This window comes from Promicromonospora noduliphila (assembly GCF_056951025.1).
The window spans coordinates 4,571,743-5,494,488 of record NZ_CM167806.1; the positions used below are offsets into that span (position 1 = coordinate 4,571,743).

Annotated in this window: 759 protein-coding genes, 9 tRNA genes, 3 rRNA genes, 11 pseudogenes and 2 riboswitches (2 of these 784 cut by a window edge); of the genes and pseudogenes, 293 read left to right on the forward strand and 489 right to left on the reverse strand. The window is 72.2% G+C overall.

Annotation, left to right across the window (positions count from 1 at the left end; translation table 11 throughout):
• Positions 1-114 carry the 5' portion of a histidine ammonia-lyase gene (gene hutH, locus AC0QU1_RS20020; RefSeq protein ID WP_483571827.1) on the reverse strand. 1,620 nt of this gene lie to the left of the window's left edge, so 114 of the gene's 1,734 nt are visible here — the first part of the coding sequence; it begins with the start codon at positions 112-114; its stop codon lies beyond the left edge, outside the window.
• Between the two features lie 185 nt (positions 115-299).
• On the opposite strand from hutH, the gene AC0QU1_RS20025 reads away from it, so the two are divergent.
• Positions 300-1,067: an IclR family transcriptional regulator gene (locus tag AC0QU1_RS20025; protein WP_483571829.1), complete on the forward strand. Its 768-nt coding sequence runs from the start codon at positions 300-302 to the stop codon at positions 1,065-1,067.
• Positions 1,068-1,080: 13 nt separating this feature from the next.
• On the opposite strand, the gene AC0QU1_RS20030 is transcribed toward AC0QU1_RS20025, so the two are convergent.
• Positions 1,081-1,389, reverse strand: coding sequence for a DUF7677 family protein (locus tag AC0QU1_RS20030; protein ID WP_483571831.1), 309 nt, complete (start codon positions 1,387-1,389; stop codon positions 1,081-1,083).
• A 48-nt stretch (positions 1,390-1,437) separates the two neighbouring features.
• Entirely contained in the window at positions 1,438-2,103 is a 666-nt protein-coding gene (locus AC0QU1_RS20035; protein ID WP_483571832.1) for a Type 1 glutamine amidotransferase-like domain-containing protein, read from the reverse strand.
• 377 nt (positions 2,104-2,480) lie between these two features.
• Here AC0QU1_RS20035 and AC0QU1_RS20040 point away from each other — a divergent pair, with 377 nt between their 5' ends.
• Complete coding sequence (locus AC0QU1_RS20040; RefSeq protein WP_483571833.1) at positions 2,481-3,656, forward strand: UDP-N-acetylglucosamine--N-acetylmuramyl-(pentapeptide) pyrophosphoryl-undecaprenol N-acetylglucosamine transferase; 1,176 nt, start codon at positions 2,481-2,483, stop codon at positions 3,654-3,656.
• A gap of 36 nt (positions 3,657-3,692) precedes the next feature.
• Here AC0QU1_RS20040 and AC0QU1_RS20045 read toward each other — a convergent pair whose 3' ends face one another.
• Complete coding sequence (locus AC0QU1_RS20045) at positions 3,693-4,607, reverse strand: aminoglycoside phosphotransferase family protein (protein ID WP_483571834.1); 915 nt, start codon at positions 4,605-4,607, stop codon at positions 3,693-3,695.
• Between the two features lie 329 nt (positions 4,608-4,936).
• On the opposite strand from AC0QU1_RS20045, the gene AC0QU1_RS20050 reads away from it, so the two are divergent.
• On the forward strand, positions 4,937-5,101 hold the full coding sequence (locus AC0QU1_RS20050) for a hypothetical protein (protein WP_483576753.1): 165 nt from the start codon (positions 4,937-4,939) through the stop codon (positions 5,099-5,101).
• Between the two features lie 73 nt (positions 5,102-5,174).
• Here AC0QU1_RS20050 and AC0QU1_RS20055 read toward each other — a convergent pair whose 3' ends face one another.
• Positions 5,175-6,404, reverse strand: coding sequence for a hypothetical protein (locus tag AC0QU1_RS20055; RefSeq protein WP_483571836.1), 1,230 nt, complete (start codon positions 6,402-6,404; stop codon positions 5,175-5,177).
• 17 nt (positions 6,405-6,421) lie between these two features.
• Positions 6,422-7,738 carry a hypothetical protein gene (locus AC0QU1_RS20060; protein WP_483571838.1) on the reverse strand — a complete coding sequence of 439 codons (1,317 nt, stop codon included), beginning with the start codon at positions 7,736-7,738 and terminating at the stop codon, positions 6,422-6,424.
• Positions 7,739-7,978: 240 nt separating this feature from the next.
• On the opposite strand from AC0QU1_RS20060, the gene AC0QU1_RS20065 reads away from it, so the two are divergent.
• The 7 genes from AC0QU1_RS20065 (at position 7,979) to AC0QU1_RS20095 (ending at position 12,562) form a co-directional block, all read left to right on the forward strand.
• Complete coding sequence (locus tag AC0QU1_RS20065) at positions 7,979-8,650, forward strand: RNA polymerase sigma factor (protein WP_483571839.1); 672 nt, start codon at positions 7,979-7,981, stop codon at positions 8,648-8,650.
• The gene (locus tag AC0QU1_RS20070) at positions 8,647-9,129 is read left to right on the forward strand and encodes a hypothetical protein (RefSeq protein ID WP_483571841.1); all 483 of its coding nucleotides are present in this window, start codon (positions 8,647-8,649) and stop codon (positions 9,127-9,129) included. The genes AC0QU1_RS20065 and AC0QU1_RS20070 overlap by 4 nt, the downstream gene beginning before the upstream one ends.
• A 683-nt stretch (positions 9,130-9,812) precedes the next feature.
• On the forward strand, positions 9,813-10,496 hold the full coding sequence (locus AC0QU1_RS20075; protein ID WP_483571843.1) for a YceI family protein: 684 nt from the start codon (positions 9,813-9,815) through the stop codon (positions 10,494-10,496).
• A 35-nt stretch (positions 10,497-10,531) separates the two neighbouring features.
• On the forward strand, positions 10,532-11,035 hold the full coding sequence (locus tag AC0QU1_RS20080) for a sigma-70 family RNA polymerase sigma factor (protein WP_483571844.1): 504 nt from the start codon (positions 10,532-10,534) through the stop codon (positions 11,033-11,035).
• Positions 11,032-11,883: an anti-sigma factor family protein gene (locus AC0QU1_RS20085; protein ID WP_483571846.1), complete on the forward strand. Its 852-nt coding sequence runs from the start codon at positions 11,032-11,034 to the stop codon at positions 11,881-11,883. Before AC0QU1_RS20080 ends, AC0QU1_RS20085 begins: the two co-directional genes overlap by 4 nt.
• Before the next feature lie 39 nt (positions 11,884-11,922).
• A complete protein-coding gene (locus AC0QU1_RS20090) occupies positions 11,923-12,177 on the forward strand; it encodes a type II toxin-antitoxin system Phd/YefM family antitoxin (RefSeq protein ID WP_483571847.1) in 255 nt (84 codons plus the stop codon).
• On the forward strand, positions 12,170-12,562 hold the full coding sequence (locus AC0QU1_RS20095) for a type II toxin-antitoxin system VapC family toxin (protein ID WP_483571848.1): 393 nt from the start codon (positions 12,170-12,172) through the stop codon (positions 12,560-12,562). Before AC0QU1_RS20090 ends, AC0QU1_RS20095 begins: the two co-directional genes overlap by 8 nt.
• An 83-nt stretch (positions 12,563-12,645) precedes the next feature.
• Here AC0QU1_RS20095 and AC0QU1_RS20100 read toward each other — a convergent pair whose 3' ends face one another.
• From AC0QU1_RS20100 to AC0QU1_RS20140, 9 genes are all read right to left on the reverse strand, one after another.
• Complete coding sequence (locus AC0QU1_RS20100) at positions 12,646-14,154, reverse strand: sulfatase family protein (protein ID WP_483571850.1); 1,509 nt, start codon at positions 14,152-14,154, stop codon at positions 12,646-12,648.
• Positions 14,155-14,158: 4 nt separating this feature from the next.
• Complete coding sequence (locus tag AC0QU1_RS20105) at positions 14,159-15,163, reverse strand: aliphatic sulfonate ABC transporter substrate-binding protein (protein ID WP_483571852.1); 1,005 nt, start codon at positions 15,161-15,163, stop codon at positions 14,159-14,161.
• 49 nt (positions 15,164-15,212) lie between these two features.
• A complete protein-coding gene (locus tag AC0QU1_RS20110) occupies positions 15,213-16,007 on the reverse strand; it encodes an ABC transporter ATP-binding protein (RefSeq protein WP_483571854.1) in 795 nt (264 codons plus the stop codon).
• On the reverse strand, positions 16,004-16,816 hold the full coding sequence (locus AC0QU1_RS20115; protein WP_483571856.1) for an ABC transporter permease: 813 nt from the start codon (positions 16,814-16,816) through the stop codon (positions 16,004-16,006). Before AC0QU1_RS20115 ends, AC0QU1_RS20110 begins: the two co-directional genes overlap by 4 nt.
• Positions 16,813-18,081, reverse strand: a complete 1,269-nt coding sequence (locus AC0QU1_RS20120; protein WP_483571858.1) for an ROK family protein — start codon at positions 18,079-18,081, stop codon at positions 16,813-16,815. Before AC0QU1_RS20120 ends, AC0QU1_RS20115 begins: the two co-directional genes overlap by 4 nt.
• A 135-nt stretch (positions 18,082-18,216) precedes the next feature.
• Positions 18,217-20,502 carry a family 43 glycosylhydrolase gene (locus AC0QU1_RS20125; protein ID WP_483571860.1) on the reverse strand — a complete coding sequence of 762 codons (2,286 nt, stop codon included), beginning with the start codon at positions 20,500-20,502 and terminating at the stop codon, positions 18,217-18,219.
• A 286-nt stretch (positions 20,503-20,788) separates the two neighbouring features.
• Positions 20,789-21,622 (reverse strand): carbohydrate ABC transporter permease, encoded by an 834-nt coding sequence (locus tag AC0QU1_RS20130; RefSeq protein ID WP_483571862.1) that lies wholly within the window; start codon positions 21,620-21,622, stop codon positions 20,789-20,791.
• A 2-nt stretch (positions 21,623-21,624) separates the two neighbouring features.
• Positions 21,625-22,572: a carbohydrate ABC transporter permease gene (locus AC0QU1_RS20135; protein ID WP_483571864.1), complete on the reverse strand. Its 948-nt coding sequence runs from the start codon at positions 22,570-22,572 to the stop codon at positions 21,625-21,627.
• Positions 22,569-23,918: an ABC transporter substrate-binding protein gene (locus AC0QU1_RS20140; protein WP_483571866.1), complete on the reverse strand. Its 1,350-nt coding sequence runs from the start codon at positions 23,916-23,918 to the stop codon at positions 22,569-22,571. The genes AC0QU1_RS20135 and AC0QU1_RS20140 overlap by 4 nt, the downstream gene beginning before the upstream one ends.
• A gap of 188 nt (positions 23,919-24,106) precedes the next feature.
• On the opposite strand from AC0QU1_RS20140, the gene AC0QU1_RS20145 reads away from it, so the two are divergent.
• Positions 24,107-25,048 carry a sugar-binding transcriptional regulator gene (locus AC0QU1_RS20145; RefSeq protein WP_483571868.1) on the forward strand — a complete coding sequence of 314 codons (942 nt, stop codon included), beginning with the start codon at positions 24,107-24,109 and terminating at the stop codon, positions 25,046-25,048.
• A gap of 7 nt (positions 25,049-25,055) precedes the next feature.
• Here the strand turns inward: AC0QU1_RS20145 and AC0QU1_RS20150 are convergent, their stop codons facing one another.
• The 3 genes from AC0QU1_RS20150 to AC0QU1_RS20160 all read right to left on the reverse strand — a co-directional run bounded on the left by AC0QU1_RS20150 (position 25,056) and on the right by AC0QU1_RS20160 (position 28,168).
• A complete protein-coding gene (locus AC0QU1_RS20150; protein ID WP_483571870.1) occupies positions 25,056-26,552 on the reverse strand; it encodes a mannitol dehydrogenase family protein in 1,497 nt (498 codons plus the stop codon).
• A 213-nt stretch (positions 26,553-26,765) separates the two neighbouring features.
• Positions 26,766-27,113: a hypothetical protein gene (locus tag AC0QU1_RS20155; RefSeq protein ID WP_483571872.1), complete on the reverse strand. Its 348-nt coding sequence runs from the start codon at positions 27,111-27,113 to the stop codon at positions 26,766-26,768.
• A 107-nt stretch (positions 27,114-27,220) separates the two neighbouring features.
• Positions 27,221-28,168, reverse strand: a complete 948-nt coding sequence (locus tag AC0QU1_RS20160; protein ID WP_483571874.1) for a helix-turn-helix transcriptional regulator — start codon at positions 28,166-28,168, stop codon at positions 27,221-27,223.
• A gap of 89 nt (positions 28,169-28,257) precedes the next feature.
• Here AC0QU1_RS20160 and AC0QU1_RS20165 point away from each other — a divergent pair, with 89 nt between their 5' ends.
• Complete coding sequence (locus AC0QU1_RS20165; protein ID WP_483571876.1) at positions 28,258-29,442, forward strand: epoxide hydrolase family protein; 1,185 nt, start codon at positions 28,258-28,260, stop codon at positions 29,440-29,442.
• A gap of 79 nt (positions 29,443-29,521) precedes the next feature.
• Here AC0QU1_RS20165 and aztD read toward each other — a convergent pair whose 3' ends face one another.
• Entirely contained in the window at positions 29,522-30,811 is a 1,290-nt protein-coding gene (gene aztD / locus AC0QU1_RS20170; protein WP_483571877.1) for a zinc metallochaperone AztD, read from the reverse strand.
• A 123-nt stretch (positions 30,812-30,934) separates the two neighbouring features.
• The gene (locus AC0QU1_RS20175) at positions 30,935-32,077 is read right to left on the reverse strand and encodes a helix-turn-helix transcriptional regulator (RefSeq protein WP_483571879.1); all 1,143 of its coding nucleotides are present in this window, start codon (positions 32,075-32,077) and stop codon (positions 30,935-30,937) included.
• A gap of 166 nt (positions 32,078-32,243) precedes the next feature.
• Here AC0QU1_RS20175 and AC0QU1_RS20180 point away from each other — a divergent pair, with 166 nt between their 5' ends.
• Positions 32,244-33,638 (forward strand): FAD-binding oxidoreductase, encoded by a 1,395-nt coding sequence (locus tag AC0QU1_RS20180; RefSeq protein ID WP_483571881.1) that lies wholly within the window; start codon positions 32,244-32,246, stop codon positions 33,636-33,638.
• Positions 33,639-33,716: 78 nt separating this feature from the next.
• Here AC0QU1_RS20180 and AC0QU1_RS20185 read toward each other — a convergent pair whose 3' ends face one another.
• A complete protein-coding gene (locus AC0QU1_RS20185) occupies positions 33,717-34,136 on the reverse strand; it encodes a VOC family protein (protein WP_483571882.1) in 420 nt (139 codons plus the stop codon).
• 70 nt (positions 34,137-34,206) lie between these two features.
• Positions 34,207-35,091, reverse strand: a complete 885-nt coding sequence (locus AC0QU1_RS20190) for an alpha/beta fold hydrolase (RefSeq protein WP_483571884.1) — start codon at positions 35,089-35,091, stop codon at positions 34,207-34,209.
• Between the two features lie 130 nt (positions 35,092-35,221).
• Here AC0QU1_RS20190 and AC0QU1_RS20195 point away from each other — a divergent pair, with 130 nt between their 5' ends.
• From AC0QU1_RS20195 to AC0QU1_RS20205, 3 genes are all read left to right on the forward strand, one after another.
• A complete protein-coding gene (locus tag AC0QU1_RS20195) occupies positions 35,222-35,896 on the forward strand; it encodes a TetR/AcrR family transcriptional regulator (RefSeq protein WP_483571886.1) in 675 nt (224 codons plus the stop codon).
• A 203-nt stretch (positions 35,897-36,099) separates the two neighbouring features.
• Positions 36,100-36,747, forward strand: a complete 648-nt coding sequence (locus tag AC0QU1_RS20200) for an Atu4866 domain-containing protein (RefSeq protein WP_483571888.1) — start codon at positions 36,100-36,102, stop codon at positions 36,745-36,747.
• A gap of 29 nt (positions 36,748-36,776) precedes the next feature.
• Positions 36,777-37,160: a VOC family protein gene (locus tag AC0QU1_RS20205; RefSeq protein ID WP_483571890.1), complete on the forward strand. Its 384-nt coding sequence runs from the start codon at positions 36,777-36,779 to the stop codon at positions 37,158-37,160.
• Positions 37,161-37,271: 111 nt separating this feature from the next.
• Here the strand turns inward: AC0QU1_RS20205 and AC0QU1_RS20210 are convergent, their stop codons facing one another.
• From AC0QU1_RS20210 to AC0QU1_RS20220, 3 genes are all read right to left on the reverse strand, one after another.
• A complete protein-coding gene (locus AC0QU1_RS20210; RefSeq protein ID WP_483616285.1) occupies positions 37,272-38,678 on the reverse strand; it encodes an HNH endonuclease in 1,407 nt (468 codons plus the stop codon).
• A gap of 452 nt (positions 38,679-39,130) precedes the next feature.
• A complete protein-coding gene (locus AC0QU1_RS20215; protein WP_483571892.1) occupies positions 39,131-39,826 on the reverse strand; it encodes an RBBP9/YdeN family alpha/beta hydrolase in 696 nt (231 codons plus the stop codon).
• Entirely contained in the window at positions 39,823-40,602 is a 780-nt protein-coding gene (locus AC0QU1_RS20220; protein ID WP_483571894.1) for a glutamine amidotransferase-related protein, read from the reverse strand. Before AC0QU1_RS20220 ends, AC0QU1_RS20215 begins: the two co-directional genes overlap by 4 nt.
• A 70-nt stretch (positions 40,603-40,672) precedes the next feature.
• Here AC0QU1_RS20220 and AC0QU1_RS20225 point away from each other — a divergent pair.
• Positions 40,673-41,212, forward strand: a pseudogene (locus AC0QU1_RS20225) (LysR family transcriptional regulator); the annotation flags it as partial.
• Between the two features lie 154 nt (positions 41,213-41,366).
• On the forward strand, positions 41,367-41,552 hold the full coding sequence (locus AC0QU1_RS20230; RefSeq protein ID WP_483571895.1) for a hypothetical protein: 186 nt from the start codon (positions 41,367-41,369) through the stop codon (positions 41,550-41,552).
• A 35-nt stretch (positions 41,553-41,587) separates the two neighbouring features.
• On the opposite strand, the gene AC0QU1_RS20235 is transcribed toward AC0QU1_RS20230, so the two are convergent.
• The 4 genes from AC0QU1_RS20235 to AC0QU1_RS20250 all read right to left on the reverse strand — a co-directional run bounded on the left by AC0QU1_RS20235 (position 41,588) and on the right by AC0QU1_RS20250 (position 43,998).
• Entirely contained in the window at positions 41,588-42,214 is a 627-nt protein-coding gene (locus AC0QU1_RS20235; RefSeq protein WP_483571897.1) for a GyrI-like domain-containing protein, read from the reverse strand.
• A 30-nt stretch (positions 42,215-42,244) separates the two neighbouring features.
• Positions 42,245-42,317, reverse strand: a tRNA-Ala gene (locus AC0QU1_RS20240).
• A gap of 106 nt (positions 42,318-42,423) precedes the next feature.
• Entirely contained in the window at positions 42,424-43,050 is a 627-nt protein-coding gene (locus tag AC0QU1_RS20245; RefSeq protein WP_483571898.1) for a superoxide dismutase, read from the reverse strand.
• Positions 43,051-43,116: 66 nt separating this feature from the next.
• Positions 43,117-43,998 carry an NAD(P)H-dependent oxidoreductase gene (locus tag AC0QU1_RS20250; protein ID WP_483616287.1) on the reverse strand — a complete coding sequence of 294 codons (882 nt, stop codon included), beginning with the start codon at positions 43,996-43,998 and terminating at the stop codon, positions 43,117-43,119.
• Positions 43,999-44,112: 114 nt separating this feature from the next.
• Between AC0QU1_RS20250 and AC0QU1_RS20255 the strand changes: the two genes are divergently transcribed.
• Complete coding sequence (locus AC0QU1_RS20255; RefSeq protein WP_483571901.1) at positions 44,113-44,457, forward strand: winged helix-turn-helix transcriptional regulator; 345 nt, start codon at positions 44,113-44,115, stop codon at positions 44,455-44,457.
• A 10-nt stretch (positions 44,458-44,467) separates the two neighbouring features.
• On the opposite strand, the gene AC0QU1_RS20260 is transcribed toward AC0QU1_RS20255, so the two are convergent.
• Positions 44,468-45,361 carry an NmrA family NAD(P)-binding protein gene (locus AC0QU1_RS20260; protein ID WP_483571902.1) on the reverse strand — a complete coding sequence of 298 codons (894 nt, stop codon included), beginning with the start codon at positions 45,359-45,361 and terminating at the stop codon, positions 44,468-44,470.
• Positions 45,362-45,452: 91 nt separating this feature from the next.
• Between AC0QU1_RS20260 and AC0QU1_RS20265 the strand changes: the two genes are divergently transcribed.
• Positions 45,453-46,106: a TetR/AcrR family transcriptional regulator gene (locus tag AC0QU1_RS20265; protein WP_483571904.1), complete on the forward strand. Its 654-nt coding sequence runs from the start codon at positions 45,453-45,455 to the stop codon at positions 46,104-46,106.
• 40 nt (positions 46,107-46,146) lie between these two features.
• On the opposite strand, the gene AC0QU1_RS20270 is transcribed toward AC0QU1_RS20265, so the two are convergent.
• A complete protein-coding gene (locus AC0QU1_RS20270; protein ID WP_483571906.1) occupies positions 46,147-47,040 on the reverse strand; it encodes a helix-turn-helix domain-containing protein in 894 nt (297 codons plus the stop codon).
• Between the two features lie 156 nt (positions 47,041-47,196).
• On the opposite strand from AC0QU1_RS20270, the gene AC0QU1_RS20275 reads away from it, so the two are divergent.
• Complete coding sequence (locus AC0QU1_RS20275) at positions 47,197-48,036, forward strand: SDR family oxidoreductase (RefSeq protein ID WP_483571908.1); 840 nt, start codon at positions 47,197-47,199, stop codon at positions 48,034-48,036.
• Positions 48,037-48,412: 376 nt separating this feature from the next.
• On the opposite strand, the gene AC0QU1_RS20280 is transcribed toward AC0QU1_RS20275, so the two are convergent.
• The 13 genes from AC0QU1_RS20280 to rplU form a co-directional block, all read right to left on the reverse strand.
• Positions 48,413-48,787 (reverse strand): hypothetical protein, encoded by a 375-nt coding sequence (locus tag AC0QU1_RS20280; protein WP_483571910.1) that lies wholly within the window; start codon positions 48,785-48,787, stop codon positions 48,413-48,415.
• A gap of 187 nt (positions 48,788-48,974) precedes the next feature.
• Complete coding sequence (locus AC0QU1_RS20285) at positions 48,975-49,274, reverse strand: hypothetical protein (RefSeq protein ID WP_483571912.1); 300 nt, start codon at positions 49,272-49,274, stop codon at positions 48,975-48,977.
• A gap of 204 nt (positions 49,275-49,478) precedes the next feature.
• Positions 49,479-49,554 (reverse strand) — tRNA-Ala (locus AC0QU1_RS20290).
• A gap of 120 nt (positions 49,555-49,674) precedes the next feature.
• Positions 49,675-50,343, reverse strand: coding sequence for a histidine phosphatase family protein (locus AC0QU1_RS20295; protein ID WP_483571914.1), 669 nt, complete (start codon positions 50,341-50,343; stop codon positions 49,675-49,677).
• Positions 50,340-50,777 carry a ribosome silencing factor gene (gene rsfS / locus AC0QU1_RS20300; protein WP_483571916.1) on the reverse strand — a complete coding sequence of 146 codons (438 nt, stop codon included), beginning with the start codon at positions 50,775-50,777 and terminating at the stop codon, positions 50,340-50,342. Before rsfS ends, AC0QU1_RS20295 begins: the two co-directional genes overlap by 4 nt.
• Positions 50,774-51,871: a hypothetical protein gene (locus AC0QU1_RS20305; RefSeq protein ID WP_483571918.1), complete on the reverse strand. Its 1,098-nt coding sequence runs from the start codon at positions 51,869-51,871 to the stop codon at positions 50,774-50,776. Before AC0QU1_RS20305 ends, rsfS begins: the two co-directional genes overlap by 4 nt.
• Before the next feature lie 16 nt (positions 51,872-51,887).
• A complete protein-coding gene (gene nadD / locus AC0QU1_RS20310) occupies positions 51,888-52,502 on the reverse strand; it encodes a nicotinate-nucleotide adenylyltransferase (RefSeq protein ID WP_483571920.1) in 615 nt (204 codons plus the stop codon).
• Between the two features lie 19 nt (positions 52,503-52,521).
• Positions 52,522-52,674 carry a hypothetical protein gene (locus AC0QU1_RS20315; protein WP_483571922.1) on the reverse strand — a complete coding sequence of 51 codons (153 nt, stop codon included), beginning with the start codon at positions 52,672-52,674 and terminating at the stop codon, positions 52,522-52,524.
• Positions 52,675-52,800: 126 nt separating this feature from the next.
• Entirely contained in the window at positions 52,801-54,144 is a 1,344-nt protein-coding gene (locus AC0QU1_RS20320) for a glutamate-5-semialdehyde dehydrogenase (protein WP_483571924.1), read from the reverse strand.
• A gap of 67 nt (positions 54,145-54,211) precedes the next feature.
• On the reverse strand, positions 54,212-55,429 hold the full coding sequence (proB, locus tag AC0QU1_RS20325; RefSeq protein WP_483571926.1) for a glutamate 5-kinase: 1,218 nt from the start codon (positions 55,427-55,429) through the stop codon (positions 54,212-54,214).
• Positions 55,430-55,486: 57 nt separating this feature from the next.
• The gene (gene obgE / locus AC0QU1_RS20330; protein WP_483571928.1) at positions 55,487-57,004 is read right to left on the reverse strand and encodes a GTPase ObgE; all 1,518 of its coding nucleotides are present in this window, start codon (positions 57,002-57,004) and stop codon (positions 55,487-55,489) included.
• A 148-nt stretch (positions 57,005-57,152) separates the two neighbouring features.
• Positions 57,153-57,410: a 50S ribosomal protein L27 gene (gene rpmA / locus AC0QU1_RS20335; RefSeq protein WP_483571930.1), complete on the reverse strand. Its 258-nt coding sequence runs from the start codon at positions 57,408-57,410 to the stop codon at positions 57,153-57,155.
• Between the two features lie 74 nt (positions 57,411-57,484).
• On the reverse strand, positions 57,485-57,793 hold the full coding sequence (gene rplU, locus AC0QU1_RS20340) for a 50S ribosomal protein L21 (protein ID WP_119143071.1): 309 nt from the start codon (positions 57,791-57,793) through the stop codon (positions 57,485-57,487).
• Between the two features lie 235 nt (positions 57,794-58,028).
• On the opposite strand from rplU, the gene AC0QU1_RS20345 reads away from it, so the two are divergent.
• Entirely contained in the window at positions 58,029-58,619 is a 591-nt protein-coding gene (locus AC0QU1_RS20345; protein ID WP_483571932.1) for a protein-L-isoaspartate O-methyltransferase family protein, read from the forward strand.
• A 104-nt stretch (positions 58,620-58,723) separates the two neighbouring features.
• Here AC0QU1_RS20345 and AC0QU1_RS20350 read toward each other — a convergent pair whose 3' ends face one another.
• On the reverse strand, positions 58,724-59,470 hold the full coding sequence (locus tag AC0QU1_RS20350; protein ID WP_483571934.1) for a thymidine kinase: 747 nt from the start codon (positions 59,468-59,470) through the stop codon (positions 58,724-58,726).
• 35 nt (positions 59,471-59,505) lie between these two features.
• On the opposite strand from AC0QU1_RS20350, the gene AC0QU1_RS20355 reads away from it, so the two are divergent.
• Positions 59,506-60,168 (forward strand): alpha/beta fold hydrolase, encoded by a 663-nt coding sequence (locus AC0QU1_RS20355; RefSeq protein WP_483571936.1) that lies wholly within the window; start codon positions 59,506-59,508, stop codon positions 60,166-60,168.
• 21 nt (positions 60,169-60,189) lie between these two features.
• Here the strand turns inward: AC0QU1_RS20355 and AC0QU1_RS20360 are convergent, their stop codons facing one another.
• A complete protein-coding gene (locus AC0QU1_RS20360) occupies positions 60,190-61,338 on the reverse strand; it encodes an acyltransferase family protein (protein ID WP_483571938.1) in 1,149 nt (382 codons plus the stop codon).
• 275 nt (positions 61,339-61,613) lie between these two features.
• Positions 61,614-65,591 carry an Rne/Rng family ribonuclease gene (locus tag AC0QU1_RS20365; RefSeq protein ID WP_483571940.1) on the reverse strand — a complete coding sequence of 1,326 codons (3,978 nt, stop codon included), beginning with the start codon at positions 65,589-65,591 and terminating at the stop codon, positions 61,614-61,616.
• A gap of 356 nt (positions 65,592-65,947) precedes the next feature.
• Here AC0QU1_RS20365 and AC0QU1_RS20370 point away from each other — a divergent pair, with 356 nt between their 5' ends.
• Genes AC0QU1_RS20370 through AC0QU1_RS20385 form a run of 4 tightly spaced genes read left to right on the forward strand, consistent with a single transcriptional unit; the run spans position 65,948 to position 73,010 of the window.
• Positions 65,948-67,444: a cytochrome ubiquinol oxidase subunit I gene (locus AC0QU1_RS20370; RefSeq protein ID WP_483571942.1), complete on the forward strand. Its 1,497-nt coding sequence runs from the start codon at positions 65,948-65,950 to the stop codon at positions 67,442-67,444.
• Positions 67,445-67,493: 49 nt separating this feature from the next.
• On the forward strand, positions 67,494-68,543 hold the full coding sequence (gene cydB / locus AC0QU1_RS20375) for a cytochrome d ubiquinol oxidase subunit II (protein WP_483571944.1): 1,050 nt from the start codon (positions 67,494-67,496) through the stop codon (positions 68,541-68,543).
• Positions 68,544-68,577: 34 nt separating this feature from the next.
• The gene (locus AC0QU1_RS20380; protein WP_483571946.1) at positions 68,578-70,686 is read left to right on the forward strand and encodes an ABC transporter ATP-binding protein/permease; all 2,109 of its coding nucleotides are present in this window, start codon (positions 68,578-68,580) and stop codon (positions 70,684-70,686) included.
• On the forward strand, positions 70,683-73,010 hold the full coding sequence (locus AC0QU1_RS20385; RefSeq protein WP_483571948.1) for an amino acid ABC transporter ATP-binding/permease protein: 2,328 nt from the start codon (positions 70,683-70,685) through the stop codon (positions 73,008-73,010). The genes AC0QU1_RS20380 and AC0QU1_RS20385 overlap by 4 nt, the downstream gene beginning before the upstream one ends.
• Positions 73,011-73,170: 160 nt before the next feature.
• On the opposite strand, the gene AC0QU1_RS20390 is transcribed toward AC0QU1_RS20385, so the two are convergent.
• Complete coding sequence (locus tag AC0QU1_RS20390) at positions 73,171-73,983, reverse strand: SDR family NAD(P)-dependent oxidoreductase (protein WP_483571950.1); 813 nt, start codon at positions 73,981-73,983, stop codon at positions 73,171-73,173.
• A gap of 89 nt (positions 73,984-74,072) precedes the next feature.
• Between AC0QU1_RS20390 and AC0QU1_RS20395 the strand changes: the two genes are divergently transcribed.
• Positions 74,073-74,561 carry a MarR family winged helix-turn-helix transcriptional regulator gene (locus AC0QU1_RS20395; RefSeq protein ID WP_483571952.1) on the forward strand — a complete coding sequence of 163 codons (489 nt, stop codon included), beginning with the start codon at positions 74,073-74,075 and terminating at the stop codon, positions 74,559-74,561.
• Between the two features lie 18 nt (positions 74,562-74,579).
• Here AC0QU1_RS20395 and AC0QU1_RS20400 read toward each other — a convergent pair whose 3' ends face one another.
• Positions 74,580-74,723 (reverse strand): GNAT family protein, encoded by a 144-nt coding sequence (locus tag AC0QU1_RS20400; RefSeq protein ID WP_483616290.1) that lies wholly within the window; start codon positions 74,721-74,723, stop codon positions 74,580-74,582.
• Positions 74,724-74,784: 61 nt separating this feature from the next.
• Positions 74,785-76,512, reverse strand: a complete 1,728-nt coding sequence (locus AC0QU1_RS20405) for a phytoene desaturase family protein (RefSeq protein WP_483571954.1) — start codon at positions 76,510-76,512, stop codon at positions 74,785-74,787.
• Between the two features lie 145 nt (positions 76,513-76,657).
• Positions 76,658-76,809, forward strand: a riboswitch (cyclic di-AMP (ydaO/yuaA leader).
• Between the two features lies 1 nt (position 76,810).
• On the opposite strand from AC0QU1_RS20405, the gene AC0QU1_RS20410 reads away from it, so the two are divergent.
• Together AC0QU1_RS20410 and AC0QU1_RS20415 are read left to right on the forward strand one after the other, a co-directional pair.
• On the forward strand, positions 76,811-77,731 hold the full coding sequence (locus AC0QU1_RS20410) for a C40 family peptidase (protein WP_483571956.1): 921 nt from the start codon (positions 76,811-76,813) through the stop codon (positions 77,729-77,731).
• A gap of 52 nt (positions 77,732-77,783) precedes the next feature.
• The gene (locus AC0QU1_RS20415) at positions 77,784-78,761 is read left to right on the forward strand and encodes an NAD(P)-dependent oxidoreductase (protein ID WP_483571958.1); all 978 of its coding nucleotides are present in this window, start codon (positions 77,784-77,786) and stop codon (positions 78,759-78,761) included.
• 179 nt (positions 78,762-78,940) lie between these two features.
• On the opposite strand, the gene AC0QU1_RS20420 is transcribed toward AC0QU1_RS20415, so the two are convergent.
• From AC0QU1_RS20420 to AC0QU1_RS20460, 9 genes are all read right to left on the reverse strand, one after another.
• On the reverse strand, positions 78,941-80,101 hold the full coding sequence (locus tag AC0QU1_RS20420; RefSeq protein ID WP_483571960.1) for a DNA-formamidopyrimidine glycosylase family protein: 1,161 nt from the start codon (positions 80,099-80,101) through the stop codon (positions 78,941-78,943).
• Positions 80,094-80,795: a ribonuclease III gene (gene rnc, locus AC0QU1_RS20425; protein ID WP_483616292.1), complete on the reverse strand. Its 702-nt coding sequence runs from the start codon at positions 80,793-80,795 to the stop codon at positions 80,094-80,096. Before rnc ends, AC0QU1_RS20420 begins: the two co-directional genes overlap by 8 nt.
• Before the next feature lie 88 nt (positions 80,796-80,883).
• Positions 80,884-81,078 (reverse strand): 50S ribosomal protein L32, encoded by a 195-nt coding sequence (gene rpmF, locus AC0QU1_RS20430; RefSeq protein ID WP_119143040.1) that lies wholly within the window; start codon positions 81,076-81,078, stop codon positions 80,884-80,886.
• Positions 81,079-81,080: 2 nt separating this feature from the next.
• Positions 81,081-81,635, reverse strand: a complete 555-nt coding sequence (locus tag AC0QU1_RS20435) for a YceD family protein (protein WP_483576754.1) — start codon at positions 81,633-81,635, stop codon at positions 81,081-81,083.
• A gap of 235 nt (positions 81,636-81,870) precedes the next feature.
• A complete protein-coding gene (gene coaD, locus AC0QU1_RS20440) occupies positions 81,871-82,395 on the reverse strand; it encodes a pantetheine-phosphate adenylyltransferase (protein ID WP_483571964.1) in 525 nt (174 codons plus the stop codon).
• On the reverse strand, positions 82,392-83,162 hold the full coding sequence (locus tag AC0QU1_RS20445; RefSeq protein WP_483571966.1) for an RsmD family RNA methyltransferase: 771 nt from the start codon (positions 83,160-83,162) through the stop codon (positions 82,392-82,394). The genes coaD and AC0QU1_RS20445 overlap by 4 nt, the downstream gene beginning before the upstream one ends.
• Positions 83,163-83,422: 260 nt before the next feature.
• On the reverse strand, positions 83,423-84,400 hold the full coding sequence (locus AC0QU1_RS20450; RefSeq protein ID WP_483571968.1) for an endonuclease/exonuclease/phosphatase family protein: 978 nt from the start codon (positions 84,398-84,400) through the stop codon (positions 83,423-83,425).
• Positions 84,401-84,465: 65 nt separating this feature from the next.
• Positions 84,466-86,742, reverse strand: a complete 2,277-nt coding sequence (locus tag AC0QU1_RS20455; RefSeq protein ID WP_483571970.1) for an ATP-dependent DNA helicase RecG — start codon at positions 86,740-86,742, stop codon at positions 84,466-84,468.
• Positions 86,739-88,790 carry a DAK2 domain-containing protein gene (locus AC0QU1_RS20460; RefSeq protein ID WP_483571972.1) on the reverse strand — a complete coding sequence of 684 codons (2,052 nt, stop codon included), beginning with the start codon at positions 88,788-88,790 and terminating at the stop codon, positions 86,739-86,741. Before AC0QU1_RS20460 ends, AC0QU1_RS20455 begins: the two co-directional genes overlap by 4 nt.
• A gap of 510 nt (positions 88,791-89,300) precedes the next feature.
• Between AC0QU1_RS20460 and rpmB the strand changes: the two genes are divergently transcribed.
• Both rpmB and AC0QU1_RS20470 read left to right on the forward strand, forming a co-directional pair.
• A complete protein-coding gene (rpmB, locus tag AC0QU1_RS20465; protein ID WP_483571974.1) occupies positions 89,301-89,498 on the forward strand; it encodes a 50S ribosomal protein L28 in 198 nt (65 codons plus the stop codon).
• Positions 89,499-89,651: 153 nt separating this feature from the next.
• Positions 89,652-90,164, forward strand: a complete 513-nt coding sequence (locus tag AC0QU1_RS20470) for a GNAT family N-acetyltransferase (RefSeq protein WP_483571976.1) — start codon at positions 89,652-89,654, stop codon at positions 90,162-90,164.
• Positions 90,165-90,178: 14 nt separating this feature from the next.
• Here AC0QU1_RS20470 and AC0QU1_RS20475 read toward each other — a convergent pair whose 3' ends face one another.
• Positions 90,179-91,255 (reverse strand): thiamine-phosphate kinase, encoded by a 1,077-nt coding sequence (locus AC0QU1_RS20475; RefSeq protein WP_483571978.1) that lies wholly within the window; start codon positions 91,253-91,255, stop codon positions 90,179-90,181.
• Between the two features lie 125 nt (positions 91,256-91,380).
• Here AC0QU1_RS20475 and AC0QU1_RS20480 point away from each other — a divergent pair, with 125 nt between their 5' ends.
• Positions 91,381-91,857 (forward strand): DUF3515 family protein, encoded by a 477-nt coding sequence (locus AC0QU1_RS20480; protein ID WP_483571980.1) that lies wholly within the window; start codon positions 91,381-91,383, stop codon positions 91,855-91,857.
• A complete protein-coding gene (locus AC0QU1_RS20485) occupies positions 91,854-92,594 on the forward strand; it encodes a TetR/AcrR family transcriptional regulator (RefSeq protein WP_483571982.1) in 741 nt (246 codons plus the stop codon). Before AC0QU1_RS20480 ends, AC0QU1_RS20485 begins: the two co-directional genes overlap by 4 nt.
• Before the next feature lie 51 nt (positions 92,595-92,645).
• Here the strand turns inward: AC0QU1_RS20485 and AC0QU1_RS20490 are convergent, their stop codons facing one another.
• The 4 genes from AC0QU1_RS20490 to AC0QU1_RS20505 form a co-directional block, all read right to left on the reverse strand.
• Positions 92,646-93,173, reverse strand: coding sequence for a hypothetical protein (locus AC0QU1_RS20490; RefSeq protein ID WP_483571984.1), 528 nt, complete (start codon positions 93,171-93,173; stop codon positions 92,646-92,648).
• A gap of 64 nt (positions 93,174-93,237) precedes the next feature.
• The gene (locus AC0QU1_RS20495) at positions 93,238-94,365 is read right to left on the reverse strand and encodes a D-alanine--D-alanine ligase family protein (RefSeq protein WP_483571986.1); all 1,128 of its coding nucleotides are present in this window, start codon (positions 94,363-94,365) and stop codon (positions 93,238-93,240) included.
• Positions 94,366-94,376: 11 nt separating this feature from the next.
• Entirely contained in the window at positions 94,377-95,963 is a 1,587-nt protein-coding gene (locus AC0QU1_RS20500) for an AMP-binding protein (RefSeq protein ID WP_483571988.1), read from the reverse strand.
• Positions 95,964-96,044: 81 nt separating this feature from the next.
• The gene (locus AC0QU1_RS20505) at positions 96,045-97,748 is read right to left on the reverse strand and encodes an aldehyde dehydrogenase family protein (protein WP_483571990.1); all 1,704 of its coding nucleotides are present in this window, start codon (positions 97,746-97,748) and stop codon (positions 96,045-96,047) included.
• A 137-nt stretch (positions 97,749-97,885) separates the two neighbouring features.
• Between AC0QU1_RS20505 and AC0QU1_RS20510 the strand changes: the two genes are divergently transcribed.
• Both AC0QU1_RS20510 and AC0QU1_RS20515 read left to right on the forward strand, forming a co-directional pair.
• The gene (locus AC0QU1_RS20510) at positions 97,886-99,124 is read left to right on the forward strand and encodes a PucR family transcriptional regulator (RefSeq protein WP_483571992.1); all 1,239 of its coding nucleotides are present in this window, start codon (positions 97,886-97,888) and stop codon (positions 99,122-99,124) included.
• A 9-nt stretch (positions 99,125-99,133) separates the two neighbouring features.
• On the forward strand, positions 99,134-100,297 hold the full coding sequence (locus AC0QU1_RS20515) for an acyl-CoA dehydrogenase family protein (RefSeq protein WP_483571994.1): 1,164 nt from the start codon (positions 99,134-99,136) through the stop codon (positions 100,295-100,297).
• Positions 100,298-100,322: 25 nt separating this feature from the next.
• Here AC0QU1_RS20515 and AC0QU1_RS20520 read toward each other — a convergent pair whose 3' ends face one another.
• Complete coding sequence (locus AC0QU1_RS20520) at positions 100,323-101,636, reverse strand: trans-sulfuration enzyme family protein (protein WP_483571996.1); 1,314 nt, start codon at positions 101,634-101,636, stop codon at positions 100,323-100,325.
• 126 nt (positions 101,637-101,762) lie between these two features.
• Positions 101,763-103,088 (reverse strand): MFS transporter, encoded by a 1,326-nt coding sequence (locus AC0QU1_RS20525; protein ID WP_483571998.1) that lies wholly within the window; start codon positions 103,086-103,088, stop codon positions 101,763-101,765.
• Between the two features lie 152 nt (positions 103,089-103,240).
• On the opposite strand from AC0QU1_RS20525, the gene AC0QU1_RS20530 reads away from it, so the two are divergent.
• The gene (locus AC0QU1_RS20530; protein ID WP_483572000.1) at positions 103,241-104,230 is read left to right on the forward strand and encodes a GlxA family transcriptional regulator; all 990 of its coding nucleotides are present in this window, start codon (positions 103,241-103,243) and stop codon (positions 104,228-104,230) included.
• Between the two features lie 52 nt (positions 104,231-104,282).
• Positions 104,283-105,026 (forward strand): AMIN-like domain-containing (lipo)protein, encoded by a 744-nt coding sequence (locus tag AC0QU1_RS20535; RefSeq protein WP_483572002.1) that lies wholly within the window; start codon positions 104,283-104,285, stop codon positions 105,024-105,026.
• Positions 105,027-105,045: 19 nt separating this feature from the next.
• Here AC0QU1_RS20535 and AC0QU1_RS20540 read toward each other — a convergent pair whose 3' ends face one another.
• From AC0QU1_RS20540 to murA, 3 genes are all read right to left on the reverse strand, one after another.
• The gene (locus tag AC0QU1_RS20540; RefSeq protein ID WP_483616562.1) at positions 105,046-106,014 is read right to left on the reverse strand and encodes an NAD(P)H-dependent glycerol-3-phosphate dehydrogenase; all 969 of its coding nucleotides are present in this window, start codon (positions 106,012-106,014) and stop codon (positions 105,046-105,048) included.
• Positions 106,015-106,100: 86 nt separating this feature from the next.
• Positions 106,101-106,856: a lysophospholipid acyltransferase family protein gene (locus AC0QU1_RS20545; protein WP_483572004.1), complete on the reverse strand. Its 756-nt coding sequence runs from the start codon at positions 106,854-106,856 to the stop codon at positions 106,101-106,103.
• 141 nt (positions 106,857-106,997) lie between these two features.
• Positions 106,998-108,314 carry a UDP-N-acetylglucosamine 1-carboxyvinyltransferase gene (gene murA / locus AC0QU1_RS20550; RefSeq protein ID WP_483572006.1) on the reverse strand — a complete coding sequence of 439 codons (1,317 nt, stop codon included), beginning with the start codon at positions 108,312-108,314 and terminating at the stop codon, positions 106,998-107,000.
• A 283-nt stretch (positions 108,315-108,597) separates the two neighbouring features.
• Between murA and AC0QU1_RS20555 the strand changes: the two genes are divergently transcribed.
• Positions 108,598-109,971 (forward strand): MFS transporter, encoded by a 1,374-nt coding sequence (locus AC0QU1_RS20555; RefSeq protein ID WP_483572008.1) that lies wholly within the window; start codon positions 108,598-108,600, stop codon positions 109,969-109,971.
• A gap of 48 nt (positions 109,972-110,019) precedes the next feature.
• On the opposite strand, the gene AC0QU1_RS20560 is transcribed toward AC0QU1_RS20555, so the two are convergent.
• From AC0QU1_RS20560 to AC0QU1_RS20570, 3 genes are read right to left on the reverse strand one after another with little or no spacing between them, the layout of a single operon-like run.
• Complete coding sequence (locus tag AC0QU1_RS20560; RefSeq protein WP_483572010.1) at positions 110,020-110,928, reverse strand: ABC transporter permease subunit; 909 nt, start codon at positions 110,926-110,928, stop codon at positions 110,020-110,022.
• Positions 110,925-111,950, reverse strand: coding sequence for an ABC transporter ATP-binding protein (locus AC0QU1_RS20565; RefSeq protein WP_483572012.1), 1,026 nt, complete (start codon positions 111,948-111,950; stop codon positions 110,925-110,927). The genes AC0QU1_RS20560 and AC0QU1_RS20565 overlap by 4 nt, the downstream gene beginning before the upstream one ends.
• Positions 111,947-113,020, reverse strand: a complete 1,074-nt coding sequence (locus AC0QU1_RS20570; protein ID WP_483572014.1) for a LolA family protein — start codon at positions 113,018-113,020, stop codon at positions 111,947-111,949. Before AC0QU1_RS20570 ends, AC0QU1_RS20565 begins: the two co-directional genes overlap by 4 nt.
• A gap of 179 nt (positions 113,021-113,199) precedes the next feature.
• Between AC0QU1_RS20570 and AC0QU1_RS20575 the strand changes: the two genes are divergently transcribed.
• The 4 genes from AC0QU1_RS20575 to AC0QU1_RS20590 all read left to right on the forward strand — a co-directional run bounded on the left by AC0QU1_RS20575 (position 113,200) and on the right by AC0QU1_RS20590 (position 117,023).
• Complete coding sequence (locus AC0QU1_RS20575) at positions 113,200-113,883, forward strand: response regulator transcription factor (RefSeq protein ID WP_483572016.1); 684 nt, start codon at positions 113,200-113,202, stop codon at positions 113,881-113,883.
• Positions 113,883-115,244 carry a sensor histidine kinase gene (locus AC0QU1_RS20580; protein WP_483616294.1) on the forward strand — a complete coding sequence of 454 codons (1,362 nt, stop codon included), beginning with the start codon at positions 113,883-113,885 and terminating at the stop codon, positions 115,242-115,244. Before AC0QU1_RS20575 ends, AC0QU1_RS20580 begins: the two co-directional genes overlap by 1 nt.
• A 174-nt stretch (positions 115,245-115,418) precedes the next feature.
• The gene (locus AC0QU1_RS20585) at positions 115,419-116,135 is read left to right on the forward strand and encodes a bZIP transcription factor (RefSeq protein WP_483572020.1); all 717 of its coding nucleotides are present in this window, start codon (positions 115,419-115,421) and stop codon (positions 116,133-116,135) included.
• A 141-nt stretch (positions 116,136-116,276) separates the two neighbouring features.
• Complete coding sequence (locus AC0QU1_RS20590) at positions 116,277-117,023, forward strand: sulfite exporter TauE/SafE family protein (protein WP_483572022.1); 747 nt, start codon at positions 116,277-116,279, stop codon at positions 117,021-117,023.
• Between the two features lie 85 nt (positions 117,024-117,108).
• Here the strand turns inward: AC0QU1_RS20590 and AC0QU1_RS20595 are convergent, their stop codons facing one another.
• The 4 genes from AC0QU1_RS20595 to AC0QU1_RS20610 form a co-directional block, all read right to left on the reverse strand.
• Entirely contained in the window at positions 117,109-118,617 is a 1,509-nt protein-coding gene (locus AC0QU1_RS20595; RefSeq protein WP_483572024.1) for a tripartite tricarboxylate transporter permease, read from the reverse strand.
• Positions 118,618-118,624: 7 nt separating this feature from the next.
• Positions 118,625-119,296: a tripartite tricarboxylate transporter TctB family protein gene (locus AC0QU1_RS20600; protein ID WP_483576758.1), complete on the reverse strand. Its 672-nt coding sequence runs from the start codon at positions 119,294-119,296 to the stop codon at positions 118,625-118,627.
• Positions 119,280-120,284 (reverse strand): tripartite tricarboxylate transporter substrate-binding protein, encoded by a 1,005-nt coding sequence (locus AC0QU1_RS20605; protein ID WP_483572026.1) that lies wholly within the window; start codon positions 120,282-120,284, stop codon positions 119,280-119,282. The genes AC0QU1_RS20600 and AC0QU1_RS20605 overlap by 17 nt, the downstream gene beginning before the upstream one ends.
• Before the next feature lie 189 nt (positions 120,285-120,473).
• Positions 120,474-120,947 (reverse strand): hypothetical protein, encoded by a 474-nt coding sequence (locus tag AC0QU1_RS20610; protein ID WP_483572028.1) that lies wholly within the window; start codon positions 120,945-120,947, stop codon positions 120,474-120,476.
• A gap of 62 nt (positions 120,948-121,009) precedes the next feature.
• On the opposite strand from AC0QU1_RS20610, the gene AC0QU1_RS20615 reads away from it, so the two are divergent.
• Complete coding sequence (locus AC0QU1_RS20615) at positions 121,010-121,444, forward strand: VOC family protein (protein ID WP_483572030.1); 435 nt, start codon at positions 121,010-121,012, stop codon at positions 121,442-121,444.
• Between the two features lie 124 nt (positions 121,445-121,568).
• Here the strand turns inward: AC0QU1_RS20615 and AC0QU1_RS20620 are convergent, their stop codons facing one another.
• The 5 genes from AC0QU1_RS20620 to AC0QU1_RS20640 all read right to left on the reverse strand — a co-directional run bounded on the left by AC0QU1_RS20620 (position 121,569) and on the right by AC0QU1_RS20640 (position 126,699).
• A complete protein-coding gene (locus AC0QU1_RS20620) occupies positions 121,569-122,741 on the reverse strand; it encodes an NUDIX hydrolase (RefSeq protein WP_483572032.1) in 1,173 nt (390 codons plus the stop codon).
• Positions 122,742-122,799: 58 nt separating this feature from the next.
• On the reverse strand, positions 122,800-123,255 hold the full coding sequence (locus AC0QU1_RS20625) for an SRPBCC family protein (protein ID WP_483572034.1): 456 nt from the start codon (positions 123,253-123,255) through the stop codon (positions 122,800-122,802).
• Positions 123,256-123,312: 57 nt separating this feature from the next.
• Positions 123,313-124,338: an aminoglycoside phosphotransferase family protein gene (locus AC0QU1_RS20630; protein ID WP_483572036.1), complete on the reverse strand. Its 1,026-nt coding sequence runs from the start codon at positions 124,336-124,338 to the stop codon at positions 123,313-123,315.
• Between the two features lie 49 nt (positions 124,339-124,387).
• The gene (locus AC0QU1_RS20635) at positions 124,388-125,707 is read right to left on the reverse strand and encodes an O-antigen ligase family protein (protein WP_483572038.1); all 1,320 of its coding nucleotides are present in this window, start codon (positions 125,705-125,707) and stop codon (positions 124,388-124,390) included.
• Between the two features lie 143 nt (positions 125,708-125,850).
• Positions 125,851-126,699, reverse strand: coding sequence for a GntR family transcriptional regulator (locus AC0QU1_RS20640; protein ID WP_483572040.1), 849 nt, complete (start codon positions 126,697-126,699; stop codon positions 125,851-125,853).
• A gap of 330 nt (positions 126,700-127,029) precedes the next feature.
• Between AC0QU1_RS20640 and AC0QU1_RS20645 the strand changes: the two genes are divergently transcribed.
• From AC0QU1_RS20645 to AC0QU1_RS20665, 5 genes are all read left to right on the forward strand, one after another.
• Positions 127,030-128,472 carry a cellulose binding domain-containing protein gene (locus tag AC0QU1_RS20645; protein WP_483572042.1) on the forward strand — a complete coding sequence of 481 codons (1,443 nt, stop codon included), beginning with the start codon at positions 127,030-127,032 and terminating at the stop codon, positions 128,470-128,472.
• A gap of 148 nt (positions 128,473-128,620) precedes the next feature.
• A complete protein-coding gene (locus AC0QU1_RS20650; RefSeq protein ID WP_483572044.1) occupies positions 128,621-129,880 on the forward strand; it encodes an extracellular solute-binding protein in 1,260 nt (419 codons plus the stop codon).
• A 14-nt stretch (positions 129,881-129,894) separates the two neighbouring features.
• Positions 129,895-130,806 (forward strand): carbohydrate ABC transporter permease, encoded by a 912-nt coding sequence (locus AC0QU1_RS20655; protein WP_483572046.1) that lies wholly within the window; start codon positions 129,895-129,897, stop codon positions 130,804-130,806.
• Complete coding sequence (locus AC0QU1_RS20660; protein WP_483572048.1) at positions 130,803-131,636, forward strand: carbohydrate ABC transporter permease; 834 nt, start codon at positions 130,803-130,805, stop codon at positions 131,634-131,636. The genes AC0QU1_RS20655 and AC0QU1_RS20660 overlap by 4 nt, the downstream gene beginning before the upstream one ends.
• A complete protein-coding gene (locus AC0QU1_RS20665; protein WP_483572050.1) occupies positions 131,633-133,351 on the forward strand; it encodes a beta-N-acetylhexosaminidase in 1,719 nt (572 codons plus the stop codon). Before AC0QU1_RS20660 ends, AC0QU1_RS20665 begins: the two co-directional genes overlap by 4 nt.
• Before the next feature lie 415 nt (positions 133,352-133,766).
• Here AC0QU1_RS20665 and AC0QU1_RS20670 read toward each other — a convergent pair whose 3' ends face one another.
• The 5 genes from AC0QU1_RS20670 to AC0QU1_RS20690 all read right to left on the reverse strand — a co-directional run bounded on the left by AC0QU1_RS20670 (position 133,767) and on the right by AC0QU1_RS20690 (position 139,842).
• The gene (locus tag AC0QU1_RS20670; RefSeq protein ID WP_483572052.1) at positions 133,767-134,738 is read right to left on the reverse strand and encodes a quinone oxidoreductase family protein; all 972 of its coding nucleotides are present in this window, start codon (positions 134,736-134,738) and stop codon (positions 133,767-133,769) included.
• Between the two features lie 244 nt (positions 134,739-134,982).
• Positions 134,983-136,386 (reverse strand): dihydrolipoyl dehydrogenase, encoded by a 1,404-nt coding sequence (lpdA, locus tag AC0QU1_RS20675; protein ID WP_483572054.1) that lies wholly within the window; start codon positions 136,384-136,386, stop codon positions 134,983-134,985.
• A gap of 119 nt (positions 136,387-136,505) precedes the next feature.
• Entirely contained in the window at positions 136,506-137,966 is a 1,461-nt protein-coding gene (locus AC0QU1_RS20680; protein ID WP_483572056.1) for an Asp23/Gls24 family envelope stress response protein, read from the reverse strand.
• 185 nt (positions 137,967-138,151) lie between these two features.
• Positions 138,152-138,571 carry a ribonuclease HI gene (rnhA, locus tag AC0QU1_RS20685; RefSeq protein WP_483576759.1) on the reverse strand — a complete coding sequence of 140 codons (420 nt, stop codon included), beginning with the start codon at positions 138,569-138,571 and terminating at the stop codon, positions 138,152-138,154.
• Between the two features lie 71 nt (positions 138,572-138,642).
• Complete coding sequence (locus AC0QU1_RS20690; protein ID WP_483572058.1) at positions 138,643-139,842, reverse strand: IS110 family RNA-guided transposase; 1,200 nt, start codon at positions 139,840-139,842, stop codon at positions 138,643-138,645.
• A gap of 278 nt (positions 139,843-140,120) precedes the next feature.
• Here AC0QU1_RS20690 and AC0QU1_RS20695 point away from each other — a divergent pair, with 278 nt between their 5' ends.
• Complete coding sequence (locus AC0QU1_RS20695; protein WP_483616296.1) at positions 140,121-140,987, forward strand: LLM class flavin-dependent oxidoreductase; 867 nt, start codon at positions 140,121-140,123, stop codon at positions 140,985-140,987.
• Here the strand turns inward: AC0QU1_RS20695 and leuD are convergent.
• Together leuD and leuC are read right to left on the reverse strand one after the other, a co-directional pair.
• Positions 140,984-141,619, reverse strand: coding sequence for a 3-isopropylmalate dehydratase small subunit (leuD, locus tag AC0QU1_RS20700; RefSeq protein ID WP_483572062.1), 636 nt, complete (start codon positions 141,617-141,619; stop codon positions 140,984-140,986). The two genes, AC0QU1_RS20695 and leuD, sit on opposite strands and share 4 nt — an antisense overlap.
• Before the next feature lie 14 nt (positions 141,620-141,633).
• On the reverse strand, positions 141,634-143,160 hold the full coding sequence (gene leuC / locus AC0QU1_RS20705; protein WP_483572064.1) for a 3-isopropylmalate dehydratase large subunit: 1,527 nt from the start codon (positions 143,158-143,160) through the stop codon (positions 141,634-141,636).
• 77 nt (positions 143,161-143,237) lie between these two features.
• Here leuC and AC0QU1_RS20710 point away from each other — a divergent pair, with 77 nt between their 5' ends.
• The 3 genes from AC0QU1_RS20710 to AC0QU1_RS20720 all read left to right on the forward strand — a co-directional run bounded on the left by AC0QU1_RS20710 (position 143,238) and on the right by AC0QU1_RS20720 (position 145,345).
• Positions 143,238-143,957 carry an IclR family transcriptional regulator gene (locus tag AC0QU1_RS20710; protein WP_026365378.1) on the forward strand — a complete coding sequence of 240 codons (720 nt, stop codon included), beginning with the start codon at positions 143,238-143,240 and terminating at the stop codon, positions 143,955-143,957.
• 183 nt (positions 143,958-144,140) lie between these two features.
• On the forward strand, positions 144,141-144,323 hold the full coding sequence (locus AC0QU1_RS20715; protein WP_483572067.1) for a hypothetical protein: 183 nt from the start codon (positions 144,141-144,143) through the stop codon (positions 144,321-144,323).
• A gap of 74 nt (positions 144,324-144,397) precedes the next feature.
• Complete coding sequence (locus AC0QU1_RS20720; protein ID WP_483572069.1) at positions 144,398-145,345, forward strand: PH domain-containing protein; 948 nt, start codon at positions 144,398-144,400, stop codon at positions 145,343-145,345.
• A gap of 142 nt (positions 145,346-145,487) precedes the next feature.
• Here AC0QU1_RS20720 and AC0QU1_RS20725 read toward each other — a convergent pair.
• The 6 genes from AC0QU1_RS20725 to gltX form a co-directional block, all read right to left on the reverse strand.
• Positions 145,488-145,560, reverse strand: a tRNA-Glu gene (locus tag AC0QU1_RS20725).
• 37 nt (positions 145,561-145,597) lie between these two features.
• A tRNA-Glu gene (locus AC0QU1_RS20730) sits at positions 145,598-145,670 on the reverse strand.
• A gap of 22 nt (positions 145,671-145,692) precedes the next feature.
• Positions 145,693-145,764 (reverse strand) — tRNA-Gln (locus AC0QU1_RS20735).
• A 117-nt stretch (positions 145,765-145,881) separates the two neighbouring features.
• A complete protein-coding gene (locus AC0QU1_RS20740) occupies positions 145,882-146,730 on the reverse strand; it encodes an HAD family hydrolase (RefSeq protein WP_483572071.1) in 849 nt (282 codons plus the stop codon).
• Positions 146,727-147,923 carry a CPBP family intramembrane glutamic endopeptidase gene (locus AC0QU1_RS20745; RefSeq protein WP_483572073.1) on the reverse strand — a complete coding sequence of 399 codons (1,197 nt, stop codon included), beginning with the start codon at positions 147,921-147,923 and terminating at the stop codon, positions 146,727-146,729. Before AC0QU1_RS20745 ends, AC0QU1_RS20740 begins: the two co-directional genes overlap by 4 nt.
• Complete coding sequence (gene gltX / locus AC0QU1_RS20750; RefSeq protein WP_483572075.1) at positions 147,920-149,407, reverse strand: glutamate--tRNA ligase; 1,488 nt, start codon at positions 149,405-149,407, stop codon at positions 147,920-147,922. The genes AC0QU1_RS20745 and gltX overlap by 4 nt, the downstream gene beginning before the upstream one ends.
• A 247-nt stretch (positions 149,408-149,654) precedes the next feature.
• Here gltX and AC0QU1_RS20755 point away from each other — a divergent pair, with 247 nt between their 5' ends.
• Together AC0QU1_RS20755 and AC0QU1_RS20760 are read left to right on the forward strand one after the other, a co-directional pair.
• Positions 149,655-150,854: an IS110 family RNA-guided transposase gene (locus tag AC0QU1_RS20755; RefSeq protein WP_483572058.1), complete on the forward strand. Its 1,200-nt coding sequence runs from the start codon at positions 149,655-149,657 to the stop codon at positions 150,852-150,854.
• Between the two features lie 172 nt (positions 150,855-151,026).
• Positions 151,027-152,175 carry a DNA alkylation repair protein gene (locus AC0QU1_RS20760; RefSeq protein ID WP_483572077.1) on the forward strand — a complete coding sequence of 383 codons (1,149 nt, stop codon included), beginning with the start codon at positions 151,027-151,029 and terminating at the stop codon, positions 152,173-152,175.
• A 57-nt stretch (positions 152,176-152,232) separates the two neighbouring features.
• Here the strand turns inward: AC0QU1_RS20760 and AC0QU1_RS20765 are convergent, their stop codons facing one another.
• A complete protein-coding gene (locus tag AC0QU1_RS20765) occupies positions 152,233-153,012 on the reverse strand; it encodes a fumarylacetoacetate hydrolase family protein (protein ID WP_483572079.1) in 780 nt (259 codons plus the stop codon).
• Positions 153,013-153,258: 246 nt separating this feature from the next.
• Between AC0QU1_RS20765 and AC0QU1_RS20770 the strand changes: the two genes are divergently transcribed.
• Positions 153,259-154,869 carry a serine hydrolase domain-containing protein gene (locus AC0QU1_RS20770; RefSeq protein WP_483572081.1) on the forward strand — a complete coding sequence of 537 codons (1,611 nt, stop codon included), beginning with the start codon at positions 153,259-153,261 and terminating at the stop codon, positions 154,867-154,869.
• Here AC0QU1_RS20770 and AC0QU1_RS20775 read toward each other — a convergent pair.
• The gene (locus AC0QU1_RS20775; RefSeq protein ID WP_483572083.1) at positions 154,841-155,839 is read right to left on the reverse strand and encodes a class I SAM-dependent methyltransferase; all 999 of its coding nucleotides are present in this window, start codon (positions 155,837-155,839) and stop codon (positions 154,841-154,843) included. The two genes, AC0QU1_RS20770 and AC0QU1_RS20775, sit on opposite strands and share 29 nt — an antisense overlap.
• 146 nt (positions 155,840-155,985) lie before the next feature.
• On the opposite strand from AC0QU1_RS20775, the gene AC0QU1_RS20780 reads away from it, so the two are divergent.
• Positions 155,986-157,428 (forward strand): heparan-alpha-glucosaminide N-acetyltransferase domain-containing protein, encoded by a 1,443-nt coding sequence (locus AC0QU1_RS20780; protein WP_483572085.1) that lies wholly within the window; start codon positions 155,986-155,988, stop codon positions 157,426-157,428.
• Here AC0QU1_RS20780 and AC0QU1_RS20785 read toward each other — a convergent pair.
• Together AC0QU1_RS20785 and AC0QU1_RS20790 are read right to left on the reverse strand one after the other, a co-directional pair.
• Positions 157,413-158,504 carry a PhzF family phenazine biosynthesis protein gene (locus AC0QU1_RS20785; protein WP_483572087.1) on the reverse strand — a complete coding sequence of 364 codons (1,092 nt, stop codon included), beginning with the start codon at positions 158,502-158,504 and terminating at the stop codon, positions 157,413-157,415. The two genes, AC0QU1_RS20780 and AC0QU1_RS20785, sit on opposite strands and share 16 nt — an antisense overlap.
• Before the next feature lie 44 nt (positions 158,505-158,548).
• A complete protein-coding gene (locus tag AC0QU1_RS20790) occupies positions 158,549-159,529 on the reverse strand; it encodes an aldo/keto reductase (RefSeq protein ID WP_483572089.1) in 981 nt (326 codons plus the stop codon).
• 76 nt (positions 159,530-159,605) lie between these two features.
• Here AC0QU1_RS20790 and AC0QU1_RS20795 point away from each other — a divergent pair, with 76 nt between their 5' ends.
• From AC0QU1_RS20795 to AC0QU1_RS20810, 4 genes are all read left to right on the forward strand, one after another.
• Entirely contained in the window at positions 159,606-160,517 is a 912-nt protein-coding gene (locus AC0QU1_RS20795) for a 3-methyladenine DNA glycosylase (RefSeq protein ID WP_483572091.1), read from the forward strand.
• A 459-nt stretch (positions 160,518-160,976) separates the two neighbouring features.
• Complete coding sequence (locus AC0QU1_RS20800; RefSeq protein WP_483572093.1) at positions 160,977-161,612, forward strand: lytic polysaccharide monooxygenase auxiliary activity family 9 protein; 636 nt, start codon at positions 160,977-160,979, stop codon at positions 161,610-161,612.
• Positions 161,613-161,905: 293 nt separating this feature from the next.
• On the forward strand, positions 161,906-162,562 hold the full coding sequence (locus AC0QU1_RS20805; protein WP_483572095.1) for a lytic polysaccharide monooxygenase auxiliary activity family 9 protein: 657 nt from the start codon (positions 161,906-161,908) through the stop codon (positions 162,560-162,562).
• Positions 162,563-162,883: 321 nt separating this feature from the next.
• A complete protein-coding gene (locus AC0QU1_RS20810; RefSeq protein ID WP_483572097.1) occupies positions 162,884-163,732 on the forward strand; it encodes a phosphotransferase in 849 nt (282 codons plus the stop codon).
• Here the strand turns inward: AC0QU1_RS20810 and AC0QU1_RS20815 are convergent.
• Positions 163,711-165,048 (reverse strand): DUF418 domain-containing protein, encoded by a 1,338-nt coding sequence (locus AC0QU1_RS20815; protein WP_483572099.1) that lies wholly within the window; start codon positions 165,046-165,048, stop codon positions 163,711-163,713. The genes AC0QU1_RS20810 and AC0QU1_RS20815 overlap by 22 nt on opposite strands.
• A 236-nt stretch (positions 165,049-165,284) precedes the next feature.
• Between AC0QU1_RS20815 and AC0QU1_RS20820 the strand changes: the two genes are divergently transcribed.
• Both AC0QU1_RS20820 and AC0QU1_RS20825 read left to right on the forward strand, forming a co-directional pair.
• Positions 165,285-166,076, forward strand: coding sequence for a phosphotransferase (locus AC0QU1_RS20820; RefSeq protein ID WP_483572101.1), 792 nt, complete (start codon positions 165,285-165,287; stop codon positions 166,074-166,076).
• A gap of 23 nt (positions 166,077-166,099) precedes the next feature.
• Positions 166,100-166,669, forward strand: coding sequence for an AAA family ATPase (locus AC0QU1_RS20825; RefSeq protein ID WP_483572103.1), 570 nt, complete (start codon positions 166,100-166,102; stop codon positions 166,667-166,669).
• On the opposite strand, the gene AC0QU1_RS20830 is transcribed toward AC0QU1_RS20825, so the two are convergent.
• Positions 166,651-167,199: a CGNR zinc finger domain-containing protein gene (locus AC0QU1_RS20830; protein ID WP_483572105.1), complete on the reverse strand. Its 549-nt coding sequence runs from the start codon at positions 167,197-167,199 to the stop codon at positions 166,651-166,653. The two genes, AC0QU1_RS20825 and AC0QU1_RS20830, sit on opposite strands and share 19 nt — an antisense overlap.
• 39 nt (positions 167,200-167,238) lie before the next feature.
• Between AC0QU1_RS20830 and AC0QU1_RS20835 the strand changes: the two genes are divergently transcribed.
• Together AC0QU1_RS20835 and AC0QU1_RS20840 are read left to right on the forward strand one after the other, a co-directional pair.
• Complete coding sequence (locus AC0QU1_RS20835) at positions 167,239-168,315, forward strand: EamA family transporter (protein ID WP_483572107.1); 1,077 nt, start codon at positions 167,239-167,241, stop codon at positions 168,313-168,315.
• Between the two features lie 188 nt (positions 168,316-168,503).
• Positions 168,504-171,263 carry a DEAD/DEAH box helicase gene (locus tag AC0QU1_RS20840; protein ID WP_483572109.1) on the forward strand — a complete coding sequence of 920 codons (2,760 nt, stop codon included), beginning with the start codon at positions 168,504-168,506 and terminating at the stop codon, positions 171,261-171,263.
• Between the two features lie 59 nt (positions 171,264-171,322).
• On the opposite strand, the gene AC0QU1_RS20845 is transcribed toward AC0QU1_RS20840, so the two are convergent.
• Positions 171,323-172,078, reverse strand: coding sequence for a TSUP family transporter (locus tag AC0QU1_RS20845; RefSeq protein WP_483572111.1), 756 nt, complete (start codon positions 172,076-172,078; stop codon positions 171,323-171,325).
• Between the two features lie 153 nt (positions 172,079-172,231).
• Here AC0QU1_RS20845 and ybaK point away from each other — a divergent pair, with 153 nt between their 5' ends.
• A complete protein-coding gene (gene ybaK, locus AC0QU1_RS20850; protein WP_483572113.1) occupies positions 172,232-172,738 on the forward strand; it encodes a Cys-tRNA(Pro) deacylase in 507 nt (168 codons plus the stop codon).
• A 129-nt stretch (positions 172,739-172,867) separates the two neighbouring features.
• On the opposite strand, the gene AC0QU1_RS20855 is transcribed toward ybaK, so the two are convergent.
• Positions 172,868-173,281 carry a YccF domain-containing protein gene (locus tag AC0QU1_RS20855; RefSeq protein ID WP_483572115.1) on the reverse strand — a complete coding sequence of 138 codons (414 nt, stop codon included), beginning with the start codon at positions 173,279-173,281 and terminating at the stop codon, positions 172,868-172,870.
• 206 nt (positions 173,282-173,487) lie between these two features.
• Between AC0QU1_RS20855 and AC0QU1_RS20860 the strand changes: the two genes are divergently transcribed.
• Complete coding sequence (locus AC0QU1_RS20860; protein ID WP_483572117.1) at positions 173,488-174,246, forward strand: YggS family pyridoxal phosphate-dependent enzyme; 759 nt, start codon at positions 173,488-173,490, stop codon at positions 174,244-174,246.
• A 343-nt stretch (positions 174,247-174,589) separates the two neighbouring features.
• Here the strand turns inward: AC0QU1_RS20860 and murQ are convergent, their stop codons facing one another.
• The 6 genes from murQ to AC0QU1_RS20890 form a co-directional block, all read right to left on the reverse strand.
• Positions 174,590-175,549 carry an N-acetylmuramic acid 6-phosphate etherase gene (gene murQ / locus AC0QU1_RS20865; protein ID WP_483572119.1) on the reverse strand — a complete coding sequence of 320 codons (960 nt, stop codon included), beginning with the start codon at positions 175,547-175,549 and terminating at the stop codon, positions 174,590-174,592.
• 289 nt (positions 175,550-175,838) lie between these two features.
• Complete coding sequence (locus AC0QU1_RS20870; RefSeq protein ID WP_483572121.1) at positions 175,839-177,902, reverse strand: glycoside hydrolase family 3 N-terminal domain-containing protein; 2,064 nt, start codon at positions 177,900-177,902, stop codon at positions 175,839-175,841.
• Positions 177,899-178,855: a carbohydrate ABC transporter permease gene (locus tag AC0QU1_RS20875; RefSeq protein WP_483572123.1), complete on the reverse strand. Its 957-nt coding sequence runs from the start codon at positions 178,853-178,855 to the stop codon at positions 177,899-177,901. Before AC0QU1_RS20875 ends, AC0QU1_RS20870 begins: the two co-directional genes overlap by 4 nt.
• A complete protein-coding gene (locus AC0QU1_RS20880; RefSeq protein ID WP_483572125.1) occupies positions 178,852-179,856 on the reverse strand; it encodes a carbohydrate ABC transporter permease in 1,005 nt (334 codons plus the stop codon). The genes AC0QU1_RS20875 and AC0QU1_RS20880 overlap by 4 nt, the downstream gene beginning before the upstream one ends.
• Positions 179,853-181,145: a sugar ABC transporter substrate-binding protein gene (locus tag AC0QU1_RS20885; protein ID WP_483572127.1), complete on the reverse strand. Its 1,293-nt coding sequence runs from the start codon at positions 181,143-181,145 to the stop codon at positions 179,853-179,855. Before AC0QU1_RS20885 ends, AC0QU1_RS20880 begins: the two co-directional genes overlap by 4 nt.
• Before the next feature lie 215 nt (positions 181,146-181,360).
• Positions 181,361-182,446, reverse strand: a complete 1,086-nt coding sequence (locus AC0QU1_RS20890; RefSeq protein WP_483572129.1) for a lipoate--protein ligase family protein — start codon at positions 182,444-182,446, stop codon at positions 181,361-181,363.
• 177 nt (positions 182,447-182,623) lie between these two features.
• Between AC0QU1_RS20890 and AC0QU1_RS20895 the strand changes: the two genes are divergently transcribed.
• A complete protein-coding gene (locus tag AC0QU1_RS20895; protein WP_483616298.1) occupies positions 182,624-183,754 on the forward strand; it encodes an N-acetylglucosamine kinase in 1,131 nt (376 codons plus the stop codon).
• A gap of 111 nt (positions 183,755-183,865) precedes the next feature.
• Positions 183,866-184,777: a MurR/RpiR family transcriptional regulator gene (locus AC0QU1_RS20900; protein ID WP_483572133.1), complete on the forward strand. Its 912-nt coding sequence runs from the start codon at positions 183,866-183,868 to the stop codon at positions 184,775-184,777.
• A gap of 39 nt (positions 184,778-184,816) precedes the next feature.
• Here AC0QU1_RS20900 and cimA read toward each other — a convergent pair whose 3' ends face one another.
• Together cimA and AC0QU1_RS20910 are read right to left on the reverse strand one after the other, a co-directional pair.
• On the reverse strand, positions 184,817-186,448 hold the full coding sequence (gene cimA, locus AC0QU1_RS20905) for a citramalate synthase (RefSeq protein WP_483572135.1): 1,632 nt from the start codon (positions 186,446-186,448) through the stop codon (positions 184,817-184,819).
• A gap of 278 nt (positions 186,449-186,726) precedes the next feature.
• On the reverse strand, positions 186,727-187,302 hold the full coding sequence (locus AC0QU1_RS20910; protein WP_483572137.1) for a TetR/AcrR family transcriptional regulator: 576 nt from the start codon (positions 187,300-187,302) through the stop codon (positions 186,727-186,729).
• Positions 187,303-187,526: 224 nt separating this feature from the next.
• On the opposite strand from AC0QU1_RS20910, the gene AC0QU1_RS20915 reads away from it, so the two are divergent.
• The 9 genes from AC0QU1_RS20915 (at position 187,527) to AC0QU1_RS20955 (ending at position 197,290) form a co-directional block, all read left to right on the forward strand.
• Positions 187,527-188,384 carry an aldo/keto reductase gene (locus AC0QU1_RS20915; RefSeq protein ID WP_483572139.1) on the forward strand — a complete coding sequence of 286 codons (858 nt, stop codon included), beginning with the start codon at positions 187,527-187,529 and terminating at the stop codon, positions 188,382-188,384.
• Positions 188,385-188,690: 306 nt separating this feature from the next.
• Positions 188,691-189,923: an inositol-3-phosphate synthase gene (locus AC0QU1_RS20920; protein WP_483616300.1), complete on the forward strand. Its 1,233-nt coding sequence runs from the start codon at positions 188,691-188,693 to the stop codon at positions 189,921-189,923.
• Between the two features lie 38 nt (positions 189,924-189,961).
• Complete coding sequence (locus AC0QU1_RS20925) at positions 189,962-190,990, forward strand: SCO3242 family prenyltransferase (RefSeq protein WP_483572141.1); 1,029 nt, start codon at positions 189,962-189,964, stop codon at positions 190,988-190,990.
• Complete coding sequence (locus tag AC0QU1_RS20930) at positions 190,987-191,988, forward strand: sugar phosphate isomerase/epimerase family protein (protein WP_483572143.1); 1,002 nt, start codon at positions 190,987-190,989, stop codon at positions 191,986-191,988. Before AC0QU1_RS20925 ends, AC0QU1_RS20930 begins: the two co-directional genes overlap by 4 nt.
• Positions 191,985-192,782 (forward strand): EboA domain-containing protein, encoded by a 798-nt coding sequence (locus AC0QU1_RS20935; protein ID WP_483572145.1) that lies wholly within the window; start codon positions 191,985-191,987, stop codon positions 192,780-192,782. Before AC0QU1_RS20930 ends, AC0QU1_RS20935 begins: the two co-directional genes overlap by 4 nt.
• Positions 192,783-192,896: 114 nt before the next feature.
• Positions 192,897-193,775 carry a TatD family hydrolase gene (locus AC0QU1_RS20940; RefSeq protein ID WP_483572147.1) on the forward strand — a complete coding sequence of 293 codons (879 nt, stop codon included), beginning with the start codon at positions 192,897-192,899 and terminating at the stop codon, positions 193,773-193,775.
• Positions 193,776-193,785: 10 nt separating this feature from the next.
• Positions 193,786-195,189 carry a metabolite traffic protein EboE gene (gene eboE, locus AC0QU1_RS20945; RefSeq protein ID WP_483572149.1) on the forward strand — a complete coding sequence of 468 codons (1,404 nt, stop codon included), beginning with the start codon at positions 193,786-193,788 and terminating at the stop codon, positions 195,187-195,189.
• Positions 195,186-196,586, forward strand: a complete 1,401-nt coding sequence (locus AC0QU1_RS20950) for an alkaline phosphatase family protein (protein ID WP_483572151.1) — start codon at positions 195,186-195,188, stop codon at positions 196,584-196,586. The genes eboE and AC0QU1_RS20950 overlap by 4 nt, the downstream gene beginning before the upstream one ends.
• 191 nt (positions 196,587-196,777) lie before the next feature.
• A complete protein-coding gene (locus AC0QU1_RS20955; protein ID WP_483572153.1) occupies positions 196,778-197,290 on the forward strand; it encodes a hypothetical protein in 513 nt (170 codons plus the stop codon).
• A gap of 151 nt (positions 197,291-197,441) precedes the next feature.
• On the opposite strand, the gene AC0QU1_RS20960 is transcribed toward AC0QU1_RS20955, so the two are convergent.
• Positions 197,442-198,950, reverse strand: coding sequence for a PQQ-binding-like beta-propeller repeat protein (locus AC0QU1_RS20960; RefSeq protein ID WP_483572155.1), 1,509 nt, complete (start codon positions 198,948-198,950; stop codon positions 197,442-197,444).
• A gap of 119 nt (positions 198,951-199,069) precedes the next feature.
• On the opposite strand from AC0QU1_RS20960, the gene AC0QU1_RS20965 reads away from it, so the two are divergent.
• Positions 199,070-201,343: a beta-galactosidase gene (locus AC0QU1_RS20965; RefSeq protein ID WP_483572157.1), complete on the forward strand. Its 2,274-nt coding sequence runs from the start codon at positions 199,070-199,072 to the stop codon at positions 201,341-201,343.
• On the opposite strand, the gene AC0QU1_RS20970 is transcribed toward AC0QU1_RS20965, so the two are convergent.
• On the reverse strand, positions 201,338-202,612 hold the full coding sequence (locus AC0QU1_RS20970; protein WP_483572159.1) for an FAD-dependent oxidoreductase: 1,275 nt from the start codon (positions 202,610-202,612) through the stop codon (positions 201,338-201,340). The genes AC0QU1_RS20965 and AC0QU1_RS20970 overlap by 6 nt on opposite strands.
• 126 nt (positions 202,613-202,738) lie before the next feature.
• A complete protein-coding gene (locus AC0QU1_RS20975) occupies positions 202,739-203,677 on the reverse strand; it encodes a TetR/AcrR family transcriptional regulator C-terminal domain-containing protein (protein ID WP_483572161.1) in 939 nt (312 codons plus the stop codon).
• A gap of 236 nt (positions 203,678-203,913) precedes the next feature.
• Here AC0QU1_RS20975 and AC0QU1_RS20980 point away from each other — a divergent pair, with 236 nt between their 5' ends.
• From AC0QU1_RS20980 to AC0QU1_RS20990, 3 genes are all read left to right on the forward strand, one after another.
• A complete protein-coding gene (locus AC0QU1_RS20980; RefSeq protein ID WP_483572163.1) occupies positions 203,914-204,648 on the forward strand; it encodes a GNAT family N-acetyltransferase in 735 nt (244 codons plus the stop codon).
• 285 nt (positions 204,649-204,933) lie between these two features.
• Positions 204,934-205,167, forward strand: a complete 234-nt coding sequence (locus tag AC0QU1_RS20985; protein WP_483616302.1) for a hypothetical protein — start codon at positions 204,934-204,936, stop codon at positions 205,165-205,167.
• Between the two features lie 26 nt (positions 205,168-205,193).
• Positions 205,194-206,528, forward strand: coding sequence for a DUF222 domain-containing protein (locus AC0QU1_RS20990; RefSeq protein WP_483572167.1), 1,335 nt, complete (start codon positions 205,194-205,196; stop codon positions 206,526-206,528).
• A 186-nt stretch (positions 206,529-206,714) separates the two neighbouring features.
• Here the strand turns inward: AC0QU1_RS20990 and AC0QU1_RS20995 are convergent, their stop codons facing one another.
• The 3 genes from AC0QU1_RS20995 to AC0QU1_RS21005 are packed head-to-tail and all read right to left on the reverse strand — an operon-like array spanning position 206,715 to position 209,370.
• The gene (locus tag AC0QU1_RS20995; RefSeq protein ID WP_483572169.1) at positions 206,715-207,380 is read right to left on the reverse strand and encodes a 3-oxoacid CoA-transferase subunit B; all 666 of its coding nucleotides are present in this window, start codon (positions 207,378-207,380) and stop codon (positions 206,715-206,717) included.
• Positions 207,377-208,135 carry a 3-oxoacid CoA-transferase subunit A gene (locus AC0QU1_RS21000; protein WP_483572171.1) on the reverse strand — a complete coding sequence of 253 codons (759 nt, stop codon included), beginning with the start codon at positions 208,133-208,135 and terminating at the stop codon, positions 207,377-207,379. The genes AC0QU1_RS20995 and AC0QU1_RS21000 overlap by 4 nt, the downstream gene beginning before the upstream one ends.
• Complete coding sequence (locus AC0QU1_RS21005; protein ID WP_483572173.1) at positions 208,132-209,370, reverse strand: thiolase family protein; 1,239 nt, start codon at positions 209,368-209,370, stop codon at positions 208,132-208,134. The genes AC0QU1_RS21000 and AC0QU1_RS21005 overlap by 4 nt, the downstream gene beginning before the upstream one ends.
• Before the next feature lie 231 nt (positions 209,371-209,601).
• On the opposite strand from AC0QU1_RS21005, the gene AC0QU1_RS21010 reads away from it, so the two are divergent.
• Together AC0QU1_RS21010 and AC0QU1_RS21015 are read left to right on the forward strand one after the other, a co-directional pair.
• On the forward strand, positions 209,602-211,248 hold the full coding sequence (locus AC0QU1_RS21010) for an NAD(P)/FAD-dependent oxidoreductase (protein ID WP_483572175.1): 1,647 nt from the start codon (positions 209,602-209,604) through the stop codon (positions 211,246-211,248).
• Positions 211,238-213,037, forward strand: coding sequence for a cytochrome b (locus tag AC0QU1_RS21015; protein ID WP_483572177.1), 1,800 nt, complete (start codon positions 211,238-211,240; stop codon positions 213,035-213,037). The genes AC0QU1_RS21010 and AC0QU1_RS21015 overlap by 11 nt, the downstream gene beginning before the upstream one ends.
• 455 nt (positions 213,038-213,492) lie before the next feature.
• Here AC0QU1_RS21015 and AC0QU1_RS21020 read toward each other — a convergent pair whose 3' ends face one another.
• A complete protein-coding gene (locus tag AC0QU1_RS21020; RefSeq protein WP_483572179.1) occupies positions 213,493-214,332 on the reverse strand; it encodes a phosphotransferase family protein in 840 nt (279 codons plus the stop codon).
• A gap of 52 nt (positions 214,333-214,384) precedes the next feature.
• Positions 214,385-215,353, reverse strand: coding sequence for an SDR family NAD(P)-dependent oxidoreductase (locus tag AC0QU1_RS21025; protein WP_483572181.1), 969 nt, complete (start codon positions 215,351-215,353; stop codon positions 214,385-214,387).
• A 192-nt stretch (positions 215,354-215,545) separates the two neighbouring features.
• Between AC0QU1_RS21025 and AC0QU1_RS21030 the strand changes: the two genes are divergently transcribed.
• From AC0QU1_RS21030 to AC0QU1_RS21045, 4 genes are all read left to right on the forward strand, one after another.
• Positions 215,546-216,190: a TetR/AcrR family transcriptional regulator gene (locus tag AC0QU1_RS21030; RefSeq protein WP_483572183.1), complete on the forward strand. Its 645-nt coding sequence runs from the start codon at positions 215,546-215,548 to the stop codon at positions 216,188-216,190.
• Positions 216,191-216,459: 269 nt separating this feature from the next.
• Positions 216,460-216,831, forward strand: a complete 372-nt coding sequence (locus AC0QU1_RS21035; protein WP_483572185.1) for a YidH family protein — start codon at positions 216,460-216,462, stop codon at positions 216,829-216,831.
• 19 nt (positions 216,832-216,850) lie between these two features.
• On the forward strand, positions 216,851-217,171 hold the full coding sequence (locus AC0QU1_RS21040) for a DUF202 domain-containing protein (RefSeq protein ID WP_483572186.1): 321 nt from the start codon (positions 216,851-216,853) through the stop codon (positions 217,169-217,171).
• Between the two features lie 113 nt (positions 217,172-217,284).
• Entirely contained in the window at positions 217,285-217,587 is a 303-nt protein-coding gene (locus AC0QU1_RS21045; RefSeq protein ID WP_483572187.1) for a hypothetical protein, read from the forward strand.
• A gap of 237 nt (positions 217,588-217,824) precedes the next feature.
• Here the strand turns inward: AC0QU1_RS21045 and AC0QU1_RS21050 are convergent, their stop codons facing one another.
• The 8 genes and pseudogenes from AC0QU1_RS21050 to AC0QU1_RS21085 form a co-directional block, all read right to left on the reverse strand.
• Entirely contained in the window at positions 217,825-219,123 is a 1,299-nt protein-coding gene (locus AC0QU1_RS21050) for a family 16 glycosylhydrolase (RefSeq protein ID WP_483572189.1), read from the reverse strand.
• Positions 219,124-219,507: 384 nt separating this feature from the next.
• Positions 219,508-220,704 carry an IS30 family transposase gene (locus tag AC0QU1_RS21055; RefSeq protein ID WP_483572191.1) on the reverse strand — a complete coding sequence of 399 codons (1,197 nt, stop codon included), beginning with the start codon at positions 220,702-220,704 and terminating at the stop codon, positions 219,508-219,510.
• 209 nt (positions 220,705-220,913) lie between these two features.
• A complete protein-coding gene (locus tag AC0QU1_RS21060; protein WP_483572193.1) occupies positions 220,914-222,971 on the reverse strand; it encodes an ABC transporter ATP-binding protein in 2,058 nt (685 codons plus the stop codon).
• A complete protein-coding gene (locus AC0QU1_RS21065; RefSeq protein WP_483576762.1) occupies positions 222,968-225,109 on the reverse strand; it encodes an ABC transporter transmembrane domain-containing protein in 2,142 nt (713 codons plus the stop codon). The genes AC0QU1_RS21060 and AC0QU1_RS21065 overlap by 4 nt, the downstream gene beginning before the upstream one ends.
• 210 nt (positions 225,110-225,319) lie before the next feature.
• A pseudogene (locus tag AC0QU1_RS21070) lies at positions 225,320-226,081 on the reverse strand (ABC transporter ATP-binding protein); the annotation flags it as partial.
• 254 nt (positions 226,082-226,335) lie between these two features.
• Positions 226,336-227,391 carry a FecCD family ABC transporter permease gene (locus AC0QU1_RS21075; protein ID WP_483572195.1) on the reverse strand — a complete coding sequence of 352 codons (1,056 nt, stop codon included), beginning with the start codon at positions 227,389-227,391 and terminating at the stop codon, positions 226,336-226,338.
• Between the two features lie 176 nt (positions 227,392-227,567).
• Complete coding sequence (locus tag AC0QU1_RS21080) at positions 227,568-228,641, reverse strand: iron chelate uptake ABC transporter family permease subunit (RefSeq protein ID WP_483572196.1); 1,074 nt, start codon at positions 228,639-228,641, stop codon at positions 227,568-227,570.
• Positions 228,641-229,915 (reverse strand): iron-siderophore ABC transporter substrate-binding protein, encoded by a 1,275-nt coding sequence (locus tag AC0QU1_RS21085; protein ID WP_483572197.1) that lies wholly within the window; start codon positions 229,913-229,915, stop codon positions 228,641-228,643. The genes AC0QU1_RS21080 and AC0QU1_RS21085 overlap by 1 nt, the downstream gene beginning before the upstream one ends.
• A gap of 118 nt (positions 229,916-230,033) precedes the next feature.
• On the opposite strand from AC0QU1_RS21085, the gene AC0QU1_RS21090 reads away from it, so the two are divergent.
• Positions 230,034-231,047, forward strand: coding sequence for an AraC family transcriptional regulator (locus AC0QU1_RS21090; RefSeq protein ID WP_483572199.1), 1,014 nt, complete (start codon positions 230,034-230,036; stop codon positions 231,045-231,047).
• Positions 231,048-231,558: 511 nt separating this feature from the next.
• Complete coding sequence (locus AC0QU1_RS21095; RefSeq protein ID WP_483572200.1) at positions 231,559-232,731, forward strand: MarP family serine protease; 1,173 nt, start codon at positions 231,559-231,561, stop codon at positions 232,729-232,731.
• A 258-nt stretch (positions 232,732-232,989) separates the two neighbouring features.
• Here the strand turns inward: AC0QU1_RS21095 and AC0QU1_RS21100 are convergent, their stop codons facing one another.
• The 13 genes from AC0QU1_RS21100 to pstC form a co-directional block, all read right to left on the reverse strand.
• Positions 232,990-235,437: a protein kinase domain-containing protein gene (locus tag AC0QU1_RS21100; protein WP_483572201.1), complete on the reverse strand. Its 2,448-nt coding sequence runs from the start codon at positions 235,435-235,437 to the stop codon at positions 232,990-232,992.
• Positions 235,438-235,453: 16 nt separating this feature from the next.
• A complete protein-coding gene (pstB, locus tag AC0QU1_RS21105) occupies positions 235,454-236,227 on the reverse strand; it encodes a phosphate ABC transporter ATP-binding protein PstB (protein ID WP_483576763.1) in 774 nt (257 codons plus the stop codon).
• Positions 236,228-236,463: 236 nt separating this feature from the next.
• Positions 236,464-237,489 carry a sortase gene (locus AC0QU1_RS21110; protein WP_483616305.1) on the reverse strand — a complete coding sequence of 342 codons (1,026 nt, stop codon included), beginning with the start codon at positions 237,487-237,489 and terminating at the stop codon, positions 236,464-236,466.
• Entirely contained in the window at positions 237,489-238,361 is an 873-nt protein-coding gene (locus AC0QU1_RS21115; RefSeq protein ID WP_483572204.1) for a hypothetical protein, read from the reverse strand. The genes AC0QU1_RS21110 and AC0QU1_RS21115 overlap by 1 nt, the downstream gene beginning before the upstream one ends.
• Positions 238,358-239,749 carry a COG1361 family protein gene (locus AC0QU1_RS21120; RefSeq protein WP_483572205.1) on the reverse strand — a complete coding sequence of 464 codons (1,392 nt, stop codon included), beginning with the start codon at positions 239,747-239,749 and terminating at the stop codon, positions 238,358-238,360. Before AC0QU1_RS21120 ends, AC0QU1_RS21115 begins: the two co-directional genes overlap by 4 nt.
• Before the next feature lie 502 nt (positions 239,750-240,251).
• Positions 240,252-241,115: an Ig-like domain-containing protein gene (locus AC0QU1_RS21125; protein WP_483572207.1), complete on the reverse strand. Its 864-nt coding sequence runs from the start codon at positions 241,113-241,115 to the stop codon at positions 240,252-240,254.
• Positions 241,116-241,271: 156 nt separating this feature from the next.
• Positions 241,272-242,450 (reverse strand): hypothetical protein, encoded by a 1,179-nt coding sequence (locus AC0QU1_RS21130; protein WP_483572209.1) that lies wholly within the window; start codon positions 242,448-242,450, stop codon positions 241,272-241,274.
• Positions 242,451-242,604: 154 nt separating this feature from the next.
• On the reverse strand, positions 242,605-243,942 hold the full coding sequence (locus AC0QU1_RS21135; protein ID WP_483572210.1) for an Ig-like domain-containing protein: 1,338 nt from the start codon (positions 243,940-243,942) through the stop codon (positions 242,605-242,607).
• Positions 243,943-244,110: 168 nt separating this feature from the next.
• A complete protein-coding gene (locus AC0QU1_RS21140; protein WP_483572212.1) occupies positions 244,111-245,346 on the reverse strand; it encodes a substrate-binding domain-containing protein in 1,236 nt (411 codons plus the stop codon).
• 184 nt (positions 245,347-245,530) lie between these two features.
• Complete coding sequence (locus tag AC0QU1_RS21145) at positions 245,531-248,395, reverse strand: hypothetical protein (RefSeq protein WP_483572213.1); 2,865 nt, start codon at positions 248,393-248,395, stop codon at positions 245,531-245,533.
• 283 nt (positions 248,396-248,678) lie between these two features.
• Positions 248,679-250,553 carry a phosphate ABC transporter substrate-binding protein PstS gene (locus AC0QU1_RS21150; RefSeq protein WP_483572214.1) on the reverse strand — a complete coding sequence of 625 codons (1,875 nt, stop codon included), beginning with the start codon at positions 250,551-250,553 and terminating at the stop codon, positions 248,679-248,681.
• Positions 250,550-251,836 (reverse strand): phosphate ABC transporter permease PstA, encoded by a 1,287-nt coding sequence (pstA, locus tag AC0QU1_RS21155; RefSeq protein WP_483572215.1) that lies wholly within the window; start codon positions 251,834-251,836, stop codon positions 250,550-250,552. Before pstA ends, AC0QU1_RS21150 begins: the two co-directional genes overlap by 4 nt.
• 7 nt (positions 251,837-251,843) lie before the next feature.
• A complete protein-coding gene (pstC, locus tag AC0QU1_RS21160; RefSeq protein ID WP_483572216.1) occupies positions 251,844-252,995 on the reverse strand; it encodes a phosphate ABC transporter permease subunit PstC in 1,152 nt (383 codons plus the stop codon).
• 250 nt (positions 252,996-253,245) lie between these two features.
• On the opposite strand from pstC, the gene AC0QU1_RS21165 reads away from it, so the two are divergent.
• Positions 253,246-254,754, forward strand: a complete 1,509-nt coding sequence (locus AC0QU1_RS21165; RefSeq protein ID WP_483616307.1) for a sensor histidine kinase — start codon at positions 253,246-253,248, stop codon at positions 254,752-254,754.
• 82 nt (positions 254,755-254,836) lie between these two features.
• Positions 254,837-255,610 carry a response regulator gene (locus tag AC0QU1_RS21170; protein WP_483572220.1) on the forward strand — a complete coding sequence of 258 codons (774 nt, stop codon included), beginning with the start codon at positions 254,837-254,839 and terminating at the stop codon, positions 255,608-255,610.
• Between the two features lie 88 nt (positions 255,611-255,698).
• Here AC0QU1_RS21170 and AC0QU1_RS21175 read toward each other — a convergent pair whose 3' ends face one another.
• On the reverse strand, positions 255,699-256,355 hold the full coding sequence (locus tag AC0QU1_RS21175) for a response regulator (protein WP_483572222.1): 657 nt from the start codon (positions 256,353-256,355) through the stop codon (positions 255,699-255,701).
• Complete coding sequence (locus AC0QU1_RS21180; protein WP_483572224.1) at positions 256,352-257,992, reverse strand: sensor histidine kinase; 1,641 nt, start codon at positions 257,990-257,992, stop codon at positions 256,352-256,354. Before AC0QU1_RS21180 ends, AC0QU1_RS21175 begins: the two co-directional genes overlap by 4 nt.
• Before the next feature lie 109 nt (positions 257,993-258,101).
• Between AC0QU1_RS21180 and AC0QU1_RS21185 the strand changes: the two genes are divergently transcribed.
• Entirely contained in the window at positions 258,102-258,932 is an 831-nt protein-coding gene (locus AC0QU1_RS21185; RefSeq protein ID WP_483572225.1) for a GAP family protein, read from the forward strand.
• A 56-nt stretch (positions 258,933-258,988) separates the two neighbouring features.
• On the opposite strand, the gene AC0QU1_RS21190 is transcribed toward AC0QU1_RS21185, so the two are convergent.
• From AC0QU1_RS21190 to ilvD, 20 genes are all read right to left on the reverse strand, one after another.
• Positions 258,989-260,119 (reverse strand): branched-chain amino acid aminotransferase, encoded by a 1,131-nt coding sequence (locus tag AC0QU1_RS21190; RefSeq protein ID WP_483572227.1) that lies wholly within the window; start codon positions 260,117-260,119, stop codon positions 258,989-258,991.
• Between the two features lie 155 nt (positions 260,120-260,274).
• Positions 260,275-261,333: a 3-isopropylmalate dehydrogenase gene (locus AC0QU1_RS21195; protein WP_483572228.1), complete on the reverse strand. Its 1,059-nt coding sequence runs from the start codon at positions 261,331-261,333 to the stop codon at positions 260,275-260,277.
• Positions 261,334-261,403: 70 nt separating this feature from the next.
• Positions 261,404-261,949, reverse strand: coding sequence for a pyridoxamine 5'-phosphate oxidase family protein (locus tag AC0QU1_RS21200; protein ID WP_483572229.1), 546 nt, complete (start codon positions 261,947-261,949; stop codon positions 261,404-261,406).
• Between the two features lie 86 nt (positions 261,950-262,035).
• Positions 262,036-262,434, reverse strand: coding sequence for a VOC family protein (locus tag AC0QU1_RS21205; protein ID WP_483572230.1), 399 nt, complete (start codon positions 262,432-262,434; stop codon positions 262,036-262,038).
• Between the two features lie 267 nt (positions 262,435-262,701).
• Positions 262,702-263,307, reverse strand: a complete 606-nt coding sequence (locus tag AC0QU1_RS21210; RefSeq protein WP_483572231.1) for an ASCH domain-containing protein — start codon at positions 263,305-263,307, stop codon at positions 262,702-262,704.
• A 175-nt stretch (positions 263,308-263,482) separates the two neighbouring features.
• Positions 263,483-264,511, reverse strand: coding sequence for a ketol-acid reductoisomerase (gene ilvC, locus AC0QU1_RS21215; RefSeq protein WP_483572233.1), 1,029 nt, complete (start codon positions 264,509-264,511; stop codon positions 263,483-263,485).
• A gap of 77 nt (positions 264,512-264,588) precedes the next feature.
• On the reverse strand, positions 264,589-265,113 hold the full coding sequence (gene ilvN, locus AC0QU1_RS21220; RefSeq protein WP_483572234.1) for an acetolactate synthase small subunit: 525 nt from the start codon (positions 265,111-265,113) through the stop codon (positions 264,589-264,591).
• A 5-nt stretch (positions 265,114-265,118) separates the two neighbouring features.
• Entirely contained in the window at positions 265,119-266,996 is a 1,878-nt protein-coding gene (locus tag AC0QU1_RS21225; RefSeq protein ID WP_483572235.1) for an acetolactate synthase large subunit, read from the reverse strand.
• 304 nt (positions 266,997-267,300) lie between these two features.
• Entirely contained in the window at positions 267,301-268,062 is a 762-nt protein-coding gene (locus tag AC0QU1_RS21230) for a hypothetical protein (protein WP_483572237.1), read from the reverse strand.
• Positions 268,062-270,158, reverse strand: a complete 2,097-nt coding sequence (locus AC0QU1_RS21235; RefSeq protein ID WP_483572238.1) for an ATP-binding cassette domain-containing protein — start codon at positions 270,156-270,158, stop codon at positions 268,062-268,064. Before AC0QU1_RS21235 ends, AC0QU1_RS21230 begins: the two co-directional genes overlap by 1 nt.
• Before the next feature lie 92 nt (positions 270,159-270,250).
• Positions 270,251-271,225: an NAD-dependent epimerase/dehydratase family protein gene (locus tag AC0QU1_RS21240; protein ID WP_483572240.1), complete on the reverse strand. Its 975-nt coding sequence runs from the start codon at positions 271,223-271,225 to the stop codon at positions 270,251-270,253.
• Positions 271,222-273,003 (reverse strand): class I adenylate-forming enzyme family protein, encoded by a 1,782-nt coding sequence (locus tag AC0QU1_RS21245; RefSeq protein WP_483572242.1) that lies wholly within the window; start codon positions 273,001-273,003, stop codon positions 271,222-271,224. The genes AC0QU1_RS21240 and AC0QU1_RS21245 overlap by 4 nt, the downstream gene beginning before the upstream one ends.
• The gene (locus AC0QU1_RS21250) at positions 273,000-274,427 is read right to left on the reverse strand and encodes a cytochrome P450 (protein ID WP_483572244.1); all 1,428 of its coding nucleotides are present in this window, start codon (positions 274,425-274,427) and stop codon (positions 273,000-273,002) included. The genes AC0QU1_RS21245 and AC0QU1_RS21250 overlap by 4 nt, the downstream gene beginning before the upstream one ends.
• On the reverse strand, positions 274,424-275,284 hold the full coding sequence (locus AC0QU1_RS21255; protein WP_483572245.1) for a glycosyltransferase family 2 protein: 861 nt from the start codon (positions 275,282-275,284) through the stop codon (positions 274,424-274,426). The genes AC0QU1_RS21250 and AC0QU1_RS21255 overlap by 4 nt, the downstream gene beginning before the upstream one ends.
• A complete protein-coding gene (locus AC0QU1_RS21260) occupies positions 275,278-276,594 on the reverse strand; it encodes a 3-oxoacyl-ACP synthase III family protein (protein WP_483572246.1) in 1,317 nt (438 codons plus the stop codon). Before AC0QU1_RS21260 ends, AC0QU1_RS21255 begins: the two co-directional genes overlap by 7 nt.
• Before the next feature lie 135 nt (positions 276,595-276,729).
• Positions 276,730-277,692 (reverse strand): ABC transporter ATP-binding protein, encoded by a 963-nt coding sequence (locus AC0QU1_RS21265; RefSeq protein WP_483572247.1) that lies wholly within the window; start codon positions 277,690-277,692, stop codon positions 276,730-276,732.
• Positions 277,689-278,570, reverse strand: a complete 882-nt coding sequence (locus tag AC0QU1_RS21270; RefSeq protein WP_483572249.1) for an ABC transporter permease — start codon at positions 278,568-278,570, stop codon at positions 277,689-277,691. The genes AC0QU1_RS21265 and AC0QU1_RS21270 overlap by 4 nt, the downstream gene beginning before the upstream one ends.
• The gene (locus tag AC0QU1_RS21275; RefSeq protein WP_483572250.1) at positions 278,563-279,381 is read right to left on the reverse strand and encodes an ABC transporter permease; all 819 of its coding nucleotides are present in this window, start codon (positions 279,379-279,381) and stop codon (positions 278,563-278,565) included. Before AC0QU1_RS21275 ends, AC0QU1_RS21270 begins: the two co-directional genes overlap by 8 nt.
• A gap of 59 nt (positions 279,382-279,440) precedes the next feature.
• Positions 279,441-280,112 carry a 4a-hydroxytetrahydrobiopterin dehydratase gene (locus AC0QU1_RS21280; RefSeq protein ID WP_483572252.1) on the reverse strand — a complete coding sequence of 224 codons (672 nt, stop codon included), beginning with the start codon at positions 280,110-280,112 and terminating at the stop codon, positions 279,441-279,443.
• A gap of 111 nt (positions 280,113-280,223) precedes the next feature.
• Complete coding sequence (gene ilvD / locus AC0QU1_RS21285) at positions 280,224-282,086, reverse strand: dihydroxy-acid dehydratase (RefSeq protein WP_483572254.1); 1,863 nt, start codon at positions 282,084-282,086, stop codon at positions 280,224-280,226.
• A 451-nt stretch (positions 282,087-282,537) separates the two neighbouring features.
• Here ilvD and AC0QU1_RS21290 point away from each other — a divergent pair, with 451 nt between their 5' ends.
• Both AC0QU1_RS21290 and AC0QU1_RS21295 read left to right on the forward strand, forming a co-directional pair.
• Complete coding sequence (locus tag AC0QU1_RS21290) at positions 282,538-283,434, forward strand: glycoside hydrolase family 11 protein (RefSeq protein ID WP_483572256.1); 897 nt, start codon at positions 282,538-282,540, stop codon at positions 283,432-283,434.
• A gap of 186 nt (positions 283,435-283,620) precedes the next feature.
• On the forward strand, positions 283,621-284,061 hold the full coding sequence (locus tag AC0QU1_RS21295; RefSeq protein WP_483616310.1) for a CBS domain-containing protein: 441 nt from the start codon (positions 283,621-283,623) through the stop codon (positions 284,059-284,061).
• Between the two features lie 131 nt (positions 284,062-284,192).
• On the opposite strand, the gene AC0QU1_RS21300 is transcribed toward AC0QU1_RS21295, so the two are convergent.
• The 7 genes from AC0QU1_RS21300 to AC0QU1_RS21330 form a co-directional block, all read right to left on the reverse strand.
• Positions 284,193-284,777 carry a GNAT family N-acetyltransferase gene (locus AC0QU1_RS21300; protein WP_483572259.1) on the reverse strand — a complete coding sequence of 195 codons (585 nt, stop codon included), beginning with the start codon at positions 284,775-284,777 and terminating at the stop codon, positions 284,193-284,195.
• Between the two features lie 25 nt (positions 284,778-284,802).
• Positions 284,803-286,323, reverse strand: coding sequence for an Asp-tRNA(Asn)/Glu-tRNA(Gln) amidotransferase subunit GatB (gene gatB / locus AC0QU1_RS21305; RefSeq protein WP_483572261.1), 1,521 nt, complete (start codon positions 286,321-286,323; stop codon positions 284,803-284,805).
• Positions 286,320-287,846, reverse strand: a complete 1,527-nt coding sequence (gene gatA / locus AC0QU1_RS21310; RefSeq protein WP_483572263.1) for an Asp-tRNA(Asn)/Glu-tRNA(Gln) amidotransferase subunit GatA — start codon at positions 287,844-287,846, stop codon at positions 286,320-286,322. The genes gatB and gatA overlap by 4 nt, the downstream gene beginning before the upstream one ends.
• A 14-nt stretch (positions 287,847-287,860) precedes the next feature.
• A complete protein-coding gene (gene gatC, locus AC0QU1_RS21315; protein ID WP_483572265.1) occupies positions 287,861-288,157 on the reverse strand; it encodes an Asp-tRNA(Asn)/Glu-tRNA(Gln) amidotransferase subunit GatC in 297 nt (98 codons plus the stop codon).
• A 153-nt stretch (positions 288,158-288,310) separates the two neighbouring features.
• Positions 288,311-288,427: ribosomal RNA gene (gene rrf, locus AC0QU1_RS21320) — 5S ribosomal RNA — on the reverse strand.
• 191 nt (positions 288,428-288,618) lie between these two features.
• Positions 288,619-291,762 (reverse strand): 23S ribosomal RNA (locus AC0QU1_RS21325).
• Positions 291,763-292,321: 559 nt separating this feature from the next.
• Positions 292,322-293,854, reverse strand: a 16S ribosomal RNA gene (locus AC0QU1_RS21330).
• The 16S, 23S and 5S rRNA genes sit together here, the layout of an rRNA operon.
• Before the next feature lie 721 nt (positions 293,855-294,575).
• Here AC0QU1_RS21330 and AC0QU1_RS21335 point away from each other — a divergent pair.
• On the forward strand, positions 294,576-294,965 hold the full coding sequence (locus AC0QU1_RS21335; protein ID WP_483572267.1) for a hypothetical protein: 390 nt from the start codon (positions 294,576-294,578) through the stop codon (positions 294,963-294,965).
• Positions 294,966-295,051: 86 nt separating this feature from the next.
• Here AC0QU1_RS21335 and AC0QU1_RS21340 read toward each other — a convergent pair whose 3' ends face one another.
• The 8 genes from AC0QU1_RS21340 to AC0QU1_RS21375 all read right to left on the reverse strand — a co-directional run bounded on the left by AC0QU1_RS21340 (position 295,052) and on the right by AC0QU1_RS21375 (position 308,458).
• Entirely contained in the window at positions 295,052-296,065 is a 1,014-nt protein-coding gene (locus AC0QU1_RS21340) for a sugar phosphate isomerase/epimerase family protein (RefSeq protein WP_483572268.1), read from the reverse strand.
• Positions 296,065-298,725, reverse strand: a complete 2,661-nt coding sequence (locus AC0QU1_RS21345; RefSeq protein ID WP_483572270.1) for a PQQ-dependent sugar dehydrogenase — start codon at positions 298,723-298,725, stop codon at positions 296,065-296,067. The genes AC0QU1_RS21340 and AC0QU1_RS21345 overlap by 1 nt, the downstream gene beginning before the upstream one ends.
• A gap of 165 nt (positions 298,726-298,890) precedes the next feature.
• Entirely contained in the window at positions 298,891-299,892 is a 1,002-nt protein-coding gene (locus tag AC0QU1_RS21350) for a sugar phosphate isomerase/epimerase family protein (protein WP_483572271.1), read from the reverse strand.
• A 72-nt stretch (positions 299,893-299,964) separates the two neighbouring features.
• The gene (locus tag AC0QU1_RS21355; protein WP_483572273.1) at positions 299,965-303,450 is read right to left on the reverse strand and encodes a ThuA domain-containing protein; all 3,486 of its coding nucleotides are present in this window, start codon (positions 303,448-303,450) and stop codon (positions 299,965-299,967) included.
• Between the two features lie 111 nt (positions 303,451-303,561).
• Positions 303,562-304,740 carry a Gfo/Idh/MocA family protein gene (locus AC0QU1_RS21360; protein WP_483572275.1) on the reverse strand — a complete coding sequence of 393 codons (1,179 nt, stop codon included), beginning with the start codon at positions 304,738-304,740 and terminating at the stop codon, positions 303,562-303,564.
• Between the two features lie 86 nt (positions 304,741-304,826).
• Positions 304,827-305,882, reverse strand: coding sequence for a substrate-binding domain-containing protein (locus AC0QU1_RS21365; protein WP_483572276.1), 1,056 nt, complete (start codon positions 305,880-305,882; stop codon positions 304,827-304,829).
• A 72-nt stretch (positions 305,883-305,954) separates the two neighbouring features.
• A complete protein-coding gene (locus tag AC0QU1_RS21370) occupies positions 305,955-306,914 on the reverse strand; it encodes an ABC transporter permease (RefSeq protein ID WP_483576765.1) in 960 nt (319 codons plus the stop codon).
• A gap of 17 nt (positions 306,915-306,931) precedes the next feature.
• A complete protein-coding gene (locus tag AC0QU1_RS21375) occupies positions 306,932-308,458 on the reverse strand; it encodes a sugar ABC transporter ATP-binding protein (protein WP_483572278.1) in 1,527 nt (508 codons plus the stop codon).
• A 135-nt stretch (positions 308,459-308,593) separates the two neighbouring features.
• Between AC0QU1_RS21375 and AC0QU1_RS21380 the strand changes: the two genes are divergently transcribed.
• On the forward strand, positions 308,594-309,715 hold the full coding sequence (locus AC0QU1_RS21380; protein ID WP_483572279.1) for an ROK family transcriptional regulator: 1,122 nt from the start codon (positions 308,594-308,596) through the stop codon (positions 309,713-309,715).
• Positions 309,716-309,878: 163 nt separating this feature from the next.
• Here AC0QU1_RS21380 and AC0QU1_RS21385 read toward each other — a convergent pair whose 3' ends face one another.
• Together AC0QU1_RS21385 and ligA are read right to left on the reverse strand one after the other, a co-directional pair.
• Positions 309,879-312,932, reverse strand: a complete 3,054-nt coding sequence (locus AC0QU1_RS21385) for a 3-keto-alpha-glucoside-1,2-lyase-like domain-containing protein (protein ID WP_483572280.1) — start codon at positions 312,930-312,932, stop codon at positions 309,879-309,881.
• A 196-nt stretch (positions 312,933-313,128) separates the two neighbouring features.
• A complete protein-coding gene (gene ligA, locus AC0QU1_RS21390) occupies positions 313,129-315,549 on the reverse strand; it encodes an NAD-dependent DNA ligase LigA (protein ID WP_483572281.1) in 2,421 nt (806 codons plus the stop codon).
• Between the two features lie 156 nt (positions 315,550-315,705).
• On the opposite strand from ligA, the gene AC0QU1_RS21395 reads away from it, so the two are divergent.
• Entirely contained in the window at positions 315,706-317,241 is a 1,536-nt protein-coding gene (locus tag AC0QU1_RS21395; protein ID WP_483572282.1) for a flavin-containing monooxygenase, read from the forward strand.
• 106 nt (positions 317,242-317,347) lie between these two features.
• On the opposite strand, the gene AC0QU1_RS21400 is transcribed toward AC0QU1_RS21395, so the two are convergent.
• From AC0QU1_RS21400 to AC0QU1_RS21420, 5 genes are all read right to left on the reverse strand, one after another.
• Positions 317,348-318,610, reverse strand: a complete 1,263-nt coding sequence (locus AC0QU1_RS21400; RefSeq protein WP_483572283.1) for a cytochrome P450 family protein — start codon at positions 318,608-318,610, stop codon at positions 317,348-317,350.
• Positions 318,607-319,218, reverse strand: coding sequence for a GTP-binding protein (locus tag AC0QU1_RS21405; protein WP_483572284.1), 612 nt, complete (start codon positions 319,216-319,218; stop codon positions 318,607-318,609). The genes AC0QU1_RS21400 and AC0QU1_RS21405 overlap by 4 nt, the downstream gene beginning before the upstream one ends.
• Positions 319,199-319,552 carry a DUF742 domain-containing protein gene (locus AC0QU1_RS21410; protein WP_483572286.1) on the reverse strand — a complete coding sequence of 118 codons (354 nt, stop codon included), beginning with the start codon at positions 319,550-319,552 and terminating at the stop codon, positions 319,199-319,201. Before AC0QU1_RS21410 ends, AC0QU1_RS21405 begins: the two co-directional genes overlap by 20 nt.
• 125 nt (positions 319,553-319,677) lie before the next feature.
• Entirely contained in the window at positions 319,678-320,070 is a 393-nt protein-coding gene (locus AC0QU1_RS21415) for a roadblock/LC7 domain-containing protein (RefSeq protein ID WP_483572287.1), read from the reverse strand.
• Between the two features lie 17 nt (positions 320,071-320,087).
• Positions 320,088-321,767 (reverse strand): ATP-binding protein, encoded by a 1,680-nt coding sequence (locus AC0QU1_RS21420; RefSeq protein ID WP_483572288.1) that lies wholly within the window; start codon positions 321,765-321,767, stop codon positions 320,088-320,090.
• Between the two features lie 323 nt (positions 321,768-322,090).
• On the opposite strand from AC0QU1_RS21420, the gene AC0QU1_RS21425 reads away from it, so the two are divergent.
• The gene (locus AC0QU1_RS21425; protein ID WP_483572289.1) at positions 322,091-324,319 is read left to right on the forward strand and encodes a prolyl oligopeptidase family serine peptidase; all 2,229 of its coding nucleotides are present in this window, start codon (positions 322,091-322,093) and stop codon (positions 324,317-324,319) included.
• A gap of 83 nt (positions 324,320-324,402) precedes the next feature.
• On the opposite strand, the gene AC0QU1_RS21430 is transcribed toward AC0QU1_RS21425, so the two are convergent.
• The 7 genes from AC0QU1_RS21430 to AC0QU1_RS21460 form a co-directional block, all read right to left on the reverse strand.
• A complete protein-coding gene (locus tag AC0QU1_RS21430; RefSeq protein WP_483572291.1) occupies positions 324,403-325,440 on the reverse strand; it encodes a uroporphyrinogen decarboxylase/cobalamine-independent methonine synthase family protein in 1,038 nt (345 codons plus the stop codon).
• Between the two features lie 142 nt (positions 325,441-325,582).
• Positions 325,583-326,767 (reverse strand): tRNA 2-thiouridine(34) synthase MnmA, encoded by a 1,185-nt coding sequence (gene mnmA / locus AC0QU1_RS21435; protein WP_483572293.1) that lies wholly within the window; start codon positions 326,765-326,767, stop codon positions 325,583-325,585.
• Positions 326,764-328,050, reverse strand: coding sequence for a cysteine desulfurase family protein (locus AC0QU1_RS21440; protein ID WP_483572294.1), 1,287 nt, complete (start codon positions 328,048-328,050; stop codon positions 326,764-326,766). Before AC0QU1_RS21440 ends, mnmA begins: the two co-directional genes overlap by 4 nt.
• 181 nt (positions 328,051-328,231) lie before the next feature.
• A complete protein-coding gene (locus AC0QU1_RS21445; RefSeq protein ID WP_483572296.1) occupies positions 328,232-330,391 on the reverse strand; it encodes a PhoX family protein in 2,160 nt (719 codons plus the stop codon).
• A 138-nt stretch (positions 330,392-330,529) separates the two neighbouring features.
• The gene (locus AC0QU1_RS21450) at positions 330,530-331,657 is read right to left on the reverse strand and encodes a ThiF family adenylyltransferase (RefSeq protein ID WP_483572298.1); all 1,128 of its coding nucleotides are present in this window, start codon (positions 331,655-331,657) and stop codon (positions 330,530-330,532) included.
• Between the two features lie 172 nt (positions 331,658-331,829).
• Positions 331,830-332,807 (reverse strand): electron transfer flavoprotein subunit alpha/FixB family protein, encoded by a 978-nt coding sequence (locus AC0QU1_RS21455; protein WP_483572300.1) that lies wholly within the window; start codon positions 332,805-332,807, stop codon positions 331,830-331,832.
• 18 nt (positions 332,808-332,825) lie between these two features.
• Positions 332,826-333,638: an electron transfer flavoprotein subunit beta/FixA family protein gene (locus tag AC0QU1_RS21460; protein ID WP_483572302.1), complete on the reverse strand. Its 813-nt coding sequence runs from the start codon at positions 333,636-333,638 to the stop codon at positions 332,826-332,828.
• A 100-nt stretch (positions 333,639-333,738) separates the two neighbouring features.
• Here AC0QU1_RS21460 and glgX point away from each other — a divergent pair, with 100 nt between their 5' ends.
• Together glgX and AC0QU1_RS21470 are read left to right on the forward strand one after the other, a co-directional pair.
• Positions 333,739-336,078, forward strand: coding sequence for a glycogen debranching protein GlgX (gene glgX, locus AC0QU1_RS21465; RefSeq protein WP_483572304.1), 2,340 nt, complete (start codon positions 333,739-333,741; stop codon positions 336,076-336,078).
• A 68-nt stretch (positions 336,079-336,146) separates the two neighbouring features.
• Entirely contained in the window at positions 336,147-337,859 is a 1,713-nt protein-coding gene (locus tag AC0QU1_RS21470) for an FAD-binding dehydrogenase (protein ID WP_483572305.1), read from the forward strand.
• Positions 337,860-337,991: 132 nt separating this feature from the next.
• On the opposite strand, the gene AC0QU1_RS21475 is transcribed toward AC0QU1_RS21470, so the two are convergent.
• The 5 genes from AC0QU1_RS21475 to AC0QU1_RS21495 form a co-directional block, all read right to left on the reverse strand.
• Positions 337,992-338,651, reverse strand: a complete 660-nt coding sequence (locus AC0QU1_RS21475; protein WP_483572307.1) for a DUF3800 domain-containing protein — start codon at positions 338,649-338,651, stop codon at positions 337,992-337,994.
• Between the two features lie 270 nt (positions 338,652-338,921).
• The gene (locus tag AC0QU1_RS21480; RefSeq protein ID WP_483572309.1) at positions 338,922-340,055 is read right to left on the reverse strand and encodes a prephenate dehydrogenase; all 1,134 of its coding nucleotides are present in this window, start codon (positions 340,053-340,055) and stop codon (positions 338,922-338,924) included.
• Positions 340,052-341,095 (reverse strand): prephenate dehydratase, encoded by a 1,044-nt coding sequence (locus AC0QU1_RS21485; protein WP_483572311.1) that lies wholly within the window; start codon positions 341,093-341,095, stop codon positions 340,052-340,054. The genes AC0QU1_RS21480 and AC0QU1_RS21485 overlap by 4 nt, the downstream gene beginning before the upstream one ends.
• A complete protein-coding gene (locus AC0QU1_RS21490) occupies positions 341,092-341,931 on the reverse strand; it encodes a hypothetical protein (RefSeq protein ID WP_483572313.1) in 840 nt (279 codons plus the stop codon). Before AC0QU1_RS21490 ends, AC0QU1_RS21485 begins: the two co-directional genes overlap by 4 nt.
• 40 nt (positions 341,932-341,971) lie before the next feature.
• Positions 341,972-343,870, reverse strand: coding sequence for a VanW family protein (locus AC0QU1_RS21495; protein WP_483572314.1), 1,899 nt, complete (start codon positions 343,868-343,870; stop codon positions 341,972-341,974).
• Between the two features lie 820 nt (positions 343,871-344,690).
• Between AC0QU1_RS21495 and AC0QU1_RS21500 the strand changes: the two genes are divergently transcribed.
• On the forward strand, positions 344,691-345,206 hold the full coding sequence (locus AC0QU1_RS21500) for a hypothetical protein (protein ID WP_483572316.1): 516 nt from the start codon (positions 344,691-344,693) through the stop codon (positions 345,204-345,206).
• Between the two features lie 412 nt (positions 345,207-345,618).
• On the opposite strand, the gene AC0QU1_RS21505 is transcribed toward AC0QU1_RS21500, so the two are convergent.
• A complete protein-coding gene (locus AC0QU1_RS21505; RefSeq protein ID WP_483572317.1) occupies positions 345,619-346,017 on the reverse strand; it encodes a DUF6113 family protein in 399 nt (132 codons plus the stop codon).
• A gap of 71 nt (positions 346,018-346,088) precedes the next feature.
• Between AC0QU1_RS21505 and AC0QU1_RS21510 the strand changes: the two genes are divergently transcribed.
• Positions 346,089-346,658 carry an LURP-one-related family protein gene (locus AC0QU1_RS21510; RefSeq protein ID WP_483572318.1) on the forward strand — a complete coding sequence of 190 codons (570 nt, stop codon included), beginning with the start codon at positions 346,089-346,091 and terminating at the stop codon, positions 346,656-346,658.
• A 46-nt stretch (positions 346,659-346,704) separates the two neighbouring features.
• Here AC0QU1_RS21510 and AC0QU1_RS21515 read toward each other — a convergent pair whose 3' ends face one another.
• The 16 genes and pseudogenes from AC0QU1_RS21515 to fdxA form a co-directional block, all read right to left on the reverse strand.
• The gene (locus tag AC0QU1_RS21515; RefSeq protein ID WP_483616313.1) at positions 346,705-347,910 is read right to left on the reverse strand and encodes a PIG-L family deacetylase; all 1,206 of its coding nucleotides are present in this window, start codon (positions 347,908-347,910) and stop codon (positions 346,705-346,707) included.
• A gap of 148 nt (positions 347,911-348,058) precedes the next feature.
• Positions 348,059-349,996, reverse strand: coding sequence for a translational GTPase TypA (gene typA, locus AC0QU1_RS21520; protein ID WP_483572323.1), 1,938 nt, complete (start codon positions 349,994-349,996; stop codon positions 348,059-348,061).
• 162 nt (positions 349,997-350,158) lie between these two features.
• Positions 350,159-351,904 (reverse strand): dipeptide ABC transporter ATP-binding protein, encoded by a 1,746-nt coding sequence (locus AC0QU1_RS21525; protein WP_483572325.1) that lies wholly within the window; start codon positions 351,902-351,904, stop codon positions 350,159-350,161.
• The gene (locus tag AC0QU1_RS21530; RefSeq protein WP_483572327.1) at positions 351,901-352,860 is read right to left on the reverse strand and encodes an ABC transporter permease; all 960 of its coding nucleotides are present in this window, start codon (positions 352,858-352,860) and stop codon (positions 351,901-351,903) included. Before AC0QU1_RS21530 ends, AC0QU1_RS21525 begins: the two co-directional genes overlap by 4 nt.
• A complete protein-coding gene (locus AC0QU1_RS21535) occupies positions 352,853-353,779 on the reverse strand; it encodes an ABC transporter permease (RefSeq protein WP_483572328.1) in 927 nt (308 codons plus the stop codon). The genes AC0QU1_RS21530 and AC0QU1_RS21535 overlap by 8 nt, the downstream gene beginning before the upstream one ends.
• Positions 353,780-353,932: 153 nt before the next feature.
• Complete coding sequence (locus AC0QU1_RS21540) at positions 353,933-355,630, reverse strand: peptide ABC transporter substrate-binding protein (protein ID WP_483572330.1); 1,698 nt, start codon at positions 355,628-355,630, stop codon at positions 353,933-353,935.
• A 470-nt stretch (positions 355,631-356,100) separates the two neighbouring features.
• Positions 356,101-356,556: a peptidoglycan-binding domain-containing protein gene (locus tag AC0QU1_RS21545; RefSeq protein ID WP_483572331.1), complete on the reverse strand. Its 456-nt coding sequence runs from the start codon at positions 356,554-356,556 to the stop codon at positions 356,101-356,103.
• Positions 356,557-356,736: 180 nt separating this feature from the next.
• Positions 356,737-359,112: an ATP-binding protein gene (locus AC0QU1_RS21550; RefSeq protein ID WP_483616315.1), complete on the reverse strand. Its 2,376-nt coding sequence runs from the start codon at positions 359,110-359,112 to the stop codon at positions 356,737-356,739.
• Positions 359,113-359,251: 139 nt separating this feature from the next.
• On the reverse strand, positions 359,252-359,947 hold the full coding sequence (locus AC0QU1_RS21555) for an ABC transporter ATP-binding protein (protein WP_483572334.1): 696 nt from the start codon (positions 359,945-359,947) through the stop codon (positions 359,252-359,254).
• Positions 359,944-360,969 carry an ABC transporter ATP-binding protein gene (locus AC0QU1_RS21560; RefSeq protein ID WP_483572336.1) on the reverse strand — a complete coding sequence of 342 codons (1,026 nt, stop codon included), beginning with the start codon at positions 360,967-360,969 and terminating at the stop codon, positions 359,944-359,946. The genes AC0QU1_RS21555 and AC0QU1_RS21560 overlap by 4 nt, the downstream gene beginning before the upstream one ends.
• Positions 360,970-361,006: 37 nt before the next feature.
• The gene (locus AC0QU1_RS21565) at positions 361,007-363,937 is read right to left on the reverse strand and encodes an FtsX-like permease family protein (protein ID WP_483572337.1); all 2,931 of its coding nucleotides are present in this window, start codon (positions 363,935-363,937) and stop codon (positions 361,007-361,009) included.
• Positions 363,937-367,212, reverse strand: a complete 3,276-nt coding sequence (locus AC0QU1_RS21570) for an FtsX-like permease family protein (RefSeq protein ID WP_483572338.1) — start codon at positions 367,210-367,212, stop codon at positions 363,937-363,939. The genes AC0QU1_RS21565 and AC0QU1_RS21570 overlap by 1 nt, the downstream gene beginning before the upstream one ends.
• A 149-nt stretch (positions 367,213-367,361) precedes the next feature.
• Positions 367,362-368,578 (reverse strand): annotated as a pseudogene (locus tag AC0QU1_RS21575) (IS30 family transposase).
• A gap of 124 nt (positions 368,579-368,702) precedes the next feature.
• Positions 368,703-370,010 carry a citrate synthase gene (locus AC0QU1_RS21580; RefSeq protein ID WP_483572340.1) on the reverse strand — a complete coding sequence of 436 codons (1,308 nt, stop codon included), beginning with the start codon at positions 370,008-370,010 and terminating at the stop codon, positions 368,703-368,705.
• A 115-nt stretch (positions 370,011-370,125) separates the two neighbouring features.
• Positions 370,126-371,304 carry a succinyldiaminopimelate transaminase gene (gene dapC, locus AC0QU1_RS21585; protein ID WP_483572342.1) on the reverse strand — a complete coding sequence of 393 codons (1,179 nt, stop codon included), beginning with the start codon at positions 371,302-371,304 and terminating at the stop codon, positions 370,126-370,128.
• Between the two features lie 16 nt (positions 371,305-371,320).
• Positions 371,321-371,638, reverse strand: a complete 318-nt coding sequence (gene fdxA / locus AC0QU1_RS21590; RefSeq protein WP_020017584.1) for a ferredoxin — start codon at positions 371,636-371,638, stop codon at positions 371,321-371,323.
• Positions 371,639-371,773: 135 nt separating this feature from the next.
• On the opposite strand from fdxA, the gene AC0QU1_RS21595 reads away from it, so the two are divergent.
• A complete protein-coding gene (locus AC0QU1_RS21595) occupies positions 371,774-372,073 on the forward strand; it encodes a DUF6725 family protein (RefSeq protein ID WP_483572344.1) in 300 nt (99 codons plus the stop codon).
• A 168-nt stretch (positions 372,074-372,241) separates the two neighbouring features.
• Here the strand turns inward: AC0QU1_RS21595 and glgP are convergent, their stop codons facing one another.
• Entirely contained in the window at positions 372,242-374,827 is a 2,586-nt protein-coding gene (gene glgP, locus AC0QU1_RS21600) for an alpha-glucan family phosphorylase (RefSeq protein WP_483572345.1), read from the reverse strand.
• 226 nt (positions 374,828-375,053) lie between these two features.
• On the opposite strand from glgP, the gene AC0QU1_RS21605 reads away from it, so the two are divergent.
• The 4 genes from AC0QU1_RS21605 (at position 375,054) to glgB (ending at position 383,256) form a co-directional block, all read left to right on the forward strand.
• Entirely contained in the window at positions 375,054-377,150 is a 2,097-nt protein-coding gene (locus tag AC0QU1_RS21605) for an alpha-1,4-glucan--maltose-1-phosphate maltosyltransferase (RefSeq protein WP_483572346.1), read from the forward strand.
• On the forward strand, positions 377,147-379,087 hold the full coding sequence (gene treS, locus AC0QU1_RS21610; RefSeq protein ID WP_483572348.1) for a maltose alpha-D-glucosyltransferase: 1,941 nt from the start codon (positions 377,147-377,149) through the stop codon (positions 379,085-379,087). The genes AC0QU1_RS21605 and treS overlap by 4 nt, the downstream gene beginning before the upstream one ends.
• Positions 379,084-380,625 (forward strand): maltokinase N-terminal cap-like domain-containing protein, encoded by a 1,542-nt coding sequence (locus tag AC0QU1_RS21615; protein ID WP_483572350.1) that lies wholly within the window; start codon positions 379,084-379,086, stop codon positions 380,623-380,625. Before treS ends, AC0QU1_RS21615 begins: the two co-directional genes overlap by 4 nt.
• 99 nt (positions 380,626-380,724) lie before the next feature.
• Positions 380,725-383,256, forward strand: coding sequence for a 1,4-alpha-glucan branching protein GlgB (glgB, locus tag AC0QU1_RS21620; protein WP_483572351.1), 2,532 nt, complete (start codon positions 380,725-380,727; stop codon positions 383,254-383,256).
• A gap of 204 nt (positions 383,257-383,460) precedes the next feature.
• Here glgB and AC0QU1_RS21625 read toward each other — a convergent pair whose 3' ends face one another.
• The 4 genes from AC0QU1_RS21625 to AC0QU1_RS21640 form a co-directional block, all read right to left on the reverse strand.
• The gene (locus AC0QU1_RS21625; protein ID WP_483572352.1) at positions 383,461-384,423 is read right to left on the reverse strand and encodes a co-chaperone YbbN; all 963 of its coding nucleotides are present in this window, start codon (positions 384,421-384,423) and stop codon (positions 383,461-383,463) included.
• 140 nt (positions 384,424-384,563) lie between these two features.
• Positions 384,564-385,589 (reverse strand): DUF8094 domain-containing protein, encoded by a 1,026-nt coding sequence (locus AC0QU1_RS21630; protein WP_483572353.1) that lies wholly within the window; start codon positions 385,587-385,589, stop codon positions 384,564-384,566.
• Between the two features lie 64 nt (positions 385,590-385,653).
• On the reverse strand, positions 385,654-386,661 hold the full coding sequence (locus AC0QU1_RS21635) for a DUF8094 domain-containing protein (protein ID WP_483572355.1): 1,008 nt from the start codon (positions 386,659-386,661) through the stop codon (positions 385,654-385,656).
• Positions 386,658-388,127, reverse strand: coding sequence for a hypothetical protein (locus tag AC0QU1_RS21640; RefSeq protein WP_483572357.1), 1,470 nt, complete (start codon positions 388,125-388,127; stop codon positions 386,658-386,660). Before AC0QU1_RS21640 ends, AC0QU1_RS21635 begins: the two co-directional genes overlap by 4 nt.
• 339 nt (positions 388,128-388,466) lie before the next feature.
• Between AC0QU1_RS21640 and AC0QU1_RS21645 the strand changes: the two genes are divergently transcribed.
• Positions 388,467-390,014 (forward strand): DivIVA domain-containing protein, encoded by a 1,548-nt coding sequence (locus AC0QU1_RS21645; protein WP_483572358.1) that lies wholly within the window; start codon positions 388,467-388,469, stop codon positions 390,012-390,014.
• A gap of 218 nt (positions 390,015-390,232) precedes the next feature.
• On the opposite strand, the gene AC0QU1_RS21650 is transcribed toward AC0QU1_RS21645, so the two are convergent.
• The 3 genes from AC0QU1_RS21650 to AC0QU1_RS21660 form a co-directional block, all read right to left on the reverse strand.
• On the reverse strand, positions 390,233-391,063 hold the full coding sequence (locus AC0QU1_RS21650) for an alpha/beta fold hydrolase (RefSeq protein WP_483572360.1): 831 nt from the start codon (positions 391,061-391,063) through the stop codon (positions 390,233-390,235).
• 70 nt (positions 391,064-391,133) lie between these two features.
• Complete coding sequence (locus AC0QU1_RS21655; protein ID WP_483572361.1) at positions 391,134-391,916, reverse strand: alpha/beta hydrolase; 783 nt, start codon at positions 391,914-391,916, stop codon at positions 391,134-391,136.
• A gap of 77 nt (positions 391,917-391,993) precedes the next feature.
• Positions 391,994-392,293, reverse strand: coding sequence for an Rv1322 family protein (locus AC0QU1_RS21660; RefSeq protein WP_483572363.1), 300 nt, complete (start codon positions 392,291-392,293; stop codon positions 391,994-391,996).
• 197 nt (positions 392,294-392,490) lie between these two features.
• Between AC0QU1_RS21660 and AC0QU1_RS21665 the strand changes: the two genes are divergently transcribed.
• From AC0QU1_RS21665 to AC0QU1_RS21685, 5 genes are all read left to right on the forward strand, one after another.
• Entirely contained in the window at positions 392,491-393,465 is a 975-nt protein-coding gene (locus AC0QU1_RS21665; RefSeq protein ID WP_483572364.1) for an FKBP-type peptidyl-prolyl cis-trans isomerase, read from the forward strand.
• A gap of 87 nt (positions 393,466-393,552) precedes the next feature.
• Complete coding sequence (locus AC0QU1_RS21670) at positions 393,553-394,080, forward strand: phosphoribosyltransferase (protein WP_483572365.1); 528 nt, start codon at positions 393,553-393,555, stop codon at positions 394,078-394,080.
• A 177-nt stretch (positions 394,081-394,257) separates the two neighbouring features.
• Positions 394,258-394,983: a DUF4386 domain-containing protein gene (locus tag AC0QU1_RS21675; RefSeq protein WP_483572366.1), complete on the forward strand. Its 726-nt coding sequence runs from the start codon at positions 394,258-394,260 to the stop codon at positions 394,981-394,983.
• A 166-nt stretch (positions 394,984-395,149) separates the two neighbouring features.
• On the forward strand, positions 395,150-397,003 hold the full coding sequence (locus AC0QU1_RS21680; protein ID WP_483572368.1) for a laminin G domain-containing metallophosphoesterase family protein: 1,854 nt from the start codon (positions 395,150-395,152) through the stop codon (positions 397,001-397,003).
• A gap of 317 nt (positions 397,004-397,320) precedes the next feature.
• Positions 397,321-398,769, forward strand: a complete 1,449-nt coding sequence (locus tag AC0QU1_RS21685; RefSeq protein ID WP_483572369.1) for a ricin-type beta-trefoil lectin domain protein — start codon at positions 397,321-397,323, stop codon at positions 398,767-398,769.
• Positions 398,770-398,871: 102 nt separating this feature from the next.
• On the opposite strand, the gene nrdF is transcribed toward AC0QU1_RS21685, so the two are convergent.
• The 10 genes from nrdF to AC0QU1_RS21735 form a co-directional block, all read right to left on the reverse strand.
• Positions 398,872-399,852, reverse strand: a complete 981-nt coding sequence (gene nrdF, locus AC0QU1_RS21690) for a class 1b ribonucleoside-diphosphate reductase subunit beta (protein ID WP_483572371.1) — start codon at positions 399,850-399,852, stop codon at positions 398,872-398,874.
• A gap of 51 nt (positions 399,853-399,903) precedes the next feature.
• Positions 399,904-401,985 (reverse strand): class 1b ribonucleoside-diphosphate reductase subunit alpha, encoded by a 2,082-nt coding sequence (gene nrdE / locus AC0QU1_RS21695; RefSeq protein WP_483576766.1) that lies wholly within the window; start codon positions 401,983-401,985, stop codon positions 399,904-399,906.
• A gap of 62 nt (positions 401,986-402,047) precedes the next feature.
• Positions 402,048-402,482, reverse strand: a complete 435-nt coding sequence (gene nrdI / locus AC0QU1_RS21700) for a class Ib ribonucleoside-diphosphate reductase assembly flavoprotein NrdI (RefSeq protein WP_483572372.1) — start codon at positions 402,480-402,482, stop codon at positions 402,048-402,050.
• 35 nt (positions 402,483-402,517) lie between these two features.
• Positions 402,518-402,760: a glutaredoxin-like protein NrdH gene (gene nrdH, locus AC0QU1_RS21705; protein ID WP_020017613.1), complete on the reverse strand. Its 243-nt coding sequence runs from the start codon at positions 402,758-402,760 to the stop codon at positions 402,518-402,520.
• Between the two features lie 435 nt (positions 402,761-403,195).
• A complete protein-coding gene (locus AC0QU1_RS21710) occupies positions 403,196-404,806 on the reverse strand; it encodes a serine hydrolase domain-containing protein (RefSeq protein WP_483572373.1) in 1,611 nt (536 codons plus the stop codon).
• Between the two features lie 26 nt (positions 404,807-404,832).
• Positions 404,833-406,272: a GH1 family beta-glucosidase gene (locus AC0QU1_RS21715; RefSeq protein WP_483572374.1), complete on the reverse strand. Its 1,440-nt coding sequence runs from the start codon at positions 406,270-406,272 to the stop codon at positions 404,833-404,835.
• Complete coding sequence (gene yicI, locus AC0QU1_RS21720) at positions 406,269-408,545, reverse strand: alpha-xylosidase (RefSeq protein ID WP_483572376.1); 2,277 nt, start codon at positions 408,543-408,545, stop codon at positions 406,269-406,271. Before yicI ends, AC0QU1_RS21715 begins: the two co-directional genes overlap by 4 nt.
• Before the next feature lie 55 nt (positions 408,546-408,600).
• Complete coding sequence (locus tag AC0QU1_RS21725; RefSeq protein WP_483572378.1) at positions 408,601-409,515, reverse strand: carbohydrate ABC transporter permease; 915 nt, start codon at positions 409,513-409,515, stop codon at positions 408,601-408,603.
• A 1-nt stretch (position 409,516) separates the two neighbouring features.
• A complete protein-coding gene (locus AC0QU1_RS21730; protein ID WP_483572380.1) occupies positions 409,517-410,494 on the reverse strand; it encodes a carbohydrate ABC transporter permease in 978 nt (325 codons plus the stop codon).
• Positions 410,487-411,791 (reverse strand): ABC transporter substrate-binding protein, encoded by a 1,305-nt coding sequence (locus AC0QU1_RS21735; RefSeq protein WP_483572382.1) that lies wholly within the window; start codon positions 411,789-411,791, stop codon positions 410,487-410,489. The genes AC0QU1_RS21730 and AC0QU1_RS21735 overlap by 8 nt, the downstream gene beginning before the upstream one ends.
• A gap of 310 nt (positions 411,792-412,101) precedes the next feature.
• Between AC0QU1_RS21735 and AC0QU1_RS21740 the strand changes: the two genes are divergently transcribed.
• Positions 412,102-413,118, forward strand: a complete 1,017-nt coding sequence (locus AC0QU1_RS21740; RefSeq protein WP_483572383.1) for a LacI family DNA-binding transcriptional regulator — start codon at positions 412,102-412,104, stop codon at positions 413,116-413,118.
• 46 nt (positions 413,119-413,164) lie between these two features.
• Here AC0QU1_RS21740 and AC0QU1_RS21745 read toward each other — a convergent pair whose 3' ends face one another.
• The 3 genes from AC0QU1_RS21745 to AC0QU1_RS21755 are packed head-to-tail and all read right to left on the reverse strand — an operon-like array spanning position 413,165 to position 416,819.
• The gene (locus AC0QU1_RS21745) at positions 413,165-414,148 is read right to left on the reverse strand and encodes a carbohydrate ABC transporter permease (RefSeq protein ID WP_483572384.1); all 984 of its coding nucleotides are present in this window, start codon (positions 414,146-414,148) and stop codon (positions 413,165-413,167) included.
• A complete protein-coding gene (locus tag AC0QU1_RS21750; protein ID WP_483572386.1) occupies positions 414,145-415,170 on the reverse strand; it encodes an ABC transporter permease in 1,026 nt (341 codons plus the stop codon). Before AC0QU1_RS21750 ends, AC0QU1_RS21745 begins: the two co-directional genes overlap by 4 nt.
• Positions 415,167-416,819: a type 2 periplasmic-binding domain-containing protein gene (locus AC0QU1_RS21755; RefSeq protein WP_483572387.1), complete on the reverse strand. Its 1,653-nt coding sequence runs from the start codon at positions 416,817-416,819 to the stop codon at positions 415,167-415,169. The genes AC0QU1_RS21750 and AC0QU1_RS21755 overlap by 4 nt, the downstream gene beginning before the upstream one ends.
• A 480-nt stretch (positions 416,820-417,299) precedes the next feature.
• On the opposite strand from AC0QU1_RS21755, the gene AC0QU1_RS21760 reads away from it, so the two are divergent.
• Positions 417,300-419,651 carry a WD40/YVTN/BNR-like repeat-containing protein gene (locus tag AC0QU1_RS21760; RefSeq protein ID WP_483572388.1) on the forward strand — a complete coding sequence of 784 codons (2,352 nt, stop codon included), beginning with the start codon at positions 417,300-417,302 and terminating at the stop codon, positions 419,649-419,651.
• A gap of 85 nt (positions 419,652-419,736) precedes the next feature.
• Here the strand turns inward: AC0QU1_RS21760 and AC0QU1_RS21765 are convergent, their stop codons facing one another.
• The 7 genes from AC0QU1_RS21765 to AC0QU1_RS21795 form a co-directional block, all read right to left on the reverse strand.
• Positions 419,737-420,798 (reverse strand): beta-galactosidase, encoded by a 1,062-nt coding sequence (locus tag AC0QU1_RS21765; protein ID WP_483572390.1) that lies wholly within the window; start codon positions 420,796-420,798, stop codon positions 419,737-419,739.
• Positions 420,795-421,772 carry a beta-galactosidase gene (locus tag AC0QU1_RS21770; protein WP_483572391.1) on the reverse strand — a complete coding sequence of 326 codons (978 nt, stop codon included), beginning with the start codon at positions 421,770-421,772 and terminating at the stop codon, positions 420,795-420,797. The genes AC0QU1_RS21765 and AC0QU1_RS21770 overlap by 4 nt, the downstream gene beginning before the upstream one ends.
• 62 nt (positions 421,773-421,834) lie before the next feature.
• Positions 421,835-423,331 (reverse strand): glycoside hydrolase family 43 protein, encoded by a 1,497-nt coding sequence (locus tag AC0QU1_RS21775; protein WP_483572393.1) that lies wholly within the window; start codon positions 423,329-423,331, stop codon positions 421,835-421,837.
• Between the two features lie 67 nt (positions 423,332-423,398).
• Positions 423,399-425,963 (reverse strand): glycoside hydrolase family 3 C-terminal domain-containing protein, encoded by a 2,565-nt coding sequence (locus tag AC0QU1_RS21780; protein ID WP_483572394.1) that lies wholly within the window; start codon positions 425,961-425,963, stop codon positions 423,399-423,401.
• 144 nt (positions 425,964-426,107) lie between these two features.
• Positions 426,108-426,746 carry a GNAT family N-acetyltransferase gene (locus AC0QU1_RS21785; RefSeq protein ID WP_483572396.1) on the reverse strand — a complete coding sequence of 213 codons (639 nt, stop codon included), beginning with the start codon at positions 426,744-426,746 and terminating at the stop codon, positions 426,108-426,110.
• 139 nt (positions 426,747-426,885) lie between these two features.
• Positions 426,886-427,506: a ribonuclease FAU-1 family protein gene (locus AC0QU1_RS21790; protein WP_483572398.1), complete on the reverse strand. Its 621-nt coding sequence runs from the start codon at positions 427,504-427,506 to the stop codon at positions 426,886-426,888.
• Between the two features lie 263 nt (positions 427,507-427,769).
• A complete protein-coding gene (locus tag AC0QU1_RS21795) occupies positions 427,770-429,512 on the reverse strand; it encodes an HNH endonuclease signature motif containing protein (RefSeq protein ID WP_483572399.1) in 1,743 nt (580 codons plus the stop codon).
• 274 nt (positions 429,513-429,786) lie between these two features.
• Between AC0QU1_RS21795 and AC0QU1_RS21800 the strand changes: the two genes are divergently transcribed.
• Complete coding sequence (locus tag AC0QU1_RS21800; protein ID WP_483572400.1) at positions 429,787-430,386, forward strand: histidine phosphatase family protein; 600 nt, start codon at positions 429,787-429,789, stop codon at positions 430,384-430,386.
• 21 nt (positions 430,387-430,407) lie between these two features.
• Here AC0QU1_RS21800 and AC0QU1_RS21805 read toward each other — a convergent pair whose 3' ends face one another.
• Positions 430,408-431,670, reverse strand: a complete 1,263-nt coding sequence (locus tag AC0QU1_RS21805) for an N-acetylglucosamine-6-phosphate deacetylase (RefSeq protein WP_483572402.1) — start codon at positions 431,668-431,670, stop codon at positions 430,408-430,410.
• A gap of 140 nt (positions 431,671-431,810) precedes the next feature.
• Here AC0QU1_RS21805 and AC0QU1_RS21810 point away from each other — a divergent pair, with 140 nt between their 5' ends.
• Entirely contained in the window at positions 431,811-432,806 is a 996-nt protein-coding gene (locus AC0QU1_RS21810; RefSeq protein ID WP_483572404.1) for an aldo/keto reductase, read from the forward strand.
• Between the two features lie 55 nt (positions 432,807-432,861).
• Positions 432,862-434,889: a beta-galactosidase gene (locus AC0QU1_RS21815; RefSeq protein WP_483572406.1), complete on the forward strand. Its 2,028-nt coding sequence runs from the start codon at positions 432,862-432,864 to the stop codon at positions 434,887-434,889.
• Positions 434,890-434,895: 6 nt separating this feature from the next.
• Here the strand turns inward: AC0QU1_RS21815 and nucS are convergent, their stop codons facing one another.
• The 25 genes and pseudogenes from nucS to AC0QU1_RS21940 form a co-directional block, all read right to left on the reverse strand.
• Positions 434,896-435,591 (reverse strand): endonuclease NucS, encoded by a 696-nt coding sequence (gene nucS / locus AC0QU1_RS21820; protein WP_483572408.1) that lies wholly within the window; start codon positions 435,589-435,591, stop codon positions 434,896-434,898.
• Positions 435,591-436,016: a DUF2550 domain-containing protein gene (locus AC0QU1_RS21825; RefSeq protein WP_483572409.1), complete on the reverse strand. Its 426-nt coding sequence runs from the start codon at positions 436,014-436,016 to the stop codon at positions 435,591-435,593. Before AC0QU1_RS21825 ends, nucS begins: the two co-directional genes overlap by 1 nt.
• Positions 436,017-436,028: 12 nt before the next feature.
• Positions 436,029-436,289, reverse strand: coding sequence for a F0F1 ATP synthase subunit epsilon (locus AC0QU1_RS21830; protein ID WP_483572411.1), 261 nt, complete (start codon positions 436,287-436,289; stop codon positions 436,029-436,031).
• Positions 436,290-436,410: 121 nt separating this feature from the next.
• On the reverse strand, positions 436,411-437,892 hold the full coding sequence (gene atpD, locus AC0QU1_RS21835; RefSeq protein WP_483572413.1) for a F0F1 ATP synthase subunit beta: 1,482 nt from the start codon (positions 437,890-437,892) through the stop codon (positions 436,411-436,413).
• A 92-nt stretch (positions 437,893-437,984) separates the two neighbouring features.
• Positions 437,985-438,878, reverse strand: a complete 894-nt coding sequence (locus AC0QU1_RS21840) for a F0F1 ATP synthase subunit gamma (protein WP_483572414.1) — start codon at positions 438,876-438,878, stop codon at positions 437,985-437,987.
• A gap of 2 nt (positions 438,879-438,880) precedes the next feature.
• Positions 438,881-440,509, reverse strand: a complete 1,629-nt coding sequence (gene atpA / locus AC0QU1_RS21845) for a F0F1 ATP synthase subunit alpha (protein ID WP_483572415.1) — start codon at positions 440,507-440,509, stop codon at positions 438,881-438,883.
• A 56-nt stretch (positions 440,510-440,565) separates the two neighbouring features.
• Positions 440,566-441,378: a F0F1 ATP synthase subunit delta gene (locus AC0QU1_RS21850; protein ID WP_483572417.1), complete on the reverse strand. Its 813-nt coding sequence runs from the start codon at positions 441,376-441,378 to the stop codon at positions 440,566-440,568.
• Positions 441,378-442,004 (reverse strand): F0F1 ATP synthase subunit B, encoded by a 627-nt coding sequence (locus AC0QU1_RS21855; RefSeq protein ID WP_483572418.1) that lies wholly within the window; start codon positions 442,002-442,004, stop codon positions 441,378-441,380. The genes AC0QU1_RS21850 and AC0QU1_RS21855 overlap by 1 nt, the downstream gene beginning before the upstream one ends.
• Positions 442,004-442,237 (reverse strand): ATP synthase F0 subunit C, encoded by a 234-nt coding sequence (locus tag AC0QU1_RS21860; protein WP_483572420.1) that lies wholly within the window; start codon positions 442,235-442,237, stop codon positions 442,004-442,006. Before AC0QU1_RS21860 ends, AC0QU1_RS21855 begins: the two co-directional genes overlap by 1 nt.
• A 120-nt stretch (positions 442,238-442,357) precedes the next feature.
• Positions 442,358-443,017, reverse strand: a complete 660-nt coding sequence (atpB, locus tag AC0QU1_RS21865) for a F0F1 ATP synthase subunit A (RefSeq protein WP_483616318.1) — start codon at positions 443,015-443,017, stop codon at positions 442,358-442,360.
• A gap of 370 nt (positions 443,018-443,387) precedes the next feature.
• Positions 443,388-443,915 (reverse strand): Cg1360 family ATP-synthase-associated protein, encoded by a 528-nt coding sequence (locus tag AC0QU1_RS21870; protein WP_483572421.1) that lies wholly within the window; start codon positions 443,913-443,915, stop codon positions 443,388-443,390.
• On the reverse strand, positions 443,912-445,222 hold the full coding sequence (locus AC0QU1_RS21875) for an MraY family glycosyltransferase (protein ID WP_483572422.1): 1,311 nt from the start codon (positions 445,220-445,222) through the stop codon (positions 443,912-443,914). Before AC0QU1_RS21875 ends, AC0QU1_RS21870 begins: the two co-directional genes overlap by 4 nt.
• The gene (locus AC0QU1_RS21880) at positions 445,219-445,995 is read right to left on the reverse strand and encodes an L-threonylcarbamoyladenylate synthase (protein ID WP_483572424.1); all 777 of its coding nucleotides are present in this window, start codon (positions 445,993-445,995) and stop codon (positions 445,219-445,221) included. The genes AC0QU1_RS21875 and AC0QU1_RS21880 overlap by 4 nt, the downstream gene beginning before the upstream one ends.
• Positions 445,996-446,071: 76 nt before the next feature.
• Positions 446,072-446,641, reverse strand: coding sequence for a Uma2 family endonuclease (locus AC0QU1_RS21885; protein ID WP_483572425.1), 570 nt, complete (start codon positions 446,639-446,641; stop codon positions 446,072-446,074).
• A 129-nt stretch (positions 446,642-446,770) separates the two neighbouring features.
• Positions 446,771-447,712 carry a peptide chain release factor N(5)-glutamine methyltransferase gene (prmC, locus tag AC0QU1_RS21890; protein WP_483572427.1) on the reverse strand — a complete coding sequence of 314 codons (942 nt, stop codon included), beginning with the start codon at positions 447,710-447,712 and terminating at the stop codon, positions 446,771-446,773.
• Positions 447,713-447,829: 117 nt separating this feature from the next.
• Positions 447,830-448,918, reverse strand: coding sequence for a peptide chain release factor 1 (gene prfA, locus AC0QU1_RS21895; protein WP_483572428.1), 1,089 nt, complete (start codon positions 448,916-448,918; stop codon positions 447,830-447,832).
• A gap of 187 nt (positions 448,919-449,105) precedes the next feature.
• Positions 449,106-449,324, reverse strand: coding sequence for a 50S ribosomal protein L31 (rpmE, locus tag AC0QU1_RS21900; RefSeq protein WP_483572429.1), 219 nt, complete (start codon positions 449,322-449,324; stop codon positions 449,106-449,108).
• Positions 449,325-449,449: 125 nt separating this feature from the next.
• Positions 449,450-451,279 carry a transcription termination factor Rho gene (gene rho / locus AC0QU1_RS21905; protein WP_483576770.1) on the reverse strand — a complete coding sequence of 610 codons (1,830 nt, stop codon included), beginning with the start codon at positions 451,277-451,279 and terminating at the stop codon, positions 449,450-449,452.
• A gap of 343 nt (positions 451,280-451,622) precedes the next feature.
• Positions 451,623-452,639: a homoserine kinase gene (thrB, locus tag AC0QU1_RS21910; RefSeq protein ID WP_483572430.1), complete on the reverse strand. Its 1,017-nt coding sequence runs from the start codon at positions 452,637-452,639 to the stop codon at positions 451,623-451,625.
• A complete protein-coding gene (gene thrC, locus AC0QU1_RS21915; protein WP_483576771.1) occupies positions 452,639-453,727 on the reverse strand; it encodes a threonine synthase in 1,089 nt (362 codons plus the stop codon). The genes thrB and thrC overlap by 1 nt, the downstream gene beginning before the upstream one ends.
• Positions 453,728-453,830: 103 nt before the next feature.
• Positions 453,831-455,141 (reverse strand): homoserine dehydrogenase, encoded by a 1,311-nt coding sequence (locus AC0QU1_RS21920; RefSeq protein ID WP_483572431.1) that lies wholly within the window; start codon positions 455,139-455,141, stop codon positions 453,831-453,833.
• A gap of 242 nt (positions 455,142-455,383) precedes the next feature.
• On the reverse strand, positions 455,384-455,545 hold the full coding sequence (locus tag AC0QU1_RS21925) for an SEC-C metal-binding domain-containing protein (RefSeq protein ID WP_483616564.1): 162 nt from the start codon (positions 455,543-455,545) through the stop codon (positions 455,384-455,386).
• Between the two features lie 306 nt (positions 455,546-455,851).
• A pseudogene (gene secA / locus AC0QU1_RS21930) lies at positions 455,852-458,344 on the reverse strand (preprotein translocase subunit SecA); the annotation flags it as partial.
• Positions 458,345-458,457: 113 nt separating this feature from the next.
• On the reverse strand, positions 458,458-460,254 hold the full coding sequence (locus AC0QU1_RS21935) for a cation:proton antiporter domain-containing protein (protein WP_483572434.1): 1,797 nt from the start codon (positions 460,252-460,254) through the stop codon (positions 458,458-458,460).
• Between the two features lie 25 nt (positions 460,255-460,279).
• Entirely contained in the window at positions 460,280-461,542 is a 1,263-nt protein-coding gene (locus AC0QU1_RS21940) for a winged helix-turn-helix domain-containing protein (protein WP_483572436.1), read from the reverse strand.
• 388 nt (positions 461,543-461,930) lie between these two features.
• On the opposite strand from AC0QU1_RS21940, the gene AC0QU1_RS21945 reads away from it, so the two are divergent.
• Together AC0QU1_RS21945 and hpf are read left to right on the forward strand one after the other, a co-directional pair.
• A complete protein-coding gene (locus AC0QU1_RS21945) occupies positions 461,931-462,953 on the forward strand; it encodes a ComF family protein (protein WP_483572438.1) in 1,023 nt (340 codons plus the stop codon).
• Positions 462,954-463,119: 166 nt separating this feature from the next.
• The gene (gene hpf, locus AC0QU1_RS21950; protein WP_483572439.1) at positions 463,120-463,794 is read left to right on the forward strand and encodes a ribosome hibernation-promoting factor, HPF/YfiA family; all 675 of its coding nucleotides are present in this window, start codon (positions 463,120-463,122) and stop codon (positions 463,792-463,794) included.
• A 43-nt stretch (positions 463,795-463,837) separates the two neighbouring features.
• Here hpf and AC0QU1_RS21955 read toward each other — a convergent pair whose 3' ends face one another.
• From AC0QU1_RS21955 to mtrA, 3 genes are read right to left on the reverse strand one after another with little or no spacing between them, the layout of a single operon-like run.
• Positions 463,838-465,562 (reverse strand): LpqB family beta-propeller domain-containing protein, encoded by a 1,725-nt coding sequence (locus AC0QU1_RS21955; RefSeq protein WP_483572441.1) that lies wholly within the window; start codon positions 465,560-465,562, stop codon positions 463,838-463,840.
• Positions 465,562-467,286 (reverse strand): MtrAB system histidine kinase MtrB, encoded by a 1,725-nt coding sequence (gene mtrB, locus AC0QU1_RS21960; RefSeq protein ID WP_483572442.1) that lies wholly within the window; start codon positions 467,284-467,286, stop codon positions 465,562-465,564. Before mtrB ends, AC0QU1_RS21955 begins: the two co-directional genes overlap by 1 nt.
• Positions 467,286-467,966, reverse strand: coding sequence for an MtrAB system response regulator MtrA (mtrA, locus tag AC0QU1_RS21965; RefSeq protein ID WP_026366090.1), 681 nt, complete (start codon positions 467,964-467,966; stop codon positions 467,286-467,288). Before mtrA ends, mtrB begins: the two co-directional genes overlap by 1 nt.
• 205 nt (positions 467,967-468,171) lie before the next feature.
• Here mtrA and AC0QU1_RS21970 point away from each other — a divergent pair, with 205 nt between their 5' ends.
• From AC0QU1_RS21970 to AC0QU1_RS21980, 3 genes are all read left to right on the forward strand, one after another.
• The gene (locus AC0QU1_RS21970; RefSeq protein ID WP_483572444.1) at positions 468,172-469,551 is read left to right on the forward strand and encodes a sensor histidine kinase; all 1,380 of its coding nucleotides are present in this window, start codon (positions 468,172-468,174) and stop codon (positions 469,549-469,551) included.
• The gene (locus AC0QU1_RS21975; protein WP_483572446.1) at positions 469,548-470,240 is read left to right on the forward strand and encodes a response regulator; all 693 of its coding nucleotides are present in this window, start codon (positions 469,548-469,550) and stop codon (positions 470,238-470,240) included. Before AC0QU1_RS21970 ends, AC0QU1_RS21975 begins: the two co-directional genes overlap by 4 nt.
• A gap of 127 nt (positions 470,241-470,367) precedes the next feature.
• Positions 470,368-471,534, forward strand: a complete 1,167-nt coding sequence (locus AC0QU1_RS21980; protein ID WP_483572447.1) for a trypsin-like serine peptidase — start codon at positions 470,368-470,370, stop codon at positions 471,532-471,534.
• A gap of 212 nt (positions 471,535-471,746) precedes the next feature.
• On the opposite strand, the gene AC0QU1_RS21985 is transcribed toward AC0QU1_RS21980, so the two are convergent.
• From AC0QU1_RS21985 to AC0QU1_RS22010, 6 genes are all read right to left on the reverse strand, one after another.
• The gene (locus AC0QU1_RS21985; protein ID WP_483572449.1) at positions 471,747-473,099 is read right to left on the reverse strand and encodes a DUF58 domain-containing protein; all 1,353 of its coding nucleotides are present in this window, start codon (positions 473,097-473,099) and stop codon (positions 471,747-471,749) included.
• A gap of 7 nt (positions 473,100-473,106) precedes the next feature.
• Positions 473,107-474,339, reverse strand: coding sequence for an AAA family ATPase (locus AC0QU1_RS21990; RefSeq protein WP_483572450.1), 1,233 nt, complete (start codon positions 474,337-474,339; stop codon positions 473,107-473,109).
• On the reverse strand, positions 474,336-475,652 hold the full coding sequence (locus tag AC0QU1_RS21995; RefSeq protein WP_483572451.1) for a DUF4350 domain-containing protein: 1,317 nt from the start codon (positions 475,650-475,652) through the stop codon (positions 474,336-474,338). Before AC0QU1_RS21995 ends, AC0QU1_RS21990 begins: the two co-directional genes overlap by 4 nt.
• On the reverse strand, positions 475,649-476,374 hold the full coding sequence (locus AC0QU1_RS22000) for a DUF4129 domain-containing protein (RefSeq protein ID WP_483572452.1): 726 nt from the start codon (positions 476,372-476,374) through the stop codon (positions 475,649-475,651). The genes AC0QU1_RS21995 and AC0QU1_RS22000 overlap by 4 nt, the downstream gene beginning before the upstream one ends.
• Position 476,375: 1 nt before the next feature.
• Positions 476,376-477,590: a glycerophosphoryl diester phosphodiesterase membrane domain-containing protein gene (locus AC0QU1_RS22005; RefSeq protein ID WP_483572454.1), complete on the reverse strand. Its 1,215-nt coding sequence runs from the start codon at positions 477,588-477,590 to the stop codon at positions 476,376-476,378.
• A 109-nt stretch (positions 477,591-477,699) separates the two neighbouring features.
• Positions 477,700-478,689 carry a stage II sporulation protein M gene (locus tag AC0QU1_RS22010; RefSeq protein ID WP_483572456.1) on the reverse strand — a complete coding sequence of 330 codons (990 nt, stop codon included), beginning with the start codon at positions 478,687-478,689 and terminating at the stop codon, positions 477,700-477,702.
• 102 nt (positions 478,690-478,791) lie between these two features.
• Between AC0QU1_RS22010 and AC0QU1_RS22015 the strand changes: the two genes are divergently transcribed.
• Positions 478,792-479,619, forward strand: coding sequence for an RDD family protein (locus AC0QU1_RS22015; protein ID WP_483572457.1), 828 nt, complete (start codon positions 478,792-478,794; stop codon positions 479,617-479,619).
• 86 nt (positions 479,620-479,705) lie between these two features.
• Complete coding sequence (locus AC0QU1_RS22020; protein WP_483572459.1) at positions 479,706-480,446, forward strand: hypothetical protein; 741 nt, start codon at positions 479,706-479,708, stop codon at positions 480,444-480,446.
• 338 nt (positions 480,447-480,784) lie between these two features.
• On the opposite strand, the gene AC0QU1_RS22025 is transcribed toward AC0QU1_RS22020, so the two are convergent.
• The 3 genes from AC0QU1_RS22025 to AC0QU1_RS22035 are packed head-to-tail and all read right to left on the reverse strand — an operon-like array spanning position 480,785 to position 484,198.
• Positions 480,785-482,185 (reverse strand): acyltransferase family protein, encoded by a 1,401-nt coding sequence (locus tag AC0QU1_RS22025; protein ID WP_483572460.1) that lies wholly within the window; start codon positions 482,183-482,185, stop codon positions 480,785-480,787.
• A 40-nt stretch (positions 482,186-482,225) separates the two neighbouring features.
• The gene (locus AC0QU1_RS22030) at positions 482,226-483,314 is read right to left on the reverse strand and encodes a glycosyltransferase family 4 protein (RefSeq protein ID WP_483576773.1); all 1,089 of its coding nucleotides are present in this window, start codon (positions 483,312-483,314) and stop codon (positions 482,226-482,228) included.
• Positions 483,315-483,346: 32 nt separating this feature from the next.
• On the reverse strand, positions 483,347-484,198 hold the full coding sequence (locus AC0QU1_RS22035) for an alpha/beta fold hydrolase (RefSeq protein WP_483576775.1): 852 nt from the start codon (positions 484,196-484,198) through the stop codon (positions 483,347-483,349).
• A 269-nt stretch (positions 484,199-484,467) separates the two neighbouring features.
• Here AC0QU1_RS22035 and AC0QU1_RS22040 point away from each other — a divergent pair, with 269 nt between their 5' ends.
• On the forward strand, positions 484,468-485,400 hold the full coding sequence (locus AC0QU1_RS22040) for a hypothetical protein (RefSeq protein ID WP_483572461.1): 933 nt from the start codon (positions 484,468-484,470) through the stop codon (positions 485,398-485,400).
• Positions 485,397-486,581 carry a glycosyltransferase gene (locus AC0QU1_RS22045; RefSeq protein ID WP_483572463.1) on the forward strand — a complete coding sequence of 395 codons (1,185 nt, stop codon included), beginning with the start codon at positions 485,397-485,399 and terminating at the stop codon, positions 486,579-486,581. The genes AC0QU1_RS22040 and AC0QU1_RS22045 overlap by 4 nt, the downstream gene beginning before the upstream one ends.
• Before the next feature lie 154 nt (positions 486,582-486,735).
• Here the strand turns inward: AC0QU1_RS22045 and AC0QU1_RS22050 are convergent, their stop codons facing one another.
• On the reverse strand, positions 486,736-488,076 hold the full coding sequence (locus AC0QU1_RS22050; RefSeq protein ID WP_483572464.1) for an Nramp family divalent metal transporter: 1,341 nt from the start codon (positions 488,074-488,076) through the stop codon (positions 486,736-486,738).
• A 279-nt stretch (positions 488,077-488,355) separates the two neighbouring features.
• Here AC0QU1_RS22050 and AC0QU1_RS22055 point away from each other — a divergent pair.
• Positions 488,356-489,393: pseudogene (locus AC0QU1_RS22055) on the forward strand (gamma-glutamyltransferase); the annotation flags it as partial.
• Between the two features lie 255 nt (positions 489,394-489,648).
• Here AC0QU1_RS22055 and AC0QU1_RS22060 read toward each other — a convergent pair.
• A pseudogene (locus AC0QU1_RS22060) lies at positions 489,649-489,765 on the reverse strand (hypothetical protein); the annotation flags it as partial.
• On the opposite strand from AC0QU1_RS22060, the pseudogene AC0QU1_RS22065 reads away from it, so the two are divergent.
• The 4 genes and pseudogenes from AC0QU1_RS22065 to AC0QU1_RS22080 all read left to right on the forward strand — a co-directional run.
• Positions 489,727-489,954: pseudogene (locus tag AC0QU1_RS22065) on the forward strand (gamma-glutamyltransferase); the annotation flags it as partial. The pseudogenes AC0QU1_RS22060 and AC0QU1_RS22065 sit on opposite strands and share 39 nt — an antisense overlap.
• A gap of 3 nt (positions 489,955-489,957) precedes the next feature.
• The gene (locus AC0QU1_RS22070; protein WP_483576777.1) at positions 489,958-490,539 is read left to right on the forward strand and encodes a gamma-glutamyltransferase; all 582 of its coding nucleotides are present in this window, start codon (positions 489,958-489,960) and stop codon (positions 490,537-490,539) included.
• The gene (locus AC0QU1_RS22075; RefSeq protein ID WP_483572466.1) at positions 490,523-491,347 is read left to right on the forward strand and encodes a GntR family transcriptional regulator; all 825 of its coding nucleotides are present in this window, start codon (positions 490,523-490,525) and stop codon (positions 491,345-491,347) included. Before AC0QU1_RS22070 ends, AC0QU1_RS22075 begins: the two co-directional genes overlap by 17 nt.
• An 81-nt stretch (positions 491,348-491,428) precedes the next feature.
• Complete coding sequence (locus tag AC0QU1_RS22080; RefSeq protein ID WP_483576779.1) at positions 491,429-492,373, forward strand: formylglycine-generating enzyme family protein; 945 nt, start codon at positions 491,429-491,431, stop codon at positions 492,371-492,373.
• 142 nt (positions 492,374-492,515) lie between these two features.
• Here the strand turns inward: AC0QU1_RS22080 and AC0QU1_RS22085 are convergent, their stop codons facing one another.
• The 3 genes from AC0QU1_RS22085 to AC0QU1_RS22095 all read right to left on the reverse strand — a co-directional run bounded on the left by AC0QU1_RS22085 (position 492,516) and on the right by AC0QU1_RS22095 (position 495,277).
• Positions 492,516-492,779 carry a ribbon-helix-helix domain-containing protein gene (locus AC0QU1_RS22085; protein WP_483572467.1) on the reverse strand — a complete coding sequence of 88 codons (264 nt, stop codon included), beginning with the start codon at positions 492,777-492,779 and terminating at the stop codon, positions 492,516-492,518.
• A gap of 63 nt (positions 492,780-492,842) precedes the next feature.
• Positions 492,843-494,441: an amidohydrolase gene (locus AC0QU1_RS22090; protein ID WP_483572468.1), complete on the reverse strand. Its 1,599-nt coding sequence runs from the start codon at positions 494,439-494,441 to the stop codon at positions 492,843-492,845.
• Entirely contained in the window at positions 494,438-495,277 is an 840-nt protein-coding gene (locus AC0QU1_RS22095; protein ID WP_483572470.1) for an FMN-binding negative transcriptional regulator, read from the reverse strand. The genes AC0QU1_RS22090 and AC0QU1_RS22095 overlap by 4 nt, the downstream gene beginning before the upstream one ends.
• A gap of 199 nt (positions 495,278-495,476) precedes the next feature.
• Between AC0QU1_RS22095 and AC0QU1_RS22100 the strand changes: the two genes are divergently transcribed.
• The 8 genes from AC0QU1_RS22100 to AC0QU1_RS22135 all read left to right on the forward strand — a co-directional run bounded on the left by AC0QU1_RS22100 (position 495,477) and on the right by AC0QU1_RS22135 (position 506,515).
• Entirely contained in the window at positions 495,477-497,144 is a 1,668-nt protein-coding gene (locus tag AC0QU1_RS22100) for a peptide ABC transporter substrate-binding protein (RefSeq protein WP_483572472.1), read from the forward strand.
• Positions 497,141-498,583 (forward strand): M14 family zinc carboxypeptidase, encoded by a 1,443-nt coding sequence (locus AC0QU1_RS22105; protein ID WP_483572473.1) that lies wholly within the window; start codon positions 497,141-497,143, stop codon positions 498,581-498,583. The genes AC0QU1_RS22100 and AC0QU1_RS22105 overlap by 4 nt, the downstream gene beginning before the upstream one ends.
• On the forward strand, positions 498,580-499,506 hold the full coding sequence (locus AC0QU1_RS22110; protein ID WP_483572475.1) for an ABC transporter permease: 927 nt from the start codon (positions 498,580-498,582) through the stop codon (positions 499,504-499,506). The genes AC0QU1_RS22105 and AC0QU1_RS22110 overlap by 4 nt, the downstream gene beginning before the upstream one ends.
• Positions 499,499-500,425 carry an ABC transporter permease gene (locus AC0QU1_RS22115; protein ID WP_483572476.1) on the forward strand — a complete coding sequence of 309 codons (927 nt, stop codon included), beginning with the start codon at positions 499,499-499,501 and terminating at the stop codon, positions 500,423-500,425. Before AC0QU1_RS22110 ends, AC0QU1_RS22115 begins: the two co-directional genes overlap by 8 nt.
• A gap of 22 nt (positions 500,426-500,447) precedes the next feature.
• Positions 500,448-501,029: a GbsR/MarR family transcriptional regulator gene (locus AC0QU1_RS22120; protein ID WP_483572477.1), complete on the forward strand. Its 582-nt coding sequence runs from the start codon at positions 500,448-500,450 to the stop codon at positions 501,027-501,029.
• Complete coding sequence (locus AC0QU1_RS22125; RefSeq protein ID WP_483572479.1) at positions 501,026-502,696, forward strand: dipeptide ABC transporter ATP-binding protein; 1,671 nt, start codon at positions 501,026-501,028, stop codon at positions 502,694-502,696. The genes AC0QU1_RS22120 and AC0QU1_RS22125 overlap by 4 nt, the downstream gene beginning before the upstream one ends.
• Before the next feature lie 64 nt (positions 502,697-502,760).
• Entirely contained in the window at positions 502,761-505,520 is a 2,760-nt protein-coding gene (locus AC0QU1_RS22130; RefSeq protein ID WP_483572480.1) for an acyltransferase family protein, read from the forward strand.
• 11 nt (positions 505,521-505,531) lie between these two features.
• On the forward strand, positions 505,532-506,515 hold the full coding sequence (locus AC0QU1_RS22135; protein ID WP_483572482.1) for an acyltransferase family protein: 984 nt from the start codon (positions 505,532-505,534) through the stop codon (positions 506,513-506,515).
• On the opposite strand, the gene AC0QU1_RS22140 is transcribed toward AC0QU1_RS22135, so the two are convergent.
• The gene (locus tag AC0QU1_RS22140) at positions 506,494-507,963 is read right to left on the reverse strand and encodes a CHAP domain-containing protein (RefSeq protein WP_483572484.1); all 1,470 of its coding nucleotides are present in this window, start codon (positions 507,961-507,963) and stop codon (positions 506,494-506,496) included. The two genes, AC0QU1_RS22135 and AC0QU1_RS22140, sit on opposite strands and share 22 nt — an antisense overlap.
• Positions 507,964-508,158: 195 nt before the next feature.
• Entirely contained in the window at positions 508,159-510,261 is a 2,103-nt protein-coding gene (locus AC0QU1_RS22145; RefSeq protein ID WP_483572486.1) for an acyltransferase family protein, read from the reverse strand.
• Positions 510,262-510,447: 186 nt separating this feature from the next.
• Here AC0QU1_RS22145 and AC0QU1_RS22150 point away from each other — a divergent pair, with 186 nt between their 5' ends.
• Entirely contained in the window at positions 510,448-511,956 is a 1,509-nt protein-coding gene (locus AC0QU1_RS22150) for a S8 family peptidase (RefSeq protein ID WP_483572487.1), read from the forward strand.
• Between the two features lie 18 nt (positions 511,957-511,974).
• Here AC0QU1_RS22150 and AC0QU1_RS22155 read toward each other — a convergent pair whose 3' ends face one another.
• From AC0QU1_RS22155 to AC0QU1_RS22170, 4 genes are all read right to left on the reverse strand, one after another.
• Positions 511,975-514,164: an acyltransferase family protein gene (locus AC0QU1_RS22155; protein ID WP_483572489.1), complete on the reverse strand. Its 2,190-nt coding sequence runs from the start codon at positions 514,162-514,164 to the stop codon at positions 511,975-511,977.
• A 251-nt stretch (positions 514,165-514,415) separates the two neighbouring features.
• Positions 514,416-515,732, reverse strand: a complete 1,317-nt coding sequence (gene cysN / locus AC0QU1_RS22160) for a sulfate adenylyltransferase subunit CysN (RefSeq protein ID WP_483572491.1) — start codon at positions 515,730-515,732, stop codon at positions 514,416-514,418.
• A complete protein-coding gene (cysD, locus tag AC0QU1_RS22165) occupies positions 515,732-516,634 on the reverse strand; it encodes a sulfate adenylyltransferase subunit CysD (RefSeq protein ID WP_483572492.1) in 903 nt (300 codons plus the stop codon). Before cysD ends, cysN begins: the two co-directional genes overlap by 1 nt.
• A complete protein-coding gene (locus AC0QU1_RS22170) occupies positions 516,631-517,509 on the reverse strand; it encodes a 3'(2'),5'-bisphosphate nucleotidase CysQ (protein WP_483572494.1) in 879 nt (292 codons plus the stop codon). The genes cysD and AC0QU1_RS22170 overlap by 4 nt, the downstream gene beginning before the upstream one ends.
• A 258-nt stretch (positions 517,510-517,767) precedes the next feature.
• On the opposite strand from AC0QU1_RS22170, the gene AC0QU1_RS22175 reads away from it, so the two are divergent.
• The gene (locus AC0QU1_RS22175; RefSeq protein ID WP_483572496.1) at positions 517,768-519,039 is read left to right on the forward strand and encodes a sulfite exporter TauE/SafE family protein; all 1,272 of its coding nucleotides are present in this window, start codon (positions 517,768-517,770) and stop codon (positions 519,037-519,039) included.
• A complete protein-coding gene (gene cysC / locus AC0QU1_RS22180) occupies positions 519,036-520,334 on the forward strand; it encodes an adenylyl-sulfate kinase (protein WP_483572497.1) in 1,299 nt (432 codons plus the stop codon). Before AC0QU1_RS22175 ends, cysC begins: the two co-directional genes overlap by 4 nt.
• A 284-nt stretch (positions 520,335-520,618) precedes the next feature.
• Here the strand turns inward: cysC and AC0QU1_RS22185 are convergent, their stop codons facing one another.
• Both AC0QU1_RS22185 and AC0QU1_RS22190 read right to left on the reverse strand, forming a co-directional pair.
• Positions 520,619-521,620, reverse strand: coding sequence for an ABC transporter ATP-binding protein (locus AC0QU1_RS22185; protein ID WP_483572498.1), 1,002 nt, complete (start codon positions 521,618-521,620; stop codon positions 520,619-520,621).
• Positions 521,613-522,608, reverse strand: coding sequence for an ABC transporter permease (locus AC0QU1_RS22190; protein WP_483572500.1), 996 nt, complete (start codon positions 522,606-522,608; stop codon positions 521,613-521,615). Before AC0QU1_RS22190 ends, AC0QU1_RS22185 begins: the two co-directional genes overlap by 8 nt.
• 163 nt (positions 522,609-522,771) lie before the next feature.
• Between AC0QU1_RS22190 and AC0QU1_RS22195 the strand changes: the two genes are divergently transcribed.
• Positions 522,772-523,845, forward strand: a complete 1,074-nt coding sequence (locus AC0QU1_RS22195; protein WP_483572501.1) for a hypothetical protein — start codon at positions 522,772-522,774, stop codon at positions 523,843-523,845.
• Positions 523,842-525,065 (forward strand): DUF6716 putative glycosyltransferase, encoded by a 1,224-nt coding sequence (locus AC0QU1_RS22200; RefSeq protein ID WP_483572503.1) that lies wholly within the window; start codon positions 523,842-523,844, stop codon positions 525,063-525,065. Before AC0QU1_RS22195 ends, AC0QU1_RS22200 begins: the two co-directional genes overlap by 4 nt.
• 138 nt (positions 525,066-525,203) lie before the next feature.
• Here AC0QU1_RS22200 and AC0QU1_RS22205 read toward each other — a convergent pair whose 3' ends face one another.
• The 3 genes from AC0QU1_RS22205 to AC0QU1_RS22215 all read right to left on the reverse strand — a co-directional run bounded on the left by AC0QU1_RS22205 (position 525,204) and on the right by AC0QU1_RS22215 (position 528,591).
• Positions 525,204-526,247 carry a glycosyltransferase family 2 protein gene (locus tag AC0QU1_RS22205; protein ID WP_483572504.1) on the reverse strand — a complete coding sequence of 348 codons (1,044 nt, stop codon included), beginning with the start codon at positions 526,245-526,247 and terminating at the stop codon, positions 525,204-525,206.
• Between the two features lie 148 nt (positions 526,248-526,395).
• Positions 526,396-527,289 carry an N-acetylneuraminate synthase family protein gene (locus tag AC0QU1_RS22210; RefSeq protein WP_483572505.1) on the reverse strand — a complete coding sequence of 298 codons (894 nt, stop codon included), beginning with the start codon at positions 527,287-527,289 and terminating at the stop codon, positions 526,396-526,398.
• 57 nt (positions 527,290-527,346) lie between these two features.
• Entirely contained in the window at positions 527,347-528,591 is a 1,245-nt protein-coding gene (locus AC0QU1_RS22215; protein ID WP_483572506.1) for a cytidylyltransferase domain-containing protein, read from the reverse strand.
• A 335-nt stretch (positions 528,592-528,926) separates the two neighbouring features.
• Here AC0QU1_RS22215 and AC0QU1_RS22220 point away from each other — a divergent pair, with 335 nt between their 5' ends.
• Both AC0QU1_RS22220 and AC0QU1_RS22225 read left to right on the forward strand, forming a co-directional pair.
• On the forward strand, positions 528,927-530,948 hold the full coding sequence (locus AC0QU1_RS22220; protein ID WP_483572507.1) for a polysaccharide pyruvyl transferase family protein: 2,022 nt from the start codon (positions 528,927-528,929) through the stop codon (positions 530,946-530,948).
• A gap of 55 nt (positions 530,949-531,003) precedes the next feature.
• Positions 531,004-532,914, forward strand: a complete 1,911-nt coding sequence (locus AC0QU1_RS22225) for a glycosyltransferase (protein WP_483572508.1) — start codon at positions 531,004-531,006, stop codon at positions 532,912-532,914.
• A 90-nt stretch (positions 532,915-533,004) separates the two neighbouring features.
• On the opposite strand, the gene AC0QU1_RS22230 is transcribed toward AC0QU1_RS22225, so the two are convergent.
• The 3 genes from AC0QU1_RS22230 to AC0QU1_RS22240 all read right to left on the reverse strand — a co-directional run bounded on the left by AC0QU1_RS22230 (position 533,005) and on the right by AC0QU1_RS22240 (position 537,370).
• Positions 533,005-534,339: a polysaccharide pyruvyl transferase family protein gene (locus tag AC0QU1_RS22230; protein WP_483572509.1), complete on the reverse strand. Its 1,335-nt coding sequence runs from the start codon at positions 534,337-534,339 to the stop codon at positions 533,005-533,007.
• 110 nt (positions 534,340-534,449) lie between these two features.
• Positions 534,450-535,385: a hypothetical protein gene (locus AC0QU1_RS22235; protein ID WP_483572510.1), complete on the reverse strand. Its 936-nt coding sequence runs from the start codon at positions 535,383-535,385 to the stop codon at positions 534,450-534,452.
• 98 nt (positions 535,386-535,483) lie between these two features.
• Positions 535,484-537,370, reverse strand: a complete 1,887-nt coding sequence (locus AC0QU1_RS22240) for an N-acetylmuramoyl-L-alanine amidase (RefSeq protein WP_483572512.1) — start codon at positions 537,368-537,370, stop codon at positions 535,484-535,486.
• Between the two features lie 262 nt (positions 537,371-537,632).
• Here AC0QU1_RS22240 and AC0QU1_RS22245 point away from each other — a divergent pair, with 262 nt between their 5' ends.
• The gene (locus AC0QU1_RS22245) at positions 537,633-538,970 is read left to right on the forward strand and encodes a SpoIID/LytB domain-containing protein (RefSeq protein ID WP_483572514.1); all 1,338 of its coding nucleotides are present in this window, start codon (positions 537,633-537,635) and stop codon (positions 538,968-538,970) included.
• 101 nt (positions 538,971-539,071) lie between these two features.
• Here AC0QU1_RS22245 and AC0QU1_RS22250 read toward each other — a convergent pair whose 3' ends face one another.
• Both AC0QU1_RS22250 and AC0QU1_RS22255 read right to left on the reverse strand, forming a co-directional pair.
• Positions 539,072-539,272, reverse strand: coding sequence for a Trm112 family protein (locus AC0QU1_RS22250; protein ID WP_483572515.1), 201 nt, complete (start codon positions 539,270-539,272; stop codon positions 539,072-539,074).
• Complete coding sequence (locus AC0QU1_RS22255; RefSeq protein WP_483572516.1) at positions 539,269-540,798, reverse strand: phosphomannomutase/phosphoglucomutase; 1,530 nt, start codon at positions 540,796-540,798, stop codon at positions 539,269-539,271. The genes AC0QU1_RS22250 and AC0QU1_RS22255 overlap by 4 nt, the downstream gene beginning before the upstream one ends.
• A 170-nt stretch (positions 540,799-540,968) precedes the next feature.
• On the opposite strand from AC0QU1_RS22255, the gene manA reads away from it, so the two are divergent.
• Together manA and AC0QU1_RS22265 are read left to right on the forward strand one after the other, a co-directional pair.
• On the forward strand, positions 540,969-542,207 hold the full coding sequence (gene manA / locus AC0QU1_RS22260; RefSeq protein ID WP_483572517.1) for a mannose-6-phosphate isomerase, class I: 1,239 nt from the start codon (positions 540,969-540,971) through the stop codon (positions 542,205-542,207).
• 342 nt (positions 542,208-542,549) lie between these two features.
• The gene (locus AC0QU1_RS22265; RefSeq protein ID WP_483569918.1) at positions 542,550-543,620 is read left to right on the forward strand and encodes an IS110 family RNA-guided transposase; all 1,071 of its coding nucleotides are present in this window, start codon (positions 542,550-542,552) and stop codon (positions 543,618-543,620) included.
• Between the two features lie 34 nt (positions 543,621-543,654).
• On the opposite strand, the gene AC0QU1_RS22270 is transcribed toward AC0QU1_RS22265, so the two are convergent.
• From AC0QU1_RS22270 to AC0QU1_RS22285, 4 genes are all read right to left on the reverse strand, one after another.
• Positions 543,655-544,017 (reverse strand): DUF3499 domain-containing protein, encoded by a 363-nt coding sequence (locus AC0QU1_RS22270; protein WP_483572519.1) that lies wholly within the window; start codon positions 544,015-544,017, stop codon positions 543,655-543,657.
• Between the two features lie 197 nt (positions 544,018-544,214).
• Positions 544,215-545,222: a lysylphosphatidylglycerol synthase domain-containing protein gene (locus AC0QU1_RS22275; protein ID WP_483572520.1), complete on the reverse strand. Its 1,008-nt coding sequence runs from the start codon at positions 545,220-545,222 to the stop codon at positions 544,215-544,217.
• Positions 545,219-546,604: a glycosyltransferase gene (locus AC0QU1_RS22280; protein WP_483572522.1), complete on the reverse strand. Its 1,386-nt coding sequence runs from the start codon at positions 546,602-546,604 to the stop codon at positions 545,219-545,221. The genes AC0QU1_RS22275 and AC0QU1_RS22280 overlap by 4 nt, the downstream gene beginning before the upstream one ends.
• Positions 546,601-547,752, reverse strand: coding sequence for a glycosyltransferase family 2 protein (locus AC0QU1_RS22285; RefSeq protein ID WP_483616320.1), 1,152 nt, complete (start codon positions 547,750-547,752; stop codon positions 546,601-546,603). The genes AC0QU1_RS22280 and AC0QU1_RS22285 overlap by 4 nt, the downstream gene beginning before the upstream one ends.
• 208 nt (positions 547,753-547,960) lie before the next feature.
• On the opposite strand from AC0QU1_RS22285, the gene AC0QU1_RS22290 reads away from it, so the two are divergent.
• Entirely contained in the window at positions 547,961-549,616 is a 1,656-nt protein-coding gene (locus AC0QU1_RS22290; protein WP_483572525.1) for a glycosyltransferase family 39 protein, read from the forward strand.
• Between the two features lie 1,375 nt (positions 549,617-550,991).
• On the opposite strand, the gene AC0QU1_RS22295 is transcribed toward AC0QU1_RS22290, so the two are convergent.
• Complete coding sequence (locus AC0QU1_RS22295; RefSeq protein ID WP_483572527.1) at positions 550,992-552,659, reverse strand: DUF2142 domain-containing protein; 1,668 nt, start codon at positions 552,657-552,659, stop codon at positions 550,992-550,994.
• A 266-nt stretch (positions 552,660-552,925) separates the two neighbouring features.
• Here AC0QU1_RS22295 and AC0QU1_RS22300 point away from each other — a divergent pair, with 266 nt between their 5' ends.
• Positions 552,926-553,528: a metallopeptidase family protein gene (locus AC0QU1_RS22300; protein WP_483572528.1), complete on the forward strand. Its 603-nt coding sequence runs from the start codon at positions 552,926-552,928 to the stop codon at positions 553,526-553,528.
• Positions 553,529-553,843: 315 nt separating this feature from the next.
• Here AC0QU1_RS22300 and AC0QU1_RS22305 read toward each other — a convergent pair whose 3' ends face one another.
• From AC0QU1_RS22305 to AC0QU1_RS22315, 3 genes are all read right to left on the reverse strand, one after another.
• Entirely contained in the window at positions 553,844-555,745 is a 1,902-nt protein-coding gene (locus tag AC0QU1_RS22305; RefSeq protein ID WP_483572530.1) for a DUF5719 family protein, read from the reverse strand.
• Positions 555,742-559,380: a glycosyltransferase family 2 protein gene (locus AC0QU1_RS22310; protein ID WP_483572532.1), complete on the reverse strand. Its 3,639-nt coding sequence runs from the start codon at positions 559,378-559,380 to the stop codon at positions 555,742-555,744. Before AC0QU1_RS22310 ends, AC0QU1_RS22305 begins: the two co-directional genes overlap by 4 nt.
• 187 nt (positions 559,381-559,567) lie before the next feature.
• On the reverse strand, positions 559,568-559,909 hold the full coding sequence (locus tag AC0QU1_RS22315) for a WhiB family transcriptional regulator (RefSeq protein WP_483576781.1): 342 nt from the start codon (positions 559,907-559,909) through the stop codon (positions 559,568-559,570).
• A gap of 320 nt (positions 559,910-560,229) precedes the next feature.
• Here AC0QU1_RS22315 and AC0QU1_RS22320 point away from each other — a divergent pair, with 320 nt between their 5' ends.
• The 3 genes from AC0QU1_RS22320 to AC0QU1_RS22330 all read left to right on the forward strand — a co-directional run bounded on the left by AC0QU1_RS22320 (position 560,230) and on the right by AC0QU1_RS22330 (position 564,046).
• Positions 560,230-560,982, forward strand: a complete 753-nt coding sequence (locus AC0QU1_RS22320) for a TIGR03089 family protein (protein WP_483572534.1) — start codon at positions 560,230-560,232, stop codon at positions 560,980-560,982.
• A gap of 153 nt (positions 560,983-561,135) precedes the next feature.
• Positions 561,136-562,467: an LCP family protein gene (locus tag AC0QU1_RS22325; protein WP_483572536.1), complete on the forward strand. Its 1,332-nt coding sequence runs from the start codon at positions 561,136-561,138 to the stop codon at positions 562,465-562,467.
• A 4-nt stretch (positions 562,468-562,471) separates the two neighbouring features.
• Positions 562,472-564,046: an LCP family protein gene (locus AC0QU1_RS22330; protein WP_483572538.1), complete on the forward strand. Its 1,575-nt coding sequence runs from the start codon at positions 562,472-562,474 to the stop codon at positions 564,044-564,046.
• 272 nt (positions 564,047-564,318) lie between these two features.
• Here AC0QU1_RS22330 and purE read toward each other — a convergent pair whose 3' ends face one another.
• The 4 genes from purE to AC0QU1_RS22350 all read right to left on the reverse strand — a co-directional run bounded on the left by purE (position 564,319) and on the right by AC0QU1_RS22350 (position 568,262).
• The gene (purE, locus tag AC0QU1_RS22335) at positions 564,319-564,834 is read right to left on the reverse strand and encodes a 5-(carboxyamino)imidazole ribonucleotide mutase (RefSeq protein ID WP_483572540.1); all 516 of its coding nucleotides are present in this window, start codon (positions 564,832-564,834) and stop codon (positions 564,319-564,321) included.
• On the reverse strand, positions 564,831-566,066 hold the full coding sequence (locus tag AC0QU1_RS22340; RefSeq protein ID WP_483576782.1) for a 5-(carboxyamino)imidazole ribonucleotide synthase: 1,236 nt from the start codon (positions 566,064-566,066) through the stop codon (positions 564,831-564,833). Before AC0QU1_RS22340 ends, purE begins: the two co-directional genes overlap by 4 nt.
• A gap of 152 nt (positions 566,067-566,218) precedes the next feature.
• A complete protein-coding gene (locus AC0QU1_RS22345) occupies positions 566,219-567,574 on the reverse strand; it encodes a sensor histidine kinase (RefSeq protein ID WP_483572542.1) in 1,356 nt (451 codons plus the stop codon).
• A 4-nt stretch (positions 567,575-567,578) separates the two neighbouring features.
• A complete protein-coding gene (locus AC0QU1_RS22350) occupies positions 567,579-568,262 on the reverse strand; it encodes a response regulator transcription factor (RefSeq protein ID WP_026366105.1) in 684 nt (227 codons plus the stop codon).
• A 151-nt stretch (positions 568,263-568,413) separates the two neighbouring features.
• On the opposite strand from AC0QU1_RS22350, the gene AC0QU1_RS22355 reads away from it, so the two are divergent.
• Entirely contained in the window at positions 568,414-569,970 is a 1,557-nt protein-coding gene (locus AC0QU1_RS22355) for a sensor histidine kinase (protein WP_483572545.1), read from the forward strand.
• Positions 569,963-570,658, forward strand: coding sequence for a response regulator (locus tag AC0QU1_RS22360; RefSeq protein ID WP_483572547.1), 696 nt, complete (start codon positions 569,963-569,965; stop codon positions 570,656-570,658). The genes AC0QU1_RS22355 and AC0QU1_RS22360 overlap by 8 nt, the downstream gene beginning before the upstream one ends.
• Positions 570,659-570,670: 12 nt before the next feature.
• On the opposite strand, the gene AC0QU1_RS22365 is transcribed toward AC0QU1_RS22360, so the two are convergent.
• The 3 genes from AC0QU1_RS22365 to AC0QU1_RS22375 are packed head-to-tail and all read right to left on the reverse strand — an operon-like array spanning position 570,671 to position 576,722.
• On the reverse strand, positions 570,671-573,283 hold the full coding sequence (locus AC0QU1_RS22365; protein ID WP_483572549.1) for an ABC transporter permease: 2,613 nt from the start codon (positions 573,281-573,283) through the stop codon (positions 570,671-570,673).
• A gap of 14 nt (positions 573,284-573,297) precedes the next feature.
• Positions 573,298-575,910, reverse strand: a complete 2,613-nt coding sequence (locus AC0QU1_RS22370) for an ABC transporter permease (RefSeq protein ID WP_483572551.1) — start codon at positions 575,908-575,910, stop codon at positions 573,298-573,300.
• Positions 575,910-576,722 carry an ABC transporter ATP-binding protein gene (locus AC0QU1_RS22375; RefSeq protein ID WP_483572553.1) on the reverse strand — a complete coding sequence of 271 codons (813 nt, stop codon included), beginning with the start codon at positions 576,720-576,722 and terminating at the stop codon, positions 575,910-575,912. The genes AC0QU1_RS22370 and AC0QU1_RS22375 overlap by 1 nt, the downstream gene beginning before the upstream one ends.
• A gap of 1,232 nt (positions 576,723-577,954) precedes the next feature.
• Between AC0QU1_RS22375 and AC0QU1_RS22380 the strand changes: the two genes are divergently transcribed.
• Positions 577,955-580,561 carry an FtsK/SpoIIIE domain-containing protein gene (locus AC0QU1_RS22380; RefSeq protein WP_483572555.1) on the forward strand — a complete coding sequence of 869 codons (2,607 nt, stop codon included), beginning with the start codon at positions 577,955-577,957 and terminating at the stop codon, positions 580,559-580,561.
• Here AC0QU1_RS22380 and AC0QU1_RS22385 read toward each other — a convergent pair.
• Positions 580,509-580,781, reverse strand: coding sequence for a hypothetical protein (locus AC0QU1_RS22385; RefSeq protein WP_483572556.1), 273 nt, complete (start codon positions 580,779-580,781; stop codon positions 580,509-580,511). The two genes, AC0QU1_RS22380 and AC0QU1_RS22385, sit on opposite strands and share 53 nt — an antisense overlap.
• A gap of 440 nt (positions 580,782-581,221) precedes the next feature.
• On the opposite strand from AC0QU1_RS22385, the gene AC0QU1_RS22390 reads away from it, so the two are divergent.
• Positions 581,222-581,470: a WhiB family transcriptional regulator gene (locus tag AC0QU1_RS22390; protein WP_026365970.1), complete on the forward strand. Its 249-nt coding sequence runs from the start codon at positions 581,222-581,224 to the stop codon at positions 581,468-581,470.
• Between the two features lie 115 nt (positions 581,471-581,585).
• Here the strand turns inward: AC0QU1_RS22390 and AC0QU1_RS22395 are convergent, their stop codons facing one another.
• On the reverse strand, positions 581,586-583,067 hold the full coding sequence (locus AC0QU1_RS22395) for a sensor histidine kinase (RefSeq protein ID WP_483576783.1): 1,482 nt from the start codon (positions 583,065-583,067) through the stop codon (positions 581,586-581,588).
• A gap of 158 nt (positions 583,068-583,225) precedes the next feature.
• Between AC0QU1_RS22395 and AC0QU1_RS22400 the strand changes: the two genes are divergently transcribed.
• The 7 genes from AC0QU1_RS22400 to AC0QU1_RS22430 all read left to right on the forward strand — a co-directional run bounded on the left by AC0QU1_RS22400 (position 583,226) and on the right by AC0QU1_RS22430 (position 591,607).
• Positions 583,226-583,750, forward strand: a complete 525-nt coding sequence (locus AC0QU1_RS22400) for a DUF2505 domain-containing protein (RefSeq protein WP_483572558.1) — start codon at positions 583,226-583,228, stop codon at positions 583,748-583,750.
• A gap of 291 nt (positions 583,751-584,041) precedes the next feature.
• Entirely contained in the window at positions 584,042-585,382 is a 1,341-nt protein-coding gene (locus AC0QU1_RS22405; RefSeq protein WP_483572560.1) for an ABC transporter substrate-binding protein, read from the forward strand.
• 188 nt (positions 585,383-585,570) lie between these two features.
• Complete coding sequence (locus AC0QU1_RS22410; RefSeq protein ID WP_483572562.1) at positions 585,571-586,896, forward strand: ABC transporter substrate-binding protein; 1,326 nt, start codon at positions 585,571-585,573, stop codon at positions 586,894-586,896.
• A gap of 136 nt (positions 586,897-587,032) precedes the next feature.
• Positions 587,033-588,052, forward strand: a complete 1,020-nt coding sequence (locus tag AC0QU1_RS22415; protein WP_483572564.1) for a carbohydrate ABC transporter permease — start codon at positions 587,033-587,035, stop codon at positions 588,050-588,052.
• Positions 588,049-588,966, forward strand: a complete 918-nt coding sequence (locus tag AC0QU1_RS22420; RefSeq protein WP_483572565.1) for a carbohydrate ABC transporter permease — start codon at positions 588,049-588,051, stop codon at positions 588,964-588,966. The genes AC0QU1_RS22415 and AC0QU1_RS22420 overlap by 4 nt, the downstream gene beginning before the upstream one ends.
• Positions 588,963-590,585, forward strand: coding sequence for a GH1 family beta-glucosidase (locus AC0QU1_RS22425; RefSeq protein WP_483572566.1), 1,623 nt, complete (start codon positions 588,963-588,965; stop codon positions 590,583-590,585). Before AC0QU1_RS22420 ends, AC0QU1_RS22425 begins: the two co-directional genes overlap by 4 nt.
• Positions 590,582-591,607, forward strand: a complete 1,026-nt coding sequence (locus AC0QU1_RS22430; protein WP_483572567.1) for a LacI family DNA-binding transcriptional regulator — start codon at positions 590,582-590,584, stop codon at positions 591,605-591,607. Before AC0QU1_RS22425 ends, AC0QU1_RS22430 begins: the two co-directional genes overlap by 4 nt.
• A 225-nt stretch (positions 591,608-591,832) precedes the next feature.
• On the opposite strand, the gene AC0QU1_RS22435 is transcribed toward AC0QU1_RS22430, so the two are convergent.
• Positions 591,833-595,390 carry a bifunctional proline dehydrogenase/L-glutamate gamma-semialdehyde dehydrogenase gene (locus tag AC0QU1_RS22435; RefSeq protein WP_483572568.1) on the reverse strand — a complete coding sequence of 1,186 codons (3,558 nt, stop codon included), beginning with the start codon at positions 595,388-595,390 and terminating at the stop codon, positions 591,833-591,835.
• Between the two features lie 108 nt (positions 595,391-595,498).
• On the opposite strand from AC0QU1_RS22435, the gene AC0QU1_RS22440 reads away from it, so the two are divergent.
• On the forward strand, positions 595,499-596,275 hold the full coding sequence (locus AC0QU1_RS22440; RefSeq protein ID WP_483572569.1) for an AraC family transcriptional regulator: 777 nt from the start codon (positions 595,499-595,501) through the stop codon (positions 596,273-596,275).
• Between the two features lie 62 nt (positions 596,276-596,337).
• Here the strand turns inward: AC0QU1_RS22440 and AC0QU1_RS22445 are convergent, their stop codons facing one another.
• Positions 596,338-597,129 carry an ABC transporter permease gene (locus AC0QU1_RS22445; protein WP_483572570.1) on the reverse strand — a complete coding sequence of 264 codons (792 nt, stop codon included), beginning with the start codon at positions 597,127-597,129 and terminating at the stop codon, positions 596,338-596,340.
• Positions 597,126-598,151 (reverse strand): ATP-binding cassette domain-containing protein, encoded by a 1,026-nt coding sequence (locus tag AC0QU1_RS22450; RefSeq protein WP_483572571.1) that lies wholly within the window; start codon positions 598,149-598,151, stop codon positions 597,126-597,128. The genes AC0QU1_RS22445 and AC0QU1_RS22450 overlap by 4 nt, the downstream gene beginning before the upstream one ends.
• 92 nt (positions 598,152-598,243) lie before the next feature.
• Here AC0QU1_RS22450 and AC0QU1_RS22455 point away from each other — a divergent pair, with 92 nt between their 5' ends.
• The 6 genes from AC0QU1_RS22455 to AC0QU1_RS22480 all read left to right on the forward strand — a co-directional run bounded on the left by AC0QU1_RS22455 (position 598,244) and on the right by AC0QU1_RS22480 (position 603,564).
• Entirely contained in the window at positions 598,244-599,008 is a 765-nt protein-coding gene (locus AC0QU1_RS22455) for a TetR/AcrR family transcriptional regulator (protein ID WP_483572573.1), read from the forward strand.
• A 54-nt stretch (positions 599,009-599,062) separates the two neighbouring features.
• A complete protein-coding gene (locus AC0QU1_RS22460; protein ID WP_483572574.1) occupies positions 599,063-599,329 on the forward strand; it encodes a type II toxin-antitoxin system Phd/YefM family antitoxin in 267 nt (88 codons plus the stop codon).
• Positions 599,326-599,730, forward strand: coding sequence for a PIN domain-containing protein (locus AC0QU1_RS22465; RefSeq protein ID WP_483572575.1), 405 nt, complete (start codon positions 599,326-599,328; stop codon positions 599,728-599,730). Before AC0QU1_RS22460 ends, AC0QU1_RS22465 begins: the two co-directional genes overlap by 4 nt.
• Before the next feature lie 117 nt (positions 599,731-599,847).
• Entirely contained in the window at positions 599,848-600,447 is a 600-nt protein-coding gene (locus tag AC0QU1_RS22470) for a biotin transporter BioY (RefSeq protein WP_483572577.1), read from the forward strand.
• A 242-nt stretch (positions 600,448-600,689) separates the two neighbouring features.
• Positions 600,690-601,994 (forward strand): Glu/Leu/Phe/Val family dehydrogenase, encoded by a 1,305-nt coding sequence (locus tag AC0QU1_RS22475; protein WP_483572578.1) that lies wholly within the window; start codon positions 600,690-600,692, stop codon positions 601,992-601,994.
• 520 nt (positions 601,995-602,514) lie between these two features.
• Positions 602,515-603,564 carry a class I SAM-dependent methyltransferase gene (locus AC0QU1_RS22480; RefSeq protein ID WP_483572579.1) on the forward strand — a complete coding sequence of 350 codons (1,050 nt, stop codon included), beginning with the start codon at positions 602,515-602,517 and terminating at the stop codon, positions 603,562-603,564.
• A 249-nt stretch (positions 603,565-603,813) separates the two neighbouring features.
• On the opposite strand, the gene hemQ is transcribed toward AC0QU1_RS22480, so the two are convergent.
• The 3 genes from hemQ to AC0QU1_RS22495 form a co-directional block, all read right to left on the reverse strand.
• Positions 603,814-604,575: a hydrogen peroxide-dependent heme synthase gene (gene hemQ / locus AC0QU1_RS22485; protein WP_483572580.1), complete on the reverse strand. Its 762-nt coding sequence runs from the start codon at positions 604,573-604,575 to the stop codon at positions 603,814-603,816.
• Complete coding sequence (locus AC0QU1_RS22490) at positions 604,572-605,726, reverse strand: ferrochelatase (protein ID WP_483572581.1); 1,155 nt, start codon at positions 605,724-605,726, stop codon at positions 604,572-604,574. The genes hemQ and AC0QU1_RS22490 overlap by 4 nt, the downstream gene beginning before the upstream one ends.
• Positions 605,727-605,815: 89 nt before the next feature.
• Positions 605,816-606,688 carry a LysR family transcriptional regulator gene (locus tag AC0QU1_RS22495; RefSeq protein ID WP_483572583.1) on the reverse strand — a complete coding sequence of 291 codons (873 nt, stop codon included), beginning with the start codon at positions 606,686-606,688 and terminating at the stop codon, positions 605,816-605,818.
• Positions 606,689-606,760: 72 nt separating this feature from the next.
• Between AC0QU1_RS22495 and AC0QU1_RS22500 the strand changes: the two genes are divergently transcribed.
• Positions 606,761-608,212, forward strand: a complete 1,452-nt coding sequence (locus tag AC0QU1_RS22500) for an MFS transporter (RefSeq protein ID WP_483572585.1) — start codon at positions 606,761-606,763, stop codon at positions 608,210-608,212.
• A 538-nt stretch (positions 608,213-608,750) separates the two neighbouring features.
• Here AC0QU1_RS22500 and AC0QU1_RS22505 read toward each other — a convergent pair.
• Both AC0QU1_RS22505 and ald read right to left on the reverse strand, forming a co-directional pair.
• Positions 608,751-609,902: a glycerate kinase gene (locus tag AC0QU1_RS22505; protein WP_483572586.1), complete on the reverse strand. Its 1,152-nt coding sequence runs from the start codon at positions 609,900-609,902 to the stop codon at positions 608,751-608,753.
• Positions 609,903-609,928: 26 nt separating this feature from the next.
• Positions 609,929-611,047: an alanine dehydrogenase gene (gene ald, locus AC0QU1_RS22510; protein WP_483572588.1), complete on the reverse strand. Its 1,119-nt coding sequence runs from the start codon at positions 611,045-611,047 to the stop codon at positions 609,929-609,931.
• An 86-nt stretch (positions 611,048-611,133) separates the two neighbouring features.
• On the opposite strand from ald, the gene AC0QU1_RS22515 reads away from it, so the two are divergent.
• Positions 611,134-612,033, forward strand: a complete 900-nt coding sequence (locus tag AC0QU1_RS22515; protein WP_483572589.1) for a LysR substrate-binding domain-containing protein — start codon at positions 611,134-611,136, stop codon at positions 612,031-612,033.
• Between the two features lie 53 nt (positions 612,034-612,086).
• Here the strand turns inward: AC0QU1_RS22515 and AC0QU1_RS22520 are convergent, their stop codons facing one another.
• On the reverse strand, positions 612,087-612,575 hold the full coding sequence (locus AC0QU1_RS22520; RefSeq protein ID WP_483572590.1) for a MarR family winged helix-turn-helix transcriptional regulator: 489 nt from the start codon (positions 612,573-612,575) through the stop codon (positions 612,087-612,089).
• Positions 612,576-612,691: 116 nt separating this feature from the next.
• The gene (locus AC0QU1_RS22525; protein WP_483572591.1) at positions 612,692-613,453 is read right to left on the reverse strand and encodes an isoprenyl transferase; all 762 of its coding nucleotides are present in this window, start codon (positions 613,451-613,453) and stop codon (positions 612,692-612,694) included.
• Positions 613,454-613,749: 296 nt separating this feature from the next.
• Here AC0QU1_RS22525 and trhA point away from each other — a divergent pair, with 296 nt between their 5' ends.
• Entirely contained in the window at positions 613,750-614,532 is a 783-nt protein-coding gene (trhA, locus tag AC0QU1_RS22530) for a PAQR family membrane homeostasis protein TrhA (protein ID WP_483572593.1), read from the forward strand.
• Between the two features lie 12 nt (positions 614,533-614,544).
• Here trhA and AC0QU1_RS22535 read toward each other — a convergent pair whose 3' ends face one another.
• Positions 614,545-615,648, reverse strand: coding sequence for a nucleoside hydrolase (locus AC0QU1_RS22535; RefSeq protein WP_483572594.1), 1,104 nt, complete (start codon positions 615,646-615,648; stop codon positions 614,545-614,547).
• 97 nt (positions 615,649-615,745) lie between these two features.
• A complete protein-coding gene (locus tag AC0QU1_RS22540; protein WP_483572595.1) occupies positions 615,746-616,237 on the reverse strand; it encodes a TIGR00725 family protein in 492 nt (163 codons plus the stop codon).
• 137 nt (positions 616,238-616,374) lie between these two features.
• Between AC0QU1_RS22540 and AC0QU1_RS22545 the strand changes: the two genes are divergently transcribed.
• Positions 616,375-616,695, forward strand: a complete 321-nt coding sequence (locus AC0QU1_RS22545; protein WP_483572596.1) for a DUF6879 family protein — start codon at positions 616,375-616,377, stop codon at positions 616,693-616,695.
• 49 nt (positions 616,696-616,744) lie between these two features.
• On the opposite strand, the gene AC0QU1_RS22550 is transcribed toward AC0QU1_RS22545, so the two are convergent.
• Both AC0QU1_RS22550 and AC0QU1_RS22555 read right to left on the reverse strand, forming a co-directional pair.
• Positions 616,745-617,305 carry a YdcF family protein gene (locus tag AC0QU1_RS22550; RefSeq protein ID WP_483572597.1) on the reverse strand — a complete coding sequence of 187 codons (561 nt, stop codon included), beginning with the start codon at positions 617,303-617,305 and terminating at the stop codon, positions 616,745-616,747.
• Between the two features lie 110 nt (positions 617,306-617,415).
• A complete protein-coding gene (locus AC0QU1_RS22555; RefSeq protein WP_483576785.1) occupies positions 617,416-618,756 on the reverse strand; it encodes a helix-turn-helix domain-containing protein in 1,341 nt (446 codons plus the stop codon).
• Positions 618,757-618,936: 180 nt separating this feature from the next.
• Between AC0QU1_RS22555 and AC0QU1_RS22560 the strand changes: the two genes are divergently transcribed.
• Positions 618,937-619,818 (forward strand): HAD family hydrolase, encoded by an 882-nt coding sequence (locus tag AC0QU1_RS22560; protein ID WP_483572598.1) that lies wholly within the window; start codon positions 618,937-618,939, stop codon positions 619,816-619,818.
• Positions 619,815-620,204, forward strand: a complete 390-nt coding sequence (locus AC0QU1_RS22565; protein WP_483572599.1) for a hypothetical protein — start codon at positions 619,815-619,817, stop codon at positions 620,202-620,204. Before AC0QU1_RS22560 ends, AC0QU1_RS22565 begins: the two co-directional genes overlap by 4 nt.
• Positions 620,205-620,394: 190 nt before the next feature.
• Here the strand turns inward: AC0QU1_RS22565 and AC0QU1_RS22570 are convergent, their stop codons facing one another.
• Genes AC0QU1_RS22570 through mca form a run of 3 tightly spaced genes read right to left on the reverse strand, consistent with a single transcriptional unit; the run spans position 620,395 to position 622,653 of the window.
• Positions 620,395-621,231 carry a carbon-nitrogen hydrolase family protein gene (locus AC0QU1_RS22570; protein ID WP_483572600.1) on the reverse strand — a complete coding sequence of 279 codons (837 nt, stop codon included), beginning with the start codon at positions 621,229-621,231 and terminating at the stop codon, positions 620,395-620,397.
• Position 621,232: 1 nt separating this feature from the next.
• Entirely contained in the window at positions 621,233-621,769 is a 537-nt protein-coding gene (locus AC0QU1_RS22575; RefSeq protein WP_483572601.1) for a hypothetical protein, read from the reverse strand.
• Complete coding sequence (mca, locus tag AC0QU1_RS22580) at positions 621,766-622,653, reverse strand: mycothiol conjugate amidase Mca (RefSeq protein WP_483576787.1); 888 nt, start codon at positions 622,651-622,653, stop codon at positions 621,766-621,768. Before mca ends, AC0QU1_RS22575 begins: the two co-directional genes overlap by 4 nt.
• A 140-nt stretch (positions 622,654-622,793) precedes the next feature.
• Between mca and AC0QU1_RS22585 the strand changes: the two genes are divergently transcribed.
• Together AC0QU1_RS22585 and greA are read left to right on the forward strand one after the other, a co-directional pair.
• Complete coding sequence (locus AC0QU1_RS22585) at positions 622,794-623,357, forward strand: DUF4307 domain-containing protein (protein WP_483572603.1); 564 nt, start codon at positions 622,794-622,796, stop codon at positions 623,355-623,357.
• A gap of 205 nt (positions 623,358-623,562) precedes the next feature.
• Positions 623,563-624,045, forward strand: a complete 483-nt coding sequence (gene greA, locus AC0QU1_RS22590; protein ID WP_483572604.1) for a transcription elongation factor GreA — start codon at positions 623,563-623,565, stop codon at positions 624,043-624,045.
• Between the two features lie 112 nt (positions 624,046-624,157).
• Here greA and AC0QU1_RS22595 read toward each other — a convergent pair whose 3' ends face one another.
• The 5 genes from AC0QU1_RS22595 to AC0QU1_RS22615 all read right to left on the reverse strand — a co-directional run bounded on the left by AC0QU1_RS22595 (position 624,158) and on the right by AC0QU1_RS22615 (position 628,852).
• Positions 624,158-625,480, reverse strand: a complete 1,323-nt coding sequence (locus AC0QU1_RS22595; protein ID WP_483572605.1) for an RNA polymerase sigma factor — start codon at positions 625,478-625,480, stop codon at positions 624,158-624,160.
• Positions 625,477-625,806: a YciI family protein gene (locus tag AC0QU1_RS22600; RefSeq protein ID WP_483572607.1), complete on the reverse strand. Its 330-nt coding sequence runs from the start codon at positions 625,804-625,806 to the stop codon at positions 625,477-625,479. The genes AC0QU1_RS22595 and AC0QU1_RS22600 overlap by 4 nt, the downstream gene beginning before the upstream one ends.
• Positions 625,806-626,174, reverse strand: a complete 369-nt coding sequence (locus AC0QU1_RS22605) for a YciI family protein (protein WP_483572609.1) — start codon at positions 626,172-626,174, stop codon at positions 625,806-625,808. Before AC0QU1_RS22605 ends, AC0QU1_RS22600 begins: the two co-directional genes overlap by 1 nt.
• Positions 626,175-626,273: 99 nt before the next feature.
• Entirely contained in the window at positions 626,274-627,524 is a 1,251-nt protein-coding gene (gene ilvA / locus AC0QU1_RS22610; RefSeq protein WP_483572610.1) for a threonine ammonia-lyase, read from the reverse strand.
• A 38-nt stretch (positions 627,525-627,562) separates the two neighbouring features.
• The gene (locus tag AC0QU1_RS22615; RefSeq protein WP_483572612.1) at positions 627,563-628,852 is read right to left on the reverse strand and encodes an AI-2E family transporter; all 1,290 of its coding nucleotides are present in this window, start codon (positions 628,850-628,852) and stop codon (positions 627,563-627,565) included.
• A gap of 198 nt (positions 628,853-629,050) precedes the next feature.
• On the opposite strand from AC0QU1_RS22615, the gene AC0QU1_RS22620 reads away from it, so the two are divergent.
• The 3 genes from AC0QU1_RS22620 (at position 629,051) to AC0QU1_RS22630 (ending at position 632,687) form a co-directional block, all read left to right on the forward strand.
• On the forward strand, positions 629,051-631,465 hold the full coding sequence (locus AC0QU1_RS22620; protein WP_483572613.1) for a M6 family metalloprotease domain-containing protein: 2,415 nt from the start codon (positions 629,051-629,053) through the stop codon (positions 631,463-631,465).
• Positions 631,466-631,617: 152 nt separating this feature from the next.
• On the forward strand, positions 631,618-632,142 hold the full coding sequence (locus AC0QU1_RS22625) for a hypothetical protein (RefSeq protein ID WP_483572615.1): 525 nt from the start codon (positions 631,618-631,620) through the stop codon (positions 632,140-632,142).
• Positions 632,139-632,687: a TlpA family protein disulfide reductase gene (locus tag AC0QU1_RS22630; RefSeq protein ID WP_483572617.1), complete on the forward strand. Its 549-nt coding sequence runs from the start codon at positions 632,139-632,141 to the stop codon at positions 632,685-632,687. Before AC0QU1_RS22625 ends, AC0QU1_RS22630 begins: the two co-directional genes overlap by 4 nt.
• A gap of 118 nt (positions 632,688-632,805) precedes the next feature.
• Here AC0QU1_RS22630 and AC0QU1_RS22635 read toward each other — a convergent pair whose 3' ends face one another.
• From AC0QU1_RS22635 to AC0QU1_RS22645, 3 genes are all read right to left on the reverse strand, one after another.
• Positions 632,806-633,282, reverse strand: a complete 477-nt coding sequence (locus AC0QU1_RS22635; RefSeq protein ID WP_483572618.1) for a PucR family transcriptional regulator — start codon at positions 633,280-633,282, stop codon at positions 632,806-632,808.
• A gap of 90 nt (positions 633,283-633,372) precedes the next feature.
• Positions 633,373-633,972 carry a YdeI/OmpD-associated family protein gene (locus tag AC0QU1_RS22640; RefSeq protein ID WP_483572620.1) on the reverse strand — a complete coding sequence of 200 codons (600 nt, stop codon included), beginning with the start codon at positions 633,970-633,972 and terminating at the stop codon, positions 633,373-633,375.
• Between the two features lie 42 nt (positions 633,973-634,014).
• Positions 634,015-634,851 carry a metallophosphoesterase family protein gene (locus tag AC0QU1_RS22645; RefSeq protein WP_483572621.1) on the reverse strand — a complete coding sequence of 279 codons (837 nt, stop codon included), beginning with the start codon at positions 634,849-634,851 and terminating at the stop codon, positions 634,015-634,017.
• A gap of 131 nt (positions 634,852-634,982) precedes the next feature.
• On the opposite strand from AC0QU1_RS22645, the gene AC0QU1_RS22650 reads away from it, so the two are divergent.
• The 6 genes from AC0QU1_RS22650 to AC0QU1_RS22675 all read left to right on the forward strand — a co-directional run bounded on the left by AC0QU1_RS22650 (position 634,983) and on the right by AC0QU1_RS22675 (position 643,207).
• Positions 634,983-635,993, forward strand: a complete 1,011-nt coding sequence (locus tag AC0QU1_RS22650) for a hypothetical protein (protein WP_483572622.1) — start codon at positions 634,983-634,985, stop codon at positions 635,991-635,993.
• Positions 635,980-636,747 carry a hypothetical protein gene (locus AC0QU1_RS22655; RefSeq protein ID WP_483572623.1) on the forward strand — a complete coding sequence of 256 codons (768 nt, stop codon included), beginning with the start codon at positions 635,980-635,982 and terminating at the stop codon, positions 636,745-636,747. The genes AC0QU1_RS22650 and AC0QU1_RS22655 overlap by 14 nt, the downstream gene beginning before the upstream one ends.
• A gap of 84 nt (positions 636,748-636,831) precedes the next feature.
• Positions 636,832-637,512 (forward strand): peptide-methionine (S)-S-oxide reductase MsrA, encoded by a 681-nt coding sequence (gene msrA, locus AC0QU1_RS22660; protein ID WP_483572624.1) that lies wholly within the window; start codon positions 636,832-636,834, stop codon positions 637,510-637,512.
• 90 nt (positions 637,513-637,602) lie between these two features.
• Positions 637,603-638,205: a pentapeptide repeat-containing protein gene (locus AC0QU1_RS22665; protein WP_483572625.1), complete on the forward strand. Its 603-nt coding sequence runs from the start codon at positions 637,603-637,605 to the stop codon at positions 638,203-638,205.
• 121 nt (positions 638,206-638,326) lie between these two features.
• Positions 638,327-640,948 (forward strand): glycoside hydrolase family 2 protein, encoded by a 2,622-nt coding sequence (locus AC0QU1_RS22670; protein ID WP_483572626.1) that lies wholly within the window; start codon positions 638,327-638,329, stop codon positions 640,946-640,948.
• Positions 640,949-641,032: 84 nt separating this feature from the next.
• Positions 641,033-643,207 (forward strand): alpha-galactosidase, encoded by a 2,175-nt coding sequence (locus tag AC0QU1_RS22675; protein WP_483572628.1) that lies wholly within the window; start codon positions 641,033-641,035, stop codon positions 643,205-643,207.
• Positions 643,208-643,210: 3 nt separating this feature from the next.
• Here AC0QU1_RS22675 and AC0QU1_RS22680 read toward each other — a convergent pair whose 3' ends face one another.
• From AC0QU1_RS22680 to AC0QU1_RS22690, 3 genes are all read right to left on the reverse strand, one after another.
• A complete protein-coding gene (locus AC0QU1_RS22680; RefSeq protein WP_483572630.1) occupies positions 643,211-643,927 on the reverse strand; it encodes a hypothetical protein in 717 nt (238 codons plus the stop codon).
• A 600-nt stretch (positions 643,928-644,527) separates the two neighbouring features.
• The gene (locus tag AC0QU1_RS22685; protein ID WP_483572632.1) at positions 644,528-645,163 is read right to left on the reverse strand and encodes an LPXTG cell wall anchor domain-containing protein; all 636 of its coding nucleotides are present in this window, start codon (positions 645,161-645,163) and stop codon (positions 644,528-644,530) included.
• Positions 645,164-645,298: 135 nt separating this feature from the next.
• On the reverse strand, positions 645,299-646,192 hold the full coding sequence (locus AC0QU1_RS22690; RefSeq protein ID WP_483572633.1) for a LysR substrate-binding domain-containing protein: 894 nt from the start codon (positions 646,190-646,192) through the stop codon (positions 645,299-645,301).
• Between the two features lie 122 nt (positions 646,193-646,314).
• Here AC0QU1_RS22690 and AC0QU1_RS22695 point away from each other — a divergent pair, with 122 nt between their 5' ends.
• From AC0QU1_RS22695 to AC0QU1_RS22705, 3 genes are all read left to right on the forward strand, one after another.
• Positions 646,315-646,716 (forward strand): DUF5997 family protein, encoded by a 402-nt coding sequence (locus tag AC0QU1_RS22695; RefSeq protein WP_483572635.1) that lies wholly within the window; start codon positions 646,315-646,317, stop codon positions 646,714-646,716.
• A 10-nt stretch (positions 646,717-646,726) separates the two neighbouring features.
• On the forward strand, positions 646,727-648,034 hold the full coding sequence (locus tag AC0QU1_RS22700; RefSeq protein WP_483572637.1) for a class I SAM-dependent methyltransferase: 1,308 nt from the start codon (positions 646,727-646,729) through the stop codon (positions 648,032-648,034).
• 84 nt (positions 648,035-648,118) lie between these two features.
• Positions 648,119-650,113 carry a pectate lyase-like domain-containing protein gene (locus tag AC0QU1_RS22705; RefSeq protein ID WP_483572638.1) on the forward strand — a complete coding sequence of 665 codons (1,995 nt, stop codon included), beginning with the start codon at positions 648,119-648,121 and terminating at the stop codon, positions 650,111-650,113.
• A 101-nt stretch (positions 650,114-650,214) separates the two neighbouring features.
• Here AC0QU1_RS22705 and AC0QU1_RS22710 read toward each other — a convergent pair whose 3' ends face one another.
• Together AC0QU1_RS22710 and AC0QU1_RS22715 are read right to left on the reverse strand one after the other, a co-directional pair.
• The gene (locus AC0QU1_RS22710; RefSeq protein WP_483572639.1) at positions 650,215-650,616 is read right to left on the reverse strand and encodes an FKBP-type peptidyl-prolyl cis-trans isomerase; all 402 of its coding nucleotides are present in this window, start codon (positions 650,614-650,616) and stop codon (positions 650,215-650,217) included.
• 59 nt (positions 650,617-650,675) lie between these two features.
• Positions 650,676-651,587, reverse strand: a complete 912-nt coding sequence (locus AC0QU1_RS22715; RefSeq protein WP_483572641.1) for a LysR family transcriptional regulator — start codon at positions 651,585-651,587, stop codon at positions 650,676-650,678.
• Between the two features lie 82 nt (positions 651,588-651,669).
• On the opposite strand from AC0QU1_RS22715, the gene AC0QU1_RS22720 reads away from it, so the two are divergent.
• Together AC0QU1_RS22720 and AC0QU1_RS22725 are read left to right on the forward strand one after the other, a co-directional pair.
• Complete coding sequence (locus tag AC0QU1_RS22720) at positions 651,670-652,647, forward strand: DMT family transporter (protein ID WP_483572643.1); 978 nt, start codon at positions 651,670-651,672, stop codon at positions 652,645-652,647.
• A gap of 53 nt (positions 652,648-652,700) precedes the next feature.
• On the forward strand, positions 652,701-653,768 hold the full coding sequence (locus AC0QU1_RS22725; protein WP_483572644.1) for a LacI family DNA-binding transcriptional regulator: 1,068 nt from the start codon (positions 652,701-652,703) through the stop codon (positions 653,766-653,768).
• A 276-nt stretch (positions 653,769-654,044) separates the two neighbouring features.
• Here AC0QU1_RS22725 and AC0QU1_RS22730 read toward each other — a convergent pair whose 3' ends face one another.
• The 7 genes from AC0QU1_RS22730 to AC0QU1_RS22760 all read right to left on the reverse strand — a co-directional run bounded on the left by AC0QU1_RS22730 (position 654,045) and on the right by AC0QU1_RS22760 (position 663,345).
• Positions 654,045-656,183 carry an alpha-amylase family protein gene (locus AC0QU1_RS22730; RefSeq protein WP_483572646.1) on the reverse strand — a complete coding sequence of 713 codons (2,139 nt, stop codon included), beginning with the start codon at positions 656,181-656,183 and terminating at the stop codon, positions 654,045-654,047.
• The gene (locus AC0QU1_RS22735; protein ID WP_483572647.1) at positions 656,180-657,025 is read right to left on the reverse strand and encodes a carbohydrate ABC transporter permease; all 846 of its coding nucleotides are present in this window, start codon (positions 657,023-657,025) and stop codon (positions 656,180-656,182) included. Before AC0QU1_RS22735 ends, AC0QU1_RS22730 begins: the two co-directional genes overlap by 4 nt.
• Positions 657,025-657,996 carry a carbohydrate ABC transporter permease gene (locus AC0QU1_RS22740; RefSeq protein WP_483576789.1) on the reverse strand — a complete coding sequence of 324 codons (972 nt, stop codon included), beginning with the start codon at positions 657,994-657,996 and terminating at the stop codon, positions 657,025-657,027. Before AC0QU1_RS22740 ends, AC0QU1_RS22735 begins: the two co-directional genes overlap by 1 nt.
• The gene (locus AC0QU1_RS22745; RefSeq protein ID WP_483572649.1) at positions 657,996-659,282 is read right to left on the reverse strand and encodes an ABC transporter substrate-binding protein; all 1,287 of its coding nucleotides are present in this window, start codon (positions 659,280-659,282) and stop codon (positions 657,996-657,998) included. Before AC0QU1_RS22745 ends, AC0QU1_RS22740 begins: the two co-directional genes overlap by 1 nt.
• Positions 659,283-659,349: 67 nt before the next feature.
• On the reverse strand, positions 659,350-660,303 hold the full coding sequence (locus AC0QU1_RS22750; RefSeq protein ID WP_483572651.1) for a D-2-hydroxyacid dehydrogenase: 954 nt from the start codon (positions 660,301-660,303) through the stop codon (positions 659,350-659,352).
• Positions 660,296-662,434: a beta-galactosidase trimerization domain-containing protein gene (locus AC0QU1_RS22755; RefSeq protein ID WP_483572652.1), complete on the reverse strand. Its 2,139-nt coding sequence runs from the start codon at positions 662,432-662,434 to the stop codon at positions 660,296-660,298. Before AC0QU1_RS22755 ends, AC0QU1_RS22750 begins: the two co-directional genes overlap by 8 nt.
• On the reverse strand, positions 662,431-663,345 hold the full coding sequence (locus AC0QU1_RS22760; protein WP_483572653.1) for an NAD(P)-dependent oxidoreductase: 915 nt from the start codon (positions 663,343-663,345) through the stop codon (positions 662,431-662,433). The genes AC0QU1_RS22755 and AC0QU1_RS22760 overlap by 4 nt, the downstream gene beginning before the upstream one ends.
• Positions 663,346-663,472: 127 nt before the next feature.
• Between AC0QU1_RS22760 and AC0QU1_RS22765 the strand changes: the two genes are divergently transcribed.
• Positions 663,473-664,267 carry a hydroxypyruvate isomerase family protein gene (locus AC0QU1_RS22765; protein ID WP_483572654.1) on the forward strand — a complete coding sequence of 265 codons (795 nt, stop codon included), beginning with the start codon at positions 663,473-663,475 and terminating at the stop codon, positions 664,265-664,267.
• 11 nt (positions 664,268-664,278) lie between these two features.
• Here the strand turns inward: AC0QU1_RS22765 and AC0QU1_RS22770 are convergent, their stop codons facing one another.
• Both AC0QU1_RS22770 and AC0QU1_RS22775 read right to left on the reverse strand, forming a co-directional pair.
• Positions 664,279-665,589, reverse strand: coding sequence for an RNA polymerase sigma factor (locus AC0QU1_RS22770; protein WP_483572656.1), 1,311 nt, complete (start codon positions 665,587-665,589; stop codon positions 664,279-664,281).
• A gap of 20 nt (positions 665,590-665,609) precedes the next feature.
• The gene (locus tag AC0QU1_RS22775) at positions 665,610-666,032 is read right to left on the reverse strand and encodes a YciI family protein (protein ID WP_483572657.1); all 423 of its coding nucleotides are present in this window, start codon (positions 666,030-666,032) and stop codon (positions 665,610-665,612) included.
• A gap of 192 nt (positions 666,033-666,224) precedes the next feature.
• Here AC0QU1_RS22775 and AC0QU1_RS22780 point away from each other — a divergent pair, with 192 nt between their 5' ends.
• The 3 genes from AC0QU1_RS22780 (at position 666,225) to AC0QU1_RS22790 (ending at position 669,867) form a co-directional block, all read left to right on the forward strand.
• Positions 666,225-668,261, forward strand: coding sequence for a glycoside hydrolase family 15 protein (locus tag AC0QU1_RS22780; RefSeq protein ID WP_483572658.1), 2,037 nt, complete (start codon positions 666,225-666,227; stop codon positions 668,259-668,261).
• A 102-nt stretch (positions 668,262-668,363) separates the two neighbouring features.
• A complete protein-coding gene (locus AC0QU1_RS22785; protein ID WP_483572659.1) occupies positions 668,364-669,257 on the forward strand; it encodes an alpha/beta fold hydrolase in 894 nt (297 codons plus the stop codon).
• A complete protein-coding gene (locus AC0QU1_RS22790; RefSeq protein ID WP_483572660.1) occupies positions 669,250-669,867 on the forward strand; it encodes a TetR/AcrR family transcriptional regulator in 618 nt (205 codons plus the stop codon). Before AC0QU1_RS22785 ends, AC0QU1_RS22790 begins: the two co-directional genes overlap by 8 nt.
• Before the next feature lie 122 nt (positions 669,868-669,989).
• On the opposite strand, the gene AC0QU1_RS22795 is transcribed toward AC0QU1_RS22790, so the two are convergent.
• Positions 669,990-670,895, reverse strand: coding sequence for a Bax inhibitor-1/YccA family protein (locus AC0QU1_RS22795; protein WP_483572661.1), 906 nt, complete (start codon positions 670,893-670,895; stop codon positions 669,990-669,992).
• 187 nt (positions 670,896-671,082) lie between these two features.
• Between AC0QU1_RS22795 and AC0QU1_RS22800 the strand changes: the two genes are divergently transcribed.
• On the forward strand, positions 671,083-672,036 hold the full coding sequence (locus tag AC0QU1_RS22800) for an ABC transporter ATP-binding protein (RefSeq protein ID WP_483572663.1): 954 nt from the start codon (positions 671,083-671,085) through the stop codon (positions 672,034-672,036).
• Positions 672,033-672,938, forward strand: a complete 906-nt coding sequence (locus tag AC0QU1_RS22805) for an ABC transporter permease (protein ID WP_483572664.1) — start codon at positions 672,033-672,035, stop codon at positions 672,936-672,938. Before AC0QU1_RS22800 ends, AC0QU1_RS22805 begins: the two co-directional genes overlap by 4 nt.
• A 159-nt stretch (positions 672,939-673,097) precedes the next feature.
• Here the strand turns inward: AC0QU1_RS22805 and AC0QU1_RS22810 are convergent, their stop codons facing one another.
• Entirely contained in the window at positions 673,098-677,159 is a 4,062-nt protein-coding gene (locus AC0QU1_RS22810; protein WP_483572665.1) for an efflux RND transporter permease subunit, read from the reverse strand.
• A gap of 253 nt (positions 677,160-677,412) precedes the next feature.
• Here AC0QU1_RS22810 and AC0QU1_RS22815 point away from each other — a divergent pair, with 253 nt between their 5' ends.
• On the forward strand, positions 677,413-678,015 hold the full coding sequence (locus AC0QU1_RS22815) for a ClpP family protease (RefSeq protein ID WP_483572667.1): 603 nt from the start codon (positions 677,413-677,415) through the stop codon (positions 678,013-678,015).
• Positions 678,016-678,022: 7 nt separating this feature from the next.
• Here the strand turns inward: AC0QU1_RS22815 and AC0QU1_RS22820 are convergent, their stop codons facing one another.
• Positions 678,023-678,547 (reverse strand): helix-turn-helix domain-containing protein, encoded by a 525-nt coding sequence (locus tag AC0QU1_RS22820; protein WP_483572668.1) that lies wholly within the window; start codon positions 678,545-678,547, stop codon positions 678,023-678,025.
• A gap of 120 nt (positions 678,548-678,667) precedes the next feature.
• Between AC0QU1_RS22820 and AC0QU1_RS22825 the strand changes: the two genes are divergently transcribed.
• Positions 678,668-680,908, forward strand: coding sequence for an excinuclease ABC subunit UvrA (locus tag AC0QU1_RS22825; protein ID WP_483572669.1), 2,241 nt, complete (start codon positions 678,668-678,670; stop codon positions 680,906-680,908).
• A gap of 15 nt (positions 680,909-680,923) precedes the next feature.
• Here AC0QU1_RS22825 and AC0QU1_RS22830 read toward each other — a convergent pair.
• From AC0QU1_RS22830 to eno, 6 genes are all read right to left on the reverse strand, one after another.
• Positions 680,924-680,997: transfer RNA gene (locus AC0QU1_RS22830), tRNA-Leu, on the reverse strand.
• 273 nt (positions 680,998-681,270) lie between these two features.
• On the reverse strand, positions 681,271-682,728 hold the full coding sequence (locus tag AC0QU1_RS22835) for an NAD(P)/FAD-dependent oxidoreductase (RefSeq protein WP_483572671.1): 1,458 nt from the start codon (positions 682,726-682,728) through the stop codon (positions 681,271-681,273).
• A 169-nt stretch (positions 682,729-682,897) separates the two neighbouring features.
• Positions 682,898-683,848: a Ppx/GppA phosphatase family protein gene (locus tag AC0QU1_RS22840; protein ID WP_483572672.1), complete on the reverse strand. Its 951-nt coding sequence runs from the start codon at positions 683,846-683,848 to the stop codon at positions 682,898-682,900.
• An 18-nt stretch (positions 683,849-683,866) separates the two neighbouring features.
• Positions 683,867-684,364 (reverse strand): DUF501 domain-containing protein, encoded by a 498-nt coding sequence (locus AC0QU1_RS22845; RefSeq protein WP_483572673.1) that lies wholly within the window; start codon positions 684,362-684,364, stop codon positions 683,867-683,869.
• Positions 684,365-684,410: 46 nt separating this feature from the next.
• Positions 684,411-685,325, reverse strand: coding sequence for an FtsB family cell division protein (locus tag AC0QU1_RS22850; protein WP_483572674.1), 915 nt, complete (start codon positions 685,323-685,325; stop codon positions 684,411-684,413).
• 353 nt (positions 685,326-685,678) lie between these two features.
• Positions 685,679-686,959 (reverse strand): phosphopyruvate hydratase, encoded by a 1,281-nt coding sequence (gene eno, locus AC0QU1_RS22855; RefSeq protein WP_483572675.1) that lies wholly within the window; start codon positions 686,957-686,959, stop codon positions 685,679-685,681.
• A gap of 290 nt (positions 686,960-687,249) precedes the next feature.
• Between eno and AC0QU1_RS22860 the strand changes: the two genes are divergently transcribed.
• The 9 genes from AC0QU1_RS22860 (at position 687,250) to AC0QU1_RS22900 (ending at position 696,798) form a co-directional block, all read left to right on the forward strand.
• Positions 687,250-688,776 carry an ABC transporter permease gene (locus AC0QU1_RS22860; protein ID WP_483572676.1) on the forward strand — a complete coding sequence of 509 codons (1,527 nt, stop codon included), beginning with the start codon at positions 687,250-687,252 and terminating at the stop codon, positions 688,774-688,776.
• 31 nt (positions 688,777-688,807) lie between these two features.
• Positions 688,808-689,485, forward strand: a complete 678-nt coding sequence (locus AC0QU1_RS22865; RefSeq protein WP_483572677.1) for an ABC transporter ATP-binding protein — start codon at positions 688,808-688,810, stop codon at positions 689,483-689,485.
• 158 nt (positions 689,486-689,643) lie between these two features.
• Positions 689,644-691,266, forward strand: coding sequence for a peptide ABC transporter substrate-binding protein (locus AC0QU1_RS22870; RefSeq protein WP_483572679.1), 1,623 nt, complete (start codon positions 689,644-689,646; stop codon positions 691,264-691,266).
• Between the two features lie 13 nt (positions 691,267-691,279).
• A complete protein-coding gene (locus AC0QU1_RS22875; protein ID WP_483572680.1) occupies positions 691,280-692,284 on the forward strand; it encodes an ABC transporter permease in 1,005 nt (334 codons plus the stop codon).
• A complete protein-coding gene (locus AC0QU1_RS22880; protein ID WP_483572682.1) occupies positions 692,277-693,194 on the forward strand; it encodes an ABC transporter permease in 918 nt (305 codons plus the stop codon). Before AC0QU1_RS22875 ends, AC0QU1_RS22880 begins: the two co-directional genes overlap by 8 nt.
• Complete coding sequence (locus AC0QU1_RS22885) at positions 693,191-694,207, forward strand: ABC transporter ATP-binding protein (RefSeq protein WP_483572684.1); 1,017 nt, start codon at positions 693,191-693,193, stop codon at positions 694,205-694,207. Before AC0QU1_RS22880 ends, AC0QU1_RS22885 begins: the two co-directional genes overlap by 4 nt.
• Positions 694,200-695,252 carry an ABC transporter ATP-binding protein gene (locus tag AC0QU1_RS22890; RefSeq protein ID WP_483572685.1) on the forward strand — a complete coding sequence of 351 codons (1,053 nt, stop codon included), beginning with the start codon at positions 694,200-694,202 and terminating at the stop codon, positions 695,250-695,252. Before AC0QU1_RS22885 ends, AC0QU1_RS22890 begins: the two co-directional genes overlap by 8 nt.
• The gene (locus tag AC0QU1_RS22895) at positions 695,249-695,974 is read left to right on the forward strand and encodes a type 1 glutamine amidotransferase (protein WP_483572687.1); all 726 of its coding nucleotides are present in this window, start codon (positions 695,249-695,251) and stop codon (positions 695,972-695,974) included. Before AC0QU1_RS22890 ends, AC0QU1_RS22895 begins: the two co-directional genes overlap by 4 nt.
• A 20-nt stretch (positions 695,975-695,994) precedes the next feature.
• Positions 695,995-696,798, forward strand: a complete 804-nt coding sequence (locus tag AC0QU1_RS22900) for a serine hydrolase (protein WP_483572689.1) — start codon at positions 695,995-695,997, stop codon at positions 696,796-696,798.
• Positions 696,799-696,822: 24 nt separating this feature from the next.
• Here AC0QU1_RS22900 and AC0QU1_RS22905 read toward each other — a convergent pair whose 3' ends face one another.
• Entirely contained in the window at positions 696,823-698,052 is a 1,230-nt protein-coding gene (locus AC0QU1_RS22905; protein ID WP_483572691.1) for a kynureninase, read from the reverse strand.
• A gap of 155 nt (positions 698,053-698,207) precedes the next feature.
• Between AC0QU1_RS22905 and AC0QU1_RS22910 the strand changes: the two genes are divergently transcribed.
• Positions 698,208-701,597, forward strand: coding sequence for a discoidin domain-containing protein (locus AC0QU1_RS22910; protein ID WP_483572692.1), 3,390 nt, complete (start codon positions 698,208-698,210; stop codon positions 701,595-701,597).
• A 114-nt stretch (positions 701,598-701,711) separates the two neighbouring features.
• Here AC0QU1_RS22910 and AC0QU1_RS22915 read toward each other — a convergent pair whose 3' ends face one another.
• From AC0QU1_RS22915 to AC0QU1_RS22930, 4 genes are all read right to left on the reverse strand, one after another.
• Positions 701,712-702,602, reverse strand: a complete 891-nt coding sequence (locus tag AC0QU1_RS22915; RefSeq protein WP_483572693.1) for an amidohydrolase family protein — start codon at positions 702,600-702,602, stop codon at positions 701,712-701,714.
• Positions 702,595-703,398 (reverse strand): tryptophan 2,3-dioxygenase, encoded by an 804-nt coding sequence (kynA, locus tag AC0QU1_RS22920; RefSeq protein WP_483616566.1) that lies wholly within the window; start codon positions 703,396-703,398, stop codon positions 702,595-702,597. The genes AC0QU1_RS22915 and kynA overlap by 8 nt, the downstream gene beginning before the upstream one ends.
• 133 nt (positions 703,399-703,531) lie before the next feature.
• The gene (locus AC0QU1_RS22925) at positions 703,532-704,836 is read right to left on the reverse strand and encodes a type II toxin-antitoxin system HipA family toxin (RefSeq protein ID WP_483572696.1); all 1,305 of its coding nucleotides are present in this window, start codon (positions 704,834-704,836) and stop codon (positions 703,532-703,534) included.
• Positions 704,837-704,849: 13 nt separating this feature from the next.
• Positions 704,850-705,152, reverse strand: coding sequence for a helix-turn-helix transcriptional regulator (locus tag AC0QU1_RS22930; protein WP_483572697.1), 303 nt, complete (start codon positions 705,150-705,152; stop codon positions 704,850-704,852).
• Positions 705,153-705,355: 203 nt separating this feature from the next.
• Between AC0QU1_RS22930 and AC0QU1_RS22935 the strand changes: the two genes are divergently transcribed.
• On the forward strand, positions 705,356-707,572 hold the full coding sequence (locus AC0QU1_RS22935; RefSeq protein WP_483572699.1) for an HNH endonuclease: 2,217 nt from the start codon (positions 705,356-705,358) through the stop codon (positions 707,570-707,572).
• Positions 707,573-707,646: 74 nt separating this feature from the next.
• On the opposite strand, the gene AC0QU1_RS22940 is transcribed toward AC0QU1_RS22935, so the two are convergent.
• Both AC0QU1_RS22940 and mfd read right to left on the reverse strand, forming a co-directional pair.
• On the reverse strand, positions 707,647-708,579 hold the full coding sequence (locus tag AC0QU1_RS22940) for an ABC transporter substrate-binding protein (protein WP_483572701.1): 933 nt from the start codon (positions 708,577-708,579) through the stop codon (positions 707,647-707,649).
• Positions 708,580-708,692: 113 nt separating this feature from the next.
• Complete coding sequence (gene mfd, locus AC0QU1_RS22945) at positions 708,693-712,289, reverse strand: transcription-repair coupling factor (protein ID WP_483572703.1); 3,597 nt, start codon at positions 712,287-712,289, stop codon at positions 708,693-708,695.
• A 159-nt stretch (positions 712,290-712,448) separates the two neighbouring features.
• Here mfd and AC0QU1_RS22950 point away from each other — a divergent pair, with 159 nt between their 5' ends.
• The 5 genes from AC0QU1_RS22950 (at position 712,449) to AC0QU1_RS22970 (ending at position 718,608) form a co-directional block, all read left to right on the forward strand.
• On the forward strand, positions 712,449-713,561 hold the full coding sequence (locus AC0QU1_RS22950) for an acyltransferase family protein (protein ID WP_483572705.1): 1,113 nt from the start codon (positions 712,449-712,451) through the stop codon (positions 713,559-713,561).
• 120 nt (positions 713,562-713,681) lie between these two features.
• Positions 713,682-715,313, forward strand: a complete 1,632-nt coding sequence (locus tag AC0QU1_RS22955; protein WP_483572707.1) for a Coagulation factor 5/8 type domain-containing protein — start codon at positions 713,682-713,684, stop codon at positions 715,311-715,313.
• Between the two features lie 121 nt (positions 715,314-715,434).
• Complete coding sequence (locus tag AC0QU1_RS22960) at positions 715,435-716,802, forward strand: MFS transporter (RefSeq protein ID WP_483572709.1); 1,368 nt, start codon at positions 715,435-715,437, stop codon at positions 716,800-716,802.
• Complete coding sequence (locus AC0QU1_RS22965) at positions 716,799-717,836, forward strand: hypothetical protein (protein ID WP_483572711.1); 1,038 nt, start codon at positions 716,799-716,801, stop codon at positions 717,834-717,836. The genes AC0QU1_RS22960 and AC0QU1_RS22965 overlap by 4 nt, the downstream gene beginning before the upstream one ends.
• Positions 717,837-717,852: 16 nt before the next feature.
• Positions 717,853-718,608, forward strand: coding sequence for a hypothetical protein (locus tag AC0QU1_RS22970; protein ID WP_483572713.1), 756 nt, complete (start codon positions 717,853-717,855; stop codon positions 718,606-718,608).
• 37 nt (positions 718,609-718,645) lie between these two features.
• On the opposite strand, the gene AC0QU1_RS22975 is transcribed toward AC0QU1_RS22970, so the two are convergent.
• From AC0QU1_RS22975 to AC0QU1_RS23005, 7 genes are all read right to left on the reverse strand, one after another.
• Positions 718,646-722,596, reverse strand: coding sequence for a DUF4082 domain-containing protein (locus tag AC0QU1_RS22975; protein WP_483572715.1), 3,951 nt, complete (start codon positions 722,594-722,596; stop codon positions 718,646-718,648).
• Between the two features lie 110 nt (positions 722,597-722,706).
• Positions 722,707-723,312, reverse strand: a complete 606-nt coding sequence (gene pth, locus AC0QU1_RS22980) for an aminoacyl-tRNA hydrolase (protein ID WP_483572717.1) — start codon at positions 723,310-723,312, stop codon at positions 722,707-722,709.
• A gap of 106 nt (positions 723,313-723,418) precedes the next feature.
• Positions 723,419-724,030, reverse strand: a complete 612-nt coding sequence (locus AC0QU1_RS22985) for a 50S ribosomal protein L25/general stress protein Ctc (protein ID WP_483572719.1) — start codon at positions 724,028-724,030, stop codon at positions 723,419-723,421.
• A gap of 221 nt (positions 724,031-724,251) precedes the next feature.
• A complete protein-coding gene (locus tag AC0QU1_RS22990; protein WP_483572721.1) occupies positions 724,252-725,457 on the reverse strand; it encodes a glycosyltransferase in 1,206 nt (401 codons plus the stop codon).
• Between the two features lie 81 nt (positions 725,458-725,538).
• A complete protein-coding gene (locus tag AC0QU1_RS22995; protein ID WP_483572723.1) occupies positions 725,539-726,522 on the reverse strand; it encodes a ribose-phosphate diphosphokinase in 984 nt (327 codons plus the stop codon).
• Entirely contained in the window at positions 726,522-728,102 is a 1,581-nt protein-coding gene (glmU, locus tag AC0QU1_RS23000; RefSeq protein WP_483576791.1) for a bifunctional UDP-N-acetylglucosamine diphosphorylase/glucosamine-1-phosphate N-acetyltransferase GlmU, read from the reverse strand. Before glmU ends, AC0QU1_RS22995 begins: the two co-directional genes overlap by 1 nt.
• 94 nt (positions 728,103-728,196) lie before the next feature.
• Positions 728,197-728,271 (reverse strand) — tRNA-Gln (locus tag AC0QU1_RS23005).
• 162 nt (positions 728,272-728,433) lie between these two features.
• Between AC0QU1_RS23005 and AC0QU1_RS23010 the strand changes: the two genes are divergently transcribed.
• The gene (locus tag AC0QU1_RS23010) at positions 728,434-729,036 is read left to right on the forward strand and encodes a TetR/AcrR family transcriptional regulator (RefSeq protein ID WP_483572724.1); all 603 of its coding nucleotides are present in this window, start codon (positions 728,434-728,436) and stop codon (positions 729,034-729,036) included.
• Between the two features lie 501 nt (positions 729,037-729,537).
• Here AC0QU1_RS23010 and AC0QU1_RS23015 read toward each other — a convergent pair.
• Positions 729,538-730,581 carry a maleylacetate reductase gene (locus AC0QU1_RS23015; protein ID WP_483572725.1) on the reverse strand — a complete coding sequence of 348 codons (1,044 nt, stop codon included), beginning with the start codon at positions 730,579-730,581 and terminating at the stop codon, positions 729,538-729,540.
• Between the two features lie 125 nt (positions 730,582-730,706).
• Here AC0QU1_RS23015 and AC0QU1_RS23020 point away from each other — a divergent pair, with 125 nt between their 5' ends.
• Positions 730,707-731,210, forward strand: coding sequence for a MarR family winged helix-turn-helix transcriptional regulator (locus AC0QU1_RS23020; protein ID WP_483572727.1), 504 nt, complete (start codon positions 730,707-730,709; stop codon positions 731,208-731,210).
• Between the two features lie 9 nt (positions 731,211-731,219).
• Here AC0QU1_RS23020 and AC0QU1_RS23025 read toward each other — a convergent pair whose 3' ends face one another.
• A complete protein-coding gene (locus tag AC0QU1_RS23025) occupies positions 731,220-731,648 on the reverse strand; it encodes a hypothetical protein (protein ID WP_483572728.1) in 429 nt (142 codons plus the stop codon).
• Positions 731,649-731,828: 180 nt separating this feature from the next.
• Here AC0QU1_RS23025 and lat point away from each other — a divergent pair, with 180 nt between their 5' ends.
• Complete coding sequence (gene lat / locus AC0QU1_RS23030; RefSeq protein ID WP_483572730.1) at positions 731,829-733,136, forward strand: L-lysine 6-transaminase; 1,308 nt, start codon at positions 731,829-731,831, stop codon at positions 733,134-733,136.
• 10 nt (positions 733,137-733,146) lie between these two features.
• Here lat and AC0QU1_RS23035 read toward each other — a convergent pair whose 3' ends face one another.
• Together AC0QU1_RS23035 and AC0QU1_RS23040 are read right to left on the reverse strand one after the other, a co-directional pair.
• On the reverse strand, positions 733,147-733,830 hold the full coding sequence (locus AC0QU1_RS23035; RefSeq protein WP_483572732.1) for a hypothetical protein: 684 nt from the start codon (positions 733,828-733,830) through the stop codon (positions 733,147-733,149).
• Position 733,831: 1 nt separating this feature from the next.
• A complete protein-coding gene (locus tag AC0QU1_RS23040) occupies positions 733,832-734,362 on the reverse strand; it encodes a peptidoglycan-binding domain-containing protein (RefSeq protein ID WP_483572734.1) in 531 nt (176 codons plus the stop codon).
• 228 nt (positions 734,363-734,590) lie between these two features.
• On the opposite strand from AC0QU1_RS23040, the gene AC0QU1_RS23045 reads away from it, so the two are divergent.
• Positions 734,591-735,505: a S66 peptidase family protein gene (locus AC0QU1_RS23045; protein ID WP_483572736.1), complete on the forward strand. Its 915-nt coding sequence runs from the start codon at positions 734,591-734,593 to the stop codon at positions 735,503-735,505.
• A 27-nt stretch (positions 735,506-735,532) separates the two neighbouring features.
• Here AC0QU1_RS23045 and AC0QU1_RS23050 read toward each other — a convergent pair whose 3' ends face one another.
• From AC0QU1_RS23050 to AC0QU1_RS23060, 3 genes and pseudogenes are all read right to left on the reverse strand, one after another.
• Entirely contained in the window at positions 735,533-736,000 is a 468-nt protein-coding gene (locus AC0QU1_RS23050) for an Lrp/AsnC family transcriptional regulator (protein WP_483572738.1), read from the reverse strand.
• Positions 735,997-737,217, reverse strand: coding sequence for an ATP-binding cassette domain-containing protein (locus AC0QU1_RS23055; RefSeq protein ID WP_483576792.1), 1,221 nt, complete (start codon positions 737,215-737,217; stop codon positions 735,997-735,999). Before AC0QU1_RS23055 ends, AC0QU1_RS23050 begins: the two co-directional genes overlap by 4 nt.
• A gap of 113 nt (positions 737,218-737,330) precedes the next feature.
• A pseudogene (locus AC0QU1_RS23060) lies at positions 737,331-737,829 on the reverse strand (ATP-binding cassette domain-containing protein); the annotation flags it as partial.
• A gap of 75 nt (positions 737,830-737,904) precedes the next feature.
• On the opposite strand from AC0QU1_RS23060, the gene AC0QU1_RS23065 reads away from it, so the two are divergent.
• Together AC0QU1_RS23065 and AC0QU1_RS23070 are read left to right on the forward strand one after the other, a co-directional pair.
• Complete coding sequence (locus AC0QU1_RS23065) at positions 737,905-738,894, forward strand: acetylxylan esterase (protein WP_483572740.1); 990 nt, start codon at positions 737,905-737,907, stop codon at positions 738,892-738,894.
• A 79-nt stretch (positions 738,895-738,973) separates the two neighbouring features.
• Positions 738,974-739,783 carry an acetylxylan esterase gene (locus AC0QU1_RS23070; protein WP_483572742.1) on the forward strand — a complete coding sequence of 270 codons (810 nt, stop codon included), beginning with the start codon at positions 738,974-738,976 and terminating at the stop codon, positions 739,781-739,783.
• A gap of 21 nt (positions 739,784-739,804) precedes the next feature.
• Here AC0QU1_RS23070 and AC0QU1_RS23075 read toward each other — a convergent pair whose 3' ends face one another.
• The 9 genes from AC0QU1_RS23075 to AC0QU1_RS23115 form a co-directional block, all read right to left on the reverse strand.
• On the reverse strand, positions 739,805-740,755 hold the full coding sequence (locus AC0QU1_RS23075; protein ID WP_483572744.1) for a 4-(cytidine 5'-diphospho)-2-C-methyl-D-erythritol kinase: 951 nt from the start codon (positions 740,753-740,755) through the stop codon (positions 739,805-739,807).
• Positions 740,752-741,651 carry a 16S rRNA (adenine(1518)-N(6)/adenine(1519)-N(6))-dimethyltransferase RsmA gene (gene rsmA / locus AC0QU1_RS23080; RefSeq protein ID WP_483572745.1) on the reverse strand — a complete coding sequence of 300 codons (900 nt, stop codon included), beginning with the start codon at positions 741,649-741,651 and terminating at the stop codon, positions 740,752-740,754. Before rsmA ends, AC0QU1_RS23075 begins: the two co-directional genes overlap by 4 nt.
• Positions 741,652-741,670: 19 nt before the next feature.
• Positions 741,671-742,888 (reverse strand): resuscitation-promoting factor, encoded by a 1,218-nt coding sequence (locus tag AC0QU1_RS23085; protein WP_483572746.1) that lies wholly within the window; start codon positions 742,886-742,888, stop codon positions 741,671-741,673.
• A 454-nt stretch (positions 742,889-743,342) separates the two neighbouring features.
• Complete coding sequence (locus tag AC0QU1_RS23090; protein WP_483572747.1) at positions 743,343-744,668, reverse strand: resuscitation-promoting factor; 1,326 nt, start codon at positions 744,666-744,668, stop codon at positions 743,343-743,345.
• Positions 744,669-744,881: 213 nt separating this feature from the next.
• On the reverse strand, positions 744,882-746,051 hold the full coding sequence (locus AC0QU1_RS23095) for a resuscitation-promoting factor (protein WP_483572749.1): 1,170 nt from the start codon (positions 746,049-746,051) through the stop codon (positions 744,882-744,884).
• Between the two features lie 93 nt (positions 746,052-746,144).
• On the reverse strand, positions 746,145-747,086 hold the full coding sequence (locus AC0QU1_RS23100) for a TatD family hydrolase (RefSeq protein WP_483572751.1): 942 nt from the start codon (positions 747,084-747,086) through the stop codon (positions 746,145-746,147).
• Between the two features lie 11 nt (positions 747,087-747,097).
• Positions 747,098-748,723 carry a methionine--tRNA ligase gene (gene metG / locus AC0QU1_RS23105; protein ID WP_483572753.1) on the reverse strand — a complete coding sequence of 542 codons (1,626 nt, stop codon included), beginning with the start codon at positions 748,721-748,723 and terminating at the stop codon, positions 747,098-747,100.
• Between the two features lie 90 nt (positions 748,724-748,813).
• Positions 748,814-749,470, reverse strand: coding sequence for a nucleotidyl transferase AbiEii/AbiGii toxin family protein (locus AC0QU1_RS23110; RefSeq protein ID WP_483572754.1), 657 nt, complete (start codon positions 749,468-749,470; stop codon positions 748,814-748,816).
• A gap of 466 nt (positions 749,471-749,936) precedes the next feature.
• Positions 749,937-751,265 carry a PQQ-dependent sugar dehydrogenase gene (locus AC0QU1_RS23115; RefSeq protein ID WP_483572755.1) on the reverse strand — a complete coding sequence of 443 codons (1,329 nt, stop codon included), beginning with the start codon at positions 751,263-751,265 and terminating at the stop codon, positions 749,937-749,939.
• Between the two features lie 184 nt (positions 751,266-751,449).
• Between AC0QU1_RS23115 and AC0QU1_RS23120 the strand changes: the two genes are divergently transcribed.
• Entirely contained in the window at positions 751,450-752,046 is a 597-nt protein-coding gene (locus AC0QU1_RS23120; RefSeq protein WP_483572756.1) for an isochorismatase family protein, read from the forward strand.
• A 56-nt stretch (positions 752,047-752,102) separates the two neighbouring features.
• Here the strand turns inward: AC0QU1_RS23120 and AC0QU1_RS23125 are convergent, their stop codons facing one another.
• Positions 752,103-753,875 carry a dolichyl-phosphate-mannose--protein mannosyltransferase gene (locus AC0QU1_RS23125; RefSeq protein ID WP_483572758.1) on the reverse strand — a complete coding sequence of 591 codons (1,773 nt, stop codon included), beginning with the start codon at positions 753,873-753,875 and terminating at the stop codon, positions 752,103-752,105.
• Positions 753,876-753,908: 33 nt separating this feature from the next.
• Between AC0QU1_RS23125 and rsmI the strand changes: the two genes are divergently transcribed.
• Positions 753,909-754,784 carry a 16S rRNA (cytidine(1402)-2'-O)-methyltransferase gene (gene rsmI, locus AC0QU1_RS23130; RefSeq protein ID WP_483572759.1) on the forward strand — a complete coding sequence of 292 codons (876 nt, stop codon included), beginning with the start codon at positions 753,909-753,911 and terminating at the stop codon, positions 754,782-754,784.
• Here rsmI and AC0QU1_RS23135 read toward each other — a convergent pair whose 3' ends face one another.
• Positions 754,785-756,395, reverse strand: a complete 1,611-nt coding sequence (locus AC0QU1_RS23135; RefSeq protein ID WP_483572760.1) for a beta-N-acetylhexosaminidase — start codon at positions 756,393-756,395, stop codon at positions 754,785-754,787.
• A gap of 49 nt (positions 756,396-756,444) precedes the next feature.
• On the reverse strand, positions 756,445-758,079 hold the full coding sequence (locus AC0QU1_RS23140; protein WP_483572762.1) for a hypothetical protein: 1,635 nt from the start codon (positions 758,077-758,079) through the stop codon (positions 756,445-756,447).
• 161 nt (positions 758,080-758,240) lie between these two features.
• Between AC0QU1_RS23140 and AC0QU1_RS23145 the strand changes: the two genes are divergently transcribed.
• Both AC0QU1_RS23145 and AC0QU1_RS23150 read left to right on the forward strand, forming a co-directional pair.
• Entirely contained in the window at positions 758,241-758,864 is a 624-nt protein-coding gene (locus AC0QU1_RS23145) for a TetR/AcrR family transcriptional regulator (RefSeq protein WP_483572764.1), read from the forward strand.
• A 111-nt stretch (positions 758,865-758,975) separates the two neighbouring features.
• Positions 758,976-759,404 carry an organic hydroperoxide resistance protein gene (locus AC0QU1_RS23150; protein WP_483572766.1) on the forward strand — a complete coding sequence of 143 codons (429 nt, stop codon included), beginning with the start codon at positions 758,976-758,978 and terminating at the stop codon, positions 759,402-759,404.
• Between the two features lie 114 nt (positions 759,405-759,518).
• Here AC0QU1_RS23150 and AC0QU1_RS23155 read toward each other — a convergent pair whose 3' ends face one another.
• Positions 759,519-760,091, reverse strand: a complete 573-nt coding sequence (locus AC0QU1_RS23155; RefSeq protein WP_483572768.1) for a TetR/AcrR family transcriptional regulator — start codon at positions 760,089-760,091, stop codon at positions 759,519-759,521.
• A 76-nt stretch (positions 760,092-760,167) separates the two neighbouring features.
• On the opposite strand from AC0QU1_RS23155, the gene AC0QU1_RS23160 reads away from it, so the two are divergent.
• The 3 genes from AC0QU1_RS23160 to AC0QU1_RS23170 all read left to right on the forward strand — a co-directional run bounded on the left by AC0QU1_RS23160 (position 760,168) and on the right by AC0QU1_RS23170 (position 763,434).
• A complete protein-coding gene (locus AC0QU1_RS23160) occupies positions 760,168-760,569 on the forward strand; it encodes a PaaI family thioesterase (protein ID WP_483572770.1) in 402 nt (133 codons plus the stop codon).
• A 123-nt stretch (positions 760,570-760,692) separates the two neighbouring features.
• On the forward strand, positions 760,693-762,567 hold the full coding sequence (locus AC0QU1_RS23165) for a serine/threonine-protein kinase (RefSeq protein WP_483572772.1): 1,875 nt from the start codon (positions 760,693-760,695) through the stop codon (positions 762,565-762,567).
• 72 nt (positions 762,568-762,639) lie between these two features.
• A complete protein-coding gene (locus tag AC0QU1_RS23170; RefSeq protein ID WP_483572774.1) occupies positions 762,640-763,434 on the forward strand; it encodes an FHA domain-containing protein in 795 nt (264 codons plus the stop codon).
• Positions 763,435-763,438: 4 nt separating this feature from the next.
• Here AC0QU1_RS23170 and AC0QU1_RS23175 read toward each other — a convergent pair whose 3' ends face one another.
• The 5 genes from AC0QU1_RS23175 to AC0QU1_RS23195 form a co-directional block, all read right to left on the reverse strand.
• Positions 763,439-765,079, reverse strand: coding sequence for a hypothetical protein (locus tag AC0QU1_RS23175; protein WP_483572776.1), 1,641 nt, complete (start codon positions 765,077-765,079; stop codon positions 763,439-763,441).
• Positions 765,080-765,174: 95 nt separating this feature from the next.
• On the reverse strand, positions 765,175-766,032 hold the full coding sequence (locus AC0QU1_RS23180) for an endo alpha-1,4 polygalactosaminidase (RefSeq protein ID WP_483572778.1): 858 nt from the start codon (positions 766,030-766,032) through the stop codon (positions 765,175-765,177).
• Positions 766,033-766,267: 235 nt separating this feature from the next.
• Positions 766,268-766,915 (reverse strand): SDR family oxidoreductase, encoded by a 648-nt coding sequence (locus tag AC0QU1_RS23185; protein ID WP_483572779.1) that lies wholly within the window; start codon positions 766,913-766,915, stop codon positions 766,268-766,270.
• Positions 766,916-766,974: 59 nt separating this feature from the next.
• A complete protein-coding gene (locus AC0QU1_RS23190) occupies positions 766,975-767,772 on the reverse strand; it encodes an ABC transporter permease (RefSeq protein ID WP_483572781.1) in 798 nt (265 codons plus the stop codon).
• Positions 767,769-768,659, reverse strand: coding sequence for an ABC transporter ATP-binding protein (locus tag AC0QU1_RS23195; protein ID WP_483572782.1), 891 nt, complete (start codon positions 768,657-768,659; stop codon positions 767,769-767,771). The genes AC0QU1_RS23190 and AC0QU1_RS23195 overlap by 4 nt, the downstream gene beginning before the upstream one ends.
• A 134-nt stretch (positions 768,660-768,793) precedes the next feature.
• On the opposite strand from AC0QU1_RS23195, the gene AC0QU1_RS23200 reads away from it, so the two are divergent.
• From AC0QU1_RS23200 to AC0QU1_RS23210, 3 genes and pseudogenes are all read left to right on the forward strand, one after another.
• Entirely contained in the window at positions 768,794-769,588 is a 795-nt protein-coding gene (locus AC0QU1_RS23200) for a response regulator transcription factor (RefSeq protein ID WP_483572784.1), read from the forward strand.
• 610 nt (positions 769,589-770,198) lie between these two features.
• Positions 770,199-770,306, forward strand: a pseudogene (locus tag AC0QU1_RS23205) (histidine kinase); the annotation flags it as partial.
• 352 nt (positions 770,307-770,658) lie between these two features.
• Positions 770,659-771,069, forward strand: coding sequence for an ATP-binding protein (locus AC0QU1_RS23210; protein ID WP_483616568.1), 411 nt, complete (start codon positions 770,659-770,661; stop codon positions 771,067-771,069).
• Between the two features lie 48 nt (positions 771,070-771,117).
• Here the strand turns inward: AC0QU1_RS23210 and AC0QU1_RS23215 are convergent, their stop codons facing one another.
• The 4 genes from AC0QU1_RS23215 to AC0QU1_RS23230 form a co-directional block, all read right to left on the reverse strand.
• Positions 771,118-771,633 (reverse strand): pyridoxamine 5'-phosphate oxidase family protein, encoded by a 516-nt coding sequence (locus AC0QU1_RS23215; RefSeq protein ID WP_483572787.1) that lies wholly within the window; start codon positions 771,631-771,633, stop codon positions 771,118-771,120.
• 191 nt (positions 771,634-771,824) lie between these two features.
• Complete coding sequence (locus tag AC0QU1_RS23220) at positions 771,825-772,586, reverse strand: ABC transporter permease (RefSeq protein ID WP_483572788.1); 762 nt, start codon at positions 772,584-772,586, stop codon at positions 771,825-771,827.
• A complete protein-coding gene (locus tag AC0QU1_RS23225; protein ID WP_483572789.1) occupies positions 772,583-773,413 on the reverse strand; it encodes an ABC transporter ATP-binding protein in 831 nt (276 codons plus the stop codon). Before AC0QU1_RS23225 ends, AC0QU1_RS23220 begins: the two co-directional genes overlap by 4 nt.
• A gap of 243 nt (positions 773,414-773,656) precedes the next feature.
• The gene (locus AC0QU1_RS23230; RefSeq protein ID WP_483572791.1) at positions 773,657-774,316 is read right to left on the reverse strand and encodes a DUF4097 family beta strand repeat-containing protein; all 660 of its coding nucleotides are present in this window, start codon (positions 774,314-774,316) and stop codon (positions 773,657-773,659) included.
• Positions 774,317-774,550: 234 nt separating this feature from the next.
• On the opposite strand from AC0QU1_RS23230, the gene AC0QU1_RS23235 reads away from it, so the two are divergent.
• On the forward strand, positions 774,551-775,303 hold the full coding sequence (locus AC0QU1_RS23235; RefSeq protein WP_483572792.1) for a helix-turn-helix domain-containing protein: 753 nt from the start codon (positions 774,551-774,553) through the stop codon (positions 775,301-775,303).
• 12 nt (positions 775,304-775,315) lie between these two features.
• Here the strand turns inward: AC0QU1_RS23235 and AC0QU1_RS23240 are convergent, their stop codons facing one another.
• A complete protein-coding gene (locus tag AC0QU1_RS23240; RefSeq protein ID WP_483572794.1) occupies positions 775,316-775,687 on the reverse strand; it encodes a winged helix-turn-helix transcriptional regulator in 372 nt (123 codons plus the stop codon).
• A gap of 95 nt (positions 775,688-775,782) precedes the next feature.
• On the opposite strand from AC0QU1_RS23240, the gene AC0QU1_RS23245 reads away from it, so the two are divergent.
• From AC0QU1_RS23245 to AC0QU1_RS23270, 6 genes are all read left to right on the forward strand, one after another.
• On the forward strand, positions 775,783-776,193 hold the full coding sequence (locus tag AC0QU1_RS23245; RefSeq protein WP_483572796.1) for a RidA family protein: 411 nt from the start codon (positions 775,783-775,785) through the stop codon (positions 776,191-776,193).
• A gap of 73 nt (positions 776,194-776,266) precedes the next feature.
• On the forward strand, positions 776,267-776,446 hold the full coding sequence (locus AC0QU1_RS23250; RefSeq protein WP_483572798.1) for a hypothetical protein: 180 nt from the start codon (positions 776,267-776,269) through the stop codon (positions 776,444-776,446).
• The gene (locus tag AC0QU1_RS23255) at positions 776,446-777,159 is read left to right on the forward strand and encodes a DsbA family oxidoreductase (protein WP_483576794.1); all 714 of its coding nucleotides are present in this window, start codon (positions 776,446-776,448) and stop codon (positions 777,157-777,159) included. The genes AC0QU1_RS23250 and AC0QU1_RS23255 overlap by 1 nt, the downstream gene beginning before the upstream one ends.
• Positions 777,156-777,731, forward strand: coding sequence for a TetR/AcrR family transcriptional regulator (locus AC0QU1_RS23260; protein ID WP_483572800.1), 576 nt, complete (start codon positions 777,156-777,158; stop codon positions 777,729-777,731). Before AC0QU1_RS23255 ends, AC0QU1_RS23260 begins: the two co-directional genes overlap by 4 nt.
• Before the next feature lie 77 nt (positions 777,732-777,808).
• Positions 777,809-778,501: an HAD-IA family hydrolase gene (locus AC0QU1_RS23265; protein WP_483572802.1), complete on the forward strand. Its 693-nt coding sequence runs from the start codon at positions 777,809-777,811 to the stop codon at positions 778,499-778,501.
• A gap of 253 nt (positions 778,502-778,754) precedes the next feature.
• The gene (locus AC0QU1_RS23270; RefSeq protein ID WP_483572803.1) at positions 778,755-779,252 is read left to right on the forward strand and encodes a MarR family winged helix-turn-helix transcriptional regulator; all 498 of its coding nucleotides are present in this window, start codon (positions 778,755-778,757) and stop codon (positions 779,250-779,252) included.
• A 41-nt stretch (positions 779,253-779,293) separates the two neighbouring features.
• Here AC0QU1_RS23270 and AC0QU1_RS23275 read toward each other — a convergent pair whose 3' ends face one another.
• Together AC0QU1_RS23275 and AC0QU1_RS23280 are read right to left on the reverse strand one after the other, a co-directional pair.
• On the reverse strand, positions 779,294-780,511 hold the full coding sequence (locus tag AC0QU1_RS23275; RefSeq protein WP_483572805.1) for an SMP-30/gluconolactonase/LRE family protein: 1,218 nt from the start codon (positions 780,509-780,511) through the stop codon (positions 779,294-779,296).
• The gene (locus AC0QU1_RS23280; RefSeq protein WP_483572806.1) at positions 780,508-780,936 is read right to left on the reverse strand and encodes a hypothetical protein; all 429 of its coding nucleotides are present in this window, start codon (positions 780,934-780,936) and stop codon (positions 780,508-780,510) included. The genes AC0QU1_RS23275 and AC0QU1_RS23280 overlap by 4 nt, the downstream gene beginning before the upstream one ends.
• A gap of 93 nt (positions 780,937-781,029) precedes the next feature.
• Between AC0QU1_RS23280 and AC0QU1_RS23285 the strand changes: the two genes are divergently transcribed.
• Positions 781,030-781,671 (forward strand): MerR family transcriptional regulator, encoded by a 642-nt coding sequence (locus AC0QU1_RS23285; RefSeq protein ID WP_483572808.1) that lies wholly within the window; start codon positions 781,030-781,032, stop codon positions 781,669-781,671.
• Positions 781,672-781,776: 105 nt separating this feature from the next.
• Here the strand turns inward: AC0QU1_RS23285 and AC0QU1_RS23290 are convergent, their stop codons facing one another.
• From AC0QU1_RS23290 to AC0QU1_RS23320, 7 genes are all read right to left on the reverse strand, one after another.
• Positions 781,777-782,481, reverse strand: a complete 705-nt coding sequence (locus AC0QU1_RS23290) for a hypothetical protein (RefSeq protein ID WP_483572810.1) — start codon at positions 782,479-782,481, stop codon at positions 781,777-781,779.
• Positions 782,373-783,321 (reverse strand): IS5 family transposase gene (locus AC0QU1_RS23295; protein ID WP_483572811.1). Its coding sequence is split into 2 segments (ribosomal slippage): positions 782,373-782,951 and positions 782,953-783,321, totalling 948 coding nucleotides; the frame shifts between segments, so codons are not numbered across the junction. The genes AC0QU1_RS23290 and AC0QU1_RS23295 overlap by 109 nt, the downstream gene beginning before the upstream one ends.
• Positions 783,318-783,764: a hypothetical protein gene (locus AC0QU1_RS23300; protein ID WP_483572812.1), complete on the reverse strand. Its 447-nt coding sequence runs from the start codon at positions 783,762-783,764 to the stop codon at positions 783,318-783,320. The genes AC0QU1_RS23295 and AC0QU1_RS23300 overlap by 4 nt, the downstream gene beginning before the upstream one ends.
• Positions 783,765-784,398: 634 nt before the next feature.
• Positions 784,399-784,791, reverse strand: a complete 393-nt coding sequence (locus AC0QU1_RS23305; RefSeq protein WP_483572814.1) for a hypothetical protein — start codon at positions 784,789-784,791, stop codon at positions 784,399-784,401.
• Positions 784,792-784,862: 71 nt separating this feature from the next.
• Positions 784,863-785,132 (reverse strand): hypothetical protein, encoded by a 270-nt coding sequence (locus AC0QU1_RS23310; RefSeq protein ID WP_483572815.1) that lies wholly within the window; start codon positions 785,130-785,132, stop codon positions 784,863-784,865.
• Positions 785,133-785,186: 54 nt separating this feature from the next.
• On the reverse strand, positions 785,187-785,597 hold the full coding sequence (locus tag AC0QU1_RS23315; RefSeq protein WP_483572817.1) for a type II toxin-antitoxin system VapC family toxin: 411 nt from the start codon (positions 785,595-785,597) through the stop codon (positions 785,187-785,189).
• On the reverse strand, positions 785,594-785,866 hold the full coding sequence (locus AC0QU1_RS23320; RefSeq protein ID WP_483572819.1) for a hypothetical protein: 273 nt from the start codon (positions 785,864-785,866) through the stop codon (positions 785,594-785,596). Before AC0QU1_RS23320 ends, AC0QU1_RS23315 begins: the two co-directional genes overlap by 4 nt.
• A 179-nt stretch (positions 785,867-786,045) precedes the next feature.
• On the opposite strand from AC0QU1_RS23320, the gene AC0QU1_RS23325 reads away from it, so the two are divergent.
• From AC0QU1_RS23325 to AC0QU1_RS23335, 3 genes are read left to right on the forward strand one after another with little or no spacing between them, the layout of a single operon-like run.
• Positions 786,046-786,639, forward strand: coding sequence for a molybdopterin-dependent oxidoreductase (locus AC0QU1_RS23325; protein WP_483572820.1), 594 nt, complete (start codon positions 786,046-786,048; stop codon positions 786,637-786,639).
• Positions 786,636-787,412 (forward strand): ferredoxin reductase, encoded by a 777-nt coding sequence (locus tag AC0QU1_RS23330; protein WP_483572821.1) that lies wholly within the window; start codon positions 786,636-786,638, stop codon positions 787,410-787,412. Before AC0QU1_RS23325 ends, AC0QU1_RS23330 begins: the two co-directional genes overlap by 4 nt.
• The gene (locus AC0QU1_RS23335; RefSeq protein ID WP_483572822.1) at positions 787,413-787,670 is read left to right on the forward strand and encodes a DUF6510 family protein; all 258 of its coding nucleotides are present in this window, start codon (positions 787,413-787,415) and stop codon (positions 787,668-787,670) included.
• A 61-nt stretch (positions 787,671-787,731) separates the two neighbouring features.
• Here AC0QU1_RS23335 and AC0QU1_RS23340 read toward each other — a convergent pair whose 3' ends face one another.
• The 6 genes from AC0QU1_RS23340 to AC0QU1_RS23365 all read right to left on the reverse strand — a co-directional run bounded on the left by AC0QU1_RS23340 (position 787,732) and on the right by AC0QU1_RS23365 (position 794,190).
• Complete coding sequence (locus AC0QU1_RS23340; RefSeq protein WP_483572823.1) at positions 787,732-789,051, reverse strand: erythromycin esterase family protein; 1,320 nt, start codon at positions 789,049-789,051, stop codon at positions 787,732-787,734.
• Positions 789,052-789,373: 322 nt separating this feature from the next.
• Entirely contained in the window at positions 789,374-789,979 is a 606-nt protein-coding gene (locus tag AC0QU1_RS23345) for a response regulator (RefSeq protein ID WP_483572824.1), read from the reverse strand.
• Entirely contained in the window at positions 789,976-791,244 is a 1,269-nt protein-coding gene (locus AC0QU1_RS23350) for a sensor histidine kinase (protein ID WP_483572826.1), read from the reverse strand. The genes AC0QU1_RS23345 and AC0QU1_RS23350 overlap by 4 nt, the downstream gene beginning before the upstream one ends.
• 212 nt (positions 791,245-791,456) lie before the next feature.
• The gene (locus tag AC0QU1_RS23355) at positions 791,457-793,043 is read right to left on the reverse strand and encodes an alpha/beta hydrolase (RefSeq protein WP_483572827.1); all 1,587 of its coding nucleotides are present in this window, start codon (positions 793,041-793,043) and stop codon (positions 791,457-791,459) included.
• A 104-nt stretch (positions 793,044-793,147) separates the two neighbouring features.
• Positions 793,148-793,798: a transcriptional regulator gene (locus AC0QU1_RS23360; RefSeq protein ID WP_483572828.1), complete on the reverse strand. Its 651-nt coding sequence runs from the start codon at positions 793,796-793,798 to the stop codon at positions 793,148-793,150.
• The gene (locus AC0QU1_RS23365; RefSeq protein WP_483572829.1) at positions 793,795-794,190 is read right to left on the reverse strand and encodes a DNA-binding protein; all 396 of its coding nucleotides are present in this window, start codon (positions 794,188-794,190) and stop codon (positions 793,795-793,797) included. Before AC0QU1_RS23365 ends, AC0QU1_RS23360 begins: the two co-directional genes overlap by 4 nt.
• 59 nt (positions 794,191-794,249) lie before the next feature.
• On the opposite strand from AC0QU1_RS23365, the gene AC0QU1_RS23370 reads away from it, so the two are divergent.
• The 5 genes from AC0QU1_RS23370 to AC0QU1_RS23390 all read left to right on the forward strand — a co-directional run bounded on the left by AC0QU1_RS23370 (position 794,250) and on the right by AC0QU1_RS23390 (position 799,064).
• Positions 794,250-795,422 carry a PEP/pyruvate-binding domain-containing protein gene (locus AC0QU1_RS23370; RefSeq protein WP_483572831.1) on the forward strand — a complete coding sequence of 391 codons (1,173 nt, stop codon included), beginning with the start codon at positions 794,250-794,252 and terminating at the stop codon, positions 795,420-795,422.
• Positions 795,423-795,510: 88 nt separating this feature from the next.
• Positions 795,511-796,113, forward strand: coding sequence for a histidine phosphatase family protein (locus AC0QU1_RS23375; protein WP_483572832.1), 603 nt, complete (start codon positions 795,511-795,513; stop codon positions 796,111-796,113).
• A 14-nt stretch (positions 796,114-796,127) separates the two neighbouring features.
• Positions 796,128-796,619 (forward strand): hypothetical protein, encoded by a 492-nt coding sequence (locus AC0QU1_RS23380; RefSeq protein ID WP_483572834.1) that lies wholly within the window; start codon positions 796,128-796,130, stop codon positions 796,617-796,619.
• Between the two features lie 13 nt (positions 796,620-796,632).
• Positions 796,633-798,051, forward strand: a complete 1,419-nt coding sequence (locus AC0QU1_RS23385) for a hemolysin family protein (protein ID WP_483572835.1) — start codon at positions 796,633-796,635, stop codon at positions 798,049-798,051.
• On the forward strand, positions 798,048-799,064 hold the full coding sequence (locus AC0QU1_RS23390) for a hemolysin family protein (protein WP_483572836.1): 1,017 nt from the start codon (positions 798,048-798,050) through the stop codon (positions 799,062-799,064). Before AC0QU1_RS23385 ends, AC0QU1_RS23390 begins: the two co-directional genes overlap by 4 nt.
• Positions 799,065-799,098: 34 nt before the next feature.
• On the opposite strand, the gene AC0QU1_RS23395 is transcribed toward AC0QU1_RS23390, so the two are convergent.
• Positions 799,099-799,686, reverse strand: coding sequence for a TetR/AcrR family transcriptional regulator (locus AC0QU1_RS23395; RefSeq protein ID WP_483572837.1), 588 nt, complete (start codon positions 799,684-799,686; stop codon positions 799,099-799,101).
• A 90-nt stretch (positions 799,687-799,776) separates the two neighbouring features.
• Here AC0QU1_RS23395 and AC0QU1_RS23400 point away from each other — a divergent pair, with 90 nt between their 5' ends.
• Positions 799,777-800,970, forward strand: coding sequence for an MFS transporter (locus AC0QU1_RS23400; RefSeq protein ID WP_483572839.1), 1,194 nt, complete (start codon positions 799,777-799,779; stop codon positions 800,968-800,970).
• Between the two features lie 71 nt (positions 800,971-801,041).
• On the opposite strand, the gene AC0QU1_RS23405 is transcribed toward AC0QU1_RS23400, so the two are convergent.
• Together AC0QU1_RS23405 and AC0QU1_RS23410 are read right to left on the reverse strand one after the other, a co-directional pair.
• Positions 801,042-801,350, reverse strand: coding sequence for a nuclear transport factor 2-like protein (locus tag AC0QU1_RS23405; RefSeq protein ID WP_483572840.1), 309 nt, complete (start codon positions 801,348-801,350; stop codon positions 801,042-801,044).
• 62 nt (positions 801,351-801,412) lie between these two features.
• The gene (locus AC0QU1_RS23410) at positions 801,413-801,865 is read right to left on the reverse strand and encodes a hypothetical protein (RefSeq protein ID WP_483572842.1); all 453 of its coding nucleotides are present in this window, start codon (positions 801,863-801,865) and stop codon (positions 801,413-801,415) included.
• A gap of 111 nt (positions 801,866-801,976) precedes the next feature.
• Between AC0QU1_RS23410 and AC0QU1_RS23415 the strand changes: the two are divergent.
• Positions 801,977-802,558 (forward strand): annotated as a pseudogene (locus AC0QU1_RS23415) (helix-turn-helix domain-containing protein); the annotation flags it as partial.
• A gap of 666 nt (positions 802,559-803,224) precedes the next feature.
• Here AC0QU1_RS23415 and AC0QU1_RS23420 read toward each other — a convergent pair.
• The 7 genes from AC0QU1_RS23420 to AC0QU1_RS23450 all read right to left on the reverse strand — a co-directional run bounded on the left by AC0QU1_RS23420 (position 803,225) and on the right by AC0QU1_RS23450 (position 812,001).
• Entirely contained in the window at positions 803,225-804,499 is a 1,275-nt protein-coding gene (locus AC0QU1_RS23420) for an MFS transporter (protein WP_483572843.1), read from the reverse strand.
• Positions 804,484-805,452 (reverse strand): 2-methylaconitate cis-trans isomerase PrpF family protein, encoded by a 969-nt coding sequence (locus tag AC0QU1_RS23425; RefSeq protein ID WP_483572844.1) that lies wholly within the window; start codon positions 805,450-805,452, stop codon positions 804,484-804,486. Before AC0QU1_RS23425 ends, AC0QU1_RS23420 begins: the two co-directional genes overlap by 16 nt.
• Complete coding sequence (gene asnB, locus AC0QU1_RS23430; protein ID WP_483572845.1) at positions 805,449-807,275, reverse strand: asparagine synthase (glutamine-hydrolyzing); 1,827 nt, start codon at positions 807,273-807,275, stop codon at positions 805,449-805,451. Before asnB ends, AC0QU1_RS23425 begins: the two co-directional genes overlap by 4 nt.
• A gap of 47 nt (positions 807,276-807,322) precedes the next feature.
• The gene (locus AC0QU1_RS23435) at positions 807,323-808,387 is read right to left on the reverse strand and encodes a glutamate-cysteine ligase family protein (protein WP_483572847.1); all 1,065 of its coding nucleotides are present in this window, start codon (positions 808,385-808,387) and stop codon (positions 807,323-807,325) included.
• Positions 808,388-808,432: 45 nt separating this feature from the next.
• A complete protein-coding gene (locus AC0QU1_RS23440; RefSeq protein WP_483572848.1) occupies positions 808,433-809,701 on the reverse strand; it encodes an ATP-grasp domain-containing protein in 1,269 nt (422 codons plus the stop codon).
• Complete coding sequence (locus tag AC0QU1_RS23445) at positions 809,698-810,870, reverse strand: ATP-grasp domain-containing protein (protein WP_483616323.1); 1,173 nt, start codon at positions 810,868-810,870, stop codon at positions 809,698-809,700. Before AC0QU1_RS23445 ends, AC0QU1_RS23440 begins: the two co-directional genes overlap by 4 nt.
• Before the next feature lie 99 nt (positions 810,871-810,969).
• Positions 810,970-812,001 carry an LLM class flavin-dependent oxidoreductase gene (locus AC0QU1_RS23450; protein WP_483572852.1) on the reverse strand — a complete coding sequence of 344 codons (1,032 nt, stop codon included), beginning with the start codon at positions 811,999-812,001 and terminating at the stop codon, positions 810,970-810,972.
• Positions 812,002-812,607: 606 nt separating this feature from the next.
• On the opposite strand from AC0QU1_RS23450, the gene AC0QU1_RS23455 reads away from it, so the two are divergent.
• Positions 812,608-813,351 carry a GNAT family N-acetyltransferase gene (locus tag AC0QU1_RS23455; RefSeq protein ID WP_483572854.1) on the forward strand — a complete coding sequence of 248 codons (744 nt, stop codon included), beginning with the start codon at positions 812,608-812,610 and terminating at the stop codon, positions 813,349-813,351.
• Between the two features lie 518 nt (positions 813,352-813,869).
• On the opposite strand, the gene AC0QU1_RS23460 is transcribed toward AC0QU1_RS23455, so the two are convergent.
• The 4 genes from AC0QU1_RS23460 to AC0QU1_RS23475 all read right to left on the reverse strand — a co-directional run bounded on the left by AC0QU1_RS23460 (position 813,870) and on the right by AC0QU1_RS23475 (position 819,124).
• Positions 813,870-814,490 (reverse strand): hypothetical protein, encoded by a 621-nt coding sequence (locus AC0QU1_RS23460; protein WP_483572856.1) that lies wholly within the window; start codon positions 814,488-814,490, stop codon positions 813,870-813,872.
• A gap of 480 nt (positions 814,491-814,970) precedes the next feature.
• A complete protein-coding gene (locus AC0QU1_RS23465) occupies positions 814,971-815,360 on the reverse strand; it encodes a hypothetical protein (protein ID WP_483572858.1) in 390 nt (129 codons plus the stop codon).
• A 287-nt stretch (positions 815,361-815,647) separates the two neighbouring features.
• Positions 815,648-818,173: a DEAD/DEAH box helicase family protein gene (locus AC0QU1_RS23470; RefSeq protein ID WP_483572859.1), complete on the reverse strand. Its 2,526-nt coding sequence runs from the start codon at positions 818,171-818,173 to the stop codon at positions 815,648-815,650.
• A gap of 78 nt (positions 818,174-818,251) precedes the next feature.
• Positions 818,252-819,124 carry a hypothetical protein gene (locus AC0QU1_RS23475; RefSeq protein WP_483572861.1) on the reverse strand — a complete coding sequence of 291 codons (873 nt, stop codon included), beginning with the start codon at positions 819,122-819,124 and terminating at the stop codon, positions 818,252-818,254.
• 229 nt (positions 819,125-819,353) lie between these two features.
• Between AC0QU1_RS23475 and AC0QU1_RS23480 the strand changes: the two genes are divergently transcribed.
• A complete protein-coding gene (locus AC0QU1_RS23480) occupies positions 819,354-820,007 on the forward strand; it encodes an Rv1352/Rv1906c domain-containing protein (RefSeq protein WP_483572863.1) in 654 nt (217 codons plus the stop codon).
• Positions 820,008-820,074: 67 nt separating this feature from the next.
• A complete protein-coding gene (locus AC0QU1_RS23485; protein WP_483572865.1) occupies positions 820,075-821,388 on the forward strand; it encodes a hypothetical protein in 1,314 nt (437 codons plus the stop codon).
• A 176-nt stretch (positions 821,389-821,564) separates the two neighbouring features.
• On the opposite strand, the gene mobF is transcribed toward AC0QU1_RS23485, so the two are convergent.
• The 4 genes from mobF to AC0QU1_RS23505 form a co-directional block, all read right to left on the reverse strand.
• The gene (gene mobF, locus AC0QU1_RS23490) at positions 821,565-825,152 is read right to left on the reverse strand and encodes a MobF family relaxase (protein ID WP_483572866.1); all 3,588 of its coding nucleotides are present in this window, start codon (positions 825,150-825,152) and stop codon (positions 821,565-821,567) included.
• Between the two features lie 254 nt (positions 825,153-825,406).
• Entirely contained in the window at positions 825,407-825,886 is a 480-nt protein-coding gene (locus AC0QU1_RS23495) for a helix-turn-helix transcriptional regulator (protein ID WP_483572867.1), read from the reverse strand.
• 110 nt (positions 825,887-825,996) lie between these two features.
• Positions 825,997-827,226 (reverse strand): helix-turn-helix domain-containing protein, encoded by a 1,230-nt coding sequence (locus AC0QU1_RS23500; RefSeq protein ID WP_483572869.1) that lies wholly within the window; start codon positions 827,224-827,226, stop codon positions 825,997-825,999.
• Positions 827,227-827,286: 60 nt separating this feature from the next.
• Complete coding sequence (locus AC0QU1_RS23505; protein ID WP_483572870.1) at positions 827,287-828,108, reverse strand: alpha/beta hydrolase; 822 nt, start codon at positions 828,106-828,108, stop codon at positions 827,287-827,289.
• A gap of 410 nt (positions 828,109-828,518) precedes the next feature.
• On the opposite strand from AC0QU1_RS23505, the gene AC0QU1_RS23510 reads away from it, so the two are divergent.
• From AC0QU1_RS23510 to AC0QU1_RS23525, 4 genes are all read left to right on the forward strand, one after another.
• On the forward strand, positions 828,519-831,095 hold the full coding sequence (locus AC0QU1_RS23510; protein ID WP_483572872.1) for a lantibiotic dehydratase: 2,577 nt from the start codon (positions 828,519-828,521) through the stop codon (positions 831,093-831,095).
• Entirely contained in the window at positions 831,004-831,393 is a 390-nt protein-coding gene (locus tag AC0QU1_RS23515; protein WP_483572873.1) for a lantibiotic dehydratase C-terminal domain-containing protein, read from the forward strand. Before AC0QU1_RS23510 ends, AC0QU1_RS23515 begins: the two co-directional genes overlap by 92 nt.
• On the forward strand, positions 831,390-832,637 hold the full coding sequence (locus AC0QU1_RS23520) for a lanthionine synthetase C family protein (protein ID WP_483572874.1): 1,248 nt from the start codon (positions 831,390-831,392) through the stop codon (positions 832,635-832,637). The genes AC0QU1_RS23515 and AC0QU1_RS23520 overlap by 4 nt, the downstream gene beginning before the upstream one ends.
• A gap of 464 nt (positions 832,638-833,101) precedes the next feature.
• The gene (locus AC0QU1_RS23525; RefSeq protein ID WP_483616325.1) at positions 833,102-833,752 is read left to right on the forward strand and encodes a hypothetical protein; all 651 of its coding nucleotides are present in this window, start codon (positions 833,102-833,104) and stop codon (positions 833,750-833,752) included.
• A gap of 23 nt (positions 833,753-833,775) precedes the next feature.
• Here AC0QU1_RS23525 and AC0QU1_RS23530 read toward each other — a convergent pair whose 3' ends face one another.
• Positions 833,776-834,621: a hypothetical protein gene (locus AC0QU1_RS23530; protein WP_483572878.1), complete on the reverse strand. Its 846-nt coding sequence runs from the start codon at positions 834,619-834,621 to the stop codon at positions 833,776-833,778.
• Positions 834,622-834,809: 188 nt separating this feature from the next.
• Positions 834,810-836,057 (reverse strand): methyltransferase, FxLD system, encoded by a 1,248-nt coding sequence (gene fxlM / locus AC0QU1_RS23535; protein ID WP_483572879.1) that lies wholly within the window; start codon positions 836,055-836,057, stop codon positions 834,810-834,812.
• Positions 836,058-836,271: 214 nt separating this feature from the next.
• Between fxlM and AC0QU1_RS23540 the strand changes: the two genes are divergently transcribed.
• Entirely contained in the window at positions 836,272-836,772 is a 501-nt protein-coding gene (locus AC0QU1_RS23540) for a hypothetical protein (RefSeq protein ID WP_483572881.1), read from the forward strand.
• Between the two features lie 126 nt (positions 836,773-836,898).
• On the opposite strand, the gene AC0QU1_RS23545 is transcribed toward AC0QU1_RS23540, so the two are convergent.
• The 5 genes from AC0QU1_RS23545 to AC0QU1_RS23565 form a co-directional block, all read right to left on the reverse strand.
• Positions 836,899-838,020, reverse strand: a complete 1,122-nt coding sequence (locus AC0QU1_RS23545) for an HAD family hydrolase (RefSeq protein ID WP_483572882.1) — start codon at positions 838,018-838,020, stop codon at positions 836,899-836,901.
• Positions 838,017-838,367: a recombinase family protein gene (locus AC0QU1_RS23550; protein WP_483572884.1), complete on the reverse strand. Its 351-nt coding sequence runs from the start codon at positions 838,365-838,367 to the stop codon at positions 838,017-838,019. The genes AC0QU1_RS23545 and AC0QU1_RS23550 overlap by 4 nt, the downstream gene beginning before the upstream one ends.
• Entirely contained in the window at positions 838,364-838,654 is a 291-nt protein-coding gene (locus tag AC0QU1_RS23555) for a hypothetical protein (protein ID WP_483572885.1), read from the reverse strand. Before AC0QU1_RS23555 ends, AC0QU1_RS23550 begins: the two co-directional genes overlap by 4 nt.
• A 167-nt stretch (positions 838,655-838,821) precedes the next feature.
• On the reverse strand, positions 838,822-839,148 hold the full coding sequence (locus AC0QU1_RS23560; protein WP_483572887.1) for a hypothetical protein: 327 nt from the start codon (positions 839,146-839,148) through the stop codon (positions 838,822-838,824).
• 90 nt (positions 839,149-839,238) lie between these two features.
• Positions 839,239-839,763 carry a hypothetical protein gene (locus AC0QU1_RS23565; protein ID WP_483572888.1) on the reverse strand — a complete coding sequence of 175 codons (525 nt, stop codon included), beginning with the start codon at positions 839,761-839,763 and terminating at the stop codon, positions 839,239-839,241.
• 97 nt (positions 839,764-839,860) lie between these two features.
• On the opposite strand from AC0QU1_RS23565, the gene AC0QU1_RS23570 reads away from it, so the two are divergent.
• Complete coding sequence (locus AC0QU1_RS23570; protein ID WP_483572889.1) at positions 839,861-840,760, forward strand: dienelactone hydrolase family protein; 900 nt, start codon at positions 839,861-839,863, stop codon at positions 840,758-840,760.
• 126 nt (positions 840,761-840,886) lie between these two features.
• Here AC0QU1_RS23570 and AC0QU1_RS23575 read toward each other — a convergent pair whose 3' ends face one another.
• The gene (locus AC0QU1_RS23575) at positions 840,887-842,008 is read right to left on the reverse strand and encodes a helix-turn-helix domain-containing protein (protein WP_483572891.1); all 1,122 of its coding nucleotides are present in this window, start codon (positions 842,006-842,008) and stop codon (positions 840,887-840,889) included.
• Between the two features lie 85 nt (positions 842,009-842,093).
• On the opposite strand from AC0QU1_RS23575, the gene AC0QU1_RS23580 reads away from it, so the two are divergent.
• From AC0QU1_RS23580 to AC0QU1_RS23595, 4 genes are all read left to right on the forward strand, one after another.
• Positions 842,094-843,065, forward strand: a complete 972-nt coding sequence (locus AC0QU1_RS23580; RefSeq protein ID WP_483572892.1) for a hypothetical protein — start codon at positions 842,094-842,096, stop codon at positions 843,063-843,065.
• The gene (locus AC0QU1_RS23585; protein ID WP_483572894.1) at positions 843,055-844,182 is read left to right on the forward strand and encodes a ParB N-terminal domain-containing protein; all 1,128 of its coding nucleotides are present in this window, start codon (positions 843,055-843,057) and stop codon (positions 844,180-844,182) included. The genes AC0QU1_RS23580 and AC0QU1_RS23585 overlap by 11 nt, the downstream gene beginning before the upstream one ends.
• 136 nt (positions 844,183-844,318) lie before the next feature.
• Entirely contained in the window at positions 844,319-845,011 is a 693-nt protein-coding gene (locus AC0QU1_RS23590) for an alpha/beta fold hydrolase (RefSeq protein WP_483576795.1), read from the forward strand.
• Between the two features lie 201 nt (positions 845,012-845,212).
• Positions 845,213-845,914 carry a nucleotidyltransferase family protein gene (locus AC0QU1_RS23595; protein WP_483572895.1) on the forward strand — a complete coding sequence of 234 codons (702 nt, stop codon included), beginning with the start codon at positions 845,213-845,215 and terminating at the stop codon, positions 845,912-845,914.
• Here AC0QU1_RS23595 and AC0QU1_RS23600 read toward each other — a convergent pair.
• The 5 genes from AC0QU1_RS23600 to AC0QU1_RS23620 form a co-directional block, all read right to left on the reverse strand.
• Positions 845,886-847,241 (reverse strand): tyrosine-type recombinase/integrase, encoded by a 1,356-nt coding sequence (locus AC0QU1_RS23600; RefSeq protein ID WP_483572896.1) that lies wholly within the window; start codon positions 847,239-847,241, stop codon positions 845,886-845,888. The two genes, AC0QU1_RS23595 and AC0QU1_RS23600, sit on opposite strands and share 29 nt — an antisense overlap.
• A 3-nt stretch (positions 847,242-847,244) precedes the next feature.
• A complete protein-coding gene (locus AC0QU1_RS23605) occupies positions 847,245-847,517 on the reverse strand; it encodes a helix-turn-helix transcriptional regulator (RefSeq protein WP_483572897.1) in 273 nt (90 codons plus the stop codon).
• A gap of 179 nt (positions 847,518-847,696) precedes the next feature.
• Positions 847,697-847,769: transfer RNA gene (locus tag AC0QU1_RS23610), tRNA-Ala, on the reverse strand.
• A gap of 124 nt (positions 847,770-847,893) precedes the next feature.
• A complete protein-coding gene (locus AC0QU1_RS23615; RefSeq protein ID WP_483616327.1) occupies positions 847,894-848,892 on the reverse strand; it encodes a hypothetical protein in 999 nt (332 codons plus the stop codon).
• Positions 848,893-849,126: 234 nt separating this feature from the next.
• On the reverse strand, positions 849,127-849,738 hold the full coding sequence (locus tag AC0QU1_RS23620) for a GNAT family N-acetyltransferase (RefSeq protein ID WP_483572899.1): 612 nt from the start codon (positions 849,736-849,738) through the stop codon (positions 849,127-849,129).
• A gap of 227 nt (positions 849,739-849,965) precedes the next feature.
• Here AC0QU1_RS23620 and AC0QU1_RS23625 point away from each other — a divergent pair, with 227 nt between their 5' ends.
• Positions 849,966-850,613, forward strand: a complete 648-nt coding sequence (locus AC0QU1_RS23625) for a 5-formyltetrahydrofolate cyclo-ligase (RefSeq protein WP_483572900.1) — start codon at positions 849,966-849,968, stop codon at positions 850,611-850,613.
• 67 nt (positions 850,614-850,680) lie between these two features.
• Here AC0QU1_RS23625 and AC0QU1_RS23630 read toward each other — a convergent pair whose 3' ends face one another.
• A complete protein-coding gene (locus tag AC0QU1_RS23630; protein ID WP_483572901.1) occupies positions 850,681-853,407 on the reverse strand; it encodes a penicillin acylase family protein in 2,727 nt (908 codons plus the stop codon).
• 186 nt (positions 853,408-853,593) lie between these two features.
• Here AC0QU1_RS23630 and AC0QU1_RS23635 point away from each other — a divergent pair, with 186 nt between their 5' ends.
• From AC0QU1_RS23635 to mscL, 3 genes are all read left to right on the forward strand, one after another.
• Entirely contained in the window at positions 853,594-853,938 is a 345-nt protein-coding gene (locus AC0QU1_RS23635; protein WP_483572902.1) for an FmdB family zinc ribbon protein, read from the forward strand.
• Positions 853,939-854,808: 870 nt separating this feature from the next.
• Entirely contained in the window at positions 854,809-855,444 is a 636-nt protein-coding gene (locus AC0QU1_RS23640; protein ID WP_483572903.1) for an RcpC/CpaB family pilus assembly protein, read from the forward strand.
• 348 nt (positions 855,445-855,792) lie between these two features.
• Positions 855,793-856,212 carry a large conductance mechanosensitive channel protein MscL gene (mscL, locus tag AC0QU1_RS23645; protein WP_483572905.1) on the forward strand — a complete coding sequence of 140 codons (420 nt, stop codon included), beginning with the start codon at positions 855,793-855,795 and terminating at the stop codon, positions 856,210-856,212.
• A 231-nt stretch (positions 856,213-856,443) separates the two neighbouring features.
• Here mscL and AC0QU1_RS23650 read toward each other — a convergent pair whose 3' ends face one another.
• Together AC0QU1_RS23650 and AC0QU1_RS23655 are read right to left on the reverse strand one after the other, a co-directional pair.
• Entirely contained in the window at positions 856,444-856,566 is a 123-nt protein-coding gene (locus tag AC0QU1_RS23650; RefSeq protein ID WP_483572907.1) for a hypothetical protein, read from the reverse strand.
• Positions 856,567-857,020: 454 nt separating this feature from the next.
• Entirely contained in the window at positions 857,021-861,151 is a 4,131-nt protein-coding gene (locus AC0QU1_RS23655) for a hypothetical protein (RefSeq protein WP_483572909.1), read from the reverse strand.
• 613 nt (positions 861,152-861,764) lie between these two features.
• Here AC0QU1_RS23655 and AC0QU1_RS23660 point away from each other — a divergent pair.
• On the forward strand, positions 861,765-862,997 hold the full coding sequence (locus AC0QU1_RS23660; RefSeq protein WP_483572910.1) for an MFS transporter: 1,233 nt from the start codon (positions 861,765-861,767) through the stop codon (positions 862,995-862,997).
• A gap of 122 nt (positions 862,998-863,119) precedes the next feature.
• Here the strand turns inward: AC0QU1_RS23660 and AC0QU1_RS23665 are convergent, their stop codons facing one another.
• Positions 863,120-864,583, reverse strand: a complete 1,464-nt coding sequence (locus AC0QU1_RS23665; protein WP_483572911.1) for a helix-turn-helix domain-containing protein — start codon at positions 864,581-864,583, stop codon at positions 863,120-863,122.
• Between the two features lie 308 nt (positions 864,584-864,891).
• On the opposite strand from AC0QU1_RS23665, the gene AC0QU1_RS23670 reads away from it, so the two are divergent.
• On the forward strand, positions 864,892-865,764 hold the full coding sequence (locus AC0QU1_RS23670; RefSeq protein WP_483572913.1) for a L,D-transpeptidase: 873 nt from the start codon (positions 864,892-864,894) through the stop codon (positions 865,762-865,764).
• Positions 865,765-865,835: 71 nt separating this feature from the next.
• Here AC0QU1_RS23670 and AC0QU1_RS23675 read toward each other — a convergent pair whose 3' ends face one another.
• The 6 genes from AC0QU1_RS23675 to AC0QU1_RS23700 all read right to left on the reverse strand — a co-directional run bounded on the left by AC0QU1_RS23675 (position 865,836) and on the right by AC0QU1_RS23700 (position 873,949).
• Positions 865,836-866,846, reverse strand: a complete 1,011-nt coding sequence (locus tag AC0QU1_RS23675) for an ABC transporter ATP-binding protein (protein ID WP_483572914.1) — start codon at positions 866,844-866,846, stop codon at positions 865,836-865,838.
• Complete coding sequence (locus tag AC0QU1_RS23680; protein ID WP_483572915.1) at positions 866,846-867,796, reverse strand: ABC transporter ATP-binding protein; 951 nt, start codon at positions 867,794-867,796, stop codon at positions 866,846-866,848. The genes AC0QU1_RS23675 and AC0QU1_RS23680 overlap by 1 nt, the downstream gene beginning before the upstream one ends.
• Positions 867,796-868,746 (reverse strand): ABC transporter permease, encoded by a 951-nt coding sequence (locus AC0QU1_RS23685; RefSeq protein WP_483572917.1) that lies wholly within the window; start codon positions 868,744-868,746, stop codon positions 867,796-867,798. Before AC0QU1_RS23685 ends, AC0QU1_RS23680 begins: the two co-directional genes overlap by 1 nt.
• An 85-nt stretch (positions 868,747-868,831) precedes the next feature.
• On the reverse strand, positions 868,832-869,827 hold the full coding sequence (locus AC0QU1_RS23690; RefSeq protein WP_483572919.1) for an ABC transporter permease: 996 nt from the start codon (positions 869,825-869,827) through the stop codon (positions 868,832-868,834).
• A gap of 3 nt (positions 869,828-869,830) precedes the next feature.
• Complete coding sequence (locus AC0QU1_RS23695; RefSeq protein ID WP_483572921.1) at positions 869,831-871,603, reverse strand: ABC transporter substrate-binding protein; 1,773 nt, start codon at positions 871,601-871,603, stop codon at positions 869,831-869,833.
• Between the two features lie 147 nt (positions 871,604-871,750).
• A complete protein-coding gene (locus tag AC0QU1_RS23700; RefSeq protein ID WP_483572922.1) occupies positions 871,751-873,949 on the reverse strand; it encodes a cytochrome P450 in 2,199 nt (732 codons plus the stop codon).
• Between the two features lie 239 nt (positions 873,950-874,188).
• Between AC0QU1_RS23700 and AC0QU1_RS23705 the strand changes: the two genes are divergently transcribed.
• Positions 874,189-874,261 (forward strand) — tRNA-Arg (locus tag AC0QU1_RS23705).
• 84 nt (positions 874,262-874,345) lie between these two features.
• On the opposite strand, the gene AC0QU1_RS23710 is transcribed toward AC0QU1_RS23705, so the two are convergent.
• Genes AC0QU1_RS23710 through ehuB form a run of 4 tightly spaced genes read right to left on the reverse strand, consistent with a single transcriptional unit; the run spans position 874,346 to position 877,464 of the window.
• Positions 874,346-875,152, reverse strand: a complete 807-nt coding sequence (locus tag AC0QU1_RS23710) for an amino acid ABC transporter ATP-binding protein (RefSeq protein WP_483572923.1) — start codon at positions 875,150-875,152, stop codon at positions 874,346-874,348.
• Positions 875,145-875,786, reverse strand: coding sequence for an ectoine/hydroxyectoine ABC transporter permease subunit EhuD (gene ehuD / locus AC0QU1_RS23715; protein ID WP_483572924.1), 642 nt, complete (start codon positions 875,784-875,786; stop codon positions 875,145-875,147). Before ehuD ends, AC0QU1_RS23710 begins: the two co-directional genes overlap by 8 nt.
• On the reverse strand, positions 875,783-876,511 hold the full coding sequence (gene ehuC, locus AC0QU1_RS23720; RefSeq protein WP_483572925.1) for an ectoine/hydroxyectoine ABC transporter permease subunit EhuC: 729 nt from the start codon (positions 876,509-876,511) through the stop codon (positions 875,783-875,785). Before ehuC ends, ehuD begins: the two co-directional genes overlap by 4 nt.
• Before the next feature lie 11 nt (positions 876,512-876,522).
• A complete protein-coding gene (gene ehuB / locus AC0QU1_RS23725; RefSeq protein WP_483572926.1) occupies positions 876,523-877,464 on the reverse strand; it encodes an ectoine/hydroxyectoine ABC transporter substrate-binding protein EhuB in 942 nt (313 codons plus the stop codon).
• Positions 877,465-877,701: 237 nt separating this feature from the next.
• Here ehuB and AC0QU1_RS23730 point away from each other — a divergent pair, with 237 nt between their 5' ends.
• Positions 877,702-878,466 carry a GntR family transcriptional regulator gene (locus AC0QU1_RS23730; RefSeq protein WP_483572927.1) on the forward strand — a complete coding sequence of 255 codons (765 nt, stop codon included), beginning with the start codon at positions 877,702-877,704 and terminating at the stop codon, positions 878,464-878,466.
• Positions 878,467-878,599: 133 nt separating this feature from the next.
• On the opposite strand, the gene AC0QU1_RS23735 is transcribed toward AC0QU1_RS23730, so the two are convergent.
• Positions 878,600-879,901 (reverse strand): ROK family transcriptional regulator, encoded by a 1,302-nt coding sequence (locus tag AC0QU1_RS23735; protein WP_483572928.1) that lies wholly within the window; start codon positions 879,899-879,901, stop codon positions 878,600-878,602.
• Between the two features lie 90 nt (positions 879,902-879,991).
• Here AC0QU1_RS23735 and xylA point away from each other — a divergent pair, with 90 nt between their 5' ends.
• Positions 879,992-881,146 (forward strand): xylose isomerase, encoded by a 1,155-nt coding sequence (xylA, locus tag AC0QU1_RS23740; protein ID WP_483572929.1) that lies wholly within the window; start codon positions 879,992-879,994, stop codon positions 881,144-881,146.
• Positions 881,147-881,310: 164 nt separating this feature from the next.
• Positions 881,311-882,876, forward strand: a complete 1,566-nt coding sequence (locus AC0QU1_RS23745) for a xylulokinase (RefSeq protein WP_483572930.1) — start codon at positions 881,311-881,313, stop codon at positions 882,874-882,876.
• A gap of 252 nt (positions 882,877-883,128) precedes the next feature.
• Here the strand turns inward: AC0QU1_RS23745 and AC0QU1_RS23750 are convergent, their stop codons facing one another.
• From AC0QU1_RS23750 to AC0QU1_RS23760, 3 genes are all read right to left on the reverse strand, one after another.
• Positions 883,129-883,626 carry a dihydrofolate reductase gene (locus AC0QU1_RS23750; protein ID WP_483572931.1) on the reverse strand — a complete coding sequence of 166 codons (498 nt, stop codon included), beginning with the start codon at positions 883,624-883,626 and terminating at the stop codon, positions 883,129-883,131.
• Positions 883,626-884,429 (reverse strand): thymidylate synthase, encoded by an 804-nt coding sequence (locus AC0QU1_RS23755; RefSeq protein ID WP_483572932.1) that lies wholly within the window; start codon positions 884,427-884,429, stop codon positions 883,626-883,628. The genes AC0QU1_RS23750 and AC0QU1_RS23755 overlap by 1 nt, the downstream gene beginning before the upstream one ends.
• Before the next feature lie 69 nt (positions 884,430-884,498).
• Positions 884,499-885,152 carry a hypothetical protein gene (locus AC0QU1_RS23760; RefSeq protein ID WP_483572933.1) on the reverse strand — a complete coding sequence of 218 codons (654 nt, stop codon included), beginning with the start codon at positions 885,150-885,152 and terminating at the stop codon, positions 884,499-884,501.
• Positions 885,153-885,301: 149 nt separating this feature from the next.
• On the opposite strand from AC0QU1_RS23760, the gene AC0QU1_RS23765 reads away from it, so the two are divergent.
• From AC0QU1_RS23765 to AC0QU1_RS23780, 4 genes are all read left to right on the forward strand, one after another.
• Positions 885,302-885,784, forward strand: a complete 483-nt coding sequence (locus AC0QU1_RS23765; RefSeq protein ID WP_483572934.1) for an OsmC family protein — start codon at positions 885,302-885,304, stop codon at positions 885,782-885,784.
• 1 nt (position 885,785) lies between these two features.
• Positions 885,786-886,568, forward strand: a complete 783-nt coding sequence (locus tag AC0QU1_RS23770) for a hypothetical protein (protein WP_483572935.1) — start codon at positions 885,786-885,788, stop codon at positions 886,566-886,568.
• A 110-nt stretch (positions 886,569-886,678) separates the two neighbouring features.
• Positions 886,679-888,343 (forward strand): ornithine--oxo-acid transaminase, encoded by a 1,665-nt coding sequence (gene rocD / locus AC0QU1_RS23775; protein WP_483572936.1) that lies wholly within the window; start codon positions 886,679-886,681, stop codon positions 888,341-888,343.
• Positions 888,344-888,359: 16 nt separating this feature from the next.
• Positions 888,360-889,643 carry an aspartate aminotransferase type Ic gene (locus AC0QU1_RS23780; RefSeq protein WP_483572937.1) on the forward strand — a complete coding sequence of 428 codons (1,284 nt, stop codon included), beginning with the start codon at positions 888,360-888,362 and terminating at the stop codon, positions 889,641-889,643.
• 74 nt (positions 889,644-889,717) lie between these two features.
• On the opposite strand, the gene AC0QU1_RS23785 is transcribed toward AC0QU1_RS23780, so the two are convergent.
• From AC0QU1_RS23785 to AC0QU1_RS23795, 3 genes are all read right to left on the reverse strand, one after another.
• Positions 889,718-890,695 (reverse strand): universal stress protein, encoded by a 978-nt coding sequence (locus tag AC0QU1_RS23785; RefSeq protein WP_483572939.1) that lies wholly within the window; start codon positions 890,693-890,695, stop codon positions 889,718-889,720.
• Positions 890,696-890,877: 182 nt separating this feature from the next.
• Positions 890,878-891,615, reverse strand: coding sequence for a C40 family peptidase (locus tag AC0QU1_RS23790; RefSeq protein WP_483572940.1), 738 nt, complete (start codon positions 891,613-891,615; stop codon positions 890,878-890,880).
• A 50-nt stretch (positions 891,616-891,665) separates the two neighbouring features.
• A riboswitch (cyclic di-AMP (ydaO/yuaA leader) is annotated at positions 891,666-891,828 on the reverse strand.
• 202 nt (positions 891,829-892,030) lie between these two features.
• Positions 892,031-892,747, reverse strand: a complete 717-nt coding sequence (locus AC0QU1_RS23795) for an iron-dependent transcriptional repressor DtxR (protein WP_483572942.1) — start codon at positions 892,745-892,747, stop codon at positions 892,031-892,033.
• An 82-nt stretch (positions 892,748-892,829) separates the two neighbouring features.
• Between AC0QU1_RS23795 and serC the strand changes: the two genes are divergently transcribed.
• From serC to AC0QU1_RS23820, 5 genes are all read left to right on the forward strand, one after another.
• Entirely contained in the window at positions 892,830-893,939 is a 1,110-nt protein-coding gene (gene serC, locus AC0QU1_RS23800; RefSeq protein ID WP_483572943.1) for a phosphoserine transaminase, read from the forward strand.
• Positions 893,940-894,092: 153 nt separating this feature from the next.
• Positions 894,093-894,911, forward strand: coding sequence for an MHYT domain-containing protein (locus AC0QU1_RS23805; protein ID WP_483572945.1), 819 nt, complete (start codon positions 894,093-894,095; stop codon positions 894,909-894,911).
• Positions 894,912-895,191: 280 nt separating this feature from the next.
• A complete protein-coding gene (locus tag AC0QU1_RS23810; protein ID WP_483572947.1) occupies positions 895,192-895,638 on the forward strand; it encodes a MarR family winged helix-turn-helix transcriptional regulator in 447 nt (148 codons plus the stop codon).
• Entirely contained in the window at positions 895,635-896,939 is a 1,305-nt protein-coding gene (locus tag AC0QU1_RS23815; protein ID WP_483572948.1) for an MFS transporter, read from the forward strand. Before AC0QU1_RS23810 ends, AC0QU1_RS23815 begins: the two co-directional genes overlap by 4 nt.
• A gap of 213 nt (positions 896,940-897,152) precedes the next feature.
• Positions 897,153-898,181, forward strand: a complete 1,029-nt coding sequence (locus tag AC0QU1_RS23820) for a hypothetical protein (protein ID WP_483572950.1) — start codon at positions 897,153-897,155, stop codon at positions 898,179-898,181.
• Positions 898,182-898,273: 92 nt separating this feature from the next.
• Here AC0QU1_RS23820 and AC0QU1_RS23825 read toward each other — a convergent pair whose 3' ends face one another.
• The 4 genes from AC0QU1_RS23825 to AC0QU1_RS23840 form a co-directional block, all read right to left on the reverse strand.
• Complete coding sequence (locus tag AC0QU1_RS23825) at positions 898,274-899,737, reverse strand: NCS2 family permease (RefSeq protein ID WP_483572952.1); 1,464 nt, start codon at positions 899,735-899,737, stop codon at positions 898,274-898,276.
• 19 nt (positions 899,738-899,756) lie between these two features.
• On the reverse strand, positions 899,757-901,859 hold the full coding sequence (locus AC0QU1_RS23830) for an acyltransferase family protein (RefSeq protein ID WP_483572953.1): 2,103 nt from the start codon (positions 901,857-901,859) through the stop codon (positions 899,757-899,759).
• 121 nt (positions 901,860-901,980) lie between these two features.
• Positions 901,981-902,502 carry a CAP domain-containing protein gene (locus tag AC0QU1_RS23835; RefSeq protein WP_483572954.1) on the reverse strand — a complete coding sequence of 174 codons (522 nt, stop codon included), beginning with the start codon at positions 902,500-902,502 and terminating at the stop codon, positions 901,981-901,983.
• A 13-nt stretch (positions 902,503-902,515) separates the two neighbouring features.
• Positions 902,516-903,412 (reverse strand): CAP domain-containing protein, encoded by an 897-nt coding sequence (locus AC0QU1_RS23840; protein ID WP_483572956.1) that lies wholly within the window; start codon positions 903,410-903,412, stop codon positions 902,516-902,518.
• 185 nt (positions 903,413-903,597) lie between these two features.
• Here AC0QU1_RS23840 and AC0QU1_RS23845 point away from each other — a divergent pair, with 185 nt between their 5' ends.
• Genes AC0QU1_RS23845 through AC0QU1_RS23855 form a run of 3 tightly spaced genes read left to right on the forward strand, consistent with a single transcriptional unit; the run spans position 903,598 to position 906,475 of the window.
• Positions 903,598-904,455 carry a polysaccharide pyruvyl transferase family protein gene (locus AC0QU1_RS23845; protein ID WP_483572958.1) on the forward strand — a complete coding sequence of 286 codons (858 nt, stop codon included), beginning with the start codon at positions 903,598-903,600 and terminating at the stop codon, positions 904,453-904,455.
• Positions 904,452-905,594: a polysaccharide pyruvyl transferase family protein gene (locus AC0QU1_RS23850; protein WP_483572959.1), complete on the forward strand. Its 1,143-nt coding sequence runs from the start codon at positions 904,452-904,454 to the stop codon at positions 905,592-905,594. The genes AC0QU1_RS23845 and AC0QU1_RS23850 overlap by 4 nt, the downstream gene beginning before the upstream one ends.
• Positions 905,591-906,475, forward strand: coding sequence for a glycosyltransferase family A protein (locus AC0QU1_RS23855; protein ID WP_483572960.1), 885 nt, complete (start codon positions 905,591-905,593; stop codon positions 906,473-906,475). The genes AC0QU1_RS23850 and AC0QU1_RS23855 overlap by 4 nt, the downstream gene beginning before the upstream one ends.
• On the opposite strand, the gene AC0QU1_RS23860 is transcribed toward AC0QU1_RS23855, so the two are convergent.
• Positions 906,447-908,018, reverse strand: coding sequence for a lipopolysaccharide biosynthesis protein (locus AC0QU1_RS23860; RefSeq protein WP_483572962.1), 1,572 nt, complete (start codon positions 908,016-908,018; stop codon positions 906,447-906,449). The two genes, AC0QU1_RS23855 and AC0QU1_RS23860, sit on opposite strands and share 29 nt — an antisense overlap.
• A gap of 174 nt (positions 908,019-908,192) precedes the next feature.
• On the opposite strand from AC0QU1_RS23860, the gene AC0QU1_RS23865 reads away from it, so the two are divergent.
• Genes AC0QU1_RS23865 through AC0QU1_RS23875 form a run of 3 tightly spaced genes read left to right on the forward strand, consistent with a single transcriptional unit; the run spans position 908,193 to position 911,003 of the window.
• Positions 908,193-909,110 (forward strand): sulfotransferase family protein, encoded by a 918-nt coding sequence (locus AC0QU1_RS23865; RefSeq protein WP_483572964.1) that lies wholly within the window; start codon positions 908,193-908,195, stop codon positions 909,108-909,110.
• Positions 909,103-909,996: a sulfotransferase family protein gene (locus AC0QU1_RS23870; protein WP_483572965.1), complete on the forward strand. Its 894-nt coding sequence runs from the start codon at positions 909,103-909,105 to the stop codon at positions 909,994-909,996. The genes AC0QU1_RS23865 and AC0QU1_RS23870 overlap by 8 nt, the downstream gene beginning before the upstream one ends.
• The gene (locus AC0QU1_RS23875) at positions 909,993-911,003 is read left to right on the forward strand and encodes a capsular polysaccharide synthesis protein (protein ID WP_483572967.1); all 1,011 of its coding nucleotides are present in this window, start codon (positions 909,993-909,995) and stop codon (positions 911,001-911,003) included. Before AC0QU1_RS23870 ends, AC0QU1_RS23875 begins: the two co-directional genes overlap by 4 nt.
• Before the next feature lie 66 nt (positions 911,004-911,069).
• On the opposite strand, the gene AC0QU1_RS23880 is transcribed toward AC0QU1_RS23875, so the two are convergent.
• The 5 genes and pseudogenes from AC0QU1_RS23880 to AC0QU1_RS23900 form a co-directional block, all read right to left on the reverse strand.
• Complete coding sequence (locus AC0QU1_RS23880; protein ID WP_483572969.1) at positions 911,070-911,930, reverse strand: sulfotransferase family protein; 861 nt, start codon at positions 911,928-911,930, stop codon at positions 911,070-911,072.
• Positions 911,927-913,105, reverse strand: coding sequence for a glycosyltransferase family 4 protein (locus AC0QU1_RS23885; protein WP_483572970.1), 1,179 nt, complete (start codon positions 913,103-913,105; stop codon positions 911,927-911,929). The genes AC0QU1_RS23880 and AC0QU1_RS23885 overlap by 4 nt, the downstream gene beginning before the upstream one ends.
• Before the next feature lie 86 nt (positions 913,106-913,191).
• A pseudogene (locus tag AC0QU1_RS23890) lies at positions 913,192-913,317 on the reverse strand (DapH/DapD/GlmU-related protein); the annotation flags it as partial.
• Between the two features lie 376 nt (positions 913,318-913,693).
• A complete protein-coding gene (locus AC0QU1_RS23895) occupies positions 913,694-914,836 on the reverse strand; it encodes a hypothetical protein (protein ID WP_483572971.1) in 1,143 nt (380 codons plus the stop codon).
• Positions 914,833-915,924, reverse strand: a complete 1,092-nt coding sequence (locus AC0QU1_RS23900) for a glycosyltransferase family 4 protein (protein ID WP_483572973.1) — start codon at positions 915,922-915,924, stop codon at positions 914,833-914,835. Before AC0QU1_RS23900 ends, AC0QU1_RS23895 begins: the two co-directional genes overlap by 4 nt.
• A 205-nt stretch (positions 915,925-916,129) precedes the next feature.
• Here AC0QU1_RS23900 and AC0QU1_RS23905 point away from each other — a divergent pair, with 205 nt between their 5' ends.
• Positions 916,130-917,803: a tyrosine-protein kinase domain-containing protein gene (locus tag AC0QU1_RS23905; protein WP_483572975.1), complete on the forward strand. Its 1,674-nt coding sequence runs from the start codon at positions 916,130-916,132 to the stop codon at positions 917,801-917,803.
• On the opposite strand, the gene AC0QU1_RS23910 is transcribed toward AC0QU1_RS23905, so the two are convergent.
• From AC0QU1_RS23910 to AC0QU1_RS23925, 4 genes are all read right to left on the reverse strand, one after another.
• On the reverse strand, positions 917,765-919,285 hold the full coding sequence (locus AC0QU1_RS23910; RefSeq protein ID WP_483572977.1) for a lipopolysaccharide biosynthesis protein: 1,521 nt from the start codon (positions 919,283-919,285) through the stop codon (positions 917,765-917,767). The two genes, AC0QU1_RS23905 and AC0QU1_RS23910, sit on opposite strands and share 39 nt — an antisense overlap.
• Positions 919,286-919,310: 25 nt before the next feature.
• Positions 919,311-920,846 carry a sugar transferase gene (locus AC0QU1_RS23915; RefSeq protein ID WP_483572978.1) on the reverse strand — a complete coding sequence of 512 codons (1,536 nt, stop codon included), beginning with the start codon at positions 920,844-920,846 and terminating at the stop codon, positions 919,311-919,313.
• 137 nt (positions 920,847-920,983) lie between these two features.
• Positions 920,984-921,532, reverse strand: a complete 549-nt coding sequence (locus tag AC0QU1_RS23920; RefSeq protein ID WP_483616329.1) for a hypothetical protein — start codon at positions 921,530-921,532, stop codon at positions 920,984-920,986.
• 127 nt (positions 921,533-921,659) lie between these two features.
• Positions 921,660-922,746: the 3' portion of a DUF4012 domain-containing protein gene (locus tag AC0QU1_RS23925; RefSeq protein ID WP_483572982.1), read on the reverse strand. The gene runs 626 nt beyond the window's last position; 1,087 of the gene's 1,713 nt are visible here — the last part of the coding sequence; the start codon falls outside the window, past its right edge; the stop codon is at positions 921,660-921,662.

Consider the following 922,746-nt stretch of genomic DNA (forward strand, 5'->3'; position numbering starts at 1 on the left):
CTCGACGGTGAGCGGCGTGCCGTCGAGAACCACGTGCCGCGGCAGGTTGGGGTTGGCTGCGCGAACGGGCGCGCCGGCCGCGGGCCCGACTCCCGCATCGTGCAAGGTGCTCATGCGTCCATAGAACCTCGCCAAACCCTCCCCTGCCGCCCCGCCCCAACCGATAGAGTCTGGGATACGAGACAGTTGCCACGGCAAGAAGTTGTGGTCGGTAATCCGTCACATGATCGGTAGCTCGGAATGCCGATCATGTGACCGATTACCGACCACCCGCGCCGAGGAAGCGCCAAGGAGGCATAGTGGCCGGGAGCAGTGCCGTTCCTGCCGCCCGCGCGACGGCCCGGCTGCTCACGTTTCTCGCGGCGCAGCCCGGTCCGGTGCCCGCAGGCGCGATCGCGCACGGTATCGGGATGCCACGGTCCAGCGTCTACCACCTGCTGTCCGTGCTGCGCGACGAGGGTTTCGTGCGGCACTTCCCCGACGAGCGCCGCTACGGCCTCGGCCTAGCCGCTCTCGGCCTGGGCAGCGCATACACCCGGCAGGCGCCGCTCACCCGGCTCGCCACCCCGGTGATCGAGCGCCTGGTGGACGCGTGCGGGGAGAATGGGCACCTCGCGGTACTGAACGGCCGGGAGGTCCTGTACCTGGTGGAGCAGCGCGCGGCGGGACGCCCGCCCCTGGTGACCGACGTCGACGTCCACCTCCCGAGCCACCTCACCGCCAGCGGCCGCGCCGTGCTCGCCCTGCTGCCCCCGGCGCAGGTACGGGCGCTCTACCCGACGCCGGGCTCGTTCACCGACCTGACCGGCTCCGGACCGCGCACGCTCCGCGAGCTAAGGACCGTCCTCCGCGAGGCCCGCGCACGGGGATTCGCGGTGGAGGACGGCGAGGTCACGACCGGTTTCGCCTCGGTGGCCGCCGCCGCGGTGGACCACACGGAGCGCCCGGTGGCCGGGCTCGCGGTGACGTTCCGCTCCGAGTCCTACGACGACGCCGAGCGGGCCGGCCTGGCAGAGCAGGCGATCCGGGCTGCTCAAGAGGTGAGCCGGAGGCTGGGGGCGCGGTGACGAACCCTCACAGTCAGTAGAGCGCCATTTCCCAGGCCTCGAGTGCTGGTTCGCCCGGCGGCAGGTTCCCGGTGCAGTACTGGTACAGCCACACCGCCGCACGCCGCTCGGCGTACTTCTCGTTGACCGGCTCGCCCTCGTCGTCGAGCTCCAGGACGTTGGCGAAGATGGCGAACACGGTCTCCATCTGACTCGGGGAATCGCGCAGGTCGTCCCAGTAGTCGACCCCCTCGAGGAGCGGATGCCCGACCGATCCGCGAGCGACCCAACCCGCGAAGCGCCGCAGAGCGCCTGATGCCCCTGGGGGCAGATTGGTGGTCACACGGCGACTGTAGGGCCATCGGTGTTGTCCCGGGCGGCGCCGCACGACTCACGCCAGCCGCCGCCACACCCCCTCCGACACCACCCTGACCTCGCCGTCGACCACGATCGCCGTCTCGTCGTCGATCGCGTACGCAGGTCCGCCGAGGTCGGCCGCCCAGCGTTCAGCCGCGGCCGACGTGTTGTCCGTCAGCTCCGGGTGGTCGAGGTGAGGGAAGATCGAGAAGTCGACGACGCCGAGCGTGGTGTCGTCCCCGCCGTCGGGCGATGTCCATCCGACGAAGTCCTGGCCGATGCGCGGCGTCATCACCATGCTCCCCGCGCTCATGCCCACGTAGACGGTCCGGTCCAGTGACGGCAGGAGGTCCGTCAGGCCGGACTGCCGCATCCAGTGGGCGAGGTACAGGGCGTCGCCGCCCGCGACCAGCAGGACGTCGGTCTCGCGGACGAGCGGGACCCAGCGGTCCTCCGGGATGCTCGGCAGGGCGGTGAGTTCAAGGACGCCCACGGACTTCCAGCCGAGCCCGGTCAGGTGGTCCGACCGTCCGGTGATGAAGTCGTAGGCGTTCTTGCCTGGTCCGACCCACGGGTGCCCGTACAGCGCGGTGGGGATGCAGAGGGCGGTGCAGTCGGCGATCGGCCGGCCCAGGAGGTCGGTCAGCGCGGTCTGAATGGTTGGGTTCCGGACGCCTGCGGACGTGAGCAGGAGCTTCATGCGGGGGCCTCCCTGGATCGACGGACAACCCTGCAGACGGCGCGACGGCCGGAAACTCGTCGCAGGGCCGGCACCTTTTTCCGGTCGCACGCCACGACGCCGGTCGCGCACCAGGACGCCGGTCGCACGCCAAGACGTCAGTCGCGCACCAGGACGCCGTCGGCCCCAGCGCCCAGCGCCGTCGGCCCAGCACGCGGCCCCGCCCCCTCCGAAGCCAAACTTTCTCCGCTCCCCAGCCGGTCAGAGAGGAGAAAGTCTGACCCCGAGCCAACCCCGCTGACCTGCGGCGATCGATACCGCACTCGCGAAGCATCCGACCCTCGCCGACCGCTTAGAGTTGGCACCGCCCCCTACCCCTGCCGTCTTGGGAGATGTCTGTGAGTGCACACCCGCGCGAGTTCCGTCTGCTCGTCACCGGTGGGGGGACCGGCGGACATACCTACCCGGCACTCACGACCCTGCGCGCCCTCCAGGCGCGGCTGGCCGAGGAAGGCACCCCGGTCGGAGTGCTCTGGGCAGGGACCGCCAACGGGCTGGAGGCCAAGGTCACCGCGTCCGAGGGGATCCGGTTCATGCCCGTGGCCACGGGCAAGCTGCGCCGGTCGAGCAACCCGCTCGCGATGCTGTCGGCCACCAACATGAAGGACATGGCGCGCGTGCCGCTCGGTGTCGCGCAGGCGCGGTCGATCGTGGCCGAGTTCAAGCCCGACGTGATCCTGTCGACCGGCGGGTACGTCGCCGTCCCGGTCGGGATTGCCGCGGGCCTGTTGCGCCGTCCGCTGGTGGTGCACGAGCAGACGGTGCGGCTCGGGCTGGCCAACCGCCTCCTGGCCAAGCGCGCCACGCGCGTCGCGGTGTCCTCGCCGACGACGCTCGAGCTGCTGCCGGAGGCCGTGCGCGAGCGGACCGTGGTGACCGGCAACCCGGTGCGCGCCGAGGTGATGTCGGGCGAGGCGCTCAAGGCGGTCGACGCGCTCGGCCTGGACTCGTTCGACCCCGACCTGCCCGTCCTGTACGTCACGGGCGGGGCGCAGGGCGCGGTCCAGATCAACACGCTGATCGAGGAGTCCCTGCCGTGGCTCCTGGAGCGGGCGAACGTGATCCACCAGTGCGGGCCGAACAACCTCCAGGAGATGTTCGACCGCACCGCCACGCTCCCCGAGAACCTGGCGGCCCGCTACCGGGTGCTCGGCTTCGTGGGCGCCGAGCTGCCGGACGTCCTGGCTCTCGCGGACATCGTCGTCTCGCGCAGCGGCGCCGGGACGATCGCCGAGCTCACCGCGCTCGGCAAGCCGTCGGTGCTGGTCCCGCTGCCGTCGTCGGCCGGGAACGAGCAGGCGCACAACGCTCGCCGGCTGCAGGACCTGGGCGCGGCCGTCGCCCTGGAGGGCGACGTGACCTTCTCGGACCTCCGCGGGGCGCTGGCCGGCCTCCTGGACGACGCCGGACGGCGCAACCGCATGGCCGACGCCGCCCGGAGCCACGGACGGCCGGACGCCGCGGAGCGGCTGGTCGACGTGCTGCTGGAGGCCGCGCGGCCGATCAAGTCGTGAACGACCGAACCGGAGCCGGCCAACAACGGTTCAGGTTCACGCCACCGTAGCCAGCAGCCGCCCCAGCGCCGCGCGCGCCGGCGGGCCCCACGATGCCTTGCCACCGAGGCGCCCGTGCACCCCGGCCTCGCCGATGAGCATCCCGGTCAGCGCCGTCGCCGCCGCCCAGCCCCGGGCACGCCGAAGGGTCGCGGCGTCCACACCCGGCTCGTACGCGTCGTAGAAGGCGTCCTCTGCGCCGTCCGGCAGCAGCTTCCACGTGGCGGCGAGGTCGTAGGCCGGGTCACCGGTGCACAGGTCGCCGAAGTCGACGACGCCGCAGAAGACGCCGTCCGCCGTGAGGACGTTGGCCGGGTGCAGGTCGGCGTGCAGCCACACCGGCGGGCCCGTCCAGTCGGGCGCGGCGGCGGCGTCGTCCCACACGGCGCGGACGGCGTCCGGGTCGGCGACGAGGCCCAGCCGGACGGCCTCGGCCAACTGCCTGCCGAAGCCTTCCGTGTGCTCCGCCAGCGGTCCCCCGCGTCCGCGGCCCGACGGCGCGCCGTCCGGCGCGGGCCGGTGCAGGCCCGACAGGAACGCGCCCAGGATCGCCGCCGTCTCGGGGCCGCGCGTGGCGGGTGCGCGGTCGGCGGGCGTGCCGGGCACCCAGGTGGTGACGATCCACGGGCGCGGGAACCGCTCGCCCGGCTCCCCGAGACGCTGCGGCACGGGGACCGGCAGCGGCAGGCGCGCGGCGAGCGCCGGCACCCAGGCGTGCTCCTTGCGCAGCAGCTCGTCGGCGGACTCCGTGGCCCACGGCAGCCGGACGGCGAGGTCGTCACCCAGCCGCCAGAGCTGGTTGTCCCAGCCCTTTGCGCCGAGCTCCAGCGGGAGCTCGGCAAGGTCGGGGTGCTGCTCGCGCAGCAGGCCGCGGATCAGGTCCGCGTCGATCTCGGCGTCGGCATGGCTCATGCGGGGCAACGCTAGCCGGGCGGCCACCAACCCGGGACCCGGCCCGCCATAGGGTGCTCGCATGAGCGACGCCCCCTACACCGACGACCCCTACACCCTGGTCCCGACGGCGCCGAGCCTGGACGAGTACCTGCACCTGCGCACCGCCTCCGGCCTCTCCCCGAAGACCGCGGAGCAGTCCGCGCCCGTCCTCACCGCGAGCTGGGCGTTCTGCCACATCCGGGAGGTCGCCACCGACCGCGCGGTGGCGATGGGGCACCCTCGGCGACGGCGGCTGGTACTTCCACATCGCGGACATCGCGACCCACCCGGAGCACCAGCGCCGCGGCCTGGGCCGCCGGGTGGTCACGTGGCTCCTGGCGCAGATCGACGAGCGGGTGCCGTCCGACCCGTACATCACGCTCAACGCCGACGCGCCCGGGCGGCCCCTCTACCGCAGCCTCGGCTTCGTCGAGACGGCACCGGCGAGCACCGCGATGCGGCTGGCGCGATAACGGCGGCCGGCGCGATAGCCGCGGCCTGCGCGATGGCGCCGGCCGGCGCGACAACGCCGGGACAGACCAGACGTCAGCGGTCGAAGAACTGCATCCTCCAGTTGACGGTCCAGTTGCCCGGCTCGTACTCCACCACGATCGGGCCTCCCGTCCCGCCGACGATCTGGAACGGCGTGGTCTGGAGCGCGGTGTCGAGACCGCCCGACGTGTTCAGGATGCCGTCGAACCGATCGAGGGTGACCAGCGCCGTGAACGGACCGCCACAGGTCTCGGTGGTCTCGCCGACGTCGGTCCGGACGGCCATCGCGACGTAGGACCGTCCGCTCGGGACCGTGCCGACACCGAAGAAGGGACTCTCCGGGCATTCCTCGGGGCCCTCGCTCGACCACATCAGGACCCGCGAACCCCAGCTCGTCCCGGCCGAGCGCGTGTAGAACCGGTGCTCGTCACCGGTCAGTCCGGCCCAGACCAGTCGCGTGAGGGTGTCGGCGGCGGCGAGCTCGGCCCGCACGCTGGTGCGGAACTGATAGGTCGGCAGCCGGGTACCGGTCGGCTGCCGCCACAGCTTGTTGCCCGCCAGGATCGTCTCGCGGGCGGTGGTGCCCTCGGTGACGAGCGTGAGCCGTGGCCGCGGGTCGTTCACGGTGCCGATCCGCACGTGGGGCGACCAGGCGGTGGACCCGGGCTGCAGCACGGTGCGCCAGATCTCCGACGTCGTCCCCCTCCGCAGGGCCCAGACCACCGTGACCTTGCCGGCGTTGTTGATGGCCACGTCCCGCGGCACGCTGCCGGGAACCTCCGTGACCGGGACGGTCACCCAGGTGCCGCCCCGCATCAGCCGGCTCAGGTACGGCACCCCGGTCCCCGCGTGCCAGAGCAGCGCGGCGTCGCCGTCGACGTTGCCCACGAGCTCGGGCTGCCGGATGTCCGCGGCGATCGTCGTGGGCCCCACCCAGTCCGTGCCGTCGTAAACCCAGGACGTGTTCCCGCTGACCGCCATCGCGTAGTCGTCCGGGCCCGCGATCACGCCGCCCTGGGAGCTGGGCGGCACCTCGACGCGCGACCACTCCAGCCAGCGGCCCACCTCGAGCCACGAGTGGTCCTCCGTGCCGGGCTCGGGCAGGCTCACGCTGAACACCCGGCCCGACCCGGAGACCGCCACGTCACGATGGACGTTCCCCTCCGGGGCGCTCCAGCCGAACGCCGGGTCGCCCGGGGCGGCCGACGCCGTCGTCACACCGGCGACGAGAGCTGTGGCAAGGACACCGGCCGCGATGCTCGCGGCCACGACTGTTCGGCGCACGACGCCTCCAGGTGGGATCAGCGGTGGAAGAACTGCATCGAGTACCGGCCGTCGGGCTGGTCCTCGCTGATCGGGTCGGCGTGGTCGTCCCAGTTCTTGAACTCCACGACGATCGGTCCGGCGGCCGCTGTCGCGACCTGGAACTCGTCGCCGACGGCGAAGTAGCCGAGCGGCTGCTCGGCGAGGACACGGCCGGCGCGGTCGACCACGAGGAACGCCGTGAGGTCCGGGCACACGCCGTCGCTGTCGATGCCTCGTTCGATGCCGGCCGCGACGTACGACCGGCCGCCGGGCACCATCTCGACGCCGAGCGCGATGGCGTCGAGCCCCGCGTCGGCGCGGCATCGGGCCGACGGGAGGGGGTGCGACCAGAGGGTGCGCTCGGGGTGCCGGCCGTCGTCGTCGAACAGCACCGAGCGGATCGAGTAGCCGGACGCGGTGGAGACGGGCCAGACGACGCGCGTCGTCGAGGCGCCCGTGGCGAGCAGCGCGCGGACGCTGGTGCGCATCACGTACTCGTGCGGGCGGCTCGTGTGCGGCTGCCGCCACAGACGGTTGCCCGCGATGATCGTCTCGCGGCCCGCGCCGTCCGAGTCGATCGAGAGGTTCACCTCGGTGCTCGGCCCGGTGCGGTTCACCGTCCCGACGAGCTGGCGCTTGCCCTCCGACGTGGTGCCCGCGCGCACGCTCACCCGGACGATCCTCGACCAGTGGTCGTCCCCCGACTGGATCCCCACGGCCCAGACCACCGTCGTCTTGCCCTGCTCGTTGATGACGACGTCGGCGGGGTAGTCCGTGTACACCCAGGTGAGGTCCTGCAGCACCCACTCGCCGCCATGCGGGAGACGCGCGAGGATCGTCCTGTGCGGGTCGGGCAGCCGCGGGTCGTTCACGCGCAGGACCACCGCCACGTCACCCGCGGAGTTGGCGTCCATGACCGCCCCGAGCACCTCGCCGTCGTGGAACGTCTCGACCTCGCCCCAGGAGTCCCCGTCATGGACGCGGTACTGCGCGGGCCCGCCCACGGTGGTCCGGATGTTCACGGCGTAGCCGTCGGCACCCGTCGCCAGACCGGTCCAGTCGGCGGGATCGGTCCCGGTCCGCACCCAGTCGCCCTCGGACCCGTGCTCCAGGTAGGAGACCGGCTTGTACCCGCGCTCCGAGCTCGCGTCGACGAAGACCCGGCCGGACGGCGCCACGGAGACCTCGCGGTGCGCCTCCTCGGGCCTCGGCTCCCAGCCGGGCAGCGGGTCGCCCGGAAGGGCCGACGCCGGCGCGGCCGCACCCGCGAACAGGACCCCTACCGCGATGATCGCGGTTGCAGCTCGACGCATGGTGCCTCCAGCGGTCAGCGTCACGTGCCGCTGCCGCCCGCTGCCGGAGGCGTCGTCGCCAGAGGCCGGGGGTGCCATGCGGCCTACGTCGATCGTCACACAGCCGCGCGCGTGCCGCGGGCCCTTTCACCCGACACGTCACCCGGCCCGGCCTTCGCCCTGCGAAACTGCTACCGCCGCTCGTGAACCTCGTTGCCCGTCCGCCCGACTGTCCAGGTGACCCGACCGAGAGGAGGCGAGATGAGCGACGAGCTGCTGGTGGTCCGGGCACAGCTCGGCAGCCGGTCGGCACTGGAAGACCTGGTGGCGCGCTGGCAGCGCCCCGTCTGGTCGTACGTCCGGCGCCTGCTCGACGCCGAGCGCGCCGACGACGTGACCCAGGAGGCGTGGGTCGCCGTCGTACGGGCACTGCCGCGGCTGCGCGAGCCCGACCGGTTCGCACCGTGGCTGTTCACGATCGTGCGGCGGGCGGCCCTGAACCGGCTGCGCGACCAGTACGCCGACCGGCACGACCTGGTCGCCGAGCCCGAGCTGGTCGCCGAGCCCGAGCCGGGCGGTCGGGCCGACGGCGGTGCCCCGGACCCGGTGGACGAGCTCGTGGACCGGGCCGAGCTGGTCGCCCGTCTCGCCGGGCTCCCGCTGCTGGAGCGCGAGGTGCTGGTCCTGCACTACCTGGAGGACCTCTCGGTGCGGGACTGCGCGGAGGTCTGCGGGGTCCCGGTGGGGACCATCAAGTCCCGGCTGAGCCGAGCGCGGCGGATGCTGCGGGCGCAGATCGAGCGCGAGCAGACCGAGGACGGGCGGACCGAGCGCGAGCAGGTTCAGCGCGAGTACGTCGAGCGCAAGCCCGAGCACGTCCGACGCCAGCCCACCGAACATGGGCCCATCGCAAGGAAAGGAGACCGGCCATGACGCACGAGGAACCACCAACCCCCGCCTCCAAGCTGATCGCGAGCCTCGACGGCACACTGTCGGTCCGCGCTCGCGTGCGCGCCGTGGCGACGCTCGTCCTCGGTCTCGGTGGCGCCGTGTTCATCGGAGCCCTGTGGTGGACCGAGCCGAACCCGCTGCCGACCCTCACCCAGGTGGCATTCGGCCTGTTCATCGCCGTCGGCCTCGTCTGGGCCGGGTACGGCGCCTGGCTGCTGCGGTCCCGCGTCCCACTGTTCGCGACCGACCGAGTGGTCGCCGCCTGGATCGGGCTGGCCGCCTCGGTGCTGGTCGGCACCGTGCTCGTCGGCCTGGTCGTCCAGCGCGGCACCGAGGCCTGGGGCGTGGTCGTCGTCGCGGCGGTGCTGGTCGCCGTCGCCGTCGTGCTGGTGCTCCGGGCCCAAGCCCGGCGCGCCGCCCTGCTCCGCCGCGAACGCGCCCTGACCGAGAACGCGCCCTGACCGAGGGCGAAGAGCCCACCCCCTGACAGTCACCACCGATCGAAAACAGTCACCACCGATCGAAAGAAGGAAACCCATGGTCCACAACGCCAAGCTCATCCGCACCCGCTTCGGCCGCACCGGCATCGTCCTCGCGCTGACGGCGGTAGCCGCCCTCCTCATAGGCGGCATCCTCCTGCTGATCCTCACCTGACGGCCCACGACCCCACGACAGGTCACTGCGCCGAACCGCAAGCTCCACGTCCCTGACAGCCAGTCGCCGGGCGCCGAACCGCAAACTCCACCTCCCTGACAGCCAGCCGCGGGCGCCGAACCGCAAGTTCCACGTCCCTGACAGCCAGCCGCCGGGCGCCGAACCGCAAGTTCCTCGTCACCGTCGAGGCCGAGCCGAAAGACACACGTCCATCGGAGGCCGGATCGACGCACGCCTTGCGGTTCGGCGACCGAGGTGACTCATAGCTTGCGGTTCGGCGACCGAGGTGACTCGTAGCCTGCGGTTCGACGGCGGCGGCGACGCCTCGGTTCGTTCGGCGCCGAGAGGAGCCGCCACGGACACGAAACCTGCGGCTCGACCCCGCGCACGACCCCGCGACGTGAGATCCGATTGAACCGCCCCGCCACCTCACCCGTAGTACGGGGCAGAGGCCGATATCCGGTCGGCCTGCGAACGAGAGGGGCGGAACGTGCGCAGAGGAACCAAGGTGGCGGTCGGCGTCGGCGCGGCGGTGGTCGTGATCGGCGGGGCGGCGGCGATCTTCGGGCCGGGCCTGTACGCGGACTGGGCCAACAACGCAGCCGCGGAGGAGCCGACGCTCGAGGCCTCGGCGGCCCCGCTGCCCGACGCCGACGCCGCGGCCGGCACGTGGACGATCGGCGAGGGGTCCTTCGCCGGGTACCGCGTCGACGAGGTACTGAACGGCGAGGACGTGACGGTCACGGGACGCACCGAAGAGGTCACCGGCTCCGTGACCGTGGCGGACGGCTCGATCACCGCGGCCGACGTCGAGGTCGACATCGCGAGCGTGGCGACCGACGAGGCCCCCCGCGACGCCTACTTCCGGGACCAGGCGATGCAGGCCGGCGAGTTCCCGACGGCGACCTTCGAGCTCACCGAGCCCGCCGTGATCGAGGAGGGCGCGACGGCGGTCGAGCTGACCGGCGACCTCACCATCCACGGCGTCACCCAGCCGGCCACCGTCGAGGCGGAGGTCGCCGGCGACCCGACGAGCGGCGACCCGGTGCAGGTCGTCGGCAGCGTGCCGATCACGTTCGCCGACTTCGACGTCGAGGCGCCGTCGCTCGGGTTCGTGACGGTGGAGGATGCTGGCAGCATCGAGTTCTCGCTGCAGCTGCAGCCGGGACAGTAACCACGACGGGACCGGGACGAGGAGGGGAGCTGGCCGTGGGCGCTGAGGACGAGCTCCTCGAGGCGGTGCACGACACGCACGCCGGTGCGCTGTACCGGTACGTCGTGCGCCGCACGGGCGACGCGGAGGAGGCGCGCGACGTCGTGCAGGAGACCCTGCTGCGCGCGTGGCGGCACCCCGAGGTGCTCGAACGCTCCGAGGAGTCGGTGCGCGCCTGGCTGTTCACGGTCGCGCGGAACCTCACGGTCGACCACCTCCGCAGCGCCCGGCGCACCCGCGAGCACGCGGTCGGGCACGTGCCCGACCGCGAGGAGCGGGACACGACCCAGGCCGTGCTCGACTCCTGGCTCGTGGCCGACGCGCTGGTGTCGCTCTCGCCGGCGCACCGGGCGGTCGTCGTGGGCGCCTACTACGGCGGCCGCTCGGTGGCCGAGCTCTCGACGGAGCTCGGCATCGCACCAGGCACGGTGAAGTCGCGCCTGCACTACGGGCTGCGCGCGCTGCGCCTGGCGCTGCAGGAGAAAGGAGTCACGTCATGATCTCGGCGGCAGACGGACACGGCGACCGGTTCGCCGAGTGGGACGCGGCCTACGTGCTCGGCGCCCTGGGCCCGAGCGACCGGCGCGCCTACGAACGGCACCTGGCCGAGTGCGACGCCTGCCGCGCGGCCGTCGCCGAGCTCGCCGGCATGCCGGGACTGCTCGGCACGCTCACGGCCGCGCACGCGGAGGCGCTGGTCGCGGAGGCCCCGGACCTCACGGAGATGTCCGGGAGCGGGGTGCCCCGGGCCGCGTTCGCCGCCGGCCCGGACGGCGAGGGTCGTGAGGCCGGCACCGCGCCCGTGGTCCCGCTCGCCAGCCTCGCGCACGCGGCCCGCAGGTCCCGCGCCCGACGGCGAGTCCTCGGCGCCGTCGCCGCGAGCGCCCTGGTGATCGCCGGGGCGGTCGGTGGTTCGGCGCTCGCGGGGGCCGGCCTGCTCGCTGCGCCGGGCGATGGCACGCCGGGCGATGCGGGCACCACGCCGCCGTCGGCCACGGTCGCGGCCGCCCGGACCCTCCAGCTCCAGCCCGTCGGCGAGGCAGACATGCGCGCCGAGGTCGTGGCGACACCCACCAGCTGGGGCACCAAGCTCGAGTGGCGCTGCCACTACCCGCCCAAGCCCGGTCAGCAGCCGCCCGACGGCGGTTACGTGCCGCCCGAGCCGATCAAGTACGAGCTCGTGATGGTGGGCCGGGACGGGGAGCGCACGGTCGCCGCGACGTGGACGTGGTCGGGTGGGACGACGACGGGGCTCGGCGCCTCGTCGTCGGTGCCGCTCACGGACGTGGACCGGATCGAGATCACGCTCGACGGGCACAAGGAGGCGCTGGCGACGGCGACGCTATGAGCCTCACGGGCTGTAGCACACCATGCTACGGTGGATGGCATGACCGAACAGATCAGCCAGCGGGAGCTGCGCAACGACAGCGGGCGGATCATGCGTGCTCTCGATGAGGGACATACCTTCATCGTGAGTCGCAACGGGCATCCCGTCGGCGAGCTGCGCCCGCTCCGGCGTCAGCGATTCATCGCCGCCCAGGCCGCCGTAGAGATGTTCCGTCACGCACCGAAGCTCGACTGGAGCGCCGTCCGGGACGACATCGACGAGTACGTCGACCAGGACATCGAGCCCCGTGGCTGAGCGCCTGCCCCAGGGCCTCCTCGACACATCGGTAGTGGTCGACCTGGAGGACATCCCAGCCGCCGCCCTACCGGTCGAGGTCGCGATCTGCGCGATCACACTGGCCGAGCTCGCCGCGGCACCGGCAGCGACCGCCGACCCGACCGAGCGAGCCCGGCGCCAGGACCGGCTCCAGCGAACCGAGGCCGCGTTCGACCCGATCCCGTTCGACATCGAGGCCGCTCGCAGCTACGCCGCGGTCGTCGCTCAGGGACGTAAGCCGCGCCGTCGGCTCGCCGACCTGCTCATCGCCTCGGTAGCACTCACGGAGGGCCTCCCGGTGATCACGCGCAACCCCGACGACTTCGTGGGGCTCGAGAAGCTCATCGACGTCGCAACCGTCTGAGCGAGTCGCGTACCCAGCGATTGTGCCCAGAAACAACGTGAGTTCTGGGCACAATCGCTGGGTAGAGCCGCCGCGGAGCGGGCCTACCTGGCCGTGTACGTCGTCTCGTCCAGGCCCGACTGGGTCGGGTCGTGGTCCACCTCGCCGACGTCGTACATCGTCGTCATCCAGTGGTAGAAGTTGTCGCCACGGTCGCGGAGCAGCCCGTACAGCCGCCCCAACATCCGCCGGCGCACGTCCGCCAGCCGGGGGTCCTCGTAGGCGTTGGTCAGCTCGTCCGGGTCGGCCCGCAGGTCGTACAGCTCGTTCACCGAGTCCGGGTTGACCACCAGCTTGTACCGCTCCTCGCGCAGCATGCGCTGCGGGTACGGGAAGTGGTGCCCGTGGAACTCGCACACGATGTCCTGCTGCCACTCGACGTCGAGCCCCCGGGCCAGCGGCAGCAGGCTCCGCGAGTCGACGGCGGGCTTCGGGTCGACGCCGGCCAGCTCCAGGATCGTGGCCGTGCAGTCGAGCAGGCTCACGAACTCGGTGCGCACCTGCCCCGCCGGCCCGCCCGGGACCCGCAGCAGCCCGGGCGTGCGGTAGATGTCCTCGTACATCGCCGGCCCCTTGTCGTGCAGGCGGTGCGCCCCGGTGAACTCCCCGTGGTCGCACGTGAAGAACACGGCCGTGTCGTCCGCCAGGCCCAGCCGGTCCAGCGCGTCCAGCACCCGCCCGATCTGCCGGTCGATGAGCGTCACGTACCCCCAGTAGACGGCGATCAGCTTGCGCGTCACCTCGATCGGCATGGTGTCGAACGTCCAGTGCGCGCTGTAGTTGGCCTGCACGGGCGGCTTGCCCTCGAACGTCTCCGCGACCGAGGCGGGCAGCTCGACGTCGGCCGGGTCGAACAGGTCGAAGTACTCGTCCGGCACGATGTACGGCAGGTGCGGCCCGAAGAAGCTCAGCTCCAGGAAGAACGGCCGCTCCCCCGACCGGTGCTCGTCCGCGTACCGCTCCAGCAGCTCGATCGTCCGCGTGGCCAGGTAGTGCTCGAACGTGGCCTCGACCGGCTGGTGCAGCCGCGCCGCCAGCAGGTTGCCCGGCCCGCCGTTGGGCAGCGTGCCGCGGATGCGGTCGCTGATCTGGTACGGCGGCAGGCCGTGCTCGGCCAGGTAGGCGAGATAGTCCTCGTTCTCGACCGGGTTGTGCCACCCGGGCAGGTCGGGCCCGTCGAACCCGAAGTGCGCCGCGTTCTTCACCGTGCCCGCGTGCCACTTGCCCACGAGCCCGGTGTTGTACCCGTGCTCGCGCAGCGCCTCCACGAAGGTGAACGTGCCGTCGGCCAGGTCCTCCTGGTAGCCCACGTTGCGCTCGTGGTTGGCCAGCACCTGGTGCCGGAACGGCGCCTGCCCGGTGAGCAGGCTCGCGCGCGACGGCGTGCAGATCGCCGTCGGCGTGTACCAGCGGTCGAACCGGGTGCCGGACGCCGCCAGCTCGTCGAGCACCGGCGTGGACGCGCGCGGGTTGCCGTAGGCGCCCAGCGTGTCGGCCCGGTGCTGGTCGGTCATCAGGAAGAGGACGTTGCGCCGCGGCGCTGCGTCTGCCACCGCGTCACTCACCCGCCGCGACGAACTGGTCGCCGAGGTAGAACTCGCTCGGCTCCACGGCCTCCTGGAGCTGCCCCGAGCCCACGAAGTAGTCCTGCATGCCGGTCAGCCATGTGTCGGCGGTGCCGTCCTGCGTCAGCTCGTCGAGCTCCTGAAGGGTCAGGACCTGCACGTTCGCGGCGTCCGCCTCGACGTCGGCCGGGTCCAGGTCGTTGAAGTCGGCGGTGAGCTGGATGGTCTCGTCCAGGTGCTCCGACCGGTAGACCATGGCCTCGCGCAGCACCTTGAGCACGGCGTCCACCTTCTCGGACTCGTCGGCCACGACGTCGTTCCCGCCCACGAACGCCGTCGGGAAGGCGACCGTGTCCTCGAAGTCGGTGTTGTCCGCGAGCTCGACCAGGTCGGGCACCTGCTCCTTGACCGTCGCGAGCGACGGGTACCAGAAGCCCGCGCCGTCGACCTGCCCGGACGACAGCGCGGCCACGATGGCCGGCGGCTCCATCGGCACCACCTCGACGTCCTCCTTGGTCATGCCGGCGTCCTGGAGCGCGAGGGTGAGGATCATGTCCCCCGACGTGCCCTCCGGCACGGCCACCGTCTTGCCCCGCAGGTCCTCGATCGAGTCGTTGCCGGCCTGCGCGACCACGCGGTCGGCCCGGCCGAGCGTGTTCAGCGCGACGATCTTCGCCTGCCCCGAGGCGGGCAGCCAGAACGCGCCGGGCCCGATGTACCCGAAGTCCAGGTCACCCGTGCCGAGCGCCTGGATCTGCAGCGGCCCGTTCGTGAACGACGACGTCGTGGCGTCGATGCCGTGCTTCTCCCACAGCCCCTGGTCCTCGGCGATGGCCAGCAGGCTGGTGCCGTTGAAGTCCGGGATGTAGCCGAAGTTCACCTCGATGGTGCCGCCGTCGTCCGCGCCGGACGCGCCGCCGGAGGAGCAGGCGCCCGCGGAGAGCACGAGGGCGAGGCCGGCGAGCGCCGCACCGATGGTCTTCCTGGAAAGTCGCATGGGGTTTCCTTCTGGTTCTGGTGGGGCTGGGTCCGGTGCGCGGCCGCGGCTAGCGGACGGCGGGCTGGTGGTAGACCGCGCGCCACACGCGGTTGCGCAGCTCGGCGAACTCGGGGCTGAGCCGCACCTCCTCGGTGCGCGGGTAGGGCAGGTCGACGTCGATCACCTCGTGGATGCGGCCCGGCCGGGCGGCCATGACCACCACGCGGCCGGCGAGGAACACCGCCTCGTCCACGTCGTGGGTGATGAACAGGACGGTGCGCTTCTCGGTGCTCCACGTCTCCAGGAGCTGCTCCTGCAGCCGCACGCGCGTCAGGGCGTCGAGCGCCCCGAACGGCTCGTCCATCAGCAGGATCGACGGGTCGACGGCGTAGGCGCGGGCGATCGCGCACCGCTGCTTCATGCCGCCGGACAGGGTCTTGGGCAGCGCGTCCGCGAACTGCTCCAGGCCCACCAGGCGCACATAGTGCTCGGCGCGCTCGCGCCGCTCGGCCGCGGGCAGACCGGCGACCTTGAGCCCGAACTCGACGTTCCTGCGCACGGTGAGCCACGGGAACAGTGCGTACTGCTGGAAGATCACGCCGCGTTCCGGCCCGGGTCCTGTCACGTCCGCGCCGTCCACCAGCACCTGGCCCGACGTCGGCGCCTCCAGGCCCGCGACGATGTTCATCAGGGTGGACTTGCCGCAGCCGGACGGGCCGACGACGGTGACGAACTCGTTGTCGGCGACGTCGAGCGAGACGCCGTCCAGGGCGACGAACTCCGCGTCCTTCAGGTCGAACGTCTTGCGGGTGTCGCGTACCGAGATCTTCGCGGTGCCCGGCACTGTCGTGGAGAGGGTCATCGTCGCTCCTGCCATCCGGTGAGCCTGGTCTCCGCGAGCAGCAGCAGCCGGTCCATCACCAAGCCGAGGACGCCGATGGCGACGATGCTGACGAAGATCGTGGCGAGGTCGTAGTAGGTCTGGGCCTGCTGCATGCGGAAGCCGAGCCCGGCCTGCGCGGCGAGCAGCTCGGCCGCCACGAGGGTGGCCCAGGCGGAGCCGAGACCCACGCGCATGCCGACGAGGATGAACGGCGACGAGGCAGGCACCACCACGCGCAGGAAGATGGTGCCGTCCTTCGCCCCGAGCACCCGGGCGGCGTTGATCAGCGTCCGGTCCACGCCGACAACGCCCTGGTAGGTCGAGATCACGCAGGCCAGGAACGCCGCCAGGAAGATGACGAACACCTTGGGCAGCTCGCCGATGCCCATCAGCACCAGCACGAGCGGCAGCAGCGCGAGCGGCGGGATGGTGCGGAAGAACTGGATCCACGGCTCGAACAGGCCGCGGGCCAGGGTGTACCAGCCCATGAGGAAGCCGACCGGGATCGCGGCGGCCGAGCCGAGCAGGAACCCGGCCAGGACGCGGCCGAGGCTCGCGCCCAGGTCCTCCTGCAGCGTGCCGGCGCTCCACAGCTCGATGCCCTTGACCAGCACCTCGGGCGGCGTCGGGAGCTGGAGCCCGCTGAGGGCGAGCACCCACCAGATCCCGATGCCGCCGACGATCGAGACGGCGTTGAGCACGAGCAGGGTGGTTCGTCGCCCCGCGCGCCGCCGGGGCGGTGACCCGTTCTTCGCGGGCGCGGGGGTCGACACGGTCGACGCTGTCACAGGGCTCTCCTCGTGCGTTGGTGCAGGCTCTCGGGTGGGGCTGCGCGCAGGCCACCCCGCGCGCCGGGAGCGTCGGTCGCCTCCGGCAAGGGGTAGCCCGCCAGGAGCGGGGACAGGTGGAAGGCCGCGGCGAGGGCGCCGAGCGCGCCGTCGGTGTCCTGGAGCCGCCCGGCCCGCACGACGACGGGGTCGTCGGTGGGCAGCGGGTGCAGCTCGTAGCGCAGGGTGGCCGCCGCCTGCTCGACGATCACGGGCGCTACCCGCGTGATCTCGCCGCCGATCACTATCTCGTCCGGGTCGAGCGTGAGGGCCGCCATGCCGAGCACGCGCCCGATGGTCGCGCCGACGTCGCGCAGCACCCCCTCGACCACCGGGTCGCTCGTGGCGACGACGGCGGCGAGGTCGTCCAGCGTCTCGACGTCGGCCCCCGTGGCACGGCAGGCCGCGAGCACCGCGGGGGTGGACGCGACGGTCTCCAGGCAGCCGCGCTTGCCGCAGCGGCACCTGGTGCCCGCCGGGTCCACCGAGACGTGGCCGAGCTCGCCCGCGAACCCGTGCGCCCCCGTGCCGATCCGGCCGCCGACGACGAGCCCGCCGCCCACGCCGTCCGACAGGCGCACGTACAGCAGGTCGCTCGCGCTCTCGGGCCGCGACACCGCCTCGGCGAGCGCCGCGAGGCGCGTGTTGTTGTCGACGACGACGGGTGCGCCGAACCGCTCGGCGAACGCGGCGTGCACGTCGTCGGGGGCCGAGCGCCGGGCCCACGACACCTGCCTGCTGTCCGCGCGCCGCCCGCCGTACGGTCCGGCGACGCCGATGCCGACGGCCTGGAGCTCGCCGAAGTGCAGCCCGTGCTCCCGCGCGAGCCGGCCGATGAGCTCGAAGGCGAGGTCGAGCCGCTCGGCCCAGGTGGTGTCGTCGGCGTAGTGCTCGACGCCGGAGGCGACGGTCTCGCGGGTGGCGTCGGCGACGGCGGCCCGCACCCGGCGGTGGCCGAAGTCGACGCCGAGGTACTGGCCTGACCCGGGGTCGAGCGCGAGCCGCTCGGCGGGCCGGCCGCTGCCCTTGCGGGTCGCGGCGTCGGTGTCGACCACGACGATCGCGCCGCGCCGCAGGAGCTCCGCCGTGGTCTCCGACAGGGTGGTCCTGGACAGCCCGACGCGCCGGGCCAGCTCAGCGCGGCTCAGCGGGCCGTCGCGGAGCGCACCGAGGACGCGGCCCTCGTGGGCGCGGCGCGCGGTGCTGCCGGGTGTCGTCGTCGACATGCTCGTGACCATACGGACCCCCGAATTTTTCCGTCTACGACCCGGCAAAAAACACTACCAATTTCGTCGGATTCCCCACGGAACCCTGTCGAGCGGAAGCCCGGGCGGGGGCCGCGGCCCCCGCCCGCCGCCGGCTCAGTCCATGGCGTACGTCCGCACGTAGTCGAAGTTCGCCGTGGCACCGGGCGTGTTCATCGCGACCAGCCCGATCCGCAGGTCCAGGTCGGCGGGCAGCGTCCAGACACCGCCCCACCGCCACGTGACCCCGTCGGTGCTGGAGGCCATGCGGATCTCGTGCTCACCGTGCGCGGCGTCCTCGTGGACGTACAGCCGCAGCCAGGTGGTCGCGCCGGGTGCGGCGCCCCACATCGGCGAGCTGTGCACCGCCGTCGGCGGCGTGGTGGTGGGGCGGGGACCCTCCTTGGTGAACTCGACCTGCTGCGCGACGCTGCCGGGCTTGCGCGAGAGCTCGAGCTGAGAGCGCACCAGCTTCACGAACCGGTCGTCCGTCCCGTACAGCACCAGGCCCGCCTGCTTGTTCACGCCGACGCCGTCGAGCCGGAGCTTGGTCTCGACCAGGTAGTCCCCTTCGGGCGCCGGGCGCGTCAGCACGGACGCCGTGTTGGTGCCGAGGTAGAGCTCGGCGGCCTGGGTCGGCCAGGCGAGGGCGCCGTCTGCCAGGCGGACGCCGTCGGCCGGGCCGCGCACCCAGGTCCAGTCCGAGCCGTCGCCGCCGGGCACCACTCCGCCGTCGAACTCGTCCGACGCGTCCGGGAGCAGCGCGCCGGGCTCCGGGTCGGCGACGCGCTCGGTCACAGGCCGGGCCGCCGGGACGAGGCTGACGTTGTCGGCGTCGGCGGCTCCGCGCGCCGTCACGCCGACCGGGACGTCGCCCTTGCGGGTCCAGGTGGTGAGCGTCGCGATGCCGAGCGGCTCCTTGAGGTTGTCGGCCGAGACCGTGGCGGTGAACGTGCGGGACCCGGCGGCCCGGTCCAGGGTGACGACGTTCCAGTCGCCGTAGGGGAAGTCCTCCGGCAGGGCGGTCGCCGTCCGTCCCCCGCGCGCGGCCTCGACCCGCAGCTCGCCCGCGCCCCGGTCGATCCAGGCGGTCACGCGGTCGGAGCCCCTGCCGAGCGTGAGGCCGACGCCGCCGTCCGAGCCGGTGACCCGCAGGTCGGCCTGGGCGCGCAGGGCGCCGTCGGCCCTGGCCCGGCTGGTCAGGGACGAGCCGGCGAGCCGCACGTACGGGCCGGCGTCGGGGTCCTGTGCGACGGAGACCCGGCCGTCGCGCTCCCAGCCGCGCAGCGACCCGTCGGCGAAGGTCGTGGCGACGGCGCCCGAGGTGACCGGCCCGGCCTGCGGGCCCGACGACGCGCCGGCGCCGGCGTTGACGACGGGCCAGCCGTCGATCCAGTCGATCCGGTCGATCATGAGCGGGCGCTTGGACAGGTTCAGCACGCCGTTGCGGGTGTCGACCGGCGGGAAGTCGGGGTCGTCCGTGGGGATGGCGTGGTAGGCCATCCAGTCCTGGCCGGCCAGGTCGGTGACCACCGAGTGGTGGCCGGGCCCCGCGAACCCGTTGCCGTTCGACGCGAGCACGTAGCCGCCCTTGCTCGACTCGGCCATGAGGTCCACGCCGTCGTCGTCCAGGAACGGGCCGCGCGGGCTGTCGCTCCGGCCCACCTTCACGGTGTAGCCGCTGGCCGCGCCCTCGCAGCAGCCGGCCTCGGAGTACATCAGGTAGTAGAGGTCGCCGTGGCGCACCACGTACCCGCCCTCCATGCGGCGGCCCTGGGCCACCTGGGTCACCGGGCCGGTGAGCGCCGTCGCGTCGGGGGTCAGCTCCGACACGCAGAGCACGTCGTAGCTGCCCCAGTACAGGTAGAGCGTGCCGTCGTCGTCGGTGAACAGGGCCTGGTCGATGTTGCCCGTCGGGCAGCCGGCGACCGGCGCCGACGGGACCAGGAGCTCGTCGTGGTGGGTCCATGGGCCGGTCGGCGTCGGCGCGGTGGCCACGGCCAGGCCGCCCGTGGACAGGCCGTAGGTCAGCAGGTACTGCCCGCCGACGTAGCGGATGTCGGGCGCCCAGGCGCGGGAGTTGGCGCGCCAGGTGGCCGGGACCTCGTCCGGCTGGACCACCTCGCCCGCGTACTCCCAGTGCGCCAGGTCCTCCGACCGCAGGATGGGCAGGATCCGCTCCCCCGGCTCGCCCCGGCTGTTGAAGACCGGGTTCTGCGTGCCGTAGGCGTACCAGGCGCCGTCCTTGCCCCGGATGACGGCGGGGTCGGGGAAGGAGTCGACGACGCCGGCGGTGACGGGGTTGGTGTAGGTGGTGTGGCCGGCGTCAGGGCCAGCCTCGGCACCGGCGTCGGCGCCCTGCGCCGGGAAGATCCCGACGGCCAGCACGGCCGCGACGACCATCGCGACCGATCCGGTCCGGGCCGCTGCGGGCGGACGGCGTCGTGCCGTGCTGGATCGGTCTGAACCGCGTCGGTCTGATCTCCATCGATCTGATCCCAGGCGCATGAGGGCCGGCTCCTCTCGAACGGGGCCGCCGCGCGGTCGCGGGCGACAGGCCGGCCGCCCCGTCACGGGACGCCCAGGCTCCGCCACCATCGAACGAACACACAGTTTTTCCGGCAAGTACCCGACAAAAAAGATCGGAAACTCAACACATCCCCGCTGGCGCGGAAGGTCCTCGCGTGAGCTACTTGATCGCGCCCATCGACAGACCACGGACGAGCTGCTTCTGCGCGATCCAGCCCGCCAGGATCACCGGGAGCGACGCCAGCAGCGCCGCCGCGCAGAGCCGGGCGAGGAACAGCCCTTCGCTCGTCATGGTCGACACGATGAGCACCGGCACGGTCGCCGCCCGCGACGCCGTGAGGTTGAGCGCGAAGAAGAACTCGTTCCACGCGAAGATCACGCAGATCAGCGCCGTGGCCGCGATGCCGGGCGCCACCATGGGGATGAGCACGGACCGCAGGGTCCGCATCAGCCCGGCGCCGTCGACGGACGCCGCCTCCAGCACCTCGCCGGGCACCTCCAGGAAGAACGACCGCATCATCCACACCGCGATCGGCAGGTTCATCGCCGTGTACAGCACCACGAGGGTCCAGACGTTGTCGAGCACCCGAAGCTGCCCGGCCACCACGTAGATCGGCACGATGACGGCCACGACCGGCAGCATCTTGGTGGAGATGAAGAAGAACAGCACGTCGCTGACCTTCTCCACCGGCCGGATCGACAGCGCGTACGCCGCCGGGATGCCGAGCAGCAGCACCAGCACGGTGGAGACCCCGGTGGCGATCGCGGAGTTGCCCACGTAGGCGGCGGACCCGCCCTCGATCACGGCCCGGAACTGGTCCAGCGTGGGCGTGAAGAACCACGTCGGCGGGTCGGACGCCGCCTGGTTCTCCTGCTTGAACGCCGTCATCGCCATCCAGAGGACCGGGAAGAAGAACCCGAGGGCGAGCAGCCAGGTGAGCGTGGTGAGCGCGCCGCCCGCGCGACCGCGGTATGTGCGTGTAACGGAGGACATGCTCACTCCTTGACCTCGAAGCTGCGGAAGATGAGGCGCAGCGCGGCGGAGGCCACGATGATCGTGGCGATCACGACGACGACGCCCATGGCGGCGGCCTGCCCGATGTCGAACCCGAGGAACGCGCGCTGGTAGATGTAGAACGGCAGGTTGGCGCTGGCCGTACCGGGTCCGCCCGCCGTCATGAGGTAGATCTGGTCGAACGTGTTGACCACGTAGATGACGCCGAGCAGCACGCCCAGCTCGATGTACCGGCGCAGGTGCGGCAGCGTGATCGAGCGGAAGGTGCGCCACGGCCCGGCGCCGTCGACCGACGCGGCCTCCAGCACGTCCTTCGCCTGGGCCTGCAGGCCGGCGAGCACCAGCAGCATCATGAACGGCGTCCACTGCCAGACCAGCGCCATCAGGATCGCGATCACCGGGTAGGTCGACGTCCAGTCGACCGCCTCGATGCCGAACAGGCCCAGGGTCCAGTTGAGCAGGCCGTAGGTCGGGTTCAGCAGCGCGACGGACCACAGCACCGAGCTCGCCACCGGCATCACCAGGAACGGCGTGATGAGCATGGTGCGGGCCACGCTGCGCCCGAAGAACGGCCGGTCCAGCAGGATGGCGAGCACGATGCCCAGCACCATCGCCACCAGCACGCAGCCGAGGGTGATGACCACGGAGTTCCAGGCGGTCTGCCGGAACGTCGAGTCCTGCGCGATGTCGACGTAGTTCGACAGGCCCACGAAGAGGTCCTCGCCGGGCCGCAGCAGGTTCTGCGAGCGCAGCGAGTACCAGATCGTCACCAGGAACGGGAGCTGCGTGACGATGATCGTGAAGATCAGGGCGGGCAGCAGCGGGCCGCGCCGGCGCCACCCTTCCGCACGGCTCACGGCCCGCTGCGACGCCGCGGCGCGGGCCGCCCGGCGTGAGCCTTCGAGCCGGTCGATGGTCGAGGTGCTCATTGCCCCTCCTGGGCCCGGTAGGTCTCCGCCACGGTTTCGGCGTAGCGCTGGGACTGTTCGATCGCCTCGTCCACCGAGGCCTGGCCGGCGATCGCCGCGGACATCTGCTGCCCCACGCGGGTGCCGAGGTCCTGGAACTCGGGGATGCCGACGAACTGGATGCCCGGGTAGGGCACCTCGTGCGTCATCGTCGACTCCTGGGTGGCCCCGTTCATCGACTCCAGCGTCGCGTCGGCGTAGGCCTGCGACACCTCGGCGACCTCGGGGATCTCGTAGGTGGACAGCCGGCTGCCCGGGGGTACGCGCTCCCAGCCCAGCTCGTTGCCGACCAGCTCGATGTACTCCTTGTTCGTCATCCAGGACACGAAGTCCCAGGCGGCGTCCTTGTGCTGGCTGGTGGACGGGATGGCCAGCGACCAGGTGTAGAGCCAGCCCGACGACTCGGTGTCCGCGACGGGTGCGGGCACGTAGCCGACGTTGCCCGCCACTGTCGAGGAGGCGGGGTCCTCGACCGAGGAGACCATCGACGTCGCGTCGTACCACATGGCCGACTGGCCCTGGGCGAAGCGCGTCAGGCAGTCGCCGAAGCCCGACGTCGCGGCACCCGGCTGCCCGTAGGACCGCACGGTGTCGACGTAGGTCTCGATGGCCTCGCGGCTCTGCGGGGAGTCGAGCGTGGCGTTCCAGTCCTCGTCGAACCAGCCGCCACCGAACGTGTTCATGACGGTGGTGATGGTCGCCATGTCCTCACCCCAGCCGGCCAGGCCGCGCAGGCAGATGCCGGAGAAGTCGTCAGCCGGGTCGTGCAGCTCGGCGGCCAGGTCGCGCACCTCGTCCCACGTCGGGTTGGCGGGCATCTCGAGCCCCGCCTCCTCGAACAGGTCGGTGCGGTAGGCCAGGAACGACGACTCCCCGTAGAACGGCACGGAGTACATGTCGCCGTCGTACGAGAGGGCCTCCCGGACGCTCGGCACGAAGTCCTCGGCGTCGTACCCCTCGGTGCGCTCGATGTAGGGCTGCAGGTTCTCGATCCAGCCGTTCTCCGCCCACATGGGCGTCTCGTAGTTCGAGATCATGACGACGTCGAACTCGCCGCCGCCGGTCGCGACGGACGCCGTGATCTTGGCGCGGGCCTCGTTCTCCGGCAGCGACACGAACCGCACGTCGACACCGGGGTGAGCGGCGCGGAACTCGTCCTGCAGCGAGATGGCGTCCTGCATCTGCGGGTTGGACACGATCGCGACCACGATCTGCTCGCCGTCACCACCGCCCACGGCGCCCGCCCCGGCGCAGCCGGACAGGGCCAGCGCGACGGCGGCCGCACCGGCGGTCAGCGTCGCCCTCACCGGAATACCCCTCGGAGGTCGGAACATCCTCGTCCTCTCCTCGGCACGGCGTCCGCGCCGCGCTCATTTGAGAATAGTCGATTGCTCATCTGCATCCGCAGAGTAGTTCGGTATGCTCAGGTGAGCAAGGCCCCCGCTCAATAGTCGCTCAATTGTTCCCGCCGCCGCCTGCGGGAGTGAGGACGCAGGTGACCCAGAACGACTCGAACCTCATGGTCGAGGTGAGCACCGACTACTACCTCGACGGCAAGTCCAAGGTGGAGATCGCCCGCGACCGCGGCATCTCGCGCTTCCAGGTCGCGCGGCTGCTCACGCAGGCCCGTGACCAGGGCGTCGTACGCATCGAGATCACGCCACCCCGGGTCGACGGCGAGCGCGGCGCCCGCCTTGCCGCCCGGCTCGGCGTGCGCGAGGTGCTCATCGCGGCCAGCGGCCAGAACCCGGCGGCCACCCGCGAGAACGTCGCCGTCGAGCTCGCCCGCGCCGCCCGCGAGCACATCACCGAGGGCGCCACCGTCGGCGTCTCCTGGTCGCGCACGGTCGAGGCCGCCGTGCGGCACATCGGCCAGCTCCCCCACTGCGACGTCGTCCAGCTCGTCGGGGCCCTGCCGGTCGAGGGCAGCGGCAACTCGCTGGGCCTCATCAACACGTTCGCCCAGATGCCGGGCGTGCGCACCTGGCCGGTCTGGTCCCCGCTGCTCGTGGCCGACGCCGCCACCGCGGCCGGCCTGCGCCGTCAGCCCGAGATCGCCGACGCGCTCGCCAAGGCCGACCACCTGGACGTCGCCGTCGTCGCCGTCGGCCACTGGTCCGAGCGCACGTCCACCGTGTTCCCGCAGATCAGCGCCGAGGAGCAGCGGGCGGCCACCGAGGCGGGCGCCATCGCCGAGTGCTCGGGCCGGCTGTTCGACGCCGTCGGCCGACCCGTCCGCACGAGCCTGGACGAGCGGGTCGTGGGCGTCACGCTGGAACAGCTCGTCACGGCCCCCGAGGTGATCGCCATCGGCTACGGCGCCGCCGTCGCCCCGGGCCTGGTGGCCGCGGTCCGCGGCGGCATCGCCACCACCCTCGTGGTGGACGACGCCGCGGCGACCGCCCTGGAGTCCACCGCCCAGTCCACCGTCCCGTGACCCGTGGTCAGGCGCGGGCGACGAGCTCCTCGACCGTGGCGCGGGCGCCCTTCTCGTGCAGGGAGTCGAGCGCCGCGGTGTAGGCGGCGGTGAACCGCTCGTCGTCGACGAGGTCGCCGAAGACCTCCCGGTCGCGCAGGAACGCGAGCGGGTCCTCCTGCTGCGCCAGGGCCGCGGCGTGCAGGCGGTCGGCCAGCCGGTCCACGATCTCGATCGGCTCGCCCGCCTCGTCCACCCCCTCGTCATAGCGGGCCCAGGACGCGACCACGAGCGCCGCGTGCTCGATCGGCCCGCCGTGCGCGAGGTGGTACCGCACCACCGGCAGCAGCCACTTGGGGATACGGTCCGACGACTCGGCGCACAGCCGGGCCAGCGTGTCGGCCACGTGCGGGTTCGCGAAGCGCTCGATCAGGGTGCGCTTGTACAGGTGCAGGTCGATGCCGGGCACGGGCGCCAGCGTGGGCGTGCCCTCTGCGTCCATGTAGCCGAGCAGGAACCGCGCGAACACGTCCTGCCCCGCCACCTCGTGGGCGTACCGGTGGCCGGAGAGGTAGCCCACGTAGCACAGGGCCTGGTGGCTCGCGTTCAGCAGGCGCAGCTTCATCAGCTCGTACGGCTCGACGTCGGTCACCACCTGCACGCCGGCGTCCTCGAACGGGGGCCGGCCGGTCGGAAAGCTGTCCTCCAGCGCCCACTGCTCGAACGGCTCGGCCACCACCGGCCAGGCGTCGTCGATGCCGAACCGCTCGGCCACCATGGCGCGGTCGGCGTCGGTGGTCACCGGCGTGATCCGGTCGACCATCGAGCTGGGGAACGCGACGTTCTCCTCGATCCAGCCGGCCAGCTCGGCGTCCTTGGCGCGGGCGAACGTGGTGAACGCGCGGCGCGCGACCTCGCCGTTGCCCTGGATGTTGTCGCAGCTCATCACGGTGAACGGCGGCACGCCCCGGTCCCGCCGACGGCGCAGCGCCTCGGTGACCAGCCCGAACGTGGTGGCCGGGACGGCGCCGTCGGCCAGGTCCGCGCTGACGCCCGGGTCGCTCAGGTCGAACTCGCCCGTCACGTGGTGGATGTTGTACCCGCCCTCGGTGACGGTGAGCGACACGATGCGGACCTCGGGCGAGGCCATCTTCTCCAGCACGGCCTCCGGGTCGTCGGGGGCGAGCAGGTACTCGGTGATCGACCCGATCACACGCGCCTCCAGGCGCCCGTCCGGGTGCTTGAGCACGAGGGTGTAGAGACCGTCCTGCGCGTTGAGGGCGTCCCGCATCCGGGCGTCGCCCGGCAGCACGCCGACGCCGCAGACCGCCCAGTCCATGGCCTTGCCCCGCGCCATCAGCCGGTCGAGGTACATCGCCTGGTGCGCGCGGTGGAAGCCGCCGACCCCGAGGTGGACGATGCCGGTGGTCAGCCGGGTGCGGTCATAGGTGGGGACCGTCAGCTCCGCGCCGCTCGGCGCGGACGCCACCAGGCCGCCCACGGTCTCTTCGCTGAGTGCCGTCATCGTGCTCCTCCGCCGCCCTTCAGGACTCCCTTGAACCAGCCGCCAGGCTAACAGATGAGCAGACCACCGGGCACAGATGAGCGGAGAGGGCCACGCTCGCGCCGGAACGGTTATGGCAGGCCTCCCTGAACGCCGTGAGGCTGCGACCGCCACACGGTCACAGCCTCACGGCACTTGGAGTCACGGCCCTCGCGGCACGTGAGGGGATCCCGGCTACTGGTCGAACGCGAGCCAGACCACGCCATCGCCGGACGTTCGGGTTCCGCGTTCCGCACCACCGGTCAGGTACTCCTCGACAATCGTCTGAACGACCGCGTACATGACCCACTCCTCAAGCCCGGTGGTCGGATCCCAGGCCGTCCAGAGTGGATCGTCGATATCGCGAGGAACGGGAATCTGCGCGCCATACGGGCCACCGGCGTCGCCCGACCGACCCGCAAAGATCACGCGAAGTGTGGAGTCCGTGACTTCGGCATCGAGCAACCCCAGTTCGCGCCCCGAAGACGTGGTGGCAAATACTCTCCGCACCTCGTCGAGCAGCGTCGCAGCATCGGCGATCATGACAGACCCTCATCTCCGGTCAGGCGTTGATCGCATTCTTGACCCAGCTCATCTTCAGCTGGAGACGATCCCGTGTCCACCGATCGCAAACTCGCCGGAGCACGCGATCAGCCCACCGCCCCCGCGTACCGCCGCGACAGCAGCGCCAGGTGGTCCACCAGGCCCTGGGGCTCGCGCACCGTGAAGTCGAGCCCGAGCATGCCGATCCACACCGCGACGACCTCGATGCTGTCGCCGCCCGTGACCAGCACGCACGTCGCGTCGTCCACCGGCTCCACCGTCCCGACGGCCGGGTTGATCCGGGCGAGCACCTCCGCGGCGGGCGCATGCACCAGGATCCGGGCGTGCACCGCCCAGCCGGTCCTGGCCACCTCGCGCACCACGAACTCGGTCAGGTCGAAGGGCGGCTCGGTGGGCACGAACCGCCGTCCGCCCGGCGTGCGCAGCTCCAGCCAGTCCACGCGGAACGGCTGCCACCGGCCCGTCGCGACGTCCCGGCCCACGAGGTACCACCGGCGTTGCCAGGCCACGAGCCGGGCAGGCTCCACCTCGTGCGGCTCGGAGCGGTACCAGCAGCGCAGCCCCTGGTGGTCGCGGATAGCGGCGGCCAGCTCGGTGAGCAGCGCCGGGTCGACGGCGGGGTCCTCGACGTTGCTGTCCGTGTTCACCGGGCCGGCGCTCGTCGCGTCACGCAGCGCGGCGACCTGACGGCGCAGGCGTTCGGGCAGCACCTGCTCCAGCTTGCCGAGCGCGCGGGCGCTGCTCTCCTCGATCCCGCCGACGGCGGTGGCGGCCCGCAGCCCGACCGCGACGGCCACGGCCTCCTCGTCGTCGAGCAGGAGCGGGGGCAGCTTGCCGCCGACGCCGAGCCGGTACCGCCCGCCCGGCCCGCGGACGGCGTCGACCGGGTACCCCAGCTCGCGCAGGCGCGCGACGTCGTTGCGCACCGTGCGGCCGGTGACGTCGAGCCGCGCGGCGAGCTCGGCGCCGGACCACTCGGCGCGGGACTGCAGCAGGCCGAGGAGGGCGAGCAGCCGCCCCGCCGTCGTACTCATCGCGGCTCCTCAGGGCGCTCCGGAAGTTCTTCGAACCTCCTCAGAATAGAGGAAAGAACCGTTCCTGAACCCTCCGTAGTGTCGGAGACATGAAGACCACGAGCACCGCCACCGACACCACGGAGAAGAGCACCGAGATGAACACCGAGATCCGCCCCTTCCGCATCGAGATCCCGCAGGCCGACCTCGACGACCTGACCGACCGCCTCGCGCGCACCCGGTTCGCCCCGGCAGCGCCGGGCGACTCCTGGGACTACGGGACGCCCGAGTCCTACCTGCGCGGCACGGTCGACCGCTGGCGCACCGGCTTCGACTGGCGCGCCGTCGAGGAGCGCGCCAACGCGTTCCCGCAGTTCCTGACCGACATCGACGGCCAGACCGTGCACTTCGTGCACGTCCGCTCGGCCGAGCCGCGGGCCCGCGCCCTGGTCCTGACCCACACGTACCCCGGCTCGTTCCTCGAGTTCCTCGACCTGATCGGCCCGCTCACCGACCCCGTCGCGCACGGCGGCCGCGCGGAGGACGCCTTCCACGTCGTCGTCCCGTCGATCCCCGGTTTCGGCTTCAGCACCCCGCTGAGCGAGCCGGCCGACGGCGGCACCTGGACCATGGCCCGGGTCGCCCGCACCTGGGACACCCTGATGCGGCGGCTCGGCTACGAGTCGTACGGCACCCACGGCAGCGACGCCGGCGCCATGATCGGCCGCGAGCTCGCCGTGCTGGACCCCGAGGGCTTCCTCGGCGCGCACGTGCTGCAGCTCTTCTCCTTCCCGTCCGGCGCCGACGGCGAGATGGACGGGTTCGGCCCGAAGGAGTTCGCGGCCCTCGAGCACCTCCAGTGGTTCCAGACCGTCGGCGGGTACAACGCGATGAACGGCTCCCGGCCGCAGACCGTCGCCGCGGGGCTCAGCGACTCGCCGGTGGGTCAGCTCGCCTACAACGAGCTGTTCGAGAACTTCGGCAACGGCACGAGCCTGGTCTCCCTCGACCAGGTGCTCACCCAGGTCAGCCTCTACTGGCTCACCAACACGTCGGCCACGGCGGTGCGCTACCACTACACCGAGCAGCGCTCCGGCGTCGAGCCGGTCGTCAGCACGGGCCGGATCGGTGTCGCCGTCTTCGCCGACGACTTCCAGACCATCCGCCCCCTCGCCGAGCGCGACAACGCCCGCATCGAGCACTGGGCCGAGTACCCGAGGGGCGGCCACTTCGCGGCCCTGGAGGTGCCCGACCTGGTGGTCGAGGACCTGCGCGCCTTCTTCCGAACCGCCTGACCCGTCACAGACGCTGAGTGCCGGATCTTCGCCCCTCCCGACGACCGGGGAGAGGCGAAGATCCGGCACTCTCATGTCGTCAGTGCGCGTGCGGCTCCGCGCCCGTGACGCCGTTCAGCTCGTTCGGCGTGACGCCCAGCTCGGCGGACTTCCACACCTCACCCGTCTCGACGTCGACGGCGTGGATCGAGTCCGTCGCCGGGTCGGTGACGTACACCGAGCCGTCCAGGGCGAGGATCGCGGGGCGCGGCTCCTGCCACTCCAGCGGCTCCTCCCACTCGTCGATCACCGGGATGGACTTGGTCAGCTCCGCCGTCTCCGGGTCGATCACGTGCACCTGGCCGTCCGTGCCCAGCACGAGCGCCTCGCCGTCGTCGCCCCGCGCGAGCGACCGGAACGTGTACGACGACGGCAGGTCGACCAGCTCGAGCGACCCGTCCCTTGTGTCGATCAGCGAGACCCGCGTCGGGCGCTCCAGCTCGGCGTCCTCGTCCGTCTTGTAGTCGCCCAGCACGACCGGCGACTCCTCGGTGCCCGCCTGGTTGCCGATGCGGCCGTACTCGTCGGGCGACTCCACCTTGGTGATCTCGCCGTCCGCGTAGAGCACCGCGCCGTCCTCGCAGCCGATCAGCACGGCCTCGTCGGCCGCCACCGCCTCGCCGTGCACGCCGGGGCAGTCGTCGGACGCGGCGATCTCCTCGCCGTCGCCGTCCAGCACCCGGATGCCGGTGCGCTCCTCCTCCGTGCCCTCGGAGACCACGAGCGTGTCGTCGGTCAGCTCGACCGCCACGCCGTGGTGGGCCGACGGCGTGGTGTACTCCCGGGCGGCCGCGTCGGCGTCGGCCACGTGCTCGGAGTCGATCACGCGGACCAGGCCGGTGCCGTCGTCGAACAGCGCGGTGCGGCCCTCGTGGACCACGACGTGACCGGGCTCCACGGCGTCGTACACCACGTCCGTGAGCGTGGGCTCGGCCGTCCAGTAGTGGGAGTGGTCGCCGTGCGCCTCGGCCCAGGTGCCCAGGTCGAGGGCCTGGAAACCGCCGGTCGTCGAGACCATGAGGTGCCGCTCGTCGCCGGCCGGGTTGAGCCGGGTGAAGCCGTCCAGCTCGATCTCTCCGACGGGTTCGAGGCTCATCGCGTCCAGCACCAGCACACCGCCGTCGTAGGTGACGGCGACGCGCGGCGTGCTCGCCTGGACCTCGGTGGCGTCCGGGGCCTCGTGCTCGCCGGCCGAGGCGGACGGCGACCCGGAGCCGGACGGCGAGCCAGAGCCGGCGGCCGAGTCGCCGTCGGTCGCGCAGGCGCTCAGCAGGACGAGGGACAGCGCGGCGCCGAGGCCCGCAACCGCGCGCGTGGGGTGATTTCTCATCGTCGGTCGGGCGGCCCGGTCGGGGCCGCCCGCTCCTTCCTTCTAGAATGACAATCATTCTCGTTACCGAGGAAGAGTGAACCAGAGATGAGAACGATTCTCAAATAGCTGGGACGGCCGGCGTCAGCGCCGCGCGGCCGCGAACAGCGCCGTGAGCTGGTGCCGCGACGAGATATCGAGCTTGCGGTAGATCGAGGAGAGCTGTGTCTCGACGGTCCGGACGCTCGTGTGGCCGACGCGCGCGATCTGCCGGTTGCTGCCGCCGTCGGCCACCGCGAGCGCCACCTCCCGCTCGCGCTCGGTCAGGGGCTCCAGGAGCGAGTCCAGCGAGGACTCGTCGAGCACGCGACCGGCGGCCGCGGCGAGGGTGCGGTCGGAGGACTGCGCGGCGACGACGCCCGCCCGCTCCAGCACGCGCCGCGCCTCGGCGAACCGGCCGTCCGCCCGGTGCCTGCGGCCGAGCTCGATCAGCGAGAGCACGAGCTGGTCGGGCAGCCCCTCGCCCGCCAGCATCGCCACCGAGTCCTCCAGCAGCCCGAGCGCCCGGCCGGGGTCGCCGTCGGCGGCGAGGAGGCCGTCGATGCGGGCCGCCACGCCGTCGAGCAGCGGCCGCCGGCCGCCCGACAGCGCGCGCAGCCGCGCGCTGACGGCCGCGGCCTCCGCGTGCTGCCCGAGTGCCACGTACGAGCGCGCGAGCGCGAAGTCCAGCCACAGGCGCCGGCCCGGCTCGCGAATGCCGAGCGAGTCGGCGAGCTGCTCGGCCTTGCGGAGCTGCCAGCAGGCCTCGCGCCACTCCTCGCGCCGGGCCGCGGCCAGCCCGACCAGCGCGGCCCGCGTGAACGCGCCGTGCGCCCCCGACCCGTGGACTGTCGGCTCGGCGAGCAGCCGGCGCAGCGCGCCCTCGTCGCCCTCCTGGACGGCGATGAGGCCGCGGGCGTGGAGCACCGACGGAGTCGGCGGGTCGGGCAGTGCGCCCAGCCGCTCGGCGTCCGCAAGGTACTCGCGGGCCGCGTGCGGGCGGCCCGCGAACAGCTCGACCATCGCCCGGTGCGTGGCGAACACCCCGGCGGTCGTGAGCTGGCCGTCGGCGACGGCGCGCTCGTAGAGCACGCGGAGGGACGTCCGGGAGGTGTCGAGGTCGCCGACCTGGTAGCTGAGCAGGCCGCGCTGCGACTCCGCGCCGTCGACCGGTCCGACCAGCGGCAGGACGGGCTCGAGGGCGGCGACCTGCGCCCGATAGTTCTGCGGTTCGACGCTGGTGGCCACGGCAGGCACCTCACGGGAGTCGGGTTCGGCGGTACGGGTATCACCCACGGTGGGTAGGGAGGCGGCACCCATGCGACAGATACGAGCGTCCGGCCTCGACGGATACGTGGTGCCGTACGTGGGTCCCCCGATGACGGCGCGGTCGCCCCTGCCTAGCGTCGCCGGCATGACCTTGAGCACCAACCCCAGCGGGCACCTGGCCGACGGAGCCTTCGCCGGCCCGGGAACCCCCGCCTACGACGAGGCCGCCGTCAGCTTCAACCTCGCCGCGCCGCTCCGGCCCGTGGCGGCCACCACCGTGCGCACCGTCGCCGACGCGCAGAGCGCGATCCTGGCAGCCCGCGAGATCGGGGCGAACCTCGCCCCCGTCTCGACCGGCCACTCCACCAGCATGCTCGGGCCGGTGGCGAACAAGCTCCACGTGGTCCGCACCGTGCTGGACCAGCCCGTCCGGATCGATCCCGACCGGGGAACGGCCTGGATCCCCGCGGGCGCCCGCTGGGGCGACGTCGTGGACGCCGCCGCGGAGCACGGGTACGCCGTGCCGCACGGCTCCAGCCCGACGGTCGGCGCCATCGGCTTCCTGCTCGGCGGCGGGCTGAGCTTCTACGGCCGCGCGGTGGGGGTCGCGGCCAACGGCCTGGTCTCGGTCACGCTGGCCCTGGCCGACGGCGGCGTCGTCACGGTGGACGCGAACAACGACCCGGAGCTGTTCTGGGCGGTACGGGGCGGCGGTGGCGGCTTCGGCATCGTGCTGGCGGTCGAGCTGCGCATGTTCCCGCTGCGCACCGTGCTCACGGGGATGACCGTCTGGGACGCCACGGAGGCCGAGCCGGTCGCGCAGGGCTGGGCCGACTGGGCGGCGACCGCGCCACGGCCGGTGACCACCTCGCTGCGGCTCCTGAACCTGCCGGAGGGCCCGATGACGCCCGCGCCGCTGGTGGGCCGGCAGATCCTCGCGATCGACGGCTCGATCATCGTGGACGACGACGCCCCGGAGAACGCGGGGGACATCCTCCGCGAACTCGTCGAACCCCTGCGCGCGCTCGCCGCGCCGCTCCTCGACACGTGGCACGTCGGCCAGGTCACCGACGCGGTGCGGACGCACGGCGACCCCGAGGAGCCGCTCCCGATCACGAGCGACAGCTTCGGCCTGGCCGGCGTCGGCCCCGACACGATCGACCGCTGGTACGCGGCCGCCGGGCCGGCCTCCGGCAGCCGGCTGATCGCCGCCGAGCTGCGCCAGCTCGGCGGGGCGTTCGCGGAGGCACCGGCCGGGGCGGGCGCGTTCGGCAGCATCGACGCCGAGCTGGTCTCGTTCGCCATCGGCCTCGCCGCCGGGCCGGAGCACCACGCCAAGGCGCGGGAGGACATCGGCCGGATCCGCGAGTCGCTCCGGCCCTACGCGACCGACCGCACCGCCCCGACCATGGTCGAGGACCCGGCCGCGCCGCGGCGGACCTTCTCCCCGGGGGTCGAGGCCCGGGTCGAGGCCGTCCGCGAGCGGGTGGACCCGACGGGCCTGTTCGCGCTGGACGCGCGCCGTTCGTCGGGTTTGTAACCTTCGCGCCTGCAGACACAGAACGGGACCCCTACGCTGCTGGGCGTTGGGGTCCCGCTGTGTCGCTGACGTCAGGGTTCAGGCGTCCGCGGCGAACGCCTCCGCCATCGCGGCCTGGTCCATGAACATGACCTCCCAGTGGTGGCCGTCGAGGTCGGCGAACGCGCGACCGTACATCCACCCCTCGTCCTGGGTCTCGTCGGTCTGGGTGCCGCCCGCCGCGAGCGCGGCGTCGGCGATCCGGTCGACGTCCTCGCGGGACTCGACGCCGAGCGCGTTGATCACCTCGATGCCCTCGGCGGCTATCGACTTCTTGGTGAAGGTCGCGAACTTCTCGTGGCTCAGGAGCTGGACGAACACGGCGTCGCCCAGCGTGATGCTGCTGGACGCGTCATCGGAGAAGTCCGGGTTGACCGAGCCGCCGATCGCCTCGTAGAAGACCGTGCTGGCCTTGACGTCGGTGACGGGCAGGTTCACGAAGATGTTGGTGATGGCCATGGTGGGCTCTCCTTGGTGTCGTGGTGCTCTCGCGTGCAACATCCTGGTCGACGGCGGCCGTGGAGAAAACTCATCGCCGGGTGAATGCCTGATCGTGCCGCGCCATGAACTCCACGATCCGCGCCGTGACCCGGTCCGGGATCTGACCACGGAGCCCGTGCCCGACCCCGGGATAGACCTCCACCTCGGCGCTCGGTAGGTGTTCGGCGAGCCGCCGTCGTGCCGCGTGCGGCTCGGAGACCACGGACTCCGCGCCGTAGACCGCCAGCAGCGGCGGGGCCAACGACTCCAGCTCGGTGTCCTTGAGCGGCCGCGCCCAGCCGGGCACCGGGCGGTAGCCCTGCGCCGCCTTCAGGCACGCCAGCTCAGCGTCGGTCATCGTCAGCCCGGGCGTCAGCCACTCGCGCATGGTCCGCCAGCCCTCGTCCGTCGGGTTTGCCCCGAACCTGAGCATCTTCAGCAGCGCCCGGAACGGCGTCCCGGTGATCACCCCGTTGGGCTCGATCAGCGACACGCTCGCCAGCCGGTCCCCCGCGTGCAACGCCGTCAGGGTGGCGTGCCAGGCGCCCTGGGACTCGCCGAGCACGTGGACCCGGTCGAGGCCGAGCCCGTCCAGCACCTCGGAGAACCAGGCGCCGTAGTCGGCGTCACCGCGCAGCGGGGCGGTCTGCACGCTGCGTCCGGCCGAGCCGATCGTGTCCAGGGCGTAGACGGCGCGGTCCCTGGCCAGGCCTTCGACGACGTCGTGCCAGTACAGGCCGTTGCCGCCGAACCCGTGCAGCAGCACGAGCGGGTGCCCGTCGCCGGAGCCGGACCGGCGGACGTGCGTCGGCCCGAACGCCGTCGGGACGTCGACCTGCGTCGACGGCAACGGCCACGCCGCCGCCAGCGCCTCGTAGGCGCGCAGGTAGGTCTCTCGCGCCGCATCGCTGGTGAACGTTCCAATCCTGGCCATGACGTCCTCCTCGGTTACTGGTACGACCGTATCACTTATGATGGTGCGGGCGTACCACCAAGGAGCCGGCGACGTCCGCGACGAGAAGCCGACGGCGTCCCCGACAAGCACGAGAGGGCGGGAGACCCGGATGCCTCGACTGGCCGACCACGACCAGCGGCGAGCCCAGATCACGAACGCCGCGCGACGGGTCATCGCACGCGAAGGCCTCGGCGCCGCGACCTTCCAGTCCGTGGCCGCCGAGGCCGGCATCTCGGTGCGCCTGGTCCAGTACTACTTCGGCACCAAGCGGAAGTTCCTGCTCGCCACCCACCAGGCAGTAGCGGCCGACGCCGGGCTGCGGTTCACCGACCGCCTCGGCACCCTCGGTGCCGATCCGGCGCCGCGCGACGTGATCCGCGCGATCCTCACCGAGCTGCTCCCGACGGACGCCGCCCGTCGGCAGGACACCATAGTCCTCAACGCCTTCCATACGGCCGCGCTCACCGCCTCCGACGTCGACGCCGAGGACACGCTGGGCGCACCGCGGTACCTCATTCAGGCGATCGCGGAACAGCTCCGGCGGGCCCGCGCGGATGCGACGTCGGCGGGGGGCGTGGACGAGCTGAGGTCGGCCGGGCCGCGCGCGGCCAACCTGGGCGCCGCCGACTTGCGCGCGGCCAACCTGGACTCGGCCGACCTGGACGCGGAGCTGATCGTGGCGGGCGCTGCCGGGCTGGCCCAGACGCTCCTCGTCGACGCGAGCGCCGAGGAGCGCGTCGACGAGCTCCTCGACCGGCTCTTGGACCGGATGGTGGAGGGCTAGAGGCTCGGGGTAGGCGAGGTGGAACGCCGTCGCGAGCACTACCGCCCCGCCTGCCGCGTCCGACCCAGGGTGGACGTCGTGGTGTACGAGGCCCTCGGTCGGGTCGAGCCGGACGTCGCCGTTCCTGCGCATCTGGGTGGGAGCGGCGCACCCAGGAGGGCGGCACCCTTCCTGCCCGGGGCCGGAGCATCGAGGATCTGCGCATGAGCACATCGACCGCCGTCGACCAGACCTTCGTGTTCACGGACGCGGCCTTACGGATCTCGCCGTCGCGAACCGTGACCGGCGAGCTGTGGGTGACCGGCGAGAACGTGACGTACGTCGGGCCGCGCCGGACGCCGTACCCCGACGGGGCGCGGGTGGTCGACGCCTCGGGCGCGAGCATCGTGCCGCTGGAGGTGGAGAGCGCGCTCGCGGCGCGCGACCCTTCGGGCGAGAACGCGCGCGATCTCGTGCCGGGAGCCAAGGCGACACTGGTGGCAGTGCGCGGCCGCGAGCCGCGGAGCGTTCAGGGGCTCATCGTCTCTCCGCGCGACCTGCTCGCCGTGCTCGTGGCCGGTACGCCCGTGGCCTGGCACGGCGAGCCGTCCCGCCCGGCGGGCGCTGCGGGGACGGCGCCGGACGACCCGCGGCTCGGCACCTGGGTCGATCCCGCACACGCCCTGGAGCAGCACCTGACCGCCGACGGCCGGTACAGCGAGACCCGCAACGGCCGCCGCGACGCGTACACCGGGCGGTTCTGGTTCGACGGCGACGTCGTCAGCTACCTGGACGACCAGGGTTTCTGGGCCTTCGGCGAGTTCGTGGACGGCGTGCTGTACCACGCGGGGTTCGTGATGCGGCGGGCCTGAGGCGGTCTGCGCGAGCTAGCGTTGCCCTCATGGCGACCCTCAAGGACGTGGTCTTCGACTGCCACCACCCGGCCTCCCTGGCACGGTTCTGGGCGACGGTCCTCGACGGCTACGACGTCGCACCCTATGACGACGAGGAGCTGGCGCGGCTCCGCTCCCTCGGCGTCGAGGATCCCGAGGACGACCCGTCCGTCCTGGTCGAGGCCCCCGGCGTCGCTCCTCGGCTGTTCTTCAACCGGGTGCCGGAACCCAAGACGGTGAAGAACCGTGTACATCTCGACGTGCGCGCCGCCGACCGGGACGCGGAGGTGGCGCGCCTGGTCGCGGCGGGAGCCAGCGAGGTCGGCCGGCACGAGGACTGGGTGGTCATGGCCGACCCCGAGGGGAACGAGTTCTGCGTGTTTCCCGCCTAGCTCGGCCTCCGGTCTGGCTCTGCTCTGATTCACGCCCGGCCGGGTGCACCGAAGCCCACCACGGCGGTATGCCTTGGTGGGCTCGACGTCGCCGGCTTCGGCTTCGTCCGGTCAGACCCAGGTAAGGTCCGCGCGCGGAGGCCGAGCCTGTGTTCGACGGCGGGATGATCCGTGTCGGGACGGCCGGCGTCGGGGTAACTGGTCTGGGGGTAGCAGGTCCCGAGCTGGCCGACGCCGCGGACGGGTGATCGCTCCAGGCGCGGCCGCACAGCTCAGGTCGCCGCCTTCTGCGGGCTCTCGACCCTGCCGGACCGGGCGGGGAGGCTCGGGTGCCACCGACATATATCGGTGTCCTGTCGGGCTGACGGTCACCACCCCGTGCCGTCCTCTAGCGGCCTGGTCGTTCCCTGGCAGCACGCCCTGGGTCCAGCCGGGCGCCTGTTTTGCGTGATTGCAGCGCACGCACAGACCCTGACCGTTGTCCAGGCTGGTGGCGCCGCCTTCGCCGTGCGGGACCACGTGGTCGGCATGCCGGACCGGAGCGTCGCAGTACGGGGTGGCACACACGCCCTGCTGCCTTGCACGCAGGAGGCTCGTGATCCCGTCCGGGAAGAACCGCGACGTGCTCGTGGTCGCCAGCAGCCGGCCCCGAGGATCGACGTAGATCGCCCGCAGCCAGGCCGCGTCCGCCTCCACACCCGCGGCGACCAGCTCCCGCGCCAGCGGTCCGGGAACCACACCGGCGCCCGCCGCCGACCCTTCCAGCAGCACACCCGACGCCTGCCCGCCCGCCAGCAGCGTCTCGTCCGAGACCAGGAGGTTCACCGCGACCGGTACCTGGTCGGCCTTCTCGCGGCCCGTGATGCGCTCGATCAGGGTGTCGGCCATGATCTGCCCGCCCGACCGCTCGTCACCGGTGCCCTTCACGGCATCGGCGTGCGCCTTGAGCTGGGCGTACGCCTGGATGCCCTGCTTCATCGGGACCAGCGCGGTCAGGTACACCATCAGATCCGGCGCAGGCCGGACGCTCACGCACCGCTCGCTCTCGGCCTTCGCCACGCGCTTCACGCACGCGTGCACGTCCAGCTCCGCAGCGAGCGCCTTGACCCGAGCGGTCAGGCGCTTGGCGCCCAGCCCGGCCAGCGACCCCAGGTCACCGCACACCTGCTCGTCGATCACCGCGCGGTGCTCGGCGCTCAGGTGCGAGGTCTCGCGCACGAGAATCCTGGCCCGCCACTCGCTCAGCGCCCCACTGCGCAGCGCCTCGAACGTGCGCGGCATCTGCTGGACCCACGCCCGCGCATCGCCCAGGAACGAGGCGCCCGCGTTCGGCGACAGCCCCATCGCGGCCCCGACCTGCAACGGCACACCGCGACCGCGACGTTCCTCGCGGATCCCCTGCCGCGCCTCGGACGCCCGGGTCGCCTGGTCCAGTGCCACCACGACCCTGGCCTGAGCGGCGGCCACCGTGTGCTTCACCTTCTCCAGCTCGCTCAACAGGTCCACCCATGCCGCCACGGCCTCCCTCGACGCCGACCCCATTGCGCCCGCAGGACCACCCGCGTCCGCAGCCTCGGTGTCAGAGGCCCTCGTGTCAGAGACCCCGGGCAGAATCCCCTCGGCAAGCACATGACGTAGCCGTGCCACCACATCCGCGTCCAGCACCGACCGCTCCTCGGACAGCCCGGCGCTGGACAACTCAGCACCAGTCACGCCAGCGCCGTCCGACAGCGCGGTTGGGCCGGGCACCCTGCCCGCCTCAACTGGTCCATTCATCGCTCGCGCCATGACACCATCATATCGAACAAAAGTACGTAGCATATGGCGAGGTCCAAATCTGTGGACAACGAAGGAACGCTTTCCCGGCAGCACGCCACCGCACCGTCCCGGAACAGCCCGCCTCGGCCCGGACAACCGCGCCGTCCCGCAACTACGCCGCCGGATCAGCTCGCCCAGACCAGGCGGCCGCCTCAAGCCCGAAGCCGATCCAGCATGACCCGCCGCAGGATCTCCCGCCCTGCCGGCCAGGCGCCGAGGCCGCTCGCGCCGTTCACGTGGCCGACCGCACCGATCCCGACCACCTCGGCTCCCCATCCGGCGGCCAGGTCCCGCGTCCAGTCGGCGGTCGCGTACGGGTCGTCGTCCGAGACGACGACGGTGACCGGGACAGGCAGGCGCCGTCGGACGACCCGCCGGAAGCCGCCCGCCGTCGCCGCGGCCGGAAAGGCCGGTCCCGACGGGTCGGGAACGGCCACGAGCAGCGCGCCGGCGACCTCGCCCGGCCCCTGCTCGGCGAGCCATGAGGCCGCGGTGAGGCAGCCAAGGCTGTGCGCCACGAGGATCACCGGCCCCTCCCCGTCCTCAGGGCGGGTCACCGAGCCAGGCCCGCGGACCGCGTGGGCGGGCGCGTCCGCCCTGCCTGGCACCGCGCGGGTCAGCGCCCGTTCACTGTCCTCGGCGTGAGCCGCTGCCCCAGGCCCGTCGACGGCGTGGGCCACGGCCTCTGCCTCGTCCACGGCGCGCGCCAACGCATCCACCCAGTCCTCAGCGACAGGCTCGTCCCAGGACCGAGGCCGGAACCGGGTGGCCGGCAGCTCACGCTCCCAGTGCGTCTGCCAGTGGTCGGCCCCCGAGCCGCCGTACCCCGGCACGGTCACATACCTCACGTGCCGACCGCCGTGACGGCTCTCCCGGCCGGCCGCCCACCCGCCCGCTCACGCGCCGCCGTCACGAACGCGTCGATCAAGGGATGCGGCTGCGCGTCCGCGAGCTCGGGCTGGAAGGCCGTGCCCACCCAGAACGCCTCCCCGGGCAGCTCGACCACGCGGGGCTCGCCCTCCGGGCTCGTGCCCGACAGCACCAATCCGGCCGCGACCAGGGGTTCGGCGTCGGCTGCGGTCAGCCCGAAGGAGCAGTGGAAGCGCTCGTAGCTCCGCTCACCGAGGACCCTCGCAACCCGGCTGCCCGGCACGACGTCGACCTGCCCGCTGCGACCCTTGAGCGAGCACGCCAGCTCGGTGATGAGCGCGGTCGACACCGGACCGTCGTCCGCATCGCGGTCGCCGACAAGCCCGCCCGCCCCACGCCCGGCGGCCCGCGCCACCCCAACTCCCGGATTCTCGGCATGCCGCGCCGTCACCCCCACCACGTTGCGCGCGAACTCCAGCACCATGTGCTGGTACCCGCCGCACGTACCGAGCAGCGGAGTCCCGCTCGTGCGAGCGGCACGGATCGCGTCGACGACCCGCGCCTCGTCCGCGTACGGCGACCCGGGGACCACCCAGACGCCGTCGAACGCCGTCGCCTCCTCAGGTACGAGCTCGGCGGTCGGTAGCCAGTGCAGGTCCACGTCGTCGTACCGGGAGGCGATCTCCGGGATCCGCCCGTGGGCCCGGACTGCCGCCGAACGGTCCCCGACCAGCGCGATGCGTATTGGATTCATGCGCCCATGCTGGGACAGGCTTCCGCATCAGGTCCAACGATGAATACCGATGCGACGATCAGGATTTCTGATGCTCCCGGTGGATACTGACGCCGTGGACACCCGCGCCCTGCTCAGCCTGACCACCGTCGCCGACACCGGCTCGTTCTCCCGCGCCGCCGCCGCGCTGGGCTTCACCCAGTCCGCCGTCTCCCAGCACGTCGCCGGCCTCGAGCGGACGGCGGGCACCCCGCTGCTCACCCGGCGACCGACCGTCGCCCCGACGGCGGCGGGCCGCGAGTTCCTCCGGCACGCCCGGCAGATCCTGGCCCACGAGCAGGCCGCCCGCGCCGCGGTCGCCCGCGTGACCGGGCGCGACGAGGACACCCCGGTGGCGGTGGCCGTCACGGCGGCCACGGAGCACCTCGTCCCGCCGGCCGGACGGCTCGCCGCCGTCGTCGTGGCCGACGCCGACACCGTGGCCGCCGCCCTCACGTCCGGGCGCGCGGACGTCGCGATCGTCGACGGCGTCGCCGCGCCGGGCGACCCGCTGCCCGGATCCGCCCCGGACCTGGTCGTACGGGTGGTCGCGGAGGCGCCGATCGGCGTCCTGCTGCCGGCCGGCCACCCGCTCGCGGGCCGGACGGGCCTCGATCTGGCCACCCTCGCGGACGCGCGGTGGCTCGACACGGCCGGCACCGCCTGCTCGACGTCGGACCTCGCCTCCCGCCGCCCGGCTCCGCCTGCGGCGCGGCGCCGCCTACAGCGGCACCTCGACGGGCACCGTGGCCGCCCTGGTCCGCGCGGGACACGGTCTGCACGCCGCCCCGACGACCCTCGACGCGCCCGACGGCCTCGCGATCGTCGCCCTCACCGCTCCGCGGCTCGTGCACCGGACCGAGGTGCGGGTCCACGCAGCGACGCGAACAGCGGTCCGGGCGCTGGCCGACGCCGTGGGCGCGCCGTCCTGAACCTCGCCGAAGCCCGCCCCACCTGGCCGAGCGTCCTACCCCGCCGCGTCGCCGACCGGCTGTCGCAGGATCGTCCGCTGCTTCTCCGGCGCGACCCTGCGCAGGTCGCTCAGGTAGATCTCGTGGTGCCTGCCCACCATGCGCAGCCCGTTGACCGGGATGAAGTCGTCGTGCATCCGCGCGAGCACGCCCGCCTCGCTGTCGAACGACCCGAGGTGCAGCGTCTGCACGCACCGCCCCTCCGACAACGGCTCCAGGCGGACGTCGTCGAGACGCGGCGGATCGCTCTTCGCCCTGACCTGCTCGACGGCGGCTGCGAACAGGTCCGGGCCGATCCAGTCGGGCTGCATGATCATCAGCGTCCAGTCCCAGCGCGACTTGTCGCGCGCCACGGTGAACGCGTCCATGTCCTGCGCCCACCACCGCCCCTCCAGGGGCATGACGACGTAGTCGCGGCCGAGCTCTCGCTTGCTGGCGAACTTCAGCGCGTACGCGAGCGGGTACAGGGACTCGACGGCCTCGGCGAAGACGGGCGAGGTGTTCGGGTCCCCGTGCCCGTCCACCATGAGGTACTGCAGGTCGGGCACGTCGACGATCCGGAACTGCCCCGCCTTCGCCTGGTAGGCGTCGAGGCTCTTCTTGAGATCAGTTTTCTCCGGCATCAGTCACCTCTGTGTGGCCCTGCCCGTCGGTGGAGCTGGGGGGACTCGAACCCCCGACCCCCTGCATGCCATGCAGGTGCGCTACCAGCTGCGCCACAGCCCCGTCGGTGTTCGCCCTGGTAGGCGAGCGCCGTCAGTCTAGACCGATTCGACCCGCCTCACCAAAGCGGGCCGACGGGCCGCACGACGCCGCCCACCAGGGCGAACCCTCAGGCCGCCGTGATGAGGCTCCCGGTGGTCGCGCGGGCCCGGTCGAGGCGCCCTGCGACGTCGGCCCAGTTGGCGAGGTTCCAGAACGCCTTGACGTAGTCGGCCTTGACGTTGAGGTAGTCGAGGTAGAAGGCGTGCTCCCACATGTCGAGCATGAGCAGCGGCGTGACGCCGAGCGGCACGTTGGCCTGCTGGTCGAAGAGCTGGAACACCAGCAGGCGTCCGCCGATGCTGTCCCAGCCCAGCACCGCCCACCCGGAGCCCTGGATCCCGGTGGCCACGGCGGCGAAGTGCGCCTGGAACGCCGCGAAGCTGCCGAACTGGTCGACGATCGCTGCGGCGAGCTCGCCGTCCGGCTCGCCGCCGCCGTCGGGCGAGAGGTTGTGCCAGAACACCGTGTGGTTGGTGTGCCCGCCCAGGTTGAACGCGAGGTTCTTCTCGTGCAGGTTCACCGCGGCCAGGTCGCCGCTCTCGCGGGCCTGGGCCAGCGCGTCGAGCGCGGCGTTCGCGCCGGCGACGTACGTGGCGTGGTGCTTGTCGTGGTGCAGCTCCATGATCCGCCCGCTGATGTGCGGTTCGAGCGCCGCGTAGTCGTAGGGCAGGTCAGGCAGGGTGTAGACGGGCATTTCCGCGTCCTCTCGTCGAATGCTTCCGACGCTAGAACCTCAACCGCGGTTCAGGTCAACGAGGCCTCAGGAGGCGAGACGGTGACGGTCGACACAGCGCTCCTCGTGGATGCTCAGCCCGCTCTGGCCCGGCAGCACGTCGGCGCGCAGCTCCCGGTCGCGCCCGTAGTCGCCGTCGGACAGCGCGCGGTAACGCATCGGCTCCTCGGCGCCCAGACCGGCGATCCGGTCGCGCAGGCGCCGCACCTCGTCGTCGAACAGGTCCCAGTCCGGCCGGTCGACGCCGGAGACCAGGTGCGGGCGCAGGGGCTGCATGCCCGTGTACCAGGCGGTCCCGTGCAGGAACGGGAAGAACAGCTCCTCCAGGTCGCCGTTCAGGCCGCGCGGGCCGAACGAGCTGCCGCGGTCACCGGCCGTGATGACGGCGAGCACGCGCCGTCCGGCCAGACCGCCGTCGCCGTACTTACGCGGTACGCCCGCCTCGTTCTTGAGGCCGAACGCGAACCCGTTGAGGAACACCCGGTCGAACCAGCCCTTCAGGATGGCCGGCATGCCGTGCCACCACATCGGGAACAGCAGGACGAGCAGGTCGGCCCGGCGCACCTTGTCCTGCTCCGCGACGATCTCGGGGGCGAGCTCCCCGGCCTCGTAGGCGTGCTTCGACAGGAGCGTCACGGTCCGGCCGGGCACGACGGCGCGGCCGCGCGCCGCGCCGTCGTCCGCCACCTTGCCGCCGCCCGCAACCGCGCGACGGTCCGCTGTCCCGACGACGTCGTCCGCCGCCTCGCCGTAGTCCTTCAGGCGCAGCGCCGGATCCCAGCCCATGGCGTACAGGTCGGACGTCTCCACGGTGTACCCGGCTTCCGCGAGCGCCGAGCACGCCACCCGGGCGAGCGCCGCGGTGAGCGAACGAGGGCTCGGATGGGCGATGACGACCAGCGCGCGCATGTGCTTCTCCTCCGACGGCGGGGCGGTACTCACCTCACGCTAGAAGCCTCGCTACGTCTGGTACAAGTACGCACATTGCTGACGCATACTGACGGTCTGGATACCATGGGTCTCATGGTGACGACGACGCGCGCGCCCGTGCAGCGGGCCATGGAGGTCTGCCCCGTCGAGGTGTCGATGGCCGTGCTGGGCGGGGCATGGAAGCTGAGCGTGGTCAAGTACCTGCTCGAACGCACCCACCGGTTCGGCGAGCTGCAGCGGCGGCTCGGCACGGTCACGCCGCGCACGCTGACGCGGGTGCTCCGCGACCTGGAGGCCGACGGCATCGTGGAACGCGTGGTCTACGCCGAGGTGCCGCCCCGCGTCGAGTACTCGCTGACCACCCTGGGGCGGTCGCTGGACCAGGTGGTCGGCTGGCTCGACGCGTGGGGCAACGCGTACCCCGGGTCGGCGGGCTGAGGCGTCGCCCTCAGGCGGCGCGCACCGCGGGTGCGAGCGTGTCCTCGCACCACTGCCGGAACGTGGTCGGGGCGTCGATCGCGTGCTGCGGTGTCCGGACGACGCCGGCGTCGAGGCCGTTGGCCTTGGCCGTCATCATGTCCAGCAGTCCTTGAGCCATGCCGTCGGACATCCCGCGCCCCGTGAGCGCGTCCTTGAACGCCTGGTCGGGAATCTGCTGGTAGCGCACGGTGATGCCGAGCACCTCGGAGACGATCGCGGCCATGTCGTCCTGGGACAGGTCCTCAGGGCCGAGCACCGGCACCTCGGCCTGGCCGGTCCAGGTGTCGTCGAGCAGGTACCGGGCGGCGACGGACGCGATGTCGCGGGTGGCGACAACGGGCAGGGGCAGGTCCGGCGGCAGGATGTCGAACCAGGTGCCCTGTTCGGTGAGGGTCCTGACGTTCCGGAGCATGTTGTCCATGAAGCTGGGCATGGTCAAGGCGCGGAACGCCACGCCGGTGCCCGCGATCAGGTCGTCCATGGCCAACGATGCCGTCACGTGCCCTGCCTTCTCCGCGTGGGCGGTGTTGCGGCCCAGTGCGCTGACGTCCACGACGCGCTGGACGCCCGCGCTGCGGATGGCCTCGGCCGCCGGACGGGTGAAGTCGAGGTACGCCTCGTCGACGCCGGAGGCGGGCCGGCCGCTCGGCAGCAGCCAGAACAACGTGTCGGCGCCGTCGAGCGCGCGGCCGATCACCTCGGCGTCACCGTGCGATCCTTGGACGACCTCGACCCGGTCCCGTACGCGGTCGGGCAGCCTGCCCGGGTCACGAACGACGACCCGGACCGGCTGGTCGCCGCGCAGGACGTTGTCGAGGACCTGGTGCCCGATGTTCCCGGTGGGGGCGGTGATGACGATCATGAGCTCTCCCTATGACGTGATGCGCCGGACGTGGCGCTGAGCGTCGCGGACAAGTAAACTCTACCGTACCGTTTACTTCAGGAGAAGCAGCTTGCCGAAACAGACCGACCAGCAGCCCCAGAAGCGCGGTGCCGAACTGCGCCGCCACATGCTGTTCGTGGCCAAGGACGTGTTCTTGGAGACCGGGTACGAGCGGACGTCCATGGACGCGGTGGCAGCCCGCGCCGGAACGTCCAAGCGCTCGCTGTACGCGCACTTCGCGAACAAGGAGGCTCTGCTCGGCGCGGTCCTTGACCTGGTGAGCGAGCTACACCTGAACAAGCTGAAGACCCCGGACGCCTACGCGGAGGACCCGCCGGAGGCCGTCGCGCAGTTCTGCGGGCGGCTCCAGCAGCTCATGACGTGGGAGCGCCAGGTGCAGACCACCCGGCTGTGCATCGCCGTCGCGGAACGCCTGCCCGGCAGCTCGAACGCCTACTTCGAGGCCACCCTCGGTAGCGCGGGCGCGCGGCTCGGCGCGTACCTGACCGAGCGGTACGGTTTGGCGGCCGACGACGGCGTGGCGCTGGCGCAGGACCTGTTCGGCCGCACGGTGCTGCCTCGGGTGTTCCGCACGCTGCTCGGCGTCGAGCCGGCGGTCGAGCAGATGCCGGAGGCGGAGGGCCCGCCCGAGCACGTCGACCTGGACGCGATCCGGCGGCACGTCGCGGCGGCTCTGCCGGCCCTGTCCGACGGGCCCGCCTGACGCGAGGGCCCTCCCCGACCTTCGCGGTGCGCCCCAGCACTCACTCAGGGCGTGGCGATCGCGCAGGAGCCGCTCGAAGGGCCGTTCGGCTCGCGGCCGGCGCCGACGCGAGAAGCCGCAGCGCGTGCTCCGAAGTGGTTCCCGGCTCGGTGCGGTAGACGAACACTGTCTGTTCGGGGTCGTCTCCGGGCGAGAGCGCCTGGTAGTTGACGGTGAGGTCGCCGACGAGCGGATGGTGGTAGCGCTTGGTGCCGACGCTGCGTCGGTGGACGCGGTTGCGTGCCCAGAGGCGCCGGAACTCGGCGCTGTGGATCGCCAGCTCGCCGACCAGGCGGCCGAGCGCCGGATCATCGGGGTGGTCCCCTGCGTCCATGCGCAGCATCGCGGCGGTGTCGGCGGCGACCTGGTCCCAGTCGGCGTACAGGTCTCGCGCGTGCGGGTCGAGGAAGACGAACCTGGCCTGGTTGCGCTCGAGCGCGGGCATGCCCTCGAAGTCGGCGATGAGCAAGCCGGCGAGGCGGTTGTGCGCCAGCACATCCAGGCGCCGGCCGAGGACGAAGGCCGGTCGCAGCGCGGCTTCGAACACCTCCAGGAGTGCTCGTGTCTCCGGATGTATCCGCTGCGGCTTGTCAGATCGGGCACGGGCCGGCCGGTGCCTGGCGATGGCGTGCAGATGCATGCGCTCCGCATCGTCGAGCTGGAGCGCTCCGGCGATCGCGTCGAGGACCTCCGGTGACGCGCTCTTGCTGCGTCCCTGTTCCAGGCGGGTGTAGTAGTCAACGCTCACGCCCGCCAGCATGGCGAGCTCCTCCCGCCGCAGCCCTTCGACCCGGCGGCGCCCGGCCCCCTCGGAGATGCCGGCACGCTCGGGTGTCAGACGACCTCGTGCCGCACGGAGGAATTCCGCCAGGCGGGGTTCCGGGTGCTCGGGCATGTCTCCAGTCTCCCAGGTGTCGCGGCGGCGTGACGGCGGGAGGGGTGCCCAATCTGTCCCAGGAAACACCGGGCCTTCTCCATGTTCGTCATGCCTTTCGACGATGAAGAGGTCGCGTACGGCGGCGCATGTGCCCAGTGGAAGGAAACCCAACCCATGTCTGTCTGGATGATCACCGGAGCTGCCCGCGGCCTCGGTCTTGAGATCGCCCGTGCTGCCCTCGCCGGAGGTGAGCAGGTCGCCCTGGCCGTGCGGCGCCCCGGAAGCCTGCCCGACGACGTCCGCGAGCACCCTGGCGCTCTGCCGGTCCGGCTCGACGTGACCGACCAGGAGCAGATCAGGTCGGCTGTCGGCAGCACCATCGAGCAGTTCGGCGGGATCGACGTGCTCGTCAACAACGCCGGTCGTGCGCTGCTCGGTGCACTCGAGGAGATCGTCGACGCCGAAGCCCGCTCGCTGTTCGACGTGAACGTGTTCGGCCTGATCAACACCACCCGTGCCGTACTGCCTGCCATGCGAGCCGCCGGGAGCGGGAAGCTCGTCCATATCGGTTCCCGCTCGGGTTTCGAGGGCGAGCCCGGCGTGAGCATGTACTCCGCCTCCAAGTTCGCCGTCGCCGGGATCAGCGAGGCCCTCGCCGCCGAGCTGGCCCCCTTCGGGATCCAGAGCATGGTCGTGGAGCCCGGGGTGTTCCGCACCGACTTCCTCGATGCCTCCTCGGTGCAGCTCCCCGCGAACCGCGTTCCGGACTACGACGGCACACCGGCCCATGACACGCTCGACTGGGCCCGCCAGGCGAACCACACTCAGCTCGGCGATCCCGTCAAGGGTGCCGCCCTCATCTACCGGGTCGCATCGGGAGCGACGCTCCCCCTGCATCTGCCCGTCGGCCAGGATGCCCTCGACCGCCGCGCTGCTGTCACCGAGCGCATCGACCGCGAGAGCATCCCGTGGCGTGCGGCGTCGGCCGCCACCGCGCACACCGAGAGCGCCTGATCCCGCGGGTGCACAAAAGCTGGGCGGCGCCGCCGAGGAAGGCACCGGTAGTTCTATCCCTGGTTCCGCAAGTGTCGCGCGATCTGCGCCTCAACTTCACGACTCGACGATTGACCATACTCGCGTGCAATTCTTGCTGCGGCCGTGGTGATATCTGCCTGCGCGACGTTAGTGACCAGTCCCGCCGAGAGGATGAGCCCTCGGACAACTTCCTTAATCCTGACTTCTGGAACTTCCGCCATGACGAACGACCTCCATCTGCTAACGAGCGAAATCGGCACTAAACCGACCGGTTGATGCGCTGCTGCCAGGCAGGTGCACGGATCCAGAGTCACCATCGCATCGCCCGGACCTAGCGACCTGCCTGGCATCGGCCCTACTGGACTTCTTGCAGCGAGGAGTCTTCTCGCCGAAGCGCCTCCACGACCTGGGAGACCATCTCTCGGCCGCCTGAGAGCTTGATGCTGCCCCTCACCCCGGCCATGAGGTAGTCACCGACCCCGCTGCCGAGCGCCACCAACGTAATCTTGCGGTGGTCGCCTTCGTTGTCGATGTAGATGTGGATTGCCGAGTTAGCGCCGAACATGGAGTTCTTCTCGGCGAGAATCGCAACGTCTGACGGGACGTCCAGGGCATCGAACTCGACCGGGCTGATCTCGACCTTCCTGCCAAGAGCTGCGCGCAGCAGCTGACGAAGGGATCCAATATCAAGGGTCGAGCGATAGGTGCTCTCTTCCTGCTTCATTGCCATGGTTGACTCGTTTCAACTAGGGACCTGGCTCGGAAGTTTAGAGTGCTAGGTGCAGGAGCCTTCTTGTCGACCAGTAAGATGCGGTAAATCTACCGACATCACTGTTTTGGGCGCCAGACGCACATAGGGTGATCTTGCGCCTGTTGCGACAATATGAACTACAGGCCGGCGAAGCTTGGGCAGCGATTCAGTCGTCCAGCCGAACGCGGTACGTATCACCACTACGGACTAGTACCGCATCGAGCTCATCGGTGCGCGCGTAGCTCTCGTTGCGCCAGTCGGCTATCAGATCGGCCAGACGGGCGGCCATGGGCGAGCCGACCGGACGGACAACGAAGTGTGCAGCCGTGATCATGGCGGCCTCGGGTCTGCCGTCGAACTGCATGGCCAGCCCGATGCCCTCCCCCAGTTCGGTGCGTGCCGTGAACAGGCCAGCCGGCCGCCGGGCCACCAGCCAGTGGTCCGCTGCATTGACGATGTGCGCCACGGCGTAGGTGCCGGGTAGATCAGCCGGACGGCATCGCAGCGGCTCCACAGGCGCCCGAGCACATACCTACGGTCGAAGGCGCCACACCGGCCGTTCCAGCCCACCTTGGGACGGCATCACGCCGAACAGAGGTCAGAAAACACAAAACCCGCTTCCTCCACCCTTCCGACGTTTCTATGGTCGAAAGTTGGAGCAAACGGGTATTGGTGGAGCTGGGGGGACTCGAACCCCCGACCCCCTGCATGCCATGCAGGTGCGCTACCAGCTGCGCCACAGCCCCGAACTGGTCTCCCCCAGCCATCCGGCCGGGCGAGCGTCGCTAGTCTATGCAGACCGGCGCCAAGGACCAAATCAAAACCGGGTGCGCTCCGTCACGCCGGTGACGTCACGCCGGCGACCCTCAGGGCCTGGCCTCCGGGCCGGACTGCCAGGTATCGAGGGGATACCCGGCGCCGACGTTGTGCGCGACGAGACGCCAGGCGGGCGTCGCCGTCGGCGCGGACGCATGCAGGTGCGACCAGTGCACGTTGTGCAGGCCGTGCAGCCCGCGCCACGTCACCGGGTCCAGGCCCAGCAGCCGGGTGATCGCCAGCGTGATCGCCGAACCGTGCGAGACCACGACGAGCGTCTCTCCCTTGCCCAGGGTGTCCGCGTGCCGCAGCACGCTCTCCGCCATGCGCAGCGCGACGGTGGTCCGGGACTCTACGCCGGCCTCCGCCGGCGGCTCCCCGCCCCCGCGCCAGACGGCGTGCTCCTGCGGCCAGCGTTCGGCGATCTCGGCGTCGGTCATGCCCTCCCAGCCGCCGAACGAGCGCTCACGCAGCCCGGCCTCGGTCACGACCTCCAGGCCCACGTGCCGCGCGTACGCTGCGGCCGTGTCCCTGGCTCTCTGCAGGTCGCTGGACACCACGAGCGATGCCTTGTGCGATGCCGCCAGGGCCGTCGCGCCCTGCTCGGCCTGCCAGCGGCCCACCTCGTCGAGCGGGATGTCGATCTGGCCCTGCAGCCGCAGGCCCGCGTTGTACGCCGTGCGCGCGTGGCGCAGCAGCACGACGGTCCCCGCGGTCACAGGCGCGTGTCCCCGGCGAGGTGGATGGCGCCGTCGTCGGGGTCCCGGTACTCGGCGGTGTCGCCGCCACCCCGTGCGTCCTCGGGGAGCTGGATGGGCGGGCAGTCCTTCCACAGGCGCTCGAGCGCGTAGTACATGCGGTCCTCGGCGTGCTGCACGTGCACGACGATGTCGCCGAAGTCGATCAGCACCCAGCGTGCCTCGGACTTGCCCTCCCGGCGGATGGGCTTGACGCCCTCCTTGAAGAGCGCCTCCTCGACGGCGTCCACGATCGCGGACACCTGCCGCTCGCTGGCACCGGACGCGATGAGGAAGACGTCGGTGAGCACGAGCTGCTCGCTCACGTCGAGCGCGATGATCTCCTGCGCCTTGACGTCGCTCGCCGCCCGCGCGGCGACGATCGCGAGCTCCGTGGCGCGGGCCGTTGCCGTCATGCGGCACCTCCTCCCACGATGCGGGGTAGCGCACCGGGCAGCGTGCCCAGCAGGGCCGCCGCCTGGTCCGAGTTGAACCCGGCGCTGTCGCCCTCGAGCACGAGCTTCCAGATCAGGAGGCCCAGCACGAACGCGACCACCACCAGGATGATGTAGTGCAGCCAGGTGTACTGCGGGCCCTCGTCCTCCTCCTCGTCCCACTCCTCCTCCGCCTCGCGGCGGGAGGCACGGGACGGGGCGACCGGTCCGGCACCGAACTGGCCGGGCCCGCCGAGCTGGCCCGGACCCGCGCCGGGGCCGCCGGGACCACCCGGACCACCGGGGCCGGCGGCTCCGGGACGCCCGGGGAACGGGGAACCCGGGGCCGCGGACGCGCCCCCCGGGGGCAGCGACTGCGGGGCCGCCTGCGTGCCGGCCTCCCACGGCAGCGCCGGCGCGCTCGCGGCGGAGGCCGCGCCGCTCGGTGCGCCGCCGACCGGACGGCTGGGCGCACCCGGACGCTGCTGGCCGATGCCGCCCGGCGCGCTCGGGGCACCCGAACGGGTGCCGAACGGCGAGGGCGGCTGCTGGGCCGGGGCGGGCGCGGCGGCGCCCCACTGGGACGTCTGGCCGGGATCGCCCGAACGGCCGGGAGCGCCGGGCGCCTGGGGCGCGCTGGGCGGGGCGAACCGTCCGGACCGGCCCTGCTGAGGAGCCGGCGGCACGGGCGCGCCCGACGAACGGGAGCCGAACGGGCTCGGCGGCCCGCCCTGGCCGCCGGGCCCGCCGGGTGCACCGGGAGGAGCGCTGTGGCCGCCGGGGCCGGACGGGGCGCCCGGTCGGCTCTGACCGCCCCCAGGGCCGAACGGCGACGGCGGCGGGTTGCCGCCGGGCTGCTGCACCGGCGTGAGCCGGCCGGTCGCGTCCACGCCGCGCGAGCCGCCCGTCGCCTGCGGGGGCCGGGCGACCGGCGGGGTCGGCGACCAGCCGCCCTCTGGCGCGGGCGCGCCGCGGTGCGACTGCTGCGGCTGCCCACCCTGCGGCGGGTACGCGCCACCGCCTGCGGCGGCGGCCGCTGCGGCAGCCTCACGCTCGCGGATCTCGCGGCGCGTCATGGGACGACCTTTGTTGTCACTCATCGTGAAGACCTCGATACAGTCCGTGCTTGGCGATGTACTGGACCACGCCGTCAGGCACCAGATACCAGACCGGCAACCCCTCCTGCGCCCGACGTCGACAGTCGGTCGAGGAGATAGCTAGCGCAGGGACCTCGAGCGTTGTCACGCCGTCCCGAGGAAGCCCGTCCACGGTGAGCATGTGCCCTGGCCGTGTGACAGCGACGAAGTGTGCCATGTCCCACAGCTTCTCGGCATCCTTCCACCGGAGAATCTGCTGGATGGCGTCGGCTCCCGAGATGAAGTAGAGGTCCGCCTCCGGGCGCTGCGCACGCAGGTCCCGGAGGGTGTCCACCGTGTAGGTGAGGCCCGCCCGGTCGATGTCGACGCGGCTCACCGTGAACCGCGGGTTCGACGCCGTCGCGATCACCGTCATGAGATAACGGTGCTCCGCCGGCGTGACCCGCTGCTTCTGCTTGAACCCCGGCCGGCCCGTCGGGACGAAGACGACCTCGTCCAGCCCGAGCTGCGCCACCGCCTCGCTCGCGGCCACGAGGTGGCCGTGGTGGATGGGGTCGAACGTACCGCCCATCACTCCGATGCGCGGCCTGTTCCCGGCGGGGGCACTCATGCGGTGGAGGCGAGGCGGGTCAGTGCCGGTTGCCGACGTTGCGGAACGCGTACGTGACGAGCAGCGCCGCCACGAGCGCACCGAAGGCGATCAGGCCCATGACGATCGGCGCGATCGGCTCGTTGGCCTGCTCCGAGGCGGCCTCGGCGGCCAGGACGGCGTTGTGCAGCACGGGGGTTCCTCCCAGTCGGACATGCTCAGGTGGGCTTTAGTCTCTCACGGACGAATTGCGGCGGGCGCATCGCGGCACTGGGTCGCAAGGAGATCCTGCGGAGGTCTCCGGGACGCCAGGCAGCGCTCACGGCTTGATGTGGCCGTCGCCCGTGACCACCCACTTGGTGGTCGTGAGCTCGGTCAGCCCCATGGGGCCACGCGCATGCAGCTTTTGCGTGGAGATGCCGATCTCGGCACCCAGGCCCAGCTCGCCGCCGTCGGTGAACCGGGTCGACGCGTTGACCATCACGGCAGCGGAGTCCACCTCCGCGACGAACCGGTCGGCCGCCGCGATGTCGCGCGTCACGATCGCCTCGGTGTGCCCGGAGGACCACGTACGGATGTGCTCGATCGCCGCGTCCAGCGACGGCACGACCCGCACGCCGAGCTCCAGCGCCAGGTACTCCGTTGCCCAGTCCTCGTCCGTTGCGGGAAGCACGGTCGCTCCCTCGGGGGCAAAGGACAGGGCGGCCGGATCGCCGTGCAGCACCACGCCGGCGTCGGCCAGGGCGGTGAGCGCCGCCGGGAGGAACGCCGCGGCGGCGTCCTCGTGCACGAGCAGCGTCTCCGCCGCGTTGCACACCCCGACGCGCTGGGTCTTGGCGTTCATCACGATGGCGACGGCCATGTCGACGTCGGCCGTCGCGTCCACGTAGACGTGCACGTTGCCGACACCCGTCTCGATCACCGGCACCAGGGACTCGCGCACGACGGTCTGGATGAGGTCGGCGCCGCCGCGCGGGATCAGCACGTCCACCAGGCCGCGGGCCCGCATGAGCGCCACGCCGCCCTCGCGGCCGTAGGCGTCGATCGATTGGACCAGGTCGGCGGGCAGGCCGCGCGCCTGGAGCGCCTCCCGCATCACCGCGACGATCACCGCGTTCGATGCCGCCGCCGCGCTGCCGCCGCGCAGGATCACCGCGTTGCCGGACTTCAGGGCCAGGCCCGCCGCGTCGACCGTCACGTTGGGGCGGGCCTCGTAGATCATGCCGACCACGCCCATCGGGACCCGGATCTGGCGCAGGCGCAGGCCGTTCGGCAGGGTCTGCCCGCGCACCACCTCGCCCACGGGGTCGGGCAGGGCGGCGACGTCCCGCAGCGCGCCGGCGATCTGCGCGATGCGCTCGGGGGTGAGGGCGAGCCGGTCCAGCAGGCCGTCGGACATCCCGCCGGCGCGGCCCCGCTCCAGGTCCTGCGCGTTCGCCGCCACGATCCGGTCCGCCGCCGCCACGAGGGCGTCGGCGACGGCGCCGAGGGCGGCGTCCTTGGTCATCCGGTTCGCCGTGGCCAGGGCGCGCGCCGCGACCTTGGCGCGTCGGGCGCCGTCGTGCACCGCCGCGGTGACGTCAGCGGTGCCCGACGGCGGCGTGGTCGCTCCCGCTGTCTCGCCCCCGCCGGATGTCACGCTGTACTGGCTCACGATCGTCATGCGTCGAGAGTACGTCGGACGGGGGCGGTTGCGGAGAACAATCCGTGGTGCGGACGCCGTGCGCCGGCTACCCGTTCCGCCGCGCCGCCGCCGGCGAGCTGATCGGCCGGTCGAGCACCAGGTCGTCGCGGTGCACGACCACGCGGTCGTACCCCTCCCCCAGCTCCTCGCGCAGGGCGAACGTGGAGCGGCCCAGCAGCGCGGGCAGGTCGCTCGCGTCGAAGGCGACGAGCCCCCGGGCGACCACCGTGCCGTCCGGCGCGACGAGCTCGACAGGGTCGCCGGCGTCGAACTGGCCCTCCGCCCGGGTGATCCCGGCGGGCAGCAGCGAGGCGCGCCCGCCGAGCACGGCGCGCGCGGCGCCGTCGTCCAGGTGGAGGCGGCCCTGCGTGCGGGCCGCGTGCGCGATCCAGAGCCGCCGCGCGGACGTGCGGCGCCCGGTCGCGGCGAAGAACGTGCCGACGTCGTCCCCCGCGAGCGCGGCGGCCGCGTTGGCGGTCAGCGTGAGGACGGCGGGAACGCCGGAGCCGGTGGCGATCCGCACCGACTCCAGCTTGGTGACCATGCCGCCCGTGCCGACGGCGCTGCCGCGTGCGGTCACCTCGACGCCCGCCACGTCCGCCAGGTCGCGGACCAGCGGGATGCGGCGGGCACCGGGGCGCGACGGCGGGGCGTCGTGCAGGCCGTCGACGTCGGTCAGGAGCAGCAGGGCGTCCGCGCGCACGAGGTGGGACACGAGCGCGGCGAGGCGGTCGTTGTCGCCGAACTTGAGCTCGTCGGTGGTCACGGCGTCGTTCTCGTTGATCACCGGCACGACGCCCAGCGCGAGCAGGCGCTCCAGCGACCGCTGCGCGTTGCGGTAGCGGGCGCGGCGGACGGTGTCCTCGGCGGTGAGCAGGATCTGCCCGATCTGGAGGCCGAACGCCGCGAACTCCTCCTGGTACCGGCCCACGAGCTGCCCCTGGCCGACGGACGCGGCGGCCTGCATGGTGGCGAGGTCGCGCGGCCGCGTGCCGAGCCCGAGCGGGCCGATACCCGCCGACACCGCACCCGACGTGACCAGCACGACCTGGGCGCCGGCGGCCTGCCGGGCGGCGAGGACCTCGACGACCCCGCGCAGCGCCCCGACGTCGAGGTGCCCGTCCGGCCCGGTCAGGGACGACGAGCCGATCTTCACCACGACGCGCCGGGCGGTGGCGATGGCGGACCGGGCGCGGCGGCTCGCCTCGACGTCCTGGAGGGCTCGAACGTCGTGGGGGCTGTCCGAAGGGCCGAGGGAGTTCACGCCCTCATCCTCCCCGGAGGGCCGCCGGGAGCGCGCGGTCATTTCACGCTCCGGGCGTCAGTCCTCGTCGGGGTCCGTCCAGTGGCCGGCCTCGCGCTCGGTCCACAGCTCCTGCCGCGCGGCGGTCTTCGCGTCCATGCGCTCGGTGTACTCCCGGCGCTTCTCGCCGCGGGTGGGCCGCTCGTTGCGGTCGAGCCGCAGGTCGGTGCCGCGCCCGCCGAGCAGCTCCGGACCGGTCTGCAGCGTGGGCTCCCAGTCGAAGACGACGGCGTTGTCCGGGTCGCCGATGCGCACCTCGTCCCCCGCGACGGCGCCGGCCTTGAACAGCCCGTCCTCGACGCCGAGCTTCGCGAGCCGGTCGGCGAGGAAGCCGACGGCCTCGTCGTTGTTGAAGTCGGTCTGGCGCACCCACCGCTCGGGCTTGGTGCCGCGCACCTCGAACCAGTAGGCGGTCTCGCCGCCCAGCCGGCGCACGGTGAACTTCGACTCGTCCACCGCGCGCGGGCGCAGCACGATGCGGGCCGGCTCGGGCGGCGGTGCGGCGGCGCGGGCCTTCTCCACCACCTCGGCCAGGGCGAACTTCAGCTCGCGCAGGCCCTCGTGGGACGCCGTGGAGACCTCGAAGACCCGCAGCCCGCGCGCCTCCAGGTCGGGCCGGACGAACTCCGCCAGCTCACGCGCCTCGGGCACGTCGATCTTGTTGAGCACCACGAGCCGGGGGCGCTCGGCGAGCGGCACGCGGCCGCCCGCGATGCCGATGTCCCCGGAGTAGGCGGCGAGCTCCGCCTCGATCGCGTCGAGGTCACTGATCGGGTCACGGCCCGGCTCCAGCGTGGCGCAGTCGAGCACGTGCACGATCATCGCCGTCCGCTCGATGTGCCGCAGGAACTCCAGCCCCAGGCCCTTGCCCTGGCTCGCGCCGGGGATCAGGCCGGGCACGTCCGCGACGGTGAACCGCGACTGGTCGGCCTGCACCACCCCGAGGTTGGGCACGAGGGTGGTGAACGGGTAGTCGGCGATCTTGGGCCGCGCGGCCGAGATCGCGGCGATCAGCGAGGACTTGCCAGCACTCGGGAAGCCCACGAGCGCGACGTCGGCGATGGTCTTGACCTCGAGCTCGACGTCGGCGGTCTCGCCCTCCTCGCCGAGCAGCGCGAAGCCGGGGGCCTTGCGCCTGGGCGAGGACAGCGCCCGGTTGCCCAGGCCGCCCTTGCCGCCGGCCGCGACGACGTACTCGGCGCCGCTGCCCACGAGGTCGGCCAGCACGGTGCCGTCGAGGCCCTTCACGACGGTGCCGTCCGGCACCTTCAGGACCAGGTCGCCGCCCTTGGCGCCGTCGCGGTCGTCGCCCATCCCCTGGGTGCCCGACGTCGCCCGCCGGTGCGGCGAGTGGTGGTACTCCAGCAGGGTGGTCGTGTTCGGGTCGACGACCAGCTTCACGCTGCCGCCGTCACCCCCGTTGCCGCCGTCGGGCCCAGCCAGCGGCTTGAACTTCTCGCGCCGGATCGAGACGCAGCCGTTCCCGCCGTTGCCGCCGATGGCGTGCAGCACCACCCGGTCCACGAAGCTGGCCATGTCTCGATCCTCTCAGGTACCGCGCGGCGCGGCTCAGGTACCGCGCAGCGCGGCAGAAAACTCGGTGGGCGCCCGGGACGGGTCGCTCCAGGAACAGCGAAGGGGGCGCACCGTCACCGGTGCGCCCCCTCTACGCGGAAGCCGGGGCTCAGGCCTCGGCGGCGACGATGTCGATGACCCTGCGGCCGCGACGGGTGCCGAACTGCACGGCGCCGGCGTCGAGGGCGAACAGGGTGTCGTCCTTGCCGCGGCCCACGTTGATGCCGGGGTGGAAGTGGGTGCCGCGCTGGCGGACGATGATCTCGCCGGCCTTCACGACCTGGCCGCCGAAGCGCTTCACGCCGAGGCGCTGGGCGTTGGAGTCACGACCGTTGCGCGAGGAGCTCGCGCCCTTCTTGTGTGCCATCTGAAGAACCTGTCTTTCGGGACGAAGGAGAATCGGTATCGCGCGGGTCCGTCCACACGGGCCCGCAGCGGAAGTCACTTGATGCCGGTGACCTTGAGCCGGGTCAGCGACTGACGGTGACCCTGACGCTTGCGGTAGCCGGTCTTGTTCTTGTACTTGAGGATCGTGATCTTGGGACCCTTCTCGTCCCGCACGACCTCAGCGGTGACCTTGACCTTGGCCAGCTTCTTGGCGTCGGTGGTCACCTTCTCCCCGTCCACGAGCAGCAGGGCCGGGAGCTCGACGGTCTCACCGGGCGCCGACTGGACACGGTCCATGACGACGATGCTTCCGACGGACACCTTCTCCTGGCGGCCACCGGCCTTGACGATCGCGTACACCACGTTCAACTCATCTCTCTGGTCTTGGCGTGCGCGCACGACGGGATCCACCGGCTTAACTGTGACTCGCTCCGCCGCGGCGGTCGAGTGCGGTGCGCCATGGGCACGCAGGACTGGTGTGCAGACAGCACACCGAAGATCAAGGTTACGCGATGCCCTGGGCGGGTTCAAACCGGTCGCCACGTGGCCTTGCCCACCCTCACGCGGCTGTGCCTACCCTGGGCGCAGGTGATTCCTGATGCTCTCCGAACCAGCGGTCGAGCACGACGACATCGCGCGCGCGATGCGGGCAGTGCCGCGCCGAGACTTCCTGCCGCGGTCCCAGCGGCCGTTCGCGGACCAGGACCGGCCGCTGCCGATCGGGCGCGGACAGACGTCGTCCCAGCCGGCGACGGTCGCCGCCATGCTGCGCCTGCTGCGCGTCCCGCTGGGTGCGCGCGTGCTCGACGTCGGCGCGGGCTCCGGCTGGACCACCGCGCTGCTCGCCTACCTCGCGGGTCCGCACGGCTCGGTGCTCGGCGTGGAGCGCGACGCCCGGCTCGCCGACTGGGGTGCCGCGAACGTCGAGCGCACGGGCATGGACTGGGCGCGGCTCGAACGGGCGACCCCCGGCGTGCTCGGCCACCCGCGGCCGCACGGCTGGGACCGGATCCTGGTGTCCGCGTCGGCCGACGCGCTACCGCGCACGCTGGTGGAACAGGTCGGGTTCGGCGGCCGCATGGTCATCCCGGTCCGGACGACGATGCTGCTCGTCGAACGCCTGCCCGACGGACGCACCCGAGCGACCGACCACGGCGGCTACCGCTTCGTACCCCTGGTGGAGGACTGAGCGGGCGGGCGCGGGCGGGGGCATGTGGTCGGCAGAATGTCAGGTGATCGGCATTCCGAGGTGCCGATCACCTGACATTTTGCCGACCACGCTTGTCCTGCCGATCACACCGCCGCGTGTCTGCGGCAGCGGGCCTCGTAGGATTCCGGGCCGCCTACGTGGGCCGGGACCGGTACCAGGGCGCCGCCCGCGTCGGCGGGGCCAGTGTCGGGGAGCGGCGGGGCACCCGGCACGCGGACGTGGAACGCGGCGTCCGCGCCGCACACCGAGCAGACGGCGGTGAGCTTGTCGACCGACTCGGCCAGCGCCATCAGCTCGGGCAGGGGCGAGAAGGGCTGCCCGTCGAACGTGACCGAGAGCCCCGCGACGACCACCACGAGCCCCCGGTCCGCGAGCTCCGTGACCACGGGCACGAGGCCGGCGCCGAAGAACTGGGCCTCGTCGATGGCAACGAGCTCGGTCGGGGCATCGGCTCCGGCGCCTGGCCCGTCCGGAGCTCCGGCGTCGGCCCCACCCGGGGCCCCGGGCTCGCCGCTGGTTCCGGCGCCCGCCCTGGCTCCGCCGCCCGCCCCGGTTCCGGCGTCCGCCCCGCCGCCGACGGCGAGCAGGGCGGGGATCTCCGCGGCGTCCGACACCGTGTGCGACGTCGCGCCCAGCCCCGAGTGCGAGCTGACCCGGCCGAGACCGCGCCGCGCGTCCAGCGCGTGGCTCACCACCAGCACGCCGCGCCGAGCGATCTCGGCGCGGCGCACCCGGCGCAGCAGCTCCTCGGACTTGCCCGCGAACATGGGGCCGGCGATCACTTCGAGGCGCCCGGCGCCCAGGCCATCCGTCACCAGGCCATTCGTCATGGGAACCAGTCAAGCATTCCGTTAGGTTGGCCGGCATGGCTACCGACGTCGAGACGGTGTTGTTCCTGCCAGGACTGGGTGCCGGCGTCGACCCGTGGGCCGCCCAGCTCGGCGCGCTGCCCCACGGGTTCGTGGGTCTGGCCCCGGAGATCCCCGGGCTCGACCAGGCGGCCACGCCGGGTGGGTTCACGTTCGCGGGTGCGGCCCGCGGCCTGCGCGACCTGCTCGACGAGCACGGCGTCGAACGCGTGCACGTCTGCGGCCTGTCGCTCGGGGCGATGACGGCCACCCAGCTCGCGCTCGACTTTCCCGAGCGGGTCGCCTCCCTCGTGCTCTCGGGCAGCCAGGTGCGCCCCCATCCCACCCTGATGCTGATCCAGCGCACGATCATCCGGATGCTGCCGGAGCGCACCGCCACGGGGATGGCCCTGACCAAGGCACAGTGGCTCGGCGCGCTCCGGGTGGTCGCCGACGCGGACTTCCGCGGCCGGCTGACCGACATCCGGGCGCCCACGCTGGTGCTGTGCGGCAGCCGCGACATCGCCAACCTCCCGGCGGCCCGCGAGATCGCCGCCGCCGTGCCGGACGCCGAGCTGCGGGTCATCCCGCGCGCGGGACATCCGTGGAACGTCCAGTTCCCGGAGCTCTTCTCGCGGACCATCGCCGACTTCTACGCGCGGCTGCCCAAGGACGACTGACGGAGGCGCGGCCGTACCGCACTACAGCACCCGCGACACCCCAGGGATCCGCCGCAGCAGGTGGGCGAACAGCCAGCACAGCGGCACCGCGAGCGCGAGCAGGATCAGGAACTTCACGCCCGCCGAGGCTACGACCGGCGCCAGGAGGATCGCGACGCCGACCAGCACCAGCGGGTGGATGACGTACACCGCGTAGGAGTTCCGCGCGGCGAACGCCGCCCAGGCGGGCCGGCCGGAGAACCGCTCCCGGAACAGCACCAGCAGCGCCACGATCGTGCTCACGGCGAAGACGTTCTCGGCCAGGCAGGAGCCCAGCAGGGCGAGAGCCCCGGCGCCGGGCGCGGTCGCGAGGACGGTCGTGCCGAGCGCCAGCCCCACGCTGACCAGCGCGACCACCAGGGCGACCCAGCCCTGCCGCACGGTGAGCGCGGTGAGCCACCCGCGACGGGTCGCCAGCAGGCCGACCACGAAGAGGATCACGTACTGCGGCAGGTACGCAGGGGTCGGCAGGCCGACGGTCTCCCAGTAGGTTCCGGCCGGCACGATCAGCCGCCAGAGGAACGACACGACCGTCAGCAGCCCGACGAGTCCGGCGATCGCCCAGAACCCCACGCGGCGGGGCGCGGCGTCAACCACGGTGCGCGGGCCGCCGTCGGCCATGACCGACGTGGCGACGGACCGAGCGCGCAGCGCGCGGACGGCGGCGTACGCGAGCGACATCACCAGGAGCACCTCGACGAACCACAGCGGTCCGGGGTCGCCGACGGTGAACCAGAACTGCAGGAACGACTCCCCCTGCGCGCTGTGCTCCGGCCACTGCGGCAGCGCCAGGACGGGCCGCGCCACCAGCCAGAACGCCACCAGCGGGACGCCGAGCCGGACCAGGCGGTCCCTGGCGAAGGCGCCGGGCCCCTTGCGGTCCACCGACCCGGGGACGAAGAGGCCGGAGAGCAGGAAGAAGAAGCCCATGAAGTAGAACTGGTTCACGATCACGAACAGCATCAGCGCGACGCCGGAGGGGCTGTCGCTCGGCTCGGTCCAGTACCAGAGTGGGAGCGCGCCGTAGGTCACGGCGCTGTGGTGCGCCAGCACGAGCACGGTCAGCAGGATCCGCAGGTTGTCGACGTACCCCAGGCGGGTGGTCGTCGACCTCGCGACGGTCGTGGTCATCGTGGTCTCCAGTTCGTCGTGGTGGGCAGCCGTCCGGGTGCTGTCGTCGGCGGCCGCCAGGCTTCGTCGGTTCGTTACTAGACTAATGAACCACAGAACGAGGAGTGCCCGCAAGGAATTTGAGCAGGGGACCTCAGGGCCGGAGGTCTGCGGAGACGGCGTCTCCGGGGACGACGGTCTTCGGGCACAAAGAAACGAGGGCCGCCACCTCACGGTGACGGCCCTCGTCGGGATCAGGTCAGCGGCCCAGCAGCCGCGCCCAGAAACCCTTCTGCTTAGGCGACCTCGTCGCCAGCTCCTTTGGGCGGTTCCGGCTGCCCAGTGCCGGAGCCCCCCTCCGGCGTCTCGCTCGCGGACGGCGCGGCGTCGTCCGCCCCGTCAGCAGGTTCGGCCGGGGGCAAGTCCGGCGCATCCGCCGACGGCGATGCGGCCGGGTCCGACGAGACAGCCGGTTCGGGCGACGCCGCGCCGTCCGAGCCGGGCGATACGGCCGGAGACGATGCAGCCGGACCGGACGGCGCGGCGGCCGAGCCGGACGACGCGGCGACCCCCGCCTCGGGAAGCTGGATCTCGTCCAGGGTCGATGGACCGTCCTCCGGGGCGTCCTTCGTCTCGTGCGCGTGCTGCGCCGCGGCCGCGATCGTGGCGAGCGTGGCCTTGACGGCCTCGCGCGCCTCCGACCGCTCCTCGGGCAGGCTGGCGACCGGTGCCGTCTGCTCCGGCGTGGAGGCCGCCTTCTCCTTGGCCTCCTTGCCGCGCTTACGGCGCGAGCGCGCGGAGCGCGGGCTCTCCTCGACCGCGGCGGACCCACCCGAGCTGATGCCGTTGCCCGGCTTCTCGATCGGCTCGTCGTGCACGATGAACCCGCGGCCCTTGCAGTGCTCGCAGGTCTCGGAGAACGCCTCGACGAGGCCCTGGCCCACGCGCTTGCGCGTCATCTGGACCAGGCCCAGCGAGGTCACCTCGGCGACCTGGTGCTTGGTGCGGTCCCGGCCGAGGCACTCGACCAGGCGACGCAGCACGAGGTCGCGGTTGGACTCGAGCACCATGTCGATGAAGTCGATGACGATGATGCCGCCGATGTCACGCAGCCGGAGCTGCCGCACGATCTCCTCGGCCGCCTCGAGGTTGTTCCGCGTGACGGTCTCCTCGAGCGTGCCGCCCGCACCGGTGAACTTGCCGGTGTTGACGTCCACGACGGTCATGGCCTCTGTACGGTCGATGACCAGCGAGCCGCCCGACGGCAGCCAGACCTTGCGGTCCATGCCCTTGGCGAGCTGCTCGTCCACGCGGTGCACGTGGAACACGTCGGTGTTCTCGACCCACTTGGACACCCGCTCGCGCAGGTCGGGCGCGAGCTCCTCGACGTAGGCCGCGATCTCGTCCCACGCTCCGGCGCCCTGCACGATCAGCGACGAGAAGTCGTCGTTGAAGATGTCCCGGACCACGCGGATGGCCATGTCCGGCTCACCCTGCAGCAGGGCCGGCGCGGACGCCTTCTTGGCCTTGGCCTGGATGGCGTCCCACTGACCCTGCAGGCGTGCGACGTCGGCGCGCAGCTCGTCCTCGCTCGCCCCCTCGGCGGCGGTGCGCACGATGACGCCGGCGCCCTCAGGGACCACCTCGCGGAGGATCGTCTTGAGGCGCGACCGCTCGGTGTCGGGCAGCTTGCGGCTGATGCCGGTCATGCCGCCGCCCGGCACGAACACCAGGTACCGGCCCGCGAGCGTGACCTGGCTGGTGAGCCGGGCACCCTTGTGACCGATCGGGTCCTTGGTGACCTGCACCAGCACCGAGTCGCCCGACTTCAGCGCCTGCTCGATCCGGCGCGGCTGGCCCTCCAGGCCCGCGGCGTCCCAGTTCACCTCGCCCGCGTACAGCACGGCGTTGCGGCCCTTGCCGACGTCGACGAATGCGGCCTCCATCGAGGGCAGCACGTTCTGGACGCGGCCCAGGTACACGTTGCCGGCCATCGACGCCTGCGACTGCTGCGAGACGTAGTGCTCGACGAGCACGCCGTCCTCCAGCACCGCGATCTGCGTGCGGCCGTTCTTCTCGCGCACGATCATCGACCGCTGCACCGACTCGCGGCGGGCCAGGAACTCGGCCTCGGTGATGATCTGCCGGCGGCGGCCGTGGTCGCGCCCCTCGCGGCGGCGCTGACGCTTGGCCTCGAGCCGCGTGGAGCCCTTGAGCGCGGTCACCTCGTCGCCGCGGCCCGAGCGGGCTGCGGCGGCCTCGGCGCGCTCGCCGCGCGTACCCCTGCGCCGACGGCGACGGCGGCGGCTGCCACCCTCACCCTCGCCGTCGACGGCGTCCTGGGCCGAGTCCTCTGCGTCGGCCTCGGCGTCGGCGTCCTCGTCGGCGGACGACTGCGCGTCCTCGTCGGACTCGTCGTCCTGGTCCTCGTCCGCCGAGTCGTCCAGGTCGTCCGAGCGGTTCGCGCGGCCGCCGCGGCGGCCCCGTCCACCCCTGCGCCGACGACGGCGCGACGGGCGCACCTCCTCGTCGTCGTACTCCTCGAAGTCCTCGGGGGCGAGCTCTTCCAGCTCGACGCCCTCGGCGACCAGCTCGTCCTCGATCGCGCCGACCTCGTCGACGGCCGCCGCGTCGTCCTCGCTGAGCTCAGCGGCGACGAACTGCGGGACCCGCGCGACGTTCGCCTCGCGGGCCGACGTCTCGACGCCCGCCTCGCCGGTGGGCTCGGCGCCGGTGTCGGCCGACGTGCTCTCGTCGACGCCGGCCTGGGCGGCCGACTCGGAGCTCGGCCCCGTGCGGCGCACGGCCCGGCGGGAGCCGGACCGGCGCGGACGGGCCTCGGTCGTGCTGTCCGGCGCGGCCTCGGTCGTGGCCTCGGCGGGCGCCTCGGTCGCCGGCTCGGCGGCTCGGGGCGCCGGCTCGGCGGGCTCGACCGGACGGGCGACCGGGCGCGCGAACTGCGGCGTCAGGTCCTGGGGGCGCGGCGGCCCGGCGGGAGCCTGAGCGCGCCGCGGGCGGCGCGCCGCCGAGTCGTCCGGCGCCTGGAACAGCAGCGCCGTCGTGGCAAGGCGCGGGACGCGGGTGCCGGAGGGGGTCGCGGCGGGCGATGCGGGCTGCGTGGGCGCCTCGGTCGCGGGCTCCTCGGTCCGCTCCGCCGCCGGACGGCGGCCGCGGCGCGTGCGGGTCTTCGGGGCCGGTTCTGCCTGAGACTCCTCGGCGGGCTCGGCGGCAGGTGCCTCAGCGGCAGGTGCGTCACCGGCGGGCGGCGCGGTCTCCCCGGCCGGGGTGGTCTCGGCGTCAGGCGCGGCCTGCTCGGCGGAGGCCGGCTTGCGGCGCGACCGAGTGCGCCGGGGACCGGACTCTGCAGCCTCGGGCTCGACCGCGGCGGCCTCCGCCGTCGGCTCGGCCCGCCTGCGGGTACGGCGCTTCGGTGCGGCGTCCTCCGCCTGCGCTGCAGACTCGACGGGCCCGACGGGCAGGACGATGTCGTCGAGGCTCGCGACCTGGCGGGCCGGGGCCTCGGTGTCCGCGACGGGCTCCGGGAGCACGATGCCGTGGGCGGCGGACTCTTCGGCGGGCTCTTCGACAACGGGCTCCCCGTCGGCAGACTCGGGCGAGGCCGCCTCGGGCTCGGTGTCAGGGGTCTCTGGCCCGGCCGTGCCTGCGTCCTGGGGCTCGGCCGCGTCGGCGGCGTCGCTCTCGGTCGCGTCGGCGGGCTCGCTCTGAGCGCCGTCAGCGGTCTCGGACTCAGTGACATCGGTCACCTCGGGTCCGGTTGCCTCGGCCTCGAGCCCGGTCGTGTCGGCAGTGATTTCCGTCTCAGTCGAAGCCTGCGCCTCGGCCGGAACGGGCTCGCCGGCAGCCGGCGCCGTCGGCTCAGCCGCGGGCTCCGCGACGACCGGCTCGGCCGCCGTCGGCTCGGTGACGGGCGCGGCCGCCGTCGGGGAAGAGACGCCGCGCGTGGCCCGACGGCGGGGGCGCTTGGCGGTGGGCTCGGCGGCGGCGGAACCCGTCGAGGTGGCGACGGCCGCGGTGCCGCCCGTGGTCACGGGCGGGGCCTCGGCCGGGGTCGTGGCGGCCGCGGACGGCCCGACGACGATGGGCTCGACGTTCGCCGTCGAGACGACGGCCCTCGTGGCCCTGCGACGCGGGCGCTTGGCCGGCGCGCCGTCCGCCGGAGCCCCCTCACCAGTGGTGACCTGGGCATTCGCCTCAGGTGCGTCGTGATCATCCTGTGACCCGATGGTCGAACCGGTGGTGCTGGAAGGCGTCACGTGAGGTACTCCTGTAACCGGCGTCCGCTCCACACCACGCGGACCGCCTGGCGGTCGGTCGTCCGGCGGATGCATCGCGGCGAAGCGACACATCTGGACGGAAGTCTCGGCTGCGGCCCTGTTCCTGCGATCTTCGCGGACGCCTGCGGCCACGTTCTGTCGTGACAGCGGCACCGCGTGCGGATCGGGCAGGGTTGGACTCTGCAGGCCGCGCAGGGATGTGGGCCCGCGCGGGTCCGTCCAGTATCGCACAGGAGACGAGGCCAGCCCTGCTCGGACCAAAGCGTGGTTCAACTGCGTGTACAGTGCCTTGTGAAGACATTCACAAGCGACGAATACCCCATCAGGAGCCCGGAGTGGAAGCTCTCGACCTGGCACGCTGGCAGTTCGGCATCACGACCGTCTATCACTTCATCTTCGTGCCGCTCACGATCGGCCTCGCGCCGCTGGTGGCCATCATGCAGACGGCCTGGGTCCGGACGGGAAACGAGCGGTGGCTGCGCCTGACGAAGTTCTTCGGCAAGCTCTTCCTCATCAACTTCGCCCTCGGCGTCGTCACCGGCATCGTGCAGGAGTTCCAGTTCGGGATGAACTGGAGCGAGTACTCCCGGTTCGTCGGCGACGTGTTCGGGGCTCCGCTCGCCATGGAGGCCCTGGCGGCCTTCTTCGTGGAGTCCACGTTCCTCGGTCTGTGGATCTTCGGCTGGGACCGGCTGAACAAGAAGGTGCACCTCGCCTGCATCTGGGCCGTGGCCGTCGCGGTGAACCTGTCGGCCTTCTTCATCCTGGCCGCCAACTCGTGGATGCAGCACCCCGTCGGCGCCCGGTTCAACCCCGAGACGGGCCGCGCCGAGATGGAGTCGATCTGGGTGATCCTCGCCAACAACACGCTGTGGGCGGCGTTCCCGCACGCCGTCGCCGCCGCGTTCCTGACGGCCGGGACCTTCGTGGCCGGCATCGCCGCCTGGTGGATGGTGCGCCTGGCCCGCACGAAGCGGCCGGAGAACGTGGAGCTGGCCCGCGACGTCTACCGTCCGGCCGTCGTCCTCGGCACGGTGGTCATGCTGGTCGCCGGCGTCGGCGTCGCGCTGACGGGCGACGTCCAGGGCAAGCTGATGTTCGAGCAGCAGCCGGGCAAGATGGCGTCGGCCGAAGCGTTGTGCGAGGGCGAGCAGGGCGCGAACTTCTCGATCCTCACGATCGGCGACCTGTCCAACTCGTGCGAAGGCGTCCGGCACATCCTGGAGGTACCGGGCCTGGCCAGCTACCTGGGCACCGGCCACTTCTCCGGCGAGGAGAGCTTCCTGCCGGGCGTCAACGACGTCCAGGAGCAGTACTCCGAGCGGTACGGCGAGACCGACGACGCCGGCAACCCGATCTCGTACACGCCGAACCTCGCCGTCACCTACTGGAGCTTCCGGCTCATGATCGGGTTCGCCGCCGGGTCGGCGTTGCTCGCCCTGGCCGCCCTGTGGTTCACCCGGGGCGGCCGGGTCAGCGACAACCAGTGGCTCGCCCGCATCGGGATCGCCGCGATCCCCACGCCCTTCCTCGCCTCGTCGTTCGGCTGGATCTTCACCGAGATGGGGCGCCAGCCCTGGGTGGTGGCGCCGAACCCCACGGGCATCGACCAGATCCGGCTGCTCACCATGCGCGGCGTCTCCGAGGTGGTGAGCCCCGGCATGGTGCTCACGTCGATGATCGTCTTCACGCTGGTCTACGGCGCGCTCGCGGTGGTCTGGTACCGGCTCATGCACCGGTACGCGGTCGAGGGGGTGCCCTCGACGGTCCGCGACGAGTCGCCAGAGGCCGCAGCCGACGACGCCGACCGGCCGCTCTCGTTCGCCTACTGATCCCCTCGACCGACTGACAGCAGCTTCGCAGGCAGATAAGGACGTGACCATGGACCTCGCACTCGTGTGGTTCTTCATCATCGCGGTCCTGTGGACCGGGTACCTCGTGCTCGAGGGCTTCGACTTCGGCGTCGGCATGCTGATGTCCCTGCTCCCGCGCGGCGACGCCGCGCACCGGGAGAAGGAGCGGCGCGTGCTGGTGAACAGCATCGGGCCGGTCTGGGACGGCAACGAGGTGTGGCTGCTCACCGCGGGCGGCGCCACCTTCGCGGCGTTCCCCGAGTGGTACGCGACCCTGTTCTCGGGCTTCTACCTGCCGCTGCTGCTCATCCTGGTGGCGCTCATCGTGCGCGGGGTCGCCTTCGAGTACCGCGGCAAGATCGCCGACGCCGTCTGGGCGCGCCGCTGCGATCTCGCCATCCAGGTGGGCTCGTGGGTGCCGGCCATCCTCTGGGGCGTGGCGTTCGCGAACCTGGTCCGCGGCGTCCAGCTCGATGAGGCGCACCAGTACGTGGGCGGGTTCTGGGCCCTGCTCAACCCGTTCGCGCTGCTCGGCGGCGCCACGACCCTCGTGCTGTTCCTGCTGCACGGTTCCGTGTTCGTAGCGCTGAAGACGGACGGCGAGATCCGGGCGCGGGCCCGCCGGTTCGCCGGGGTGCTGTCGGTCGCGGCGGTGCTGGTGGCCGGCGGGTGGGCGGTCTGGGCGCAGCTCGCGTTCTCGGTGACCTGGACGTGGGCCGTCGTGGCGGTCGCTGCGCTGGCCCTGGTCGGCGTCGTGCTGACGAACCGTGCCGGGCGCGAGGGGTGGGCGTTCGGGCTCTCCGCCGTGACGATCGTCGCGGCCGTGGTGCTGATCTTCGGGTCCATGTACCCCGACGTCATGCCGGGACTGGGCGGGGGCAACTCGCTGAGCATCGCCGAGGCGTCGTCGACCCCGTACACGCTGACCGTCATGACCTGGGTGGCCGTGGTGCTCACGCCGCTGGTGATCCTCTACCAGGGGTGGACGTACTGGGTGTTCCGGCGCCGGCTGACCGTCGAGCACATTCCCGCACCGGCCGGGCTGACGTGGAAGAAGATCAAGGAGTCGGCGTTCTGAACCGTTCTCCAGGCGCGCGCGGGACCATGGTCTCGTGAAACCCCTCGACCCCCGGCTGCTGCAGCAGGTCCGCGCGGCCCGCTGGTATGTCGTGCTCACCGTGGGGCTCGGCGTGGCGGCGGCCGGGCTGATCGTGGCGCAGGCCCTGCTGATCGCCGCCCTCCTGGCGCCCGTGGTGCACGGCGACGGCGTGTCCGGGCCCGCGGCGGCGTGGCTCTTCGGGGGGCTGGCGTTCGTCGTCGCCGGACGGGCCGGCGTCGCATGGGCGCAGGAGCGGTACGCGCTGCGCGCCGCCGCCCGGACGATCGCCGAGCTGCGGCGCGCGGTAGTGGAGGCGTGGGCGGTGCGGGGGCCGCGGGCCGGTTGGGCGGCGGTGGGTGGTTTGCTGGCGGACGGCGCGGCGGCGGGCGTCGCGGCGGCGGGCGGTGCCGTGGCAGACGGCGGGAGCGGTAACGCGGCGGCGGGTAGTGACAGCGTGGCCGACGGCGGAGCTGGCGTATCGGCGTCGAGCAGCGGGAGCGGCGCTCCGACGTCGGGCAGCGGGAGCGGCGCGAGCCCCGAGGCCGAGGTGGCGACGCTCGCGACGCGCGGGCTGGACGCTCTGGAACCGTACCTCGTGCGCTACGTGCCGCAGCTCGTGCTGACGGCGCTGCTCACGCCCACGCTCGTCTGCGTGGTGCTCGGCCTGGACTGGGTCTCCGCGGTGATCGTGATCGTGACCCTGCCGCTCGTGCCCGTGTTCATGGTGCTCGTGGGGCGGCTGACGGCCGGGACGTCCGAACGGCGGCTCGCCACCGTGCAGCGGCTCGGCGCCCAGGTGCTCGACCTGGTCGCCGGGCTGCCGACCCTGCGCGCGTTCGGGCGCTCGGTCGGGCCGGGTGAGCGGGTGCGCGCGCTGGGCGACGCCTCCCGCAAGGCCACGATGGGCACGCTGCGGATCGCGTTCCTCTCCTCGATGGTGCTGGAGCTGCTGACCACGTTGTCGGTGGCGATCGTCGCGGTGGGCGTCGGGCTGCGGCTGGTCGAGGGTGCCATGTTGCTGCAACCGGCGATCGCTGTGCTGGTGCTGGCGCCTGAGGTGTACCTGCCGCTGCGGCGGGTGGGGGCGGAGTTTCACGCGTCGGTCGATGGGGTGGCCGCAGTTTCTCGGGCGTTTGCTCTGCTTGATGCTGGGGCTGCTGGTGTTGCTTGGGCTGCTGCCCCTGGTTCCGTCCGGTCGGAGGGTGGGGCAGCGCGGGCTTCCGGGGGGACGCTCGTGCTGGATCGGGTTTCCGTGCGGGCTGTCGGGCGAGGCGTCCTTGCGCCTGCGGGGCTGTCCGCGCGGATCCCGCTCGGGGCCGGCGAGGCCGGGGGCGGGCGGGTCGTCGCGTTGCGCGGGCCGAGCGGGTCCGGCAAGTCGACTGCCGTGCTCGCGATTCTCGGGCTGCTGAGGCCCGACGCCGGGCGGGTGGGGCTGGTGCCGCCGGGTCGAACTGTCGCCGGTTGGGATGGCGGCGACGAGGCTGCCGACCGCACGGGTGCTGACGGTGGAGCCGTCGATCGCGGGGCTGCTGATCACAACGCTGGCGGCGGTGGGGCTGGCGAACGCGGCAGGTTTGGCGAACTGGCTGACGAGGCCGTCGGCGGGCTGGAGGCCTGGTGGTCGATGGTCACCTGGGTGCCGCAGCGGCCGTCGCTCCCGCCTGGGCGGCTGCGCGACGTCGTGCTGGACAGTGTTCCGGGCTCGGACGCGGACTCGGATCCGGGCCTAGAGCAGGCGCTCGTCGAGGCGGCCCGGCTGACGGGGCTGGACGACGTCGTCGACTCGCTGCCGGACGGCTGGGACACGCGCGTCGGGCTGGGCGGCGTCGGACTGTCCGTGGGGCAGCGGCAGCGCGTGGCGCTGACGTCCGCCCTGCTCGACGACGCCGCGACCAAGCCGCTGGTGATCCTCGACGAGCCGACCGCGCACCTCGACGCACGCGGCGAGCAGGCCGTGCTCGACACCGTCCGGGCCTGGCGTGACGCCGGTCGGACCGTGCTCGTCGTCGCGCACCGGGCGTCGCTGCTCGGGCTCGCGGACCAGGTGATCGACGTGCGTTCGGCGGCAGATCCGGGAGCAGGTCCGGGCGCCGATCCCGCGACCGGCCGGGAGGCGCGATGACCAGCCCGTCGACCCGTGGCCAGGTCCGGGAGGCGCCCCGGGGCGGGCGCCCCGATCCGTTGCGGCGCATCCTGCCCCTGCTGGAGGTCCGGCCGGGCAAGGTCGTAGCCGCGATCGGGCTCGGCGTGCTGGCCCTGGCCTGCGCGATCGGGCTCGCGGCCGTCGCGGCCTGGCTCATCGCGCGGGCGTCGCAGATGCCGCCGGTGCTCACCCTGTCGGTGGCCGTCGTCGCCGTCCGAGCGTTCGGGATCGGGCGCGGCGTGCTGCGCTACTGCGAGCGCCTCGCCTCGCACGACGTCGCGCTGCGCGGCATGGCCGCCCTGCGCGCCAACCTCTACGAACGGCTCGCCGCCAGCGACCGGCCGGTCACCGTGCGGCGCGGCGAGCTCCTGGCGCGGATCGGCCAGGACGTGGACGACGTCGGCGACGTCGTGGTCCGCGCGCTGATACCCGCCGGCGTCGCGGCGGTGACGTCGATCGGCTCGGTGATCCTGCTCGGCGCGCTCCTGCCTGCGGCGGGGGTGGCGCTGGCGTTCTGCCTGGCGCTCGCCGGAATCGTGACACCGTGGCTGGCCGCGCGTGCCGCGGCCCGGACCGAGGCGCGCGGGGCGGCGGCACGCGGCGAGGTGACGGCGCTTTCCCTGGAGATCCTGGAGGAGTCGGCCCCGCTGCGGGTCGCGGGCCGGTTCGGCGCGCGGCTGGCCGACCTTGACGCGGCGGACGCGCGCTTGTCCGCCGTCGCCGACGACGGGGCCCGCACCTCCGGGCTGGCCGCAGCCCTGGGGGCGCTGGCGCAGGGACTCGCGGTGCTGGCCTCGCTGGCGCTGGGGATCCCGGCGACGCTGTCGGGTGCGCTGTCGCCCGAGGCGCTGTCGGTGATCGTGCTGACGCCGCTCGCCGTGTTCGAGGCGACAGCGGGCCTCCCCGCCGCTGCCGTGCAGTTCCACCGGTCGCGCGAGGCGGCCCGCCGGCTGCTGGCGCTGCTGCCCGCAGAGCTGCCGCTGTCGGGATCAGCGAAGGCAGCAGCGTCGACGCCGGCAGCGGCGGCCGCGACGGCGCGGGCCGGAGCGGCGACGGCGGCTGCGAGTGCTGTGACGTCGGCGTCGCATGCGTCGGCTGAGCCGGCCGCCGCGGCATCAGCGGCTGCGGGGTCGAGGGTTGTCACGCCGGAACCGGCGGCGTCGGGGGCAGCGGCGGGACCACTGCCCGGGGGCGTGCCAGATGCACAGGTCACCGGAGTGATCCCGGCGTCTGACATGTTCGAGGGTGGGGGCGTTGACGCCGGGGACCGCGTGCTGCTCGTGCTCGACGACGTCGCCGCCGGCTGGCCGGACGCGGACGGCGAGCCGCGCGTCGCCGTCGAGGGGGTGTCCCTCACGCTCCGGCCGGGGTCGGTCGTGGCGCTGGCGGGTCCGTCCGGCGTCGGCAAGACGACGCTGCTGATGACCGCGGCGGGCCTGATCCGGCCTGTCCGCGGCACGGTAACCGCGCAGTCGGCAAGCGGCACGGTGGCCGCCCGGTCAGCGAGCGGCACCGTGACCGACCGGGCGGCAGGCGGCACCGCCCCCGTCCGGTCGGCAATCCGTCATGAGATCGGTAACTCGGATTACCGATCTCATGACGGATTGCCGACCACTCGCGCCGAGACGACCCGCACCGAGACCACCAGCGCGGAAGCTGCCCACATGGGGGCCACCCGCGCCGGAGACGGTCGTACCGGCGCGTTGTTCGTGGCCGAGGACGGGCACGTGTTCGACACGACCGTGCTGGAGAATCTGCGGGTCGCGCGCGGCGACGTCACGCCCGACGAAGCGCGGGCCGCGCTCGATGCTGTCGGGCTGGGTGAGTGGCTCTCCGTGCTGCCCGACGGGCTGGACACGGTGCTCGGCACCGATGCGGCGGCGGTCTCGGGCGGCGAGCGCCGTCGGCTCCTGGCCGCCCGCGCGCTCCTGTCCCCCGCACGAGTGTTGCTCGTGGACGAGCCCGCCGAGCACCTCGACGCCGACACCGCCGACGCGCTGGTGCGGACGCTCGCGGCGCACGCCCGCAGGACGGGCCGGGCCGTGCTGCTGGCGACGCACCGCCTCACGCCGCTGGCCGCAGCGGACGAGGTTCTTCTCCTGGCCGGCGGCCCTGTCGCCGCGTCGAGCGCTGGCAGCACATCCGGCACTGCCGACGCATCGGGCGCGTCGGGCACTGACCGCTCCGACAATGCGCATCTCGACGGCGGCGTGGCTACGGTCGTGGCCCGCGGCGGTCACGAGCACCTGCTCGCCATCAACCCGGACTACGCCTGGGCGGCGGCGCAGGAAACCCATGCCTGACCAGGCGTCTGGTGCAAGTCTGACCAGGCATCTGCTGCAGGCCTGACCAGACACCTGCTGCCGGAAGCGTCCTTCCCGGCAGCAGGCGCATCGTCCATGGCACCGGCTGGTAGCCCGAGCGTCCAACCGGCAGGCGTCAGCATCAGGCATCAGGCAGGACTCAGCCGACGTCGGTCACCTCGTGCAGGCCCTGCCACCGGTTGAACCTGCCCGTGAGCCGGGGGACGACGCTGCGCGGCAGCAGGCGTGCCGGCCAGGTCATGGCCCGGGTCACGGCCCTGCCCGGGTAGGACACGGCGCACCGGCGGGTGTAGTCGTCCAGCGTCCGGGCGGCGACGGTCTCCGGTGCGTCGGCCGCCCGGGGGTCGATCGTGGCGGTGGTCCCGTCGAAGAAGCCGGTGGCGACGGCGCCGGGGTGCGCGGCCATGACGTGCACGCCCGTGCCGCGCAGCTCCTCGGCCAGCGCCTCGGTGAAGGAGAGCACGAACGCCTTGGTCGCGGCGTAGCTGGCCTGGTAGGGCATGGGCTGGAAGGCGGCGGTGGACGAGACGTTGATGATGCCGCCCGACCCGCGGGCGACCAGGTCACGCCCGATCGCGTGGGTCAGCGCGAGCAGGCCGCTGACGTTGAGTCCGACGGTGCTGAGCTGCGGACCGAGCGGGCGGTCGAGGAAGGGTCCCGCGCTGCCCGCCCCGGCGTTGTTGAGCAGCAGTCCTACGGTCAGGCCGCGGTCCCGCAGCTCCTCCAGGATCCGCTGCGGGCCGTCCGGTGCCGCGATGTCGCCGATGACCACCTCGGGTTCGGGCCCGCCGCGCTCCCGGATCTCCGCGGCGACCGTCCGCAAGGTCTCTTCCGAACGGGCCAGCAGGACCACACGCGCACCCCGCCGCGCCAGCTCCAGCGCGTAGGCCCGCCCCAGCCCCTTGGACGCGCCGGTCACGAGTGCCGTGACGCCTCGGTAGTCGTCGTTCACAGGATCCTCCATTGTTTCGAGCCTCAAAGTATCGGATGCCGAACGTAGCACGATCCTTCGAGGCTCGAAACATCGGTAGGATGGGCGGCATGGCCACGTCCGAGCTCACCGCGGTGGTCGCCGCGACCCACGACATCTGGATGCGGACCAACGACCTCCTCGGGCAGGCGCTGGCCGATCACCAGCTCACGCCGGCGACGTTCCAGGCGCTGTGGGTCATCGACCCCGACGAGCCGCCGCCCTCGATGAAGGTCATGGCCGAGCGCCTGTACTGCAACGCCCCGAACCTGACCTTCATCACGAACCAGCTCACCGGCCGGGGCCTGGTGGAGCGCGCCGTCGACCCGAACGACCGCCGCTCCCGCGTCCTGGTGCTGACGGCCAAGGGCCGCGAGGTGCGCGACGAGCTGGTCCGGACGGCGCTGGAGAAGACCCCGCTGGCGGTGCTGACGCAGAGCGAGCTGCGGCAGCTCACGGCACTGCTGAGCCGGGTCACGGGACCCGGTCTACCCGCGCCGGACCAGACGGCCGACGACGCACAAGACGCAGACACACCAGAGACCGCCCGGCGTGGGTAGGCGAGCGGCCGGCCGGCGTCAGAGGGTCTTGTCGAACTTCTTGCTGCGCTGCTCGTAGCCCAGCCGATCGTAGAAGGCATGCGCGCCCGTACGCCTCATGGCCGACGCCACGGTCGCCCGGAGAGCGCCGACGGACGTTGCCCACTCCTCGAAGGCCGCCACGAGCTCCCGGCCCGCCCCGTTGCCGCGGTGCGACTCGGCGACGACGAGCGCGGTCCCGCCGTCAGCCCCCGAGCACCGCCATCGCCGCCGCCCGCCCGGGGATGCCGCTCACTCCCCCGCCGCGGCGGGCGCCGGCACCCGCGAGCAGCACCCGCCGGTGCTCGGTCTCGACGCCCCAGCGCCCGGCGTCGTCGGCCGACTCGGCGAACGGCCAGCGCAGGTCGCGGTGGAAGATGTGCCCGCCGGGCAGCCCGACGTCGCCCTCCAGGTCGACCGGGGTGCGCACCTCGAGACAGGGCCTGCCCTCGGCATCGAGCGCGAGCACGTTCTCGATGGGTTCGGCCAGCACGGAGTCCAGGGACGCCAGGGTGGCCCGCAGCGCGCGCTCGCGGGCGCCGTCGGGGTCCGCGCGGAAGAGCCGGGCCGGCATGTGCAGCCCGAACAGCGTGATGGTCTGGGCCTCGGTCCCGGCGAGCGACGGCCCGAGGATCGTCCGGTCGGAGAGCGTGTGGCAGTAGATCTCGCTCGGCGGCAGCTCGGGGATGCGCCCCGCCGCTGCCTGCGCGTACGCGTCCTGGAGCTGGGTCAGCGACTCGTTGACGTGCAGCGTCCCGCTGAACGCCGCCACCGGGTCGACGTCGTCGCGCAGCTTCGGCAGGCGCGTCAGGAGCATGTTCACCTTGAGCTGCGCGCCCTCGGGGTAGGACGCCGGAGCCGCGCCACCGCCGTCCGCCACACCCGGGCCGACGGCGTCCGCCACACCCGGGCCGACGGCGTCCGCCACACCTGGGCGGACGGCGTTCCCCGCACCCGGTCCGACGGCGGCACCGGAACCGGAACCCACGCCCGGCACGGTCGGCCCGCCAGCAGCACCCCGTCCGGCCCCGCGCAGCAGCCGCTCCAGCTCGGCGGGGGCGCATCCCGCGAGCAGGTGCCCGGCGGTCACACCGCGGGCACGCCCGTCGGCGTCGGTCCAGGCCACCTCCACGCCGGACGCACCGGGGTCGACGGCGGTGACCGTCGCCGAGGTGACGACGACGGCGCCGGTGGCCACCGCGGCGTCGTGCAGGGCGCCCGAGACCGCGCCCATGCCGCCCACCGGCACGTCCCAGTCGCCGGTCCCGTTGCCGATCACGTGGTAGAGGAAGCAGCGGTTCTGGCGCAGGGACGGCTCGTCGACGTCGGCGAACGTGCCGATCAGGCCGTCCGTGGCGGCCACGCCGCGCACGACGTCGTCCGCGAAGGTGCTGCGCAGCACCTCGCCGAGGGGCTCCTCGAAGAGGGTGCGCCAGGCCGGCTCTCCCACGAGGTCCCGGACCGCCGAGCGCGGGAGCAGGGGCTCGGTGAGGGTGGGCGCGAGGCGGCGGGCTACGTCGGCGGTCATCGCGTAGAAGCGGCCCCAGGCCTCGAAGTCGGCGTCGGAGCCGGTGAGGCGACGGAACGAGGCGCGCGTGGCGGCGTCGTCCTTGGTGTCCACGAGGAGGCCGCCGTCGGCCACCGGTGTGTACGACGACCAGCGGCGGCGCACGAGGCGGACCGGCAGCCCGAGCTCCGTGACGATCCGCCGCGGCAGGAGCGAGACCAGGTAGGAGTAGCGCGACAGCCGCGCGTCCACGCCTGCGAAGGGCCGGGCGGAGACGGCGGCGCCGCCGATGTGGTCGGCCCGCTCCAGGACGAGGACGGAGCGGCCGCCGCGGGCCGCGTAGGCCGCGGCGGTGAGGCCGTTGTGGCCGGCCCCCACGACGACGACGTCGTACCGGGCGCGTAGGTAATCGGGCATGCTCGCCATGGTGACACGGGGTAGCGATTGCCAAGAACGTTCCATCACGAGTCGGTATGTGACCTAATCGTGACTTTTTCTCGGAAGGTCGGTACGGTCATGTCACCTCGCCAGCAACGGCGGGGTCCAGGTCCGGACGCCGAGCCCTGTCACCGGTCCTGAGCAGCTACGACGTGACAGGGGCGGGGGAACCAGGTAAGCCGGGCACGCGAGTGTCCTTGGGGTGAAGCCTCTTGCGAGGCCGGGTGAACTGAACTCCCCATCCGAACCCGACAGCTCACCTCGTAGGCGTCCGAGGAGATCACTGGTGACCGTACTCACCGACCGTGCCCAGGACTGGGCGGACGACCAGGCGAACCGACCCAGCTACCGGGGCAGGCACCGTGCCGAAGGCCCTGCACTCACCCCCTTCACCGCCCTGACCCAGACCGCCGCCGAGAACGCCGCCCGTACCGGCGCCATCGCCGTCGTCACGTCAGGCATGCTCGCGTCGGTCTTCACCCAGACCGCGCACACGGCGCCCGCCGAGTCGCACACGCAGACGGCGCCCGCCAACAACACCGTCGACACCAAGCTCCGCGCCGGGCTCGCCGAGAACCTCGTGACCAGGGTCAAGGTCACGCAGGAGGCCGACTTCTGGGCCGAGCGCGGACGCGTCACCGTGACCCCGTACGCCGAGACCGAGGCCGGCATCGCAGAGGCCAAGGCGAAGGCGGAGGCCAGGGCGCGCGCCAAGGCCGAGGCGGAGGCCAAGGCTCGCGCCGAGGCGGAGGCCAGGGCCGCCGCCGAGGCGGCTGCCGTGGCAGAGGCGGCAGCGGAGGCAGAGGCTGCGGCCGCCGCCGAGGCTGAGGCGGCCGCTGCCGCCGACGCCGCGGCGGAGTCCGCGGACCTCGGCCAGCAGGCCGTCAACCTCGCCCTCGAGTACGTGGGCATCGCCTACGTGTACGGCGGTTCCTCCCCCAGCGAGGGCTTCGACTGCTCTGGCCTGATCAACTACGTCTACGCCCAGCTCGGGATCGACCTCCCGCGCAGCTCCAGCGAGATGGCGACCGTCGGCTACCAGGTCGCCGCCGCGGACGCCCAGCCGGGCGACATCGTGTGGACGCCGGGCCACGTCTCGCTCTACGCGGGCGAGGGCATGGTCGTCGAGGCCCAGCAGGCCGGCGTCCCCGTGCACTACACGGAGATGTGGCAGGACAACGCGGTGTTCATCCGGGTGACGGGCTGACCCCTGGTCCCAGGTGCGGGATCTTCACGCCGGGTCCGGTAACGTCCCCGGCGTGAAGATCCTCGTACCGGACGTCCCGTTCGACCTCGACTTCCCCTCCCGGCTGCCCGACGGCGGCGCCTCCTTCGCGCCCGGCGGCACCGACGCCGTCGTCGCCTACGCGATGAACGAGCCGGTCCCCGAGGAGCACACCGACGCCGAGCTGCTGGTCACCTGGGCCAACCCGCCCAAGATGCTCGCCGACGCCGCCCGCCGGCTCACGAAGCTCCGCTGGGTGCAGACCCTCTCCGCCGGGCCGGACGTCGCGCTGCGCTCCGGGTTCGCGCCCGACGTCGTGATCTCCTCCGGGCAGTCGCTGCACGACGACACCGTCACCGAGCACGCCCTGGCCCTGATCCTGGCGTCGGTCCGCCGGATCGACGTCTCCCTGGCCGCGCAGCGGGAGCACCGCTGGGCCAAGGAGATCGCGTTCGCCCAGGGCGACCCGGTGACCGGCCGCGAGTACACGCTCGACGGCGCGCGCGTGACGATCTGGGGCTTCGGCTCGATCGCCGTGCGGCTGGCCCCGCTGCTCACCGCGCTCGGCGCACGCGTGACGGGCGTCGCCTCGCGCGCGGGCGAACGCTCCGGCTACCCCGTGGTGGGCGCCGACGACCTGGACGCGCTGCTGGGCGAGACCGACCTGCTGATCTCGCTGCTGCCCGCCGTCCCGGCCACCCGGCACATCCTCGACGCCCGCCGGCTGAGCCTGCTGCCGCCGACGGCGCGCTTCGTCAACGTGGGCAGGGGCGCCACCGTGGACGAGGCAGCCCTCGCGGACGCGCTGCGCTCCGGCGGGCTCGCGGGCGCGGCGCTCGACGTCATGGAGACGGAGCCGCTGCCGTCGGACTCGCCGCTGTGGGACGTGCCGAACCTGATCCTCACGCCGCATGTCGCGGGCGGCCGGCCCCGGGGCGCGGCGCAGTTCCTGGCGGAGCAGCTCACGGCGTGGCGGGCCGGCGCCGAGCTGCGCAACGTGGTGCGCCGCTGACGCGGTGTCGCGCCGAACCGCAAGATCCGCAGCCATCACAACGAACGCCGGCGCCGAACCGCAACTTACATGTGCTGCTGGCCGCCAACCGCAGGCTACGAGTTCATCGACGGGCTGGTGGACTCCTAGGCTGCGTTTCGGGCCACGAGAGGACACGTAGCTTTCGGTTCGGCGCCTGGTCAGAGGCCGCGGGGTCTCGGCTGGCAGACCGGGCAGGTGAACGACGAGCGGTTCATGAACGCGTCGCGGCGCACCAGCGCACCGCAGCGGCGGCACTCCTCGTTCTCGCGCCCGTAGACGGCGAGCGACCGGTCGAAGTACCCGGACTGCCCGTTCACGTTGACGTACAGGGCGTCGAAGCTGGTCCCGCCCTGGCCGAGGGCCTCGCTCATGACCTCCGCCGCCGACTCCAGCACCCGGCGCACGTCGGCGGCCTTCAGCTTGTCGGTCGCCCTGGCCCAGTGCACCCGCGCCCGCCACAGCGCCTCGTCGGCGTAGATGTTGCCCACGCCGGACACGACGGTCTGGTCCAGCAGCGCACGCTTGATCTGGGTCCGACGGCGGCGCACCCGGCGCACCAGGCCGTCCAGGTCGAGGTGAGGGTCGAGCAGGTCGCGGGCGATGTGGGCCACCGGCTCCGGCAGCAGGGGCAGGTCGGAGCCGCGGCCGGCGGGGATGTCCGACGTCGGGGCGCCGGGCGCCGGAGCGTCAAGGGCTCGGGCGTCAGGGGCCGGATCGCCGGAGGCCGGAGCCGTGCTCCCGCGCGACGAGCCGCCGCCGTCCGGCACCAGGTCCTGGACGCTCAGGTGGCCGAACGTGCGCTGGTCCACGAAGTCGAGGTACCGCGCCCCGGACGGCGCATCCGCCAGGTGCAGGCGAACGCGCAGGTGCGGGTGCCGCCAGTCGTCCTCGTCGCTCGACGCCGCCACGGCGAAGGCCGCGTCGCCCGAGGCCGTGCTGGGCGCCGTGACGTCTGGCCGCGTACCCCGCACGAGGAGCTGTCCCGACATCCCCAGGTGTGCGAGCAGGGCCGCCACCGGCTCAGCGTCCGTCGGCCCGGCGTCAGCTCGCCCGCTGTCGGCCGGCTCGCCGTCGCCCGACGCGGCGCCCGTCGGAGCGGCCCCGGCCGGAACGGCCGCCAGCGGCAGCCAGAGGAACTTGCCCCGGCGCACCGCCGCCGTCAGCCGCCGGCCGACGAGCTGGTCGCGGAAGGAGCCCGGCCCGCCGTCGTGCCTGCGCACGCTGTACTCCCGGAACACCTCGACGTCGCGCACCACCGCGCCGACCACGAAGCGGTCGAGGCCGTCCCGGACGGTCTCGACCTCGGGGAGCTCAGGCACCGGAGGCCGGCGCCGTGCTGTCGGCCGACGCGCCCGTGTCGGCGTCGTCCACCTCGTCCGCCGTGGGCAGCGGGAACTTCTCCAGCAGGGCCCGGTAGGTCTGCTCGGCCGCGCCCTGCTCGGCGTGCTTCTTCGCGCTGCCGGAGCCCGAGCCGTAGGTGACGCCGTCGATCACGACGGTCGAGTGGAAGATCCGCGCGTGCTCGGGGCCCTCGAACGTGGCGATGTAGTCGGGCGCGCCGAGGCCGCGCTCCGCTGACGCCTCCTGGAGGGAGGTCTTCCAGTCCAGCCCGGCGCCCAGCCCGGCGGCGACGTCGAGCGTCGAGTCGACGAGCCGGTGCACGAGCGCCCGCGAGGTCTCCAGGCCGTGCGACAGGTAGGTCGCGCCGATCAGGGCCTCGACGGTGTCGGAAAGGATCGAGTCCTTCTCGAAGCCGCGCGTGCGGATCTCGCCCTTGCCGAGCAGCACGTACTTACCCAGGCCGAGGGTGCGCGCGACCGCCGCGAGCGCGCGCTGCGACACCGTGGCGGCACGCATGCGCGCCAGGTCACCCTCCGACTGGTCCGGATGCCGCCGGTACAGCGCCTCGGTCACCACCAGCCCCAGCACCGTGTCGCCCAGGAACTCCAGGCGCTCGTTCGTGGGGATGCCGCCGGCCTCGTGCGCGAACGACCGGTGGGTCAGTGCCAGCACAAGAAGCTCGGGGTCCAGATGGACCCCGAGTTTCTCGAGCAGCGCGGTAGGTTCCGGCCTCGCCGGCGACGTCCCGCCCTTGGCCACGTCAGCCCGCGTGGACGGTCTTCAGGGCGTCGCGGTAGGTGCGGCCCTTGTAGGTGCCGCACGTCGGGCACGCCGTGTGCGGCAGCTTGTCGGCCTGGCACTGCGGGCAGGTGGTGAGGGTCGCTGCGGTGGTCTTCCACTGCGAGCGACGCGCACGGGTGTTGCTGCGCGACATCTTGCGCTTCGGAACAGCCACGGCTAGCTCTCTTTCGTCTCGTCCGACACGCTCGTAGATTCGAGCATGCTCTGTAGCGCCGACCAACGAGGGTCGACCACGTCATGGTGATGACCGGGGTCGTCGGCCAGACGTGCTCCGCACTCGGAGCACAGGCCAGGGCAGTCTTCCCGGCACAGCGGTTGAAATGGTAGTGCAGTCACGACCGAATCCCGAAGCGCGGGCTCCAGGTCGGCCAGGTCGTCCTCCAGGACGGACTCCTCGTCCTCGACGTCCTCGTCCCCCGCCTCGGCCGACGCCGCCGCCCGCTCCGGGTAGGCGAACAGCTCGGTGACGTCGACCGTGAGGTCACGGGTGATGTCGTCGAGGCAGCGGCTGCACTCGCCCTTGACCGTGCCGCGGACCGTGCCGGAGACCAGCACGCCCTCCATCACGGCCTCGAGCCGGAGGTCCAGCTCCAGGTCGGAGCCTTCCGGAATACCGATCACGGCCGTGCCGAGGTCCGCCGGCGCCTGCACGGTCGCGCGGTGCGTACGGCTCGATCCGGCACGCCGAGACAGCTCGTGCGTGTCGAGCACGAGCGGCGAGTTCGGTTCGCGGGAAATAGCAGGCTCCGATGAGGACGGGATCAGCACGGGCAGTCCGGCGCAGCGCGATCCGGCAGGACGGCGCCGAGCGGACGGCGAAGGGGATGGACCAGCACGCAATCGCACGTCAGAGGCTCACGCCACGTCGGGGACTCACGCCAGGGACCAGCAACCCATCCTACGACATGGACCGGGACTCACGCGCGCCCGCGCGGCGTGAGAGGCCTCACGAGCCGGCGGACGGCCCGTCGGACGGCCGGCCCAACGCGGCCCGCAGGGCCTCCGTGACCCCGGCCGGCACCAGGTCCTCGACCGGTCCACCGTGCCGCACGATGTCCTTCACCAGCGACGACGCGACGTGCGCGTACCGCTGGTCGCCCGGCAGGAAGATCGTCTCGACCCCCGACAGGTGCCGGTTCATGAGCGCCATCGGCTGCTCCGCGTCGAAGTCCCCGCCGCCACGCAGACCCTTCACGACGGCGACCGCCCCGACCTCCCGGCAGAAGTCCACGAGCAGCCCCGGCACGACGGCGACGCGCACCCGGGCCATGGCCGGCTCGGCTGCCGCGGCGGACCCCAGGGCGGAGCGTACGAGTGCGGCGCGGGTCTCCAGGTCCAGCAGCCCGGACTTGCCGGGGTTCTTCGCGACGCCGACCACGACGTCGTCGAACAGGGTGGTGGCGCGGCGGACGACGTCCAGGTGGCCGAGCGTGATGGGGTCGAACGACCCGGGGCAGACGACGGTGGTCACGCGCTCACGGTATCCGACGGCGGTGGGTCGGACGGCGGTGGGTCGGACGGCGGTGGGTCGGACTGTAGTGGGTCGGACTGTAGTGGGTCGGAGGGCTCCGCGTAGTAGACCGCCGTCTCCCCGTAGTCCTTGCGGGCGAAGGGGGTCAGGCCGTCGGGCCAGGCCGGTTCGGGGGTACGGGTCGAACGCTCCACGACGACGACGGCGCCGTCGGCCAGGACGCCCGGTGCGGCGAGGTGGGTGAGGACGACGGCGAGCGCGTCGTCGGGGAGGTCGTAGGGCGGGTCGAGGAAGACGAGGTCGAGCGCCGCCCTCGGCCTCGCCGCACTCGTCGTGCTCGTCGTGCTCGTCGTGCTCGTCGTGCTCGTCGTGCTCGTCGTGCTCGTCGTGCTCGTCGTGCTCGCCAAGGCTCTGCCCAGGCCGGTGCCCGGGTCCACGCGTGCCAGCGACGCCGCGAAGCGCTCGGCGGTGTCGGTGACGACGCGCACCCCGGTCAGGCCCAGCCCGGCGACGTTCTTGCGCGCCACGTCGGTGGCGGGGCGCGCGCTGTCCACGAGGGTCACCGAGACCGCGCCACGGCTGGCGGCTTCCAGCCCGAGCGCACCGGAGCCGGCGTAGAGGTCGAGCACGCGGGCGCCGTCGAGCACGCCGAGGTGTTCGAGGCGGGAGAAGATCGCCTCGCGGACGCGGTCGCTCGTGGGGCGGGTGCCCTTGGGCGGCACCGCGATGGTGCGGCCGCCGACCGAGCCCGCGACGATCCTGGTCACGCCAGCGAGCCTAACCCGGCGTGCCGGGCGGCTCAGACGGCCCCGAGGGCCCCGGACGGCCCGGACGGCCCGGACGGCCCGGACGGCCCGGAGAAACTGTTGCCCGCGGAGGTGGGTTGCTCTGCGTGGACAGTGTCTACTGCCCGCAACCGAACTTGTCCGCGGAGTCTTTCCATCGCGCCTCACCCGGACGCCGCCTAGGACCGGCGCGGACCTCCCACCGCGGAGTCCTTTCCCGTCGCACCTCGTCCGGACATCACCTAAGGCCATGGAGTGTCGACGTGCGCGACGACCGGCAGGTGGTCGCTGCCCGTCCGGTCCAGGGCGCGCACCTCCGTCACCGTGGCGCCGCGCGCGAGCACGTGGTCGATCTGCGCCACGGGGAAGGCCGCCGGGTAGGTGAACTCGAAGCCGGTGGTCGGCGCCGTGACGAGGTTGGTGAGCGGGGCCATCGCGTCGTCGGCCAGGACGGCGTTCAGGTCCCCCGCGACGATGACCGTCTCGTTCCGCTCGGCGTCGACCGCGTCGGCGAGCCGCTGCGCGCTCGCGTTGCGCAGCTCCGTCTCGAAGCCGCCGCTGCCGAACCGGACCGACGGCAGGTGCGCCACGAACAGCGCGACGGCCGTGCCCTCCCGCTGGATGACCACGCGCAGGCAGCGGTCCCACGAGGCGTCGAAGCCCTCGGGCCGGATGTCCACCGCCTGGACGCCTCTGAGCGGGTACCTCGACCAGATGCCGACCGTGCCCTGCGTCTCGTGATGCGGCAGCGCCCGGCCGAACGCCCGCGTGTACTGCTGCTCCGTCGTCTCGGACACCTCGGTGAGCGTCACGACGTCCGGCGCGGCGGCGAGGAGCACCTGGGCGGTGGCCGTGATGTCGGTGTTGGTGTCGCTGACGTTGTGCTGGACCACGGTCAGGTCGCCCGGTTCCGGCTCCGCGGGGCGCACCTGCGGCAGGAAGACCCAGATCCAGGCCGCCAGCGGCAGCAGGACGGCGAGGATCGCGAGCGCCGACCGCCGCAGCAGCGCCGCGAGGATCCCGAGGGGCACCGCGAGCCCGAGCCAGGGCAAGAACGACTGGACGAGGCTGCCCAGGTTTCCCCAGCGGTTCGGCACGACGTCGTGCGCCACGAGCAGCACGGCGACCAGGACGGAACCGAGCGCCAGCAGCCTCCCGCGCTGCCACGCCGTCTTCGCGGGCGCGTCGCCGTGGACCGCATGCCTCGCGTCGACCGTCACGGACCGGGACTCTATCGGTTGCGTGTTTCGGGCGTAACGAGGGGGTCATCGCTTTCACCCGCCGGTCACGTCCGCTCCAGGAACTCCTCCTGGTCCTCGTCGAGCTGGGCGCGGATCGCATCGGCGAGCTCCGGGAACTCCGCCAGGTCGGGGGACGCGCGCACGACGTCGACGGCCGCGCTGCGCGCCTCCTGGATGAGGCCGGCGTCCTTGACCACCCGGAGCAGGCGCAGCGAGCTGGCCCGGCCCGACTGCGCTGCGCCGAGCACGTCGCCCTCGCTGCGCAGCTCCAGGTCCAGGTTGGCGAGCTTGAAGCCGTCGGTGGTCTGCGTCATGGCCTCCAGCCGGGCGTAGGCGGGGGTGCCGGGCTCGGCGTCGGACACAAGGAGGCACAGGCCGGGCTCGGTGCCGCGCCCCACGCGCCCGCGGAGCTGGTGGAGCTGGGAGATGCCGAACCGGTCGGCGTCGAAGATCACCATGGCCGTGGCCTCCGGGACGTCCACGCCCACCTCGACCACGGTGGTGGAGACCAGCACGGGCGCCTCGCCCGAGGCGAACCGGGCCATGGCCGCGTCCTTCTGGTCGGCCGGTAGCTGCCCGTGCAGGACGCCGATCTCGACGCCCGCGAGCTCTGACCGCTCGCGCAGCTCCTCGGCGACCTCGAGCACCGCCCGCAGCGGCGCGCGGTCGGCGGCGCCGTCGGCGCCGGGCCCGGGCACGTCCAGGAACTCCGGTAGGTCGTCGAAGTCCTTCGCGGCCGCCCTGCCCTCGGTGCGCGGCCCTGCCTCGTCCGCGTGGATCCGCGCGCACACGACGTAGGCGCGGCGGCCGGCGTCGACCTCCTCGCGCACGCGCGCCCAGGTGCGGTCCGTCCAGCGCACGTTCCCCGCCGGGACCGCTACGGTCGTGATGCCCGCCCGCCCGGCGGGCACCTCCGTGAGCGACGACGTCTCCAGGTCGCCGAAGACCGTCATGGCCACCGTGCGCGGGATGGGCGTTGCGGTCATCACCAGGAGGTGCGGCGACACGCGCCCCTTGGCGCGCAGCGCGTCGCGCTGCTCGACGCCGAACCGGTGCTGCTCGTCCACCACGACCAGCCCGAGGTCGGCGAACTGCACCTGCTCCGACAGCAGCGCGTGCGTGCCCACCACGATCCCGGCCTCGCCGCTCGCTGCCTGCAGCAGGGCCTCCTTGCGGGCCTTCGCGCCGAGCGACCCGGTCAGGAGCGCCACCCGGGTGCTCGCGCCCGTGCGCTCGGCCCCGAACAGCGTGCCGGCGTCGGCCAGCGGGCCCAGCAGGGCCCGCAGCGTCCTGGCATGCTGCGCCGCGAGCACCTCGGTGGGGGCGAGCAGCGCGGCCTGGCCACCGGCGTCGACCACCTGCAGCATGGCGCGCAGTGCGACCACCGTCTTGCCGCTGCCGACCTCGCCCTGCAGCAGCCGGTGCATCGGGCGCGGGCTGGCGAGCTCAGCCGCTATCTCCTCGCCCACCTGGCGCTGGCCGTCGGTGAGCGTGAACGGGAGCGACGCGTCGAACTCCGCGAGCACGCCGGGCTCCCCGGGCGGCAGCGGGAGCCGGGCCGTCGCGTCCTCGGCGGCGGTGCGGGCCCTGCGCTGCGCGAGCGCGGCCTGCAGCACGAACGCCTCCTCGAACCGCATCCGGTGCCTGGCCCGGTGCGCCTCCTCCAGCGTCGCGGGCCGGTGCAGGCTGCGCAGGGCGGCCGCCCGCCCGGGCAGGTGCTGACGCTCGCGCACCTCGTCGGGCACGGGGTCGGGCACGTCGTCGTCGGCCAGCGTGTCCAGGACCACGCGGAGCGCGCCCTGGATCTTCCAGCTCGGGATGCCGGCGGCCGCCGGGTAGATCGGGATGGGCTTGGTCGCGTGCTCCAGGAGCGCCTCGTCGCTGTCGAGGTCGGACTCTTCCCCCATCAGCGTGAAGTCGGGGTGCGTGAGCTGCCGCGCCCCCCTGTACAGGCCGACGGTGCCCGTGAACAGGCCCTTCGCCCCGGGGACCAGGCGCTTCTCGTGGCTGTAGAGCGAGCCGCGGTGCTTGCCGAAAAAGGTGAGCGAGAGCCGGCTGCTCCCGTCGGTCACCACCACCTCCATGAGCGCGCCCTTGCGGTTGCGCATGGGCCGGACGGTCGCCTGCTCCACCCGGGCCAGGATCGTCACATGCTCGCCCACCTGGAGCGCGGCGATGTCGGTCAGCGCGCCCGGGTCGGCGTACCTGCGCGGGTAGTGGCCCAGCAGGTCGCCGACGGTGTGCAGGCCGAGCTTGGCCAGGGCGGTCGCCGTCCGCTTGTCGAAGGCGCGCTCCAGCCGCTCGTCCGCTCGTCGGCTCATGCGTCCTCCTCCGGTGGTCGGGCGCCGGGTTCGGTAGTGGGGCCTGTGGGCTCCGCACTGGACTCTGTACCCAGGCACACCTCGTCCCCATGACGTCCGGTCGGCAGGACGACGAGCTCGGCGTCCGGCGCACGCTCCGCGAGGACGGCGGCGAGCCGGTCGGGCAGGTCGCCGGGGACATCGGCATCGAGCAGCGCCGTCGCGACGGTGGTCTCCGGCCCGGCCGCCGCCCGGAGCGCGTCGACGGCGGCGGCGCCCCGCGTCACCGCCACGGTCAGCCCCGCGAGCGCCTCGTCCACTATCGCCTTGGCGTCGACGGTCTCGGGGCCCGCGTCGGGCAGGCTGATGGGCAGCAGCGTGCCGAGGGCGGCGAGCGCCACGACGGCGTGCACGTCGGTCGACGTCGGTACCGCTGTCACCTCGTCGACGTCGAGGTGCCCCGCCGCGCCCACTGCCACGTCCTGGGCGCCGAGCACCAGCACCCGCCGGGCGCCGGTCGACGCGGCGGCGCGGCCGACGTCCTCGGCCGTCAGCGCCTCCACGGTGGCCTCCGCCGGGCCGCCGACGCCGTCCGCGAGGAGCCCACCCGTGAGGAGCACGACGGCGCCCGCCAGGGCGAGCTCCGCCGCCAGCCCGGGGGCCGACGTCGCGGCCACCACGCCCCACTCGTGCTGGCCGGCCGCCGCCAGGTGCCGCACGTGGACCTGCGCGAGAGAGCCGTCGCGCGCCGCCTCCGCCGCGATCGCGAGCGCCCGGTCGAGCCGGTCGGTGTGCACGTGGGCCTGCCAGACGGCGGTCCCTGTGCCCGCGTCGCCGCCGACCACGACCACCGAGTCGCCCACCTCGGCGAGCGACCCCCGCAGCCGGGCCGCGACGGTCTCTGCCGCGTCCCCGGCCGGCCCGGTGAGCACGAACATGAGCTCGAGGGCGCCGCCGCCTGCCTCGTGGGGCTCAGCGTCCGGATCCCCTGGGACACGCTCGGGCGCGCTCGGCAGCGCGCCGGCGTCGAGAAGCTGGTCCAGGTTCACGGACTCCATCGTGCCGCCAGCCACTGACACTCCGCTTGTTCCAGCCTCCGCCGTCCCCGCGCGCACCGCGTCCGCCGTCGCGGCCCGCGCCGCCTCGGTCGTCCCGGCGCGCGCCGCCTCCGCCGTCGCGACGACGAGGGCGTCGAGCACGAGGACCAGGCCCAGCGCGCCGGCGTCGAGCACCCCCGCCGCGCGCAGCACGTCGAGCTCGTCCTGGCTCGCCCGCGCGGCGCTGCGCGCCGCGGCCGCCGCGGCGGTCACCACCCGCAGCACGTCGGCGCCCGGGTCGGTGGTGGGCCGGGCGGCGCTGCGAACCGCGCCCCCGCTCACGCTCCAGGCCGCGCCCTCGATCGCACTCCTGTCAGGACTCTCGGTCGCGTTGCCGTCCGCGCTCCCGTCCGTGTTCCGACCCGGGCCCTCGATCGCGCTCACGTCCGCAGTCCCGTCCGCAGTCCCGTCCGCAGTCCCGTCGGCGGTCCCGATCGCCTCCGTGCTCCCGATCGCGCTCCCGCCCACGTTCTCGATCGCACCCTCGGCCGCCCGCGCCGCGGCCGCCGCGGCGTCGGCCGCCGTGAGGATCGTGCCCTCGGCCGGCCGCGCCACCGCGGACCTGGCCGACGTCGCCGCGCGCGTGAGCAGGTCCGCCGCGCTGCCCCCGCGCCGGGCCGCGACCGCCAGCCCGCGCAGCCACTCGCTGAGGATCACGCCGGAGTTGCCGCGCGCGCCCAGCAGGGCCGCGCGGGCGAGGGTCGCCAGCAGCCGCGGCCCGGTCGCCCCCTCCGGCGCGGCGGCGACGGCCCGGTCCCCCTCGCGGAGGGTCAGGTAGAGGTTGGTGCCGGTGTCGGCGTCGGCGACCGGGAACACGTTGACCCGGTCGATCGTGTCGCGCTCCCGCCGCAGCGCCGCCGTCGCCCCACGGGTCCAGGCCCGCACCAGCCCCGGGTCCTCGAGCCGGACACCGGGCGGGAACGGCCCCGGACCGGGACCAGCCGTCCGGCTGCCGCTGTCGACGTCGGTCACGCTCTGCCCTCCTGCACCTGACCCTCCTGGCAAGACGGGTCCCACCGTACCCAGCGGGCGGGACGACCGCGGCCGGCTATCCACAGGCCCGCTCGGCGGCCGGACCGAATGGCCGCTCGACAGCCGGGCCGACGGACCGCCCGACAGCCGGGCCGACGGACCGCCCGGCAGCCGGGCCGACGGACCGCCCGGCAGTCAGGCTGACAGACCGCTCGACAGTCAGGCCGTCGAGCAGGCCGTCGAGGCCGCGCCGTCGGCCGATGCGGCCTGGTCAGCGCCGACGGCGGCCGGACCGGCGGGCGCCGTCACGGCAGGGCCGGCCACGCCGGGTGTGACGCACCACCCGACGGCTACGGTTTGAGGGCGTGGCCCGCGATCGGGTAGTCTGTCGAAGTTGCCTGGCCCGCCGAGAAGCATCGAGTGCTCTGCGGCGTCCGGGCGCCCCTTTCGACCATCCATCACGTCGTGCTGTCGTTCCTGCACAGGCGTGCACGACATTCAGGAGACACCGTGGCTGCCAACTGCGACGTCTGCGGCAAGGGCCCGGGCTTCGGGCACAGCGTTTCGCACTCTCACATCCGCACCAAGCGCCGCTGGAACCCGAACATCCAGCGCGTCCGCGCGATCGTGAACGGGACTCCCCAGCGCGTCAACGTGTGCACCTCCTGCCTCAAGGCCGGCAAGGTCACGCGCAAGGTCTCGGCCTGACGCTGCCGCAGCCGGGTCGCTGACGCGATCCGCACGTGTTCGACGACGACGCCCGCCAGGGTCATCCTGGCGGGCGTCTCGGCGTTCCCGTAACCTTCAATCACGGCCAAAGAGGTGGTTGCGCCCAGCACCACGGGGTGAAAAGGTGAGGTCATGATGGCACCGGAAGACGTGACCATCCGCCCAGCAACGACGACCGACGCCGAGGCTATCGCCCGTGTCGACATCGCCTCCTGGCGTGGTGCTTACTCAGAGATCCTGCCCGATTCCTACCTCGCATCGCTCGAGGTCGCCGAGCGGGCCAGCCTCTGGCGCGCCGCCGTGACCACCCGTGGCACCACCGTGCTCGTCGCCGAGGACGAGGCAGGCACCGTCGGGTTCACCAGCGTGGGCCCGTCGCGCGACGAGGACGCCGAACCGGGCGACCTCGAGATCTACGCCATCTACCTGCACCCACGCGCCTGGGGCACCGGCGTCGCGCGCGACCTGATGCGCGCGGTGCTCGACGGCCTGGGCCCGGGCTCCGTCGTCACCCTGTGGATCCTCGAGGGCAACGAACGCGCCCAGCACTTCTACCGGCGGCACGGGTTCCAGCACGACGGCACCGAGCGGATCGACGAGATCGGCGGCCAGCCGCTCACTCAGCTCCGCTTCCGCAAGCGCTGAGGTCGGCTCCGCCCTCAGGCCCGGAAGTGGTCCCAGCCAGGGCCGACGGTGGGCTCCTGGCCGCCGATCGTGACAGCCGGTGCCGACCCGGTCTCGCCCGCTGCCAGCACCCGGCCGACGGCGGTCCAGCCCGCCGGTAGCGACGTCCCCGCCGGGAACGTGGCGAGCAGTCCGTGGTCCTCCCCACCGGCCCAGACCCACCGGCCGACCAGCCCGTCGATGTCCGATCTCCCCGGCCCCCACCCCGGGTCGCCCAGACCCGAGGCGGCCGCCACCGCCCGCGCCGCCGAGTGCAGCGCCTCGCGGTCGGCGGCGAACGCCCCGGCGTCGAGGTCGATCCGGACGCCGCTCGCGGCGGCGACCCGCCCGGCGTCCCGAAGGAGGCCGTCGGACAGGTCGATCATCGAGGTCGCCCCCGCCTCGGCCGCCGCGATGCCGGCGGCGAGCGGCGGGTCGGGCCGCAGGTACGCGGCGACGAGCCGCTCCCAGGCGTCCTCGAGCAGCACGCCGTCGGTCACCTCCAGCGGCGCCGAGGGCAGCGGCGTGCGCACCAGCCCCGCCTCCAGGAGAGCGAGCCCGGCGGCCGACCACCCGCGCACCCCGGCGTGCGCGACGACGTCGCCCGGCCGCGCGCCAGACCGCAGCACCGGTGCACGATCCTCCAGGTCGCCGTGCACGGTGACGCTCACCACCAGGCACGGACCGCCCGACAGGTCGCCGCCCACCGCGCCGGCGCCGACGGGCGCGCACCCGTCGGCCAGGCCCCTGGCCAGCCCCGTCACCCACTCCAGCTCGGTCTCGCCCGGTACAACGAGCGACGTCACCAGTGCTGTCGGCCGGGCACCCATCGCGGCGACGTCGGCGAGGTTCTGCGCGGCGGCGCGCCGTCCGACGTCGTACCCGGTGGACCAGCGGGTGCGGAAGTGGCGGTCCTCGACGAGCACGTCGGTCGAGACCACGAACCGGGCGTCGGGCGCGGCGAGAACCGCTGCGTCGTCGCCGGGGCCGAGCAGCGTGGCGCTCCCCCGGGGCAGCAGGGGGACTATACGTTCGAGGAGCTGCTCCTCGGAGAGGTCACGGACGCGGGTCACCGGTAGACCTTAAGCGCCCGACGTGCCCGGACGCGGCAGGCGGACCCGCGCGTACAGGTCACAGGCCAGCATCCGCCGCACCACCATCCAGGCCGCCGCCCTCCGCAGGCGGGTAACGTAGCTCCGTGCTTTCCGCCCGAGTCGTCACCCCCCTGGCCGCCGTCGTCCTCGCCGTCGTGGCGCTGAGCGGGTGCGCACGGACGATCGGGGTCGAGGTGGCGCCGCGCGCCGCCGACCCGAAGTGCGCGGAGGTCGTGCTCGCCGTACCGGACGAGCTCGGCCCCGACCTGCCGAAGGTGCCGACCAACGCCCAGGCCACGGCGGCGTGGGGCGAGCCGGGCGGCGCCGTCACGCTGCGCTGCGGCGTCGAGCAGGTCGGCCCCGCCGCCGACTGCCAGCACGTGGACTCCGGCGACGGGACCGCCGTCGACTGGATCGTCACCACCGACGACGAAGGCACCTGGTCGTTCGTCACCTACGGCCGCGAGCCCGCGGTCGAGGTGATCGTGCCCCCCGCCGTCACCGAGGACCACTCGACGTCGTTCATCGCCGATCTCGCCGACGCCGTGACCCAGGTCCCTGCCACGAAGGAGTGTCAGTGAGTTCCAGTCCATCCGCCCCGCCGGTGCAGTCCCGGCGGGAGCGGCTGCGCGACGAGCTGCGCCGCGAGGTGCTCGCGGCCGCCCGCCACCAGCTCGCCGGGCAGCACGGCCTGAGCAAGCTCACGATGGCCGCCGTCGCCAAGGAGGTCGGCGTCACGCCGCCCGCGCTGTACCGGCACTTCGAGAACCGGCAGGACGTCATCGCGCAGCTCTGCGTGCTGATCGTCCAGGAGGTGCTGGACATGCTCGCCGTCGCCGTGGCCCGGCAGGCGCCCGGCGACATCGCGGCGGCCCTCGCCGCCTCGACCCGGGCCTCGCTCGACTGGGCCGTCCGGAACCCGGCGGAGTTCGACCTGGTCATCGGCTCGGGCATCCGCTCGGAGCTCACCGACAGCCGCGCGCTCCAGCGCCGCATGGCCGAGATGGTCGGCAGCCACTACGTGCCGTTCTTCCGCGACCTCGCGGTCTCCGGCCTGGTCTACCCGGCCGACGACGAGCTCGACCCCGAGCTGGCCGACCAGGTACGCCGGTACCGCGACGCGGTGGGCGGGCAGGACCTGCCGCTCGGCGTCGCGCACCTCATGGTGACGAGCTGGCGGCAGGTCTACGGCCTGCAGTGCATGGCCGTGTACGGGCACCAGGAGTTCGCGTTCGGCGACCACGTGGCGCTGCACGAGGACCTGGTCTCGTCGCTGCTGCTGCGGTTCGGCCTGGACCCGCACCCGGTGGTGCGCTGACGCCGCGCACCAGGGCGGCGCACCCCGCCCCCACCTCGGACGGCGAAACCCTCAGCGCACCATCGACTCCTTGCCGGTCTCCATGGTGTGCAGCGCGTCGGCGTTCGTGATCACCTGGATGGTCCCGCTGTAGGTGATGTCCGAGTTCTTCATGGCCGCGCCGATCAGCACGGCCAGCGCCGCGAGGTGCCGGGAGTCGTGCGCGCAGATGCGGTGCACGTGCTGGGTGGCGGTGATCAGCTCCAGCGCGAAGACCGGGTACCGCCACAGGGGCTGCCAGAATCGCGTGCGCTGCCACAGCCGCGCGGCAGGCCACGCGAGCCCCGCGCAGGCCATGGCGACGGCGGCCTCCCACGGCACCTCCGCGCCCACCACCCGCAGCAGCAGCATGACGACGGCGATGATGGCGAACGGGTAGGCGACCTGGTTCACCCACGCCCCGATCGGCTGGGGCTTGGCCACGCCGACCACCTCGACCCGCATCACGTTGCTCAGGGCGAAGGTCGTGAGCCCGACCGTGAGCATCCCGTTGGCGACCCGTACCTCACGCACGGCGTACTTGTAGCGCGGCCCGCGCATCCTGCCTCCTCAGAGCCCCTGTCAGCCGGTCCGGGCAGGGGTGGTGAGAGGCAGGGTACAGGGATCAGCGCAGGCCGATGGGCCGCTCCAGCGCGAGCTGGATGAGCTCGTCGATCAGCTCCGTGTAGGTCATGCCGGACGCCTGCCACATGCGCGGATACATCGAGAACGGCGTGAAGCCCGGCATGGTGTTGATCTCGTTGACCACTACCTGGCCGCCCGGCGTCAGGAACACGTCCACCCGCGCCAGGCCCTCCGCGCCGATCGCCTCGAAGGTCCGCACGGCGATCTCCTGGATCTCCTGGGCGACCTGGTCCGGCAGGTCGGCCGGACAGGTGAGCTCCACCGCCGCCTCGTCGAAGTACTTGGCCTCGTAGTCGAAGAACTGCTTGGTCTCGTCGGTGACCACTATCTCGCCCGGCAGGGACGCGCGCGGGCGCCCGCCGTCGCGGCCGCCCAGCACCGCGCACTCGATCTCCCGGCCCACGACGGCGGCCTCGACGAGCACCTTGGGGTCGTACCTGCGCGCCTCCGCGACGGCGGCGGGCAGGTCGTCCAGCGTGTCCACCCGGGAGACACCGAGCGACGACCCGGCCCGGGCCGGCTTGACGAACAGCGGCAGGCCGAGCGGTTCGAGCGTCTGCAGGACGACGTCGCGGCGGCTGTCCCAGTCCCCCGGCTTGATCACGGCGTACCGGCCGATCGGCAGGCCCTGCCCGGCGAACACCAGCTTCATGAAGTGCTTGTCCATGCCGACGGCGGAGGCCAGCACGCCGGACCCCACGTACCGCGCGTCGGCCAGCTCGAGCAGACCCTGGACGGTCCCGTCCTCGCCGTACGGCCCGTGCAGCAGGGGGAAGACGACGTCGACGTCGCCCAGCACCGACGGCACCCGGCCCGGCTCCACGACACGCAGCCCGGTGTCACCGACGATCAGCGGGAGCACCACCTCGCCGTCGGACGCCGGGACCTCGGGGGCCTTGCCGTCGGTGATGGCCCAGCGCTCGGGCTCGTCGGCGGCGAGCACCCACTGCCCGTTCGCGGTGATGCCCACCGGCACGACGTCGTACTTGGAGCGGTCGATGGCCCCCAGCACGCCGCCCGCCGTGGCGACGGAGATCCCGTGCTCGCCCGAGCGGCCGCCGAACAGGACCACCACGCGCGGCTTGCCGGCTGGTTCGGTGTGTGACATCCCGCTCGACCCTACCGGACCGCCTTCAGGTCCTTGCGCAGGATCTTCCCCGACGCCGACTTGGGCACGGCCTCGATGAACTCCACCGCGCGCACCTTCTTGTACGGGGCCACCTGCTCGGCGACGAACGCGATCACGTCGGCCTCGGTCAGCCCCTGGTCGGCGACCGGGACGACGAACGCCTTCGGGATCTCGCCCGCTTCCTCGTCTGGCACGCCGATCACCGCGACGTCCGCGATCTTGTGGTGGGACAGCAGGAGCGCCTCCAGCTCGGCCGGCGGCACCTGGTAGCCCTTGTACTTGATGAGCTCCTTGAGCCGGTCGACCACCTGGAACACGCCGTCGGCGTCGACCGTGACGATGTCGCCGGTGTGCAGGAACCCGTCCGGTTCGAGCGTCTCCGCCGTCGCCTGGGGGTTGCCGAGGTAGCCGACCATGACGTTCGGCCCGCGGCAGAGCAGCTCGCCCGGCCGGGAGACGCCCTCGTCGGGCTGCTCGATGTCCTCGCCGGTCAGGGGGTCGACGATCCGGGCCTCCATGTTGGCCACGAGCAGGCCGACGCTGCCGGCGGAGATGTCCGTGCGGCCGAACGGGATGCAGTGCGAGACCGGTGACATCTCGGTCATGCCGTAGCCCTGCAGCACCCGCACGCCGTCGCCCAGCCGCGCGCGGACCGCCGCGGCGAGCTTCTCGTCGAACGGTGCGGCGCCCGACAGGAGGGCCCGCACGGTCGACAGGTCGTACGAGTCCACCAGCGGGTGCTTCGCCAGGGCGAGCGCGATCGGCGGCGCCACGAACAGGAAGGTCGCCCGGTGCTGCTGGATCACGCCCAGGTACTGGGCCAGGTCGAACCGGGGCAGCGTCACGAGCCTCGCCCGGGTGCGCAGGGCCAGGTTGAGCAGCACGGTCATGCCGTAGATGTGGAAGAACGGCAGCACGCACGGCACCACGTCGTCCGGCCCCACGCCGATGGCGAGGGACTGGACCACGTTCGCCACCAGGTTGGTGTGCGTGAGCATGACGCCCTTGGGGCGGCCCGTGGTGCCCGACGAGTAGGGCAGCACCGCGAGGTGCGTCGCCGGGTCGAACGAGACGTCGGGGGCCGGGTGCGGGTCGGCCAGCAGGTCGGCGAGGGAGGTGTGGTCGGCGGTGCCGCCGTCGAGCACGATGATCTGCTCGTCCGCCAGTCCCGCGCCCTTCGCCCCGGCCTCGCCCGCCGCGAGCAGCGGCGACACAGTGATCATCAGGCGCGCGCCCGAGTCCACGAGCTGCCTCGTGATCTCCGGGCCCGGCGACAGGGCGTTGACGGTGGTGACGGTGACCCCGGCACGCAGCAGGCCGTGGAACACCGTCACGTAGGCGGGCACGTTCGGGGCGTGCAGCGCGACGACGTCGCCCACCCCGAACCCGCGCGCCGCCACGGCGCCGGCCACGGCGTCGATCTGCGCAAGCAGGGAGCGGAACGTCGTCTCGGCCCCGCTCGGGCCGTCGACCACCGCAACCCGGTCCAGCTCGTCGTCGGTGAGATCGCCGAACAAGTACTCGTAGACGCTGACGGACGGGATCTCCACGTCGGGCAGCGGGCTCCGGACAACCATCGTTGGTCTCCCTTGCTTCTCGTTCGGTGCGCCGGACCGCCGTCGGCCCGGCGCGCGGACATGGTGGCAGCAGGCCGCCCGTCAGGCGCGGAAGGCCGCGAGCAGGACCGGCACCAGCCGGCCCCACGACGGCGCCGCCGCGTAGCGGGTGAGCTGCCTGCCGGTGTCGGTGCCGCTGCGGGAGCCGCTGAACCACGGCGGCTTCGGGAAGAGCGACAGCTCGCCGTGCAGCACGCTACGCGGGAACGGGCGGAACGGCCCGGTCACGACGCTGCGCTCGGGCCCGGACAGCAGGTGCCCGTTGTGCACCACGCCGATCCCCGACTCGACGTCGGCCGGCGTGTGCCCGGGGAAGGCGCCCCACGTGGCGCCAGCGAGCTGGAAGCCGACGCCTGTCCACGCGTTGATCGCGATGGTGCCGTAGCGCAGATCGGCGATCGCGCCGTCGAACGCGGCGCCCATCGCCCTGCGGTCCTTGGGCCGCACCACCACGTTGGCGCCCAGCGTGCCGTACAGCGAGTCGTTCGCGAAGCCGACGGCGGCCCGCAGGAACTCGGCGCCCTGGCCGGGGAGCTGCGTCCAGGCCAGGACGGGCGCGAAGTACTCGTCGGTGCACGCCGGGTCGCCCGCGGCGACCTCCATCAGGATCCGGCCGCCCACGTGCTCGGCGCCGGGGTGCGCGGCCTCTGCCCGCGCGACCTTGTCGGCGCTGCCGGGGTACCACGGGTCGCGCGCGGGCATCCGCTCCAGCGCGCGGCGCAGCTCGGCGAGGAACGCGTCCTTCTGCGGCCAGTCCGCCGACAGCACGACCACCTGGCCCGCCACGCAGTTGTGGCCCGCGTTGTGCAGGCGCATGGAGACCAGGTGCTCGGCCTGGAACCGCAGGTCGGCGGCGCTCCACGCGCCGGGCACCACGATCATGGGCGCCACGCCGCCCAGCTCGCTCGTGATCGGCACCTTCAGCCTGGGGTCGTCCGCCGCCCGACGCCGCTCGGCCTCCTCGCCCGTGCCCCACACGATGACGTCGTGGGTGACGGCCGAGCCGGTGATGTGCACCTTGTCGATGCCGCTGTGCGCGGTGAGGTAGGCGCCGACGGCGGCGCCGCCGTTGACGAACCGGACGGCGCCCACCTCGACCAGGGGCGCGAGCGCCTTGCGGTACACCTCGACCAGCCCGGCGAAGCTGGGGTTGAGCTTCACGAGGGACGTGCGGTTGTGCGCGACCAGCTCGTAGAAGGCGTCGAGCGGCGCGATGGACGAGATGTTGCCGGCGCCCAGCACCAGCCCCACGCCGCCGTACTCGCCGACCTTGCCCGCGCCGAGCCCCGCCTCTTCACGCACCTGCCGCTCCGGCACGCCCGGCGGCATCCAGACCTCGGCGCTGAAGCCGTTCAGGAGCACCCACTCCTTGGCGGTGCGCGGCAGCACCCGGACCGCCACGCGGCCGCCCGGGGCCGCGCCGAGCCTGAGCCCGTCGAGCGGCGACCCGCCCGCCGCGAGCGCCTCGTAGGACCGCGCGTAGGTCGCCGCGCTCTCCAGCGCGCCGTACGGCCCGGTCATCCACTCCTCGCCCGCGTACGGGGCGGACGGCGCGACGTGCTTGGCCTCGGCCGCCGCCGTCGCCCACTCCTGTGCCACCCGGGCGATGGACGCGTGGACCTCCCGGAACAGCGCCCCCCTGTCCGCGACGGGCATCTGCGCCCATCGCTCCGCGCCGACCTTGAGCTCCTCGACCGCCTGGTCGAGCTCGCGCTCCGTGGTGGCACGCGTGTCCGTCACGCTCATCGCTGTCTCCTTCGACCGCATCACGTTTCGCCGCTCGCTCCAGTCTCGTGCGAGACCCAGTCGCGGCGCCAGAGGTCCGCGACTTTACATCGCGACCTTGAGTGCACACCACCGTCGCCGCAGTTAGGCTGCCCGGTATGTCGGACATCGCTGCTGCCGGGCATCATGACCTACGCGATGCGCTCGACCTGCTGAGCGACCAGGTCGCCGACGCCATCCTGCACGCGGAGCCGGTCTACCGGGAGCGCCGGATCCCGGCCGCCGTCGTCCAGCCGCTGGTCCGGGCCAACGTCGCGGAGGTACTCGCGGACCTCGCCGGTGAGACCTCGTCGCTCGGGCCCGCCCAGGAGGCCGGCCGGATCACCGCGGCGGAGGGCCTACCGCTGGACCCGCTGCGGCACGCGTACCGGATGGCCGGGCTGTCCATCTGGGAAGAGCTCGCCCGGCGCCTGCGCGACCACGCCGACACCGGCGCGCTGCTGCACGCGTCCTCGCGGGTGTGGGCGGCCGTCGACCGGTCGTCGAACGCTGCGGTGCGGGCGCACGTCGAGGCCGCGGCGGGCATCGGCGAGGACACGGCCCGCACCGAGCTGCTGCGCGGGGTCCTCACCGGGGCCGTGCACGACCTGGAGACCGCGCGGCGCGCGCTCGGGCTGGCGGCCGGCGCGACGCTTGTGGTCGCCGTCTCGGCATCCGGCGCGCCTGCGGCGCCCGGGCTCGGCGCGGGCGACGGCGCCGTCGGCTCAGCCGATCCCGCCCAGGTCACCACGCTGGCGCACGAGGGCGACCGGCTGACCCTCATGACGGCGCCGACGTCCGACGACGTGCACCAGGCGCTCGCCGGCCTCGCCGCACACGCCCGGGTCGGCGTGAGCCGCCCGTTCACGAGCCTTGCCGACGCGCCGGCCGCCCTGGCCCAGGCGCGCACGGCGGTGCGCTACCTGGCACCGGGGCAGGCCGGGCTCGCCCGCTACGGCGACCGTCCGCTGGACGCCCTGCTGGCGGCCGACGGCGAACGCGCCACCGAGCTCGCCGAGGCCGTGCTCGGCGGGCTCAGGGACCGCGATCCCCGGGACGAGGAGCTGCTGCTCGGCACCATCGAGGCGTGGTTCGAGCACGGCGGGTCGGGCACCAGGGCGGCCGCTGCGCTGCACTGCCACCGGAACACCGTGCTGAACCGGCTGGCGCGGGTGGCCGACCTGACCGGCCGCGACATCAACGACCCGCGTGCCGCCGCCGAGCTGTACGCCGCCGTCCGCGCCCGCCGCCTCTACCCGCCGCCGCCGTCCGCCGCGGCGCCCGCGCCCCGCCCCGCCGTCGTACCCGCGGCCCTACCCACGACAAATCGCCCCCAACGGGACCCCGCAGCGGGTTAATCTCGTGGCGTGACCGACCTCCTGTCCGACGAGCTCCTGGCCGGGCTGCGCGAGCGCGCCGCCGACTACGACCGCGACAACGCCTTCTTCGCCGAGGACCTGGCCGACCTCCAGGCCGCCGGCTACCTCGGCGCGATGGTCCCGACCGCCTTCGGCGGCGCAGGGCTCACGCTGCGCGAGACCGCTCACGCGCAGGCCCGGCTGGCCGCGCACGCACCGGCCACCGCGCTGGCGGTCAACATGCACCACGTGTGGGTCGGCGTGGGCCGCTACCTGCACGAACGCGGCGACTCGTCGCTGGACTGGCTGCTGTCCGAGGCGGCGTCGGGCGAGGTGTTCGGCTTCGGCTACTCCGAGCCGGGCAACGACCTCGTGCTGCTCGGCTCGCGCACCGAGGCGCGGCCCGACGGTGACGGCGGGTACACGTTCCACGGCCGCAAGATCTTCACGTCCAACTCCCCCGCGTGGACGCGGCTGGGCGTGCTGGGCCTCGACGCATCGCGCGGCGACGGCAACGAGCGGCTGGTGCACGCCTTCATCACGCGCGACGGCGGCGGGTTCGAGATCCTCGACGACTGGGACACGATCGGCATGCGCGCCTCCCAGTCCCGGTCGACGGCGCTCGCCGGCGCCCACGCCCCGGCCGACCGGGTGCTGCGCCTGCTGCCGCCCGGGCCGTCGCTCGACCCCTACGTCCTCGGCATCTTCACGTCGTTCGAGGTGCTGCTCGCCGCGGTCTACGCGGGGATAGCGGACCGGGCCGTCGAGCTCGCGGTCGAGGCGGCGCAGAAGCGCACGTCGATGAAGACCGGCAAGGCGCACTCCCAGGACCCCGACGTCCGGCGTCGCATCGCCGACATGCTGCTGGCCCAGGACAGCGTCTGGCTCCAGCTCGACGGGATCACGCGCGACCTCGACGCCTCGGCGTCCGACCCGACGCTGGACCGCGGCGCCGGCTGGTTCCGGGCCACCGCCGGGCTGAAGGTGCGCGTCACCGAGGCGGCGCGCGAGATCGTGGACCTGGCGGTCCGGGTCTCGGGCGGCTCGACGTACTTCAACCGGTCCGAGCTGGGCCGCCTCTACCGCGACGTGCTGGCGGGCATCTTCCACCCGTCGAGCGACGACGCGGCCCACGCTACGGTCGCGCAGTCGGTCCTGGGTCCGCTGGACTAGGGCCGGCTGCCGCAGACCCGGAGGATCAGGCCCGCAGGGCCTGGTCCAGGTCTGCCCAGAGATCCTCGACGTCCTCGATGCCGACCGACAGGCGGAGCAGGTCCTCGGGGACCGTCGTGGCCTCGGTGCCCCAGCGGCGGCGGCGTTCCAGCATGGACTCCACGCCGCCCAGGGACGTGGCGGGGAGCCACAGGCGGACGGCGGCGACGACGGCGTCGGCGCGCTCGACGGCGTCCGCTCCCGCCCCGGCGGCGTCCCGGGGCTTCGGGCGGACGCCGATGATCGCGCCGAACCCGTTCATCTGGGCCTTCGCCCGCTCGTGTCCCGGGTCGCCGGGCAGGGAGGGGTGCCGCACCTCTGCGACCTCCGGGTGGTCCGCGAGGCGGCGGGCGAGCTCGGCCGCGTTCGCCTGCGCACGCTCGAAGCGCAGCGCCAGGGTGCGCAGGCCCCGCAGGGCGAGCCACGCCTCGAAGGGCCCGGCGATGGCGCCGTGCAGCGTGCGGTGCCCGCGGAGGGCCGCGGCCAGCGCGCCGTCCCGCGTCACCAGCGCACCGAGGACGACGTCGGAGTGACCCGCCAGGTACTTGGTGACCGAGTGGAGCACGAGGTCCGCGCCGTGCTCCAGCGGCCGCTGGCCGAGCGGGGTCGCGAAGGTGTTGTCCACCGCGGACCGCACGTTCGCGGCGCGGGCGGCGCCCAGCACGGCCGGCAGGTCCGCGACCTCCAGCATCGGGTTGGTGGGCGACTCCACGAGCAGCAGGTCCGCGCCGTCGAGCGCCGCGACGACGGCCGCGGTGTCCGCGATGTCGACGTGGCGCAGGGTCACGCCGTGCCGCTCCCTGAGCTGGTCGGCGAGCACCATGCCCGCCTGGTAGGCGTGCCGCGGCAGCACGACCGTGCCGCCGTCGGGCACCAGGGAGAAGACGGCGGCGAGGGCCGCCATCCCGGACGAGAACAGGATCGCCTCGGCGGGCATTGCGCCGTCGGACGGCGCGCTGCCACCCGCCGCGCTGCCGCCTCCCGCACCGCCGTCCCGCGCGTCGCCACCCGCCGCGCTACCGCTCGGCGTATCACCGCCCGCACCGTGGCCTGCCATGTCGCTGCCCGCACCGCCCTCCAGCGCGGCGAGCGCCTCCTCGAACGGGTGCCAGGCGTCGTTGTCGCCCCGGGCGTACGAGAGCTCGTCCGGCGTGACGACGCCACGCGAGACGTACGTCGAGTTCATCGGGACCGACGGGTTGACGTGCCCGCCCTGGGCGCGCGCGGGGCGCCCGGCGGAGACGACGAGGGTGGCGGGTGCAAGGTCGGACGGCGCACGGTGCTCAGGGGTGGTGCTCATGGCGCGAGAATACGGCGGCCCAGCCACCGGCTCCCCGGCCGTCCGAAAGCGGCCACCCGGAGAGCCGTAGGGAACGGTCGCCCGGAAAGGACCGCGAGCCCTCAACCCTCAGGTCACCCAGCCGACTCACGCACCCGACACCTCCGGAATACCCTGCCGAACCCGGCGGATCACCAGCGACATCAGCGCGGCCCCGGCGCACAGGGCGCCCGCGCCGTACCAGACGGCGTCGTACGAGCCGGTGACGTCGCGCACCAGGCCGCCGGCGAACGCCACGATCCCGGCCCCCACCTGGTGCGAGGCCAGGACCCAGCCGAACACGATCGGCGCGTCCTCGCCGTAGAACTCGCGGCACAGGGCGAGGGTCGGCGGCACCGTGGCCACCCAGTCCAGCCCGTAGAACACGATGAAGAACACCATCGGCAGCTCAACGTGCGGGGCCATCAGCGACGGCAGGAACAGCAGCGCGATCCCGCGCAGCGTGTAGTAGACGCCCAGCAGCACGCGCGAGGAGTACCGGTCGGTGAGCCACCCGGACGCGATGGTGCCGACCACGTCGACGACGCCGATCACGGCGAGCAGGCCCGCCGCGACGGTGATCGGCATGCCGTGGTCGTGCGCGCCGGGTACGAAGTGCGTGCGGACCAGCCCGTTCGTCGTCGCGCCGCAGATCGCGAAGGCCCCGGCGAGCAGCCAGAACGGGCCCGTGCGGGCGGCGTCGAACAGCGCGGTGACGGCGCGCCGGGCCGCGCCCGGCGTCGGCGCGGGCTTGGGCACGTACGTACCGCCGTAGGGCGCGAGCCCCAGGTCGGCGGGGTGGTCGCGCAGCAGGAAGAGCACGAGCGGGATCGCCGCGAGCGAGGCGATGGCGACGGTGACCGACGCCGGGCGCCACCCCTGGTTCTCGACGATCCACGCGAGCAGCGGCAGGAACACGAGCTGGCCCGACGCCGTCGCCGCCGTCAGCACGCCGCTGACCAGGCCGCGCCGGGCCACGAACCAGCGGCCGGTGACGGTGGCCGTGAACGCGAGCGCCATGCTGCCGCTGCCCACGCCGACGAGCAGACCCCAGCCGAGCACGAACTGCCACGGCTCGGACATCCACACCGTCGCCAGCGCGCCGGCGGTGATCACCACCAGCGCGGCGGTGACCACCGGACGCATGCCGAACCGGTCCATGAGCGAGGCGGCGAACGGCGCCGTCAGCCCGTACAGCACGGACTGCAGGCCGACGGCGACGCCGATGGTGGCGCGCGACCAGCCGAGCTCGGCGTGCAGGGGGTCCACGAACAGGCCGGGGGCCGCGGTGAATGCGGCGGCGCACATGACGGTCACGAAGCTGACCAGGGCCACCCACCAGGCGGGGTGGATGCGGGGTGTCCGGGGAAGGCGGCCCGACGGCGGGGCCGAGGTGCCCTGGGCGTCGGGTAGCGGCGTGCTGGTGTGCGTCATACGCCCAGCCTGCTGGAGCGGCGCGCTATCGGACAGTGACCAGAAGGTCACGGTCCGATAGGATCGGGCCACTGTCGCTGCGCTGCCATGAGGTCGGCGCGGTCGCAGCAACAAGGACTGACGGGTTCGGTTCGATCAGAGAGGACTCCGCCATGATCAGAGAACTGACCGCCCCTTCGCCGCACCGCGTCGCCGTCCTGATCGTCGACGGGTTCATCCCGTTCGAGCTCGGCATCGCGCACCGGATCTTCGGCACGGCGCGCGACGCCGAACGCCGGCCGCTGTACGAGGTCGTGACCTGCACGGCCGGCGCGCCCGGCCCCGTGCAGTCCGACTCGGACGTGGTGGTCCAGGTGGCACATGGCCCAGAGGCGCTGGAGACGGCGGACACGGTGGTCGTCCCCGCATCGCACGAGTTCGGGCCGGTGTACGACGAGGGCCGCCTCACCCCTGAGCTCGAGGACGCCTTCCGGCGCATCCGGCCGGGCACCCGGCTCCTGTCGATCTGCATCGGCGCGTTCGCGCTCGCCGCCGCCGGCATTCTCGACGGCCGCCCCGCCACGACGCACTGGAGCTCGGCCGAGCACTTCCAGAGCCTGTTCCCCCAGGTCAAGATGGACCCCGGCGTCCTGTACACGGACGACGGCGACGTGCTCACCGCGGCGGGCGTCGCCTCAGGGATCGACCTGTGCCTGCACGTGGTGCGACGCGACCACGGCGCCGCCGTCGCCCTCGACGTCGCCCGCCGCACCGTGGTGCCGCCGCACCGGGACGGCGGCCAGGCGCAGTACATCGCCCGGCCCTTGCCCGACGCCGACGGGCCCGGCACCGCCGCGACCCGCGCGTGGGCGGCCGAACGCCTGGACGAGCCGGTGACGCTGGCCGCCATGGCCCGGCACGCCGCGATGTCGGTGCGGACGTTCACCCGGCGGTTCCGCGACGAGACCGGCGAGAGCCCTGGCCAGTGGCTCCTCCGGCAGCGGGTGGAGCACGCGCGAACCCTCCTGGAGTCCTCCGACCTGCCGATCGAGCAGGTGGCGCGACGGTGCGGCTTCGGGACGGCCCAGTCCCTGCGCGCCCACGTACAGGCCACCCTCGGGGTGACCCCGACCGCCTACCGCAGGACGTTCCGCGCGGCGTGAGAGCCGGGGCCTTTCCTGTCCACGTGGCCCCGAACCGGACTAGCCTCGAACCATGCGGACGCGACGGAGAGCGACCACGTTCATGCAGGCCGGAGTGCTGCTCGGCGCGCTGCTGCTGGCCGGGTGCACCAGCGGCTCGCAGGGCGCTGACGGGCCGGGGCCGGGCGAGTCCAGCCCCGGCCCGATCGTCTCCGAGTCGGGCGACGCTTCGCCGTCGGCCACCGGCGCGTCGCCGTCGCCCACCAAGGAGAGCGAGGGCTCGGGGGACGCCGGCGACGACCCCGACGAACCGGACGACACCCCGGATCCCGCCGCCACCGCCACGGAGGCGGCGGCCGGGCCGCCGTTTGCCGCCAACACGCGGCCCGACACCGCCGAACCCGTCGGCGAGGGCGAGACGTTCCTCTCGGTCACCGACATCCGGGTCGCGCGGCACGACGGCTACGACCGCGTCGTGTTCGACCTCGACGGCACGGGCAGCGGCGCGCCCGGCTGGCGCGTCGAGTACGTGGACCGGGCGACCGACGACGGCTCAGGGCACACCGTCGAGGTCGACGGCGACGCGATCCTCCGCGTCGCGCTGTCGGGCACGGCGGCCCCGACAGACAGCGGGGTCGAGGAGTTCACGGGCGACCGGATCGAGCCGGCCGACACCGAGTCGGTGGACGAGATCGTGTACCGCTACTGGTTCGAGGGGTACACCACGGCGTTCCTCGGGATCGACGACGACGAGCGGCCGTTCCGCGTGTTCCTCCTGGAGAACCCGACACGCGTGGTGGTGGACGTCCAGCACTGATCGGCGCGGCCGGGTCCGATCAGCCAGCGACCTCCGACTTCTTGGGCCGCGCGAGCAGCGTCGCCGCGAGGTCGGCCAGGGGCAGCGTGCCGCCCAGCACGGCCACCACGCCCGCCGTGATCGGCATCTCGACGCCGTGCGCGTGCGCCAGCTCCAGCACCGACTCCGACGACTTCACGCCCTCGGCCGTGCCGCCGGTCGCCTTGATCGCCTCGGCGAGCGTGAGCCCCTCGCCGAGGTGCTTGCCGAGCCGGTGGTTGCGCGACAGCGGCGACGCGCACGTCGCCGTCAGGTCGCCCATGCCGGCCAGCCCGGAGAACGTGGCGGCGTCGGCCCCGAGGGCGAGGCCGAGGCGCGTGATCTCCACGAGGCCGCGCGTGATGAGCGTCGCCAGCGTGTTCCAGCCGAAACCCTGGCCCTGGGCCATGCCCGCCGCGAGCGCGATGATGTTCTTCACCGCGCCGCACAGCTCCACGCCCACCACGTCGGTGTTCGTGTAGGGCCGGAAGTATCCGGTCGAGCAGGCGTCCGCCACGAGCTGGGCCGTTGCCTCGCTGCGCGAGGCGACCACGGTCGCCGTCGGCTGTCGCGCGGCGATCTCGGGCGCCAGGTTGGGCCCGGAGACGACGGCGACGCGCTCGTCGGGCAGGTCCAGCACCTCGGCCATGACCTGGCTCATGCGCTTGTCCGTGCCGAGCTCCACGCCCTTCATCAGGGAGACGACGACGGCGTCCGGCTCCACCAGGTCCTTCATCGACTCCAGGGTGGCGCGAGCGACCTGGGACGGCACCGAGACGACGACGATCGACGCGCCCTTGAGCGCGACGGCGGGATCGGTGGTGCCGCTCATGGCGGGGAGCTGCACGCCCGGCAGGTACTTCTCGTTGCGGTGCGTCCGGTCGATGGCGTCGAGCACCGCGGCGTCGCGGCCCCACAGGGTGACGTCGCACCCGGCGTCGGCCAGGACCATCGCGAACGTGGTGCCCATCGAGCCCGCGCCGAGCACGGCGACCCTGGGCTGTGCCCGCTCCTGCTCCGCCGTCCGCTGCTCCGCCGTCTGCTCCGGCGCGGCGCTCACGGGCGCTCCACCGGCGGGTAGTTCGTCATCTTCGCCTCGTAGTCGGGGTGCTTGCGCAGGTCGAACCGCGGTTTGGGGGCCACCTCGCCGCGGATCTGCTCCAGCTCGGCGCTGATCGCGTCCATGATGCGCGAGGTGGCCTCGCGCAGGGTCGCGGTGTCCTGCGGCTGGTCGTAGAGGTCGCTCAGGTCGACAGGCGGGCCGGTCCGGATGGTCACCTTCTTGCGCGGCCACGGCCAGCGCAGCATGCCGTACCGCGGCATGATCGCGGTGACGCCCCACTGCGCGACCGGGAGCACCGGCAGGCGCGTCGTCAGGGCGATCCGGGCCACGCCGGTCTTGCCCTCCATGGGCCAGTAGTCGGGGTCCCGCGTCAGCGTCCCCTCGGGCAGGATCGCCACGCAGGCGCCGTCGCCGAGCTGCTTGGCCGCGTTCTGCAGCGACTCGGTCGCCTTGGCGGAGTCCCGGTCCACCGGGATCATGTTGGTACCCCGCAGGGCCCACCCCGTGAGCGGCGAGGTGAACAGGCCCCGCTTGGCCAGGATGCGCGGCTCGCGACCGTTGTCGAAGAGGTAGTGCGCGAGCGTCAGGGCGTCGAGCTCCGTGACGTGGTTGGCCGCGGCGATGAACCCGCCGGTCGCCGGGAAGTTCTCCCCGCCCTTCCACTCGTACTTGCACAGCGCGAACATGAGGTTCCGCACGAGGAACGCGATGAAGCGGTACATGCGTGACTCGGGGCGTGGGATCGACACGGCCGAAAGAATACTCGGCCCGCGCTCCCCTCCCCGCCCGGAGGGAGCTCGCCCGGCGAGATCTGGTGTTCTCGTCGAGATCTGGTGGTGCGCCACCAGATCTCGACGAGAACACCAGATCTCGGCGGCCCAGGGAGAGACTCAGCCGCGGACGACCTCCGCGCCCAGGGCCTCCAGCTTGTCCTGGAAGTTCTCGTAGCCGCGGTCGATCAGGCCGATGCCGCGCACCGTGGACTGCCCCTTGGCGGCCAGGGCCGCGATCAGGTGGCTGAACCCGCCGCGCAGGTCGGGCACCTCGATGTCGGCGGCCGAGAGCGGCGTCGGCCCGGAGACGACGGCGGAGTGGTGGAAGTTGCGCTGGCCGAACCGGCAGTCGCGACCGCCCAGGCACTCCTTGTAGACCTGGATCGTCGCGCCCATCTTGCGCAGCGCGTCGGTGAAGCCGAAGCGGTTCTCGTACACGGTCTCGTGCACGATCGACAGGCCCGTGGCCTGCGTGAGCGCGACGACGAGCGGCTGCTGCCAGTCGGTCATGAAGCCCGGGTGCACGTCGGTCTCCAGCACGATGGACTTGAGGTCGCCGCCCGGGTGCCAGAAGCGGATGCCGTCGTCCTGCACGTCGAACCGGCCGCCGACCTTCCGGAACGTGTTGAGGAACGTCATCATCTCGGGCTGGGTGGCGCCCTTGACGGTGATGTCGCCGCCCGTGGCCAGGGCCGCCGAGGCCCAGGACGCGGTCTCGATCCGGTCGTTCATCGCGGTGTGGGAGTAGCCCTCAAGGCGGTCGACGCCCTCGATGCGGATCACGCGGTCCGTGTCGACCGAGATGATGGCGCCCATCTTCTGCAGCACCGCGATGAGGTCCATGATCTCGGGCTCGATGGCCGCGCCCGAGAGCTCGGTGATGCCGTCGGCGCGGACCGCGGTGAGCAGGGTCTGCTCGGTGGCGCCCACCGACGGGTAGGGCAGGGAGATCTTGGTGCCCTGCAGCCTGCGCGGCGCGCGCAGGTGGATGCCGTTGGGCCGCTTGTCCACGACGGCACCGAACTGGCGCAGGATGTCGAGGTGGTAGTTGATGGGCCGGTCGCCGATGCGGCAGCCGCCCAGGTCGGGGATGAAGGCCTCGCCGAGCCGGTGCAGCAGCGGCCCGCAGAACAGGATCGGGATGCGGCTGGACCCGGCGTGCGCGTCGATGTCGGCAACGTGGGCCGACTCCACGTTGGACGGGTCGAGGTCAAGGATGCCCGCGTCGGTGTCGTACTTGACGTTCACGCCGTGCAGGTCCAGGAGCCCCGAGACGACCTTGACGTCACGGATCTGCGGGACGTTCCGCAGCACGCTCGGCGTCTCCCCCAGCAGGGAAGCCACCATGGACTTCGACACGAAGTTCTTTGCGCCTCGAACGGTGATGGTCCCGTTCAACGGGTTGCCGCCGTTCACATACAGCAGATCGTTCATATCCTCGTCGTCGTCTCGTTCGTTCCGATGATGGATTTCCGATGGCGGTGCTTGCGTGGGCGGATCGGTGCGCCCGGTCGATCCTGCCCCCGCCCGCCGGTCGTGCCAACACGTGGACCCGCGGGAGTATTCACCGTTCACCACACCTTCACTCGCGGCGCACCGGGCCTCGTCGCGACACGCCAGACCCGCGCGATGCCGTCGTCCGCAGCCTACGTCAAGCCCCCATCCACGCTGTGAGACTGCTTTCCCGGATCGCGGACGGCGGCTTAGTCTCCCCGGCATGAGTACCCCCGCAACGCCGACCGCCGCGACCGGTCAGGGCAAGGAACCGGCTGGCAACTCCCGTGGCCGCGTCGTCGTCGCCTCCCTCATCGGTACCTCGATCGAGTTCTACGACTTCTACATCTACGCGACGGCGGCCTCGCTGGTCTTCCCCACCCTGTTCTTCCCGAACGCCCAGGACCCGACGACGCAGCTCCTGTCGTCCTTCGCCGTGTTCGGCGTGGCCTTCGTGGCGCGGCCGGTCGGCTCGGTGCTCTTCGGGCACTTCGGCGACCGCGTCGGGCGCAAGGCGACCCTGGTGGCGTCGCTGCTCACCATGGGTATCGCGACGGTGCTGATCGGCTTGATCCCTGCGGCGTCGACGCCCGGCTGGGCCGTCGCGGCCCCCGCCGTGCTGGTGCTGTGCCGGTTCTGCCAGGGCCTGGGCCTCGGCGGCGAGTGGAGCGGCGCCGCGCTGCTGGCCACGGAGAACGCCCCGACGGGCCGGCGCGCGATCTTCGGCACGTTCCCGCAGCTCGGCGCGCCCATCGGCTTCATCCTGGCCAACACGGTGTTCATCGCCCTGTCGGGCTCCCTGTCGCCCGAGCAGTTCGCGAGCTGGGGCTGGCGCATCCCGTTCCTCGCGTCGGCGGTGCTCGTGATCGTGGGCCTGTGGGTGCGGCTGTCCCTGTTCGAGACGCCCGCCTTCCGCAAGGTGGTCGAGGCAGAGGCCGTCGCCAAGGTGCCCGTGGCCCGCGTGTTCCGCACCTCGTGGCGGCAGATCGTCTCCGGCACGTTCATCATGCTGGCCACGTACGCGCTGTTCTACCTGATGACGACGTTCACCCTGAACTACGGCATCGCCCCGACCGAGCCCACCGACGGCTCCCCCGCCGGCCTGGGCTACGAGCGCATCGACTTCCTCTGGATGCTGATCGTCGGCGTCGTGTTCTTCGGCGTCTTCACCCTCGTGTCCGGGCCGATGGCGGAGCGGTTCGGCCGCCGCAAGCACCTCATCTGGGTCACCGTGGCGATCGCCGTGTTCGGCGGGCTGTTCGTGCCGCTGTTCGCCGCCGGCGACGTCGGCGTGCAGGGCCTGCTGATCCTCGGCTTCACGCTCATGGGCCTCACGTTCGGCCCGATGGCCGCCATCCTGCCCGAACTGTTCCCCGCCAACGTCCGGTACACCGGGTCGGGGGTCGCGTACAACCTGTCGTCGGTGCTCGGCGCGGCCGTCGCGCCGTTCATCGCGGTGTGGCTCTGGGCACAGGCCGACGGCTCGCCGGTCCTCGTGGGCGTCTACCTCTCCGCGATGGCTGTGATCACGCTGGTCGCGCTGCTCCTGACGCGCGAGACGCGGGACGTCGCGTACGCGGACAACGTCGCGGCCTGAGCGGCCTGAGCGGTCGCGCCCCGGCTGTCGGCCGGGGCGCGACCGCCGTCAACCGTCCTTCGTGGTCACCCGCGTGTAGGCCAAGGACATACCGATGACGAGGTAGCACAGCGCCCGGAACGCTCCCTCGCCCAGGCCGTCGAACGACACCGGGTCCCGGATCAGGTCGACGAGGCTGTCCAGCGACGTCGGCAGCAGGTACGGGTGCAGCCACTCCAGCGCCGAGAACTGCAGCAGCACCTGAGACACGATCAGCCCGCCGAGCACGCTCACCACCACCAGCATGGGGTGCTCGGTGGACGCCGAGATGGCCAGGGCGACGGCGCCGACCGCCATCAGGTACACGGTCGCCCAGCCGACGGCGACGGCGAGCCGCCACAGCACGTCCGCGACCGACAGCTCGGTCCCGGACATCGACACCAGGCCGTCGGTCCCGGCGAGCACCAGCCCCGTCACCAGGCCGGACGTGACGACCAGCGCAGCGGCGACCAGGGCGACGACGAGCACGCCCACCGACTTGACCAGCAGCAGCCGGCCGCGCGCCACGGGGGCGAGCAGCCAGCCGCGCAACGCGCCCGTGGACTGCTCGCCGGCCAGGGCGTCACCGCCGGCCATCGCGACGGTGAGCGGCAGCAGGAGCATCATCAGCATCATCAGCGAGCCGAGCGGCAGCACGAACGCGCTGGTGGCCATCGTCACGAAGATCGGCGCCTCCCCGCCGGGCCCTACCGATCCGGGGCCCGCCTGAGCTGCCACGCCCGGATCGTCCAGCGTCAGGTCGACGGCGACGCCGGTGATCACCGGGAGCACGGCGAGCAGGCCCAGCACGACCAGCGTCCTCGGCCGCCGGAAGATCCACCGGATCTCGGCCCGCAGCAGGCGCCAGAGCGGGGCGCGCCGCCGGGCGGGCAGGGTGCCCACCGGGACGACGTCGGCCCGCGGTGCCGCAGTGGTCATCGCGCCACCTCCGGCTCGTCGGCGTCCAGCTCGGCGCCGACGTCGCCGACCACCTCGCCGACGTCGTGCGTCAGCCGCGCGAACGCTTCCTCCAGTCCCGTGCGCTCCCGCCGGGCCTCGTCCACGCCGATCCCGGCACCAACTAGGGTCTCGATCACGGTCGCCGGCGGCGTGGTCGTGAGGTCGACGCGGACGCCGTCCGGCCCGAGCCGCGCGGGGATGCGGCGCTCCCGCAGGACGTCGACGGCCCGTGCGCCGTCCGGCGTGGACACGAGCAGCCGGGGGCTGCCGGACTCCAGCAGGTCGTCCAGGGCGCCCTGCGCCACAACCACTCCCTCGTTCAGGACGACGACGTGGGTGCACGTGGCCTCGACCTCCGCCAGGAGGTGCGACGAGACGAGCACTGTGACGCCGTTCGCGTGCAGCTCCGCGATGATCCGGCGGACCTCCTGCGTGCCGGCCGGGTCGAGGCCGTTCGTCGGCTCGTCCAGCACGACGAGCCGGCGCGGCGCCAGCAGCGCGGCAGCGAGTCCGAGGCGCTGCTTCATGCCGAGCGAGTACCCGCGGTAGCCCCGGTGGGCGGCGTCCGCGAGGCCGACCCGCTCCAGCGCGGTGGACACGGCGCCGGCCAGCTCCCCTCCCGCCAGCAGCGGTTCGGCGGCGGCCAGCCGCAGCAGGTTCTCCCGGCCGGACAGGAACGGATGGAAGCCCGGCCCCTCCACCAAGGCCCCGACGTGCGGCAGCACCCGGTCCGCCTCGGCGGGCACCGGCACTCCCAGCAGCTCGATCTCGCCCTCGGTCGGCTGGACGAGCCCGAGCAGCATGCGGATCGTCGTCGTCTTGCCCGAGCCGTTCGGCCCCAGCATCCCGACCACCGCGCCCTCCGGGACCTCCAGGTCGACGCCGTCCACAGCGACCGTGCCGCGGTAGACCTTGCGCAGCCCGCGGGTACGCGCCGCGAAGGCCGTGCCGGAGGCGTTCTTCGCCTCCGGCACGGCCGCCTCGGTGCGCGCTGTGGTCACTGGCGGTCCAGCGCGTCGACGAGCACCTGCTGCGGCACCGCGCCGGCCGCGATCCGGCCGTCGTCGGTGATGATGGCGCCGCCGACGCTGATCTGGACGTAGGTGCCGGAACCGAACTCGCCGGAGATCGGCCGGCCGACCTGGGTCAGGAGGCCCTCAAGGTCCTGCCCGTTCTCGAAGGAGCCCTCGGCCGGTGCGTCGGCGGGAACCTCGCCGATCACCACCGTGTCCCAGCCGTCGCCGACCGTCGTCGTGCGCTGCTCCAGGTCGCCGGCCTCGGCGTGCTCGCCGGCCGCGCGGCCGACGTCGTCCGCCGCCGTGGTCTCGACCTCTGCGCCCTCCGGTGGCGTGAACTCGAACAGCTCCGCGTCCTGCGCGCCGACCTCGAACTCGACGAAGCCGAGCGACAGGACGGGGTCCGACGTGCCGTTGGCGAACACGTCGAACCGCAGCGGGACGCGCGTCTCCGCGTCGACCGCCACGGTGACCTCGCGCAGCAGCGTCTTCTCCGTCGGCTTCGGGGTCAGCACCAGCTCGTACGCGGGACGGTCCGCGACCCGCGCCGTGCCGTCGACGAAGATGTCACTCGTCGGGCGCAGTCGCTCGATGAGCTCGGCCGCCGCCTGCGACGGGTCCGCCATCCGCGCCTCTGCGTGCTGCCGCGCCTCGGCGATGTCGTCCTCGTCCCAGGTCAGGTGTCGCGCGGCGTGCTCCTGCGAGTCGTAGGCCCACGCCTCGTCCTGGTTCTTCACGAACGTCAGCTCGGACGTCCGCCGCTCGACCTGGACCCGCGCCGACTCCGCGCCGTCGTGGAAGATCCGCACCGACTCGAAGTCGAGCTCCTCGGCCTGGGGTACCGCGGGCAGATCGAGCTCGTTGCTCAGCTCGGCCACGCCCGCGAACGCGGGCGGCTCGGCCGTGAGGGCCGACTCGACGAGCTCTTCCGCGTCGACGGCGGGCAGCACCGGATCGTCGTCCGCCCCCGCCGGCAGCGCGGTCAGCGCCAGGCCGGCGAGCCCGACGGCGATCCCCGACCCGGCGGCGACCAGCCCCTTCGTCCTCGGCCTCATGTCCCGCTCCTTCGCTCGTGGAACCAGTGTGCTGTACCTGATACCTGCAACGATGCCCTCTGCCGGCTGAGACCTCACTGAGAAGGCGGCCAGGGCTGAGATGACGCTGAGAACAGCCTGGTCGGAGTGCCCCTGTGGAAAAACTCCTCGGCGCCTCGGCGTGCGGCATGCTGGCAGGCATGAAGCCGCAGATACTCGTCGTCGACGACGAGCCAGGCGTGCGCAAGGCGCTGGACCGCGGCCTGCGCGCCGAGGGCATGGACGTCACGGTCGCCGCCGACGGGCTGACGGCGCTGCGGCTGGCGCGCACCGGGTCGTTCGACGCGGTCCTGCTGGACATCATGATCCCGGGCCTGTCCGGGTACCGCGTGCTGCAGGAGCTGCGGTCCGCCGGGGTCACGACGCCCGTGCTGTTCGTGTCGGCGAAGGACGGTGAGGTGGACCAGGCCGACGGGCTCGACCTGGGCGCCGACGGCTACCTGGTCAAACCCTTCTCGTTCGTGGTGCTGCTCGCCCAGCTCCGCGCCGTGCTGCGCCGCGCGGGCACCAGCGCCGCCAGGGGACCGATCCAGCTCGGCGGGCTGACCATCGACCGTGGCGCCCGCACCGTGCGGTACGACGACGTCGATGTGCCCCTGAGCCCGCGCGAGTACACGCTGCTGGCGGTGCTGGCCTCGCGGGCGGGGACCGTGTGGACCAAGCAGGAGCTGCTGAACGAGGTCTGGGGTGACGAGCAGGCCGCCACCCGGAACGTCGTCGAGGTGTACATCGGCTACCTGCGCCGCAAGCTGTCCGCCGTCGGCGCGGACGACCTGGTGCGGACCGTGCGGGGGCACGGGTACCAGCTCGGGGGTCCGCGGTAGTGCCGGCGCCGTCGGGCGGGCAACGAGCGCGGGCGCCCTGGGTGGCGCTGTCGCTGCGCCAGCGGATCACCGCCCTCGCCACGGCGGTCACCCTGGCGTGCCTGCTGGGGCTCGCGACGGCCGCCGGCCAGGGCCTCGGGCCGCTCCTGACGGGCGCCGTGGACGCCGAGCTCCGCACGGCGCTCGACGCGGCCGCCCGCGCCGTCGTCGCCGGCCGAACGCCCGCCGCCGCCGACGGCCTGGAGGTGCGCGTCCTGGATACCGCGGGCGAGGCCGCCGACGACGGCGCGGCACCGGCCCTGACTCGCGACCAGGTGCGCACGCTCAAGGCCGGCACCCCCGTCACCGCGGACGACCGACGGCCCGTGCGCTGGCATGGCACCGTCGTCACGGCCCCCGACGGAAGCCAGCGGCTCGTGGTCGTCGGGACGGGCCTGGTGGGGCAGCACGCCGCCGAGGTCTCGGGCGCCCGGTGGCTGCTCGGCGCGGCCCTCGTCGGGACAGTGGTGGCCGGGGTGGCCATCTGGTTCGCCGTCGGGTCGGCACTGCGGCCGGTCGCCCGGATGCGGCAGTCCGTCCGCAGTCTCGCGCCCGGCACCCGCGTAGAGGTGCCCGACGCCGCGGCGGGCGAGCTGCGCGCGCTGGCCGACGACTTCAACGTCCTGCTGGACCGGACCGAGGCCACCACGGAACGCCTGCGGCGCTTCACGGGCGACGCGGCGCACGAGCTACGGTCTCCCGTCGCATCCATCCGCGTGCAGTCGGAGGTCGCGGTGGCCAACCCCGACCCGCGGCTCTCGCAGGAGGTGCACGCCGACGTCCTGGCAGACGCCGAACGGCTGTCGGCGCTGCTCGACGCGCTGCTGGTGCTCGCGCGCTCGGACGCCGGCGAGCTGCCGCCGTCCGACACCGTCGACCTGGTGGACGAGGTGCGTGCGGCCGTGGCGCGCACGGGGGCGGCCCACGCGGCGGAGCAGCCCGTGCCGGTCGTGGTCAACGCCATGACCGGCCAGGCCTGGGCCGCCGCGGCGCACAGCGAGACCGAGCTCGTCCTGGACAACCTGCTGCGGAACGCCTACCGGTACACCCGCACGCGGGTCGTGGTCTCGGTCCTGGCGAGCCGGTCCACCGTCCGCGTGCTGGTCGACGACGACGGCCCCGGCGTCCCGCCGGAGCACCGGGACAAGGTCTTCGACCGCTTCTACCGGGTCTCGGACGACCGCGCCCGCTCCTCGGGCGGCGCCGGCCTCGGCCTCGCGCTGGTCGCGGCGCTCGTGGGCCGCCGGGGCGGCAGGGTCGCCGTCGGCGAGTCGCCCGACGGCGGCGCCCGGTTCACGGTCGTGTGGCCGCGGGCTGCCTGACGAACTGAGCCACGGACCGCGCGGGACCGGACCGCGCGGGACCGGACCGCACAGGCTGGACTGCACAGGCTGGACTGCACAGGGACTGGCTGTACCCCATAGGCTGAACGCACCATTTGTCCTATTGCGACGTGTCCCTTGTCGTGTCGTGTCCCAGAGAGGCCCGCCCGATCGATGTCCTCGTCGAATGCCGCACCCGACGTGTCAGCCCAGCCGGGAGCACCGGAGCCGACGCCGGAGCGCACCAGGTCCCGGGGCCCGCACGAGCTCTGGATCGCGATCATCACCGCCGTCGCAACCATCACCGCAGCGGCCATCGGGACGGTCGTCGCCGTCGACGTCGGGACCGTCGAGGTCCGGATGGTCGGCGACGGCCTCGACAGCACGGAGCTCCAGGCCGCCGTCGACCGGCTGGAAGCGGAGAACGCCGAGCTGAGGGCCGCGAACGAGGAGCTGCGCGCCCAGGTGACGGAGGCCAGAGGCACACCGGGCGACACCGTCGGGGACGCCGGCGCGACCCCGGAGGGTGACGGCGCCGTCCGGCGCGCGACGGTCGAGCCCATCGAGGTCGGCGAGGGGTACTGCATCGACCTCGACTCGCTCGAGTCGGACGCCCCCGACTGGGGCCTCGACGACAGGGGCGACATCTGCATCGACTACGTCTACAACTTCATCGGCACGGACCTCACCGTCGTGGACGACGAGCCGTCGCAGGCCGACTGCGAGTCGCAGACGTACCTGAGGGAAGACGTCGGCGACGTCGGGGAGATCGTCGGGCAGTACGTCTGCGCCTGGACGGACGACAGGCGCCTCGCCCGGATCGAGATCGTCGACGCGACGGCCTACGAGTCGGCCACCTGGGCCATCACCGTCTGGGAGGAACAGCACTGAGCGGCCCTCCAGGTTTGCGCCGGGTGGTCGGCCCGGATCGTCGACCCGCGCCGAGTGGTCCGTCCGCGCCGAGTGGTCCGTCCAGGTCGTCAGCCCGCGCCAGGTGGTCAGACCCCGCCCGCGGCCGGATAGCGTGTCCGGGTGGAGACGACGGCCCTGATCGCAGCGTGCGTGGCCGTCGTCGTCGGGGCGGGGCTGCAGCGCGTGGCGGGGATGGGCCTCGGCCTGGTGGCGGCGCCGGTGCTCACGGTGTTCCTCGGCGCGTCGGTGGGCGTGCTGGTCAGCAACGTGGCGGCCGTGGTCACGGCGCTGCTCATCCTGCGGGCGCTGCGCGACCGGGTGGACTGGCGGCGCGTGGTCACCATCCTGCCGCTGATGCTCGTGGGCTCGGTGCTGGGCGCGCTGACGGTCCGCGAGGCAGACGCCGCATGGCTCGACGTGATCGTGGGCGGGTCGGTACTGGTGGCGCTGGCGGCCTCGGCGCTCCTGCGCCGCCGGGTGCACATCAGGGGCCGCTCCGTCGCCGTCGTCACGGGGCTGACGGCGGGCTTCATGAACACCACGTCGGGGGTGGCGGCGCCCGCGTGGACCGCCTACGCGCTGGCCACCCGCTGGGACCACCGGTCGTTCGCGGCGACCCTGCAGCCGCTGCTCGTGGTGATGAACACCCTGTCGGTGGCCACCAAGCTGGGCCTCGGCGCGATCCCGGCGGGCTCCGCGCCCGCCTGGTGGGTCTGGTCCGTGCTGCTGGCAGCCGTGCTCGCGGGGGTGGCGCTCGGCGCGGCGCTGGCTCGGCGGGTACCGACCCAGATCGCGTCGCGCATCGCCCTGACGGTCGCGGTGGCTGGCGCGGTGACGGCCCTGACCCGCGGCCTGCTCACGATCTGACGTCGAGATCTGGTGTTTGCGGTGAGATCTGGCGGTGCGCTACCAGATCTCACCGCAAACGCCAGATCTCAACGGGGCCCGGGGATCAGTCGTCCTCCGCGAAGACCACGTCCCGCCGTCGGCGGATCGCCGGCAGGACGGCGATCACCAGCGCGCCCACCGCGAGCGCGAGCAGCACCGCCGAGATGGGGCGCGTGACGAACACCGACGGGTCGCCGCGCGAGATGAGCAGCGCCCGGCGCAGGTTCTCCTCCAGCAGGGGGCCGAGCACGAACCCGAGCAGCAGCGGCGCGGGCTCGCAGCCGGCCCGGATCAGCACGAAGCCCAGCACGCCGAACGCAGCGACCGCGAACACGTCCCACGGGTTCTGGCTCAGCGAGTACGTGCCGATGCAGGCGAACACCACGATGACGGGGAACAGCACCGAGTACGGCACCGACAGCATGCGCACCCACAGCCCGATGAGCGGCAGGTTGAGCAGCACCAGCAGCACGTTGCCGATCCACATGGACGCGATGAGGCCCCAGACCAGGTCCGGCTGCTCGGTCATCACGTCGGGGCCGGGCGTGATGCCCTGGATGATGAACGCACCCGCCACGAGCGCCATGACCGGGTGGCCGGGCAGGCCGAGCGTGAGCAGCGGGATGAACGACGTCTGCGCGGCCGCGTTGTTCGCCGACTCCGGCCCGGCCACCCCCTCGATCGCCCCGTGCCCGAACTCGCGCGGGTTCCGCGAGACCCGCTTCTCGACGGCGTAGGAGGCGTACGCGGCGAGCACGTGCCCGCCGCCCGGCAGCACGCCGAGCAGCGACCCGAGCCCGGTCGCGCGGACCACCGGGCCGACGATGCGCCGCAGCTCCGACCGGCTGGGCCACAGGTTCGCCACGCGGCTCACCATGCGGGTCCTGCCGCGGGGATCGTGCAGGTTGCGCAGGATCTCCGCGATGCCGAACACGCCGACGGCGATGGCCACGAAGTTGAGCCCCTGGTACAGCTCGCGCACGCCGAACGTGAACCGCGGCGTGCCGGTGTTCAGGTCCTGGCCCACCGTGCCGAGCAGGATGCCGAGCACGATCATCGCGAGCGCCTTGAGCGTGGACCCGCTCGCCAGCGCGATCGACACGATCAGGCCCAGCACCACCAGCGAGGTGTACTCGGCCGCGCCGAACGACAGGGCGGCCTCGGCCAGCGGCTCCGCGGCGACGGCGAGCACCACCGTCGCGACCGTGCCGGCGACGAACGACCCGATGGCCGCGACGGCGAGCGCCGCGCCGGCCCGCCCGGCCCGGGCCATCTCGTGCCCGTCGATGGCGGTCACCGCCGCGGACGACTCGCCCGGAAGGTTGAGCAGGATGGCCGTCGTCGACCCGCCGTACTGGGCGCCGTAGTAGATGCCCGCGAGCATGATCAGGGCCGACGTCGGGTCGTCGAACCCGAACGTGATCGGCAGCAGCAGGGCGATGGTCGCCGTCGGCCCGATGCCGGGCAGCACGCCGACGGCGGTGCCCAGCGCCACGCCGAGCAGGCAGAACAGGATGTTGTGCCACTGGAGCGCCTCGGAGAACCCGAGCGCGAGGTTGTCGAGCAGGTCCATCGGGCCCCTATCCGCCGAGCCAGTCGCCGAACAACGCCAGCCGGAGCTGCAGCAGCACCACGAAGATGATCCAGCTCGCCAGCGTCACGCCGACGGCGATGGCCAGCGCCCGCAGCGGCCTGGTGCCCGGCCGGGCCAGCGCGGCGAGCAGGCCGGTGCCGAAGGTCGCCGGCAGCAGGCCGAGGCCGTCGATCGTGAACCCGAAGAACAGCACGGCCGCGGCGACCGCCGCCAGCGGACGCCACTGGATCCCGGCGAGCGGGCGAGGGTCCGGGGCGTCGACGTCAGGCGCCGGGCGGTCCGCCGCCGTCGTGCCGGACGCGGGAGCATCAGACACGGGGGCGTCAGACACCTCGCGATCGGCCACCGGGGCATCGGCCACGACGCCGTCGGACACCTCACGGTCGGCCACGCCGCCGTCGGACACGCCGCCGGGCGCCTCACCTGGTGCCGGGTCCGGCGCGACGTACGCCTTGACGACCGTCGCGAGGCCGAGCACCGCGAGCACGATCCCGAGGGCGAGCGGCACGTAACCCGGCCCCATCTCGAGGAGGGAGCCGAGGTCGTACCCGAGCGCGCCGACGGCGAAGGCCGTACCGAGCCCGAGGAAGATCAGGCCCGCGACGAGGTCGCCGGTCGAGCGCGGCCGGAGGGCGCCGATCTCAGCCTCCCTGTCCAGCGCCGATGATGCCGCCCCAGGTCGCGATCTGCTCCTCGAGCAGCGCCGCGTGGGCCTCCGGCGTGGCCTGGTCCTCGGCCACGGGCGCGGTGCCGAGGTCGGCCATCTGGTCGATCACCGACTGGTCCGCCAGCGCGACCTGGAGGGCGTCGGTGAGCGTGCTGACCACCTCGTCCGGCGTCTCGGCCGGGACGTACAGGCCGTGCCACACGGTGACCTCGATGTCGGGCTGGCCGCCCTCCGCCGTGGTCGGCAGGTCGGGCAGGGCCTCGATGCGCTCGGGCGTCGTCACCGCGTACGCCTTGACCTCGCCGGCGGTGATCTGGCCGGTCGTGTTGGTGGTCTGGTCGCACATGAAGTCGACCTGGCCGCCCACGAGCTCGGTCATCGCGGGCCCCGTGCCGTCGTAGGGCACCTCCGTCACCTCGACGCCGAGGGCGTCCATCAGCAGCAGGCCGCACAGGTTCGACGCCGAACCCTCGCCCGCGTGCGCCATCGTCACCGTGTCCGCGTTGTCCTGGACGTAGGTCACGAACTCCTCGAACGTCTCCGGCTCGAAGTCGGAGCGCGCGATGATCGTCATGGGCACCTCGGTGACCAGGCCCACCGGCTTGAAGTCGGCTACAGGGTCGTAGGCGAGGTCGTCGTAGAGCGCGGGCGCCGTCGACATGCCGATGTGGTGCATGAGCACGGTGTAGCCGTCGGGCTCCGCGGTGGCCGCCTGGCCCGCCCCGACCGTGCCGCCCGCGCCGTCGACGTTCTGCACCACGAGCTGGACCCCCAGCTCCTCGGCCATGGGCTCAGCGACCATGCGGGTCACGGTGTCGGTGGGACCGCCGGCCGAGAACGGGACGATCACCTCGATGTCGTCCTCCGGGTACGCGGCGGGGTCGGAGCCGCCGCCCGAGGTACAGGCGGCGAGGGCGAGGCTGAGGCCGGCCAGCGCACCGAGGTACGCGGCCGCCTTCCGGTGTCCGGCGGAGGTCATGTCCGTCTCCGATCGTCGTTGATCCGGCAGGGTCTTGGGTCCGGTTCTTGGGTCCGGTGGAGCTTGACGTGCGACGTGCGTGCCGGCTGATCCGGTCGAGACCGTGACAGTACCGCCGGGCATGTGACGCCCGCCACAACCGCGGCGCGCCTTGACCGAACGGTGACCTCTCGGCCGGTCGCGCGCCGATCACATCGAGAAGGCCATGATCTCGACGGCGAGGGTCCCGTCGCCCTGGTCGGTCGCGCTGATGTCCAGGGTCCAGCCGTTCTCCGGCGCGTCCGGCTCGCCATAGCTGACCTGCAGGCACTCGTCGCCGTCGACGCACGGCTCCTGCTGCAGCTCGGTCTCGGGGAGCTCGGACCTCAGCCACGCGTCAAAGGCGTCCCGCGGCGCGACGAAGTCGATGGTGACGTACGGGTCCTGGAAGCCGCCAGCCGCGCAGGCCGCACCGTCCGCGGGCAGGGTCTCGAGCTCGGCGGAGCGCATGGCGTCCGCGCAGGCGATGGTCTCTGGCTCGGCGTCGAACGGGTCGGGGGTGGCCACGAACCACACGACCAGCGCGCCGAACGCCAGCACGGGCAGTACCACCACCGCCACCACTACCCAGAACCACACCCTGCGGTGCAGCGGCTTGCGTTCCTGGCCGAGCAGCTCAGTCATGGGCCGCAGGCTACTAGCGTCACCCCGCCTCGCGCGCCCATATCGGCCGATATGCTGGGCTGATGCCATCGGTCAAGCAGGTCCAGATCACGTTCGACTGCGCGGAGCCCGCGCGCGTCGCCCGCTTCTGGTGCGAGGTGCTGGGGTACGTCGAGCCTCCGGCGCCCGAAGGCTTCGCCACCTGGGACGACTACAACAAGACCCTGCCGGCCGAGCGCCAGGGAGCCGCAGCCGCCAGCATCGACCCGACGGGCGCGGGCCCGCGCCTGTACTTCCAGCGTGTTCCCGAGGGCAAGGTCGTCAAGAACCGGGTGCACCTCGACGTCCGCGTAGGCACGGGGCTCGTGGGTGAGGAGCGCCTGGCCGTACTCGAGGCCGAGTGCGCGCGGCTGACCGCGCTCGGCGCCACGCGCCTGTACCTGCTGCCCGCCGACGACGAGAACGAGTCCTGCCTCGTAATGCAGGACGTCGAGGGCAACGAGTTCTGCCTCGACTGAGGGCGGCGTCTCGGGCGCCCTGACAGAGGGGCGGCGTTCCGGGGCTGCGCCTTGGCGCAGAGCACCGTCCCCGCGAAGGCGTCCCTCGCGGCCCCGCCATGTGCCGCGCTGGGCGCCCGAGCCGTCAGGAAACCCCGGCCTCGGCGAGCAGCGCACCACGGTTGGCCCGGAGGAACGCCTTCAGCGCGGGCGGCACGACGTCGACGCCGGCGAGCCCCGCGTCGTCGCGCAGGTCCACGTGCTCGACGTCGTACGTGCCACGCGGCTCCTCGAACTCCGGACCGGACCGTAGCGCCAGGTCCATCGAGACCACGCGCGCCAGGAAGAAGTGGTGCACCGCGATCCCGGCGTCCTTGGGCTGGGAGGACAGGAACACCTGCCGGACGATCTTCGCCGTCGCGCCGAGCTCCTCCGACAGCTCCCGGTGCAGCCCGTCCTCGACCGAGGTGTCCCCCGGATCGATGCCGCCGCCGGGCGTGATCCAGTAGGGGGCGCGCCCGGGGACCGTCCGCTTGATCAGCACGAGCCGGCCCTCGTCGTCGAGCAGGATCGCGCGCGCCGCGCGCCGTACCACCACCGGCACGGTCGAGGTCGCGGGGATCTCGTCCACGACGGGCGCCTGGCGCAGATACCCCTCGAACAGCGGCCCGCCCGCTGCGTCCAGCGTGGTGCGCGCGACGGCGACCATCGCCTTGTCGTCGTACCGCGCGGACAGCCAGCGGGCCGCGTACCCGGGATCCCAGGCGCGCAGCTCGCGCAGCAGCCACTTGCCGCCGCCGTCCCACCGTCCGGCCGCCGCCAGGGCGAGATGCCCGACCCGCTCCCACAGCACCGACCGCACCACGTCCGCCTCGCCGATCTCGCGCGCGTAGGCAAGATCGTCCAGGAGGTCGGTCACGGCATACCGCGCGTCCTCCAGCGCGGTGTCCGTCGCCGGCCCGGGCCCGGCGTCCACCACGGCCTGGCACTCCGCCTTCAGCCCGACGACGTCGGCCTCGCCCACCACCGGAACGCCCGTCGCGATCATCCGCGCGAGCGTCGGCTTGCGCCGCTCGGTCTCCTGCGCGATGAACCAGCGGTGGCCGGCCTCGGTGTTCACGACCAGCTCCACCGGCCAGCCCCGCCAGCGCACCGAGTCACGGTGCCCGACGACGTCGTCGGGCACGCACACCACGATGTCCAGGTCGGACCCCGCCGTCAACGAACCCGGATCGAGCGCACTGCCCGCCAGCAGCGCCCACCGCGCCTCGGGGTAGCGGTCGGCGACCAGGGCGGCGGCGTCTGCGATCGGGTCCACGGTGGACATCTTTGTACCTTCGGGCAAACAGACCTATTCGGTGGCGTGAATTCGCGTCTCAGACGTCGGAGGGGTCTGCGTCGCCCGACACCCGCCGTCGGATGCGCGCCAAGATGCTCCGCGTCGCCACCCTGTGGAAGCGCGTGTCGATCACCAGCAGCCGGTACGCCGCGCCGAGCACACCCGGGAAGGTCGCGTCGGTGTGCGCCTCGAGGCGCGTACCGCCGCCGTCGGGCACGAGCCTGAGGGTGAGGGTGTAGACCGAGAACCGGTGGACGCCGTCGAGCGCGAGCCGGCCTGGGGGATCCGCCGCCACGACCCGGAATCCCGGGACCACCGAACCCACGCCGAGCGGACGCGGGCCAGAGGCCCGCGTGTCGCGACAACCGATCAGCCGCACGTACCAGGCCGGTCCGAGCACCTCGACCTGGGCCAGGACAGCACGCCAGACCGCCTCGGGCGGTGCGCCGATCGTCGTGGCGTGCACGTCCCGGTAGCGCCGCGAACCAACCATGCCGGGACCCTACCCGGCGCTCGCACGCGGCCCGCCGCCCGCCTCCGCGGGACACGCTCAGCGTTCCCGCAACAGCTCGCGGAGCCAGGCGATGCCGGCCTCGGCCTGCACCCGCTGGAACGTGCGCAGGTGCGGGATCCCTGGCGGCGGGGCCAGCAGCGAGCCGTGAGCGAAGAAGGCCGTCAGCACCGCGACCCAGGTCAGCACGGCTTCGGGATCCGTGCCCGGCGGGAGCGGGGTGCGCTCCAGCACCGCCGACGGCGCAGGGCCGCCCAGCGCGTGCAGCGCCGGCAGCATCCCGGTGAGGTCGAGGAACGCCGCGCCCCGCGCCGCGTGCGGCCAGTCCACGACCACACCGGTGCCGTCGTCCTCCGGCCCGACGATCAGCACGTTGTCCGCCCGGAAGTCGCCGTGGACCAGCGAGTCGCCGGCCAGCGCCTCGGCCTGTCGCCGAGGCGCGGCGAGCTGGGCTATCCGGTCGAGCCGCTCGGCGAACCAGGGGTCGTAGCTCGACAGGCCCGCCGGCCGCTCGTCGGCCAGGAGCTGCGCCTGGGGCCAGACGTGGGCGGCGAAGTCGGGGAAGACGTCGCCGTCGGGCGCCGGGTGCTCGCCGACCCTGAGCGCGAGGCGGGCCAGCAGGTCGACGTCGTGCACGTCCCAGGGGTCGGTGCGCACCGTGCGACCCTCCACCGGTTCGAAGGCGAGCACGGCCCACCCGCGTACGGGTGCGGCTTCCGCGGCGGCGGCCCGCTCGCCCGCGGCGTCGACCCGCCCGTCCGCGGCGTCGACCCGGCCGTCGTCCGGCAGGTCGAACGACCACAACAACGCGGGCGCCGGGACCGCCTCGGGTAGCTGGGCGGCCTTGGCCGCCTCGCGTCGGTGGAAGCGCAGTGCCTCTGGCTGCTCCGGGGAAGCGGTCTTGACGAACGTCGATCCGCGGTCGGTGGTCAGGACGCTGGCCATGCCCGGCGAGTAGCCGCCGTCGTGCGAGACCCACGAGGTCACCTTCGCGCCCAGGCGCGCCTCGATCGCTGCTCGGACGGTGTCGGGCAGGTCGGGCCAGGTGGGGCGCACGCGGGTCATGGGAGAGCACACTGCCGGACGGCGGGGCCCGGCACTACTGGGATATGCCTCAAGCCCGCCGGTGTCGCGGCGGAAGCCGGCCAGGGGACGGCAGCATCGGCCGTGCCTCCAGTGGTTCCGTCGCCTCCGGGCCGCCGCGCCAGTGCGCGCTCGCCGTGCCCATGACCAGGCCCAGCACGAGCCAGAACACGACGGCGATCCGGCCGAGGTTCGACGGGTGGTCCATCAGGTTCATCGTCAGGAAGCCGATCAGCGAGGCGAGCCCGACGTACCCGAGGGGGAGGCCACGCCGGGCGAGCCCGAAGGCGGTGACGAGGGCGCCCACGCTGATCACGACCATCGCCACGAACCCGAGCACGCCCGCCTCGACCAGCCAGTTCAGCCACAGGTTGTGCACATGGGCGAACTCCCTGCTGCCGTCGATGCGGGCGTTGACGACCGCTCCCGCCCGGCCGAGCCCGACGCCCAGCGGGTGGTCCTGCCCGATCTGGATCGCCTCTCCCCAGGCCTCGTTCCGCACGCCCAGGGACCTGCCGACGTCCGATACCGCGGCGATGACCGCCATCGCCAGCGCGAGCACCCCGAGGCCGGACCACCCCGCGACCCGCAGCCGCTCGGGGCTCAGCCGGGTCCGCGCCCACTGCCAGGCGAGCACCAGCGTCCCCGCGAAGGCCGCGATGTACGGACCCCGGGAGAACGTCACCAGGAGAGCCGTGTAGGCGAGCACCATCGCCGCGATCGCGTAGGTCCGCAGGTGCCCTTCGGTGATCATCATGACCGTCAGCGTGGCGAGCGGCACCAGCAGCAGGAGGAACGCGGCCAGCAGGTTGGGGTTGGTGAACGTCCCGGTCGCCCGGACGAGCACCCCGGGCTCGCAGGGGACGTCGCGCAGCAGGCCGGACCGGCAGAAGCCCGTCGGGACGTTCTCGGCGAACTGGCCGATCGCCACCGCGCCGGCCACGGCCACCGCGACCGACGACAGCGTGCCGATCACCCGCACCGCCGTCGGCTCGAGCCGGACCAGGGCGGTGACCAGGTAGTACACAGCCACGAAGGTGAGGAGCTGCCGGAACCCGATGTCCGTGCCCCAGCGGTAGGTGGCCACGAGCGCGGCCAGCAGCAGCGCCACGATCGGGATGTCGAGGCGGGTACGGAAGTGGCTCACCCGTGCCCCCGCGGCGACGGCCGCCACCAGGCCGGCGGCGACGACCAGCCGCTGCCAGGTGAGGACGCTGAGGAACGGGGCGTCGGGCAGCAGGTCGGCGGTTGATTCGAAGAGCAGTGCGGCCACGCACAGGGAGACGACGGTTACTGCGGTGCCTGCGGTGCGTGGCCGGGTCTGCGATGACAGAAGCTCGGCCGTAGCCATGCGGTCGATCATCTCGGTCGATGTTGTGCACCAAGCGAACTCCACGCTACGGGAGCACGAACGAGGGGGTGCGCGGGCGGTATCGGCCCAATGCGGCGTGGCTCGCCGGCGCGCGGTCACTCACCCGGACGCCGTGCCGCCGCTCACCCGGACGCCTGGACGTCCCCGCTCGTCCGGTAGGCGGCCCGCGCGCCGGCGAGGCTTCCGGGCATGCCCGGGTAGTGGGCTCCGGGTGAGCGCCCGTCCGCGAGGGGCGTCGCCTCCGCTGCCGCGTCGAGCGCGAGGCGCGACACGATGCGGTAGCGGTCCCCGCGGTAGATCGAGTGGACGTACTCGACCGGCCGCGCGTCCGAGTCCAGGGTGAGGCGCTCGAAGACGAGCGCCGCCGAGAACGGTGCCACGCCCATGATCGACGCCTCCTCCTCGCTCGTCACGGTCGCCTCCATGGACTGCGTCGCCCGGCTGACCCGGACGCCGTAGCGCTCGCGCAGCAGGTCGTAGAGGTCACCGGACTCGACGTCGTCCGAGGTCAGCCCCGGCACCACGCTTGCGGGGAAGTAGAGGTACTCGATAGCCATCGGCTCGTCGTCCACCAGCACCAGGCGGGCCACGTGCGTCACGGGGGCCGACGGCGAGAGCGTGAGCCGCCGCCCGACCCGCGGCCCTGCGGCGATCGTGGTCAGGTCGATGACGCGGCTCGACCAGGCGCCGCTCGCCCGCGGGGCGTCGGCGACGGCCTCGTGGGAGACGAGCTCCTGCGTGACCTTCTCGCGGGCGACGAACATCCCGCGGCCGTGCTCGCGGATGACCACCCCTGCGGCCACCAGCTCGTCCACCGCGGAGCGCAGCGTCGGGCGGGAGACGCCGAGCTGCTTGCTCAGGTCGCGTTCCGAGGGCAGCGGATGGCCAGCCGGGCTCGACTCGACGAGCTCGAGGATCCGGTCGCGCACCTGCTCGCGCTTGCGCGTCGGACCCGGGCGGATCTCGTCCACCGTTCCTCCTTACCGTCGAATTCTTACCACTGGTTCATACATCCTAAGGCTCGCGGGCGGCGCTGGGCCACGACTCGCCGTCGGGTCGACCACGGCGGATACCCGAGAACACAGGCGTATGCGCCCGAACACGACCCAAGGCTCGTCCACGACGCCGACCCTTGACGGCACGACTGGTCTATGCCATCTTGTCCACGGTTGACCACTTGAAGTGACCACTGGTACCAGCACCGCCGCTCCACCGCACGTCACCTCGACCGGCGCCCGCACCCGGCTCTGCGCCCCGGTCGGTCCACCTGGAACCCACGAACGGAGTTCACCGTGTTCACCTTGTCCAGACCGCGCGCCGCGACAGGCCGCGCCCCGAGGGGCCGCGCAGCGAGAGGCCGCGCCGCCGTCGCCGCGGCCGGGCTCGTCGCCCTGCTGCTGGCGGCCCCGGCGATCCCCGCGGCCGTCGCGGACGACGTGCCAGACGTCGTCGTCGAGTACCGCACGAGCGCCACCTCTGCCACGGTCGACCAGGTGGAGCCATGGTTCCAGGTCCGGAACGTTGGCTCCACGCCCGTCGCGCTCGCCGACGTCACGCTCCGCTACTACTTCTCCGCCGACGCCGGCGCCGCCCAGTACCGGTTCGCCTGCTCGTGGGCCGTCCGCGGCTGCGCTAACGTGACCGGCACGTTCGGGGAGATCAGCGATCCAGCGGCCGCCGCCGACCGGTACCTGGAGGTCGGGTTCGGCCAGGGCGCCGGCACGCTGGCCCCCGGCGAGAGCTCTGGTGACCTGCAGCTCCGGTTCTACCGCGCGGACTGGCAGCGCATCGACCAGAGCGACGACTACTCGTTCGGCGCGGCCCGCACGTCGTACGCCGCCTGGGACAAGGTGACCGCCCGGGTGGGCGGGGAAGCCGCCTGGGGCACGGCCCCCGGGAACGAGGACCCGGACGACCCCGACGACCCGGTCGATCCCGCGGACCCCGGCCCCGTCCTCTTCGACGACTTCAACTACACGGGACACACCGACCCGCGCCTGTCCCAGCGCGGCTGGACCGTGCGGTCCGGCTCCGGAGGCCCCGGAGCCTCCGGCGTGGTCTGGGCGCCCGAGAACATCACGTTCCCCGTGGAGAGCGGCAACGCCGTGATGAACCTCGAGACCAGCACGAACGGGACGCCGTCCGGCACGCGCCAGTCGGAGCTGTACCACCAGCGGAAGTTCACCACCGGCACCTACGCCGCCCGGGTCCGGTTCACCGACGCCCCGCGCTCCGGCCCCGACGGCGACCACATGGTGCAGACGTTCTTCACCATCACCCCCCTCGACGCGCCCATGGACCCGAACTACGGCGAGCTCGACTTCGAGTACCTGCCCAACGGCGGCTGGGGTGAGCCGGCGAACATCCTCTACACGACGTCGTGGGAGACCTACCGGCCCGATCCCTGGGAGGCGGTCAACACCCACACCGAGGAGCGGGCGAGCTTCGCCGGCTGGCACGACCTGGTGGTCACCGTCGACCAGCAGCTCATCCGGTACTACGTGGACGGCAGGCTCTTCGCCACCCACGGTCAGCCGTACCTGCCCGAGACGCCGATGTCGATCAACTTCAACCACTGGATCATCTCCGGCGGCCTGGTCGGCAGCAGCACGCCCCGGGCGTACGACCAGCGGGTCGACTACGTGTACTTCGCGCAGGGCCAGGTGCTGACCCCGGCACAGGTCCAGGCCGAAGTGAGCGGGTACCGGGCGGACTCCGTGACCCACATCGACACCGTGCCCTGACCGCTCCCCCGTTCGGCTCCGGCCGGGGCGGCCGCCTGGCGCCCGCCCCGGCCGGAGCCGAGCTCCCGTGCCCGCGACCAGGTGGTCGACGCGGCCCCGCAACCGGCCGAAAACTTACCAGTGGTAAACAAACACCAGCGAGGTGACCGTGAGGAAACACCGATTCGCCGCCGTCACCCTGGCGGCAGGGCTCGCCGCGTCGCTCGCGGCGTGCACGTCGGACGCGAGCGAGGACCCGTCCGGCGACGCCGCGACCATCGACGTCTGGCTCATGCGCGACAGCGTGACCGACGCCTTCCTCGACGAGTTCGTCGCCGACTTCGAGGCGGACAACCCCGGCATCGATGTGAACGTGCAGATCCAGGAGTGGGACGGGATCGGCCAGCGCGTCGTGTCCGCCATCGCGAGCGACGACGCTCCCGACGTCATCGAGGTCGGCAACACCCAGGTCGCGCAGTACGCCGCGAGCGGCGGCCTGACCGACCTGAGCGACAAGGTCGCCGAGCTCGGCGGCGAGGACTGGATCCCCGGGCTCGCCGAGCCGGGCCGCATCGGCGACGCCCAGTACGGCATCCCCTACTACGCCGCCAACCGGGTGGTCGTGTACAACACCGAGCTCTTCGAGGCCGCTGGGATCACCGAGCTCCCGGCCACCCGCGCCGAGTGGATCGCCACGACGACCGCCCTGAACTCGGGCGACGTCCAGGGCATCTACCTGCCCGGCCAGAACTGGTACGCCCTCGCCGGGTTCGTCTGGGACGAGGGCGGCGACCTCGCCGTCCAGGACGGCGAGGTCTGGAAGGGGGCGCTCGACACGCCGGAGGCGCTCGCCGGCATGGACTTCTATGCGGAGCTCCAGGCGCTGGGCAAGGGGCCCAAGGACTCCGACGAGGCCAACCCGCCCCAGGTCGACGTGTTCTCCGCCGGGAACGTCGCGCAGATCATCGCCACGCCGGGTGCGGGGCGCCAGATCGTCGAGGCGAACCCGGAGCTCGAAGGCAAGATCGGCTACTTCCCGGTACCGGGCAAGACGGCCGACGAGCCGGGAGCCGTCTTCACCGGCGGGTCCGACCTGGTCATCCCGGTCGCCGCGCCGCACCCCGACGAGGCGTACACGTTCGTCGCGGCGCTCGCCGGGGACGAGTGGCAGGAGAAGCTCGCCGTCGCGATGAGCTACGTGCCCAACAAGACCACCCTTGCCGACGTGCTCGCGGACGACCCGGGGGCGGCGGCGATGGCCGTGGGCGCGCGGAACGGCCACGCGACCCCGAACTCGCCCGCGTGGGCGGCCGTCGAGGCGAACAACCCGATCAAGAACTACATGACCCAGGCCCTCACCGGAGCCGACCCGCAGGAGGCCGCTACCGCTGCCTCCGAGGCCATCACGTCCGCGCTCGGCGCCGGCTGACCCGGGGAGACCACGTGACCGTCGAGGCCGCCCGCGGACGCCGGGCGTCGTTCTGGCCCTACCTGCTCGTCGCGCCGACGGTCCTGCTCATCGGGGCCGTCCTCGGCTACCCGGTGGTGCGCAACGTCGTCATGTCGTTCCAGCAGTTCGGGCTGCGCGAGCTCGTCCAGGGCGGCCCGGCGTTCGTGGGCCTGGCGAACTACCGCGAGCTGTTCGCCGACCGGGTGTTCTGGGAGGTCGTGGCCCGCACCCTCGCGTTCACCGCGGTGAACGTCGTGCTCATCATGGTCCTGTCCACGCTCGTCGCGCTCCTGCTCGCCCGCCTGGGCCGGGTCCTGCGCGTCGCCGTGATGACCGGCCTCGTGGTGGTGTGGGCGATGCCGGTCATCGCGGCCACGACCGTGTGGCAGTGGCTCTTCCAGTCGCGGTTCGGCGTCGTCAACTGGGTGCTCGTGCGGCTCGGCCTGGAGCAGTTCGAGGGCTACTCCTGGCTCGCCGACGGCGGCGCGACGTTCGCGCTGATCGTGGCGCTCATCGTCTGGCAGTCGGTCCCGTTCGCCGCTCTCACCCTCTACGCCGGCCTGACGACGGTCCCCGCCGAGCTGTTCGAGGCCGCGCGGATCGACGGCGCGTCCGGGTGGGCGCTGTTCCGCCGCATCACGTTCCCGGTGCTGCGGCGGCTGTTCGGCCTGATCACGTCGCTCGAGGTGATCTGGGTCTTCAAGTGCTTCGTACAGATCTGGGCCATCAGCGAGGGCGGCCCGAACGACGCCACCACCACGCTGCCCGTCTACGCGTACCAAGTCGCCCAGACGCTCAACCGCTACGACCTCGCCGGCGCGGTCTCCTTGGTCACCGTCCTCGTGCTCACCGTGCTGCTCCTCGTCTACTTCCGCCAGTCCCTGCGTCAGGAGGCCGACCGATGACCCCGCGCCCCTGGACACGTGCCGCCCTCGCGGCCGCGGCCGTGACCACGCTCCTCGCCTCGCTCTTCCCCGTCTACTGGATGGTGACCACGGCGCTCAAGCCGACACCGGACATCCAGTCCGAGACCCCGCAGCTCTGGCCGGGCACCCTGACGTTCGCCCACTTCGCCACGGCCTTCGCGGCGGACGGCTTCTGGTCCTTCTGGCGCAACAGCCTGCTCGTCACGATCGGGTCCGTCCTCGTCGCGCTCGTGGTCGCGGCGCTCGCCGCGTTCGCCGTCGCACGCCTGCGCTGGACCGGTCGCCGCGCGTTCGTGGTGGTCGTCTTCGCCGCGCAGATGGCGCCGTGGGAGGCCCTGCTCATCCCGATGTACGTGGTGATGCGCGACGCCGGAGCGCTCGACCAGCTCGCGACCCTCCTCGTCGTCTACGTCGTCCTCACCCTGCCGTTCACCGTGCTCACCCTCCGGGGCTTCCTCGAAGCCATCCCGGTCGAGCTCGAGGAGGCGGCGCGCGTGGACGGCTGCTCGCACGTGACGGCGTTCCGGCGCATCGTCTTCCCGCTGCTCGCGCCGGGCCTGCTGTCCACGTCGCTGTTCGGCTTCATCACGGCGTGGAACGAGTTCGCCTTCGCGAACACGCTCATCATCAAGCACCAGGACCAGCGCACCCTGCCCGTGTGGCTGTCGTCGTTCGGCAACACCTTCGGCACCGACTGGGGGGCGACCATGGCCGCGGCGACGCTGTTCATGCTCCCCGTGCTCCTGGTGTTCGCGGTGCTGCAGAACCGGGTGACCGGAGGGCTCACGGCCGGGGCGGTGAAGGGATGAGCGGCACGCCCGCCCTCCTCCCCCGGCCCCGACGGCGCGCACCCGCGCCGGGCGTGCTCCGCCTGGACGCCGCCTCGACTATCGGCGCGCCGGACGAGCTGCAGCGCGTGGCGGGCTGGTTCCGGGCGGAGCTGGGCGCCGCGTGCGGGCTCGGGCTGCACCCGGCGCCGCTCGCCGAGGCGACGATCCGGCTCGGCCTCGATCCCGCGCTCCCCGCGGAGGGCTTCGTCCTCGACATCACGACGACCCACCTCACCCTGCGCGGCGGAGGTCCCGCCGGCGTGTTCCATGGGCTGCAGGCCGTGCGCCAGCTCCTCCCACCGCAGGTCTTCGCCCGCGCCCGGGTGGGCGACGGACCCTGGGACCTGCCGTGCGGCGTCGTCGAGGACGCGCCGCGCTTCGCATGGCGGGGCGTCCTGCTCGACGTCGCGCGGCACTTCCTGCCGATCGACGACCTGCTGCGGTTCGTGGACCTGCTCGCGATGCACCGCATCAACACGCTCCACCTCCACCTCACCGACGACCAGGGCTGGCGCGTCGAGATCTCCGGCTACCCCCGGCTCACCGAGGTGGGCGGATGGCGCCGCGAGTCGCAGGTCGGCGCCGGCGAGGACGCGCCGGGGGACGGCCGTCCGCACGGCGGGTGGTACACCCGGGCGGACATCGCGCAGCTCGTCTCGTACGCCGCCGACCGGTTCGTGACCGTCGTCCCGGAGATCGAGCTCCCGGGCCACGTCCAGGCGCTCGTCGCGGCCTACCCGGCGCTCGGCGCCGGTCTCGACGTCGGACCGGACGGGAGACCGCTCGCCCCCGAGGTGTGGACGCGCTGGGGAATCTCCGACCACGTGCTCAGCGTGGACGACGCGACGGTCGCCGCCCTGTGCGACATCCTCGACGAGGTCGTGGCCCTGTTCCCCGCACCTGTCGTGTGCCTGGGCGGCGACGAGTCGCCCAAGCGGCGCTGGGCGGACGACGCGCGCGTGGCCGCGCGGCGGGCCGAGCTCGGCGGGGCGACCGACGCCGAGCTGCACAACTGGCTGGTGGCCCGCCTCGCCGAGCACCTCGGCCGGCGCGGTCGTCGCGCCATGGTCTGGGACGAGGTACTGGAGGGGCCCGACGTGCCGGGCGTCGTCGTCGCCTCCTGGCGCGGCGAGCGCGGGGTGCAGGTCGGAACGCAACGCGGGTACGACGTCGTCTCCTCCCCCGCGGACCGCGTCTATCTGGACTACCGGCAGTCCGACGACCCGGACGAGCCCATCCCGACCGGGACCGTGACCACTCTGCTCGACGTCTACGGTTTCGACCCGGCCGCTGCGTACGGTACGGCTGTGCCTGGTGCGGCCGTGCCTGGTGCGGCCGTGCCGGACGACGGCGCGCCGGCGGTGCTGCTCGGCGCGGGGGTGCTGCTCGGCGCCCAGGCGAGTCTGTGGACCGAGCACATCGACTCCAGGCGGGTGCTGGAGTACATGGCGTTCCCGCGCGTGGCGGCGCTGGCCGAGGCGCTGTGGTCGACGGGCGAGAAGGACGACGGCGAGTTCCTCGAACGGCTCGCCGTCCACCTCGGACGCCTCGATGCGCGGGGCGTCGCCTACCGGAGGCCGGGCGGCCCCGCGCCGTGGGAGAAGCGGCCGGGGGTGGCCGGCGATGTGCGCACGCCGCACGAGCTCGAGGCACAACTCGCCCACATGGTGGCGGCCTTCGACGAGGGGCCCTGACGGGGTTGTCCGGCTGTGGCGCGTGCGTCTACCAGAGGCCGCCCTTGCGGCGCTTGCTGCTCCCCCACAGCCTCTTGGCCAGGTTCTGGCTGCGCCCCTTCGTCGTGCTTCCCCACAGGCCGCGCTTCCAGCTCTTCGCGCGAGACTTCCTACCCCACAGACCAGCCATCAGCGACTCCCTCGCATGCGGACAGGTCTCAAGGCTACGTGTGCCTCTCGAGCATGTGAATCACACTCGACACGGTTGACGGCCTCGTGACGCGGGCCAGGGTGGTCGGAGTGGGCGAGGCGGTGGCTACTACCTGCCCGGTGTGACGTCCTCCGAGCACCCCTCGACGGTCCGCACCGACTACGACGCCATGACACATGGCCTACGCCGCGTTCATCGGGGACGCGTTCACAGGCAGCCCCTGGGTCAGCGAACTGCGAGCACGGTCTTGGCGGGCGCCCTTCGCTGTTCCAGAGCGCGGTGGGCGTCGGCCGCTTGGTCCAGTGGCAGGACGGCGGGAGGCGCCTCGCGCAGCACGTCACGATGCATCAGGCCGACGATTGCGGACAGGGCCGCGCTGACGCGGTCAGGGACGAGATGCGCCACGCCGCCCACGCTGAGGCCGAGCATCTGCCTGGAGCCCAGCCAGGCCGAGTTGGCCGAGACAGGATGATCGTGGCCGCTGGCATTTCCGAGCGCGATCAGCCGGCCGAACGGGGCCAGCAGCTCGTAGGCGCGGCTGCCCAGTGCGCCGCCGACGGGATCGATGACGATGTCCGCCCCGTCCGGCACGACGGTATCGAGCTCGTCGGCCCTGATGGTTCGCGTCCACGGGCTGGTGGCGGAAGGCCGGTCCGGGTCGCGGCCGAAGACTCCGGTCACGGTACGTGCCGGGTGAATCGCGGCAATGCGCCCGGCAATACTGCCCAGACCACCGCTGGCGCCAAGCACGAGGACGTCGTCGTGGACGCTGAGCCTGGCCAGGTCGTGCAGGGCGATCCAGGCGGTGACGCCGTTGACCAGGACGGCGGCGAGGCGAGCCAGATCGGCCCCGTCAGGCAAGGGGCTCACCATCGCGGAGTGGGCCACAGCGACCTCGGCGTACCCACCCGCCCGGCTGCCCCGGCCGAAGTCGTTGAGCAATGCAGCCACCGGCTGGCCTGGCTCGAGTCCGACGACACCCGCTCCGACCTCGCGCACATGCCCTGTGACCTCGATGCCCGGTGTGAACGGCGTTGGCACATCGAAGGCACCCGAGCGGAACAACGTGTCTACAAAGCCCACGCCAGCGTACGCGACGTCGATCGACAGCTCTCCCGGCCCCGGTGAAGGCTCCGGCAGGTCCGCGATCTCCAGACGATCAACCGGACCGGGGTTCTTAACAACCGCTGCGCGCATCGCGCCCTCCCATGCTTGCCGACTTGACAGCCACCAACCACGCCTGCCCCGCTCGCATTCCGTAACGGACCCGAACCTGCTGGCTCGTATCCGTGGTCGTGCCACCCCCGTGCCACAGGTGGCGGCAATTTCGACCGTTCACGCCCATAGGTATCCACGACACCCCGGCACGCGAAGAGGCCCGAACCCGCGGAATTCCGCAGATCCGGGCCCTGACCACTCCGGAGAGCCCGACAAGCCGGTCTCAGAAGTTGATCATGTGCCCAGCAATCCCATGGATCGACTCCTGCAGCGCCTCCGACAGCGTCGGGTGCGTGTGCACGTTCCGCGCCAGCTCGTCCGCCGTCAGGTCCCACTTCTGGGCCAGCGTCAGCTCCGGCAGGAGCTCCGAGACATCCGGGCCGATCATGTGCGCGCCGAGGATCTCGTTGTACTTGCCGTCCGCGACCAGCTTCACGAAGCCCGTCGGGTCGCCCAGGCCGTGCGCCTTGCCGTTGGCCATGAACGGGAAGGTCGCGACCTTCACGTCGTAGCCCTCGTCCCGTGCCTGCTGCTCCGTGAGGCCGAACGACCCGATCTGCGGCGAGCAGAACGTCGCGCGCGGCATCATGCGGTAGTCGCCCAGCGTCTGCGTCTCGGCCCCCGCGATGGTCTCGGCGGCGACGACGCCCTGCGCCTCCGCGACGTGCGCCAGCATGAGCTTGGCCGTGACGTCGCCGATGGCGTAGATGTGCGGCACGTTGGTGCGCATGTAGTCGTCGATGGCGATGGCGCCGCGCTCGGTGAGCTGCACGCCGGTGCTCTCGAGCCCGAACCCGCTGACGTTCGGCGCGAACCCGACCGCCATGAGCACCTTGTCCACCACGATCTCGCCCGGCTTGTCGTCCTTGACGCCCTTGTACGAGACGGTGACCGACGAGCCGTCGTCCTTCACGGTCTGGACGGCGGTCGACGTCAGCACGTTGATGCCGAGCTTCTTGTACTGCTTGGCGATCTCCTTGGAGACGTCCGCGTCCTCGTTCGGCAGCGCGCGGTCCAGGAACTCGATGATCGTGACGTCCACGCCGTAGTTCTTCAGGACGTAGCCGAACTCCATGCCGATGGCGCCGGCGCCGACGATGACCATCGACTTGGGCAGCTCACGGGTGAGGATCTGCTTCTCGTAGGTGACCACGTTGTCGGACAGCTCGACGCCGGGCAGCAGGCGCACCTCGGAGCCGGTCGCGATGATCGCGTTGTCGAAGGTCACGGTCTCGGTGCCGCCCTTGTTGAGGGCCACCTCGATGGTGTTGGCGTCGCGGAACGTGCCACGGCCGTCGTACTCGGTGATCTTGTTCTTCTTCATGAGGAAGTGCACGCCCTTGACGCGCCCGTCCGCGACCGTGCGCGAGCGGTCGAAGGCCTTCCCGAAGTCGAACGTGACGTCCCCGGACATGCCGAAGAGGTCCTGCTGGTGGGTGAAGATGTGGGCCAGCTCTGCGTTGCGAAGCAGAGCCTTGGAGGGGATGCAGCCCACGTTGAGGCAGACACCACCCCAGTACTTCTCCTCGATGATCGCAACGGACTTACCGAGCTGGGCAGCGCGGATGGCGGCGACGTAGCCGCCGGGGCCCGCGCCGAGGAGTACGACGTCGTAGTGGGAAGCCATGGACCCCAGCCTATTAGTGCGATCAGATTCGCGTGACGTGACGTCCGTCTCGCCGGGACCGCCGGACCGGGGACGCCGCCCGCCGTCGCTGGCACGCGGCTCCCCGGCCCGGCCCCGTCTCAGAGGTCGGACAGGTGGATGTCGCTGACCGTGACGTCCACCGCATCGACGTCGTGACCCACGTACTGCTCGACCGCCTCGATCACCTTCGCCCGGACCTCCTCGGCCAGCGCTCTGACCGGGTGGCCGTACTCGGCCACGAGCACCACGGTGATCGTCGCGACGTCCTCGGACACCTCGGCCGACGTGCCCGCCTCGTCGAGGCTGTGCACGCCGTCCACCGTGCCGGCAACGGCACGGACGACCTTCGTCAGGACCGCGTCGTCCACCGTCGTACGCCCGCGCGCGTGCGCAGCGGCCCGCGCCGCTGCGGCGGGCGCGGCACCCTCGGCAACCTCGCCGGCAGCGGTGGCACCGGCTGCTTCGTCGACGACGACGGCGGCGGGCGCGTCGGTGTCTGCGGGCGCGTCGGTGCCGGGCGTGTCGGTGTCGGCGGCTGCGTCAGCCGGGTCGCTCTCTGCCGCGTCGCTGTCCACAGCTACGTCAGCCGGGTCGCTGTCGGCGGCCACGCCATCGACACTGTCGCTGCCAGCGGCCTCGCTGTCGGCCCCGTCGCTGTCGGCATCCTCGCCGGCAGCCACGTCGCCGACCGCTTCGGCGGCGGCAGCCTCGCTGGCGACCGGTTCGCCGTCGGTCACCTCGTCGGTGACCGTCTCGCCGGTCTCGTCGATCGCGGCGGTCTCCGCGGGCTCGGCGGACTCGACGCCACCTCCCAGACCAGCCGACTCGGTCCCGTCGGCCGCCTCGGCCGTGTCCTCAGATGCGGCCTCGTCCAGACCGGACGCGTCCTCGCCGTCGGTGACGTCCGCCGTGTCAGTGGCGTCGGAGTCGACGGTGTCCCCGAGGCCGGGGGCGTCCGTCCACTCGGCGGTGTCGCCCTCGGTCGCCACGTCCCCAGCCGTGTCCGTCGCCACCGTGTCGGACTCGGTCGACTCGGCCTCGGCCACATCGGTCGCCGCGTCAAGCCCGGTCGATTCGGCCTCAGACGACTCCGTCTCGGCCGAGTTGGTCGCTGCCGCGTCGCTCCAGGGCGTCTCGGACACGACCGCGCCGTCGCCGTCCGAACCCGCCTCCTCCGAACCGGCCTCGGCAGAACCGACCTCCGAACTCGCCTCGTCCGAACCGGCCTCGTCCGAGCTCACCTCGTCCAGACCGGTCTGGTCCGAACCAGCCTCCACGGAGTCAGCCTCCACGGAGCCCGGCTCACTGGAGTCGGCCGCCGGGTCAGCCGCGGCGACATCGCCCTCGGCCGGGTCGACGCCAGCCGTGTCGGTCGGCTCCGCAGTGGTCGTCTGGTCGTCGCCCGGCTGCGCGGACGGCGTCTCGTCGGTAGCGACCGAACCCTCGCCGTCGCCGGTGACGGGGTTCTCGGTCGGGTCGATCACGTCGGCAGGTGCGTTGCCATCGGCGGGCGCGTCGTTGGCCGGTCGATGAAAGATGTTGTTGATGAAATCAGGCATGCTGGACACCGTTCCCTTTCCAGAGGAAATGCGTCGAGACGGACACCGCCATGCTAGGGGTGCGGCGAGGGGCGGCATCAGCCGCTACACGCCCACTTTCGGGCGAAATGCCGGGCCGCACGGTGCGCACCAGCAGGTTTGTCGCCCAAGTGAATTCTTGAGGAACAGGCGACGTACGCCATGCTTCAGCGCACGCTGTCGACGCCCTTGTTCGCCAGCGCGTCGGCACGCTCGTTGCCGGGGTCGCCGGCGTGCCCCCGCACCCAGACCCAGCTCACCTCGTGCTTGGCCACCTCGGCGTCGAGCGCCTGCCAGAGGTCGACGTTCTTGACCGGCTGCTTGGCCGCCGTCTTCCAGCCGTTGCGCTTCCAGCCGGCGATCCAGGTCTTCATCCCGTTCATCACGTACGAGGAGTCGACGTGGACGGTGACCACGCTGGGCGCCTTGAGCGCCCGCAGCGCCTCGACGACGGCGGTGAGCTCCATGCGGTTGTTCGTCGTGACCTTCTCCCCGCCGAACAGCTCCTTCTCGTGCTCGCCGGACCGCAGCAGCGCGCCCCAGCCGCCCAGACCCGGGTTGCCCTTGCAGGCACCGTCGGTCCACATCTCCACGATCGGGGTTGTCGCGCTCGCGCTGGTCACGGGCCTCACCCTAACCGTGATGCTCCTATCCGCTGTCAAGTGGTGAGGAGCCAGTGGCGGTAGGCGGTGGCGAGGTCGTCGTTGCGGGTGAGGCCTCGTTCGAGGCGGGAGATGGCGGCTGGCCAGAGGCCGAAGTGGTTCGCGGCGGTGGTGATGGTGATGGTCTTGGACTGGCGCAGGGGCCGTAGGTCGGTGATGTCGGGCAGGGTGATGTGACCGGTCAGGCAGTGGAAGATCTCTCGGGCGATGGCGCGTTTGAGCTTGCGCTGGATGTCCTTGTCGGTCTTGCCGGCCTGGCGTTGCCGGTCGGCGTAGGCCTTGGTGGCGGGTTGGTCCTGCACTCGTCGTAGGGCGATGCGGTGCAGCGCGTTGTTTGCCTGCCGGTCGCCGCCGCGTGAGAGGCGGTAGCGGGTGGTCTTGCCGGACGAGGCGGGCACGGGCGCCGCGCCGCACAGGGCGGCGAAGGATGCCTCGGTGCGTAGCCGTTCCGGGTTGCCTCCCGCGGTGATCAGCAGCTGAGCGGCGGTGATCGGCCCGACGCCGTAGGCGGCACGCAGTGCTGGGTTGGCGGTCGTGACCAGCGGGTCGAGCGCGGCCTCGAGTTCGCGGGCGTCCTTGGTCAGGGCCTGGTGCCTGCGGGCGAGGGTCCGAAACGCTGTCAGGACCGCGCTGGTGACCGGGTCGCAGGCGGTGGGGCGCGTCCTGGCTAGGGCCGTGATCAGGGTGTCCTTGTCCAGGTCGCGATACGTGGCACGGACCGGGTCGGGGGCAGTGATCAGGAGCTGGTGGATCTGGTTCATCGTGGCGGTCGCGGCCTTGATCGCCGACCGGCGGGCGACCAGCAGCGCCCGTATCCCGGCGATCTGCTCGCCCTTGACGGGAGTTGCCGCCCGCCCGGTGGCGACCGCGCGGGCGGCGGCGTAGGCGTCTAGCGGGTCGGACTTGCCCCGACGGCGCCGCTCGGCACGGTCGGGGGTGTTGACCTCGGTCACGACCAGCCCGGCAGCAAGGGCCGCGCGGGCCAGTCCGGTTCCGTAGGAGCTGGTTCCCTCGATCCCGACCGCGCCCACCGCACCGTGCCCGGTCCAGAACTCGACCGCGGCAGCGTACCCGGCAGGAGTCGTGGGTAGCTCCCGATCTGCGACCGGGACCCCGGCCGGGTTCACGACCGCGACGTGGATCGTGTCGGCATGCGTGTCGGCCCCGCCGAACACCACAGTCGAGTCGGCTGACATGATGGACCTGCCTTCTGGTTGGAGGCGCAGGACCGGCCGGGTGGGCAGACAGGACAGTGATCAGGCGCTTCTAGCCAAGCTCCTATGAAGTCATGTCCGCCCGGCCGGGCCCGTCAATGACGGGCCCCGGAAGCCGGGCAGATCACGTAGCAAGACAGTCCACCAGGACGTCAGTCAGTGGCCGAGCCACGACTCCCGAGAGCCGCGAACATCATCACTGTCAGTGGTCCGGCGTAGCGTGACGGCAGAACGGTTCTCGGGATCCACGGAGGAACAGTATGAGGTTCGGTTTCATCAGCAGCTTCGGCTCGATCGATCAGCACGTCGCCCTCGCCAGGGAGATCGAGGACCACGGCTGGGACGGATTCTTCACGTGGGACGCCGTCAACCTGAGCGGTGAATGGGCCATGCCGGTGTACGACCCGTTCGCGGTGCTCGCGGCCGCCGCGACGGTGACCGAGCGAGTCACGCTCGGCGCGATGGTGTTCGCCCCGCCCCGGCACCGGCCGTGGGAGCTCGCGCAGCGGGCGCTCACGGTGGACCGCCTCTCGGGCGGCCGCCTCGTGCTGCCGGTCGGCGTCGGCGTGACCGACGACCGCGGCTTCACCTCGGTCCCGGGGCAGGCCACCGGCCTGAAGGAGCGGGCAGGCCTGCTGGACGAGAACCTGGCCTGGCTGGAGCAGTCCTGGTCCGGCGAGGAGTTCGAGTTCAAGGGCGAGCACGTCACGACGGGCCCGTTCCGCTTTCCCGAGCCGCCGGTCAACGGCCGCATCCCGGTCTGGCCGGTCGGCGTCTGGGACGCGGAGCGCCCGCCGGTCAAGAACCTGCGGCGCACGCTGCGCTGGGACGGGATAGTCCCGCAGCTACGCGGCACGGCGGACGAGCCGGAGGCGGACAGCATCGCCGGCCTGGCGGCCTGGCTCAAGGAGCACCGCGACGACGTCGAGCGGGCATCCGACGGCCCGTTCGACGTCGTCGCGCAGGGCAAGCTCTCACCCGACCCGGCCGAGGCTGCCGACCAGGCCCAGGCCATGGCCGACGCCGGAGCCACCTGGTGGATCGACTCGTGGTGGGACCCGGTGACGGTGACCCCGGAGCTCCTGCTGGAGAAGGTGCGCCAGGGCCCGCCGACGTTGTCGAGCTAGACCGGACGTGCCGCCTGGATCTCGACGGCCGGCAGGTGTCGGGCGGGCAGCGTCTTCGGGCGCCACGGCTCCCGGGTCTTCTCGAACGCCGCGATGTCGTCGGCGTGCTGCAGGGTGAGGCCGATGTCGTCGAGCCCCTCCATGAGCCGCCACCGCGTGTAGTCGTCGATCTGGAACGGGACGGTGACGTCGTCGGCCGTGGCGGTCCTCGCCTCCAGGTCGACGGTCACCTCCGTGCCCGGCTTGGTCTCGAGGATCTTCCACAGGATCTCGATGTCCTCGGGCGAGACGATGCCCGTGACGAGGCCCTGCTTACCCGAGTTGCCGCGGAAGATGTCGGCGAACCGCGAGGACAGCACCACGCGGAACCCGTAGTCCTTGAGCGCCCAGACCGCGTGCTCGCGCGAGGAGCCGGTGCCGAAGTCCGGCCCGGCCACGAGCACCGAGCCCGCGGAGTAGGCCTCCTGGTTGAGCACGAACGACGGGTCGCCCCGCCAGGCGGCGAACAGCGCGTCCTCGAACCCGGTGCGCGTGACCCGCTTGAGGTACACGGCGGGGATGATCTGGTCGGTGTCGACGTTGCTGCGCCGCAGCGGCACGCCGACGCCGGTGTGGGTGGTGAACTTCTCCATGGTCAGCGGTCCTCTCAGCGCCCGGCGGCGGTCGGCAGGGCGGGCATCGGCAGGTCGACGACGAACTCGCCCACCGGCGGCGCCCCGACGCCGTCGAGCGGCGTGCCGTCGAACGTGGTGAGGTCGACGCCGTCCGGCAGGTCCAGGTCGCCGACGCTCGACAGCGTGCCCCGTACCGCCGTCGCCGCGGCGACCAGCGGGGAGACCAGGTGGGTGCGCCCGCCCTTGCCCTGCCGCCCCTCGAAGTTGCGGTTCGATGTGGACGCCGACCGCTCCCCCGGCGCGAGCTGGTCCGGGTTCATGCCGAGGCACATCGAGCACCCGGCGTTGCGCCACTCGGCGCCGAACTCCTTGAAGATCACGTCGAGGCCCTCGGCCTCGGCCTGCAGCCGCACGCGCGCCGACGACGGCACCACGAGCACCCGCACGGAGTCGGCCTTCTTGCGACCCTTGACGACCTTCGCGACGGACCGCAGGTCCTCGATGCGCCCGTTGGTACAGGAGCCGATGAACACCGTGTCCACGTGGATGTCGCGCAGCGGCGTGCCGGCGTCCAGGCCCATGTACTCCAGGGCCCGCTCCGCGGCGACGCGCTCGGACTCGTCGGCGATGTCCGCCGGGACCGGCACCGACGCCGACAGCGGCAGGCCCTGGCCCGGGTTGGTGCCCCAGGTGACGAACGGCTCCAGATCGGCCGCCTCGAGCACGACCTCGGCGTCGAACTGCGCGTCGTCGTCGGACCGGAGGGTCTTCCAGTACTCGACCGCCGCGTCCCAGTCCGCGCCCTCCGGCGCGTGCGGGCGGCCCTTGAGGTACTCGAACGTGGTCTCGTCCGGCGCGATCATGCCGGCACGGGCGCCGGCCTCGATCGACATGTTGCAGATGGTCATGCGGGCTTCCATCGACAGCGCCCGGATCGCCTCGCCGCGGTACTCGAGCACGTAGCCCTGCCCCCCGCCGGTGCCGATCCTGGCGATGATCGCCAGGATGATGTCCTTCGAGGTCGCGCCAGGGGGCAGCGTGCCGTTGACCGTGACCGCCATGGTCTTGAACGGCGCGAGCGGCAGCGTCTGCGTGGCCAGCACGTGCTCGACCTCGGACGTGCCGATGCCGAAGGCGAGCGCACCGAACGCGCCGTGCGTCGAGGTGTGCGAGTCGCCGCAGACCACGGTAAGGCCCGGCATGGTCAGCCCGAGCTGGGGTCCCACCTGGTGCACGATGCCCTGGTCGGCGTCGCCGAGGCTGTGCAGGCGGACGCCGAACTCCCTGGCGTTGGCGCGGAGCGTCTCGATCTGCGTCCGGCTCGTCGCGTCGGCGATCGGCCGGTCGATGTCGAGCGTGGGAGTGTTGTGGTCCTCGGTCGCGATCGTGAGGTCGGGCCGTCGCACCTGCCGTCCGGCGAGGCGCAGCCCTTCGAACGCCTGGGGGCTCGTGACCTCGTGCACCAGGTGCAGGTCGATGTAGAGAAGATCGGGCGAGCCGCCCTCGCCTCGGCGCACCAGATGCGCTTCCCAGACCTTCTCTGCCAGCGTGCCGGCCATTGCGGTTCGCCTCCTCGTCAGGAACAACTTTAGGCCTCGACTTGCAATCTCACGTTCCGAGACGGCAATATCGCGGTATGGACGATACTAGCGGAGTCGGCGTCTTGGACAAGGCGGCGTCCGTCCTCGGGGCACTCGAGGCCGGCCCGGCCACCCTGGCGCAGCTCGTCTCCTCCACCGGCCTGGCTCGCCCGACGGCGCACCGCCTGGCCGTGGCGCTCGAGCACCACCGTCTCGTTGCCCGCGACATGCAGGGCCGTTTCGTGCTGGGTCCACGCCTCAACGAGCTGGCCACGGCCGCCGGCGAGGACCGCTTGCTGGCGGCCGCGAACCCCGTGCTCATCGCGCTGCGCGACCACACGGGCGAGAGCGCGCAGCTCTACCGCCGGCAGGGCGACCACCGCGTGTGCGTCGCCGCGGCCGAGCGGCCGGTCGGCCTGCGCGACTCCATCCCCGTCGGCGCGACGCTCAGCATGAGCGCGGGCTCCGCGGCGCACGTGCTCCTCGCCTGGGAGGAGCCGGACCGCCTGCACCGCGGCCTGCGCGACGCCACGTTCACGGCCACCATCCTCTCCGGCGTCCGACGCCGGGGCTGGGCCCAGTCGGTCTCGGAGCGTGAACTCGGGGTAGCATCGGTCTCGGCGCCCGTGCGCGGGCCGTCGGGCCGGGTCGTGGCGGCGGTCAGCGTGTCCGGTCCTGTGGAGCGGCTGTCCCGGCAACCCGGCCGGCTGCACTCGGCCGCCGTCGTCGCCGCCGCGAACAAGCTCACCGAGGTACTGCACCGGTCCGGCGAGTAGCCGGCCCGCGCCGGGGCCGCCTCGACCTGACCGGTGCGCAGCGAGTGTGCGGCGAGTGAGCGGTCCGTGAGTGTTGGTTCGCCACGCCGGGGCAGGTGATTCCCCAGGTCCGGGTCATGTAAGTACCCTCGTGCGAGACGTGTGCACACCAGGGGCGCACGCGCCCACGTCGTGAGGAATCTGATGCCACAGAGGGTGAGGCTCATCATCATCTGGCTCGTGGTGATCTTCTTGCTGTACTCGATCATCAACGACCCCGAGCGCTCCGCCGACATCGTGCTCGCCCTCTGGGACGTCATCTGGGGAGCCATCGCGAACATCGGCACGTTCTTCGAGGAGCTCTTCACCGGGTCGATCGGCCGCTGACGGCGTAGGGTCGGCGGCGAGACTCGACAATATCGGGGCCGAATTCATCCGACCGCACTTCCGGGGAGACTCGCATGAGCGCCACCGCGGACTTCGTGATCCGCAACCGCGCCCTGCAGCGCTACATCCTCGCGAACGAGAAGATCATCATCGCCACGCACCGGCACTGGGCGATGCTGTGGGAGCCGATTCTCACGACGGCCGGGGCGTTCGTCCTGGTCGTGTCCGTCCTGGTCGCCGTGGACCCGGACGTCCGCGAGGGGATGGCGTGGCTGTGGCTGCCGTTCCTCGCCCTGGCCGCACGGCTCCTGTACAAGTGGCTGTCGTGGCGGGCCGAGTGGTTCGTCATGACCGACCGTCGGCTGCTGCTGCTCACCGGGTTCCTGGTCCACCGCGTGGCGATGATGCCGTCGGAGAAGGTGACCGACCTCGGCTACGAGCGCACCCCGCTGGGCCAGATGCTCGGCTACGGCACCTTCATCTTCGAGACGGCCGGGCAGGACCAGGCACTCGACCGCGTCACCTGGATACCCCACCCCGACTCGCGGTACCGCCTCATCATCGCGACGCTCTTCCACCCGGACGCCGCCGACGCCGAGGCCGCCGCGCAGGCCAACCCCGACGCACTGCCGCAGACGACCCCGCCCGCCGAGACCACCACGTCGGCTGCGCCGCCCGCGCTCATGCCGCGGATCGGGCGGCGCAGCAATCCCCCGACCCAGCGCATAGCGATCCCGGTGGTCCGGAACGACGCCGATCGGGGCACCGCGGCCCCGGACGGCACGACCCCCGGCAGCACCGTCCCGGACGGCGCGGACAGCACGATCGACGACAGCGTGGACGTCCCGGCACCGACCTGGTCGAGGACGGGCTCGACGTCGGGCGGCGGGAGCCCGACGGGCCGGTCCGGCGACGGCGCAGGTGACGAGCACGTGCCCGGCGGGCCGACCGCCCACCGGAACGACGCGGAGGTGCGGCCCAGCCCGTTCATCGAGGGCGGCGAGGACCCGAAGATCCGCTGACTCGTCCGCGCTGGCACGCCGCGCCGATCGATCCGCTCATCAGCGCCTGATCAGTAGGGCGAACTGGTGCCGTGGTCCGGAGCGGCGCACCCGGGCACTGACGGCGAAAGGCCCGGTCCACGTGGACCGGGCCTTTCTGCTGTACCCCCAGCGGGATTTGAACCCGCGTTACCGCCGTGAGAGGGCGGCGTCCTAGGCCGCTAGACGATGGGGGCCCGAACGAGTCCGCCGGCCGGAGCCGGTGGACCTGCGTACCCCCAGCGGGATTTGAACCCGCGTTACCGCCGTGAGAGGGCGGCGTCCTAGGCCGCTAGACGATGGGGGCCTGAACTACTGCAAACACTGCGCTGGGGTACCAGGACTCGAACCTAGACTAAGTGGACCAGAACCACTCGTGCTGCCAATTACACCATACCCCATGGGGGTACGACCGCCCGAACATACCTGTTCCCGACAGGCATTCTGTGGAGGCCTTACCGCTGGAGAACACTACCTGACCTCGGACGGTGGGCAAAACGCAATGGGGGTGCCGTCCGTCACGCCCTCGCGGCCGGTTCCGCGGGACCGCCGTAGCCCAGGGCAGCCGGGAGGTCCGCCAGGGTCTCGATCACCACGACGCCGGCGGACCGCAAGGCCTCCGGGTCCTGGGGATCGCGTCCGACGGCGTCGCGGGCAGCGTCGTCGGACGGGCCAGCGCCGCCGGACGAGCCGGCACGACTGGACAAGCCGGCGCCGTAGCCCGGACCGCGCCGGTGGCCCGCGCGGTCCAGCCAGACGCCCGTCAGGCCCGCCTCGTGGGCGGCCAGCGCGTCCACGGTGGGCTCGTCGCCCACGTACGCGGTCCGGGACGGTTCCGTGCCGAGCCGCCGTGCGCCTTCGAGGAACACGCGAGGGTCCGGCTTGCCGAAGCCCAGGGTGTCGACCCCGACGAGCACGGGCAGGTCGGCGAGCCCTGCGACCTTCAGCTTGCGCTCCTGCAGCTCGGTGGCGGCGTTCGTCACCACGCCCGCGCGGAGACCCGCGGCGAGGACGGCGTCGACGGCGGCCCGCGCGTCGTCGTGCGCCGTCCAGGACTGCTCGAACGTGCCCCAGAACAGCGCGTCCCACGCCTCGAAGGAGGACTCCGTGACGGGCGCGGCGCCGAACGTCTCGTGCAGCAGCGCCGCGCGGTGCCGGCGCTGCGTCACGTGGTCCATCTCGCCCCTGGTGTAGCGGCTGTAGTAGCCGCCGGGGTCGGTACGCCAGTGCGACAGGATCTCCGGTTCCCGATCCGGCGAGACGTGCGGCAGGTGCTCGGCCCGCACGGCCGCGAGCGCCCGCGCGAAGGCCCCCTTGGTGTCGACGAGGGTGTCGTCGACGTCGAACAGGATGCCGTCGACCGTCATGCTGACTCTTCCCGTGCCGGGCCGGACTCGGCCGGTCCCGGCTCCGCCGGCCGCGCGCTCATCGATCCCGCGCCCACGGGGCGGGCGGCGGGGTCCGTCCCGGCCACGCCTGTCCCGGCCGTATACGTCCTGGCCCCGTCTGGCCCGGTCACGTTTGGCCCGACCGCGCCTGTCCCAGCCGCGTACGTTCCAGCCGCGTCTGGCCCCGTCACATCTGGCCTGGTCGCCGCCGGATCCGTCACGACCCGGGCCGGGTCACGGCGTCGTGCCCACCACAGCAGCACGGCCGTCGTGACCAGCGTGACGCCGATGCTGACCGCTCCGTCGACGGGCGCCACCTCGGTGATCAGGAGCGAGTCCTCCAGCGCGTCGTAGGCGACGGCGAGGCCGAAGGCCAGCAGGTTGTTCGCCGCGTGCAGCGCGACGGCGCACTCCAGCCCGCCCGTCCGCCAGGCGAGGTAGCTCGCGATCAGCCCGAACACCAGCCGGTCGGCGAACAGCCACGGGCTCTGCGTGCCGTGCGCCAGGGCGAACAGGATCGCCGTCGCGACGGCGGGTACGACGAGGGCGAGCCACCGCCACCCCAGCCAGCTCCCGATCCACTGCGACAGCCAGCCGCGGAAGAAGTACTCCTCTCCGGCGGCCTGCAACGGCGTGGTCAGGAGGATCACGACGGTGAGCAGCGCCCAGTCCGCCGCCGGGGTGAGCGGCAACCAACCGGCTTCGCCGTCCGAACCCCCACCGGAGATGTCCCCTGCCGGCATCCCGAGCTGCGTCAGGAGGAGGTCGCTGCCGATGGTGAGCGGCACCAGGAGCAGCAGCGAGAGACCCAGCCCGCCCAGCAGCAGCCGCCAGCGCACGCGCCCGACCACCGACGACACGAGTCCGGCCCGCTTGGCCTGCGCCCACGTCGCGACCAGGGCGAGCGGGATGCCCAGCGCGAGGCCGAGGTTGGTCACGAGCAGGCCGGCGGGCGTGACGAACCAGGCGTCGGTGATCGACGACGGGTCCGGTAGCTGCACGCCGAGCGCCTGCGCCACGATGAACACGACGCCGTACACGAGCATGAGCCCGAACAGCAGGACCACGCCCGCCCCGATCATGCCCAGCCCGAGCAGCGGCCGCCACCACCGGTGCCACGGTCCCCGGAGGGCCTGCGGGTACTCGCGCGCGGCGCGAGCGGTCCCGGTCACTCCGCTCCCGCCGGCACCCCGGCGGCAGACGGCGACGCCGCCGTCTCGGCGAGCCGGGTCAGCGCGGCGTCGATGCGGGCGAGCGTGCGCTCCCGGCCGAGCACCTCGAGCGACTCGAACAGGGGCAGGCCGATCCGGCGTCCCGTGACGGCGACCCGGACCGGGGCCTGCGCCTTGCCGAGCTTCATGCCGTGCTTCTCACCCACCACCGTGACGGTGTCCTTGAGCGCCTCGGCCGCCCAGGCCGCTCCGGAGAGCGCGGTGTCGGCCAGAGCCGCGCGGACGTCGGCGAGGAGCTCGCCCGCGCCGGCCTTCATGGCCTTGTTCCAGGAGTCCTCGTCGATGATCGGGGCGTCGAGGAACAGGAAGTCGACGTTGGCCGTGATCTCGGCCAACAGTGCCACGCGGGAGTGGGCCAGCGGCGCGACGGCGTCGAACACGCTCGCGTCGAACTGCTCCTCGGTCCACGGCGCGTGCGGGGCGTGGAGCCACGGGCCGCACGCCTCGGTGAACTCCGCGACGCTCAGGGCACGGATGTACTCGCCGTTGAACGCGGTGAGCTTCTTGATGTCGAAGAACGCCGGGGAGGAGTTCACGTCCTCGATCCGGAACCGGCTCACCATCTCGTCGAACGGCAGGATCTCCTCGTCGTTGCCCGGCGCCCAGCCGAGCAGCATGAGGTAGTTCACCATCGCGGCGGGCAGGTAGCCCTCGTCGAAGAACGACTCCAGCGACACCTTGTCGCGGCGCTTCGACAGCTTCTGCCGCTTGTCGTTGACGAGCACCGGCAGGTGCGCCCACACCGGCGGTGCCGCGCCGAGCGCCGCCCACAGGAGCTGCTGCTTGGGCGTGTTCGGCAGGTGCTCCTCGCCGCGGATGACGTGCGTGATCCGCTCGTCCATGTCGTCCACGACGTTGGCCAGCAGGAACACCGGCGAGCCGTCACCGCGCGCGATGACGAAGTCCTCGATGGCGTCGTTCGGGAACGTCGGGTTGCCCCGAATCAGGTCGACGACGTGCGTCTCGCCGTCGTCCGGTGTGCGGAACCGCAGCGCCCGGCCCTCGGCGTACTCCAGGCCGCGGTCGCGGCAGAACCCGTCGTAACCGGCGTGCTGCGAGCCCGTGCGTGCCACGAGCACGTCGCGCGTGCAGTCGCAGTAGTACGCGGCGCCCGCCTCGAACAGGCGCGATGCCGCCTGCCGGTGCAGCTCGACGTTCTGCGACTGGAAGTACGGCCCCTCGAACGCCGGGTCCTGTGCGCTGATCCCCAGCGACTCCATCGCCGCGAGGATCCCGTCCACCCACTCGGGCTTGTTGCGCGAGGCGTCGGTGTCCTCGATGCGCAGCACGAACGTGCCGCCCTGCCGCTTGGCCACCGCCCAGTTGAACAGTGTGGAGCGCGCGCTGCCGACGTGGAACATGCCGGTGGGTGAGGGCGCGAATCGGACACGGATGGAAGAGCTGCCTGGAGCGGGGATTGTCACGGGGACCAGCCTAGGCGGTGCCACCGACAGTGATGATGTTCGCGGCTCTCGGGAGTCGTGGCTCGGCCACTGACTGACGTCCTGGTGGACTGTCTTGCTACGTGATCTGCCCGGCTTCCGGGGCCCGTCATTGACGGGCCCGGCCGGGCGGACATGACTTCATAGGAGCTTGGCTAGAAGCGCCTGATCACTGTCCTGTCTGCCCACCCGGCCGGTCCTGCGCCTCCAACCAGAAGGCAGGTCCATCATGTCAGCCGACTCGACTGTGGTGTTCGGCGGGGCCGACACGCATGCCGACACGATCCACGTCGCGGTCGTGAACCCGGCCGGGGTCCCGGTCGCAGATCGGGAGCTACCCACGACTCCTGCCGGGTACGCTGCCGCGGTCGAGTTCTGGACCGGGCACGGTGCGGTGGGCGCGGTCGGGATCGAGGGAACCAGCTCCTACGGAACCGGACTGGCCCGCGCGGCCCTTGCTGCCGGGCTGGTCGTGACCGAGGTCAACACCCCCGACCGTGCCGAGCGGCGCCGTCGGGGCAAGTCCGACCCGCTAGACGCCTACGCCGCCGCCCGCGCGGTCGCCACCGGGCGGGCGGCAACTCCCGTCAAGGGCGAGCAGATCGCCGGGATACGGGCGCTGCTGGTCGCCCGCCGGTCGGCGATCAAGGCCGCGACCGCCACGATGAACCAGATCCACCAGCTCCTGATCACTGCCCCCGACCCGGTCCGTGCCACGTATCGCGACCTGGACAAGGACACCCTGATCACGGCCCTAGCCAGGACGCGCCCCACCGCCTGCGACCCGGTCACCAGCGCGGTCCTGACAGCGTTTCGGACCCTCGCCCGCAGGCACCAGGCCCTGACCAAGGACGCCCGCGAACTCGAGGCCGCGCTCGACCCGCTGGTCACGACCGCCAACCCAGCACTGCGTGCCGCCTACGGCGTCGGGCCGATCACCGCCGCTCAGCTGCTGATCACCGCGGGAGGCAACCCGGAACGGCTACGCACCGAGGCATCCTTCGCCGCCCTGTGCGGCGCGGCGCCCGTGCCCGCCTCGTCCGGCAAGACCACCCGCTACCGCCTCTCACGCGGCGGCGACCGGCAGGCAAACAACGCGCTGCACCGCATCGCCCTACGACGAGTGCAGGACCAACCCGCCACCAAGGCCTACGCCGACCGGCAACGCCAGGCCGGCAAGACCGACAAGGACATCCAGCGCAAGCTCAAACGCGCCATCGCCCGAGAGATCTTCCACTGCCTGACCGGTCACATCACCCTGCCCGACATCACCGACCTACGGCCCCTGCGCCAGTCCAAGACCATCACCATCACCACCGCCGCGAACCACTTCGGCCTCTGGCCAGCCGCCATCTCCCGCCTCGAACGAGGCCTCACCCGCAACGACGACCTCGCCACCGCCTACCGCCACTGGCTCCTCACCACTTGACAGCGGATAGGAGCATCACGACGAAGCGCGGGCGGAGGGCACTGATGCGCGGAGGGATCTCCAGCAGGGTCCGCAGCAGGACGCGCGACCCGGCGTGTCAGTGGTGCCTGGTAGGCATGTCCCCGACGGACGCGAACAGACGGACGCGACAGAAGAGACGACGGAGGACCGGATGCCGTTTGCCGACGAGCTGATCGGGACCAGCACGGTCCGGGCGCTGGCCGGTGCCCTGGCGACCGTCCGGCCCGGTACGGAGCCGACGGCGGTACGCGCCGCCGAGCAGATGCTCGGGCCGCTGCCCCTGCGCGAGCGCAGCGACCTGCTGCGCGACGCCGTGCTCGCCGACGTCCCCGGCGACCACGCCGCGCTGGCCGCGACCGTGCGGGCCGCGGCCGAGCGCGTGCCCTCGTTCACGGGCTGGCTGATCTGGCCGGTCACGAGCGCTGTCGTCGTCCGCGCGCTGGAAGACAGGTCGACCGCGGCGTTCGACGACGCCCTCGCCCTGCTCGCGGAGCTCACCCCGCGGCTGACCGCTGAGTTCGCGATCCGGGGCCTGCTGAACCACGACCTCGACCGGGCACTGGCCACCGTTCTCGACTGGACCGCGTCCGACGACGAGCACGTGCGCCGCCTGGCGTCGGAAGGGACGCGCCCCTTCCTGCCCTGGTCGATCGGTGTGCCGGGGATCCTGGCCGCCCCGCGGTCCACCCTCCCGGTCCTGCACGCCCTGTACCGCGACGAGTCCGAGTACGTGCGACGCTCGGTGGCCAACCACCTCAACGACCTGAGCCGCCGCGAGCCGGACCTCGTCGTCGAGACCGCGACGGCGTGGCTCGCCGCGCCCGGCGACGGCCCGACCGGCGATAACACCGTCCGCCTGGTGCGGCACGGCCTGCGCACGCTGGTGAAACAGGGGCACCCCGGGGCGCTGGCCCTCCTCGGGTTCGCTCCCGCCGCCGTCGAGGTGACCGGGCCCCTGCTCGCGTCCGACACCGTCACGATCGGCGAGGGCCTGGCGTTCAGCGCCTCTGTACGCAACACCGGGACGGAGCCCGCGCGGCTCGCGATCGACTACGTGGTGCACCACCGCAAGGCCGCCGGCGGCCAGACCGGCAAGACCTTCAAGCTCACCACCCGGGACCTCGCGCCGGGCGAGAGCGTGGACCTCGTGCGCGAGCACTCGTTCCGGGTCATCACCACCCGCCGGTACCACGCCGGCGAGCACGCGATCGAGTTGCAGGTCAACGGTGTCCGGCACGGCCGGACGAGCTTCGAGCTGCTCGCGCCGACGGCCCCGGAGGAGCGGTCGGCGGCCGGGTAGCTCCGCCGTCGACCCGCACCGAACGGAACCCGGGCCAGCCTGAGCCGTCGCAGCTCCTCAGCGCCGCAGCACCGGGTTGGCCAGCACGCCGAGCCCCTCGACCTCGCACTCGACGCGGTCGCCGTGGTCGATCTTGCCGACGCCGGCGGGCGTCCCGGTGAGGATCACGTCGCCGGGCAGCAGGGTCATGGCCTCGGAGATGTACGACACGAGGAACGGCACGTCGAACACCATGTCCCTGGTGCGGCCGTCCTGGCGCGGCTCGCCGTTGACGCGCGAGCGCACGCCGACGTCCTCCGGGTTGACGTCCGTGTCGATCCACGGGCCCAGCGGGCACGAGGTGTCGAAGCCCTTGGCGCGCGCCCACTGCCCGTCGGTCCGCTGGGCGTCGCGCGCGGTGACGTCGTTCGCCACGGTGTAGCCGAGGATGTACGACGGCGCGTTCTCCGGCGTGACGTCCTTGCACACCTTGGAGATGACGACGGCCAGCTCGGCCTCGTACGAGACCTCCTGCGTGAAGTCCGGAAGCACGATCGGGTCGTCCGGGCCGACCACCGCCGTGTTCGGCTTGAAGAACAGCAGCGGGGTGGACGGGACGTCGTTGCCCAGCTCCTTGGCGTGGTCGACGTAGTTGCGGCCCACGCACACCACCTTGGAGCGCGGGATCACCGGGGCGAGCAGCCGGACGCCGTCGCCCAGCTCGATGCGCTCGCCGGTCGGCATGGCCGGCATGTACAGGGGGTCGCCGCCCAGGACGGCGAGGAAGGTCTTGCCGCCCTCCTGCTGCACGAGGGCGAAGCGGGGGTCGTCTCCGGTGGTGAATCTCGCGATACGCACGGCCTCAGGGTAAGCCGCCACGACGGCAACCCTCGTGCCGTCGAGATCTGGTGTCCGCGCCGAGATCTGGTCGAGCGCCACCAGATCTCGGCGTGAACACCAGATCTCGCGGGTCACGGTGCGACAGTCAGGGGTGGATCAGGGGTGCGGCCCAGGTCATCCCCGATGTGTCGGTGGTGCGTCCCTCCTTAGCGTGTCGGACGAGATGCCCGGCCGTGCGGGCAGGGCACTGACGAGGGGCTCGTGATGGGGATCGATCGGACCAGGGCGCGGCACCGGGCGGCCGTGCCGGCAGCACTCCTGACCGCGGCGGTAGCGGTGCTCGCGGCGACGGCACCGGTGGCGAGGGCGACCGTGCCGGGGGCGGCGGCAGCCACGGCCGCGACCACCGACCGCGCCGACGCCCTGACCGCCTCGGCCGACGAGGCGAGCGACCGCGCCGTCGACAGCTCCCTGGACGAGTACGTCCGGGTGCACCGGACCCCCGGCGTGGCCCTGGTGACGCTCGCCGGCGACGACGTCCGCGTGCGGGTGCACGGCGTGACCGGCGACGGAACGCCGGTCGACGAGGACACGCCGATGCGCATCGGCTCGATGACCAAGGCGTTCACGGCCCTGGCGGTGCTGCAGCAGGTCGATGCCGGCCGGCTCGACCTCGACGACTCGGTCGCCGACCTGCTGCCGGAGCTGCGGATGGCCGACGAGCGCTACCGCGACATCACGGTGGAGCACCTGCTCACCCACCGGTCGGGCCTGGCGGCGACCAACCTGGAGTACTCCGCCGACCCGGCGGGCGGTCCCGCCCAGACCGTCGCCCGGCTGTCCGGCGAGGAGCTCGCGAGCGACCCCGGGACCGTCACCCTGTACAGCAACGCGGGCTACGACGTGCTGGCCCGCGTCGTCGAGCACACGGCGGGCGTCGGCTTCGGCGAGTACCTGACCGACCAGGTCCTCGCCCCACTCGGCATGGACGACACCCTTGTCACGAACCGGTGCGAGGTGGCCACGCCCGGCCTCGCCCGGGGCTTCTCGGTCCTGGGCCCGGTGCGGGTCGCCGTACCGGAGCTGCCGCAGGCGTGCACGGGCAGCGGCGGCATCGTGTCCACCGCGCACGACATGGCGGCCTGGCTGCGGTTCCAGGTCGGGGAGGGCACGACGCCGGACGGCGAGCGGCTGCTGCGTCCCGAGACCTTCCGCGCGTTCCACGAGGTGCCCGCGGACCCGGCCGGATACGGCTACGGCTGGCACGGCACCACGGCCGACGGCGGCGACGCGCCGCTCGTCGGGCACGGCGGCACGCTCGCGACGTTCGCGTCCGGCATCGAGTTCTCCCCGGAGACGGGCACCGGCGCCGTCGTGCTCGCCAACGCAGCCGGGGACCCGATGTCTCTGACGCACGACGCGATCGTGGCGGTGGACGGCGGCACACCCCGGGGCACCACGAACCCGTTCGACCCGTTCAACGCCGTGGTGGTCGGCATCGCCGCGCTGGTCCTGGTGGCCGGGGCCCTGGTCGTCGGGCGCGCCCGCCGCTGGGCAGCTCGCCGGGCCACGACGTCGCGGGCCGGGATCACGCTGCGCCTGCTCCCGCTGGCGCTGCTCACCCTGCTCGGCCTGGCGCTGCCGTGGCTCGGGGCCACGCTCATAGGCCTCACGGAGCCCGTCGCGGCATACCGGGTCGTGCTGTGGCTCTACCCGGCGGTCGTGCTGCTCGGCCTGGCGATCTTCGTGGCCGCGGGCACCGGGCTCACCGCCCGGCTCCTGCGACTGAGGACCGCGCGGCTCGGCGCCCCGCAACAGGTCACCACGCCGCCCGACGGCGCCGGGGTCACGCCCGCGCCAGCACCTCGCCGTTGAGCACGGCGAACCAGCCGTCCGGCGCGGCCGCCCACTCGCGCCAGCCCTGGGCGAGCTGTTCGAGGGCCACGTCGTCGGCGAGCGCCGAGTCCTTGGCCTGCACCGCGAAGTTGGACTGGGTGCAGCGCTCGGCCCACAGGCCGCCCCACCAGGTGCGGTCGTCGGGGGTCGCGTAGCACCAGACGCTCGCGCCGGGCTCGATGGTCGCGGGGTCGAACCCGGCATCGCGCACCCAGGACGCGAGGCGCCGTCCGGCGTCGGGCTCGAAGCCGTAGGCGTGCGTGACCTCGTGGTACAGCATGTTCCACTCGGTGAGCTCCGGGGACTCCGGGTACCAGGCCATGGCCTCGTAGTCGGCGTCGCGCACCGCGACGAAGCCGCCGGGCTTGGCGACCCGCTTCATCTCGCGCAGGGCGGCGACCGGGTCCGACAGGTGCTGCAGGAGCTGGTGCGCGAAGACGACGTCGAACGAGCCGTCCTCGAAGGGCAGCTCGTAGGCGTTGGCGTGCTCGAACGTGATGTTCTTCGTGCCGTGCGCGTCGGCGAGGCCGCGGGCGGACTCCAGGACCTCGTCGGAGGCGTCCACGCCGACGACGCTGCCCTGCGTCAGCCGCTCGGCCAGGTCGACGGTGACGGTGCCCGGCCCGCAGCCGACGTCGAGCAGCGTCATGTCGGAGAGCAGGTGCGGCAGCAGGAACGCGGCGGAGTTCGCCGCCGTCCGACGCCGGTGCGAGCGCAGCACTGACTCGTGGTGCCCGTGCGTGTACGACTCAGACTCCTTGGTCAGGTCCTTCACCGCGCCCGGGGTGTTCAGGTCGTGGTTGTCCTGGCCGCTCAGGCTCGACGGGCCGCTCGGGGCGTCGACCGCGTCGATCGGGTCGGTCCCAGCGGGCTTGCTCCTGTCGTGGGCCGCGTCGGGACGGGTCACGTCCCTGCGGGCCATGTCGTACTCGTTGGCGCTGCCGGTCATGGCCGCACTGTATGTGCGTCGCGGGGCGCCGCACATCTGCGTTCTCATCCCTCGGACGGCGCCGGACGGCCCGGCAGCCCCGGTTCGCTGCCTCCCGACGGCGTGGCTCGCGCGCGCCGTCGTCCGCGACGCGGAAGGATGCGCGCATGCCCTCGCTCGTGCGCGACAACCTGTTCGGCGGCCCGGGCCGCGTTCTCGGCGCCGATATCGCCCGCGGCATCGCCGTGCTCGGCATGTTCACGGCGCATGTCGGCGTCACCTCGGCCGACGTCGGCACGCTCGAGGGCTGGCTGAGCCTGGCGCACGGACGCTCGTCGATCCTGTTCGCGACGGTCGCCGGGCTGTCCCTCGCGCTGGTCACCGGCGGCGCCGTCCCGCTGAAGGGCGACGCGATGCGCACGGCGCGCGCCCGGATCCTCCTGCGCGCCGTCCTGCTGCTGGCGCTGGTCGCCCTGCTCGACCTGCTCGGCACGCGTGTGCTGCTCATCCTCGGCTTCTACGCCGCGTACTTCGTGCTGGCCCTGCTGTTCCTGCGCCTGCCGCCGGCGCGGCTGGCAGCGATCGCCGTGGGCATCGCGGTGGTCGGGCCGCTCCTCGTGTACTACGGGCCAGAGGCGCTGGCCCGGGCGGGGCTGCGGCTGCCGCACGACGGCTCCGGCGCGGCCACCGACTTTCTCCTCACCGGCCACTACCCCGCGCTGGTCTGGATGGCGTACGTGCTCGCCGGGCTCGCGGTGGGCCGCTGCGACCTGCGGTCGCCCGGGCTGCACCTGAGCCTGGTCGCGGGCGGGTTCGGGGCGGCGGCCCTGAGCTCGATCGCCGCGTCCTCCCTCATCGCCGACGCCGGAGGCCGGCTCGCCATCGAGGGACAGGTCGCCGTGACCTCCTACGAGAACCTCGCGACGCCACCCACCTGGTCCGACCCCTGGCCGCCACTCGCGGGCCTCTACCTGGAGGGCCCGCACGACGACACGATGTTCGAGGCCATCGGCTCCGGCGGGTTCGCGCTCGGCGTGATCGGGCTGTGCCTGCTCGTGGGTTCGGGACTGGCCGCTGGTCTCGGCGGTGCGGGGCGCGGTGGTGCGGGGCGCGGCGTCGGCCCCGCTGGTGGGGACGGGGATGTTCGCGGCGGAGACGAGGCTGTCGGTGACAGCGCCGCCGTTCGCGACGGCGCGGCGGTTCGCGACGGCGCGGGGGTTCGCGACGGCGCGGCCGTTCGTGACGGCGGCCGCGGCCCGGCCGGAGCGCTCACGCGGGTCGTGCGGTGGGTCGGGCTGGCGCTCGTGACGCCGCTGGCCGCCGTCGGCGCGCTGGCGCTGACCGTGTACTCCCTGCAGATCGTCGTCATCTGGTGGTGGACCCGCACCTACTGGGACCTCCTCGACCCCCCGACCAACGAGCCGCTCGGCTGGATGGTGCTCATCACCCTGGCCGCGGCCACGCTGTGGCGGGCCCTGCTGGGCCGCGGCCCGCTGGAGCGGCTGTTCGCGTGGATCGCCCGGAAGGCGTTCCCGCGGGGCTCGACCCAGCGCCCAACGGGGAGCCCGACGCAGAGCTCAACCCAGGGATCAGCTCAGAGCTCGACCTGACCGACGATCGTCGTGACGGTGTCGCCGCCCACCCACACCTCGCCGTCGGGCAGCTTGTCGATGTACACGCGGCCGGCGCGGCCGAGCGCCGTGCCCTGCGACGCGATGTACGACGACGGGAGCACCTCCCCCGCGAGCCACTGGCCAAGGCCGGCGTTGAGGCTGCCGGTCACGGGGTCCTCGCCCACGCCGCCGGACGGCACGAAGGCGCGCACCTCGACGGCGGGCGCGCCGGTCCTCGCACCGGCACCGCTCACCTTCGCGCCGCTCGCACCGGGCGCGTTCGCCGCGGGCGCGTTGACGGCGGCGGCGCTCACCCCGGCGGCACGCGCAGCGGCAGTGTTCGAACCGACACCGCCCGAACCGACACCGCCCGAACCGGCCCCGCCCGAACCGGCCCCGCCCGAACCGGCCCCGTACTCACCGATCACGCCGAGGTCCAGGCCGCTCATCGCCGCGTAGTCCGGCTCCAGCGCGAGCACCGCCTCCGCGTCGCGGAGCTGCACCGCCACCCAGCCGGGGCCGTTGTCGACCCAGGCCGAGCGGACGACGTCGGACACCTCGATGCGGAGCGCCCGGGCGATCCGCGCGAGGTCGGCGTCGTCGACAGGGCCCGAACGCCTCAGGGGCGGCGCAGCGAACGCGAGGCGCTGCCCGGCGGCGGGGGCGTCGCGGCCATCGATGCCGGCACGGTCGGTGGTGCCGCCGTCGATGGCACCCTGCTCGACGGCGCTCCGCCGCAGGCGCACGAGGCCGACCCCGCACTCCTGGACCACGCCCTGCCCGCCCGGCTCGCCGCCGGCCTCCAGCCAGGCGTGCGCCGTGCCGAGCGTCGGGTGCCCGGCGAACGGCAGCTCGCCGCCCGGGGTCCAGATCCGCACGCGGTAGTCCGCGCCGCCGTCCCGTCCGGCCGCCGTCGGGGACAGCAGGAACGTGGTCTCCGAGAGGTTGGTCCATCGGGCGAAGGCGGCCATCTGGTCGTCGGTGAGGCCGTCGGCCTCGTGGACTACGGCGACGGGGTTGCCGCTCATCGGGGCCGCGGAGAAGACGTTGACCTGGCGGAACGGGAGGCACATGCCGCTCACGGTACCGCCGCACGGACCGGGCTCGGCGACCCGCGTCAGGCCGGGAAGATCTCGTCCAGCTCGGCGAGGTCGTCCGCCGTCGGCGCCCACGACCAGGCCGTCGCGTTGGCGCGGACCTGCTCGGGCCGGGTGGCGCCCGCGATCACCGACGACACCTCGGGCCGCGTGAGGAGCCACGAGAACGCGACGGTCGTCTCGGGGACGTCGCGCTCGCGGCAGAACGCGCCGAACCGGTCCAGAGCCTCCCACGGCGCGGTCTCCAGGAGGTGCGGCTTGGTGGTCACGAGGCGGGTGCCGCCGGGCCGGGCGCCGCCCGCGTACTTGCCGGTGAGCAGGCCGTTCTCCAGGGGGTGGTACGGCAGCACGCCGATCCCGAACGCCTTCGCGGCGGGTAGCACCTCGCGCTCCAGGCCGCGGGCCAGCAGCGAGTACTTGTTCTGCGCGGAGACGAACCGGGTGCCCGTCGCCCCGCCGCCCGACCCGAGCGACCTGGCCACGTGCTCGGCGTCCGCCACCTGCCAGCCCTTGAGGTTCGAGTGGCCCACGTAGCGGACCTTCCCGGACCTGACCAGGTCGTCGAGGGCGGAGAGCGTCTCCTCGACCGGGGTCGCCGGGTCGGGCACGTGGAGCTGGTAGAGGTCGATCCAGTCCGTGCCGAGCCGCCGCAGCGACGCCTCCGCCGCCCGCACGATGTACCGGCGCGAGCCGCGCGCCCCGAAGTCGGCGCCGTTCGCACCGCCCATGTCGCCGCCGAACTTGGTGGCGATCAGCACGTCGTCCCGGCGGCCCTTGAGCGCGGCGCCGAGCAGCTCCTCGGACAGACCGGGGCGCAGGCCGTACGTGTCGGCGGTGTCGAAGAAGGTCACGCCCGCGTCGACGGCGGCGTCGACCACCGCCCGCGCACCCTCCGCGGACTCGGTGGCGGTACCGGCCCGGCCGAGGTTGTTGCACCCCAGGCCGACGACGGGAACGGACAGGCCGGAACGGCCGAGGCGGCGCAGAGGGAGGTCGGACACCCTCGCAGCCTACGACGGCGTCGGGTGGATCCGCTGCGTCGTCTCCGGGCCGCTACCTCGGCCGTACCCTGGATCGGTGAGCACAGTCCTCGGCGAGCTGATCGCGCAACCGCTGCTCCCCGACGAGTGGCTGCCCGTCGCGGCAGCCCACACCGAGCGCGCGGACGCCCTCACCGCCGTCTGGCGCGAGGCCCACGCCGCGGGCCGCAAGCACGCGATCGAGGACTTCCTCTTCACCTACTACCCCACCCGGATCGCCCACCTGCGCCGCTGGCACCCGGGCGCGGGCGTCACCCTCGCGCTGCCCTCCGACCCGGACGATCGCACCACCTGGCGGTGGCACCGGACCATCACCGCCGACGGCGCCCGCACGGCCGTCACGCTCGACGTCGAGTCGTTCCTCGCGGACCGCGGCGACACGGTCCGGTACGTGCGCGAGCTGCTGTCGGTGACGGCGTCACGCCCGGGGACGTTCGGCTGCTTCGGACTGCACGAGTGGGCGATGGTCTACCGCGACCGGGAGGCGGGCCGCGACCAGCGGCACCCGCTGCCGCTGCGCCTCGGGCACGCGGGCACCGACGCCGTCGTCGAGGCGAACCCCGTGCGCTGCTCGCACTTCGACGCGTTCCGGTTCTTCACGCCGGAGGCGACGGGCCGCAACCAGCTCCGGCCCACCCGTGCCGCGCAGGTCCGCATGGAGCAGCCGGGCTGCCTGCACGCGAACATGGACCTCTACAAGTGGTGCCTCAAGCTCGGCCCCGCTGTTCCCGGCGACCTGCTGCTCGACGCGTTCGAGCTGGCCCGCGACATCCGCTGGACCGACATGGCTGCCTCCCCGTACGACGTCTCCGAGTACGGCGTCGCCGCCGTCGAGATCGAGACACCGCAGGGCAAGGCGGAGTACGTGCGGCGGCAGCGCGACTTCGCGAAGCGGTCCGAGAACCTCCGCGAGCGCCTGATCAAGGTCTGCGACGCCTTCCTGAACTGACTGGACTGACACCCTGCCAGGCCACCCCTGCCGAGCCGACTCCGCCCGCCGACCCGCAACCTGATGGTCACCGATCACGTCGAGCCGCAAGGTACGTGTGTTCCGGCCGCCCGATCGACGTGGAACCTTCGGTTCGACGGGAATCGACACACGTAAGTCTCGGTTCGGCCAGGGCCGAGACTGGTAAGTCTCGGCTCGGCGGGAACCGACACGGGTAAGTCTCGGTTCGGCCGCCGACACGCTTCCGCTCGACCAGGTCGGGACACGCTCAACCTTCGGCTCGCCCGAAGCGGGGACAGGACCCCGCCCACCCCGCCGTCCCCCTACGTATTTGCCCTACTTGTCGTAGAGACTTCACCTTTTCTAGCGTCGAAGACGGCACGTCGCACCCAGCACAGCCGCATCCCAAGCACAGGAGTACCCCAGGAACTTCCGACTTCACATCACGAGGTGAGCCCCATGAGAGTCAGCGCACTGCACAAGCCCGTCGTCAGAGTCGCGCTCGGCGTCGTCGCCGTCCTGGCCCTGGCCTTGACGGCGTTGGTAGCCACACCCAACGCCCTGACGCCGAGGGCCGAGGCCCACGGCTGGGTCGTGTCGCCGCCGAGCCGACAGGACCACTGCGCCAAGCGGACCGTGAGCTGGACCTGCAACGGCGTCGAGTGGGAGCCGCAGAGCGTGGAGGCCCCGAAGGGGTCCATGCTCTGCTCGGGCGGCAGCCGCTTCGTCACGCTCGACGACAACTCGCTCGCGTGGCCACGCACGACCATCAACAGCACGCACACCTTCCAGTGGACGCTGACGGCGTTCCACCGCACCACGAGCTGGGAGTACTTCGTGGACGGCCGGCTGTTCAAGACGGTGAACGACAACGGCGCCACACCGCCCCCGACCGTCACCCACACGCTCGAGGGCCTGCCGAGCGGCAACCACACGATCCTCGCCCGGTGGAACATCTACGACACCGCCATGGCGTTCTACGCCTGCATGGATGTGAACGTCAGGAGCGGCAGTGCCGGCGCAGGTGCCGGCACCACCGCGGTCGACGCCGAGCAGCACTTCACGGGAGGACGCCTGCTGGCGACCCACCTGTGAGGGGCTGCCGCTGAGCAACCACGGCAGCACACGCACCACGAGACGGCCGGTGTCCAACGTCGGGCACCGGCCGTCTCGTGCGTTCCACAGGCACCCAACGCCCAGGGCGGCGGCATGAAATACGGGGAACCGCGTACGAATTCACCCTCATTGTCAGCAAAGCGAACATTTCCTAGGTTCGATGGCCAACAGCAAATTTCACCCGCGCACGGCCGGCCCACACCCCGGGCCGCGTCCGCACCGCGCGGCCAACCGCCCGCACAACCACCGCCCGCACAACGGAAGGCAACATCGTGAATCGTGCACGCAGCACCACCCCGCAGTCCCGACTCCTGCTCTCCGCCCTTGCGACCATCGCCCTCGCGGCGGCCTTCCTCGTCGCCGCCCCGAGCGCGCTCCTGCCGCAGGCCCAGGCCCACGGCTGGATCACCAACCCGCCCAGCCGCGCCGACCACTGCGCCAAGGGCACCGTCAGCTTCGACTGCGGCGGGCTCCAGTACGAGCCGCAGAGCGTCGAGGCGCCGAAGGGCTCCATGGAGTGCTCGGGCGGCGGCGGGTTCACCGTGGTCGACGACGACTCGCTCCCCTGGCCGCGCACCACCATCGGCGGGGACACCACGTTCCGCTGGCAGATCACCGCCCGGCACTCCACATCGACGTGGGAGTACTTCGTGGACGGCCAGCTCTTCAAGACCGTGGACGACGGCGGCGCCCAGCCCGGCGCTACCGTCGAGCACACCCTGACCGGCCTGCCCGCCGGCGACCACACCATCTTCGCCCGCTGGAACATCGCTGACACCGTCAACGCCTTCTACCAGTGCGTCGACGTCACGGTGACCGGCTCGGCGTCGTCGTCGGACACGAAGGCGAACCCGCAGGCCGGCGCGCAGGCGCGGCCGCTCAGCATCCTCGCCGTCCTCGGCGCGCCGTCCGCCCTGAGCGCCGTCTGACCCCATCCCGCCCGGGCCGGGCCCCGTCGCCGGTCCCGGCCCGGCCGCCGTCCCGGTCGCCACCCCGGCCCGGCCGCCGTTCCGGGACGGTCGCCGTCCCTCAGGCCGCATCCACCGGGCCAACCCTCTTCGAGACCGAGGTTTCTTCGCCTTGAGCGGCCGCAAAGCGAAGAAGCCTCGGTCTCGAAGGGGACCGCACCGGTCCACGCAGACCGCACCGGTCCATGCCCTCGACCGCGCCCCGGCCGGCGTGTTGCCCAGTGCCCGCCGGCGCCTCGAATCGGACGCACTTTTTCACCCGCTCTATGGGAGGATGGTGCCGTGTCGAGCGCGCTCGTCGGCATCAGACCGACGCCCGTCGAAGTACCGCCCGTCGTACACACCCTGGCCGCGCGGCTGCGGCCCGGGGCGACGGTCGTCCCGGTGTGGCGCAACGAGTACGGCGGTCTGACGGTCCGGCTCGAGAGCCGCTGGGCGGCGAGCTCGTACCTCAAGTGGGTTCCCGACGCCGCCGCCTGCCCGGACCCGTTCGCCGAGGCCGACCGACTGATCTGGGCCGGCTCGTTCGCCCAGCTCCCCCGCGTGCTCGACGTCGGACAGGACCCCTACGGCTCCTGGCTGCTCACCGCAGCGGTCGAGGTCTACGGCGCGGCCGCGACGTCGGCCATCGAACCCCGCTGGCGCTCCCTGGCCGAACGCTCGGCGATCGCTATCGGCGTGGGGCTGCGCCGCTTCCACGACGCGCTCCCCACGGACACCTGCCCGTTCGTCCGCACGGCCTGGATGCGCGTCGCTGCCCTGACGACCAGTCCGACGGCGCCGCTGTCCCTGGCGGAGCGCGCAGCGATCGACGCCGCCCTCGGGAGCCCGCCGCCGGTCGACCGGCTCGTCGTGTGCCACGGCGACGCGACGGTGCCGAACACCCTCCTCGACCACGTCGGCCGGTTCGCGGCCCACGTCGACGTCGGCGACCTGGGCGTGGGCGACCGCTGGTCCGACATCGCGGTGACCACGCGCAGCGTCACCCGCCGCTACGGTCCGGGCCTGGAGCCGCTGGTACTCGCCGCGTACGGCGTGGCACCCGACCCCGAGCGCACCGCGTACTACCGCGCCCTGTGGGACGCCGAGGAGGCGGTGCGCGCCCGTCGTCACCTGCGGCGGGCGTCGTAGACGCGGTGCATCAGCAGCTCGATCGGCCCGCGCGGCCACCGGCGCAGCCACAGCGGCGCCGCCACCATGAGGGTCAGCGAGACGCCCGCCCAGATCGCGATGGCCTGCCACACGCCGCCGCCCGACAGGCCGAAGCCCCAGTCGTAGCAGAGCACCGAGGCGAGCACGTTCTGCAGCACGTAGCACGACAGCGCCGTCCGCCCGACGGCCTCGACGCCCCGGCGTAGCAGGCCCGGGCGAGGCAGGCCCGGACGCGCTGACCCGAACCCCGCACTGATCCGGGCCTCCGAACCGGCCGGCGCCTCGGCACGCGCGTGCGCACGAGCCTGCCCCCGGGCGACCAGCGTCGTGCCCAGTGCGAGGATGCCGAGCGCGACCAGCGGCGGGACCAGGTACCGGTCGGCCAGCGCCCAGCTCGGCCCGGCCCAGGTTGTCAGCGCGTTCAGCGGGAGGCCGGCGCCCAGCCCGATCCACGCGAGCCGACGGCGCAGCCGCGCCCCGTCCGCCGTCATGGTGAACATCCCGGCGCGCACGAGCCGCGAACCGACGACGAACAGCACGGTGGCGGACGGCACGATCACGAGCAGCTCGATCCGGAACAGCCCCGCGTTGGTGAGCCGCGCCAGCACCTGGTCGAGCCAGCTCGCCGTCGACGCGGTCGCCCCTGCCCCGGTGGCCGCGCCCGCCCCGCTCGTCGCCTCCGACGTCGCGACCAGCAGCGCGGTGAGCCATGCGATCCCCAGCACGTAGAGCGTCGCGATCACGCCGGCCCACGCACGCACCACCCGGTCGCTCCGCCCGATCAGGTAGGCGGCGATCAGGGAGGCGATCGCGTACCCCATCAGCACGTCGAACTCGAAGACCAGCACGTAGTGCAGGAGGCCCTCGACGAAGAGGATGCCCGCCCGCAGCGCGTACCGGCCGGGCCACGGCAGCCCGCGCCGGACCATGGACCGGTACTGCAGCTCGAGGCCGACGCCGAACAGCAGGGTGAGCAGCGCGAGGAACTTGCCGTTGGACAGCGCCCGTAGCACCGTCTCGGCCGGATCGGCGGCCGCGAAACCCTGGGAGATCCACCCGGCGGGACCGCCCGGTGTGGTGAACAGCCAGATGTTGCTGGCGAGCGTGCCGAGGATCGCGATGCCGCGCAGGATGTCGAGTGCGGCGATCCGGCCCGTCGGGGCCGTCGGGGTGGTCGGGCCGGTGGCGGGCGGGGAGGTACTCGCTGAGGTGTCGGCAGGCTCCGGCGTGTCGGCATGCGCCGGGACGTTCGCGGGCGCCGGGTTGTCGGTGGGCGCTGAGGTGTTGGCAGGCATGGTCCGACCCTGTCGTGGCCGGCGCGCCGCGGCGTCGGTCATCCGGGCGATCTCGTGCGGGTGCCTGTACATCGTTCGGAGGAGGCCCGGTCTCCAGGGCCCTGCCCGAAGAAGGCCCGGTCCCCAGGAATCTGCCCGAAGGGAGCCGGGCCGCGACCTCCCCGCCGGCACCGACACCGGAATCACGCCGCGGAAATCACCTCGCAGTCAGGCGACCCGTCTGCCACTCTGAGCCGATGACGATCCCCACCGACGCGGTCACCGTGCCCGACGTCGTGCGCGAGCTCGCCGGCGACGGCCTGATCACGCCGGCCTGGAGCAACGAGCTGGGCGGCCTCACGTTCCGCGTCGACCCGCACGAGAAGACGCGGCCGGACCCGTACTTCATCAAGTGGTCGCCCCGCACGGACCGCGCCCTGACCGAGTGGATCGACCTCGTCGACGAGGCCGCGCGGATGCGGTGGGCCGCGCCGTACACCCCGGTACCGCAGGTGCTGGACGCCGGCACCAACGAGACCGAGGACTGGCTGGTCACGGCCGCGATCGAGGCCCGCTCCGCCGTCGACCCGCGCTGGCTGGCACAGCCCGAGACCGCCGCCCGCGCTATCGGGGCCGGGCTCCGGGCGCTGCACGACGCCCTGCCGGTCGACGAGTGCCCGTGGACCTGGAGCATCGAGAACCGGATCGCCGTCGCGGAGGACCGCGCCGCGCGCGGCCACGCGGCCGACGGCTGGTCCGTCGAGGCCCGCGCCCGCCTGGCCGACGCGCCCGACCACGACCGGCTCGTCGTCTGCCACGGCGACGCGTGCGCGCCCAACACGCTCCTGGCCGACGACGGCGCCTGGGTCGCCCACGTGGACCTCGGCGGGCTCGGCGTCGCCGACCGCTGGGCCGACCTCGCCGTCGCGACCTACAGCCTGGGCTGGAACTACGGCCCCGGGTACGACCACCTGGTCTACGAGGCGTACGGGATCGAGGAGGACCCCGAGCGGGTCGCCTACTACCGCCTGCTGTGGGACCTCGGATGAACGCTCCGGACGAGTCGCGCCCGATGAGCACCGCACCGCAGCTCGTGGTCGTGACGGGGCCGCCCGGATCCGGCAAGTCCACGGTGTCCGAGGCACTCGCCGACCGCTGGGAGCCGAGTGTCCTCGTGGAGGGCGACGCCTTCTTCGCGTTCCTGCGCCGCGGGTCCATCCCGCCGTGGCTACCCGAGTCACATGGCCAGAACGACACGACGGTGCGGGCGGCGGCGTCCGCGGCGGGCGCCTTCGCCGCCGGCGGCATGACCGTCGTGTACGACGGCGTGATCGGCCCGTGGTTCCTGCCCACGTTCGCCGCCCTGACCGGGATCGACGTGATCGACTACGTCGTCCTGCTGCCACCGGTGGAGACCTGCCTGCACCGGGTCGCGACGCGCACCGGCCACGGCTTCAAGGATCTGGACGCGGCCCGCCACATGCACGGGGACTTCGTCCGAGCGACGTCGCCCGGCCCGGACAACCCAGCCGGCCCGCCCGGCGTCGTGCTGACCGAGCTGCCCGACGACGTCGCCGGGGTCGCCGACGCGATCGTCGCGGCCCTGGCGTCGGGCCGGGCCCGCTACACCGTCGCGGCCTGATCCGCGCGCCGGGCCCGGTGCGCCGCCTGGGCGTTGCGGTTGCTGCACGTCGTGGAGCAGAAGCGGCGCGAGCGGTTGCGGGACAGGTCCAGGACGATCCCCTCGCAGTCGCTGTCGGCGCAGACGGCGAGCCGGGAGAGCTCGTCCTCGCGGATGACGTCGATCATCGCCATCGCGGTCTCGACCAGGATTCGGGTGGCCAGCGGTGCGTCCGCCGGCACGGCGTGGATGTGCCAGTCGGACGGCGGGTGCCGCACGAGCTGTGGCACGGCGTTCGCCGTCGCGAGCATCTCGTTCACCAGGCCGACCGCCGTGTCCCGGTCGGCGGTGAGCAGCTCGTGCAGGCGCGGCTGGAGCGCCAGCACCTCCTTGAGCTCGGCCTCGGTCCGGTCGTGCCGCCCTGTGTAGCCCTGCCCGACGAAGAACTCGTCGAGGTCCGCCACGGTCACGATCGTGACGGGCGGGTCGGCGGCGTTCACCAGCGCGACGGCGGCCTGGAGCGCCTCCTCGGTGTCATGAGTGAAAACCACGTTGACACATTACTCCCGTCGCCCGTAGCGTCAGGACCCATGAGCTCTGTGACCCCTGACACGACGCCGGGCGCCGGTGAACCTGGTGCGCCAGGGCTCGGCCGCGCAGTATCCAGCCGGGCAGGCCTCGGTCGCACGAGGCTCGACGTCGTCCAGCCGTCCCCCGCACGCCGCCTCACCGCCGGCATCGTGTTCGCCGTCGTCTCCGCCGCGGCGTTCAGCCTCTCCGGGGTGTTCGCCAGCGGGCTGCTCGACACCGGCTGGAGCCCGGGCGCGATGGTGCTGGTCCGCGTCGCGATCGCGGCCCTCGTGGTGCTGCCGCTCGGCGTCGTGTCGCTGCGCGGCGACTGGCGTCCGGTGCGCCGCAACCTCGGGCTCATCGCCGTCTACGGTGCGGTGGCGGTAGCGGGCTGCCAGTTCGCCTACTTCTCCGCCGTGCAGCTCATGCCCATCGGCCCGGCCCTGCTCATCGAGTACACGGCCCCCGCGGCCGTGGTGCTCTGGTTCTGGCTGCGGCACGGCCAGCGGCCGACGCTCGCGACCATCGCCGGCGCGCTGCTCGCCGCCGTCGGGCTGGTGCTCGTCCTGGACCTGGTCTCCGGCGCCCCCGGCGCCACGGCCATGGACCCGGTGGGGGTCGCCTGGGCCCTTGTCGCGATGCTCGGCGCCGCCACCTACTTCGTCATCAACGCGAACGCCGACACGGGCCTGCACCCGCTCGCCCTGGCCGCCGGCGGCCTGACGACGGCCTCACTGGCGCTCGGCCTGCTGGGCGCGACCGGGCTCATGCCGCTGGAGTGGAGCACCGCCGCGCCGGTCTACGCGGGTACCGAGGTGCCGTGGTGGCTGCCGATGCTCGGCCTCGGCATCGTCACCGCGGCGCTCGCCTACGTCGCGGGGATCGCCGCCGGACGCCTGCTGGGCCCCCGGCTGTCGTCCTTCTTCGGGCTGTTCGAGGTCGTCTCGGCGATCGGTTTCGCCTGGCTGCTGCTCGGCGAGCTGCCCCGGACGATCCAGCTCGTCGGCGGCGCCCTGATCCTCGCCGGCGTCATAGCGGTCCAAGCCGGCGAGAAGCGCACGGGTAACCAGCCGGCGAGCGGAGAATCGGCAGGGTGAGCTGGCGGGCCGCGATGGGTCCGGGGAGAACGTTCCGCGGGCGGGTTATGTTGCTGTGAGTAGACATTGGCAACTCACAGCAACATAACCCGGCGGAGCACTTGTTTACCCGGGACTAGCGAACGCCGGGCGCATCGAAGACCACCGCCGAAGAGCACGCTTCACCCGCCTGCAAGAATGGGCGGACCATGACGGCGCCCACCTCGACCACCGCGACCACCTTTTCCTCGACCAGCCAGCCGGGCACCCCGAAGCCCGCCGGGACCCTGATCCCGTACCTGCCCGCTCCCACGGGCAAGGATCCCGACCCGGACGTCCTGTTCGAGAGCTTCGGCGAGTGGGCGTCCGCCGGTGGGCGCGCGCTCTACCCGCACCAGGAGGAGGCCCTCCTCGAGGTCATGACGGGCTCCCACGTGATCCTCGCGACGCCGACCGGCTCGGGGAAGTCGATGGTCGCCATGGGCGCCCAGTTCGCCGCGCTCGCCGCCCACCGGTCGGGCCGGGGCGGCCGCACCTACTACACCGCGCCCCTGAAGGCGCTGGTCAGCGAGAAGTTCTTCGACCTGGTGGCGGCGTTCGGCTCGAAGAACGTCGGCATGATGACCGGCGACTCCGCCGTCAACCCGGACGCCCCGATCATCTGCTGCACCGCCGAGATCCTCGCGAACCTCGCGCTGCGCCGCGGCGACGCCGCGCCGGACACGGGCGTCGCCGGCGACGACGACGCCATCGCGCAGGTCGTCATGGACGAGTTCCACTACTACGGCGACCCGCAGCGCGGCTGGGCCTGGCAGGTGCCACTGCTGGAGCTCAAGGACACCCAGTTCATCCTGATGAGCGCGACGCTCGGCGACACGACCCGGCTGCGCGAGGACCTGGAGGAGCGCACCGGCCGGACCGTCGCGGAGGTCGCGGGCGCCGAGCGGCCGGTGCCGCTCACGTTCTCCTACGTGGTCGAGCCGCTCACCGAGGTCGTCCAGGAGCTCGTCACCACGCACCGCGCCCCGGTCTACGTGGTGCACTTCACGCAGAAGGACGCCGTCGAGCGCGCGCAGTCGCTGCTGTCGATGAACGTGGCGAGCAAGTCCGAGAAGGAGGCCATCGCAGCGGAGATGGGCGCCTTCCGGTTCGGCACCGGGTTCGGCAAGATCCTCAGCAAGTTCCTGCGGCACGGCGTGGGCGTGCACCACGCGGGCATGCTGCCGAAGTATCGCCGCCTCGTGGAGCGCCTCACGCAGAAGGGCCTGCTCAAGGTCGTGTGCGGCACCGACACCCTGGGCGTCGGCATCAACGTGCCGATCCGCACGGTGCTCCTGACCAGCCTCGTGAAGTTCGACGGCGAGCGCATGCGCCACCTCAGCGCGCGCGAGTTCCACCAGATCGCGGGACGCGCGGGCCGCGCCGGGTACGACACCGTGGGCGAGGTGCTGGTCATGGCGCCCGAGCACGTCATCGAGAACCGGCGTCTGCTCGCCAAGGCGGGCGACGACCCCAAGAAGCTCAAGAAGATCGTGCGCAAGAAGGCGCCGTCGGGCAGCGTGAACTGGACCGACGCCACCTTCGAGCGCCTGCGCGACGCCGACCCCGAGCCGCTGGTCTCGCAGTTCCGGGTGAACCACGCGATGGTGCTCAACGTGCTGGCCCGGGCCGCGGTGCGACCGGGCGGCCACGGCGCGCCGGGTGGCGGAGCGGCCACCGACCCCGTCGACGCCATGCGCCACCTCCTCACGGCCAACCACGACACGGAGTCGCAGCAGGCCGAGCACGTGCGGCAGGCGTTCCGCATCTACCGCTCGCTGCGGCTCGCGGGCGTGGTCGAGCGGGTCCGGGTGCCGGCCGCGGACGGCGGGACCCGCCCGTCGGCCCGCCTCACGGTGGACCTCCCGCGCGACTTCGCGCTGAACCAGCCGCTCTCGCCGTTCGCCCTCGCAGCCATGGACCTGCTCGACGTCGAGAGCCCGACGCACGCCCTCGACGTCGTCTCCGTGATCGAGGCGACCCTCGACGACCCCCGCCAGGTGCTCATGGGCCAGCAGAACAAGGCCCGCGGCGAGGCGGTGGCCGCGATGAAGGCCGAGGGGATCGAGTACGACGAGCGCATGGAGCTGCTGGAGGAGGTCACGTGGCCCCGGCCGCTCGCGGACCTCCTGGAGCCCGCCTTCCAGACCTACCGCCGCACCAACCCGTGGGTGGCCGACGCCGAGCTCTCCCCCAAGTCCGTGGTGCGCGACATGGTCGAGAAGGCCATGACGTTCGCCGAGATCGTGAGCGTGTACGGGCTGGAGCGCACCGAGGGCGTGGTGCTGCGCTACCTCGCCGACGCCTACCGTGCGGTGCGCCAGGTGGTCCCCGACGAGCACCGCACCGAGGAGGTGCAGGAGATCATCGAGTGGCTCGGCGAGCTCGTGCGCGGCGTGGACTCGTCGCTGCTCGACGAGTGGGAGCGCCTGGCCAACCCCGTGGACGACGATGCCGACCTGGTGACCGACGGCGAGCTGGCCGACGCCGGGGCCGAGGCGCCGGCTCGCCCGGTCACCGGCAACCCGCGCGCGTTCCGGCGGCTGGTCCGCAACGCGACGTTCCGGCGCGTCGAGCTGGTCGCGCGCGAGGCCTACGAGGCACTGGCCGCGCTGGACCCCGGCTGGGACGCCGATGCCTGGGCCGACGCCCTGGACCCGCTGTTCGAGGAGCAGGGCGACGACGCCGTCGGCATCGGCCCGGAGGCGCGCTCTTCCGCGCTGCTGACGATCCTGGAGCCGGGAGCGGAGCTGCCGGCCGGCGCCGGAGGGGACCACGTCCGCGTCGAGCCCGGAACCTGGTGGGTCCGGCAGGTGCTCGACGACGCCGACCGCAACCATGACTGGGCCATCACCGCGCGGGTAGACCTGGCCGCCAGCGACGAGGCGGGCGAGGTCGTCCTGACCGTGCTCGACGTCGGCCAGCTCTGACCGCGCGGGGCAGCGTATGTCCCGGCCGACCTGCCAGTCGGCGCTGACCGCCCAGGAGATCAGCCGGCCAGGCCTAAGAGGCCGCGGCCCAGGGTCGCGAACCCGCCCACGTAGGCGAGCGCCACGAGCACCCTGCGCGTGGCGCTCGCCGAGATCCGCCCGACGAGCAGCTCGCCCAGCCCGACGGACACCACCAGCGCGACGCCGACCGCGGCCCACTCCCAGCCGGCGAGGTCCGGGAACGCGGCGTCGGCGACCAGGAGCTTGGCCGTCATCGCGGCGATCGCGTTGGTCATGAAGATGGGCTGCGCGGTGGCGGCGAACGCGCGCGGGTCCCACCGGTCCAGCACCGAGTAGACGGCGATGGGCGGGCCCCCGATGCCTGCCGCGACGCTGCCGAACCCGGCGGCGGCACCCGTGACGAGGAGCGGCAGCCGCGCCTCGGGCGCGAAGGGCCGCTCCGCCCCGCGCAGGCGCGACGTCACCAGGGCGAGCGTCATGGCGCCCACGACGACGGCGCCCACGCCGATCTCCAGGACCGCCGCGCTCGCGTCCCGGAGGAGCAGAGCCGCCGGGACGCTGACCGTGACCGAGGCGGTCGCCAGCCAGCCGTAGCGGCGCCAGTCGACGCCGCGGATCGTCCGGCCGAGCACGAGCAGCGCCATCACTGCGCCCGCGAGATTGACGAGGAGGACGCCCTCGACCGGCCCGATGAGGAGCACGATGAACGGCCCGGCGACGAGCCCGAAGCCCATGCCCGCCACGCGCTGCAGGGAGCCCCCGACGAGGATGGCGAGGATCAGGAGGGCGAGCACGCTCCCTACGCTAACCGCGTAGTTTCCGACCGGGTTCCCCGGGATTGCGGGAGATTGGTCGGGCAATCGCTCGGCCGGACGACGGCGGTCGCGCGAGTGGGCACCGGTGAATTACGCGAGGTCGCGGGGCCCGGCATCGGGCACAATCACGTCGTGGCCAAGAACTCGAAGTCCGCCCGCGCCAGCCACGGGACGCCCGCCGTCGTCGCGCTGGAGAAGTCCGAGGTGCCGCACACCCTGCACCCGTACGAGCACGACCCGTCGAGCGACCTCGGCTACGGCCTGGAGGCCGCAGCGGCGATCGGCGTCGAGGCGCCGCAGGTGTTCAAGACGCTGCTCGCCGACGTCGACGGGAAGCTCGTGGTCGGCATCGTGCCCGTGGACCGCAAGCTGGACCTCAAGGCCCTGGCTCGGGCCGCGGGCGGCAAGAAGGCCGCGATGGCCGAGCCCGCGGCGGCCGAGCGCGCCACCGGGTACGTGGTGGGCGGCATCTCGCCGCTGGGGCAGAAGACGCGGCACACGACGGTGCTGGACGAGTCCGCGGAGGCGTACGACGTCGTCTACGTGTCGGGGGGCCGGCGCGGGCTGGACATCGGCCTCGCGCCGGCCGACCTGCTGACGATGACGGGCGGGACGACGGCGCCGATCGCCCGGGACTGAGCCGGAACCGGGCGACGCCCAGGGGCCGGACGCCGCCGTCCAAAGGCCGGGCGCAGCCGTCCAAAGGCCGGGCCCTGGCGCTCGGCTGTTGGCCGCGCCAGACCGACGCCGTCGGCCTGCGCCCGGGGATCAGGCCGCGGCGCCCTGCTTGCGGTAGGTCGGCAGCAGGGCGTCGCTCGGCACGATCTGCTTGCCGAGCGGCATGAGCGAGACCGGGATCAGCTTCAGGTTCGCCCAGGCCATCGGGATGCCGATGATCGAGATCACGAGCGGGATCGCGGTGACGATGTGCCCCAGCGCGAGCCACCAGCCGGCGACGATCACCCAGATCACGTTGCCGATCAGGGCGAACACCCCAGAGCGCGGGCTCTCGACGACCTCACGCCCGAACGGCCACAGGGCGTACCCCGCGATGCGGAACGAGGCGATGCCGAACGGGATGGTCACGATGAGCAGGCAGCAGATGATCCCCGCGAGCATGTATCCGACCCACAGGCCGAACCCGGCGAAGATGACCCAGATGATGTTCAGCAGCGTCTTCATGGCTCCATCCTTCCGCAGGACGACCGGGGCGCGGAACCGGGCAACCCCCTGAAACCGACCCTGAACCTCCAGGACGGTTCACGCGACCCGGACGGGCCATACCTCGGTTTGCCGGACTGGCCGGGACCCGGCACGGACGGGCGGTCCGGGCCCGGGCGCGCGGGACCGCCCCGGGACCGGAGGGCGCGCCCACATAGACTCGCCCCGTGCCCGACCTGCCTCAGCCCGCAGCTCAGCCCGGACCCGGTACGATCGCCGACCGCCTCGCCGTCGTCCGCGACCGGATCGCCGCTGCCGCCGACGCCGCCGGACGCGACCCGGGCGAGGTGCGGCTCCTGGTCGCGACCAAGACGCAGCCGCCGGAGGCGGTACTCGAGGCGCTGGAAGCAGGCGTCGACCTGATCGGCGAGAACCGCGTGCAGGAGCTCGTCGCCAAGGCGCCAGCCGTCGCGGACCGGGTGGCGGACGGCGCGCTGCAGGTGCACATGATCGGGCACCTGCAGCGGAACAAGATCAACCAGGTGCTGGCCACGGCCACAGGCCTGGAGACGCTCGACTCGCCGGACCTCGCCCGGGCGATCTCGGACCGCTGCGTCCGCGACGGCCGCACCGGCGACCGCGCCCTGGAGGTGATGGTGCAGGTCAACGTCTCGGGCGAGGTGAGCAAGTCCGGTGTGGTGCCCGACGACGCCGGCGCGCTCGCCACCGCCGTCGGCGCCCTCCCGGGCCTGCGCCTGACCGGTTTCATGACGATCGGCGCACGGTCCGACGACGCGGAGGTCCGCGCCGGGTTCGCCCGCCTGCGCGCGATCCGCGACGAGGTGCTCGCCTCCGGCGCGCCGGGGACGGCGTCGGCCACGGAACTCTCCATGGGCATGACCGGCGACCTGGAGCTGGCGATAGCAGAGGGCGCCACGATCGTCCGGATAGGCACGGCAATCTTCGGCCCGCGCCAGGCCGCCTGACGCCTGGCCCATCCACCCTCGTCGAGGTCGGCAGTTCGCTTGTTGAGTTCGGCAGTTCGCTGTTGAGTTCGGCAGTTCGCTTGTTGAGTTCGGCAGTTCGCTGTTGAGTTCGGCAGTTCGCTTGTTGAGTTCGGCAGTTCGCTTGTTGAGTTCGGCAGTTCGCTTGTTGAGTTCGGCAGTTCGCTTGTTGAGTTCGGCAGTTGGCATCGAGATCGGTCCAGGCCTGTGCCGATCTCGATGCCAACTGCCGAATCCGGGAGCGTAGTGCCGACCTCAGGAACAGCAGGCCCCAGGAACAGCAGGCCCCAGGAACAGCCAACCTCAGCAGGCCCCCGGCCGGCGGTCAGGCCGGGTTGATGCCCAGCGTCGCCAGCGCCTCGCGCACCGACGGCCCGCTCAACCGGCCCGGCTCGACCGCGAGCGCCCCGACGGCCACCGACCGGTCCACGTCTGCCACGAGCATGACGAGCGCGACCCGCAGGTCGCCGTCGGTCGCCGCGAGGGCACGCTCGCACACGTCCTGCTCCAGGTTGGTGGCCTGCGTGAGCAGCCGCACCAGGCGCCGGCGCAGCTTCGCGTTGGTGGCGAGCACCTCGACCATGAGGTTCGAGTAGGTCTTGCCGAGCCGCACCATGACGGCCGTCGAGAAGGTGTTCAGCACCATCTTCTGGGCGGTACCGGCCTTCATGCGGGTGGACCCCGTGATGGCCTCCGGCCCGGTGTTCACCAGGATCGGGACGTCGGCCTTGGGCGCGAGGGCGGCGAACGGGTTGGACGCGAGCAGCACGGTCCGGGCCCCGCGGGAGCGGCCCATGTCGAGCGCTCCCCCGACGTACGGGGTTCCGCCGCTGGCTGCGATGCCGAACACGATGTCCGCCGGGCCGACGTCGGCCACGAGCGCACCGCCAGCCTCGACGTCGTCCTCAGCGCCCTCCACCGCCTTCTTGAAGGCGTTCAGGCCGCCCGCCAGGTGCGGCACGAACATCTCCTCGCCCACGCCGTAGGTGGGCAGCAGCTCGGCCGCGTCGAGCAGGCCCATGCGGCCGGAGGTGCCCGACCCCACGTAGTGCACGCGCCCCCCGGCGCGGATCCCCTCGACCGCCAGGTCGATCGCCTCGACGATGCGCGGGTGCGCCGCGCGTACCGCCGCGATGACAGCGGCGTCCTCGTCGGTGATCATGCGCACCATCTCGGCCGTGGAGACCACGTCGATGTCACGTGTGCGCGGGTTGCGCTCCTCGGTGGGTGAGACCGGGCGCGGCGCCACCTGTGCGTGCCGTTCGAATCCCGCCTCCGCGATCATCGGCGAGCCCCCTTTTTTCTGCTTGCTCTGTGCTGGTGAACTTCTCTGTGCCTGTCGACTGCTCTGTGCGTGCGAACTGCTCTGTGGTTCTGGGCCGCTCTCTGCGTGTGGACCGCTCTCTGCGTGTGGACCGCTCTGTGCTTGTGGACCGCTCTGTGCTTGTGGACCGCTCTGTGCTTGTGGACCGCTCTGTGCGTGTGAACTGCCCGGGTGTGCTTGTGGGCTGCTCATGGCTCGTGGACTGCTCATGACTGCATCACTGCTCGCTGCTTGGATCATGTGGGGTGGATCATCTGGGGTGCTGCTCTTCGCTGTCCTGCCGGCCGTGCTGCCCGACGTCGCCCTGCCGGATATCGCCGTGCCCGGTACCGCCCTGCTGGCCGCCCCCGGCCGCCCGGAGGCGGTCGACGGCTGCCGCCGCGTTCGCCCGGCCGGTCCCGCAGGCCACCACGACCGCCGGGCCACCACCGCTCAGCGTCCCGAACCAGTCGTCGACCGGTCCGGGCAGACCCGTGTGGACCACCACGAGGTCCGGGCGCACGGCCCAGAGCTTTTCCAGCCGGGCACGTTCGGCCGAACCCGGGACGGGCTCACGAGTGATCACGACGAGCGGTGCAGGAAAGTCTGCGCCACGTTCCGCACCGGTTCTGTCGAGATCCGCCGATACACCGTACCGGGTGAATCGGGCAATAAGCACCGCAAGTCCAGGATCACCCAGGCCAAGTTCCACGAATTTCGCCCCGGTCCCGGAATCGGCGGTCCCGGAATCGGCGGGCCCGGCATCTGCAGCCCGGGCATCCGTAGCCCCGCCGCCGGCCAGGCCGACGGCGGACCCGGCGTCACCAGAACCAGCGCCCGCAGAACCGGCGCCGGCAGCCCCAGCATCGGCAGCCCCAGCGGCCGCAGTCCCGCCGCCGGCCAGGCCGACGGCGGACCCGGCGCCGCCAGAACCGGAGCCACCAGAACCAGAGCCGGCAGCCTCAGCGCCCTCCTCCGGGTAGAGCCTCGCCCCCGGCCAGGCCGCCGCGAGGGCGGCCTGGACGTGCCGCGCCGTCCGGCCCGCGGCGTGGTCCAGCCGGGTCCGCAGGTCGACGACGTCGGGCGCGGCGTCGGGCGCGAGCGGCACCAGCCGGCCGCCGCGCACGTGCACGACGGCGTCCGCGATGCCCGCCCCGATCTCGGCCAGGTCCGCGAGCGCCTCCTTCGCGGCCTCGACGCCGCTCACCGCCCCGGCTGCCGCGCGCCGGCCGCGGACCGCCGCCACGAGCGCCCGGGTGCGGGCCCCTGACTCCTCGAGCCGCTCGACGGTCACGCGGCCGCTGGCGACGGCCCGGCTCAGCGCTGCGTACGACTCGGTGTAGAGCGCCGGGTCGAGGCCGAGGCAGAGCAGGTCGGCGCCGGCCTCGACGGCGCGGACGGCGGCCTCGCCCACCGATCCGGTGAGCTCGCGCAGGGCGCCCATGTCCAGGGCGTCGGTGATGATCGGGCCGTCGTGGCCGAGCTCGCGCAGCAGCCTCGTGGCGGCGGGCTCGATCGAGGCGGGCGCCGGCCCGATCGCGGGGAAGAGCACGTGGGCGGTCATGACGGCGTCGAGCCGGGACTGGTCGAGCCCGGTCCGGCCGTCGCCCTCCGGACACAGGGCGCGCGCGAACGGGGCCAGGTCGCGCGCGCGGACGACGTCGAGCGGCTCGTCCACGACGGGCAGCCCGATGTGGGAGTCGACGGTGGTGGCGCCGTGCCCGGGAAAGTGCTTGCCGCACACGCCGACGCCGGCGCTGCGCACACCGCGCGCGAACGCGATGCCGTGCCGGGCGACGTCGTCGGGCGTGGTCCCGAAGGCGCGCACGCCGATCACGGGGTTGTCCGGCTCGGAGACGACGTCGAGCACCGGGCCGAGCAGCAGGTCGATGCCGGTCGCCGCGAGGAGCCGGCCGAGCGCCCGGCCGGCGTCGAGGGAGATCGCGCTGCTCGGGAGGACGCCGAGGGCCGCCGCACCGGGTAGGGACGAGCCGCTGACCGCCTCCAGCCGCGACACGTCGCCGCCCTCCTCGTCGACGGCGATCACCAGGCCGGGCGAGATGGCGTGCAGTGCGGCGGACAGCTCGGCGGTGGTGACGACGTCCGGCGTGTTCCGCGCGAAGTAGACGACGCCGGCCAGGCCGGCCCGGGCGGCGTCGGCCAGCCAGGCGGGCACGTCCGCGCCCCCGGGAGCCGTGCTCTCGAAGCCGGGCAGGAGCACACCGTTGACCGCACGCTCGACGCGAGCCGCCTCGCGGGTCGCATCCGCCTCGCCGGCCGTCCCCGCCTCGCGAGTCGCACCCGCCGCACCGGTCATCCCTGCCTCGCCGGTCATTCCTTCACGGCCCCGGAGGTCAGACCGGAGGCGAGGCGGCGCTGGACCAGGATGAAGAAGATCATCACGGGCACCGTGATGATCGTGGAGGCCGCCATGATGGCGCCCCAGTCGTTGGAGTGGACGCCGAAGAACGAGCGCAGCCCGATCGCCACCGTGTAGTTCTCGGTGGCGCCGCCGAGCATCGTCATGGCGAAGATGAACTCGTTCCACGCCGTGATGAAGCTGAAGATGCTCGTCGCGACGAGGCCCGGTGCCACAAGGGGCAGCAGGACAGACCAGAACATGCGCCCCCAGCTCGCGCCGTCGAGGTACGCGGCCTCCTCCAGCTCCACCGGGACCGCGGCGACGAAGCCGCGCAGCATCCAGATCCCGAACGGCAGCGCCAGCGCCACGTAGACCACGACGAGCCCGGTCAGGGTCTCCAGGAGCTGCAGGTCGCGCACCTGCACGAACAGCGGGATGACCAGCGCCTCCAGCGGCACCATCTGCACGATGAGCACCAGCATGAGGATCTGGGTGCGCAGCGGGAACCGGAACCGCGCGACGGCGACCGAGGCCAGCAGCGCGAGGGCCGACGAGACCAGCACCGTGCCGAGCGCGACGAGCAGCGAGTTGCGCAGGAACGTCCCGAACCCGCCCTCGGTGAGCACGAACCAGTAGTGGTCGAGCGTCGGCTCGGCGGGCCAGAAACTGCTGGTGTGCCCCGCCTGCGCGTCCAGCGAGCTGTTCAGCATCCAGTAGACGGGGAACAGCGTGAACACGAGCAGCAGCGCGACGAGCACGCCCTTGCCGAGCTGGCGCAGCGGCGAGCGGCGCGAGGTGCGGCGCCACCGACGCAGGTTCGAGCCGCCGCTGGCCCCACGCGCCTCGGCGGGCGACCCGGCGGCCGTGCCCGGCGACCGGCCGGCCGAGGCGCCGGGCGTCTCCTCGAGCGGGCGGGCGGCGCTCATCGTTCCTCCTCCGCCAGCACGGTGCGGACGTACACGGCGGTGATCGCGAGCAGCAGCAGTGTCAGCAGGACGGCGATCGCCGAGCCGAAGCCGTACCGGTTCTGCCCGAACGACTCCACGTACGACCAGACGCCGAGGTTGAGCACCGACCGGTTGGACCCCGCGCCGCCCGGCATGAGGTACACCTGCGCGAACACCTTGAAGTCCCAGATGGTCGACAGGATGATCACCACGGCGAACACCTGCCGGAGCTGCGGCACGATGATCAGGAAGAACCGGCGGAACGCCCCGGCGCCGTCCATCTCGGCGGCCTCCAGCATCTCCTTGGGCACGCCGAGCAGCCCGGCGAGCACCGTGACGGCGACGAACGGGAAGCCGTGGTGGATCACGTTGAGCAGGACTATCGCGTAGAACGTCCACCGGTCGGTGAACCAGTTGGTCGGGTCGTCCAGCAGGCCGAGGTTCATCAGGGTGTCGTTGAAGACCCCGCGGTCGGCGTCGAAGATCCACACCCACACGTACGTGCCGGTGACGGCGGGCATGGCCCAGGCCGCCATGATCGCGCTGGAGGTGACGGTGCGCCAGAAGGTGCCGAGCGACGCGAGCAGCACCGCGACGGCCGTGCCGAACGCGACGGTTCCTGCGACGGACAGGACGGCGAACCCGATGGTGTTGGGCAGCACCACGGTCCACAGCTCGGGCGCGGTCAAGACCTCTGCGTAGTTCTCGAGGCCGATCCAGTTCGGCTCGCCGGTGGTGATCTCCCGCAGGCCGTAGTCCTGCAGGGAGAAGAGGAACACCCGCACCAGCGGCCACAGGAGCAGCACCGCAAGGACCGCCAGCGCGGGGGCGAGCAGCAGCCAGGGCCGCGCGAGGGCGGCCCTGGCCTTGCCCGACCAGGCGCCCGGCCACGCGCCCGGCCGGCCGCCGGACGCCCGGCCCGTCCCGCCGTCGGGGGCCGGGCCGCGCGTCCGGGGCGTGGGTGGAGCCGACGCCGTCATTCAGAGCCGTTCAGGATGCTCGTCATCTCCTCCGCCGCGGTGGCGGACGCCGTGGCGACGTCGGCGTCGCCGGAGAGGATCGACTGCATCATCGTGCTCGTGGTGAGCTTGGCCTGCACCGCGCCGTAGGTGGGCGCTGCCGGGACGGACGCGCCGCCGTCCACGAACTGCTCGGCGAACGGCGCGACCAGCGGGTCGGTGCTGGCGAGCGTCTCGTCCAGCAGGGAGACCTGGCCGGGGAAGTACCCGGACTGTTCACCCCACTGCTGCGCGAACTCGCCTGTGGTCATCATCTCGATGAACGTCCAGGCCAGGTCCTTGTCCTCGGCCGTCTCGAACATGCTCAGGTGCGAGCCGCCCAGCACCGACGGCGCGATGCCGCCGTCCTGCCCAGGGATCGGCACGGCGGCGAACTTGCCCTCCATGTCGGCGTTGGCCTCGACGATCGCGCCCGGCGTCCACGACCCCATGACGGCCATGCCGACGTCGCCTGCGGCGAACGCGTCGAGCACGTCGGTCTCGCGCCAGGTGGTGGCGCCCTCCGACGAGTAGCCGCCCTCGGTGGCCAGGCCGGTCCAGAACTCGATGCCCTCCTGCGACTCCGGGCTGTCCAGGCCCGACGTCCAGGTGTCGCCCTCCAGCGTGGCGACCTCGCCGCCGGCGCCCCACACCCAGGGGTAGACCGTGAACTCGGCGTCACCGGGGACGGCGACGGCGATCTTGTCCGGGTACTCCTCCTTGAGCGCCGCAGCGGCCTCCTCGAGCTCGGCCCACGTGGTCGGCGGCTCGACGCCGGCCTGCTCGAACATCTCCGTGTTGTAGACCAGCGAGCGCACGCCGGCGTACCAGGGCATGCCGTAGAGCTGCTCGTCGTAGGTGCCGGCCTCGACCAGGCCCTCGACCAGGTCCTCCGAGACGCCCGCCGCGTCCACGTACTCGTCGAGCGGGGCGAGCGCGCCGGCGTCGGCGAACTCGGGGGTCCAGGTGGTGCCGGTCTCGGCGACGTCGGGCGTGGTGCCGCCGGCGATCGAGGTGACGAACCGGTCGTGGGCGTCGGCCCACTCGACGAACTCGACGTCGAGCGTCGCGCCGGTCTCCTCCTCGAACGCGGTCGAGACGTCGGCGAAGAAGGCCTCGGCGTCGGGGTTGGTGCCCTGCATGATCCAGACGCTCAGGGTGCCGTCGCCCTCGGTCTCGCCGCCGCCACCCCCGCCGCAGGCGGCCGTCGTGGCCGCGAGGAGCAGAGCTCCGGTGGCCGCCGCTACGGGCCGCCGCATCGCTCGAGTCATCGTTCGGCTTCCTTCCGCTCGGGTGCCGCGAGAGTAGCCAGAAGACATTTCTGAGAAATGAACTTCCCAATACGCGGCATTGCGTGGAGATTACTGACGGAATGGGGTATCTGCTAGGGGTGTTACCAAACCGTGATTGCTCATCATGGCACGTGCTCCGGAGCACCTGTCAGAGGGCTCGCCGCGGCCGTGGCGACGCCGGGTTTCGGTGAGGATCAGGGCACGCGCGCCGTCCATTCCGGGGTGCCGAACTTCGAGTCGACCAGCTCGCCGGCCAGCTCCCACTCGTGGTCGGTGATCTCCCCGGTCACCGTGCGGTACCGCGCGCGGAACGCCGCCTCGAGCGCGTCGAGCACCTGGGCGCGGGTGAGCCCGGTCTGCGAGCGCAGCGGGTCCACGCGCTTGTTCGCGCTGCGGGTGCCCTTGTCGCTGAGCTTCTCGCGCCCGATCCGCAGCACGTCGGTCATCTTGTCGGCGTCCATGTCGTAGGCCATGGTCGCGTGGTGCAGGACGGCGCCCCCGGCGAGCCGCTTCTGGGCGGCCCCGGCGATCTTGCCCGCGGGGGAGGCGATGTCGTTGAGCGGCACGTACGTGGCCTCGATGCCGAGGCCGTGCAGGGCGCCGACCACCCAGTCGTCGAGGAACGAGTAGGACCGCTCGAAGCTCAGCCCGTCCACCAGCGAGCCGGGCACGTACAGGGAGTAGGAGATGGTGTTGCCGGGCTCCATGAACATGGCGCCACCCCCGGAGATCCGCCGGATCACGCGGGCCCCGTGCCGTGCGGCGCCCTCGGCGTCCACCTCGTTGCGCAGCGACTGGAACGACCCGATGATCACCGCCGACTGGTCCCACTCCCAGAACCGCAGGGTCGGCCCGCGGCGCCCTGCACCCAGCTCCTCGGTGAGCACCTGGTCGAGCGCGACGTTGAGCAGGGGCGAGACGGCGGGCGTGCGGATCACCTGGAACTCGTGGTCCTCCCAGCCGGTCGCGTGGCCGAGCGCGCGCCGGGTGGCCACCGCTACGGCGTCGGCGTCGAACCCGATGGCGGTGGCGCCCTCCAGGGCGGTCCGCACCGCTTCGGTGAGCTGCGCCTTCGAGGCGTCGGCGGGCATGCCGTCGAGGGCTGCCCCCATGGCCTCGAGCGCCTCGTCGGGTTCGAGGAAGAAGTCCCCGCTCACCCGGGTTCCCGCCAGCCAGCCGGCGGGCCCTGTCCCGGGCGCCGTCCCGGTGGCCCCCGCACCGACCACCTCGGTCTCGACACGAACCAGTTTTCCGAGTGGAACCTTGAACTCTCCTCGCACGTGTTCACAGTAGGCGACGGTGCCTGCAGTGTCCGGCGTCGGGGCCCGCCTTGGGTACGGAAGGTGCGGTCCGACGTCGGGCACGTCCGGAATTTGGGGAGAAGGGGCAGCAGAACAGACCAGAATTTCCTCCTCTCTTTAGACAACCTTGCCCTGGTTTCGTGTCAGAATGACCGGGTGTCCGAACTCGTGCAGGGTATTGATGGAGCGGCGGTCGACGCCTGGGTCGTCGCTCTCGACGTAGGCGGCAGTGGCTCGCGCCTCGTCGCTGAATTCGGCAACTCCACGCACCCTGAGCGCATCAGCCTGAGCGGCCGCGCCGTCAAGGTGAACCACGACGGCAGCGATGCGCCGGCCGTCGTCGCCTCCCTGTGCCAGTCGTTCAACGCGTGGGCCGCCCGCATGGGTCACGACGGCATGAGCGACGGCAGCACCGCGCCCGTCGCCTCGGCCGCTGTCGGCATCACGGGTCTGACCTCGCTCGTCGAGAAGCCCATCGACATCCACGACATCCTGGCCCGCGAGCTGCGGACCAACCGCACCGCCGTCGCCGGTGACGCGCTCACCGCCCACCTCGGTGCCCTCGCCGGCCGGGCCGGAGCCGTGCTCTCGGTCGGCACCGGCGCCGTCGCGTTCGGCTACGACGGCGTGAGCCGCTGGCGTCGCGCGGACGGCTGGGGCCACCTGCTCGGTGACCTGGGTGCGGGCGTCTGGGGCGGCGGCGAGGCCCTGCGCGCTGCCGGTCGGTACCACGACGGCGCGACGCGTGGCGCGTCGAAGGTCCTGCTCGACGCCGCGGTCGCGAAGTTCGGCCTGATCGAGAGCTGGCCCAACCAGTTCTACAAGAACGCGGAGCGGGCCAGGCAGCTCGCCTCGATGGCTCCAGAGGTGATGATCGCGGCGGCCGCCGGAGACCGGACGTCGATCGAGATCCTCGAGGCAGCCGGTCGGCACTTGGCCGACACGCTGTCGAGCGCACTGGGCCGCGGCATCCCGCCGCTCGCCTCCACGACGGGCCGTCTGGTGCAGGAGGAGTCGCCGCTGACGGTGTCGCTCACCAAGCACCTCTCGGAGGACCGGCCGGACGTGTCGCTCGTGCCGAGCGCCGGGTCGCCGCTGGACGGAGCGCTCAAGCTGGCCCAGCGCCTGCGCGAGGCGCCGCAGTCCGTCGTCGGCTTCCGGCCCTGGCTCACCGTCCGGGTGGACGGGCACCACACCAGCGCCGAGACGGCCGAGGATCTGGGGGCCGCACAGACCCTCACCGCGGAGCTGTCGGCGACCGAGCTGCCGGGCGACGAGCTTCAGTGAACGACGGCGTCCATCCGGCGCGTTCCATCACTACCGCCTCGCGCCCTGATCCCCGGTACGGGTGTATGTTCTCGACCCCTGGCACCACCACACCATCCCGGGAGATGCGACATGACAGGTGACGTCCTCGTCCGACTCCGGCGCGCTCTGCCGACCCTGCGCCCAGCAGAGGCGCGAGTGGCGCAGACGGTCCTCGACGACCCGAACACCGTCGTCGCGTCCACGATCACCGAGCTCGCCGGGCACGCCGACACGTCGCAGGCGACGGTCGTGCGGTTCTGCCGGGCCGTCGGCTACGCGGGCTACCCCGAGTTCCGGATCGACCTGGCGCAGGCGACGAGCCGGCGCGAGGTCGAGATGGAGCGGTCGGGCATCGCGGAGGGCGAGATCAACCAGACCGACGACATCGAGGCCGTCGTCTCCAAGATCGCGTTCCACGAGGCCCGCACCATCGAAGAGACCGCCCGCATGATCGACACCGCGGCGATCGAGCGGGTGGCCGTCGCCATCTCCGAGGCCAAGCGGGTCGACGTCTACGGCGTCGGCTCGTCCAACCTGGCCGCCGCCGACCTCGCGATGAAGCTGCAGCGCATCGGCGTGTTCGTGTTCAGCTCCCCCGACCCGCACCAGCAGCTCGCCTCCTCGGCGCTGCTCGAGCCGGGCCACGTGGCGATCGCCGTCTCGCACTCGGGCCAGACCCGCGAGACGAACCAGGCCCTCGAGATCGCCCGCAAGCGGGGCGCCCTCACGGCGGCGATCACGAACTTCCCGGACGCCCCGATCGGCCAGGTGTCCGACGTCGTCCTGGCCACCACCGCGCGCGAGACGCAGTTCCGGGTGGGCGCCATGTCGAGCCGCATCGCGCAGCTCACGGTCGTGGACTACCTGTTCGTCCGCGTGGCCCAGCGCACCTACGACCGCTCGTCGATCGCCATCAAGGCGACGTACGACGCCGTCCGCGACCAGCGCCTCGACCTGGGGAACGGGACCAAGGCGGACCGGCCGGCCGCGCCGGTGGCCTGAACACGTCGGCGGGCCTGTGGATCAGGCCCGCCGACATGTTCAGGGCCGCGGCTCGACGTCCGCCTTCAGCAGCCCGTACACGTACGCCTCGGTGACCGCTTCCCAGGCCGCCTCGACCACGTTCGGCCCCACGCCGACCGTGGACCAGGAGTGCTCGCCGTCGCTGGTCTCGATCAGCACCCGCGTGATCGCGTCCGTGCCGGCCTCGGTGTCGAGGATGCGCACCTTGAAGTCGATCAGCTCGAACCGGGCGAGCTCCGGGTAGACCCGCGACAGCGCCGTGCGCAGCGCCTGGTCCAGCGCGTTGACCGGGCCGTTGCCCTCGCCCGTCGTGACGATCCGCTCGCCGCCGGCCCGGATCTTGACGGTCGCCTCGGCCACGGCCGCGGCGTCGGGCGCATGGACCGACGGCGGGGCGGCGCCCGCCGGGACGGTCTCCACGATGGTGCGCCACGACTCGACCGTGAAGTACTCCGGCCGGCGCCCCAGCTCCGAGCGAAGCAGCAGCTCGAAGGACGCGTCGGCCGCCTCGTAGGTGTAGCCGGCGGCCTCGTCGTCCTTCACGCGGTTCGTGACGCGCGAGAGCAGCTCGCCCTGGCCGGCGAGGTCGAAGCCCAGCTCGCGGCCCTTGAGCTCGATCGAGGCGCGGCCCGCCATGTCCGAGACGAGCATGCGCATGTCGTTGCCCACGAGCGTGGGGTCAGTGTGCTGGTACATGTCCGGGTCCACGCGGATGGCGCTGGCGTGCAGGCCGCCCTTGTGCGCGAACGCGCTCGCCCCCACGTACGGCTGGCGCGCGAACGGCGAGATGTTCGTGATCTCGCTGATGGCGTGCGAGATGCGGGCGGCCTCGCGCAGGCCGCCGTCGGCCAGGAGGGACATGCCGGCCTTGAGCTCGAGGTTGGCCACGACCGTGACGAGGTCCGCGTTGCCGGTGCGCTCGCCGTAGCCGTTGACGGTGCCCTGCACGTGCGTGGCGCCGGCCTCGACGGCGGCGAGCGAGTTGGCGACGGCGCAGCCGGTGTCGTTGTGCGCGTGCACGCCGAGCTGCTGCTCCGGCCCGACGGCGCCGCCGGCCCGCAGCTCGCCGACGATCTCGCCGACCCAGGTGGGCAGCATGCCGCCGTTGGTGTCGCAGAGGGTGACCACCTCGGCGCCGGCGTCGAACGCGGCGCGCACGGCGCTGGTCGCGTACCCGGGGTCGTGGCGGTAGCCGTCGAAGAAGTGCTCGGCGTCGAGCACCACCCGCCGGCCCTCGGCGACGAGGAAGGCGACGGTGTCGCCGATCATCGCCAGGTTCTCGGCGCGCGTCGTCTTCAGCGCGCGCTCCACGTGCCGCACGTCCGACTTGGCCACGAGCGTCACCACGGGGGTCGCGGCGTCGAGCAGGGCGCGCACCTGCGGGTCGTCACCCGCGCGGACCCCCGCGCGGCGGGTCGCCCCGAACGCCGCGAGCACCGCATTCTTCAGCGTCAGCTCGGTGGCGGCGCGGGCGAAGAAGTCGGTGTCCTTGGGTACGGCACCCGGCCAGCCGCCCTCGATGTAGCCGACGCCGAGCTCGTCGAGCAGTGCCGCGATGGCGAGCTTGTCGGAGACGGAGAGGTTCATACCCTCCTGCTGTGCGCCGTCGCGCAACGTCGTGTCGTACACCTGGAACGAGGCGGTGGTCATCGAGGCTCCCAAGGATATGTCTGGCGATGTGGCTGAGGTCAGGGTTTCAGGCCAACAAAAAAGACCCTCCAGGGTGTGGAAGGTCTGCGCGCCCGGTGCGGTTTCGCCGGACGCGCTACGAAATGATGATCACCTGTCGCAGGGTTGAGCTCGGGGTGAAGCGCTGAGTCATGCGGGTCATGGTGCCACAGCGAGCCGGGTGACGGAAGTGGGGCCCAGGATCCGGGCGTGCGGACGGCGCGGCCCGCATCGTCCGAACGCCCCGCCCAGGGCCCGCGTCACGCCTGCGGGCGCAGCCCGGCGGCGACCAGGTCCAACAGGCGCGGGGTCCGGTCCGGCCGGCCCTCGGCACCCACGAACAGGAGCGACCCGAGCAGGAGCGCCGCGACGTCCGACGGGTCGATGTCCGCGCGGAGCACTCCGTCGCGTGCGCCCGCCTGGAGGATCGACCCGAGCGCCGTCGAGACGCGCTCGCGCGTGACGGACTGGTCCATGCGCCCCGTCGCCCACCCGGTCCGCAGCGTGTCGAGCATGCCGCGCTTGGTCGCGACGAACTCCGCGTAGCGGTCCATCCAGGCGCGCAACGCCTGGTCGGGCGGAAGCTGGTCGAGCAGCTCCACGGCACTGGCGGCCACGGCGTCCAGCTCGGCGCCGTAGACGGCCTCCACCAGATCCTCGCGGGTGGGGAAGTGCCGGTACAACGTGCCGATCCCGACGCCGGCCGCACGGGCGACGCGGTCCAGCGAGACCGTGTCGTCCGCGGCGTCGTCCGCGGCCGCGAACGCCTTCTGGGCGGCGGCCACGAGCTTCTCCCGGTTGCGGCGCGCGTCGGAGCGCGCCGGACGGCTCGGCATGGGTGTACTCAAAGCGGAGGCACCTCCGGTTGTGCTACGGTCGAAGAGCGGAGGGTCCTCCGCTTCACCCATCATCGCATGAGGGCAGGTCTTCCATGACATCCAGCACGAGGTCCGGTGCCACTCGCTCCGAAGGCGCTACTGGCTCCGAGGGTGCCGCTCCCTCCGAAGGCGCCACTCGCCCCGGAGGCACCGCCGAGATCGCCGGCCACCCGGTGTCGCGCGTGGGGTACGGCGCCATGCAGCTCGAACGGCTGCGCCGCGACCGCGCTGCGGCCGTCGCACTGCTGCGCCGCGCGGTCGAGCTCGGCGTGAACCACTTCGACACCGCGCAGTTCTACGGCAACGGCTTCGTCAACGAGCTGCTGCGCGACACGCTCCGGCCGGAGGACGGCGCCGTCGTCGTGAGCAAGGTCGGTGCGGACCCCGACCCGGACGGCCCGATCCCCCTGCGCGCGGCCCAGCGGCCCGAGCAGCTCCGGGCAAGTGTCGAGGACAACCTGAGGAGCCTGCGCACCGAGCAGATCGCGGTGGTGAACCTGCGCCGCATGGACACCCTCCCCGGTGTCCTGGCGGAAGGTGACCAGCGGGTCGACCTCGACGACCAGCTCGCGGTCATGACCGCGCTGCGCGACGAGGGCAAGATCGGCGCGATCGGACTGAGCAGCGTGACGCTGGACGTGCTGCGCCGGGCCCTCCCGGCCGGCATCGTGTGCGTGCAGAACGCGTACAGCCTGGTCTCCCGCCCGGACGAGGAGATGGTCGACCTCTGCGCGGCGGAGGGTATCGCCTGGGTGCCGTTCTTCCCGCTCGGCGGCGCGTTCCCTGGCATGCCGAAGGCCGTCGACGAGCCCGCCGTCCTGGCCGCGGCCCGCGCCCTGGGCGTCGAGCCGGCGCAGGTGGGGCTGGCCTGGCTGCTGCGTCGCACCCCGCGGACGCTGCTCATCCCCGGCACCGCCGACGTCGGCCACCTGGAGGCGAACGTCGCCGCGGGCGACCTGGCGCTGGAGGAGAGGTTCGACGCGGTGCTCGCCTCGCTCGACGCCGTCCGGTCGCGCAGCGCCGACGTGTCGCTGGCCTGAGCCGGCCGGCCGCCTCCGGCCGCCTCTTCGCGCTCCTCTCCGCCCTCCTCCCTGGCCTCCTCCCCGGCCTCCAGGCCAGGAGGGCGGAGAGGAGCGCTGCGGCACGTCGCGCGTGACTCGAATCGCGCTTCTCGCAGAAATCTCCGAACTTTTGTTTGCTAATCGGCATAAGTCCGGAGTAGGTTGCTCGGGACGACGACGTCGGACCGGGGAGCGATGATGCACGACGCCTCTGCACGCCACCAGGCCCCTTCAAGGGCGGCCGCGGAACGCACTGGGATCTGGTTCGTCGGAGCCCGAGGCTCCGTGGCCAGTACCGCGACGGTCGGCCTCGCGGCCATCGCCGACGGGCAGTCGCCACCGACGGGCTGCGTCACCGCACGCGAGCCGTTTGCCTCCGCGGGCCTGCCCGAGTTCGCCGATCTGGTGGTGGGTGGGCACGACATCTCGTCGGTCACCATGACCAAGCGCGCCGAGTGCCTGGTCGAGACAGGAATGATCCCACCGCGCCTGCTCGCCGCGACGCACGACGCCCTGGAACGGGCCGACGCGGAGGTGCGGCTCGGGTACGACCCGCATGCCGCGCGTCCTGGGGACCCGCGTGCGGCGCACACCGCTGACCCGCACGCCGATTCCCCCGCCGACTCGCGTGCCGCACACCTCACCCACCCGGTCCCGGACGGGCACGACGGTTTCGGCCCGTCCCAGCAGGACGTCGCCGAACGGCTCGCCGCCGACATCACGTCGTTCCGGGAGCGGCACGGCCTGGCGCGGGTCGTCGTCGTGGACCTCTCCTCGACCGAGCCGCCCGTGATCCCGGTGCCGGAGCACGACGACCCCGACGCCCTGCTCGCGGCCCTCGCCGACCCGGCCCGCTCGGTGCTGCCGGCGTCATCCGTCTCGGCGTATGCGGCGATCCTCGCCGGGGCCGCCTACGCGGGCTTCACGCCGTCGGCGGGCATGGGCCTGCCCGCGCTCGTCCGGCTGGCGCGCGACCGCGGGATCCCGGTGGCCGGGCAGGACGGCAAGACCGGGCAGACCTGGCTGCGCACCGTGCTGGCGCCAGCCTTCGCCGCCCGCGGGCTGCGGGTGCTCTCGTGGGCAGGCACCAACCTGCTCGGCGGCGGCGACGGCGCCACGCTCGCCGATCCCGACGCCGTCCGCAGCAAGCTCGCCTCCAAGGGCCGCGGTCTGACGGCGCTGACCGGCAGCGACACCACGCCGCTGCACATCGACAACGTGCCGGACCTCGGCGACACCAAGGTCGCCTGGGACCACGTGCACGTCGAGGGCTTCCTCGGCTCGCGGCTCACGCTGCAGACCACCTGGAGCGCCCACGACTCGATGCTCGCCGCGCCGCTCGTGCTCGACCTGGCGCGCCTGCTGGCCCTCGCGCACGCGGCCGGGATCAGCGGGCCGGTCCCGGAGCTGGGCTTCTTCTTCAAGGACCCGTGGGACTCGGACGTGCACGACGCCGCCGACCAGGCCCGGGCGCTCGAGGACTGGGTCCGCCGCACGGCGGCGCGGGTCGGCGCATGACGACGCGGCCAGCACTCCACGGCGGAGCGGGTCGGCGCATGACCACAACGCCCCACGACGGCGCGGCCCACGGCCGGCCCCGGCTCGGGGACCTCGCCGAGCTGGTCCGGGCGCCCGCCGCCCTGTCAGTCGTCGGCGACTCCCTGGCGGGCCTGGCCGCGGCCCGGGCCGGCGCCCGGAGCGGCGACGCGGGCGGCAGCCAGGTCGGCGGCTGGCTCGGTAGCCCGGCCGGGACGCCGTCGCCGATCCGCGCACGCCACCTGCTGCTGCCGGTCGCCTCGGCGTGCCTGTACCTGGCCGGCATGGCGCTCAACGACTACGCCGACCGGCACGTCGACGCCGTCGAGCGGCCCGAGCGTCCCATCCCGTCGGGCCGCGTGACGCCGCGGGCCGCGCTCGCCGTCGGAGCGACGCTGACCGCGGGCGGGGTGGCGGCGGCAGGGTTCGCGGGCGGACGGCGGGCGCTCGGCGTGGCCGTCCCGCTCGCCGCCTGCGTGTGGACGTACGACCTGTTCGCCAAGGACCGGCCCGCCGGGCCGTTCGTCATGGCCGCCTGCCGGGGGCTCGACGTGCTGCTCGGCGCCACGCCCGGGCGTATGCGGTCAGCGCTCCCCGCCGCGGCGGGCCTGACGGCCCACACGCTGGGCGTCACCGTGCTCTCCCGCGGCGAGGTGCACGGCACGACGACGCGGGTGGCGGGCGGTGTCGCCGCCGGAACTCTCGCGGGGGCGGTAGCGGTCGCTGCAATGCCGATGACCACGCCCCGCGCGACCACACCACACAGCGCCGCGGCCTCGGTGGCCCGGTGGACCACCGTCGCCGCCGCTGCCGCCTACGCAGCGGCCACCCTGCCGGCGCAGGCGCGCGCCGCCGTCCGGCCCACTGCCGCCAATGCGCGGACCGCCACCAAATCGGGGATCCAGGCGATGGTGCCGCTGCAGGCGGCGTGGGCGGCGCGGTCCGGGGGACTCGGCACGACAGCGGTCCTGGCCGGGGTCGCCGCCGTCGGTTACGGGCTGCGGCTGCTGAACCGCGCGCGCGGCCGGGCGGGGGTGAGCATCACATGAGCTCTCCGCGCTCCAAGCCCCCGTTCTCTGGGCCCCCGTTCTCTGGGCCGCCACTCCCCAGGCCCGCACTCGCCGGCCCCCCGCTCTCCAGGCCCCCCTTCCTGCTGGGCTACGGGACGAACGGCTTCGGCGACCACCCCCTGTCCACCACGCTCGACGTGCTCGACGACGTCGGGTACGACGCCGTGGCCCTCACCCTCGGCTTCCCGCACCTCGACCCGTTCTCGCCGCTGGCCGGCGACGACGTCGCCGCCGTGCGCAGCCACCTCCAGCGGATGCGCGGGGGCGCGGGAGCGGCCGTCGTGGTGGAGACGGGCACGCGGTACCTGCTCGACCCGCTGCACAAGCACCGGCCGACGCTCGTCGACCGGGACGCGACCCTCCGGATGCGCTACCTCGAACGCGCCATCGAGATCGCGGCAGACCTGGAGGCGCGGTGCGTCTCGTTCTTCTCGGGGATCCTGCCGGACGGCGACGCCGCCGCCGACGGCTGGGCCAGGCTCCGCGACCGCATCCCGGCCCTGGTCGACTACGCCGGGGCGCGTGGCGTACGGCTCGCGCTCGAACCCGAGCCGGGCATGCTCGTCGAGACCGTCGACGACGCCCTGCGGCTGCGCGACGACGTCGGCGCACCGCCCGAGCTGGGGATCACCGTCGACGTCGGACACTGCCTCGTGGTCGAGCCCGACGGTGTCGAGGGCGCGCTGCGGGCGGCCGCGCCGTACCTGGCCAACGTGCAGCTCGACGACATGCCGCCGACGCACCACGAGCACCGCCCGTTCGGCGAGGGCGGCGTCGACCTGCCGCTCGTGCTCGCGACGCTCGCGGATATCGGCTACCGGGGCGTCGCCGCCGTCGAGCTGCCCCGCCACTCCCACGACGCGCCGCGCCTGGCCCGCGACAGCCGCGCCGCGCTGATCCGGGCGTGGTCGGCCGTGGCCGGTACGGGTACCGATCCCGGCACGGACCGGATGACCAGCGAAGGGGCCTTGTCATGAACGACGCCGCAGACGCGGACGCCGCCGGGAGCGGCTCGCCCGGCGTGGCCTGGCTCGCCGAGGCGTGCGCCGAGGTGGCGCGCGACCCCGACAGCATCGCGCGCGCGTTCGCGTTCGCCGCCCGCCGGGTCGGCCGCGCGCCGCTCCGGCCCGAGACCGACCCGGGCGGCGTCGTGCACGGCACCGTCGACGACGCCGCCCGGGCCGCGCTGGTCGTCGCGCTGGCGGACGCCGTCGGCGTCGGTGAGGACTGCGCCCACCGCCTGGCGCTCCTCTACCGGCAGGGCGACGCCGCCGAGCGCCGCGGCGTCCTCCGGGGCCTCGACGCGCTCGAACGACGCGGCACGCTGCGCGGCCCCGACGCCCCGGAGGGACCCGACCACCCCACCACCACCGACAGCCCCGCAACGTCGACCATGCAGTTACTGCGCGATCAGGCGTCGGATTCCGCAGTAACCGCATGGTCAACCGCTGGCGGCGGCGACCGGGCCCGGGCCGAGCCGGTGGTGGCCGCCGGTCTTGAGCTTGCCGCCGATGCGCTGCGGGCCAACGACCCGAGCCTGGTGGCGGCCGCCGTCGGCCCGTTCGGGTCGCGGCACCTGGACCAGCACACGTGGCGGCACGCCGTCCTCAAGCTGGTCTTCCAGGGCGTGAGCCTCGACGCCGTCAGCGACCTGGGGGCGCGTGTCGACGACGAGCTCGCCCGCATGGCGCACGACTACGCGGCCGAACGTCGCGCGGCCGGCCGCCCTGTGCCCGCGGACCTCGACCGGCTCGTCCCGTCGACGCCCTGACTCGTCCTCTCGACGCCCTGACCTGATCGCGCCTCTGACCTGACCGCCAACCGCCGCCCCGACCACACCGCCCCAGCCCACTGCTCCACCACGCTGCCTCACCAGGGAGTGACGATGCGCATCCTCGACCCGCACATCCACATGACGAGCCGCACCACCGACGACTACGAGGCCATGTACGCCGCCGGGGTGCGCGCCGTGGTCGAGCCCGCGTTCTGGCTGGGCCAGCCGCGCACGAGCGTGGGCTCGTTCACCGACTACTTCGACTCCCTGCTCGGCTGGGAGAGGTTCCGGGCGGCGCAGTTCGGCATCCGGCACCACGCGACGATCGCGCTCAACCCCAAGGAGGCGAACGACCCGCGCTGCCGCGAGGTGCTCGCCGAGGTGCCGCGCTACCTGCTCAAGGACGGCGTCGTGGCCGTGGGCGAGGTCGGGTACGACTCCATGACGCCGGAGGAGGACGAGGTCTTCGCCGCACAACTGGCCATGGCCAAGGAGGCCGAGCTCCCCGTCCTCGTGCACACCCCGCACCGCGACAAGCTCGCGGGCACGCGCCGGACGCTCGACGTCGTGCGCGAGTCCGGGCTGCCGCCCGAGCGGGTGCTCGTGGACCACCTCAACGAGACCACCGTGGCCCTCGTGCGCGACGCCGGCGCGTGGGCCGGGTTCTCGATCTACCCCGACACCAAGATGGACGAGCTGCGCATGGTCGCCCTGCTCCAGGAGTACGGGACCGACCGCATGATCGTGAACTCGGCGGCGGACTGGGGCCGCTCCGACCCGCTCAAGACCGCCCGGACGGGGCGGGCGATGCAGGCGGCCGGCTTCTCGGACGACGTCGTCGACCAGGTGCTGTGGCGCAACCCGGTGGCCTTCTACGAGCAGTCGGGAAACCTGGTCCTCGATCCGGTGCCGGGCTTCAGCGAAGGCACGCCGCCCGCGCCCGGCGTGGAGTTCGAGGGCTCGTCCGTGCTGCGCGGCGCGCGGGCCTGAGGAGACCGTGATGACAACGGACACGCGCACGGCCACGCGAACGGACATGCCGCTCTCCTACTGCACCAACGTGCATCCAGCGGAGGACCTCGACGGGGTGATCGACCAGCTCGCCCGGTACGCCGGCCCGGTCCGCGAGGCTGCGGGCCTCGACACCCTCGGCGTCGGACTGTGGCTGCCCGCCGAGCTGGCGCACCGCCTGGACCGGTCCGCCGCGGACCGGGACCGGCTGCGCGCGGCGCTCGCCGCGCACCGGCTCCAGGTGCACACGCTGAACGCCTTCCCCTACGGCGGTTTCCACCGCGAGGTGGTCAAGCTCGCGGTGTACTCCCCGACCTGGGCGGAGCGCGCCCGGCTCGACTACGTGCTCGCGTGCGCCCGGGTGCTCGCCGACCTGCTGCCGGACCCGCGCGAGGGCGACGACGGCGCACCGGTCGCCGGGTCCATCTCGACCCTCCCCCTGGCCTGGCGCGCCCCCTGGACACCGGCCGACGACGACGAGGCGACCCGCGCCTTCGCCACGCTGTCCACCGAGCTCCGGGAGCTCGCGCGGCGCACCGGCCGGACCGTGCGCGTCGCCGTCGAGCCGGAGCCGGGGTGCGTGCTCGATACCGTGGAGGACGTCGTCGCGTGGCTCGCCACGCGGACCGGCCCCGACGTCCCCGACGACCGGCGGATCGACCCCGAGTACGTCGGCGTCTGCCTGGACACGTGCCACCTGGCCGTGTCGTTCGCGGACCCGGCGGGCGCCGTCCGCCGGATCACCGACGCCGGCCTGCGCGTGGTCAAGGTGCAGGCCTCGGCCGCGCTGGAGGTGGCGGACCCGTCCGCGCCGGGCGCGCGGGACGCCGTCGGCCGGTTCGTGGAGCAGCGGTACCTGCACCAGGTGCGCGAGCTCGCGCCGTCGGGCGAGGTGCTGGCCTCCGACGACCTGCCGGTCGCGCTCGGGATCGCGGACCGGCGCCCCGGCCTGCCGGGCGACGGCCCGTGGCGGGTGCACTTCCACGTGCCGCTGCACCACGAGCCGGCCGCGCCGCTGGCGGCCACGACCGGCGTGCTGCGCGACGCCGTCGCCGCGGTCCGGACCGCGCCCCACGGCACGGAGGCGCACCTCGACGTCGAGACGTACACGTGGTCGGTGCTGCCCGGGGGCGCGAGCGAAGCGCGCCAACCTGACCGGGCAGACCACGCGGGTCAGGGAGCCGACGGCGTAGCCGGTCTGGTGGCAGGGATCGCCGCCGAGCTGCGGTGGGCGCGGAGACATCTGCTCGGTGACGACGGGGTGGGCACTGGCGACGCGATCCCCGGCGCGGAAGCCACCACGGCAGCCACTCCCAACGAGGCCACTCCTACGGAAGCAACTCCCACGGAAGCAACTTCGACGAAAGACCTCACAGAAGGAGTCGACGCATGAGACGCGTCCTGCTGCTCGACGTCGTCGGGCTCACGGCCCGTGCCCTGACCCACATGCCGCGCCTGCGGCGGCTCGCGGGAGCGGGCTGGCAGTCCGAGCTGGCCACGGTGCTGCCCGCCGTGACGTGCAGTGTGCAGTCCACGATGCTCACCGGGCTGACGCCGGCCGAGCACGGGATCGTCGGCAACGGCTGGTACTTCCGCGAGCTGGGCGACGTGTACCTGTGGCGGCAGCACAACAAGCTGGTCGCCGGCGAGAAGCTCTGGGAGGCCGCCCGCAGGCACGACGCCGGCTACACCGCCGACAACGTGTGCTGGTGGTACGCGATGGGGATGACCACCGACGTCACCGTCACCCCGCGCCCGATCTACCACGCCGACGGGCGCAAGTCGGCGGACGGGTACATCCGGCCGCTGGCGCTGCACGACGAGCTGACCGGCCGGTTCGGCGACTTCCCGCTGTTCACGTACTGGGGTCCGACGGCGTCCATCGCCTCGACGCAGTGGATCGTGAACGTGACCAGGCACCTGCTGCGTACCCGGACGTCCCACCTCACCACGGCCTACCTGCCGCACCTCGACTACGACCTGCAGCGCTTCGGCCCGGACTCGCCCGAGGCGGACCGGGCGGCGGCCGAGCTCGACGCCAGCCTGGCCCCGCTGCTCGACGACGCCGAGGCGGCGGGGGTCACCGTCGTCGCCGTGGCGGAGTACGGCATCGCACCGGCGAACCGGCCCGTGGACATCAACCGGGTCCTGCGCGGCGAGGGCCTCCTCGAGGTCTACGTGCAGGACGGCCGCGAGCAGCTCGACCCGTGGACGTCACGCGCCTTCGCCGTCGCCGACCACCAGGTGGCGCACGTCTACGTCGACGACCCGGCGGACCTGCCGCGGGTCGCGGACCTGCTGCGCGAGGTGCCCGGTGTCGACGACGTGCTGGACCGCGCGGCGCAGGCGCGGTACGGGCTGGACCACGAGCGGGCCGGCGAGCTGGTCGTCGTGGCGGAGCCGGGTGCGTGGTTCACGTACTACTACTGGCTCGACGACGACCGCGCGCCCGAGTTCGCCCGCGGCGTCGACATCCACCGCAAGCCGGGCTACGACCCGGCCGAGCTGTTCTTCGACCCCGCCGACCCGCTGGCCAAGGCGAAGGCCGGCCTCAACCTGGTGCGCAAGAAGCTGGGGCTGCGGTACGCGATGAGCACCACGCCGCTCGACGCGTCGTACGTGCGCGGCACGCACGGCCGCCTGCCCGACTCCGCCGCGGACACGCCGCTCGTCCTGTGCTCGGACCCGGACGTCCCGGCGTCGGTCGCCAAGTGGGTCGAGGACGACGCGGGGCAGGTGCCGGCGGCCGAGGTCAAGGGGCTGGTCCTGGACCTGCAGGGGGCCCGGTAGCCCTCCGGCGCGCGTCCCTCTGCCAGCTCCTGTGCCGGACCTCGTACCGGATCTTGTGCCGGGCGTACGGGTCTCCCGGTGACCTGTACGCCTGACACGCGCGCCACGCCGTACGACGTCGGCGGATGCGTGGCGGCGCTGCCCGATCCGTGATGGAGTGGACAGAGGGCCGACAACCGGGAGGTACCGCAATGAGCGACCCGAACCGCCCCTATGACCCCGACTACGGCGAGCAGCCGCCACCCGCCTACCCGCCGCCGACCCAACCCCAGGAGACGCGGCTCGGGCTGGACATGGGCCGCTACTGGGCCGGGGCGCTCGCGACCATGCTCGTGGCGGCCCTCATCGGGCTCGCCGCCGACTTCATCCTCGAAGAGGTGCTGAACCTCGAGGTCCAGGCGACGGCCGACCTGTTCGGCACCGGCTCCGACATGGCGGCCTGGGTCGTGGCGGGTGCGCTCTTCGCGCTCCTCGCGGCGATCGTGCTCTACCTGCTCGTCCTGAGCACACCGCGCCCCCAGTCGTTCTTCGGCTGGGTGGTCGCCCTCGCCACCGTGATCCTCGCCGCCGTGCCGTTCGCGGGGGCTGCCGACCTCGTGCCGGCCATCCTCTCCGCCGTGGTCTGGATCATCATCGGTTCAGCGGTCTGGTCGCTGCTCACGGGCACGCTGAGCCGCACGGTCATCCGGCGGCCTGCCGTCTGACGCCCTGCTGTCTGACGCCTTGCTGTCCGACGGCGGGAGCCGCGTGCCGGGACCCACGGGTCGCCCGCGTGACCCGTGGGTCTGGTGCGCGCCTGTCGCGCCGTTGCCAGCCGTTCGTCGGTCCCCGTCAATCCTCGTCGTCAGTCCCTCGTCAGTCCGGTAGCTCGTACGCCACCAGGTGGACGTGCTCCATCCGCTCCCCCGGTCTCGTGAGCATGTACACCGTCCGACCGCCGGCGGCAGCGTTGCCCCCCGCAGTGTTGCCCCCGGCTCCGGGGTCCCCGGTCGCGACGTCGTACTTCACGACGTCGGCGTCCTCGGGCAGGAGGCCGGCGTCGCTCAGGGATCCGTCGCGCGGGTTCAGCCAGCCCAGGCGTTCCGTGTAGTTGCGGTGGTTCCCTTCGTCGACCCAGGCCGGGTAGCTCACCAGGATCCGGTCGCCGTCGCCCGCCGGGTACCACAGGCTGGGGTACCAGTCGGATCCCGGCAGCATCTTCTCCCACAGCCGCTCGCCCGTCGCCAGGTCCCAGCCGGCGTAGTGGGGGTACCTCGGCGTGGACTCCTCGGCACCGCTCAGCCCCACCACCGTCGAGTCGGTGACGATCGCCGCGGTGCCCGCGGTTCTCGCCTGCGGCACCGTGATCTGGGTGACCGCCTCGCCGTCACCCTCGCTGTCGCCCTCGCCGTCGACGCCGTTGTAGACGGCCAGCGTCTCGTCCCGCCAGACCGCCAGGCGGTCCCCGGGCGTGATCACCAGGTCGCCGAGGGCGACGGGGTCCGCTATCGAGAACGCCGTCTCGCCGCTCTCGGTGTCGAAGACGAAGGCGCCTGCCTCGTCGCAGTCGCTGAGCCCCACGCTGAGCCGGGCCGTGTGCCGCCACGCGTACGGTCGGCAGTCCTCGCCGCCCGGTACGTCGAGCGCGGGCAGCTCCGCGCCGCCGTCGACGGCGAACCGGAAGAAGGGGCCCTCGCCGTCCAGGCTGACGGCGACCACGTCGTCACCCACGCTGACGGCGGCGGGCCGCACGACGCCGGGGTTCCCAGGTCCGCCGTCCTGGAGGGCCGCCAGGTCATGGCTCCACAGCAGGTCGCCGCTCGCCGCGTCGACGGCGGCGAGGACCGAGCAGCTCTCGTCGTCCGCGGGTTCCTCGTCTGCAGGGCCGTCGTCTGCAGGGCCGTCGTCCGCGGACTGGTCCTCGGTCGGTGCGTAGAGCACCGCGCCGATGCCGTCGTCGTTCACCGCGGTGCTCGCCCAGCACAGCTCGCCGCTGCCGGCCGGGGGCCGCACGTCCCAGAGCTCCTCGCCCGTGTCGGGGGCGAACGCCGTCACGCCGCGCGACGTCACCGTGGCGACCGTCGTGTCGGTGGCCCAGATGAGGTTGACCAGGTTCGTCGTCCGCACGGCCGGAGTGGCCCAGAGCTGGTCGACGTCCCCGGCGTAGCCGTTGACCTGCTCGGGCAGCGGCGACTGGGTCGGGGCCGGGCTCGCCTCGGCCGACGGCGACGCCTGGCCTCCTTGTTCGCCGTCCGCCCCGCTGTTCTCGCCGTCGCCGGTGCAGCCGGCGAACGAGGTGGCGAACAGCAGCGCGCCGACGGCGAGGGACGCCCACCGCCCGTTCCGCACCAGGGCCGCTGCCCCGCTACTGAGTCGTGTGCGCATCGTGGTCTCGGCTCGGTCCGCTCATCCACATGCCCATACCCTGCCATCGCCGGAGCGGGACCCCTCCCGAGCCGTCGCCGGCCGAACGCACCCGACCTGATGACTTCGGAGAGAGCAGCATGAGCACACCGCACCGCCCGACCGACCACCTGACCGACGGGGTCCTGTTCGGCGCCGCGTACTACTACGAGTACCACCGCGCGGAGGACCGCCGCGCCGGGGACCACCACTCCGCCGGCCACCCCCGCACCCCTCGGCTGGAGCAGGACCTGGACCTGATGGCCCAGGCCGGGTTCACGGTGATCCGGGTCGGCGAGTCCGTCTGGTCCACCTGGGAGCCCGAGAACGGGCGCTTCGACCTCGACTGGCTCCAGCCCGTGCTCGACGGCGCCCACGAGCGGGGCATCAAGGTGGTGCTCGGCACGCCGACGTACGCGGTGCCCATGTGGCTGGCGCGGCTGTACCCGGAGATCAACGTCGTCCGCGCGGACGGCCGGGCGATGGGCTGGGGCACGCGGCAGGAGATCGACTACACGCACCCGGCGTTCCTGTTCCACGCCGAGCGGGTCATCCGCGCCGTCGTGGCCCGGTACGCCCAGCACCCCGCCGTCGTCGGCTACCAGGTGGACAACGAGCCCGGCAACGAGATCTTCCACAACCGGCAGGTCTTCGAGCGGTTCGTGGAGCACCTGCGCACCCGGTACGGCACGGTCGAGCGGCTGAACGACGAGTGGGGTCTGACGTACTGGTCGCACCGGCTGTCCACGTGGGCCGACCTGTGGACGCCGTCGGGCAACGCGCAGCCGCAGTACGCGCTCGCCTGGCGCCGGTTCCAGGCGCAGCTCACCACCGACTTCATCGGCTGGCAGGCCGAGATCGTGCGCGAGTACGCCAGGGACGACCAGTTCGTCACCACCTGCATCTCGTACGAGCGGCCGACGGTGCAGGACGACGCGCTCACCCGCGCGCTGGACGTGACGGCGGGCAACCCCTATTACCGCATGCGCGACCACCTGGCCCTGCCCCAGAGCGCGGACGACGACCAGGCCTGGATGACGGCGGGCACGTGGTCGCTGTACGCGACGGCGGACCGGATGTACGCCTCGAAGCAGGCACCCTTCCTCGTCACGGAGACGAACGCGCAGGCGATCGGCGCCCCGTGGCAGAACGAGCCCGCCTACGACGGCCAGTGGCGCCAGGCCGCCTGGGCGCTGGTCTCGCGCGGCGCCACGATGATCGAGTACTGGCACTGGCACACGCTCCCCTACGGCACCGAGACGTACTGGGGCGGCGTGCTCCCGCACTCCCTGGAACCCGGCCGCGTGTACCGGCAGCTCGCGGCCCTCGGCGCCGAGCTGCGCACGGCGGGGGCCACGGTGGCCAACCTGACCCCGGACGCCGACGTCGCCCTGGTCTGGTCCAACCCGAGCAAGTGGTCGCTGGCGGAGTTCCCGCAGCTCGGCGGCGGCGCCGGGCCGGACAGGCGCGGCTTCAACCGGATCTTCGACGCGTTCTACCGCGGCGCGTTCGGCGCCGGCCTCCAGGCGCGGATCGTCCACGACGCGCAGCTCACCGACAGCGCCCCCGAGCACGCTGCGCGCGAGCACCCCGTGCTGGTCGCCGCCGGCATCACGATCGCCGACGACGCCTGGCTGCGCTGGCTGGAACGGTACGCGGCGGCGGGCGGCCACCTCGTGCTCGGCATCCGCACCGGGTACGAGGACGAGGAGGCCCGGGCCCGGCCGGAGCGCAAGCCGGCGCACCTGAGCGCGGCGGCGGGCGTCTTCTACGACGAGTTCGCCAGCATCGACGCGCCGCTCGCGGTGCACGGCGCGAACGGCTTCGACGTCCCCGCCGACGCCCACGCGACGAGCTGGGTGGACGGGCTGCAGGTGCTCGACGGCGGTGGGGCCGACGGCGGGGCGATCGAAGGTGGCGCACTCGACGGCGGTGCGACCGGGGCCGAGGTGCTCGTGCGCTACGACCACCCGCACTTCGGCCGGTGGCCCGCCGTGACCACCCGCGCGCACGGCTCCGGGCGGGTGACGACGGTGGGCACCATCCCCGATCCGGCACTGGCCCGCACGGTGCTGGCCTGGGCCGTGGGTCTTGAGCCCGCCGGACCGACACCGGCCGGCGAACCGGCGACGGCGGCCGGGCCGCGGTGGCGGCCGCAGACGCCGTCCCAGACGGTGACCGGCGCGCGGAATCCGGCCGGGCAGCGGGTGCGGTTCGTGCACTCGTGGTCCTGGGAGCCGAGCGTCTTCGTGCTGCCGAACGCGGTGCGCGACGTGCTCAGCGGCGAGGAGCTCGCCGCGGGCACGGAGCTGGAGCTCGGCCCGTGGGACGTCCGGGTGCTGCTGGAGGTGGGTCCGACCGGCGAGGCGTCATGAGCGCACCACCTTGCGCGCACTCTCCAGACCGAGGAACGACTGCAGGGCCGCCCGGAACAGCCGGCTTCCGGCCAGCCGGTACATCGCGACCTGCAGCGACAGGACGGTCTTGTTGGGTGCGACGAACAGGCTCCGGGCCCTGCGGCCCTGCCGCTGCTTCTTCAGCACCGTGGGCCGTAGCCGCTCCTCCCACGCGTCGAGGGCCGTCGCGACGTCGGCGTGCTCGTCCAGCATGGTGCCGAGCAGGTCCGCGCCGCCGACGGCGAGCGACGAGCCGTAGCCGGCGAACAGGCTGACGCACCAGGCGGCGTCGCCGACCAGCACGACCCTGCCCTGGCTCCACCGGGGCATGGTGATCTGGCTGATCCGGTCGAAGTAGACCGAGTCGGCGGCCGCCGCCTGGTCGAGCAGCTCGGGGACGACCCAGCCCAGGTCGCCGTACACCCGCCGCAGCGTGGTCCCGGCGCCTGCGATGAGGTCGGCGTCGAGGTCTTCGCTGGCGAAGGCGAAGAAGCCGGCCGCACGGCTCGGACCGGTGCTGTAGAGGCCGACGCCGCGTCCGACCAGCGCCATAGAGACGGTCCGGTTCGCGCGGACGGCCGCCGGCCGGTGGTCGAGCAGGAAGGTCGCCACGGCGTGGCCGAAGTCGATCCGGAACCGTTCCTCGGGTCCGAAGACCCGCTCGCGGACGGCCGAGTGCAGCCCGTCGGCGCCGACCAGCAGGTCGACGGTCTCGCTGCCGCCGTCGCTCAGCGTCACGGTCACGTGGTCCTGGTCCTGGACGACGTCGGTGACCGTGACTCCGAAGCGGACGTCCAGGGCGTCGTCGAATGCCTGGTTGTCGAATGCCCGGCCGTCAGGCGCGTCGCCGTCGGAGGCGTGACCGTCGGACGCGTGACCGTCGGACGTGTCGCCGTCGAGTGCCTGGTACAGCACCGACTCCAGGTCGCCGCGCAGCAAGGACAGCATGTCCTCGCCCACCAACGCCTGCTGCGCCTGGACCGGCAGCAACGCGCGCCGGCCGCCGGACTCGTCGATGTACTCGAGGTCGACGGGTGCGGGCTGCAGGGCCGAGAGCTCGGGCAGCAGGCCCCAGCGACGCACCGCCTCGTAGCCGATACCGGAGAACCCGATCATGTAGCCGCCGCCCCGCAGCGCCGGTGCGCGCTCGACGAGGGTGACGCGCCACCCGCTGCGGCGCAGCCGTACGGCGGTGGCGAGGCCCGCGATGCCCGCGCCGACGATCAGTGCGTGCCGAACTGAGGTCATGGTCGGTGCCCTTTCCCGAGAAGGGCCGCGATCACTGCTGATACGCGGCCGCACAGAGAGACCACTACGGATATCGGTCGTCGATACCCGTTGCCGACCAGACTTCCCGGCGCACCGCAACCCACCCTAGCGGTTGGCGGACATGCGCGGCTCCCCGGTGAGGCCGGCGAGCACCCGGTCCAGGCCGTCCCGGAACCAGGTGTCGGCGTCGGCGGCGAACGAGGTGGGCGGCATGGCGTCACTGACCGCGTCGAGCCAGGGATGACGCCGTCGGGCGCCGGTCCGGTCGAGGCGCCGCACCTCCTCGGACCACCACGCCCGGTAGGCCGTCCCCGAGCGCGACTCGTCGCGCTCGGCAAGGAGCAGCAGGGCCATGCCCTGGACGTAACCGCTCAGCGCGAGATACCTCCCCAGCGCCGACGGCGGATCGGCGCCCAGCGCCGCGAACGCCTCGGTGCTCGCCCGCGCGGAGTCGAGCACGGCCGGGACGAGGGGCGGCCGGCTGCTCGCCAGGACGGAGACCAGCCAGGGGTGCTCCCGGTAGGCGGCCCACTCGTCCTCGGCGAGCCGGGTGAGCGTCTGGACCGGCGTCTCCGCCGTCGGTTGCGCCGGGGCCAGGGCCGACGGCGGCGGTACCGGGGCTGCGGACTGCGATATCGGAGCTGGCGATGGTACTGGGGCCACCGACCGTGACGCTCGGCGCCGCGTGAGCAGCCGCTGGACCAGCGCCGCGACGAGCCCGTCCCGGCTTCCGAACGCCCGCCGCACCTCCGCCACCGGGAGCCCAGCCTGGTGGGCAACGGCGCGCAACGTCACGGCGCGGGCCCCGCCGTCGTCCGCCAGGCCGATGGCGATCCGCACCAGGTCGCCACGCCCGCCGTCGTACTCACCGCCGTGCTCGAAGCCGTGCCCGCGCCCGCCTGGGCTGGGCGGCGGGACCGCCAGGCGACCCTCGTCCCGCCGACGCCGATAGGCCCGCGACTGGCAGGACCGGGAGCAGTACCGGCGCGGCCTTCCTGTGCTCGCGGCCTGGCCGAGGTCGCGCCCGCACTCGACGCATGCCATGTGTCCTACCTTCTCTCCTGCCTCCTGGCGTCCTGCCTCGCGTCCCTGCTGTCCGTCGTCTTGATGCCGGTCGTCTCGGGCGCGCGCCGCCTCGAAAGTCGCCGTCGTGGCTGTCCGCCGTCGTAACCGCCCGCCGTCTTGACTGTCCGTCGTCCAGCCCCTCCCGCCTTTCGTCGCACGTACTGGTGAGACGAAACTACTCCGCGCACCGCAGGTCGCGCGGGCAGCCTGGAACCATGTCGAAGCCAGATCTGATCGTCCGCCCGTCCGTACCCGCAGAGTTCGACGCCGTGCTGCCCGTCTGCGTCGAGGCCTTTGCCGACGAAGCGGTCTCGGCGTGGGTCGAACCCGACCCCGAGCGACGGCAGGGACGTACCCGCGAGCTCTTCGAGACCTCGCTCCGGGAGGCCGTCGACGCCGGCCAGCTCGTCGTCGCGTTCACCCTCGACGGCGAGCCGATCGCCGCCTCCGTCTGGATCGACCTCGACGGCGCCCCGCCGGCACCGGAGCCTGACGAGTCGGCGGGATCCGCACGAACAGGCAGGGCCGGTGAACCAACCGGATCCACCGGACCAGCCGGATCGCACCGGCCAGCCAGGTCTGGGCGGTCCAGCGAGCCTGCCGAACCTGCTGACGCCGATCGTCGGGCCGCACACCGCCTCGCCGCGGTCCTGTCGGCGACGTCCGCCCGGCATCCCGACGTGCCCCACATCTATCTGTCGGCGATGGCCGCCCTCCCCCGCCGACGCGGGCTGGGCGCCGGAACCGCCCTGCTGCGCCACGGCCTCGACCGGGCCGGCGAGCTCGACCTGCCCGTCTACCTGGAGGCGTCGACCCCGAGAAACCGGCGGCTCTACGCGCGCCACGGCTTCGAGGACCACGGTGACCCCATCCACCTGCCCGACGGCGGACCGATCCTCCAGCCCATGTGGCACGGGGGCAGGACGGCGAACGGCGGAGCCCCTGCCTGAACCCTCCCCAAAGGCGTCGGCCACGTTCGAGCCAAAGCCCGTCCGAAGCGCTTATCCACAGATTTCTTCTCGCATCATTGATGCAGACCTTTGTTCGATAAGATCAAGGTGTTCAGACAGGACGGCGGATGTCGCTCCGTTCTGTTGTGACGGGACGGCCTCAGGGGGGTGTGGTTCATGGCGACACGACAGCGTGCCGGTGATCCTTCGCGCCCAGTGGAAGAGGTCCTGACGGACCTCGACGGACTGCTGGACGAGCTGGCTGAGTCTGTCGCTTCGGATGATGTGACGACCACGCGCCTGATCGAGACGTCGGCTCGTCTGCGGGTCGCCGGAGCCCGGGACGACGCCATGCGCTGGTCCGTCCTGCCCCGGATCGAGACCGCCGGCTTGTGGGCCCAAACGGGCGCGCGCACGTTCGCCGTCTGGCTCGCACGCACCGAGGACGTGCAGACCCTCACGGCGCGGCGAGATGTCCGCACGGCAAGGCACTGCGCGACCACCTGCCCGCCACCCTGACGGCGGCGCTCGCCGGAAAGATCAGCGTGGACAAGGTGCGTGCCCTGGTCGACGTGGCGACTACCAGCCCGACACGCACCCAGGCCTTGGGCGCACCGGCGATCGACCTGGCCACGGTCGAACCGGCCATGACGGACGCCACCGGGACGGACGCGACCTCGATGGACACGGTCACAACCGAGGCGGCTGGGACGGAGCCGGCTGGGACAGAGCCGGCTGGGACGGAGAACACCCCAACGGAGGCGACCGCGACAGAGGCGCCCGAACCGACGTCGGGCGACCCGAACGGCACCGGGACGGACGCGACTTCGATGCCCGAGGACCCTCCCACGGAGCCCAACCAGCCCGTGGCCGGGCCTTCCTCGCCGACGTGGGAGGAACAGCTCCTGGACTGGTCCACCGAGCACGGTCCGGACCGGTTCCGCGGCCTGGTGCGGTACTTCGCCCGCCACGCGGACCCGGATGCGGACGAGCGCGGCTTCACCAGGACCAAGGAACGCGAGTACGTCGACGTCTCGCCGACCCTGGGCGGGTATCACCTGTCGGGATTCCTCACCGAGGAGCACGGGCAGGCCCTGACCACGGCGATGGGTTCGGTCATGGGTGCGCCGGCAGCCGACGACGAGCGCACACCCGGACAGCGGCGCGCCCAGGCGCTGGCCGACCTGGCCCGGGTCGTGCTCGACCACGGGCACACCGGAACCGGTGCGTCGGTGCGTCCGCACCTGTCCGTGACCGTCTCGTGGACCGAGCTGCGAGCCCTGGCCACCACGAACACCACGGCCCGGCGCGGGGCGACCCCCGGCTGGACGGCCGGGAGCGGCGGGGCGAGCGGAAACAACGGGACGACTGGAAACGGTAAGCCGAAAGGCCTCACGAGCCTCACCGGCCCTACTACGCCAGACCCGACCGCACTGGAACCGACCGCACCCATCGGTCCAGCCGAGGTGAAGCGCCCGGCGGTGTTCACCGAGACCGGTAGCCCGGTACCGACTTCACTCCTGCGGCGAATCGCGTGCGACAGCGAGATCACCCGGATCGTGTTCGGGCCCGACTCCCAGGTTCTCGACGTCGGCCGGGCCAAACGGACGGTCACCGGGCAGCTACGTCGAGCCGTCATCGCGCGCGACCAGCACTGCGTCTACCCGGCATGCGATCAACCACCCACGCGCTGCGAGGTCCACCACGCCGTCCGCCACTGGGCCGACGGCGGCGAGACCTCCGTGACCAACGCCGCCCTGCTGTGCTGGCACCACCACGACCTCGTCGACAGCCAAGGCATCACCATGCGCTACGCCAACGGCTGGCGGCTGACCCACCCCAACGGACACGTCATCCGGTCCACCACGCCGAGACCTTGACCACGTGCCATCCCCACAGAGCGGTCCTACGCTGTCGGTCTTCGGCCGACCGAACCCGACGACGGTCAACGCCGTCCATCATCGGCCGAGCGAAACCAACAGCGGCCACCGCCGTCCACTACTAGCCGAGCGAGCCAAACGACGGCTCCGTTCGATCCGAATGTGCTGCGGCGACAGGCGACGCGGTCAGCGAAACCCTCCGAGAGCCAAACCGAGCACGCCTTCGAGCTCGGCGGGGGTGGTGCCGAAGGTCTCGACGACGCGCGCGCCATCAGGGCCGACGTCGATCACGGCGAGGTCGGTGTACACCCGGGACACGCAGCCGACGCCGGTCAGCGGCAGCGTGCACCGCTCCACGAGCTTGGGCGTGCCGTCCTTGGCGAGGAGCGTCATCATCACCACCGTGCGCCGCGCGCCGATCGCGAGGTCCATCGCGCCGCCGACGGCGGGAACAGCGCCGGGCTGCCCCGTGGACCAGTTCGCGAGGTCGCCCGACGTCGAGACCTGGAACGCGCCCAGGACGCAGACGTCGATGTGGCCGCCGCGCATCATCGCGAACGAGTCGGCCTGGTGGAAGTAGGACGCGCCCGGCAGCTCCGTCACCGGGGTCTTGCCCGCGTTGACCAGGTCCGGATCCGCATCGTCCGGCTCTGGGGACGGGCCCATGCCGAGCATCCCGTTCTCGGTGTGCAGGGTGATCCGGCGGTCGTCGGACAGGTGGTCCGCGACGAGCGTGGGCAGCCCGATGCCGAGGTTGACGTACGACCCGGGAGCGATATCGGCCGCGACCCGGGCGGCGATCTGGGCCTTGGTCAGCGGGGCGCGCCGTGAGGCAGTAGGCGTGGTGGTCATGCCTGCGCCCCCGTTTCCGCCGGCCTCGTTCCCCTTGGTGCCAAGCCCGAGGCAACCCCTCGCGCCGCTCCACCCCTGGCACCCGCGCCCGCCGGGAGCTCGACTACGGCGTCCACGTAGATGCCGGGCGTCACCACCGCCTCGGGGTCCAGCGCCCCGACGGGCACGACCTCTCGCACCTGCACCACCGTCCGCCGCGCGGCGGCCGCCATGATCGGGCCGAAGTTGCGCGCCGTCTTGCGGTACACCAGGTTCCCGACGCCGTCGGCCCGGTCGGCGCGCACCAGGGCGACGTCCGCGTGGATCGGGTACTCGAGCACCTGGTCGACGCCGTCGATCCGCCGGGTCTCCTTGCCCTCCGCCAGCGGGGTGCCGAACCCCGTCGGGGTGAAGAACGCGCCGATCCCGGCGCCGGCCGCCCGGATCCGCTCGGCCAGGTTGCCCTGCGGCACCAGCTCGAGCTCGACCTGCCCGGACCGGTAGGCCGCGTCGAAGTGCCACGAGTCCACCTGGCGCGGGAACGAGCACACCATCTTGGCCACGCGCCCGTGCTGGATCAGCCGCGCGAGCGGGTCCTCCCCGTTGCCGGCGTTGTTGCTCACCACCACCAGGCCCGATGCACCCTGCTCCAGCAGGGCCTCCACGAGGTCGACCGGCTGTCCCGCCGGGCCGAAGCCGCCGATCATGACCGTCGCGCCGTCGGCGACGTCGCCGAGCGCGTCCAGGGCGTCGGCGGCGAACCGGGTGGCGCTCATGCGGGCGCACCGCTGGTCACGTTCTCCAGCACCACGGCCATGCCCTGCCCGACGCCGATGCAGATGGCCGCAACCCCCCACCGGCCGCCGTCCGCCACCAGCCGCCGCGCGAGCGTACCCAGCACCCGGGTGCCCGACGCCCCCAGCGGATGCCCGAGCGCGATCGCGCCGCCCCAGGCGTTGACGATGTCCATCTCGACACCCCAGGCATCGGTGCAGGCCAGGGTCTGCGCGGCGAACGCCTCGTTGAGCTCGACCGCCGCGACGTCGGCCCAGGTGATCCCCGAACGCTCCAGGGCGCGTTCGACCGCCTCCACCGGGGCATACCCGAAGTACTGGGGCTCGTTCGCCACCGCCGCCCGGCCCGCGATACGCGCCAGCGGCTCGACGCCGGTCAGCCCGACCGCCCGCTCGGACCCGATCAGCGCGGCCGAGGCGCCGTCCGTCAGCGGCGAGGAACTGCCCGCGGTGACGGTGCCGCCCTCCGGGCCGACGCTCGCGGGCCGGAACGACGGCGTCAGCGCCGCCAGGCGCTCCAGCGAGGTGCCGGGACGGATCGGCTCGTCGCGGGTCAGCTCGGTACCGGGCTCGGCGCCGGCCGCAGTGCCCGGGTAGGGCGTCACCAGGTCGTCGTAGTGCCCGGCCTCCCAGGCCGCGTGGGCCAGCAGGTGGCTGCGCAGCGCGTACTCGTCCTGCCGTTCCCGCGTGATGCCGTACCTCTCCCGCAGCCGCTCTGTCGCCTCGCCGAGCGAGACCGTCCAGTCCGGCTCCATGCGCGGGTTGACCATCCGCCAGCCCAGCGTGGTCGAGGAGAGGTTCAGGTTCCCCGCCGGGAACGGGCGCTCGGTCTTGGGCAGCACCCACGGCGCGCGGCTCATCGACTCGACGCCGCCGACCACGACGACGTCGGCGTCCCCGGTCTCCACCGCGCGCGCGGCCTGCACGGCGGCCTCCAGCGACGACCCGCACAGCCGGTTCACCGTGGTGCCGGGCACGGACAACGGCAGGCCCGCCAGCAGCACGGCCATCCGCGCCACGTTCCGGTTGTCCTCGCCCGCGCCGTTGGCGTTGCCCAGGATCACGTCACTCACGACGGCGGGGTCCAGGTCGGGCGCGCGCCGTACCTGCTCACCGACCACGAACGCGGCCAGGTCGTCCGGCCGCACATGGGCGAGCGACCCGCCGTACCGCCCGAACGGCGTCCGAACCGCGTCGAGGACATAAGCCCGTTCCATCGCGTCACTCCCCGTCTTCGTCGTCCGGTGCCTTCGTCGTCGGTGGTTTCGTCGTCCGGTTCGATATGCGAACGATCGTGCGCAGCAAGAACATATCGACGACGACGGCGCGGGGTCAACGCCCGGACTGCTCAGCGGTGGCGCCGCTCTCCTGTGCCCGCATGTGACCAGCACCACGTCACGTTTCGCCGGGCTGCCTGGTCGAACGGGTAAGACCATCAGGAGGTTGTCATGCGAAGAATACTGATCGTCGGCGGTGGCTACGCCGGGTTCTACACCGCGTGGGGCCTGGAGAAGAAGCTCCGCCGCGGCGAGGCCGACGTCACGCTCGTCGACCCGCACGGCTACATGACCTACCAGCCGTTCCTGCCCGAGGTCACGGCCGGTTCCATCGAGGCACGCCACGTCATGGTGTCGCTGCGCAGGCACCTGCGCCGCACCACGATCATCGCCGGCCAGACGACGTCGATCGACCACGCGCACCGCACGGCCACCGTCCGCACCAACGACGGCGCCGTCCGCGAGGTCGCCTACGACACCATCGTCGTCACGGCCGGTGCCGTGACGCGCACGTTCCCGGTCCCCGGCGTCGCGGAGGAGGCGATCGGCCTCAAGCACGTCGAGGAGGCCGTCGCGATCCGCGACCAGCTCCTGACCGCCTTCGACCGCGCGGCGCTGCTGCCCCCGGGCGCCGAACGCCGCCGCCTGCTGACGGTCACGATCGTGGGCGGCGGGTTCACCGGGGTGGAGGCTCTCGGCGAGCTGCTCTCGCTGGCGACGAGCCTGCTGCGCTCCTACCCGGAGCTCACCTTCGAGGACCTCGGCTTCCACCTCGTCGAGGCCAACAACCGGATCCTGCCCGAGGTCACCGACGAGCCCGGCCACTGGGTGGTACGCCACCTGGAGCGGCGGGGCGCGCACGTGCACCTCAACACCCAGGTCGTGTCGGCCGCCGGCGGCACGATCGTGCTGTCCACCGGCGAGTCGTACGACAACGGGCTGCTGATCTGGGCCGCCGGCAACGGCAGCAACCCGGTCGTCGCGCGGAACACCGACCTGCCGGTCGACGAGCGCGGCCTGGTCCGCGTCCGCGCCGACCTGCGCGTCGGTACCGACGACAACGGTAGAGACGACAACGGTACCGACGACGGCGTGGTGCCGGACGCCTGGGCCGCCGGCGACAACGCCGCCGTACCCGACCTGGCCTCGCCGGTCCCCGGCGCGCGGACCGTGCCCAACGCACAGCACGCGGTGCGCCAGGGCAAGCTGCTGGCGGCCAACCTGGTCGCCGACCTGCGCGGCAAGAAGGTGCGCCCCTACATCCACCACAGCCTCGGCACGGTCGCCACCCTCGGCATCGGGAAGGGCATCTTCCAGTACCGCCGCCTGGTCATCAAGGGGTTCCTGGCCTGGCTCATGCACCGCGGCTACCACGTCCTGGCGGTGCCCACCTGGGAGCGCAAGGTGCGAGTGCTGCTCGTCTGGGTGTCCGCGGTGTTCTTCGGCCGGGACATCATCCCGCTCGCCACGGTGCAGCGGCCGCGCGCCGCGTTCCTCGCCGGCGGCGACCCGTTCGCCGACGAGCGCGCTGAGAAGGTCGCGACGGCGACGACGGCGCAGGCAGCGCCGACGGCGGCGCGGCCGGTGGCGGTGACGGCGGGGCGCGCAGCGGCGACCACGGCGCAGGCAGCGCCGACGGCGGCGCGGCCGTCGGCGGCGACGGCGGAGACGACCGCCGCAGCGGCGAAGCCGTCGGCCGACACTGCCCACGGCGCAACCGACGAGACAGCCACGGAGCCCGCTGCGCCATCCGCGGCGACTTCTGCGGAGGAACCCGCCGCCCGGCCCGAGCTGAGCGTGGTGCGCGATGCGAGCTGACCGCCGTCGTGCCCTCGCCTGGGCGCGAACACCCAGCCAGGCACCGACACCCAGCCAGGCACCCGCACCCGGCCAGGCCCGGGTGTACTCCCGAGCGCGCGCCCATGTAGTCGCCTGGGCGCGCGAGCTGGGCGACCGGCGGGTCCACCTGCGGTGGTCGAACCTGTTCGGCGTCGTGACCTTCGCGTGCCTGCTCGTGCTCACCGTGACCGGTGTGCTCCTGGCCTTCACGTACACGCCGTCGAGCGAGCTCGTCACCTATGTCGGGCCCTACGAGCCGCTCCAGGGGGCGACGGTGACGGAGGCCTTCGCCTCGATGATGCGCATCTCGTTCGAGCAGACCGGCGGCCTCCTGCTGCGCCAGACGCACCACTGGGCGGCGCTGGTCATGCCCGCCTCGATGATCATGCAGCTCCTCGTCACCTTCTTCACCGGCGGGTTCCGCCGTCCGCGGCGGCTGAGCTGGGTGCTGCTGGTCGCGGCGTTCGTCCTGGTGCTCGCCGCCGGCTGGAGCGGGTACGCCCTGCCCGACGACATGCTGTCGGGCACCGGCCTGCGCATCGTGGAGGGCGTGGTGCTCAGCATCCCGTTCATCGGCACCACCGTGGCGGACTGGATGTTCGGCGGCCCGTTCCCCGGCCGGATCATCGAGAACCTGTACCCCCTGCACGTCGTGATCGCCCCGGTGCTGATCGTCGTGCTCATCGCGGCGCGGGCGGCGCTCGCCGTCCGGCACGGCCAGCCGCAGCCTGCGGGGCACGCAGATCCGGCCGGACACGCGAAGCCGGCAGGACACGCGGAGCCGGCGGGACACACAGGGCCGGCGCGCACCACGCCCGTCCCGTCGCTCGGCCTGCGGCTGTGGCCCGACGGCGCGCTGCGCGCCGCAGGGCTGGTGGGCATCACCAGCGCGGTGCTCGTGCTGCTCGGCGCGACGTCGACGATCAGCCCCGTCTGGTCCTACGGGCCGGCCTCCGTGGGCGAGGTGGGCGCCGGAAGCCAGCCCGACTGGTACATGGGCTTCCTCGACGGCGCGCTGCGGCTCGTCCCGGTGGGCTGGGAGACCGAGTGGGGCGGCTGGACGTGGACCTTCGCGACGCTGGTCCCGCTCGCCGTGGTCGCCGGGTACTTCGTCCTGCTGGTCGTCTACCCGTTCGTCGAGGAGTGGGTGAACCAGGACCGGGCGCCGCACCACGTGCTCGACCGGCCGAGGAACGTCCCGGCCCGCACCGGGACCGGCGTCGCGGGAGCGCTCTTCTACGGCATCCTGTGGGGTGCCGCGAGCGCCGACATCGTCTCGACCGAGTTCAGCGTCAGCTTCGAGTCGGTCATCACCGCGCTGCAGATCATGCTGGTGGTCGGTCCCCCGCTGGCGTTCGAGGTCACGCGGCGTATCTGCATCGGGCTGCAGCGCAAGGACCGCGAGACCGCGCGGCACGGGCACGAGACGGGCCGGATCGTCCGGATGCCCAACGGCGGATACGTCGAGATCCACCAGCCGGTCGCCGAGGCGGAGCGCGCGCTCCTGACCGTGGCTCCCGTCCCGGCCAAGCCGGCCCACGCGGACCACAACGGCCGGGCGCGCGGGCGGGAGCGCCTGCGCGGCGCGCTCGCGCGGCGGTTCGGCACGGGACATGTCGTCCCGGTGGTGGACCGTGAGGGGGTTTCGTCAGGTGGCGACCAGGTTCGCTCGGGCCAGGCTCACTCGGACCAGGCTCACTCGGGCAGCGACCGGATTCTGTCGGGACCGACTAACCGCCCAGCGCCGAGAACGCCTCGTAGACCATGAACGCCGGCCAGAGGATGCCCTGGAAGATCGCCCACACGAACTCAGAACCCGTCGGCCTGCTGGAAGAAGTAGACCCAGGCGCCGATGATCCCGAGCCCGTAGACCGCGCCGCCGCCCGCGGCGCCCGCACCCCTGTTCCCGTCAGCCATGCCGCACCTCCGCTGCCAACGCTACGCCGCCGCGCAGGTCACGACACCTAAACACGTGGTCGGCAGTCCCCTTGTCCAGGGCCCCCTTGCCCGGCGCTCCCTTGCCCGGCGCTCCCGTCAGCGCTCCCCTGTCCGGCACTCTCTTGTTCGGCACGCTCCTGTGGGGTCGGCAGTTGGCATCGAGATCGGTCCAGGCCTGGACCGATCTCGATGCAAACTGCCGAATTGGTGAGACAAACTGCCGACCAGGCCGGCCGAGCGCCACCCGGGTGTCCGGGCACGTTGCTCTCCTCGGGATCCGGGCGCCTATCGGTCGAACGCGTGACCCGCCCGCCACGCGCGATCGACCAGCCCGACCAGCATGGCCCGTTCGGCGACGACACCCTCCGACAGCCGGGCCGCCGCATGCACCACCAGCCACGACCGGACGTCCTGGAGCGGACGCCGGGAGCCGGCGGCATAGGCCCGGGTGTACCCGCGCAGGACCAGCGAGCGCCCGACCGCCATCAGCGCGCGAGTCACGAGCTGCGTCCCGGGCAGCGGCTCGGCCCAGCGCAGCAGCAGGATGGTCCGCGCGTGGTCGGCCTCTGGCACACCCCGTGCGGCGTTCGGCCAGTCGATGACGCCGACCCGCTCACCCGCGACCATCACGTTCCCGGGGTGGTAGTCGCCGTGGCACAGGCGATCGCCCGACGGGAGCCCGTCGAGCACCCGCAACGCGAACCCCCGCAGCTCTCGCGACAGGGTCGCGTCCTCGATCCGGGAGGCCAGCACCTGGCGGACGTCGGGAAGATCCGCCGGCGCCTCGACACCATGGATCACGAGGTGCGCCTCGGCCAGCGCCCGTGCCAGGCCGAGCACGCGCCACGGCCGGCGCTGCAGCAGGTCCAGCAGGTCCGTCCCGGCGAGGCGCTCCAGCACCAGCCCGGGCCGGCCGGCGCGTTCGACGACGTCGACCAGGCGCGGGGCGACGTCGTAGTCCTCCAACGCAGCCAGGGCTGCCGCCTCGGCATGATGCCCGCGAAATCCGGGCCGGTAGAGCTTGACGACGGCGCCGTCGTCCCAGGCGTACACCTCCGCCTCCCGGCCCACGCCGAGGCGGGGCCCGATGCCCGCGCCTTCGCCGGCGGCCGTCGAGTCAGTCACCCGGCCAGTGTGGTCCGCCTGCGGAGGGCTGTGCCACCTTGAATCCCGGACGTCAGCCCGCGCCGCTGCCGCCGTCGGCCACCAGCGAGGAGCCGGTCATGTAGGTCAGCTCAGGCGATGCCATCGCCACGATGAAGGCGCCCATCTCCTCGGGGGTAGCCATGCGGCGCATTCCGGTCAGGTTCGCCCGGGCCCACTGCGCCGCGCCGACGCGCCAGGCGGAGTCCGGAAGGCCCTCCGCGCCGACGGTCCTGCGGACGAGGGCGGTGTCAGTGGTGCCTGGCACTATGGCGTTGATGCGGATGCCATGCTCCGCGTAGTCGAGCGCCGCCGAGCGCACCAGGCCGATCAGGCCGGACTTCGTCGAGGTGTACACGCTGCGGCGCGCGGATGTGCGGTGCTCGTTCGCGGACGACGTGACCAGGATGGTCCCGCCCCCGCGCTCGACCATCACGGGCAGCTCGTACCGCATGGCGAAGAAGACGCCACGCAGGTTCGTGTCGACGACGTCGGTCCACTCGGCGGCGCTGAACTCGTGCAGTGGCTTCTCGATGGTGATCCCCGCGTTGTTCACTGCCACGTCGAGCCCGCCGAACTCGTCGACGGTGCGCTCGACGAACGCAGCGACCTGATCCTCCTCGCGCACGTCCGCGCGGATGTACCGGGCCGACCCGCCCGCGGAGCGGATGCCGGCCTCCACCTCGGCCCCGAGGCGCTCGCGCCGTCCGCAGAACGCGACGTGCGCACCTTCGCGCGCGAACGCCTCTGCCGCCGCACGTCCGATGCCCGACGTCGCACCGGTGATGAGCACCACCTTGCCGGCGAACCGTCGGGCGCCCTCGACGACGGTCGGCGCGGGCGGCTCGGCCGAGTCCCGCAGCACGACGCCGCTCGCGAGCCCGGCGATCGCGCCGACGGCGAGTCCCCCGGCCGCGCCGATCACCGCCCGACGCGCGATCCTCCGCTGCCGGCCGTCGTCTGCTGGCCGGGTGTCGTCTGCTGGCCGGGTGTCGTCGGTCATCGCTGGCCCCTCTCTGTCGCGCATTGCGCACCGGCGTCGACGCGGGTGCTCGACGCAGATGCAAGACGCAGGTGTCTGAGCGGATGTCTGACGCAGATCCTTGACACAGATCTCGCCACAACTCTTTGGTGCGGACGTCACGGTGACGATGTGCAATATTGACACCGTCAATTCCGTACGTTAGGCGGCAATATGAGCAGTGTCAACATCCGCCGCGCCGAGGACGGCGGCCGCAGCTACCACCACGGGGACCTGCGCCGAGCGCTCACCGAGGCGGCCCGCGCGATGCTGGAGCGCGACGGCCCCGAGTCCGTCTCGTTTCGCGCCATCGCGCGAGCCGTCGGCGTCTCCCAGACCGCGCCCTACAACCACTTCCGCAGCAAGGAAGACCTGCTCGCGACCGTCGCAGAGGCCGGCCTGCGCGAGCTCGCCGACCGGCAGGCGGCCGCTGCAGCGTCGGCGCCGCCCGGCCGGGCCCGACTGCTCGCCCTCGGCCAGGACTACGTCGGGTTCGCACTCGCGCACCCGCAGCTCTACCGGCTGATGTTCGGGGTGGGCGTTTCCGACTGGTCGGCGCATCCCGGCGCGCGGGCCGCGAAGTCGGCCAGCTTCGCCCCCCTCGCCACCGCCCTCGCCGAGCACCTCGGCACGGCGGGCGCGGCCTCCACCGACGACGCCGGCGTGGAGGTCGCCGCGCTCACCGCTTGGTCCGTGGCACACGGGCTCGCGACGCTCCTGCTGGACGGCTCCGTCCCACCCGAGAAGCTCGCCGACGGGGCCGAGGCGACGACTGCCCGGGTCATGGAGTACTTCGTCGGCAGCCTCGACACGCGGTAGGCACACGACGAGACCTCCGCCGCCGCCGGGCCAGCCAACGGGGCGGCCTTGTGGTCGGCAAACTGTCAGGTGATCGGTACCTCGGACTACCGATCACCTGACAGTTTGCCGACCACGTGACAGTTTGCCGACCACAGCCTGCCGGCCGCCGGTCTGCTGAACATCAGGTTGCCCGGCTTGAGTCTGCCCAGCATCAGTTTGCCTAGTGCGTGGCCGCAGTCGGAAGGTGTCCTCATGGAGATCAGCACGCCATCGACCCGAGCCGCCCGATGAGCCCGCCCGACGACCGCCGGTTCCCCCGGGCGGTCTTCGGCATCGGCAAGGAGCCGGACGCGCGGTTCACGCTCGCCAACGAGCGGACGTTCCTCGCCTGGCTCCGGACCGCCCTCGCGCTGGTGGCCGGCGGGGTCGCCCTGGAGACGCTCGGACTCGACCTGCAGCCCCGCCTGCGACTTGCGGCGTCGATAGTGCTCATCGTCGCCGGGACGGTGGTGCCCCTGATCGCGTGGGCGGGCTGGATGCGCATCGAGCGCGCGCTGCGCCGCGGGTCACCGCTGCCGTCGACGATCGTCGGCGTGGCGCTCACGATCGTCGTCGCGGTGGTCGGTGTGCTCGTGCTGCTCGGCGTCCTGCTCCGATGATCCGAAGGCAGGTGTCCCCGTGAGCGGGCTCCAGGTCGAGCGCACGGAGCTGGCGTGGCGCCGCACGGCACTGTCGCTGGCCGCCGTCTCTCTGGTCGGCGCGCGGCTGCTGCCCGCGCTCTTCGGCAGTGCGCTCTGGATCCTGCCCGGCGGGGTCGGGCTGATGCTGGCCGGCTTCCTGTGGCTGGCGTCCCGACGGCGGCACGCGAAACGCCTGCCCGTACCGGTCCGCGGCCCCGGGCCCGAGTCCCCCGGCGCCGGTCTGCTCGCGCTCGCGGGGGCCGTCGTGGTGGTGCTCGGCCTCGGCGGTCTCGCCGTCGTCGTCAGCCTGCACGCATAGGACCAGCGCACCACTGGGCTTCCGTTCCGGCCATGCGCGGCATAGCCCTCGCGGCCCCGCGGACCTACGCTTGAGGTGTCCCCCGTTCTACGACGACGTGGCGGTGGCAAGCCATGAGCTGGACCTTCCGAACCCGTACCGCTCGAGCACCCGACCCGCTGGTCACGCTGCGGCTGCAGACCCGGCTGGGTGAGCTCGCGGCGGAGCTGCGCCACGTCGAGGAGGACCCTGGCCTGTACGCGCGTGCCCACCACTGGTTCGCGGTCCAGGGCGCGTACGACGCGCTGCTGCGCGAGGCGTGCCGCCTCGCGGACCTGCCGACCGAGGCGGCGCCCTTGCGCGCGGACGAACGTTCGGCGGCGGACGAGCGGCTGCGGGAGGAGCTGGAGCTCAGCGCACGCGGCTGGTCCTGGTGAGGTGCGGGTCGCGGTCCGCTGCCGGGCCTGCTCCACTGCTGGGCCCGGCGGGCTACCGGTCCTGTTGAGCCACCGCCGCTGCTGGGTCCCAGTCTGTTGCCGGGCCTGACGAGCTACCGGACCAGGAGCGAACGCAGAGGCCTGCGGTGCGCGAGAACGCACCGCAGGCCTCACGAAACGGAGACGCGGCCAGGCCGCACCAACGGGACGCGGCTCAGGCCGCGCGGCGTCACCGCGTCAGGGCAGGACCCACCGCTGGACGGTGCTCCCGTCGCAGTTGGCGATCTCGGTCCTCGTGCCGTCGTTCTGCACGCGGCCCACCGGCTGCAGGCAGCGCCCGGACTGCGGGTTGCGCAGCGCCTGGGTGCCGCTCACGTGCGTCCACTGCTGGGCGCCGGTCCCGTTGCAGTCCCAGAGCTGGACGACGGTGCCGGCGGCCGTGCCGCCACCCGCGACGTCGAGGCACTTGCCGTAGGCCTTGACGGTGCCGTCCGTGCCGACCGTCCACTGCTGGGCCTGGTTGCCGTTGCACCAGGCGAGCTGGATGGGCGTGCCGTTGGCGGTGTTGGCGCCCGCGACGTCGAGACAGATGCCGTTGCTCGCGGTGATGGTGCCGGTCCGGGTGCCTCCGCCGCCCTGGGAGTCGTAGACGCGCACGTAGTCGACGACCATCTGCTGCGGGAACTGCGTGGTCCCGTCGGGGTAGCCGGGCCAGTTGCCGCCGACGGCGACGTTCAGGATGAAGAAGAACGGCTGGTTGAAGACCCAGGGGTTGCTGCCCGTGTTCGCGGGCGTGAACGTCTGGTAGGCGTTGCCGTCGACCAGCCAGGTGATGGAGTTGGGGCTCCAGTCGATGGCGAAGGTGTGGAAGTCGTCGGCGAACGACCAGCCCTGCGGGTGCATGTACTGCCCGGTGATGGGGTTGCCGCCGGAGTAGCCGGGGCCGTGCAGGGTGCCGTGCACCAGGTGGGGCTCCCGGCCGATGTTCTCCATGATGTCGATCTCGCCCGAGTTGGGCCACGGGACGCCCGGGAACTGGCCCCCGAGCATCCAGAACGCCGGCCAGATGCCCTGCCCGCGCGGGATCTTGATCCGCGCCTCCAGGCGGCCGTACTGCGGCTGGACCTTGCCCTTGGTCGTGAGCCGGGCCGAGGTGTAGCCGCCGCTGCCGTCCTGCCGGGCGGTGATGACGAGGTTGCCGTTGCCGTCCAGGGCGGAGTTGTTCCGCGAGTTGGTGTAAACCTGGAGCTCGTTGTTGCCCCAGCCGCCACCGCCCGTCTCGAAGTTCCAGTTCGCGCCGTTCGGGGCGCTGCCGGCCGGGCCGTCGAACTCGTCGGACCAGGTCAGCGCCGCGGCGGCGAGGGCTTCCTGGGACGTGTTCTGTGACGTGTTCTGTGACGTGTTCTGCGCGGGCGCCACTCCGCCGTCGGGCGCCTTGGGTGCCGCGGCGGAGGCAACCAGCGAGGCCGACATGACGAGGGCCACGGCGGCGACCGCCGTGACCAGGGTTCTGGGGTTGGGTGATACACGACGCATCGGGGTGCTCCCTCGACGTGAGCCATCCCGCCGGGCGGGAGTGCCCGGCGGTCATCGCTGTGACATTCGCGCTCGTGGGCCCGGCGACCGGGCAGACGGCCCCGACGAGCCGGGGCAGAACTATTGTTAACGGACCGTACATTCGGCCGGTTCCGGCGCACAACGGGTGGCCACGGAGATACGGGTTTTCCCCATATCGGCCCGACGCCCACCCGGTGCCGCGCCCACCCGGCGCCGCCCGGCCGGTGCCACCCGCCTGGTGCCACCCGCCCAGTGCCGCCGGGCCGCCGCCGACCCCTCGCCCCGGGCCCGCCGAGCGAGGTCCGCTTCGAGCATGTGATTGGGCCTGGAAACCGCGGGCGTTGTCAATCGGTTAGTGCAACGTCATGCGGCTTGTTCGAAGAGTTGCTTGAGTCGCTGTGCGGGGGTGTCGAGGTCGAGAGTGGGTCGTGGTCGTGCGTTGAGCATGGCCGCGACCCGCTTCAGTTCCTCGGGGCTCCAGCCGGACAGGTCGGTGCCCTTGGCGAACCAGTGCCGCAGCAGCCGGTTGGTGTTCTCGTTCGAGCCGCGCTGCCAGGGCGAGTGCGGGTCGGCGAAGTAGACAGGCATGCGCAGGTCGAGCTGGATGTCGTCATACCGGGCCAGCTCGCTGCCGCGGTCCCAGGTCAGCGACCGACGCAGATGCGCCGGCAGATCACTCATCGCGGCGATCATCGCGGTCGCGACGGTGGTCGCGGTGTGGTCACCGGGTAGGTGCAAAAGGATCGTGTACCGGGTGGTGCGCTCGACCAGGGTCCCGATCGCGGACGTGCCACCGGTGCCGAGGATCAGGTCGCCCTCCCAGTGCCCGGGCACGGCCCGGTCAGCGACCTCGGGCGGCCGCTGGGAGATACGCAGGACGTCGTTGAACTTCCCGCGCCGCTCCACCCGGTCACGGGGCTTACGTGCCGAGCGCTTCGTGGACAGCTGCTGGTGCAGGTTCGCGCGCAGGGCCCCGCGGGCCTGGACATACAGCGACTGGTAGATCGTCTCGTGGCTCACCCACTGGCTCCGGTCCTCGGGGTTGTCCCTGCGCAGTATTGACGCGATCAACCCCGGGGACCAGCCCTGGTCCATCCACTCCGTCACCCGGGCGCCCAGCACCGGATCGGCGAGCTTGAACCGTTTGGGCCGCGCTGCCCGGCCCATCGCGCGGCTGTCCGCGACCAGCGCGTTGTAGTCCCCCGACACGGCCCGGTGACGGGCCAGCTCCCGGCTGACCGTGGACCGGGCCCGCCCGATCCGCTCCGCGATCTGCGCCTGGGACAGGCCGGTATCCAGACCCCGCTGGATCTCGTTACGGTCCTCCAGCATCAGCCGGTGACCCGGCCCGCGCGGACATCCCGCACGGGCCGGCCGCGGCAGACCACCACGAGGTCCTCGTACTACCTGCATCCCGCCAGCCTGAGACCACCACCGGGCCGCCGTCAGAGACGACACGCCCACAGCATTCGCAGCGCTCTCCCGCGACCCGCCCGCAGCGATCCACTCCACCACCCGCCGCCGAACCTCGACCGGCCACCGCACACCCCTCGACACCATCAACAATCCCTCCGATCAGCGTTGTCGCACTGACCGTATGAATCCACCGGGCCAAAGTCATGCCTGATCGCATTCTCGCGGCGGACCGTGGGGTGATCGGGACCGTCGTCAGTTGGTGGTTCGGCGGTGGTGGCGGCGTCAGTCGCCGTGGCGGCGCCAGTCGCCGTAGCGGCGTCAGTCGCCGTAGCGGCGCCGTCACGGCCACCGCGTCAGTCGCGGTGGCGGCGCCACGCGGTCCACAGCCGGGCATACGGGCCGTCGGCCGCGAGGAGTTCCGCGTGGGTGCCCTCCTCACCGATCCGGCCGTGCTCCAGCACGACCACCCGGTCCGCCGTCGCCGCCTGGTTCAGCCGGTGCGCGACGACGAGCGCGGTCCGCCCCTCGATCACCGTCGCCGCGGCACGTTCGAGCCGGCCGGCGTCGCTGGACCCGGCCTCGGCGGTCGCCTCGTCGAGGAGCACGACCTCGGGGTCGGCCAGCAGCACCCGGGCGAGGGCGAGCTGCTGCGCCTCGGCGGGCGTGAGGGCCGAGGCGTCGACCTGCGCGTCGAGCCCGTCCGACAGCCGCTCCAGGAGCGGCCCCGCGCCCACCCGGTCGAGCGCCCGGCGCACCGCGGCGTCGTCGGCGTCGGGGCGCGCGAGGGTGAGGTTGTCGCGGAGCGCACCGTCGAAGACGTGCACCTCCTGGGTCACGAGCACCACGCCTCCCGGCGCCTCGACCGTGCCTTCCGTCGCCTCGTGCACGCCCGCGACGAGCGCGGCGAGCGTGCTCTTGCCCGCACCCGTCGCGCCGACGACGGCGACCGTCTCCCCCGGCGCGACGTCGAGGTCGACGTCGGCGAGCACCGGGTGACCTTGGACGTAGGCGTGGCCGACGCCGCGCAGGCGGAGGCGCTGTCCTACGCGGTCCGTGTCGCCGACGGCGTCCGTGTCGCCGACGGCGTGGGCGATGCCGGTGCCGGTGCCGTCCGCGTCATCATGAGCGGCGCCGTCAGCGCCACCATGAGCGGTGCCATCGGTGCCACCATGAGCGGTGCCATCGGTGCCGCCGGTAGTGATGCCGGCACCGTCGTAAGCAGCGCTGCCGGTGTCACCGTCGGCGGCAGTGTGGGCGCCGTGGGCGGTGCTGCCGAATGCCAACCGGTGGGCACGCACGTTCCGCCCGCCCGCGGCCCCGGTGCCAGCGGCCCGAGCGCCACCGCCGTCCGCCCCACCACCAACACCCACACCCACGCCGACACCGACGCCGACGATGCGCGCCAGCGACGCCAGGGCCGACTGCAGGTCGTCGATGACGAACAGCAGCTCGTTGATGGGGTTGAACAGGCGCAGGAAGAGCAGCATCGCCGCCGTCGTGCCGCCGATCGTGCCCGCGCCGTCGCGCACCAGGAGGAAGCCGACCACGAGGAGCGCCGTCATGCCCGCGAGCTCCGCGGCGTTGAGCCGCCCGAAGAACGCGTTCTGGACGGCGCGCGCGTGCATCGTCCACCGCACCACCGCCCACGACGCCGCGCCGATGCGCGCGAGGTGCTGCCGGGAGAGGCCGAACGCCCGAACGGTCTCGATGCCGCGCAGCGAGTCGAGCAGGTGCTGCGCGCGGTGCGCCGTCGCCGCGCGCTCGCCCGCGTACAGGCGCGGGGCGCCGCGCAGGTACCAGCGCACCGCCAGGACGTGGATCGGGACGATGACCAGCAGCGCCAGCGCGTAGCGCGGGTCGATCACCGCCATGCCGGCGAAGGTGACGACGATCGTGAACAGCGACCCGGTGAGGGCGGGGACCACGTTGGGGATCGCCTCGGCGACCTCGGCGACGTCGTCGCCCGCGCGGGAGATCAGGTCGCCCGTGCCCGCCCGCTCGACCTGCGACTGGGGCAGCCACAGCGCAGCCGTCACCATGTCCTCGCGCAGCCGCGCGAGCATCCCCTCCAGCAGCCGCGCCGCCCCGATCGTCCCGACCGCCGCGAGCACGGCGCCCACGACGACCGAGCCCGCCATCGCGGCCCCCGCCAGCCAGACGGTGCGCGCGTCGCCGCCCGCGGTGACGGTGTCGACGACGCGCCCGAGCGCGATCGGCGGCACGACGCCGGCGGCAGCGGCGCCGACGAACACCACGACAAGGCCGGCGAGGCTCCAGCCGCGGCGGCCGAGGGCGCGCCACGTCGCGCGCACCACGGTGCGCCCGTCGGCGACGGGGAGGCCCGCGGCGGGAAGGCCCGCGGGGAGATCGGCGCCCGGGCCGACGGCGGGAGAGCCAGCGGCGGTGCTCATCTCTGCTCCTCGTCCCGGTCCCGGTCGACCGGGCCACTGTCGACCGGGCCACTGTCGACCGGACTCTTGTCCGCCGGCCCACCGTCGTCCGACCTGCTACCGACCGAAGCGCCGCCGGTCGGACCCCTGTCGGCCGAAGAAGCGCCGTCAGTTGAGCACCCGCCCGCCGGGCCCTCGATCGGCCCGCCGCCCGCGGTCACTACCCGGTCCGCGACCTGGAGCAGCGCGGGTGATCGGGTGACGACGACGGTCTGCCGCCCCGCCCGCATCCTGCGGAGGCGCTCCGCGATGCCCGCCTCGGTGACGGCGTCGACGGCGGTCGTCGGGTCGTGCAGCACGAGGAACGGCGCGTCCTGGGCGAGCGCTCGCGCCACCCGTTGCCGCTGACCGCCGGAGAGCGCCGCACCACCCTCGCCGACGGCGGTCGCCCAGCCCTCGGGGAGAACCTCGGCCAGCTCCCCGCAACCCGCCGCGTCGAGCGCCGCGTCGACCCGGTCGTCCGGGACGCCGGGCAGCGCGACGTTCTCCCGCACCGAGCCGGCGAACAGATGCGCCTCGTGCGGCACGACGAGCGCGTCGGGCCGTTCGGCCCGGAGCCTTTCGAGCACGGCACGGGCGGCGCGGGCGTCCGCGGCGACGGCGACGAGCTCCCCGCCGCGCGGCGCCCGGACGACCTCCGCAACTGCGCGTCCGACGTCGTCTGGCCGCCGCGCTCCGTCCGCGCCGCGGGCTCCGTCAAGCCCGCGGGCTCTGTCGGCCGCGTGCGCTCCGTCCAACGCGTGCGCTCCATCCAACGCGTGCGCTCCGTCCCCGTGGACTCCGTCCGCCGGGGGCGCTTCATCTACCCGGCGGGCTCCATCCACTCTGGGCTCCGAGTTCAGCCCGTCCGCGCCGACCCCGGCGTCCCCGTCCCTGTCCAAGCCGGCCCCCGCGCCGCCGTCGGCCCTGCCCCCGACCACCGCAGCAGGGTCCGCACCCTCGCGCAGCAGGTCGAGGAGCCGCGCGGCCGAGGCGTTGGCCGAGGCCCAGGACGTGCCGACGTTGCGCGCGAACGACTGCAGCGGCGCCAGCAGGAACTGGGTGAGCCCGACGACCGTGACGAGCTCGACGATCCCGAAGGCGCCCCGCACGGCGAGGATGCCGGCGGCCACGGTGATCGCGGTGACGAAGAGACCCGTGGCGAGGTCCATGGTGCCGACGAAGAGACCCTCCGCACGCCGGGCCCGCAGCGTGCTCGCGAGCGCCGCGCGGCTCGCCCGCCGGTACCGGCGCGCCGCCTCGTGCTCGGCGTGGATGCCCTTGAGCACGCGGTACCCGGACATGAGGTCGGCGGCCTGACCCGCCGCGGCGGCAGCGGCCTCCTGCTCGTCGCCGCTGCGGCGGCGCAGTGACCCGCCCGTCCGGTCGGTGAGCCACAGGACGGCCGGCGCACCGAGCAGGACGGCAAGGCCGAGCGGCCACCAGACGACGAGCAGCACGCTCCCGCCGAAGACGACGGCGGCGAGCTGTCCGGCCGGGTACACGCCGATCAGGACGGCCGTGGCCAGCCGGTTCACGTCCGAGGTGGCGAGCGAGAGCGCGACGCCGGGCGCAGCCGACGCCCCACGTGCCGTCTCACGGGTGAGCAGGTGCGCGCTCACCACCGACCGGAGCTGGTGCTGGACGACCAGCATCCCCAGCTCACCGAGGCGCGAGCCGAACCGCCAGGAGAACGACAGCAGCGCGAAGTCGGCGGCGAGCAGCCCGATCCACAGCACGAGCTGCGCGAGGTCGCCGGTGCTGACGGCCCGTTCGATAGCGATGCCCATGATGACGGGCACGAGCGCCTCGCCGAGCTGGTGGGTGACGCTCAGGAGGGCGGCGGGCACGGTGTACCGGCGGGCGCCGGTCATGGCCCGCAGCGTGAGGCGCACGGGCGTGGTGCGGTCGTCGATGCGGAGCTCGCGGGTACGGACGGGCTCGGCGGGCGCCTGCAACCAGAAGGAGCCGCGCCGGAACGAACCGCGCCGGAACCGACGCCGCCCGGACGAACCCCGCTCTGACAAACCCTCCCCGGACATGCCCTCCCCGGACATGCTCTCCCCGGACGAACCCCGCCCGAGCGGACGGCGCCAGAACGAGCCCCGCCGTCGGCTCATCGTCCGAAACCGCCCTGCCCCGGGTCCGGGGCGCCGTCCCGGCCCTGCCCCAGGTCCCGGACACCGTCCCGGGCCTGCCCCAGGTCCCGGGCACCATCCCGGCCCTGCCCCAGGTCCCGGACACCGTCCCGGGCCTGCCCCAGGTCCCCGGGCACCATCCCGGCCCTGCCCCAGGTCCCGGACACCGTCCCGGGTCCGGTCCCGCACGCGCCCGATCGGGGCGACCGACGGCGTGCCGGTGACCGGGTCGGGCACGACGACGCACGGCAGCCCGAACACCTCCTCGACGAGCTCAGCCGTGACGATCTCGGCGGGAGCGCCCTGGGCGACGATCGCGCCGTCCCGCATCGCGATAAGGTGCGTGCCGTAGCGAGCCGCCTGGTTCAGGTCGTGCAGCACGGCCACCAGGGTGCGGCCCTGCTCGTTGAGGTCGGCCAGCAGCTCCATGAGCTCGATCTGGTGGGCGATGTCGAGGAACGTGGTGGGCTCGTCGAGCAACAGGAGCGGCGTCTCCTGGGCGAGCACCATGGCCACCCAGGCGCGCTGGCGCTGGCCACCCGACAGCTCGTCGACGAGGCGGCCCGACAGGTCGGACACCCCGGTGGCGGCCATCGCCGCACTCACCGCCTCCTCGTCGGCGGGCGACCACTGCCGGATCATGCTCTGGTGCGGGTGCCGTCCGCGCGCGACGAGGTCGGCGACGGTGATGCCGTCGGGCGGGAGGGACGACTGCGGGAGCAGCCCGAGCGTGCGGGCCACCTCCTTGGCGCGGTAGGTGGAGATGGCGCGCCCGTCGAGCACCACCTGGCCCGCGCTGGGCTGCAGCAGCCGGGACAGGGCGCGCAGCAGCGTCGACTTACCGCACGCATTGGGACCGACGATCATCGTGAACGACCCGTCGGGTATCTCGACGGACAGTTCGCGCGAGATCACGCGCTTGTCGTAGCCGAGGGTGACGGCGTCCGCGTGCAGCCGCGGGGCGGCGCCCGCTGCGCCGGGCCGGGCATCCTCGGGCTGAGCGGCCTCGGGCTGAGCGGCACCAGCCTCAGCGGCCTCGGCTTGAGCGGCATCAGGCTGGACGACGCCGGACTGGGCGGCACCAGCCTCAGCGGCACCAGCCTGAGCGCCGCCGGCTTGAGCGGCATCAGGCTGGACGACGCCGGACTGGGCGGCACCAGGCTGAACAGCGCCGGACTGAGCAGCGCCGGACTGAGCGGTCTCGGGTTTCATGGTCGCTTCCGTGCTTCGCGGACAAGGAGCCAGACGAGGTAGACGCCGCCGACGACGATCGTGACGACGCCGACCGGGAGCGGCTGTGGGAGGAGGTGCTGCGCGACGACGTCGGACGTCACCAGGACGAACGCGCCGAGGAGCGCCGCGGGTGCCAGCGCCGTCCCCGCGGAGCCGGTGAGGCGCCGCGCGATCTGGGGCGCCGCGAGCGCGACGAACGCGATGGGCCCCGCGAAGGCGGTGACGGCGGCGGTGAGCGCCACCCCGCACAGGACGAGCGCGAGGCGGACCGGCTCGGGCCGGATGCCGAGGGCGCGGGCCGCGTCGTCGCCGAGCTCGAGCTGGCGCATCGGGCCGACGAGGCCGGCCAGCACCACGAACACGATCACCACGAGGACGACCAGGGGCAGCGTCTCGGCCCAGCCGACGCGGTTCAGCGATCCGGCGCCCCAGATGGCGGCGGTCATCGCGATCTCGAGCCGCGCGCGCAGGATGAGGAACATGGACAGGGCGCTGAGCATGGCCGACAGGGCGATCCCCACGACGATCAGCCGGAAGCCCTGCACGCCGTCGCGGTAGGCCAGCAGGTAGGCGAGCGCCGCCGCCGCGAGGCCGCCGACGACGGAGCCGGCCGCGACGAGGTAGGTGCCGCCGCCGATGACGATGATCACGACGAGGGCGCCCGCGTACGAGCCGGCCGACAGCCCGATGATGTCGGGGCTCGCGAGCGGGTTGCGGGTCAGCGACTGGAAGATCGCGCCGGCGACGCCGAGGGCGGCGCCGAAGAACAGGGCGGCCAGCACGCGCGGGGCGCGCCACTCGAGCACGACGGTCGTCACGATGCCGCTCTGCCCGCCCGTGAACGCCGAGAACACCTCCGGCACGGTCAGCGGCAGGTCGCCGAGGCACAGCGCGGCGAGGGCGGCCGCGAGCGTCGCGGCGAGGATCAGGGTGCTGACCACGAGGGTGCGCACCCGCAGGCGGCCGGACACGTCCCGCCAGCGCACGACGGCGACGCGCCCGCCGAAGTCGATCCCGGCCCGCCGGACCACAACGCGCCCGGTATCGGGCCGCCCGTTGCCAGGCCGCCCGCTGCCCGGCCGTCCGTTGCCGGCCTGCCTGCTGTTGGGCCGCTCGCCATCGGCCCGCCCACTGCCGGTCGGCCCGTCGCCAGGCCGCCCACCGCCGGCCCGCGCGACCCCAGCCCCTCCGACCCCAGCCCGCCCGGTCACAGCCCGCTCGCCTTCCGCCGTCGGACCAACCAGATGAGCACCGGCGCGCCGACGAACGCCGTCACGATGCCGACGGGCACCTCGCCCGGCCACAGGACGACGCGGCCGATGACGTCGGACGCGAGCAGCACGACCGGAGCGAGCACCATCGAGTACGGGAGGATCCAGCGCTGATCGGGGCCGACGATCCACCGGGCCACGTGCGGCACCATGAGGCCCACGAACCCGATGGGTCCCGTGATGGCCGTGGCGGAGCCGGCGAGCAGGGTGATCGCGGCGACCGACAGCGCGCGGGTGCTGCCGACCCGGGCGCCGAGCGCCGAGGCGAGGTCGTCGCCGAGCCCGAGCGCGTTGAGCGGGCGTGCGATGACGACCGCGATGACCAGGCCCGCGACCACGAACGGGACGGCGGGCAGGACGACGTCGAGGTCCCGCTCGACGAACGTCCCGGCCTCCCAGCCGCGCATCTGGTTGAAGGTCGCGGGGTCGAGCAGCGTCATGCCCGTGGTGATGCCGGAGAGCACCGCGGCGATGGCGACGCCGGCGAGCGTGAGCCGGACCGGGTCGGCGCTGCGGCCCACCGCGCCGATGAGCAGGACGGCGAGGGTCGCCAGCAGCGCGCCCGCGAAGGCGAAACCCAGGTACTGCGTGGGCACCCGGGCGCCGAACAGCGCCACCCCGAGCGCGACGCCGAGCGATGCGCCCGCGTTCACGCCCAGGATCCCCGGGTCGCCGAGCGGGTTGCGGGTGAACGCCTGGATGAGCGCGCCCGCGACCCCGAGCGCCGCCCCCACGACGAGCGCGGCGAAGGTGCGCGGCAGGCGCAGCTCCAGCACGATCCGGTCGTTCTCCGACCCGGTGGGCGCGACGACCGCCTGCACGATCTCCCCTGGCAGCAGGGGCTTCGACCCCACCATGATGCTCAACAGCACGACCGCGGCGAGGGCCGCGACCGCGAGGGCGAGCCCCGCGGCCCGCCGTCGGCGTTCCTGGCGCTGCGAACGCCGCGGCGGACCGTCCACCTCCCCCGCCCCAGGGGCGGGCGCCGCGACGGCGGTGGTGCGGGTCATCAGCCCTCTGCGCTGCGCGGAGCCTCGCCGGCGACGGCGCTCTCCAGACGCGGCAGCAGCCGCTCGAGCACGTACTTCTGGCTGAGCGGCGTGAGGAAGTAGATGGCGCCGGCGAGCTCGGCGTCGGTGAAGATGGCGCGGTGCTCGACGACGGCAGGCAGGCTCGACAGCGTGCCGAACCCGAGCAGGTCGTCGATGGCCTTCGGATCCGTGGTCTCGGTCGCGAAGACGACGACGTCCGCCTCCAGCAGGCCGGTGTTCTCGGCCGAGACCTGCGCCTGCACACCCTCCTCGGGGGCGAACTCCTCCAGACCCGGCGTGATCGTGAACCCGAGGTCGGTGAGGAAGTCGGTGTTCAGCCCGTCCGGGTACACCCACAGGTGACCCTCCCAGGCGCCGCCCTGCGAGAACGTGGCGGTGAGACCCTTGAACTCCGGATGCTCGGCGGCGGCCTCCGCGTACGCGGTCTCGACGCCCTCGATCAGCTCCTCGCCCTCGGCCGAGCGGCCGACGGCGGCGGCCACGACCCGGGTCTGGTCCTGCCAGCTCGAGAAGTACTGCTCGGAGCCCTCGACGCTCGCGACGGTCGGGGCGATCTCGCTGAGCTTGTCGTAGGCCTCTTGGTCCAGGCCCGCGTTGGTGCCGACGATCAGGTCCGGGCGCAGCGCCACGATCTTCTCGTACTCGAACCCGTCGGTGGTGCTCAGCACCACGGGCTCGGCGTCGCCGAGGAGCTCGGTGGCCCACGGCCACACGGCGTAGGGCTGCTCGCCGTACCACTCGGTGGTCGCGACCGGGGTGACGCCGAGCTCGAGCAGGATGTCCTGCTCGGTGATGCCGACCACGACGATGCGCTGCGGCTCGGCCTCGATGGTGGTCTCGCCGAACTTGTGCTCCACCGTGACAGGGAAGGTGTCGCTCGGCTCGGTGGTGTAGTTCGGGTTCTCCTCGGTGGTCGCGGCGGACGACGAGCACGCGGACAGCGCGGCGGTGAGCACCAGCGCGGCGGTCGCCGCGACGGCGCGGTACGACGGCGTGCGGTGTGGCGGGGTGCTGTCGGATGGCGCGCTGTGCGGCGGGATGCTGTGCGGCCGGGTGCTGTGCGGCAGGGTGCTGTGCGGCCGAGCCGGGTTCGACGGCGTGCTGTGCCGCGGGGTGCTGTGCGACGGCGCGCTGTCGGACGGCGTGCTGTGCGGCCGAGCCGGATTCGACGTGCTGTCGGACGGCGTGTGGCGCGACGGCGTGCCGTGCAGCCGTGCTCGGTGCGAAGACATGGGGTTCATGGGTTCTTTCGGCCGTTCTGGCGATCTGGGGCGCGGTCAGATTAGCCTTACCTAACCTCAATGCACCATGACGCCCAGCGGACTCACCGCCTCTCGAAAGGACACGGCCATGTCTGTTCTGGAACATTCGGCCGTGGATGCGGCGCCCGTCGTGGGCGCTGATACCGACGAGGAGACATCGGCCATGTTCACCGTCTCGCACGACTTCCTGCGGGCGGGGAGCAGGTTCGAGATGCACGCGCACCAGGAGGACCAGGTGGCGTGGCTGCCGTCCGGCTCTGTCGAGCTGGAGGTGCACGGCGAGCGCTGGCACCTGCGGCCGGAGCACCTGATGTGGATCCCGGCCGGCACCATGCACGAGATGGTCTTCCCTGAGCCGGCGGAGATCGTGAGCCTGTACGTCGACCCGCTGCTGCGACCGGGGCGTGCGCCTTCGGGCAGTCCTGCGGGCAGTCGCGCGAATGACGCCGCTGGCGGCTGGGCGGACAGTGCTACCGGCGGCCGGGCGGACGGTGCTGAGGGTGCGCCCTCGGGCAGACGGGCGGACGGCGCCGGGGGCAGGCCCGCCGACGGCTCTGCAGGCGGGCCGACGGACGGCGCCACGCAACGGCGACCGGACGAGTGGGCCAACCCCCGCACCCTGCGAGCCGACCCGCTGGCCGGCGCTCTCATGCTCCATCTCACCCAGGGCGTGCCGACGCCGCGGCGGCGCGCGCAGTGCCGACGGCTGCTCGCCGAGATCCTGAGCGACCTCGACGTCGTGCGCGACGTCGTCGCCCTCCCCCGCGACCCCCGCGCACGCGTGGTCGCCGCCCGCCTGCTGGACGACCCGGCAGACGGCCGCGAGCTCGACGCCTGGGCCGCGGAACTCGGGGTGAGCTCGAAGACGCTCGCCCGCGCGTTCGTGCGGGGTACGGGTTCGACGTTCCGCGACTGGCGGGTCCGCGCGCGTCTGCACGCGGCGGCGCGCCACCTGGCCGACGGCGCGACCGTCCAGGATGCGGCCGCCCGCGTCGGCTACACGTCGGTCAGCAGCTTCATCGCCGCTTTCCGCCAACGGTTCGGAGTCACCCCGGCCCGCTACGCCGCCAACCTCCGCCGCGACGACCACCCGACCCACTAGCCCACGAGTTCGGTCGGGCCATCCCGAGTGGTTGCTGCCGCCCCTTGTCGAGTTCGGTCGGTTGCCTCGAGATCGGTCCATCCCTGGACCGATCTCGAGGCAAAGAACCGAACTCAGCAACCGGCCCTGGGCAACCGACCGAACTCAGTGACCCGCCCACGCCAACCAACCGAACTCAGTGACCCGCCCTTTGGCGACCGACCGAACTCAGTGACCCACCCTTTGGCGACCGACCGAACTCAGCAGCCACGCGAGCTCAGTCGTGCAGAAAGAACCGCGAAAGCGCCTGTGAACTTCTGGCGGCGAATCTGCGGATCGGGTGACGGACGTGGGTCGCCATGCCCCGTACGCCCGTCCAGCGCTTACCGTCTACTCGTCGTATCACCCGTCGCAGCACCCGCTGCGTCACCCCTTGTCGTACCACCCGCTGCGTCACCCCTCGTCGTACCACCCGCTGTGCCACATCTCGTCATAGCACCCCGCCGTCCGCCCGCCGCCCCGAAGGAGCCCCGTGACTCTCGTCGACCTCGTGCTCATCGTGGTGCTGCTCATCGCCCTCGGCGCCGGCCTGAGCCGGGGCCTGCTGGCCACGCTCGGCGGGCTCGTGGGCCTGATCGTCGGCGGCCTGGCGGCGTTCTGGGCCGTCCCCGCCGTCATCAACCTGCTGCCTACCTCTCAGTGGCGCGGCCCCGTGTCCATCGCCGTCGCCGTCCTGCTGCCGCTGCTCGGCGCCTCCGTCGGGGCCGGGCTGGGCCATGACCTGCGGCGGGGCGTCGACCGCACCGCCCTGCGCCCGCTCGAGCGCCTCCTCGGCGGCGCGGTGAACGTGGTGGTCGCCGCCCTGGCGCTCTCGTTCGTCGGCAACGCGGTCACCGCCACCGGCACGCCGGGCATCGCGTCGGCGCTCTCGTCGTCGGCCGTGCTGCGCACCATCGAGGACCTGACGCCGCCCTCGGTGGGCCGGCCGCTCGCCCAGATGCGCGCCATGGTGCTCGACGACGGGCTGCCGCGGCTGAACATCCTGATCGTCCCGCGGCAGGCCCCGGTAGCGCCCGCCGTCGACCTCGACAATCCCGCGCTGGAGGACGCGGCGCAGTCGGTGGCCCGGATCTCCGGCATCGCGTACGCGTGCGGGAAGAGCTCGACCGGGTCCGGGTTCGTGGTCGCCCCCGACCGGGTGGTCACGAACGCGCACGTCGTGGCCGGCGTGGACCGGCCGGTGGTCGAGCTCCCCGACAGCCCCGCCCGGGAGGGGCGCGTGGTCTACTTCGACCCGGTCGACGACCTGGCCGTCATCGCCGTCCCGGACCTGGCCGCGGACGCCCTGGACATCGCGCCGACCCTGTCGGTGGGCGACCGCGCCGTCGTCCAGGGCTACCCGTACGGCGGGCCGTTCACCTCGGTGAGCGCCGGTGTGCTCAGCGTCGACACCGCCCGCGTGCCCAACGTGTACAACACCGGCGCGGCCGGCCGCGAGATCTACTCCCTGGCTGCGGCGGTGCGCCCGGGCAACTCGGGCGGCCCGCTCCTGACGACCGGCGGGCGGGTCGCTGGGGTCATCTTCGCGCGCGCCGAGTCCGCCGCCGACGTCGGCTACGCGATGACGACCGCCGAGCTCCTCCCGGTCGCGAGCCAGGCGACCGAGCTGAACACACCGGTGTCGTCGGGACGGTGCACTGCCTGAGCTGACGGGGCTGATCTGTTGAGCCTGATCGGTAGGCGGGCACGTGGGGCCCGATCGCTTGGACCATCAGTTGAGTGACTCACGGCGGAAGAACTGCCTCGCGGAGCTGTGTTGCGGACAGTAGACAGCGTCTACGCACAGCAACACAGGCCCGCGAGGCAAGTCGCCCCGACACGTCCGGCTCCGGCTCCCACGCGCCCCGCTCGGATTCCTGACTCATCCCACGTACTACGCCGAGTCGGACTTCAGGACGACGAGTCAGGTCGGTGAGCTCGACGGCTCCGGGTTGGGCTCGCCGACCAGCAGCGTCACGCTGACGCCCAGTCGCAGCACGGTTCCCGCGGACGGCGTCGTGCCGGAGGCCGGGATGGTGGGCGGCGCGTTCGGATCCTCCATGACCACCTCGAAGCCCGCCGACTCAAGCTCCGCCACCGCCGCGCCGACCGTCATCCCCGCGACCCGCGGCACCGCGTTGCGGCCGCTCGCCACCACGACGTCCACCTCGGTTCCCGACAGCACGCTCCGACCGCCGACCGGCCGCTGGCCGAGCACCGTCCCGGCGGGCTCCGGCGAGTCCCGGTGCGTGACCTCACCCATCACCAGGCCGACCTCACCGAGCGCCGCCTGCGCCTCGGCCAGCGTCCCGGTCAGCAGCGGCACCCGTATCCGTTCCGCCCGCGGCGGCGCTTCCGTCGTCGTCGGCGTGGCGGACGGCGACGGGCTGGGCGACGACGTCGGGGCGGTCTGGCTCGGTGATGCCGTCGGCGAGGGTTCGGTCGATGCGGTGGACGACGGCGACGGGTCGGCCGTGGGCGACGCCGTCGGCGCGGGCGAGGCCGAGACGCTCGCGCTCGGGGACGGCGTCGTCCCGGCTTGAGGCAGGCCCGGCGCGGCGACGGCGGCCCAGGCCGCCAGCCCGGCCACGAACAGGCCGATCACCACGACGCCGATCACGCCGCTGCGCCGTGGCGGGTCGGGTAAGGACTCGGGCTCGGCCGGCGCGAGGTATTCGAGGTCGCCGGTGCGGCGCTGTCCGACGCTGGTGCCGCTCCCGGCTCCTGCGCCCGTCGCACCCCCGGTCCCGCCGTCCCCGGCCTGGGCTTCACCGCCCGCCAAAGCCCCGCCCACCGATACGCCGCCCGCCAAAGCCCCGCCCACCGAAGCCCCACGCGCCGAAAGCCGACCCGCCGTCGGCCCGAGTCGAGCGGCCGCCTCGATGATCGCGGCCCGCATCTCCTCGGCGTCGCGGAACCGCCGTACGGGCGTCTTGTTCATGGCCCTAGTGACGATCCGGTCGAACGGGCGAGCGCGCGGGACCAGCGCCGACGGCACGGGCGGCGGAGCGGTCACGTGCGCGTCCAGAACCTGGGCGTCGGTGTCCCGCGGATAGGGCGGGCTGCCGGTGAGCAGGTAGTACAGCAGCGCACCCGCCTGGTAGAGATCGCCAGCGACCCGCACCGGCCGACCCTGCGCCTGCTCGGGCGACATGAACTGCGGGTTGCCCACCACGGTCCGCGCGGCACCCGTGTGCCCGGTTCCGGCGCCCGTCCCGGCCCGGTTTCCAGCCCCGTTTCTGGCCCCGCCGGCCGAGCCGGCTGTCACCGTCTGCCCGACAGCGCCCCCGCCAGCCGAGCCGGCCGTCACCGTCCGGCCGACGGTGCCGCCCTCGGCCGCGCCGAGCACTACGGTCACGGCCGAGCCGTCGGGCCCAGGCCCGGTACGCAGCACCTCCGCTCCGGCACGCAGCACATCGCGGCCGACGGCGGTGCGGCCCGCGGCGTCCGCGAGGCCGAAGTCGACGAGGCGCACGTGCTCGGCGTGCAGCGGCTCGTCAGGTCCCACACCGTGCAGCAGCACGTTGGCGGGCGACACGTCGCGGTGCACCAGTCGCACCCTGTGCGCAACGGTGAGCGCCGCCAGCACGCCGTCGAGCACCGCGGCGGCCTCGGCAGGGGGCAGCGGTCCGGACGCGTCGACCCGCTCGCCCACGCTGCCGCCGTCGACGAGGTCGAGCGCGATCCACGCGAGCACGACCCCGGCCGCCTCCTGCACGCCGGAGGCGCGGACCGACGCGATGTTCGGGTGCCGCAGCTCCTGCGCGGCCCGCGCCTCGGCCAGAAAGGCATCCCGGGACGCGGCGTCGGCGCTCAGGTGCGGGTGCAGGATCTTGAGCGCGACCGGATGGGCGGACTCGGCGGGCTGCTCAACCTCGCCCGGCTCAACAGATCCATCGGGCGCCTCACCGTGCTCAGCAGGCCCATCGGGCACCTCGCCGGACTCCGCATGGCTCTCGGACTCACCGCCGGAGTCCGCACGTCCCTCGGACGCATCGCCGGACTCCGCACGTCCCTCGGACGCACCGCCATACTCCGCGCGTCCCTTGGATGCATCGCCGGAGTCCTCATGAGGCCCATCGCCAACAGTCTCGCCCAGGTCCTCGGCCGCGAAGACGGAGGCCGTCCCGCCCACACCGAGCAGGTCCCCCAGCAGGTACCGCCCGCCAAACACCGACCCGTCGCTCGCGACGTCGTCCGACACCGGGTCCGACGCCGGGCCCAGCGCCGCGCGCGATACCGGATCCGGCGCCGCGTCCGACACGTCGTCCGGCCCTGCGTCCGACACCCCCTCCGGCGCGCCGTCCTGAGGCACCGCACCGCCGGGCACGTCCTCGCCGGGCTCCGGCGTCGTCCCCCCGCTCTCGCTCATCGCGTGATGCGCGCCCTCACCCGAACCGGCCGTTCACGTAGTCGTACGTGCGCTCGTCCTGGGGCTCGGAGAACATGGCCTCGGTGTCGCCGTGCTCCACGATCGCGCCGGGCGTGCCCTGCGACGCGAGAAAGAACGCGCACTGCTGCGACACCCGCTGGGCCTGCTGCATGTTGTGGGTGACGATCACGATCGTCACCTCCTTCTGCAGCTCCACCATGGTCTCCTCGATGACCCGCGTGGAGGTCGGGTCCAGCGCGGAGCACGGCTCGTCCATCAGCAGCACCTTGGGCCGCACCGCCAGCGACCGCGCGATGCAGAGCCGCTGCTGCTGCCCGCCCGAGAGGCCGCCGCCCGGCTGCGCGAGCCGGTCCTTGACCTCCTTCCAGAGGCCGGCCGAGGTGAGCGACCGCTCGACGAGCTCGTCCTTCTCGTCCCGCGACGCGCGCACGCCGGTGAGCTTGAGGCCGGCCACGACGTTGTCGTAGATCGACATCGCCGGGAACGGGTTCGGCTTCTGGAACACCATGCCGATGTCCTTGCGCGCGTCCTGGATCTTCTTGCGGCGGTCGTAGATGTCCTCGCCGTCGAGCCGCACCTCGCCGGCCAGGGCGGCGATGGGGACCAGCTCGTGCATCCGGTTGAGGATGCGCAGGAACGTCGACTTGCCGCAGCCCGACGGCCCGATCAGCGCCGTCACCTGACCCGCCGGCATGGTCAGCGACACGCGCTCCAGCACCTTGTGCGAGCCGAACCACGCGGACACGTTCCGCGCCTCCAGCACCGACAGGCCCTGGCCCGACGGCGGTCCGTTGACCGCACCCGGCGATGTGGGCCAGTCGGCGCCCTGGTCGGGAGTCACAGGCGAGGCCCCCGACGAGCCCCCGGGCGGGGCCAGCGGCGGGACGACGGGCCGGGCGGCCGGCATCGCGGCGGTCTGTCCGACGTCGGCGGGCGCCGTGTCGGTCACGGTCCCTGCGGTCTTGTCCTCGGTCATGTCAGGTCCTCGGTCATGTCAGAGTCCTCTCACAGCAAGTTCGGCAGCGCGTCCATGACGATGTCTGCGCAGGTCACGCCAAGGGTGAGCAGCACGGGCACGCCGATGAGCCAGGCGTGCCAGCGGCCCCACGACGTCCACAGCCACCACAGCGCGACGCCGGCGGCCAGGAAGAAGACGAGCACGAAGAAGGCGGTGAACCAGGCACCGTCGTCGCCGGCCATCGCGCGCTCCTCCTCCGGGAGCGCCGGCTCGGCGAGCACCTTGGTCGGCGTCTGCTGCACCTCGGAGACGAGCTGGGCGTCCACGTGCAGCACGCCCGACGGGAAGAGCTGCAGCCCGTCGGCGGTCATCAGCTCCAGGCGCCCTTCGCCGTCGGCGAGCGGCTCCGGGAGCGGGTCGCCTGCGCGGCGCAGGCCGAACACCTGGAAGGTGTGCTCGCCCTGACCCGTGGTCACGCGGATCTCGTCGCCGGGCGTGAGCCGGTCCAGGCTGCCGAACGGGCCGCCGTAGGTGAGCTGGCGGCCCAGGATCACCGAGGTTCCGGCCTGGCCCGGCATCACACTGTCGCGCCGGTGTCCCGGCCCCGAGCGGAGCACGCGCGAGGTCGAGCTCTCCGCCACGACCTCAGAGATGCCCAGCGCCGGGATCTCCAGCAGCGCCACGGGCGTGCCCGGCTCCACCAGCTCCTGGTTCAGGTCGAGCTGGCCTACGGGCGTCTCGGCCTTGGCGAGCGAGGTCCGCAGTTCGTCGTAGGCCAGCACCTGCGCGCGGTTGTGCTGCGCCGTCGAGAACAGCGCCGCGTGCGCCACGAACGCGATCAGCAGCATCGACACCGTCATGATCGCGGCGCCGGCCCACCACCGCCCGTCGCGCGGGACCCGCTGCCGGGGCGTGGCGCGGACGGCGGCCGCTGCCGCCGCGAGCCGGGCCCGCCGGCGCAGGGAGCCGGGGGTGTTCCGCACCCCGTAGGGGTTCTCCGGCTCGGCCGGGCTCGGGTTGTCCGGCAGGTCCTTCTCGTCCTTCGCGGTCGTGTTCGTCACCGGGTTGCTCATCAGGCCGTCACCCCCGCGTCGGCGACCGGAAGGCCCGCACCCGGCGCCCGCATGAGGCGCACCACGTACCAGCCGCCCACGCCCAGGCCCGCGAGGCCGACGCCGCCGCCGGTCCACCAGGCCCACGCCGGAATGCTCAGGCCGGTCTCCTCAGAACCCGGCGTGGCCACGAGGATCTCGGCGACGGCGATCTGGCCGCACCAGCCCGTGAGCTGCAGCGTGTGCGGGCCCGACGATGCCTTCTCGGGGACCGTGAGGACCGCCTCGACGGCGCCCTCCCCGTCCGCGCGGACCGTCTTGACCACCTGCGGCTGGGTGAACAGCACGACCTGCACCTTCTCGCCGTCGCCGAACTCCTCGCCGGTCGCGACGATCTTCTCGCCCGCCAGGCGGACGGTCTCGTCGAGCTCGACGGCGTCGCCGTCCGCGGCCGGCTCCTCCGGGACCGCCGGCTCGGTGGGCACGCACTCCTCGGGATCTGGGGTGTCGTCGCCGGGCGCGCTCGGCTCGTCGGTGGGCTCGTCCGCCGGGTCGTCGGGGGTGTCGTCCCCCGGCCCGGTGCCGCCGCCCGTGCCGTCGTCGCCTCCGGTGCCGCCGGTGCCTCCGCCGTCGCCCGGGTCTCCCCCGCCGTCACCCGGGTCGCCGCCACCACCACCCTTGCCCGGCCCGTTCCCCGGGTCGTTCGGTGTCGGGTCGTCGGTGGGGTCGTCCGTCGGATCGTCGGTGGGGTCGTCCGTCGGGCCGACGTCGGGGATGGTCACGCTGATCCCGGTGTCCTCGGACTCGTCGGCGTACCCGGCACCCGCCGGGCCGAGCAGCAGCGCGGCAGCGGCCAGGACGACGCCGGCGAGCCGGAGCGGTCGGAGTCTCATCGCAGAGCCTCGCTCTCGTGGTCGGGGGTCGGGTCGGTGCCGGTCGGGTCGGTGCCGGTCGCGTCGGTGCCGGTCGCGTCGGTGCCGGTCCGGTCGGTACCGGTTGGGTCGGTGCCGACCCGGCTGGAGCCGGACCGGTCGCCGTCCGGAACCGGACCTGGCCGGTGCCCTGCCCCGGCGGAGGCGGGCGCCGCCGACTGCGCTTCGGCCATGGCCGCCGCCCGGACCTGCTCGGTGTACGCGGCGAGCTCCTCGCCCAGCAGCCGCTGGGACCGGCGGCGCCACGCCACGACGGCCCAGATCCCGCCCGCCAGCACCAGCACGATCCCCGCCAGCGGCCACGGCACGGCCCACGCCTGCGCCGACGCCGTCACGGGCGCCGGCAGCGCGTCGTCGTCCGAACCCCCGCCGGGGTTCTCTGCGGCGGCGGGCGTGACGGTGAGGTCGGCGAACAGGAGCAGCGCGGGCGCCACGCCGGGCACCTCCGCCGCGACGTGCGCCGTGCCGCCGGGCACCAGGTTCTCCACCGGTTCGACGTCGACCGAGCCGAGGCCGATGCCGAACGGCCCGGTGACCCGCACCTCCGGCCGGCCGGAGATCCGGGTGTTGCCGGTGTTGGTCAGGTCGAACCCGAGGGTCGCCGTGCCGGCCCCGAAGGGGTTGGCGACGCCGTCGAACCCGGCCACGACGCCGGTGACGTCGAGCGCGGGCTGCAGCTCGCCGTCGACCCGCAGGTAGATGCGGGTGCCGACCCGCTGCTCCACCTGCACGGCCGAGCCGTCGCCGCCGGTTGCCGAGCGGAATGAGGCCACGATGCCTGCGGCGTGGTCGCCGGGCGTGGCGTCGTGCGGCACGGTGATGGTGAACGGGATGTCGGCGCGGGCGCCGGGCTCGAGCTCCACGACCACACCAAGCTCGGCCGCGCAGGCGGCCTCGGCGTCGTCGTTCGTGTCGGGGCAGACGGCGGCGCCGGAGTCCACGGACGTCCACGCGCCCAGGTCGGTGGACGCCTGGTCGGCGCCGATCAGGGTGAATGCGCCGGTGTCGTAGTCGGTGGTCGCGTCGGAGCCGTAGACGCGGAAGGACGCCGGGCGGTCCGAGTAGTTCGACACCGACACCCAGTCGCTGATGGTGCTGCCGGGGCGCACGTCGTAGGTGAGCTCGGTGCGCCCGTCGGGGCCTTCGGGGCTGGAGGGCTGGACGCTCCAGGTCACCTCGCGGTCGTCGGCTGCGGCCGTGGGGACGACGGCGGCGCGCGTGGAGCTGGCCTGTGCCGGGGCTGCAGCGGCGCGCGCGAACTCGGCCTGCGCGGTGGCGACCAGGCCGTGCAGGGTGGCGAGCACCCCGGCGGCAAGGACGCCGACCGCAAGGGTCCTTCGGGCGATCATCGTGAGGTTCTCCAGACCCGGTCGCGGCCCGTGCCGAACCGCAGGATGCATGCCGACACCGCCGATCTCGACGGCGCCGGTCCGGACAGTGGAATCATCGTTACGGGCCATCCCGTGGGGCAACCATCGCGGAGACGGAGAGCACGTTGCCGCTCGGCGAAGTCCAGGTGGACACCACATGGACTGGTTGCCAGCTGATGCAAGAAATGCTCCTTGACCTGGGGTTTTACTCCCTCGAGGTAAGCAGCGCCCGGTATCCGACGGCGGCCAGCAGGCCGCCCAGCGCCCAGAGGACCACCCGAAAGGATGGGGTGATAGCCCGCCCGAACGGAGGGGCCGCCACGTGGGTTTCGAGTTCGGTCGCTTGCCTCGAGATCGGTCAATCAACCGACCGATCTCGAGGCAAGCGACCGAACTCGAGAAGCTCGATGGCATGAGACGGCCCCGGCCCGCTGGCTGCGAGCCGGGGCCACCCCGTGAGGATCAGCCGACGATCAGATCATCAGCAGTTCACGCGGACCCGGTTCGAGATCGACCCGTCGTGCAGGGCGTCACCCGAGTACTGCGCGCGGAAGGTGTAGGTCTTCCACGGCTTCAGGTCGGTCACCTTGACCGAGGCGACACCGTTGGCCACCGTGGCGGTGCCGACGATCTTGCCCGTCGCGACGTTCTTGAACGTCACCGTGCCGGTCGCGGAGGCCGGGCCGACCTTGGCGGTCAGCGTGGCCGAAGTCCAGTGCTCCGTGGCGGTCAGCGTGGTGGTCGTGACCTCCTTGACGTGCTCCCAGGTGCCCGTGTTGGTGGCGTCGTCCCAGGTCAGGCGGAGGTCCACGGAGAAGTACTTCGAGGCCCCCACGCCGTCACCGGCGGGCGGGAAGGTGGTGCCCGGCACGTCGCCCGGGTCGCAGGTGATCACGTAGGTCGCGACGCCGCTGTGGCCGTCGAAGCGGTCGGCCGGGAAGCCGAAGCCGCCCCAGCGGGAGGCGGCTGCGCCCGTGCGGTTGATGGGTGCACCGTCGAGGCCAGAGCCCTCGATGGTGGAGCCCTCCAGCAGCACGAACGCCGGGAAGCCCGGGTCGAAGGCGGAGTTGGCCACCGGCCAAGTGCCGTCGGGCCAGATGAACAGCGGCCGCGACGAGCCACGGTAGCCCTCGGGGCACCCGATCTGCGTCGTCAGGGACTGCGGGCCGTCCGTGCTGGAGATCTCGCCGGAGGCCTTGTCGAGGGTGATGCCACCCAGGCGGTTGTCCGGGTCGAGCACCGGGTTCACGGCCTGCGCGGCCGGGGCGGCCAGCGCAGCCCCGAGCGCCATGGTCAGCGCAGCCGCGAAGCCCGCGGCCACCCGGCGGAGAGTGGTGTGAGACATGAATCCTGCCTTTGTCGTAGAATTCACCCCATAGGTCACGAGCGACCTGTGCCCGTGGGCACGGCCCCTCACCCTGGATGACGCCCCGGGTGAGGGGCCTCCACGTGCGGGCGGGGGACGGCACCCGCACAGGAATCTGTGGTGAGTCCCTGGGACTCAGTTGGTGCGGTAGTTCTCGGTGTCACCGGCCTGGTAGAGGTAGCCGTCGATCGCCACGCCGCTGGTGCCGAGAGAGCCGAAGCCGAAGTCCTCGATGATGAGCGGGCCATCGGGGAGGCGGACGGCGTTGTAGATGGCACCCTCCACCGCGGGAGTACTCGGGTTGTTGAAGAACGCGTGGCGCAGGTCGGCGTTGGTGTCAAGGGCAGCGTGCTCCACCACGTTGAACACCGGCAGCACGAGCGGGAAAGCCCTGTTGAGGCGACCGCCGGCCATCGGCTGGACGCCGTTGATCTGGGCCAGCTCCGCACCGTTCCGGCGGTCGAACACCTGCACCCCGTAAGCGGAGCTGTAATGCGTCGGCGACGCCGCGACGCGGGTCTGCGCCAAGTACTGCGCGATCGAGAACGGCACGACCGCATTCGGCACGTCCGCCAGAACGGCACCATTGTGCTCCTGCACGATCCGCTGCTGACCGGTGCCGTTATCGGTAAACGTGTCGGCCACCGCCGTGCCGAAGTTGGCTTCATCGCCGACGATCTTGTCGATCCAGTACGACCGGGTGTCGGAGCCGACCCGCGGGACGAACGGCACGATCTGCGCGCCACTGCCCTCACGACCCACCGTGAAGGTACCCACGCTGAGCGTGACCAGAGCGCCGTTGTCAGCCGAGTAGATCTCGGTGAGATCGGCCAGCGTCAGGTTGCGCGGGACCCAGGTGTTGTCCTCGTGCACCGAGTACGTGACGGCGTCCACCGCGAACGGGACGTACGACAGCACGCCGGACGTGCTGGGGTCGACGTCGATCGATGACCGCGCGAACTGCAGGTCAGCACGCGACAGCGGGCCGCTCGAAGTGCCGCACGGGTTGGTCAGAGTGATGCCGTTGATGGCGGCACGCAGCGCCGCGACGCCCTGGCTGGACCCGTTGGGTCGTGGGATGGTCGGGCCGCCCGGTCGGGTCCGGATCGAGCACGGCCCGGTCGCGTCCCACGAGCCCAGGAAGAGCTCCTCGTCCACGTTGGTCATCGCGGCCGCGAGGCCGTTCATGACGTCCTGCGTCGTTGCGGAACCCGTTCCGTTGATCGTCCGGGTGATGTCGGGCTGGCCGGTGGAAGGGTCGATCGGGTCAGCCGAGGCGCCGAACGCCCCGCCCAGGAGCAGCGCAGCGGTCACGGTGCCGAGGAGAAGGGCACGGCCTCCGCGCAGGTGGTGCATAGACATCGCATGCCTTTCCACTCGGAGCGCAGGCGGAGGGGCACCACCCGCACAGGAACCTGTGGGACCCGGGGCGGCTCCTGTCGAAGCCGCCCCGGGTCGTGTCGGAACGTCAGATGAGGGTGAGCGTGAGGGTCGCCGAGTAGGCGCCCTCAGGGGTGTCCTGCGGCACACGCAGCATCAGGTCGGCGTTGACGCGGGTCTCCGCGGCGGTCGCGCCCGCCTGGAGCGATGCCAGCGTCCGCTGCGTCGAGAGACCCGCACCCGGCTGCACCACACTGCCGGCCACGCCAGGACCCGAGACAAGCCTGGGCGTCCAGCCCAGGGCCGCCGCGGAGAAGGTCGTCCCGGCCGCGCCGGACTTGACAAAGTTGCCCGCCTGGCCGCTGAGCGACCACCCGTTCCGAGGCTCGCGGTTGTCGGTCACCCGGACCTCGCCGAGAGAGCCGCTCGCCTCGAACTGCGAGCCGTTCAGGGTCGCCTCGCCGAGCGACGCGCTGCCGGACGTCACGGTGAGCTGCAGGTCTGCCTCGTCGGACGCTGGGATGGTCACCGTGACCTCGGTGTCCTCCTGCTGCGGCGGCGTCGGCTCGGCAACGGTGTCGACCACCGCGTTGTTCGACGTGGACGGGTTGTGTCGCGTGTCGCCCGCATACTCCGCCCGGAACGTGTACTGCATTCCCGCTTGAAGGTCGCCGACCGTCACGGACGCGACGCCTCCTTCGAGGGCATCGGTCCCGACCGCGGCATCGGTGCCAACGTTCGTGAAGGTGACATCACCGGTCGCGGCCGACGGGTTCACCGCAGCAGTCAGGGTGACCGAACCGTCGTTGTTGGCAGTCGGGGTCAGCGTGGTGGTGGTGTCCACCTTCTCTCCCGGATCCCCCGGGACGACGCGCCAGGTGTTGTTCGCGACGTCGATCTCCAGCAGGTTCGGCAGTGTGAAGTACTTGGCGTCCCCGATCGGCTGCGTGCTGTCGTTGATGTCCGGGTCGCTTGGCCCACCTGGATCGCATGTGACGACGAACGTCGCAGATCCCGTCCGGAGCATGGCGGAATCCGTCAGGTTGGACCAGGCAGACGCGTAGACCGACGTCAGGTGGATCGGCTGGCCGTCGAGACCCCATCCGGCGCCCTCGGTCGTGCGGGTCGTCGCTGCGAATCCGGGAACGCGCGTACCGTCCGTCCAGACCAGGAACGTGCGCGACGACGCGCGGAAGCCTTCGGGACAGCCGATCGTGGTGTTCACCTCGGCCGGGTCCCCCGCGTTCCGGAGGGTCCTGGTCGCAGGCTCGACGATGCTCAGGTCCCCGATCCGGTTTGCGGGGTTCAGCGTCTCGGGAAGGGTTGGCACAACGAACGCCTGGGCGCTTAGCCCGGCGATGCCGGTCATCGCCAGGGCGAGCAGCGCGGCCAGCGCGGCGCGGGCGCCCCTCGGTCGGGTTCTCATGGCTGGTCTTTCCTCTCTGGGGTAGGCGGCCGGCGGCGGTTTCACATGGTGGCCGGCGATCTGGGGGGAACGGCGATCTCAAGACCGGCCGCCGGAACCGGGGTGCGCCCGACGAGCGGACGCACCCCGGCCGAGCCTCAACCGAGGGCTATGCCCTCAGCGGAGGACTCAGTTGAGGTTGATGCGGTAGTTCTCGATGTCGCCGGCCCGGTAGAGGTTGCCGTTGATCGTCACGCCGTTGGTACCGAGGGAGCCGAAGCCGAAGTCCTCGATGACGAGCGTGGAGGTCCCGGGACGGACCGCGGTGTAGATGGCGCCCTCCACCGCGGGGGTGCTCAGGTCGTTGTAGAACGCGTGACGAAGGTCAGCGTTCGTGGCGACGGCGTCGTGCTCCACAATGTTGTTCACTGCACGCTTCACCGGGAAGGCGGTGTTGAGGCCACCGTTGACCAGCGGCGGGACGCTGCCGATCTGGGCCAGCTCTGCACCGTGCCGGCGGTCGGGCACATTGAACCCGTAGACGGAGCTGTAGTGCGTCGGCGAGGTCGCGACGCGGGTCTGCGCCACATACTGCGCGATCGAGAACGCCGCGATCGAGTTCGGCACGTCGGCCAGAACAGAACCGTCGTGCTCCTGTGCAATCCGCGTCTGACCGGTCGCGTTGTCGGTGAACGAGTCGGCCACGGCGGTACCGAGGTTGGCCTCGTTCCCGACGATCGTGCTGACCCAGAACGACCGCGTGCCGGAGCCGGCCTGCGGGATGAACGGCACGATCTGCGCGCCGCTACCCTCACGGCCCACCGTGAACGAACCCACGCTCAGGTTGACCGTGGTGTTCGCGTCCGCCTGGTAGATCGTGGTGAGGTCGGCCAGCGTCAGGTTGCGCGGGACCGAGGTGTTGTCCTCGTGCACGGCGTACGTGACCGCGTCCACCGCCATCGGAACGTACGAGAACACGCCGGACGTGCTCGGCGCGACACCGCTCGACGACCGCGCGAACTGCAGGTCCGCACGCGACAGCGGGGCACTCGACGTGCCGCACGGGTTGGTCAGCGTGGTGCCGTTAACCGCGGCAACCAGCGCGTTGCGACCCTCACTGGACCCGTTGGGGCGCGGGATGGTCGTACCACCGGTCCGGGTCTGGATCGAGCACGAGCTGCCCGTCGCGTTCCACGAGCCCAGGAAGAGCTCGTCGTCCGCGTTGAGCGTCACAGCGGCGAGGCCGTTGAGGACGTCCTGCGTCGTGTCGGAACCCGTGCCGTCGATCGTCCGGCCCAGGTCGATCTGGCCGGTGGCGGGGTTGATGGGCTCGGCCGAGGCGCCGAACGCCCCGCCCAGGAGAAGCGCAACAGTCGCCGCGCCGGCGAGGAGGCCGCGGCCCCCGCGCAGGTGGTGCTTGGACATGGCTTGCCTTTCCATCTAGGGTGTCCCCCCAAAGGTCGCGTATGACCCTGTGTCCTTGCGGACACGGCCCCTCACCCTGGTATTGCGCCCCGGGTGAGGGGCCTTCCACGTGCGGGCGGGGGTGGTGCCCGTACGGGAAACCTGTGTGGAGTTGTGCTCGCTGGTGAGCTTCCTGCGCCTGGGATCAGCCGGTCAGGTCGCGTCGTCGCATGAGGAATGGAGCACCGACCATGCCGGCCAGGCCCGCGATGAGCGTGCCGCCCAGCGCGACCGACGCCGCCAGCGGAGCCGTTTCTTCGGTCGCCGCAGCCTCATCCTGCGTCGTCGTGGGTCCACCGGAGCCGCCGTCGGCTCCCGGGTCTGACGGCGGACCATCGGCTGCCGGGTCGTCGCCGTCCACCGGCACCGGCACGGTCGCACCGGTGTCGTCACCCGGGCCCTCGTCTCCCGGGCCAGCAGAGTCCCCGGACGTGCCGTTCTCGCCCGCGCCAGCACCGTCGCCGTCCGAGCCGTTCTCGTCCGGATCAGGGTCGGACCCGGATGGGGCGAGCAGGCGCCCGGCCAGGTCCAGTGCGGCCTGCTGCTGCTCGTCGGTCAGCGGCACGTACCCCTCGGGGAGGCCGCCGCGCTCGCCCGTCACGACGTTGCCGTCCGTCGCGGCGTACTCCAGCAGCCCGGCGTAGTCAGCACGGGCCTGGCCGTCCAGCCGCCCCTGGCTGAGGTTGACGGCCGCGTGCACCGTCGTAGTCAGCGGGTATGCCCCGTCCGGGAGGGACGTGACGTCGAAGTTGGTCAGCCCGTCGTTATCGACAACGGCATCCGCCACAGCTCGGGAGACGGTGGCCTCGTCGTACTCGACGAAATCGCGTGCCGAGGCAACGGTCTCGGCCGTCGTGGTCTCGTCCAACGGCGCAGCCAGGGTGGCGGTGTCCAGGCGATACAGCTCGGCCGACGGGGCCAGCGCCGGCCCGAGGATCATGCCCTCTCCCCCCGGATGGATCGGAGTGCTCGGTGCCCACCGGCCAAAGTTCTGGCCCGAGAACCAGCTGGTATCAAAACTCAGGATCCGCTGCTGGTCCCGGCGTGCGATCCGGCTGGCATTGGCGTCCAGGGTGGTGGAGTACGGGACATAGGACTCCGAGCCGAACTTCTTGCCCTGGTACAGGTCCGGGTTGTCGTTCGCCTCGTCCGGGTACACCGTCTGATCCGCCTTCGGGAAGGTATCGATCGGCTCGGACGACAGGTCCACCCGGTACCCGCCGCCAGCGGCACCCGCGTGTCCCGACGGCAGGTAGTAGGGGTTGACGACATTGCCCCACGGGTCGGGCTTCCCGCGCAGGAACGCCCGGGCGTCCGCGTCCGCCTGGACGTACTCCCACAACAGCTGGATCGCATCGTCCCCCTGCGGGCCTGACACAACCATCGGCGCATAGGCGCGCAGGTTGGTCGGGTTGCCCAGCGCCGCCCACTCCTCGTCCTGAACCACCTGGTCGAGCCGGAGTACATCCAGCGACGGGCTGACCGGGGGATTGCCGGACTGGGGCTGTGGGACGTCACGCTTGTAGGACTGGGTGAGCATCTTGGCGATCAGCCGCGGCGTGAGGCGCATCTCGCGCGCGATGGTGCCGTCCCGCTCGGCGGCGTAGAAGCTGATCGTCAGCGCGGAGTTCGCCAGCGGTGCGTACCCGATGTCCGCCTCGTCGAGCAGTTCGGGGTTGGCGGTACCAATCGTCTCCGGCGTGAGCGGGAGGCTTACGGCGGCCAGGTCCGCCTGCCCGGTCACGAGCTGGCTCCGGGCCAGGTTGCCCGAGTTCGTGTTCAGGCTGAACGTCACACCGTCATCGCCCGCGCACAACACCGGCTGCCAGGAGCTCACGGCATGGGCCACCAGTTCGCTGCCCACCACCCTGCGCTCGGTCGAGCCCGGCGGGCAGGTCAAGAACGGGTTCTGGAAGTCCAGCGGGACGACCATCCGGTTGGCCCAGAAGCTGCAGTCCGTCCCGATGGGGGATCCGAACTGAGAGAACGACACGTCACCGAACTCGTTGTTGCCTGCCACCTCAGAGCCGCACGCCGTCGCCCCGCCTTCGAGGGTTCCTGAGTGAGTGCCGCGCGGCACCACCACGAGCCAGCACCGCTGGCCCGCCGCCTTCGGGTCCCCGCACCCCAGGTACGGCTGCGCCGCCGCCGACTGCACCACGAACCCCGTCCGTGCACCGTTGCCGTCCAAGGGCACCAGCGGAAGCTCGTTGGACGACGAGGCCGTGAAGAAGGGCCCCAAACCTCGGTTACGGAGAACAGTGCCCGCCTCACCCGGAGCAGTCACCTCGACGGGCTCGCTCACCTGTCCAGTCACCGCCCGGAACCTGAGCGCGTTCGAATCGTTGGTGCCGCGGGCGAGCGCCGCAGTGTCGTTCAACTGGCCCTGCAGCGCGGTCTCCCTGCCACCCACTTCGGCCCAGCTGTACGAACCGAACTGGCACGTCTCCGCGAAGTCCACCGCATTCGGGTCGGCACCCCAGCACTGGAAGACCTGGAGGAAGTTCTGAAAGGTGTTGTTGGTCGGCCGGACGCTCGCAGCCATCCCGGATGCCGTCACCGTGACCACCTGGTCGATCAGCCCCTCGGTCTGGGACACCGTGACCTCAAGGTCCTTGAAATCGTTCCAGTGCCCCGACCCGTCGGCGTTGTCGACCATCCCCGAGCGGTCCGGCTGGTACTGCTGCAGGTCCCCGTTGCCCCCGGCCCACTTCACCGTCACGGCCGAGTCGCCCGTGTCGCCACCGGAGGCGGCCTCCGCGTCCGACGGCGCGTAGAGCGCGACGAGGCCGGCGGCCGAGGCCAGTGAGACGACGGCGCCGAGGACGCTGATGGTGCGGCTGCGGAGCTTCATCGGTGTCCTCCGTTCGACTCGTGCGCTACGCCCCCGGCAGGTGCCGGTCCGGACGGGGAAATCATTGCCGTGGGCCGTCGAGATTGGCAACCATCGAAACAGTGGACGGCCAATTGAGGAATGACGACCCCGTGGCGGACGGAAGGTAAACGACACGTTTCGCGGCCGCCGGGAACGGCGGTACGACCTGCTTTTTCTCCCGCAGCCCCGCGCTCCCGACACACCGCGCCATCGGAGCGTCCCCGCAGGACACCACCCGAAAGGAGGGGGCTAGACCCCTCCCTGCGGAGGGGGTCGCGCCGGGCCGCGAAACGGTACGACCTCCACGATGCGGAATGAATTTCACCCTTCATCGAATAGCCCGGTGTCATATTCACCCGACCATTCTTGGAGGCCCCGTCCCGCACGTGGAGAAAAGGCGAGGAAATGTGCGCGATTATCACGACGCGGCACCTCCCGCGGACCCGCGCGCCCCGCTCCTGGCCGGCGTAGACCCAGGCGTAGACCCAGGCCCGGCCCCGCCAGGCGAGGCCCCCGCAGGCCCAGCCCCAGCAGGCACCGGCAGCGCCCTCCGCGCCCGTTTGCCGATCATCGGCGGCAGTACCGCCGCGAGGACCATCACGAGCCCCAGCGCGATCATGACGAGCCGCGGGACGAGCCCGGTGTCGGCAGCGGGCAGCGACTGCGGGGTCGCGGCCACGAGCGTGACCTCGCCCTCGTCGTCCACCACGTCGGCGTCGCCGCCGCCGTCGGAACCACCGCCGCCCGAGCCGCCGCCGTCCGAACCGCCACCACCGTCGCCGTCCGAACCACCGCCGTCCGAACCGCCACCACCCGTTCCACCACCGCCGGAACCGTCGCCGTCCGAACCGCCGTCATCGCCGGAACCACCACCGCCCGAGCCGCCATCGCCGGAACCGTCGCCGTCCGAACCGCCGTCACCGCCGCCGTCGCCCGACGGCGCGGTCGGGGTGTCCTTGGACCCGCCCGTGCCCGTGGTGCACTGCGTGGGGCCCTGCCGGTCGCAGGCGGGCGGGTAGGGCGCCTCGTTGGCCAGGCGGTTGGTGCCGTCGGGCGAGAACGTCGGGTTGTTGCAGTCGTTGATGCCCTTGATCACCGGGTCGCCGCCCGGGATCTTCTGGATCTGCTGCTGGCCCGCGCGGACCAGGTTGATCGGCAGGGGCGAGTAGCCCAGCACGTCGGCCTGCTGCTGGCCCTCGCACAGGAAGTAGGCGCCGAAGTCGGCGAGGGTCAGGCCCTTGTCCAGCGTGAAGCTGGCCTCCTGCGACGTCGGCAGGATGATGTACGAGTAGCTCGACAGCGGGTACACGCGCCGGTCGGAGAACGTGTAGACGTCCTCGAGGTTCTGCGTGAGGTAGTCGGGCGAGCTCCGGTTCTCGTTGATCTTGGCCCGCAGCAGCGCGACGGCGACGTTCGCCGCCGTCGGCTCCGTGTAGTAGCCGGAGGCGTTGAGCATCTTGGCCACCGGGAACCCCGCGTTCAGCGCGTAGGAGTACTCCACGAACGTGATGGCCCCCACCGCGTGGGACTGCGCCACGTAGCCCGCCACGCCGTTCGACCCGGCGCGGGAGACGAACCCCGAGCCCGGCACCACCGGGTAGTTGGACGTGACGCCGCAGTGCCCGCCGACGCTCGGCCGGCCCACCCTGTCGCAGTAGTCGTCCCAGATCCGGGTCTGCTCCTGGCGCATCCAGATGGAGAACTGCGCCGTGGCGCCCGACCCGTCGGACCGCACGACCGGCACGATCGGGATGCCCGGCAGCGCCAGCAGCGGGTTGTCCTGCTTGATCTGGGGGTGGTCCCAGCGGGTGATCTCGCCCGTGAAGATCTTGGCGATCGTGTTGCCGGACAGCCGCAGGTTGGTGACCCGCTGGCCGCCGATCTGCAGGTTGTACATGAACGCCGTACCACCGGCCACGATGGGCATGTAGGCGAAGTCGCGGGCGGGCCGCGTGTCCTGCTCGTTGGAGTTGCTGATGGCGTAGGGGATCTCGCTGACGCCGAAGTCGGCGGTGCCGTTCGCGAAGTCGTTACGGCCCTGCGTGGAGCCCGACTCGGTGTAGGTGATCTTCCACTGGTAGTTGGACCACACGTTGCGGATCCACTGCTGCAGCGCGTTCGCGGACCACGTGGACCCGGAGCCCACGATCGGGGCGTGCACCCGGCCGACGGCGGCGGGCACACCGGTCGCGGCGTCGGCCTGCACGGCGCCGGTCGGGACGAACGCGCTCCCGGTCACGAGGAGCAGACCGACAAGGGCTGCCACGGCACGGGCCCGCAGGGCGGCGGTCATCGTCCGGCCTCCTCGGCTGGTGGTGTGTCGGTCGTTCGTCGTTCGTCGACGGCGGTAGCAGCAGCGGTGGCGGTGCGGCGGAACCGCGCCGCCACCCGGGCCGAGACGCGACGGGCGCGCCGGGCGCCGCCCACGCTGAGCTGGCCCGCGCCCTTGCCGCCGATCAGGCGCGCGATCAGGAACAGCACGAACACCATCACCATCAGCACGGCCGCAGCGCCGAAGGCGCGGGCGATCTGCGTCGGCTCCGGGCTCTTCACCAGCGTGAACGTGGCGAACGGCAGCGAGACCATCGGTCCCTCGAACGGGTTCCAGTTGAAGTAGGTGGTGTACCCGGCGGTGAGCAGCACGGGGCTGGTCTCGCCGATGCCGCGCGCGGTGCCGAGCACGATCGCCGTCGTGAGGCCGGACCGGCTGGTGGGCAGCACCACGTGCCAGATCGTGGACCAGTGGCTGGCGCCCATCGCGAACGACGCCTCCTTGAGCGTGGCCGGGACCAGGCGGAGCACGACGTCGGCGGACCGGATGATGATCGGCAGGATCATGATGGTGATCGCCAGCGCCGCGGCGAAGCCGGACTTGGGCCCACCGAACATGAGCACGTACGTGGCCAGGATGAACAGGCCGCAGACGATCGAGGGCAGGGCCGTCATGGCCTCGGTCACCGTGCGCACGATCCGGGTGAACGGGCTGGGGAACTCCGCGAGGCAGACCGCGCACAGCAGCCCGAGCGGGATCGAGATGGCCAGCGCGATGGTGATCATGAACAGCGTGCCGACGGCGGCGTGCGCCATGCCGCCCAGCGTCAGCGGGTCGAGCGGGCCGGCCAGGGAGAGGTCCTGCGTCCAGAAGTTCGGCCGGAGGAAGGCGTCGGCGCCCCGGACCACCGCGAAGACGACGACCACCACCAGGGCCAGCAGCAGCACGACCGCACCCGAGTGGATGATCACGCCGGCCACGCGGTCCTTGATGGTGATGCGGTCGTCGTCGAAGCTGATCAGGATCACGAAGAAGCCGAGGAACAGCAGGTAGGCGATCAGCACGAACGGCAGGGCGCCCTGGAAGGGCGCCACCTGGGTGAACAGCCAGGCCGTCGTCGCGATGCCCGCCGCGGCGGCGCCGACCACGCGCAGCACGTCCTCGCGGCGCAGGCCCGCGAGGTTGCGCTGCGTCTCCGGCCGGTCCGGGGTGAGGCGGCCGTCGCGCCCCGGGAGGTGGGTGCGGGTGTACTTGCCCGGCCGGTCGGCACGACGCGGGGCGCGGGCGGTCTCTGTTGCAGTCATGATGTCCTCAGCTCGCAGCGCCCGAGCGGGAGCGCTGGATGACGAATCCGGCCACGAAGTTGACGAGCATGGTCATGAGGAACAGCACCAGCCCTGCGGCCATGAGGGCGGACAGCTCGAAGTCGTTCGCCTCGCCGTGCTTGAGGGCGATGAGCGAGCTGATCGAGTTGGTGCCGGTGCTCAGCACCTGCCAGTTGATGACGAACAGCGGGCTGATGACCAGGTAGACGGCGATGGTCTCGCCGAGCGCCCGGCCCAGCCCGAGCATGGTGCCGCCGATGATGCCGCCGGTCCCGAACGGGTAGACCACGTTGCGGATCACGCCCCACTTGCTCGCGCCGAGGGCCAGCGCCCCCTCGCGCTCCCCCACCGGCGCCTGGTCGAACACCTCGCGCATGATGGAGGCCGAGATGGGGGCCACCATCATGGAGACCACCAGCCCGGCCAGGAACGCCGACGCCGTGAACACCGTCGGCGTCGCGAGCGGGTCGCTGGGGTCGAACGCGGGGACCGCGAAGATCGGGATCCAGCCGAAGTACGTGCTGAGCCACTGGGCCACCGGCAGGATCGACGGCTCCAGCCACTGCCACCCCCACAGCCCGTACACCACGCTGGGGATGGCGGCCATCAGGTCGACGACGCCGATCAGGAAGCGCTTGACGCCGTCCGGCGCGTACTCCGTGATGTACGTGGCGGTCATCAGCGCCAGCGGCACGGCCACCGAGATGGCGATGAGCCCGATCACGATGGTGCCGAACAGCACAGCGGCGATGCCGAACCGGCCCGAGTTGGGCTCCCAGTTCTGCTCGGTGATGAAGTCCCAGCCGGCGACGTCGATCGCCTGCGAGCCGCGCCACAGCAGGAACACGCCGACGAGCGTCATGATCAGCAGCACGAGCGTGCCGCCGGAGTGCGCCGCCGCGCGGAAGACGTTGTCCTGCCAGCCGCGGCGGCTCACCAGCGGCCGCGTCGGGTCCACCCGGGCGTCGCGCGGCGCCGGGGAGGTCTCCAGGCCGAGCTCGCGCAGCTCGGTGCGCTGCCGCTCCAGCTCGGCGACCGCGGCGTCCCGCGGGATGCCGTGCGGGCTCCCTGGTTGCGGGCCTTCCGCGTGCGGGCTCTCCCGCCGCTCGCGCGCGGGGTCGTCGGGGTCGGGGCTCATCGTGAGGTCCTCCTGACCGGATCGCGGTCCTGCGGCCGCGGGATGGTGCCGCTGATGTGACGCCCGGGGCCGCGGACTCGGCGCCCGGCGCCATCGAAGAGTGCCCGGCGCCTTCGGATACGGCGTCGGGCCCGGCCGGAGACCGCGCCCGACCCAGCGCCGGTTCGGACGGTGGCATCATCGTCAGGGGCCAACCCGAGGGGCAAACAACGCGTAAGCGGCGATCAGGTTGACGAACGGCGAGGTCGAGATGGACGCGAGGTGGACGACGTCGGAGGTGCACCCCGGCATCGGCGAGAATCCGCGGTTTTCCGCGCCTCCGACGGCGGTGCGCCGCGCCGTCCGCGCCTCCGGGCAGGACGGCGGGCCGCGCAAGGACCACCCGAAAGGAGGGGCCAGGAACCACCCGAAGGGAGGGGACGCGCACCGCCAGCGGAGAGCGGACCGCCCCGCCCTCACGCTCCGCCTGACCCGGCTGGTCGGGCGCGACGTCGTCGCCGTCACCTTTCTCACCAACATCGCCGCCTATCTCGGGGCGCTCGTGCTGCTGGAGCAGACCGGTGCCGTGCACACCGCGCAGAGCGAGGACTGGCGCGTCGCCACCGTCGTGCTGCTCATCGCCTTCCAGGCGCTCTGGCTGCACTGGCTCCAGCGCCAGGCGCTCGGCACGCTCGTCGCGTCCCTGGTGCTGTGGTTCGGTGCGCTGCTGATCGGCGGGGCCGACCCGCTCCTGCTGCAGCCGGGCACGCTGCTGGCGGTGTTCAGCTACGCCGCCGAACGTTCCGGACGGTGGCGCGGCGCGTTCGTCTCGGCGCTCGTCGTGGCGACGGCCGGGGTGCTGCTCGCCGACGAGGCGCTCTACCCGACGCCCGGAACGCCCGGATGGCAGACCCCCGCGGTGATGGTGGTGTGCGGGCTCAACGCGGTCGGCGTCGTCGCCGTCCCCGCGCTGCTGGGCGCCTGGTACGCGCAGCTCCGCGACCGCGCCGAGCGCATCGCCGCCCTGGCCCACGAGATCGCCGGCCGGGAGGCGCACCGCACCGCCGACGCCGTCGCCGCCACCCGGCGCACTGTCGCCCAGGAGCTGCACGACACGTCGTCGGCCCACCTCGCCGCGATCCTCACGCTCAGCACGGCGGCCGACGCGAGCGCGGCGGCCGGCAGCGCTGTCAACCCCCGCCTCATCGCGCAGATCCGCGACGAGGGCGAGAAGCTCTACCAGGGCTTCGAGCGCATGGTCTCGCGGATGCGGCAGGACGACCGCACGCTGGCCGAGGCGCACCAGCCCGGGCAGGCGGCCGGCCAGCACACGGTGGCCCAGATCGCCGACCTGGCCGCAGAGCACCAGCACGCGACCGACGTGCCGGTGACCCTCGAGCACGATCCCGGCCTCGCGGAGATCGACCAGCGGCTCGGCCCGCTGCGCAGTCACACCGCCTACCGCGTGGTCCAGGAGGCGCTGAGCAACGCGCGCAAGCACGCGCCCGGCACCGCGATCTCGGTGAACCTCGCGGACGACGGCTCCAGCCTGCTGCTCCGCATCGAGAACGAGACTTCACCCGCGCTGGGCGCGGCAAATCATGGTGGTGCCCCTGTCGCAGCGCATAGCCTGAGTCTCGGCTACGGGATCGAGGGGATGCGCGACCGGCTCGCCGCCGTCGGCGGAAGCCTGCGTACCGGACCTCGGCGCAGCGGAGGGTGGGCCGTGCAGGCCCTGCTGCCTCACCCGCCGCACCGCGCCGACACCGGCGACGGCTGAGCACGCTGCCAGGCCACGCACGCTGCCGGGGCCGCCATGCACGCTGCAAGGGCTATGCACGCTGCAAGGGAGGCGCGAACACGTGATCACGACGCTCGTCGTCGACGACGCAGGCAGCGTCCGCCGGTCACTACGCCTCCTGCTCGACACCACCGACGACATCCGGGTGGTCGGCGAGGCCAGCAACGGGGTCGACGCCGTCCGCCTGGCCAGGACCCTGCGGCCCGACGTCGTGCTCATGGACCTGCGGATGCCCGGTGGCGGCGGCCTCGACGCCATCGAGGCGCTGAGCGGTCCCGGCGTCGCCGATCCGATCCCCGTGCTCGTGTTCACCACGTTCCACCTGGACGAGTACCTCTACGGGGCGTTCGAGCGGGGCGCCGTCGGCTACCTGCTGAAGAAGAACCCCGGCGACATCCCCGCCGCGATCCGCGCGGCCGTCAACGCGAGCGCGCTGCAGTCGCCGGCGGTGCGGGAGCGCCTCATCGCCGACTATGCCCGCAGCAGCGGACGGACCCGCAGGGACAAGGCCCCGGAGGCGCCGGAGCCGGCGGACGGTCCGCCGGAGCCCGGACCGGGCGGCCCGGCCGGCGCGGCGGGCTCGGGCGGTTCAGGCGGCGCCGGCGGCTCGGCCGCCGGGGGTGAGACGCCGAGCATCGCCAGCCTGCTCACCGACCGGGAGCTCGAGGTGGTGGCGGCGCTGGCGGAAGGGCTCAGCAACAAGCAGATCGCCGGGCGGCTCAACCTCGGTGAGAACACGGTGAAGTGGCACATCGGCAACATGCTCGACAAGACCGGTACGCGGGACCGCACGCAGCTCGCGATCTGGGCTTACCAGCACGGGCTCAATCCCTGATCGCTCGGGGTGCGGTGCGGGCAGCTTCGGCCCGGCGCGGCGGGCGGCGCGGTCCGCGGCCATGACCAGGGGTGACGCGACCCGCGGCTCAGGCCAAGCCCGCGTCGCGTGCCGCGATGGCGGCCTGGACGCGGGACGTGACGCCCAGCTTGGCGAGCACGCGTGACACGTGGGTCTTGGCCGTGGCCTCGCTGATCGTCAGCTCGCTCGCGAGCTCGGCGTTCGACAGGCCGCCGCCCAGGCCCGCCAGCACGTCGAGCTCCCGCGGCGTCAGGCCGGCGGGCAGGGACGCCGCCGGACCGGCGCCCCCGGCACCGTTCCCGTTCCGCGGCGCGGCCAGCGCCGCGATCAGCCGCCGGGTCACCTCCGGCGCCACGACGCCGTCGCCGGCCGCGACGTGCCGCACGGCCGCCACGAGCGCGGACGCCTCCGCCGTCTTCAGCAGGAAGCCCGCCGCACCGGCCTGCAGCGCGCCGAACACGTACTCGTCCAGGTCGAACGTCGTGAGCACGAGCACCTCGGCCAGTCCCTCGGAGACGATCTGGCGCGTGGCGGTCACGCCGTCGGTCCCCGGCATGCGCACGTCCATCAGCACGACGTCGGGACGCAGCGCCCGCGCATTCGTCACCGCCGCGGCGCCGTCGCCGGCCTCGCCGACCACCTCGATGTCGCCGGCCGTCGCGAGCAGCATCCGCAGGCCCGCGCGGATCGCGGCGTGGTCGTCGGCGAGCAGGACGCGGATCATGCGCGGAGCTCCGACGACGCCTGGTCCGGGCGGTCCGACGACGGATCGGCCGGCGTGGGGCGGCCCGGCGGAGGACGGTCCGACGACGGATCGCCCGCCGTCGGCCCATCCGACGATGATCGGCCTCGGGTCAAGCCCTCCGACGTCGAGCCCTCCGCCGGCGCCGGCTCACCGCCCGTCCGCTCGGGCAGCGGCAGGGCGGCGCGGACCCGCCAGCCGGTGCCGTCCGATCGAACCCGCTCCGGCGCGGTGCCGGCCGATCCGGCGGCGGCCGGTACCGCACCGACCGGCACTGCACCGACCGGCACTGCACCAGCCGGCACGGCGGCCACCGAGGCCACGTCCACCGGACCCGCCTCGAACGACCCGCCGAGCGACTCGACGCGTTCGCGCATCGACACCAGCCCTGTCCCGGTGCCGCTCCCGCCGTCGGCCCGGGTGCGGGGAGCGTCGCCGGGCCGCACGCCGACGTCGCGCACCTCGAGCTCCAGCGTCCCGCCCGCCGCGAAGCTCAGGTCGGCGCGGGCGCCGCCGTGCTTGAGCACGTTCGTCAGCGCCTCCCTGACCACGCGGTACACGGCGTGGTCCACCGCGGCGGGCAGCACCGTGGCGCCCGTGAGCAGGCCGTCCGGATCGGACACGGTCAGGTCGAGGCCCGCGAGCCGCACCTGCTCCAGCACACCGTCGAGCTGAGCGGCCCGCGACGCGGCGACCAGGCCGGCGCTTCCGGCATTCACTCCGGCGCCACCTGCGCCCGCCGCACCGCCCTGGCCCGCGCCACTCGAACCCACCACACCGTCCACACCAGGACCGGCCGGCGCCGGTTCCGCGCTCAGCACCCGGATCATGGCCTGCATGTCCTCCAGCGAGGCGAGGCTCTCCGCGCGGATGCTGCGTAGCGCCGCGCGGTCGCGCTCCGGGTCGGCCGACCCCGCCAGCGCGGCGCCCGACGTGATCGTGATGGCCGACAGGTGCGAGGCGACGACGTCGTGCAGGTCGCGGGCGACGGCGGTGCGCTCGGCGCGGACGGCGTCGTGCCGCGCCGCCTCGGCGAGGCGCAGGAGCGCGGTGCCGCGCTCCCGTTCGAGCCGCTCGCGCTCCTCGGCGGCGGCGGCGAGCTCACGACCCTGCCGCACGTTCGAGCCCCACCACAGCGGCATGACCAGCATCGTCGCCGTCTGCAGGCCGGCGAGCACGGCGGCGCGGGCATCCCGGGTGGCCTCACCGACCACGACCAGCATCGCGAACGAGAGGAGCGCGACCCCGACGACCGTCACGCGCCGGGCCGGCGGACCGCCGTGCAGGTGGACCGCGTAGAGCGACTCCCACAGGAACACGAGCATGCCGATGCTGCCGCCGAGCGCGACGTCGGCCACGAGGGCCACGGTGACGACGCCCAGGGTGACGAGGGGGCGCGTGCGCCGCCAGGCCAGGGCGACACTGCCGACGAGCGCCGGGCCGACGAACCACCAGTCCGGTACGTCCGGACCGGGCCAGGTCGTGCCGATCAGGCCGAGCGCGTCGAGCGCCAGCGCGATGAGGAAGAGGCCCGCCGCCGTCAGGACGTCCCCGCGACGGTCCTCCGCGGCGACCGCGGCCGAGGCGGTGCCGAGCAGCGACGGGATGGTGCGGGTCATCCCACCATCTCAGCACGACGGCGCGCGGCGCGGGTCATCCGAACGATGTATCCACAGCTCGGCGCTTCGACCGATGCACCAGCAAAGAAGCTGCGCCAGGCTGACCACCATGGACTTCATCTCCGGCGAGCTCACGGGCGCCGTGCTGTTCGGTGCCCTGGCGCTGCTCGCGCTCATCGACTCCACCAGCTTCGGCACGCTGCTCATCCCGGTGTGGCTGCTCATGACGCCGGGTCGGGTGCGTGCGGGGCGGATCCTCGTGTACCTGGGCTCCATCGCCGGGTTCTACGCCGTGCTGGGCATCGTGATCCTGCTGTTCGCGTCGAGCCTCGGGACCGTGCTCGCCGGGCTGACCGACTCCCGCCCGTTCCTGATCGCGCAGCTCGCGGTGGGCGTCGGGCTGTTCGCGTGGAGCTTCTGGCTGGAGCCGCCGAACGCCAAGAAGAGGGCGGCCGAGGAGGCGGCGCGGCAGGGCGGGACCGCCGGCAGCACGGTGAGTGGCACGCCGAGCGGGACAGAGGACGGGACGTCGGACGCGCCCGTGCGGACGACGCCGGCTCCCGGGCGGCTGGCACGGTGGCGCGAACGTGCCGTCGGCTCGGAGGCGGGCTCCGTGCGCGGGCTCGTGCTCCTGGCCGTGACGGCGGGCCTGGTCGAGGTCGCGTCGATGCTCCCGTACCTGGCGGCGCTCGGCCTGATCGGCACGCAGGGCCCGGGCTGGCCGGTGTCCGGCCTGTGGATCGTGGGGTACTGCGTCGTCATGATCGCGCCCGCGCTGGTCTTCCTTACCTTGCGCCTCGTCGCCGCCCGGCTCGTGGAGCGTCCCCTGACCCGGCTCGACGCGTGGCTCACGAAGAACGCCGCGAGCACCAGCGCGTGGGTCGTCGGCATCGTGGGGTTCCTCGTGGCCCGCGACGCGATCGGCAAGCTCTGGGGCTGAGCGCCCCAGAGCTTGCCGTACCGGGCCTGCCAGCGGGACCGGGCGTGCCGGACGAGTCAGGCCAGCCGGCGCATCCAGCCGTGCCGGTCCTCGGCGCGGCCGTACTGGATGTCGGTGAGCTCCTGGCGGATCGCCATCGTGAGCTCGCCCGGCTCCCCGCCGTTGACCTCGTGGTCAAAGGTCGCCCCGGCGAGGCGCCCCACCGGCGTCACGACGGCGGCGGTGCCGCACGCGAAGAACTCCTTGACCGCGCCCGACTCCAGCCCGGCCGCGACCTCCGCGAGCGGGATGCGCCGCTCCACCACCTGGTACCCGCGGTCGGCGGCGAGCCGCAGCACCGAGGCGCGCGTGATCCCCTCCAGGATCGAGCCGAGCTCGGGCGTCTGCAGCGTCCCGTCGTCCATCACGAGGAACACGTTCATGCCGCCGAGCTCCTCGAGGTAGGTGCTGGAGGCGGCGTCGAGGAAGCAGACCTGGTCGAAGCCCTGCTGCTGCGCGAGCTGCTGCGGCAGGAGGCTCGCGGCATAGTTGCCGCCGAACTTGGCGTCGCCGGTGCCTCCGGGCGGCCCTGCCCGGTGGTACTGCTCGGAGACGTAGATCGAGACCGGCTGCACGCCGCCGGAGAAGTACGGGCCGACCGGCGAGGCGATCACCAGGTACTCGGCCTCGAGTGCCGGGCGCACCCCGAGGAACGCCTCCGAGGCGTACATGAAGGGCCGTAGGTAGAGGGACGAGTCCTCGCCGTCGGGCACCCAGGCGAGATCCGTCCGGACCAGGGCGGCCAGCGACCCGATGAAGTCGTCCACGCTGAGCGCGGGCAGCGCGATGCGGTGCGCCGACCGCGCGAAGCGGGCGGCGTTCTGGTCGGGGCGGAACGACCAGACCGAGCCGTCCGCGTGCTTGTAGGCCTTGAGGCCCTCGAAGATCTCCTGCGCGTAGTGCAGCACGGCCGTGGCCGGGTCGAGCTGGAGCGGGCCGTACTTCTCGATCCGCCGGTCCTTCCAGCCGTCGTTGCTGGTCCACGAGATCCGCGCCATGTGGTCGGTGAACACCGTCCCGAACTTCGGGGCGCGGAGCGCTGCGCTGCGCTCGGCGTCCGGCGTCGGCGTGTCGGTGGGCCGCACGTCGAAGAGCGCCACCAGGTCTTCGAGCCGGGTCGGGAGGATGGGGTCCGTCGTGGTTGTCATGTCGATGCCTTTCACCGGAATGTGGTCAGTCTTCCACGCCCGGCGAGGCGATGGAGGGTTCCGAGCCGGGCGCCTGCCCGGACGGCCTTCGACGTGCGAGAGCGGCGCCCGGGTTCGGTCTGCGTGACCCGGGCTCGCGCTCTCGTGGAGCGCGGTTACCCGGTCACGCGGGCCGCGATGTCGCGGCCTACCTGGTCGGTCGTACGTACGACGTCGCCGCGCGCCGCGAGGTCCTGCGCGACGGCGTCCTGGACGCGCGCGGACTCGGCAGCGAAGCCCAGGTGGTCCAGCAGGAGGGCGACCGAGAGGATGGTCGCCGTGGGGTCGGCCTTGCCCTGGCCGGCGATGTCGGGCGCCGAGCCGTGCACCGGCTCGAACATCGACGGCGCCGTGCGGTCGGGGTTGATGTTGGCCGACGCCGCCAGCCCGATGCCGCCCGTGATCGCGGCGGCCTGGTCGGTGAGGATGTCGCCGAAGAGGTTGTCCGTCACGATCACGTCGAACCGGCTCGGGTTGGTCGTGAGGTAGATGGTCGCGGCATCCACGTGCGCGTAGTCGGTGGTGACGTCGGGGAACTCGGCGTTCACGGCCTCGACGGTGCGGCGCCACAGATGGCCGGCGTGCACCAGCACGTTGTGCTTGTGCACCAGCGTGAGGTGCTTGCGCGGCCGCGCGTTCGCCCGGGCGAACGCGTCCCGGACCACCCGCTCGACGCCGAACGCGGTGTTGACGCTGACCTCGGTGGCGATCTCGGCGGGCGTGCCGACGCGCAGCGCGCCGCCGTTGCCGACGTACGGACCCTCCGTGCCCTCGCGGACCACGACGAAGTCGATCTCGCCCGGGTCGGCCAGCGGGCTGGAGACGCCCTGGTACAGCTTGGACGGGCGCAGGTTCACGTAGTGGTCCAGCACGAAGCGCAGCTTGAGCAGCAGGCCGCGCTCCAGCACGCCGCTCGGGACCGACGGGTCGCCGATCGCGCCCAGCAGGATCGCGTCCTGGCTCTTGATCCGCGCGAGGTCCTCGTCGGTGAGGGTCTCGCCGGTCGCGTGCCAGCGGCGCGCGCCGAGGTCGAACTCGGTGGTGGAGAGCTTGGTGCCCGACGGCGCCAGCGCCGCCTCGAGGACCGCGAGACCCTGCTCGACGACCTCGGTCCCGATGCCGTCACCAGCGACCACCGCGAGGTCGATGCCGTCTGTCGTGCCCACCTGTGCCATGCCCGGAGCCTACGCGCGCGGGCACTTGGATGAGACACAGGTCTCACGGAATGGACCGTGTGCGGACGTCTCAGTCGAACGACCAGGCCGTCGCCCCGCCGGGGTCCCGCACGTACAGCGCGTTCGCCTTGGTGGGGGTGACCCGGTAGACGTGCCACGGCGCCGGTCCCGCCGACGGCGCGCTGTACGGCGCCGTCAGTGCCGTGCCGGACTCGTCGACCGTCGCCGGCCAGCCGCCGTCGGCAGCGACCTTCGCGATGTGCGCGACCGTCGCGGCGTCGGTCACCAGCTCGGCGACGCCCTCGACGACGACGTCGTAGTCGTCCGCCGCGACGGCGATGCTGCACCGCGGGTCACGCTCCATGTTCCGGCTTTTGCGGACGCCCCGGCCGGACACGACGTAGAAGACGCCGTCGTCCCAGAACGCCCCGACGCCGGTGGTGTGCGGGCTGCCGTCGGCGTTGACCGTGGTGAGCCAGTGCGAGTGGCGGTCGGGCCCCCGGCCGCCCGGGGCCTGGTCCCCGATGTCGGCGAGCGCCGCGGCGACCGGCTCCCACTCCAGGGGCGCGAGCTCGTAGAGGTCGGCGAGGTTCTTGGTCTTCACGTGTGTGCTCATGCTGGGCCGACGACGGCGGAGGCAAGAACTCATCGTCCGGGCCGGCCGCGGCGCCCCTGGGCCGGCCCCGGCACCCCTCCCCCGCGCTACTGGTCCCGCGCCGAGAGCACGCAGAACTCGTTGCCGTCCGGGTCCGCGAGAACGGTCCAGGTCGCATCGGCGGGCTGCCCGACGTCGATGACCGTGGCGCCCAGCTCGACCAGCCGCGCGATCTCGGCGTCACGATCGTCGCTGGTGTGCGGCGCGAAGTCCCAGTGCAGGCGGTTCTTGCCGGCCTTCTCGTGCTCGACCGGGACGAACACGAAGCCCGGCGGCACCTGATGGAAGTCCAGCTTCTCCGTGAGCTCCAGCGCCCACGGCGGCACGACCACCGACTCCGAGTCCAGCTCGAAGATGACCTCCCAGCCCAGTGCCTCCGCCCACCAGCGGGCCAGCTTCTTGTGGTCGGTGGACTCCACCACCGTCGAGTACCAGCGCAGCGCCATCGTCCTCGCCCTCCGTGTCGATCTGCGACCCGGCCTCCGCCCGGCCTTCCGACCCGCGAACCGAGCCGATACCCAGACGCTAGACCGAGACACTGACACTCCCGACGGGCCCCCGGCGTCCACGTCGCCGGGTTGGCCCTACAGGTCCGGCACCGGCCACGCCCGGCACCGGCCAGGCTCAACACCGGCCTGGCTCAACACCGCCGCGGGTCCGACACCGCCGTCGTCCGCCCCGGAGCGACCGGTTCCCTGCGCCGCAGGGAACCGTCAGCGCTTGGGGTAGAGCAGCTCGAACCGCTCGCACACCACCGGCATGTCCGTCGCGAACTCCCGGCCCTCGCCGAGGTTCCGGCGGAAGTACGCCTCGTGCCCCGCGCGCCACGACTCGAGCGTGCGGTCGTCCTCGCCCTCCGCGGCGGCGAAGTCCTCGTCGACCTCGTCGAACGTGGTGGTCTCGACGCTCGTGGTGCGGATCAGCGCCCGCGGGTGGCGCTCGCCGTCCAGCAGGATCGACAGCTCGCCCACCACCGGCAGCGGCGCACCCTCGTCCTCGTAGTCCCACAGCGCCGACGACGTCGCCGTCTTGTCCCCCGCCAGGACCGCGGCCAGCAGCTTCTCCGCGAGCTCCGGCTCGTCGCCGAACGACCAGGCCTGCGGCGGCACGGTCTCGCTCACCGTCTGCCCGACGACGATGCTCGCCTTGGCCATGCCGGCGTACGGGCGGGTGGCGGCCCAGAAGTCGAGGACCTCGGCGGCGAGCTCCTCGTCCTCGACGGGGATCGCCTCGGGATCGAACGTCGAAGGATCGAACGACTCGGACTCGGTCGGCTCGGGGTCGCGCTCGGTGCTCTCGGGCGTCGCGTCATCGGTCACGGGGACATCCTGCCAGTATCCGCGGACTACGAATACCGCCACACCAGTAACCCGGACGGTGCACGCCCTCCGCAAGGTGACACAACAGATTGGAGGTCGGTTGCTCTGCGTAGCAATCGTCTACGCAGAGCAACCGACCTCCAGTCCGTGGTCTTGCCCCGAGCGCCGCTACGCCTTAGCGAGCAGCAGAACCCTCGACGTAGTCCGAGTCGGACGGCTTGATCCACGCGAACATCTTGCGCAGGTCGCGGCCGGTGGCCTCGATCGGGTGCTGCTCGCCCTTGGCGCGCAGCTCCTTGAACTCGGGGGCGCCGGCGTCCTGGTCGGCGATGAACCGCGCCGCGAAGGAGCCGTTCTGGATGTCGGCCAGCACGGCCTTCATGTTCTCCTTCACGTGCGGGTCGATCACGCGCGGCCCGGAGACGTAGTCGCCGTACTCCGCGGTGTCGGAAACCGACCAGCGCTGCTTGGCGATGCCGCCCTCGATCATCAGGTCGACGATCAGCTTGAGCTCGTGCAGCACCTCGAAGTACGCGACCTCCGGCTGGTAGCCGGCCTCGGTCAGCGTCTCGAACCCGTACTGGACGAGCTGCGAGGCGCCGCCGCACAGCACGGCCTGCTCACCGAACAGGTCGGTCTCGGTCTCCTCGGTGAACGTCGTCTTGATGCCGGCGGCGCGGAGGCCACCGATCGCCTTGGCGTACGAGAGCGCGAGGTCCCAGGCGGTGCCGGACGCGTCCTGCTCCACCGCGACGATCACGGGCACCCCGCGGCCGTCGGCGAACTCGCGGCGCACGATGTGGCCGGGACCCTTGGGGGCGACCATCAGCACGTCGTGCCCGGCCTCGGGCTTGATGTAGCCGAACCGGATGTTGAAGCCGTGCCCGAAGACGAGCGCGGCGCCCTCCTTCAGGTTCGGCGCGATGTCCTCGGCGTACAGGTGCCGCTGCACCTGGTCCGGAGCGAGGACCACGACGACGTCGGCATCCCGGACGGCGTCCGGCACGGTGGCGATGGCCAGGCCCTCGTTCTCGGCCTTCACGCGGGACGCGGAGCCCTCGCGCAGGCCCACGGTCACCTGTACGCCGGAGTCACGCAGGTTCAGGGCGTGCGCGTGGCCCTGACTGCCGTAGCCGATCACCGCAACCTTCTTCTGCTGGATGACCGACAGGTCGGCGTCGTCGTCGTAGAACAGCTCAGCCACGGTTCTTGCTCCTTGAGTTGATGTCTCGGGTGGAAAGAGTCTCGGGTGAAAGGGGTATCGCGTGGAAGGGGACGGTGTCACGCGGACCGGACCGCGCGCTCGAACGCGCGGTCGGTGATGGACCGGGCACCCCGGCCGACGGCCAGCATCCCGGACTTGACGATCTCACGGACACCGTACGGTTCCAGCGCCGCGAGCAGGGCATCGAGCTTCGCGGCGGGCCCGGTGGCTTCGATCACCACGGACTCCGGCACGACGTCGACGACGCGCGCCCGGAACATGTCGACGACCTCCAGCACCCCGGTACGGGTGGCGGCGTCGGCCCGCACCTTGACGAGCAGGAGCTCGCGGTGCACTGACGACTCGGGTTCGAGCTCGACGATCTTGATCACGTGGATGAGCTTGTTGAGCTGCTTCGTGACCTGTTCCAGGGGGTGCTCCTCGACGTCGACCACCACGGTGATGCGCGAGATCTCCTCGTGCTCCGTGGGACCGACGGCCAGGGAGTGGATGTTGAACGCGCGCCGGGCGAACAGGCCGGCCACGCGCGTGAGCACGCCGGGCTTGTTCTCCACGAGCACGGACAGGGTGTGCCTCGACATGGGGGTCAGTCCTCTCGCTCCCACGCCGGCGAGATGCCGCGTGCGTACTGGATGTCGTCGTTGCTCACACCGGCGGGGACCATGGGCCACACCATCGCGTCGCGCGAGACGGTGAAGTCCACGACGACGGGCCGGTCGTCGATCTCGTTCGCCCGCTTGATCGCGGCGTCGACGTCGGAGGCCCGCTCCACGCGGATGCCCTCGCAGCCGTACGCGTCGGCGAGCTTCACGAAGTCGGGCACCCGCACGGTGCCGTGGCCGGTGTGCAGGTCGGTGTTGGAGTAGCGCGACTCGTAGAAGAGCGTCTGCCACTGCCGCACCATGCCCAGCGAGCTGTTGTTGATCAGCGCCACCTTGATGGGGATGTCGTTGATCGTGCAGGTCGCGAGCTCCTGGTTGGTCATTTGGAAGCAGCCGTCGCCGTCCACCGCCCAGACCGTCCGGTCGGGCTGGCCGACCTTGGCACCCATCGCGGCGGGGATCGCGTAGCCCATGGTGCCGAGGCCGCCGGAGTTGATCCACGTGTTGGGCCGCTCGTAGGTGATGAACTGCGCGGCCCACATCTGGTGCTGCCCCACACCCGCGACGTAGATCCCCTCCGGCCCGGTCAGCTCGCCCAGGCGCTGGATCACGTGCTGCGGCGCGAGGTTGCCGTCCTCCGGCTCGGTGTAGCCGCGCGGGTAGGTGCGGCGCCACTCGTCGAGCTGCCGCCACCAGCCCTCGACGTCCGGCTTGCCGTGCGCCTCGTGCTCCCTCGCGAGCTCGGGCAGCAGGTCGCCGATGACCTCGCGGAGGTCACCCACGATCGGGACGTCGGCCTCGCGGTTCTTGCCGATCTCGGCCGGGTCGATGTCCGCGTGCACGATCGCCGCCAGCGGGGCGAAGCTCGACAGCTTGCCGGTCACGCGGTCGTCGAACCGGGCGCCGAGCGCGAAGACCAGGTCGGCCTTCTGCAGCGCCGCCACCGCGGGCACCGTGCCGTGCATGCCGGGCATGCCCAGGTGCTGCGGATGGCTGTCCGGCACCGCGCCACGCGCCATCAGGGTGGTCACCACCGGCGCGCCGGACAGGTCCACGAGCTGGCGCAGCAGGTCCGACGCACCCGACCGGATCACGCCGCCGCCGACGTACAGCACCGGCCGCCGCGCCGTCGCCAGCAGCTTGGCCGCCTCGCGGATCTGCTTGGAGTGCGGCTTGGTCACCGGGTGGTAGCCGGGCAGGTTCAGCTCCTGCGGCCACGAGAACGTGGTGCGCGACTGCATCGCGGACTTCGCGATGTCCACGAGCACGGGCCCAGGCCGGCCGGTGGACGCGATGTGGAACGCCTCCGCGATGGTGCGCGGGATCTCGTCCGGGTCGGTGACCAGGAAGTTGTGCTTGGTGATCGGCAGGGTGATGCCGACGATGTCGGCCTCCTGGAACGCGTCGGTACCGATCGCGGAGCTCGCCACCTGGCCGGTGATCGCCACGAGCGGGATCGAGTCCATGTGGGCGTCCGCGATGGGCGTCACCAGGTTGGTGGCACCAGGGCCCGACGTCGCCATGGTCACCCCGACCCGGCCGGTCGCGTGCGCGTAGCCCGACGCCGCGTGGCCGCCGCCCTGCTCGTGCCGCACGAGGATGTGCCGGAGCTTGGCGGAGTCCATCAGCGGGTCGTACGTGGGCAGGATCGCGCCGCCCGGGATGCCGAAGACGACCTCCGTCCCGACCTCCTCGAGCGAGCGGACGATCGACTGCGCCCCCGTCACCTCCTCCGGCCCGACCCGGGGCGCCGCCGCCTCGGGCTCTGACTTGCCGGCTACGCGGGACCGAAGCTCGGTACGGACCTGGTCACGCGCCTCTGCGCGCGCGGCGATCTGTGCGGGTGTCGGTGTACCGGTCATGCGGATCTCCTGCCGTCGCGCCCCGTCGTGGGGCGAAAGCGAGCGTTCGTGACAACAAAAAAACCCCGGGTCCTGTAAGAAGGACTGCCAGGGTGAGCGCGCGGACGATGCCTGTGCTGGGGCCTAGGCCGCGCGCTCAGGAAGTACTACGAGAATGATCGTCTGCACGTGACGCACGTTACGCCGAATCTGCGCCGGTGTCACCCAGCGGGCCAAAGGTCCCACGATCCGAGACGGACGGGGGTTTCAATCACACCGTCCCGGGCCGGTGTCAGACCCCAGACCCAAGGCCGGGACAACCGGCTCAGCGCACGTCCCGGTACCGGAACACGACCAGGCCGAGCACCGTCAGCACCACCGTGACGCCCAGCAGCAGCACCGCGCTGTGCACCAGCGGGACCGCCAGGAGCCCGTCACCGGACAGCACGGTCCGCGTGCCCCGCACCCAGGTGTCCGCGTTCGTGAACGGGAACCAGTCCCGCATCCCGGCGGACCCGCCCAGCACACCCTGCTCCTCGACCAGGAACCAGCCCACCGCGAGCGCCACCGCCACCCACCAGCGCCGCACGAGCACGCCGAGCGCCGCACCGCCGACCGCCGCGCACACCGCGAGGGCGAGCACCCGCACGCCGCTCCACGTCAGCGCGGACGCCAGGTCCGACGGCGGACCGCCGAGCACGCCGGCCCGCGCGTGCACCCCGTACATGCCTAACGCCAGCAGCGCGTAGGCCGCCGCCACCCCCGGCACCACCGCCAGGCCGGCGGCCGCCAGCTTGCTCCAGTACACCCGGTCGCGACGCGGCTCGACGGTGAGCAGGGCCCGCGTCCCGCCCGACGCCGCGTCGCCCGTCACCAGCAGCACGCCCGCAAGGTAGGCGAGGAACACCGACGTCATCGCGTAGAACGAGATCTGCCCCTGGTCGAGCATCGCGTCGAGCGTCGACGCCCCCGGCGCGAACGCCGTCATCACCACCGCCAGGGTCACGTGCCCCAGCATCCCCGCCGCGATCCACCGGATCGCCGGCCGCGCGCCGAACCTGCGCAGCTCGGCCCACAGCAGCCCCATCATCGTCTCCCTCTGGAACGCTTCTTGCCCCGGCCCCGTGCCGTCCCCAGCTGCCCCTCGTGCCCCGACCGCTGCCCTTGGCCCTGGTCGCCTTGCGCGGTCGGCTGCGAAGCGCCCGGCTCGGACGCGCCTGGTCCTGCCTCGTCCAGTTCGGCGTCGACCAGTTCGGCCCCGTCCGGTCCGACGTCGTCCGGCCCCGCCCCGCTCGGATCCTCCCGCTCGACGTCGGCTGGCTGGATGTCGTCCGGCTCGGCGTCGTCGCGCTCCGCGGCGGCCCGCCCGGCCTTGTCCCGACCGGCTCCGTCCCGGCCCACACCAGCCACCTCCGACACACCCTTGGCGGACGACCTCGCGCCCTTCGGCGTGGCGCTCGTCGTGCCCGAGCTCCGCTCCCCCAGCTCGACCTGGCCACCCGACGTCTCTGCCGCACGCCGACCCAGCAGCGCCTTGGCGCCCTCTTTCCGGGCCGCGAGCCGGGTCCCGCGAGCGTCGGCGGCTTCCTGCCTCTTGGCAGCCTTGTCATCGATCCTGGCCTGCTTCGCGTCAGCTCTGGCCTGTTTGGCGTCGGCCTTGGCCTGCTGGGCGGCAGCCTTCTCGTCGATCGCCGCCTGCCGCTCGGCCGCCTTGGCGTCAGCGGCGGCCTGCTTCTCGGCCGCCCTGGCCGCTTTCGCCTCCGCCTTGGCCTCAGCGGCCGCTCGCTTCTCGGCCGCCTTGGCCTCGGCGGCCGCCTGCCGCTCGGCGAGCCGCGCGTCCGCCGCCGCCTGCCTCTCCGCGACCTTGGCGTCGAACTCCGCTCTCCGCCGGGCGAACCCCGACAGCTTCGGCGGCACGTCGGACGCCGGGGCCGTAGGCTCGCTCTTCCCCGCAGCCGCAGCCGCCCGCTCCCCGGCCGACGCGACGAGGCTCCCGGCCGCTGCGACAGCACCCCCGCCCGCCGTCCCAGGCTTCCGCGCCTCCTTGGCAGCCGCCCGCTCCGCGCGCGCCACTTCTTTGGCAGCCGCCCGCTCCGCGCGTGACGCCTCCTTCGCCGCCGTCCGCGCGTCGGCCTCCGCACGCTTCGCCGCCGCCTCCTTGTCAGCCTTGCGCTGGTCAGCGGCCTTCTTCCGCTCCGCGGCCTTCCGCTCGGCCGCCTTGCGAGCGGCCCGCTCCTCGGCACGGCTGGGCGGCTTCGGCGTCGGCTCCACGACCGGCCGCAGCCGCCCGACGACGGCGGCGAGGTCCTCACGCTGCGGCACCAGCTCGCTCGCGAAGAGCTTCTGCTTGGCCAGCGCCCTGGAGATGTCGGCGGGTTCGGCGACGGCGTCGACGTGCAGCGCATCGCCGTCGGCCCGGACCTTGAAGCCGGCGGCGCGCAGCGCCGTGACCGCCTTCGCCGGCTCGTCGACGCCCACGCGCACGCTGACCTTGGCGTCGCCGAGCAGGTCGGCGACGGGGCCCTGCGCGAGCACCCGGCCGCCGTCGAGCACCGTAACGGTGTCCGCGATCTGCTGCGCCTCGGTGAGCACGCCGGTGGCCACGAGAACGGTCTTGCCCTGGTCCGCAAGGCGGCGCAGGGCCTGCCGGATCTCGCGCGTGCCGACGGCGTCGAGCCCCACGCTCGGGTCGTCGACGACGAGCAGCTCCGGGTCCCGCAGCAGGGCGGCCCCGAGCGCGAGGCGGCGCTCCTCGTCGACGGAGTAGGTGCCGTAGGCGGCCTTGGCCCGGTCGGTGAGGACGACGCGGGAGAGCACCTCGTCGACGCGGGCGCGCGGCACGCCGGCCACGCTCGCGAGCAGGGCCAGGTTGCGCCGTCCGCTCAGCCGGGCCTGGAACCCCGGTTCGCCGACGACGGCGCCGATGCGGCTCGCGACGTCGGGCAAGCCGTCCGGGACGTGGGTGCCGAAGATCTTCATGGCGCCCGCCTCGGGCCGGGCGAGGCCGGTGAGCAGGCGCAACGTCGTGGTCTTGCCCGAGCCGGCCAGTCCGAGGAGCGCGTGCACGCCGCCGACCGGCACCCGCAGGTCCAGCCCGTCGATGCCGACGGCGCGCCCGCGCACCGACCGGTAGGTCTTGCGCAGCCCGAGCGTCTCGATCGCGGCGTCGCTCCCTGGAATCACCCGCACAGGGTAGGGCATTCCGGACATGCGCTTCGGTGTGTCGGACGCTCGGTTCACCCCGGCGACCCGAGGGTCCGAAAACCAGCGAGGGGCTACCAGCTCATCGCGCCGTGCAGCGACGTCGGCGCCGGGTCCACGCCGAGGCGTTCGCGCAGCACGGTGAGGTCGTAGGTGCGCTCCATGGCGAGGTGGCTGATGGCGTAGCGCGACAGGCGCGGCTCGCGTCCGGTCCAGCGGGCCACGCGCTCGCCGAACCAGGCCATCGCGTTCGCCAGCCGGATCGGGATGCCCACCACCTGCACCGGCCGGAACCGGGCGAACATCAGCAGCTCCAGCGTCTGGTCCAGGTCCACGGGCCGGGCGTCGGCCACATTGGCCACGAGCGGCCGGCCCGCCTGGATCTCCGGCTCGACGTCGACGTCGAGGGACGCCCGCACCGCGCGTGCGAGGGTCTCGACGTGCGTGAGGTGCTGCCGCACCTTGCCGCCGCCCGGGATCGGCAGCCACGCGCCGATCGCCGCGGACTCGAGCCGCGGCAGCAGGGTCGTGTCGCCCGGCCCGTAGACCGCATGCGGCCGCAGCACGATGATCGGCCCCCGGTCCTCGCGCGCGGCGTCGGCGGCCAGGTAGCGCTCGGCGGCGGCCTTCGTGGAACCGTACGCGTTGAGGTAACCGTGCGCGGGCGCCTCGGCCTCGGTCGCGGCGACGCTCGGCTTGCGCGGGTCGTACACGCTGCCCGAAGACACGTGCACGAACCGCGGCTCCGGGAACGTCTCGCGCACCGCACGCGTGCCCTCGACGTTGACCACCCACGCGCGGGCGTGGCTACCGCCGTCGCCCACGGTCGCCCCGCAGTGCACGACGGCGTCGACGTCCTCCGGCCGGTCCTCCTTGGCCAGCGGCCCGTCCCTGAGGTCCCAGAACTGGTGCGCCACCTGGTGCAGGACCTCCGTGGGCAGCCGAGGGACGCGGCGCGAGAACGCGACGACCTCGTGTCCGTGCGCCGCAAGATCGCGCACGACGGCATTACCGACAAAGCCCGACGAACCGGTCACAGCCACCTTCATGCGCGCACTGTACCGGTGAGGGGTGAAAGCAAGTTGACGAGTGCGCGACGGTCAGGCTTCCGGGACCGGCCGGCGACCGGCACGTGCGAGGCCTCGACCACCAGGTCGGGCAGCGCCCCGTGGTCCAGGACCCGCCCCACCTGCTCCGCGACGGCCCTGGCCAGATCGGTCCCGGTCCGGAGCCGCGGCGCGCCCGCGCTCCTCGGCCCGCCCTCCGCCGTCACCACGAGGACCACCCGCTCGTCGCCGTCGGGCACCGGGACGCCGACCAGGACGGCGTCGGCCACGCCCGGCAGCTCCCGCAGCCGGGGCTCGAACAGGCCCGGGTAGATGTTCACCGTGCCGCGGATGATCATGTCCCGGTTGCGGCCGACCAGCACGATCCGCCCGTCGGCGTCCTGGTAGGCGAGGTCGCCGGTGCGGTGCTCGGCCGCGCGCGGCTTGCCCGCGTCCAGGTCGGACAGGTAGCCGGCCATCAGCGACGGCCCGGTCAGCACGAGCTCGCCCACGGGGCGCCCGCCGTCCGGCGTCGGCGCGCCCACGTGCAGGGTGGTCGGGTCCTCGTCCAGGTCGACGACGGCGGTGTCGATCCGGACGCCGATACCGTCGAGCGGACGCCCCACGAGGTCGCCCTCCGCCGCGGCCGCGATCTTCTCGTCGGCGTCGGTCACCGCGGCGGGCAGGATCTCGGTCGCGCCGTAGACCGCGAGCCAGCGCGTGTCGGGCAGGATGCGGCGGCCCCGTTCGAGCAGCGCGACCGTGACGGGCGCCGCGCCAACCGCCAGCACGGCGGGGCCCGACGCGCCGTCGGCCGCACGGGACTCCAGGACGTCGAGCAGCGCGGTTACGTCGGCGGGAACGAGGAACGACGAGTCGGCGCCCGCGACGCCGCGCGCGAAGGCCTCCGGCGCGTCCTTCGGCGCCTTCGCGGGAATCTCCCACGTGCCGCCGGCCAGGATCGCCGGAAGCCCGAGGAACATCTGGTCCGTGTACGCCCGCTGACCGGCCCGCAGCCCGCCGACCTGCGCGAACAGGCCGAGCATGCCGCCGAGCGTCCGAACGGTGTGCACAACGGCCTTGGGGTCGGACGTCGTCCCGGACGTGAACACGACGAGCGCCTCCCGGTCCTCCTCGTCATGGACCGATCCCTCCGGCCTTTGCCCACCCGCCCCGCGCCACAGGCTCGCGACCCGGCGCGCACCGGGCGGCACCCCTGGGAGCCACCGCCCCGTGTACAGGTGCCGCACGGGCAGCCGCCCGTAGTCGGGAAGCAGCAGCCCGCGCGACCGCGCGATCCCCCGCAGCGGACCTGAGGACGCCGCATAGAGCAGCGCCTCCGTCGCCGCCCAGCGCGGCTTGGCGGCGGCGACCCGGGCGGCGAACAGCTCGGGCGTCGAGCCGGGGTCCACGAAGACGACGGCGCCACCGGCCCGCAGGATCGCGAGGCACAGGACCACCCCTTCGGGTCGAGGCCGGATGCTGAACAGCACGCGGTCACCCGGGGCCAGCCCTTGCGCGCGCAGGCCTGCCGCCGTCCGCTCCACCCGCCCGGCCAGGTCGCCGAACGTGACCTCCTCGCGCGCCCGCGCAGCGCTCTGCCCGCCAGCAACGCCACCGCCACCACCGCTGGGGTCGTTCCGCCCGCCGAACCAGCGGCCACCGGACCACCCGCCACCCGACCGACCGCCACCCGACCGGTCGGCCCCGAACCAGCGGATCGCGACCACCTCGGGCGCATCCCGTGCCACCGCGAACAGGTCGTCCAGGAAGTGCCTCACGCCGATCCCTCCGCCACCGCCGCCGTCCCACCACGCTCGCGCCCGTCCAGCCCGCCCCCACTCCGCAGCCGCAGCTCCAGCGACCGGTACGCCGGCACCAGCACGCCGCGCGCCACCCGACGTCGCCCCACGACCGGCACCCGCCCGCCCGTCGCCGACGCCGCGAGCGCGTCCAGCACCGCGTCCACCTGGGCCATCGCGAGCGGCATGCCGAGGCAGAAGTGCGGGCCCGCACCGAACCAGAGGTGCCGCACGGCAGGATCCACCGGCCGGTCGGGGTCGAAACCGCCCGCCGCCCGGCAGCAGTTCAGGGTCGCGATCACCACGCGGTCACCCGCGGCGACCGGCACGCCGCCCACCGCGCCGTCGGCCCGCACCGCGCGGAGCATCGCCGGCGTCGGCACGGTGACACGCAGCCCCTCCTCGACGGCACGACGCCGGAGCTCGGCGTCGTCGGCCAGCAGGCGTCCGGTCCACCCCGTGTCGTGGGCGATCGCCACGAGCCGCGGCACGAACGACTGGATCGTCTCGGTCCCGGTGAGCACGAACGCCCCGACGGCGCCCATCGCCTCGCGTTCCGACAGCCCCAGGTCGCGCATCCGTCCGGGCACCGTCGCCGGGTCGCCGGCCCGGTAGGCGGCGCGCGCCGGCGTGGTCAGCCTGGCCAGCACGTCGCGCGCCCGTGCCACCTGGGACCGCGTGAGCCCGCGGCGGTGCAGCCGCACCATCCCGGTGATCGTCCGCGCCGCGGCCATGGCCGCACGCACCGCGCGGTCCGACGGCGGCAGCCCGACCATCCCGCAGATCACCGCCCCGGCCTGCGCCGTCACCGCCGCCGCGAGGTCGACGGTCTCCCCGGCGGCCAGCCGCCGGGTCAGCTCGGGCAGCACGCCTCCGCCGTCCGTGCCACTCCACTCGTCCGCGCCGCTCCAACCGTCCGTCCTGCCGGAGCTCTCTGCACCACCCCTGGCGCCCCCGCCGTCCGCGGACACGAGCTGCCGCACCGCACGGGGCGAGAACAGCGGACCGAGCGTGCGCCGCAGCGCGGCGTGCTCTGCCCCCTCCATGTTGAGCAGCACGGACGGCCCGAGCACGGGCGTCCACAGGTCCGACGGCGCCCCCGGCCCCACCTTCGAGAAGTGCTCCGCGTCGAGCAGCACCTCGCGCGCGAGCGCGGCGTCGTTCACGACCACCCCGATGCGCGGCACGCGCACCACCGGCCGGTGCCGCACCGACCGGAGCGCCGGATAGGCGAGCGGGTGCGCGGCGCGCTGCACGTGCTCCTCCCACAGCGCCTCGGGCGCGGGCGCGCCGACGTCGTCCGGCCGCCCGCCGAGCGACGTGCGAACCCTGCTGCGTGGCACACTTTTCCGGGGCCGTGCCTCGGCGAGCCCGGTGCGGCGCATCGGCAGGGCCGCCCTCATCGGATGTCCACCACCTCGGGCCGGTAGCGGTGGTCCGCGTACCAGGCGAGCGTGCGCACCAGGCCCCACGCGTGCACGCGCCGGGTCGAGGCGCGCACCCAGACCTCGCGATGCTCGGCGTACCGCGTGGTCAGCCGCCGCACGGCGTTGACGAGCGCGCGGTCCTCGTGCACGTCCTCGATCCGGGTGCGCGGGAACCCGCCGGCCCGCTCGTACAGGGACGCCGTGATCGCCATGTTGCAGCCGGGCGTCATCACGTACGGCCCGAGGTATCCCTCGCCCCGGTTGCCTGGCCGGACCTTGCCGAACGCGCTCGACGCCCACAGCGCCGCCGCCAGCACACTCTGCTGGAACCGCGACACCGGCAGGTCGTCCGTCCGCGGCACCAGCCGCCCCGCGACCAGCTCGTCGCCCGACGCGAACGCCTCGCGCACCGCGCGGGTCCACCGGGGCGGCGGCAGGCAGTCGGCGTCGGTCCGCGCGAGCAGCTCGGCCCCCAGCCCGATCGCGGCCCGCATCCCCGTGTCCGCGGCTGCCCCGGTCCCCTTCTCGGCCTCGGTGACCACGTGCCAGCGCAGCCGCCCCCAGTCCGCTATCGCCTTGCGCACGACGTCGGGCGTGCCGTCGGTGGACCCGTTGTCGACCACCACCAGGTCGAAGTCGTCGTCCTCCTGCGCGTGCAGCGCCTCGAGCGTGCGCAGGATCCCGTGCTCGTGAGCCTCGTTCAGCGCCGGCACGACGACGGCGAGGCGCGCCCTACTCGTTCCCGCGCCCTGGCCGTGCACCGCCCCCGGTGCGGGTCCCGTCCCTCGGCCCGCGCCGTCCGCAGCGCCGCTCCGACGGCGGAGGCTCACCATCGGACCACCATCGCGCCCATGCTGATCCCGCCCGCGAGGCCGAGCAGCAGCACGACGTCGCCCCGCCGCAGGCAACCGGACTCCAGCGCCGTCACGAGCTGCAGCGGCAGTGTCGCCGAGGCAATGTTGCCGTGGTCGGCCACGGTGACGATCGTGCGGTCCGCCGGCACACCGAGTGCCCGGTGCACATCGGCCAGGTAGCCGACCGCCACCTGGTGCACGGCGACCAGCGCGACGTCGTCCATGGTCACGCCCGCTCGGTCCAAGGCCTGGTTCACCGGTCCGGGCCCGAGCGCGAGGAACGCCTCGCGCAGCCGCGACCCGTCGATCTCGAAGTAGCTGCGCTCGGGGTCGCGCGGGTTGACGGTGCCGCCGCCCGGCAGCATGCCGACGTCCCAGTGCTGCGACTCGGCGGTGAACACCGAGGCGAGGATGCCGGAGGGCCGGTCGTCCGTTCCGGAGTGCTCGGGCGCCCCGGGGCTCTCCGCACGGACGAGGCCGGCGAGCTCGGCGGCCAGGTCGTCTTCGAAGCCGGCGGACTCCGACGCGTCTCCGCGCCCAGGCAGGTCTCCGCGCCCAAGGACGTGCCCGCGCTCAGGCACATACCCGCGTCCGAGCAGGTCCCCTCGCCCGAGCACGGCGCTGCGCCCGGCCCCGCCCCCGACATCGGTCGCCTCGACGAGCACGGCCGCCCCGGCGTCGGACATCGTGTAGCCGGCCGCCGACATCGCATAGGTCCTCCGGTCGGGCACGTCCCACCGGACGCCCCGCGTCGGCATCTCGCCCGACGCGACGAGCACGCGGCGGTACCGGCCCGTACCGATGAGCGCCTCGGCCACCTCGATGCCGTTGAGCACCGAGTTGCAGGCGTTCTTGACGTCCATCACGGGCGCACGGACGCCGAGCTTGGCGGCGGTGATGTGGCTGGTGGCGGGCTCGATCATGTCCTGGGTGGCGGACGCGAAGATCAGCAGGTCGACGTCGTGCGGCCCCAGGCCTGCGCGGTCGAGCACGGTGCGGGAGGCGGCGGCTGCGAGGTCGGAGGCCTGCTGGTCGGCGTCGGCCACGTGGACACGACGCACGCCCGTCAGGCGCGACACCATCGGCACGCGCGGCGCGACCCTCGGGTTCCTGCGGTGCAGGTCGCGCTCGGCCTCTGCCACGTCGCGGATGCGTTCGGGCAGGTGAACCGCCACATCCGCGATGCGAGCGACGGGGCGGGGAGTCTGCTGGGCCTTCCGGGACGACGCGGAGGACTCGGCGGGGCGGGTGGGTACCGGGTTCAGCACGACGGCTGGTTCGGGAAGCACCCGGCACAGAGTAGCGCCAGGCCCGCCGCGCGGGATCATCCTGGATCCGGGTGGTCGGCAGAATGTCAGGTGGTCGGCATTCCGAGGTACCGATCACCTGACATTCTGCCGACCACCGCCAAGAGGAGCGGGCCCTCACCGCGTCGCCCGGTAGATTTCGCGCACCACGTCCTCGATGTCCGGCTCCTCGATCGACAGGTCCAGCACCTCGACCCGCTCCGAGATCGCCGCGAGCACGCGCGCCGCCGTCGTACGCTGCGGGTCGAAGGCGAGGCGCTGGCGCAGGCCGCCGGAGTCGCTGCGGACGTGCTCCGCCCCGACCAGGTCCACCAGGTCGGGGCTCGCGGTCGCGAGGTCCACCACCAGCTCGCGCCGCGCGCCCACGGTGCGGGCCAGCCCGTCCAGCGTGCCGTCGAACGCGAGCCTGCCGTGGTCCACGACGAGGATCCGGTCGCAGAGCCGCTCGACGTCGCCCATGTCGTGCGTGGTGAGCAGCAGCGTGGTGCCGTGCTCGCGCCGCTGCGCCACGAGGAACTCACGCAGGCGCTGCTTGGACAGCACGTCGAGGCCGATCGTCGGCTCGTCGAGGATCAGCAGCTCCGGCCGGTGCAGCAGCGCGGCCGCGACCTCGGCGCGCATGCGCTGCCCCAGCGAGAGCTGCCGCACGGGCATGCTCAGGAACTCCTCCATCTCCAGCATCTCGACGAGCTCGGCGGTCCTGACGCGCTCGTCGGCCGCGGACAGGGAGTGGATCGCCGCAAGGATCGAGAACGACTCCCGCACCGGCAGGTCCCACCAGAGCTGGGACCGCTGGCCGAAGACCACGCCCACCCGGCGTGCGAGCGCCCGGCGCTGCTTCAGGGGGTGCAGCCCCACCGTGGTCACCGCTCCGCTCGTGGGCACCAGGATGCCGACCAGCATCTTGATGGTGGTCGACTTCCCGGCGCCGTTCGCGCCGATGTAGCCCACGGACTCGCCGGCCTCGACCGTCAGGCTCAGCCCGTCCACGGCGACGTGCCGGGGCCGCCGCAGCCGGTTCCGCCGGTCCGGCCGCCCGGTGAACACGCGGGTCAGGTTCTCGGTCTCGATGACGTTCATCCGCCAGCTCCTCGGTAGTGACGAAGGCCCCAGCGCCAGCACAGCCCGGCCACGACGACGGCCCAGAGCGCCGCGACCGGCGCGCACCAGCCCAGCCAGGTCGGCAGCCCGGCGAGGGCAGGCACGCCGAGCAGGGTCGACACCGGCAGGAAGGCGGCGAAAGCGACCGGGAAGACCGCGCCGAACACGACCAGCAGGCCGCGCGGCCACACGCTCGCGGGCTGCGTGGCCGCGTACCGGCCGCCGTACACGAACGCATTGGTCATCTCGGCGCCGTTGATCAGGAAGAACTGCAGGCCGGCGGCCGTGACGAACTGCGCGGTGAAGATGACGAACCCGCACAGCAGGGCCAGCACCAGCAGCGCGACGGTGCCAACGCTCCAGTCGATGTCGTTGAGCACCAGGCCGACCGTGAGCGACGTCCCGCCCACCAGGCAGCGCCCGATCCGGCGCAGGCTGAGGTCGCTCGTGACGAGCTGCGCCAGCACCGGCTGCGGCCGCAGGAAGAACACGTCGAGCGTCCCCGCGCGCACGTACAGCGGAAGGTGGTCGCAGTGCCCCGCGACCAGGTCGGCCAGGGAGAAGGCCAGGTCGGACAGGCCGAACACCAGCATGATCTGCGCGAGCGTGAACCCGCCGATCTGGTCGGTCGCCGCGTAGAGCACCCAGATCTCGGCGAACTCGATGGTCCCGACGAGCAGCGCGCCGACCAGGTCCATCCGGAAGCTCGCGCGATGGCTCGCCTGCGAGCGCGCCCGGCTCGCGATGACGGCCCGGTAGGCGCGGAGGGCCTCGGCGGCCCTCCCCCTGCGCCGCGCCTCCGGCCCGGCCGGCGGCCGCCGGCGTCCGAGCCTGCGGCTCCGCTCCGGCTCAGCCACCCTGCACCTCCAGCTTGCGGCGTCCGGCCCGCGTCGTCAGGTGTCCGACGGCGAGCACGAGCACCAGCCACACCACCTGGACGCCGAGGTGCTGCCAGGCCGTCGCACCGGTGGCCTGCCCGGCGAGCACGTCGATCGGGAGCTGCATCATCGACGGGAAGGGCGTGAGCAGCGCCACCGTCAGCAGCCAGTCCGGGAACAGGTAGATCGGGGTGTACAGGCCGGCGAACAGCCCGGAGAGCGCCATGTAGAGCACGCTGACGCCGCGGGTCTCCACGAGCCAGAACCCCGACGTGGCCACCGCGTACATGGTGGCGTGCGAGACCGTGATGCCGACCAGGAGGCTGAGCAGGCCGAGCGCGCAGGCGGCCGGGTCGGGCGGCAGGGCCATGGCCGAGACGAGCACGCCGATGACCACGCTCGGCAGCCCGCGCGGCAGCAGGGCGAACAGCCCCTTGCCGACGTCGGTCAGGATGTGCGCCGCCTGGACGCTCACCGGCCGCAGGAACTCGACGGCCACGTCACCCGACTTGATCCGGGTCTGCAGGTCGCTGCCGCCCCACATGTTCACCGACCCGAGCATCCCCTGCCCGAGCCAGACGAACGCCGCCATGGTGGCAGCGGAGTAGCCGGCGAGCTCACCGCCGGAGCTCTCGACGGCCGCGCCCATGATCCCGCCCTTGAGCAGGCCGAACGTCGTGTTCGCGACGAGGCCCGCCAGCGTCGCCAGCGGGTAGGCCGACTGCCCCCGGATACCGGCTACCAGGAACCGCAGGTACGGGTTCCTGGCCGGGGACGGGAGCGAGCGCACAAACGCAAGACCCTACTCGCCGGGCGCCCGCGGCTCACCCTGTTTTCTCACCCGGCTCCTCAGAACTCGCCCTGCCACGTGCAGACGCACGCCTCGTTCCCCTCGGCGTCGGCCAGCACCCACCAGGACGGGGCGAACTCGTCGGTGACGAGCCGCCCGCCCGCTGCGACCACCGCCGCCACGCGCTCCTCGGCCTGGTCGTGCGGCACCCAGACGTCCACGTGGATGCGGCCCCGCTGCTCCCGCCGCTCGTCCGACTGCTGGAACCAGAACGCGGGCAGCCGCCCGTCCGCGTCGAGCAGCCGGTCGGCGGCCGCGTTCCCGCCCTGGTCCGGCTGCGCGTCGTGGCCCAGCAGCGCCTGCCAGAACGGCTGGACCGCCGAGCCGACCACGGCGTCCACCGCTATCGCCACGTCCCGCAGCCCGGTGAGGTCCGCCGCGACGCCGAACACGCGGGCCGCCGCGGAGATCGACCGCGCGAGCCCGAGGTCCCGCTCGGACAGCCCGCCGACGTCGTGCGACCAGGTCCGGACCGTGACGGTCCCGTAGCGCAGGTCGACGTCCGGATGGTGGTTCGCGGACTCGGCCAGCTCGCCGATGCGAGCCACCAGCGCGAGGCCCGTGGCGAACGAGCGGGTGGTGAACCGCGCGAGCGCCGAGTCCCTCAGCACCCGCCAGTCGTCGGTGCCCTCCGCCGCGGTGAACTCGGCAGCCGTGATCGCGTCACTCATGGGTCGCCCTTCTCTCGTCTGCGTCGCGCTCGTCAGCCGGCACGGCCTCCCTGCGCCGTGCGGTCCGGGTCACACACCACCATGGCACGAGACTCCGACACTCGGGAGCCGTCAGCCGCGCCGGAGTCGCGCCACGTCCCGCACCGCTCCCCGGTCGGCCGACGTCGCCAGGGCCGCGTAGGCCTGCAGCGCCGGGGACACGTACCGGTCGCGGGCGACGGGCTGCCACGGCCGCTCCGACGACTCCATCTTGGCGCGCCGCTCGGCCAGCACCTCATCGGGCACGTTGACCCGGATCATGCGCGTGTCGACGTCGATCTCGATCTCGTCGCCGTCCTCGATGAGGCCGATCGTGCCGCCGGCGGCCGCCTCCGGGGAGATGTGCCCGACGGAGATGCCGCTCGACCCACCGGAGAACCGGCCGTCGGTGATCAGCGCGACCTGCTTGCCCAGCCCGCGCCCCTTGATGAACGACGTCGGGTACAGCATCTCCTGCATCCCCGGCCCGCCGGCGGGCCCCTCGTAGCGCACGACGACAACGTGGCCCGGCTTGACCTGCTTGGTCAGGATCTTCTCGACGGCGTCGTCCTGCGACTCGCACACGAGCGCCGTGCCGACGAAGTGGAACACGTCCGGGTCGACGCCGGCCGTCTTGAAGACGGCGCCGTCCTCGGCGAGGTTGCCGCGCAGCACGGCCAGCCCGCCCTCGACTGTGTAGGCGTGCTCGATGTCGCGGATGCAGCCGCTGGCGCCGTCGGTGTCCAGGGACTCCCAGACGTTCGACGTCGAGAACGCCTGCGTGGTGCGCACACCGCCCGGCGCCGCGTGGAACAGGTCGAGCGCCCGGTCGGTGGCCTTGCCGCCGCGGATGTCCCAGTCGTCGAGCCACGCGCGCAGCGTGGGCGTGTGCACGGAGGTGACGTCGTGGTCGAGCAGACCGCCCCGGTCGAGCTCGCCGAGCAGCGCGGGGATGCCGCCGGCCCGGTGCACGTCCTCCATGTGGTAGTCGGGGTGGTTGGGCGCCACCTTGGACAGGCACGGCACCCGGCGGCTGATGTCCTCGATGTCGGCCAGCGTGAAGTCGACCTCGGCCTCCTGGGCGGCGGCCAGGATGTGCAGCACCGTGTTGGTCGAGCCGCCCATGGCCACGTCGAGCGCCATCGCGTTCGAGAACGCCGCCTTGGTGGCGATCCCGCGGGGCGCGGCCGAGTCGTCCTCGTCCTCGTAGTACCGGCGGGCCAGGTCCACGATGGTGCGGCCGGCCTCCAGGAACAGCTCCTTGCGGGCGGCGTGCGTCGCGAGCGTCGAGCCGTTGCCCGGCAGCGACAGGCCCAGCGCCTCGGTGAGGCAGTTCATCGAGTTCGCCGTGAACATGCCGGAGCACGAGCCGCACGTGGGGCAGGCGTTCTCCTCGACCAGGCCGAGCGCCGCGTCGTCGACGTTCTCGTCGGCCGAGTAGTTGATCGCGTTGATGAGGTTCAGCGGCGTCTTCGCGACGCCGTCGGCAACCACCGCCTTGCCGGCCTCCATGGGGCCGCCCGACACGAAGATCACCGGGATGTTCAGCCGCAGCGCGGCGTTGAGCATGCCCGGCGTGATCTTGTCGCAGTTGGAGATGCACACCAGCGCGTCGGCGGTGTGCGCCTGCACCATGTACTCCACCGAGTCGGCGATCAGGTCGCGGCTCGGCAGCGAGTAGAGCATCCCGGCGTGGCCCATCGCGATGCCGTCGTCGACGGCGATGGTGTTGAACTCCTTGGCGACGCCGCCCGCCTCGCGCACGGCCGAGGCCACGAGGTCGCCCATGTCCTTGAGGTGTACGTGCCCCGGCACGAACTGCGTGTACGAGTTCGCGATCGCGATGATCGGCTTCCCGAAGTCCTCCGAACCCATGCCGGTGGCCCGCCAGAGGGCGCGGGCACCGGCCATGTTGCGGCCGTGGGTGGAGGTCCGGGAGCGCAGGGGACGACTCATGACGGTTCAGCTCCTTCGATGCTGGGTGGCCGCACACGATCTGGCCGCACACGATGCGGTCGAGCGGCCTCGTCACGCTACCTCCGGTATCGCCGGACGGACACCAGGAGTCCACAGGGTGACCCTCCGCCGAGCCGGCCCGCCGGTCCGGACGCGCCCCGGGCAGGCAGAGAGTTCCGTGGCGCCCTCTTGACCCGGCCTTGCGCCCTGGGCACACTGGGTCTCGCGGCAGGCCGCCGACGTCGAAAGCGTCGGCCAGCCTGCACCGATGCCGGCTCCCTGAACGCCGCCGCTCAGGGCCCGGACCCAGCACACCTGTATCCGTGCACTGCTACGTACAACGAGGTGCGACATGGCGAAAACGTTTACCAACTCGAAATCGTTTACCACTCGATCCGGGCCCCAGCCACGCGGCCGCCTGCTCCGGACCCTCGCCGGTATCGGCGCCGCGATGGCGCTGCTCGCGGCCGGGATGGTGGCGACCTCCGTCCCCGCCGCGGCGGTGGACCGCAACGAGACCGGCAACCACGGCGGGTACTTCTACTCGTTCTGGACGGACGCCCCGGGAACCGTCTCGATGAACCTCGGGTCGGGCGGCAACTACTCCACCCAGTGGAGCAACACCGGCAACTTCGTGGCCGGCAAGGGCTGGGCCACCGGCGGCCGCCGCAACGTGACCTACTCCGGCACGTTCAACCCGTCCGGGAACGCCTACCTCACGCTCTACGGGTGGACCAGGAGCCCGCTCGTCGAGTACTACGTGGTCGACAACTGGGGCACCTACCGGCCCACCGGCGAGTTCCAGGGCACCGTCACCACCGACGGCGGCACGTACGACATCTACCGGACGATGCGCTACAACGCCCCGTCCATCGAGGGCAACAACTCGACGTTCCCGCAGTACTGGAGCGTCCGCCAGCAGCGGCGCACCGGCGGCACCATCTCGGCGGGCGCGCACTTCGACGCGTGGGCCGCGCGCGGCATGAACCTGGGCAACCACGACTACCAGATCATGGCGACGGAGGGCTACCAGAGCAGCGGCAGCTCCAACATCACGATCGGCACGTCCGGCGGGGGCGGTGGCGGCGGCACCTCGTGCACCGTCAGCGTGACCCGCGGCCAGGAGTGGAGCGACCGGTTCAACGTGAACCTCTCAGTCAGCGGATCCAGCAGCTGGACCACGCGGATCACCCTCACCGGCGGCCAGTCCCTGCAGAACAGCTGGAACGCCAACGTCACCGGCAGCACCGGCACGCTGACCGCCACACCGAACGGGTCGGGCAACAACTTCGGCATCACGCTCTACAAGAACGGCAGCAACGCCCTGCCGACGGCCACGTGCTCCTGACGCACCGGCCCAGCTAGCCGGGACGGGATGCGGCGGCGGCACCGCATCCCGTCCCTTCGCGCCCGGCGTTGCTTCGCACCGAGGCATTGCCTTTCACCCCTACCTGAACCCCCACGATGTGCCGTACCGTCGTACAAGGAACCGCAAAGAAGCGGTGACGGGCGTCCACGCGACGGAGGTGCTCGAATGCGGGTGACAGAAGCATTGCGGCGCAAAGGCAGTTCGGTGGTCACCATCCCCAGGGACCGGAGCGTGCGTGAGCTGCTCGCCCTGCTCGCCCAGCACGGCATCGGTGCGGTCGTGGTGTCCGACGACGGCGTGGGGGTCGACGGGATCGTCAGCGAGCGGGACGTCGTCCGCCGGCTGCACTCGGACGGCGACGAGATCCTCGACGGCACGGTCGAGGCGATCATGACGGCCGCCGTGCACACCTGCGGGCCCGAGGCCACGCTCGACGAGCTGATGCCCGTGATGACGGAGCACCGGGTCCGGCACGTCCCCGTGCTCGTCGACGCCCGGCTGACCGGGATCGTGAGCATCGGCGACGTGGTCAAGCACCGGATCGCCGAGGTGCAGGCCGAGCGCGACCAGCTCACCGACTACATCACGGGCGGCCGGATCGTCTGAGCCGGGCGGCAGCCGGTTGGGCCGTCGCTCGCCGGTTTCGCCGGCCCGCCGTCGATCCGCCGTCGCCCGGCGTCCGGGCTCGGGTGCCGTGCCGGACGACTGCAGGCCGGGCCCCGGGGCCCCCGCGCGGCTCAGTCGCGCAGTGCCCGGTACTCGTCCTCGAGGATGCTCATCACGACGGCGTCGACCCAGGCGTCGCCGTCGCGGTGGACGTCCCGCAGCCGGCCCTCCTCGCGGAAGCCGAGCGACTCGTACAGGGCCTGCGCGCGGGGGTTGATGCTGAGCACGTCCAGGCTCACCCGGTGCAGGCCGGGCCCCGGCTCGCCGCCCGCGCCGTCGAACGCGAACCGCAGGACCTCCAGGATGGCCTCCCGGCCGTACCCGCGGCCCCGGTAGTTCGGCAGGAGCTGGAGCCGCAGGTTCGCCGAGCGGACGTCCTCGTCGATGTCGTTGAGGACGATCTCGCCGATCATGTCGTCGCTGACCGGCTTGCCCTCCCGCATCGCGGCCGGGCAGATGGCCCAGTCGTAGCGGCCGGGCCGGTCGCTGACCGTGCTCGCCCACTCGTCGATCTGGTCCCGCGTGAAGACGGCAGTGGTCCCCGTCAGCCGGGTGCCCTCCGGGTCCTGGACCGCCTCCCACAGGCGCTCCGCGTCGCGCGCCTCGATGGGCCGCAGCCGCGTCATGTCGCCGTGCAGGTGAGGTCCGCGGGTCACCTGCCTGGCCTCGTGTCTCGCGACGTCACTGCCCAATCCGATCCAGTACCAGCTCCCGGACGCGCTTCGCGTCGGCCTGGCCCTTCGTCGCCTTCATGACCGCGCCGATGATCGCGCCGACCGGCCCCTGGTTGCCGCCGCGAACCTTCTCGACGATGTCGGGCTGGGCCGCCAGCGCCTCGTCGATCGCGGTGAGCAGGGCGCCGTCGTCGGACACGACCTCCAGGCCGCGCGCCACGACGACGGCCTCGGGGTCGCCCTCGCCGGCGAGCACGCCGTCGAGCACCTGGCGGGCGATCTTGTCGTTGATGCGGCCGGACTCGACGAGACCCTGGAGCTCCGCGATCTGCGCCGGGGTGACGGACAGGTCGGCGAGCGTGATCTCGTCCTGCTTGGCCCGGCGGGCCAGCTCGCCCATCCACCACTTGCGCGCACCGGCGGCGCTGGTGCCCGCGGCGATGGTCGCCTCGATGAGGTCGATGGCCCCGGCGTTGACGACGTCGCGCATCTCGGCGTCGGCGTACCCCCACTCCCCCTGGAGCCGACGGCGGCGGGTGACCGGAAGCTCCGGGAGCGCCGCGCGGATCTCCTCGACCCACTCGCGGCTCGGGGCCACGGGCACCAGGTCGGGCTCGGGGAAGTAGCGGTAGTCCTCGGCGTCCGACTTCACGCGGCCCGACGACGTCGTACCGTCCTCCTCGTGGAAGTGGCGCGTCTCCTGGATCACCGGGAGGCCGGCGTCGAGCACACCCGCCTGTCGGGACACCTCGTAGCGGACGGCGCGCTCGATCGAGCGGAACGAGTTCACGTTCTTGGTCTCGGTGCGGGTGCCCAGCGGCGCGTCGGGGCTCGGGCGGAGCGACAGGTTCACGTCGGCGCGCACGTTGCCGCGCTCCATGCGGGCCTCGGAGACGTCGAGCGCGCGGAAGATGTCGCGCAGCGTCTGGACGTAGGCCCGGGCGACCTCGGGGGCACGGTCGCCAGCGCCCTCGATGGGCCGCGTGACGATCTCCACGAGCGGGATGCCCGCGCGGTTGTAGTCGACCAGCGAGTACTCGGCGCCGTGGATGCGGCCGGTCGAGCCACCCACGTGGGTGTTCTTGCCGGCGTCCTCCTCCATGTGCGCGCGCTCGATCTCGACGCGGAACACCGCGCCGTCGTCGAGCTCGACGTCGATCCAGCCGTCGTGGGCGATGGGCTCGTCGTACTGCGAGGTCTGGAAGTTCTTGGGGACGTCCGGGTAGAAGTAGTTCTTCCGGGCGAACCGGCAGCTCTCGGCGATGGTGCAGTTCAGCGCGAGGCCGATCCGGATCGCGTACTCGACGGCCTTGCCGTTGACCACGGGCAGGGCGCCCGGCAGCCCGAGGCTGACCGGCGTCACCTGGGTGTTGGGCTCGCCGCCGAACGCGACCTCGGCCGCGCAGAACATCTTGGTGAGCGTACCGAGCTCCACATGCACCTCGATGCCCAGCACCGGGTCGTAGCGGCGGACGGCGTCCTCGTAGGCGACAAGAGGCGTCGCCGTCGCGGGTGTCTGCACAGTCATCGGGCAAGCTCCGTGGTCTTGAGTTCGGGTGCCTTGTTCAGGAGGGGTCCGCCCCAGCGCGACTCGAGGGCCGCCTCGAGGGCTGCGCCCACGCGGTACAGCCGGTCGTCCGCCTTGGCGGGGGCCAGGATCTGGAAGCCGACCGGCAGGCCGTCGTCGGACAGGCCGTTCGGCAGGGACATGCCGGGGACGCCCGCGAGGTTCGCGGGGATCGTCGCGACGTCGTTGAGGTACATCGCCAGCGGGTCGTCGAGCTTCTCGCCGAACTTGAACGCCGTGGTCGGTGCCGTGGGCGAGACCAGCACGTCGGCCTTGTCGAAGGCAGCGGCGAAGTCGCGCTGGATCAGCGTGCGGACCTTCTGCGCGCTGCCGTAGTACGCGTCGTAGTAACCGGCCGACAGAGCGTAGGTGCCGAGGATGACGCGGCGCTTGACCTCGTCACCGAAGCCCGCGCCACGGGTCGCGCTCATGACGCGCTCCGCGGTGACCGGACCCTCGGCCGGCTCGACCCGCAGGCCGAACCGCATGCCGTCGAACTTGGCCAGGTTGCTGGAGGCCTCGGCGGGCATGATGAGGTAGTAGGCGTCGAGCGCGTAGCCGAAGCTGGGGCACGAGACCTCGACGATCTCGGCGCCGAGCGCGCGCAGCTGCTCCAGGGACTCGTCGAAGCGCGCGGACACGCCGGCCTGGTACCCCTCGCCGGACAGCTCCTTGACGACGCCGACCCGGAGGCCCTTGAGGTCGCCCGTCGCGCCCTGCCGGGCGGCATCGACGACGCCGGGGACCGGCTCGTCGATCGACGTCGAGTCGTGCGGGTCGTGGCCGCCGATCAGATCGTGCAGCAGCGCGGCATCGAGCACCGTGCGGGTCACGGGGCCGGCCTGGTCGAGCGAGGAAGCCATGGCGATGAGGCCGTAGCGCGAGACGCCGCCGTAGGTGGGCTTCACGCCGACCGTGCCGGTGACGGCGCCGGGCTGACGGATCGAGCCACCGGTGTCGGTGCCGATCGCGAGCGGGGCCTCGAAGCCCGCCACGGCGGCGGCGGAGCCACCGCCGGACCCGCCGGGGATCCGGTCGAGGTCCCACGGGTTCTTGGTGTTGCCGAACGCCGAGTGCTCCGTCGAGGAGCCCATCGCGAACTCGTCCATGTTGGTCTTGCCGAGGATCGGCAGGCCTGCGGCCTTGATGCGCTCCACGAGGGTCGCGTCGTACGGCGGGATCCAGCCCTCGAGGATCTTCGATCCCGCGGTGGTGGGCAGACCCTTGGTCACCACGACGTCCTTGACCGCGATCGGCACACCGGCGAGCGGGTGCAGCTCCTCGCCGGCGGCGCGCCTCGCGTCGACGTCGGCGGCGGTCGCCAGCGCCTCCTCGGAGGAGACGTGCAGGAACGCGTGCAGGTCGCCGTCGACGGCGGCGATGCGGTCCAGGTGGGCCTGCGTGGCCTCGACGCTGGAGAGGTCCTTGCTGGTCAGCGAGGACGCGAGTTCGGACGCGCTGAGGCGCGTGATGTCGCTGCTCATGTCGTGGGTTCCCATCACTCTTCGCCGAGGATCTGCGGGACGGCGAACCGTCCGTTCTCCTGCTGCGGGGCACCGGCCAGCACGTCCTGGACCGGCAGAGCGGCCTCGGGCACGTCGTCTCGGAACACGTTCGTCAGCGGGAGGGGGTGGCTCGTTGCGGGCACGTCTGCGGTGGCGACCTCGCTCACGCGAGCGACGGACTCGACGATCACGTCGAGCTCACCGGCGAGGCGATCGAGCTCGTCCGGTCGCAGGTCGATCCGTGCCAGCGCGGCCACGCGCGCAACCTCGTCACGGGAGATGGTGGACATGGCCGCCAGTCTAGTCGCCGGACGGGATTCGATCGCCCGGATTCCCGGCCGTCCGCTGTGAAATCTGTGCAACGCGTGCACCGGTCGGCGTCCTGATCTGGGTAGCACGAAGCCCCCGAGGCCGGATGGCCTCGGGGGCTTCGCTGAATGGGTGTTCGGCGGCGTCCTACTCTCCCACCCCGTCTCCAGGGCAGTACCATCGGCGCTGTGGGGCTGAGCTTCCGGGTTCGGAAAGGGACCGGGCGTTTCCCCCACGCTATGACCACCGTAACCTTGTCAAACCACCAGGCAACCCCCCGTCACAGTCGCACCCGGCACCGGTCGTGCTGGTGCTGGTGTGCACCCCCGGTGACCCGCCTTCGAAGAGGGGGGTGTGGGGGGTGGGGGTTGGTGCCCGTGGCCCGGGAACCGCATAGTGGACGCGAACAGCCAAGAAACGTTCTTTGGGCGTGTTGTTGGGGGTGTTGAAGTTGTTGGCAGGTTAGTACCGGTCAGCTCCACAAGTCGTTGGTCCTTGCTTCCACATCCGGCCTATCAACCCAGTCATCTCCTGGGCGCCTCCCACCCCCGAGGGGGTGTGGAAACCTCATCTTGAAGCAGGCTTCCCGCTTAGATGCTTTCAGCGGTTATCCCTTCCGAACGTAGCCAACCAGCCATGCTCCTGGCGGAACAACTGGCACACCAGAGGTTCGTCCGTCCCGGTCCTCTCGTACTAGGGACAGCCCTTCTCAAGTTTCCTGCGCGCGCAGCGGATAGGGACCGAACTGTCTCACGACGTTCTAAACCCAGCTCGCGTACCGCTTTAATGGGCGAACAGCCCAACCCTTGGGACCTACTCCAGCCCCAGGATGCGACGAGCCGACATCGAGGTGCCAAACCATGCCGTCGATATGGACTCTTGGGCAAGATCAGCCTGTTATCCCCGGGGTACCTTTTATCCGTTGAGCGACCACGCTTCCACAAGCCATGGCCGGATCACTAGTTCCGACTTTCGTCCCTGCTCGACCTGTCGGTCTCACAGTCAAGCTCCCTTGTGCACTTGCACTCGATACCTGATTGCCAACCAGGCTGAGGGAACCTTTGAGCGCCTCCGTTACATTTTAGGAGGCAACCGCCCCAGTTAAACTACCCACCAGGCACTGTCCCTGAACCAGATCATGGTCCGAGGTTAGACATCCGAAGCGATCAGAGTGGTATTTCAACAACGACTCCACCCGTGCTGGCGCCCGAGCTTCATAGTCTCCCACCTATCCTACACAAACCGCACCGAACACCAATACCAAGCTATAGTAAAGGTCCCGGGGTCTTTCCGTCCTGCTGCGCGTAACGAGCATCTTTACTCGTAGTGCAATTTCGCCGAGTTCGCGGTTGAGACAGCGGAGAAGTCGTTACGCCATTCGTGCAGGTCGGAACTTACCCGACAAGGAATTTCGCTACCTTAGGATGGTTATAGTTACCACCGCCGTTTACTGGGGCTTAAATTCTGAGCTTCACCCAAGGGTTGACTCGTCCTCTTAACCTTCCAGCACCGGGCAGGCGTCAGTCCGTATACATCGTCTTGCGACTTCGCACGGACCTGTGTTTTTAGTAAACAGTCGCTTCTCCCTGGTCTCTGCGGCCCACCCCGCCTTCACCCGCAAAAGGGGTTGGACGGTTCAGGCCCCCCTTCTCCCGAAGTTACGGGGGCATTTTGCCGAGTTCCTTAACCACGATTCGCTCGATCGCCTTAGTATTCTCTACCTGACCACCTGAGTCGGTTTAGGGTACGGGCGGCTAGTCCCTCGCGTCGAGGCTTTTCTAGGCAGCATAGGATCACCAGATTCCCGCTACTGCGGTCACTATCAGCTCTCACCCTGTATGACACCCGGATTTGCCTAGGTGTCGGGCTACGACCTTGGACGTGGACAACCATCGCCACGCCTGGCTACCTTCCTGCGTCACCCCTGTTAACACGCTTACCTACTACCGGATCAGGTCCCACGCCTCCCCAACGGTCCGGTCCGAAGACCAGTGTGCTGGTTTGGGGTGGTTAGTATCACCGGGCTCGGTATGGGCGGTACTTCGCCGGTAGGAGAATATCAACTCCTTGTCCATCGACTACGCCTGTCGGCCTCGCCTTAGGTCCCGACTTACCCAGGGCGGATGAACCTGGCCCTGGAACCCTTGGTCATTCGGCGGACGGGATTCACACCCGTCATTCGCTACTCATGCCTGCATTCTCACTCGCGTAGCCTCCACCACTAGGTCACCCTGCAGCTTCCCTGGCCACGCGACGCTCCCCTACCCACCCACACACCTGAACACACACCACAAGGGCGCATGCTGGGCTTGCGATCTAACGCAATGTGAGTGCCACGGCTTCGGCGGTGTGCTTGAGCCCCGCTACATTGTCGGCGCGGAATCACTTGACCAGTGAGCTATTACGCACTCTTTCAAGGGTGGCTGCTTCTAAGCCAACCTCCTGGTTGTCTGTGCAACTCCACATCCTTTCCCACTGAGCACACGCTTAGGGGCCTTAGCCGGTGATCTGGGCTGTTTCCCTCTCGACCACGGAGCTTATCCCCCGCAGTCTCACTGCCACGCTTACGACTTACCGGCATTCGGAGTTTGGCTGACGTCAGTAACCTGGTGAGGCCCATTAGCCATCCAGTAGCTCTACCTCCGGCAAGAAACACGCGACGCTGCACCTAAATGCATTTCGGGGAGAACCAGCTATCACGAAGTTTGATTGGCCTTTCACCCCTAACCACAGGTCATCCCCCAGGTTTTCAACCCTGGTGGGTTCGGTCCTCCACGCCGTCTTACCGGCGCTTCAACCTGCCCATGGCTAGATCACTTCGCTTCGGGTCTAGACCCGGCGACTATAGGCGCCCTGTTCGGACTCGCTTTCGCTACGGATACCCCACACGGGTTAACCTCGCCACCGAGCACTAACTCGCAGGCTCATTCTTCAAAAGGCACGCCATCACCCCCACACCCCAAAGGGCCGAGGCTCTGACGGATTGTAGGCACACGGTTTCAGGTACTATTTCACTCCCCTCCCGGGGTACTTTTCACCTTTCCCTCACGGTACTTGTCCGCTATCGGTCACTAGGTAGTATTTAGGCTTAGCAAGTGGTCTTGCCAGATTCACACGAGATTCCACGGGCCCCGTGCTACTTGGGATCCCCTCCACCAGGCCATGCCATTTCGTCTACGGGACTCCCACCCACTACGGTCCGGTATTCAACCCGGTTCGACTATGACACGACTTTCTCACTGGTCCCAGGACTGTCAGATCCTGGAAGAAGGTCCCACAACCCCGCACACGCAACCCCTGACAGGTATCACACGCGCACGGTTTGGCCTCATCCGCTTTCGCTCGCCACTACTCACGGAATATCTCTTCCTGCCGGTACTGAGATGTTTCACTTCCCGGCGTTCCCCCCACACGCCCTATACATTCAAGCGCGGGTAACCGAACATGACTTCGGCTGGGTTCCCCCATTCGGAGACCCTCGGATCACAGCTCGTCTGCCAACTCCCCGAGGATTATCGCAGGCTACAACGTCCTTCTTCGGCTCCTAGTGCCAAGGCATCCACCCTGTGCCCTCAAAAACTTCAACAACAACAAAACAATCACAGAAACCAAGACAACACACTCACCCGACAACCACACCCACAAGCCACCCCACACAAAAGCAGGACAACCCAAAAACAGGATGCAGTCACACCGGCGAGCGGTCTTGGAAACATTCAAAGATGCTCGCGTCCACTATACAGTTCTCAAGCAACGGACAAACCCACCAGGCATCCCGCACACACCAATCACCGGTCCAGCCGGCTGGTCTGCGTACGACCCAGTGACCCGTATCCTCCAGAAACACTCGACCACTCACACCCCCACCCACCCGTCCGAAGACCATGCGATCCGAAGACCAGGGAGAGCGGGACGCGAGGCGGCCGGTTGCCTCAGGACCCAACAGTGTGCTCAGCAAGCCCCGCCGGCGTCGACCCCCGTGTTCCAACCAGTGACAAGCACCGGCGTACTAGCGTGGGTCACCACCGAAGGTGACTCTTCGTCAATGTTCCACCCATGAGCAACCACCCCAGACACGCACGGCCTGGGCGCGGCCTCTGCCACCACCAGCCCATAAGGCTCGGTAGTGGAGACATGCTCCTTAGAAAGGAGGTGATCCAGCCGCACCTTCCGGTACGGCTACCTTGTTACGACTTAGTCCCAATCGCCAGTCCCACCTTCGACCACTCCCTCCCAAACGGGTTGGGCCGTGAGCTTCGGGTGTTACCAACTTTCGTGACTTGACGGGCGGTGTGTACAAGGCCCGGGAACGTATTCACCGCAGCGTTGCTGATCTGCGATTACTAGCGACTCCGACTTCACGGGGTCGAGTTGCAGACCCCGATCCGAACTGAGACCGGCTTTTTGGGATTCGCTCCACCTCACGGTATCGCAGCCCTCTGTACCGGCCATTGTAGCATGCGTGAAGCCCAAGACATAAGGGGCATGATGATTTGACGTCATCCCCACCTTCCTCCGAGTTGACCCCGGCAGTCTCCCATGAGTCCCCACCATCACGTGCTGGCAACATGAGACAAGGGTTGCGCTCGTTGCGGGACTTAACCCAACATCTCACGACACGAGCTGACGACAACCATGCACCACCTGTGTACGAGTGTCCAAAGAGAACCCCATCTCTGGGGCGTTCCCGTACATGTCAAGCCTTGGTAAGGTTCTTCGCGTTGCATCGAATTAATCCGCATGCTCCGCCGCTTGTGCGGGCCCCCGTCAATTCCTTTGAGTTTTAGCCTTGCGGCCGTACTCCCCAGGCGGGGCACTTAATGCGTTAGCTACGGCACAGAACCAGTGGAACTGGCCCCACACCTAGTGCCCAACGTTTACGGCATGGACTACCAGGGTATCTAATCCTGTTCGCTCCCCATGCTTTCGCTCCTCAGCGTCAGTAACTGCCCAGAGACCTGCCTTCGCCATCGGTGTTCCTCCTGATATCTGCGCATTCCACCGCTACACCAGGAATTCCAGTCTCCCCTACAGCACTCCAGTCTGCCCGTACCCGATGCAAGCCCACAGTTGAGCCATGAGATTTCACACCAGACGCGACAGACCGCCTACGAGCTCTTTACGCCCAATAATTCCGGACAACGCTTGCGCCCTACGTATTACCGCGGCTGCTGGCACGTAGTTAGCCGGCGCTTCTTCTGCAAGTACCCTCAACCCCAAAAAGAGGCCTTGTTCCCTGCTGAAAGAGGTTTACAACCCGAAGGCCGTCATCCCTCACGCGGCGTCGCTGCATCAGGCTTGCGCCCATTGTGCAATATTCCCCACTGCTGCCTCCCGTAGGAGTCTGGGCCGTGTCTCAGTCCCAGTGTGGCCGGTCGCCCTCTCAGGCCGGCTACCCGTCGACGCCTTGGTAGGCCATTACCCCACCAACAAGCTGATAGGCCGCGAGCCCATCCCCCACCGAAAAACTTTCCAATAACCCACCATGCGGCAGATACTGAATATCCGGTATTAGACCCCGTTTCCAAGGCTTATCCCGAAGTAGGGGGCAGGTTGCTCACGTGTTACTCACCCGTTCGCCACTAATCCACGGTGCAAGCACCGCTTCATCGTTCGACTTGCATGTGTTAAGCACGCCGCCAGCGTTCGTCCTGAGCCAGGATCAAACTCTCCGTAAAAGAGAAAAACACCCACACCCCACCCACAACAGGCAAAGGCACGAGCATTCAATGATACCGGCCAGACCACTGACAAAAATCAGTCGCCCAAACCAAACAACTCCCACCAACCCGACCACACCAACCCCATCCAGGGCCAGCAGACCACGCTCGCGGAAGTCAACAAACAATTTGGCATTGACTATCAAGCACACTGTTGAGTTCTCAAACAACCGACACACACCGCCAGAGTTGCAATCTCACCGATCGCACCCTGCCCGGGGCTATTCCAATCTACCAGATTCTTTCGGCTGATCAAATTCGCCTCTGTTCTCCGAACGAGAAGGAATTACGACCTGCCTGCCGAATATGGCTACCCCTCCGAATCCAGGGGTCACAAAACTCCCCGGTCCTACGAAGTGGGTTTCAACCCCGGCGCGGCCACCCTGCCGTCCCCGGCTGGTGTCCGTCTGCCCGTCGGGCTGACTCAGAGAACATTACACACGTTCCCGCGTGCACGCCAACTCAGCGCACGTGGCCTGCCCCACACGATGTTTCCGCAGGTCAGCACGTGCTTGGAGAAGTCGTGGGACAACATCGAACAACACTTGTGACGGGAGCCACGCCGATGGACCGGGGGCTCCCGACTTGCTTGCTCCGACGGTAGTCCCTTGCCAGCTCGCGCACCAGGTTTTTCCGTACGGGTTTCGCTCCTCCGCCGTCACCCGCGTACGTTCGTGCCGTGACACCCGAGCCCACGGCGCCGTCCTCCGCCGGCCCCGACATCTCGACAGCCCGGAGCGCGGCGGAGAGCGAGAACCCCGCGCGTACGGGCGTCGTGCGCAGGGCGGCCGTCCAGGAGGCGGCGGAAGCCGCGTGGCTCGCCGCCCTCACCTTCCCCCTGGCCTGCCCGCCCGGTACGTCGCCGTCCGAGATGGCCGCCCACATCGCGCACGAGCTGACCCCCGCGCACTTCCGCGAGTGGGCCACCAGTGACGAGCACGCCAACGAGCTGAACCGGCGCACCCAGACCTTCTACCGCAAGCACGGCTTCGAGGTGGTCGGCACGCGCACCTACCTCGTCGGCGGCCTGGAGCACGACGGCGTCGTCATGCTCCACGGGCGGCCGTAGGCCCGGCCTCGCCAGCAGAAAGGTGTGGCCGACGCCGCCCGGCGCCGGCCACACCCTCACCCCTCACCCCTCACCCACCAGCTAACTCAGCAGCGCCCGCTCCGCAGCGAGCGGACCTCCACGTACGACCGCTGGGCGTTCCCGAACGAGTCCGCCGGGAAGCCCGGTGCGGGCGTCGTCGCGGCGTTGTCCTGCTCCCAGATGCCGTGCCGCCTGCCCCCGCCGGGGAGCGCCGAGAGGAACTCGGTGTACGGCAGGTCGCCGATCCCGAACTCGACCATGTTGTAGCCCTGCTCGCTCTCCGGGTTCACCTGGCCGTCCTTGAGGTGCAGGAGCGGGTACCGGTGCGGGTTGCGCTTGATGTAGTCCACCGGCTCGAAGCCCGGGTACCGGTGCTGGCCCACGAACGCCCAGTAGACGTCCATCTCGAGGAAGACGCTCCTCGGGTCGGTGTTGTCGTAGAAGACGTCGTAGAGGCGCACCTCCGGGTTGTCGGTGGCGAACCGGAACTCCCCGTCGTGGTTGTGCTGGTAGAACTTCAGCCCGCGAGCCCGCGCCGCCGCCCCGAACCCGTTGAACTGCTCGGCCGCGGCGAGGTACCCGGCGACGGTGTTGTTCCCCGTGGGGGCCTGGGCCGTACCGATGTGCTGCGTGCCAAGGATCTCGGCGATGTCGAGCTCGCGCTCCATGTTGTTCGCGAAGTCCGCGATACCGCGGTGCGAGCCGACGGCGCGCAGGCCGTTGTCGTCGAGCAGCATCCGGATCTCCTCCGGCGTGATGGGCCCGACCTGGCCCTGCGTGTACCCGGCGAACTCGACCTCCGCGTACCCGATGGCCGAGAGGCGCTCGAACACGGCACGGAAGCCGAGCGAGGACACCTTGTCCCGGATCGAGTAGAGCTGGATGCCGATGTTGCCCGGCGGGACGAGCACGCGGCCCCTGCCGGCGGCCGCGGTGGCGCCCGCCGTCGTCGGGGCGAGCGTGGAGGCTGCGGCGCTGCCCGCGAGGGCCGCGCCGGCGAGGGTGGCCGCGCCAACGGCCACGGTGCCGCCGGCCAGCCTCAGGAAGTTCCTGCGGTCGACGTCGGTGCGTGGTTCCATCACTGCTCTCCTTCGGTCCGAGCGGCCCCGGACGGGCCGGCCGAGTTCTGTGCGGCCGCCGGGGGCGTTCCGACGCCCTCGCCGACCATCGTCACCGCGTCGACGTCGAGGTCGCCGAGGGCGGTGATGTAGAGCGTCCCCGTGCGCTCCCGGTCGCGGAACGACAGGTCGACGTCCCGCCAGGTGCGCGCCGTCACGTTGGCCGCGGCGAACGGCTTCGCCGTGGGCGAGCCCCAGCGGAGCTGGAGCCTGCCCTTGCCGCGCACCGTCGCCGTGGCGCTGTCGATGCCGGACAGGCTCACCCGCTCCAGGGCGATCGAGTCGCGCAGGCGGAGGCCGTCCACGTACGCGCCGGCCGAGGCCGCCTCGTCCTGGACCACCTCGGCGCCGACGACGGTCCCGTGCTCGGCCTGCTGCAGCTTGGGGTTCAGGCGCAGCGTCGCCTCGCCCGTGGCGGGCGGCAGGCCGTTGGCCCCGTTGTCGGTGTAGGTGATGACGACGGCGCCGTACAGGTGCGCGTTCGGGCCGTGCTCCGGCGAGTTGGGGTCGGTCGGGAACACGCCGGTGCAGCCGGTGCCCGACACCTCGGGGTGAGCGTGCTGGTCGTGGCCGAGGCCGTAGGACCAGCGGACCCGCTCGCACACCGTCTCCGTGCCGTCCTCGGCGTCCTCGGTGGACACCTCGAAGGCGACCTCGTCGCCCCAGTCGAAGAAGCCGCCGTCGGCCGGGAGGTCGACGACGATCTCCGGTGCCTGGTTGCCGACGCTGATCGACGTCGAGGTCAGCGTGCGCTTGCCGCTGCCGTCGGTGACCCGCAGGCGCGCGGTGTAGACGCCGAGCTCTGTGTAGGTGTGGGTGACCTCCGGCCCGGTCAGGTCGAAGGTGCCGTCACCGTCGACGTCCCACTCGTAGGTGAGCGGGTCGCCGTCTGGGTCGCTGGACGCCGTCGCGTCGAACGCGACCTCGAGCGGCGCCTCGGACGACGACTCGGGCGTGGCCGTGAAGCTCGCCTGCGGCGCCTTGTTGCCCTCGGCGTAGTCGATCCGGTACAGGCCCGCGTCCGGGTTGGCGCGGAAGAAGCCGTCGCCGTACTCGAGCACGTACAGGGAGCCGTCCGGGCCGAACTCCAGGTCCATCGGGTTGTCGTTGATCGGCATGCCCGCCGCCTGCAGCTCGGCGTTCGGGAAGAAGTTCTCGATCTCGCCGACCTGATGCGTGGACCAGTCCACGGTGAACGCCGCGTAGTAGTCCTGGGAGAACTCGCCGAAGAACGCCTTGCCGTCCCAGACCTCCGGGAACTTGCCCGGCGCCGTGCTGTCCGGGTCGTAGTGGTAGACCGGGCCGCCCATGGGCGCCTGGCCGCTGCCGGAGCCGAAGTTCACGAGCTCGTCGCGCGGCTGCTGCCCCGGCTGGTCGCCGTAGTACACGGTCGCCGCTCGCGACGGCGGCAGGTCGGTCAGGCCCGTGTTCCACCGGGAGTTGTTCTGCGGCGCGGCGCAGTCGAAGAACTCGCGGGGTGTCGCGGTCTCGAAGTTCCACTCGTTGTACGCGGCGTTCGGGCCGTGGCAGTAGGGCCAGCCCGCGTTGTGCGGGTCGTCGAGGCCCACGACGTTCCACTCCACGTAGCCCATCGGCCCGCGGTCGGGGTTCGCCGCAGCGGCATCGGGCCCGTAGTCGCCCCAGGACAGGGAGCTGGTCTCCGGGTCCACCTCGATGCGGAACGGGTTGCGCACGCCCATGACGAAGATCTCGGGGCGGGTGCCCTCCGTTCCCGGGGCGAACAGGTTGCCCTCAGGGATGTCGTAGGTGCTGCCCTCGCCCGGCGGCGCGCCGGCCGGGATCTCGTCCCTGACGTCGATCCGCAGGATCTTGCCCCGCAGGTCGTTCGTGTTGCCCGCGCCGCGACGCGAGTCGAAGCCCGGGTTCATGTTCGGCGCGTCGTTGTTCGGCGCGTAGCCGTTGGCGCCCGGCGTGCTCGCCGGCGTGTTGTCGCCGGTCGACAGGTAGAGGTTGCCCTCGCCGTCGAAGTCGATGTCCGCACCGACGTGGCAGCACTGGCCGCGCTGCACCTCGATGTCGAGGATCGGCTGCTCCGAGGCGGGGTCGAGCGCATTGCCGGTCCACGTGAACCGCGACAGACGGTTCACGCCCACCCACCGGTCCCAGTAGCTCGCGTCCTCGCCGGCGGGCAGCGTGTTGGGCGCGTTGCCCGACGGCGTGTCCGCCTCGCCGTTGCCGTCGGCGTCCCGCGGCGCGTACACGAGGTAGACGTGGCCGGTCGTGGCGAAGTCGGGCGCCAGGGCGATGCCCTGGAGGCCGTCCTCCGAGTTCGCGTACACGTCGAGCGTGTTGACGACCCGCGTGACGCCCGTGGCCGGGTCGGTCAGCCGGACGTCGCCGTTCCGGGCCGTGTGGATCACCCGCTGGTCGGGCAGCACCGCCATGTCCAGCGGCTCCCCGACGTCCTTGGTGAGCAGGATCTTCTCGTAGTTGCCCCAGTCGGTGTCCGCCGCGGCGGCCACACCCTGGCTCTCGTCGTGGTTCTCGTGGGCGGACGCCGTCGGCGTGGCAACGAGTGCCGCCCCGACCAGCGCGGTCGCCGCGAGCGCCGCGAACACCGTCTTTTGCCGCGCCTGGGCGCGAGCCTGGATAGTCTTCATCCGTGATACAGCTCCTCGTCGAGTTGGTCACGCCGGCCGGGCCTCGTTCGCATCCCATTCGTCCGGGGCCCGGTCCTCACACACTGCTGCCGCCGTCGCGGCGCGACGGCGGGTGGCCGTTCGTTCGGGTGGTACCTCCCTGTCAGGCGTGTCGGTCGGCGTACGTCAGCGGGTCGAGAACGCGGCGTCGAACGCCGAGTCGGGCGCGTCGTACGCGTGCGAGCGGACGAACTCGAGTGCTTCGGGCGCGCCGACGAGGCGGTCCATGCCCGCGTCCTCCCACTCGACGGAGATCGGGCCGTCGTAGCCGATCGTGTTGAGCATGCGGAAGGCGTCCTCCCACGGGACGTCGCCGTGCCCGGTCGACACGAAGTCCCAGCCGCGGCGGGGGTCCGCCCAGGGCAGGTGCGACGACATGCGGCCGTTGCGGCCGTTCGTCATGCGCTTCTTCGTGTCCTTGCAGTCCACGTGGTAGATCCGGTCCTTGAAGTCCCAGAGGAAGCTGACCGGGTCCAGGTCCTGCCACACCATGTGGCTGGGGTCCCAGTTGAGGCCGAACGCCTCGCGGTGCCCGATGGCCTCCAGCGTGCGCACGGTGGTCCAGTAGTCGTAGGCGATCTCGCTCGGGTGCACCTCGTGGGCGAACTTGACCCCCACCTCGTCGAACACGTCGAGGATGGGGTTCCAGCGGTCGGCGAAGTCCTGGTAGCCGGCCTCGATCGCGGCGTCGGAGACCGGCGGGAACATCGCGACGTACTTCCAGATCGCGGAGCCGGTGAACCCGATGACCGTCTTCACCCCGAGCTTGGCGGCCAGCCGCGCGGTGTTCTTCATCTCCTCGGCGGCGCGCTGGCGCACGCCCTCCGGGTCGCCGTCGCCCCACACCCGGTCCGACACGATGTCGCGGTGCCGCTGGTCGATCGGGTCGTCGCAGACGGCCTGGCCCTTGAGATGGTTCGAGATCGCCCACACCTTGAGGCCGTGCCGCTCCAGCAGCTCCAGGCGCCCGGCGACGTACTCGTCGTCGTCCCAGCGCCAGGGGTCCAGGTGGTCGCCCCAGCAGGCCAGCTCCAGCCCGTCGTAGCCCCACTTCGAGGCGAGGCTCGCCACCTCCTCCAGCGGCAGGTCGGCCCACTGGCCGGTGAACAGGGTGATCGGTCGTGCCATGGTTTCCTCCGTCGTCGATACCGGGTCCGGTGGTGCGGGGCGGGCCGTCGAGCCCGCCCCGCACCACGCGTATCAGGTGCAGTTCGGCGTGGCCAGCGTCACGATCAGCCTCGCCTCCTGCCTCGGTCCTTCCGTCCAGTCCCCGCGCAGGACCAGCTCGGTCCCGCGTTCGGGCTTGGCGGTCACCAGGTAGCGGCCGGGGGCCAGGTCGGACGCGTCCGCGACCACGCGGCCCGGCTTCCTGCCGTCCCAGGTGGTGATCCGGTAGGACCGGACGCCCTCGACGTCGCGTGGCACGATGGCGCCTCCGGCGTCGCAGGTGGGCTGCACCACGCGGACGGACGGCGACGCCGGGTGGTACGCCACACCGTCCCCGACGAAGTCGATCCAGTTCACGTTGGACTGCCCGGCCGTCTGCACGAAGTAGAGCGTGCCGCTGCCGGCCGGTACGTCGTGGAGCTGGGCCGTGACGTCGGTGTAGACCTGCCAGTCGCCGGTGGCCGGGACGGACACGCTGCCGATCTCCGGGCCGTCGGGCGCGCCCCACCGGATCGAGATCGGGCCGCCGCCGCTCGGCGAGGCCGCGCGCAGTGTGACAGCGTCGATGTTCGTCAGCGAGATCGGCTCGTAGGCCCACCAGTCGTCGGGCTCGATCCAGCCGATGTTCTGGCCGCCGCCCGCGGTGTCGCCGGTGCCCTCACGCCGCACGCCGGGGTCGCCGCCGCTGGTCGAGCCGGCGAGCCGGCCCGTGTCGGTGAAGAACTCGGCCTGGAGGTGCTTGGGCTGCAGCACCTGCAGGTCGTTGGCGGTCAGCGGCACGCCCACCTCGCCGCCGTCGTCGGTGAACGTCGCCTCGAGCGTCCAGAAGATGTTCGCGTCGGCGCCGTGCCCCTCCTCCGCCGCCGTCTGCATGACGCCGGAGCACCCGGTCAGCTCTTCGATGGGATGCGAGTGCGAGTCGTGGCCCAGCGACGTGTACAGGGTGACGTCGGCACAGTCCGTGGTGCCGTCGGGGTCGTCGATCGTCACCTCGTACCGGACGCGGTCGCCCCAGGCGAAGATCCCGCCGTCGTCCGGGACGGTGATGGAGACCGTTGGCGCCTGGTTGCCGACCACGATGGTCACGTTGGCCACGCCCGTGGCGCCGTCGGCGTCCGTCGCGGTGAGCTGGGCCGTGTAGGACCCGTTCTCCGTGTAGGTGTGTGCCGGGTTCGCCTCGGTCGACGTCGTGCCGTCGCCGAAGTCCCAGTGCAGCGAGATGGGGTCGCCCGAGGGATGCCGCGTGCCCTCGGAGGAGAACTGCACGGCCAGCGGGGCGTGGCCGTCGGTGACGTCGGCGGACGCCCGCGCGATCGGCGACGGGTCGCCCTGGGTGTAGGCCACCCGGTAGACGCCGCTGGTGTCGTTGTTGCCGCCGAACCCGCTGCCCCAGTCGATGACGTACAGCGCGCCGTCCGGCCCGAACTCCATGTCCATGGGCCGGTCGAAGCCCGCGGCGGGGTCCAGCGTCCCGGGCAGCACCCGGTTGATGTCGACCAGGTCGTCCCGCTGCTCGCCCGCGAGCTGCAGCGAGTAGACCTTGCCCTGGTTCCACTCGCCGAAGAAGGCCTTGCCGTCCCAGTACGCGGGCCACTGCACGTCGGAGTCGAGCTCGGGGTCGAACTCGTAGACCGGTCCGCCCATCGGCGCGCCGCCGCCCCCGATCTCCGGGAAGTCGGGGTTGCCGCCGTAGCCGTACCAGATCTCCGCCTCGAGTGCGGGCGGGAGCTGGGCCAGGCCCGTGTTGCTGGGTGAGTCGTTGACGACGCCGCCCGCGCAGTCGAACGGCTCGCCGGAGGTGCCGGTGGCGAAGTCGTAGTCGACGTACGCGTTGTTGGCGCCCGTGCAGTACGGCCAGCCGTAGAAGCCCGGCTCGCTCACCACGTTCCACTCGACGGTGCCGGCCGGGCCGCGGGCCGGGTCGGCCGCGCCGGCGTCGGGCCCGTAGTCGGCGACCAGCACGTTGTCGGTCGCCGGGTCGATCCCGATCCGGAACGGGTTGCGGAAGCCCATCGCGTAGATCTCCGGGCGCGTCTGCGCGGTGCCCGGCGCGAACAGGTTGCCCTCGGGGATCGTGTAGGTGCCGTCCGGCTCCGGGTGGATGCGCAGCACCTTGCCCCGCAGGTCGTTCGTGTTGGCCGCGGTGCGCTGCGCGTCGAAGTTCTCCCGGCCCGGCCGCTCGTCGATCGGGGCGTACCCGCTCGACTCGAACGGGTCGGTGTTGTCGCCCGTGACCAGCACGAGGTTGCCCTGCGAGTCGAACTGCATGTCACCGCCGGCGTGGCAGCACCGGTCGCGCTGCGTGGTGACCTTCAGCACGGCCTGCTCGGTCGCGGGGTCGATCGTGCCGGTGGCCGGGTCGTAGGTGAACCGCGAGACCCGGTTGTGCGGCCCGTCGCCGCCCACGTCCTGCGGCGACCAGTACAGGTAGACCCAGTGGTTGGTCGCGAAGTCCGGGTCGAGCACGATGCCCGTCAGGCCGTCCTCGTTCGCGAGCGTCACGTCCAGCGTCATCGCCGTCGTGGTCAGGTTCGTCTCGGACGAGACGAGCTGCACCCGGCCGTCCCGCTCGACGTAGAAGACGGTTCCGTCCGGAGCCACGTCGAGCATCATCGGGTTGGCCGTGTTCTCGTCCAGCGGCACCATCTCGTAGCTCGCGTCCTGCGTGGCGTTGCAGTCCGAGTCGACGACGCCCGCCGCGGTCTGGATGCCGCCGAGCAGGTGCTGCAGGAACGCCGGCTCCGCGTACGACTCGTTGGTGTGCCCGCCGCCGGTGTACCAGGCGCGGCCGCCGTCGTAGGTGTGGCACCAGACGGTCGGGTGGTCGGCGCCCATCGCGCCGCCGCCGGGGTCGTAGCTGTCCTCGTCGAGGCTGGCCAGGACATGGACGTCACCGCGCGGGTTGGTCCGGAAGTTGTACCACTCGTCGTGCCGGTCCCAGCGGTCGGGCAGGTGCGCCGTTGAGGCGTGCGCGTGGTCCTCGACGTCGATCGTCGCGTCCTGGTTCGCCGGGTGGCTGTTGAAGTAGGCGCCCACGAGCTCGCCGTACCAGGGCCAGTCGTACTCGGTGTCGGAGGCCGCATGGATGCCCGCGTACCCGCCGCCGGCCTGGATGTACCGCTCGAACGCCGCCTGCTGGCTGGCGTCCAGCACGTCACCGGTCGTGGACAGGAAGACGACCACCTCGTAGTCGGCGAGGCCCTCGTCGGAGAACACGCTCGCGTCCTCCGTGGCGGTGACCGTGAAGCCGTTCGCCGCGCCGAGCTGCGTGATCGCCTCGATGCCTACCGGGATCGAGCCGTGCCGGAAACCCGCCGTCTTCGAGAAGACGAGGGCATCGAAGGGTTCGGCGGCCGTGGCGGCGGGCGCGAGCGCCGCACCCGCCGTCAGGTCCGACGTGCCGCCTGTGGTGGCGTCCGCCGCCGGTTCGACGGCGGACGCCAGCGCGGCCGGTATGCCAAGTGCGGTGACGGCCGCTGCCGCGACCACCGACCGCAGGACGCGGCGGGTTCGTTGCACGTTTCTCACCTGGGGCTCCTCGTTGAGTCGGGTCAGACGGTGCCTTGCGCTGACCTGAGCCTCCGGTTCCCCCGGGCTCAGGTCAGTAGTGCGGTGCGGTGGTGCTCGTGCTCACGGGAGGGCCACCCACCCCCCTCCGCCCGCCGCGCTGCGCTCCACGGCGTCCAGCACCCGCTGGACCCCCAGCCCGTCGCTGAACGACGGCGTCGGCTGCCGGTCGGCGGCCAGGTCACCCATCAGGTCGACGACCTGGTGCGTGAACGCGTGCTCGTACCCCAGCCCGTGCCCCGGCGGCCACCAGGCGCCGCCGTACGGGTGCTCCGGCTCGGTGACGACGATCCGCCGGAAGCCCGCGGTCTCCGGGGCCTCCTGCGCGTCGTAGAAGTGCAGGAGGTTCATGTCCTCGAAGTCGAAGGCCAGCGAGCCCTTCGACCCGTTGACCTCCACCCGGATGGCGTTCTTGCGGCCCCAGGCGAAGCGGGTCGCCTCGAAGGTCGCGAGCCCGCCGCCCGACAGCCGCCCGAGGAACACCGCGGCGTCGTCCACCGTGACCTTGCCCGTGCGGCCGGCGTCGGCCACCCCCGACAGGCCGGACGACGACGCCGCCTCCGGGCGCTCGTGCACGAAGGTCTCCAGGAGCCCGCTCACCCCGGTGAGCGACTCGCCGGTGATGTACTGCGCGAGGTCCACCACGTGGGCGCCGATGTCGCCCAGCGCCCCCGACCCCGCCTTCTGCTTGTCGAGCCGCCAGGACATCGGCGCCTGCGGGTCGGCGATCCAGTCCTGCAGGTACTGCGCGCGCACGTGCCGCACCTGCCCGATCCGCCCCTGCTCGACGAGCCGCCGGGCCAGGGCGATGGCGGGCACCCGACGGTAGGTGAAGCCCACCATCGCGCGCACGCCCCGCTCGGCGGCGGCCTCTGCGGCCGCCACCATCGCCTCCGCCTCGGCCACGGTGTTGGCCAGCGGCTTCTCGCACAGCACGTGCTTGCCCGCCTCCAGCGCCGCGACCGCGATCTCCGCGTGCGTGTCGCCGGGCGTGCAGACGTCGACCAGCTCGACGTCGTCCCGCGTCAGCAGGCCACGCCAGCCCGTGACGGCGTCCTCCCAGCCCAGGCGGTCGGCCGCGGCACGGACCGCCGTGGCGTCCCGCCCCGCGACCGCGCGCATCCGTGGCACGAGCGGCAGGTCGAAGAACCGCGGCGCCGTGCGCCAGGCCTGCGAGTGCGCCGCTCCCATGAACGCGTAGCCGACCATGCCGACGCCGAGCTCGCTCTTACCGTTACTCATACCGCGCCTCCCCCCCACTGTGGGCCCGGCCGCCGTAGCGCAGGAGCGCACGGCCGGCCGGGCCTCGTCGTCCGATCCGTCATCCGTCAGGAGTCGAAGCCGATGGGCAGGTACTCCTCGACGTTGTCCGCCGTGACGACGGGCGCGTAGAGCTGCACCTCGCGCGGCACACCGATGGAGGCGAGGTCGCTCACGGTCTTGTTCTGGGCGATCAGGCGAGCGAACTTGACGCCGTCGGCGGCCTGGGTGGAGGGGTAGATGACGGTCGCCTTGACGACGCTCTCCGGGTCCTGGATCTCCTCCATCATGTTGCTGGAGCCCGCGCCGCCGACCAGGATGAACTCGTCGCGGCCCGCGTTCTCGATGGCGGCGAGCACGCCGATGCCCTGGTCGTCGTCGTGGTTCCAGATGGCGTCGATCTGCGGCTCGGCGGACAGCAGGTTCGCGGCCTGCTCCTCGCCGCCCTCGACCGTGAAGTCGGCGGCCACGCGCGCGTCGACGTCGAGCCCGCAGTCGTCGAGGGCGTCCTCGAAGCCCTGCGAACGGTCCTGGGTGAGGGGCAGCGAGTCGATGCCTGCGATCTCGGCCACCACGGCGTCCGGGTTGTCGCCGAGCTGCTCGCAGATGTAGGTGCCGGCGCTCACGCCCATGCCGTAGTTGTCGCCCAGCACGGTGGCGCGGGCGGCGAACGGGCTGGTGAACTCGCGGTCCACGTTGATGACCGGGATGCCGGCCTCCATGGCCTCCAGCGCCACGTCGGTGAGCGCCGCACCGTCGAACGGGAGCAGCACGATGGCGTCGACGCCGTCGTTGATGAAGCCCTCGACCTGGCTGATCTGCACGTTGACGTCGTTGGTGCCCTCGGCGACCCGGAGGTCGACGTCCTCGTACTTCTCCGCCTCGGCCCGGGCGGCGCTGGTGATGGCGCCCATCCAGCCGTGGTCGGCGGCCGGTGCCGAGAACCCGATGACTACCTCCTCGCCGGGCTCGTCGTTCTCGGTCACGGTGACGGGACCGGTGGCGGTCTCCTCCGTCTCGCGAGGTTCGTTGCTGGTGCAGCCGGCGACGACGAGCGCCGCTGCGGTCATGGCGACGACGGCGCCGGCGGCCCGGCGCGTACGCACTGCTCGAAGTGAAGTCATCACGATCTCCCTTGATCCGGGGTGGTGTTCTGGGTTGGCTGGTGCAGGCACGGCGTCAGCGGGGACGCCGGGCTAGGTGGTCGAGGTCCGCTGCTCGCGTGCGGCGAACCACTGCTGGAGCAGCACGGCGGCCACGATGATCGCGCCCTTGGCGATCGCCTGGACCGAGCTGTTGAGGTTGTTGATGACGAAGACGTTGGTGAGCGTCGAGAAGATCAGGACGCCCAGCACCGTGCCGGTGATGGTGCCGCGACCACCGGCGAGCAGCGTGCCGCCGACGACGACCGCCGCGATGACGTCCAGCTCGAGGAGCGTCCCGTGCGTCGAGGAGCCGGACGTGGTGCGGGCCAGCATCATCACCGCGCCGATGCCCGCTGTCAGGCCGGTCAGGCCGTACAGGTACAGGGTGTGGCGCTTGATCTTGATGCCCGCCAAGCGGGACGCCTCCGGGTTGCCGCCCACCGCGACCGTGCGGCGGCCGAACGTGGTGCGGTTCAGCAGGAACCACCCGGCGGCCGCGACGACGATGAACACCCACACGATTGTCGGCAGGCCGAGCGGCCTGGACTGGAAGGCGTCGAGGAACGGGTCCACCTCGACGAGCTGGGTCTGCCGGCCGGCGATGATCTCCGCGAGCCCACGGGCCGCGGCCAGGGTCGCGAGTGTCGCCATGAACGCCGGCACCCTGCCGTACGCGATGAGCGCGCCGTTCACCAGGCCCGCGGCCAAGCCGACGGTCAGGGCGGTGACCACCATGATCCACCAGCCGTAGTCCTCGGCCATGTACTGGGTCGACAGCGTCGAGGCCCAGATCGACGCGAGGCCGAGGACCGAGCCGACCGACAGGTCGATGCCACCGGAGGTGATGACGAACGTCATCCCGATGCTCACCACGCCGGTCACGGCGGCGAGGCTCAGGACCGTGATGAGGTTGCCGACGCTCCAGAACCGTTCACCACCCGTCACCACCCCCACGACCACGAGCAGGACGAGGGCGAGCGCTAGGCCGCCCATCCGCAGGGCCGGACCCATGAGGGCCGATCGCTGGCTCACGCGACACTTCCTTCCATGACCAGGTCGAGCACCTTGTGCTCGTCGATGTCTTCGGCCTGGCTCTCGTGGACGGTCCGGCCGTCGGAGACGACCAGGACGCGGTCCGCGAGGCCGAGCACCTCGGGGATCTCGCTGGAGACGACCAGCACGGCCGTGCCGTCGTCGGCCAGCCGGCGGATCAGGCCGTAGATCTCGGCGCGCGCGCCGACGTCGACGCCCCGGGTGGGCTCGTCGAGCAGGAGGACGCGGCAGCCGTGCACCAGCCAGCGCGCCAGGAGCGCCTTCTGCTGGTTGCCGCCGGACAGGGTGCGCGCGTCGCGGTCGACGGACGCGGGCCGCAGGTCGAGGGCCTCGACCTGCTCGCGCGCGGCGGCGCGTTCGGCGCCCTCGTCGAGGAGTCCCCCGCGCGCCATGCGCGCGAAGGTGGACAGGGTGATGTTCCGGTACACGGGCTCGTCCAGGAGCAGCCCCTGGCTCTTGCGCTCCTCTGGGCACAGGCCGATGCCCGCCGCGACGGCAGCATCCACACCCGACCGCAGGCGCTTGCCGCCCACCCGCACGGTGCCCGACGTCGCGCGCCGGGCGCCGTAGATGGTCTCCAGGATCTCGGAGCGGCCGGAGCCCACCAGCCCGGCGAGGCCGACGATCTCGCCGGCCCGGACGGTGAGGGAGACGTCGGCGAAGACGTCGCCGAGCCCCAGGCCCTCGACCTCGAGGACGGGCGCCGCGGCCTCGGGGACGCCGGGGCGGTTCGGGAAGGCGTACTCGACCGAGCGGCCGGTCATCAGCTTGATCAGGTCGTTCGTCGGGGTGTCCGCCACGACGAGGCTCTCCGCGACGGTGCGGCCGTCCTTGAGCACCGTGATCCGGTCGCCGAGCTGGCGGATCTCCTCCAGCCGGTGCGAGATGTAGACGACGGCGACGCCGTCGGCGGTGAGCTCACGCACGATGCGGTGGAGGTTGCCGACCTCCTCGGAGTCGAGCACGGCGGACGGCTCGTCCATGATGACGACGCGCGCGTCGCGCGACAGCGCGCGGGCCAGCGACACGATCTGCTTGCCCGCGGCGGGCAGCGAGCCGACCTCGCGGTGCGGCGAGATCTCGGTGTGGCCGAGCCGGTCGAGGATCTTACGGGTGTTCCGGGCCGCCTCGGACCGGTGCGTGACGCCGCCGGTCGCAAGCTCGTGCCCGAGGTAGATGTTCTCCGCGACGGTCAGGCCGTCCACGACGTCGAGCTCCTGGTAGATCGTCGCGATGCCGAGCTTGAGGGCCGCCACCGGGTCCGCGATCGTCACGGGCTCCTCGTCGAGGAGGATCTCGCCGGCCGTGGGCTGGTTCGCCCCGGCCAGGATCTTGATCAGGGTGGACTTGCCAGCCCCGTTCTGACCCAGCAGGCAGTGCACCTCGCCCGGGCGGACCTCGAGGTCCACGCCGTCGAGCGCTCGCGCGCCGGGGAATTCCTTCACGATGCCGCGCATGCGCAGCAGGGGCTGCTTCACCCCTCCGGGGTCCACGTCGACCATGTAACGAACGTAGAGGCACTTTTGGCGACGGTCAAGCAAAAGTCGCGACTTTGTTGCCCATGATTCACTAGAGACATGGTGGAAGTGGCACGGGAAGTGGTTCAGCAGGCGCCCAAGGTCTCTGGAGTGGGGGACATGTTCCAGCTCCTGCGGGACGGTCGGCCCCGCACGCGGGCGGATCTGGCGGCCGTCACGGGGCAGGCCCGGTCGACGGTCGCCGCGCGCATCGACCTGCTCATGGCGGCGGGGCTGATCGCCCCGGCGGGCGAGGCCACGTCGACGGGGGGCCGCCCGCCCGCTACCTTCGCGTTCGCCCCGTCCGCCCAGGTCGTGCTGGGGGTGGACCTCGGGGCGACGCACGCGCGGCTGGCCGTGACCGACCTCGCCTCCACCATCCTGGCGCAGCGCGAGCTGCCGCTGCTGATCACCGACGGCCCGGGCCCCGTGCTCGACCGGGTGGCCGAGACCGGCGCAGAGCTGCTGCGCGAGGCCGGGCGCACCACCGCCGAGCTCGCCGGCGTCGGCGTCGGCCTGCCCGGGCCCGTCGAGCACGCCACCGGCAAGCCGAACAACCCCCCGATCATGCCCGGCTGGGACAACGCCGACGTGCCGGGCATCCTCGGCGACCGGTTCCACGCTCCCGTGCTCGTGGACAACGACGTCAACATCATGGCCCTCGGCGAGCACCGCACCGCATGGCCCGGCGTCGCCGACCTGCTGTTCGTCAAGGTCGCCACCGGCATCGGCGCGGGCATCATCGCCGACGGCGCGCTGCGCCGCGGCGCCCAGGGCTCGGCGGGCGACATCGGGCACGTCGCCGTCCCCGGCGTCACCGACGTCGTGTGCCGGTGCGGCAACGTCGGCTGCCTGGAGGCGATCGCCAGCGGGCAGGCCGTCGCCAACAAGCTGGAGGGCGCGAGCAAGCCCGCCGACGTCGTGGCTCTCGTCCGGTCGGGCGACGTCGCGGCGAGCCAGGCGGTGCGCCAGGCCGGCCGGGACATCGGCGCGGTGCTCGCCACCAGCGTCAGCCTGCTCAACCCGTCGATGATCGTGATCGGCGGCAGCCTGGCGGATGCGGGCGAGCACATCGTCGCCGGCATCCGCGAGGTGGTCTACCAGCGGTCCCTGCCCCTGGCGACCCAGCACCTGCGCATCGTCACCGCCCGGACCGGCACGCAGGCCGGTGTGCTCGGCGCGAGCGCCATGGCCATCGACCAGGCGCTCTCCGCCGAGGCGGTCGATCGCCTGGTCGCGTGACGGGGCTCGCACGTGCCATAGGTCCGCACGCGTCCCGGGTCCGCGCGTGCCATGGTCCGCACGTGCCATGGTCCGCACGTGCCATGGTCCGCACGTGCCATGGTCCGCACGTGCCAGACGCTCAGGTCGCCGGAGCGGCCTGAGCGTCTGACACCCGTGCGGGTCAGCCCAGGTTCTTCACCCGGACGTCGCGGTAGTAGATGGTCTCCCCGCCCCCGTGGTTCTGGAGGCCCACGTACCCCTGGGCGAGGTCACGTGCGGGATCGGTGCTGACGAAGTCGTTCACCAGCACCCCGTTGAGGAAGACCTTGATCGTCTGCCCCACCACCCGGATCTCGTAGGAGTTCCACGAGCCCACCGGGTTCAGCGCCTGCTCGACGGCCTCCGGGTCGGCACCCTGGAAGGTGTAGATCGACCCGGTGGTGCGGTCGGGCTCGTCGCTCGCGTCGATCTGGATCTCGTAGCCCTGGTTGACGGCGACCCACGGGTCGTTCCCCGGGTCGGGGAACCCGACGAACACGCCGCCGTTGTCGTCCTTCAGGAGCTTCCAGTCGAGCTTGAGGCTGTACTGCTCCAGCTCCTGGGCGGTGTGCCAGAGCAGGCCCATACCGCCGGTGCTGCGGATCGAGCAGTCGTTCTGCCGGCCGAACGAGCCGGCGCCCGCCAGGCGCCACCCGTCCAGGGAGGCCAGGGTGCCGTCGAACAGGGCGGTGTAGCCCCGCTCGTAGCGCTCCGGCCGGCAGATGTCCGCGGCGCCGGAGCCGACCTTGAGGGCGTCGAGGTTGACGTTGCCGTCGTCGTCCTCGTCGTAGCGCAGCGTGATGGTGTTGACGCCCCGCTTCAGCGGCAGGTCGCGCGTCACCGTCGCCCACGTCTTCCAGTCACCCGTCGACTCCAGCGCCCACGGCTCCAGCTCCTGGCCGTTGACGAGCACCGACACGGCCTTGGTGCCCTGGAACGGGTTGGGCCCGTTCGAGTAGCGCAGGCTCACGGGCTGGGTGCCCGTGCGCTGGGCCGTGGTGGTGAAGGTCGCCGAGGCGCCCGGCGAGGTGAAGCCGGCCGCGAACCCGGAGCCGGAGTAGCCGCTGTGGTCGGTGGCGACGTTCGCCGAACCGCGCAGCGTCGCCTCCTCGGCCTCGTGGTAGCCGCGCTCAGCCGGCGGCGTGTACCCAGGGATGGCGTTGAGCGTGTACCAGGCCTCGGTGTTCCACAGCTCCCGGCCCTCGGCGTCCGTGAACGGGCGCGGGCTGCGCAGGTGCACCACGCGACCCGGCTCGAGCCCGTCCACCGTGAGCGTGACCTTGGTGCGGTCCCTGGACACCCTGGCGCCCGCGACGAACAGCGGCCGCTCGTCGACCTTCGGCCCGCCGTAGGCGCGCGTGGGCACGTAGCGCCAGTGGTCCATGCGGTACGCCGCGTTCGGGTTCTCGGCGATCTTGGCGACCGTCTCCTGGGACAGCGGCTGCGTGTACTCGACCACGAACCCGTTCCTGGTGGCCCGCATCTCGGTCATGTCGAACGCGTCGTCGCCGTTGGGCACGAGCTTCTGCAGGCCGTAGCGCAGCTTGCCCGGCTCGCTCCAGTTGCCTGCCTCGCCGATGCCGCCCACGTACAGGGCGCCGTCGGACCCGACGATGGTGCGGTTGACGCCGGCCTCCAGGCCCGCCGAGTGCCGGAACACCGCGCCCTGGTACTCGCCGTCGACCTCCTCGAGGAAGCCGCGCTGCAGGCCGCCGTAGGTGACGTCACCGAAGACGAGCTGTCCCGCGTACGGGCCCTCCTCCAGCAGCACCGGCGAGCTCGGCGAGTTGCCGATCTCGTTCTGCGGGACCCAGAGCGCCGGCGCGGACACGGGCTTGGCGTCGTACGGGCCCGCTGGATTGGTGAAGTGGTTGAAGAACTTGCCGTCCTCGATGTGCACCAGCTTGGAGCTGGGCAGCCAGGCGCCCTGGTTGTCCATCACGAACAGCTCGCCGTCCGGGCCCTTGACCATGCCGTTGGGCGTCCGCAAGCCGCCGGCCACGTACTTGACCTCGCCGGTGCGGCGGTCGACCCGGATGGCGGTGCCGCGGTTCTCGGCCGGCTGCGGGTCAGTGGTGGCGCCGCCGTTGTTGATGGCGACCGACAGGTTCACGTAGAAGTACTTCCGGTCGTGCAGCAGGCCGAAGGCGAACTCGTGGAAGTTGCCGCCGAACGGCCACTCGGCCACCGTGCGGTGCTCGTCGTAGAAGCCGTCGCCGTCGGGGTCGGTGAGCTCGGTGAGCTTGTCGCGCTCCGAGACGTAGATCGACTCCCCGATCACGGCGATGCCCATCGGGTTGAACAGGTCGGTCGCGACCTTCTCGACGGTGACCTGGTCCGCCGACGTCTCGCCGGTCACGTTGTCCAGCAGGAAGATCTCGCCCGGCTCCGGGTCCTCGACCCAGCCGCCGGGGCTCACCGAGCCGGACGTCAGCACGGCGAGGCGGTCGTCGGCGGTCCAGTCGAGGCCCGAGACCATGGGCTCGAAGCCCTCCGGCCGCAGGTCGGTGAGCGTGTACCCGGGGTACACCGAGTCGAGGCGCATGCCGTCGCCCGCCGACTCGTCCTGGCCCTCGCAGTACTTGGTGCCGGGAGCCGTCACGCGCACGACGCCGGCCTCGGTGCTCAGGACGCTCTGCGGGACGACCACGAAGTCGGCGGCGCCCGGCGGACGCCACTCGAGCCGCAGGATGTTGTCGCCGCCGTTCTCGAAGTACTCGACCCGCAGGTCGTGGTACCCGGCGGTGAGGGCGGCCGTGCCCTCCTTCGACTCCGCGCCGTGCAGACCGTCGTTGTCGATGACGACGGCGTCGTCGATCACGAGGCGCGAGCCGTCATCGCTGGTCAGCCGGAACTCGTAGTTGCCGTCCGCCGGGACGTTCAGGTTCGCCAGGGCGTGGGCGATGAAGTGCTCGCTCATGCCGAAGTCCGCGTCCGTCGCGTAGTCGATGGTCGGGGCGAGCCGGTCGACGTTCGGCGTCTGGCCGGAGCGCAGCGTGCACAGCTCGCTGAGCTCGCGCGCCAGGTCGTAGGTCCGCAGGGTGACGCCAGGCTCCTGGGGCGGCAGGTCGTCGACGGCAGCCGTCGCGGCGGGGACCGCCCCCGCGAGCGTCAGCGCTGCCAGTGCGACGGCGGTCGCTGCTGCGGCTGCCTGTCTCGTACGTCTCGTGCGGGTCTTGGTTCCACGTTGTCCCATGAGATCTCCTCGGTCGGCATTGACCTTGCGGCTAGAACCTACGAGGACTTCTGTCGGCAGTCAAGCAAAAGTCGTCAGATGATCATCGTTACGAGGGGCGAACTGGCTCTGCGTGCTCGCGGACGCCGAACGGCAGGCGTGTGCTGGCCGGCGTCGAGCCTCGCGTGGCACCGTGGGCGCCCGGTGCGCTGCCGGATCACAGCGCCTCGGGGCCGCCCTCCAGCAGGGCCTTGAACCCGTCCTCGTCGAGGACGGGGATCTCCAGCGCCTCGGCCTTGGCCGCCTTCGTCCCGGCGTTCTCGCCCACGACCACGTAGTCGGTCTTCTTCGACACCGACCCGGCAGACTTGCCGCCCGCGGCGAGGATGGCCTCCTTGGCACCGTCGCGTGTGAAGTCCTCCAGCGAGCCGGTCACCACGACGGTCAGGCCCGCCAGCGGGCCGGTGGGCTCGGTGTCCGCCTCGGCCATCGCGGCGGGGCCGGGGTGGCCGGGCGTGGCGAGCTGGACCCCCGCCGCGCGCCACGCGGTGAGGATCGCCTGGTGCCAGTCCACCGCGAGCCACGCCTTGATCTCGGCGGCGATCACGGGCCCGACGCCCTCCACGGCGGCCAGCTCCTCCTCCGACGCCGCCTCGATCGCGTCGACGGACCCGAACCAGCCCGCGAGCGCCCGCGCCGCCACCGGGCCGACGTGCCGGATGTTCAGCGAGACGAGCATGCGCCACAGGTCCTTCGTCTTGGCGCGTTCGAGCTCTTCCAGGAGCTTGGTCGCGGCGGCCGACGGCGCCCACTCCGGCAGGCTCTCGCCCGACTCCTCGGCCGCGGTGCGCTGCGCCTTGGTGTAGGTCAGCTTCCGCCGGAACGGGGCACGGCGGCGCGCGACGCCGTCGTCGTCCACCTTGGGCAGGCCGGTCTCGGCGTCGCGGACCACCGCCTCGATGGGCAGGAGCTGGTCGAGCGTGAGCGAGAACAGCCCCGCCTCGGTGACCAGGGGCGGCGTGTCGGGCACGTCGGGCTGGGTGAGCGCCGCGGCGGTGACCTCGCCGAGCACCTCGATGTCCAGGCCGCCGCGCGAGCCGATGTGCTCGACCCGGCCGCGCACCTGGGCGGGGCAGGACTCCGCGTTGGGGCAGCGCAGGTCGACGTCCGCCTCCTTCATGGGGCGCAGGGGCGTGCCGCACTCGGGGCAGTTCGCGGGCATCACGAAGTCCTCGCGCGGGTAGCCGTCGTCGGCCAGGGCGGCAACGGGCCCGAGGATCTCCGGGATGACGTCGCCCGCCTTGCGCAGCACCACGATGTCGCCGATGCGCACGCCCTTGGCCCGCACCACGTCCTGGTTGTGCAGCGTGGCCTGGCGTACCGTCGAGCCGGCGACCTGCACGGGCTCCATCACGGCGTACGGGGTGGCCCGGCCGGTGCGGCCCACGCCGATCTGGATGGCGAGCAGCCGGGTGTTGACCTCCTCCGGCGGGTACTTGAACGCGATGGCCCAGCGCGGCGCGCGGCTCGTGGACCCCAGCCGGCGCTGCTGCTCCAGGGCGTCGACCTTGAGGACTATGCCGTCGAGCTCGTGCTCGATGTCGTGCCGGTGCTCGCGGAAGTACTCGATCATCTCCAGCGCGCCGTCCAGACCGTCGACCACCCGGTTGTGCGGGGAGACGGGGATGCCCCACTGCTCGAACAGGGTGTACGCGTCGGACTGCCGCGCCAGCTCCTCGTGCCGCCCCGCCTCCCACTGCAGGGCGCCCACCCCGTGCGCGTACATGCGCAGGCCCTCGACGCGGGCGATCCCCGCCTCAAGCTCCAGCCCGTCCTTGTTCTCCAGGAGCTGGCGCAGGCCGCCCGCCGCCGCGTTGCGCGGGTTGGCGAACTGCGGGAACCGGCGGAGCGCGCCGACGCGCGCCCGTTCCACGTCGAACTCCTTGCCGCCGGCCTGCCGCCCGGAACGCGCACGCGCCTCCTCGACGACCCGCTCGCGAAGCTGCGCCTGCAGCTCGTTGAGCCGCGCGAAGGTGGCCACGGGGATGAACACCTCGCCGCGCACCTCGACCACGTCGGGGTGGTCCTCGCCGGCGAGCCGCTGGGGGATCTCGGCGATGCGCAGCACGTTCCGCGTCACGTCCTCGCCCACGCGCCCGTCGCCGCGCGTGACGCCCCTGACCAGGCGGCCCTTCTCGTACACGAGAGAGATCGCGAGGCCGTCGATCTTGACCTCGCACAGCAGGCCCGGCTGGTCGGTGCCGAGATCACGCTGCACCCGCTCCGCCCACACCGTCAGCTCGTCGGTGCTGAAGGCGTTGTCGAGCGACAGCATGCGCTCGATGTGCTCGACGGTGGCGAACCCCGCCGTCGCCGTGCCGCCGACGCTCTGCGTGGGCGACTCCGGCGTCACCAGCGCGGGATGCGCCGCCTCCAGCGCCTGCAGCTCGCGCATCCGCGCGTCGTACTCGGCGTCCGACGACACCGGGGCGTCCTCCTCGAAGTACGCCCGCCGGTCCTCCTCGATCTGCGCGACCAGCTCGGCCCACCGCCGCTGCGCCGCGGCCTCGTCGCTCGTGTCGACCGACTGGTCGGACGGTCCCGGGATGCTTGTCGTCTCGCTCACGGACACAATCATGGCCTGAACCACTGACATCCGAGCGGTCACCCGAACGAGCCAGTGGGGAAAGGTCTGCCGACCTGGGCTTTCGCCTAGATCCTCCCCTATCGCGCACGGTCCGGTCCCGCTAACATTCGTGAAAAATGCCAGGAATCTACTGAAAGCAGGGGTCCCTTGAAGATCGCCGTCGTCGGTGCCGGGTTCGCAGGTCTGGCTACCGCGAAGATCCTCCGTGAGTTCGAGCACGACGTCACCGTCTTCGAGAAGACGCCCGACGTCGGCGGGGTGTGGAGCGCCACCCGTCGCTACTCCGGCCTGCGGACGCAGAACAACAAGGACTCGTACGCCTTCTCCGACCTGCCGATGCCGCGCGACTACCCGGAGTGGCCGACGGGCGAGCAGGTCCAGGCCTACCTCGAGCGCTACGTCGCGACGTTCGAGCTGCGTCCGTACCTGCGCCTCGCGACGGAGGTCGTCCGCGCCGAGCTGACCGACGCGGAGGACGGCTGGATGGTGACGGCCCGGCGCATCGGCGCGCCGGTCTCCGCGCCCGAGCGGTTCGACCACCTCGTCGTCGCCAACGGGATCTTCTCCGACCCGGTCTTCCCGCAGTACGAGGGCTACGCCGACCTGGTCCGCGCGGGCGGCAAGCTCGTGGCCTCGAGCCAGCTCAACACGCTGGACGACGCGCGCGGCAAGAACGTCGTGGTGGTCGGGTACGGCAAGTCCGCGTGCGACGTCGCCGCCGAGATCGGCCCGGTCGCCGCGTCGACCACCATCGTGGCCAGGCACCTGCTCTGGAAGATGCCCAAGCGCGTGGCCAACGCCCTCAACATGAAGTACCTGCTGCTGACCCGCTTCGGCGAGGCCCTGTTCCGCTACCAGGAGCTGGGCGGCGGCATGGAGCGGTTCCTGCACGGCCCCGGCGACAAGGTGCGCGCGTCCATGCTCAGCAGCATCGGCGCCGTCGCCACCCAGCAGCTCAAGCTGAAGAAGCTCGGCCTCGTGCCGCACGGCGAGTTCGCCGACATCGCCAACAGCCAGGTGTCGCTGTCCACCGACGGGCTCTACGAGCAGATCGCCGAGGGGAAGATCAAGGTCCACCGGGACACCGAGATCCAGCGCTTCGAGGTCGACGGCGACCAGCCGATGGCGGTCCTCACCGACGGCGCGCGGATCCCGGCCGACCTGGTCGTCTGCGGCACCGGGTTCCACCAGCGCGTGCCGTTCCTCGACGACGCCGTCGCCGCGCGCCTGCTGGACGAGCAGGGCAACTACCAGCTCTACCGGCAGATCCTGCCCGAGGGTGTGCCGCACCTGACGTTCGCCGGCTACAACTCGTCCTTCTTCTCGCCGCTGTCCGCCGAGGCGGGCGCCATCTGGATCGCCGCGTACCTGGGCGGCGCGCTGGACCTGCCCTCGGTCGAGGAGCGGCGCAAGCACGTGGCCGAGCGTGTGGCGTGGATGGAGCAGCGGACCGGCGGCAAGCACGCCCGCGGTACCAACGTCATCCCGTTCTCGATGCACCAGATCGACGAGACGCTCGACGAGGCAGGCGTGAACATCAGCTCGCGCGCCCGGACCCTGCAGTGGCTCCTGCCCATCGACCCGTCGGTCTACAAGGGCGTGGTGCCGCGGCTCAAGGAGCGCATCAAGGAGCGGGCGGCCGCCAAGGAGCGAGTCGCGCCGGCTCCGGACGCCGTCGCCTGACGCTCCGCACCTGCCGGACGAGGCAGGCCACCCGAGGTGGCCTGCCTCGTCCGGTGCGCTACGGCAGGAACGCGCCGTCAGGCCTCCGCCGTCACTCCTGGGGCCGTCACTCCTCGCCCGGGCCGACGGCGCCCGTGGCCGGGACCGTGAACCGGACCGGCAGGCTGCCCGGGTAACGCGACCACGGCGAGACCGACATCCTGATCGAGTCCGACGACACCGTCAGCTCCATGTCGAGGATGCGGCGCAGCAGGGTGTCCACGGCGATGCGGCCGATGAGCGGCCCGATCCGGTGCGCGGGGCACGAGTGCGCGCCCGCGCCCCACGTGAGGTGGAACCGGCTGCCGAGCTCCTCCCACGGGTCGTCGGTGCGGATGGCCCGGTCGGCGTTGGCGGCCGCGACTGCGGGGACGAGGGCGTCACCCATCGCGATCCGGCGTCCGCCCAGCTCGCAGTCCTGACGGGCGAACCGGGGCAGCACGTGCGGCGCGGGCGGGTTGCGCCGTGACACCTCGTCCAGGGCGTCGTCCAGGTCGAGCCGGCCCCTGCGCACCCGGGCGGCGAAGGCCGGGTCGGTCAGGATCATGTGCAGCGTGCTCGCGATCCACGCGATCTCGGCGTCGTGGCCCAGGCTGAACATCACGCCGATCGAGGCCATGACCTCGACGTCGTTCGCATGGTTCGGGTGGTTCACCAGCGCGGTCGTCAGGTCGTCCCCCGGCTCCGCCCTGTGCGTCGCCACGAGGACCGCCAGCAGCGACTCCTGCTCGATCGCCGCGGCACGCGCCCGGTCCGTGCCCTCGTACAGCGCCTCGGTGAGCTCGTGCATCTTGTTCCCGTCGGACAGGCTCATGCCGAACAGCTCGGTCATGACCATCACGGGAACCGACACGGCGTACTCGCTCACCAGGTCCGCCTCGCCACGCGGCAGCAGGCGGTCGATGATGGCCTCGCACGTCACCGCCACGGTACGCGCTAGGCGCTTCTCGTCGACGGCGGCCAGGGCGTCGTCGAGCGGGGCGCGCAGCCTGCGCTGCTGCATCCCGTCGAGGTTGTAGGCGTTCTCACGCGGGGCCAGGACGGCGAACACCCCGGAGTCGGGAGGCAGGGCACGCTCCTGGATGTACCGCCAGTTGCGCGAGTTGCGGGAGAAGAGCAGCTCGTTGCGCATCACGCTGCTCGCCTCGTCGTACCCCAGCACGAGCCAGGCGGGCACCCCCGGCTCCAGGTCCATCGGGGCGACCGGGCCCCACTCGTCACGAAGCCGCTCGTAGAGCTTGTGCGGGTCCCGCGCCGTCGTGATGTCCGACAGTTGCATCCGGTCCGGAATCTCTTCCAGGCGCCGGTGCAGCCTGTTGGCCAAGGTCACGCGTTGACCTTCTGGAACACCGGGAAGGTCATGGCGTGCTCGACCAGGGTGATCAGCGTCAGGACGGCGGACTGCCGGTCCCGTGCGTCGCACTCCACGATCGGTGTCTCCGGCAGCAGGTCCAGCGCCGCGCGGACGCGCTCCAGCGGGTAGTCCGGCGAGTCAGGGAACTGGTTGACGACCACCGCGAACGGGATCCTGGTGCGCAGCTCGAGCTGGTCGAGGACCTCGAAGCTGTCCTCGAGGTGCCGGGTGTCGATCAGGACCAGCGCGCCCACGGCGCCGTCGGCCAGGCCTGCCCACAGGTCCCAGAAGCGGCGCTGGCCCGGGGTGCCGAACAGGTACAGCGCGGTGTCGTCGGTCACGGTGATGCGGCCGAAGTCCATCGCGACGGTCGTGGTGTCCTTGTTCGGCTGCCCCGGGTCGATGCCGACGCTGGCCGTGGTGATCCGCTCCTCGGTGCGCAGCGGGTCGATCTCGCTGACCGCGCCGATCAGCGTCGTCTTGCCTACCCCGAAAGCGCCCACGACGAGGATCTTGACCGACCGGGCAACGGTCGGCGCGAGATGCCGCTCGGACGCGGTGCGGTCAGAGTTTGCGGAGTCCATCGAGAATCTTCTCCAGGATGTCCTTGCCGGGCAGGACGTGCGCTTGGTGGTTGGAACGGATCGCCAGGTTTCCCGCGTCGACCAGGTCGGAGACCATGACCGCCACGAGGCTTACGGGTAGCTGCAGGTACGCCGCCACCTCTGCGAGCGCGAGCGTGCCGCGGCAGAGCTGCACCAGCTCGCGCTCGAGCCGGCCCGCCGTCGAGAGCACTGGCCGGCTCTCGACGGCACGGACCAGCGTCTCCGGGCGCAACGTGTTCCGCGACGGGTGCGCACGCCCCGAGGTCAGTACGTACGAACGCACCGGGTGGTCGCGGTACTCCTCGGTGTCCATCCTCTCGCCCCCTGTCGGTCGGTCAGGTGTCGGTCGAGCCGGTGGTGCTTCGAACGTTCGAGTCGCGCCGAGCTCAGGTCGTGCGGGCTCGAGTTGTGCTTTCCGAGACGGCGCCCGGGGCGGGATCAGCTCGAGATCCGCTCCGTGCCCAGCGTGCGCTCCCCGATCATGAGGACCTGGGCCTGCATCTGCTGGGCGATCAGCGCCGGGTCGATCACCGAGTCGGTGACGACCGCGAGACGGGAGCCGTCGCCGGCCCCCCGGACAAAGAGGAAACCGCCGTCGTACTCCACCATCACCTGGCGGATGGTGTCGCTGTTCCCGAATTCCCTGGCCATTCCGATTCCGAGTGCCGCAAGTCCGGCGCAGGCCGCTGCAACCTTGTCGGCCACGTCCAGTGCGGTCTGTTCCGTCCGGACCTTCATCAGCCCGTCCGAGGTGAGCACCACAACATGCTTGACCCCCCGTACACCACTGATGAGCTCGAGCATCCAGCTGTTGCCGTCGGTGCTGGTCATGCCGTGGGCCTGCGTTGTCATCGGTCCTCCGAAGTTCCGTCGGCTCCGGCCGACGGTTCGCTGCTGTCAGGTGAGTCCCCGAACCGCGCCTCGCTCGAGCTGAAGAAGGCGCCCATCCACTCACCGGCCTCCTCGGCCGTCTGGGCGGGGCCGGAGGCCTGGGTACGGGACTCCTGGCTGGGCTTCTTGGTCCGGTCGTCGGGCACGTCCGCCTCTCCACGGCGTGATCGCCGCTGCGGAAGCGCAGCCGGCTCGGGGAACTCGTCGTCCTCGGGGCGGGCGGACCCAGGGCGCAAGGGCAGCTCGCCAGGGGCCTTCGCCGGGGCACCTGCCACAGGCGTCTCCTCCTCGTCGTCGACCACGTCGCCGGGCGCGTTCAGCGGCTCGACGGGTACAACGGTCGCCGCGTCGGGTGCGGCGGGAGCCGGCCACTCGTCGTCGGCGGCAGGCTTCGCCGTGGGCAGCTCGGTCGGGAGCGGAGCCTCGGCGACGGCGGTGGCGGCACGGCTGGAGGCCAGCGCGGCGACACCCGTCGACGGGACGTGGGCGCTCGGCAGCGTGGCGGCGGGCGTGAGCATCCCCGTCGGCACGACGGCCTCTGTGAGCTCTGCCGGGATCATGACGATGGCGCGCAGGCCGCCGTACACCGACTCGGTGACGTCCACGCGGAACCCGTGGCGGCGCGCGTAGGTGCCGACGACGGCGAGACCCGTCTGCGGGATCTCGCCCAGCTCGGTGATGCTGATCTCGCGCTTGCCGGAGGCGATGTCACGGGCCTGCTCGAGCTGCTTGAGGTCGAGGCCCACGCCGCAGTCGTCGATCTCGATGACGGCACCACGCTGCACCTGCCGGAGCGCCACGAGGACCTGGGTGGTGGGCGGCGAGGACTGCGTGGCGTTGGACAGCAGCTCTGCCACGAGGTGGATGAGCGGCTCGACGATGCGGGCCGAGACGGCGACGCCGGGGTCACCAGACACCTCGACGCGGTGGAACGCGGTGATGCGGCTCGCGGCACCCTTGACGACGTCGGGCAGCGGGAGGGGCTCGCTCCACTGCTGGCCCGGCCACTCGCCGCACAGCGCAGCGAGACTCTGCGCCTGGCGGGCCTGCTGGGCCGCCGCGTGGTCGACGCGCATGGAGGTCTGCAGGATGTCCGGGTCAGTGGGGTGGCGCTGCACCATGCGCGCCGCCTCCTCCTGGATGCGGTGCGCGGCGGCCTGGACCTTGCGGCTCAGGGCGACCACCGCCACCTGCACGGCGTCGCGGCGGGCGACGCGCTCCTCCTGCACCCGGGCGAGCATGGCGGCCGCCTCGTCGAGCCGGGCCTGCGCGCCCGCGTCGCCGGGGAGGTTCGGCAGCGGCGGGGCGGGCTCGCTCTCGAGGAACGCGGGGAGCTGCTCCTTCGCCAGGGCGTCGAGCGCGGCGGAGGCCGCCGCGGCGCGCTCCTCGGCCCTGCGGTGGGCGAGGACCAGGTCGTCGTGCGCCGCGAGGTCGTCACGCGAGGACCGCGCGGCGATGAGGGCTGCCGCGATGGCCAGGCCGACGGCGGCGATGCCGACGAGCCAGGCGGGCCACGTGGAGCTGGCCCCGGTAGCTGTGAACAGGACAGGTGCCACGAGCACGTAGGCAAGCACGCCGGCGACGCACACCCAGGGCGCCACCTGGCGCAGCCTGCTCGGCGGAGGAGAAGAAGACATCGAGCTCACCGAGCCGATCCCCCTAATAGTTGTCTCGTCAGAGTTTGGGAAGACCGGACACGGCGGATGCCGCGGCCTGCTCCTCGAACTCGGCTGAAGAGGGCGAACAACCCCCTGGACTGCAGTTTCTACCACAGGGCATCCCGGGCGTGGAAGGCCACGGCCGTGGTGCGAGCAGCGAAAATATGTGCCAGTGAGGAACGGGAACGGACCGGGGCGCGGCAAGCCCTCAAAACGGCAAAAATCGGGCACTCTTGGTTCAGGTGCACGGCAAGTGCCCTGGTAGCGGCGGGTGCGGCGACCGGCCGCGTAGGGTGCTCACCATGAGCGCCGAGCACACCCAGACCGCCCCCCGATCCGCTCTCCCGACCACCCCGCTCGACCCGGCGGAGACCGACCCGTTCGCCTGGCTCGAGGACGTCGAGGGCGACCAGGCCCTCGACTGGGTGCGCGCGCGCAACGCGCACAGCGCTGCCGCCCTCGGCGGCCCTGCCTTCACCGAGACCGAGCGCGCGGTGCGCGAGGTCCTCGACTCCGACGACAAGATCCCCCACGTCGCGAAGGTCGGAGAGCACTACTACAACTTCTGGCAGGACGCCGAGCACCAGCGCGGCCTGTGGCGCCGCACCACGCTCGACTCCTACCGGACCGACGACCCCGAGTGGGAGATGGTGCTCGACCTCGACGCCCTCGGGGCGCAGGAGGGTGAGAGCTGGGTCTGGCACGGCGCGAGCGTCCTGCGCCCGACGCCGGAGCAGCTCGCAGCGGGCGAGCCGCGCAGGCACGCGCTGATCGACCTGTCGCCCGGCGGCTCCGACTCCGACGTGACGCGCGAGTTCGACCTGGTCACCAAGCAGTTCGTGGCCGAGGCCGACGGCGGGTTCGTCCGCCCGCAAGCCAAGGGCGGCATGTCCTGGATCGACGCGGACACCGTCTACGTCTACACGGACTTCGGCGAGGGCACCATGACGCCGTCGGGCTACCCGCGGCAGGTGAAGCGGTGGCGGCGCGGCACGCCGCTCGCCGAGGCGACCCTCGTCTACGAGGGCGCGGAGCAGGACCTGTCCATCAGCGCGTCCCGCTCGCACACCCCCGGCTTCGAGCGCGACCTGGTGCACCGCGCGCTGCGGTTCTACGCCAGCGAGACCTACCTGGCGACCGGCGTCGGCACGCCGGACCAGACCCTCACGAAGATCGACGTGCCGGACTCGGCGAACGTCGGCCTGCACCGCGAGTGGATGCTCGTGCGGCTGCGCGACGACTGGACGCTCGGCGAGCGGACCTACCGCGCGGGGTCCCTGCTGGCCGCCCCGTTCGACGACTTCATGGCCGGGTCCCGCGACCTGACGGTGCTCTTCGAGCCGACGCCGACCACCTCGCTCGCCGGGATCACCTGGACCCGGAACCACCTCGTGCTCAACGTGCTCGACGACGTGAAGAACCTGCTGCACGTGCTGACGCCGCCGACGGCGCCGGGCGACGGCTCGGCGGACGGCGGCCCGGCCGACGGCGGCCCGGCCGACGGCGGCTCGACCGCCGGCGAGTGGGTCCGCTCCGAGCTGCCCGTAGGCGGCGAGCTGCTCACGGTCGGCGTCGGCGCGGTGGACGTCGTCGACTCCGACGACGTGTGGGTGGTCACCACCGGGTACCTGACGCCGTCGACGCTGGCACGCGCCGTCGTCGACGGACCAGGTACGGAGCCGGGAGCGCCCGAGGTGCTCAAGTCGGCGCCGTCCTACTTCGAGACGGCAGGTCTGGAGGTCCGCCAGCAGTTCACGGAATCGGACGACGGCACGCGCGTCCCGTACTTCGTCGTCGGCCGGTCGGAGCTGCTCTCCGGCCAGAACGGTCCTGCGCCCACGCTGCTGTGGGGCTACGGCGGGTTCGAGCACGCGATCCTGCCCGGGTACTCGGGCACGATCGGGCGCGCGTGGCTGGACCGCGGCGGGGTGTACGCCGTCGCGAACATCCGGGGCGGCGGCGAGTACGGGCCGGCCTGGCACCAGGCCGCGCTGAAGGAGCACCGGCACCGCGCGTACGAGGACTTCGCGGCCGTCGCGCGGGACCTGGTCGCCCGGGGGATCACCGTCCCCGCGCGGCTCGGCATGGAGGGCCGCTCCAACGGCGGCCTGCTCGCCGGCAACATGCTCACGCAGTACCCGGAGCTGTTCGGGGCGATCATCGTGGGCGTCCCGCTGCTGGACATGAAGCGGTACTCGCACCTGCTGGCCGGCGCGTCCTGGATGGCCGAGTACGGCGACCCGGACACCGACGAGTGGGAGTTCCTCCAGAAGTACTCGCCGTACCACCTGTTCGACGCCGCGCGGGACTACCCCCCGGTGCTGTTCACGACGTCGACAAAGGACGACCGCGTGCACCCCGGCCACGCCCGCAAGATGGCGGCGCTCATGCTGGCCGCGGGCAAGGACGTGACCTACTACGAGAACATCGAGGGCGGTCACGGCGGCGCGGCGGACAACAAGCAGGCGGCGTACATGGCGGCCACCCACTGGACGTTCCTCTGGAACCGCCTGACGGAGACGGCGCGGTAGCGGACCTTCCGCTTTGAGTCCGAGGTTTCATCGCTGTGGAGGGTCCCACAGCGAAGAAACCTCGGACTCGAAGGGGAGGCTGGTCAGGCCTCCGCCTTCTCCGCGAGGGCCTCTGCCACGCGGCCCAGGTTGGCCAGTTCCGCGCGGTGGGCGTCCGTCGAGCCGAGCGCCCGGCGCGGCGCCGCCAGCAGCGTCACGTCGGCGAGCTGCGCGGCGGGCAGGCCGATCCGCCGCCACGGCCGCCCGACGACGTCGGCGAGCTCGCCGAGCGCAGGTCCCGCACACTGCGAGACCTGCGCCGGCGGCAGCCCCGCCCACAGCGTCGTGCCGCGCTCGACGGCGCGGGCGATCAGCTCCCAGGCCTGCTCGTTCCAGCCGCCCGGTCCGACGTCGGCCAGGTCGAGGCCCAGCGCATCGGCGCCGGCGAGGACGACGGGCGGCACGCCCACCCACGTGCCCCCGAGGTGCACGACCGACCGCGCGCCGGCGTCCCGGACCGCCGCGAGCACCGGCTCCAGCCCGCCGACGATCTCCGGCCCCGCGACGGCGCGGAGCCGCGAGTAGCCCGAGAACGTCGGCAGCACACCGGCGTGCACCTGGCCGAGCAGGGGCTCCGCGAGCTGCACGGTCACCTCGGCGCCGGGCACCTGGGCGGTGAGCTCTGACACCAGCGTGCGCAGGCCGTCGGCGAGGGCCAGGGCCAGGTCGGCGCGGGCGCCGTCGTCGGCGAGGACGCGGTCCCCGCGGGCCGACCAGAGCTGGGCCGCCAGCGTCCAGGGCCCCAGCAGCTCGACGGCGAGCGGGCCCGCGTGGCCGTGCGCCGCGATCGCGAGCACACCGAGGTCCTCGCGCCAGAACGCCTCCGCCCGCCGCGCGTCGGCGCCGGGCCGGTCGGTCAGCTTCCAGCCGTGGGGGCCCAGCTCGATCGGCATCTCGGTGAGCCGGGACGCCGTCCGGCCCAGGATGTCGGCGCCCGGGCCGCGCTGGGTGAGCTGCGTCAGGAACGGCACGGCGTCGACGCCGGTCGGCAGCTCGGCCAGCTCGCCGAGCGCCGTCTGCTGCGCCTCCAGCACGTCGCGCTCGCCGCCGGGCCACGGCCCGTGCCCGCTCACTGCCGCCATCAGCTCTCCTCGTTCTGGGGGTCCCGCATCGTCCGACGCCGAGCCGCGGCCGGGTCGCGCTGCCGCGTCGCCGTCCCGCTGTGGTGCTGATTCTCCCGGACTCGACGCCGGGCGCGGTACGCCCCGGGCGGCGACCGGCCCGCTACCTCGCGGCGGCCGCGCGCCAGGCACGAGACACGGTCGCCTGACCCAGCACCCGGGTGCCGCGGTACACCACTACCGACTGGCCCGCCGCGACCCCGCGCAGGGGCGTGCCGGTCAGTTCGATCTCCATCGCCGGGGTCCCGTCGGCGGTCACCGCGCGGACCCGCGCGGCCACGGGAGCCCCGTGGGCGCGGACCTGCACCTCGGCGTCGAACCACTGCTCCGCCGGGTGCTCGGCCAGTACGCCGTCGAACCACAGGGCCTTCTCCCCCGCGATCCGGTCCACGGTCAGCAGCTCGGCCGGGCCCACGACCACGGTGTTCGTGGTGGGCTGCACGTCCACGACGTACCGCGCCCTGCCGTCGGCGGCCGGGCGGCCCAGGCCGAGGCCCTTGCGCTGGCCCACGGTGAACGCGTAGGCGCCGTCGTGCTCGCCCACCACCGCGCCGTCGACGTCCACCACCGCTCCCGGGCGGGAGCCCAGGCGGGACCGCAGGAAGCCGCGGGTGTCGCCGTCGGCCACGAAGCAGATGTCGTAGGAGTCGGGCTTGGCGGACACGGACAGGCCGCGCCGCGCGGCCTCGGCCCGCACCTCGTCCTTGGACGCGAAGCCGCCCAGCGGGAACATCGCGCGCGCGAGCCGCTCGGGGCCGGCCACGGCCAGCACGTACGACTGGTCCTTGGCGTCGTTCGGCGAACGGTGCAGCTCGCGCACGACGCGCGGGCCATGCTGCCCGGTGGCGCCCTGCCCCGCGCCGTCGCCGGGGCCGTCGGACGCGACCTCCCGGGTGACGATCCGCGCGTAGTGGCCCGTCGCGACGGCGTCGAACCCGAGGGCGGTCGCCTTGTCGAGCAGCGCCTCGAACTTGATGTGCTCGTTGCAGCGCACGCACGGGTTGGGGGTGCGGCCGGCCTCGTACTCCGAGAGGAAGTCGGCCACGACGGTGTCCTCGAACCGCTCGGACAGGTCCCACACGTAGTAGGGGATGCCGAGCACGTCGGCGGCCCGGCGTGCGTCGCCGGCGTCCTCGATGGAGCAGCAGCCGCGCGAACCCGTGCGGAACTGGTCCCGGTTCCGGGACAGCGCCATGTGCACGCCGACGACGTCGTGCCCCGCCTCGACCGCGAGCGCCGCCGCGACCGCGGAGTCCACGCCGCCGGACATGGCGGCCAGCACCCTCATGCCCCGCCTCCGATCGCGCGTCCCGACACCAGGCCCGCCGCCTGGGCGCGGGCCACGACCTGTGGCAGCGCGTCCACCAGCCGGTCGACGTCGGACTCGGTGGACGTCGCCCCGAGCGTGAAGCGCAGGGCGCCCCGGGCCTCGGCCTCCGGCACACCCATCGCGAGCAGCACGTGCGACGGCTGCGGCACGCCCGCCTGGCACGCCGACCCGGTGGAGGCCTGCACACCGGCCGAGTCGAGCAGGTAGAGCAGGGAGTCGCCCTCGGCGCCGGGGAAGGTGAAGTGCGCGTTGCCGGGCAGGCGGTCGGCCGGCTCCCCCGAGGGGTCGGGGTCGTTCGTCGTGCGGGACGTCGGGTCGGGGCCCCGCAGCACCGCCGACGGCGCGACGGCGCGCACCCGGGCGACCAGGTCGTCGCGCAGGGCGGCCAGGCGTGCGGCGCGGTCGGGCAGGCAGTCGACGGCGTGGCGCGCCGCGACACCGAAGGCCGCTATCGAGGCGACGTCGAGCGTCCCGGACCGCACCCCGCGCTCCTGGCCGCCGCCGTGCAGCACGGCGTCGAGCGCCAGGTCGCGCTTGGCCAGCAGGGCGCCGACGCCGACGGGGCCGCCGAGCTTGTGGCCGGTGACGGTCATGGCGTCGACGCCGGACTCGGCGAAGTCCACGGCGGTCTGGCCGACGGCCTGCACGGCGTCGGTGTGCACGGGGATGCCGTACGGGCGCGCGGCGCGCACGACGTCGCGCACGGGCTGGATGGTGCCGACCTCGTTGTTGGCCCACATCACGCTGATCAGCGCCGTCTCGGCGGCGTGGGCGGCGAGCTCTGCGCGCAGGGCGTCGAGCTGGAGCCGGCCGTCGGCGTCGACGGGCAGCAGCACGATCTCGGCGCCGGCGTGCCCGGCGAGCCAGAACGCGGGGTCGAGCACGGCGTGGTGCTCGACGGCGGAGACCAGGATCCGGGTGCGGCGCGTGTCCTGCGCGCGGCGTCCCCAGAAGATGCCCTTGATCGCCAGGTTGTCCGCCTCGGTGCCGCCGGACGTGAAGATGACCTCGCTGGGCCGGGCGCCCAGCGCCTGCGCGAGCGTCTCGCGTGCCTCCTCGACGGCCCGCCGCGACGTCCGGCCCGCGGAGTGCAGCGACGACGCGTTGCCGGTGCGCTGCGCCTCGGCGACGAACGCCGCGAGCGCCGCTGCCGACATGGGCGTGGTCGCGGCGTGGTCGAGATAGGCGCCGTCCGGCTCGCGGGACGCCTCACCGTGCGCGCCGCTGGCCGTCAGGGCCATACGCACAGGCTCAGGGGAATTGATCACGGTCATCAAGTCTACGAACGCCCGAACCCTCCAATAGCATCCCGGAGATGTGACGCTCGATCGAGGTGGTCGGCAAAAAGTCAGGTGATCGGCAGCTTGGACTGCCGATCACCTGACTTTTTGCCGACCACGTCGGCCTTAGCCGGATCCCAAATCAGCGGCGGGTGCGGTAGACCTGGACCACCGTCGGGCGGGGGCCGCTGAAGTCGCCCGCCTCCGGGGTGGTGCCCGCGGGGACGTAGTCCGGGAAGTAGGACTGCGGCGCGGCGAACGAGCCGTCCTCGCCCGGGTGCTGCACGTTCACGTAGACCATGCCGTCGCGCGAGTCGACCAGCGGGCCGCAGGTCTCGGCGCCGGCGGGCACCGAGAGGAACTGCTGGACGTGGCCGCGCTCGCGCCCGGCGACGGGCACCTTGAACAGCCCGTCGCACTTGGCGATGGCGGACGAGCTCGGGGCGCCGTCGGTCGAGATCCAGAGGTTGCCCTCGGCGTCGAACGCGAGGTTGTCCGGGCACGAGATCGGCGAGACCCGGTCCTTGGGGTAGCCCGAGAAGTACGTGCCCTCGACGGCGGGGTCGCCCGCCACCAGCAGCAGGTTCCACGTGAACCGGGTGGAGGTCTGGTCGCCGGACGGGATGATCTCGACCACGTGGCCGTCCCGGTTGCCGTTGGTGGTGACGCCGCCCACGACCTTGCGGGTGCGCGGGTTGGGCTCCGTTGCGCCCTCGACCGTGTTGGTCGGGGTGCGGCCGGAGTTGTTCGTGCACGCGACGTAGATGCGGCCGGTGACGGGGCTGATCTCCACGTCCTCCGGGCGGTCCATCTTGGTGGCGCCGACCTTGTCCGCGGCCAGGCGCGTGTAGACCAGCACCTCCTCGACGGACATCCCGGCCACCTGGCTCTCGCCGTCGAGCACGAGCGGGAGCCACTCGCCGGTGCCGTCGAAGGCGCCGTCGGACGGGACCGCGCCGGAGCCGTCGATCTCGGCGGCCGGCGAGTCGCCGGTGAACTTCGCGACGAACAGGTCGCCCTCGGACAGGAGCGTCTTGTTGTGGGCGCGGGCCCAGTGCGAGTCGCCCTTGGCCACGCGCTCCTTGGAGACGAACTTGTAGATGTAGTCGAACGCCTGGTCGTCGCCCATGTACGCGACGGCGTGGCCGCGGCGGGACAGCGTGACGTTCGCGCCCTCGTGCTTGAACCGGCCCATCGCGGTGTGCTTGACGGGCTTGGCGTGCGGGTCGTACGGGTCGAGCTCGACGATCCAGCCGAACCGGTTGGCCTCGTTCTCGTAGCCCTCGGACTGGGCGAACCGCGGCTCGTCCTTCTCCCAGCCGTAGCTGGTGGTGCTGCCGATGCCGTAGCGGGCGTCGGCGGTCGGGTTGGCGCCGGCGGCCACGAAGTAGCCGTTGAAGTTCTCCTCGCCCGACAGCACGGTGCCCCACGGCGTGGTGCCGCCCGCGCAGTTGTTCATGGTGCCGAACACGCGGGTGCCCGTCGGGTCGGCGACGGTCTTGAGGAGGTCGGATCCGGCGGCCGGGCCGTCGAGCACGAACTCGGTGCCCAGGTGAATACGACGGTTCAGGTAGCTGATCCGCTGGTAGTCCCACGGCTTGCCCGTGGAGCGGCGCCGCACCTCGACGACGGCCATGCCGTGCGCGGCGCGCTCGATCGCGCGGGCGTACGCGTTCTTGGTGCGGCTGCCGTCGGCAGCGAAGTCCCAGTACCGCTCCGTGGGCGGGAGCATGGTCTCGGCGTTGGTGTACTCCAGGTTCGACACCAGGATCCCGCGGGTGCCGCGGCTCTTCTCGCCGGGCCGGATCGGGAGGATGTCGAGGTAGTCGCAGTTGTAGCCGAACTGCTTGGCCTGCTGCTCGGGCGACTGGTTGTTCGGGTCGAACGTGCGCGCGCCCGGGAGGATCGGGTCACCCCAGCGGATGATCGGGTCCCAGGTGTAGCCGTCCGGCACGACCAGCTCGTCGACGTCGACGGGCTGCGGGTCGATGGCACCGAAGGCGAGCCCGCCGCCGTGGCCGGGGAAGCGCCCCTCGGGCAGGGTCGCGGCAGCGGCGGACGGCGCGCCGGCGCCCTGCGCCCCGATCACCACGGCGCCGGCGGCGACCGCCAGCGTGCCGAGCATCGCGCGGCGCGACAGCACCGAGCTCACGACATCCTTGAAGTACTCGTTCGCGCTCTCGTTGGGAGCGGGGTGGAGGCACGCGTCATTGCACTTGAGACGACAGGTCACAGGGCTGCGCTTGCCACGCGCATGCGTGTGCACAGTCAGCAGCGGGCGGTTCTCAGGGGCGATCGTCATCGGAGTTTCTCCGGTCCGAGCGGGGGGTTAGGACGTCGTCAACCTAGGAGCAGGCGGTGTCTCGGCCACGAAAGGCCAGGTACGCCCAGGTGAACGGGACGTGTCCAGGAGGTTGTCCCGGCGCACTTCACCCGGCGCTCAGCCGAGCATCGCGCGGCTCGTGACGTCGCGCCACCCCTCGGCCCGCAGGAGCTGCTCCGCACCGCGCGACCGCAGCCCGCGCTCGCACACGACGACCACCGGGCCGTCGAGCGGATGGTCCAGCAGCTCGGGCGGAAGGTTTCCGGCCGCGAGGTCCTCCAGCTTCGCGAACACCGCGCCGGGCACGGCGCCCGGGCGGAGGCCGACGTCGAGCAGCAGGACGCCGGGAGCGGGCGGGGTCGCGCGGTCCACGTCCGACGGCACCGCGCGGCCCGCGTCCGACGGCGCGGCCAGCTCGATCGTGTCCGACGGCGGCGCCGCGCTCGAGTCCTCTGCGGAGTCCCACGACGGAGCGAGGTCGTCGTCGGGCAACGGCGCGGCCAGCTCGATCGTGTCCCAGGCGGAGGTGCGCGCGTCGTACGCCAGCAGTCGGCCAAGTGCCGGGTCCCCCGTCCCGCTCAGCAGCTTGACGGCCTCGACAGCCATGGTCGAGCCCACGACGCCGCACGCCGGGCTCAGCACGCCCACCGTCGCGCACGACTCCCCCTCCGGCGGCTGCGGGCCGAACACGTCGGGGTAGGTGATCGCCCGCCCGTCCGGCGCCGCCGACCAGAAGACGCTCACCTGGCCGTCCCAGCCCAGCACGGTGCCCCAGACGACGGGCAGACCGAGGTCGGCGGCCGCGGCGGACACCGCGTAACGCGTCTCGAACGTGTCCGAGCCGTCGACCACGAGGTGGTACCCACTGAGGATCGACACGGCGTTGCCGCGCGTCAGCCGCTCCCGGTGCGCGATCACCTCGACCTCCGGCGCCAGCCCGCGCAGCACCTCCGCCGCCGACGCCGTCTTGTCGCGCCCGACGTCGTCCGCCGAGTGGAGCACCTGACGCTGCAGGTTGGAGGCATCCACGACGTCGTCGTCCACGATGCCCAGCGCGCCGACGCCCGCCGCGGCGAGGTACTGGAGCACCGGCGACCCGAGGCCGCCCGCCCCGATCACCACGACCCGCGACGCCGCGAGCCGCTCCTGCGCCGCGAGACCGAACCCGTCCAGCAGCAGGTGCCGGGCGACCCGGCGGCGCTCGGCGGGCCCGAGCGACGGCGCGGCGGTCAGGACGTGCGACACGAACGGCTCCACCACGCCATTCCACCACGCCGGGGCGGCCTGATCGTAGGCCGCCGGCGACTCGTCTTTTTCGAGACCCGGCGACCCGGCAGCCCTCACCGACCCCGCGGCCCGGCACCGCGGCCCGGCACCGCGGCCCGGCACCGTGCGCCGGCACCGTGCGCCGGCACCGTCAGCCCTTGTGCTTGCGGATCTCCGCGGCGGCCTGCGGGAGGACGTCGGCGAGCTGGCCCACGACGGCGAAGTCGCAGATCTCGAAGATCGGCGCCTCCGGGTCGCTGTTCACCGCGACGATCACCTGCGAGGCCTGCATGCCCCCGCGGTGGTGCGGGGCGCCCGAGATGCCGGCGCCGATGTAGACGCGCGGGGCGACCGTGACACCGGTCTGCCCCACGTAGGTGTCCCACCAGCCTTCGAACGCGGCGTCACGCGACGCGCCGACGGCGGCGCCGAGCGCGTCCGCGAGGTCCTCGACGGGGCCGAAGTCGCCATCGGTGCCCCGCCCGCCCGCCACGACGACCGCTGCCTGGTCCAGCGGCGGACGCCCGCTCGTGTCCGCCTTGACCTCCCGCGACACGAGCGACACCGCGGACGGCGCCACCTCGACGGCGAAGCCCTCCGTCACCGGCTCGACGGCGGCGGGCGCGGGCTGCGCGACCGCTGAGTTGGCCCGGACGGTGACCACGGCGACGTCGGTGGTCACCGTGCACTCGGTGTCCCACGAGCCGGCGAAGACCCGCTTGCCTGCCACGACCCGGCCGTCCTGCTCGCGCACCGAGGCGGCGTCGATGACGAGACCAGCCCCGAGCGAATAGGCCGTGAGCGCCGCCGCCTCCTTCGCGGCGAACGACGTGGGCAGCAGCACGAGGTCGGCGTCGGTGAGCCGCACGGCGGCGGCCAGCCCGGCGGCGACGACGGCGGGCAGGTGCACCTCGTCACCGCTCACGCAGGCGCCGTCGCGGGCGAGCTCGGCCTGGTGCACGGTCTCCACGCCGTAGGCGCCGAGCTGCGCGAGCACCTCGACGGTGGGCGCCTCCAGGGCGACCGCCTCGACCCGGCCGAGGCCGCGGGCGATGGTGAGCAGCTCGAGCACGCTGGTGCGGACCTCGGTCGCGGGGTCGAGCAGGACCAGGACTGTGCGGTTGGTCATCAGGTCTCCTCCGGCCGATCAGACCAGGTCGTTGCGGATCAGGAAGTCAGCCAGCGCCACGCCGCCCTCGCCCTTGTCGGTGACGATCACGGGCTCGGCGCGCTCCGGGCGCGGGGCCGCCGACAGCACCTCGGTGCGGGCACCCGCGCCGCCCGCCACGGCGGGGTCGAGCCCGAGGTCGGCCGGGGACCACACCTCGATCTCCTTGCTGCGCGCCGCCATGATGAGCTTGAAGCCGGGGAACCTGGGCTGGTTGGCCGCGTCGGTCACGGACAGGACGGCGGGCAGCGGCGCGGACAGCCGCTCGGTGACGTCGTCGATCTCGCGGGTGATCGTGAGCACGCCGTCGGCCAGCTCGACCTTCTTGGCGAGGTTCAGGGTGGGCAGGCCGAGCTCGGCACCGAGCAGGGTCGGGACCACGGAGCCCAGGCCGTCGAGGGCGGCCATGCCGGTCACCACGAGGTCCACCGGCGCCTCCTCGCCGAGCTTGCGCACGGCCGCGGCGAGCACCGCGGCGGTGCCGAAGTAGTCGGAGCCGGCCAGGGCGTCGTCGGACACGCGGATGCCGCGGTCCACGCCGAGCTGGAACGCCTTGCGGAGCGCGAGGTCGCCGTCGGGGCCGGCCATGGTGACCACGACCACCTCGCCCTCGGACGGCCCGAGGCGGCCGGACTCCCGCTCGGCCTCGACCAGCCGGAGGGCGGCCTCGATGGCGTTCTCGTCCAGCTCGTTGAGGGTGCCGTCGTCGGCGTTGCGCAGGACCCGACCGTCGGCGAAACCGCGTGCGGTGTTGATGTCCGGGACGTACTTGGCGGTGACGACGATGCGCATGGGGTCAACGGTACGACGTCCGGCGGAGTGGGACGGATCTTGTCCACAGGCCCGGCTGTGACGGTGGGACCACGGTCCGCCCGCCTGCGACGATGGGGGCATGGTCGACTCATCGCGAGCGGAAGCACCACGAGCGCTGGCACCACTGGCGGAGCCGCAGCGGGCGCCGGGCGACCCGGTGCCGCGGCCCGTCGTCCGGCCGCTCATCCGGCCCACGGCCCGCCGCAGCCACGTCCCGCCGCTCGGCGTGTACGTCACGCCCGACGGCGGGGTCGACGCCGCCGTCCTCGCCTCTCACGCGACTGCCGTCGACCTGTGCCTCATCGACGTGACGGACCCCGCCCTGAACGAGCACGACCCGAACCGGTACACCGAGCGGCGGTTCGAGATGGTGGGCCCGGTGTACGGCGTCTGGCACACGCACGTCCCCGACGTCGCGCCGGGCCAGCGCTACGGCTTCCGGGTGTACGGGCCGTGGGACCCGCGCGCCGGGATGCGGCACAACCCGGCCAAGCTGCTCGCCGACCCGTACGCCCGCGGGTTCGCCGGCCGGCTGCGGTACGGGCCGGAGGTGGTGGGCTCCGTGAGCACCCAGCACGCGGACGGCTGGTGGCGCGGCGACCCGTACGGTCCGGCGGACGAGAGCGACTCGCTGGCGTACGTGCCGCACTCCGTCGTCGTCGGCGAGCTGCCGCCGCCCCCTCCCCTGACGCGGCCGCGCGTGCCCTGGGCCGAGACCGTGATCTACGAGGCGCACGTGCGTGGCCTGACGATGCTCCGCGAGGACGTGCCGGCCGAGCTGCGCGGCACGTACGCGGGGGCGGCGCACCCGGCCGTCGTCGAGCACCTGAAGAGCCTCGGCGTGACCACGCTGGAGCTGCTGCCGATCCACAAGAGCGTGGCCGAGCCCCGCCTGGCCGCCCAGGGTCTGCCGAACTACTGGGGCTACAACACGCTCGGCTTCTTCGCACCCAACGCCGCCTACGCGACGCGGGCGGCGCAGGAGCAGGGCGCCGAGGCCGTGCTCGACGAGGTGCGCGGCATGGTGCACCTGCTGCACGAGGCGGGAATCGAGGTGCTGCTCGACGTGGTCTACAACCACACCTGCGAGGGCGGCGACGACGGGCTGCACCTGGCCTGGCGCGGCCTCGACAACCCGGTCTACTACCTGCACGACGGCGCGTCGCCCGCCGCCCTCGCGGACGTCACTGGCACGGGCAACTCGCTGGACTTCCGGCGGCCGCGCGTGATCCAGCTGGCGCTGGACTCGCTGCGCTACTGGGCCGAGACGGTCGGCGTGGACGGGTACCGGTTCGACCTGGCGGTGACGCTGGGCCGCGGCACCGTCGGCTTCGACCCGGACCACCCGTTCCTGGTGGCGCTGCAGACGGATCCGGTGCTGTCCGGCCTCAAGCTGGTGGCCGAGCCGTGGGACGTGGGGCCCGGCGGCTGGCAGACCGGGTCGTTCCCGCCGCCCATGGCGGAGTGGAACGACCGGTTCCGCGACGCCGCGCGCGGGTTCTGGCTGAACGCGCCCAAGCAGGGCGCGCGGGGCGAGGAGATGCGGGGGCTGCGCGACCTGGCCACGCGCCTGGCCGGGAGCGCCGACCTGTTCGGGCCGGGCGACCCGCCGCTGGTCCGCGGGCCCGTCGCGTCGGTCAACTACGTGACGGCGCACGACGGCTTCACGCTCGCCGACCTGGTGGCCTACGACCACAAGCACAACGAGGCCAATCGCGAGGACAACCGCGACGGGTCGGACAACAACCTGTCGTGGAACCACGGCATCGAGGGCCACACGCCGTCGGGCGACGACGCCACCACCGAGCCCTGGCAGGCGATCGTGCCGCCGCGGCGCCGGTCGCAGCGCAACCTGCTGGCGATGCTGCTGCTCTCGGCGGGCACGCCCATGCTCACGGCGGGCGACGAGCTGGGCCGCACCCAGGGCGGCAACAACAACGCGTACGTCCAGGACAACGAGACGTCGTGGGTGCGGTGGGCGGTGGACCAGGCGGGCGCCGACCTGCTGGCGACCACGCGGTACCTCCTGCGCCTGCGGCGCGAGCATCCTGCGCTGCGCGCCGACTCCTTCTACCTGGGCTCGCCCCGGCCGCACGAGTCGGACCCGGACCTGCTCTGGTACTCCGAGAAGGGCGAGCCGATGGAGCCGGCGACCTGGAACGAGCCCGGCCGGCGCCTGCTGCAGATGCTGCGGCCCGGGCCCGCCGTCGGCGACGCCGACGTCCTGCTCGTGCTCAACGGCGGCCTGGCCGACGCCACGATGACGCTGCCGCAGACCCGGCCGGCCAGCGCGCCGTGGGAGCTGGTGTGGGACTCGGCGTGGGACGCGCCGGAGGTGCCGCCCGACGAGAAGGGTCCCAGGACGTCGGTGACCCTGGACGCGCTGAGCGTCCAGGTGCTGCTCTCGGCGGGCGAGTGACCCACCTTCACCCCGCGAATACCTCCCGCACGACCCCATGGGAGGTATGTCCTGGTTAAAGTGCGCACATGACTGACTCCGTCCACAACAACGAGGTTGCCGCGGTCGACACGGACGTCATCGTCATCGGCGCAGGGCTCTCCGGGCTCGTCACGGCGACCGAGCTGACGGCGGCGGGCAAGCGGGTGGTCCTGCTCGACCAGGAGCCCGCCGCGTCGCTGGGCGGACAGGCCTGGTGGTCGTTCGGCGGGCTGTTCCTCGTGGACTCCCCCGAGCAGCGCCGCCTCAAGGTCCGGGACTCGTTCGACCTCGCGTTCGCCGACTGGCTCGGCTCCGCCCAGTTCTCGCCCGGGGCCGAGCGCGGCGAGGGACCGGACCGCTTCGGGTACCGGTGGGCCAAGGGATTCGTCGAGTTCGCCGCGGGTGAGATGCGCCCGTGGCTGCGCGCCAAGGGTGTGCGCTGGTTCCCGCTGGTGCAGTGGGCGGAGCGCGGCGGCTACCCGGCCGGCGGGCACGGCAACTCGGTGCCCCGGTTCCACGTCACGTGGGGCACCGGCCCCGCCGTCGTCGAGCCGTTCGTCACCGCGGCGCACGAGGCCAACCGGGCCGGCCTGCTCGACCTGCGCTTGCGGCACCGGGTCACGTCCCTCGTCGTCACGGACGGCGCCGTCACCGGCGTCCGCGCCCAGGTCCTGGCCGACGACGGCGCTGCGCGCGGCGAGCCCTCGAACCGCACGGTGACCGGCGAGGTCGAGCTGTCGGCCCAGGCCGTGGTCGTCGCGAGCGGGGGCATCGGCGCGAACCACGAGCTGGCCCGTGCCCACTGGTCCGCCGACGCCGGGCGTCTCCCGGCGCGGATGCTGTCGGGCGTGCCGGACTCGACGGACGGGCTCATGCTCGGGGTCGCCGCCGCGTCGGGCGCCGCGCTCGTGCACGAGGACCGCATGTGGCACTACCCCGAGGGCATCGCCAACCACTCCCCCGTCTGGTCCAGGCACGGCATCCGGATCCTGCCCGGCCCGTCGTCCCTGTGGCTCGACGCCGACGGCGGCCGCCTGCCCGGCCCGCTGTTCCCCGGCTTCGACGCGCTCGGCGCGCTGCGGCACGTCACCACGCGCGGCGACGACCACTCCTGGTTCGTGCTGAACAAGACGATCATGGAGAAGGAGTTCGCGCTGTCGGGCTCCGAGCAGAACCCCGACCTGACCGGCAAGTCCGTCCCGCTGCTCGTGGAGCGCGTGCGCGGGCGGTCGGTGCCGGTGCGCACCTTCGCGGAGCGGTCGGAGGAGTTCCTCTGGGCGGACACGCCCGCCGAGCTCGCGGCGAAGATGAACGCGCTCACCGATGCCACGGACGGGTCTCGCGGGCATGTGGACGGCGATGCGCTGGCCGCGCTCATCGCGGCCCGGGACGCGCAGGTAGCCACTGGTCTGGGCAAGGACCCGCAGGTCGTGGCGACGTCGGCCGCGCGCCACTTCATCGTGGACAAGGCGATCCGCGTCTCCCCGCCGCGCGCCCTCACCGACCCGAAGGACGGGCCGCTGCTCGCCGTCCGCCTGTCGGTGCTGACCCGCAAGACGCTGGGCGGCCTGTGGTGCGACGAGCAGGGCCGCGCGCTGACCCCGTCCGGCCAGGTGCTGGAGGGCCTGTGGGCCGTCGGCGAGGCCGCCGGCTTCGGCGGCGGCGGGGTGCACGGCCACCGCGCGCTGGAGGGCACGTTCCTGGGCGGCTGCCTCTTCACCGGCCGGACTACGGGACGGGCGCTGGCGGAGGCGTTGTAGTGCGACGCTGGAGTGGCGTGCCTCAGCGACAGGAGGCTATCCTTGACCTACACAGTGACCCCAGATGACGAAAGAGCCCCTGGGCTCGGCGGCACAACCGTCTAGTTGTCTGGGGCGTCGCTGTGTCCGGGGTCAATAGTGCGCAACGCCGACTCCCGCGAAAGCGTGGACCTCACTGCAGATCTTGTTCTGGATCAGCTCGTAGGAACGCGCGTCACCGCGCTCCCAGAGCCTCGTCACCGCCCAGGTGCAGTAGTCCACGGCCTGGAGCGCGAAGTCACTCTCGTCTCGCCAGAACGCAAGCATCCGCTTGACCTTGTACGGCACGCACTCGTTCATCGCCGTGTTGATCGCAGATCGGAACGCCTGTCGTTCCTTACGGGTGCCGAGCGCGGCCGCCACGACCATCAACTGATCCGACGGCTTGAGAACCTCGGCGGCGAGCCCGCTCAGGGGGCCGTTCCAGGCATAGTTGAAGAACGTCGGCGCAGTTGTGTACGTGGAGGGGTCCGCCTTCCGCTTCTCCAGCAGGGTCACGTCGATGCGGAAGTCGACCGCGCCGAGTGCTTCGAACACTGCGTCGCGCACATACTGCGAGTCCTCGGACGCGTGGAACGCGGAGTCCAGGCCGTGACTGCGCCACGCCAGCTCATCACGCAGGTCGCTGAGCGAGGTCCGGAGGGCTCGAAGCCCCACCTCGTCAACGAACAGAGTGCCGACGGCGAAGTACCTCGTCACCTGGGGATGCGCCTGGAACTGCAGATCTCCGCTCTCGTCCGAGAAGAGGTACACGCGGCGGTGCGCATCCTGCGGTGGCCTCCCTGGCTCCGGAGAAGAACTCTGCATTGACGAAGGTTCGCCTGCAACGACAAGTTCCGCATCTTTTCATGTCGTTTGTTGCACATACGCAACGCTAGATACCACTTCGAGATCGATCAGGTGTCTTGCTCAACACGGCCGTGACCCCGCAGTAGGGCGTTCGTCCAGCAGGCTCCGGCGTACCGTCTGCGCGACAGTTCTTGTCCGCCTGAGCCTGCTGAACGGAGGGCAGCAGCATCGCCGCTAGCGGAGGAGGGCCTTGCCGTCGTCCAGGGCGATCACCACGGCACCGCGGGCGCAGCGGGTCACCAGCTTGGCGGGCCAGTCGCCGGTCAGCGGCACGAGCTCGACGTCAGAGCCCACGTCGGGGTCGCCGGAGGCGTCGCCGGGGTGCAGCCCCGTCACCCGCGCGGCGCCGGGGCGGCCGAGCCGTTCGCGCACCAGGTCGGGGCGGTCGAAGAACCAGTGCGTCGGCGCGTTGGACTCCAGCGCGTCCGCGAGCCGCTCCAGGTCCCGGGCCGCGAGCCGCAGCACCGGAGCCACCCAGGCGGCGTTCTCGGTCACCATCGCCTCGGTGCGGCGCGGGTCGGTGAGGCCCACACGCGTCCCGTCGCGGAACGAGCCGGCCGCGAGCCGCAGCGCGAGGTCGCGGACCGGCGCACCCGCCACGGCCCCCAGGAGCTGGTTGGCCAGCACGTGCGGCACGTGCGACACGAGGGCGACGGCCTCGTCGTGCAGGTCGTCGGTGAGCACGGCGGCCGTCCCGCCCAGCGGGCCGGTGACCAGGCGCAGCACCGAGGCGAGACGGGCCGGGTCGGTCGCGGGCCGGAGGTCGGCCTCGGGCTCGCCGAACCCAGCGGGCTCGCCGACCCCAGCGGTCTCGCCAACTCCGGCGGGCCGGAAGCCGATCTCGGTCTCGCCGACCGCGGAGGGCCGCCCGCCGGCCGTCACCGTGACCGCCCACGGGATCCCCTGCATCAGCGCCGCCGACGATGCGCCGAACCCGCTGTGCTCGGTGCCCGACATCGGGTGCGCCCCGACGTACCGCTCCCCCAGCCCGGCCTCGGCCACCGCCTCCCGCACGGGCCCCTTGACGGAGCCGACGTCGGTCACGGTCGGGTCCCAGCCCTCCTCGCCCGCCAGCGCCTCCGCGAGCTCGGCCGCCACGGAACGCATGGCGCGCAGAGGGGCCGCGAGCACCACGACGTCCGGCCGGTTGGCGGCCAGGCGGGCCACGTCGTCGGCCACCGTGAGGCCTGCCGCGCGCGCCTCGCCGCCCGAGGCGGGGTCGGTCGCGACAACGGGCACGCCCGCCGCCTGCAGGGCGCGGGCGAGCGACCCGCCGATCAGGCCGAGCCCCACCACGCCGACGCTCACCACAGCAGCCCCCGCTCCAGCGCGTGCGCCTCGTCCTTCGACGACACCGAGCCGACCGGGACGTGGTCGGGGTCGAGCACGCCGTCGAGCGCCCGGAAGCCGGCACCCGCCGGGAACAGGCCGAGCGTCTTGAGCGCGTCCCCCGCGGCGAGCAGGTCGTTCAGCACCTCGCGCGCGCCCGGGTCCCACGGCGCCTCGTCGAACGTCACCACGAACACGTACTTGCTCTCCTGAGCCTTGAGCGGCCGCGTGATCAGGCTCGACATGTTCACGCCCCGGTCGCCGAACGCGGCGGTGATCCGCGCCAGCACACCCGGTCCGGTCACCGCGGGGGTGATCGCCAGCATCGTCTTCCACGCCGTCGCACCGGCCGCGCGCGCCCGGGCCAGGTGCGCGCCGGCGACGTTCCGCCTGGTCAGCACGAGGAACCGGGTGCGGCCGCCGCGGAAGTCCTCGACCGCCTTCGCGTACGTCTCCAGCCCGTACAGCTCGCCGCAGATCGTGGGCCCCAGCGCGATGGTCCCCGGCCCGGCATCGCGGCAGGCGGCCGCGTTGGACGACGCCGGAGCGGTCGCCAGCCCGGTCTCTGTCACGAAGCCCGCGCACTGCGCCAGCCCGTGCGGGTGCGCCGACACCTCGGCCAGCTCGCCGTGCCCAGGGCGCACGAACGCGTCGAACGACACGTCGAGCGCCACCTCGTCGACGGCGACGACGTCGGCGCTGGACAGCAGCGCGTCCAGGGACGGCACCACGTAGCCCTCGACGGAGGACTCGATGGCGACCACGCCCACGTCGGCGCTGCCGGCCGCGACGGCGTCGTGCACGTCCTTGACCGTGTCCAGCGGCTCGGCGGCCGCGTCGGCGTCGCCCGACGCCGGCTGCCGGCGCGCCCACTCCAGCGCGGCCTGGTGGGTGAACGTGCCCTCAGGACCCAGGTACGCGACCCGGGTACCTGGGTCGCGGCGGCCACCCCGCTCCACGCCGCTCTGCTTCACGCCACTCTGCCCCGTGCCGCCCTGCTCCATGCCCGGCGCCGTCATGCCCACTGCGGTGTCAGGGCGTCGGGCCCTGGCACGAACGACTCGCCCGGCAGCACGGCCAGCGTGCGGTGCGCGACGCCGCGCTCGGTGAGGGCGTCGACCAGCACGGTCAGCACGTCCGACGTCGGGCAGGAGAACGACGCGAAGAACACGTGCGGTCCGGCCGACGACGGCTGGCTGCGCAGGTGGTCGAGGTCGAGCCCGGCGTCGGCGATGACCGCGAGGGTGGGCTGGAGGGAACCGAGGTGGTCGTCCGCCGGGCCGAACGCGAGCCACACCTGGGCGGGTTTGGTGAACGGAGGCCAGTCGGCACGGGACTCCAGCAGCCCGTACCAGACCGGACCGCCCTCGGCGAGCGCCGCGCTGTCCGGGAGCTCCGCGAAGCCCGCGGGCACCCGCGACCGCTCGATCACGAGCGACCCGCCCTCGCCCGCCAGGGCTATGCGCTCCTCGACGGTCGTACGGGTAGGCACCAGGCGCGGGCTCACGCCGAGGCCGCGCAGCACGCCCGCGCAGTCGCGCATCCCGGCCTCGTCGATCACGACCTGGCCCACGGTGGCGCCGGCGCCGACCCACACCCACTGGCCGGGCACGGCGACCGCCGCCGTCACGATGAGCGAGGAGGCACCCTCCAGGAGAGCGCGCTCGAGGCCCGGCGCCGGGTGCTCCGGGTGGCCGAGGTGCATCACCGCCGCCAGGGCGTCGATGCTGGCGACCGTGGCGAGCGTGTCGGCGGTGGTGCCGAGGTCGAGCAGCTCTACCGGGTCGTTCCAGCCCGCCATCCGTGCGGCAAGCACCGCGTGCGCGGGAGACTCCCGCTCGCTACGTCCAAGCATGTGCGCAACCTACCGCCGGTCACCCACAAGAGCCTCACGGCTAGTCGCACACGACCGGGTTGTCCGGGTTGTAGGTGTGGTCGAACGAGTTCTCCTTGACCACCTGGCCGTCGTGGAGGACCTGGCGGGAGACGGTGACGGAGAAGCCGTCCTCGCCACCGGGGTACGGCTCGCAGTCCGCCGAGGAGTCGTGCACCGTCGTCGTCGGCACGATGTTCCGCTTCTCGCTCGTGCTCTCCTGCACCGTGTAGTACTTGGTGCTCCAGATGCGGACCGTGAGCTCGCCGCCGGACACGAAGGACTGCATCACCGCACCGTACGGGGTGTCGTTGGTGAACTTCATGTCCTTGGCGCCCACGTAGATCGTGGCCTCGCGGCCCGGTGGGTAGCGCGGGAACCAGAACGAGTGCGCGTGGTGCTCGACGTCGTCGAACCCGGCGAAGAAGCCAGCGTTGAAGGACGTGGTGGCCATCTGCGAGAGGCCGCCGCCCACCGCCTCCACGTGCTCGCCGTTCTCGACGACGCCCGCGTCGAAGTACCCGTTCTCCAGCGTGATCGGCGCGAGCGCCTCCAGCAGGGAGAACGTCTCACCCGGCTTGATGAGGTTGCCGGTGATCATCTCGGCGCCGCGCACCAGGTTCTGGGTGCGCACCGGCTCGTTGGTCAGCGGCGTGCTGAACTCGGAGACGATCTCCTTGACGCCGAGGGCCTGCAGCGACTCGACGGTCTCCTGCGGGTCCTGCTCGACGAGCTCGACCGACGTCTCGCGGTCGTCCCCCGTCGCGGCGATCCGTACGGCCTTGCCCGCCTCGACCGGATCGAGGGTGGTGCCGGTCCTGCCCTCCACGATCGTCGGCCGGCCGTCGACGAACTCGAAGTGCGCGTCGTCCGGCACCTCGAGCAGGTTGGTGGTGCTGTCGACGATCGCGGCGACGGTCGCCTCCCGGTCCACGATCGTGACGAGCTGGTTGTCCTTCTGCTCGAACCGGAACAGCCCGGCCAGCACCTCCGGCGCGAGCACCGGCTGCTGGTCGCCCACGGAGACGGTGACCGGCTCCGACACGATCTTCTGCGCCACCGCGAACCGCTCGTCGGTCTGCTTCTGCGTGATCACCGGCTGGACCTGCTCGACCGGCAGGTCGAACGGGCCGTCCTGGTTCATCCAGCGCTCCTGGATGATGCGCGAGGTCTCGCTCGCGACGATCCGCGAGCCCGCCTTCGGGTCGGTCTTGACCGCCTGCCCGTCGACGAACCCGACGGTGCCGTCGACCGGCGCTACGGTGAGCGACTCCTCCAGGCCCGCCACGGCGGCGTCGAACTTCTCGCTGTCGATGTCCAGGACCAGCTCCTCCTCGGAGCCGCCGAACATGTGCGCCCACATCTGCATCGGGCTCAGCGAGAACCCGGTGAGCTGGGCCGCCGTCGCCTCGGCGTCGATCGCGAGACCGCTGGGCCCCGGCGAGAGCTGGGCCTTGCCCTCGCCCGCCGTGAGCTCGATCGGCTCCTTGACGCGCGGGGCGAGCTGCTCCGTCAGCGCGGCGGCGGCCTCGGCCTGCGTCATCCCGCCGACGTCGACGCCCGCCACCGTGGTCTCGCGCGGAGCCGTGTCGCTCAGGCTCCACGCCACCAGCGCGTAGATCGCGAACAGTACGACGGCGCCCAGCACCGAGAACAGCGCGATCTTGGGACCTCGGCTCGGGGCGCCGTCGCCGGCGAGGCCGAAGAACGTGCCGGCGCCGTCCGCACCCGGGGCGGTGGGGCCGTTCGGGCCGACCGGACCGTTCGGGGCGCTCGGGCCACCGGGGGCGGCCGCCTGCGGCGTCGCCTGCCCCGCCTCGGGGCGCGGCGGCGGCCAGCCCGTCAGCGGGCGCGCGACGCGCTGGATCGCGCCCGTCAGCGGCTTGAGGAAAGGGATCTGGCCGGCATCCGGCGGGGGCACCGTGCCAGGCTCCGACGGCGGCGCGGACGGCGGCACCGTGCCCGGACGCGAGGCGAGCGGGGCCGGCGGCACCGTCGGCGGGACGGACGGCGGGAGCGGGGCCGACGGCGCTGGGGCTGCCGTGTTGGCTGCTGCGGCGCCTGCTGCTGCCGTGCTCGCCGCTGCCGTTCCGGCGGCCGTGCCTTCTACGGCCGTTCCCGCTGCTGCCGTATCGCGGGCCGCTGTGTCCGGGGACTTCGGGCTCGGGGCGGCTGCGCCGGATACCGGCGCGTCCGAGACCTTCGAGTCAGGGGTCGTCGAGTCTGCGGTCTTCGAGTCCGCGGACTTGGGGTCGGGAGTCGCCGAGTCCGGGGCCCCTGGGGCCGAGGCTGTTGCGTCCGAGGCAGCGGCGCCTGCCCCTGCCGTGTCAGACGCTGCTTCACCAGGTGCCGCCGTGCCAGCTGCGGCAGTGCCTTCCACCGCGTCCGCGGCGGCCGAACCGCCCTCGGCGTCGGACGAACCCGCCGCCGAGCCAGCGACCGAACCAGTGCCGGCGGCGGAGGCCGCCGCGACTGCCGCGGCTCCCCCCGCGGCCGCCGCCGCTGCGGTGGCCGCTGTACCGGCTCGCGCCGAGGCGTCGGACACCGGCCCGGCAGAGGTCGCGTCCGTCGTCACGTCGGGGGTCTTGTTCGGGTCTGTCACGTCTGGTGTCTGTCCTGCCGCCGAGGAGCCCTGCGCCGCACCAGGCCTCGCGGCATCCTGCGGCCGCGTGCTCTGCCGCTCGACGCCGTTCGACCCGGAACCCGTCTTGGGCGGGCGGTCAAAGGCGAAGACCCGCGGCGTGTACCCGCCCCTCGGCTTTGCCGCCTTTGTCGTGGGCGCCGCGAGCGTCTCGACGACGGTCTGCAGCACGGCGACCTGGTTGGGGCCGTCGGTCACCGGCTCGGCGGTCTCGCGCGGGGACTCCGGCTCACGCGACGCGCCGGACGCCGTCGGCCCGCTCGAGACGGCGGATGCGGCCGGCTCGCCCGACGCGGCGGAGGCGCTCGGCTTACCTGAGGCAACGGGCACGCCCGGCCCACCGGACGCCGTCGGCTCACCCACCGCAGCGGACGCCGACGGGCCGCCAGACGCGCTCGAAGCAGCGGTCGCGCCCGGCGCGGCCGACTCACTCGCGGCGCCGGCCGCCGCCGCGCCGTCCGGCACCGTGCCCGCCGAAGCGCCGGTCGACGCGTTCGTGGGCGCGGCGGGCGCCCCCGCTGCCGGTGCGACGGGGGCCTGTGGGGTCTTCGAGGGCTCGGACTGCTCCGAAGCGGTCACGGGCTCGGCCTTCTCTGTGGTGCGGGGGGCCGGCTGAGCGGTCGGACGACCGGCCGGTACGGCGGGCTGCACGACCCGAGGGGCCGCCGTCCGCGCAGGGGACTGCGGTGCGGGGAGCGACACGCTGCCAGGGCGTTTCTGGGACAGGCGAGGAGGCGTCACCGAGGCAGGATCGGTCCCGGCATTCTCGTCTGACGTCGGCTCGAGCGGTTCGTCACGCTCGGTCGGCTGGCCCATCGGCACGCTCCGTGCAACTACCCGGGACACGGGCTCTCCGCGTCCCCCAAGGGCGCACCGGACCTGCGGCCAATCCGCTGGACGGGGCCGCCCTGCCGGGCATCCTATCGAGCGGGAATCAGCCCCAACCCCACGTACTGGACGCCCCGAGGTGGAGGTTCTGTATCAATCCTGCTCACCATCTTGAATCACTTTGCGAAGGGCCGCAGGCCTCAGGCGGCGGGCCGATTCGTGCGGGCGGGGACGTCGGCGAACCACGACGCCGGCAGGAACGCCGCGATCGCCAGGACGGCCACCCCGACGTACGACCAGACCAGGCCGAGCGTGCCCGCCGGGACCACGACGTCGCCCCCGGAACCCGGCAGGGACAGGACCTGCACGGCGGCCACCCAGCCCACGCCGTAGGCGAGCAGTGTGCCGTAGCCGGCCCAGGCACGCGCCAGCACGCCGGCCGCCGCCGTCAGCGCGAGCGCGAGGAGCAGCCCGGGGTACCAGGACTCGTCGCCGAACCGGTGCACCACGGTCCCCAGCGCGCCGATGACAACACCGAGCACCACGGCCAGCACAGTGCGCACGATCGTCCGTCGGAGGGTGCTTCCGGATGAGTTCACCCAGGCATTCTCCAGCATCCGTCTGGGAGAACTCTGCATGTGTGGAACGCAAGTGTGGAACACTCCGGCGGGTGAACACGCTCCAGGCACAGACCCAGCTCATCATCCGACAGCGGATCCGCATGATGGTCAACCAGTACGAGGTCCACGGGGCGCAGCCCGACGGCTCGCAGGGTGACCTCTACGCGTTCGCCCAGCAGAAGCGCATGGCGTTCCGCGAGCAGGTCACGCTCTACACCGACGACTCCAAGCAGGAGGCGGTGCTCGGGTTCAAGGCCCGCCAGGTGATGGACCTCGGCGCCACCTACGACGTCGTCGACGCGGGCGGCACCCCGATCGGCTCGTTCCGCAAGGACTTCGCCAAGTCGCTGCTGCGCAGCACCTGGCACCTCGAGCAGCCGGGCCTCGGCACCACCACGGGGACCGAGCGGAGCATGGCCGTGGCCATCATCCGCCGGATCTTCGACGTGGAGTGGCTGCCCTACCACTTCGACTTCGTGGTCGACGGCCAGCCGGCCTTCTCCGTGGAGAAGAAGTGGGGCCTGACCGACCGGTACGTCGTGAACATCCAGGACCCGCGCCTCGACCGTCGCCTCGTCACCGCCATGGCGATCGCCCTGGACGCCCTCCAGGAGCGCTGACCCGCCCGAGGGAGCCATGGGCGGGCGGTCCTCGCCCTCCTCGGTCTCAAAGGGGCTGGCCACCGGCGTCGAGGGTGCCGCTCGCATCGAGGGGGCTGTGCACGGTGCCCTCCGGGTCGACGACGAGATAGGTCTCGGTCGTGAGGATCGGCGCCAGCACGCCGTTGGACAGGGCGTACCAGCCGGCGACCGGCCCCACGGGCCGAGCCAGCGCCGTGGCCCACTGCACCTGCGTGGCATGCGCCCGCATTGCGGCAACCACCCGCCCAACCACGGCCCCACCCCCAACCCGCACGGCTAGGTTCCCGGCCTCACCCCGAGTGGTCGGCAAAATGTCAGGAGATCGGTAATCCGAGGTGCCGATCTCCTGACGGTTTACCGACCACGTAGTCAGGTCGTGCCGCGCCAGCGGGGGGAGGGCCTCCTGCGGGGTCGGGAGGGTGAGGCCGGCGGCCTCCGCCAGCGCGAGCACCTCCGGGACGGTCGCGAGGGTCGCGCGCGCCTCGCGCAGCTCGGCAGCCGAGACCACCGCCTGCCACAGCGCGGCTCCGGCCCACGGTTCGCCCGGCCCGCCGTCGTCGTCGGGCTGCCACGCCGGGTCCGCAGCCAGCTCCAGCGCGCGGACGGTCACCTCGTGCGCTCGCACGTGGTCGGGATGCCCGTACCCCCCGCCGGGCTCGTACGTGACGACGACGGCGGGGCGCCACACGCGGATCAGCACCGCCAGCCGGCCGGCGGGCTCGTCGAGCGGCACCCGCGCGAACGCCGTCGGCGGGGAGTCAGGGGCCGGGCCGGCGACGCCTGGCGCCACCCACGCCATCCCGGAGTCCTCGTACCGCACCATGCCCGGCGTGTCGGACGCGTGGGCCGCTTCGGCGACGCGTGACGCCGGAAGGACGCGTGACACAGGAGGGACGCGTGACGCCGGAAGGGTGTCGAGGAAGCTGTGCTCGATCGTGCCCGTGCCGCCGTCGAGCTCCGCCAGCGCTCTGGCCAGCTCGGTCTCCCGGTAGGCGCCCAGCGCGGGGCCGTCGCCTTCGAGGTCGGCCCGGCCCTCCGCCGTCGTGCCGGGGAGGGCGATGACCTCGCCCCGCTCGCCGCGTGTGCACGTCACCACGTGGACCGGCCGCCCGGATGACGCCCAGGTTGCCAGCAGGGTACCCGTCGACAGCGTCTCGTCGTCGGGATGCGCGTGCACGGCCAGCAGGCCACCGGAGGTGGGCATCTCCAAGAGCCCCTCGGAAGCGGACATCCCCGGCAAGCTCCCGGAGGCGGGCACGACCCGCAAGCCCTCGGAGGCGGCCACCCCCTGCAACCCCCCGGAAGCACCGAGTGCCGGGTGCTCGCCCGGACGACGCGTCGTCATCGGGCGACCACCCGGCACTCGGCCAGAGGCAAGGTCAGGAGCGCTTGGCGCGAGCCACAGCCCGCGCGCGCTCGGTGGCGTCCAGGACCACCTTGCGGATGCGGACCACCTCGGGCGTCACCTCGACGCACTCGTCCTCCTGCGCGAACTCCAGCGACTCCTCCAGCGTGAGCTTGCGCGGCGGGATCAGGTTCTCGAAGTTGTCGGCGGTGGAGGACCGCATGTTCGTCAGCTTCTTCTCCTTGGTGATGTTGACGTCCATGTCCTCGTTGCGCGAGTTCTCGCCCACGATCATGCCCTCGTACACCTCCTGCGTGGGGTCCACGAAGAAGGAGCCGCGCTCCTGGAGGTTGATCATGGCGAACGGCGTCACCTTGCCCGCGCGGTCCGCGACGAGCGAGCCGGTCAGGCGCGACTCGATCGGGCCGTGCCAGGGCTCGTAACCGTCGGAGATCGACGCGGCGATGCCGGTGCCGCGCGTGTCCGTGAGGAACTGGGTGCGGAAGCCGATCAGGCCGCGCGCCGGGACCATGAACTCCATGCGGACCCAGCCGGTGCCGTGGTTGGTCATGGTCTCCATACGGCCCTTGCGCTGCGCGAGCAGCTGCGTGACGGCGCCGAGGTACTCCTCCGGCACGTCGATCGTCATGCGCTCCATCGGCTCGTGCACCTTGCCGTCGATGGTCTTGGTGACCACCTGCGGCTTGCCGACCGTCAGCTCGAAGCCCTCGCGGCGCATCTGCTCCACCAGGATCGCCAGGGCCAGCTCGCCACGGCCCTGCACCTCCCACGCGTCGGGGCGCTCGGTCGGCAGCACCTTGAGCGACACGTTGCCGATGAGCTCGGAGTCGAGGCGGTCCTTGACCTGGCGGGCGGTGACCTTGTGGCCCTTGCCGCCCTTGCCCGCCAGCGGCGAGGTGTTGATGCCGATGGTCATCGAGATCGCGGGGTCGTCCACCGTGATGAGCGGCAGCGGGCGCGGGTCGTCGAGGTCGGTGAGGGTCTCGCCGATCATGATGTCCGCGATACCGGCGACGGCGACGATCTCGCCCGGGCCGGCCTTGTCGGTCGGCACGCGGTCGAGCGCCTTGGTCTCCAGCAGCTCGGTGATCTTCACGCTCTGCAGGGTGCCGTCGTGCCGCGCCCACGCGACGTTCTGGCCCTTGGACAGGGTGCCGTTGTGGATGCGCAGCAGCGCGAGGCGGCCGAGGAACGGCGACGCGTCGAGGTTGGTGACGTGCGCCTGCAGCGGCACGCCCTCCTCGTAGGTCGGGGCCGGGATCTTCTCGAGGATGGTGGCGAACAGCGGCTCGAGGTCCTCGTTGTCGGGCAGGCCGCCGTCGGCGGGCTGGTCGGTGGAGGCGCGGCCGGCCTTGGCCGACGCGTACACGACGGGCACGTCGAGGATGGCGTCCAGGTCGAGGTCCTCGACCTCGTCGGACAGGTCGCCGGCCAGGCCCAGCAGCAGGTCGGTGGTCTCGGCGACCACCTCGGAGATCCGCGCGTCGGGGCGGTCCACCTTGTTGACGACGACGATGACCGGCAGCTTCGCCGCCAGCGCCTTGCGCAGCACGAAGCGGGTCTGGGGCAGCGGGCCCTCGGACGCGTCGACCAGCAGCACGACGCCGTCGACCATCGACAGGCCGCGCTCGACCTCACCGCCGAAGTCGGCGTGGCCGGGCGTGTCGATCACGTTGATGGTGATGCCGTCGGGCTGCCCGCCGGCCGCCGCCGCGGGGCCGGCGTACCGGATGGCGGTGTTCTTGGCGAGGATCGTGATGCCCTTCTCACGCTCCAGGTCGCCCGAGTCCATCACGCGGTCGTCGACGTGCTGGTGGGCCGAGAACGCACCCGCCTGCCGGAGCATGGCGTCCACGAGCGTGGTCTTGCCGTGGTCGACGTGCGCCACGATCGCGACGTTGCGCAGGTCGGATCGGGTCGCGCGGGTCGGCGCGGTTGCAGGCACGGTCACGGAGCACTCATTTCCGAAAGGGGAGGTCAAGGGGGCGCGGACTCTGGCCCGGACGGACCGGTCTCGCAGCGCCCCTATCTTACCCGCGAATCGAAATCCCCAGGTGTCGGCCGCATCACTGCCCGGTGAACAACCCCGGACGGGGTCGGGCAGGGAGCGGCGTCAGCCGCCGATCTCCAGGCTCGCGCCCGGGATCGCCGCCAGCAGGTCCCGCGTGTACTCCTGCTGCGGGTTGTCGAACACCTCGTCGGTGGTCGCGTGCTCCACGATGCTGCCGTCCTTCATCACGGCCACGAGGTCGGCGATCTGCCGCACGACGGCCAGGTCGTGCGTGATGAACAGGAAGGACAGCCCCAACTCCGCCTGCAGGTCGTTGAGCAGCGTCAGGATCTGCGCCTGGACCAGCACGTCGAGCGCCGAGACGGCCTCGTCGAGCACGAGCACCTCCGGCTTCAGCGCCAGGGCACGCGCGATGGCGATGCGCTGCCGCTGGCCGCCCGAGAGCTCGTTCGGGAACCGCCGCATGGTGGCCTGCGGCAGCGACACCATGTCGAGCAGCTCGCGGACGCGCGCCTCGCGGGACTTCCGGTCGCCCACCCGGTGCAGGGCGAGCGGCTCCTCGATCGAGCGGAAGATCGAGTAGGTCGGGTCCAGCGAGCCGTACGGGTTCTGGAACACCGGCTGCACCCGGCGGCGCAGCCCGAACTGCTCCTTCCGGGACATCTTCGCCACGTCCTTGCCGTCGAACAGCACCGTGCCCGACGTCGGCTCGAGCAGTCCCAGCACCATGTTGGCCGCCGTCGACTTGCCCGAGCCCGACTCCCCCACCAGGGCGAGGGTGCGGCCCTTGGGCAGCGTGAAGTCGATGCTGTCCACCGCGGTGAAGTCCGTGTGCGTGCCCGGCCGGGAGCCACGGATGTGGAACACCTTGGTCAGGTCCTTGGCCACGACGACGTCGGGCGCGGCGGTGGCCGTCTCGTCCGCGTGCTCGGCGAGCAGGTCGGTCGCCTCGGCGCCACGCTCGTGGGCCGACTGGATGCGCCGCGACGCCAGCGACGGGGCCGAGGCCACGAGCCGCTTGGTGTACTCGTGCTGCGGGTCCTTGAGGATCTGCGCCGCCGGGCCGGACTCCACGACCCGGCCCTTGTACATCACCACGAGGTGCTCGGCGCGCTCGGCGGCCAGGCCCAGGTCGTGCGTGATGAACAGGACGGCCGTGCCGAGCTCCGCGGTGAGCCCGTCCAGGTGGTCCAGGATCGTCTTCTGCACCGTGACGTCGAGGGCTGACGTCGGCTCGTCCGCGATGAGCAGCTTGGGCCGCGAGGCCAGGCCGATCGCGATGAGCGCACGCTGGCGCATGCCGCCGGAGAACTCGTGCGGGAACTGGCGGGCGCGGCGCGCGGCGTCGGGCAGGCCGGCCTCGCCGAGCAGCTCGGCGACGCGCGCCGTGCGCTCCGCCTTGCTGCCCTGGAAGCCGTTGGCCACCAGCGCCTCGTCGATCTGCGTGCCGATGCGCCACACCGGGTTCAGGTTGGACATCGGGTCCTGCGGCACCAGACCGATCTCGCGGCCGCGCAGGTCCTCGACCTGCTTGCGCTTGAGGCCCACGAGCTCGCGCCCGCCGAACGTGATGGACCCGCCGGTCACCTTGCCGGTGCCGGGCAGCAGGTCGATGATCGCGTGCGCCGTGGTGGACTTGCCGGAGCCCGACTCGCCCACGATCGCCACGGACTGGCCCGGGTAGACCGTGAGGTCCACGCCGCGCACGGCCTCGACCGTGCCGGTGGCCGTGGTGAACGAGATCTGCAGGTCGCGGATCTCGAGCAGCGGGCTGCTGTCGTCGCGCTTCTCGGCGGGCACCGGGGCGTCCTCGGTGGCCCCGTCGGTGAGGGTGATCGTGGTGGTCATCGCTTCCTCGCCTTCGGGTCGAGGGCGTCGCGCACGACGTCGCCCATCATGATGAAGCTCAGTACGGTCAGCGCGAGCGCGGTCGCAGGGTAGATCATGATCTCGGGAGCCACCCGAATGGACGTCTGCGCCTTGGCGAGGTCGCCGCCCCAGGAGACGGTCGATGTCGGCAGGCCGATACCGAGGAAGCTCAGCGTCGCCTCCGCGACGATGAACGTACCGAGGGCGACCGTCGCGTAGACGATGATCGGCGCTGCCGCATTCGGCAGCACATGCCGCCCGAGAATTGCGAGCCGTCCCATGCCCAGGGCCTTCGCTGCCGTGACGAACTCGTTGTTCTTCACGCTGAGCACCGCACCGCGAGTGATGCGGGCGATGGAGGTCCAGCCGAACGTCGCGAGCACGACCGCGACCACCACTTCGTTGCGGTCCTGCAGCAGGCTCATGATGACGATCGCGGCAAGCACGAACGGCACCGCGAAGAAGATGTCGGTGAACCGGGACAGAAGCGTGTCGAGCCAGCCGCCGAAGTACCCCGCGATCGAGCCGATGAGCGTGCCGATCACGACGACGAACACCGTGGACAGAAGTCCGACGATCACCGAGGCACGCGCGCCGTAGATCGCCCGCGCGTAGATGTCGCACCCTTGCTTGTCGAACCCGAAAATGTGGCCAGTCGTTGGCGCACCCAGCGAGTCCTCCAAGTGGCACTCTGTCGGGCTCGTGGACGTGAACAGTCCGGGGAGTGTCGCCATCAGGACGACGAACAGGATGAGCACCGCGGAGGCCCAGAACAGCGGGCGATGACGCATGTCCCGCCATGCGTCCCCCCAAAGGCTGGACGGCCGCTCGGAGGTGTCGACCGCATCGACGGCGCCGACTCGCACCTCCTCCGGAAGTGCCACGAAGTGGCCCTGGCCCGGGCGTGGAGCCCTCTCGTACCGGTTGTCAGGCATAGCGGATCCTCGGGTCCAGGACGGCGTACAGCACGTCCACGATCAGGTTGGCGGCGATGTAGACGATGACGAGCACCGTGGTCAGTGACACCACTGTCACGTTCTCGCCACGGACGATCGCCTGATAGAGGGTGCCGCCGACACCGTTGACGTTGAAGATTCCCTCGGTGACGATCGAGCCGCCCATGAGGTTTCCCAGATCGATGCCGATGAAAGTCACCACCGGGATGAGGGAGTTGCGCAGCACATGTCGACTCATGACCCTGGACCCTGCCAGCCCCTTGGCGCGTGCCGTGCGCACGAAGTCCGCAGTGATGTTCTCGACGACTGACGTCCGTGTCAGGCGCAAGATGTAGGCGAACGACGTCGTGGCCAGCACGATGGCTGGCATCAACAGGCTGATGAAGTCAGGGTCACGGCCGGCGGTGATCGGTAGCCAGCCGAGCTGCACGCCCACGATGGCCTGCAATACGAACCCGATCACGAACGTGGGCACTGAGATGAGCAACAGGCTCCAGAGCAGCACCGTGGAATCGAACAGCTTGCCCTTGCGGATCCCGGCGAACAGGCCGAAGGCGATACCGAACACCGTCTCGATGACGATCGCCATGAGCGCGAGCTGGAACGTCACCGGGAACGCCTGAGCAATGACCTCGGTGACCGGGCGCCCGGTGAAGGTGACGCCCATGTCGAAGGTGAAGACACCCTTGAGGAAGTACAGGTACTGCACGAGGAAGGGCTGGTCCAGGTGATACGCCTCGCGGATAGCGAGTTCAGCCGCTGGTGACAGGCCGCGATCGCCGCCTAGAGCGGCCACAGGATCGCCCGGGCGCAGGAACACCAGCCCGTACAACAACAGCGTGGCGCCGAGGAACACTGGGATCACCTGCAGCAGCCGGCGTCCGATGTACCAGAGCATTCGTTGGTCTCCTTGGTTGATGGCTGCGGAACATTCTCCCGGACCGCGTCCGGTGTTCTGGCTCCGCATAGTGGAGGGCGGGGCGCGCAGTTCACGCGCCCCGCCCGTCACCTGGGGTGATAGATCATGCCGGCGGACCGGACGTGATCACCCTCACTCCGTCTTGGTGACCTCGTACAGCAGCGGCATGCTGTCCCAGCCGAACTCCACGTTGTCGACTGCCTCCGAGTGCCCGGCGGTGGTGGAGTAGTACCACAGCGGGATGCCCGGAAGATCCTGGAAGAGGATCTCCTGCGCCTGGTTGTAGAGCTCGTTGGCCTCCTCGAGCGAGGGTGCACCAGCAGCCTCGGCAAGAGCGGCGTCGAACTCGTCACTCTCGTACCGTCCGTCGTTCGAACCAGCCAGCGCGGCCTTGCTGTAGAGCGGGCCGAGGTAGTTCTGCAGGGACGGGTAGTCGGCGGACCAGCCGGCGCGGAAGATGCCGTCGACACTGCCGTCCGGGCCCTTGTCACGCTCGTTGAGGAACTCGTCGAACGTGGGGTAGCCAGTCATCTCGCACTGGATGTCGAGGTCGTTGATGTACCCGTTGCAGACCGCCTCGACCCACGCCTGGTGGTCCGAGTCCGTGTTGGTGTGGATCGTCAGGACGTAGTCGTCCGGCAGCGGGTCCTCTTCGTTGGCCTCGTCCCAGAGCCTCTTGGCCTCTTCGGCGTTGTACTCCGTGACCTCGTTGCCCGGGATCTCACCGGTCCAGCCGTCGATGACAGGCGACGTGAAGTCGGTTGCCGGGATACGGGTACCAGCGAAGATCGTGTCGGTGATCTGCTCACGGTCGATCGCCATAGACAGGGCCTGACGACGCTTCAGCCCGGCCTCCCCCTGGAACTCGGGAAGCCACTCCGGCACTGTCATGGCCGCGAAGCTCGCGGACGGCTCGCTGACAGCCCCCTCGCCCAGTTCCTCCTCGAAGGTGCTCATCGCGGAGGTCGGCACGTTCTCGAGGATGTCGAGGTTGCCGCCCTGCAGGTCGGCGTACGAGGTGTTCTCGTCCGTGTAGACGATGAAGTCCAGGCCGCCGTTCTGGGCCTGGCGCGGACCCTCGTAAGACTCGTTCGGCACAACGCTGAGCTGAGACTCGTGCTCCCAGCTCTCCAGTGTGTAGGGCCCATTCACGACCGTGGTGGACGGTTCGGTGCCGAAGGCGTCAGGGTCCTCGAAGAACACCTCAGGAAGCGGGTAGAACGCCGAGTAGCCCAGACGGACCGGGAAGTCGGACTCGGGCTGGCTCAGCGTCACCGTGAACTCGGTGTCGCTCACCACCTCGAGGCCGGACAGCGTCTCCGCCGTCGGCTCCTCGAGCATGCCGGAGACATTGCCCTCCTCGTCGAACTCGGGCACGCCCTGAGCCTCCGCGAATCCCTCGATGGGCTCGAAGAAGCCGGCGCCCTTCGCACCGTTCGGACCATAGGCGGCCCAGTTCCAGGCGTCGACGAAGCTGTCCGCCGTGACCGGGGTACCGTCAGACCACTCCCAGCCGTCCTGGATCGTGATGTTCCAGGTCTGGTTGTCGTCGGACTCGATCGACTCGGCGATCTCGTTGTGCACGACGCCCTCGGCGTCGTAGTAGACGAGGCCCGAGTAGAGCTGCTGGACGACAAGACCGCCCTCGGTCTCGTTGGTCATCGACCCGATGAGCGGGTTCTGGGGCTCACCGTTGCTGATCGTCACGATGCCGGTGCTGGGGCCCTCGCTGGTTTCTTCGCCGCTGCCGCCACCGCCGCAAGCGGTCAGCACGAGCGACGAGGCAAGCGCGAACGCACCGAGCCCCACAAGTCGCTTTCGAGGTGTCACGTGTCCTCCTGGGTAGCAGTACACCCCGGTCCGGCGGATGCCGTCCGGAGTGATGCGGGCGCTTCCTTGCGCCCCGTGGTATCACGCCTAACGTAACCGGTCCCCGGACGTGCCGATGACCACCGCCGGGGAAACGCCACCGAGTTGTGACCATCTCGGTATAAGCGGGTAACACCGAGTAACAGTTCTGACCAGGCGGTTCTCACACCCGTAACACGAGCGTCGAGAGGCTCTCTACCAGGAAATTCACCCGTCACGAGGAGCCGGCAAGGTCGGGCAACGGACGATGTCACCGTCGCCGCGGCAACGCCGCCGGTGATGGCGGTCCGGTGCCGGAGTCAACCACCCGAGCTCCTACCACGCCGTCACTGCCGAAGTGTGCGATCCCTCTGCCGATTGCTCAGGAAACCAGATGCTGACCACCGGAACGAGACCGGCGGTCAGCACCCGAGTCGGGACTTGCTCGCGCCTTACAGCGTCTGACACCCGACGAACGCACCCGACGACTCACGGTACGTCCGGAACTTGATCGCATCCTTGGTCGCTGGGCCGTACCTACCCGTGACAATGACCCCAGCAGCCCTCTGCGCGTCCTCCACTGCGTTCGTGGTCGCCGGTCCGTACTCGCCCGTGACGGTGAGGCCCGCCCCATAGCAGGTGTTGAGAGTCCGCTGCAGTGACTGCACGGCGGTCACGGTCCCTTCAGTGCTGCTCAAGAAGCAGTTGAAAGTCCCGGGGTCGACGTCGTACGGCGCGATCTTGTACAACGTGCCAGCAGCCAGGTTGGCGCTGGTGTTGCACTCGGAGGTCGCTGCGGTGGCTGCCGGTGCCGACACCACCAGGCCCGCCCCGACCAGAATCATCGACACGAACCCGATGAGAACCGCACGCCCTCGACGGAACCGGTTGGTGTTGGTGCTTACCATTGCGCTTCTCCTTGCGTAGGCAGAAAGAACATCAACGCATGGACCAGCCTTGTGTGGAGAGACATGACCTACCAGGCGGCGAACCGGCAGATCAGCGGCAGGTAGTCGTGGTTCAAACGCCCCGCGCGCCCGCCACAGGGGGAGTCCGCAAGTCTGTGACCAACGGGAACGGCCGTCTCGTCAGACAGCTCGATCTCGAAGTACTACCGCCTCCGGCACTCCACAATCCAAGTACGCTCGGGCGGCAGTCCGTAGATGCTGCTGTTCAGTGCGCGAGTCACCGCGACTGCGATAGGCATCGGCGAGGCCGTGGTTTGCCCTGGCCAGTTCGTATGTGTCCTCATGAGCCTCAGCGAGACCCACCGCGCGTTCGAAGTGGCCGATCGCCTCTTCGGAGCCTCCCGAGAGGACCAGTGCACGCCCGAGGTCGACGAGCGCCGTCCGTACGAGCGCCGGGTATCCGAGGTCCTCCGCGTCCTCGAGCGCCTGCCTGAGGTAGACGGTTGCCTCGGACCCGCGGTCGAGCTGCACGAGGTCCATGCCCAGCTCCACGAGGATCGGGCCGAGCCCGCCGCGGAAACCCAGCTGTCGGCAACGTTCGAGGCAGGCCCGGTGCACCTCCAGCGCGGCAGCCGCGTCCCCACCTTCGCGGGCGAGCGTCCCCCGGTAGCTATCGATGCGGAGGCGGTTGTACTCATCGTCGTCCTCGATCAGCCGTGCCACCTGGTCGAGGCGGGCCTCGGCGTCCGCGAGGCGGCCGAGGCGCAGCAGCGGAGCGATCATGTTCGCACCCACGAACACACGCGCCATGGTGTCCGACGCGTCCTCCGCCAGGGCGAGCGCGGCACCGTAGACATCGAGCGCATCCACGAAGCGGCCGGACTGGCGGTAAGCGATCCCGATGGTCCTCAGCGCGAGTGCCGCGGCGGCGACGTCACTCAGCTTGCGATACAGCACCACCGCCTGCTCGAGACAGCCGATCGCCGCCCGGCACCGGCCTGCCACGAGCAGATGCCGGCCCCGATCCGCGAGTGTGATCGCCTCGTAGGCCTCGTCCTTGAGCCGCCGAGCGATGTCCAGGGCGGTCTGGTTGATGGTGAGGTACTCCTCGTAGTCCCGATCTGCCAGCCGAAACGCGCTGAAGGCAGTAGCCAGGTGCCAGGCCTCCTCGAGATTTCCTGACCGCTCGGACGCGGTCACGGCGGCCGCCAGATTGGCACGCTCGGCCCTGAACCAGGTGAGCGCGGCGTGCTTGTCCGTGAAGCCAGGCAGCCCGAGGTCGTACTTCGCCACTCCCGCTTCCAGAATCCGCACCTTCGTCGAAGAGACCAGGCTCGCCGCGCGGTACGCGAAATGCAGGTAGACGTCGACGAGCCGGACCAGGGCCTTCTCACGTTCCGCCTGGGGCTCCTCCGCCTCCGCGAGCTGCGTAGTATACATCCGCACCAGGTCATGCAGCCGATACCGGCCAGGGGAACGGCTCTCCACCAGGTGCACGTCGACCAGGGCCTCCAGCATCCAGGCGGCATGTCGCTCGTTCAGCTCGCACAGTGCCCCGGCGCCGAGAGCGTCCACGTCATCGCCCGGGACGAGACTCATCCGCCGGAACATGCGCCGATGATCGGCGTCGAGCTCGACGTACGAGGCGCTGAGCGCCGTCGTGACACCCCCGTGCTGCGTGTCCAGCTCGGAGAGCAGCCGGCCGTCGTCGGCGAGGCGCTCCAGCAGATCCCTCACCTGCCAGTGGGGACGGCTACGCAGCCGAGCCGCCGCGAGACTCATCGCCAACGGCAGCCGCCCGCAGCGCTCGGCGATCCCAGCGGCCTCCTCTGCGGTGATCCGGTCGGCGACGGCGGCGTCGAGCATCGCGACGGCCTCGTCCATCCGCGGAAGGTCGAGCGGCACGGAGTACACGCCGGTCAACTGCGACAGGTCCCGGCGGCTCGTCGCCAGGACGAGGCTGTTCGGAGTCCCCGGCAGCAGGGCCTCTACCTCGTCGGCGTCCGTCGCGTTGTCGAGCACCAGAAGCACACGACGATCGGCGATGGCACTGCGATATCGGCCTCTCAGCTCGTCGATACTCGCCGGCAGATCCTGGTCACCCACACCGAGGCTGCGTAGCAGGCGCGTGAGGGCCGACCGCGGCCCCGGGCGTGGTTCGTCGGAGTACGTCACACCGTGGAGGTCCACGAACAGCTGCCCGTCCGGGAATCGCGGAGCCAGCTCGTGCGCCGCCCACACCACCAGGGAGGTCTTGCCGACGCCGGCCATGCCGTGCACCGTGACGACGGTGGCGCCGTCGTCGATCGCGGCGAAGATCCCGCCCACGTGTCGTTCCCGGCCGACGAACACCGCTGGCGTGCGCGGCAGCTCGCGGGGCACTGTCGGAGCCTTTTCCGGCGTCGGGGTCAGCGCCTGGTCGTCCTCTTCCAGACCGAGCGCTTCGATAAGAAGACGCAGCGTCTTGGGCTGCGGTCGCGCCCTCCCCGACTCGATGTCTCGGATCGTTCGCGTTCCGATCCCCGCCTTGGAGGCAAGTTCCTCCTGCGTCAGCATCGCCCGCAGCCGAAGTGACCTCAGATCGATGCGAACGTCTGGTTGTCGGTTGGGCACTTCGTCAGGATAAGTCGCCGTCAGCATGATCCGGCGGTCATTCACGACACGCCCACAAGACCGGACATGGCTTGCCGACCAGCTAGACGACCACCTGCCCGTCGTGCAGCTCGACCACGCGGTCGGCGCGGGCCATCAGCTCGGGGTCGTGCGTCGAGACGACGGCGGCCACGCCGCGCTCGTGCACCACCCGGGCCAGCAGGTCCATCACCACGGCGGCCGTGCCGGAGTCGAGCTGCCCGGTGGGCTCGTCGGCGAGCAGCACCTCCGGGTCGGCCACCAGCGCGCGGGCGATGCCCACCCGCTGCTGCTGCCCACCCGACAGCTCGTACGGCCGCTGCCGCGCGTGCCCGCCCAGCCCGACGGCGTCCAGCGCCTCGGCCACGCGCCGCGACCGCTCGGCCGGCGCAGTGCGCCGCAGCCGCAGCGGCACCTCCACGTTCTCCGCCGCCGACAGCACGGGCACCAGCCCGAACGACTGGAACACGTAGCCGATCCGGTCCCGCCGCGCGGCCAGCACGTCGCGCTCCCCCAGTGCCGTCAGCTCGGCGTCGCCCAGCCACACGCTGCCCGACGTCGGCCGGTCCAGCCCGCCCAGCAGGTTCAGCAGCGTGGTCTTGCCCGAGCCGGACGGGCCGCGGACCACGAGCAGCTCGCCCGCCGCCACCTGGAGCGAGGCGTCCGTCAGCGCGTGCACCTCGCCCGCGCCGGTCCCGAACACCCGGGTGAGGCCCTGCGCGCGCAGCACGGTGCGCGCAGGGGTCGTGGTCCTGGTCATCGGTCCTCCTCGGTCCGGGTGGCGGCCGGCTCGCCGGGCCCGGCCGCCCGGCCGGGCTCGGCAGCCGAGCCAGGCTCGGCCGCTGGCGCCGGCGCGGCCGGCCAGACGCCCACGTGGTCCGGCTCCAGCGCGAGCCGCACGCGGTCGCGCAGGTCCAATGCGTGCACGAAGTCCTGCGGGAGCTGCAGCCGGCCCACCCGGTCGAGCACCGCGAACTCCTCGGCGACGTGCCGCTCCGCGCCGTGCTCGTCGACCTCCGTGCGCCGCAGCGTCTCCGTGGAGGTACGGCCGTCGCGGATCTGGACCGTGCGCGCGACGTGCTCGGACACCGCCGGGTCGTGCGTCACGATCAGCGTGGTCACGCCCGTCTCGCGGTTCACGCCGCGCAGCGCCTCCAGCACCTCGACCGAGGTGGCCTCGTCGAGCTCACCGGTGGGCTCGTCGGCCAGCAGCACGCGCGGGTCGTTGGCCACCGCCACGGCGATCGCCGTTCGCTGCTGCTCGCCGCCCGACATCTCGCCCGGCCGCCGTCCGGCCACGTGGCCCACTTCCAGCAGGTCGAGCAGCGCCGCGACGCGGCGGGAGCGCTCGCGCCGCGGCAGCGTGCCGGCCAGCTCCAGCGGGAGGCGCACGTTCTCGGCGGCGGTGAGGTACGGCAGCAGGTTGCGCGACGTCTGCTGCCACACGAAGCCGACGGTGGACCGCTGGTACCGCACCCGCTCGGCGTGCCCCATGGTCAGCAGGTCGGTGCCCGCCACGACGGCGGAGCCGCCGGTCGGCGTGTCCAGGCCGGAGAGGATGGTCAGCAGCGTGGACTTCCCGGAGCCCGACGCCCCGACGACGGCGACGATCTCCCCCGGGTCGACGCTCAGCGTGAGGCCCTGCAGCGCTTGCACCTCCACGCCGTCGGTGGCGAAGATCCGCACCAGGTCGCCGCACCGGATCTCGCCGCCGCCCACCGGCCCGGCTCCCGGCCCGGCCGACGGCGATGCGCCGCCCGTCAGCTCGATGGTCGTGCTCATCGGGTCTCCCTCCCAACGCCTGGTCCCGCTGTCGTCATCAGTCGTCGCTCCCCATCCGGAGCTGCGCCGCGACCTCGCCGCGCCGGCTCAGTGCCGCGGCGACGCCCACGGCGGCCAGCACCACCACGACGAACCCCGCCGCGGCCGCGCCCAGCAGCACCGGGTCGTACTGCGGGCCGGGCTGGGTGGGCCCGCCGGTCAGGGCCGTGACGTCCACAGCGGCCAGCACCAGCGACGGCACCGCCGCCCCGAGCACGGCGCCCACCACGAGCGCGACCACGGCCCACGGCCCGATCTCCCAGCCCACCAGGCCCCGGCCCTGGCGGGGCGACAGGCCGAGGGTCTGCAGCACGGCGAGCAGCCGGGCGCGCGCGGGGGCCGCGAGCATCAGCGTCATCACCACGGCGGCGGCGCACAGCAGCCCCGCGAGCAGCACGGCCAGGACGAACGCCGCGGCCAGCCCGCCGGAGACGGGCGCGGCCAGCATGGCGTCGGCCTCCTGGTCCGGGTCCTCCACGACCGACGACGGCAGCAGCCGCGAGATCTCGGCAGTCACCGCGGCGCGGTCGGCATCGTCGGCCAGGCCGAGCAGCGCGAGCCGGGCGAAGCTCCGGTCGCCCGTCGCCGCGGTGAGCCGGTCGGCGTCGGCGAGGACGAGCGCGCGTCCGGCCGGCAGGCCGGGCAGCTCGTCGACGACGTCCACGACGCGGACGGGCACGCTGCCCTCCTGGGTCGCCAGGGTGGCGCCGGTGCTCCCGGGTCCGACGCCGGGGCCGGCCGCCGCGCGGGTGAGGATCACCGGTACGACGTCGCCGGAGCCGCTCGCGTCGCCCGGCTCGCCTGCCCCGTCCGGGTCACCCGAGCCGCCTGCGTCGCCCGTCGCGTCCACGCCGCCCGATCCGGCCGGACTGCCGCCCGCACCGTCCGGCCCGGCCAGCTCGCCCAAGGTCTCTGGCACGCCGGCCACGTCCTCCTGGACCACGGCGAGCGCCGCCGCATCCACCGTGTACACCTCAGTGCGCAGCGACGACGTACCGCTGCGGAGCACGCCGTCGCCGACGTCGCCGACCGGTGTGACCGCCTCGACGCCGTCGAGGGCGGCGATCCGCTGCGCCACGGGCTCGTCGACGACCGGGCCGGAGACGCGCAGGTCGGCGCCGGTGGCGCGCCACGCCTCGCGGACCACGCCGCCCGAGACGGTCGAGTACAGCACGGCGGAGGTCGCGGCGACGGCGACGGTCAGCACGAGTGCCACCGCCGGGACGGGGCCACCCGCCGGGTCACGCGTGGCGCGCGCGGCGCCGAGGAACGGGACCAGGTCGCGCCGGGGCGCGAGCGCCCGCTCGACCGCGCGCGCGAGCCACGGGTACGCGCGCACGGCGAGCAGGGTGAGCGCGAGAGAGACCAGCAGGGGCGCAGCGGCCACGAGCGGGTCCACGCCGGAGCCGGCCCCCGCACCCGCCACGACTCCGCGGGAGAGCAGCAGCCAGGTCGCGAGCACCGCGCTCGCGACCACGAGCACCTCCAGCACCCAGCGCACGCGGCTGCGGGACCGCGGCGCCAGGTCGGCCCGGGTGGTCCGCAGGCCGGCGGGCGAGGCGGCGAGCGCGAGGGCGGCCGCCGGGGCGAGGCCGGCCGCGAGGGCGAGCGCCACCTGGGTCACGGTGACGGGCGCGTCCAGGCCGAGGCCCGCCGTGACCGCGAGCCCCGCCGCGAACCCGACGGCGGCGGAGCCGAGCCCCACGACGAGGCCCTCGCCGCCCATGAGCAGGCGCACCTGCGCGCCGGACGCCCCGCGGGCGCGCAGCAGGGCGAGCGCCGAGCGCCGTCTGTCCACGACGAGCCGTGCGCCGAGGGCGAGCACGGCCACCGTGGCGCCGAGCGGTCCGACGGCGAGCACGGCGACTATCGCGTCCACGCCGGTCCGCTGGGCGAGGAGCCGTTCGAGGATCTCGCTGAGGCGGCTGGTCGGGCGGAGCTGGATGGGCGTGGGGTCGTCGGGTCCGGCGGCGACGGGGAACGTCTTGGCCGACTGGCCGTTGAGCTGCGAGAGCAGCACGGGCACGTCGGCGGCCGTCACGCCGTCCGTGCTCACGGGGTACCAGACCCGGGTCGCGGCGAGCCCGAGCGTCAGCGGCGTGATCATCGCCGGGCTGACGTAGACGGTGGCCGTGCCGAGCAGTCCGCGGTTGGGGTCGGCGATCACGGAGGCCCTGGCCCCGAGGCTGTGGTGCAGCCAGTAGTCGGCCTCGGGGTCGCCGGTCTCGAAGATCCCGGTCACGACCAGGCTCGGGTAGCGCTCGGCCAGGGTCACGATGCCCGTGCCGGACAGCACGTCGTACCGCCCGCCGAGCTCCCAGCCGTAGGCGTCGGCGACGGCGCGCGAGACGGCCACCTCGAACGGTGGCGCCTGCTCGGCGCGGGCGCCGAGAAACCCCTCGTCGTCCACCTCGTACCTGGGCCCGGGTGTCCCGGCGGGCCAGCGGCCTGCGACGAGCTCGCCGTGCTCGGCGAGGTCGGGGGCGGACCGGAGGAAGACCTTCGCCTCGCTGAGGTCGGAGCTCGGCACCGGGTCGGTGTAGGCTTCGTCGGTCGAGGTCACGTGGAAGTCGGGGGCGCCCATCGCCGAGCGCAGCGGCTCGGGGGTCTCGGCGCGCACCGCGTCGAGGTTGGCGAGGAACGGCGCCCAGTCCGGCTCGGGCGGGGCGCCTTCGAGGTTCGCGGGCCCCAGCATCATGCCCGGCGGCTCCCCCGGTATCGCGCCGACCACCGAGATCACGTCGCGGGCCAGGCCCGATGCGGCCGCCGTCTCGTAGGCGACCTGGTCGGCGTGCATGGTCGCGACGGCGCGGGGCGCCGTCGACAGCACCCCGGCGGCGAGGAACGCGACCACGCCGAGCGTCGCCGTCGCGCCCCACGACGTGCGAAGCTGCCGCCGCGCGAGCAGACCCAGCCCGGACAGCCCCATCAGCGGACCTCCTCGCGGTAGGTGGTGTCGCGGGCCTGCGCGGCGACGCGCCCACCCACCCCGATCGCGACCAGCACCAGCCCGGCGACGGCGGCGGCCAGCACCAGCCCGGTTCCCCCGGCAGCGAGGACGAACGGGGCGGGCGGGGCGGCGTCGATCCCGGTGAGCGTCGCTGCGGCGAGCCCGCCGACGGCGAGCCGCGCGACGCCCCACCCGGCGAGGGCGCCCGCGGCGAGCGCGACGACGCCTACCGCCAGCAGCTCGGCGGCGCGTGCCCTGCCCTGCGCCGCGGGACCGAGCCCCACGGCGCGCAGCACGACCACCTCGCCGCGCCGCTCGCGCAGGGTCGCCACCGCGACGGCGAGCACGCCGGCCAGCGCGAGCACCGTGGCACCGGCCGCCGCGAGCCAGAACGAGACGCGGACGGGCACCGCGGTGTCCGTCGAGCCGGTGCCCGGGATCGCGACGGTCGGCCGCTCCTGGCTGCTGTCCCCCGTCGCCTCGGCCGCCGCCGTCGCCTCCCGGGCGAGGCGTGTCACGGCGCCGGCCGGCGCGGCGGCACCCGGCGGGCCCGCCGCGAGCCAGACCTCGTTCGTGACCACCGGGTCGCCCACCTCGCGGACGAGCGCGGCGGCGAGCGCCCCGCGGTCCAGCAGCGCGGCGTACGGTTCGAGCGCCCCCGGCACCGTGCCCGACGACGCCACAGCCACCACCGGCAGCCGCGTGCCGCCGAGGGTCAGCTCGAAGAGGTCGTTCGTCGCGATGCCCAGCGCGCCGACCAGCGACGACGAGGCCAGCATCGGGATCGGCGCCGGATCGGGCGTGGTCAGGAGGCGCAGCCTGCTGGCCCCCGCGGCGCCGTCGCCGAGCGGCAGGGTGAGCTCGGCCCCGCCCGACGGCGTGCCGGGGCTCAGCTCCAGGCCCTCCGGACCGTCGAGCGTCTCCGACAGCGTCCATTCGGGCAGCTCGACGGGCTCCCCGTCCGCCGTCAGGGCCCGCACCGACAGCGTCGCCTCGGCGGGCGACGACCCGGGGCCGAGGTCGACGTCCAGGGCCGCGACCCGCCAGGCCTGCCCCGCCGGGAGCGGCGGCACCTCGCCGGACAGCTCGTGCGTGGTCGCCTCCGTGCCGAGCGTGCCGCCAGTCCCGTCGCCCTCGGCGAGCCGCCCGAGGCCGACCGTGGCCAGCGTCCCGTCGGGCGCCGCGAGCACGAGCGACACGTCCAGCTCGTGCGGAGCGCCGCCGGCGGCCGGCAGCGTCCCGGCGACCGGGGTCACCCGTCCGCTCAGGGTGAGGCCGACGTCGCGGGCGCCGTCGGGCAGCGCGGGCGCCGCGGCGAAGGCGTCGCTCGCCAGGTCGCCGGCCACCCGCTCGACGTCGAGCACCTCAGCCGGCGCGCGCACGACCTGCGGCACCGCCGCGGCGGGCAGGGCCAGCAGGGTGACCGGAAGGCCGTCGGAGTAGCCAGTCCCGGACAGCACCGGCGCGGCCGCGACGGCCGCATCGCCCGGGCCGGAGCCGCCCGGACCCGGGCCGCCCGGCAGATAGGGCGCCGCGTCGAGGCGCCCGCTCTCGGGGGCCGTGACCCGCACGTCCGCACCGTTGGCGAGCACGTCGACGTCGGCCCGCAGGCGCTCGGCCGTGCCGGTGTACCCGCCGGCCAGGGTCGCCGACCCGCCGGCGAGCACCAGCAGGACCACCGGCACCACGTAGACGACGAGCCGCCGGGCCACCTGCCGCGCCGCGAGCGGCCCGACGACGCCGCGCGACCGCCCGGCGAGGCCCGCCCACAGGCGCGTGGCCGGACCGAGCACCGCCATGGCCACCACGGCGAGCGCGGCCAGGGCGAGGGCGGGCGCGGCCGCAGCGGCCGGGTCGGTGCGCTGGCCGCCGGGCGTGGTCAGGAGCGGCGAGCCGTAGCGCAGGAGCTGGGCCACGCTCAGCGCGGCGGCGGCCAGCGTCAGCACCACGGTGCCGAGGGCCGCGACCTGGCGCACCCGTCCCGAGCGGTCCGTCACCTGTCGCCTTACCGCCGCCTGCGCCTGGAGCGCCGCGACGACCACCAGGGTCGCTGTCGCCACCACGGCGACCGCGAGCGCCACGGCCAGGGGCGTCGCGGCGGGGACCGCCGCACCGCCGTCGGCCCGGGCGACGATCTGCAGCGCGGCCCAGGCAGCGGCCCCGCCCGCCGCGGAGGCGGTCAGCGCCAGCAGCGCGCCCTCGACGGCGGCCGCCGCCGTCACCGTGCCCGGCGCCGCGCCGCGGGAGACCAGGAGCGCCACCTCGCCCTCGCGCGTCGCGGCCAGCAGGCGTGCCACCTGCACCAGCGCGACCAGGCCCACGAGGGCCAGCAGGCACAGCGGCACCAGCGCGACGGCGTCCGCGGCGCGCAGGGCCGCGGCCAGGTCGGCGGCCGTCACGTCGAGCGTGCCCGCGACGGTCAGCCCGCGAGGAGCGACGTCGGCGTCTTCCCCCAGGATCCGCTCGACCTCGGGGGTGAGCGCCGCCAGCGCGGGCAGCGCCGCCGGCGTGAGCGCCGCACCGTCGGGCACCACGGTCCACCGGGCGAACGGGTCGGTGTCCAGACCCGCGATGACCTCTTCGCTCACCACCACCGGACCGGGGTAGGCACCGTCGGAGCCGGTCAGGACCGTCGGGTCGCCGAGCCAGACCGCGGCGTCCGGATCGGTGACGCGCCAGGTCGCTGCCACGGTGACGGGCGTGCCGGTGGCCGTCGGATCATCGGGGTCGACGCCGAGGTGGAGCGTGTCACCCACCGCCAGCCCGGCGGCCCGCGCGGCGTCGGCCTGCACCGCTGCCTCGTCAGCGCCGGCGGGCCAGGCGCCGTCGACCAGCGTGACGCCGTCCGCGCCCGCCCCGGCCAGCGCCTGTTCGCGCGAGGGCGCCGGCAGCAGGGCCACCGACCAGCGGCCCAGGTCCCGCCCGTCGCCGTCCCCGGTGTACTGCGGCTCGGTCCGGACGTCGTACATGACCTGGTGGGGCACGCCGTCGAGCAGGTCCCCGAGCACCCGCCGGACGCGGGAGTCCTGGTCGGCGGCCTCCGCACCTTCCGCGAGGCGGGTGGCGAACTGCGCCGCCCGGCCCGACGGGTCGGCCGCCGCCAGCCCGTCGCGGGCGCTCGCCGTCGCAGCGGCCTGCGTCCAGCCGACCGTCACGCCGAGGGCGCCGGTCAGCGCCGCCACGAGCAGCCAGACGAGCGCGAGCAGCCCGCGGTGCGCCGTGGACCGGCGGGCTAGGAGGGTGGCTCGACTCACGCGGCCAAAACTAGCCCGGCCCTGTGACACTCACGACGAAACCGGTGGCGCCCAGGGCAACGATCCGGTCACGCCCACCGGACAGGTCCGCCTCCAGAATGTGGTTGGGCATGGCTCGTACGTGGCGTTGTCAATCGGTTAGTGCAACGTCATGCGGCTTGTTCGAAGAGTTGCTTGAGTCGCTGTGCGGGGGTGTCGAGGTCGAGAGTGGGTCGTGGTCGTGCGTTGAGCATGGCCGCGACCCGCTTCAGTTCCTCGGGGCTCCAGCCGGACAGGTCGGTGCCCTTGGCGAACCAGTGCCGCAGCAGCCGGTTGGTGTTCTCGTTCGAGCCGCGCTGCCAGGGCGAGTGCGGGTCGGCGAAGTAGACAGGCATGCGCAGGTCGAGCTGGATGTCGTCATACCGGGCCAGCTCGCTGCCGCGGTCCCAGGTCAGCGACCGACGCAGATGCGCCGGCAGATCACTCATCGCGGCGATCATCGCGGTCGCGACGGTGGTCGCGGTGTGGTCACCGGGTAGGTGCAAAAGGATCGTGTACCGGGTGGTGCGCTCGACCAGGGTCCCGATCGCGGACGTGCCACCGGTGCCGAGGATCAGGTCGCCCTCCCAGTGCCCGGGCACGGCCCGGTCAGCGACCTCGGGCGGCCGCTGGGAGATACGCAGGACGTCGTTGAACTTCCCGCGCCGCTCCACCCGGTCACGGGGCTTACGTGCCGAGCGCTTCGTGGACAGCTGCTGGTGCAGGTTCGCGCGCAGGGCCCCGCGGGCCTGGACATACAGCGACTGGTAGATCGTCTCGTGGCTCACCCACTGGCTCCGGTCCTCGGGGTTGTCCCTGCGCAGTATTGACGCGATCAACCCCGGGGACCAGCCCTGGTCCATCCACTCCGTCACCCGGGCGCCCAGCCCCGGATCGGCGAGCTTGAACCGTTTGGGCCGCGCTGCCCGGCCCATCGCGCGGCTGTCCGCGACCAGCGCGTTGTAGTCCCCCGACACGGCCCGGTGACGGGCCAGCTCCCGGCTGACCGTGGACCGGGCCCGCCCGATCCGCTCCGCGATCTGCGCCTGGGACAGGCCGGTATCCAGACCCCGCTGGATCTCGTTACGGTCCTCCAGCATCAGCCGGTGACCCGGCCCGCGCGGACGTCCCGCACGGGCCGGCCGCGGCAGACCACCACGAGGTCCTCGTACTAACCACGAGGTCCTCGTACTACCTGCATCCCGCCAGCCTGAGACCACCACCGGGCCGCCGTCAGAGACGACACGCCCACAGCATTCGCAGCGCTCTCCCGCGACCCGCCCGCAGCGATCCACTCCACCACCCGCCGCCGAACCTCGACCGGCCACCGCACACCCCTCGACACCATCAACAATCCCTCCGATCAGCGTTGTTGCACTGACCGTATGAATCCACCCGGTGATTCCATGCCCAACCACATTCTCGAAGCGGACCCCAGCGCGGAGCCGGGGGCGTCCCAGCGTGGAGCAGCGTCAGCGCATCGCGGCCGGCACGTACGGGCGCTCGGTGGCGCCCGTGTAGACCTGGCGCGGGCGCCCGATCTTGGTCTGCGGGTCCTTGATCATCTCGCGCCACTGCGCGATCCAGCCGGGCATGCGGCCCAGCGCGAACAGCGGGGTGAACATCGCGGGCTCGAAGCCCATGGCCTTGTAGATGAGGCCCGTGTAGAAGTCGACGTTCGGGTAGAGCTTGCGCTCCACGAAGTAGTCGTCCGAGAGGGCGATCTCCTCCAGGCCGCGCGCGATGTCGAGCAGCTCGTCCTTGGCGCCGAGCTTGTCGAGCACCTCGTCGGCCGACTTCTTCACGATCGCGGCGCGCGGGTCGTAGGACTTGTAGACCCGGTGGCCGAAGCCCATCAGGCGCACGCCGTCCTGCTTGTTCTTGACCTTCTCCATGAAGGTGTCGACGGTCTCGCCGCCCGAGCGGATCTTCTCCAGCATCGTCAGCACCGCCTCGTTCGCACCGCCGTGCGCGGGGCCGGACAGCGCGTTCACGCCCGCCGCCACTGATGCGTACAGGGTCGCGTTGGACGAGCCGACCACACGCACGGTGGACGTCGAGCAGTTCTGCTCGTGGTCCGCGTGCAGCACGAGCAGCTTCTCCAGGGCGTCCACGATCACCGGGTCGGCCTCGTAGGCCTCGTACGGCGTCGCGAACGTCATGCGCAGGAAGTCCTCGACGTAGCCGCGCGAGTAGTCCGGGTACAGCAGCGGCTCGCCGACCCGGCGCCGGTGCAGGTACGACGTGATCGTCCGGGTCTTGGCCAGGAGCAGCACGGTGGCCAGGTCGACCTGCTCGTCGTCGGCCGGGTCGAGCGACTCCGGATAGAACGTGGACAGCGCGTTCACGGCCGAGGCGAGCACCGCCATCGGGTGCGCGTTCCGGGGGAAGGTGCCCATGAACGTGCGGAAGTCCTCGTGCACCAGCGTGTGCCTGTTGACCCGCTCAGTGAACGCGTCGAGCTCCGCCGGGCTGGGCAGCTCACCGTAGATGAGCAGGTACGACACCTCGAGGAAGCTCGAGCCCGCCGCGAGCTGGTCGATGGGGTACCCGCGGTAGCGCAGGATGCCGGCGTCGCCGTCGATGTAGGTGATCGACGACTCGCACGACGCCGTGTTCATGAAACCCGGATCGACCGTCACCAGGCCGGTGTCCTTGAGCAGCGACGACACGACGATGCCGTCGTTCCCCTCGCTGGCGGCGACGACAGGCAGGGTGTGCGTGGTTCCGTCGACGGCGAGCTCGACGCGGCTCGAGCCGTCCACCGGTGTGGAGGTCATGTCTTCCTTCCTGAATGGCGCACGAGGGACGCTGCAGTGAAAGAAAGCTGTCGGGCAGCGTCGACCTGGGGCCACGACAGTATCGCGCCCCGCTCTCGTTTTTCCAATCCGTCGGTCAAGTCTCTGTGAGGCGCGACACAGCGTCGGCAATCTGCGCGTCAGTCGCGGTCAGCGCCACGCGGGTGTGCGTACCGTCGCCGTACAGGTGCCCTGGCGCGGTCAGGATCCCCCGCTCGGCGAACCACTCGGCGACCCGCAGCCCGGGCCGGCCGTCCGGCGCCGCGACCCACAGGTACAGGCCGGCCCCCGACTCGTCGATGGCCAGCCCCGCCGCCTCGATCGCGGCGGCGAGCGTCCGGCGCCGGGCCCCGTAGGTCGCGCGCTGGACGGCGACGTGCTCGTCGTCGGCCAGCGCCGCCGTCATGGCGGCCTGCACCGGCGCCGGGACGATGAGGCCCAGGTGCTTGCGGGTCTGCGTGAGGTCGGCGACCAGGGCGCCGTCGCCCGCGAGGAACGCCGCGCGGTAGCCCGCGATGCTGGACTGCTTCGACAGGGAGTACGCCGCGAGCAGACCCTCGTGCGACCCGCCGCACACGCGGGGGTCGAGGATCGACGGCACGCCACCCGCGCCCGGCCCCGAGTCCGGGCCCGCCGCCGGAGCAGCGCCCGCCTCCGGACCAGCCCCGGAGCCCGCGGGAGAGTCCCACACCAGCTCGGCATAACACTCGTCCGAGACGACGACGGCGCCGACGGCGCGCGCGGCGTCGACCACGGCGCGCAGCGCCTCGACGCCGAGCACCCGACCCGTCGGGTTGCCCGGCGAGTTGACCCACACCATGCGCACGTCGTCCCTGCCGGCCCAGTCGGCGACGTCGTCAGTGGCCAGCGGCGTGGCGCCGGCCGCGCGGATGCCCGCCACGTACGTCGGGTAGGCGACGGCCGGGTGCACCACGACGTCGCCGTGGCCCAGGTGCAGCAGCGAGGGCAGCAGGCCGACGAGCTCCTTGGAGCCGATGGTCGGCAGCACGGCGGCCGGGTCGAGGCCGGGCACGCCCCGCCGTCGGGCGAACCAGTCCGCCACGGCCTGCCGCAGCGCGGGCGTGCCCGCCGTCATCGGATAGCCCGGCGCGCTGGACGCCGCCTCGAGCGCATGCCGCACGACCTCGGGCGTCGGGTCCACGGGCGTGCCCATGGAAAGGTCGACCACGCCGCCCGGGTGGGCCTTCGCCGTCGCCGTGATGCCGGCGATCGAGTCCCAGGGGTAGGGCAGGTCGGTCAGGTCGTGCAGGCCCATGTGCGTCCCGGGCCGGTCAGGCCTGGGGCGGGAGGGCGGCGATCATCGGGTCGTCCTTCTCGATGACACCCATCTTCGCGGCGCCGCCGGGCGAGCCCAGGTCGTCGAAGAACTCCACGTTCGCGCGGTAGTAGTCCTTCCACTCGTCGGGGACGTCGTCCTCGTAGTAGATGGCCTCCACCGGGCAGACCGGCTCGCACGCGCCGCAGTCCACGCACTCGTCGGGGTGGATGTACAGGGAGCGGCTGCCCTCGTAGATGCAGTCCACGGGACACTCCTCGATGCACGCCCGGTCCTTGACGTCGACGCACGGCTGAGCGATCACGTAGGTCACTTCGAGGGTGTCCTTCCACTTCCGGACTGAGAAAGATGCACCAGGCGGACGGCCGAAAGCCCCGCCGGCGAACCTAGTATCTCCCGGAACACCCTCAGATCCCGACCGGTCTCACGCAGCGGAAGGAGTACGGACGTGACATTCGCTACACCAGCGGCCCCGGCCGGCGGCTGGCGCGGCCTGCGGCCCGGCACCCGGGTGGTGGTCCGCCGCCGGCTGGCGCCCGCCGGCCCGGTCGTGTCGGACGGCGGCACGGCGCACCGCTGGACGGACCTGATCGGGTTCGTGGTCGAGGTCTCGGACGCCGGCCTGCGGCTGCGCACCGACCCCGCCCCGGGCAGGGGCGACCCGCAGGAGATCGACGTGGCGGCAGCCGAGATAGAAACCGCCAAACCAATCCCCCCGCGCCCCCCGCGGCGCCCAGGAACAACCTGACTTCGGTCTGTTGCTCACCGGGCGGGCTGACATCGGTCCTTTGCCTTGAGATCGGTCAATTAAACGACCGATCTCAAGGCAAGTGACCGAAGCCGGGTCCCGAGGCCGTGCAAGTGACCGAAGTCGCGGGCGCCCCGGTCGAGGGCCCGCTTCGAGGGCCCGCACAGCTCACGCGTTGGCCACGAGCCCCAGCTCCGCCACGCTCGCCAGGTGGGCGTGCTTCGGCACGATCCGGACCGTGTAGCCGAACGGCCCGGAGGTGTCCAGGCCCACCTCACCGCCGAACGCGTGCCGCCCCGCCTCGTAGGACTCCACCAGCGCGAGCGACTCGGCGGTGAACTCGTCGATCACGTCCGCCTCGGTGACGCGGCCGTGCACCACCTGCACGTCCACGTCGTCGGGCGACAGCGGCCCGAGCGAGACGTAGGCGCGCACCGTGAGCCGGTCCCCCACCTGCACGGCCTCGCCGATCCCCGCGGACTCCACGTGGTCGACGCGCACCTGCGGCCACGAGCCGCGCACGTGGGCCTTCCAGCCCGCCAGGTCCCGCGCGGCGGCGAACCCGTCCGCCGCGAGCACCCGGCCGGCCTCGGCGGCCGGAGCGTACAGCCCGTGCACGTACTCCGAGACCATGCGCGTGGCCTGCACCTTCGGGCCCAGCGTCGCGAGCGTGTGCCGCACCATCTCCAGCCAGCGGCCCGGAACACCCTCACCCGAACGGTCGTAGAACGCCGGGGCCACCTGCGACTCCACCAGGTCGTACAGCGCGGCGGCCTCCAGGTCGTCCCTGCGGTCGGCGTCCTCGACGCCGTCGGCCGTCGGGATGCCCCAGCCGTTCTCGCCGTCGTACCACTCGGCCCACCAGCCGTCCTCGATCGAGAGGTTGAGGCCGCCGTTGAGCGCGCTCTTCATGCCGGAGGTGCCGGAGGCCTCCAGCGGGCGCAGCGGGTTGTTCAGCCAGACGTCGCAGCCCGGGTACAGCGCCTGCGCCATGCCGATGTCGTAGTTCGGCAGGAACACGATGCGGTGCCGCACCTCCGGGTCGTCGGCGAACCGGACGAGCTGCTGGATGAGCCGCTTGCCGGAGTCGTCGGCCGGGTGCGACTTGCCCGCCACGATGAGCTGGACCGGCCGCTCGGGGTGCAGCAGGAGCGCCTTGAGCCGCTGCGGGTCGCGCAGCATGAGCGTGAGCCGCTTGTAGGTCGGCACGCGGCGCGCGAAGCCGATGGTCAGGACGTCGGGCGACAGGACGTCGTCGACCCAGCCGAGCTCGGCGGGGGACGCCCCGCGCTCGCGCCAGGACTTGCGGACCCGGCGCCGGGCCTCCGCCACGAGCTCGGCCCGCAGCTCACCGCGCAGGGCCCACAGCTCGCCGTCGGACACCTTGCCCGGGTCGAGCCAGCCCGACGACGCCTCGGGCGCCGTGATCTGGTCCAGCCCCATGCGCTCCGCCTCCACGGCAGCCAGCCGCGGCGCGACCCAGGTGGGCGAGTGCACGCCGTTGGTGACCGACGTGATCGGCACCTCGCGCGAGTCGAACCCCGGCCACAGGCCCTCGAACATCTCCCGGGAGACCTGGCCGTGCAGCAGCGAGACGCCGTTCGCCCGGCCGCCGAGCCGCAGGCCCATCACCGCCATGTTGAACACGGTGGGGTCGCCGCCGTCGTAGTCCTCCGTGCCGAGCGCCAGCACGGTCTCCAGCGGCACGCCGTCCATCGCGTTGTCGCCGCCGAAGTAGGCGCTGACCAGCTCCTTCGGGAACCGGTCGATCCCGGCGGGCACGGGCGTGTGGGTGGTGAACACGGTGGCGGCGCGCACCGCCTCGTGCGCCTCGCCGATGCTCAGCCCCGACCCGACGAGCTCGCGGATCCGCTCCACGCCAAGGAAGCCCGCGTGGCCCTCGTTGGTGTGGTAGACCTCCGGCTCTGGCGCGCCGGTCAGGCGCGACCAGGCGCGCAGCGCGCGCACGCCGCCCACGCCGAGCAGCAGCTCCTGCTGCAGCCGGTGCTCCCCGCCGCCGCCGTAGAGGCGGTCGGTCACCTTACGGGCCGCGTCGTCGTTCTCCGGCACGTTCGAGTCGAGCAGCAGCAGCGGCACCCGGCCGACGGCGGCGACCCACACGTGCGCGTGCAGCGTGCGCCCGCCGGGCAGGGCCAGCGAGACGACGGCGGGCGTGCCGTCCTCCTCGCGCAGCACCGCGAGCGGCAGGCCGTCCGGGTCGAGCAGCGGGTAGGTCTCCACCTGCCAGGCGTCGCGCGTGAGCGACTGCCGGAAGTACCCGGCGCCGTACAGCAGGCCGACGCCGACGATCGGCACGCCCATGTCGGACGCGCTCTTGAGGTGGTCGCCCGCCAGGATGCCGAGGCCGCCCGAGTACTGCGGCAGCACCGAGGTGATGCCGAACTCGGGCGAGAAGTAGGCGATGGCCCGCGGCAGCTCGCCGCCGCCCGCCGACGTCCGGCCCTGGTACCAGCGGGGGTCGCGCAGGTAGTGGTGCAGGTCCTCCGACGCAGCGCGCACGCGGCCGGTGAAGGCCTCGTCGGCCGCGAGCGCCGCGAGGCGGTCGGAGCCGAGGGCCGCCAGCAGGGCTACGGGGTCGCCCCGGACGTCGGACCAGAGCTCGGGGTCGATGCTCGCGAACAGGTCGCGCGTGGGTGCGTGCCAGGACCAGCGGAGGTTCTGGGCCAGCTCGTCGAGCGCTGCGAGCTGCTCGGGGAGGACCGTGCGGACGGTGAATCTGCGGATCGCTCTCACCGGAAGAACACTACGCACTTGTCCGGGCGAGCACACATCGCTCGCCCGGGGCCGCGCAGTGCTCGCACGGGGGCCCACTCGCGCGCGGCTCGCGCGCACGACCGCACTCGCGCGGTCCGTACGTCCGCACTCGCGCGGCCCGCGCGCAGGGCCCCTGCGCAGGCATCCACGTTCCGGCCACGCGTCGTTCGCCCGCGCTGCACCCTTGAGTCGATAACGTGGGCGGGTGACCGCGCACACGCCCATCGGCCGCATCCCCGTCCTCGAGGTGTCCCCCGTCGTCGAGGGGGGACGCTGGCCCGCGAAGGCCGTCGTCGGGGAGGTGGTCCCGGTCGAGGCGACGGTCTTCCGCGAGGGGCACGACGCCGTCTCCGCCACGGCCGTGCTCGTCGCCCCGGACGGTTCCGACCACTCGTGGGCGCCCATGACCGACGTCGCCCCCGGCCTCGACCACTTCAGGGGCTTCCTGCAGCCCGACGCCGAGGGCGACTGGACCTTCCGCGTCGAGGCGTGGTCGGACCCGTACGCCACGTGGGTGCACGACGCCGGCATCAAGATCGCCGCGGGCATCGACACCGAGCTGATGCTCGCCGAGGGCGTGCGCCTCTTCGAGCGGATCTGCCGGGCGGTCCCCGAGGACGCGCTCATGGCGCCCGGCCGCACCGCCCGCGACGCCAAGGCCCTGACGGCGGCCCGGCGCGCCCTGGCGGACACGGCCCGCCCGGCGCAGGCCCGGTTCGCCGCGGCGACGTCGCCGGAGGTGGCCGACGCCCTGCGCCGCGCCCCGCTGCGCGAGCTGGTCTCGGCGTCGGCGGCCTACCCGCTGCGGGTATCGCGGCGGCTGGCGCTGGCCGCGTCCTGGTACGAGATGTTCCCCCGCTCGGAGGGCGCGTACCAGAAGAAGGACGGCACGTGGGTGTCGGGCACGTTCGCGACGGCGGCGAAGCGGCTGCCGGGCATCGCCGCGATGGGGTTCGACGTCGTCTACCTCACCCCGGTGCACCCGATCGGCACCACGTTCCGCAAGGGCCGCAACAACACGCTGGTGGCCGGGCCGGGCGACCCCGGCTCGCCGTACGCGATCGGCTCGCCCGACGGCGGGCTGGAGGCGATCCACCCGGACCTCGGCACCGAGCGGGACTTCCGGGACTTCGTCGCGGCGGCGCGGGCCGAAGGGTTGGAGGTGGCGCTCGACATCGCGCTCAACTGCTCGCCCGACCACCCGTGGGTCACCCAGCACCCGGAGTGGTTCACCACGCGCGCCGACGGGTCCATCGCCTACGCCGAGAACCCGCCCAAGAAGTACCAGGACATCTACCCCCTGAACTTCGACAACGACCCCGAGGGACTGTCCACGGAGATCCTGCGCATCCTGCGCCTGTGGATAGACCGGGGCGTCACGCTGTTCCGCGTCGACAACCCGCACACCAAGCCGCTGAACTTCTGGGAGTGGCTCCTGGCCGAGGTGCACGCGACCAATCCCGAGGTGATCTTCCTGTCGGAGGCGTTCACCAAGCCGGCGATGATGCAGACGCTGGCCCGGATCGGCTTCCACCAGTCGTACACCTACTTCACCTGGCGCACCACCAAGGAGGAGATCGAGGAGTACCTGGCCGAGGTGAGCGGGCCGGCCGGCTCGGTGCTGCGCCCCTCGTTCTGGCCCACCACCCACGACATCCTGCCGCCCTACCTGACCGACGGCGGCGTCGCCGCGTTCGCTGTGCGCGCCGTGCTGGCCGCGACGGGCTCGCCGACGTGGGGCATCTACTCCGGCTACGAGCTGGTGGAGAGCACGCCCCGGCCGGGCGTCGAGGAGCAGATCGACAACGAGAAGTACGAGTACCGGCCGCGGGACTGGGAACGTGCCGACGAGTACGGCATCGCCCTGCTGCTCGGCGAGCTGAACGCGATCCGCCGCGCGCACCCCGCGCTCCAGCAGCTTCGCAACCTGACCGTCCACCCCACGACGAACAGCCAGGTGGTGGCGTATTCTCGGCGGATATCGGCCGATCACGCGTCGCGCGCGACAGCGACGCCGCAGACCCCCACCATGAGAGCAGGGGGTAACGACCGGCGTTCCCCACGGCACGACGACGTGATCGTGGTCGTGCTGAACCTGGACCCGCGGAACGCACAGGAGTCTCTAGTGCACCTGGATCTTTCCGCCCTCGGCCTCAGCGCTCCCGAGGGCGACGACAACGCCCCGTTCTTCGTGGCACACGACCTGCTGTCCGGCGAGACCTACGGCTGGGGGGCGCACCCGTGGGTCCGGCTCGACCCGCAGGTCCGGGTGGCCCACGTCCTCCAGGTGGGGCCGGCATGACGACGTTCGGGCCGGGCGGCCCCGCCGTCGGGCCGTCGGAGGGCTACCCCGAGCCCCCTGCCGCCCCGCCCCGCCCGGTCATGCCGAACCCGCCGTCGGTCCCCGTGCCGGTCCAGGCGCTGCCGCCGCGGCGGCAGCCGCGCCTGGACGCGCGGCGCAAGGGCCTGTCGCACGACCCCGAGTGGTACAAGAAGGCGGTCTTCTACGAGGTGATGATCCGGTCGTTCTCCGACTCGGGGGACAACGGGTCGGGCGACCTGCGCGGCCTGGTCGAGCGGCTCGACTACCTCGAGTGGCTCGGCGTCGACTGCCTGTGGCTGCCGCCGTTCTTCCCGTCCCCGCTGCGGGACGGCGGGTACGACGTCGCCGACTTCACGGCGGTCTCGCCCCAGTTCGGGACGATCAACGACTTCAGCGACCTGGTGGCCGCCGCGCACGAGCGCGGCATCCGCGTGGTGATCGACCTGGTCATGAACCACACCAGCGACGCGCACCCGTGGTTCCAGGCGTCGCGCGCCGACCCGGACGGCCCGTACGGCGACTTCTACGTGTGGAGCGACGACGCCACGCGGTACCAGGACGCGCGGATCATCTTCGTGGACACCGAGACGTCGAACTGGACGTTCGACCCGGTGCGCAGGCAGTACTTCTGGCACCGGTTCTTCAGCCACCAGCCCGACCTCAACTTCGAGAACCCGCACGTCGTGGACGCGATGCTCGACGTGGCGCGGTTCTGGCTGCAGCTCGGCGTCGACGGGTTCCGGCTCGACGCCGTGCCGTACCTGTACGAGGCGGAGGGCACCAACAGCGAGAACCTGCCCCAGACGCACCGCTTCCTGCGCCGCGTGCGGCGCATGGTGGACACGGAGTTCCCCGGCCGCATCCTGCTGGCGGAGGCCAACCAGTGGCCCGCGGACGTCGTCGAGTACTTCGGCACCGACGACGACCCCGAGTGCCACATGTGCTTCCACTTCCCCGTGATGCCGCGCATCTTCTACGCGATCCGCGACCAGCGGGCGCGGCAGCTCCTGGAGATCCTCGCGGACACCCCCGCCATCCCGGCGGCGGGGCAGTGGAGCACGTTCCTGCGCAACCACGACGAGCTCACGCTGGAGATGGTGTCCACCGAGGAGCGCGCCAGCATGTACGGCTGGTACGCCCCCGACCCGCGCATGCGGGCCAACGTGGGGATCCGGAGGCGGCTCGCGCCGCTGCTGGACAACTCCCGCAAGGAGATCGAGCTGGCCAACGCGCTGCTGCTCTCACTGCCGGGCACGCCGTGCCTGTACTACGGCGACGAGATCGGCATGGGCGACAACATCTGGCTGCCCGACCGCGACGCGGTGCGCACCCCCATGCAGTGGACGCCGGACCGCAACGCGGGCTTCTCCACGGCGGACCCCGGCAAGCTGTACCTGCCGCTCGTCCAGTCGCTGGTGCACCACTACCAGCACACCAACGTGGAGGCCCAGCTCGCGCAGCCCACGTCGCTGCTGCACTGGACGCACAACATGCTGGCGTTCCGCAAGCTGCACCCCACCTTCGGGACGGGCGACTTCACGGCGCTGGACTGCAACGACGAGTCGGTCATCGCGTTCACGCGGTCCTCGGCCGAGGAGACCCTGCTGATCGCAGCGAACCTGTCGGCCACGGCGCGGTCGTCCACGATCAAGCTCCCCGGCTACGCCGGCTGGACGCTCACCGACGTGTTCGGCGGGGCCGGGTTCCCGAGCGTCGGCGACGACGGCATCCTCACGATGACCTGGGGCGCGCGCGACTTCTACTGGCTGGTGCTGGCCCCGCCCGTGCCGGCGGGGGACGACGACGTCGTCGAGGTGGCCGACCTGTCCCGGGCGGCCGGGACCGCCGGGCCGCCTGGGACTGCCGCGCCGGCCGAACCAACCGGGCAGGCGACCGGGCAGGCGCGAGAGGTGTGAGCCCGGCGCGACCGGTCCAGGTCTCCCCAGGAGCCACGCACCTCCCGCCCGAGGTGCTGCGGCTGCTGGACTCGTGGCTGCCCGCGCAGCGCTGGTACCCGGTGCCGGCCGAGGGCGTGACGCACGAGCCGTGGCTCACGGTCACGTTCCCCGGCGTGGCCGACGTCGTCGTCGCGCTCCTGCGGCTCGCCGGGCCTGGCCTGGCGGCCGGTCCGGACTCGCTGGTGATCCAGGTCCCGCTGGTCCTGACCCCGACGGCCGAGCCGACCGCCGACACCGACGGGACCCACGAGGCGGGCCTGATCGGCACGGTCACCACGGCGTCGGGCACCGTCACCGTGCACGACGGCGGCTCCCACCCGCTGGCCTGGCGGGCCTACCTCGACACCGCCCTGCCCGGCGTGTGCGGCACGGACGACTGCGACGAGCTGGCGGGCGCGCGACGGATCGCCGGGGAGCAGTCGAACACGTCGGTGGTGCTCCCGGCACTGCCCCACGGCTCCGGCGCTGGCTTCAGCTCTGGCGCTGGCTCCAGCGGCGGCGTCGGCTCCGGCGTCGGCTCCGGCGGCGGCGGGATGCTCAAGATCCTGCGGACGGTGCCGCTCGGGCCGCACCCCGAGGTCGTGATCCCCGCAGCCCTGACCCACGCCGGCTGGGACGGCGTGCCCCGGTTCCTCGGCGCGGTCGAGCTGCCCGCGCCGCGTGACACGCCGCGGCCCGGCGAGGAGGCCGCGCCGGGCGCGGCCGGGCCGCTCGCGCACCTGGCCGTGCTCTCCGAGCTGGTCGCCGACGCGACCGACGGGTTCGAGCTGGCCTGCGCCTACGCGGCACGCGACGAGGACTTCGGGGAGCAGGCCGCCGAGCTCGGCGCCGTCGTCGCGCACCTGCACGCCGTCCTGCTCCGGGCCATGGGGCCAGGCCCCGGGCTGGAGCCGGCCGGCTTCATGGGCGTGCTGCGCCGCCGCGCGGCGGAGGCGTTCGCCGACGTCCCCGACCTCGCGCCGCAGCGCGCGGGCGTCACGGCACTGTACGAGGCCCTGAGCGCGCGCCTGTCCGCGGTCGTCGAGCAGGGCGGGGGCGCCGTACCGCTGCAGCCCATCCACGGCGACCTGCATCTCGGCCAGGCCCTGCACTCGCCGGGCGGCTGGAAGGTGCTCGACTTCGAGGGCGAGCCCCAGCGCCCCGTGTCCGAGCGCACCGCGCCCGACCTTCCGCTGCGCGACGTCGCGGGGATGCTCCGCTCGCTCGACTACGCGGCCGCCGTCGGACAGGCGACGGACCCGCACTGGGCCGCGCACGCCCAGGTGAGCTTTCTGGAGGGGTACCGGCAGGCCAGCGGCGAGGCCCGCGACGGGACGGCGCACGCGGTCGCGGGCGCGGCGACCTTGGGCGGCGATCTCGACGTCGCCACCGCCGAGCTGCTGCTGCGCGCCCTCACCGTGGACAAGGCGCTGTACGAGGTGGTCTACGAGTTCCGGCACCGCCCCGCGTGGATGCACATCCCGCTCACGGCGGTGGAGCGTGTGCTCAGCTCGTGACCTGCGGCGTCGTGCGACACCGTGCACGTTCCGACGCCGTGCACGTGCGACACCGTCCATGTGTCGCACGCGACGTGCCGGACGTGGAAAGGTGAACCCATGGCTGACCTGCCCGACGTCGACCTCGAGGTCCTGACCGCCATCGCGTCCGGAACCCACCACGACCCGCACACCGTGCTCGGCCCGCACCTGCTCGACGGGCCGTGGGCGGTGGTGCGCGCCCTGCGCCCGCTCGCCGACGAGGTGGTGATCGTGACGCCGGACGGCGACGTCGCCGCGACGCACCAGGGTGCGGGGGTGTTCGCCGCCGTGGTGCCGGCGGCCGAGGACCCGGACGGGTCGCGGCATGCCCCCGACTACCGCATCCGGACCCGCTCGGGCACCGACACCTGGTCGTCCGACGACCCGTACCGGTTCCTGCCCACGCTGGGCGAGGTGGACCTGCACCTGATCGGCGAGGGCCGGCACGAGCAGCTCTGGCAGGTGCTCGGCGCCAACCTGCGCAGCTACCTGAGCGCGGCGGGCGACATCGCGGGCGTCGCGTTCGCCGTCTGGGCGCCGAACGCGCGCGGCGTGCGGCTCGTGGGCGACCACAACGGCTGGGGCGGCACCCACCCCATGCGGTCGCTCGGCGCCACGGGCGTCTGGGAGCTGTTCGTCCCCGACGTCGGCCCGGGCCTGCGGTACAAGTTCGAGATCCTGGGGGCGGACGGCGTCTGGCGTGCCAAGGCGGACCCCCTCGCCAAGGCGACGGAGCCGCCGCCCGCCACCGCGAGCGTGGTGACGGCCTCGACGCACGAGTGGCGGGACGACGCGTGGCTCGCCGCCCGGGCGTCGACCGACCCGCACTCCGCGCCGCTGAGCGTCTACGAGGTGCACCTGGGCTCGTGGCGGCCCGGCCTCGGCTACCGCGAGCTCGCCGAACAGCTCACGGCGTACGTCACCGAGCAGGGTTTCACGCACGTGGAGCTGCTGCCCGTGGCCGAGCACCCGTACGGCGGGTCGTGGGGCTACCAGGTCACCAGCTACTACGCGCCGACGGCGCGGTTCGGCACGCCCGACGACTTCCGGTACCTGGTGGACCGGCTGCACCAGGCCGGCGTCGGCGTCATCCTGGACTGGGTGCCCGCGCACTTCCCGCGCGACGAGTTCGCCCTGGCGCGCTTCGACGGCACACCGCTGTACGAGCACCCGGACCCCCGGCGCGGCGAGCAGCAGGACTGGGGCACGCTGATCTTCGACTTCGGCCGGCGCGAGGTGCGCAACTTCCTGGTGGCCAACGCGACCTACTGGTTCGAGGAGTTCCACGCCGACGCGCTGCGCGTGGACGCCGTCGCCTCCATGCTCTACCTCGACTACTCCCGCAAGGAGGGCGAGTGGACGCCCAACCTGCACGGCGGGCGGGAGAACCTGGAGGCCATCTCCTTCCTCCAGGAGGCGAACGCGACGGCCTACCGGCGTTCGCCGGGCGTCATGATGATCGCCGAGGAGTCGACCGCGTTCCCCCAGGTCACCGGCCCCACCTCCAGCGGAGGGCTGGGCTTCGGCCTGAAGTGGAACATGGGCTGGATGAACGACACCCTCCGGTACCTGGCCGAGGACCCGTACCACCGGCGCTACCACCACGGCGAGCTCACGTTCTCGCTGATCTACGCCTTCACGGAGCAGTTCGTGCTGCCGATCAGCCACGACGAGGTGGTGCACGGCAAGGGGTCGCTGCTGCGCAAGATGCCCGGCGACCGGTGGCAGCAGCTCGCGGGCGTGCGGTCGTTCCTGGCCTACCAGTGGACGCACCCGGGCAAGCAGCTCCTGTTCATGGGGTGCGAGTTCGCGCAGGAGACCGAGTGGTCCGAGTCCGACGGCCTGCGCTGGGACCTGCTCGGCGACGCCGGGCACGCCGGCGTGCAGCACCTGGTCCGGGACCTGAACGCGCTCTACCGCGCGACGCCGGCCCTGTGGGAGCTCGACTTCGAGCCGGCCGGGTTCGAGTGGCTGGACGCGGACGACGCCGACCACAACGTGCTCGCCTACGTCCGCCGGTCGCGCGCGGGGGACCCGGTGGTGGTCGTCGTGAACTTCGCGGGTGTGCCGCACGAGGGATACCGGCTCCCGCTCCCGGACGTGCCTGCCCCGGCCCCGGCTCCCGCGGCGGAGGTCCCGCCGCCGACCGAGCCCACCGAAACTCAGGTCGGGCCGTCCCCGGGCACGCCGGCGCCGGCTCGGCCGGCGGAGGCCGGATCTCCGCCGGCCTTGTCAGCGGAGTCCGGGTCCGGCGAGCCGGCCGAGACCCTGCCGCCCGCCGAGCCGGTCGAGACGGCGGTCCGGCCCTCGGAGGCGGCGTCGGCCCCGCTGGTCGACGTCGGCGGCGGGGCGGGCGTCGGCGAGGCGGGCGTCGGCGAGGCGGGCGTCGGCGAGGCGGGCGGACAGACAAAACCGGACCCGGTGTGGCTGGAGGTGCTCAACACCGACGCGACCGTCTACGGCGGCTCGGGCGTGGGCAACCTGGGCCGCGTGCAGGCCGCGCCCGTGCCGCACCACGGCCGCCGCTGGTCCGCCGAGGTGCGCGTGCCACCGCTGGGCGCGCTGGTGCTGGTGCCGGAGCGCTCGACCGGTCAGCCAGCGCGCGCCTGACGCTCGGCTTGCCAGCTCGGGCGCGGTTGCCGATTCCGGTGAGCACGCTGGAACCGACAAGCACCCGATGGGGGGAACTTGCCTCGCGGGGGTGTGTTGCCGTGTGTAGACAACGTCTACCGTCAGCAACACACCCCCGCGAGGCAAGTTCCCCCGGGCCTGATCAAGCTCCCCCGGGCCTGATTCAGTTGTGCCCGTTGCTCGTCAGTAGAGGCTGATCGCCAGGCGCTTGCGGGCCTTGCTCACCCGGGGGTCCGTGGCACCGGCGACCTCGAAGAGTTCCAGCAGCCGCACGCGGATCTTCTCCTTGCCGTCGACGTCCGCCCCCGGCAGCAGGTCGAGCAGCCGCGCGAAGGCGTCGTCCACCTTGCCGCCCAGCATGTCCAGGTCCGCGACGGCGAGCGCCGCGTCGACGTCGGACGGCGCGTCCGCCGCGGCCTGCCGGACGGCGGCCAGGTCGGCGTCGCGGGTGCGCTGCATGAGGTGCACCTGCGCGAGACCCGCCGTCGCGTCGGAGTCCCGCGGGTCCTGCCGCAGCGCCTTCTCGTAGGCGGCGGCAGCGCCCTCCAGGTCGTCGCGCTCGATCGCGTCGTACGCCTCCTGGTGCAGCGGGGGCAGCGGCTTCTCCGGCTCGGGCTCCGGCTCACCGGTCGCGGGCGCCGAGCCGGGTGCCCGGCCCGTCACGCCGTTCTGCTCGGCGGCGGCCAGCACCTGGCCCAGCACGGCGCGGATCTGCTGCTCGTCGGCGGCGCCCTGGAACAGCGGCAGCGGCTGACCCTGCAGCACGGCGACGACGGTGGGCACGCCCTGCACCTGGAACGCCGCGGCGATCTGCGGGGAGGCCTGCGCGTCGACGCGTCCCAGCAGGAACCGGCCGCCGTACTCCTGCGCCAGCCGGCCCAGCGTGGCGCCGAGGTCGGCGTTCGCCTGGTCGGTCGGGATCCAGAGCAGCATCACCACCGGGTAGGTGGCCGAGTCGCGGACGAGCTGCTCGAAGTTCGCCTCGCTGACGTCCACCACGAAGCCACCGGCCACGGGCGCACCGCCGGGCTCACCGGGCGGCGGCGCCTGGGGGCGGTTGAGGGCGGACAGGTCGACGGCGCCACGCACCGCGAACTCGGGCTGGGCGTTCCGGGAGGCTCCGGGCTGAGGGGAGGCACTGCTCATGGGGGCAATCCTAATGAACTACGCGATGGCCACCCGTCGACTCCGCTCTCGGCGATAACGTTGTCCGAGCGCGCCCCGTCGCGTGCAGCACGCCGGCCGCCGGTCATTCGTTGGAGGCCGGTCAGTCGGTGGCCGCCCGGTCACTCGTTGGACACCGCGTACGGCACCCGGTGGAACCCCAGCAGGCTGATCTGGTCCGCCGAGCCGGCGGGCGGCACGTACAGCGCCACCATGTCGCGGTAGGCGATCCTCATGACCTCTGTCGGCTCCGCGTCACCCCAGAGCGCAGCGGCGGACGGCGTCTCCGGCGTCAGCCCCCACCCCTCCTCGGCGCGGAGGGTCTCCTGGCTCAGCAGCGCCGCCATCACCATGGCACCGCCGTCGGCCGTCCGGACCGCCTTGACCGGGGCCTGCGCCGGCTCGTACGCGACCTCGAAGGTGCCCGTGCCGTCGTCCTTCTCGATCTCGGCGATCTGGACCCGCCCGCTCTTCCGCAGATGCTGCCGCAGGTAGTCGTCGGCGAAGCCGTCGGCGTACCTCGACCGCTCGTCGGCCATCAGCACCGACGCGTACTGCCGGACGGCGTCGCGCGGCGCCACCACCAGGCTCGTGTCGTCCGCCGCGACCGCGGCACTGCCCAGCTCGGCGTCCGCGAACTGCGGCATGGTCACCCCCCGCACCAGGCGGACCCAGCCCCAGAGCTTGTACTGGTCGCGGGCCGAGGGCTGCTCGAAGGCCGCGAGCACGGGCACGGCACCGTCCGCCGCCTGCACGGTGATGGCGAAGCTGCTGCGCGGCCAGCCCTGCTCCGACGGCAGGACCACCTGCTGCGTCTCCAGCAACAGGTCGGTGAGCGGCTCGCCGTCGGCGCGGGCCGCCGCGACGGCGAGCTCCGCCTGCCGCATCGCGAGCGCGGGCCCGGACAGCCGGGCCGCGAGCGAGTCCGCCGCGCCGGGTCTGCTGGCTCCCTCCAGGACCTCCGTCACCCGGCCCAGGATCCTGCGCTCCTGCGACTCGCTGACGACGGCCGCGACCACCGGCGCCTCGGGCGCGGGGCTCGGCGGCTCGACCGTGCAGCCCGCGAGCATGACGGACAGGGCCAGGCCGGCCGACAGACCGGCGACCGCCCGCCGTCGGACCGAGGGAAGGGCTCCGGGATGCGGCAAGGGTGGCCTCCGTGGGTTCACGGGGGCCACCCTAGCCACGGGCGGGACGGCGATCGACGAAAGGTCAGCCGTTGGAGACCGAGCTGATCACGTGCTCGTAGCCCACGAGGCTGATCTGGTCGTTCGAGCCCTCCGGCGGCACGTACATGGCCACGACGTCCTTGTAGTTGAGCTCGACGATGTTCGTGTTGCCCGCATCGCCCCACAGCGCCTGGGCCGACTCGGACGGCGGGCCGATCTCGCAGCCCTCCTCGCGGGCGGTGATCGTCTCCTTGCTGATCATCGCCGCGATCACGAGGGCGCCGCCGTCGGCCGTGCGCACGGCCTTGACCGGGTCCTTCGTGGGCTCGTACGCGACCTCGAAGGCGCCGTCGCACTCCTCCTTGTTGATCGCGTCGACCTGCTTCTGGCCGTACTCCCGGAAGAACGCCCGCAGGTCGTCGTCCGCGAAGTTGTCGGCGTACCTGGACCGCTCGTCGACCGTCAGCACGGACGCGTACTGCTCCACCGCCGCGGTGGGCGTCACCTTGAGGCTCTTGTCGTTCCCCGGAACGGCCGGGCTGCCCAGGTCGGCCTCGGCGAACTGCGGCATGGTCACGCCGGGCAGCAGGCGGACCCAGGCCCACAGCTTGTACTGGTCCCGTGCGGTGGACTGCTCGAAGGCCATGAGCACCGGCGTGGTGAGGTCCTTCGGCTGCACGGTGATCGCGTAGCTGCTGCGCGGCCACTCCTGGTCCGACGGCAGGATCACCTGCTGCATCTGCATCGACAGGTCGGTCAGCGGCTCGTTGTCACCGCGGACGTCGGCCAGCTTGAGCTGGGTCTCGCGGATCGAGAGCGCGGGCCCGGACAGCCGAGCGGCCAGCGAGTCGGCCTTGCCGACCTTGTTCGCCCCCTCGACGACGCCGGCGACCTTGTCCAGGATCTTGCGCTCCTGCGACTGCGTCACGACGGCGGCCGCGACGGGCGCCTCCGGCCGGGGGACGGGCAGCTCCTCGGCACAGCCGGTGAGCAGACCCGTGGCGAGCAGCGTTGCCACCACGGCCATGGAGCGGGTCGTGGTGCGTCTCATCGGTTACCTCCGTCGTCGTTCCCGGTGACGCCCCAGGTCTGGCGCCACGCGGCGGCCCGGCTGCTGGGTGTCTGCTGCTCGGGCGTGGGTTCTGGCTCCGGCTCTGCCACCGGCACGGCGGGCTGGGCGCCCGTGGCGGCCCGGCGCTGCGCCTGCTCGCGCAGGCGCATCTCGCGCCGCGTCCTCGGCTTGCCCGACGGCGCCGGGGCGGTCTGGGCAGCGGCCGGCGCCTCGGCCCGGGCCGGGGCGGGGCGGGGCTGCGTGTGCTCGGGCACGGCGCCACCGAAAGGGGCCGGCGCCGGCGGGGCCGGGGTCCGGGCGGGTGCGGCGGCTCCCCCACCCTGGGCACGGCGGCTGCGGCGCATCCCGCGGACGGACGCCGCCGGGACCGGGGCCTGCTCGGGTACGGGCTCGGGCGCCGGTGCGGGGACGATCGGGGCCGCGCCGCCGAACGGCGCGGGCGCGCCCCAGGACCGCGTGTGCTCCTCCTCGGGTTCGAGCGCGGCCGCCCGCTCCGGCACTCCCCTGCCCGGCACTCCCCTGCCCGGCGCTGCCGGGGCCGACGGCGGGAAGACTGCCGTGCCGCCCTCCGGCTCGTTGCCCGGCACGGGCGGGTACCCGACGGGCTCCTGCGGGTACCGGCTCGGCTCGTTGCCGTCCAGCCCGCCGTCCACTCCGCCTTCCGCCGTGCCGTCGACCCCGAACGCCACGTCGCGACGCGGCAGCTCGGCGGCGGGCTGGCGCGTCCGGCCGCCGGACGACGAGCGGCCCTTGCCGCCGCCGCGCTTCTTGCTCCGGCGCGCGCCGATGGCCATGAAGACGCCGAGGATCAGGGCGAAACCGCCGCCCAGCACACCGGGCCACAGATAGGGGGTGGTGACGGGGCGCGGCCAGGTGAGCTCGAGCGTCGGCGCCTCCGCGCCATCGCCCACGCCCGCCGCGAGCAGCACGACGCGGCCGGGCTGCTCGGTCCACCGCATGGAGACGGTGGTCTCGCCGCTGACCTCCGAGATCCACATGTCGGAGCCGGCGGGGTCCGGGCCGGTGCTCGGCTTCTCGGCCGGCTCGTCGGAGGTCTCCTCCCCCTCGCCGGCCGCCTCGCCTGCCTCTTCGCCGGCCGCCTCGTCCGTCGCCGGACCGGTGCCTGGAGCGATACTCAGCGTCTCCCACGAGGACAGGCCGGTCACCGAGTCGTACGGGTCGTCGCCGACCCAGCCGAGCACGTCGACGTCGGACCCGAGGGCGAGCGTGACCTTCTGTCCCTCTGGGACAGTGGCCCGGACGGTCACCTGGTCGTCGACCAGACCGAGCACGCCGGGCTCGGTCACGACCATGGTTCCGTCACCGCTGGGGGTCGCGGTCGCGACGACGGTGTCGGACTCGCGCAGGACGGTTGCCGTCGCGACCCCGTAACCGATCCCGCCGAGTCCGGCGAGGATCAGGAGGGTCGCCAGAAAGCGTTGCACCACCGGTTCCCTTCGAATTTTGGGCGCGTGCCCGTCGATCAGGGTGGGTCTTCCAGCATAGGGACCGGACGCTGAGCACTGTCCAATGACGGGTGTGCTTGTGCGGTTCGGCTGGGATCCTCACCCTTCCTTCACTGGGTGTGCCGGAACCACCACGGTGGTCGAGCGTCCCGGGCCAGCGGTGAGTATTCCACGCATTCCGCAGATTGCATGCCACACCGGAGTATCCACATCAGCACAAGGCACGTATCCTGGGCGCCGGACGAGCCGCACAGGGCGGCGTCCCAGGGGGGAGCCTGACCCGCGCCTCACCGAGTTCCGACACTGGAGGTCTGCACCGTGTCCGACGAGCGCTCGCTCTTCCCGACTGCCATGCGCGGGTACGACCGCGACCAGGTGCACGCGCACCTGGACCGACTGAACCACGCGCTCGAAGAGGCGCGCAGGCAGGTCGAGGCTTCTGACAGCCGTGCCATGCAGCTCACGCAGGATCTCAACGACGCGAAGCGCAGCCTGCGTGAGACCGAGAAGCCGTCCTACGCGGGCCTCGGCTCCCGCATCGAGCTGCTCCTGCGGTCCGCCGAGGACCAGTCCACCGACATCATCAACCAGGCCAACCAGCAGGCCGCCGACATCATGGCGCGCGCGAAGCTGTCGGGCGGGCAGGTCCGGTCCCGCGCCGAGGCCGAGGTGGCCGAGATGCTGGCCAGCGCCCGCCGCGAGGCCGAGGAGATCCGCACCACGATGGCCGCTGAGGCCGAGGGGCACCTGCTGGCCGCGCAGCGCCGCGCCGAGGAGCTCGTGGGTTCCGCCGAGCGCGAGTCCGCGCAGATCGCCAGCGCGATCGCCGCGGAGGAGAGCGAGCGCCGGGCCAGCCTGGAGCGCGAGCTCGGCACCCTGCGCTCGACCGTCGAGCGCGAGACCACCGAGCTGCGCGTCAGCACCGAGCGCGAGGCCGCAGCGCTGCGTGCCAAGGTCAACGCCGAGACCACCGAGCAGCGCGAGACCGCCGAGCGCGACTCGTCCGCGATGCTCGCCAGCGCCCGCGCCGAGGCCGAGCAGATCCTCTCCGAGGCGCGCCGCCAGGCCGCCGAGGCCTCCAACGCCGTCACCACCGAGATGGAGGACTTGCGCGAGCAGGCCCGCGCGGCGCTCGCCCAGGCCGAGCTCGACATCGCCACCCGCAAGGAGGCTGTGGAGAAGGAGCTCGCCGAGCGGCACGAGACCGCGAAGGCCGAGACCGCGAAGCTGGTCAGCACGGCGGAGGAGCACGCGGCCGAGGCCGAGAAGCGGGTCGCCGTGGCCCTGGAGCAGGCGGAGAAGATCCGCTCCGAGTCCGACGTCTACGTCAAGGACCTCGTGGCCGACGCCCGCAAGTCCGCGGACCGGATCGTGGCCGACGCCCGGGAGTTCGCCGAGCAGACCATCGACGACGCACGCGCCGAGGCGGAGTCGAGCCGGTCCGCCGCGCAGCACCAGCTCGAGGACCTCACCCGCCAGCACGACTCGATCAACTCCTACCTCGAGGAGCTGCGCGGCATGCTCGGCTCGCAGCCGGGCGCTCCTGCCGCGGCGGCGCCCAAGGCCCCGGCCAAGCCGAGCCTGGCCGGCGCGACCCCCGCGCAGCAGGCGCGCTTCGCCGTCGTCGGCGACGGTACGGAGGCCGAGCCCGAGGTGCCGGACGCCGACGGCGCGATGCCCGCCTCGATCCCGCCGAGCAACCCGACGCCCGTGCCGGTCGGCACGGCCACCGTCGTGATCCCGTCGGTCAAGGGCACCAAGGCGAGCACGAAGGCCGGCCAGAAGGCCTCCGACTCGGCCTCGTCCGCCGCGGAGAGCGAGGACGCGGAGGAGGCCGTCTCCGAGAAGGCCGGCGCCTCGAGCTGATCAAGCTCTGCTGATCGAGCCCTGCTTGATCCAGCACTGTCTGATCCAGCCCAGCCCTGTCTGATCCAGCACTGCGACGAACGGCGGCCCTCCGGTGGAGGGCCGCCGTTTCGGTCTGTCCGGGGTCGCACGCCGGCGCGGTTCCGGCTCCGGTGTGATCGCGTGCCGCGCCGACCGTGCCAGCCGACCGTGCCAGCCGACCGTGCCAGCCGACCGCGTCAGTGGTGGTGCGCCACCACCTGGGCGTGCAGCAGCCCGAGCGCCGCGGCGACCGCCTGCGGGTCCTCGACGACGCTGATGTGCCCGGCGCTCGGCACCAGCGTGAGCGCGGCATCGCCGACGGAGAGCTCCGAGGGCGACCCGGCCGCCCTGACCATGTGCTCGGCCTCGGCCAGCGGCGTGATCGCGTCCTCGGCACCCACCACGACGGCGACCGGCGCGTCGAACCGCTGGAGCACCGCCGTCCGGTCGGGGCGGGCGGCCATCGCCCGCTGCGCCCAGGCGACGCCCGCCGGCGACTGCGCCCGGATCCAGGAGTCGAGCACGGGGAACAGGTGCCGCCTTCGCTCCGTGCTCGTCGCGCCCACCAGGGCGGCGGGCATGCCGAGCACGGCCTCGACGGTCTGGGTCTCGTCGGCGGCGGCGGCGACCCGCAGCCGCTTGGCGCGCGCCTCCTCGGTGTCCGCCGTCGACTTGGTGTTGACCAGCCCCAGGCCGGCCACGAACCCCGGGTGCCGCTCGGCCAGGGCGAGCGCCACGTACCCGCCCATCGAGTGCCCGACGACGACGGCGTTGCCCTCGCCCGCCTCGATCATCGTCCGGTACACGGAGTCGGCAGCGTGCTCGATGCTCGGCGGGAACCCGTCCAGGTCGCTGTGCCCGGCGCCGGGCAGGTCGACGCCGATGGCGCGGATGCCCGGCGGGAGGTGCCCCGCGCAGGCCGCCCACATGCGGTGGTCGAGCGGGAAGCCGTGCAGCAGCACGAGCGGCACCCCGCCGCCGTCGTGCAGGGTGAAGGTGGCCAGTCTCCCGGCGGATCGAGACGTCATCGTCGTCCTCCTCTGGTGGGTACTGTGCTGATGGGTGCTGGCTGGTGGGGTGCTCTGCTGGTGCGGCCGCTCAGGAAGCCTCGGGAGCCCCCAGTGGTCCGTCCCAGTGGGTCGGCAGCGGGAGCGGGTGGTCGGGCAGCACGTGGGCCACTATCTCGTTGAGCGCGCGGGCGACGGCCGGCTCACCGACCCAGAGGTGCTTCGCGCCGTCGACGCCGATCACCTCGGCCTGCGGGACGCGCGCGAAGCGGCGGCGGGCCTCGTCGGGCCGGAGGTAGTCGTCGAGCTCCGGTACCAGGACGACCAGCGGCTTGCCGAACACGGCCCAGCGGTCCAGGTCGTCGTCGGTCGCGCGGTGCAGCGGCGGTGACAGCAGGATGGCGCCCTCGATGCTCGGGTCGGTGCCGTGCTTGAGCACCAGCTCGGTGCCGAACGACCAGCCGACCAGCCACGGCCGCGGCAGGCCGCGGAACTCGGCGAGCTCGATCGCAGCGGCGACGTCGTAGCGCTCCGCGTTCCCGTCGTCGAACCTGCCCTCGCTGGTGCCCCGCGGGGACGAGGTGCCGCGCGTGTTGAACCGCAGCACCGCCAGGTTCGCGAGCGCGGGCAGCCGCCAGGCCGCCTTGCGGTACACGTGGGAGTCCATGAAGCCGCCGTGCGTGGGCAGCGGGTGCAGCGTCAGCAGGCTGGCCGACGGCTCGCTGTCCGCGGGCAGCGCGAGCTCGCCCACGAGGGTGAGGCCGTCGGCGGTGTGCAGCTCGACGTCCTCCCGCCGCGCGGGCAGCACGGTGAGCGAGCGGATCTGGTGGGTGGTCTGGCCGGAGGCCGTGCCCGGCGTCGCGTCTGTGGTCATCGGTTCCATTCTCGCCCCCTTTCTGGCTCCCTTGTCGGCCTGGTTGCTTGTCGGCCTGGCTGCGGGCGGGGTGCGGCTCAGCGGAGGTTGGCGCGGCGCTGCCAGCAGCTCGTGTGCCAGTGCCGCCGGGCGTCCAGCCCGGCCTCCGGGCCGCCCAGCGTGTCCGTCTGCCACGCGACGACGTGCGGTGTTCCCGGCGCGATCTCCTGGCGGCAGGCCGGGCAGACATAGGTCTTGTCGGACGAGCGGATCCGCTGCACCACCCACTCGCCGTCGGGCGCCGACTCGCTGCGCCGGCCGCCCGTCGCGCGGTCCACGTCGAGGGGGACGTGTTCCGCGGCATACGGACGCTTGCTGGAGCGGCGTTTCGACGGCATGACATCTATTCTTCCGCAGGGCGGAGCGGACGGTCTTCCACAGGGCGGAGCGGACGGCTCAAGGCTGCCCGGAAACGGCCCGCGCCGCATACCACCGCTTACCACGCCGCATACCACAACGCTGGGAGCCCCACTCATCTGCGCCCGCTAGAGTGTGGCGGTCCCCAGCAAGGCGCACACCGACCGAAGGACTACTCGTGAAGCACCGCACCACTGCCGGCCTGGCAGCCGTCGCGCTGGCCTCCATCGCACTCACCGGCTGCTCGAGCAGCGGCGACGCCGGGAACGGCGAAGCCGATGCCAACGGCGCCGTGTGCGAGGTGACGCCGGCCGCCGAGCCGTCGCCCGCACCCAGCCCGTCCCAGGCGGACGTCAAGACCGTCGATGCGATCGAGGTCACCGGCCCGGTCGGTGAGGAGCCGAAGGTCGAGTTCAAGGCGCCGCTGACGGTCAGCACCCCGACGTCGCGCGTCGTCGCCGAGGGCACCGGCGCGGAGCTCACCGAGGGCGCACAGGTCACCATCGACTACGTGGTGCTCGCGGGCAAGGACGGGTCCACGAGCGGGTCGACCTGGGAGACCGACAAGCCCGAGTCGTTCACGCTCGGCGACCCGCAGTACGACCTGCTGAACGACCGCCTGATCGGCCAGAAGGTGGGCACACGCCTCGTCATGGCGAGCACCGCGATGGACCAGACCATCCAGGTCACGATGGTCGAGGTCACCGAGGCCAACGAGATCCCGACGCGCGCCGAGGGCACAGCGGTGACCCCGAAGGAGGGCCTGCCCACCGTCGAGCTCGCCGAGGACGGCCAGCCGACCGTCACGATCCCCGCCGACTACGAGGAGCCCACAGAGCTCGTGGTCGAGCCCCTCATCGAGGGCGACGGCGCCACGGTCACCAAGGACCAGACCGTCACGGTCCAGTACGCGGGCTGCCTGCTCGACGGCACGTCGTTCGACTCCTCGTGGAGCCGCGGCACGCCGACGTCGTTCCCGCTGAACGGCGTCATCCCCGGGTGGACCAACGGCATCGCGGGGCAGAAGGTCGGCAGCCAGGTGCTGCTCGTCGTCCCGGCCGACCAGGGCTACGGCGACCAGGAGAACGGCGCCATCCCCGCGAACTCGACCCTCGTCTTCGTCGTCGACATCCTCGAGGCCAAGTCGGCCTGATCCTCCCCGCTTGACCCTGATCCTCCCCGCTTCACTCTGTGGCGGGCACCCGAGCCGGGTGCCCGCCACGTCTCGTAGTGTCGTCCCATGACGTCGACAGACCTGCCAGCTCCTGAGTCCGCTCCCCTGCCGGAGCGCGAGGTGCTCACCTGGGAGACCTTCCCCCTCGCGGTCCGCGACCTGGCCCATCAGGTGGTGGCGAGCGGGTTCGTGCCAGAGGTCGTCATCGCCGTCGCGCGCGGCGGCCTGGTCCCCGGCGGCGCGATGGCGTACGCGCTCGGCACCAAGGGCGTCGGCACGCTGAACGTCGAGTTCTACACGGACATCGGCAAGACGCTCGAGGACCCGCGCGTGCTGCCGCCCCTCATGGACACGTCGGAGCTCCCCGGCGCCAAGGTCCTCGTGGTGGACGACGTCGCCGACTCCGGCCGCACCCTCGCCCTGGTCATGGACCTGCTGGCGAAGCAGGGCGCCGAGGCCCGCTCCGCCGTGCTGTTCACGAAGCCGCGCACGATCATCCAGCCCGACTACTCGTGGAAGGACACCGACCTGTGGATCACCTTCCCGTGGTCCGCCGAGCCGCCGGTGACGGGCGCGCGGTCGATCGACGCATGAACCACTGAGCGACGGCGCGCGGCCGAGCGAGTTCTCTCATCCGGGTCGCGGTCGTCTGGGCCGCGGTCACCCGGGGCGTTCATCCGGTCCCACGTTCATCCTCTCCACAGTCTTCCCACTGGCCGCCTTACGGCGTAAGGTCACCTTACGTCGTAAGGCCACGTCGAGAGGGAAGCCATGAAGTCGCCCACGCTGGACCCCCGCACCGCACGCACGACCGGTCTGCTCTACCTGGCGGTCGCCGTCGTCGCCGTCCCCGGATACCTGACCATCCGGCCGCTGCTGTTCGATCCAGACAGCCCGGCGGCGACGCTGGCCAACCTGGTCGAGAACGAGGGGCTCGCACGCGTGGGGGTCGCCCTGGAGCTCACGCTCGTGGCGGCCCAGGCGCTCGTCGCCCTGTGGTTCTACCGGCTGCTTCACCGCACCGACGCGTTCGCGGCGGGCTCGCTCGCCGCCTTCGGGATGTTCAACTCCGTGGCGGTCCTCGCCAGCGCGGCCTGCCTCGGTGCGGCGCTGGACACCGCCCTTGCGCCGACGGCGGCCGAGGCGGCCGGCGACGTCCAGCTCCTCTACGTGCTCAGCGAGAACTCCTGGGACGTCGGCACGCTCTTCTTCGGGCTCTGGCTGGTCCCGATGGGCGTGCTCGCGCTGCGCTCTGGCATGCCACGGGCGCTCGGCTGGATCCTCGTGGCCGGCGGCATCGGGTACGTCGTCAGCGGCTACCTCGCTTATCTGGTGCCGGCCGCCGCACCAGTGACCGAGGCGCTGCCGTTCCTGGCGACCGTCGGCGAGGTGTGGATGATCGGCTGGCTGCTCTGGTACTCGTTCCGGGCGCGGCCCGCCGTGCCCGCCCTGGACGACGTCCGCGAGCGCGAGCCGGGCGGCGCCGTCACCGGCTGACGCGGCGCCGTCACGGGATGACGCGGCCCGGCACGGGCGGCGGCGCGGGATGGCACCGCCCCGCCGGGACGGCCGGAGCCGCTGCGCCACGCGCGTCGTCGTACGGCCAACGTCCGTTCCGCTGGGCGTCACCCCGGCGCCAACCGGCGCGGCCACGCTGTGAGCCGTGGACAACAAGCTCTCGCGCCGATCCCTGCTCCGGGCCGCTGCGGCCGTCCCGGTCCTGTCAGCAGCCACCGCCTCCGCCGGGACGGCCGCTGCCGCCACCGCACCGTCGACCGTGGAGGTGAGCGGGGGCCTGCCGGACGGCACCGACCCGCGCTTCACCATCGCCGTCCTGCCCGACACCCAGTACCTCCTGGACGAGGGTGGCTCCGACCCCGAGCCGGTGCGCGCCACCCTGCGCCACCTGGTCCGCGAGCGGAAGCACGACAACATCGTCTTCATGACCCAGCTCGGCGACGTCACCGAGCACGGCACCGAGACCGAGATGATCGCCGCGCGCCGCGCGTTCGAGGCCGCCCGCAGCATGCCGTACAGCGTGCTGGCCGGCAACCACGACGTCTCGGGCGACGACCAGCGGGGTGACACCCCGTACCTGCGCACCTTCGGGCCGCGACGGTTCGCCCGGATGGAGACGTACGGCGGCTCCTCCCCCGACGGTTACAACAGCTACCACGTCGTCCGCGGCGGCGGGCGCGAGTGGCTCGTCCTCGCGCTCGACTGGCGCGTGTCCGACGCCGGGCTCGCCTGGGCCCAGCGCGTGCTGGACGAGCACGACACGCTGCCCGCGATCCTGACCACCCACGACCTCGTCTGGGCGGAGGGCGACGGCCAGGCCCACCTGTCCGGCAACGGGCAGCGCCTCTGGGACCGCCTGATCAAGACGAACGACCAGATCTTCCTCGCGCTCGGCGGCCACTACTGGCCGTCGGGCCGCACGACGCTGACCAACGACGCGGGCCACCCCGTCCACCTGCACATCACCAACTACCAGGACCGCTACTACGGCGGCGCGGGCATGCTCCGCTACTACTCGTTCGACCTGTCGCGCAACGTGATCGACGTCGAGACGTTCTCGCCCTGGCTGCAGGAGAAGCGGGACCCGACGCCCCTGGAGACGGAGCACGTCGAGCTCTCCGGCGACGTCGACCGGTTCACCGTCGAGATCGACTTCGACGAGCGGTTCGCCGCGTTCGCCCCGCCGGTGGTACCCGCGCCGCGTCCGCCGTCGGCGGTCATGCCGCGCGGGACCGTCGCCTACTGGCGGTTCGACGACACCGGGCTCGCCGCTGCCGGGACCGACGGCGCCCCCGTGCCGGCCGGGACCGTCGCCCGCGACCTGACCGGGAACGGCAACCACCTCACCTCGATGCTCCTGCACAGCAGCGCCCCCGCCGCGCTCACCTGGTCCGCCGAGCACCACGACGACCAGCCGGCCCACGCGAGCCTGCGGTTCGGCGGCGGCAAGGGGCCCGACCGCGGCGCCGTGCTGCACACCGGCCCGGACGCGCCCGTCAACGACATGAAGTTCGAGTCGGGCTACACGATCGAGACCTTCATCAAGCTGCCCGAGCCCTTCGAGGGAGACCACTCCTGGATGGGCATCCTGAGCTGGGAGGGCCGCGCGGGCGACGCCGGCAAGAGCGGCGGGTGGTCCGAGGACGACGCACCGTGCAGCCTGAACGTGACGGGCGAGCGGTTCCTGCAGTTCGTGGTCTACCCCGTGCCGATCGACGACGACCCGACCTCCTGGAGCCACGCGCTCCCGGTCGGCCGCTGGACGCACATCGCGATCGTCAACGACTCCCGGTACACGACCCTGTACGTCGACGGCTCGAAGATCGCGCGCAACGCCAGCACGGTGTCGCGCGGGATCAGCACGGTCGGCAAGCCGTTCGCCATCGGCGGCACCCAGGGCGCCGGGCGGTTCGGGCAGGGCTTCTACGGCTGGATCGGCGACACCCGGATCGTCTCCCGCGCCCTGCGCCCGGACCAGTTCCTCGTCGCGACGCGGTGAGGCCGGCGGGGCCGCGGCCCTGACCACCGCGGCACGCCGCCACCACGCGCGGCCACCACGCGCGGCCACCGCACTCCGTGACAGCACGCACCACCACACGCGGCACGATGCCCGCCGACTCGGACCTCGAGCCGGCGGGCATCGTCGCCTCGGCGTCCGAGCTGGTCGGTCGACGGCGCACGCCAGAACTCGGGACCGGCCCCTTGCGCAACGGTGGATCGCCGTGGGATGTTTACGTCACCATCGGCACCAGGCCGGCACTGGCCGGCCCGGGCCTCGGACGGCGGCGCAACGACGCGCCCGCAGATCGGAGTCCCATGACACGAGCAATCCGGACCGGCGCCTGGGCGGCGGTCGGTCTTCTCACGGCGACCCTGGTGGCCGCCGGCCCCGCCGTCGGTGCCCCGGGCGGCGCCCCGTCCGGCGGGTCGCAGCACGGCACCACCGAGTTCCGCGGCGTCAACTGGGCGGACCCCCGCGACAACTACGCCGCCGACGAGGTCGTGCCCTCCGGCCTGAGCACGGAGGACAGCTACCGCACGACCTACGCCAAGGCGTCCCGCATCATCGGCGAGTTCCGGAAGGAGGTGCGTGCCAACACGGTGCGGCTACCGATCAACCCGTCGAGCGTCGGGACGGACTGGTGGGACTCCTACCGGGGCGCCATCGACGCCGCCACGCGGCACGGCTTCAAGGTCATCCTCAGCTACTGGGAGGCCGACGACGCCAAGGACGGCCTGGCCGACGACCCCGCGGCCTTCGACGCGATGTGGGACACCGTCGTGGACCGGTACGGGAAGAACCCGCTGGTCTACTTCGAGCCGATGAACGAGCCGTTCGGGTACTCGCTCGATGCCTGGGTGGACCTGACGGCGGGGTGGCTCGACGACCACGACCGCGTCCCGCGCGGCCGCGTGATCATCTCAGGAACGGGCTACAACGACGACGTCACGGGGGTCGGTGCGGCCGCGGAGCTGAAGGGGACGCTGCTCTCGCTGCACTTCTACGGGTTCTGGGCCGACCACACGACCGAGGAGGAGTGGAAGGCGAACCTGCTCCCACGCCTCGGCAAGTACGGGTGGCGCACGCTCGTCAGCGAGGCCGGGTCACCGATGACCACCGGCCTCAACTACGGCAACCACACCGGCGACACCTACACCTCGTACCTCGGCGCACTGACGGAGGTCGCGCGCGACCAGCGCATCGGCATCGTCTACTGGCCCGGCCTGCGCACGGGCGACGCCTACACGCTGACCGAGCAGGTCGGCGAGGGCGACCTCGAGGTCACGAACGCCTCGGGGCTGGCCCAGGTCCAGTGGGGCTGGGGCCTGCTCGCGCACGAGGAGCTGAACGACCTGCCGCCCGCACCGCCCGGCGCCCCGCTGGTCAGCGTCCATCACAGCGGCGACGGCGACGTCTGCGTCGACGTGCCGGGATTCTCGACGACGCCGGGTACGACGCTCGGCCTGTGGTGGTGCAACGGCGGTGGCAACCAGTCGTTCGACTGGAACGCCGACCGGGAGCTCACCGTGTACGGGGACATGTGCGTCACGCCGAGCGGCACACTCGCCGCCGGTCGCACGCTCGTCATCGCCGACTGCACGGGCGTACCCGAGCAGCGGTGGGAGCTCCACGCCGACGCGACGATCAGCAGCGTCGCCGATCCGGCCCTGTGCCTGGCGACCCCTGCCGACTCCTGGGGGCTCACGCTCGCCGGCTGTGACGCGGGAGCCACGACCCAGCAGTGGAGGCGCCCGGCACAGTAGGTCGGCACAGCAGGTCGGCATGCCAAGAGGCCCGGAACCGCAGGATTCTGCGGTTCCGGGCCTCCGATCAGCCGCTATGGGCGACGGCCTCCCGACCTGGTGTCAGAAGTCCCAGTCGTCGTCCTCGGTCTCCACGGCCTTGCCGATCACGTACGACGAGCCGGACCCCGAGAAGAAGTCGTGGTTCTCGTCCGCGTTCGGCGACAGCGCCGCGAGGATCGCGGGGTTGACGTCGGTGTCCTCCTTGGGGAACAGCGCCTCGTAGCCCAGGTTCATCAGGGCCTTGTTGCCGTTGTACCGCAGGAACTTCTTGACGTCCTCGGTCAGCCCCAGCTCGCCGTAGAGCGAGTCGGTGTACTCCACCTCGTTCTCGTACAGCTCGAAGAGCAGCTCGAACGTGTAGGCCTTGAGGTCGTCCTGCTCGGGCTGCGTCAGCTTCGCCAGGGCCTTCTGGTACTTGTAGCCGATGTAGTACCCGTGCACCGCCTCGTCACGGATGATGAGGCGGATCAGGTCGGCCGTGTTCGTGAGCTTGGCCCGCGAGGACCAGTACATCGGCGCGTAGAAGCCCGAGTAGAACAGGAACGACTCGAGCATCGTCGAGGCGACCTTGCGCTTGAGCGGGTCGTCGCCCCGGTAGTAGTCGAGGACGATCTCCGCCTTCTTCTGCAGGTTCGGGTTGTTCTCCGACCACTCGAAGGCGTCGTCGATCTCCCGCGTGGACAGCAGCGTGGAGAAGATCGACGAGTAGCTCTTCGCGTGCACGCTCTCCATGAAGGCGATGTTGGTGTACACCGCCTCCTCGTGCGGGGTGAGCGCGTCCGGGATCAGCGACACCGCGCCGACCGTGCCCTGGATGGTGTCCAGGAGGGTCAGCCCGGTGAACACGCGCGTGGTCATGACCTTCTCGTGCTCGTTCAGCGTGTGCCACGACTGGATGTCGTTGGACACCGGCACCTTCTCGGGCAGCCAGAAGTTACCGACCAGACGGTCCCAGACCTCGAGGTCCTTCTCGTCCTGGAGGCGGTTCCAGTTGATCGCGGTCACGCGGTCGATGAGCTTGAGCTTGCCGGTTGGCGACATGGGAGTTCCTTCACGGGCTGCGGTCGGAGGAGGTCTGGCTCGGAGTCTGCGTCACAGCATGCAGCTGACGCAGTTCTCGATCTCCGTCCCCTCCAGTGCCATCTGGCGCAGGCGGATGTAGTAGAGGGTCTTGATGCCCTTGCGCCACGCGTAGATCTGCGCCTTGTTGACGTCGCGCGTGGTCACCGTGTCCGGGAAGAACAGGGTCAGCGAGAGGCCCTGGTCCACGTGCTGCGTCGCCGCGGCGTACGTGTCGATGATCTTCTCGTACCCGATCTCGTACGCGTCCTGGTAGTACTCCAGGTTGTCGTTCGTCATGTACGGCGCCGGGTAGTAGACGCGGCCGAGCTTGCCTTCCTTGCGGATCTCGATCTTGGCCGGGACCGGGTGGATCGACGACGTCGAGTTGTTGATGTAGCTGATCGAGCCCGTGGGCGGCACGGCCTGGAGGTTCTGGTTGTAGATGCCGTGCTCCATGACCGAGGCCTTGAGCGCGCGCCAGTCGTCCTGCGTCGGGATCGCCACGCCGGCCTCGGCGAACAGGCGTGCGACCCGCTCCGTGGCCGGCTTCCACTCCTGCTCGACGTACTTGTCGAAGTACTCGCCCGTGGCGTACTTCGAGTCCTCGAAACCGCCGAACCGCTGCTTGCGCTCGATCGACAGGCGGTTGGACGCCGCGATCGCGTGGTAGGCGACCGTGTAGAAGTAGATGTTCGTGAAGTCGATGCCCTCGGCCGAGCCGTAGTGGATGTGCTCGCGGGCGAGGTAGCCGTGCAGGTTCATCTGGCCGAGGCCGATGGCGTGGCCCGACTCGTTGGCCAGCTTGACCGACGGGACCGACTCGATGGACGTCTGGTCGCTCACGGCGGTGAGCGCGCGGATCGCGGTGTCGATCGTGCGGCCGAAGTCCGGCGAGTCCATCGCCTTGGCGATGTTCAGCGAGCCCAGGTTGCAGGAGATGTCCCGGCCGACCGTGGCGTAGGAGAGGTCCTCGTTGAACGTCGACGGCGTCGACACCTGGAGGATCTCGGAGCACAGGTTCGAGTGGGTGATGCGGCCCTTGATCGGGTTCGCCCTGTTCACCGTGTCCTCGAACATGATGTACGGGTACCCGGACTCGAACTGCAGTTCCGCGAGCGTCTGGAAGAAGTCGCGCGCGCTGATCGTGGTCTTGCGGATGCGGTCGTCGGCCACGAGCTCGTCGTACTTCTCGGTGATCGAGATGTCGGCGAACGGCTTGCCGTAGACACGCTCGACGTCGTACGGGCTGAACAGGTGCATGTCGGCGTTCTTCTTGGCCAGCTCGAACGTGATGTCCGGGATGACCACGCCGAGCGAGAGCGTCTTGATGCGGATCTTCTCGTCCGCGTTCTCCCGCTTGGTGTCGAGGAACCGCATGATGTCGGGGTGGTGCGCGTGCAGGTACACCGCGCCCGCGCCCTGGCGCGCGCCGAGCTGGTTCGCGTACGAGAAGGAGTCTTCCAGGAGCTTCATCACGGGGATGACGCCGGACGACTGGTTCTCGATGTGCTTGATCGGCGCGCCGTGCTCACGGATGTTGCTCAGCAGCAGGGCCACGCCGCCGCCGCGCTTGGAGAGCTGCAGCGCGGAGTTGATGCCGCGCGCGATCGACTCCATGTTGTCCTCGATGCGCAGCAGGAAGCAGGACACGGGCTCGCCGCGCTGCGCCTTGCCGACGTTGAGGAAGGTCGGCGTCGCCGGCTGGAACCGCCCGGAGATGACCTCCTCGACGATGTCGCGCGCCGTCTGCTCGTCGCCGTCGGCCAGGCCGAGCGCGACCATGGAGACACGGTCCTCGAACCGCTCCAGGTACTTCTTGCCGTCGAACGTCTTGAGCGTGTACGAGGTGTAGTACTTGAAGGCGCCCAGGAACGTCTCGAACCGGAACTTCTTCGAGTACGCGAGCTGGAAGAGCTCCTTGACGAACGCGCGGGAGTACTTGGCCAGCACCGTCGGGTCGTAGTACTTGGCCTCGACGAGGTGGTCGAGCTTCGCGTCCAGCGTGTCGAACTCGACGGTGTTCGGGTTGACGTGCTGCAGGAAGTACTGGCGGGCCGCCTCACGGTCCTTCTCGAACTGGATCTTCCCGTCCGGCCCGTACAGGTTCAGCATCGCGTTGAGCGCGTGGTAGTCGAGCTGGAGAGACTCCAGGGGGATCTCGCTCAGGCCGTCAGTCAGGCGGACAGCCTCTGTCGTTGTTGCTGCCAAAATCGTCCCAATCCGTTGCGGACGCGCGTGACGTCCTGCGCAGTTCCGAGAAGCTCGAAGGCGTACAGGTACGGGACGTCGCACTTGGCGGCGATGATGTCCCCGGTGATGCAGTACGCAGCCCCGAAGTTGGTGTTCCCCGCGGCGATGACGCCACGGATGAGCGACCGGTTGTGCTCGTCGTTGAGGAACTTCCTCACCTGCCGCGGAACGGCCCCGCCCTCGTTGCCGCCACCGTAGGTGGGGGCCATGAGGACGTAGGGCTCGTCCACGTGCAGAAAGCCGTCCGCTGGGCGCAGCGGGATCCGGTGCACCGGCATCCCCAGCTCGTCGAGAGCGAGCTTCTCGACGAACCGGTGCGTGTTCTCCGACACGCTGGAGAAGTAGACGAGAGAACCCACGTCACGCCTCCTTGCCGACGTTGCTGTGGTGCTGGTCAGGCCGAGGCGGCCTGAAGCGCGGCGACCGCGCTGATCTGGTCGGGGCGAAAGCCCGACCAGTGGGTGTCGCCGGCCACCACGACCGGCGCCTGGAGGTACCCGAGGCCGCGGACCATCTCCAGTGCCTCGGCGTCCTGCGTGATGTCGACGACCGTGTACTCGACACCCTTGCGATCCAGTGCCCGGTACGTCGCGTCGCACTGGACGCATGCCGGCTTGCTGTAGACAGTGACGCTCATGTCCGCCTCCTCTGACCTCGAAGGACACCCGTGAACTTACACCGATGTGCTTTGCTTGCGGGTCTGCGTCTCCCGCTGCACCAAACACTACACCTAGTGTCTGACACTCGCTCGCTTACGACATGTTGTGGTTGGTGACGTGCGGAGCACCATGCCCGACCGGTCACCCGGCCCCGGCGCGACGCTCACGGACCATGCTGCCACGAGCCTCTGACACCGCCTGGTAGGCCGCACGCAAGGCTTCGCGCGGCCCGCCCGGACGGGCTCGGCGAGGGCCGAGAAAGGGCACCTCACACGCCCCGAACAGGGTCCGCGAGACCCGAAAAAGTGATCTGAGTCAGCGGCGTGTCGCGACCGTTGGGCGTGTCTCGCGCGCCGGGAAGAGCACCCGGGAGACCCCGGGGGCAGGTATGGGGGCAGGCGCGGTGATCCGCGTCACAGGACGTGCCAGCCGACGCCGTCGTGGCCGCCGGGGATCTCCACGTCCGGGTCGTAGGGGGCTCTGGTGAAGCAGAACGTCCCGAGGTCGAGCGCGACGACCCGCCCACCCCGCTCCACGCGCCGGAGCGTCTCGCCCTGCCAGTACCCGGCGGTCACGCCGACCCAGGTGCCTGGCACCTCGCCCGGCGCGAACTCCATGCTCCGCCGGCCCGCTGACCCGCTCAGCACGAGCCGGCCGCCCTCGGCGCGCAGCGTGTACGGCGCCGGGCCCCAGTACCAGGTCCCGGTGAGCGCGGCGGCCCAGGGGCCGACGTCGGCGCGCCCACCCGCGCGCGGCCCGGCGGCATCCGACCGCCCCGCGACGGCCGAGCCCGCAACATCCGACCCGACGGCCCCCAACCCCGCAGCACCCGGCCCACCAACACCCGGCCGCACACCACCCGGCTCGCCGGCACCCCGCGCCCGCCGCAGCACCGCGAGCAGCGGTATGCCCTCGACCATCCCCGCGGTGCTCGACCCGCAGACGGCCACGGCGTCACCCGTCTCGAGGTCGATCCGCAGGTCCGCGGTGAACCCGGGCACCGATCCGGAGTGGCCCACCGTGCGCACCGTGATCGCCTCGGCGCCCCACGGCGCGCCTCCACCCCCGGGCACGCCCCCACTTCCGGGCACGCCCCCGCCTCCTGCGGGCACCACCCCGGGATCCAGCAGGTCCTTGCGGACCCGGACCCCCAGGCCGTACGCGCCGGTCCAGGCCGGGCCCGGCTCGTCCACGACCACGCGGGGCGCCGTCATGAGCCGGCGGGCGGCGGGCGGCAGCACGGCGTCACCCGTCGCGCCGAGGGTGTCGTTGCAGGTCAGCCACATCCCGAACCGCACGAGGTCCGACGGCGTGGACCACAGCTCCCCGGCCGCGCCGAGGGCCAGGTACTCGGCGACCGGCTCGACGTGCACCAGGTCGGCGTGCGGGTGCACCGCGTACCCGGTCACGTACCGCCCGACGGGCACCCGGCCGGTCGCCGTCATGCCGAGCGGGGCCCACAGCTCGTCGCGCAGCGCGTCGTCCCAGGCGCGACCGCGCGCCTGCTCCACGAGGCGGCCCAGCACGGCGTAGCCCACGTTCGAGTAGTGGTACCAGGTCCCGGGCGCGCGGAGCTGGGGCGGGGCCGACGCCACGAGCTGCTCCCAGGTCGGGCCGCCCGCCCGCTCCCACCACGCACCCGGCGGCTCAGCGGGCAGGCCGCTGCTGTGGCTCAGGAGCTCCGCCACCGTCGCGTCTGCCGCGGGGGCGTCGGGCAGGTGCGCGCCGATCGGGTCGTGCAGCGCGACCTTGCCCTCCTCGACGAGGCGCATGACCACGACGGCGAGCATCGTCTTGGTGATCGACCCGATGCGGAAGGCGTGCTCGGGCGTCGGGTCGCCGTCCGTGCCTGCGAGCGCCGGTGCGCCCGCCGCGCCGGCCCAGGCCACCTCGCCGCCGCGGCCGACAGCCGCGGACAGGGCCGGGACCCGCGCGGCCACGCGCAGGTCGCCCAGCACACCGCTCAGGACTGCGGCCAGCGACTCGTCGAGCTCCGTCATGGGCAGCGTCATGGGCAGCGTCATGGGCAGAAGGTAACCACGGGTCAGCCCTAGCCGGCCGGCGACACCTCGTCGACACCGGGCAGGGTGTTCGTCGTCGCCAGGCGCCGGTACCAGTGCGCCGAGTCCTTCCAGGTGCGCTCCAGCGTGTCGTAGTCCACGCGGATGATGCCGAACCGCCGGTCGTACCCGTAGGCCCACTCGAAGTTGTCGAGCAGCGACCACGCGAAGTACCCGCGCACGTCCACGCCCTGGTCCCGGGCGAGCCCCAGCGCCTCGACGTGGTCGTGCAGGTACGCGACGCGCTCGACGTCGTGCACGCGCGCCACGCCGTCCTCGACCACCACGGTGTCGGCGAACGCCGCGCCGTTCTCGGTGACCATGAGCGGCTGGTCCGGGTAGGTCTTGTGCAGCGAGACCAGCAGGTCCGTGAGGCCGGCGGGCTCGATGTTCCAGCCCATGGCCGTGTACGGGCCGGGCTGCGGCAGGAACTCGACGTCGTCGGCCGCGATCCACGGGGTGCCCGCGGAGTCCTTGTGGCCGTCGGCCTGCTGCCGCTCGCCCTCGCCCGAGAAGTGCCGCACGCGCGCCGTCGAGTAGTAGTTGACGCCCAGCACGTCCAGCGGCTGCTTGGTGATCTCCAGGTCGCCGTCCTGCACGAACGACCAGTCCGTGACCGACGCCGTGTTCTCCAGCAGGTCAGCCGGGTACGCGCCCTCCAGGACCGGGCCGAGGAAGGCCCGGTTGGCCAGCGCGTCGACCTTGCGCACGGCGGCCTGATCGACCGCGGACGACGGGTCGTCCGGCCGGAAGACGTGCAGGTTCAGCGTGATCGAGGTCTTCGCTGCGTCGCCGAGCACCTCGCGGATCTGCTGGACCGCCAGGCCGTGCGCCAGGTTGAGGTGGTGCACCGCCTGCAGTGCCGCCAGGGGCTCGGTGCGGCCCGGCGCGTGCACGCCCGAGCCGTAGCCCAGGTACGCCGTGCACCACGGCTCGTTGAGCGTGGTCCAGACGTCGATCCGGTCGCCCAGCTCCTCGGCCATCCTGCGGGCGTACCGCGCGAAGGCGTAGGCGGTCTCGCGGTTGGTCCAGCCGCCGGCGTCCTCCAGCTCCTGCGGGAGGTCCCAGTGGTAGAGCGTGACCACGGGCTTCACACCCGCGGCGATGAGCCCGTCCACGAGGTCCGAGTAGAACCGGATGCCCTCGGCGTTGAACTCGCCGGACCCGCCCGGCTGCACCCGCGGCCACGCGATCGAGAACCGGTAGGCGCCAAGGCCCAGGTTCTTGATGTGCTCGACGTCCTCCTGCCAGCGGTGGAAGTGGTCGTCGGCGACGTCGCCCGTGTCACCGTTCAGCGTCCGGCCCGGCGTGTGCGAGAACGTGTCCCAGATGGACGGGCCGCGCCCGCCCTCGGTCGCACCGCCCTCGATCTGGTACGACGCGGTCGCCGATCCCCAGAGGAAATCGTCGGGGAACTTCCGTGCACTCACAGTGCCACCTCTCCCGGGCCGGTGGCCCGAACGGTCTTGCCTTCGTTCTCGACGCTCCACTCACCGGGAGCGTCGGCACTGGTCACGTGCACGACGCCGGACGCGTACCGCACACGGAACGTCGCAGGGGCGCCCGTGCCACCGGGGACCAGGATCTCTTCGTCGAACCCTTCGGGCAGACGGGTGCAGCGTAACGTCACGCCCTCGGCCCACGCGTAGTCGGGCCGGTCGTCACGGGCGCCGACGGGCAGCACCGTGCCCGGGCGCACGAGCACCGGCAGGGTGTCGAAGCCGTGCTCCTCGGTGACCCAGCGCGACCCGGTGACGGTCGAGGCCAGGCCGGGCGCGACGACGTCGGGCAGCCGGGTCCACTCCCCCTCCGGGAGGTAGTACTCGACGCTAGACTCGTCGAACACTGGCGCCACCAGCAGCGACGGCCCCAGCAGGTACTGCGTGTCGACGGCGGCCGCCGTCCGGTCGCCGGGGAACTCCAGCACCATGGGGCGCATGACGGGCGTGCCCTCCTCGGCGGCCACGTGACCGAGCCGACCGAGGTACGGCATGAGCCGCAGCTTCAGCTTCGTGAACTTCCGGGTGACGTCCACCGCCTCGTCGTCGAACGCCCACGGCACGCGGTAGGAGCTGGACCCGTGCAGCCGCGAGTGCGAGGACAGCAGGCCGAACGCGGCCCAGCGCTTGAAGACGGCCGGGTCGGGCGTGCCCTCGAAACCGCCGATGTCGTGGCTCCAGTAGCCGAACCCGGACAGCGACAGCGACAGGCCGCCGCGCAGGGACTCGGCCATGGAGACGAACGTGGACTCGCAGTCGCCGCCCCAGTGCACGGGGAACTGCTGCGTGCCCGCCGTCGCCGAGCGGGCGAACAGGACGGCCTCGCCGCGCCCGCGCTCGGTCTCGAGCAGCTCGAACACCGTCTGGTTGTAGAGCGACGCGTAGTAGTTGTGCATGCGCTGCGGGTCGGACCCGTCGTGCCAGACGACGTCGGTGGGGATGCGCTCGCCGAAGTCCGTCTTGAAGCAGTCCACGCCCTGGTCCAGCAGCACGCGCAGCTTGTCCTGGTACCACGCGGCGGCCTCGGGGTTGGTGAAGTCCACCAGCCCCATGCCGGCCTGCCACTTGTCCCACTGCCAGACGTCGCCGTGGGCCGTCGTGACCAGGTAGCCCTTCTCCGCGCCCTCCTTGAACAGGTGGGAGCGCTGGGCGATGTACGGGTTGATCCAGACGCAGACCTTCAGCCCGCGCTCGTGCAGGCGGGCGAGCATGCCCTCCGGGTCCGGGAACGTGGCCGGGTCCCACACGAAGTCGCACCAGTGGAACTGCCGCATCCAGAAGCAGTCGAAGTGGAAAACCGACAGCGGGATGTCCCGCTCGGCCATGCCGTCGATGAAGCTGTTGACGGTCTCCTCGTCGTAGCTCGTGGTGAACGACGTCGACAGCCACAGCCCGTACGACCAGGCCGGGACGACGGCGGGCCGCCCGGTCAGGGCCGTGTACCGGCGCAGGATCTCGGCCGGCGTCGGCCCGTGGATCACGTAGTACTGGAGCGACTGGCCCGGCACCGAGAACTGGGTGCGGCTGACCACCTCGGAGCCCACCTCGAACGACACCCGCTCGGGGTGGGCCACGAACACGCCGTAGCCGCGGTCGGTCAGGTAGAACGGCACGTTCTTGTACGCCTGCTCGCTGGCCGTGCCGCCGTCCTCGTTCCAGATGTCGACGCTCTGGCCGTTCTTGACGAACGCGCCGAACCGCTCGCCCAGCCCGTAGACGTGCTCGCCCACGCCGAGCGCGAGCTGCTCGTGCACGAAGTCGCCGTCCGGCGTGGTCGCGAGGCCCACGCTCCGGCTCAGCGACGAGGTGAGCACCTCGCCGTCGGCCACGAAGTCGACGTGCCACTCGCCGTCCGTGGCGACGCGGGCGGTGAGGCCGCCCGACGTCAGCTCGGCGAGGCCGTCGCCCAGCGTGGCGGGCGCCACGACCTTGACCGCACCCGGCTCCCGGTTGACCGCGAAGTGCGGGCCGGGGTCGCGGCGGCCCTGGTGGTGCTCGATGCGCACCCCGATGACGTCGTCCGCCGGGGCGTCGAACGTCACGGTCACGACCGGGCGGTTCAGGGTGTCGCCGCGCTTGGTGATCGGCGCGGTGGGCGCGTACACGGTCAGAGTGCCGTCGCCCGCCTCGACCGCGTCGATGTCGCGGGGGCGGAGCACCTCGACGCCCGGGCGGAGCTGCCAGTAGCCGTCGGTGAATCTCAAGGCTGGAACCTCACTCGTCTCGGGAGGGCGGAGGGGGACGGGTTCACGTGACCGTTCACTTGACCGCTCCCGCGGTCACGCCCCGGGTCAGGGTGCGCTGGAAGATCAGGAAGAAGATGACGGCGGGCACCAGCGACACGAGCGAGCCCGCGTTGATCGTCGGCGCATCCATCATGCGGTCGCCCTGCAGCGAGGCGAGGGCGATGGGGATGGTCTGGGTGTCGTTGCTGGTCAACATGACCAGCGGGATGAAGAACTCGTTCCAGGTCCAGATGAAGAAGAAGATCATCAGCACCGAGAGCGTGGGCCGCATGATCGGGAACACGACCTGCCAGAGGATGCGCCACCGGCTCGCGCCGTCCAGGGCGGCCGCCTCCAGCAGCGCGGGCGGGAACGTGCCCAGCACCGAGGACAGCAGGTACGTGCCGAACGCCGACTGGATGACGGTGAAGATGATGATCACCGACCACTGCGAGTTCGACAGGCCCACCGACTGCGCCATCGTGAACAGCGGGTAGATCAGGGCCTCCTGCGGCAGCATGTTCGCCAGCAGGAACAGCGTGACGATCCACAGCCGCCCCTTCACCCGGCCGATCCCGATCGCGTACGCGTTGAGCAGGGACAGCAGCGCCCCCAGCACGGCGACGACCGCCGAGATGAACACCGAGTTCCAGAGCTTCACCGGGAAGTCGACGCGCTCCCAGAAGGCCACCACCCCGTCGAGGTAGAGGCCCGACGGCAGGGACAGCGGCCCGTTGGCCGCGTAGTCCTGCGGCGACTTGAACGCGTTGAGCAGCATGATCCCGAACGGCGCGAGAATCGCGAACCCCACGAGCACCGCGGCGGCCAGCACCACCCACCGGCCGGCACCCCGCCGGTACCGGGAGTCGACGCCGGTGCGCCGCACCTCGGGCGGGCGTGCCTCGGACGTCCGTGCCCCAGACGTCCGTACTCCTGTGGCGACCGCCATGTCAGATCCCCTCCCGCTCACGACGTTCCGCCCGGCTCTGCAGGCCGAGGATGACGACGGCCACCACGACGATCACGAGCGTGAGCACCGTCGCGATCGCCGACCCGTACCCGACCTGCGACTTGTCGAAGAAGTTCAGGTACGAGTAGTAGCTCGGCACCAGGGTCGAGCTCTCGGGGCCGCCGCGGGTCAGCACGTAGATGGGCCCGAACACCTTGAGCGCCGCCACCGTGCAGGTCAGCGTGACCACGAACGTCTCGGGCCGGATCTGGGGCACCGTGATGGCCCGGAACCGCTCCCACCAGCCGGCGCCGTCGAGCTCCGCGGCCTCGTAGAGCTCCGGGTCCACGCGCTGCAGCGCAGCCATGAAGATGACGACGGGGTAGCCGATCTGCACCCAGATCAGCACGAGCATCACCGAGGGCAGCGCCGTGTCCGGGTCGCCGAGCCAGTTGGGCGGCGTCTCGACGCCGATCCCGCGCAGGATCACGTTGAGCGCGCCGGTCTGGGAGTTCAGGATCCAGTTCCACAGCACGCCCGCCACGGCGACGGGCAGGATCTGCGGCAGGTAGTAGGTGGCCCGCAGCACCGACGAGACCCGCTCGCCGAACCGCCGTCCGAGGTAGTCGAACAGCACCGCTGCGAGCACCAGGCCGAGCAGCGTTGGCACCAGCACCATCGCGACGATCATCGCCAGCGAGTTGCCGAACGACGTCCAGAACCTGTCGTCGCCCAGCAGGTCCACGTAGTTGCCCAGCCCGTTCCAGCGCAGCGGCGCCATACCGCCGCGCCACTTGAACAGGCTGAAGTAGACGTTGGTCAGGAGCGGGTACCCGATCACCACCGCGAACGCGGCCACGCCCGGCAGCAGGTAGGGCAGGTACGCCACCCACTCCGGCCGACGACGGCGCGTCCCGCGCGGGGCCCGCGGGCGCTGGTCCGCCCGCGAGCCCCGGCCGGTCAGAGTGGTGTCAGCCATCGAGCAGGTCGGCCTTGCCCTCGTCGTACGAGCTCTGCAGCCCGTCGAGCACCTCGTCCGGCGTCTTGGACCGGTTGACCAGGGACTGCAGCTCGCTGACGATCACGTCGTAGTAGCCGGCCACCGGCCAGTCCGGGTAGAACGCGAGGCCGTCCTCGTCGAGGATCGCCTGGAAGTTCTCCGTGAGCTCGCGCGTACGCTCGTCCTTGATCACCGAGGCGTCGCCGGCCACCGGTAGGCCGCCCTCCTCGGCGAGCACGTTCTGCACCTCGGGCCGCAGCGTGATGTCGATGAACTCCTCGGCGAGGCTCGGCGAGTCGGCGTTCGTGGGGACCACCCAGAGGTTGCCCGACGAGCCGGTGTGCAGCGTGTTCCCTGGGAAGTTGAACTGGCCCCAGTCGGCCTCGACCTCCGTGGCCAGGCGGCCGAACCACCACGAGCCGCTGACCATGATCGGGTAGGTGCCGTCGATGAACGAGACGCCCATGTCCTCGGCCGTGAGCGCCGCCGAGTCCGCCGCGATGTAGCCCTTCTCGATCCACTCGTCGAGCTTCTCGGTGGCCTGGGTCATCGCCTCGTTGTGGAAGTCGACGTCGTTGGCGAAGAGCTGGTAGTCGTCCACCAGGGCGCGGTCGCCGTAGGCGAGCACGAGCTCGTACCAGAGCTGGCCCAGCGGGTACTCGGCGCCGGCCTCGGCCAGCGGCGTGATGCCCTCGTCCTTGAAGGCGGCCAGCACGTCCTCGAACTCGTCGAGCGTGGTGGGCACCTCCAGGTCGTGCTCGGCGAACATGTCCTTGTTGTAGTAGACGCCCACGAACTCGCCGTAGTTCGGCACCCCGTACCAGTCGCCGGAGCCCATCAGCCCCCGCTCGTCGTACGTCGCGGTGGTCGCCAGCGAGCCGGACAGCTTCTCGTCCCAGCCGCGCTCGGTCGCGGCATCCGTCAGCGGGGCGATCAGGCCCTGCGCGGCGAGCTGGCCCGCCGTCGCGTTGCCCTTGTTGAACTCCATGACGTCGGGCACGTCGTCACCCGTGAGCACGATCTTGGCGTTCTTCTGGATCTGCTCGAACGTCTGCATCTCCAGGTCGACGGTGACGTCCGGGTTCTCCTCCTCGAAGATCTCGATGGCCTTGGCCCACGCCTTGCCCATCGCCGAGTCCTCGTTCTCGTAGTGCCAGATGGTCAGCGTGCTGTCGTCGGTGTCGCCACCGCCTGCGGGCTGGCCGGTGCAGCCGGCCAGCGCCAGGGCACCGGCCATCGCCGCCCCGACGACGGTCATCGTCCGCTTGTGCTTCATTGCATCTCTCCTTGTTCGCAGAGCCCGGCTCGGGGCTCATTGCTCGGCTTCGGCGGGCAGCAGCGCCGCCGCGTCGCTCGGTCCCTACGGTCACCTACCGCGATCGAACCCCTGCGTCGTGATCGTCGAAGCGTTTCAACACGCTAACCCCGCGCATACACTCATGTCCAGTGGCCTTTCTGGACAACAGGGCTAGGCTTCTGTCGAAGCGCTTCCCTACCATGCGGCACACTGGAGTGCCCGCCGCCCGTCAAGCGCACCACCTGCCACCGCACAGGACACGCTGCGGCACCGATCCGAGAGGAGCACCGTGGCTACGATCGACGATGTCGCCAAGGCGGCCGGGGTATCGACCTCGACCGTCTCGTACGTGCTGTCCGGCAAGCGGCCCATCTCCGCGCCGACGAGGGCCCGGGTCGAGCGCGCCATCGAGAAGCTCGGCTACCGGCCGCACGCCGGGGCGCGGGCGCTGGCCTCGTCCCGCACCAACGTCATCGCGCTCATGGCGCCCCTGCGCGTGGGCGTGAACGTGCCCGTCATCATGCAGTTCGTCACGGGCGTGGTCACCCGGGCGCGCGACTTCGGCCACGACGTCCTGCTGCTCACCCAGGACGACGTGAGCGGCCTCGACCGGGTGACCGGCGGCTCCATGGTGGACGCCCTGGTCATGATGGACATCGAGGCGGACGACCCGCGCGTGCCGCTCGTGGCCGCCGCCAAGCAGCCCACGGTGCTGATCGGCCTGCCGCAGGACCCGGAGGGGCTGAGCTGCGTCGATCTCGACTTCGAGGCGGCCGGCAGGCTCGCCGTCCGCCATCTCGCCAGGGACGGCCACACCGACATCGCGCTCATCGGCTCGCCGCCCGAGGTCCTGCGGCGGCACACCTCCTATGCCGAGCGGCTGATGCGCGGGCTGCGCGACCAGGCCAAGGCCTCCGACGTGACGGTCAAGGTGGAGGCGTGCGACACCACGCCCGCCGGCGCGTCGGAGGCCGTGGACACGCTGCTGGCGACCGCGCCGGAGACCACGGGGATCATCGTGCACAACGAGGCGGCGCTCCCCCACGTCCTGGCCCGCCTGGCCGACCGCGGCAGGGTGGTCGGCGCCGACATGTCCGTGGTCGCGGTGTGCCCCACCGACGTGGCCCTCTCCCAGCGCATCCCGATGACCAGCATCGACCTGCCCGCCGAGGACATCGGCAAGGTCGCCGTCGACATGGTCATGGCCCGCCTCGAGGGAGATCACCCGTCCGAGACCAGGCTCCTCGCTCCTGTGCTCACCGAGCGGGAGAGCTCGGCGCACGGGCCCGCCGCCGTCGTCGAGTGACGGCGGCGGGCTCACTGCGCCGGTCACACCCGGCTCACCCCGTCGCTCATCCCTTGATGGCCCCGAAGATCACGCCCTTCGTGAAGTGCCGCTGCACCATGGGGTACACCACGAGGATCGGGATGATCGCCAGCACCATCACCGCCATCTTCACGGGCAGGCCGGTCACCGCGCCGTCGTCGACGTCGACCTGGCCCACCCCGCTGCCCGGCAGCGTCACCCCCTGCAGCACGTAGGACCGCAGCACGAGCTGCAGCGGCCACTTCGCGTTGTCGTTGATGTAGAGCATCGCGTTGAAGAACGCGTTCCAGTAGCCGACGCCGTAGAACAGCGCGACCACCGCCACCACGGCCTTCGACATGGGCAGCACGATCTGCCCCAGGATGCGCCAGTCCCCCGCGCCGTCGATCCGGGCCGCCTCCGTGATGGACCGGTCGATGCCCATGAAGAACGCCCGCAGGATCAGCACGTTGAACGCGCTCACGGCCCCCGGCAGGATGAGCGACCAGTAGCTGTCGATCAGCCCCAGGTTGCTCACCAGCAGGTAGGTCGGGATCAGCCCCGCACCGAAGAACATGGTGATGAGAAAGACGAACAGGATGGGCCGGTGGGCGAACGAGCCCGGCCGGCTCAGCCCGTACGCCGCCAGCACGGACACCGTGGTGGAGAGCACCGTGCCGACCGCGGTGATCCCGATGCTCACGATGGTGGCTCGCGTGACGATCCCGCCGGACAGGATCTGGGTATAGGCGGCCAGCGACAGGTCGCCGGGAACCGTGACCATGCCCCCGGACCGGGTGATGTCCGCCTGCGTGGAGAGGCTGGTGAGGACCACCGTGTACAGGGGGTACAGCACGGTGCCCACGATGAGCAGCAGCGCCACCCCCTTGACGAGCAGCCCCAGCGGGCTGGGGTCCTCCTCCCAGACCGGGCGGTTCTTGCCGCGCAGCAGGGCGCGGTACCGCGCGGAGCGCGTGGACGGCCGCGGTGTCGGCGGCGTCGGCGTCTGCTTCTCGGTGTGAGTTGTCATGCCTTCTGATACACCCCCGCCTCGCCCACGAGATGGGCGAGCTTGTTGGCCCCGAGCACCAGGGCGAGCGAGACCAGGCCCTTGACGAGCCCGGCGGCGGCCGCGAAGGCCCAGTCACCGTTGACGACGCCCTGGTAGTACACGAACGTGTCGAGCACCTCCGCGACGTCGGTCCCGACGGCGCCGCGCTGGAGGATGAGCTGCTCGAACCCGACGGTGAGGGCGTCGCCCAGCCGCAGGATCAGGAGCAGGATGATCACCGGCCGCAGCGCCGGGAGGGTGACGTGCCACATGCGGCGCCACCGGCCCGCGCCGTCCACCACGGAGGCCTCGTAGAGCTGCGGGTCCACCGTGGCCAGCGCCGCGAGGAAGATGATGATCCCCCAGCCGGCGTCCTTCCAGACGGACTGCGCCGTGATGAGCAGCAGGAACGTGTCCGGGTTGGTCATCAGGTCGAAGCCCTCGTACCCCGCCTCCCGCAGCCGGCTCGCCACCATCCCGGCCCCGCCGAAGATCTGCTGGAAGATCGTCACGACGATCACCCAGGAGAAGAAGTGCGGCAGGTACACGATCGACTGGATGGTGGTGCGCACGGTCGGCGACAGCACGCTGTTCAGGAGCAGCGCCAGCGCGATCGGCACCGGGAAGAAGAACACGAGCTGGAACGCGGTGATGGTCAGCGTGTTCAGCACGGCGTCGAGGAACAGCGGGTTGGTGAAGATGCGTTCGAAGTTGGCCCAGCCGATGAACGGGCTCTGGAGGACCCCGACGTACGGCGAGTAGTCCTGCCAGGCCACCACGTTGCCGAGCATCGGCACGTAGGCGAACACCGCGAGGAGCAGCACCGCGGGGGCCACCATGATCAGCAGCGAGCGATCCCGCTTCAGCCGCGTGGTCCACGGCACCTTGTGGGGCGGCGGGCTGCTCGCGGACGACGGCGTGCCGGACGACGGCGGGCCCGACGACGGCCGGCCGGACGACGCGCGCGACGAGGTGCTCACCGGGGAGGTCGCGGCGCTCACTTGTTGTCCAGGATTTCCTGGTAGAACGCGCGCAGCTCGTCACCACCGGAGCTCTTCCACGTGGCGACCGCCTCGTCGAGGTCGGCCATGGTCTTGCGTCCGCGTGCGATGTCCTTCTCGAGAGCCTCGAACGGCGCCTTGAGCGCGGCGAACTGGGCCGGCTCGGAGATCTGCATGCCGTAGAACAGGTCCTCGGCCAGGTACTGCGCGGCCTCGGCATGCCAGGTGCAGAACGCCTCGACGTAGTCGGGGTACTGCACCTTCGCGTTCACCACCGGCGGGTCCACGAGGAAGACGTAGGTCCCAGCCACCTCCGAGGCGGCCCGGTCGGTCGGAGCCGGTAGGCCGTTCTCGTCGAGCTCGTAGTGCGTGCCCTCCACGCCGAAGTTGATCAGGTTGAACTCCGTGGTGCCGAACGGCGAGGCCAGGAAGTCCGCCACCGCGAGCAGCTCCTCGATCTTGGCCGTGTCGTCGTTCTTCTTGAGGAACGAGAAGATGTTGGCCGGGCTTCCCTTCCACAGCACCGGGTCCCCGCCGTCGGCCGCGAAGATGGGGAACGGGCGCATGTCGAAGTCCGGGTTCACGCCCTTCATCCGGTCCAGCGCCTCAGGCCAGGCACCCACGCCGTCGGCGGCGATCAGGGAGTTGCCGGCCTCGAAGTTCGGCTTGCCCGCCTCCGGGCGGTCCGCCACGGCGTCGGGGTGCACGGCGCCCGATGCGTACAGCTTGGTCTGCCACTCCAGCGCGGCCCGGTACTCCTCGGTCTCGATGCGGTGGATCAGCTTGCCGGCGTCGTCCTGCTTCCAGCGGTCCGCCGGCGTCACCGCGAACATCATGTTCGCCGCGAGCCACAGGTCGTTCGCGCCCCAGCGCTTCTTGCTCGGGTCGGTGACCTCCTTGGCCAAGTCGAGCAGGTCCTCGGCGGTGGTGGGCGCCGCCTCGATGCCCAGCTCGGCGAAGATGTCCGCCCGGTAGAAGATGGCCTGGCCCACGACCTCGCCCGGGAACGGCAGGCCATAGAGCTTGTCGTTGAACGTGCAGATCCGCCACGCGTCGGTCGGGATGTTGGCGAGGTTCTTGTACTTCTTCACCTTGTCGCCGGCCAGGAACGGCGTGAGGTCCTGGAACAGGGCCTCGACGGCCTGCGGGAACCGCGGCGGGACGTTCCAGCTGGGCACGCACACCCAGTCGGGCAGGTCCTTGGCCGACGCGAGCACGGCGGCGAGCTTGTCGCCGTAGGTGTTCCCGTCCGAGATCTGGAACTTGACGGTGGTCCCGATCGCCTCGTTCACGGCGTCGAAGTACGCGTTGCCCTCCGTGGACGGGATGGTGGTCCACAGCGGCGTCATCGCCGTGTAGGTGCCGCCCGAGCCCGGCGGGGTGTCGAACACGGTGACCAGCTTCTCGGGCATGGTGACGTAGCCCGGGGTGGAGCCGTTGACGCTGGGGAAGTCGGGCTTCGCGTACTCCACCGGGACGTAGGCGGGCAGGTGACCGGCGGTCACCTTTCCGGGGGCGGCCGCGGGACCACCGCCGCCGGTGGTGCAGGCGGTGAGCAGGGACGGTACGCCGGCGACGGCGGCACCGACCGCCAGGAAGCTGAGGAACGACCGCCGGTTGATCCCGCCGGTGAGCTGCGATGCTGTCATGGCCTTCACTCCTTCGTGGGCAGCGCGGCACCTCGGCGTGCCGCGGTGACGGAGATCTATCGCCTACTACGTCGAAGCGCTTCGACCCCCATCGGCATACGAACACTAGAGCAAGGCCCCGAGGCGAGGCAATGGTCGTCAAGTTTTTTGCCTGGCCTGATCCAAGATGCCTGGACCTAGCTCTTGACAGGGATGTCTGTCGCCGCTTCCCTGGTCGAAGCGCTTCACCTTGATCGGGAAGCGCTCCGACCACAGTGCGCAACGAAGGGCACTCTCGATGAAGAGACTCTGGTCCATCTTGTCCGCTCTGGCCGCTGGGGTGGCGCTCACCGCGAGCGTCGCCGTCCCCGGCTCGGCCGTACCCCTGAAGAACGCCGTATCCCTGAAGAACGCCGTACCCCCGAAGAAGGCCGCGGCCCTCCCCGCACGCCACCGCCTGCTCCAGACCAGCCCCTTGTCACCAGACCCGAGGAGAGCAGCATGAAACGACGCACCTTCCTCGCCGGGGTCGGCGCGGCCGCGGTCGCGATCAGCCTCCCGACCACGCCGGCGCAGGCCAAGGCCCACGGGCCCGGCGCGTGCGCCTACACCTGGAAGAATGTCGTGGTCAACTGCGGCGGGTTCGTGCCAGGCATCCTCTTCAACGAGACCGAGCCGAACCTCATCTACGCCCGCACCGACGTCGCCGGCGCCTTCCGGTGGCAGCAGGACACCCGGACCTGGAAGCAGTTGCTCGACTGGGTCCCCCGCTCCAGGTGGGGCTACCAGGGCGTGGTCTCCATGGCGACCGACCCGGTCGAGACCAACCGCGTCTACGCCGCCGTCGGCACCTACACCATCAGCTGGGAAGCGAACAACGGCGCGATACTCTACTCCGACGACAAGGGCGATACCTGGGGCATCGCCGAGCTGCCGTTCAAGCAGGGCGGCAACATGCCGGGCCGCGGTATGGGCGAGCGCCTGGTCGTCAACCCGACCGACAACGCCGAGCTCTACCTCGGCGCACCCAGCGGCAACGGCCTCTGGCGCTCGAAGGACTACGGCCGCACCTGGGGCAAGGTGCAGAACTTCCCCAACGTCGGCAACTTCGTCATCGACCCGGGCAACGAGTACCTGTCCGACAACCAGGGCGTCCTCTGGATCGACTTCGACCAGCTCGGCGGCAAGATCTATGTGGGCGTGGCCGACCCCGCGGACCCGCTCTACGTCTCCTCCGACGGCGCCGCGACCTGGCAGGCCGTCCCTGGCGCGGCCGAGGCGCTCGGTTCGGTCGACGGGAACCGCACCATCCCCAAGCAGTCCGCCGTGGACAACACCAATGGTTACCTCTACGTCATCACCAGCCATGACCCTGGCCCCTACAACGGCGCGCCCGCCACGGGCAACGGCGGCAAGATCATGCGCCTGGCGACGCAGACCGGTGAGTGGACCGACGTCACCCCGGCCTACAACCCGCGCGGGGTCATCCCGGGCTTCGGCGCCGTCACCGTCGACCGCCGGAACCCCGGCACGCTCATGGCGTCCACCTGCAACAACTGGTATCCCGACGAGATCCTGTACCGCTCCACCGACTCCGGCGCCACCTGGTCGATCAGCTGGGACTACGCCGAGGGACAGGACCGCCACGACCGGTTCACCATGGACAGCTCGGGCTCCCCGTGGCTGGACTGGCGCGGCACCGACCAGGGGCCCGCGTATGCGGTCAAGCACGGCTGGATGATCGAGGGCCTGTCGATCGACCCGCACAACTCCGACCGTGTCATGTGGGGCACCGGCGCGACCATCTGGGGCACCGAGTCCCTGACGCAGTGGGACGCTCAGGGCGAGCTGATCGGCCAGGACGAGGCCGGTCAGCGCGTGGCCCTGCCGGTCGAGCAGTTCACCGTCGGGGTGCGCGCCGAGGGCATCGAGATGACCTGGGTCCGCGACCTCGCCGCACTGGGCGGGACCCTCGTCTCGGCCATGGGCGATGTCAACGGGTTCGTCCACACCGACCTGGGCCGGGCCGAGCGGATGTTCCGCGCGGACTGGGGCGGCACCAGCCTCGACTACGCCGCCGCCGACCCGGACGTCATCGTCGGCAGCGGCGACGTGGGCGGCGCGACCTCCAGCCAGGTCACCGTCTCCACCGACCGCGGTGCGACCTGGCAGGACGCGACGCGACCCGACGGCCTCCCGGGCAACAGCGGCGGTACCGTCGCGATCGCCGCCGACGCCTCGGCGATCGTGTGGTCCCCCGCCAACACCACCGTCACCCCGTTCCACAGCAGCGACCTCGGCACGACGTGGAACCCGGTCCAGGGCCTCCCGGCCGGGGCAAGGGTCCGGTCCGACCGCGTCGACCCCGCGAACGTGTACGCCTACTCCGGCGGCAGGTTCTACCGCAGCGCCGACGGCGGCAGGACCTTCGCCGACACCGGAGCGACCGGTCTGCCCGACGACGGCGTCGACGACTTCCGCGTAGCACCCGGCAAGCGGGACCACGTCTGGCTCGGCGGCCGCAGCGAGAAGGCGGGCGCGGTCACCGGCCTGTGGCGTTCCAAGGACGGCGGCAGCACGTGGACGCGCATCGCCGGGGTCGACCTCGCCATCGGCGTCGGCTTCGGCAAGGCCGCCCCGCGAGCCGGTTACCCGGCGATCTACCTGGCGGGCACCGTTGCCGGTCAGGACGGCTTCTTCCGCTCGATCGACGGCGGCAGGAGCTGGCAGCGCATCAACGACGACAACCACCAGTGGGGCTTCGCCGGGTCCGCGATCACGGGCGATCCGCAGATCTACGGCCGCGTGTACATCTCAGCCCGCGGCATCGTCTACGGCGACATCGCCGGGTGACGAAACGGGCCGCCCCGCGAGACGCGGGGCGGCCTCCCGCCCGAAGGCCCGTGAACCCCGCGAACCAGCCGCCCGGCGGCCGCGTTCAGGCGGTTCGGGGAGTGGTCTCGATGAACTCGGCGTCGAACGCGCCGAGCGTGAAGCCGCCGTCGTGGCGGGTGTCGTTGAGCAGGCTCGTGACCTTGCCGGGCAGCTCGATCGGCTTCGGTTCTGCGTCGAGGTTGAGGTACAGCACGTGGTTGTCGTCGACCTGGCGCGCCATCACCCCTGCGGGCACGGCAGGCCCCCGTCGGAGGCCGAGCCGTTCGATCTCCGCGTCGAGCACCACGTCCAGTACCTCGCGGCGCGCGGGAAGCCCCACGTAGACCGCGCGTCCGGCACCGTATTCGTTCACCGTCACGATCGGGTAGTCGCGGTCGAGACCGGTCGTGGTGCCGAGAACCTGGGCGGTGCCGGGGTCGACGAGGTCGAACCGCGGTGCGGTGGTGGTGATGCGGTCGCCGCCGACCACGAGGTCGATGCCGTTGTCGCCGGAGTGCCCGCGTGCGAGCTCGTTGAGGAACTGCGGCTCCTCGTAGGACCCGACCCGGACGCCGAACACGTCGGCCAGGCGGCCGGGCCTGGTCGTGTCGAAGACCTGGCCGTTCGCGTCCAGGGTCGCCGAGTAGGAGGTCATGATCGCGGTGCCGCCGCGCTCGACGAATCCGCGGATCTTCGCGGCGGCGGCCTCGTCGAGCACGAGGACGCCGGGGACGATGAGGATCCGGTAGTCGAGCTCGCTGTGCGACAGGTCGACCACGCGGGCATCGACGTTGCGGTCGAGGACTGCCGCGAACGCGGTCTGCGCCTGCGCGTCGTGGGGTTCGGGGAAGGCGGCGGACGCGATCTGGCTGGGGAAGTCCAGCGCGATCGCGATCTCGGCCTGCGGCCGGTACGGGAAGTGCGCCCCGATCCTGGCGAACTCCTCGGCGATGCGGCGGTACTCGTCGAGCTTGCGGTTCGGGTGGCCGTCCCAGCCGACCATGCCCTGGAGGAACTGCTCTTCGCCGGCATGCATGGTCTGCCAGGTCCAGCCGCACACGAGCTGGTTGCCGAGCATGAGGGAGGCGTAGGCGGACTTGCGGATCGAGCCAGGTGTCGCGGTCATGGTGGTGAACTCGGTGCACCAGAACGGGTTCGTGTTCTCGTACTGGATGCGTGCGATGCCGAACAGGCGCCGCGCAGCCCGTCGTCGTCCAGGATGGAGTTGCCGGGGTAGAAGCCGTTGCCGCCCCGGGTGAGGCGCCCGGTGTAGGCGATCGGGGCGTAGTCGAAGTACCGCAGCGGGCTGTAGTACCACATGTTCGTGGTGGTCAGCACGCCCGGTGCAAGGGCGTCGACCACGTCGAGGAGCTCGGTCAGGTAGCCGTTCACCTCATCGGAGACGAACCGCCGGAAGTCGAGCACACGCTCGGGCGCGGCACCTCGGTAAGCGGGCGTCGGCAAGCCGACGTCCTCGAGATCGCCGATCCGGCGCGACCACCGGTGTCCGGCCCATGCCCGGTTCAACGTCTCAGGGGTCTCGTACTTCGCCCGCAGCCAGTCGATGAACCGGGCACGGACGGTCTCGGAGTAGGAGATCGGTCCGTCGCCGGGCTCGTTGTCGATGCCGAACGCGGCCAGCGCGGGGTGGGCGGCGTAGCGGCGCACGAGGCGCTCGGCGAAGCGCTTGGCGTGGGCGCGGAAGTGCGGGTCGCCGACGTCGTCCATGTACCGGTGGTTGGCGTACAGGCGGTTGCCGGCCGGGTCGACCACGTCGATCGAGGGGTGCTTGCGGTGCAGCCACAGCGGCGCGGGGCGCACCGCGATGTCCAGGATGACGCCGATACCGTTGTCGCGCATCAGGTCCATGCACTCGTCGAACCACTCGAAGCGGAACTCGCCGTCGGCCGGCTCGAAGGAGTCCCAGGCGAGGTGTCCCAGGCGCACGACCGTGATCCCGGCCTCGCGCATCATGGCCACGTCGCGGCGCCAGGTCGCGGGCTCGGAGTCGTGGGGGTGGTAGTTGGCGCCGACGAGCAGCCCGGTGGCCTGCGTGCCCGGTGCCAGCGAGGCGATGTCGTTGCGCGGTTGGTCGTTCACGGGTACTCCCTGGAACGCTGGATGGGGTATGCCGAGGCTGGAGCCTGGTATCGGGGAGGGGGTCAGTGGCGTGGTTCGGGCGTGTAGGCGAAGCGGATCAGGCGCGAGGGTTCCCCCGCTGCGCCGACGCCCAGGACGCGGCCCGTGAAGCCGGTTGCGACCTCGGTCGAGAGGTAGCGGCCGTCGAGGCGCGCCAGTACCGTGCCGCCCGCCGAGAGGACGAGGTCGTCGGGGCCGAGGCCGGTGCCGGTCCTCGCCTCGAACTCGACCGCAGCGATGCGCAGCACCACCGCCGCGCCGGCAGGGACTGCCACCGAGTCGAACTCGGTCCGGACATCGCCGACCTGTGCTTCGGCGCGCACCGTTCCGTTCTCGAGTCCGTTCTCGAGTCCGTTCTCGAGCACGAGGCCGTAGCGGTGCCGGTCGTCGACGCGGATCTCGAATCGGCCGGACCCTTCGAAGACCGCCTCGGCTTCCCAGCGAAGGTCCCTGACCCGGGTGCACAGCAGTCCGGGTGAGCCGTCGCGCGGGTCGCCCAGGTCGAGGCCGCCGCCCGAGCGGACAGCGGCGATGTTCGCGGGCTCGCTGAACGGCGCGACCCATCGGTGGTCGAGTTCCGGGTCGGTGAAGTCGTCCGCGAAGGCCGTGGTGTCGGGAGTGAACTCGTAGCGTCGCTCGTTGAACACGGGCCAGCCGTCGACCCAGTCGACGCCGGCGAGGAACGTCTCGCGGCCGAGGACGTGGAAGGACGGGGTCGACCCGTGCGGGCGTACTGCGAGGTAGACCGCGGCCCATTCGCCGGTGGCGGTCCGCACGAGGTCGGCGTGGCCGGTGTTCTGCACCGGGTGCGCCGTCGAGCGGTGGCTGAGCAGGGGGTTGTGCGGGCACGGCTCGTACGGGCCCTCGGGCCGGGCCGCGCGGGCGACGGTGACGCTGTGGCCGCGTTCGGTCCCGCCCTCGGCGAGGGTCAGGTACCAGTAGCCGCCGATGCGGTACAGGTGCGGCGCTTCGGGGTGAGCCATTCCGCTCCCCTGCCAGACCCGGTAGGGCTCGCCGTCGAGCTCGCCGGTCGTCACGTCGAGGCGGCCCTGCCACACGCCCCAGGCTCCGGAGAACGGGCCCTTCCAGGTCAGGTAGCAGGTGCCGTCCTCGTCCCAGGCGAGGTCGGGGTCGATGCCGACCGCGCGCGGGACGGACACCGGGTCGCTCCACGGCCCGGCCGGGTCCTCGGCGGTGACGATGATGATCTGATCCGTGTTGTCGCCGACGTTGGTGGTCACGAAGTAGAAGCGGCCGTCGTGGTGGCGCAGTGTCGACCCGTAGACCCCGCCGGAGGGGCGCCCGTCGCCGCGGGCGAACTGCTCGCGCCGGTCCAGGATGTTCCCGATCTGCTTCCAGGAAAGCAGGTCCCGGCTGTGGAAGATCGGCGCGCCCGGGAAGTACTCGAAGCTCGAATGGGCCAGGTAGTAGTCCTCGCCGACCCGGCAGACCGTCGGGTCGGGATAGAACCCGGAGACGATCGGATGCTCGGCAGCGGACACTCGGGATGCGGAAGTCATGGACAGGTCCTCTCGACGTGGCGAACTCGGGCTCTCATCGGTGATCCGCCATCATCCGGCTCCGCCATCATCCGGCCCTGCCGGTCACGGTCAGCTCGCCGGTCACGGTCAGCTCGCCGGTCACGGTCAGCTCGCCGCGCACCGGCAGGTCCACGCTCGACGCCCCGGCGGCCACGGCGTAGGTCGCCGCCGGCACCCGCAGGTCGCCGTCGAGCAGGCCCGGGTCGCCGCCCGACGGCGCGGCCTCGGCCGCGTGCCACAGCGCCAGGCGCGCGACGTCGAACGGGACCTCCACCGACGCCGTCTCGCCCGGCGCGAGCCGCACCCGGCGGTAGCCGAGCAGCAGCCGCACGGGCGATTCCGTCCCCGGGGCCCCGAGCGAGTACACCTGCACCAGCTCCTCGGCCGGCCGCTCGCCGGTGTTGCGCACCGTGACGGTGGCCGTCACGACGCCCGGGCCGCCCGGGTCGCGCGGCGTCAGCGGCGGATGGTCACGCGTCGGCGCGGGGGCCGGGACCTCGGCCACGGAGAGCGACAGCCCGTCGTACGACACGGACGAGTAGGTCACGCCGTGCCCGAACGCGAACGTCGGCGCCCCCGCCCCGCCGTCGGGCAGGTGCCGGTAGGTCGCCTGCTGGCGGCGGGTGTCGTAGTCGAAGAGGTCGCCGGCCTGCTCCGGACGCGCCGGCCACGTCTGGGCGAGCCGCCCGGTCGGCTCGACGGCCCCGGTCAGCACGTCGGCCAGGCCGTGCCCGAGCTCCTGGCCGCCGTGGCTGGACCACACCACGGTGGGGGCGTCGGCGACGCCCGGACCCAGCACGTACGGATAGCTCGACACGATCGTCAGCACGGCGCGCGGGTTGGCCTCCACGGCCGCGCGCCAGGTCTCCACGGCGGCCTCCGGCAGCCACAGGTCGGGCCGGTCCTGCGTCTCGCGCCCGTTCAGGTGCGGGTCGTTCCCGACCGCGACGACGACGGCGTCCGCGCCGGCCGCGGCCTCGGCCACCCGGGCCGCGCCGGACTCGAGGACGCGCGCCACGAACCGCTCGGCGTCCGCGAGCGTGTGCCCCTCCGCGCACAGCAGGCCGGTGTCGCGCTGCACGCGCACCCACCGCCCGGACCCGAGGTGCAGCAGAGACCACGAGCCGTCGTCGTGCACGTGCCGGCGGAAGCTCTCCTGGACCTCCCAGCCGCCCACCCGCTCGGCGTCGGCGCGCAGCGGGTAGGCGCCGCCGGTAAGCAGGCGCCCGGAAGCGCCCGAGCGCAGCGTGAGCACTCCCCCACCCCAGTCCGTGACGGCCAGGCGCGCGCCCTTGCTGGCCTCGGCCGAGTCCGCGACGACGGTCGCGCCGTCCTCGGAGACGGAGACGTACCGCCCGTTCGCCGCGCGCAGGGCGACGACGTCGGCGCCGTCGGCGACCACCACCCGGTCGGCGCCGAATGCCGCGCGCAGGCCGTCCGCCGGGGTGACCGCGTACGGCGGAGTACCGGAGTACCAGTCGGTGAGCACGGCCTCCGCCAGCGGCCCGACGACGGCGACCGAGCCCCCAGCCTGCAGCGGCAGCACGCCGGCGTCGTTGCGGAGCACCACAACGGAGCGAGCCACCGTCTCCCGCGCGAGCGCGCGGTGCTCGGGCAGGTCGAGGTGATCCGCCGTGATGCCGGCGTACGGGTCGGCGTCCCCGTCGAGCTCACCGCTGCGCAGGCGCAGCTCGAGCAGGCGCAGCACGGAGCGGTCGACGTCGTCCATGGTGAGCAGGCCACGGTCCAGGGCCTCCTCGAGACGCTGGACGGTGGGGGCCGAGTCGGTGTTGTCGTCGGTGAACGAGTCGAGGCCGGCGCGGACCAGCGCGGCGTTGCCGGCCGCACGGTCCGCCGCGGCGCGCTGCAGCGTGACCACGAACATCGGGGCGGCGGCGTCGGAGACGAGCGCGACCGATCCGTCGGTCCAGGACCGGAGCTCGGCGAAGAGCTCGGTCTGCAGGTGCGCCGGGGTGCCGTTGACCTGGTTGTACGACGGCATGACACCCGCGGCCACGCCCGCCTCGATGGGCTCGCGGAAGGCGGGGAGCTCCTCCTCGTGCAGCGTGACCGGGGTGAGGTTCGAGCTCGTGGACGAACGGTCGGTCTCGTTGTTGTAGGCGAGGAAGTGCTTGAGGGTGGGGGTGGTCTTCCAGACCCGCTCGTGGTCCCCGCGCAGGCCGCGGCAGTAGGCGGTGGCGAGGTGGGCGGTCAGGTGCGGGTCCTCGGAGTACCCCTCCTCGTTGCGGCCCCAGGCCGGGTGCCGGAGCGTGTTCACGACCGGCGACCAGACGTTCAGGCTCACCGACGGGTCCCCCGCGCGCTTGGCGCGCACCTCGGTGGAGACGACGTCGCCGACGCGGCGCACCAGCTCGGGGTCCCAGGTCGCGGCCAGGCCGACCGGCTGCGGGAACACCGTGGCACGGCCCAGCCACGCGACGCCGTGCAGCGCCTCGCACCCGGTGTGGAACGGGCCCAGGCCCAGCCGGTCGACGGCCGGCTGGTACTGGTGCAGCATCGCCAGCCGCTCCTCCCGAGTGAGGCGGCCGAGCAGGTCGCGGGCTCGCTCGGGCACGGGCAGGGCGGGATCGCGGAAGGGTGGCACGTCCATGGGTCCTCCTTCAGGCGCCGCGGCGGTGCGGCGAGGGGGTTCGGCCCGGGTTCAGCGGGCCGAGGCGCACGTCGAAGCGCTTCGATGAAGGTACCTGGCCCAGATGCCGAGCGCTACCCCCATCTCAGGACAAGGACGCGCGATCTAGACGAGGTCGCCGTACTCCCGGTCGAGGATCGCGTAGACCACCTCGGTGGACCACACGCCGTCGCGCAGATCGTTCTCCAGGAGGCGCGCCTCCTGGCGCATGCCAAGCCGTTCGGCCACACGGACCGAGGCGACGTTCTCCTCGTCGATGCGCGCGTACACCCGGTGGAAGCCGTATGCGGTGAAGGCGAGCCGGAGGGTCGCCCGGGTGGCCTCGGTGGCCAGGCCGCGCCCACTGACGTCGGGGTGCAGGGCGTAGCCGATCTCCGCCTGCCGGGGACCGGCTGCCCACTTGAGCATCGTCTCGCCGACGACGTCGCCGTCCGACTCGACGGCCAGCACCAGCACGTCGCCCGTCTCCTCGAACGGGGAGCTCGACCAGGTGCGGAGCTTCGCCACCGCCGTCTCCTCGTCCCACGGCGGCTGGTACATGTACCGGACGACGTCGGGGTGCGAGCGCCAGGCGAAGAACGCGTCGGCGTCACCGGGGGCGACCGGGCGGAGCGTGAGGCGCTCGGTGGTCACGGGCCATGCGGGGTCTACGCGGTGGGCGGTCTGCTCTGCGGAGGTGGGGACCGGTGCGGTGGGCGTGGGGCCGGGAACGGACGGCCCGGGAGAAGGCACGGAAGAGGGCACGATCCGACCGTAGTGCCCAGAAACCGGGACGCCACCGGAGTTGCGGGCTATTTCCACCGGGCCACTTGTCGCTCTGCGAAACTGACGAAGCTGACGGGAGGAAACTGACGAAACTGCCGGGACCGGATGCGGCGCGAACTCAGCGGGCCTCGAAGGGCACGGTCTCCCAGCCGGCCGGCACCTCGCGGGGCTGCCAGGACGGGTCGGGCGTCCAGTCGGCCCAGGCTTTGTCCCACCAGAGCTCACCGGAGTCGAGCATGCGGGCGATCCGGGCGCCCTCCGCGCGGATCTGGTCCATCCGGCCGGGGTAGCGCGCGGGGCCGAACTCCTCGAACTCGGCGACGTCCTTGAACTCGTAGGTCTCGGCGTCGGCCGCCCACCAGACGTCCAGCTCGTGGTCGAGCGTGTCGAACCCGATCGGGGTGCGGCGGGGCGCGTCCTCCAGGTTGAAGTACCAGCCCTGGAACGCACGCTCCGGACCCTCCCAGAACAGGAAGAGGGAGTGCTCCACCCCGGTCCAGTGCAGGTCCAGCCGCCCGTGGCCGCGCCACCGGGTGCTGCCCGCGAGCTTCCAGGGGTGCTCCCCCACCGGGAACGTGCCCGTGGCCGGGTACGCCAGCGGCGTGCCACCCGGCGTGTAGGTGACCAGGAGGTCGCCGTCGTCCTGGACGCAGATCTGCGGGATGGCGATCCACGGCTCGCCCCGCATGATCTCGCGGCGCACCACCGTCTGGCCGGGCTGGAACACGGGTGACGTCATGCCCGGCACGCTAACAAAGCGCGGTTACATGCTGGCGACATCGACGTCAACACGGCCGACTTCGACAGCCCCGTACTCGATCCACCTCGGGTCGTCGGCGGCGCATGGTGCGGGTGACGATCGCGGGCACGAGCTCAAGGAAGCCCACTGGGGGTAGTGCGGGACCTGGTGTCGTACGGCAGGGACGGTGGCGTCGGGGCACGGGGGTCAGTCTGGCTTACGCCACGTAGGCCTGCCGGGCCTGCCAAGCCGCCGGCCCGCCATCAGGCGGCTTCGGCGGTCGGTGGGTCGGCGGGGTTGGTGTCGGGCGGGGTGTCGATGGCGTCGGGTAGGCGGATGTGATGTCCGTGGGCGTTGGTGAAGGTCCACCCGGTCTCCACCAGTGCTCCGACGACACTGGCGGTGGTGGTGGGTTTGCCGGTCCAGTGCATGGTGATGCCGCGTGCGTCGACCAGGGCATGGTGGTGCCAGCACAACAGGGCACTGTTGGCCACCGAGGTGTCACCACCGTCGGCCCAGTGCCGCACGGCGTGGTGCACCTCGCAGCGTGACGGCGGCTGATCACACCCCGGATGCACACAATGCTGATCCCTTGCGATGACCGCGCGGCGCATCTGCCCGGTCACCGTCCGCCGGGCGCGTCCGACGTCCAGGACGGCACCGTCGGGGCCGAACACGATGCGGGTGACCGTGCTGTCGCACGCCAGCCGGCGCAGCAGGGCCCGTGGTGCACGACCGCCGGTCTCGGTGAACACGGGACCGCCCGCGCCCAGCAGCCCGGACACCGGCGGCATACCCGTCGTGCCCCACGTCGTCGTGACACCCGCCGTGCCACCGCCTGCCGCACTCGTGGCGTCTGCCGCCCCTGCGCTTGCCGTGGTACTTCCGCCCGCGATGCTCGTCGTGCTTGTGGTGTTTGTCTGGGTCGCGCGGCCGGGTACGGTCTGTCCGCAGGTCAGGCACAGGCCCTCCTTGGTGCGGGTGATCTGGGTGACCAGTTCGGTCCAGGACACCGTCACATTCACGTGCGGCGCGATCGCCGCCCCCGGCGAGGCCTGGTTGGTGTCCAGCACCACCCGGGCGACGTCGGCCAGGCCTTGTGCGCGACGCTGCCCGGGCGTCCTCGTGTCCTCGGCGGACGGTGCACCCATGACCGCGTTCACGGCGGTGGTGACCAGCAGGCCGTGCTCGTCGGTCAGGAACCCGGCCACGTGATAGCCGCCCAGGGTCTTGGACAGGTCGAGGAACTCGCCCTGAGCGGCCTTGTCGTCGTCCGCCTCGTCGGTGTCCGGGTCGGCCACGCTCGCGAACCGGCGGGCCACGATGCGGAACTGGTCCGCGTTCAACACGCCCGCCTCCCGCAGCACCACACCCTCCCCGGTCACCAGGACTCCTTCGGTGATCGCGGTCTCCAGCACGTCCGTGATCTGCTCACGGGTACGGGTGCCGTCCGGGTCGTCGACCGGGTCGGGGAAGTCCACCGGCACGGTCTGCACGAACAACTCCGGCGTCGTCGGCTCCCCGGTCCGGGTGTCGATCAGCCAGGCCAACGCATGCTGCCGGGTCTCGCTGGTCGGTGCGACGTCGCTCATCACCCGGGCGTGGTCGGCACCCAGGGTCCCGGCGACCAGCCGTTCCCGGGTAGCGGGCAGCGCGGTGGCCAGGGCGATCGTCATGTCCCTGCTCGCCGTGGAAGCCGAGATGCCTTCCCGCAGGCGCAGCCAGGTCGTGAACGTCCTGGCCAGACCACCCGACCGCCACGACCCCTCGGCCTCGATCCGCGGCAGCAGCGTGTACCGCACCCCGTCCAACCGGCCCGTCAGCCGACGGACCCGGGTGTGCGCCTCCATCAACCGGGTGACCGAGGGGGCGTCCCACCCGTCCAACACCTGCGGACCGGTCAGGGTTGCCAGGTCACCGACCGCGGCCTCGATCCGGGCCAACGCCTCCTCAACCGAGCGCGCCGCAGGCAGACCACCAGACGTCGTCTCGTTCCTCGATTCCATGTGGTCCCACCCCCGCCCGTCGTCCGCTAGCCCATCGTCGCTTGCTGACCCCATTCTCTCGAACATTCGTATGATCTGCACGTGCAATCTGGAATCTGTGGATAACTCTTCACCACACCACGGAGACGCTCCGAGATCCGTTCCAGAAGCCCTGTCGGTGAGGGCGTCCGCGCTAAGTACTCGGTGGGGATCAACGTGGATCGACCCGGTGCGGCAACTGCGCCTGCTCTCGCCCAAGAATTCCGCGCCGAGACCCGACCCTAGGATCTGGCGCATGAGCGCCCTGGTCCGAGTGTGGTGCCTGCGGCACGGCGAGTCGGAGAACGTCACCGCGGCCCTCGCGGGTGTCCTACCGAGTGCACCGCTGACCGAGCACGGACATCAACAAGCCGTCAGCGCCGCCCAGGCCCTGGCCGACGAGCCGATCTGGCGCGTCTACTGCAGCACCGCCTTGCGGGCTCGCCAGACGGCACGACCCATCGCCACCGCATCCGGCGCCCAGGTCGAGCCCCTGCCGGAGCTGGTCGAGGTCGGCATCGGGCGGCACGAGGGCAGCAGCGATCCGGTGGTCCGAGCGCGAACCGCTGCCGTGCTCCGCTCCTGGGTCGTCGAGCATCGTCTCGGCGAGCGGGTTGCGGACGGCGAGACCGGACACGACGTCCTCGACCGGATGACAGCCGCCCTGCAGAGCATCGCCCAGGGACACCCGGGCGAGACAGTCGCCGTGGTCGGCCATGTCGCCAGCCTCACCGTCGCGCTCAGTCGGCTCTGCACGCTCGGCCCCTCCGTCTGGGGAGCGCCACTACCCCACGCCGAGCCCTTCCTCATCGAATGGGACGGCAACAGGTGGAGCTGCCCCGCGTGGCCGGCTTGATCACCCAGGCCCCGCAACCGATCACGCCGCGACAGCCTCGACGTCGACACCACGCCGCAGCACCCGAACCGGCCGCAGGTCCGCGTCGGTGACCAGGACGTCGGCGCGCGCACCCGGCTCAAGGCAGCCGACCTCGCCGGTCAGCCCCAGCACCCCGGCCGGCACCGCCGTGGCCGAGCGCACGGCGTCGACCAGCGGCACGCCACCCGCCACAGTCAGCCGCACGACGTCGATCAGGTGGGCGGTCCCGCCGGCGATCGCACCCTCTCCCGCCGCGCTCGCCGCCCCACCGTCGTCCGTGACGATCCGCGCCACGCCGTCCTGCACCTCCACCGACATGGGACCCAGCTCGTAGCGGCCGTCGGCCACGCCGGCGGCGGCCATCGCGTCGGTCACGAGTACCACCTGACCCGAGCCCACCATGTCGAACACGGAGCGGACGGTCGCCGGGTCGAGGTGGACGCCGTCACCGATCAGCTCCACCACCATGTCGCCGCGGGCGGCCGCGGCCAGGCAGGCCGCGATGGGGCCCGGCTTGCGGTGGTGCAGGGGGCGCATGCCGTTGAACAGGTGGGTGGCCGTCATCGGCCCCAGCCCCCCGCCCGTGGCGCCGAGGGCCGCGGTGACCTGCTCGATCAGCGCCTCGGCCTGCTCGGTGCTGCCGTCGGTGTGCCCGAGGGAGGGCAGCACGCCGGCCTCGATCAGCGCGTCGGCGACGCCACCGGGGCCGGTCACGCCCGGGACCTCAGGCGCGATCGTCATGGTGCGCAGGAACCCACGCGCGGCCTTCGCCAGGTCCCGCACCAGGTCGACGCTGCCTTCTTGCAGGTCAGCCGGGTTGTGTGCGCCCCGACGGCGGTGCGAGAGGAACGGCCCCTCCGCGTGCAGGCCCTCGATCTCTCCGGCCACGGCGAGCTCGGCCAGCACCGCCGCACGCTGCAGCAGCACGTCCGGCTGGGCGGTCACGAGCGAGGCGAGCAGGGTGGTGGTGCCGTGGCGCCGGTGCTCAAGCACGCCGGCCAGTGCCTCGGCGGCTGAGGCCACGTCCGGAAAGGAGACTCCGCCCCCGCCGTGGTTGTGCAGGTCCACGAGGCCGGGCAGCACGTACGCCTCGGGAGCGGGCGGCACCGGGTCGACGGCGGGGCCGTGCCCGGCCGCGACGGCGTCGGCCACCGAGCCCGCGAACGTGACGCGACCACCCGAGGTGACGACGACGCCGTCGTCCACCACCGAGGACGGCTGGACCAGGCGGCCGCGCACGACGAGAGCACCGGAATCAGTCATGCGGACATCTTGCCAGGGCTGCGACCCTGCTGATTCAGTCCTTGACAGCCGTCATTCCGCCCACCAATGATATGACGAATCATCGAAGCGCTTCGCCTCGCGGCAAGGCGTTCACCGACACGTCAAGGAAGATGTGAGAGATGCGGGTCACCGACACCCAGGACCTGGGGCAGACCGGGCTGCGCGTACCCGCCGTCGTCCTCGGGACGTCCTCGCTCGGCCGCCGGCTGGACGCCGATGGCGCCGTCGAAGTGCTCCGCGCCGCCGCCGGCGCCGGGTGGCGCACGTGGGACACGAGCAACGAGTACGGCGACGCCGAGGCATTCATCGGCTCGGCCTTGGCGGCGCTCGACGAACCCGCCGCTCTCGACGAGCAGGCCGGCCCCGACGAGCAAGCCGGCCTCGACGTGCCCGTCGGCCTCGGCGCCCCGGTCCAGGTGTTCACCAAGGCCGACCCGGCGCCAGGCTCCGGCGACTTCTCGGGAGCCCGGGTCCGGGCGTCCGTCGCCGAGTCCCTCGAACGGCTGGGCCTCGACCGGCTTCCCCTGGTGCACTTCCACGACCCGGAGCGCATGGCGTACGAGGACGCCATGGCACCCGACGGACCGGTCCGCGCGCTGCTCGACCTGCGCGAGGCGGGCACGATCGAGCACCTCGGGGTCGCCGGAGGGCCGATCGGGCTCCTGCGGCAATACGTTCGCACCGGCGAGTTCGAGGCTGTCGTGACGCACAACCGCTTCACCCTCCTGGACCGGTCAGCCGAGACCCTGCTCGACGACTGCGCCGACCGCGGCGTCGGCGTCCTCAATGCCGCCCCGTTCGGCGGCGGCGCCCTCGCCGACGACGACGGGCCCGTGCGCAGCTACCACTACCGCGCCGTCGAGCCCGTCCAGGAGGAGGCAGTCCTGCGGATCCGCGCGATCGCCCGTGCCGCCGGTGTTCCCGTGGGGGCGCTCGCCCTGCGGGCAAGTAGCCGCGACCCGCGGGTCGCCGGGACGATCGTCGGCGTGACGAGCACCGCGCAGCTCGCCCAGGTCACGGCATGGGCCGCCGTCGACGTGCCGGACGGCGTCTGGCCGGAGCTCGACGCTGCGTTGCCCGACCCGGTCCACTGGACCGGGGAGCAAGGCCGCTAGCGGGCCCCCCGGCCCAGGCCACCGAACCACCGAACCATCGACCCGAGGACGCTCCATGACCGTTCCCTTCACCCCTGCACGCCTGCTCTTCGGCGGCGACTACAACCCCGAGCAGTGGCCCCGCGAGGTCTGGGCCGAGGACATGGCCCTCATGCGCCGGGCAGGCGTGAACACCGCGACGATCGGCGTGTTCTCCTGGGCCAGGCTCGAACCCCGCGAAGGAGAGTTCGAGCCGGGCTGGCTGGACGACGTCGTCGAGCTCCTCGACGCCCACGAGATCGGCTTCTTCCTCGCGACGCCGACGGCGTCCCCGCCGCCGTGGTTCACCCGGGCGTATCCGGACGCGATGCCGGTACGACCGGACGGGACCCGCCTCTCGCACGGCTCGCGCGACACATACGCGATCAGCGCCCCCGCCTACCGCAACGCCGCGCGGCGGGTCGCGCGCTTCCTCGCCGAGCGGTACGGCGCCCACCCGCGCCTGCGGGGCTGGCACGTGCACAACGAGTACGGCACGATCGACCACGGCCCGCACGCGGCAGCCGCGTTCCGGCGGTGGCTCCGGAAGCGGCACGGCTCGCTCGAGGCGCTGAACGACGCCTGGTACACGGCGTTCTGGTCCCAGCGGTACGACGACTGGGACGAGGTGCTGCCCCCGCTCGCGACGCAGTACCTGGCCAACCCCGCCCACGCGGTGGACTTCAAGCGCTTCTGCTCCGACGAGATGCTCGCGGCCTTCACCGAGCAGCGCGACGAGATCCGCGCGGCCGGCTCGACCGCGCCGGTCACGACGAACTTCATGCATCCCGCCTGGGACCACCTCAACCAGTGGGACTGGCGCGAGCACCTGGACGTGGTCTCCGTCGACCACTACCTCGACACGGCCGGGCCGGACGGCGAGGCCCATGCCGCCTACGCCGCCGACCTGACCCGTTCGTGGGGCGGCGGCCCCTGGCTGCTCATGGAGCAGGCCGCCGCCGGCATCCGGGACGGCGCGCGGCATGCCTTCAAGGATCCCGACCGGGTGATCCGCAACTCCCTCGGCTACGTCGCCCGTGGTTCCCAGGGCGCGCTGTTCTTCCAGTGGCGGGCGTCGGCCGGCGGCTCCGAGACGTGGCACAGCGCGATGGTGCCGCACGCGGGCCCGCGGAGCCGGACGTTCGAGGGAGTCGTCGAGCTCGGGGCGCTCCTGGGCCGCCTCCAGGAGGTCGTGGCGCCGCCTCACGACGGACCGGTCGTCGAGGCCGACGTCGCGGTCCTGTGGGATGCGGGCGGCCGGTGGTCGCTTCAGACGCCGCACCTCCCGCACGACGAGCTCGACTACACGAGCGAGGTTCGTGCGGTGCACCGCGCCCTGTGGCGGGCCGGGGCCGCCGTCGACTTCGTGCGCCCCGGCGCCGACGTCGCGCGCTACCGGGTGCTGTTCGTACCCACCCTGATGGCGATGGACGCGGACACCGTCGCGTGGCTGACCCGGTACGTCGAGACCGGCGGGCACCTGGTCGTCGGGCGGTTCACCGGCGTCGCCGACGAGCACCAGCGGGTGGTGCCTGGCGGCTACCCGGGCCGGCTGCGGGAGCTCCTGGGCGTGCGGGTCACCGAGCACCTGCCGCTCGCGCCGGACGAGACCCAGGAGCTCAGCGACGGGTCGACCGTCGACCAGTGGACCGAGCGGATGGACCCGCCCCAGGCGGACGTGCTCGCCACCTACACCGAGGGCCGGCTCGCCGGGCTGCCCGCCGTCACGCGCCGGCGGGCAGGCGACGGCAGTGCCACGTACGTCTCGGCGCGGATGGTCCAGGAGTCATGGGACGCGTTCGTCGCGGCGCAGCTCGCGGAGTACGGCGTGCGCGCGGCCGTCCCCGAGACCGTCGGCACCGGGCTGGAGGCGATCCGCCGGCGCGGCGCCGAGGCGACCTACCTCTTCCTGCTGAACCACGGTGAGCAGCCCGTCCGGGTCGCCGGGCCGGGGCACGACCTCGTCACCGACACCCCGACCGATCCCGGGATCGTCGTGCCGGCGGGCGGGTACGCAGTGGTCCGCGAGGCACCGGACGCCGCGTGGTCGGTGACCACGCCCTAGAAGAGCCTAGAAGAGCCGGGACTCCGGGTCGTCCACGCCGCGCATCGCGTCGTAGTCCAGCAGGAGCGTCGTGATGCCGCGGTCCGTGGCCAGCACGCGGGCCTGCGGCCTGATCTCCTGGGCGGCGTACACGCCGCGCACCGGGGCGAGCAGCGGGTCCCGGTTCAGCAGCTCCAGGTAGCGCGTAAGCTGCTCGACGCCGTCGATGTCGCCGCGGCGCTTGATCTCCACCGCGACGGTGGCGCCCGAGGCGTCGCGCGCCAGGATGTCCACAGGGCCGATCGCCGTCGGGTACTCGCGCCGGACCAGGGTGTGCCCGTCGCCCAGCAGCGCGATCTGCTCGGCGAGCAGCTCCTGCAAGTGCGCCTCCACGCCGTCCTTCACGAGACCCGGGTCGATGCCCAGGTCGTGGGCGGAGTCGTGGTGCACGGTGAACAGCTCGACCTCGAGCCGGTCGTCCGACTTGGCGTGCTGGACCGTCCACACCTCGGTGACGCCGCGCTCGGCGGCCTCCGCGGAGGGCTCCCGCACGGTCAGCGTGCATGGGGGGCTCATCCAGTTCAGCGGCTTGTACGAGCCGCCATCCGAGTGAATCAGGACGCTTCCGTCGGCCTTGACCACGAGCAGCCGGGTAGCCGGCGGGAGCATCGCGGTCAGGCGGCCCGTGTAGAGGGCGGAGCAGTCGGCGACGACCAGCCGCATCAGAGAACCAGGTCCTGTCGTCCGGGAGGGGCGGCCTCGAGCCAGGAGGCGAGGCCGAAGTAGTCGCCGGCGGCGAGGTCGAGCTCGAAGTCGAGCCCGTCGTACCGGCACTGGACGAGGTAGTGGTCGCCCTGACCACGCTCGTCCGGGTCCAGCGGAGTGCGGTCCGTCACGGTGAGCCGCTCCCGGTACCAGGTGCGGGCCGGACGGGGGGACAGCGACCAACATCGCCACCACTCGATCCGGCCCACCGCGTACTGGGCGATGCCCGGCGTCCAGGAACCCTCGGGGTTACCGGCCGCCCGGGCGTTGCAGTTGAACGAACCCACCCTGCGCGAGAGGGCCCGCAGCCGGGAGATGCCCGCCGCGATCACGAGCGCGAGCGCGCCGAGTACCGCTATCGCGATCCATATGACGCCCGGCACCCGCGTTCTCCCTCAGACCAGGGAGATCTCGTCGACCACGAGGGTGACGAGGTTGTCGTCCACGGACACGAAACCGCCGGTGACGCGGGCCTCCACGGCCGGGCCCGACGTCGTGTCCACCTTGATCGTGCCGGGGCGAAGCACCGCCAGCAGCGGCGTGTGGTTCGCCAGGATGCCGATCTGGCCGTCCGCCGACGGCGCGCTCACCTGGGTCGCCGCACCGCTCCAGACCTTGCGGTCCCTGGACACGAGGTCCACGCTCAGCTCTGCCACGAGAGCTCCTTCCGATGTAGCGGACGTGCTGCCGCCCCTGCCGGGTCGCCCGGTCCCAGGGTGCCTGGTTCCGGAACGCCCGGCGGGGCGGCATCACGCACGGGGGACGTGCGGGCCTTCGTCAGGCCCCGTACTCCTTCTGGATGCGTGCCCAGTTCTCTTCCAGCATCTCGAGCCCACCGATGTTGTAGAAGGCCTGCTCGGCGATGTGGTCGAACTCGCCGGCGCAGATCTTCTTGAACGCCTCGATGGTCTCCGACAGGGGCACCGTCGAGCCCACCACACCGGTGAACTTCTCGGCCATGTAGGTGTTCTGGGAGAGGAACTGCTCCAGGCGGCGCGCACGCGCGACGACCGTCTTGTCCTCTTCCGAGAGCTCGTCCACACCGAGGATCGCGATGATGTCCTGCAGCTCCTTGTTGCGCTGCAGGATCGACTTCACGCGGGTCGCCACGTCGTAGTGCTCCTGGCCCACGTAGCGCGGGTCGAGGATGCGGGACGTCGAGGCCAGCGGGTCGATCGCCGGGTACAGACCCTTCGACGCGATCTCGCGGGAGAGCTCGGTCGTCGCGTCCAGGTGGGCGAACGTCGTGGCGGGGGCCGGGTCGGTGTAGTCGTCGGCCGGCACGTAGATGGCCTGCAGCGACGTGATGGAGTGACCACGCGTCGAGGTGATGCGCTCCTGGAGGAGGCCCATCTCGTCGGCCAGGTTCGGCTGGTAGCCCACGGCGGACGGCATGCGACCGAGCAGCGTGGAGACCTCGGAGCCGGCCTGCGTGAAGCGGAAGATGTTGTCGATGAACAGCAGCACGTCCTGCTGCTGCACGTCGCGGAAGTACTCCGCCATCGTCAGCGCCGACAGGGCCACGCGCAGACGCGTCCCCGGCGGCTCGTCCATCTGGCCGAAGACGAGGGCCGTCTTGTCGAAGACACCCGCCTCGTCCATCTCGACGATCAGGTCGTTGCCCTCACGGGTACGCTCGCCGACACCGGCGAACACCGACACACCACCGTGGTCCTGGGCCACACGCTGGATCATCTCCTGGATGAGGACCGTCTTGCCGACGCCCGCACCACCGAAGAGACCGATCTTGCCGCCCTGCACGTACGGGGTCAGCAGGTCGATGGACTTGATGCCCGTCTCGAACATCTGCGTCTTGGACTCGAGCTGGTCGAAGGCCGGGGGCTTGCGGTGGATCGGCCAGCGCTCGGTGACCTCGAACTTCTCGCCCTCGGCGAGGTTGAGCACCTCACCGGTGACGTTGAAGACCTTGCCCTTGGTGATGTCGCCGACGGGCACGCTGATCGGCGCGCCCGTGTCGGTCACCACGGCACCGCGGACCAGGCCGTCGGTCGGCTTGAGCGCGATGGCGCGCACCAGGGAGTCACCCAGGTGCTGCTCGACCTCGAGCGTCAGCGTGAACGTGTTCTCGCCCTCGCCCTGGCTGGACAGGTCGATCTCGACGGTGAGCGCGTTGTAGATGTCGGGGATCGCGTCCTCGGGGAACTCGATGTCCACGACGGGGCCGATCACCCGAGCGACCCGGCCGGTCGCCGGCCCGCTCGTGTGATCGACCGTGGATTCCACGGTGGTGGCGGTCATACTTGCCTCGCTTCGGTGGGCCGGAGGGTCCTCCGGCGGGGAGTCTGTTCGGTCTGTTCAGGACGCTCGGTCTGTTCAGACGCTCGGTCTGTTCAGGACGCCAAGGCGTCGGCACCCGAGACGATCTCGCTGATCTCCTGGGTGATGTCCGCCTGACGTGCCTGGTTGGCCAGTCGGGTGTAGGTGCGGATCAGGTCCTCGGCGTTGTCGGTCGCCGTGTGCATGGCCCGCTGCCGCGCCGCCAGCTCGGAGGCCGCGGCGTCGAGCAGCATCGCGTAGATGCGCTGCTGGACGTACCGCGGGAGCAGCTCGTCCAGCACGGCCTCCGGCGACGGCTCGAAGTCGTAGAGCGGCAGGGCCTCGTGCTCCTCGGCCGCCGCCACCCCCTCGACCACCTCGAGCGGCAGCATGCGCACCACCCGAACGCGCTGGGTCACCATGTTGACGAACTGCGTGGAGACCACGTGCAGCTCGCTGACGCCGCCGTCGGGCTCCTCCGCGAGGAACACCTCCAGCAGCGTCTCCGCGATGTCCTCAGCGGCCTCCGGCGTCGGCTTCTCCGAACCGTAGGACCAGGTCTTGACGAGCTCACGGCCACGGAACGTGTAGTACGCGATGGCCCGGCGGCCGGCCACGTAGAGCATGACCTCCTTGCCCTCGGACGTGAGCCGCCCGACCAGCTTCTCGGCCTCGCGGACCACCGCCATCGGGTAGGACCCCGCCATGCCCGCGTCGGAGGAGACCACGAGCACCGCCGCGCGGTTGCCGCCCTCCTCCTGCGTGAGCGGGTGGTCGACGTCGGTGTGCGACGCGACGGCCGACACGGCGCGGGTGATCGCCTGCGCGTACGGTGCCGCTGCCGCCGCCGCCGCACGGGCCTTGCCGATGCGGGAGGCCGCGATCAGCTCCCGCGCGCGGAAGATCTTCTTCAGCGACTGCGTCGACCTGATCCGCGCCTTGTAGATGCGCTGAGCTCCACCGGCCACGGTCAGGCCTTCTTCTTGACGACGATCTGCTCCTGCTCGACGTCCACGTCACCCTCGGTGGGGGCCCCGACCAGCGGGGTGCCGTCGCCGCGCTGGAAGCCGGCCCGGAAGTCGTCGACGGCGGCGCCGAGCGCCTCCTCCGTGTCGGACTCCAGCTTGCCGGTCTCCAGGATCGTCGACAGGACGTCCGTCTTGCGCCGCAGGTGGTCCAGGAGCTCGGACTCGAACCGCTTGACGTCCTCGACCGGGACGTCGTCGAGCTTGCCCTTCGTACCGGCCCACACGGACGCGACCTGGTCCTCGACCGCGTACGGCGAGTACTGGGGCTGCTTGAGCAGCTCCGTCAGAACGGCGCCGCGCTGGAGCTGCGCACGGGACGCGGCGTCGAGGTCGGACGCGAACATCGCGAACGCCTCGAGCGAGCGGAACTGCGCCAGCTCCAGCTTCAGCGTGCCGGAGACCTTCTTCATCGCCTTGATCTGCGCGTCACCGCCGACTCGGGAGACCGAGATACCGACGTCCACGGCGGGGCGCTGGTCGGCGTTGAACAGGTCGGACTGCAGGAAGATCTGGCCGTCCGTGATGGAGATGACGTTCGTCGGGATGTACGCGGAGACGTCGTTCGCCTTGGTCTCGATGATCGGCAGACCGGTCATCGAGCCCGCACCCAGCTCGTCGCTCAGCTTGGCGCAACGCTCCAGGAGGCGGGAGTGCAGGTAGAAGACGTCGCCCGGGTAGGCCTCGCGGCCCGGCGGACGGCGCAGCAGCAGCGACACGGCGCGGTAGGCCTCAGCCTGCTTCGACAGGTCGTCGAAGATGATCAGCACGTGCTTGCCCTGGTACATCCAGTGCTGGCCGATGGCCGAGCCGGTGTACGGGGCGAGGTACTTGAAGCCGGCCGGGTCGGACGCCGGGGCCGCGACGATCGTCGTGTACTCCAGGGCGCCGGCCTCCTCCAGCGCGCCGCGCACGGCCGCGATGGTCGAGCCCTTCTGGCCTACGGCGACGTAGATGCAGCGGACCTGCTTGTTCGGGTCGCCCGAGTCCCAGTTGGCCTTCTGGTTGATGATCGTGTCGACCGCGATCGCCGTCTTGCCGGTCTGCCGGTCGCCGATGATCAGCTGGCGCTGACCGCGGCCGATCGGGATCATCGAGTCGATCGCCTTGATGCCGGTCTGCAGCGGCTCGTGCACGGACTTGCGCTGCATGACGCCAGCGGCCTGCAGCTCGAGAGCGCGCTGGCCCTCGATGCCGCCGATCTCGCCGAGGCCGTCCACCGGGTTGCCCAGCGGGTCGACCACGCGGCCGAGGTAGCCCTCGCCCACGGCGACCGAGAGCACCTCGCCGGTGCGGCGGACCTCCTGGCCCTCCTCGATGCCGGTGAACTCGCCGAGGACGACCACGCCGATCTCGCGGACGTCCAGGTTCTGCGCGAGTCCGAGCGTGCCGTCCTCGAAGCGCAGCAGCTCGTTGGCCATCACGCCCGGGAGGCCTTCGACGCGGGCGATGCCGTCCGCGGCGTACGCGACGCGGCCCACCTCCTCGGCGGCAGCTTCCTGGGGCTCGTAGGCCTTCACGAAGCTGTCCAGTGCGGCCCGGACCTCGTCCGGCCGGATCGTCAGCTCAGCCATTGCTCTTCTCCTGTCGTGGCCGCGAAAGCCGCGGCGGAAGGTACTTGTTCACGTTGTCAGCCGGCCAGACGACGCTGGGCGTCAGCGAGGCGCGACAGCACGGTCGAGTCGACGACGTCCGCGCCGACCTGGATGCGCATGCCCCCGACGACGGCGGGGTCGACGGTGACGTTGAGCTGCACGGGCTTGCCGTACGAGCGCTCGAGGACGGCGCCGAGGCGTGCCTCCTGCTCGCGGGTGAGCACCGTCGCGCTCGTCACGGTCGCGACGAGGCGCCGGCGCCGCTCCGCCGCCACGTCGCCGAACCACCCGAGCGTCTGCACGAAGCGACGGCCGCGCAGTGCCGACGTCGCGCGCTGCACCAGGCGGTGGGTCACGGTGTCGACCTTGCCGCCGACCAGCGCGTCCACGAGCGCCACCCGGCGCTCGGGAGCGGTCGTGGAGTCCGAGAGGGCCTGCTTGGCCTCCCGCTGGCCGTCGAGCGACCGGGTGACCCGGAACAGCTCGTCCTCGACCGTCTCCAGCGCCCCGCGTGCCTCGGCGGAAGCCAGCACGGCGTCCACGGCGAGCCGCTCGACGGCGTCGACCAGGTCCGTGTCGCTCGACCAGCGGGACCGGGCGAGCCCGGACACCAGGTCGACCACACGCTCGTCGAAGCCACCGAGGACGTCGGCCACCAGGCCGGCCTTCGCCTCGCCCTCACGGGACGGGTCGGCGAGCGAGCGGCGCAGCGCGGCGGAGTCGTCGAGCGCCGACACCAGGGTGAGCAGCTGCTCGCCCAGGCTCAGCGCGTCGGCACCCGCTGCCCGCAGCACCGGCTCGAAGCGCTCCTGCGCCGCCGTCAGCGATGCCCCGCTCGTTCCCCGCATCACGCCTCCTTGTTGCTTGCCACGGCCTTGTTGCTCGCCCCAGCGTTGCTCGCCCCGGCGTTGCTCGCCACAGCCTGGCTGGCCTCGAGCTCGTCGAGGAAGCGGTCCACCACGCGCGACTGCCGGGCCGAGTCCTCCAGGGACTCACCGACGATCTTCGACGCGAGCTCGGTCGCGAGCGCGCCGACCTCCGTGCGCAGGGACACGGACGCGGCCTGCCGCTCCGCCTCGATCTGGCGGTGCGCCGTCTCGCTGATGCGCTCCGCCTCCTCGTTCGCCTTGGCCCGCAGGTCCTTGACGATCGCGGTGCCCTCGGCACGCGCCTCCTCGCGGACCTGCGCCGCCTCGGCGCGGGCCTCGGCGAGGAGCTGCTGCTGCTGGGCCAGAGCCTCGTCGGCCTGCTTCTGGGCCGCCTCGGCCTTCTCGATGCCGCCCTCGATGAGCGAGGCACGCTCGTCCAGCACCTTGTTCATCTGGGGCAGGACGTACCGGTAGAACACGGCCGCGATGACCACGAGGACCACCGCGGACCAGAACAGGTCGTAGCCGGCGGGCAGGAACAGGTCGATGCCCTGCGGCTCCTCCGTCTGCGCCGCTACGACGGCGGCGCTCGAGTGCGCGGCCATCAGACGAACAGGAAGCCGGCGACGAGCCCGAGCAGGGCGAGCACCTCGACGAACGCGACACCCAGGAACATGGTGGCGCGGAGCTGGCCGGCGACCTCGGGCTGACGGGCCATACCCTCGATGGTCTTGCCGATGAGGATACCGAGACCGATACCCGGACCCGTCGCGGCCAGGCCGTAGCCGATCGCGTTCAGGTTACCGTTGACCTCGGCGAGAGTAGTGGTGAAGTCCACTTGCGTCTTCCTTCCGTTGGGCGCCGGACCGGTCGGTCCGGCGTCGCGTGGTGTGCGAAGGCGCTGGTGCGCCCGTCGCGGGTTTTCCAGGTAGCTATGCGGCGCCGCCCGGAGGAGCTATCAGTGCTCCTCCTCCAGCGACATGTTGATGTAGACAGCGGCCAGCAGCGCGAAGATGTACGCCTGCAGGAACGCGACCAGCAGCTCGAACAGCGTCATGAAGATGCCGGCCGGCAGCGTCAGGACCCCGAAGGCCATCAGGCCGGTGCCCGCCGAGTCCACGACGAAGAACTGCGTGGCGGCGAAGCAGAGCACGAGCATGATGTGGCCTGCGACCATGTTGGCCACGAGTCGCACCATCAGCGAGCCGGGCCGGATGACCAGGATCTGCAGCAGCTCGATCGGCGTCAGGATGAAGTAGATGGGCCACGGCACGCCGGGCGGGAACAGGTTCGACTTCAGGTACCCGCCCAGCCCGTGCTTGCGGATGCCGACCGCCCAGTAGGTGACGAACACCCAGAGCGCGAGGAGCAGCGGCACGCCGATGCGCGAGGTCGCGGCGAGGTTCAGCCCCGGGATCACACCCGTGAGGTTGAACGCGAGGATGGTGAAGAAGATGGTGGTGAGCATGGGCAGGAAACGCTTGGCGTTGTCCTTGCCCAGGATCTCCTCGCCGATCTGCACCCGGACGAAGTCCAGCAGGTACTCGACACCCGCCTGGAACCGGCCCGGCACCACGGTGGCCCGGCGCGCGGCGATCATGAAGACCGCCAGCAGCACGAGGGTGGCGATGATCCGGATGATCCAGACGCGGTCGATCTGGAAGATGGTGCCTTCGAAAAGGATGGCCGACGGGAAGAAGTCGGTGATCGACGGCGTGTGGAAGCCGCCCTCACCCTCGTGGCCTTCGGCGGCGGCGAGGATGGCGGACGTCGCATACGTGGACAGGAGGACTCCCAGGTGGTCATTAGGCCCCGCGCGCGTCTCCGCAAGGTGGCGGAACGGGCGCGCCGTCGGGCCTGGCCGTCATGGATTCGTCGTAAGCCTAACCTATGTCCCGTGCGGTTTTGGCCGTGGAACCGCAGTGCGCGGCCCCTTGTGACATATTGCGCAACCCCTCGGCGGGTCGCCGGCCGCCCAAGGCCTGCCCTCAGGCCTCGGAGCCGGGCTGGACGCCGGGCTGGACGTAGGGGATCCGCCCGCCCTTGACCGCGCGGTAGTCGAGCAGGGCCGAGCCCACCGCGCCGATCAGCAGCACCAAGAACAGGACCACGCGGTCGTAGAAGTCGAACTGGGTGAGGACCACCAGGACGACGATGAGCACCACCATCTTGGCGAGCCAGCTCCCCATCACCACGGCGCCCATCGTGGTGGCACCCTTGCCGACCGTGTAGAGCATCGACCACACGGTGGTCCCGCAGAAGAACGCGGCGAGGGCCGCGCCGATCAGCGCGCCCCACAGACCTGGCAGGGCGGCGACGAAGAATCCGACCACCGAGCCGAGGACGGCGAGCCCCGCCACGAGGAACAGTCCGTCCCGCAGGGCGGTGCGCAGCACGGTCCGCTCTGCGACAGTCCGCTCGGCAACAGTCCGCTCGGCGGCGATCCGCGACGCGGCCGAGGCATCGGGGGCGTCGTCGGCAGAGGTGTCGGGGGCGTCGGGCGCCTGGTCGGTCATTCGACGGTCTCCTTGGTCCTGGCAGTGGTCTTGGTGGCGCCGGTCTTGGTGGCGCCGGTCTTGACGGCGGCGGTCTCGGTGGCAGCGGTCTTGATGGCGGCTGTCTTGGCAGCGGCACTCTCGGAAGTGGCGCTCTGCGCGACGACGCCCCCCACCGGCGCACCGGCGGGAGCAGGAACCTTCGGCGTCTGGCCAGAGAGCGCCACGTCGTCGTCCAGGAACCGGCCGCGGTGGCGCAGCGGGCCGAGGGTGGCCAGCAGCGCGAGGACGACGAACACCGTGGTCCAGACCAGCACGATCCGCCACTCCCACTGCACGAGCGCCGCCGCGCTGAACGCGAAGACGGCGGTCCACACGTAGAGGATCACCACGGCGCGGCGGTGGGAGTGGCCGAGGGCCAGCATGCGGTGGTGCAGGTGCATGCGGTCGGGTGCCATGGGCGACTTGCCCGCGGCCAGCCGCCGGATCACTGCGAGACCCATGTCGAGCAGCGGCAGCATGAGCACAGCGACGGGCAGCAGCAGCGGGATGAACGCGGGCAGCGCCTGCGCACCCGTCATGACGGCCGGGTCGACGTTGCCGGTCACGGTGATCGCCGCGCCGGCCATGACGAGGCCGATCAGCATGGATCCGGCGTCACCCATGAAGATGTGCGCGGGGAAGAAGTTGTGCGGCAGGAACCCGATGCACACGCCGACCAGGACCGCGAGCATCAGCGACGCGAGGCTGGCGTAGTTCTCCGGGGTCGCCTCCGCCGTGAGCCCATAGGCGTACAGGAAGAACGCGGCCCCGCCGATCGCGACGATGCCCGCTGCCAGGCCGTCCAGGCCGTCCACGAAGTTCACCGCGTTCATCGCGATGACCACCACCAGGACGGTCACCACGAGCGACATGCGCGACGACGGGATGGTCGTCCCGGCGATCGGCAGCGTGATGAGCTGGACGCCTTGGAGGGCCATGAACCCCGCGGCCAGCACCTGGCCGGCGAGCTTGGTGACCCAGTCGAGGTCCCACTTGTCGTCGGCCCAGCCCAGCGCGCACACGATCGCGGCGCCGCCCACGATGCCCCACGCCTGGCGGTCCTCGAAGACCCCGGACAGGAACGGCATCTGGGAGGCCAGCAGCACCGACCCGACGATGCCGATGAGCATGGCCAGCCCGCCGAGGCGGGGCGTGGGCACGGAGTGCACGTCGCGGGCGCGCACGGCGGAGATGGCGGAGGTCTTGAGCGCGACCCAGCGGGCGAAGGGCGTGGTCAGGAACGTGACCGCGGCGGCCACGAGCATCAGGAGCAGGTACACCCTCACTCGTCGTCCTCCGCGGTGCCGGCCGAGGGCCGGCTCGGGTCGGCGGGGGGCACGCCCGGGCCGCCCTCCGGCGGTACGGGGCCGCCCTCCGGCGGTACGGGGCCGCTCTCCGGCGGTACGCGGGGCCCCTCGACGTCGACGACCTCGCGCAGCGCGTCCAGCGGCACCGCGCCCTCCCGGACCACGCGCAGCTCCGGGCCGGTGGCGTCCACGATGGTGGAGGCGACGCCGCCCGGCGCTCGGCCCCCGTCCAGGTAGACGGCGACGGAACCGCCGAGCTGCTGCGCGGCGTCCTCGACGTCCTGCGCGGCGGGGCTGCCCGACTTGTTGGCGCTCGACACGGCCAGCGGGCCGGTGCGCTTGAGCAGGGCGAGCGCCGCCGGGTGGTCCGGCATGCGCAGGGCGACGGTGCCGCCCGTGTCGCCGAGGTCCCACTGCAGCGACGGCTGCGCGCGCAGGATGATCGTGAAGCCGCCGGGCCAGAAGGCCTCGACGAGCCGGCGGGCGTCATCGGGCACGTCGGTGGCCAGACCGTCGAGGGTCGCGACCTCCCCCACCAGGACGGGCGGCGGCATCTGCCGGCCGCGGCCCTTGGCCGCCAGCAGCGCGGCTACGGCGTCCTCGTCGAACGCGTCGGCGGCGATGCCGTACACGGTGTCGGTGGGCAGGACCACGAGGCCACCGCGGGAGATCGCATTGACCGCCTCGTCGATGGCGGGGCCCCAGGTCTGCGGGTCGGTGGCGTCGAGCACGGGATGCACAGGCACACTCACGCGGACCAGTCTTTCACGATCCGGGAGTCAAGCGGCGCGCGACGGCGAAACCTGCCCGATGGCAGCGGGCAATCCCTCAGGGAAACAGGTTCCGCACGTCGAACTCGATGTGGAACGGCCGGTCGAGCTTGAGATCCTCGCGGAAGATTCCCGTGGCCACATAGGCGCTCGTAGCGGAGTCCAGCTCGTAGACGTGGACCGTGTTGACGCCGCTCTCGTTCTCCACCCGCCAGTAGCCGGGGATGCCGGCCTCGGCGTACTTGCGGTGCTTGACCGTACGGTCGCGGTGCTCCGACTCGGGCGAGACCACCTCGACGACGAGCAGCACGTCGTCCGGGGCATGCCACGTGCGGTCCGGGTCCAAGGCGGCCGTTGTCACCACGACGTCCGGCTCAGGACGATTGTGCTCGTCGAGCCGAACGGTCATCTCGGTCTCCACGTTCACCCCGTCGGGGGCCTGCCGGTCGAGGTACTGCCACACAGAGAGAATCACGCGGCCGTGCCACGTGCGCTGTGGGGACATCATGAATACGAGCGCTCCGTCGATCAGTTCGGTGTGCCGCGGAGCCTCGGGGACGTTGTCCAGGTCGTCCGCGAGCCAGCCCTCCTCGCGTGGAGGGCGCATCCAGTCCGGTACGGCGCTCATGCTTTCACGGTAGCAACGGAGATGCCCGACTGCCGACAGATATGCCCCCGAAAATGCTCAGCCGCCCTCGAAAATGCCCCGCTGCACCCGAAAATGCCCCCGGCGACCCCATGAACTCTTGCGCGACGATCAAGCCAGGCGGCGCGCGACGACCATCCGGGCCCGGCCCGTGAGGTCCTTGCGCGTCTCGGGCTCCCCGAACGCGAGCCGCCCCTCGACGTCGCGGGCCGCCGCGACCATGTCGCGCGCCGCCTCGGCCTGGACCTCCGCGTGCTCCATGACGTAGAGCCCGCCGGGCCGCAGCAGCCGCGCAGCCGCCGCGGTGATGCCGCGCGGCACCTCCAGCCCGTCCGGCCCCAGCCCGTACAGCGCGACGGCCGGGTCGTGTTCGGCGACCTCCGGGTCCACCGGCACGGCGTCGGACGGCACGTACGGCGGGTTCGACACGACGACGTCGGCAGTCCCGTCGAGCCCGTACAGCGCGGTGCGGGCGTCGCCCTTGACGAGCCGCACGATCCGCTCCGGCGGCGTCTCGGGCGTGGCGTCCGGGTCCAGGCCCGCCGCCACGGCGCTCAGCGCGTCGACGTTGCGCTCCGCCCAGGCGTGGGCGTCCTTGTCCAGCTCGACGGCGTGCACGCGCGCGCCGGGCACCTCCGTGGCGACGGCCAGCGCGATGGCCCCGGACCCGGTGCACAGGTCGACGACTATCGCGCCCGCACCGCCCCGGTCGCCGACGATCCTCGCCGCCTCGTCGATCGCCACCTGGGCGACCTCCTCGGTCTCGGGCCGCGGCACGAAGACCCCCGGCCCGACGGCCAGCTCCAGGTGCCGGAACGGTGCGACACCCGTCAGGTGCTGCAGGGGCTCGCGCGCCGCCCGGCGGGCGATCAGGCCCGCGTAGGCGCGCGCGACGTCGTCGGACACCTCGCGGCCCAGCACGAGCCGGCGCCGCAGCTCTCCCCTGTCCACCCCGAGCGCATGCGCCAGCAGCGTCTCGGCATCGGCCTGAGGCGACCCGACCCCGGCGTCGGCCAGCTCCTCGTGGGCCCACTTCAACAGCTCCGCGCTCACTGCTTTCCTCCCACCACGACAGAAGCCTGCCGCGCGGCTACCCCGACAGGCAATACGAAGCCGGGCAATACGAAGCCGGTACGGCGGACGACGCCGGCACGAGGGACGACGACGCCGTCAGGCACCGGAGGCCGCCGCGAGCCGCGCCGCCTCGTCGGCGTCGATCGCGGACCGCACCACCGGGTCCAGCTCGCCGTCCAGCACCTGGTCGAGGTTGTACGCCTTGTACCCGGTGCGGTGGTCGGCGATCCGGTTCTCGGGAAAGTTGTACGTGCGGATCCGCTCGGAGCGGTCCACAGTGCGCACCTGCGAGCGGCGCAGATCCGCCGCCTCGGCGGCCGCGGCCTCTGCCTGCGCGGCGAGCAGCCGGGCGCGCAGCACGCGCATCGCCTGCTCGCGGTTCTGGAGCTGCGACTTCTCGTTCTGCATCGAGACGACGATGCCGGTGGGCAGGTGCGTGATGCGCACGGCGGAGTCGGTGGTGTTCACGGACTGCCCGCCAGGGCCGGAAGACCGGTAGACGTCGATCCGCAGGTCGTTCTGGTCGATCTCCAGCTCCCCCGGGTCGTCGACCTCCGGGAACACGAGCACACCCGCCGCCGACGTGTGGATGCGGCCCTGCGACTCCGTGACCGGCACGCGCTGCACGCGGTGCACGCCGCCCTCGTACTTGAGGCTGTGCCAGACGCCGTCCTCCGGGCCCTGGACATTCTTGGCCTTGATGGCGACCTGCACGTCCTTGTACCCGCCCAGGTCGGACTCCGTCGCCTCAAGGAGCTGCGTGGACCAGCCGCGCTGCTCCGCGTACCGCAGGTACATGCGCAGCAGGTCGCCCGCGAACAGCGCGGACTCCGCGCCCCCCTCGCCCGCCTTGATCTCGAGGATCACGTCGCGGCCGTCGTCGGGGTCGCGCGGGACCAGCACGCGCCGCAGCTTCTCCTCGGCGGCCGCCTCGGCCTCCTTGAGGCTCGGCAGCTCCTCGGCGAACGAGGCGTCGTCGGCGGCCAGCTCGGCGGCGGCCGCGGCGTCGTCGCGCGCCTGCTCCCACGCGCGGTAGGCGCCCACCACCTGGTTCAGCTCCGCGTACCGCCGCCCGAGCGTGCGGGCGCGGCCCGCGTCCGCGTGGACGGCGGGGTCCGCCAGCGCCGCCTCGATCTCGGCATGCTCGCTGAGCAGCGGTCCGACGGCGGCGAACGACTCGGTCACGGTCTCTCCCATGGACGGCGGTCGTCGAGTGCTGGTCCTTCGCCCTGCCAGCGGCGGGAGGGCGAAGGTCCGGTGCTCGACGGGGGTATAGGCGAACAACAGCTGGGCAAAGCAACAGCGCCGGTGATCCGGCTCCCGACTGCCCCTGGAGAGGTTGTCGGGCCGGACCACCGGCGCTGCGGAGTCGCTACTTGTCGGCGGCCTTCTTGCCGTAGCGCTGCTGGAACCGGGCCACGCGGCCACCGGTGTCCATGATCTTCTGCTTGCCCGTGTAGAACGGGTGGCAGGCGCTGCAGACGTCGGCGTTGATCTTGCCGGACGTCTCGGTGCTACGCGTCGTGAAGGTGTTACCACAGGTGCAGGTGACCTGCGTGACGACGTACTCGGGGTGGATACCGGACCTCATGTTGCTCCTTGGTGTGATGCCGCTGGGTCGCCCTGCGGTACGCAGGCCGTGAACCAGCGAGCCAGCCCATTATTCTGCCACGACCTCGCCCGTGGGGTGGGAGAGGCGGGTGTGACTTCTGTCTTTCAGACAGTCTCGCCGACGTTCTCGTCCTCCGTGAGACCACCCGGCGTCGTCTTCTGCACGTGCAGCAGGAACTCGACGTTGGTCTTGGTCTTCTTGAGCTGCCCGAGCAGCAGCTCGGCGGCCTGCGTCTGGTCGAGCGCGCCCATGACGCGGCGCAGCTTGTAGACGATGGCGAGCTCGTCCTTCGACATGAGGATCTCCTCGCGCCGGGTGCTCGAGCTGTTGACGTCGATCGCCGGGAAGATGCGCTTCTCGGCCAGGGACCGCGACAGGCGCAGCTCCATGTTGCCGGTGCCCTTGAACTCCTCGAAGATCACCTCGTCCATCTTCGAGCCGGTCTCGACCAGCGCCGTGGCGAGGATGGTGAGCGAGCCGCCGTCCTCGATGTTGCGGGCGGCGCCGAAGAACTTCTTGGGCGGGTAGAGCGCGGCGGCGTCCACACCACCGGACAGGATGCGGCCCGACGCCGGGGCGGCCAGGTTGTAGGCGCGCGACAGGCGGGTGATGCCGTCGAGCAGCACCACGACGTCCTGGCCCAGCTCCACGAGGCGCTTGGCCCGCTCGATAGCGAGCTCGGCGACCAGCGTGTGGTCCGAGGCGTGCCGGTCGAAGGTCGAGGAGATGACCTCGCCCTTGACCGAGCGCTCGAAGTCGGTGACCTCTTCCGGGCGCTCGTCCACCAGCACGACCATGAGGTGGACCTCAGGGTTGTTGGTGGTGATCGCGTTGGCGATCTGCTGCATCATCAGCGTCTTGCCGGCCTTGGGCGGCGCGACGATGAGGCCGCGCTGGCCCTTGCCGATCGGCGCGACGATGTCGATCACACGCGGCGTGAGCTTGGTCGCCTCGGGGTTCTCCAGGCGCAGGCGCTCCTGCGGGTACAGCGGCGTCAGCTTGGTGAACTCGGGGCGCTCGCGCGCCTCCTCCGGCGTCATGCCGTTCACCGAGTCCAGGCGCACCAGGGCGTTGAACTTGTTGACCTTTGCGTTGCGCCCGCTCTGCTGCTGCGGCGGCTCCTCGCCCTCGCGCGGCTGGCGCACGGCACCGACGACGGCGTCGCCGCGGCGCAGGCCGGACTTCTTGACCTGGTTCAGCGACACGTAGACGTCGTTGTTGCCGGGCAGGTAGCCCGACGTCCGCACGAACGCGTAGTTGTCGAGGATGTCCAGGATGCCGGCGACGGGCAGCAGCACGTCGTCCTCGCGCACCTCGACGTTCTCGAGACCCGCGACGTCCGGCCCCTGGCGGCCGCGGCCGCGCTTGCGGTCCCGGCCCCGGTCGCGGCCACGACGGCGGCGCGAGCCGCGGTCCTCGTCCAGATCGTTGTTGCGGTCGTTGTTCCGCTCGGCGTTGCGGCCGTTGCCGCGCTCGGCCCGGTCGGCGTTCCGGTCGGCCGTGCGGTCGCCGCCGCGGCCGTTCCGGTCGTTCTGCCGACCGCCGGACTGCGCGCTGCGGCCCTTCTCGTCGGCGGCCTTGTCGGTGGTCCCGTCCGGGGCACCCTGGCCGCGGCCGGCGCGGCGTCCGCCGTTCTGCTCGCGCGGGGCCGCTACGGCCTCGGCGAGCTCGGCGAGGCGGGCGGCCTTGTCGGCGTCCGTGCTCGCGTCGGCGCGCACGCCCGGGGTGGTGACCTCGGCGGCGGCGACCGGCGCCTCGGAACGGGCAGGCTTGTCGGTGGTGAGCTGCTCCTGGACGGAAGCGGCACGGTCCGAGCGCTTCGTCGCGCCCCCCGTCTTCTCGCGGATGGTGTCCACGAGGTCGCTCTTGCGCATCCTGGAGGTGCCCTTCACGCCCAGGTCTCCGGCGAGTGCCTGGAGCTCGGCGAGGCGCATGCTGCTCAGTGCTCCGGTCCCGGCCGCACGGCCGGTGGCTGACTGAGCGTTATCAGTGGTGTCTGTCACGAAGGACCCTTCCCCCTCGAACTGCGGCTGATCGCCTATCGCGGGCCGCGGGATAGTGGGCGCCCGGCACGATGCGGCCAGAACGCGAAAAACCTCGCATCAGTGGTACGACGACGACGGCGGACGGGGGCGTTGTCTGCCTTCTCGCGAGATGCGGTGGCCGCCTGCTTGACGGCCTGCTACGGGCACGGCTGAGCGGCTGAGACTCTGCTGGATGGGAACCCTGCACTGACGAGACTCTGCCGAATGGCTCAGGACGTGCGATCCCGAAGGTTCATTGCATACTACCACCCCGTACTGCCGGCGATCCTGGTACGACATGCGGCCCGTTTGCACCTGACGAGCCGGACGATAGCGCACCGGTGTTTCCGGTCATCCTTCGGGCACGTGCACCTGTCATGTCGATCTCGGGGCTCAGCCGCTGCCAGCCCGCCGTCTCGTCCACCAGCTCGGCCAGGACGGCGTCCCGCCGGGCCCGGTGCTCGGGCCCCGCGAGGACCAGGACGGTCGGCCCCGCGCCCGAGATGGTAGCGGGAACGCCCTCGGCGCGCAGGGCGCGCAGCAGCTCGCTGGACGCCCCCAGCACCGCCGTGCGGTACGACTGGTGCAGCCGGTCCTCCGTCGCGTCGAACAGCAGCTCCGGGCGCCGGGCCAGCGCCTCCACCAGCAGGGCCGCGCGGCCGGCGGTGAAGGCGGCGTCGCCGTGCGACACCCGGGCGGGCAGAGCCGCCCGCGCCCGAGCAGTGGCGAGCCGGGCGTCGGGGACCAGCACGGTGGCCTCGATCGCCGGGTCGACGTCCAGCCCGACCGCGCGCGGGCCGTCGTCGGTGGTCCAGGCAACCGTGGCGCCGCCCTGGATGGCGGGCGCCGCGTTGTCCGGATGCCCCTCGAACTCCGTGGCCAGCGCCAGCACCGTGGCGGCGTCGATCGCGCGCGGGTCGGCCAGCAGGGCGCGCGCCGCCACGATCCCCGCCACCACGGCGGCCGACGACGATCCCAGCCCCCTGCCGTGCGGGATCACGTTGTGGCACGTCATGTGGATGCCGGTGGGCACGGCGCCAGCCAGGTCCATGGTGCGGCGCAGGGCGCGCACCACCAGGTGCTCCTCCCCCAGCGGGACCTCCCCCGCACCTTCGCCGTCGACCTCTACCTCTACCTCGTCACGGGCGACCAGGCGCACCTCGACCTCGTCGTACAGGGCGAGGGCCAGGCCGAGCGAGTCGAAGCCCGGCCCAAGGTTCGCGCTGGTGGCGGGCACCCGGACCCGCACGTGGTCGGCGCCGAGCTGCATCAGAGTGACAGAGCGTCGGCGATCGACACGACGTCGGCGGACACCCGCACGGGCTCCACCTCGCCGCCGTCGGGGGTCCGCAGCGCCCAGCCCGGGTCCTTGAGACCGTGGCCGGTCACGGTGATCGTGATGCGCGCCCCCGCGGGCACCAAGCCGCGCTCGTGGCGGGCCAGGAGGCCCGCGACGCCCGCAGCGGACGCCGGCTCGACGAACACGCCCACCTCGGCCGACAGGATCCGGTGCGCCGCGAGGATCTGCTCGTCCGTCACGGCCTCGATGACGCCGCCGGACGAGTCCCTCGCCTGCTCGGCCTGCTCCCAGGACGCGGGGTTGCCGATGCGGATCGCGGTGGCGATGGTGTCGGGCTCGTCGACCGGGTGCCCCTTGACGATCGGGGCGGCGCCGGCGGCCTGGAAGCCCCACATCACGGGCGCCTTGCTCGCGACCCCGGCCTCTGCGTACTCGGTGTAACCCTTCCAGTAGGCCGTGATATTCCCGGCGTTGCCGACGGGCAGCAGGTGGATGTCCGGTGCGTCGCCGAGCGCGTCCACGATCTCGAACGCGGCGGTCTTCTGCCCCTCGATGCGGTCCGGGTTCACCGAGTTCACGAGCTCGACCGGGTGGGTGTCCGCGAGCTTGCGGGCCGCCACCAGGCAGTCGTCGAAGTTGCCGTCCACCTGCAGCAGGCGCGCGCCGTGCGCCACCGCCTGGCTCAGCTTGCCCATGGCGATCTTGCCGTCCGGCACGAGCACGGCGCAGACCATGCCCGCACGCGTCGCGTAGGCGGCGGCCGACGCCGACGTGTTGCCCGTCGACGCGCACACCACGGCCTGGGCGCCGCGCCCGGCCGCCGCGGAGATCGCGGTGGTCATGCCGCGGTCCTTGAACGAGCCGGTCGGGTTCATGCCCTCGACCTTGACGTAGACCTCGGCGCCCGTGCGCTCGGACAGCGCGGGAGCCGGGACCAGCGGCGTGCCGCCCTCGCCCAGCGTCACGACCGTCTGCTGCACATGAGCGGGCAGGCGGTCGGCGTACTCGGCGATCACGCCGCGCCAGAGGCGGGACGCGGGAGCCGCGGCCGCACCCAGAGCGGGAGACGCACCCGGTGCGGGAGCCGCACCAGAGGCGGGAGCCGCGCCGGAGGCGGCGGACGGGACGTTCGGTTCAGCGGGCAGCACAGGAGGCACGGGTTCAGCCTTCGACTCTCAGGACGGACGTGATCTCGCGGACCGGTTCGAGCGTGCGCACCGCCGCGATGGTGGCGGCCAGCGACGCCTCGCGGGCGGCATGGGTGGTCAGGAGCAGCTCTGCCGTGCCCTCGGAGGGACCAGTCTGGCGCACGGTGTCGATCGACACGCCGTGGTCGCCCACCACGCCGGCGACCTGGGCGAGCACACCCGGCAGGTCCACGACGAGCAGGCGGACCTGGTAGCGCGTCACCGCGGCGTCGGCCGGGAGCAGCGGGCGGGCCGCGTAGGTGGACTCCTGCGGGCCCTTGCCGCCCAGCACGCGGTGGCGCGCCGCGGCGACGGCGTCGCCCAGCACCGCCGACGCCGTGGGCCTGCCGCCGGCACCCTGGCCGTAGAACATGAGCGGGCCGGCGGCGTCCGCCTCGACGAAGATCGCGTTGAACGCACCCTTCACGCCCGCCAGCGGGTGCTCCAGCGGCACCAGCGCCGGGTGCACGCGCACCGAGACGCCCTCACCGGTCTGCTCGGCGATGGCCAGCAGCTTCACGGCATGGCCGGTCCGGGCAGCCCACGCGACGTCGTCGGACGTGACGGCGGTGATGCCCTCGCGGGCGACGTCGTCCGCCGAGACCCGGGTGTGGAAGGCGAGGCTGGCGAGGATCGCGGCCTTCGCCGCCGCGTCGTACCCCTCGACGTCGGCGGTGGGGTCCGCCTCGGCGTAGCCGAGCTCCTGCGCCTGCTTGACCGCCTGGTCGAGGTCGAGACCGCTCGTGGCCATCTGGTCCAGCACGTAGTTCGTGGTGCCGTTCACGATGCCCAGCACGCGGCGCACGTGGTCGCCCGCGAGCGACTCGCGCACCGGCCGCACGATCGGGATGGCGCCGGCGACGGCGGCCTCGTAGTAGATGTCGACCCCCGCGGAGTCGGCGGCCTTGTAGAGCGTGGGACCGTCCGCGGCCAGCAGGGCCTTGTTCGCGGTGACGACGGCGGCCCCGCCCTCGATCGCCCGCAGCAGCAGGCCGCGCGCGGGCTCGATGCCGCCCATCACCTCGATGACGATGTCCGCGCCGTCCACGAGCGACTCCGCGTCCTCGGTCAGCAGGTCAGCCGGGATCGCGCCGTCGCGCGGACGGCTCGCGTCGCGGACCGCGATCCCGGCGAGCTCCAGCGGCGCTCCCACGCGGGCGGCCAGGTCCGTGCCCTGCTCCAGGAGGATGCGGGCCACCTCCGTGCCCACGACGCCACAGCCGAGCAGTGCGACGCGCAGCCCGCGTGCGGGCTCGGGGACGGGCTCGGGGACAGGAACAGGCACGGCGATCCTGCTTTCGTCTTCGGGGAAACGGTCCGGTCCGGTGGTGGTCCACACGGGAGTTCCGGACGTCTGCGATCAGGGTAACCGCACCGTCTGACACACGAGGGGCCCGTCTCACGGCCGGCGCCGGAAACCTCATGGAATGTCCGGCTGCCCGGCGCACCGGTCGCCCACGAACGGGTCAGACCCTCAGGTCACGCGGGGTGACCTGAGGGTCTGACACCTCAGCCGACGGCGGGTCGTCAGGCCTCGTTGACGCCGTGGCAGACCTTGTACTTCTTGCCCGAGCCGCACGGGCACTGCGCGTTGCGCGGCGTACCGGGGAACGTGCGGCCGTCGCTCGCGGCGGAGGTCGCCTCGCCGTGCAGCGCGGCCCGACGGCGGGCGCCGTCCGGCGACTGCATGAACGCGGAGCCGGAACCGTCCTCGCTCGGGGCCGAGTAGGTCAGCGGCTGCTGCCGGTTCGGGGTGTCGAGACCCTTCGCGAGCAGGATCGGCTCCGTCGCGGCGCCGGCCGCACGGCGCGGCCGCGGTGCCGGCGGCTGACCGGGCTGACCCTGCCGCGGCACCGACGCCGGCTGGAGCACCGGGATCTGCGCGGTGGGCGGCGCGTCGGGCTGACCCGTGCCCAGGCGGCCACGCGGCGGCACCGGTCCGACGGCGGGCAGCTCCGAGCCGCCCTCGCCGGCCTGCTCGGCGTCCGGCTGCTGGACCGTGACCTCGAGGTTGAACAGGAACCCGACCGACTCCTCCTTGATGGCGTCGGTCATGGCCTGGAAGAGCTGGAAGCCCTCGCGCTGGTACTCGACCAGCGGGTCGCGCTGGGCCATGGCGCGCAGCCCGATGCCCTCCTTGAGGTAGTCCATCTCGTAGAGGTGCTCGCGCCACTTGCGGTCCAGCACGGACAGCACCACGCGGCGCTCGAGCTGGCGCATGGCGGCGGGCGAGAGCTCCTCCTCGCGCGCCTCGTAGGCGACCCGCGCGTCGGACAGGATCTCCTCCAGCAGCATGTCGCCGCTGAGCCGGTCCAGCCCGCCGGCCTCCTCCGCGATCTCCTCCGGCGTCAGGGACACGGGGTACACGGCCTTGAGTGCCGTCCACAGCGCGTCCAGGTCCCACTGCTCCGGCGTGCCCTCCGCCGTCGCGTTGGTCACGTAGTCCGTGATGGTGTCCGTGAGGAAGTGCTGCACCTGCTCGCGCAGGTCCTCGCCCTCCAGCACGCGCAGGCGCTCGGCGTAGATGACGGTGCGCTGGCGGGACAGGACGTCGTCGTACTTGAGGACGTTCTTGCGGATCTCGAAGTTGCGGGACTCCACCTGGCCCTGCGCGGACATGATGCCGCGCGTGACCATCTTGGACTCCAGCGGCATGTCGTCCGGGAACCCGGCACGGTTCATCATCGACTCAGCGAGGCCCGAGTTGAACAGGCGCATCAGGTCGTCTTGCATCGACAGGTAGAACCGCGACTCGCCCGGGTCGCCCTGGCGGCCCGAACGGCCGCGGAGCTGGTTGTCGATGCGGCGGGACTCGTGGCGCTCGGTGCCGAGCACGTACAGGCCGCCGGCCGCCTTGACCTCGTCGTGCTCGGCGGCGACGCGCGCCTTCGCCTTCTCCAGCGCCTCCGGCCAGGCCGCCTCGTACTCCTCCGGCGTCTCCACCGGGTCGAGGCCGCGCTCGGCGAGCTCTGCCACCGCGATGTGCTCCGCGTTGCCGCCGAGCATGATGTCCGTACCGCGGCCCGCCATGTTCGTGGCGACCGTCACGGCGCCCTTGCGGCCCGCCATCGCGACGACGGCCGCCTCGCGCTCGTGCTCCTTGGCGTTGAGCACGTTGTGCGGCACGCCGGCCTTCTTGAGCTTGGCGCTCAGGAGCTCCGACTTCTCGACGCTCGTGGTACCCACCAGGACCGGCTGGCCGTAGGCGTGCCGCTCCACGATGTCCGCGACCACGGCGTTGAACTTGCCGTCCTCGTTCTTGTACACGAGGTCGGGCTGGTCGATGCGCTGCGGCGGGTTGTTCGTCGGGATCGGCACCACACCGAGCTTGTACGTGCCCTGGAACTCCGCGGCCTCGGTCTCGGCCGTACCGGTCATGCCGGAGAGCTTCTTGTACAGGCGGAAGTAGTTCTGGAGGGTGATCGTGGCGAGCGTCTGGTTCTCCGCCTTGATCTCCACCCCCTCCTTGGCCTCGATCGCCTGGTGCATGCCCTCGTTGTAGCGGCGGCCGGCGAGGATACGGCCGGTGTGCTCGTCGACGATCATCACCTCGCCGTTCAGCACGACGTAGTCCTTGTCGCGCTTGAACAGCTCCTTCGCCTTGATGGCGTTGTTCAGGAACCCGATCAGCGGGGTGTTGAGCGACTCGTAGAGGTTGTCGATGCCGAGGTAGTCCTCGATCTTCGCGATGCCCGGCTCGAGCACGCCGACGGTGCGCTTCTTCTCGTCCACCTCGTAGTCCACCGTGGGCACCAGGCGGAGCACGACCTTGGCGAACTCGGTGTACCAGCGGTTCGCGTCACCGGCGGCCGGGCCGGAGATGATCAGCGGCGTACGCGCCTCGTCGATGAGGATCGAGTCCACCTCGTCGACGATGGCGTAGTTGTGCCCGCGCTGCACCAGGTCGTCCATGGACCAGGCCATGTTGTCGCGCAGGTAGTCGAAGCCGAACTCGTTGTTCGTGCCGTAGGTGATGTCCGCCGCGTACATCTCGCGGCGCTGCGCCGGGGTCTGGCCCGACAGGATCACCCCGGTGGTCATGCCCATGAACCGGAACACGCGGCCCATCAGGTCACCCTGGTACTTGGCCAGGTAGTCGTTGGTGGTGATGACGTGCACGCCGTCGCCCGTCAGCGCGTTGAGGTACGCGGCGGTGGTCGCCACCAGCGTCTTGCCCTCACCGGTGCGCATCTCGGCGATGTTGCCGAGGTGCAGCGCCGCGCCGCCCATGATCTGGACGTCGAAGTGCCGCTGGCCGAGCGTGCGGCGGGCCGCCTCGCGGATCGCCGCGAACGCCTCGGGCATGAGCTCGTCAAGGGTCGCGCCGTGCTCCAGGCGTTCCCTGAAGCGCGCGGTCTCCTCGCGCAGCTCGGTGTCGCTCAGCTCGACGAAGCTGGGCTCCAAGCGGTTGACCTGCTCAGCCACGTTGTGCAGCTTCTTCAGGACACGTCCTTCGCCGATGCGCAGGACCTTGTCGAGGATGGACACGCGGGTTCTCCCAGGTCGTCGTCAAGTTTCGCCGTCGTCCATCGTAGGCCGTAAACCTGGGCCGATGGCCCCGTAGCCGACAGCGGTCCGACAGGTTCGCTCCAGGAATAACGTCAGCGGGCCTCGCCGAGTTCCGGCGGGCTGCTCGACGCCGTGTCGGGCACCGTGCTGGCGACCGGCTCGGGCGCCGGCCGGCGCCCGGGCTCCTGGTCCTGGCTCCCGGGCTCGTCCTGGCTCCCGGGCTCCTCCTGGCTCCCTGGCTCCTCGTCACGACGCCCGGCCTCCCCGGCTCGGCGTCCGGCCTGCTCGTCGCGCATTCGCTCGGCCGTCTGGTACCCGAGCGCCGCCTCGGCCGCCTCGTCGGCGAGCGCCAGGCCCGCCGTCCCGTACAGGTGGAACACCGCGTCGGCGCCGTGCCGCTCGAGCTCGGCCACGTCGTCGTCGTACCGCGCGATGGCGGCGACCGTGCCCTCGAAGCCGCTCGCGCGGAGCTGGGACAGCGCGATGAGGTTGGCCGCGTGGAACGGCATGGCGAGGATCGCGAGCCGGACGGCGCCCGCGCTGCGCACGCGGGCCCAGAACTCGATGTCGGTCGCGTCGGCCTGCACCACCGTGAAGCCCTGGTCGCGCAGGGCGGTGACGCGGGCCGGGTCGTGCTCGACGCCCACGACGTCCATGCCGTAGTCCTCCCGGAGCTGGCGGACGGCGCCGCGGCCCACGCGGCCCATGCCGAGCACGAGCGCCTCGGCCCCGGAGACGTCGATGAGCCGCTCCTCGCGGTGCAGCCACTCGTTGGGCTTGGACGGGAACCGCTTGGCGAGCGCCATCGCGTACTCGTTGCCCCGGGTGTTGACGGCGGAGGAGAGCACGAAGCTCGCGGCCACGGCGACGGCGAGCACGACCAGCCACTCGTCGTGCAGCAGGCCGGCCTCCGAGCCGACCGCCACGACGATCAGGCCGAACTCCGAGTAGTTGGCCAGCACCAGCCCGGTCAGGATGGCCGTGCGCTTGCGCAGCCGCATCAGGCGCAGCAGCACGGCCGTGACGATTCCCTGCAGCGGGAGCATGAGCAGCAGGAGCAGCCCGATCACCCCGGCCTGCCAGGTGAGCTCGCCGGAGAAGCCGATGGACACGAAGAAGCCGACGAGCAGCAGCTCCTTGACGGTGAACAGATTGCGCGACAGCTCGGTGGCGGCGGGGTGGCCGGCCAGGAGCATGCCCATGACGAGCGCGCCGAGGTCGCCCTTGAGCCCCACGGCGTCGAACAGCGCGTAGCCGGGGCCGAGCGCCACCGCGACGCCGAACAGCGCCTGCAGCTCGCCGTGCCCCACCCTGGACCACACCTGGCGCAGCAGCCAGGCCCCCGGGACGAGCAGCACGAGCGCGAACGCCCACGGGCTCGGCGGGTGGTCGGAGGCCACGGAGAGGAAGACGACGGCGATCAGGTCCTGCATGACCAGCACACCGATGGCGATCCGGCCGTAGAGGGCCGACTGGTCGGAGCGGCCGTCCAGCACCTTGACCACGAACACCGTGGACGAGAACGACAGGGCGAGCCCGAGCAGCGCGAGGACGCCGAGGCCCTCACCGGCGAGCATCGAGAACCCGATCACGCCGAGCAGGCCGAGGAACCCGACGGCGATCGCGACGCTGACCAGGAGGTGCGCCACCGTGGTCAGCCAGACGTCCCTGCGCAGCAGCGTCTTGATGTCGAGCTTGAGCCCGATGCCGAACAGCAGCAGCGTCACGCCGAGGTCGGCGATCGTCCCGAGGTAGCCCGGCTCCGCGAGGCCGGCCGCGTGGAGTGCGAACCCGGCCACCAGGAAGCCCACCAGCGGCGGCAGCCGGAGCAGCACGGCGCCCAGTCCGGCCGCGACCGTGGTTACCAGGAAGATCGCAGCCGTGACCATGCCATGAGTTTAGTTGTCGTGTGTTTCAGGAAATCGCGGTCGCCGCGCGCAGAGCGGGTGAAAGCGTGCCCCTGTCCTCGACCGCCACCCCGTCGAGCCCGAGCCAGCGCGCCATGGCGGCGAGCTCGGCCGCGAGGCGTTCCGGCGTGTCCGCGGTCAGCACGGGCTCGGCATGCGCGGACTGCACCCGCAGCACGCCCGCCGCACGGTCCGCCTTGAGGTCCACCCGGGCGGTGAGCTGCGAGTCCTCCAGGAACGGCAGCACGTAGTACCCGTCGGTGCGCTGGGCGGCCGGGGTGTAGATACCGATCCGGTAGCGCATCCCGAACAGCCGCTCCAGGCGCTTGCGCTCCCACACCAGCGGGTCGAACGGCGCGAGCAGCGCCTGCCCCGTGGCCCGGCGCGGCCGGACGGCGTCGCGGTGCAGGAACCACCGCTCCGACCCGCCGGCCACGCGTGCGGGCAGCAGCACCCCCTCGTCCACGAGGTCAGCGAGCGCCCGGTCCGCGACCGGCCCCCTGAGCCGGTAGTAGTCCTTGATGCAGCGCGCCAGGCCGATGCCGTGCGCCCGCGCGCCGAGCTCCAGCAGCGTCCGCTTCGCCTCGACCTCCGGCACGTCCACGAGGGCCGACGGCGGCAGCACGCGTTCCGGCAGGTCGTACAGCCGCTCGAACTGGGAGTTGCGGCCCGCCGAGACGACGACGCCCGTGAAGAACAGGTGCTCGACAACGCGCTTCTCGGTGCTCCAGTCCCACCACGTGCCCCGTTTGCGGCGCACCGAACGCCCCTCGGACACGAACCGGTCGTGGATCTGGGAGGCCGAGACCGGTCCCTCCGCCGCCACCAGGTCACGCACCTCCTTGACCTGCGGCGCGTCGGGCAGGCGCACGCCGTCCAGCTCGCCCCAGTCGTACTCCTGGGCGAACCACCGGCGCCGGAAGGCCAGCAGCGGCCAGGCGTGCGGCGGCACGTAAGCTGCCACGTGCGCCCAGCTCTCGACGAGCCGGCGGTCCGCCGCCGCGCGCTTCCCGGCCCGCCGGGCATGCTTGCCCGACGCCGTGGCCCGGTCCAGCAGGTCGACGTCGTACGGGCCCAGCCGGGCGAACAGGGGTAGCTGGTGCGCCCGCGCGAGGACGTTCACCGAGTCGATCTGGAGCAGGCCGAGCCGGTCGATCACGGCCTGCAGGTGCCGCATGGTGCGCGGCCCGTCGGTACGCGGGCGATGCAGGCCTTGGGCCGCGACGGCGACCCGGCGAGCCTGGTCGAGGGACAGGGAGATCGGTTGCACGGACCCATCGTGCCGTGAGCCACTGACACTCGGTCCGCGCGGCGGGTACGAGCCGATCAGTGGCCTGGCCGCGAGGGTCACCAGGCTCGCGGCTGACGCCGAAACGCAGGTTGATGGTCCCTTCGCGGTGGTCTGAGATTCGCGGTGGTCTGAGAAGTGCCGAGCCCGAGCCGGAAGGTGCTGGCCGTTCGGGCGGGCCGAACCGCAACATACGTGTGCTCCGGATCGGCGAACCGCAGCAAAGCAGTTTGTCGGCGGTCAGATGGACAATCACGTTGCGGCTCGGCCCATCCGACGAGGACCATCTTGCGGTTCGGCCCGAGCCTGCCATCCCGCCGTGACCTGTGGACAAGCAGCGGCCCGCCGCGCCGTCCGCCAGGGTGGTGGGGTGCGCCCCCTCCGTGAGCTCGCCCGCCTGCTGCTCCCCGTCGCCTGCCCGTGCGGCGAGCTCGACGTGCCCTGGTGCGCGGACTGCGCCGCGCTCCTGGCCGGCCCGCCCCGGCGCGCCGAGCACGGCGCGCCCCGCCTGGACCGGCTCGACGGCGTCCCGCCCGTCCCCGTGTGGGCGCTGACGCCCTACACCGGGCCGGTGCGCGACGTCGTCGTGCACTGGAAGGACCGCGGGCGGGCCGACCTCGACCGCCTGCTCGCGCCCGCGCTGCGGCGGGCGGCGGCCCGCCTCGCACCCCTGCTCGCCCGCGCGCTCGGGGCCGCACCGGACGGTGCGGCGCTGTCCCGCCGTCACCCGTCCGGGCGCCACCCGTCCCGCCGCCACCCGTCCGGCCGCCACCCGTCCCGCCGCCACCCGTCTGGCAACGATCCACTCACGGTCGACCCGCTCGCCGCCGACCGACTCGCCGCCGCACCGACCGACGCCACACCGACCGACGCCGCGCTCGCCGTCGTCCCCGTGCCCTCGACCGGCGCCGCGCGCCGGGCCCGCGGCCGCGAGCCCGTGCTGGTGCTGGCCCGGGCAGTCGCCGCCGGCCTGCGCGACGGCGGGGTGCCCGCGCGCGTGGTGCCAGCGCTCGCCCGCCGCGGTGCGGTACGGGACCAGGTCGGCCTCGGCGCCCGCGCCCGTGGACGCAACCTCGCCGGCTCCGTCCGCATGACGAGACATGGAACAAGGGCTCTCGGACAAAGATCCGTCTGCATTCTTGTGGACGACGTCCTGACGACGGGCGCCACGCTGGCGGCCGTCGAGCGGGCCCTCGAAGGGTCCGGGCACGACGTCCTGGGGGCAACGGTGCTGGCAGCGACACCGCCGCCGGCGCGAGCGGCCGAGAACCGTGGGCGCCCGCCGCCGGGCCAGGGTGAAAATCCGATCCGAACCTCCGAGTGTGACACATCCGTGTCATCTCGTTCACTAACAGTTGGGACTGTCGTTACCCAGGCGACGGAGTTAGCCTGAACCTCCCACGCAGGATCCGAGTCCCGACGATGTTGTCGGGGCACCACGCGACGGGAGGTGGTTCGTGCCCGGCACCGGCAGAGGGTGCCATACCGAGTAGAGGACGGGCGCGCGCCGCCGGCAAGGGACGGCGTAGCCCGGTGTCGCCAGGAGCGGAGTTACGCACATGGAAATTGTCGTTGTCGGCAGGCACACGGACGTGGCGGACCGGTTTCGCCAGCACGTCGAGGACAAGCTCGCGAAGGTCGAGCTCCTGTCCCCCTACGTACGTCGGGTGGACGTGGAGGTCACGCACGAGAACAACCCGCGACTTTCCGAGAATCGCGAGCGCGTCGAGCTCACGCTCCGCGCGAAGGGGCCGGTGATCCGCGCCGAGGCGGCGGCGGACGACCGCTTCGGCGCCCTCGACCTCGCCATCGACAAGCTCAACGAGCGACTGCGCCGCGCCAGGGACCGTCGCAAGGACCACCGGAACCACCAGGTGCTCGCCCCCGTGGACGTCCGCCCCCTCGACAAGATCCTGACCGACGCCGACAGCGGCTCCACCAACGCGCCAGAGCCCCAGATCTCGGCCCCGGCGGCCCTGGCAGAGCCGGGCGACTCCGTGGAGACCACCATCGGCGACTCGCCGGTCGTGATCCGCCAGAAGCTGCACCACGCCGACCCGATGACCCTCGACGACGCCGTCTACGAGATGGAGATGGTGGGCCACGACTTCTACCTGTTCATCGACAAGGAGACGTCGCGCCCCTCGGTGCTCTACAAGCGCAAGGGCTGGACGTTCGGCGTGATCCAGCTCGACAACCCGTGCGGCGGGGCGCCCGTCACCAACCTGACCTGACCTCGGCCCAGAACCTCGGCCCCGAACCTCAAGCCCGGGAACCTCAGCCCGGATAGGCCACCAGGTCCACGTCCTCGGCGAACCGCTGCCAGACGCCCGCCTCCTCACGCTCCAGGTCGCCGTCCTCCGTGACCACGAGGATCCCCTGGTCCGTGACCGCCGCGGCAAGCTGCGTGACGTCGGTGAGCCCGGGGAGCTGCCGCGACTGGCCGCTGGTGCCGGCGAGCCCGCCGACGCCGGCGGTCCAGACGCCGGACATGCCGTCACCGTCCTGCGTCAGGAGCGCCAGCGTCGTGAGCCCGGCCCAGCGGGCCTCCGCGATGCTGCTCACGGGCGCGGCCACCGAGAGCGGCGGCGCGAGGCTGTCCGGGGTGTGGTCGGCGTCGCGCACGATGCCCGCCACGTGCACCTGCGTGCCCGACGGCGCCTCGCTCACGATCGCGATGCGCGAGCCCTCCGGCGACACGGACACGCTGATCACCTTGCGCCCGCTCAGCCAGTCGGGCTCCAGGGTGACCTCGCTCGTCTCCGTGTGCACGCGCAGCCTGCCGGTGCCGCCGCTGGTCCACGTGGCGTCGAACCGGTCGACCGACGGCGCGGCCAGCTCCGGCCCCTCCATGAGCACCTCCTGGCCCTGCCGCTCCGGCGACACGTCCACGATCTGGTCGTCGCCGTTCCGCACCACGATGGGCCTGGCCGAGGGACTGATCGCGAGCGCAGTGGGGTGCAGCCCCGAGAGGTCGGGCAGGTCGACCTCCACGAGCTGGCCGTCGTCCACCCGGTAGAGCTGGTCGCCGCGCAGGGCCATGGCCTGGACGATCGTCTCGGGCAGGTTGATGTCGGCCGCGCTGACCGAGAGCCGGTTCGGGCCGCTGAACAGCTCGACCGATACGGCACGGCCGGTGCCCTCGGAGAGGGTCGCGGAGATCTGCGCGGCGATCACGGCGCGCTCGCCCGAGTCGGCGGTGCTGATCTCCTCGGTGAGCCGCACGGCGACGGGGCCGCCGTCGACCGAGTCCTGGACGGACTGCGCGGCGAGCTGGGTGCCCTCGGGCACCAGCGACTGGGTGGCCCCCTGGAGCCACTCCGGCGGCCCCGCGAGCAGCTCGTGCACCGCCACGGTGCGCCAGGAGCGGCGCGGGAACCAGCGCAGGTCGGGGACGAGGCTCTCGACGTCGTCCTCAGCGACCGGGAAGTACAGGCGCGTCGCCCGGTACTGGTTGGCGAACAGGTTGGTGGGCACGAGCACGCCGTTGTCGAGCGCGGAGATGCGCCACTCGCCGCCGGTCCTGGTCAGGGTGAACCGGTAGCCGAGCTCCCGGGGGCTGCCGACCTCGGTGTAGGTGCCCACGCTGTCGAGCGTCGCGACGGTCGTCGCGCGCACGACGACCTCCACCGTGTCCGTGCCCTCGAGCTCCACCCCGCGCTCGGACGGTTCAGGCAGCGGCGTCTCGCGCACCACGCGTACGGCCTCCCCCGGGTCCCAGGTGGCGGCGACGTCGTCGGTCAGGAACTCGCGCGCCGTCTGGAACTCCTTCGGGGAGGTGGTCGCGGCGACGGCGGCGCCGAGGAAGCCGGACACGACGGCGTTCGGGTCCGCGCCGGGCACCGGGCCCTGGGGCAGCATCGCGATGTCGACCTGGGTCTCCACGTCCGCGTTGCCCACCCGCACGGGGCCGGACGTCGGGATCTGCGCGCACGCGCCCAGCCCGACGGCGGTGGCCAGCGCGGCGACCGCCGCGACCGCCGCGTTCGCTGCCCTGTGCATCAGTGCACCTCCAGGTCGAGGTCGTCCAGGTCGGGGATGGCCGTCGGCGTCGGGCCCGTCGGCGGGTGCACCACCGGGATCTGGCCCGTCCGGAGCCCCGGCTCGTGCGAGGCGGGGGCCAGCGTGACGGGCGGCTCGCCCACCTGGACGCCGGCGCTGCGCGGCAGCGTGAGGCGGAAGCTCGCGCCCTGCCCTGGGCGGCCCCAGGCGTCCAGGCGTCCGGCGTGCAGGTGGGCGTCCTCCAGCGCGATCGCCAGGCCCAGGCCCGAGCCGCCCGTGGTGCGGGCGCGGGCCGGGTCGGCCCGCCAGAACCGGTCGAACACGTGCTCGACCTCCTGTTTGGTCATACCCACGCCGTAGTCGCGCACGACGACGGCGACCGCGCGGTCGTTCTCCGCGACCGTCACCTCGACGGGCCGCTCCTCGGCGTGCTCGATCGCGTTGACCACGAGGTTGCGCAGGATGCGCTCGATGCGGCGCGGGTCGAAGTCGGCGGCCGCGTCGGTGTCGGGCAGCTTGACCGAGACCCGCACGTCCTTGGTCTCCGCGAGCGGGGCGGCCTGCTCCACCACGGACATGACGAGGTCGCGCAGGTCGCGGCGTTCCGCGTCGAGCACGGCCGCGCCGGCGTCGAACCGGCTGATCTCCAGCAGGTCGGACAGGAGCGCCTCGAACCGGTCGATCTGGCCGAGCAGCAGCTCGGCGGAGCGGCTGCCGTCCTCGCCCATCCGCTCACGCGACTCGTGGATGATCTCGCTCGCCATCCGGATGGTGGTGAGCGGGGTGCGCAGCTCGTGCGACACGTCGGACACGAACCGGCGCTGCATGGCCGACAGCTCCTCCATGCGCCGGATCTGGTCCTGCAGGCTCTCGGCCATCTCGTTGAACGAGCGCGCGAGGCTCGCCATCTCGTCGGTGCCGCGGGCGCCCGGCATGCGCTCGGACAAGTGCCCCTCGGCGAGGCGCTCGGCCACGGTGGCGGCCCGAGTCACCGGTGTGACGGTCTGCCGCGCCATGGTCCAGGTCACCACGCCGAGCAGGGCCAGCATCCCGAACCCGCCCGCCAGCAGCACGCGGTGCACGAACGACAGGGTCTCCTGCTCCGGCTCCAGCGAGTAGAGGTAGTAGATCTCGTACTCGGCGTCGGGCGAGGCCTGGACCGTCGAGCCCACGATGACGCCGGGCCGCACGACCTCCGGGTCGTCGGGCGACGGGATGCCCACCGCCTGCAGCACCTGGTCGTCGTCCGAGGCGAGGTTCGCCTCGCGCAGCTCGTCGCTGATCAGCACGTCGGTCAGCTCCGGCCGCGTGACGATGTCGTTGACCTGCGTGGTGGTGCCGAGCTGGTGCAGCAGGAAGTACTCCTCCGCCGTCGACCCGCTCGTGGCGCTGAGCGTGGAGATGGTGTCCAGCAGCAGGGTCTGCAGCTCGCCGTCCGACGTCGTGGACACGGCGGAGAAGTTCTCCGACACGCGCGCCGTCAGCGCGGCCGCCTCCCGGTCGATCGCGGCGAGCCGCTGCTCGTAGATGCCGTCCCGGACCGACGTCGACAGGTACAGCCCCAGCACCGCGATGGCCGCGAAGCCGATCGCCAGGGCGGTGGTGACGACGCGGAGCTGCAGCGAGGAGCGCCACTGGGCGATCCCGCGCCGGGTGGCCCGGACGGTGACCACCCGGGTCCGTGCCACCAGCCGGTGCAGCCGCGTGGCCAGGCCGGACGGCATCAGCGGGTCGCGCCCGCCTTGTAACCGACGCCGCGCACCGTCAGGACGATCTCCGGGTTCTCCGGGTCCCGCTCGATCTTGGAGCGCAGGCGCTGGACGTGGACGTTGACCAGGCGCGTGTCGGCGCTGTGCCGGTAGCCCCAGACCCGCTCCAGGAGCACCTCGCGCGTGAACACCTGCCACGGCTTGCGGGCCAGCGCCACGAGCAGGTCGAACTCCAGCGGGGTGAGCGCGATGCGCTCGCCGTCCCGCATGACGGTGTGGCCGGTGACGTCGATCTCGACGTCGCCCACCACGAGGCGCTCCGGGCCCGGGTCCTCGCTGCGGCGCAGGCGGGCCTTGATCCGGGCCACGAGCTCCTTGGGCTTGAACGGCTTGGACACGTAGTCGTCGGCGCCGGACTCCAGCCCCACCACGACGTCGAGCGTGTCCGACTTGGCCGTCAGCATGATGATCGGCACGCCCGACTCGGCGCGGATCTCCCGGCAGACCTGCACGCCGTCCTTGCCGGGCAGCATGAGATCGAGCAGCACGAGGTCCGGCTGGTGCGTGCGGAACATCCCCAGGGCGGAGTCCCCGTCGGCACAGAAGATGGCCTCGATGCCCTCGCCCTTGAGGACGATGCCGATCATCTCGGCCAGTGCTGTGTCGTCGTCGACGACGAGAACTCGTACCTTCATGCCCTCCAGTGTGCCAGGCTGGTCCAGCAAACCCGGTGCTGCGCCGTGCGCCCTGGCGTGTTCGCGGCAGGTTCACCCGGTTCCCAGGCCCCGGTTCCAGGCCCGGCGCTCGGGCGGGCCGACGGCCGGGCAGGGGGACAGCCCCCCTGCGGCAGGGTGGCCGGCACCCTGTCGCCCGCGTGCCGCGACGAGCGAACCTGGCACCATGACAACCATGACTGTCGACCGGCTCGCGGCCGGCGCCGCCCGCGCCGGCGGCGGCCTCCGGCGGAACTTCCTCACGGCCCCCTTCTCGAGCCGTACCTGGCGTGAGCAGGCCTACCTCACCCTGACGCTCCTGCTCGCCCCCTTCGCCTTCGCCTACACGGTCTTCGCCGTGAGCCTCACCGCCGGGGTCGCCGTCACCGTGGTCGGCCTGTTCGTGTCCGGCGCGGTCGTGCTGGGCGGGCGCGGCTGGGGCGCCACCTACCGGGGCCTGGCCCGCGGCCTGCTCGGCGTCGACGTCCCGGTGCCCGCCGCGTACGTCCGGCCGCGCGGCTTCTGGCGCACCCTCGGCTCGATGATCGGGGACGCCACCGGCTGGCGCGCCCTGCTGTTCATGTTCGTCACGTTCCCGCTGTCCATCCTGTCCTTCGTCACGAGCGTCGTGTTCCTCGCGACCGGCCTGGGCGGCCTGACCTACTGGTTCTGGTACCGGTTCCTGCCCGAACAGCTCGGGACCGACGGCGAGCTGCACCGCGGGGCGCAGTTCGGCCCCTCCTACTTCGTGGACACGCCGCCGCGGATCGCGCTCGCCGCGCTCGGCGGGCTGATCGTGCTCCTCCTGTGGCCCTGGATCACCCGGATGTTCACGCTGCTCTTCGAGGTGCTGTCGGCCAGCCTGCTCGGCCCCACCCGCGCAAGCCTGCGCGTCGCCGAGCTGGAGCGGTCGCGCACCGGCGCGGTGGACGACGCCGACGCCCGCCTGCGCAGCATCGAGCGCGACCTGCACGACGGCACGCAGGCCCGGCTGGTCGCCGTCGCCATGCAGCTCGGCGAGGCGCGCGAGCACCTGGCCGACGGCGGCGACGTCGCCCAGGCGGCCGAGCTGCTCGACACCGCGCACTCCTCCACCAAGGAGGCCCTGACGGAGCTGCGCGAGCTGGCCCGGGGCATCCACCCGCCCGCCCTGGACAGCGGCCTCACCGTCGCGCTCGAGACCCTCGCCGCGCGGTCGGCCCTGCCGGTCACCGTCGACGTGGACCCGGGCGTCGAGGCGGACGGTCGCCTGGCCCCCGCCATCGAGTCGATCGCGTACTTCTCGGTCGCGGAGCTCGTCACCAACGCCGCGAAGCACGCCAGCGCCTCGGGCGTGTACGTGCTGGTCGAGGCCGTCGGCGACACCGTGCGCATCCGGGTGCGCGACGACGGCCGCGGCGGCGCGGCCGTCGTGCCGCCCGACGGTTCCGGCCTGCGCTCCGGGCTGGCCGGCCTGGCCGAGCGCGTGCGGTCCGTCGACGGCACCTTCGACCTGTCGAGCCCCGCCGGTGGGCCTACGGTAGTCACCGTGACCCTGCCGACCACGAGCTCAACGGGCCGTGCATGACCGGGCCGGCCGATCCGACGTCGGACACCGGGCTACGGGTGCTCCTCGCCGAGGACTCCGCGATCCTGCGCGACGGCCTCGCCGCACTCCTGACGCGGCGGGGCCATACCGTGACCACGGTCGCGGACGGCGCCGCCCTTGAACGTGCGGTCGCCCGCCTCGCGAGCGAGGAGTCGCTGCCCGACGTCGTCGTCGCGGACATCCGCATGCCGCCCACCTTCACCGACGAGGGACTGCGGGCCGTGCTGGCCTTACGGACCCGGCACCCGGCGCTGCCCGTGCTCCTGTTCTCGCAGTACGTGGAGACGCGGTACGCGAGCCGGCTCCTGGCCGGCGACGCCCGCGGTGTCGGCTACCTGCTCAAGGACCGGGTGGCCGAGGTGCGGGACTTCGTCGACGCGCTCGGGCGCGTGGCGCGCGGCGCCACCGTGCTGGACCCCGAGGTGGTCTCGCAGCTCATGGGCTCCGCCCGCAAGGACGCCGACCTGGAGCGCCTGTCGCCGCGCGAGCGCGAGGTGCTGGACCTGATGGCCCAGGGCCGGTCCAACCGGGCGATCGCCGAGCTGCTGCACCTGTCGTACGGGGCGGTCGAGAAGAACGTCGCGGCCATCTTCACCAAGCTCGACCTGCCGCAGGACGCGGCGGACCACCGCAGGGTCCTGGCGGTGCTGCGGCACCTCGGGGTGTGATCACCGGTCGTCCAGCGGCCGCTCAGCCGGCTGTCCGATATTCGGGACCCCTCCCCCAGTTCTTGGCTACGATCGCTCCGATTGCCAACAGACCGGATAAACCGGTCAGGCGGATAGGGGAAATCAAGTGCGCAGAACTCAAGGGTCGCGCCTCGCGGCGGTGACGGCGGCCGCCGCCGTCATCGCGACGGCGGCCTACATCCCGGCGGCCTGGGGCGCGGGCGACGGCGACGCGTCGGCCACGGCGGCCGTCGCCGCGGATGTCGCCGACACCGAGATCGTGTCGACGGTCGCGCCCGTCCTGAGGCCGAACGGGACCTCGGCCCGCAAGTACTCGGCCGCCGAGATGCAGCGGGTCGACGCCGAGGGCGGCGACCCCGCCGTGCTGGAGTACTGGACGCCGGAGCGGATGGCCGCGGCGAAGCCGCTGGACGCTCCGGGCGACGCCGCGTTCGTGCAGCGGACGGCGCAGGACCTCGCGGCGAAGCTCGCCGCGGGTACCACGGCGGGCCGGGCGGACACGCTGCAGAGCACGCCGGCCGGCGACCCCACCCAGAGCGGCACGATCGTCACCCGCCCGGTGGCGCCCCAGAGCGCCGACGGCGCGCAGACCAACGCGATCAACCGGTGGCCGATCAGCAACGGCAAGCTCTTCATCGGCGGGTACGGGAGCGGCAGCTACTGCTCGGCCGCGACGCTCAACACCCGGTCGAAGCGGGTGGTCATCACCGCGGGGCACTGCGTGCACGAAGGGCGCGGCGGTGACTGGTACAGCAACCTGGTCTTCGTGCCGGACTTCCGGGGCGAGGCCGTCAACAAGACACCCCACGGGACGTTCCAGGCCCGCACGCTGCACACCTTCCGGACCTGGATCGAGAAGGGCGGCACGTACCAGGGCTGGTACCGCGACGTCGGCATGCTGACGACGTACTCGAACGGGCAGGGCGAGCGGGTCGTCAAGGCGGTCGGCGGCAACGGGCTGCGGATCGACCAGTACTACCGGTGGCCGGTCGCGGTCTTCGGCTACCCGTCGAACCTGTCCGACGGCCAGGCGATGTGGGGCTGCACCGGCATGACCCGCAAGAGCGGCGTCGCGCCGCGCACCTCGCTGATCAGCGGGTGCGACTTCGGCCCCGGCTCCTCCGGCGGCCCGTGGATCTGGCACTACGACAACGCCACCCGGCTCGGGTACGTCCGCGGGGTCACGTCGTACGGGACCTCTGGCTACCGGTCCATCGGGGCGCCGCACTTCGACAGCGCGGTGCGCAGGCTCGCGGTCTCGACGAACAACTGAGACCGGTTCGCGCGTAAGTGTTTCGCGCGTGAGTCAGGAGCGCCCGGCCGCATCGTGCGGCCGGGCGCTCTGCTCGTTGCGGGCTCGGTACGGGGACGCTCGTTACGAGGCTCGGTACGGGGACTTGCCTCGCGCGACCACGCTTCGAGGCCGTGGGCCCGAAACCAGCCCGCCGTCATGCCCTTAGAGCCGCCCCGCGGCGCGTCAGGCCCTCAGAGCCGCCCCGCGGCCTTGAGCGCCAGGTACTCGTCGGCGAGCCGGGGCGCCAGGTCGTCCGGCAGCGCCTCGACGACGTCGGCCCCGTAGCGGCGCAGCATCGTGGTGACGGCGGTGCGCTCCAGGTCGCCGCGCGCGGCGGCGGCCGCGTCGTACACCTCGGCCACCGTGTCGCGGCCGGCGCGCAGGCCCGCCACCTCCTCGTCCGCCACGGAGGCGACGACGACGGTGTGGTCGCGGGCGAGCTGGTCCACCACGGGCAGCAGGCCGTTCTCCACCGCCGCGGGGTCGAGCGTGGTGAGCAGCACGACGAGCGCGCGCTGCGTCATCCGGGTGCGCACCTGCGTGACCACACCCGGCCAGTCTGTCTCCAGCAGCACCGGTTCGACCGTCGCGAGGGACTCCGCCATCGCGGGCATGAGCCGCGGCCCGGCCGCGCCCGCCACCCTCGAGCGCACGGTGCGGTCGAACGCGACGAGCTCCACCCGGTCGCCCGCGTGCCCGGCGAGCGCCGCGAGCAGCAGGGCCGCCTCGATGCTGGCGTCCAGCCGCGGCGCGCCCGTCGAGTCCGCCGCACCCACGCGGGCGGCCGAGGTGCGGCCCGTGTCCAGCACGATCAGCACGCGCCGGTCCCGCTCGGGGCGCCACGTGCGCACCACCACCTCGCGCCGCCGGGCGGTGGCGCGCCAGTCGATCGAGCGGACGTCGTCGCCCACCACGTACTCCCGTAGCGAGTCGAACTCCGTGCCCTCGCCGCGCACCTGCACCGCCGCGCGGCCGTCCATCTCGCGCAGCCGCGCCAGGCGGGAGGGCAGGTGCTTGCGGCTGGCGAACTCCGGCAGCACGCGCAGGCGTCCCGGTACGGACAGGGTCACCTGGCGACCCGCCAGCCCCAGCGGGCCGAGGCTGCGGATCGTCACGCCGCCGGCGGCCCGGTCGCCGCGCCGCGTCGGCACGAGCGTGGTGGGCAGGCGCGCGGCCTCGCCGTCGGGCAGGTCCACGTGGTGGCGCCCCGGGCCGCCCGACGCCGGGCGCACCCGCTCGGTGCTCCCCCGCCCCGGGCCGGTGCCCGCCGAGGGGCCCCACGCGTCCCGGACCACCGCGCGCAGCCGCCGGCCGGAGGCGTTGCGCACCACGAGCTCGCTGGTGGCCTCGGCGCGCAGGCGGACCGACGCGGGCACCCGCCGCTGCACGGCGACCCGGCGCGGCGAGGCCGCCAGCGCCACGTCGACCGCGCACGCGAGCACAACGACCGCCGCCCAGACGAGCACCGTCCCGCCCGCCGGCAGGAGCAGCACGGGCACCACGCCGAGCGCCATCAGGGCGGCGGCCCGCCAGGTCACGACCATCGGGGCCTCAACGCGGCACGGGCACGGAGGCCAGCACCGTGTCCAGCACGCCCTCGGCGGTGACGCCCTCGAGCTCGGCCTCGGCCCGGAGCTGCACGCGGTGCCGCAGGGTGGGGTGGGCGAGCGCCTTGATGTCGTCCGGCGTCACGAACGACCGGCCCGACAGCCACGCCCACGCCCGCGCCGTGCGCAGCAGCGCGGTGGCGCCACGCGGCGAGACGCCGAGCGAGAGCGACGGCGAGAACCGGGTGGCCCGGCAGACGTCGACGGCGTAGCCGAGCACCTCGCGCGAGACCTGGACGCGGGCCACCTCGGCACGCGCCCGGTCCAGGATCTCGGCGTCGGCCACGGGGGTGACGCCCGCGGCGGCGAGGTCGCGCGGGTCGAAGCCCGCCGCGTGCCGGGCCAGCACCTCGACCTCCTGCTCGCGCTCGGGCAGCGGCAGCACGAGCTTGAGCAGGAACCGGTCGAGCTGCGCCTCCGGCAGCGGGTAGGTGCCCTCGTACTCCACGGGGTTCTGGGTGGCGATCACGAGGAACGGGTCGGGCAGCACCCGGGGCGTGCCGTCCACCGACACCTGCCGCTCCTCCATCGCCTCCAGCAGCGACGCCTGGGTCTTGGGGGGCGTGCGGTTGATCTCGTCCGCCAGCACCAGGTTGGTGAACACGGGGCCCTCGCGGAACGAGAACTCGGCGGTGCGCGCGTCGTAGACCAGCGAGCCGGTCACGTCGCCCGGCATGAGGTCAGGCGTGAACTGGACGCGCTTGGTGTCCAGCTTCAGGGCCGCCGCCAGGGTGCGCACCAGGAGGGTCTTCGCCACGCCGGGCACGCCCTCCAGGAGCACGTGCCCCTGGCACAGCAGGGCGATGAGCAGGCTCGTCACCGCGGCGTCCTGCCCGACGACGGCCTTGCCCACCTCCGTACGGACCGCCGCCAGGGCGGAACGCAGCTCCTGCGACGGCGCGGGCGGCTGGGCCTGGGGCTGGTGCTGGGGCGCGGCCTGCGGCCGGTCGGCCGCGGGTGCCTCGGCGGCGGACGGGTCCGGACGCGGAGCCTCACCGCCCGGCGGCTCCGCCGCGGGCGCACCGGCGACGGGCCGCTCGGTCGCCGGGGCGGTCTGCGGGGCCGGCGCGGCGGGCGGCTCGGCCTGCGGCTCGGGCCGCGGGGCCGGCCGCGGCTCGGCGGGCCGAGGCGCGGACTGGTGGGGTACAGACTGGTGCGGGAAGGCTGGTTCGGTCACGGTCGGTGGACCTCGCTCTCCAGGATGTCGAGTCGGCGCGCGAGCTCGGCGAGCGCGGCGTCGTCAGCGGGCGGTGGGCCGTAGAGCAGGTCTGCCACCTGCTGTGACGGGCGGTTCGTTGCGGCGACGACTGCGTCGACCACGGTGTTGGCGTCGGACGAGCGGGCCAGGCCGAGACGCGAGGCGATCCGGTCGGCCGCCGCAGCCCGCAGGCCGGCCGCGGCGTGCCCGCGGGCCCGCGCCGCCCGGTACAGGCGGGCCCGGCCGCGCGTGGTCTCGGCCGACCGGACGAGCACCGGCAGGTCCTCGACCACCAGCGGGCCCAGCCGCCGCACGCGCCACAGCGCGAGCAGCACCGCCGCCAGCACCGCGACGAGGACGACGGGCGCGGATCCCGGCGGCATGAGCGGGCTCGCCTGGCCGCGCTCGCCGGGGGTCGGCTCGTCGTCGCCCGTCGTGATGTCGTACGGGCTCGGCACCAGCCAGACCAGGTCCTCGTGCTGCCCCAGCATCCACAGGGCGAGCGCCGAGTTGCCCTCGTCCAGGATCGTGCCGTTCTGGATCACCGCGGGGTCCTGGACCACCGTGACCGAGCGGTTCGGGAAGTCCAGGCGCGCGTAGGCGAACCCGCCGGTGCCGTCGGGCCAGCACAGGACGGGCCGCACGGCCTCCGTGCCGGTCGACGTGTCGTACAGGCCGGGCGTCAGGGCGAGCTCGCCCGCCGCCTGTGCGGCCGGGTCGGAGCACTGCGGCGGGACCGGCCCGGACGACTCGCCGAACGTCGTGTCGACGGTGTTCCGGGTCACGCCGGCGACCATGCTGTAGTCGGGGTTGAGCACCACGAGGTCGGCGCCCGTGCGGTTCAGCGACGAGATCTGCTCGTCGGCGAAGAACGACGGGTTCGGCGTGACCAGGAGCGTGCTGTCCGGGTGGGCGGCCGCCGCGGCGTCGGCGACGGTGGTGACGTGCGTGATCCGCACGCCCTGGTCCTCCAGCACCTCGGCCACGGCCATGGCCCCGTCGGACTCGGGGTTGTCGGGGGCGTACGGGTCCGCCGACGTCGGCGGGCGCACCACGGCGAGGAACACGACCAGCAGGGCGATCGCCGCGAGCACCGTCAGGGGCCAGCGCGCGCGGCGCCACCTCGTCGCGGCGCGCGACCGGCCCGTGGTGTCGTCGCCGATGATCACCGGCGGCTCGTCGACCGGGCCGGCCGGCGCGGCCGCCACCGCCGTGGGCGGCGCCGGGGCAGGCAGCGCGGACGACGTCGGGGCGGCGGGCGGCGGGGCGGCGGGCGAGGACTGGGTGGTCATGCCGACCCCCCGGCCTTCTCGTCCGCCGGCGTGCCGGCATCCGTCCCGCTGTCCGACCCACCGCCCGATCCGCCGTCCGAGCCCGCGTCCGGCCCGAGCCTGACCAGTGCGGCCCGCCGGGCCGCGGCGACCGCGGCGTCGAGCTCGCGCAGGGCCGTGTCGTCGGCCGCCGTGGCGACCCGGTCGCCGTACTCGACACCGTCGAACAGGTCGGCGCCCGAGCGCAGGGCCGCGGCCTGGGCGGGCAGGCACTCACCGGCGTCGGCGGCGGCCTCCTGCGCGGTGCGGCCGGGCCGCGGCTCGATGACCACCCGTTCCTCCAGGGACCGGACGACGGCCCGGAAGCGCTCGACGACGGCCGTCCGCCAGTCGGCGGAGGCCGCTGCGGTGTCGGCGGCGGCGCGGAGCTGCGCGGCCGTGCGGGCGTCGTCGGTGCCGAGCACCTCTGCCGAGCCCGTGCGGTTGCGCCCGAGCTGCACCGGACCGGCCACCAGCCAGGCGATCACGAGCACCACCACGGCGATCACGGCGATGACGATCCCGAGCTGCGGGCCCGACATCGACGTGTCCGGCCACTCGATGTCGTTCAGCCAGTCCATCAGCCAGTTCAGGAAGCGCGTGAGCAGCGACTCCCGCGCCGCGTACTCGGGGCGCTGCAGCTCGGTCGTGAGCCACTCACGTGCGGTGTCCCGGTCGGGGACGACGGGCAGGTCGGCCCTCATGTCACTTGTCCGCCGTGGCTGCGGCCGCGGCCTGCAGCTGCACGTCAAGTCCCTCGCGTCGCATCCGGGTGTCGATGTAGAGCAGGGCGATGACGCCGCCGAGGAACAGGACACTCATGCCGCCCGTGACGACGGAGGTGAGCCCGTAGCTGACGGCCAGCGCCACGTCGTTCTCCGTCATCATGAACAGGCTCGTGACCATGCCGACGGGGAACGCGACGATCTGGCCGATGACGCTGAGGATGACCGAGGTCAGCAGGTAGATGCCGAGCACGCGCCAGAACGAGCCGTAGGTCAGCTTCCAGGCCCGCCGGCACGTGACCCAGAACCCGCCGCCCTCGACCGCGAGCGCCGGCGGGATCAGGACGGCGCGGGTGAACGCCCAGAAGCCGGCCACGACCAGGGCCGCGAGCGTGAGGAGGAGCGCGACGACGCCGAACGCCGGGTCCACGTAGAACGCCCCGGCGACGATCGCGACGGCCAGCGTGTACGCCACGAGCACCGCGAGCGCGCTCAGGAGGGAGAACCCGAGCAGGAACCACCAGCGCCGGCCCGCACGCCGCCAGGCCTCGGACACGGAGATCTTGCGCCCGATGACCGAGTCGCTGACGGAGATGGCCATGATGCCCATCGCGAGCGGCGTCACGAGCCCGAGCAGCAGGCCGGTGCCGATCAGCGAGCCGTAGGTCACGCCGAGGATGTCCTGGGTGAACCCGAGGTCCTGGGCGGCCGGGTCGTTCTCGATCTCGGCGAACAGGTTGCCGAACAGGTCCGTGAACCAGGTGGTGAGCGGGATGCTGATCAGGGTGCCGACCGCGACGGCGGCGACCACCACGATCGCCGTCAGCCCGAGCGTCACCGCCGGGTTGTGCCGGACGGCGCCGAACGCGCCGTCGTACAGCTCGCCGAGGGTGAGCGGGCGCAGGGGGACGATGCCCGGCTTGTCGGCTTGGGGCCGGTAGCCCGGCACCTGCGAGCCGTACGGGGAGTACTGCCCGTACTGGCTCTGGCCGTACTGGTTCTGCCCGTACTGGCCGGGGGCGCTCTGCGGCGTCCCGTAGGCCGGCTGGTCGGGCGCAGACGGCGCGGCCGGGTCGTACCCGGGCGCGTACTGCCCGTACCGCGGCGGCTCGCCCCAGCCGGCGGGCTGGGAGCCTCCGGACTGCGGGGGCGTCGGCTGCGCCGGCTGGTCGGGTGCGCTCTCGGGCGTCGTCATGGGGCGTGCTCCGGATGTCGTCTCAAGTCGTGCCTGCGCCGCAACCCTAGTACGCGGCACTGACACGAGGTGGTGCAATTCATGCGTTCAGCGGGTCTTCGCGCAACCGTCACCCAGCCGTGACCACGGTGGCGCCCGCCTCGTGCTCGGCGAGGTCGCCGGTGGCCCCGGACCGGACGGCCCGGCCGCCCAGCACGTAGACGTAGGCCCAGAACGCGGCGAGCACCACGGCGCCGATCACGATCTTGAGCCACCAGTACAGCTCCGAGCCGGTGACGAAGCCCTCGACCAGACCGGAGACGCCGAGCGCCACGGCGAGGCCGATGACCGTGGTGATCAGGGCGCGCCCCTCGGCGGCCATGGCAACCGACCGCTTGCGGTGCCCCGGGTCGATGAGCGTCCAGAACAGGCGCAGCCCGGCGGCGCCGGCGACGAAGATGCAGGTCAGCTCCAGCAGGCCGTGCGGGGCGATGAGCGTGAGGAACAGGTCGAGCTCGTCGTGGGCTGCCATCATGCCGCCGGTGGCGCCGATGTTCACCGAGTTCTGCCACAGCACGTTGAGCGTGAAGAAACCCGTGATGCCGCCGGCGACGGCCTGCGCGGCGATCCACGCGTTGTTGGTCCACACCACCGCGGCGAACCCGATGCCCGGGTCGTAGTAGGAGGCGAACGCGTTGTTCACGTACTCCTCCTGCGCCGAGGGCGGCATCATCGCGTTCATCGCGTCGGCGTCGGACGCGATGTAGACGCCCGCGACGACCGCGACGAGCAGGCAGGCCGCCGTCACCGCGTGGGACCACCACCGGATCCGGTAGAACGCGGCGGGCAGCGACACCACGGCGAACCGCACCACCTCGCGCCAGGCGGGCTCGTGCGAGCCGGCGATGCGGGTGCGCGCCCGGTTCAGGACGTCGGACAGGCGGGTGACCAGCGCCGGGTCCGGCGCCGCCGACCGGACGGTCGACAGGTGCGTGGCCACCGACTGGTACAGGCGCACCAGCTCGTCCGACTCGGCGCCGTCCAGACGGCGGCGCGAGGCGAGCTCCTTGAGACGGTCCCACTCTGCGGCGTGCACGGCGGTGAAGGCGTCGATGTCCACGACGGTAGTCTGCCGCACAGGAACATCGGCAGGGCCCGAAAAGAAGCAGGCCCGAAGAAGCATCGGCATGGCCCGGAGGCCCTCACCCCGACCGGAGGAACCGTGCAGGACGGCATAGTCATCGGCGAGGGCGTGGTGCTGGACGCGCGCCCGGCGTCGTTCATCACGCGCGCCATGGGCGCGATGCTCGACTTCCTGGTCGTCGGCACCGTCGTCGTGGTGGCCCTGGTCGTCGGCGGCATCTGGTTCCTGGAGAACGCCGTGCTCGGCGAGGACATCGCGCTGGTGGTCTACGTGGTCGCGAACGTCGTGATCATGGTGGGCGTGCCTGTGACCGTCGAGACACTGTCGCGCGGCCGGTCCGTCGGCAAGCTCGCCTGCGGCATCCGCGTGGTGCGCGACGACGGCGGGCCCGTCCGCTTCCGGCACGCGCTGGTGCGCGCCCTGATCGGCGTGATCGAGCTGTGGCTCACGTTCGGCGGCATCGCGGCCATCGCGTCGCTGGCCAACGCCAAGGGCAAGCGCCTCGGCGACCTCGCGGCAGGGACGTACGCGGTGCGGGTGCGGGGCGGCAGGCCGCCGTCGGCCCCCGTGGTGATGCCGCAGTCGCTGGCCGCGTGGGCGCACACGGCGGACATGCGCAGGCTGCCGGACGGGCTGGCCCTGGCCGCCCGCCAGCTGCTCGGCCGCGCGGCCCGCCTCGCGCCCGAGTCGCGCGCGCGGCTCGCCGACGACCTCGCGGGCCGCATCGAGCCCTACGTCGCCCCAGGGCCGCCGCCGGGTACGCATCCGGAGGCGTTCCTGCACGCCGTCCTCGCCGAGCGCCGCGAGCGTGAGCTCGTCGCCGGACGGCGGGAGCGCAAGCGTGCAGAGGAGCAGGCGGAGCTGCTGCACCGCCTGCCGTTCGCGGTGGCGGACCCGCCGCGCTGAGCCTGGTGGCGACCACGGGGACCGCTCCCCGGTCACCGGTGCCACGCTCGCCGTCCTACATCCGGACCGCCCAGGGGGTGACCGACATGCCGGATCAGCGGGGCCGCGGACGGCTGCGGGCGCTACGGCTGCGGACGCTGTGGCGGGAGTGGGAAGGGCTTGTCGGCGCGGTGCTCGTGGTCGGCACGATCGCGTTCTTCGGCCTGCTCAGCACCGACGCCCGGCTCTCCGTGCCGAACTACCTCGTCGCCGTCGGTGCTGTCGTCGGCATCTTCCTGGTGTGGACGGCCGGTTCGCTGCTGCTCTACGCGGTCGGTCCGGGCAGCAGGATCCGGTGGCGCCGCCGTCGGGCCATCGCCCGCGCGGCGCGGCAGCATCCCGAGGCCGTGCTCGTCCCCGGCTACGCCGGGCAGGGCATGTACGCGCAGGCGCACCGGCGCGGGGTGGTGCCGCGGAGCTGGCTGAAGGCCTGGGAGGAGGACCTGGAGATGGTTCTCGCCGTGCTCCCGGACCGGGTCGAGGTCTGGGTGCACAGCGCGCCGCGGCCGCTCTGGTCGGCGCGCCGCGTCGCGGGCGGCGTCCGGATCGAGCACGTGACGGTCCAGTCGTACTACGGGCACGACACCGACCGCGACGAGCTGTGGTTCGACGACGGCACGGCCTCCGCCGGCATCGCCCCCGAGTACGCCGTGCGGCTCCTGCAGCTCAGGGACTACCCGGCCCTCGACCTGGAGCGCGCGCTGCGCGAGATCGGCCTGTCGCGCGACGACCTCCGCCGCCGGGACCGGAGCGAAGGACGGCACGGCACGGACCCAGAGACGGCCTGACCCCACCAACGGCTCGACCCCCACCAACAGCCGACCCCCACGAACCGGCCGAACCCACCAACCGGCTGACCCCCACGAACAGCCGACCCACGAACCGGCTGACCCACGAACCGGCCACCGCGCCGAACCGCAAGATCCACGTCCGTCCCGGCGCCGAAACGCAAGACACACGTCGGTCACGGCCCTGGTGGACCAGTAACTTGCGGCTCGGGCGCCCTAGAGACGGGTAACTTGCGGCTCGGGCGCCCTGGAGACACCCCCAGAGACACATAACCTGCGGTTCGGCCCGTTCCGAGACATTGCCTCCCGCACGCAGCACCCCTCACGCACACAGGCCCTCAGGCGCGCAGTGCCCCGCGCGGCCGCAGGGCAGCCGCGCAGCGCAGCAGCCCGGCGTGCACCGCCCGGCGCAGCCGGGCCGACGTCGGACGCTCGACGCCGTAGTGGATCGCCCCCGCGAGGCCGAGGCTCAGGGCGCCGGCCGCGACGAGCGCGACGGTGCGGGTGGTCTCGTGCGCCAGCAGGTCGATCACGGCGTACCCGAACTGCGTGTGCACCAGGTAGACGGGGTAGGTCAGGGCGCCGACTGCGCCCAGCACCGTCGCCACACGCCGGGGTGGGGTCGCCCGGCCGCGCAGCGTCGTCGCCCAGACGGCGACGATGCTCACGAGCAGCACCAGCACCGTCACGACCGGGTCCACCGCGACGCCCTGGAGGTCGGACGCGCGGCCGGCGGCCTCCAGCACACGCAGGACGCACAGGACCAGTCCCCCGGCGAGCAGCACGCTCGTGACCAGGTCGAACCCGTCGCGGTAGGCCAGGAACAGCAGCATGCCGACGGCGAAGTACGGGGCGTAGACCGGCGCGAGCCAGTCGGCGAGCCACTGCGCGGTGACCCACTGCCCGCCGAGCTCCTGCGCGGCCCAGCCGACGACCGGCCAGAGCGTGGCGAAGGCCAGCACGCGGTTGCGGGTGAGTGGGCCGAACGCCAGCACCACGAGCACCAGCAGGTAGAACTTGAGCTCCACGAGCAGGGTCCAGAACACCACCTGGACGCCGGTGACGTGGAACAGGTCCTGCACCATCGTGAGGTTGACCAGGGTCTCCACCGTGGTCGTCCGCCGGCCGCCCGACCACACCTGCTGCAGCCCCGCCGTCAGCACGATGCACGCCCAGTAGGCCGGGAAGAGGCGGCCCACCCGGGAGGCGACAAAGCCCGCGACGCCGCGGCCGTCGGCGCTGAGCAGGATCACGAACCCCGAGATCACGAAGAACAGCTCTACGCCGAGCCATCCGTACCGCGTGACCTCGTTGAGCAGCGGGAACGCGTCGGCGGGCTCGGCTCCCCAGTACCCGGTGGCCGTCGAGGTCGCCGTGAAGTGGTACAGCAGCACCGCGGCCGCGGCGGCGAACCGCAGGCCGTCCATCGCCACGAGCCGGCCGGGAGTCCGCGGCCGCGCGCCGCCCGCCCCGCCGACGGCGCCCCCACTCGCCAAGGCACCCCCCGCCGCCAAGGCCCCGCCCGGCAAGGCCCCGCCCGGCACGGCCCCGCCGGACAACACGGCCTCGCCCGGCACGGCAGCCACAGTCGGCCCGCCGCCCTCGCCCGACACGGCGGCCGCAGCCGGCCCGCCACGCCCGCTCGGTACGGACGGTACGGGCGCCCCGCCCGCCCCAGCACCCCCTGGCGCGGAAGCCACCTCGGGCACCGGCACGGGCGGGCTGTCACGGCGGGTCATCGCCGCCGACCCTAGATCACGGAACGATAACGGTCAAAATTCACCCGGTGAGGAGCGCGAGCAGGGTCTTCGCCGACGAGTCCCAGTCGTACCCGGCGGCCCGGATCCGCGCCGCCGCGGACCGTTCGGCCCAGGTCAGCGGGTCGTCGAGCGCGCGGACGGCCGCGACGAACCCCGCGAGGTCGTCCGGGTCGACGTACGCGCCCGCGGCCCCGCCGACCTCGCGGAACACGGGGATGTCGCTGACCACCAGCGGCGTGCCGAGCGCCATCGCCTCCACCAGCGGGAGCCCGAAGCCCTCGTCGCGCGACCCGGAGACGAGCGCCGTCGCGGCGCGCAGCACGTCGCGGTAGACCTCGTCGGACGCGCCGTCGTGGAACACGAGCGTGCCGTCACCCGCCAGCTCCTGGAGCTCCGCCCGCCGCTCGGGCGCCACGGGGCTCATCAGGTGCAGCTCCCACCCCGGCAGGTGCGCCATGGCCCTGGCCGGCAGCTCGACGTTCTTGTACGGCATGAACGAGCCCATGTACACGAGCGAGCGAGTGCGCGCGGGCGCCGGCTCGCCGGCGGGCGGCTCCGGCACGGGGTCGGGCGCGTTGGGCACGACGGTCACCGGACGCCGGGTCAGCCGGTGCCGCGCGATGAGGTCGCGCGTGGTCTCCGAGACGGTGACCACGGCGTCCGCCCGGTTCAGCAGCACCCGCTGCGGCCACCAGGCCAGGTGGAACGCCCGCCACAGCAGGCGAACGGGCGCGGGCAGGTTCCGCGGCGGCGTGGGGTGCCGGTAGTAGATGAGGTCGTGCAGGGTCAGGACCACCCGGTAGTCGCGCCCCCAGGTGCCCATGGTCTGCATCGGGCTGAACACGACGTCGGCGCCCGTGCGGCGCACCTGCCGCGCCACGAACGGCTCGCGCCAGCTCGTGGGCCCGCTCACCCGGTGCCACGGCAGGCCGTCGGGCAGGTGGTCGAGCTGGCGCTCGTCGTTGACCAGCACCTCGATGGGGTGCAGCCGCGCGAGCGCCGTCACGATCCCGGCCGTGTACCGGCTGATCCCGTCGTGGCGGCCCACCCGCAGGTACCGGCAGTCGACGACGATCTTAAGCGGCGCCCCCGCGGCAGCGTCCTCCACGGCGTCGTGCACGGCGTCCCGCGCTGCGTCCGTCACGGTGCCGCACCTTCCAGGGCGGCCAGGAACCCGGCGGTCTCCCTGGCGACGGCGTCGGGCGCCTCGTAGTGCGCCAGGTGCCCCACCTCGGGAACGACGGCGAGCCGCGCGTCGGCGAACATCGTCTCCAGCACGCGCTGCGAGGGCAGCGGGGCGACGTCGTCGTTCTCGGACGCCACCAGCAGCGTCGGCACGCCGATCGCGGGAGCGTAGCGGGACACGTCGGTCCCCACCGAGGCGTGGAACGCCTCCAGCAGCGTGCGCCGGTCCGCGAACCCGGAGAAGTACCGGTCGTGCTCCGCGTGGATCCAGCGGCGCAGGCCCCGGTCGCGGGTCGTGACCATGGCCACGCTCGCGACCCGGGTGAAGAGCGGGTGCCGCAGCAGCCCCGTCCCCACGGGCTCCGGCAGGGCGGCGGCCAGCCGGTGCACCCCGACCGTCACGGCGCTCAGCATGCGCTTGGGCCCCGCGAGCGCCGCCGTCGCTATGGGGTTCACCAGGACCAGGCAGCGGATGGCGGGCCGGTCACCGGCCCCGGACCCCGCCTCAGAGGAAGCGACGGTCGCGGCGGCGATGATCGACCCGAAGGAGTGTCCCGCCAGCATGACGTCACCCTCCGGGCCGACCGCGGCCAGCAGCTCGGCGGTCCAGGCGGCGTACCCGGCGACGTCGTGCCGGCCGTCGGGCAGCGGCGGCGTGGACCCGAACCCCGGCAGGTCCGGCACGACGACCTGGACGTCAGAACGCAGCCTCAAGAAGTGGGCAACGATAGGCTCCAGGCCGTGATGGTCACCCCGAAGCCCATGCAGGAACACGAGCCGGTGCGCGGCCGTGGGCTCACCGTACACCCGGACATGGGCGCTGACACCGCGTATGCGCAGGTCAGCGTCACGAACGGGCGTGCGGGCGAGCAGCGCCGCATAGGGCTCCGCCTGCGCGGTACCTGGGGGTGGCGCGGCACTCCCGTGCGGGCGCGTGTCGGTGTTCATCGCGCTGACCCTAAGCACTCGGACCACTTTCGCGGGAGTCGGGCCGGAAAAGATGGGGGAAAACCCCCACCCATTTCCGGGGGGAAACCTGGTGGCGCAAGAGGCCGTCCTTACGAGACCGTGGACTCATGCCAGCCATAGCGGTCGCCCTCGCCGTGCTCGGTGCCGCGCTCTTCGCCGGTGCCGCCGTCCTGCAGCACCGTGAGGTCGCGGACCTGTACGGGGAGCCGCTCCCCCGTGAACGCATCCTGTCGCTGCGCCGGCTCAGCCGGATCGCCCGGCAGCCCGGCTGGCTGGCCGGGTTCGGGCTGGCCGGCGGCGGCACCATCGTGCACGCCATAGCGCTGGCCATCGCGCCGCTGCGGCTCGTCCAGCCGATCGGCGTGCTCGCCGTCCCGGTGGCGGTGCTGCTCTCCTCGCTGCGGCTGCGCCGCCCGCCCGGCCGCAACGTCCTTCTCGGCGTGGCGCTGACCATGGTCGGCGTCGCCGTCTTCGTGGCGGCATCGGTGAGCGCCACCTCGGGCAACCGGCCGCCGCCCGGATCCACCCTGCCGACGATCCTCATCGTCGGCAGTGTTGTGCTCGCCCTGGGCATCGGCGGCCTGGCGGTCGGCGGCTGGCTGCGCTGCGTCGCCTGCGCGACGGCGGGAGCCACCGCGTTCGGCCTGCTCTCCGCGCTGATGCGGGTCATCTTCCAGGAGCTCGGCGGCGGCACTCCCTGGTACGACCCGCAGGTGCTCGGCACGGGTGCCTGCGCCGTGGCCGCGATGGTCCTGGGCGGCTGGCTCGTGCAGCAGGCCTACCCGGCCGGCCCGCCGGAGGTCGTGGTCGCCTGCCTCACCGTCGTCGACCCGATCGTGGCCGTGCTTCTCGGCGCGCTGCTCCTCGGCGAGGGCGCCGACACGCCCCTCGCCACCTGGTTCCTCCTCGGTGGTGCGGCGCTCGCCGCTGCCGTGGGGGTCCTCGTCCTTGCAAGGCTCCACCCCGACGCCGTCGCGGCCCGCGAGGCGCGCAACACCCCTTCGAGACTTCCCGAACCATCGAGAGGTACAGCACAGTGAACCTGCCTGGTACTCCCCGCACGATCTTGATCGGCGCCGATACCTACCCGCCCGCCGTGAACGGCGCCGCCCGGTTCGCCGGAAGCCTCGCCACCGGCCTCGCCGCGCGGGGGTACAACGTGCACGTCGTGGCCCCGTCCCCGACCGGCCGCCGGGTACGCGAGGTGCGCGACGGCGTCGTGCTGCACGGGCTGCGTTCCGGCCGGTACCCGTCCCACCACAACCTGCAGATCACCCTGCCGTGGGAGACGCGCCGCGCGGTCGCGGAGATCCTCGACGAGGTGGAGCCCGACGTCGTGCACACCAACGGCAGCTTCATCGTGGGCCGCGCCCTGGTGGACGCCGCGCACCGCGCGAACCTGCCCATCGTGGCCACCAACCACCTGATGCCCGAGAACCTGGTCGGCTACCTGCTGGTGCCCAGCTCGATGCACCGGACCGTGGGCCGCTGGCTCTGGCAGGACATCGGCCGCGTCTACGCGAAGGCCGACGTCGTCACCGCCCCCACCCCGCGCGCCGTCGAGCTGCTCGGCCAGCACGCCGGGCTGAGCCACGCGGTCCCCGTGTCCAACGGCATCGACACCGAGCACTACACGACGACGGACCGCACGGGCCGCGCCGAGCCGACCGTCCTGTTCGTCGGCCGCCTGGACCAGGAGAAGCGGGTCGACGAGATCATCCGGGCCTTCGCCCTGCTCCCCGACGACCTGCCCGGACGGCTCGAGATCGTCGGCACCGGCGCGAAGGCCGACGAGTGGGCCGCGCTCGCCGCCGAGTCCGGCGTCGCGGGGCGCGTCCGCTTCCGCGGTTTCGTGCCGGACGACGAGCTGCTCACCGCCTACTCCGAGGCCGACGTGTTCTGCATGCCCGGCATCGCGGAGCTGCAGAGCCTGGTGACCCTCGAGGCGATGGCCTCGGGCCTGCCGGTGGTCGCGGCGGACGCGATGGCGCTGCCGCACCTCGTGCGCCCGGGCGTCAACGGCTGGCTCTACACCCCCGGCGACGTGCGCGAGCTCGCGAACCGCTTGAGCGACCTGCTGCTGGACGCGGACCTGCGCCACCGCATGGGCGCCCACAGCCGCGAGCTGGTCGCCGCGCACGCCGTGGACGGCACCCTCGACGCGTTCGTGGGCATCTACGAGAAGGTCCGCAGCATGCGCGACACGCCGGCCACGGCCTGACCGCCCAGCACCCCCGTACCTGACGCGGCACCGGAGCGGCCGCCGCCCGGACTCCGCCGTCGTCCGCCCGCCGCCTCGCTTCGAGACCGAGGTTCCTTGGCTTTGTGCGACTTCAAAGCCAAGGAACCTCGGTCTCGAAGCGGACGACGCCGGGTCAGCCGCCGAACAGCGGTGCGACCGCCTTGACCAGCTCGTTCCCGCCGAGGAACAGGAACATCGCGGCCACCAGCACCAGGATCACGTTGACCCACCAGCGGTTGCGCCACCGCTGCGGCACCGCCTTCGAGTTCATGAGGAACAGCAGGGTCAGCGCGAGGAACGGCATGAACAGCGAGCCCAGCGCGCCGTAGACCACGACGAGCAGGATCGGCCGGTCGAGGAACAGCAGCACCATCGGCGGGAACGTCAGCCACAGGATGTACGCCCGGTAGTAGGTGCCGCCGGCGCCGCGACGCCGGTCGTCGGCGGGCAGGTTGCGCTGGGTCGCCACGAAGTCCGCGAACATCAGCGACACGCCGTGCCAGACGCCGAGCACCGACGAGAACGTCGCGGCGAAGAAGCCCACCAGGAACAGCGGCGCCATGAACGCCCCGTAGCGCTGGGCCAGCACGTCGGCGACGTCGATGAGCCCCTCCTCGCCGTCGGCCACCGCAAGGCCCGCCGAGTACAGCAGCTCGGCACCCACGATCAGCATGGCCACCACGAAGACGCCCGACATGACGTACGCCCACGCGTTGTCGATCCGCATGACGCGCATCCAGCGGGGCGTGCTCCAGCCCTTCTCGGCGAGCCAGTAGCCGTAGGCGGCGAGCGTGATCGTGCCGCCGACGCCGCCCGCGAGGCCGAGCGTGTTCAGCACCGCGCCGTCGGGGATCATCGGCACCAGGCCGGCCGCGATCTGGCCGAGGTTGGGCGTCGTCAGGACCGCCGAGCCCACGACGGTGACGAACATGACGCCGATGAGCACGGCCATGACGTTCTCGAACGGCTTGTACTTGCCGAACCAGACCAGCAGCAGGCCGGCGACGCCGGAGAGCATCGCCCAGTACCGCACGTCCAGCCCCGGGAACAGGCCGTTCAGCGCGAGGCCGACGCCGGACATCGCGGCGGCGCCGTAGCTGAAGCCCCACACCACCACGTAGACGCCGAAGTAGACGACGGCCCACAGGCCGAGCGACTTCCACCCGTCGAAGATGGTGCGGCCGGTGGCGAGCGTCCAGCGCCCGGCGCCCTCGACCAGCGCGATCTTCACGACGACGCCCAGGATCACCGCCCACAGCAGCGCGTAGCCGTAGTTGCTGCCCGCGACCATCGTGGCCACGAGGTCTCCGGCGCCGATGCCGGTGGCCGCGACGACGAGCCCGGGGCCGATGATCCTCCAGCGCGCCCGCTCGGTTCCGTCGGGGCGGGCGTCGGACGTCTGGTCGGGCCCTGCGTCGGACGTCTGTGGATCGCCGGGCGCTCCTAGCGAAGTGACCTCATTGTCCTTTTCCATGGCGTGACTGTACCCAGGGTTTCACCCGCCAGGAAGGCATCGGCAGCGACAGGGCGGTTCCGCGCGACCGGACCATATTGCATACAGGCTGGTTGTCCGCCGGTTAGTTGTATGCAATCGTCCCCTGTCAGACCTTCCGGTACGCCTTCCGACGCCGCGGCCACGCGGCCCGCCCGACCCGACCACCGACCCGATCGCCGACAGTAAGCGAGCGTCATGACGTCCTTCACCCCGCCCGCCGCCTTCGCCACCCGCCCCGATCTGCGGGGCACGTTCGGGATGGTGGGCTCCACCCACTGGATCGCCACGGCGAGCGCCCAGGCCGTGCTCGAACGGGGCGGCAACGCCTTCGACGCGGTGGTGGCCGGCGCCTTCGTGCTGCACGTCGTGGAACCGCACCTCAACGGTCCGGGCGGGGACATGACCGGCGTCTTCGCCACCGCCGACGAGCCTGGCCGCCCGCGCGTGCTGATGGGCCAGGGGCCGGCGCCCGCCGGCGCGACCATCGAGCACTACCGGTCCGAGGGCCTCGACCTGGTCCCCGGCTCGGGGGCGCTGGCCGCCGCGGTGCCCGGCAGCGTCGACGCGTGGCTGCTGCTCCTGCGCGACCACGGCACGTGGGACCTCGCCGACGTGCTGGCCTACGCCATCGGGTACGCCCGCGACGGGCACCCGCTGCTCGACCGCGTCGTCGGCACCCTGAGCAGCGTCGCCGACCTGTTCCGCGACCACTGGCCCACCTCGGCCGCCCGCTGGCTGCCCGACGGCGAGGTGCCGGCCCCCGGCACGATCGTCACCAACCCGGAGTACGCCGACCTGCTCGACGCCGTCGTCGCCGGGGGCGTCGGGGCCGCGACCCGGGAGGAGGCCATCGACCGCGCCCGGGCCGCGTGGCGGGAGCGCGTGGGCGCCGCCGTGGAGGAGTTCGTCCGGACGCCCCACCGGCACTCCGACGGCGCCGACCACGCCGGCGTCATGACGGCCGCCGACGTCGCGGGCTTCGCGGCGTCCTACGAGGACGCGACGACCGTGACGTTCCGCGGGTACACGATCGCCAAGACGGGCGCGTGGGGGCAGGGGCCCGCGCTGCTGGCCACGCTGAAGATCCTGGAGGGCTACGACGACGACGCCCTGGACCCGGCCACGGAGCTCGGCGCGCACACGATCCTGGAGGCGCAGAAGCTGGCGCTGGCCGACCGCGACGTCTGGTACGGCGACGCCTGGCACGGCGATCCGGCGTCGGACGACGTGCCGCTCGCGTACCTGCTCAGCGAGGAGTACGCGGCCCGGCGCCGGGCGCTCATCACCGACACGGCGAGCCACGAGCTGCGGCCGGGCGAGGTGCCCGGGCGCCCGATGCCGCCCGTACCGCCGCTGCGCACCGAGTACGCGACGGACGCCCCGGCCGGGTCGCTGCCCGGCGCGCCGACGGGCGGCGCGGCGGCGGGGGTGGGCGAGCCGACGGTCTCGGTCGGGGTGGGCCAAGGGTATCCCGCCGGGGACGGCCCCGTGGCGGGCTCGGCTCGGCCGGGCCCGGCTCAGACTGGCGCGGCTCAGACTGGCCCGGCTCAAACTGGCTCCGCTCAAACTGGCCCTGCTCAGGCGGGCTCTGCTCAAACTGGTCCGGCCCGCGGCGCCGAGCCCGACTCCCCCGAGCACACGGGCGCCACCCGCGGCGACACCTGCCACATCGACGTCGTGGACCGCTGGGGCAACATGGTCTCGGCGACGCCGTCGGGCGGCTGGCTGCAGTCGTCGCCCACGGTGCCGGGCCTCGGCTTCTGCCTGGGCACGCGGCTGCAGATGACGTGGCTGGACGAGGCGTCGCCGTCGGCCCTGACGCCGGGGCGGCGGCCGCGCACCACGCTGACGCCCACGCTGGTGCTGCGGCCGCGCGAGGCTCCTTGCGGTGGTGGGGACGGCTTGCCGGACGGCGGGGAGGCCTCGCCGGGCGGGGACGGCTCGCCGGACGGGGACGGCTCGCCGGACGGCGCAGACGCCTCACTGGGTGGCGCGGATGCCTCACCGGGTGGCACGGATGCCTCACCGGGTGGCACGGACGCCTCACCGGGCGGCCCAGGCGCCTCGCGGGGCGGGCTCGAGCCTGTGCTCGCGCTCGGCTCGCCGGGCGGCGACCAGCAGGACCAGTGGCAGCTCCTGTTCCTGCTGCGCGTGCTGGTGGGCGGGTACACGCCCCAGCAGGCGATCGACGCGCCGGCCCTGCACACGACGTCGTTCCCCGGCTCGTTCTGGCCGCGCACCTGGACGCCGGGTGGGGCGGTCGTGGAGGACCGGCTCGGAAACGACGTCATCGCGGGGCTGGAGCGCCGCGGGCACGTCGTGACCCGGGCCGGCGACTGGGCGCTCGGCCGGCTGTCGGCCGTGACACGGGACCCGGCGACTGGCGTCCTGGGCGCTGCCGCGAACCCCAGAGGGGCGCAGGGATATGCGGCGGGACGCTGAGGTCGCACGTGAGGCGGTCGCCGTTCGCGAGGCTGGTGCCGCTCGCAAGCCGGATGGCGTTCGCGAGCCGGGGCGCCCAGGTGCGGACCGGCCGGCGTCGGTCCAGGACGCGATCCGGCGGGACATCATCGCCGGCGTGCTGACGCCCGGCGCCCGGGTCACCGAGGCGTCGCTGGCCCAGCGCTACGACGTCTCTCGGGTGCCGGTCCGGGAGGCGCTGCGCGGGCTGGAGAGCGAGGGGTTCATCGACTCGCGGCCGCACGTGGGCTCGCGGGTCGCGGCGATCCCCGTGCACGACGCCGACGACCTGTTCGCGGTGCGCGAGGCCCTTGAGGTCGCCACGGCCCGCAGCGCGGCCCGGCGCGCGGCGGCCCTCTACTCGGGCGACGAGAGCCCAGAGGACTGGTGGCGCATCCGCCGCCAGATCGCCGCCCTGCTCGACGCCGGGGACGCACACGTGGCCGCCGACGACCTCGACCCGCTGGTCGCGATCAACGACCGGATCCACATCGGGATCGCGGAGCTGAGCGGCAGCGCGACCATGACCCGGCTGCTGCGCCAGCTCTCGTGGAAGATCGAGTGGCTCTACGCCGCCGACAGTCAGTCGCGCGGCAAGCGCCTCTGGCCGGAGCACCGCCCGATCGTCGGCGCCATCGACGCCGGCGACGGCGAGCGGGCCGCGGTGCTGATGGCGGCGCACGTGCGGGAGTCGCGGATCGGCTACCTGCTGCGGTACGGCGTCACGACGCCGAGCTCGGACCCGGCGGTCGCGGCAGCGGTGGAGGAGCGCCGCATGGCGCAGGGCTGAGCCCCGGGCGGTTACCGTGGGACCGTGACGACGAGCGAGCAGACCGGGACAGGGCACGAGGGCTGTGGCTGCGGGTGCGGCATGCCGGGGCGGGAGGCCTTCGTCCAGCTCGGCACCCGGCCGGCCGACCCCGTGGCAGCGGGGCCGACGACCGGCAGGCACCGGATCGAGCAGGCGCTCGTCCCCGCCGGCACGTTCACGATGGGCGACTCCTCGGGCGACCGGAACCCCGCCGACGGCGAGACACCGCTGCACCAGGTGACCCTCGACGCCTTCCAGATCGACGCCACGACCGTCACCAACGCCGACTTCGCACGGTTCGTCGAGGACACCGGCTACCGCACCGAGGCCGAGACCTTCGGCTTCTCCGCCGTCTTCCACCTCGCCCTCGCGGCCGACCCCGGCGACATCATGGGCCAGGCCGACACCACCCCGTGGTGGCTCGGCGTCCGCGGCGCCGACTGGGCCCACCCCGGCGGCCCGCTCTCCGACCTCGACGGCCTCGACGACCACCCCGTGACCCACGTGAGCTGGAACGACGCCGTCGCCTACTGCGCATGGGCCGGCCGCCGCCTGCCCACGGAAGCCGAGTGGGAGTACGCCGCCCGCGGCGGCCTCGACGACACCAAGTACCCCTGGGGCGACGCCGAGGTGGACGACGGCGGCTGGCGCGCCAACATCTGGCAGGGCACCTTCCCGCAGGTCAACACCCTCGACGACGGCTGGCTCACCACCGCACCGGTGCGCACGTTCGAGCCGAACGGGTACGGCCTGTGGCAGCCCGTCGGCAACGTCTGGGAATGGTGCCAGGACTGGTTCGACCCGAACTACTACCGGCACTCCCCCGCGGCCAGCCCGGCGGGTCCCGAACGGGGCGACCTGCGCATCCTGCGCGGCGGCAGCTACCTGTGCCACATCTCGTACTGCAACCGGTACCGCAACTCGGCCCGCTCCTCGAACACCCCGGACTCCTCGATGGGCAACGCGGGCTTCCGCACGGTGGCACTCGCCAGCAACGCGGTGTGATCCTCAAGGGACTGCCGGGTAGCGAGTGCATCCCGGAGTTCCGTTGCTGAGAGTGGACCTTGTCAACTGTCAGCAACACGGTCCGCCGAGGGGCTTTCCCGGCCTAGCCCGGGTCAGGGCAGCAGGTCGAGATACTGGAGCTTCACGCGACGTGCGCCCAGGCACGTACTGCCGCCCGGATCGCCTCGGATCGGTTTGCCAGCCCCTCGGCCCTGGCCTGCCTGTCCAGCGCGGCGAGCGTCTTGGCATCAAGCCGAGCTGGCACCACCTCGCCCGGACCATCACCAGCGGGCGGGCGACCGCGACCGCGTAGCTTGGTCACGTCATAGCCAGCCTCGGCTTCGTCGGCCCACGCCCGGATCTGTTCCTCGCTCACCGCCCGTCCGCGGATCTTCCTGTCACTCATGTAAATATCGTATACGTAAAGAGAGGTCAGTCAACAGTGCGGTCCGCTCCGAACGCGCCGCTCTCAGAACTGCCGGTGCGTCCAGCGGCCCGCCAGCAGCGTGCCCGCGACCGGCAGGTTTCGTAGGGCGTCCGTACCGGCGCCCCCACCGCCCTCACCGGCACCGCCGTCCTCCGGTCCGACGGCGAGCGGGTCGGCATCCAGCACCACGAGATCCGCCGGGCCACCCACCGCCGGGACCAGCCCACGCCCGTCCGTCGAGGCCGCCAGCGCCGTGCGGAGCCCGATCCGCTGCTCCGGGTGCCACGGCGCGCGTCCGTCGCGGGACCGGCTGACCGCCGCCGCGATCGCTATCCACGGGTCCAGCGGCGCGACCGGCGCGTCCGAGCCGAGCGCGAGCACCGCGCCGGCGTCGGCCAGGGCACCGTACGGGAAGGCGCGACCGGTGCGGCCGGACCAGTGCCGGTCGGCGACGTCGCGGTCGTCCATGGCGTGCTCGGGCTGGACGGACGCGACCACGCCGAGCTCGGCGAACCGCGCCAGGTCGGCCGGATCGAGGAGCTGCGCGTGCTCGACCGACCCCCGCGCGCCCGTCGCGGCGAACGCGTCCAGCGCGAGGGTGTTGGCGCGGTCGCCGATCGCGTGGATCGCGCACCGCAGCCCGCCGTCGGCCGCGCGCCGCATGAGCGGGACCAGCTCGTCGGGCGGCACGGACAGGATGCCGTGGGCCTCTGGCCCGGTCAGGCCGGGGTACGGGTCGTGGCAGTAGGCGGTGCGGGTGTTGAGCGAGCCGTCGGTGACCACCTTGAACGGCCCCTGCTCCAGCAGGCCGCCCGTGCCGGGCAGCACGTCGCCGGTGCGCAGGCCCTGGGCCAGGACGTCGTCCAGCCAGGGCGTCCAGACGCCCGCCCGGATCCGCAGCGCGCCGAATCCGGCGTCGAACCTGCGGCGCCAGACGGGGAGGTTGTCGGTGATCTCCAGGTCCACCACGCCGACGACGCCCCGGGCAGCGGCGGCGGCCGCCGCATCAGCGGCCCAGGCGTCCGTCAGGTGGTCCGGCGCCCGGTCGACGACGGCGGCCAGCGGCAGCCACTCGCTCTCCCGCAGCACCCCGGTCGGATGCGAGTCGACGCCGACGAACCGCAGGCCCGCCGTGCTGAGCCAGGCGCAGTGCAGGTCGCCGGACACGAGGACCACCGGGACGGAGCCCGCGACGGCGTCGAGCAGCGCGGCGGTCGGGATGTCCGGCCACAGGCCGTCCCGGAACCCGTAGCCGACGAGCGCCGTGCCCGGCTCGGGCGGGTTGGTGTCGAGCCGGTCGCGCACGAGCGCTACGGCCTCGGCGGCCGAGCGCGCGCCCGACAGGTCGAGCCGACGCCGCACCAGCGCCCACTGCGTGAGGTGCACGTGCTTGTCCCAGAGGCCCGGCAGGACGACGCGACCGTCTAGGTCGACACGCTCGGCCCCGGCCCCGGCCTCGGCCTCGCCGGCCCGGCCCAGGCTGCCCGACGGCGCGACCGCCGCCACGCGCCCGTCCCGCACCAACAGGTCGACCAGCTCGGGGCTACCGCCGTCGAACGCGGGGTTGGTCGCTCCACCACCTCCTGATGGAGCGACCAGCCTGGCGCCGGTGAGGAGGAGGGGCTCGGCGGCGGGGGTCATGCGGCGCCGTCCGCCGGACCAGCGACCGCACCGTCGGCCGAACCGGCAACCGCGCCGCCCGCCGGACCAGCGACCGCACCGTCGGCCGAACCGGCGACCGCACCGTCCGCCGGACCGGCAACCACGCCGCGCGCGGCCGCCCCACCAGCCGAACCGGCAACCGCACCACCGCCCGAACCGCCGGCAACGCCCCCACCCGAACCCGCCGCCAACCGATCGAGCTCCGCCCGCATCTCCGCCGCGAGCGCCGGCTGCGCGTAGTGCGGGTCCGACCCGAGCGCCGTCACCACCCGCTCGGCGACAGCCCTGGGCTTGTCCTGGCTCAGCTTGGCCTTGCCCTGCCAGCGCACCACGCGCAGGCGGAACCCGGCCGCGCCCTTGGCGATGCGCCGGGCGTACTCCTCGACGCGGGGCAGCCGCACCGGGTCGGGCATCACCGACTCGTACCGGTCCACGGTGTCGGACAGGACCGTGTACGACTCCTCGGGGCCGAGCAGCTCGACGGTGCACCACAGGTGGACCGCCACGTAGTTCCAGGTGGGCACGGCGGGCGTCAGGTCGTACCAGCCGGGCGAGACGTAGCCGTGCGGGCCCTGCACGATCAGCAGCGACTCGCGGCCGCTGTCGAGCCCGTGCAGCACCTCGTCGGGCCGGCCGACGTGGCTGAGCAGGCTCATCGGTTCGCCCTGCGGGGTGTCCTCCAGCAGCACCGGCAGGTGGGAGGCGACGGGCGCGCCGTCGTCGGCCACCGAGACGAGGGTGGCCCAGCCGTGCTCGCGGACCAGGTCGCGCACGCGGGCTTCGTCCTGGATCTCGTAGTCGCGGGTGTCGATCACGGTGTCATCGAACCACTCCGCGGGCCCGTTCCGGGCGGGCCGCGTGTGACCGTCACGTAAAACTTTCATTTCCTTCTGAAACTTCATTGCCTTTCCCATTGACCGCGTTCGGCGGTCTCCGCTCAACTGTTCGGCACCCGAGCACCACCCACCGAGCACCACCCACAGTGCGCCAGAGGCGCTACCCCGTGGAGGAACCATGAACCCGAGACACCGGCACGTCGCCACGGCCGCGCTTCGACGACGACGCGGCCCCAGGACCGAGCCGCGCGTGCGGGCAGCGGCGCTCATGGCCGCCGCCCTCACGCTCGCCCTCAGCCTGTCCGCCTGCGGTTCGGCCGGCGCCGAGGACGGCGCCGCGACGTCCGGCGGCTCCATCAGCGTGGCCGTCACCGACCCCGTCCAGACCATCCCCGGCCGGCAGACCGTCGCCTACGACCTCAACATGGCCGTGTGGTCGCCCCTGACCTGGGTCGACGCCGACGGCGAGCTCACCTACGTGGCCGCAGAGTCCATCGAGTCCGACGACGCCACCACCTGGACCGTCACGCTGCGCGAGGGCTGGACCTTCCACGACGGCACGCCCGTCACCGCGCAGTCCTACGTGGACTCGTGGAACGCCGTCGCCTACGGCCCGGACGCCTTCGAGAACTCCGGCCAGCTCGCCGGCATAGCCGGGTACGACGACCTGAACCCGGCGCAGGGCGAACCGACCACCACCGAGATGTCGGGCCTGGAGGTGACGGGCGACCTGACATTCACCGTGACCCTGGACGGCCCCGACGGGCAGTTCCCGATGCAGGTCAGCCAGGCGCAGACCGCGATGTACCCGATGCCCGCCTCCGCGCTGGAGGACATGGACGCCTACAACGCCCACCCGATCGGGAACGGCCCGTTCGCCGTGGTCGACGACTACGTGGAGAACGAGCCCATCGAGACCGAGGCCTACGCCGACTACCAGGGCCCCGAGCCGACGGTCGACGCCATCACGTTCGTGCCGTACGCCGACGCCACCACCGCCTACACCGACGTCCAGGCGGGCAACATCGACGTCGCGAACGTCCCTGCGGCCCGGCTGCCCCAGGCCGCCGCCGACTTCGGCGACCGGCTCTACACGTTCGAGGCCCCCGGCATCTCGTACCTCGGGCTGCCGCTGTGGGACGAGCGGTACCAGGACGTGCGGGTGCGGCAGGCCATCTCCATGGCGATCGACCGCGAGACCATCTCCGAGGTGGTCTACGGCGGCCTCTACACGCCGGCCACCGCGTTCACCCCGGCGGTCGAGGCGGGCACCCCTGAGGGCATCTGCGGCGAGCTCTGCGAGTACGACCCCGAGGCCGCCAAGGCCCTGCTGGACGAGGCCGGCGGGTTCGACGGCACCATCGACATCTACTACCCGGGCGGCATCGGGCTCGACGAGCTGTACAAGGCCATCGCCAACCAGCTCCGGCAGAACCTGGGCGTCGAGGCCGTCGCCACGCCGAGCGCCGACTGGGCCGAGTTCTCCGAGAACCGCACCAACGGCGACATCGACGGGCCGTTCTTCTCCCGCTGGGGCGCCCTCTACCCCAGCCAGCAGAACACGCTGCGCTCGTTCTTCCTGGAGAACGGCGGCTGCCCCAACTGCATCCCGTACTACGAGGACGACGTCGCAGAGCTCATCGCGGCGGCCGACGCCGAGGCCGACCCCGCGGCGTCCGCCGAGGCCTACGCCGCGGTGCAGGAGCGCATCCTGGAGGACTTCCCGGCACCGCCGCTGTTCTTCGAGACGTACTCCTACGTCACCTCGGAGCGCGTGGCCGAGCTGCCCACGTCCGCCGTCGGCAACCCGACCTTCTCCGCCGTCGTGCTCGCCGAGGGCGCATGAGCGCACACGCCCTCGACGGCGCGGTCGATCCCGGCCTGCTCGACGACGTGCTCGACCGCGCCCGCGCGGTCCCGCCGGTCCGCGACTTCCCCACCGTCGACGCGCTCCTGGACTGGTTCGCGGCCCTGGCCGACGACCATCCGGGGCTGGTCCGACGGCGGCGCGTGGGGACGTCGCGGCTCGGGGAGCCCATCGAGATGTTCTCGGTGGGCGACGGACCGCGGCCGCACCTGCTGTTCGCGGGGGTGCACCCCAACGAACCGATCGGCTTCCGCACCCTGCAGCACCTGGCCGCCGAGCTGGTGGCCGACGCCGGGCTGCGCGCGGCCACGGACGCCACCTGGCACCTCGTGCCGTGCATCGACCCGGACGGCACCCGGCTCAACGAGTCCTGGTTCGGCGACCCCACCGACCGGGCCGCCTACGCGCGGGGCTTCTACCGCCCCGCGCCCACGGAGCAGGTCGAGTGGACGTTCCCGTTCGCGTACAAGGACGCCTACTTCGACGACGTGATCCCCGAGACCCAGGCGCTCATGCGCCTGATCGACGAGCTGCGGCCCGAGCTGATGGTCAGCCTGCACAACGCAGAGCTGGGCGGCGTCTACTACTACCTGAGCGAGGACCTGCCCGGCGCCGTCGGCCCGCTGCACGCCGTGGCGCACGCCCTGGGCCTGCCGCTGGACACGGGCGAGCCGGAGTCGCCGGCGCTGGAGCGGCTGGCGCCCGCGGTGTACCGCGCGGGGTCCAGCCGGGACGAGTACGACTACCTGGAGTCCCTTGGCCTCGATGCCGCGTCGATGGTCGGCGGCGAGGGGTCGGCGGAGTACGCCCGCCGGCACGGCACGGTCACGCTGATCGCGGAGCTGCCGTACTGGTCGCACCCGGCCGCCGACGACACGGCCGAGACGTCCGCCGACTACGCCGACGTCGTCCGGGCCAAGGCCGAGGCGCTCGTCGACCTCGGCGCCACCCTGACCCGCCTCCTGGAGGAGGCCCGGCCCGACCTCACGCTGCGCAGCCCGTTCCTGCGGGCGAGCGAGGCCTTCGTGCCGATGATGACGGCGACGGGCACCAGCGAGCTCACCCGCGCCGGCCGGCTCCCGGCGCGGCCCGCCACCGGCGCGGAGGTGTTCAGCAACGCCGAGGTCGTGCACATGTTCCGGACGCGCTTCGGCGGCATGCTGGTCCGGGCGCTGGCGGCCGAGGCCTCGGCCGGGCTCGCCACCGCCCGGCTGCACCGGGTGCACGAGCGCGCCAGGGCCCTGCACGACGCCTGGGTCGCCGACGCCCAGTCCCTCGCGGGCCTGGAACCGCTGCCGGTCGAGCGGCTGGTCGGCGTGCAGTACGGCGCCACGCTCGCGACGTCGCACGTGCTGGCCGCGCGCGGGCCCGCGCAAGCGGGCGGACGAGGGGGCGGACAAGGAGGCGGACGACGATGACCCGGCGCATCACCCGGCGCCTGGTGGACCTGGTCGTGGTCTTCCTCGGCGTCACGCTGATCATCTACCTCATGGTCTTCGCGCTGCCCGGTGACCCGATCGCCGCGCTCGGCGGGGACCGGCCGCTCGCGCCGAACGTGGTGGCGGAGCTGCGCGAGCGGTACCACCTGGACGAGCCCGTGCTGCAGCAGTACCTGCGCTACCTGGGCGGGCTGCTGCAGGGCGACCTCGGCACCACCTTCCAGGGCCAGCCGGTGGCCGACCGGATGGCGCTGCGCTGGCCCGTGACCATCACGCTGGCCCTGACCGCCTGGGGCATCGAGGTGCTGCTCGGCGTGCTGCTCGGCCTGGTCGCCGGGCTGCGCGCGGGCACGGTCACCGACCGGCTCGTCCTGGCCGGCACCGTGGTCGCCACGTCCGTCCCGGTGTTCGTCCTGGCGGTCTCCGCACAGCTCTGGCTCGGCGTCGAGCTCGCCTGGTTCCCCGTGGCGGGCACGGGCGCAGGCTGGCCGACGGCGTACCTGCTGCCCGCCGCGGTCGTCGCCGTGTTCGGGCTCGCCTCGGTGGCCCGGCTCATGCGCGGCTCCGTGGTGGACACCCTGCGCACCGACTTCGTGCGCACGCTGCGGGCCAAGGGCCTGCGCGAGCGGCAGGTGGTCGGGGTGCATGTGATGCGCAGCTCCGCGATGCCGGTGCTGACCTTCCTCGCGATCGACCTCGGGTACCTGCTGGGCGGCACCGTCGTCGTCGAGGGTGTGTTCAACCTGCCCGGCGTCGGGCAGCTCCTGTTCCAGGCGATCCGCGCCCACGAGGGGCCCACCATCGTGGGCGTCTCCACCGCGCTGATCATCGTGTTCCTGGTCACCAACCTGCTCGTCGACCTGCTCGCCTCCGTCCTCGACCCGAGGATCCGCCATGAGTGAACCCCTGACCGAGTCCCTCACCACCGCCCCGGCGGCCGGGCCGTCCGCGGCGGCCGCGCCGTCCGCCGTCGCGCGGCGCGGGGTGTGGCGCACGCTGCGCCGCCGTCCGCTGTTCTGGGTGTCCGCGGCCGTGCTCGCGGTGCTCGCCCTCGTCGCGCTGGTGCCATCGGCCTTCGCGGGCTGGTTCGGCCACCCCGACCCGCGAGCCTGCGACCTGGCCGCCAGCGCCCTGCCGCCCGGCGGCGGGCACGTGCTCGGCACGGACGTGCAGGGCTGCGACGTGTGGGCCAATGTCGTGTCCGGTACGCGCGCGTCCCTCACCGTCGGCCTGCTGTGCACGGCGGTGGCGCTGGCGGTCGCCCTCGTCGTCGGCACGCTGGCGGGCTACTACGGGGGCTGGCTCGACCGGGTGGTGGCGCGGCTGACCGACGTCTTCCTCGGGTTCCCGTTCCTGCTGGGCGCGGTGGTGGTGCTGACGTCGGTGGGCTCGCGGTCCGCCGTCAGCGTGGCCCTGGTGCTCGCCCTGTTCTCCTGGCCGACGATGGCCCGGCTCGTGCGCGGGTCGGTGCGGACCGTGCGGGACGCCCCCTACGTGGAGGCGGCCCGGGCGATGGGCCTGCCCGACCGGCGGATCATCGCGCGCTACGTGCTGCCGAACGCGCTCGGCCTCGTACTCGCCGTCGCGACGATCATGGTGGGCAGCGTCATCGTGGCCGAGTCCACGCTGACGTTCCTGGGGCTGGGGCTCAACGCGCCGTCGATCTCCTGGGGCCTGCAGCTCTCCAGCGCGCAGTCGTACTTCCAGACCTCGCCGCACATGCTGGTCGCGCCCGCCACGGTCCTGACGATCACGGTGCTGGCCATGATCACGCTCGGCGACGTGCTGCGCGACGTGCTCGACCCGAGGGGGCGGCCGTGAACGCGGCTCCTATGGTGGGTCCATGACCAGCCACGACCCCGCTGACCTGCCCACCGACCCGCCGGCCGGCAGGCCCACCGACCCGCCCGCCGCCCCGGGCGGCACGACCGGCGGCGCCGCCGGCGAGCCCGTGCTCGACGCCGCCGCCGAGCACTTCATCGAGCAGTTCGCCCTGACGTGGAGCCCGCGCATGGAGGGCCGGATCATCGCCCTCCTCATGATCATGGACCGGCCCTATCTGTCCTCGCAGCAGATCGCGCGGCTGCTCAAGGCGAGCGCCGGGGCGGTCTCCACCGGCACCCGGCGGCTGGCGGAGGCCGGGTTCATCAAGCGGCACTCGGTGCTCGGCGACCGGCACCACTACTTCCGCGTCGAGGACGACATCTGGGGCAGCTTCCTCGCCGGGGAACGCGCCTACCTGGCCCACCTGCGGAACGTGATCGACGACGGGCTCGCCATCGTCGGCGACGCCGACGGCCCGCACAAGCGCCTGGTCAACGCGCGCAACTACATGGAGTGGCTGGCCGGGTACCACCGCAAGATGCTCGCCGACTGGGAGGCGTACCGCGACGCCCAGCCCGCGGACGGAACAGGAGAACCATGACCGACCTCGCCCCCGACCGCGCGCACCGCACGCCCGTGCTGGAGGTCCGCGACCTCACCGTCTCGTTCCGCGTCGACGGCGGCCACGCGCCCGCCGTCCACGCCGTGCGCGGCGTGTCGTTCGACGTGCTGCCGGGCGAGGTGCTCGCCGTCGTGGGCGAGTCGGGCTCCGGCAAGAGCGTGACCTCCCTCGCCCTGCTGGGCCTGCTGGGCCGGCACGCCGTGGTGGGCGGCAGCGCGCGCCTCGGCGGCCCGGGACGGGAGCGGACCGAGCTGATCGGGCTCGACCGCCGGGCGCTGCAGGACGTGCGGGGGCGGCGGGTCGCGATGGTCTTCCAGGACTCGTCGGGCGCGCTGGACCCGGTGTTCACCATCGGCTTCCAGCTCGACGAGATGCTGCGGCGGCACGCGCCGGACCTGTCGCGCGCGCAGCGGCGGGACCGGGCGGTCGAGCTGCTGCGCCTGGTCGAGCTGCCCGACCCGGCGCAGCGGCTCCGGTTCTACCCGCACCAGCTCTCGGGCGGCCAGGCGCAGCGGGTGATGATCGCGATGGCGCTCGCCTGCGATCCAGAGGTGCTGCTCGCGGACGAGCCGACGACGGCGCTCGACGTCACCGTGCAGCGCGAGGTGCTGGACGTGCTGCGCCGGCTGCGCGAGCGCGTGTCGACGTCGATAGTGCTGATCACGCACGACATGGGCGTGGTGGCCGACCTGGCGGACCGCGTGGTCGTGATGCGCGGCGGCGAGGTGGTCGAGACCGCCCCGGTGCGGGACCTGTTCGCGGCGCCCCAGGCCGCCTACACGCGCGAGCTGCTGGCCGCCGTGCCCCGCGTGGGCACCCCGGAGCGGCCGAGCGGCGCCGACGACGCCGGCCGGCCCGCCCTCGCGTTCGACGACCTGGTGGTCGAGTACCGCGACCGGCAGGGCCGCGCGGTGCGCGCCGTGGACGGCGTCACGCTGAGCGTGCGGCCCGGCGAGATCGTCGCACTGGTCGGGGAGTCCGGGTCCGGCAAGTCCTCGATGGGTCGCTGCGCGCTCGGCCTGGCTCCGGTCACCTCGGGTTCCGTCGAGGTGGTGGGCACCCGGCCCGGCCACGACGCGCCGCGGACCGTCCGCGCGGCCCGGGCCCGGATCGGGGTCGTGTTCCAGAACCCGGCCGCCTCCCTCAACCCGCGGTACTCGATCGGCGAGTCGGTCGCCGAGCCGCTGCGGGTGCACGCCGGCCTGCGCGGACCGGAGCTCGAACGGCGTACGGCCGAGTTGCTGGAAAGCGTGGAGCTGCCTGCCACCTGGGTCTCCCGGTACCCGCACGAGCTCTCGGGCGGCCAGCTCCAGCGCGTGTCCATCGCCCGCGCGATCTCGCTGGGCCCCGACCTGCTCATCGCCGACGAGCCGACGTCGGCCCTCGACGTCTCCGTGCAGGCCACCGTGCTCGAGCTGTTCCGCCAGGTGCAGCAGACCCTCGGCTTCGCGTGCCTGTTCATCAGCCACGACCTCGCGGTGGTGGACGAACTCGCCGACCGCGTCGCCGTCCTGCACCGCGGCCAGCTGGTGGAGACGGGCGAACGGACCCGGGTGCTCGGCCGGCCGGAGCAGGAGTACACCCGGCGGCTGCTGGAGGCCGCGCCCGTGCCGGACCCGGTGGAGCAGGCGGCGCGCCGCGGGTGAATTCGAGACCTGCGCGTTATCAGCCCTCAACCTCCGCGTAAGAAGCCCCTCCTACATTCGGCGGGTGCCAGCCACCGGCGCCGCGACGGCGTCCCCTCCCGTGAGCGCCACCCCCTCCCGGCGTATCGGCGCCGTCGACGGACTGCGCGGCCTCGCCCTGACCCTCGTGGTCGCGTTCCACCTGTTCGGCCACGGGCGCGTCTCGGGCGGCGTGGACGTGTTCCTGCTGCTGTCCGGGTACTTCGCGACGAGCACGCTGCTGCGCCGGGCCGAGAGCGGCACCCTGCGGCTGTCCGCGCACTACGCGCGCATCCTCGCCCGGCTGCTGCCCGCCGCTGTGCTGGTCCTGGCCGCCGTCACGGTCGCGCTGCTCACGCTGGCGCCGCGCATGCGCTGGTCGTCGGTGCTGCGGGAGGTCGGCGCGTCGGCCACGTTCTGGGAGAACTGGGAGCTGGTGCGCGCCTCGCTCGCGTACGGCGCGGCCGGCCCGGGCGCGAGCCCGCTGCAGCACTTCTGGTCGCTGTCGGTGCAGGGCCAGTTCTTCCTCGTCTGGCCGCTGGTGGTGCTGGGCCTCGCCGTCGTGGCGCAGCGCCAGATGCGGACGCGCCGCACCCGCCTGACGCCCGCCCGCCTGGTCGGCGCCGCGACGGCCGTGCTAACCCTCACGTCGTTCGGCTATGCGCTGTGGCTGGTCGCCTGGGACCAGCCGGTCGCGTACTTCAGCACGTTCACCCGGTTCTGGGAGATCGGCGCGGGCGCGCTGCTCGCGCTCGCGCTCCGGTCCGGCCGGCGCCGGCCGGGCTGGGCACGGTGGCCGGGCTGGGCACGGTGGCGGGGCTCGGCGCGCCGGCCGGGCTGGGCACGGTGGCGGGGCTGGGCACGGTGGCGGGGCTCGGCGCGCCGGCCGGGCTGGGCACGGTGGCGGGGCTGGGCGGGATGGCGGGGTCCGGCCGGGTGGGTCGGGCTCGCCCTGGTCGTCGGCTCCGGCTTCCTGGTCGACGGCGCCCGCGTGTTCCCCGGCGTCTGGGCCCTCGTCCCCGTCGGTGGGGCAGCCCTCGTACTGCTCGCCACGGTCCCCGGCTCGCGGGTGCCGGACGGCGAGATCGCTCCCGGCCCGGCCCGCGCCCCCCGGTCCGCTTCGAGAACGGCCTCAGGTACGGAATCCGGCCCTCAGCGGCGCCCAAGGCCGTTCTCGAAGCGGACTCCGGTCAGCCCCGGGCCGACCGGAGGGCCCACCCGCGGCGTCGAACGCCTCCTCGACAGCGCTCCCCTGCGCTTCGGCGCGCGCATCTCGTACGCCCTGTACCTCTGGCACTGGCCGGTCCTGGTGTTCTGGCTCCTGACCACGGGCACCCAAGGCGTGGGACCGGTCGCGGCCACCGGGATCCTGGCGGTGTCGACGCTCCTCGCCTGGCTCACCACGCGGTACATCGCCGAGCCGCTGCTCGCCCGCGTCTCGGCCCGCCTGGCGGCCCGGCACATGCCGGCAGACCGACCGGCCCGCGGCACCGCCCCCGCCCACGACAGCACGCCCGCCCAGAACCCGACCCGCGCCCTCGTCCGTGCGGACGGCCCCGCGAACGGTCCCACGTCCGGCACAGGCTCGACGCCCGGCACAGGCCCCGCATCCGGCGTCACGAGCCCCACCGGCGACCTGGCCGGTGACGTGACGCACCGGCCCGCCACGCCGTCGGGCCGCCGGACCTTCGCGGTGCTGGCGGGTGCCGCCGTGCTGATCCTCGGCGGCACCCAGGCCGCCGCCACGGCGCACGACGTGACGGTGCAGCACGACGTCGCCGGGCTGCGCATGCCGTCGCCCGACCACCCGGGCGCCGCCGCGCTCACGGCCGCCGCGCCCCGCGCCGACGTGCTGCCGGAGGTGCCGTTCCGGCCCGCCACGTGGGTCGCGTACAACGACCATCCCGTCCGGCCGGGCTGCATCCAGAGCGGTGACGAGTCCGGGCTGCTGCAGTGCACGGTCATCGCCCCGCCCGACCCGGCCGCCGTCGTCTACCTCGCGGGAGCCTCGCACGAGCAGCAGTACGAGGAGGCGTTCGTCCGGCTCGCCCGCGAGCACGGCTGGGAGCTGCGCGAGGTGCTCAAGCACGGCTGCCGCCTGGCGACGTCGGGCGAGGGCAAGGAGTTCACGCCGACGTGTGCCACGTGGAACGAGCAGGCGCTGGCCGCGCTGGTCGAGGCCCGCCCGGACGCCGTCGTCGTGGTGGGCACGCGGACGTACGAGGACGGCTCGCCCGAGCGGGTCCTGCCGGGCCAGGTCGACGCGTGGCGGGTACTGGACGACGCCGGGATCCGGGTGGTGACCGTGCGCGACAACCCGCGCTTCGAGCGGTTCGTGCCCGAGTGCCTCGACAGCGTGGCCGACCCGGCGGCCTGCGGACGGCCCCGCGCGGAGCAGCTCGCCGCGACCTCGCCCGTGACGAGGGCGCCCGGGGTGCCTGGCACCGCCGTCCACCTGGACCTCAGCGACGCCATCTGCGGCCCGGAGGTGTGCGACGCCGTGGTCGGCAACGTGCTCGTCTACCGCGACGACGACCACCTGACCAACACGTACGTGCGCAGCCTCACGCCCGTCATCGGCCGGCAGCTCCGGGCGAGCGCGCCCTGGCTGTTCGACGGCGGGCGTGGCGACCGGCACAGCGACCAGCACGACGCCGGGCCCGGCGCCGGGCCCGGCGCGGCGAACCGTGCCGGGCCGGACGCCGGGGAGGAGCAGGCCGCCGAGGAGGGGCAGGCCGCCGGAACCGGCGCGGCGAGCGGCGCCGGACCCGAGGCCGAGGAGGGCCGGCCCGCCGGAGCCGGGTAACCTCTGCGGCGATGACCAGCACGCGGCACGACCCCGGACCCGACCAGCTCAAGGGCATCCTCATGGTGCTCGTGATCTTCGGGCACACGTTCTGGCAGGGCATCGGCGAGTCGTGGACCAAGTGGATGATCTACGGCTTCCACATGCCGGTGTTCCTGTTCCTGTCCGGGTACCTGATCTCGATGGCCCGGTTCGGCACCCGGCCGTGGGGCGACCTGCTGCGCCACTACTGGAAGCGGATGATCGCCGCCTGGCTCGTGGTCAGCGTGCTGTGGCTGGCCGTGCGGGAGCCCGACGCGTTCGGCAGCGTGCGGTCGCTCCTCGAGGTGCTGTTCCTGCGCCCGTCGTTCCACCTCTGGTACGTGCCGATGCTGTTCCTGAGCGTGCTGGTGCTGCGCCTGCTCGGCGGCCCGCTGAACCGCTCGGTCGCGGCTCGGGCGGCGCTCGGCGTGGCCGCCGTCGTCGGCGCGCTGCTGTTCCAGACACCGCTCAAGGAGCTGGTTCCCCCGGTCGTCCTGGACAACGTCGACGCCAGGTACGCCGGGTACTTCGTGTGGGTGCTGCTCGGCGTCGCCGTGCGCAACGGCTGGTTCCCGCGGTTCGGCCTGTGGTGGGTCCTGCCCGTGGTCGCGGTCGGCCTGGCCCTGCGGAGCTGGGTCTTCACGTCCGACGGCGCGGGCCCCTGGTGGAGCGTCGCCGCGTTCACCGTGCTCTCGCTCGGGGCGTCCCTGTGCGTGCCCGCACTCCGCGACGGCCTGCGCACCACCCTGCCGGTCGTCGGCGAGGGGCTGCGCACGGTCGGCAGGCACTCGCTGTACGTGTACCTGCTGCACCCGTTCGTCACGGACGCGCTCCAGACGCCCGAGCTCGGCTGGGCGCGGTCGATGGCCCTCGGCGCCGCCGTCACCGTCGCGATCCTCGCGGCGAGCTGCCTCGTGGCCGGCGTGCTGGAGCGGCTGGGCTCGCGGTCTCGTCAGTACCGCGGGTACGCGTAGTAGAGCACCTGCGACTCGGGCACCCAGTGCTCGACGACGCCGCGCACACCCGACGGGAGCACGCCGCCCCCGGTGTTGCCGTCGACCACCTTGATCCGCGAGCGATCGACCTGCACCACGAACATCGTGTGCGACGCCTCGCCCGACGCGACGTACGAGACGAACGCCAGCGCCCCCACGCGCGGCGTCGAGCCCGTGGGCCGGGTGCGGCGGACGGCGTCGCGGTACGCGGTCCAGGTGGTCGACTGCGGCACGAGGGTCGCGTGCCCCGACGCCTTGAAGAACCAGGACTGGAACAGGCCGCACCACGGCGCGTTGGTGCGCGCCCAGACGTTGTACTTGCTGTGCCAGTCGTAGCGGGCGCCGTTGTCGCCGTCGTACCGCACCGCGTAGCCCACCTGGGAGCGTGCGGCGGCGACCACCTCGCCCCGGACGCCGGTCAGTCCGGTGACCGCCTCGTCGCCGTCGGCGTTGGTGTACAGGGTGCCGCCCGCGAACCGCTGCACGCAGCCGCCGCGGGCCAGGCCGCACAGCGGGTCCATGACGGGCGCGCCCAGGCGGCCCGTGGCACCGCCGAGGTGCCGGTACTCGCGCAGGACGCCGCCGTGCACCCACCACGTGCGCACGCGGCCCGACCGGTTCACCTTCACGAGGATCCCGTTCTGGTACGAGCGCGAGACGACGGACCGGGTCACCTGCCGGACGCCCGACGTCGGGCTGCCTAGCGCGACACCCAGCTGCCCGGCGCGGGACGTCATGGACCGGTCGGCCGTGGTGAGCCGCACGCCGACCCGGGGCGTCCACGACGCGCGTGCCGTCGCCGACCCCCGGTAGATGGCCCGGTACTCGTAGACGCCGCCGGCCCGGAGCCGCACGCCGTACCGTCCGGACCGGTTGGTGGTGTCCGTGCCCACGGTGCGCCAGCCCGCCGCGTTCGGCCGCTTCTTCTGCACGACGACGGTGCGGCCCGGTGCCGCGGAACCACCCACGGTCAGCCGGCCGAACACCCAGAACGTCTCGCCCTTGCGCAGCCGCCGCTCGGCCACACCGGCCGTGAGGTCGCTCGCCCGGGCCGCCGCAACGAGCGGAGCGGAGGCCGCGGCGAGAGGAGCGGACGCCCCGGTGAGCGGAGCGGACGCCCTGGTGAGCGGAGCGGACGCCGCGGCCTCGCTCACCGTGCCGGACTGCGCGATGGTGCCGGACTGCGCGATGGTGCCGGACTGCGCGATGGTGCCGGACTGCGCGATGGTGCCGGACTGCGCGATGGTGCCGGACTGCGCGATGGTGCCCGACGGCGCGATGGTGCCCGACGGCGCGCCGGTGGCCGGCACAGCCGGGAGCAGCAGCGCGACCGCCAGCAGCCCGCCGGCCCAGCGGCGCTCGTGCCGGGCACCGGCCCGCGCCCGGTCCACCTTGGAACCGGGCCGCCGCCGACGCACCGACCACATGTCTGGCAGCATATGTCCGCTCTGCCCGATCCGCAGAACGAGCGGGTCAGACCGCCACACTCGCCGAACCGCAACTTGTGCGTGGATAGAGCCGCCGAACCGCAAGACACACGTCGATCAGCGCCCATGAGGACACACAACCTTCGGTTCGACCGCCCGCCGCCGGCCCCCACGCCGATCATTCACGGACGACAGTCAGGGCAGCTCCGGCAGCACGTTCCGGAGCCGGTCGGTGAGCTGGTTCATGTAGGTGCGGGTCACGTGGTTCGGGTCGCGGTACACCAGCACGTTCCCGATCACCGCCGGGCAGGTCTCCTGGTCGCAGAAGTAGTCGGCGAACTCGGCGACCTTGGCCCGGGGCGCCGCCTCCAGCGCGGCCGGTACGGTGTCGCGGCCGCCCAGGGCGTCCGCGCGCGGCTGGTCGCAGACCGTGGGGTCGGCGTAGTTCTCGGTGACGCACTCGATGACGTCGTCCCGCGCGTGCGGCGTGTCCCGCAGCACGACCACCTGCGCGCCCCGGTCGGCGAGCTCGTTCCACACCTCGGCGAGGCCGGCCGCGCCAGGATGCTCCTCGGCGTCGCGCGGCGCGAGCGCGTACGACTCCTGGTAGGTGGTGACCACCACGTCGGGCGCGAGCTCGGCCAGCTCGGCGCGGGTCTGCACGTTGGCGGTGTTGCACGCGTCGATCTCCGGGCTGCTGCCGTTGCGCGAGTCCGCGCTGTACGGGCACGCGGAGTGCAGGTAGGTGACCACGCGCCAGCCGCGCTCCGTGGCGATCTCGGTGATCGGCTCGGTGAACATCGCGGCGTGCGAGTCGCCGACGACGGCGAGCGTCGCCGACGGGTTGTCGGTCACGCCGAACTCGCACATCGTCGTCACCGTGGCCCGCTGCGCCGCCTGGCACGCGTTGACCTCGGGGTTCTTGTCGTCGGCCGCCTTGATCGGGTTGGGCGAGATGGCCGTGCTCCCGTCGACGAACGGCGCGAAGTCCCGCTGGATCCCCTCCTGGATGGTCTCCTCCGCCTCGCCGGCGGCGGCCTGCGCGTTGTCGTCCCAGCGCTCGATGGTGCCCTGGACCCGCCACGGCAGCGCGAGCGTGAGCCCGGCCACCAGCGCCATCGCGACGAGGGCCGCCCACAGCATCCGCGCGTCGACCCGGAACCAGCGCGAGGTGCGGATGGGCTGCTCCACGAGCACGTAGCTCGCGATGGCCATCGCGAACGAGGCGATGAGGATGACGAAGACGTCGGTGAGCCGCGGCTCCCGGCCCGTGTAGACGCCGAAGAACACGATCACCGGGAAGTGCCAGAGGTAGAGCGAGTAGGAGATGTCGCCCACGCGCTGCACGCCCCACGACTCGGTGATGGTCCGCAGCGACCCTGGACCCGACGTGCGGCCCGCCAGGATCACGGCACACGCGCCGAGGGTCGGCGCGAGCGCGGCAACCCCGGGGAACGGCGTGCCGTCGTCGAGGAGGCACGCCGCCGCGACGATCGTGGCGACGCCGAACACGGCGAGCGTGTTGCGCAGCGGCGCGAACCGCTGCGTGTCCCGGATCAGCAGCGCCAGGATGCCGCCGGCGGCGAGCTCCCAGACCCGGGTCAGCGTCGAGTAGTACGCCACCGGGTCGCCGCTCAGCGACTGCTGGATGCCCCAGGCCAGCGAGGCGACGCCGACGGCGCCGAAGATCACCAGCAGGACGACCCGCAGCGTCGCGGGGTTCTTGACGACGACGCCGCGGCGCGCCCCGCCCCACAGCCCGATCGCCAGCAGCACGAGCAGCGGCCACACCAGGTAGAACTGCTCCTCCACGCCGAGCGACCAGAAGTGCTGGAAGGCTGTCGGGTTGTTGGTGGCCGCCTGGTAGTCGACCGCCTCGGCCGCGAGCGCCCAGTTCTCGACGTAGAGCACGGAGGCCAGCGCCTGCCGCCACCAGGACTCCACCAGGGACGGCGGGAGCAGGACGAGCGCGATCACGATGATGCCGACCGTGGTGACCAGTGAGGCGGGCAGGATGCGCCGGGCGCGGGCGGCCCAGAACTTCTTGAGGCTCACCCGCCCGGTGCTCGACGCCTCGCGCCACAGGTGGCCAGTGATGAGGAAGCCCGAGATCACGAAGAACACGTCGACGCCGATGTAGCCGCCCGGGAGGACGGCGGGATCGATGTGGTAGACGAGCACGAGGAGCACGGCGAGGGCACGCAGTGCCTGGACCTCGGGGCGGAACTTGCGGGGGCGGACCGGTTCCTCGGGTGCCCGGTCCGGAGTGGCGGCGGGTACGGTCGTCGTTGCCGTCATGGGCGTGTCGCGCTCTTCGTCTCGGGGGCAAGGACGGTCCACTGTCCCACAGCGGAGCCGTGGGGCGAAAACTTCTGGTTTCGCCTCGGTTTCACATGTGCGGGGGTGATGGCAATCTTCGACAGGACGCGTAGGTTGCCCTACGGGTCCCGCACGGGGACCCGTTGACCCACAGGAGAGTGAACCATGCGCATCTCCCCCTCCCGGCGAGCACTCGCCGTCGCCACGGCGACGACGCTCGCGCTGACCGCGCTCGGCACCGCCGCCGGGTACGCGGCCGACGAGCCGGAGTCCACCCCCGTCCCGATCGTCACCCCTGACGGCGCCCTGTTCTCGTACGTCGTGAACACGGAGCGCAGCGGCGTCCGCGACACGCTCCTCGCCGTCCGGGCGATCACGCGGGCCGACGGCGTCGTCGTGCAGGCGTGGCCGCAGATCGGCGTCGTCGTCGCGCACTCGGCCAACGGCTCGTTCCGCGACGACGTGGTCGCGGCCGACCGGGTCGGTGTCATCGACTCCGTCGGCGCCACCCGCACCGTCTCGCCCACCGAGGGCACGCCTGGCGCCCAGAGCGCCGACGGCGTCCGGGCGAGCGAGACGGTCGTGGGCAGGGCGACCAAGGAGACCCCTGGCGACGGGGCCGACGAGCCGGCGGACGGCACCGGCGTCACCGTGGTGCCCGACCCGGGGGAGGCGACGCAGTGGGACATGGCCATGATCAAGGCCGACCAGTCCCTCGCGGTCAATCCCGGCTCGTCCGACGTCGTCGTGGGCGTGCTCGACTCGGGGATCGACGCGTCGCACCCGGACCTGGCGAGCCAGGTCGCCGCCGACCAGTCGGTGAACTGCACCGACGCCGGCCGGCCGGACCTGTCGGCGACCGGCTGGCTGCCCACCACCTCCGACCACGGCACGCACGTGGCCGGCACGATCGCCGCCGCCGACAACGGCCTCGGCATCGTGGGCGTGGCCCCGGGCGTCCGGATGGCCTCGGTCAAGGTGGTGAACGACGACGGGTTCATCTACCCCGAGTACGCGGTCTGCGGCTTCGTCTGGGCGGGCATGCAGCACATGGACGTCACGAACAACTCGTACTACGTGGACCCGTTCATGTACTGGTGCGAGGACCAGCCCGACCAGTACGCCGCCAAGGAGGCCGTGCGCCGTGCCGTGAACTTCGCGACGAAGCGCGGCGTGGTGCACGCGGCGGCGGCGGGCAACGCCGCCACCGACCTGGCGAACAACACGACCGACGCGGCCAGCCCGAACGACTCGACGGCGGTGCAGCGCGTGATCAACTCGGGCTGCGAGGACATCCCCGCTGAGCTGGACGGCGTCGTGACGGTCTCGTCCATCACGTCCACCACGGCCCTGAGCTCGTTCTCCAACCGGGGCCTCGGCAAGATCGACGTCGCAGCCCCCGGCAGCGCCATCGTCTCGACCGAGCTCAACGGCACGTGGGACACCAAGAGCGGCACCTCGATGGCGTCCCCGCACGTCGCAGGCGTGCTGGCGCTCCTGAAGTCGACCCACCCGCGCTGGTCGCCCGCCCAGCTCGAGGCCGCCGTCCGCGCCCAGGCCGACGACCACGAGTGCGGCACGACGACGGCCGGCCCGGCCTGCGTGGGCGGGCTCGCGGAGAACAGCTTCTACGGCGACGGCATCACCGACGCCCTGGACGCGGTGACCCGCTAGCTCGAACCGGTACGCACCCTAGAACCGGGTGCGTACCGCCGGGGCCTCCATGGGGTCCACGAACAGCCACGGCGCCCTCGCCCGCAGCGCGTAGTGCAGCGGGCGGGCGAGGGTGGCCGCGTAGGTGGCGGTCATGTGGTTGTCGTCGCGGTAGATCAGCACGTTGCCGACCACGCCCTCGCAGAGCTGCACCCCGCAGATGAACCGGGTCAGGTCGAGGTGCACGGCCGAGGCCGGCACCCCCTCGCTGTCCTCGACCGGGTTGACGGGCGAGTACACGTCCGCCCGGGCCCGCGCACAGCCGGTGCCGTCGGGATGCTGCTCCACGCACGCGGGCACCTGGAACCCGAACCGGGGGTTGTCCCGCAGGGTCACCACCCGGATGCCTGCGCCGGCCAGCCGCCGCCAGGCGCGCGACTCCGCCGGGATCACGGTGTCGCCAGGGGCGGTCGTCGAGGTGCGGCTGCCGACCACCACCACGGCGTCCGGCCGCATCTGCTCCAGGGTCTCGAGCACGTTGACGCGCCACGACCAGCACATGTCGGTGGTGTTCACCGGGCCGACCGGGGCGGCGAGGCGGCAGCCGCGCCGGGCCATCAGCAGCACCCGCCAGCCCTCCTTGCGGCCCACCTCCGCCATCGCCGGCACCCACTGGATGATGTGCGAGTCGCCCACCATGACCACCGTCTGGCCCGCGTCCGGCGCGTCGGTGATGGTGCACGTCATGGGGACGTCGGTGCCCGGCGTCACGACGTTCTCCTGGATGCAGCCGTCGTCGTCGACGTCGGGCAGGTCGAGCGCCGCCACGGCGGGCGCCGGCTGGACCTCGACGTCGTCCGGCACGGGCTGCCGGTGGCTCGGGCTGAGGGCGAGCGCCCCCGGGTACTGGGACGGGCCCGCCTGCTCGGCCGCCGCCTCTGCGGCGGCGAGCAGCTCGGCGTCCCGCCGCTCCAGCACGATCAGCCCGGCCACGGTGCCGCCCGCGACGAGCGACACGCAGACGACGGCGGCCACCAGCGCGCGCACCCCGCCGAACGCCTCGCGGAACCGCTGCGCCGGGTCGGCAACGAGCTTGGTGGTGAGCCATGCCAGGAGCACCGAGGCGGTCATGATCACCGCCGCACCGAACAGGTCCACGTGGTCGGTGCCCGTGTAGTGCAGGTACGCGATGAGCAGCGGCCAGTGCCACAGGTACAGGGAGTAGGAGATGTCCGCGATGAAGCGCAGCGGCGCCACCTGCAGCAGGCCCCGCGGCCCCCAGCCGGCGCGCCCGCCGGAGCCCAGCAGCACGAGCAGCGCGCCCGACACCGGCCACAGGGCCCACTGACCGGGGAACAGGGCGCCGCCGTCGAGCAGGAAACCGCTGGAGACCACCAGGCCGAGGCCGGCCCAGCCCAGCACGGGCCGCAGGAAGCTGGGCAGCCGCAGCCAGGGCAGCGTCAGGGCGAGGAAGCCGCCGATGCCCAGCTCCCAGAACCGCGCCCAGGAGTGGAAGTACGCGACCGGCTGGTCCACGGCGTGCAGTTCCTGGGCGTAGACGAACGACGCCGCCGTGGTGGCGCCGACCACCACGATGAGCAGGCCGCGGGGGCTGATCCGCACCAGCCGCGCCGTCGCCACGACGACCAGCACCACCACCGGCCAGGCCAGGAAGAACTGGCCCTGCACGGACATGGACCAGAAGTGCTGCAGCGGGCTGGTCTGCGGGCCGGCCGCGCCGTAGGCGAGCTGGCCCGCGATCATCTCCCAGTTCACGTAGTACAGCGCCGAGGCGAGGATCTCCCGGCCGGTCTGTACCCAGATGCCCCGCGGCATGACCCACCAGGCGAGGGCGGCGGTCGCGACGAGCACGAGCAGGGCCGGCGGCACGAGCCGGGAGAACGTGCGCCCGTAGTGCTCGCCCAGGCGCAGCTCGCGGCGCTCGGCGCGGCGCAGCAGCGAACCGGTGGCCAGGAACCCGGACAGGACCAGGAAGACGTCGACGCCGCCGGACACCCGGCCGTTGCCGAACAGGTGGAACGCGACGACCAGGGCGAGCGCCAGCCCGCGCAGCCCGTGCAGCTCCGGGATGCGCCCGGAGGTCCGCGCGGCCGGGACCCGGCTCGTCGCGGGCGGCGCGACGGCACTCGGCACGGGCTGCCCGCCCGCCATGCTGCCCAGACCCACCGGCCCGCCGGACGGCGGCAGCGGGTTGGAGACTACGGTCACCTGGGGATCCTCCGGGTCGGTGCGCGGACCGTGGCCGCACAGCTCACGGGGCATCAGCCCTGACCGGGGACCACTTCTGCACGTCGGAGGGCCGCCGACCAAGGTCAGCGGCCCTCCCGGCGTTGCGGAGCGTATCAGGACTCCGTGACGCCGACCTGCACAGTCTGCACCCGCGGTGGGGACACCAGAGACCCCCGGCGCGATTTCACCGGGTGAAACTCCCGGCGGCTCAGAACCGGCTCAGCACCGGCTCAGTACTGAGGAGCCGCCGTCCCGCCGATCATGCCGGCGGCGACCGTCTTGTTCGTCGCCTCGTCCACCAGGATGAAGGCGCCGGTCTGGCGGTTGGCCTGGTAGGAGTCCACGAAGAGCGGCTGGGTCACGCGCAGCCTGATGCGCGCGATCTCGTTCAGCTTGATCTCCGTGGCCTCCTCGTCGCGGTGCAGGGTGTTCACGTCGACGCGGTAGTTGATGTGCTTCACCATCGCCCGCGCCCACCGGGTGGTGTGCTTGATGGCGTACTTCTTGCCCTGTACCAGGGACGCCGACTCGTCCATCCAGCAGATCTGGGCGTCGACGTCCTGCGTGACCGTCGGGGTGTTGTTCGGGCGGCAGATCATGTCACCGCGCGAGATGTCGATCTCGTCGGCCAGGCGCACCGTCACCGACATGGGCGGGTAGGCCTCCTCGACGGGGCCGTCGGCCGTGTCGATCGACTCGATCGTCGTCTCCAGGCCGGCCGGGAGGGCCAGTACCCGGTCGCCCGGCTTCATCACGCCGGACGCCACCGTGCCCGCGTAGCCGCGGTAGTCGCGCGCGTCGTTCTGCTGCGGCCGGATCACGTACTGCACCGGGAACCGCACGTCGACCAGGTTGCGGTCGGAGGCGACGTGCAGGCGCTCGAGGTGGCTGAGCAGCGGCGAGCCGTCGAACCACTGCATGTTCTCCGACCGGGTCACCACGTTGTCGCCCTTGAGAGCCGACACCGGGATGAAGGTCAGGTCCGGCACGCGCAGGCGGGAGGCGAACTCGGCGAACTCCACGCGGATCTTCTCGAAGACCTGCTCGTCGTAGCCCACCAGGTCCATCTTGTTCACGCAGACCACCACGTGCGGCACGCCGAGCAGCGTGGCAAGGAAGGTGTGCCGGCGCGACTGCTCGACGACGCCCTTGCGCGCGTCCACGAGGATGAGCGCCACGTCCGCCGTCGAGGCGCCCGTGACCATGTTCCGCGTGTACTGCGTGTGGCCCGGCGTGTCCGCGATGATGAACTTGCGCTTGGGCGTCGCGAAGTAGCGGTAGGCGACGTCGATGGTGATGCCCTGCTCGCGCTCGGCGCGCAGGCCGTCCGTCAGGAGCGACAGGTCGGCGTAGTCGTTGCCGCGGTCCTTGCTGACCTGCTCCACCGACTCGAGCTGGTCGGCGAAGATCGACTTGCTGTCGAACAGCAGGCGGCCGATCAGGGTCGACTTGCCGTCGTCGACCGAGCCGGCCGTGGCGAACCGCAGGAGGTCGCCGCTCACTACCTCGTTGTGCACCTCGGAGGCCTCGGGAAGAGTCGTGGTCATCAGAAGTAGCCTTCCTTCTTGCGGTCCTCCATGGCGGCCTCGCTCACCTTGTCGTCGCCGCGCGTGGCGCCGCGCTCGGTCAGCCGCACGGCCGCGACCTCCTCGACGACGTCGTGCAGCGTGGCGGCGGCGGACTCGACGCAGGCCGTGAGGTTCGCGTCGCCGACCGTGCGGTAGCGCGTGGACAGGACCTTGGGGGTCTCGCCGTCCTTGAGCGGGGTGAACTCGTTGACCTCGTAGAGCATGCCGCTGCGCTCCACGACCTCGCGCTCCTTGGCGAGGTAGAGGTCGGGCAGGTCGATGTTCTCGGCCTCGATGTAGGACCAGATGTCCAGCTCGGTCCAGTTGGACAGCGGGAACACGCGGATCGACTCGCCCTGGTGCACGCGGCCGTTGTACAGGTTCCAGATCTCCGGGCGCTGGTTCTTCGGGTCCCACTGGCCGAAGTCGTCACGGAAGGAGAACACGCGCTCCTTGGCGCGGGCCTTCTCCTCGTCGCGGCGGCCGCCGCCGAACAGCGCGTCGAAGCCGTGCTTCTCCGCGGCCTCCAGCAGCACCGGCGTCTGGATCCGGTTGCGCGAGCCGTTGGGCTCCTCCTGCACCAGGCCGCGGTCGATCGCCTCCGGGACGGACGCGACCACGAGCTGCACGCCCGTGTGGTCCACCCAGCGGTCCCGGCAGTCGAGCACGGTCTGGAAGTTCAGGCCGGTGTCGACGTGCATGATCGGGAACGGGATGCGCGCCGGCGCGAACGCCTTGACGGCGAGGTGCAGCATCACGATGGAGTCCTTGCCGCCGGAGAACAGCAGGCAAGGGCGCTGCATCTCGGCCACCACCTCGCGCATGATGTGGATGCTCTCGGCCTCCAGGCTGCGCAGCTGGCTCAGAACGTGACTCTTCACGACTGGGCACCTTCCTTGCTATCTGCCCCGACCACTGACGCGACACCGACGGTGTCGAGCAGCTCACGCAGGCGCGCGGCCAGTGCCGGGGGGCATACGAACAGGTCAGGGAGCCAGGGGCTCTCCCGGTTGTACTCGAGCTCGGATCCGTCGAGGCGGGTGCAGACGATGCCACGGGACCGTGCCACGGCGACGGGGGCCGCGGAATCCCACTCGTACTGCCCACCGCCGTGGACGTAAGCGTCCACTGTACCGTCGGCGACCGCCATCATCTTGACGCCCGCCGAGCCCATCGGCACGAGCTCCACGTCGTCGCGCTCCGCCAGGGCGGCCACGAACTCCGGCGGACGGCTCCGGCTCGCCGCGATCCGCAGCGGCCGGCTCCCGGCCAGGACGGCGGCACTGTCGTCGTCCGGCACGACGCCGTCCGCGGTGGTCAGGACCTGCCCGCGCGCCGGCAGGGCGACCGCCCCGGCCGTGAGCCCGGCGCCGCGCTCCCAGAGCGCCACGTGGACGGCGAAGTCGTCGCGCCACTGCCCGGCGGACCCGTCGGCGGGCCGCTCGGCGAACTCACGCGTGCCGTCCAGCGGGTCGATGATCCACACACGATCTGCACCGGTGCGGGACGCATCGTCCTTGGCCTCTTCCGACAGGACGGCGTCGGCGGGCCGGGCGGCGGCCAGCGCGGCGGCGAGCCAGGCCTGGGCCGCGGCGTCACCGGCGTCCTTGAGCTCCTTGGCGACGAAGGAGCCGCCGGCGGCGTCGACCTCGGCGCGGAGCGCGAGGAGCACCTCCGCCGCTCCCGAGGCGAGTGCGTGGGCGAGGGCGTCGTCGTCGAGCGACGCCTGAGGGAGCGTGGGGGACGGCGGGTTCATCGATCTCCAGGGTGGATGTCTTCTGAAGGTGATCCAGCCGTCTCTGCGCGACGCTCGACATGAGCCAGGTGCCGTGGATGGAGGTCCGGCGGACGCGCCGAGGCTACCATTCCGGCATGCGATCCAGCGCCAGCGGACCCGTAACCCTCCCTAACGACCCCAGGAGGTGTTAATGCCTACTATCCCGATGGGGTTGATCGGAATTGAAGGTTTACGGGGGCTTACCGCCGTCCGGGAGCTGCCCGCGGAGTGCGCGGCATGAGCATCGACCTCCCCCTGATCCTCGGCGGCCTGGCCGTCGGCTTCGTCGTCGGCCTGACCGGGATGGGCGGCGGCGCCCTCATGACGCCGATGCTGATCTTCGTGTTCCGCGTCGACCCGCTCGTCGCGGTCTCCAGCGACGTGGTCGCGAGCCTGTTCATGAAGCCCGCCGGCGCGATAGTGCACCTGCGGCGCCGGACCGTGCACCTCAAGCTCGTGCTGTGGCTGTGCGTCGGCTCGGTACCCGCCGCGTTCTCCGGCGCGCTGCTGATCAAGGCGCTGCCGTTCGGCGACTCGCTCGACAGCGCGCTCCAGCTGGTGCTCGGCGTCGCGCTGCTCATCGCGTCCGGCGGCCTGGTGGTCCGCGCCGTCCTCCAGATGGTCCGGAGCCGCTCGGCGCTCGGCGAGGGACCGGCCAGCCCGTCGGCACCGCGCGAGCTCGTGGTGCGGCCCGTGGCCACCGCGATCCTCGGGGCGGTGGCGGGGCTCCTGGTCGGCATGACGTCGGTGGGCGCCGGCTCGGTCGTCATCGTCGTGCTCCTGCTGCTCTACCCGGCGCTCAAGGCGTCCCAGCTCGTGGGCACCGACCTGGTCCAGGCCGTCCCGCTCGTCGCGGCGGCGTCGCTGGGGCACATCCTGTACGGCGACTTCTCGCTGGGCCTGACGACGTCCCTGCTCATCGGCGCCATCCCCGGGGCGTGGCTCGGCGCGCACGTGTCCTCGCGCGCGCCGGGCGGCATCATCCGGCGGGCCCTGGCGATCCTGCTGCTCGCGTCCGCGCTCAAGCTGCTCGGGGCGAGCCTTCCCGTGGTGCTCGGCGCAGCGGGGGCCGCGCTGGTGGTCGGCAACCTGGTGTGGTTCTGGGTCAAGCGCCGGTTCGCCGCGGGCGCGCCGGCCGTAGCAGACTCGACTCCGGAGAACGCCCTGGACCGGACGGCTGGTCCGGGGCGCGACTCCGTGGACCACGGCTTCACGGACCGCGGCTCCGTGGATCACGACTCCGTGGACCACGGCGCGGCGGACCACGGCGCGGCGGACCACGGCGCGGCGGACCATGACTTCGCGGACCATGACTTCGCCGACCGCGGCTCCGCGGACCACGACTTCGCCGACTATGGCTCCGCGGACCACGATAGGGCGGACCGCCCGGCAGGCGGCCCGGCGGCCGGGTCCGCCGCCGACACCGCGGACAGCCTGGCCACCGAACCGGCCGCCGACACCGCGGACGACCCAGCAGACGACCCAGCAGAAACGAGCCCTCGCAGATGACCGACTCCCCCGCCCGCGTCCTGTCCGACGACGAGCTGGACCTCCTCGAGCTGGCCCTCGGCGGCGCGCTCCCACCGTCGGCCCTCGTGGCGGCCCTGCCGGACGTCCCGGCTCCCCCGGGCCCGGGCGGCAGCGGGGACGCCGCGGGGTGGGGTGTCGTCCTGACCGACGCCGAGAACACCCCGCTGGCCCGCCTCACGGCCCAGCCCGGCGAGCCCGCGGCCCTGGAGCCGCTCAAGCCGCTCGCCGCGGCGGTCGGCCCGCAGTGGGACGCCGCCGTCCGCCGTCCGGCCCGCGAGATACGGGCGGGCGTCGAGGGTCAGGGGGACGACGCCGGGACCGCCCTCGGCCTGCTCGTCACCGAGGTCCCGACCCGCGAGGAGGCCGACGCCGCCGTCGCGCTCGCTTCCGCTGCCGGAGCCGTGCTGCTGCTCGTGCCGGTCGCGCGCCGCGCCCCGGAACCCGGCGTCGTCGGCGCACCGGGACTCGTCCGGGCGGCCCTGGGGCTGGCCGCCGGCCTGACGGAGCGCACCGACGCGCGGGTGACCACCGTCGTCGTGCCGTGGTCCGGGCTCGGCGGGACCACACTGGAGGAGGCCGCTGCCGCCTACGGCGCCGCCCGCGTCGAGACGCTCGCCGCGCACCGCTCCCACGCCACCGCGCAGCGCGTCGCCGCCCTGTCCCGCGTGCGGGACGAGGCCGTGCGGGCGCTGTACCCGCCCGCGTCGGCCGCCGAGGTGACCCGCGCCGCGAGCGGCGCCCACCGCAGGGGCGCGGTCGTGTTCTTCACGGGCCTGTCGGGCTCGGGCAAGTCGACGGTCGCGCGCGCCCTGGCCGCCGAGCTGGACGACGACGGCCTCGGCACCACCCTGCTCGACGGCGACGAGGTGCGGCACCACCTGTCCAAGGGCCTCGGGTTCGACCGCGAGTCGCGCGAGACCAACGTGGAGCGCATCGGGTACGTGGCGGCGCTCGTGGCCAAGCACGGCGGCATCGCCGTGGCCGCGCCGATCGCGCCGTTCGCGGCCGGGCGGGCGAAGGTGCGGGCCCTGGCGGAGGCGGCAGGGGCGCACTTCGTCCTTGTGCACGTCAGCACGCCGCTCGAGGTGTGCGAGGCGCGCGACCGCAAGGGCTTCTACGCCAGGGCGCGGGCGGGCGAGATCGCCGACTTCACGGGCATCTCCTCGCCGTACGAGGAGCCGACCGACGCCGAGCTGGTCATCGACACGACCGACGTCCCGGTCCCCGACGCCGTCGAGACGGTCCGCCGCCACCTGGCAACCCTCCTGGGCTGAACACCCCGCGGCGCCGCGCCCGAGCCGCACTCGGGTGTACCCGCACCGAGACCGGGTGTACCCGCGCAGAGTCCGGGTGTGCTCGCACCGAGCCCGGGTGCGCCCCACCGAGATCGGTGTGGTCGGTAAAACGTCAGGTGATCGGCAACTCGGATTGCCGATCACCTGACGTTTTACCGACCGCCTGACGTTTTACCGACCACTGGGGCGGCTCCGGCCGGGACCACCCGGCGGCCAGCCGACCACGCGCCGACCGACCACCCGGCAGGGCTCCGGGCGGCTAGCTACGCGCGCGCCTCCGCAGCCTTCTGTGCCTCGGCGTCGGCCTGCTGCTCCGCCTTCTTCTTCGCGGCCTCCTCCGCAGCGCGCTTACGCTGCAGCGCCCTGCGGCGGGCCGGGCCCATGCCCGGGCGCTGCGCCCGGACGAACCGCTTGTACGCCTCGGCGACCTCGTGCACCGGACCGTCCATGACAAGCTGGCCCTGGTGCATCCACAGCACGCGCGTGCACATCGCCTCGATGGTCGAGATCGAGTGGCTCACGAGGAACACGGTGCCCGCGTTCTCGCGGACCTGCTCGATGCGCGCCTTGCTGCGCTCCTTGAAGGCGGCGTCGCCGGTGGCCAGCGCCTCGTCGATCATCAGGATGTCGGGCGAGGCGGCCGACGAGATCGCGAACCGCAGCCGCGCGCCCATACCGGACGAGTACGTCTTCATCGGCAGGTAGACGAAGTCGCCGATCCCGGAGAACTCCACCACCTCGTCGAACTTCTCGTCGACCTGCTTGGGCGTGAGCCCGAGCGCGAGCCCGCCGATCATGATGTTCCGCTCGCCCGTGAGCTGCGGCATGAGCGCCGCGTTCACGCCGAGCAGCGACGGCTCGCCCGAGACGTGCACGCTGCCCGACTTCGGGGGCATGAGCCCGGCGATCGCCCGCAGCATGGTGCTCTTGCCGGAGCCGTTGACCCCGACGATCCCGACGGACTCCCCGTGCCGCACCGTGAAGGAGACGCCCCGCACGGCGTGCACCTCGCTCACGGCGCCGACGTGCTGGCGGCCGGCCCGGAGCAGCCGCTTGTAGAACGGCACCTTCACCTTGACGTCGCGGACCTGGGCGCCGCCCTTCTCGGCCTCCTTGCGAGCGCGCCCGCCGATGACGCGGTAGACGACGTGCAGGTCGTCCACCACGAGGCACGGGTCGCCGAGCTCCGTCTGGAGCGCCTCCTCGCCTTCGTCCTCTGGCTCGATCTCGAGGTCGAAGTCCATGTGCTCGTCGGCCTCAGTCACGTCCGTACCTCTCCTCACCACGCCAGAAGACGATGAAACCGATCACGAAGAACACGACGGCCCACACGCCGCCGAGGGCCCACATCAGCCCGCTGGGCGGGAACGCCTCCTCCTGCATCAGCACCGAGCGCACGAGGTACAGGTAGACCGCGATGGGCTGGTACTCCAGCACACCCGAGAACACCGCCTTGGTCGCCTCGGACACGCCCAGGTTGTCGACGTAGTGCGACACCGGGAAGATCACGCCCGACGCGTACATCAGGACCCGCATGACGAACCCGATGACGTTGTCGAGGTCGGGCACGCTGGCCACCAGCCGGGCCATCATGAACGCGAGCCCGGTGTTGAAGATCCACAGGAGCGCCACCGCGGCGGGCAGCAGCAGCCACCACCAGGTCACGTGGACCATCTTGTAGGTGGGGATGAGGCCGCTGAGCAGCGTGATGCCGCACATCACAACGATCGCGGGGACGAGCGTGGTGAGCAGCGACAGCACCGTGGACATCGGCAGCACCGCACGCGGGAAGTGCAGGGAGCGCAGGAGCTGCGTCTTGCCGCTGATCGACTTGGCGCCACCGCTCACCGAGGCCTCGATGAACCGGAACATGAAGACGCCGATCACGATGTAGGCGATCGAGTTGTCGACCCCGCGGCTCAGGTGGAGCAGGATGCCGAAGATCAGCACGTACACGGCCGCGTTGAGGATGGGCGTGAGGACCGCCCAGAGCTGGCCGAGGTAGTTGTTCTGGTTCCGCGCGTACGCCGTCGACGTCGCGAGGACCCGGATGAAGGCCCAGCGGCTCGTCAGGTCGCGGATGTACTCGCCCAGCGGCGGGCGCACGTTCAGGGGGCGCAGGCCGTACTGCTTCGCGAGAGCGAGGCGCTCGGCCGACGTCGTGCCGGGGACGAGCGGTGGCGGCGGCGTTTTCGCATCACCGCTGGCCGCTGGCGTGACTGACGCCGCGGCGGAGGTAGTAGGTGTGCTCACGGTGCGTGAAATACCTGTCTGGTCGGGGGCACGGCCGGGGACGATCCGGCCGTTCGATCCTAGCGGGTCACAAACCCTAGCAGTATGGTCGGGATTGCTCGTCGCGGGCGTGCGGACACGCCAGCGGCCAACATGCGGCGCCGTGCGTGAGAGACTGCACCGCGTGCAGCACCCCCATCCGGCTCCTCGGACCACGGACCCGCGCGCCACGCCTCCGCGTGTCGCGGGCGCCCTGGTCGAGTCGCCGCTGCAGCTCCTGTGCACGGTCGAGGCGCACGCCGCCGGGTACGGCGGCACGGACACCCACGTGCACGTGCGCGACGACGTCCCGGCCCTCGGCGACGCCCTCGCCGCCGTCCGCGGGCTCAGCCTCCCCGCCGGGCTGACCTTCGACCTGGCGGGCCGCCGCAGCGCGCTCACCGCGCGCGAGCCCGTCTGGCTCGTCGGCGACGCGTTCTCCGGCCTCTTCCAGGCCACGGCCCCCCTGCGCCGCCCCGAGCGCATGGTCCTGGTCGACGACGGCCTGGCGACCCTCGAGCTGTGCCGCCTCCTGGTCCGCCGCGACCCGCTGGTCCGGATCGGCAGCCCCGCGCGCGCCCCCCGCCGTCGGCTCGGTGCCGTCGCTGCGGGCCGCCTGCGCTCGCTGGCGGCCGACGGCCGCGTCACGATCTTCACCGCGCTCCCCCTCACGCCCGACCTGACCGCGGGCCTGCGGGCCCAGGGGTTCGACGTGCGGCCCAACCGCTTCGGCTGGCTCACGGCCCAGCCGGCGGACGACACGATGCCGGAGCCCACCATCGTCGTCGGCTCCGCGATGGTGGCCGACGGGCTGATCGACCAGCACCGGTACGTGGACTGGATCCGGTCGCTGGCCAAGGAGGGCGCGCTGCGCTACCTCCCGCACCGCCGGCAGACCGCCGAGCTGCTCGCCACCCTCGCCGCGATCGACGGCGTGACGGTCGACGTGCCCGGCGCGCCCGTCGAGATCCGGCTCCGCGGCCTGCGGCCGGGCCAGCGCGTGCTGAGCCTCCCGTCGACGTCGACCATCCTGCTGACCACTATCATTTCACCGCTCGGTGTCCCCGTCACCGCGCTCGACGTGCCCGCCGACTGGTGGACCGCGCGCGCCTCTGCCGATCGCCGAGCACACCTGACCAGCGTCGTCGAGCTCGCCCGGCAGGCACGGGCCGCGGCAGACGGCGCTTCGGAAACCGACTCCCCGGAGGCGAACGAATGACCATCCGCGTGCTCGCGGTGGCGGACAGCGACTCGTACCTGAAGTGGGCGTGCGCGACGCTGGACCGGCTCGGCCCGCCTGACGACACCGGGCTCGACCGCTCGGCCGTGCTCGTCAAGACGCCGATCGTGCCGACCACCAGCCAGATCGCCGCCGCGGTCGCCGGATCTTCAGTGGTCCGTCCCGCCGTGCTCCCCGTCCGGGAGCTCGCGGCGCAGATCCGCGACAACACGCCCGACGTCGTGCTCATCGCCGCCACGGGGCCGGTCGCGGAGGTCGTGGCGCGCGCCGTCGTCGCCGCGACGGGCAAGCGGCGGCCCGCGCTCGTCACGGGCCTGCCCGGCATGGCGCTGCCCGCCACGCCCGAGGGCACCGGCTGGCGCCGCTGGTGCGACGCGTTCGTGGTGCACAGCCGGCTGGAGATCGAGGCCTACCGGACGGCGTTCGCCGCGCACGGCGTCACCCCGGAGGTCCCGCTGGCGCACCTGCCGTTCCTCGAGCACATGGCCACCGGACTCGGCGCCGAGCCGGTCAAGCGCGTCGTGTTCGCCGCACAGGCCAAGGTGCCGGACAACCGGCCGGACCGCGTCACCCTGCTGGACCGCCTCGCGCGGCTCGCCGAGGAGGACTTCGAGGTCATCGTCAAGCTGCGGGCCCGCAAGGGCGAGCGGCAGACGCACAACGAGGCGTTCCCGTACGACGAGCTGTGGGACGCCGAGCACGAGCGGCTCGGCCACCGCAGCGACGCGCTGCGGTTCGTCGACGGGCCGATGGCGGAGTGGCTGCAGGCCGGGTCCGCGCTCATGACGGTCAGCTCGACCGCCGCGATGGAGTCGCTGGCCCTCGGCCTGTCCACGGTCATCATCGACGACTTCGGCGTGACCCCGGAGCTCCTGAACGCCCCGTTCGCGGGCAGCGGCTGCGTGATGCACGTGGCCGACGCCGCCGAGGCGTTCCGGGCCGGCGGCCCGCAGCCCGACACGGGCTGGCTGGAGGACAACTACCTGCACACCGCCGAGTCCGAGCTGCCCGCGACCGTCCGGGAGCTGGCGGCGCGCCGCGCGGCCGGCACGCTCACCGAGCGCACCGAGGTCAAGCCGTGGCTCCGCATGCGCTACCTGCGGATGGCGCTGCAGATGTACCTGCCGAAGTTCGTCTACGACACGATCCGCCTCTCGACCCGCCCGGTCCGCCTCCTGTTCCTGGACAGGAAGGCGTGATCCGTTGAGATCTGGTGGTCGTGGTGAGATCTGGTGGCGCAACACCAGATCTCACCACGACCACCAGATCTCGAAGGGTTGACGTCGGGCGGCACAGGGCCGGGGGACGGCACAGGGCCCGGAGGATGCGGCGCGGCGTCAGACGCCGTCGTCGACCCGGACGCGGTCGGTGAGGCCGCGCAGGAACCCGGCGCCCCACGACATGTGCATGGTCACGAGGGTCGCGGGCAGGGCCAGCGCGGACCGCAGGTCGAGCCGCGGCCGCCGCGTCGCGGCGTGCACGGACGCGCCGAGCACGCCCAGGAGGTAGGCGGCGGGCGCCACGAGGCCGACCAGCGCGACGGGCAGCGAGCCCGCGACCGCGCCGCCGACGGCGACCAGCACGGACGCGCCGAGCACCACGACGGCGGTCGGCGGGGCGAGGTACCGGAGGCTCGCGGTGCCGGGGTTGCGGCGCACCACCTCGCGGCGCCACATGCCGGTGCGCCAGAACTGCGTGGCGACGGCGCCCAGCGTGCGGCGCGGCTTGTACTCGACCACCAGCGAGGGGTCGAACCACAGCAGGCTGCCGCTGTTGCGCAGCCGCAGGCACAGCTCCCAGTCCTGCGCCCGCACGTACACGGGCGAGTAGCCGCCCACGCGCTCCAGCGCCTCGCGGCGGAACGTGCCCAGGTAGACCGTCTCGGCCGGGCCCGCGCTGCCGCCGGTGTGGAACGACGCCGCGCCCAGACCCGCCGGGTGGCTCATCGCACGCGCCACGGCCTTCTGCACCGGGGAGTCGCCGACGGGCAGCATGCGCCCGCCCACGCCGTCGGCCCCCGCCGCCTGGAGCGCCTCCACCGCGCGGCGCACGTACGTGGACTCTGCCACGGTGTGGCCGTCCACCCGGACAAAGATCGAGTGTCCCTCCGGCATCCGCTCCAGGCCCGCGTTCAGGCCGAGCGGCTTGGAGCCGGTCGGGTTGTCCACCACGGTGACGCGGCCGGTCTCGGCCGCGAGCTTGTCCGCGATCTCGCGGGTGCGGTCCCGCGAGGGACCCACGGCGAGCACCATGTGCAGCGGGTGCGGGTAGTCCTGGCCCAGGATCGACCGCACCATCGCCTCGAGGTACGGCTCCTCGTCACGTACGACGGCGACCACCGTCACCAGCGGCATGCTCGCCGCCTCAACCCGCTCGGGCACGCGGCCCCCTCTCGTGGACACGATGGCCGGGCCGTCCGGCCCGGCGCTCCCGGAACCTACCGGACCGGGGAACATCGGAGGCGGGCGCCGCACGTGCGGCGCCCGCCTCCGACGACGAACAGTTCTGCCGCGTCAGTCAGGCGCCGGCTCAGGCGTCGACGCGACGCAGGCGCGACATCGGCGAGAACTCGCCCGGCATGACGCGCTTCTGGCCGTCGCCCAGGGCCTTCTCCAGGATGCGGATGTCGCGCACCAGGTTCTCCAGCCCCTTGGGCTCGAGCGAGGACGCGTGGTCCGAGCCCCACATGGCGCGGTCGAGCGTGATGTGGCGCTCGACGGCGACGGCGCCGAGGGCCACCGCGGCGATCGAGATCTGCAGGCCGGTCTCGTGGCCCGAGTAGCCGATCGGCACGCCGTAACGCTCCTGCAGCGTGGTGATGGTGCGCAGGTTCGCCTCCTCGGGGGGAAGCGGGTAGGTCGACGTCGCGTGCAGGATCACGAGCTTGCTCGTGTCCAGGATCTCCACGGCGGCATCGATCTGCTCTAGCGTCGACATGCCGGTCGAGAGGATGATCGGCTTGCCGGTCTCGGCGAGCGCGCGAAGCATCTCGTGGTCGGTCACCGAGGCCGAGGCGACCTTGTGGGTCGGCACGCCCATCTTCTCGAGGAACTCCACGGACGGGGCGTCCCAGGGCGAGGCAAACCACTGGATGCCCTTGTCCTTGGCGTACGCGTCGATCTCCGTGTACTCCGGCTCCTCGAACTCGACCTTGTACTTGTACTCGAGGTACGTCATCTCGCCCCAGGGCGTCTGACGGATCTTGTCGCGCTGGTCCTTCGGCGTGCTGATGTCCGGCGTGCGCTTCTGGAACTTCACGGCCTGGCATCCGGCCTCGACCGCAACGTCGATCAGCTTCTTGGCGATCTCCACGTCACCGTTGTGGTTGATGCCGATCTCACCGATCACGTACACAGGCTGGTCGGCGCCGACCTGCAGGTCGCCGATCGTGACCGGCGCGGGCTGCGCGTTCGTCGCGCTCATAACAGGGTCCTTCCGAAGGGGTCGAGCACAGGGTAGTGCTGTTACGTGTCGTCGGGACTAACCGGTGACGACGGGGGTCTGGGCGGCTACCGAACTCGCGGCGACTTCACCCGGACGCGCAGCGAGTATACGGTCACAGATCTCGCGGACCGCGCCGTTCCCGCCCTCGCGGGACAGCACGAGCCTGGCCTGCGCCTTCACCTCCGGACGGGCGTCGGCGACCGCGACGGGCCAGCCCACGACCGCCATCGCGGCCAGGTCGTTCACGTCGTTCCCGACGTACGCGACCCGGGCCGCGTCGAGGTTCTGCTCGGCGATCCAGGCGCGCAGCGCGGTGGCCTTGTCGTCGATGCCGTGCATCACCTGCACCTTCAGCTTGTCGGCGCGCGAGGCGACGACCTTGTTGGTCTCGGTGGACAGAATGAGGATCGGCAGGCCCGTGCGCCGCAGGCGGGACACGCCCATGCCGTCGCCGCGGCTCACGCGCACCTGCTCGGTGCCGTCCTGGTTCACGTAGGCGTGGTCGTCGGTGTGCACGCCGTCGAAGTCGGTGACGAGCGCGTCGACGTCGAGCGGCACCGGCGCCGCGTCGGTCTCCTGGTCCACGAGCTGGCGGGCGAGCCAGAGGTCGCGCGGCTCGTCGATCTCGATGGACCACTCGGGGGCCAGCGGCTGGATGCCGACGTCGCCGAAGAAGCGGCGCCCGCCCGCCCGGAACCCGTCCGTGCGCATCACGTAGAAGGCGCCGGTCTCGCGGTAGTGCGGGGCGCGCTCCTGGCGGCGGGGGCGGTAGTCGGTGGTGTGACCGACCGGGGTGGCCACGCCGTCGTCGATGCGCCACTGGAAGTCGTGGGTCTCGGAGACCGCGACCACCACGTCCTTCTCACCCTTTGTGACGCGGCGGATCGCGGTGTCCAGGTCCTCCGGGTCGATGAACGGGGAGGTGCACTGCACCAGGACCGTCACGGGCGGGATCTCCTGGGCCGGCAGGCCGCCGTCGCCCGCCTCGACGCGGTCGAGCACGTGCAGCAGCGCCGACTCGGACGACGCGGTGCTGCCCGCGATCTCCGCCGGGCGCACCACCACGCGCGCACCGTGCAGGCGCGCCTCCGCGGCGATCTCGTCGTGGTCGGTCGATACGATGACCTCTGCCACCGACGGGGCGGCGAGCGAGGCCTGGACTGCGCGCCCGACGAGCGTGATCCCGTCCACCCGCGCGAGGTTCTTCAGGGGTACGCCCTGCGAACCTCCCCGGGCCGGGATGACGACTACGGCGGACGGGGTTTCAGCGGGTACGGACATACGTGGCACTCTCGGGTCGAGTCGGTATGGATACGCCGTCCACAGTAGCGCCACACGCGCACCGCTACGCACACGATGCCCGCACCCAGGCCCGCCCAAGGTGTGGGATCCTGCCGTTGCGCGGGTGACAGACCGCGCTCCGCAGAATTCCCCGGAGATTCCACCCAGCGGTACGGCGGCCCCGGCGGGCCGTCGGGACCGTGCCGAGAACGGAGACAGCTCGAGTGCCCGGAACCGAAGGTCGCAAGGCGAACTCCCCGAACGCCACCGGTGGCCTGCCCCGTCCAGTCCCCCGACCGGAGCGGCGGGAGCACGCACGGCGCACTACCGAGGTGATGCGCGCGCTGCGCGAGATCACGGGCTCGCGGCCCAAGCTCGACTCGTTCACCACCCGCGAGCTCGCGAAGGGCCACGTGGCCTGGCACGAGGTCCGCAAGGTGCGGGCGGCCGTGCTGGAGGCCGCCCACGCCGCCGTGGACCGCTGGGACGTGCCGGCCGCCGCCACGCTGACCGACCTCCTGCGGACCGACTCGCCCGACCCCGAGGTGGGCCGCCTCGCCGGCGTGGTCGCCCTGCTCTCGGACGACGCCGAGGCCGCCGAGCAGCTCTTCTACCAGTCCTCCCGCGGCACGGGCTCCGTCTCGCGACGCCGGACCAACGCGCAGCGCGCCGTGGACGAGCTGAAGCAGTTCCTGAGGCTGCGGGCCGAGCTGCTCCGCCACGAGGGCCCGGCGGAGCTCGCCGACCTGCGCGAGCTCGTGGCGGCGCTGCCCGTCACCAGGCGGTCGGACGCCGACGCCGTCTTCGGGCGCTATCTCGTGGCCTGTCTCACCCTCGGCGTCGGCGGCCCGCTGGCCGACCTGCTGGACGAGTTCGCCGACTCCGGCCGGCTCGAGGCGCTGACCGCACCGCCCGGGGTGCTCGACATGGCCGTCGGGAACGCCGAGTTCGTCGCGGCCGACGCCGACCACGCGGGCGCGCTCCGGCTGCTGCAGAGCACGTTCCGTACCTACGGCCTCGTCTCGGAGCAGTACCTCATGGCGCTCGGGGCGTCGCTGTCCGGGCTCAGCCGGTACGACGCCGCGATGCGCGCCTTCCGCATCGCGAGCCCCGGCCCCGGCTCGGTCCGCGCGGCGCAGGTCGCCTGGATCGTGCACGACGACGAGGCGGCGCACACCTACGCCCGCCGCGCGCTGCGCCACGACATGCCGCGCTCGACCGTGCGCACCATCCTCGGCCGCGTGGAGCACCCCGTGACGCCGCGCGAGGCGGACGCGCCGTCGGGCGGCTTCGGGCACGTCGCCTTCTACGTGGACCGCGGGGAGAACTTCGGCGACATCGTGCTGCCCGACGCCGTCCGGGACGCGATCACCGAGCCCGCCGGGCCCGCCGACTGGGTGCCCTTCCACGCGCACCAGGTGTTCGACGACGAGTTCGTCCGGATCGCCAACGCGCAGCGCGCCCTCGTCGTCGGCGGCGGCGGGCTGTTCCTCCCGGACACCTCGCCCAACGGGAACAGCGGCTGGCAGTGGAACGTGCCGCCCGCCTCGCTCGACGCGGTGACGGTCCCGGTCTACGCCTTCGCCGTCGGCTTCAACCTCTTCACCGGGCAGCGGTTCAAGGGCGACCTGTTCCGCCGCAGCCTGATCGCGTTCACGCGCAAGGCCGAGTTCCTCGGCCTGCGCAACACCGGCTCGATGGAACGCGTGCGCGACCTGCTGCCCGCGGAGCTCCACGAGAAGGTGCGCTTCGTGCCCTGCGCCACGACCGTGCTCGAACACATCCGGCCCGGGGTGACCGCCGGGACCTCCGGCTCCGGCACGGTGCTGCTCAACGCGGCGTTCGACCGCAGCGAGCGGCGCTTCCACGGCGGCTACGGGGAGTTCCTGGCGCAGATCGTCGAGTTCGTCGAGCAGGCGGGCAAGGGCGGCGCGGAGGTCCGGATCGCGGCGCACACGCGCGGCGACGTGCGGCTCGCCAAGGATCTGGAGGCGGCGCACGACCTGACGCTGCCCGTCGACGAGCTGCACACCATGGACCAGCCGGACGCCCTCGACGTCTACCGCAGGGCGTCGCTCGTGATCGGCATGCGCGGCCACGCGACGATGATCCCGTTCGGCGTGGGCACCCCGGTCCTGAGCATCATCTCCCACCCGAAGATGCGGTACTTCCTGGAGGACGTCGACCGGCTCGACTGGGGCTTCGACGTGGGTGATGTCCGTCTGGGCGCGCAGCTCGCCGAACGCACGCTCGACGTCCTGACCAGGGAAGACGCCTACCGAGCCGATGTGGCGGACCGGCAGCAGGTGCTGCTGCCGCACGTCCGCTCGGCGGCGGCAGACCTCGCGAAGGGCTGACGGCCTCCTGGCCGTTAGACTCGTCCGGTCCCAGTACACCGAAAGGGAGTTATCGATGCCCACCATGCGGAGCGTGCCGCTCGGCCGCGAACCGGGCGACGCGGAGATCGCATCGTTCGCCGACCTGATCGACAGGCCCCTGCTCATCGTCGGCAACGGGCCGTCGTCGGCCATGCCTCCCTACCACCGGATCCCGGCGGATGCGGTGGTCTTCCGCATGAACTGGTTCTTCCTGGAGAGCAACTACCACTTCGGCGACCGGGTGGACGCGTACTTCAGCGCCATCCCGAACGAGAAGCTGGAGAAGCTGCTGCAGGAGGAGATGCGCGCGGGACGGTACGACGTCCGCCGCATCCTCAGCCCGATGCGCCATGCGGCGAACCGCGACGGCGACAAGTACGGCCTCGAGCCCCTGACCGGCGTCGAGGAGCTGGACTCCTGGTCCATCCCGGCCCGGCACCCGCGCCTGGCCCGCGCCTTCATGAGCCGGCCCGGCCTGCCGACCACCGGCATGCAGGCCCTGGCGTTCGGCCTCGGCGTCGGCTTCCGCGAGGTCTACCTCGCCGGCGTCGACCTGTACGAGTCCAAGGACAGCCGCTACGGCTACACGGTGACGCAGGCGGCGGAGTCGGCGCTCAAGGACAAGGACCTCACGCCGGGCTACGAGTCGGCCCACGGCCTGGACTCCGACCTCGCGTTCCTGCGCTCCTGCATCGCCGAGTTCCCGGACGCGACCATCCGCTCCGTGAGCCAGTCGGACACGCTGCACCTGTTCGTGCCCCCGGCCGACGAGCTCACCGACCGGCCGCACCTCACCCCTGAGGCCGTGCCGACGCTGGCCGCCTCCAAGGACACGGTGGACCTGGAGCTGCCGGAGGTCGGCGAGGACACCTCCGTCATCGTCCCCAAGGTCGGCGGTCCGCTGTGGAAGGAGATCGACGGCCGCAAGTGCGCGTACGTCACCGTGGTCTCCGGCGCGTACCACCACGGCGCGCGGGCCCTGGCGAACTCGCTGCGCGAGCACTCGGACGTCCCGCTCATCGCCCTGGTCACGCCCGACGCCGACCGCGCGGCCCTTGCCGCCAGCGGTATCCGGACCATCCAGGTGCCGGGCATCCGCAACCCGATGAACTCGGGCGGCAACAAGATCCAGGCGCGCTTCGCGATGACCTACACCAAGCTGCACGTGTTCCGGCTCGACTTCTTCGACCGCGTCGTCTACCTCGACAGCGACACCGTCGTGAAGGGCAGCCTGGACGAGCTGTTCGAGGGCGACGACTTCGCCGCCGTGCCCGACGCCGGCCTCGACCTGCCCGACGGCAACGTCTTCAACTCCGGCGTCTTCGCCGTGAACCCGTCGCACGGCGTGTTCGAGAAGATGATGTCCCAGCTCAGCCACACCACGTCGTACGACGGCGGCGACCAGGGCTTCCTCAACCAGTTCTTCTCGGACTGGCGCAAGCTGCCGCTGGAGTACAACACCACCAAGCGCATCTACTCCCACCACCCGCAGGTGTTCAACGAGGAGGACGTCAAGGTTCTCCACTACGTGGGCCGCAAGCCGTGGGAGCCGACGTCGAAGGGCGAGCGGTACGACCAGCTCGACTACGCGTGGCTCGACCACCTCGCCGACTGGGAGAAGAACGAGCTGGTGCGCGACCTGCGCCACGCGGCGGCGGGCGGGAAGCCCCCGGAGGCGGGCAGCAGCAGCCCGTTCCGCCTGGCCCAGCAGGCCAACAAGACGAACAACGCCAAGGAGGCGGTGCGCGTCCTCGAGGCGGTCATGGCCCAGCGCGAGCCGACGTCCGCGGAGCTGCGCGAGCTGGCCAAGGCGTACCGCCGCCTGGGCCGGCACGACGACTGCGCGCGCGTGCTCAAGCAGGCCTACGCGATCGACCCGCGCCGCAGCGTGATGCGGGACATGATGCTGGCGCAGGCGCGCTCGATCAAGAAGAAGCTCGCCTGACCGCACAGAAGCCGAGGTAGGACGAGGGGCCGCGAACCATCCGGTTCGCGGCCCCTCGTTCTGTCGTGCTGCGGTGCTACCCGCCCGCGGTCACTTGCCCGCGAGCCGGCGCAGCGGCCGCAGCCGGCGGCGCAGGCTGTCGGGCACCATCGACTTGCGCGGACCGCCGACGGCCTCGAGGTCCTTGCGGGCCTTGTTCAGCTCGCGCTTGAGCCGGCCGACGTCCTGCTCCAGCTTGTCGAACCGCATGGAGGAGTCGTACGCCCGCGCCGCGGTGCGGCGCTCGGGCGGCGTCAGCGCACGGAACGACGGCGTGACCGTCTCGCCCGTGAGGCTCTTGTAGATCGCGCCGAGGTTGTCGAGCGACGTGTCGAAGAAGCCCTGGCGGACGTCGGCGAGCTCCTTGCGCAGCTCCGGCTGGCGCTCGTGGACCTCGTTGATCGTCCGGTACAGGGTGTCCTGGAAGTCGTCGGCGCGCGGGTCGATCGCCCAGTCCGCGTGGCCGATGTCGGTCGCGAAGTAGCGGATCTTGTGGTGCACGTACAGGGACAGCGGGATGGTGCCCATGCCGAACGGGACCATCTGCGCGTGGCCGCGCGTGCCGAGGATGATCGGCAGGCCCGCGAAGTACTCGACGCCCTGGTACAGGACGTCGCGGTTGCCCCACAGGACGTGCTCGCTGCTGACCACGCCGCGCTCGGTGAGCCGGTCGTGGAAGCCCATGTCGGCGCGCGCGTGCGGCACGCTCTCGATGCGCCAGCCCTCGCCGGAGAGCTTCGCCAGGACGTCGATCTGGTCCGCGTAGATCTTGTCGGCGTCGAACCCGGCGCGCGCCTGGCGCTTGCCGACGATCGACTCGGCCGAGATGCGGCGCTCGTGCGGGATCTCGTCGCGGAACAGGTCCGGGTACAGGAACGACGACAGCGTCGTCGGGCACGGCTGGTACGTGACCCGGTGCCGGTTCGACTCGGTGATGTACGGCTTGATGGTCTCGACCGAGCCGTGGTTGCGCAGACCGAAGAAGACCGACTTCTCGAGCGTCAGGTTGACGTGCTCGCGGAACGGGTCCGCGAAGTCCGCCTGGTCGATGAACCGGTTGTTGCCCACCGCGAAGATGATCAGCGGCTTCTCGATGCGGCGCAGCAGGTCCAGCGAGATGTTCCACTGCCAGCCGGAACGCTGGTTCGGGTTCGTGTCGCTGAGGAACAGACCACCGCCGCCGATGACGACGGCGTCGACGTTCTCGTTGATGAAGTCGACCAGACGCGGCGTCACGGGGTCACGAAGCTGTCGGCTCTGGACGATCTCGAAGGCGTCCCCGCCCGCGAAGCCCTCGAAGAGCTCGCGCACGGTCTCGAACAGCAGGGTGTCCCCGTAGTTGCCGTAGGTCTTGATGTCGAAGTGGAACAGTCTCAGTCGCTTCATCGTGTCACGCGCCGGTTCTTGGAATGCACGGGCACCATCCTTGATCACTGTGGTCAGATCTGCCAAGCCCGCCGCCCTGGGGCCGCGGGACGTCGTTCAAGCGGGTCGAGTCACTTCCCGCCGGGGAGGTAGGGCGACTCGCCCTTGTTCACTGCGAGGTCGGCCGCGTCCGCCGGCAGGCTGCTCGTCACCATCTCGTGCAGCGCCTTGTTCGACGGCGCGAGCGCGGTCAGCATCTCCTCGCGCTGCTCCGGGGTCAGGAGCAGCGGCGACGGGTGGGTCACGTTCGAGAAGTTGGCGTCGAGGAACAGCCGCAGCTTGCGCCGGTCCTCCGCCTCGAGCTCGGCGTTGCCGACGAGCGCGAGCTTCAGTGCAGCGTCAGAATACCCGCGGTTGACCGCTTCCGTGTTGAAGGAGAACTTCGGCACGACGCCGACGCCGGTCTGCTGGAAGAACTCCCGCACGAACGGCCGGGAGTGCAGCTCCTTGATGCCCTCGAAGTAGTTGACCCGCACCTCGGAGCCCGCGGGGACCGCGTCCTTGATCTTCTCGACCAGGGTGTCCCAGCGCAGGTTCTCCGGCGTCACGGGCGCCATGAACTCCTCGAAGGACTGCGTGGAGCCCACGCGGACCGTCTGGAGGTACGAGCTCTCGACGAACCGGTCCTGGCGGCGCACGTACAGCAGCACCGTGGTGCGCTCCGGCTGCAGCACCTTGTGGGCGATCCGCAGGATGTTGTCCGCCGGCGCGTACAGCGGGCCGGTGCGGAAGGAGTGCACGGAGGCCAGGATGTCCTCGTGCGAGATGACCAGGCTGTCGTGGGTCGCTGCGTCGCGGACCATCTCGAACGCCCTGGTCACGTTGCCGAGGCTCGCGCCCTGACGGCGCCACCGCGAGTGGTAGCCCTCCGTGAGGTTCTCGTACTCGTTGCGGATCAGGACGTCGTAACCACGCTTGGCGAACGCCTCGCGGTTCGTGCGCAGGGCCTTCTGCACCAGCGTCGTACCGGTCTTGTGCGCGCCGACGTGCAGGACGAGGTGCTTCACGGGAACCAACCTTTCGGGACAGATGAACGCCCCCGAGGATACAGGCGGTCCTCACCCGCCTCGTGAAGTGCTTCACGGGCACCTTTCACCCGCGCAAGCTACCGCACGAACGCGACCCCGCTGACCCGCACCCGGGCCTCGTCCAGTGTCCGCAGCGTCACCCGGCCGGACATCGCCTCCGGGAGTCGGACGGTGAAGACGCGCCGCGCGTCGCTCGCGCCGTCGGTGCTGATCACGCCCACGCGGGTGGCCCCGACGGACACGGCGACACGACCCCGGCCCGGCGCCGTCGCCGCCATGACCCGCACCTGCGTGACCCGCTCGACGCCGGACACCACCAGCCGGCCGCCCGCGTGGGTCGTGGACCAGGCCCGGTCGCGGTAGTAGGCGTCGTCGTCCACGCGCACCCAGGTGCCCGTGGAGCGGGCCAGCTCCGTGAACGGCACCGGGCGGGTGGTTCGCACGAGGTGCGAGATGGGCCCGAGCCGGCCGGCGCGGTCCACCGCCCGCACGGCGTACTGGACCGTGAGGCCCTCGGCGGCGTACAGGTTGGCCGAGGTGCCCGACACGGTGATGATGCGGCGCCAGTACCGCCCGTTCGGCATGGGGGACCGAAAGCCCGCGTACCTCTCCAGCACCTGGTAGCGCACGGCCCCCGGCTCGCGCTCCCACGAGAAGCGTGTGCGCGCGGGCCACTGGACCGGGTACTGGTGCGCGGCCGCCCCGCCGGGTGTGACCTCGCCGGTGGTGTACCGGACGGCGCCGTGGCGCTCCAGCGCGGCGTTCTTCAGCGCGTTCACGGTGCGGCGGATCGCCGGGAGCCGTTCCGCCAGCCGCTCGCCGGGGCATGCGGTCCAATGGGTCGTGCGGTGGCCCAGGATGCGCGGCACGCGCACGACGTCGCCCGGCTCGCTGCGGGTGTTCGAGTCGACGCTCCCGCCGTTGGGCAGGCCGACCGAGCCGGTCACGGGCACGTGGTAGCGGTACGCCTTCCACGCGAGCACCCGCTCCAGGCTCCGCAGCATGGAGCGGCTGGGACCCGTCGTCTCGAAGTTGCCCATCGCCGACACCCCGATGGTGCCCGTGTTGAAGCCGCCGGCCTGCGCGCCGATCGGGTTGTCCGTCGCCGCCTCCCTGCGGCCCACGAAGACGGTGCCGTACCGGTCCACGAGGAACTGGTAGCCGATGTCCGGCCAGCCGCGTGACCTGGTGTGGTACGCGAGGATCCCGCGGACGATCGCAGCGGACTGGCTCCGGCTGTAGGAGTTGGTGCCCGCAGTGTGGTGCACGTACAGCGCGTCCAGCCGGCCCGACACCTCGGGCCAGGCCGAGGCGAGCGACTCGTCGGCGCCCCACCCGCTGCGCGGCACCAGCGCGGGCCGGATCTCGTCGCCCGTCGCGGCGCTCGCCGAGCCCGCCGGCCGCGCGGACCGCCCGACGTTCGCGTCGGCCGCCGTCGCGCCCGGGTCCACGACGTCCACCCTGAGACCGGAGGGCGCCCGCCCGCTCACCGTCCGCACGCGCGCCTGGACGGCGTCGGCGCCCGTGGAGAGGAACGGCTCGGTGCCGGCCCGCTCGCCGGGGACCCCCGCGCCGTCGGCCCCGACCTCCTCGACGCCCACCGACTGCCAGGCGCTCCACTCCCGGTCCTCCCGGACCCGCAGGGCCACCTCGGTGACCTCCTCCCCCGTGCCCGCGTCCCACGTGACGCCCGCGACGAGGAACTCCAGCGTCTCGGCGCGGCCGCTCAGCGCCGCGAGGCGGCCGGTCCCGGCGGGCGGATGGGCGTGCCCCTCGGCCTCGCGCAGGGCGCTCGGGTCGCGCCGGGCGGCGGCGTCGATGCCGGGGATCCGCAGCTCGTCGAGCCGCGGCGGAACGGCGGCGGCCTCGGGCAGCGGGAGCTGCGGCGTGGGCAGCAGCACGCCACCGGCGGCGAGCACGACCACCATCGACGTCGTCGCCACGCGCCGCACGAGTGACCGCATGCCCCCGACCGTAGCCACGGGCCCGGGGCGACGCACCAAAAGCCGTATTCATCCATCTCGTCTCACTGTCCCGCCGCCTCGCCACGCCGCCGAACCGCAGGATGACGGTCACCGCGAACGCCCAACCGCAACCTGCGCGTGCATCGGGCGCCTCAACGACGCGCAGGTTTCGGCTCGGCGGGTCGGGGGACCGATAACTTCCTCGGTTCTGGGTGCCGTTCTCGTCTCGATGATGCACAGTGGGACGGGGAAAGAAAGCACCATGAACACTCGATCCGAAGTCCGCCGGTCCGCACGCTCCCGCGAGGGCCGGCACCCGCACCGCTGGGGCCGCCTGCTGGCGCCCCTGGCCCTGGTCGCCGCGACGCTCGTCGCGACGCCCACCACCGCGAGCGCCGCTGACGTGCCCGACAAGTTCCTCATCGACGGGTCGGGCTACGGGCACGGCGTGGGGATGGCGCAGTACGGCGCCTACGAGATGTCCCGCCGCGGTTCGTCCGCCACCGGGATCCTCGCGCACTACTACCGCGGCACGGCCGCGGCGAACCACGGTACTCCGGCGCTGGTCGACGTCCAGGTCTACGGGCCGGATCCCTACGGTTACGACGGGTACGGCGACACCACGGCCACGACCGTCCACGTGCGCGACGGCGGATGGCGGCTGCGCGCGGGCGACGAGACCGTCGTGTCGGGCCCGGCGGGCGACCTCCGGGTCTGGACGTCCGAGGGCGACATCGCCGTCCGCACCCCCAGCGGCCGCATCTTCCGGGACGACCTGCTCGTGCTCCAGTGGGCGGGCACGCCGTACTTCCGGCCGGACGACGACCCGGCGACCGTCACGATCAACCGGGCCCACGGCTCCTACCGGTTCGGGCGGCTCGTGCTCAGCGCGTCAGAGGGCGTGCCCAACATCGTGAACGTCCTGCGGCTCAACACACAGTATCTCTACGGCCTCGCCGAGATGCCCGCGTCGTGGGCTACGACCGGCGGGCAGCAGGCGCTGCGCGCCCAGGCCGTCGTCGCCCGCTCCTACGCCCTGCTCAAGACGGCGGATCGGAACCCGGTCTGCCGGTGCCACCTCGTGGACGACGTGCGCGACCAGCACTTCTCGGGGTGGGAGCACGCGTCGGGCTTCGCCAGCGAGTACTGGCGCCGGGCCGTCAACTCCACCACCACCTCGCTGACCCGCGGGAGCGTGCTGACCTACGACGGCGTGCCCGTCGCGACGCACTACTTCTCGTCGAGCGGGGGCCGCACGGCCAACTCCGAGGACGTGTGGTCGGCGGTCGTGCCGTACGAGCGATCCGAGGCCGACCCGTACTCGATGGCCGCACCCGGCAACGACTACGCGCACTGGCGCCGCGGCATCGGTCAGGCGCAGGCGCAGGCGCTGTTCAACGACGAGCTGCGCCAGATCGCCTCCATCCGGGTGACCGAGCGGTACTCGAGCGGGCAGGCCCGGACCCTGGTGGCGACGTCGCCGAGCGGGCGCACGGCCAGCATCTCTGGCAAGGCCGACGAGATCCGCTCCCTCGTCGGCTCGCGCACGTTCGCCGGGAGCGTGCCGTCGTCCTGGTTCACGGACATCAGCCCGGGCTGACCCGGCCGTCGGTCGATCCTGTCGAGCCCCGGGGACGCCTTGCCCGGACCCGGGCCTCGACAAGCTCGGCCAGCGATCGCACGCTCAACCGACACGCACGTTCACAGCGGGCGGGCGTCCGACTCCAGCAGCACCGGGATGCCGTCCCGCACCGGATAGGCGAGCGGCCGCTCGGGGTCGGTCGAGTGCAGCTCCGGCTCGCCGTCCGGCCCCACGCCGTCCACCAGGGTTGCCCCGGTCACCGGGCAGCGCAGGATCTCGCGCACCCAGGGTTCCAGCGCCTCGGTCTTGTTCGTGCTCACGGTGTCTCTTCTTCCTCCGGCGAAGCGGCCAGGTCGCGCACGAGCGACAGGACGTCGTCGCGCACCTTCTCCATGATGTCCTGGTCGGCGGCCTCGACGTTCAGCCGGAGCAGGGGCTCGGTGTTGGACGCGCGCAGGTTGAACCACCACTGCGGGTGGGACTCCCAGTGCGAGACGGTCACGCCGTCGAGCGTGTCCACCTCGATCCCCGGGTAGGCGGCCCGGTAGGCGTCCAGGACCCGCTCGGTCGCCGCGCCGGCGTCGGCCACCGTCGAGTTGATCTCACCCGAGCCGACGTACGGCTCGAACATCTCCGCGAGCTCCGACATCGTGTGGTCCTGCGTGCCCAGCGCGGCCAGCACGTGCAGGGCCGCGAGCATGCCGGTGTCGGCGAACCAGAAGTCCCTGAAGTAGTAGTGCGCGCTGTGCTCCCCGCCGAACACCGCCCCGTGCTGCGCCATCTGCGCCTTGATGAAGGAGTGGCCCACCCGGGTGCGCACCGTCGTCGCCCCGGCCGCCGCCAGCAGGTCCGGGACCGCGCGCGAGGTGATCAGGTTGTGGATCACCGTGGGCGTCCGGCCCGCCTCCAGCTCCTTGGTCACCTCGGCCAGCCCCACCAGGGCGGTCACGGCCGACGGCGAGACCGCGCCGCCCCGCTCGTCCACGACGAAGCACCGGTCGGCGTCGCCGTCGAACGCCAGTCCCAGGTCCGCCTGGTTCGCCACGACGGCGGCCTGCAGGTCGATCAGGTTGCTCGGCTCCAGCGGGTTGGCCTCGTGGTTCGGGAACGTGCCGTCCAGCTCGAAGAACAGCGGCACGATCTCCAGCGGCAGCCCGGCCAGCCCTGCGGCGTTCCCGAGGACGGCGGGCACGGTGAGCCCGGCCATGCCGTTGCCGGCGTCGACCACGACCTTGAGCGGCCGGACCGCGGACAGGTCCACGAGGGAGCGCAAGAACCCGGCGTAGTCCGCCAGCAGGTCGCGCTCGGTCACCTCGCCGGCGTCGGCGACCGGTTCGGGCAGCTCGCCGTCGAGGTAGCCCTGTGCCAGCTCGCGGACCTCGGCCAGGCCGGTCTCCTGGCCCACGGGGCGCGCTCCCGACCGGCACAGCTTGATCCCGTTGTACCGGGCCGGGTTGTGGCTCGCGGTGAACATGGCGCCCGGCAGGTCGAGCTGCCCGGACGCGAAGTAGAGGCCGTCGGTGGAGCACAGGCCGATCAGCGTGACGTCGACACCCGCAGCGGCGACGCCCCGCGCGAACGCGTCCACCAGGTCGGGGCCCGAATCCCGCATGTCCCGCCCGATCACCATCCCGGGGCGCCCGGCACCCGCCGCCGCGCCGCCGGGCTCAGCCGCGCCGTCGGCCCGTGCCGCGCCGTCGGGCCGCGTGGCGCCGTCGGCGTCGGGCAGGACGACGACGCGTGCGAACGCGGCCCCCAGGGCCTGCGCCACCCGCGGGGAGAGCTGGTCGGGAACAACACCGCGTACGTCGTACGCCTTCACGAGAGAACTCAGGTCGATGGCCACCCGGACAGCCTACGGAGCCCGGCGGGCAGATGCGATCGACCTGTCCCCCGTTTCGGGGTGAGGAAAAACCACCGGCGGGACGCCGAGACCGGCCCGTGCACACGGTTCCCGCACGACGTCCGCCGCAGAAAGTCCAGGAGCAGGCTGTTTCCTAGGGCTATCCTTGCGCGGTGCTAGCAGTCGCCCAATTTCACTCCCCCCTCCCGCTGACCAACACGGTCCAGCGGTACGACTGGGGATCCGTCGAAGCCATCCCGCACCTGCTCCGCACCGAGCCCGACGGCGGGCCGCAGGCGGAGATGTGGCTCGGCGCGCACGTCAGCGCGCCGTCCGTCAGCCAGATCGGGGAGCAGAGCGTCGCGCTCGACCACCTGGTCCGCGAGGCTCCCGTGCAGACGCTCGGCCACCGGGTCGCCGAGCAGTTCGGCCCGCGCCTGCCCTACCTGCTGAAGGTGCTGGCGGCGCGCAAGGCGCTGTCCCTGCAGGTGCACCCCTCGCCACGGCAGGCGCGGGAGGGCTTCGCGCGCGAGAACAAGGCGGGGATGCCGCTGACCTCGGCGAAGCGGTCGTTCAAGGACGACCAGCACAAGCCCGAGATGATCGTCGCGCTCTCCCAGTTCGAGGGCCTGGCGGGCTTCCGCACGCCGCGCACCATCCTGGACGTCCTGGACGGCCTGGCGGGCGACATGGTCGACGGCGTCCGCGCGGCGCTGCTACGCGACCGCAGCCACGGCGGCATGCGCGAGGCGTTCAACCACCTGCTCTCCGCACGCGCCGACGAGGCCTGCGCCGCCGACATCGCGACCACCCTCGACTCGGTGCGGGCCCGCCTGGCGGCCGGCTCCCCGTTCGAGCGCGCCGACCGCACCGTGATCGACCTCGCGGAGCAGCACCCCGGCGACCCGGGCGCCGTCGCGTCCCTCATGCTCAACCGGTTCTCGCTCGAGCCGGGCGAGGCGGCGTTCACGCCGGCGGGCGTGGTGCACGCGTACCTGTCCGGGCTGGGCGTCGAGATCATGGCCAGCTCCGACAACGTGCTGCGCGCGGGCCTGACCACCAAGCTCGTGGACGAGGAGAACCTGGTCGCCTGCACGTCGTTCGCGCCGCAGCAGCCGTCGGCCCCCGAGGTCACCACGGCCGGCAGCCGCGGCCAGGTGCACACCTACCGCGTTCCGGTCACGGAGTTCGCGCTCACCACGGCCGACGTCGACCGGACGGAGCCCGTCACGCTGCCCGCCACGGGCCCCCGGATCCTGCTCTGCCTGGACGGCGAGCTGGAGCTCACCGCCGACCGCGCGGAGGACGGGCCGCACCGCCTGGGCCAGGGCGACTCGGTCTTCGTGCCCCACGACGCCGGCAACCTGGAGCTCTCGGGCGCAGGCCACGCAGTCTGCGCCTGGGTGCCCTGACCCACGCGAGGGGGAGGCTCCCGATCGAGGTGGTCGGTAGAAGGTCAGGTGATCGGCAGCTCGGAATGCCGATGACCTGACTGTGAGGATCGCTTTCGCAGCCTGATGGTGCTGGGCTGTGGGCTGGTGGCTGTGCGTGTGACTCTTCAACTGACTGGCTTCGTGCCCTGAAAAGGACTTGTCCACGCATGGCTGCCGGCCCCGGCCCGGTCGGAGCAGCTGGCCTGATCAGGAGCTTGACCGCCCGGCGTTAGCGGCGCCGGGCGTGTCCCATCACAGTCCTGCCGTGTTCTCCGCCCCGGACCGGAACCCTCGCGTCCCGTCCCAGGCAGGAGAGAACGCATGACCAGTCTTACCGATCTACGTCAAGCCGTCGACGTCGTGATCGGCGTCGACACCCACGTGGACACGCACACCGCCGCCGTCATGGACACCCGCACCGGCCGCGTCCTGGCCGAGCTGGCCGTCCAGACCACCTCGACCGGCTACGCCCGGCTGGTCGAGCTGGCCGACCAGCACAGCGTTCTGCGAGCGTGGGCGATCGAGGGCACCGGCGGCCACGGCGCGGGCCTGGCCCGGGTCCTGGCCGACCGTGGTGAGGTCGTCGTCGAGCTCGACCGCCCCCAGCGGCCCGCCCGCCGCAACGGCGCCAAGTCCGACCCGCTGGACGCAGCCCGCGCCGCCCGAGAGGCCTTGTCCCGGACCCGACTCGGGACCCCGCGTTCTGGCGGGGACCGGCAGGCCCTGTCGGTCCTGCTGGCCGCCCGCCGCTCCGCCGTCGAAGCATCCACTAACGCCCAACGGCAGGTGTTCAGCCTGGTCATCGCCGCTCCCGAGCAGATCCGCGACAAGTTCCGCGGGATGAAGGTCCCGCAGATGCTCACCACCGCCGCCGCTCTGCGCGTCCACTCGTCCTGGGACGTCGAGACCCGCACCACCGTGACCGTGCTGCGGTCCCTGGCCCGCCGCGCCCAGACCCTGACCACCGAGGCCGACCAGCACGCCCAAGCGATCCTGGCCCTGGTCCGTGCCTGGCGGCCGGACCTGCTGGACCTGCCCGGCGTCGGACCGATCACCGCCGCGGTGGTCCTGTGCGCCTGGTCCCACCCGGGCCGCGTCTACTCCGAGGCCGCGTTCGCGATGCTCGCCGGAGCCGCACCGATCCCTGCCAACAGCGGGCACGTGACCACCCGCTACCGCCTGAACCGATACGGCGACCGGCAGCTCAACCGCGCCCTGCACACCATCGCCGTCTCACAGACCCGATACCACCAAACCACCCGCAACTACGTCACCCGCCGCACCAGCGAGGGCAAGACACCCCGCGAGATCAAACGCTGCCTCAAGCGCTACATCGCCCGCGACCTCTACCGCCGCCTCGAACACGCCCCCTCACAGCTTGACCAACCATAGGAGCGTCCTTTTACCGATCACACGGCGGGGTGCGTCATGCCGAGGTGTCGTCGTCTGCGCGGAGGATGCGGAGGTGGCCGCGGCGGGCGGTCTCCGTGACCGTCGGCGGCTCCGCCGGACGGCGCACCCGGCCGGCCTCGCGGACGGCGTCGGCCAGGGCGGACAGGTCGTCCGGGCTGGGTCCGGCGTCCTCGAACTCCGGCATGAGGCGGACCACTTCCCACCCGCGCGGGGCGGTCAGCCGCTCGGCGTGCTCGGCGCACAGGTCGTAGCTGTGGGGCTCGGCCAGGTGCGCCAGCGGACCCAGGACCGCCGTCGAGTCCGCGTACACATACGTGAGCGTCGCTACGGCCGCATTGGTGCAGGCCGAGCGCGAACACTGTCTCACCGATCTCACGCGCCGAGACTACGCCGCTGACCGGGCACGACGCGCCGAACACGCCGGTCGTTCACGGGCGGACAACCGGGTGTGGGCGAGGCGGACAGGCGCCAGCGTGACAACCGGGTGAAGGCGAGCCGGGCAGGCGCCAGCGGGATGACCATGCATCTGCTGCCAGGATCATGCCCGGCGTGGCAGCAACTGCATGGTCATCCTCACGGTCCGTCCTGGGCCGGCAGCCTCCGCCCGTCCTGGGCCGGCAGCCTCCGCGCCAAGAGGAACCCCGCGCCGGCGAGGGCGAGGTCGACGAGCGTCAGGACCACCCGGCTGACGAGCACGGCGAGCCCGGCGGCCGGGCCGGGCAGCGCGCCGGCGAGCACCGCGGCGAGCACCACCTCGCGCACGCCCGCGCCGGCCGGGGCCACGACGAACAGGAACCCGGCGGTCCACGCGAGCGCCCAGCCACCGGTCGCCAGTGCGAACGTGCGGACGGTGAGCGGCAGGCCGAGGCCCGTGCAGAGCACCCAGAGCTGCAGGCCCGCGACCAGCCACCCCACGACCGACCAGGCGGCGGCGCGGCCGAGGCCGCCCCAGGTCATCGGGTGCTCCAGCGTGCCACGCCCGGCGAGCCGCACGGCCAGCCCGATCAGCCGGTTCAGCACGGGCGGCGCGAGCACCACCACGACGGCCGGCGCCGCCCACACCACCCAGGACCACGCGCCGAGCGCGTCGGCCGAGACGAACGGCAGTGCGACGGCGCCCACCGCGGCCCCCGACGCGACCGACACCGCGACCGCGACCAGCATCGAGGCGGCCGACCGGCTGCGCGGCACGCTGTGCCCCGCGCCGACCTCTGCCGCCGCGACCACGTTCCACACGCCGCCCGGCACGTACTTGCCGAGCTGGCTGATCCCGAACACCGCGACGGCCCGGCGCAGCGACAGCGGCGAGCCCAGGTCGGCGAGCACCGCACGCCAGGCCAGCAGGGTGCACCACACGTAGACCACACCGAGCACGACGACGAGCGTCACCTCGCCCGGCGACAGCTCCGCCGCCGCCCGCAGCAGCGGCTCGCGGTTGCCGAGCACGTACCAGACGGCCAGCCCCAGCGCGACGGCGAGGAAGCCCCACCGCACCCACGGCGACCGGAGCACGGCGAGCGCGCCCTGCACCAGCGGACGGCGCGTGCTCGCCGCCGTCGGGCCAGGAGCGCCTGCCGTCACAGCGCTTCCCGACGGCGCAGCTCCGCCGCCAGCGGCTCGGCGACCACCTGCGGGCGGATCCGGTCGCGGCCGTGCGCCGCGCGCGCCCGCGCCTTTGCGAGGGCATCAGGCGCGCAGAGCCGGACGAGCTCTGCCGCGAGCGCCCCCGGGTCCGCAGCGGGGACGAGCTCGACGCTGTCCCCCACGGCGCGGCGCTGCGGCGGGGTGTCCGAGGTGACGACGACGCAGCCCGCCGCGAGCCCCTGGTACACCTTGTTCGGCACCACGCGCAGGCCCTTCGGGGTGTCGCTGAAGATGCCGAGGCACACCTGGTGCTCCGCCACGAGGGCGGGCAGCTCGTCGGGCTCGACCCAGTCCCGCCAGGTCACGCCGGGCGTGCCCGCCAGCACCTCGCGAGCCCGCGGCAGGTCCTGGCCCGCGCCGACCATGGTCACGCGCAGGCGGGCGCCCGCGGCGACGGCGTCACGCACCGCCTCCGCGATGACCGGGGCGCCCTGCAGCGGGGTGTACAGCCCGAAGAAGATCACGGAGAGGTCGGCGACGGCGCCGTCGTCGGCCGCGTCCTGGCCGGCCGCGCCGTCGTCGGCCGCGCCGTCGCTGGCCGCGCGCTCAACCGGCGCGCCCACGTCAACCGCGCGCTCGACCAGCACGCCCGCGTCAGCCCCGCGCTCGACCAGCACGCCCGCGTCAGCCCCGCGCTCAACCGGCACGCCCACGTCAACCCCGCGCTCAACCAGCGCGCCCACGTCAACCCCGCGCTCAACCAGCGCGCCCACGTCAACCGCACGCTCCCCCGCCGAACCGGCCGAACCAGCGAGACCCGCCGGAACCCGCCCCTCGGCCGCCGTATCGCCCGCAGCCCGCCATACGTCCGGCGCGCCGACCAGCACAACCACACCCTTGTCCGGGTCGGACAGCATCTCCCGGTGTTCCTCGGTATCGGTGACCACGACGTCGGCGCACGAGACGGCCAGCCGGTCCAGCCCGGTCAGCAGTCGCACGCGCAGGCCCCTGGCCCCGCGGTCGGCGGCCGTGTCGCCCGCGAAGACCAGGTGGTCGAGCACCACCACCGAGCGCGGGTACAGCAGCCGCGCCAGGATCACGTCGAAGTGGCCGAGATAGCCCACGAGCACGGCGCCCGGCCGACCCTCGGCACGGCGCTGCCGTACCGAGTCGCCCACCAGCCCGGCCCAGCACCACAGCAGGCGGAACGCGAGGGCCGGCAGCCGCCACGGCTGCTGGAGCATCCGCACGCGCTCGGCCGTGGAGAAGCCGAGGGGCCGGTTGAGCTCGGTGACCTTGACCCCGTGGGCGCGCAGCCCGGCGACGAGGACCGCCGTGCGGGGGTGCCGTGCGGCGTCGTACGTGCCGAACGCGATCACGGCACGGCCGCCGGGACCTCCGCGAGGCCGGTGTCCGCCGGGCCGGCCGGCTGGGTCCGGTCGACGGGCCCGGCCTGGTTGCCGCCCGACGACGGCGGGTTCTCCGGCGTGCCGGCGGGCGCCCCAGCCATAGACGTACCGGCGGGCGACCCAGCCATAGACGTGCCAGCGGGCGCCGCAGCCATGCCCGCCGCCGCGGCAAGGTCCGCCGCGGCCGCGAGACCGGACGCGGCAGGCCTACCCGGCGACACCGGCCCGTCGACCCGGCCGTACTGCACCTCCTTGAGGCGCTCCAGCGTCTCCTCCAGCAGCACGCGGTTGGTGCGCTGCAGGTCGGCCAGCACGAGCAGCGCGAAGCTGAGCAGCGCCCCCACCAGCGAGGTCGCCCCGAGCAGGATCGACTGGATGTGCTGGCCGCCGGTGCCCATCGCGAGGAGCACCGCGTACCGGGCGAACGGGATGGCGGCGCCGAGCGCGAACAGCAGCCCGAGCGTGATGAACACCGTGTGCGGCTTGAACATCACGTAGGACCGGCTGATGGCCTGGCCCGACTTGGCGATGTGCTGCCACATGCTCGTGAACAGCCGGGACTCACGGGTCTTCGGGTTGGTCGTGACCGGCAGGCTCGCGATCCGCAGCCGCTTGTGCCCGGCCTGGATGATCGTCTCCATGCAGTAGCTGAACTGCGTGACGACGTTGAGCCGCATGAGCGCAGCGCGCGAGTAGGCGCGGAACCCGCTGGCGGCGTCGGGCAGGTCGGTGCCAGCGGCGAAGTTCACGACCTCGCTGCCCACCTTCTGCAGCGCCTTCTTCAGCGGCGAGAAGTGCTCGATGGTGCCGGTCTGCCGGTCGGCGATCACGATGTCGGCGTCGCCGAGCACCACCGGCATCACCAGGTCGCCGATCCGGTCCTGCGGGTACTGGTTGTCGCCGTCGGTGTTCACCACGATGTCCGCGCCGTGGCGCAGCGCGTAGTCCACGCCGTCACGGAACGACCGCGCCAGGCCCATGTTCCGGGTGTGGTGCACGAAGTGGCGCACGCCAAGGCGGCGCGCGACCTCGACCGTACCGTCGGTGGACCCGTCATCGATGACCAGGATTTCGATCTCGTCGATCCCCGGGATCGTGCGGGGGATCGTGGCAAGCACCAGAGGAAGAGTTTCCTCTTCGTTCAAGCAGGGAATCTGCACGAACAGCTTCATGAGGCCCTGTGCTTTCGAGTAGCAATGGGTGTCGTATCGATCCTAGGCACGGCACATGACGCAGGGGTGAACAACAGGTGCCGCCGGACGACTGTTACCCGGCCGTGACCGCGCGGCAAGGTTGGGCGGACGCCCGCGCGGATACTCTGCACGCGTGACCCGATCCCGCGCGGTTCCGGTCGTCGTGTGGCTGATCGTGCTCCTTCACCTGACCGTCATGCTCGCCCAGACCGCCGTCTTCCCCAACGTCCGCTCACCGGACGAGCGCCAGCACGTGGACCTGATCCTCCAGGTGCGCCAGGGCGACGCCTGGCCGTGGCCCGGGCCGGGCACCGCCTTCGTGACCCAGGGCGTGACGGCGGGCAGCTTCCTCGAACCGGGCAGCCTGGACGGCCCCGAGCACCTGGCCGACCGCGAGGACGTGCCGCCCCGCGGCGAGCGCCCGTCGTACCTCGACGCCGGCGGCTCCGCCACGCTGACGGCCGAGTCGCCCGACGGCGAGCTCGAGCCGGTGTTCAACCAGCTCGTGCAGCACCCGCCGCTGTACTACCTGCTGGGCGCGGCCGTCGTCGGCCTGGTGCCCGACTGGGAGGACGCCCCGCTTGACCAGGTGTGGCTGCTCCTGCGCTGGTCGAACGCCCTGCTCGCGGCGCCCCTGCCGCTGCTCCTGTTCGCGGTCGCCCGCCGCCTGCGGCTCCCGGAGCCGCTGCCCGTGGCCGCGGCGCTCGTGCCGCTGGCGGTCCCCGAGCTGACCCACATCGAGTCCGCCGTCAACAACGACAACCTCCTCGTGATCCTCGGGGCGTGCGCGACACTGCTGGTCACGCGGGTCCTGACCGGCGACCTCACGCGCCGCACCGCGCTGCTGCTCGGCGCCGTCACCACGCTCGCGCTGCTGACCAAGGGCTTCGCGCTGATGTTCCCCGCGTGGATCGCGCTCACCTACGTCGTGGCGGGCTACCGGTACCGCGAGCGCCTCCGCTCCGCCGTCGTCGCGCTGCTGGTGGCCGCAGCGGCGACCGTGCCAGGCATGGCCTGGTGGGTGCGCAACGTCCTGGTGCACGGCATGCTGCAGCCGCACGGCACGCACGCCGTCCCGCCGGACCTCACCCCCGTGCACGGGTGGTCGGACGGCGGCCTCACCTGGCTCGGGCGGTTCGCCGAACGCGTGGTCACACTGTTCTTCATGCAGGACCACGCGCCGGGACGGATCCACACCGCCGAATGGCAGCCCGAGCTGGACGCGTCCTGGTGGATGGCGCGGGTGGCGCTCGTCGTGGTGCTCGCGGGGATCGGCGCGGCGCTGCTGCGGCGCACCGTCCCGCGGCTCGACGTCGTGGTGCTGCTGTTCCCCGTGCCGGCGCTGGCGGGCATCGTCGCCCGCGGCTCGTGGGAGCAGTTCGCCGCCTTCCACGACTTCGGTGCCGCGATGCAGGGCCGCTATCTCTACACGGGCCTGGTGGGGCTGATGGTCGTCGCGCTCGCGGGCGCCGCCGTCCTGCGGCCGGCGTGGCTCCGGACGGTTCCCCTGGCGGTGCTGGTGCTGGCGGGGGCCATGCACCTGGCCTACCAGGTGGACGTGTGGCGCCTGTACTGGATGCCGGCCGCCGGCGGGCCGGGGGCGTTCGGCCGGGCCCTCGCCGCCGTCGGCCACTGGTACGCGTTCGCGGACGCCGTGCCGGTGGTGCTGGCGGTCGCCGGGGTCGCGCTCGCGGGCGCCGTCAGCTACCTCCTGGTCCGGACCGCCGTCGGCCGGACGCCGACGCGACCGCCCGCCGACGTCGGCGCCGACCCCATGCTGGCCGCGTGACGCGCGCGCCGCTCCGGTCCGCCTTCGGGGCGGAGCGTCGTGCGCTCACCCTCGCCGTGGCCACCGGGATGCTCCTGGCCCTGACCGTCGCGCTGACGGACGCGCCCTACGCGACGGGCGACGAGCCCCCGCACGTCGACTACGCCTACCAGGTGTGGCACGGCGAGCTGCCCGTCTTCGAGGAGGGTCTGGAGCTGCGGCCCGACGGCGCCTGGCTCGCCCCCGTGCAGTGGACGGCGCAGCACCCGCCGCTGTACTACCTGCTGGTCGCGCCGCTCGTGGGTCCGCTGGCCGATGCCGGCCACCCCGTCGCGGCCGTCTATGCGGCCCGGGGCGTGAACGTGCTGCTCAGCGGGGTCTTTGTGCTCGCGGTCTGGTGGAGCGCGCGCCGGCTGACCCGGCCGGGCAGCGCGCTGCCGCCGCTCGTCGGGTTTCTGGCGGGCGTCATGCCGGCCGCCGCACACGTGGGCGGCACCGCGTACAACGACCTGCTGGCCGCCACGGGCGTGACCGTCCTGTTCGGGCTCGCGGGGACGGCGGTCCGGCGCGGCCTCGACGCGCGGCTGGTGGCCCTGATCTCCCTGGTCGCGGCGGCGTGTGCGCTGACGCGGCTGTCGGCCGCGCTGATCGCGGCGGTGGTCGCGGCCGTCGCCCTGACGGCGGGGGCGGTGCGCGCCGCGCAGGGCAGGGGCCGGTGGCGGCACGTGGTAGCGCTCGCGCTGGCCGGGCCGACGGCGGTGCTCGCGACCAGCGGCTGGTTCTACCTGCGCAACCTGGAGCTCACGGGGACGATCACCGGGTCGCACTTCGACTGGGCCCTGGAGCACCAGAACCGGCTCGAGCGCCCCGTGTGGGCGGTCCTGGTCGACCCGGTCACCTGGGCGCGCATGCCCGACCTGTTCTGGTGGGCCGGGCGCCTGCCGCCGAGCACGCCGCTGACCGTCACCACGCTCGTGGTCACCGCCCTGCTGCTCGTGTGGACGCCCCTGGTGATCGCGCTGGTCGCGGCCGTACGGCGGCCCGCAGAGCTGGTGGGGCGGGACCTGGTCGGGCCGCTCGGGCCGATCGATGTCCCTGCCCCCGCCGGCTCGACCGCGCGGCCGGCCACGGGGACCCTCGTGGACGCGCTGCTGCTGCGCGCGCTCCCGGTCGCCGCAGCCCTCGTCTCGGTGGCCGTGCAGGTCGTCTACGCCTCCAGCAGCGGCGGCGTCTACCCGCGGTACCTGCTCGTGGTGGCGCTCCCCCTGTGCCTCGGGATCGCGGCGGGCCTGGTACGGCGGCCGCGCCGGCTGGTCCGCGCGTGGACGGCGGTGACCGTGCTCGACCTCGTGGTCTGGCTGTCGGTCGAGCTGGCCACGCCCGCCGAGCCGGGGTACTACGCCGAGCTGCCGGTGCCCGCTGCGTTGGTCGGCGCGGTGGCGGTGGCCGGCGTCGTCGGCTCGTCGGTGCTCGCGCTGCGCGCGGTCGAGGAGATCAGCGTGGCGCGCGCGAACCGGGCCGACGCCACCACCGCGGCGACCCCGACGACCGCCACGACGGACCCGACCAGCACGAGCTGAAGGCCGGTCAGGGGGCTCCACCCGGCCCAGCGCGCCACGCCGTCGGCCACGGACTGCCCGGGCCCCTGGTAGAAACCCCAGAACGCGTAGGCGAGGCCGCTCGCGGCCGCGACGCAGCTGGCGGCGGTCACCCACGGCAGCGCGCCGCGCAGGCGCGGCCCCCGCAGCGCGAGCAGGCCCAGCGCCACCCCGGCCCCGAGCGCCAGGAGCCCCGCGTAGAGGTACCGGCCCTGCACGGCGGAGATCCAGCCGTGCGCGGCGTAGTCGGGCCAGGCGTTGACCACCACACCGCACCACAGCGCCACCGGCTGCAGCAGCAGCACGGCGACGGCCCGCCGCGCCGGTCCCCGCGCCACGGCCACGGCGCACAGCGCCGCCACGACCACGGCGGCCGTCCAGAAGACGACGTCGGGCAGCCGGATCTCCAGCCAGCCGAAGTTGCCGAAGAACGACCGGGTCAGGCTCGTCACCACGGTCCGCACGAAGTACCAGAGGCCGTTCGGGGTCGGGTCGTCGGGGAACCGGTCCGGTATGCCGACCGGCTGCACCGTCCCCAGCACCAGCAGGTTGCGCAGCCACCACCAGCCGCCGACGGCGAAGGCGATACCGCCGGCGAGCAGCGCCCCGAGCGCCCGCCGTCCGCGCGGGCCGGCGGCCATCACGTACGCGGCCGCAACCACCGGCAGCGCGAACACCGCCATCACCTTGGTGAGCAGGCCGACGCCGACGACGACGCCGAGGCCGGCCGCCGTCCACCACCGCAGGTCGCCCGTGAGCACCCGGGCGCACAGGTACCCGATCACCGCGCCGGTGAGCGTGACGAGCGCGTCGTTGGTGACGCTGCCCATGAGGTGCCCCACCTGCGGCACGAACAGCGTGAACGACGCCGCCACCAGCGCCGCCGCGCGCGAGCCGGAGAGCCGCCGGACGGCGCCGGCCGTCAGCAGCGGCAGGGGGAGCAGCAGGAGCAGGTCGAACAGCCGCAGCACCAGGAGCTGCAGGTCCCACCGGGCCTCTGCGGTGCCCGTCGCGTGCAGCACGCCGGCCGCGACCACGTAGTACAGGGGCGGGTGCTGGGTCATCTGGTCCACGACCTCGACGTCCAGCCCACTCGTGTCCGTACCCGGCGGCACCGGTTCGGCGAGGGCGTTCGCGCCGCTGACCGTGATGCGGTCGGCGTCCCTGGTGGGCTCGACGTCGACGAACGGGGGCACGCCGACCCGGTCGAGGTGCCGTCCCGGGACGTCCGTCGCCAGCGCCGCCTGCTCGCGCGCCTCGGTGACCGCCGGTCCCACGAGCGCCTCGCCCGCCGGCGGCCAGCCGCCCCCGTACGCGATGCGGAGCACGCTGTTGACGTGCTGCGGCTCGTCGGGAGCCCGGAACGCCGGGGTCAGCACCGCCCACAGCACACCGACCAGCACGACGAGCGCGGTGGTCAGCGCAAGAGCCCGGCGGTACGCCACCTCGGCAGGATCGTCGCGCACGCTCACAGGATAGGGGTCTGGCGATCGGACCCGCGCCCGCTGCGCCCTGGCAGGTTTGGCGGGATCCAGGAAGATCGGTCTGTTGCATACGCTCGTCTCACTGAGATCGGTCCTCTGCCCGGATATGAGATCGAGTTCGGTCGGTTGTCTTGAGATCGGTCCATCGATGGACCGATCTCGGGGCAACCGACCGAACTCAGGCTCCCCGAGTGGCTGAGCTCGTGGCGGTGGCGAATCGTGACGCCGATCCGACGTATCGTCAGTGGGTGCCCCCGTTCTCTCCTCGTGGCCGGAACCGGCGGTCGGGCCGTGGCCCCGGCGGCGCCCAGACCGGCAGCTCGTCCAGCGGCTCCCCCGGCAGCTCGACCGGCATCCCCAAGGCGTCGCAGGCCGACCTGCTCCGGCTCGCCGCCGCACGCCCGGGCGAACCCGGCGAGGCCACCAACGCCGACGACGGCCCGCGCCGCAGGGACCGGCGCGGCCGCGGCCTGCGCGGCCCGATGTTCCCGCCCGGCACCCCCGCCCACCGCACGCGCGCGCAGCGGTTCGACGACCTGGTGCTCGACGTCGTCGACGACCTCGACCGCACGTGGGCCACGCACCTGCGCGGCACCGAGTTCGCCGTGGAGGACGTGCCGCCGTCGGACCCCGCGCCGTGGGAGGACGGCGGCGTGCTGCTCGGCCGGTTCTTCCCCGCCGAGGCCGGCCGGCCCGGGCGCGTGGTGGTCTACCGCCGCCCCGTCGAGGTGCGCGCGATCGACCTGGAGGACCTCGCCGACCTCGTGCGCGACGTCGTCGTGGAGCAGGTCGCGCACCTGCTGGCCCGCACGCCGGAGGAGATCGACCCGAACTTCGGCGGCCGGGGCTGAACCCGCCGCCGAACCGAAGGTTGTCGGTCACCCGCTGGGTCGAACCGCAAGTAGTCGGTCACCTACCGCCGTCGAACCGCAAGTTGTCGGTCACCCACGGGCCGAACCGCAAGTTGCCGGTCACCTGCTCCGCCGAACCGCAAGACGTACGTGCTACGGGCGCGTGATCGACCCACAACCTTCGGTTCGGCGACGGGGATGACCCGCAACTTTCGGTTCGGCGGGGAGGGCGACGCGCAACCTTCGGTTCGGCCCGCGGGTGACCAGCAACCTGCGGTTCGACGGGGAGGGTGAGCAGCAACCTGCGGTTCGGCGTCAGCCTGCCGCGTCCACCCGGCGCACCCGGACGTCCCCGCCAACTCCGAGCGGCGCCGTGGGGGTCAGCACCGAGAACAGCGACGTGTCGGCGAGGTCGGCCAGGCGCACCGACCACACGACCGGCGGCTCGTCGGCAGGCTGCTCGACGACGACCGCGACGGTGTCGCCGAGCTCCGCGAGCTCGTCCCAGGCCACCTCGACCGTCTCGCCCGTCGGCACGTCGACCGTGCGGGTCCAGGTCTCGTCGCCGTCCGGCCCGACGCCGCGCAGCGTCACCGCCGTGCTGCCATCGGCGTCCTCGATCCGCTCGGGGTCGCGCTCGTTCGGCACACCGCTCAGCGTCACCGCGTAGGCCACGTCGGGCGGGACGGCGACGGCGCCGTCGGCCACCGCTGGGCTGGCGCCTCCCGCAGCGGCGATCTCGCCCGTCGAGCCAGCACCACCCGCAAGGGCCGCCCCACCGACCGAACCCGCACCATCCGCAGAGCCCGCCCCACCCACCGAACCCGCACCACCCCCGGGGACCGCCCCACCCACCGAACCCGCACCACCCCCGGGGACCGCCCCACCCACCGAACCCGCACCACCCCCGGGGACCGCCCCACCCACCGAACCCGCACCACCCCCGGGGACCGCCTGACCCGCCAGCCACGCCCGGTCGTACGGGTCCTCGTCGATCACGGCGTCCTGCGCGGCGGCACCCTCGCGGTCCACGGCGGCGCCGGCGACGACGGGCACGTCGGCGTCGACCACCACGGTGTACGTCCCCTCGGGCAGCCCGCCGAGCGGCAGGGTCGTGACCTGCCCGGGCTCGAGCGCGACCTCCTCGCCGCCGCGCAGCCGGACCGGACCGTCCGGCCCGAGCACGGCGAGCCGTGCGGTACCCGCCTCCGCGCCCGGCGCCAGCAGGTCGAGGCGCGGCGCGTGCGGGTCGTCCACCGCCTCACCCGTGCTGACCACGCCGGACACCGCCGTGGCCGACGACGGCGCGCCGCCCCCCGTGATGAGATCCGCACCAGCGGGCACCAGGCCCTCGATCCGGTGGTGCTGCACGTACGCGCCCACCCGTCCGCCCTCTGCGGTGACGTGCAGCGCGAGCCGGCTCTGGTCGGGGGCGACGGCCTCCAGCATGGTGACCACCTCCTGCCCCGGCGGCACGACGACGAGCGACTGGCTCCCCAGCGCCACCGGCCCGGACGCGCCCCAGGCCTCCAGCGTCACGGTGGCCGGCGTGCCGCCCGGGTTCTGCAGCACCAGTCGGCCGCTCGACCCCACGGCGGTGCTGCCGCCCACCAGCCAGTGCTCGACGGCGGGCTCGGCGCACGGCCCGGCGACCAGGCCGCGCAGATCGCCCTGGGTGGTCACCGACGCCACCGTCCCGGCGGCGTACGTCGAGCCGCCGGGTGTCACCCGGAGCTGGCGGGCGCCCGGCACCGTGCCCTCGCGCACCGCCGCGACGGCGCCCTGGTCGAGCGGGCCCGTGAGCTCCGCCGCCACGTCGTCGAGCGTGGCGAGCGTGGGCTCCTGCCCGGGGGCGCCGTCCAGCACGGCGGCGGTGAGCGACGTGGTGGTCTCGACGGGCGAGGCGCTGAACTGGTCGTCGCCGACGTCCGGCTGCTCCAGCTCCGCCGGCCCCGGGCAGACCAGCCCGGTCTCGGCAGCCGCGACGGGCACGGCCCGCACCTCGTCGACCGAGGTCCCGGCGGGCCCGGCGCCGCGCGGTACCGTCCCACGCGCCGCGGCGCCGCCCGGCGCCGTCCCACCTGCGGCAGCGTCCGAGGCACCAAAGGCACCACCCGTCACGGCGAGCGCGGCCACCGCCGTCGCGCACAGCAGGCCGCCCACCGCTGCCGCCGCGCGCCGGACGGCGTCCGGGACCGTGAGCTTCTTGCGCTTCATCGCACCCTCCTGCGTCCCACCGGCAGGGCCAGCAGGGTGAAGACCACCAGCGTGAACGTCGTGAGCACGAGCCAGGCCGTGCGGTGGGGCGCCTCATAGCGGACGTGGAGGTGCCCGCCGTCCGACCCGAGCGCGAAGGCCTGCAGCCCGGGCGACTCGGCCACGGCCACCGGCTCCAGCCGGCGCCCGTCGAGGGTCGCGTGCCAGCCCGGCCCGACGGCCTCCGCCAGCACGACGGCGCGGCCGGCGCCGCCCGCCTCCACCTCCGCGCGGACGTCCGTACCGCCCGACGGCAGCACCCGCAGCGTGCTGCCCGCCTCCTCGAGGCGGGCCCAGCCGGGCGCCGGCTCCCCCGCCGGCGCCACCCGCCACACGGAGACCGCCTGACCCTCGGTCACGCGGCTCAGGCCGGGCACCATGTCGAGCGTCGCCGCGAGGTCGCCGACGGCGGGCGCGGCGCCCGGCCCGGAACCGCCGCCTGGTCCGGAAACGCTGTCGGACGGCGCGCCGTCGCCGCCGGTCGGCGTGCTCCCGTCGCCGGCCGGTGCTGTGCCGGTCCGGACCTGCACCGCACCGATCCCAAGGTCCGCGAGCTGCTGCGGCACGTCATCGGTAGCACCAGAGACCAGCGCCGCGACGGCCGCATCCAGCCGAGCGGTCGGCTCCTGCTCCGCCGTCGGATCCTGCTCCGTCGCCAGGCCCTGCCCTTCCGCCAGGCCCTGCCCTTCCGCCAGGCCCTGCTCTTGCGCTGAGTCCTGTCCGCTGGTCAGGCCTTTCGCAGTCGGATCGCCCGCTGCGGCCGGTTCCCCCACTGCCGTCGAGCCGCCCTGGTCACCCTCGGGCCCGCCGTCCCCCACCCGCGCCGCGACCGAGGCGTCCGTGAGCTGCGAGCCGTCCGCCCGCAGCAGCGCGTACTCCACCACGCCGTCCGCGGAGAAGCCGACCTCCAGCACGCGCGCCTGCCGCGGCGGCGCCTGCATCTGCTGGCCGACGGCGGGCACAACGGGCTCGGTCGTCACGTGCAGCAGCCCCGCACGCCCGTCGCTCGCCACGCTCCCGGAGCCGGCCAGCCACGCGGCCGCCTGCGCCACGGGCAGCAGCAGCGCGACCACCACCAGCCCGCCGACGGCGACCGTGCGCGCCGACCCGCGAACGCCACCCAGCGACGCCCCGCGGCGGGCCAGCACCCCGGCCCCCGCCAGCGCGGCGGCGCCGAGGCCGAGGAGCAGCAGCGACAGGCCCGGGCCCGACCACCGGCCGTCGCCCTGGGCCAGCACCGCCACGGCGAGGCCCGCCGCCGCGACGAGCCAGCCCATCAGCGACGTCGCGGGGACCCGGCGCGCGGCCCCCTCGACCCGCCGCCGTCCGATCCCGAGCAGCGCGGCGCCGAGGCCGAGCACCGCGAGCGCGAGCACGAGGCTGCCTGCGGCCCACGGACCGGCCGCGACCAGGGCCCGGACGGCAGCGAGCACCGGGCCGCCGTCCGGCACCTCCCACCAGGGGGCGGGCGTGCCGGGCAGGCCGAGCAGCAGCTCGAGGCCCGACGCCGTGCCGGGCGCCGGGACGCCCGAGCCGGCCAGCGGCTCGGCGGTCAGGAGGCCGCGGTCGCCGTCGCGCAGCGCCGTCCACCACAGCGGTGCGCCCACCACGAGGGCCGGGACGAGCGCGAGCACCAGGTGGATGCGGCGGCTCCGCGCGACGACCACCGCGCCGGCCAGCACCAGGACAGCGGCCGGCAGCAGGGCGGGCGCGCCGGCCACGACGCAGGCCAGCAGCAACCCGGCGGCACCGGCGGCGCCCAGCGACCCGGCGCCCGAGCGATGCAGGTGTGCCGAAGCGTCCGGCGGGTCATCAGCCGCGCCGTCCGGCGACGGGAGCCGGTCGCCGGCAGACCCGTCCGGCGACGGGAGCCGGTCGCCCGCCTGGGCGCCCACCGCGCGGACGAGCGCGACCGCCGTCCACGGCAGCAGCGCGTGCGCGAGGACCGCGCCGAGCAGGCCGCCGTCGAGGGCGCCGAGGAAGGCGGGCGCCGCCGTCCACGCGAGCGCCGCGATGGTCCGCAGCCACACCGAGCGGGTCACCGTGCCGGCTGCGGCCCAGGCGCCGACGGCGGCGAGCGGCAGCGCCAGCAGGAGCAGCGCGTTCACCGCGTGCTGCAGGGAGCCGCCCACCAGGACCGACAGCCCGGACAGCACGAACAGCAGCGGGTCGGCGGGGGCGGCCGCGCCGAGCCCGTCGCGCACCCAGCCGGACGTCGCGGCCGACCACGTGGTCGCCGTCGTACCGCCCGCCGGGAGCAGCGCGCCGCCGACCAGGCGGCCGCCCGAGGCAAGAGCGCCGAGCGCGGGGCCGAACAGCGCGGCAGCCAGGCCCACCGCGGCCGTCACGACGACGGCGAGCCCCGTACGGCGCCGCACGGCCAGCACCCGCAGCTCCGCCTGCTCCAGGTCCGACGGCGCGGCGTGCACCCGGTTGGCCTCGTCCCGGGCGAGCCGCCTGTCGCGCCGCTCGGCGGCGACCTCGCGCCAGGTGCCGAGCAGCGGCCGCAGCACACCGCGGGGAACGGTCGAGGTGCGCGCGATCCGCCGCCGCGCACGCAGCAGCGGACCCAGGCGGAACACTGCCCACAGCGGCGCGACCAGCTCGTCGCGCGCCCGGTCGGGATGTTTCATGGCGAGCCGGTAGCCCGCGGCGACCGGTGCCCACACCAGCATCGCGAGCATCACGAACGACAGCGCCCACGGCGCCACCGACGTCAGCCGCAGGTAGAGCTGGCTGCGCCGCCGCGCACCGGACGAGCCGGGGGCGCGCAGGGCGACCTGCGCGTGCCGCACCACGGCGTCGGGCACGACGACGACGCGGTGGCCCGCGAGCCGCACGCGGCGGCAGAAGTCCGTCGAGTCGCCGAACGGGCCGTACGCCGGGTCGGTCCCCCCGACCTCGTGCCACACCGAGGCCCGCACCAGCGCCCCGGCGAGCCCGACGGCCAGGACGTCCTCGCGCGAGTCGTGCTGCCCCTGGTCGATCTCGGTGTCGTCGATGCCGGTCATGCGCCGGCCGAGCGGCGAGAGGGTGTGTCCCACCTCGACGAGCACGCCGCGGTCGGACAGCTCGGGGTCGAGCGGCACGCCGTCCGGACCCGTGGCCCAGCGCCGCTGCTTGCAGCCGGCCACCGCCACCGCGTTCGAGTGCTCCACCGCACGCGTCAGCGCGGCGAGCGCGCCGCGGGCCGGGGCGGAGTCGTCGTGCAGGAGCCAGAGCCAGCCGTGCTCCGGCACGCCGACCGCCGCGAGCGCGGCCTGGACCGCCTCCCCGAAGGTGCGCGCACCCGCGCCCGCGACGTACCGCGCGCCGCCGAGCTGCAGGTCCTGGTGGCCGGACGTCGCGGGGGCGGTGTCGACGTCGACGACCACGACGTCGTCGGGGGTGCGCGACTGCTCGCGCAGCGCCGCGAGCGTCGCGGCAAGGTATGGGCTGCTGCCGCGCGTCACCACGACGGCGGTCACCGTGACCGCTACCGGCGGCTGGGTGGAGGGCTGGACCGGGACCTTTGCCCACACCGGCCCCGCAGTGGCCTCGTGGGAGCCCCGGTCCGGGCTGGGAGCCGACAGGCTGTCGGTGTGTGGAGCGCTCATCTCGCTTCACATCATGCGGCGCGTCGCCGCCGACACGCCGCAGACGCGCCGGGGGCAGCGGCATGCGGCCCGCTTCGGCGCGGGCCCGTCAACCGGCCGGCGGTCCGCTTCGGGCGGGCACCTCGGCCCCCACCCTGCGCCTCACCTCCGGCTCAGACCGAGCTCGTCGGCCGTCCGAGCCTCCGGCTCAGACGGCGCGGCGCTTCAGCTTGCGGCGCTCACGCTCCGAGAGCCCGCCCCAGATGCCGAACCGCTCGTCGTTCTCCAGCGCGTAGTCCAGGCACTCAGCGCGCACCTCGCAGCCGGAGCAGACCTTCTTGGCCTCGCGGGTGGACCCGCCCTTCTCCGGGAAGAAGGCCTCCGGGTCGGTCTGTGCGCACAGCGCACGCTCCTGCCAGCCGAGCAGCGACTCGTCGGGCTCGGTCAGCGCGTACAGCTCGCCGAAAAGCGGCAGGACCGGCGCCACCGGTTCCACCTCGCTTTCCGCATCAGTCGGGAACTCCACGTCCGATTCCAGAATGTTCCACATGACGTGCCCCTCCATGCCGTGTCCGTGCTCCGAGGCCCTGCCCGCCGACCCTCTCGGTCGCCGTGCTCTCAGGCCTGACTGGCCAGACCCGCAGTTTCAGGCCCCGTTGCGTATGCGCTACGAAAACTGCATACATGGAATTACACGCGTGTCGCCTGGAGTCGTCAAGCGGAATTGTGCTAACGCCCCCGGGTTCCACGGGTAATTCACCAGTCCTTCCGCAGGTCGTGGCGTACGTCTCACTCGCGGCCCCGCCTTTCAGCTCCGCACCCGCCTCGGCGCGGCGACACGCCGGAGCCCGGCGACCATAGGCTGACGCCATGCAGATCGCGCCCCGCGGCGGCGGCCCCGTGCCCGACGTCGCCTCGCTCCTCGCCCGTCTCGCCGCCGACGGCGGCCGTCCGCGCCTCACCTGGTACGGCGACGACGGCGAACGCGTCGAGCTCTCCGGCGCCGTCCTGGCCAACTGGGCCAGCAAGACGGTCAACCTGCTCGTCGAGGAGTTCGACGCCGGCCCGGGCACGCGCGTCGTCGTCGACCTGCCCGTGCACTGGCGCACCGCCGTGTGGGCGCTGGCGGCCTGGCGCGCCGGCACCACCGTGGTGCTGCCCGATGCCGGCGAGGCGCGGCCCGACGTCGTCGTCACCGACGGCCCGGACCGGTGGGCCGACGCAGGGGCGGACCTCGTCGTCGTCTCCCTGCCCGCGCTCGCCCGCCGGTACGACGGCGACCTGCCGCCCGGCGCCATCGACGCGGCCTCCGCCGTGATGACCTACGGCGATGCGATCGGCTGGGTGCCGGAGGTCGACCCGGACCAGGACGCGCTGGTGACCGCCGACGGCGCCGTCGGGCACAAGGGGCTGGTTCCCGAGCCCGGCGACGGGGCGCGCGTGCTCGTCGACGGGCGGGCCGCCGTCGCGGACGTGCTGCGCGACCTGCTCGGCGTCTGGGCCGGCGGCGGCTCCGTGGTCCTCACCTCGCGGGCGACGGCGGCGGAGCTGGAGTCGGACGAGCCGCGGCTGACCCGGCTGCTGAGCACCGAGCAGGCCCGGCGGCGGTCGGATCTCGGCTAGCCACCGCCGTCCCACCTACCGCCCGAAAAAGGCCCTATGGGGGCCGATACGGGAGTGGCCGCGCCCCGTCTTCGGGCTTCTCCACGAACCCTCTACGGTCCAACCGCTGCGGGTGCGCCGCCGTGCAACAGCCAGCCCCTATGCTCTGAGGCCGTGACATTTCCTGACCTCAGCGCCCCCGGTGCGACGACTCCCGTCAAGGGGCCGTCGCATGCCCGGACGCTGACCACCCTGGGCGGCGCATCGCGCGCGGTCGGGATGGCGGTCGTCGCGGTGCTCTCGCTCGCGGTGGCGGGGGGTGCGGCGGCCGTGACCCAGCTCACCGGAAACATCGACACCGCGGGGATGACGGCGCTCGGTTCGGACCGCCCCGAGCAGGTGCTGCCGGAGGACCCGAACGCGGGCACCCCCCTGAACATCGTGGTGATGGGGAGCGACTCGCGCGGCGGGGAGAACGGGAACCTGGCGGGCGGCGACGACGCCGGCGCCCGGTCGGACACCACCATCGTCATGCACATCTCCGGCGACCGGTCGCGGGTCGAGATGATCTCGATCCCCCGCGACTCGACCGTCGACGTCCCGAGCTGCACGACCGAGGACGGCGCGACGACGCCCGAGCTGTACGGCACCAAGTTCAACTCCGCGTTCTCCCAGGGCGTGCAGTACGGCGGCGCCGTCGCCGACGGCGCCCTGTGCACGGTCAAGACGATCGAGCAGCTCACCGGCGTGTTCATCAACGGCTTCATCGTGGTCGACTTCGCGGGCTTCTCCTCGATGATCGACGCCGTCGGCGGCGTCGAGGTCTGCGTCGAGGAGGAGATCTACGCGCCCAAGGCGAACAACCTGGCCCTGGCCCCCGGCACGCACACGCTCCAGGGCGTCAAGGCGCTCGACTACGCCCGCGCCCGCACGGGCACCGGGCTGGGCGACGGGTCCGACCTGGGCCGCATCGGCCGGCAGCAGGAGGTCATGGCCTCGCTCGCGCGCAAGGTGCTGAGCCAGGAGGTGCTGACCAACCCGGCCAAGACCCTCAACTTCCTCAATGCGGTGACTTCTTCTCTCACCATGAACGAGGAGCTCGCCAGCATCGACGGACTCGCCGGGTTGGCCTACTCCATGCGCAACGTCCGGCCTGACACGATCACGTTCATGACCGTGCCCAACGAGTACGACCCCACCAACGCGGCCAACGTCGTGTGGACGGAGGAGGCCGTACAGCTCTGGGACAACGTCAAGCACGACCGCGCGCTCGACTACGACCCGAACCAGCCGTCGCCGGACCCCTCGGCGTCCGCGAGCACAGGCAACTCGGCCGGCGACGGCGCGGGGAACAACGAGGACGACGGAAGCACGGAGGGCGGCGCAGGGAACGGAACCGGGACCGACGGCGGGTCCGGGGCCGAGCCCACGCCGACCTCCACCGAGATCAAGCAGGCTGGTGAAGAGGCCTTCACCGGCGCCGACACCACCAAGGTCTGCGGCTGAGCCCATGTCAGATCCCAGAACGTCGGACAGATCGGCCCCACAGGCCGACGACGACGTCACGCGCGTCCGGATACCGCCGAGCTTCACGCCCCAGGGCGTGAGCGGGCGACCGGGCGCCGACGACGCGATCCCGGTGGGTGACACCGGCGAGCGTCCGCGGATCGTGCCGGGCGCCGCGTCGAGCAAGGAGAAGGGCGGACCCGCGAACGCGGAGACGCCCGGCGTCGGGGTTCCCGGCGTCGGTGGTGCCCATCGCATCGGTCGGCCGGAAGGCTCCGACGAAGCGCGCCACGAACCACGTGTCCGTAGACAGTCTTCCCGGGAGGTACCGGTGTCCGGCCAGCGCAATCCCCCGCCCGTCCCACCACGGCGGTCGGGGCTGCCCTCGCGCAACGAGTCCGTCGGGCAGCCGCCCCGGTCCATCCCGCCGCGGTCCGTGCCGCCGAGCCACGGCCAGCCGCCGCAGTCCATCCCGCCGGGCCGTCCGGTCCGGGCGAGCGCCGGCCCGGTCCGTCCGACGCCAGTGCGCCAGACTCCCCGGCCCGGACCGGCCGGCGGCGGACGCGGGACCGGCTACCCCGCCGGAGCCCTCGCCTCGGGCGGGCGCGGCGGCCGGGACGGCAGCAACATCCGCATCCGCAAGGGCCGCGTGGTCGGCGTCGTCGTGGTGCTCGTGCTGCTCGCCGTCCTCGCCTGGCCGATCGGGCTGCTGATCTGGGCCAACGGCAAGATCCAGCACGTCGAGGCCCTGTCCGGGGCGGAGAACACCCCCGGCACCACCTACCTGCTCGCGGGCTCCGACGCCCGCGGCAGCGGCGGCATCAACGACTCGACCAGCGGTGCCCGCACCGACACGATCATGCTGCTGCACCGGCCCACCTCCGGCCCGGTGGCGCTCATCTCGATCCCGCGTGACGTCTACGCGGAGATCCCCGACGTCGGCGGCGACAAGATCAACGCCGCGTACTCCTACGGCGGCGCGCCGCTGCTGGTGCAGACCGTCGAGGCGCTCAGCGGGCTCACGGTGGACCACTACGTCGAGGTGGGCTTCGGCGGCGTCCAAGGCGTCGTCAACGCCGTCGGCGGCGTGCGGCTGTGCCTGGACTACGACGTGCACGACGTGAAGTCGAAGCTCGACTGGAAGGCCGGCTGCCACACCGTCATGGGCAAGACCGCCATCGCGTTCTCCCGCATGCGGTACTCCGACCCGACGGGCGACATCGGCCGCGCCCAGCGCCAGCAGCAGGTCATCGCGCAGGTGGGCAAGAAGATCGCGGACCCCGCTGTCTTCCTCAACCCCGCCACGCAGGTCGCGCTCGCCGACGCCGGCCTGGCCGCCGTCGTGACCGACACCGACTCGGGCATCATCGACCTCGCGATGCTGGGGCTGGCGTTCCGGTCCGCGAACGGGAAGGACGGCGTGACCGGCACCCCGCCGATCGCGACGATCAACTACACGACGCCGTCGGGCGCCTCTGCGGTGCTGCTCGACGAGAACCAGACGGACGAGTTCTGGGCCAAGGTCCGCGACGGCGAGTACAAGGCGGGCCAGAAGATCGGCGGTATGCCGGGGTCCTGATCCGGGACGCCCCGGAGCCCTACCCCGAAGACCCGGGCCGAAGCGCTGGGCCGGGGCTCCTGGCCGCGAGGCGTGACCGCGGGCCTGACTGGGCCACGAACCAGGGCTGGACTGGTACCGGACCGGCGGGGGACGAACTTCGCTCCCGAGGATGTGTTGCTGTGAGTAGAAGGCTTCTACTCACAGCAACACATCCTCGGGAGCGATTGTCTTCCCGGCAGTCTCTCTTCGTGGCGTTCGCCGCCGGAGTGAGCTCAGCCGCCCGAGTGGGCTCAGCCGCGGACCTGTGCCCGCAGCTTCTCGCCCTTGGCGTGCGCCACCGCGCTCAGCTCCGCCTGGAACGCCGCCATGCGCTCCCGCAGGGCCGCCGCCTCGGGGCCGGCGCCCGACGCCAGGATCCGTGCGGCGAGCAGGCCCGCGTTCCGCGCCCCGCCGATCGACACCGTCGCGACGGGCACACCGGCCGGCATCTGCACGATCGACAGCAGGGAGTCCATGCCGTCCAGGTACTTGAGCGGTACGGGCACCCCGATCACGGGCAGCGGCGTCACCGACGCCAGCATGCCGGGCAGGTGCGCGGCGCCGCCCGCGCCCGCGATGATCACGCGCAGCCCGCGGCCCGCGGCCTGGCGCCCGTAGTCGATCATCTCGGTGGGCATGCGGTGCGCCGAGACGACGTCGACCTCGACCGGCACGTCGAACTCGCCCAGCGCCTCGGCGGCGGCCTGCATGACGGGCCAGTCGGAGTCCGACCCCATCACGATGCCGACCTGCGGGGTGGTGCTCATGCCTCTGCCTCTTCCTCTGTGGTCCCGTGCGCAGCGGCGCTCTCCCCAGGCGCCGCAGCATTCGCCCCCTGCGGCACGACGGCGCCCGCCTCTGGAGCCTCACCTCGCAGCAGCGCCGCCGCCGCGACGGCCCGCCGCCGCACCGACTCGAGGTCGTCGCCGCTCACGTTCACGTGACCCAGCTTGCGGCCCGGCCGGATGCCCTTGCCGTACAGGTTGACGCGCGCCTCGGGGTACGCGGCGAGCACCGCCGGCAGCGCGTCGGTGAGCTCGCCCAGCGTGGAGCCAAGCACGTTCGCCATGACGGTCCACGTCGCCGTCGGCTCGGTGGCGCCGAGCGGCAGGTCCAGCACCGCGCGGAGGTGCTGCTCGAACTGGCTGGTCACGGCGCCGTCGATGGTCCAGTGACCGCTGTTGTGGGGACGCATCGCGAGCTCGTTGACGAGCACCGTCGGCGCACCGTCCGGACCGGCGACCTCGAACAGCTCGACGGCCAGCACGCCGGTCACGTCCAGGCCCTCAGCCACGGTGGTCGCGATCTCGCGGGCGCGGGCGTCGAGCTCCGCGGACAGGCCGGGCGCCGGCGCGATCACCTCGGAGCAGACGCCGTCGCGCTGGATCGACTCGACGACGGGCCACGCCCGCACCTCGCCCGACGGCCGCCGGGCCACCAGCGCGGCCAGTTCCCGCGTGAACGGCACCTTCTCCTCGACCAGCAGCGCCGGTCCGCCGTCGGCCACGGCCGCGAACCAGTCCGCGACGTCGTCCGGGGACGAGACCACGCGCACGCCCTTGCCGTCGTACCCGCCGCGCGAGGTCTTCACGACGGCGGCGCCACCCACCTCGCGCAGGAAGTCCGCGAGCGCCGCGGCCCCGTCCGCAGGGGACGACGCCGGAAGCGGCGCCCAGCGCGGGCACGGCACGCCCAGCTCGGTGAGCCGCCGCCGCATCACGATCTTGTCCTGCGCCTGCACGAGCGCGTGCGGACCGGGGCGCACGGGCGTCCCGTGCTCGATGAGGTCGGTGAGCAGGGCGTTCGGTACGTGCTCGTGCTCGAACGTGAGCACCTCCGCCGGCGCGCCGTCGGCGGGCGCGATGAGCGAGCGGATCGCTGCCTCGTCCGATGCCACCCCTACCGGAGCGTCCGTCACGACCTGCGCGGCGGACGACGCCGGGTCCTCGACCAGCACCCGTAGCCGGATCCCCAGCTCACCGGCGGCCGGGGCCATCATCCGGGCGAGCTGCCCGCCACCGACCACAGCCACCACGGGCGGGCCCACGGGCCGGCGCTCGGTGGGTGACGACGCGTCCCCGGAGGATGCGGGAGCCGAGGACGGCCGGTCGGCGGGGAGGGAATCCGTTGGTGCACTCACGTCGGTGAAGCCTACCGGCGGCCGCGGCCCTTCTTCTGACCGAGGGTGGAGATCTTCGACCCCACCGGCAGCACCTGGTGCGGGTCGAGCGTCTTGGGCACCCCCGAGAGGAACACCGAGAACACCGGCGGGGTGCGCTGGGTGAGCTGGAGGTTGCCGCCGTCGGCCGCCACGAGGTCGCGGGCGAGGGCGAGGCCGAGGCCGGTCCCCTCGCCGGAGGTGACGCCGCGCTCGAAGATCTTGCCCTGCATGTCCTCCGGCACGCCCTCGCCCTCGTCGGTGACCTCGATGGCCATGGCGCCCCGCTGACCCTCGCGGATCCGGAGGCTGGTGGTGCCGTCGCCGTGCTTGAGCGAGTTCTCCAGCAGCGTGGACAGCACCTGCGCGAGCGCGCCCGGGGTGGCCAGGACGCGGGCGCCGCCCGAGTCCTCGACCTTCAGGTGGCGGCCCGCCCGCTCGAAGGACTCGCGCCACTCCTCCTCCTGCTGGAGGAAGATGACCGCGACGTCGACGGACTCCGTGGTACCGCCCTGCGCGCGCCGCGAGCGGGCCAGCAGGTCGTCCACCACGCCGACCAGGCGCTCCACCTGTTCGAGCGAGATCCGGGCCTCCTCCTGCACCTCCGGCTCGGTGGAGGTGAGCGTGATCTCCTCCAGGCGCATCGTCAGCGCCGTCAGCGGCGTGCGGAGCTGGTGGGAGGCGTCGGACGTGAACTGCCGCTCCACCGCGAGCCGGGCCGCGAGCCGGTCGGAGCTGCGTGCCAGCTCAGCCGCGACCAGGTCGATCTCCTCGACGCCCGACGGGTCCAGCCGCGGGCGCACCTGTCCCGCACCGAGCTGTTCCGCCGACGCCGCGAGGTACACGAACGGCTGCGCCAGCCGGTTGGCCTGCCACGCGGCCGTCACCGCGCCGGCGGCGAACGCCCCCACGCTGCCGAACACGACGAGCACCACGACGTTGATCGCCTTGATGTACGCGGGCCAGGCCGAGACGGAGACCACCACGCCCATGACGGGCTGCTCCTCCGAGGTGAGCCCCCTGTCGATGGTGGCGCCGGCCACGGGGTCGCCGGAGGTGAGCTGCTCACCGTTCGGCTGGTTCACCGTCACGTAGGCGACGATGTCGTTGCCCTGTGGCTGCACCGCGCGGTCGACGACCGACTGGTCGACGAACCCGGCCTCTGCGGCCGAGCGGTTGCGCTCGTAGGAGTTGACGGAGGAGGCCAGGAGATCCTGCGCCCGGGTCTCGACCCGCTGGACCTCCTGGCCGTAGATGTACCGGGCGCCGAAGATCGCGAGCGGGATGCCCAGGAGCAGGACGGCGACCGCAACCGCTGCGATCGTCGCCTGCAGCACGCGGGCGCGCATGCGGCTAGCTCGCCCCGATCTCGAAGCGGAACCCGAGACCGCGCACGGTGGAGACGTAGCGCGGCGCGTTCGCGTCGTCGCCCAGCTTGCGGCGCAGCCACGACACGTGCATGTCCAGCGTCTTGGTCGAGCCGACCGGGTCCGACCCCCAGACGTCGCGCATCAGGGTGTCCCGGACCACCACGGAGCCCGCGTTCTGCACGAGGACACGCAGCAGGTCGAACTCCTTGGTGGTCAGGTGGAGCTCACGGTCGCCCTGGAAGGCGCGGTGCGCCGAGACGTCCACGCGCACGTCCTGCGCGTGCAGCTCCTCCTCCTCGCCGGTCTCGCCGTGCGAGCGACGCAGCAGCGCCCGGACGCGCGCGAGCAGCTCGGCCAGGCGGAAGGGCTTGGTGACGTAGTCGTCGGCGCCGGCGTCGAGGCCCACGACGAGATCGACCTCGTCGGCACGGGCGGTCAGCACCAGAACGGGCACGGTGAGGCCATTGGCCCTGATCTCGCGCGCGACATCGAGCCCGTCCATGTCCGGCAGGCCCAGGTCCAGAACTACGATGTCCGCACCGGTCGAGCTCTCGATCGCACCTTTGCCGGTTCCTTGCACGACGACGTCGTATCCCTCACGGGAGAGCGCTCGTGCCAACGGCTCGGCAATGGCCGGGTCGTCCTCGGCTAGGAGTACGTGAGTCATTTCGCCATCGTAGGGCATAACCGGCGCTCTGGCGCCACCCGGGCACCCACGTGGAAGCTGCCCCACCGAATCCTTTCGGCAGAGGAGGGTCTGGGGCAAGTGCTACCACGGTATGACGCGCCGTGCAACGGTTACACCTACTCTGACCTGCATGGGTTGGTACGAGTGGTGGGCGCAGTGGTCCGAACGGTACCGATTCGTCGTCGACCTCGCCCTCACCGTGCTCGCGGGCCTCGTCGCGGTGCCCGGCGCGCTGGCCGTCTACCGGGACCGCTACGACGACGCCTCGATCATCCTGGCCTCTGTCCTCGTGCTCGCACCGCTCGCCTGGTGCCGCACCCGCCCGTTCGCCTCGGCCAGCGCGGTCTTCGTGGCCTGCATGCTGCAGCTCTGGGTGTTCGGCCTGCCGGTCATCGCCGCCGACCTCGCCGTCGTTGTGTCGCTCTACTGCGTCACCGTCTACGGCTCGCGGTGGGCCTACCGGGCGGCCTGCGCCATGGCGGTGTTCGGCTCGGTGGCGGTGGGTCTCGCGCTCGTACCGGGTCTCTCGTCGGACAGCCTGCTCATGATCGTCCCGACGGGGGCGGTCCTCGCCTGCTCCTTCGCGTTCGGCCTGCTCCGCCGGTCGCGGCGCGCCATGATCGTCGCCATGCGCGACCGTGCCCGACGCCTGGAGATCGAGCGCGACCAGCAGGCGCAGATCGCCACGGCCGCAGAGCGGGCCCGCATCGCGCGCGAGATGCACGACATCGTGGCCCACTCCCTGTCGGTGGTCATCGCGCAGGCCGACGGCGGGCGGTACGCGGCGGCCGCCGACCCCGCCGCCGCCGAGCGCTCCCTCGGCACGATCGCCGAGACCGGGCGTGCGGCGCTGGCCGACATGCGCCGTCTGCTGGGCGTGCTGCGCGAGGGGCCGGACGTCGGCACCACCCCGCTGGGCCTGGTCGCGCCGGACGACGGCCGCGCAGCGCCCGCGCGGCGGACGCCGGGCGCGGGCCGGGGCACGAGGCTGGGGACGGCCCCGGCGGCAAGCACCGACCCCGCGGCCGGCGGACCCGCCGCCGGACCGGGACCCGGCAGCCCGGCGGCAGCCCCAGGCGTCCAGGCACCGCTGCGGCCCCAGCCCGACGTCACCGACCTCCGCGACCTCGTGGAGCAGGCCCGCGACGACGGCCTCCGGGTCTCCTGGGCCCGCGTGGGCGTCGAGCGGCGCCTGCCGCCCGGCGTCGGGCTCACGCTGTTCCGGATCTGCCAGGAGGCCCTGACCAACGTGCGCAAGCACGCGGGCCCGTCCCCCGCCGTCACGATCCTGCTGCGCTGGGGCGAGAGCGAGGTGGAGCTGCGCGTGGAGGACGACGGCCGCGGCCTGGCGGCCGCCGGCTCCGCCGGTCCCGAGGACTCCGTGCCCGCGGCCGGATACGGTCTGCTGGGCATGCGCGAGCGCGCCGAGATGTTCGGCGGCACCCTCGCGGCCGGCCCGCGCCGGGGCGGCGGGTTCTCGGTGCGGTTCGTCGTCCCCATCCCCCGGCTGTCCGACGGCGCGGGTGCGCCCGACGCCGTGGGCGGCGCGCCGCCCGCTGCCCTGACTGTCACCCTGCCCGACGACGCGCCCCGCGCCGAGCCCGCGCCCGGCGAACCGACCGCGCCCACCGCACCGGCAGGGCGGGTCGCCGGGCCGGGCACCACGCCGAAGGAGAACGATGACTGACCCCCTCGACGCACCCGTGCGGGTCGCGCTCGTCGACGACCAGCCGCTCGTGCGCGCGGGCCTGCGCATGGTGATCGACTCCCAGCCCGACCTGCGGGTGGTCGGCGAGGCCGACGACGGCAGGGACGCGCTGCGCCTGCTCGCCACCACGGCGTCCGACGTGGTGCTGATGGACGTGCGCATGCCCGGGATGGACGGCCTGTCCGCGACCCGGGCGCTGCTGGGCGGCGGGGCCGCGGCGGCGGGTGACCCCCGCGTCGTCGTGCTGACGACGTTCGACCTGGACGAGTACGTGCTCGACGCGATCCGGGCCGGGGCCAGCGGCTTCCTGCTCAAGGACGCCCAGCCGGAGGAGCTGCTCAGCGCGATCCGCACGGTGCACAAGGGCGACGCGGTGATCGCGCCGTCGTCCACGCGGCGGCTGATGGAGCGCCTGGTCACGACGCTGCCGCCCGAGGAGGCGGCGGGTCCGCACGAGGCCCTGGCCGGCCTCACGGGGCGCGAGCGCGAGGTGCTGGTGCTCATGGCGCGCGGGCGGTCCAACACGGAGATCGCGGCCGACCTGTTCGTCGCCGAGGCGACCGTCAAGACGCACGTGGGCCGCATCCTGGCGAAGCTCAACGCGCGGGACCGCGTCCAGGCGGTGGTCACCGCCTACGAGACGGGCCTGGTCCGCCCGGGCTCCTGACGCCCGCTCCAGCTACTCCGCCGCGAGCGCCGCCACCGGAGGCGTGCGGACGGCGGCGCGGGCCGGCGCCACCGAGGCGACGAGCCCGGCGAGCAGAGCGACCACGGCGACCGCCAGCACGTCGGCCCACGGGACCACGAGGGGCACCTCGCCGAGGGCGGACAGCGCGGTCGTGGCGCCGGCCCACCCGTAGACCAGGCCGAGCGCGATGCCGAGCACCGCACCCACCCCCGCGATGAGCATGCCCTCGATGGCGAGGGTCGTCCGGAGCTGCGCCGTGGAGAGCCCGATGGCCCGCAGCACGGCGTTCTCGCGGGTGCGCTCGATGACGGACAGGGACAGCGTGTTGGCCACGCCGATCAGGGCGATGAGCACGGCGACGGCGAGCAGGCCGACCACTATCGCGAGGATCACGTCGATGATCCGCTGGTAGGCGTCCCGCTCGACGACGATCCCCGCGACCGAGACGGCCTGGCCGGTCGCGGAGACGGCCTCCTGCGCCGCTGCGACGACGGCGGCGGCGTCCCGGTCGTCGTCGACCCCTGCCCAGACCTCGTTGGCCGCGAGGCCGGGGGCGAAGGCCGCGAGGTCCTGGGGGGTCAGGTACGTCCGGTCGGACAGCGAGTCGGTGTGCACGACGTCGAGGGTCACCGTGCCGCCCGGCCCGGTCAGCTCGAGGGCGTCGAGGCCCGTCAGGCCGTACGACGTCGCCGCGCGCTCCGGCACCACGATGGTCCCGGGCCGCAGCCGCGCGGCGTCGGCGGGGGTGTTGAGCACGGACCGCAGCGCCTCCCGGTCGACGGCGGCGACCGGCACGGACCGGCCGCCGTCGGCCCGCGCGGCGGTCACGGCCGTCACCTCGGTCACGGCGTCCAGCCCGTCGACGTCGGCCAGGGCGGCCGTGACCCGCGCGGGCACCGCGGCGGCCACGCCGTTGCCGTCGTAGGTGACCCCGGCGACCTGGAGGTCCACGGGGAAGCGCGAGTCGAGCTGGTGTTCCATGGTGACCCGGGCGCTGGCGGCGCCCGCCGTCATCATCGAGACGAGGGTGACGCCGATGAGCAGCGCGGTGGACGTCGCCGCCGTCCGACGCGGGTTGCGCAGCGTGTTGGCCGACGCGAGGCGGGCCGCCGGGCCCGCGGCGTCCACGAGGCGGCCGAAGCCGGCGGCGACCTTGGGCAGCCAGAAGACCGAACCGACGATGACGCCCACCAGCGACACCGACCCGCCGAACACCGCGGCGAACAGGCCGGCGTCGATGCGGCCGGAGATGCCGAGGGCGACTCCCCCGGCCAGGAGCGCGAGCCCGCCGAAGGTGGCGATCCCCGCGAACGCCGACCGGGCGCGGCCGCTCCCGCGCAGGTCGGGCGCGGCGGCCGGACGCAGGGCCACGAGCGGGGCCACGCGGGACGCGGCCCGGGCCGGGGCGAGCGCGGCGAGCAGCGTCACCAGCACACCGGCGGCCAGCGGCACCAGGAGCACGGGGACGTCAAGGGCGATCGTCCGCGGGAGCGCCACCGGGAGGTCGAAGGCCGGCGCGGCCAGGAGCGCGACCTGCACGAACAGGGCCCCGGCGACAAGGCCGACGGCGGAAGCGACCAGGCCGAGGACCGCGGCCTCCAGCAGCACGCTGCGGTAGAGCTGACCGGTGCTCGCCCCGACGCAGCGCAGCAGCGCGAGAGTGCGCGCCCGCTGGGCCACCAGCACCTGGAAGGTGTTCGCGATGACGAGCCCCGCGACCACGAGCGACACCCCGGCCAGCGCCAGGACGAACACGAGGAACACGATGTTCTGGCCGTCCGACAGCCCCGCGACGACGTCCTCCGCGTACTCCTGCGGCGTGGTGACGCCGGTGGCCGCTGGGACGGCCGCGGCGAGCGCGGTCCGTGCCGCCTCGACGGCCGCGGCGTCGGCGGGCCGGTCCAGGGCGACGACCACGGTCCGCAGGCCGGGCGCCCCGGCGGCGCCGGCCTCGTCGGCGAGCCGCCGCTCCAGCGCCCCCGGGGTGACGACGGCGACGCCGCCGCTCGCGGCGTACGCGCGCTGCGGGTCCTCGACGAGGCCCGACACCGTCAGCCGCTCGGCGCCCGCCCGGCCGCCGTCGTGCTGGGGGCCGTTCTCGTCCATGGCGGGCTTGGCGCCCGGCAGCCAGCGGGTCGAGGAGACGGTGTCGCCCACACCGACCCCGAACAGCCGCGCGACGTCCACGGGGAGCGCGATGCTGCCGGGGCCGGCCGGCCACGCGCCGTCGGCCAGCACCAGGGGCGACAGCCGCCGGTCGGACGGCGCCGCGAGGAGCGACTGGTACACCGTCCGGCCGCCGTGGTTGAGCTCGGCGTAGGTGCCGCGCAGGCCATCGGCCGCCGCCACCCCGTCGACGGCCCGCACCGCGTCGACGTCGGCGGCGGTCATGGTGCCTGCGCGGTCGAAGACGACGAGGTCCGAGTCGGCGTACTGCGCGGCCACCTGGTCGTACGTGGTGCGGGTGACGATGCCGCCGGCCAGCAGCGTGGCGGTCACGAACGCGGTGCCGATCACGATGGCGGTACCGGCTGCGGCGAGCCGGCCCGCGCTGCGGCGCAGCTGGCCGAGGGCGAGGCGGACGGTCGGGTCGGTGGTGGCCACGGTTGCGCTCCGCCCTACTCCGCCGCGAGCGCCGCGACCGGACGGGTACGGACGGCGGCACGGGCCGGCACCACCGAGGCGACAAGCCCTGCGACGACGGCGACGCCGAAGACCACCGCGATCTCGACCCACGGGACCGCGAGCGGCACGCTGCCCACCGACGACAGGGCCGCGGTGGCGCCCGCCCAGCCGTACCCGAGGCCCAGCACGATCCCGAGCACCGCGCCCACGCCGGCGATCAGCATGCCCTCGACGGCGAGCGTGGTCCGGAGCTGTGCCGTGGAGAGCCCGATCGCGCGGAGCATGGCGTTCTCGCGGGTTCGTTCGATCACGGACAGCGACAGCGTGTTGGCCACGCCGATCAGCGCGATGACGACGGCCACCGCGAGCAGGCCGACGACGATCCCGAGGATCACGTCGATGACCTGCTGGTAGGCCTGCCGCTCCGCGACGGCGCCGGTGATCTCCACCGCCTCGTCGGTAGCGGCGACCGCGTCCTGCACCGCGGTGACGGCCGCCGCCGGGTCGCTGCCCTCTGCGACGCCGGCCCACAGGGCGTTCGGGATCACGTTCGTGGTGAACCCGGCCAGGTCGAGGGGCGTCAGGTAGGCGGAGGGTGTCCGCAGGTCGCTGGCGACCACGTCGAGCGTCACCTCGCCGGCCGGTCCGGTGAGCGTGAGGGTGTCGCGGCCCGCCAGGCCGTAGTCCTCGGCGACCCGGTCGGGCAGGAGCAGCGTCCCGTGCCGCAGCGCCGCGACGTCGTCCGGCGTGTTCAGCACCGGACGCAGGGCCTCGGGGGTCGCGGCGACGACCGGCAGGATCGACCCGGCGCCGTCGGCGACGTCCGCGGTGAGCGTGGTCACCTCTGCCACGGCGCGCAGGTCGTCGACCTCCCGCACCGCGTCGGTCACCGTGCCCGAGAGGCCGACCGGGTTGCCGTCCGCGTCGGACGCCGTGGCATCGACCTGCAGGTCGACGGGGAACTGCGCGGCGAGCTCGTCGTCCATCGCGACCCGGGCGCTGGCGGCGCCCGTCGTCATCATGGAGACGAGCGTGACGCCGATCAGCAGCGCGGTGGAGGTCGCCGCCGTGCGGCGCGGGTTGCGCAGCGTGTTGGCCGCCGCGAGGCGGGCCGCCGGGCCGGCCGAGCCGATCAGGCGGCCGAAGCCCGCGGCGACCTTGGGCAGCCAGAAGACCGCGCCGACGATGACGCCCACGAGCGAGACGGAGCCGCCGAGCACCGCGGCCAGCACGCCGATGTCCGTACTGCCGGACATCCCGAGCGCCACCCCGCCGGCGAGGAGGGCGAGCCCACCGAGGGTGGCGAGTGCGGCCAGGATGGCCCGGGGCCGGCCGGCTCCGCGCAGCGTCGGCGCCTCCGCCGGGCGGAGGGCGGCGAGCGGGGCCACGCGGGAGGCGGCACGGGCCGGGGCGAGCGCGGCGGCGAGCGTCACGAGCACACCGACGGCCAGCGGCACGAGGACGACGGGCGCGCTCAGGGTGATGGTCTGCGGGAGCGGCACCGGGAGGTCGAAGGCCGGCACGATCAACAGGCCCGCCTGCACCAGCAGGGACCCGAGCAGCACGCCGGCCAGCGAGGAGAGGAGGCCGAGGACCGCCGCCTCCAGCAGCACGCTGCGGTAGAGCTGGCCGGTGCTCGCCCCGACGCACCGCAGCAGGGCAAGGGTCCGGGACCGCTGGGCCACCAGCACCTGGAAGGTGTTGGCGATCACCAGTCCCGCCACGACGAGGGCCACACCCGCGAAGGCCAGCACGAACACCAGGAACACGATGTTCTCGCCGCCCGACAGCTTCGCCACGACGCTCTCCGCGTACTCCTGCGTGGTCACGACGCCGGTGGCCGCGGGAACCGCAGCGGCGAGCGCGTCCCTGGCCGCCTCGACGGCCGCCTGGTCGCCGGGCTGGTCCAGCGCCACGACGATCGCCGGATAGGCCGCCGACGCACCGGGTCCCTGCTCGTCCGCGAGCCGCCGGGCCATGGCCTCCGGCGTGATGACTCCCGCTCCGCCGCTCATCGCGTAGGCCTGGTACGGATCGTCGACCAGGCCGGAGACCGTCAGCTTCTCGGTGACCTCCCGGCCGTCGTACCGCTCGGTGCCGTCGGGGTCGACGGTGGGCTCGCCCTGCACCCACCGGGTGGAGGAGACGGTGTCGCCCACGCCGACGCCGAGCCGCTCGGCGACGTCCGCCGGCAGCGCGATGTCACCGACGCCGGCGGGCCAGGCGCCGTCCGCCAGCACGAGCGGGGAGAGGCGCGGGTCGGAGGCCCGGGCGACGAGCGACTGGTAGATCGTCCGGCCGCCGTGGTTGAGCTCGGCGAACATGGTCTGGAGCCCGTCGGCCGCCGCGACGCCGTCGATGGACCGCGCGGCCTCGACGTCGGCCTGGGTCAGGGTCGCCGCGTCGTCGGACACCACGAGGTCGGAGTCGGCGTACTGGGCGGACACCTGGTCGTAGGTGGTGCCCGTGATGATGTTGCCCACCAGGAGGGTGGCCGCGACGAAGGCGGTGCCGATGGTGATCGCGATGCCCGCGGCCATCAGCCGTCCGGTGCTGCGGCGCATCTGACCGAAGGTCAGGCGCGCGGTGGGGTACTTGGCGGCCATCACACGTCCGTCCCGGTGGTGATGGCGGGTTCGAGGGTGCGTAGGGCGTCCAGGCCGGCCATGGCGGACTCGGGGGTGGGGTCGCTGATGTCGCCGGCGATGCGCCCGTCGGCGATCAGCACCACCCGGTCCGCGTACGCCGCCGCCGACGGGTCGTGGGTGACCATGATGATGGTCCGGCCCAGCTCCCGCACCGAACGACGCAAGAAACTGAGGACTTCGGCGCCGGAGCGGGAGTCCAGGTTCCCGGTCGGCTCGTCCGCGAACACCACGTCCGGCTGTGCGATCAACGCCCGCGCGATCGTGACGCGCTGCTGCTGCCCCCCGGACAGCTCCCCCGGACGGTGGGTCAACCGGCCGGAAAGGCCCAGGGTGTCGACCAGGGTGCCCAACCACGCCCGGTCCACGGTGCCTCCGGCGAGTTCGACGGGCAGGGTGATGTTCTGCTCGGCGGTGAACATGGGCAGCAGGTTGAACTGCTGGAACACGAACCCCACCCGGTCCCTGCGCAGCAACGTCAGGGCCTTGTCGTTCAGGCCGGTGATCTGCGTGTCCCCCAGGAACGCCTGCCCACTAGTGGCCGAGTCGAGACCGGCCAGCAGGTGCATCAGCGTCGACTTCCCGGAGCCCGAGGGGCCCATGATCGCGGTGAACCGGCCCTGCTCGAAGTCCACATCCACCCCGTCCAACGCCCGCACCACCGCCTCACCCTTGCCATAAACCTTCGTCAGGTTGCGGGCCCGGACGGCGCGGCCTGCGCCGCCCGAGCCAGGGACCTGCCGGTCCGCCGGGACGTACACGGTGGTGTCCACGAGATTCTCCTCGAGTCGTTGAGGCTGGGGATGTTCGTCGGGCTGGGGTGTTCGTTGGGCTGCTGGGCGTTGCGGCTGCCGGTATTTGTTGACGCTGCCGGGTGGCGCGGAGGTCGGACGGCGGTGCGGGCGAATGCCCTGCGTGCCGCCCGGAAGTGGTCCGGCCTTCCCGGGGTGGGCCCCGGTACGGCCGGCAGTGACGAACCTACGGAGCCGGGTCCGATCTGGGCATCGGGCGTCGGCCTGATCCTTCCCTGGTTCTGTCATCCCCCGGTCGTACCTTCCGTCAGCCCCTGGTAGGGGCACTCCCCCAGGGGTCATTCCCCAGGGAGCGCGACGCCGGCCCTGTGGAAACCGTGGTTCTGCACAGGAACGCCGGCCGGGGCCGCGACCAGGGCGGACCAGCAGCGAGCCTGGATGCCATGACCCTGACGCCGTCTCCCGAACTGTCCCCTGGCCTGACTCCTTGCCTGTCTCCTGGCGTGTCTCCGGACGGCGCCGTGCGCGTGACCCTGCACCCCGGCGAGGACCTGCTCCTGCGCCCGGGCGTGCGCTTCGGCGACGTGCGCGCGCCCCTCGCGGCGCTCACCCGCCGCCCGGAGCTGCGGCACGCGCCGTTCACCGCCGACGGCGTCCGCCTGACCGACGACCGTGTGACCGGCGAGCGCCCACTGCTGGCTGGTGCCGTCTTGCGTGCGGAGCTCCCTGGGGCCGTCGAGCGCGTGGGGCTTCCCGGCGCCGTCGTGCACGTGGAGCGACTCGGTGCTCCAAGCCGGACGCCATCACTTGGCCGGGCGCCGTCGACTGGCCGCACGCCGTGGCCTGGCCGGACGCCATGGCCTGGCCGGACGCCATGGCCTGGTCCGATGTCGTCGGCCGGTCCGCGTTCCGCCCTCGACAGCCCGTGGCTCGTCGCCCGCGTCACCGGGCCCGACGCCGGCACGATCGTGGGTGCCGACGGGCCGTGGACCGCCTTGCGCACCTGGCTCCGCCTGCGCCGCGGTGGGCGCCCAGAATCGGGCCGGTGGCGGCGATCGGGCGGAGGTTCACGATCGGGCGGGCCGCTGCGATCGAGCGGAAACCCGGGGTTGGGCAGGGACCCGGGATCGGCCGGACACCTCCGATCGGACGATGACCCACGACCCGGCGGGCGCCTCGTGATCCGCCGGTCGAGAGGGTCGGCGGAGTGGCTCGTCCCTCGCACAGAACCCTCACCCGGCGGCCCCTCCTGGGTGCTCGGGCTGCTCCCCGCCGTCGCGTCCCTGGCCCTCGCCGCAGCGCTCCGTCAGCCGATGCTGGCGATGTTTGCGCTGGTAGGCCTGGTTGTGGCCGCGCCGCAGCTCCGTGCGGCCCTGCGCCGGTCCACGACCACCAACGCCACGCTGACCCGCCCTCGCGAGCTGCCGGGCCCGGCCCGCCTCCTGGCCTTCGCGCACGCGGCGGCCCAGGTCTCGCCGGGCGCCTGGGCGGCGGCGCAGCACGCGCTCGCCACGGTCCGGAGCACCGGCCCGACCACTGCCGCGCCGTACCTCCGGTTCGTGCCGGACAACCCCTGGGACCACCTCCTGCACGACGGCGCGGTCGCCGTACTCGGCCCCGACGACCTGGCCCGCTCAGTCGCCCGCGCGATCGTCGCCGGACTCGCCGTCCGCGGAGCCACGGTGCGGGTCCGCGGGAACACCACGGGCTGGTCCTGGACCCGCTGGCTCCCTGGCCACAGACCGCCCGTCCTGGTGATCGACGACGCGGCCGGCCGCCTGGTGGTGTCCGTCGAGACCGTCCCCTCCGGCTACCGCACGGTCGTGCAGGTGCTCGACGCCCGCCGGGTCCGGATCACCGGGCCGGACGGCGCCGCCCGTGTGGTGCCGCTCGTCGGCGTCACCGCCGAGTGGGCCGAGCACCTGGCCCGTCTGCTCGCGGGCGCCGCCGGGCTCGGCCGGACCGCGGCCGCTCTCCAAGGAGACAGCCACTGGAGCCCCGGCAGCGGCCTGGGCGGCAGCACTCTCGACAGTGCCGCTGTTGGCGGAGGCGTCCTCAACGGTCGCCACCTCAGCAGCGTCCTTGGCGGCAGCGGTCGTGGGGGTGATCTCGGCGGCGGTCCAAGCGGCACACCCGGCACCACCGCCGTCGGGCAGCCGGAGGATCCTCGCCTGCCCGGCGGCGTGTCCCTGACCAGGGCGCACGGCCTCACCAAGGTTCCGGGGCCGGACCTGGTCGCCGCACGGTGGGCGGCCGCCGACGGCTGGGCCGTGCCGCTCGGTATCGGCACCGACGGCGCGCCCGTGCGCCTCGACCTGGTCCGCGACGGACCGCACCTGCTCGTCGCCGGCACCACCGGATCGGGCAAGTCCGAGCTGCTGCAGACGCTCGTGCTCGGTCTCGCGCTGACCAGGTCGCCCGCCGACGTCGCGCTGGTGCTGGTCGACTTCAAGGGCGGCGCGACCTTCGGCGCGTGCCGACGGCTGCCGCACGTCGTCGGCCAGGTCACCGACCTCGAACCGGGCCTGGCGGCGCGGGCGCTCGCCGGCCTGCGCGCCGAGCTGCGCCGTCGCGAGCGCGTCCTGGCCGAGCGCGGCGTACCCGATATCGCGGCGCTCCCACCCGGCGCTCTCCCCCGGCTGGTCGTGGTGATCGACGAGTTCCGCGCCCTGGCGGACGACCTGCCCGAGTTCCTGCCCGCCCTGCTGCGCATCGCCGCCCAAGGCCGGTCGCTCGGCGTGCACCTGGTGTTCGCGACGCAGCGGCCGGGCGGCGCCGTCGGCCCCGACCTACGGGCCAATGTCAGCGCTCGCCTCGCGCTCCGCGTCACCGACCCCCTGGAGTCGCGCGACGTGCTCGACGATCCCGCCGCCGCGCGCATCCCCGCGACGACGCCGGGGCGGGCCGTGCTGCGCCTGGGATCGGCCCCTCCGGTACTGCTGCAGTGCGCGCACGCCGGGGCTGTGCCCGAGGCCCCAATCCCGCTGGTGCGCCGCGCCCCGGCCTGGCCGGGAGGCCCGGCGGGGCCTGTCCCGAGGGTTCCCAACGCGATCGAGGGGCCCGACATCGCCGCACTCGTGGTCGACGCCGCCCGCCGCGCGGCGCTGGCGCGAGGCGACATACCCGGCTCCCCGCCGTGGCTGCCGCCACTCCCCTTCCGGGTCACCCGCGCGGACCTCCCGTCGGCCACCCGACGTGACCGGGCCGGCCTGATGCTCGCCCTCGGCGACGACCCCGACCAACAGCGCCGCACGACCGTCACCTGGCACCCGGAGGACGGCCACCTCGCGATCCTCGGGCGGGCCCGCTCGGGCCGCACCACCGCGCTCGTCACGCTCGCACTCGCTGCCCTACGACAAGGCTGGGCGGTACACGCGATCACCCGCGACCCCGCCGCACTCGCGCCCCTGCGACACGAGCCGGGCTACGGCCGAACGATCCACCCGGACGACGCCCGCGCCGTCGCGAGCCTCCTGTCCGACACGGACATCGGCCCAACTCGCACGCTGATGCTGGTAGACGGCGCAGAAGACGCACGCGCCACGCTCCCACCAGCAACCCTGCGCTCGGGTATCGCGTTCGCCGTCACCGCCGACGGCCCGTCGGTCGGCGGCCTGGCGGCACGGATGGGACCGCGCCTGGTCTTGCTGAGCACCGACCGCGCGGCCGACGTCGTGCTCGGGGCGCCCGCCCGGTTCGCGGGCTCGGGCGGCCCGCCGGGCCGGGCCGTGTGGTGCGGCCGGGACGATCCGGTGCTGTGCCAGGTCCTGGAGCCCGACACGAACGAGCCCAGTCCTACGAGCCCGCTCAGTCCTCCGAACCGGTCGCCGACGTCGCCGCAACCACGGACGGCGTCATGAGCAGCGCGCCAACCGCCACGGCGACCACGAGCGCCGCCCACCCACCCAGGACGACGAGCCCCGTGCCGCTGCCGATCGCGGCGACGGACCCGAGGATCTGGAAGAGCTGCCAGGTCACGACGGGTCCGCGCCCCGAACGACGACCCGCGAGCAGTGCCCGGCAGGACAGCACGAGTACCAAGGCGACACCCAGGAGGAAGAGCACCAGAAAGAGACTCACGCCCACGGACGTGGAACGGCCCGTAACAAGCTCGGCAAGCAACACCACGGCGAATGCCACGAGCCCGATCACTTCGGCCACGACGCCGATCACCAGGGCACGAAGAAACGCCGGAACACGGGGCGCGAAAAAGGCTTCCAGTACGGGCACGACGGACTAGGATACTGGTGAGCGGGGTATTCACAATAGTGTGACCGATCCCTCAGGGTTCACGGCCGAGAAACTTCACCGTAACCCCTTGTGCGAGCGTTCACGAGCGTGTGAACCTAGACGCAGCAATCCCACACACCCCCGAACAAACCCCCGTCGGTCGCCGCCTGGCGCACAGGGATCGAGACAACGATCCAGCACACCAGACCTGCGCGCCCCAGACGCACGACGACGATGCTCCCTCGTGGCGAGCCGGACGGTGGGTAGTTCCTGCCAAGGAGTACGTGACCATGGACTGGCGCCACCGCGCAGCATGCCTCGAAGAGGACCCAGAGCTGTTCTTCCCCATCGGCAACACGGGCCCCGCCCTGCTGCAGATCGAGGAGGCCAAGGCCGTGTGCCGTCGCTGCGACGTCGTCGACACCTGCCTCAAGTGGGCCATCGAGTCCGGCCAGGATGCCGGCGTCTGGGGCGGTATGAGCGAGGACGAGCGCCGTGCGCTCAAGCGCCGCACCGCGCGCGCTCGTCGCGCCGGCTGACCTGACGGCAACGAGCTGACCCGACAGCACAGCACCACCCGCACCACGTTTTCCGCGAGCCGCGCCTGAGCACTCCCCCTCCGCCCGGGCGCGGCTCGTGCTTTTCCTCGACGCGTCAGGACCGTGCGGGCTCTGCCACCCGCAGCACGAGCTGCAGCACCACCTCGGTACCGCCGCCCTCACGGGCCGACCACTCGATGGTCCCGCCCAGCTCGTTGGTGACGAGCGTCCGCACGATCTGGGTCCCGAGGCCGCTGCCCGGGCCCCGTCCGCCGGCCCCGCCGTTCTCGGGGATCCCGATGCCGTCGTCGGCCACGACGACCCGCAGGTCGGAGTTCTGCCGCTCCACCACGATCTCCACCGTGCCCGCCGAGCGTCCCACGAACCCGTGCTCCACCGCGTTGGTGACCAGCTCCGTGAGCACGAGCGCGAGCGGCGTCGCGTCCTGTGCCGGGACCATGCCGAACGAGCCGGTGCGCACGGTCCGCACCGAGGTCGACGCCGACGCGACGTCGGCCGTGAGCCGCAGCGCCCTGCCCACCATGTCGTCGAGCTCGACCTGCTCGTCCAGGGTCTGCGAGAGGCTCTCGTGCACCAAGGCGATGGTCGACACGCGCCGCATGGCCTCCTCCAGTGCCTCCTTCGCCGCGGGCACGTCCATCCGCCGGGCCTGGAGCCGCAGCAGCGCGGCGACGGTCTGCAGGTTGTTCTTCACGCGGTGGTGGATCTCGCGGATCGTCGCGTCCTTGGTGATCAGCTCCCGCTCGCGCCGGCGCAGCTCGGACACGTCGCGGCACAGCAGCACGGCACCGATCCGCTGACCGCGGTCGGTCAGCGGCATCGCCCGCAGCGACAGCGACACCCCGTGCGCCTCGATGTCGGTGCGCCACGGCGCGCGGCCCATCACCACGAGCGGCAGCGACTCGTCGACGGGCTTGAGCTGCTCGACCATGTCGGCCGTGACCTCGACGAGCGACTGCCCCACGAGCGGCCCGATCACCCCGAGCCGGTGGAAGCACGACAGGGCGTTCGGGCTCGCGTACAGCACCTCGCCCTCGGAGTTGAGCCGGATCAGGCCGTCGCCCACACGCGGGGCGCCGCGGCGCGAACCGGTCGCCGCGTTCGGCAGGGGGAACTCGCCGCGCGGGATCATCGCCACGAGGTCGTCCGCCGCCTCGACGTAGTTCAGCTCCAGGCGCGACGGCGTCCGGCCCGAACCCAGGTTGGTCTGCCGCGCGATCACCGCTATCGCCGCGTCCTTGTGGACAACGGGGATCGCCTCCTCGCGCACCGCGTACGCCCCGAACCAGCGCGGCTCCCGTGCGCGCTGCGCCTTGGCCTCCGCCATCGCCCTGGCGAGCTGCGGGCGCTGCCCCTCGGGCGCGAACGAACCGACGACGTCGTCGTAGTGCACCGTGGCGCCCGTCGACGGACGGCACTGCGCGATGGCCACGAACCGCCCGTCGTCGGTGGGCAGCCACAGCACGAGGTCCGCGAACGCGAGGTCCGAGACCACCTGCCAGTCGCCGACCAGGAGGTGCAGCCACTCGACGTCGGCCGGCTCGAGGTCGGCGTGCTCAAGGATCAGGTCACTCATCGCGGACACGCGCCCAGCCTATGCCGGAACCGCGCACGACCCGATGAGTGCACACCACGTGACCTGCGCCGAACGAGTCCCCCTGCACCTCCGGTGCACACCATGTGTCAGTTAGAGTTCCATCACCGGCACGCCCCGTCGGCGCGAGGAGGAAGCCCGTGCACCTGACAGTGGACCTGACGTTCCCCGCCACCATCGACGAGGTCTCCGCCATGCTCGCCGACGAGTCGTTCGTGCGGTGGCGGGCCCAGCGCTCCACGGGTTCGGCGAACGGTGTGGTCGAGCAGGCGGACGTGACGGGCTCCGCCGTCGAGGGGTTCACCGTGGTGGTGCGCCGCACCCTGCCCACCGACATCATCCCCGTGCAGGCCCGCCCGCTCGTGGGCGCGCACCTCGAGATCCGTCAGGCCGAGGCCTGGGAGGCGGCCGCGGAGGGCCGCCGCACGGGCACGGTGGCGGTCGAGATCATGGGCGCACCGGTGCGCGTCACCGCCACCGCCGCCCTGACCGCTCTGCCCGACGGCGGCACGCGCCTCACCTACGCGGGCGACGTACGGGCCACGGTGCCGCTGTTCGGCGCGGTGATCGAGGAGGCGGCGGTCAGCGCTGTCCGCACCACGCTCGAGACCGAGGCGGAGGCGGGCCGCGACTGGCTCGCCGACAAGCGCGCCGGGACCACCTGAACCCAGCGTGTCCCGGCCCCGCCCACGGGACGACCCCGGCGGGGACACGCCCGGCCGCCACGCCGAAGGCCCGTGCGGGCCGTCTCCTGACGAACCGTTTCACCCCGCAGGGCGATAGTGGCATTTCGGACAGCAATGTACCAATGACGGTTCATGCTTGTTCCAGATTTGCCCATTTTGAACGACAAGGCACCAGAAACTCGGCGAAGATCTGTGTCGGATGTGGGCAAGTTTGTGCTCTGATATCGCTTTCACGCAGCGACATCCGCGCGCTCAACCTGAGGAGTACCAGTGCCGAGCAAGAACAGACCGGTCCGAAGTCGGGCCGTCGCCCCCCGTCGTGCAGCCCTCGCCGCGCTCACGGTCCTCGCCCTGCCGCTCGCCGGCTGCGGCTCGCTCCTGGGCCAGAGCCCGGCCGGCCCGGCGGACGGCGAGCAGATCACGCTCACCGTGTCCACGTTCAACGACTTCGGGTACACCGAGGAGATGCTCGCGGCGTACACGGAGGAGCACCCGAACGTGACCGTCAAGCACATCGTCGCGCCCACCTCCGACGAGGCGCGGCTGCAGATGCTCAAGGCCTTCACCACGGGCGACGGCTCAGAGCTTGCGGACGTCGCGGCCGTCGAGGTCGACTGGCTGCCCGAGCTGATGCGGCATCCCGAGCTCTTCCTCGACATGACCGATCCGGAGGTCACCGAGCGCTGGGTGGACTGGAAGGTCCAGCAGGCGACGGCGCCGGACGGCAAGCTGCTCGGCTACGGCACCGACATCGGCCCCGAGGCCATCTGCTACCGCGCCGACCTGTTCGAGGCGGCCGGCCTGCCGTCCGGCCGCGAGGAGGTGGCGGAGCTGCTGGGTGGCGCGAACGCCACCTGGGAGCGCTACTTCGAGGTGGGCAAGCGGTTCGTGGCGGAGTCCGACGCCGCGTGGTTCGACGGCGCCACCGGCACGTTCCAGGGCATGATCAACCAGCTCCCCGCGGCGTTCGAGGACCCGGCGACCGCGCTGCCGACCGACCTCGCGATCAACACGGAGGTCCGCGCCGTCTACGACCAGATCATCGGAGCCATCGACGACGGTCTCTCGGCCGGCCTCGCGCAGTGGTCCCCCGAGTGGACGGCGGCGTTCCAGCAGGACGCCTTCGCGACGATGCTGTGCCCCGGCTGGATGATGGGGCCGATCCAGTCGTACTCCGAGGGTGTGCAGGGCTGGGACGTGGCCAACGTCTTTCCCGGCGGCGGCGGCAACTGGGGCGGCTCGTTCCTGACCGTGCCGGCCGCGGGCAACTACCCGGAGGAGGCGAAGAAGCTGGCCGCGTGGCTCACCGCCCCCGAGCAGCAGACGCGGGCCTTCACCACAGCAGGCACGTTCCCGTCGCAGCTCGAGGCGCAGGACTCGCAGGCCGTGCAGGCCTACGTCAACCCGTTCTTCAACGACGCCCCGGTGGGCAAGATCTTCACGGCCCGGGCCCAGTCCATCGTCGGCGCGCCGTACAAGGGACCGCACTACTTCCGGATCCGCGACGAGCTGACCAATGCGCTGACCGCGGTCGACACGGGGCACGTGGGCCCCGAGATCGCCTGGAACCGGGCCGTTCAGACGGTCGAGGACATGCGGCTCCAGTCCTGACGCGGGGCGCCCTCGCCATGGGCTTCCCTTGACACGGCACGGTGTACGGCGCAACGATCTGTCGCGTGGTAGCGCTTCCACACCTTGGGTGTGGAAGCGCTCCCAGCGGTACAGCGACGTGCCACAACGCGTCGCGCGACCGCAGCCGTGTCCGTAACGCCCCAGACCGCACGACAAGGGAGTCCCCAGTGCTCAGCAGTACCCGACCCACGCGGCGCGCCGCCGCCCGTACCCTCCAGGCGACCGCCGGTGTCGCCGCCGTCGCCCTCGCGCTCACCGCCTGCGGTGGGTCCGAGGAGCCCGAAGGTGGATCCGCCGACGACGGCCCCATCACCCTGAAGGTCGCGACGTTCAACAACTTCGGCTACACGGACGAGGTGCTCGCCGAGTACACCGAGGAGCACCCGAACGTCACCGTCGAGCACGTCACGGCCGCCACCAGCGACGACGCTCGTACCAACCTGACGACCAAGCTCGCCGCCGGTGGCGAGGGCCTGGCCGACATCGAGGCCATCGAGGTCGACTGGCTGCCGGAGCTCACGCAGTACCCGGACCTGTTCACCGACCTGGCCGACCCCGAGCTCGACGGCCGCTGGGTGGACTGGAAGGTCCAGCAGGCCACCACGCCCGACGGCAAGGTCATCGGCTACGGCACCGACATCGGCCCCGAGGCCATCTGCTACCGGTCCGACCTGTTCGAGGAGGCTGGCCTGCCGACCGACCGCGAGGAGGTCGCCGAGTTCCTCGGCGGCGAGGACGCCACGTGGGAGGACTACTTCGCCGCGGGCCGCGAGTTCGTGAAGGAGTCCGACGCCGCCTGGTACGACAGCGTCGGCGGCACCTTCCAGGGCATGGTCAACCAGCTCCCCGAGGCGTTCGAGGACGCCGAGACGGGCGAGCCCAAGGACCTCGCGGACAACACCGAGGTCAAGGACATCTACGACCAGATCATCGGCTCCGTCGAGGACGGGCTGTCGGCCGGCCTCGTGCAGTGGGAGGGTGACTGGGACGCCGGTTTCCAGAACGACGCCTTCGCCACGATGATCTGCCCCGCCTGGATGACCGGCCCGGTCGAGGAGCGCGCCGGCGGCGTCGAGGGCTGGGACGTCGCCAACGTCTTCCCCGGCGGCGGCGGCAACTGGGGCGGCTCGTTCCTGACCGTCCCCGCCTCCGGTGAGAACACCGAGGCGGCGAAGGAGCTCGCCGCGTGGCTGACCGCACCCGAGCAGCAGACCCGGTTCTTCGAGTCGGCGGGCACCTTCCCGTCGCAGGTCGAGGCGCAGGACTCCGAGGCCGTCCAGAGCTTCACCAACCCGTTCTTCAACGACGCGCCCGTGGGCGAGATCTTCGCCACCCGCGCCCAGACCATCGACAGCGCCCCCTACAAGGGCGCGAACTACTTCGCCATCCTTGACGAGGTCACCAACGCCCTCAACCGTGTGGACGTCACGAAGTCGCAGGACGCCGACGAGGCCTGGGACGAGGCCGTCCAGAAGGCCTCGGCCCTCGGCTGAGCCTGAGCCCGGTCCCGAGCCGGGCAGAGGCTGATGTGATCCGGTGGTCGAGCTTGTCGAGACCTCAGGTCTCGACAAGCTCGACCACCGATCCGTATCCAAGTGACCACCCGACGATGACGCGGCGGAAGATGAAATGGCTGTCCTGACACCTGAACGATCGGCACCGGGCCCCGGTGCGCCCCAGCGCGAGTCGCGCAGAATCGGCTTCTCCCAGCGGCTCGGCCGCTGGGACGTGAAGCTCTCCCCGTACCTCTACATCTCGCCGTTCTTCATCCTGTTCGCGGTGACCGGCCTGTTCCCGCTCGCGTACACCGCGTTCGTCTCGGTGCACGAGTGGAGCCTGCTCGGCGGGCAGGGCGACTTCGTCGGCCTGGAGAACTTCACGTTCGTGCTGGCCCAGCCCACCTTCTGGAAGGCTCTGGTCAACACGCTCTCGATCTTCCTGTTCTCCTCGGTCCCGCAGGTGATCATCGCGATCATCATCGCGGCCCTGCTGGACCAGAACCTGCGGGCGGCCACCTTCTGGCGCATGGGCGTCCTGGTCCCGTACGTGGTCGCGCCCGTCGCGGTCTCGATGATCTTCGGCCGACTGTTCGCCGACCAGTACGGCCTGATCAACGCCCTGCTCAACGGGATAGGGCTGGACTCGATCGCCTGGCACGGCGACCGGATCGCGAGCCACATCGCCATCGCCACGATGGTCAACTACCGCTGGATGGGCTACAACGCCCTCATCTTCCTCGCCGCGATGCAGGCGGTACCGCGCGACCTCTACGAGGCCGCCGTGATCGACGGCGCCGGACGCGTGCGCCAGTTCTTCTCCGTCACGGTGCCCCAGATCCGCGCCACCATCATCTTCGTCGTCATCACCTCGACCATCGGCGGCCTGCAGATCTTCGACGAGGTCCGCCTCTACGACGCCTACGAGCTCGGCGGTCCGGACCAGAACTGGATGACCACCGTCGTGTACCTGTACGACCTCGCCTGGGGCGACCAGCACAGCCTCGGCCGGGCGTCCGCCGTCGCGTGGATGCTGTTCCTCCTCATCGTCGCGATCGGCCTCGTGAACTTCCTGGTCACGCGGCGTATCTCGTCGTCGGGTACGGCAGTCAAGAAGTCGAGGCGCAAGAGCACCACCGGAGGTAACGCATGAGCTCCGTCGCTGTCACCGCCCAGACCGCGGGTGAGGGTGCCGCCAGGGCCGCCGCCCGCCGTCGGGCCCGGAAGGCCTCCGGGAGCGCCACGCACCGCGCCGGCTGGATCGTCTACACGCTGCTCGGGATCACCCTGCTGATCTCGGCCTTCCCGCTGTACTTCACGCTGCTCCTGGGCTCGTCGGACCCGGTCGCGATCTCGCAGAGCCCCGTGCCGCAGTGGCTGCCGGACCTGTCGCTGTTCACCCAGTTCCAGACGGTCATCGAGTCCACGCAGATCAACTTCTGGCTGGCGCTGACGAACTCGGTGATCATCGCGGTCGTCGTCTCGCTGGCCGTCGTGATGTTCTCGACGCTCGCCGGGTACTCGTTCGCGAAGCTGCGCTTCCGCGGCCGCGGCCCGCTGCTCGTGTTCGTCATCGCCACGATGGCGGTGCCCACCCAGCTCGGCGTGATCCCGCTGTACATCCTCATGTCGGACCTCGGCTGGATCAACCAGCTGCAGGCGGTCATCGTGCCGGTGCTGGTCAGCGCGTTCGGCGTCTTCTGGATGACGCAGTACCTGTCCGAGGCGCTGCCCTACGAGCTGATCGAGGCCGCCCGCGTGGACGGCGCCTCGATGATCCGCACGTTCTGGAGCATCGCGCTGCCCGCCGCCCGCCCGGCCGCGGCCATGCTCGGCCTGTTCACGTTCGTCCAGCAGTGGACGAACTTCTTCTGGCCGTCGATCGTGCTCAGCTCGAGCAACCCCACGCTGCCACTCGTCGTAAAGTCGCTGCAGGCCAACTACTTCGTGGACTACTCGTTGGTCATGGGCGGTGTGTTCCTCGTGACGCTCCCGCTGCTGGTGATCTTCGCCTTCGTCGGCAAGCAGCTCGTGGCGGGCATCATGCAGGGAGCTGTGAAGGGATGACGCACGAGATGACGCTGAACGTCAAGACTCCGGCGGGCACGCGACGCGAGCCCGCCCCGGGCGTCGTGCTGCCGTACACGCCGTCGGTCCCGCGCACGGAGCCGACGGCGAACACGACGGGCGCCGTCGCCTTCCCCGACGGCTTCCTGTGGGGCGCCGCGACCGCCGCCTACCAGGTGGAGGGCGCCGCGCACACCGACGGCCGTGAGGACTCCGTCTGGGACGTGTTCACGCGGATCCCCGGCGCCGTCGTCAACCAGGAGGACGGCGAGGTCGCCTGCGACCAGTACCACCGCTACCCGGCCGACGTCGCGCTCATGAAGGAGCTCGGCATCCAGGCGTACCGGTTCTCGACGTCGTGGGCGCGGGTGGTCCCCGGCGGGCGCGCGGTGAACCCGGCCGGCCTTGCCTACTACGACCGGCTCGTGGACGAGCTGCTGGGCGCGGGCATCCTGCCCTGGCTCACGCTCTACCACTGGGACCTGCCGCAGGCGATCGAGGCCGAGTCCAACGGCTGGGTGAACCGCGACACCGCATACCGGTTCCGCGACTACGCCGTGACGATGCACGAGGCCATCGGCGACCGGGTGGACGTGTGGACCACGCTCAACGAGCCGTGGTGCGCCGCGTTCCTCGGCTACACCGGCGGCCAGCACGCGCCCGGCCGGCAGTCCCGCGAGGACGGCCTGGCGGCCGCGCACCACCTCTCGCTGGCCCACGGCCTTGCCGTGCAGGCGCTGCGGGAACGGGCGCCGGACGCGAACCTCGGCATCACGCTCAACTTCGAGGTCGAGGACCCGCTGGACCCGGACGACCCCGCCGACGTCGACGCCGCACGCCGGCTCGACGGCGGGTTCACGCGCATCTTCGCCGACCCGATCCTGCGCGGCGCCTACCCCGCCGACGTGCTGGAGGACGTGCGCGAGTACGGGCTCGAACGGCACATCCAGGACGGCGACCTGGAGATCATCTCGACGCCGATCGACTCGCTGGGCGTGAACTACTACCACGGCAATGCCGTCTCGGCCCGGCCCGCCGAGCACCCCCTGGACGGCGGCGCCCCGGTGAGCCGGCCGACGTCGTCCCCGTTCCCAGGCGGCGACGGCGCGTACACGCACCCGCGCGGACTGCCCGTGACCGACCAGAACTGGGAGGTGCAGCCCGAGGGGCTGACCCGGCTCCTGCTGCGGCTGCAGCGGGACTACACCGGGCCGCGCGGCATCGCGCTGTACGTGACGGAGAACGGCAGCGCGTACGAGGACGTCGTCGGGCCCGACGGGTTCGTGGACGACCAGGAGCGCCTGGAGTTCGTCGACGTGCACCTGCGCGCCGTCAAGGACGCGATCGACGAGGGCGCCGACGTCCGGGGCTACTTCGGCTGGTCGCTGCTCGACAACTACGAGTGGGCGTGGGGCTACGGCAAGCGCTTCGGGCTCGTGCGCGTCGACTTCGAGACGCAGGAGCGCACGGTCAAGGCGTCGGGCCGCTGGTACGGTCAGGTCGCACGGGCCAACGCCGTTCCCGAGCGACCGGCTGCGCCCCAGCCGCGCCCCGGCGACGACGGCGGCAGCGACGACAACGGCAGCGACGGCGCAGACAAGGCGGTTCCGCAGGCGTGACGACCTCAGGCCCACCCACCCTGGACGACGTGGCACAGGCGGCCGGGGTGTCCCGGTCGACGGCGTCGCGTGCCATCAACGGTGGCCTGCGCGTCTCCCCCGAGGCGCAGGCCGCGGTGGACGACGCCGTCGCCCGCCTCGGGTACGCGCCCAACCGGGCCGCCCGCTCCCTGGTGACGCGGCGGACCGACTCGATAGCCCTCGTGGTGCCGGAGCCGGACCAGCGCATCCTCACCGACCCGTTCCTGTCCGGCACCCTCGCCGGCGTCAGCGAGGGGCTGGCCGGGACGGACCTCCAGCTCGTGCTGCTGCTCGCCCGCCCGGGCGAGCAGCGCGGCCGCGTGGGCCGCTACCTGCGCAGCGGGCACGTGGACGGCGTCATCGTGGCCTCGCACCACCGGGGCGACCACCTGGAGACGGAGCTCGGCCCGGCCGGGCTGCCCGCGGTCTTCGTCGGGCGGCTGTTCGAGCCCGACCCGTCCTTCTCGCGCGGCCTGCGCTACGTGGACGTCGACAACGTCACGGGCGGGCGCATCGCCACGCAGCGGATGATCGACAGGGGACGTCGGCGCATCGGCACCATCACCGGGCCGCTCGACATGCCGGCGGGCGTGGACCGGATGATCGGCTGGCGGGACGCGCTGCGCGACGCCGGCCTGTCCGACGACGCCGTCGTCGAGGGCGACTTCACCGTCGCCGGGGCCCTCGTCGCGGCCGCCCGGCTGCTGGACGCGCACCCCGACCTCGACGGGATCTTTGCCGCCTCCGACCTGATGGCAGAGGCCACGCTCCGCGTGCTCGCCGAGCGCGGACGGTCCGTGCCGGGGGATGTCTCGGTCGTCGGGTTCGACGACCTCGGCATCGCCGAGACGACGTCACCCCGGCTCACCACCGTGCACAACCCGGTGGTGCAGATGGTCGGCGCCGCGACGAGCATGCTCGTCGACCTGGTCGCGGGCCGTCCGGTGCGCGACGAGCGCCGGGTCTTCGCCCCCCGCCTGGTCGAGGGCGAATCGGCCTGAAGCCGCCGGCGCTCCTCCCCGGAACACCCGCCGGGCGGAGGAGAGCCCACCTCCGGAAAGCCTGCCGCGAGGGCCGGCGCGTCGGCCTCGGGAAACTTCTCCTCGCGGAGGTGTGTTGCGTCGAGTAGACGGTGTCTACTGCACGCAACACACCTCCGCGAGGAGAAGCTTCCCGTCGCCCACGCGGTACGCAGGCCGCCCGCGCAGTGCCGGAGTGCCGGACGCCTACGCGGTACGCAGGTGCCCGTAGCGGTGCATCGTGCGGCTCACGGCCTGCTCGCGCAGCATCGTGAGCAGCTCGCGGCGGCCGCTGGCGAGCACCGGCCCGTCCAGCACGGTCACCGAGCCGAGGCGGCTCGCCGCGGCCTCGCGTAGCCCCGGGGCCGCGCCCACCACGCGGATCCGGCCGGTCACCTTGCCGTCGGCGACGGCGTCGGCGAACGCCTCGTCCGTCGTCTCGCGTCCGACGACGGTCGCCGGTACGCCCGCCCGCGTGGCCGCGGCCAGCACGCGCCGCACCTCGACGTCCGGGGCGTCGGCGCCGACCCGCACGGTGATGCCGGGCACGGGCCGGTAGCGGAACACGTTCGACTCGACGCCGAGCCCCGACGGGTCGTGCGCGCGGGTGAACTCGGTGACCCAGGCGCGGTCGTCGTCGGCGCGGGCCCAGGCGAGCCAGCCCGCCGGGTCCGCCGTGCGCGAGGGCACGCCGGGCGCGTCCTCCCAGCGGCCGAGCTGTGCCACGTAGTTGGGGCCGCCGGCCTTGGCGCCCGGCCCCACCGAGGACGCCTTCCAGCCGCCGAACGACTGCCGCTGCACGATCGCGCCGGTGATGTGCCGGTTCACGTACGCGTTGCCGACCTCGACCCGATCGAGCCAGTGCTCCACCTCGGCGTCGTCCAGGGAGTGGATGCCGCCCGTGAGGCCGAACGAGACCGCGTTCTGCAGCTCGATCGCCTCGTCCAGGGTGCGGGCCGTCATGATGCCCAGCACCGGGCCGAAGGCCTCGGTGAGGTGGAAGAACGAGCCGGGGCGGACGCCGTCGCGCACGCCGGGGGTCCACAGGCGGCCGCGGCCGAGGCCCGCCTCCTGCGCCGCGGCGTCGAGCCGGCGCGGGCGCACGAGCCACGACTCGCCCGGCTCCAGCGTGGTCAGGGCGCGCAGCAGCTTGCCCTGGGCCGGCTCGGTGAGCGGGCCCATCACGGTGGCGAGGTCGGTGGCTGGTCCGACGGCGAGCGACCCCACCGCGTCCACGAGCTGCCGCCGGAACCGCTCGCCCGTCGCGGTACGCGGGTCGCCCACCGAGCCCACGAGGATCACGAGCGAGGCGGCCGAGCACTTCTGCCCGGCGTGCCCGAAGGCCGAGCGCACGACGTCGGCGACGGCCAGGTCGAGGTCCGCGGACGGCGTCACGACTATCGCGTTCTTGCCGGAGGTCTCCGCGAGCACCGCCAGCTCGGGCCGCCAGGACGCGAACATCTCGGCGGTCTCGATGGCGCCCGTCAGGATCACCCGGGACACGCCGTCGTGGGTGACGAGGCGGCGGCCCAGGTCGCCGTCGGGCACACGGACGAACTGCGCGACGTCGCGCGCGAGCGCCGAGTCGAGCCCGATCTCGTGCGCCACCTCATCGAGGGCGGCGTGCACCGCCTCGACGGCGATCTCCAGGCAGCGCGGCGTGGGCGGCGCGGGCTTGGCGATCACCGCGGACCCGGCCGCGAGCCCCGCGAGCACACCGCCGACGGGGATGGCGACGGGGAAGTTCCACGGCGGGGTGACCAGGGTGACGCCCTCTGGCATGAAGTGGGCGCCCGGCCAGGCCTCCGACGTCGGGTCGAGCGCCTCGGCCGCCTGCGCGTAGTACGCGGCGAAGTCGACCGCCTCGCTGACCTCCGGATCGGCCTCGGCCACGGTCTTTCCTGCCTCGTGCACCATGGCCGCGACGAGGTCCGTGCGAGCGGCCTCGAGGTGCTTGGCCGCCGCGCGCAGCACGCGGCCACGGTCGCCCGCGGAGACCTTCGACCACGCGGCCCCGGCGCGGCGGGCGAGCGCGACGACGTCGTCCACCTGGGCCGGCGTCGACAGCGGCTCGGCGAGCGCCGGCACGTAGCCGGACCGTGTGCTCGTCACCAGCTGCGCCCAGGCGCGGCTCGCGGCGACGGCTGGGTCGGTGTCGGCGGCGTTGTGGAACGGCCCGGCCACCGGCTGCGGCGCGGGGCGCGGACGGCGGCGCGGCGTGACGTCGTCCGGCGCGTAGTGGACGCCCAGCTCGACCGAGGCGCGGAACGCGGCCTCCTGCCGGTCCATCGCGGAACCTTCCGACGCGGCGGTGGCGGCCGAGGCCGGCGGGGCGAACGCGGCGTGCAGGAAGTTCTGCTCCGCGGCGTTCTCCTCCAGCCGGCGCACGAGGTAGGAGATCGCGACGTCGAAGTCCTCGTCGCGGACCACGGGGGTGTAGAGCACCACCCGGCCGTCGTCCTTGGCGACCTCGTCGCGGACCGCCGCCGCCTCGGTGGGCGCCATGCCCTGGAGCATCTCGATGTCGAGCGCCTCGGACACACCCCGCGCCCGGCCGAGCAGGATCGCGAGCGCCACGTGGAACAGGTTGTGCGACGCCGCGCCGATGCGGACCGCCTGGGCGCGCTCCGGGCGCAGCGCGTGGTCGAGCATGCGCACGTAGTTGGCGTCGACGTCCGGCTTGGACGGGTACGGCGCCTGCGGCCAGCCGTGCAGGGTGGCCTCGACGTGCTCCATCGCGAGGTTCGCGCCCTTGACGATGCGCACCTTGATGCGGGCGCCGCCGTCGGCGACCCGCTGGGTGGCGAACTCGGTGAGGCCGTCCAGGGCGCCGAGCGCGTCCGGCAGGTAGGCCTGCAGCACGATGCCCGCCTCCAGGCCGCGAAACTCGTCGCGCCCCAGGATCTCGGTGAACACCGCGGTGGTCAGGGCGAGGTCGCGGTACTCCTCCATGTCGAGGTTGAGGAAGACGCCGTGGTCGCGCGCGGCGCGGTACAGCGGCAGCAGGCGCTCGACGACGCGGTCGCGCGAGCCGTCGAGGTCCCACGTGACGAGCTGCGCGGCGACGCTGGAGACCTTGATCGACACGTAGTCGACGTCGGGGCGCTCCACGAGCGCGATGGTGCGGGCCAGCCGGCCCGCGGCCTCCTCCTCGCCGAGCACCGCCTCGCCGAGCAGGTTCACGTTGAGGGTGTAGCCCTCGGCCCGGGTGCGGGCGAGGTGGGCGGTGAGCCCGGTGCCGGCGTCGGCCACGAGGTGGCCCACGAGCTGGCGGAGGCGGGCGCGGGCGGCGGGCACCACGATGCCGGGGAACGCGGGCGCGGCCAGCGCGCCGGCCCGGAACAGGGCGCGGTCGCTCGCGCTGAGGAACGTGGCGCTGCCGGCCTTCTTGCCCAGCCGGGCCAGGGCCTTGGCGGCGACGCGGGCGTCCTGCGGGCGGGCGACGTCGTCGACGAACCCGACGGCGAGCTCCAGGCCCGCCGGGTCGGACACGAGCGCGCCCAGCGCCGCTGAGGCGCGGGCCACGGCCTTGTCGGTCTTCGAGCGGGACGCGGCGGGGGTGCCTGCGCCCTCGGTGGCGGCGGCTCCGGTGGCGCTTCCGACCCAGGTCCGGGCGAGGGCTACGGCGTCCTCGACCAGGGTGTCGGCGGCGGACTCGGCGGGCGGCTCGGTCGGAGCCTGCGGCGCGCCGCTGTCCGGTGCGCCTGCGCCCCCGGTCGGGACATCGGCGGTGACGGCGCTCTCGCGCCGGGCAGAGGTCTTCATGACACCAGGGTGCACCCGGTGCGCTACGCCTGTATTGGCAGGATCACTCGCGATCCGCACCGGTTTCGGCCAAGCGGCCGGCGCCGCGCCGCGTAGCATCGGGACCCGATGAGCAACCCGTCGAACGGTGCCGCTCGGCCTGAGGCGCGGGCCCTGCTGGCCGCACTGCACCCCGCCATGGTCGCCCTGATGGACGAGCTGTCCGGGGTCATGTTCTGCGCCAAGGACGCCGACGGCCGGTACGTGCTGGTCAACCAGGTCTTCGTGGGACGCACCAGGGAGCGGTCGCGGCGCGACGTCATCGGCAAGCGCGCCGCCGACCTGTTCGTGCCCGAGCTCGCCGAGCGCTACGAGAGCCAGGACGAGCTGGTCCGCACCACCGACAAGCCGCTGCGGGGCGAGCTGGAGCTGATCCGGCACGTCGGCGGGGCGCCGGGCTGGTTCCTCACCTCCAAGCTGCCGCTGCACGACGAGTCCGGCGCTTACGTGGGGCTCGTGTCCGTGTCACAGGACCTGCGCTCCGGCGACGCCGACGACGCGACGATCCAGGCCATGGCCCGACTGCGTGGCGACATCGAGCGCCTGCTGGAGCAAGGCGAGGTGCCCTCCGTGGCGGACCTCGCGGTCCTGGCCGACTGCACGCCCGCGTCCCTGGACCGGCGGGTGCGGCGGGTCTTCGGGCTCTCGCCCCGGCAGCTCGTGCTGCGGCTCCGGGTGGACCGCGCGGCGCACCTCCTCACGTCGAGCACCGTGCCGCTGGCCGACGTCGCGACCGCCGCGGGCTTCTACGACCAGCCCTCGTTCACCCGGACGTTCGCGCGGCTGACGGGCGAGACGCCGTCGTCGTTCCGGAGCCGGTCGAGGCGCGCGACCAGCAGGGCCTGAACCGCGCGCCCGCACCCGGCGCCGCCGCGCAGGCAGCGCCGGGTGCGGGCGCCGCCCGGGCGTCAGCGGGACAGCCCCCGGTAGGCGCGCGCGGTCAGCGGCACGAACACCAGCGTCAGCACGGCCGGCCACAGCACCGCGAGCAGCACGGCGTGGTCGGCCAGGACGCCGCCGGTGATCCCGGTCGGGTTGCCGAACAGCTCGCGGCACGCGGCCGCCGTCGCGGAGATCGGGTTCCACTGGGCCACCGCGCCCAGCCATGCGGGCATGGTCTCCGGGGCGACCAGTACGTTGGACAGGAACCCGATGGGCCACACCAGCACCTGCACCGCCGTCACGCCGCCCTCGCCGCGGAACGCGAGCCCGAGGAACACCCCGACCACCAGCATCGCGAACCGCAGCCACAGCAGCAGCACGACGGCGAGCACGGTGGCGCCGACGCTGCCCGACGCCCGCCACCCGATGAGCAGGCCGCCGACCATGAGCACGGCCAGCTCGACGGCCGAGTTCATCAGGTCGGCCCCCGCCCGGCCGAGCGGCACCGCCGCCCCGCTGATCGGCAGCGACCGGAACCGGTCGGTGACGCCCTTCTTCGAGTCGTTGGCGATGGCGCTCATCGTGGCCTCGATGCCGAACATCATCGAGAGCGCGAAGATGCCCGGCAGCAGGTACGGCAGGTAGTCCCCGCCCCCGGGCAGGCCGATCGCCCCGCCCAGGAGGAAGCCGAACATCAGCACGAGCATCACGGAGAACGCGATCCCGAAGACCGGGCCCCAGGGTTCACGCTGCCAGTGCTTGAGGTCGCGCAGGGTGATCACCCAGCTCTGGCGCAGGGTGGCGGCGACGGCGTTCATCGGTGGGCTCCTTCGGGTCGTGGGGTCTCGGCGGACGGGGTGGTCGGGGCCTCGGCGGCCGGCTCAGCGACCGTCGCTCCGGCCGTGTCCGCGCCGCCGTCGGCGCCCGTGAGGTGCAGGAACACCTCGTCGAGGGTCGGCCGGCGCAGCAGGATGTCGTCGACCACCAGGCCCGCGGCGTCCAGCGCCCGGACGACGGCGGTCAGCGCCGCGGCCCCGCCGTCGGGCCCCGCCTCGACGGTGACCTGCCGGAGCTCCGGGTCCGCCGCGCCGCCGAGCACGGTGGCCAGCCGGTCCAGGTCGGCGTGCGCCGGCGCCGTGACGAGCACCCGGTCGCCGCCGAGACGCCGCTTGAGCTGCTGGGCGGTGCCCTCGGCCACCACGCGGCCGGTGTTCATCACCGTGATCCGGTCGGCGAGCTGGTCCGCCTCGTCGAGGTACTGCGTGGTGAGCAGCACGGTGGTCCCGGCGTCCACGATCTGGCGCACGGTCTGCCAGACCTCGTTGCGGGCGCGCGGGTCCAGCCCGGTGGTGGGCTCGTCGAGGAACAGCAGCGCCGGACGGCGGATGAGGCCCGCGGCGATGTCCAGCCGGCGCCGCATCCCGCCGGAGTAGGTGGACACCTTGCGGTCGGCGGCGTCACGCAGGCCGAAGGTGTCGAGCAGCTCGGCGGCCCGCTCGCGCGCCGCCGCCTTCGACAGGCCGTGCAGCCGGCCGAACATCACGAGGTTCTCGCTGCCGAACAGGATCTCGTCGAGCGCGGCGTGCTGGCCCACCAGCCCGACGGCGGCACGAACCGCAGCGGGCTCGCGGCGCACGTCGTGGCCGGCGACGCGCACCTCGCCGTCGTCGCAGCGGGTGAGGGTGGCGAAGGTGTTGACGGCGGTGCTCTTGCCCGCGCCGTTGGGGCCGAGCAGCGCGTGGACGGAACCGGGTTCGACCTCGAGGTCGAACCCGTCGAGCGCACGGGTGTCGCCGTACCGCTTGCGCAGTCCGCGGGCGACCAGGGGTGGGACGGGCACGGTGGGGCTCCTTTTTCGTACGGTGTACGGATAAGAACTCGATCAGCGTAGCATCTATTCCGTACACCGTACGAAAAAGTTACGGTGAAGCCATGTCGGACCACCCGGACCCCGTCCTGCGCCTCCTGTGGCGCGCCGACGTCGGCGAGCCCTCCGGGCCCCGGCGCGGCCGCAAGCAGCGCCTGAGCGTGGACGACGTCGTCGACGCGGCGATCCGAATCGCCGACCGCGACGGCCTGGCCGGCCTCTCCATGCGCCTGCTCGCCACCGACCTCGGGCTCGGCGCCATGAGCCTGTACACCTACGTGCCCGGCCGGGACGAGCTCCTCGCGCTGATGCTGGACCGGGTGCTCGGCCGCCGGAAGCTGCCCGAGATGCCGGACGACCTGGCCGACCGCATGGCCCTGATCGCCCGGGTCCAGTACGAGGACTGCCAGGCGCACCCGTGGCTGCTCGAGATCTCAGGGCTGCGGGCCTGGGTGGGGCCCGGCGCGTCCGACCGCTACGAGTGGCAGCTCTCCGGGATCGAGGGCGTCGGCCTCGACGACATCGAGATGGACCAGACCGTCGCCCTGCTGGTCGGCTTCGCCACGAGCGTGGTGCAGGCGCAGCAGCGCATGCGGCAGGAGGAGCGCGCGTCGGGGCTGACCCAGGCCGAGTGGTGGGCGGCGAACGCCGACGAGCTCGGCGTGGTGATGGCCGGGCGCGAGTACCCGCTGGCCGGACGGGTCGGCGCCGCGGCGGGCGAGGCCTACCAGGCGGCCACCGACCCCGCGCGGGAGATGGAGTTCGGGCTCGCGCGCATCATCGAGGGCCTGCTCTCGTACATCGGGGCCAAGCAGCAGTCGCGGAGCTAGCCGGCCGCGCTGTTCGAGCGGCACAAAAGTGTCTACATCTGTACCATCGTCTACATGAACACGGTGAGCATTGCCGAGCTCCGGCAGAACCCCACGCCCGTGCTCGACGCCGTCGAGCACGGCGAGACGTACGTCGTCACGCGATACCGCAAGGAGATCGCACGGCTGGTGCCGCCCGTCGATCGTCAGCCGGTCTCCGGCCGGGCGGTCATGGCAGCGCTCCACCGAACCCCGCTCGAGGACAGCTCCTGGGCCGACGAGGTCGCGGCAGACCGTGCCGCCTTCGACGCCGAGTGGGTAGACCCATGGGGCGACGAGTGAACGCGCTGCTGGACACGAACATCCTCGTCTCGATCGCGGCCTCCGACGAGACCACACCGGACCTCGCCGACTTCGACAACCTCTTCGTCAGCTCGCTCACATGGAACGAACTGACGCTGGGGACGCACCAAGTCAAGTCGCTGCAGGAGTACAAGCGCCGCGCCGCCCGCATCCAAGCCCTCAAGAAGACGCTCGGCCGGGGCCTCCCGTTCGACGACGACTGTGACGAGATGTACGACGAACTGCTCGTCCGTGTCGGGCAGCGCAGCGGAACCCCGAAGGCCAACCGCTTCGACCGCATGATCGCGGCCACAGCGATGGCACACGAACTCGTCCTGGTCACGCGCAACAGGGACGACTTCAAGATGTTCGAGGGGATGCTCGATGTCGAGGAGCGTTAGCCACCGTCCGGCGTCCGGCGCGAATCGTTCCTTGCGCGATCCCGACAACGAACGCAACGGATCACAGGTGAGCCGGGACCACGACGATGCGCACCCCGGCCGCTTAACCTCGACGTCATGACGACCATCGCGTTCCCCCTGGTCCCGCGCTCCAACCCGCGTCGCGTGCTGGCCGACCTGCTGCCGGGCGCCGTCGTGCGCGACATCGCGCTCGTCGTGGGCGTCGCCGCGCTCACCGCCCTCGCGGCGCAGCTCCGCATCCCGATCCCCGGCCTGCCCGTCCCGGTCACCGGCCAGACCTTCGCCGTGCTCCTCGGCGCCGCCGCCATCGGCCCGGTGCGGGGCGCGCTCGCGCAGGCGCTGTATCTGGCGCTCGGCCTGGTGGGCCTGCCCGTCTTCACCGGCGGCGCCTCGGGCGTCGAGGTGGTCTTCGGCGCCTCCGGCGGTTACGTCGTCGGCTTCGTCGTGGCGAGCTTCGTCGTGGGGGCGCTGGCCCGGCGCGGCCTCGACCGCGGCGTGCTCGGCACCGTCCTCGCGTTCGCCGCGGGCACCGCGATCATCTACGCGGTCGGCGTGCCGTGGCTCGCGGTCACCACGGGCATGGCACCGGGCGAGGCCCTGGTCGCCGGCGCCGGCGTGTTCCTGGTGGGCGACGCGATCAAGGCAGCCCTGGCCGGCGTCCTCCTCCCGGGCGCGTGGAAGCTCACCGAGCGCTGAGCAACTCGGCCTCCGCGGCGCCGTCCGCTGCGGCGCCGTCGCGGGGGCCGGGCCGGGCGGGCACAAAGGCCCGCCCGGCCGCCGTCGGACACCGCTCACCGGAAGTTCTCCGGTCGCACACACCGCCGTCGGGCATTCACCCGCATCGAAGCGATACGGTTGATGACGAGGCGCAAACCCCGCGCCGCGCAACCCGCGTCCGGCCCGACTGAGGCCGGCGCCGTTCTCCACGGAGGACCCACGTGACGACGACAACGACGTCCACCACCTCACCGCCCACCTTCGCTCCGTCGGAATCTCCCGCCGAGGGCTCCGCGCTCGCCACCGCGCACGCGCAGCTCGCCACGGCCGCGGAGATCCTCGGCTACGACGAGGGCCTGCACCGCATGCTGGCCACGCCGCGGCGCGAGATCCACGTCGCGGTGCCGCTCCGCCGCGACTCGGGCGAGACCGTCCTGTTCCACGGCTTCCGCGTGCAGCACAACGTGAGCCTCGGCCCGGGCAAGGGCGGCCTGCGCTACCACCCCTCCGTCGACGTCGACGAGGTGCGGGCGCTGGCCATGTGGATGACCTGGAAGTGTGCGGTGGTCAACCTGCCGTACGGCGGCGCCAAGGGCGGCGTCGCGATCGACCCCCGCGGCTACTCGCAGTCCGAGCTGGAGCGGGTGACCCGGCGGTACACGTCGGAGATCATGCCGATGATCGGCCCCGACACCGACATCATGGCCCCCGACATGGGCACCGACGCCCAGACGATGGCGTGGGTCATGGACACGTACTCGGTCAACCGCGGCTACACCATCCCTGCCGTGGTGACGGGTAAGCCGCTCGCCGTCGGCGGCTCGCTGGGCCGCGGCACCGCGACGTCGGCGGGCATCGTGCACGTCACGAGCGCCGCGCTCGCCGAGGCGGGCGTCAAGCTCGGCGACATCTCCGTGGCCATCCAGGGCTTCGGCAAGGTCGGCTCGCACGCGGCGGAGATCTTCGCCGCGCGCGGCGCACGCGTGGTCGCCGTCAGCGACCAGTACGGCGGCGTCCGGGCCGACGACGGCCTCGACGTGCCCCGCCTCATGGAGCACGTGCGGCGCACGGGCTCGGTGGTGGGCTTCGAGGACGCCGACCCGGTGTCCAACACCGAGCTGCTCGCGCTCGACGTCGACGTGCTGGTCCCGGCCGCGATCGAGGGTGTGCTCGACGAGACCACGGCGGGCGACGTCAAGGCCCGCTGGGTGGTCGAGGGCGCCAACGGGCCCACGACGGCGGCCGGCGACGTGCTGCTCGCCAAGAACGACGTCACGGTGGTCCCGGACGTGCTCGCGAACGCCGGTGGCGTGGTCGTGTCCTACTTCGAGTGGGTCCAGGCGAACCAGACCTACTGGTGGACCGAGGAGGAGATCGCGGACAAGCTGGAGCACCGCATGACCACGGCGTACGCCGAGGTGTCGGCGCTGGCCCGGCGGGAGGGTCTGTCCCTGCGGGATGCCGCCCTGGTCATCGGGGTCAAGCGCGTGGCGGAGGCGCACCAGATCCGGGGGCTGTACCCCTGATTTCGCGCTGAGCTGGCCGGGCCGGGCGCTGGCCGGGCCGGGCCGCCGCCGGGCACTGGCCGCGCCGGGCGCCGATCAGGCCGGGGCCGCCGCCGAGCGGCGCGCGGTGCGGCCAGTGCCCGGCCCGCGGCGCGCGGCGCGCGGCGGAGTCCGCTTCGAGAATGTCTTTGGGCACCGATTCGACGCTGAATTGGTGTCCAAAGACATTCTCGAAGCGGACCAACGCGGTGGGACGGGTCGAGCGGTGCTGGGCGGCGACGGCCCGCTCGGAGTGGGCCCGCTCGGAGTGGGCCCGCTCGGAGTGGGCCTGCTCGGAGTGGGCCTGCTCGGAGTGGGCCGCCGGGAGTTACGGACGTCGAGAGTTACGGACGTCGGGAGTTCCAGACGTCGAGAGTTCCAGACGTCGGGAGTTGCGGACGTCAGGAGTTGCGGACGTCAGGAGTTGCGGGCGCCCGGGGTCCGGTCCGGGCCCCCGGGAAAACGTGCGCCCGTACGGGACGCTCCCGCTTACGCTCGCGGGATGGATGAACTCGTCGCGCGCCTGCGTGCCGCCGGCTGCGTCTTCGCCGAGGACGAGGCCCGGATTCTCACCGAGGCCGCCGACGGCGACGCGGCCCGCCTCGAGGAACTGGTCACGGCGCGCGTCGGCGGGCTCCCGCTGGAGCAGCTCGTCGGCTGGGCCGAGCTCGACGGACGCCGCTGGACCGTGACGCCAGGGGTGTTCGTACCCCGGCGGCGGTCGGAGCTGCTGGTCCGAGAGGCGGCCGCCCGGGCGGCAACCGGCGCGGCGCCCAGGGCGGCGGGCATCTCCGATACGCCGAACGCGGCGGCAGCGCCCGCAGACGTGTTCGGTACAGCAGCCGCGCGCGGGGCCTCCTCGCCCGGCCGGGTCCTCCTGGTTGATCTGTGCTGCGGCTGCGGAGCGCTCGGCGGGGCGGTCGCGGCCCGGCTTCTCGCGACGGGGTACGACGTCGAGCTGCACGCCGCCGACATCGACCCCACCGCCGTGGCCTGCGCCCACGACAACCTCAAGGCACTGGCCGAGGACTTCTCCGACGTTCCCGCACGGCCGCACGACCCTGCCGCACCGCAGCACAACGCCGCGACACCACGCCACGACTCCACCGCACGGCAGCGCGATCCCGCCGCACCGCACCATGACCCCGTGACACCTGGGCACAGCGCGGAGGCCACGGGCCGGCTCACCCCGCACACGTACACGGGCGACCTCGCCGAGCCGCTGCCTCCCGAGGTGCGGGGTCGCGTCGACGTCCTCGTCGCGAACGCGCCGTACGTGCCGACCGCAGCGATCGGCATGATGCCGCCGGAGGCCCGCGAGCACGAGCCGCATACCGCGCTCGACGGCGGCGACGACGGCCTGGCGATCCTGCGCCGCGTGATCGACCTGGCCCCCGCGCTGCTGCGCCCGGGTGGCCACCTGCTCATCGAGACGGGCGAGGCCCAGGTGAGCGCCGCCGTCGGACACCTGACAGCGGCAGGCCTGACGCCGACCGTGCTCACGGACGACGATCTGGGTGCGACCGCCCTGGCCGCCAGCCTGCCGGAGTAGTCGGGCGCCGTCCTGCCGGAGTGGTCGGCCACCGCGAGAGAGTGCGGTCATCGTCTCTCTCGGAGGAGCTCTACGAATTCAAGGTGTGTTGCTCCGTGTACACACTGTCTACGCGGAGCAACGCACTCTCTCGGGGATTCACTTCCGACCAGGGCGCACCGCCACCACACGCCGAGCCTGTCGCCCCTGGACGCGAGATCGTCGACCCTCCTGGCGCGCTTGCCTGCCCGCTCCTGACCAGGCGTGGGGTCAGCTCAAGGGCTGGCGGTCCGCCCAGTCCGTCAGGGTCGTGCGCGGGCCCGTGAAGAACGGGACCTCCTCGCGCACGTGCCGGCGGGCCTCCGTGGCGCGCAGGTCGCGCATCAGGTCGACGATGCGGTGCAGCTCGTCGGCCTCGAACGCGAGGATCCACTCGTAGTCGCCGAGCGCGAACGCCGAGACGGTGTTGGCCCGCACGTCCTTGTAGCCCGCTGCCGCCATGCCGTGGTCGCGCAGCATGGTGCGGCGCTCGTCCTCGGGCAGCAGGTACCAGTCGTAGGACCGCACGAACGGGTAGACGCACAGGTAGTCGCGCGGCGCCTCGCCTGCGAGGAACGCGGGCACGTGCCCGCGGTTGAACTCGGCCGGGCGGTGCAGCGCGGCGACCGACCACACCGGCTCCAGGGAGCGGCCCAGCTCCGAGGCGCGCAGCCGCTGGTAGGCGCCCTGCACCGCCTCGATCGACGGGCCGTGCGTCCAGAGCATGAGGTCGGCGTCCGAGCGCAGGCCGCCGACGTCGTACCACCCGCGGGTGACGAGGTCGCCCGAGGTCGCGGCCGGGTCGGCACCCCCGCCGACGGCGGTCTCGGCCTCGGCCACGACGGCCTTCCGCTCGCCCTCGTCGGCCGGGAGCGTCTCGGTCAGGGAGAAGACCGAGAACATCGTGTACCGGATGCCCTCGTTGATGGCGGTGGTGTCGATCTCCTGCCCGGTGTCCCCGTGCACGTGGCCCCGGGGTGCTTCGCTGCTCATCGGTGCATGTCCTCGCTGCAGAGTGCCGGGATGCCGCTCGGCTCCTCGTGCCGCCGCAGGCAGCACAGGGGCGGGGTGACGGACGGGAACGCGGGCAGGGCGCCCACGGTGGCCTCGTCGACCTGCTCGCCACGAGCGAGGCCGGCCCGCTCGACGACCAGGTCCACCAGGCCCTGCACGAACGGCGCCCGCGTGCCCACGGTGCCGGCGCGCACCGCCGTCATGCCGAGCTCGGCCGCGGTGGCCAGGGCCTCGGTGTCGAGGTCGTAGACGACCTCCATGTGGTCGCTCACAAAGCCGATGGGAGAGATCACGACGTTCTTCAGCCCGGCGGCGGCACGCTCGGTGAGCAGGTCGTTCACGTCGGGCTCCAGCCACGGCTGGCTCGGCGGGCCGGAACGCGAGCAGTACGCCAGCTCCCACTCCACCGCGTGCCCCAGCTTCTCGCCGACGGCGGCCGCGACCAGCGCGGCGACGTCCAGGTGCTGCTCGGAGTAGGTGGCGTGCCCGACGCCGGACGCCGCCTCCATGGTGTCGGGGATCGAGTGGGTCACGAAGACCAGCTTCGCATCGGCCCCCGAGCCGCCCTTGGCTGCGAGCTCCGCGTACGCCTCGACGACGGCGTCGACGTTGGCCTGCACGAAGCCCGGGTGGTTGAAGTAGGCGCGGATCTTGTCGAACTGCACGCCTGTGGACCCGTCGGGGCCGAGCTGCCCGCGCTTGTCCAGCGTGACGGCGAGGTCCTCGCGGTACTGGCGGCAGCCGGAGTACGACGCGTAGGCGCTGGTCACGAGCGCGACGGCGCGCTGGGCACCCAGCTTCTCCAGCTCGTCGACGGCGTCGTTGGTGTACGGCTCCCAGTTGCGGTTGCCCCACACGACGGGCAGGTCGATGCCGCGCGCGGCGAGCTCGGCCTCGAGCGCGGCCTTGAGCGCGAGGTTCTGCTCGTTGATGGGGCTCTTGCCGCCGAACCCGTAGTAGTGCTCGCCCACCTCCTCGAGCCGCTCGTCCGGGATGCCCTTGCCCGCCGTGACGTTGCGCAGGAACGGCACCACGTCCTCGGGTTTGTTCGGACCACCGAAGGAGTAGAGCAGGAGGGCGTCGTACGGCGCGGCGACGTGCGCCGCGGGCTGGGGGGCGTTGGCGGGCATGCGGACATCCTTCCACTGTCCGGAGGTCCGGCACGCCCGCAGGGGGACGAACGGGACGTGACATGGATGCGACGTCCTGTCAGAACGTCTCAGGCGTGCACGTTGCCCGTCCGGAGCCGCTCCCGCAGGCCCGGGAGGGCATCCAGCAGGAGCGCCGGCGCCGGGCTCCGCGTCACCATCGACAGCGTCACCCGCCCGCGGGTCGGCGCGGGCGCCGTCCGGTCGCCGGGCGCGGCGTACCAGCTCGCCACCATGTCGGGCACGACGACGGCGCAGCGCCGCTCCCGCGCCGTCCGGACCGCCGCCTCCGCCGTCGCCGAGGGCCGGGCGTGCGCGCCGAGTTCGGTGAGCCGCCGGTGCAGGGCGTCGCCGCTGAGGTCGAGCGCGCAGTAGACCACGGTCTGCCCCGCGTACGGACGGCGGCCCGAGCCGGGCTCGGGGGCGCCGTCGGGCAGGAGCGTGACCAGGTCGTGCCGTCCCACCTCGGTGACCACCAGCCCGCGGGCGATCGGCACCTGCGTCGCGATGCCCGTGAACGCGGCGTCAAGGGTGCCGCGCTCGACCCACTCCAGCAGCCGGGGGCCGTGGTCCACGACCGGCTGCACCACGACGTCGTCGAGCAGCACGTCGAGCGCCGCGAACAGCGTGCCCGCGATGCTCGGGAACGCCCCGACGGAGACGGTGCGCGACTGCGCGGCCGAGAGGGTGCGCTCGACGATCGCCGCCAGGTGGTCGAGCACGTGCGTGGCCTGGTCGCAGAACTCGCGCCCCGCCGCCGTCGGCCGGGCGCCGGTGGTATCACGGTCGAAGAGCGTGACCCCCACGCGCCGCTCCAGCGCGGCGAGCCGCTGGCTCGCCGACGGCTGGCTCACCAGCAGCTCGCGGGCCGCCGCCCCGAGCGAACCGTGCCGCGCGACGGCGTCGACCAGGCGGAGGTCCTCGACCGTGGGGTATGAGCTCATAGCCTCAGCCTATGCTCCGTCATGCCGGGTCGCCGTCTACCGGCGGCCACACGACGGTCGCAGGATGACGGCGTGCGCCATCCTCACCTCGTCACGCTGACCGCCACGACCTTCGTCACCTGGACCGGGCAGCGCATCACCGCCGTCGCGCTGCCGCTGGTCGCGCTCGACCAGACGGGCGACGCCTGGACCACGGGCCTCGTCGGCGGCTTCGCCGGCCTGCCGCTGCTCACCTCCGCGTGGTGGGGGCGGCGGCTCCGCTCGCGCCTGACGTCGGGACGCGCGCTGGCGGTGGTGCTTGCCGTCCAAGCGCTCGGGCTGACGCTGGTGCCGGTCGCCGCGGTCACCGTCGGCGTGGGCGCGGTGGTGCTGTGCGCGACCGGCCTGGTCACGGGGGCGACGTCGGCCATGCTCGCGCCGGCGCAGCGCGCCCTGACCGCGGACCTGGCCGAGCTGCCCGGCAACGCGCCCGGCGTGGGTCCAAGGGCGCTGGCCTGGCAGGACCTCGCGCACCGCGTGTCCATGATCTTCGCGCCGGCGCTCGGCGCGTGGCTGCTGGTCGCGTGGGGTGCGGAGCCGCTGCTGTGGTGGGAGGCGGGGGCGGTCGCGCTGAGCGCGTTGGCGATGCTCACTGTTCCGGCGGTGCGGGCGGACGGCGTCCCGGGGGCGGACGGCGTTGGGGCCGACGGCGAGTGGGCGGACGGCGGACGGGGGGCCGACGGCGAGCGGGCCGGCGACGCCGTCCATGGAACTGACGCCGGGCAAGCGGGCGAGACCGGGGGCGCGAGAAATCGCAGGCGCGCGGTCGACGCCGGGCGCGATGCCGACCGTGATGCCGAGCCCAGTCCGTCCGTCCGCTCCGTGCTGCGCGCACACCCCGACCTCGCCGTCGGTCTCGGCCTCGCGGGCGTCGGCGGGATCACGTGGTTCGGGTTCGCGCTGGGCCTGGCCCTGCTCGGGGCCGAGCTCGGCCGGCCCGGCGAGCTGATCGCCGCGGGCATGGCGGGCTACGGCGCCGCAACGGTTGGCGCTTCGTTCGTCGCACCGCTCGTGGTGAACCGGGTGCCGCGCATCCCGGCGATCGTGGTGTCGTGGGTGATGTTCGGCGTCGCGTACCTGGTGCTGCCCGTCGCCGCGCCCGACCTGCTCGCGGTCGGCCTGGTGTCCGCGCTGGGCGGCATCACCATGCCGTTCGGGATCGCGGCGCTCAACGCGCTCATCGTGGACCGGACCACGGGCGCCGAGCGTCGGACGGCGTTCACCGCGGAGACCGTGCTGCACAACGGCGGCGCCTCGGCCGGGCTCCTGGTGGGCGGCGCACTGATCGGCGCGTTCGGCGCCGGCCCGGTCCTGGTGGTCGCCGGCCTGATCCAGGTGGTCGCGGCGGTCGGGGCGGCGGCATGGCTACACACCCGGCGAGGCGCCAGGACACCCGTCACCGGACCCGACGGGCTCGTCCGACGTCGTCCCCCCGCCGCCGAACCGAAAGTTGATCGTGACCCGCTCCGCCGAGCCGAAACTTGATCGTCGATCCCCGGACGGATCGACCAGCAGGTTTCGCCTCGGCGGAGCGGGTCACGACTACTTTGCGGTTCGACGGCGTCGATGACAGGCGACTTGCGGTTCGGCGACACCGATGACGGGCCGCTGCCGGTTCGGCGACACCGATCATGACTACCTTGCGGTTCGACGACGTCGGTGACAGGCGACTTGCGGTTCGACGCCGCAGGTCACAACCCACCCTGCGGTTCGACCGCTCCGCCGCGACCCGGCTCTTGGGGCCGGCTGCGGTCGGCAGTCTCCTGCGAAGTCGGCAGTTGGCATCGAGATCGGTCCAGGCCTGTGCCGATCTCGATGCCAACTGCCGACCTCACCAAGCAAACTGCCGACCCGCCGAGCGGACGACCGGCCCACAGAGCGAACTGCCGACCCCGCCGAGCAGACTGCCGCCTCACAGGCCCAAACTGCCAACCTCCCAGAGCACACCCCCAGCTCCGCGGGAACAGGCTCCCGGCCCCGACGCCAACTGCCGACGCCGCACAAGCCCGGCGGCCAAACAGGACTACCCCCGTCCCGCACCAACCAAACTCGTCACAGCAGCCGCGAGGTCGCGCAGCCGCGGCGTCGTGCGGGCGATCAGGTCGTCCAGCTCGATCGGGCCCGGCGCTATCGAGAAGGCCGCCGCGATCCCCGCCGCCCGGGCCTGCGCCTCCGGGAGCAGCACCTGACCGGCCACCACAACGACCGGCGGCCGGGTGGGCGACGCGGCGGCGAGGCGCGCGACGCCGTCGGCCACCTTGCCGTTGACCGACTGCGAGTCGAAGGACCCCTCCCCCGTGATCACCAGGTCGGCGTCCGCGAGCGCGGCGGGCAGGCCCACGGCCTCGGCCACGAGCTCGGCACCCGGCGTCGTCTCGGCCCCGAGCATCGCGACCAGCCCGGCGGGCACACCGCCGGCGGCGCCGGCCCCCGGCAGCTCGGCGACAGCAGTCCCCGTCTCCCGCGCCAGCACCTCTGCCCAGTGCCGCAGCGCGCCGTCGAGAAAATCGGCCACGGCGCCGCGGGCACCCTTCTGCGGCCCGAACACCTGCGCGGCGCCGTGCTCGCCCACCAGCGGGTTGGTCACGTCGACGGCCAGCCGCCAGCGCACCTCGCGCGCCCGCGGGTGCAGCCCGGACAGGTCGAGGGACGCCACAGAGGCGAGCCCTTCCCCGCCGTCGGGCACCTGCCGCCCGGACGCGTCGAGGAGGCGGGCACCCAGGCCGGTGAGGATGCCCGAACCGCCGTCGGTGGAGGCGGAGCCGCCCAGGCAGACGAGGATCTCCTCCACGCCGACGTCGAGCGCCGCACGCGCGACGTCGCCCGTCCCGCGCGTGCTCGCGTGCAGCGGCTGCGCGGGCACGTCGGCGACGCCGGGCAGGCCGCTGGCCTCCGCGAGCTCGACGACGGCGGTGCGCCCGTCGGGCGACACGGCCCACCGCGCCGTGGTGGGCCGCCCGATGGCGTCCACCGTGGCGACCGTCAGCGGTTCCCCGCCCCAGACGGCGAGCAGGACGTCGAGGGTGCCCTCGCCGCCGTCGGCCATGGGCAGGCGCGTCACGACGGCGTCGGGTGCGGCGTCCAGCACGCCGTCGCCGACGGCGGACGCGACCTCGGACGCGGACAGGCTGCCTTTGAACGAGTCGGGGCAGACGACGACACGCAGCGGATTCACGCGCCGATCGTAGGCCGTCCGCGGGTTCAGCCCGCCAGGATCTCGGCCACCGGAACCGCCTCGGCGCCGAACGCCTCGGCGACCCCTGCGTTGGTGATGTGCCCGGCGTGCGTGCTCAGGCCGCGGGCGAGCGCCGGGTCGGCGCGCAGCGCCGCGCGCCACCCCCGGTCGGCGAGCGCCGCGACGTACGGCAGGGTCGCATTCGTCAGGGCCCGGGTGGACGTCGCGGGCACCGCTCCGGGCATGTTCGCCACGCAGTAGTAGAGGGTGTCGTGCACGGCGAAGGTCGGCTCGTCGTGCGTGGTGGGGCGCGAGTGCTCGAAGCAGCCGCCCTGGTCGATGGCGATGTCGACGAGCACTGCGCCGTGCTTCATCGACTTGACCATCGCGTCGGTCACGAGCTTGGGCGCCGCGGCGCCCGGCACCAGGACCGACCCGATCACCAGGTCGGCGGTCTCGACCTGCTCCGCGATCTCGTACGTCGTCGACGCGCGGGTGGCCACCGCCCCGCCGAACCGCAGCTCGAGCCGGCGCAGCGCGGGCAGGGACACGTCCAGGACGGTGACGTCGGCGCCCATGCCGAGCGCGTTCGCCGCCGCGTGCTCGCCGGCCACCCCGCCGCCGATCACCACGACCTTGGCCTTCGGGGTGCCGGGCACCCCGCCCATCAGCACGCCGGTGCCGCCGTGCGGCCGCATCAGGTGGTAGGCCCCCACCTGCGCGGACAGCCGCCCGGCGACCTCGCTCATCGGACTCAGCAGCGGCAGCGAGCGGTCCGGGAGCTGCACGGTCTCGTACGCGATGGCCGTGGTGCCCGCGGCGAGCAGTGCGTCGGTGCAGGGCTTCGACGCCGCGAGGTGCAGGTAGGTGAACAGGGTCAGGTCCGGGCGCATGAGCGCGTACTCGGGGCCGATCGGCTCCTTGACCTTGACCAGCAGGTCGGCCGAGGCCCAGACCTCCTCGGCGGTGTCGACGGTGCGCGCGCCGGCGAGCCGGTACGCGTCGTCGGTGAAGCCGGAGCCCTGCCCCGCGCCGGACTGCACCAGCACGTCGTGCCCACGGCGGACCAGCTCGTGGGCGCCGGCAGGGGTGAGCGCGACCCGGCTCTCGTTGTTCTTGATCTCCGTGGGAACGCCGATGTTCATGTGCTGACGGTAAGCACGCTTTTGTGTGCGGGTCCAGGTCACGTTCCCGAATAGAATGTTCGGCGTTCCTGCACAAAAATAGGCCCATGCTCAACCCCTGGCGCCTCCGCCTCCTGCACCAGCTCCACCTGCTCGGCACGGTACGCGCCGTGGCCTCCGCAGCCCACATGAGCCCGTCCAGCGTCTCGCAGCAGCTCGCCACGCTGGAGGCCGAGTCGAAGGCCCAGCTCTTCGAACGGGCCGGACGGCGCCTGCGGCTCACCCCCGCCGGCGTCACCCTCGCGGCCCACGCCGCCGAGATCCTCGACCGGATCGAGGCCGCGGAGGCCGACATCGCGGGCCTACGCTCCGAGCCGACGGGCGTGGTGCGGCTGGCCGCGTTCACCAGCGCGTTCCACGGCATCGTGGTGCCGGCCGTCGCGGCCCTCGCCGAGGAGCACCCCCGGATCTCGGTCCAGCTCACCGAGGCGGAACCCCTGGTCAGCCGGGTTGCGCTGCAGCGGGGCGAGGTGGACCTCGCCGTCTGCGCCGACTTTCCCGACGCTCCCGTGCCGCCCGACGCCGACCTCACCCGCCTGCCGCTCTCGGGCGACCGCGTGGTACTCGTGACGGCACGCGACACGGCCACCGGCGAGCGCTCCAGCCGCGTCGACCTTGCCACGCTCGCGAACGAGCCGTGGGCCTTCGAGCACCCCGGCGCGCACCTCGCCGACCTCGCCGAACGCCTCTGCCGGCGCGCCGGTTTCACGCCGAGGACGGTGGCGAGGTTCGAGAGCCACGGCACCCTGCTGCGCCACGTCGAGGCCGGGCTGTCGATCACGCTGCTGCCGCTGCTCGCCGTCCACGACCGCTACGCCGTGCGCACGCTCGACCTCGTCGACCCGCCGCGCCGCGACATCCATCTCCTGGCGCGCCGCACCACGATGGACCGGGCCGCCGTGCGCGTGGTGGTGGAAGCGCTCCGCGACCGGGCACGCTCCGTATGACCGGGCCACAGCCCGCCTGACCAGCCCAGACGCGCGCGACCAGGTGCGACAGGTCAGAAGTCGTCGATGTCGACCTGGGCGCCGCGCAGCGTGTCCGCGAGCGTCCGCAGCCGGGCGAGGTCCTCGGCGTCCATGGCGGGCGCCACGTAGTGCGCGATGGACCGCACGTGCCTGCGCCCGAGCTCCTTCTGGATCGAGGAGCCCTCCTCGGTGAGGCTCACCAGCACGCCGCGGCCGTCGTCGGGCGCGGGGTGCCTGCGCACCAGGCCGCGCTTCTCGAGGCGCTCCACCATGCGTGACAGGGAGGACTGCGCCATCAGGATGTTCTCGTTGAGCTCACGCAGCCGGAGCGTCCCCTCGGGGGCGACGGCGAGCGTGAACAGCACGTCGTACTCACGCATGCTCAGGTCACCCCAGATGTCGTCGGCCAGCAGCCGACGCATCACCGTCACCTGAGCGCGGAACAGCGACTCCCATGCCTCGGCGGCCTCACGTGCCGACGGCGCACGGCGCTCGGTCATCAGCGCGCCCTCCCTCGTCATCTTTGGCACGCTACCTGACTGAACTTTCACGCACCTACCTGGGCGGGTGGTGATGAATTTCGCCATACGAATAACCGGTTTCCGACCCGCTCCGAGCACCCGCGGACGGCGTGTCGTCAGCGCCCCAGACGGCGTTCCCGGAGAGAGAAGTCGCGCAGCGCGCGCAGGAAGTCCACGCGCCGGAACGCGGGCCAGTAGGCCTCGCAGAAGTAGAACTCGCTGTGCTGGCTCTGCCACATCAGGAACCCGCCGATGCGCTGCTCGCCCGAGGTCCGGATGACCAGCTCCGGGTCCGGCTGACCCTTCGTGTACAGGTGCTCCGCGATGTGCTCGACGTCGATCGACTCGGCGAGGTCAGCGAGCGTCGCCCCGTCCTTCGCGCGCTCGGTGAGGTAGGAGCGGACGGCGTCGGCGATCTCGGTGCGGCCGCCGTACCCGATCGCGACGTTGACCTGCAGCCCCTTCACGCCCGCGGTCCGGTCGGCCGCCGCGCGCAGGGCGGCGGCCAGGCGCGCGGGGAGCAGGTCGAGCCGGCCGATCACGCGCAGACGCCAGCGGCCGGACTCGGCGAGGTCCGAGACGGCGTCCTCGATGATGTCCAGGAGGTCGCTCAGCTCGTCGGCCGACCGGCTGAGGTTGTCCGTCGAGAGCATCCACAGCGTGACCACCTCGATGCCCAGCGACTCGGCCCAGCCGAGGAACTCGGCGATCTTGTCGGCCCCGCGCCGGTGGCCCGTCGCCGCCGTCTCGCCGAACGAGCGTGCCCAGCGGCGATTTCCGTCGAGCATCACGCCGATGTGCCGGGGCAGCGTGGCGCCGTGCAAGCTGGATGCCAGACGTCGCTCGTAGAGGCGGTACAGCGGGCTGGGCAGGCGCACGGATACCTCAGGGGGTCGGGCCGTGGGAGCCGCAGGGCGCGGTCCGCACGACAGCTCTGGCGCTGGGTCGAGTACCCGGCGGGACGTGGACAAAGGTACCCCTCGAACATAGGCGTTCCGGCTCACCCCGGCCGGTCGTGGGCGCTTGGCGGCCGACTCCCGCCAACCCGGCGCAGGATCTTCACAAGGCCCCTGTCCGGCCTGCGTTCCCCTAACCTACGCTGGAGTAACTTACGCAACCGTAGGTAGCGCCCGGCACCGAGTGGGCGCCGGTTGCCGGAGGTGAGGAGACCAGCGTGGTAGCTCAAGCAGACGGGCCCGACCGCTCGGCCGGCCGCCTGGACGAGGTCACGAGCAAGGTCGCTGACACGTTCGACGACGTGCGCGACAAGGCCACCGACGTCGTGCAGGTGATCTCCACCTCCGTGTCCACGACCGTGGACCAGAAGATCAAGCCCCGGCTGCGCGGCTGGATCCACGCGGGCACGTTCCCGTTCGCCCTCGCCGCGAGCATCGTGCTGATCGCGCTGGCCCCCACCATGGCGGGCAAGGTGTCCGCCTCGGTGTTCGGCCTGACCGCCTGCCTCCTGTTCGGCACCTCAGCGGTGTACCACCGCGGCAACTGGTCGGCCCGCACCGACGCCGTGCTGCGGCGGCTCGACCACACCAACATCTTCCTGATCATCGCGGGCACCTACACGCCGCTCGCGGTGCTGCTCCTGCCCCCGAGCCAGGCGACGGTGCTGCTCGCGCTGGTCTGGGGCGGCGGCCTGGTGGGGATGCTGGCCCGGATCTTCTGGCTGAACGCGCCCCGCTGGGTCTACGTGCCGGTCTACGTTGCCCTCGGCTGGGTGGCCGTGGCCTACATGGGCCAGTTCTGGGCCGTCGGCGGTCCCGCCGTCGTGTGGCTGATCCTGGCGGGCGGCGTCGCCTACACGGCGGGCGCCGTCGTCTACGGCACCAAGAAGCCCGACCCCAGCCCGGCCTGGTTCGGCTTCCACGAGATCTTCCACGTGTTCACCGTGGTCGGGTTCGCGTGCCACGTGGTCGCGATCTACCTGGCCAACCTGGCGATCTGACGGCGCCCGCCCTCACCCTCCGTTGAGGCCGGTGAGGAACAGGTTCTCGAACAGCGCGCCGTCCGCCGTCGTGCTCACGTGCTGCGGCGTGCCTCCCGCCACGTCCACCGTGCGGCCGGACGACGGCCCGTCCAGCACGACGTCGACCGGGCGCACCCGGTACTCGACGGCGTCGCCCGTCACCAGCGACACGGCCGCCAGCGCGTCCCACCAGAACATGACGCCCTGCCCGATCAACTCCGGCATGCCCGGCTGCGTCACGATCGCGTGCACCGTCCGCGCCTCGTACGTGGTGGCCTGCGCGCCCAGCCGGTCCACGTAGGCGGGCGTGATGGGCGCGTGGTTGGTCGCGTCCAGCGCGACGATGCGCACGCGGGCGCGGGGAACGGTGGCGAACACGTGGTCGGCCGCCGCCGGGTCGATCCACATGTTGACCTCCTGGGTGTTGTCGAAGCCCCCGGTGGTCGAGCCGAACAGGTTGCCGCCGACGTCGAACGCCCCGCCCATGACGACGACCCGGCCCAGGCGGTCGCTGATCGTGCGCGGGCTCATCCGGTCCAGCGCCGCGGACAGGTTGCTCAGCGGCCCCGTGGTCAGGACGGTCACGGGGGTCCGCGACGCGCGGACCGTGGTGGCGATGAGCTCGGCCGCCGACGTCTCCCCCGGCTCGTCCGGCACGCCGGCGTCGCCCAGCGCACCGCTGAGCACCTGCTCGAACAGCTCACGCGCCTCGGGCGGCGGCTCGTTGACCCACTCCTCGGAACCGTCCGCGACCGGCACGTGGGGCAGGCCGCAGCCCGCCAGGATGGTCCGCGCGTGCGTGAGCGAACGGCCCGGCGTGCCCACCCCGTTGTTGACGACGGTGACGGCACGCAGGTCGATCAGGCCACGCTTGTCCGCCTGGCAGAGGTACAGGAGGGTTGCGGCGTCGTCGAAGTCGAGGTCGGAGTCGTAGACGACTGGTACCGGGCCGTGCGCGGCCTGGGCTGTGGCTTCCGCACCTTCCGGCTGCCCGACGGCGGAGGCCTGCGCCATCACCGTCGCAGCCAACCCCACGGCGAGCACCGCTGACGCAAGTGCCCGCACGCTCGACCTGAACCCTCGGCTGCCCACCATGGCGCGCTCCCTCCGACGACGGATGGAGCCATCTTGCCCGCGCGGCGAGCGCCTGGACACGACCTTCGACCGTGCCCGAAACCCGGCGGGCACTTGGTCACGGTGACGCGCCGGGCGATCCCTGCTCCAGCGCGAACGCCACTGCGTCCGCCGGGGTGGCGACGTTGGGCGGCGCATCGGGAACCGGGTGCCCGTCGGCGTCGACGAGCTGCCAGCCGCCGATGCTGATGACCGGCACGTTCCGACGCCGGGCGAGCGCGAGCTCGGAAAGCGTGCCCCACGATCCGCCGACGACGATCACGGCGTCGGCCGACGAGATCAGGATCGCGTTGCGCGCTTCTCCCATGTTGGTGGTCAGGACCACATCGAGGTCGGGGTTAGCGCCGGCGCGGGTTGCGCCGGGCAGAACCCCGATGACCAGACCGCCGGCAGCGCGGGCCCCTGCGGAGACCGCCGCCATCACCCCGGTGCCGCCGCCATTGAGGACGACGGCGTCGGCCCGGGCCAGGAGGCGGCCGATCTCGCGCGCGTTCTCCTCGTCCTGGTCGGTGCAGTCGCGGGGACCGCAGACGGCTACCTGGATCGACACGGGTGCTCCCTTCCTACCCGGCACGCAAATATTGTCGCTGCTGCATGGACGGCGAGCACCGATGCTCGTACCGTCGAAGCGCACGAGGGGGTCGAGGTGTGTGGAGATCCCGAGATCGGCGCTGAGGGAGGTTACGCGTGCTCTTGGATGGTGAGGCGTGGGACGCCAAGTTTCTGGATTTCCGCAGCGAAGCATGGCGCCTTGAAACGCTGCCGGAGTATCGCGTGTCGCAGGAAGATGACGAGTTTCGTGCGTTTCTTGCGGGCGAGCGTATCGACCCGTACGCCTACTCGAACGAGTACACCGACGACCTGAAGCGGGTGCGCGCCGAGGGGAAGTCGAAGGGGCGGGTCCATGTCGTGACAAGTGTTCGAGGGCGACGTTTCTCGGTTCATCGAGTACCAGCGGATTGCGCTGGCCGAGTCGGTGCCCTTCGAGGAGTACGTGAAGGGTCTTGATGCCTGAGGCGGAAGGCCGGGTCGGAGCGTGCGAGCAGGGCGCTACTCACTAGCGTCGATCCGGGACGAACCCTTCGGTGGTTCGCTTGAGCGGTGCAAAGGTGCCGTCGGCAATACGCCGGCGGCTTTCCTGCCATTCGCGGACGACGCGTCGTCGTCCGTCAGGGTGCTCAGGCCAGGTGTCCCGGGTGATCGGAGCACCAGAGTAGACCGGCTCGTAGCTCAGCCCGTACAACGGCACCGCGGTGGGGTGCACGGCGGCAAGGATCTGGATGGAGCGCCGGTGGTACCACTTGGACACCGCCGTGACCGGCAGACCGCGCCGGACGGCCTCGTCGAGGAACGCGGCGGAATTCTGGACGTTCCGCCAGGTGTCTGACGACTCCGCTTCGACACGGATCACGTCCTCGGCCACGCCTCGTTCGATGAGCAGGTCGCGCAGGACGTGCCCTTCGACGATGCCGTTGTGCCGGTTGATGCCGCCGGTCACGATGATCAGCGGGGCCAGCCCCTGCCTGTAGCGGTCAGCGACAAGGTCGGCGGGCAGCGTCTGGTTGGTGCCGAACACGAAGTAGGCCGACGGGCCGGTCGGCGGTGCCTCGATGTCCACGAAGGCGGTGATCTGCGGAACCTGCTCGGGGCTGATCTCGGCGACGCTGAAGTCGATGCCGGCGTACGCGGGTGCCGCGTCGCCGGGTCGAGGTGTTTCACGCCGATCGGTCACCTCTGGCTCCCTGCTGCTGCGAGGTCGCGTGCGGCGTCACGGTACAGACCAGCGAACTCGGAGACCTCGGCCACGTCGTGGTCACCGGCACCAGTGAGAGCACGATCGAGCTTTCCGGCCAGGACGATGGTGGGCCACACAGTACCGGGCACACTCAGGGCAGCTGTGCCGGTCACTGCGGCCTGATCCATTTTCCCGAGCCCAGCCTGCGCCAGGGCCAGTACAAGAAGAGTCCGGGCGTAGCTGGAGGTCTTGCGGGCACGACCCTCGGGATAGGCCGTGGCGATCAGGTCCTCGGTGATGGTCGAGGCCTCCGCATGCTCTCCGACCAGTAGTAAGGAGGCTGCCATGTACGGCGGCTCGGCGGCGCGCGCGATCGAGTGCACGCCAGCGTTGCTGCTGTCATCGAGAGCAGCGGTCGCGGACTGCGCGCGGCGGCGAGCAGATTGCATGCCGTCGGTGTCGCCCAGCGAGGCGTGTGAGCGCATCTGCTGACAGGTCAGTTTGGCGAATGCCACCGTCCCTGCTGGTGCCACGGCTGCGCCCTGACGAGCCAGATCCAGGGAACGAGCGGCGTGACCTTGATAGTGGGAGATCGTGGCGCGGGTCAGCAAGGCCCACCCGGAGATCACCGGGTGCCGCGCCAATTGACCGCGATTCTGGGCGTCCAGCGCCCAGACGAGGGCAGAGACGTGGTCACCTGCGTAGGACGATGCGACGGCTAGGAGACTGGACAACCAGGCCGCTGCCGCTTGGATGTCCGCGGCCTGTGCCCCGACCGGCTTGTACTTGTCGAATAGCGAGCGAGCGAACCGGCGGGCCGTAAGCAGGTCTGCCTGGACTGAGGCCGGACCAGCGGTCGCAAGCCGGTCAGAGCCGAAGGCGATGACCTCGTCCAGCGCATCGATTGCTATACCGAGGCCGTCGGGCTGCCCGGACTCCACCATGCCCAGTGCGTACGCCAAGCTCGACGTGTCAGTCTCAGCCGCAGCGCCGCCCTGGGCGCCGGTGGCGTTCGTGCTAAGCGAGTTGGCACGTGCCCGGGCCCGTGCGAGTCGGGTTCGCTGTTCGTGCTGTTCGTGGGCTTGCTTGGCGGCCATCAGTCCGTGAAAGCCCGTCAGAAGGACGCCGTTGGCCTCGACCGTGTCGTCGCATACTCGCCAGAACCGTTCGTCGGCGCGGGCACGTCCGTTCTCGATGTGGGTGACTGTTGAGCGATCACGGAACGTGGCGTTGGCGAGTTGTTCTTGGGTCAGGTTGGCGGCCTTGCGAAACGCAGCGAGCATCTGCCCCAGGGCTCGACGCTGCTGGGCAATGCTCTCGGGTTCACGGGCCATGCCGTTCACTCTTCCGACTGTCCAGGGGACTGGCCGGTTCAGCGTAACGGCTGGTGGCTGCGATGTGGCAGTTGCGCACACATGGTGACGCACATCCCGACCGATCCGGTTCCCTGATTTCGGGCGGCGATTAGTCCGCCACGCGCAGGTTCTCGAACCTCGATCGACCCGGAGCACAAGATGCTGACTACCCCGCACCAGTCCACACCGCCGCGCCCGGTAAAGACGGCGTCCCATCATCCCGCGGCCGATGAACCCGAGGCGAGAAACACCGGCGCGTGGATGGTCGCACTGGACATCGACGGCACTCTGACCAACAGCGGCAGCGTGGACGTGCCCGACCTCACTGCGGCAGCCGTCGCCGCGGCACTCGAAGCCGGTCACCACATCGTGCTGGCCTCTGGGCGTTCCCTAGCCGGGGTGCTGCCGATCGCTCGCTCCCTCCACCTGGTCGGCGGGTGGGCGGTGGCGTCGAACGGCGCAGTCATCACGCACCTCACGCCCAGTGGCCACCACTTCGATCTCTCCGACGTGCGGGTGGTGGACGCGCGCCAGGTAGTGGCTGCCGCCCTCAACGCCCGCCAGCACGACATGGCGATAGCCGTCGAGGAGATCGGAGTCGGCTACTACGTGAGTGAGCCCTTCCCGGCCGGCCTGCTGCGGGGTGAGCAGACCATGCTGCCGGTCCACGAGCTCGGCGAGGTCACCACGCCACGGGTCGTCCTGCGCGCCTCGGAGGTACGGCACCTGATCGGTCCGCTCCGTCGTGCCGGACTCACCGCGACGCCCGGCGCCGACGTCGGCCTGATTGACGTCACCGCAGGGGGCGTCTCCAAGGCCACTGCCCTGGAGGCCGTCCGGCGCCGGCTCGGCGTCCCACCTGAGCGCACCGTGGCCGTGGGCGACTCCACCAACGACATCGAGGCCCTGACCTGGGCCGCCCGCGGCATCGCCATGGCCGACGCATCGGAAGAGGTCCGCGCCGCAGCCGACGAGATCACCGGAACCCTCCACCAGCACGGCGTGGTCGACGTGCTGCGCTCCCTGGCGGTCACGCCATGAGCGGTGCCGTCGTCGGGCAGCCGGCGCAAAAGGACCAGGCGCACGAGGACCAGGCGCACGAGGACCAGGCGCACGAGGACTTCGCCTCCGAAGCCCTCACCACCGTGACCCCACCCCCGCCCCCATCCGCAACCGAACCTCCATCGGCAATCGAACCTTCGGCGGCGCCGGAACCAACCGAGGCGCAGATCCCGCACGGAATGTGCGTGAACTGCGGGCGCCCAGTCACGCTACGCCGCGTCGGCACCGACCAGAACCGCCACACCTACCAATGGGTACCCGACGACGAACCCGCCCGACCAGGCCGCCACTGTTACGAAGGGTTCCTCCCCGCCTACCACTGGGCCGACGGCGCCACCGCCGCCGTCTACCACTTCACCACCTGACCATCCGACTCCTGACTACCGCTGAGCATGCACTTAATGCCAGTTCCGGCGCCCTTCTGGCAGCAAGTACATGCTCAACGAGAGTCGGCCGCAGGCCGGGCCGTGGGCGCCAGCCACGGCTCCGCGCCATGGGCGTCGGCCGCAGGCCGCAACCCACGGGGCAGCAGCCGCACGCCGCAACCACGGAAGGTCAGGCGCCGGTCGGCACCACCGTGTAGCGGCGGTTCGCCAGCGACGGGTTGGTCTTGCGGACCGCCGCCAGCGGCGCCGGGTCCAGGTCGACCGTGCGGTAGGCCGCCTCCTCGCCCAGCTCCAGGCCGACGACGCCGTCCGGCCCCACGAGCAGCGTGCGCCCCGTGACGCCATTGCCCGTCATGCCGACGCCGAGCACCACCGCAGTGTTCTCGATCGCCCGCGCCCGGAGCAGCGTGCGCCAGTGGTCGGCCTTGAGCGGGCCGGCGACCCACGCGGCCGGGTAGACCAGGACGTCGGCGCCGACGTCGACCAGCCGGCGGGCCGACTCGGGGAACCGCAGGTCGTAGCAGGTCAGGACGCCGAAGGTAAGCCCGCCCAGGGGCAGCACGACCGGGTCGGCGTCGGCGGGGCCCGGTTCGAGCAGCTCGGACTCCTGGTACCCGAACGCGTCGTACAGGTGCACCTTGCGGTAGACGCCGGCGAGCCCACCACCGCCGTCGGCCACCACGAGCGCGTTCACGCCGCGGACGCCGTCCGTGCCGGGCAGCGTGACGCCGGCGATCGCGGCGATGCCGGTCTTGCGCGCCCGCTCCCGCAGGAGCGTGACGAACGGCCCGTCGAGCGGCTCCGCGTGCTCCGGGCCCACGCCGTGGCGGTCGTAGGCGGACGCGTACTCGGGCAGCACCAGGAGGTTCGCCTCGACCCGCTCCGCTGCCTTGAACGCATCCAGCATCGTCTCGCGGTTGGCGGCGTGGTCGTCGGAGACGGCCACCTGGGCGACCGTCACCCGCACCACGCCGCTCGCACCGCCCGCGGCGCCCGGCTGGGCCATCTCAGCCACCCGAGCTGCCGCCGTCGGAGCCGCCGGAGGAGCTGTCGCCGCCGAAACCACTGAAGCCGCTGAAGAAGCCACCACCGGACGACCCACCACCAGAGGCGCCACTCCCGGACGAGCTGCTGCCAGAGGAACCGCTGTCGGAGGAACCACTACCGGACGACGATCCCCCGCCCTCGCTGGGCGACGGGCTGTGGTCCGGCGTGCCGCCGGATCCAGAGCCACCCGAACCAGGGCCATCGGAGCCGCGGCCGTCGGACCCAGGCCCATCGCCGTCCTCCCGGCGGAAGCCGATGACGTCCGGAGTGGCGACCGGAAGGCCCTGCTCACGGGCGTTGTGGCCGGCCCGGCGCAGGTGCTTGGTCATGTTCAGGAACAGGAGCACGCACGCGACCGCGAGCGCGAAGGTGACCAGGAAGCCGATCAGGCCCGGCGAGACCTGCCACTCCTCCAGGCCCGGGCGGAGCTGGTTCTCCGTGGGGTTCGGCGACGGTTCGGTCGTCAGGGCGACGGCGCCGGCGATCAGCGGGTTCATGCCGGGACCTCCGACCGGACGCCCTCGAACAGGTCCTCCTCGTACTCGCCGTCCGCGCGCTCGGGCAGCGGCACCCGGGACTCGGCGAGCTCGTACTCGTCCCACGGCCACACGTCGACCTCAAGGTCGCGCGGCACCGCGAAGAAGAACCCCTCCGGGTCGATCTGCGAGGCGTGCGCCATGAGGGCGGCGTCGCGGTTCGGGAAGTAGTCGGCCACCGGGACCAGCGTCGTCACCTGGCGCTCCGGGACCTCGTGTGCGTCCCGCGACTCGACCCAGTCGCCGAACGGCGACTCCAGCCCCGCGCCGACGATCGCCTCGTGCACCGCACGGATGCGCTTCATCGAGAAGCCGTGGTTGTAGTACAGCTTGAGCGGCTGCCACGGCTCGCCCGTGCCGGGGTAGCGGTCCGGGTCGCCCGCTGCGTGGAACGCCTCGAACGACACCTCGTGGCACTTGATGTGGTCCGGGTGCGGGTAGCCGCCCGACGGGTCGTACGTCGTCATCACGTGCGGCCGGAACTCGCGCACCGCCTGTACCAGCGGCGCAGCGGCCTCCTCCAGCGGCACCAGCGCGAAGCAGCCCTCCGGGAGCGGCGGCAGCGGGTCGCCCTCCGGCAGGCCCGAGTCGACGAAGCCCAGCCACCGCTGGCGCACGCCCATAGCCTCGGCCGCGCGGTCCATCTCCAGCCGGCGCACGGCGCGCCGTCCCTCGATCGACTCGAACTCGTGCCCTTCCGGCACCTCGTACGACGGGTTGAGGATGTCGCCCCGCTCGCCCCCCGTGCACGTCACGATGAGGACCTCCACCCCCTCCGCGGCATAGCGGGCCGTCGTGGCGGCGCCCTTGCTCGACTCGTCGTCAGGGTGCGCGTGCACCGCCATCAGACGGAGCGGCTCGCGCTCGGGTACGGACACTAGGTCCTCCTGTGTGGGACGGGACTGGGACAATCTCTCGCATGGACCATGATGGTCCACGGACAATCTTGCTACGAACCACCGACACCCAGATCCGAGCGAGCCTGATGACCGACCAAGACCCCGCCGCACCGGCCGGCAGCGCGGCACCGACCGGCGGCGCCGTACCGGCTGGCAGCCCGACCTCGCCGGCACCGAGCCTGGCCGAACGCTACGGCCGTGCACGGACCGGAGCGCAGGCACCGGCCGCGCGACCAGGTCAGGACGACCGACCCGGGCAGGACGACCCGTGGGACGAGTCGGACGGCGTCCTGCCGCGGCCCAAGCTCTCGGTGGGCGCCCGGATCGCCGTCGGCCTGGCCCTGGCGGCGGGCGTGGCCATCGCGGCGTGGTTCACCATCGTCGACACGCAGCGCGACCCCGTGACCTTCACCGACGTCGGCTTCTCCGTGGTGGGTCCCGAGCAGGTGGACGTGACGTTCGACGTCAGCATGCCGCCGGGCACGGAGGCCGTGTGCACGGTGACCGCGCTGAGCAGGACCTTCGCCGAGGTCGGCGCGATCGACGTCGAGGTGGGCCCGGAGGCCGAACGCACCACCCGGCACACCGTGACGATCGCCACGACGGAGCTGGCCACCACCGGCGTCGTCGACCACTGTGACCTGCGCTGAGACCCTGCGGTGACGAACGGCCGGCGCGTCCGCTCAGAGCGGAACCCGGCAATGGCTTGGCCGTTGTTTCCAGGCGCTTGATATTCTAGTCGTTTCACACGCTGAGTTGTCCGGCTGACGCGCGTGCCCGATCGGCTCCGTCGGCCGGGACCCGCGCGCTGCCGGAACTGTGGCTCGATCGAGCAACGACGAAAGGAGAGCCCCCGTGGCCGATGTCTCTGTCACCTGGCTCACCCAGGAAGCGCACGACAAGCTCAAGGCTGAGCTGGAGCACCTCTCCGGCCCTTACCGGTCGGAGATCACCGAGCGTATCGCCGCTGCCCGAGACGAGGGCGACCTCAAGGAGAACGGCGGGTACCACGCCGCCCGCGAGGAGCAGGCGAAGAACGAGGCGCGCATCCTCGAGCTCACCGAGAAGCTCCGCAACGTCCAGGTCGGCACCCCGGCGGACGACGGCAAGGTGGAGCCGGGCATGGTCGTGACCGCTGTCGTGGCGGGCGACGAGATGAACTTCCTCTTCGGCTCGCGCGAGATGGCCGGGTCCACGGACCTCGACGTCTACTCGCCGACGTCGCCGCTGGGCGCCGCCATCGCCGGGAAGTCGATCGGTGCCAAGACGAGCTACACGGCCCCCAACGGGCGCGACATCCCCGTGGAGATCACGGGCGCGAAGCCCTTCCAGGGCTGACCAGGTCTCGCGAGGTAGGTTCCGCGAAGCAGAGCGCCTGTCCGAGTCTTTCCCGGCCCAGCCGGGAGGGGCCGGACGGGCGCTCTACTACTTGGCGACCTGCGTCGCGCACCTACGTCGCTGTCCCCAGCGCGGCGAGCCGACGGCGCAGGATCCGCCGGTCGCCCTCCCGGTCCACCTGGTCGAGGGCCCGCCGGTACTCCGCCGCGGCCTCGGCCGTCCGGCCCGCGCGCCGCAGCAGGTCGGCCCGCATCGCCGGGAGCAGGTGGTAGGCCGCCAGCTCGGGCGCGGACGCCACCTCGTCGAGCGCGGCCAGTCCCGCCTCAGGACCCCGGGACATCCCCACCGCGACCGCCCGGTTGAGGGCCACCACGGGTGAACTGGTCATCCCGACCAGGACGTCGTAGAGGGCCGCGATCTCGACCCAGTCCGTCTCCTGCGCCGACGGCGCCCGCGCGTGCAGCGCCGCGATCGCCGCCTGCACCTGATAGGGCCCGGCGCGACGCTCCGCGAGCACGTCGTCGAGCACCGCCAGCCCTTCCGCGATCTCGTCGCGGTGCCAGAGCGACCGGTCCTGCTCCTCCAGCGTGCGCGGCACGCCCTCGGGCGCGGGGCCCAGGCGGGCCCGCCGTCGTGCGTGCTGGAGCAGGAGCAGCGCGAGCAGCCCGCGCGCCTCGGGCTCGTCGGGCAGGAGGCGCGCGACCAGCCGGGCGACGCGGATCGCGTCGTCCGCCAGGGCACGGCGGTCCGCCGCGCCGGCGACGTCGTCGTCCGGCTCCGCCCACGCGTCGTAGCCCTCGGTGAACAGCACGTACAGGACGGCCAGCACCGCGGAGACGCGCTCGTGCAGCAGCTCCGGCGGGGGCACGCGGAACGTGATGCCGGTACTGCGGATCTTGCGCTTCGCCCGGGTCAGCCGCTGGGCCATCGTCGCCTCCGGCACCAGGAAGGCCCGCGCCACCTGCGCCGTCGTCATACCGGTGAGGGACCGCAGCGTGAGCGCCACCCGGCCCTCCAGCGGCAGGGCCGGGTGGCAGCAGGTGAAGACCAGGCGCAGGAGGTCGCCGTCGGCGTCCTCCTGCTCGACGCCGGCCCAGGCGGCGCCGTCGTCCAGCCCGGCCGCGACCTCGGCGGCCGGGTCGATGACCTCCGGGTCGAGCCGCTCGGTCAGCCGCGCCGAGACCGCCACCTTCTCGACCTCGACCTTGCGCCGCCGCAGCCGGTCGAGCGCACGGTTGCGCGCCGTGGTGGTGAGCCACGCGCCCGGGCGGTCGGGCACGCCGTCGCGCGGCCAGGTGCGCAGCGCGACCGCGAACGCCTCCTGGGCACAGTCCTCCGCGAGGTCGAGGTCACCGGTGCTGCGCGCGACGGCGGCGAGCACACGGCCCCACTCGTCGCGGAAGGCCGCGGTGACGGCCTGCCCGACGTCGGTCACGGTTCCGTCGGCCAGAACGGGTGCACCTCGACCATCGCGTCCCGGGCGCCCGGGGAGGCGGCCGCTATCGCGAGCGCCTCCTGGAGGCTCGCCGCCTCGATGATGTCGAAGCCGCCGATGACCTCCTTGGACTCCGAGAAGGGCCCGTCCGTCACGACCGTCTCGCCGTCGCGCACCGTCACGCGGCGGACGTCCGCGGCCGGTCGCAGGCGCGAGCCCATGACTCGCGCGCCCGAGGCGTCCTGCCGTGCGACCCAGGTCTCGGTCTCCGGTGTCGGCGCGCGGTCGGGTGTGTCCGGCTCGATGACGAGCATGAGGTAACGCATCAGCGGGCCTCCGCCTCGGGGGCCGCGGCGCCGTCGAGCTCCAGGGGCCAGAAGGGGCGCAGCTCCAGCGCGCCCGTGTACGCCATCGGGTGGGCGGCGGCGATCCGGATGGCCTCGTCGAGGTCGGGCGCCTCCAGGATGTCGAAGCCCGCGATCACCTCTTTGGTCTCCGAGAACGGGCCGTCGGTGACGACCACCTCGCCGCCGCGGACCTGCACGCCGACGGCGTCGGCGGGCGGGCGCAGGCGGTCGCCGATGATCGCGTGGCCGGTGCCGTAGGTGTCGCGGACCCAGTCCTCGATCGCGGGCACGTCGCCGGGCTCTGCGGGGACGTCGGGAGTGGACAGGACGAGCATGAGATAGCGCATGGTGTGTGCTCCTTCCGGGGCAGGTCCCGGTCGTCATGGTCGCGCGGCCGGGGCGGCCGCGTCATCCTGACGACGAACGGGAACCGGCCCGCACGACACTCAGAACGCCGTCACGTCGTAGCCCTCGGACTCCAGCCGCTCCACGAGGGCGGACCGGTGGTCGGCGCCCTTGGTCTCGAGCTGCAGGTTGACGGACACCTCGGACACCGAGAGCGAGATGTCGGTGCGCGTGTGGTCCACGGCCACGATGTTGGCCCCGACGGCGGCGATGGTCTCGACGAGCCGGGCGAGCGCACCGGGCCGGTCCATGAGCCGCACCTGGAGCTTCAGGTACCGCCCGGCCGCCACGAGACCGTGCTGCACCACGCGGAGCAGCACGAGCGGGTCGATGTTCCCGCCCGACAGCACCACGACCACCGGGCCGGCGAAGACGCCGGGACCCGCGGCCATGACCGCGGCGACCCCCGCGGCACCGGCGGGCTCGACCATCAGCTTCGAGCGCTCCAGCACCGCGAGCAGCGCGCGCGAGAGCTGGTCCTCCGTGACGGTGCGGACCTCGACGCCCTGCTTCTGCACGATCCCGAACGGCACGTCGCCGGGCAGGCCCACCGCGATGCCGTCGGCCATGGTGGCGCCCAGCGCGCTCGGCAGCGGCTTGCCCGCCTTGAGCGAGCCCGGGTACGCGGCGGCCGACGCCGCCTGCACGCCCACGACCTTGACGTGCGGCGCGGCCTCGGCCAGCACGGCGGCGATCCCCGCCACCAGCCCGCCGCCGCCCAGCGGCACGACGACGGTGGCGACGTCCGGCACCTGCTCCAGGATCTCCAGGGCCACGGTGCCCTGGCCCGCGACGACGTCCACGTGGTCGAAGGGGTGGATGAGCACCCGGCCGGACCGCGCCGCCTCGACGCGGGCCGCGGCGAGGGCCTCGTCCACCGACGAGCCCACCATGCGCACCTCTGCGCCGTACCCGCGGGTCGCCGCGACCTTGGGCAGCGCGGCGTCGACCGGCATGTAGACCACGGTGTCGATGCCGAGCATCCCGGCGGCGAGCGCGACACCCTGCGCGTGGTTCCCGGCCGAGGCCGCCACGATGCCGCGCTCCCGCTCGGCCGGCGACAGCCGCGCGAGCCGGACGTAGGCGCCGCGCACCTTGAAGGACCCGGCCCGCTGCAGGTTCTCGCACTTGAGCAGCACCTTCGTGCCCGCGATCGTGGAGAGCGCGCGGCTCTCGGTGATCGGGGTGCGCGTGATGACGCCGTCGAGCAGCTCGGCGGCAGCCCGGGCGTCGTCGGCGGTCACGGTGAGGTGGCCGCCGTAGGACTCCAGGTCGAACGGATCCAGTGGCACAGCGGGCATGCTGCCCGACTACGGCCCCAGATGCACGTTCAGCGGTTCTGTTCACCCTCCGGCACGGCGTCGCCGTCGGCCGACGGGCCGTCCACGACGGCCGTCTCGGCCGCCGTGCCGGTCTCGGCCACCGCCGCGCTCTCGACCGCTCCGCGGCGCAGCCGGATCGGTGGCGCGTCCACGGCGCGCCACCGGATGGGCAGCGCGTCCTCCTCGCCGAGCTCCGGGAACTTGTCGTGCCCGTTGAGGTACAGGATCACGGTGTTCAGCAGGGCGACGAGGGGCACGGCGAACAGGGCGCCCACGATGCCGGCAGCGAACGAGCCGGCGGCGACGGCGAGGATCACCGCGACCGGGTGCAGGGAGACGGCCTGGCCCATGAGGAACGGCTGGAGCGCGTGCGCCTCCACCTGCTGCACCAGCAGCACCACGCCGAGCATGATGAGGGCCGCGATCCAGCCGTTCGACACGAGCACCACGACGACGGCGATGGCGCCCGTGACGACGGCACCGACCATCGGCACGAACGAACCGACGAACACGAGGATGCCGATCGGCAGTGCGAGCGACGGCACGAAGAACGCCGCACCGATCCCGATGCCGACGGCGTCGACCGCGGCGACGAGGATCTGCGTGCGGGTGTAGGCCGCCAGGGTGACGGCGCCGCGCCGGCCGGCCTGGTTCACGCGCTCGCGCGCGGACCGCGGGAGCAGGCCGACCACCCAGCCCCAGATCCCGCGCGGGTCGTGCAGGAAGAAGAACGTGCAGAACAGCGCGATCAGGGCCCCGACGAGCACGTTGCCTGCGGTGGCGGCGGCACCGAGGGCACCGCTCACGATCGCGCTCTGCTGGGCCTCGAGCTGGTCGAGGATGTCCTGGCTGTAGCTCTCCAGCTCGTTCTCCAGCCCGAACGTGGCCGAGACCTGGGCCCACAGCTCGTTGAAGCCGTTGACGGCCTGGGTCCGCAGGTCGGCGAACCCGCTGGCGATCGACTGCCCGGCCAGGGTGATCAGGCCGGCGACGACCACGATCAGGCCGACCAGCGCGATCCCTGCCGACAGCCCGCGCGGCACGCGCAGGCGCTCGTTCAGGAGCCGCCGCACGGGCGTCAGCATGATCGTGAGCAGCAGGGCGATGGCCACCGGCACGACGATCGTCTTGAGCAGCGCCAGGAGCCACAGGGCCGCCGCGATGAACGCGCCGATCAGGAGCATGCGCCACGACCAGGCGGCCGCGGCACGGATGGCCGGCGGGACCGCCCCGGACTCGTCGGTGGGCTGCGCGGTGGTCTGGGTGGACGTCACGCTCGTCTCCTCGGTCTGCGACACGGACAACACCCTAGGGGAGCACACCGACACCCCACCGGCATGCGCACGCGCCGCACGGAAGGTGCACGCGGCGCACACGGATCCGACAGATGTCGGAACGAACGCCCGACACCTGACCGATGACGCGGCGGGCTGACGCTCGTAGCCTCACGGCACGGCCCGCTGCGGCCGCGTCACGGACGATCCCGGAGGTGTCCCATGAGGCTCCGATCAGGCTCACGACCGGCACGACGACCCGTAGCCACCCGACGGGCGGCCCGGCGCACGGCGGCCGTCGCCGCCGCGGCGGCGCTCGCCGTCCCGCTCACTCTTCCACTGGTAGGGGCGACGTCGACCGCCGAGGCGACCCATCCGCCGTCGGGCAGCCCGGTCGCGGCGCCGGACCCGCAGGACTGGACGGACCAGGCGGAGATGACCTGGGACGACTACACGCCGGTGCGGCCGGCGGCGTGGGACTCGGCGGAGACCTCGCAGGGCAGCGACGTGCAGTACCGGACGGCGGTGGTCCTGCTGGAGTTCGAGGACCAGCCGTTCCTCATCACGCAGGACCCGCAGTCGCACCCGTTCGGCAACCCGCAGAGCGGGTTCCAGCCGGTGGCGCCGGACGACGTCGACGAGTGGTTCTACGACTACTACGCCACCCCGAACGAGTACAACGGCGGCCAGACCCTGCACGGGTACTGGATGGAGGACAGCCACGGCCGCATCGGCGTGGACGTCGAGGTGTTCGGCCCGTACGAGCTGCCGGGCAAGCTGCACGAGTACGGCTACGACGGGGCGTTCAACGCGCCGGTCGAGGAGTACTGCCCGCAGGGCGACGAGTGCGGCAAGGACATCCGCGAGGCCGGCTTCGCCGCCTGGTACGAGGACCTTGGCGGCTGCGACGACCGGCTCTGCGGCTTCGACAACGCCTTCTGGGTGACGGCGGGACACGACGAGACGTCCACGTGGGAGGAGTTCGGGCGGATGATGTTCGAGTCCCCCGAGGACGTCCCGGACGCGCTGGGCCCGCCGCGCGACGAGAACGGCGAGCCGCCGCTCAACCAGAACGGTGAGCCGATGCCGAACTGGGCGCCCACGCGCTACGTGGACTGGACGTCGTGGCGGTCGGCGGCCAACCACTGGCCCAACGCCGGCGGCGGCACGTCGACCCAGGCGGAGAGCTCAGGGCTGAGCGTGTTCGCGCACGAGTTCAGCCACCTGCGCGACCTGCCGGACAACTACCACAACCCGTTCGCCGACAACACCCGCGCCTACACCGGCTACTGGGAGATGATGAGCCGCGGCTCCTTCAACGGGCCCGGCGGCACCCACAACCGGTGGCAGATCCCGAACGCGGGCGGCTCCGCCCTCGGGCCGCACCACATGCTGCACTACAAGCAGGACCTCGGCGTGCTCGCCGAGGACGACCAGGTGCTGCTGACCCGGTCCGAGCTGGCGGAGCAGGGCCTGGCGGTCACGACCCTGAAGGCCCGGTCATCGGTGCCCGGCGATGACAAGGTCGGCCTGGAGGTCGCGCTCGACGGCGGGTACACGGCCGGCCAGTGCGCCGCCGACGTGCCGGAGGACAGCGACTTCTGGTGCCCGGACGGGACGGGCTGGACAGACTTCACGATGGAGGTCGTGGACCGGGTGGGCAACGACTCGTTCACCGCCGGCCACGGCGTGCTCGTGGCGCAGAACCAGCCCTCCGGCACGCCCCGCGAGTGGCTCGTGGACGCCAACCCCGACGACATCAACCGGATCGACTACTACCGTCCCGACGGCACGCCCGTGCCCGTGGTGCGCGGCGACCCCCGCCAGCTCGACGACGCGACGTTCCACGCGGGCACCGGGTCGGGCAGCTCGTACGAGTACGTGGACGAGCCCAACGACCTGCACCTGTACGTGCTCGACGCGTCGCGCGACGCCGAGGGTGCGCTGACCTACGACGTCGCCGTGCGCAACCTGCGGGCCTCCGGACCGTTCGAGCGCGGGGCACGGCTCGGCCGGGCCCAGCAGCATCCGGTGGGCGACGGCACGACGCTCGTGAACGTGCCGCTGCGGAACACGGGCGAGGCCGGCGACGGCGTCTTCGGCTCGGACGTGTACCGGATCTCGGCCTCCGTCAGAGGCCGGGGCTGGGACGTGTCGCTCCCGTACGAGGTCACGGCGGTCGAGGCGGGCGAGACGCTGCCCGTCTCCGCCTATGCGACGGCGTCCGACGGCGCGGCGCGGACCGCGGTACTGACCCTGACCGTCACGAGCGAGTCGGACCCCGGTGTCTCGACGACGGTGCGGGTGCCGCTGCGGGCGAAGGCGCCGAGCGTGCGCTCGCTGTTCGACCTGGTGGGCGACTACCGGGAGCGTGGAGTGCTCAGCGGCGGGGAGGCGCGGCGGTTGCAGGGGTATCTGCGGGGCTCGGTGTCCGGCGGCTCGGCGTCCGGCGGTGGAGCATCTGGTGATGGGGTGCCCGGCGGCGGACTGTCGGGTGGCGGGCTGTCGGGTGGCGGAGCCGATGCGGCCCTGGCCCGGTTCGCGCAGGAAGCGGCGAGCCTGGCCGACGTCGGACAGCGCAACCTTGCCGCCGCAGCACTCTCCGCCGCGGCCGGCGACCTGCGAGACCGCGAGTGAACCTGGCGCCCAATATCCTGGCGCGCGAAGTCGGTCCGTTGCTGGCGCCGCGCGCCGAGATCGGTCTGTTGCATCGAGATCGGTCCAGCGGTGGACCGATCTCGATGCAAAGAGCCGAACTCACGAGATCGGCCGGGCAACAGACCGAACTCGTGGGGCCAGGAGCCGGGCGTCGGGGCGCCGAGCCGGCACCAGGCGCCAAGCCCGCACCAGGCGCCAAGCCCGCAGCGGGCGTCCAGCGCGCGGTCGTCGGCGTCGTGGCGAGCGTCCTTCTTGGTGGCGGGCTCGCTGGCGCGCTCGCCGGGTGCTCCGGGTCGGCAGCGAGCGCCGGGGACACGCAGGCCGTGCGACTCGTCGTGCCCGACGCGAACCTCCGCGAACCGTCCGACCCCTGCTCCGGCGCACGTGCCTTCCGGTACGCGCACCCGCAGGCGGCGTACCAGATCGTGGCCGACGGCGACGTGCTCGCCGCCGGCGCGCTGCCGGAGGGGCGGGCCGAGAAGGCCTTCTCCGTCGACCTGGGCGCCGAGCGGCAGCCCACGGTGTGCGTCATGTCGCTGGAGGTCCCGGCCTCGGTCGACCTGTCCGGCGCCGAGCTGATGATCGGAGACCGCGGCCCCGTGCCCATCCAGCCCAACCCCGCCCTCGACGACGCGCCCGAGGCGGTGCTGCGATGAGGGGCGCGATCACGGCGGTGCTCGTGGCCGGGCTCGTCGTCGGCTCCCTCGCGGGCTGTGCCGGGCCGCCGCGCGGCCGGCTGCCGGGTCCGGTCCCCCCGGACGTCGAGTTCCGGAGCGCGCCCGCCGACGCGCCGCCCGCACCTCCGCTCACCCTGGAGCTGACCGACGGCACCACGCTGGACCTGGCCGAGCAGTGGGCGAAGCGGCCGGTCGTGCTCGTGTTCTTCGAGACCTGGTGCACGCGGTGCGAAGGTCAGCAGGGCCCGATCAACGACGTGGTCGACGAGTACGAGGACGAGGTGCTGTTCGTCGGCGTCGCCAACCTCTCCGATCCCGACGACGTCGCGGGCTACGTCGAGCGGAACGACATCACGTACCCCGTCGCCGTGGACCCGACCGGCGACGCGTGGCTCATGTACGCCGTCGCCGAGGCGCCGCTCGTCGCCCTGATCAGCAAGGACGGCAGTCTGCTGCGCGGCTGGCCGGAGGGCGTGGCCGGCCGGGAGCTCAGCACGACGATCGCCGAGCTGGCGGTGCGCTGAGTCGTTCCGGCCGAGCCCGCCGAGGCACCAATCTCGTCGGCGAGCCCTTCGGGACCCGGTCGGCCGCGGTGCCGCCCGGCCCGGGCGCCCCGGTGGCGCGCGGAGCCGTCCGGCCGGATCAGGCCAGCCGCCCCGCCGCCCGGGCCACCTTGAGGGCCAGGTGCAGGGCGAGCCGCTCGGTGCCGTCCTTGAGGTCCGTCCCGGCGAGCAGCTCGACGCGCTGCAGCCGGTAGTACAGCGAGGTGCGGTGCAGGTGCAGCGCCTCGGCGGTGGCCTGCGCGCTGCCCGCACGTTCGAGGTACGTCTCAAGGGTGCGCAGCAGCGGGGCGGCCTCGGGCAGGTCGAGGAGCGCCTCCAGGCCGGGGTGCACGGGCACGCCGTCGGCGGCCAGCCGGGCGGCGACGGCGTCTAGCGGATCGGTCGTCGCCTCGCGAGCCGATGCCGCGACAGGCGCGGCGGCGGAGACCGGCGGGTCGGCCGGCGGGATGCTGGGCCCGGCCGAGCGGGCGACGTCGGACAGCGGGGCCGGGGTGGTGGGAACGAACGTGACCAGCACGTCGCCCGACTCGAGCCGCAGTACGACCTCGCTGTCCACGGCCCTCCCCGGTCTCGGCGACGCCTGGGACCCTATTGGAGTTTTCGAGTGAATCTCAAGGGCGATTCCTGGGCAACTCGTGGGCCGGACTCAGTCGTCCAGCTTCCGCTTCTGCGGGTAGACGGTCTCGCCGCGCTCCAGCATGCCGACGAACTTGGTGATGTTCCGCGCCCGCGTCTCCGGCTTCTTGACGCCCGTGATCCGGAACAGGATCGCGAACCTGTTCTGCGCCGTGAGGATCTCGAACATCTGCGTCGCGCGCGGGCTGGCCGCGAGCGCCTCGGCCAGGTCGGCCGGCACCTCGATGTTCTTGCTGCCCTCGTAGGCGGCGTCCCAGCGCCCGTCGGCCTTCGCCTTCTCGATCTCCTCCTGGCCGCGGGGCCGCATGCGCCCCTCCGCGATCAGGCGGTCGACGATCCGCACGTTCCGCGCCGACCAGCGGCTGCGCGACCTGCGCGGGCAGAACCGCTGCAGGGTGGTCGTGTCGTCGCGGCCGCGCCCCTGCGCGTCGATCCAGCCGCTGCACAACGCCTCGTCGAGCGCGGTGTCGTACGTCAGCGTCGTCGGGGCGTCCTTGCCCTTCCGCGCCAGCACCAGCCACACGCCGTCCGACGTCGTCTCGTGCTCGTCGAGCCAGGCCCGCCACGCGGCGGGGTCGGTGAACAGGACTTCGGGGTTGGTGTCGGCCATGGAGGGAACGCTACGCGGAGCCACTGACAGTGACGGTTCAGGTCACCCGCCGAAGCCGTCCATGAGCTCGTCGACACGCCCCGTCAGCCCGTGCTGCCGCAGGCGTCCCTTCATCTTCGACCGCCCGTCCCTGGGCCCGAACACCCGCAGCGCGTCGGCGTCGCTGTTGGCGGAGGTCACGTACTCTCGCGCCCACCCCTCCGCGTCCGGGTAGGCACTCCCGGCGACGACGGCGGCCACGGCCGCCTCGACGTCGACCGGCGTGTGCCGCAGCTCGACCTGGCCGTCCCGCAGGAGCGCCCACGACCCGCCTGCGCGGCCGTACGGCATGCCGACGCTGCCGGGGTTCACACACAGGCGCCGGTCGACGAGCCGGGCGAACGGCATGTGGGTGTGGCCAAGGACCACCGTGGTGACGTCGGAGTCGAGACCGCCTAGCACCTCGGCCCAGCGCTCCAGGGAGGAGTCGACGAGCACCACCTCCTCGTCGTCGCGCGGGGTGGCGTGGCAGAACACGACGCGGCCGAACCCGCGCACCGTCAGCTCGGCGGGGTACGGCAGGCCGGCGAGCAGCGCGACGTCGTCGGGCCGAAGCTGGGCCGCTGCCCACGGAGCGACGGGATCCGGGATGTCGGTGGCGCCGCCGCGGGCGAGCGACACCAGCTCGCGGTCCGCGTTGCCGCGCACCAGCAGCGCCCGCTCCCCCAGGGAGCGCAGGCGGTCCAGCACCTCGACCGGCTGCGGGCCGGCGGCATGGTCGCCGGTGACGACGACGCGGTCGGCCGCGGCGACGTCGGGCTCCGCCAGCACCGCCTCCAGGACGGGGAGCACTCCGTGGATGTCCGACAGGACTGCTACCGAACCGGTCTCGTGGCTCATGACCCGACAATGGCCCGCAACGCCTGGCACCGCCACCAGATCCGCCCTTGGAAGAACGGGCAACCAACCGCACGTCTCGCACTAGCCACAGAGGCGGCTAAGATATAAGCATTAGACGGGAAGGGGGTCTGATGCTTATCACCGAACCCTGGTCCGCGATTGCTGACCAGTTGGGTGTGGTCGCCTCCACACCCCCACCGGACAGCGGTGCTGACATCGTGCTTGCGGGCGCCGGTTGGCCGTCAACCGCCTACCGCACGATGGTCTTCCCTGCGCCGATCCGTCCGGCAGCGGTACGCAATCACGCCGCAGCGGCACGAGATCTGGGCGTCTGGCTCCTGGTCATAGTGCCGTCCGCGAGCGCTGGAGTCAGCCAGGCCGCGCTGGACGAGAGCGTGTCGCTGCTTGTCGTGCCCGATACCGCGGGCGAACCGATCACGGGCTTCCTGTTCTCTTCGGACGGACGGCGAGACCTGACAGGTCCTGTTGCCCGATCCGAACCGAGCAGACGTCCAGGGCGCATTCCCTGGGCGACGTACGCTCTGGCCTTCGAACTGCTCGAGACGCCGGGCGTATCACAGCGCACGCTGGCCCAGCGGATCGGAGTAACTCAGCCGCGGATCAGCCAGGCGTTGCACGACATCGGCGACGTCGTGCAACGCACCCGAGCAGGGTGGGTACCAAGGTCGCACGACCGACTCGCCGATTGGATCCTGGTCAGGTATCCATGGCGGCCGAAGATGGCCACCTCGTGGCTCACCCTCGACGAGCCCGTGGCCGCCGTTCGTCGCGTCATGGCGCATCTGCGGGACCGGGAAATCGAACACGCAGTCGGTGGCGACGTCGCGGCCGACGCGATCGCACCCTGGGCCCGGCCGTCTACCGCCTGGGTCTGGGCAGCAGCACCGGTCGACCTCCAACAGATCGACGCCACGCCGACAGCCGCGAGGGCGGCCAACCTGTTCCTCGCCGTCTCCGCCGATCCGTATCTCCTCACGTCGACCAGGCGCGCCGAGAATGGTGATCCCATTCTCTCTCCGTGGCGAATATGGGTCGACCTCGTACATCAGGGGCACGACGACGGTGCGGACGGCCTCCGAGACCACCTCATGACGCAGGAACCCTCACATGACCACTCTTGAACTGGCCTCACCATCGGCCGCAACCGACAGCGCGTGGCTCGCGGCGGCCGACATAGCCGCGATCAGTATGTCGCTCGACATTGAGTACCGCTTGGTCGGCGGCATCGCCACAACACTCCTGACGCATGTTCATGGCGTTGCCGACCGGGTTCCCGCCCGGGAGACGGCGGATGCGGACATGGGCGTGCCCGTGCCCGTGTGCGCCGATCCGCGGTTACCCGAGGCCTTGTCGAGACTCGGCTACACGCAGGAAGACGGCAGCCGCTTCGTCTGTGCTGATCCCAGCGGACGGCGTGTCATCGATGTCCTCGTCCCTTCGTACGTCGGCAAGCACGAGGCAAACCAAGAGCACGGCGCTCTGGTCGTCGATGCCGTACCCGGTCTGTCACTCGCTCTCGCTCTACCCGCGACCGAGGTGGTTCTTGCTGCTCGCCTGAGCACAGGCAGCACCCTTGACCTGTCCCTCCTGCTTCCCGACGTCCGCGCTGCGCTCGTACTCAAGTCGTACGCGTACCGAGAACGCCTTACGGACAGAGACGCCGTCGACGTCTGGAGGCTTCTGGAGTCAGCCGATGGCGCCGGTCTCGAAGCCCATGACTGGCCGAAGCGCTCCAGCGGGCAGGACGCTGCGGTGTACCTACACAAGTTCTTCGGCACTCCCGGTGCGCCAGGCGCACGTCGCGCTTCTCCGGCACCTGCCACACAGGCACGAGTTCGCCTTCTTGTGCGCAAGCTCATACCGACGCCACAGTGAGGGCGGCGGAACACCGTCACGCCCGTCCGTGTTGCTGTAGACAAGCGTGCCACCGCACGTAGCAGACCCTAAGGATGTGTCCGGATGACGTTCTTCAACTCGCTCTTCGGCTCCGGTTCCACCAAGACCACGATGGTCGCCCCTGAGGACGCCCTGCCCGGCCGTTCCGCGCCGGTGCTGCAGACCCCGCGGCCGCACACGGTGCTCGGCTCGTCGATCACGGGTCCGTGGGAGCAGGGCACCCGCGTGCTGTACCTGGCGATGGGCTGTTTCTGGGGCGCGGAGGAGATCTACTGGCAGGTTCCCGGCGTGGTGAGCACCGCCGTCGGCTACATGGGCGGGACCACGCCCAACCCGACGTACGAGGAGGTCTGCACCGCCCGGACCGGCCACACGGAGACCGCGCTCGTCGCGTACGACCCGACCAAGGTCACCGAGGCAGAGCTGCTCAAGATCTTCTGGGAGCGGCACGACCCCACGCAGGGCTTCCGGCAGGGGAACGACGTCGGCACGCAGTACCGCTCGGCGATCTACTGGACGACGCCGGAGCAGGCGGAGGCCGCGCAGGAGACGGCGAAGCGCTACGCCGAGGTGCTGAGCGCGAAGGGGTACGACGCGATCACCACGGAGATCGCCCCCGCCGCCGAGGCCGGGCCGTTCTTCTACGCAGAGGACTACCACCAGCAGTACCTGAGCCCCAGCAAGAACCCGAACGGCTACCGCTGCCACGCGACCACAGGGGTCCCTTTCCCCGACGCCGCCTGACCCCGGACGACCCGGCTGCTGCCGCCCGCGAGTGACAGCCCTTCGCGGGCGGCGACGCCTTTGTCAGTGGCACCCCGTAGTGTCGACGGCATGATCCGGCTACCCCCTACCGAGCTCACCGTCTCCGGCGAGGACTGGTACGCCCGCGACCTGTCCGGCGAGGACCACCTGGCCACGCTGTTCGCCGACATCGATCTGACGGAGGCCTCGGGAACGGGCGCCACGTTCGACTCGTGCGTGTTCCGCGGCGTGCGCTTCAACAGCGCCCACCTCACGGAGTTCGCGTTCACGTCGTGCGTGTTCGACGCGTGCGTCTTCTTCGACGCGAAGCTGGAGCGCTGCAAGCTCGTGGGCGCGCAGTTCAACGACTGCCGGTTCGACCTGCTCAAGGTCGAGGGCGGCAACTGGTCGTTCGCCAACCTCCACCGGGCCGCGCTTGCAGGCGCACAGTTCGACGGCGTCCGCCTCCGCGAGGCCGACCTCGGTGCGGTCACGGCGGCCGGCGTCGTGCTGGTGGGCTGCGACCTGTCGGGCGCTGACCTCGACCATGCGGACCTCACCAACGCCGACCTGCGCGGCAGCGACCTGTCGGCGCTCGACCCGCGCGCGGCGACCCTCACCGGCGCGGTGGTCGGCGAGGCCCAGGCGGTCATGCTGGCCGAGTCGCTCGGCCTGGTGGTCCGGCCGGGCTGAACGGCCACCTCAGCGGGTTTGCGCGCCTGGTGATATCGGTTCGATCGGAGGCTGCGCGCACCCTATGCTCGGGTCGCTCGCACACGTACTGGGCGCCACCGCTCTGGGAGGACGAGGATCGATGAAGATCAGCCGCGACCTGACCGACTGGACCGTGACCGCGACGGGTGGCCCCGTCCCGGAAGACCTCGCCGGGGTCCCGGTCCCCGCGACCGTCCCGGGCACGAGCCACACGGCCCTCCTGGAGCAGGGGCTCATCCCCGACCCTTACCTCGGCACCAACGAGACCTCCGTCGCCTGGATGAAGCGCGCCACCTGGCGGTACGCGACGGTCCTCGACGAGCCGGCCGCTGCGCCCGACGAGCGCGTCGACCTGCTCTTCGAGGGCATCGACACGGTGGCCACCGTCGTCGTCGACACGGATGTGGAGCGGACCGGCGTCGCGCAGGGCCGCACCGAGCTGGGCCGCACGGCCAACATGCACCGGTCCTACCGGTACGACGTGCGCGAGCTCGTCGGGACGCCCGCCAACCTGGTGGTCGACCTCGACTCCGCGCTCGAGACCGCCGAGGCGGAGGCGCGGCGCATCGGCGCGCGCCCCATGGCCTACGGCCAGCCGTTCAACATGGTCCGCAAGATGGCCTGCTCCTTCGGCTGGGACTGGGGCCCGGACCTGCAGACCGCCGGCCTGTGGAAGCCCGTGCGCGTGCAGCGCTGGCGCGTGGCCCGCCTGGCCCGGGTGACGCCGCGGGTCACCGTGGTCCCTGGCGACGTCGCCCTGGCCGACGACGACGTGGTCACTCCGGGCACACAGGTCACCGACGCCGAGGGCCGCAGCACCGGCATCGTGGACGTGCGCGTGGAGATCGAGCTGTCGGGGCTGGGCGAGCCCGGGCCGCTGATCCTCGACGTCTCCGTGGGCGGGGAGGGCGGACGCGGCGTCAGCGCGCTCCTCCCGGGCGGGTGGTCCGGCACGACGGACGCGCGCGTGCACCTGCCCGACCCCGAGCTCTGGTGGCCGGCGGGCCACGGTGAGCAGCCCCTCTACCCGGTCGAGGTGACCCTCTACGCCGGGAACGGCGAGGACCGCTCCGACCCGCTCGACACCTGGGAGGGCCGGGTCGGCTTCCGCAACGTCGTCGTCGACACCACGCCCGACGAGCACGGCACGCCGTTCACCCTCCTGGTCAACGGCAAGCCCGTCTTCGCGCGCGGGGCCAACTGGATCCCCGACGACCACCTGCTGACGCGCATCACGCGTGAGCGCCTCGAACGGCGGGTCGACCAGGCCCGCGGCGCGAACCTGAACCTGTTGCGGGTGTGGGGCGGCGGCATCTACGAGTCGGACGACTTCTACGACGTCTGCGACGAGCAGGGCGTCATGGTCTGGCAGGACATCCTGCTGGCCTGCGCCGCCTACCCCGAGGAGGCCCCGCACCGGGCCGAGTTCGAGGCGGAGCTGCGCGAGAACGCCGCCCGCCTGGCGCCGCACCCGTCCCTCGTGCTGTGGAACGGCGGCAACGAGAACATCTGGGGCCACGAGGACTGGGACTGGAAGGCGCCCCTGGGCGACCTCACGTGGGGCGCCGGGTACTACTACGAGCTCTTCCCGAAGGTCCTGGCCGAGGTGGACCCGACCCGGCCCTACGCGAACGGCTCGCCCTACTCCCCCGGCGCCACGCCCGAGGAGACGCACCCCAACGACCCGAACCACGGCACGCACCACCAGTGGGACGTCTGGAACCGGGTCGACTACACGCACTACCGCGACGACGTACCGCGCTTCGTCTCGGAGTTCGGGTTCCAGGGTCCGGCGACGTGGGCGACGACCCGCCGCGCCATCCTCCCGGACGGCGCTGACGTGCCGCCGGGGTTCAAGGAGTCCGAGGTCTTCCTGCTGCACCAGAAGGCGGAGCACGGCAACCGCAAGCTCGACGGCGGGCTCGCCGCGCACCTGGACGTCCCCGACGACTTCACCGACTGGCACTGGGCCACCCAGCTCAACCAGGCGCGGGCTGTCCGGTACGCCGTCGAGCACTACCGGTCGTGGTGGCCGCGGACCACTGGCGCGATCGTGTGGCAGCTCAACGACTGCTGGCCGGTCACGTCGTGGGCGGCCGTGGACGGCGACGGCCGGCGCAAGCCCCTCTGGTACGCGCTGCGGCACGCGTTCGCCGACCGGATGGTGACCGTGCAGCCGCGCGGCGCCGAGCTGGTCGCCGCGCTCGTCAACGACACCGACGAGCCGTGGACCGGGCAGGTGGCAGCGGCCAGGACCACGCTGGGTGGCGAGGTGCTGGCGACGTCGGACGGGCCGGGCCCCGAGGCGGTGACCGTCGGGCCGCGGTCGGTGACCCTGGTCCCGCTGCGCGGCGACGTCGCCGCCGTCGCCGAGGCCGCGCACGAGGTGCTCGTGGTCACGTTCGGCGAGGCACGCGGGCTGCACCGGTGGGCGGAGAGCAAGGATCTCGCGCTCTCCGCTGCCCCCGTGCGTACGACGGTGACCGCGGAGGGCGCCGGCTACCGCGTGGACGTGACGGCGACGTCGCTGGCGCTGGGCGTGACGCTGCTGGTCGACCGGCTCGACCCGGACGCTCAGGTGGACGACCAGGTGGTCGACCTCCCGGCGGGTGCGACGGCGGTGTTCCACGTGACGACGAGCCGCCGGCTGGACCCGGATGCGCTGGTCTCCCTGCCGGTGCTGCGCACGGAGAACGACCTGGTCGCCCGGACGGCGGACTAGGGTCGAGCCGGCTGGTTCGTGAGCGACAACATCTCGATGTCAGTGACCGCGCGTACGGTGTGGTCCGAGGGGGAGGACGACACCATGAACAGGATCGACGCGGGTTCTCGCTGGTCGGTGCTCAGACGCGACGGCGTGGCCCTCGTCGTGGCGCACCCTGACGAGGGGCTGCCGCTGGTCCTCCACTGGGGTGGCGATCTGGGCGAGCTCTCGTCGGCCGACCTGCAGGGCCTCGACTCCGCGACCAGCCGCCAGACGGCGCCCGGTACGCTCGACGCCGCCTGGCGGCCGTCGCTGCTGCCGCAGGAGTCGGACGGCTGGGCGGGCCGGCCCGGCCTGCTCGTGGTGGCGGACGGCGTACCGCTGTTCCCCCGCTGGACCGTCGAGGAGGCGGAGCGGGACACGGCGGCGCTGTCGGTCCTGGCCAGGGACGCCGACCTCGCGCTGACGCTGCGGTCGCACCTGGAGATCGGCGCGGGCGGGCTGGTGCTGCTGTGGCACGAGCTGACGAACGAGGGCGCCCGCCCGGTCGACGTGCACTGGCTCGAGGCGACCCTGCCCGTCCCGAGGTCGGCGGACCACCTGACCCAGTTCACCGGCCGCTGGTCCCGCGAGAAGGCGCCCGTCACCACGGCCATGCCGGGTGGCAGCACGGCCCGCCAGACCCGTCGTGGGCGGTCGGGACACGATGCGCCCTGGGTGACCGTGGCGTCGTCGGGCACGCCGCGCAACCGGACCGGCGAGGTGTGGGCCACCCACCTGGGGTGGAGCGCCGACGTGACCCACCGCGTGGACCACCTCACCGAGCACGCCACGCTCCTCGGGGCGGGCGAGCTGGTGCGGCCGGGCGAGGTCCGGCTGACGCCGGGCGAGGCCTACCGCACGCCGGTCGCGTACTTCGCGTGGTCGCCGGCGGGCCTGGACGGCGTAGCCGACCGGTTCCACACCTGGATGCGGGCACGCCCGCATCACGTCACGGGCCCGCGGCCGCTCGTGCTGAACACCTGGGAGGCCGTGTACTTCGACCACTCGCCGAGCAAGCTGGAGCGGCTCGCCCGCCGCGCCGCCGCGGTGGGCGTCGAACGCTTCGTGCTCGACGACGGCTGGTTCCACTCCCGGCGGGACGACACCGCCGGGCTGGGCGACTGGGTGGTGGACCGCGACGTCTGGCCGGACGGGCTGGGCCCGCTGGCCGACCTGGTGCACGAGCTGGGGATGGAGTTCGGGCTGTGGTTCGAGCCCGAGATGGTCAACCTCGACTCGGACCTGGCGCGCGCCCACCCGGACTGGATCCTGTCCAACCCGGCCGCCGTGCCGTCGCCCGACGGGCTGTCGTTCCGCACGCAGTACGTGCTGGACCTCGCGAACCGCGAGGCGTGGGAGCACGTGCGCGCCCAGATCTCGGCCCTGGTGACGGAGCTGGGGATCGACTTCATCAAGTGGGACCACAACCGCGACCTCGTCGAGCCCGTCCACAAGGGGCCGGACGGCGTCGCGCGGCCCGGCACCCACGTGCAGACCGTCGCCGCGTACGCCATGATCGCGCGGCTCAAGGCGGACCACCCGGGGCTGGAGATCGAGTCCTGCTCGTCGGGCGGCGCACGGACCGACCTGGGGATCCTCGACGTGACCGACCGGGTGTGGGCCTCGGACTCCAACGATCCCGTGGAGCGCCAGGACATCCAGCGGTGGACGTCGCTCGTGCTGCCGCCCGAGCTGATCGGGGCGCACGTGGGCCCCTCGCCGTCCCACTCGTCGGGGCGGACCACCGAGCTGTCCTACCGGGTGGCCACGGCCCTCCAGGGCCACGCCGGGTTCGAGTGGGACCTGCTGGCCTGCACCGACGACGAGCTGGTCGCCGTGGCGGCCTACGCGGCGCTCTACAAGGAGCTCCGGTCCCTCGTGCACACCGGCACCGTGGTGCACGCCGACACGGTGGACCCCGCGCTGCGGGTCACGGGCTTCGTGTCCCCCGACCGGACGGCGGGGGTGTGGACCGTCGCCAGCGTGGCCTCGCCGCACGACGCGCTGACCGAGCGGGTCCAGCTCGACGGGTTGGACCCCGCTCGGCGGTACAGCGTGCGCGTCCGGGACGAGGTGGGCTCCGCCAGGTGGCTCGGCGGGATCACCCCCGGCTGGCTGGGCAAGGACGCGATGGACGTGCCCGGCTCGGTGCTGACCGGCGTGGGCCTGCAGCTACCCACGCTGTGGCCGATGCAGGCGCTGATCATCCAGGTGACGGCCGCGCCGGCCGCGTAGTGCTCAGGCCAGCCGGCGGCGGGCCAGCACGATGAGCGCCGTTCCACCTCCCACCATCGAGAGCGCCAGCATGGCGTAGCCGATCGCCTCGGCCGGACCCGTCGAGGCGAGCTCGGACGGCGGGGCCGGTGGCTGGTCGGCGGGCGGGCCCTTCGGCTGCTCCGGCGTGGGCGGCACGTCGGGCTTGTCGCTCGGCTTCGGCGTCGGTTCCTCGCTGGGCTCCGGCGTCGGTGTCGGAGTCGGCGTAGGTGTCGGCGTCGGCTCCTCGCTCGGGGTCGGCGTCGGCGTGGGTTCCTCTGAAGGAGTCGGCGTCGGTGTCGGCTCTTCCGAGGGCGTGGGGGTCGGCGTCGGCGTGGGCGTTGGAGTCGGTGTGGGTGTCGGCGTCGGTGCCGGCTCGTAGAACACCGTGTAGTGGCTGATGGCCTTGCCCGAGCTGTGGGTGATCGTCACCTCGGTGACCGGCGGGTCCAAGGTCACGAACTCGGGACCGTCGCCCTGGTTCGCGGAGCCGGCCTTGACGCAGTACCCGACGATGACCATGCCCTCCGGCGCGGTGACGGTGACGGAGGTCGGTTCCCCCGCCGGCTCGACCTTGCCGTCCTCCGGGCAGACCTCGGACTCGGCGGTTGCCACGGGGGCGGCGTTCGCCATCGCGGAGGCCGTGGCATAGAGCCCCAGCGCCAGGAGCGCAGCCGCTCCCAGCGCAGATAAGCGTCTCATTGTGGTGGTCCTTTGTTTCTGGTGGGAGCGCCTCATCAGGGGGTGCGACGCGTCTGTCAATGTGACCGTAAATCCGCGATCTCAGTCCATGCAATGGCATCAAAACGGACATTTAAATCGACGTACCAAACCCCGGGACCAGGAAAGAAATATCGCGGCGATGCGGTCGACGGCGCCGCGGGCAGGAGCCATCGACACGCGGGGCGCAGCGTCGGGCCGCCAAGCCATTTCACCCGCCTCACCAGGATTTTCACCCCGACGCATCCGCGACCAGGATGCATACGCATATGTATCGCGCGGATACGTATCAGACGGCGCGGCATTGCATGGTTTCAACCGGAAATAAACCGGGAAGGACCGCACAGAAAATAATCTCCGCCGCCCGCTCGTACCACGCGGTGGCGGCTCGTAGAAATCGGTTGAGAACACCTTCGAACGACGCGCCGCCGCGTTCACCAATTCACCCCGCTCGCGCACAATTCACCCTCGACAGGGTCGAAAAAAGAGCGGGCGCCCGGCAGAACCGGCCCCGAGCATCAAGCTCGAGGACGGCGCCTGCCGGGCGCCCGCTCTACGTCGCGGTCGCACCGTGCGGCGAGGTCAGCTCCCCAGCACGCCCTTGCGGCGGAGCACGATCAGGGTCACGCCGCCGCCCACGAGGGCGAGCGCGATGAGCGTGAAGCCGACCGCGGTGCTGGCGCCGGTCGCGGCGAGCTCCTCGGGCTCCTCGCCGGCCGGAGCGGCCGAGTCGTCCACGGCCGGCTCGGTCGAGTCGTCGGTCGGCACGTCGGCAGGCTCCGACGGGGCGCCGCTGCTCGGCTCGACGCTCGGCTCCTCGCCCGGCACGCTCGGCTCCTCGCCCGGCTCGGACGGCTCCGGCTCGGGCTCCGTCGGAACGAGCTCCAGCGTGTAGTGGCTGATCTCCTTGCCGGACGAGTGCGAGATCGTCACCTCGGCGGCCGGCGGATCGACCGTCACGAACTCGGGGCCGTCGCCCTGGTTGGCCGAGCCGGCCTTCACGCAGTAGCCGCTGATGAGGTAGCCCTCGGGAGCGGTGACGACGAGGGTGGTGTGCCCGCCACCGGTGTCGACCTTGCCCTCCTTCGGGCAGGTCTCTTCGTCACCGGTGATGGCAACGGGAGCACCTGCGATCGGTGCGGCGAACGCGGCGGCCGGCGCGGTCACGAGGCCGGCGAGGAGGAGCGCGGTGGCTCCCAAGGCGGTCATCTTGCGCACTGGGCGCTCCTTACGAAACGGGGGTTCGTCCCGTGCCCGACGTCGGACACGACACCCAGATCGTAGCCACAATGGCGCAGATCGCCAATATCCCGTTATCCCCGCAAAATCTTGTACATAGCTTTGAATCTTGCCCTACCGGCCTTTGCCCTTCTTCTTCCTGTTCGACGCCGGACGCGCGCCCTTGCCCCGCTGAACACCCCCGCGACTGCCTGCCTTGGTACTGCCGCGCCCCGCGCCGGAGCGGCCAGAGGCCCCGCCGCGCGCGCCCTTCGGCGGTTTCTTCACCCCGGTTTGTGCGGCCGGCGCGGCAGTCGCGCCGGCCGAACCGCCGTCCTGAGCCTCGCGCGCGGACGGGCCGCCCCGCCCGCGCGAGCTGTTGACCGTGCGCCCCCGGACGATGCCGATGAGCTCCTCGACCAGGTCCGTGGTGCGGTCGGTCGGCCAGACCAGACCCACCGGCGCCGTCGGGCCGTCGGACAGCACGCGGTAGCCCACGTCCTTGCGGCGGTGCAGCCGCGCGAGCGACATCGGCAGCACCGCGACCCCCACGTTCGCCGCGACGGTCGCGACCACGTCCGCCGTGGTCGGGACCCGCTCCAGCGGGTTGCCGTCGGGATCGGCGGGCAGTACGCCGGGGACCGGGTAGCCGGCGAAGAGGACGTCGTCGGCCGGGACCCAGACGACCTCGCCGGCGATGTCCGCGCTGGACACGGCCTCGTCGTCGGCGAGGGCCGCCAGCAGGTGGTCGCGGGAGAAGCACACGACCGGCAGCTCGTCGTAGAGCGGGATCGCGGAGAACACGTCCTTGTCCACCGGGAGGCGGCCGATAGCGGCGTCGGCATCGCCGGCCTCCAGCGCCGGCCCGACGGCGGCCGCTTCGACCTGCACGAGCTCCAGTGGCACGTCCGGGAGCCGCTCGCGCCAGACGCCCGCCCACTTCCCCGGCGTCGCGCCCGGCACGTAGGCGAGGCGGAAGCGCGGCCGGTCGAGGTCGTCGTCTCCGGCGTCGAGTGCGGGCTGGCTCACACCCCAAGGCTACGGGCCGGACGGCGGCCGGACGCCGTCCGGCCAGGTGCCGAGCGGCCGACGCGAGAAGCATCACGCCCACCCCGGAGACCCCGGCGGGCGCGCGCCGATACCCTGGGGACATGAGCTCCTCCTTCGCCTCGCAGCGGTTCAAGCCGTCTAACGCCGCCAAGCGACTCGGCGTCTACCTGCCCGCCACGCCGCAGGAGTTCCAGGAGACCCCGATCACGCGCGCGGAGCTCGAGGAGCTGGAGACCAACCCGCCCGAGTGGCTCGCCGACCTGCGCCGCAACGGCCCGCACCCGCGGCCCGTCGTGGCAGGCCGGCTCGGCATCTCGATCGCCGGCCTGGCCCGCGGCGGCATCACCGACCCGCTGACCACCGAGCAGATCAACGAGCTGCGCGAGGACCCGCCGGAGTGGCTGGTCCACGAGCGCGAGGTCGCCGCACAGGTGCGCGCCGAGGAGGCGCGGGTCGAGGAGGCCCGCAAGGCCGCGGAGAAGAAGGCCCGCTCCGCGCGATGAGCGTCGCCCGGTGAGCCCAGAGGCCGACGCCGTCCTGGCGCTGCTGCGTCCCCATCCCGAGGACGGCTCGCGCGCCGACGGGCCCGTCGCCGTCGATGCGACGGACCGGCTCCTGCTCGACGAGGCCGCCCCGCTGATCCGGCAGCATCCGGAACAGGTGGTCGTGATCAGTGACCGGTTCGGCGCCCTCACGCTGGGCGCCCTGGCGCTCGGCGCCCACCACGTCCACGTGCACACGGACGCCGTCACGGCCGAGGCGGCGCTCGACGCCAACCTCAGAGCCACCCACCGGACCCTCTGGGCCGGGCACGCACGGGCCGCCACCAACGCGCCCGCCCCGCACGAGCCGGGCGGGCTGGAGCTGATCCGGCACGACAAGCTCGAACCCGGTCTGCTCCGGGACGCGCGGCTCGTGCTGCTCCAACTCCCGACGTCGCTGGCGGAGCTGACCGAGATCGCCGAGCACGTGGCCCGGTACGCCGACCCGTCCGTGACACTGCTCGCGGGCGGCCGGGTCAAGCACATGACGCACGCGATGAACGACGTGCTCGGCGCATCGTTCGCGCAGGTCAGCGCGTCGCTCGCGCGGCAGAAGTCCCGGCTGCTGATCGCGCGCGGGCCGCGGTCCGACGTCGGGCCGCTCACCTACCCGGTCACGGCCCGGCTCACCGACCCGGAGATCGTCGCCGCGCTCGCCCCGTCGCACGACGGCGCCACCACCGAGCCCGGCACCACCCGCACCGACGGGCTCACCGTCGTCGCGCACGGCGCCGCCTTCGCGGGCGCCGCGCTGGACCACGGCACCCGGTTCCTGCTGGCGCAGGCCCACCGCTGGCCCGACCTGTCGGACCCGCTGACCTCCCCCGTCGCCGTCGACCTCGGATGCGGTACCGGCATCCTCGGCACCGTGCTGGCGCTGCGGTACCCCGCCGCGCGCGTCATCGCCACCGACCGGAGCGCCGCGGCCTGTGCCTCGGCTCGCGCGACGCTCGCGGCGAACGGCGCCGAGGCCATGGTCCAGCAGGACGACGCCGGCGCCTCGCTCCCCGACGGCTGGGCCCACCTCGTGCTGCTCAACCCCCCGTTCCACGACCGTGCCGCGCTGAGCACCGACGCGGCGCACCGCATGTTCGCCGCCGCGGGCCGCATCCTGCGCGACGGCGGCGAGCTGTGGACCGTGTTCAACACGGGGCTGCACTACCGGCCCGCGCTGGAGCGCACCGTCGGGCCGACCGAGCACGTGGCCCAGAACCCCCGGTTCACCGTGACCCGGAGCCTGCGGAAATCACTTACCGACAGGTCAGTGACTCGCGGCTAGCCTGGCTGGGGCGCTCACCCGGGCGCCTCAGCACGGCAGCACGCCCGGTCCCGCCGGCCTGCCCCGAGCACGAAGGAACTGTCGATGAGGACACTTCGCACCACCCTGCGCGGCGCCGCCGTCGCAGCGGTCGCGGCATCGCTCGCCGCGGGAGCCGCGGTCGTGGCGCTGCCGGCCATCGCAGCGCCGTCCGCCGCCGAAGAGGGCAGGACCATGGCAAAGGCCTCCGCGACGAAGCCCACCAAGCCCGTCAAGCCCACCAAGCCGACGAAGCCCAAGACCCCGAAGCCGAAGAAGGCCGCCGACCCCGACTTCGGCCCGAACGTCACCTTCATCGACGAGACCTGGACCGCCGACCGGATCAACCAGTTCCTCGACACGGTGAACGACGAGGCGGAGTTCAGCCTCGACCGGCACCAGGTGTTCTTCGAGCCCGGCACCTACGGCAGCGCCGCGGGCCAGGACGACCCGGCGACGGCGACCGGCATCGTGAACGCCCACGTGGGCTACTACGAGTCGATAGCCGGCCTCGGCGCGCAGCCGGGCGACGTGCTGATCAACGGCGCCCTGCACGTCGAGCCGGTCGTCGGCTGCCCGAACAGCCCGTGGGCGTGCGCCGACCCCGGCTCGCTGACCAGGTTCTGGCGCTCCATGTCGAACCTCGCGATCAACCCGATCCAGCGCCCCGTCGGCGACGACGCGAACCTGCCGTACCCCGCGGGCGTCACCGAGCCGCACCAGATGCGCTGGGCCGTGTCGCAGGCCGCCCCGATGCGCCGCGTCGACCTCCGGGGCAACCTGACCGTGTTCGGCCGGTACGGCGAGTTCGCCTCGGGCGGCTACCTCGCCAACTCGCGCGTGTCCGGCACCATCGCCACCGGCTCCCAGCAGCAGTGGTACACCCGGAACACCGAGGTGGGCGGCTGGGACGGCGGCGTGTGGAACATGGTGTTCTCCGGCGTCCAGGGCGCCCCGGCCACGGACTTCGGACCGCGGCCGGACGGCACGACGGGCGTCAAGACCACCCTCGACAGCACGCCCGTGAGCCGCGAGGCCCCGTTCCTCTACCGCGGCACCGACGGGGAGCTCAAGGTCTTCGTGCCCAACGCGAAGACGAACAGCCGGGGCGTGGACTGGAGCACCGACGCCGCCGCGGGCCGCTCGATCCCGATCGGCGACGTGTACGTGGCCCGCTCGGGCACGGACACCGCGGCCACCATCAACGCGGCGCTGTCGTCGGGCAAGCACCTGCTGCTCACCCCCGGCGTCTACGAGCTGGACGCGCCGATCCGGGTCGACCGGGCGCGGACCGTCGTGCTGGGCCTCGGCTACGCGTCGCTGACCCCGACCACGGGCAACGCCGCCATCGAGATCGGGGACGTCCCCGGCGTCGTCGTCGCGGGGATCACGGTGGACGCGAACGTGCCGGAGTCGGAGACGCTCGTGCGCGTGGGCACGCCCGGCAACGGCGCAGGCGACGCCGCCGACCCGACCACGCTGAGCGACGTCTTCGTCCGCGTGGGCGGACCCTGGGCCGGCAAGGCCGTCACCTCGATCGAGGTGAACAGCGACCACACGCTGCTCGACCACCTCTGGGCCTGGCGCGGCGACCACGGCCAGGGCATCGGCTGGGGCAACAACACCGGCGCCCACGGCGTGGTGGTCAACGGCGACGACGTCACGGCGACCGGCCTCTTCGTCGAGCACTACCAGGAGAACCAGACGGTCTGGAACGGGGAGCGCGGGCGCACGGTCTTCTACCAGAGCGAGCTGCCGTACGACCCGCCGTCGCAGGCGGCGTGGACCGACGGCACGCGCCTCGGCTACGCGTCCTACCGCGTGGCGGACGGCGTGACCAGCCACGAGGCGACCGGCCTCGGCGTGTACTCGTTCTTCAACCAGGGTGTGGACATCCGGGCCGAGTCCGGGATCCAGGCGCCGAACGCCGCCGGCGTGCGCTTCCGCTCGATGACGAGCGTGTTCCTCAACGGCTCCGGCGGCATCAACCACGTCATCAACGACACGGGCGCACCCGCGGTCGGCAGCTTCGCGTCCCCGCAGGTGGTCGCTTATCCCTGACGGCCCTGCCACGTGGGGCGCCTGTCCTTCGAGACCGAGGTTCCTTGGCTCTGAGCGGCTTCAGAGCCAAGGAACCTCGGTCTCGAAGGACGGGCCGAGCCTCACTTGACGTCGACGACGTCCACCACGAAGACCAGCGTGTCGTCCCCGCCGATGCCGGCCTGCGGCACGCCGCGCGCGCCGTAGCCGTGCTCCGGCGGGATCGACAGCAGCAGGCGCGAGCCGACGTTCTGGCCCACCATGCCCTTGTCCCAGCCACCGATGACGGCGCCGACGCCGATCGGGAAGTCGATGGTCGTGCCGCGGTCGTACGAGTTGTCGAAGACGTGGCCGCCCCAGGTCTGGCCCAGGTAGTTCACCACGATGGTGCGCCCGGCCTCGACGACCGGACCGTTGCCCTCTGCGAGCACCTGCACCTGCAGGCCGGCGGGCGCGCCGCCCTCGGGGAAGGTGAGCTCCGGCTTGTCGCCGAAGGCGCCGGAAGCGGTAGGAAGCGTGGTCACGAGGATTGCCTCTCGATCGGGATGACGCCGGAGGCTCCGGCGTCGGTACCCGCACCACCCTATGCGGCCGCCACGGCTGCCCGCGAAGCGACGGCGGCCCGGCGCAGCGCCTCCAGCGCCGCCACGGCGGGCGGGGTGTGCGCGACGGCGTCCTGCAGCACCGCGTAGATCGACCGCACCGGGGCGGGGCGCACCACGGGCACGGCGACGGTGCCGCGCGGGAGCTGGACGGCGCCGAGCTTCGGCAGGACGGTCATGCCGATCCCCGCCTCGACGAACGCGACGGCCGTCGGGTAGTCGTGCGCCTCGACGTGGAACGTGGGGCTGAACCCCGCTGCCGTGCACGCTTCCAGGAGGTTGCGGCGGCACCAGCCGCGCGCGAAGTCGTTGTCCACCCAGGACTCGTCGGCGAGCTCGGCCAGCTCGATCTCGTCCCGCTCGGCGAACCGGTGCCCGCGCGGCAGCACGGCGACGTACGGGTCGTCCAAGAGGTGGTGCGCCACGAAGCCCGTCCCGGCGTCGAACTCGCGGTGCGCGACGAGGACCTGCAGGTCGGCCCGGTCCTCGGTCTTGTCGGGGACGTACTCGGCCAGCTCGAGGTCCAGGCGGACGCCGGGGAACTCCGTGGTGAGCACGCGCACGACGTCGGGCAACCAGGCCGAGCCGACGGACGCGAAGTACGCGATGGAGAGCGAGCCGGTGCGGCCGGCGCGCAGGTCGGCGACCATGGACTCCGCCTCGCCGAGCCGTTCGAGCACGCCGTCGGCCTGCGCGGCGAGGGCCCGCCCCGCCGCGGTGGGCCGGATGCCGCGGCCGTGCCGGGCCAGGAGCTTGAGCCCCGTCTCGCGCTGGAGCGCCGAGACGTGCTGGCTGACGGCGGACGGCGTGTAGCCGAGGTTGGCCGCGGCGGCGCCGATGGAGCCGGACGCGACGACGGAGCGGAAGACGCGGAGGCGGTGGACGTCGAGCATGGGCCTACTGTACAGCGAGACTGAATCCAGATGTAGGAACAGTCGCTGGTGCTTCATGGTGCTCCGGCCGCAGGATCGGACCATGACGAACGCCACGGCCGATAACCGCCAGACCTCGCCCGCCGGACCGGGCAGTGTTGCGAACGTGACCGTGACCGCCCCGCCCACTGCGACCGACACCACCGTGCGCGCGACCGCCCGGCGCCTCCTCGTCCCGGCCGCGGCCGCGGTGACCGTCGTGCTCTGGGGGTCGGCGTTCATCGGCATCCGGTCCGCCGGCTTCGACTACTCGCCGGGCGCCCTCGCCCTGGGCCGGATCCTCGTGGGCACGCTCGCGCTCACCGTCATCGCCGGCCTGGCCGGCAAGCTGCGGCTGCCGCGCGGCCGGACGCTGGCCGGGGTGGCCGTCTGGGGCGTGCTCTGGTTCGGGCTGTACAACCTCGCCCTCAACGCGGCGGAGCGCACCCTCGACGCGGGCACCGCCTCCCTGCTGGTGGGCCTCGCGCCCATCCTCATCGCGGTGTTCGCAGGGATCTCGCTCGGCGAGGGCTTCCCCGCGCGGCTCCTTGCGGGCATCGGCATCGCGTTCGCCGGCGTCGCCGGGATCGCGCTGGCCACCTCGAGCGGTGCCTCCGACGCGTTCAGTGTCGTGCTCGGGCTGGTCGCCGCCGTCGTCTACGCGGGGAGCACCATCCTGCAGAAGCGCCTGCTGCCGCAGGTCGACTCGCTGACCATGACCTGGCTCGGCTGCCTGGCCGGCACCGTGGCCTGCCTCCCGTTCGCCCCGGTGCTCTTCGCGGAGGTCGCGGCGGCACCGGCGTCGGCCACGCTGAGCGTGGTCTACCTGGGCGTCTTCCCCACGGCCATCGCGTTCGTCACCTGGGGTTACGCCCTCACCCGCACGACGGCGGGGCGGCTCGGCGCCGCGACCTACGCCGCCGCGCCGCTCGCCGTGCTCATGTCGTGGGCGTTCCTCGGCGAGGTCCCGGCCCCGGTCGCGCTGGTCGGCGGCGCCCTGTGCCTGACGGGCGTGCTGGTGGCGACGCTCCGCCTGCGCTGAGGCCGGTGGTGCACCGATTGACCACGTAGAATTGCGCTCGAGATGAGCGCCCGATGACAGCACCGAGAACACCCCAGAAGCAGCGGGGCAGCGGCCGCCCGACGATCAGCGACGTGGCGGCCCTCGCCGGGGTCTCACCAGGTGCGGTCTCGAAGGTCTTCAACGGCACCGGCCGTATCTCGGAGGCGACGGCGGAGCGCATCCGCGACGCCGCCCGTATGCTCAACTGGCGGCCCAGCGCCGCCGCGATCGCCCTGCGCACGGCCCGTGCCCAGGCGATCGGCCTGGTGCTGAGCAGCGACTCCAAGGTGCCGGGCGTCGGCGCGGGGAACATGGACTTCATCTCGGGCATCGAGTCGGTGCTCAGCCCCCGCGAGTACGGGCTGCTGCTCAACGTGTTCATCACCGGGCAGCACGACGAGGCGCACTTCTACCGCACGCTCGCCGAGCGGCAGCGCATGGACGGGATCATCCTCACCAACTCGATGGTGGGCGACACCCGGCCCGAGCTCATGTCCCAGCTCGGCCTCCCGGCGGTGCTCGTGGGCGCGCCGTGGAAGCCCGGAGCCATCGAGTACGTGGACGCCGACCCGCCGAGCGCCGGGATCGCCGAGACGGTCGACCACCTCGTGGCGCTGGGCCACGAGCGCATCGCCTTCATCAGCGGCCCCAAGGACTTCGTGCTGCCGGTCCTGCGGCGCGAGGCGTTCGTGCAGCGCCTCGCCGACCACGGCCTGCGGCCGCACACCGTCGCCGCCGTCGAGTACTCCCCCGCCCGCGCGGCCGAGGAGACCACGGCGCTCCTGGCCGACCCGGTGCGCCCGACGGCGATCCTCTACGGCACCGACACCATGGCGATCGCCGGGATGCGCACCATCCAGGCCGCGGGCCTGCGCGTGCCCGACGACATCTCCGTGGTCGGCTTCGAGGGCCTCACCCTGGGCGAGTGGGTCGACCCCCCGCTGACGACGGTCCAGCGGTTCGCCTTCCAGCGGGGGCGCGCGGCCGCCGCCAAGGTGCTGACGCTGCTGGGCGAGACCGTCGAGGAGCCGGTGCCGCTGGAACGCCCGGCGCTGGTGGTCCGCGGCTCGACGGCTCCGCCGCCCCTGCCCGCCCCCTGAGCGAGGCGGTTTCGGCCGGCTGGACCCGCCCGGCACACGGCGGCGGGCGGAGCGATTCCTCCTGCCGCAGGTGCCGGTAGAGCCGAATCGCGTTCGGCTCAGGCACGCCTAGTTCAGCCAGGCTGAACTCTCTCGCTCAGCGAGATCAGCCGTGCTTCAGCCGAACGTGGTTCGGCTCTACCGGCACCTGCTCCAGAGACGAGGGATGCCCGGGGAGAGACCCGGCGCTCCGCCGCCGCCCAGGTGGCTGAGCGGCCCCCCGCGCGTCCGACCCCGTTACCAGGTCAGCCGGACGGCGGCCAGCTCCCGGATCGGCGGCAGCACGAACTCGACCCGGCCGTCGGAGTCCGACGCGTGCGCGCGCGCCCAGACCCCGCCGTCCAGGATCTCCGCGCGCACGGCGGCCTCGGTGAGACCCTCCGGCACCGGACCGCCCGCGAGCGCCGCCGCCCGGTCGAGGTCCACGGCCAGCCGTACACCATCGAGCGGCGACACCCGCCTGCGCTGGCCGCGCATCATCATCGGATCGGTGAGGTTGGCGGCGAGCACGGTGACGGATCGGTCGCCGGCCCACGTCGCGACGTCGAGCACGCCCGGGCCGTGCACCTCGACCGCCGCGGCCCCACCCAGCCCACGGCGCACCGCGTTGCCCAGGAGGGTCAGGTGGTCGGCCTGGAGCGCCTGCCAGTACAGCTCGGCGACGTTGAAGCCGATGACGTCGACCCGGCCCGCGCCGAGCCGGGCGCCGAACACCGCGGGCTCGGTCGGCTCCGACCGGGGGTACACCTCCTCCATCGGCAGGTCCGGGTGGTCCGGCACGAACCGCCAGGAGACGTCGAACCCGACGGCCCTCGCACCTGCCGGATCCGAACCACCCGGACCACCCGCAGTCGCCGCGACCTCCCCGAAGCGGACCAGGCGCGTGCCGCCCACGATGCGGCGGGCGTCCCCGAACCCCTCCTGGAGCGCACCGCCCGGCTCCCGCTGCACGTAGTTGTTGCGCACGACGCCGTCCCGCCGCTCCGCGACGTCCACGCCCAGCAGCTCGGTCACCAGGGCCTGCCGCCCGGTGACGTCCGGGCCGCCGCCGGTGAGCAGCAGCGACCCGCCGGCCTCGACGAATGTCCGCAGGGCGGCCGCCACCTCGGCACCGATCACCGGCACCTCGGGGACCACGACGAGCCGCACCCCGGGCCGGGTCAGCGCTGTCAGCGACCCGGGTCCGACGTACTCGAACGGCACCCCCAGCTCGACCAGCGCCTGGTAGACGCCCGAGGCCGCGTCCCGCACCCGCGCCGACGCCGTGTGCGTGTCCGCGTCCCACACAAGCACCTCCGCGACCGGCCGCTCGCCGGCCCGCACGTCCGCGACCGCCCGGTGCAGCTCGAACGCCCGCTCGACGGCGGGGATCCACCGTGGGTCGTGGATGCGCGCCGCGAACTTGGTGAACCAGGGGAAAGCCCCGTGGACGAACCCGTCGACGATCCACCCGGTGGTCTCGACCGCCGCGTTGACGGAGTCCTTCCAGCGGAAGTCGTGCGACTCGGGCCCCACCGAGGTGATCAGCCCCACCGGCTTGTCCGGATGCAGCGCGCGGACCCGCTTCGCGTCCCGGCCCGCCGCCCAGAGGGCCTCACCGTCGCCGCGCGCCTGGTGGTCGACCAGCAGGAACGGCACGGCCCGGGCGACACGCGGCTCCAGGTCGGCGGCCGTGAACGAACCGAGGTTCGGCACGAACCGCACGGCCGGCGCCACCTCCTGCACGGCCTGGTCCCAGTGTGCCACCAGGTCGCTGAGCCGGGACCGGCGCCAGGCGCGGTAGGCGGCCCACGCCTCGCCGTCCGCGGGGTCGGCCGCACGCGGCAGGTCGCGACCGGTCGCCGCCCGGAACTCCGCGGCCGTCGACTCGGTGTACCCGGGACCGTGCCCCTGCCACCGGTTGGCGAACAGCGCGTCGACGTCGTAGTCGCGCGCGATCTCCCGCAGCACCTCGGTCGTCAGCTCCCAGCTGTACCCGCCGAACGCGTCGGTCAGGTAGATGCCGGGCATCGCCCAGTGCTCCAGCAGCTCGCCGTCCTCGGTACGGGCGATCCAGTCCGGCCGCTGCTCGACCACGTCGCGGTGCACGGCGTGCGGGTCCACCCGGGCCATGACCGCCATGCCGCGCGAGCGGGCCAGGTCGACCACCTCGCCCAGCAGGTCCCTGTCGCCCAGATGGACGCTGCGGTGGTGCAGCGGCACCTTCGTCGGGTAGTAGGCGATGTAGCCGCCCGCGCTGATGCACACCGCCGTCGACGCCGTCCGCTCCATAACGTCGGCCCACGCGTCGAGGTCGAAGTCGAGCGGGTCGTTCTCCACGAAGGTGAGCTGGGTCCAGCGGTGCTCGCCGTCCAGCCGTCCGCGCGCTGCCGTCATTTGATTCCCGTCGTCGCGATGCCCTTGATGATGTAGCGCTGAGCGAAGATGAAGAACAGGACGATCGGCACCAGCGAGACGAGCGACATCGCGAACATCGTGCCGATGCCGCTCTGGGTCTCGGTGTCGACCAGCGACTTCAGCGCCACCGGGACCGTGTACAGCTCGGTACGGGTCAGGTACAGCAGCGGGCCGAAGTAGTCGTTCCACGTCCAGATGAAGGTGAAGATCGTCGTGGTGATCAGCGCGGGCTGCATCAGTGGCAGGATCACCGACCAGAAGATGCGGAACGGCCCGGCGCCGTCGATCATCGCCGCCTGGTCCAGCTCGCGCGGCAGCGCCCGGATGAACTGCACCATGAGGAAGATGAACACCGCGTCCGTGGCCAGGAACTTGGGCAGCAGCAGCGGGATGTAGGTGTTGATCCACCCCAGCTCCGCGAACAGGATGTACTGCGGGATCACGAGCACGTGGAACGGCAGCATGATCGTCATCAGCGTGAGCGCCAGGTAGACCTTGTTCATCCGGAAGTTCAGCCGCGCCAGGGCGTAGGCCGTGAGCGAGCACGAGAACAGGTTTCCCAGCACCGACCCGACGCCGATGAGCAGCGAGTTGCCGAGGAACAACGTGAACGGCGAGCCGAGCGCGTCCCACCCGTCGCTGTAGTTGCCGAGCGTGACCTCGGTCGGGATCAGTCCCGTCTGCGACAGGATCAGGTTGCTCGGCTTGAACGAGCTCACCACCATCCACAGCAGCGGGTAGATCATGAGCAGCACGAACACCACGAGCACGGCGTGCCGCACCACGCGGCTCGCGGTCGAGGCACGGGCGGTAGCAGCCATCATTCGTCTCCGTAGTAGACCCAGCGCCGCGACACGACGAAGTTCGCTGCGGTGGCGGCGGCGATGACCAGGAGCAGCACCCACGCCATCGCGGACGCGTACCCCATGTCGAAGTTCACGAAGCCGCGCTGGTAGATGTAGAGGGTGTAGAAGAGCGTCGAGTCGAGCGGGCCGCCGCTGCCGCCGCTGACCACGTGCGCCTGCGTGAACGCCTGGAAGGCGCTGATCATCTGCAGGATCAAGTTCAGGAAGATGATCGGCGTGAGCAGCGGGACGGTGATCGACCAGAACCGCCGCAGGCGCCCGGCGCCGTCGATCATCGAGGCCTCGTAGAGCTCCTCGGGGATCTGCCGCAGCCCCGCCAGGAAGATCACCATCGGGGAGCCGAAGGTCCAGACGTTGAGCACCACGAGGGTGGACAGCGCCAGCGACGGGTCCTGCAGCCACGAGCCGAGCTCCAGGCCGAACCAGCCCAGGACGTGGTTGACCAGGCCGTCCTCCCCGAAGATCTGCCGCCACAGGATCGCGATGGCCACGCTGCCGCCGAGCAGCGAGGGCAGGTAGAAGGCGCTGCGGTAGAGCGACAGGCCGCGCAGGCCCTTGTCGAGCACCACCGCGAGGAACAGCGCGAACCCGAGCTGCAGCGGCACCGACACCAGCACGTAGACCAGCGTCACGCGGACGGCGGCCCAGAACCGCTCGTCACCCGCCATCCGCGTGAAGTTGTCCAGCCCGATGAACTGCGGCGAGCTCAGCAGGTCGTAGTCGGTGAACGCCAGCACGGCCGAGGCGATCAGCGGGCCGGCCGTCACACCGACCATGCCGATCATCCACGGCAGCAGGAAGAGGTGCGCCACCAGCCCCTGGCCGCGCCGTCCACCCGACGGCTGCGCGGCGGCACGCGGCGTCCCGGCGGCGCCAGGCGCTCCCCGCGCCCGGCGCCCGGTGTCCTTCGACGACGTGAGAGCCATCATGCGCCCGCGATCTCACCCTCGACGACCTCGACGAAGGCCGCCGCGGCATCGGGCACGGTCTTCTGGCCGAGCGTCACCTCCTCGAGCTCGCGGATCATGAGGTCACGCCAGCTCCCCGACCCGGCGGGGGCCTCGAACCGCTGGCGCTGCTCGGTCTCGGCGATCTCCCGGGTGATCGCGATGACCTTCTGCTCGTCCGGCGTCGCGTCGGGCTCGTACGCGTCGAGGAGCTGCGCGTTCGGCGGCGCCCCTGCCGACAGGCCGACCAGGCTCAGCAGCTCGGGCGAGTTGAGGTTGAAGCTCATCAGCGCGGCGGCCGCCGCGACCCGGTCGTCCGGGACCCCGGAGTACATCGCGAACCGGCTGTAGTAGGTGAAGTGGTAGCCCGCTGCGGCGTCCTCGGCGGCCGGCACGTCCCGCTGGTCGAACGAGTAGTCCGGGAAGGCCTGCGCATCGTCGACGATGTGGTTGGAGTTGGCGAAGGTGAGCAGCACCCTGTCCCCGACCTGCGCCCAGTCCGGTTCGATGCCGTCCTGCTCGCTCACGCTCGTCGTGGCGCCGGCGAGCCGCAGCCTCTCCCACCAGTCGATCCACGCGGCGACGCCGTCCACGCTGGCCCCGAGTGTGCCGTCCTCTGTCCACAGGTCCTCACCGCGCTGGCGCAGGAACGACTCGAACGGCATGTCGTGGTACGCGCCGTAGGTGGTGCCCACGCGCCCGCCCGCGTTGTCGTTCGAGTAGTCGATCAGGAACTCGGCGAGGCTGTCCCAGGTCAGCCGGTCGGGCAGCGCCACGCCGTCCTCCTCGGCGAAGGTGGTGTTGTAGCGCACCACGGGGCTGAAGACCGACTTGGGCAGCGTGTCGAGCCTGCCGTCCAGCCGGAAGGACTCGATCTGCTCGGCGTCGAACGCGCCGAGGTCCAGGCCGTCGATGCCGTCGAGGTCCCGGTACAGGCCCGCGTCGCGGTAGGTCAGCACGGCGGGCGACGGGATCCAGAAGACGTCCGGCACGTCGCGCGCCGCCATCTGCGTGGTCATGCGCTCCTGGTAGGCGTCGTAGTCGCCGAACTCCGGCGAGACCCTGATGTCGGGGTGCTCCGCGGTGAACGCGTCCAGCGCCTCCAGGTAGGCGCGCTGCCGGTCGGAGCCGCCCCACCAGGCGAACCGGACCGCCCCGTCCCCTCCGGAGCCGGAGGGTCCGCAGCCGGCGAGAGACATGGCGGCGATCGAGAGCGCCCCCACTCCGGTCCAGGTCAGGAACGACCGTCGGGTGAGATCTGACATGGTTTTCCTTCTTTCGGTACGTCGTTGTACGGATTTCTGCGGCGTCGCCGGAGCGCGAGGCCAGGTGTCAGGGCAGGCGCCCGACGTCGACGACGTTGCGCAGCGGCCGCCGCGCGAGCCATCGGTCCAGGTTGTCGAGGAAGATCGCCGTGCCGCGGTCCGCGGTCGAGGGCGTCGTCGCCCCGTTGTGCGGGGTGACGATCGTGCGGGGCAGGTCCCACAGGGGTGAGTCGGGGGGCAAGGGCTCGGTGGCGTGCGCGTCCAGGCCCGCGCCGGCGACGACGCCGTCGCGGACGGCGGCCACCAGGTCGTCCTCCCGCACGATCCCGCCGCGCGAGACCACCACGAGGTGGCCCTCCGGGCCCAGCGCACGCAGGGTGCGCAGCCCGATCGCCCCGGCGGTCTCGTTCGTGAGCGGCGCGGCGACGACCAGGAAGTCGCTCGCGGCGGCCAGCTCGTCCACCGCGCCCGGCGGCAGCATCCGGTCCACGGGGTCGCCGGGCTCGGCGGGCCGACGGCGCAGCCCCACCACGCGCATGCCGAACGCCCGGGCCCGCACGGCGAGCTCGCGTCCGACGTTGCCGTACCCGTAGATGCCCACCGTCCGGCCGTACAGCTCGTCGTGCGTGAACCGCTCCCAGCGGTGCTCCCGCTGTGCGGCGGCCCAGCGCGGGGCCTGCCGGCCCAGCATCATCATGAGCATGAGCGCCTGCTCGGCGAGCGGGACCGCCCCGTTGCCCGCCGACGACGTCACGGTCACGGCGCCCGGCTCCGGCGCCGTCGCGCGCCGGCGCAGCGCGGGCCCGACGTCGCCCTCCACGCCGGCCGCCCACGAGTGCACCCAGGCGAGGTGCGGCATGCGCGCGACCTCGTCGTCGGTGAGTCGTCCGGCGGCGACGGTCGCGCGCGCCAGCGCGTCGGCGTCGTCGGCCGAGGCGATGACGACCCCCGGGTGTGCCGCACGCACCGCGTCCACGACCCGGTCGCCCTGCCCGCCGCGGACGACGATCACGTCAGCCACGGGAGCCTCCCTGGTCCTCGACGACAACCACCTCGAGCTCGGCCACCGTAGCGAGCCGCACGACCAGGTCGTCGCCGTCGTCCACGACCACGGCCTCGCCGGCGAGGGCGCGCGCGGGCGAGCCCGCCAGGCCCGCCAGCCGCAGCACGACGTCGTGCAACGGCACCGCCGGGCCGTAGCCGTTGCCCCGCTGCCCGGAGTGGTTGAGCAGGTGCACCACGAGCCCGGCCGCCGACCGCCCGACGACCACCTCGAGCTGCTCCGGCCCGTCGAGGACGACGGGCAGGCTGCGGCTCCCGCCTGCCCGCGCCTCACCGAGCCGGGCCTCGCCCGGCCCCGCGAGCAGCCGCTCGACCACGAGGTCGACCACCAGGTCGCGCAGCGCGGTGAGCCCCGTGTCCCGGTACGCCGTGCCGACCACCCAGGGAAGCTGGACCACCGTGCCCGCCCCGTGCCCGCGCGACCCGCAGACGAGCTCGTGGCCCGGCACGTGGCCGTACGCCTTCTCCGGCGGCCCGTAGGGTGCGCTCTCGACGAGGCGGTGCCGCAGCGTCACGTCGGGGCGCCAGGCCAGCCGGTGGTGGCGGCCGTGCCGCGGCACGACGCGCGTGCCCTCGACGCCGCTGGCCCCGGCACCGTCCGCCCCGGCACCCTCCGCCCCAGCGCCGTCGGCCGTGTCGATCTGGACGTAGCTCGACCTGAGGGTGTCCCGGTCGCTGTCCACGGCGGTCACCCGCAGCCCGGGAAACCAGTCGAGCACCGAGCCGTCCGGGCCGATGCCGCTGCGCCCCGTCGCCACCACCGAGCCACCGGCCAGGACGAACCGCTCCAGCGCCTCGGCCGCGCCGTCGGGCAGGGACGGCAGGTCGGGCAGCACGAGCACCCGGAACCGGTCGGCGGCCAGGCCGGGCAGGGCCCCGACGGGCACGACGTCGAAGGGCACGTGGCGTTCGACCAGCCCGGTCAGCAGGCCGCGGTGCTCGGCGACGCCGGTGCCGAACCGGCCGTCGTCGTCCAGGGGGTCGGGACGGACCAGGCCCACCGCTGCCGCCGGGACGAGCCCCGTGTACACGTCGCTGTGGTCCCGGTGGAACCGGGTGACCGCGGCCGCGGCGGACAGCCCGCCGTACACGATGCCGCGGGCCGGACCCATCACGTAGGTCGAGGGGTTGGCGCCGCGTGCGACGGCCTGGGCCAGGTACTGGCCGAGCATCTCGGGCTGCTCGCCGGCGAGCCGGTACGGCATGTCCCAGAAGGCGACAGCGTTGACGAGCACCGGCTTGCCGGGCTGCACTGTCCGCAGCGCGCTGACGGCCTCCCCCGTGGCGTACGGCCACAGCGTGCGCCCGATCGCGTTGTTCGCCTCGTGGAACAGCACGTCGGCGGCGGTGCCGAGGATGAGCCCGGCGTCGGGCCGGCGGGCGGCGATGTGTGCCCGCACGCGTGCGGTCAGCGCGTCGATGGTGGCCGCGGCGTAACCGCGCCACTCCCGGTAGTGCTCGTCGCCCGCGCGGTCGGGCAGGCGGTCGAGCCCGGTGTGCTCGCGGAACCCGGTGACGCAGGCGGCACAGTGGCAGACGCCGTGCACCCGGCCCGCGTAGTCGGTCTCGTTGAAGCCGAACCAGTTGAAGAAGAACCCGTCCACCTCGTAGCGGTCGAGCACCTCGTCGAGCACGTCGAAGATCCGCCGCTGGTAGTACCCGGCACTGGGGCAGACGCTGACCAGCCCCTCGAACTCCTGGCGCTCACCCGACGGCGACACGAAGAGCCACTCCGGGTGCGCGTCGGCGATCGCGGGGGCGACCTTCGAGAAGTCCATCCGCGCCAGCAGCCGCACGCCACGCCGTCGCGCCGCCGCAAGGGCGTCGCCAACCAGGTCGCCGCCAGGCCGTTCGGCCAGGTGCGGGTTGCGGGTCTGGAAGTCGAGCCCCGTCGGGTAGTGCGAGAGGATGCCACCCACGTTGAGCAGCCACACGTTCGCGCCGTGCTCCTGGACCGCGTCGAGCGTGCGCTCGACGTCGAGCCCCGCGTCGATCTCGCGCAGGTTGGTCTGGAAGACCTGGAACGGCTCGTCCCACCAGCCGGGGCGCACCTGTTCCTCGACGCCCACGTGCTGCGCGGTGAGGCTCATCGCGCCCCCGCCCCGTCCGGCGTCGCCCGGCCCGGCGTCACCCCGTTGAGCTCGCGGGCGAGCGCCACCAGCGCCGAGTGGTCGAGCCCGCCGTCGCCGCGCTGCACGAGCGACTGGACCAGCCGGCCCACCAGACCAGTCACGGGCAGCACGGCCCCGCGAGCCCGCGCGGCACCCTCGACGATGCCGAGGTCCTTGTGGTGCAGCTCCAGGCGGAACCCCGGGGTGAAGTCGCCGGCGAGCACACCGGCCGCCTTGCGGTCGAGGACCGTGCTCCCGCCGAGACCGCCGGCGATCACCGACAGGCCCGCGGCGACGTCGGCGTCGTGCGCCTCCAGGAACACGACCGCCTCCGCGAGCGCCTGCAGGTGGGTGGCGACGACGAGCTGGTTGGCCGCCTTGACGACCTGGCCGTCGCCCGCCTCGCCCACGCGGACCACGGTGGTGCCCAGCGCGCCGAGCAGACCCCGCCAGCGTTCGGCCACGGCCTCCGGCCCGCCGACCATGATCGACAGGGTTCCCTCGCGGGCCCCCGCCTCACCACCGGAGACCGGGGCGTCGAGCGCGTCGTGGCCGGCCCGCGTGAACCGCCCGGCGATCTCCCGGGCCGTCCCCGGTTCGATGGTGCTCATGTCGATGTAGGCGCCCGACGGCCCGAGGTGCTCGAGCACGCCGCCCGGGCCGAGGGCGACGGCGCGGACGTCCGGGGTGTCGGGCAGCATGGTGATCACGACGTCGGCGCCGTCGACGGCCTCCGCGAGGCCCGCCACGACCGGCACCCCCAGCTCCGCCGCGCGCTCCCGACCCGCCGCACCGCGGCTGAACGCCCGCACCGTGTGCCCGGCGCGCACGAGGTTCGCCGCCATCGGCCGCCCCATCACACCGAGCCCGACAAAGCCCACGACTGCCATCCGACCGAACTCCCTCGTTGCAGATCTATCGATTGATCACTACAGCACCGCCAGCGAATAAGCACTGGCACGACGAAGGGTATTTCGATATACCTGTGCGGGTCAATGCCGACGATCGGAGTTCGTGATGCCAAGGTTCGCCGCCAACGTGTCCCTGCTGTTCAGCGAGGTGCCGCTGCTGGACCGGTTCCGCCAGGCCCGTGCCGCCGGGTTCGAGGCCGTCGAGTGCTGGTGGCCGTTCGCCACCCCGGACCCTGACGCCGCGGAGGTCCGCACCTTCCTCGACGCCCTCGACGCCGCGGAGGTGCGCCTCACCGGCATCAACCTCTTCGCCGGGGACATGCCGGCCGGCGAGCGCGGCATCGTCTCGCACCCGGACCGGGGCCAGGAGCTGCGGCGGAACCTCGGCGTGGTGCGGACGATCGTCGAGGCGACGGGCTGCGACCGGGTGAACGCGCTGTACGGGCAGCGCCAGGCCGGCGTCCCGGCCGCGGTGCAGGACGAGACGGCGACGCGCAGCCTCCGGCTCGCCGTCGACGTCCTCGCCGACAGCGGCGTGACGGTCCTGGTCGAGCCGCTGACCCGCGGCGAGAACGGCGACTACCCCGTGCGGACGCTCGACGACGCGCTCGCCGTCGTCGACCGGGTGGGCGACGGCACGGCCGTGCTCTTCGACGCCTACCACCTGCACAACAACGGCGCCCGGGTGGCAGAGGACGTGGCGCGGCACATGGGGTCGGTGGGGCACGTGCAGGTCGCCGACTCACCGGGACGCGGCGAGCCGGGCACGGGGACCATCGACTTCGGCGCGTTCTTCCGCGCGCTCGACGAAGCCGGGTACGGCGGCTGGGTCGGCTGCGAGTACCGCCCGACGGGCCCGACGGCGGGGACGCTGGGCTGGCTGCACGACCTATCGGCCTGACCTGCGCCGGCTCACGACCCGACCGTGCGGGCCTTGCGCTCCAGCACCGACCGCTCGGCAGCGTTCCCGCACAGCTCGGCCGCGCGCAGGTACTCGCCGCGGGCCTCCACGGCGCGGCCGAGCCGCGCGAGCAGCTCGCCCCGCACGCCGGGCAGCAGGTGCGACCCGGTCAGCTCGTCCCGGGCGGCCAGCTCGTCGACCAGCCGCAGCCCGAGCTCGGGCCCGTGCGCCATCGCGACGGCCACCGCCCGGTTCAGGTCCACGACGGGTGAGGGGGCGATGCGGCCGAGCGCCTCGTAGAGCACCACGATCCGCTCCCAGTCCGTCTCCGGTACCGACCGCGCCACCGCGTGGCACTCCGCGATGGCAGCCTGGAGGGCGTAGGCGCCCATGCCCGCCGGGCCGACGGCCCGCCGCAGCGCAGCGCGCCCCCGGAGGATCGCCGCCCGGTCCCAGCGGCGCCGGTCCTGGTCCTCCAGGAGCACCGGCTCCCCCGACGGCCCGGTCCGGGCCGGGAACCGCGCCGCCGTCAGCTCCAGCAGCGCGAGCAGGCCGAACGTCTCCGGCTCCGGCGCGAGACGGGCCAGCACGCGCGCCAGGCGCACGGCCTCGCGGGCGAGGTCGTGCCGGATCCAGTCGTCGCCCGACGTCGCCGACGAGCCCTCCGTGAAGATCACGTACAGCACGCCCCGCACCGAGGAGAGCCGGGCGGCCCGGTCCGCGCCGTCGGGCACCTCGAAGGGGACCTGCGCCGCCGCGATCGTCTTCTTGGCGCGCGTGATGCGCGCCTGCACCGTCGCGACAGGCACGAGGAAGGCGCGGGCGATCTCGTCGCTGCTCAGGCCGCCCACGACGCGCAGCGTCAGGGCGATCCGCGCCTCCCGCGACAGCACGGGGTGGCAGGACACGAACATGAGGGCGAGCACGTCGTCGTCGATCCGGTCGGGATCGAACGCACCCGGGTCAGAACCCAGTTCACCTGCGGAGATACCCGTGCCCGACGCCGAAGGCGGCGTCCGGGCGCCCGAGGTCGCCTCCCCCTCGGCCAGGCCCTGCGCGAGCGCCGCGTACCGCTCGTCGCGCCCGGCCCGGCGCCGGTAGGCGTCGATCGCCCGGCGCCGGGCCGTCGCGATGAGCCAGCCCGCCGGGTCACGCGGCGCGCCGTCGCGTGGCCAGGAGACGAGCGCCGCGGCGAGCGCCTCCTGGGCCACGTCCTCGGCGAGCTCGAAGTCGCGCGTGTACCGCGTGAGCGCGCCGACGATGCGCGCCGACTCGATCCGCCAGACCGCCTCGACGGCCCGCCGGGCGGCGTTCTCGCTCACGTGCGTGTCCTGCCCGGTGGTCAGAGCTGGCCGGTGGACTCGCGCCAGGCGCGCTCCTTCTGGATCCACTCGTTGTCCTGCGGGAACTCGTCGATCTGGGTGACCCGGCGGATCTCCGCCTTGCTGCCCGGCCCGGCCAGGGGCGCGCGCTTGGCCCACTCGACGGCCTCCTCCTTCGAGGCGACGTCCAGGATCCAGAAGCCGCCGAACAGCTCCTTGGTCTCGCCGTACGGGCCGTCGGTCACGGCCGGCGGCTCGGACGAGTAGTCGACGACGACGCCCTGCGCCGCGTCGTCGAGGCCCTCGGCCGCCACGAGCACGCCGGCCTGGATCAGCTCGTCGTTGAACTTGCCCATCTGGTTCATGATCTGCTCGAAGTCGACGTCCGCGAAGGCGGCCCAGGTCTCGTCGGTCGCGCGCATGATCAGCATGTACTTCGCCATGGTTCCTTCTCCTGTGGATGCTCCGGGTCCCTGGTGGGACCTTCTCATCCACTGGTCGAACGGGAAAGCAGTGGATCGACACGGCCCGAGAATTTCTTCGCGCACGTCTTCACGCGCGGTGCCGGGTGGGTTCCGCGCGTCACACCGACCTGGCTTGCCACGCGCGCGGGGCGTGCGGAACCCTTGATCTTCATGACGCTCGAATCGATTGAGCCGGTGGAGGCCGACGCCGAGGCCCCCACGGCATCCGGCAGGTCCCGTCGACGCCGTGACACGCCGGAGAAGCCCGCGATCCCGGGCCCGGTGAAAGGACCGTCGAGCGACGGCGCCTCCCCGCGTGCATGGGACGGGCGCAGCAAGTTCCCGCAGATCGCGGACTACGGCTTCCTGTCCGACTGCGAGACCAACGCGCTGATCGCGCCGTCGGGCAGCGTGGAGTGGATGTGCATCCCCCGCCCCGACTCGCCCAGCATCTTCGCGAAGATCCTCGACCGCGGGGCCGGCTACTTCCGCGTCGGGCCGCACGGGGTGCGCGTGCCCGTCGCGCGGCGCTACCTGCCCGGCACCCTCATCCTCGAGACCACCTGGCAGACCTCGACGGGGTGGCTCGTGGTGCGCGACGCCATGCTGATGGGCCCGTGGCACGACGTCGAGTCGCGCTCCGGCACGCACCGCCGCACCCCGACGGACGACGACGCCGAGCACATCCTGATGCGCACCATCAAGTGCGTCTCCGGCACGGTGGACCTCGAGGTCGTGTGCGAGCCCCGGCCCGACTACGCGCGGGAAGAGGTCGAGTGGGAGTACGAGAACTCCGGCTACTCGAAGGTCATCGCGCGCGGCAGTGACGCGAACCCGGACCTGCACATGACGTCCAGCCTGCGGTTCGGCCTGGAGAGCAAGCGGGCCATCGCGCGCACCCGGATGACGCAGGACACCACGCACTTCGTCGCGATGTCGTGGGGGTCCCAGTCCGCACCGGACACCTACGCGGAGGCGCTCGACGCCATGTGGCGCACCGAGCGGTTCTGGCGGGACTGGATCACGCAGGGCCAGTTCCCCGACCACCCGTGGCGCGCCTACCTGCAGCGGTCGGCGCTCACCCTGAAGGGCCTCACCTACTCCCCGACGGGCGCGCTGATCGCCGCCGCGACGACGTCGCTGCCCGAGACGCCGGGCGGGGAGCGCAACTGGGACTACCGGTACGCCTGGATCCGGGACTCGACGTTCGCGCTCTGGGGCCTGTACACCCTCGGCCTGGACCGTGAGGCCGACGACTTCTTCTCGTTCATCCAGGACGTCTGCCGCGACAACCGGCAGCTCCAGATCATGTACGGCGTGGGCGGCGAGGAGACGCTCGACGAGTTCGAGCTGTCTCAGATGTCCGGCTACGAGGGGGCGCAGCCCGTCCGGGTCGGCAACGCCGCGTACAACCAGAGCCAGCACGACGTGTGGGGCGCCGTGCTGGACTCGGTGTGGCTGCACGCCAAGTCGCGCGACCAGCTCCCCGAGTCGCTCTGGCAGATCCTCAAGCGCCAGGTCGAGGAGGCGGCCAAGCACTGGCACAAGCCCGACCGGGGCATCTGGGAGGTGCGCGGCGAGCCGCAGCACTTCACCAGCTCCAAGCTCATGTGCTGGGTGGCGATGGACCGCGGCGCGAAGCTCGCCCGGCTGTACGACGAGCTCGACTACGCGAAGGCCTGGCAGAAGGTCGCCGACGAGATCGCCGACGACATCTGCACCAAGGGCGTCGACGAGCGCGGCGTCTTCACCCAGCGCTACGGCGCCCCGGCGCTCGACGCGTCGCTGCTGCTCGTGCCGCTGCTGCGGTTCCTGCCGCCGGACGACCCGCGCGTGCGCGCCACGGTGCTGGCCATCGCGGACGAGCTCACCGAGGACGGCCTGGTGCTGCGGTACCGCACGGACGAGACGGACGACGGGCTGCGCGGCGAGGAGGGCACGTTCACCATCTGCTCGTTCTGGCTGGTGTCCGCGCTCGTGGAGATCGGCGAGGTCGACCGCGCCAGGGCGCTGTGCGAGCGGCTGCTCGGCTACGCCTCGTCGCTCAACCTCTATGCGGAGGAGATCGACCCGCGCAGCGGCAGGCACCTGGGCAACTTCCCGCAGGCGTTCACGCACCTCGCGCTGATCAACGCCGTGATGCACGTGATCAGGGCCGAGAGCGGCGAGGCGGAGCACGGCTACTTCGGGGCGCCCCGCCAGGTCTGACCTACTCTGGTCCGCGTCAGGCCCTCAGGTCACCCGGGTGACCTGAGGGCCTGACGCATGGGGCCTTGTCACTTCCTGGCTAATGAGAGTAGCTTTATGGCTATGTCAACCAGCCAGAGCGATCGGGTCACCTTCCTATCCACCGCCGAGGGCCGCATCGCCTACACCGACACGGGCTCCGGCCCGCTCGTCGTCGCCGTCCCCGGCATGGGCGACCTGCGGTCCACCTACGACGACCTCGCGCCGGCGCTCGTCGACGCCGGCTACCGCGTCGTCGTCGCCGACCTGCGTGGTCACGGCGACTCCGACACCACGTTCCGCACGCACGGCGACGAGGCCACCGGCGGGGACCTCCTCGCTCTCGTCGAGCATCTCGACGCCGGCCCGGCGGTGCTGCTCGGCAACTCGATGGGTGCGTCGTCGGCCGCGTGGGCCGCCGCCGAGCGTCCGGACCTGGTGCGCGGCCTGGTCCTGCTCAGCCCCCTGCTGCGCAACCCGGAGCTGTCCCCGACAGCGCAGTGGGCGCTGCGGCTGGGCTACCGGGTCCTGCTCACCCGGCCGTGGGGCGCCGCGTTCTGGGGGTCCTACTACTCGTCGATCACGAAGGGCCGCCGCTCGCCCCGGCACGCCGAGCACGTCGCGGCGGTCCGGCGGGCCCTGGGCGAGCCGGGGCACCTGCGCTCCTTCCGCGAGCTCGCCCTGGCGCTCGACCACTCGGTGGTCGAGGCACGGCTGGCCGCCGTCACGGCTCCCGCCCTGGTCGTGGCCGGGTCGCTCGACCCCGACTTCGCCGACCCGGCGGCCGAGCTGGACTGGATGACCGAGACGATCGGCGCGCGCGGCCTCCTGGTCGACGAGGTGGGCCACTACCCGCAGCACCAGGCGCCCGACGTCGTCGTGCCCGCGGTGCTCGACTTCCTCGCCGGGCTCCCGCGGCTGCCGGAGGCACCGGACTCCCCCGCCGCCCGGGCCCAGGACGGCGACCAGCGTGCCTAGGGCCGGCCTGTCCCAGGACGCCGTCGTGCGCCTGGCCGTCCAGGTGGTCGACGACGGCGAGTCGCGCGGGTTCGCCGAGCTCAGCCTGGCGAAGGTCGCCGCGAAGGCCGGCGTCGCGGCCCCGAGCCTCTACAAGCACGTCGGCTCGCTCGCGGACCTGCGCCGCGAGGTCGCGCTGATCTGCATCCGGGAGCTCACCGCCGCCGGAACCTCCGCGACGGTCGGCCGCGCCGGGCCGGATGCGCTCCGCGCGCTGGCGCGCGCCTGGCGCACCTACGCCCACGAGCACCCCGGGCGGTACGCGGCGGGGCAGATCGGCCCCGACCCCGAGGACCCGGCCGACGCCCGGCTCCGCTCCGCCGCCGCCGACGGCGTTCAGGTGGTCGTCGCCGTGCTGCAGGGCTTCGACCTCCCGGAGAACCGCGTGATCGACGCCGTCCGCGCCGTCCGGTCCGGTCTGCACGGCTTCGTGACGCTCGAGCTCGGCGGCGGCTTCCGCATGCGGGAGGACGTCGACCAGAGCTTCGCCGTGCTGCTCGACATGCTCGTCGCGGGCGTCACGGCGCTCGCCGCGACGGACGCTCCCGCGCGGACGAAGGCGGCCGGCTGACCAAACGGCGCTGCGCACGCTCGACGGCCCGCGCACGACAGAGGCGTGGATCCGAACCGGATCCACGCCTCTGTCGTGTCTGGCGACCGGCCCACCCGCGGCAGCGGGCGAGCCGGGCGGCGTCAGTCGCTGCTCTGGAAGATCGCCAGCAGGCGCAGGATCTCCAGGTACAGCCAGATCAGCGTCACCAGCAGGCCGAAGGCCGCCGCCCACGCCATCCTGGCCGGCGCACCGGCCTCGACACCCCGCTTGATGGAGTCGAAGTCCACGATCAGCGAGGCAGCCGCCAGACCGACGGCGATGAGGCCGACGACGATGCCGACGATGCCGCCGCCCCACGAGCGCATGCCGAACTCACCGAGCACACCCGTCCACATCAGGATGACGTTGAGCAGGGAGAACACCAGGTAGCCGACCATGGCGATCATCAGCCAGCGCGTGAACTTGGGCGTCACGCGGACCCGGCCGCTCCGGAACAGGAACAGGCTCACCGCGAACACGGAGACCGTGCCGAGGACGGCCTGCAGCACCACGCCGTCGTAGAGCGTGTTGTAGTTCAGCGAGATCGCGCCGAGGAACGCGCCCTGGAACACCGTGTAGATCACGATGAGCGCGGGGCTCGGGTTCCGCTTGAACGCGTTGACCAGGCCAAGGACCAGGCCGCCGAGCGCGCCCACGATCATGACCGTGAACAGCATCTCCCGCGGCACCAGCGTCCACGTCGCCGCCGCCACCACGACCAGGAGGGCGAGCAGCCCACCGGTCTTGATGATCACGTCGTCGTAGGTCAGCCGTTTGGTGTCCGCCGTGGTGGCGGACGGCGACTGGTACATCGCGTCGAGCTCCGACGCGTCCATCGCCTGCTGTCCCGCCGCGCCGTACTGACCGTACTGGCCAGGCTGCGGCGGAGTGCCGTATGCGGGACTCTGGTTGGGGTAGGTGGCGGTGCCGCCGCGGCGTGCACCGGCAGCACCGGTGCGACGGGGCTCACCGAAGACGTCGCTTCTCGAAAAGACGGGGTTGCTCATCTGCTCCTCCTGGTCTGTCTGACCATCCTAGGGAACGCAGCGGACGGTTCAGGAGTTCCCGGGTCATACCAATGGATGAAGTGGGTCCGTCCACGGGATGATCAGGGCTGTTTATGGGTGCGGCGGTCGCCGTCGGCTCCATAGTCTCGTGGCAACCACCCCGGCGTACCAGATGGAAGGGCAAGTGATGATCGAGGCCAGAGGCCTGACGAAGAGGTACGGCGCGAAGACGGCGGTGAACGACGTCTCGTTCACCGTACAGCCGGGCCAGGTGACGGGCTTCCTGGGCCCGAACGGTGCCGGCAAGTCCACCACGATGCGCATGATCGTGGGGCTGGACCGGCCCACGTCCGGCTCGGTGACCGTGAACGGCAAGCCGTACGGGGCGCACCGCCGTCCGCTCGCGGAAGTGGGTGCCCTGCTCGACGCGAAGGCCGTGCACACCGGCCGCTCCGCGCGCAACCACCTGCTCGCCATGGCCGCGACGCACGGGATCGCGACCAAGCGGGTCGACGAGGTGATCGAGCTCACCGGCCTGCAGTCCGTGGCGGGCAAGCGCGTGGGCGGCTTCTCGCTCGGCATGGGCCAGCGCCTCGGCATCGCGGCGGCCCTGCTCGGCGACCCGCGCACGCTCATCCTCGACGAGCCCGTCAACGGGCTCGACCCCGAGGGCGTGCTCTGGGTGCGCAACATCGCGAAGTTCCTGGCGTCCGAGGGGCGCACGGTCTTCCTGTCCAGCCACCTGATGAGCGAGGTCGCCCTCACGGCCGACCACGTGATCGTGATCGGCAAGGGCCGCATCCTCGCCGACGCCCCGGTCGCGGAGTTCGTCGACGGCGCGGCGCGCAAGGTCGTGCGCGTCCGGTCGCCGCAGGCCACCGTGCTCGTCGAGCTCCTGAAGGGCACCGACGCCGAGGTGGACGACGTCGAGCCGGGCCTGCTGGAGATCCGGGGCACCGACGCCGCCACCGTGGGCGAGCTCGCCGCCTCGGCGCGCGTGGTGCTGCACGAGCTCACGACCGTCGCCTCCACGCTCGAGGAGGCCTACATGTCCCTCACCGCCGACGCGGTGGAGTACCAGTCAGAGGACCTCGCCGCCGTCGCCGCGGCGACGTCCCACCTCGAGGGGAGCAAGGCATGAGCGCGACGGCCACCGCCGCGGCAGGCGGTCCGGTGTCAGGCGGTCCGGTGTCAGGCACGACGGCGGAGCACACCCCGGTGCACAACGTCACCTTCTGGCGCGTGCTGCACTCGGAGTGGGTCAAGCTGTGGACGCTACGTTCGACCTGGTGGACGCTGGGGTCGACCGTCGTGGTGATGGTCGGCTTCGCGCTGATGCTGGCGTTCGTGGTGCAGCTCGTCGGGAACGAGATGGAGGGCGCCGCGCCGGAGGAACAGGCCGCCGCGGCGGGCGGCTTCCTCGGCGGGACGACGGTCGTGACCTCCGGCTACGAGATGGCGGCCCTCGTGGTCGCGGTGCTCGGCGCGCTCATGATCACCGGCGAGTACTCCACGGGGATGATCCGGTCCACGTTCGCCGCCGTGCCGAAGCGCCTCCCGGCCTTCTTCGGCAAGGCGGTGGTGCTCGTGCTGGTGACGGCGCTGCTCACGGCCGTGTCCCTCGCGCTGAGCTGGCTGGTGACCTACCCGCTGCTGAACGCCAACGACGCGACCGTCGACTTCGGCGACGGCACGCAGGTGCGGTCGCTGTTCGGCACCGTGCTGTACGTGACCCTCGTGGCCCTGTTCGCCCTGGGCGTCGGCACGCTGCTGCGGCACACGGCCGGCGCGATCTTCACGGTGGTCGCGATCTTCCTCGTGATCCCGACGATCTTCCAGATCGCCACCTTCGCGGCCGACCAGCTCGAGTGGGTCGGGGTCGTGAACAAGATGCTGCCGAGCGTGGCGGGTGCGCAGATCACGCCGTCGGCGGGCGCGTTCCCCGACGTGCTCGAACCGTGGGTGGGCATCAGCGTGCTGGCCGGCTACACGGCGCTGGCGCTGGCGGGCGCGGCGACGCGCCTGAAGCTGCAGGACGCCTGAGCGGCTCGCGGAACGTTGCCTCGCGGGGATGGGTTTCGGAGAGTAGACAGTGTCTACTCTCCGAAACCCATCCCCGCGAGACATTTCTCCTAGTCAGCCGAAGGGTCACACACCAGCCCACGGCCCAGCACCATCAGGCTGCGCAAGCGATCCGCACAGTCAGTCGAGCGGGTCGAGCGGGTGGGGCCAGACCGGGGGCGGCGCCTGCTCCCAGTCCGGCAGCTCGTCACGTTCGGGCTCCGACTGCCATTCGGACGGCGCATAGCTCGGCGCCGACCGCGGCGGGTTCGGCCACTGCTGTCCGGCCGGCGCCCGCTGGGCCGGCGGGGGCGCCGGTTGCTGCCGCGGCATCTGCTCACGTGGCACCTGCTGACGCCGCGGCTGCCTGCGGGTTGACTGCCGTTGCGGTGACTCCTGCTGCGGCAGTGGCTGCTGCGAAGGGTCCTGCCGCTGCGCCGCCGAAGGCCGCGGAGGCCAGGCCTGCGGTGCCTCTGACTGGCGGCCGTACTGGTCGGGAGCCCGGTGAGCCGACCCGTCGTAAGCCGACCCGTCGTAATGGGCCGCATGCTGGAGCGGTATCTCGACCGACGGCGCACGGGCGGGCGGAATCTCTGTGGGCGGTGCCTGGTTGGGCACGCCCTGAGCTGGCGGGACGTGTGCTGGCGGGACCTGGCCCGGCGGAACCTGCGTCGGTGGGACCGTCGGTGGGACCTGAGCCGGCGTCGGCTTGCTGTGCCGGGCCCGCCGCGTTCGCTCCGGCCCCATCCAGGCGCCGGACGAGACAGGTGCTTCCTCCCTGACCGGCGGCCAGCCGTCGCGCGCCGGACCACCCTGCAACGCCCCGGCACCCTCCGGCACCGGACCACCTTGCGACAGCGAACCGCCCTGCGGCATCGAACCACCCAGTGACACCGCCGCACCCTGCGACACCAGAGCCCCTTGCGGCACCAGCCCGGCCGCCGCAGGCCTCGCCGTCGTCCGGCCGACGATCTGGAACGCGCCCGTCGGCGGCCTGCGCGCGGCGCGGCCCGCCGCCTCGTCCTCGGCCCGGCGCCGGTCGGCCCGGCGCTCGAAGATCGTGTAGATCACCGGCACCACGTAGAGCGTGAGCAGCGTCGAGGACACGAGCCCGCCGATCACCACCAGCGCCAGCGGCTGCGAGATGAACGCGCCGCCGCCGGTCAGCCCGACCCCCATGGGCGTCAGCGCGAAGACCGTGGCCAGGGCCGTCATCACGATGGGCCGCAGCCGCTTGCGGGCGCCCTCGCGCACCGCCTCGTCGAGCCCCATGCCGTCGTGGCGGTACTGGTTGATCAGGTCGATGAGCACGATCGCGTTGGACACCACGATGCCCACCAGCAGCAGCGTGCCGATGAGCGCGGGCACCCCCAGCGGCGTGTTCGTGGCGACCAGCGCGACCAGGGCACCCACCGCCGCGAACGGGACAGAGACCAGCAGGATGAAGGGCTGCGCCAGGCTCCGGAACGTCGCCACCATGACCACGAACACGAGGGCGATCGCCGCCACCAGCGCCAGGCCCAGGTCGCTGAAGGCCTCCGCCTGGTCGGCGGCCGCGCCACCCACCGACACCGTGGCGCCGGCCGGCAGGTCGATCGAGTCGATCTCGGTGTTCACCGCGTCGGTGACGGCGCCGAGGTCGTCACCGGCCGGCGTCACGGACACCGTCGCGGACCGTTCGCCGTCGATCCGGCTGATCGACGTCGGCGAGTCGGCGACCTCCACGTTCGCGACCTCGCTCAGCGGCACCGGGCCGGCAGGAGTCGGGACCGGGATCTCGCCGATCTCCGACATGGTGGTCGGCACGGCACCCGCGTAGAGCGTCACACCGAGCGGTCCCTCTGCGGTCTGCAGCTCCCCCATGTCCTGCGAGCCGGTCATCGCGGCGGACGCGATCCCGGAGACCTGCGTCTCGGTGAGCCCGTACTGGGCAGCGGCCTTGCGGTCGACGGTCACCTCGACGATCTCCTGCGCCGCTGCCAGGTCGTTGCTCACCTCGGCGACGCCGTCCAGGCCGCTCATCGCGTCGTGGAGCTGGCTGGTGGCCTCGGCCAGCGTCGCGTCGTCGTGCGCGCGGACCACCAGGTCGATGGACGACGTGCCGACGGAGTCGCCTGCGGACACCGAGACCTCCGTCGCGGGCGCCTCGGTCAGCCCCTCGACGGCCGCGCGGATGTCGGCGGCGGCCGTCGCGCCGGCGGCGTCCTCGTCGAGGGTGACCGCGAACGATGCCTTGAGGTCCGCGCTGGCGCCGCCGAACGCCGCCATCGACATGTCGCCGCCGCTGCCGACGGTGGTCTGCACGCTGTCGACGGCGCCGACGTCGGCCAGCGCGGCCTCGACCTGCTTCGCAGCCTCGTCCTGACCCTTGAGCGACGTGCCGGGCGCGTAGCGCTGCGTGACGGTGACGGTGTCCTGGCCGCTGTCCCCGAGAAAGCTGGTCTCCATGTTCGGGACCAGGGCGACCGTGCCGCCGAGGATCGCGACGGCCACCCCGATGGTGACCACGGGCCGGGCGAGCGCGGCGCCCAGCGACGGCACGTACAGCCGCTGCCAGACGCCGCGGCTCTCCTTGCGCTCGGCCTCCGCACGCGCTTGCACCGCATCACGGCCCGCGTCCTTCGGGGGGCGGATGAACCAGTAGGCGAGCACCGGAACGATGGTCAGGGCCACGACGAGCGATGCGAGCATCGCTATCGACACGGTCAGGGCGAACGGCCGGAACAGCTCGCCGACCATGCCACCGACCAGGGCGATCGGCAGGAACACCGCGACGGTGCAGATCGTGGACGCGGCGATGGCCCCGCCCACCTCCCGCACGGCCGCGAGGATGGCCGCGGTCCGCTCCTCGCCGTAGGACATGTGCCGCTTGATGTTCTCGATCACGACGATCGCGTCGTCGACCACGCGGCCGATCGAGATGGTGAGCGCGCCCAGCGTGAGGATGTTCAGCGTGTAGCCGCCGGCGTTCATCGCGATGAACGTCACCGCGAGCGACAGCGGGATCGAGATCGCCGACACCAGCGTGGACCGCATCGACATGAGGAACACGAGGATGACGACCACCGCGAACAGCAGGCCGAGGCCGCCCTCCGTGGCCAGGCCGTGGATCGAGTCCTCGATGAACGGGGCCTGGTCGAACACGACCGCCGTCTCGATGCCGCGCTCCGACAGCGTGTCGGCCACGTCGGGCTCCGCGAGCGCCTCCTCGATCGCGTGCGACACCTCGACGGTGTTGGCGTCGGGCGTCTTGGTCATGGCCAGGCCGAGCGACGGCGAGCCGTCGAGGCGGGAGTACGACGTCGCCTCGACCGGTTTGAGCTGCACGGACGCGACCTGGCCCACCAGCGCCGGGGTGGTCGGGGCGTCCGGTTCGGTCGGGAGCGTGCCCGTCGCGTCCGGCGTCGCCGTGCCGCCCGCCGCGCCTGCATCGCCGCCTGCCGCGCCCGTCCCGCCCGTCCCGCCTGGGATGACGGGGAGCTGCTTGAGCTGGTCGATCATGTCGACCGGCTTGCCGAGCTGGACGGACCAGGCACGACCGCCCTCCGTGATCTCCCCCGCCGGCATGACCACGCCGTTGTCCTGCAGCACGGTGGTCAGGTCCTCCGGCGTGAGACCGGCCGCAGCGAGCTTCTCCTGGTCCGGCACGATGCGGACCTCGGTCTCGCTCTGCCCGGTGACCGAGACGGAGCGGACGCCGTCGACCTCCTCCAGCGCGGGCACCAGCACGGTCTCGACGGTGTCCGCGAGGGCGTTGGGGCTCTCGTCCCCGGACACGGCCATCTGGACCACGGGCACGTCGTCGACGGAGCCGGTGGTGACCTGCGGCTCGACGTCCTCGGGGAGGGCAGGCTGGACGCCGGCCACCGCCGTCTGGAGGCGCTGGGTGGCGGCCTCCATGTCGGTGCCGTACGTGAACTCGACGGTGGTCAGCGAGATGCCGGTGGACGCCGTCGAGCGGACGGAGGCGACGTCGTCGACCGAGGCGATCGCCTCCTCGATCACGTCGGTGACCTGCTCCTCCATGACCTCGGGCGACGAGCCCTGGTACTGCGCGCTCACGATGCCCGTCGGGAGCTGGAGGGACGGGATCAGCTCCTGCTTGAGCGAGGTCATGCTCAGCACCCCGAACGCGGCTATCGCGATGGTCACCAGCGCCACGACGGCTCGGTTCGCGAGGGACAGCCGGGCGAGATGGAACACGAAGACTCCACGGTACGGACGAGGTTCGGACATGGGCGCGACGCCGCCGTCGTGACCTGGACGGACCAACGGGGTGAAACCGACCGAAGTTACAGAGTAGGGCAGGGGCCGCCGGTGGCGGCAAGCCCGGGCTGTGGTGCTCCCGGGACGGCGCGGCGGGCAGACCCGCTCCGACCTCGGCCTCTGCCGTGAGCAGATCTGCGGCGGGCAGAGACCGCTACCTGGCGAGCAGGGGCCGGGTCATCGTGGAGGCATGACCGAGACCACCCAGCTCCAGCCCTTCGACGACCACCTCGCCGCGCGCCTGCTGCACCAGCGGATCGTGCTGATCGGCAGCGAGATCGACGACGCCGTCGCCAACCGCGTGACCTCGCAGCTCCTGCTGCTCTCCGCCGAGGACTCGGCGGCCGACATCAGCCTCTACCTCAACTCCCCCGGCGGCTCCATCAGCGCGGGCCTCGCCGTCTACGACACGATGAAGCTCCTGCCCAACGCCGTCTCGACGGTCGCGGTCGGGTTCGCGGGCAGCATGGGCCAGTTCCTGCTCACCGCGGGCACCAAGGGCAAGCGGTACGCGCTGCCGCACGCGCGGATCATGATGCACCAGCCCGCCGGCGGGGTGGGCGGTACGACGAGCGACGTCGTGATCCAGGCCGAGAACATCCGGCACGTCAAGGAGGTCGTGACCCGCCTGCAGTCGGAGCACACCGGCCAGCCCGTCGAGACGATCGCGGCGGACTCCGAGCGCGACCGCTGGTTCACCGCAGAGCAGGCGCTGGCCTACGGCATGATCGACAAGATCGTCGACCGCGTGAACGACGTCCGCCCTGGCGGAAAGCGGCGCGCGGGCCTCTGAGCCGCCCTCATGCCGCCAGCAGCACGGCCTCTCCCCGCCGTCCGACGGCGGAGGTGCTGCTCGGCGCGGCTGGCTCCGGCTGGAGGGGGTGCCGCGAGGACGAGAAGCCCGCCGTACGGCGGGCGGACGACGACAGGACGCGGACCCGGCGGCCCTCCTCCTGCGCCGCGAGCGCGATGGCGAGCTCCGCCCACGCGCGCTCCACGAGGTCGACGAGGCGCATGCCGAGCGCCTCGCACACGGCGGCGAGCACCTCGGAGGAGGCCTCCTTGCGCCCCCGCTCCACCTCGGACAGGTAGGCGGTCGAGACCCGGGCGTCCGACGCGACGTCGGCCAGGGTGCGCCGCTGCTCGCGGCGCGCGCGCCGGAGGATGCCACCCACCAGGTCGCGCAGCAGCGGCTCGCGGGTGTGCTCGAGCGTCCCGGGTCTGGTGCCCGGTGCGCCGTCGTCGGTGGTGCCGAGCCCAGCAGTGCCTGCGGTGCCTATCGAGATCATCGTCATCTGCCCACTCCCGCCGTTGGTACCCGTCACGCTACCCAACCCCACTGACACCGTGGGTCGTTCCGGCGTCTGCTACCGGCGTAACGCCGCGGGGGCCCGGTGAGTGTCAGTGCCTCCTGGCACCATGGGACCACCGACCAGGAAAGGACAGTGGTGTTCGGATCAATCGAGGTGCGCGGAGCCCGCGAGAACAACCTGCAGAGTGTCTCGATCGACATCCCCAAGCGGAAGCTCACGGTGTTCACGGGCGTCTCCGGCTCGGGTAAGAGCTCGCTCGTTTTCGGCACCGTCGCGGCCGAGTCCCGGCGCCTGATCGACGAGACCTACTCGGCTTTCCTCCAGGGGTTCATGCCGTCGCGCCCGCGGCCCGACGTCGACACGCTGTCGAACCTGTCGGCGGCGATCGTCGTCGACCAGGAGCCCATGGGGGCCAACGCCCGCTCGACCGTCGGCACGGCGACCGACGCCTACACGATGCTGCGCGTCATCTGGTCGCGGCTCGGGCAGCCGCACATCGGCGGGTCCAACCTCTTCTCGTTCAACGACCCGCAGGGCATGTGCGCCAACTGCGAGGGCCTCGGCCGGGTCTCGACGATCGACACCGAGGCCCTCGTGGACCGCAGCAAGTCCCTGGCCGAGGGCGCCATCACGTTCCCCAACTTCGGCGTCGGCACCTGGTACTGGAAGGTGTACGCCGACTCCGGACTGTTCGACGTGAACAAACCGCTGGCGGACTACACGGACACCGAGTGGCACGACCTGATGTACGGCGCCGAGCGCAAGATCGTCTCCGGCGGCATCAACGTCACCTACGAGTCGCTGGTCCCCAAGATCACGCGGCTCTACCTGGTCAAGGACGTCGAGTCGATGAAGGGGGCGATGCGTGCCGCCGTCGACCGGCTCGCGACGTTCGCGTCGTGCCCGGAGTGCGGCGGCACACGCCTCAACGACCGTGCGCGGTCGTCACTGGTCAAGGGGAAGCACATCGGCGAAGCCGCCGCGATGCAGCTCACCGACCTGGCCGACCTGGTGCGCGACCTCGCCGACCCGCACGTCCAGCCCATCCTGGACGGGCTCAACGACCTGCTCGCGACGTTCGAGCAGATCGGGCTGGGCTACCTGTCGCTGGACCGCGAGTCGTCATCGCTGTCGGGTGGCGAGGCACAGCGGACCAAGATGGTGCGGCACATGGGCTCGGCGCTGACGGACATGACCTACGTGTTCGACGAGCCGACCATCGGCCTGCACCCGCACGACGTACGGCAGATGAACGCCCTGCTCCAGCGCCTGCGGGACAAGGGGAACACGGTGCTCGTCGTAGAGCACAAGCCGGAGGTCATGGCGGCGGCGGACCACCTCGTCGACATGGGTCCCGGCGCGGGGACCCACGGCGGCACCGTCGTCTACCAGGGCGACCTCGCGGGGCTGCGCACCTCGGGGACCGCCACCGGCAAGCACCTGGACCAGGCGGTCACGGTCAAGGCCGCGCCGCGCACCCCGACCGGAGCGCTGCGGATCGAGCACGCGAACCTGCACAACCTCCGGGACGTCTCGGTCGACGTCCCGCTCGGGGTGCTGGTCGCGGTGACCGGCGTCGCCGGGTCGGGCAAGAGCTCGCTCATCCACGGCTGCCTGCCCCGCGACGGCGTCACGTTCGTGGACCAGTCGGTGATCCGCGGATCGCGGCGGTCCAACCCGGCCACCTACACCGGGATCCTCGAGCCGATCCGCAAGCAGTACGCCCGCGCGAACGGCGTCAAGCCGGCCCTGTTCAGCGCCAACTCGGCGGGCGCGTGCCCGGAGTGCAAGGGCGTGGGCCTCATCTACACCGACCTCGCCTTCATGGCCGGCGTCGCCAGCGTGTGCGAGGCGTGCGAGGGCAAGCGGTTCACCGACGAGGTGCTCGGCTACACCCTGCGCGGCAAGAACATCGCCGACGTGCTCGACATGTCCGTCGAGGAGGCCCTGGGCTTCTTCACGGAGAAGGCCGTGCTGCCGATGCTCTCCCGCCTCTCCGACGTCGGCCTGGGCTACATCTCCCTCGGGCAGCACCTCAACACCCTGTCCGGCGGCGAGCGGCAGCGCCTCAAGCTCGCGATCGAGATGGGCGGCGACACCCCGACGTTCGTGCTCGACGAGCCCACCGCCGGCCTGCACATGCAGGACGTCGACAACCTGGCCGGCCTGCTCGACCGCCTCGTCGACTCCGGCCGGTCGGTCATCGTGGTGGAGCACAACCTGTCGATCGTCGCCCGGGCCGACTGGGTGATCGACATGGGCCCGGGCGGCGGGCGCGACGGCGGCCGCGTCGTCTTCGAGGGGACACCCGCCGACCTGGCGCGGCACGAGACCTCGCTGACGGGCCGCCACCTCGCAGAGCTGATCGCCTGACCGGCCTCGCCGACGTGCCCCCACCCGGATTCGAACCGGGACTGTGCCGGGTTTAAGCCGGCTGCCTCTGCCAGTTGGGCTATGGGGGCGCACCCCAGAGCCTACCGAGGGCGCATCTCCGGAGGAGAGTGTTCGCGCGACCGACTTCGGCCCCTTGCACGGACTCCGGCGCCGAGTTTGGTCCCTTGCACGGACCACAACGCTGAGTTCGGTCCTTTGCACGAACCTCAACACTGAGTTCGGTCGCTTGCCTCGAGATCGGTCAATCGATTGACCGATCTCGAGGCAAGCGACCGAACTCACCGCCCACCGCGCAGCAAGCGACCAAACTGGACAGCAGCGCGCCCGGCGCCAGCCAGTCGTCAGGCCTTCGCGCCCGACTCCGCCCGCGCGGCGGACGACTCCGCCTTCTGCTCGACCTTCTCGCCCACGGCCTTCGGCGGGACCGACGCGTTGCGGAACTCCTGCCGCGGGTCGTGCAGCGAGCCCAGCGAGACCAGCTCGCGGCCCATGAGGAACTGGCCGATCCAGCCCACCAGGATGCGGGCCTTGCGGTTGCCGGTCGGCATGGCCATCACGTGGTAGCCGCGGTGGGCCACCCAGGCGAGGAACCCGCGCAGCTTGATGAACCCGAACAGCTCGGCGACACCCTTGTAGAGACCCAGCGAGGCGACCACACCGACGTTCTTGTGGTTGTAGTCGACGGCGGGCCGGTGCTTGTAGAGCGCCACGATGTTGTCGGCCAGCCGCACGGCCTCGCGGATCGCGTGCTGCGCGTTCGGCGGGCAGAACTTGCCGGGGTTGAGCACGTCCGGCACGGCGGCGCAGTCGCCAGCGGCCCAGGCGCCCTCGACGATCTCGCCGTCCTCCGTGGCCACCTGCAGCGTTGGGAGCACGATGACGCGGCCCAGCTTGTCGAACGGGAGGTCGGACGCCTCCTTGATGACCGGGTTCGCCTTGACGCCTGCGGTCCACACGATGGTCTCGGTATCGAACTCGACGCCCGTCGAGGTCACGACGTGCCCGTCCACGCAGGACGAGAGGAACGTGTTGAGGTGGAACTCGATGCCGCGCTTCTTCAGCTCGGCCAGGGCGTACTCGCCCATCGGCTCCGTGACCTCCGGCAGGATGCGGCTGGCGCCCTCGATCATGACGAACCGCAGGTCGGACGCCTCGATCGTGTTGTACTGCCGCGTCGCGTAGCGCGCCATGTCCTCGATCTCGGCGAGCGCCTCGATGCCGGCGAACCCGCCGCCCACGAAGGTGAACGTGAGCATGCGCTTGCGCAGGTCGGCGTCCCACGTGGACGACGCGACGTCCATCCGGTTGATGACGTGGTTCCGGACCGCGATGGCCTCCTCCACGTTCTTGAAGCCGATCGCGTTCTCCGCGAGGCCCGGGATGGGCAGCGTGCGCGACACCGAGCCGAGGCCGACGACGAGCTGGTCGTACGTCACCTCGTACTCGTCGCCCTCCTCGGGCTGGATCTTCACGGCCTTGCGCCCGTGCTCGATGGTGGTGACCTTGCCCTGCAGCACGTCGATGCCCTTGAGGGCCCTCCGGTGCGGTGCCACCACGTCACGCGCGTCGATGGAGCCGGCGCCCGCCTCGGGCAGGAAGGGCGCGTACGTCATGTACGGGCGCGGGTCGACGACGACGATGGCCGCCTCCCGCTTCTTCAGCTTCTTGCGCAGGCGGCGCGCCACGTAGAGGCCGACGGACCCGCCGCCGAGGACCACGATGCGCGGCACCTTCCGGGGGCGCGGCGTGCTCGCCGTGTCGGAGGCATGACTGACCGAGGTCAGGTCGTTCTGAGGCATGATTCCCAGGGTACCGCGCGACCCACCACTCGCCGGACACGACGACGAGCGACGTGTGGTGATGCCCGCCACGCCGCTTCGATGCGCCTCGTCGCCCGGTCAACGGACGACCTCGGGGCCGGGTTCCCGGAAGCCGGAACCAGCTCGGACCAACCGCGCGACCCCGGCGTCAGCCCATCGACAGCGCGATCCCGTCGAGGATGTCGTGCTCACTGGTCACCACGGTGGTCAGCGACCCGCCGGCCGCCGCGACGTCGGTCGCGACGCGCGTGATCACCTCCGACCACACGAGCGCCCCGGCCCCGATCACGTCGACCCGTCCCGGGTGCAGGAAGCCCATGGCGGTCCGCTCGGCGCGTGGCGCCGCCAGCAGCGCCGCGCAGGACGCCAGCACCGTCGGGACCGGCAGCTCCGCCTGGTCCACGCGCTCGCGCTGGTACTCGGCCAGCCCGAGGGCGTGCGCCGTCACGGTGGTGATCGACCCGGCCAGCCCCACCAGGGTGGCGGCCTTCCCGAGCGGGACCACGCGGGCGGCGTCGTCCAGGTGGGCCCGCACGTCCGCGCGGGCCGCCGCCACCTCGCCGTCCGACGGCGGATCGCTGCGCAGGTGCCGCTCCGCCATACGGACCGAGCCGACGTCCATCGAGAAGCTCGCGTCCACCGAGCTCGCCCCGAGGACCAGCTCGGTGGACCCTCCGCCGAGGTCGACCACGAGGAACGGGCCGGCGTGCGCGGCGGCCACCGCACTGGTCGCGCCGCGGAAGGACAGCTCAGCCTCCTCGGCGCCGCTGATCACCTCGACCTCGACGCCGAGCGCGTCGCGCACGCCGTCGAAGAAGGCGTCCCGGTTCCGGGCGTCGCGGGTGGCCGACGTCGCCACGAACCGCACCCGCTCCGCGCCCGCCGACTCGACGACCGCCGCGTACTCGCGGGTGGCCGCGAGCGTCCGCTCCAGCGCCTCCGGCGCGAACTCGCCCGTGCGGTCGACGCCCTGGCCCAGCCGCACCACCTCCATGCGGCGGTCGAGCTCGGTGAGGTTTCCGGCGGCGTCGACGTCCGCGACGAGCAGGCGGATCGAGTTGGTGCCGCAGTCGACCGCGGCCACGCGAGAGGAAGTCACGTGGTGATTCTCCCAGGCTCAGCAGGTGCAGCGGTCGGGACGCCACAGGTCCCGGGCCAGCGCGAGCGCCTCGTCGCCGAGGGGGTTCACGCCCGGGCCCGCCGCGAGCGAGTGCGCGAAGAGGACGTGCAGGCACTTGACGCGCGTCGGCATGCCGCCGGCCGAGATGCCGTCGATCTCGTCGACGTGGCCGATCGCCTCGCGCTCGGCGAGGTAGTGCTCGTGCGCCGTGCGGTAGGCCGCGGCGAGCTCGTCGTCCGACTCGAGCCGCGCCGTCATCTCCTTCATCACCCCGTTCGCCTCCAGCGTCGAGGCGGCGGCGACCGCACCCGGATGCGTCAGGTAGAACACGGTGGGGAACGGCGTGCCGTCGGGCAGGCGGGGCGCCGTGCGCACCACCGTCGGACGGCCGCACACGCAGCGCGCCGCGATACCCACCACGCCGCGCGGTTCCCTGCCGAGCTGTTCGGCCAGGACGCGCAGGTCGTCGTCGGACACGGTCTCGCTCACGCTCATCACCCGCCCATTGTCCCTCAGGACACGTGCGCCGCGGCGCGAGCGATCACTCGCCGCCCGCGATCCGCACCGAGTCCCACACGCTCGTGTACCAGGGCGTGTCCGCATCCTCCGCGGGGCTCGGCGACGGCTCGACGACCCCGGGCTCCGGCTCCTCCTGCGGCACGGAGTCGGTGTCGAGCGTGCGCCACACCTTGTCCCCCGGCATCACGAAGCTCAGGCGCGAGCGCGCCTGCTCGATCACGTACGACGGGTCGTCCCAGCGGGCCAGCTCCGTCTCGAGCTCCGCCTTCTGGTCCTGCTGCTCGCTCAGCTCGGAACGCAGCTCGCGCAGCTCCGCCTGCTGCGTCACGACGGCACGCACCGTCGGCAGCAGCAGCACCACCGCCAGGAGCGCCACGACGGACAGCACCATCGCGCGGACCGTGAGCACCTCCGGCACCACGAGCCCGTAGCTGCCACGCCTGCGGTCGGCACGCGGCGGCCGGGTCGGCGGCGCGACGCTGCCGGTGGCCGTGCTCCGCCGGCGCGGCTGCGTGGGTCGCTTCGCCCCGCCGCCCGGCGCCGGACGCGTGCCCCGCGACGTAGCCCCACCCGAGCGCGCGGCCGGCCGGGCCGGGGCGCTCCGGGGTGCGGCAGTGCGGGATGCGGTGGTGCGGCGACCCGCCGACGGCGATGCGGGCTTCCGGGCGGCCGATGCCCACGAGGAGGACCGAGACGCTGAGGAGAACCGAGCCGACGACGAGGACCGAGCCGCCGAGGACCCGCCCGCCGTCGTGCGCGGCTGCTTGGCCGCTGCACCCTTGGCGCCCTTCGCGGTCGAGCCCTTGGCGGCAGAACCCTTCGACGCGGCACCGTTCGCCGCGCCAGCCTTCGCGCCGGAACCCCTCGACGTCGAACCGTTCGCCGCACCACGCTTGGCGGCCGAGCTCCCCGCCGACCCGGACGGCTTCTTCGCCACGCCCTTGCCCCCCGCCGGCGTCGTCCCCTTGCCGCCCTTCGAAACGCCACCCTTCGAGGCACCCTGCGCACCCGAAGACCCCGCGCCAGACCCCCCGCGCGAGGTCGACGACGGGCGTGCGCCCGAGCCCCGGGCCGAACCCGAGGGCCGCGCCGGGCGACGTGAGGAAGGCATGCGTCGATTGTGCCGATTCGCCGGGCCTTTGTACCGGCATTACCTCCGGCGCGCCGTGTGTCGAATCTGTGAAACGACGAAGTGCGCTTCTACCCTGCGATTTTGCCCAAAACTCGCTGGGTTTTTGGGCACGATCGCTGGGTAGAAGCGCACTCTCTGGCCGCCTGACCGCGCGGGGCTCAGCCCTGGAAGCGCGGGAACGCCGACCGCCCGGCGTAGGTGCCGGCCTCGTCCAGCGCCTCCTCGATGCGCAGGAGCTGGTTGTACTTGGCGATGCGCTCGCCGCGGGCCGGGGCGCCGGTCTTGATCTGGCCGGCGTTGGTCGCCACGGACAGGTCCGCGATGGTGGTGTCCTCGGTCTCGCCGGAGCGGTGCGAGGTCATCGTGGTGAAGCCGTTGCGCTGCGCCAGCGTCACGGCGTCGAGCGTCTCGGTGAGCGTGCCGATCTGGTTGAGCTTGACCAGCAGCGAGTTCGCCGACTTGAGCTCGATGCCCTTGGCGAGGCGCTCCGGGTTGGTGACGAACAGGTCGTCGCCCACGATCTGCACCTTGTCGCCGACCTTGCCCATGAGCTCGGCCCACGAGTCCCACTCGTCCTCCGACAGCGGGTCCTCGATCGAGACCAGCGGGTAGTCGGTCACGAGCTGCTCGTAGTAGGCGATCATCTCGTCCGGCGTCTTCTTGCCGCCCTCGAAGGCGTACACGCCGTCGGCGAAGAACTCGGTGGAGGCGACGTCGAGCGCGAGCGCGACGTCGGTGCCCGGCTTGAGGCCCGCCCGCTCGATGGCGACCAGGATCAGGTCCAGCGCCTCACGGTTGCTGCCGAGGTTCGGCGCGAAGCCGCCCTCGTCGCCCAGGCCGGTGGCCAGGCCCTTCTCCTTCAGCACGGACTTGAGGGAGTGGTACACCTCGGTACCGGTGCGCAGCGCCTCGCGGAACGTCGGGGCGCCGATCGGGGCGACCATGAACTCCTGGATGTCCACGTTCGAGTCCGCGTGGGACCCGCCGTTCAGGATGTTCATCATCGGCACGGGCAGTACGTGCGCGTTCGGGCCGCCCACGTAGCGGAACAGGTCGAGGCCCGCGCTCTTGGCGGCGGCCTTCGCGACGGCCAGCGACACGCCAAGGATCGCGTTCGCGCCCAGCTTGCCCTTGTTGGGGGTGCCGTCCAGGTCCAGCAGCGCCTGGTCGACGATGCGCTGCTCCTCTGCGTCGTACCCGACCAGCTCGGGGGCGATCTCGTCGTTGACGGCCGCGACGGCCTTCTCGACGCCCTTGCCCAGGTAACGGCCCTTGTCGCCGTCACGCAGCTCGACCGCCTCGAACGCGCCGGTCGACGCGCCGGACGGGACGGCAGCACGGGCGAAGGTGTCGTCGTCCAGGACGATCTCTACCTCCACGGTGGGGTTGCCGCGCGAGTCGAGGATCTCGCGTGCTCCAACGGCTTCGATGCTAGCCACGGGGACTCCTTCTCAGGATGTTGCTCGGAGGTTACGGCCCCAGCCTAGGACGTCCGGCGACAGGGCGGGCAACCGTCCACAGGGGCGCGGTTCACAGGCTCACCACAGGTCGGCAACAGGGCCACCACAGCCGGCGCGCCTAGCGTCCGGAGCGTCCGGCGCAGACCGCCCCACGGCGCGAACCGCACGCCCGCTCGCCCTACCCCCCTGGGCGTGGCGCTACAGCCCGCGCGGTGGTCTGCGCGGACACCAACCCTTCCCGCACGCCCCCGGACCCCAGGCAGGAGCCCATGTTCTTCACCTATCTGCGCAGAGAGCTGCGCAACCGGCGCAAGCAGACCGTCGTGGTAGCGATCGGTCTCGCGGTGGCCATCGCGCTGGTCATCGTCGTCAACGCGGTCTCGACCGGCGTCAAGGACGCCCAGTCCGAGGTGCTCGAGTCCGTCTACGGCGTCGGCACCGACATCACCGTCAACCAGCCCAGCGAAGGGCCGGGCGCCGGCGGCGGGCCCGGCCGCTTCGACTTCGGCGAGGGGGAGGGTGAGGCGAACGAGGACGGCACCCGCAGCCTCGACCAGGACCGCCTCAGCACGGCCATGGGGTCGACGTCGTTCGACGCCACGGCCCTGGACACCGTCGCGGGCCTGGACCACGTGTCCGGCGTCGCCGCGACGCTCGAGCTGCAGAACATGTCCTTCTCCGGCGAGATGCCGGACTTCGAGGCCATGCAGGAGGGCGACGGCCCGGTCAACCTGCAGATGGGTCCCGACGGCTCGGGCGAGGGGACGGCCGGCGGGTCGTCGTTCGAGATCGACCAGTTCACGGTCACCGGCGTCGACCCGGACGCCGCCGCCGTCGGGCCGCTGACCACCGCTGAGGTGGCCGACGGCCGGACGCTGGAGGCGGACGACGAGAACGTCGCCGTCCTGGACGCCACGTACGCCCAGCAGCAGGAGCTCGCCGTCGGCGACACGATCACCGTGGGCGGCGAGAAGCTGGAGATCGTCGGCACGGTCACCTCGACAACGGGTGAGGGCGTCGCGACGGCGTCCGACGTCTACGTGCCGCTCGCCACCGCCCAGACCCTCGCCGACCTGGCCGACCAGGTCACCGACGTCTACGTGCAGGTCGACTCGGCCGAGAACGTCGACGCCGTCGCCGCGGCGATCGAGAGCGAGCTCCCTGACGCCTCGGTGAGCACCCAGTCGGACCTCGCCGAGGGCGTCACGGGATCCCTCTCCACGGCGTCCGACCTGATCGGCACGCTCGGCATGTGGCTGAGCATCATCGTGCTCGCAGCGGCCTTCGGCCTCGCGATCCTGTTCACCGTCTCGGGCGTGAACCGCCGGACGCGCGAGCTGGGCACCCTCAAGGCGCTCGGCTGGAGCAAGGGCCGCGTGGTGGGCCAGGTCGCCGGCGAGTCCGTGGTGCAGGGCCTGATCGGCGGCGTCGCGGGCCTCGCGGTCGGCGCGCTGGCCGTGTGGGCGGTGAACCTGGCGGGCTTCACGCTCAGCGGCTCCTCGGGCGGGGGCGGCTTCATGATGGGCGGCCCGGCCGGCGCGCTGCCGGCGGGCGCGGCGCCCGGCGGTGACACAGCACCGGCCGACGGCGCCCAGCGCACCTTCGGCGGTCCCGCCGGCGACGTCGCCGACGCCGCGGGCAACGCCGTCGACATCGTGCTCCAGGCACCCATCAGCCTGTGGATAGTCCTGGCCGCCATCGGGCTGGCGGTGCTCGGCGGGCTGCTCGCCGGCGTCGTCGGCGGACAGCGCGCCGCGAAGCTGCGCCCCGCCGAAGCCCTCCGCTCGCTCGCCTGAGCCAGAGCCCTGACCAAGAAGAGGTAGACCCATGTACCAGATCGACGACCTGACCAAGACGTACCAGCAGGGCAAGCGCGTGGTCCGCGCGCTGAGGAACGTGTCCCTGACCATCGGCGACGGCGAGCTCGTCGCCGTCCAGGGGCCGACGGGCGGCGGCAAGTCCACCCTGCTGCAGATGCTGGGCGGCCTGGACCGCCCGACGTCGGGCACCGTCAAGCTCGACGAGACGGACCTCGCCGCCATGAGCGACGCCCAGCTCACCGCCGCGCGGGCCGAGACCATCGGCTTCGTGTTCCAGAACTTCAACCTCATCCCCACGCTCACCGCGCTGGAGAACGTGGAGACGGCGCTCGTGCCGGCGAAGATCCCGGCCCAGACCCGGGCGGCGCGCGCGACGGCCGCGCTGGAGCAGGTGGGGCTCGGCGACCGGGGCGACCACCTGCCGGGCGAGCTGTCCGGCGGTCAGCAGCAGCGCGTCGCCATCGCGCGGGCCCTGGTGAAGAACCCGAAGGTGCTGCTGGCCGACGAGCCCACCGGCAACCTCGACGAGGAGACCCGCGACGAGATCGTCGACCTCATGGTGGGCCTGTGGAAGGAGCAGGGGCTGACGATCGTGCTGGTCACGCACGACTCGGTGGTCGCGAAGCGGACGCCCCGCCGGCTGCGCATCGCGAAGGGCGCGGTGAAGGACCTGACGGCGGCCTGAGCCGTCGGTCCGTCAGGTCCCCTTCCAACCCATGGAAGGGGACCTGACGAATCGTTACAGACGGTTTACACGAGTTTCCAAGCGACCCCGGTCCCGTGGCGATATGGTCCAAACCTCCCCGTCCCTCAGCCCGGGGAGACGAACTGGGGAGGCAATCTGTGAGGCAAGCACGCATCGCCACCTTCGCCGCAGGGGCGGCCGTGGTGGCCCTGACCGTAGCCGGGTGCAGCCCGAGCGACACCGCCGACGACGACGGACCGGTCACCGTGAACCTAGCCCTCGGCCAGGACATGGAGACCCTGCTGCCCGGTGACTCGGGCATCGCGGACAACATCTCCGTGCTCGACGTCGTCTACGACGGCCTGGTCCGCTACGACCCGGAGACCACCGAGCCCTACAACTACGTGGCCGAGTCGATCGAGTCGGACGACAACACCGTCTGGACCATCAAGATCAAGCCTGACCTCACGTTCCAGAACGGCGAGCCCGTCGACGCCGAGGCGTTCGCCCGCTCCTGGAACTACACCGCCGACGGTGACAACGCCCTGTACAGCAACTACTTCTTCGAGCGGTTCGAGGGCTACGACAAGATGCAGCCCACCACCGACGACGCGGGCGAGATCACCGCGCCCGGTGAGGCCGACGAGCTCTCGGGCCTGAAGGTCGTCGACGACCTCACGCTCGAGGTGACGCTCACGGCGCCGTTCGCGGGCTTCGCGACGATGCTCGGCTACACGGGCTTCTACCCGATCGCGCAGGAGTGCCTCGACGACATCGAGGCGTGCTCGGTCGCGCCGATCGGCAACGGCCCGTTCCAGATCACCGAATGGGACCAGGGCGTGAGCCTCACCGCCGAGCGGTGGGCCGACTACCCCCTGGACGAGACCCCCGGGTACGACCGGATCGAGTGGACCGAGTACTCGGGCGGCACGTCCTGGGCCGACTTCGAGGCGGGCAACCTCGACGTCAGCTACCCGCCGCCCGCCGACCTCGCCGCAGCGCAGGAGGACCCCGAGCTGTCGGAGCGCTACGTCGAGGTCCCTGGCGCCGCCCTCACCTACATCGCGTTCCCGCTGTACAAGGACGGCCCGTGGCAGGACATCGAGTTCCGCAAGGCGATCTCGATGGCCATCGACCGCGAGTCGATCCTGGAGGAGCTGTCGGGCGGCCTGGCCACGCCCGCCGACTCGTGGGTGGTGCCGGACGGTGTGCCCGGCGGCGAGGCCGGCACGTGCGAGTGGTGCACCTTCGACCCGGAGGCCGCGCAGGCGGCCCTGGAGGAGGCGGGCGGCTGGCCCGACGGCGAGACCCTGTCGATCGGCCTGACCGACGACGAGGTGGAGGCCGAGTACTTCAAGGCGATCGGCGACTCGATCGAGGCGACCCTCGGCATCCCGTACGAGCTCGAGCCGAACCCGGACTTCTACACGATCCGCGCGGAGCAGGGCTTCGACGGCATCTTCCGGAACAACTGGTTCCCCGACTACCCGCTGAACGAGAACTACCTCGCGTTCTACTCGACGGAGGCGGACGGCGAGGGCCAGTTCGGGTGGCACGACGACGCCTTCGAGGAGGCGCTCGACGCCGGCGACCAGGCCGCCGACCTCGAGGAGGCGGTGACCCACTACCAGGAGGCCGAGCGGATCCTCGCCGAGGACTTCCCGACCATCCCGTTCCGGTTCAACGTCGGCGCCGCGTACTACAGCGAGCGGCTGGACAACGTGGTGCTCGACCCGTTCAGCGCGGCGGTGAAGCTGCGGCTGCTGACCGTCTCCGAGTAGCCAACGGGACCCCATGGGCCGCTACGTCATCCGCCGCATCGCCCAGGCGATCGGCATGCTCTTCGTCGTGCTGTTCGTGCTGCACCTGCTCACGACGCTCGCGATCCAGCTCAACGGCAACCCCGCGCTCGCGTTCTTCGGCGACAAGGTCCCGTCGTCGGCGCAGCTCGCCGCCGTCGAGCAGCGGTACGGGCTGGACGACCCCTGCTACGACACGCCGGGGAACCCGTGCCTCGGGCCGTTCGTCGAGCGTCTGGGCCAGTACGCGCAGGGCGACTTCGGCACCAACCTGCGCGGCCGCGAGGTGACCGACATCGTGGCCAGCGCAGCGCCCAACACGCTGCGGCTGTTCGTCGTGGTGACGATCACCTGGCTGGTGCTGGGCATGCTGCTCGGCTCGGTGGCCGCCCGCTGGCGCGGGACGCCGTCGGACCACGGCATCCGGTTCTCCTCCGTCCTGATCGACGCGCTGCCCGTCTTCGTGCTCCTGCTGGTCTACAAGGAGATCGTGACGGTGCCGCTGTCGAACTGGTCGGAGGAGACCTTCGGCGAGGACAGCTGGCCGCCGTACTGGTTCCGGCCGTCGTTCGACCCCGACCACCCGTGGGCGACGATCGCCGTGCCGGGCATCCTGCTCGGGCTCGCGGGCTCGGCCGCCTTCATCCGGCTGGTCCGCGCGAGCCAGCTCGAGTCCTACGGCGGCGACCACGTGCGGACCGCCCGGTCCAAGGGGCTCACCGAGGGGCGCGTCGTGCTGCACCACGTGGTGCGCAACTCCTCGATCCCCGTGGTGACGGCGGTGGGCCTCACCTTCGCGGAGGCCCTTGGCGGCGCCGTCATCACAGAGGGGCTCATGAACATCTACGGTATGGGCGGCGTGCTGTGGACGGCCGTGCAGGACAGCGACGTCGGGCTCGTGCTCGGCATCGTCACCATCCTGACGGCGGTGACCGTCGCGGTGATGATCGTCGTGGACATCGCCTACGCCGCGCTCGACCCGAGGATCCGCTATGAGTGAAGCAGCAGCCCGGTCGGTCGACACCGCGTCCCGCACGCTGGCCTCCGACGTCTGGCGCAGCTTGCGCCGCAGGCCCGACGTCATCGTCGCGTCGCTGATCATCGTCTTCTTCGCGGTGGTCGCCGCGTTCCCCACGCTGTTCACCCCGGTGAGCCCGCGCCACTGCCTCATCGGGGACGCCAAGACCCCGCCCCAGGGGTTCGGCAACGAGTTCCCGCTCGGCACCGACTCGTTCGGGTGCGACATGCTGGCCCAGCTCGCGCACGGCGCCCGCCCGTCGCTGCTGCTCGCGTTCGTGGTGGTGGGCGCGGCGCTCGTCATCGGGGTGACCCTCGGCCTGCTCGCCGGGTACTACCTGGGCTGGGTCGACTTCCTGGTGTCCCGCGCGGTCGAGGTGTTCCTCGTGATCCCGTACCTGCTCGCGGCGCTGCTGCTGCTGAGCCTGTTCAAGAACGTCGAGGTCGGCTCGGGCACGTTCACCACGATCATGCTGCCCGCGATCGTGCTCACGCTGTTCGGCTGGATGGGCTACGCCCGGTACGTCCGGGCCAGCACGCTGGAGGCGAAGAACCTCGACTACGTCACGGCCGCCCGCGCGCTGGGCGCCTCCGACCTGCGGATCATGTTCCGGCACGTGCTGCCCAACGCGATCGGCCCGGTCACAGCACTCATCCCGACGGCGATCGCCGGGGTGATCGGCGCGGAGGCCGTGCTGGCGTTCCTCGGGATCGGGGTGCGGCCGCCCGCCATCTCCTGGGGAATCATGATCTCGAACGGCTCGTCGTGGGTGCTCGGCGGCTACCCGCACATGCTGCTGCTGCCGCTGGGCTGCCTGCTCGCGACGGTGCTGTCCCTCGTGGTGCTCGGCGACGCCCTGCGCGACGCCCTCGACCCTCGGCTCGCCGCATGAGCGCCCTCCTTGAGGTCACCGACCTCGCCGTCGAGTTCCGCACCCCCGACGGCGTGGTGCGCGCCGTCGACGGCCTGTCCTACCGCGTGGAGGCCGGCCGCACGCTGGCCATCGTGGGCGAGTCCGGCTCGGGCAAGTCCGTGTCGTCGCTGGCGGTGATGGGCCTGCTGCCGGACACCGCCCGCGTGACGCGCGGGACCGTGCGCCTGGCCGGCACCGACCTGCTCGCCCTGAGCCGCAAGGAGCACCGCGCGCGCTGCGGCGACCAGGTGGCGATGGTGTTCCAGGACGCGCTGGCCGCGCTCAACCCCGTGCACACCGTGGGCTACCAGCTCACCGAGGCGCTGCGGGCGCGGCGCGGGCTGTCCCGCGGCGAGGCCCGCAAGCGGGCGGTCGAGCTGCTGGACCTCGTCAAGGTGCCGAACGCCAAGGCCCGCGTCACGGAGTACCCGCACCAGTTCTCCGGCGGCATGCGCCAGCGCGTCATGATCGCCTCGGCGCTGGCCATGGACCCCGACGTCCTCATCGCCGACGAGCCCACCACGGCCCTCGACGTCACCGTCCAGGCGCAGGTGCTGCGCCTGCTCGCGGAGATCCAGGCGGAGCGGCAGATGGGCCTCGTGCTCATCACGCACGACCTGGGCGTCGTGGCCGGCGTCGCCGACGACGTCACGGTGATGTACGCGGGCCGCGCCGTCGAGCAGGCACCGGTGGTGCCCGCCTACACGGCGCCCGCGCACCCGTACACGCGAGCGCTCCTGCGCTCCATCCCCTCCGCGGCCGGGACGGGGCGCCTGCCCGTGATCCCCGGCCGCCCGCCCAGCCCCGCCGCCATGCCGGCGGGCTGCCCGTTCCACCCGCGCTGCGACGCCGTCCGCGACGTGTGCCGTACCGAGGTGCCGCCGCTGGCCACGCCGGCCGAGGGCCGGACGTCGGCCTGCCACTTCGCCGCGGACATCATGGCCGGGCGGGAGCCCGCCGGCGTCGCGCCGACGGGAGGACACGATGACTGAGCCCGTGCTGGAGGTCCGCGACCTCGTCAAGCACTACCCCGTACGCAACGGTCTGCTGCGCCGTCCCGCGGGCGCGGTGAAGGCGGTCGACGGCGTCTCGCTCACCCTCGGCCGCGGCCGCACCCTCGGGCTGGTGGGCGAGTCCGGGTCGGGCAAGTCGACGCTCGCGCGCGTGCTGGTGGGCATCGAGCGGCCGACCAGCGGCCAGGTGCTCGTGGACGGCCAGGACGTGACGCGCCTGTCGCGGGCGGGCCGCAAGCAGCTCCGCCGCGACGTGCAGATGGTGTTCCAGGACCCGTACACGTCGCTGAACCCGCGGATGTCGGTGAACGAGATAGTGGGCGAGCCGTTCGCCATCCACGGCATCGACCCGGCAGGCGGACGGCGGGCCGCGGTGGGCGAGCTGCTGGAACTCGTCGGCCTGGACCCCGACCACGCGAACCGGTACCCGCACCAGTTCTCCGGCGGGCAGCGGCAGCGCGTCGGGATCGCCCGCGCGCTCGCGCTGCGGCCCAAGATCCTGGTCTGCGACGAGCCGGTCTCCGCGCTCGACGTGTCGGTCCAGGGCCAGGTCATCAACCTCCTGGAGGACCTCCAGGAGGAGCTGGGTTTGTCCTACCTCTTCGTGGCGCACGACCTCGGCGTCGTGCGCCACATCGCCCACGACGTCGCCGTGATGTACCTGGGCCGCATCGTCGAGCAGGGTCCGGAGGCCGAGGTGTACGACGGCGCCCAGCACCCGTACACCGAGGCGCTGCTGTCGGCGGTGCCCGTGCCGGACCCGGCGGTGCGGCTGGCCGCGGGGCAGGACGCGCTGGTGCTGGAGGGCGACCCGCCCTCGCCGGTGGACCCGCCGCCGGGCTGCCCGTTCCACACGCGCTGCTGGCTCGCGCCCACGCTGCCCGAGGCCGGCACCGCCGCGGGCCGGGTCCCCGCGGTGTGCGAGACCGAGGTGCCCGCCCTGGTCGCCCGGTCCGACGCGGCGGCCCACCTCGCCGCCTGCCACTTCGCACGCGAGCTGACCGTCCATGGGGTCGAGGCATGACGCGCGTCCTGGTGGTCCTGAACTCGTCCGGCAGCTCGATGGGCCGGCTCGAACAGCTCCTCCCCGAGGCGGGCCTCGACCCCGTCCTGGTCCCCGGCGCCGAGCTGCCCGAGACGCTCGACGGCTTCGCGGGCATGGTCCTGCTGGGCGGCGGCTTCATGCCGGACGCCGACGCCGAGCACCCGTTCCTGGCCCGCGAGCGGGCGCTGGCCGCCGCGGCGCTGGACCAGGGCGTGCCGCTGCTCGGCCTGTGCCTCGGCGGCCAGCTCCTCGCGCAGGTCGCCGGCGGCGGCGTGACGGCGCGGTCGGGCGAGACGGAGCGCGGCATGTGTCCCCTCTCGGTGCTGCCCGCCGCCGCGGACGACCCGGTCTTCGGTGACCTGCCCGGCGTCCCGGACGGGCCGCTGTGGATGATCGAGAACCACGAGGACTCGGTGACCGGCCTGCCGCCGTCGGCCACGCTGCTGGTGACGAGCGCGGCCTGCCGCGTGCAGGCCTTCCGGGTGGGCGAGGCGGCCTGGGGCCTGCAGTTCCACCCGGAGGCGCGGCCCGAGCGGGTGGCGACCTGGGACGAGGCGGCGCTCTCGGCGCAGGGCATCGACCGGGCCGCGCTGGCCGAGGCGGCGCTGGTCCACGCGGCCGAGAACGAGGCGCAGTCGCGCGCCCTGGTCCGCGCCTGGGCCGACGTCGTGCACACGACGGCGAAGCAAGCGGCGAAGTAGCGAGAGGACGGCCGGGAACCATGGTGTCGACAGGGACGCACAGCGACGGCGTGCCGGTGGTGGCCTACCGGATCGCCCGGGCCTCCGGCGAGGTGCTCGCCGCGCGGAACGACGGCCTGGACTTCTACGCGGCGTCCACCGTGAAGCTCGCTGTACTCGTCGCGGCGGCGCGCGAGCTCGACGCCCGGACCGCGCGCCTCGACGAGACCTGCACGGTCACCCGGACCTTCGTCTCGCAGGTGCCCGGCGCGGGCGAGTACACGATCGAGCCCGACGACGTCGACACCGGCCTCCCGCCCGACGGCACCCCGATGCCGCTGGGCGACGTGGTCGGCCGGATGATCACCGTGTCCTCCAACGAGGCCACCAACATCGTGGCCGAGCGCGTCGGCCTGCCCGCCGTCAACCAGGCCCTCGCCGACGCCGGCGCGACGAGCTCGGTGTTCGGCCGCAAGTACTCGGACCTGGCCGCCGAGCGGGCCGGCGCCTCGCACCGCACGACGGCGGCCGACCTGTGCCTGCTGATGTCGGCCGTGGTCACGGGCCGGCTCGCGAGCCCTGAGCGCACCGCGTGGATGTGCGAGCTGCTCGGCCGCCAGACCGACCGGCAGCTCACGGCCGGGCTCCCCGGCCCCGGCGAGCCCGGCGCCGTCCCCTTCGGCTCCAAGTCCGGCTGGGTGGACGGCATCCGGCACGACGTCGCGTTCGTGGGCGAGCCGGGACCGGACGCGCTGGTGGTCGCCGTCTGCACCCGCGGCTACGACGGGCCGGCCGCCGAGGAGACCCTCAAGGCCCTGGGCGCGCTGGCGGTCGCGCTGGCCTGACGAGACCGACCCAGAGGTTCTGAATCAGCCCAGCAGCTCCCGGATCGTCCACAGGCCGGCCGCTACCTCCGCGAAGGACGTGCTCAGCGGCGACAGCCCCACGCGCAGCCCCTGTGGCGGCCGGAAGTCGGGCACCACGCCCCGCTCCCAGGCCTGGGCGACGACCCGCCGGAAGTCCGGGTGGTCGAGCATGACGTGGCTCCCCCGCCGCTCCGGGTCCCGCGGCGAGGCCACGCGCACCCCGGGCAGGTGCGCGTCGGCGATCTGGATCGCGAACCCGGTCAGCGCGAGCGACTTCGCACGCACGGCCGGCATGCCCGCCTCCTCGATCAGGGCGAGCATGTCGCGCATCGGCAGCATCCCGACCACGGGCGGCGTGCCGCTGATGAGCTGCCGGATCCCGGCGGCGGGCTCGTACTCGGGCCCCATCGCGAACGGGTCGGCGGCCCCCATCCAGCCCTGGACCGGCTGGCGCACCACGTCGTGCAGCCCGGCGGCCAGGTAGGCGAAGGCCGGCGAGCCGGGCCCGCCGTTCAGGTACTTGTAGGTGCAGCCGACGGCGAGGTCCACGCCGTCGGCGTCGAGGCTCAGCGGGACGGAGCCCACCGAGTGGCACAGGTCCCACAGGACGAGCGTCCCCGCATCGTGCACGACCCGCGTGATCGCGGGCAGGTCCGCGATGTACCCGGACTTGTAGGCGATGTGGCTGAGCAGCACGAGCGCGGTGTCCGGTCCGACGGCGGCGGCCACCTCCCCCGGCGTCACACCGGCCTCGGGGTCGGGCGTGATCCAGCGGAGCTCCATCCCGCGCTCCGCCGCGATGCCCTGCAGCACGAACCGGTCGGTCGGGAAGTTCTCGGTGTCGGCGACGATCACGCGGCGACCCGGCCGCGCGTCGACCGCGGCGCGGGCCAGCTTGTACAGCAGCACGGTCGTGGAGTCGGCGACGACGGTCTGCCCGGGCGCCGCGCCCAGCACCACCCGGCCGAGCGTGTCGCCGAGCTCGGTCGGCGCGTCCATCCAGCCCTCGTCCCACGACCGGATCAGGCACGCGGCCCACGGCCCGTCGACGAACGACGCCAGCCGCTCGCGCGTCGCGGTCAGCGGCCGGCCCAGCGAGTTGCCGTCGAGGTAGGCGACCAGGCCCTCGCTCGGGGCGAAGCAGTCGCGGTAGCGGGCCAGCGGGTCGGCGGCGTCGAGCGCGGCGGCCCGCTCGCGCAGGTCGGCGGGGAGGTCGGGTGCGGGATCGGTCACCGCCCGAGCGTGCGTCGCGCGCCGGACCGCTCGGCACGAACCCTTGACGCCCCAGCCGCGGCGTCAGTAAAGTCCGAGCGCCATGCACGCAAGAAATCGACAATAGTATGCGTCTTTCTGTACAGTGCCATGGCAACTACCCAAGGTCAATCCTGGTGACGACACCCGTCGACGACGACGGGAGATCGGGGACGATGATGTTCCGCTCCGCCACACGCCACGCGTCCAGACCGGGACTCGCTCCCGGCCTCCTGTCCGTGCTCACCGCCGCCGCGCTCACCGCAGTGGTCCTCGTGCCCGCGCCGGCCGCAGCGGCCCCCGTGGTCCTCTCCGCCGGCGCGCCCGCGGCGGCCAGCAGCAGCAACGCGCCCTACCTCGCCGACAACCTGACGGACGGCAACCAGGCCACCTACTGGGAGTCGACCAACGGCAGCTTCCCGCAGTGGGCCCAGGTGGACCTCGGCGCGGGGGCCACGGTCGAGGAGGTCGTGCTCAAGCTTCCCGCCTCCTGGGAGGCACGCACGCAGACCCTGTCGGTGCAGGCCGGCGCCGACGGCGCGTCCTTCACCACCCTCGCCGCGAGCGCCCAGCGGCGGTTCGACCCGGCGTCGGGCAACACGGTGACCATCGACGTGCCGAACACGGAGGCGCGCTACCTGCGGGTAGCGATCACGGCGAACACGGGCTGGCCGGCCGGCCAGCTCTCCGAGCTGGAGGTGCGCGGCACGCGGGCCGCTCCCGACCCGGACGACCCGCCCGCAGGGATCGACCTCGCCCCGGGCCGCCCGATCCAGGCGTCGTCGACCGAGTGGACGTACGTCGCGGCCAACGCCAACGACGGCGACACGTCGACCTACTGGGAGGGCGCGAACGGCCAGTACCCGAGCACGCTCGCGGTGACGCTGGAGTCGGCGGCCGAGCTGAGCGGCGTCGTCGTGAAGCTGCCGCCGGCCGCGGCCTGGGGGCCGCGCACCCAGACCTTCGAGGTGCAGGGCCGCACGGGGTCCGGTGACGCGTGGGCGACGCTCGCGCCGTCGGCCGGCCGTGCCTTCTCCCCCGCGACGGGTAACACCGTGACCGTCCCGGTCACGGGCACCGCGCGTGAGGTGCGGCTGCGGTTCACCGGCAACACCGGGGCCGGCAACGGCCAGGTGGCCGAGCTGCAGGTGTTCGGCACGCCCGCCGCGAACCCGAACCTCACGGTCACGGGCGTCTCGGCGAACCCGGCGTCGCCCACGGAGTCGGACGCCGTGACGCTGTCCGCCGTCGTGAAGAACATCGGGACCCTCGCCTCCGCGGCGACGGACGTCTCGTTCACGCTCGACGGCGACGAGGTGGCGACCGGCCAGGTGGGCGCGCTCGCCGCCGGCGCGCAGGCCACGGTCACCGCGCAAGTGGGGCCGCGGACGGCGGGATCGTACGAGCTCGGCGCGGTGGCCGACCTGTCGGGCGCCGTCGCCGAGCAGTCCGAGGGCGACAACGGCTACACGCGGCCGGACCCGCTGGTGGTGACGGAGGTGGCCAGCTCGGACCTGGTGCCGACCGTGTCGTGGACGCCGAGCACCCCGGCGGCGGGCGAGACCGTCACCTTCTCGGCGACGATCGCGAACCGGGGCACCATCGCCTCCTCCTCCGGCGCGCACGGCCTCACCGTCGTGGTGCGCAACGGCGCGGGCACGGTGGTGCGCACGCTGACGGGCTCGGTCTCTGGCGCCATCGCGGCCGGTGCGACCAGCCAGAGCGTGAACCTCGGCACCTGGCCGGCCGCCGACGGCTCGTACGACGTCACCGTCACGGCGGCCCCCGACCCGACGGAGGTCGCGGCCAAGCGAGCGAACAACGAGGTCACGCGGTCGCTGTTCATCGGCCGCGGCGCGAACCTGCCGTTCGACACGTACGAGGCGGAGGACGGCGTGACCGGCGGCGGGGCGGTCGCCGTCGGCCCGAACCGGGTGGTGGGTGACCTGGCGGGCGAGGCGTCCGGGCGCAAGGCCGTCACGCTCGGCCAGACCGGCTCGTACGTCGAGTGGACCACGCGGGCGCCCACCAACTCGCTGGTCGTGCGGTTCTCCATGCCCGACGCGGCGGGCGGCGGCGGGACGAACTCCACGCTCGCCGTCTACGTGGACGGGCAGTTCCTCAAGAACATCGACCTGACCTCGCGGTACGCGTGGCTGTACGGCGACGAGGCCAGCCCGGGCAACCAGCCCGGCCAGGGCGCCCCGCGGCACATCTACGACGAGGCGAACACCCTGCTCGGCACCACGGTCCAGGCGGGGCACACCATCCGCCTGCAGAAGACGGCGAGCAACACCAGCACCTACACGGTCGACTTCGTGGACCTGGAGCAGGTGTCGCCGCAGGCCAACCCGGACCCGGCCCGCTACATCCAGCCCACGGGCTTCACGCACCAGGACGTGCAGAACGCGCTCGACCGGTTCCGGATGGACACCACCGGCAACCTGGCCGGCGTCTACCTGCCCGCCGGCGACTACCAGACCGCGAGCAAGTTCCAGGTCTACGGCAAGGCCGTCGACATCGTGGGCGCCGGACCGTGGTTCACCCGGTTCCACGCGCCGGCCACGCAGGAGAACACCGACGTCGGCTTCCGGGCGGAGGGCAGCGCGAACGGCTCGACGTTCCGCGACTTCGCGTACTTCGGCAACTACACGTCGCGGATCGACGGGCCGGGCAAGGTCTTCGACTTCGCCAACGTCTCGAACATGACCATCGACAACATCTGGGTCGAGCACATGATCTGCATGTTCTGGGCGGCCAACATGGACGGCTCGGAGATCAAGGACTCGCGGATCCGTAACACGTTCGCCGACGCGCTGAACATGACCAACGGCAGCGCGAACAACCACGTGCACAACAACCAGGCGCGCGGCACGGGCGACGACTCGTTCGCCCTGTTCGCGGCGACCGACACCGGGGGCAGCGGCCAGCGGGGCAACGTGTACGAGAACCTGACGTCCACGAACACCTGGCGGGCCGCGGGTCTGGCCGTCTACGGCGGGCAGGACAACACGTTCCGCAACATCTACATCGCGGACACGCTCGTGTACTCGGGCGTGACGATCAGCTCGCTGGACTTCGGGTACCCGATGGAGGCGTTCGGCCCGGCGCCGACCCGCTTCGAGGGCATCTCGGTGGTGCGGTCCGGCGGGCACTTCTGGGGCGCGCAGGTGTTCCCGGCGGTGTGGCTGTTCTCGGCGTCGAAGACGTTCACGGCGATCCGGGTGAACGACCTCGACATCGTGGACCCGACGTACTCCGGGATCATGTTCCAGACCCAGTACCTCGGCGGGCAGCCGGTCAACCCGGTCCAGGACACCGTGTTCACCGACACGTCCATCACGGGCGCGCAGCGCAGCGGCGACCAGTACAACGACCGGTCGGGCTACGGCATCTGGGCGAACCCGATGCCGGAGGCCGGGCAGGGTCCGGCGGTCGGTTCGGCGACGTTCAACGGGCTGACGTTCTCGAACAACTTCCGGGACATCGAGAACGCGACGTCGACGTTCACGATCAACCGGAACTGAGCCGGCCGCACGGTCCTCGCCGAAAGAGCACTCTGGCGAGATAGAACCGTGGCGACGTAGGGCCCTTTCGTCGGGGCTCTACGTCGCCACAGTTCTATTTCGTTCGCTGCGGTTCTAGCTCCGCGGAGGGAGGGGACGGGAGGCGCGGAGCCAGGCAATGAGGTCGCGCGCCGTCTCCGGCAGGGGCAGCGGAGCCGTCAGCGCAGGGGCTCCCGGCGGGCCGAGCACCGCCCGCCGCAGCGGCTCGCCCGCCAGCCCGGTATCGCCGAGCAGCTCGATCTCGCGCTCGTTCACCCCGACCGGCGTCGGCCCGTTGCCCAGGTCCGTGCCGTAGACGAGCGTGCCGCCGGCCGCGACGAACCGGCTGGCGTTGTCCAGTGCCCGGTCGAGGTCCCCGCCCGGCCCGTCGTGAATGGCGAGGGTCGAGATCCAGGTCATGTGCGTGGCCCGGGCGATCACCGCCGGCGCCAGCGTCTCCGTCCAGGGCACGTGCACCAGCGTGTCGGCGCCGACGTCGATCGCCCGCTCGGCCTGGCCCGCACCCTCGGCGTGCACGAACACCGGCAGGCCCGCCGAGTGCGCCTCGTCGACCAGCACACGCAGGACGTCGTCGGACAGGAGGGCCATGCCCGTGTGCAGGGCGACCTTGACGGCGAACCCGCCCACCGCGACGACGTCGGCCACCGCGCGGGCGGCCGCGTGCGGCGAGGCGACGGGCCGCACGGCGGCGTCCGGCGCCCACGAGCGGCCGATCGGGTACCCGCCGGGTGCGGTGTGGAACGGCCCCGCGAAACGTATCCGGACGCCGGACGGCGGCACGGCCGCCCACGCGGCTGTCTCGCGCGGGTCCCAGCCCAGGTCGTGCACCTCGGTCACCGCCGACCCGGCGAGGAGCTCCCGGTCGACCAGGCCCAGGTGCACGTGGTGGTCGATCACGCCGGGGAGCGTCGTCGCCGTCGTGCCGGCGTCCTCGCCGGCGGAAGCCGGGCGGGCGCTCTCAGGCAACGGGCGGGCCGTCGATCTCGGTGCGTACGGAGATCAGCTCGGGGAAGAACGTCAGGTCAAGGGCGCGCTTCAGGAAGCCGACGCCGCTCGAGCCGCCCGTGCCGGTCTTGAAGCCGATGGTGCGCTGCACCGTGCGCAGGTGGCGGAACCGCCAGAGCTGGAACGCGTCCTCGATGTCGACCAGGTCCTCGCACGCCTCGTACAGCTCCCAGTAGGCGTGCGGGTCCTCGTAGATCGTCTTGAAGACGGCGATCAGCGCCGGGTGCTCGGTCCAGGCCTTGGTGACGTCGCGGTCCAGGATCTCCGCCGGGACCGCGTGCCCGCGCCGGGCGAGCAGGCGCAGGAACGCGTCGTAGACGGTCGGCTCCTCCAGCAGCCGTTCGAGCTGCGCGTGCACCTCGGGCTTGTCCCGAAAGACCTGGAGCATCCCGGCGTTCTTGTTGCCGAGCAGGAACTCCACCGCCCGGTACTGGTGCGACTGGAAGCCGGAGGACTGTCCCAGCGAGCCCCGGAACTCCGCGTACTCGCTGGGGGTGAGGGTCGCCAGCACCGACCACTGCTCGGTGATCGTGCGCTGGATGTGCTTCACCCGGGCCATGCCCTTGAGGGCGCGCGACAGGTCGTCGGCGTCGAGGAACCGCCGCACGGCGCGCAGCTCGTGCACCACCAGCTTGAGCCACAGCTCGGTGGTCTGGTGCTGGATGATGAACAGCAGCTCGTCGTGGTGCGGCGGGTCGCTCACCGGGTGCTGCGCCGACAGGAGCTCGTCCAGCCCGAGGTAGGAGCCGTAGTCCATCTCGTCACGGAAGTCCGTGCGGATGGAGGGCTCGATGGGCCGGGTGTTGCTGTCCACCTGCTGAGCGTATCCCCCTCTGCGCGGCCTCTGAGCGGCCGGGTGGTGCGGCCGGTCAGGCGGCCTGGCCGGCCGGTCAGGCCGCCTGGGCCTCGTCCCGGTTCGGGTTCTCGAACGCCTCGGCCATCAGCGCGATCTCCTCGGGCGGCAGCGACATGTCGCGCGCGATACGCGTCCAGTTCGACGTCGCCTCCGCCACCTCGGCGAGCACGCGCCGGGCGTCGTCCTGCCGCAGGCCGTAGGAGTCCGCGGTGGCCAGCAGCACCCGCACGTCCCGGTCGATGCGGCTGCCGCCGGGCCGCAGCGGCGTCGACTCCACGACGGCGAACGGGTTCGGGTTCACGTCGAACAGCGGGGACAGCGACCAGCCGTCGGCGCGGCGCAGGAACCCGTGGTTCTTCATGTGGTCGTCCACGTTGCGCACGAGCAGCGTGAACGCCACGCGGCGGAACAGGTCGTGCCCGTCCGTGGCCGGCCTGCCCGAGTGGTCCGCGAGGGTCTCCGCGAGGGTGCGGTAGTCGATGACCTCGAAGAACGCCTTCTGCGTGAGGCTGTCCGCGGACAGGAAGCCGACGCGGCCGCCGTTGCTGTTCTGCTCGGCGCCCTCGGCTCGGTCGGCTGTGTTGGCCCGGGAGACGGGGAGCCGGTCGAACCGGCGCGTGAGCAGGATGGACCTGCCGGGACCGATGCGGTGCAGCCGCGCCACCGGCACCTCGATGCCCGCGTCAGAGGCCAGCCGCAGCGTCAGGTACTCCCAGGCCTGCACGTCCCACCGGTCGCCGCTCTCGGGCAGCTTGGCCATCCACAGGTCGCCCGCGCTGTCCTTCACGGTCACCTTGGGCCGGGCACCGCCCATCGAGGTTCCGGCCGCGACCAGCAGGCGCACGTCGCGGTCGGTCTCCCGGTGCTGCGCTACGGCGTCCGCCGCGTCGGTCAGCGACGGCAGGTCCACCAGGTCCGGGACCTCCGACCGCGGCGGACCCAGGAAGGTCCTGCCGTCGTCGAGCGACAGGCGGAGCGCGCCGAGGCGCGTCTCGTCCTGCACCCCGAGCAGGAAGTCCACCTCGGTGAGGGTCATGAACGCGCGGCCCTCCGCGCGGGCCGCGCGCCGCTCCGCGTTGAACAGCAGCGTGCGGCCCCACTGGTCGGGCTGGCAGTCCGCGAGGACGCCGAACAGCGGCCGGTCGCCGGACGACGGGATGTTCCCCGGCGTCAGCGGCAGCTCCGGGCACAGGGCGTATGCCCGCGGGTTGCGCAGGTACGCGGCGGCGTAGCGGAACGTGCAGCCCACCAGGGCGCCGCCCCGGTTGAGATGCATGTCGAGGTCACCGGCGCGGACCTGTCCCCCGCCGGGCAGCTCGACCTCGACCTGTATCGACAACTCCGCCCACTTTCTAACTGGGGACTCGTACCCGTTGCGGCAGGGCCCGTTCCGCGTGGAACCTGCCCATCTCGGTGGTGAGCGGGTCGCTGGCGCCGACCACGGCATCGGCCATGCCGAGCACCCGCAGTACTGCGAACGTGTTCTCCAGGCTGACGGTTCCGGTGCCGGTCTCGATGGCCCGCAGGGTGGTGCGGGTGATGCCCGCACGGTCGGCGACGAGCTGGGCCGTGAGGCCGTGGATCTTGCGCCAGGTGCGGACGTGGTCACCGAGCGAGGTGAGGTCGCGCCGGGTGCGTAGGGATGTTCTGGCCATGACTGCTCCTTTCGGTTACCAGATTAACCGACGAGCCTGGTAACGGTCACTATGGTGACCGTTACAAATTCCGGCCAGGTTGGGCCGTCTTGCGTGGGCGCGCTGAGTGGTTGGTTATCCACAGATTTTCGGTTCGGGTTGCGGGGCCAGTATATCGAACATAGATTCTATCTAAAGGCATGCGGATATGACGAGGGGGGCGGATGGCAGAGCACGGCGGTCGTGTCATGGTTGTCGAGGAGCTCCTCGCTTCTGCTTTCGGGTCGCCCTCGGCGTCTTGTATGACGGCGGTGTCGCTTGCGCTGCACTGGGGCGTACTGTCCTTCGACCGTGGGGGTGTGCTGCCCGGGGCCAGTGTGACGTGGACGGGTCATGGGTATGGTGCGCGCGGTGCGACCGGCGGATCCGGTAGGACGGTCGGCACCTCTACTGCTGCCGCTGGCTCTGGCGCTGCCGACGTGGCTGCCGCCTTTCGCGCTGCCTCCGGTCCCGGCACGGCCGATGCCATCGATGCTGCTACCACCATCAGCCCTGCCACCGGCCCTGAACCGGTCACCGACACAGCGCCCACGGTCGAGCCGGCCCGTGTCATCGACGCTGCCACCGGCCCCGAGACGCCCGTGGGTGACGCGCCCGTTGGCGTGGATCTGGCCGATCTGCTGGCGGGCCTGCCCATGGGTGCTGGGCTGGTCGATGCCCTAGCCGGTATCGAGGTCGCCGACACCGATATCAGTGATGGTGAGCTGATCGATGTGGCGGCCCGGTGGCAGGAGATCATCTCCTGGGCCACCGCGATGCAGTCCCGGGCCCTGGGCCAGCTCGCCCGCCGTAGGGGGTGGACCGCCGAGCACAACGCCGCGGCTGCCGAGATCAGCGCCCGCCTGCGCATCCCCCAGGGCGAGGCCAACAAGCTCATGGCCCGCGGGGCAGGCCTGGCCGAGCACCCCCAGGTCATGACCGCCCTGCACGACGGCACCATCGATACGGCCAAGGCCGACATCCTGCTGCGCTCCGGTAACCCCCTGACTACCGAGGAGCGCGAGCGGGCCATCACCCGGTACCTGCCCCAGGCACCTGATCGCACCCGCCGGTGGCTGCGCGAGCAGATGAACGACTTCGCCACCGACCTCAACGGCACCATCGAGACCACGAAGCACGCCACCAGCCGCCGCGCGGTCTACCTCGACCCCGCCGACCACTCCATGGCGTGGATCAGCGCCCACCTACCCGCCACCGACGCCGCAGCCGTCTGGGACGCTGTCGAGCAAGCCGCCCACACCCTCCGCCGGGCCCCCGGGGCCACTCGTACTCTGACCCAAGCCCGCGCCGACGCCCTGGTCGCCATCACCACCGGCCGCATCATCGTCCCACCAAGCCCCCACTGCGCACCCGAACCACCACCCGACACGACAGGCCCCAACGCGACAGGCACCAACGCGACAGGCACCACCGAGACGGGCACCGTGGCCACCGGCACGGGCACAAGCACCGGCACGACTGCGAGCACGGGCACGGGCGTGAGCAACGGCGTAGACCGAGGCAACAGCACACACCTGGACGACAGCGTCAAGGAAACCGACAACTCCGGTGTGGACAACGTCCAGACCGGGACCCCGCACGTGTCCGCCTTGCCGCGCACCACCGTGCCCGCCACCGGATGCACCTGCGGCGGATGCACCTGCGACGGCACCACCATCCAAGTCATCCCCGTCCGGCCACAAGTGCGCGTCACGGTGCCGGCGACCATGCTCCTGGGCCTGGACAACACCCCCGCCCACCTCGACGGGTACGGGCCCATCCCCGCCGAGACCGCCGCGCGCATCGCCACCGACGCCACCTGGCAACGCCTGATCACCGACCCGACCACCGGCATCCTGACCGACTACTCCACCACCACCTACCAACCCGGCCGGGTCCTGCGCCAAGCCGTGGTCGCCCGGGACCAGACCTGCTGCTTCCCCCAATGCGACCGCCCCGCCCGCTGGACCGACCTCGACCACATCCAACCCTTCGACCACCACCACGACCCCCGCAGCCAACCACCCGGCACTCCCAGACAGACGCGCGCCCAGAACCTGCAACCCCTGTGCCGGTCCCACCACCTGGCCAAGACGCACCACGGCTGGGCCGTGAGCCGCGACCCCGACACCGGGGTCACCGTCTGGACCGCACCCACCGGACACACCTACACCCGACCCGCCAGCACCGTCGGACACGTCAGCAACGACATCACCAGCCTGGCCGACGACACCCGACAACGCCTCGGACAACAACCGACCAGCCCGGGCAATCGGCTTCTCACGCACGACCGAACCGCGACGAGCCAGACCGCGGGCCCGAAAGGCATCGCACGGTCCAACACGCAACTATCCACCACCGAACAACAGCTACGAACCTTCCCTGACAAACCGCCCTTCTGACCACCTACCAGGAAACACAAGAGGGCCGCCCCACGGTGTGGGACGGCCCGTCGTGCGAACTGTTCAGCGGCGCACTACCGCTCCTGGTTGTTGACCGTCGCCTTCTTCAGAGCACCTACGGAGAGGTCGTGCTTCTCGAGGATGTCGGCATAGGTTCCGTCGTCGATCAAGCTCTGCAACGCGGCCTGGTAGGCGCGCACCATCTCGACGTCGCCCTTGAGGAACCGGAACCCCAGTGGCGAAGGGTTGATGATCTCCGTGTTCGCCACCTCGAAGATGTCGCCTGAGCCGACCTGCTTCGCGTTGTACGTGCCGGTCGACCACTGCGTGAGCTCGGCGTCCGCTTTCCCAGCCTGGACCTGGGCGAGCGCATCGGCGTCGGTCTCGAACGTGAGCACCTTGACCGGCGAGGCCTGGCACTGGGCTGCGTTCAGCGCGGCGAGCGCATCGGCCTGCGTGGTCTCGACCAGGACAGCGACCGTGCGACCGCACAGATCCTTGAGGGTCTTGATGCCCTCTGGGTTGCCTGCCGGGACCATGATCGCATCACTGTCGTTGTAGTAGTCGACGAAGTCGGAGTCGGCCTGCCGCTCCGCGGTGTCCGACATGGCCGCAGCGACGACGTCGACGTTGCTCGCGTACAGCTCGTCGACCAGCGTGTCCCACGGCATGTCCCGGAAGGTGTACTTCAAGCCGAGACGCTTCGAGGCTGCGTCGAACAGATCGATCTCGAACCCGACGATCCGGCCAGCCTGGTTCGTGTACTGGAAGGGCGGATAGCCCGACTCGGTACCGACCGTGATGCGCGTGGACTCAGCCCGCAGCTCGCCAGGAAGCAGGGCGCGCAGTTCCTCGCGCACCTCCACCTCCTGCTCGGCGCCCTCCGCCGGCTCGGCGGGAGCATAGATCGAGCAGCCGGTCAGCAGCGCGCCAAGCACGGCTGTGGCCGCGATCGAGCTGATGACCGCACGCACGCGACGTCCGCGTGCGCGATGTCCGAGTGCCATGCGGTGTCCTCCACGAAAGACAAGATGAGCGGGTTACGCGGGTGGAGCCTATACGGTCCGGCTCAGTTGCCGTGAATCCGAGTTTCACCAACGACCACCGGACGCGCCCGGGTTCAGGCGCCGGTACCGACCCTAGCCGCAGCCCCCACGTCCGCCAGAATCACCGCATCGATGAGGCCCCGCGCCCACTCCAGCACCTCGGTCCCGCGCAGCGGCCGGCCGCCGATCCGGGCGGTGGTGGGGAACGGCACGAGGAACGCCCGGATCGCGGGCTTGAGGATGGTCCCCGGGTAGAGCCGCTTGAGCCGTAGCTGCGCCGACTCGGGCAGGTTCACCGGCGCGAACCGGATGTACTTGCCCTGCGCGGTGACGTCGGTGAGCCCGGCCTCGCGGGCATGGTTGCGGAAGTTCGCGACGTCGAAGAGCGCGCCCGCGACGTCGGGCAGCGCGCCGTACCGGTCCACGAGCTCGGCCCGCACCTCGTCGAGCGCCGAGGCGTCGGTCGCAGAGGCGATCTTCTTGTACGCCTCCAGCCGCAGCCGCTCGGTGGCGATGTACGACTCGGGCAGGTGGGCGTCCACGGGCAGCTCGATGGTGACCTCCGGCGCCTCCTCCTCGCGGTCGCCGCGGAACGCGGAGACGGCCTCGCCCACCATGCGCACGTAGAGGTCGAACCCGACGCCCGCGATGTGGCCCGACTGCTCGCCGCCGAGCAGGTTGCCCGCACCACGGATCTCCAGGTCCTTCATCGCGATCTGCATGCCCGCGCCGAGGTCGGTGTGCGCGGCCATGGTGGCGAGCCGGTCGTGGGCGGTCTCGGTCAGGGGCCGCTCCGGCGGGTAGAGGAAGTACGCGTACGCGCGCTCGCGCCCGCGCCCCACACGACCGCGGAGCTGGTGAAGCTGGGACAGGCCCAGCATGTCGGAGCGCTCCAGGATCAGGGTGTTGGCGTTGGAGATGTCCAGGCCGGTCTCGATGATTGTGGTGCACACCAGCACGTCGAGCTCCTTCTCCCAGAAGGCCCGGATGACCTGGTCGAGCTGGTGCTCGCTCATCTTGCCGTGGGCCACGCCGATGCGGGCCTCCGGGACGAGCTCGCTGAGCCGGGTGGCCGTGCGCTGGATGGTCTCCACCTTGTTGTGCACGTAGAAGACCTGGCCCTCGCGCAGCAGCTCGCGCCGCAGGGCGGCCGCGATCTGCTTCTCCTCGTAGGCGCCCACGTAGGTGAGCACGGGGTGCCGCTCCTCCGGCGGCGTGGCCAGCGTGGACATCTCGCGGATGCCCGTCACCGCCATCTCCAGCGTGCGCGGGATCGGGGTCGCCGACATCGCCAGCACGTCCACGTTGGTGCGGAGCTGCTTGAGCGTCTCCTTGTGCTCGACGCCGAACCGCTGCTCCTCGTCGATGATCACCAGGCCCAGGTCCTTGAACCCGACCGACCCGGTGATGAGGCGGTGCGTGCCGATCACGACGTCGACGCTGCCGTCCTTGAGGCCCGCGAGCGTCTCCTCCGACTCCTTGGCCGACTGGAAGCGGCTCAGCGCCCGCACGTTCACGGGGAACCCGGTGTACCGCTCGGAGAAGGTCTCGAAGTGCTGCTGCACCAGCAGTGTGGTCGGCACCAGCACGGCCACCTGCTTGCCGTCCTGCACCGCCTTGAACGCGGCCCGGATCGCGATCTCGGTCTTGCCGTAGCCGACGTCGCCGCACACCAGGCGGTCCATCGGCACGGACTTCTCCATGTCGGCCTTGACCTCGTCGATGGTGGCGAGCTGGTCGGGCGTCTCGACGTACGCGAAGGCGTCCTCCAGCTCGCGCTGCCACGGGGTGTCCGGGCCGTAGGCGTGACCCTGCGTGGCCATGCGCGCGCTGTAGAGCCGGATCAGCTCGCTCGCGATCTCGCGCACGTGCTTGCGCGCCTTGGCCTTGGTGTTCTTCCAGTCGGCGCCGCCCATCTTGGACAGCGACGGCGACTCACCGCCCGTGTACTTGGTGACCTGGTCGAGCTGGTCGGTGGGCACGAACAGCCGGTCGCCCGGCTGGCCGCGCTTGCTGCTCGCGTACTCGATCACGAGGTACTCGCGTGTGGCCCGGTTGCCGCCGGTGCCCATGGTGCGCTGCGCCATCTCGACGAACCGGCCCACGCCGTGCTGCTCGTGCACTACGAAGTCGCCCGCCTTGAGCTGCAGCGGGTCCACGACGTTGCGCCGCCGGCTCGGCATCCGGCGCATGTCGCGCGTGTTCGCGCCGGCCCGGCCGGTCAGGTCCTGCTCCGAGAACACCGCGAGCTGCAGGTCGGGCGCCACGAACCCCTTGCCGGCGCCACCCGCCAGCACGTGCACGACGCCGGGCTCCGGCTCGTCGTCGAGCGAGACCGCCAGCCGCGCGGCCGTACCAGCGGCCGAGAGCTGCTCGGTCATGCGCTTCGCCGGCCCGTGGCCCTCCGTGGTGAGTACGAGCCGCCACCCGGCGACCTGCAGCCCGTGCACGTCGTCCAGGGCGCGCGCGAGGTCGCCGCGGTAGGACTCCACGTCCCGCGCGCTGACGGTGAACACGGTCTCGCCGCCGGCCCCCGCCTCGTCGTCCGACGCGGCGAGCTCGGCGTCCTGCGTGAACGCCGAGAGCGTCCACCAGCCGAGGCCGCGCCGGGCCGCGATCTCGCGGACCTCCGCGAAGGTCGCGAAGGAGGCGGCGGACAGGTCGATCGGCGCCGCGGCGCCCGCCACGGCGCTCGTCCAGGCGGCGGCGAGGAACTCCTCGGTGGTCGCCACCAGGTCGTGCGCACGACGGCGCACGCGCTCGGGCTCGTTGACCACGAGCAGCGCGTCGTCGGGCACGAGCTCCAGGACCGGCACCATCCGGTCCACCAGCACCGGCGCGAGCGACTCCATACCCTCGACGGCGACGCCGGCGGCGAGCTTGTCGAGCATCTCGACCGCGCCCGGCAGGCTTTCCACCAGGTCCGCCGCACGCTGCCGGACGGCGTCCGTCAGCAGGATCTCGCGGCACGGCGGCGCCCAGAGTCCGTGCTCGGCGATCTCGAGGCTGCGCTGGTCGGCCACGGCGAACCAGCGGATCTCCGTGACCTCGTCGCCCCAGAACTCGCACCGCAGCGGGTGGTCCTCGGTGGGCGGGAAGATGTCGAGGATGCCGCCGCGCACCGCGAACTCGCCGCGCCGCTCCACCATGTCCACGCGCGTGTACGCAGCGGCCGTGAGCCGCTCGGCGATCTCCGTCAGGTCCGCGGTGCTGCCCGTGGCGAGCTGGACCGGCTCCAGCTCCCCGAGCCCCTCGACCACGGGCTGCAGCAGGGCGCGCACCGGCATCACCAGGAGCTGCACCGGACCCGCCTGGCCGTGCTCCGCCGTGGGATGGGCCAGCCGGCGGAACACCGCGAGGCGCCTGGCCACCGTGTCGGCGCGCGGGCTGAGCCGCTCGTGCGGCAGGGTCTCCCAGGCGGGCAGGACCGCCACGGAGTCGCCCTCGCCCTCCGGGAGGTAGCCCCGCAGGCTCGCGGCCAGGTCGTCCGCCTCGCGGCCCGTCGCGGTGACCACCACGAGCGGACGCTGCTGCGCGGCGGCCACCAGCAGGGGCGGGCGCACGCCGACCGGGCCCACCACGTCCGCGAAACCGCGGACCCGCACGTGCTCCACGGCGGCGGACGCGCCGGGATCACGCAGCAGAGCGGGAAGCAGACCGGTGAGGTTCATGGAAATCTGTCCTTCGAGGGCGCACGACAACGGGCCCACCACACGGCTTACCAGGGTAGGGGTCATCGAGTGAGGGGCTGGATCCAAGGCTACTCCCGGCCACCGACACTGCCGTCGGCACTGCCGTTCGGTCACCCTTGGCACGTACGATGACCGGCGATGTTCACCCCTCATCGGTCCCCGCGGCACGCCGTCGCGCACGTGGGACACGACACCGCCGTCGTGCGGCACGCCGCTGCGCGCCTCGCCTGGCCCGACGCCGCGCGCGGCCTCGCGATCGGCCTCGTGGTGCTCTACCACGCGACCAACTGGACCTGGTCCACCGGGTACGAGGTGAGCGTCCTGCGCGACGTCAACGAGGCGCTGCGCAGCCTGCGCATGCCCCTGTTCTTCGCGGTCTCCGGCATGTTCGCCGCGAAGTGGATGACCGTGCCGTGGTCCCGGCTGGCCCGCGGCAAGCTGCTGTACTTCGCCTGGGTGTTCGTGCTGTGGGAGCCCATCTCCCTGGTGGTCCGCCTGGTCACGGGCTATTACCAGGTGCCGGACGCCGACTGGGGCAACCTGCTCCACGACCTCGCCTGGTCGCTGCTGATCCCCCGGTCCGAGCTGTGGTTCATCTGGACGCTGGCGGCATTCTTCGTGATCGCGCGGGCGCTGCACCGCGTGCCCGTGCCGATTCAGCTCCTGGCCGCCGCCGCGGTGAGCGGGTGGGCCCTGGCCGGCTGGGAGCCGGAGAGCATCGCCTGGCGGGGCACCGCGCAGTTCGTGGTGTTCTTCCTGGCCGGGCTGCACCTGCGGCGGCCGCTCGAACGGTTCGCCGAGCGGGTCGTCCACGGGCTCGGCTGGCTCTGGGCGGTGGGCGCCGTCGGCGTCTGGCTGGGGGTGCAGACGGCGGTGCCCGACCTGGGGCTCGCCGACGTCCCCGGGTTCTACCTGCTCGCCAACCTCGCGGGCGTGCCGGCCGGCGTCGCCGTGAGTGCCCTGATCGCTCGGGTGCCCGGTACCCGGCACCTGCCCGACTCCCTCGGGCTGCGCTGGCTCGGCGCCCGGACGCTGCCCGTGTTCGTCACGCACACGCCGGTGGTGCACTGCCTGCTGTTCCTGCTGTACAGCAACGCCGTGTGGGTCCCGGCGCCGCAGTCGCAGTGGATGCCGGTGGCGCTCACGGCGGTGGCGGTCGCCGTCGGGCTGGGGCTGGGCGCCCTGGCGCCGCGGATCGGCGCCCGCTGGCTGTTCACCCCACCCCGGACGCTGACCGGCTCGACATCCTGACTTGACCGATATCTACCCCTTACGTGACCCGTCCTGTTACTGTGTCGCAGTCAGCAACGGCACCGACGCCGTTGCGGCTGGGCGGGCCGTCGGCCACGCCCCGGCTCCGCGGGAGGTCTCGTGCGACGCATCAGAGGGACGGCAGTTCTCGGGACGGCGGTGGCGGTCGCCTGCCTCAGCGCGACGGCGCTGGTGGCACCGGCGTCGGCCGAACCGGCGCTCCCCAGCCCCGAGTCCGAGGTCAACGTGACGGGCACGCCGTTCACCGGCACGCGGCCCGACGGGACCGTCTACGGCCTCATCGACGCGCACAGCCACCTGTTCATGCAGGACGGCATGGGCGGCGCCGCCCTGTGCGGCAAGGTGTTCTCGGAGCAGGGGATCGAGACGGCGCTGCGTGACTGCCTGTCGCACGAGCCGCACGGCCTCGGCGCGCTGCTGGAGAACCTGACCAGGGACGGCTCGCCGATCGGCACGCACGACACCACCGGCTGGCCCACCTTCGCCGACTGGCCCGCCCACGACTCCCTCACCCACCAGCAGATGTACTACCGCTGGGTCGAGCGGGCCTGGCGCGGCGGGCAGCGCGTGCTCGTGAACGACCTGGTCACCAACGGCCTGCTGTGCTCCATCAACCCCGGCACGCACCAGCCCTGCGACGAGATGACGGCGATCCGCCGTCAGGCACAGGACACCTACGACCTCCAGGCCTACGTCGACGCGCAGTACGGCGGGCAGGGCCGCGGCTGGTTCCGGATCGTCACCAGCAGCGCGCAGGCGCGGCAGGTGATCGAGGAGGGCAAGCTCGCCGTCGTGCTCGGGGTGGAGACGTCGGAGCCGTTCGGGTGCAAGCAGAGCCTGCGCATCCCGCGCTGCTCGCGGGACGACATCGACGCGGGCCTCGACGAGCTGTACGACCTCGGCGTGCGCTCGATGTACCTGTGCCACAAGTTCGACAACGCGCTGTGCGGCGTGCGGTTCGACGAGGGGAGCATGGGCACGGTCATCAACGCCGGCCAGTTCCTCTCCACCGGCACCTGGTGGGACGCCCGCTCCTGCCCGGCCGACCAGCCGCACGACAACAACCCGGGCAACGGCGAGCTCCCGCCCGCCCTGGAGGACGACCTCCCGCCGGTCCTGCCCCTCTACCCGCCGGGCACGCTGTGCAACACCCACGGGCTGAGCCGGCTCGGCGAGTACGCCGTCCGGGGCATGGTCGAGCGGAACATGATGATCGAGATCGACCACATGAGCGCCAAGGCCGCCGACCAGACCCTCGACCTCCTGGAGGCCGAGGGCTACCCCGGCGTCCTGTCGACGCACTCCTGGATGGACGAGCGCTACCTCGACCGGCTCTACGCGCTGGGCGGGTTCGCCACGATCTACGGACACGCGGCCCACGAGTTCGTCGCGGAGTACGAGCGCACGGCGCCCGTCCGCGACCGGTACGGCGCGGGGATCGGGTTCGGCTTTGACATGAACGGGTTCGGCGGCACGCCGCCGCCCCGGGCCGACGCCGCGGCGAACCCCGTCCGGTACCCGTTCCGGTCGTTCGACGGCGGATCGCTGCTCGACCGGCAGACGACCGGCCAGCGGACCTGGGACGTCAACGTCGACGGCGTCGCGCACTACGGCCTGGTGCCCGACTACGTCGAGGACCTGCGCCTGGTGGGCGGCCAGGGCCTCATCGACGACCTGTCGCGCGGCCCCGAGAGCTATCTGCGGACGTGGGCAGGGGCCGAGGCGCACTGAGCGGGTGAGAACCGAGCGGGTGAGAAAGGCAGTTCACCCGTCCCCGACCGGACGGAACCGGACGTCCCGGCCGTAATCTGATCGGGCTTCGTTCCGCCTGCATCAAGTCCGCTGGAGCCGTATGTCTGCTCTCGTCCGTGCCGCGCCGGCGGAGACCGGCCCGCTGGCCGACGACCGGCGGAGCGCCGCGCGCCGTCGTGCCGGGCGGGTCCCGTCCACGGTGGTGACGCTCGGTGTGGTGAGCTTCCTGACGGACGTCTCGTCGGAGGCCGTGACGGCGGTCCTGCCGTTGTACGTGACGGCGGCCCTCGGCCTGTCGGTGGTCGCGTACGGCGTGGTCGACGGGCTCGTGCAGGGTGCGGGCGCCCTCGTGCGGGTGGCGGGCGGCTGGGCCGCCGACCGGACCGACCGGCCCAAGTGGGTGGCCGCGGCGGGCTACGGCCTGTCGGCCCTGACCCGCGTGGGCCTGCTGTTCGCCGCGGGCCTGCCCGCCGTCGCGAGCCTCGTGGTGACGGACCGGATCGGCAAGGGGATCCGCACGGCGCCACGCGACGCCCTGATCGCCGCGTCCGCGAACCCGCGCAACCTCGGCCGCTCCTTCGGGGTGCACCGGGCGCTGGACACCGCGGGCGCCGCGCTGGGACCGCTGCTCGCGTTCGCGGTGCTCTGGGCCATCCCGGACGGCTGGTCCACGATCTTCGTCATCTCGCTCGGCGCCGCCGTGCTCGGCGTCGGCGCCCTCGTGCTCCTCGTCCCGGACCTGCGGCCGCGGCAGGCGGCCTGGCTGCGGGCTCACCGCAGCCGGCAGGACCGCGGCCTGCCCAAGTGCAAGGGGTGCACGTGCGACGCGCCGGGGGCGCTGCGCCCCGCGGGGCGCCCGTTCTCGTGGAGCTTCCTGCGCGGGGGCGCGACGGTGCGGCTGCTGCTCGTCGCGGGGCTCCTCGGCCTGCTGACCGTCGGCGACGGGTTCGTCTACCTCGCGCTGCAGGACCGCGACGGCTTCGCCACGCAGTGGTTCCCGCTGCTCTACGTCGGGACGAACGCCGTCTACATGCTGCTCGCCGCGCCGGTCGGGCGGCTGGCGGACCGGCTGGGCCGGGCGCGCGTGCTGGTCTGGGGGCACGCCCTGCTCGCGGCGGCCTACGCCTGTGCGGCGGCCCCGTTCGCCGGAGCGGCCACCACCATCGCCGCCCTGGTGCTGCTGGGCACCTTCTACGCCATGACCGACGGCGTCCTGGCCGCCCTGACCAGTGCCATGGTGCCCGCCGCCGTCCGCGGGACCGCCATCGGCACCGCGCAGACGGTCACCGCCGTCGCGCGGATGGCCGCCTCCGCCGGGTTCGGCGTGCTGTGGTACGCGACCGGCCGCGTGGACGCGCTGTGGATAGCGGTGGCCGCGCTGGCGGTCGCGGTCCCCGTCTGCGCGTACCTGGTGCGGGGCGGTCGCCTGGAGCGGGCCGCCGAACCGGCCGAGGAGGCCGTGACATGAGCCAGGAACGGGGCTCCGCCGTCCGGCGCCGGACCGCGTTCGCCGTGCTGACCCTCGTGGTGGTGGCCGGCACCACCTGGTACGCCGTGGCGGAGCTCCAGCGCGCCCGGGCCGAGCAGGCCGCGCCGTCCCAGGTTCAGGTGGCGGACGGCGTGCTGGACGGCCCCCACGTCCTGTTCCGCGGCACCGCGCCGGGCGAGCTGTACGGGCGGGTGGCCGCCGTCGCCCTGGACGACCTGTCCGGACCCCGCGAGGTCACGCCCGCCGTGTGCGACCGGGTGGACTCCGACGGCGAGACGACGGTCTGCCTGCGCACCGACCGCGGCGTCGTCACCACGTACGAGGCGCAGGTGCTCGACGCCGACTGGCGCACCACGGCGAGCTGGCCGCTGCCCGGCCTGCCGAGCCGGGCCCGGCTGTCGCCGGACGGCCTGGTCGCCACCACCTCGTTCGTGACGGGCCACTCCTACGCCACCACGGGCTTCTCCACGGAGACGACGGTGCACGACGCCGACGGCGCCGAGGTGTCCGGCAACCTCGAGGACTTCACGCTCGCCGCCGACGGCGAGCGGGTGGCCCCCGTCGACCGGAACGTGTGGGGCGTGACCTTCGTCGACGCGCGGTACTTCTACGCGACGGTCCAGTCGCAGTCGCTCGGCCACACCTGGCTCGTGCGCGGCGACCTGACCGAGCGCACCCTCGTCACGCTGCTCGACGGCGTGGAGTGCCCATCGCTGTCCCCGGACGGCACCCGGCTCGCCTTCAAGCACGACGCCCGCCAGCCCGGCGCGGCGACCCCCCACTGGACGCCGGCGGTGCTCGACCTGGCCACGATGGCGGTCACCGTACTCGACGCCGAGGAGCGGAACGTGGACGACCAGATCGCCTGGCTCGACGACTCGACGCTCCTGTACGGGCTCGCCCGCGCCGACGAGCCGGGGACCACCGACGTCTGGTCACTGGCCGCCGACGGCGCGTCCGGCCCGGCGGTCGCTATTCCGCAGGCCTGGTCGCCGAGTGTGGTACGGGGGTGATGGTGTGCGCCACGGCGTGTCGTCTCTGGGTGTTCCGCCCCTGGGTGCTCGGCTGCTGGCTCTTCCCCTGGCCGCGACCCTGGTGCTGACCGGCTGCACGCCCGTGCAGCAGCGCGCAGCAGGAGACGGGACGGGCCAGACGCCGAGCCCCAGCGCGGTACTGACCAGGCCGTCGGCCGGGCCGGGCGGCTCAGGCGGTGCAGACGAGCCCGACTCCCTTGACGCCGATGCCGACGCTGAGACCGATGCCGACGCGGACGGGCAAGACGCCGTCGAGCGCGGCCCGGCCGGGACGACAGCCCCGACATCGAGCAACCGCAGCGGCGGGCAGAGCGGGGCCGAGGGCAGCGAACTCGCCCCGCCCGAGGCGGACCGGTCAGCGGACGGCGCCCTGGACACGTCTTCGATCCCGTCGGCCGGCCGGCTGAGCCCGAGGCAGGAGACCGGCAGCGGCGCGGGACTGGTCAGCGGCTTCCCCGACGACGTCGTCCTCGTGCCGGCCGGTGCCACGGTGACGTCCAGCTCCGTGACCGGCGCGGACGGCCGCTACCAGGTGACACTCGACGTGACGATGGACCGCGCCTGCGACGCCGCCATCCTCGACTACCGCGCCTGGTTCACGAGCGGAGGCTTCAGGGAGACCGGCGCGACCGCGGGACCAGACCGCACCACCGTCGAGCTCACCCGCGACGACGGCACCGTGGTGCTCGGCGCGGCCCTGGACGGTGGCAGGTGCGACGTCTCGGTGTTCGCCGCTCTGTCGGCGCGGTGATGCCTGCGGCCCTGCCCCACCTGGCATCCGCCCGTCGTCACCCGTCCGTGAACACGGGATCCACCCAGTACCCGGTGCTCTGCCACGAGTACTGCGGGAACCCGCCGCCGTAGGCGTACCGGCCGGCGTCCACCGCCGTCGTCAGCGGGCCGACGGTGCGCGGCTGCGCGAAGTAGCCCGCCCCCGCCGCGTAGTGGCCGTGCGGCGCGAGATAGGACACGACGTACGTGGTGCCGGCGGTGATCTCCACCGGGTCCGGCAGGTGGACCGTCTGCCAGCCCTCGCCGCCCTCCGACGGCGCCTGGGCGGTCGCCAGCGGTGCGCCGTCGGCCGACCACACGGTCACCGTGTGCGGGCCGGTGTTCCCGGCGCCCCGGTAGAACCGCACCGCGCCGACCACGCCGTCGCGGGTCGCGGAGAACCGGGTGCCGAGCTCGACGGCCGCGCCGTCGTCCGCGGCCGGGACGGGCGGTACGTCGCCGCCGAAGAGCAGGCACGGGCACTGGCCGTCGGCCGCCCGTGTGGTGAACGACCACGTGGTCGGCCCGACCGTCGACCCGTCGGCGGTGGTTCCGGAGAACCTCGCCGAGTAGGTGGTGCCCGGTGCGAGGTCCGGGAGGGTCAGGGTCGCCGTCGCGCCGTCGACCGCGAGGCTGCCCGGCACCGACTGGCCGCCGGGGCCCGTCAGGGTCAGGGTCGTGCCCGCGGCGAGCTGCTGCGACACCGTGACCGACACGTCGGTGCCGACCGGCACGTCGACGGCGCCGGCCGACGGCGTCCGCGACACGACCGTCGGGGCCACCGGGTCGGGCCGGTACTGCACGTCGACCAGATAGGACGTCGAGGTCGCCGTAGTCGGCCGCCCCGTGCCGTACACGTAGACGCCGGCGTTCTGCGACGTGCTCAGGTTCCCGACCGTGCGGGGCTCGCCGAGGGCGCCGAGCGTGGCCGGGTACTCGCCGGTCGGCGCGCGGTAGCTCACCGTGTACTCCTCCCCCGCCGTCACGTCGGCGGGGGTGTCGAACTCGACGTCCTGCCAGCCCCGCGCCACCGGGTGCGTGATGGTCGCCTGGGCGAGCAGCGCGCCGTCGCCGCTCCGCCACAGGGAGGCCACGAAGGGGCCCTCGATCTCGGTCGACTTCCAGAACTGCATCCCGGTGACCGTGCCGTCCAGCCGCGGCGAGAAGCGCAAGCCCAGCACGACGGCGTCGTGGTCGGCCGCTGCGGCGAGGTCCGGCACGGTGGCCTCGTCGTAGATACCGCACGGGCACGCCGACGACGGCGGGCGAAGCGTCCGGAAGCTCCAGGTGCCGCCCTCGGAGAGCTGGGTGCCCTCGACGGACCGGGCGGTCACCGCGACCGTGTACTCGACGAACCCGGCCAGCGGGGCCGACGGCGTGAACGTCGCCGTGCGCGAGGGGGCGTCGTAGGCCACGCTGCCCGCCACCGCCGTCCCCGCCTCGTCGGTCACGGTGAAGCCGATGGTGGACGGGGTCACGTTCTTGGAGAACGTGATGCGCACCGGGCTGTTCAGGGGCGCGCTGACCTCGCCGGGGACGGGGGCGTGCGCGATCGCGACCAGCGGGGAGTCGTCGGTGAGCGTGAACACGGGGTCCACGTAGTAGGCGGCGTTGTCCCAGGACTGCGTCGGCACGGTGCCCGCGGCGCCGTACACGCCGGCCGGCGCGGCGTCGAACCCGCCCTGGACGGTCAGCGGCCCGGCGTCGCGCCCCCGGGTCTGGAACGCCCAGGGGGTGGCGGTGTAGCCGCCGGACGGCGCGGTGTAGGACACCACGTACGCCTGTCCCGCGACGACGGGGACCGGCCGGGTGAACGGTGCCGTCTGCCACCCGGTCGCCGACTCGCCCGTGAACTGCACGCGGGCCAGCGGCTCGCCCGCCGCGCTCCACAGCGTCCCGTGGTGCACGCCCGTGTTGGCGGCGGACTTGTAGAACCGGACGCCGCTGATGTAGCCGTCAGCCGCCGCGACGAACCGCAGGCCCAGCTCGACCGCCGACGAGTCGTCCGCCGGGGCGGTGGCAGGGGGCGTGTCGCCGTAGACCGTGCACGGGCAGGCCACCTGGACCCCCACGGTCGCCGCGCTGCCGATGTTCGCCGAGTCGTCGATCGCGCGTGCCCGGAGCTGGACCGGCCCGGTCCCGAAGACCTGCCCGGTGTACCGCCAGCTCCCGCGCCCCTCGGCGGGGTGCCAGGTCTTGCCGCCGTCGAGCGACACCTCGACGCCCGCCACCTTGCCCAGCACGTCGGTGGCCGTGCCGGTGACCGTGACGCTCGCCCCGCCGCGGTACGACGTCTGCGCGGCCGGGCTCTGGATGATGGTGGTCGGCCCGATGGTGTCCGCCGTCTGCGTCGCGGGGAGGATGCCGGACGCCAGGGTGCCGGGCTGGATGCCCATGTCCGCGAACAGGTTGACCGTCGCCTGGCGCATCCGGGAGTCGGCGGGGGCGCCGTCGCCGTCGTGCTCCTGGTCCAGGCCCCACGACCACTGCACCGTGCCGGCGGAGAACACCAGTGCGCCGCTCGCGGCCTTGTACAGCGTGATGTTGTGCCGGGTGACGCCGGGCGCCACCGTGTTGCCGAAGTCCTGCAGGTACTCGGGCACGTCGCCGACGGTCGTCGACAGCCGGACCAGGCCCGCCGGGCGGAACCCGTTGTCGACGTCCTCGTTCGACTCGTACCCGACCGTGTGCTGCGCGAGCGCCTGGGAGGTTCCAGTGGGCAGGGCGGTCAGCGTGGTGTTCCGCCAGATCCGCAGGTCGCCCTCCTCGGCAGAGACCGTGACCGGCAGGTCCGAGTAGTTGACCATGTACTGGGTGCCGATGATCCCGTTCTCCGGCCGGCCCGCCCCGGCGGCGGTGCTCGCGTACCGGGGGTCGCGCCACGTCCCGGTCCACTGGCTGGACGGGTCGACCTTGGCGCGGCTCCAGGTCTCCTTGTACGACACGAGCGTGCGGTAGTCGGCCGGCGTGCCGGCCACCGACGGCTCCCAGCGCGTGCGCCAGTACATCTCGTTGCCCGCGAAGAAGGCCAGGTGCACCCCGGCGTCGCGAGCCTGCTCGACGGCGGCGCGCTGCGGGCCGGACCAGTACTCGTCGTGCCCCACGGACAGGAACAGCTCGTGGTTCAGCAGCCGGGCACCGTCGCGGTGGGTGTCGGCCCCGGCGATGTAGGTGACGTCGTAGCCGTTCTGCTCCAGGAACCGCACCATCGCGTACTCGGCGCTGAAGTAGAAGTCGCGGCCGCTCGCCAGGCCACGAGTGTTGAACGGGCGGTTGTAGCTGAGCTTGTAGGCCCGCCCGTTGGCGCCGCCGGAGTAGAAGCTGGACCCGCCGTAGGTGTTGTAGGCCTGCCAGGTGGTGTCCGCCGTCTGGAACACCATGTCCGAGGTGGAGCCGTCGTCGCGCACGACGAACGTGATGTGGCTCTGGCCGCCGGTGTCCGGCCGGGTCAAGAGCGCGACGTACACGCCGGACACCGCGGTGGCCGGGACGTCCCAGAAGGCCGAGGTGGCCCAGCTCCCGCAGTCGACCAGCTCGGTGGTCACGTCGAAGGCGCACTCCGGCTGCGTCTGCGGCAGCGAGACGCTCGGCCGGACGGCGTCGACCTTGCGCGCGCCGAGGCCCTGGTACCAGCCCGTGCGGTAGATGTCGATCGTGTACGCGCGCGCGTTGGTGTCGATCTTGAACGAGACCCGGCTGCCCGCGTCGACGCTCATCGCGGTGGCGAAGCCCTGGATGCTGGGGTCGCCAGCGCCCTCGATGTCCCACACCTGGGGCGACGTGCCGGGCTTGGAGTTCTCGCACACGATGGGGTTGCCGCCCGGCGCGCACGGATCGGTCTCCGCCGTCGCCGTCGGCACCACCGACAGCAGGGCCGACGAGAGCGTCAGGGCGGCCACGACGAAACCCGCCACGGGGCGGAGGCCGCGGCGGGACCTGGGCGACGGGAGCTCGGAGGTGCTGCGCACAGCGCAACTCTAGAAGCGCCGGTACCGCCGCGGCCGTGCGGGGAGCCGATGATCACCCCCGGTTCACCCGCTTGCATGGAGTCCCGGACGAACCGCCCCGAACCGCTCGGTCAGGCCCTGGCCGTGTGGTACTTGCCCTGCGCCGCGAGCAGACCCTCGGTGAGCAGCAGCTCGACGGCGTCGGCGGCGTCGTCCACCAGGATCGGCAGGTCCTTGCGCTCCGTGCCGGAGAAGTCGCGCAGCACGTAGTCGGCGGTGTCCATGCGGCCCGGCGGGCGGCCGACGCCGACGCGCACCCGGTGGTAGTCCTTGGTGCCGAGCGCCTTGGTGGTGTCGCGCAGCCCGTTGTGGCCGCCCTCGCCCCCGCCGATCTTGAGCTTGATCGTGTCGAAGGGGATGTCCACCTCGTCGTGCACCATGACCACCTGGTCGGCGGGCACGTCGTAGTACTTGGCGAGCGCGCTGACCGGGCCGCCCGAGACGTTCATGTACGTGGTCGGCTTGGCGAGGACCACGCGCGGGCCCGGGGCCCCGCCGGGCAGCACCCCGAGCCGCGCCTCGGCGACGACGGCCTGCGCGCGGGGGTGCTTGGAGAAGCGCGCGCCGGTGCGCTCGGCCAGCAGGTCCAACACCATCTGCCCCACGTTGTGCCGGTTACCGGCGTACTTGGCCCCAGGATTCCCGAGCCCGACAACAAGCCAGGGCCGCTCGCTCATCTCACCTCCCAGGTAGGGGATCAGTGTGGTCGGCAGAATGTCAGGTGATCGGTATTCAGAGCTACCGATCACCTGACATTCTGCCGACCATTCAGGCTTGCTGGGCTCAGCTCTCCGCGGGGGCCTCGGACGGGGACTCCGCCGACTCCGCCGACTCGTCCGCCTCGTCCGGGCTGGCCTCGCCGCGCGGCTCGGTGACGAGCACGACGACGTGGCTGGGGTCGGTGAGCAGCGTCGAGCCGGCCGGGAGCTTGACCTCGCCGGCGTGGACCTGCGCGCCCGCCTCGAGGCCCTCGATGGAGACCTCGACGGACTCGGGCAGGTGCGTGGCCTCCGCCTCGACCGACAGGGTCTGCGCCTCGACCAGGTGGATGGTGCCAGGGGCCGACTCGCCCACGATGTTCACGGTCACGTCGACCGTGATCTTCTCGCCGGCGCGCACGACCTGCAGGTCGATGTGCTCGATGACGTTGCGGACCGGGTCGCGCTGGATGTCCTTGGCCACGGCGAGCTGGCCCTTGCCGTTCAGCTCGATGGAGAGCAGCACGTTGGTCTGGCGCAGCGCCAGCATCGACTCGTGGCCCGGGAGGGTCACGTGCACCGGGTCGGTGCCGTGCCCGTACAGGACAGCGGGGATCTTGTTGTCGCGGCGGATGCGGCGGGCCGCACCCTTGCCGAACTCGGTGCGGGGCTCGGCGGCGAGCTTGATCTCGGCCATGGGAATTCACTCCTGGAAGGTCTGTGTGCAACTCGAAGTAGGCGGCTGCGTCGGCGCGGGACACGTGACGGACGCGCGAGCTGGCACGTGGTGCGGAGTGCTGGAGGGGTACTCCGCCCAGGGCCGCCGACGGCCGCCCAGTCGATCACGGACGCCGGCCGGTGGTTCGCGGGATCAGCTCCCGCCGCGGCCGTCAGGCGTCCCTCGCCGAGGCAACCTGACTACTGTACCCGCTCGTCGGCGACCTCCGCACCGACGGGCGGTGTGACGCCGATCTTCGGCTGCGTGCGGCGGGGCCGGTAGACCACCTGCACGTGGAACACGAACCGGAGCAGGAACGCGACCACGATGGTCACCGCCTGCACGAGCACGGGCCACAGGCCCGTGACCTCGACGAGCCACCACAGCACGGGCAGGCGGATCGCGGCCTCTGTGCCGTTGAACGCGAACGAGTGCGCGAACCGCGACCAGACGCCGCGGCCCTCGTTGCGCAGGTCGCGGAACACGAACCGCTCCTGCAGCAGGAAGTTGCCGATGATCGTCACGACGGCGGAGATCACCGCCGCCTCCACGTAGTGCGCGCCCAGCTCGGTCAGCGCCCAGAGGATGAGCACGTTGAGCACCGCGCCGAAGCCGCCGATGATGGCGAACCGCGACATCCGGCCGAACCGCAGCGCCGCGAGCTGCTCCAGGTAGCGCAGGCCGTTCTGGAACGTGGCCTTGGAGTGCCCGGCGTACCGCTCGCCGAACACGAACGGCTCCTCGCCGACGGCGAGCCGGTTGCGGGCGAGGATCTCGAGCAGGATCTTGAAGCCGCGCGGGCGCAGCGCGTCGAGGTCCAGCCGGTCCACCCGGGCGGCGAAGAACCCGGTGAGCGGGTCGGTCACGTTGCGCAGCCGCGTGGGGAACATCGACCGCGCCAGCAGCGCGGAGCCGACCGAGACGCCGTGCCGCCACCAGCCGTCCAGGCCGCCGGCGTCGCCGTCGCCGGTGTACCGGGACGCGACCACGACGTCGAGCCCCGACTCCCGCCCGCGCGTGACGAGGGCGGGCACGAGCTCCGGCGGGTGCTGCAGGTCGCCGTCCATCACCACCGCCCACTCGGTGGTCACGGTCCGCAGCCCGGCCACGACGGCGCCGCTGAGGCCGCCCTCGGCCTTCTCCCGGTGCAGCAGTCGGACCGGGACGGGCGTGGTGGCCGCGACCTCGCGGATCCGGTCGGGGGTGTCGTCGGTGGAGTCGTCGACGAACAGGATCTCGGCCAGCCCTGGCGCCCCCACCGGGGCCGGGCCGCCCTCTGGACCCTGCGGCACGCCGGAGCGGCGACCGTCGTCGGGCAGCACCCCGAACGCGGCGCAGAGCCGCTCGGTGAGCGCGGCGACGTTGGGTCCCTCGTTGAACGTCGGGACCACGACGGTGACGGTCACTGACCCTCCCAGATCGATGTCAAGACACGGTCCTCCGCTGACCGTGTCCGAGTCAAGTGCCCGTCGTGGTTCGGCGGCGGATCAGGAGTTGCCGTCGAACAACGAGGTCACCGACCCGTCCGAGTGCACCTCGTTGATCGCCGACGCGAGCAGCGGGGCGATCGAGAGCACCTTGAGCGTGTCGAAGCGGCGGGACGCCTCGATCGGCAGGGTGTCGGTGACGACCACCTCACGTGCGCCGCACTCGGTGAGCCGCTGCTTCGCCGGGCCGGACAGTACACCGTGCGTGGCCGCCACCGTGACGGACTTCGCGCCGGCCGCCATGATCACCTTGACGGCCTCGGCGATGGTGCCGCCGGTGTCGATGAGGTCGTCCACCAGCACGCAGTCCCGGCCCTTGACGTCGCCCACCACGCGGTTGGCCACGGACTGGTTGGGCCGCGTGACGTCCCGGGTCTTGTGCACGAACGCCAGCGGGCCGCCGCCCAGCTTGGAGGCCCAGATCTCGGCGACCCGGATGCGGCCGGCGTCGGGCGAGACCACGGTGACGTTGCCGACGTCCACACGGGTGCGCACGTAGTCGACGAGGATCGGCATGGCCCACAGGTGGTCCACCGGGCCGTCGAAGAAGCCCTGGATCTGCGCGGTGTGCAGGTCGACGCTCATCAGGCGGTCGGCACCCGCCGTCTGGAACAGGTCGGCGACGAGACGGGCCGAGATGGGCTCGCGGCCGCGGCTCTTCTTGTCCTGGCGCGCGTAGCCGAAGAACGGCGCGACCACGGTGACGGAGTGCGCGGAGGCCCGCTTGGCGGCGTCGACCATGAGGAGCTGCTCCATGATCCACTGGTTGACGGGCATGGTGTGCGACTGCAGCAGGAACAGGTCCATGCCGCGCACGGACTCGCTGAAGCGCACGTAGGTCTCGCTGTTGGCGAAGTCGTAGGCGGACACGCCCAGGAGGTCGATGCCCAGCTCCTTCGCGACGTCCTTCGCGAGCTCGGGGTGTGCACGGCCGGACGCGAGAACGAGCGGGTGACGGTTGGGGCCGGGGGTGATGCTCGACATCAGTGGGACTTTCCTTCCTTGTCGGCCCCCGGGACGGGGACCTGGTCGGCCGGCTCGGCCTGAGCGGCCGCGGCCTGCGGGACCGCTGCGGCCCCTGCTGCATTCTGCTGGGCGAGCTGCCGCTGCGCCTGGTCACCGAGGACGGCCGGCCCGCCCTGGGCGCGCCCGGCGGCCTCAGCGGCCGCCGTGCCCGGCCGGCGCCGGGCGACCCAGCCGTCGATGTTCCGCTGCTGCCCCGCGGTGACCCCGAGCGCGCCGGCCGGCACGTCCCTGCGGATCACCGACCCGGCGGCGGTGTACGCGCCGTCGCCCACCGTCACGGGCGCGACGAACATGTTGTCGGCGCCCGTGCGCGCGTGCGAGCCGATCACGGTGCGGTGCTTGTGCACGCCGTCGTAGTTCACGGTCACCGACGCGGCGCCGATGTTGGTGTGCTCGCCGATCGTGGCGTCACCCACGTAGGACAGGTGCGGCACCTTGGTGCCCTCCCCGATCTCGGCGTTCTTGGTCTCGACGAACGTGCCGATCTTGCCCTTGCGCCCCAGGTTGGTGCCCGGCCGCAGGTAGGCGAACGGGCCCACGGAGGCGCCCTCGCCGACGACGGCGAGCGACCCGTGCGTGCGGACCACCGTGGCGCCGACCCCCACCTCGACGTCGGTCAGTGTCGTGTCCGGGCCGATGGTCGCGCCCGTCGCGACCACCGTGGCGCCCTTGAGCTGCGTGTTCGGCAGGAGCGTGACGTCGGGGGCCAGCTCGACGTCGACGTCGATCCAGGTCGTCGCCGGGTCCTGCACCGTGACGCCGGCGCGCTGCCACTCCTCGACGATGCGCCGGTTCATCTCGCGCGCCAGGACCGAGAGGGCCACCCGGTCGTTGACGCCCTCAACCAGCATCGGGTCGTCCGTGAGCAGCGCCCGCACGTGCAGGCCCTCGCCCCGCGCGTACGCCACGACGTCGGTCAGGTAGACCTCGCCCTGCGCGTTCTTGCTGCCGAGGCCGCCCAGGCCGCGGCGCAGCGTGGCGGCGTCGAACACGTAGACCGAGGAGTTGATCTCGCGGATCTCGAGCTGGTCGGCGCTCGCGTCCTTGTGCTCCACGATCTCCAGCACGTCGCCGGTGCCCTTCTCGCGGACGATCCGGCCGTAGCCCGTCGCGTCGGCCACCTCGGTGGTGAGGATCGTGACGGCGTTGCCGTCGGCGTGGTGAGCCGCGAGGAGCTGGCCGAGCGTCGCGCCGTCGAGCAGCGGGACGTCGCCGGCCACGACCACGACGGGGCCGTCCACGCCGTCGCCCACGACCTCGCCGTCGGCGATCCCCGCCGCGGCGGCCGCCGCCTGGGCCCTGGAGTCGAGCGCGCTCATGGCGCACTGCACCGCGCGGCCCGTTCCGGGGATCTCGTCCTGGTCCACCAGCATCGCCTCGGGATCGAGCCGCCCGACGGCGTCAGCGACCAGCTCGCGCTCGTGCCGGACCACCACGGCGACCTGCGCCGGCTCGAGCTCGCGGGCTGCGGCCAGCGCGTGCCCCACCATCGGCTTGCCGCCGAGCGGGTGCAGCACCTTCGGCAGCGCGGACTTCATGCGGGTGCCCTGGCCGGCGGCGAGGACGATGACTGCTGCCGGCTGAGGTGTCTCGGTCACGAGTGCTCCGATCGGTGGGTTCGTCAGATCCGGATGGCTCCGCCCCCAGGATTCGAACCTGGACTAAAGGCACCAAAAACCTCTGTGCTGCCGATTACACCAAGGCGGAACGGGCGCGCGGGGGTGCCCTCTGGACCCGATGCGGGCGTGTGCCACCGTCGCACGTCCATGAACAGTCTGCCAGGTCCGCGGGCATGCCCCTGCCCCGAACCGGGGCTCGGGCACAATGAGGACCATGGCCGCCGACAACCGACGTACGCACCGACCTCGCATGACGGCCAGCCAGCGACGTGAGCAGCTCCTCACGGTCAGCCGCGGGCTGTTCGCCGAGAAGGGCTTCGAGGGCACCAGCGTGGAGGAGATCGCGGCCCGCGCCGAGGTCTCCAAGCCCGTGGTGTACGAGCACTTCGGTGGCAAGGAGGGTATCTACGCCGTGGTGGTCGACCGCGAGGTGCAGGCGCTCACCACCGCCCTGACCGGAGCGCTCGGCTCGGGCGGCCACCCGAAGGTGCTCCTGGAGCGCACGGCGCTCGCCCTCCTCGACTACATCGAGTCGTCGGAGGACGGCTTCCGCATCCTCGTGCGCGACTCCCCGGTCGCCCAGGCGACCGGCACCTTCTCCAGCCTGATCGGCGACGTCGCCACCCAGGTCGAGGCGATCCTCGAGCCCCAGTTCAGGTCGAACGGGCTCGAGACCAAGGCCGCGCCGCTCTACGCGCAGATGCTGGTCGGGATGATCGCGCTCACCGGCCAGTACTGGCTCGACGCCCGCAGCCCCCGGAAGACCGAGGTCGCGGCCCACCTGGTGAACCTGGCGTGGAACGGCCTGCACAACATGGAGAAAAAGCCGGCGCTGACGAAGTTCTCGCGCTGAGCCGGCACGCCCCGGGCGCACTGATGGTGCGTCAATAAAAGCGGCGGAATGCCAGGTCACCGGTGAAATGTCCAGAGCCCGCGACCATTCTTGCACTGACGCAACAAAGTCTGCGCGCACGCAGAAAACGAACACCTCCTGCGGAGTTCCCGCAGGAGGTGTTCGCGATGCTGGGGATGGAACCAGCGCAGCTATTGAATGTTCCGGACGACGTCTTCCCTGGTCAGATGCCCAGGATCGCGCGGATCTGCGCCAGGGTGATGCCGAGGGAGTCGAGCAGCGTGGAGAGAACGTCAACGACGGTCATGGTGCTATTCCTTCCGGAAAACGGGAATCACAGGATGATCACCTGCGAGCGGAACAGTGTTCGCGTTCCATACGCTAAGCAGACGAGCCGGACTCTGCAACGGGAATTGGATATTCGGCTTTAATGAGCACCCACTTTCACCCTGTGATATTGGGGGTGAAAGTGAGCCACACAACACCACGAAGCGGACATCCTCACCAGGCGGCGAGCAGCAGTTCCTCCACGCCGTCGGCGGTCACGGTCCGCGGGTTCGGGTAGGGGTCCGCCGCCACCCGTTCTGCCACCTCGCGCAGCGCGGTGCGGGGCACGCCGAGCGCGCCGAGCGTCGTCGGCCCCTCGTGCTGCGCCGCGAGAGCGGCGACGGCGAGCGTCGGGTCACCGCCCGCGACGCGCGCCAGCCGCGTGGCCGCGTCGGGCGCCGCGACTAGGTTGAACCGCATCACGTGCGCGAGCAGCAGGGCGTGCAGCTCGGCATGCGGCAGGCCGAACGTCCCGCCGAGCACGTGCGCGAGCTGGTGGTGCAGGCCCATCCGCGCCTGCGCGAGACACGCGCCCGCGAGCCACGCCGCCTCCTGGAGCCGGCCGCGCGCCGCGACGTCGGACGGACGGTCCAGCAGCACGGGGAGCGCCGACAGGACGCCGTCCGCCGCCTCCACCCCGTACGCGCGGGTCGCGGCGCTCGCCTCGGTGTCCCACAGCGCCTCGACGGCGTGCGCCAGCGCGTTGAGGGCTGAGGTCAGCGTCAGGCCGCGGGGCATGGACAGCGTGAGCTCCGGGTCGTACACGACGGTGCCCGGCGCGAACGCGGGGTCGCGCCGCGTCGTCTTCGCACCGTTCTCGGTCTCCCCGAGCACCGGCGTCGCCTCAGAGCCCGCGTACGTGGTCGGTACCGCGACCTGCGGCATGCCGGTCCGGACGGCGAGCGCCTTCGAGAGCCCGATCGCCGAGCCGCCGCCGATCGCGACCAGCGCGTCCGCCCGTACCTCCCGGGCCAGGGCGAGCGCCTTGGCAGTCACCTCGACTGGTGTGTGCTGGGCCGGGCGCCCGAAGGTCGCGGCGTGTCGCTCCCCCAGCGCGGTGGCCAGCTCCTGCGCCACCTCCGCCGACGACGGCGCCGCCACCATCAGCACGCGCCGCGCGCCGAGCCGCTCGATCTCGTCCGGCACGAGCGCCCGGGCGCCGGCCCCCTGCAGCACCCGGCCCGCGTACACCTGATGCACCGTGATGTCTGTTCCCACGAGGTCTGAGCCTACGGGCGCGGGGACATCTCGGACGACGGCGGTCCGGCGGCGCGCGCCGCCGCCTGACGTCGCACGGGCCCGATCGAGATTCTTGATGTCGAGACATCCGGTAGCCTCTCGCCATGGAGCACACAGGTCCCGCCGACGAGGTCGACCGCATCGTCGCCGCGTGGCACCACGTGCGCCCGGACCTCGAGCTCGAACCGCTCACGGTGTTCAGCCGGGTGTCCCGGCTGGCGCGGCACCTCGATCTCGCGCGCCGCACGGCCTTCGCCCGGCACAGCCTGGAGACCTGGGAGTTCGACGTGCTCTCCGCGCTGCGCCGCGCGGGTGAGCCCTACCGGCTGTCGCCCGGCACGCTCGTCACGCAGACGCTGGTCACCAGCGGCACCATGACCAACCGGATCGACCGCCTGGAGTCGCGCGGGTTCGTGCAGCGGCACCGTTCCCCCGACGACCGCCGCGGTGTCCTGGTCCAGCTCACCGACGAGGGGCTCGCGCGCGTGGACGCCGCGATGAGCGACCTGCTCGACGTCGAGGCGAAGGTGCTCACGGCCCTGTCCCCGGTCGAGCGCCCGCAGCTCGCGGCGCTGCTGCGCACGGTGACCGCCCAGTTCGACGACTAGCAGCGCCGACTAGCGGGTGCGGGTCACCATGACCTTCTCGCGGCCGAGCTGGTCGGGCAGGAAGAAGAGGTCGTCGACGTCCACGACGTACAGCGGCACCTCGCCCAGCTTGGCCGGCATGCCGTCGGCGTCGGTCACGGTGAGCTCCACGTGGTCCGCCGCGTTCTTCGAGACGTACTTCCAGGTGCCCTCGATCTCGGCGGGGAGGTCGCCGGAGGCGCCGTCGACCACGCCGTCGAGCACCTCGTCCGGGACGCCGACCGCCGTGAACGTGCGGTCCTCGCCGAGCGCGACCACGGTGGCCTCGCCGTCCCCCACGTAGGAGCCCACGAACTCGGTCTCCGTGTAGTCGAACTTGCCGAGGTTGAGGCCGCAGCCCGACAGCATGAGTACGCCGACGAGTGCTCCCGCGCCGCGGAAGACCTGCCGCTGGTTCATCGCAAGACCCCTGTTGTTCCAGACCTGGCCGGGCGCCCAATGTAACGGGAAAGCGCCGATCCCTCCTGGGGAGCCGGAACCTGCGCACCCCCATCACATCTCCCGCCGGTCGCGCGGTCGGCTACAGGAACTTTTCCATACTCGTTGAAAGTTGGCAGGATCATTGCCTACCTTGCCGCTATGACGACATCTCTTGGGCCCACCGCAGTGCTCCCCACCCTTCGCGAGCACCTCCTGGTCGACGGTTTCGACCTCGTCCTCGACCTCACCCGGTCGCACGGCTCCACGCTCGTCGACGCGCGGGACGGTCGCGAGTGGCTCGACCTGTTCACCTTCTTCGCCTCCTCACCGCTCGGCATGAACCACCCGGCCCTGGCCGACGACGCCGCGTTCCGCGCGGAGCTGGCCACCGCCGCGATCAACAAGCCGTCGAACTCCGACATCTACACGGTCGAGATGGCCCGCTTCACCGACACGTTCGCGCGTGTGCTCGGCGACCCCGCGCTGCCGCACCTGTTCTTCATCGACGGCGGCGCGCTCGCCGTCGAGAACGCGCTCAAGGTCGCGTTCGACTGGAAGTCCCGGCACAACGAGGCCAACGGCCGCTCGCCCGAGCTCGGCACGCAGGTGATGCACCTGGAGCACGCGTTCCACGGCCGCTCCGGGTACACGATGTCGCTCACCAACACCGAGCCGGGCAAGGTGGCCCGGTTCCCCAAGTTCGACTGGCCGCGCATCCCCTCCCCGTACCTCGCCGAGGGCCGCGACATGGACGCCGTGGAGGCCGCCGCGCTCGACGCAGCGCGTGCCGCGTTCGAGGCCAACCCGCACGACATCGCGGCCTTCATCATGGAGCCCGTCCAGGGCGAGGGCGGCGACCACCACTTCCGGCCCTCGTTCCTGCAGGGCATGCAGACGCTGTGCCGCGAGTTCGACGCGCTGTTCATCCTGGACGAGGTGCAGACCGGCGCGGGCATCACCGGCACCGCGTGGGCCTACCAGCAGCTCGGCGTCACGCCCGACGTCGTCGCGTTCGGCAAGAAGACGCAGGTCTGCGGCGTCATGGCGGGCGGCCGGGTCGACGAGGTGCCGGACAACGTGTTCGCCGTCTCGTCCCGCATCAACTCCACGTGGGGCGGCAACCTCACCGACATGGTGCGCTCGCGCCGCATCCTGGAGACCTACGAGGCCGAGGGTCTGGTGGACCGGGCACGGACCATGGGCAAGCGGCTCCAGGACGCGCTCGCCGAGCTGGCCACGCGGCACGACGGCGTGACCGACGTCCGCGGCCGGGGCCTGATGTGCGCGCTGACGCTGCCGTCGCGCGAGGTCCGCGACCGGGTGCTGGCCGCGCTCGCCGGGCGGAGCGTGCTGCTACTGGGCTGCGGTGAGCGCTCGGTCCGGTTCCGCCCGGCGCTGACCGTGCCCGCCGAGGCGCTGGAGGCCGGCGTGCGGGCGCTGGACGAGGTGCTGGCCGAGACCCTCTGATCCCGTCCGGTCACTCGTCGTCGGCAGCGACGCTGTCCGCGACCCTGATCAGCTCCGCCACCGTCGGCCCCGCGTTCCCCGTGGACGTGCGGCCGAGGGTGGCGAGCAGCAGGTAGGAGCCGACGTCGTCGGTCCACTCGACCCGCACCGGGCCGAACCCGTTGTTGTCCACGCGGGTGACCCGGGCCTCGCGGCCCGAGTCGGGCAGGTCGCGCCACTCGACCGTGACGTTGTCGCCGGACAGCTCGTCGGACAGCTCCGTCGACGCCTGGTACATCACGTAGGTGATGGCCGACGCCGGGTGGTACGCGCCCGAGCGGACCTCCTCCTCCGGCCAGGCCAGGCCCGGGCCGCCGCGGAACGTCTCCGCGTTCTGGGCCCCGTCCAGGGTGTACGTGATCCAGGTGCCGAGGTGGTCCTCCGCCGTCGTGCGGCCGATCCCGGCCGAGATGTCGGCGGGGCACTCGGCCACGGCGCGCCGCACGTCCTCCGGCACCCAGTGCGGCTGGCGCAGGTCGGCCGCGCACGTGCCGGCCGTCAGCTCCGTCGCGTCGGCAGGGGTGACGACGGGTTCCTCCTCCTCGCCGCCCAGCACCAGCGTGACCACGATGATGATGATCGCGCCGAGCAGGGTCACGGCCCCGCCGAGCAGCCACTCGGGCCGGATCCTCGGCTCCTCGATGGTGGTGACCACGTCAGCCCCCGCACTCGATCTCGGTGACGGCGTCCCGCGAGACGGCGATCACCTTGTTCGACGTGACGGGGCTCCGCGCCACCCCCGGCAGCACGTAGGAGCCCCAGTCGCAGTCGTTCTGCGCGAAGTAGGCCTCGCGTGAGCCGCCCGGCGCGGCGTAGCGGACGCGGTGGTCCGGACCCTGGCACTCGTACTCCGGGTCGCAGACCGGGACCAGGTACGCGCGCATGGTGACCCACGTGCTCTCGTCGACGCAGCCGGTCACGGGCAGGCCGTTGTACGCCTGGAACGCCCTGGTGGCCACCTCCGACTCGCTGTCCCACGACCCGTCGACGGGCTCCAGCCCGGTGCCCGCCCACAACACGTTCTGGGCCGCCACCACCTCGCCGCCCGACGTCTTGCCGCACTCGCCGACCGGGTCGTTCGACACCCACGTCGCGCTCGAGTGCACCGCCTGCACCACTGCGGCGATGATCAGGGCAGCGACCACGGTGCCACCGCCCGCCTGCAGCCAGGTTCGGGTGGTGGGCATTCCCTCGGCGCTCCTTTGTCAGCCCGAAGCCGGGCGATGTGCTAACCCTGGGGAGCGTAACAATCCGCCCTTAAAAGACGGAAGCGACGCACCGGGAGAAACCGCAGCCCGTGGGTCCGCGCATCCTTGCGGTCGGGCGGCACAGATTTTTCACCATGGTGCAAAGAGCGCCGGGCCGGCGGGGCACCACGCGGGGTGAAAGGTAATCTCGGCGGCATGCTGCGGCCAATGACCAGCCCGCCGCGACTACGCCCCGGCGACACCGTGGCGGTCGTCGCCCCGTCCGGCCCCGTGCCGGCCGACCGGCTCGACGACGGCATGGCCCACCTCCGGGACTGGGGGCTCGACGTCCAGGTGATGCCGCACGTCCGGGACACGCACCCCGACCACGAGTACCTGGCCGGCTCTGACGAGGCGCGCGCCGCCGACTTCGAGGAGGCCTGGCTGGATCCCGACGTCCGCGCCGTCGTGGCGGTGCGCGGCGGGTACGGGGCCACGCGGATGATCGACCTCGTCGACTGGGACGCGCTCGCCGCCACCGACCCGAAGGTGCTCGTGGGGTACAGCGACTGCACGGCACTGCACCAGGCGGTCGCCCTCCACCTCGGGCTGGTGTCGCTGCACGGCCCGATGCTCGGCACACTCTCCTTCCTCAAGTCCGAGCCCGCGCGCGAGCACCTGCGGCGCACCCTGTTCGAGCCGGAGGCCGCGCAGACGGTCAGCAGCCCGCAGGCGTACACCCTGGTCGGCGGCCGGGCACGCGGCGTGACGACCGGCGGCAACCTCTCGCTCCTGACCACGTCCGTGGGGGCCGGCGCCACGCTGCCCTCCGCGGCGGGCGCGATAGTGCTGCTGGAGGACGTCGCCGAGAAGGCCTACCGCATCGACTCGTTCCTCACGCACCTGCTGCGCGCCGGCTGGTTCGACGGCGCCGTCGGCGTCGCGCTGGGCTCGTGGCAGGACTGCGAACCCGTCGAGCCGATCGTCCGGGACCTGCTGGCCCCGCTCGGCATCCCGATGGTGGGCGAGCTCGGGTTCGGCCACGGGCCCGACCCGCTCACCGTGCCGCTCGGCGTGCCGGCCGAGCTGGACGCCGACACCGGCACGCTCACCCTGGAGCGCCCGGCGCTCGCCCCGCGCTGAGCGGCGGGCCCGGCACCGACGCCCCGCTCAGGAGGGCTCGCTCGTCTGCCCCTCGAAGTACGTCTGCAGCACCACCGTCGTCCGCGTCGAGACCTTCGCCGTGCGGCGGATCCGCCCGAGCAGCTCCTCCAGCGCCCGGGGCGACGCCACACGCGCGGTGAGCAGGTAGTTGGCGTTGCCGGCCACGGAGTAGCAGGACTCGATGCCCGCCATGCCGCGCAGCCGCTCGGGCGCGTCGTCCTCCTGGGCCTGGTCCAGCGGCGTGATCTCGATGAACGCCGACAGCGGGAGCCCGACGGCCTCCGGGTTCACCACCGCCCGGTAGCCCGTGATGACGCCCCGCGCCTCCAGCTTGCGCACCCGGACCTGCACCGCGGACAGGGAGAGCCCCGAGATCTCGGACAGCACCGCGAGCGTGGTGCGCCCGTCCTTGCGCAGCGCGTCCACGAGCGCCCGGTCCACCCCGTCGAGCGGTGTCAGATCGTTGTCGGTCATCCCGCCACCTCCGCCGCTTCCAGCCAGGCCGCCTCGAGCTCGTCCCGTTCGCTCGCCAGGTCGCGAAGCTCCGCGTCGAGCCGTGCGACAGCCTGGTAGTCCGTTGCCTGCTGCGCGATGGTCTCGTGCAGCTCGGCCTCCTTCTCCGCAATCTTTGCAAGTCGGCGCTCGATGCGGGAGACCTCTTTCTGCGCGGCGCGGATGTCCCGCTGGGAGAATTCCTCCGCCGGCGCGGCCGGCGCGCCCGCCGCCGGGGCGCCGCCGGACCCCGAAGCCTTCGCCGCCGCCCGCAGCCGCAGGTACTCCTCCACCCCGCCCGGCAGGTCCCGGACGGTCCCGTCGCCGAGCAGCGCGACCTGCCGGTCCGCCACCCGCTCCAGCAGGTACCGGTCGTGCGAGACCACGATCAGCGTGCCCGTCCACCCGTCCAGCAGGTCCTCGACGGCGGCCAGGGTGTCGGTGTCAAGGTCGTTGGTGGGCTCGTCGAGCAGCAGCAGGTTGGGCTCGGCCACGAGCAGCCGCAGGAGCTGGAGCCGGCGCCGCTCGCCGCCGGACAGGTCCCGCACCGGCGTGTAGGCGCGCTCGCGCGTGAAGCCGAGCCGCTCGGTGAGCTGCGCCGCGGTGAGCTCCTTGCCGTCGACGACGACGCGGCCCTTCTCCCGCTCGATCACCTCGACGGCCGTAAGGCCCCCCACCTCGTCCAGCTCGGCCACGTCCTGCGAGAGCTCCGCCACGTGGATGGTCTTGCCGCGCTTGACCCGCCCCGCGTCCGGTTCGCGCCGGCCGGCCAGCAGCGCGAGCAGTGTCGTCTTGCCCGCCCCGTTGACGCCGACGACGCCGTACCGGTCGCCGGGGCCGAGCCGCCAGGTCACGTCGTCGAACAGGACCTTGCCCGGGACGGCCAGGCTGACCGACTCCAGGTCGAGCACGTCCTTGCCGAGCCGCCGGGTCGCCATCCGGGTCAGCTCCATCGTGTCGCGCGGCGGCGGCTCGTCGGCGATGAGCGCCGCGGCGGCGTCCAGCCGGAACTTCGGCTTGGACGTGCGGGCCGGCGCCCCGCGGCGCAGCCAGGCCAGCTCCTTGCGCAGCAGGTTGTCCCGCTTCTCGGCGGCGGTGGCCGCCATCCGCGCCCGCTCGGCGCGCGCCAGGATGTAGGCGGCGTAGCCGCCGTCGTACCCGTCGACGGCGCCGGTCCCGTCGCCGCGCACCTCCCACATCCGGGAGCAGACCTCGTCGAGGAACCAGCGGTCGTGCGTCACGACCACGAGCGCGCCGCTCGCGCCGTTGCGCCCGTACCGCTCGCGCAGGTGGGCCGCGAGCCACGCGACGCCCTCGACGTCGAGATGGTTGGTGGGCTCGTCGAGCAGCAGCACGTCCGGGTCGCGCACGAGCAGGGCCGCGAGCGCCACGCGGCGGCGCTGCCCGCCCGACAGCGTGGCGACCGGGGCGTCCCAGGCGAGGTCGGCGAGCAGGCCGTCGTGCACCTCGCGGATGCGCGCGTCCGACGCCCAGACGTGCGTCTCGGCGTCGCCGTGCACGATGTCGAGCACGGTGGCGCCGTCGGCCAGTTCGTCCCGCTGGTCCAGCATGCCGAGGGTGGAGCCGCCCACCCGGGTGACGCGTCCGCCGTCGGGCAGGGCGGTGCCGGCGAGGATGCGCAGCAGGGTCGACTTGCCCGCGCCGTTGGGGCCGACCACCCCGATGCGGTCGCCGTCGTCGAGGCCGAGGGAGACGTCGGCCAGGAGGGTGCGAGTACCGATGGTCAGCGCTATGCCGTCCGCGCCGAGAAGATGTGCCACCCACAAAGGGTAGTCGGGCGCTACGCTCACCCGGGTCGACGACGACCCGGGCCGGGGGACCCGGCCGTCGACCCAGCAACGACGATGACGCCGAGGAGCACAAGAGTGGCCCAGTTCGACATGCCCCTGCCCGATCTCGAGAAGTACACGCCCGAGATCGACGAACCCGCCGACTTCGACGAGTTCTGGTCCGCGACCCTCGCCGAGGCCCGCGCGTTCGACACCGCGCCGACGGTGGTGCGCATCGACGTCGGGCTGACCCAGGTCCTGGTCGACGACGTGACCTTCCCCGGGTTCGGCGGGCACCCCGTCAAGGCCTGGCTCACCCGGCCCGCGCACTCCGACGGCGACCTGCCCGTCGTGGTCGAGTACCAGGGCTACGGCGGCGGGCGGGGCCTGCCGCACGAGCGCATCCAGTGGGCGGCGGCCGGCTATGCGCACCTCATGATGGACACGCGCGGCCAGGGTTCGGGCTGGGGCGCCGGCGGGAGCACGCCGGACCCGGTGGGCTCGGGGCCGGCGTCGCCGGGGTTCATGACGCGCGGTGTGCTCGACCCGCACGACCACTACTACCGGCGCGTCTTCACCGACGGCGTCCGCGCCGTGGACGCCGTGCGCGCCATCGGCGGCCTCGACCCGGCGCGCGTGGCGGTGCACGGCGGCAGCCAGGGCGGCGGCATCACCATCGCCGTGGCGGGGCTGGTGCCCGACGTCGTGGCGGCGATGCCCGACGTGCCGTTCCTGAGCCACTACCGCCGGGCGGTGGCGATCACCGACGCCTTCCCGTACGGCGAGATCACGAAGTATCTCTCCGTGTACCGCGACCCGGCGGTCGAGGCGCAGGTGTGGCGCACGTTCTCCTACCTGGACGGGGTGTCGTTCGCGCGGCGCGCCCGCTCGGCCGGGCTGTTCTCGGTGGCACTCATGGACACCGTCTGCCCGCCGTCGACCGTGTACGCGGCGTACAACAGCTGGGGGCCCGGGCACTCCGGGGCGGTCACCAAGGAGATCGACGTCTACCCGTACAACAACCACGAGGGCGGCGGCGACTACCGGTTCCCGCGCAAGCTCGCGTGGCTGAACAAGATCATGTGACGAACAGGTGGGCGAGATTTACCCGTTATATACGGACGGTAGGCTCCCAGCGCACGCCATCTCACGGGAGGTCACCCCTGTGTCCGAGTACGACCTGCCGCTCGTCGCGGTGGCACCGGCAGCGCCGCCCGCCACCGACGAGCCGGCCGACTTCGACCGGTTCTGGTCGCAGACGCTCACCGCGCACCGCGGCATCGAGGTAGCACCCGTCCTGACCACCACCCCCACCGACGCCCCGGACCTCACGGCCCAGGCAGTGACGTTCGCCGGGTTCGAGGGCCGCCCCGTCGCGGGCCGGCTCGTCACGCCGGCCGGGGCGGGCACCGCCCTGCCCAGCCTGGTCGAGCTGCGGCTCGCCGGCCACGGCGCGACCGACGACCCGGCGTGGCTCGCGTCCGCCGGGTTCGCGCACCTCGTGGTCGAGCTGCCGCCCGACGACCTCGGCGACCCGTACAACCGGGGCGTCTTCACCGACGCCGTCCGCGCGGTGCAGGCTCTGCGTACCCTCGGGTTCGTGGATCCGTCGCGCGTGGCGGTGCTCGGCACGGGCCCCGTGGCCGCTGCCGCCGTCGCGACGGCCGGGCTGCTGCCCGACCTGGCGTGCGCCCTGGTCGAGGGCGACATCTCCGCCGCGCACAAGGACTCCCTCGTCGCGTTCGCGCGCCGCGCGAGCACCCCGCTGCAGCTCACGGAGGGTGCTGGCGCACAGGTGCTGGTGGAGGAGTGGGGCGTCGGGGCCGCGCTGGCGTTCGGCGCGATGACGGGCTCGGCCGAGCGGGTGGTCGAGTGCGTCCTGAGCACCGAGAGCGATCTCGTGGCGCGCCGCACCCGCTGGATCACGCGGCACACGCACCTGTCGAACGTCTTCGTCCCGCGGATCGCCTACTGACTCCTGCGGGCTCCAGGGGCGTCAGCGGGCGACCGACGTGATGATCTGGGTCCCGGGGGCCGGTCCGGTGGCGCACCAGACGGCGTCCACGACGTCGGCCGCCGTCCACGCGGCGCCCAGCGCGAGCGCGTGCTGCCTCGACCGGCCCAGCGCGGCGACCGTCGGCCCGGACCCGGACACGATCACGCCCAGCGCCCCGGAGTCGGCGGCGACGTCGAGCACCGCGGCGAGCTCGGGCCGCAGATCGAGCGCCGGCGTCTCCAGGTCGTTGTGCAGCGCCTTGCCGAGCGCCACCGGGTCGCCCGCGCGCAGTGCGTGCATGATCGCGGTGTCGTCCGTCGGGGTCACGCGCGGCGTCACCGGGCCGGCCAGCTCGTCGAACCGGCGGAACACGCTGGGCGTCGACAGGCCCTGGCGCTGCGTGGCGAAGCACCAGTGGAACTCGCCGCGGGTCATCGCGGGCGTGAGCAGGTCGCCCCGTCCCGTGCCGACGGCGGTGTGCCCCAGCAGCGAGAACGGCACGTCCGCCCCGAGCTCCGCCGCCATCTCGACCAGCTCAGGGCGCGGCACGCCCGCGTCCCAGAGCGCGTCGCAGGCCACGAGCGTGGCCGCCGCGTCGGCCGAGCCGCCGGCCATCCCCCCGGCGACGGGCACACCCTTGGTGATGTGCAGCCTGACGTCGGCCGCCAGGCCCGTGCGGTCGGCCAGCAGGGCGGCGGCCCGCCAGGCGAGGTTGGTCTCGTCGGTCGGCACGGCGTCGGCCTGCGGGCCCGAGACCGTCAGCGAGATGCCGGAGCCCTGCGGCACGTGCGTGGCCGTCACCTCCTCGTACAGGGACACGGCCTGGAAGATCGTCGCGAGCGGGTGGTAGCCGTCCTCGCCGACGGGGCCGACGCGCAGCGCGAGGTTGACCTTGCCAGGCGCACGGACCCGGACCGACGGCGGCGGGGCCGCGGCGAGCCGCGGGATCACGCGGCCCCCTCCGGCGCGGCTGGGTCCGCGGGCTCGTCCGCGGGGAGATCCGGAAGCTGTTCGGCGATCCGCGCGAACTGCTCCACCGTGAGCGTCTCGCCGCGCGCGCCCGGGTCCACACCCGCCGCGCGCAGGCCGGCCTCTGCCGAAGCCCCCGAGCCGAACAGTCCCGACAGTGCGGCGCGCAGCGTCTTGCGGCGCTGCGCGAACGCGGCGTCCACCACCACGAAGACCCGCTCACGCGAGGCTGTGGTCGACGGCGGCTCCCGGCGCTCCAGGTAGACCAGCGCCGAGTCCACGTTGGGGGCGGGCCAGAAGACGTTGCGGCCGATGGTCGCGGCGCGGCGGGCCGACGCGTACCACGCGGCCTTGACCGACGGGACGCCGTAGATCTTGGAGCCCGGCGCGGCGGCTATCCGGTCGGCCACCTCGGCCTGGACCATGACGAGCACCCGCTCGATCGAGCCGAACCGCCGCAGCATCGTCAGCAGCACGGGCACGGCCACGTTGTACGGGAGGTTCGCCACGAGCGCCGTCGGCGGCTCGCCGGGCAGGGCGGTGACGTCCATCGCGTCGGAGAGCACCACCTCGAAGTCCGCGTCCGGGAACCGCGCCTTGACGGTGTCGGTGATCTGGCCGGCCAGCACCGGGTCGATCTCGATCGCCACGACCGAGGCGCCGGCCTCCGCCAGGCCGAGGGTCAGCGAGCCGAGACCCGGCCCGACCTCCACGACCCGCTCGCCGCGCCGCAGGCCGGCGGTGCGCACGATCTTGCGGACCGTGCCGCCGTCGTGCAGGAAGTTCTGGCCCAGCGTCTTGGTGGGCCGAACGCCCAGGCGCCCTGCCAGGTCGCGGATCTCCGCGGGACCGAGCAGGGCGCCTGAGGTGTTGTTCATGCAGGTGAGCCTAACTGGATCAGTACCAGCCCACCGACTCCGAGTGGCCCCACGCGTTGCACGGGGTGCCGTAGCGGTCGGCGATGTAGCCGAGACCCCACTCGATCTGGGTGGCCGGGTTGGTCGCCCAGTCCGCGCCGGCCGTGGCCATCTTGGAGCCCGGCAGCGCCTGCGGGACGCCGTAGGCGCCCGAGGACGGGTTGGCGGCCTGAGGGTTCCAGCCCGACTCGCGCTGCCACAGGAGGTCGAGGCAGGTCCACTCCGAGCCGGTCCAGCCGCGGGCGGCGGCCATCTGCTGGCCGATCTCCCGGGCCGAGCCCGACGGGACCGGGGTGCTGGACTCCGGCGTGCTCTCGACGGTGGTCTCCTCGACGACCGGGCGCTCCTTGGTGCCCTCGACGACCACCCGGTCGACCGGCTTCCGCGTCACCTTGTTGGTGAGCTCCTTGCGGGCCACGACCTCGCCGTCGACCGTGCGCAGCAGGACGACGCGCGTGCGCACGCCCTCCTCGCCCTCGGTCCGGACGAGGTCGCCCTCGTCCACGTAGCGGTCGCCGTCCTGCACGGTCCGCGTGTCGAAGTCCAGGTCGAACTTCTGGGTGACCTTCTCGGTCTCGACGCGCTGCACCTGGAGGGCGACGTCCGCGCCCGCCTGCCTGGCGGACTTCGCCGCCTTGGCGCCGATCGTCCTGTCCCGGGCCAGGTCGGTGACCGGCACGATGTTCACCAGGTCGTCCTTGTCGAGCTCGACCTTGACGCGGTCGAGCACGCTGTCGACGCTCGCCGCGTGGTCCTCGACCACCCGGGCCGAGCCGTCCGCCACGACGGCGACGGGGCCGTCGTCGTTCAGGCGGAGCGGGAGCGAGGCGCGGTCGCCGGAGCGGGACGCCACCAGGGCGACGTCGCCGCCGCGCTCGGCGAGCGTGGTGAGGGCCTCGGCCGCGTCGGTGACGGTGACCCAGACGTCGCGCTGCGCCTCGCCGTCGGTCATGGTGACCTGGCGGGCGTAGCGGACGACCACCTGGTCGCCGTCGGCGAGCTCGGTGTCGGTGCCGGGGGCGACGACGTCGCGCTCACCCAGGCGGATGCCCTGCGACTCGAGCATCCCCTCGACGGAGCCGGAGTAGGTGGTGATGGTCCGCTTCGTGCCGTCGACGTCGAGCGTGACGGTCTTGCGTGCCTCCGCGAAGGCGATGGTCCCCGAGGCGACGACAGCGATGGCTGCCAGGCCGGCCACGAGCGGCCAGCGACGACGCTTCGAGGGGGCGGTCGCAGACGCTACGGCCTGCGACCTTGAGTTGGTGCTGGGGATGGAGCCAGAACTCTGCTGCTCAAAACGGGGGTTCACTCGTGTCCAGTCGTCGGACGTCCCGGGCACGGGCGGCGAGCCGGGACGTGCCCCGCGCACGCGCGAGAGTCCCTACCACGAGTCGGCCTGGGGGCCTGGCGGCTCTGACGAGCCGTCGCGGTCTCGACCGGCCGATCCGGCGGTCTCACGCCGGCCGCGGAGGTTCCGCGTCCGGCGCCATCCTGCCGCCGTGGGGGTGGAGTGGCTTACACCACATCGCACCCCCACGCCAGCGAGGACAACCGAACGTAACTGATCTGTTACCGATCGGACAAACCATCTCGGTGGTTCTGACTGTGTTCTCGGTCACTCGTCCAGGACGAGCGTCCAATTGGTCGCCCGCCTAGTACAGGCCGAGCTCCGCCGCGCACGCGGGCCACTGGCCCCAGCCGGACTGCTGCTGGAGCGCCTGGGCGCGCATCGTCTGCTCGGCGGCCGAGGCGTCCGACGGGAGGCCGGAGCCGCCCATCGCCTGCCAGGTGGGCAGCGAGAACTGGTACAGCCCGTAGTACCCGTTGCCGGTGTTGGTCGTCGGGTCGCCGCCCGACTCGCACTCGGCCAGCGCGGCCCAGACGTCGCCGACGGGCGCCGCCGTGACCTCTGGCTCCGGCGCGGCCTCCACGGCCGGCTCGGGTTCGGGCTCCGGCTCGGGCTCGGGGCGGGCCTTGGTGCCGTACATGACCACCTCGTCGACGGGTTGGCGCGCGACGACGGACGCCCGCTTCTCCCGGTCCACCACGCGGCCGTCGACCCGGGTGACGTCCCAGGCCGTGACGCGCTTGCCCACGGCGCCCTCGGTCGCCACGTACGGGTCGAGGTCCTCGTAGCGGTCCGGGTCCTCGCCCGTCACCGTGTCGAACGAGAGGCGCGTGAACGTCCGCTCGACCGTCGTGGTGACCTGCTTGACGACGACGGTCAGCGTCGGCGCGCCCGGGCTGACCGGCAGCCCGCGCTCGACGGTGACCCGGTCGTCGGCGTCGACCGTGACGTGCTGCTCGGCGAGCAGGTCGTCGAGCGACGCCGCGCCGTCGGCCACGCGCCGCGTCTCCCCGCCGACCACCAGGTTGACCGGGCCGTCGGCGTCGAGCCGCATCGGGAGCGTGACGCGCCCGGCGGAGCGGGACGGGACCAGGGCCACGGCGCCCGACCGCTCGGAGAGCGTCGCGAGCGCCTGGTCGGCGTCGAGTGCGGCCACCCAGGCGGTGCGGCGTTCGCCGTCGGCCTGGAGGGTGACCTGGTGGCCGTAGCGGACCACGACCATGCCGCCGTCGCGCAGGGCGCCGTCGGCGGCGGGGGTCACGGCGTCCCGGCCGGTGACCTCGACGCCCTGGTCGGCCAGGAGGTCGGCGACGTCGCCCTGGAAGGTCTCGACGGTGGTGACCTTGCCGTCCACGTCGAGCGTGACGGTCTTGTGGGCCGCGGCGTACGCCGTGATGCCGCCGGCTCCGACGACCGCGAGGGCCGCGGCCCCGGCGAGGAAGGCGGCCCGGCGGTGGCGCCGGGGCGGCGGGGCGGACGACGGCGGCGGGGGCTGCGCCGGGAGGGGCTGTGTTGCCGGGGACTGCTGGGGTGGTGAGCCGAAGAGCTCGGTGATGCCGACGCTGCCGTCGGCCTCTGGGGTGGTGGGCGGATAACTGGGGATGCCCTGAGACGGGTGGGGAGATGACACGCGGGTCCAGTCCTCGCGCGGTCCGGGCACGGAGGCCGGGGCGGCACGAGTCTCACGTGCCTCCCGCGCGGGGCGCGGGCCCGACCGGCCGATCCGGCGGTCCCAGCGACCGTAACCCTACCGTTATCAAATGCAAGCTTATCGAGCGATTTAGCTTGCAAAACGCGAATAAAAGCCCTCTATGTCCAAAATATTCTGGGGTGAAAACCGGCCTCAGTACCAGCCGATCTCGACCGAGTGCGCCCATGCATTGCATGGCGTGCCGTACCGCCCGGAGATGTAGCCGAGACCCCACTCGATCTGGGTGGCCGGGTTGGTCAGCCAGTCGCTGCCGACGGTGGCCATCTTGGAGCCCGGGTTGGCCTGCGCGATGCCGTAGGCCTCGCTGCTGGGGTTGTCCGCGTTCCAGCGCCAGCCGCTCTCCTTCTGCCAGAGCTGGTCCAGGCACGCGAACTCGTCGGCGCCCCAGCCGCGCTCTGCGGCCATCGCCTGGCCGAGCGCCCGGGCCGAGCCCGGGTCCACGGGCGCGGTGGCGACGTCCATGGTCCCCACCACGAGCACCTCGTTCACGGGCTCGCGCACGACCTTCCGGTCCACCTCCCTGCGCTCGACGACGGCGCCGCCGACCGTCTTCACCGCGTACGTCACCTTGGCCTCGCCCGCCACGCCCGGCGTGCGGATGGACTCGTAGCCCTCCGGCAGGCTCGGGTCCTCGACCGTCTCGGTCTCGAACGGCACCACCTCGGTCACCGTGCGCGACGACGAGGCGTCGCGGCTGACCATGATGATCATGCCGTCCACCGCGGCGGCGTCGAGCGGCACGGACGTCACGTCGCCGTCGGCCAGCGCGATGCCGGCCTCCTCGAACACGGAGCGCACGGTGGACTGGGTGGTGCTGAACTCCAGCACGGAGCCGTCCACGGCGATGTTGACCTTCTTGACGGTGGAGAACCGGATGGCGTCGCGGTCCAGCCGCGTGGTCCGGGAGGCCGTGGCCAGGGCGCCGTCGCCGCGCGGGCCGAGGGCGGCGAGCAGCTCGCCGACCGTGCCCGCGGTGGTGCGGAGCGTGATGAGCTGGCCGTCGAGCTCGACCGTGACGTTGCGGCTGGTGCGGACCACGACGGTGCCACCGGGGCCGACCTGGGACGTGGCGGCGGGCTGCACGATGTCGTCGCGGCCCAGGTCGATGTGCTGCGACGCGAGCGCCTCTGCGACCGTGTCGCCGTAGACGCCGACCGTGCGGACGTCGCCGTTGTAGTCGATGGTCAGCGTGGTCGCGTTGGCGACGTACATGCCGCTCACGCCGGCGAGCGCGCCGACGACGGCACCACGGACCAGCCACCGGGCCGGTCTGCTCACGAGCCACGGCCGTGCGTACCTCACCACGAGCACCAGACCGTAACGGAACAAACTGTGCGGGAAAAGCCGTGAGCGTATGAAATCAAATGCCGCATTCTTCGCGGCAATGCGCCGTTCTTACCAGGTGCCGTAGACGCGCTCCGAGTTCGCCGCGATGTGGGCGCACAGCGTGGCGAGGTCTTCGCCGAGGTGGGCCGCCATCGCCCGGACCGTGTGTGCCGCCGCGAACGGGGCGTTCGGCTGCCCCCGGTACGGGTGCGGCGTGAGGTACGGGGCATCGGTCTCCAGGAGGATCAGCTCGCGCGGCGCCACGGCGAGGGCGGCACGCAGGCCGTCGTTGGCCTTGAACGTGACGGGCCCCGCGAACGACAGGTACCAGCCGTGCTCGGCGCACACGCGCGCCATCTCGGCGTCGCCGCTGTAGCAGTGGAAGACGGTGCGCTCGGGGGCGCCGTCGGCCAGCAGGACCTCGATGACCTGGGCGTGCGCGTCCCGGTCGTGGATCTGCAGCGCGAGGCCCAGCTCCTTGGCCAGGGCGATGTGCGCGCGGAAGCTGTCGCGCTGCGCCTGCTCGCCGCGCGGGCCGGTGCGGAACAGGTCCATGCCGGTCTCGCCGATCGCGCGGACGCGGTCGTTGCCCTTGGCCAGGTCGGCGATCTCGGCGACCGCCTCGGCCAGGCTCACCGCGTGCCGCTCCTCGGGCTGCGGGACGAGCCCGTCAGGGCCCACCTCGTGGATGCCCGCGTGCAGGGTGGCCTCGTTGGGATGGATGGCGACCGCCCCGACGGCCCGCGCCTCGCTGCGGACGAGGGTGTCCGTCCACCGGGCCGACGGCAGGTCGTAGCCCACCTGGACCACGCGGTCGACGCCGGCGGCGGCCGCCCGCGCCAGGTGGTCGGCGACGGACGGCGGCCAGGCCTGGCCGCCCGGCTCGCCGTCGGGTGCCGTGCCGGGCAGCACGGCCGCGATGTGGTCGAGGTGGGTGTGGTTGTCCACGACCGGGACGGGCAGCGGCTCCGGGTCTGCCGGGAAGCCGCGCTCACGGGTGCGCTTCGCCATCGCCGGGCCGCTCAGCCCGCCTGCTCGTCGAGGCGCGGGAACAGGGCGGCACCCTTGGTCACGGTGGTACCCGCGGGCAGGACGCCGAACGACGCCGCGCTCGTGAGGGGCTGGGCGTCGAGCGCCCCGAGCGCCGCCTCCGCGCCGAGCAGCTCCCACAGCCCGGCCGCGGCCTTGGGGGTGATCGGGTTGAGCAGCACCGCGAGCGAGCGCAGCGCCTCCGTGGCCGTGACCAGCGACGTGGCGAGGCGGCCGCCGTCGACCCCCGCACCGGTGTCGTCGGTCTCGCCGGGCTCCTTGGCGAGCTTCCACGGCTGGGTGTCGGCGAGGTAGGCGTTCGTGGCGTCCACGAGCGTCCAGACCGCCGACACCGCGTCGTGGATCGCCAGCCGGTCGATCGCGGCCTCGGCGTCGGCCACGGCCTGGGCCGCTACCCGGGCGAGGCCGGTCTCGGCGTCGGTGGGCGCGCCCGCCGTCGGCAGGGCGCCGCCGAAGTACTTGCCGATCATCGCGGCGGTGCGCGAGGCGAGGTTGCCGAACCCGTTGGCGAGCTCGCCGTTGTAGCGCGCGGTCATGTCCTCCCAGGAGAACGAGCCGTCGCCGCCGAACGCGATGGTCCGCATGAAGTAGTAGCGGAACGCGTCCGAGCCGAAGGTGTCGATGATGTCCGCCGGCGCGATGCCCGTGAGCTTCGACTTGCTCATCTTCTCGCCGCCCACCAGGAGCCAGCCGTGCGCGAAGACGGTCCTCGGCAGCGGCAGGCCCGCGGCCATGAGCATCGCGGGCCAGATCACCGCGTGGAACCGCAGGATGTCCTTGCCCACCAGGTGCACGTCGGCCGGCCAGGTGCGCGCGAACTGCTCCTTGCGCTCGGGGTCGCTGGAGTCCAGGCCGACGGCGGTGGCGTAGTTGAGCAGCGCGTCGAACCACACGTACAGCACGTGCGAGGTGTCCCACGGGATCGGCACGCCCCAGTCGAACGTCGAGCGCGAGATCGACAGGTCCTGCAGGCCCTGCTTGACGAAGCTGACCACCTCGTTGCGCGCCGACGCCGGCTGCACGAACTCGGGGTGCTCCTCGTACAGCGCGAGCAGCCGGTCGGCGTACGCGCTCATCTTGAAGAAGTAGTTCTGCTCGGAGAGCATCTCGACCGGCCTGCCGTGGATGGCGCACACCTTCTGTCCCACGTAGTCGCCCGTGCCGTCGACGAGCTCGCCCGGGAGCTTGTACTCCTCGCAGCCCACGCAGTACGGGCCCTCGTAGGAGCCCTCGTAGATCTCGCCCTTGTCGTACAGGCCCCGGAGGAACGCCTGCACGGCGGTCTCGTGCCGCTCCTGGGTGGTGCGGATGAAGTCGTCGTTGCGCACGTCGAGCGTCTCCAGCACGGGCTTCCATGCTGTCTCGACCAGCCGGTCGGCCCAGTCCCGCGGGGTCACGCCGTTCGCCTCGGCGGTGCGCAGCACCTTCTCGCCGTGCTCGTCCGTACCGGTGAGGAACCAGACGTCCTCCTGCCGCTGCCGGTGCCAGCGCGTCACGACGTCGGCGGCGACCGTCGTGTACGCGTGCCCGATGTGCGGGGCGTCGTTCACGTAGTAGATCGGCGTCGTGAGGTAGAAGGTCGTCTGAGCTTCCGGCATGGCGCCAATGGTAGTTGGGTCGGGACGAGGAGCCGCGCGTTCTCCACAGCGCCTGCCAGACGGCGGTGGCCCCACGGTTGCCCGGACCGGTCAGTGGCCGACGGCGGAGTCGATCTCGTCGGCCCAGTCGCGGAAGCGCTCGACAATCTCGTGCCGGTACTCCGGACCGATCCCGTATGCCGCGAAGGATTCTGGGCTCTTCCTGGCGACCGAGCGAAACCGCTCGGCGAGCATCGGCCGGTCGAACGGCAGCGCCTCCTGTTGGTCGCCGATCACCAGTACCTCGTCGCGCGTGAACCTCCCGGACCCGACCACGGCGTCGATGTCGATGTAGTCGCGCGTCTCGCCCCGAGACCAGAGTGCGCTCATCTTTCCCGCTACGGCATCACGGACGTCCAGCACGGGTCCGATCGCCAGCTGCGACGGCTCGAACGCTCGGTAGTTAGCACCGATCTGGATATCGCTCGACTCGCCGGTCCTGGGATCCGACACATTGATATCTGCGAAGGTCCGACCCACCAGGTTGTCGTGGACGTCGAGGCCTGCCGCGATGAATGCGTTGCGAAGCTTGGCGACCGAGACGACGAAGACATCGGGCTCGAACACGTTCGTGAACAGGTCCACATCATTCGACGGCCGATTCCCGATGCCGTTGGCGGAGATCGCGTAGCCACCAGCCAGTGCGAAGCCATAGTTCCCCAGCGCCTCCAGCCCGATCCTGGCGAGGCGCTCGTGGAATGGGAGCATCAGGCGGCCCGCGTCCTTCGAGTCCGCGCCGCGAGCTCGGGAAACTTCGCCTCCCAGATCGCACGGCACCGGGTGGGAAGGTTCAGGTCCGGCCAGAGCCGAATCAGCAGCGACCGGTTCAGGATCCTGATGTGATCCGGAACGAACCCGTCACGAACCGTCGCGCTGTACAGCTCCAGCCTCCGGGCAGTGCGACCGAGGTCGTACGTCGGGTCCATGCTCGTGTCGATGTGCGGCCCTACGGTGACGGCGCCCTTCGTCGGACCGCACAGGTCGTCGAGCGAATCGGGCGTGACGTAGGGGATGTGATCGGCGTAGCGGTACCCACGCGGCACCGTTCGATATCCGTGTTCGGTAGCCAACCCACTCACCCCTCTCTCGACTGGTCGATCTCCTGCTATCGAGCCTACGACGTGGCTCGCGCCCGCCTACCAAGATATCCACAGACCTAGAGTTCCGCCAGGTTTCACCTCGCAGGCGTCAGCGTCACCCGCAGCAGCCGGTCGTCATTCTCGCCCGGCGTCCCCCGGCCGTCCGTGTTGTTCGTCAGCACGTACAGCTCGCCGTCGGGCCCCGCATGGACCGCGCGCAGCCGCCCGTACTCCCCCTCCAGCAGCGCCTGCGGCTCCCCGAAGCCCGGGCTCTCGCCGTCCGCGACCTGCTCCGGCGTGCCGAGCAGGGGCACGCGCCACAGGCGCTCCCCGCGCAGCGACGCCAGGTACACGGCCTCCTCGGTCACCGCTATGCCGGACGGCGACGCCTCCGACGTCGGCCACCACGCCACCGGGTCGGTGAACCCCGCCTGGTCCCCCGGGCCCTCGACGTCGGGCCAGCCGTAGTTGCCGCCCGGCTCGATCACGTTGAGCTCGTCGAGCCGGTCCTGCCCGAACTCGCTCGCGAACATCCGGCCGCCCGCGTCCCAGCCCAGGCCCTGCACGTTGCGGTGCCCCATGGACCACACGGGCGAGCCCGGGTCCGGGTTGCCGGGCGCCGGGTCGCCGTCGGGCGTGATGCGCAGGATCTTGCCGCCCAGCGACTCCGGGTCCTGCGCGTTCGCGGTGTCCGCCGCGTCGCCCGTCGCGACGTAGAGGTAGCCGTCCGAGCCCAGCGCCAGCCGTCCGCCGTCGTGGTTGGACGCGCGCGGGATGCCGTCGAGGACGGTCGTGAGGCCGCTCAGCGCCATGCTGTCGAGGTCCAGCTCCGCGCGCAGCACGGCGTTGTCCAGCTCCCCCGTGCGGTACAGGAAGACGGTGAACGTCGGCCCGACGTCGTCCGGATCCACGGCCACGCCGAGCAGGCCGCCCTCGCCGTCCGGCACGGTCTGGTCAGCGAGCTCCCGCATGCCGCCGGTCCGGTCCAGCGTCTCGACGTCGCCGCTCGGGTGCACCACGGCGAGCTCGACCGAGTCCCGCATCGTCACGAGGAACCGCCCGCCGGGCAGCGGGGCCATCCCCCACGGGACCGGCAGCCCCTCGGCGACCACCTCCGTCTCGGCGGTCACGGGGCCGTCCCAGGGATCCTCGGCCCCTCCCACCTCTCCGCCCGACGGCGGTTCCCCGCCCGACGCAGCTCCGTCCGACGGCGACGCGCTCGCCGCGGCGGTCGGGCTCGGCGAGGCGACGCCCGGGTCGGGCGATCCGGTGCAGCCGGCGAGGGCCACGGCAAGGACGAGACCGAGGGTGGGCAGACCGAGGGTGGGCAGACCACGGGCCGGCAGGCCCAGGGCCGGCGCGAGACCGGCGCGTGCGAGACCGGCGGGAGCGAGCGGGGACCGTCGGGCGGCGTGTGTGTCCACCGGTCCATCCTGTCGTCTACCAGGGCAAAAGTCCCGAGGGACAACGTGCCTCGCGGGGGTGTGTTGCCGCAGGTAGACACTGTCGACCCAGCGCAACACACCTCCGCGAGGCAGGTTTCTCCCCGAGGAGGATTGTCCGGATCGCCCCCCGCCGCCGAAGCCGGACCGTGGCAGAGTGGAAGACATGAGCCTCATCGAGTCCGAGCCCGAGCGACGGGCCCTCATCGTCGTCGACGTGCAGCCCACGTTCTGCGAGGGAGGCGAGCTCGCCACGGAGGGCGGGAACGAGATCGCCCACCGTGTCGCGGCCTACGCGGCGGCGCACCGCGACCGGTACACGACGGTGGTGACCACGCAGGACTGGCACATCGACCCGGGCGAGCACTTCAGCGAGAACCCCGACTTCGTCGACTCCTGGCCCCCGCACGGCATCGCGGGCACCCCCAACGCCGAGCTGCACCCGGCGCTCGCCGACCTCGGCCCCGACGTCCGCCTCAAGAAGGGCCAGTACTCGCACGGGTACTCCGGCTTCGACGGCGCGGACGAGCGCGGCCGCAGCCTCGCGACCGTCCTGGAGGACGCCCGGATCACGGCGGTCGACGTCGTGGGCCTCGTGGAGTCGCACTGCGTGAAGCACACCGCCCTGGACGCCCGCCGCGCGGGCCTGCCGGCCCGGGTGCTGACGGACCTCACCATCCCGGTGTCGGCGGCGCAGGGCGAGACCGCCGAGCAGGAGCTGACAGCGGCGGGCGTGGAGCTGCGCGACTCCTCGGCGCTCTGACGCCGCGCCGGGGCCGAGGTCGCGCAGGGGGCGGAGGCCGCGCCGGAGACTCCGCGCTAGATCCAGCTCGGGAGCAGCATCAGCCGCTGCCAGTAGTCGTAGGGCACCGGCATCGCCGTCCAGATCGGGTAGTAGAGCACGCTCACGCCCACGATCAGCAGCACCAGCACGGCGGCCAGCCAGCTCACGATCCGCCGGTCCGCGCTCCCGCGCGGTGTCCGTTCGAACCCGATCGCCAACAGGTACACGAGCGTCAGGATCACGAACGGCGTGAACACGATCGTGTAGAACGTGAAGATGGTGCGGTCCGCGAGCGGCCAGGAGTACAGGAACCAGGGCAGCCAGCCGGCCGCGATCCCCGCGAGGGCCGCCGTGCCGCGCCAGTCCCGGAACCGGATCACGAGCACCAGCGCCACCGGGATCGCGAGCGCGCCCAGCCACCACAGCACCGGGTTGCCGAGGGACGTGATCGCCTGGGCGCAGTCGCCGGCGGAGTCGGCGGGGCACGGCCCCTGGCCGGGGGCGTACTTCTCCCAGAAGAACGACGTCGGACGCCACTGCACGATCCACCCCAGCGGGTGCGACGCGTAGTTGTGCTCCGAGTCCAGTCCCGTGTGGAAGTCCCACATCATGCGGTGGTACTCCCACAGCGACCGCCCGGCCTCCCAGGCGCTCTGCGCCCAGCCCCAGTCGGGCCACCACCCCGGCGCGGCCACGCCGTTCACCTCGGCCCAGTTGCGCAGGTACGACATCGGGTGCGCGAACCAGGCCGACCACGACGCGACGTACACCACGACCACGGTGGGCAGCATGACCAGGGCGGCCGGGACGGCGTCGACCACCAGGGCGTCCTCCCACCAGCGCCCGATGCCGGCCGTGCGGCGCGCCGTCAGGTCCCACACCACGGTGAGCAGGCCGAACGCGGCCACGAACCAGAGTCCGGACCACTTGACCCCGCACGCGAGGCCCAGCGACACCGCCGCTGCCAGCCGCCACCAGCGGAACCCGAGCCGCGGCCCGTACTGCCCGATCGCCCCGCCCGCCTCGACGATGTGCGCCACCCGGTCCGCGAGCCGCCGTCGCGCCCACTCGCGGTCGATCACCAGACAGCCGAACGCCACGAGCACCCAGAACATGAGGAACTGGTCCAGCAGGCCGGTGCGCGAGTGCACTATCGCCTCGCCGTCGACCGCGAGCAGCAGGCCCGCGACCAGGCCGAGCAGGGTCGAGGAGAACAGGCGCCGCGCGATCCGCACCAGCAGCCACACGGCGAGCACGCCGACCACGGCGCTCGCGATGCGCCAGGCCATCGGGTTGTCGGCCCCGCCCATGAGGCGCATCCCGAGGGCGATCATCCACTTGCCCACGGGCGGGTGGACCACGTACTCGGCCTCGTCCGTGATGTACGAGCTGACGTCGCCGGCCTCGAACGCCGGGTTGGGCTCCTCCGGCCACGCGGCCTCGAAGCCGAGGCTGGCCAGCGACCAGCCCTCCTTGACGTAGTACGTCTCGTCGAAGACCAGCTTGCCCGGCCGGCCCAGCTCCCACAGCCGTGCGCCCGCGGCGATCGCCGTCACGACGAGCGCGCCGAACAGGCCCAAGAACCGGTCCGAGGCACGCCGGCCGAGCGCGAGCCGGCGCTCACCCAGGAGGTCGCGCAGCAGGCGGTCGCGCAGGGGCGGCTCCGCCGGCTCGACGGCGCGGACCGGCCCGGTGGGCGTCACGTCGCCGCCGACGGCCTCGCGGCGCAGGTGCGCCCCGTAGGTTCCGGGCAGAGCCTGCCGCGTCGCGGGAAAGTGTGCTCCTGTGGCGTCAGGCTGCTGGGACACCGGGCCAGCATAGAGCGTGGGACCCTGTGGTTCATGACCGACCAGTCCCCGGTTCCCGGGCCGGCGCCCGAGGCCGGCTCCCTCGTCCTGGCCGCCACCCCCATCGGCAACGCGGAGGACGCCTCACCCCGGCTGGTCCGCCTCCTGGCCGACGCCGACGTCGTCGCCGCCGAGGACACCCGCCGGCTGCACGCGCTCGCCGGGCGGCTCGACGTCGAGGTGCGCGGCAAGGTCGTCAGCTACCACGAGCACAACGAGACGGCCCGTGCCGACGAGCTGCTCGACGTCGTCGCCGACGGCGGCACGGTGGTGGTCGTGACGGACGCCGGGATGCCGTCGGTGTCCGACCCCGGGTACCGCGTGGTGGAGCGCGCGATCGAGCGCGACCTGCGCGTCACCGCAGCCCCCGGGCCGAGCGCAGTGCTGACGGCGCTGGCGCTCTCCGGCCTGCCCACCGACCGGTTCACGTTCGAAGGCTTCGTGCCGCGCAAGGCCGGGGACCGCTCGCGCACGCTCGCCGCGCTGGCCGCGGAGCCGCGCACCATGGTGTTCTTCGAGGCGCCGCACCGGATCGCCGAGACGCTGGCGGCGATGGCCTCGGCGTTCGGCGGCACCCGCCCGGCCGCCGTCGCGCGCGAGCTCACCAAGACCTACGAGGAGGTGCTGCGCGGCCCGCTCGCGGACCTCGCCGAGCGTGCGGCGGCCGAGCAGCTCCGCGGCGAGATCTGCGTCGTCGTGGGCGGGGCGCCGCCGGCCCGGGCCAGCGTGGACGACGTCGTGGGCGAGGTGCTCGAACGGGTCGCAGCGGGCGAGCGGCTCAAGGCCGCCGTCGCCGAGGTGGCCGACGCCACGGGCGTGGCCAAGCGCGACCTCTACGCGGCGGCCCTGGCGGCCCGCCCCGCGAAGTAGTCACCAGTCGATCTGCGGGGTCGGGTGGTAGCTGGCGCCGTCGCGGCGCCAGGCGCCCGCCTCGACCGCTATCCGGACCCGGAACGACTCCCAGTCCTTGGCGTCGGGCCGCGACCAGGCGGCCTCCGCCACCGCAGCGAGCCGGGGCAGCAGCATCGAGAACAGGTCGTCGCGGCTGGCCAGGGTCTCGGTCCAGACCGCAGCCGACACTCCCTCGACGGCCGACTCGGGCAGCCCCTCGATGACGGCGGCCGGGTCCCAGTCGTAGGAGTCGTGCAGCTCGACGAACGCGGCCCACTGCTGGCCCAGCGGGTGCTCAGGCGTGTACTTCATGTCGAGGTAGGTCCGGTCGGCCGGGGACAGCACGAACCTCGCCCCGGCCTCCGCGGCCCGCAGGAACGGCGCCGGGTCGGGCCGGGTGTCCCAGTACTGCAGCACCGTGCCGGGCCGGACCGGGACGGGCGCCTCGCCGTCCGGCACATCACCGTCGGACGGCGCCTCGCCGTCCGACGGCGCACCGGCCTCGGCCGCCGCCCCGCCCAGCGCGGCGACCGCCGACTGGTCGCCGTGCGCCGAGCCCGCCGCCTCCTGCCACGCGACGGGCGTCTTGCCGGCGCCCGCGATGATCTCCTGGCACAGCCCCACGAACCGCCCGAACTCCTCCGGCCGCATCAGCAGCACCTCGTCGCCGCCGAAGTGCACCCACGGCCCCAGCGTCATGCGTGCGACGTCGGTGAGCACGTCCCGCAGGAACGGCTCGGTGCCGGGCAGGTCGAAGTGCAGCCGCGAGAACCCGACCTCGATCCCGTCGTAGGGGTCGGTCGGCTCGCCCGACGGCGTCAGCTCGCCGTAGGCGTGGGTGGCGGCGTTGACGTGCCCGGGCACGTCGATCTCCGGCACGATCACGATCTCCCGCTCGGCCGCGTACTCCTGCAGCGCGCGGTACTCGTCGGCGCTGAGGAACCCGCCGGGCGCGCCCGCCACCGCGCCCTGCGAGGACTTCTCCGTCAGCGCGGGCCGGGACGGGATCTCCAGCCGCCAGCCCTGGTCGTCGGTCAGGTGCAGGTGCAGGCGGTTCAGCTTGTACGAGCCCACGAGGTCCACGACGGCCCGCAGGTCCGCCGGGCCGAACCAGTGCCGCACCACGTCGAGCGACAGCCCGCGCCACGGGTACCGCGGCTCGTCCCGCACGACGACGGCGCCCACCTCGAGCGGCACGCCCGTCTCCCCGCGGCCTTCCCCGCCCCGGCCCGCGTTGACGAGCTGCCGCAGCGTCCGCACGCCGTGCAGCAGCCCGGCGCGCTCGGCGGCCGCGACGGTCACGCCGTCGGCGGCCACGGTCAGGGTGTAGCGCTCGGGGTTCCGCGAGCCCTCCGGTCCGGCGGCCGGGTCAATGGTCAGGGTCACCGGCACGCCGCCGCCTGATGCTCCCGGCACCACCGAGACACCCGCCGTGGCCAGCAGCTCGCCCGCCAGGCGCGCGAGCGCGTCGTCCGGGGCCTGGACGGTGACGGTCGTGAGGTCCAGCACCCCCTCGCCCCGCTCGAGCTCGACGGGTGCGGGGATGACGGCATCGGCGACGACGCCCGCGCCGCTGCTCACGGTGGTCACGATTGTTAGGGCCCCTTCGCTCCGATGGTTGCCCCGAAGTGTGACAGGTTCAGCCCGCGGAGACCAGGCCCAGGAGCGGTTCGGTGGGCAGGATGCTCGTGGGGTCGGCGGGCACGGAGCTCGGCGCCGACCAGCCGAGGAACGTGTGGGCGGGGATACCGCCGGCGACGTCGGCCCACACGCCGTCCGCCGTGGCCTGGCCCTCGCTCGGGCCCGCCGCCGTGAAGACCACGGCCACCTGCGGCGGGACCACCAGGTCCGCCCGGCCGACGACGGAGGCCGCCGTCGACTGGTGCACCTCAAGCATGATCTGCGGCAGCCCGTGCGCCGTGGCGAGCGCCGCGAGCCGGTCGACGACCGCCTGCAGCTCCGCGACGGGGACGGCGCCCGCCTCCGCGCCGTTGCCCGCCGCCCGGAACTCCGGGTGCACCGACAGGCCGACACCCGGCCGGGTCAGCAGCGGCTCCAGGTCGTCGAGCTGCGCCGCCAACGGCTGGTTGCCGGGCGCCACGTCGAGCAGCACGAGCTGGCCGGCGCCGCGGATCGCCTCGACGGCGGGTGTGATCAGCTCCAGCGGCTGCTCGTCGACGTAGTCGCCGTCGTCGCCCGGCGTGGTGGACCGCACGCTCGCGACCACGGTGACGAGCGGCGCACCGCCCAGCACGTCGCCGTTCAGCGCGGCGGCGTCCACGGCCCGGGCGGCGTCGGCGGCCGGGTCAGCCACCCCGACGGGCACCGTGTACGACGTCGACACGTACCGGCCGGGGAACAGCCGCAGCGAGCCGTCGGGCAGCGTCGAGCCCGACGTCGCCACCGCCACCTGCCAGCCCAGGCCCTCGGCCGAGCCGAACTCGCCGCCGATGCCGACCACACCGAGCGGCTTCAGCGCGCGGATCGCCTCGACGGTCTCCGGGTGGGCGGCGACGTCGCCGCCGGGCACCTCAACCGGAACCGCGCCGGCGGCCAGCGCCGTGCCGATGGCCGCCTCCTGCCCCAGCTTCGGGTCCACCGCCACGAGGATCTCCTGCAGCAGGTGCGGGTCGGCGACGTCGGGGATCTGCGCGCGCAGGTCGTCGATGTCCTGCTCGTCGAGCTGGTCGGCGCTCGGCATCTCGGCCTTGGCGCCGTCCTGCTCCTCGTCGCCCGGCTCCTCGTCGTCGCCACCACCGGGTCCGGCGGAGGCGGCGGCCTCGGCGGCCGCGCTCAGCGCGCCGGGGTCGAACGGGACGACGTCCGCCTCGCCGACGGCGTCGCCCACCTCGGCCACGGCCTGCTCGTCACCGATGACGACGACGGTGCCCGCGCCGAGCCGCTCCAGCTCGGCGACGACGTTGGTGTCCGAGACGCCGCCGTCGGTGAGCAGCACGGGGGCGGCGACGGCGGTGCCGGTGGCCGCGGCGGTCGAGCGCGCGTCGGCGTCGTCGGCCGGGGCGAGCACCGCTACCGGGGAGGCGTGGAAGAAGGCCTGGCTCGCGGTCAGCGCGAGCTCCGCCGGATCCGTCGAGTCGAGCACCAGCGCGGGGCCGGAGAGTTCACGAACCTGGAACTTCTCCCCCGTCTTGCCGTCGACGCCCTCCGCCGTCGGCACCGTGCAGCCGGCGAGGACGAGCGCGGAGGCCACGAGCAGGGCCGCGGCGGACGCGGGTCGGTGGTGCGGGACGAATCGGGCGTTCCGGATAACCACGCGTCACATTCTCCCCCACCCGGCGACGAAGTGGAAACCCCGTGGTGACGGCGGGCCGAACACGCGGTGACCGGGCGACGCCCGGTAGACGAACTCGTCACTACACCGCGGCCTAAACTGGGTGCGGACGACCGATCCAGCACGGGAGCAGGTGGCACCGGATGAGCACCACGACGGCGGGCGGCCCTACGGGGCCGGCCACGGCGAGCACGGACGACGACGCGCCGCGCTCGACCAGGGACCGCATCCTCGACGCGGCGTCCGACCTGTTCTACGCGCACGGGATCCGCGCGATCAGCGCCGACAAGGTCATCGAGCGCGCGCACATCACGAAGGTCACCTTCTACCGGCACTTCCGCACCAAGGACGACCTGGTGGTGGCCTACCTCGAACGGCGGGCGGCCTGGGAGCGCGCGGCGTTCGCCGAGGTGCGCGCGGCCGCAGGGGACGACGGCGCGGAGACCCTGCGCCTCTTCGCGCGCGGCTTCGGCGCCGCGAGCTGCAGCCCGGGTTTCCGCGGCTGCCCGTTCCTCAACGCGGCGGCCGAGTACGCCGACCCGGACAGCCCCGTGCGCCAGGTCGTCGCGACGCACCGCGCCTGGTTCCGCGGCGTGCTCGGCGAGGCGGCCGCCGCGGCCGGCGCGCCCGACGCCGAGGCGGCGGCCGAGGAGCTGATGATGCTGCGCGACGGCGCGGCGATGGCCGCGTACCTCGACGACCCCGCCCGGGTGGGTGCGGCCCTGGAGCGCGCGATGCTCGCGGTGGTCCGGTCCTCGTCTCGGTGAGATCTGATCACCCGCCTTGCATCGGGTGGTCGCGCCTCCCTATGGTAGACGTACTAGTTCGTCTACATAGCCGGGCGTTGGTGCGCCCGGCCGCATCGAGGAGGAGCAGACATGGCGGAGAGCGTCTACACGGCGATCGCGACGTCCACCGGGGACGGCCGCGCCGGAGGCCAGGTCGTGACCGACGACAGCATGCTGGATCTCAAGCTGGCCATCCCCACCTCGATGGGCGGGCCTGGCGGGGGCACCAACCCCGAGCAGATGTTCGCCGCCGGCTGGGCCGCGTGCTTCCACAGCGCGCTGAAGGGCGTCGCCGCCGCGCAGAAGATCACGTTCACCGACTCCGCGGTGGTCGCGGAGGTGAGCCTGAACTCGCTGGACGGCGGCCGGTACGGCCTGAGCGCGGCGCTGCACGTCGAGCTCGCCGGCGTGGACCAGGCCACGGCCGACCATCTGGTCGAGACCGCGCACACCGTGTGCCCGTACTCGAACGCGACCCGCGGCAACATCCCGGTGACGATCGACGCAACGGTCGCCTGACAGCCTGACCCCGGCCGCGGACACCGAAGGTCCGCTTCGAGAACGGCCTTGGGCACGGATTCCGGCCGGAACCGGTGCCCAAGGCCGTTCTCGAGGCGGGCCTTTCGCGCGCGGTCAGCGCAGCGACGTGCGGACGAGGCCGGCGACCACGTCGGCGAGGTCCGCCGGGATCGGCTGGTCCCCGCTCAGGTACCGCCGCACCGCGGCGTAGGGCAGGTCGACGACGACGAGGAGGATCTCCGTGGTCGTCACGGACGTCGCGGCGCGGAGCCGGCGGGTCAGCCCGCGGATCGCCTCGTTCCAGCGCGCGCTCTCGGCCTTCTCCACCGCGCGGGCGGCCTCGGGCCAGGCCGCGGCATCGAACCGGGAGCGCCCGGCGAGCAGCACGTGCGCGTGGGCGGGCTCGGCCTGGCACCACCGCACGGTGTGGGTGGCGAGCGCGGCGGCCGCCTCGACGGGGTCGCCGTCGAACAGCGGGTACGCGTCGCGGTGGTAGCTCTCGATCGCGCGGTTCCACAGGGCGGCGAGCAGGGCCGGACGGTCGGGGAACCGGTAGTAGAGCGAGCCGCTCGGTACGCCGGCCTCGCGGATGACCGCCGCCATCGTGACCTTCGCGAGCCCGCCCGAGCCGAGGATCCGGCCCGCGGCGTCGAGGATCGCCGAGGTGTCGTGGGTCGGGCGGGGCATGCGTTGACGGTACTCCAGGGCCTCGCTAGATTCCTCTCTCTAGAGAGTCGTCTCTACAACGAGGAGAAGGGCCCTCATGACACTGACCCCGGACGAGGTCTACGCGGCGGCGCCGTTCGTCAGGACGCTCGGCGTCGAGCTCGACAGGATCGCGCCGGAGGCCGTCGTCGGACGGCTGCCCTTCGCGCCGGGTCTGTCGACGGTCGGTGGCGGGCTGCACGGCGGCGCCCTGATGGGGCTGGCCGACGGCACGGCCGCCGTCTGCGCCGCGATCAACGGTGAGCCCGGCGCCCTGCCCGCCACCGTCGACTCGACCACCCACTTCCTGCGCCCCGTCGTGGGGCAGGCCACCGCGACCGCCGTGCCGGTCAGGTCGAGCGGCCGGCAGGTCCTGGTCGAGGTCCGGGTGACCGACGAGTCCGGCGAGCTGTGCGTGCACGTGGTGCAGACCGTGCGGCTGGTTCGCCCGGCGGCATAGCACCCGAGAGCCGGGACCCCTCCCGAAACCGGGTTCACCCCCTGTTCTCCCGGGAAACGGTGCATTAGCGTCGGTCCGGGACAGGCACAGGGCGGGCCTGCCGGTCGACAGGGGGACGACAGCGTGCACACCGGGCAGGTGATCGACGGCCGGTACCGGCTTGAGGAGCGGCTCGGGTCCGGCGGCCACGGAGAGGTGTGGCGCGCCGCCGACCTGCGGCTGCACGAGCGGCCGGTGGCCCTCAAGCGCACGCGGTACGAGGGCGACGACGGGGGCGCCGAACGGGTCCGCCGCGAGGCCCGGACGCTCGCGCGGATCAACCACCCGCACGTGGTCTCCGTGCACGACGTGGTCGACGACGACGGCGAGGTCTGGGTGGTCATGGAGTACGTGGCCGGCCGGCCGCTCTCCGAGATCGGCTGGCTGCCGGTCGCGGAGGCGGCCCGCTACGGCGCCCAGCTCGCGGGCGGCCTCGAGGCGGTGCACGCGCACGGGGTGCTGCACAGGGACGTCAAGCCCGCGAACGTCCTGGTGACCGACGACGGGTTCGCCAAGCTCGCCGACTTCGGCATCTCCCGCCCGCTGCACGCCGAGGAGACCGTCACCGCCACCGGCGCGCTCACCGGGACGCCCGGCTACCTCGCGCCCGAGGTGGCGAAGGGCGGACGGTTCACCGAGGCAGCCGACGTCTGGTCGCTCGGCGCCACCCTCTACTTCGCGGTCGAGGGCACCACGCCGTTCGGCGACGACAACGCGCACGCCCTGCTGTGGAAGACGGTCTCGGAGGAGGTGCGGCCACCCACCCGCGCCGGCGGCCTGGGGCCCGTCATGCTGCGGATGCTGGCCAAGAAGCCCGGCGACCGGCCGCGCCTGCGGCACGCCAGGCAGGAGCTGGCGGTCCTGGCCGGCGACCCGACGGCGGGCGTCGGGCCGGAGCCGACCGGGCCACGACGACGTCCGAGGTGGGTGCTCGCCGCGGCGGGCGCCGCCGTCGTCCTGGTGGCGGCGGTCTCGACCGCCGTCTGGTTCGCCCTGGACGGCGGGTCCACGCAGGGCGGCGAGACGCCCGTCGCGGGAACGAGCGCCGGCGGCGCGACCGGCTCCCCCGAGGACGACGGCCCGGAGATCGCCGACGCCGGGAGCACCGCCGTCGTCGGCGACCCGGCCACGGCCGACCCGTGCGCGCTGCTGGACGTCGAGGCGCTCGGCGCGTTCGGCCTGACCCGGGTCCGCACCGACCACGCGGAGCTCAACCGGTGCGACGTCGTGGTGACCGACGACGACGGCGCCGTGACCGCCGTCAGCGCCACGATGTGGCACAACAGCGAGGAGCCGGCCGAGCCGAACCGGCGGGTCGGCCGGATCACCGTGGTGGACGACGAGAGCGACCTGCCGGACGAGTGCAGCCGCGAGCTGTTCCTGCCCGGCGGCGACTACAACATCTCGCTGAACGCCGAGCAGGAGTCGGGCGACGGCGCCGACACGTGCGCCCTCGCCGACGCGACCCTGAACCACGCCACGACGCTGCTCAACGGGGGCGAGCTGCCCCGCCGCGAGCGGGCGCCCGCCGCGGGCTCGCTCTACGCGGAGAGCGCGTGCGACCTGCTCGCCGGGGAGCCCCTGGACCGCCTGCCGGGCGTCGACGCGGCCCGCCGCATCGTGGGCTTCGCCGAGTGGGACTGCCGGTGGGAGGCGGACGACGGCAAGGACCTGCGGGTGCTGTTCCAGCACAGCGACCCGCTCTCCGCGGACGACGGCGAGCGCCTCGTCCTCAGCGGGCACGAGGTGTTCGTCGAAGGCGACTCGTGGTCCGCCGACTCGTGCCTGGTGTCGATGGTGAACCGCGTGGCGGTCAGCGTGGACGGCGACGGCGACATCGTCGCGGAGCTGGTCCGGTTCCAGCTCACGGCGGGCGACGACGAGCCGGTCGACGAGCTGTGCGACCTGCTCCTCGACGTGGCCGAGCCGGTGGCCGCGCGGCTCCCGGCCGTGTCCTGACCGGACGACGTCGGGAGGGGTCCCCGCGATGACGTGCCAGGCTGGCGACGACTGGACCACTTGGAGGTCGCCATGACGGACATCCCGCAGATGGAGGGCACAGAACCGCTCTCCGCCAGCCACGCGAGCCTGGCGTTCGGCGTCCCGACATCGGAGCCGGGCACGATCTACGCCCTCTCCGTGTCCGGCGGCATCCGGCTCGGCGCCCGTGAGGAGCGGTCGGTGGTGTTCGGACGCAACCGTCCGGAGGTGCACGTGTGCGTCGGCGAGGACGATCTGCGGGTCAGCCGGAACCAGGGCACCGTGACGTTCCGGGGCGGCCGGTGGTGGCTCACGAACATCGGGCACCGGGCGCTCCAGCTCCCCCGCTCGATGACGCTGTTCCCCGAGGACGACCCCTACCCGGTCGACCCCGGGTACACCCCCGTCTTCGTCAACGGCACGGCCCGCCGCAGGCACCTGCTCGAGCTGTACGTCGCCGGCGACGACGGGCGTCTGCCTCGCCCGGCGCCCGAGGCGGCGACGCTGCACGACAAGCCGTGGAAGCTCCGGGCCAACGAGCGGCTGGCCCTGGTCTCGCTCGCGCAGAAGTACCTGCTGCACGAGGCCTACCCGCAGCCCTGCACCTGGCACCAGGTCGCCGTCGACCTCAAGGCGCTGCAGCCCGGCGAGAAGTGGAGCAGCAAGCGCGTGGAGCACCTCGTCTCAGGGGTCCGACGGCGGCTCTCGCGCGCCGGCGTGCCGGGGCTGACCCGTGAGGAGGTCGGCGAGCCGGTGGGCAACATGCTCAACCACAACCTGATCACCGAGCTGCTGCAGACCCGCACCCTGGTGCCGCCGGACGTGCTGCTCCTTGAGGAGTTCTGACGGGTCAGCTCTGGTAGACCTCGAACATCCCGCGGACCTCCGCCGAGGTGAACGAGGAGCGCTTCGTCTCGGGCGGCACGAAGAAGCTCGTGTACGACTCGACCAGGATGCTCGGCGGGCACGGTTCGCCGAACTCGTCCGTGAACGCGGCGACCTGGCGGCCGGTGCGGACCTCGTAGAGCTGCACGTCGAACCGGCTCGCGTAGAACCGGACGTCGGACCCCCACGGGCTCAGGTCGCTCTCGTACGTGCAGGTCTCCTGGTACGAGCCCTCCTTCGGCCCGTCGACGCAGGCCACGAGCACCATGTCGTCCAGGCTGTGCGCGCGCCACGAGCGCGGGAACGCGTGCGCCACCGGGTCGATGCCGAACACCCGCATCGGGTTGCCGCCGCTGCGCCGGTACGGGGCGGCGCCCCGGTACGGCTCGGGGTTGGCGCAGTAGCGGTCGGCGGCCAGCAGGCTCCGGACGTTCTTGCGCTGGATGCCGGTGATCACGTCGTACAGCTCGTCGGACGCCGCGTCCGCCCTGCGGTCCGACCGGAAGTCGTGCAGGAACGCCTCGTAGGTGTGGCGCGACGCCGTCAGGTCGTCCGCGGCGGCCAGCGTGCGGGCGCACTCCAGGATGCGCCGCGGCACCTCGTCCGACGCCGCCTCGACCGGCTCGGCCAGCGCGGGCTCGGCCCAGTCCTGGCCGTCCACCCACTCGACGACGTCTCGGGCCGCGCAGTCGTCCGGGTCCTCGGCGAGGTCGGCCAGGAAGGTCTCGACGGTGTCCGCCACCTGGTCACCCAGGTCGGGATGGGCGTCGAGCGTCGTGGTGAGCTCGGCGAAGCCGGCCTCCAGCGCCCGCTGGTCGATGTCGCCGGCGTCGTACGCCGCGTCCAGCAGCAGGTCGGCGCGCCGGATCCCCGCGCCCGTCCAGAGCGCCCGCGGGTCGTCCAGGTACCCGCGCAGCGCGGCGGCGGCCTCGCGGAGCTGGGGCGGGTCCTGCTCGGCGAGGTCGAGGGCGGCGAGCAGCGACCCGCAGGTCTCCAGGTCCGCCTCGCCGTCGAGCGCCGCCGAGGCGTGCACGATGCGGTCCGTTGGGCCGATCTTCTCCAGGAGCTCGGTCGCCCGCTCGCAGTCACCGGCGGCGTGGGCGTCGGCGGCGTCCCGCACCGTCCGTTCCGTGTCGATCCGCAGCCCGACGACGGTGGCGACCAGCGCCACCACGACGACGCCCGCCACGATGCGCTGGGGCCAGGACTGCGTCTGCTTCTCGCGGACGAGCCACCAGCCGTGCCCGATCATCGCCGCCCACCAGAGCGCGAGCAGCGTCAGCACGACCGGCGAGCCCGGGTAGACCGCGAGCAGGCCGACCAGCAGCACCGACCCGGCCACCGCCAGGACGAACAGGCCCCACCGCCGCAGGAACGCGTAACCGAGGCCCAGCAGGGTCGCGTTGCCGAGCAGCACCGCGATCAGGTCGGCAGGGGGCCGTGGCCGCTCGGGCGGCGGTACGGGGGCGGAGCTCCAGGGGTTCTCGGGCGGTCCAGCCGGGGACGCACCGCGCGGATCCTCGGTCGGGCGCGGATCCTCGGCCGGACGCACGATGTAGGGCGAGCCCGCGTCGTCGCCTGCCGGGGGCGCGCTCTCGGGAACCATGGGGTGCTCCTTCTGTCGGGTAGACGCCCAGTGAAGCGTAGACCGTCGGGGACCCCTCCCGGGAGATGGAAACCCAGGTCAGAAGGCATGTCGCTTCAGCAGCGCTCGTACGCGTACGCCTCGTCGTCTGGGCCCACCAGGTCCCGGTCCCGCAGGATCGTCAGCGGCGCGCGGTCCGGATCGGCGCAGACGGCGTCGAACCCGTCCGGGAGGTTGTCCGTGTACTCGATCTGGAGCACGTGATCCCCGTAGACGCCGGTGTAGGCGGCACACTCGGCATAGGCAGCGCACTCCTCGGTGACGGCGAAGTCGAACCCGAGCTCACGCCCCGCCGTCGTCGCCTCGGCGGCGTTCTTCTGCCCGACGGCGAGACCCGCCTCGTGGGCCGTGTCGATGTAGGCGCCGGCGAGCGCCAGGGCGTCCGCCCGCTCGATCAGGCCCGTGCCCGGTTCGGTGAACCGCGTCCAGGTGTCGAGGTTGTCGATCTCGACCGCCGCGAAGCCCGCCTCGGCGCACCCGGTGATCACAGGGCCGAGCAGACCGAGGATGCGGCCGCGCTGCTCCTCGGTCGACGGGTCCAGCACGTACTCGTCGGGCCAGTCCGGGTCCACGACGAGCTCGCCGTCCGCATCGTGCAGCAGCAGGTCCTCGTTGCCGTCGAGCCAGAGGTCGGCCTGGCCGGGCTGGGTCTGGAACCCGTTGACGTAGCAGACGTTGTAGGCGCCTGCCGCCGGCTCGGCGGTCGCGTCGCGCACCACGACGTCGAGCCCGCCGTCGAGCACGTAGGCGGTGCCGAGCTGGTAGTCGAACCGCCCGGACGTGGGCGGGAGGGTCACGTCGGCGGTGGTGGCGGTCGCGGAGGTGCCGGTCGCGCTCGTGCCGGCGTCCGGACCGGCCTGACAGCCGGCGAGCGCAAGGAGGGCGACAAGGACGGTCACGATCCGCTGGGCCACCCGCTGATCGTAGGTGCAGGCGAGTGCCGGACGAACCGCGCGAGTTGAACGAGCCCGCAGCAGCCGTCAAAGGGCGGGAGCAGACCCAGGGAGAAAGTGCCGCTCGCGGGGTTGTGTTGCTGTGCGTAGACCTTGTCGACTCACAGCAACACAGCCCCGCGAGGGAACTTCCCCGGCCAGACATCGACCGGGCCGGGTGCCGACCTTCGGCCGGGCGCCGAGAACCCCGCGCAGGTCACGCCCCGGCAACCGCCTCCGCGATCGGCGTCGCGCCGTTGCCGAACGCGATGGTGCGCCGCACGGTGCCGTCGTCGGCCAGAACTGTGGCGATCACCCTGGCGACGTCGGCACGCGTGACCCGGCCGTCGCCGGGGTTCGCCACCTCGATACGGCCGGTCGGGTCGTCCAGCGTGAGCGGGCCGGGCTGGAGGATCGTGTAGTCCAGCCCGGAGGCGCGCAGGTGCTCGTCGGCGGCGGCCTTGGCCTCCGCGTACGGGAAGAACGAACTGCCCTCGGGAACCCCGTGGTCGGGGCGCGCGCCGAGGTAGGACACCATGACGTAGCGCGCGACGCCCGCGGCCTCGGCGGCATCCATCGAGCGGACGGCGGCGTCCCGGTCGACGGCGTAGGTGCGCGGCGGGTTCCCGCCGCCGGCGCCCGCCGACCAGACCACGGCGTCCTGTCCCCGCAGCAGCTCGGTGAGCCCTGCGGTGTCCAGGTGCTCGACGTCGGCGACCCGCGGCGTCGCGCCCGTCGCCGCGACCTCCTGCTCGTGGCCGGGGTTGCGGAAGACGCTGGTGACGTCGTCGCCCCGCTCGACGAGCAGAGGGGCGAGCCGGAGCGCGATCTTGCCGTGGCCGCCGATGATCAGAACACGGGACATGGTGCTTCCTTCCGTCAGGTTCGGCTCCAGGCTATGCCCGGCTCCCTCCGACGCTGTGGTCACGCGTCCCGTCGCCGCAGCACCCAGACCGCCGCGGCGACCGCGGCCCCTGCCCACGCCACGAGCGCGAGCCCGGCGGCCCAGTCACCCTCCATCAGCCGCCACCCGATCGGGCTGGGCGTCCAGTCGCCGACCGTGTTGATCCAGGGCGCCGCCAGCCGCTCGGACAGCATGCGCAGCAGTTCCGGCACCATGAGCAGGAGCAGCACCACGATCGAGAGCGCCCCCGCCGTCCGGCGCACCAGCGTCGCGAGCCCCATCGAGAGCACGGCGAGCAGCGCCAGGTAGACGGACGCCCCGAGCACGGTCTCGGCCTGCGTCCCGTCGGCGAGCGCGAGCTCGCCCAGCCGGGCCGCGGTGAGCAGCAGCCCTCCGGCGGTCATCACCAGCGACGCCCCGAACGTGACGACGCCGACGACGAGCGCCTTCGCCACCATGATCCAGGTGCGGCGCGGCGTGCACGCCATGGTGACGGTGATCGACCGGGTGGCGAACTCGCCGGTGATCGCGACGATCCCGAACGCCGCCAGGATGTACTGCACGAAGTACGACACCGCCGCCAGCACGGGGGCCACGGCGTCGGGTGTGGTGGGGTCGCCGTCGCCGGGCTCGAGGATGCCCGTCAGCACGACGACCGCTGCGGCCCCGCCGAGGTACCACCAGGTGGAGCGCAGGCTCCACAATTTGATCCGCTCTGCGGCGACCGCGTCGCCGAGCCGGGTCCGGACCGCGGCCGCCGGCCCGCCGCGCACCGGGTCCAGGCCTGCCGACGGCGTCGGTGCGGTGGTCGCGCTCATGCCGCACCACCCGCGGTGTACTCGACGGCGTCGGCGGTCAGGCTCATGTAGGACTCCTCCAGCGTCGGTTCGGTCGCCTCGAGCCGGTGCAGCAGGAGGCCGAGCTCGTGGGCGAGCGCGCCGACCTCCTCCGGCCGCACGCCCGGGACGGTCAGCTCGTCGGCGGCGGTCCACCGCGCGCCGTCGAGCCGTTCGGCGAGCGGCCCCAGCCCGGGCCCGTGCACCCGCGAGCCGGTGGCGGTGAGCAGGTTCGCCATGGGCTCGTCGGCGATGACGCGCCCTTTGCCGAGCACGACGAGCCGGTCCGCCGTCTGCTGCATCTCGCTCATCAGGTGCGAGGACACGAACACGGTGCGCCCCTCGGCCGCGAGGCCGCGCAGCAGGGTGCGGATCCAGGTGACGCCGTCGGGGTCCAGGCCGTTGACGGGCTCGTCGAGCATGAGCACCCGGGGGTCGCCCAGCAGCGCCCCTGCGATGCCGAGCCGCTGGCTCATGCCCAGGGAGTAGGTACCGGCGCGGCGCCGGGCGGCGTCGGTCATGCCGGTGCGCTCCAGCACCTCGTCGACCCGGCGGGCGGGGAGGCGCTGGCTGCGCGCCATGGCACGCAGGTGGTCGCGGCCGCTGCGGCCGGGGTGCACCGCCCTGGCGTCGAGCAGCGCCCCGATGGTGGTCAGCGGGCGTTCGAGGGCGGCGTACGGGCGCCCGTCGACCAGCGCCGTGCCCGACGTCGGCGCGTCCAGGCCGAGGATCAGGCGCATCGTGGTGGACTTCCCGGCGCCGTTCGGACCCAGGAACCCGGTGACGCTGCCGGGTTCGAGGCGCAGGGTGACGTCGTCGACCGCCGTCTTGTCGCCGTAGCGTTTGGTGAGGTTCTTCAGCTCGATCACCCGGCGAACGTACGGCGGGCGGCGGGCGCGCCGCGTCCGCCGATCGGCACCCGCACTACTGTCGTTCGTCAGGTCTTCGCCCCGCGCGGCCCGACTGCGGCCGCGCGCCGCCGCCGCCCGGGTACCGTCGGTGCGTGAGCGAGATCCGCGTCCTCCTGGCCGACGACGAGGCCATGATCCGCGCGGGCCTGCGCACCATCCTCACGTCGGCCGACGGCGTGGACGTGGTCGCGGAGGCCCCGGACGGGCTCGCCGCCGTCGCCCTCGCCCGCACGCACCGGCCCGACGTCGCGGTGCTGGACATCCGCATGCCCCACCTGGACGGACTGGCCACCGCCGAGGAGATCCGCCGCACCGTCCCTGGAACCAGGGTGCTGATGCTGACCACGTTCGGCGAGGACGAGTACATCACCGCGGCCCTGGCCGCCGGGGTGAGCGGGTTCCTGCTCAAGTCGGGCGACCCGGCCGAGCTGGTCGCCGCGGTCCGGGCCGCGCACGACGGCGCGGCGTACCTCTCCCCGCGCGTCGCCGCCCGCGTGATCCGCCTCCTGGACGACGACGGCCGTGGGCCCGTCGGGTCGGCCGCGGCGGACCGCCGTCGGACCCGGGCCCGCGACCTGGTGACGGGCCTGTCCCCGCGGGAGCGCGACGTGCTGGCGCTGCTGGGCGCCGGCCTGTCGAACGCGGAGATCGGAGCCCGGCTGTACCTCGTGGAGGGGACCGTCAAGGCGTACGTCAGCTCCGCGCTGGCGCGGCTCGGGGTGCGCAACCGCGTGCAGGCGGCGGTGCTGGCGCACGAGGCGGGGCTCGTGGAGCCGGGTGCGGAGCCTGCCGCCGGTCCGGGGCCGGGCGCCGGTCCGGGGCCGGGCGCCAGTCCGGGGCCAGGCGCCAGTCCGGGGCCCGGCGCGGCCGGGAGCGCGGGTGCTTAGCCTGGTCCCCGTGGGACGGCCGGGCGCGATCGGCCGCCAACCCTGGCTCCTCCGGCTCGCGGTGGACGTCGGGCTGCTCGGCGTACTGGTTGCGTTCGCCCTGATCGGCAACGGGCCGGACAACCCCGGCGCGTGGGCGAGCACAGACCTGGTGGCGGCGGCCCTGCCGACCCTGGTCGTCGCGGTCCTCGTCGCACGCCGCTGGCCCGTCGTGGCCGCCGTGCTGCCGGGTGCGCTGTCGCTCGTCGCCAGCGGGAATCTCTACACGAGCCAGCTCGTCGTCGCGCAGTTCGCCTTCTCGTTCCTGCTCGGCCGCCGGACCGACGGGCGCAGGGCCCTGCTGGGCCTCGGCACCGCCGTTGCCGGCCTGCTGACGGTGTTCGCGCTGGTCATCGCCGCGGGCGGTGCACCGGGGACGGCGGACGACTGGTTCGAGATGCTCACCGGGCTCGTGCTCCAGGTGCTGGTCCCGTGGGCGGGCGGGCAGTATGTGCACCAGCACGGCGAGCTGGTCCGCGCCGGGTGGGACCTGGCGGAGCGGCTGGAGCGGGAGCAGGACCGCGCCGTCGGACAGGCCCGCCTGCGGGAGCGCGCCCGCATCGCCGGCGACATGCACGACTCCCTCGGCCACGACCTCAGCCTCGTCGCGGTCCAGGCCGGGGCGCTGGAGGCGACCGCAACCGACCCGGAGCAGCGAACCGCCGCGGCCCGGCTGCGCGAGTCGGCGGCCGCCGTCACCGTGCGCCTGCACGAGGTGGTGACGATGCTGCGCGACGACGCCGAGCCCGCGCCGCGCAACGCACCACCCGGCCCGGCCGCGCACCCGGCCGACTCGATAGCGGCGCTCGTGGAGCGGGCCGCGGCGTCGGGGATGCGGGTGGCTCTCGACGCGGGGTCTGGTCGGGAGCCGGGGCCGGACCGGGAGCCGACTCCGGCGGGCGCGTCGGCTCCGGCCGCTGCGCAGGCAGGCGAGATCGCCCCCGACGCGGCCCGCGCCGCCCACCGCGTGGTGCAGGAGGCGCTCGACCAACGCCGCCAAGCACGCGCCCGGCGCCGCCGTCCGGGTCACCCTGGCGCACGAGGCCGGGGCCGACGGCGTCCTGGTCGTCACCGTGACCAACGATGCGCCACCCCGCCCGCCGTCCGGCAACGGCACCGGCTACGGGCTGATCGGGCTGGACGAACGGGTCCGGCTGGCGGGCGGCGTCCTGACTGCCGGCCCCGCGCCCGACGGCGGCTTCACTGTCACCGCACGCCTCCCGGTCCGGGGCGCGAGCCCTCATGAGGCGGACACCGGGGCGCCGGACTCGCCCCGCTCCGGGCGCGCCGTCCTGCCCGCACGCCGGGAGGGCACTGCCCACGCTGAGCTCGCCGCCGCCCGGGCCCGGCTCCGGCGCGGCATGCTCGTCACGTTCTGGACGCCGACGCTCGCCGGCGCCGCGCTGGTCGCTGCCTACCTGCTCGGCGGCGGGCGGGTGTGAGCCCACCCGGGACGCCGGCGCGCCCTGGACGGCCGTGACCCGGCTCGCTCACACGCGCTCCCGCTCCGCCCGGGCCCGGATCAGCTCCTCGACCGCGCTCGGCAGCGTCGTCTCGAAGTCGATCAGCTTGGCCCACGTCGGGGTCACGACCACGCGGACCATGCCGTCGACGTAGAGCGAACGCACCTCCTTCTCCCACTCGACGCGCTGCTCGGCGGTCATCTCGTAGGAGGTGTTGGCCTCGAGGTACTCGTCGGGGATGCCGTCCACGTAGTCCAGCTCGGCCGAACCGCGCAGGAGCAGGATCTTGGGCGGGTGCACCTCGGTGTCGATCGTCAGGGCGACCATCGGGTTCCGGCGCAGGCTCGCGAGCTTCGGGGCGTTCTTCGTGGTGCACATGACGACCTCCGCGCCGTTCCAGGTGAACCCGATCGGGACGTTGCGCGGTGTGCCGTCCTTGGCCACGTAGGCGAGGCGGGTGATGTCGCGGCCCAGCAGCTCCTGGCTCAGCGGGCGGTTCAGCACCTCGGCGATCTCGTCCGGGTGCATGGCTGTCTCGTTCATGACTGGTCTCCTCGGCGGTCTCGGCGGCCCCTTCTGGCCGCCGCTACCCCTGGGACGGAGCGGGCAGCACGTTCTCGACATCCGGGCCTCGGCAGACGTCCGCCGTCGGCCCGTGGCACGACGAACCCCCTCCGTCCCGTGGGACGGAGGGGGTTCGTCGACTCGCCTCAGGTGCCGCCTCAGGTGCTGCCTCAGGCGATCTTGCGCCGGTAGGCGTTCATCGCGAAGACATAGGCGACGACGAGGATGCCGACGCACCAGGCCAGGGCGACCCAGATGTCGGACCCGACCGGCTGCTGCGCGAGCAGGTCGCGGACCGTGTTGACGATGGACGTGACCGGCTGGTTCTCGGCGAACCACCGCACCGGGCCGGGCATGGTGTCGGTGGGCACGAACGCCGAGCTGATGAACGGCAGGAAGATCAGCGGGTAGGAGAACGCGCTGGCGCCGTCGACGGTCTTGGCGGTCAGGCCGGCGATGACGGCCAGCCAGGTCAGGGCGAGGGTGAACAGGACGAGGATGCCGGTCACGGCGAGCCAGTCCAGCACTCCCGCGCCGGAGCGGAAGCCCATCAGGAGGGCGACGCCCACGACCACGGCCACCGAGATCAGGTTCGCGACCAGCGAGGTCAGCACGTGCGCCCACAGCACGGAGGACCGGGAGATCGGCATGGAGTTGAACCGCTCGAAGATGCCGCCCTGCAGGTCGAGGAACAGCCGGTAGGCGGTGTACGCGATGCCCGACGCGATCGTGATGAGCAGGATGCCGGGCAGCAGGTAGTTGACATAGCTGTCGACGTCGGCCTGGATCGCGCCGCCGAAGACGTAGACGAACAGCAGCATCAGCGCGATCGGCGTGACCGCCGTGGTGACGATGGTGTCGGGGCTGCGGGCGATGTGGGTCAGGGACCGCCCGGTCAGGACGGCGGTGTCGCCGAAGAAGTGGGTTCTCATGACTGGTCCTTACTGGTCTCGACCTTGCTCGACTGGTCCTTGCTCGGCTGCGTGCTGCCGTTGCCCCCGATGAGGGCGAGGAAGACGTCCTCGAGGGACGGCTGCTTCTCGACGTACTCGACCTTCGCCGGCGGCAGCAGCCGCTTCAGCTCGTCGAGGGTGCCGTTGGCGATGATCCGGCCCTGGTGCAGGACGGCGATCCGGTCGGCGAGCTGCTCTGCCTCGTCGAGGTACTGCGTGGTCAGCAGCACCGTCGTACCCGAGTCGGCGAGCTCCTTGACGACCTGCCAGACCTCGAGGCGCGCCTCGGGGTCCAGGCCCGTGGTGGGCTCGTCGAGGAAGATCACCTTCGGGCTGCCGATCAGGCTCATCGCGATGTCCAGCCGACGCCGCATACCGCCCGAGTAGGTGGCCGCCTTCCGCGCTCCCGCCTCGGTCAGGTCGAAGCGGGCCAGCAGGTCGTCCGCGATCCGGCCCGGGTCCTTGAGGTGCCGGAGCCTGGCCACCAGCACCAGGTTCTCGCGACCCGACAGGACCTCGTCCACCGCGGCGAACTGTCCCGTCAGGCTGATCGACTCCCGGACCCGAAGCGGTTCGGTCGCCACGTCGAACCCCTGCACCGTCGCGGTGCCGGCGTCGTGCCGCAGCAGCGTCGACAGGATCCGCACCATCGTGGTCTTGCCGGCCCCGTTGGAACCCAGCAGCGCGAAGATGCTGCCCGGCGCCACCTCGAAGTCGACGCCGCGCAGGACGTGCAGCTCCTTGTAGGACTTCTCGATTCCCTGCACACGGATCGCGGGCTCACGACCCTGTCTGTCGATACTCATTCCGTTCCCTCTTCTCTGGTGAGGCTCTGAAAGATGTGGGCCCAGCCGCCCCCGGCCCCGGCGGACCCAGGCGGTCCGCCGAGCAGGTTTGCGTCATCAGCGACATCACTGTGACACCATTCTGGTGTCACCGCAAGGGCATAGTGGTGCCGAGTTGTGTTCTTGCTGGTCAGTGCGGTTCCGGCCCGGTGCCGGTGGCCGTCCGGGCCGGCCGCCGTGGCGGCCGGGCCGGACGCGTGTCGCTCAGAGGCTGCGAGCGGTGATGTCGCCCTGCATCGTCGTGGCGCGGATGTCGAGGTCGGCCGCGCCGGTGTTCTTCAGCGCGTTCTGGATCCGGCCCATGCTGGTGCCGGCGTCGAGCGTGGCCGAGACGCCGGCGGCGGCCACGACCGACACGTTGCCGGCCTGGGTGCTCAGCACGACCTTGCCGCGAACGGCCTCGGCGATGCTGATGTCACCCTGCATGGTGCTGATCTCGCCGGGGCCGGTGAGGCGCCCGACCGAGACGTCGCCGGCCTGCGCGGCGAGGCGGACGTTCGCCGCCTCGTCGAGCTTGATCGCGCCATGGGACTCGTAGGCGACCTCGCCGAGCCGGCCGACGCCGCGGAGCTCGGCACCGGCCGACTTCCCCTCGACGCCGGAGCCGGCGGGAAGCTGGACCGTCACCTCGACGGCGCCGGAGGCCCCGAGGATCTCGTGCTTGACCGGGGTGACGATCCGCAGGACGCCGTCGGCGCACTCGGCGGTGGTGCGCTCCGCGGCGTCCACGTCGCGTCCCTTGGTGGCGTCAGCGGGCCGGACCTCCACGACAGTGTCGGTCCGGTCGGCCGCGATGAGTTGGACGCGTGCGGCGGGGGTGTCGATGACGGCGGAGATGGGGTTCGGGGTGTCGAAGGTGTGCATGGCGTTCAGCTCCTGTGCTCGGTGGTGCTCTCGGTTTCTGATGTCGGAAACGCTACGTTGCGTTCGAGATCTGAGCAAGATACTTGTTGCACATGTGCGACATATACGCAGGTCAGAGCCGCTAAATCAGTGCAATGGGTTGAGAACTAAAGCAACGACCCAGCTCATCGCGCGTTGCAATGGAGGGCGACCAACGCTACCCTGGACCACACCGGAGCACGAAGGAGGACCACCATGCCCGGGGGCAGGCTCACCCAGCAGGAACGCCAGCAGATCGCGCTCGGCCTGGCCGACGACCTCCCTTACGCGGAGATCGCCAGACGGCTCGACCGCCCGACGTCGACGATCACGCGCGAGGTGACGCGCAACGGCGGCCCGGTCGGCTACCGCGCCGACCTGGCCCAGCGCGCCACCGCGCGCCGCGCCCACCGCCGCAGCAGGCCGACGGCGGCGCGCGGTCCGCAGGCAGTCCCGGAGCAGGCGTACGGGCGCGACGCCGAGGCCGTGCACGAGTTCGAGGAGACGTTCACCACCCTCCTCATGGTGTCGGGCGTGCCTCGCATCTCGGCCGGCATCCTGACCTGCCTCTTCACCACCGACGCCGGCAGCGTCACGGCGGCAGAGATCGCGCAGCGCCTCGACGTCAGCCCTGCGTCCGTCTCCAAGGCGATCTCGTTCCTGGAGAGCCAGGGCCTCGTCCGCCGCGAGCGCGGGGAGGGTCGCCGCGAGCGCTACGTGGCCGACAACGACGTCTGGTACCAGTCAGTCGTCTCGACCGCCCAGTCCAACGCCGAGCTCGCCAAGACCGCGCGGCAGGGCGTCGCCGTGCTCGGGCACGACACCCCCGCCGGCGTCCGGCTGGAGAACATCGCCCGCTTCACGGACTTCATCAGCGAGAGCCTCACCCGCGCCGCGGTGCAGGCGCGCGAGATCCTCCACACCAAGGGCGAGACGGCTTCAGAGGACGGCGACGCGGAGCGCGCATAGGCCGGGCGCCGCTCAGTCCCTCTCGTCGAACCGCGCCCGCGCCCGCTCGACGTCGGGCATGTTCTGCCTGCTCCAGTAGAACAGCGCGTCGAGCAGGTCCTGGATGGTCCGCCCGAGCGACGAGATGCGGTACTCGACCGCGACGGGGCGCGAGCTCACGACGACGCGGTCGACCATCCCGTTGCGCTCGAGGCGCCGCAGGGTCGCCGTCAGCGACTTCTGCGTGACGACCGGGATCGCGCGGCGCAGCTCGTTGAAGCGCAGCGGCCGCTCGCACAGCTCGTCGAGCACCTGCAGCGACCACTTGTCGAGCACCTGGTCCAGCAGTTCGCGGTGCTCCGCGGCGATCTGGACGCGCTCGCCTGGTTGGGCGGTATCCGGCATGAAACCTGGTCTCGTTGAAGTTCCCTGTGGGCACCTAGTACACATTGGATACCGGGCGGAGCGCAAGTGCCCGCCCACCGACGAAGGGATGCCCGATGACCGTCCAGCTTCTCACCCCGGAGGGCATGTTCCAGCCCGTTCCCTACCACCACGTCTCGATCGGCACCGGCAGCCGGCAGGTGCACGTCGCCGGCCAGATCGCGCGCGACGGCGACGCCAACCGCTTCGCGACCGGCGACCTCACGGGCCAGGTCGAGCAGGCCCTGCGCAACACAGCTCGCGGCCTGGCCGGCGCGGGGGCGACCTTCTCCGACGTCGTGCGGCTGAGGTTCTTCGTGACGCACTGGAGCCCGGAGAAGATGGACGACTTCATGGCGGGCATCGACGCGGTGACGGACGAGCTCGGGATCCCGCGGCCGTTCCCGCCGGTGTCGCTCATCGGCGTCGACTACCTGTTCGAGCCCGACGTGCTGGTCGAGGTCGAGGCGTTCGCCGTCCTCGACTGAGCCGACCGGGCCGTGCCCGGGCCCCGCGACCGCGATCTTGACGCACCGTTCAAGTTCGCCTACGTTCTTGACCATGACGTCAAGTAATGCGGTCGCGGAGCCGGCCCTGGGGGCCGACGCCCCGGCAGACGAGACCCTGACAGCGCAGGCCCCTGAACTGGTCGACGGCGGCGCGGCCGCCCGGTCGCCGTTCCAGCTCCTCCCGGTGGGCGAGGCGTTCGGCGTCTGCGACGTGGACGGGGTGTGCCACTGATGGCCGGCGAGGCGTTCGGCCGGGCCGCGGACCGGCTCGTCGTCGACGTGTGGAGCGACGTCGTATGCCCGTTCTGCTACATGGGCGACACCCTTCTCGACCAGGCGCTGAGCACGTTCCCGCACGCGTCCGGCGTCGAGGTGCGGTACCACAGCTTCCTGCTCATGCCGGAGGTCGCCGACGGCGACGCCCCGGTCAACACCGCGGACCTGCTGGCGGCCAAGTACCGCATCCCGCGCGAGCAGGCGGTCGCGATGAACGACCAGGTCTCGGCCCGCGCCGCGCAGCTCGGGCTGGACTACCGGCTCGACCGCGCCCTGGCCGTGAGCACCCGCACCGCGCACCAGCTCAGCCACTTCGCCGCCACCCACGGCAAGCAGCACGAGATGGTCCGGCGGCTGTTCCAGGCGTACTTCACCGACGGGCTGAACGTCGCCGACCACGACGTCCTGGTGGACCTGGCCGCTGAGGTCGGCCTGGACCGCGACGCCGCCCGCGCCGCCCTGGCGAGCGGGGAGTTCGCCGACGCCGTCGAGGCGGACCTGCGGCAGTCCCGCCAGTACGGCATCACGGGCGTGCCGTTCTTCGTGTTCGCCGGCAAGTACGCCGTCTCCGGCGCGCAGCCGGTCGAGGCGTTCCTCCAGGCCCTCGAGACGAGCTGGAACGAGACCGTCGGCTCGCCCGCCGCCGCGGCAGCCGGAGCCGGTGGATGACCAAGGACACCCCGCGGCTGCGGGCCGACGCGCAGCGCAACGTCGAGGGCATCCGCACGGCCGCCCTCGACGTGTTCCGCGCGCACGGGCTGAACAGTCCCCTCGACGAGGTGGCGCGCGCCGCCGGCGTCAGCAAGGGCACCATCTACCACCGCTTCGGGGGCCGGCAGGGGCTGATCGACGCGGTGGTAGAGGAGCTCGTGGCCGAGCGCATCCGCGGCATCGTCACCTCGGTCGACGCCGTGGCCGACCCCGTCGAACGGTTCGAGAGCTATCTCAGCCAGATCTGGCTGCTCCAGTACGACGAGCCCGCCGCGAACGACGTCCTGCTGCGGGCCATGCCCGGCTCCGAACCGCTGACCGCCCTGTGCGAGCACGCCAGCAAGACCGCCGCCCGCCTGCTCGGCGACGCCCAGGCGACCGGCCTGATCCGGGACGATCTCACGCCGGCCGACGTCCACCTCCTCATCTGGGAGCGCGGCATCATCGCGCGGGCGTGTGACCAGCAGAACCGCGACGGCTACCGCCGGAGCTTCGAGCACACGCTCCGCGGGCTGCGCGGCGACCGGTAGCCGCCGTCGGGTAGCCGGACCCCCTTTACGGGGCGGTGGCCTCGTTCGATACGGTGGGACGCATGCAGCCTGCGCCGATGGGGCCAGCCCGTCCGACTCTTGTGTTCGACGTCCTCGGCACCCTGGTCGACCAGGCAGGGAGTCTCGGGCAGCGGGTCTCCGAGGTGACGGGGATCAAGAGCGGCGCCGCCGGGTACGTGGCCCGCCGGTGGCTTGAGCACATCGCGGCGCAGGAGCGCGAGATCGTGGAGCACCGTCGTGCGTTCGTGCCGAGTCACGAGCTGGACCGCGAGGCCCTGGAGGCGCTGGTCCGCGACCGCCTCCTGCCGCCTGGTTCGGTCGACGGGCTCGCCGACGCGTCGGAGCGGCTGCGGCCCTGGCCGGACAGCGTCGCGGGCCTGGACCTCCTCGCGGGCGACCTCGCGGTGCTCGGCCTCTCGAACGCGAGCCGCCGCGTGCTGGCCGGACTCAGCGCGGGCGGCGGCCTGCGGTGGCACCAGGTGCTCTCCGCCGAGGACGCCGGCACGTACAAGCCCGGTCCCGAGATCTACGAGCTGGCGGTGGCCAGCTCACCCGCCGGCTCGGGCCCGCCGTTCCTGGTGGCCGCGCACGCCTGGGACCTGCGGGCCGCCGCGGCGGCGGGGATGCGCACGGCGTACGTGCCCCGCCCCGACGGCGACCTGCCGCGCCCGGACGACCGGTTCGACGTGCACGCCGCGAGCCTCGCGGACCTGCACGCGCGGCTGCTCGCCCTGCCTGAGAACGCGTGAGGTCACCTGGCGGCTGGGGTCACCTGGTGGCTGGGGTCACCTGGCGGCGCCGAACCGCACGTTACGTGTGGCCAGCGCCGCCCAACCGCAAGATGAGGGTGTTCCAGCCGACTGATCCACGCACAGGTTTCGGTTCGGCGAGTCGGGTCACACGTAACCTTCGGGTCGGCGGCTCCTCTCGGGTGGGACGGCGTCGTGTCAGCCTCCCGGACTGTACGCGGAGCGAACCATCGTGGATCAGTACAGTGATCTCATGACGATCGAGCGGACGGCGGCACCCGCCCCGGGCGAGGACTGCGCCGTCGGTGCCGACGGCTTCAGCCCGCTGCACCCCCTGGGGCAGCTCTCCGTGATCGTGACCGCCCGCGCGGGTGCCGTGGCCGAGCGTAACGGGCTCACCCCCATGCAGGCGCGGATGCTGGGCCTGCTCGTGCACGGGCCGCGCCGCATGGTCGAGCTCGCCCAGAACCTGGGCGTGGAGAAGGCGGCACTGACCGGACTGGTCGACCGCGCGGAGTCCCGCGGCCTGGTCGCCCGCGAGGCCGTGCCCGGCGACCGCCGCTCGGTGCACGTCGTCGTCACCGAGGCGGGCGCCACGGCGTCGGCCGCGTTCTACGCCCAGCTCGCGAAGGCGCTGGACGACATGATCGCGGCTCTACCCTTTTCGGACCGCGACGCGTACGCGGCCTGGACCCGCGACATCGTCGCGGCCCAGGTGGTGGACAGCCGGCCCGGATCGGTCGTCTGCTGACGGCGTGCGTCGGGTGCTGACGGCGTCCGGCGGGCCCGCGCTCACCCCGCCCGCATCCAGCGCACCGGCTGACCGAGCAGCGCCCCGAGGTACCAGCGGTCCCCCGCGGGGAGCACGCTCGTGGCGGCCGGCGCGAGCCCGGTACGGTGCGCGGTGACGACGCCGTCGTCGTCGGCCACGAGGATGCTGCCGGTGAGCGGGTCCTCCTCGTTGACGAACAGGCCGCCGGGCAGGCGGATCATGACCTGGCGCGCCAGGTCGCTGGGCAGCACGAGGGCGTCGAGCGCTGCGGTGCGGTCGTAGATCGCGACCAGCATCCTGCCGTCGGGGTCGCGGTCGAGGTTGTCGGGTGTGCCCGGCAGGTCGTCGAGCACGGTCCGGGTGCCGCCGCCGAGCGTGTGCTCCAGGATCCGGTAGCGGTTGGACTCCGCGACCCAGACCCGGGCGCCGTCCTGGGTGACGGCCACCCCGTTCGGGAAGTAGAGGCCGTCCAGGAGCACCGCGGCCTCGCCCGTGCGCAGGTCGTAGCTCAGCAGGCGGCCGGACGCGCGCCCGTCGAGCATGTCGGGCAGCAGGTAGGAGGGCACGTCGCCGAGCGTGGTGGTGTTGTAGCGGCGGCTGGAGTCGCTGACGTAGACGACGCCGTCGGGCCCGACGTCGAGGTCGTTCGCGAACAGGACGGGCGCGCCGTCGACCGTGTCGGTGAGCACCTCCACCCGGCCGGCCCGGTCGACGGCCTGGAGGCCGAGGCCGTGGTTGGCGACGAGGAGCCGGCCGTCGGGCGCGAAGGCGAGGCCGAGGGGACGCCCGCCCACCTGGGCGAAGACCTCGGCCGAGCCGTCGGCGGGGTCCAGCCGCCAGATCGTGCCGTCCCTGTCGCCGGTGTAGAGCAGGCCGTCGGCGTCCATCGCGATGTCCTCCGGGCCGTAGATCGGCTCGTCGGTGAGCTGCTCGACGACGGCGGGGGCCGTGAGCTCGTCGGCGAACGATGCCCCGGGGCCGGGGCGCCACGACTCGGGAGCGAAGCCGTCGACCGGTGTGGGGACTGCCAGGACGAAGGCGCCCACTGCGAGCACCGGGATCGCGACGATCGCCGCGACCGCGACGGCCAGGGGGCGCCAGGGCCGGCGCTTCCGCGCGCTGTCGGGCGAGCCCGCGCCGTCGCCGCCCGCGCCCTCGCCGTGCGCATCTCCGCCGTCCGGCACGCCTTCGCCGTCGCGCACGTTTGTACCGTCGCGTAGGTTCGCGGTGCCGCTCATGCCGCGACGCTCTCGCGTGCCCGACGGCGGCGTCCGACGGCGGTGTCGACGAGCAGGGCCGTCAGGAGCACTATGCAGATGGGGTCGAAGATCATCGCAACGGTGCTGGACTCGGCGAGGACCTCCGGGCGGGACACCGTGAGCGTGAGCGCGATGCCCTTCGAGGTGATGGCGCCGATCGCGACCGGCACGCGGACGTCGGGCCGGAACGCCGACCAGATGAGCGCGCTGCCCAGCAGGAGCTGGTACACGCCCCGGTGCTGCAGGAGCGTCAGGACTATCGGGCCCGGGTCCACCACGCCGTAGGACTCGAGCTGGGTCGGGTCCACGAGGGCGAGCGCCGGGACGGTGGTCAGGGCGCCCATCGTGACGAGCGCCGTGCGGATGATGACTTCGCGCGGGGAGGTCTGTCGTCGGTCAGCCATGCCTCGATTATGCAGAGTGTACTACGCATATTCAAGTACGCATAATGCAGGACGCGTGATGGGTAGCATCGGACGGCGAGGAGGTGACGGGCCATGAAGATGGCGGAGCTCAGTGCGCGGACCGGTGTCGCCGCGCCGACGATCCGGTACTACATCCGCGAGGGCCTGGTGCCGCAGGGCAAGCTGACCAGCCCCAACCAGGCGGTGTACGACGAGTCGCACGTGCGCGCGCTGCGCCTGACGCGGGCCCTGGTCGGCGTCGGCGGGCTCGCGGTGGAGCAGGCCCGGCGGGTGCTCGCGCACCTCGCGGAGAAGGAGGGCAACACCTACGCCGTGCTCGGCAGCGCGCAGTACGCCCTCACTTCCGCCCCCGCGCCGCGCGACGACGAGGCCGGACGGCGGGCGGCCGAGCGGGTCGAGAGCCTGATAGCCGAGCACGGTTGGTCGGTCCGGCCCGACAACCCCGCCCGGGCCACACTCGCCGACGCGCTCGTCTCGCTCGAGGCGCTCGGCGTCACGGCGGTCACCGACATGCTCGACACCTACGCCGCAGCGGCGGAGGGGCTCGCGCACGACGAGATCGCGCGGCTCCTGGAGACCACCGCCGACGAGTCGCGGGTGGTCGGCGTCATCGCGTTCGACATCCTCGGCGACCGGGTGCTGTCGGCGCTGCGGCGGCTCGCGCAGGAGCATGCGGTGGTCGCGCATCTGGAGGGGGAGGGCGGCAAGGGCTGAGCCCCTTGTGCAGGCCACTGTCTGTTGTTGTCACGGCGGCTGTTGTCGCGGTGGCTGCGCGATTCTCGCTGCCGTCCCCGACGCCTGCGCGGCTGTCGCGGTGGGCTACGGCGTCGTCGCGTTACAGATCGGATCCCGCCAGCGCGTCGCCGCGGCGGCGTCGGACCGCGCGGCTATCAGCGCCGCCATGAGCGACCGCTCCTGGTCCACCGGTTCGGCGGCCGGGACGGGGCAGACCGCGCGGCCAACGATCGCCGCGGTGGGGATCTGCTCCAGGGCGCCGTCGTCGCGCAGGAGCAGCAGGCTGACGTCATCCACGTTCACGACCATGCCGTCGTGGTACCTGGCGCCGGTCGCGTTGGCGACCGTGGCGCCGTCGACCACTACACGCTCGTTCGGCAGCCAGCGCGAGGACGCGACCGGTTCCCACAGCGACCACAGCAGGAGGAGGACGAGCAGCAGGGCGGGGTAGGTCCGGTCGGCGAGCCGGATCCAGGCGGGCGCCTCGCGGGTGCGCGCCAGCACGAAGAACGTGACCGTCACCGCGCCGGCGAGCTGGTAGGAGAGCAGCAGCAGGTCGCGGCTGACCGCTGCGGAGATCAGGCCGACGACGAACGCGAGGGCGGCGAAGACCGCGAGGGCCGCGCCCGTCCACAGGCTGGTTCCGGCCGCGCGGCTCTTGGCGGTCAGCTCGTCGACCGCTAGGGCGTGTCTCCCATATGGCGTGCCCAGATGGTGCAGGCGGATAGGACGACGGCGGCGCGGTAGGTGATGGCGAGCTTGTCGTAGCGGGTCGCCAGGGCGCGCCATTGCTTGGTCAGGGCGAAGGAGCGTTCCACGACGTTGCGTCGCTTGTAGGTCCGGGCGTCCAGGGCTGGTGGTCGTCCTCCGGCTGAGCCTTTGTGTTTGCGGGCAGCGATCTCGTCCTTCTTCTGCGGGATCACGGTCTGGATGTGCCGGGCCGCGAGCATCCTGCGGTTGACGCCGCTGGTGTAGGCGCGGTCGGCGATCACCGCATCAGGGGTGGTGCGCGGGCGGCCCGGTCCCTGGCGCGGGACGCGGATGTCGGCTAGGACCTCGGCCAGCATGGCCCCGTCGTTACGCTGCCCGCCCGTGACGATCGCGGCCAGCGGGCGTCCATGACCGTCCACCGCGTGATGGATCTTGCTGGTCAGGCCGCCACGTGACTTACCGATGCCATGACCTGCCGGTTCACGTTCCCCGCCGAGCGGGCTGGGGACGAACCCCTCAGGGAGTTTCGTGTGATTCGCTCTCGCCCCCTGTGTCCCGCTCGGGACGCGTGGTGTTCGTGCCGTGCTGATGAGCACGGTTGATCGTGGCGTCCACGCTCACGTTCCAGTCGATCTTCCCGTCCGCGTCCGCCGCGGCCAGCAGCCCGGCCAGGACCTTGTCCCAGGTGCCGTCGTCGGCGTAGCGGCGGTGCCGCTTCCAGACCGTCCTCCACGACCCGAAGTGCTCACGAGGCAGGTCCCGCCACGGGATCCCGGCCCGGTAGCGGTAGATGATCCCTTCCACTACCCGCCGGTTGTCCCAGAACGGATGCCCGCGCCGGCCCGCGTTCGAGGGCAGCAACGGCTCGATCCGCCCCCACTGCTCATCCGACAACACCCGATACCGCGAAGAAGTCACCCGACCAGGCTGCCGCACACCTCAGCCCACATATGGGAGACACGCCCTAGCTGGTCGAGGTGGCCGCTGACCTGGTAGTCGAGCCGCCGCATCCACGCCACCCAGGCGTAGAACGCGAAGATCGCCACGGAGGCGACGGGAAGGCACAGGATGCCCGCCAGGACGAGGACGACAAGCGGGTCGACCCGGCCGGGCCGGTACCAGATACGGCGCTGCAGCACGACGGCGAGGACGGCGACCGTCGCGACGAGGTCGGTCCACGTCGCCAGGATCAGGCTGAGCGGGCTGACGTGCTGGATGACGGCGAGCATCGCGTTCGCGTCGCCGCGCGTGATGGACCAGACGTTGAACGCGATGAGCACGAACGGCGCGATGGGCACGACGGCGAGGAACAGGGGGTCCTTGACCATGGCGCCTAGGCCGGTCTCGCGCTCGTCAGGCATGGCGATGAAGATAGTGGGTGCCTGACGCGCGCTTGCGCTCACTGTCACTATTGCCGGCAGTTACTGCCAATATCGGCGCTGCCTCCACGTCCGCCGCGCTCCCCCGCACAGAAGGCTCCCCACGTCCGACCTTTCGACCGTCCCCACGGCCGAGCTCACAGTCCCGTGAGGTCGGTTCTCACGAGTCCGTGACGAACGTTACTCAGAGCACGATTTCGTCGGCTCGGACCTCTTCCGTAGCCCAGAGAACACCGACACCATCGAGACCCACGTATCGCCGGTCCGCTCCGCGGCGATCAGACGTACCACGTCGACGAACATCGACTCCCAACGGCACTCGATCCAACACGCGGTGAGAGTCGCGCGGTCCGGGGGCTGGCGTCCCTCCGCACGAATCCTGGTGGGTCTCGCACGGAGGTCTGCCTCAAACTCGTCCACGTCGCCGAAACACCGTCAGAAGCCGACCGCTCTCATCAACGAGCTGAACCGTCGCGTCAGGCGCGGCCGCAGCCCCGTGCTTAACAAGGATCCGTTCAACCTGTGCGTAGAGGCCGGAGTCGTCCGCCAGAAGAAATGCGCCCTTCATCCGATCTCCTTGATGACGGTCAATTTGTATGGCACCGCATTCGCAAGATCACTCGATGTCGGCCGCAGTTCCGTCGAGTAGAGCGGCAACGTCGACAACCACGGCTTCGAGGCCGTCGTCTTCGAGGGACGAATAGAACGCCTCGAAAGTGGCGCGGATAGCCTTGTCCTCTCGGTCTCGCATCACGAATGCCTGGCCGTTCTTCCGAATGAGAAACTCGTGAAGCCCGTCCGAGAGCCGCTCGGTCGCATCCTCGGTCAAAGCACCCCGCGTCAACGCGCGACCAGTCTCTCCGACGATCGCAGCCGGAACGTCGGTCAGAAATCCACCGGCGAGCGCACGCTCCACGATCGCAAGAGCCAGTCGGCGCCGCGCTTCCGCCTCACCGTCTTGGAGGCCGTGCCGATACTCGGCGACGAGATGTCCAAGGATGTCGTTCACGAGCCACCAACCCACCTGATCCATGACGGACTGGCGCACTCCGCACTGCGGCTTGAGTGCAGCCCTTGCCATCAACCAAGGTCGCCTGGCTTTAGGACGCTCACGGCTGCAGACATGTATTCATGTGCCACCCGCTTGACCACCACAACTCGGTTCAGCACTATCGCCCGACCCGACTCCATTTCCTCCATAATGTCCTGTGCCAGCCGCTCAGCGTCGTAGAACGTCACGGGAATGAGACGTCTTTCATCGTACACATTCGCATCCCAGAATACGCCTTTCGATTCGACTTCCCACGCGTACTCCGCAAAATCCTCCGGCAATCTGAGTTCGTATGCCATGAGACTCCTTGAAAGCAACAGCGACCAGAATCGCCTCAGATACCCGCCAGCGCGCTACGGCACCAGTTCTAGGACATCGACGTGGGCCGGCCGGATCGCACCGAAGTGGCGGCGGTCCGTCGTCGCTATACGACGCACGCCGTAGCGTTCCGCGATGGCGACGACCGAGGCGTCTACGCCGCCAAGCGGAAAGTCTTGGTACTTCAAGACAAGTTCACTCATGCGAACCAGGTCGCCCGATGTTGGGGTAATCAATTCGAACGCTCCCTCTGCGACAACCTGAAGGAACCGCGCCTCCACTGTCGGCGCGCGCTCAAGCAGCCAGCAGACTTCCGTCAGGACCGGGCTTGGCAGCAGCACGGGGCCGTCGAGCGTCGCGAACAGCGAGCGTGCGGCATCGTGGAACGAGTCGTTGGCGTCGAAGAACGCGTAGAGCGGACCGGTGTCCAGGACCGTGGCGATCACTCGTCGTGACCGAACCGACCGCGCAGGTGCTGCCGAATGTAGTCGTCATGGCGTTCGGCGACGTCCCCTGGCCCGTGGATGCTGCCAGCGAGTGCCAGGAAGTCCGCGGGAAGGTGGGACGACGGCGTGGCCGCATGAAGAGTTCGGGAGGTTGCCGCCTCGGACAGCTCCGAGTCGTGCGAGACAAGCAGCCGAAGATGACGCACCTGCGCCGGCGTCAGCCGGTCGAGGAAGTGGCGCATGTCCTCGCGGTCGTCGGGGATGCTCATACGGCAACGGTAGTGGACGATCCCCAGCAAGTCATGGCAGGCGCCAGGGCGCCTCCCAGTGGGGCACAGATTCAGCCCGTACCACCGCGCACCCAGCCACCCCACCGCAATACCCTGTTCCCACCATCACCGACCAGACCCGGACGCCCGGGCCCGCGGTCACCCGGATTGGAGCCAGCATGTCCTTCACCACCCGTGGGTTCTCCGGCCGCAGACGTGAACCGGACACGCGCCTCCCTCCCGGCCAGACGCTGGTCCAGGACTGGCCGGTGCTCAGCGCCGGGCCCACCCCGCGGATCGACACCGCGGACTGGGAGTTCACCATCCAGGACGAGACCGGCGCCGACCACCGGTGGAGCTGGGACGAGCTCCTCGCGCTCGGCGCCGAGGACGTCACCGTGGACATCCACTGCGTCACCCACTGGTCCAAGCTCGGCATGGGCTGGCGCGGCGTCAGCCTCGACAAGCTCTTCGAGAACGTCGAGTCCGAGCACGAGTACGTCATGGCGCACTCCTACGGCGGCTACACCACCAACGTGCCCCTGGAGGACCTGCTGGACGGCAAGGCCTGGATCGCCACCGAGGCCGAGGGCGAGCCCCTCGACCCGGAGCACGGCGGGCCAGCCCGGCTGCTCGTGCCGCACCTCTACTTCTGGAAGAGCGCGAAGTGGATCCGCGGCCTGACGATGATGCCGACCAACGACCCGGGCTTCTGGGAGCAGTACGGCTACCACCTCTACGGCGACCCGTGGAAGGAGGAGCGGTACTGGTGAGCGCGCAGCCCATGACCCCGGTCGGCCGGCCGCGGACGCGTCCCGCCTGGCACATCGCGACCGTCGTCGAGAACCGCCGCGAGACCCCCACGGCCGCGCGGCTCGTGCTCGACGTGCCCACCTGGCCGGGCAGCGAGGCCGGCACCCACGTCGACGTCCGCCTCACCGCCCCGGACGGCTACCAGGCGAGCCGGTCCTACTCGATCGCCTCGTCCACCCCCGCGGGGCCGACGGCGGGCGGGCAGGTGGTTCTCGCCATCGACGAGCTGCCCGACGGCGAGGTCTCCCCCTTCCTGGTCAACGAGGTTCGGCCGGGCGACCAGCTCGAGCTCCACGGCCCGCTTGGCGCGTTCTTCGTCTGGCGCCCCGGCGAGAGCGACCGTCCCGTACAGCTCATCGCCGGCGGCTCCGGCGTCGTCCCGCTGTACGCGATGGCGGCAGCGCACGGCGCCGACGGCGACGCGTCGCCCTTCCGGCTGCTGTACTCGGTCCGCACGCCGGCCGACATGTTCTTCGCCGACGAGCTCGCCGCGCTCGCCGGGTCGGCCTTCGAGCTGGACCTCGTCTACACACGCGAGGCGCCGGACGGCTGGCCGGACCCGGTCGGGCGGCTCACCCTGGACACGCTCGCCGCCCGCACCATCCCGGCAGCAGAGCGGCCACGCCTCTACGTCTGCGGCTCGACGGGCTTCGTCGAGGCCGTCGCCCGCTGGCTGCAGGAGCTGGGCCACTCCGCGACGGACATCCACACCGAGCGCTTCGGAGGTCTTTAGATGACACACCACCTCGACGGCAACGTTCTCGCGGGCGCACTCTCCGAGGTGTTCACGCCCGACGTCACCGCAGCACGCGGACGGTGCGACGGCTGCGGCCGCCTCTCCCCGATCGCGGAGGCGATGGTGTACACCGACGCACCGGGCCTGGTGGCCCGGTGCGCGGGGTGCGACCAGGTGCTCGCGACGTTCGTCGACGCCGGCGACCGCGTGATCCTCAGCCTCGCGGGGCTGAGCGCCATCGAGCTGCGCCGCTGACGTCGGCCGCCTCGGCCGGGGCGACCTACCGGGCCAAGGCGACCAAACGCGCCGGACCGACCTACCGTGCCGGGCCGTCGACCATCTGTGCCGGGCCGACCTCCTGGCTGTGCACCACGACGTCGTACCAGTCCTCGGGCGTGCTCCCGGTCATGGTCGAGGCAGGGCCCGCCGTCGGATCGCCGCGGGTGAGCATCGGCGCCTCCAGCCAGTCCCGCACCTCCTCCGGCGCGCGCTGGTCCAGGTCGACGAGGTACCGGGCACTGGGCACGTCGCCGAGCGGCGCCTCGAACCAGTCGGGTAGCGCCGGCGGCATGGTCACCGGATCGCCCTGCTCACTCGACGCGACTCCTCGGTCGAAGGTGTAGCCGACCCTGACGTACCGGTCGCCGTACCAGTCCGCGACGAACGACCCCACGCTGGCCAGCCGCATCGCCCCGCCACCCGGGAAGGTGACGGCCAGGTCCGGCGCGTCGGCGGTGTGCGCAGCGGCGGCCCAGTAGATCACCTTGTCACCCGAGTACCGCTGCCACCACCGCAGGTTCTCGGCCGCACGGGCGTCGCGGTACGCGGGGATCTCGTCCCACGGCAGCGCGAACGCCGTGTACCACGAGCGGATCTGCCGCGCGTGCTGCAACGCCAGCGCGTACTCGCGGTCGCCGGCCCGGTGCGGCGCCTCGGCGACGATGCGGTACACGGCCTCCGCGCTGCTCACGTAGGGTGCCTGGTCCTCCACCTCCTGCATGTACCAGTCCAGGTGGGCCTTCGCGTCCTTGGTCTTCGGGCTGATCAGCTCCAGGTGCGGAGTCAGCTCTCCCAGGAGCTCCGGAGCGCGTGCGGCCACGTAGGCCCGCACGGCGTCGTAGGCCAGTTGCCTCGTGGCGAAGTACTCCACCCCCACGAACCGGACGTCGTCCCGGTGCGTCCGGTTGTACTCCCGCAGCCAGGACAGCAGGTCCGCGACCTCACGGGTGCGGTGCGCGTGGCTCAGCTGCGCGACCAGGGCGTCGCGGTCGTCGCGCCTACCCTGGAGGTAGTCGTTGATCATCAGGCCGAGGGTCCAGTCGTCCTCCCAGGCCAGGGACCGAAACCCGCGCTCCTCGACCAGATACTCCACCGCCCGGCGCTTCAGCGCGGTCACCTCGCGCAGCGCATGCGCGGACTCGCCAAGGCCGACGATCTGGGCGCCCTTCGTCGCTCGCCCGAGCGCGGCGAGATCGGGGCCGGGACGCGTGAGGTCCCGAACCGGGACCGCATGCTCGCCCACCCAGGACACCACTGGGTCGGGCTCCGCGGCCTCCGACGGCGGCCGGGCCGCCGCCGTCGGCACCATCGCCGCGGGGATCATCGTGAGCGCCGTCACCCCCGCGAGGGCGGTCATCGTGAGGGCTCGTACTCGCTTGGGCCTGCTCTGGGCTGCGCACATGGGTCGTCTCCCGTGCCGAGAACTTGCGGACACCCCCGAGGATCGCCCCCGAGCCGCGGGGTCACGTCCGGTCCACGGCGACACCTGTCGTACGCCAAGCGACGTACCAGTCCTCCGTTCGGTCGACGACGCCCCGCGGCTACGGCGTCGTACTTGAGCCGACGGCGCCCGCAGCTACAGCGCCCGCGTTCGGCCGACGGCGTCCGCGGCTGGGCCGACGACGGCGCCCGCACCCTCCCGCCGACGCCGGCCGACCCACGTCCCGCCGTCAGACCGCTCAGATCCACCCGTGCTCTGCCGCGATGCGCGCCGCCTCGTGCCGGTTGGCCGCGCCGAGCTTCGCGATGGCGGCCGCCAGGTAGTTCCGCACCGTCCCGCGGGTGAGCGAGACGCGCTGCGCGATCTCGTCCACGGGGGCGCCGTCGCGCGCGAGGGCGAGCACGTCGGTCTCGCGCGGGGTGAGCGGGGAGTCGCCGGCGCCGATCGCCTCGGCGGCGAGCTCCGGGTCGACGTGCCGGCCGCCGTCCGCGACCTTCCGCACGACGTCCGCCAGCGTGCGGGAGGACACGGTCTTGGGCAGGAAGCCGCGCGCCCCCGCCGCGAGTGCCGCCTTGAGGTACCCGGGGCGGCCGTAGGACGTCACGACGATGCAGCGGCAGTCCGGCAGCTCGGTCGCGAGCCGGCGGGTCACCTCGATGCCGTCGGGCGCGGGCATCTGGAGGTCGAGCAGGGCCACGTCGGGCCTCAGCCGGACGGCGGTCGCTATCGCCTCCTCGCCCGACGCCGCCTGGCCGACCACCTCGAAGTCGTCCTGGAGATCGAGCAGCCCGGCGATGGCGTCGCGGATGAGGTGTTCGTCGTCGGCGACGAGGATGCGGGTCATGCGCGGTCCCTCTCCGGGATCGGGATGGTGGCCTCGAGCAGGAACCAGTCTCCGTCGCGGTGGGTCGCGATGCGCCCGCCGAGCGCCCGGATCCGCTCGGACATCGCGGCCAGGCCCGTTCCGCCGTCGGGCCGCGGCGCGACCTGGCCGTCGGCCGCGAGACGGCCCGCCACGACGGCGCCCGCCGGGACCGGCGCCGTCACTCCCGAGGCCGATACCGGTCGGCCGATCGCCGCGCCCGCGCGGCTCGCGCCGTCGTTCGCGATCGTGAGCAGCACCTCGCCGTCCTCGTGGGTGGTCGTGAGCGTGACCTGCTTGGCCGCCGAGTGGCGCAGCACGTTCGTCACACCCTCGCGGACCACCCAGGCCAGCCCTTCAGCGGACCCCTCCGGCACCGGGTCGCCGGCCACCGTGCAGCGGATGCCCGCGGAGTCGAGCAGCGACCGCGCGCCGGACACCTCGCCGTCCCATGTCACACGGGCCTCGCCCCGCACCACGCGGCGGACCTCGGTTCCTGCCTCTCCGGCGAGCCGCCGGACGCCGGCCAGCTCGACGGCCGCCCGCTCGCCGCTGCCGTGGCGCACCAGCTCGGACGCGAGCTCGCTCTTGACGGCGATGGTGGTGAGCGTGCGGCCGAGCACGTCGTGGAGGTCGCGCGAGATGCGCAGGCGCTCGTTCGCGAGGGTGAGGGCGGCGCGGTCCTCGTGCGCCTGCTGCAGCTCGCGCAGCACCCGGAGCAGCCACGCGCCGAACCAGCAGCTCCACAGCACGAGGCTGATCAGCGCCAGCCCGAGGACGACGAACCAGACCTCGGCGACCGCGGCGAGCGGCGCGGCCACGACGACGAACGCCGCGTTGAGGTAGAGCGTGCGTCGCGTGTCGAGCACCGGCACGAGGCTGGCGGCTGCCGATCCGGCGGCCACGGCCGCCGTCATCCTCAGGTCCGGGGCGGGGAAGGCGAGCGTCGCCGCGACGAGCGCCACGAGGGCCAGCAGCCACGCGACGACGACGCCGGTGGCGAGCCGTCGCGGGCGGTCGAGCACGTGGTCGAGGCTCCAGCGGGTGACCAGGACGTTCCCTGCGGAGAGCGCGAGCGCCAGCACGACGACGGCGGCGAACGGAGCCAGGTCTTCTCCGCCGACCACCCACCCAGGGGGCAGTGCCGCGCTGACGGGAGAGAGGGCCGGCGCCGTCGCCACGCCGTACGCGGTCCAGCGCACGTAGGCCTCGTACCGGCGGGTGCTCACCGTCGACCGATCAACCATGGGTCTCATTCAACGGTCAGCCCGCCGCGCTGTCGAACAGCCAGCTGTAGCGCAGCCGTGTCGCCCGCTCCGTGCGTCCTTGAACGTGTTCATGGTCGGTCCTCGTGTCTCGACAGGTGCCCGGGAGCCGAGTTCGGCTCCCGGGCACCTGGGGCGGACGCCCTACCGCTCGCGGGCGGAGGCGCCGCGCCCTCCGATGGGTCGGCTACGGGTCAGGACGCCCGGCAGGACACGTCCCGCACGGGCATCGTGCCGTGCACGAGATAGTTCGTCGTGACGTTCAGCGCGCACGGGTTGTCGCCGAGGACGTACACCCCGTGCCCGCTCGCGTCGACGGTCACGAGCCGGGACCGATCGCCGAACTTCTCGTGCAGCAGCTCGCCGCCGCGGAGCGGCGTGGCCGGGTCGCGCCGGTTCTGCACGATCAGGACATCGGCCGGGCCTTCGTCGTCGATCGCCACCGGCGGCTCGGCCGGCTCGTACGGCCAGTACGCGCAGGGCACGATGTTGGCCGCCGCCGCGCCGAACATCGGGTACCGCTCGCGGTCCTCGGCGACGGCGCGCTGGTAGTCCGCGAGGTTCTCGGACCAGTCGACGTCGTTGCAGGTCACCGCGAGGAAGACCGACCAGGCGTTGTCGTGGGGCGACAGCTCGCCGTCGTTGGGCGACGGCTCCCCGCCGTCGGCGACGTTGCCAGCCAGCATGCCCAGCGGCTGGTCGACGGCGTCGAGCTGCTTCCGGACCGCCGCGTCGTCGGAGGCGTGCACCGACTGCCAGAGCTGCGCCAGCTTGGGGTACTGCGACGTGCGGTAGAGGTACGCGAAGGTGGTGAACCGGAAGATGCGGCCGTCGGCTCCGCCCACCGGGGTCTCGTCGAGCTGCTCGGCGAGCTCGAAGTAGGTGGCGCGGACCTGCGCCGGCGTGCGGCCCAGCCCGTAGCTGCCGTGGCGCTTCGCCGCCCAGTTCGCGAAGTCCGGGAACGTCTGCTCGACGCCGAGGGCGAACCTGCGCAGGGCGTCGCGGTCGAGGACGGTGTCGCCGAGGTTGCTGTCGAGCACGATCCGGTCGGCGTGCTCGGGGAACATCGAGGCGTACGCGGCGCCGAGCGCCGACCCGTAGGAGTACCCGAGGAAGCTGGTCTTCTCCTCGCCCAGTGCCACCCGGATCCGGTCCAGGTCGCGGGCCATGTTCGCCGTCGTCACGTGGCGCAGACGATCGTCCTGGTCGTTCTCGGCGCACTGCTCGGCCGCCGACCGGGCGACCTTCGCCTGCTCCGCGGCCGCCGCCGCGTCGACGGCGTAGGGCGGCACGTTGGCCTGGTACGGGCCGTCGACGGTAAAGCCGCAGCTCACCGGGGTCGAATAGCCGACGCCGCGGGTGTCCATGCCGATCAGGTCGTAGCTGTCCAGGACGCTGTCGGGCAGGCCCCTGGCCCCCAGGAGCGTGGACAGGTTCAGCCCGGACCCGCCCGGGCCACCCGGGTTGAGCATGAGCACCCCGCGCCGCTTGCTCGGGTTCTCGCTCGCGAGCCGGGAGATCATGAGGTCGATCGTCGGGCTCGCCGGGTCGGAGTAGTCCAGCGGCACGGGCACGGTCGCGCAGGTGAGCTGGTACGGCACGGCGGCGGCCACGACGTCGTCGGGGCAGGTGCCCCAGTCCACCTGCGCCGTGGGCTCGTCGTCCTGGCTCGCGGCGACGGCGGGCACCCCAGCCAGCGAGCCGGCGAGGCCCAGCACGGCCAGGAGGGCGATGCCGCGGCCCGCTCTACGTCGTCGAACGGTGCGTGTGTGGTTTCTCATGGACCCAGCCTCTGGCCGCGCAGGCGTTGCGGGCAGTGCCGCCGGTCATGAGTTCTGCTGTGCTGCGCACGGGTCGGTGCATGACAGATGTCATGGACCGCCGGCTACGCCGGACCACCCGCGCCCTCGGTGCCGCGGTCGATGCCGAGGGTGGCGACGAGGTCCTCGTGGAGCTGGAACCACACGCGGTGACAGGAGTCGAGGTGCGTCTTGTCGACCCAGTCGTGCTGTCCGGCCCGCGCTCGCCGGCATGCCGCCTCGAAGCGGGTGTCGTATCCGCCGAATCTCGCCAGCGCTCCGGAGAGGCGACCGACCAGCGGCGAGAGCGCGCCGCTGAGCGTGGTGAGCTCCGTCAGGATGCGTCCGTCCCAGGCGGTGTCGGTGTGATCGTTGGGTGCGAAGCGGTCCTCGTCGGTCGGTCTGAGCTGCCAGTCGGTGCACGCGCGCAGGAGCCGGGCGTTGAGCGGCAGGAACTCGCGGTAGACCGCCTCGACCGTGTGGTCCGGATCGGCGCTCGCCCGTTCGCGGGCGAGCTGCCGCTCGTTCTCGGCGCGCCCGCCCTCGGTGAGCGACCAGCCCCGGAGGTCGGCGAAGGCGGAGTGCTGCGTCCATCCCCTGCGCTCGGACTCGCGGAGCACCCTCATGGCCTCTTCCGGAGAGGTGCCGGCGCGGTCGGCGATCGCCGCGCCGTCGGCGAAGCCGAGCAGCCGCGTCGCGTGGAGTACCCGCAGACCCAGCGGCGACTGCTGGGTCACGGCTGCTCGCCCTGCCGTGCGCCCAGGCGTGTGTAGTACTGCTGACACGCCTGGGGCGAGCGGAACCCGGTCGCCTCGGCGATCTGGGCCCAGGTGAGTCCCACGTTCCGTGCCGTGAACAGCAGGCCGAGCTCCACGCCCTCCACCTCCGCCCGCGCGGCGGGCACCAGCGCGAGCGCGGTGAGCAGGTCCTCGGGGTCGAGGTCCGCGGAGCGCCAGAGCGCGAACTGCGTCAGGTCGACCGCGGTGGGCGGCACCGGGACCGGACGCCACGGCCGGCGCTCCAGCGCGTCGGCGCCCAGCTCGAGGAGCCGGTCCTGTGCCTCGCGTTCACGCTGCGCCTGCGCGTGGTCGACGCCGCCGGTCTGATCCAGGTCGTGCTTGCGGGCCATGGCGCCCATCCTGCACAATCAACAAAATGTTGTCAACGTTGTGTTGATGTGAGGTCAGAGTGACGACGCTTCTGGATGCGACCCACGAAGCCTGCGGCGGCAAGGCCGCGACGCTCGGCGCACTGCTGCGAGCGGGGCTACCGGTGCCCGAAGGATTCGTGGTGCCGTTCGCCGCGCAGCCCGCCCGTGCCGAACCGGACCGGCGGTTGCCGGCCGCACTCCGGCGCGAGGTGGCGGAAGCGCTCGCCCGGATGGGGAACCCGCCGGTGGCCGTGCGCTCCTCGGCTGCGTACGAGGACGCCGCGGACGCTTCCGCGGCAGGTCAGTACGAGAGCTTCCTCGCCGTCCAGGGTGTGGAGGCCGTCGCTGACGCGATCGGCGGCTGCTGGGCGTCGGCGTCCTCGGCGCGCGTCGCGGCCTACCGGAACCGCGCCGACGACGGCGAGGCGCGGGCGGAGCCGAAGATGGCGGTACTCGTCCAACGGCTCGTCGATGCGGACGTCTCAGGCGTTCTGTTCACGCCCGCTCGGCCCGGCGACCCCACCCGGATCGAGGCGAGCTGGGGGCTCGGCCCGACCGTGGTGGGCGGAACCGTCACGCCCGACGCGTACGAGGTCGCACCGGACGGGACGATCCGGCACACCATCGGACGCAAGACGACCCGCCTGGACCGGGACGCGGACCACACGGGCATCGTGGCCCGCGACGTTCCGGAGGGTCAGCAGAACTCACCAACGCTGGCCGACGCCGACGTCGTGCGACTCGCCGCATTGGGAGCCCGCGTGGCGGAGCTTCTCGGCGGCCCGCAGGACGTCGAGTGGGCGATCGCGGACGGAACGGCCTGGCTGCTCCAAGCCCGGCCCGTCACGGCTCCGCTCCCGCCGACGCCGCACCAGGCCTCGGCCGCGGACGACGGGCGGCTGAGCGGAGTGCCAGGGGCCCATGGCATCGTGACCGGAAGAGCGCGCATCGTCCGCGGCCCGGCCGACTTCGGACGCGTCCGCTCCGGCGACATCATGATCTGCCCGTACACCGACCCGGGATGGACCCCGCTGTTCGCGATCGCCGGCGGCGTGGTGACCGAGACCGGCGGGGTGCTCTCACACGCGGCGATCGTCGCCCGCGAGTACGGGATCCCCGCCGTGCTCGGCGTCGCGCAAGCCACGACGCGTCTTCGCGACGGCGCCCGCGTCACGCTCAGCGGTACGACGGGGACGCTCACACCGCACTGACGACCGACGGCGCGCTGCCCCACGAGACGCGCCTGTTCACACGAGAGGAGAACGGGAGGCCCATCCCCGGTGCGGCCTGCCGACATCCATGGCAACCAGATACCTCTACATCGCGCGACACGGCGACGCCGACGCGTTCGGTGAGCTCACCGACATCGGCCGAGAACAGGCTCGGCTGCTCGGACAACGCCTCGCACATCTGCCCGTCGCCGCCGTCTGGCACTCGCCGCTACCGCGCGCGACGGCGACCGCTCAGGAGATCGACGTCTTCCTGAGCGGAGCCGTCCCCGTGCGCGAGGCGCCGGAACTCATCGACCACGTCCCCTACGTTCCCCCGATCGAGGAGACCCCTCAGCCCTGGGTGCCGTTCTTCGACGGTTACGACGCCGAGGAGGCGGCTGCGGGAAACCGGACCGCCCAGAGCCTCATCGCGCGATTCGCGACGGCGCCCACGCACGGCGACGACGTGCATGAAGTACTCATCACCCACGCCTACCCCATCGCGTGGCTCCTCCGCGACGCGCTCGACGCCCCACCGGTGCGCTGGCTCGGCCTGAGCAGTGCGAACACGGCGCTGACCGTGATCGAGTACCGGCCGGGCATCCCGCCCAGCATCACTATGTTCAACGACATGAGCCACCTGAGCCCCGAGCTGCGCTGGACGGGATTCGGCCGGACCGTCCGCCCCTGACCGTCGGGCGCTCGATGCCGTCGCCTGACGTTCTGCCCGACGTCGACTCCGGCCGCAAGACGGTGCACGAGCTCCGTCAGGAACAGCTACCCACCTCGAAGGTCGCCAAGGCGTTCAGCCACGTCCAGTTCCACGCGCGCAGCCCGATCCGGGTACCCAGCGACGCGCTTCCTGGCCTGGTCCGGCTGGCCAGGCCGGCCGGTGCCCCCGACCGGAAGGCACTGGTCGTCTCGAGCGACCACCCGCAGGCCGTCCAGCTCGTGACCCGGCTCTACGACGACCTCGGGTTCGACACGGTCGACAACAGCCCGCCGTCCCGGCGTCGGCGCTGCCCGTCGTCGAGTGGAACGCAGGGCGTCTCCGGTACGTTGGGATCGGCGGTGCCCCGTTGTGCAGGCACTGCCTTTGACATTCGAGCCCCGCACGAGGCGCCGGGCTCGCGACCCGCGGAAGGACGATGGACGACAGCCGAAGTACCAGTACCCAGGCACGCGCGCAGCTCTTGAGGGGGTGCGCCCGATGACCTGGGTGCTCTCCCTGCTGCTCGGTGTCGTAGTCATCCTGGCCATCACCGCGCTCACGGGATACTTCGTGGCGCAGGAGTTCGCCTACATGGCGGTGGACCGTTCGCGCCTGGCCGCCCGCGCCGAGGCCGGCGACGCCGCCGCCCGCCGCGCCCTGTCGGTCACCCGGCGCACCTCCTTCATGCTGTCCGGCGCGCAGCTCGGCATCACCGTCACGGGCCTCGTCGTCGGCTACGTGGCGGAGCCGCTGGTCGGCACCGCCGTCGGCGACGGGCTGGACGACGTCGGCGTGCCGGCCGGGGTGGGCGTGGCCATCGGCACCGTGGCGGCCCTGCTGCTGTCCACGGTGGTGCAGATGCTGTTCGGCGAGCTGTTCCCCAAGAACCTCGCCATCGCCCGCCCTGAGGCCGTGTCGCTCTGGCTGGCCCGCTCGACCACGGTGTACCTGGCCGGCCTCGGCTGGCTGATCCGCGTGTTCGACGCCGCGTCCAACGGCCTGCTGCGCCTGCTGCGGATCGAGCCGGTGCACGACGTCGAGCACTCCGCCACGGCGCGCGACCTGGAGCACATCGTGGCGGACTCGCGCCAGAGCGGCGACCTGCCGCCGGACCTGTCCAACCTGCTGGACCGCATCCTGGACTTCCCGCGCCAGGACGTGGAGCACGCCATGATCCCGCGCGCCCGCGTGGACACGGTCGAGCCCGGTCTCACGGTCGGCGAGGTCAAGGCCCTCATGGCACGCAGCCACTCCCGCTACCCGGTGGTCACGCACGACGACGCCGTCGGCGTGGTGCACCTGACGGACCTGCTGTCCGGCGACGTGCCCGACGACGCCCCGGTGACCACGATCGCCCGCCCGCCGCTGGTGCTGCCGACCGCGATGGCGCTCCCCGACGCGCTGCGCGAGCTGTCGGCCAGCCGGAACGAGATGGCGTGCGTCGTGGACGAGTACGGCGGTTTCGCGGGTGTGCTGACCCTGGAGGACCTGGCCGAGGAGCTCGTCGGCGAGATCACCGACGAGCACGACGAGCCCGAGCCGCCGCTCCTCGTGGCCGACGACGACGGCATCTGGACGATGGCCGGCGACGTGCACCTGGACGAGGTGGAGCGCGCCGTCGGCCACGACCTGCCCGAGACCGAGCACGAGACGATCGCCGGCCTGGCCGTGGCGACCTACGGGTCGCTGCTCGCGGTGGGCGAGTCGGTGGACATCGACCTGCCCGACGACCCGGCCGACCTGGCCACCAACGAGCCGCCGCCGGACCGGGTGCTGCACGTGGAGGTGCTGGAGGTCGCGCGGCACGTGCCCGCACAGGTGCGCGTCACCGTGCAGGAACGTCCCCGCGGCGCCGCCGCGCCCGAGGACCCCGCCACGCAGGACGGTTCCACCGAGGCCGAGGAGGCCACCCGATGAACGACCCCGTCGTGGTGGCCGTCGCCACCGTCCTCATCATCGCCGCCAGCGCGTTCTTCGTCGCCATCGAGTTCGCGGTGCTCGCGGCCAAGCGACACCGGCTGGAGGACGCCGCGGCGTCCAGCCGGTCGGCGCGGGCCGCGCTGCGCTCCTCGAACGAGCTCACCGTGCTGCTGGCCGGGTCGCAGCTCGGCATCACCGCCGCGACCCTCGCGCTCGGCGCGATCACCAAGCCCGCGGTGCACCACTGGATCACGCCCGTCGTGGAGACGTGGGGCGCGCCGTACTGGGTGGCCGACGTCGCCGGGTTCGTCCTCGCGCTGGTCATCGTCACCTTCTTGCACCTGGTGGTGGGCGAGATGGCGCCGAAGTCGTGGGCGATCGCCCACCCGGAGACCTCCGCGACCCTGCTCGCCCTGCCCATGCGGGGATTCATGTGGCTGACCCGGCCCGCCCTGGTCGCGCTGAACGAGGCCGCGAACTGGTGCCTGCGGCGGGTCGGCGTGGAGCCCACCGGGCAGGTCGCCTCCGGGCGCAGCCCGGAGGACCTGCGGCACCTCGTGGAGCACTCGGCGAACGTCGGCGCGCTGGACGCCGTCTACTCCGACCAGCTTGCCGGCGCGCTCGACCTGCGCCGCCTCACCGTCGCCGACCTCGTGGCGGGGCACGCCCCGCCGGTCACGGTCCCCGCGACGGCGACGGCCGGTGACGTACGCGCCGCCGCCGACCGGTCCGGGCACCTGCGGATCCTGGTGCAGGACGCCGACGGCGCCCCGAGCCAGGTGGTGCACGTGCGGGACGTGCTGCTGGCCCCGGACGACACGCCGGTCGCCGACGTCGCCCGACCCGCCTACACGCTGGCCCTGACCACGCCGCTGCACACCGCTCTGGCGTCGATGCGGGAGACCCGCAACCACCTCGCCGTCGTGCCGGACGAGCAGGGCGGGCACGCCGTGGTCACGCTTGCCGACGTGCTCGCGCGGATCTTCCCGCGCACCATCGCAGCGGTCTGACGCCTGGAGACCTCACGCCTGACGGGTCGGCGGGCTACGGCTCCCGCGCTGCCAGCCGCCGCGCGGCGGCCACGACCGCCGCGCGGCGCTCGGCGGTGTCGCTGCTGTCGGTGCCCGTCGTGATGCGTGCGATCTGCGGGACCGCGTGCCACCAGGACTCCAGGGCCATGATCGAGAAGAGGAGCATCCCCGGCGTGAGCTCGTCGTGGAGCGTCCCGTCAGCCTGCGCCTTGGCGAACCTCTCCTTCTTGGCGGCGTAGCTGGCCGAACGGGCGTCCTCCTCGACCACCTGGCCCGGGGTGGTCAGGCCTTCCCAGAGCAGGAGCCGGACCAGCTCGGGATGTGCCGCGTGGTAGTCGAAGACTCGCCCGGCGTAGTCGCCGACGGGGTCCTCGTGGGTCGGGTCGAAGACGACGGACCCGGCGATGCGCTCGCTCTCGACGGCGAGCACCGTGGCGAACAGGGCGTGCTTGTTGCCGAAGTAGTTGTAGATCCGCTCCTTGTTGACCCCGGCCACCTTGGCGATCCGGTCGATCGTGGTGCCGGTGGGCCCGTGCTGGGCAAACTCGGTCACGGCCGCGTCCAGGATCTTCTGCTTCGTCGCCTCGGTGTCCCACGCCATGGGGATATCGTAATCTCCAACTTGTGCGTTGGAGATTGGCTGTGGCAAGATTCCAACTAATCCGTTGGAATCTCCTCGCTGGAGTATGCCGTGTCAACAGTCGTCGCACCTGCCGTGCGCGGCGTCGCCCAGATCCAGGGCCCGCGCGCCGTAACGGGAGTCTTGCTCGCCGCCGTCCTGCTCGTCGTCTCGCACATCTACGTCACCATCCCGCTCGTGCCCGCGATCACCGATGAGTACGCGACCACCGTCGCGGCAGCCGCCTGGATCGGGAGCGGCTTCGGGTTTGCCTTCGCCGTCGGAAATCTCGTCTTCCCCACGATCTCCGACTACGTCGACCCCCGCCGCGTGATGGCGTTCGGTCTCGTGGCGGTCGCCGCCACCGGGCTCGTCGCGGGCTTCGCGCCGAACCTGCCGATCCTGGTGGGCGCCCGTGTTGTCCAGGGTTTCCTGGCGCCCGCGCTGCCGCCCGTCGCACTGGCCTACCTGCCGCGCGTCCTCCCGGAGCGCATGCGTACGACGGCGCTCGCCGTGCTGTCGAGCACCTTCCTGCTCTCCGGGATCGTCGGCCAGGCGTGGGCCCTGGCGATCGGTTCCACGTACGGCTGGCGCTGGGTGCTGTGGGGGCTCGTGCCCCTGCTGCTCGTGGTCGCCGCACTGGTGGTCCGGCTGCCCGCCGTGCCTCGCCCCGCCGAGACCGGGTCGGTAGCCCAGGTGCTGGGCACGCTCGCGGGCCTGCTGCGCCGGCGCCAGATGCTCGTCGCGTACACCGGTGCGGTCACCATCCTGCTCACGTTCGTCGGGATGTACGTCGCGCTCCAGGCCTCAGCGACCGAGCTCGGCGCGGCCGACCCCGTGACCGGGCTGCTGCTGCGCCTGCCCGGCCTGCCCGGCATCGTCCTCGGCTGGTTCGCCGGGATCTTCATCAGCCGCTGGGGCCCCCATCTGACCGGAGCCGCGGCCTTCGGGATCGCCGCGCTCGGGCTCGGCGTCGAGGCCATCGACGGGCCGTTGTGGCTGACCCTGGTCGGTAGTGCCGTCTTCGTCGCCGGGCTGGCGGTCGCCGTCCCGGCGGCCGTGACGCTCGTGGGTATCACCAGCGGTCCGGCACGAGGTGCCGGCATGGCCGGCTACGCCTTCCTGATCGGCGCCGGTGCGAGCCTCGGGCCGCTGGTCGCCGGCGCGCTCCAGGGCGCGGGCTTCGCCGCGACCTGCGGCGTCCTCGCGGCCGTCCTCCTGGTTCCGGCGACGGCGTTCGCGGTCAGTGGGCGGGGCCGCGGCTAGATCCGGCGCCGGGGCGATCCGGTACCTGGGCGCCGGCCGCGCCCAGGTACCGGAGATCCCACGGCGCCGGATCAGCTTCCGTCGCCCTCGTTCGGCGGCGTCATGTTCGCGTACTCCTCGATTCGGTCGATGAGGCCGCCCTTGAAGCCGAAGTACATCGCCACGGGCAGCTCGGTGCCGGACCCGTCGGGCATGGTGATGTGCAGCACGTGCTGCTGGAGCACCTCGTCGGGCTTCTGGAACTGACGGGTGATCTCGTACCGCAACGCGACGACGCCCCCGCCGCCGCTCGACGTCTGCTCGAGCTGGTCGAGGTTCTCCTCGATCGTCTGCTCGCCCTTGCCGTCGTTGTGCCAGACGGTGGCCGTGTCCGTGCACATCGCCCGCATGCTCGCGAAGTCGAACTGCTCCAGATGGCGCAGGTACTGGACCGCCTGCTCGGTCAGCTTCGGTTCCCTGATTCCGTCTTGTCCTTTCCTGTCAGGTTCTGTCGCCGTGCTCCCGCTCCTCTCGTCGAGCACGGGCGCACGTTCCCCGGCGTCGCGGAGGGATCCCAGACGACCATGCCGTAGGTCCCGCCCCGGCCCGAGACGAAACACACTCGCCCGTCGGCAAGCTCCACCTGGGTGCCCGACCCCACGTCCACCGCACCGGTCACCGCCCACCCGCCGATCGACACGCCGTCCGCGGCGGTAACGGTGAGCGTCAAGACCCCCGACGCGCTCACCTCCCATCGCCCGGGCAGGCCCGGCACGCCCGGTTCGGGATGGGAGAGCATGGCCAGCTTGACGGTGCCCGCCTTGCCGCCCGGGCCGGCGATCTCCGCCCAGCGGTTCTTCCGCCAGACCGTGTACTCCACCGGCACACCCGGATGGCCGGAGTCCTCGGTAGCCATAGATCCTCCTGTTCCTGGTGGACGCCCGAAACGAGCGCCCTTCAGGTGCCACCCTGCGAGGACGGCGGAGAACCGAGCAAATAATGTTGCCGTTCTGGCAAACTCATGTCCATGGACGACGAGAAGCGCGAGGGCCTCGACGCCGTCGGACCCCGGCTGCGCAGGCTGCGCCACGAACGTGAGACCACGCTCGCCGAGCTGTCGGCCGCTACCGGCATCTCCGTCAGCACGCTGTCCCGGCTGGAGTCCGGCTCCCGGCGGCCGACCCTGGAGCTGCTGCTACCACTGGCCAGGGCCCACGGCGTCACGCTCGACGAGTTGGTCGATGCCCCGGCCACCGGCGACCCACGTGTTCACCTGCGCCCCATCCACTGCAAGGGAGGGCAGACGGTCCTGCCGTTGACCCGGCGCCCCGGCGGCATCCAGGCCTACAAGTTCATCCTTCCCGGAGGCCGCCGCTCGGATCAGCCCGCTCCCAAGACCCACGACGGGTACGAGTGGGCCTACGTCCTCAACGGGCAGCTACGGCTCGTGCTCGGTGAGCACGACCTGGTCCTCTCGCCCGGCGAGGCCGCCGAGTTCGACACCCGCACACCACACTGGTTCGGCGCCGCGAGCGCCCAGCCCGTGGAATACCTCTGCCTCATCGGACGGCAGGCAGGGAGTTCCCATGTACGACGACGATCTGTCCGGCCTCCGCGTCGCTCTGTCGGACGGCGTCGCGACCGTGACGCTCGACCACCCGCCCCTCAACCTGATGGACGGCGTCCTCCTGCCCTCGCTGCGCGGGTTCGTCCACCGCGTGCGGAACGACACGAGAACGACGGGCTGATGACGACGATGGGCCCCGAGGTGACGCAGCGGGCGCACGACCTGCTGGCCGCGGGCATCCAGACTCGCGAGGGCGAACTCGACCACGAGCGCATCGTGGCCTCCCTCTGACCGGCAGGCACTCAAGGGGTCACCTCTTAGGTTCAGGCGATCCCTCAGGAACGAAGAAGGTCGCTGATCTGGTGCGATACCAGATGCAGCGACCCTCAATCGGTGGAGCTAGGGGGATTCGAACCCCCGACCTTCTCCCGGTGAAGCGAAACTCTTCGCCATCCGCAGGGCTGTCTGACGTAGCGATCGCAATCGTCCTGGCGAGCGTCAAAAACGGCGGAATCTCGCCGTTTCCGCGCGATGTAGACCCAGCCTCACACGGATGGGCATTCATCGGCAAGCGCGGGCGTTCGTTGGCACAGGACCCGTGTCACGATGCGTGTCACGAGCGGAATCGTGTCACGAACCGTGTCAGGAATCGTGTCAGCCCCAGTTCGCTGGACACCAGGATCTACGGTGGGCATCCCTGGTGGTCCTCTAGCGCTTCACAGCCCCGGCCCCCTCGCTGCTCACTGGCGGCTCGCTCCATGGTCGCCGAATCCGTGTCGCCCAGGTAATAACTGCAGGGCTCGCGACGCCAGCACATGCGAATCCGACCGCAAGCCCGACCCATCCGCCGACCCCGGCACCCAGCGACCAACCGATGAGTGCAGGCCCACCAGCCTTCACTGCACCATCAGACATGAGTTGCCACACGCCTTGGTACTGCCCGAGACGAGACGGCGGCGCCAGATCGTATGAAAGCGTCCAGCCGCCCGCCGCCCCGAGGATCTCGCCCAATGCCAGGACAATGCAGGCCGTAGCGAACAGCAGCCACACGAGGAGATCTTCCTGCTGCAGCGCACTCGCACTCGCCAGGACAAGGCACGCCATGGCCGTGAGAACGCCAGCCGCAAAGAGTGAACGGCGAGTTCCGCCTATGTCCTTGGCGAACCTGCTCAGTGGGACTTGGAGCGAAATCACCATGATCGTGCTGATTATCACGGAGACAGAGACGGCCCAGTTCGGCAGATCAGAGCTGTACACGATCCATATCGGGACGCCGACCGAGACCACAGCCCGATTGATCGCTTGCACGGCATTGAGCAGGCCAGCTCCGAGATACCCGACGTCCGTCAGGGCACTACTAGCAAGACCCACCCTTCGCTCCCCGCGTCCTACCTCTGGGAGACGGCTTGTCGCGAAGGCGCTGAAGCAGAACGTCAGGACGTCCAGGATCAGCACGCCGTGGAGTGCGGGCGCCGTCCCGAGCGAGATCGCGATACCTGAGACAAGTGCACCTAGCGTGAACCCTACGTTCGTTACGGATCTCTGATAGGCGCGCAGAGCCGCTCGGTCCTCCATAGGCACCAAGCGACCGATCAGGGTCGCCCGTGCGGCAGTGTTACCACTGGTTGCGAGCTGACGTATTGCCAGACAGGCCGCGCAAGCCACCGCATCCCCAGCGAAGACCAATGCCGCGGTTGATGCTGCGCATACCAGCTCCGTGAGCAGAGCGACGATACGCGCGCCGTGGCGATCACTTAGTTGACCGACCGGAACAGCACCCAGCACCCCGATGAGGCCGCTCGCCGTCAGGAGAACGGTAGACGTTCCTAGAGGTAGATGCTTGACCGTCGCCAAGTAGACCACCAAAGCGGACATCGTGGCTCCGGTGCCAAACATGTTGATCAAGTTGCCTGCGGCGAGCCAGCGCAAGCTGGGTTCTTTGGGGATCAGGCTCCCACTGATCCGCCTCACGCTGTCGGCCACTTTGCGCTGGATATGCTCGTGACGTGGCGATCTGCCACGACGACGGTCCGCTCGGACTCACCTGCTTCGCGCAACCCGACGACGACGGACCCTCCCGCATGGTGAACCGCGAGCTCAAGTTTGCTCGGGTCATTCGCCCCGAGCAGTGTCGCGACGGCGATCTGACCTGTGAGTGCAAATCCGGGGTGCCAGTCATCAGTGGACAAAGCCCTAACGCCAACTGCACGTTCGGTGAGCCGAAGGAGCAGGGCGGGCTTCGGCAAGACGGTCGACTCGCCAAGCCCGAGCAGTCCAGCGATCTCCCGACGGATGCCAGCAAGCAGCTTCCGGTGCTCCTCGCCCGCGCTGAACAGATCGCGCAAGCTTGAGATCCCGAGCGAACGGGCGTCAGCGAAGACGTAGGGGTTTCCGCTGTCCACGACGGAGACCGACGCTGTCTCGCCATCAACGGCTACGTCGAACGGACCGGGTCCGAACGGAAAGGTGGCGTGCGACAGTTCGACTGGGAACCCGAGACCCGCGCGAAAGGAGCTTGGAGTATTCGCGTCAGGACGGACCTCACAGGTCACGAGCCGATCCTTACCGAACCGGCGTGTCAGCAGCCGCACCCTCGAATCATCCCGGCCGGCGCCGCGGGCGATCATGTGTGTGGCTGTGGCCAGCATCGAGTGACCGCACTCGGGCGTGAGGTCCAGTGCCTGGACGCCGTCCCGCATTACGACTTGCGCGAAGACGTATTCCGCGTCTGCTGCCGGGACGCTCGCAGGTTGAACGAGTGCGACCTTCTGAATCGGTGCGCGGGCTGTCGCGACCGCTGTCTCGAGGATCGGGAATGGGTCGTCGATCCGACGATCGGCCGTCACGACAAGAGTCGGGGCGGCAGCACCGTCGACCATCCAAAGACCCGAACCAACACCGACCGTGCGGACTCCCACAGGAGCAACGGTGCTCATCGACTCTCCCCGATCTGCTGGAACCACAGCTCAAGGATCAAGATGGCCCACAGGGTATGGGCCAGGGCCTCCGAGCCATGCTCGGCAAACTCGGCCAACAACTTCTCGACTTGAGACGGATCGAACAGGCCACGCCGCAATGACGTCGGGTCCGTCAGGACTTCTCGCGCCCAGTTCAGAGCGACTGCATCCTCGTCGAGAAGGTGATCGGCAAGACGGAACGTGAACGGCTGCTTGGGTCGGTCCAGAATCGCTTGTGGTGCCCAGCCGTGCCGCCTGGCGGCTTCGGCCAGGGTCACTTTCACGGTGCCCGACGGGCCGAACCGCTGCCTCAGGTCGAGGGAACCTGCAAGGGCCCTCACGTCGCGTGAGCAGAACGGGACCCTCGCTTCGACTGCGTGGGCCGCGCTCAGGTGATCGACGCGCTGCAGGTGGTAGACGGGCAGACGGTGCCGGAGCTCGAACTCCGCGGCGGAGTTCACCCGCTCGATAACGTTTGAAGGTGTCGCTTCGCGCCACGGCGCGTCGTCACCGCGACGCTCGGCGGCAAGTCGGGCGATCGACTCTCGGCTCGGCAAGGACTTCCGCCAGTGCTCCGGAATGCCCGAAAGGGAGCTCCGATAGTCGGCGGGTGAACCTCCCTGTGCGAGCGCTCGGAATCTGTCGTAGCCGCCGAAGACCTCATCGCTCCCGTCACCGGTCAGAGCGACCCGAAATCCCGCCGATGAGACTGTCTGGAAGAGCCGGTAAGTGCTGACGATGATGGGATCGGAGTTGGGTTGGCCAAGACTGCGGACCACTGAGGGGAGCAGGTCGGGAAGATCGGCGCCGCCCAGAGGAACTTGTTCGAGCGGCAGGCCAAGATCGCGCGCGACCATCTTCGCGTAGGGCAGTTCGTCATAGCGGGAGGCTTTTCTCGGAACAACCGTGAACGCGGTCGTCGGCGTGCCGGTGGCACGAACCGCGAGCGTCGTGGTGACCGTGGAGTCCAGGCCGCCGGAGAGTACCGAGCAGTACGGGACTTCCGTGGGGAGCATCCGGCCAACGACGTCAGGCATCAGCCTGCCGAGGTCCGAGACAGGGTCGCCAGTCGGCGACGTGTCAGGCGATCGCAACGCGCTCACCTGACGACGCCTATCCGCTCGGATTTCGAGGATGTACCCGGGCGGTAAGGTTTCAACGCCTTGGACCAGCGTCGGGTCGCCGATTCGGGACCCCGGACTCAATGACTCACCGGGCGCGGGCCTGCCGGCCGCCCCAAGTACGGCCTTGAACCTCAGGTACCGGTCCAGCGAGTCCATGTCCACGCGGATCTCCGCGCCGCGGATACGAAGCAACGCTGGCAGCTCGGACGCGAAGCCAAATCTCTGGCCGTCGTCGAATACATAGAGCGGCTTCACTCCGGCCTGGTCCCTGGCCAAAAGCAGTTGCCCGGTCTCGTGGATGTAGGCAGCGATCGCGAACATTCCGTCCAGTTGCTGGATCGCCTCACGGCCGTGACGGGCGATCAGAGGCGCCAGCACCTCGCCATCGCACCTCGTCGAGAACGAAGCGCCGTCCTCGATTAGCTCCCGGCGCAACGTGGGAGCGTTGTAGATCTCGCCGTTGTAGAAGACGGTCACTCCGTCTGCTGTGAAGGGCTGCCAACCATCCGCAGGATCCGAGATGGCCAGGCGGGTTCCTCCGATCACGCCACCTCTGATCACACGGTGTGCATGTCCGTCGGGGCCGCCATGGCGCAAGGCCCGCGACGTGTCGCCCGCAAGGCGCGTCAACTGATCACTACTCAGATTGGGGTCGAGAATTCCATAGATGCGACACATAGCTGGGGATCTGCCACTCTCTATTCGGCCTTGCTACGGGTGATCAGTCAGTGCCCGACGAGTTCTGATTGGCCCGTGAGGAACGAGGCCCAATCGGCACTCGCGTCCCAGAGTTCGAGCGTGTCGTCCGCAGGACAACGGCGTTCGTCTGCCAGTTGCTTCAGGCTGTCCAGCGGTGCGGCGTCAAGGCCGCGCTGTTCCAAGGCTCGGGTCGAACGCGCCAGGACGTCATCGACCAGGGCGCCGGCGTCGACACGCTTGAGATGGCGGTCGATGAGGTCCGCCTCGTAGCCGTACAGCGACGCCCGGCGCATGTTCTCGTCAGCGATGGGAGCAACGACGTATTCGAACGGGGTCTGGTCAAGCATCAGGCCAGCGACCAGAGCGCTGTAGCCACGAATGAGGTCAAGTCGATTCGTGATGTCGAAGCAGGTGACCTCTTTACGGAAGAACTGGTCGTCACGGAAGTACAGCGGCCGGCGCGTGAAGCTACGGCGCCAGGACCGTTCGGACTTCCCCACTCGACCATCCCTGGTCCACGGACCATCTCCACGGACGGGGGTGTTCGCGCTCAGCAGGATGAGAGCGGGGGCGAACGAGTCGAACTTGGCCAGAATGGACTCACGGTCGAGGTCCCGTTCGATCTCCACGGGAAAACTCACGTTGACATGGATGCCCCAGGTCATCATTGCTGTCTCGGCGGCAGCCCAGCCCTCAATGCTTCGGTTCCCGCGTGGTCCTTCGTACTCCGTGTCGATGCGGTGGGATCCGTAGGCACTGCCTCGCAGGCCGACCTCGGCCAGCAGAACCTGCATCTCCTCGAAATGACGGACCAGGTGCGACTGCTGCTCAAAGACATCTCCGGCGATCGGCGTGCTGATCTCGATGCCTTTTACATGCAGGTCGATAACCTCACCGCCGTCGTCCGTGAAGTCGTAACCCTCGAGGTAGAAACTGCGTCCGTCTGAACCCGGGTACTTGATCGCCATGTAGTCGTTCCGGGGCGCGTTGGATCGTCCGATTACATCCTTGAGCACCGGAAATGAGAGCTCTTGCCAGTGCATCGGCTTCCCGTCTGCCCCGGTGACTTGGTATTCGAACTCGATGCCCATGCGGTACTCGTCGGGCCGGTATGCGGAAATGGTTACTCCCAGTGACTAGTTGGTGTTGATCGGAAGGTCTCGGGCGCGGTCCAGGACAACCCCCGTACGGAACCATTCGTAAAACTCAAGCAACTTCTTCATCACGTCGTTCATGCTGTCCCCGGTCGTGACGCCGCTGAGTAGGTAAGGGGCGGCGAGGTCCTGCGTCTCGCCGGGCGAACCCTGAAGAGGGAGAACCGTCTCGTAGTGGGTGATGTGGTCCGGAAGGCGATCGACGGGTGCCGTGCCAGAAGCGTGATCCGTGTCGTACACGAGCAGGAAGCCGCCATTCGGCGCCGACCGACGTTCTTGGATCTGGCTGGGATCCGACGGAACTTGGTACCGGGCTGTGAGCTCGACCAGGTCAATACCGCGCAAGCGCCGAATCGCCGGCTGGATTCGGCCACCGCCCACGCGGCTCGCGGCCTCATTGACGACAATCCCGTCCGCGGTGTCGAAGAACTCGACGTGGAAGGCCGTCGCGCCCGGGCTCGGCAGGGCAGTCAGCGTCTGCTGTGCAAGCCTTACGATCTCGGCACGGCGCGGGTCGTCTAGGTCAAGCGTGATCGCTACGGTTGGCACCGATTGGTCCCGCACGTCGAGCATCGTTCTGGACCAGGACCACACCTCGCTGAACATCACGCGGCCTTCTGCGAAAACCCCGTCGCAGTGCAACAACTCGTGCGGCGTGTAGGCCTCCACGAGATGGTCTTCGAGATGCTCACCAGGCAGCGCTCCCTGGGCCGTCGACTCGAACGTTGCGGCATCGCCCGGGCCGTCGATTCGAACGATCCCCCGGGACCCGGTCCCTGTACGAGGCTTTGTGAGGAGCGGATAACCGACTTCTTGAGCGAACGCCGCGATGTCCCCAGCCTCCCGGAGAGCCCCATACCGCACGACCGGGATGTTGGAGGCGGACAGGTGCTGCTTCATCACGAGCTTGTCTCGGAACGCTTCAGCGCTGGAGATGCCCTGTCCGTCGAGGCCGAACTCGTCACGAAGACGCGCCGCACGGAGGATGTCGTACTCGGAAAACGCGACGATCGTGTCGATGTCGTACTCGCGGATCCACTGACGTGCGACCTCCATGACTGCTGGGCTCGTGACGTAGTCTTCCACCTCTTCGATTTGGGTGTACCGATCGCGAATCGCAGGCCCGTCAGGATCATGATCGATCGAACGTGAGGCGGAATTGATGAGGAATAGCTCGTGGTCCGGTGCAAGCCATCGGTGAAAGGCCGCCGATCGCATTCGGTACCGGTTGAGGATCAAGACTCGGCTCATGCGTCGCTCCGGTCCTCGGTGCGTGTCTGGATCCGCACGTTCGATGCAAGTTCAGTTGCCGCGGCGATCGCGTCTGCCCGCTCCTTGGAGAACGCGACGACTGCGGCGCGCATGTCGTTTCCGTTCTCGATCGGGCTCAGGACATCGCCCGGCTTCACGAAGCACCGTGTCAGGAGGTTGAGGTCGCGCGAGACCAGGCTCGCCTGCTCGACCTCTACCGCTTCGACGGTCCCGTAGGGCTCTGCGATGCAGCGACGCACGGCGTACCCGTTGCTAAGCACCTTCAGATCAACCTCATGACCGTGCAGGACGTCGTACCACGCCTGGTAGAGATCAACTCCTGTCACCGCGCGGACCATGTCGCTGATGAACACGCCGCCGATACGCCCGTTCACCTCGACGATCCGAGGGCCTTGCGCTGTCAGCCTGACCTCCGTATGAGCGGGCCCGTCGATCAGACCACAGGCCAGCACGGCGTCCGTCGCGACGCTCGTTACCTGCTTGAGTTCTGGCTCTCCTAGTTGCGCAGGTATCTCGGCGTCCAGCTTTAGGGTCCCGGTTCGTCCACCGATGCCCTTGCTGGTGACCGCGACCGTCGTGACACTGCCGCCGACAACGATTGCCTCGACGCTGAACTCCGGCCCGTCCAGGTACTCCTCGACGATCGCCCCGGACTCCCAGGACTCTTCGACGGCGGCCAGGACGGCAGCGTCCAGCGAAGCGTCATCTCGTACGACGCTGACAGCACAACTTGCCGCACGGTCTGTGGGCTTAACGACCAAGGGCCAGCCGATAGACCTCGCGAGTTCACGTGCCGATGCGACCTCATTGCAGGCGATCCAGCGAGGCTGCGGAACGCCCGCACGGTCCAGGGCTTGCCGCTGGATCCGCTTGTTCGAGCAGGCGAGACCAGAGGCCTCCGTGTGGCCCCGCAAGCCGATCTGTTCGTTGATGCGGCCAACCAGAGGCAGCAAGTAGTCATAATCGGCCATGACCGCCGTGATCGCGTACCGTGCGTGGAACTCCAGGATGCGTTTTTCGATCTCTCCGGTCTCTCCTGCACGGAACGCATCCGGGAGCCGAGGGAGCAACAACTGCCTGTCCGCGAACCCGGAGAGGCTGTTGTCAGGATGATCGGCCACGACGACCTCACAGCCTGTCCGTGCCAAGGTGAGCAGAGCTCTTTCCCGTTCGGCTGAGGGGCGAATTACCAGTGTTCGTTGGTTAACAACCATCAGGCCAGCCCTTTCAACAACGTTCGCTGTGGACTACAGGTGAGGGAAGACTTCGTCGCTGAGCAGGTCCACGGTCTCGATTGCCTCCTCGATGGAACCCCCCGCCCAGTGGACACGGAGCAGAAGGTCGGTTGCACCACTTCGAGATATCGAATCGCGCAGTAGTCGAAGACATCGAGCCGGATCACCGATGATGAAACGGTCTTGTGAGAGTTTGTCGAATTCGAGGTCGAAGCTCTCCTCGTTCGGCAGCACTCGATCCTGCCCCCACGCTCGGTAGGTCGAATACTTGGCGCCGAGATACTTCGTTGCCCGCGCCCGCGCGGCCCCCATGTCCGGCGCGCATATGACCTCACGCATCAGGGGCACCGTTGACGCCTGAGGACGACCTGCTTCGGTCAATGCCCGACGATAGATGTCTTGCTGACGTTCGACCGTTGCCATCGTCGCGTGGGGATTGATCAACCAGGCATCACCCAGAGTCGCAGCTCGTCGCACCGCATTGTCGCTGTTCGCTGCAAGCCAGACCGGTGGTCCCAATTCTTGAATCGGCAAGACAGAGAGTCGCACGTTATCCAGTTGGCACCAGGGCAGGTCAGCGCTCACCTTGTCGCCCGCCCAGAGCCCTCGCACAATCGCCAGGTTCTTGATCAATCGATCAACCCGGCCTCTCCGGCCGATCCCAAAAGCCTCGAACTCGACGTCCCGGTACCCGAGACCCGCACCGAACACGAGCCGACCTTTAGAGAGGACATCCAGTGTCGCAAAGGTCTCCGCGATTTCCACCGGATTCTGCAGCGCGAGCAGGTTTATCCCTGAGCCCAAGCGCATGCCTTCAGCCACACCAGTGAGCAGACCGAGCAGCGGCACTTGCTGAAACTGGGCGAACGGATCGCTGAGATAGTGCTGCGCGACAAAGACAGAATCCCAATCACGCGACCGAACTGCGGCAACCAGGCGAAGCGCCTCGTCCAACGCGCGGGACGGACCTTCACCATGGTCGTACTGCACCGTGAGGTTCAGCCCGAATCGAGCTGATCGATCTACAACGCCGCCTGCGACCATCCTCTCCTGCCCCCCCATCAACCCACAAGAAACCGAAAGTCGACTCGAACTTCCCGTCAACTCCAGCCATACGGCAACCAAGGGGCGCCCACGGTTTCGATAGCAACGGTGGGGGCGCTCCAAGAGGAGGTTAAGACGATGAGCGAGGCACCTGTCCAAACTGTCCGCAATGCGGACTTCAATCCATATGCATCATTCTTCCAAGTTTCGATCTATCGGCCTCGGTGGGCAGTTGCTATGGACTGGCGCCGCCACGCCCCGGCGTTGGAACTTCGCGCCCGGCTCGACTCCTGACCACCACACGCTCGGATATCGCCTGCCCGTCCAGCCGTTCAGACTGCTGATGGGAAACGCGCCAGGGTCGTCGTTCAGTTGCCGATGCCGGAGAGGCGTGACAAGACACCGTCACGCCTGGTTCTGGCGGCGTCGGGCAGCCCGCCCTGACGGCCCGACCAGTTCTACTGGTGCCGCAGGTCGGACGAGGCCTGGTGGCGGACCGTCACCGGCACCCGCCTCGTCCGATTCGGTGCGCGAGGTGGACGCGAGTTGCCCGGTCGAATGCCAGGAGGCTCGCCGCTTGGCTGCTGCGCCGATTATTCTGCGCCCATGACCGACCTGCGTGAGCTGCACACCGTCGCCGATGTCACGAGTGCAGCTGGCAACGATGCCCTGGCGCTGTGGGCCGCCGCCGACCTGGCACATGGCCAGCGCGCCTTTTCTGTAGGCGAGGCCACCGCAGTGGCAGCGCCGAGCCTGTCCGGCCGCGACCGACTCGTCGTCACCGGCCCTGCCAACGACGCTGCAGCTCTGATCCGTGCCGTGCTGCCACATGTCGGTCCCACATTCCGCCCCATCGGCAACGAAGATCTGATCCGGAGCCTGGTGACCATGGTTGCCAACCTTGATTTTGTCGATGCCTTCGGATGGATGCAGACGGAGACCACCACCGGCAGCAAAGGCGGCACAACCACGTGGCTGGCCGCGTCGGATGACGCTGACATCACGGCGCTGCTCGACGAGTCGTTTCCGGACTCCTATGCCCGACCCGGCCGACCGGCCGCGAGTCGCTGGGCAGGCGTACGTGATGAGTCCGGAGCGCTCCTCGGTTGCGCTGCCGATGCTTGGAGCACTCCACGCGTGGGATTCCTTGCCGGCGTCGCGACCGCCAAGCAGGCACGGGGGCAAGGTATCGGTACAGCCGTGTGCAGCTTCGTCCTGGAAAGCCTAGTCGACCGCCACGGCATGGCTGCCCTGATTGCCGACAGTTGGAACACCGCCGCCGTCCATCTCTACCGTGGCCTTGGCCTGTCGTGGCGTCCCATTGCCGCCGCCAGAGTCATAGGCCACTAGCCTCTGGCTCTCATCGGTGAGGTATCCGCAGGCTGGATAATGACGGCGAACGGCGCCACCGGCCCGGGAACTGTGGTCCACGTTCAGTACGGAACCGGCTCCAGAGGGAGCATCGTCGACCCAGCCCTAATTGGTCTCGGAAACGCCGTCGACAGACACGCGCGGCTATCGAAGAAGCCTTCGATGCAGTAGAACGAACCCCCAACCCCCTGCTGGTGGAGCGGGTTTCGACGCTCGCTCACAAGGCTGTCTTGAGTGGGCTGGGTTAGCCCTGTTGGTGGTGCAGAAACGGCTAGATTCCGCCATTCCTGCGCCGCTCGGGTTCAGCCTGACACGGTTGGCATTCGTAGGCAAGCGTCGTCGCCGGTGGTCGCTGGAACCGTGTCATGGTGCGTGTCACGGGCGGCAACCGTGTCAGGAATCGTGTCAGCCTCGGCGGTTGGCTGAACGTGAGAAGGGAGTGGTGGTCTCCGGACGGCGGATCGGCCGAGAGGAGACCACCACTCAGTTCGGCGCTGCTAGGCGGCGGCCTGCCCGCCCTGACCGACGTCGTTCAGGAGCTGGGCGAGGTCGTCCCCGGCCTCGTTCAGCCACTCGTCGTAGACCGACAGGTCGCGCCCACGCGTGGTGTACGTGGTGGTGCGCTCGACGTCGACGAACGTGATCGTCTCGGTCGGGTAGGCCCGCTGCACGATGCGCAGCACACCCAGCACGACGTGCAGGGGCAGCCGGCCGCGGTTGAACCGGACGTAGAGCACCTCAAGCTCACCGTTGGGGTGCCGCTCGGCGCACAGCTTGGGAAGCTTGACCGTCAGGTCGCCGACCTGGACCGAGCGACCGGCCTGCCGCTCATGGTCCAGGCCGTCCCACCAGGGGGCCAACTGGATCCAGTTGCGTGCGGCGGCCGCGTAAGGGCCCTTCTTCTTGGCGTCCGTCGAGGCCGCAGCGGCCATCTCCAGCGCCTGCCCGTCGCGGGTACCGCGACGGTCGGCGAGCAGCGCGTTCTTGAGCGCCAGCCAGAAGTCGGTCCAGTACTGGTACCCGCCTACGTCCCCCGCAAGCTTGCGGCCCACACGCTCGGCCGAGGCCGCGGAAGCGCTCAGGTACTTCGTGAACTGGCTGATGTAGATCTCTGCCATGGGTGGTCGTTACTCCTAGGGTCACGACCGTGCTGCTCTGAGTGACCGTCCGAACCATGCGGCGACTGGGTCAACCGCTCATTGAGTGGTTCACCACATCGCTTATTGGTACACAGCATCACTCAGAGCATGGCAGGATGATCAGAGTTCTCCCAAAGAACCTCTGACGTCCTACCGCACGATCTTCGTGTTGATAGGGCTGTCGCACTCAGGCCGGGCTGCCAGGCCCGGCCTTTGTGTTGCCTGAGCGACTTACACCGATGTGCTTCGCCACCCCGACAGGTAGGAGTCTAGATCGCTTCGCCGACAACACCGGAGAAGCACGGCGACATCAGGTGAGGCGTTGCGCACACGTGTTTCAACAGCGCCCCGAGTCGACGATCCTCTTCCACCTGGATCAAGCCTAGGTGGGTCCGTAACACGACCCTACGCGTGTGGGTCATCTGCGCAGGTCAGAGCACTGTTGGCGTAACAGGACCGTCAGTCGTGCCGGACGTAGCGCGCATCGGCGAGACAGATCTCGCTGTCGAAAGGGCCGAAGTCGTCGCCGATCCCGCGCGAGCGGCTCAAGAGCCACATCTGTTCGCGGGCGTTACCACATATTCGGCAAGGGGTGGCGCTGGCGTAGACGACCCGCACAAGCTGGCGGCCATACCACAACATGCCGGGTGCGTCGAACCCGAAGTCCCAAAGGTTCGACGGGTCGCTTTCCAACTCGCGATGCACCTCCGGCGGCAGGTCAGCATCCTTGCGAGCCCGGTATTCGGCCTGCCGACACGCCCGATTGCAGTACCGCGTGCCCTGGCGCAGAGTCCCGGGCAGGCGTGTGCCGCATCGCAGGCAGCGCCGCGGTACCAGGGGTGCACTCATGGGGTCAATGTGGTCCGCCACGGTCGGCAAGCTGACCGAGCGCGGGCGTGCTCAGATACCGGGCGAGGGACTTCGAGTCGCGATGTACGGAGAAAGCACCGCCGGGGCCGGGGCAGCATCGCTCCTGAGACCTTCTCACCCATGTGGCTGCTCAGCGAAGGGTCCGTCCGTGGCCACGTCAGCCAACATGTCGCGTAGGCCTGTCAGTCGGTCGGGCACGTCGTTGATCGTCCGAGGCGGGCCCAGCGGCGGCGCCGCGGTATCTACCGGTGCAACACCTTCCATCGTCATCGCTGGACCATCTTGCTGTGCCGAGAGATGACCTGTTCGGCGGTCAGCCGGTGGCGCACCAGCGCAGCTGCCACAGCCTCTTCGTCGGACCACGACTCAGAAGTTGTCAGCTCCTTGACAAGCGCCTCCACGGCCTGTCGCAGATCGTGTAGGTGCGTCTTGGTCATGACCCGTGTGCCAGCAGGTACGTGCGCGTCGGTAGCCAGTTCCTCGAACGGATGCACGATTACTGGCGTCGCCTTGAAGGGCGCGGAGTAGCCATTGCCGAACCAGGTCATCGAGTGGACGAGTTGCTCTGCCTCGCTCTTGGTGATCACCGGGTCCTTGCGCGAGACGTCCGTCTTCAGTTCGATGACCGCGTACTGCTTCTTGGACAGCGCCCAGAGGTTGTCTGGGCCACCGTCGCGGTCTTCCTTCTCAGGCCGGCTCGATCCGAATCCGAGGTGAAGGCCGAGAAGGCGGAACTGTTCCTCGGCAAGGTCCGCGGCTTGCTCGACGCCCCAGCTGATGCTGTCGAACATGGAAGCGACCGTAAGTTCCATGGTGCGTGCGTCACTGTAATGCTCACCGAGATATGCCGCTGCCGCCTGGCCCTGCGCAGCGGGGCCAGCGACCTTCTTGCGCGATGGCGGCACGGCCGGCTTCAGGACTGCCGAGTTGAGCTTGCGGGCAGCGGCTAGTGTCTTCTGCGCTGCGGTCGGGTCGACGAAATGCTCATAGGTCGCCAGTTCCTCCAGGCACCACCCCTTCACGAGCGGGTCCGTGACCGTGTCGATGGCGGACCGCAACGCGAGCACGGCACCGTCAGTGTCACCGGCCATGGCTAGGTTGAACGCCTCCCGGCGCCCGGCGGCGAGCGCGGTCACGTTGCCCGTGGCGTCGTAGGTGACATCCGCAGTTGCCTCCAGGCTCTTGCTCACCCACTGGGTCTTGCGCTCTAGGAATGTGTCGAGCAGATTGGAGATTACGTCGATTCCCTCGCCTTCGATCTGCTCGGCGATTTGCTGGCTGAGTTCGATCTGTGCGCGCGTCGCGGGTGAGTAGAATTGCCGTAGTTTCGGGTCGCGAAGTGTGAGCGCGCTGTCGCTGGTCAGGAGAAGTACTGCGCAGTGATCGCCGACGTCGCGGATCCCCCTGCCCATGCCCTGCTCGATGCGTTGCACCTCGCGCGCTTTGAACGACATGGACCCGATCAGTGCCGCTGAGGCACGCTGCTCGTGCGGTGTCAGGGGCGTGGGAATGCCGTCGATGATCAACAGGCGGCATGCGTCTCCTGGCAGGTCGACCCCGTCGTACTTGTTGACGAGCACGACGACGCCGACGTGTTCCCCGTTCTTCATACGTTCGATCACGGGGCGCATGTCTGTGACGTGCAGGGTCTCGTCCGCGACGTGCAACCATCGCCTAGCGGCGTAGTCGCTGGGCACGAGCACCACCACGTTGACCGGCTTCGCAGCAGTCCTGCCGCCGCGGTCACCGTTGGCGAAGTCGCGCGCCAGCTTTCGGATCGCAATGTCGGTGAGCTGAGGGTTTATGGACAGCGGCGCGAGGATGATCCGGTCGCCGAGGTCAGACGCTTGCTTCGGAGTGATCGGCTTGCGCACCGCTTCGGGGTCGGCGTCGAGCTCGGTGACGAGCACGCCCTCATCCTCGAGCGTTGCGGTCAGGTATACCCGCCGCTTCGCCTGCCGGAAGGCCGGGATCAGCGCGACCTCCGGGCATGGGGTCTTGATCTCGACGCTCTCGGACGTCACGGTGATCGTCGCGAACTTCAGCGAGTCGGCCACAAACGGCCACGAATAGAACAGGGACTTGATGTTGTCGTCGTTCGCGTGTGGCCGCACGATCTCCATGACCTCACCGGCGCGGTCCGCGACTGCCTTGGGGGGAACACGGATCGGCGCGCCGAATTCACCAGACTGGATCTCCGCGAATGCCTTCGGGCTCTGATCGCGTAACTCGGCGGCGAAGAGGTTGAGCAACTTGTCGAACGCATTGCACGACGCCGGAACCCTCGCTGCAAACTGCCCGGCCGTCGCGGCGAGAGCTGCGTGCGCGTCGTCGATGACTACGACGCCGAGCGGGACGACCTTCTTCACGCCGCGAACGCCGAAGGTGCTGCGCCCATTAAGGAGCTTGTGGAACGTGGTGACTAGGACTGCCCGTGACGAGCGGAACCGCTCATCGTTCGCATCCATCGTTGCTGCGATCTTTGCGTCGTTCGCCTCATCCACGACTTGCTGGATCAGGAACTTGTCGGGTACGAGGAACACTGCGGGCCCCACGCCATCATGCAGGCTCGACTGCGCGATCAGCAGCCCGGTAAGTGTCTTGCCGCCGCCGGTGTTCTGCTTGAGAACGAGGTCGGAAGCGGGACGCCGGTCATACCAAGCTTCGAGAACCTCGCTCTGTTCTGGACGAAGACGCGGCCATTTGCGGCCCTGCAGTGAGGCGTAGATCTCTCGGGGACGGGTGAGTTTCGCGCCCTTGTTCGGGTTGATCTCGTCCCAGCGGATTGGCATCAGTGCCACCTTGATGATTGGCCGCGCATCACGCGGGCGCTTTGTCGAATAGGCTGACGAGGAATTTGATTCACAGCATCAGTGGCTTGAGTCCCATTGATCGAGCATTGCTACGAATTTGTCCAGGTACTCGGGGCATGCCGTCTCGATAGTGCGATACGCCGTCCACACACCCATCGCGGACGGTTCTGCATTCGGAGATGACACGTCGTCAAGGACGATGCCCCGCAGCCCGCCGCGCTCATCCAGAGTCGCGTTGTCCCGCACATTGGGGCAGACGAGCGCCTCGTAGGCCAGCCAGTAGTCCTTCTCGTCCAGGGCATGGACATAGGACGACAGTTCCCCATAGCGCTCCCACGGGCGCGCGGCGGCTTCGGCTGCCAGGGCTTCCTTCCGCCCTTCGCCGGTAGAGCGCGTCAGAGTCGCCTCCCACTTCGCCATCAGCGGGTGATCCGGGCACAGGGTAATGACGGCTCGCAGTTCCTTGACTTGCTCCGCTGAGAGGATCGTGTCGGACAGCGCGTAGTGGTCGTCCGAGCCGACTGCGAAGCACATGATGTAGAGGACGCCGATGTCAGGTTCGCTGCCGTCACCCGCGTACCCGGATGCTTCGTAAGCGGCAGTCTCGAAGCTGGTCAGCGGTGCTACGGCCCCGTCGTAGTAGTCACAGGACTGGTAGTTGCGATCCCACATGCTGGCAAGGTCAAGGCTCATCCCCTCGCCGGGCAGGGTGACTTCCACGCCCTCGTAGTCGCCGTCAGGGGTTTCACAATCGACCTCGAAGGTTCTCTCGGGTTCCTCGATCTGAGGCGCACCAGGAACAGAGGGAGCAGTGGAGGACTCCTTCTCCGACGGGACGGGGTCAGCTGTTGCGCCATCCGCGGCGCCGCAGCCAGCGGCAAAGCCTGCGACGAGAGCGCCGACGGCGATCGCCCGAAAGATGTCGTTCACACCGATTGAGAGCCTTCACCAGGCAAAACGTGACGCAAGCACCCGGGTGAACTCGGCCCAACGGCCCTCGTAATCTCGGCCGTGTAGCCCACCGGCTCATGGGTGATCTTCCCGGTTCACCCGCCCTTGACGGAGAACCCCGCCAAGCGATGCGGGAACCTCATCCCACCTGTGGGTTCACGTTGCACCCGCCGGCCACCGACTCACCTGTGCCGAATGTGGAGACGCCATGACCGAGCCAGTTCCTCTGCCCCCTTCTACCGCCCCGTCGGCCGACGGCAACAACGCGGCGCCTTGGGCGCGTGCAACGACCATGGTCGAACGCCGACCGGGCGCCTTCCTCGTCGTTGGCGTGTCGCTCATCGCGCTCCTCCTGACCGCCGTGTCGTTCTGGATATCAAACTTCAACTCTGCAGAGACGTGGAAGGCAGCGACCTACGAGGCTCGAGCCGACCGTGACGCAGTTCAGAGCGACCTAGCCAATGCCGAGAGCGAGATCGAGACGCTTTCAGCAGCGTCCGACGATCTGGAGCGGAAAGTCAGCAGCCTCGAAGGCGAGGCGGCTGCGGTCGCGCAGCAGGCGACGGACCTTGAGGAGCAGGCTGCGGAGGTCGCGGAGCGAGAAGCTGCCGTGAGCAAGACCGAGGACCAGATCGCGGCGAACACGATCACCGAGGGCATCTGGACGGTCGGGGTCGACATCGAACCAGGCACTTACCGGACCAAGGAGTCGCCCTACGACTGCTACTGGGCGATCTACACCTCGGGCACGAACCAAGACGACATCATCCAGAACGACATCGTTACTGGCGGCATCCCGACGGTGACCCTCAGCGAGGGACAGGACTTCGAAACGAACGGGTGCGGCGACTGGACCAAGTAATTTCGGCCGAAGGCACGATCGCTAGAACACCCCCGCGCTCCGTTTGCTTCAGTCGAGAAGGGTGACGATGCTCAACAACCGGGAACTCGCGTCCCTCATCCTTCTTGGCGCCATCGTGATCATCTGCGTGGCGGTGCCTGGGGTGCGGAGAACCCTAGCGCCCGGCGTCGCGGACGTGGCCCGGGCGTTATTCGTCTGGCCGATCCTCGTGATCTTCGCCGGGTTCTTGACATGGGTTTCGGGTTGGATAGCACTCGCCACGTGGGCCCACCTCTGGGAGCTTGGGCTCCTCAAAGACTCGATGATCATTGTCGTTACGCTCGGGTTCCCACTCCTGTTCCAGACTGTCACAGCCAAGTCCGGCACCGAGATCTTCCATAAGATCCGCGCGGAGGCACTCTCGATCTCGGCGTTCCTGCTCTTCTACGTCAACCTCGAATCCCTTCCCCTCTGGGGTGAGCTCATCTTGCAGCCACTAGCGGTGTTCGTTCAGCTCCTCGCTATCACAGCCGGGCAGAGGTCCGAGCATCGGGCGGTTCAACGGCTCACCTCGGTGATACTTGTCCTGATCGGAACGGCGATGTTGGCGTGGAGCACCGTGCAGATCGCCACGAACGCCGGTTCCAACGACGTTCTGCTGCTGGCCCAGACTCTCGGGCTGAGCGTCTGGCTACCAATGGTCATGTTTCCGTACTTCTACGGTGCCGCGTTCTACGCCTCTACCGAGTCGATCCTTCGGCGTGTTCAGCGGCTCGGCGGCGAGGCCCAACCGTTCCGCGTCCGTCTCGCAGTCTTCCTCGGGCTGCGGTTCTCCGTGAAGCTCGCGTCTCGCTTCAACGGGCGATACGACAACGTCGCACGGGCCGCGACTCTCAGTGCGGCTCGGCAAGGGATGCGCAACTTCCGCGCGGATGTTCGCCGTCGGGCCGAAGCCGAGAACGAACGTCTCGCGGACCTGGAGCGACATGCGGATGTGACCGGTGTCGACGAGAACGGCGCGCAGCTCGACCGTCGAGAGTTCGACGTCACCAAGGAGCGACTTCACTGGATCTGGACGACGCAGACCGCCTACTACGAGGACAACTGGAACCGGTTCTGGAACGAACTGACCGACATGATGGTCAGCGCGGATCGCCATGGCCTGCCTGAGGACCACGGGTTCGTCACTGAGACGACCAAGGACCACCAGAAGTGGCGCACATGGAGACGACTCCCGAGCGGATGGGTTCTCGGCATCGGGGGAACCGCTCGAGGTGACAAGTTTCTCTACCAGAGCGCAGACCCGCCGACCTCTTGGCCACCCGACCCGCAGCAGTGGACGGATGCCGCAACGGAGCACTCGCCGAGCGACTGGAAGCGTTCCGACGATTCGCACCTGTGAGGCACGAGTTCGGTCACGGTCTGCAGCCAGTTTCCTGCGCGATACCGGCCCAGCGTCACGCAGGATCACGCCTGGCCTCAGTTCTTGAGTTTCTCCGTCGCGACGAATCTCGCGCCCCACAGCTGGACCCAGTGCCCTCCCCATTCGGGGTCTGCCCGGCCCCTACCCCCGAAATGTCACATGCCGATACCTGGCTTGAGGCGCGTAGCGTCTGGCCGCCGAACCTGCGCGATCTGGGGTCGTGGCGCTCGACGTAGCGCCGCAGCAGCGCGCGCGGCGTCGACAGCCTGGGCATCAGTCGAAACTGGGTCGTTGCCGAGCGGTGCGACGCTGGTGATGCCGTAGCGGTCGCGGTAGGCGGCGATCATGCCGGCGGCGGCCTGCCAGGTGTGTCGGGCTCCGGTGTCGTTGGGTTCGGGGCCGAGCGCGGCGAGCCAGGGTTCATGGTCGCGTGTGGCGCGTTGGACGAGGTCGGTGATGCGTTGCTCGATCAGCGTCGCCCGCTGTTCGAGCGCCAGCCGGTATTCGTCGGTCATGGGTCCGGCGGCTTCGGGGATGAGGCCGGCGATCCGGCGGGGTGGACGTCGTTGGATGGTCAGCCCGTCGTGGCGGGCGGGGTGTGCGGTGGCGGTGGCGAGGCGGTGGTGCAGGACGGCTGCGGGGTCGTCGGTGTCGTCCAGGCCACGCTGAGTGACAAGCTGGGGCAGCACGTGTTCGACGTCGTGGCCGTCGGCTTCGGCTCGACGGAGCTCGGCGGTCAAGGCCCCGAACGCGGGCGCGGTGATGACCTGATCCGCGTCCTGGGCTGAGAGCCCGCTGTTGTGGAGCAGGTTCGTCCAGCGGTCGCGCTGAGCAGCCCCGGCCAACGTTTCGTACTCGGCGGCGAGCTGTGCGACCGATCCCCACCGCTCCGCTTCATCCTTGCCGACCTGGGTGGCGGCCTTTTCGGCTCCGACCGTGCGGACGATTCCGGCCAGGATGCTCCTGGGTGTGGGGTCCTCGTGGTCGTCCGGGGTGATCTCCAGTGGCGTGTCAGTAATGACGTAGGCGGTGTTGCTCTCCCGGCCGCGGGTCAGGCCGACGTACAGGTTCTCCCGGGTCATCCCCGGCCCGGCGATCAGGTGGCCGGTGTCCACGGTGAGGCCCTGGGCACGGTAAGTGGTCACGGCGTAACCGAGGTCGAGGTGCTCCGTAGCGTAGACAGCAGGCAGCACGACCGTGTTGCCGTACTTGGCCTCAGGCCGCCGCACGACGACCGACCCATCCAGGCGGACCTTCACGAGAGTCCACCGGTCACCGTTGCGCACCCACGACCCGTTCCGTGTGCGGAGCCGGCGGTCGTTGCGGCGGGTGATGACGACGTCCCCGGCCGACGCGTCGAGCCCGTCGGCGAGGCGGACGGCCCGGCCGGGATCGGTGGCCCCTGCTCGGAGTCGTTCGCCGCGGGCCCGTTCGTTGACGGCCCGCACGGTCTCGCCGTCCGAGGCCACGAGCACGGAGGCCTTGCCAGCAGCGAGGTCGGCCTGCCAGGCGGCATACGCGGCCTCGACCATGGCCTGGGCGTCGCCGTCGCGAACCCGGCCGTTCTCGAGGTAAGCGGCAATGGCTTCGTCGCGCCCGTGGCGCAGGGCCAGGGAGGCGTGCTTCTCCCACGCGTTGACGAACCGGTGCACCTCATTCAGCTCCGGTGCCCCGTCCTCGGTCTCGCGTGCGGCGGCCAGGAAGGCGAAGGCTCCGCCGGCCTCGACCGCCTGGAGCTGGGCCGGGTCACCGACCAGCAGCACCTTCGCCCCCACCTCGGCCGCGTGTGCTGTGATCCGGTCCAGTGTCAGCGTCCCGGCAAGGGTCGCTTCATCGACGATGACCAACTGCCCCGCGCTGAACGCCGCGCCCTGGTGGATGTGGTCATAGAGCCACTTGGCCGTGTTTTCACACCCGATACCCAGATCCTCGGCCAGGACCGCCGCCGCAACCGCGGACGGCGCAAGCCCGACGACCGACCCTCCCCCGTGCTCGTGCTCCCACGCCGCGCGCAGCGCGTGCATCGTGGTGGTCTTCCCCGTCCCGGCCGGACCGACCAACAGGTCCACCTGCCTCGCGGAGACCGCGACTCGGACGATGGCTTCGGCCTGCTCGGCCGAGACTATCCACGCCCGCTCGCCGGGCCCGCCCTTGGTGATCGCGTAGTCGACCGCGTCCAAAGTGATCGTCGGGCCGGTGCGGGTGCCGGCCCGGTCCAGGAGGCGGGCCTCGGCGTCCAGGAGGGCTTGTGAGGAGTACAGGGCCGAGTCTTTCGGGCGCAGGATGCTGGTCCCGTCCGGACGGCGGAACTCCGCGGGGGTGGCGGCCAGGTCGGGTGGCGTCAGCCGCACCGAACCAGCCTCGGCCCGATCGGTGATCGCGGCGAGCACGGCCATGCGCTCCTCGGCGGTGGCGAACCGGAGGGCCTTGGTCTGCCGGGCGGCCTCGGCGTACAGGTTCCAGCGCCGCCACACCGGCTTCTTCTCCGAGACCGCGATCACGACCGTCTGGGCGAGGCGGTCGATGAGGTCCAGCGGGATGTCGTCGGCCCGCAGCATCCGCGGCGGTGTGTTCGAGACGAGTTCGCTGGCCCACGTTGCGGGGTCGCGACCCAGGATCTCGGCGGTGCGTCGCCGCCACATCGCGGTCAGGTCGGCCAGCGAGTGGTGGATCTTGTCCGGACGGGTCTCCTTGCTGGCCTGCTGCCGGTACTTGTTGATCGTGCTCCGGCCGGGCCGGCGGCCGTACTTCGCGACGTGCTGTGCGATCAGCTCGTCCGCCCGAGGATTGATCTCCTCGGACCGCTGCGAGAACGCCACCACCAGGTCGTCCGGGACGCCCGTGATCGACCAGCCCGGGTTACGGCCCTGACCGGCCCTGGCCCGCAGCTCCCAACCGACGCCCAGGACACGGGTCAGGTCGTCCATCACGATCGCTTCGTGCAGCTCCGACATCGCGACCGACGCGGCATACAACCCGCGCCCGTCCAGGGACCGCCATTTCCCGTCCAGCAGCGTCTTGACCTTCGTGGAGACCACGACGTGGGTGTGCAGGTGCGGGTCATTGGCCCGCGAGTCCCAGTGATCGAAGAACATCGCGATCAAACCGGTGACACCGACCTGCGCGACAGCGCCGCCCTCCCCCGCCTCGCTCGTCGCGTTGCCGGCCACGGCGACGCCGGTCCGGGTGGCGGCCAGCTCGCGTTCCATGAACGCGAACACCTTGACCACCGCTGCCTTGTGGACGGCCGCGATCTGTTCCTGGATCCCGGCGTCGGACACGCCCCACAGGATCGAGGCGGCCTTCGGTAGCGCGAACGTGAAGTCATACCCCGCCACCGCCTTCCGAGACTTGCCACCGTTACCCTTCCCATACACCGGATAGGCCCGGCCGAGCTGCTCCCCGGTGATCGGGTCCAGGCCCTTGCCCGCCAGCCGAGCCATCTGCTCCTCAGTCACCAGATCGCCGACGAGCAGGCGGCCCAGTTCGTCCGAGCCCAGGCTCGCGAGCCCGGCGCCCATCCAACGTCCCAGCGGTGTCCCGGTCTCGGTGTAGTACCGCGTCAGCGGGGTACCCATCGAGCGGTCCCCATCCCCGGCCGCGACCGACTTCATGAAGTACGAGTACCCGTCCCCGGCCGACATCTTCGCGATCGTCACAGCCATACGCCGCACACCTCCTACAGCAGGAGGTGGCCGGGCCGCACCAAGACCGACAGCTGCTCTAGGTGCCTCGACCTGCAAGAGGCGTGACCCGATCTCGGGGCGGATCTGCGGGACCTTGGTTTCTAGATGTTCTGCCTGTTATGCGTTTTCCGCTGTATATGTGCCTTATGGCCGAACTTGGCTTGCTCGGATTGTGGCGTGTGGCTTGTGCGTCCTGTCATGCTGCGTAACGTGTCTGGCGCGGGCTGGAGACGCGGGCGTGGGTCCCCCTCACGACGCCACCCGCCCATGTCCCCCACCGCTCGTGCAGGTCGCTTAGCGTTCCGGCGTTGCTATGCGACGACGGGCGGCTTCGGCACGGTCACCGTCTCGGGCGAGGATGCGTTCGTGGCTTCCGGCCTTGCTCCGAGCAGGTCGTCAAGCAGGTCGAGTGTCACCCCGAGCGCGTTCGCGATCCGTGGCCGGGCCCAGAGCGACGGCATCGTATCGCCGGACTCCCACCGAGCGACCGTTGACCGCTGGACGCCGACTTCCGCGGCGAGGCCTTCTTGCGTCTTGCAGACCTCCCGCCTGCGGCGGGCGAGTGCACCGCGCCGTGGTCTGACCGCCGGGCTCTCCACTTGATCGACTGAGGCGAGGCGAGTCGGTTCGTCGGCGGTTGAAGATTCGTGTTCGGTATTCGCGAGCACGACCACGATCACGGCCGCGCGGTCGTCTCCCGTGGCGAGTTGTTCGAGCGCCTGCGTGTCACCGGCAGCGTGGAGGAAGCGCTGGATGTCGCGCTTCTGGAGAGTCACTGCTTGGGTTGCCATGCGTCCCCCTCGATGGATGGTTCCCGACAGAACCAGACTCCGGGAGTCGCAAGGCTTGAGGTACCCCACGGTGGGGTACCACCGTCCACGGCAATGGTTGACGAAGGACGTCAGGCGGACTCGGGGGTAGCCGACCCCATCCATGCCGCCAGGGCGCGCACCTCTTCGCCTGCCTTGCGGTGCTGACCCGCCAGGACGCGGACGGCCTCCCGCGCCATCGGGTGGTACCGCGTCTGCTGTGGCGCGACGGTACGGGCTTGTTGCAGTGCAGCCAACGCGGCGTCGCGCTCGCCGACGGCGATAAAGGCGCGCGCGGCGTCGATGAGGTGGTGGCCACGACGGGTGCGTGGCATCGAGCCGGGCAGATGGAGTTCGCGGGCCCGTTCGGCGGCGACGTCAGGGTGCTTGAGCTCGATCTGCGCGGCGATGTCATGGACGGCGGTGTTCACGGGCCCGAACGTCAGGTGGTAGTGGATGCGGTCGACGCCGTCGGGCACGTACTCGGTCAAGCGCCGCGCCTCCTCCAGGTAGTGCGCCGTGGCGTCTTCGTCACGAGCACGGGAGGCCTGCGTAACCTGCCGGAGCCGGATGCTGCCCAGCAACGTGACCGCAGCGCCGGACGGGTCGGCGCCGACGGCGTCCTGGAGCTGGTCGTAGGAGAGCTCCAGCAGTCGCAGCCCGGTGTCGTAGTCCTTGGCGACCTGGAACCCGTTGGCGCGGGTCCACTGCGACAGGCCGATCGACAGGGGGTCGTCGGCCAGCGACGACGCCCACTGCAACCGTTCTTCCAGGATCGAGGCCAGGTCGACGTAGCCGAGGCGCGAGGCGAGGCAGTAGGCCATGTAGTAGCAGGAAGCGAGAAGGCGGGCCGCGCGACGGCGGGCCTTGCCGTCCAGGTGGTGCACGCACGCGGTGAGTTCTTCGAGGAGTGCAGGGAGCATCTCCCCCAACGCGGTGTACCGCGCGGCAGCGCGGTAGTTCGTGGCCTGGTCGACGTCCCGGGCGATGGCGTCGAGAGATCGCGGGACGGGGCGCCATTCCGGCGGGAGGTCGTAGGCCCGAGCGATCCCGCGGATGGCGGCGATCGGCGCGTGGACGCGGGCATCGGCTCGTTCCCGGCCGCGGTAGGGCTGACCGGTGAGTTCCTCGACACTGACCGCGAGCGTGCGGGCGGCGGTGTTGAGGAAGCCGTAGGTCGGCAGGCGTTCGCCTTGCTCGACCTTGCGGATCGCGCCGAGCGAGAGGTGGGCGTGGTCCGCGAACTCGCGCTGGGTGTAGCCCGCGAGTTTGCGATAGGTCGCGATGCGCGACCCGACGGTCTCTTCGCCGCTGCCGGTCATCCTGACCTCCCCTCGCCAACAGGCACCTCGCGTCAGGGTACCGGCGCGAGATACCACCAGTCAGCGCCCTGCGGACACCCAGTCGGTGATCGCCTCGATGACCTCGGACTGCCAGGCGCGGGTCTGCGGCTGCTGGTAAGCCTTGTCGTCCGCGACGGCGAAGCCGTGGCCAGCACCTTCGACGACCATGAGCCGAGACTGCTCGTTGAGCTCCTTGATCGCGTCGTAGGACGGTCCGATCGGGACCTGCGTGTCGGCGTCCCCGTGGACCAGCAGGGTCGGGGCAGCGACGTCACCGAGAGCGGTGTGCGGTTGGAGCCAGAAGACCTCGTTGAGGAAGGCGCGCCCGTGCCGAAACGAGGTCGAGTACTGCAGGAACCCGTCCCGGGTCAACAGGTCGGCGTGCTCCTCGTCCAGATGGTCGTCCACCCAGTACGGCCGGCCGTCGATCGTGCGCGCCTTGTAGTCGATCCGCGGGCACAACATCACCAGCCGCTCGACTTCCTCCGGGCGTTTGGCCGCGTAGTACGCGCACACCCCGCCGGCGAACGACTGACCCACCAGCGACGTCGTCGCCACACCCGTCTCGGCACGCAGCACCTCGAACCCGGCCCGGACGTCATTGAGCAGGCCCGCGAGCGTCACATCCTCCTGCGTACCCTCCGACTCCCCGTGCCCACGCAGGTCGAACCGGAACGAGGCGATCCCTGCCACCGCGAGGCCTTCCGCGATTCGGTCGAAAAAGCCGGCCTCGTGGCGGGTCACACCCCGTCCGTGCACCAGAAGGACACCCACGTCCGGTGTGGTGGCGGGCACGACGACGTCACCGACCAAGCGCAGGCCGTCGAGCGAGCGGAACTCGACACGAGACTCCGTGGGCATCACGTTCTCCTGATCGAACCGGGTGCTGACCTGCTCAGTGTGCCCCACAGCTCGCCGGTCAAGGGCCACGATCCGCCACCGATCTCTATCGCGCTACGCAGATGCGACAGGGGTGCAGCAGCCGTGCTCTGTTCTGCCCGTTGACCTGTGGCTTCGATGAGAGACGACAACTATTCACCTCATCGAGAGGCACTCCCATGGCAGAACCGACGGCGGTCCTGGACCGCACCGAGAGCGACCTGGACCGGCTGACGGCCGATCTGTTCGACCTGGATGTCCGCACCCTGGCCGTCCCGATGGCCTGCACCAACCACACGAACGACGGCTGCTCAGCGAGTTGTCCGAGTGTCGGCTGCACGGCTACGTGCAGCTGCAGCAACTGCAACTGCGGGAAGTAGGGGACGGTGGCGATGGCGCGCGAGCGAACGTTCATCCCACACCCGGGGTTCCCGCTCCTGGCACGGACGCCGCTACTTCCGCACGAGCCCAGAAGTCACGCGACGCCGTCGCTCTCGGGCTCGTTCCTCGAGGCGGTGCGCTTCGCCTCGCGCTCCTTCGCCACCATCACCGACCGCGACCTGGACGCCGACGAGCGACTCGCGACCACAGTGCACGCCTACGAGCGTCGTGCTCGTACGCGGGCGACGCCGCGGGGTGCGTTCGCCGGCGTCCAAGTCGCCCAGGCGACCGCCAAAGATGCCCTGTTCAGGGTCGGGAAGAATCACCGTGCCCGGAGCGCGCCGTCGGCTGCCTGGCTGAGCGATGTCGCCGACCAGCTCCTCGACGTCCCCGAGGTGCTCGACGCAGTGCGACTGGCATCCAACGACCTCGCAGCACGTCGCGGCGACCGGTACGAGCACGAATGGGCCACGGGATCGCAGAAGCCCGAGCGGATCACGCTGCGCGCAACACCAGCGGTCGAGCTGATCCTGGAGACGTGCCGCACCCCTGCCCGCCTGGCCCAGGTCAGCGCCACCATCCAGACCCGGTGGCCGAACGTTCCGGCCGAGACCATACGAGCGACGGTGCAGAAGCTGGTCCGAACCGGACTGCTGCTGACCGATCTACTGCCGGACGACATCGCACAGGACCCGCTCAAGCACCTCCTGGCCCTGATCCCAGCACGGCGCGAGATGCTCGGGCCGCTGGTCCAGTTGCGCGACCTGCTCGCCGAGGCAGACAAGTACCCGCCGGGTACTGACGAACGCCTCGCTGCTCTGTCCGAGGCCCGCACGATCTGCGACCGTCTCTCGCCTCACGAGAGCCCGATCACGGTCGACGTCGCGGTCGACGCCGACATCCAGGTTCCGCGTTCGCTCGTCACCGAAGCCGCCGACGCGGCCGGCCTGCTGTGGAGCATCACGCCCTCGTCCGACGTCCTGGGTTTCTACCACTCCCGGTTCGTCGAGCGGTACGGCGTTCGACGTCGGATATCACTGCTGGCTGTCGTCGACCCGGTGACCGGCCTCGGCAGCCCGGACGACGAACGCCCCGAACCTGCCGAGGACCGTGCGCGCGGACGAGTCCTGGCCGGCCTGATCGCTGACGCCGCCGCCCGGCACAGCACCGAGGTCGCGCTTGACGAGGCGACGATCGCCGCGCTTCGCGTAGCGGGCGAGAGCCTGCCGCCGACCAGCGGCGAGCTCTACACGCGCGTCCTGGCCGGGTCGGTCGACGACCTCGCGGCAGGCCGATACTTGCTGGCGGCGTTCCTGGGCAGCACCCAGGATGCGGGATCGACTATCGGTCGGTTCTCATCGCTCCTCGACCTCGTCGGCCCTGTCGTCGATCCTGGGGCGCCGCTCCGCGCCGAGGTGGTGGTGCGTCCACGTCTGGCGGCGCTGACGACCGTGGCACTGCCGTCCGGATTCGCACCACAACGGATCTGCGTCGGCACGGTCCCCGGCCCAGGCGACCTGACGCTGTCCGACCTTGACCTGGCCTCCGATGGGCGCCGCCTCACGCTGTGGTCCCGGAGCGTCGGCCGAGAGATCTCTCCCGTCCTCTTCTCCCGGATCGGGCCCGCGTACGTCACGCCGGCTGTCCGCGTACTTCAGGATCTCGCCAACGCCGGTACACAGCCGTGGCATGCATGGACGTGGGGACCACTGTCTGACGCCCCGTTCCTTCCCCAGGTCCGGTGGCGGCGCACCATCCTGTCACCAGCCCGGTGGCGCCTCCCCCACGCACTCGTGACCGCCCTCGCCGACCAGCACACATGGGACACCGAACTTGCCCTATGGCGTACGGCCACCGTGCCCGAGGTGCCGCGGATGGTGATCGCACAGGACGCCGACCAGCGGCTCGCGCTCGACCTGGACGACCCGCGCGACCGAGAGCTGCTGCGCCGGTACGTCCGCCGTGGCGCCGACGCGGTGACTGCTCCGCCCGGTGGACCGGACGCGGTCCAGGCCGTCGCGGACGGCCCGAACGGCCGGCACGTCCTCGAGCTCGTCGTCCCGCTCCAGGGACACCGGCCGCGCCCCGTCGCGGACGACGACCGCCCGGCGGCCTCGACGCCATCTGTCATCCACCTGCCTGGCGGGCGGTGGCTCTCCCTGACCATCCCTTCACCGCGGGCTCATCACGACGACCTGCTCGCGCAGATCGGCGATCTCGCCACCGCGGTGCGCGCCGATATCGACCACTGGTTCTGGCTCCGCTATGACAACTCGGCCCATGGGCCGCACCTTCGCGTCCGGTTCGGGGGCGAACCCTCAATCTTGAGCACGGTAGTACTGCGCGCCGTGTCCGAGCGGTACGCCACCTGGACGGGCCACGGCCTGGTCGGGCGTATGGTCGTCGAGTCGTACGAACCGGAGATCGACCGCTACGGCGGCCCCGACGCGATCGACGCCGCCGAGCAACTCTTCGACGCCGACAGCGACCTTGCGTTTGAGCCTCCTGACGGAGTCGCCCAAGGACGATGCCCGGCTCCTGCTCGCCGCGCTCTCGGCCGTCGAGATCGCGCGCGGGCTCACCGATGACGCGGCCGCTGCCGTCGGGCGTCCCCGGCTGGACCGCGCCCGACGACGACAGGTCAATGAGCTGCGCGCAACGGCAACGTCTCGTCCAGCCGCGCTGCTCACCTCCCCGACCCGGGAGCGGTGGGACCGGCGCAGCGAAGCACTCGCCGCCTACCGCGACGCGGTGTCGGCCGATCGACGTGCCGACTGCGCCTCTTCGATGATCCACATGCACGCCAACCGGCTGGGCCTCGACCGGGACCACGAACATGTCGCTCGTGCACTGGCGGCGGAACTTCTCGCGCGGGGGCGTCGATGAACGCCGGCGAGGCCGCCATAGCACTGGCTGAGCGCCTGCTGGACCCGGAACGCGTCGTAGCGGCCGCCCCGTCGTACGGGATCGCGACGCTCGCCGACGGGCTGCCGGGAACTGCGCTGCTGCATGCGCGCTTGTCCGCCGTCGACCCGGTCTTCGCCGCCGCTGCCAGCGCGCACTGGGACGCTGCCGCATCACATGCCGCCACCTCCCAAGTCCAGGGGCCTGGGATCTACGGGGCCATCGGAGGGCTGTCGGCTTCGCTGGTTCTCGGCTCCGCCTATCTGCCCGACACCGAGGCCACGGCGACGGCGACGTCCCGGTCGGTCCGCTGGCTCTCCGCTCGCGCCGTCGACATAGCCACCCACTACGCCGAGGCGACCCGCACCGGCGCGTCCGGCACGTCATGGCACATCTACGACACGGTCTCCGGCCTGGCAGGCATCGGCCGCATCCTGCTCGCCGCCCTGGCCGACGGCCACACTTCCGCGGAGCCGGGGCTGGTCGCCGCGCTGACGGCGATGACCACGATGCTGACCGACCACGGAAGGCCCCTGCCCGGATGGTGGGTTCCGACCGAACAGCACCCGGCGGTTGTCGCCGCCCGCCTCGACCGAACCGGGGCAGCAGACACAGGTCTCGCCCACGGCGTCGCCGGCCCTCTCGCCTTCCTGGCGCTGGCGCACGCCACCGGGCACACCGTCGCCGGACAAGCGACCGCGATCCGGGACGCTGCCCGGTGGCTCGAACGCTGGCGGGTCGACGATCAGGGCTGGCCCAACCACGCCACAGGACAAGAGCTCGCCGACGGTTCCCCCACCCGGCACGGACGACGCGTCGCGTGGTGCTACGGCGTGCCCGGAATCGCTCGCAGCCTGCTGCACGCGGCGCACGCGCTCAACGACGGCGCCCTGGCCGCCGCAGCCCGTGCGGACCTCGCGAGTCTTGGCGCCCACCACGTCGCCTGGGACGCCGAAGGACCGACACTCTGCCACGGGTACGCCGGCGTCCTATGCTGCACGACCGGCGTTGACCACGATGTTGCCGAGCGCGCGGCAGCTGGCATCGCGCAGTCAGTGGACCGCGACCGACCGTTCTTCGTGGGGCACGTCGAACACGGAGTCAGCCACGACAACCCTGGATTCCTTACCGGTGCAGCAGGCGTCGCTCTCGCCCTCAGCGAACTCGCCGGGCTTCCCAAACGCTCGGTCACCACGCCCTGGGATGCCCTGCTCCTCACTGCTTGAACGCTGGCCGACGCCCGCCGGTGCTCGCGTACGTCGGTCGTGGCCCTCATCGACCAACGTGCGTGGACGCGGCGACACCCAAAGCTTCCGCGACGCTGGCATGCGCTGATGCGCTGGACGGGCCGCTTGGTTCCCGGGCGGTCGGCAGCCGCTTCACCTGGTAGACAGGGTCTGTGGGCCGGCTCAGCGAACGCCAGCGTGAGGTCTTGAGATGGATCGTCGCGGGCTGCCCGGAGCGGGAGTGGCCCGACTACGCTCATCGCCAGACAGCGCGCGCACTGCATGCGCGAGGGCTGGTGGTGGTCCGTGGACATGGCCCTTCGTGGACGGCACACGCAACTCAGGCTGGACGCGAGGCTCTCGATCGTCCGGCCGACACCGCAACGACCGCGACGAAGAAGAGTCCTGCGAACGCTGGGCGGCGGCCGCAGCGCCAAAGGCCGGTTATCGCGGGTGATGCATTGTTGCGCGACCTGGTCGATGCCGGCGGATCACTTCGCGTTCCGGACCCGAAGCCAGAACTCCGTGCGGCCTACCGGCGGGCGCTTGCCGCAATGCCGCGTGACCGAGTGCCCTCGGGTAAGCGGGTGACGCACCGCGGACGTGACCGCGGCGACCTCGTCATCGAACTCGTTGACGTGCCGCCCGACAGGCCGGCGCTCGCACCGATCTCCATCCCGGACGCCGTGGATCCACGTAATCCAGTGGTTCGTCCGTTCGTGGAGCAGGTGGGCCGCCTTGATGTCGGTGACGCTCACCTTGAGCGGGCACTTCGAATACTTCAAGCCATGGCAGGAGAGTGTGCGCGCCGCGGGCATGAAGTCCGGCCTCGCCCGGATGATTCCGGCATCAGCCTGACGATCGGTCGACGCACTCACGATCTGCGCCTCCAGGAGCAGAAGAGCAGGACCTTCCACTACCCCGAAGAGGAGATCGCCGCACGCCTGTACTCGTGGCAGCGCGTCAGCCCGGTGGTGGTACTGGAAGGGAATGGGCGCATTGAGGTGGTTCTCCGGTCAGGCTGGTACCAACCGCGTCGATGGGGCGACACTTCGCGTTGGACGCTGGAGAGCAGGCTGCCACGGCTCCTGGAGGCCCTTGAGTCGATGTCGTAAACCCGATCGGCGCCGCGGCTCGGTCAGGTTCGGGAGTCGGTGCGGAGCATCTCGACGGTCTTGCCGAGCGCGATCATGAGGTCGTCCGCAGGCCGTTCAGCACCTGTAGCTCGCAGGGCATCGATGGCTCGCTCAGCGATATCACCCACCCGCTTGATCTCCTTGCGGAGTTCGGCCAGTTCGTCCCATCGCTTGGCATGTTCACCGCACCATGCACGCAAGACCTCGCGCCGCGGGCGTGCCCACTCCATGGCGTCCTTCTCGATCTCCCACTCTGCCTCGGTGGCGCGCCAGTTGCCTCGAGACCGCTCATAGGAGCCTCCGTGGATCATGGCGCGCTGCGCCTCGCGTTCTTCCTTGTCCACCTCGGCCAGGATCATGTCCGCGTGTCTTTCCGCGATGCTTCGTGCAACGAGCTTGGTGACCGGCCACGGGACGACGTATCCGCCGTCGGCGTCGAAGGCGAGAGGGTGGTCGAGAACGTTGACCGGTAGGCCGGTGCGCTCAGCCAGCGCAGCCACCTCACGGATCATCAGATACGACGTGGAGCTCGACGAGATTGACGCGATGTCGTGGTCAAGGTAAAGGCTGATGACCTCGTTCGCGGCGTACGCCTCGGCAGTATCACCGCCAGGCCCTTCCGCATAGATGGCCGCCCAGCGCGCTTCCTGCGCACGGAACTCGTCCACTCGCTCCCACAGGACTTTGAGCCTGGCCGGAGGAACCCACTCCTCTCGGCCTTCTTCGTCCATGTCCTCCCAGCGCACGAGCACACGAGCGGGCTTTTTCTTCCCCAGTCGCACGACGCGCACGGGAGCGAGGGCATCGATGCTCCGAGCACGGTAGGCCCAGACGTCGCCAGGTTCCATGGTCCGATTCTCGTTCCAACAGCCTGGCTGCCGGAGAGGCGCGCCCGCGAACCGGTAGAAGCCACGTTCGACAAGCTCGAACCAGTGCAGCTCTCGGGTGTCGGGCGCGCCAGAGGAACCGCGTCATGGGTGGGCGATAGGGTCCGGCGCTGTCGAGGTCTTCTCCGCGTCGTGACCTCCACACCGTGCTAGGCCTCGATGGACGTCGCGGCCCGGACCGCGGTCACGACGAACACGTGGTCCACCTTGTCGACGACCAACAGGGCGCCGTTCTCTCCGTGCAGAGGCGCCGAGGCGGGCGGGCGTGCCTCGATCGTCACCTCGACCCCGGCCGCCGTCTGCTCCTGCCAGGTCTGGACCCGGCCGGTGAGCTGCCGCGCGAGTTCGGCCCCGTCGGGCCCGAAACCACACGCACCGACCTGCAGCATTGGCATCTCATCGGTACCGCCGGTCTGCCGCGCGACCATGTATGCCAGCGAGCCGCCCGAGTAGACACCCCACGCGCCCCACGGGTCCTTCGCGCGGGGAATCCGTCCTGCCGCCACGGCCTCCGCGTTGACGAACACCCGACAGAATCCCGGAAGCGTCGCGAGCCAGAAGTCCTGCTCCGGCGTCCACGCCCACGGCGCGACGACGTCCGTCCACTCCAGCATCGGCTCGCCGTCCAGGGCCTCCAGGAGCGCTGGCTCCACCGGCTGTGCGTCGTCGATCCGCAGCGTCAGGTCTGGGCCCGAACCGATCGGGACGTTCTTCTCCGGCATCGCGCCGATGCCCTTCATCGGGATGAAGCCGTCCTCGACCACCGAAACGCTCCGCAGCCCCGTCCCGGTGCGCTCGAACGCGACCACCCGGGTCAGACCGCGCAGACGCAGCGGCAGCACCACCCGGCCATCAGGAGCGAGCTGCTCAACCCAGGCCGGCGCCACGTCCCACGCCCCAGCCGTCGCCAGGATCCGGTCGAACGGACCGTCCTCGGCCGCACCCAGGGTGCCGTCACCGGTCACGACCCGCACTCGGTCCGCGCCATAGGCGGCCAGGTGGTCCCGCGCCGCATCGGCGACGTCAGCGTCGTACTCGATCGTGGTCACCGAACCCGAAGGACCGACCAGATGGGCCAAGAGGGCGGCGTTGTACCCGGTCCCCGCGCCGACCTCCAGTACCCGCTGCCCCGGTCGGACCTCCGCCTGCTCCAGCATTCCCGCGACCGTGCCAGGCGCCGACGCCGAGCTCGTCGGCACACCCTGCTCGTCCCAGTGGGTAACCACGGCGCCGGACCCGTACGCCTCCGAGAGCGACACGCCCGGCACAAACAGGTGCCGGGGCACCACCGTCATGGCGTCAGCTACATCTTCGGCCAGCGGGCGGTTCCACATGGCTGTCATTCGGTCCAGCATCCCGGACCGCAACGTCACCTCGTCCTCGCGTGTCTCATCCACGCGTCGAGGTTATGGCCCAGAGCGATGCGCGTCTTGGCCTCGGAGGTACGGGCGCGCAGATGCTACGAAGATGCGACGACCGACGCCGAGCCGTGCAGCACACACCGAGAACGTCCGACCACCTGACCTCACGATTCACCAAATCAGCCGCGGCTCGAAGATGCTCTGCCAGATGCAGCCCAAGCGTGGTCTCGACCGGGTTAGCCTCAGAGCCGTGGATCTCACTGCCCTGCTCAGTACCCCTGGGACGGCGGCGCTCGTCACGGTGGCCGGCTCGACGCTCACGCTCTGGTTGGCGAACCGCCAGGCAAGCCGAGTTGCGGAGCGGCAGTTGCGTGAAGGACGAGCGCGGCTTCGCTTCGAAGCAAAAGAGCGTCGATACGAGGACCGCAGGGACGCTGTCATCGAACTCGACGACGTCGCCACGCGCTTGGCGTCGGGAATCCAAGACACCGAGATGGATCCACAAACCGGTCACGTTAGCCCTGGGGAGATCTTCACCGACTACCGGTTCCCTGAACTCAATTCAGCCCACACACGGGTCGTCTTGCTCGCGACGCCAGAGGTGGTGCTCGCGGCGGACAACCTACGCAGCGCGATCGTCGCCACTTTCTTTGGGGAGGAGGGCGGGTGGGGTCAGTACCGGTCCGCTCTTGCTGCGTATCGCGCCGCGTGCAGAGCCATGCTCGCAGACGATTCACACGATGGGACTTGAGCTGCGCCGCGCACTGATGGTCCCTGCGCGTGGCACTGGCCGGGACCGTCCGGGAGCGGTCCCGGCCAGCGGTTCCCGCCGGGCGGGGGCGGGCTCACGTCCGGATCGGGGCAGCCGGACGTGAGTTCATCGCTGCCAGATGGGCAGCTCGTAGAGGGTCGGGCCGTCGTCGGGCTCGGTCTTGGTCCATCGAGCACGAAGGCCCAGGTCCGTGGTTGGGTACATGAGCCCGGCCTGATCGGCGGCGTCGGTGATGGTTTGCATCGTGCCGCCGTCGGTGGCGGGAATCGGGGCGTGGCGCACCCAGGCTCGCGCGACGGCGGAATGGATCTCAGCTCCCGCGAGATCAGCCCCGGGCCCGTGCCAGACCCGAAGTTTGGCCACGCCCGGTGCCGAGTCGACTGCGACGGCAAGCTGGGCGGCCAGGTCGGGCAGGGGCGTCGTGTCGATGTCGGGGAGCAGCGAGTTGAGTGCCGTCGCCGCACCGTGCTCGTCGATGGTGCCGGTGACCTCGTCGGCAGCGGCACGCACTGTCGACGGTGCGTGACCCATGCTGATCCCCCGCCCCGCCCAGACGAGGGCGTCGAGGTCGTTCTCAGAATCGCCGAGCGCGACCGTCGCCTCCGGCGGGATGTCGAGCTTCTCCCGTAGGGCTTCGAGCGCACTCGCCTTCGTGACTTCCGGCCCGGTCACGTCCAGCCACAACTCCCCTGCCGAAGTCACCGTGACCCCGGTTTCCCGCAGCGCATCCAGGTGCCCTCCCAGCCCTGGCGCGGCCAACGCCACGCGTGTCGCGGGGCTGGAGCACAGGTCCGCGACTGATGCGGTCTTCTGTTCACCGTTGACCTGCCCCGGCTCGAACAGCGTGTTTACCCGCCAGCCCCAACCCGGCTCCTCGACCGCGACCCGTGCTGCGGGCTCCAGTTCCAGGACGCGACGGATCACCGCGGTCGCGTCGAACAGCTCGCTGCGGGCGAACCGGTAGCCGCCCGGCGCGCTCGTGTCCAGGCGGATCGTCAGGGCTCCGTTCGAGCACACGATGTACCCGTCGGTCAGGCCGAGGCGCTCGATCACCGGCAGCACACCGGCCAGCGACCGGCCTGTCGCGAGCACAACTCGGTGCCCCGCCGCGCGTACCAGCCCGATCGAACGGTGGACAGGGGTAGCGATGGTGCCATCGGACGACATGATGGTCCCGTCGATGTCCAGCGCGACGAGTAGCCGGGCGTGGCTGCCGGCGGCGATCACGACCGGCCCCCGAGACTGACCAGGACATGTCCGTGGTGGTGGGTCGCCGGACCCGGATCGCCCAGCAGGATGCAGCGCGTGCCGTGCTGCTCCAGCTCATAGGCCAGTCGGGCGTAGGCCTCGGCAAGTCTCGCTTCGGCCGGAACCACAACGACATTCGCGCCGTGACTGCGGGCGGCTTCGGTGACCTGGCTGATCGTGAGCCCGTCACGCGTGTCGTTGAGGACATCCGCGAGCGCAAGGCCCTCCGACTCCGCGTAGGAGGTGACTTCGCGGCGTTGCCGGTCTATCTCGCTGACCGTCCGTGCGGCGACGTATCCCACCGCGACCGGTCGCGGCCCGGTCATCGGGTGGTCCCTGCCAATGTGCGGACGTGGCACTCCAGCCCCGCGACGGTCCCGGACCAGTCGGCGACGGCGGGGGTAGCCAGCCGCTGAACGACGCCTTCGGTCGGTCCGAGTTCACGGGCGATGACCTCGCCGTCGGACAGCCGAGACGGCTCGATCCGTACCGAGCCGCGAAGGATCGTCAGACCGGCGACGCGCTCCTCGCCGAGCGCCTCCAGAATCTCGATGAGGGCGACGAACATGCCGTGCAACGACTCGCCTGCTGGGGGTCTGGTCTGGGCCTGCATGGTTCACGCTCCGGGTCCGGGGCGAGCCCACTGGAACGCGGGCTCTCGTACCTTTCCCATCGAACCCGGAACACCAACTCATCTGTAGCGCACGAGGGACGCGGTGGTGACGCACTCTTGTCGCACTGATACGGAACGCAGAACGGGCTCTGCGCGGATGAGCGTGGTCAGGGGTTGACGACGCTGTCGAGGGCGTCGGTGTACTCTACCGGTTTTCCGGCCTGGTGTGCGTAGCGGATCTCGCGTCGCGTGGACTCCCCGATGTACCCGCCCGGGTTGACCACCATGACGCGGTCGGCGAGGTCGATCTTCGCGAAATGCAGCGCACCGAGCGCAGCCTTCTGCTCGTTGGTGATCTGGTCGCCAGCGTGCTCGAAGACACCGGGCGCGACGACGATTGCCCCGGCGAGGGTCAGGTCACGATTCACCGCGCGGAACTCCTCAGCGAACCGAGTCGAGCCGCACAGGCACACAATCTGCGGACGGGCTTCCATCGAGGCCTCCTCCTTGGGGGCTGGGCAGATGAGCGCTGGTGAGCGTCTTCGCTCGCAGGCCTGTGTGCGCACCCGCGACCGTGTCCTGGTTCAGGGCTGTGAGTCCGACTCCGGGTCCGATCCAGCGTCAGTCTCGGCGTCCGCGGTGGCGATCGCATAGGCGCGTGCCGCGTAGGTGGAACCGATCGCCCGAGCTTCGTCCGCGGCGCTCACGGTGAGATCCGGTGGCTGCCCGGTCGCAGTGAACGCCGTGCGAGAGACTGCAAGTTCGTAGAGTTCTGTGGCCAGCGGCCCATGCTCTCTTATCCCGCGCCCATGCGTGTCTCGAATGACGTCGACCTGCTCGATGTCATCCCGCTCCGCAACGAGGGCTCGCATCGTCAGAGCGAACGCGTCGAAGTATTCGGTCAGGTCCTGCTCGTAGAGTCGACCGACCAGTGAGTACATCGATTCCGCTTCCTCTTCGAGGTCGCGACGGCCGACATAGGCCATTCGGGCGGCAACACTTCCGAACGCCGCCTGGTCCTCTTCCCGTAGCGAACCGAGGCCGACCTGAGCGAGGACGTCCGCAGGGTCGAGGTAGATCGACAGGGTTTGGGGCTCTGACGTGGGCATGGACTGACGGTATCCAATGTCCGCATCTAGTACCGCATCAGTCAACGTTTGCCCCTGTAGTCGTTGGCGCGTCGGTCAAATTCGCTGCGCCGCTGGCGTGACCATGGCAGCCCGCGCGGGCGTGGCCGATCGTGCCCGGGCGACGGGAGATCAACCGGCGCCGAGCATCATCGTCTCCGACCTGGCCGCCCGGATAATTAACTCGCCGCGTCAGCGGGAATACCGATTTAGTCCTGTCATGCGTATGACCTCAGAGACCGTCGTTGACGGCATCCGCGAACAGTTCTTCACTATCGGGGACATCCCCGGGGTGCTCTGGACGCCCGCCGAGGGCTCCGGTCCCCGTCCGCTGGTCCTGATCGGGCACGGCGGCGGCCAGCACAAGAAGGGATGGGAGGTCGTCTCCCGAGCCTTCCCCTACGTCACCTCCTGCGGCTTCGCGGTCGCCGCGATCGACGCGCCCGGTACCGGTGACAGGCCGGAGCACCCGGAGATCCGGCGGCTGGTCGCGATCAACGACGAACGAAAGGCGGCAGGCGAGCCCGCCGGCCCAGAATGGCCCGCCCTCTGCGAAGTCGTAGCGTCGCAGCTCGTACCCGACTGGCAGACCACCCTCGATGCACTCCAGAAACTGGACTCCGTCGGCGACAGCCACCCCGTCGGGTATTACGGCCTGTCCGCTGCCGGTGAGACGGGCATCCGCCTCGTCGCGACCGAACCGCGGATCAAGGCCGCGGTCCTCGGCCTCATCGCAAGCGACTGGCTCACCGACACCGCGGCACGGATCACCGTCCCGGTCGAGTACGTGCTGCAGTGGGACGATGAAGGGCATCCGCGGGACACCGTCATGAAGCTGTTCGACGCACTCGGCTCCGCCGAGAAGACCCTGCACGCCAACCCCGGCGGCCACTTTGCAATCCCGTCCTTCGAAATCGACAGCTCGATCCGGTTCTTCGCCCGGCACCTGGGCAGCCCTGGCACCGCGAGCAGCTCCTGACACCACCGGCGCGACGCCGACGTGCGGTCTGCCGCCAGTGGCTACGAGCCGTGGTCGACAGGGCAAACGTTGCCTGATACGGCACTAGGTGTCGGCACACTCCACGTCCGCGCTCGATATGCGTTTCTACAGTCCAGGTGCGTCCATGCCTCCGCCGTCTCGTCGTCGCGGCGGGCCGGCGGGCGAGGGCCAGGGTTCAGCATGCTTTGGCTGCTCAGGCTTGATCCGACGGTGTCGGTCTTGCGGGGTGGCCTCGAACGCGGTGGCGGGCCGGGTCAGGTCGGGTGGGGTCCAGCGGTTCTCGGGCTCGTCCTGGAGGTAGAAGGGTGTGGCTCCGGGTTCGGGGGCGCCGATGGTCAGCACGCCGTGGACGTAGGGCCGCTCGTACGGGTCCTCGATATACCCCGGCAGTGCGGTCGCGGCAACATGCTCAGCGATCTCACGCTCCTTGTCGCTGACCGCGGGCCTGGTGTCGCCGACCTTGGCTGCGAGCTGCTCGTAGGCGGTGATTGCGTCGATGGCCCAGCGTGCGAGGTCGTAGACCTCCATCCGCAAGACGCTCATGAACTGGCGGGGTGCAGGGGCGCCAACGTCCTGGGCTCTGGCTTGCAGAGTTCCGGCTTTCTCTTCTTCAACGAGCATCGCCAGCAACTGGCCACGGGCTTCGAACCTGCCGTAGGCGGTGATAGCCGCCAGGCGTGCTTCGAGGACTCTCCCGTATCCGCCGGTGAACCAGGCGGCGGCGGTCGGGGCTCGTTCGGTGCGGCCGGGCAGGGTCTGGGTGCTGGTGTTCTTCAGCACGCCACGGCGGACCACGCCGACGGGTGTGGGTGTGGCGGTCGGGACGGTGCTGACCTCCAGCGGGTACAGCACCTCGATGGGTGCGACTCCGAGCGCGGCTGCGAGTACCGCGACGTCTTGCAGGTAGATCTTCTCCCGGGGCCTGGTCTCCAGGTTCGCGATGCTCGCCCTAGCCATCGGGTAGCCCAGTTCTGCGGTTCGTTCGGCGACCTGCTGCGTGGTCAGCCCGGCGGCCCGGCGGGCGGAGCGCAGCCGCTCGCCGATGCCCGCGGTCCAGGAGCTCGACCACGCTTGGCCGCCGCGAACCGTGCCGTCGACGCGCTCGCGAACATAGCGAGGTTGCTGGTCGGATCCAGCGTGCGGGTCGGGGTGCTCGGGCTCGGTGGGGTGTCCCATGCCCATCAGGCTATCTCTGGAGTGCATGATCACAACATCCCAGTCCGTCATGTGTAAGTCTTGCACATTCTGATCTGGCGACCTACCGTAGTGCACAGACGTGGTCCGCCATGTGTGCCACGACTGGGTACTGATGATGAGCGACCAGAGCACGGGCGCAGTCCGGACGGCAGGGCCGGACCGCCACCCCGACCAGCGACCCGCCAAGGTTCTCCCGCGCGCTGACGGCGAAGCACCTCCTCGTTCCGGTCGGACAGGCCCGGACGGTGTCCGGCCGGCGTTCGCCACCCCGGAGGGGCTCCGCGCCCTGCTCGACCGTCTCGCCGGGGGAGGCGATGCGGCGTGGGCGACCGCTCCCGAGGCCACCGAGCTGCTGGCGTACTGCGCCGACCGGTACCGCCACCTAGCACGCAAGCACCACCTCACCGAACATGACGCCGCCGTCGCGGCGTTCGAAGCCCTCCGCAGTCCCGCCGTGCGACGGGCACGAAACCCCTGGGCGGTCGTCACCACGGCGGTGGCCCGGACTCTGCGGGCCGAGGACCGCGCCGATCAGCTGCTGTGCTCGCGGGACCGCGCACGTCGCCTGATGGCCCGCCCCGACCTGCCACCCGCGATGCGCATCGGTGACCCCTCCGCCCCGAGCACGAGCTCGGACGGCGAGGCTGCGCCCTGGCTCGAACTCGCCCTGGCCACCACACGCTCCGACCCCGCGGCTGCCGGCGATGTCGACCCGACCACGGCCGCTGCCGTGCGCCGGGTCCGGGCCGCGACCCGGACGGCTATCGCGGTTCTGGTCGCGGTCGGGTGGCCTGAGGACGTAGCCCGGCGTGGGCTGGAGCACATCGCCACGACTCTGATCACGGCCAGCGGTGTTCCGGCGGCGCGGGACCGGCTCCGCAAGGACCACCACCCGGCAGCCGCGCTGGACGTCGACCAGCCCACCTGGACCCGCCTCGTTTCAGCCGTACTCGGAACACCGAGCCGCGACGGCCTGCTCCACCGCCTCCTAGCCGGCGACACCGCACACTTGGTGATCGAGCAGGACGCGCACGACCTGACCCCGCCACGCCACCTCGACGCCCGGGAGGCTCAGCATGCCGCATGACGACACCGACGGGCTGCGGCTCGACCGCGCCGTCGACTCCATCACCGTCGGGTACCGGCACCGGCGCGATCTCGGCGACCTCCAAGCGCTGTGCGACTCGATCCGTCGTGTCGGGCTGCTCGGCCCCCTGACCGTTACCCCCGACGGCCTACTCCTGTGCGGGTGGCGACGCCTGGAAGCCGTCAAGCTGCTCGGCTGGAAGACCGTGCCGGTGTTCGTCCGCCGTGCCACGGAAGGGCTACGGGACCTGATCGCCGAACACGACGAGAACACCATCCGTGAGCCGCTGCCGCTGGAGACTGCCGAGGAGCTGTACCGCGAGTACAAGGCCGCCGAGACCGAACAAGCCGCCCACCGGCAGCAGGCCACCCGCTTCCACACCACGAAGAACGCGACCAACGCGGGCTGGAAGGACGGCAACACGAACGGCGGGGGCAAAAGGGACAACAACGGCCCCGCCGAATCGGCGGCACCGAACCAGCAGGGCGAGCCCGTTCCGGGCCAGCATGGTGACGCGCGCGCCAAGGCCGCCCGGATGGTCACCGGGACCAAGTCCTACACCCGGCTCGAACACGCCGGACGGATCAAGGACACCCGCGACGACCCCGACATGCCCGACCACATCCGTGCCATGGCCGAGACCGCCTGGAACGACATCACCACCAACGGCGCCTCCCCAGAGAAGGAGTGGAAGCAGATCCGCACGGCGATCACCGAGCACCACGCCACCGACGCCGAACCCCCGGCAGGCGACGGCCAGGACGATCCAGCCGAACTGGCCGCCATCGCGCAAGCAGCCCTCGCCCGAACACGCACACCGCAACCCAAGGCGCCCGCTTCCGACGACGCCAAGCCAACAGTTCCAGGTACGGCGCGACCCCTCGCCGAGGTTGTTGCTGACATTCAGGAGTGGATTGACCACGCCGACGTCGCCGGACTCGCCGCGGGCATGAGCAGCGGCGACCTCGTGCGCCTGCACAGCACAACTGAGCGCCTCGAGCACTTGTGCACCGAGATCCATGCCGCTCGCCACAAGAGGCACCCTGCACTCCGGCGCCAGAAACCCACCGGAGCACAGGATCACCTCGTCAACGAAGAACAGCCTCCGCTCTGGTAACCGAGCCCTACATGCACGGCGTCGTCGCCGCCGAGACAGCATCACGGTTCCGATCTCCCCGAGCCAATGGCCGATCTTGCTCCTCTTCGAACCGGGCGGCTTGCGCGCGGGTCGATAGCATCGCGCGATGGACTCCATGGCAGTGACGACCCATGGCGGTGCGAGGCTCCATGTGGGCGTCTGCGGCACCGGGCCTGACGTCGTTGTGCTGTCAGGCGGACCGGGATGCGTCCACTATTTGGAGTCGGACGAGTTGGCGCCGAAAGGCTTCCGAGCGTGGTTCCCTGAACCCCGCGGCGTCGGCCGGTCCGGAGGCGGACCACACACGATGGCGCAGGCCGTGGCCGACCTTGAGGAGGTGCGCAGCGCAGCCGGCATCGCGAAATGGATCGTGCTCGGTCACTCCTGGGGCAGCGACCTCGCCGTCCGCTACGCGCTCGACCGCCCGGAGTCGGTGGTGCGGGTTGTCGGCATCGCCGGGCACGGGCTGCACAAGGACCGCTCCTGGTCCGTGGAGTACGAGTCGGGACGAGCCACAGATCCCGGCCCCGACATCGCCTGGTCGGCCGAGGTCCACGCCGCGCTCCAGGCCTCGTTCCTCGACTGGATCCACGAGCCGGGTCTCTGGCGCACCCTGGCCGACTCTCAGGTGCCGATGACCTTCTTCGCCGCGGGTGCGGACATCCGCCCGTCGTGGCCGCTCGCCCAGTTGGGTGAGCTCGTCCCGTGCGGTCTCTTTGAGACGGTTCCCGATGTCCCGCACGACTTCTGGCAGACCCATCCAGAACTGTGGCGTGAGGTAGTCACCGCAGCGTGCGGCCGGTACTGACCGGAGGCCGATCGTCAAACGCCAACGGCACGGATCAAGCCCTCGTCCACGGCCGGGATCTCGAACGCGTGAAGGTAGCGAAGAGCCAGTTCAGGCGGCACGACGACGTCGTGAGCACGCTCGCCTCACCGAGGCCGTGTTGAGTCACGAGCCACTAGTTCGGATCAACTGAGTGCCGGCACCTGTGCCAATGTTGGGGCCATGCGACTGCAGCGCGGAGTGACCCTAGCGGGGATCGAGCCGGGCCTCGCGCGCAGCGTTGCGCGGACTTGCCTGCATGGCTGGACGTTCACCGAACGCATCGCATACCTCGTCAAGGTCGACGTTCCTCAGGCCGAACTGCTTCTCCAACAACTTGAGGCCGCGGGATACGTACTACGCCAGACCGGCGAGGGCGACGACGGAGAGCCTGAGACCTTGTGGATCACGACTCTTCTCGGCAGTGCCCTGGCTGGCGCCTCGTTCCTCAAACCGATCTCCCGAACAAAGGCGGAAGCCCTCCTCGCCGACGTCCTCGACCGCGCTGCGGAGTACAACGCAGACCCGGACAAGCCGCTATGGATCGAGAGGATCTCCCTGTTTGGCTCACTGCTGGACGAGACGGCCACCGACTTCGGTGACGTCGACCTCCACGTAGTGCTTGAGGAACGTCCTGACCAGGACACCCCACAGGCGGCGCTGGCCTACGCCCGCGCTTCAGGCAAGACGTTCGCCAACTACATCGACGAGCTCGGCTGGGCCAGGACCGAAGCCAAGCGGCTCCTCAAGAACCGCAGTGGATACCTCAGCATCCACACCGAGGACCTCAGCGACGTCACGGACCAGATGCGAGTCGTGTACGAACGCCAAACCGCCGGAGCGCAGCGTCACGCCGTCAACGAAGAGCAGCCTCCGCTCTGGTAACCATCGGGCTCTCCCGCCGTCCCGCGGCAGCCTGAGTAGCGGCCGTTGCTCGCTTCGCCTTCTTGGCTTCCTCCTTGCCGATGTCGACCATCTCCTGCAGCACGGCCGACGTGTCCGGCGCCAGACGCAGCCGCTCGATGTAGTGCTCCCCGGTCACCCCGGCATCGATCTTGTGCCCCAGCAGTGCTGCCGCGTCCGCCGCCCGCATCCGCCGCGCGACATAGGTCGCCACCGTGGAGCGCAGCAGGTGGGGATGCACCTGACCGGTCATCTTCGCCAGCGCCAGCGCGGATCGGAGAGTGCGGCGCATGTTGGCGGTCGTCTGCTCCTTCGACACAGCCCGCTCGTCCTTGAACCGACGCGACGGAAACACCGGCATCTCCGCGGTCGTCACAGCAGGGCGGATCTGCTCCAGCGACTCCACGACGAACGCCGGGATGATGATGGTCCGCTCCCCCGCGTCGGTCTTCGGTTTCGGTTGCCGCACCGTGCCCTGCCCCTTCACGTCCGCCAGGGTCGCCTCTACGGCGATCGTTGGCAGCCCGTCCGGGGACAGGTTCACCTCGCCCCAGCGCAGCGCCATCACTTCGCCGATGCGCATACCGGTCCCGAGCATCACGTCGATCGCCGCAGGGAGGTGCCCCGTCGGCTTCGGCCCGGGCTTGCCCTGACGGTCCTTCTCCCACGCCCGGACCGCGGCACGCAGCCGGTACACGTCCGTCACCGTCATCGCCCTGGGGTTCGGCTTCTTCCTCGCCGGTGCGATCGTCTTCCGCATTGGGTTGTCCCGGATGGCGTCATGTACGACCGCGCGGTCGAGCACCATGCACAGCGCGGACCGCACCTGCAGCGTTGTGACGACCATCTCCTGCCCCTTGGCCTGCCGGCCTTCGGACTTACCCAGCTTCACGATCCCGTCCAGGAACGCCTGGCAGATGGCGGGGGTCAGCTCGTTCAGGCGGCGCTTGCCCAGCTTGGGCACCACGTGGTTACCCAGCAGCCGCTCGTACTCGTCCACAGTCTGTGGACGGATCGGCGGACGCGGCCACTCCGAACGCACCCGCATCTCGGCGACCCACTGCCGGCACGCAAGCCCGACCTTCGAGTTGGGCTTCAGGTCGTCCGAGCCGCGGGCTGCGCTCAGCCGCTCCACGACGCCCTTCTGGACCTTCAGCCGGGCTGCATCGTCTGTCGACGCGTTGCGGGACACCCACGTCTCCGTACCGTCCCACAGGCACAACCTCGTGCGCCCACGCCATGTCTTCGGGCCGGTCTGCTGAAGGAAGATCTCGCCGTGTTCGCCCGGCTCCAGCTTGTGCTTGCCCACGGCTCACCACCCCGACCCGTCAGCATCAGCAGCGGGACCGTCAGCGGTGTTGTCGGGACCTTCGGCGGCCTCGGCGCACGCCTTCAACCACGCCCGGACATCGGCGTCCGCGAACAGCAGGTGCCGGCCGATCCGGTGCGCCTTCGGCGCCCGCCCGTGCTTGCGCCACGTGTGGACCGTGGCAGGGGTCGTGCGCACGAACGTGCAGAGCTCGTCCAGGGTCCACATCGGGGTGCGGTCCAGTGGTTCCTCGGGCTCGGCGCTCATTCCCCTCATGAGTCCGGCGGCCACCTGGAGCCACGTCGGACCATGGGCACTGAGTGGCACCCGTGGGCGCTCAAACCGTGTCACGAACCGTGTCATCCTCGTTGCACCATTCCTTCTCTAGGTGCCCTGCGAGGAACGTCGAAGGCCGCTGACCTGCTCTTTCGAGCGGATCAGCGGCCTTCACCGGGTGGAGCTAGGGGGATTCGAACCCCCGACCTTCTCATTGCGAACGAGACGCGCTACCAACTGCGCCATAGCCCCTCGGACTGCAGAAGAGTAGCACTTCACATCAGGTCATCCGCAACTTGATGCCGTGTCGCGCGGGTCACCAACCCGGGGCCCGCGTGCCCCGGACCAGCACGATCGCCCGGCCCGACCAGCGAGATCACCCCGCCGCCCGCCGTCGCGCCAGGATCTCCTCCAGCGGCGTGGCAAGCGTCTCGGACTTCATGCGCGGCGGCTCGCCCCGCAGCAGCTCATCCTCCGCGACCGGGTCCACCTCGGCATCGCCCGACGCCGAGGCAGGCGCCCCGGCAGTCACTCCAGCAGCCGCGGCACCAGCCACCCCGGAAGCCCCCGAGCCAGCACCCCCGCCCGCCGTCGGCCCAGCCTCAGCCGCCGCACCCGACGCACCCTGCCGACCGGAGCCGCCCGAACCCGCCGTCGGCCCCGAAGCAGACGACGAAGCGGCCGGGAGCGCCGCCGGCTGGCGCTGCGGCGCCGCCGGCTTGGTCACGTAGGTGGGCAGCGGCACCGGGACCGGGTCCCACGCACCCCCGCTGACCGGCTCTTCCGCCGCGGCGGAAGAGCCGCCGTCCGACGCCTCGACGGGCACCTCGATGACCTTGGGCTCGTCCGGCCCGTCGAGGATCTCGTCGAGCACGTTCTTGCCGCCGACCCGCGGGATCGCCTGGGTCTCCGTGTCCGAGCCGCGGGTGGCCAGGCCGACCACCTGCGCCCGGTTGCGCGGCGCGTACGGGCCGCCGTTCGCGAGCGCACGGGCCTGCGTGGCGCGCTGCCGCGCCTCGCGCACGGTCGCCTGCCACCGGGCGTCCGCCCGCCGGGCGGCACGGGCCGCGCGTCGGCCCAGGAACAGCACGAACAGCAGCATGGCCGACGGCGCGACAGCGGCGCCCCAGTGCAGCCGGTCGAACCCGACGAGCGTCCAGGCGACCACGCTGCACAGGAGCAGGAACACGGAGACGAGGAACCGGCGCCGCGCCCGGGCGGCCCGGCGCGCACGCCGCTCGGCCCGGCGGAGGCGCTCCGCCGTCAGCGGGCGGCCGCGGACCATGATCTGGAGGGGGTGACCCTGCTTCGGGGTCGGGCGGGCGACGCGTGGCAGGCCCTGGCCGGTAGCCCGCGGGTTGCCGTCGGTAACCATCGCCCCTCCCTTCCTACGTGAGCCGCTCATCGCGACGATGCGCAGCCCTCCCGAGAACCGGTCCGTCACCCGCGCCTCGGCAAGCTCTGCCCGACGCCGCACGAGGCTCGGCATCCAGTAGCCCAACCACAGGACGAACAGCGCTACGGCTGTGAGTCCCCCGGTCGCTTCCACAACACGACGTTAGGCGAGCAACACCACGGCCCGCCGCACCACGCGCGGCGTGTCCCACCGTCACAGGGCTTCCCGCGTGCGCTGCCAGCGTGCCAGCAGCCCGTCGGGGACCTCCTCGCTGGTGATGGCGAACGTGCGGTGGTCGCGCCACTGCCCCTGGATGTGCAGGAACCGCTCGCGCACGCCCTCGTCCCGCAGGCCTAGCTTCTCGACCACGCGCAGGCTCGGCTTGTTCTCGGGCCGGATGTTGATCTCGATGCGGTGCAGGCCGAGGAAGAAGGCGTAGTCGGTGGCCATCGCGACACCCGTGGGGATGACGCCCCGCCCCGCCACGCTCTCGCTGACCCAGTACCCGATGCTCGCCGAGCACATCGAGCCCCAGGTGATGGACGCGACCGTGAGCTGCCCCACGAGCGCGCCGTCGAGCTCCACGCCGAACGGGAGCGACGTCCCGGCGCGGGCCTGCGCGGACAGGGAGCGCACGTACTCGCCGAACGTCGAGGCGATGTAGCGGTTGGCGCCGGGCGACGTCGCCTCCCAGCGCTCCAGCCAGGCCGCGTTCTCGGCCCGCAGGCGGGCCCAGTCGGTCGCGTCCCGACGCCGGAGCGGGCGCAGCACTACTGTCCCCGCCGCCGTGTCCTCGCGCAGCGTCACCGGCCATGGCTTGGCCACCGTCCACCCCTTACCAAACAGTCCCGTGGTGCCTTCCGGCACGTCCGACTTACTCGACGGCATCATCGTTCGCCCCTTGCCACGTCCCCTGACGAATCCCGGCGTAGGAGAGGGTCTACCACGCTCGGTGGTCCGTGACCCGTCGAGCAGCCGCTCGGTCATGTTCTCGCCTTCTTGTTGCGCTGTTCGTAACAATCTTGTCTCGGAGTCTTGGCACAATAGCGGTCATGAGCGGCATCTCTGTCCCGACGCCACAGCCTTACCCCGTCCGCCCCGGGATGGAGACAGGTGACGCCAAGGAAGAGCTCCGCCGCGCGATCCGCGCACAACGCGGCCAGCGGTCCGCCCGGCTGAGAGCCCAGGCCGCGGAGTCGTTCGCCGACGTCATCGAGTCCATTCCCCAGGTGCGCGACGCCGGATGCGTCGCCGCGTACGCCGCCCGCACCGCCGAACCCGGCATGCTCCCGCTCCTGGACCGCCTCACGACCCGCGGCGTCCGCGCGCTGCTCCCCGTGCTCGGGGCCGGCCTCGCCCGCGACTGGGCCGAGTACACCGGATCCGACGACCTCCTGGAGCGCGCTCCCGGTCGGCCGCCCGAGCCCGGCGGCCCCACCCTCGGCACGGACGCCATCAAGCTGGCCGACGTCGTCCTGGCGCCGGCTCTCGCCGTCGACACCCGCGGGGTACGGCTCGGCCAGGGCGGCGGCTGGTACGACCGCGCGCTCACCCACCTCCGCCCGGGCGCGAAGGTGGTCGCCGTCGTCTTCCCGGAAGAGGTGTACGACGCCGCGGACCACCCGCTGCCGCGCGAGGAGCACGACATCCTGGTGCACGCCGTCGCGACGACCGACGACTGGCGCTGGTTCACCGCATAGTCCTTCGCGGCACGGCCCCTCGCGGCATGTCCCTTGGCGGCATGTCGCTGGCGCAGGGCGCCGCACGTCACGGCGTGAGGATCTGCTCGTCCTCTTCCGCCGCGTCGACCGCCTCGGGGCTGAACGGCCACGGGAAGGTCTCCCCCGTCGCCCAGGCGCCGAGCTGGTCGTCGTAGTGGGCCGACGCCGGATGCCCCGACGTACCGGTCACGACCACCCAGGTCGAGGCGTCGAGGTCGGCCATGTCGACGACCATGCGCATCGACGGGCCGCTCGTCACCCCGAAGCTGCCGCTGGACGCGTCCCACGACGTGGCGTTGACGATCGAGGAACCGCCGCCCACCTTGACGGGGGCCGGGTTCATGTAGGTGGAGATCGGCGCGGGGATACCCGACCCGCCGAGGATCAGGTGCTCCAGCTTGAGCTGGTGCAGCGTGCCCCACTCCCAGTCGTCCGCGTCCTTGCCGAGCTCGACCGTGAGGTCCTGGCGCGCGCTGAGCAGCGCCTCCGTCAGCACCTGGTCCCGACTCTCGACGACGGCGACGGTGGACTTGTCGTCCCAGAACGCGTCGTTCGGGTTGTCGAGCATGCCCTGGATGACGGCGAGCCAGCGGCTGCCGCCGTCGGGCCACATGGACTCCGGCAGCTCGTCGTTGAACGTGGTCTCCAGGAGGTTGCGCCACACCGCCGAGAAGTAGGCCGCCGCCGCCGAGTCGGCGTCCATGGACCTGTCCCAGTCGGCCAGGAGGGCCTGGCCGTCCGACTCGTAGCCCGCCGGGAGGTCCACCTCCAGCAGCACGGGCACGAGGGTCTCCGCGAACACGCTCCACTGGTCGAGCTGGATCTCGGACATATCGTCGGCCGTGAGCTTGCGCCCCTCGGCGATCCGCTCGCTGAGCAGGGTGCGGATGCGTTCCGAGCGGTACCCGTAGTCCCAGTCGCGCGTGATGAACGGCCCAGAGCCGCCCGGCAGCACGGCCTGGTTCGCCGCGACCACGAAGCCCTCCTGCGGGTCGATCACGCCGGGCATCTGGGCCGGGTCCACGTAGCCGGTCCAGTCGTAGCGGGCGTCCCAGCCGGGGCGGGGCCAGGTGCCGTCGGACTCCACCGCGCCCGGCACGTTGGCGCGCACCGGGATCTTGCCCGGCGCCTGGTAGCCGATGTGCCCGTCGGTCGTGGCGAACACGATGTTCTGCGCGGGGACCTCGAACTTCGCGGCGGCCGCCTTCATGTCCTGCGCGTTCCTCGCGCGGTTCATCTCGAACACGGCGTCGGCCGTGCGGCCGGGCTCCAGCGCGGTCCACTGCAGCGAGATCTCGTACTGGCCCAGCGCGGTGCCGGTCTCGGTGGGCGAGTCGCGCACCGCCTCCATCGCGGCCTCCTCCATGACGGACGAGATGATCGGGCCGTGCACGGTCCGCCGGACCTCCAGGTCGATCGGGCTGCCGCCGTCGACCCGGATCACCTCCGTCTCCTTCTCCATCGGGACCCACTGGTCCTCGCCCCGCAGGTAGGTGTCGTTGCGGACGCGCTCGATGAAGAAGTCGGTGACGTCGGCGCCCATGTTGGTCAGGCCCCAGGAGATGTCGGCGTTGTGCCCGATGATCACGCCGGGGAACCCGGAGAACGAGAACCCGGACACGTCGAAGGGGCACTCGGCGCTCACCTGGTTGCAGTGCAGGCCCACCTGCGCCCAGATGCCGGGGGCGGCGAGGTCGAGGTGCGGGTCGTTGGCCAGCAGCGGCTGGCCCGACTCCGTGTACTGGCCCGACACCGCCCATGAGTTCGAGCCGGTGCCCTCGCCGCGCGCGATCTGCACCGGCACGGCGTCGAGCGCCTGTTGCGCCGCCTCGACGGCGGCGGCGAGGTCCGGGTTCTTGTACAGGTCCGCCGTGGCCGGGTCCGCCGTGGCCTGGTCTTCCGTGGCCGGGTCAACCGTGGCCGACGTCGTCTGGGCGCCCTGGGTGGTCGGCGTCGTCGCCGTGGCGCCCGCCTCGGTGGGATCGAGGATCGTCGCGTTGCCGGTGCCCGAGTACGCGGGGAACAGCTCCGCGACCCGCGCGGCGTCGCCGATGGTGCTGAAGGCGAGCGCCCGGTCGAGCTCGTCCTCGTAGTTGCTGCGCAGGTCCCAGGCCATGGCCTTGAGCCAGGCGAGCGAGTCGATGGGATCCCACGGCTCGGGCTCGTTCACCTCGACGCTGACGTCGAGCACCGTGTACTCCACCGCCGTCTCTGCGGGGCTGCGGTCCGCGAGGTAGGCGTTCACGCCGTCCGCGTACGCCTGGAGGTACTGCCGGGTGGTGTCGTCGAGGATGTTGAACTCCTCCTCCGCGACGTGCCGCCAGCCGAAGGTGCGGATGACCATGTCGGCCGAGATCGCGTCGGCGTTGTTGCCAACGAGCTCGGCCAGCCGGCCTGCGGTCACGTGGCGGCGGTAGTCCATCTCGAAGAAGCGGTCCTGCGCGTGCACGTAGCCCTGCGCGCGGAACAGGTCCTCGGCCGAGTCGGCATAGATCTGCGGCACGCCCTGGGCGTCGCGGCTGACGCGCACGTCCGCGCCGAGGCCCTCGACCTGCACCTCCCCCGAGTGCTCAGGGAGCGGACGGCGGGCGGTGAGCCAGCCGAAGGTCGTCGCGGCGACCAGCGCCAGAACCAGGACGACCGCCGTGCCGACCAGGAACTGGCGGACGCGGGAGGTACGGGTCCGACGCCGACGAGGCTTGGCGGGCCCCGCACCGTCGGAGGAGGCTGTCTCGGCGGGCTCTACGGGCTCGGCGGAAGTGGTCGCGGACACGCAGTGGAGACTACCGCCCGCCCCTGGGCTTCCGTGAACGCGCTCGGGTGAACGGGATCGGGAGATCCTGGGACTATCCCCAGCCTGTTGACCGTTACTATTGGCACTCGGAAACCCCGAGTGCCAGGCCCGGTCCCGGTGAGCGCGCGATGCCCCAGGTCCGCCTGACGTCCCAGAGGAGTGCACGTGCCCACCTACGCGTACCGGTGTGCCGACTGCGGCCACGCGTTCGACATCCACCAGGAGTTCAGTGACGAGTCGCTGACCGTCTGCCCCGAGTGCCAGGGCCGCCTGCGAAAGGTGTTCAGCTCGGTGGGCGTCACCTTCAAGGGTTCCGGCTTCTACCGCACCGACTCGCGAAGCACGTCGACGAGCAGCACGGTGAAGGCTGGGGCGTCGGGGTCGTCGTCGAGCTCGTCGAACGGGTCTTCGGGCTCGTCGTCGGGTGGTTCTTCGTCGTCTTCGAGCTCTTCTGGCTCGTCGGGCTCCTCGTCGAGCGGTTCCAGCTCGGCGAAGGCCGCCTCGGCCTGAGGATCTCGCTCCCTGGCGTGCCGTGGCGCGCTGGGCAGGGCAACTCTTGGACCGCCAGACCTGCCGAGATCGGCAGTTTCGCAGCGGTCCGTGCGCCGAGATCGGCAGTCCACGACGGCTGGGGCGCTGAGGTCGGCAGTCCGCGACGGTCAGGGCGCCGAAATCGGCGGTCCGCGACGGCTGGGAGCCGAGATCGGCAGTCTGCAGCGGTCCGTGCGCTGAAGTCGGCAATTCTCACGGATCCGTACGCCGAGATCGGCAGTCCACGACGGCCAGGGCGCCGAGGTCGGCAGTCCGCATCGAGATCGGTCCAGGGCTGTACCGATCTCGATGCGAATGGCCGACTTCGATGCCACGTGCCGACTTCGCGGGGTACATCCTGGATCCAGGTCGTGCGATGCATCCTGGATCCAAGGTGTCCCCTCCAGAAGATTCGCGACCGGTCCGCGGTCGCTCCCGACCAGTTCCCGGGGATCCGAGCGCGACCACAGGCATCACTTTCCCGGGGTTGTGCACAGCCTGGCCGACGGCGGCACCAGGCTCCGGGCTCGGCCGCCTAACGTCGCGGTCATGGGACTTCTCGACACGCTCGCTGAACCGGCCGTACGTCACGGTTCACCACGGGACTCCGGTTCGCAGATGCCGCTCGGCGGCCCACCGCCCGTCCCGATTGCCGGGATCGCGCACGACGAGCGACGCGCAGGGCTCACCAGCTCCCCGATGGACCCGAGCCGGCAACTGGACGCAAGTCAGCAACTGGACGCGAGCCGGCAACTAGGCCCGAACCGGCAGCGCCTCGACCCGCCCCGTCCGGGCCGGCAGCGCCTAGGTCACCGTCCGGGCCTGCTCGGTCCGGCCACAGTTCGCAAGGTGCGGCGCATCCTGTGGCGCTGGCGTTTCGCCCTCGCGGCCGCCGCGTTCGGCCTCGCCGTCGCCCTGACGGTGCACCTCCTGCGCCCGCCGCCACCCCCGACCGTCGACGTCGCGGTCACGGCCCGCCCCGTCGCGGCCGGAACCCCGCTGAGCAGGGAAGACGTCGTCGTCCGCTCCGTGGCCACCGACGTCGCCCCGCCCGGTGCCGTACATACGGTGCGCGGCCTGCTGGGCCGCGCGGCCGTGGTCGGGCTCCCGGCGGGCGCACCCCTGCACACGGCCCTCGTCTCGGACGACGGCGTCTCCGCCGCCGCCCCGCGCGGCACGGTAGTGGTCCCGGTCCGCCTGTCCGACGACGCCGTGGCCGCCCTCCTGCGTCCCGGCGACCGCGTGGACCTGCTCGCGGGGACGACGTCGGGCAGCGAGCCGGCGACCGCACCGCAGTACCTGGCCCGCGACGCGCTGGTGCTGCCCGTCCCCGCCGGGCGCGAGCCGGAGGCGACCGGCGGGCTGCTCGGTCCGGCGTCGGAGGCGGACCGGCCCGTCACCTTGGTCGCCGTGACCCCACAGGACGCCCCGAAACTGTCGGCGGTCTCGGGCTGGGGATCGGTGACGGCGGTACTAGTGCCATAGGCGGGCAGTGCTGGGATCGGTGACGGCAGTGCCGGTGCCCCGAGCGGCAGTCCCTGGGATCGGTGACGGCGGTGCCGGTGCAACGAGCGGCAGTCCTGGAGCGGGGGCGGCAGTCCTGGAGCGTAGGGGAGCAGTGCCGGTGCTGTAGGAGCGGCGGCTGGTGCCGTGGGCCGAGGCCGGACCTTCTTCCGGCGGCCTGCGGCATCGGGCATAGTGGGGCCAAACGGCGCCGTAATTCGGCGGAATGTGCCGTTCGAGGTGCGGAATCTCCGAACAAACCGGAGAATCCATGACCGGGCCGATCCCGGCGGCCCGAGATCATTCGTGAACAACAGCAGGGGAAACAGAATGCTTCAGGGTTTCAAGGAGTTCATCACGCGCGGCAACGTGCTCGACCTGGCCGTCGCCGTCGTCATCGGCGCTGCCTTCTCCGGGGTCATCAGCGGCCTCGTCGACGGCTTCATCATGCCGCTCATCGGGTGGCTCGTCGGCGCCCCCGACTTCTCCGGTATCGCGTTCAGCATCCCGAACTGGCGCGGCGAGTCCACCGAGTTCCCGATCGGCCTGTTCATCCAGGGCCTGATCATGTTCCTGCTGATCGCGTCGGCGATCTACTTCTTCGTGATCCTCCCCGTCAAGAAGCTCATGGAGCTGCGCAAGACGCCCGAGGAGGAGACCGTCGAGGAGCTCGCGGCGGAGGTCGCACTGCTCACCGAGATCCGCGACCTGCTCCGCACCCAGACCAGCTCCCCCACGCAGTCCAACTAGCCCCGCCCGCCCAGCCCCTCACCGGCACGCCTGGTGTGAGCGGCCCGCCGCGCCCACGCCGGTAAGCCCGAGGGCCCGACGCCAGCCTGGCGCACCTGGCACCCCCATATGCGCCGGCGGAGCACCCCGCGGACCAGTGTGGTCGGTAAAAGGTCAGGTGATCGGCATTCCGAGTTGCCGATCACCTGACCTTTTACCGACCACACGCGCTCAGCCCAGCCCAGCAGATGGTCAGGCCCAGTGCGGCGGGACGTCCTGCCGGAGCTGCTCGTCGTTGGAGCCGTGGCCCGCGTCGGGTTCGGCCTCGCCGTCGGCGCCCTCGCCCCAGCCGGCCGGGCGCTCGTCGGCGCTCACGCCGAGTACCACCTCACGCTCGTTCCCCCGCCGCACGGCCCGCCGAGGACCCCGCCGCCGGGGTGCGCCGCCGCCCCGAATCGGGCCGCCCCTCACATCCTCCGACGCCGTGCTCGAAGACACCGCAGTGCTCTCGGACGACACCGCAGTGCTCTCGGACTCACTCACGACACCATTGTCGCCCAGCAAGCCCCACGCCCAAGCCACCACCCGACGAAGGTCCTCCGCGAAAACGGGGTCTGGCATGCGTCTCGCGTCAAACCCATGCCAGATCCCGTTCTCAAGGCGGACCTTCGATGCCGGCCGGAACCATCACGAGTCGCGGACGGTTCCCGTGCCCGACCACCGCGAGTCACGGACCGCCCCCGCACCCGACCACCGCGAGTCACGAACCGCCCCCGCACCCGACCACCGCAAGTCACGAACCATCCCCGAGCCCGACCAGCGCAAACACTCAGTCGTCCAGCACCTGCGGCACCACCAGCTCCGCCGCCGGGGCCACTCCCCCGGAGACCCCCACCCGGGCGTCCCGCACCGAGAGCACCACGCGCCGCACGCGCTCCGCCTCGGCGTCCGGGTCCAGGAACGCGGCGGCCGACCACACCTGGGCCACCACCCACCCGAGCCGTTCGAGCCGCTCGGCGAGCTGCCGGTCGCGCACGCGGATGGAAGGTTCGGCCACGTAGGCGGCGTCGTCGGTCAGGACGGCCACCAGGAGCTCCCCCGGCAGGTCCGGGTGCCCCACCGCGAGCGGGATCCGGTCCCCGCCGGGCAGGCCGTAGTCGGTCTCGACCACCAGGCCGGACCGCCACAGCCGCTCGCCCAGGTCCACGACCAGGCGGTCGATCGACCGTGCCACGTCCACGCCGTTGCCGATCTCCACCTGGTCCGCGAGCCCGGAGCGCTCCTCGGCGAAGGCCAGCACCTTCGCCAGCATCTGCGGCCCGGGCCCCCGCAGCCGCTCGGCGTCGAGGTCCGCGGCCGGGAAGCACGACACCACGTGCAGCCGCTTGCGCGCCGCCCCGAGCGCGCCGAGCAGCATCGCGTCGCCGCCGCCGTCGCCGAGCACGCCGAACCGGTGCAGCACGCGGCCGTGCGGCGTCCGCCCGAAGCCGAGGGTCAGCACTATCGTGTCGCGCGCGAGCCCGGCCACGCCCGTCACGTCGGCGACCACCACCGGCTCCGGGCGGGACCCCGCGAAGAACGGCGCCAGCGCGGGGTTGGCCCGCACCTCCGCGAGCAGCCGCTCACGGATCCGGTCCGCGTGCGCGGCGGTGACGGTGACGATGCCGAAGGTCTCCTCCGGCCGGGTCAGCGCGTGCTCGATCGCGAGGTCGACCACCCGCTCGACCTCGGCCCGGGTCGACTCGACGGTGCCGGAGACCGGGTCGGGCATCCCGCTCCCGTCCACGAGCGAGAAGTGCACCAGCGCCTCGGTGCGCGGCACGGGCGCCGGGCGCATGATCCCCTCGTACCCGTGCTCGGCGAGCAGTGCGGTGAGCTGCGGGTCCCGCCGCGCGGGCTCCGGCTGCAGCGACACGCGCGGTAGCAGCCGCGCCAGGTCCCGCACCGCCGTGCCCGACGCCGACCGCGGGTCGCCGACCACGACGATCTGCCGGCCACGGGCCAGCGCAGGAACCACCACCTCGACCGGCACGTGCTGCACCGCGTCGAGGATCACCAGGTCGGCGTTGCGCTCCGCCGGCAGCAGGTGCGGCACCAGCGTCGGCGTCGACACCCAGGTCGGCCGCAGCCGACGCACGGTCGAGCGGTGCTCGGCGACGAGGTCCCGCATCGACGTCAGGCCGCCGTCGACCAGCTTCGCGTAGAGCGCCTCGGCGTCCTCGCGCTCGTCGCGCATCGCCGCGCCGAGGTGGGCGCGCACCGCCGCCCGCACGGGCGCGGACAGGGACTCGACGTGCCGCCGGTCGAGCTCACGGAACCGGCCGGCGAGGGCGTCGAGCCCCGCGCCGTCCTGCCCGGCGAGGTCGGGCTCGGTCGCCAGGATCTCCTCGAACACGGACGACCACCACGACAGCTCCAGCTCCGGCCCCACGAGGTCGGCCTCCACGCGGCGCCGCTCGAGGTCGTCGACCAGCTCGCCGAGCCCGGCCTGGCGCAGGCGCCGCAGCACGGCGGTCCGCTCGGGGAGCTGGGCAAGGGCCTCCTCCGTCTCCGACAGGGAGGCGAGCCGCTGCACCAGCGCGAACAGGTCGAGGTCGAGCAGCCCGCCGCCCGCGTGCGACGAACGCAGCACCGGTTCGAGCGCCTCGAGGTCGATGCGCACCGCCTCGTAGGTCTCCTCCACGCCGGCCAGCCCCTCGGGGAGCGTCGGCCAGCCGCCGCGCGGGCACTGCGCCTGCCACACCTCGCGCTGCCGCTGCACCTCGACGAGCGCTGCGTGCATGTCCGGGACGCGCACCCCGGGCCGCACCATCTCGCGGGCACGCCGCTTCAGCCGGCGCCGCTCGAGCCAACCCATCTCGACGCCCTGCTCGGCTCGCTGCCGCCGCGAGGCCGTCGCCTGCACCATGTCGGCGGCCGTGCGCTCGAAGACCATCGGCTGGAACACGTCGAGCGTGCCCCGCATGCCGCCGAGCATCGCGAGCTGCTCGCCCCACTGCCGCGCCGTCGACGCCGTGACCAGGCCGGTCACGCGCGAGACGTACTCGATCTGCTTGCGCAGCTCCGGCAGCGTGTGGTCCGCCAGGCGGTTGACGCGGGCGAGGGCGACGCGCGCGTCGTCGTCGGTCAGGATGTGCGCGCCGAACCACGGGCTCGACGCCGACCGCAGCGTGAACGCACCCAGCTCGGCGGCCCGTTCGAGGTCGGCCGCGAGCTCGGCACGGCGCTCCGTGCCCAGCGCGAGCACCGTCTGGGACTCGAGCCGCACCCGGGTCGCCGGCGCCGGCCGCTCGGACGTGAGCCGGGCCAGCGCCTGCAGGGCGTCGTAGGCGGACACCCGCCACGGGTCGCGCACCCGGTGCAGCGCCTCGATGTAGCCGGAGAGCTGCGCGCGCGCCCCGATCAGCGCGTCCCGCACGCGCGCGACCTCCGCCGCGTCGATGTGCTCCTGCGTCGGCGTCATCGCCTCCAGCAGGCGGCGCGACGCCGACGTGCGCCACGTCGGGACGGGCGCGATGTCGAGCAGCAGCCCGCCCAGGCCCAGCGCGTCCAGCCGCGCGGCCAGCGCGTCCGCAGCCCTGCGGTGCCCCGGCACGTACAGCACGGACCGCCCGCTCGCGTTCGCCTCCGCGACGACGGCGGACAGCGTGCCGGCGACGTCGGACCCCACCGGGGCGTCGACGAACAGGTGGCTGCCCGTCGCAAGGGCGTCCACCACGTGCCGCTGGTGCGGGTCCAGGTCGCCGACGCCGCGCTCGTGCGCCGGGTCGGCGTCCCCCACGCGCGGCTCGGGCAGCTCCAGCCTGCCCAGCCGGGTCACGGACTCGTCCACGCCGCCGAGCGCCGCGACCACCTCGTGCCGCCCGAGCGCCGGGCCGAGCTCGTCGAGGTCGTCCACGAGCACCTGCCCCGGGTGCACGAAGGTGCCCACCAGCACGCGCCGGTCCAGCTCGAAGTCGCCCAGCACCGCCGACCCGAGGCTCGCCACGCGGTCCAGCACGTCCGTCGGGTTGAACCCGGCGAGCGTGAAGGTCGCCTTGGCCAGGGCCACCGGGTCGAGCAGCGCGCCGTTGGCGCGCAGCGTGCGCGCCACCACGGGGTTGAGCTCGGCCGTCGGGTCGAGCGTGATGTCGTAGTCGCCCTCGCCGTCGCTGCGCGGCGTGAGCATGACGGGCCGGAGCAGCACGGGCGCGCGCACCACGCGCGGCTCCTGGTCGTCGTCCGACGACGGCGCCCCGGCGGCCGACGGCAGGGCCAGCGTCACGATCGGGACGGACTCCGTGAGGGGCGGGGCCTCGGCGGGGCTGTCGGCGGAGTCCCCGCCCTGTTCCGACGTCGAGGCGATGCCTGACGCCGACGCGACGCCGGACGCCGAGGCCGCACCGCGCGCAGGCGCCGAGGCGGCACGGGACGCAGGCGCCGGGGTCGCGCCGCGCGCAGGCGGCGAGCCCGCGGGACCCAGCACCCGGGTGATGGCCTCCATGTCGTTGGCGGAGCCGTCGCGGGCCGGCCGCTCGGTCCACGTGGCGACGCCGATCGCGAGGTAGGTGGGCGACACCCCGTAGCGCTGCGCGTGCTCGGCCGAGCGCGCGGCGACCGCCCGTGCCCGACGGCGGGCGGCCGGGCGCGCACCGGCCTCGCGCACCAGGTTGGACAGGCGGGTGGGCCGGCCGGCGAAGAGCTGGGCGACGCCGGACGGGTGCGCGGCCGACAGGTCGATGACCGCCTCGCCGAGCAGTCCGACGTCGGCAAGGGAGGAGCCTCCGGCGAGCCGGACGAGGCTCGCGCGCCAGCGTGCCACCGACTCGGCCATGGGGTCCCCCGCGGACCCCGCAGCCTCCGACGCAGCCAGCTCGGCGGCCCGGTCCACGGTCTCGTCGTTCAGCGCGGCCGAGAGCTCCTCGGACAGGTCGGCCGAGATCCCTGGGGCGGCTGCGGTCTGGCGGCGTGCAGCGTTCACGCCAGCACGCTAACCGCGTGGCGTCCGCAACGGCCGGACGCCACGCCGTGCGACACGCCGGAGCGCCCGACGCCCCGGCGTGTCAGATGTCCGGGCCGCCCGGGCGAGCGAGGCTCTCCGGAGCCGCCGGGCCGACGTCCGCGACGGTATGCGGGCGCCCCGGGCCGCGGCATGCCGAGCCCCGCGCCGGGACATGCAGAAGCCCCTCCGGCAGGGGGTCCGAAGGGGCTCAGCAGACGGGCCGGAGCCCGACAGGGAATGACGATGCGCACCGCGCAGGGGGCGGGCGATGCGCACCGTCCTGTGAGAGTCTGCACCTGTTCCCGGCGGACGTCAACACCGAGTCGGACGATCGTCCAGGTTGGAAGACGTGGGTCACTGAAACGTTATAGAAGGGCAATTTCTGCCCCTTCGACTGGCCCGTTTGATCACGTTCTCTACCGCGATATTCCGCCGTTCCGGCACCCCTCGCCGCGGCGTTCCCGCCGCCGTCGTCCGCACCCGTCCGCGACGGCGCCGAGCCCGTGTTCCGCGCCCACAAGATCACCCGCTCCGGGGCGCCGCCCGAGGGTGGCGAAAAAGCCTCGACACCCCCTCCTAGACTCGATCGCTTGTGAGCACACTCGTCGAGGCTGTCTTTCCCCGCCGGCTCGGCCGGTCGTTCCGCTGGCTCGTCTCGGCATCATGGACCAGCAACGTCGGCGACGGCATCGCGCTCGCCGCCGGACCCCTGCTGGTTGCCTCGCAGACCGACAGCGCCTTCCTCGTCGCGCTCGCCGCCATGCTCGAGCGGCTGCCGTGGCTCCTGTTCGGCCTCTGGGCCGGTGTGCTGGCCGACCGGCTCGACCGCCGCACGGTGGTCATCGTCGCAAACGTCATGCGCGCGGTCGTCGTGGCGGTGCTGTGCGTGTTCATCGCCACCGGGACCGTGTCCATCTGGCTGGTCCTCACCTCGATGTTCCTCTGGGGCACCGCAGAGGTCTTCGCCGACACCACCCAGCAGACCCTGCTGCCCATGCTCGTCGACCCCAAGGACCTCGGCACCGGCAACCAGCGCCTCCAGGCCGGCTTCCTCACGGCGAACCAGTTCGCCGGCCCGCCGCTCGGCGCGTTCCTCTTCGCGGCGGGCATGGTCTGGCCGTTCGTGGTGCAGGTGGTCTGCGTGGCCCTCGCGGTCGTCCTGGTCTCGCGGGTCCGCCTGCCCAGCGCCCCGCCCCGGACCGGCCCGCCGACCCACGTGCGCCAGGACATCGCAGAGGGGCTGCGCTGGATCTGGCACCACGCACCGGTGCGCACCCTGGCGATCGTCATCCTCACCTTCAACATCACGTGGGCCGCGCCGGGCGCCGTACTCGTGAAGTACGCGCTGGACCACTTGCACATGACAGAGATCGGCTACGGCCTGCTCACCACGTCGGCGGCGGTCGGCGGCATCGTGGGCACCGTGGCGTACGGCTGGCTGGAGCGGCACGTGGACCTGGCCACCCTGATGCGCGTGTGCCTCACCCTGGAGGTGCTGTACCACGCGGCGTTCGCCCTGACGACGACGGGCTGGGTGGCGATCATGATCATGGGCGTGTTCGGGGTCTACGCCTTCGTGTGGGGCACGCTCTCCACGACGGTCCGGCAGCGCGCGGTGCCCCGCGAGTTCCAGGGCCGCGTGGGCTCCATCTACATGATCTGCGTGTTCGGCGGCGTCGCACTCGGCCAGCTCCTCGGCGGCATCATCGCCGAGCACTGGGGGCTCGTCGCCCCGTGGTGGTTCGCCTGCGCGGGCGCGGGCCTCACGCTCGCGCTGGTCTGGAAGTCCCTGGGCAACATCGCCCACGCGAGCTCGGCCGACTAGCTGGGCCACCAAGGGACCGAACGCACCGAGTTCGGTCCGTTGCCCTGAGATCGGTCCGGCGATGGACCGATCTCAGGACAAGCGACCGATCTCGGGCCGGCCCAGTGGCCAGAGGACCGATCTCAGCGGGCCGTGACCATCGGGACCGAGCCCGTCTCCGTGAACTCGCGCAGGCGCTTGCGCACGGTCGACTCGCTGACGCCGACCTCCTCCGCGATCTCCCGGACCTTACGGCCCTCCGCGCGCAGGTCGATCATGCGCTCGGCGGCCGCCGTGCCGAGCGCGGTGCTCTGCCGCGGCGTGCGGGGCGCCGGCGTCGCCTCCCGCACGTTCGCGGCGGCCCGGGCCGCAGCGACGGACGGCTCCGCAGGCACCGGCTCGGGCTGGGCCTCGGCCTGGTCGAACACGCCATCGGGCTCGGGCGCGCGCTCGCGCACCCCCTGACGCGGCATCTCGAGGGCGGCGCTGCGCCGTCCGGTCCGGCGCTGCGGCTCACCGTCACGCCCGCCGACGGCGTCGTACCGCCCCGAGGCGCCGTCTCGCGCCCCCACGAGGACGTCACCCGTCTCCACGGCACCGTCGACGTCGGCCGCGCCACCGTCGTACCGCGCCACGGCCCCGTCGCGCGCCCCCGTACCGCCGTCGTACCGCTCCACGGCACGGTCGGCCCCGGCGTCGTACCGCGCCGAGACGGCATCACGCCGCCCGCCGACGCCGTCGTACCGCTCCCCGAACCCGGTGAGCCCGGCGAACTCGGCCGCGACCGCATCGGCGGCGCGGTCCTCGTACTCGGGCGCCCCGAACTCGGCCCGCGCGCCCGACGCCCGCGTACCGGATGCCCGGGCGTCCAGCCGCTCGTCGGTGAGGATGCCGGTCAGCCGCTGGCGGTCGGCGGCGTGCAGGCGGGCGACGTCGGCGGTGCCGTCCCCAACCGCGGCGAGCGCCTCGCACCAGGCCGCCACCTGCGCCCGCATCTCGGTGGGCGGCACGGTGCGCAGCGCCACGGAGCGCGCCCTGCGGCGTCCGGCCTCGGCCCGGTTGAGCCGACGGCGGGCGGCCCGCGAACCGTCGTTGAGGCTCTGGGCCCGGAACAGGTCCTCGGTGGTGAGGAAGAGCGCGTGCATACGGGCCGACTGCCGCATCGCCGACCAGGACGTGCCGGTGGCCAGGTGCCGGTCGCCGATCAGGGCGAGGTGCCACATGAGCGCGGCGAGCAGCGGCACCAGGAACCGGAACAGCACGGCGCCCACGGGGTGGTCGATGTAGGCCTCGTGCCAGGCGGCGAACACCCCGGAGGCCGAGGAGAGTGCCCAGGTCAGGGTGAGCAGGGTGCCGCCGGGCCGGTTGTCCCGCGCGGCCTCGCGGGCCAGCAGCGCGACGGTGACGAGGGAGAGCTCGAAGACGCCCGCCGTCGCGTACGCGGTGCCCTGGTTCATGGCGAGCACGTCGATGCCGAACTGGACCATCGCCAGGTACGCGGAACCGGTCGAGATGAGTGCGACGGATATCGCGCCGGTGAGCACCAGGTTGCGGGAGCGGCGCGTCGGGACGGTCGTACCGGGGGGCATCCGGTCGGCGGGGGCCACGGTGATCTCTCCTTGGTCGAGGTCTGTCGGACGACAGTATCGGACAACAGTTCGAATGCCCAGGGGTTCGGGCGCAGACGAAGATATCGGACAAGTGTGACGAGCCGGTATCGTCCGAGACTCGGCTGCACCGGGATCCGGCCCGGTGCACCATGGAGACGGCGCGGTTCGGCGCGGGAGCACGGAGGGATCACATGTCGGAGCTGCTCAGCGGGTCACCGGCCGACCCAGCCCCGCGTCACCGAGGTGGCGCCGCGTCGGCCCGCCGCGGCCGCCGGCAGACCGACGCACAGGCAAGGCGGCGCCGCGTGGCACGAACCTGGGCGTGGACTGCGGGCGCCGTGGCGGGCGCCGTCCTGGGCGCCGCCGTCTGGATCGGCCTCCAGCCCGACGCCGAACCTGCCCCGGCCGCGGTGGCGAGCCCGTCGCCGTCGGCCAGCCCTAGTCCCAGCCCGAGCCCGACGCTGACGCCAAGCCCCGCCAAGTTCTCCCTCGCGCTCCTGCCCGGCCCCGAGATCGAGAAGATGCTCCCGCGGGCGCTGCCGCTGGCCAAGGCTGACACGCTCCGCGGCCTGCCCGGCTCGGTGGCCGTACCGAAGGCACCCCGCATCCCGGTCTGGGCCCGGCCCGACGTGACCAAGGCGCCAGTGCTCGCCCTCGAGTCCACCTACTACGACGCCAACGCCCGCTGGCTCGTGCTGGAGCGCAGGCCCGGCTGGGTCAAGGTGCTCATCCCGTACGGGCGCGGGTCGCTCCCGTCGCGCGACCCCGAGCGGGTCAACGGCGTCTCGGGCTGGCTGCGCGGCAGCGACGTCACGCTGCAGAAGGAGCAGCGGTCGGTCGTCGTCGACGTATCGGCCCGCACGGTCACCGTGACGCGGGCCGACGGCGACCGCGAGAGCTTCCCCGCCGCCGTCGGCGCCCCCGAGACGCCGACGCCGCTGGGCCTCACCCAGGTCTTCACGGTGACAGAGGCGGTGAACACCGGGCTCTCGGTATTCCTGTCGATGCAGAGCGAGGCCCTCGACGGGTTCTACGGCACCGACTATGCCGCCACCGCCATCCACGTGGGCGTCGACGTCGGCCTGCCGGTCAGCAACGGCTGCGTGCGGCTGACGAGCGCCGACTTCGAGCGGCTCAGCGACCTCGACCCGGGCGTCCCGGTGCTGGTCCGGGCCTGACGGGCTCGTCCGGCTCGGACCGGGCCCGTCGTCCGGCCCGGAGCAAGCCAGTCCGGCCCCGACCGGATCCGTCAGGGCCGGACCGCAGGGCAGTCCTCGTCCGCCGCCAGGCGGAAGCACCCCACGAAGTGGCCCGGCGCGTACTCGACCAGCCCCACGCCGTTCGGCACCTCGCCCGAGCCCGAGCCGTCGGCCTCCGCCGCCTCCTCGCCGAGCGACCGGCCCTGCGCCGCGAGCGCCTCGTGGTACAGGCACCGCCCCGCCAGGCGTTCGGCGCGCTGCGCCTCCGCCGCCTCGACCTCCTCCCACGTGCGGTCCAGGTGCGGCACGGACGCCAGCAGGTCGCGCGTGTAGGGGTGCAGCGGGTCGTCGAAGACGGCGCTCGTGTCGCCCCGCTCCACCACGCGGCCCTTGTAGAGGATGACGACGCGGTCGGAGACGTAGTTGCCGAGCGAGAGGTCGTGCGTGACGAACAGGATGCCGAGGCCGCGCGCCTTGAGCTCGCCGAGCAGGTTGAGCACGTCGATGCGGGTGGAGGCGTCGAGCATGGAGATGATCTCGTCGGCCACCAGCAGCTCGATGTCGAGCAGCAGGGCGCGCGCGATGAGCAGGCGCTGGAGCTGCCCGCCGGAGAGCTGGTGCGGGAACTTGCCGAGGATGTCGCCGGGTTCGAGCGTCACCGCGGCGAGCGCCTCCTCCAGCTTCGTGCGCCAGTCGGAGGACGAGACCCGCGGGAAGTACGAGCGCCGCAGGGTCTCGAACGTCCGGTCCACCTTGAAGATGGGGTTGAACGAGCTGAACGGGTCCTGGAACACGCCCTGGACCTTGCGGTAGTACTCGCGGCGGGCGCGGAACCCGAGCCTGGTGACGTCGCGCCCGTCGAACGTGATGCTGCCGCCCGACGAGTCGAGCAGGTGCAGCACCATCTTGCCGATGGTCGACTTGCCGCTGCCGGACTCCCCGATGAGCGAGACCACCTCGCCGCGCTGCACGTCGAGGCTGACCTGGCGTACGGCGTGCAGGTCGGACGTGCCAAAGGTGCCGGTCTTGTAGACCTTGTCGAGCCTGTCGAGCGTGAGCATCAGCTCACCGCCCAGCACGCGACCTGGTGGCCATCGGCCACCTCCCGGAAGGGCGGGGCCTCGACGCACTTGTCGTGCGCCAGGGGGCACCGGTCGCGGAACCGGCAGCCGGCCGGCGGGTCCAGGAGCGACGGCGGCCGCCCCTCGATGCCGTCGAGCTGCTGCTCCTCGTACCGGTCGCCGACCTTGGGCAGCGCGCCGATCAGCATCTTCGTGTAGGGGTGCAGCGGCTCCTCGATGATCGTCCTGGCCGGCGCCTTCTCGGCGAGGTGCCCCGCGTACATGACGAGGATGGTGTCGGCCACCTGGAACAGCACGGAGATGTCGTGCGTGATGACGATCATCGACCGCACGAACCCGTGGTCGCGGAACTCGACGAGCGCCCGGGCCACGGCCTTCTGCGAGGACACGTCGAGCGCCGAGGTCACCTCGTCGCCGATGAGCAGCGACGGGTTCAGGAGCGTGGACAGCACCAGGACCACGCGCTGCTTCATGCCGCCGGACAGCTCGATCGGGTAGCGCCCCAGCACCTCGGCCTCCAGGCCGACGAGCTTGAGGCGCCGCTCCAGCTCGGGCAGCACGTCGGCGTACCGGACGCCGTGGGCGCCGAGCAGGTCGCGGATCATCCGGCCGATCTTGCGGGTCGGGTTCATCGCCGACATCGCGTACTGCGGGATGAGGGACACCTCGCGGTAACGGTGGCGGCGCATGGCGGCGTCGTCGGCGAGCGGCAGCTCGGTGTCGTCCAGGACCACGGTGCCGCCCACGTGCTGCATGCGGGTGTCGAGGCGGATGAGGGCCTTGCCGAGCGTGGTCTTGCCGCAGCCGGACTCGCCGGCGATGCCCATGATCTCGCCGTCCGCCACCTCGAAGGTGACGCCGTCGAGGGCCTTCACCGGGCCGCGCAGCGTGCGGTAGTGGACCCGCAGGTCGGTCACGGAAAGGGACATCACATCTCCCGCAGCTTGGGGTTGAAGACCTCGTCGAGACCGACGTTCATGATGTACAGCGAGCCCACGATGAGCGTGATCCCCAGCCCCGGCGGGACGAACCACCACCACAGCCCCAGATGGAGCGCGCTCCACTGCACGGCCTGGTTCATCATCAGGCCGAGCGACATCGCGTTGGTGGGCCCGAGACCGATGAAGTCGAGCGACGCCGCCGTGAGGATCGCCCCGCCGAACAGCAGCACGAACGTCATGAACAGGTAGGAGTACATGTTGGGCGCCACCTCGCGCCGCAGGATCGCGCCCACCCCCACGCCCGACATCCGGGCCAGGTCGATGAAGTCCCGCGAGCGCAGCGACAGGGTCTGCGCGCGCACGGCCCGCGCCACCCACGGCCAGGAGAACACCCCGATGTACAGCGCCTGCATGGGCACGCTGCGCACGCCGAGGTAGGCGTTGATGATGATGAGCACCACGAAGCCGGGGATCACGAGCACCACGTTGGTGAGCATGTTCAGCAGCTCGTCGATCAGGCCGCCGCGGTAGCCCGCGACGAACCCGATGGTCATCCCGATGACGGCGGCCACACCGCCGCCGAGCAGGCCGACGAGGAACGTGGACCGCAGGCCGGCCACGAACTGCGCGAACACGTCCTGCCCGAACGTCGTGGTCCCGAGCGGGAAGTCCGCGGACGGCGGCGCCATGGGCGGCCCCGCGTAGTCCATCGGCGCGTACCGCAGGAATCCCGGGCCGATCAACCCCAGCAGCAGGAACGCGAGGACCACCGCCCCGCCCGCCAGCACCTTGGGGTTGCGCAGCGCGAAGTACAGCGTCTCGCGCGCGTCTCCCCCTGGCTTGCGGATGCCCGACGCCGTGGTCGGGCCCGCCGCACCGGGCGGCTCGCTCGCCTCCGGACCTGCCCCGGGGCCCGCCGTCGTCGGTGTCGCCGTCATGCCGTTCTCCTTCCGCGTGAGCCTGCGGCTCCGCTCCGGGCGGGTGCCTCGTACCTCGGCCCCCACCCTCCACTGCGCCTCCGGTTCACGCGGTCGCCCCCTGCAGTCCGGTCCGCGTGCGGGGGTCGACCAGCACGTAGACGATGTCGATCACGAAGTTGGCCACGAGCACGCCGATCACCACGAACAGCAGCGTCCCCTGGAGCAGGAAGAAGTCCTGGTTCTGGATGGCGGACAGCACGAGCTTGCCCAGCCCCGGGTAGGCGAACACGATCTCGGTGACCAGCGCGCCGCCCAGGATGGTGCCGAGCTGGAGCGCGAGACCCGTGATCTGCGGGAGCTGCGCGTTGCGGAACGCGTACCGCCGGATGAGCCGCTTCGGCGCGCCGAGCGCGGCGAGGTAGTTCGCGTAGTCCGACTCCAGCTCGTAGATGATCAGGTTCCGCATGCCGATCGCCCAGCCGCCGAGCGCCACGAGGAACAGCGAGAGGAACGGCAGCACCCAGTGCTCCGCCAGGTCGCCCACGAAGGACCACGACCACTGCGGCACCAGGCCGAAGTCGTAGCCGCCGGCCACGGGGAACCAGCCGAGCACCACGCCGAGGCCCCACGCGAGCAGGATCGCCAGCCACATGTACGGCATGGCCGTGATGAGGTAGCCGACCGGCAGGGCCACGTTGTCGAGCCAGCGGCTGCGCGCCGCCATCGCGCCGACGCTGTTGCCGACCACGAAGCTCAGCAGGATGGCCGGGATCATGATGCCGAGCGTGTACGGCACGGCGTCGAGCACCACCTGGCTCACGGGCGCGGGGAACAGCCACACGCTCGTGCCCAGATCACCGCGCAGCAGTGCGCCCCAGTAGTTCAGGTACTGCTGCCAGAGCGGCAGGTCCAGGCCGAACGTCCGCTCGTAGTACTCGGTCATCGACGCGATCGTCTCGGGGTGCTGGACGGCGGCGCGCGCCACCATCCGCTGGACCGGATCCCCCGGCATGAGCCGGGGGATCAGCCAGTTCAGCGTGACCGCGACCACGAACGTCAGTCCGTAGACCAGGGTCTTGCGAGCGAGGTAACCACCCATACGTCAGGAGGCCGGCTCGAGCGCGAGCAGCGTGTTGATGCCGCCCATCTGCACGTACCCGTTCCACATCACCGGGAAGTACGCATCCTCCCGGCCCTCCGTGGGCCAGTTGGTCCACTGCGACTCGTTGTACTGGGCCCACGCGCCGTTGTACCAGAGCGGGATCAGCGGCATCTCGGTCATGAACCGCTCCTGGACCTGCGACAGCGTGCTCTCGAACTCGGGCGTGCCGCTCTCGGTGCGCGACAGGTCCTCGACGAGCTCCCACGACTCCTGGTCCTCGGCCCGGCCGAAGTTGCCCGCCAGCATCTGCTCCTGGATGGGCTGGTAGAACGCGTAGTTGTAGTAGGTCCACGGCGTGTTGCTCACGCCGGCGTTGCCGTTGATGACCAGGTCGAAGTCGCCGGTGGCCCGCGCGTCGTCGACGGCCCCCGCGTCGGGGAAGTCCGCGGTGACCTTGATACCGGCGGCCGAGGCGTCCTCCGCGATCACGCGTGCCGCCTCCATCCAGTCGGTCCAGCCCGCCGGGACGATCAGCTTGAGGTCGATCGGCTCGCCGTCCGGCGTCTCGACGAACCCGTCGCCGTCGGTGTCCTCGTAGCCGGCGTCGGCCAGGATCGACTTGGCCTCCTCGGCGTCGAAGGTGAAGCCGTGCTCCGCCACGACGTCCTCGTCGTAGTACTCCTCGAACGCCGGCACCAGGCCCGACGGGTGCGCCTTGGCCACCAGGCCGCCGTACGCGTTCGCGACGATCTTGTCGACGTCGATGGACCGCGCCAGCGCCTGCCGGAAGTCGACGTCGTCCATCGGCGGCCGCGTCTGGTTCGGGATCAGGTTGGCCGAGGCGGCCGCCAGCATGTACGGCTCGCCGTCGTAGTAGGTGCTGACCGAACCCTGGTCCACGAGCTGGTTGACGCCGGGCAGGAAGTTGTTGCTCAGGTCCAGGCCGCCGGACAGCATCATGCCGAGCGCCACCTCGTTGGAGGTGTTCACCACGTCGACGATGTACTTCATCGGCATCTCGTAGCCCAGCTCGCTGCGGGCCCACCAGTCGTCGTTGCGCTCCCAGACCATGCGGTCCTGGCCGACGGCGGAGAACTTGAAGGCGCCGGAGCCGACCGGGTCCTCGTTGGGGTTGGACAGCAGCTCCTCGTCCGACCACTCCCCCATGATGTGCTCCGGCACCACCATGGTGCTGTAGAGCCAGTTGTCCCACTCCTGGTAGCGCGGGTCGGAGAAGGTGAACTCGACGGTCGTGTCGCTGGTGGCCTCGACCGTGTCCAGCCACGTCCACAGGTTGCTGTACGGCACGGCGTCGACCTTGCCCAGCTCGGTCGTGAAGACGACGTCGTCGGCGTCGAGCGTCTCGCCGTCCTGCCAGGCCAGGCCCTCACGCAGCGTGAGCTCGTAGGTGTCGTCGTCGGTCCACTCGCCGCCCTCGGCCAGCCACGGCGTGAGCTCGAGCGTGATCGGGTCGAACTGGAACAGCGGCTCGTAGAGCAGGCCGCGCGCGCCCGTCGCGTGCCCGGAGCTGGGGATCGGGTTCCAGGACGACGGCGGGCCCCACTGGGTGCCGCTCGTGAAGAGCGTCTCCTCGCGCGGGTACTCGGCCACGAGCTCGTTCGCCGAGTCCATGCCCTCGGCGGACGCATAGGGGTTGGGCGGCGGCGTGGGCGCGCTTCCACCACCGCCGGAGCAGCCGGCGAGCAGCGCGCCCGCCGCCGTGGCCGCCGCCAGGGCCAGCACGCCCCGGGACCTGGTCTGTCGAAGGAACATCGTCGATCCTCTCTGCCCGCACGGCCGTCGTGCGGACCAGCGCTTCGTCACGCCGAGTTGTGAGCATCGTTCTGCCCCGAGCAGATCGAGTCAAGGTTTGTCACCTATGTTGCGAAATCGACACCTCCTACCGTGCGGCGGCCGCTCCTACCGCGCTGCGGCCGCGGCGACCCGCCGGCGCAGGGCGCGGGCCTGGGGCGCCTCCCACACGTCGACCTCGTCCGCGCCCGCCGCATCGGGCTCGTCGTGCGGCAGCCGAGCCATCGTCTGCTTGGTCACGCGGACGGCCTCCCGGTCCCGGCGGGCGACGCGGCGTGCCAGGCGCTTGGCCTCACCCCACACGTCCTCCGCCGGCACGACGCTGTGCACCAGCCCGCTCTCCAACGCCTGCTCTGCGCCCACGGCGTCGCCGAGCAGCAGCATCGCGCGGGTCCGGCCGGCGCCGATCTCGGCGATCAGACGGTCCAGCACCTCGCTCGGGCCGACCGGTATGCCGACCGTCGTCTCGGGCGCGCGGAAGCGCGTGCCGGCGGCGGCCACCCGCAGGTCGCTCGCGACCGCGAGCCCCAGCCCGGCACCGAGCACACCGCCCTGCAGCGCGGCCACGGTCACCGCCGGGCAGGTGCGCCAGGCGTGCAGCACCCGGTCGCTGAGCGCGACCAGGTCCCGGTAGCCGGCCGGGTCCTCGGTGGCGAGCAGGCCGAGCTCGTCCAGGTCGCCGCCCACGCAGAAGTGGCGCCCCTCGGCGCACAGCACCACGGCGTCGACGTCGTCCGGCAGCGACGTCAGCACGTCGCCGAGGGCGGTCAGCGTCGCGCGGTCGAGCCGGTTGTCGCCGTCGGGCCGCGTGAGGGTCACCACCAGCACCGCGTCCTCGCGCTCCACCACGACGGGTCCGAAGGCATCCGGCGGCGGCGCGTCCGACGGCGCCGCACCCGCGCCGACGGTCACCGGGCCTTCGTCCGCCGTCACCGCGCCCGCTGTCGACGCCGTGCCAGACGCCGCCGGGCCCGGCTCCGCCGTCCGCCCCGTGTCCGTCACGTGCTCGACCGCCGGACGGGGACGCTGCCGCACCGGCACCGACCGGGTACCGCGGAAGGCGAGGGACTCGTCGTAGCCCACCGGACCGGCGAGCTCGAGGTCGAGCCGCCGCAGCAGCTCCGGGAACAGCGTCGTCGCCTCCAGGCGGGCCAGCGGCGCGCCGAGGCAGTAGTGCATGCCCACGCCGAACGCGAGGTTGCGGCGCGGCGGACGCGAGAGGTCCAGGTCGTGCGGCGAGTCGTAGACCTCAGGGTCGTGGTTGGCCGCGGCGATCACCACGTGCACGACCTGCCCCGCCGCCACCGGGACACCGCCCGGCAGCTCCGTGTCCTCCGCCGCGTACCTGGTCAGGAGCTGCGCGGGCGTCACGAGGCGGACCAGCTCCTCCACGGCGCCGTCGACGGACTCCGGGTGCTCCAGGAGCCACGCGACCTGGTCGGGCCGGCGCAGGAGCTGGACCAGGCCCTCGGAGAGCAGGGACGTCGTCGTCTCGAGGCCGGCCTCGATCATGACGTTGAGCTGCGAACCGGCCGCCGCGCGCACCTCCGGGTCGGTCTCCGTGTCGAGCCACCGCACCAGCGGGGAGCCCTCGGGGAGCCGGGACCGCGGCTCGGTCACGAGCTGCTCCCAGTACGCGTTCCACAGCCTGCCGGCACGGTCGGCCTGCGCCAGCCGCTCCCGGCCCGGCGCCAGGTCGTGCACGTTCGACAGCACGCGGCTCATGTCGCACAGCAGCGGGATGTCCTCGGTCGGCAGCCCGAGCACTATGCAGAGCACCGCCATGGGCAGCCGGTCGCCGACCAGTGCCCCGAAGTCGGCCTCGCCGTCGGCGCGCAGCACCGCCTCGAACCGGTCCACGTACTCGTGGACGGTCCGCACGATCTGCGGCGTCAGGTCCGCGATCGTCTGCGGCGAGACGAACGCGCCGAGGCTGCGGCGCAGCGCGGCGTGCCCGGGCGGGTTGGTGCCGAGCGCGGAGTCGTGCAGGAACTTCAGGCCCGGGTGGCGCACCCAGGCCGGCTGACGTTCGGTGCGCCAGGCGGCGTCCATGGTGCGCCAGCCGGGTCCCCTGAGCACCTCGTGGCTCACGCTGTCCGAGGTGACCAGCCAGGCTCCCCACGGCGTGCGCACCGCCGGTCCCATCGCCCGCAGCTCGTCGTAGATCACGTGCGGGTCGGCGCGCCCCTCCGGCGTGGGCAGGCGGCGGATCAGTTGGCGTACGCGGCGCTGGTTCTCGCGTGAGTCATGGTCAGACGGGTCTGCGGCATCGTTCGTCGTCCGGGATCTGCCGGTGCGGTCGGGCACTGGGGATGCTCCTCTTCAGGCAAGACGCGATCTCGTCTTTCGATGAAAATCGTTGAACATAACGCGCATACCGGTCAGGATAATCCGTTCTCGCACCTCATCGTGTGACCATTCCGTAAAACCGTGCCCACGAGATCGCCACGTATGCATCCGCATAGTCCTGCGACGCCGTCTCAGTGCAGTGGGCGGCCGCCGGGCACGTTAGGCTGTGTGCCGCGCCGTGCACCGCGCGTGCGCACGCGCCTGTAGCTCAGTGGATAGAGCACCGCTCTCCTAAAGCGGGTGTCGGCAGTTCGAGTCTGCCCAGGCGCACCGGTCACCGGCCAGACAACGACCTCGGGTACCGGTTCCGCGCGGAACCGGTACCCGAGGTCGTTCTCGGAGCAGACTCGCGGGTCAGAGCACCGCGCGGAGGAACTCCTGGGTCCGCTCGTGGGTCGGCGACGTGAAGATCGTCTCCGGGTCGGCCTCCTCGATGATCTTCCCGCCGTCGAACATCAGCACACGGTTGGAGACCTCCCGCGCGAACTGCATCTCGTGCGTGACGATCAGCATGGTGATGTCCGTGGTCTCGGCGATGTTGCGGAGCACGGCGAGCACGTCGGCCACGAGCTCCGGGTCCAGCGCGGAGGTCACCTCGTCCAGCAGCATGATGTCGGGCTCCATGGCGGTGGCCCGGGCGATCGCCACCCGCTGCTGCTGCCCGCCGGACAGCTCGGTGGTGCGCGCGTCGCGCTTGTCGGCGAGGCCCACCTGCTCGAGCAGCTCCTCCGCCTTGGCGACCGCCTTGGCCTTGGGCCAGCCCAGCACGTGGACGGGCGCCTCGATGATGTTCTCCAGCACCGTCATGTTGGGGAACAGGTTGAACTGCTGGAACACCATCCCGACCCGGCGGCGTACGAGCCCGCGCTGCTTCTCGCTGCGCGCGACGCGCTTGGTGCCGCGCATCTCGTGCGTGTACGGCTCGCCCTCGATGAAGATCAGGCCGCCGTCCGCCTCCTCCAGCGTCATGAGCAGGCGCAGGATGGTGGTCTTGCCGGAGCCGGACGGGCCGATCAGCGTCACGCGGTCGCCCTTGGCGACGGTGAAGTCGAGGCCGTCGAGCACGGTGTTGCCACCGAACTGCTTGACGACGCCGCGGAACTCGATCGCCGGGGCGTCGACGGCGTCCGTCGTGGCGTCCTGGGTGGTGGTACTAGGCAAGGCGGTTCTCCAATCGGCGCACGAGCATCGACGTCGGGTAGCTCACGATGAGGAAGAGCAGGCCGACGAGCGTCAGCGCCTCGATGTACACGAAGTTGGTGCTGCCGTACTCCTGCGCGGCGTTGAACATCTCGACGACCGTGATGACGAACAGGAACGGCGTCTCCTTGAACATCGAGATCGCGTAGTTGCCGAGCCCCGGCAGCGTGTTGCGTACGGCCTGCGGCAGCACGACGGCGCCCCACGTGCGCGAGCGCGGCAGGTCCAGCGCGACGGCGGCCTCCCACTGGCCCTTCGGCACCGCGTCGATCCCGGCGCGGTACACCTCGGACATGTAGGTGGCGTAGTGGATGCCGAGCACCACGCAGCCGATGCCGAGCGGCGGGAACTGCGTGAACACCAGGTAGGCGAAGTAGAGCTGCACCACCAGCGGCGTCGACCGGATGAACTCGACGAGGAAGCCGACCGGCAGGGTGACCACCCGCAGGCTCGACCGGCGCACCAGGGCGACGAACAGGCCGAGCACCGCCGCGATCAGGGTGCCGACCACGGTCGCGAAGATCGTGATCCAGAACCCGTCGATCAGCAGCGGGAAGACCTCGGCGACGCGCTCCCAGCTCCAGGTGAAGCTCATGCGGGGACACCTCCGCCCGGGTTGGCGGGCGCCGGCCCGATCTGCAGCACCTCACGCGGCCGGGGGCCGATGCCGACGCGGCTCTTGGCCCGCGCCTCGATGGCGTTCATGAGGAGCGTGAGCAGGTAGGCGATCGCGAAGTACAGCAGCAGGCCCACGGTGTACGAGAACCACACGTCCTGCGTGCCGCGCCGCATCTGCTCGATGAAGTAGTTGAGGTCGTGCAGCAGGATGTAGGTGGCCAGCGCCGAGCCCTTGACGAGCTGGATGAGCAGGTTGGTGAACAGCGGCATCATCAGCGGCCAGGCCTGCGGCAGGATCACGCGCCGGAGGCGGTGCGCCGGGCTCAGGTCGAGCGCCGTCGCCGCCTCCCACTGGCCCTGCGGTACCGCGTTGATGGAGCCGCGCACCACCTCGGCGCCGTAGGCGCCGTAGTTCAGGCCGAGCGCCAGGATGCCGCAGGCGAGCGACTCGAGCTGGAACCCGAACACGGGCAGCACGTAGAACAGCCAGAAGAGCTGCACGACCAGCGAGGTGCCGCGGAAGAACTCCACGACCACCCGGGACGGCATCCGGACCCACCACCGGCCGCGCGACGCGAGGCCCAGCAGCATGGCCACCAGGAAGCCGAGCGCCGCGCCGCCGAGGGTGAGCTCCAGCGTGACGAGGATGCCCTCGCCGAGCCGGGGCAGCCCACCGACGAGGAACTGAAGATTGTCCGACACGTCGTGCTCGGTCAGCCGTCCAGGCCGAGCTCCGGGGCGAGCTCGGTCGCGAGCGTCTCGAGGTCACCCTCGCAGAGCTTCTCGGTGGTCATGCCCTCGACGGGCCGCTCGGCCGCGGTGAAGCCGAACTCCCCGACGATGTCCAGGTAGCGGTCCTCGTCGGCGACGATCTCGGCGAGCTTCTCGTTGTACGCGTCCCGCAGCTCGGTGTCGTCGGTGCGGAACACGGTGCCGCCGGCGCCGATCTGGGGCACGCCGTCGATCTCGGCCACGAAGGAGTCGGTGACCTCGACGTCGGCGTCGGACTGCTCGGCCAGCGCGTTGAGCGAGATGGCGGTGAGCGCGAACGCGTCGACGCGGCCGGCCGTCAGGGCGTCCAGGCCGTCCTGCGGCGTGCCGACCTCGGTGTTGTCGATGTCCAGCGACGCGGCGTAGTCGCCCTCGATGGCACCGCTCATGGTGGCGAGCGTGATCCCGGCGTCCTTGGCGGACTGCATGTCCGTCAGGTTGTCCGGGTTGCCGGCAGGCACCATGAACGCCGTCGTGTACATGAACTCGGGCTCGCTGAACGACGCCTGCTCGCAGCGGTCCGGGAGGATCGACATGCCGGCGCTCACGGCGTCGAACCGGTTGGCGTTCAGGCCCGGGATGAGCGAGCCGAACTCGGTGTTCACGCCCTCGACGGTGTCGATGCCGAGCTCGGCGAAGATCTCCTTGTGCAGGGCGACGGTGGCTCCGGTGAGCTCGCCGCTCTCGTCCTCGTAGCTGTACGGCTCCTCGCCGGCGAACCCGACGGTGACGGTCCCGGCCTCCCGCAGCCGCTCCAGGGTGCTCCCGCCGTCCTCGGCGCCGCCGGTCTCGACGCGCGAGCACGCGGCCAGCGCGGCGAGGGCGAGCACCGATCCCGCGGCGAGGACGGCTCGGCGAAGCGGACGGTTGCTTGATGTAGACATGGTTCCCTTCACGCCACCAGGCAGTTCTGGCAAAGCCTGGGTGGGCTGGAGTTCACGGACGACTCGCCACCGTAGCGCGGCGCCGACGATCAGACAATCTAGTGTTCGACATTAGGATTGTCTACAATCTGCAAGTTCACCCGGCCGGCACCGCTCCGCGGCCACCGCCGTCGCCGCACAGCGGCCGCGCACCAGGGATGATGGCGTGATCGACGTGCGCTCACGGAAGGAGTACCGATGTCCCACCCGTCACGGGCTGCCCTGGCGACCGCGCCGTCCTTCTCGCGCGTGACGCGCCCCTCGACGGTCGACCTCATCCAGACCGAGCTGCGCAACGCCGTCTACGCGGGCATCCTCGCCGTCGGCTCGCCGATCCGGGAGGTCGAGGTGGCGGCCCAGCTCGGCGTGAGCCGCGGGCCGCTGCGCGAGGCGGCCCAGCGCCTGGTCCAGGAGGGTCTGCTCGTGGCGACGCCGGGGCGCGGGATGCGCGTGGCGACCGTCTCGCGGGAGCGGCTCCCCGACCTCTACGAGGCGCGCAAGTCGGTGGAGACCACGGCGGCCCGGCTGCTCGTGCGGCACGGCGACGACGCGGCGGTCGCGCGCGTCCGCAAGGCGCACGACGACCTCGTCGCCGCCGACCGCACGCGGGACGCGCGCCGGGTGGGCGGCGCCGACCTCAACCTGCACTGGGCGCTCGTCGCCGCGGCGGGCAACCCGTGGCTCACCCGCTGGATGACCACCCTCATCGTCGAGGTGCGGATGGCCACGTTCTCCGTGAGCGACGAGTACGTGGTCCGCAAGGACACCGCCGAGGCGCACGCCGTGCTCGTCGAGCGCCTGGAGGCGCGGGACGAGGCAGGCCTGGTCACGGCCATCACGGAGATGCTCGACGGCGCCGTCGCCCGGCTGCTCGGCAAGGAGGACGAGCCCGTCGAGACGCTCGAGGAGCCGGCCGACGCGCCGGAGATCACGCTGGGGCCGATCGACGCTCCCGACGAGTAGGGCCGCCGGGGCCGGGCCGGACGACCGGTCGCGGGCGGGGGCAGGCCGGACGACCGGTCGCGGGCGGGGCCGGGCCGAACGGGCGGGCCGGGCGGGCCGCCAGGCCGAACGGGCGGGCCGGGCCGGGGGTCGGTCAGACCCAGGCCGCCGGGTCGGCGAGCACGGCCTGGAGCACCTCGCGGGCCCCGCCGGTGAGCGCCGCCTGCGGACCGGCCTGCGCGGCCCTGACCCGCAGGTCGACGAAGGGTGCGGCGAGTACGCGGTCGGCGAGCACGGCCTCGACGTCGGCGCGGAGCCACGGCAGCAGCTCGGTGTAGGCGCCGCCCAGCACGATGGTGGACACGTCCAGCAGGTTCACGAAGTCGGCGAGAGCCGAGCCGAGGGCGCGGCCGGCGGGCAGGGCGGCGGGACGGTCGTCGGGCGCGGCAGCGGAGCCACCGTCGGGCGCAGGGCCGCCCGGCGCGGCGGCGTCACGCCCGGTCAGGAGGGTGACGAGCGCCTCCAGCGGGGCGTCCGGCGGCAGGCCCGCCGCGCGCATCATCGCCTCCTTGCCCGCGTACTGCTCCAGGCAGCCGAACGCGCCGCACGAGCAGCGCGGCCCGGACGGGTCGACGACGACGTGCCCGATCTCGCCGTTCCACCCGCGCTCCCCGAGGAAGAGCTCGCGGTCGACGACGATCGCCGCCCCGATGCCGACGTCGCCCGACACGAAGATGAACGAGTCGGGCGCCGCGCCGTCCGAACCGCCGTCCGAACCGCCGTCTGATCCGCCGTTCGAGCCGCCGGCCAGCTCCGCGAGCGCCGCGAGCTTGGCCTCGTTGGCGATGCGGACGGGGAGCTCGCCGAGCCCCAGCAGCGGGACCGGCTCGAGCGACGACCAGCCCAGGTTGGGCGCCACCTCCAGGAGCCCGGTGCGCGGGTCGACCAGGCCGGGCAGCGCGAGCCGCACGCCGGCGACCCGCATGCCGGAGGCCGCGACGCCGTCGGACACCTCGCGGGCGAGGCGGCCGAGCCGGCGCAGCACAACCGCGGGATCGCTGTCGTGGAACGCACCGGGGACCACACGCTCGGCCACGACGTCGCCGGTGAGATCGAGCACACGGACGCCCAGGTAGTCCACGTTCACCTCGAGGCCGAGGCCGACGACGGAGCGCGGCGCGGGGACCAGCGGGACCGCCGGCCGCCCCGCGCGTCCGCCGGTCACCGCGGGCAGCTCGCGCACCAGGCCGGCGGCCACGAGCTGGTCGACCAGGGTCGACACCGTCGCCCGGGCCAGGCCGGTCGCGGCGGCGACACCGGCGCGCGACAGTGGTTCTGACACCTCGAAGACCGCGCGCGCGACCAGCTCCAGGTTGTGCTCGCGCAGCGTGTGCTGACGGGCCGCACCAGGGCCCGTCCGCGTGGTGGTCTCGCGTGCGGTCCCTGCGGTGGTCACGCCTTGACTGTAGCCGAGGCCCACGCAATAGTTCATCCGTACAACAAATGCGGCGCCGTATGTCGCGCCGCCCTCGATGAGGAGACCCCCGTGAGCGACATCAAGTACTCGTTCGGCCTGTGGACCGTCGGCTGGCCCGCCAACGACCCGTTCGGCACGGCGACTCGCCCCGACCTCGACCCCGCAGACACGATCCGCAAGCTCGCGGACCTCGGCGCGGCAGGCTTCACGTTCCACGACAACGACGTGTTCCCGTTCGGGTCCGACGACGCCACCCGCCAGAAGCACATCGACTCCGTCAAGAAGGCCGCCGCCGAGACCGGCATGGTCTGCACCACGGTGACGACCAACACGTTCACGCACCCCGTCTTCAAGGACGGCGCGCTCACCTCCAACAACCGCGAGGTGCGCCGGTTCGGCCTGCGCAAGGTGCTGCGCAACGTGGACCTGGCCGCCGACATGGGCGCCTCGACCTTCGTGATGTGGGGCGGCCGCGAGGGCGCCGAGTACGACAACTCGAAGGACCTGCACGCCGCGCACGCGCGCTACGCCGAGGGGATCGACACCGTCGCCGCGTACATCAAGGAGAAGGGCTACGGGCTGAAGATCGCCCTGGAGCCCAAGCCGAACGAGCCGCGCGGCGACATCTTCCTGCCGACGATCGGCCACGCCATCGCGCTGATCAACTCGCTCGACAACGGCGACATCGTGGGCCTCAACCCGGAGACGGGCCACGAGCAGATGGCCGGCCTGAACTACACGCACGGGCTCGCGCTGGCCCTGTACGTCGGCAAGCTGTTCCACATCGACCTGAACGGTCAGCACGGTCCCAAGTACGACCAGGACCTCGTGTTCGGCCACGGCGACCTGCTGTCGGCGTTCTTCACGGTGGACCTGCTGGAGAACGGCTTCCCGAACGGCGGCCCGCGCTTCGAGGGTTACCGTCACTTCGACTACAAGCCGTCGCGCACCGAGTACCTCGACGGCGTGTGGGAGTCGGCCAAGGCCAACATGGAGACCTACGACATGCTGGCGGCCAAGGCCGCGCAGTACCGGGCCGACGCCGAGGTGCAGGCGGCCTTCGAGCACGCCGGGATCTTCGAGCTGGGCCAGCCGACCCTCGCGGAGGGCGAGTCGTTCGACTCCTTCCTCGCCGAGGCCGACCCCGACGTCGACGCCCTCGCCGAGCGGGACTACGGCCTGGTCAAGCTGCACCAGCTCGCGCTGAAGCACCTCATCGGCTGACCCTCTCCCGACCGGCCGCCCCCCGCTCCCTTCGAGACCGAGGTTCCTTGACTTTGAACCGCCGCAAAGCCAAGGAACCTCGGTCTCGAAGGGAGCGTTCGGCGGGCGGACCGACGTTGTAGCGTGTCAGTCGCTTTCTCCCCACAAGACTTTCTGGAGCATCGATGCCCCTCGTCGCCGGCGTGGACACATCCACGCAGTCCTGCAAGATCGTCGTGCGCGACGCCGAGACCGGCGCGCTGGTCCGGAGCGGTTCCGCCAAGCACCCGGACGGCACGGAGGTGGACCCGCAGCACTGGTGGGACGCCTTTCAGGAGGCGGCAGCAGCGGCCGGCGGCCTGGCCGACGTCGCGGCGCTCTCGGTGGGTGGCCAGCAGCACGGCATGGTCGTCCTCGACGCCGAGGGGCGCGTGATCCGCGATGCGCTGCTGTGGAACGACACCCGCTCCGCGCCGTCGGCCGAGGCCCTGATCACCGAGCTGGGCGACGGCGACCGCGCCGCGGGCGCCCAGGCCTGGGCCGACGCCGTCGGCTCGGTGCTGGTGGCCTCCCTCACCGTCACCAAGCTGCGCTGGCTGCACGACAACGAGCCGGAGAACGCGGCGCGCGTCGCCGCGGTGGCGCTCCCCCACGACTGGCTGTCGTGGCGCATCGCGGGCTACGGGCCCGCGGGCGACCCGACCGCTCCGCTCGGGCCGCAGCTCGACAAGCTGTTCACCGACCGCTCGGATGCCTCGGGTACCGGGTACTACGACGCCTCGGCCGGCCAGTACCGCGCTGACCTGCTCGAACGTGCGCTGGGCCGGGCCGACGTCGTGCTGCCGCGCATGGTGGGCGCGGCAGAGGCGGGCGCCGTCGCGCACCCCGGCGTGGCCGGCTCGGAGGTCGACGGCGGGGCCCTCATCGGGCCGGGCGCCGGGGACAACGCGGGCGCCTCGCTCGGGCTCGGCATGACGCCCGGCGACATCGCCATCTCGATCGGCACCTCTGGCGTGGTCTCCGCCGTCGCACCGCAGCGCACGGCGGACGGGTCGGGGGCGATCAACGGCTTCGCCGACGCGACCGGGAACGCGCTCATGCTCGCCGTCACGCTCAACGCGGCACGCGTGCTGGACGCGGCGCGCGAGGTGCTCGACGTCGACTTCGACGGGCTGGCCGAGCTCGCGCTGCAGGCCCCGCCCGGGTCCGACGGCCTCGTGCTCGTGCCCTACCTGGAGGGCGAGCGCACGCCCAACCGCCCCGATGCGACCGGAACGCTGCACGGCATCCGCCTCGCCACCTCCACCCGCCCGCACCTGGCGCGCGCCTACATCGAGGGCATGCTGTGCGGGCTCGCCGACGGCCTCGACGCCCTCCGCGCGCAGGGCGTCTCGGTCGAGCGCGTCATGCTGATCGGCGGGGCGGCCCAGTCGCCGGCCGTGCAGCAGATCGCCCCGCAGGTCTTCGGCCTGCCCATCGGCATCCCCGAGCCCGGCGAGTACGTGGCCGACGGCGCCGCGCGCCAGGCGGCGTGGACCCTCGCCGCGGCGTCGGCCGCCTCGGGCGCTACCGGTGCTGACCCCGCAGGTGCCGCGGCCAGCGCGGGTGCTGACGCCGCAGATGCCGGGACGGACGCGACAGACACCACCGTCGCGCCGCCCGTGTGGTCCACGACGATCGCGACCACGCTGGACGCCGACCCGAAGCCCGTGATCCGCGAGCAGTACGCGGCGGTCCGCGACCTCGTCTGAACGGGCCTCATGGCCGTCGGGCTTCGTCCGAACCGATCGGGCTCTGGTCCCCGGCCGCCGATCGGCTCTGGCGCTCGACCGCCGAGTGGGCTCTGACCCTCAGCCGCCGAGCGGGCAGGAGGACTTTCGCCTCTCGGGGATGTGTTGCTCTGCGTCGTCATCGTCTACGCAGAGCAACACATCCTCGGGCGGAACGAGTTGTCCCCGAGTCCTCCGGTCGTCCCGGGGTCAGGACCGTCCGTAACGCCGGGGTCAGGACCGTCCGTAGCGCAAGTGGCGGTAGCGCAGGCCGGAGGCGGACGTCGTCCAGTCCGTCGACGACTGGATCGCCCACTCCGGGCCGATCTCCGGGGCGAACGTGTCGCCCTCGACCTCGGCGTTGATCTCGGTCACCTCGAGCACGTCGGCGATGGGCATCGCCTCGCCGTAGACCTGGGAGCCGCCGATGATCCAGGTCTCCTCTCCGCCCGGCGCGTCCGAAGCGAGTTCCAGCGCCTCGCCGATCGATCCCGCCGGCACGGCGCCCTCGTCCGGCACGCCGTGCGACGAGACCACGATGTTGGTGCGGCCGGGCAGCGGACGCTTCGGCAGCGACTCCCAGGTGAGGCGGCCCATCACGACCGGGTGCCCGGCCGTGGTCTTCTTGAAGTGGGCGAAGTCCTCCGGGACGCGCCACGGGATGTCGCCGCCCGCGCCGATCACGGGCCGGCCGGCGGCGTCGCGCGCCTGCCCCCAGATGAGCCCGATCATCAGACCGCTATCGGTGCCTTGATGGTCGGGTGCGAGACGTACCCGAGCACCTCGATGTCCTCGAACTCGTAGTCGAAGATCGAGTCCCGCGGCGCGAGCCGCAGCGAGGGGTAGGGGTACGGGTCGCGCGCGAGCTGCGTCTTGACCTGTTCCACGTGGTTGTCGTAGATGTGCACGTCGCCGCCCGTCCAGACGAACTCGCCGACGTCGAGCCCGGTCTGCGCCGCGACCATGTGCGTGAGCAGGGCGTAGGAGGCGATGTTGAACGGCACGCCGAGGAACAGGTCCGCCGAGCGCTGGTAGAGCTGGCAGCTCAACTTGCCGTCCGCGACGTAGAACTGGAACAGGGCGTGGCACGGCGGCAGCGCCATGTCGTCCACCTCTGCCGGGTTCCACGCCGTCACGACGTGCCGCCGGGAGTCCGGGTTGGTGCGGATCTGCTCGACCACCTTGGCGATCTGGTCCACGTGCCCGCCGTCGGGCGTGGGCCAGGAGCGCCACTGGACGCCGTACACGGGGCCCAGCTCGCCGGACTCGTCGGCCCAGTCGTCCCAGATCTTGACGCCGCGCTCCTGGAGCCAGCGCACGTTGGAGTCGCCGCGCAGGAACCACAGCAGCTCGTACACGACCGACTTGAGGTGCACGCGCTTGGTGGTGATCAGCGGGAATCCCTGCGCCAGGTCGTACCGGATCTGCCGCCCGAACACGCTGCGCGTGCCCGTGCCGGTCCGGTCGCCCTTGGGGGTTCCGGTGGCGAGCACGTCACGGAGCAGGTCCTCGTACGGGGTGTCGATCTCGGTCATGCGGCAAGCCTATGCCTCACCACCGACAGAGCCCCGGCAGCGGGGCCGAGCCGGGCCCGAGGCAGGCCCTCACCCCTGCTGCCGTTCTCTCAGCTCCTTGAGCCGGGCCCCGCGCCTGCGGTACAGCACGCTCATCGTCACGATCACGAGCGCCACCACGCCGCCTGCCACGGCGCCCCACGCCGACCCGCCGCGGAACGCGGGCCCGTCGACGTCGAGGATCCGCTCGCCGGCGTGCGCCGCGGACCCCGTGCCCAGCACGATCCCGAGCGTCAGCAGGTTCGGCACCGCGAACAGCGCGGCCAGCACCAGGTACGCGGAGCGCACCTGCCAGGACCGCCGGGTGAGCACCGCCTGCGCCAGGAACAGCACCGGGATCGCCGTGAACACCGCGCCGACCATCAGCCCCCACCACGCGCCGGCCGCGAACGAACCGTCCACCGCGTTGCCGATCACCTGCGCCCACCAGCGCGGCAGGAACGCCGAGAGGAACAGGTAGACCAGCCACACCACGAGGATCACGGCGGCCACACCGATCAGGCGCTTGACGAGGTCGCGCCAGTCCGGCCTCCACCGCGCACCACCCGCCGTCGGACCACCCGCCGTCGGACCCGCCGACGCCGGCTCACCCGCCGCCGAACCCTCCGGCGTCGTGCTGCCTGGTCTCGTGCTGCCCGACGTCGAACCGGTCCCCTCCGGTCCGTCGCTCCCGTTCTGCGCCATGAGCACGATCGTGGCAGCGCGCAGGCGAGCCTGCGCGGCGAACGGGAACGTCGCGGACGCCGTCCGCGTTCACTACTGGGTCGAGCCGACCGGGACGCGCTGGACCGAACTTCGTGACCGTGTCGGTGACCAGTGGAAGGATCACCCTCATGACGGAGCAGACGACCACCCCCGGGGCCACGAGCATGGACGACGCCGTGACCCCGTCACCCACGGACCCGCTGTGGGTGGAGCGCAACGGCACCCGCACGTACACGGGCTTCTCGGCCCGCGGTGCCCGCGTCGAGATCGGGCCGGCGAGCGCCGGCGCGGTGTTCACGCCGGGCGAGCTGCTGAAGGTAGCGCTCGCGGCGTGCGCGGGGATGAGCAGCGACAGGGCGTTCGCGCGCCGTCTGGGTGACGACTACAAGACCACCATCCGCGTCGAGGACCCGAAGGACATGGCGGAGGACCGCTACCCGGTGCTCACGGAGAAGTTCGAGATCGACCTGTCCGCCCTCGACGACGAGGACCGGGCGAAGCTCCTCACGATCGCCCAGCGGTCGATCGACAAGACCTGCACCGTGGGCCGCACGCTCAAGGCGGGCGCCGAGATCCCGGACGCGCAGTTCGACCAGCCGGCGGAGGGCTGACATGACCGATGACAAGCAGAAGCTGACCGCGCCGGAGTCCACCGGCCAGGCGCCACCGGGCGACGCGATCATCAAGCCGGACAACTCGGTGGAGGTCACGCCGGCGGACTGGGTCAACTACAAGCCCGACGGCCCACTGGACTACCTGGTCGACAAGGCGGTGACCATCCCGTCGGCGACCATCCACAGGCATGTGGACAAGGTGCGCGCCCGCAATCCCAACGCCACCCCCGCCGAGATCATCAAGCTCCTGGAGAAGGAGTACCTGCGGGTCATCCAGACCACCGGCAGCGCCGTCGGCGCGGCGGCCGCCATCCCCGCGGTGGGTACCGCAGCGAGCGTCGCGCTGTCGACGAGCGACGTGGCGACGTTCTTCGCCTCGTCGGCGGCGTTCTCCCTCGCCGTGGCGGACGTGCACGGGATCGACGTGCAGGACGTGCCGCGGCGTCGGGCACTGCTGCTCGCCACCGTGCTCGGTGACCAGGGCGCCAAGGACGTCGAGAACGCCATCGGCGGGTCCGGCGTCGCGTGGGGCAAGGTGCTGCTCACGAGCATGCCGCGCACCACGCTGCACCGGGTGAACAAGGCGCTGACGCACCGGTTCATCCAGCGGCAGATCGCCAAGCAGGGCAGCCTGCTGCTGGGCCGCATCCTGCCGTTCGGCATCGGCGCGGTCGTCGGCTGGGTCGGGGCGCGGGCCCTCGGGCACACGGTGATCGGCCAGTCCCGCGTCGCGTTCGGCGCTCCCCCGGAGCGGTTCCCGCGCGTCATCGAGCAGAAGTAGTCCGGGACCCGCCGGTCCGGGGAACCCGCTGGTCGGGGACCCGGCGTCGGGCGGGCCGATATCTGCTACCTGCTCGGCAAGATGCCGGGTCCCGACCTAGGCTGCGGGGCATGGCGGACACGACGCACGGCGCACTCGCCCCGACGTACCATCCACTCCCGGTCACGATCGCGCGGGCGCACGGTACACACGTATGGGACACGGACGGCAACGAGTTCCTCGACTTCCTGTCGGGGTACTCGGCCCTGAACTTCGGGCACCTGCACCAAGGCCTGCTGGCCGCTGCGATGGCGCAGCTCCGCCAGGTCACGCTCACGTCCCGCGCGTTCGACCATGACCGGCTCGAGGAGTTCGCCCAGCGGCTCGTCGACGTGGTGGGTCCGCTGACGACCGGCGGCGAGGACAGCCTCGTCGTGCCGATGAACACGGGTGCCGAGGCCGTGGAGACCGCGATCAAGGCGGTCCGCAAGTGGGGCTACGACGTGCGCGGCGTGCCGGAGGACAAGGCGACGGTCGTGGTCGCCGACGGGAACTTCCACGGCCGCACCACCACGCTCGTCGGCCTCTCGGACGACCCGGCCGCCCGCGGCGGGTTCGGCCCCTTCGCCCCCGGGTTCGTCCGGGTCCCCTTCGGCGACCTGGCCGCCGTGGCCGACGCCGTGGACGACACCACGGTGGCCGTCCTCATGGAGCCGGTGCAGGGCGAGGCCGGTGTGGTGCTGCCGCCCGACGAGTTCTGGCCGGGCCTGCGCGAGCTCACCGCGGAGAAGAACATCGCCCTCGTCGCCGACGAGATCCAGTCGGGCCTCGGCCGCACCGGCACGACGCTCGCCTGCGAGCTGTGGGACGTGCGGCCGGACCTGGTCTGCCTGGGCAAGGCGCTGGGCGGCGGGATCGTCCCGGTCTCGGCGGTGGTCGGCAGGCCGGAGATCCTCGGCGTCCTGACGCCGGGCACGCACGGCTCGACGTTCGGCGGCAACCCGCTGGCGTGCGCGGTCGGCATCGCCGCGCTCGACCTCCTCTCGACGGGGCAGTACCAGGCGCGCGCCGCGGCGTCGGGCACGGTGCTCAAGGAACGGCTCGACGCGCTCGTGGAGCGCGGCATGCTGACCGGGGCGCGCAGCATCGGCCTGTGGGCCGGGATCGACGTGGACCCCACGCTCGGCACGGGACGGGAGCTGTGCGAGGCCCTGCTGGAGCGCGGCGTGCTCGCCAAGGACACGCGCGAGTCGACGATCCGGCTGTCCCCGCCCCTGTCGATCGTGCAGCCGGAGCTGGAGATGGCGCTGGACATCCTCGAGGAATCTCTGGTGGCGCTCGGGAGCGAGGGCGCGTCGGAGGGCACGGCCACGGCGGACGAGGCAGACGCGGACTCCGAGGTGACCGAGACGGCGGACGAGGCCGAGACGTCCGACGAGGCCGGAACAGCTGAGACCGCCGAGCCGGCTGCCGAGGCCGACAGCAGCAGCACCGAGGCCGATACTCCCAAGAACGCCGAGGCAACCGGCAAGACCGAGGCTGCCGAAGGCACCGAAGCGCCCGATGCCGAGCAGCCTGGCAACACGGACACCGAGCAGCCCGAGGAAGACGACAAGCCCGCCGAAGGCAGCGCCGACGACAAGAAGCCTGCTGGCGCGGACGCCGTCGTCAAGAAGCCCGCCGACACCAAGACCGCCGACGGCGACACAGACGCGAACAGCCCCAAGGACGACGCGGCCGGCGACACCCCCACCGGCAAGGGCGAGCGCTCCGAACTGTCACCGACCGCCGGCTGAGCGTAGGCTCCGGGAGGTGACCACTACGACGTCGTCCCCCACGACCGCAACGTTCCCGGACCTCGCCGAGCTCCAGCAGGCCTACGCCGAGCTCCAGGCCAAGGGCCTGAAGCTGGACCTCACGCGCGGCAAGCCGTCGGCGGAGCAGCTCGACCTCGCCGAGCCGATGCTGGCCCTGCCCGGCGTGGGCGTGCACACCGACGACACCGGCACAGACACGCGCAACTACGGCGGGCTCGACGGCGGCCTCGCCGTGCGGCGCATCTTCGCCGAGCTCCTCGACGTGCCCGTGGAACAGCTCCTCGCGGGCGGCAACGCGTCGCTGACCGTCATGCACGACATCGTCACGTTCGCCGAGCTGTTCGGCTTCCCCGACTCCCCGAAGCCGTGGGCGCGCGAAGAAACCGTGCGCTGGATCTGCCCGGTCCCCGGCTACGACCGCCACTTCACGATCTGCGAGGCCATGGGCATCGAGATGGTCCCGGTCCCGATGACGCCGGACGGTCCGGACGCCGAGGCCGTTGCCGCCCTCGTCGCCGAGGACCCCACGATCAAGGGCATGTGGGTGGTCCCCACCTACTCCAACCCGGACGGCGCGGTCATCACGGAGGACGTCGCCCGCGCGCTGGTCTCGATGCCCACGGCCGCGCCGGACTTACGCATCCTGTGGGACAACGCGTACGCGGTGCACCACCTGACCGATGACGAGGTGACCAGCCCGAACGCCATCGCGCTGGCGGCGGAGGCCGGCCACCCGGACCGCGTGCTCCTGTTCGCCTCGACGTCGAAGATCACGTTCGCGGGATCGGGCGTCGCGTTCCTCGGGAGCTCGCCGGCCAACATCGCCTGGTACAAGAAGCACCTGTCGGCCGCGTCCATCGGCCCGGACAAGATCAACCACCTGCGGCACGCGATGTTCTTCGGCTCGGCCGACGGCGTACGCGAGCACATGCGCAAGCACCGCGAGATCCTGGCGCCCAAGTTCCAGGCCGTCGTCGACATCCTGGCGCAGCGCCTCGGCGGGTACGGCATCGCCTCGTGGACCGAGCCGAAGGGCGGCTACTTCGTGTCGCTCGACGTCGCGCCGGGCACGGCGTCGCGCGTGGTGGAGCTGGCCAAGGGGGCGGGCATCGCCCTCACGCCCGCCGGTGCCACGCACCCGTACGGCAAGGACCCGGAGAACAAGAACGTGCGCCTCGCGCCGTCGATGCCCCCGCTGGACGAGGTCCGCACGGCGATGGACGGCGTGGCGACCTGCGTGCTCCTGGCGGCGGCCGAGGCCGCGGCGGCGCGCGACTGACCTGCCCTGCCAGAACCCAGGCCCTCAGGTCACCGGAGTGACCTGAGGGCCTGACACGTTGTGGACGGCGCCCCTCAGTCCGCGCAGTGCTTGTTGACCACGAGCACCGGGCACGCCGAGTGGTGCAGCACGGCCTGGCTCGTGGAGCCGAGCAGCAGCCCGCGGAACCCGCCGCGGCCGCGCGAGCCCACCACCACGAGGTCCGACGCCGTGGAGAACTCCGTGAGCAGCTCGGCGCCCGTGCCGTCGAGCACGATCCGCCGGATCCGCAGGCCGGGGTTCTCGGCCTCGTAGCGGTCGATCAGCACGTCCATGCCGGCCCCGATGTCCGCCAGCACCTGCTCGCGGTCGATCGACGACGGTAGCCACGCCAGCATCCCGGCATTGCCGACGGGCACCCCGGTGACGGCGGTCAGCTCCGCACCCCACGCGTTGGCCTGCTCTATCGCGTGCTGCAGCGCCCGCTCGGCCTGCGGAGACCCGTCCACGCCGACGACGATGCGGCGCACGTCCCGGATCTCGCCCGGGCCGGCCGCCACGGCGGCCTCCGTCGCGGCCTCGCCCGACTCGGCCGGCTCGGCGTCCGGCGCCTTCCACTGGACGCCGCGGTTGGTCTCGGCGCGCAGCGGCACCACGACCACCGGGCACCGCGCGTGGGCGGGCAGCGCGGACGACACCGTGCCCAGCAGGCGTTCCGTGAACCCGCCCTTGCCGCGCGTGCCCACGACGGCGAGCCCGTAGTCGCCGGACAGCTCCACGAGCACACCCGCTGCATCACCCGTCGCCACCTCGGTGGTGGCGCGCACCCCGGCGTCGGCCACGCGGGCCTCGGCCTCCGCGAGGACCGACTTGGCGCCCTCCTGGATGGTCGTGTCGTCGAGGGCGGCATAGCCACCGTCGAGTGACGCGGCCGTAAAGGACGGCAATGAATAGCTGCACACGATGTGCAGCGCCCACCCCACGCGATGTGCGTACGCGGTGGCCCAGTCCAGCGCGTGCAGGCTCGCGGCCGATCCGTCCACACCGACCAGTACGACCTCGGATCGTGTCATCGCCAGCCCTTTCCCTTGGCAGTGCACCTTTGCACTCCAACGCTACCGGCGGGGCACAGGTTGTGGGTATCCGGTAGCAAAAAGAATGCCGAAGGATGGCAAAGCAGAGCGCCCGCCAGTGTCCACCCGGTCATCGGGCGGGGCACTGACAGGCGCTCTGCTCGGGTCCTGCGCGGCTGGGCTCAGCCCATGCGGACGAACGTGGGGTTCGACTGCCAGATGGGGCGGAAGTCGACGACGGTGCCGGGCTTGGACGCGTCGATCATCGTGTTGCCACCGGCGTAGATCGAGACGTGGCCGGGCGTCCACATCAGGTCGCCGGGCTGGGCCTCCGAGGCCGGCACGATGGTGCCGTAACCGGGCTGCGCGGACGACGAGTGCGGCAGCGCGATCCCGAGCTGACCGTAGACGTACGCAGTAAAGCCCGAGCAGTCGAAACCACTCGGGCTGGAACCACCGGAGACGTACGGGACGCCGACGTAGCGGCTGGCGATCGAGATCACGGAGTTGCCGATCGCCGAGTCGGGGATGTCGACCGAGGTGGCGACCATGCTGGCGGCCTCGGCAGCCTCCTCGGCGGCGGCCTCGGCAGCCTCTGCCGCTTCCTCGGCGGCGAGCTCGGCCTGGTACTCCTCGTTCTCGGCGGCGGAGACCACGGACACCGCGGCCTTCTCGACGTTGAGCTCGGCGTCGGGGGCGACGGTCACCACGGGAGCGTTGGACAGCGACTCCCGCGCCTGCGCCGTCAGCGCGTTGAGGTCGACCGAGTTCATCTTGGCGGCCGGGCCGGTCTCCATCGGAGCGGCCTGCGCGGCCACCGCGCCACCGAAGGTCGAGACGAGGAGCGCGCCACCCGCGGCGGCGACCGCGGTGCGGCGACCGACGGCGGCGTTCTGGGCGAACTCGGTGAGCGGAGTCACGGGTCGTCGCGCAGCACGGTGGCGTGCGCGTGTGGTACGTGCAGTCACGTAGAACCTCTCCTTGTACGCCTTCGAGGTCAGCTGTCGGGTTCGGGTGGGAGAAATCACCCGGCCGTGCACTCCCGAAGGACTGCCCGGCTTCACCCCGAGGACGCACCCTGGCGCCCGATGGTGGGTCCCCCGCCTCTGTCATGCGGTCGTCTTGGGGCCTCGGGCCGGTGACAGAGTTCGGCGTCCGTCCGAGGACTACCCCGGATAACTCCGGGGGAGCGGTCCGAACTTAGCGGACCTCACCCGCGATGTCACGTTCCGGCAACGAATAACGGAACGTGTCGGACGCGTGGTGACTGGTTTCGGACAAACCGCCCGCCGAAAGGGCCGGTTCTCGCCCACCGAACGGCCGGTTCGAACCCGCTCAGGACGTCGCGACGAAGAGGTGACGCGCCAGGTCCTCGCCCAGCTCAAGGGCGGTGCCGGCGCCGTCGACCGTCACCGTGTACGTCCCGTCGTCGAGCTCAGCGGTGACCCGCGCGCCGGGCACGAGGCCGGCGTCGGACAGGCGGGCCAGCAGCTCGACGTCCGTCTGCAGCGGCTCCGCGATGCGGGTGAGCGACGCCGCGAGCGGCTCGCCCTTCACGCCCTTCTTGGCCGCGGCCTCGAACGCGGAGGGCAGCGAGATGACGCCGGTGAGGAACGGCACGTCCGTGTAGTCCTCGCCGAGCTCCGACAGGCCGGGGATCGGGTTGCCGTACGGGTCGTGGTGCGGGTGGTCCAGCAGGCCCACGAGCCGCTTCTCCACCAGGTCGCTCATCACGTGCTCCCACCGGCAGGCCTCGACGTGCACGTGCTCCCAGTCGAGCTTGATCACGTCGGTCAGCAGGCGCTCCGCGAGGCGGTGCTTGCGCATGACGCGCGTCGCCTTGTCGTGGCCCAGCTCGGTGAGCTCCAGGTGCCGGTCGCCGGTCACGATCACGAGCCCGTCGCGCTCCATGCGCGCGACCGTCTGCGACACCGTGGGGCCGGAGTGCCCCAGGCGCTCCGCGATGCGCGCGCGCAGGGGGGTGATGCCCTCCTCGTCGAGCTCGTAGATCGTCTTGAGGTACATCTCGGTGGTGTCGATCAGATCCGTCACGTCAGCTCCCGTCATGCGCGCAGCCGTCCAGTCGCCCTGGGCTCGGCGCCCCGGGCGTCGGCCCAGGTTCTAGTCTAGTTCTGTGCCACTGACAATCCCGCCACACCTCCTGCCCGCCGACGGCCGGTTCGGCTCCGGTCCCTCCAAGGTGCGCAAGGGGCAGGTCGATCATCTCGTGGCGAACGCCCACGTGCTCGGCACGTCCCACCGCAAGGCGCCCGTGAAGGGCCTGGTGCACCGCATCCGGGAGGGTGTGGCGGAGCTGCTCGGCGCGCCCGACGGCTACGAGGTGGCCCTCGGCAACGGCGGCTCCACCGCGTTCTGGGACGTCGCGACGCTGTGCCTCGTGGAGCGCAGGGCCCAGCACGCGGCGTTCGGCGAGTTCGGCGGCAAGTTCGCGACGGCGACGTCGCGCGCCCCGTTCCTCGAGCCCTCCCAGGTGATCTCGGCCGAGCCGGGCACGGTGGCCTACCTCGCGCCCGCCGACGACGTCGACACCTACGCCACGCCGCACAACGAGACCTCGACCGGCGCCATGGCCCCGGTGCTGCGCCCGGCCGGGCCCGACGGCGCCGTCGTGCTCACCGACGCGACCTCCGGTGCCGGCGCGCTGCCCGTGGACCTGAGCCAGACCGACGCCTACTACTTCGCCCCGCAGAAGGCCTTCGCGGCCGACGGCGGCCTGTGGCTCGCCGTCCTCTCCCCCGCCGCCGTCGAGCGCGCGGCGCGGATCGAGGCCTCAGGACGCTGGGTGCCGGAGTTCCTGTCGCTCACGACGGCGGTCGAGAACTCGCGCCAGGACCAGACCCTCAACACGCCGGCGGTCGCGACGCTGCTGCTCCTCGCCGACCAGGTCGAGTGGCTGATCGCCCAGGGCGGGCTCGAGTGGTCGGCGAAGCGCTGCGCGACGTCGGCCGAGATCCTCTACTCCTGGGCCGAGGCGCGGGACTGGGCCACGCCGTTCGTGGAGCGCCCGGAGGAGCGGTCGACGGTGGTCGGCACCATCGACCTGGCCCCGGAGGTCGACGCCGGACGGCTGCTGGACGAGCTGCGCGCCAACGGCATTCAGGACGTGTTCGCCTATCGGAAGCTCGGGCGCAACCAGCTCCGGGTAGGTATGTTTCCCGCGGTCGAACCCGACGACGTCGCGGCGCTCACCGCCTCCATCGACTACCTCGTCGCAGGCCTCTGACCAGCCTGATCACGTCCGCAATATCCCTTCGACGGGGAGTTCTGCCTATTGTCCCTGGTACAGGGGCTTCTGTAACGTTTCCGCAACAGAGGGAACCATTCTGAGGGGCTGTTCAACACCATGCCAGTGATCGACCACTTCACATTCGGGATCGTGACGCCCCTGCTGGCGTACGCGATCTCGTGCACCGGCGCAGCGACGGGCCTTGCGTGCACGTCTCGAGCCCGAGCAGCCTCGGGCGGCGCGCGCGCGGCGTGGCTCGTGTTCGGCGCCATCGCACTCGGCGGTACCGGGATCTGGGTGATGCACTTCGTCGCCATGCTCGGCTTCTCGGCTTCAGGCGTGACCATCAGATACAACATTCCCGAAACCCTCCTGAGCGCGGCGATCGCCATCGTCGTGGTGGGTGCCGGCCTGTTCATCACGGAGCTGGGCAAGCGAAAGCTGCCCGCGATGATCGTGGGCGGTGCGCTCGCAGGCGCCGGCGTCGCGGCCATGCACTACATGGGCATGGAAGCGATGGAGATGTCGGCGCAGGTCGTCTACAACCCGACCTACGTGATCGCGTCGGTGGTCGTCGCGGTCGTCGCGGCGACGGCGGCGCTCTGGTGCACCGTCCACATCCGCGGCACGCTCGCCACCATCGTGGCCACGCTGATCATGGGTCTGGCGGTGACCGGCATGCACTACACCGGCATGGCGGGTGTCTCGGTGATCAACCCGGTCGACAGCGTCCCGGCCGGCGCGTCCACCATGCAGCTGCTCGTCCCGCTCGTGATGGCGGTGAGCGTCGTGACGTTCCTGCTCATCCTCGGCATCGGCCTCTGGCCCACCGAGGAGGAGCTGCGCACGCAGGCCGAGTTCGAGAACCGGCTCAAGGCGCACACGGAGCAGAGCCAGCGGTTCGAGACCATCCAGCAGGAGCTGCAGCCGGGGCCCGCCCAGTTCGCGCAGACCCATCGCGTGCGCTGACCCTCGGCGACAGTTACTTCGGAGCGCCCGTCCCCCTCGGGGGGCGGGCGCTTCGTCGTTGGGGCGGGGCTTCGTCGTCGGGCGGGCGCTTCGTCGTCGGGGCGGGCGCTTCGTCGTCGGGGCGGGCGCTTCGTCGTCGGGGCGGGGCTTCGTCGTCGGGGCGGGGCTTCGTCGTCGGGGCGGGCGGCTTCGTCGTCCGCCCGACGGCGTGCCTGCCGCCGCGAATGGTGTGACCAGACCCACGTACCGTTAGCAAGGCTAATGATCTAAACTAGTGCGGGTGTCGTCGAGCTCCCGCAGACCGAGCCGAAGCCCGGCCACGGTCGGGGGCGACCTGCGCGTCGCCCTCACCCGCATCTCCCGTCGTCTGCGTGCCGAGCGCGGCGAGGCCGACCTCCCCGAGGGGCAGTTCGGGATCCTGACAGTGCTGCACAAGCACGGCGAGATGTCCCCAGGTTCCCTCGCCGAGCACGAGCGAGTGCGCCCGCCGTCGATGACCCGCGCCGTGAACACCCTGGCGGAGCTCGGCCTCGTCGAGAAGGTGGAGCACGAGACGGACAAGCGCCAGGTCGTCGTCCGCCTCACCGCCGCGGGCGAGCGCGAGGTCGCCGAGACCCGGCGTCGGCGTGACGCCTGGCTCACCAAACAGCTGTCCACCCTGACCGTAGAGGAGAGAGAGATCCTTGCGGGAGCCAGCGAGCTCCTGATCCGGATCGCCGCTCGATGAGCGCCACCTTCGCCAGCCTGAAATACCGCAACTATCGTCTCTGGTTCGCCAGCGCTCTCGTCGCCAACATCGGCACCTGGATGCAGCGCGTGGCGCAGGACTGGGTAGTCCTGACCGTCCTCACCAACAACTCCGGCGTCGCCGTGGGTGTTGTCACCGCGCTGCAGTTCCTGCCCCACATCTTCCTGTCCGCGTGGGCCGGCCTGCTCGCCGACCGCGTCGACCGCCGCAAGCTCCTGATGCTCACGCAGGGCGGCATGGGCGTGCTGGGCCTCGGGCTCGGTGCGCTGGTGCTGTCCGGCGCGGCAGAGCTGTGGCACGTGTACGTGTTCGCGACGCTGCTGGGCGTGGTGAGCGCCGTCGACGGCCCCGTGCGCCAGACCTTCGTCGCCCAGCTCGTGCCGACGACGCGGCTCGCGAACGCCGTCGGCCTCAACTCGTCGAACTTCAACGCCGCTCGGCTCATCGGGCCCGGCGTGGCGGGTCTGCTCATCGCCGCCGTCGGCAGCGGATGGGTGTTCATCATCAACGGCATAGCGTTCGGCGCCGTGATCCTCTCGCTCACCCGGATGCGGGACCTGCGGGTGCTGCCGGTGGCGCCGCGGGCGAAGGGGCAGATCCGCGAGGGCCTCGCCTACATCCGTGGGCGCAGCGACATCGTCGTGATCATGGTCGTGATGGGCGTCGTCTCCACGTTCGGCCTGAACTTCCAGCTCACGTCGGCCATGATGGCGCGCGTCGAGTTCGGCCGGGGCGCCGGCGAGTACGGCATCCTCGGGTCGGTCCTGGCGATCGGCTCGCTCGCCGGGGCGCTCCTGGCGGCCCGGCGGGATCGGCCGCGCGTGCGGCTCGTGCTCGGCGCCGCGTTCGCCTTCGCGATCGCCATGGGCATCCAGGCGGTCATGCCGACCTACCTCGGCTACCTCCTGATGTCGATCCCGGTCGGCTTCGCATCGCTGACCATGCTGACCTCGGCGAACGCGGCGATCCAGCTCTCGGTGGCGCCTGAGGTGCGCGGTCGGGTCATGTCGATCTACATGATGGTGCTGCTCGGCACCACGCCCCTGGGCTCCCCCGTGGTCGGCTGGATCGGCGAGACGTTCGGGCCCCGGTACGCCGTGCTCATCGGCGCGGTGGCCACGCTGCTCGTGGCCGTGCTCGCGACGGTCTGGGCCTACCGGACGTGGCACGTGCGCGTGCGCGCCCGCCTCTCCCGCACCCACCGCATCCCGCGCCCGTACCTCCAGGTGACCTACCCGGACGCCACCCCGGACCCGGAGAAGCAGGCCCTGGCAGCGTGACCTTGGCTGGGCCGATCACCGAGAGTGCGCTTCTACCCAGTCATTGGGCCCGGAAACGACCCGTGTTCTGGGCCAGATCGCTGGGTAGAAGCGCACTCTCCGTGACAGCCCGATGGGGCGCGAGTGCGACCACAGGGGGCGTTCTCGGGCGGTTGTGCACAGGGGGGCGCTTCGTGGTCGGCGCGGCGGGCCCGGCACTGATGAAGTGGGTCCATGCCGAAGACCTTCGCGATCCCGAGAGCGGCGGAACCGCTGCTGCGACGACAAGCGGGCCTGCTCTCCACGCTCCAGTGCGAGGAGCTCGGCATCGGCCGGGAGGTTCGACGACGTCTGGTCCGGCAGCTCCGCTGGACCAGCCCCGCACGCGGCGTGTACGACACCGACCCCGTACCGCTCAACAGCAGGATCAAGGACGACTGGTTCGACTATGCCGCAAGGTGGCGGACCTGGTTCGCGCTGCTCGTGCACGGCCCTGACGCCATCGCCACCGGCTGCTGTGCGCTCGTGCTGCACGGCGTCGCCGGGCTCCCCCGCGATTTCCCGCTGGAGGTCGCCCGCGAGGACCGGTCGCCCCGACGGACGCGCCACGACGTCGCCATGGTGGACTACCCGGCGTTCCCGACCGAGTCGGTCAGCGATCGTACGGTCGCGCGGATCGACCATGCCGCCGCACAGGCACTCCCCAAGCTCCCCCGGCAGAACGCTCTCGCCGTGCTCGACGACCTCGCACGCCGGCACGGGTTCAGCCCGACCCGACTCGTCGCGTTGCACAACCTGGCACGACGGCGGCACGGAGCTGCCCAGCTCCATGAGCTGTTCGCCCTGGTCGACCCGCGCTCGGAGTCACCGGCTGAGTCGTTCGCCCGGTTGTCGTGCCACGACAACGGGGTTCCGCCGGACGACGCCCAGGTGCGGATCGTGCTGGACGGCAGGGTCGTCGCACGTGTCGACTTCATCTGGCGACTCCCCGACGGGCGCTGGCTGGTCGTCGAGATCGACGGTGTCGGCCCGCACACCACCGCACAGGCGCTGGTCCGGGACGCCCCACGCCAGAACCAGATCCTGGCGTCCGGGCAGGTGATCATGCTCCGCTTCCGGCCGTCGGACAACGACCGGCCTGGCGGCATCGGTGCGCAGATCGCGAGGGTACTCGCCCGACATCGATGGACGCCGGGCCGGTACAAAGCCGTGGGCCACCCGCTGGAACTCAACACCCGAGCCATGTCCCGCTCGGGCAGGTGAGAGTGCGCTTCTACCCAGTCATTGGGCCCGGAAAAACCCCATGTTCTGGGCCTAATGACTGGGTAGAAGCGCACCGTCACGCGCCCGGCCCGTTAGATGCCTACCGCCGTGCGGATCGGGCCCAGCAAGAAGTAGACGACGAACAGCGCAGCCGCCACCCACAGGAGCGGGTGGACCCTGCCCGCCTTGCCGACGGCGATCTTGAGCAGCACGAACGAGATCACGCCAGCCCCGATGCCGACCGTGATCGAGTACGCGAACGGCATGAGCACCATCGTGAGGAACGCGGGGATGGCTACCTCGAGGTCCGTCCAGTCGATGCCCGTCACCTGGACCACCATGAGGAACCCGACGATCACGAGTGCCGGGGTGGCCGCCTCGTGCGGCACCACCTCGACGAGCGGCGACAGGAACGTGGTCAGCAGGAACGCCACACCCGTCGTCACCGCGGCGAGCCCCGTCCGGGCGCCGTCGCCCACGCCGGAGGCCGACTCGACGTACGCCGTGTTCGAGGAGACCGAGCCGGCGCCGCCCGACACGGCGGCCAGCGAGTCAACGACCAGGATCTGGGTCGTCCGCGGAGGATTTCCGCGAGAGTCGAGCAGCCCCGCCTCGCCACCGATCGCGACCATCGTGCCCATCGTGTCGAAGAAGTCGGCGATGAGCAGCGTGAACACCAGCAGGATCACGGCGATCGGCCCGATCGCCTCGATGGACCCGAACAGCGAGAACTGGCCGATGAGCGAGAAGTCCGGCAGCGCGACCACCGACTCCGGCAGGGCCGGGACGTTGAGCGCCCAGCCGTCCGGGTTCTCGTCGCCACGCCCACCGATCTGGCCGACCGCCTCGATGATCACCGCGAGCGCCGTCGAGGCAATGATCGCGATGAGGATGCCGCCCCGCACCTTGCGCACCATCAGGACGGCGGCGAGCAGCAGCCCGAACGCGAACACGAACAGCGGCCAGGCGCCGACCGAGCCGCCCATACCGAGCTCCGTCGGGGTCGCGAGGGAGGCGGGGATGCGCACGAACCCGGCGTCGAACACGCCGATGAACGCGATGAACAGGCCGATGCCCACGCTGATCGCGATCTTGAGCTCGCGCGGCACGGCCCTGAACACGGCCTCCCGGAAGCCGGTGATCACGAGGATCAGGATGACGAGACCTTCGAGCACCACGATGCCCATGGCGTCGGCCCAGGTCATGCCCGGCAGCGCGGCCACGGAGTAGGCCACGACGGCGTTCAGGCCGAGCCCCGCCGCGAGCGCCAGCGGGAAGTTCGCGACCAGGCCCATGAGGATCGACATGACGCCGGCCACGAGCGCGGTCGCCGCCGCGATGGCCGCAAGGTCGCCGCCCTCGGCGTCGCCGCCGAGGAACTGTCCGGTCCCGTCGGGCACGGTGCCGAGGATGAGCGGGTTGAGCACGACGATGTAGCTCATCGTGAAGAAGGTGACGAGGCCGCCGCGCACCTCCGTCCACACCGTGGACCCGCGCTCGCTGATCTTGAAGAACCGGTCGACGGCGCCCCGCGCCTGGGCCTGGTCGTGAGCCATGGTCCGATGTTCCCCTTCGTTACCCGATGTTGCCTGGCGACGTGCCGCCCACCGCCCTCTGAAGCATGCGCTCCACGGACGGCACCCGGGTCATCACGTAGTCGACGCTGAGGTGGTGGAAGTCCCGGTACACGGGATGCCTGATGTCGCCGACGCCGCAGGTGTGCTCGTCGCACGTCCGCGACCAGACGCCGTCCCACGTCGTGACACCGTACTTCTTCCATGTTTCGGCGCTGATACGCGGAAGGTCACCGTTGGATTTCTCGGCCTCCGCGCGCGACATGCTGCAGTCGCCGAGCCCGGACCAGGGCCGGGTGAGGCATTCGAGCGGGTCCACGTCGAGCTTCGGGTTGTCCTTGACGGCCACCACGGCGGGGGTCACGGCGGTCATGCGGGCGAACAGCTCGTCGTTCGCGCGCGCCCAGGTGCTGCGCACCTCGGCCTCGGTCATCCGGCCGCCGTCGGCGTGCTGCATGCGGTCGGCGTAGATCTGCGCCTGGCTGACGACGACGGCGTCGGGCCGCAGCTCCTCGACGACGCGCACCGACTCGGCCTGGAAGTCGCCGCACGGCCCGCGCTCGGCGGGCTGCTGCACGTTGACCTCTGCCGCCGGACAGCCGTGCCGCCAGCGGACGGCGAGCCGCAGTCCCGCGTCGTCCGCCGCGGCGTCGAACGCGGGGATCCAGTGCATGGTGTGCGAGTCGCCGAGCAGGAGCACCGTTGTGGTCGCGGAGACGTCGCCCAGCAGGCAGACCTCCGTGCCCGACGGCGTCCAGGTGGTCTCGGTGCACCCGTACGGCTTGGGCTCCGCGCCGGCCTCGACCGCCGTGGCGTACGGCTCGCGCTGCAGGACGGCGCCGGTGGCGACCCGCGTGCCGACGGTGAGGGTGCCGACGGCGAGCCCGATCACCAGGGTCACCGCGGCGGTGCGCCGCCACGACCGCATGGCCGCGCTGAACCGGACCGGGTTCTCGACCCAGTAGTAGGTCGCGAAGGCGGCCCCGAGCGCGCCGAGGGAGGCGAGCACCTTGATCCAGACCGCGTCGTCCTGCACGGCCGCGGTGGTGAGCACCACGAACGGCCAGTGCCAGAGGTACCAGGAGTAGGAGACGTCGCCGAGCCGCTGCAGCACCGGCAGGTCGAGCACGCGGTCCACCCAGGTGCGCGGGGCGCCGTCCGACGCCGAGACGCTGCCCGCCGCGAGCACGAGCAGCGCGCCGCCGACGGGCAGCAGGGCGACGGTGCCCGGGAACGGGTCGGTCTCGTGCACGACCGCGAACGAGAGCGCCAGCAGGGCGAACCCCGCGGTGCCGAGCAGCGCCCTGAGCACCACCGGCCGGAGGCGGGAGCGTTCGGCGAGCCGCCCCCACGGCAGCGCGGCCACGAGGGCGGCGCCCGCGAACTCCCAGGCGCGCGTGGGCAGGATGTAGAACGCCCAGTCGGGCACGGCCGTCGTGAGCCACACCGAGGCGGCGAGCGACACCACGAACGTCCCGGCGAACAGGAACTGCAGCATCCGCCGCACCGGCAGGCGGGTGCGCCGCGCGACCGCGACGGCCAGCAGGATCAGCAGCGGCCAGAAGATGTAGAACTGCTCCTCGATGCCGAGCGACCAGGTGTGCAGGTACGGGCTCGGCGTGACGGTGTCGGAGAAGTAGTTCTGGCCCTGGTACGGGAACAGCAGGTTGGACACGAACAGCATGGCCGAGGCCGCGTGCCACGCGAGGCGGCCCCAGACCAGCGGCGACAGGATCAGCAGGCACGCGAGCAGCGTGACCACCACGACCAGCGCGAGCGCCGGCACGAGGCGGCGCATGCGGCGCGTCCAGAACTCGACGAGGTCGACGGTGCCGCTGCGGTCCACCTCGCGCAGCAGCAGCGAGCTGATGAGGTAGCCGGAGATCACGTAGAAGACGTCGACGCCGGTGAACCCGCCGGGGATCGCGATACCCGCGTGGTAGACGACGACGGCGAGCACGGCGACCGCACGCAGGCCGTTGATGTCGGTGCGGAACGCGTGTCCGGCGCCCGGGGTGGCGGGTGCCCGGCCCGCCCCTGGGCTGCGGGGCTCCGGAAGCGGTCCGGTGGGTCGGTCGACGGCGGTCGTCGTCGCCTGCGCCATTTTTCTCCTGCGGTCGTTCCGGACGGGGCGTCACACACCATAACGGGCACAACGGGCCGGGCTGCCCGGTTATCGAGGAGGGTCTGGGGAGAGTGCGGGCCTGTCTGGCTGCACCTCCGGCTCAGTCGATGAACACGTGCGAGCAGACCAGCACCGGCGCGACGGCGGTGCCGCCGTCGCGCACGCAGCCGATGGCGCTGCGCCGCAGCTCCGCGTTCACCAGGTTCTCCCGGTGCGACGGCGAGTCGAGCCACGCCTGCACCACGTCCTGCGGCGGGTTGGCGGTCCGGCTGAGGTTCTCGGCGACGAGCCCTCCGGGGCAGCTCTGCCGCACGGGCGGCAGGGGCGCGTGCACGAGCTCCGGCGCGCCGATCAGCGCCTCGGCACGGTCCACGGCGACGGGCTGGAGGCAGTCGTCGTGCTCCAGCGCGGCGACGCCGACCTGCGCGCGGGCCGCGTTCACGCCGTCCTCCAGCGTCGCCGCGTACTGCTCGGGGTCGGTCAGGTCCACGCCGGCGGGCGCGGTCCAGGTGGCCGTGGGGGCCGCCGTCAGCTCCGGGGTGCCTCCCCCCGTGGCACAGGCCGTGAGCAGCGCGGCGGCCGTCACGAGCAGGACGGCGAGGCGGGTCGGGTTGCGGGGCACGACGTCGATTCTGCTACGCCAGGAACACGTGCGCGCAGATCATGACCGGCGCGGCGGGATCGCCGCCGTCCGGCACGCAGGCGATGGCGCCGCGGGTGAGGTCGCCGTTCAGGATGTTGGCCCGGTGGCCCTCGGAGTCCATCCAGCCCTGCGCCGCCTCCGCCGGGGACCACCCGCCCTTGGCGAGGTTCTCCGCGACCGCCATGGTGGGACAGGCCTGGAAGATCGGGTCGAGCGGCGCGTGCGCGAGCTCCTGCCCGATCAGGTCCCTGGCCCGCTCCAGCGCGACGTCGTAGGCGCAGGCGTCGTGGACGAGGGCCGGCAGGCCGTTCGCCGTGCGGTGGCCGTTGACCGCATCCTCCAGCGCCCCGGCGTACTGCACGGCGTCGGTCAGGTCGGGCTGGGCGGCGCCGTCGCCGGAACCGCCGCCGGAGCCCTCGCCCGTCCCGTCCCCTGTGCCGCCGCCGGAGCCGGAGTCACCGGAATCACCGCCGCCGCTGCCGCCGTCGCCCGCACCGGCCTCCCCGCCGGTCCCCGGCGTCGGCTCGCGGTCCGCACCGCGCGACGCCCCGCCGCTGGGCGCCGGCTGCACGTCGACGGTGCCGAGCTCCTCCGTGTGCCTGCCCCGGATCGGCTCCACCGCCGTGGGCCGCGGCTGCTCGGACGGCTGCCGGTCCGGCTGCTCGGACGCCCGCTCGATCGGCACGGCCACGCCCACCACGCCGGGCGCGACCCCCGGCTCGGGCATCGGCTCGGCGACCTGCTCCGGCATCGGCTCGATGCCGGGGTTGAGCACCACCGAGCACGCCGTCAGGCACAGGCTCGCCGCCGCGGCCAGGGCCAGGAACGCGGCGCGCCGAGCGCGCGACGGCCGGCCCGCGGACGACGTCGTACGGGGTGCTGGGGACACAAGCCCGGACAATACCGGCGATCGCGACGGGGCGGAATGCCCGGAACCGCACCGCTGCCCGGGCCGGGCGGCCGCCCTGGACCCGCGCCCCGGTCGCCGTCCGGCGGGGGCCGTGTTTTCCTGGTGGTCGATTTCCGATTCAAACGATCGGATACATCGAGTAAACGGAACCCGGAGCCGCCGGCATGGAAGCATTCGCCTGGAATCCCCACCGCAACAACCTTCCCCGCCCGTTCCGCGACCGGTTCGTCGGCCCGCGGACCAACAACTTCGGCGACCTCCTCGGACCGCTCATCGTCCAGTCGATCTGCGACCGCGAGGGCCTGCCCTGGCCGGGTCCCGCCCGGCCCGGCCGCCTGATCACCGTCGGTTCCGTGCTCCACGTGGCGAGCGACGGCGACGTCGTCTGGGGGTCCGGCGTCAACCCGAACGTCCGGGTGGCCCGGCACCGGTTCGCCGCACTGGACGTCCGTGCCGTCCGGGGGCCGCGCACCCACGCGTTCCTCACCGGCCGCGGCCATGACGTCCCCACGGTGTACGGGGACCCGGCGCTGCTGCTGCCCAGCCTGTTCCCCGTCGTCGCCCGGTGGGCCGCGACCAAGCGGCACGCCCTCACCGTGGTCCCGAACCTGCACGACTGGGAGCGCCTCGGGGACCACCCGCGGGCGGTCGACCCGTGCTCGGGCCTGTGGCACGTGCTGCGCACCATCGCCCAGAGCGAGCGAGTGGTCGCCTCGTCCCTGCACGGGCTGATCGTGGCCGAGGCGCTCGGCATCCCGGCCACGTTGCTCGGCGGGCACGAGAAACCCCTGAAGTACCAGGACTACTACGAGGGCACCGGCCGCACCATGCCGGCGCCCGCCACCACGCTCGACGAGGCGCTCCGCCGTCCGGCCGAACCGCCGGACCTCTCCGGCTGGGACGCGCACGCCCTGTACCGCGCCTTCCCCAGGGACCTGTGGGACGACGCCGGCTCCGGTGACGACGTCGTCCCCGGCCGTGAAGCCGCGGGAACCGACGTCGCGGAGACAGACGCCGCATGACCGAGACACTGCACCGGCCGCGGTCCCTGCACGAGATCCGCCTGGCCACGCTCGACGTCCTCGCCGACGTCATCGGCACCGGACGTGACGTCGCGCTGCTCCAGGCGCCGAACCAGCGCAACGTCGGTGACACCCTCATCTGGCTCGGCGAGCGCGAGTACCTCGCGGCCCTCGGGCTCCGGCTGCGGCACGTCAGCGACCCGGGCGGCTACGACCCCCGCACGGTCCGCGCGAGCCTGCCCGACGGCGGCGTCGTGCTGCTGCACGGCGGGGGCAACTTCGGCGACCTCTGGTACGGGCACCAGCTCCACCGGGAGCGGGTGGCGCGCGACTTCCCGGACCTGCCGATCGTCCAGCTCCCCCAGTCGGTGTACTTCGCCTCGCCGGCCAAGGCCGCGCAGGCCAACGCGGAGCTCGGCGCGCATCCCGACTTCACGCTCCTGGTCCGGGACCGCGGTTCCGAGGCGCGCGCCGGGCAGCAGCTCCCGGACGTGCCGACGCGGTACTGCTGGGACCTGGCGCTCGGCTGGCAGCCGCCGAGCCGCCGCCTTTCCCGCCGCGGGCTTTCGCGCCGCGCGCTCCCGCGGCCCGCCCGCTGGCTCCCGCGGCCCGCCCGCTCGCTCTCGCGGGCCGCCCGCTCGCTCTCGCGGGCCGCCCGCCGTCCGCTGGTGCTGGCGCGCGCGGACCACGAGGCGGCGTCGGGGCTCGGCTCGGCCGACGTCGCAGCCCGGCTCGGGACGACGGTCGACCGGCGCGACTGGGGCGGCCTAGGGCTCGACGCCGCCGCGTGGCACCTGCTCCGCGTCCTGCCGCACCTGTCGCACCGCGTCCCGGCGCTGCGCGGGACGGCGGTCCAGCCGCTGCTGCGTGCGTGCCTCACGGCGATCAACACGATCAACGTCCGCGCGGGCGTGCGCCTCCTGCGCGACCGGCCCGTGGCGGTGGTGGACCGCCTGCACGCCCACGTGCTGGCCGCGCTGCTCGGGGTGCCCCACGTGGCGCTGGACAACAGCTACGGGAAGATCAGCACCGTGTACGCCGAGTACACCCACGTCCTGGCCACCGCATGGTTCGCGCGGGACCTGGACGAGGCCCTCGACCAGGCCCGGACGCTCGTCGGGGCGAAGGAGACCGCGTGATCGCCTTCGTGACGTCGCTCCGGCACCCCGTGAACTCCGACGACTACCCGCGGGTCGAGGCGCTGCTGCGGGACACCCTCCGGTCGCTCACGGCGCAGGACCACCCGGACTTCGCGGTCTTCGTCGTCGGCAACCAGGCGCCCGCGTTCCCGCTGCCGGAGCAGGTGCACTTCGTACCCGTCGACTTCCCGCCGCCGGTCCGGACCAGGGGGCCGCGGACGCCGCGGGACGCCTTCGTGAGGGACAAGGGCACCAAGATCGGCGTCGGGCTGCTCGCCGCGCGGGCGGTGGAGCCGGACCACGTCATGATCGTCGACGCCGACGACTTCGTGCACCGCGGCCTGGCCGGCTTCGTGGCCCGGCACCCGGGCGCTCCCGGCTGGGTGCTCACGGACGGGTACATCTACTCCCGCGCCCGGCAGACCTTCCGGCGTCAGCGGACCTTCAACCGCGCGTGCGGCACCAGCCACGTGGTCCGCTACGACGCCTACGCGGTGCCGGACCACCTCGGTCCCGAGGCGTCCCAGGAGCAGGTTGTCGCGGGCTACGGCGAGCGGCTGCCCACGATCCTCGGCGCCCACCACCACGCGGTGGACTGGCTCGGCGGCCACGGCTTCCCGCTCGCCCGGCTGCCCTTCCGGGGCGCGGTGTACCAGGTGGACACGGGCGAGAACCACTCGGGGTACACCCTGCGCGGCCCCTCGGTCCCGGTGACGCGCCGGTTCGCGGAGACGTTCGGGGTGCCGCCGCGCGACGAGCGCGGCGAGGCCGTGTGGCGCGCGCTGGGCCCACGCGCGGCGGCGGAGCCGGTCGCCGACCTGGCCGGCAAGGTCGCGCGCCGGCTCCGGGGCGCTACTCCGTCCCGCGTGCCCGGCCCGTGACCCGCCGCACGGCCCGCGCGAGCAACCGGGCATCACCCCGGAGCGCGGGCCACAGCGCCACCTCGACCCCGAGCACGAGCACCATGGCGGCCACGGCCACGCCCACCGACACCCACGGATGCGTCGAGCCGACGAGCTGGGCCAGCCCGCCGCCCGCCGCACCTGCCACGGCGTGCGCGACGACCACCCGGACCGCGCCCGACGCGACGCCGCCGACGGGCACCTCCCCCGCACGGCCGGCCCGCCACAGGCTGACCGGCCAGAGCACCGCCGTCGCCACGGCATAACCGACGGCGACGCCCGTCAGCCCCCACCCGCTCCCCACCAGCACGGCCACGACCACCAGCGGCCGGGTCCACAGGGCCAGCCGGAGCTGCGCCCGCGTGGCGCCCGCCGACAGGAAGATCCAGCCGGGTACCGCCGTCAGCGCCTGGAAGACGCCCGCGACCGCCAGCGCCGAGACCAGGGGCACCAGGTCGAGCCAGCGCGGCCCGAGGACGATCTCCACCACGGGGCCCGGCACGAAGACCAGGAGCATCAGCAGGGGCACGATCACGTGGCCGAGCACGGCCTGCCCGCTCACCACGTACCGCGCGTACGGGCCGACGTCGTGCCGCAGGCGGGCGAGCACCGGCAGCGCCACGCGCGCCGCGGGCCAGACGAGCTGGCCCACCGGCAGCATCATCATCTGGAAGGCCCGGTTGTACAGGCCGGTCGCGGCGGCCCCGAACCGGGCGCCCACCACCACGGTGTCGACGTTCATCCCGACGTAGTTCACGACCTGCGCGCCGAGCAGGTGCGCCCCGTACGAGACCTGCTCCCGGACCGCCGCCGTCCGGTCCGGGAGCCCCGGCCGCCAGCCGGCCAGGCCGACCGTGAGGACCGTCGCGACCAGGACGACGGTGACCTGCTGCGCCACCAGGGCCCAGTACGAGCCGGTCGCTACCGCCACTGCTATCGCCGCGCACGTGCCGGCCAGCGCGGCGGCCACCTCGACCCCGGCGACGGTCGTGAACCGCAGGTCGCGGAGCAGGCTCGCCCGGAACTGCGCCACGAAACCGCTGAGCACGAAGACGACGGCGAGCCAGCGGGCGACGTCCGCGAGCGCCGGCTCGCCGTACGCCGCCGCGATCAGCGGCGCCGCGAGCGCCACGACGGCGCCGGCGAGCACCCCGAGCGCCGCGTTGAGCCAGAAGAGGTTGTCCCGCTGCCCCCGTGTGAGCGTCGGCGCCTGGATCGCGGCCTTCGAGAGCCCGAAGTCCTGCAGCAGGTCGGCGAGGCCGACGACCGCCAGCACCATCGCCAGGTAGCCGTAGTCGCGGGGGTCGAGCAGCCGGGCGAGCACCGTGAGCGACACGAGCTGGAGGCCCACCCGCGCGGCCTGCGCCGCCATCGTGACGGCGCCGCCCCGTGCGGCGTCCCGGCCGAGCGCCGCGTCCCGGGGCGCCTCGGCGACCGAGGCGACGTCCGAGCCGACGTCCGAGCCGACGTCCGGGCCAACGCTCAATGCCGCGCCGGGTGCTCGCGCCCTGGTACTGGCCACCGTGCCTCCCCGCTCCGGAACCGGAGTACCCGACAGATTCGATAGGACACTAACCGGAGATGCCGACGCCGGCATGTCGGCGCCGACCCACGGTCCGCCCCGGTCGCGGGACCAACCCGGTTCACCTACTGTGAATTGCCGACTTCCCGCGACGACCCGAGGAAAAAACAGACCATGGCCTGGGACGACCACCAGCTCGTCTTCGTCGCCGGACTGCACCGCAGCGGCACGACGCTCGTCGCCGACCTGCTGTCCAGCAGCCCGGACGTCTCCGGCCTCGAGAACACCGGCGTCCCCATGGACGAGGGCCAGCACCTCCAGGACGTCTACGGCGTGGCGCAGGGCATGCTCGGCAACTGGTCCTTCGACCCGCGCGAGCACCTCGTCGAGCGCGACGTGGCCATCCGGCCGGACGTGACCGCCCGGCTCTGGGCGCAGTGGTCCCCGTACTGGGACCTGTCGCGCGGCACGCTCGTCGAGAAGTCGCCGCCCAACCTGACCAAGCTGCTGTTCCTCCAGGCGGCCTTCCCCGGTGCCAAGTTCGTCGTCGTCACGCGGCACCCGGTGGTCCAGGCGATGGCCGTGCGCAAGTGGTCCCAGTGGTACCTGGGCCAGTACACCGTGGGCTTCCCCAAGCTGGTCGACCACTGGTTCCACGCGCACGACCTCTTCCTGACCGACGCCCCGCACGTGGAGCACCTGCTCGTGCTGCGCTACGAGCACCTGGTGGCCCGGCCGCAGGAGGAGGCCGAACGCCTCGCCGCGTTCCTCGGCATCACGCTGCCGGACGTCGCCCCGGTCCAGACCTCGCGGAGCAGCGACTACGTCGAGACCTGGGAGCACCCGCGCCGCCGCGGCCTGCCGGGCCGGATCCGGAAGCACTGGGGCGCCAGGAACTGGAAGCTGCGGCGCTCGGGCATCACGCGCGAGCTGCTCGACCCGCTCCTGCTGCCCGGGTACCGGCGCACGGTCAGGTCCCTGTACAGCAACCTCGCCCCGGTCCACGGATATGACCTCGACCGGCTCTCCGAGGCCGAGCCGTGGCCCGACCAGAACCGCACCGACGCGCCGACGGGGAGCACCCGTGCCTGACCGCCCCTGGGCCGCGCACGGACTCGTCTTCGTCGGCGGCATGCACCGCAGCGGCACCACGCTCGTCGCCGACATCATCGCGGGCAGCCCCGACGCCTCCGGCCTGTCGAACACCGGCCAGTACATGGACGAGGGGCACAACATGCAGGACGTCTACCCGACGCCCTGGCGCAACACGTCAAGCTGGGCCTACGACCCGCGGCTGCACCTCACCGAGCGGGACGCCCGGCCGGACGCCGCCGCCCGGCTCTGGGCCGCGTGGTCGCCGTACTGGGACCTCGGGCGGCACACCCTCGTGGAGAAGTCGCCCCCGAACTTCGTCAAGACCCGCTATTTCCAGCAGGTCTTTCCGGGTGCCCGGTTCGTGGTCGTCACCAGGCACCCGGTGGTCCAGGCGCTCGCCGTGCGCAAGTGGGCGACGCCGTCGACCGGCAAGCTCACCGTCGGCCTGCCCCGCCTGGTCGACCACTGGCTGCACGCCCACGACCTGCTGCTGGCGGACGCACCGCACGTGCGGCACCTGCACGTGCTGCGGTACGAACACCTGATGCGCGACCCGGCGGGCGAGGTCGCCCGCCTCCAGGAGTTTCTCGGCTTCCCGCTGCTGCCGCCGACGGCGGTGGACACCTCGCGCAGCGCCGGCTACGTCGACCTGTGGCAGGGTGCCGGACGGACCGGCCTCGCGGCCCGGCTGCGCCGGCACCTGCGCGCGCCCGCCGACCTGCTGCGCGACGTCGGCGACGCGCTGCTGCTCAAGCGCTACCGCCGCACGGTGCACGCCCGGTTCGCCGAGCGGATGCGGGCCCACGGCTACGACCCGGAGGTCCTCGACGACGCCGAGCCCTGGCCCAGCCGCCAGCCGGCCGGCCCGCGGAGCGGCTCGTGAACGGGCTCGGGCTCAAGCCGCACACGCTCGACGGCGCGCGGCGCACCGTGCGCGAGATCGTCACCGCGAGCCCCTCGCTCACCGCCCGGTGGCACTATCTCCTGGGCCGGCTGCACGAGGAGCGCGACGACGTCGCCCGCGCCGGCCGGGCCTTCCACAGCGGCCTCGCCCGCGATCCGGGCGCCGTGCCGCTCGACCGGCGGCTGCTGGAGAAGGACGCCCTGGAGTTCCTGCCGCGCCGCCGGATCGGGCGCTTCGTGGCCCAGCACCTGGACCGGATCCGGGAGCGCGCCGCCGCGGACAGCCAGGTGGTCGACGACCGGTCCGGCACCGTCTTCTCCTACTGGGCGCAGGGCATCGAGTCCGCGCCCGAGGTCGTGCGGCTCTGCCACCGGCAGATGGCCGAGCACGCGGGCGGCTCCCTCGACTACCTCGACGACAGCACGCTCGGTGACCTGGTGCGGATCCCGGAGGACGTCGCCCGGGCGCCCATGAGCCGGACCTTCCGCTCCGACCTGGTGCGCCTGGAGCTGCTGTCCCGGTACGGCGGCACCTGGCTCGACGCGACCTGCCTGCTCGTCGACGACCCGCGCACGGCGCTCGAACCGCTGCTGGGCAGCGGCTTCTTCGCGTTCACCAAGCGCGACGTCACGCTGTCCACGTGGTTCCTCGCGAGCGCCCCCGGCCACCACGTCACGACGCTGCTGCGCGAGGCGCTCTACGAGGTGGTGCGGCACTTCGGCAGCTTCAGGCACTACCTCGTGCTGCACCACGTCTTCGAGGCGCTCACCGAGCTCGACGCCGAGTTCGGCGCGGCCTGGGCCCGGACGCCGCGCCGGTCGTGGGAGCCGCCGACGGCGTTCATCCCGCTCATGGCCGAGCCCTACGACGAGGCCCGGTTCGACGAGGTCCTGTCCGGCTCCTTCGTGCACAAGCTGACCTACAAGTACGACCCGGCCGCCGAGCGGCCGGGCACCATGCTCGACCACCTGCTGCGCCGGGGCTGACGGCCAGACCGAGGCGGTCGGCGCCGGACCGAGGCCGGCCGCCTCACGGCCGCCTGGGCCGCCGGGTCACGCCGGCAGCACGAGCTCCGCCACGCGCTCGTCCGCCGCCGCCATGCGTTCGAGCACCGGCTCGCTGATCCGGCCCTCGACCTCCGGACGTGCCCGCGGCGACCGCGCGCGGATCTCCTGGACGTTCAGGCCCTTCCAGCTCTCCCCCTGGAGCGTCACCGACTCGGCCACCACCCGCCGGGACGCGATCGCCTGGGCGACCGCGCCGGCGTCGGACCGCAGGCCGGAGCCGCGGAGCATGCGGCGCAGCGTCATCTCGGGGGCCCGCGTCACGTCCTCGTACCGGACGTGCACGTGCCCGGGCGCGCCGAGGCGCGCGAGCGAGGCGTCGACGGCGTCGAGCCAGCCACGGGCGACGGCGTCGGGTGACGTGTCCGCCCAGGTCCGCAGCCCGGTCCAGGCCCGCCGGTCGCGCTCGACCGCGCGCTGCTGGGACGCCACCGTGTCCACGCCGCGGCGCAGGACGTGCACGACCTTCGCCCCCGGCACCAGGGCACCAATCTCGTCGAGGAACTGGTAGTTGCCCGGCGTCTTGTCCAGCCAGGCGGTCCGGCCCGCGTCCGCCGCCTGCTCGTCGAGCCCCGCCACGTACCGCCGGGTCCAGGCGGAGACGAGCGGGCGCGCCATGCTGGCCGGGCCCGGAACCCATCCCGTGGTCCCCGCCGCGCGCAGGCGGGAGCGCACCCGCAGGGCGTCGGGCCGCACGAGCCCCGCCGTCCGCAGGACGCCGGAGAGCGGCACGACCCGGAGGAAGAAGTGCGTCTCGGGGAACGTGAAGACGTCCGGGTGGGCGCCGAGCAGCGACTGGACCAGCGTGGTGCCGGACCTCGGGTACCCGACGACGAAGATCCGCCTCATCCCGCCTCCCGCGCGCCCGTCCGAGCGGCCGGCGCGGCGTCGGCCACCGGCACGGCACCAGTCAGCGGCGCGGCGCTGACCAGCGGCGCGAGGTCCCGGACCAGCCGGGCCCACGACAGGTCGCCGGACGCCGCCGCGATACCCGCGCGGGACAGCCTCCGGTACCGCTCCGGGTCGCCCAGCAGCCCGGCCACCGCCCGCGCGAACGCCTCGGCGTCGACGGCGGAGGCGACGACGGCGCACGCCGAGGCCTCCGCCTGCTCGCGCAGCCCGCCCACCGGCGTGACCACAGCGGGCACCCCCAGCGCCGTCGCCTGGGCCAGCGGGCCGGACTGGCTCGCCTCGACGTAGGGCAGCGCGAGCACGTCGAACGACGCGACGGTGCGGGCGACGTCGGCGTCGTCGACCCAGCCGACGTGCCAGGTCACGTCGCCGTCCCGGCCCGACCTGCCAGCGCCCTCCGGGCCGTCGCCGTGGATGCGGACGTCGGCGGCGACGCCCTGCTCGCGCAGGAGGCGGGCGGCGTCCCGCAGCAGGCCGAGCCCCTTGTAGGCCAGGAGCCGGCCGAAGAAGCCGACCACGGGCGGACGGTCCGTCGGCAGCGAGCGCCCACGGACCAGGGTCTCCGGGGCGTCATACGCCGGGTGCACGCTCTGGACCACCTGCTTCCCGGCGAGCGCACCCTGCCGGCCGAGCGCCTCGGTCACGGAGCCGGAGAAGGTCACCACGGCGTCGGCCCGCCACAGCTCCAGCCGCCGGCCGATGCGCTTGACCAGGTGCTCCTCGCCGGGGTGCTCTGCGGCGTCGTGCACGCACACGACGTACCGGACGGAGCGGGGGACCGCGAGCGGGAGCGCGAGCGACTGGTAGACGCTCTCCATCGTGCCGACCACCGTGGTCACGCCCTCGCGGCGGAGCCACCGGCGCAGCCGCAGCGCCGTGCGGACCAGGCGCGGCAGCCCGAGCACCACGCCGAGCCGGCTGGAGTACGTACGCACCTCCAGGCGGCGGCCCGCGACGGCCCGCAGCCCGTCGGCGATGTCGGCGTCCGCGTTGTACGACACGGCGACGCGGTCGCCCCAGGCGGCGCCGCACGCCGCGGCGAGCTCGCGCAGGAACCGGGGGCCGCCGCCGGTCCGCCCCCAGTGGACGAGGAGCACCGGATTCTCGCTCATGGGCGCTCCCAGGCCATGGCGCCGCTCCGGCGCCGGAAGTCCTGCGGCACGGCGTACGTCGTCCGCACCACGGGTTCCGGCGGCACGACGACGGCGCCCGGCTCGACGTCCTGGGTGACGACCACGCGGGCGCCGATCACCGCCCCGCGCCCGATGCGCACGCCGGGCAGCACCAGCGCCTCGACGCCGAGCCACACGTCGTCCTCGATGACCACCGGCGCCACGCGCGTGCGCCCGCCCGGGCGCGCGGGGTGGAAGTTCGTGTCGTAGATCCGGACGCCGTCGCCGACGTCGACCCGGTCCCCGACCGTGATGCTCCGCTCCGCGTGGACGTGGACGCCCTCGTTGAAGAAGCAGTCGTCGCCGACGACGAGCACGCCGTGGTCGCCCGTGGAGAAGGCGGAGCGCTGGACGTGGCCGCGCAGCCGGATGCCGCGGCCGAAGATCATGCGCCCGCGGTTGGTGATCGCGGGGGTGCGGCCGATCACCAGCGCCCCGGGCGGGACGTGACCGGTGGTCACGGCCAGCACGACGGGTGCCTTGGCGTAGCCCCAGGCGTACCTGGCCCGCTTGATCAGGTCGATCGCCTCACGACGCACGGAGCGCACCCTCCTGTTCGGTAGGCCGCGCGCCCTCGGCGTCGGCGTCGGCGTCGGCGTTGGCGTTGGTGGGGGCGGGGGCGGGCCGCGGCCACAGGACCGCAGCGAGCAGCACCGGCAGCAGCGGGGTGAGGTGCCGCACGTACGAGCCGTAGTCCGGCTCGAACACGGACTGCACCACGGTCAGCGCGAGCACCAGGCAGCAGGCCCGCAGCCAGCCCTGGTCGGGGCGGTGCGCCGCCTGCGCGCGCATGGCGCCGAAGAACTGGAACCAGACGAGCACGAACATCGCGCTGATCACGATGTAGTAGGCCTCGCCCAGCAGGAGCAGCGGGATGGGGATGGCGAACGAGACCAGCACGAGCAGCGAGTTCACGAGCCCGCCGATCGGGTCGGGGAGCACGACGAACGGGTCGATGGCCGTGTTCATCGCGAGCCCGCCGGCCCGGCGCTCGTTCACCATCACGCGGAAGTGGTCCAGCTCGACGCCGAGGATCTCGCGGAACACGACGGAGAGCACCGCCAGGGCGCACAGCCCCGCGACGACCACGCGCCGGATGCTGAACCGCCGCAGCGTGAAGAGGCGCAGCCCCACGTAGCATGCGAGGACCAGCCACCAGTACTGCCGCATGCCCCACGCGTAGAGGGCCATCGCCCCGACCAGCGCCAGCTCCGGCATGATGCCGCGCACCCGCCACAGCGCGATGAGCGCGACGGGGAGCACGAAGACGTCCTTCGAGTACCAGCCCAGGTACACGGCGCCCATCGCGACGATCGCCAGGATCATGCCCATCTGCACGGGCGTCGCGTTCGCGAGCCGGCCGCGCAGGGCGACCAGCAGCACCACGAGGAAGCAGGTGAACCCGAAGAGGCTGGCCAGCATGGGCTCGTGGGCGAGGCCCAGCTCACGGTAGATCGTGGCGGTCGCATAGTACGAGCCCTCGCCCCACGTGCCCTCGTAGCCCTGGGCGAGCGCCTGGATCTTGAGGCCGTCCGCCTCGAACCGGCCCGCGAGCACGTCCCGGCCGAGCACCACGAAGGTGAGCGCGGCGACGAAGATCACGCCGACCCCCAGGTGCCGGACCGCCAGGTCGCGGTCCTCGGCGGACATCGCGACGCGGTGCGCGCTCACCGGACCCGCCTGCGTTCGGAATAGCTCGCGGCGCCGGCCGCCGCCCGGTAGGCCGCCATGGCGCCCTCGCGCACCGCGTCCTCGTCCATCTCGCCGAGGAGCACCTGGTTCCGGGCCGTCGCTGCCGCCCGGCCCGCGGGCGTGAGCAGCTCGTGCACGCGGCGCAGCGCCGTCGTGGGGCTCTCCGCCTGCACCAGCGGTGCGCCGTCGAACGCGGGAGACCGCCGGACGACGATCGGCAGGCCGAGGCGCGCGGCGTCCAGCACCGCGATGGGAAAGCCCTCGTACGCCGCCGAGTGCACGTAGACGTCGGCCCGGGTGAGCTCGCGCATCACGCCGTCGGCGTCGAGCCAGCCGGTGACCTCGACCCCCGAGGTGCGCAGCAGCTCGGTCAGGTCGTCGTCCCCGGCGCCGAGCCAGCGGAACGCCAGGCCGGCGCCCTCCCGCCGCGCCGCGCGCGCGAGCGCGGCGAGGAAGGCCGGGTCCTTCTGCGCCGCGACGCGCCCGACCATCACGACCACCGCGGGGCCGCCCCGGCCCGCGGCGGCTCCGCGCTCCCCGGCGTCCGCTGCCTGCGCCGCCTGCGCGGCGTGCGCCCAACGCACCGCGGCGGCCGACGGCGTGTTGGGGATCAGCGCGACCTGCCGCGCACCGAGCCGGCGCGCGAGCGCGCACTCCCGCGCGCTGACCCCTGCGATGACGGCGGCCCGCCGCGCGAGCAGGCCCTCGGCCGCCCGGACGGCCCACCGCACGGGCGTGGCCAGGTCGGGGCTCTCGAAGTAGAAGCAGTGCGGCTGGTACAGCACGGGCACGCCGAGCGGACGTACCCGCGTCAGCACGCCGGCCCAGCTCGAGTGGGCGTGGACGACGTCGGGCCGCACCCGCGCGACGGCCGCCCGCAGCGCCGTCAGCCGGGCCAAGAGCCCGCCGGGCAGCCGGGAGACGCTCACCCAGTCGCCCCGGCCTTCGACCGGCTCGTCGCCCGCGCACAGGAGGTGGTGCTCGACGTCGGTCACGAGCTCGCTCGTCCGGTCAGCCGCTCTGCCGACACCACCGCTGTAACGGTCCGTCACGTGCAGAACGCGCACACCAGCCTCCGGGGAAAATGCACTTGGGGGAATCTGCCTGAAGACAGTTGAACACTCCTGGGGCGCGCCTGCGACCCGTCGGATACATTTCCAAGGAGACGTTTACCCGTCCGAGTCTCGCACCCGGGAATGCGACTGCGCGCCCTGCCGAGAATGCGCGAGATGACCGATTCGGGAAGCACCATCACACCGACTGGGGGACGCATTGAGTTTCGCGCAGTACTTCAAGATCGTCCGCAGGCACTGGGTCCTGATCACGCTGGTCACGGTCGCGGGCCTGGCCCTGAGCACGGCGTATACCGTGACCCGTACGCCGTTGTACACCGCGTCCTCGCAGGTTTTCGTGTCGTTCCGGCAGGCGAGCTCGACCGCGGAGCTGAGCGCTGGATCGAGTTATATCCAACGTAATGTTGCCTCGTACACAAACCTCGCGAAAAGCGAACGCGTCCTTCTCCCGGTCATCGAGGAACTAGGCCTCGACAAGACACCCAGCGAGCTGGCCGAGAACATCACCGCGACCTCGCCCGCCGACACCGTCCTGATCGACGTGGCCGCGACCGACGCCGACCCCGGCATGGCCGCCCGGATCGCCAACACCGCGGCGACGAGCCTCTCCGCCCAGGTGGACGAGCTCGAGACCCCCGAGGGCGAGAGCGCCTCGCCGGTCCGCCTGCAGACCGTCCGCGAGGCGGCCGTACCGACCGACCCCAGCTACCCGAACACGCCGCTCATCCTCGCCATGGGGCTCCTGCTCGGCCTCGCCGGCGGGGTGGGCGTCGCCATCCTCAAGGTGGTCGTCGACACCCGCGTCCGCACGGAGGACGACGTCGCCGCGCTGTCCGACTCGGCGGTCATCGGGCACATCGTCATGGACGACGCCGCCGGGGAGAACCCGCTGGTGGTCCAGGCCAGCCCGTACCACGCCCGCTCGGAGGCGTTCCGCCGGCTGCGCACCAACCTGCAGTTCATCGACGTCGACGGCGGCCCGCAGGCGTTCGTCATCACGTCGTCGCTGCCCGACGAGGGCAAGACGACGACGGCGATCAACCTCGCGATCACCCTGGCCGACGCCGAGTCCCGGGTGCTGCTGATCGACGCGGACCTGCGCCGTCCGACCGTGAGCAAGTACCTCGGCATCGAGGACTCGGTGGGCCTCACGACGGTGCTCATCAACCGGGCCGACTGGCGGGACGTCGTCCAGCCGTGGGGTTCGGCGGGGCTCTACGTCCTTCCGGCGGGCGTCATCCCGCCCAACCCGGCGGAGCTCGTGGGATCGCGCGCGATGTCCAAGCTGCTCGACGAGGTCGGCAAGGAGTTCGACCACGTCATCATCGACACCCCGCCGCTCCTGCCGGTGACCGACGCCGCGCTGATCGCCAAGCAGGCGAACGGCGCCCTCATGGTCGCGGCCTCCGGCTCCATCCGGCGGGACCAGCTCCGCCAGTCCCTCGGCAACCTCACGGCGGTCAACGCGCGGATCCTCGGCGTCGTGCTGAACAAGGTCCGCAAGGACGTGGACGGCTACAGCTACGCGAGCGAGTACGCGTACTACCAGTACGGCCCGGAGCAGACGGCGGCAGAGGCCCCGATGGCGGTCCTGGGGCGCCGGCTCAGGTCGCTCGTCGGCGGGGCGGCCGAGCCGCGGGACGCCGCCCAGGGGGCGGCGAGCACGTCCCAGGCGGGCGACCTGCCGCCGCGGCACACGGTGAGCAACAAGCACGCCAAGCCGCGCTGGCTCCCGACCACGGTCCGGGCGCCGGAGACCGAGCAGGCCCCCGATCCCGGTCCGGCACCGGAGGAGCCCGCCGCCGACGGCGAGCCCGCGGCGGTCAGCGGCCCGTCAGCCGCGCCGCCCGTCCGCGTCCGCCCGACGCCGTAGCCCGAGCAGCCAGCCGGTCCGCAGCACCTGGCCGAGATCCCGCCGGAACTGCCGCCACACGGCGCAGACCAGCGCGACGAGCGCCACGTAGACCAGCAGGCCGACGCCGACCACCGACCAGTACCCGTCGACGGGCAGCCACGCCACCACGGCGCCGGTGCCCGCGGCGGCGAGGCCGTGCCCGGCGATGGCGCGCGCGCCGTTCCCGAGGACGGCGCCGACCGGCACCCCCGTGACCCGGGAGACCCACCACAGCCCGACCGGCCACAGCACCGCGAGCGAGGCCGAGTACCCGGCGGCGACGCCGTTCACCCCCCACAGGCTGCCGAGGAGCACGGCCCCGATGACCAGGGGCCGGGTGACGAGCGAGTACCTGAGCTCCGCCGCGGTGCGAGCGGTCGAGAGATAGATCCAGCCGGGCGCGAAGCTCGCCGCCTCGAAGATCCCGCCGACGGCGAGGACGGCGAACGTCGTGCTGGCCGGCAGCCACCGCTCGCCGAGCACGATGCCCACCACCGGCTCGGCGAGCGCGCAGGCCAGCGCGAGCGCCGGCACGATCACGTGCAGCAGCGCGGACTGGCCACGCACGAGGAACCGCACGTAGTCGGCGCGGTGGTCCTGGAGGCGGGCCAGGACCGGCAGGGCGACCCGCCCGGCGGGCAGGCCGAGCTGCTGCACGGGCAGCGCCATGAGCTGGAACACCCGGTTGTACAGGCCCACGCTGGCCGCGCCGAACCGGGCGCCGATCACCACGGTGTCCACGTTCCGGCTCGCGTACTGCAGGAGCCGGGTGCCGGCGGCGGCCAGCCCGAAGCTCAGGAACGCGCGGATCGACACGTCCCGGCGCGGGAGGCCCGGGCGCCAGCGGGCGGCCACGAAGATCCCCGCGACCACCGTGGTGGTGGTCGCGATCTGCTGCGCGACCACCGCCCAGTAGCCGCCGCCCAGCAGGGCCACCACCACCGCCGCGACGAGCCCCACGAGCGGGCCGAGCGCGTTCAGGGTGGCCGTCGCCGCGAACCGCAGGTCCCGGTCCAGGCTCGCCCGGTGCTGCGTCGCCATCCCGTTCAGCACGAACGTGACGGCCAGCCACGGCGTGATCTGCGCGAGCACCGGCTCGTCGTACAGCGCCGCGATGGCCGGCGCCGCGACCACGATCACGGCGCCGAGGGCGATACCGAGCGCGGTGTTGACCCAGAACAGGTTGTCGCGCTCGCCCGGGCTCAGGGTCCGCGCCTGGATGCTCGCCTGGGACAGCCCGAGCTCGCGCAGCAGCACGCCGACGCCGACCACGGCCATCGCCATGGCCACGTACCCGAAGTCCTCGGGGCTGAGCAGCCGGGCGAGCACCACGAGCGAGGCCGCCTGGACCAGGCCCCGGCCGCCCTGCCCGAGCAGGGTGGCCAGGCCGCCGCGTGCGGCCTTGCGGCCCAGGCCGTCCGGGTCGGCGGGTGCTGCGCGCTCTTCCTCGGCGGCGGTCACGGGGTCCTTCCTGGTCCGTGCTCGTTCAGTACGCCCCGCTCGGCGCGAAGACCTCGCGCGCCGTGCGCAGCATGATCCCGATGTCGCCCAGCAGGCTCCAGTTCTCCACGTAGTAGAGGTCCAGGCGGGTGCCCTGGTCGATCGACAGGTCGTTGCGGCCGCTCACCTGCCACAGGCCGGTAAGACCCGGCTTGACGAACAGCCGGCGCCTCAGCGCATCGTCGTACTGCGCGACCTCGAGCGCCACCTGTGGGCGTGGGCCGACCAGGCTCATGTCGCCCTTGATGACGTTGAGGAGCTGGGGGAACTCGTCGAGCGAGTACTTGCGCAGGAACCGGCCGAGCGGGGTGACGCGGGGGTCGGCCTTCGGCTTGTAGAAGACGCCGACCGCGCCGTCGAGCACCGTGACGAGCTCCGCCTCGGCGTCCTGCCGCATCGACCGGAGCTTGTAGAGGGTGAACGGCTTGCCGTTCTGGCCGATGCGCTGCTGCGTGAACATCGCGGGGCCCGGGCTGGTCAGCCGGACCAGGCCGGCCAGGGCGAGCAGGGGGACCGCGACCACCGTCAGGATCAGCGAGGCGACCACGACGTCGAAGATCCGCTTGATCGCGTGCTGGGTGCCCGTGTAGCCCGGGTGCGAGACTTGCACCACCGGGACGCCGTCGACCGGGGTGATCACGAGCCGGGGGCTCGCGACGTCGGCGAGCGCAGGCACCACCACGAGCTCCGCGCCCGTCGGCTCGAGGTCCCAGGCGAGCTGCTTGAGCGCCTGCGGCGTGGCGCGGTCGGACGCGGTCACCGCCACGGCGTCGACGTCGTGCACGCGCGCGACCTCCGCCGCGTCCTCGATCCGGCCCAGCACGGGGACGCCGTCCACCGGCGACGGGCTCGCGCTGCCGCCCGGCAGGCACACGCCGACCACCTGGAACCCGGCCTGGTGGGCGCGGTCCACCCGGCGGCACAGGTCGATGACGGCGTCGCGGGCGCCCACCACGAGCGTGCGCCGGTGGTACTCCCCGCGCGCCCGCTCCTGGTGCAGCCTGGTGGCGAGCAGCCACCTGCCGCCCAGCACGAGCGCGAGCCCGATGGGGAGGGTGACGGCCACGTACGACCGCGCAAGGTCGAACTTGACGAGGTAGCAGACGATGGCGACGAGCCCGAACAGTGCGGCCGTCGCCCGCACCACGCGGAGGTACTCCTCGCGGCCCGAGCCGAGCACCCGCGGGCTGCGCGAGCCGGCGATGCCGAGCGCGACCACCCACGCCTCGGCGAGCACCACCGAGATGAGGACGTACTGCCCGCCGCGCGGCTCGAAGAGGTCCACCTCGATGCTCCGGTCGAACCGGAGCACGTACCCGAAGGCGACGGCCGCGGTGGCGGCGGCGATGTCGGCGAAGAGCGCCCGCCGGACGATCACGTCCTGCCACCGCGCCGCCGGCCCGCGACGCTGCGAGGGGGCCGTCATCGAGGCGGTGCGGCGAAGGTCTTCGTCCGCCAGGCGCTGCGCGAGCTCCGCGGCCTGGCTGTCGACGTCAGCGGGAGGCTTGTCGTCGATCGTCAAGATCCACTCCTGGACATGTATGGGACCCAAATCCATCGATGGACGTGATGACAGGCCGTGCGCCGCACCTCACCTCGCGGGTGAGGTGCGGCGCACGGGTCGAGCAGGAGGCCGCCGGAGGGGCGGCCACGGGCGGTTCAGCTGCGGCGGGCCCGGACGCGCGTCGCCACGAGGGCGCCGACGCCGAGGAGCAGCAGGCCGCCGGCCACCGCGAGGTACGGGAGGCTCGTGGGCCCGGTCACGGCCAGGCCGCCCCCGCCGGCACCCCCGTCGCCACCGACACCGGCCGCGACCGCGGTGATCGTGTAGGTCTCGGACAGCGGCGTGCCGTCAGCGGAGAGGATCTGGACGGTGTAGTCGCCGGGTGCCGAGACGGTGGCGGTGTCGCTCACCGCGCCGTTCTCGTCGAGCGTGAGCTCGGCCGAGTCGGCGCCGGCCACCTCGACGGCCTGGTCGGCCGCTGCGGCCTCACCCGCGAAGGCGATCTGGATGGTGATGGTCGCGCCCGCCATGTCCGCGCACTGGACGGTGAAGCCGAAGGGCTCCCCGACGGTCACTGTCTGGCTGTCGAAGGTGATGACGCACGGAAACTCGCTCGGCCCGTACTCGTCCGCTGCCGCGACGGACGCGGGGGCCAGCACGGCGGCTGCGGTGATGGCCATGGCGCTGATGAGGCGTCGAAGCATTGCTCAGTCCCCTGATGTTTTGTGGCGTTTTATTGCTGCACTTGAGATCGGTACCGTGGCACCGGACTCGCGACCCGGCATATCCAGCGCGAGCCACGTTCGGTCGGTTTTCATCAGGCCCGAGCCGTCATTCCGCGATGGACACCTGCACCGGCCGGGGGCCTGGAGTTGTCCGGAGAATGACGTCTCCATCCTGATGCTTCCCGGTGATGATTACATAGGTCACAGACGATGTCGCGCCCGGGCGCAATGTGAAATCACGGAATGTGAGCCAGAGTTCGTCATGCTTCTGAGGGGATAGCCCGATATTTTCGGAATTCTCGGACGCCGAGACGAATTCGCCGCCGGCCGGCGCATAGACGAGCGCGCGCAGCCGGATCTCGCCGGGCCTCGCCTCCTCGTAGCCGACGATGTGGTCCGGCAGTTCCGACACCTCACCAGCGTCGACGCGCGACGTGTACGTAACGGTCACGGCCAGCTCGCGCGAGCCGTCCGGCCGCACGTCCCGCTCCGCGACGCGCACGGCGGTGTCGACGTAGTACGCGATCTTGGCCATCTGAATACCCTGGGTGAAAACGCCCACCACCGGACGATCGCCGCTCACTCCGCGGAGCGCGCCGGCCAGCCCGGTGCCCTCGAGGAGGTTCGCCTCGGCGGGCCTGCTGGACCACACCAGCAGCCGGCCCTCGCGGGCCGCCGTGACGAGCGCGTCGACCCGCCCGGCCGTGTCGCCGGCCCCCGTCGAGAGGGTGGTGAAGGCCTGCTCGGCGATCTGGGCGAACACGGCGTCCTGCTCGCGGGGTACCAGCGACTTGTAGACCCCGTTGAGCAGGTAGGCCACGAGGTCGTCGCCCCCGAGCACGCCGTCGGGGCCCGCATCGGCCTCGTCCAGCAGCGCGGCGAGCACCGCCGGGTCCGCCGTGAGCACGCCGTCCACGGTCTGCCCGGTCTCGCGCCGCCACATCTCGCGCGCGATCTCGGCCGACCTCGGGAAGTCCGGCGTGGACGTCACGTTCTGCATCCACCGGCCGAGGTCGTCCCCGCCGAAGATCTGCCGCTCCTCCTCCGTCAGCTCGACCACCGGCTCCGCGAACGGCCCCACCTGCGCTCCTGGCCGCTGGTGGGTGAGCCGGATCTGGCCGTCGTCGGCACGGAGCACCAGGACCGTCCCCGCGATACCGCCGAGCGAGCGGGGCTCCGCGTTGTTCTGGACC

Excerpts from the sequence above, each read along its gene's own strand:
- AC0QU1_RS20715 (WP_483572067.1), top strand. The coding sequence starts at position 144,141 with ATGCCACAGAGGGTGAGGCTCATCATCATCTGGCTCGTGGTGATCTTC.
- AC0QU1_RS23025 (WP_483572728.1), bottom strand. The coding sequence starts at position 731,648 with ATGAACCAGCGGCAGGTCTTCCGCGGCGCGGGAGCACTCGTCGGCGTA.
- AC0QU1_RS21490 (WP_483572313.1), bottom strand. The coding sequence starts at position 341,931 with ATGCTTGGACGTAGCGAGCGGGAGTCTCCCGCGCACGCGGTGCTTGCC.
- AC0QU1_RS22935 (WP_483572699.1), top strand. The coding sequence starts at position 705,356 with ATGGCAGAGCACGGCGGTCGTGTCATGGTTGTCGAGGAGCTCCTCGCT.
- cysN (WP_483572491.1), bottom strand. The coding sequence starts at position 515,732 with ATGACCACGACTCTTCCCGAGGCCTCCGAGGTGCACAACGAGGTAGTG.
- AC0QU1_RS22220 (WP_483572507.1), top strand. The coding sequence starts at position 528,927 with ATGCGCGCGCTGCGCGAGATCACGGGCTCGCGGCCCAAGCTCGACTCG.
- AC0QU1_RS22350 (WP_026366105.1), bottom strand. The coding sequence starts at position 568,262 with ATGACTCACGTACTCCTAGCCGAGGACGACCCGGCCATTGCCGAGCCG.
- AC0QU1_RS21350 (WP_483572271.1), bottom strand. The coding sequence starts at position 299,892 with ATGGCACGACCGATCACCCTGTTCACCGGCCAGTGGGCCGACCTGCCG.
- AC0QU1_RS20280 (WP_483571910.1), bottom strand. The coding sequence starts at position 48,787 with ATGGCAATGAAGCAGGAAGAGAGCACCTATCGCTCGACCCTTGATATT.
- AC0QU1_RS22885 (WP_483572684.1), top strand. The coding sequence starts at position 693,191 with ATGAGCGCCCTCCTTGAGGTCACCGACCTCGCCGTCGAGTTCCGCACC.
- pth (WP_483572717.1), bottom strand. The coding sequence starts at position 723,312 with ATGAGCGAGCGGCCCTGGCTTGTTGTCGGGCTCGGGAATCCTGGGGCC.
- AC0QU1_RS22815 (WP_483572667.1), top strand. The coding sequence starts at position 677,413 with ATGACCGAGACCACCCAGCTCCAGCCCTTCGACGACCACCTCGCCGCG.
- AC0QU1_RS20910 (WP_483572137.1), bottom strand. The coding sequence starts at position 187,302 with ATGCCGAGCCGTCCGGCGCGCTCCGACGCGCGCCGCAACCGGGAGAAG.
- AC0QU1_RS21775 (WP_483572393.1), bottom strand. The coding sequence starts at position 423,331 with ATGACTTCCGCATCCCGAGTGTCCGCTGCCGAGCATCCGATCGTCTCC.
- AC0QU1_RS22440 (WP_483572569.1), top strand. The coding sequence starts at position 595,499 with ATGAGCAACCCGTCGAACGGTGCCGCTCGGCCTGAGGCGCGGGCCCTG.
- AC0QU1_RS23830 (WP_483572953.1), bottom strand. The coding sequence starts at position 901,859 with ATGGCGCAGGCGACGACGACCGCCGTCGACCGACCCACCGGACCGCTT.
- AC0QU1_RS21530 (WP_483572327.1), bottom strand. The coding sequence starts at position 352,860 with ATGCCTGACAACCGGTACGAGAGGGCTCCACGCCCGGGCCAGGGCCAC.
- AC0QU1_RS21995 (WP_483572451.1), bottom strand. The coding sequence starts at position 475,652 with ATGACCACCCAGTCCTCGCCCGCCGCCCCGCCGCCCGCCGCCCCGACG.
- AC0QU1_RS21925 (WP_483616564.1), bottom strand. The coding sequence starts at position 455,545 with ATGCAGTCGCCGGACGGCGCCCGCCGTCGGGCCGCGCTGCACGGCGAG.
- AC0QU1_RS21975 (WP_483572446.1), top strand. The coding sequence starts at position 469,548 with ATGACCGGGCCGGCCGATCCGACGTCGGACACCGGGCTACGGGTGCTC.
- AC0QU1_RS20150 (WP_483571870.1), bottom strand. The coding sequence starts at position 26,552 with ATGACGGCACTCAGCGAAGAGACCGTGGGCGGCCTGGTGGCGTCCGCG.
- AC0QU1_RS23120 (WP_483572756.1), top strand. The coding sequence starts at position 751,450 with ATGAGCCTCATCGAGTCCGAGCCCGAGCGACGGGCCCTCATCGTCGTC.
- AC0QU1_RS23390 (WP_483572836.1), top strand. The coding sequence starts at position 798,048 with ATGAACGACCCCGTCGTGGTGGCCGTCGCCACCGTCCTCATCATCGCC.
- AC0QU1_RS21650 (WP_483572360.1), bottom strand. The coding sequence starts at position 391,063 with ATGACGTCTCGATCCGCCGGGAGACTGGCCACCTTCACCCTGCACGAC.
- AC0QU1_RS23045 (WP_483572736.1), top strand. The coding sequence starts at position 734,591 with ATGACCAGCCCGCCGCGACTACGCCCCGGCGACACCGTGGCGGTCGTC.
- AC0QU1_RS22740 (WP_483576789.1), bottom strand. The coding sequence starts at position 657,996 with ATGGCTCTCACGTCGTCGAAGGACACCGGGCGCCGGGCGCGGGGAGCG.
- AC0QU1_RS22480 (WP_483572579.1), top strand. The coding sequence starts at position 602,515 with ATGGATGAACTCGTCGCGCGCCTGCGTGCCGCCGGCTGCGTCTTCGCC.
- nucS (WP_483572408.1), bottom strand. The coding sequence starts at position 435,591 with ATGCGGCTGGTCGTCGCCGACTGCTCCGCCCTCTACACGGGCCGCCTG.
- AC0QU1_RS21190 (WP_483572227.1), bottom strand. The coding sequence starts at position 260,119 with ATGACAACCACGACGGACCCCATCCTCCCGACCCGGCTCGAAGACCTG.
- AC0QU1_RS22395 (WP_483576783.1), bottom strand. The coding sequence starts at position 583,067 with ATGAGTGACCTGATCCTTGAGCACGCCGACCTCGAGCCGGCCGACGTC.
- AC0QU1_RS23260 (WP_483572800.1), top strand. The coding sequence starts at position 777,156 with ATGACCAAGGACACCCCGCGGCTGCGGGCCGACGCGCAGCGCAACGTC.
- AC0QU1_RS20135 (WP_483571864.1), bottom strand. The coding sequence starts at position 22,572 with ATGAGCACCTCGACCATCGACCGGCTCGAAGGCTCACGCCGGGCGGCC.
- msrA (WP_483572624.1), top strand. The coding sequence starts at position 636,832 with ATGACGTTCTTCAACTCGCTCTTCGGCTCCGGTTCCACCAAGACCACG.
- atpA (WP_483572415.1), bottom strand. The coding sequence starts at position 440,509 with ATGGCTGAGCTGACGATCCGGCCGGACGAGGTCCGGGCCGCACTGGAC.
- AC0QU1_RS21760 (WP_483572388.1), top strand. The coding sequence starts at position 417,300 with ATGAAACGACGCACCTTCCTCGCCGGGGTCGGCGCGGCCGCGGTCGCG.
- AC0QU1_RS23380 (WP_483572834.1), top strand. The coding sequence starts at position 796,128 with ATGCCGTCGCCTGACGTTCTGCCCGACGTCGACTCCGGCCGCAAGACG.
- AC0QU1_RS20965 (WP_483572157.1), top strand. The coding sequence starts at position 199,070 with ATGAGCACACCGCACCGCCCGACCGACCACCTGACCGACGGGGTCCTG.
- ald (WP_483572588.1), bottom strand. The coding sequence starts at position 611,047 with ATGAACATCGGCGTTCCCACGGAGATCAAGAACAACGAGAGCCGGGTC.
- AC0QU1_RS21000 (WP_483572171.1), bottom strand. The coding sequence starts at position 208,135 with ATGAGCGCCACCCGGTTCGCCGCCGACGCCCTGGACGCGCTCGGCGAC.
- AC0QU1_RS22575 (WP_483572601.1), bottom strand. The coding sequence starts at position 621,769 with ATGAACCCGCTGATCGCCGGCGCCGTCGCCCTGACGACCGAACCGTCG.
- AC0QU1_RS21550 (WP_483616315.1), bottom strand. The coding sequence starts at position 359,112 with ATGCTGACGCAGGAGGAACTTGCCTCCAAGGCGGGGATCGGAACGCGA.
- AC0QU1_RS20235 (WP_483571897.1), bottom strand. The coding sequence starts at position 42,214 with ATGCCGGAGAAAACTGATCTCAAGAAGAGCCTCGACGCCTACCAGGCG.
- AC0QU1_RS23815 (WP_483572948.1), top strand. The coding sequence starts at position 895,635 with ATGAGCGCCACCTTCGCCAGCCTGAAATACCGCAACTATCGTCTCTGG.
- AC0QU1_RS21085 (WP_483572197.1), bottom strand. The coding sequence starts at position 229,915 with ATGTCTTCGCACCGAGCACGGCTGCACGGCACGCCGTCGCGCCACACG.
- AC0QU1_RS22555 (WP_483576785.1), bottom strand. The coding sequence starts at position 618,756 with ATGGCCCGTGAACCCGAGAGCATTGCCCAGCAGCGTCGAGCCCTGGGG.
- AC0QU1_RS21340 (WP_483572268.1), bottom strand. The coding sequence starts at position 296,065 with ATGGAACCACGCACCGACGTCGACCGCAGGAACTTCCTGAGGCTGGCC.
- AC0QU1_RS22125 (WP_483572479.1), top strand. The coding sequence starts at position 501,026 with ATGACCGACCTCGCCCCCGACCGCGCGCACCGCACGCCCGTGCTGGAG.
- AC0QU1_RS21150 (WP_483572214.1), bottom strand. The coding sequence starts at position 250,553 with ATGACCGCCGCCCTGCGGGCCCGTGCCGTGGCAGCCCTTGTCGGTCTG.
- lpdA (WP_483572054.1), bottom strand. The coding sequence starts at position 136,386 with ATGGCTTCCCACTACGACGTCGTACTCCTCGGCGCGGGCCCCGGCGGC.
- AC0QU1_RS23375 (WP_483572832.1), top strand. The coding sequence starts at position 795,511 with ATGGCAACCAGATACCTCTACATCGCGCGACACGGCGACGCCGACGCG.
- AC0QU1_RS23275 (WP_483572805.1), bottom strand. The coding sequence starts at position 780,511 with ATGAGCGGCACCGCGAACCTACGCGACGGTACAAACGTGCGCGACGGC.
- AC0QU1_RS23150 (WP_483572766.1), top strand. The coding sequence starts at position 758,976 with ATGGCGGAGAGCGTCTACACGGCGATCGCGACGTCCACCGGGGACGGC.
- AC0QU1_RS20190 (WP_483571884.1), bottom strand. The coding sequence starts at position 35,091 with ATGGCCAGGATTGGAACGTTCACCAGCGATGCGGCGCGAGAGACCTAC.
- AC0QU1_RS20110 (WP_483571854.1), bottom strand. The coding sequence starts at position 16,007 with ATGACCCTCTCCACGACAGTGCCGGGCACCGCGAAGATCTCGGTACGC.
- AC0QU1_RS20090 (WP_483571847.1), top strand. The coding sequence starts at position 11,923 with ATGACCGAACAGATCAGCCAGCGGGAGCTGCGCAACGACAGCGGGCGG.
- AC0QU1_RS21790 (WP_483572398.1), bottom strand. The coding sequence starts at position 427,506 with ATGACGTCACCCGTGTTCCAGCCCGGCCAGACGGTGGTGCGCCGCGAG.
- AC0QU1_RS22245 (WP_483572514.1), top strand. The coding sequence starts at position 537,633 with ATGAACACTCGATCCGAAGTCCGCCGGTCCGCACGCTCCCGCGAGGGC.
- mnmA (WP_483572293.1), bottom strand. The coding sequence starts at position 326,767 with ATGAGGGTGCTGGCCGCCATGTCCGGCGGCGTGGACTCCGCGGTCGCG.
- AC0QU1_RS21240 (WP_483572240.1), bottom strand. The coding sequence starts at position 271,225 with ATGAAGGTGGCTGTGACCGGTTCGTCGGGCTTTGTCGGTAATGCCGTC.
- AC0QU1_RS22225 (WP_483572508.1), top strand. The coding sequence starts at position 531,004 with ATGCCCACCATGCGGAGCGTGCCGCTCGGCCGCGAACCGGGCGACGCG.
- AC0QU1_RS22805 (WP_483572664.1), top strand. The coding sequence starts at position 672,033 with ATGAGCGCGACGGCCACCGCCGCGGCAGGCGGTCCGGTGTCAGGCGGT.
- AC0QU1_RS21140 (WP_483572212.1), bottom strand. The coding sequence starts at position 245,346 with ATGTCCAAGCACCACCTGCGCGGGGGCCGCGGCCTCCTCGCCGGCGCG.
- AC0QU1_RS23820 (WP_483572950.1), top strand. The coding sequence starts at position 897,153 with ATGCCGAAGACCTTCGCGATCCCGAGAGCGGCGGAACCGCTGCTGCGA.
- AC0QU1_RS22425 (WP_483572566.1), top strand. The coding sequence starts at position 588,963 with ATGACGCACGAGATGACGCTGAACGTCAAGACTCCGGCGGGCACGCGA.
- AC0QU1_RS20720 (WP_483572069.1), top strand. The coding sequence starts at position 144,398 with ATGAGCGCCACCGCGGACTTCGTGATCCGCAACCGCGCCCTGCAGCGC.
- AC0QU1_RS21200 (WP_483572229.1), bottom strand. The coding sequence starts at position 261,949 with ATGAGCACACACGTGAAGACCAAGAACCTCGCCGACCTCTACGAGCTC.
- AC0QU1_RS21365 (WP_483572276.1), bottom strand. The coding sequence starts at position 305,882 with ATGACTTCACTTCGAGCAGTGCGTACGCGCCGGGCCGCCGGCGCCGTC.
- AC0QU1_RS23850 (WP_483572959.1), top strand. The coding sequence starts at position 904,452 with ATGACCGAGACACTGCACCGGCCGCGGTCCCTGCACGAGATCCGCCTG.
- AC0QU1_RS22605 (WP_483572609.1), bottom strand. The coding sequence starts at position 626,174 with ATGCGCTATCTCATGCTCGTCCTGTCCACTCCCGACGTCCCCGCAGAG.
- AC0QU1_RS23585 (WP_483572894.1), top strand. The coding sequence starts at position 843,055 with ATGCCGCATGACGACACCGACGGGCTGCGGCTCGACCGCGCCGTCGAC.
- AC0QU1_RS21405 (WP_483572284.1), bottom strand. The coding sequence starts at position 319,218 with ATGGACTCCGCAAACTCTGACCGCACCGCGTCCGAGCGGCATCTCGCG.
- AC0QU1_RS20345 (WP_483571932.1), top strand. The coding sequence starts at position 58,029 with ATGCTCTCCGAACCAGCGGTCGAGCACGACGACATCGCGCGCGCGATG.
- AC0QU1_RS22075 (WP_483572466.1), top strand. The coding sequence starts at position 490,523 with ATGCGGCGGGACGCTGAGGTCGCACGTGAGGCGGTCGCCGTTCGCGAG.
- AC0QU1_RS22115 (WP_483572476.1), top strand. The coding sequence starts at position 499,499 with ATGAGTGAACCCCTGACCGAGTCCCTCACCACCGCCCCGGCGGCCGGG.
- AC0QU1_RS21710 (WP_483572373.1), bottom strand. The coding sequence starts at position 404,806 with ATGACGCTGCCCATGACGCTGCCCATGACGGAGCTCGACGAGTCGCTG.
- AC0QU1_RS22200 (WP_483572503.1), top strand. The coding sequence starts at position 523,842 with ATGACCATCCGCGTGCTCGCGGTGGCGGACAGCGACTCGTACCTGAAG.
- AC0QU1_RS21115 (WP_483572204.1), bottom strand. The coding sequence starts at position 238,361 with ATGAGACTCCGACCGCTCCGGCTCGCCGGCGTCGTCCTGGCCGCTGCC.
- rho (WP_483576770.1), bottom strand. The coding sequence starts at position 451,279 with ATGCGCCTCGCCGAGCTCCAGGCACTCGCCGGAGACCTGGGCGTGAAG.
- AC0QU1_RS21535 (WP_483572328.1), bottom strand. The coding sequence starts at position 353,779 with ATGCTCTGGTACATCGGACGCCGGCTGCTGCAGGTGATCCCAGTGTTC.
- AC0QU1_RS22930 (WP_483572697.1), bottom strand. The coding sequence starts at position 705,152 with ATGGCCAGAACATCCCTACGCACCCGGCGCGACCTCACCTCGCTCGGT.
- AC0QU1_RS22310 (WP_483572532.1), bottom strand. The coding sequence starts at position 559,380 with ATGAGCGCTCCACACACCGACAGCCTGTCGGCTCCCAGCCCGGACCGG.
- AC0QU1_RS20925 (WP_483572141.1), top strand. The coding sequence starts at position 189,962 with ATGACCACAACGCCCCACGACGGCGCGGCCCACGGCCGGCCCCGGCTC.
- AC0QU1_RS23290 (WP_483572810.1), bottom strand. The coding sequence starts at position 782,481 with ATGGCGCGCCCTGGCGACCCGCTACGACAAGCTCGCCATCACCTACCG.
- leuC (WP_483572064.1), bottom strand. The coding sequence starts at position 143,160 with ATGGCCGGCACGCTGGCAGAGAAGGTCTGGGAAGCGCATCTGGTGCGC.
- AC0QU1_RS23750 (WP_483572931.1), bottom strand. The coding sequence starts at position 883,626 with ATGATCGGGCTCATCTGGGGGCAGGCGCGCGACGCCGCCGGCCGGCCC.
- AC0QU1_RS23455 (WP_483572854.1), top strand. The coding sequence starts at position 812,608 with ATGACCGACCTGCGTGAGCTGCACACCGTCGCCGATGTCACGAGTGCA.
- AC0QU1_RS20950 (WP_483572151.1), top strand. The coding sequence starts at position 195,186 with ATGAGACGCGTCCTGCTGCTCGACGTCGTCGGGCTCACGGCCCGTGCC.
- AC0QU1_RS22390 (WP_026365970.1), top strand. The coding sequence starts at position 581,222 with ATGGACTGGCGCCACCGCGCAGCATGCCTCGAAGAGGACCCAGAGCTG.
- AC0QU1_RS22315 (WP_483576781.1), bottom strand. The coding sequence starts at position 559,909 with ATGTGGAACATTCTGGAATCGGACGTGGAGTTCCCGACTGATGCGGAA.
- AC0QU1_RS20585 (WP_483572020.1), top strand. The coding sequence starts at position 115,419 with ATGTCCTCGTCGAATGCCGCACCCGACGTGTCAGCCCAGCCGGGAGCA.
- AC0QU1_RS20695 (WP_483616296.1), top strand. The coding sequence starts at position 140,121 with ATGAGGTTCGGTTTCATCAGCAGCTTCGGCTCGATCGATCAGCACGTC.
- AC0QU1_RS20490 (WP_483571984.1), bottom strand. The coding sequence starts at position 93,173 with ATGCGCGGGCCGCGCTACAAGTACGCCGTGCGTGAGGTACGGGTCGCC.
- AC0QU1_RS20350 (WP_483571934.1), bottom strand. The coding sequence starts at position 59,470 with ATGACGAATGGCCTGGTGACGGATGGCCTGGGCGCCGGGCGCCTCGAA.
- AC0QU1_RS22630 (WP_483572617.1), top strand. The coding sequence starts at position 632,139 with ATGAGGGGCGCGATCACGGCGGTGCTCGTGGCCGGGCTCGTCGTCGGC.
- AC0QU1_RS21205 (WP_483572230.1), bottom strand. The coding sequence starts at position 262,434 with ATGGCGCTGCGCTGGTACTCGACGGTGGTGGAGTCCACCGACCACAAG.
- AC0QU1_RS20360 (WP_483571938.1), bottom strand. The coding sequence starts at position 61,338 with ATGACCACGACCGTCGCGAGGTCGACGACCACCCGCCTGGGGTACGTC.
- AC0QU1_RS20535 (WP_483572002.1), top strand. The coding sequence starts at position 104,283 with ATGCGGACGCGACGGAGAGCGACCACGTTCATGCAGGCCGGAGTGCTG.
- AC0QU1_RS23145 (WP_483572764.1), top strand. The coding sequence starts at position 758,241 with ATGAGCACCACGACGGCGGGCGGCCCTACGGGGCCGGCCACGGCGAGC.
- AC0QU1_RS20060 (WP_483571838.1), bottom strand. The coding sequence starts at position 7,738 with ATGCGTCGAGCTGCAACCGCGATCATCGCGGTAGGGGTCCTGTTCGCG.
- AC0QU1_RS23520 (WP_483572874.1), top strand. The coding sequence starts at position 831,390 with ATGAACGCCGGCGAGGCCGCCATAGCACTGGCTGAGCGCCTGCTGGAC.
- AC0QU1_RS21135 (WP_483572210.1), bottom strand. The coding sequence starts at position 243,942 with ATGAGAACCCGACCGAGGGGCGCCCGCGCCGCGCTGGCCGCGCTGCTC.
- AC0QU1_RS20505 (WP_483571990.1), bottom strand. The coding sequence starts at position 97,748 with ATGAGCGTGACGGACACGCGTGCCACCACGGAGCGCGAGCTCGACCAG.
- AC0QU1_RS23690 (WP_483572919.1), bottom strand. The coding sequence starts at position 869,827 with ATGGGTGGTTACCTCGCTCGCAAGACCCTGGTCTACGGACTGACGTTC.
- AC0QU1_RS22640 (WP_483572620.1), bottom strand. The coding sequence starts at position 633,972 with ATGGCCGACACCAACCCCGAAGTCCTGTTCACCGACCCCGCCGCGTGG.
- AC0QU1_RS20610 (WP_483572028.1), bottom strand. The coding sequence starts at position 120,947 with ATGACTGAGCTGCTCGGCCAGGAACGCAAGCCGCTGCACCGCAGGGTG.
- AC0QU1_RS20800 (WP_483572093.1), top strand. The coding sequence starts at position 160,977 with ATGAGAGTCAGCGCACTGCACAAGCCCGTCGTCAGAGTCGCGCTCGGC.
- AC0QU1_RS20900 (WP_483572133.1), top strand. The coding sequence starts at position 183,866 with ATGACAGGTGACGTCCTCGTCCGACTCCGGCGCGCTCTGCCGACCCTG.
- AC0QU1_RS20125 (WP_483571860.1), bottom strand. The coding sequence starts at position 20,502 with ATGGTCGTCGCGGCCGTGCTGGCCGTCGGGATCTTCCCGGCGCAGGGC.
- AC0QU1_RS23185 (WP_483572779.1), bottom strand. The coding sequence starts at position 766,915 with ATGTCCCGTGTTCTGATCATCGGCGGCCACGGCAAGATCGCGCTCCGG.
- AC0QU1_RS21430 (WP_483572291.1), bottom strand. The coding sequence starts at position 325,440 with ATGGCGGCAGTGAGCGGGCACGGGCCGTGGCCCGGCGGCGAGCGCGAC.
- AC0QU1_RS23745 (WP_483572930.1), top strand. The coding sequence starts at position 881,311 with ATGCCCCTCGTCGCCGGCGTGGACACATCCACGCAGTCCTGCAAGATC.
- AC0QU1_RS21735 (WP_483572382.1), bottom strand. The coding sequence starts at position 411,791 with ATGAAGCACAAGCGGACGATGACCGTCGTCGGGGCGGCGATGGCCGGT.
- AC0QU1_RS23605 (WP_483572897.1), bottom strand. The coding sequence starts at position 847,517 with ATGAGGGGAATGAGCGCCGAGCCCGAGGAACCACTGGACCGCACCCCG.
- AC0QU1_RS20670 (WP_483572052.1), bottom strand. The coding sequence starts at position 134,738 with ATGCGCGCAGCGGTTGTTAAGAACCCCGGTCCGGTTGATCGTCTGGAG.
- AC0QU1_RS21420 (WP_483572288.1), bottom strand. The coding sequence starts at position 321,767 with ATGTCTTCTTCTCCTCCGCCGAGCAGGCTGCGCCAGGTGGCGCCCTGG.
- AC0QU1_RS21445 (WP_483572296.1), bottom strand. The coding sequence starts at position 330,391 with ATGACGATCGCCCCTGAGAACCGCCCGCTGCTGACTGTGCACACGCAT.
- AC0QU1_RS22470 (WP_483572577.1), top strand. The coding sequence starts at position 599,848 with ATGACGACCATCGCGTTCCCCCTGGTCCCGCGCTCCAACCCGCGTCGC.
- rpmE (WP_483572429.1), bottom strand. The coding sequence starts at position 449,324 with ATGAGGTCCGGTATCCACCCCGAGTACGTCGTCACGCAGGTCACCTGC.
- atpD (WP_483572413.1), bottom strand. The coding sequence starts at position 437,892 with ATGACCGCCACCACCGTGGAATCCACGGTCGATCACACGAGCGGGCCG.
- AC0QU1_RS20120 (WP_483571858.1), bottom strand. The coding sequence starts at position 18,081 with ATGTCGACGACGACACCCGGCAGCACCGCGCGCCGCGCCCACGAGGGC.
- AC0QU1_RS21670 (WP_483572365.1), top strand. The coding sequence starts at position 393,553 with ATGACGTCGACAGACCTGCCAGCTCCTGAGTCCGCTCCCCTGCCGGAG.
- AC0QU1_RS20780 (WP_483572085.1), top strand. The coding sequence starts at position 155,986 with ATGCCCTCGCTCGTGCGCGACAACCTGTTCGGCGGCCCGGGCCGCGTT.
- AC0QU1_RS20470 (WP_483571976.1), top strand. The coding sequence starts at position 89,652 with ATGATGGCACCGGAAGACGTGACCATCCGCCCAGCAACGACGACCGAC.
- AC0QU1_RS23325 (WP_483572820.1), top strand. The coding sequence starts at position 786,046 with ATGTCCTTCACCACCCGTGGGTTCTCCGGCCGCAGACGTGAACCGGAC.
- mca (WP_483576787.1), bottom strand. The coding sequence starts at position 622,653 with ATGGCGGTGCACGCGCACCCTGACGACGAGTCGAGCAAGGGCGCCGCC.
- AC0QU1_RS20155 (WP_483571872.1), bottom strand. The coding sequence starts at position 27,113 with ATGATCGCCGATGCTGCGACGCTGCTCGACGAGGTGCGGAGAGTATTT.
- AC0QU1_RS21185 (WP_483572225.1), top strand. The coding sequence starts at position 258,102 with ATGGACTTCATCTCCGGCGAGCTCACGGGCGCCGTGCTGTTCGGTGCC.
- AC0QU1_RS22670 (WP_483572626.1), top strand. The coding sequence starts at position 638,327 with ATGAAGATCAGCCGCGACCTGACCGACTGGACCGTGACCGCGACGGGT.
- eboE (WP_483572149.1), top strand. The coding sequence starts at position 193,786 with ATGACAACGGACACGCGCACGGCCACGCGAACGGACATGCCGCTCTCC.
- AC0QU1_RS20500 (WP_483571988.1), bottom strand. The coding sequence starts at position 95,963 with ATGGTTGTCCGGAGCCCGCTGCCCGACGTGGAGATCCCGTCCGTCAGC.
- AC0QU1_RS22965 (WP_483572711.1), top strand. The coding sequence starts at position 716,799 with ATGAGCCAGGAACGGGGCTCCGCCGTCCGGCGCCGGACCGCGTTCGCC.
- AC0QU1_RS20070 (WP_483571841.1), top strand. The coding sequence starts at position 8,647 with ATGACGCACGAGGAACCACCAACCCCCGCCTCCAAGCTGATCGCGAGC.
- AC0QU1_RS20940 (WP_483572147.1), top strand. The coding sequence starts at position 192,897 with ATGCGCATCCTCGACCCGCACATCCACATGACGAGCCGCACCACCGAC.
- AC0QU1_RS20605 (WP_483572026.1), bottom strand. The coding sequence starts at position 120,284 with ATGACCTCCGCCGGACACCGGAAGGCGGCCGCGTACCTCGGTGCGCTG.
- AC0QU1_RS23615 (WP_483616327.1), bottom strand. The coding sequence starts at position 848,892 with ATGGTTACCGACGGCAACCCGCGGGCTACCGGCCAGGGCCTGCCACGC.
- AC0QU1_RS20840 (WP_483572109.1), top strand. The coding sequence starts at position 168,504 with ATGACGGCGCCCACCTCGACCACCGCGACCACCTTTTCCTCGACCAGC.
- AC0QU1_RS21730 (WP_483572380.1), bottom strand. The coding sequence starts at position 410,494 with ATGGCTGACACCACTCTGACCGGCCGGGGCTCGCGGGCGGACCAGCGC.
- AC0QU1_RS23285 (WP_483572808.1), top strand. The coding sequence starts at position 781,030 with ATGAAGATGGCGGAGCTCAGTGCGCGGACCGGTGTCGCCGCGCCGACG.
- AC0QU1_RS23365 (WP_483572829.1), bottom strand. The coding sequence starts at position 794,190 with ATGGCCCGCAAGCACGACCTGGATCAGACCGGCGGCGTCGACCACGCG.
- AC0QU1_RS22080 (WP_483576779.1), top strand. The coding sequence starts at position 491,429 with ATGCCGGGGCGGGAGGCCTTCGTCCAGCTCGGCACCCGGCCGGCCGAC.
- AC0QU1_RS20595 (WP_483572024.1), bottom strand. The coding sequence starts at position 118,617 with ATGGACCTGCTCGACAACCTCGCGCTCGGGTTCTCCGAGGCGCTCCAG.
- AC0QU1_RS23410 (WP_483572842.1), bottom strand. The coding sequence starts at position 801,865 with ATGGCTACCGAGGACTCCGGCCATCCGGGTGTGCCGGTGGAGTACACG.
- AC0QU1_RS22340 (WP_483576782.1), bottom strand. The coding sequence starts at position 566,066 with ATGATGGCCCCGGCCGCCGGTGAGCTGGGGATCCGGCTACGGGTGCTG.
- ehuD (WP_483572924.1), bottom strand. The coding sequence starts at position 875,786 with ATGAGCTTCACCTGGAGCTGGGAGCGCGTCGCCGAGGTCTTCCCGCTG.
- lat (WP_483572730.1), top strand. The coding sequence starts at position 731,829 with ATGACGACATCTCTTGGGCCCACCGCAGTGCTCCCCACCCTTCGCGAG.
- AC0QU1_RS20185 (WP_483571882.1), bottom strand. The coding sequence starts at position 34,136 with ATGGCCATCACCAACATCTTCGTGAACCTGCCCGTCACCGACGTCAAG.
- AC0QU1_RS20625 (WP_483572034.1), bottom strand. The coding sequence starts at position 123,255 with ATGGTTGGTTCGCGGCGCTACCGGGACGTGCACGCCACGACGATCGGC.
- AC0QU1_RS21425 (WP_483572289.1), top strand. The coding sequence starts at position 322,091 with ATGAGCGCCGAGCACACCCAGACCGCCCCCCGATCCGCTCTCCCGACC.
- AC0QU1_RS21440 (WP_483572294.1), bottom strand. The coding sequence starts at position 328,050 with ATGGCCCTGACGGCCAGCGGCGCGCACGGTGAGGCGTCCCGCGAGCCG.
- AC0QU1_RS21360 (WP_483572275.1), bottom strand. The coding sequence starts at position 304,740 with ATGAGTAACGGTAAGAGCGAGCTCGGCGTCGGCATGGTCGGCTACGCG.
- AC0QU1_RS22265 (WP_483569918.1), top strand. The coding sequence starts at position 542,550 with ATGACCAGTCTTACCGATCTACGTCAAGCCGTCGACGTCGTGATCGGC.
- AC0QU1_RS20635 (WP_483572038.1), bottom strand. The coding sequence starts at position 125,707 with ATGGCTACGGCCGAGCTTCTGTCATCGCAGACCCGGCCACGCACCGCA.
- AC0QU1_RS21850 (WP_483572417.1), bottom strand. The coding sequence starts at position 441,378 with ATGCGGGGAACGAGCGGGGCATCGCTGACGGCGGCGCAGGAGCGCTTC.
- AC0QU1_RS22680 (WP_483572630.1), bottom strand. The coding sequence starts at position 643,927 with ATGAGACGCTTATCTGCGCTGGGAGCGGCTGCGCTCCTGGCGCTGGGG.
- AC0QU1_RS20045 (WP_483571834.1), bottom strand. The coding sequence starts at position 4,607 with ATGAGCCATGCCGACGCCGAGATCGACGCGGACCTGATCCGCGGCCTG.
- AC0QU1_RS21225 (WP_483572235.1), bottom strand. The coding sequence starts at position 266,996 with ATGACCGGTACACCGACACCCGCACAGATCGCCGCGCGCGCAGAGGCG.
- AC0QU1_RS21050 (WP_483572189.1), bottom strand. The coding sequence starts at position 219,123 with ATGCGTCGTGTATCACCCAACCCCAGAACCCTGGTCACGGCGGTCGCC.
- AC0QU1_RS22320 (WP_483572534.1), top strand. The coding sequence starts at position 560,230 with ATGCAGATCGCGCCCCGCGGCGGCGGCCCCGTGCCCGACGTCGCCTCG.
- AC0QU1_RS21625 (WP_483572352.1), bottom strand. The coding sequence starts at position 384,423 with ATGAGCAGTGCCTCCCCTCAGCCCGGAGCCTCCCGGAACGCCCAGCCC.
- AC0QU1_RS20195 (WP_483571886.1), top strand. The coding sequence starts at position 35,222 with ATGCCTCGACTGGCCGACCACGACCAGCGGCGAGCCCAGATCACGAAC.
- AC0QU1_RS23215 (WP_483572787.1), bottom strand. The coding sequence starts at position 771,633 with ATGAACGAGACAGCCATGCACCCGGACGAGATCGCCGAGGTGCTGAAC.
- AC0QU1_RS22025 (WP_483572460.1), bottom strand. The coding sequence starts at position 482,185 with ATGACCCGCCGTGACAGCCCGCCCGTGCCGGTGCCCGAGGTGGCTTCC.
- AC0QU1_RS22330 (WP_483572538.1), top strand. The coding sequence starts at position 562,472 with ATGTCAGATCCCAGAACGTCGGACAGATCGGCCCCACAGGCCGACGAC.
- treS (WP_483572348.1), top strand. The coding sequence starts at position 377,147 with ATGACGACGTTCGGGCCGGGCGGCCCCGCCGTCGGGCCGTCGGAGGGC.
- AC0QU1_RS23055 (WP_483576792.1), bottom strand. The coding sequence starts at position 737,217 with ATGTGGGAGGTGCGCGGCGACGGGACCGGCGCCGTCGACGGGTACGAC.
- AC0QU1_RS20270 (WP_483571906.1), bottom strand. The coding sequence starts at position 47,040 with ATGCCCGAGCACCCGGAACCCCGCCTGGCGGAATTCCTCCGTGCGGCA.
- AC0QU1_RS20755 (WP_483572058.1), top strand. The coding sequence starts at position 149,655 with ATGTCAGCCGACTCGACTGTGGTGTTCGGCGGGGCCGACACGCATGCC.
- AC0QU1_RS23755 (WP_483572932.1), bottom strand. The coding sequence starts at position 884,429 with ATGACCGAGATCGACACCCCGTACGAGGACCTGCTCCGTGACGTGCTC.
- AC0QU1_RS21060 (WP_483572193.1), bottom strand. The coding sequence starts at position 222,971 with ATGAGCACCGCCGCTGGCTCTCCCGCCGTCGGCCCGGGCGCCGATCTC.
- AC0QU1_RS20615 (WP_483572030.1), top strand. The coding sequence starts at position 121,010 with ATGCCATCGGTCAAGCAGGTCCAGATCACGTTCGACTGCGCGGAGCCC.
- AC0QU1_RS23530 (WP_483572878.1), bottom strand. The coding sequence starts at position 834,621 with ATGGAACCTGGCGACGTCTGGGCCTACCGTGCTCGGAGCATCGATGCC.
- AC0QU1_RS21675 (WP_483572366.1), top strand. The coding sequence starts at position 394,258 with ATGAAGTCGCCCACGCTGGACCCCCGCACCGCACGCACGACCGGTCTG.
- AC0QU1_RS20680 (WP_483572056.1), bottom strand. The coding sequence starts at position 137,966 with ATGCCTGATTTCATCAACAACATCTTTCATCGACCGGCCAACGACGCG.
- AC0QU1_RS23580 (WP_483572892.1), top strand. The coding sequence starts at position 842,094 with ATGAGCGACCAGAGCACGGGCGCAGTCCGGACGGCAGGGCCGGACCGC.
- AC0QU1_RS20130 (WP_483571862.1), bottom strand. The coding sequence starts at position 21,622 with ATGTCCTCCGTTACACGCACATACCGCGGTCGCGCGGGCGGCGCGCTC.
- AC0QU1_RS22890 (WP_483572685.1), top strand. The coding sequence starts at position 694,200 with ATGACTGAGCCCGTGCTGGAGGTCCGCGACCTCGTCAAGCACTACCCC.
- AC0QU1_RS21385 (WP_483572280.1), bottom strand. The coding sequence starts at position 312,932 with ATGGGACAACGTGGAACCAAGACCCGCACGAGACGTACGAGACAGGCA.
- AC0QU1_RS21795 (WP_483572399.1), bottom strand. The coding sequence starts at position 429,512 with ATGGAATCGAGGAACGAGACGACGTCTGGTGGTCTGCCTGCGGCGCGC.
- AC0QU1_RS23555 (WP_483572885.1), bottom strand. The coding sequence starts at position 838,654 with ATGCAGGCCCAGACCAGACCCCCAGCAGGCGAGTCGTTGCACGGCATG.
- AC0QU1_RS23350 (WP_483572826.1), bottom strand. The coding sequence starts at position 791,244 with ATGGTTGATCGGTCGACGGTGAGCACCCGCCGGTACGAGGCCTACGTG.
- AC0QU1_RS21065 (WP_483576762.1), bottom strand. The coding sequence starts at position 225,109 with ATGAGCCGACGGCGGGGCTCGTTCTGGCGCCGTCCGCTCGGGCGGGGT.
- AC0QU1_RS21370 (WP_483576765.1), bottom strand. The coding sequence starts at position 306,914 with ATGGGTCCGGCCCTGCGGATGGGCGGCCTAGCGCTCGCCCTCGTCCTG.
- AC0QU1_RS22435 (WP_483572568.1), bottom strand. The coding sequence starts at position 595,390 with ATGAAGACCTCTGCCCGGCGCGAGAGCGCCGTCACCGCCGATGTCCCG.
- AC0QU1_RS23760 (WP_483572933.1), bottom strand. The coding sequence starts at position 885,152 with ATGGCGCAGAACGGGAGCGACGGACCGGAGGGGACCGGTTCGACGTCG.
- AC0QU1_RS20710 (WP_026365378.1), top strand. The coding sequence starts at position 143,238 with ATGGACGATACTAGCGGAGTCGGCGTCTTGGACAAGGCGGCGTCCGTC.
- AC0QU1_RS22765 (WP_483572654.1), top strand. The coding sequence starts at position 663,473 with ATGCCAAGGTTCGCCGCCAACGTGTCCCTGCTGTTCAGCGAGGTGCCG.
- AC0QU1_RS22895 (WP_483572687.1), top strand. The coding sequence starts at position 695,249 with ATGACGCGCGTCCTGGTGGTCCTGAACTCGTCCGGCAGCTCGATGGGC.
- nadD (WP_483571920.1), bottom strand. The coding sequence starts at position 52,502 with ATGAGTGCCCCCGCCGGGAACAGGCCGCGCATCGGAGTGATGGGCGGT.
- AC0QU1_RS21345 (WP_483572270.1), bottom strand. The coding sequence starts at position 298,725 with ATGAAGACTATCCAGGCTCGCGCCCAGGCGCGGCAAAAGACGGTGTTC.
- AC0QU1_RS23505 (WP_483572870.1), bottom strand. The coding sequence starts at position 828,108 with ATGCCCACGGAGTCTCGTGTCGAGTTCCGCTCGCTCGACGGCCTGCGC.
- murA (WP_483572006.1), bottom strand. The coding sequence starts at position 108,314 with ATGAACGATCTGCTGTATGTGAACGGCGGCAACCCGTTGAACGGGACC.
- AC0QU1_RS22210 (WP_483572505.1), bottom strand. The coding sequence starts at position 527,289 with ATGAGCGCGACGAACGCGCAGCCCGCGCCGGTCACGATCGGCGACCTG.
- AC0QU1_RS21195 (WP_483572228.1), bottom strand. The coding sequence starts at position 261,333 with ATGGCACAGGTGGGCACGACAGACGGCATCGACCTCGCGGTGGTCGCT.
- AC0QU1_RS23845 (WP_483572958.1), top strand. The coding sequence starts at position 903,598 with ATGGAAGCATTCGCCTGGAATCCCCACCGCAACAACCTTCCCCGCCCG.
- thrB (WP_483572430.1), bottom strand. The coding sequence starts at position 452,639 with ATGCAGCTCGGCGCCGACCACGTGCGGGTCCGGGTGCCCGCCACCAGC.
- AC0QU1_RS20530 (WP_483572000.1), top strand. The coding sequence starts at position 103,241 with ATGATCAGAGAACTGACCGCCCCTTCGCCGCACCGCGTCGCCGTCCTG.
- AC0QU1_RS20980 (WP_483572163.1), top strand. The coding sequence starts at position 203,914 with ATGTCGAAGCCAGATCTGATCGTCCGCCCGTCCGTACCCGCAGAGTTC.
- AC0QU1_RS20405 (WP_483571954.1), bottom strand. The coding sequence starts at position 76,512 with ATGGCGAGCATGCCCGATTACCTACGCGCCCGGTACGACGTCGTCGTC.
- AC0QU1_RS23280 (WP_483572806.1), bottom strand. The coding sequence starts at position 780,936 with ATGGCTGACCGACGACAGACCTCCCCGCGCGAAGTCATCATCCGCACG.
- AC0QU1_RS23560 (WP_483572887.1), bottom strand. The coding sequence starts at position 839,148 with ATGGAAGCCCGTCCGCAGATTGTGTGCCTGTGCGGCTCGACTCGGTTC.
- AC0QU1_RS20560 (WP_483572010.1), bottom strand. The coding sequence starts at position 110,928 with ATGACCACTGCGGCACCGCGGGCCGACGTCGTCCCGGTGGGCACCCTG.
- AC0QU1_RS23865 (WP_483572964.1), top strand. The coding sequence starts at position 908,193 with ATGGCCTGGGACGACCACCAGCTCGTCTTCGTCGCCGGACTGCACCGC.
- AC0QU1_RS22110 (WP_483572475.1), top strand. The coding sequence starts at position 498,580 with ATGACCCGGCGCATCACCCGGCGCCTGGTGGACCTGGTCGTGGTCTTC.
- AC0QU1_RS22950 (WP_483572705.1), top strand. The coding sequence starts at position 712,449 with ATGTTCACCCCTCATCGGTCCCCGCGGCACGCCGTCGCGCACGTGGGA.
- AC0QU1_RS22355 (WP_483572545.1), top strand. The coding sequence starts at position 568,414 with ATGGGTTGGTACGAGTGGTGGGCGCAGTGGTCCGAACGGTACCGATTC.
- AC0QU1_RS23500 (WP_483572869.1), bottom strand. The coding sequence starts at position 827,226 with ATGACCGGCAGCGGCGAAGAGACCGTCGGGTCGCGCATCGCGACCTAT.
- AC0QU1_RS20065 (WP_483571839.1), top strand. The coding sequence starts at position 7,979 with ATGAGCGACGAGCTGCTGGTGGTCCGGGCACAGCTCGGCAGCCGGTCG.
- AC0QU1_RS23435 (WP_483572847.1), bottom strand. The coding sequence starts at position 808,387 with ATGGGCATCGAGTTCGAATACCAAGTCACCGGGGCAGACGGGAAGCCG.
- AC0QU1_RS20160 (WP_483571874.1), bottom strand. The coding sequence starts at position 28,168 with ATGAGTACGACGGCGGGGCGGCTGCTCGCCCTCCTCGGCCTGCTGCAG.
- AC0QU1_RS23040 (WP_483572734.1), bottom strand. The coding sequence starts at position 734,362 with ATGCCCACCACCCGAACCTGGCTGCAGGCGGGCGGTGGCACCGTGGTC.
- AC0QU1_RS22360 (WP_483572547.1), top strand. The coding sequence starts at position 569,963 with ATGACTGACCCCCTCGACGCACCCGTGCGGGTCGCGCTCGTCGACGAC.
- AC0QU1_RS20775 (WP_483572083.1), bottom strand. The coding sequence starts at position 155,839 with ATGACCGGCAGCGCCAACGAGTACGACATGGCCCGCAGGGACGTGACC.
- rsfS (WP_483571916.1), bottom strand. The coding sequence starts at position 50,777 with ATGACGGCAACGGCCCGCGCCACGGAGCTCGCGATCGTCGCCGCGCGG.
- AC0QU1_RS20955 (WP_483572153.1), top strand. The coding sequence starts at position 196,778 with ATGAGCGACCCGAACCGCCCCTATGACCCCGACTACGGCGAGCAGCCG.
- AC0QU1_RS21660 (WP_483572363.1), bottom strand. The coding sequence starts at position 392,293 with ATGCCGTCGAAACGCCGCTCCAGCAAGCGTCCGTATGCCGCGGAACAC.
- AC0QU1_RS20520 (WP_483571996.1), bottom strand. The coding sequence starts at position 101,636 with ATGAGCACCACCCCTGAGCACCGTGCGCCGTCCGACCTTGCACCCGCC.
- AC0QU1_RS20255 (WP_483571901.1), top strand. The coding sequence starts at position 44,113 with ATGGTGACGACGACGCGCGCGCCCGTGCAGCGGGCCATGGAGGTCTGC.
- AC0QU1_RS22800 (WP_483572663.1), top strand. The coding sequence starts at position 671,083 with ATGATCGAGGCCAGAGGCCTGACGAAGAGGTACGGCGCGAAGACGGCG.
- AC0QU1_RS22775 (WP_483572657.1), bottom strand. The coding sequence starts at position 666,032 with ATGGCGAAGTACATGCTGATCATGCGCGCGACCGACGAGACCTGGGCC.
- AC0QU1_RS20975 (WP_483572161.1), bottom strand. The coding sequence starts at position 203,677 with ATGGCATGCGTCGAGTGCGGGCGCGACCTCGGCCAGGCCGCGAGCACA.
- nrdE (WP_483576766.1), bottom strand. The coding sequence starts at position 401,985 with ATGCTGAACCTGTACGGGCCGGACGGGAAGATCCAGTTCGAGAAGGAC.
- AC0QU1_RS23190 (WP_483572781.1), bottom strand. The coding sequence starts at position 767,772 with ATGAGCGCGACCACCGCACCGACGCCGTCGGCAGGCCTGGACCCGGTG.
- AC0QU1_RS21045 (WP_483572187.1), top strand. The coding sequence starts at position 217,285 with ATGAGCTGGACCTTCCGAACCCGTACCGCTCGAGCACCCGACCCGCTG.
- AC0QU1_RS22875 (WP_483572680.1), top strand. The coding sequence starts at position 691,280 with ATGGGCCGCTACGTCATCCGCCGCATCGCCCAGGCGATCGGCATGCTC.
- AC0QU1_RS22620 (WP_483572613.1), top strand. The coding sequence starts at position 629,051 with ATGAGGCTCCGATCAGGCTCACGACCGGCACGACGACCCGTAGCCACC.
- AC0QU1_RS23825 (WP_483572952.1), bottom strand. The coding sequence starts at position 899,737 with ATGGCTCACGACCAGGCCCAGGCGCGGGGCGCCGTCGACCGGTTCTTC.
- AC0QU1_RS23345 (WP_483572824.1), bottom strand. The coding sequence starts at position 789,979 with ATGACCCGCATCCTCGTCGCCGACGACGAACACCTCATCCGCGACGCC.
- nrdF (WP_483572371.1), bottom strand. The coding sequence starts at position 399,852 with ATGTCGCCAACCGGCAAGCTCAAGCTCATCGACCGCGTGACCGCGATC.
- AC0QU1_RS22230 (WP_483572509.1), bottom strand. The coding sequence starts at position 534,339 with ATGAAGCGACTGAGACTGTTCCACTTCGACATCAAGACCTACGGCAAC.
- AC0QU1_RS22835 (WP_483572671.1), bottom strand. The coding sequence starts at position 682,728 with ATGCCTCAGAACGACCTGACCTCGGTCAGTCATGCCTCCGACACGGCG.
- hpf (WP_483572439.1), top strand. The coding sequence starts at position 463,120 with ATGGAAATTGTCGTTGTCGGCAGGCACACGGACGTGGCGGACCGGTTT.
- AC0QU1_RS21970 (WP_483572444.1), top strand. The coding sequence starts at position 468,172 with ATGACAACCATGACTGTCGACCGGCTCGCGGCCGGCGCCGCCCGCGCC.
- ehuB (WP_483572926.1), bottom strand. The coding sequence starts at position 877,464 with ATGTCTACATCAAGCAACCGTCCGCTTCGCCGAGCCGTCCTCGCCGCG.
- AC0QU1_RS22585 (WP_483572603.1), top strand. The coding sequence starts at position 622,794 with ATGACCGACCAAGACCCCGCCGCACCGGCCGGCAGCGCGGCACCGACC.
- AC0QU1_RS21985 (WP_483572449.1), bottom strand. The coding sequence starts at position 473,099 with ATGGTCGTGACCTGGCGGGCCGCCGCCCTGATGGCGCTCGGCGTGGTG.
- AC0QU1_RS23155 (WP_483572768.1), bottom strand. The coding sequence starts at position 760,091 with ATGCCCCGCCCGACCCACGACACCTCGGCGATCCTCGACGCCGCGGGC.
- AC0QU1_RS22735 (WP_483572647.1), bottom strand. The coding sequence starts at position 657,025 with ATGGCTGCTACCGCCCGTGCCTCGACCGCGAGCCGCGTGGTGCGGCAC.
- AC0QU1_RS22940 (WP_483572701.1), bottom strand. The coding sequence starts at position 708,579 with ATGGCACTCGGACATCGCGCACGCGGACGTCGCGTGCGTGCGGTCATC.
- AC0QU1_RS20250 (WP_483616287.1), bottom strand. The coding sequence starts at position 43,998 with ATGCGCGCGCTGGTCGTCATCGCCCATCCGAGCCCTCGTTCGCTCACC.
- AC0QU1_RS22695 (WP_483572635.1), top strand. The coding sequence starts at position 646,315 with ATGAGCTCCTCCTTCGCCTCGCAGCGGTTCAAGCCGTCTAACGCCGCC.
- AC0QU1_RS22215 (WP_483572506.1), bottom strand. The coding sequence starts at position 528,591 with ATGTCCGTACCCGCTGAAACCCCGTCCGCCGTAGTCGTCATCCCGGCC.
- AC0QU1_RS20245 (WP_483571898.1), bottom strand. The coding sequence starts at position 43,050 with ATGCCCGTCTACACCCTGCCTGACCTGCCCTACGACTACGCGGCGCTC.
- AC0QU1_RS22105 (WP_483572473.1), top strand. The coding sequence starts at position 497,141 with ATGAGCGCACACGCCCTCGACGGCGCGGTCGATCCCGGCCTGCTCGAC.
- AC0QU1_RS21265 (WP_483572247.1), bottom strand. The coding sequence starts at position 277,692 with ATGAACGTCATCGAGACCGAGAACCTGACCCGCGTGTTCACCGGGCGG.
- AC0QU1_RS21800 (WP_483572400.1), top strand. The coding sequence starts at position 429,787 with ATGAGCGCCCTGGTCCGAGTGTGGTGCCTGCGGCACGGCGAGTCGGAG.
- AC0QU1_RS22845 (WP_483572673.1), bottom strand. The coding sequence starts at position 684,364 with ATGAGCGTGAGCGAGACCGTGTCCGACGACGACCTGCGCGTCCTGGCC.
- AC0QU1_RS23460 (WP_483572856.1), bottom strand. The coding sequence starts at position 814,490 with ATGGCAGAGATCTACATCAGCCAGTTCACGAAGTACCTGAGCGCTTCC.
- AC0QU1_RS22795 (WP_483572661.1), bottom strand. The coding sequence starts at position 670,895 with ATGAGCAACCCCGTCTTTTCGAGAAGCGACGTCTTCGGTGAGCCCCGT.
- AC0QU1_RS21805 (WP_483572402.1), bottom strand. The coding sequence starts at position 431,670 with ATGACTGATTCCGGTGCTCTCGTCGTGCGCGGCCGCCTGGTCCAGCCG.
- AC0QU1_RS21410 (WP_483572286.1), bottom strand. The coding sequence starts at position 319,552 with ATGGACACCGAGGAGTACCGCGACCACCCGGTGCGTTCGTACGTACTG.
- AC0QU1_RS21555 (WP_483572334.1), bottom strand. The coding sequence starts at position 359,947 with ATGACCAGGACCACGACCCCTGCGCGCACCGTGCTGCGCGCGCAGGGC.
- AC0QU1_RS21030 (WP_483572183.1), top strand. The coding sequence starts at position 215,546 with ATGAGCAGTGTCAACATCCGCCGCGCCGAGGACGGCGGCCGCAGCTAC.
- AC0QU1_RS21460 (WP_483572302.1), bottom strand. The coding sequence starts at position 333,638 with ATGCGCATCGTCGTCACCGCCAAGTACGTCCCGGACATCAACACCGCA.
- kynA (WP_483616566.1), bottom strand. The coding sequence starts at position 703,398 with ATGGACTACGGCTCCTACCTCGGGCTGGACGAGCTCCTGTCGGCGCAG.
- mfd (WP_483572703.1), bottom strand. The coding sequence starts at position 712,289 with ATGAACCTCACCGGTCTGCTTCCCGCTCTGCTGCGTGATCCCGGCGCG.
- AC0QU1_RS21515 (WP_483616313.1), bottom strand. The coding sequence starts at position 347,910 with ATGTCCGCTTCCGAGGGGCTCTTGGAGATGCCCACCTCCGGTGGCCTG.
- AC0QU1_RS23225 (WP_483572789.1), bottom strand. The coding sequence starts at position 773,413 with ATGAGTATCGACAGACAGGGTCGTGAGCCCGCGATCCGTGTGCAGGGA.
- AC0QU1_RS21725 (WP_483572378.1), bottom strand. The coding sequence starts at position 409,515 with ATGGCGGTCGCCACAGGAGTACGGACGTCTGGGGCACGGACGTCCGAG.
- AC0QU1_RS20770 (WP_483572081.1), top strand. The coding sequence starts at position 153,259 with ATGGGGATCGATCGGACCAGGGCGCGGCACCGGGCGGCCGTGCCGGCA.
- AC0QU1_RS21165 (WP_483616307.1), top strand. The coding sequence starts at position 253,246 with ATGGACGCGAGGTGGACGACGTCGGAGGTGCACCCCGGCATCGGCGAG.
- AC0QU1_RS21280 (WP_483572252.1), bottom strand. The coding sequence starts at position 280,112 with ATGAGTGACGCGATCACGGCTGCCGAGTTCACCGCGGCGGAGGGCACC.
- AC0QU1_RS23565 (WP_483572888.1), bottom strand. The coding sequence starts at position 839,763 with ATGCCCACGTCAGAGCCCCAAACCCTGTCGATCTACCTCGACCCTGCG.
- AC0QU1_RS21955 (WP_483572441.1), bottom strand. The coding sequence starts at position 465,562 with ATGCACAGGGCAGCGAACGCGGCGGTCGCGGCGGTCGCCGCGCTGGCC.
- AC0QU1_RS23310 (WP_483572815.1), bottom strand. The coding sequence starts at position 785,132 with ATGGCATACGAACTCAGATTGCCGGAGGATTTTGCGGAGTACGCGTGG.
- AC0QU1_RS21090 (WP_483572199.1), top strand. The coding sequence starts at position 230,034 with ATGTCTGTTCTGGAACATTCGGCCGTGGATGCGGCGCCCGTCGTGGGC.
- AC0QU1_RS22305 (WP_483572530.1), bottom strand. The coding sequence starts at position 555,745 with ATGAAGCGCAAGAAGCTCACGGTCCCGGACGCCGTCCGGCGCGCGGCG.
- AC0QU1_RS22345 (WP_483572542.1), bottom strand. The coding sequence starts at position 567,574 with ATGCGCGCCCGCGTGCTGCAGGCGACGATCGCAGCGGTTGCGGTCGCC.
- AC0QU1_RS21295 (WP_483616310.1), top strand. The coding sequence starts at position 283,621 with ATGCGGGTGACAGAAGCATTGCGGCGCAAAGGCAGTTCGGTGGTCACC.
- AC0QU1_RS23770 (WP_483572935.1), top strand. The coding sequence starts at position 885,786 with ATGACCGATGACAAGCAGAAGCTGACCGCGCCGGAGTCCACCGGCCAG.
- AC0QU1_RS21230 (WP_483572237.1), bottom strand. The coding sequence starts at position 268,062 with ATGGGGCTGCTGTGGGCCGAGCTGCGCAGGTTCGGCGCGCGGCCGGCG.
- metG (WP_483572753.1), bottom strand. The coding sequence starts at position 748,723 with ATGCCGGAAGCTCAGACGACCTTCTACCTCACGACGCCGATCTACTAC.
- AC0QU1_RS23100 (WP_483572751.1), bottom strand. The coding sequence starts at position 747,086 with ATGGCGAAGCGCACCCGTGAGCGCGGCTTCCCGGCAGACCCGGAGCCG.
- AC0QU1_RS21885 (WP_483572425.1), bottom strand. The coding sequence starts at position 446,641 with ATGAGCGCCGTACCGGACTGGATGCGCCCTCCACGCGAGGAGGGCTGG.
- AC0QU1_RS20870 (WP_483572121.1), bottom strand. The coding sequence starts at position 177,902 with ATGACCGGCGAGGCAGGGATGACCGGTGCGGCGGGTGCGACTCGCGAG.
- AC0QU1_RS21290 (WP_483572256.1), top strand. The coding sequence starts at position 282,538 with ATGGCGCTGCTCGCGGCCGGGATGGTGGCGACCTCCGTCCCCGCCGCG.
- cysC (WP_483572497.1), top strand. The coding sequence starts at position 519,036 with ATGACCGACTCCCCCGCCCGCGTCCTGTCCGACGACGAGCTGGACCTC.
- AC0QU1_RS21935 (WP_483572434.1), bottom strand. The coding sequence starts at position 460,254 with ATGGTCACGGCTGCGATCTTCCTGGTAACCACGGTCGCGGCCGGACTG.
- rsmA (WP_483572745.1), bottom strand. The coding sequence starts at position 741,651 with ATGAACAACACCTCAGGCGCCCTGCTCGGTCCCGCGGAGATCCGCGAC.
- AC0QU1_RS21810 (WP_483572404.1), top strand. The coding sequence starts at position 431,811 with ATGCGGGTCACCGACACCCAGGACCTGGGGCAGACCGGGCTGCGCGTA.
- AC0QU1_RS23470 (WP_483572859.1), bottom strand. The coding sequence starts at position 818,173 with ATGCCAATCCGCTGGGACGAGATCAACCCGAACAAGGGCGCGAAACTC.
- AC0QU1_RS23695 (WP_483572921.1), bottom strand. The coding sequence starts at position 871,603 with ATGTTCCTTCGACAGACCAGGTCCCGGGGCGTGCTGGCCCTGGCGGCG.
- AC0QU1_RS22135 (WP_483572482.1), top strand. The coding sequence starts at position 505,532 with ATGACCAGCACGCGGCACGACCCCGGACCCGACCAGCTCAAGGGCATC.
- AC0QU1_RS22780 (WP_483572658.1), top strand. The coding sequence starts at position 666,225 with ATGACGCTCGAATCGATTGAGCCGGTGGAGGCCGACGCCGAGGCCCCC.
- AC0QU1_RS22570 (WP_483572600.1), bottom strand. The coding sequence starts at position 621,231 with ATGGCCCAGCCGGGCGCCGCGGGCGGTGCGAGCGGCGTGGTGCGGGTG.
- AC0QU1_RS23020 (WP_483572727.1), top strand. The coding sequence starts at position 730,707 with ATGGAGCACACAGGTCCCGCCGACGAGGTCGACCGCATCGTCGCCGCG.
- AC0QU1_RS20820 (WP_483572101.1), top strand. The coding sequence starts at position 165,285 with ATGACGATCCCCACCGACGCGGTCACCGTGCCCGACGTCGTGCGCGAG.
- AC0QU1_RS23170 (WP_483572774.1), top strand. The coding sequence starts at position 762,640 with ATGACGGACATCCCGCAGATGGAGGGCACAGAACCGCTCTCCGCCAGC.
- AC0QU1_RS23680 (WP_483572915.1), bottom strand. The coding sequence starts at position 867,796 with ATGTCCCTTTCCGTGACCGACCTGCGGGTCCACTACCGCACGCTGCGC.
- AC0QU1_RS20525 (WP_483571998.1), bottom strand. The coding sequence starts at position 103,088 with ATGACGCACACCAGCACGCCGCTACCCGACGCCCAGGGCACCTCGGCC.
- AC0QU1_RS23465 (WP_483572858.1), bottom strand. The coding sequence starts at position 815,360 with ATGAGTGCACCCCTGGTACCGCGGCGCTGCCTGCGATGCGGCACACGC.
- AC0QU1_RS22600 (WP_483572607.1), bottom strand. The coding sequence starts at position 625,806 with ATGCGTTACCTCATGCTCGTCATCGAGCCGGACACACCCGACCGCGCG.
- ilvD (WP_483572254.1), bottom strand. The coding sequence starts at position 282,086 with ATGAGTCGTCCCCTGCGCTCCCGGACCTCCACCCACGGCCGCAACATG.
- AC0QU1_RS20275 (WP_483571908.1), top strand. The coding sequence starts at position 47,197 with ATGTCTGTCTGGATGATCACCGGAGCTGCCCGCGGCCTCGGTCTTGAG.
- AC0QU1_RS21655 (WP_483572361.1), bottom strand. The coding sequence starts at position 391,916 with ATGACCACAGACGCGACGCCGGGCACGGCCTCCGGCCAGACCACCCAC.
- AC0QU1_RS22490 (WP_483572581.1), bottom strand. The coding sequence starts at position 605,726 with ATGCCCGCCAACGCCCCCCAGCCCGCGGCGCACGTCGCCGCGCCGTAC.
- cimA (WP_483572135.1), bottom strand. The coding sequence starts at position 186,448 with ATGACCACCGCCTCGTTCCAGGTGTACGACACGACGTTGCGCGACGGC.
- AC0QU1_RS20855 (WP_483572115.1), bottom strand. The coding sequence starts at position 173,281 with ATGAAGACGCTGCTGAACATCATCTGGGTCATCTTCGCCGGGTTCGGC.
- AC0QU1_RS20205 (WP_483571890.1), top strand. The coding sequence starts at position 36,777 with ATGGCGACCCTCAAGGACGTGGTCTTCGACTGCCACCACCCGGCCTCC.
- AC0QU1_RS22050 (WP_483572464.1), bottom strand. The coding sequence starts at position 488,076 with ATGGAAAAGGACAATGAGGTCACTTCGCTAGGAGCGCCCGGCGATCCA.
- gatB (WP_483572261.1), bottom strand. The coding sequence starts at position 286,323 with ATGACTGTGCAGACACCCGCGACGGCGACGCCTCTTGTCGCCTACGAG.
- AC0QU1_RS23270 (WP_483572803.1), top strand. The coding sequence starts at position 778,755 with ATGACGATCGAGCGGACGGCGGCACCCGCCCCGGGCGAGGACTGCGCC.
- AC0QU1_RS20885 (WP_483572127.1), bottom strand. The coding sequence starts at position 181,145 with ATGACTCGAGCGATGCGGCGGCCCGTAGCGGCGGCCACCGGAGCTCTG.
- AC0QU1_RS20385 (WP_483571948.1), top strand. The coding sequence starts at position 70,683 with ATGACCAGCCCGTCGACCCGTGGCCAGGTCCGGGAGGCGCCCCGGGGC.
- AC0QU1_RS23250 (WP_483572798.1), top strand. The coding sequence starts at position 776,267 with ATGACGTCAAGTAATGCGGTCGCGGAGCCGGCCCTGGGGGCCGACGCC.
- AC0QU1_RS20935 (WP_483572145.1), top strand. The coding sequence starts at position 191,985 with ATGAACGACGCCGCAGACGCGGACGCCGCCGGGAGCGGCTCGCCCGGC.
- AC0QU1_RS23425 (WP_483572844.1), bottom strand. The coding sequence starts at position 805,452 with ATGAGCACCGTTGCTCCTGTGGGAGTCCGCACGGTCGGTGTTGGTTCG.
- AC0QU1_RS22420 (WP_483572565.1), top strand. The coding sequence starts at position 588,049 with ATGAGCTCCGTCGCTGTCACCGCCCAGACCGCGGGTGAGGGTGCCGCC.
- AC0QU1_RS20660 (WP_483572048.1), top strand. The coding sequence starts at position 130,803 with ATGACCCCGCGCCCCTGGACACGTGCCGCCCTCGCGGCCGCGGCCGTG.
- glgX (WP_483572304.1), top strand. The coding sequence starts at position 333,739 with ATGGTCGACTCATCGCGAGCGGAAGCACCACGAGCGCTGGCACCACTG.
- AC0QU1_RS23405 (WP_483572840.1), bottom strand. The coding sequence starts at position 801,350 with ATGTGCACGGACACGGCCACCGTCTGGCACAACGACGGCAAGGGCGAG.
- AC0QU1_RS21470 (WP_483572305.1), top strand. The coding sequence starts at position 336,147 with ATGACTGACTCCGTCCACAACAACGAGGTTGCCGCGGTCGACACGGAC.
- AC0QU1_RS22085 (WP_483572467.1), bottom strand. The coding sequence starts at position 492,779 with ATGAGTGACAGGAAGATCCGCGGACGGGCGGTGAGCGAGGAACAGATC.
- AC0QU1_RS21375 (WP_483572278.1), bottom strand. The coding sequence starts at position 308,458 with ATGGTCGACGTGGACCCCGGAGGGGTGAAGCAGCCCCTGCTGCGCATG.
- rsmI (WP_483572759.1), top strand. The coding sequence starts at position 753,909 with ATGACCGACCAGTCCCCGGTTCCCGGGCCGGCGCCCGAGGCCGGCTCC.
- AC0QU1_RS20305 (WP_483571918.1), bottom strand. The coding sequence starts at position 51,871 with ATGACGCGCCGCGAGATCCGCGAGCGTGAGGCTGCCGCAGCGGCCGCC.
- AC0QU1_RS23255 (WP_483576794.1), top strand. The coding sequence starts at position 776,446 with ATGGCCGGCGAGGCGTTCGGCCGGGCCGCGGACCGGCTCGTCGTCGAC.
- AC0QU1_RS22675 (WP_483572628.1), top strand. The coding sequence starts at position 641,033 with ATGAACAGGATCGACGCGGGTTCTCGCTGGTCGGTGCTCAGACGCGAC.
- AC0QU1_RS23010 (WP_483572724.1), top strand. The coding sequence starts at position 728,434 with ATGACGGCCAGCCAGCGACGTGAGCAGCTCCTCACGGTCAGCCGCGGG.
- AC0QU1_RS22960 (WP_483572709.1), top strand. The coding sequence starts at position 715,435 with ATGTCTGCTCTCGTCCGTGCCGCGCCGGCGGAGACCGGCCCGCTGGCC.
- AC0QU1_RS21485 (WP_483572311.1), bottom strand. The coding sequence starts at position 341,095 with ATGACGGCGCCGGGCATGGAGCAGGGCGGCACGGGGCAGAGTGGCGTG.
- AC0QU1_RS21765 (WP_483572390.1), bottom strand. The coding sequence starts at position 420,798 with ATGACCGCGACACCTGGCTCGATCCGCAAGTCCGCCTACGCCTCCCTC.
- AC0QU1_RS23175 (WP_483572776.1), bottom strand. The coding sequence starts at position 765,079 with ATGGTTCCCGAGAGCGCGCCCCCGGCAGGCGACGACGCGGGCTCGCCC.
- AC0QU1_RS20760 (WP_483572077.1), top strand. The coding sequence starts at position 151,027 with ATGCCGTTTGCCGACGAGCTGATCGGGACCAGCACGGTCCGGGCGCTG.
- AC0QU1_RS21055 (WP_483572191.1), bottom strand. The coding sequence starts at position 220,704 with ATGGTGTCGAGGGGTGTGCGGTGGCCGGTCGAGGTTCGGCGGCGGGTG.
- AC0QU1_RS20995 (WP_483572169.1), bottom strand. The coding sequence starts at position 207,380 with ATGACCACCACGCCTACTGCCTCACGGCGCGCCCCGCTGACCAAGGCC.
- AC0QU1_RS23685 (WP_483572917.1), bottom strand. The coding sequence starts at position 868,746 with ATGACGGCGACACCGACGACGGCGGGCCCCGGGGCAGGTCCGGAGGCG.
- AC0QU1_RS22140 (WP_483572484.1), bottom strand. The coding sequence starts at position 507,963 with ATGTGGTCGGTGCGTCGGCGGCGGCCCGGTTCCAAGGTGGACCGGGCG.
- AC0QU1_RS21560 (WP_483572336.1), bottom strand. The coding sequence starts at position 360,969 with ATGAGCACGACCATCGAGCTGACGGGCGGCGCATCGCCGTCGGCCGGG.
- AC0QU1_RS20960 (WP_483572155.1), bottom strand. The coding sequence starts at position 198,950 with ATGCGCACACGACTCAGTAGCGGGGCAGCGGCCCTGGTGCGGAACGGG.
- AC0QU1_RS21635 (WP_483572355.1), bottom strand. The coding sequence starts at position 386,661 with ATGAGACGCACCACGACCCGCTCCATGGCCGTGGTGGCAACGCTGCTC.
- AC0QU1_RS20260 (WP_483571902.1), bottom strand. The coding sequence starts at position 45,361 with ATGATCGTCATCACCGCCCCCACCGGGAACATCGGGCACCAGGTCCTC.
- AC0QU1_RS23480 (WP_483572863.1), top strand. The coding sequence starts at position 819,354 with ATGACCGAGCCAGTTCCTCTGCCCCCTTCTACCGCCCCGTCGGCCGAC.
- AC0QU1_RS23385 (WP_483572835.1), top strand. The coding sequence starts at position 796,633 with ATGACCTGGGTGCTCTCCCTGCTGCTCGGTGTCGTAGTCATCCTGGCC.
- AC0QU1_RS22705 (WP_483572638.1), top strand. The coding sequence starts at position 648,119 with ATGAGGACACTTCGCACCACCCTGCGCGGCGCCGCCGTCGCAGCGGTC.
- AC0QU1_RS23590 (WP_483576795.1), top strand. The coding sequence starts at position 844,319 with ATGGCAGTGACGACCCATGGCGGTGCGAGGCTCCATGTGGGCGTCTGC.
- AC0QU1_RS23440 (WP_483572848.1), bottom strand. The coding sequence starts at position 809,701 with ATGAGCCGAGTCTTGATCCTCAACCGGTACCGAATGCGATCGGCGGCC.
- pstA (WP_483572215.1), bottom strand. The coding sequence starts at position 251,836 with ATGACTGCAACAGAGACCGCCCGCGCCCCGCGTCGTGCCGACCGGCCG.
- AC0QU1_RS20455 (WP_483571970.1), bottom strand. The coding sequence starts at position 86,742 with ATGAGCCGACGAGCGGACGAGCGGCTGGAGCGCGCCTTCGACAAGCGG.
- AC0QU1_RS20495 (WP_483571986.1), bottom strand. The coding sequence starts at position 94,365 with ATGTCACACACCGAACCAGCCGGCAAGCCGCGCGTGGTGGTCCTGTTC.
- AC0QU1_RS20085 (WP_483571846.1), top strand. The coding sequence starts at position 11,032 with ATGATCTCGGCGGCAGACGGACACGGCGACCGGTTCGCCGAGTGGGAC.
- AC0QU1_RS23575 (WP_483572891.1), bottom strand. The coding sequence starts at position 842,008 with ATGACGGACTGGGATGTTGTGATCATGCACTCCAGAGATAGCCTGATG.
- AC0QU1_RS23880 (WP_483572969.1), bottom strand. The coding sequence starts at position 911,930 with ATGAGGCGGATCTTCGTCGTCGGGTACCCGAGGTCCGGCACCACGCTG.
- AC0QU1_RS21780 (WP_483572394.1), bottom strand. The coding sequence starts at position 425,963 with ATGGACGTGCCACCCTTCCGCGATCCCGCCCTGCCCGTGCCCGAGCGA.
- AC0QU1_RS20785 (WP_483572087.1), bottom strand. The coding sequence starts at position 158,504 with ATGTGCCTCCCGTTCCGCCAGGTCAACGTCTTCTCCGCGGCCCCGATG.
- AC0QU1_RS20200 (WP_483571888.1), top strand. The coding sequence starts at position 36,100 with ATGAGCACATCGACCGCCGTCGACCAGACCTTCGTGTTCACGGACGCG.
- AC0QU1_RS21180 (WP_483572224.1), bottom strand. The coding sequence starts at position 257,992 with ATGACCCGCACCATCCCGTCGCTGCTCGGCACCGCCTCGGCCGCGGTC.
- AC0QU1_RS23450 (WP_483572852.1), bottom strand. The coding sequence starts at position 812,001 with ATGGTCGCAGGCGGCGTTGTAGATCGATCAGCTCGATTCGGGCTGAAC.
- purE (WP_483572540.1), bottom strand. The coding sequence starts at position 564,834 with ATGAGCACCACCCCGCAGGTCGGCATCGTGATGGGGTCGGACTCCGAC.
- AC0QU1_RS20630 (WP_483572036.1), bottom strand. The coding sequence starts at position 124,338 with ATGACCCGCGTGCGCCCCACCTGGCCCGACCTGCCCGACACCGTCCGA.
- AC0QU1_RS22175 (WP_483572496.1), top strand. The coding sequence starts at position 517,768 with ATGAGCATCGACCTCCCCCTGATCCTCGGCGGCCTGGCCGTCGGCTTC.
- AC0QU1_RS23395 (WP_483572837.1), bottom strand. The coding sequence starts at position 799,686 with ATGGCGTGGGACACCGAGGCGACGAAGCAGAAGATCCTGGACGCGGCC.
- AC0QU1_RS21250 (WP_483572244.1), bottom strand. The coding sequence starts at position 274,427 with ATGAGGGCGGCCCTGCCGATGCGCCGCACCGGGCTCGCCGAGGCACGG.
- pstC (WP_483572216.1), bottom strand. The coding sequence starts at position 252,995 with ATGAGCCCCGACCCCGACGACCCCGCGCGCGAGCGGCGGGAGAGCCCG.
- AC0QU1_RS22415 (WP_483572564.1), top strand. The coding sequence starts at position 587,033 with ATGGCTGTCCTGACACCTGAACGATCGGCACCGGGCCCCGGTGCGCCC.
- nrdH (WP_020017613.1), bottom strand. The coding sequence starts at position 402,760 with ATGAGCGTCACTGTCTACAGCAAGCCGGCATGCGTCCAGTGCGACGCG.
- AC0QU1_RS21025 (WP_483572181.1), bottom strand. The coding sequence starts at position 215,353 with ATGACCGACGACACCCGGCCAGCAGACGACACCCGGCCAGCAGACGAC.
- AC0QU1_RS23885 (WP_483572970.1), bottom strand. The coding sequence starts at position 913,105 with ATGAGCGAGAATCCGGTGCTCCTCGTCCACTGGGGGCGGACCGGCGGC.
- AC0QU1_RS20320 (WP_483571924.1), bottom strand. The coding sequence starts at position 54,144 with ATGACGATCGTGAGCCAGTACAGCGTGACATCCGGCGGGGGCGAGACA.
- AC0QU1_RS22995 (WP_483572723.1), bottom strand. The coding sequence starts at position 726,522 with ATGTCGAGCATCACCCCCGGCCCCAACCGTCACCCGCTCGTTCTCGCG.
- AC0QU1_RS20510 (WP_483571992.1), top strand. The coding sequence starts at position 97,886 with ATGTCGGACATCGCTGCTGCCGGGCATCATGACCTACGCGATGCGCTC.
- AC0QU1_RS23550 (WP_483572884.1), bottom strand. The coding sequence starts at position 838,367 with ATGACCGGGCCGCGACCGGTCGCGGTGGGATACGTCGCCGCACGGACG.
- AC0QU1_RS20815 (WP_483572099.1), bottom strand. The coding sequence starts at position 165,048 with ATGCCTGCCAACACCTCAGCGCCCACCGACAACCCGGCGCCCGCGAAC.
- AC0QU1_RS22730 (WP_483572646.1), bottom strand. The coding sequence starts at position 656,183 with ATGACGGCAGCGCGCGGACGGCTGGACGGCGAGCACCGCTGGACCCAG.
- AC0QU1_RS22785 (WP_483572659.1), top strand. The coding sequence starts at position 668,364 with ATGTCAACCAGCCAGAGCGATCGGGTCACCTTCCTATCCACCGCCGAG.
- AC0QU1_RS21100 (WP_483572201.1), bottom strand. The coding sequence starts at position 235,437 with ATGAGCGAGAGCGGGGGGACGACGCCGGAGCCCGGCGAGGACGTGCCC.
- AC0QU1_RS23485 (WP_483572865.1), top strand. The coding sequence starts at position 820,075 with ATGCTCAACAACCGGGAACTCGCGTCCCTCATCCTTCTTGGCGCCATC.
- mtrA (WP_026366090.1), bottom strand. The coding sequence starts at position 467,966 with ATGAAGGTACGAGTTCTCGTCGTCGACGACGACACAGCACTGGCCGAG.
- AC0QU1_RS22495 (WP_483572583.1), bottom strand. The coding sequence starts at position 606,688 with ATGAGCTCATACCCCACGGTCGAGGACCTCCGCCTGGTCGACGCCGTC.
- AC0QU1_RS23730 (WP_483572927.1), top strand. The coding sequence starts at position 877,702 with ATGTCCCACCCGTCACGGGCTGCCCTGGCGACCGCGCCGTCCTTCTCG.
- AC0QU1_RS22720 (WP_483572643.1), top strand. The coding sequence starts at position 651,670 with ATGACGAACGCCACGGCCGATAACCGCCAGACCTCGCCCGCCGGACCG.
- AC0QU1_RS20880 (WP_483572125.1), bottom strand. The coding sequence starts at position 179,856 with ATGACGGCGTCGGCTCCACCCACGCCCCGGACGCGCGGCCCGGCCCCC.
- AC0QU1_RS23235 (WP_483572792.1), top strand. The coding sequence starts at position 774,551 with ATGCCCGGGGGCAGGCTCACCCAGCAGGAACGCCAGCAGATCGCGCTC.
- AC0QU1_RS23920 (WP_483616329.1), bottom strand. The coding sequence starts at position 921,532 with ATGCTTCGACGCCTCATCAGCGCCATGGCCATCACCGCAGCCGCCGTG.
- AC0QU1_RS23765 (WP_483572934.1), top strand. The coding sequence starts at position 885,302 with ATGACGGAGCAGACGACCACCCCCGGGGCCACGAGCATGGACGACGCC.
- AC0QU1_RS21415 (WP_483572287.1), bottom strand. The coding sequence starts at position 320,070 with ATGACCAGCACCGACGGCAACAGCTGGATGCTCGAGCTCATCAGTGGT.
- AC0QU1_RS21080 (WP_483572196.1), bottom strand. The coding sequence starts at position 228,641 with ATGACCCGCACCACCGCCGTCGCGGCGCCCGCCCCTGGGGCGGGGGAG.
- AC0QU1_RS21745 (WP_483572384.1), bottom strand. The coding sequence starts at position 414,148 with ATGACAACTCACACCGAGAAGCAGACGCCGACGCCGCCGACACCGCGG.
- AC0QU1_RS22645 (WP_483572621.1), bottom strand. The coding sequence starts at position 634,851 with ATGAGCCACGAGACCGGTTCGGTAGCAGTCCTGTCGGACATCCACGGA.
- AC0QU1_RS22150 (WP_483572487.1), top strand. The coding sequence starts at position 510,448 with ATGCGCATCTCCCCCTCCCGGCGAGCACTCGCCGTCGCCACGGCGACG.
- AC0QU1_RS22715 (WP_483572641.1), bottom strand. The coding sequence starts at position 651,587 with ATGCTCGACGTCCACCGCCTCCGCGTCTTCCGCTCCGTCGTCGCGTCC.
- AC0QU1_RS20740 (WP_483572071.1), bottom strand. The coding sequence starts at position 146,730 with ATGACGGTCGACGGCATCCTGTTCGACGTCGACGACACCCTCGTCGAC.
- AC0QU1_RS21870 (WP_483572421.1), bottom strand. The coding sequence starts at position 443,915 with ATGACCGACCAGGCGCCCGACGCCCCCGACACCTCTGCCGACGACGCC.
- AC0QU1_RS22000 (WP_483572452.1), bottom strand. The coding sequence starts at position 476,374 with ATGAGGGCCGACCTGCCCGTCGTCCCCGACCGGGACACCGCACGTGAG.
- AC0QU1_RS22040 (WP_483572461.1), top strand. The coding sequence starts at position 484,468 with ATGCCAGCCATAGCGGTCGCCCTCGCCGTGCTCGGTGCCGCGCTCTTC.
- AC0QU1_RS20355 (WP_483571936.1), top strand. The coding sequence starts at position 59,506 with ATGGCTACCGACGTCGAGACGGTGTTGTTCCTGCCAGGACTGGGTGCC.
- AC0QU1_RS22560 (WP_483572598.1), top strand. The coding sequence starts at position 618,937 with ATGCTGACTACCCCGCACCAGTCCACACCGCCGCGCCCGGTAAAGACG.
- AC0QU1_RS22445 (WP_483572570.1), bottom strand. The coding sequence starts at position 597,129 with ATGAACGCCGTCGCCGCCACCCTGCGCCAGAGCTGGGTGATCACCCTG.
- AC0QU1_RS22120 (WP_483572477.1), top strand. The coding sequence starts at position 500,448 with ATGACCAGCCACGACCCCGCTGACCTGCCCACCGACCCGCCGGCCGGC.
- gatC (WP_483572265.1), bottom strand. The coding sequence starts at position 288,157 with ATGTCCACCATCTCCCGTGACGAGGTTGCGCGCGTGGCCGCGCTGGCA.
- AC0QU1_RS21580 (WP_483572340.1), bottom strand. The coding sequence starts at position 370,010 with ATGACCTCCACACCGGTGGACGGCTCGAGCCGCGTCGAGCTCGCCGTC.
- cydB (WP_483571944.1), top strand. The coding sequence starts at position 67,494 with ATGGACCTCGCACTCGTGTGGTTCTTCATCATCGCGGTCCTGTGGACC.
- AC0QU1_RS22145 (WP_483572486.1), bottom strand. The coding sequence starts at position 510,261 with ATGACGGCAACGACGACCGTACCCGCCGCCACTCCGGACCGGGCACCC.
- AC0QU1_RS22170 (WP_483572494.1), bottom strand. The coding sequence starts at position 517,509 with ATGAACCCGCCGTCCCCCACGCTCCCTCAGGCGTCGCTCGACGACGAC.
- ligA (WP_483572281.1), bottom strand. The coding sequence starts at position 315,549 with ATGATTGTGTCCGTGAGCGAGACGACAAGCATCCCGGGACCGTCCGAC.
- AC0QU1_RS20825 (WP_483572103.1), top strand. The coding sequence starts at position 166,100 with ATGAGCACCGCACCGCAGCTCGTGGTCGTGACGGGGCCGCCCGGATCC.
- AC0QU1_RS23625 (WP_483572900.1), top strand. The coding sequence starts at position 849,966 with ATGAGCGGCATCTCTGTCCCGACGCCACAGCCTTACCCCGTCCGCCCC.
- AC0QU1_RS23510 (WP_483572872.1), top strand. The coding sequence starts at position 828,519 with ATGGCGCGCGAGCGAACGTTCATCCCACACCCGGGGTTCCCGCTCCTG.
- AC0QU1_RS20570 (WP_483572014.1), bottom strand. The coding sequence starts at position 113,020 with ATGAGGCCGAGGACGAAGGGGCTGGTCGCCGCCGGGTCGGGGATCGCC.
- AC0QU1_RS22455 (WP_483572573.1), top strand. The coding sequence starts at position 598,244 with ATGTCGGACCACCCGGACCCCGTCCTGCGCCTCCTGTGGCGCGCCGAC.
- AC0QU1_RS23245 (WP_483572796.1), top strand. The coding sequence starts at position 775,783 with ATGACCGTCCAGCTTCTCACCCCGGAGGGCATGTTCCAGCCCGTTCCC.
- murQ (WP_483572119.1), bottom strand. The coding sequence starts at position 175,549 with ATGATCGCGGAGGCGGGATTCGAACGGCACGCACAGGTGGCGCCGCGC.
- AC0QU1_RS20970 (WP_483572159.1), bottom strand. The coding sequence starts at position 202,612 with ATGACCTCAGTTCGGCACGCACTGATCGTCGGCGCGGGCATCGCGGGC.
- AC0QU1_RS22900 (WP_483572689.1), top strand. The coding sequence starts at position 695,995 with ATGGTGTCGACAGGGACGCACAGCGACGGCGTGCCGGTGGTGGCCTAC.
- AC0QU1_RS21855 (WP_483572418.1), bottom strand. The coding sequence starts at position 442,004 with ATGGCCGCGCACTCGAGCGCCGCCGTCGTAGCGGCGCAGACGGAGGAG.
- AC0QU1_RS20690 (WP_483572058.1), bottom strand. The coding sequence starts at position 139,842 with ATGTCAGCCGACTCGACTGTGGTGTTCGGCGGGGCCGACACGCATGCC.
- AC0QU1_RS22240 (WP_483572512.1), bottom strand. The coding sequence starts at position 537,370 with ATGCGGTCACTCGTGCGGCGCGTGGCGACGACGTCGATGGTGGTCGTG.
- AC0QU1_RS22880 (WP_483572682.1), top strand. The coding sequence starts at position 692,277 with ATGAGTGAAGCAGCAGCCCGGTCGGTCGACACCGCGTCCCGCACGCTG.
- AC0QU1_RS21815 (WP_483572406.1), top strand. The coding sequence starts at position 432,862 with ATGACCGTTCCCTTCACCCCTGCACGCCTGCTCTTCGGCGGCGACTAC.
- aztD (WP_483571877.1), bottom strand. The coding sequence starts at position 30,811 with ATGAGAAATCACCCCACGCGCGCGGTTGCGGGCCTCGGCGCCGCGCTG.
- AC0QU1_RS23335 (WP_483572822.1), top strand. The coding sequence starts at position 787,413 with ATGACACACCACCTCGACGGCAACGTTCTCGCGGGCGCACTCTCCGAG.
- AC0QU1_RS22865 (WP_483572677.1), top strand. The coding sequence starts at position 688,808 with ATGTACCAGATCGACGACCTGACCAAGACGTACCAGCAGGGCAAGCGC.
- AC0QU1_RS23595 (WP_483572895.1), top strand. The coding sequence starts at position 845,213 with ATGCGACTGCAGCGCGGAGTGACCCTAGCGGGGATCGAGCCGGGCCTC.
- AC0QU1_RS20875 (WP_483572123.1), bottom strand. The coding sequence starts at position 178,855 with ATGAGCGCCGCCCGCCCGCTCGAGGAGACGCCCGGCGCCTCGGCCGGC.
- AC0QU1_RS21455 (WP_483572300.1), bottom strand. The coding sequence starts at position 332,807 with ATGACCAACCGCACAGTCCTGGTCCTGCTCGACCCCGCGACCGAGGTC.
- AC0QU1_RS22650 (WP_483572622.1), top strand. The coding sequence starts at position 634,983 with ATGCTTATCACCGAACCCTGGTCCGCGATTGCTGACCAGTTGGGTGTG.
- AC0QU1_RS22515 (WP_483572589.1), top strand. The coding sequence starts at position 611,134 with ATGCTCAACCCCTGGCGCCTCCGCCTCCTGCACCAGCTCCACCTGCTC.
- AC0QU1_RS23230 (WP_483572791.1), bottom strand. The coding sequence starts at position 774,316 with ATGCACACCTTCGACACCCCGAACCCCATCTCCGCCGTCATCGACACC.
- AC0QU1_RS22020 (WP_483572459.1), top strand. The coding sequence starts at position 479,706 with ATGCCGGATCAGCGGGGCCGCGGACGGCTGCGGGCGCTACGGCTGCGG.
- AC0QU1_RS20930 (WP_483572143.1), top strand. The coding sequence starts at position 190,987 with ATGAGCTCTCCGCGCTCCAAGCCCCCGTTCTCTGGGCCCCCGTTCTCT.
- AC0QU1_RS23675 (WP_483572914.1), bottom strand. The coding sequence starts at position 866,846 with ATGCTCACGCTCGACAGGCTCGACAAGGTCTACAAGACCGGCACCTTT.
- AC0QU1_RS21015 (WP_483572177.1), top strand. The coding sequence starts at position 211,238 with ATGCGAGCTGACCGCCGTCGTGCCCTCGCCTGGGCGCGAACACCCAGC.
- AC0QU1_RS23240 (WP_483572794.1), bottom strand. The coding sequence starts at position 775,687 with ATGCCGGATACCGCCCAACCAGGCGAGCGCGTCCAGATCGCCGCGGAG.
- AC0QU1_RS23050 (WP_483572738.1), bottom strand. The coding sequence starts at position 736,000 with ATGACCGACAACGATCTGACACCGCTCGACGGGGTGGACCGGGCGCTC.
- asnB (WP_483572845.1), bottom strand. The coding sequence starts at position 807,275 with ATGTGTCGCATCTATGGAATTCTCGACCCCAATCTGAGTAGTGATCAG.
- AC0QU1_RS20105 (WP_483571852.1), bottom strand. The coding sequence starts at position 15,163 with ATGCGACTTTCCAGGAAGACCATCGGTGCGGCGCTCGCCGGCCTCGCC.
- hemQ (WP_483572580.1), bottom strand. The coding sequence starts at position 604,575 with ATGAGCAGCGAAGCACCCCGGGGCCACGTGCACGGGGACACCGGGCAG.
- AC0QU1_RS21010 (WP_483572175.1), top strand. The coding sequence starts at position 209,602 with ATGCGAAGAATACTGATCGTCGGCGGTGGCTACGCCGGGTTCTACACC.
- rnhA (WP_483576759.1), bottom strand. The coding sequence starts at position 138,571 with ATGTGGACCGACGGTGCCTGCAAGGGCAACCCGGGTCTGGGCGGCTGG.
- AC0QU1_RS22725 (WP_483572644.1), top strand. The coding sequence starts at position 652,701 with ATGACAGCACCGAGAACACCCCAGAAGCAGCGGGGCAGCGGCCGCCCG.
- AC0QU1_RS20165 (WP_483571876.1), top strand. The coding sequence starts at position 28,258 with ATGAAGACCACGAGCACCGCCACCGACACCACGGAGAAGAGCACCGAG.
- AC0QU1_RS23785 (WP_483572939.1), bottom strand. The coding sequence starts at position 890,695 with ATGACACGATCCGAGGTCGTACTGGTCGGTGTGGACGGATCGGCCGCG.
- AC0QU1_RS20395 (WP_483571952.1), top strand. The coding sequence starts at position 74,073 with ATGGCCACGTCCGAGCTCACCGCGGTGGTCGCCGCGACCCACGACATC.
- AC0QU1_RS21255 (WP_483572245.1), bottom strand. The coding sequence starts at position 275,284 with ATGGTGAGCCTCCGCCGTCGGAGCGGCGCTGCGGACGGCGCGGGCCGA.
- AC0QU1_RS23355 (WP_483572827.1), bottom strand. The coding sequence starts at position 793,043 with ATGAGAAACCACACACGCACCGTTCGACGACGTAGAGCGGGCCGCGGC.
- AC0QU1_RS22745 (WP_483572649.1), bottom strand. The coding sequence starts at position 659,282 with ATGTCAGATCTCACCCGACGGTCGTTCCTGACCTGGACCGGAGTGGGG.
- AC0QU1_RS23495 (WP_483572867.1), bottom strand. The coding sequence starts at position 825,886 with ATGGCAACCCAAGCAGTGACTCTCCAGAAGCGCGACATCCAGCGCTTC.
- AC0QU1_RS22565 (WP_483572599.1), top strand. The coding sequence starts at position 619,815 with ATGAGCGGTGCCGTCGTCGGGCAGCCGGCGCAAAAGGACCAGGCGCAC.
- AC0QU1_RS22985 (WP_483572719.1), bottom strand. The coding sequence starts at position 724,030 with ATGGCCGAGATCAAGCTCGCCGCCGAGCCCCGCACCGAGTTCGGCAAG.
- AC0QU1_RS23265 (WP_483572802.1), top strand. The coding sequence starts at position 777,809 with ATGGGGCCAGCCCGTCCGACTCTTGTGTTCGACGTCCTCGGCACCCTG.
- dapC (WP_483572342.1), bottom strand. The coding sequence starts at position 371,304 with ATGGGCCTGCACGACCTGACCGACCTGCCCTACCCCTGGGACTCGATC.
- mtrB (WP_483572442.1), bottom strand. The coding sequence starts at position 467,286 with ATGCCGTCCGGCCTGGCCACGCGGCTGCACCGGCTGGTGGCACGGACC.
- AC0QU1_RS20540 (WP_483616562.1), bottom strand. The coding sequence starts at position 106,014 with ATGGGCACCACGTTCGCGATGGTCCTGGCCGACGCCGGGTGCGACGTC.
- AC0QU1_RS22520 (WP_483572590.1), bottom strand. The coding sequence starts at position 612,575 with ATGACGAGGGAGGGCGCGCTGATGACCGAGCGCCGTGCGCCGTCGGCA.
- AC0QU1_RS22655 (WP_483572623.1), top strand. The coding sequence starts at position 635,980 with ATGACCACTCTTGAACTGGCCTCACCATCGGCCGCAACCGACAGCGCG.
- AC0QU1_RS23220 (WP_483572788.1), bottom strand. The coding sequence starts at position 772,586 with ATGAGAACCCACTTCTTCGGCGACACCGCCGTCCTGACCGGGCGGTCC.
- AC0QU1_RS22005 (WP_483572454.1), bottom strand. The coding sequence starts at position 477,590 with ATGACGACGCCCGAGAGCGCACCCGACCAGCCGGCGCAGCCGACGCCC.
- AC0QU1_RS21755 (WP_483572387.1), bottom strand. The coding sequence starts at position 416,819 with ATGACAGCATCGCAGCTCACCGGCGGGATCAACCGGCGGTCGTTCCTC.
- AC0QU1_RS22665 (WP_483572625.1), top strand. The coding sequence starts at position 637,603 with ATGATCCGGCTACCCCCTACCGAGCTCACCGTCTCCGGCGAGGACTGG.
- AC0QU1_RS22535 (WP_483572594.1), bottom strand. The coding sequence starts at position 615,648 with ATGGTGGGCAGCCGAGGGTTCAGGTCGAGCGTGCGGGCACTTGCGTCA.
- leuD (WP_483572062.1), bottom strand. The coding sequence starts at position 141,619 with ATGGAGAAGTTCACCACCCACACCGGCGTCGGCGTGCCGCTGCGGCGC.
- AC0QU1_RS23160 (WP_483572770.1), top strand. The coding sequence starts at position 760,168 with ATGACACTGACCCCGGACGAGGTCTACGCGGCGGCGCCGTTCGTCAGG.
- AC0QU1_RS22090 (WP_483572468.1), bottom strand. The coding sequence starts at position 494,441 with ATGACCCCCGCCGCCGAGCCCCTCCTCCTCACCGGCGCCAGGCTGGTC.
- AC0QU1_RS20035 (WP_483571832.1), bottom strand. The coding sequence starts at position 2,103 with ATGAAGCTCCTGCTCACGTCCGCAGGCGTCCGGAACCCAACCATTCAG.
- AC0QU1_RS22100 (WP_483572472.1), top strand. The coding sequence starts at position 495,477 with ATGAACCCGAGACACCGGCACGTCGCCACGGCCGCGCTTCGACGACGA.
- mscL (WP_483572905.1), top strand. The coding sequence starts at position 855,793 with ATGCTTCAGGGTTTCAAGGAGTTCATCACGCGCGGCAACGTGCTCGAC.
- AC0QU1_RS21685 (WP_483572369.1), top strand. The coding sequence starts at position 397,321 with ATGACACGAGCAATCCGGACCGGCGCCTGGGCGGCGGTCGGTCTTCTC.
- AC0QU1_RS23320 (WP_483572819.1), bottom strand. The coding sequence starts at position 785,866 with ATGAGCATCCCCGACGACCGCGAGGACATGCGCCACTTCCTCGACCGG.
- AC0QU1_RS21035 (WP_483572185.1), top strand. The coding sequence starts at position 216,460 with ATGAGCCCGCCCGACGACCGCCGGTTCCCCCGGGCGGTCTTCGGCATC.
- AC0QU1_RS20665 (WP_483572050.1), top strand. The coding sequence starts at position 131,633 with ATGAGCGGCACGCCCGCCCTCCTCCCCCGGCCCCGACGGCGCGCACCC.
- AC0QU1_RS21110 (WP_483616305.1), bottom strand. The coding sequence starts at position 237,489 with ATGAGCAACCCGGTGACGAACACGACCGCGAAGGACGAGAAGGACCTG.
- AC0QU1_RS21175 (WP_483572222.1), bottom strand. The coding sequence starts at position 256,355 with ATGATCCGCGTCCTGCTCGCCGACGACCACGCCGCGATCCGCGCGGGC.
- AC0QU1_RS20555 (WP_483572008.1), top strand. The coding sequence starts at position 108,598 with ATGAGTACCCCCGCAACGCCGACCGCCGCGACCGGTCAGGGCAAGGAA.
- rpmA (WP_483571930.1), bottom strand. The coding sequence starts at position 57,410 with ATGGCACACAAGAAGGGCGCGAGCTCCTCGCGCAACGGTCGTGACTCC.
- rocD (WP_483572936.1), top strand. The coding sequence starts at position 886,679 with ATGGCGGACACGACGCACGGCGCACTCGCCCCGACGTACCATCCACTC.
- AC0QU1_RS22860 (WP_483572676.1), top strand. The coding sequence starts at position 687,250 with ATGTTCTTCACCTATCTGCGCAGAGAGCTGCGCAACCGGCGCAAGCAG.
- AC0QU1_RS20835 (WP_483572107.1), top strand. The coding sequence starts at position 167,239 with ATGAGCTCTGTGACCCCTGACACGACGCCGGGCGCCGGTGAACCTGGT.
- AC0QU1_RS21380 (WP_483572279.1), top strand. The coding sequence starts at position 308,594 with ATGTTCCAGCTCCTGCGGGACGGTCGGCCCCGCACGCGGGCGGATCTG.
- glgB (WP_483572351.1), top strand. The coding sequence starts at position 380,725 with ATGGCTGACCTGCCCGACGTCGACCTCGAGGTCCTGACCGCCATCGCG.
- AC0QU1_RS21120 (WP_483572205.1), bottom strand. The coding sequence starts at position 239,749 with ATGATCGCCCGAAGGACCCTTGCGGTCGGCGTCCTTGCCGCCGGGGTG.
- glmU (WP_483576791.1), bottom strand. The coding sequence starts at position 728,102 with ATGAAGTCCGCGCTGCCGAAGGTGCTGCACCCGCTCGGCGGCAAGCCG.
- AC0QU1_RS23300 (WP_483572812.1), bottom strand. The coding sequence starts at position 783,764 with ATGCCTGACGAGCGCGAGACCGGCCTAGGCGCCATGGTCAAGGACCCC.
- gatA (WP_483572263.1), bottom strand. The coding sequence starts at position 287,846 with ATGAGCAGCGACATCACGCGCCTCAGCGCGTCCGAACTCGCGTCCTCG.
- AC0QU1_RS21525 (WP_483572325.1), bottom strand. The coding sequence starts at position 351,904 with ATGACCACCACGATCACCCTCACCGACGGGGCCACCGAGGACGCCCCG.
- AC0QU1_RS21545 (WP_483572331.1), bottom strand. The coding sequence starts at position 356,556 with ATGGTAAGCACCAACACCAACCGGTTCCGTCGAGGGCGTGCGGTTCTC.
- AC0QU1_RS23340 (WP_483572823.1), bottom strand. The coding sequence starts at position 789,051 with ATGACCGCCCTCGCGGGGGTGACGGCGCTCACGATGATCCCCGCGGCG.
- AC0QU1_RS22370 (WP_483572551.1), bottom strand. The coding sequence starts at position 575,910 with ATGGCCGCCAAGTACCCCACCGCGCGCCTGACCTTCGGTCAGATGCGC.
- AC0QU1_RS22760 (WP_483572653.1), bottom strand. The coding sequence starts at position 663,345 with ATGGCAGTCGTGGGCTTTGTCGGGCTCGGTGTGATGGGGCGGCCGATG.
- AC0QU1_RS22755 (WP_483572652.1), bottom strand. The coding sequence starts at position 662,434 with ATGAGCCTCACCGCGCAGCACGTGGGCGTCGAGGAACAGGTGCGCCCC.
- obgE (WP_483571928.1), bottom strand. The coding sequence starts at position 57,004 with ATGGCCAGCTTCGTGGACCGGGTGGTGCTGCACGCCATCGGCGGCAAC.
- AC0QU1_RS20575 (WP_483572016.1), top strand. The coding sequence starts at position 113,200 with ATGAAGCCGCAGATACTCGTCGTCGACGACGAGCCAGGCGTGCGCAAG.
- AC0QU1_RS20220 (WP_483571894.1), bottom strand. The coding sequence starts at position 40,602 with ATGAATCCAATACGCATCGCGCTGGTCGGGGACCGTTCGGCGGCAGTC.
- AC0QU1_RS22460 (WP_483572574.1), top strand. The coding sequence starts at position 599,063 with ATGAACACGGTGAGCATTGCCGAGCTCCGGCAGAACCCCACGCCCGTG.
- AC0QU1_RS21005 (WP_483572173.1), bottom strand. The coding sequence starts at position 209,370 with ATGGAACGGGCTTATGTCCTCGACGCGGTTCGGACGCCGTTCGGGCGG.
- AC0QU1_RS23110 (WP_483572754.1), bottom strand. The coding sequence starts at position 749,470 with ATGCTCCCATTCCACGAGCGCCTCGCCAGGATCGGGCTGGAGGCGCTG.
- AC0QU1_RS20180 (WP_483571881.1), top strand. The coding sequence starts at position 32,244 with ATGACCTTGAGCACCAACCCCAGCGGGCACCTGGCCGACGGAGCCTTC.
- AC0QU1_RS21565 (WP_483572337.1), bottom strand. The coding sequence starts at position 363,937 with ATGGGGCTGTCCGGGCTGGGTCTGCTCGCGCGGCGGCAGCTTCGCACG.
- ilvN (WP_483572234.1), bottom strand. The coding sequence starts at position 265,113 with ATGTCGAGGCACACCCTGTCCGTGCTCGTGGAGAACAAGCCCGGCGTG.
- AC0QU1_RS21125 (WP_483572207.1), bottom strand. The coding sequence starts at position 241,115 with ATGTCTCACACCACTCTCCGCCGGGTGGCCGCGGGCTTCGCGGCTGCG.